Origin of the sequence: Sphingomonas sp. J315, from assembly GCF_024666595.1 — a bacterium.
Lineage (GTDB): Bacteria > Pseudomonadota > Alphaproteobacteria > Sphingomonadales > Sphingomonadaceae > Sphingomonas.
The window spans coordinates 2,907,429-3,810,454 of the sequence record NZ_CP088296.1 but is presented as its reverse complement, the minus strand read 5'-3'; the positions used below and the strand labels follow the sequence as shown (position 1 = coordinate 3,810,454).

Here is a 903,026-nt window from a genome sequence, read left to right as displayed (position 1 = left end):
ATTTTCGCGAAAAGCTGCTTGCCTGGAAGGATGCGATCCACCGCGAGGCGGCGGGGACGCTCAACCAGCTTCAGATCGATTCGCTGCGCGAGGCCGATCTGACCGACCGCGCATCGAGCGAGACCGACTGGTCGATCGAACTGCGCACCCGCGACCGCCAGCGCAAGCTGATCTCAAAGATCGACGCCGCGCTGCGCCGGATCGAAGAGGGCGAATATGGCTATTGCGAGGTGAGCGGCGAGCCGATCAGCCTCGCGCGGCTCGAAGCGCGCCCGATCGCGACGATGACCGTTGAGGCGCAGGAGCGCCACGAGCGCAACGAAAAAGTCTCCCGCGAGGAGTGATGACGGTAATTTCGATGCCGGTTAACGGTTTCGATAGCCATTGTCGGACTATACTCCGCGCGTAACGAGTTAGGCACGAGCGGCAGATGGACCAGTTTTCTTCCGACCCATTCAGCGGACGCTTCAGCGACGATCCGGCGAGTCAGCGCAATCAGGTGCGTGACAGCCTGTTCCTTGCGGCAACGCTGCGACTCGACAAGATCGAGGTGCAGGTGCGCGTGCGGAACCTGTCGGCCGGCGGTTTGATGGCCGAATATGCCGATCACGTCGATTCGGGGACGCCGGTGGAAATCAATGTTCGCGGCGTTGGCTGGACCCGTGGCCGGATCGCGTGGAGCGCGGAGGGCAGGATCGGCATTGCCTTTGACCGGCCGATCGATCCCATGCTGGCGCGCAAGCCGGTCGGACACGGGCCGGGCACGCCCCATTTCGCGAAACCGCAACTTTACCGGGGTTGAATTCGATCAACGCGCGGGGCGTTGTCCGCGTGGATGGTTTTCGGGAAATCAATGCGCCAGATCACTGGCGCGGATGGGCCGCCCCGCCGCAGCGGGGCAACCCGGTGAACCGCGTCAACTGAGCGCGATTTCTTCCTTTACCTTGAGCTTGCGACGCTTCAGGTCGGCGATGATCATCTGATCGGGCGCGGGCCTTTGCAACTCGGCGACGATCTTGCGATCGAGAGTCGCGTGCTTGGCCTCGAGTGCCGAGAGATGCGCGTTCTGCATGGAAGCAATCCTCCTGCTCTAGTTGGGGGATTGACGAGTAAATCACGATTCGCGGCACTTGTCGCCCCTTGCGAATCGCCCCATCGACAGGGCAACGCCGATCTGCGACGGGTCGAGTCCTGGGGGTGCCGCAGCGAATGGACGAAAGCGAGATTTTACGGCGGCTTGAGCTGCTTCGCGTCGAACATCGCGACCTCGATGTTGCGATCGAAGCCTTGCGCTCGACGCCGATGCCCGACCAGCTTCAGGTCGCGCGACTCAAGAAGCGCAAATTGCTCCTGCGGGACGAGATCGCAATGCTGGAGGATCAGCTGATCCCCGATATCATCGCCTGAGCTGTTTGTCGGTTTGGCGGCACCGACCACTCCCTCACCCGGCCAACCATAGGATGCTGGCGCTGGGACGGGCCAGCACCGCCTCAGCGAGCGCTCCCCCGCGTCGTTTTGGAACAGGGCGGGGGCGTAAAATGGTATTTCGTTAATGAAATCTTTCTGTCAGCGTTCGGATCATGACCGGGGAAGTGGAAACCATGCGCGTTCAACGCGCCCTGATCGACTCGCTCTACACCGAGTCGATGTTGCTGGCTGATGAGGCGCGCGCCTATTTCGACGAGGTCGGGCGCGAGCAACGCGACCTTCTGGGTGCGATGGACCGGGTGGTGTTCTCCTGCGAATCGCTCAAGGTCACGACGCGGCTGATGCACAGCATTGCCTGGCTGTTGACCCAGCGCGCGGTTGCGGCAGGGGAGATCGCCCCGGTCGAGGCGCGGCATCCCTCGCGGCGGCTCGGCGAAGCGCCCGTCACCGACTCCGCCGCGTTCGACGCGATGCCGGTCTCCGCACAGCATCTGATCGCGGCCAGCGTCGACCTGCACCGTCGGATTGCCCGCCTCGACGCGGCGCAGGACGAGGTAGCAACCATCCCGGTCAGCCCCGCGCGGACGATGCTGGACCGGCTGGCCCACGCCTTCTGAGCTCAGCTTCAGATTAGTTCTGTAACCCGGCGCACGTTCGAGCTATGTTCCGTTCCGTTGCCGACGGAAGGGAATAGGCGTGTCGATCGAAGTCATGGTGGGATTGGTTGTCGCGCTGGTGGCAGGGGCGCTGCTCGGCTGGCTGTTGGGGGGGCGTGCCGCTGCCGCTCTGCGTGCCGAGCGGGACCAGCGTGAGGCGGATTTCAAGGCCGCGATCACCGATCTTGCCGCCGCCGAGGAACGCGCGCGCGAAATCCCGGAGCTGCGCGAGCAGCTCGACACGATCCGCGACCAGCGCGATGCAGCGCGGATCGAACTGGCCGAACTGCGGGTCAAGGCTGAGGGGCTTGAGGAGCGGCTGACCGGCCAGTTTCGCGAAGTGGCCGGGACGATGCTCGCCGAAACCCAGGCAGCCTTCCTCAAACGCGCCGAGGATCGTTTCAGGGAGTCCGAGAGCGCAGCTGGCCAGAATCTCAAGGCACTGCTCCAGCCGGTGACCGAACGGCTCCAGCGCTACGAAGAGGGCGTCGCCAAGGTGGAGGCGGAGCGCCGCGATGCGTTCGGGGAGCTGAAGGGCCAGATCGAGCAGATGCGGATCGGGCAGGAGCGGGTCAGCACCGAGGCGGCGAAGCTGGTCAACTCGCTGCGCAACGCGCCGAAGTCGCGCGGTCGCTGGGGCGAGCAACAACTGCGCAACGTGCTCGAAACCTGCGGCCTGTCCGAACATACTGATTTCATGACCGAGGTCAGCGTCGCGCAGGAAGAGGGGGGCGGCTGCGCCCCTGACGCTATCGTCCGCGTACCGGGCGGCAAGGCGCTGGTGATCGACGCCAAGGTGTCGCTCAACGCCTATCAGGACGCATTCGGCGCGGTCGATGAGGATGAGCGGCAGGCAGGGCTGACCGCGCACGCCATCTCGATGAAGACCCACGTCAATGCGCTGGGCAACAAGGCGTACTGGACCCAGTTCGACGAGGCCCCCGATTATGTCATCATGTTCGTTCCGGGCGAGCATTTCCTGTCGGCCGCGCTGGAGCATGACCCGACGCTGTGGGACTTCGCATTCGAGAAGCGCGTGCTGCTGGCGACGCCGACCAACCTGATCGCAATCGCGCGCACGGTTGCTGCAGTCTGGCGGCAGGAGATGCTGGCCAAGGAAGCACGGCAGATCGGCGCGCTGGGCAAGGAGCTTTATGACCGCCTCGCCAAGGCACTGGGCGACTTGCGCACGGTGGGTAGCGGGCTCAACACGGCGGTCAAGAATTTCAACGCTTTTGCCAGCTCGCTGGAAAGCCGCGCGCTCGTTTCGGCGCGCAAGCTCAAGGATCTGAACATCGAGACTGGCGCGCGCGAGATCGAGAGCGTGCCTCCCGTGGACCTGCTAGCCAGTCACGCAACGGGGATGGAACCGGACAATGAGGACGCGCTCAAGGCCGCCGAATAGCCCGCGGGTGCGGCGCACGTCGTACTACGTATCACTCCCGATAGTGACCCATCGATCCGACGCATAGCCTCGCTCCGATGAGTTTCGGGAGACGGGCAATGAAAAATGTTGCCGTATTGATCCATGCCGACGCCGGCCAGGAGTCGCGGCTTCAGGCCGCGCTCGACCTCGTCCGTGGGCTGCACGGGCATCTGATCGCTATCGACGTCACCGCGCTGTCGCCGATTGTCGAGGATCCGATCATCGGCCCCGGATTGCTCGCGACACAGATCGCCGAGGAACTGGCGGTTCAGGAGGAGAATAGCGCCCGGATCAAGGCGCGGCTGCTGATCGAGGACGTGCCCTGGACGCGGGCCGAGTGCATGGGAGATGTCGCCTCCTGCCTGGCCTCCCATACCGCGCTCACCGACCTGGTCGTTATCAATACGGTGTTCGACGGCTTTCCGGGCGGCGAGATGGACGCAGTGGTTGCCGCGATGCTGCGGCTCAACCGGCCGGTTGTCGCGGTGCCGCGCGCGGCACGGGGGATCGCGCTACAGGGCATTGCGCTGGTCGCATGGGACGGATCTGACGAGGCCGACGCGGCGCTGCGCGCCGCGGTCCCGATCCTGGGCCTGGCGCGCGAGGTTCGCCTGCTCAGCATTGCCAGCGGAGATATCCGGCATCCCCCGGAACTGGCAGCAAGCTATCTGTCGCGTCACGGCATACGACCGGAGATTATGAACATCCCAGACGCGCCGGGCCGGATCGGGCAGCAGATCGTGGCTCAGGCGCTGCGCATCGAGCCATCGATCATCGTCATGGGCGGATTCGGGCATGCGCGGCTGATCGAAACGCTGTTCGGCGGCGTTACCAACGACTTGCTGCGCAACAGCCCCTATCCCGTCTTCCTCGCTCAGTGAACTGACGATTGCACCTGTCCCGATCCGCAATGGCGCGATCCGAACTTGCACGCGTCCACGATATGGGTAGGCTCACCAAGTGCCTGGGGTGCCAATCCAAGGCGATTGGCAGGGGATCGGGATGGGCGGCGACACGGTCGAAAAGCTTTCCGCTCGGTTCATCGCCAGCGATCTCGAGCGCGCGCAATTCCTGATCGACCCTGAAGGAATGATCTGCAGCTGGAACCCGGGCGCGCAGATCCTGCTTGGTTATGCAACGGAAATGGCGGTCGGTCAGCCCGTCGCGATGCTCTATTCACAGGGCGACGCTGCGGCCGGAAAGCCGCATGACGATCTGGCGCGGGCGGCGACCTATGGCCGCTATTCCGAGGAAGGATGGCGGCGGCGGCAGGATGCGACCGAGTTCGCGGCGGATGCGCGGCTGACCGCGCTGCGCGACGAGGGCGGGACACTGCTCGGCTTTGGTGGAACGATCGAGGATATCACCGATCGCAAGGCCGCCGAGGCGGCGGTGGCGCGCAGCGAACTGCACCTGCGATCGATCCTTGCCACCGTCCCCGACGCGATGATCGTAATCGACGAGCGCGGGCAGATGCTCTCGTTCAGCGCCGCAGCGGAACGGCTCTTCGGCTATAGCGAGGCGGAGGTCGTCGGGAAGAATGTCGCAATGATGATGCCCGACGGCGATCGTTTGAGACATGACGATTATGTCGATCATTATTGCCGCACGGGTGAGCGGCGGATCATCGGAATCGGTCGCATTGTCGTGGGAAAACGGCGCGACGGCAGCGAGTTTCCGATGGAGCTTGCCGTTGGGGAAGCACGGAGCGCCGGGCACCGCATCTTCACCGGCTTCATTCGCGACCTGTCAGAACGCCAGCGTGCCGAACTGCAAATGAAGGAACTGCAGTCCGAACTGATCCACGTCTCGCGTGTCTCGGCGATGGGGACGATGGCATCGACACTGGCGCATGAGCTGAACCAGCCGCTGACCGCGATCGCCAACTACATGGAGGCGGCACGCGACTTGATCGCACGCGGCACGCTGGACCCCGACCTGCTCGGCGAAGCGGTGTCCGAATCGGCGACCGAGGCACTGCGGGCCGGCTCCATCGTCCGGCGTCTGCGCGAGTTCGTCGCGCGCGGAGAGGTGGAGAAGCGGGTCGAGCCATTGCCACAGATGGTCGAGGAGGCGACTCGTCTGGCGATGACCGGTGCGCGCGAGCGAGGGGTGCGCGCTCTCAAGGACCTCGATCCCGATGCGCGGCTGGCGCTGGTCGATCGCGTCCAGATTCAGCAGGTGCTGGTCAACCTCATCCGCAACGCCGTCGAAGCGCTGGGGGATATGCCCGTCCGCGATGTCACCATCGCGACTCGCCTTCAGGCTGATGGCATGATCCGCGTCGAGGTCAGCGATACGGGGCCCGGTATCGATCCGGCGATTCGCCCGCGACTCTTCGACGCATTCAACACCAACAAACCCGATGGGCTGGGCCTTGGCCTGTCGATCTGCCGCACGATCGTTGAGGCGCATGGCGGGCGGATCGATGCCAACCCGCGTTCGGGCGGCGGGACGGTCCTGTGGTTCACCATTCCGAGCGCGGAGACCCATGAATGAGCGAGCAGCGGCTAGTCCACCTGATCGATGACGAGGATGCGGTGCGCCGCTCGGCCAGCTTCCTGCTCAAGACGTCGGGCTATGAGGTCCACGCCTATGCATCGGGGGGTCGCGTTTCTGAAAGAGGCACGACATCCCGATCCGGGCTGCATCCTGCTCGACATTCGAATGCCCGAGATGGACGGGCTGGAAGTGCAGCGCGAACTCAACGCGCGCGGCGTCGCGCTGCCGGTGATCGTGCTGACCGGGCATGGGGATGTCGCGACTGCGGTGACGGCAATGAAGCAAGGCGCGCTCGATTTCCTCGAAAAGCCGTTCGAAAAGACGCTGTTGCTGGCCGCGCTCGACCGCGGGTTCGAACGACTCGGGCGCGCGGGCGATGCGGAGATAGCGGGGCAGGAGGCCAGGGTACGCATCGCCGCGCTCACGCCGCGCGAACGCGACGTGCTGCGCGGGCTGGTCGCGGGCAACCCGAACAAGACGATCGCCTATGATCTGGGCATATCGCCCCGCACCGTGGAGGTGCACCGTGCCAACCTGATGACCAAGCTGGACGTCGGCAGCCTGTCCGAAGCCCTGCGCATCGCCTTTGCCGCTGGACTTCACGCGCGCGAGTAAGGACTTTTCCGGACAGCGCGCACGCCGCCGACGCGCCATGCTGACGGTCAATGGACCAACCCGCCTCATCCTCGGCACCTGCGGACAAGGCCGCCGGCGCGCTCGACATTGTGCTCGTCGACCCCGACGATGCGGCGCGGCGCGACTTGCACCTGCTGCTGTCGGGACAGCGACATCGAGTCCGTGCCTATGACAGCCCGGTTGCGTTGGTAGCGGACCCGGAGGCGGTTGCGGCACACTGGCTGATCGTATCGGTGCGGGGAGGGGCGGAGAGCCTGGCGGCCGTCGGTCGCCTGCGTTTCCGGGGCTGGACCGGGCGGCTTGCGGTCATTGTCGAAGCGGGCGCGATGCCCGAGCGCGACGGCGTCATGATCGCGCCGCGCGACCTGATCCTGACGCACCCGGTCGCGCCGCATGCCTGGCTGCTCGGCCTTTCGACGCCCGGATAGAGGGCGCCGAACGGGCGGTCTCGGTGATTCTTCGTCATATACGGCATCGCCCTTGCCCCCGGCACCCGCATTGCTATAGACGCGCCCGACTTGCGGTGTCCCAGAATGCGGGCGTGGCGGAATTGGTAGACGCGCTGGTTTTAGGTACCAGTATCGAAAGATGTGGGGGTTCGAGTCCCTTCGCCCGCACCAATCCCGCCCGGCGTGATCGCGATGCCGCTAAATCGATTCCACTTCCAGAGCAGGAAGCCCGAGAGAAATGCAGACCGTCGAGACGTTGAACGAAGGCCTCAAGCGCGCCTACACCCTGAAGATCACCGCCAAGGACATCGACAGCCGCGTCGATGCCGAGGTGAAGCGCGTGGCCCCGCAGATCCGCATGCCCGGCTTCCGCCCCGGCAAGGTGCCGACCAACCTGGTCCGCAAGATGCATGGCGAGGCGCTGACCCAGGACGCGCTCAACTCGACCATCCAGGAAGGCGTGCAGAAGCTGATCGCCGATCACAAGCTGCGTCCCGCGATGCAGCCGTCGGTCAGCCTTGAGGGCGAGTTCAAGGCCGGTGACGGTGCCGAGGTAAAGGTTGAGCTGGAAGTCCTGCCCGACGTTCCGACTCCCTCGATCGAGGGGCTGAAGCTCGAACGTCTGATCGTTCCGGTCAGCGACGAGGCGGTCGACGCGCAGATCATGCAGATCGCCGGCCAGCAGAAGGCGTGGGAAGACGCCAAGGCCAGCTACAAGGCGAAGCAGGGCGACCAGGTCACGATGGACTTCGTGGGCAAGGTTGACGGCGTCGCGTTTGAAGGCGGCACCGGCGAGGGCATGGCAATCGAAATCGGTTCGGGCCGCCTGATCCCGGGCTTCGAAGACCAGATCGTCGGCGTGAAGGCTGGCGACGAAAAGCAGATCGAGGTGACCTTCCCCGAGGATTATGGCGTCGACACGCTGGCCGGCAAGCCCGCGACGTTTGACCTCAAGATCACCGCGGTGAAGACCGCCGGCGAAGTGAAGGTCGATGAAGATCTGGCCAAGAATCTCGGCCTTGAGAGCCTTGATCAGCTGCGCGGTATCCTGCGCGGCCAGATGGAGAACGAGACCGGCGGACTGACGCGCACCTATATGAAGCGCAAGCTGCTCGACCAACTCGCTGCGGGGCACGACTTCCCGGTCCCGCCGTCGATGGTCGAGGCCGAGTTCCAGCAGATTTGGGCGCAGCTCCTTCAGGAAGCGAGCCACGAGGAAGATCCCGAGGCGGCCAAGGCCGATCTCGAGAAGGAAAAGGACGATTACCGCGCGATTGCCGAACGTCGCGTCCGTCTCGGTCTGCTCCTCTCCGAAATCGGACAGGCGAACGGCGTCGAGGTGACTCAGGCGGAAATGAACCGCCTGATCGCCCAGGCCGCGCAGCAGTACCGCCCGGAAGACCAGCAGCGCTTCTTCCAGTATATTCAGCAGGAGCCGATGGCGGCCGCCCAGCTGCGCGCGCCGCTCTATGAGGACAAGGTCGTCGACTTCCTGTTCGAGAAGGCGGAGATCAGCGAACGCGACGTGACCCGCGAAGAGCTGGAAGCCGCGATCGAGAGCGAGGAAGGCGCGGTGCCGCACGTCCATGGGCCCGACTGCAACCACGACCACGACCACGATCACAAGCCCGCCAAGAAGGCCAAGGCGAAGAAGTCTGACGAGCCCGCCGCTGCCGAGGACGTAAAGCCGGCGAAGAAGGGCAAGGCCAAGGCGGAAGAGGCTCCGGCCGAGGAAGCTGCTCCGGCCAAGAAGGCACCGGCCAAGAAGGCCGCCAAGGCGGATGACGCCGAGGCCGAAGCGCCGAAGAAGAAGGCTCCCGCGAAGAAGAAGGCGGACTGAGGCCTGTAGCATCGTCACCCCGGCCCATTCCGCAAGGGTTGTGCCGGGGTCCACGGTGCCGCACACTGAGTGCTTGAGGCTCTTGCGATGCGCTCAGCCTCCCGGTGGACCCCGGAACAAGTCCGGGGTGACGTAGTGGGGAATGGCGTGACCGAACCGCGCATCGCAGTGATCCTGCCCTGCTATAACGAGGAAGCCGCGATCGCGCAGACGGTCGCGGGCTTCCGCGCGGCGCTTCCGACCGCCGCCATCTATGTCTTCGATAACAACAGCGCCGACCGCACCGTCGCCATCGCCCGCGAAGCCGGCGCGATCGTTCGGACCGAGCGGATGCAGGGCAAGGGCAATGTCGTCCGCCGCATGTTCGCCGATGTCGATGCCGACATCTATGTGATGGCCGATGGCGATGCGACCTATGACGCCGCCGCCGCGCCCGCGATGATCGCCAAGATGCGCGACGAGGGGCTCGACATGGTCGTCGGCACCCGCGTGCACGAAGCCGCCGACGCCTATCGCCGTGGGCATGTGCTTGGCAATCGCGCGATGACCGGCCTGCTCGCGCGCCTGTTCGGGCGCAGTTTTACCGACATTTTCTCGGGCTATCGCGTTTTTTCGCGGCGCTTCGTGAAAAGCTTCCCGGTGCTGTCGGCGGGGTTCGAGATCGAGACCGAGATCAGCGTCCACGCGCTCGAACTCAAGATGCCGGTGGGGGAGGTGGAAACCCGCTATCTCGCCCGTCCCGAGGGCTCGGCGTCTAAATTGTCCACCTATCGCGACGGGTTTCGCATCGCCCGGACCATCCTGACGCTCTACCGCATCGAAAAGCCGATGCTGTTCTTTGGCTGGATCGCACTGGCGCTTGCGGCGCTGGCGGTGGGTCTCGCAGCGCCGCTGGTGATGACCTATCTCCACACCGGGCTGGTGCCGCGCTTCCCGACCGCAATTCTCGTCACTGGGCTGGTGATCCTGGCCGCGCTCAGCAGCTTTGCCGGGCTGATCCTGGACACGGTGGTGCGGGGCAGGCGTGAGGTGCGGCGGCTCGCCTATCTTGCGCAGCCCGCTCCCGCCAATCTTTAAGCGGCGAGCTTTTCCAGCCTTATTCCAAGCTCTTCGATCAGGAACTCCTCGACCGCCGCCTCGATCATCGCGCGTGTCTCGCGGGTCGGTGCCTCGACCCAACCGGCGATGCGCAGCGCGCCAACGACCGGGGCGACCTTCCAGCGTACGTCGCCGTCGGCAACGCTGATCTCCCCATCGTCGAACCGGTGGGCGATTTCGAGCGCGTGGAGGCGGCGGGACAGGCGCGCTACCGCTTCTGCGGATTCGATCCCGTTCCAAGCGGCAAAGGCAAAGTCGAAATGGTCGCGTTCCGGCGCGGGGTCGACGGCGCGGCGTGCCGCCTCGGGCAGGGGCGCGCCGCTTCCCGGAGCACGCAGCAGGATATGGGCGAACATCGTCAGGACGATTGCGGTAACCGGAATCAGCGCAATGGCGATCACCATCCCGATGCCGAAGGTCGCGTCGTTGAACCCGCCCGCCGCAAATAGCGGCCCCAGGCCCACAGCAACAAAGGCCGCGTAGAGCAGGGCAAAGACGATGATGGTTCGCATATTCTGGCGCATCGGCGCCCCTTTCGACTCCCGGTTCGGATCGACCCTGGCAGACAAGGGTTCAGAAATGGTTGCCGCGCGACGACGCACCGCCGTTCACCCTCTTCCCCCCTTGCGCCGCGCCGCGCGAGCGCCGATGTAGTCGCCTGGGCAAAAACAGATTTGACGAGAACATCCCACATGCATCCTCTTGCCGGTAACATGACTCCTGACGGTTTTACGCGCGATCCCGTCACCAACGCGCTGGTTCCGATCGTCATCGAACAGTCGAGCCGCGGCGAGCGCAGCTTCGATATCTACTCGCGCCTGTTGCGCGAGCGGATCGTGTTCATCACCGGCGGTGTCGAGGATCACATGGCCTCGCTGATTACCGCCCAGCTGCTCTTCCTCGAGTCCGAGAACCCGAAGAAGGACATCTGGATGTACATCAACTCCCCGGGTGGCGTGGTGACCGCCGGCATGGCGATCCACGACACGATGCAGTATATCCGTCCGCGCGTCGGCACGGTGTGCATCGGCCAGGCCGCGTCGATGGGCAGCTTCCTGCTCGCCGCAGGTGAACCGGGGCTGCGCGTCGCGCTGACCAACGCACGCATCATGATCCACCAGCCCTCGGGCGGGGCGCAGGGCATGGCGTCGGACATCCAGATCCAGGCCAAGGAAATCCAGCGCATCAAGGATCGGATGAACGCGCTGTACGTCAAGTACACCGGCCAGCCGCTTGAACGGATCGAATCGGCAATGGATCGCGACACCTTCCTTGAAGCCGATGAGGCCAAGGCGTTCGGTTTGGTCGACGAAGTGTATGAAAAGCGCCCGCAGCCGACTGACACCGACGGCGCGGCGTCTTAATCTGACGCTCACCCTTGCCGGTTTATAGGGCGAATTTGATTTGCCGGGCGTTTTCCCGGCTGTAGGATGCCGGGCTGCGTAATCGGTCCGGCACGCAAAGGAAGACTGAATGACGAAGCTAAGCGGCGGCGATTCCAAAAGCACGCTTTACTGCTCGTTCTGCGGCAAGTCGCAGCATGAGGTGCGCAAGCTGATCGCCGGACCGACCGTGTTCATCTGCGACGAATGCGTCGAACTGTGCAACGACATCATTCGCGAAGAAACCAAGTCGGCGCTGGTCAGCAAGAAGGACGGTGGCGTCCCGACGCCGCAGGAAATCTGCGACGTGCTGGACGATTATGTCATCGGTCAGAAGCAGGCGAAGCGCGTCCTGTCGGTCGCTGTGCACAACCATTACAAGCGGCTCAACCACGGTGCCAAGGGCGCCGATGTCGAGCTCGCCAAGTCGAACATCCTGCTCGTTGGTCCCACCGGCTGCGGCAAGACGCTGCTCGCGCAGACGCTGGCGCGCATTCTCGACGTGCCGTTCACGATGGCCGATGCGACCACGCTGACCGAAGCCGGTTATGTGGGCGAGGATGTCGAGAACATCATCCTCAAGCTGCTCCAGGCGTCGGACTACAATGTCGAGCGGGCGCAGCGCGGCATCGTGTACATCGACGAGATCGACAAGATCAGCCGCAAGGCCGAGAACCCGTCGATCACGCGCGACGTGTCGGGCGAGGGCGTGCAGCAGGCGCTGCTCAAACTGATGGAAGGCACCACCGCGAGCGTTCCGCCGCAGGGCGGGCGCAAGCACCCGCAGCAGGAGTTCCTGCAGGTCGACACGACCAACATCCTGTTCATTTGCGGCGGCGCGTTCAGCGGCCTCGAAAAGATCATCGGCGATCGCCTTCAGGGCAAGTCGATCGGCTTCGGCGCCTATGTCGCCGCGCCGGAAGAACGCCGCACCGGTGAGACGCTGCGCCAGACCGAGCCGGAGGATCTGCTCAAATTTGGCCTGATCCCCGAATTCGTCGGCCGCTTGCCCGTCGTCGCGACGCTTGAGGATCTCGACGTCGATGCGTTGATCAAGATCCTGACCGAGCCCAAGAACGCTCTGGTGAAACAGTATCAGAAGCTGTTTGAGATGGAGAACAGGAAGCTGTCCTTCACTGACGATGCGCTGGTCTCGATTTCCAAGAAGGCGATCGAACGCAAGACCGGCGCGCGCGGTCTGCGCTCGATCCTGGAGGGCATCTTGCTCGACACCATGTTCGACCTGCCCGGCATGGACGGGGTGGACGAGGTAATGATCGACAAGGACGTGGTCGCCGGATCGAAGGATCCGATCCGCGTCTATGCCACCGAGAAGAAAAAGGCCGGCGACGCCGCCTGACCGCGGGACGGCCAGATAATCGGACGGGCGTCGGGCAACCGGCGCCCGTTTCGCTTTGCGGGACACGCCCCATCGCCCGCCCGCAACCGTCCACAGGTTTAACCATGGTCGTTTTCCGCTGCTTAACCCGTCCTAACGATTTCTTCCGCGCGATATCGGGAATCTACGGGAGGCTTATTTGCGGTTCTATCAGGCGACGCGCTTCCTGTTCCCTTCCAGCTTGCGGCTGCGCATGTTCGCCATCTGCTTCATCGGTACGCACATCCCGCTGCTGAGCTTTGCCGGGTGGCAGTTCGTGAGGGACAAGACCGACTGGTCGGATCTCGGCATCGTGCTCGGCGCGACGTTGATCGGCACTGTGTTCACCCTGCTCGGCATCGACGCGCTGCTCGCTCCGGTGCGCGCGGCGACGCGGGCGGTCCAATCGCTCGAACGCGAACAGGCTGAGGCGCTGGAGTCGGTCAAGGACGGCGACATGCTGGCCGAATTGTTGATCGGCGTGACCCGCGCGAGCGAGGCGACCAAGGTCCGCATCGCGGCGCTCGACATGGCGGCGCATCGCGATCCCCTGACCGGACTGCTCAACCGTCGCGGGTTCCTTGTCCGTGCCGAGGCGGCGGGCGACGGGTCGATCGCGTTGCTCGACCTCGACCGGTTCAAGTCGATCAATGACCAGTTCGGGCACGACGCGGGCGACGAGATTCTCCAGGACTTCGCCGCATTCTTGGCGCGCGGCGTGCGCCGCACCGACTGCGTCGGGCGCTGGGGCGGCGAGGAATTTGCGGTCCTGTTCCCCGATACGGATGAAGGCGAGGCCGCAGCGGTGCTCCGCCGCCTGGCGCGCAGGCTGGCCAACGGACTGATCGAACGCCCGGATGGCATACCCGTCACCTGCTCGGGCGGTGTGGTCGCCATCGAGGGAGAACCGATGCCGCTTGCCATGGCCCGCGCCGACGCGGCGCTCTACGCAGCAAAGCGATCGGGCCGCAACCAGCTCCGTGTCGGCGACGCGCATGCGTTGGTGGAATAGCGCCTAGGGCCGCGCCTGCATTGCCTCGATCGCGGGACTGCGGCGCAGGATGCGCGCCATCGGATCGACTACGACATGTGCGCCTGCAAGGACCGTAAGCGTCGCGCGTCCTTCATCCATCGCGACCTTTCGTACGACGCCATCGACCTGAACATCGACGGGAAGAGGGAACGGGACTCCCCGGGGCGTTTTCCATTCGAGCGTCAGCCGGTCGCCCTCGCGGGTTTCGACGAGATGAGGCAGCGCGGCCGAGCGTAGATAGACCGCGTAGAACCACTCCAGATCCTGCCCGGCCGCCGCGCTCATCACCGCCTCAAACTCGCCAGTTGTCGTAAAGCGCGGCTTGAAATTACCCGGTTTCGGGTCCGGGCGGCCATAGACCAGCCGGGTCGTCGCATCGAAAAACGCCTTGTCCCCGATCAGATAGCGCAGCGTGTGGAGCACCCACGCGCCCTTATAATAGATATCCTGCCCCGGCCCGCCCTTTTCGAGCTGGTAGACCTCGTCCGAGGTGCGCGAGCGTCCGGACACCAAAGGCTGGCGGTTGATGATGTTCTTGCGCTGCTCCGCCATCATCGCGGCATAGCGCGCTTCACCCTCGCGCCACTGACCGTAGAGCGGCTGCATATATTGGCCATAGCCCTCATGCAGCCAGAAATCGTCCCAGTCGGCGGCGGTCATCTGGTTGCCGAACCATTCATGCGCCAGCTCGTGGTGGAACAGCCAGTCGAACCCGGTCTCGTCCTTCTTATAGTTATTGCCGTACGCGTTGACCGTCTGATGCTCCATGCCGAGATGCGGCGTCTCGACTACCCCCAGCTTCTCGTGCGCGAAGGGGAAGGGGCCAATCATGGTCTCGAAGAAGTCGAGCGTGGGGGCAAACTCCGCGAACAGGCCGGCTGCCTGCTTGTCCTTGCCCGCCAGGTGCCAGAAATGCAGCGGCACCTTGTTCCCGAACCTGCTGGCATAGCTGCCCTTGATCTCGCGATACGGGCCGATGTTGATCGCGACGAGATAGGGATTGATGTTCTTCGCGACCCACCGCCATTCCGAATAGCCGTGGAGCGCAGGCGTCGCGGTCTCGAGCTTGCCGTTGGCGATCGCCGCCAGTCCACTCCTCACGCCGATCGAGATGCGGATTTCCGGAATCTCGCCTGCCGGGAAATCGAGACACGGCCAGAACAGGTCGCAGCCATAGCCCTGTGCCGTCGTGGCGACCCATGGCTTGCCCTGCCAGCTCGACCAGACGAATCCGTCATCCCACGGCGCATTCACCGCTTCGTGGGGGCGACCCGCATATTCGATCTTGGCTGTGACCCTGCCACCGGCTGCCACGGGCCTCGGAAGGTCGATGATCAGCCGCCCCTCCGGATTGCGCCAGCTATCAGGGCGGAGCTTCAAACCATCGATCTGGATCTCGGAAACGTGAAAATTCTTGTCGAGGTCGATCAGAAGACGCGTCTGGCGCGCGCTGGTGGTTAACCGCAGCGTGGCCGTGCCTGACAGATATTTTCGCTCAGGCGAGATGCGCAACTGAAGATCGACATGCTCCAGCCGCAACGCCGCCCGCTCGGGCTCGATCTCCCCGCCCGATCGCTCGGTCAGCGCGGTGATCGGCGGCTCGCCCTTTTGCGCCAGCGCGGGGGCGGGAAAGGCGCTGAGCGCGAGCGCGGCAAACACTGCATTGATGCGATGCCCACGATCCCCATATAGTTGGACGAATCCGCCCCGTGATGGCGGCACCGGAGTATCCATGAAGTCTTCCTATCCAGTCCTGCCGCTGCGCGACATCGTCGTGTTCCCGCACATGATCGTGCCGCTGTTCGTCGGTCGCGACAAGTCGGTCGCCGCGCTTGAGGCCGCGATGGCGGACGACAAGGAAATTTTCCTCGTCGCCCAGCTTGATCCCGCCAATGACGATCCCGGTCGCGACGACCTGTACGATATCGGCGTGTCGGCCGAGGTGATGCAGCTGCTCAAGCTGCCCGACGGCACCGTGCGCGTGCTGGTCGCGGGGAAGGAGCGCGGTCGACTGGAGACGATGGCCGAGAAGGACGGTTACCTGACCGCGACCGTTTCGCCGGTCGAAGACAAGCCGGCAGCGGGAACCGAGACCCAGGCGCTGATGCGGTCGGTGGTCGAGCAGTTCGAGAATTATGCCAAGCTCAACCGCAAGCTGCCCGCCGAGACGGCAGTCCAGCTGGGCGAGATCGACGAAGCCTCGCGCCTCGCCGACGCGGTCGCGGGCAATATCGCGGTCAAGGTCGCCGACAAGCAGAGCCTGCTGGTCGAGGACGATCCCCAGAAGCGCCTCGAAATGGTGTTCGCCTTCATGGAGGGTGAGCTGGGCGTGCTGCAGGTCGAGAAGAAGATCCGCTCGCGCGTGAAGCGCCAGATGGAGAAGACCCAGCGCGAATATTACCTCAACGAGCAGCTGAAGGCGATCCAGCGCGAGTTGGGCAATGAGGGCGAGGAGGGCGAGGGCGACGAGATCGCCGAGCTGACCCAGAAAATCGCGACGCTCAAGCTCAGCAAGGAAGCGCGCGCGAAGGCGCAGGGCGAGCTCAAGAAGCTCAAGACCATGGCCCCGATGAGCGCCGAGGCGACCGTCGTGCGCAACTATCTCGATGTGCTGCTCGGCCTGCCCTGGGGCAAGAAGTCCAAGCTGAAGAAGGATCTGGTCGAGGCCGAAGCGGTGCTCGACGCGGACCATTACGGGCTGGAGAAGGTCAAGGACCGCATCGTCGAATATCTCGCGGTGCAGGCGCGCACCAACAAGCTCAAGGGGCCGATCCTGTGCCTCGTCGGTCCTCCCGGCGTCGGCAAGACCAGCCTTGGGAAGTCGATAGCAAAGGCGACCGGGCGTGAATTCATCCGTCAGTCGCTGGGTGGCGTGCGCGACGAGGCCGAGATTCGCGGCCACCGCCGCACCTATATCGGCTCGCTGCCGGGCAAGATCGTCACCAACCTGAAAAAGGCGGGCACCAGCAATCCGCTGTTCCTGCTCGACGAGATCGACAAGCTGGGCCAGGATTTCCGCGGCGATCCGGCCTCGGCTCTGCTCGAGGTGCTCGACCCTGAACAGAACAGCAAGTTCAACGACCATTATCTGGAGATCGACGTCGATCTTTCGGACATCATGTTCGTGACCACCGCCAACTCGTTGAATTTGCCCCAGCCGCTGCTCGACCGCATGGAGATCATCCGGCTCGAAGGCTATACCGAGGACGAGAAGGTCGAGATCGCCAAGGGCCATCTGCTGGCGAAGCAGATCGAGGCGCACGGGCTGAAGGATGACGAGTTCGAACTGACCGAGGACGGGCTGCGCGATCTGATCCGTTATTATACCCGCGAGGCGGGTGTCCGCACGCTGGAGCGTGAGATTGCCAAGCTCGCGCGCAAGGCGCTGCGCCGCATTCTCGAGGGCAAGGTCGAGCGGGTCCGCGTAACCCCCGAAAATCTTCACGAGTTCGCCGGCGTGCGGAAGTTCCGCTTCGGCATCGGCGAGGAAGAACATCAGATCGGCGCAGTCACCGGGCTTGCCTGGACCGAGGTTGGTGGTGAGCTGCTGACGATCGAGAGCGTCACCGTGCCCGGCAAGGGCGCGATCAAGACGACCGGCAAGATTGGCGACGTGATGAAGGAAAGCGTCGAGGCGGCGTTCAGCTTCATTCGTGCGCGCAGCCCCAGCTATGGGATCAAGCCGAGCATCTTTGCGCGCAAGGACATCCATGTCCATCTGCCCGAAGGGGCGGTGCCCAAGGACGGGCCATCGGCCGGCATCGGTCTGGTCACCTCGATCGTGTCGACCCTGACAGGGGTGCCCGTGCGCAAGGATGTCGCGATGACCGGCGAAGTGACGCTGCGCGGCCGCGTGCTGCCGATCGGCGGCCTGAAGGAAAAGCTGCTCGCCGCGCTTCGCGGTGGCATCGAAACGGTGCTAATCCCGCAGGAGAATGAAAAGGATCTGGCGGAGATTCCGGCGAATATCCGCGAAGGGCTCAAGATCATTCCCGTCGCTCATGTCGAGGAGGTGCTGAAGCTCGCGTTGACCGAGCCTTTGGCGGCGATCGAATGGAGCGAGGCGGACGAACTGGCGGTTCAGCCGCCCGCTGCGACCCCCGACGCGCTCCGCCATTGATGGTTGAGCGCTGGTAAAGCTACTTTTTCCTGCGCTTTCCCGTTCATTGCGCCGCTTTCCGCTTTACAGCGGGGCACGGACACGTTTTGCTGTTCCACCGGCGTCTCGACGCCGAACGCATTCTGGTACACGCCTATCAAGAAAAGCAGGGGTTCAAAGGGCATGAACAAACAGGAACTGATCGCCACGGTTGCCGACACCGCGGGTCTCAGCAAGGGGGGATTCCAGCAAGGCGGTTGAGGCCGTGTTCGACGCGGTCACCGCGGCGCTCAAGAAGGGCGACGAAGTCCGCCTCGTCGGGTTCGGAACCTTCTCGGTTTCGAAGCGCAAGGCATCGACCGGTCGCAACCCGCGCACCGGCGAACCGATGACGATCAAGGCGTCGTCGCAGCCCAAGTTCAAGGCCGGAAAGGGCCTCAAGGACGCGGTCAACTAAAAGGGGGTACGGGGCTGGACAAGCTGGCTCCGTCACCTTAGAGGCTCCGCTCCCCGGACCAGTTCGGGGAGTTCCGATCCGTCGGAGCCGCTGGCGAGACCCTAAACGGGGCAATCCGGCATCGGGCGCGTAGCTCAGTGGTAGAGCACTGTGTTCACACCGCAGGGGTCGCTGGTTCAATCCCAGCCGCGCCCACCATAACCAAAGGCCCGTCGGCACTGCCGGCGGGCCTTTTGCTTTGGGCGCTTCCTACGCTGTTGCGTAGCAGCAACATTCGGAATGCCATCGCACTCCTGTCTGGCCCCGACGTCACGGCAATGCTTCCGGCACGATGTTACGACCGTCGGAACTATCGTTATTTATCATATGCCTAGATTGCATCGCCCGGCGCGTCCGTCACACGTCTGTAACGCGATTCACAAAAGCGTCATCGCACCGTCACCGAAGTTTCTCCCGAATCCCATCCCACCGTCACGGACGCCGCCTAGCGCGACACTCGTGATCGGCAGGGGGACTGTTCCGAGTCGATCCAGGGCGCTCGCCCACATCCTGCAAACCGGGATCGACCGGAACGGAGAATTTCATGGCCGACTTCAAGCGTATCAGCCTCATCCTGATGACCAGCGTTGCGGGCGCCACGCTCGCCGCTTGCGACGGTGCATCCAGCGTTGCCTCGCCCGGCGAAGGCGTGATCGTCGTCCCGGCACCGGCTCCTGCGCCCGCCCCGTCGCCGACCCCGTCGCCAACCCCGACCCCCGGAACCCCGGCGGCCAGCTGCCCCACCGGCACCACCGATGCCGGCATCGTCGGCAGCTTCCGTGGATGCCGCATCCCGTCGCTCATCACCACCGCCGTGACGCTCCAGAAGCTTCCGGGCGTGGCCTATGAAATGAACGGCCGCGTCGATGTTGGCGTCGACCGTGGCGGCGCGGGCACCGGCGGCACCGCCGCCAGCCTGACGATCCAGCCGGGCGTGATCGTCTATGCCAACACGACAAATGCGGACAACGACTTCCTGGTCGTCAATCGCGGCTCGACGATCAACGCCGAAGGCACCGCGAGCCAGCCGATCATCTTCACCGCGCAGCAGAATTTGACCGGCGGCGTCACCGACGAATCGCAGGGCCTGTGGGGCGGCATCATCCTCGCCGGTCGCGCGCCGATCTCGAACTGCAACCTCGCCGGCGTGACCGGCGGTGCAGTGAACTGCGAGAACGTTGTCGAGGGCACCGGCAATGCGCTGTATGGCGGCGCGACCGCAGGCGACAATTCTGGCGTGCTCCGCTACGTTCAGGTGCGCTACTCGGGGACGGTTATCAGCCCGAACAACGAGCTGCAGGGCATCACCACCGGCGGCGTCGGCAGCGGCACCCGCATCGAATATGTCCAGATCCACAACAGCTCGGACGACGGCATCGAAATTTTTGGCGGCACGCACAACGCACGTTACCTCGTGGTGACCGGTGCCGATGATGACAGCATCGACACGGATGTGGGCTGGAAGGGATTCATCCAGTTCGCGATCGCGATCCAGAAGCCCAGCAACACCCAGTCCGACAATTATGTGATGGAGATCGACTCCAACAACAACGAAGACGCGCTGCCGCGCCAGAATGGCCGCATCGCGAACTTCACCTTTGTGCACACCAGCACCGGCACGAACGCCGGCCTGCGTCTGCGCGGCGGTGCCGACTTCACCTTCGTCAACGGCATCTTCGTATCGGGTCGCCCCTGCCTCAACGTGGTGGCCGGGACCACCGACAATGGCGGCAAGTCGACGATCCGCGCGGCCAATGCGGCGCTCGACGAGGCCGGTCCCCCCCGTGTTCCGTTCCAACTACTTCGCCTGCACCGGCGGGCTCTCCACCGAAACCGCGCAGAATAGCGTCACGGTGACGAACGCGGAGCAGGAAGCGCTGGTCGACGCGGGCACCAATAATGTGAAGGCAGGTACTGCCGCCAACGCGCTGACCTCGGGCTATCTGCCCGGCACCGGCGCTGCCGGCGTCACCGCCTACAACGCCGCGCTGCTCAACCCGGCGGGCACGTCCTTCCTGGTCACCACCAGCTATATCGGCGCGATCAGCGGGCCGAGCGACACCTGGTACCAGGGTTGGACCTGCAACTCGAACCGCGCGAATTTCGGCGCGGCGGGCAGCGCCTGCACCACCGTCCCGGTCACCTGACCCCCGCGTGACCGATCACCGGAACCGGCGGAAAAGGGGCCGCCGGTTCCGGCTTTCCTTGGCGGGATCTCTGCGAACGCCAGCCTCAGAAAACGGACGTCCACAGATGAAAAAGAGCACCGCATTCGGAAGTCTGCTGCTTCTGACCTCGCAACTCGTCGCGCCGCACGCGCTGGCTCAGGCGGCACAGGATGCGACCGCAGAGGCCTCTTCGCAGGAGGCCGAGGCTCCGCAGGCGACCGAGGAAGAGGTCGAGATCTCTGCCCCCGGTGCCGGCGACACCAGTGATGAGATCGTGGTGATCGGGCGCAACATCCCCAATGTCATCAGGGCGACCCCGCAGGTCGTGTCCGTGCTGTCGAGTGCGGATATCGCACGATCGGGTGAGGGCGACATTGCCGGCGCGCTAACCCGCGTGACGGGCCTCAGCGTCGTCGGTAATGGCTTCGTGTTTGTGCGTGGCCTGGGCGATCGCTACTCCTCCTCGCTGCTCAACGGCCTGCCTTTGCCCAGCCCTGAGCCGCTGCGCCGCGTCGTGCCGCTCGACCTGTTCCCGACCAATATCGTGGGGTCGGCGCTGGTCCAGAAAAGCTACTCGGCGAATTATCCGGGCGAATTCGGTGGCGGTGCGATCAACATCACCACCCGCGCCGCGCCGCGCGACGGATTCTTCGAGATCGAGGGGTCGATCGGGTTCGACACCGCAACCACCAGCGAGCTTGGCTATACCTATGACGGTGGCAGCCATGACGTCTTCGGCTATGACGATGGCGAGCGCAGCGTCCCGGCCTTTATCCGTGCGGCAGGCGAAAACGGCACGTCGGTCACCGACGCCGCCCAGTTGATGCAATTGTCGAACGCGCCGACGACGGTGGTGTTCGAGAACAACCACATCCCGGCCAACTGGTCGGTCGGCACCAGCTTTGCCAAGACGTTCGACACCGGCAATTTCCGCATTGGACTGATCGGGTCGGCTGGTCTGTCGAACAGCTGGCAGACCCGCGCGCAGAAGCAGCAGGTCGCGATCGGTGCCGACGGCGGCCTTGCCAGCGACTATAATCAGGTGACCACCGACAATCGCATCATCGCCAACGGCCTGTTGGGCATTGGTGTCGAGAGCGGCGAGCATCTGCTCCGCTTCACGAATGTCTATATCCATGACACGCTGAAACAGGCGATCATCGGCCTGGGCGATGAAGAGAATTTCGGAATCCCCGGTCAGTTCGGCGTGCCGTCCTTCGCGACCCAGAACACCAACTGGTTTGAGCGCCAGCTGTTCACCAGCCAGGTCGTCGCCGAGCTGGATTTCGGCGCCGTCGATCTCGACCTGCGCGGCGCCTATGCCAATACCAAGCGCAAGGCTCCATATGAGCGCGCCTTCCGCTATGTGTGGGATCCGGTTGTCGCCGACTATACCAACGCGCTCAGCGCGCCCAGCTCGGCGACGATCGCGTTCAGCGACCTGAACGAGGATCTGTGGACCGGTGCGGCGGATATTGCCTATGAGTTCGATGCCGCGCGGCCGATCACGCTTTCGGCGGGCTATGCCTATTCGGACACCACTCGCCAGTCCTATCGCTATTTCTTCCGCTTCGTCGGTCCGAACAACGGCCCGGTGAACCAGACGGTGGCACAGCAGCGGCCCGACTATCTGCTCTCGGACTATAATCTCCAGACCTATGGCATCACGCTGCGCAACGAGTCCACGGGCACCGGCGCGGCGGCCTATGATGCGTCGCTCGAAGTCCATGCCGGCTATGTACAGGGCGAGGCGGAGCTGCTCGACGGGCTGCGCGCATCGGTAGGTGTCCGGTACGAGACTGCGAAGCAGCGCGTGCTTTCAACCGGGGCAGTGGCCGGGACCAGCCTCGACAATGACTATTGGCTCCCTGCAGCTACGGTCACCTGGAATTTCGCCCCGGACATGCAGCTGCGCGTCCACGGCTCGAAGACGATCGCCCGCCCGCAGTTTCGCGAGCTCGCGCCGCAGCTCTATCAGGATTTCGAAAGCAGCCGCCAGTTCCTGGGCAACCCGCTGCTGATCGACTCGCAGCTCTACAATGCCGAGGCACGCTACGAGTGGTTCTTCGCGCGTGACCAGCGGATCACGCTGGCCGGCTTCTTCAAAAAGATCGACAACCCGATCGAGGCGGTTGCATTTGTCGCGGGCGGGTCGACCTCGCTCCAGACCGGCTTCTCGAACGCACCCAGCGCCAAGCTGTGGGGTGGAGAGATCGAGGCGCAGAAGCATATCGCGCTCGACACGCTCGGCGGCGACTTCTTCGCGACGAAGCGGCTCGTGCTGATCGGCAACTATACATACACCAAGTCGCAGATCGAATCGGGCAACCAGCTGGTGCCCAGCCCGATCCTCGGTGCCCCGGCGGTCCAGTCATCATTGTTGTTCGATGACGGCGCGCCGCTGGTCGGTCAGTCGGACCATCTGGTCAATTTTCAGATCGGGTTCGAGGACACCGCTTCGCTGTCGCAGCTGACGGTCCTGTTCAACTATGCCAGCGAGCGCGTCACCAACCGCGGTCCGGTGGTCGAGGGTGTGCGCCTGCCCGACATTGTCGAAAAGCCGGGCCTGACCATCGACCTGGTCGCGCGTCAGGGCTTTGAGCTTGCGGGCGCGGAGTTCGAACTGAAGTTCGAGGGCCGCAATCTGACCAAGACGCGCTATCAGGAATATCAGACCTTCCCGGATGATGTCCGCGTCGACACCAACACCTATGACGTCGGCCGGAAATTCTCGCTGAGCCTCAGCGCGAAGTTCTGATCGCGCCTTCCAAGCCCCTCCCCTTCAGGGGAGGGGTTGGGGGTGGGGCGGTGAAATCTCATCGAGACCGACCGCCCAGAGGATAGGCCCCACCCCCAACCCCTCTCCTAAAGGGGAGGGGCTTGGAATAGCCTCACCCCCAGGGCCGCTCGCGAAACCATTTGGTGATGACGTATTTTGTCCCCGCGCGCACCTTCATCGCGTGGTGAAGCGTCGAGGGATTTGGCGTACCATCGGACCGCAAGTTGCTCCACGCGAGCAGCTTGCCCGGCTCCGGCTGGACCAGCTTGTCGATCGCCTTGAACCGCGTCGCGCCGCCCGCATCGACAGCATTCAGGTAGATCATCACCGTCCAGGTCCGCTGCCCCGATACCGCGCAGAATTTCTCGAAGTCGACGCCGGTCGGCTCGAAATAGTCGGTATGCGCCTTGAACTCCTGCCCGACGGCGTAGCGCTGTCCCTGCAGCGGCTCGCCATGCGCGGGATCGAGGCCGATAAAGTTGCAGATCAACGCGTCGAGCCGCTGCGCCGCAACGCTGTCCGCCGGCAGGTCGCACGTCTCGCTGGTCCGGAAGACGTCGTCGCCATTATAGTCGGAGACGAGTGAAGGCCGCCGGTCGCGATCGATCATCTCCATCAACTCGGTACAGAAATCGCGATCGATAAACTCCTTGCGAATGAACAAGGTAAGCTTGGGTGTCGGTACCCTTTGCACGCCCGGGCGCGCGGTCAGGCGGTCGATCACGGGCTCGATCGGAAACCCGGCGGCGGAAGAGACGGCGATCATGCGGCGCTTCTGCCAGAAGAAAAACACCGCATCCATAGTGCGTGGGTGACTTAAAATCGTCACCGAAACGCAGGCATAATGTCACAGACAAGCCATAGCGCGGCAACATGCGCGCCGCCGACACGCTCGATCAACTCGTCCACGCCGCGATCGATGCCGGAATCCCGGCGATCCATCTGATCCGCGAAGGCGACGGCGTCCGCATCCTCGTCCGCACGGTGTCCGGGCTCGCCCCTGTCCACAGTCTGGTCGCGAGCCCGGACTGGCTCGATTCCGCTCAGGCGCTTCCGCACGCAACGCGGCGCGGTGACCGGGTGGTGATCGATCTTGCCAGGCACGGATCGGGCGGGGGCGGCTTCGCCCAGCTCGGCATGCCCGGATCGATGCGCGCCGCGTTCGAGCGTGAAACAGCAGCTCCGGGCGGGGTGATCCTGATCGCGGCAGAGGATACCTCCGCGATGGCCGCGAGCATGGCCGCCTCCGTTCATGCTCCGGGCGAGCGGCATATTGTCGAGATCAGCGGGGACCGCGCCGATCTGGATGCCGCCGCACACATGGACTGCGACGCGATCCTGATCCGCGCGGGGGACGATCGCACGCTGCTCTCCGCCGCCTTTGACCATGCCCAGCGCGGCGTGCGTATCGTCCTCGGCATCGATGCTCCCAACGTCATGGCGGCCATCGCACATCTGCGCGCAGCGCGGATGGAGCGGCATCTGCTTGCCTTTGCCCTGCGTGTCGCGATCGCGGTGCGGACGGAGCCGGGGCTGTGCGCAACCTGTCGTCATCCGGCTCAGGCTGCGGGTTCCGAATCGGCCTTGCTCGGCGTCGACCCGGGCACGGTGATCTACCGCGCCGCCGGGTGCGGTGCGTGCGACGGCACGGGCTTTTCCGGTCCGGTGACGCTGTTCGAGACCGTTGCGGTCGATCCGGGTCTGCGTCGTCTCCTCGCCGAGGGCGGCGATATAGCGATCCTGGCGCGCCATGCATTCATGCGCTCTGCGACACTGGCCGGATCGGCGCGCGCACTGGCGCGAGAGGGAAAGATCACCGCCGATGCAGCTATTCGCGTCGCACGCGCGGCGGGGGCTGCACCATCCATCGCGTCCGCGCATCCGCACCTGCTGATGGCGTGACCACGGGCGCTTGACGCTGATCGGGCGCGCGGGTAAGCGCGCCACTTCGCGGCGATCGTGGCGCAATTGGTTAGCGCACCGGCTTGTGATGCCGGGGGTTGCGGGTTCAAGTCCCGTCGGTCGCCCCATTTTCCCCTGGCTGACATTTTGGGCTGGCGCTCTGCCATGCGGAAGAATATTACGCGCGCTCGAAATATTCTTAGCCGACTGGAAGCGCCATGACTGCCGTGTGGGATCTGCCCGATTTCGACGCCCATGAGGGCGTTCACCTGATCACCGACCCGGCCAGCGGCCTGCGCGCGGTGATCGCGGTCCACTCGACCAATCTGGGCCCGGCGGCGGGCGGCGTGCGCTTCTGGCACTATGCCGATGGCAGTGCCGCGATCACCGATGCGCTCCGCCTGTCGCGGGGCATGAGCTTCAAGAATGCCATGGCCAGCTTGCCCTTGGGTGGCGGGAAGGGCGTCGTGCTTGCCCCCGAACCCGGTGCGACGATCAGCGAGGCGCAGCTCATCGCCTTTGGTGAAGCGGTCGAGTCGCTCGGCGGTCGCTACGTCACGGCCGAGGATGTCGGCATGTCCGAGGAGCGGATGAAGGTCATCGCGACCCGCACCCGCCATGTCTCCGGTCTGCCTGTTGCGGGCGGGGATGCGGGCGGCGATCCCGGCCCGTTCACCGCGCTCGGCATCTATCTCGGCGTCAAGGCGGCGGCGAAGCGCGCGCTGAGTGCCGAATCGATGGTCGGCGTGCATGTCGCGGTGCAGGGCGTGGGCAGCGTCGGCGGCGGCCTCGCCCGCCGTCTCGCCGCCGATGGCGCCAAGCTGACGCTGGCCGATGTCAACACCGACAAGGCACGGGCGCTCGCCGCCGAACTGGGGGCGGACGTCGTCGCGGCGGACGCGATCGCTACGGTCGAGGCAGAGGTGTTCAGCCCCAATGCCCTCGGCGCGATCCTGACCGAGGACAGCATCGCCGCACTCCAGTGCAAGGTCGTCGCGGGCGGCGCAAACAACCAGTTGGCAAAGCAAGGCGACGGCGCACGCATCCACGCCCGCGGCATCCTCTACGCGCCCGATTACGTCATCAACGCGGGTGGCATCATCAATGTCGGCCTCGAATATCTCGGCCATGGCGACCGCGCCGAAGTGGAAGCGCGCATCGCGAAAATCCCCGATCGCCTCAACGAAGTGTGGGACGAAAGCGCCCGCACCGGCGACCCGGCGAGCGAGGTCGCCGACCGTATCGCGATGCGGCTGATCGGGCGGGGCTAGGGTCCAGCATGCGCACCGTCTTCGGCGATGCCAGTGTGCGTCTCTATTACCTGAGTGAGCAGGATGCCGCAGCTGAGACGCTGTTCTATGGCCCGCTCAGCGAGGCACTCGCAATTGCGAGCCAGCAATCGGAGGACGTCCAGGCCGGCTTGTGGCTTGCGACCGAGAACGACGTCGTTCCCTATCTCGATATAAGCGACGACTAGACTGGCGGAAAAAATGGCGGAGAGAGTGGGATTCGAACCCACGGTAGGCTTGCACCTACGGCGGTTTTCAAGACCGCTGCCTTAAACCACTCGGCCATCTCTCCGCGCGGCTTGCGCCTTAGGCTGTTCGGCGCGTTTTCCGCAAGAGGCCACAAATTCCCGCGCCAAGGGGGTTCATGCCCGCCGCGCCCTGTGGCAGAGAATGTCCATGCGGGATTTCACAGGCCATGTACGGCGCTTCATCTTGGTCGGAACGGCAGTCTTGGCGCTCGGCGTCGGCGGCGCGCCTGCGGTGGCTCAGGACGAGGCGGGGTTTCAGGCCTATATCAATGGCCCGCTGCGCGAACAGGCGCTGCGCGAAGGGGTGAGTGCGCGGACGCTCGACGCGGTGCTGCCGTCGCTCACCTATAATCCGCGCGTGGTCGAGCTCGATCGCGACCAGCCGGGTGGCACCTCGACCGGACCGATCCCCAATTTCGCGCCGTACAAGGCGCGCCATGTCGATGCCGCGCGGATCAATCGCGGTCGCGAGACCTATCGTCGCCTCCGTGCGAAGCTGGAACGGGTCGAGCGTGAGACCGGGGTGCCAGAATCGATCATGGTCGCGATCTTCGGGCATGAGACCAATTATGGCAGCTACACCGGCAATTTCGATCTGCCGCGCAGCCTCGCGACTCTCGCCTATGAAGGCCGCCGACGCACGCTGTTCGCGGGCGAGTTCATCGCGACGATGAAGATGGTCGACCGTGGCGTCCCGCGTGAGCAGCTCAAGGGCAGCTGGGCGGGGGCATTCGGCTATCCGCAATTCCTCCCCTCGGTCTATCTGCGTCTGGCGCGCGATGGCGATGGCGATGGCGTCGCGAACATCTGGTCGAACGAGGCGGATACGCTGGCGTCGATCGCCAACTACTTCGTTGCATCAGGCTGGCGTCCTGGTCAGCCCTGGGGCGTCGCGGTCAATGTGCCGTCGGGCCTCAACCGCGCGGCACTTGTCAACCGCACGGTCCCGACGCGCTGCACGCGCGTGTTCGAGCGGCATTCGCAATGGCGGACAATGGCCGAATGGCGCGCGCTGGGCGTGGTTCCTCAATCGGGGCGCTGGCCCGCCGATCATGTTCAGGCGACGCTGCTCGAGCCGGACGGGCCGGGCAAGACCGCCTATCTGCTCACCGGCAATTACCGCGTGATCCTCGATTACAACTGCTCGAATTTCTATGCGCTTTCGGTGGGGCTGCTGGCCGATGAAGTCGAACATTAGTGTCGTCGCCGCCTGCGCCCTGCTTGGTGCGTGCGGCTTCGGCGGGGGCGACGATCTGGAGGAGCTGCCGCCGGCACCCGCCGCGCCGCAGGTCGAGGCTCCGGCTGCGCCCGGTGCGGGCTATGCCGCCCCGGAGGGCAGCCCCGACACCGGTCAAGGCCCTCAGGGCAGCTCGCGCCTGCGCCCCGGCGAGGAACGCTATGACCGCGTCGGCTATGCTGGTTATGCCGGCGCAGGGGAGGGGGTGTTCGCGCTCAGTTCGGTCCTGCCGCAGGGCAGCCACGCCGAAGTGACCGCGCTCGACAGCGGCAAGACGATCCTGATCCTGATCCGTGGGCAGGGCAGCGGGCTGATCGACCTGTCGGCCGGTGCCGCGCGCCAGCTGGGCGTCACCGGCAACCCGCCGGTCCGCGTTCGCCGCGTCAGCGTGACCGGACAGGATGCGACACTGCTCGCTGCGGGACAGGCCGCGCCGATGCGCGCCGATGCGCCGCAAGCCCTGCTCGCCGGTCTGCGCCGCCGCTTGGGCGACACGCCGCGCGAGCCGGTGGCGACGCCCACCGAGCGTCCGACCCGTCCCGCAACCCGCCCGACGCCGCGCCCCACGCAAGCCGCCACCCGCGGCCTGTTCGTGCAGGTCGCCGCTCTCTCCAGCGCGGCCCGCGCCCGCGCGCTCGCCGATGAGCTGGGCGGCATCGTCCGCCCCGGCGGTGGCGTGTATCGCGTTCAGCTCGGTCCCTATCCCAACAGCAGCGCCGCCGAACGCGCGCGTGCGGATGTCGCGCGGCGCGGCTATGGCGATGCGCGCATCATCTCGATTCCCTGACCCTCAAGCCCTGGACCGTGCATCACCCATGAAGAAGTTCCTCCTCGCCGCCACCGCCGTCTCGCTCGCCTTCGCGCCCGCCACCGCGCAGACGCCGCCGTTCGAGACCGCCGCGCCGGTCGCCTATCTTGAGGATCTGTCGTCGGGCGCGGTGCTCTATTCCAAGGACGCCGACCGCCCGATGCCTCCTGCGTCGATGGCGAAGATGATGACCGCCTATGTCGCGTTCGACCTGATCAAGCAGGGCAAGCTGAAGCTGAGCGATATGGCCGATGTCCGCCCGGAAACGTGGCGGAAATGGCACGGTCCTTCAGCGGGTTCGACCATGTTCCTGTCACCGGGTCAGAAGGTCAGCGTCGAAAATCTGCTCAACGGCATCATCGTCGTGTCCGGCAATGATGCGTGCGTCGTGCTGGCAGAACATATCGCGGGGACCGAGGAAGCGTTCGTCAACCTGATGAACCAGAAGGCCAAGGAAATCGGCCTCACCGCCAGCCGCTTCGGCACCTCGATGGGCTGGCCCGATCAGGGGCGGACGGTGGTCACCGCACGCGATCTGGCCAAGCTCGCCAAGGCGACGATCAGCAACCATCCCGATCTCTACAAGCGCTTTTACCCCAAGCCGAGCTTCACCTTCGGTACCACCATGGGCGGCGCGCCGATCACTCAGGCGAACCGCGATCCGCTGCTCGGCCGGGTTCAGGGTGCCGATGGCCTGAAGACCGGCCATACCGAAGAGGCCGGCTATGGCTTCACCGGGTCCGCGGAACAGAATGGCCGCCGTCTGGTGATGGTCGTCGCGGGTCTCACCAGCTTCAACCAGCGCGCCGACGAATCGGTCAAGTTCATGGACTGGGGCTTCCGCGCCTGGTCGTCGCGCAAGCTGGTGACGAAGGGGCGCACGGTCGAGCAAGCACAGGTCCAGCTCGGCGACTCCTCGACCGTCGGCCTGGTCGCCCCGCGCGATCTTGCCATCGCGATCCCCTCGGGTGCCAACCCCGACCTGCGCGCCACCGTCGTCTATCAGGGTCCGATCAAGGCACCGATCAAGGCGGGGCAGCATATCGCCGACCTGGTCGTCACTTCGCCCGGCCTGCCCGAACAGCGCCTGCCACTGGTCGCCGCCGCCGATGTCGGTGAAGCCGGCTTCTTCGGTCGCATCTGGGCGGGCCTCATGTCGCTGTTCGGCGCGTGAGGGGCCGCTTCCTCAGCCTCGAAGGCGGGGAGGGCGCGGGCAAGTCGACCCAGGCGAAGCGGCTCGCCGCCGCGCTGGAGGCGCGCGGGGTGCATGTCGTGCTCACCCGCGAACCCGGCGGGACCGAGGGGGCGGAGGCGATCCGTGGCCTGTTGATGCAGGGTGCGGTCACCCGCTGGAGCGCGCATACCGAAACGCTGCTGTTCGCCGCCGCGCGCGCGGATCATGTCGAAAAGCTGATCCGCCCGGCGGTGGAGGCGGGCAGCTGGGTGGTGTGCGACCGCTATGTCGATTCGACCCGCGCCTATCAGGGCGCGCAGGATATCGACGACTCCGCGATCCTGGCGCTGCACGGCTTCGGGTCGAAGGGGCTGTTGCCCGACCGCACGCTCGTGCTCGACCTGCCCGATGGGGCGGGCCATGCCCGGTCGCTGGAGCGCGACGGAGGGGCGGCCGACCGCTTTGGCGCGCGCGGGCCGGACTTTCACATGGCGGTCGCCGCGCAGTTCCGCCGTATCGCCGCCGCCGAGCCGGATCGCGTGCGGCTGGTCGATGCCTCGGGCAGCATGGATGACGTCACGACGTCACTGATGGACGCGCTGTCCGACCTGCTGCCATGACGTCACCCGGCCCCAATGCCGCGGCAAAGGCCGCGTTTCGCGCCGCGATGTCGAGCGGGCAGTTGCATCATGCCTGGCTGATCGCGGGCGCCGAAGGGCTGGGCAAGGCCAGCTTCGCCCGCGCCGCCGCCGCGCGGCTGCTGGCCGAAGGGGCGGGACAGGTCCCGCCATCGGAGGACTTCGATCTCCCTGAGGATAACCCCACCCGCAAGCTGATCGAGTCGGGCGCGCACCCCGATTATCGCGCGCTGGTGCGCCTGCCCAAGGACGCCGACAAGCCGGGCGAGAATATCGCGCGGTCGATCACCATCGCCCAGGTCCGCGCGCTCAACCCGATGTTCGCGACCAAACCGAGCATGTCGAGCCGCCGCGTTATCGTGATCGACGCGATCGACGATGTCGAACGCCCGGGCGCTGCCAACGCACTGCTCAAGAATCTGGAGGAGCCCCCCGGCGGGGACGATCTTCCTGCTGGTCAGTCACTCGCCGGGGCGCCTGCTCCCGACGATCCGCTCGCGCTGCCGCGTGCTGCGCTTCGACCCGCTGCCCGATAGCGATGTCGCGGCGGCCGTGCGCGCGGCGATGCCCGAGGCAAGCGCGGCCGAGGTCGATGCGCTAGTCCGCGCGGGGCAGGGCTCGCCCGGTCGGGCGCTCAGCTTCGCCGGGCTCGACCTTGCCTCGATCGACAGCGAAATGGCCGCGATTGCAGCGCGCGGCGACCCGGACAACGCCATCCGCGCGCGCCTCGCCCGCACGTTGGGTGCCAAAGCCGCGCAGCCACGCTACGAAGCATTCCTCGCCCGCGTACCCGCCTTCGCCCTCGCCGAAGCACGCGGGCGACAGGGTGCCGCGCTGGCCGAGGCGATTGCGGTCTATGAAGCCGCGTCACAACTCGGCCCCGTCGCGCTCGCCCAGTCGCTCGATGCCCAGGCGACGGTGTTCGAAATGGGCGGCATCCTCGCGCGATTGGCGAAGCGCTAGTCACCCTCACCCTTCCGGCGCTTCGCGCCTCCCTCCCTCTCCCATTGGGAGAGGGAATGATCGGGTGGACAGCGCCCCGCGCTGTCCAGGCCATGCGGGGCATGGCCGACCCGATCATCCCGCGAGCGCAGCGAGTGGGAAGGGTGAGGGTGATACTTCTCTAGCCGCCCGCATTGTTCTAGAGCGCCCCCATGTCCGAACCCTATTACATCACCACCGCGATCCATTACCCCAACGGCAAGCCGCATATCGGCCACGCCTATGAGATGATCGCCGCCGACGCGATCGCGCGGTTCCAGCGTCAGGCGGGGCGCGACGTGCGCTTCCAGACCGGCACCGACGAACATGGCCTGAAGATCGCCCAGACCGCGCGTGCCCGCGACCTCACCCCGCGCCAACTTGCCGACGAAATGTCAGCATATTTCAGCGATATGGCGAACGATCTGAACATTTCATATGATCGTTTCATCCGCACGGTGGACCCCGATCACTATGCTGCCAGCCAGGCGATCTGGGCCGCGATGGAGGCCAAGGACGACCTGTATCTCGACCGCTACGAGGGCTGGTATTCGGTCCGCGACGAAGCCTTTTACGAGGAAAAGGAACTGACCGAGGGGGAGGGCGGCGTCAAGCTGTCGCCGCAGGGTACCCCGGTCGAGTGGACCGCCGAGGAAACCTGGTTCTTCCGCCTGTCGAAGTATCAGCAGCCCTTACTCGACCTCTATGCGTCGCAGCCCGACTTCATCCGACCGGAACGCTCGCGCAACGAGGTGATGAAGTTCGTCGAGGGCGGTCTGGTCGACCTGTCGGTTTCGCGCACCAGCTTCGACTGGGGCGTGCCGGTGCCGGGATCGCCGGGACATGTAATGTATGTCTGGGTCGATGCACTGACCAACTACCTCACCGGCACCGGGTATCCCGATGCGAAGAGTGATCTGGCGCATTACTGGCCCGCCAATCTGCACCTGATCGGCAAGGACATTACCCGCTTCCACGCGGTCTACTGGCCCGCCTTCCTGATGTCGGCCGACATCCCGCTTCCGAAACAGGTCTTCGCCCACGGCTTCATCCTCAACCGCGGCGAGAAGATGTCGAAGTCCACGGGCAATGTCGCCGATCCGATGGAGCTGACGCGGCTCTATGGCGTCGATGCGCTGCGCTATTTCCTGCTGCGCGAAGTCGCGTTCGGCAATGACGGCAGCTTCAGCGACGAGGCGATCGTGACCCGCGCCAACGCCGATCTGGCGAACAGCTTCGGCAATCTCGCGCAGCGGACGCTCTCGTTCATCGCCAAGAACCTCGAAGGCGCGCTCCCCGAAGCCGGTCGTAGCGACCCCGCCGATGCCGAACTGCTCGCGACGATCGACGAGGCGGGCCGCGAATTCCGCGCCGCGTTCGACAGCCTCGCGCTCAATCAGGGGCTCGAGGCGTGGATGCGCGCCGTCTTCGCGTGCAACCAGTATATCGACGTGCAGGCCCCCTGGGCGCTGCGCAAGACCGATCCGGAGCGGATGCATGCAGTGCTCGGCACGCTGGTGCGCGCGATCCGCGATCTCGCGATCCTCGTCGTGCCGGTGATCCCCGAATCGGCGGGCAAGATCCTCGATCAGCTGGGTCAGGATGCGCGCGACCATGCGGCGCTGGACGACAAGGGCTGGTACGATGCCGCCGTGGCGTCAGGCTTCCGCCTCGACCCGCCGACCGGCGTGTTCCCGCGTCTCGTGCTGGCAGAGGAAGCTGCGGAATGAAGCTCGCCGACAGCCATTGCCATCTCAACTACAAGGGCCTTGGCGAACAGCAGCCCGAAGTGCTGGCGCGCGCCCGCGAGAGCGGTGTGGTCGCAATGCTCAACATTGCGACCCGCGAGCGCGAATGGGATGAGGTGCTCGCCACTGCCGAGCGCGAGGCCGATGTCTGGGCCACGGTCGGCATCCACCCGCACGAGGCGGACGAGCATCCGCATATCGACACCGCCAAACTGGTCGCCCGTGCCGCGCACCCGCGCGTCGTCGGCATCGGGGAGACCGGGCTCGACTATTATTACGACCATAGCGACCGCGCACAGCAGCAGAAGAGCTTCCGTTCGCACATCGTAGCGAGCCGCGAGACTGGCCTGCCGTTGATCGTCCACACCCGCGACGCGGAAGAGGACACGGCGAACATCCTCGCCGAGGAAATGGGGAAGGGGGGCCTATCCGGGCGTGATCCACTGCTTCACAGCCAGTGGAGATTTCGCCGACAAGGCACTGGAATTGGGCTTTTATATCTCCATATCCGGGATCGTGACGTTCAAGAACGCCCGCGATCTTCAGGCAACTGCCGCGCGGCTCCCGCTCGACCGGCTGCTGATCGAGACTGACGCCCCGTTCCTCGCCCCCGTCCCGCATCGCGGCAAGACCGGCGAGCCGGCCTTCGTCGCCGACACCTGCCGCTTCCTGGCGCAGCTGCGCGGCATGGATGCGGAGGAACTGGCCGAGACGACCCGCGCCAACTTCCATCGCCTGTTCGCAAAGACGCTGGCCGCCGCGTGAAGGTCCGCATCCTCGGATCGGGGACATCCTCCGGCGTTCCGCGCATCGGCAACGACTGGGGCAGCTGTGACCCCACCGACCCGCGCAACCGCCGCACCCGCGCCTCGATCCTGATCGAGGCGGGAGCGACTCGTATTCTTGTCGATACCAGCCCCGACCTGCGCGAGCAGCTGATTGCCGCAAATGTCGCGGATATCGACGCGGTGATCTGGACGCACGACCATGCCGATCACTGCCACGGCATCGACGATTTGCGCCAGTTGATGCATTTGCGCGGCGCTCCGGTGCGCGGGCTGGCCGACTGGAAGACGCTCGACCGGCTCAGCGACCGTTTCCGCTATGTGTTCGAAGGGGGAGGGCCCTATCGCCCCACCGCAACCATCGAACCGCTTCGGGACGGCATGATGATCGGCGACATCACCGTTCGCACCGTGGACCAGCCGCATGGCGGCATCACCTCGGCTGGTTTGCGCTTCGAACATGATGGCAAAATAATTGGATATGCCACTGATTTCAATATATTTACTGACGAAATGGCCACGCTCTACAGCGACCTGGACCTGTGGGTTGCCGATGCGCTGCGCCGCGAACCGCACCCGACGCACCCACATCTCTCGCAAACACTCGCCTGGGCGCGCCAATGTCGCGTACGGCACACGGTCCTTGTGCATATGGACCAGACGATGGACTATATGACTCTGAAGGCCGATCTGCCCGCCGGGGTGGAGCCGGGCCATGACGGCATGGAGTTGTTCGTTTGACCGAGTCCCAGATCATTCAGCTGGTCGCGCTGGTCGGATTCCTGGCGCTGGTGCTGGGCTCGCTCAGCATCCGCAACATGCAGTTCGGTTTCATCGTCAAGACGGTGATCGGTTGGGCAGCGATCGCGGGCGTCATCACGCTTGTCGTGATCAACAAGGACCGCATCCTCGATCAACTCCAGGCGATCGGTGCGAGCAGCGGCCTGACCGACCCTGCGCCGGTCACCGGCACCGGCTCGGTCCGCATCCGCCTGTCACCGGACGGACATTTCTGGGCACGTGCGACGATCAACGGAGTCGAACGCCGCATGCTGATCGACAGCGGGGCGACCGTCAGCGCGATCAGCGAAAGCACCGCTCAGGCCGCGGGCATCGACTATGCGCGCGGGACGCCGGTGCAGGTCTCGACCGCGAACGGGGTGGTCGATGCCCGCCGCGCCCGCGCGGAGCGCGTTGATGTGGGTGCGCTCAGCACCGAAGACCTCACGGTATTCGTCGCGCCCAGCTTCGGCGATCTTGACGTGTTGGGGATGAACTTCCTCTCGCGTCTCAAATCCTGGAGGGTGGAAGGGAACGTCCTGATCCTCGAACCCAACGCGACTTGAATTTAACATAATGTATATTATCGGACTTATGTCATGAGCGAGCAGGCGGTCTCCCCCGCGCCGGATCACCGTGAAATCACGCCACCCGGCATCGAGCGGCTGATGGCGATCATGGCGCGCCTGCGCGATCCGGTCACCGGCTGCGAATGGGACACGGTCCAGACCTTCGCCACCATCGCGCCGTACACGATCGAGGAAGCTTATGAGGTCGCCGACGCCATCGCCCGCAACGACCTGACCGAACTCAAGGACGAACTGGGCGACCTGCTGCTCCAGGTCATCTTTCACAGCCGCATCGCGCAGGAAGCTGGGGCGTTCGACCTGTCCGATGTCATCGCGGGCATCTGCGACAAGATGGAGCGTCGCCACCCGCACATTTTCCGCGGTGCGGAAAGCGGTGGCCATCACCTCTGGGAACAAATCAAGGCCGAAGAGCGGGGGAGCAAGGGGACGCGCGGTACGCTCGACGGAGTCGCGATCGGCCTCCCCGCCCTCACCCGCGCCGAAAAGCTGCAGAAGCGCGCCGCGCGGACCGGTTTCGACTGGACCGACCCGGCCGATGCCCGCGCCAAGATCGACGAGGAACTGGCCGAGGTTGAAACCGCGACGAGCGACGATCACCGCGCAGAGGAGATCGGCGACCTGCTATTCGCCATGGTCAACTGGTCGCGCAAGCTGGGCATCGATCCCGAAGCCGCCCTGCGCGCCGCCAACGCCAAGTTCGAACGCCGCTTCCGCGCGATGGAGGCAAAGGCGGGCGACGCGTTCGCCGGCCTGTCGCTGGATGAACAGGAAGACCTCTGGGTCGCGGTCAAATCCGCCGAGTGAACGGCCCGAATGTCCGGTTGCGCTGAGCGTACCCCCCTTCGACAAGCTCAGGTCCAACGGGTGTCGGTCAGATCGCCGAAGCGGCCTGCGGCTCCACCACCATCAACGTGGTGCCGGCATATTTCTCGGATTCGGGCAGGAATAACCGGCTGATTGCGAAATCGCGCTCGGTCAGCGCCAGGTTCCTGAGTCCGTCCACCTTGAACGTTCCGAATTTCTCTTCGCGCGGGATCACGAAATCGCGCGAAATCACCTGTGCGTCCACGTAAAGCAATCCGCCGCGTGTATAGAGAATGTGCGGCGCGAGCACCATGCGCGTGCGATTGTAGATCGCGTTCATGCATTTCTGCCTGACGATCCCCTCCAGCACGATGGGCGTTGGGTTGGGCGGCGACTCCGCCCCCTTCTCGGTTTCCATTGCGACAATATGGCAACGATGCTGCATCGCAGCAAGTCGCCGCACGATCTTTAGGTGAAATTACGGACGGTTCGTCCCGGACTCTAATCCTTGCGCCAGGGCAGCTGAATCAGCCACGGCTTGGGGCGTCCGGTCGGCTTGGCCTTTCCGTCCAACCGCTCGGCGCGCTGGATACGCACCCGCTCCACGATCATCTGCCCCCGCATCTCCTCTCGCCCGCCCCCGGTCGGCATCGCCAGCATCTTGCGAACCACATCCATTCCGCCGATCACCCGCCCGAACGCGGCATAGCCGAGCTTGCCCGGCCGCGCGTCGAGCGTCGGATTGTCGCCCACCATGATCGAAAAATTGCCGTGCGCCGAATTGGGATCCACCGATCGCGCCATGGAAATCGTGCCGCTCAGATGCTTGATGCCGGTCCTGCTGGTCGGCTCCAGCGGCACAGATGGCAGGATGCGCCGCGCGTCGGTGCCGATCCCGCCCTGGACGAAGCCCTGCTTCGGGTCGCCCTTGCGCCGCGCCGCGCGATAGAAATGCGTGCCTTCCAGCCGCCCGTCATCGACGTAGCGCAGGAAGTTGGCGACCGTCAGCGGCGCGCGCTTCGCATCGAGCGCCACGACGATGCTGCCCGCACTGGTCACCAGCCGCACCCGCACGATCGGCGGCTCGTTCGCCGCCGGCCCGGCAGAGACGAGCAGCATGGCCGCGAAACCCAGCAACACCCCACGCCGTAAACTCATCCGTTGCGGACCTCGAACCGTTCATGGTCCTTGGGTGCCATGCGGACTTCGTAGATCGCGGTTTCGCCGTCGATCCAGTGATCGACTACCTCGCCATGCTGGTGCAGCCACGCCGCGCCTGCCCCATCTCCGGCAGCCAGCGTCACGCGATAGCGGCGATGCCCCAGCGTCAGCCGCGCGGCGACGCGGTCAATCAGCGAATCGACCCCTTCCTCGCTCAGCGCCGACACCGCCAGCACATCGTCGCGCTTGGCCGCCTCTGCCAGCACCTCCGCGCGCCGCTCCTCGTCGAGCAGGTCGAGCTTGTTCCACGCCTCGAACCGCGGCGTCTCCGGCGCGACGCCGATATCCTTGAGCACCGATTCGACATCGTCGCGCTGCGCCTCGCTGTCGGGATGCGCGATGTCGCGGACATGGATCAGCAGGTCCGCCGACACCACTTCCTCCAGCGTCGCTTTGAACGCCGCGACCAGCTGGGTCGGCAGTTCGGAGACGAATCCGACCGTGTCCGACAGGATGGCCTTGTCGATGCCTGGCAGCGAGATCTGCCGCAACGTCGGATCGAGCGTCGCGAACAGCAGATTTTCCGCCATGACGTCAGCGCCGGTCAAGCGATTGAACAGCGTGGATTTTCCGGCATTGGTATAGCCGACCAGCGCGATCACCGGCCATGGCGCACGCTGCCGCCGCTCGCGATGCAGCCCGCGCGTGCGGCTCACCGAATCGAGCTCGCGCTTCAACCGCGCCATGCGGTCGCGGATCAGGCGGCGGTCAGCCTCGATCTGGGTTTCGCCGGGACCACCAAGGAAGCCGAAGCCGCCGCGCTGGCGCTCAAGATGGGTCCAGCTGCGCACCAGTCGCCCCGCCTGATAGTCCAGATGCGCGAGCTCGACCTGCAACCGCCCCTCGGCGGTGCGCGCACGCTCGCCAAAGATCTCGAGGATCAGGCCGGTGCGGTCGATGACCTTGCAGCCAAGCGCGGTCTCCAGATTGCGCTGCTGCACAGGAGTCAGCGCCGCGTCGAACACCGCCAGGGTGAGTTCGCGATCGCGCACCGTCGCGGCCAGCGCGTCGACCTGCCCCGATCCGATCAGCGTGCCCGGCTTGGCCGCGCGGATGCGCAGCGCGACGCGCTCGACCACCTCGACGCCGATCGCGAGCGCAAGGCCAGCGGTCTCCTCCAGACGCGCGTCGGCATCGCGGCTCGATCCGCCAAGGTCAGGATAGACGACGATCGCCCGCGCGCCCCGTGCGAATTCATCGGGGTCGCGGTCAAATCCGGTACTCATCGCTCAGCTTTCAAAAGGCTCAGGCGTCCTCGCCATGATCCGTCAAATCCAGCGGATGTGCCGGCTGAATCGTCGACACCGCGTGCTTGTAGACAAGCTGATACACTCCATCGCGATGCAACAGCATGCAGAACAGGTCGAACGCCGCGATCCCGCCCTGCAGCATCACGCCATTGACCAGGAACATGGTGACATTCTCCTGCTGGCGCTTGACCGCACCGAGGAAAATTTCCTGCAAAACCGGGTTTTTGGACTGGCTGTCCGGAATGGCGTCCACGATCGACGCGACGTCCACCGCACCCGACGGCATGATGGTCGAGATCGCGTGCTTGTAGATCAGCTGCGACTGGCCGTCGCGGCGGAGCAGCACTGAAAAATTGTCGAACCAGGTGACGATGCCTTGCAGCTTCACGCCCTTGACCAGAAACATGGTCACCGGGGTCTTGGACTTGCGAAGCGCGTTGAGGAACAGGTCCTGAAGAGATGTCTGCTTGTCGGCCATGATCAGCTCGCTGTTCTTGGCGGGATTTTCCCGCAATCGCGCCGTTTCCCGGCGTCGGATGCGCGCCACCCAGCGGCGCGGTTGACGGCAATGTAGGGACTGGCCTGGCCAAGGTCCAGAGGTGCCCCTTGCCTCCCCTCTGCGCCCGTCCCATATCGCCCCCAAGCGAGGCCACGTCCTCCCCCGCGCACGCTGCGGGCCTCAAGCCCGGGACGGCCCGGCTCTCTTGCAAAGGAGGGCCAGATGGCCTGGATTGCGTTGCTCGCCGCCGGATTGCTCGAAATCGTCTGGGCGAGCGCCATGAAGCTGTCGGACGGCTTCACCCGCCCCTTCCCCGCCGCGATCACGATCGTCGCGATGATCGCCAGCTTCGCGCTGCTCGCAACGGCAATGCGTCAGCTTCCGCTCGGCACCGCCTATACGATCTGGACCGGCATCGGCGCAGTCGGCGCGTTCGTCGTCGGCATCGCGTTCCTGGGTGAGGCGATCACCCCCGCCCGCCTGCTCGCCGCCGGGCTGATCGTCGGCGGAATCGTGCTGATGAAGCTGACGTCGTAGCGCCCCGCCCCTTCCTCCCATGAGCACGCTCAGCAGAGGAATCGGTGCCTACTCCTCGCGCTCCTCATGGATGCCGAGCAGCTTCAGCTTCCGGTGAAGCGCCGACCGCTCCATCCCGATGAAATGCGCGGTGCGGGAAATATTGCCCGAAAACCGCTTGATCTGGATTCGCAGATATTCGCGCTCGAAACTCTCGCGCGCTTCCTTCAGCGGGGCACCCATGATCGTTGCGGCCCCCATCCCGCCATCCTCGCGGCGGCCGAGAATTTCGGTCGGCAGCATGTCGATGTCGATCCGCCCGATCCGGTCGCCCGGAGCTAGAATTACGGTCGCCTCGACCACGTTACGCAGCTGGCGAACGTTGCCGGGCCATTCATAGCTTTGCAGCGCGACCAGTGCCTCGCCCGAGATTTCCGGCGTCGGCACGCGCCGCTCAGTCGCATAATGCGCCACGAAATGCTCGACCAGCGCGGGAATATCCTCACGCCGTTCGGTCAGTGGCGGAATCTGCACCGGCACGACGTTGAGGCGGTAGAACAGGTCCTCACGGAACCGGCCCTCGGCGATTTCGGTCGTCAGATCGCGGCCCGTCGCGGAGACGACGCGGACATCGACCTTCACCTGACGTTGGCCGCCGACGCGGTTGAACTTCTGTTCGGTCAGCACGCGCAGGATGCGGCCCTGCGTCGCGATCGGCATGTCCGCGATCTCGTCCAGGAACAGCGTGCCTCCATGCGCCTGCTCCAGCAATCCGGGATGGACCAGATTGCCGTCCTCGACGCCAAACAATTCCTCCTCGACTCGCTCGGGGGTCATCCGCGCCGCGCTGACGATCACGAACGGTCCGTCGGCGCGGTTGCTCCATTCGTGCAACAGGCGAGCTGCAACTTCCTTGCCCGTCCCCGGCCCGCCGGTGATCATCACCCGGCTACCCGTCGCTGCCACCCGCTTCAGTGTCGCGCGCACCGTGTTGATCGCTCCCGACGTGCCATGCAGGTCGGTGCCGCGCCCCACCGATGCGCGCAGCGACGCCACCTCGCGTCGCAATTGCTCGGTCTCGGTCGCGCGCTCGACCAGCAGCATCAGCCGCTCGGCCTCGAACGGCTTTTCGATAAAGTCCGATGCGCCGCGCCGGATCGCGGCGACCGCAGTGTCGAGATTCCCATGGCCGGAGAATACCAGCACCGGGATCGACCGATCGCGCTTCTTGATCTCGTCGAGCAGGTCCAGCCCGTCGAGCCGCGACCCCTGAAGCCATACATCCAGCAGTACCAGGCTCGGCCGTCGTTCGGCAATCGCCTCAAGCGCCGCGTCACTGTCGGCGGCGCTCCGGGTTTCGTACCCCTCGTCCTCCAGCACGCCCGCGACCAGTTCGCGGATGTCGGCTTCGTCGTCGACGACCAGGATATCGAGTTTCATCAGTTGGTTCCGTCCTTGGTCCGGGTCAGCGCGGCCATACCCGCTACCCCCGGCTCATTCTCTTCCGGCCCCCCCGTGCCCGCCAGCCGCTCCAGCGTCTTGGTGTCGAAGCACAATGTCACCACCGTCCCGCCGCCGGGCCGGTCGGCGAACGCCATCGTGCCGAAATGCTCCTCGACGATCTTCTTGACGATCGCGAGGCCGAGACCCGTGCCGCGTGCGCGCGTCGTCATATAGGGCTCGACGATCCGCTCGCGCTCGGCGGGCAGACCGATGCCATTGTCGCTGATCTCGACCAGCAATTGCGCGTCGGCGGCGCTGCGGATCGTCATCTCGATCTCGCCCTGCTCCCCCTCCTCGCGCGTTTCCACTGCCTCCACCGCCTCGACCGCGTTCTTGACCAGATTGGTCAGCGCCTGCCCCAGCTGGCGGCGGTCGCAGACTAGCGGCGGCAGCATCGCCGGCGCTTCCAGCTTGAAGCGGATCTCGGGCTTGGCGACCTCGTGCAGGAACAATGTCTGGCGCGCGATGTCGATCACCGATTCCTCGCGGAAGATCGGCTTGGGCATCCGCGCGAAGGACGAGAATTCGTCTACCATCCGGCGCAGGTCGCCGACCTGCCGCACGATCGTGTCGGTCAGCTTGGCAAAGGTGCCGTCATCGCTCTCGATCTTCTTGCCATAGCGGCGCTGGAGCCGTTCCGCGGCGAGCTGGATCGGAGTGAGCGGGTTCTTGATCTCGTGCGCAATGCGCCGCGCGACGTCGGACCAGGCGGCGCGGCGCTGGTCGAGCAGTTGCTGGGTGATGTCGTCGAACGTCAGAACTTGCCCCGCCTCGTCGCGGGTGATCTTCACCGCCAGCGTCCGCGCCTCGCCGCCGCTGGTCAGCTGCACGATATCCTCGCGCGTCTCCCCGCCCAGCACCGCGTCCAGCTCGGGCGCCACCTCGGAGAGCAGCTTGCCCACCGGTGCGTCACCGGGGCGCAGCAACGCCATGGCGGAACTGTTGATCAGCCGGATGCGGCGCTCGTCGTCGATCGACAGCACCCCCGCCGTCACCCCCGACATCACCGCCTCGATCAGCGCGCGGCGGCTTTCGGATTCGGCATTGGCGTCGACCAGCGCATTGGTCTGTTCCTGCAACCTGTCGGTCATCCGGTTGAACGCGGTGGCCAGCGTGCCGATCTCGTCATCCGCCTTGGGCGTTGGCACCCGCGTCGCCAGATCGCCCGCAGCGACATCGCGTGCTGCCTTCACCAGATCTCCCACAGGGCGGACGAGACGGTCGGCAATCTGAAGCGCTACCCATACCGCCACGCTGACGATGAGCAACGAGAGCAGCAACAATGCGACGTTGAACTGAAGCTGGAGCGCGCGTGATCGCTCGGTCAGCGTCTTGTAATCGGCAACGACCGATTCAGCCCGTGTTCTACGTTCCAGCAGGGCCGGGTCCACGACGCGCGCGGCATAAAGATAGGTGTCGCTCGCATTTGCGAAGCGGGTCAGCGCACGGATGCGGCCGCCTGCGTCCTCCACCACGACTGGCCGCTCGCCACGGTTCAGTTGCTTGATCGCTGCCGGGTTGATCTGCTCTTCGAGCAACCGCTCATAGGGATTGAGGATCGCCAGCACGATAATCTCGCCGGTTTGAGTCTGCCGAACGATCGCCGCCTCGGAAAGCTCGCGCTGGGTAGTCTGGACCAGGAAATAGTTGAAGAAGGTCCGGCTATCGATCGGAACGCCTTCCGCAAGTGCGCCTGCGAGATCGATCGCCATTGCCTCTGTATTGGCACCCACGCGCTGCTGGAGGTCGCTGAACCCGCCCACTGCAACTGCCGATGCATTTTCCAGCATCGAGCGCGCCCGGTCGGAAAACCAGAACTCGACATTATACTGGAACAACAGCGACGCGACGATCGAAACGAAGATCGTCGGCACACTCGCCAGGATCGAAAAAATCGCCACCAGCCGCACGTGCAGCCGCGCCCGCCCGCCCAATGGCGACCGCGCCGCGCGCCGCATCGCCACGCGCCGCCCGACCAGCACGATCAGCGCCACCAGCGGAATGAGGTTGCCGACCAGCAGCAGCGCCACGAGCGGCGGGGTCAGCAACCGCTGCGTCCCGCTATTCCCGCTCACCACGAAATAGCTGGTCACGAGCACCGCAAGCGCGATGCCCAGCACCAGCAGCTCGACAAAGGGGGTAATGCTCAGCCGCCAGCGGCGCAGATCGGCGTCAATCTGTGGCTTGGCGGCAACATCCATCGTGACATGGCTACAACAACATTGTTGCCATGAAAACACACTTGTCGCTCGACTTGTCGCTAATCGGGCCAAATCCGCCGCTAGGCGGGATCGTCGATCCGCCCGCCGACATCGATCCCCAGCGTATCCAGCCGCTTGCGCAGCGTATTCCGGTTGATCCCCAGCGCCCGCGCCGCGCGCAGCTGGTTATGCCCGTGACGCGCCAGCATTGCCTCGATCAGCGGGCGTTCGACCTCGCCGATGATACGGTCGTACAGCGTGCCGTCCTCCAGCACCGCCGGCTCCTCCGCCGCCAGCCGGGTCAGCCGCGCGATCACCGCCGCCTCGATCCCCGCATCGCGCGTCGGCGCGGCGAAGCCACTCCCCTCGCCCAGCATCGCCCGCACCGCATCGCCATCGATCCACTCGTCGCGGTGCAGCGCGGCCATGCGCCGCATCAAATTCTCCAGCTCGCGGACATTGCCCGGCCAGTCATGCGCCTCGAGCACCGCGATCGCATCGTCGCCGACATGCTTGCGCGGCAACCCGTCCTCGACCGCACGATCCAGGAAATGCCTCGCCAGCAGCCGCACATCCTGCCGCCGCTCGCGCAACGCCGGCAGCGCGATCGGGACGACGTTGAGGCGGTAGAACAGATCCTCGCGGAACTGCCCGGTCACCACCTGGCCCATCAGATCCTTGTTGGTTGCCGCGACGATGCGCACGTCCGCCCGGATCGCCCGCGCCCCGCCGACCGTGGTGAACTCGCCCGACTGCAGCACGCGCAACAGCCGCGTCTGCGCCTCCATTGGCATGTCGCCGATCTCGTCGAGGAACAGCGTCCCCCCGCTCGCCTGCTCGAACTTCCCCGCCACCCGCGCCGCAGCGCCGGTGAACGCGCCCTTTTCATGCCCGAACAACTCGGCCTCGATCAGCTCGCGCGGGATCGCCGCCATGTTGATCGCGACGAACGGCGCGCGCCGCCGTGGCCCGAGGTCATGGATCGCCTGCGCCACCAGCTCCTTGCCGGTTCCGCTCTCGCCGGTGATCAGTACGGTCAGCTCGTTCGACACCACCCGTGCGATCACGCGATACACATCCTGCATCGCCGGCGACCGCCCGATCAGCGCGACCGCCTGCTCTTCCGACGCAGGCAGGTCGTCTACCAGCCGCCGCCCCCGCGCCAGCGCGCTCGCCACCGTCGCGGTCAGCGCATCCAGGTCGAACGGCTTGGGCAGATAGTCGAACGCCCCCGCCTCGGTCGCGCGCACTGCGGTCGACAGGGTATTCTGCGCCGACAGCACGATCACCGGCACGTCGGGCGTCTCCCCGGTAAAGGTCGCGACGAAATCCAGCCCATTGCCATCGGGCAGCACCACGTCGGTCACCAGCACATCGGGCCGTGCCGCCGCTAGCTCGCGCCGCAGCTCGCCCAGCGATCCCGCCGCCGTCACGCGATGCCCGGCGCGGCGCAGCGCCTGAGTCACCACGGTGCGGATCGCGGCGTCGTCGTCACAGATCAGGATCGATGCCGACACGCTCATGCACTCCGCCCCCGATATTTCGCCAATACGTAAAGGCCGATGCCCATCCAGATCAGGTTGAGCGCCGCCGACGGCAGTGCCCCGCGCACATAGCCGTTGATCAGCATCCCCACCGCGCCGAACACGTTCATCAGCTGATAGGGCACTCCCCGCGCCGCAAGCTTGCCCGCAGACAATAGGCCATAGGCGACCAGCACCAGCCCCGCGCCCGCCCAGCCGACGACATCGACCCAGTCGAGGGTCATGCGACCAGCCCGCAGAGGAAGCGCGCATCAAATAATCCTCCCCCGCCAGGGGAGGTGGCGCGCAGCGCGACGGAGGGGGTGGAAGCACGACGGCAAGAGGCGATAGCGCGAAGCTGTCCTCCCCCTCCGTCAGCCCGCGGCTGCCACCTCCCCTGGCGGGGGAGGATAAGTGATGCACCCCCATCAACCGTCCGCCCGCGGCAAGTTGACCCGAAACACCGTCATTTCCGGATCGCCGGCGCGGGCATATTCGACCACCCCGCCCATATCGCGCACCAGCTTTTCCACTAGGGGCAGACCCAGCCCCTTGCCCTCCGGCTTGCCCGACACGAACGGCTCGAACAAATGGCTCGCGATATCCGCCGGCGCACCCGGGCCATTGTCGGTGACGGAAAATTCGATCGGCAACCAGCGGCGCGGCTGATCCGGCCCCGGCCGCATCGCGACGCCATGACGGTATTGGGTGGACAGCACGATCTTCGGATCGGGCGTATCGCGCAGCGCTTCGGCAGCATTCTTCAGCAAATTCATCGCGATCTGAAGGAACGCGTCCTTGTCCATCATCACCGGGGGCAGCGACGGATCGAACCGCTCCTCGATCACCATCCCGCGCGCAAACCCGGCCAGCGCCACGCGGCGGGCATGGTCGAGCAACGGATAGATATTGTGCGGCGCCAGCTTGGGCGGCCGCGTATCGGTGAAATCCTGCATCCGGTCGATCAGCGCGGCGATGCGATCGACTTCGGTCGTAATCAGCTGGGTCAGCTCGGCGCGGGTCTCGGGATCGTCGTCCCCCGCCATCAGCTGTGCCGCGCCGCGAATCCCCGACAGCGGGTTCTTGATTTCATGCGCCAGCATCGCCGCCGCGCCCACCGCCGCGCGCGCGCCCGCGCTGCGATCCGCCCCCACCGACAGCCGGCGCGATGTCGGTGCCTGATGCAACGTCACGATTCGCCAGCCGGGATGCTCGGCAATCGGCTGTTCGACGAAGTCGACGCGGGTGCGTGGCGACCGGGTCGGCTCGATCTCGACATCGAACGCGGCAAAGCCATGCCCGTCGCGCCGCCCGCCATACCCCTCGGGCAGTGCGAAGATGCGATCGAGGCGCTGCCCCAGCATCGCCTTCTCGCTGTGATTGAGCAGATGCTCGCACGCCATATTGGCGCGCACCACGCGGTCCTGCGGGTCGAGCACCAGGGCGGCGACGGGCAACCCGCCGAAAATTTCGGCCAGGTCGGGCTCGCCCGGCTGCGGTGGCGGCCTCAGGCCGCTTCGCGTGACGGCCATGATCCCAGCGCAGGCATGCCGCGGAACGGCGCGTAGAAGTCGTCGAGCATGCCCAGCACCGTCGCCGCCTTGGGTTCCTGGTTCACCTTGTTGCGGAACTCGGCCGAACCGGGCAGCCCCTTGGTGTACCACCCGATATGCTTGCGCATCAGATTGACGCCGGTCATCTCACCATAATGATCCAGCATCATCGCGTAATGCTCTGCAATCAGGGCATATTGTTCGTCGATATCCGGGTCCGGCCGATCGCCCGCGCCGGACAGCGCGTCCATCACCTGCCGCAGCACCCACGGCTTGCCATAGGCCCCGCGCCCGATCATCACGCCGTCCGCGCCCGATTGCGCCAGCGCGGTGCGCGCATCCTCGATCGTGCAGATGTCGCCATTGACGATCACCGGGATCGACACCGCGTCCTTGACCTTGCGCACGAACGCCCAGTCGGCGCTGCCCTTGTACATCTGGTTGCGGGTGCGGCCGTGGACCGTTACCATCTTCGCGCCCAGTTCTTGGGCAACGCGCGCCAGTTCGGGCGCATTCAGGCTATCATGGCACCAGCCCATGCGCATCTTCACCGTCACCGGCACGCTGACGGCCTTGACACACGCCTCGATCAGCTTGGCGGCAAGATCCGGCACCCGCATCAGCGCCGATCCGGCATCGCCATTGGTCACCTTGCGCACCGGACAGCCCATATTGATGTCGATGATCGCCGCCCCGCGATCCTCGTTCAGCTTCGCCGCCTCGCCCATCTCATAGGGGGTACAGCCGACCAGCTGCATCGACACCGGCTCCTCGATCGGATCCCACGCCGCCTTCTGCACCGATTGCCGCGTCTCGCGGATCGCCGCCTGGCTCGCGATCATCTCGGTGACGTTCAGCCCCGACCCATAGCGCCGCACCAGTCGTCGGAACGGCAGATCGGTGACGCCCGTCATCGGCGCCAGAATCACCGGCGTCTCGACCGTCACCGGCCCGACCTGGATGGGTTTGAGCATTGTCATCTGTGCCTGAAATTTAGGCACGGGCCGATACAGGGGCAAGGGCGGGGATGCAAGCGGGACCGCATGAGCCCCTCTCTTTAAGCCCTCCCACTTACGGGGGGCGGAGGTCTTTGTCTGACCGAAGCGCACCTGCTCAGCGAACCCGATCAGCCTTCCCGAAATCGCTATCCAGTCGCATCACCAGTTTCTTCAACGCGCCATTGATCGCCGCCTCCGGCTTGGCACCGCGGTCGGTCACCGCAACCGGCTGACCTCCCGCCGGCCGCGCCTCGATCGCCGCCTCGACACCCTCGGCACCATTGGTCGTCCCGTCGATATCCCGAACATGCACCTCGACGCGTGTCAGCCGCCCCTCAAACCGCGCCAGCCGCTCGCGCACTCGCGCTTCGCTCTGTTCAGCCATGGCGTCGGTGCCGTCGATCCGGTTGTCGCTGTTGAACTGGAAATCCATGCATACCTCTCTGGTTGGTGGGTTGCATGAAGGACGCCTCAGTGCAGGAGATCGTTCCCGGCCAAGCCGTCGCTGCCCCGCTTTCCTACAAGCGCCCCAATCGCTAGGCAGGCCGAATGCAGACCGCACGATCCACCCAGCAAATCGGCACAGCAGGCGCGTTTCCGTCACGCGGCGGTCGCGCCGCCGTCGCTTCGTGGCGCAACGCGGTTGCGCACCTGTCGCGCCAATGTCGGACAAGCGTCGCCGACCCGTCCAAACCCGTCGCGTCTGTGACGCGCAGCAGTCGCGCGACCGTCGCATCATGACCACCGCAGTCATCATCGTCGCCGCCGGAAAAGGTATCCGCGCGGGCGGAACTGTTCCCAAACAGTTCGCGATTCTCTGCGGAAAACCCATGCTTGAACATAGTGTTACCGCACTATCCTGCCACCCGATGATAACCCAAGCCATCATCGTCTTCGGCGAAGGACAGCACGACCACGTCCGCGATATATCGCTCGAAAACGTCAGCTTCGTCGAAGGCGGGGCCGAGCGCCGCGACTCGGTCCGCGCCGGGCTGGAGGCACTCGACGGCCAGGGCGTCACCCGCGTCCTGATCCACGACGCCGCCCGCCCCTTCATCCCGACCGCAGTGATCGACGCCCTGCTCGCGGCGCTCGATCAAGACCCGGGCGCCGTCCCCGTCCTCCCCGTCGCCGACACACTCGCAAGGGGCACCGAAATCCTCGGCGACAATGTCCCCCGCGCCGGACTCAACCGCATCCAGACGCCGCAAGCCTTCCACTTCGACGCCATCCTCGCCGCCCACCGCGCCTGGCCAACGGACGAAGAAGCCACCGACGACGCCCAGATGCTCCGCCGCGCGGGCCATGACGTCGCTCTCGTTCCCGGAGACGCAATGCTCGAAAAGATCACCCACCCCGCGGATTTCGCCGCGGCTGAGGCGCGCCATGCCGCCGGCCTGATCTCCCGGTCGGCGATGGGGTACGACGTCCACCGGCTCCAGGCGGGCGAGGAACTGTGGCTCGGTGGCATGCTGATCCCGCATGACAAGGGGCTGGCGGGGCACAGCGACGCCGATGTCGCGCTCCACGCGATCACCGACGCCTTGCTCGGCACGATCGGCGCAGGGGATATCGGGATGCACTTCCCCCCAGCGACCCGCAGTGGCGCGGCGCGGCGTCCGACCGCTTCCTCGACCACGCTGCAACCCTCGTCCGGGCACAGGGGGGCATCATCGACTTCATCGACCTGACGCTGATCTGTGAAGCCCCCAAGATCGGCCCCCCATCGTGACACGATCCGCGCCCGCATCGCCCAAATCCTGAACCTGCCCGTCGCCAAGGTCAGCCTCAAGGCCACCACCACGGAACGCCTCGGCTTTACCGGTCGCGGCGAGGGGATCGCGGCACAGGCTATCGCAACGATCCGTATCCCCGATCGGATCGAATAAAGTGCCCCGGTTCAGGCTCAGCTACGGTCCGCGTATCTACAACACCCTGATGATGCCGCCGCGTCGCGGCCGCTGACGGAGTAAGTTCATGCGTATCCGCCGCCTTGCCGCCACCACCCTGCTCTGGACCGGCCTCGCCGCGTCCAGCGTTCAGGCCCAGCCGCGCCCCTGCCTCACCGATGGCGAGGCGGAGGCGCTGTTTCAGGTGCTGTTGCCCGACATGGTGGCGGAAATGGGCCGCGTCTGCACCGCCCTCCCCGCCTCCGCTTTCCTCCGCCGCCCCAACCCCGCCTTCGCCGCCCGCCTTCAGTCGGGCGTCGCCCCCGCCCTGCCCGCCGCGCGCGGCGGCATCGCCAAGCTGCTCGGTCCGGACATGCAGGCGATCGCCGGGTCGATGTTCGTCCTCCCCGCGATCAAGGTGATCATGGTGCCGCTCGCCGGACAGATGATCGAACCGGCTGATTGCCCGAAGCTCGACAAGATCGTCGCCAATCTCGCACCCCTGCCCCCGAAGAATCTGGCGGGCGTGTTCGTTGGCATGGCACAGCTCGACGCCGACCGTCGAAAAAACGGGCCAAAGCTGCCGCTTTGCCCTATGGCCCGGCCCAAATGATGGACACGATTCTTCCCGCTGATCTTGTCGCTGCCGCACGCCGCGTCGTCGACACCAACCGCGCTGCCGGCCGCACCGTCGCGGTCGCGGAAAGCTGCACCGGCGGCCTGGTCAGCGCGGCGATCACCGAAATTCCCGGCTCGTCCGAAGTGCTCGTCGCCGGTTTCGTCACCTATTCCAACGAAGCCAAGGTCAAGGAACTGAAGGTCAGCGGTGACGTCCTTGAAACCTTCGGTGCCGTGTCGATCGCCACCGCCTGGAGCATGGCCCAGGGCGCTCTGGAGGAAAGCGGGGCGGATGTTGCAGTCGCGATCACCGGTATCGCCGGTCCCGGCGGCGGGAGCGAAAAGAAGCCCGTAGGCCATGTCGTCTTTGCCCGGGCCGAGAAGGATGCCGATCCTGACGTGGTTGTCGCCGACACTCGCGAATTCGGCGATATCGGCCGCGGCGGCGTGCGTCTTCAGGCCGCGTTGTGCGCGCTCGAACTGCTGCTGCCGGGAGAGCCCGCTGCGCCCGAAGTCGAATCGCCATAAAGCGCGGCGGCGCGCGTCTCGAAGGCGCCGATCATCATCCTCAGCGCACGATCGAATACCTGCCCCGCCAGCATCTCGAACACCCGGTTCTTGAACGCAAAATCCACCTCGAAGTCGACCAGCACCCCGCCTTCGCCATCCGGCCGGAATTTCCAGTCGTTATGCAGATGCTTCAGCGGACCTTCGAGATAATCGACCCGGATATGTCCCGGGCGCTGCTTCTCGACCCGGCTGGTAAAGGTTTCCCGCAGGCTCTTGAACCCGACCATCAGATCCGCCACCATCTCGGTCTCGCTGTCCGACCGGACCCGCACCGCGCTGACCCATGGCAGGAACTCGCCATAGCGCCCGACATCGGCAACCAGGTCGAACATCTGCTCCGGCGTATAGGGCAGGCGCCGGGTCTCGGCATGGCGCGGCATCAGGCGGTCACCACCGCCTTCGCCAGCTTGGCATCGCGCGCCGCTTTCATTTTCGCGAAATCGTCGCCAGCATGATAGCTCGACCGCGTCAGCGGCGAGGATGCGACCAGCAGGAACCCCTTGGCCCGCGCGATCGCCGCATAGGCGTCGAACGCCGCGGGGGTGATGAAATCCTGCACCTTGGCGTGGCGCGGGGTCGGCTGGAGATACTGTCCCATCGTCAGGAAATCGATGTCCGCGCTGCGCATGTCGTCCATCACCTGATGGACCTCCAGCCGCTCTTCGCCCAGCCCCAGCATGATGCCCGACTTGGTGAAGATCGACGGATCGAGCTTCTTGACCTGCTCCAGCAGCCGGATCGACGCGTAGTAACGCGCGCCCGGGCGGATCGTCGGATAAAGCCGCGGAACGGTCTCGAGATTGTGGTTATAGACGTCCGGCCGCGCCGCGACGATCATCTCGACCGCTGCCTCATGCTTGTTGCGAAAGTCCGGCGTCAGGATTTCGATCGTCGTGGTCGGCGACGCCTTGCGGATCGCCTCGATCACCTTGACGAACTGCTTCGCCCCGCCATCGGGCAGGTCGTCGCGGTCGACCGAGGTGATGACGATATGCTCCAGCCCCATCTGCACCGCCGCATCGGCGACGTTGTTCGGCTCCATCGGATCGACCGCACGCGGCATGCCGGTCTTGACGTTGCAGAAGGCACAGGCGCGGGTGCAGGTGTCACCCAGAATCATCACCGTCGCGTGCTTCTTGCTCCAGCACTCGCCGATATTCGGGCACGCCGCCTCTTCGCAGACCGTGGTCAGGCTTTTCGAGCGCATCAGCGCACGGGTCGCGGCAAAGCCGGCGGAGGTCGGTGCCTTGACGCGGATCCAGTCAGGCTTGCGCTGGCGCTCCGGGCGCGCGACGGGAGTCGGATCGTTCATGCGGCGCAGATAGCGATCCAGCGCCCCGCTTGCCAGCCCTTACGGCCTGCGCCAATGGAGGCCCAAATTGGGAGGCCGCATGACTCACTTCACCGATCTCGTCGATGGCTATCATCGCTTCCGTTCCGCCGACTATCGCCGACAGCGCGAGCGTTGGGCGCAGCTGGCCGAAGGGCAGAGCCCAAAGGTGATGGTGATCGCCTGTTCCGACAGCCGCGTAGAACCCGCCCAGATTTTCGACTCGCTGCCAGGCGAAATCTTCGTCGTACGCAACGTTGCCAACCTCGTCCCCCCGTTCGAGAATGACGGCGGCCGCCACGGCGTTTCTGCCGCGCTGGAGTTTGCGGTGACTAAGCTGGAGGTCGAGGAGATCGTGGTAATGGGTCACGGCATGTGCGGCGGCGCGCATGCTGCACTGACCGAGATGTTCCAGGACAGTCCCCCGGGTGACGGCGGCTTCGTCCACGCATGGGTCAGCCTGCTCGATGAAGCGCGTGAGCGGGTGAAGGCAAAATATGGCAGCGGCCCGGAAGCTTCGCGCGAAATGGAGCTGGAAACGGTCCGCACCTCGATCGCGAATCTGCGCACCTTCCCCTTCATCCCCACCCGCGAGGCGGCGGGCAAGCTGACGATCCACGGCGCTTATTTCGCGATCAGCGACGGGGTGCTGCACCTGATGGACGAGGACGGCGAGTTCCAGGCCGCGTGAGGTTCGCGCCAGCTACAGGTCAATAAGGAAATCCCCTTAGAACCTAATACTTAGTCGACGAAATAAAACGACCATTCGTGTTGGAAAAGGGCGCCGCCGCGCCCGCCGCTCGTCCGCTTCTTCTACCATGTTCAGGCATGAGAGAAGGTGGACGGGGTTGAACGAGATGACGATTACAAAGCTGGTCAAGCGCGGCGCAGCGGGCTTGCTTGTGCTGCTGTTCGTAGGTGGTGCCATAATCGGATGGCAGATCAACGCTGTTCGCATGGGCGGCGCAATGCATCTGGAATCGCGTCAGATGTCGGATTTGATCGCCGATATCCTCCCGCCCCCCGAATATATCATCGAGCCCTATCTTGAGGCGTCGCTGATCGTGATCGACCCAACCAGTGTCGCTGCGGCCAGCGCGCGACTGCAAAAGCTTCGCACCGTGTACGAGCAACGGCGCGCCTATTGGCAATCGTCGACACTGCCCGACCGGATCAAGGCCGACATTCTCGAAAAGTCGGATCCACCGGCACAGCAATTCTGGACCATTCTCGAAACGCGCTTCCTGCCCGCAGCGCGCTCAGGCAATCGTCCTGCGATGGAGGTGGCTTATCGCGACCTTCGGGGTGTCTATGCCCAGCATCGCGCGGCGATCGATGCCCTGGTCGTCGATGCGACCGACCATCAGGCCAAGGTTGAGTCCAGCGCGGCGACGATGGAAGTGACGATGGTCGTCATGCTATCGCTTCTGGCGCTCACTCTGCTGGGTGCCGTCGCCGGATCAATCTGGTTCCTGATCCGCCGCATCATCACGCCCATGGCTGAATTGTCCACAACCACCTCTGAAATGGCCGAAGGGGCAACTGTTACCATCCCGCATACCGACCGGAGCGATGAACTGGGCGACATCGCCCACGCACTGGAGCGCTTCGCCTCCGCCGCGCAGGAGCGGCGGGCCGAGGATGCCGGTCGGCTGCGTGAGCAGCAGATCGTCAATCGGCATCTGGGCGAGCGGTTGGAGGCCCTGCGGAGCGGCGACCTGACCCAGACGATTGATGCCGATTTCCCCGCTGCCTATGCTGGGCTGCGCGACAATTTCAACGCCGCCATTTGTGCACTGCGCGGCATGGTCCATGCGGTCCACGCCAGTGCGGACTCGATCGGAAACGGTGCGACCGAAATTGCCAGGGCGACCGAGGATCTCGCGCGCCGCACGGAGGCGAGCGCCGCCAATCTGGAACAGACCAACGCCGCACTCCAGCAGGTCAGCGCTCGGCTGCAAGTAGCAAGAGATTCTACCAGCCAGACGCGCGCGCGCTGACGATGCGACCCGCGCGGTCTGCGAAGGGCGCGCGACCGGCGAACATGCGGCTGCGACGATGGATTGGGTGTCGCAGCGTGCCGAAGACATCGGATCGGTAATCGAAGGGCTCGACAAGATCGCGTTCCAGACCCGCGTTCTTGCGATGAACGCCGCTGTCGAGGCGGGTAATGCTGGCGAAGCCGGCCGTGGCTTTGCGGTCGTCGCCGACCTGGTTTCGGCGCTGGCAGTGCGCGCCGAGGAAGAGGCGAAGCGCGTGCGCGAGCTTATCACCGAAACGCGGAGCGAAGTGCAGGTTGCTGCCGAAGCGGTTCAGCGCATGGACGCGTCGCTGATCGCCATCGCCAGTGATGTTGATGCAGTTCACAGCCTGCTCGTCCACCTGCACGAGGACAGCGAACAGCAATCCCGCGCCGTGAGCGAGATCGCGTCCGCGATGGTGACGCTCGACGGTGCGACGCAACAGAATGCGGCGATGGTCGAGCAGGCCTCTGCCGCAGCCGACACGCTTTCCGATGAAGTCCTGACGCTGAATCGACATGCGCGCGCGTTCGAGTTTGAACGCCGTAAGCGCGATTTGCCCGTTGCGCTTGATCGCCGCGCGCGGGGGCGTCAGGCAGGGCACACGAACCCACCGCGGATATCGGCGGCCTGAGAAGGGCATTCCGCGCCGAACCGCCCTGCGATTGCGCCGGGGAGGACTGTCTGCGACTGCCTTGTCCGGACTATGACTTCATCGTGCGCAGCGGAGGCGCATGTGTAAGCGGGGATTACCAGGAATGACGGCACAGCGTTTGCTGATCGAGGGACGCGTCCAGCGCGTCGGCTATCGCGACTGGGCGGTGCGCACCGCCCGCCAATTGGGGGTAACAGGATGGGTCCGTAACCTTCAGGACGGTCGAGTGGAGATTCTGGCGGATGGCGAGGATGTCGCGCTCGACACGTTCGTCGACCGCTGCCGCGAAGGACCGAACATGGCCGCAGTCGAGCGCGTCGATGCGCACCCGGCAGAACTGGGCAATGTGAAAGGATTCACCAAGCGGTTTACCGCCTGAAGGCGCAGCCTCAGTCCTCGACCAGCTTCATGAGCCGGCGTTCGACTGGGGCCAGCACCGGGCCAAGCTCATGCCCGCGCTTGAGCACCGCGCCGGCCTCATTCACCAATGCCCACATGCCTTGCCGGTTGCGCAACGCGGGGCGCTTCTCGACGCGAAATTCGGGGCGCTCGGCGGTGCGGCGAAAGGCGGCGAACACCGCTGCCTCACGGCCCAGGTCGATCGCATAGTCCTTCCAGTGTCCAGCCGCGACCATGCGACCATAAAGGTCAAGGATGCGTGCCAGCTCCGCGCGATCGAACCCGACTTGGGTCGGCGTGCCGCGCGACGGAAATGGGGTGACGTTCGCGCTCACGCCCGGTCGCGCTGCTCCGGCTTGCCCTCGGTGGCGCGCTCGGCCAGCAGGTCGTCGAGCCGTTTGCGCAGCGTCTCCAGCTCGCAACGCATGATCTCCAGCTTCTGGGTCGACGGATCGTACAGCTCGCTGCACGGTGTGCCGTAAGGAACGAAGTCCTTCTTCCACGCCTCCGCCTCGACCAATGTCGGCTTGGCGGGGATGCCGACCATTACCGCGCCCTCCGGCACATCCTTCGTCACCACAGCGTTCGCGCCGACGCGCGCGCGCGCGCCGACGGTGATCGGTCCCAGCACCTGCGCGCCCGATCCGATGATGACCCCGTCCGACAATGTCGGGTGGCGCTTGCCCGCGACGCCATTGTCCGGACTGGTCCCGCCCAGCGTAACACATTGGTAGATGGTTACATCGTCGCCGATTTCCGCCGTCTCGCCGATCACGACGAAGCCGTGGTCGATGAAGAAGTTGCGTCCGATCGTCGCGCCGGGATGAATGTCGATCGCGGTCATCCAGCGCGACAGATGATTCACCACCCGCGCCAGGAAGAACAGCCGGCCGCGGAACAGGCGATGCGCAACACGATGCCAGAATACCGCCCAGACGCCCGGGTAAAGCAGTATTTCGGCACGGCTACGCGGCGCGGGGTCGCGTGCTCGAATCGAATCCAGATAGGCTGTCAGACCGCCGAACATCGCTACGCCCCTTTATCTTCGGACAGATATTTAGGCGGTCGCGGCTCCCATTTCCAGCGCGCGACGTTTATGGCTTGAGGCGTCTAAACACTATGTATCTTGTGGGAATTGGCCCGCATGGCCAAACCGGGCGACCAGATGGACTGCGAGAGGTGCGTGAATGTTTGAAGGGATCGACTTCCAGGCCCTGCTCCCGTTCATCGCCGTCGGCTTCGCCGCGCAGATCGTCGATGGCGCGCTGGGTATGGCATTCGGGGTGATCTCGAGCACCCTGCTGGTCAGCGTTCTCGGCGTCCCGCCGGCGACCGCATCCGCCGGTGTCCACCTTGCCGAATGCTTCACGACCGGCGTGTCGGGCATCAGCCATGCGATCCACAAGAATGTGAACTGGAAGCTGTTCTTCCGTTTGTTGATCCCCGGTGTGATCGGTGGAGTGACGGGCGCTTACCTGCTCAGCACGCTCGATGCATCTGTGACGAGGCCCTATGTGATGGCCTACCTCGCGCTGATCGGCGTGTATCTGCTGTGGCGCGGCATCAGCTTTCCCACACGCCATCATCGCGAACCGAAGATCGTTGAGCCATTGGGACTTGCCGGGGGCTTTCTTGACGCGGCGGGCGGCGGCGGCTGGGGGCCCGTAGTGACCAGCAACTTGCTGATCCAGGGGACGCAGCCGCGCTACACGATCGGCACGGTCAACAGCGTCGAGTTCTTCCTTACCCTGTCCGTCTCGATCACCTTCATCTTCCATCTCGGCTTTTCCGCCTTCACCGAAGCGGTTATCGGCCTGCTGATTGGCGGCGTGATCGCGGCGCCCTTCGGCGCGATCCTGGCCAAGCGCGTGCCGACCAAGACGCTGCTGATTCTGGTCGGCGTCGTTCTGACCGTGACGAGCAGCTATAGCGTCTATCGCGCGCTCACTTGAGCTTCGATCAATTCCGCTCGATTGAGTGATTTGTTCGATCACGGACAGCGACACTTCCAATTTGGAAGTGCTGCGGCGCACCCTATATGCCGCATCGCACAAGCTGCACTGCACAATCCACAGGAGAACAGAAACATGGCGCTCATCGGTAGCGAGCTGAAGCCGTTCACGGCAACCGCGTTCAAGCAAGGCAAGTTCGTCGAGGTCACCGACGCCGACGTGCGCGGCAAGTGGGCGGTGTTCTTCTTCTACCCGGCCGACTTCACCTTTGTCTGCCCGACCGAGCTGGAGGATCTCGCTGACATCTACCCGACCCTGCAGAAGATGGGCGTCGAGGTCTATTCGGTGTCGACCGACACGCATTTCAGCCACAAGGCGTGGCACGACACCTCGCCCGCGATCGGCAAGATCAACTATTACATGCTGGGCGACCAGAACCACAATCTGTCGAAGAACTTCGACGTTCTGCGTGAGGGCCAGGGTCTGGCGGACCGCGGCACCTTCGTGATCGACCCGGAAGGCGTGATCCAGCTGGTCGAGATCACCAGCGAAGGCGTCGGCCGTAACGCGGCCGAGCTGCTCCGCAAGATCAAGGCGGCTCAGTATATCGCGGCGCATCCGGGCGAAGTCTGCCCGGCCAAGTGGGAAGAAGGCGAAACCACCCTCGCCCCGTCGCTCGATCTGGTCGGCAAGATCTGACGCAACCTGGGGCACCCACCTCCCCCCTCGTCGGGTGCCCTATGCGACCCGGGGTGAGCCTCCCCTCACCCCGGGCCGTTTCGTTTTCAGATACAGGAGTTTCACCATGCTCGACGCGCACCTCAAGCAGCAGCTGGAAGCCTATCTCGTCCATATCCGCGAATCGGTGGAACTGGTTGCGAGCCTTGGCGACGATGCCAAGTCGCGCGAGCTGGAGACCCTGCTCGCCGAAATTGCCGACCTCTCCGGCAAGATCACGCTGGTCCGCACGAACGACGACAAGCGCACGCCCAGCTTCATGATCCGCCGCGCGGGTACCGATATCGGCGTGCGCTTCGCCGGCATCCCGATGGGGCATGAATTCACCAGCCTGGTGCTGGCCCTGCTTCAGGTCGGCGGCCACCCGTCCAAGGCGGCGCAGGACGTGATCGAAACGGTCAAGGGCCTCGACGGCGACCTCCACTTCGAAACCTATTTCTCGCTCAGCTGCCAGAACTGCCCCGACGTGGTGCAGGCGCTCAACCTGATGGCGGTGCTCAACCCACGGATCAGCCACGTCGCGATCGACGGCGCGCTGTTCAAGGAAGAGGTCGATGCACGCCAGGTGCTCGCCGTCCCCACCGTCTATCTGAACGGCGAATTGTTCGGATCGGGCCGGATGGAGCTGGAGCAGATCGTCGCGAAGCTCGACAGCGGCGCGGAGGCCAAGGCGGCCGAGAAGCTCGCAGCCAAGGAGCCGTTCGACGTCCTGATCGTCGGCGGCGGCCCTGCCGGTGCGGCGTCGGCGATCTACACCGCGCGCAAGGGGCTGCGCGTCGGAATCGCCGCCGAACGCTTCGGCGGGCAGGTGCTCGACACGATGGGCATCGAGAATTTCATCTCCGTCCCCCTACACCGAAGGCCCCAAGCTCGCCGCCCAGCTCGAAGGTCACGTCAAGGAAAATGGCGTCGACATCATGAACCTGCAGCGCGCCGAGAAGCTGATTCCGGCGGCGCGTGAAGGCGGCTCGCATGAGGTGGTGCTGGCCAATGGCGCGAGCCTGAAGGCCAAGACGATCATCCTGTCGACCGGCGCCCGCTGGCGCCAGATGGGCGTCCCCGGCGAGGACGAATATCGCAACAAGGGCGTGGCCTATTGCCCGCACTGCGACGGCCCGCTGTTCAAGGGCAAGCGGGTCGCGGTGATCGGCGGCGGCAATTCTGGTGTCGAGGCAGCGATCGACCTCGCCGGCATCGTCGGCCACGTCACGCTGATCGAATATGACGACCAGCTGCGCGCCGACGCCGTGCTTCAGCGCAAGCTCGCCAGCCTGTCCAATGTTCAGGTGATTACTTCGGCGCTCACAACCCGTGTCAACGGCGCGGAGAAGGTCACGGGCCTGACCTATCAGGACCGCACCACGGGCGCGGAACATGAAATCGCGCTGGAGGGCATTTTCGTCCAGATCGGCCTCGTCCCCAACACCGAATGGCTCAAGGGCACGCTCGCTCTGTCGCAGCGCGGCGAAATTGAGGTTGACGCAAACGGCAAGACGAGCCTACCGGGCGTCTTCGCTGCGGGCGACGTGACGACCGTCCCCTACAAGCAAATTGTGATCGCGATGGGTGCAGGCGCAACCGCCGGCCTCTCGGCTTTCGATTATCTCATCCGGCTCCCCGCCGAAGAGATCGAGACCGCGGCCGCCGCCTGACCCGGCAGAGCGCCACCCCCGTAGAATGCAGGGGTGGCGTTATCGCGTTGCTTACGCCGCCACGCCGCGCGCGAACCGCCCCGGCGGCTGACCAACATGTCGGCTGAACGCAGTGCTAAAGGTGCTGGCCGAGCCATAGCCGACGCGCTCCGCGACCTCGGCCAACGCAAGTTGCCCGGCGCGCAACAGGTCCTTCGCGAGTGCCATTCGCCAGCCGAGTAGATATTCCATCGGCGGCACCCCGACCGCTCGGCTGAAATGATTGAAAAAGGCGGAGCGCGACATTCCGGCACTGCGCCCCAACTCGCCCATCGTCCACGCCCGGGCCGGGTCGGCATGCATCGCGCGCATCGCCGCCGCTAGCCGTCGGTCACCCAGGCCGCGCAACAGCCCCGGCGGGGCCTCCTCCTGCGTCGCCCGCAGCGCTTCGACCAGCAGGATCTCGACGAGGCGTTCGAGCACCAGATCACGCCCGGGCCGCGCATCGTGCGTTTCTTCCCCCACCAGTGCCACCAGCGCCGACAGCCGATTCACACCACGCACATGGATCAACTGGGGCAGGAGCGACACCAGCAGCCCCGTATCGGGCGACGCGAAACTGAAATAGCCGCCGAGCAATCGCACATCGGGCATGGCGTCGGAATCGCCGTGGCGCAATTCGCCGACCGGCAACGGTGCCGCATGCGGATCGATGAAGTTCGGGACTACCGGCTCGAACCCGGACAGCACAAAACCCGGCGTCGCGGGCATCAGCACGAAATCGCCCGCCTCAATCGTCAACGGATCCTGTCCGTCAACCGCCAGACGGCAGCGCCCGTCGATCACGGTGCAAAAGCTGGGCGCGCCATAGTCGCCATAGCGCACGCCCCATCGCCCCGCACCGCTGATGAGCTTGGAAAACACCGCCCGAGGCTTGAGAAGGGCGATAATCTCACTGAGTGGGTCGGCCATTTTTGGACCATCGCAAACTAAATCTGGATTTTCAATCGTAGATCGTCCGCCCTCGTCCGGGGCATCACCTCCGTGCAGAACAACGCATGGAGCCCCCCAATGAAGACTATTCTGATAACCGGCAGTTCCTCGGGCTATGGCCTCGAAACCGCCCGCCACTTCCACGCCCGGGGCTGGCGCGTCATTGCGACGATGCGCACGCCGCGGCTCGACATCCTGCCCCGTTGCGAGCGCATTCGCGTGATCGGACTCGACGTCACACGGCCGGAGAGCATCTCCGCCGCGATCGAAGCTGCCGGGCCGATCGACGCGCTAGTCAACAATGCCGGCATCGGCGCGATCGGCGTGGCTGAAGCGATGGCGATGCACAAGGTGCGCGAAATCTTCGAAACCAACACCTTTGGCGTGATGGCAATGACCCAGGCAGTCATCCCCGGTTTCCGCGCGCAGCGATCGGGCGTGGTCGTCAATGTCACGTCGAGCGCAGTGCTGGGCCCGATGCCCCTGGTGTCGGTCTATACGGCCAGCAAGACCGCGATCGAGGGGTTCACCGGTGCGCTCGCGCACGAACTCGCCGCTTTCGGCATCCGCGCCAAGCTGGTCCAACCCGGCTATGGTCCGACCACGCGCTTCATCCAAAATTCGGGCACGCGGATCGAGGATGCGATACCTGCGGCTTACATGCCCTTCGCCGAGCCGGTGCTAACCGCCTTCGCCACCCCGGCGCAGTTCACGACCGAAGCGGATGTGGCTGACGGCGTGTGGCGCGCGGTCCATGACGAAACCGGGCAACTCAGCTTTCCCGCAGGTCCGGACGCGGTAGCGCTGGCTGGCGCGCGCTGAGGTCAACGGCGGCGGTGCCAATCGCGCGGAGCGCCGCCGCCATACCTTGGTAATATCGCGCTTCCCACTTATATCGTCGCCATCAATCGATTGGATCGATCAATGGCGCAGACCTACCTCCCCACGCTCAAGCAGCTGCAATATCTGGTTGCGCTCAAGGACCATGGCCATTTCGGGCGCGCGGCGGAGGCGTGTTTCGTCACGCAATCGACCCTGTCCGCCGGCCTGCGCGAGCTGGAGACGCTGATCGGCGTCGTGCTGGTCGAGCGCACGCGCCGCGTCGTCCGCTTCACGCCGCTGGGTGAGCGGATCGTCGACAAGGCGCGGCGCGTGCTGCGCGAAGCCGACGAACTCGCCGATCTCGCCCGCGCCGCCGGGCGCCCGCTGTCGGGCGAGATGCGGATGAGCGTCATCCCGACGATTGCACCATTTCTGCTCCCCCGCATCCTCCCCAGGCTGCGACGCGACTATCCCGACCTCAAGCTGTTCCTGCGCGAGGAGCCGAGCGGCGCGGCGTGCGAGAGCCTGCACACGGGGCGTACCGACTGCGTGCTCCTCGCCCTGCCCTATGCCTGCGGCGACGTCGAAACCGCGCCGCTGTTCGACGACCCGCTGTTCGTCGCCTTTCCCGAGGGCGAGTATGAGCCCGACCACGCCAGCGTCACCGCGAGCGAGATCGACGAGACACGGCTGCTGCTGCTCGAGGATGGCCACTGCCTCAAGGATCATGCTCTCGCCGCGTGCAACCGCCCCGAATTGCGCGCCGAGGCGACGATGCTCGGCACCTCGCTGCACACGATGGTCCAGATGGTCGACAACGGCTTGGGGGTGACGATGCTGCCCGAGATGGCGATCGCTGCCGGCATCCTCGACCACACCCATATCACCGCCCGCCCGCTTCAGGCGGACAATCCGTCACGCCGCATCGCACTGGTGTGGCGTAGGGCGAGCCCGCGGGAGCGCGATTTCAGGTTGCTGGCGGACGTATTGGCCCAGGCTGGAACCGACGCCGACTAGTCGAGCCAGCGAGCCGCCGTCTCCGCATCACTGACTCGTGCATCAACCCATGCGCTATGCTCCCCGCGGCGCTCCCGCTTCCAGAACGGCGCCTCGGTCTTGAGTCGGTCGATCAGGAACGCACACGCCTCCAGCGCCGCACCGCGATGTGCCGCTGCGGTCGCGACCAGCACGATCCGCTCGCCCGGCTCCATCGACCCGACGCGGTGGACGATCACTGCCGACACCAGCCTCCAGCGCGCCATCGCCTGTTCGGCGAGGTCGCACAGCACGGCTTCGGTCATGCCGGGATAATGTTCCAGCTCCAGGCAAGTGACGCCATCCTCGCCGCGCACCACGCCGATGAAGCTGGCAATCCCTCCAGCCCCGCACTCTTCAATTCCGGCAAGTTCGACGCCGACGTCGATCGGCGCGAGATCGACCGAGATGCGGATCATCCGCCAGTCACCGGAGGGAAGATCGCAACTTCACGCGGCGATCCCAGCAGGGCGTCGAGCGCCACGAACTTCTGATCTACTGCAGCGCGCAGCCGTGCCGGGTCGGCGAACGCCTGCGCGTGCCTGTCGCTGCGTCCGCCCAGCCAGTCGATCAGATCGGCGACGGTTCGCACCGCTTCGGGCGGGTGCACGTCCTCCTCGCCCACCCCGATCGTCTCGCGGACCCAGGCGAAATAGAGCAGCCGCATCAACTATCCATATGCTTGAGGCCGACGCGCAGATAGTCCCAGCCGGTGATCAGCGTCAGCGCCGCCGCTGCCCAAAGCATCGTGAGGCTGGTATCATGCACCCACGCCCATCCTGGCAGCGCGCCCGCAAGAATCAGCCCGCCCAGCGACGTCAGCTGCAATGCTGTCTTCCACTTCGCGAGCGCCGACACCGGCACCGATACCTGGATGCCGCCCAGAAACTCGCGCAGCCCCGACACCGCGATCTCGCGCAGCAGGATGATCAGCGCGGCGATCATGTGGATGCCGGGGATCAGTTCCTTGGCGCAGAGAATCAGGATCACCGCGGCGACCATAATCTTGTCGGCGATCGGATCGAGGAACACGCCCAGCTTCGACACCGTCCCCCGCGACCGCGCGAGATAGCCGTCGAAATAATCGGTGAATCCCATCAGGCAGTAGGTGGCGAATCCAAGCGCATATCCGGCCTGCCATTCCGGCCACCACAGGAAGAACACCAGCAGCGGTACGGTGACGATTCGCGACAGCGTCAGGACGTTTGGCAGCGTCAGCATAGCTCCTGCCCTAGCACTGTGCGCCGCCGCGATCATCCCCCGATCGTCACGCGATATCCGGTTGCCGCGCCCCGCACGCCCCGGCTATGTCAGCGCCAGTTTTGACGGACGAAGGCCCGCCACGCATATGAACAACGCGCTCGGACTGCTCAAGGAGCGCCGGTTTCTCCCCCTGTTCGTCACGCAGTTCCTGGGGGCCTTCAACGACAATCTGTTCAAGACTGCGATGGTGTTGTTCGCCACCTATCAGGTGCTGAACGACCCGGAGACGGAGTTCGTGTTCAACGCGCTCGCCACCGGCGTAGCGCTGCTCCCCTTCGTCCTGCTTTCCGCGCTATCGGGCCAGCTCGCGGATACCTATGACAAGGCGCAGATCATCCGCATCGTAAAAACGGCGGAGATCGGCATCATGATCTTCGGCGGGTGCGGCATCATCGTCGCCAAGCTCGGCTATCCGATGGTCGGGGTCGGCATGATGCTGGGCGCGGTGTTGATGCTCGGTACGCACTCCACCTTTTTCGGTCCGATCAAATACGCGATTCTGCCCCAGCATCTGAAGGAGGACGAGGTGCTTGGCGGCACGGGTATGGTCGAGGCCGCGACCTATCTGTCGATCCTGCTCGGCACCGTCATCGCCGGCTGGGTGTCGATCGAGACTGCGGGCTGGCTGACGCTGATCGTCGCATTCATCGGCTGGTTCACCGGCCGCATGGTCCCCGCTGCCCCGCGCCAGGGGGCGAAGCTCAAGCTCAATTTCAACCCGTTCACCGCGTCGTGGCGGCTGATCTCAAACACGATGCACATCCCCCGCCTGTTCTGGGCGATCTGTGCGATCAGCTTCTTCTGGACGATGGGATCGGTACTGATCGTCATCTTCACCCCGCTGGCGAAGAATGTGCTGACCTCCGACGAGCGCGTGGCGAGCCTGATGATCGCGACCTTCTCGGTCGGCGTGGCGATCGGGTCGGTGATCATCAACGCGATGCTGAAGGGGGAGATTTCGGCGAAATACTCGCCGATCTCGGTCATTGCGATGGCGGGGTTCGTCGTCGCCTTCTCGTTCGAATCGAAATTCTGGATCCCTGCCGCGCCCGGCCAGCTCTACGACATGCTCGGTTTCATCGCGATGCCTCAGGCATGGCTGGTGCTGGCAACGCTGATGGCAATCGCCATCGCTGGCGGCATGTTCGTGGTGCCGCTCTACGCATTCCTCACCACGACTGTGACGAAGGATCAGACCGCGCGCACCGTGGCGGCGAACAATATCGTCAACGCGTTCGGGATGGTGCTGGGTGCGCTTATGGTGATCGGCATCACCGCGCTGGGCGTCGGCCCGTCGAATCAGCTGTTGTTCGTGGCGGGCATGGCCATTGTCTCGGCCTGGATCGCCCAGAAGCTGCACCGCGCCTGCGATTGAGCGCGGGCCCGGCCTTCAGAAAATGAACGTGTAGATGCACACGAAGAACGCGGTGAAGCTCAGCGCAAAGAGCTTGAGATCGCCCTCGTCCTCCCGGCGGCGAATTTCGGCCCGCACCTGTGGAAGATTGGCCCGGAACGGGTGGCTGCGGCTGGCGCCGGTCAGGATAAGTTCGCGTCGCATGGCCGGAGGTTAACGCGCCGTTTACACTTTCGGCCATCCCTAAAGGATCGTTAACGGCTGTTCCGATGCGGGACGGCGAGCGCATGCATCCTTTTGCGACAGGCAAAGAAACGGCCGGATGCGCAACGCGCTCCGGCCTCATTCTTCGAAGGGATGGTGGAGCCGAGGGCCATCTAACATCTGTCCACGCTGGTTCGACGCTGAGCACGACTCGCTAGATTTTCCTTAGTTTTCCGCGCCACATTGTTCGACACTGTTCATTGCTGTTCAGGCAAAGCCACGCTATCGTGTGGGAACCAGTGAGGGATCGAAACGTGGGCAAGCTATCTGCATTGCGGGTGAAATCGGCAAAGCCTGGCCGTCATGCGGATGGCGATGGCCTGTATCTGCTGGTTAAGGAGAGCGGCTCGCGATCGTGGATGCTGCGCGTGCAGGTCGACGGCAAGCGGCGTGACATAGGGCTCGGATCAGCCAGTGTTCTGGGTCTCGCGGATGCGCGGGACAAGGCTGCAGAGATGCGCAAGCTGGCTAAATCCGGCGTAGACCCTGTCGCCGAGCGGAAGAAGAAGCCTGTCGCGATCCCGACCTTCGAGCAGGCGACGCGAGATTGTCATGCGGAGCTGAAGAAGGGTTGGAAGAACCAGAAGCACATCGACTCCTGGCTTGCGAGCATGATCAATCACATCGTTCCAGCGATTGGGGACAAACCTGTCGACGCCGTCACGAGCATCATGGTTCGCGACGCGATTGCGCCGATCTGGATGGAGATGCCCGAGACAGCGCAGCGCATTTTACAGCGGATTGGCGTGGTGCTGGACTTTGCCCATATCAAGGGCTGGCGACCGGATGAGACGTCGCTTCGTTCAGTCCGCAAGGGACTGCCGCGGCAACCGAATGTCGAGAACCATTTCGAAGCGATGCCCTACGCCGATGTGCCCGACTATATGGCGAAGCTCGCTGGCGCGGTTGAGACGGTGGGGCGTGATGCCCTGCGCTTCACAATCCTAACCGCCGTCCGGTCGAACGAAACGCGCTTTGCGAACTGGGCTGAGATCGACCGCGAGAAAGCCACTTGGAGCATCCCGGCTAGCCGAATGAAGATGAAGCAGCCGCACGTGGTGCCGCTTTCGACTGACGCGATGGCGATCATCAACCGCCGTTGGGAAGCGAGGACCCACGACGCCGGCCTGATTTTCCCTTCGACCCTGAAGAAGCCCGGGGGCGAGGAGCGCCCCATCAGTGACATGACGATGACCAAGGTGCTGCGCGAGGATAAGGTCGTTGGCTTCACCGTGCATGGGTTCCGCAGTTCTTTCACGGACTGGGCGGCCGAAGAAACCAACTTCCGGAAGGAGATCGTCGACAAGGCGCTGGCGCACAAGCTGCCCGATCGCGTCGAAGCCGCGTATCGTCGCACTGACTTCTTCGAAAAGCGGAAAAAGCTGATGGATGCGTGGGCTCGCTATGTCACCGGTCATCAGGCGGTGACGAAATTGGCGGCTGTTGCGTGAAACTCGCGATTGCAGACATTGGGCCTCAGATGCCCGCCGAATGGTTCAAGGATTCGATCGAAGAGGCGTGTCGCGAGTACCCTTTCGACGTGATCGAACCTATTCTGTCGCCATACGCCACCAGCCAACAGGCCGCGGAGCAGCATTGGCCCTGGGTGGCGTTCGCGCTGCAAAGTTATCGCAAGCAGCATGAACGAGGCAAGGATACGCGCGACATCACCCCGGCGCGTGCGATGGCGCTGCTTGGCGAGATCGCGCGGCATGCTGACGGATTAGACGCGGCGTTGAGGGAGCTCGGCGGCGCAGCGGGTGGAGCGCTCGCGAACGGCAATCGGCCTAAGTTCCTCGCTTTTGCCAAGGCGCACCGAGCAATCGTCAGCGTGTTCGATGACGCAAGTTATCGCGCGAGTGGCGATCTCGATCCGGACGGACATGCGAATTTTAGAGCTTGGACTATTCCGCTGTGGGAGATTGCTCGGACATCGGAAGATCAGGCGCGCATGCTGGGCCACGACGACTCAGCCAGCTCCGGCACAGGGCAACGCTTGCCGGGCCTTGGGCAATTCATCTCGCTGTGCGCGCCAGTGTGGACCGGGGCAACAGGCCGCAAGGCAACGGCCGAGCGGGTGGTTCGGAAGGACGATGACGGGGACGGCGCACCCGACTTTATCATCTTCCTCCGCTCCCTTTGTGCCCTAGCCGCCCTTCCCTCCCCGTCGCTTTCAATGGTGAAGACTGCGCTCTCGCCGCCCCCCCTTCCCAACCGATATGAGCGGCTGAAGAGGCGACTTAGCAAGGCACGGTCCCACTAATAGGCAGTCAGAAAGTCGCACTTCCAATGTGGTGTGCCGCCGCTCCTCGAATTGCCGAGAACAACCTCGAACACGGTCGAACAGGTCGCCGTGTCGGAGGTGAAAATGGAACCAGTCACGTGCAGCGTGAACGATGCGGCGAGGGCCATCGGCCTCAGCAGGGGCACGCTTTACAAGCTGATGGGCCAAGGCAAGGTCGACAGCATCCGCGTCGGCGGCCGCAGGCTCATCAAGGTCGCTAGCGTTCGCAAGCTCGTCGAAGCGGCGTGAGCGACAATGGCAACGGCAAGGGCAGCGTCGCCCCTAGAGACGCGAAAGGGCCGGACCGCCACAGTCCGACCCTCTGCAATCCTTTACAACGGCGACGTCGGAGATAGCGGCAGCGGACGACCCGCGCAATATCTCGAACTAGTCCCTCGCATAATTGCGACCCACTGGCTGCGGCCTGAGCTGGGAGAGATCGCATGAGTGCTGATATTGTCCCGATCCGCAGCAAGTCACGCCAGCCAGCGGTCGCCGCACCGAAGGCGCGCGTGTCGCTGGTCAACCTCGTCGAGCGCGACCCCGTCGAGTTCGTCGTGGGCATCGAATACGAGACGGGCGAATATGTCCTCGCGGGTGTCTATCACGACTATGCGCACGCACTGGACGTGGCCCGCTGGCGCGCAGCGGCACTTGGCATTCAGGCCGTCGATTTCACTGACGCCGGCGCAGAAGCCGAAGGCGGTGCCGCATGACTGCCACCATCATCCCGTTCGAGCGGCCGAAAGTCGCCGGCGCTTCGCCATACGAGATTGTCGAAATCACCCCCGGGATCATGCCACCTGTGCAATACCTGGTCGCCCTGGCCGGACCCCGAGCAAGTCGAGAAGCGGGTCGGCTGCCGTGGGACAGTCTTGGCTGGTTCGATGCGGCTGAGGCGGTCGATGTCGCGCTGTCTGCGTCTCACCGCCATGGTGCCATTCCGATCTGGGACGGCGCCGGGATCCTCGCTCCTGAGTTCGGGACCGGCTTCTTCACCGTCACGCCCGAGCCCACCGAACCGGGAGATGCGGCATGACAACTCACCCGATTGCTGATCATCGCTCGATCGCGATGAACCTGCTCACGAGCGGTGCGCCGCTGCGACCCAAGGAGGGGCAGTTTCTCGGCGGCATCGCGTTCGACGCCAACGCCCTGACTGAGAAGCAGGCGAACTGGCTGTCCATCTTGCTCGAGCGCTACGGCATGAACGATGCCGCGAAGGGCGGTGTCGCATGAGCATGATCCAGGCGACCTATCCCGATCGCCCGGGACACCGCGGGATCGACACATCGGTCTTCGCTGCTGAAGCGATCGCGCCTGATCTCGGCCGACTGCAACGCACCGTCCTCCATGCCGTTCGTGCGGCAGGCAGGAGCGGCGCTACGACCGAAGAGCTGGCGGCGATCCTCGATATTGATCGGGGGTCGGTGCAACCACGCACATCGGAACTCAGGTCGAAACGTCTGATCGCCGACAGCGGGCTGCGCCGTCGCAATTCGAACGGCAAGCGCGCCATCGTCTGGACGCTGCCCGAGCATGCGCTGCCAGCGGCGCAGGGGGATGCGCGATGATGGCGCGCGGGGCAGAACGACTCGAAATGGATGAGCTTTCGCGGATCTGCGCCGACCTTCGCTCGCGATTTCCCGTCTCCGGGGTCGCAAGCCAAGCTGGCGTCAAGCTGATCCGGGCTGGGCGTGAACTAAAGGGCTGTTGCCCCTTTCATCCTGACCGCACCCCCAGCTTCACGATCTATGCCGACGACCGCAGGTTCCAGTGCTTCGGCTGCGGTGCCGAGGGTGATGTGCTGGACTTCGTGCAGCGGGCATATGGCGTGAAGTTGAAAGGCGCCATCGACATGCTGGATGGCGGTGCATTGCGCGAACTCGAACAGCAGCGGGTGGTCGCTACGCCGAAAGCCGACTGGTCGAAAGCGGCGCGGCAGATTTGGGGCGAGGCAGCAGCAATCGAAGGGACGGTGGCGGAGGCATATCTGCGCCGGCGCGGGATCACGATGCCGTTGCCGCACACGCTGCGGTTCGCACGGCTTCGGTATCCGCAGGAACAGGGTAGACGACCCGCCCTGGTCGCCGCCGTCTGCTCGCCCGATGGCGATCTAACCGGCATCCAGCGCACATTCCTGACCAACGATGGGCGTAAGGCCGACGTGCCCGAGGTGAAGCTGTCGCTGGGCCGCGTCGCAGGCGGTGCGATCCAGATTGGCCCGCCAGCCGCCAGCCTCGTCGTTACCGAAGGGCTCGAGGATGGGTTGACGCTGGCCCAAGCCCTAGGCCGTTCCGTCTGGGTATCCGCCGGGACTGCGATGCTGCCCCGGATGGAATTGGCGGACGTCACCCGTGCGGTCGTGATTGGCGCTGATGGCGACGCGCCTGGCGAGACCGCGGCGAATAAGGCAGCTCATGCCTTTGCCGCTGCCGGACGGAAGGTGCGGATCATGCGGCCCGCAGCCGGCTACAAGGACTTCAACGCCGAGCTGCTGGGAACGGGACAATGACGGCCCCGTCGCTACAGGCGCGGTTCGAAACCGCCGAACCGTTCGCGGCCTCTCCGTCTGCGGAACCGGTGAAGATCACCGCGTCCCCTTTCCGCTGGCCTGATCATCGCACCTTACCGCGGCGGCCTTGGGTCTGGGGACGATGGTTACTCCGCAGCACAGTGTCGGCAATTGTCGCGCCGGGGGGTGTCGGCAAGTCGTCGTTCGTGGCGTCGATGCTGCTGTCGTTGGCGAGCGGGCGGCAAGAGATGCTCGGCAAGACCGTATGGGATGGGCCGAAGCGGGTCTGGTATTGGAACCTGGAAGACAGCCTCGACGAACTGGAAATGCAGCTGGTCGCGGCGTCGATGTTCCACCGTGTCGGGCAGGACGCATGCGGTGACCGCATCTTTCTCGACAGCGGGCCGGAGGGTTCGGAGCTGCGGATCGCGATCGAGGACCGGGATGGCTTTCAGATCGCCGTGCCCGTGGTGGAAGCGCTGGTTGCCGAGCTGATCGAGCGCAAGATTGATGTGCTGGTGGTCGATCCATTCGTGTCGTCACATGGTGTCAGTGAAAACGATAACGGTGCAATCGACGCGGTGGTGAAGACATGGACTAGCGTCGCCAAGCGCGCGAACTGTTCCATTGTGCTCGTCCATCATACGAAGAAGCTGGGTGGCGAGAAGGTGACCGCTGAGGCTTCCCGCGGTGCGGTGGCGCTCATCGCTGCCGCCCGCGTTACCCTCGTGCTCAACCGGATGGACAAAGAAGAGGCGCAGAAGTTCGGCATTTCCGAGGATCGTGAGCGCCGCCGGCTCTTCACGGTGCAGGACGATAAGGCCAATCGGGCGCCAGCCGAGGACGCGCAATGGTTTCGGTTGGCTTCGCAGGATGTCGAGAACTCGACCGGCCCCGAAGACCCTTTCGGTCAGGAAGGCGACAGCGTTGGTGTGGTGACCCGTTGGTGTCCGCCGGACGCGTTCGAGGGCATCACCGTTGATCACCTGCGTCGGGTGCAGGCGGCAGTTTCAGCCGGCGAGTTCAAGGCCCACCACAGCGCGTCTGACTGGGTCGGCAACGCCGTCGCGGACGCGCTCGGACTAGACGTGAAGAACGATCGCGGCAGGATCCTGAAGCTGCTCGGCACATGGGAAGCGAACGACGCCTTGCGGGTCGAAGAACGACGCGATCAGAACCGCCAGATGAAGAAGTTCATGGTGGTCGGAAAGCCGGCAGATCAGGTGTCTGCTACACCTGCAATAGGTGTAGCGTCGCACACCGTCGCGGTGTCGCAAGAAAGTGCTACGCTACACCCCGCCCCCTTTAGGGGTGCGGGTGTAGCAGGAGCTGCTCGGGATGCTGGGCAGGTTTCGCACTTCACTGCCGGCAACCCTGCGTTGGGGCCGCTAGACCGAACGCCGCGCGACTCCAACCAATGGGAACCGAAGGCGAATGGCATGATCCTCGCGCCAGGCGAAACCGGCGAAGACGTAATTCCAGGATGGGACAACTGATGACGAAGCCACGCAAACCCCGCGCCGGCAGCGGCGGGAAGGCTGTCGCTACCCGGCCGCCGTCCCGGGAAGCCAATTGCCTGGAGAAGGCTGGGATCGACCGCGCCAAGAAGTTCGTCGCGTCGGCGCGCGGGCGGTATCAAGTGCGCTATAACCCCGAGCAGGCGCAGATCCAGCCGCCGCATGATGACGACGGCTATTACCTGGCCCAAGCCGCCGCGTTCGGCACCACGTCGACTGATTTTATCGCGAGTTCGATCAGCGACCTGGCCAGTGTCTTGCGCGGACAGGGCAGAGCGCCATCGGAACAGGCGATCAACGCCGCCTTGGCTTTCGTCGACGGCGGTGAGCCCCAGAATGAAATCGAAGCGTCTCTTCTCGTGCAGATGGCGAGCACGCACGCAGCGGCCATGCAATGCATGCGCACCGCGGCGGGAGATCTGCGATTGGCCACAGAAGGCGGCGTCGGCAACTTAGCAGTGAAGCTCCTGCGCACCTACACGGCCCAGATCGAGGCGCTGACGAAGCTGCGGCGCGGTGGCGAACAGGTCGTGAGGCACATTCACGTCGACAACCGCGGCGGGCAAGCAATCATCGCAGAAACCGTCAACACCGGGGGTGCCGGACATGGAAAAGTCGCCGAACAATCCGAAACAACGATCGCAGACGCTGCTTTCGGCCCCCAGATGTTTAGCCAAGACCCGGCGGGGAACGGCGTGCCAATCCCCTGCCGTGAAGGGCCGGCGCCGCTGCAGAATGCACGGCGGGACGAATCCCGGCGCACCGCGCGGCAACCAGAACGCGTTGAAGCACGGCATGAAGACGGCGCGGGCGATCGAGGAACGTCGTCAGCTTCGGCAACTTCTGCGTGAACGTCGCGATTTTCTCGGGGCTATCGACTGGTAGCGCGATCCACCTCGTGCCCGCCAGCCCTGCCCACTTCGGGCGCATTGCCACGAGGATGCGCGCAGCTGATCGTCTCGAATGCGAGGCGTTCGGCATGAGTCCGAAGGAAGCGCTGCGTTCGTCGTGGCGGCGCTCGATCTATGCCGTCACGGCCAAGCTGGACGGGCGCCCTGAAGCGATGTTCGGGTTGTCTGCCATCAGCATGATCGAGGGGCGCGGCAGCCCCTGGTTCCTCGGGACTGACGTTGTTACCCGCTGCGGCCGTGCTCTAGTTGAACTGGGGCCCGGCATTCTGGCCCGGATGCATGCGACCTGTTCGACGCTTGAAAACCGAGTGGCATGCGAAAACAGGGCGGCCATCAGATTGCTCCGCCATTGGGGCTTTCATATCGGCGAAAACATCACCATCATCGGCGGCGTCCACTTTCGCCCATTTAGCCGGACCGCATAGAGTCGGCGGGCATACAGCAGGCCGAGCTACTCAGCGCGCCCGCTTTTCCATTTCTCCAGATGCGTGCGCAGCACCTCGACGGCGTGAGCACGATCAGGCGCGAGGGTGGTGGCATCAATCTCACCTAGCCTGCGCTCGACGACATCAACGCCGATTAGTCGGTCGATGCTCTCTTTGTCGAAGGTTTCATATCGAGCGGCGACCCGATCGCCCCATCCCTGCGATGTCCCGACCGTCATAAACGCGGCAGCTATGCCGCCGAAGCCAGCGTCGGTCTCGATCACTTCGGCCAACCACCCGCCTGGTGCGTCCATGCCGCCGCTATAGTCGCGCCAGCGATAGATGAGCGAGGCGATGTCAGGGTGCGCCAACATCTCGTCGGGCGATCGTGCGAGTTGCTCAATCTGCACGAGCCATTCCCGCTTAAGCGCGTCGAGGGTCGCTTGGTCCAGATCGGGCTCGAAGGTGTCGCGCTCATCCTCCTTGCGGTCGTTGGGATCGTTGAGGTGGATAAGTATCGCAGCGACTGACAGTGCGCCGGTTGCGCGCAAAGCCTCCAACACGAGCGGACCGCGCTTCTCCTGAGCCAGCCGGCGGATGAACCAGCTAATCGCCCTCCATGCCGACACCCAAGGCGAACTGAACGGCTCGCCTGACCGGCGGGATCCAACCAGCCCTTGGCCAAGCCGGAACATGGCCGGCAGCAGCACGTCAGCAGTGTCGACCGGCAAACGCTCAACGGACTCGTCAAGCCGCGCCGCGAGCGAGTGGGTCAACCCCCTCCCCTCTATCCTAGCAATGACCTCAGCAAGCCGTGACGCATTGCCGCTTGCCGCCATGAAGTCCACGAACTCGCTCTCCGAGATCTCGGCTTCGGGTGTCTGAAGTTCGAAATAGCGGGGGAAGAACCTTGAGGTGCACACCCGCTTCTCTGCGATCCATCTGACGTGCCAGCTGTCTCCATAATGCGAACCCCCCAGCGCCCACTCGACCGTCGGGAAAAGTTGCTTCACTGCTTCTTCCGCTGTTTCGCGGCGCGCCACAGGCACGATCGAAAGCAGGCTTTCCACGCGTGATCGGTGCTCGGCATCGCGTCCATCTCGACCGAACCGAGAAGTTTGGAGCAGCAACTCGCGATTGTGGAACAGCGCATCATGCAGATCCGGCTCGAAAACGCGCAGCGCCTCAAGCGCCAAGAAGTCGATGATGTTCACCTCGGATGTCGTGCCGCTGGTGTGAAGCGGCAGGTGGATCGCCACAGACGACAGGTAGCGCCGGCCTTCCCGAAGGTTCCGAACATACGGCTGTATACAGCCGATTAGCACATTGCCCCACCTGACCTGCTCGAAGCCATTCGCTTCCGTCGCGTGCTCCCCGGCTAACAGCGACAGCTCCTGGGTCACGGCTGCGTGGACAGTCGCGGTTGGAACAGCTGGCAGGTCGAAATTGGCCTGAACGATCTTGGCCAAGAAGTCCCTCCCCTGCCCGTTCGCGACGGGATCGAGCGCTGCCTCGACAATGTCGGGCTGGAACAGGAGCACGAAGATGATGTTGGGCAGGTTCGCGTTGACCTTGATCTGCCGGAAGAGCAGTCGGATCTGATCTGGCTCGAGCCGATCAATATCATCCACGAAGACGACGAGTGGTTTGTTCAGCGAGCGCAAGCTGTCCTCAAGCGACCGCCTGATCTGATCGAGTGGCTCGGACCAGCGGTCGCGACCCAGGGCTGTCAAACCCTTGCCAAGCAAGGGAACGACAATTGCAGCCCCGGCCAGCGCCGCGGCGACGAAAGCAACGGTCGGCAGCGTCAGGCCGATCGCGGCTGCCAGCGTGACGATCGAGGCATTCGCAAGAAGCGATGAGATGGTGGCGCTGCCGCCGCTGGCCTTCTTCAGCGGTTCACCGCTACCGGTGAGGATCGAACCATATCGCCTGAGCGCGGCCCCTCTCGCTGCGGACTTCGAAGAGTAGCCGCCACCTAGTTTATCAGCGACCTGCCGGAACAATGCGCGCGCGATCGCGTCGGCATCGCCCCATTGCCAAGGGTTGAATTCCAGCCAGTCGGCCCCGTCGTTCCGAGCCCGTAGCTTTTCAATGACGAGGTTCTTCAGCGAGGATTTCCCGTGTCCCCAGGGGCCACGAATTGCGAACACCCGCCCCTCATCGAGACTCAGTTCAGATAGAACGTTGGCGATCCGGCCCGCGAAATCGGCCCGGCGCAGCCGATCCTCGTTCGCGGTGCGAATCGGCACGTCGGCCCCGATGCCGTCGTCACGGCCAGGTGCCCTCCGGGCTTCACCGTCCTGACCAAACAAGCCTTTCAGCCACGCCGGCATCTTCACGCCTCAATCTCCCATGCCAGCTGCCCGGACTCACCACGTGCGCGTGGAAACTGCCCGCCGGCGCCCAGCGCGACAAGCGGATTGCCGAGCCGAAGCCCTGCCCGCCTTCGCGCTGTGGGAAGGATTGAGGGAGCAATCGATGTAGCAGCGCCATTATGGTGCAGAGTTATGCGGAGCATCGCTCCACCCACCATCCGCTCGGCGCTTTTACGCGCGCCTATTGTGGGGTGCGGCTGTCTCTTCCGCGACCGATAACATGCTCGGTTCAGGCCTGCTGAACACCACGCGAGTTATTTGCGAATGTGCCTTCCTGCCGCAGCCGTTGGTCCATTGATGCTTGCGTCCACGGCAGTTTCTGCGATCGGCACGGGCGTGGCCGCCATGCAGGGCGCGGCCTATTCCAGGTATCAATCCCAGATCGCCGAGCGCAACGACGCCCTTGAGCAAGAGGCGGCACAGGACGCGCTCAAACGGGGAGAGATCGAGGCGCAACGCCAGTATCGCAAGATCGGTCAGGTTCAGGGTGCGCAGCGCGCGGCGATGGCTGCCAACAACATCGATCCCGATTTCGGTAGTGCCGCGCGCCTTCAGGAAGACACGGCTGCCTTGGGGCGCGAGGACGTCGAAACGATATACGAGAACAGCTATCGTGAAGCGCGCGGCTTCTCGGTGTCGGGGGCGAACTTCAGGGCGCAGGCGGCCGGTTACCGGCAGCAAGCCATGGGGCAGCAAGTCGCTGGCGCGTTCGGGGGTTGGAACCACCCTCTTGGGTGGCGCGACGCAATACGCGCAATTCCGGGCACGACCCCGGTAATGGCGCGCGTTCCGACTTATCAGGGCGGTGGGGTTGCCCTCCAGCCGCTGCCAAGCCAGCGCTACCGTGCTGCCGATAACGGTGGCGGTGTCGCGGGTGCCATAGCGCAAGGACTGCAAGAACTCGGCAAAGGCATCGGTGATGTCGCCAAGGCGACCCAGCTCGTTGCTGTTGACCGTGCCGAGGACGAAGCGAAGAAAGCCGAGTCTACCCTTGCGCTGGATTTGAGTGAAGGGCTCGACAATCCCGAATCGGGGTTGCGCGTTCGCCGTGGCCAAGCTGCGGCTGACGCGTTCGAACCCACCATGAGCGCGATGGAGAAGCGACGGAAGGAGATCGCGTCTGGTCTCAGCCCGATGGCCCAGAAGATGTTCGGACAGGCGGCAGACGAGCGTATGCTGGCTTTTCGCAGCCTTGCGTCACGCCACATCGCCGTCGAATCCGAGAAGGCCCGAGACGAAACGTCGACAGATCGGCTGACGATCCAGAGCGATGGGGCCATCAACAATGCCGACGATCCCGACGTCCAGCATGCCTTCATCGCGACCGGCCTGACCGAACTGAGCGAGGTTGCCAAGCGGAAGGGCTGGTCGGCCGAAAACTATACTGCAGCGCGCACCCGCTATCTGACCGGGATCCACACCGGTGTAGTCGACGGATACATCGATCGTGGCCAGCTCGATAAGGCGATCGGCTATCTGGACACGCACAAGGACGAGATCGGGTGGAAAGAAGAAAACGCCCTTCGAAACCGAATGCGTGCGCCGCTGGAAGCTCGCGAGACCGCGACTGATGTGGCCGGCATCTGGGGCAGCGCCGCACCGGGATCGCGGGCGATCGCCAACTACAGCGATCCGCTACGCGGTGTAGGCCGCTCACCGGTCGCGGGCGGAAAATATGGGGCGAGCCGAGATTACGGTAGCCACCACGGTGTCGACATCCCGGCCCCCAAAGGCACGTCGATCTATTCGACGGCCCCAGGCACAGCGAAAGTGAGCCGCAGTCCCAAGGGCGGGAACATCGTGACCGTCGATCATCATGACGGAACGGTGTCGCGCTACATGCACCTGGGCGATGTGAATGTTCGAGATGGCGCGCAGGTCGGGCCCGACACGATCATTGGCACTGTCGGCATGACCGGGCGGTCGACCGGTCCTCATCTGCATTGGGAAGTGCTGAAGAACGGAAAGCCTGTGGATCCAGACACGATCCTGGGCACGGGTCAGCAGGGGCAAGGCCCACAGCGCCGCGACCTCAATGGTCTGCTTGCGGCCACTCGCGCCCGAGCCAAGGCGGAAGGCTGGTCGTTCGAACGCACTGAGCGAGCAGAGGATAAGCTGCGGCAGATGGTCCGGGAAGAGGATGATCTGGTCCATCGCGGCGAGGAGCAGGCCAAGCGAGAGGCGCTCGACATCATCGATCGACTGCCGGACAATCGGCTCACCTCGATCGAGCAGATTCCTTCGAAATTGAGGGCCCGGCTCTCGACCGACGATCGGATGAGCCTCGAAGATATGGCTCGCAGAAATAGCCAGCCCGAGCCGGTCAGGGCCGATGGCGACACGGCGCTTACGCTGAACCTCATGGCCATCAACGAGCCCGAGCGCTTTCAGGGCACGGACCTGCGCATGTATCGCGGGAGGATGACGCCGGGCGAGTTCGCGTCGCTTGCAACACTGCAGGCCAAGGCCCGCGCCAACCCCAACTCGCCGGAAGCATTGGACCACAGCCGAGTGTGGGGCGTCATCAACCGGCACGCGCCAGACTTGAACCTGGACCTCGGCACCACCGGTGGGAAAGCCCGCACCCCCAAGGACCGCGAAACGTCGATGCGCATCTTCAGCATGATGCAGCGTGATCTAATGGCGGTGACGGGCGGCAAGCGCCAGCCAACCGACGACGAAATCAAGCGCGCCTTCGACAGCGCCACCCTATCGGTCACCACCTACCGACCTGGCTGGCTATATGGCGAAACGCCAGTCCAGACGCGCCGATACGACGTGGCACCGGGCCAGCGAATGGGTTTGGCGATGCCGAATGGCGTGCGCGAGCGGATCATCGCATCGGTCCGACGCACGCAGCGCGGGCGAACGCCTAGCGATGACGAAATCGGTCAGATTTACCTCAACCACCGCGGTCAGCCGGGGTTCTGGCAATGACCGACCGTCGCGACCTCCTCGACCAGTATCTTGCGCCCCGGACGAGCACGCCCCCAAGCGGTGACCCGCTGGATGGCGCGCTCGAGACCGACTCACGTAACCGCGCGGCGCGCGTCTACTTCGCCGTTCGGCAGGCTGACGCCGACAAGGCAGCACGTGCGAACCGACTCGCGCGAGAGACCGGGCTGCCGAGCGATGTCGTTGAACGAAACCTCGGCACTGTCGAGGCCGACGCCTTCGGACGGCGGGGCGCGGCGACCATCATCGGCAATTCTCGCCTGTCTGAGTGGTTCGGTGAACCGCGTCGAGCTGCCGCATCGAAGGATGACCTTGAGGCGCTTGGCACCCTTTCGACGCTGATCGGGCCGAATAGCGTTGGCGACGCCGCGCTCAATCTAAAGCCCCGCTATGTGGCCCCGGTCGAGCTCAGGCGCCCGGCTGATGTGCCGATAGCGGAAAGGGTTCAGCGCATCCGCGCCCGCGAGTTCGGCCGCCGCGAAACCGTCGAGCAGGCCCGCCCCGAGACGACCGGACGAACCTGGTGGCGGGGCATCGGTATCGCAACGATTGGTGGCTTCCAGCAGGCGCGGATCGGCGCCAAGCTGTATCTGTCCGACATGCTCGGGCTTGAGAACCTGGTTCCGAAATTTCAGGCGGAATACGAGGAAGTCCAGGATGTCATTCGCGGGACGACGCCGCGCGACCTCACCTCGTTCGGACAATCAGTTTACGGTGGCCTCGTCTCTACCGGCCAGGCCATCCCTGCCCTAGCGGCCACACTGGCGACTCTTCCCGCAGGCGGCTGGGGCGGCCTCGCTGTTGCAGGTGGGCAGTCCGGCCTGGGTGCATACGGCAAGTATCGGACGCGGGGCGGCACCTCGGACGAAGCGTTGCTCGGTGGTGTGCTTGAAGGCGGCATCGAAGCCGTGACCGAGAAAATCCCGCTCGGCACTCTCGTCGGCGGCTTCGGCAAGAAGGGACTTGGCCGCTTTATCGGCGAGTTCACCTTGAAAGAGATGGGCGGCGAGCAGCTTGCGACGCTGGGGCAAGATGCCGTCGACACGGCTATCGCCAATCCCAAGGCGACCTGGAGCCAATATCTCGCCGACAGGCCGCAGGCGGCGATCGACACTGCTGTTGCGGTGATCATCCAGACCGGTGCCATCGGCGGCGGTAGCGCCGTCGTCAGGGCCCTGCGCCCGGTGGAACGCGACATCGAACAGGCCACCGATGGAATCGCCGGCGCGAACATCATGGATGCCGCGGTCGCTCAGGCCGAGGCTTCCAAGCTGCGCGATCGCGACCCCGATGCATTCCGTCAGTTCGTCGAGCAGCATACCGAAGGCGGGCCGATCGAGCATGTCTACCTGCCTGCGGAGAAGCTGCGCGAGCTCATGCAGTCAGACGGGTATGAGCCTGCCGACTGGACCTGGGCTCCTGATCTTTCCGAGCAGCTGGCGCAGGCTGGCGCGGCCGGAGGGGACGTGGTGCTGCCACTCGCGGGCGTCGCCGCCCATCTTGCAGGCACCGAGACGTGGCAGGCCATAAAGGCTGATGTTCGGCTGACGCCAGGGGGCATGTCGGAGCGGGAAGCGAACGACTTTGCCGAGGCGTATGCCGCGATCATGGAGCAGCAGGGTCGCGTCGCGGCCGGTCAGATCGAAGCCGAGCGCGCCGCAGCTGCGCCCGAGCGGCGAGTCTATGATGAGGTTCTCAGCCAGGCGCGAACTGCCGGCTTCAACCTGCGGGCATCACAAGCCTATGCTGAACTTTGGGCGCAGCGTTATGCGACGCGCGCCGCTCGCCTCGGTATCGATGCATGGGATGCGTTTCGCCGTTCGAACGTCACCATCCGGCAGGAGCTGCCCGAAACTCTGGCCGCTTACCGGAAAGCGGACAACCTCGACCTCGTCATCAACGCCATGCGTCGGGGCGCGCGCCCGTCGAAGCCGAGCGGCCCCTCTCTTCTGGAATGGATCGCCTCGCAGGGCGGCCTCAGCGATCGGGGCGGCGATGTCACTTCCATGGGCGGCGACAAGTGGCATCGCGGGCGTCCTGGTCGGCGCAAGTTGGTGCGGCGAGATGATGCTGCGGCCGGCTCGCTGGAGAGACTTGCACCGCTCGCGCGTGAGGCGGGCTTCCTCGCTGCGTCGGCGGACGTGGTAGATGCGGCACAGCTGTTGGACGCGATCAGTCGCGAACTTCGAGGCACGCCAGTCTATGCTGACGCGTCCGGCTCAGCTGCCAGTGAAACGCAGGATGCAACCGCTCGCGCAGCCGACGAACTTCGTGCGCTGCTGGATACATCGGGCGTGGATCCAGACGCCGCCACTCGCGAGGAAATCGACGCCGTGGTGGGTGCGGCACAGGAAACCGCCACGCGCGCGCTCGACCAAGGTGAGGCTCGGGGTCGCCTAGAGCTATATGCGGACGGGCAGAGGATCATCCGGCTATTCGAGGGCCGTGACCTGTCGACGCTGCTGCATGAGACCGGCCACCTGTGGGTCGAGGAACTGAAGGAGGATGCTGAACGCGCTGACGCACCCGACGACCTGAAGGCCCAGTGGCAGGCAGTTCGCGAGTGGTTTGCTGTCAACGGGTATGAAATGGAACTGGGCGGGCCTATCCCGACCGAGGCGCACGAACTCTGGGCGCGCGGCATGGAGCGCTACTTCATGGAGGGGAAGTCTCCCTCCTCCGCGCTGGCGAGCGCGTTCCAGTCCTTCCGCGCCTGGTTGTTGCGGATCTATCAGGTCGTCCAGCGCCTGAACGCCCCCCTGACGGATGATGTCCGCGATGTCATGGCTCGCATGCTCGTGACCGACGAGGCAATCGCCGCAGCGGCAGAGGATGCGGAGGCGAAGGCCCTGTTCACCACTGCCGATGAAGCCGGGATGACCGACGCGGAGTTCGAGGCATACTCGCGAACGGCTGCCCAGACGCGCACGGATGCATTCGATGCCCTGCTCTACCGCACGATGGAAACCGTGCGTCGCTCGCGGACCAAGGAATGGAAAGAGCAGCGCGCCAACGTCCGCGCCGATGTCGCGACCCGCATATCGCAGCGACCCGAGTTCCGCGCGCTTGCCTTCCTTCGAGCCCGCGACGACACCCGCGTTGCCCTCGACCGCACAGCGCTGGTCGAAGAGTTCGGCGAAGACGCGCTGGCGATGATCCCCAAGGGCGTGCCCCCGACGGTCGCGACGACCGGTGGCGTCCATCCCGACATACTCGCCGAGCAGGTCGGGTTCGCTTCAGGCCGCGAGTTGGTCACCACGTTGATCGGCCTTCAGCAGCGCGAGAACGAGCTGCGCGCCGTTGGCGACAAGCGGTCGGCCTTCAACGAGGCGGTCGATGCTGAAGCAGACAGCATTATGCGCGAGCGCCATGGGGATGCGCTGACCGATGGATCGATTGAGGAAGAGGCTCTCGCCGCGATCCACAATGACACCCGGGCAACCGTCATCGCATCCGAACTCGGCGCGTTGGGCCGCAAGGTCGGACAAGCACCGACGCCGTGGAAGTTAGCTCGAGAATGGGCGGAGCGAACCGTTCGCGAAGGGATGATCGGCGAGCAGGCGACCGGCGCTGCCATCGCCCGCCACCAGCGCGCCGAAGCGAAAGCCGGGCGTGAGGCCGAGAAGGCGATCCTTGCCGGCGATGCCGAGGCGGCGTTTCGCGCCAAGCAGCAGCAGATGCTTAGCAATGCGCTGTTCCGCGCCGCGAAGGACGCGAAGGACAGTGTCGACCGCATCGTGAAGCGTCTCGGCCGGTTGGCCAGCGCCAAGTCGCAGCCATCGATGGATCAGGAATATCTGGACCACATTCACGATCTGCTCGAAGCCTATGACATGCGACCTCGCACGGCACGTGAGCTTGCCGAGCGCGAGTCGTTCAGCGCTTGGGTGGCGGCCAAAGAAGCTGCTGGCGAGGAAGTCCACGTCCCTGCCCGCTTGCGCGATGCCAACACCGTCAACTTCACCAAGCTGACCGTCGATGACCTGATGGCGCTTGACGACACAATCGCGTCGATCGCGCACCTGGGCCGGGTGAAGAAGAAGCTGATCCTTGCGCAGGAAGAGCGTGACTTCGACGAGACGGTCGAGGACTTCTTGGCGACAGCTGAAGCCCTGCCCGAGCGCCAGTTCACCGCCCACCGCAATGAGCGCCGCACGAAGTTGGGACGTGCCAAGGCGTTCGCACGCGATTTCGGTGCGATGATGGTCAAGATGGAGTTCCTGGCCGACGATCTCGACAACGGTGACCCCAATGGCGTGATGAACCGCCTGTTGGTGCAGGGCTCGACCGAAGCCGCCAACCACCAGGCGCAGCTAAGCGAGGACGTGCTCGCCCCCCCTCGCCCGCCTTTACAACGATATGCCACCCGAGCAGCAGCGCCGCATGGCGGAGCGCGTGACGGTGCCCGAATTCGTGGAGATCAACCCGGAGACCATGGAGATTTTGCCTGGCATCTATTCCCGGTCGGACCTGCTCGCCGTAGCCCTGAATACGGGGACGGACTCCAACTTCGATAAGATGGTGCGGGGTGAAAGCCTCGCCTTCAGGCAGATGCCGGACCTGCAATGGAGCCGCGAGAAGGTTGAGGCTGTGCTGGCCCGCGAGCTCAACGCCGAAGATTGGCAGTTCGTGCAGGCTGTCTGGCGCCAGATCGGCTCGCTCTGGCCAGAGATCGAGCGGGCAGAGCGCGCTATCACCGGGGTCGTGCCCGAGCGGGTCGAGCCGCGCCGCGTCCAGACGCCGTTCGGCGAGATCGAGGGTGCCTATTACCCCATCGTCTACGACCCCGCTCGCTCCAGCCGGGCTGCCGACAACTACCAAGACGATGCCGCCAAGTTGCTCGGGCAGATGGGCCGGGCGGTTTCCACGCCAAAGGGGCACACGATCGAGCGGACTGAATATGCGGCCCCGCTCATGCTCGCCCTTGAGCCGGTGCTGTTCAATCACGTCAGGCGAGTGACGACCCGCATCGCATACGGTGCCTGGATCCGCGACGTCCTCAAGTTCACGGACGATCGCCGCGTCCGAGCCATGATCGATCGCAAGCTCGGCCCGGAATACCACGCCCAGATTAAGCACTGGCTGCGGGGTCAGGTGAACGAGGCAGCCATGGACACATCGTCGATCCGTGCCCTCGATCAGGTTCTGCGGAAGTTTCGCGTCAATGCCACGCTGGTGGGCCTGGGATTCCGCATGACAACGATGGTGGCGCAGGTCGGCGGATTGCCGAACTCGGCTAATCAGGTCGGAGCGAAGTGGCTCGCCCGCGGCATGGGGGAAGCGGCCTCCGGTGGCGGCGCTGCGCGAGATTTCGTATTCGCCCGCTCGCCGGAATTGGCTCGCCGCGCTCACGACTTCGATCGCGACATCGCCGCCGCTTTCCGTGACATGGAGGGATCTTCCTCGCCGCTCGACCGAGTGCGTGCTTGGGCGTTCTGGGGCATCGGCATGATCGACGTGTATCTGGTCGCCATGCCGACATGGCTCGGCGGTTATCGGCGGGCGATCGAAGAAGGCATGACGGAAGCCGACGCTGCTGCCTTCGCCGATAAGGCCGTGCGGAAGTCGCAGGGTTCGGGGCGGCCCAAGGACTTGGCGGCGATCCAGAACGCCAGCGAAGGCTATCGCGTCCTCACCATGTTCTACAGCTTCTTCAGCGTGCTCTACAATCAGCAGCGCGAGATGATCCGGGACGCCCAGAAGGGCAACTATCAGAAGGCTGCCATGACCGCATGGTGGGTGATGATTGCCGGCCCCCTCCTGTCGTCGCTACTTGTAGGCGACTGGCCCCAAGATGAAGAAAGCTGGGCCGCCTGGGCGATCAGGAAGGTGTTCTTCGGGATGTGGGCTGGCATTCCCGGCGTTCGTGACGTCGCCAGCGTCACCGAGCGGAAGGTGTCGGGTCAGTTCAGCGAATTCGGCACGGCGCCGATCTACCGGTCGTTCGAGGGATTGATGCGGATCGGCGAGGACGCTGTCCGCAAGGCTGAGGGCAAGGAACCGTCGGAGCGTTGGATCCGCTCGGCAGTCGAAACCCCCGGCTATTTCCTTGGTCTGCCGACAGGTCAGGCAGCCGCCACCGCTGATTACCTCTACGCCGTCGCGAATGACGAGCAGCAGCCCGAGAACGCCCAGGATGTTGTCGCGGGGATCGCCAAAGGGCGGCGCGACGACCAGCGCTGACTAATCACCGCTCGCTCGCCTTCGGTTCCCTCGTCAGCGCCCAGCCAGCGAGACCCAGGATGGCAGCGGCGATCACGTTGAGGATGGCCCAGGTTTCCCGCTCGAAATGCACGGGCACCACGGGGTTGAACAGCAGCGCAACGATGCCGATCGCGATGGCCCAGCCGATTCGATCAGCCTGCCATGCGCTGTAGGCGATCCACGCGCCGGCTACCGCTGTGACGAGTCGAAGCAGCTGATAATAGCCGTATGGCATCTCCAGCAGGGCGACCAGCATCATGACCGCAGGAACCGCAAATACGGCGGCGTGGGGTGCGCTGGCTTGGTGCTATTCATCATCGCCCTCGATGCAGGCTTGGCGGTCATCGGCAGTAATGCAAGACGTTTCCCTCAGCGCGTCGTGCGGCCGTGCTAACAGCAATATCAGCAGGGCGAACACCATTAGGCCAGCCATGACGCCCATCACGCGTGAATTTTGGCGTTCGGCTACCCAATGCCCGCTCACGTAAACAGCGCCGAACAATCCGATACCGAGCACGGTCAGCAGAATGCTGGCCCCAAGGGCTCCCATGAAGTCGAATATCGAAGTTACCATCGGCGCGCTCCCCCTGCCCGTTCTCGCGGCGAGATCAGCTGAATATCGGCCGGAGGATCAGCCAATAGATCGGCCAGATCTCCGACAGGAATAGGTTGATCGGGATCGCCCATATCCAGTTCACCCACGTGTAGACGTAGCCGTCGAGGAAGGTGAGCTTGACCATTGTTGCCAATGCGCCAAGCTGCCAGACGCATCCAAGCAGTTCCTTCATTCCGATGTCCCCCCGGCTGGCTACCGTCTACCTAGATCCGGGGGCTGGCAAGGCCGAAATCACTACCCGATTCCAGTAATGATCACATGCAACGTGGGAAGAATTGAGGGATCACGGCACCGGATCATGTGCCAGATCAAGTTAGATCAACGACCTGGGCCGCAGGGTTATATGGATGATGGAGCCACCGGCTTCGGGACCTTCCGCGTCCGGGGGGCCCCATGTAGAAGCGCACGATGCTCGCATATTTCGATTCCGATCAGCATACCATTGCCGCAGACATGGGGCGCATGCATCCCTGGACTGAGACAGTTCACACGCCTGAGGGTCGCTATGTCGACTTCAAGAGCAGGCCAGACGCGATCCGCGCCACCCTTGAAGACCTGAAACATGCGGGAACAGCGGAGATTGAAAGCGCCATTGTGGAGTTCCTGCGCTGGGCCAACTCCTCTGAGGCGCAGTTCGAGACGAATGACTTCGGCCTCCGCCCGTTGAAGGCAAATGAATCAGGGGTCTCGCCTAAGCCGCTCGAGCAGATGTTACGGCTCACGATCTTCTTTCGTGATCTCGTGCAGAACACGTCGGTGCCGAACATCGGTTCTTTTGGCCAGGAACTCGAAGTTGAGTTGAAAGCGATCGACCCGACCTTCCGCGATGCATGTTGGGGTTGGTGCCTATGGCCTCACTTCTTCCTCGATCTCGAACACCTCGGCGAGGAGCAGGCCGAGGGCGCAGTTATTCAGCTCAACCTGTGGGGTTGGGGCGCCGACGCAGACGAGGTAAGCGTCAATCTATGCCGCGCGTTGAGTAACCTGAAGCTCGCCCTTCAAACTGTCTATGCGCGCCGCTGGCCCAGCTGAAACGGCCCGTCTTGTCGCAGGCTTAGCGGTGTTCTAACCATGTTCCATGGGACATGGACGCCGCTTGACGGACGCAGAGCTGGCCTCAGCGGTTCTCGACATTGAGGATCCAATGGCAGTGGAAAGGCTGTCGCGCTCGCGCCCGGATGCTAATTTGCAGCCATCGATCGTTGGGGAGTATCACCGTCCCGTAAGCGAAGATGCGCTGTGGTGCTGTCATTGCCAAGGCCACCGACATTGGAACGGCTTCGTCGTCGAGAACGAAACCGGCAATCGCTACATGATCGGCAGCCATTGTGGCCCCAAACATTATGAACTGAGTTTCGCTGCGGCGCGTCGCCAGCACAATGAACTGAAGCAGCGTCAGGGGCTGTTCCTGCGGCTTGCTGCCATATTGGCGGCCGAGGACGAACTGTTGAAGCGTATCACGTCAGTCCTCCAGTCGGATGGGTTGCGCCGGCTCGACATCACGCGCAGCCAGATGAAGAAGTCAGCGGGGGACATTTTCTTCCGCCTGCAACCTATCGCGCTTGGCGGGGCCGTGCTGACAGAGTCCGTTCGCGTCCGTGATTACGCGGCGGAAGCGCTTCGTCCAGCCAATGGAAAGAACGAAGCGCCGATCTACACCTTCGAAAATCAGCGGATAGGACCGTTGCTGGGTGCCAGCGTCCTCATCGAACACGGCGACTGCCGGGATCACCTGATCGCGTTGCGCCAAGCCGTCGGAGAGGCGCGAAAGCTACACACGAGTGGCACCGACTCGATCAGCACCTCCCAACTTCAGAAGACCGTGCAGCGATGTGAGGAACAGCTCCAGCAGGCGCAGCAGGCGATCGCCATGGCGCGCCGCGCGCCAGGCTTCTTCTCCGACGAAAACGTGACGCGGCTTGAACGATGGTCCGGTCAGTTCGATGGGTTCAAACTCCGGCGGACCGAAGGCGGGATTGAAGTCATTACCGGCGAGGGGGCGACGGTGTTCATAGCAGCACTTGCTGATGTGGTGCTGCTCGACCTGCCGGCACTTGGCGGGGTCGGGTCCCCGCCCCCCGGCCGGCCACCGCAAGGCGATGGACATTGGGGGCGATGCCTACGATGCGGATGGGGCGGTTGCCTTGGGCGGCGAGGTGACACCCTCGTGAACTGAAGCTGCCGCATTTTCGTGGTGAGAGTCGGCACAGCAGGCGCAAGACCGCGCTTTCGGGCGCCTGTCACGTGCGGCGGCTGCCCGACGCTCGTGACGGTTCACTGATAGCCGCCCTCTTCCTCGCGCTTCTCCGCGGCATCTTCCTCCGCCTCGACGAGCTCGGTGTCTTTCTGATCGCCGCGCTCGGTCTCTTCAGGATTGGTGATCATGATTGGTCTCCTTGCCGGATGAACGTCTGGGTCCGGCGATAGATGCGGCCCGTCGTTGACCCCGATTGGCGCGTCGCTAGGACGAAAGGGTGATGATCTCGATCTTGAGCGCCGTTCTGTTAGCGGCGGCCGGCCAAGTGCCCATCGGTCCCTGTCGGGTCGTGGATGGCGATACCCTGCGTTGCGGTGGAGAACGGGTGCGACTGCTTGGCATCGACGCGCCTGAGAAAGGCCGCTGTCAGCCTGGCCGGCGTTGCGCGCGAGGCGATCCGCACGCCAGCGAGGCGAGTCTGGCGCGCGCGGCGCAAGGTCCGCTGACGATCAGGCGGGTTTCTCAGGATCGATACGGTCGAACAATCGGGCTGGTGGCGGGAAGGGCCGGCGACCTGTCGTGCCATCAACTTCGATCGCGACAGGCGATCTACCGCGCTGACTGGGACAATGGCGGGCGGTTGGCTGCATTTTGCAGGGCTGCGCGTTGAACACCGAGGCTGAGCGCCAGACCTTCACAGCAGCGCTATGGGCGAAGCACGGCGATGATCTGCCACGCTATATAGCGACCCGGGTGGGCGAGCAGGTGACAGCCGGCGACCTTGGTGGCGTTGGTTTCTGGCGGGACATTGCCGCGCGAGCGGAAGCCATGATGCGGTCGCCGCTGCAGTAAACGTCGGCACTTTCCTACAGCATCCCCGCCATGCCATGCCTTGAGCATGGACGAGGACTCGCGATTGAAGCGGATCGGGGAAGCGCTCGAATATTGGGTTCTAACCGCCCTCTTGGCTGGCTCGTTCATTGCCGGCGGATGGGCTGGGATCCGCTCTCTGCTGTCTTAGTGTATATCGGCTGCTCTGCCGTTGCTACCGCCGAATGCGGAAGCGGAACATTCCGTCTTATCCAATAGTAATCTTGGGCACCCAGCGCCTTCATCATCAGTCCGCCTATTTCATTCACCTGATCAAGGGTGAATTTCGGGTCGCGCGGCCAAGTCATTTCAGCCGCTTGGGCAGGCATGATCCGCGCAGTGTCGTAGAGCGTCGGGACCAGAGCTATGTCCTCGATGGCGAACCCGTCCACGCGGGTCGAGGTAATGTGCACAAAAACGTGACCTAGGAAGAAGGTGATCGTCTGGATATTGTTCGGAACGTCGCCAAGTGGAGGCGATGGTTGTGGCGGGCCATTGCGTAGCGCACGCCTGATCCTTTCGAGCTTTTTAATCGTCGAGTGTTCATCTTCACTCCTGCGCGCAATCGCCTGACTGTTGCGCAAGAAGCCTGCGGACTTCTCGAACGGCACGGTGTGGGAACCAACGTAGATACGCATATAAGGGGGGATGGCCCGAGTCTGCCTGAAGGCTATGCGGTCAGCGCGAGGCGTGACCGCGCTGTCAGGGTCGTTGTGCTCTGCGACCATCGTCTTCAGCGTGACCCATTGCGCGACCGTGTCGAGGGCTGCTCTATCGAGCGTTGTTTCCTCCCCCCTTATTAACGCCGTCAGGGCGGGCCTAGCCTCCTCCTCCAGCTGGCTCATCCAGCCGTTGTTACATGATGCGCAAACAACGCGCAGCTTGATGGTGTGAATCGCGCCTTGGGTATCCCTCCGCCCTTTCTCCGAATGTCCATCGAAGGGCGAGTATTTGAACACCAACCTATTATGCCGGTTCTCTGGTGGCGGGGGTGGTAATATCTCATGCATCCACTCTGACCAGAAATGCTCTTTGCTGCCCTTCGGCCTAGGGCAGAAGATGCAAGGCTTGGGCAGCGGTGGACGAGATTTCTTCTTCATACCCATGACATTCTCTGGATGCTTACGACATCTTGCCATTGCGCTTCGAGGAGCGCGGAGATTAGCATTGAGGGATGTGCAACCTCTATACCGTGCGCAAGTCTGCCGCTGAAGTCGCCGCGCACTTCGGCGTCGCTAACCCGGTTCAGTCCAACGCCGGCGAGGAAGTTTATCCCGGCACACCGGGCATGGTGGTGCGCGAGGCTGACGGCAAGCGCGTCATGCAGTCGATGACGTGGGGCTTTCCCCTCCGCCTGAAGACGATGAGCCCGACCGCGAAGCCGAAGCCGGTGAATAACATCGCGGACCTGCGGAAGGGCATGTGGATCGGCCTTGCTCGCAAGCCGGAGTGGCGTTGCTTGATCCCGGTGACTGGGTTCGCGGAAGCGGAAGGCGCGAAGGGATCGAAGACCCGCACATGGTTCAGCGTAAAGGACGCGCCGATCTTCGCCTGGGCCGGACTGTGGCGTGACAGCGCCGAGTGGGGGGCGGTGTATTCAGGTGTGATGACCGACTGCAACGAGGCGATCCGTCCCGTTCATGATCGCATGCCCGTATTGCTGCACGCGGACGAATACGACCATTGGCTGCACGGCAGCTTCGACGACATCATTGGCTTTCAGGAGCGATGCTTCCCGGATCACCTGATCGAAATGGAGCGCACCAGCGAGCCATGGGTGAAGCGAAAGCCAGCACCCGACCCGGCGACGTTGTTCTGAAAGGGAAATTAGAGATGCCGATCAAAGGATTGGATCAGGCGATCCGGAAGATGAAGGAATTGGAGCGGGCGGTGGCGGCGCTCGACGGGGACATCACGAGTGTCAGCTTCGACCCGAATGACCCGCAGAGCATCGAGTTGGCAATCCAGCAGATGGAGACTGCGATCGACGAGCGAGTTGGAAGTTACTCGAAGAACGACATGGTCGAGGGCGTCGTGGTCGAGTTGAAGGAGCGCTATCGCCAAGCGATCCTTGATCGGGCCGCAGCTGGGCGGGCCGCTGAGGAGAGCGGCTCGTGACCATCAAGACCGCGCTGCGCGAGGTAAACAATGCTGTGCTGGATCTGCAGACAGCGGACTATAACACTTTCGAGCGCCCCCTTGAGCGCATGGCGAAGGCGCTGAATGCCGACGAGTTGAAGCCAATAATCGAAGATCTGAAGTCCAAAGCAGACTTCGATCAATTTCTTGACAACGCGAGCGACGGGGGCGGCATGATGGGCAGCGCGCGCCTCAACTGGCCGACTGCGCGTGAGGAAGAACTTGGAATAGCAATTCACTTGATCGAGCGTGCAGCCCAAAGCCCGAATTGGTTCCTTAGCTTGGCACATCGCTATTACTATAGCGGGCGGAAGATAGTGGGAGACATCAGGAAGATCACTGCTTCTGTGATCGTGCCGTTCAATCGAGACCTGGCATCCTATGTCGAGGACCTTAAGCCCGTGCAGACGGGACACGCGTCGGCCTCCTCCGTAACCTACAACATCGGCTCCATGCACAATTCACCTCTGCAACACATCGCAGCCGGGGGCATAGGCATTCAGACTTCGAATTATTCGGCAAACGATCTGCAAGCGATTGTCGAGCTTTATAAGCGACACGTTGGCGATCTTGACCTCGATCCCACTCAACGTCGTAAAGCCGACGCGCAGGTAGCCACGATAGAGGCGCAGCTCCTCGACGAGCCGGATCCTTCAATCGTTGCGGCCGCTGGCAAGTCCCTGAAGACCATCATTGAGGGCGCGATCGGCGGGTCGCTGGGCACCGCGATAGCGTCGGCTCCAGTTTGGGCCCCAGTGCTGGCAATGTTTTAGCGGTTGCTCAGGCGCGAAACCGGCTGACTGCCCGCTTCCATTCCCGCTCGTCCGGCCAAGGCAGCGACACCGTGGCCTTTGCCTCGCCTCTCAGCAAGCTCATTGTTCCGCCCGCCTTGCACGCGCTGCACCGTAGCTTCCGGTTCACCTCGCCCAACCGCATGTCCCAATGCTTGCGCTCGAACAGCCACCATAGCTGGTGAGGATCGAACACGGCGACGCGGCGGCATTGAGGGCGGCGGCAGATCACCTGTATAGCGATATGCCACGCGGCGCACTCGAACAGGTTGGTCGGCTGTCGCGTCCCGTCCGAATTGAAGCGCGCCACGTCAGTCGAGCAGCGCCGGCGGATCCGGCATGGTTGAGATGACGACCTCGACGTCCACATTCCACACGGCAGCGAAGGCAATCAGCTCATCTCGGGTGGGAGCCGCGCCCGCGCAGATGTCGTGCACCCGCTCCCAATCGACCTTGCTGGCGCGGGCCAGCCGATCGAGCGGTGTGCATGCTTGCATGATCCACGCCTGGAGCCAGTCGGTCCCGGTGGCAATCATATGCCGGATCGCCTCGACCGCGTAAGGGGGCCAGGTCTTCTGCAGCTTCCGCTCGCCCTTGCGCCTCATGCCGCCTCGCCGAACAGTTCGAGCTGGCCGGCACTGGCGAATACCGATCGAGACTGCATCGCCCCGTCCACCGCTTGGCGATAGTGGATCGTCCCCAGCCGCTCGGCCTCGTCGAAACCAACTGGCGCCCACTCGTCGCAGGGATAGCAGGCGTCGTATATCGCGCGCGCAGCCGCGCGCAGCTGCAGATCGTGCTGCATGCTGATGCTCCATCGATGTCCGAATCACCGCCGCAGCGGCTTATCCGCTGGGTAGAACGATTCGGGAACATCCGGCAAGATGCCGACTTGCGTCGTTGCGCCGCCAAGGTGCGCAATTGCGCAGGGTAGACGCGCAATTGCGCAGCTCAACCGCGCCTATGGGCAGCGCAGAGGACAGTTAACCATGGCGGATGAGAGATTGATGATCCGAGTATGTTGATGCGGGAAATCAGTCGCGGCGGCCGGTAGCGATCACATCGGCATGTAGCGCCGCCAGAGCGAACCTGGCCGCCTTCACCGCTAAAATCGGATGGTCGAGTCCCTGCGGTTGCAGCCGGACGACCAGCGAACCCCGCCATCTACCCCGCCCCGCCAACTGCGGCATGGCGCTTCTATCTTCGAGGAAGCGGTGAATGTGATCCGACGTCGCGCCGCGACCGCGACCACTGGTCAGCAACAACCGCACCTCACCGACATCTAAGCCCATCACACCGAGCAGCCGCACGAACGCCTCGGCATCGCGCAGACGCCGAAGCCGAATATCAGAGCGGCCGGCGCGGAACCGTTCGACGACCAACGCGAGTGCTTCCCGCTCCGCACGGACGGGGCGTCGGGAAAGGTGCAATAGCCGATCGACGAAGCGCGCATACTCTATCCCAGGTGGCAGCGCGGGCAATGTCCCCTGCCCAGCCATGTCCAGCCGCCGCCACGGCACCCGATACCCGTCTGCCCCTTTCCGCCGCTTGACCGCTTCATGGGTAGTGCCGCGGCTGCCAGATCCTCGCGTTGCCACCCGTCTGGACGGGGCTTCGATCTCCAGCATGTGCGCAGCCAGCTTGCGCGACAGGTCGCGTGTCAGCCGCTTCACCCCAGCCCCGAGCAGCTGGCTGTCAGCGATCATTGAACCGGCGTCTGGCGTGCCGCCCAGCATGGCTGTTGGGCAAGGCCGGACGGCGATCGGCCGCACACCAGCCGATGTCGATCTGGTGGGCACTGCCGCGCGGGAGTTCGCCTTGCGGGCCGCGTCGGGTCCGACGTCGAGCAAGTGATGGAGCCAGCCCCTGTCGGCCATGCCCATCGCTGAAGGCCGAGAGCAGTGCAGGGCCAAGCTCAGATCGAGCAAATGACAATAGTGACGCAGGGTCGTGCGCGGTCCGGTATGCCCCATCAATTGGCTGACCGCGTGCAATGCCCCTGCCCCCAGCCGCTGATCGCCCAGCAGCCTGTCGGCAACGCGCTGAAAGCGTTCTGGGGACACCACGGGGCCAAGCCGATCCGGCACCGCCGGCCGGGCGACATCCTGCGGCAACAGAAGTGTGGCAAGAAGGAACGATGCGAAGCTGTGCCGCAGGTGATTGTGGCCGACCCGCCCGCTACCAGCCGCCACAGCGATCACCCGGTCCAGTTGCCGCGCGATCGGATGCCGGTCTGGCGGCGAGATGGCCAGGTCGTGGCCGAATAGCCATGCTTCGCCATCAACGAAGCTGGCAGCTTGTCGAGCCGAAGCGCGGTCCCGCAGGCTTTCTAGCTCGAATGGCTCCAGCAGCACGTCGAGGGGCAAGATGCGGCGGCTGGTCTTGGTCTTCAGGGCGCGCTCGTCGTTCGCCTCGACGATCAGTTCGACGCGATCACCGTGGATGCAGACATCGCCCGCGCGCAGCGCGACCGCTTCGTCTAGCCGGAGCCCGGCACGAAACATCAGCGTCAGCAAGTCCGCCGCGTCGGCATCGCCCATCCGTATTAGCGCCGCCCTCGCCCGGTCGTAAGCGTCGGGCAGAACTAGATCGGCGTGAAAAACCTGATCGATGCCGATTTCGTCCAGCCCGACTTCTACCGGATCGCTCCGGTGGATGTTCGCGAAGCTCAGGAAGGATCGCATCGCCTTCACTGCCTCGACCTGAGGGCGGCCCTCCCTTGCCAATAGCGCCGCAAGAACATGGTCCGCGACCAGCCGCGCGTCAGTCGTCAGCGGGCAATCGTCCCAGCCGTCGAACACCTCGGCGAGGGTGCGCAGATAGCCCGCGGCGGTCGAGGGCGAATAGCCTTTTGACGCGCGACCGCTCTCATGTCGCAGCGCGGATGCCACCCACTGCCGCAGGGCTGTCCGGATGGGGCTCGGCGAAGCGCCCAGCGCCTCGACTTGGCCAGCCGCCATTGCCTTTCGATAGACCGCAGCGCGCCGCCCCCGCAGATATGTGGGCGCACGAGCAGCCTTGCGCAGCAAGGTAAGCTCGTCGCGAATCCAAGCCGCAGCCGGGGCTCGCTCGACTTCCGCTACCGCGCTGGCCATCGGCTCGTCGGGCGTCGAGGGGCCATAGACGACCCGCTCCCACGTTGAACGACGCACCGACGTCGCCGGGACATCGCCGCTGGCATAGGCCAGCAGCAGGCCGGGCAGTCTGAATTCCCATGCCCTGCGGCTGGTCAATGCCACCTGTTCTATTCGCTCGCCGCGCGTCGCCAGGAACAGCGCAAGGCAGCTTTCCGCATCCGCCGCCTCGGGCAACAACAGCCCCTCGCGATGCCACCGAGCTATCAGCACCGCAGTAATCGGGTCCGCGAACCATCGCCCTGCCCCGCGGTTGCCCGCGTGTGTCAATTCCACCGAAATGAGGGGGCCAACGACCGCAATGTCCCGCTGCACGCCAACTGCCCAAGACGGCCAGTCCCGCTGATCCAGCAGACCCCCGAAACGGATAGCTGACCAGATCATCTCGCCCATGCGCCAATCGCAGGACGTGCCGGCATCGACTTCGATCGCGGCCATCATGTTCATCGTCGGCACTCCGCCCACGGGCTTCGGACGGTCCAGCCTATCGTCGAGAGCGCCGGGTCGATCACCTGGGCCAGATCAGCACGATAAGCAGCCGGGTCCAGGGCGCTGTGGGCGTCCCAGGGGCCGTCACCGCTCGGGCCATGACCGAACAGGGCGTGGAGGGATTCGGTGCTGCACCGTCCCACTAGCCGCGCGCGCAGCCAGTGCCGTCCGGCATTTTTAGGCAATCCCTGACCGCTAAAAGCGCGTCGGAAGGCTTGCGCGACGGTGAGCGACACGACGCGGCCGGACATCATGCTGAACAGCGGCAGCCCCGATCGCTCGCGCAGTGCCGTAATCGCCTGCGCGGCGATGGGCGACACTCGACCGTGGAGTTGATCCAGATGTTCATCGTATCGGCGAAGCTGGGTCATCGCAGTGTCGCACACCCACACCAGCCGACGAGTCGGCGCGCCGGATACTGCCTTGTCGTGGATCCAGACCAGCCGTGTGCCCGCGTCGACATCACGGGCGCTGGGGACGGTGCCGCTGTTGCCACGGTGAGCCAGCGCGAAGCCGAGCAGCGCCACCGTATAGGCGAGCATAGCCTCGTGACTTTCGGCCGCGTCCAGCGCCGGATCCCCTAAACCGCTGGCCAAGCGAGCAATGAGGGATCGGACTGTCTCGTCGGAAGGCGTGAGACGATCCCCCAGGTGCGCGCCAACCAACTGCGCCGGCACCTCGCGATGCGACAGCTGATCGATGGGTGCAATCGCAGCGCGGTATCTGTCGACGAGATGTTCGTGGCGGACGGCGCCATAGAAGATCGCGGTTTGACCTTGACCAAGCACGCGACCGCCCGCGATCGAAGCGGTCACCACGTCACCGCCAGCCGCCCCCAACATTTCCGCTGGGAGCCACCGCGCGAGAGCTTCAGGTGTGGTGGTGGCGCGTCGTGCTCGCTGTGCGCTCAACGGGTGACGCGCGGCCAGTATGGCCGTGACGTTGGCTAGCAGGGCATCTCCGAATGTGAACAGCGGAATTGGCGCCCCCGACACGTTCACGCGACCGGCCGATTGCCTCCTCCGCATCGCCACGCAGCGCCCAGCTAATTCGGCGATTGCCTTGGTGGCGGGCAGATACAGCCCCGGCGACGTTGGGCACATCAGGTCGCTCGCATTGCGCTGACCGGGCGGCGCTGCGGCCAGCAGCCACCATCCCCACCGGCCATCGATCGACACCAGTCCTGGCACGCCAGCCGCTAACCGCTCGCTCTTGCGCGCCATCCGCATAGACAGCGCCAGCAAGTGGGCCGGGTGTCGGCCCGTCGCCAGGGTCGCCCAGGCCAGCAGGCATCCTTCCAAGGTTCGCAGATCGGCATCTGGCGCGGCGGCCTTCGCCAACGCTTCCTTCAGCAATGCGACGTCCACGGCGGTCAGATGGCGCCAGCCGAGGGGCAGCGATTGAGCGTCACGCACGCGGGCGTTTCTGAAGCCTGACGTGATCCGCCGGCCTTCTGTGACTCTACGCTGTGCCTCCGTCCCGGCCATGAGCCACTGCTACCGCGCCATGCTTGCCGGACAGTTTACGACGATGGTCGCACTCCAGGCCTATCGACAAGGCCATTCAGAAGAACGCGCCCTACGGGCGCTAGTGATCTGGGCAGTGGTGGTTGGATCAACCACTGAGAGGAAAAATGACATGAGCAACACCCTTGCATGGCGTGCGAAGCAGCGGACCGCTTGGCCGAACTCGCGCCAGAAGCGTAACGGCCTGTTTCTCGACGCTCACCCGATCTGCCAAGGCTGCGGCATCCGACCATCGAAAGAAGCTCACCACGACCTGCCGCACGGGCATCCTGATCGCACCAAGTGGCGATACATGCGGGCGCTCTGCATCCCCTGCCACAGCGCGATCCACTTCCCTGCAGCACGCTATATCAAGACGAAGCTGCCGGGCAGTAACCGCTAGGACCGAAGGCGCACTCCGACACCGCCGGCTTCTACCGGCGTGTCGGCAGCCAAGAATTCGACGCCGGCTCGCTCGAGCGCTGATTGGATAGCAACGAGATTATTCCCGATCGGGACAGACCGACCTGCCTCGAAATTGCGCACGGTCGATTGTCCCACACCGGCGGCGTCAGCAAGCTCTTGTTGGCTCATTTCGACCAGTGCGCGAGCGGCGCGACAGACGGGCGCAGTGATCATTGGAAAGTCATGCCACGCCAACGGTTTTGGTGCAACCTAACGATAAGCGTTGACTCAACGGAAATCGTCACTCATAACGCTTTTCGTTATCCTAATGAGATAACGGCCCGACGAGGTGGTGGAACACCGCGTCGAGCCTGATCGCAACCCTTGGACTAGAAGGGACACGACTATGAAACCTACTACCCGACGCGCCGCGTTCGGCGCAATCGGCAGCATTGCGGCTGCCGGACTTATCGCTGCCCATGCAGCGCAAGCAACGGCCAGCCCCCAGATCGAGCGGCTATGGTCTGCTACCAAGGCCGAGCTGCTGAAGATCGAAGCCCTCGACATTGACGATGAGGCCGCTTCTATCCGGCATTGGAACGCTGTGAGCGCTCTGGAACAGGCGGTCGCCGACCATGCCGACAAGAGCATCCGCGCATCGGAAATCAAGCTGTGGATCGCCCTCAACCATTCGAGCGGCTGGGGCCACTGTCAGACTCGCGCAACCGAGTTCATGATCGCGCGCGAGGACGCCAGCGTCCTGCGCAGCATCCTGCCTGACCTCGACTTCGACGCGAAGTGCATCGCCTATGCGATACTCGCGCTGCGCGGGGAGGGCTGAGCGATGGCCAAGATCATCAATCGCATCGCGTGGACTTCGCCGCACCTGACCGGCTGGCGGCTGACCATCGAGGCCGCGTCCATCAAGGAAGCGGAAACCGAGGCCGCAACCATCGGCACGGTGGCGGACATCATGGCGGTCGGGACCGAGTTCCTCGCCCTTGTGGTCAACGAACCTGTTTCGCCCCTCATGGCGCTGCACCAGCGGTGGGAGCAGACCCAGGCCGAATATAGCGCCATCGAAGATGCCGAGCGTGCTTTGCCGAAAGGCGATACCGAGCGCTTCGCGCTTGAGCGAGCTATGAAGGCCAGTTGTCGAGAGGCAAATGCCGTCGCCAACGCCACCCTCTTTCAAGTGCCGATGACTTGGGCCGAGGCGATGGTCCTACAGTATCATGCGCTCAACGCGTATGACCTGCTCTCATCCAACGAGGGCGGCAAGGAACTGGAATGGGATACGGTTGAGACGGCGCTAGAAGCTGTGTTCGACTTCATGGCGTGTGAGCTACCCGACGACCACGGGACGATCGGCACGGCCTTCCAGGAAGGCGCAAACCGCGTCTTTCAGCGTCGCCGCTTGCGCACTGGCGTGGTGGAGGACTGAGCAATGCAGACCACCACGAACGACGGGGTGGCTTCAGCCGTCCTCACCTTCGACCCCGCTCAATGGCTGTCGGATTTCGCAACGCTTGGGGGTGGCTATGTCCATACCGGCGAGCGCATCGCCTTCCTGACCGCCGGCGTGTTCGCCCAGGACCTGACCTTCATGATGGCGCAATTGGTCGGACGGCCCGAGCGCATGAATGCCGTGAAGGCTGAGATCGCGGCGCGAGCCGGGGAGGTGTTCGCATGACGATCACCAGCACGATGCCCGCGCATCAGATCGCCAGCGTCCTGGCTCGCTATTGCAATGATCACGACATCCCGCTCAGCCGCTTCGGTCGGCAAGCGGTCGGCGATCCCCGGCTGATCCACGACGTGCAGGGCGGGCGTACACTTCGGCCAGCAACAGTCGCCCGCATCAACCGGGCGCTAGCGCGGGAGGGCAGGGCATGAACGCGTCCCTGCATATCCGCTACGGCAAGCCGGAAGCGCTGCCCATCGACATGCTGCTATCCGCCATCCCGAGCCTGCCCCGCGTGGCGCTCGATCGACTGGTGGAACGCGCGATCGAGCAGATGGACGAGCAGGACGGCGACCCTGACTTCGAACCCGATGGTGACGAGCTGGATACCGGCAACGCAGAGGACGAGCATTGGACCGGCAGGCCTCGGGGCATGGGCGGGCCGGGCTGTCCGATCAGCGACCCGGGGGAGGACGAACACGACAAGGAGGACGACCGTCTCAGTTAACTCAGGACATTGGGAGCCGACACCCCCTCGGCTTCTGACCTCGCAACCCGTCGCTCACCAACCCCGAGCGACGGGTTATCAGCGTGTCCACCGCTTCAAGGATAGCCTGGCGCTGTCCCAGCGGTTCGGGGACGAATGGTGGCTGCCAATATATCGGCGGGCATTTCCCACGCTGGTCAGTGCGGTGGCCGTAGATCAGGATGGTTGGGCGCAGCGCGGCGGTATCGACCGACTGCTGACCCTGGCCTGCGGTCGCACCTTCACTGTGGACGAGAAGATCCGCACCGAAGATTGGCCCGACGTGCTGCTAGAGCGCTGGTCCGACGAAACCCGCAAACTGCCCGGCTGGGTGCAGAAGCCCTTGGCTGCCGACTTCATCGCCTATGCTCATGCGCCGGCCGCGACATGCGTCCTGCTACCGGTGCCGGCACTTCAGCGGGCTTGGCGTCAGCATGGCCGTCAATGGGCAGGGCTTTACGGTCAGCGGCGGGCGAACAACAGCGGCTATACCACTGTCAACGTGCCGGTGCCGCGCGGGGTGTTGATGCAAGCCATCGTCGAAGCGATGTTCGTGTCATGACCGACTTCTCACCGATGACGCTGGCGCAGGGCCGGGAGCATGTAAGATTCGCCAACAGCTACAACCGCCTCGGCATGGTGATCGAGATTGCGTGGCGGATGGAGGATGGCGACTGGATGACGCTGCTGGGCGAAGAGTGGACAACCTGCGATAACATCGGCCTGTTGAGCGATGATCTGCTAGACACGCCATTCGGAGATACGCGGGACGAGCCAGGGTTATGGCGCAACGAGATGATGACCGCAGAGGAACGGGCTGCCTTCGAAGCTCTGCCGGATCAGCTCACCGTCTATCGCGGCTGCTATCGGAACAACAAGTGGGGCCTCAGCTGGAGCTTGGAGCGTGACCAAGCTGAACGCTTCCCCTTCCTCCACCGCTACCAGCAGGATGATCAGGCGCTGCTGGTCCGAGCGACCATCGCAAAGTCTGACATGGTGGCGCTGAAGGGTGATCGCAGGGAAGCCGAGGTTATCTGCTGGCGCCCTAAACACATCAGCACGTCGAAGCTGCGGCGATGACGCAACCAGTGGGAGACGGGCATGGTCGATAACACGGTCACCCAGCAGCAGTTCGCTGAAATGAAGAAGCGATTCAGCGGCAAGATGGAACCTGACGAGGCGATGCAGGTGCTTCGCGCGGCTGCCGACGACAAGGAGCTGCCGCCGATCGTTCGCCTGCACCTAGCGTCGGCCATGCTTGACCTGCGCGGTGGGCGTTCGGTGCAAAGCACGATGGCGCGGTTCAGGCGTGCCGTAGGTCTCGATCCGGAGAAGAAGCTGGCAGGCAGCTGAACCCGGCTGCGGCTCTGATGCTTTAAGGGTAGGTCGTTCGCCTTCTATCCACGCTCGAACACCATCACGCCCTCACGCCGGACAGCTGGCCATACTCGCTGGTCCTCGAGCGACATTGGGTTCAAGTCGATGTTCAGCGGCGTGATGCCGCGTAGCTGATGACGCCAGTCGTCGGCATTGAAGATCCAGTCGGCCAGCGCTTCGCCCTGCTTGTCTGGATCGTCGCTGTCCCAGCCCACAAGCTCGACGGCCAGGTCGATGTCGCTGTCGATTCTGTGCGTGCCTCGCGCCCGCGAGCCGAAGAGCCACATCCGCTCGACCTGCGGCGTGTTTGCCGCCCAACGCACCAAGCAGTCCGCGACGATTGTGGGGACACCCCTGATCATGCGCCTATCATCATGACGAGGCTGCCTTGAAGCAAGCGCTGCCCCCCGCGAGGTGGCGAAACCAGCTGCTGAGCTCCCACCCTGCGGGTGGTCGCTTCAGCAGAATGATGAGAGTCGCCCCAATCTGGTCGCACTCGCTCTTCCTATCCTGTCGAAAGTTTGCAGGATGTAGCAGGGTGATTCGAGGGGGCAGTGTCGGGCGTGCGCGCACCGGACCTATCAGAGACAACTTGGCTGGGCGCGACCCTGGCGGTGGGCGGGTTCATCTTCGGCGTGGTGGGTGTCGTCGCCTTGCTGTGGACAGAGCCGTTGATACTCGCCGGCGTTGCGATCGGCACCTCAACGACCATCAGCGTCGTCCTTGGCGCGATCATTGGTTCGCAGCGAAAGAACCTAGCGGCTCAACGGACCCGAATCGTCGAGCTCGAAACCGAGCTGAAGGACACGCGCGGGCAGGCCGCTGAGTGGAGTGCGACGTCCAATAACATCTCTCTTGCCGTCCGATCGGTGCTCGATCTGATGGGAACCGCCCCGACCACAGCGCCCCCGCGAGTTCCGCGGCGCAAAGACGAACCTGAGGAGCCGGCTGGTGACGCCTGAAAATCTGGACGCGATCAAGTATCTTCCGGCCATCCGGTCCCGGCAAGCGGAGCTGAAGGGGTTTCGTCAGCTTCGCACGGATACCAAGTCGGCGCTCATCCCGCTCGTCTCGTTGGGCAAGTTGGGCAGGATCGACCAGCCCGACCGAGTGTTGGCGACAATCGCCGAAACCGTGGGCGGTCCGTTCTTCCTCGATCTAAATAGTTTCCCGGGGCAATCATGTGCGGGCTTTGAGGGTCTGTGCAATCCGGACGATGCCTATGCGACTTGGCGCGGGCTTGCATCGCAATCCCCCCAAGCGGTGCCTGTCGCTCTCTTGCGCGATGGCACGCCTGAACGACCCTTCATCCAGCAGGTTCGGAAGCTCGAGCGGGACTATGGTGTCGTGGTTGTCCGATCTCGACACCCGGCCCAGGACTTGCCGTCATTGCAGGCAGCCATGAGCGCCGTTGACGACGTGAACAACATGCTGGTGGTGCTGGACTTCGGTTATGTGCGGGGATCGCTTGAGCCTCGCGAGAACGAATGCCTCAGGGTTATCACAGCTTTGCGCACGATCGATGCCGCCGCACGCATCGCCATAATGTCGTCCAGCTATCCAAAGGCGGTGTCCGCTTACGGTGATACTCGGGGCAGCCTCGAGATCATCGAACGCGACTTCCATTGGCATATCGGCGGCAACAACGTCGCCATTTATGGAGACCACGGCTCAATCTACCCCGTGCCCTTCGAGCCGATGATCAGTCGGTTCGTTCCCCGCATCGATTACTGCTTAGATCTTCGCTGGCACTACGAGCGTCGGCGTGATGACGACGGGGGATACGTCGCGTGCGCAAAAGCAATTGTGGCCTTGCCCGATTGGGACATTCCCTTTGCCAGCCAATCTTGGGGCGCCAAGATGATCCGCGATACGGCATCTACCGGCGAGGTGCCTCCCGGCTTTGGATCACCCGCGAACTGGATTGCTGCGCGCGTGAATATGCATTTAGAGCGTCAGCACACCTTGTCCCTCCGCGACCCTGATCTTGACGAGGAAGATGGGGATGGAGACGACTTCTAGCGCTTGATGCGCCGAAGAACCGGACCGGCTGGAGCGATGACGATCGCGGGATGATGGAGCGGCACCGCAACTGGCGGTAGTGGCATGCATATGCTGGGCTGTTCCAAGGCAACGCCGGGCAAGCGGCTATCACGCCGACGGAGGCTTGTCAGCGCCGACAGGGTGCCTGTAGTTGAACGAGCGTCGCAGAAGCTGGCGTGTCGGGCGCGGTGCCGACGCTTAATCGCGTCTCGCGCCGCATTCGCCAGATCCGATGCTGGCAGATAAGAAGCGAGCCGTTCAAGTTCGCTGCGTGGAAACGCCGCGATGCCAGCAGAGCCGTTGCAGGCGAGCAGCCGGCGTAATTCGCTCGCCGTCATCATCCGGATTGCTGCCGACTTCGAGAGAGTATTGATCTTCGGTCGCGCTCTCTCGCGCAACGAACCATCCGCCATCTCGACCCACAGGCCGACACCTTCCGGGATCAAGTTACGGGCAGCGTCCTCGAACTTCGCAGCCACGACGACCACAAATTTTTCGAAGCTGCGCGAGAACACCTCGATCTGGCCAGGCAAGCGCGCAAGGCTGTCTAGTTCGGACTTGATCTCGAAAGCCCATAGCTTGCCATTCGCCAACACCACGTCGGCTCGGCGCGCCCAGTTCTCCACGACCATTTCGCTAACGAGCACTGAGTCCTGATCGACATGCGCACTGGAAAACAGGCGGTCGATGACCGCTGCTTTCAAGCGAGCTTCTGGCCGTGCCTCCGTTTGCATCCTGCCGCGCCCTATCGCATCCCACTGTAACGATCGAGTGGCCGATACATTCTAAACTCACCAACTCAAGAGGCAACAGTAAGGCAGGGACATCGCCAGCATCGATGCTCGCCGCGCGTTCATCGATACGTCACAGCCTGTTCCAGCTTAGTTCACGCTGTTTGAGCGCCACGCCAGCACGCTCCCGCCGTCGCTCGGTGCGCGACCTCTGACCCGCTAGGATTGCGTCAGCAGCGCGCGAACGCTCGCGGCTGAAACCAGTCGGCGGCCGCCAACCTTCTTGGACTCCAGCGTGCCTGTGTCCATCAGCTTATAGACCGTGCCCCTGCTGATACCGAGAGCCGCTGACGCCTCATCGACCGACATAGCGACGGCGTCGTCAGGCAATATGCGCCGGGGTCGTTCCTCGACCGCGACAGCCTGCACCACCTCCGCAACGGGCTCGGCGGGATGGACTTGGACTACCGGCTTCGCCGTTCGCTCAGCTGGCAAAGATGCTGGTTTCGAACGGCCATGCTCGACCGCCGCCGCTTTGACCGATTTCTCGTCGAACCGAATGCCCAGCACGCTGATCGCGCCGGACGGATCAGTATCGCCGCCCAAGCGGACTGAGCCCGTCGAATAGATGCTGGCGACCTTGTCTTCGGCGACAATGCGCTTCCAGACGGCACGATCGATCCGCCCGTCGCGCACCTCGCTCGTCGGGCGCCCGACGCCACTAACCTCGACTAGGCGCGCATAGCCCTTCACCCGCCCGGCTTCCGCCAGGTCGGCTAGCAGCTGCGCACAATCAAGGCCGGTGTCGGCGTCCTCTAGCAGCTGCACAGCAGCGCGAGGTGAGATGGGTTGGAAGGCGCTCACGTGATCTCCGGACATTGTGCCGGGTCACGATTGGCGCGGATCGGTGAATATTCGGCTACCGGCGTCGGCAGTGGATTTGCCCAAGAATGTTCACTGGCGTCCAACACGAACGAAGGAGCGACGTGGGAACTTCTGTGGGATCGCTCCCGACCCCTCGCCATTTAGTCGAGTAAACTCAAGACTTTGGCGAGGGGGATTGGTGGAGCCGAGGGGGATCGAACCCCTGACCTCTGCAATGCCATTGCAGCGCTCTCCCAGCTGAGCTACGGCCCCATCCGTTCCGGGAAGGCGATGCCCTTTAGCAGCCATCGCGCGGTGTGCAACCGCTTTTTCTCAGGTTTCTTCGTCGCTGTCGCCGGTATCGACGCCCAGGTCGTCGTCGCCACCCAGATCGACGTCATCGTCGGGCGAACCCTCGGCGTCCTCGTCGATGTCCAGATCCTCGTCACCAAGGTCTGTATCGTCCTTCTTCACCTTTTCGATGTCGGCCTTGGCCGCCTCAAACGGCAGCGGCTGCTTCGACTTCAGAATCGGCTCCGGTTCCCACGCATAGCCGCAGCTGATGCAGGTGACCGGCTCATCCTTGGTCAGATCGTAGAAGCGCGTCGCGCATTTCGGGCAGCTCCGCTTCGTGCCCCATTCCGGCTTCACCATGTGGCGTTCCATGCCTTTTCGTTCGAATTTACAGGGATGACGGGAAACTTGTCCCCGTGAAGTGGCGCGCGCCTTGCCATAGCGCAAGCCCCCTGTCAAAGCCGCCGCCGATGAGTGCGCATTCTATCCTCCCCCTCGCCATTTCCGCTCGCGGCCCGCTGCGCGGTAGCGTCACCGTTCCGGGCGACAAATCGATCAGCCACCGGTCGCTGATGTTCGCGGGGCTGGCGGTCGGCGAGAGTCGGATCACAGGGCTGCTGGAGGGCGAAGACGTCCTTGCCACCGCTGCGGCAATGCGGGCAATGGGGGCGCAGATCGAGCGCGATGCGGACGGCATCTGGCACGTCGCCGGCGTCGGCGTGGGCGGGCTGCTCCAGCCGCAGACCGCGCTGGAGATGGGCAATTCGGGCACGTCTACCCGGCTCCTCATGGGCCTGGTCGCCAGCCATCCGATCACCGCGACCTTCACCGGCGACGCATCGCTGTCGCAGCGCCCGATGGGCCGCGTGATCGATCCGCTCTCGGCGATGGGCGCGGAGTTCACGTCGAGCCCCGGCGGTCGCCTGCCGCTCACCATGCGCGGCCTCTGCCCCGCGGTGCCCATCGACTATTCGCTCCCTGTCGCCTCGGCCCAGGTCAAGTCAGCAGTGCTCCTCGCAGGCCTCAATACGCCGGGCGTCACGCGCGTGATCGAACCCGTGCCGACCCGCGACCATAGCGAGCGGATGCTGCGCGGCTTCGGTGCCGAGCTGACGGTCGAGGAAACGCCTCAGGGCCGCATCATTGCGATTCGCGGTGAGGCGGAGCTGAAGCCGCAGCAGATCACCGTCCCCGGCGACCCTTCGTCCGCCGCATTCTGGATGGTCGCCGCGTCGATCGTCCCAGGCTCCGATATCGTCATCGCCAATGTGGGGCTGAACCCGACTCGCACGGGCATCATCACCGCGCTCAAAATGATGGGCGCCGACATCACCGAGCTGAACGCGCGCAACGTGGGCGGCGAGCCGGTCGCCGATCTTCGGGTCCGCCACGCCCCGCTCACCGCAATCGAGGTGCCGCCCGACCTCGCCCCCAGCATGATCGACGAATACCCGGTGCTGTTCGTCGCCGCGGCGTTCGCCAGCGGGCGCACCGTCGCGCGTGGGGCGGAGGAGTTGCGCGTCAAGGAATCGGATCGAATCGCGGCGATGGTTGCCGCGCTCGAACCCAATGGGGTCCAGCTTGAGGAGTATGAGGACGGCCTCGCCATCCACGGCAATGGCGGCGAGCTGCTGCCCGGCGGCGCACAGATCGCCTCAAAACTGGATCATCGTATCGCGATGAGCATGGCGGTGGCTGGACTCGGCGCGCGCGATGCGGTGACGATCGACGATGCCAGCCCGGTCGCGACCAGCTATCCGGGCTTTTTCCCCACTCTCGACCGACTGACCGACCACCAGCCATGATCATCGCCGTCGACGGACCCGCAGCTTCCGGCAAAGGCACCATCGCCCGCGCGCTGGCGCGCCATTTCGCCCTGCCTTATCTCGATACCGGCCTGCTCTACCGCGCGGTTGCCGCCACGGTACTGCGCGATGAACAGGACCCAACACAGGAGGCCGACGCGGTCGCGGCGACCAGTTTCGACGACCTGCTGCTCGCCGATGAATGGCTGCGCACCGATGAGGTCGGCAAGGCCGCCTCGATCGTTTCGGCGCACCCTTTGGTTCGCGCCGCCTTGCTTCAGCGGCAAAAACGATTCGCAGTGCAACCCGCCGGGGCGATCCTGGACGGGCGCGATATCGGCACGGTCATCGCCCCCGACGCCGACGCCAAGCTGTTCGTCAAGGCGACCCCGATGATCCGCGCACGCCGCCGCCATGCCGAACTGCGCAAGAGCGGATCAGGGGTTAGCCTCGACCGGGTCCTCGCCGATATCCGCGCCCGCGACGAACGCGACAGCAAGCGCACCGAAGCGCCGCTGATCGCCGCACCCGATGCTGCCGTGCTGGACACCAGCTTTCTGTCGATCGAGGCGGCGGTGCAAAAGGCGATCCAGCTGGTCGAGGCGCAACTGGCGCAAAAGGCAGCAGCGCGCTGACCTTATTGTGCGGGGGCCTGAGCTGCCCGCGCACGGATCGCCGCGAGCATCTGGATCTGGATCAGTGCGCGGGCGATGTCCGCACGATACTCCGCACGCTCAGGCGCGAACTGATAGGCACGCTGCAATAGCGGTACCGCCGCCTCCGGCTGCCCTGCTCGAGCCTGCGCCATGCCATAGAAGAAGAACGGCCCGGGATGCCCGGGGGCCAGCGTCGTCGCACGCCGAAATGCGAGCCCCGCAGCGGGCGACATCGTCCCCTGATCCGCTTCGACCAGCGTCATGCCAAGCCATGTCCACAGCGCCGCATTTTGCGGCTCCTGTCGCACCGCGCCCAGCATCATCCGCGCCGCGCTATCGGGATTTCCGGTGCGGATCAGCGCGTCGGCGGGGAAGAATGCGGTATCGAGCGAGGTGAAGCGCCCAAACATCGCTCCGCGCAGTTCGCGCATCCGCGCTACGCCCTCGTCATCGACCGCAGCCTTCTTGCTCGCCGCTGGTGCCCCCGCGAGCCCAGGTTTCGCCTGAAGCGCATAACCGGTCGCGCCGAGCATCAGTGCCGCCGCACCAAAGCTCCACAGGGCGCGCGGCGCGCCGAACAGTCCGAGCAGTCCGAACGCGGTCGCCCCAACCAGCGCGAGCATCACCCATCCCATCAGCCGCGCCTCCTGCGGAAACTGCCGCGCGCGATCCAGAGGCCCAGCGCGAGCAACAGCAACGGTGTGAACCACAAAGGCGCTGTGGCCCAGCTCAATGGCGGGTCATAGGTCACATAGCTGCCATAACGTTCGATCAGCCACGCGCGGACATCGTCGGGCTTCTCTCCCGCTGCGATCTTCTGGCGCACAACGCGGCGCATGTCGGCGGCCATCGACACGTCGCTGTCCGCAATCGACTGGCCTTGGCACACCAGGCAGCGCAGCTCGAACATCAGGTCCGCCGCAGCTTGCTCCTGCCGCGCATCGGGCAGCTGTGTGTAGCCGAGATCGGCGGGTGCCCCTGCGGCCAGGGCAATGGCGAGGATCAGGCTCATCGCGCGGCCTCCAACGCCGCGAGCAGCTTCGGCACGTCATCCTCGCGGATATCGCCGATATGCTGCATCGCGATCCGCCCCTGCCCGTCGATCACGAAGGTCTCCGGAACGCCCGACGAGCCGAGTCCGATCTGTACCGCGCGCTGCCGGTCGTCGCCGACCCGCGCATAGGGGTCGCCATGTCGCGACAGGAATGTCGCCACCGCCTCAGGCGTGTCGGCGATCGCGACCGCGTCGATCTGCACCCCGGCGGCCTTGAGCTTCATGAGCTGCGGTGCCTCGGCAATGCACGGTACGCACCAGCTGGCAAAGACGTTGAGCAGACGCGGCTTGCCGGTGGCAAGGTCGGCGCGGGTCAGGCCCGACTTGCCCTGCACCATCGCGGGCAGGGCGAACTCGGGCAGCGGCTTGCCGACCAAAGCCGACTTGACCACCGCCTCACCAGGTCCGCGCAGGCCGAAGATCGCGACGCTAATCAGCGCGGCAAAACCGATCAGCGGCAGCCACAGCTTCCAGCGGCTCATTCCGCCTCCTCCCGCCGCCGCGCATTGCGCCGCTCGCGGAACAGCCGCCCGAACAGCGACAACGCGCCGCCGAGCGCAATCAGCCCGCCGCCGAACCAGATCAAGGTCACGAACGGCTTCCACCACAGCCGCAGCTGCCAGCGCCCCTGCGCATCCTGCTCCCCCAGCACGGCATAAAGCTGCCCGTCCCAGCGGGTCCGGATCGCCGCCTCGGCGGTGTCGGTGGGGGGCGATGCGTAGAAGCGGCGTTGCGGCCGCAGCAGGATCGCCGGGCCGTCATCGCGGCGGGCAGTCACCCGCCCCTCGATCGCCGACCAATTGTCGCCGATCGCCGGGCCCACCCCATCAAGCACCACGCGCCACGGCCCGACCTGATAGGGCTGGCCATAGGTTGCCGCGACCAACCGCTCCTTGGTGAAGGCACTGTCCATCGCCATCCCGGCGAGACTGACTGCGACACCGAAATGCGCGATCACCATGCCCCAGGTGAAAAGCGGCGTACGCAGCAGGTTACGCTTCCACAGCGGCGCGAAGCTCGCGATCGTCAGACCGGCGGCAAGCCCCAGCGCAACGATCTCCATCCACCCGGTGCCGGGTGCCAATACGAAGGTTGCCGCCATCGCCAGCATAGCCGCAGCGACCGGCACGGTCAGCTTGCCCAGCACCGCATTGGCATTGTCGCGCCGCCATTTGAGCAGCGGCCCCACGGCCATCGCCGCGACCAGCAGCAATGCGATCGGCCCGGCAGTCTTGTTGAAGAAGGGCGGCCCGACCGAGAGTTGCTCGCCCATCGCCTGCGCAACGATCGGATACAGGGTACCGATCAGCACAATGCCGAGAATGACGGTCAGCAACAGGTTGTTGAGCACCAGTCCGCCCTCGCGGCTCAGCGGATCGAACCCCTGCCCGGCCCGGATCGTACCTGCCCGCAACGCGAACAGCAGCAGCGCTCCACCGATGTAGAGTGCGAGCAGCACCAGAATGAACGACCCGCGCGTCGGATCGACCGCAAAGGCATGGACGCTCGTCAGAATACCCGAGCGGACCAGAAAGGTGCCGAGCATCGACATCGAAAAGGCGACCACCGCAAGCATCAGCGTCCAGGCGCGCAGCCCGTCGCGCGCCGCCAGGACATTGACCGAATGAAGCAGCGCCGTCGCGGCAAGCCACGGCATCAGCGACGCATTCTCGACCGGATCCCAGAACCACCAGCCGCCCCAGCCCAGCTCATAATAGGCCCAATAGCTGCCTGCCGTGATGCCGATCGTCAGGAACACCCAGGCCGCAAGCACCCAGGGCCGCATCGCGCGCGCGAACGCCGGGCCGACCACCCCCGTCAGCATCGCGCCCACCGCGAAGGAAAAGGCCACCGACAGGCCGACATAGCCGAAATACAGCGTCGGCGGGTGGAAGGCGAGACCGGGATCCTGCAACAGCGGGTTGAGACCCAGCCCGTCCAGCGCCGGCGGATCGAGCCGGGTGAACGGGTTCGAAGCGATAAGCAGGAAAGCATAGAAGCCCAATGCAATCGCCGCCTGCGCGCCCAAAGTCGCGGTCAGCGTCGCGCGATCAAGCTGCCGCTCCAGCAACGCAATCGCTCCGCCCGACAGCGCCAGCACGGTGACCCAGAGCAGCATCGAGCCTTCATGGTTCCCCCATGCGCCCGCCACCTTGTAGAGCATCGGCTTGGCCGAATGGCTGTTCTGCGCAACCAGCAATACCGACATGTCTGACTGGACGAACAGAGTGATGAGCAGCGCAAAGGACAGTGCGGCAAGCAGCCCCTGAACGATTGCCACCGGACGGACCGCCGCGATCAGGTCATTCCCCGACGCGCTCGAATGCAGCCGCAACCCCAGCGCCGCCGCGACCAGTTGGAGCAGCGCCAATGCCGCTGCGAACCACAATGCCGCCAGCCCAGCTTCGGCGATCATCGCCCCATGTTCCCGGGCGCGGGCATCTTGTCGGCGATCTCGGGCGGCATGTAGCGTTCGTCATGCTTGGCGAGCAGATTGTCGGCGGTAAAGCTGCCGTCCGCCTCGAACTTGCCTTCGGCCACGACGCCGGAATTTTCCTTGAACAGGTCCGGGGCGACGCCGGTGAAGCGCACCGGCACTGTCCCGCCATTGTCCGCGACGATGAAGGAAATGGTGATCCCGTCGGCCAGCTTCTTGATACTGCCCGCCTGCACCATGCCGCCGAGTCGTACCGCCTTGCCTGGCTGGGGTGCTTTCGTGGCGAGGTCGCTGGGGGTGTAGAAAAACGCAGCCTGATCGCGCAGCGCCGACAGCGCCAACCCGCTCGCCCCGCCGATCGCGGCCAGTGCGAGCAGCCCGAGGATCAATCGCTGGTGCTTCGCCTTCATCGCCGGTCCCTCAATGCTTCAGAAGCGGCTTCGGCGCGGCGCATCCCAACCCAGCTTGCCAGCGACAGACCACCAATGCCCAGCGTCACAACCGCATAGGCGGCAATAATAAACGGCCAGTGGTTCATGCCGTCATCCGCCGCATCCGCGCCTCGACGCGCTGCTCCGCCAGGATTGCACGCATCCGCATCAGGACGATGCCGCCGAACAGTAGAGAGAAACCGGGGAGCGTCAGCAGCAGCGGCCACAGCATCGAATCATGGATCGTCGATTTGGTCAGCGTCAGGCTCTGCCCCTGATGCAACGTGTTCCACCACACTACCGAATAGCGAATCACCGGCAGCAGTACCGTTCCTGCGATCCCGAACAGCGCCGGAATGCGCCCGTCCCCGCCCCGCTCGCGGTCGGCACGTTCAAGCGCAATCCACGCGATATAGATGAAGAACAGCAACAGCATCGACGTCAGCCGCCCGTCCCATTGCCACCACGTACCCCAGGTAGGCCGCCCCCAGATCGCCCCGGTAATCAGGCATAGCGCGGCAAACATCGCCCCGACGGGCGCCGTCGCACGCGCCGCAACCATCGCCAACGGATGCCGCCACACCAGATAGGCAAAGCACGCAATTGCCAGCGCGCTCCACCCCCCCATCCCCAGCCACGCGCTCGGCACATGGATGTAGAGGATGCGGACGCTTTCCTTTTGCAGATAGTCGGGCGGCGTCTGCGTCAAGCCGCCCCAGGCACCGACAAGCGTCAGCAGCAACCCGCTCCAGAACAGGATGGGCGTCAGCGGGCGCGCGATCTTGAGGAAGCGCGTGGGGTTGGCGAGTGCATGGATCACGGCGTTTGGCCGCTCTTAAGCGGAAACGCCGACGAGTCCAAACAGGATGTGCGGGTTTGCGCGCCTCTTCAGGAAACCAGCAGTTCGAACTCGTCCTCGCTGAGCGGGATCTGGAACTCCAGCCCGGCTTCGAAGTCGTTCGACCACACCACGCGCGCCGCCCAGTGGCCGACATGCGGCAGCGTCAGCCAGATCATCGAATCGCGGCGCACGGCCGAGTAGGTCTCGATCTTGGCACCGTGGGTCGACAGGTCGACCACCTTGCACAGTGCGCGGTCGAGACCACCGCGGCCGACCTTGGCGTCGAGCGACACCGGCGCACGCGGCGCGCGGCGGCGGCCGAGCACTGCCGGTTCGAATTCTGCGGTGATGCTGCGTTTGCCCGTCGAAACCATGCGCCAAACCTAGGCGACGATGGCTAATGCCGCGTTAACGGCTTTCCAGCGCAAACGGCCCGCCCCGGGGTCCGGGACGGGCCGCTCTATCGGGTTCGACCGGGCGCAGCGCCCGTAACGCTCACTTCTTGGAGAGCGAGAGTCCGCCGAAACGCTTGTTGAAGCGCGCGACCTGGCCGCCGCTATCGAGCAGGTGGCCGCGGCCGCCGGTCCAGGCCGGGTGCGCCAACGGATCGATTTCCAGCTGCATCACATCGCCTTCCTTGCCCCAGGTCGAGCGAGTCTCGTACACGGTACCGTCGGTCATCTGGACCTTGATCATGTGATAATCGGGGTGCGTATCGGCCTTCACGGAAAATTCCTTCTGGATTAGCCACCGGTTTCCGACCGGCAGCGGACGCGGCGCGTTACACGGCACCGCGTCAGAATGCAATATGGTGGGCAGCGCGGTTTAGGCCGAGGGTGGATCGGCGATCATCGCGGTAAATTCGCACTCGGTGGCCAGGTCGTCGCCCAGATACGCCTTGCCGGAGAACTTGCAGATGCGCGAACGCTTCTGGACGAACTCAACCTCAAGCCGGAGCAGCACGCCCGGCTCGACCGGCTTGCGGAACTTCACGCCGTCGATCGACATGAAATAGACCAGCTTGCCGGTACCCGCGAGGCCGAGGCTCTCAACCGCGAGCACACCCGCCGCCTGCGCCAGCGCCTCCACCTGGAGGACGCCGGGCATGATCGGCCTTCCGGGGAAATGCCCCTGGAAGAACTCCTCGTTGATCGACACCGCCTTGATCGCGACGATGCGCTCGTCGGGGATCAGCTGTTCGACCCGATCGACAAGCAACATCGGATAGCGGTGCGGAAGAGCCGCCATCACCCGTGTCACGTCGAGCGGGCCGATCGCGGCCTTTCCTTCGGCGGCGTCGCTCACCGGCCGGTGGGTGCCGGCTGGGTCGGCTGTGCCGGTTGCTGCTGCGGCGGCGGAGCGACGGTCTGAACGCTCGGCAGCTGCTGGTTCAGCGCGGCGAGGACCGCATCGGTGATGTCGATGTTGGTCGCCGCATACAGCACCGAATCCTTCGCCATCGCGATATGCGCGCCGCGCTGCTGCGAAATCTGCTCGATAACCGGCACCATCCGCTGTGCAACCTGCTGGTTCACATACTGGACGTTGCGCTGGAACGTCTGCTGACGCTCGCTGAACTGCTGCTGCGCGGTCTGCTGGCGCTGCTGGAACGCCTGGATACGTGCGGTAAGCGCTGCATCGGGCTTGCCATTTGCTGCCTTGAGCGCGGCCTGAAGCGCGGTTTCCTCAGTCTGGAGCGGCGTGCCCTGCTGCTGCGCATATTGCTGCAACTGGGTGCGCTGCGCCTGGAGCTGAGTCGCTGCGGCGGTACAGGCGGTGCAGCTGCTCATGATGCGTTCGACATCGACGATCGCGACCTTGGTGTCGACGAGCGCCTGCGCGGCGGCGGCGCCAGCGCCGAACGTCGCGCCCGCAGCGGCGATCACCGCGAGAATGGTCTTGGTATTACGCATTAGAATGCAGTCCCTACGTTGAAGGTGAAGAGTTTCGTATCGTCGCCTTCCTGAGTCAGGAAAGCGTGTGCCAGATCGAGCCGCAGCGGGCCGAACGGCGAGTTCCAGTTGACGCCGACGCCGACCGACAGGCGGGGCTTGGGCGAGTTGCCGAGGAATCGTTCGAGGAACGGATCGGTCTGGAGGTTGTACCGGGTGTTGATCGAGGTCCCAGAACACGCCCCGCCCAACGTCGCAGCGAAACCGACACTACAGGTCGTAAGCTGCCCCGGCGCGACGCTGTCGGTGATCGGAACCGCAAAGAGGGGGTTTCCGTTCCCGTCGAACTGCGGCGTCTCGATCGGCAAGAGCGAGGGCGATCCGTCGGCGTTGAACAACGGGTTGCCCGCGCCGTCCGTCGCCTGTGCGAAGTTCGCCGTCTTGTTCGGCGCGCGAACTCCCCAATTGGCACCCGCCATGAGGAAGATCGACGGGCGAATCCCCATCTCGCGCGCGCCTGCACCCAGCGGGATTTCCAGCTCAAGCTTGCCGAGATAGTAAGCGCGACCGCCGATCGCGTCGTCGAAGATCTGGTCTTCGTCGACGATCAGCGTCTGATTGCCACTCGCCACGGTTCCGGTGAACCCGATGCGCTGAATACGCGGGCCGACGCCGCGAATATCGAACCCGCGGAACTGCGGCTCACCCAGGAAGAAGCGGTCGGTGATCCGGACCGGATCGACGCCGGGTGCGCCATCCTCGAGGCTGTGGATATAGCCGCCCTCAAGCCCCGCCGAGAAGATGAAGCCGCTGCCGATGTTCCAGTATTTGTCGGCATCGAAACGACCGCGCAGATACTTCACGTCGCCGCCAAGACCCGCGAAATCGGTGCCCAGCACCAGCCGCTGACCGCGGGTCGGACGCAGACGGCTGTTGAGGCTGTCGTAAATCAGCGACAACCCGACCGCAGACGTCCAGCGATTGCCCAGCGCTTCGCAGAGATAGCGACCGGCCTTGAGCGGATCGCACGCACCGTTGGTGAAGAAGGTGTTCTCGTCCAGCGACACCGCGTCATGGGTGAGCGAATAGCGGCCCGACAGCGTCCAGAATTCGGTCAGCGGCACGCCGAGCACCACCTGGCCGCCGGTCGAAACCTGCTCGTAAGTGGTGCGGCGATCGGTGCCCAGATAGTTGAACGAATTATAGTCGCGGCGGAACAGCGTGCCGCCCAGCGCAACATTCTGGTCGAACAGATACGGTTCGGTGAAGCCCAGCTCGACCGACTTCGAGTAGCTCGAATAGTCGGCCGACAGGCGCAGGTCCTGCCCCTTGCCGCGGAAGTTGCGCTGGCGCACCGAGCCCTGGAAGATGAACCGCTCGAGGCTCGAGAAGCCCGCCGACAGCGTCAGCTCGCCGGTTGACTTCTCCTCGACATTGGCAGTCAGGATCACGCGGTCGGGTGCCGACCCTTCCTTCTGCTCGATCTCGAACTTCTCGTTGAAATAGCCGAGCGAGTTGATGCGGTCCTGCGAACGCTTGACCAGGAAGGTGTTGAAGGCGTCGCCCTCGGCCAGGCGCATTTCGCGGCGGATCACCTTGTCCTGCGTCTGGGTATTGCCGGTGATGTCGATCCGCTCGACATAGGTGCGGCGCGCCTCGGCGATGTTGAAGTTGATCGTCATCGTCAACTTTTCGCGATCGCGATTGAAGTCCGGATTGACATTCGCAAAGGCGTAGCCGAACGCGCCCGCCGTCTCCGACAGCTGGTCGATTGTGTCCTCGACCAGCTTGGCGTTGTACCAATCGCCCTCCTTCATCGCCAGGCCCTTGGCCAGCGCGGTGTCGTCGAAGTCGCGGATGTTGCTGTCGACCGTGACCGGCCCGAACTTGTAGCGTGGCCCTTCCTCGATCACATAGGTGATGATGAAGTCGCGCTTGTCCGGGGGTCAGCTCCGCGACCGCCGAAACGACGCGGAAATCGGCATAACCCTGGGTCAGGTAGAATTGACGCAGCTTCTGCTGGTCATAGGCCAGTCGGTCCTGGTCGTAGCTCGTGTTGGAGCTTAAAATGCTGGTCAAACGCGACTGTTTGGTCGCCATTTCACCGCGCAATTTGCCGTCCGAAAACTGCTCGTTGCCGATGATGTTGATCTGGCGGACGCGCGATTTGGGGCCTTCGCGCACCTCGAACACCACGTCGACGCGGTTCTGGTCGAGACTGACCATCTTTGGTTCGACGCTCGCGGCGAAACGGCCCTGGCGGCGATACAGCTCGATGATCCGGGCGACGTCCGCCCGCACTGCGGTGCGGGTGAACATCTGGCGCGGAGCGAGCTTGATTTCCTTGACGATCTTGTCGTCCTTCAGGCGCTTGTTGCCCTCAAGGATGACGCGGTTGATCACCGGATTTTCGCGCACGCGCAGTACGATGTCGCCCGACTCAACGCCCTCGATCGTCACGTCGGCAAGCAATTCGCTTGCCAGCACGTCACGGATCGCCTGGTCGAGGCTTTCGGTGGTGTAGGTCTGGCCGACACGCAGGCGCGTGTAGGACAGCACCGTCTCCGGCTCGAGCCGCTGGGTGCCGTCGACCCGCAATGTGCGAATGGTCCGCGTCTCAAGCGCCTCGGGGGCCGGGGCGGGCTGTTGCGCGGCCGGAGCGGAGGCTGGCGCCTGCTGGGCCTGCGCGGCTGTGGCGAGCGCGAACAACGTCGTGCCGGCCATCAGGACCGCGGAGGCGCGCGCGCCGAATTTCGTAACCTTGAGTGCCGTCACCATCCCACCCCAGTCGGATTTAAGAGATTTTGGTCGGAAGCATGCGTCCGTATGCACGCCCTGCCCCAACCGGTTCAGCCGATCAACCCGGCCAGGCTTCTCCACACGCCAAATGCGCCCAGATCGTTGAATGTAACCAGCAGCATCAACGCCAGTATCGCAATCATCCCGCCGCGAAATGCCCATTCCATCACCTCAGGCTCGACGGGTTTCCGGCGCAGCGCTTCGACCGCATAGAACAGAAGATGGCCGCCATCCAGCACCGGGACTGGCAGCAGGTTAATGAACCCCAGATTTATCGAGATGAGCGCGGCCATGATGACGAACTGCTCAAACCCGAGCGAGAGCATCTCGCCGGAATATTTGGCGATTCGCAACGGCCCGCCCAGCTCGCTTACCGGAACGCGACCCAAGATAAGCTGACCCAGACCGTCGATCATCGTCCCGACCAGAGACACGGTGCGGTTGAATCCGACCACCGGTGCCTGCCACCAGGCGACAGGCGTACGGATCACCTCGCCACTCGGCGCGATGCCCAGGATTCCTCGGCTTGTCTCGTTCCCGAACCGGTCCTTCTCGACCCGGCGGCCGATCACTGCCTCGGTGCTCGCAGGCTGGCCGTCGCGCACATAGTCGATCCGCACCTTCAATCCCGCACGCAGCGAGGTGAAGTGCATCAGGTCCTCGAATGTTTCGACCTGCCGCCCGCCGATCGCAACGAATCGATCGCCGGGCCTTAGTCCTGCGTTCGCTGCGGGCGTGTTCGGCTGGATCGCCCCCGCCACGGCTGGCATTTTCGCCTCGCCATAGACGCCCGCAAACGCACCGAGAATCGCGATCGCGACGACAAAATTGGTGATCGGCCCCGCCGCGACGACAATCGCGCGCTGCCACAGCGGCTTGGCCTGAAAGGTTTGGGCACGCTCCGCCGCAGGCAGCGCGAGCCACTCTGGACTGGGCTGTCCCGCCGGGTTCATGTCGCCCGCAAACTTGACGTAACCGCCCAGCGGCAGCCACCCGAACTTCCACCGTGTCCCGCGCTTGTCGGTGAACCCGGCCACTTCGCGCCCGAAACCGACCGAAAATGCTTCTGCCTTGATCCCGAACCAGCGACCGGCAGCGTAATGACCCAGCTCATGCACGAACACGAGCGGCCCGATGATCAGGATGAAGGCGATCAGGTAGAGAAAGAAACCGGGGTTTTCGGTCAAACTACGCAGTCCTTCACACGCTCGCCCGCCAAAATCCGCGCCTCCGCGTCGATCGCCAGCACCTGATCGAGCGTTTCCGGCGCGGCCGGGTCATAGCGATCAAGGGTATCCGCGACGATTGCGGCAATTTCAAGAAATCCGATCCGTCGCGACAGGAACGCCGCAACCGCGACTTCGTTCGCCGCGTTCAAGATCGCTGGACGCGCCCCGCCCGCCGCCAGCGCCTCGCGCGCCAGCCTGAGGCATGGGAAGCGCTCATAGTCCGGCGCTTCGAAATCCAGTCGCCCGATGGTGGCAAGATCAAGGCGCTGGCACGGCGTTTCCATCCGTCGTGGCCAGGCGAGCGCGTGCGCGATCGGCACGCGCATATCGGGCGAGCCCAACTGCGCCAGCACCGATCCGTCGACATATTCGACCATCGAATGAATCACCGACTGGCGATGGACAATCACGTCGAGCTGCTCGGGCGTCACCGGGAACAGGTGGTACGCCTCGATCAACTCCAGCCCCTTGTTCATCATCGTCGCCGAATCGACGCTGATCTTCGCGCCCATCGACCAGTTGGGGTGCGCCACCGCCTGTTCGGGCGTGATCCCCTGCATCTCGGCAAGAGACCGTTCGCGGAATGGCCCGCCGCTCGCGGTCAGGATGATGCGTGAGACGCGATCCGCATTCTGCGTCTCAAGGCACTGAAATACTGCGTTATGCTCGGAATCAACCGGAAGCAGTGTCGCGCCGGTGGCCGCAGCGGCCTGCATTACGACTTCGCCAGCCGAAACCAACGACTCCTTGTTCGCCAGCGCGACCGCCTTGCCGCCCTCCAGCGCTGCCAATACCGGCTTCAGCCCGGCGGTCCCGACGATCGCCGCCATCGTCCAGTCCGCTTCCATCCGCGCGGCATCGCACACCGCGTCGGGACCGGAAGCAACGGCAATCCCGGTCCCGGCGAGTGCATCGCTCAACGCCTGGTGGCAGCTTGCGTCGGCTACCACTGCGGTTCGCGCGTGTACGCGCTTTGCCGCCGCGGCCAGCCGCTCGACGTCGCAATTGGCGGTGAGGGCGACGACTTCGAATGCCAGCGGCTCTCGCTCGATCAGGTCGAGCGTCGAAGTGCCCACTGACCCGGTCGCGCCCAAAATGGTAACGGTCTTCATCAAAGTCCCTGGATCAACACGAGCAGGGCGGCGATCGGTGCGACCGGGACCAGCCCGTCCAGCCGGTCGAGCACGCCGCCATGTCCCGGCAGGACAGTCCCCGAATCCTTGACCCCCCGCCCGACGCTTGAGATGGCTTTCGTACAAGTCGCCCGCCTGTGCGACCACCGCAAGCAGGGGCGTCGCGAGCGCAAGCGCCATCGGCAGTTCCCAGAGCGTCAGCAGCAACCCGAACCCCGTGGCGGCGGTGACGCCCCCGGCAAGTCCGGCCCAGGTCTTGTTGGGGCTGACCGCCGGCATCAGCTTCGGCCCGCCAATTGCGCGTCCGGCGAAATATGCGCCGATATCGCATGCCCAAACCAGCGCCATCGCCCAGAATGCCAGCATGAGCCCGTTGGACTGCTCGCGCAGAAAGATCAGCGCCAGCACCGGCACGCCGACATAAATCGCGCCTGCCCCCTGCGCTCCGCTGCGCGTCACGCTGGCAAGGAAGAAGGCCGCACCCAATGTCAGCCCCAGCGCGAGAAAGCCGGGCCCTGCGGCGAGCGGCGAAAGGATTGCGAGGGGGACCATCAACGCATATTGCGCGAGTCGCTTCTGTTCTGCGCTCGCACCGTGCAGCCCACCCCATTCATGGATCATCACGAGCGCGCCCAGCGTTACCAGCAGCCAGAAGGCGAATCCGCCGAACCACAACGCCGCAGCGGCGATGACGATCAACGCGATCCCAACTACCGCACGGGTGCCAAGATCAGCGTTCTTCCGGGGCGGAACGTCGATCACAGCCCTCCGAACCGGCGCTGACGCCGCCCGAATTGCGCGATCGCATCGGCCAGCGCGTCGCCGTCGAAATCGGGCCACAAGGTCTCGACGAACAGCAATTCGGCATAGGCCGCCTGCCACAGCAGGAAGTTGGACAGCCGTTGCTCGCCCGACGTGCGGATCAACAGGTCGAGCGGGGGAGGTCATGGGTGGTCAGCGCATCGCTGAACATCGCCTCATCGATTGCTTCCGGGGCGACTTCACCTGCCTTGGCCGACGCCGCCAGCCGCCGCGCCGCTGCGACGATCTCCGCCTGCGCGCCATAGTTGAGCGCGATAACCAGGGTCGCGCCGCTATTGACCGACGTGCGCGCGATCGCCTCGTCGATCATCGCGACGAGATCACCCGACAAGGCATGGTAATCGCCGATCACGCGCAGCCGCACATTCTCCGCGACCAGATCCTTGAGTTCGTTCTTCAGGAAATGGCGCAGCAACCCCATCAGGTCGCGCACTTCCTCTTCGGGCCGCCGCCAATTCTCCGACGAGAACGCATAGAGCGTGAGCACCTCGACCCCCTGCTCGCGCGCCGCCTTGGACACGCGACGCACCGCCTCCACGCCCTGCTTGTGCCCGGCGATGCGCGGCAGCCGCCGGGCCTTCGCCCAGCGACCATTGCCGTCCATGATGATGGCGACGTGGCGGGGAACGGCCCCGCCTTCCGGGCCAGCCGGAAGAGGCGCGGAGGCCGCAGTCACTTGCCGAGGATTTCCTTTTCCTTCGCCGCCGCAGCAGCGTCGATCTCCGCAATCGTGGCGTCGGTCAGCTTCTGGACCTCGCCCTCGTGGCGCTTGCGGTCATCCTCACCGAACTCGCCCTTCTTCTCGTCGGTCTTCAGGCTGTCCATCCCATCGCGGCGCACGTTGCGCACCGCGATGCGGGCGTTCTCCGCATATTTGCTGGCCAGCTTGGCAAGTTCCTTGCGGCGCTCCTCGGTCAGGTCCGGGATCGGCAAGCGCAGATTCTGCCCGTCGACGATCGGGTTGAGACCAAGCCCGGCGGACCGGATCGCCTTGTCGACCGGGCCGACATTCGACTTGTCCCACACCTGCACCGACAGCATGCGCGGCTCGGGCGCCGACACCGTCGCGACCTGATTGAGCGGCATATGCGATCCATAGACCTCGACCGTCACAGGCTCGAGCAGCGTGGTACTCGCGCGACCGGTCCGCAGTCCGCCCAGATCATGCTTGAGCGATTCGACGGCGCCGTTCATCCGGCGCTCCAGATCGGCCTTGTCATATGCGGCCATAGGTCAGATTCCTCTTATTCTGTCTTAACTTAAGCGGATACGGGCTGGTTGCGGACGATGGTCGAGGTGCCCTCGCCACGCAAGACCGCTTCCAACGTGCCTTCGTCGCGAATGTTGAACACGACAATCGGGATATCGTTGTCGCGGCACAGGGCCACCGCCGTCGCGTCCATGACCTTCAAATTGTCGACCAACACGCGATCGAACGTCAGTTCCTCATAGCGGGTCGCATCGGCGACCTTCTTGGGATCGGCATTGTACACGCCATCGACGCTGGTGCCCTTGAACAGCGCGTCGCAATTCATCTCGGCGGCGCGCAGCGCGGCGGTGGTGTCGGTAGTGAAGAACGGTAGGCCAGTGCCCGCGGCAAAGATGACCACGCGACCCTTCTCCATATGCCGCATCGCCTTGCGCCGGATATAGGGTTCGCTGACCGACGCCATCGGGATCGCCGACTGGACGCGGGTATCGACGCCCAGCCGCTCGAGCGTGTTCTGCATCGCCAGCGCGTTCATCACGGTGGCGAGCATGCCCATATAATCGGCGCTCGCCCGCTCGAACCCCCTGCGCCGCGCCAGCCAGCCCGCGAAAGATATTGCCGCCGCCAACGACCATGCAGATCTCATACCCCGCCTCGGTCGCCGCCTTCACCTCACGCGCGACGCGCTCGCAGGTGGCGGGATCGATGCCGAACTGCCCCTGCCCCATCAGCACTTCGCCGGAGAGTTTGAGGAGGATGCGTTTGAAGCGTGGCGCGGTCATCTGGCCCTAATGTCTGTCGGGGGTTGGGAGCGGCGCGGACCTTAGGCGCGGGCGCGGGGGAAGCCAAGCGGGGAAACCGCCACCGATGCGACGCGAACGACCAGTCAGCGCTTCGGGACGATCACCAGCTTGTACGGGATGTAGAGCAGCACATCGGACGGCCCCGCCCGTGTCCACAGGACCGGCATATTCAGCCCCTCGATCGTCACCGCATATCCCGCGCCCATCCGCTCCGACAAACTGCGGGCGTCGGCCATCACGCTTTCGGCAATCTGAAGCCGGTACTGGTCCGGCCCGACGATCGACAGCGACGAATCGCCGCTGATGTCCATCTGTGCGCGGCCGACCTCGGGAACGGCATCGACATAGGCTTCGATCCGCTTTTCCGCGCTCGCTCCGCTCTCCTTGCCGCCGAGCGGTGCCTTGACCAGAAATTCGACCTTCTGGCTGTCAGGGCGATTGTCGTTGGACAGCGTGACCTCGTCGAGATTGGCAACGGTCAGCGGCGTCAAGATATAGTCGCCGAACGCCAGCTGGACGCCATGCTTTCCCGCCATCTCGACCGCGCGGGCCAGCATCTGGCGGATTTCGGTCCCGCGCAGCTTGGGATCGCGCGTGTCACCGCGAATTGCGACTTCCTGAACCAGAAAGTCGGCGGTCCGGCGCAGGCCTACCGCGGGCATGTCGCGCTCATAGCTATCCTGCTCGACCCGGCTGCCAGTGACCACGACCTCTTGCGACGCAAGGTCCTGCGCCACCACGGGAAGCGCCACGCCCAGCGCAGCAATCGCCAGAACTGCCTTGATCATCGCCCCCTCCCCGATCCGTGTTGTTTAAGAGCTTCTGCGCCGAACTTCCCGGAGTCAATCACGTGAGATTGGGCGGCGCGGCCCCAGCAAAAAGGGCGCGGCCAGCGATGGCCGCGCCCTCCTTTTTCCCTCAGGGTCGTGCGATCAGCCAGCCGCAGCCGCCGTCGCCGCGACTTCCGCCGCGAAGTCGCTCTCTTCCTTCTCGATTCCTTCGCCGAGCTGGAAGCGGACGTAGTCGACCAACTTGATCGACGCGCCGGCGTCCTTGCCCGCCTGGGCGATCACGTCGCCGACCGGGGTCTTGCCGTCCATGACGAACGCCTGGGTGAGCAGCGCGTTCTCCTTCTTGAACTTCTCGACCGGGCCGTTGAGGATCTTGGCAGCGACCTCTTCGGACTTGCCGACGATCTTGTCGGCGTTCTTCTCGCGCAGGATCGCGGCTTCACGCTCGACGACCTCCGGGTCGAGGTCTTCGATCGACAGCGCCAGCGGGAAGGCAGCGGCGATGTGCATCGCGATCTGCTTGCCCAGCGGCTCCAGAACGTCGACGCCCGCGTCCGATTCGAGCGCGACGAGCACGCCGATCTTGCCCAGACCCGGGGCGGCAGCGTTGTGGACGTACGGGATCACCGCGCCGTTGGTCACTTCGACCTTCTTCGCGCGACGCAGCACCTGATTCTCGCCGATCGTCGCGATGTTGGCGACCAGCACTTCGTCGATGGTGCCGCCGGTGATCGCCTGAGCCTTCAGCGCCTCGAAGTCATCGATGCCCTGCTCCAGCGCAACGCCGGTCACTTCGCGGACAAAGCCCTGGAAGATTTCGTTCTTCGCGACGAAGTCGGTCTGCGAGTTGACCTCGACGGCCACGCCCTTGGTGCCCGCGACGGCGACGCCGACCAGACCCTCGGCCGCAGTGCGGCTGGACTTCTTGGCAGCGGCGGCCAGGCCCTTCGAACGCAGCCAGTCGGTGGCCGCTTCGATGTCGCCGTTATTCTCGGTCAGCGCCTTCTTGCAGTCCATCATGCCGGCGCCGCTCTTCTCGCGCAGTTCCTTGACGGCTGCTGCAGTGATCTCGGCCATGTCTAATTCCTCGTGTCTAAGCGGTTTGCTTCAAATATGGTGCGGGCGGGACAAAGCTTAAACGCCCTGCCCCGCCCCCATTACGGTTCGATGACCACAGCGCTTACGCGTCGATCTGGCGCTCGCCCTCGGCTGCGGTTTCCGGGTCGGTCGATGCGGCCGGAGCTTCCGGCTCGGCTTCGACGGCCGGGGCCGGCTCGACGATGGCGGCTTCGACCGGCGGAACTTCGGCCGCGCCGAAATCGCCGCTGCTCATCTGCGCCTGGTTGTTGCCGCGGGTCGCCGCGATGGCGACGGCTTCGCAGTACAGGCGGATCGCGCGGCTGGCGTCGTCATTCGCCGGAACCGGGAATGCGATGCCGTCGGGCGAGACGTTCGAATCGAGGATCGCGACGACCGGGATGCCGAGCGTATTGGCTTCCTTGATCGCCAGCTCTTCCTTGTTCGCGTCGATCACGAACATGATGTCGGGAACGCCGCCCATGTCGCGGATGCCGCCGAGCGACAGCTCGAGCTTGTCCTTCTCGCGCGTCAGGTTCAGCACTTCCTTTTTGGTCAGGCCGTGCGTGTCACCCGACAGCTGCTCTTCGAGCGTCTTGAGGCGCTTGATCGAGTTGCTGATGGTCTTCCAGTTGGTGAGCATGCCGCCCAGCCAGCGATGGTTGACGAAATGCTGGTTCGACTTGCGCGCTGCTTCGGCAATCGCGTCCTGCGCCTGGCGCTTGGTGCCGACGAACAGCACCTTGCCGCCCGAAGCGACGGTCGAGCTGATGAAGTCCAGCGCGCGCGCGAACAGCGGGACGGTCTGCGACAGGTCGATGATGTGCACGCCGTTGCGGTCGCCGAAGATATACGGCTTCATCTTCGGGTTCCAGCGATGCGTCTGGTGACCGAAGTGTGCGCCCGATTCGAGCAACTGCTGCATGGAGACGACTGGAGCCGCCATAGGGATAAGTCCTTCCGGTTGAGCCTCTGGGAAGCGAGTGACCGTGAGCCAAAAGGCCCGCAGCACCGGGTTATGTTGCTTCCCATGCGGGGGTGAGGCGGCGCGCTTAGTCGAGATTGCGGCGGAGCGCAAGAGAACAAAAATGGATCGCGTCGCTTGACATGCGGAACGTTAACGGAACATAAAGGGTTCAACAGGCGGACAAGGAACCTTTGCCCGTCGCCAGGCGTCGAGAATCATAACGATTCCAGTCGCTTATCAGGATTCGGGAGGCCGATATGGTTGCTGTTCTTGCCGCGCTGCTGTTCACCACCGCGTTTGCCGTGTCGATCTGGGCGATGTTCGTCACGATTGCGCCTCGCCTCGATTACATGCGCGCACTGATGCTGGGTAAGACGGTGCCCGCCCCCGCCCCGGTTAATGCCGCGCGTGTTCGCGTTATGCCGCGGGCGGCACCGCGCCGGGTGCCGACACCGCTGCGAGCGGCTGCATAGTCCGGCGATAGGCGCGAATGCTGAAGGGCAACGTCGCGAGATAGGCGATGCACACCAGTGTCAGCGTCTGCCAGGGCACCGTGACCAGCGCGGCGAGCAGGATTGCAACCATCACCAGCGCCTCGAACCGGACGTTCCGGCGCAGGCGCAGCGATTTCCACGAGTAGGTGGCCAGGCTCGACACCATCAGCAATCCGACAAATGCGACCCAGGGGGTGACGATCCAGGGCGAACGCGCCAGCTCCTCGCCGCTCCACAGCCAGATATAGAGTGGAAGCATGGCGAGCCCGGCACCCGCCGGTGCCGGTATGCCGGTAAAGAAGCCGGCCAGCTTGCGCGGCTGGGCATCGCTGTCGATCTGCGCATTGAACCGGGCAAGCCGCAATGCGCAGAATACGGCATAGAGCAATGCGACGATCCAGCCGACCTTGGGCGCGTACATCAACGCCCAAAGATACAGGATCAACGCCGGCGCGACGCCAAACGAGATCGCATCGGACAGGCTGTCCAGTTCTGCCCCGAACCTGCTCTCGCCGCGCACCATGCGCGCCACCTGTCCATCGATCCCGTCAAGCAATGCGGCGATCAGGATCATCAGGACCGCCCGTTCCCAATTCTCGCTGATCGCGTAGCGAACCCCGGTCAGCCCGGAGCAAAGCGCCAGCGCGGTAATGGCGTTGGGCGCGATCGCGCGAAGCGGGATGCCACGCCGCAGAGGTCGGGGACGAAGGCTCATCGAGGACGCCTCACTGGGCGACGCCCTCTGCCGCGCGTCCGCCCTTGAGCCCGACGAGCGTCTCGCCGGCAAGGCAACGCTGGCCAAGCGCGACCTGGGGCGCATAATCGTCGGGCAGGAACACGTCGACCCGGCTGCCAAAGCGGATCAGGCCGAAACGTTGCCCCGACGCGACGATGTCGCCTGGCTTGACGAAAGTCACGATGCGGCGCGCGACGAGGCCCGCGATCTGCGTAAATCCGACACGGGTTCCGTCATGCGTCTCCATCACGAAATGCTGGCGCTCATTTTCCTCGCTTGCCTTGTCAAGATCGGCGTTGAGGAACTTGCCCGCGATATAGACGACCTGGCGGATCGTCCCGGCCATCGGGGTGCGGTTGATATGGACGTCGAATACGGACATGAAGATCGAAACGCGCACACGGGTCGTTTCGTTCAACCCTTCCGGCCCGGCGATTTCCCGCGGCACCGGCACCCGCTCGATCATCGTCACCAAACCATCGGCGGGCGAGATGATCATCCCCTCCCCCTGCGGGGTCACGCGGATTGGGTCGCGGAAGAAGGCGGCAACCCAGATAGTCAGGCCAATCAGCGCAAATCCAAGCTCGTCCCAGATCGCGAAGAGGAACAGCGTGGTGATCGCCGCAGAGATCAGCACATATTTGCGACCCTCCGGATGGACCGAGGGGAAGCGCCACTTGACGGTGTTGGTGACGGCGGGCGGGGTTTCGAGTGAGGACATGGGCGGGGTCTAGCTGTGTCATCCGCGCAACACAATCCTGTGTGGCGGCGTGGCGATACCGTTATCCGCCAATGCTTGATCGCACGCGCGCTTGCTCCTAGACGCACCGCCAAACCCCTTCCTCCCAGATGAACAGGAAAGCGAGCATGGCGAAGATCAAGGTGAAGAACCCAGTCGTCGAGATCGACGGCGACGAAATGACCCGGATTATCTGGGAATGGATCCGTGAACGCCTGATCAAGCCGTACCTCGACATCGACCTGAAATATTACGATCTCGGCGTCGAGAAGCGCGACGAGACCAACGACCAGATCACGATCGACGCCGCTAACGCGATCAAGCAATACGGCGTCGGTGTGAAGTGCGCGACGATCACCCCCGACGAGCAGCGCGTCGAGGAATTCAACCTCAAGGAAATGTGGAAGTCGCCCAACGGCACGATCCGCAACATCCTGGGCGGCGTGGTTTTCCGCGAGCCGATCGTGATCAGCAACGTGCCGCGCCTGATCCCCGGCTGGACCAAGCCGATCGTCGTCGGTCGTCACGCATTCGGCGACCAGTATCGCGCGACCGACTTCAAGGTCCCCGGCGCCGGAAAGCTGCGCCTCGTCTTCGAGGGTGCCGACGGCCAGGTCATCGACCGGGAGGTGTTCAATTTCCCCGGTTCGGGTGTCGCGATGGCGATGTACAATCTCGACGATTCGATCCGCGATTTCGCGCGCGCATCGTTCAACTACGGCCTCAACCTCGGGTGGCCGGTCTATCTGTCGACGAAGAACACCATCCTCAAGGCCTATGACGGGCGCTTCAAGGACCTGTTCCAGGAAGTGTTCGAGACCGAAGGCTTTGCCGAGAAGTTCAAGGACGCCGGCATCGTCTATGAGCATCGCCTGATCGACGACATGGTCGCGTCGGCGCTCAAGTGGAGCGGCGAGTTCGTGTGGGCGTGCAAGAATTACGACGGCGACGTCCAGTCGGATCAGGTCGCACAGGGCTTCGGCTCGCTCGGCCTGATGACCTCGGTCCTGCTCTCGCCCGACGGCAAGACGGTCGAGGCGGAAGCGGCGCACGGCACCGTCACCCGCCACTATCGCCAGCATCAGCAGGGCAAGGCGACCTCGACAAACCCGATCGCGTCGATCTTCGCATGGACCGGCGGCCTCAAGTTCCGCGGCAAGTTCGACGACACGCCCGAAGTGACCAAGTTCGCCGAAACGCTGGAGCGCGTCTGCATCCAGACCGTCGAGAGCGGCAAGATGACCAAGGACCTCGCGCTGCTGATCGGCCCGGACCAGCCGTGGATGACCACCGAGCAGTTCTTCGAGGCGATCCGCCAGAACCTCGAAACCGAGATGGCGACCTGGGCGTAAGCCTTACTGCCGTCGGCAAGGAAATGGGCCGCGTTCCTCCAGGGACGCGGCCCTTTCATTGTGCTCAGTTCGAGCGCGGCGACCGGATATGCTCGCGCCGCAGGCCCAACCCGATAACCCGCGCTGGAATGCGCTGCAGCAGCGACACACGGTCAAGCAGGCGCAGCGCGGCGGGTGGTCGCAGCGTTCCGCGCAGCGCCGCGCCGATCACGCGCTCATGCGCCAGTCGCTGCATCGCCTGAATCACCCGGACCGGGAACATCCGCCGCTGCCGGACCTGCGGCAGCAGCGGATCGGGGTCCGCTGCACGCACCATCGGCGCGGCGAGAATATTGGCGGCGGCAACCGCGTCCTGAATGGCGAGGTTGATCCCGACGCCCGCCACCGGTGACATTGCATGCGCAGCGTCACCGATTGCGAGAAGACCGGGGCGCGACCAGCGCTCAAGCCGGTCCAGCGACACGCTGAGCAGCTTGATGTCGTCCCATCCGGCTAACGCATCGATCCCCTCTGCCATCACCGGCGCCGTCGCGGCGACGTCAGCACGGAAGTCGGCGATCCCGCGCGCCCGCACGGCTTCCGCGCCACCCTTGGCGATCGCCCGCGCGCCCTGAAAATAGTCGCCACGATCGATCGCGACGATCATCTCGCCCCGGTCGATATAGCCTTGGGTCCGGTTGTCGGGGGTCCGCGCCTTCGGCACGCGGAACCAGAAAACGTCGATCGGCGCCCCCAGATCGCGTAGCGGCAGCCCCGCCGCAGCGCGCAGCACTGATCCGCGCCCGTCCGCCGCGATCACCAGCCGCGCCTCGACCGTCTCGCCACCCGCCAGCCGCACGCCTTCGACCCGGTCATCGCGCTCGACCAGCCCATCGACCCGCGCGTTCATCCGCAGTTCGAACGTCGGAAAGCTGCGCGCCGCATCGGCGACAAAGTCCAGAAACTCCCATTGCGGCATCATCGCGATGAACCGGCCACGACCCGGCAAATGGCGGAAATCGGCGATGCGATACTCTTGCCCACCGACCACCGCGCCGATCCGCTCGACCCGGTCATGCGGTCGCGCCAGCATCGCGTCGAGCAGCCCCAGTTCATCGAACAGGTTCAGCGTTGACGGGTGAACCGTATCCCCGCGAAAATCGCGCAGGAAGTCGCCATGCTTTTCCAGCACGACCGTCTTCAATCCGGCGCGCGCGAACAATAGCCCAGCCATCATCCCCGCCGGGCCGCCGCCCGCCACACATATATCGTACCGCATTGCACAAGCCCGGTGACAAAGCGTTTCGCCGCCCGCTAGGGTAGGTCATGGCCCTAGACCTGTCCAACAGCGGTTTCAGCGACGCGCTCGTCATCCTCGGCGCCGCGGGGATCGTCATCCCGGCCTTCACCCGTTTCCGGATCAGCCCGGTGATCGGCTTCATCCTGGTCGGCGCCTTGGTCGGGCCGGCGGGACTGGGACAGTTGGTCAGCCAGTTTCCCTGGCTCTTCTATTTCACCATCACCGACCCGCATTCGATCGAGCCCTTCGCGGAGTTCGGCATCATCCTGCTGCTGTTCTCGATCGGGCTGGAGCTGTCGTTCAAGCGATTGTGGACGTTGCGCGGGCTGGTGTTCGGCGTGGGCGTGGCGGAGTTGCTCGGTGCGGCATTGCTGATCGGCGTCGGGCTGTATGCGATGGGTCAGGCGTGGTCCGGCGCGCTGGGTCTTGGCCTTGCGCTCGCTTTGTCCTCGACCGCGCTGGTCTTGCCGATTGCGGGGACCACCAGTCCGGTGGGCAAATCCGCCTTCGCGATGCTGTTGTTCGAGGATCTGGCGCTGGTCCCCATCGTCTTTCTGCTCGGCGCGCTGGCTCCGGCGGCGGGCGACGCGGCGTTCGGCGACTTCATGATGACCCTGTTGCGTGGCGGGATCGTGGTCGCGGTGCTGTTCATCGGCGGCCGCTTTTTCTTGCCCCGTCTGTTCGCTCAGGCCGCACGGACCAAGTCGCCCGAATTGTTCCTTGCGGCCAGTCTGCTGGTCGTGATCGCCGCCAGCCTCGCCACGACCGTGGTCGGCCTGTCGCCGATCGTCGGGGCGCTGCTCGCGGGCGTGCTGATCGCCGAAACCGACTATCACAGCGAGGTTGAGGTGATCACCGCGCCGTTCAAGGGGCTGGCGCTCGGCGTGTTCCTGATCACCGTCGGCATGCGGCTCGACCTGCGCATGATCATGCAGGACTGGGCACTGCTGCTCGCCGCGATCATCGGCGTGATGGCGATCAAGGTTGGCGTCACCATTGCACTGCTCAAACTGTCGGGCGCGCGCACCGGGACCGCAGCCGAAGCGGGCGTGCTGATGGCGAGCCCGTCAGAAACCACGCTGATCGTGCTCGGCGTTGCCGCAGCGGCGGGATTGATCCAGCCCTCGACCGCCGCCTTCTGGACCACCGTCACCGCGATCGGCCTGACGATCACGCCGCTGCTCGCTACCGCGGGCCGCTATGCCGCGCGCAAGATCGAGGAGCGCGATCCGACGCTGGACGAGGCGTCGAACCCCGACATTGTTCCGGGCGGCACGGTGGTGATCGGCTTTGGCCGCGTCGGGCGCACCGTCGCCGACATGCTGCGCGCGCATGACAAACCCTATGTCGCGGTCGACGCCGATATCGATGGCGTCGCGGCGGCCCGGCGTGAGGGCTATTCGGTGATGTTCGGCGACGTATCCCGCAGCGAGCTGGTGGATCGGCTGAGCCTCGGCCATGCCAAGGCGCTGATCCTGACCATGGACGACCCCGTGCTGACGGTGCGCCTCACCCGCCGTGTGCGCAGTTGGGTCCCCGACATCCCGATCATCGCCCGCGCGCGCGACGCGGCCCACGCCGCCGAGCTCTACAAGGCCGGCGCAACCGACGCAGTGCCGGAAACGCTCGAAAGCTCGCTGCAATTGGCGGAGGCGGCACTCGTCGACCTAGGCGTCGCAGTCGGCCCGGTGATCGCGTCGATCCACGAAAAGCGCGACGAGATGCGCAAGTCGATCAAGGAAGCCGCAGGACTGGAACGCGAACCGCGCATCCGGCGCGTGCGACAGAAGGAGGCGGAGGCCTAGCCCCCCTACCCCATCCGGCTCCGCACCACGCGCTTCAGCACATCAAGCGGCATCGCGCCCTTGCGCAGCACGTCGTGGAAGTGGCGCGGGTCCCATTTGTCCCCGGCCTTCGCCTTGGCCTCATCGCGCAGCTCGACCCACACGGTGTGGCCGATCTTGTAGCTGCACGCTTGCCCCGGCCAGACGGTGTAGCGATCGATCTCGCCCTGGCTGCGGCCGCGCGCGATGCCGGTGGTCGCGATGAAATAGTCGGTCGCTTTCTCGCGGCTCCAGCGCTTGGCATGCATGCCGCTGTCGACCACCAGCCGCGTCGCGCGGAACAGCAGCGACTGGAGATAGCCGACCTGCCCCAGCGGATCGCCTTCATACATCCCCATCTCGTCCGCCAGCTGCTCGGTGTAGAGCGCCCAGCCCTCGCTATAGCCGCTGAACCCGCCACGACGGCGGATCAGCGGAATATCCTGCGATTCGAGCGACAGCATCACCTGAAGATGATGTCCCGGCACCGCTTCGTGATAGCTCAGCGTCGCCAGCCCGAATTTGGGCCGGTCGAACGTGTCGCGCAGGTTGATGTAATAGATGCCGGGGCGCGAGCCATCGAGCGTCGCGGCCTGATAATAGCCGCCCGGTGCCCCCGCCTGGATCGCCGGCGGCACGCGGCGCACCTCGACCGGGGCCTTGGGCAGGGTCGCGAACTGTTCGGGAAGGCGCTTCTCCATCGCCTTCACCTGCGCGCGGAGCGCCTCAAGCAGCGCCTCGCGGCCCGGATCGGTGTTGGGGAACAGCTGATCAGGCCGCTCGTTGAGCGCGACCAGCCGCGCGCCTACGGCGCCATTCGTGATGCCCTGCGCCTTCAGGATCGTGTCGATCCGCGCGCTGATCTCCGCAACCTGCTCCAGCCCGATGCGGTGGATCTCGTCGCCCGTAAGCCGCGTGGTCGTCGCCGCCTCTGCCGCTGCGGTGTAATAGGCCGCGCCATCGGGCAGCCGCCACACGCCCGCGTCGTGCGTGGCCTTGCCGCGCAGTTCGGTGATCAATGCACGCTGGCGATCGAGCGCGGGGAAAACCTTTTCTACGACGACCTTCTCGGCCTGCGCCACCCGCTCGGGCGGAAGCTTGGCGGTCTCCAGCTTCGCCTTGAATCCGGTGACCATCCCGGTCTCGCTCGCCGCCTTGTCGCGCAGCGATGCGAACTGCTTGAGCGTCGTGTCGAGCACATAGTCGGGCGCGAACACCCCACGCGCGGCGTCGGCTCGCTGCCGCTCACTTTCCTGATCGAGTACCGTCGCAAACGCCTCCAGCCGCGCGAGATAGGCGTCGGCGTCGACCGCATCCTTCACCCGGTGCTGGTTGTCGAGGAAATCGGGGACATCCTGGTACGCACCGGTCAGCTGGCTCAGCCGATAGGGCGCATATCGCCCGCCCGCCGATCCATAGGTGAACTTCTCCCGCCCCGCGACGCTGCGCTCAAGCTGGTAGGTGACCACGTCATAGTCCAGCCGCGCATTCTCACCCAACGTCGCCGGATCGATCGCCTTGATCGCCGCCAGCTCGCGCTTCGCCCGCGCCAGATCGCGCGCCTCATCGGCCGCACTCCGCCCGGACAGCTGCGACTTGAGCGCGGCATTCTTTCCGGTATCCAGCCCCAGCGCGGTCGCCCCCTCGGGGCTCTCGGTCAGCCGGTCGTTGAAGATCCGGTCGAGCAGCGTGCGCAGCGCCGCATCTCCTGCCCCCGCCTTGGCCTCACCCGCCGCGCGCGCAGTGGCCGGAATGCTGGTGGCCAGCGCTGCCGCGCCGATGGACTGGACGAACGAACGGCGGCGCAGGGTCATGGAGTCTCCGGATTACTTGTCGAGAGGTGGGACACGCGCAACGCACGCGGCCAGCGCCGATGCGGTCGCACCATCCTGCGCGCGCAGCTTCGGCTCCAGCTGAGCCGACTGTGCGGCCACTTCGGCGTCGACCACCTTGCCGGACTTGCCCGCAGCGCGACCGGCATCGGCGGTGGCCATGCCCCAATAGATCAGGTGATCGAACAGCACCGATTCCTGCGGCGTGCCCTTGCCGATCTTGGCGGCGGCATGGGTCAGCGCGGCGCAGTTCAGCGCCTCGGGATAGGGTGGCAATTTACCCTGCGCCGTGGCGGCGGGGGCGATGATGAGGGCCGCTGCGATTGCGGCGGCCTTCAGGACATGATCACGCAGCTTCTTTCTCCTCGGCAAGCGCCGTCTTGACTGCATCGATCGCGGCTTGGGCGTTGCCGCCCTCGGGTCCGCCACCCTGCGCCATGTCCGGTCGCCCACCGCCGCCCTGCCCTCCCAGCGCGGCAACACCACGCTTGACCAGCTCGACGGCACTGAAGGTGCCGGTCAGGTCGTCGGTGACACCCACCGCGATCGCTGCACGCCCTTCATTTACCGCGACAAAAGCTACCACAGCTGAACCGATCCGCCCCTTGGCCTCGTCCACGGCACCGCGCAGCGCCTTGGGATCGAGCCCGTCGAGGATCTGGCCGACGAAGTTCACGCCGCCGATCTGCTCCGGCCCGGCCGGAGCAGCAGCCCCGCCGCCGCCCAGCGCCAGTGCCTTCTTGGCTTCGGCCAGCTCGCGCTCCAGCTTGCGGCGTTCCTCGACCAAAGCGGCAACGCGCGCGCTCACCTCGTCGGGTGAGGTCTTGAGCGTCGCCGCCACCTCACGCAATTTGGCATCGCGATCGTTCAGCCAAGAGCGCGCCGCTTCGCCGGTCAGCGCCTCGATCCGGCGCACGCCGCCCGCGACCGCGCTTTCGCTGACGATCTTGAACACGCCGATGTCGCCGGTCGCGCGGACATGGGTGCCGCCGCACAGCTCGACCGAATAATGTTTATCGGTCAGCCGTCCCATCGACAGCACGCGAACCTCATCGCCGTACTTTTCCCCAAACAACGCCAACGCGCCCGCCGCGACTGCGTCGTCGGGGGTCATCAGCCGCGTACCCACCGTCTCATTGGCGCGGATTTCGGCGTTCACCTCGGCCTCGACATCCGCGATCTCTTGAGCGCTGAGCGCAGTCGGGTGAGAGAAGTCGAAGCGGAAGCGGTCGGGCGCGACCAACGACCCCTTCTGCGTCACATGCCCGCCCAGCCGGTTGCGCAGCGCCGCATGGACCAGGTGCGTCGCCGAATGGTTAGCGCGGATCGCATCGCGGCGCGACACGTCGATCGCCAGCTTCACCGTGTCGCCGACCTTGATCTCGCCGCGCGCCAACGTCGCCTGATGCGCGTGCAGCCGGCCAAGCGGCTTCGACGTATCGCTGACGATCGCCTCGGCATTGTCGTTGCCGATCGTGCCGGCGTCGCCCATCTGGCCGCCGCTCTCGCCATAGAAAGGCGTCTGGTTGGTCAGGATCGTGACTTCATCGCCGGCACCGGCGCGGTCGACGCGCACGCCGTCCTTGACCAGCGCCACGACCTGCCCCTCGCCCTCGGTCGCCGAATAGCCGGTGAATTCGGTGCTCCCCAGCTCCTCGGCGATGTCGAACCACACATCGTCGCTGGCCTTGGCGCCCGAGCCCTTCCACGCGGCGCGCGCGGCATCCTTCTGCCGCTTCATCGCCGTGTCGAACCCGTCGCGGTCGACCTTCATCCCCTGCGGACGCAGCGCGTCCTCGGTCAGGTCATAGGGGAAGCCATAGGTGTCGTAGAGCTTGAACGCGGTCTCGCCGGGCAGCGTATCGCCCTCGCCCATCGATCCCGTCGCTTCGTCGAGCAGCTTGAGCCCGTTCGCCAGCGTCTGGCGGAACCGGGTTTCCTCCTGCAACAACGTCGCCTCGATCAGCGGCTGGGCGCGAACCAGTTCGGGATAGGCACCGCCCATCTCCGCCACCAGGCTCGGCACCATCCGGTGCATCAACGGCTCCTTCGCGCCCAGGATATGCGCATGACGCATCGCGCGGCGCATGATCCGGCGCAGCACATAGCCGCGCCCCTCATTGGCCGGCAGCACACCGTCGGCGACCAGGAAGCCAGAGGTACGGATATGGTCGGCGATCACGCGATGGCTCGCCTGATTGTCGCCGGTCGTCGCCGAATGCGTCAGCGCCCCGCTCTCTGCGATGAGCGCCTTGAACGTGTCGGTGTCGTAATTGTCATGCACGCCCTGCAGCACCGCTGCGACGCGTTCCAGCCCCATGCCGGTGTCGATGCTCGGCTTGGGCAGTTCGCCGATGATCGTGTCGGCTTCCTGCACATATTGCATGAAGACGAGGTTCCAGATCTCGACGAAACGGTCGCCATCTTCCTCCGGACTGCCCGGAGGGCCGCCCCAGATATGGTCGCCATGGTCGTAGAAGATTTCCGAACACGGTCCGCACGGCCCGTCCGAGCCCATCGCCCAGAAATTGTCCTTGGTCGCAATCCGGATAATGCGCTCTTCGGGCAGGCCCGCGATCTTCTTCCACAGATCGAACGCCTGATCGTCGGTGTGATAGACGGTCGCGGTCAGCTTGTGCGCGGGCAGCCCCCATTCCTTGGTCAGCAGCGTCCACGCATGGGTGATCGCCTGCTCCTTGAAATAGTCGCCGAACGAGAAATTCCCGAGCATTTCAAAGAAGGTATGGTGCCGCGCGGTGTACCCGACATTGTCGAGGTCGTTGTGCTTGCCACCCGCGCGGACGCACTTCTGGCTCGACGCCGCGGTGGTGTAGGGCCGCGTCTCCAGGCCGGTGAACACATTCTTGAACGGCACCATCCCCGCATTGACGAACATCAGCGTCGGATCGTTGTGCGGCACCAGCGGCGCGGACGGGACACGGGCATGGCCATGGCCCTCGAAATAGTCGAGGAAGCTGCGGCGAATATCGTTGGTCGAGGTCATTTGCGCGACTTAAGCGCGCCGAGGCGTTCGCTCAAGCGAAACGGTTCGATCAGGGTGATTGGAAGTTATCCAGCACTCCACGCAGTTCGGCGCACGACACCGCACCTAGGTCATCGGCCAATGTCTGGACGCGCCGCCGAAACCACGTCCGGGACTCGCAGACCAATTGTCCACGGTCATTTATCAGCGTGTGTTTCCAGCCTCTTCGCCGAAAGGCGATCCCGAAATTGCCAAAGTGGCGATCGTCAAAGCGGCGTTCTGCGACCCGCAGACCCCGGCCTTCGAGATCAGATAGGAGGCACTTGTAGGCTTCCTCATAAGTCACCCGATCGGGTCCTCGATCGACCCCGGCGGCACACTGAACCATTTCGGCCCCGCCGCGGTCATATGGAAGCAATCCTCCAGCCGCACGCCGAACTTGCCCGGCAGATACAGCCCCGGCTCGTTCGAAAAGCACATGCCCGGAGCCAGCTTCGTCATCTCGCCACGCACCAGATTGATCGGCTCATGCCCGTCCATGCCGATGCCATGGCCGGTACGGTGCGACAGGCCGGGGAGCTTGTAGTCTGGACCATAGCCCAAGGCCGCATACCATCCACGCACCGCATCATCGACGCGGCCCGCCGGAACGCCGAGCTGCGCGGCGGCGAAGGCGCGTTGTTGCCCGGCGCGGACATGTTCCCACACCTTGCGCTGCTCCGCACTCGCCGCGCCATGGACGAAGGTGCGGCTGATATCGCTTTCATAGCCATGAACCCGCGCGCCGCAGTCCATCAGTACGACTTCGCCCTTCACCACCCGCTGCGGCTTGCCGGTGCCGTGCGGATAGGCCGATGCCTCGCCCAGCAGGATCAGGTTGAACGCCACCTGCCCGCCCAGCTTCACCGTCGCCGCGGTCATCAGCGCGGCGATGTCGGCCGGGGTCATCCCCGCCTCGATCCGGGGGTAGGTCCAGCGATAGGCGGCCAGCGTCACGTCCGCCGCCTTCTGCATCAGCGCGATCTCGGCCGGCGTCTTGAACATCCGGCACCCGCGCACGACCGGGTTGGCCGACACGATCTTCACGCCCGCGAGCGCGCGCCACATGCCGTCGACCGCAAAGAAGCGCGCCGTTTCCTCGATCCCCAGCGGGCGACCGAGCAGCTTCTTCTCGCGCAGGAAGCCGGCGACCACCGCGAACGGATCCTCATGCTCCTGCCACACCCGGATTTCCGCAGGAATGCCGAGCGACTCGCGGACCGATGGCTCTTCGAAAAACGGCGTGACGATGATCGGATCGCCCTCGACCGGGATCACCGCCGCCGTGAGCCGCTCGCTCCGCCCCCAGCGCACCCCGGTGAAATAGAGCAGGCTCGCCCCCGGCTCGATCAGCACCGCGCCGATGCCGTTCGCCTTCATCAGCGCCTGCGCGCGACCAAGCCGGGCGGCGCGCTCTTCGCGGCCGATCGGCACCGCATCGCCGGTGATCGGCTGAAGCGCCGACAGGTCGGGCTGCGCTGCCCGCGCCACGGCGGAAAACCCGATCGGCGCCAGCGCCCCAGCTGCGATCAACCCGCGCCGGGTCAACCTCATGCCACAGGCTCCGGCGTCTCCTTCTCACCCGCCGACACGATCGTCGCGAGCACCAGGTCGCCGATCACGTTGAGCACGGTGCGGCACATATCGAGAAACCGGTCGACGCCCAGCACCAGTCCGATCCCCGCCGGTGGCACGCCAACCATGCCAAGGATAAGCGCAATCACCGGCAAGGATCCCGCCGGGACCCCGGCCGTGCCGATGCCGCCAAGGATGCACACCAGCATCACCGTGATCTGCTGCCCCAATGTCAGGTCGACGCCAAAGAACTGCGCGAGGAAGATCACCGTCACCCCCTCGAACATTGCCGTGCCGTTCTGGTTGGCCGTCGCGCCGATCGTCAGCACGAAGCGTGAGATCTTGGGCGGGAGCTTGAGCTTGGTCTCGGCCACGCGCAGTGCCGTGGGCAGCGTCGCGTTGGACGACGCGGTGGAGAAGGCCATCACGCTGGCCTCCTGCGTTTCGCGGAAGAAGGCGATTGGGCTCTTGCGCGCGAGCAGCAGCAGCAGGATCGGGAAGATCACGAACATCTGTGTACCAAGCGCCGCCAGCACTACGCCGACAAAGGCGAGCAACCGCACCAGCAATTCCCAGCCGAACAGCGCGGCCAGGTTGAACAAGAAACAGAACACGGCGATCGGCGCGAGCCGGATGACGAGACCGATCAGGCGCATCGACACCTCGAAAATCCCCTCGATGCCGCGCTTGAGCGTCTGCACCTGCGGCCGGTCGGCGGTGAGGAGGATGCCGATGCCGAAGAACAGGGCGAAGAACATGATGGCGAGGATGTCGTTCGCATTCATTGCCGCGACGACATTGATCGGAACGATGTTCAGGATCGCATCGACCCCGGTCGGGGTGCTGGCGGTGCGATCGAGGATCGCGCCGGCGCTGTCGCCCGATGCGGCGAGCAATGCTTGAGCCTCGACCCGGTCCACCCCGGCGCCGGGCTGGAGCAGATTTACCAGTAACAGGCTGACGATCACCGCGATGGTCGAAACGCAGACGGTGAGGACCAGCGTGCGCAGACCGACGCGCTTGAGCGCCGCGATCTCGCCCATCTCGGCTATGCCGACGACAAGCGCGGAGAACAGCAGCGGAATCACCAGCATGAACAACAGACGCAAAAAGACCTGGCCGATCGGGCCGGTGACATACGTCGTCACGGTTTTGACCCACGCCGCATCGGTCGCCGCAAAATGGACGAACAGGCCGAGTGTCAGCCCGAGCACGAAGCCGCCCAGCATCTGCCATTGCAGCGTCGATTCGCGCCGCACCTCCGTAATCGCCTCTGCGCCCGACATGCTTACCCCTTATTTTGTTGCGCGCTCAGGCATAGGCATAGGGACCGCCTTTGGCGAGCGCCGTCTGATAGGCGGGGCGTGCATGGATCTTGTCGATCCACGCGATCGTCGCCGGGCGAGTGGCATCGAGCCCCCCTCGCGCCCGCGCTGCTTCGAGCGGGAAGCTCATCATCACATCCGCCGCGGACATCGCATCGCCCGCGAACCAGGGACGGCTCGCCAGTTCGGATTCGACGAAGTCGAGATGGACGTCGATCATCGGCTGGATACGCTTTTGCGCCGCCTTGCCGAAAATTGGCACGCGCATCAGCACCAGCTTGACCAGCAGCGGCGGCATCAGCGAACCCTCGGCATAATGCATGAAGTGCCGGTAACGAAGCGCCGAGTCGCGATGCGCAGGCGGGCCGAGCTGACCGTCGGCCTTCTCGACCAGATACTCGATGATCGCGCCGGTCTCCGCCACGATGCGCGGGGCGTCGTCGGGATCACCGTCGACAATTACCGGCGACTTGCCCAGTGGATGCACCGCACGAAGCTCCGGCGGGGCCAGCATGGTCTTCGGGTTCCGCCGGTAGCGGCGGATTTCATAGGGAAGTCCAAGCTCCTCAAGCAGCCAGAGCACCCGCTGCGAGCGCGAATTTTCGAGATGGTGGACGGTAATCATCGACGGGTGCCCCCTTGGTTTACGCGAATCTGTCTCGGCTGAGACAGAATGACCAGCGGCAATCGGGCCTGCGGCCGACCGTCAGCCGAGCGGCTTGCCGAACACGACGAGCTGCTCGACCTCGGCAAAACCCGCAGCCTTGTGCCATGCCCGGCTGGCATCATTGTCCGGAGAGGTATCCGATCCCAGCCAGTCAGCCCCTTGCTCCCGCGCCCAGTCCTCGACCGCCGCGAGCAGCGCGCTCGCGACCCCGCGTCCTCGCGCATCCGGGCTGACCCAGAGATCCTCGACATAGGCCGCATGGAATCGCGGTGCACCTTCGGCATAATTGCGCAAACGTGCATCGATCATTCCCAACGCCTGACCCGCATCGTCGAACGCGAGGAACGCGACATAAGGCTCGGGTAACGCGAGCAGTTCGCCGATCTCGGCGAGAAAAGCCTCGGGCGATTGCCCCGGATGCAGCGCTGCAAGCATCTCCGCCCAGACCGGGTAATCACGTTCGACCGCGCGACGCACCTGTACCTGAAAGCTGAGCTCGGCCATGCGGCCAGTGTGCCACGCACATCAGCACGCCTGCAACCGCAAGGTGAGAATGCGCGGCTTTGCGAACGCAGCCGGCCGAACGAGCCAAGCCACATGTGGCGCGACTGCGGCACGAGCTGGAGCACGCGGCGCATAATCCGGGATGAAGCACTGGGCCCGACACAGGAAAGGCCCGGCGCACGCCACGCCGGGCCTTCCAATGGGAGACTGGTCCCTTGACCGCCACCGACCTGTCGATCCGGTACGGCCCGCAACAGGCATTGCTGCCCGAAACTGGTTAACGACTGTTTAGCCGCGCTTACTGTGGAATCAGAGGTCGTCCTCGGCATCCGGGCCGGCCATCATCTCTTCGGCTACCTGCTCGGTACGGGTCCGGATCGCCCGCTCGAGCCTGTCGCAAACGTCCGGATTTTCCTTGAGGAAGGTCTTGGCATTCTCACGCCCCTGGCCGATCCGGATGCTGTCATAGCTGAACCACGCGCCGGCCTTTTCGACCAGCCCCGCCTTGACGCCGAGGTCGAGAATCTCGCCGATCTTCGAAATCCCCTCGCCATACATGATGTCGAACTCGACCTGCTTGAACGGCGGGGCGACCTTGTTCTTCACCACCTTCACCCGGGTGGAGTTGCCGATCACATCGTCGCGATCCTTGATCGCGCCGGTGCGACGGATGTCGAGGCGAACCGAAGCGTAGAATTTGAGCGCATTGCCGCCGGTCGTGGTCTCCGGATTGCCGTACATCACGCCGATCTTCATCCGCAGCTGGTTGATGAAAATTACCATGCAGCGCGAGCGACTGATCGAACCGGTCAGCTTGCGCAGCGACTGCGACATCAGGCGCGCCTGAAGGCCGACGTGGCTGTCGCCCATTTCGCCTTCGATTTCCGCACGGGGAACAAGCGCCGCAACCGAATCGACCACGAGTACGTCGATCGCGTTCGAACGCACCAGGGTGTCGACGATCTCGAGCGCCTGCTCGCCGGTGTCGGGCTGCGATACGATCAGTTCGTCGATATTGACACCCAGCTTCTTGGCATAGACCGGGTCGAGCGCGTGCTCCGCGTCGACGAACGCGGCGACGCCGCCATTCTTCTGCGCCTCGGCGATCACATGCAGGGCAAGCGTCGTCTTGCCGGAGCTTTCCGGACCATAGACCTCGATCACGCGACCACGCGGCAGGCCGCCGACGCCCAAAGCGATGTCGAGCCCGAGCGAGCCGGTCGAAATCGCTTCGACCTGCATCGTCTCCTTGGAGCCGAGCCGCATCGCGCTGCCCTTGCCGAACGCGCGGTCGATCTGTGCCAGCGCCGCGTCGAGCGCCTTCTGCTTGTCGGGAGAAATGCCCATCTTTCCGTCGATCACCTTGAGGGAAGCTGCCATGAGAAGTCTCCGTCGCTAAAGGCTTTGCGGCCTGCGTTCAACCATTGCCTGAAGCGCGTCGTACAACATATGTTCCGATGGAACAAGTGCGGAACGATCTTTTTTTGTTCTCATTTTCGTCGCAGCATCCAAACACCTTGCCCTACCCTTCCAATCGCGCGATCCTCCACCGATGATCGCTCCTGACTTCATCGCCGGCCTGCCCAAGGCCGAACTGCATCTGCATATCGAGGGAAGCCTTGAACCCGAGCTGATGTTCGCGCTGGCGAAGCGCAATCGCGTCGCCATCCCGTTCGACAGTGTGGAGGCGGTGCGTGCCGCGTACAGCTTTTCCAACCTCCAGGACTTCCTCGACATCTATTATGCCGGCGCGGACGTGCTGCGTGTCGAGCAGGATTTCTACGACCTCGCGGACGCCTATTTCGGACGCGCGGCGGCGGATGGCGTGGTCCATGCCGAAATTTTCTTCGATCCCCAGACACATACCGATCGCGGCATTCCGTTTCAGGTGGTCGCCGACGGGCTACTGAGCGCCATGCGCGATGCTGAGGGACGGCACGGCCTCACCTCAAAGCTGATCCTCTGCTTCCTGCGCCATCTCGACGAGGAGGCGGCAGTCGCGACACTCAGGACAGCCGAGCCGTGGCTCGACCGGATTGAGGGGGTCGGGCTCGATTCGTCCGAACTCGGCCACCCGCCCGAAAAATTCGCGCGCGTATTCGCGGCGGCAGGTGCCATGGGGCTGAAGCGGGTCGCACATGCCGGGGAGGAAGGACCGCCCGACTATGTCTGGCAGGCGCTCGACCTGCTCAACGTCGACCGGCTCGACCATGGCAATCGCAGCCTGGAGGACCCGGCGCTGGTGCGCCGCCTTGCCGACACAGGGATGACACTCACTGTCTGCCCGCTGTCAAACCTCAAGCTTTGCGTGGTCGACGATATGACGAACCACCCGCTCGACCGGATGCTGGAGGAAGGGCTGCGCGCGACGGTCAATTCGGACGATCCGGCCTATTTCGGGGGCTATGTCGCCGACAATTACCGCGCGGTCGCCGCCGCACGCGGGCTGAAGCGCGACCAGATCGTCCAGCTGGCACGCAACAGCTTCACCGGATCGTTCCTCGACGAGGCGGAGAAGGCGGCGCACGTCGCCCGGCTCGACGCCTATGTGGCGGCGAACTGATGCCAGTCTTCACCCCGATCCCGCATGAACAGTTTGTCGCCGATGTGCTGGCACTGGCCGATGCGGTACGCGCCGATCCGGACTGGCAGCCCGATTATCTGATCGGCATTGGGCGCGGCGGGCTGATTCCGGCGGTCTATCTCAGCCACGCGATCATCGGCCCGATGCTGTCGGTCGATTACAGCGCGCGAAACGAGGATCTCGCCGCCCCCGCCCTTGCCCGGCTCGCGGAACGGACGCGCGACGGCGCCCGGCTGTTGTTCATCGACGACATCAACGACAGCGGTGCGACGATCGGGCGGCTGCGCGAAGGGCTGGCAACGGCGGGGGCGAATGCGACGAACGTGCGTTTCGCGACACTGCTCGACAATGTCACGTCTCATCAGCGCGTTGAATACGCGGCGCGGACCATCGACAGGTCGGTGACGAAGGACTGGTTCATCTTCCCCTGGGAAGCCGTCGCCCCGGACTCCGCAATCGAAGCCGACGCCGCCGAACTACCCGACCGCATCGCCTGAAGGATCAGAGCGCGGCGAGCGCCTGTTCGACCGCGTCCATGGTGAACGGCTTGGCGAGTACCGGACGGTCGCGATATGCCTCGGCCACCATGTCGCCGCTGCCGCCGGTGGCGAGGATGAAGGGCACGCCCTGCGCTGCGAGCGCATCGGCGATCGGCCAGCTCTGCTCACCCCCCGCCAGATTGACGTCGAGGATCGCGGCATCGACGCCGCCTGCCGCGACGATCTCCAGCGCAGCCGCCACGCTCTCCGCAGTGCCGGCATGTTCCTTGCCCAGCATGTCGAGGAAATCCTCGATCATCATGGCGATCAGGGGTTCGTCCTCGACGATCAGGATGCGTTGCGGTGCGCTCATTTCGCCAGCATGTGCCGCACTATCGCTCGCCGGTCGAGTGCTATTTTGCGGTCATTACCGAACGTGCCAGTTCCGCAAGTTGCTGGACTGAAAAGGGTTTTGGCAGAAATGCGACCTTGTCGATGTCGATCGACTTGCGCAACTGCTCCTCGGCATAGCCCGACATGAAGATGATCTTGAGGTCGGGGTATTTCTTGCGCGCGTGACGGACCATCGTCGGTCCATCCATCGTCGGCATCACCACGTCGCTGATGAGAAGGTCGGGCTTGCCGCTCTTTTCGAGCAGTTCCAGCGCCGCTTCGCCATTCTCGGCGGTCAGCACGGTATAGCCCTGCCGCGCCAGCGCGCGCTCTGCGACCGCGCGCACCATTGCCTCGTCCTCGACCAGCAGGATCGTGCCGCTCCCCCACAAGTCGCCCTGCACCGGCTTGGGCGCATTGAGCTGCGCGGCCGGTTCGGGCGCGTTGTGGACGGGCAGGTAGATGGTGAAGACCGCCCCCTTGTCCGGCGCGCTCTCCGCGAAGATGAACCCGCCCGACTGCTTGATGATGCCATAGACGGTCGACAGGCCCAGGCCAGTCCCCTTCCCCACTTCCTTGGTGGTGAAGAACGGCTCCCAGATATGCGCGAGCACATCGGCCGGGATGCCCGATCCGGTGTCGGAAATGCGCAGCGCGGTATAGTCGCCCACGGGCAGGACGTCGTCGTCCATCGCCCGCACCTCACGCGCCGCGACGCTCAGCGTCTCGATCGTCAGCGTGCCGCCGCCATTGGGATTTTTGGCCAGCATCGCGTCGCGCGCATTGACGGCGAGGTTGACGACAACCTGCTCCAGCTGCCCCGGATCGGCGCGCACCGGGCCCAGGTTTCGCCCGTGATTGACCACCAGCTCGACCGTCTCACCCAGCAGCCGCTTGAGCAGGTTCGACACTTCGGAGATGATGTCGGGCAGCTGCAGCACCTGTGGCCGGAGCGTTTGTTGCCGCGAAAAGGCGAGCAGCTGGCGGGTCAGCGCCGCCGCGCGATTGGAATTGAGCAGGATCTGCTGGATATCGTCATAATCGCTGTCGCCCGGCGCATGGCGCATCAGCATTAGGTCGCAATGACCGATGATCGCGGTCAGAATGTTGTTGAAGTCGTGCGCAACGCCGCCGGCGAGCTGGCCGACCGCCTGCATCTTGGTCGCCTGTGCCACCTGCCGCTTGAGCTGCCCCTCCTCGCCCGCATCGCGCAGGCTGAGCAGCACCGCCGCATCGCCCAGCCCGCGGGCCGACGCGATCGACAGCGACACCGCCTCCTCAGCCGCCGGGGCGAAACGGACGGTCAGATCCATCGAATGCGCCGCGCCCGCGGCAAAGCGCCGCACGGCATCGGCCAGAATGCTCTTGTCCTCGCGCACCACCAGATCGCCGGGATAGAGCGGCGGTGCGTCGGTGTTCACATGCGCCGCCCGCACGAACGCATCGTTCATATAGGCAAAGCGACCGTCCGCGCCGACCAGCGCAATTCCCGTCGGCAGCAGCGCGATCAGCGACCGGACATGCGCGGTCGATTCCTCGCCCATTTCCTGCGCCGGGGCATATTCCTCGTCGAGCAGCGCGACCAGCATCGGCGTCGCATCACCATCGAGGAAGGGAATTTCCAAGACCCGGATCGGCGTCCCTGACAGCCCCTCGCGCTCGAACCGCACCGTGCCGCGATTGTCGGTGATCAGGAACCGGGTGATGTCCCGTCCCTCGATCATCGCCATCTCGTCGCCCGCCGCGCGGAGGCGGAGGACACGGTTCGCTGCGCGCACGCGGCCATCGGCGCCGATCAACGCCATCATGATCCCGGCTTGACCCAGCCGGTCGCCCGATTTTCCCGCAACCAGCGCCTGCGCCTGCTTGGTCAGATCGACCGCATCGGCGCCCGCGAAGCGCCAGATCAGCATCGAATCACCTACGCGGGTGACATGCGCGGTCAGCTTCGTCCCTGCTGCGTCGAACGATCCACTCGACGCCTCGCCGTCGCGCCATGCCGCACGGCCCGCACTGCCCAGTTGCGATGCGGCCCAGTCACCTATCACCACCGCCGGAGGGGCGGGATAGCCGGGAAACAGCGTCCCGAATCGTTCATTCGCGCAAACCAGCCGCCCGGCGCGATCGGTCACCGCAATCGCATCGCTGCAGATCGACGCGAGCATATTGGCGAGCGACCAGTCGACTGCTGCGCTCTCAACCGCGTCATCGGCGGCGGTCGCAGGGCGACGCAGCAGCGTGACAGCCAGCGCGATCAGCACGGCGGCGGCGAAGAAGCCTGCCGCCACCGGAAGCGAGTCGATCGCCCACAGCACCACGCCACCCGCCACCGCTCCGGCCGCAATCGCGGTGATCAACGGGCCGGTCAGTCCGGGGGAGTCGTCAGTCGGGGCGGAAGTGGCGGCCATGGCCCCCTTTCCCGCCCCACTGGCACAGCGTCAAGCGCTCACCAGACGCGGACGCGCTTTGCCGGGTCCAGATACAGCTTCTCACCCGGCTTTGCGCCAAAGGCGCCGTACCAGGGGTCGAGGTTGCGGACGACCCAGGCGCGCTGGATCGACGGGCTGTGCGGGTCGGTCAGCAACCGCTGACGCAAATTCGCCTCGCGATAATTGCGCCGCCACACCTGCGCCCAGCCGAGGTAGAAGCGCTGGTCGCCGGTGAAGCCGTCGATCACCGGCGCGTCCTTGCCGCCGAGCGAATGCTTGTAAGCATCATAGGCGATGGTGAGGCCGGCGAGATCGCCGATATTCTCGCCCAGGGTGAACTCACCCTTCACATGCTCGCCCGGCAACGGCTCATAGGCGTCATATTGCGCGATCAGCGCCTTGCCGGCCGCCTCGAATGCCTTGACGTCCTGCGGCGTCCACCAGTCGGACAATTCGCCCTTCTCGTTATACTTCGCGCCCTGATCGTCGAAATGGTGGCTGATCTCGTGACCGATGACGGCACCGATACCGCCATAGTTGATCGCCGGATCCGCCTTGGGATCGAAGAAGGGAGGCTGCAGTATCGCGGCGGGGAAGACGACTTCCATCATGCCGAAATTGGCATAGGCGTTCACTGTCTGGGGAAGCATTCCCCATTCCCATTTGCGCACCGGCCCGCCCAATTTGTCGAGCATGTACGCATAGTCGAAGCGGTTGGAGCGCACGGCGTTGCCGAACAAATCGTCCGACTTGACCTCCAGCCCCGCATAGCTGCGCCACTTGTCGGGATAGCCGACCTTGACGGTGAAATTCTTGAGCTTCGCCTTGGCGCGCAGCTTGGTTTGCGGCTGCATCCAGTCGAGCGAGTCTATGCGGCGCCCCATCGCGTCGAGGACATTGGCGACGAGCTTGTTCATCTCCGCCTTGTATTCGGCGGGGAAGTAGCGTGCGGCATATTCCTTGCCCAGCTCCTCGCCCAGCGCGCCTTCGGCAAAGCTCACGCCGCGCTTCCAGCGCTCCTCGCGCTGCGGCGTGCCCTGCAACGTCGTCCCGTAGAACGCGAACTGCGTGTTCGACACCGCATCGGGCAGATAGTCGGACAGCGATCCCAGGCTGCGCACCAGCATCTGGTCCTTCACCACCGCCAGCGGCGCGTCATTGAGGATGCCCGAAATGCTCTTGAACGCGCTCGGCTGAGCAATCAGGACTTCGGTGATCTTGGGGCTTAGCCCGCGCAAGATCGCGGGCAGGTCGACCATCTCCGAACTGAACTGTGCGGTCTCCGCCAGCGTGTACTTGTTATAGGTCTTGGCGGCGTCGCCCGATTCCTCGCGAGTCCACTGCGCCTTGGCGATCTTCGTTTCCATCTCAAGGATCGCCTTGGCGCGCGCCTCGGCATCGCCCTCACCCGCCAGCGTCAGCATCTTGGCGAGATAGCCGAGATAGGCGGTACGGTTCGCCACCATCTTCGGGGTGTCGAGCAGATACATGTCGCGATCGGGCAGGCCGGTGCCGCCCTGATACATGCTGAAGATATACTGGGTCGGGATCTTGTCGTCCTGCCCGACATAGCCGCCGAACGGCCCTGGCACGCCCATCTTCGCGCCCTCGACCACCAGCGCGGCATAGCCCGCCTTGCTGTCGAGCGCCTTGATCTTGCCCAGCCACGGCTGGATCGGCGCAAGACCCCGCGCCTCGACGGTCGCGGTGTCGAGATAGCTCGAATAGGCACGACCGACCATGCTGGCGGGATCGTCCTTCACCTCGTCGAGGATACCGCGCACCCGCTGCTTCGACAGGTCGTCGAGCGCGGTGAACATGCCATAGTTGGACTTGTCGGCGGGGATCGGCGTGTTCTTTGCCCAAACACCGTTCGAGAAGGCGTAGAAGTCTTCGCCCGGTGCAACGCTGCGATCCATCCCGGCCACGTCGAACCCGAAGCTCCCGAGTTGCGGCTTGGCCGCCGGTGCTGCCGTAGGCGCGTCAGCGCTGGTGGACGGGCTGCAGCCGCTCGCCAGCGCGGTTCCGGCAAGCAGGACGGGGATCAGGAGGAGACGCATCGGCTACCCTTCGGACATTGGAAAACGCCCGTGTCTTACGCCGATGATACGCCCGATCAAGTCTCCGACGAAACTTTATTACGGAGGGCCACACGCTTGCGCCACTTGCGGGCAACCCAGGCGCGCCAGGCGAAGATCGACAGGCCATAGCCTGCGGCTGCAGACGCGACCGAAATCACCAATAGGCCGATCACCAACGCCGGTGCTGCCTGCGAGAACAGCCAGTTCAGCCATTCGCCGACCCCGGCATGATGCTCGATCAGCGCCATGAAGCCCGACACGTCGGCGCTCCGCCCCAGCATCGCATTGCCGGTATAGACCGATCCGTAGAGAATGAACGGCGTCGTCGCGGGATTGCTGAGGAAGGTCATCGCCGCAGCAATCGGCACGTTGGCACGGAACGGCAGCGCAAGCATCGCCGCGCCCGCGATCTGCAGGCCCGGGATCAACAGGAAGATACCGACCAGCAATCCCAGCGCCACGCCACGCGGCACCGACCGGCGGGTGAACCGCCACAACTCAGGGGCGAGGACGCGGTGCGCCACCGGACGCAGCCAGCGGATCTGCTCGATCGACTCGCGGGTTGGCATGTTGCGGTGCCACCATGCGCTGAGGCGATTCGGTTTCATGTCACCCGCGATCGCGGAGGATCCGCCCCTGTTCACGCTTCCAGTCCCGTTCCTTGATCGACTCGCGCTTGTCGTGAGTCTTCTTGCCCTTCGCCAGCGCCAGCTCGACCTTCGCCCGGCCGCGACCGTTGAAGTAGATCGACATCGGGATCAGCGTCATGCCCTCCCGCGCGACCGCGCCATGCAGCTTTTCTACCTGCCGTTGATGAAGGAGCAATTTACGGGGACGCTTGGGCTCGTGATTGAAGCGATTTCCGTGCGAAAATTCGGGGATATTTGCGTTAACCAGCCACGCCTGACCGTCGCGCACCTCGGCATAGCTCTCCGCGATCGACCCCTCGCCGAATCGCAGCGACTTCACCTCGGTCCCCTGCAGCGCGATGCCCGCCTCGAAAAATTCCTCGAGGAAATATTCGTAGCGCGCCTTGCGGTTCTCCGCGACGACCTTTTTCTTGTCGAATTCTAGGGGACGAGGGCGTGCCATGGGACGCGCGATGTAGGGGTGCTGAAGGAGAAAGGGAAGCGATGGCTTCAGTTTCTGTCAGTGCTCCTGCGAACGCCGGAGCCTAGAGTTACTAAGGACGACCCCGGCGACGCCTGGGCTTCTGCTTTCGCAGCAGGACAATCGCGTCAGATCAACCCCGCCGCCGCCATCGCCGCATCGACCGCCGCCTTGCTCGCATCGCTCGGTGCGACCATCGGCAGGCGCAGTTCGGCGGAAATCTCGGGCTTCAGCTTGTTGACGGCGTACTTCACCGGCCCTGGCGAGGCATCGGTGAACAGCGCGAGGTGCAGCGCGAACAGCCGGTCGTGCAGCGCCAGCGCGATGGCGGTGTTCCCCTCGGCCCACGCCGCCTGGAACTGCGCGCACAGCTTCGGCGCGACATTGGCGGCGACCGAGATGCACCCCACCCCGCCCATCGCGTTGAACGCCAGCGCGGTCTCGTCATTGCCCGACAGCTGGGCAAGCCCATTGCGCAGCGCGGCACGGTGCTTCGACACGCGGGCAAGGTCGCCGGTCGCGTCCTTGATCGCGACGAACTTGTCCGGGAACGCCTGAACGATCCGGATCACCGTTTCGGGCTGGATATCCGTCACGGTGCGCCCGGGGACATTGTAGAGGATGATCGGCAGGTCGCATTCGGCGGCGACCGCCGCGAAATGCTGGAAGATGCCTTCCTGGCTCGGGCGGTTGTAATAGGGCGGGACCATCAGCACCGCGTCGGCGCCGGCTTCCTTCGCCGCCTGGACGTTGCCAATCGCCACGCGGGTGTCGTTCGACCCTGCCCCCGCGATTACGGGGACGCGCCCGCGCACCTGATCCGCGCACACGCGCACGACCTCGAAATGCTCGTCCTTCGACAAGGTGGCTGCCTCGCCAGTGGTGCCGACGGGGACCAGAGCCGACGATCCTTCGGCGATCTGCCACTCGACGAAATCCCGGAATACAGCCTCGTCGAAGCTGCCGTTACGGAATGGCGTGATGAGTGCGGGGATCGAGCCGGAGAACATATGCGTCAAAATGCCCCAATCGTCGGAAATTCGGGGTGGCCAATAGGGGGCGATTGCGTATCATGTCCAGCATGCTTGCTTCTGTATTCAAGAGCGGGCTCTTGCTCGCCGGCGTATCGGGTGTCGCGGTCTCGTCCCAGGTCGTGCAGGACGGAGCCGAATGGTATAGAGCGCAGTTCGCTGCGGTCGCGGCGCAGGTCTTGCCTGCCGCCCCGCCTCCTTCTGCGTCCAGCATTCAATATACGATCGACCAGTGGAAGCGGCTGCAACAGTCGGATCGCTGGCCGTTCAGCGACTATGCCAATTTCATGCTCGCGCACCCCGGCTGGCCCGGCGAGACCAGCCGCCGCGCGGCTGCCGAGGCTTCGCTGGGCGCGGGTACCGACGCGCCCTCGCTCGCGGTACGCTTCTTCGAGCGCTTCCCCCCGGTAACCGCGGCAGGGCGCATCCGCTTTGCCGAAGCGTTGGCAATCTCGGGCCGCCGGGCCGAAGCGGTCGAGCAGGCGCGCCGCGCCTGGCGCAGCGGCGTACTCCGCCCGACCGACGAGACCGCAGTCCTTGGCGCATTTGCATCTGCCCTGTCCCCGGACGATCATGATGCGCGGATGGACGCGCTATTGTGGCAGGACGCCCGCACGGCCGCCGCCCGCCATATCGGTTATACCTCTCCGCAACGCCGCGCGCTGTTTGAGGCGCGGCTGGCGCTCAAATCCAGCTCCCCCGACGCACAGTCGCGCGCTGCTGCAGTCGAGGCGCCGGGTGCGCGCGATCCCGGCTTCATCGCCGACCGTGCGAGCTGGTATCGCAACAATGGCGCGAGCGGCTCGGCCCGCTCGCTGCTCGCTCGACCCCGCAGCCTCGACAGCCGCCCCGGCAATGTCGAGAAATGGTATGAGGTGCTGCTGACCAACGCGCGCGCGGCGGAATCCGACCGTCAATTTGCGCTGGCCTATGCCATTGCGAGCCAGGTGGATGATGCCTTCGCGCCGGGCACCGACGTGTCGGACATGGGTCTGGGCATCCGCGACGATTACACCAGCCTCGTCTGGCTGGCCGGCACGGTCGCAATGCACAAGCTGGGCAGGCCGGCAGAGGCGGTCGGCATGTTCGACCGCTATTCGCGCGGATCGCGCACGCCCACCACCCAGTCCAAGGGCATTTACTGGGCCGGTCGCGCCGCCGAAGCCGCCGGGCAGGCTGCAGTAGCGCGCGCCTATTACGAACGCGCCGCCGCCTTTTCGGACCTGTTCTACGGCCAGCTCGCCGCCGAACGGATCGGTCGCGAGTTGAAGGCACCCCCGCCGGTCGATTTCCGCCAGGTCAGCCCCGCCGCGCGCACAGCCTTCTACAATCGCGAAGTGGTCCGCGCCGCGCAGATGCTCGGAACATTGGGCCGCGCAGAGGATCAGGGCTATTTCCTGCGCCAGATCGCCGCAGATGCGACCAGCGCGGAGGATCATGTCCTCGCCACCGAGCTGTCGCGCACCATCGGTCGCCCCGATCTGGGTGTCATGGTTGGACGCAGTGCACTGCTCAACGGCCTGACCGACTATACCGTCGCCGGTTACCCCTCTGTTCCGGTCCCGCCGGGTCAGGAGGCCAATTTCACGATCATCCACGCCATCGCGCGGCAGGAAAGCCAGTTCGACAAGGCGGCGGTCAGCCATGCCGGCGCGCGCGGGATCATGCAGTTGATGCCCGGCACCGCGCGCGAGGTCGCCGGACAACTCGGTCTCAGCTACGACCGCGCTGCTCTGACGGTCGATACCGATTACAATATCCGGCTCGGCTCCAGCTATATCCAGCGGATGCTCAATTATTATGGCGGCAGCTACCCGCTCGCCGTCGCGGCGTACAACGCCGGGCCAGGCAATGTGAACAAGTGGATCCGCGCCAATGGCGATCCACGCCTGCCCGGCGTCGATATGCTGGTGTGGGTCGAGAATATTCCGATCTTCGAGACCAAGAATTACGTGCACCGCGTGCTCGAAAACGCCGTGGTGTACGATATGCTGCACCCCCAGCGCTCCCGCTCGCGCGGGCCGCACCGGATCAGCTGGTATCTGGGCAAGAACCGCCCGGGGTGATCGCGATCCACCCTTATGAGGAGGCGCAGTTCACGGATGTGGACGCGCTGTGGCGCACCGTCTTTCCCGACGATCCGCCGCACAGCCACGCCCCCGTCGCGATCCCGCAAAAGCTGGCAATTCAGCCCGACCTGCTGCTCGTCGCGCAGGAGGACGGGCATGTCCTCGGCACGATCCTGGCGGGCTATGACGGACATCGCGGCTGGCTCTACAAGCTCGCGGTGCATCCCCGCGCGCGCGGCTGCGGCATCGCGCGCGCGCTGATCCGCGCCGCCGAAACCGCGCTGGCCGATCTAGGCTGCACCAAGGTGAATCTGCAGGTGCGCGACACCAACCACGACGCCGCCGCCTTCTGGGCGCATATGGGCTATGCGGTCGAGCCACGAATCAGCATGGGCCGCCAGCTTTGAACGACCGTCCGAACTACATCACCCCGGCGGGCTATTCCGCGCTCAAGGCCGAATATGACATGCTGTTCGGCACCGAACGTCCGGCATTGGTCGAGACGATTGCCTGGGCTGCGGGCAATGGCGACCGGTCCGAGAATGGCGACTATATCTATGGCCGCAAGCGGCTGCGCGAGATCGACCGGCGGCTCGGCTGGCTGGCGAAGCGGATGAAGGCGGCCAAGGTCGTCGATCCGGCGCGGCAGGAAGATCAATCGAAAGTCTGGTTCGGCGCGACCGTCACCATTGCGGACGAGGACGACAACCACCGCACCCTGACCCTGACCGGCGACGACGAGGCGGACGCGGGCAAAGGTCGCATCGGCTGGAACTCCCCCCTCGCCCGCGCACTACGCGGCGCTGCCGTGGGCGACCTGCGCCGCGTCATGCTCCCGGCGGGGGAAAAGGAATATGAGGTCGTAGAAATCGACTACCCGACCTCGGCCTAGAGCCTGGCTTTGGTCAGTCGTTCGACGGGCACCGACTGAAGCACCCGCCACCGTGCCTCGACCAGACTGAAGACGGCAAATCCGAACAGGCCGAGCGCGACAATCATATCGACCGGGCTGTCAATCCATGCGAGCGCTGCATCCATGCCGCCGACCTCGCTGGACGAGGCATCAAATCCGGCCGCCACCAGAAAATAGCCGACAATGAGGAACACCACACCCCGCGCCGCATAACCCGCGCGTCCGCTCCATGCCACCCATGTCCGCTTCGCCATCTCGGGCTCAAGGTGACGCAGGAACGAACCCTTCGCAGCTCTGACCAGTTGAACGATGCCGACCAGTAATACGACCGCTCCGACCAGCAGGATCGCGATGCCGCCCCCGGGAAAGGTCAGCGCGGTGCGCGCACTCTCCTGCACGCCATTGCCGCCGGAAGACACGCCCTGCATCAATTGGACCGCCTGCCAGGTCAGGAACAGATGCACGAGACCGCTGAGCCCTGCACCCACGCGCTCCACCACGCCCTTTTTGTCTGCATCGTGATCTTCAATATTGAGTGCGGCATCGGCAAGTCGCCAGATGCCGTAGGCCAGCAATCCTGCGGCCATCACGCCGAGGAGAAATTTCCCCGAGCCGTCGCTCAGATACTCAAGCGCCCCGCCTGGGTCCTCGGCACGGCCGGTGCGGATTACCAGATACGCGATAACGGCGTACAACACGCCGCGCGTCGCAAATCCGATCCGCGTCAGTGTTGTCAGGCGTGCGCTGGCAGTCATCGAACCTCTCCCGATCGCGTGCAAACGGACCGGGTGGGCTGGCGTTCCTAGCCGAACGCGATTGTTTGAAATTGGGCGATCAGGCGCCGGTGCTCAACACGCCACCACGTTCACGGCCAGCCCGCCCTGCGCGGTCTCCTTGTACTTCGACCGCATATCCTCCCCCCGTCTGGCGCATCGTCTCGATCACCGCGTCGAGGCTTACGATGTGGCTGCCATCGCCGTGCATCGCCAGATAGGCGGCGTTGATCGCCTTGATCGCACCCATCGTGTTGCGCTCGATGCACGGGATCTGGACCAGCCCCCCGATCGGGTCGCAGGTCAGGCCCAGATTGTGCTCCATCCCGATCTCGGCGGCATTCTCGATCTGCGCATTGGTTGCGCCTAGTGCCGCCGCCAGCCCAGCGGCCGCCATCGAGCACGCCACCCCGACCTCGCCCTGACACCCCATCTCGGCGGCAGAGATCGACGCCCGCTTCTTGTACAGGAACCCGATCGCTGCCGCCGTCAGCAGGAAGGTCCGCGATCCCGCCGGGGTCGGGCTGGCGCAGAAGGTTTCGTAGTAACGCAGCACCGCCGGGATCACCCCCGCCGCGCCGTTGGTCGGTGCCGTGACGACGCGACCACCCGCCGCATTCTCCTCGTTCACGGCCAGCGCCCACAGACTGACCCAGTCGAACACCAGCGACGGATCGGAGCGAGGCCCGCGCGCGATCAGCCGCTGGTGCAAGTCGCGCGCGCGCCGCTTGACCTTCAGACCGCCGGGAAGCTCCCCCTCGCCGCGCATCCCGCGCTCGATACATGCCGACATCGCCGCGCGCAGCGAGGTCGACGAACGCATCGGTCTCGGCATCGTCGCGCCACGCGGATTCATTGGCCCGGACGATATCGGCGATGCTCTTGCCCTCCGCGTCGCCAACCGCGAGCAGTTCCGCGCCGGACGAAAAGGCAAAGGGCAGCCGCACATTGCTCTGCGGCAGCTCACAGCCGCCCTCGACCACCGCGCCGCCGCCGATCGAGTACCAGAAGGTCTCATAGGGTTCGCCCTGCGCATAGTGCGCGACGAAGCGCATTCCGTTCGGATGCGCAGGCAGAAACCGGTCGCCACGAAAGACAAGGTGCGTCCCCTCGACAAACGGTACCGGAACATGCCCGGCCAGTTTCAACTGTGCCTCGACACGGATTGTCTCGACGATGGTCGGCACGGCATCGGGATCGACGCTTTCGGGCAGAAACCCGGCCAGCCCCAGCATCACCGCCACATCGGTCGCATGGCCCTTGCCGGTCAGCGCCAGCGACCCGAACAGCTCGCACGACACCGATACCGGCGTCCCGCGATCCAGCGCTGCCTCGGCAAAGGCGAACCCCGCGCGCATCGGTCCCACGGTGTGCGAGCTCGACGGCCCGATGCCGATGGTGAACAGGTCGGCGATGCCGATCGTCGCCTGCGCACGGTCAAGCGTGGGCGCGCTATTGGGGTCCAGCATCACTCTCTCGATCATATCGTATCGTTTACGGCGACCTACGCCCGAACCGCCTTTCCGTCCACCGCTTCAGTCGATCACCCCTGCCTCGCGCGCCGCCGTCTCCACTGCGGGGTCAAGCGCGGGCGGCTCCATCGGCACGCACGCTTCCAGCGCGTCGGCAATCGCGGTCAGCGCTGCGATCCGCCCCGCCTTTTTGTCGTTCCCGTCGACCACGATCCACGGCGCCTGCTTCGTGTTGGTCCGCGCGAACATGTCGTGCATCGCATCGAGATAGTCGGCCCGCCGCGCGCGGTTCCGATAATCGTCGAGCCCGGTCTTCCACCGCTTCCACGGGCTCTCGATCCGCTCCCGCAGGCGCTTGTCCTGCGTCTTCTGGGTCACGTGGATGAAGATCTTGATCAGCGTCGCGCCGGTCTCGGCCTGCTGCGCCTCGAAATCATTGATCTCGTCATAGCCGCGCGTCCATTCGGCCTTGCTCGCATAGCCTTCGACCCGCTCGACGAGCACGCGACCGTACCAGCTGCGGTCGAACACGGCGATATTGTGCTGCGCCGGCAGCCGCCGCCAGAAGCGCCACAGGAAATGGTGCGCCAGTTCCTCGGGCGTCGGCGCGGATATCGGCCAAACCTCGAAATAACGCGGGTCCCATTCGGCGGTCAGCCGCTTGATGATCCCGCCCTTCCCCGCCGCGTCCCACCCTTCGAAGACGATGATCGCACGGCGCTTGTGGATGATATGCGCGGTCTGGATGTGGCTGAGGCGCTCCTGGAGAGCCTTCAGGCGGTCATGATAGTCATCGACCTCGTCGCCCTCCTCGAAATCCGAGAGGTCAATCTTCAATTTCCCCTCCCGCTTGCGGGAGGGGTCAGGGGAGGGCCTGTGCGTTGAGGGCTGGGCATGTCCTCGAACATGCCCTCCCCCAGCCCCTCCCGCAAGCGGGAGGGGAGCTTGGCGGGGATTTAGCTCAGCCCTTATTGTCCAGCGCCTGCGGAGCCAGCCGGATATGCAGTTCCTTGAGCTGCTTCTCGCTGACCGGCGACGGGGCCTGCATCATCAGATCCTCCGCCTTCTGGTTCATCGGGAAGACGATGACCTCACGGATGTTCGGCTGATCCGCCAACAGCATCACGATGCGGTCGACGCCCGGAGCCGATCCACCATGCGGCGGTGCGCCATACTTGAACGCATTGATCATGCCTGCAAAATTGCTGTCCACGTCCTGCTGGCTGTACCCGGCGATCTCGAACGCCTTGTACATGATCTCCGGGCGATGGTTCCGGATCGCGCCCGACGACAGTTCGATGCCGTTGCACACGATGTCATACTGCCACGCGAGAATGTCGAGCGGGTCCCTGGTCTCCAGCGCCTCCAGTTCGCCCTGCGGCATGCTGAAGGGGTTGTGGCTGAAGTCGATCTTCTTCGCGTCCTCGTCATATTCGAACATCGGAAAGTCGACGATCCAACAGAATTCGAACCGGCTCTTGTCGATCAGCTCGAGGCTCTCGCCAACGCGGGTGCGCGCGAGGCCCGCCAGCTTGGCGGCCTGAGCCTCCTTGCCCGCGGCGAAGAAGATGCCATCATTCGGGCCGAGGCCAAGTGCGTCGGCAATCGCCTTCATGCCCTCCTGCCCGTGGTTGTTGGCGATCGGGCCGCCGAACACGCCATCCTTCTGCGTCGCATAGCCCAGGCCCGGGAAGCCCTCGGCCTGCGCCCATGCGTTCATGTCGTCGAAGAATTTGCGGCTCTTCTCTGCCGTGTTTGGCGCGGGGATCGCGCGGACCACGTCGCCCGCCGCGACCATCGACGCAAAGCGCCCGAAACCAGAGCCTTCAAAGTGGCTGCTGACATCGGAAATGAGGATCGGGTTGCGCAGATCGGGCTTGTCGTTGCCATATTTCAGCATCGATTCGCGGTACGGGATGCGCTTGAACGGCAGCGGGCTGACGGTGCGCCCCTTGCCCTGCCAGTTCGCGAATTCCTCGAACACGCCGTGCAGCACCGGCTCGATCGCCGCGAACACATCGTCCTGCGTGACATAGCTCATCTCGAAATCGAGCTGATAGAATTCACCCGGGCTGCGGTCGGCGCGCGCATCCTCGTCGCGGAAGCACGGCGCGATCTGGAAATAGCGGTCGAAACCCGCGACCATCAGCAGCTGCTTGAACATCTGCGGTGCCTGCGGGAGCGCATAGAATTTGCCCGGATGCACGCGGCTCGGCACCAGATAGTCGCGCGCGCCCTCCGGCGACGACGCGGTCAGGATCGGCGTCTGGAACTCGGTAAAGCCCTGCTCGATCATCCGGCGGCGCAGGCTCGCGATCACATGGCTGCGCAGCATGATGTTGGCGTGCAGCCCCTCGCGACGCAGGTCGAGGAAACGGTTCCGCAGGCGGATTTCCTCGGGATAGTCGCTGTCGCCGAACACCGGCATCGGCAGCTCCTGCGCCGACGACTGGACGGTCACGCCCTTGGCGAACACTTCGATCGCGCCGGTGGCGAGGTTGGCGTTCACCGTCGCCTCGCTGCGCGCCTTCACCACGCCATCGATCGTCACGACCGATTCGACGCGCAGCCCCTCCAGCACCGGCAGCGCCGGCGAGTCGCTGTCGCACACGATCTGCGTCACGCCATAATGGTCGCGCAGATCGACGAACAACACGCCGCCATGGTCGCGCTTGCGATGGATCCAGCCCGACAGGCGGACGTTTTCGCCGACCTGATCGGCGGTCAGCTGGCCGCAAGTGTGGGTGCGATAGGCGTGCATGAGCGGTTTCCAACGGTTTCTGGTGAAAATAACAGGCCGCGCGCATCCTTCTCACACGCCCCTTTGTCAACCCGCGCGGGCTTGGCTATGGGCCTGCGATGCATATTCACGGCCTGATTCAAGACTCGGCGACGCTCGCCAACCTCTGCACCCGCCTCGCGCAGCAGCCGTTCATCACGGTGGATACCGAGTTCATGCGGGAAAACACCTTCTACCCCGAGCTGTGCCTGATTCAGATCGCCGACACCAATGAGGCTGCGGCGATCGACCCGATGGCGCCGGGACTCGACCTCACCCCCTGCTCGACCTGCTCGTCAACAATGAGGATGTGCTCAAGGTCTTCCACGCCGGCGGCCAGGATCTCGAGATCGTCTACAACCTCACTGGCAAGACCCCGCACCCGCTGTTCGACACCCAGATCGCGGCGATGGCATTGGGTCAGGGCGAGCAGATCGGCTATTCCAACCTCGTCGAAACCTATCTCGGCATCACCGTCGACAAGGGCGCGCGCTTCACCGACTGGTCGCGCCGCCCGCTCGACAAGCGCCAGATCGATTACGCGATTTGCGACGTCACCTATCTCTCCGAAATCTTCCCCAAGATGCTCGCGAAGCTCAAGAAAACCGGTCGCGGCGATTGGCTGGACGAGGAGATGGAGCGGATCGGCGATCCCGAAAACTATCGCAGCGACCCCGACAAGGCGTGGCAGCGCATCCGCATCTCCAGCCGCAAACCCGAAGTGCTCGGTCGCCTCAAGGCGCTGGCGGCATGGCGCGAGCGCGAGGCGCAGGGCAAGGACCTGCCACGCGGCCGCATCGTCAAGGACGAGACGATCGCCGACCTCGCCGGCAATCCGCCGCGCAAGCAGAGCGACCTGACCAAGGTGCGCGGCCTGTCCGCCACTTGGGGCGGCAACGATATCGGCGGTCGCCTGATGGCCGCGCTCGAAAATGCCGAGCCGATGCCCGCCAACGAAATGCCCGCGCGTGACGACCGCAAGCTTCCGCTGGGCAAGGAAGGCGCTTTGGTCGCCGACCTGCTCAAGCTGCTGCTCAAGATCCGCGCACGCGACATCAATGTCGCCGCCCGCCTGCTCGCCCGCTCCGACGATCTCGAGGCGCTCGCGGCCGGCCAGCGCGAAGGGCTGTCGATCCTGAATGGCTGGCGCTTCGAACAATTCGGCCGCGACGCGCTCGCGCTCGTCGAGGGTCAGCTTGGGTTCACCGTGCGTAACGGAAAGCTCAAGATGACGCGTACCGAGGAGCCGAATCCATGAAAGCTGCTGCCCTGATCGCCCTGTCGCTGAGCCTCGCCGCGTGCAGCTACGAGCGCCCGGCACCCGGTACCGGTATCCGCGAATGCAATGCCGACCGCGTCCAGCCCTTGGTTGGTCGCGAAGCCAAGCCGCAGGTGATCGAGCGCGCCAAGCAACGCTCGGGCGCGGGCATCGTCCGCGTGATCAAGCCGGGCATGGCGGTGACGATGGACTATCGCTCCGACCGGCTGAACGTCGAGTTGGACGATGTGAACACGATCAAGGCGCTGCGCTGCGGGTAGCACATGCGCTCCTGCGAAGGCAGGAGCCCAGAGTAGCTGAGCGATTCCCGTGCGGCTCTAGGCTCCTGCCTCCGCAGGAGCACAGGACCTATCCCAACGCCACACTCGCCGTCAGCCCCAGCGCCCCGGCGAGCGCGCGGTGACGCTTCTCGACCGCCTCGCCATACAGCGCCGCATCATCCTCACCCAAATGAAGCTGCAGCAGTTCGCCATCGACCGCGACCCGCGACCTCCGCAGCGGCCCGGCGACACCGCCCGACAGCCGCTGACCCAGCCGCATCGCCAGCCCCCACAGTCGCGCGCGTTCCAGCGCGTCGGGCGCGGCAAGTTGTCCCACCGGTGCAGGTGACTCCAGACCACCTCCCAGCGAGGTAAACAACGCCTGCGCGAGCAAGGCCCGCCCCCGCGCGTCGATCCCGACCCAATTGCCGTGCAGCGCGATCTCGGTCCCGCGCTCCGCCCGGAACTCCGGGTTCGCGCGCCAGCCCACGTCCGCCAGCAGGCACGCGGCATGGCGCAGCCGCACCAGCGACTCGTCATCGTCACCGAACAACGGCGCGATCCACGCATCGAGCAGGTCACCATGCTCGGGAAACCGCCCCGATCGCCGCGCCTCGTCGCGCGTAGCGACGATCAGCGGATCGGCCTGGCGCTCCGCGATCGACAACTCGCCATACAGCAGCCCCTCGCGCAGCCCGAACGCGGACGCCACCGTCTCACTGCTGCCGAGATGCTTCATCAGCGATCCCAGCAACGCGGCGGCATGTTCCAGCGTCGCGACGCGCCCCGACGACAGGTTCGGCACCGATCGGATGCGGCTTTTGCCCATTTGCTGGATCGTTCGCTGCAACCGGGTCACCGTCGCGGCGGGCATCGCATATTCGTGGATCACCGGCAGCGGATAGCCGGTCAGATGCATGTCCAGCCGCGCCAGCGCGCGCCACGACCCGCCGACGAGGTAAAAGGGCAATCCCTCCCCGCGCTTGCTCCACCCCGCCTCGTCGAGCAGCTTGGCGACGGTCTTGTCGAGCGTCCCCTTGCCCTGCGACCGGATTGCCTCCAGCCGCAACACGCCGAGCGGGAAAGACACGCGATCGGTCACTGTCCCCGCGACGACCCGAACCAGCTCCAGCGATCCACCGCCCAGATCGCCGACGATCCCGTCCGCCTCCGGAATCCCGGAAAGCACGCCATAGCCCGCCGCCAGCGCCTCGGCCTCGCCCGACAGCAACTCGACCTTCAGGCCCAATGCCCTGGCAATCTCCAGCAACCGCTCGCCATTGCTCGCATCGCGCACCGCCGCCGTCGCCACGGTACGCAGCAAATCCACCTCCATCTCGCGCGCCAGGCTTGAGAAGCGCGCCAGCGCTGTCGTCGCCAGTACCAAGGCATCGTCGTCGATCGCCCCGGTCTGTGCCAGCGAGCGACCCAGTCCTGCCATCACCTTCTCGTTGAACAGGGTCGCGGGCAGTCGCGCCGACCCATCATAGACGACCAGGCGGATCGAGTTCGACCCGATGTCGATGATCGCGGTGCGCTGGGCCTCTGCTACGGTCACGGCGCGCGGCTTGCGCTGCAAGAGCGACGTGACGCTCACCCGCCACGCTCCGCCCGCCAGCGACGCAGCGACAGCTTGGGCACCGCCCCGCCGCTCGCCTCCAGCGCTGCACCGCGACCCGACAGCGACGGGTTCGTCATAAAGTAGCGATGCAGGTTGAACGGCTTGGCGCCGGGATCGTCGCGGACATAGCGGCCATCGGGCTGCAACTCCCAACTTTGTTCGGTGTCGATCAGGTTCGCCACCATTACCTGGTCCAGCACCTGATCGTGCACCGTCGGATTGATGATCGGCAACATGAACTCCACCCGCCGGTCGAAGTTGCGCGGCATCCAGTCGGCCGAGGAGATATAGACCAAGGCCCCGTCATTGGGCAGCGGCTTGCCATTACCGAACGCCCAAATCCGGCTGTGCTCCAGGAAGCGCCCGACCACCGACTTGACCCGGATATGCTCCGACATGCCAGCAATGCCGGGGCGAAGGCAGCAGATGCCACGGATCACCAGGTCGATTTCGACCCCGGCATTGCTCGCCTCGTACAGTTTCTCGATCATCACCGGATCGACCAGGCTGTTCATCTTCGCCCAGATCGCCGCCGGCTTGCCCGCCAGCGCGTTGGCAATCTCCCGATCGGTCAGTTCGATCAGCTTTTCGCGCAGATGGCGCGGCGAGACGGACAGCAGCTCCAGCCCCTGCGGCTCGACATAGCCGGTGACGTAGTTGAAGATCTTCGCCGCATCGCGCCCGACCCGGGGATCGGCGGTGAAAAAGCTCAAATCGGTGTAAATGCGCGCGGTGATCGGGTGGTAATTGCCGGTCCCGAAATGGCAATAGGTGCGGAAACCGTCGCCCTCGCGCCGCACCACCATCGACACCTTGGCGTGGGTCTTCCAGTTGGTGAAGCCATAGATGACCTGAACGCCCGCGCGTTCGAGTGCGCTCGCCCAAAGCAGATTCTGTTCCTCGTCGAACCGCGCCTTGATCTCGACTACTGCGGTGACCGACTTGCCCGCCTCGGCTGCGGCGATCAGCGCCTGGATCACCGCCGATTGCTTGCCCGCGCGGTACAGAGTCTGCTTGATCGCCACCACATCCGGGTCGCTCGCCGCCTGGCGCAGAAACGCCAGCACCACGTCGAACGATTCATAGGGGTGGTGGATCACGATGTCCTTGGCCCGGATCGCCGCGAAGCAATCGCCGTCATACTCGCGGATTCGTTCGGGGAAGCGCGCGACGAAGGGCGGAAATTTAAGGTCGGGGCGATCCTCTTCGACGATCAGCGCCAAATCGCCATTGCCCAGAAACCCGCCGGTCTCGGTCAGCAACGCCTCGCTGCCGCTCAGCTCATCCTTCAACACCGCCTCGAGACCAGAATCGATCCCTTCCTCCATCTCGAGCCGGATCACACGCCCGCGCCGTCGCCGCTTGATCGCGGTGCGGAAGTAGAGGACCAGATCCTCGGCTTCTTCCTCCAGCTCGATGTCGCTGTCGCGCAGCACCCGGAACGTCGCCGATTTGCGAATCTCGAAGCCCGGAAACAGCACCGGCGCGAACCGCTTCACCAGCGTTTCTACCGCGATGTAGCGCGCCGTGTCCCCCGGCACGCGCACGAAGCGCGGCGTCGCGGCGGGCAGCAGCACCAGCTCGCGCACCGCCTCGCCATCGCTGGTGCGGACGAGGTCGAAGATCACGCTCAGCCCCTTGTTGGGGATGAACGGGAACGGGTGAGAGGGATCAAGTGCCTGCGGGGTCAGAATCGGGAAGATTTGAAGGCGGAAATGCTCCTCCAGCCAAGCTGCGGTCTCGCCGGTCAGCCCCTCGCCGTCGAGCACCTCGATCCCGCGCTCGGCCAGTTCGCCACGTATATCCTGCCACACCGCCTGTTGGCTATCGACCAGATCCGCCGCATCGGAAACGATCGCCGCCAGCTGCTGCGCCGGGGTCAGGCCGTCGGTGGAATGCGCCTCGACCTCCTGCATCTGCTGGCCCTTGAGCCCCGCGACACGGACCATGAAAAACTCGTCGAGGTTGGAGCCGGAGATCGACAGGAAGCGCAGCCGTTCGAGCAGCGGATGGGCCGGGTTCCGCGCCTCCTCCATCACCCGGCGGTTGAACGCCAGCCAGGACAGCTCGCGGTTGAAATAGCGCGCATCGGCAAATGCCGCCGCAGATGGAACCTCGCCACCCTCGGCACGGGTCGAGTCGGCTTTGGCATGCGCGCGGGTCATCGGGCCTCGTTTCAGGGTTGGGCGTCAGGCTCGCGAAGCAGCCCCGCCGCGGTCAATGTGGCGCGCGCCGTCGGAATCGACAAGCGCCGGTTGCTGCGGCGACTCGCATCTTCCTCCAGCGCTTCGGCGGTGCGCAGAATCGCAAGGTGCGTCCGCTCGATCCGCCGCAGGATCCACGCCACTACATCAGGCGGCGCGACAAGTTCGTGACGGTCGATCAATTGCGCCAACAGGTCATGCCCAAGCGCATCGTCGGGCGGGCCGATCTGCGCGATCACGCTCGCTCCCAATCGCGACCGTAGATCCGGGAGCCGCACCGTCCAGCCCGGCGGCGCGCGCTCGGCGACCAGGAACAGCGGCTTGTGTTCGGCCTGCGCCGTGTTCCAGGCATGGAACAGCGCCACTTCGTCCGCGCGATCGGCGTCGTCGATCATCATCCCGCCGCTGCGCTTCACCATCGTGCGCGCCAGCAGGCTGCGTCCCGATTTGCGCGGACCGGTGATAATTCCGGTCATGACCGGCCAAGTTGCCCAGCGCTCCAGCATCTGCACCGCCCGGGCGTTCGATTCGCCGATCAGGAACCTGTCTTCGCGTGCGCCGGCCGGCCGGGCGAGCGGCAGGGAGAGCTGACTCATTCGCTGATACTGTTCCCCGCTTCGGCAATCGGCACCGAAGGTTGAGCGGGCGTGGGCGATCCGCCGCCGCGACGGATGCGCAGCACCCCTGCCCCCTCCTGAACCTGCCACCCGCGCGCCTCCAGCGCCGCGCGCAGCGATGCCTGGCTGCCGTCATAGGTCACACGCATCAGCGACACTCCGCCCAGCGCGGTGCTGGTGGTGATCGCGGAACTGACCCCGGGCACGCCGCGCAACGCGGCCTCGCCCCCGGTCAGCGCGCCGACCGTCGGCGTGTCGAACTGGATGGTAAAGCTCGCCCCGGTCGCGACCGCAGGGCTCTCGCCGGTGTCGATCAGCTCTTCCTCGCCGGTCTCCTCGACCGGTACCTCGGGGCGCGGCGGTTCGGTGACGAGCAGTCGATCGGGCTTCAGTATCCCGGCGCGCAGCGCGTCCTGATACGCCTTGTCGATCCGCGCGATGCCCGCGTCGATCAGTGCAGGGATCGCGTTGCCGTCATTCACCCGCAGCACGAATTGCGCCAGCTGGACATTGTCCGGCCCATGCCCGGCGGTGAAGATACCGGTGACCGGTCCTCCAGGATAGCTCCGCCGCAGCTCGACCGTCGGTACAAGGATATCCGTCGCGCCATATTGGTCCAGGATCGCGCGCCACCAGCCACGCCCTCGCCGCGCCACCTGTCCCGCATTCATCAGCAGCCGGTCGGGGCCGGTCCCATTGGGACGAACATAGTCGATCGAGCTGTTCCCCGTGCGAAACCGCGCCCAGCCCTCGGCAAAGGCGCTGGTCCCCTCGAACACGCGATGCGCGCCGCCCGACACCTGCACTGGCACCAGCAGCATCGGGGGCGAGCGCATCAACGTGCCGCCGACGCCCAGGATCGACGCGGCGCGATTGCGGTCGAACAGCACGCCCAACCGCGCGACATAGCGGTTCGGACCGATCTGCTCATTTTCGACGACGATACCCGTCACCAGTCCGTCGAGCGCCGAATCGGACAGGGTCGAAGGCGAACCAGTCAGTTGCTTCGCCAGCATCGACCAGCCGCGCCGCTGTGCCAGTCGCCACCCGCCGAGCCGCGCCGCCTCCGCGCTCTTGCCCCGCACATCGACGTCGACGCCGCTGACCTCGAAACTGCCCGAACTGCTACCAGCCTCCTGCCCCGCATCGGCCTTGGCCGCTCCCTTTCCGGACTGTGCCACGGCGAATCCGGCCGATGCGAGCAGGGCTGCGATGCCGATCGCGGCGATGGCGGGGGAAGGACGAAGTGACATTCCGCGCCCTTTTGGCGAAGAGGACGTGGAAATCCAAGCGCGATGTGGCTACGCGCCTCCCATGACCGACCCCGAGTCCTATACCTACGCCCAGGCGGGCGTCTCGATCGACGCCGGCAATGCGCTGGTCCGTGCCATCGCCCCGCTCGCCCGTTCCACCCGTCGCCCAGGTGCCGACGCCGATCTCGGCGGGTTCGGCGGCCTGTTCGACCTCAAGGCGGCCGGCTTTACCGATCCGCTGCTGGTCGCGGCGAATGACGGGGTCGGCACCAAGCTCAAGCTCGCGATCGACCACGACTCGCACGATGGCGTCGGCATCGACCTCGTCGCGATGTGCGCCAACGACCTTGTAGTGCAGGGCGCCGAACCGCTCTTCTTCCTCGACTATTTCGCGACGGGAAAGCTGGTCAACGGCGTCGCCGAGCGCGTCATCGCGGGGATCGCCGAGGGGTGCAAACAGGCCGGCTGCGCGCTGATCGGCGGCGAGACCGCCGAAATGCCGGGCATGTACGCCGATGGCGACTATGACCTTGCCGGCTTCTGCGTCGGCGCGGTCGAGCGCGACCAGCTGCTCGACGGCAAGAAGATCGCACCGGGCAACGTGATCCTCGGCCTTGCCTCCAACGGCGTGCACTCCAACGGCTATTCGCTCGTCCGCCGCCTCGCTGCGGACAAGGGCTGGAAGCTCGACCGCCCCGCACTGTTCGATCAGGAGGTGATCCTGCTCGACGCGCTGATGGCCCCGACCCGCATCTATGTGCGGAGTCTGCTTCCGCAACTTCGCAAGGGCACGATCCACGGCCTCGCGCACATCACCGGCGGCGGCTTGCTCGAGAATATCCCGCGCGTCCTGCCCGAGGGCTGCCACGCCCGGGTCGATGCCGATAGCTGGGCCCAACCGCGCCTGATGGCGTTCCTGCAAGCGCAGGGGAATATCGAGCCACAGGAAATGGCGCGCACCTTCAACTGCGGCATCGGCATGATCGCGGTGGTCGCAGCGGATCAGGCCGACGCCGTCGCGGCGGAACTCGAAGCGGCGGGCGAGACCGTCCACCGCATCGGCACCATCGTCGAAGGCCAGCGCGGCTGCACCGTTTCGGGCAGCGCCGAAACCTGGAGCGCCCGTGCGGACTGGGAAGCGACGCACAATGCATGATCTCCCCTCCCGCAAGCGGGAGAGGCATGGGTGAAACGCAAGCTCGGCATCCTGATCTCTGGTCGCGGATCGAACATGCAGGCGCTGGCCGAAGCCGCCCGACTGCCCGACGCGCCCTACATCGTCGCACTGGTCGCGTCCGACAAGCCCGACGCCGCCGGTCTGGCATGGGCAGCCGAACAGGGCATCGCGACCTTCGCCCAATCCCCCAAGGGCATTGCCAAGGCGGACTATGAGAGCGCGATCGACTCCGCGCTGCGCAGCGCTGGCGTCGAAGCCATCGCCCTTGCCGGATACATGCGCCTCCTCTCCGACGATTTCGTCGCGCGCTGGCGCGGGCGGATCGTCAACATCCACCCTTCCTTGCTCCCCCTCTACAAGGGCCTCGACACCCATCAGCGCGCCGTCGACGCGGGCGACAGCCATGGCGGTTGCTCGGTCCACCTCGTCACGGAGGAACTCGACGGCGGCGAGGTGCTAGGCCAGTCCAAAGTCCCGATCCGCCCCGGTGACACCGCCGAAACACTCGCCGAACGGGTATTGGCGGAGGAACACAAGCTCTATCCCCGCATTGTCGCGGAATGGCTCAGCAGATGACCCCTCAGGCGAGCGCCGCGCTGGATAAGCTTCGCGCCATCGCGCTCGCCCTTCCCGAAGCCGATGAGAAGCTGTCCCACGGCATGCCAGCGTTTTTCATCACCAAAGGCAAGATGTTCGCCTATTTCTGGCACGCCCATCATGGCGACAATGTCACCGCGGCGATCGTCAAGACCAGCGGGACCGAGGAACAGGCGATGCTGATCGAGATGGAGCCGGGCCTCTATTACCGCCCGCCCTATTTCGGCCCATCGGGCTGGATCGGCATCCATCTCGACCGTCCGGACACCGACTGGGACCGCGTCGGCGACCGGGTCGCGATCAGCTGGGAATTGATCGCCCCGCGCCGCCTGCTCGAAGCAGGCGGGCGGTGACCCGAAACGCTACAAAAACCCCTGAAAATTCCGGGATATTTTGCGGAAACCACGCGTTCTGCGCGATTAGCGCGAATAATTGGGAAAGTCGGGGCGATGCACGGGCATGGACGCGAACCACATCGAAAATCGGGCGTTGCCAGCGCCGAAGCGGGCCTCGTCCTCCTCGACGGCCCGGACGGAGTCGCCATTGCGATGACTCCGGATGCGGCAGAGGCCACCGCGCGCAGCCTTCAGGAAGCCGCCGCCGAGGCACGCACCCAGCCGCCAATGGCGATGCCGCCGCTCACCCGCTGATCGCGCGCTTGCCTCTGATCGTTACGCGTCCCAAACAGGACCGATGCTGAAGGTTGCCAGCTACAATATGCGCAAGGCGATCGGCACCGATCGTCGCCGCCGGCCCGAGCGCACGCTTGAAGTGCTGCGCGAGATCGATGCCGACGTCGTCGCGCTGCAGGAATGCGATCGTCGATTTGGCCAGCGGCAGGGGGTCATCACCCCCCACATGCTCGATGAGCACAGCCCCTGGAAGGCGGTATCGTTCGGGGTCCGCTCGGGATCAATGGGCTGGCACGGCAATGCGATCCTGGTGCGCAAGGACGCGCAGATCCTCGATTGTGAGATCATTCACCTGCCCGCACTGGAGCCGCGCGGCGCAGTGATGGCGGACTTGCGGATCCGGGGCGAAGTGCTGCGAATCGTCGGAATGCACCTCGACCTGTCGGGACTGTGGCGGCGGCGGCAGGCGCACGCAATCCTCACCCATCTCTCGTCGAGCGAACGGGCGATGCCGACGGTGATGATGGGCGACCTCAATGACTGGAGCGCGCAATCCGGCTGCCTGCGCGATTTCGGTAAGGATTTCGCTTTCGCGCCAACCGGCCGGTCCTTCCACGCGCGCCGGCCGATCGCCCGGCTCGACCGGATCATGGTGTCGCGCGACCTCCGCATCGCCGATTGTGGCGTCAACGACAGCGCCGCCGCGCGCACCGCATCGGATCACCTGCCCGTATGGGCCGAAGTGCGGAGCGGTAGGGTCTAGTGCAGGACAAGGAACTCCGCCTCGCGCTGGTCTGCTACGGCGGGATCAGCCTTGCCATCTACATGCACGGCATCACCAAGGAAATCTGGCACCTTGCCCGCGCCAGCCGCGCGCATCGCGATTTTGAACCCGCAAGCGGGGCCAGCGAAAAGGTCTATCATGCGCTACTTGAATCGATAGCCGACGACACCGCGACCAATTTGCGGGTGATGGTCGATATCGTGGCCGGGGCCAGCGCAGGGGGGATTAACGGCGTGTTCCTGGCGCAGGCGGTGACCAGCGGCCAATCGCTCGACCCGCTGACCGACCTGTGGCTCGAAATCGCGGATGTTGAGGCACTGCTCAATCCCGACCACGGCCCGTCGCACCGTTTTGCAAAAATCTGGGCGATGCCGATCGCCTGGATGCTCGCCGGGCGCGATTCGGCGGTCGACAGCACGGTGGAGCCAGCCGCGCGGGCAGAGGTGCGCAGCAAGCTTGAGCGTTTCGTGCGCTCGCGCTGGTTTGAGCCGCCCTTCGGGGGCAAGCAGTTGATGAACATGCTGCTCGACGCGCTGGAGACCATGCGCGACTCGCCGGCCGGTCAACGCCTTCTGCCAGAGGGACAGCCCCTAGACCTGTTCGTCACCGTTACCGATTTTCGCGGCCATCCCGAGCGGCTTCGCCTCAATTCCCCGCCCGAAGTGGTCGAAACCGAGCACCGCCTAGTCTTCTCGTTCAGCGACCATGGCCATGACGGCGGTACGTTGGGGCACCATGCGGAACTGGCCTTTGCGGCGCGCGCCACGTCCAGCTTTCCCGGTGCATTTCCGCCCGCGACAGTCGCAGAGGTCGATGCCGTGCTCGCGGAACGCGGCACCCAATGGCCGGGACGCAGTTCCTTTCTCGAACACGCTCTGCCCCGCCAGTTCGCCGCGGGTGTGGCGGATACCGCCCCACTGATCGACGGGTCGGTGCTCGCCAACGCCCCGTTCCGCCCCGCAATAGACGCACTGCGCGAACGGCCCGCCCGCCGCCAGATCGACCGGCGCTTCGTGTTCATCGACCCGACGCCCGGGCTCAGCATCGGTATGTCGCGAGAGACGACGCAGGAAAGCCCCGGCTTTTTCCGAACGATCATCGGGGCGTTGTCCGAATTGCCGCGCCAGCAGCCGATCCGCGACAATCTCGAATCGCTCAGCCAGCGCTCGGCACAGATCGAGCGGATGCTGACCATCATCGAACGCATCCGCGCGGAGGTCGAGGCTCAGGTCGGATCGCTGTTCGGCTACACCTTGTTTCTCGACTATCCGACGCCCAAGCGCCTCGCCGGCTGGCGCAAGCGCGCACAACAGGCGGCGGCATCGCGTGCCGGTTACGGGCACGCCGCCTACGGGTTGCTCAAGGTCGAGGGTGTCGCAGACCGGATCGCCACGCATCTCAACCAGATCGCCGACCTGCACGGTTCGGATCGCTGGCACCGAATGCGGACCGCGATCGGCGCGGAAATCGACCGGCGCGGCGCGGACGATTTCGGGGTCGAGTATCCCGCCTCCGCCAGCCCTGCGACGCTCGACCTGCTCCGCGCCCACGATCTCGGCTTTCGCATCCGTCGCCTGCGCCTGCTGGCCCGTCGCGCCACTGAGCTGGACCAGGACAACAGCCGCGCCGAACTGATGCCGATCCGCACCGCGATCTACGAATCGCTGGCCGGCTATCTCGAATGTCAGCGCGCCGACCCGTTCCTCGGTATGCGCGGATCGATCCGCGCGACCGACTGCAACGCTGGCGCGCTGATGGACGAACTCGCCGCACGAATGGACCTGCGCACGCTCGACGACGATACCGATGCGCGGTTGTCCGAAGGACTCAGCCAATTACCGCGTGACCTGCGCCGCCCGATGCTGCTCGCCTATCTTGGCTTCCCCTTCTTCGACATCGCCACTCTCCCGCTGCTGCGCGGCGAGGGACTTAACGAATTCGACCCGGTCCGCGTCGACCGCATCTCGCCCGACGACGCCACAGCGATCCGCAGCGGCGGCGCGCAAGCGACGCTCAAGGGCATCCAGTTCAACAATTTCGGTGCCTTTTTCAGCCGGGCCTATCGTGAGAATGACTATCTCTGGGGCCGCCTCCACGGAGCCGACCGGTTGGTGGATATTATCCTCTCCACCCTGTCCCCCGGTGCGCGCCTCGCACCCGGCCGCGTGACCACGATCAAGCGCGAACTGTTCCACGCGATCCTCGACGAGGAGGAGCCGCGGCTCAAGGCCGTGCCCGGCCTGTTCGCCCAGCTGCGCGCCGAAATCGGCTGAGTCTGGCCAAGCGCTCCCCCCGCGTCCTAAGACGGGGGTCCAAGGTAACAGGGTGATCGCGGCGGATGCAGTTTCTGAAGGCTTTGTTCTGGTTCCTGCTTCTCGGTCTCGCGGCCGCGTTCGCAGTCACCAACTGGCATCCGGTCGAGATTCACCTGTGGAGCGGCCTGATCGCTGACGTAAATCTGCCGTTCCTGCTGTTCGTCGTCTATCTCGGCGGGCTGCTGCCCATGCTGGCGATCTACCACACCGTCCGCTGGCGGATGCGCAGCCGGATCGCGATGCTGGAGCGCACCGTCGACGATCTCCGCCCGGCTCCCGCCGTGCCGCCCGCGCCCGTCGTGGCGGGCGATCCCGGGGACCTCGAAGCAGCCGCTGAAACGCCTTCCGCTCCGCCTTTGGTCATGCCATGAGCCCGATCTACGTCGCCCTCGACACCCCCGACATCGCCCGCGCAAAGGCGATCGCCACCCGCGTCCGCCACCATGTCGGCGGGATCAAGCTCGGCCTCGAATTCTTCATGGCGAATGGCCGCCACGGCGTGCACGAAATGGCGGACATCGGCCTGCCGATCTTCCTCGACCTCAAATTCCACGACATCCCCAATACCGTGGGCAAGGCGGTTCAGGCGCTCCGCCCGCTCGAACCCGCGATCATCACGGTCCACGCAGCGGGTGGCCGCGCCATGCTGGAGGATGCGAAGGCCGCGGCACCGACGGGGACCAAGGTCGTCGCGGTGACGATGCTCACCAGCCTCGACGCCAATGACCTCACCTCGATCGGCCTGTCGCCCGACCCGCACGAACAGGTCGTTCGCCTCGCCGAACTCGCCAAGTCGGCCGGCGTCGACGGTATCGTCTGCTCGGGCGAAGAAGTGAAGGCCGCGCATGCCGCCTGGAAGGACGGCTTTTTCGTCGTCCCCGGCGTCCGCCCGTCGAACGGCCAGATCGGCGACCAGAAGCGCGTGGTCACACCACGCGCCGCGCTCGACGCCGGCGCCTCGATCCTCGTCATCGGGCGCCCGATTACGCAAGCCGAAGACCCTGACCTCGCCGCACGCGAGATCGAGGCGACGCTCTGACCGCATTCGTCGCCCCGGGCTCGACCCGGGGCCCAGCTTCTTCTCCCTCGTCGCGAGGACAACGGGACCGCAGATCGAGCCCGGAGTGATGGAGTAGAAATGACCATCATCCGCCCCGCCACCGCCGCCGACCTCCCCCGCCTCCACCCCGTGGTCGAGCGCGCCTATCGCGGCGATTCCGCGCGCCAGGGCTGGACGCATGAGGCGGACATGCTCAGCGACGCGCGTACCGATCTCGACACGCTCGCGACGCTGATCGAAGGCAACAGCCGGTTGCTGATCGCGCTCGACGGCGACACCATCCTCGGCTGCGTCAACGTCGCCAGCCGGGGCAACGGCCTCGCCTATCTCGGCCTGCTCTGCGTCGACCCCGAAATCCAGGCACGCGGGATCGGCAAGCAGCTGATCGCAGCCGCCGAAGCCACTGCCCGCGACAGCTTCGCCGCCGACCGGATCGAGATGACGGTGATCGACCGTCGCGTCGAACTGATCGCCTGGTACGAACGCCACGGCTACACCCGCTCGGGCGAGACCCGCCCCTTCCCGGTCCTGGTCGATCCCCCGCTGACTATGACCGTGCTGGTCAAACCGTTGTTCGACCAACGACAATTGCCCTGATCGCCCTAGCCGGTTAACCATGTGACCATATTACACCGACCAGGGAGTTGTTGCCGATGCGTGTCCTGTTGCTTGCCGCCACGATTCTAGCCACCACCCCCGCGCTCGCCCAGTCGGAGCGCGCCGCGATCGGCACCGGGGTCAGCGCCAGCGACCGGCAGAACAGCGCCGAACGGCCGATCCGCTTCGCCGCCACCGCCCCCGCCGACGGGGTCCTCGTCATCCCGATGGCGGGACCGGGCGACCTCAGCCACGTCCCCACCGCGCTCCGCGCTGCCGTCACCAGCGCGGTCGATACTGCCGCGTTCAAGGCTGCCGCCGACAAGACGCTCTCGCTCTACGGCGTCGGCGGCTACCACCGTATCGTCCTGATCGGCGTACCCGCTGGCCAGCTCGATGCCGCCGCGCTCGCCGATTTCGGGGGTCGTGCCGCGCAGGAGACCCGCGACAATCGCCAGCCAGTCGCAATCCTCGCCGGCACCCTGTCGAGCGCCGCCACCGACCCTGCTGCGCATGTCGCGCTCGGAGCCAGCCTTGGTCAGTATCGCTTCGACAAGCTCAAGAGCAGCGTCGATGCCCCCGCCGTTCAGCCGCTGACCATCGTGGCGACGAGCGGAGAGGCGACATATGCGCGCGAGCTCGCCGGTGTCGCCGATGGTGCGCGTATGGCCCGCGACCTCATCACCCTCCCCTCCAACGCCAAGACGCCCGACAGCTTCGTCGCCGCCGTTCGTGCGCAATTCGCCGGTGTGCCCAATGTGCGCATCACCGTCCTAGACGAAGCCGAGATGCGCCGCCGCAACATGGGATCGATCCTCTCGGTCTCCGCCGGATCGCGCCATCCAGCACGGATGCTGATCGTCGAATATACTGGCGCCGGTAATGCCGCTCCGCTCGCGCTGGTGGGCAAGGGCATCACCTTCGACACTGGCGGGATCAGCCTCAAGCCCGGCTCGGGCATGGGGGCGATGAAGGGCGACATGGCCGGCGCCGCCGCCGTCATGGGCAGTGTCCTGGCAGCGGCCAAGCGCAGCGCGAAGGCGAACGTAGTCGGCATCGCTGCGCTGGCCGAAAACATGCCCGGCGGCAACGCCTCGCGCCCCGGCGACGTGGTGCGCACGATGAACGGCCAGACGATTGAGATCATCAGCACCGACGCCGAGGGCCGCATGGTCCTCGTCGACGCCAACCAATACGCAATCGAACGGTTCAAGCCCGCTGCCCTGGTCAATCTCGCCACGCTGACCGGCGCAGTCAGCACCGCGCTGGGCGACGATTATGCCGGCCTGTTCGCCCGCGACGAAGCGCTGGCCGCCCGTGTCCAGACTACCGCGACCGCATCGGGCGAGGCGGTCTGGCGGCTTCCGCTCCACCCCAGCTACGCGAAGGACATGGAGTCACAGGTCGCCGACATCGCCAACGGCACTACGAAGTCCGGCCCCGGCGCGGGGCGCGGCGCGCATTTCATCGGCTTCCTCACGCCCCAGCCGACGCCTTGGGCGCATATCGACATGGCCGGGGTCGATGGCGCCGAGGAATCACTCCCAACGATACCCAAGGGCGCGCGCGGCTATGGCGTCCGCCTGTTCGACGCACTGGTCCGAGAATTCGAGCGGTAGACCGGCAAGCGGCTTAACGATCCTCCCCCGCGCGGGGGAGGATTGCGGACAGCTCAGGGCATCACGCCCCAACTTCCGCTTGCCAAAGCGCCCCGCGCAGCCGATTGCCAGCCGCGATGCCCGTCTCAGCCAAGATTTGCGGCCTGTCCACCGCCGCGACGCTCGACGCCGCAGTCGCGGGCGGGGCAAGCCATATCGGCTTCGTCTTCTTCCCCCCTCCCCACGCCACGTCACCTTCGACCAGTCCGCCGCGCTCGCCGCACGCGTGCCCGATGGCGCCGGCCGGGTCGGGGTATTCGTCGATCCCGAGGACGCATTGCTCGATCAGGCGATTCGCGCCGCCCGGCTCGACGCGATCCAGCTCCACCGTGCCAGCCCCGAGCGTGCCGCCGCGATCGGCGCGCGCACCCGCCTGCCCGTCTGGGCCGCCGTCGCGGTCAAGACCCGCGCCGATCTCGACGCCGCGCACAGCTTTCGCGGCGCGGCCCAGCGCATCCTCTACGACGCCAAGGTGCCCGAGGACGCAAAGCTCCCCGGGGGCATGGGTCTCCGCTTCGACTGGACCTTGCTTCAGGGCTTCGACCACCCGCTGCCCTGGGCATTGTCCGGCGGCCTCGACGCCGCCAACGTCGCCGAAGCCGTTACGATCAGCGGCGCACGGCTGGTCGACGTCTCCTCCGGCATCGAAAGCGCGCCGGGAGTGAAGGACGCGGCCAGGATCGCCGCCTTCCTGAAGACCGTCGCATCGCTCTAGGCCGTCCGCCGCGCTTGCGACCCGGGCCGGGGTTCGGCATGTCCGATTCAGCCCCATGAGTCTGACCCCCGCCTTTCTCGACGAGCTGCGCGCCCGCACCACCCTGTCCGCCCTGATCGGGCGCAGCGTGAAGATCACGCGCGCGGGACGCGAGTACAAGGCGTGCTGCCCCTTTCATAACGAGAAGACCCCGTCGTTCACGATCAACGACGAAAAGGGCTTCTACCACTGCTTCGGCTGCGGCGCGCATGGCGATGCGATCCGCTGGATGACCGAGCATGACGGCCTGCCCTTCATCGATGCGGTCAAGGAGCTGGCGCAGGCCGCCGGCCTCGACATGCCGGAGGCGGACCCGCGCGCGGCGCAGCGGGCGGAGCGCGCCAAGGGGCTGCACGAGGTTATGGCCGACGCCTCCAAATTCTACACCGAACAGCTCCACGGCATCGCCGGGGCGGAGGCGCGCGCGCTACTCGAGCGCCGCCGCGTCACCGCCGAGACCGCGCGGACGTTCGGCATGGGCTATGCGCCGGATTCGCGCACGAAGCTGCGCGAGGCGCTCAAATCCTATGGCGACGCCATGCTGGTCGAAGCCGGGCTGCTGATCCAGGTCGAAGGCAAGGAGCCCTATGACCGCTTCCGCGGCCGTCTCATGATCCCGATCAAGGATGCGCGCGGTCGCGTCATCGGCTTTGGCGGGCGGATCATCGGCGAGGGCGAGCCCAAATATCTCAACTCCCCCGAAACCCCGCTCTTCGACAAGGGCCGCTCGCTCTACAATCTCGACCGCGCCTCCGCCGCCTCGCGCAAGGCCAACCGGGTGATCGCAGTCGAAGGCTATATGGACGTGATCGCGCTGGCCCAAGCCGGGTTCGGCGAGGCGGTCGCCCCGCTCGGCACCGCGATGACCGAGCATCAGCTCGAACGGCTGTGGCGGATGGCCGACATCCCCTATCTCTCCTTCGACGGGGACAATGCTGGGCAAAAGGCGGCGATCCGCGCCGCGCATCGCGCCCTCCCCCTGCTCCAACCGGGCCGCAGCCTCGCCTTCGTCACCCTGCCCCCGGGTCAGGACCCCGACGATCTCGTCCGCGCATCGGGACCCCAGGCGTTCGAGGCGCTGCTCGCCTCGGCCCAGCCGCTGGCCGATCGCCTCTGGCAACACGAACTCGCCGCCGAGCCGGTCGATACGCCCGAAGCCCGCGCCGGGCTCAAGCGTCGCCTGTCCGATCTCGCCGCCACGATTCAGGACGGCAATGTCCGCCACGAATATATCAACGAGTTCCGCCGCCGCGTCGACGAGCACTTCGCCCCGGCCCCACGCGCCTTCACGCCGCGAACCCAAAGCCGCGGCCCGTTCAAGCCCGGTCAGCGCTGGCAACCACCCGAACCGCCCCCCGGCCCCGCGCTTCAGGCGGTCGGCGCAGGCGGGATCGACCGGGTACTGGCAAAAGCCGTGCTCGCGGGGCTGATCCGCCACCCGGCGGAGATTGCCCGCCATGTCGAAACGCTGACCAGCCTCGCCCATGCCGACGGCGCCCTTGGCCGACTGTTCGAGGCGGTGGTCGATGTCGCGCTGGAGGACCGGGCGCTTGATACCGCACGCCTTCGTACCATATTGGCGGCGTCCGGTTTCGATTCACAGGCAGCGGAGTTGCTGCGCGCCGACCAGCTTCCCTTCACCTTCACCCAGAAGGAATGGGACGCGGGACGGGCCGCGCTCGACCTCGGCGAAGCGATTGCGGTACTGGCGGCACGGCCTCAGGTCGAGGCGGCGCTGGCGGAGGCAACTGCGGCGGTTCAGGCGCGTTTCAGCGACGAGGCTTTCGAGCGTCAGGTGGCCCTGGTTCGACGCAAGGCAGAGCTGGAAATGCGGCTCGCCAATCTGATGCTTGCGGACGAGACGTAATTAGGTGATTAGGGCGGCGTATAATTGCCGCCATATGATTTCAAAGGCAGTCGATGGCTAAGGCAAATATGGCAGACGGTGCGGAACCCACGGAATCTGGTGACGCCCCGCTGATCGATCTCAACGAAGGCTCGATCAAGAAGCTGGTCGCCCGCGCGAAAAAGCGCGGTTACATCACCGTGGACCAGCTCAACGAGATGCTGCCCCAGGACCAGTTCACCTCCGAACAGATTGAAGACGTCATGTCCGCGCTCAGCGACATGGGCGTCAACGTCGTCGAAAATGAGGATGTCGGCGAGGACGACCAGCCCGAGGACGACACGCCCGACGAGGTCGATGCCGAGGGCAAGGACGACGAACCCGCCTTTGAAATGGCGAAGAAGAAGGAGGTCGTCGATCGCACCGATGACCCCGTCCGCATGTATCTTCGCGAGATGGGCGCGGTCGAGCTGCTCAGCCGCGAGGGCGAGATCGCGATCGCCAAGCGGATCGAGGCCGGTCGCGACACGATGATCCTCGGCCTGTGCGAATCGCCGATCACCTTCAACGCAATCATCGGCTGGTCCGACGCGCTCAACGAAGGCACGATGCAGCTGCGCGAGATCCTCGATCTCGACGCGATGCTGTCCAAGGGTCCGTCGGCCGAGCAGGTCGAGGGCGCCGAGGACGACGATTCGGGCGAGATCAGTGAAAAGACCGCCGGCGCCAGCTTCAAGGAAGAGGAAGAGCCCGAAGAGGCCCCCGCCGACGAGGATGACGAACTGACCGAGCGGCGCGCACCGCGCATCTCGGATGAGGAAGAAGAGGACAACACCCTCAGCCTCGCCCAGATGGAAGAGACGCTGAAGCCGCAGGCGCTTGAGCGCTTTGCCAACATCACTGCGATCTACAAGAAGTTCAGCAAGATCCAGCAGAACCGGCTCGACGCGATGGCGGCGGGCGGCGAGCTTTCGTCGGGCGACGAGAAGAAATACCACAAGCTGCGCGAGGAACTGACCGCCGAGGTAGAGAGCGTCCAGTTCCACAACGCCAAGATCGAATATCTGGTCGATCAGCTCTACAGCTACAACCGGCGCCTGACCGCGCTGGGCGGCCAGATGCTGCGCCTCGCCGAGCGGCACAAGGTCAGCCGCAAGGACTTTCTCGATCGTTATGTCGATCATGAGATGGACGAAAATTGGCTGGAATCGGTCGCCGGCCTCGACAAGAAGTGGAAGGCGTTCGTCGAGAACGAAGCCGCCGCCGTCGATCGCATCCGGGTCGAAGTGTCGGAGATCAGCCAGCAGACCGGCATGGCGCTCGGCGAATTCCGCCGTATCGTCAACATGGTGCAAAAGGGCGAGCGCGAGGCGCGTATCGCCAAGAAGGAGATGGTCGAGGCCAATCTCCGCCTCGTGATCTCGATCGCCAAGAAATACACCAATCGCGGCCTGCAGTTCCTGGACCTCATTCAGGAGGGCAATATCGGCCTGATGAAGGCGGTCGATAAGTTCGAGTATCGCCGCGGCTACAAGTTCTCGACCTATGCGACCTGGTGGATTCGTCAGGCGATCACCCGTTCGATCGCCGATCAGGCGCGCACGATCCGCATCCCGGTCCACATGATCGAAACGATCAACAAGCTCGTCCGCACCAGCCGCCAGTTCCTGCACGAACAGGGCCGCGAACCGACCCCGGAAGAGATGGCCGAACGCCTCTCCATGCCGCTGGAGAAGGTGCGCAAGGTGATGAAGATCGCCAAGGAGCCGATCTCCCTCGAAACGCCGATCGGCGACGAGGAAGACAGCCACCTCGGCGACTTCATCGAGGACAAGAACGCGATCATCCCTGTGGACGCCGCGATCCAGGCAAACCTCAAGGAAACGGTCACCCGCGTGCTCGCCAGCCTGACCCCGCGTGAGGAGCGCGTGCTGCGCATGCGTTTCGGCATCGGCATGAACACCGATCACACGCTCGAAGAGGTCGGCCAGCAGTTCAGCGTGACCCGCGAGCGCATCCGCCAGATCGAGGCCAAGGCGCTGCGCAAGCTCAAGCATCCGAGCCGCAGCCGCAAGATGCGCTCGTTCCTCGACCAGTAAGGGGTACAAGCCGGATTATCGAAAGGGCCGCCCGAAAGAGCGGCCCCTTTTTTTGGTCAGCTCGCCGGGCGCACCTCAATGCCGAACAGAGCAGCCTGACCCGTGAAGTTGAGGTCGAGCACGCCATCGCGCAGATCGACGTCGAACGCGCGCTTTGTAAGGCCGGCCGGCAATTCGCTCACGTCGCGAAGCACCGCCCTTCCCTCCACATCGACGCCATAGCGCCGCGATGCCTTGTCGTCGGGATTGCCCAGCAGCAGCGTCACGCGCCACCGACCGTTTGGAACGGGGATGGAATAGCGGAATGCGCCGTCACGATATCCGTCGAGCGACGGTGTATCGACCCGCGCGGCAAGCGTCTTGCGCAGCGCATTGCCGGGGCGCTTCGCCGCGCCGCCGATGAACCAATTGTCCGATCCCACCCGCTGCCCAGTCACGTCGACATAGCCCGTCAGACTTCCGACGTTCATCGCCAGGCCCGCCGCGGCATCAGGCGCGCGCCATTCGACGCTGTCGCGTAGGGCACCCGCGCGCGCTTCGATCCGGTTCGCCCCCGCATCCAGCGTCACTGCGGCGAAGACACAGATGCCACCCTTGCATGGCCGTTCGCCCAGATCGCGGCCATTCACGATCAGCCGCGCTGTGGCCGCATTGCTGTACAGCCGCACATCGGTGACCGGATAGGCCCGCTCCACATAGCGCCGCTGCGCTATGTGCAGCACCGGCACGTCGGACCAGTTCGCCTTGTAATAGAAGAACGCATCCTTGCGGATTGCGCGGTCGAACGTCACCAGCCCCTTGTCGTTGATGTCGCTCGCGTCCCCCTCCTGCCGGATCGGCGACGAGAAATCGAACATGTTCCAGATCCAGTTCGCCCAGACATAGCGGCGCGCCCTCAATTGCGGCCAGCTCTGCTCGTGAAACCAGGCCTGATAGTCCTCGGGATGCGGCCGTCCGCCCGAACTGATCGGGCCGCCTTCCGGATTGTCGCTATGCTGGCTGGTCGCCCCGCCCGCGCCATATTCGCTGACCGAGATCGGAACCTTGGGGTGTCGCTTGTGCATCGCGTCGAGGTGCGGCCCCAGATCGGCGGGCTTGCCATAGTACCAACCGAAGTACCGATTATAACCGACCAGATCGGCGTGACCGGTCGAAATCGGCAGGTACGGTGCCTTGTCCCCCGGCGTCGCTTCACAGCAATCGGCGAGCACGGTAGGGCGATCGGGGTCCTCCGCCTTGCTCAGTGCATGCAGTTCGTCGAGCAGCGGGCGCGGATCGGCCTTTGGCCCCAGCCGATTGAAGGCCAGGTCGATGTCCATCTCGTTGCCGATGCCCCAGGTGACCACCGCCGGACTGTTGTAATGCTGGCGGATCATCTCGATCAGCTGCTGGCGCGCGTTGGCGGTGAACTCCGGACTTGCCGGCATGTCGCCGAACGACACCTTGTTGACGAACGGGATCTCCGCCCACACGATCATCCCGCTTTCGTCCGAAAGACCGAACCATTCCTGCGCATGCTGATAATGGGCGAAGCGGACGGTGTTCGCGCCCAGCTCCTCGATCAGCTGCATGTCGCGTTCGTGATCGGCACGGCTGAGCGCCCAGCCCTGATCGAGCATGTCCTGATGCCGCGACACGCCCTGCAACGGCATGTGGCGGCCGTTGAGGAAGAAACCCTGCGCCGGATCGACGCGGAAACTGCGCACGCCAAACCGCTGGTCCACACGGTCCACCACCTGGCCGCCGCGCAGCAGTTCGACCCGCGCGGTATAAAGGTGCGGATCGCGCCGGCCGTCCCATAGCCGCGGTTGCGCGATGGCGAGCGACTGGCGATGAGTATTGCGTCCCTCGATCACCTTCTCGATCGGGCTTGCCGTCACCATGCGCCCGTCCCGGTCGGTCACGGTGGTGCGGATATCGGTGCCGCGCGGTACGTCGGTCTTGATCCTCAACTCAAGCTCGGCACGCTCGGCACTGACCGACGCCGTCCGAACGAACACGCCCGAGCTGCCATGATCCATCAGGTCGATATGCGCCGCGTCAACGCTGACCAGCGATACCGGCCGGTACAGTCCCCCATGAATGAAGAAATCCCCCAGCAGCGGCGCGACATGTTCGGTGACGCTGCCCGGCGCCGGCTTGCTGTTGTCGGCGCGCACCGCGATCACATTGATGCCGTCGCGCTTCAGATGATCGGTGATGTCGAACCGAAAGCGCGAGAATGCGCCGGCATGCCGCCCCACATGCACACCATTGACCCACACATCGACGACGTTGCCCGCCCCCTCGAACGCCAGCACGTGCCGGTCGCGTCGCGGAAGCCGCACACCATCGATCTTGAGACGATACCACCCCTCGCCCTGCCGATCGTCGGCAGGTCGACTGCGCGTCGTGCGATATTCGCCCAGCCGGTTCCAGCTATGCGGCAACGAGACGGGCTTCCACGCGCTGTCGTCGAACTCCGGGCTGCTCGCCTGCGCAACCGACGCCGGGCCATCGAGGAACCGCCATTCTTCAGTCAACGCTGTCACCACGCGCACCCGCTCCCCTGGCCTGGCGGTCGGTGCACAGGCGGAAAGCAGGATCGCAATCAGGGCGAAGCAGGCGGAGAGGATGCGCATCGCACGAAGCTAAACCGGTTACATTCCCGAAACCAGCCCTGCTGCGCGCCATCGAACGCGGCCCGCTTGCGCTTCCGCAATTCGCCGCTAGCCTCCCACCCACAACAGAATAAGGACCGGGCATGCGGCATATCGCGGTGATCGGATCGGGGCCGGCGGGCTATTACACCGCAGAGGCATGCCAGAAGCAGTTCGGGGAGGATGTCCGGGTCGACATCATCGACCGGCTGCCCGTCCCCTTCGGCCTCATCCGCAGCGGCGTCGCGCCGGACCATCAGTCGATCAAGGGCGTCTCGCGCCGCTATGAAGCAGTCGCGCTCACCGACAATGTCCGCTTCGTCGGCAATGTCACGGTCGGGAAGGACGTCACCATCCCCGAGATGATGGGCCTGTACGACGCCGTGGTCCTCGCGACCGGCGCGCCGTTCGACCGCCCGCTCGAAATCCCCGGCGCGGACCTGCCCGGCGTGACCGGATCGGCGGCGTTCGTCGGCTGGTATAACGGCCATCCCGACTTCGCTGAACTCAACCCGCCGCTGGGTGGCCCCGGTGCGGTGGTGATCGGCAACGGTAACGTCGCACTCGACGTCGCGCGCCTGCTCGCCAAGACGCGCGCGGAGTTTGCGGGATCGGACATCGTTTCTCCTGCGCTCGACGCGCTGACCAGTTCGGGGATCGAGACGATCACCCTGCTCGGTCGGCGCGGCCCGCACCAGATCGCGATGACGCCCAAGGAACTGGGTGAACTGGCCGAGCTGGCGCGCGCCGCGCCCGTGGTCGATGCCGCCGACTTTCCGCCGCTTCTCGACGACGCAATGCTCGAACCCGGCCACCGCAAGTCAGTGACGCATTTGCGCAACTTCGCCGCCGCCAGCGTCGACAAGCCGGTGCACATCATCTTCGACTTCTTCGCGCAGCCCATCCGAATCGAGGGCGATGGCCGCGCCGAGCGGGTGATCGTCGAGCGCACCCGCCTCGACGAACGTGGCGCGGCGGTCGGAACCGGCGAAACCTATGCGGTACCTGCCAGTCTCGTCGTCTCGTGTATCGGATACCGCACCCCCAAGATCGAAGGCGTGCCCTATGACGATCGCGCCGGTCGATTTGCCAATGACGAGGGGCGCATCCTGCCCGGCCTATACGCGGTCGGCTGGGCGCGGCGCGGGCCGACCGGCACGATCGGCACCAACCGCCCCGACGGCTTCGCGATCGCCGAGAAGATCGCCGAAGACGCGCCCGGCGGCAGTGGCAAGGCGGGGCGCCCTGGCCTCGACGCGCTGCTTGCATCGCGCAACGTCGATGTCGTCACCTTCCGCGACTGGCAAAAGATCGACGCTGCCGAGATCGCCGCGGCGCGCACCGATTCCCCGCGTGAGAAGTTCACCAGCGTCGCCGGGATGCTCGAGGCGCGCGGCGGGTAAAAAAGCGCGCAGGGGCGCTTGCAAGGCCAGATGGCGCCGGTTATAGGCGCGCCTCCAAGCGACGCGGTCTGCCCACCCGGGGCCTTTGACAAGGACTTCGCCGCTCAGTCGGGGAATAGCTCAGCCTGGTAGAGCACTGCCTTCGGGAGGCAGGGGCCGGAGGTTCGAATCCTCTTTCCCCGACCATTTCACCTATCGCAGCAGTAGGAATAGTTTCCTGGCGGAAAGAACCGCTATCGCGATCTCGTGCGCGCACCATGCAACATTGCCGCGCGCCAGAGCGTTTTGCGTTCGAATGGGAGACCTTCCGCAGATGACCGCGCTGACCCTAGCTGCCCCCACATCGCGATTTTCGGTGCTCACCATCGCCGACCGCCATGCCGGGGCACCCGTGTGGAGCGACCGGCTGGGCTGGCCGCTCCATGGGGACAACCACGTAGCGCTCGACGCGCGCGATGCGTCGCGCCGCAATGTCTGGGCCAGCCGCATCGACGATGCCGTACTGCACGCTGACCGCGCGGTGCTGATGGTTGCCGAAGGGGTCGGATGTGCGGCCGCCGCGTGGTGGGCGCGCCTCTCGCCGCGCCACTATGCCGATCGGGTAGCGGGGGCGCTGCTGTTCGATCCGGTCGCACCGACCGGGGAAACCGGCGCACTGTTCGCCTCTCCCGGCGTCGTGCTTCCCTTCCCTTCGATGGTGGTCACCGCGCGGAACCGTGTCGCCGCGCCCGGGGATATGCAGGATCTGATCGACGGCTGGGGCAGCCGCCTGATGATCGCCGACCGCCACCGTGCGCCAGGCGCTTGGCAGGCAGCACAACGGCTTTTGTCGCGCATGACCGCCGCCGTCGTCGCGCGCGATATCGACCGCGGTATGGCACTGCGCGGGGAGTAGTTAGAGCCCCTCGCCGCCCACCCAGTGCGCGTTGGACAGCCGCCGCGCGACATCCCAGGTCTGGCGGCGAATGTCCGGTACAGCGACGATCTCCCAGAACGCTCCGCGCGTCATCGGGCCGAGCGCGAAGATGCGGCGATTGGCGCATCCGTCCGCGCCGATCACCTCGCCAGCACCGTTGACGTCGATGCCAAGATGCGCGGCGTCCGGGCGGATCGCTCCGCACTCCCGCAGTGCGACGAGCAGGGGATCGATAGTACGCCCCAGATCGCCGAGCGGCCCGGTGCAATTGACTACGCGACGGACCTGCATCACCTCTGCATTCCCTTGACCGCGCGGTCGCCAGTTCACCGTCACCCCACCATCGACCGGGTCAAAGCCTAACGTCTTCCCGGCCACCACCCGCAGTTGCCCACGTGCCTCCATCGCTACTAGCCGGTCGGCAACCTGCGGCGCGAGCCTGTGGCGATGCACGTCCCACCACGGCCGCAGATGCCGCAGGAATCGCCCGCGCTCTGCTGCGCTGGCATTGGCCCACATCGGCTGAGTGAACGGGCGCAGTTCGTCCACCGCATTGCGCCATCCGATCTCCGCAGCCCGCGCCCGCACACGACGCACCAACGCCGAGGCGACCGTCGCGGGCCGCTCGTCGATCTTGTCCCATGCCGCGCCGCTCTCATGCCGCCGGGGCAGCAGGCCGCGCCGCGACAGCGCGACGATTCTGCCCGCCAAAGCCGCGGGCCTCCAGCATCAGCGCGACATCTACCATCGTCAGCCCGGTACCAATCACCAGCACCGTGTCGGAATCGCTCAGCCCGTCGGCGATATCTCCCGCCCAGGGATCGCCCTTGTAGAGATCTTCCGGCAACGCCGCGGGGTCGAGCCCTGGCGGGTCGTGTGGCGGCAGATTGCCAACCGCCAGCACCGCCGCGTCCGCCGCGATCACGCTTCCGTCCGCCATCGCCAGCGCAACGCCATCAGCCGGCTGATCCAAGGCAGTCACCTCGCCCCGCACAACGCTCAGCCTGTCCCCGCTGGTGGCAACCGCCGCGTCGAGCAGCTCGCGCAGGTATTCTCCATAGGTCACCCGCGCCGCAAACGCATTGCCCGCATCCGTAACCCCGCGCGCCGCCAGCCAGTCGGCAAAATGCCCCGGCTGGTCAGGAAACGCGCTCATATTCCCCGCGCGCACGTTGAGCACATGGCTGGGATGCGCCGCGCCATAGGCCAGCCCCAGCCCCGGCGTCGCCGCCCGCTCGATCAGCGTCGCGCGCGGCCCCTTGTGCCGCAACAGGTTGATCGCCTGCAGCGTCCCCGAAAAGCCTGCGCCGACGATCGCGACATGCTCGATCCGCACGCCGCTAGATCTCGTAATCCAGTTGCCATTCGGGCGCTTCGAACGCCGGTCGTTCCTTGGCGAAAGCCGGTTGCCGCGCCTTCATCGTCGCATAGAGCGACTTCACCGTGTCGCTCGCGGTGCGCACGAACAGCGCCGGGATCAGCGCGTGGATGATGCACGCGACGCCACCCACGACCATCCGCACGCCAAACCCCGCTGCGGTCGCGAAATGCTCGCCATAGCTTTCGCCGACGTCGCGTGGGTGGCTCAGGAACAGGCGGTTGAACATCTTCGTCTCCGTGCATGCCGCTACCCGCGCGGCGTGAAATCCTCGACCAGCTGATAATGCTCGCCCGGAAAGATCTGGCGCGCAAATGTGACAGGTGCCTTGCCGCGCCACGTCCAGCGCTCGACCTGAAGGCAGGGTGCGCCTTCCTTGAGCTTGAGCCGCCCTGCCGCCTCGGCACTCGCCCCGACCGCCGCGATCCGGTGCCGCGCATCGGTCCACGGGATGTTGGCGAGCAACCAACTGCCCGGCGCGGTCGCCGAAAAATCCGCCTCGGCCGCCCCCGGCGCGGCGGCAAGGTCCAGCCAGCGCTCCTCCCACCCGAACGGCGCGCGGCCCGCATGATGCACCCCGGTCAGCACGAGCCAGCCGCTGCCCGACCCGCGTACCGGGAAGCCCGCCGGCGCGCGGCGGTGCAAATTCACCGTCAGCAGCTCCCAGCGATACGCCTCACCCCGATCGGCGATCAGCGCGGCGATGTCGGGCACGCCTACCACCGGCGTGCGGATCGCGGGCGGCGCGACAAAGCTTCCCGCGCGCCGCTTGCGCTCGATCAGCCCCTCGCGCGCGAGGCGGCTCAGCGCCTTGTTTGCGGTGGCGCGGGCGCAGCGATACGCCTCCATCAGCTCATATTCGGTCGGCACCCGCGTTCCGGGAGTCCATTCGCCCGATCGGATGCGTGCCTCGATCTCGCTGCGGATGCGCGCCTCGACGCTCATGCGAGCAATTCCCGGAGCGCCACGCGGTAACGCGCCTCGATCGCATCGCGATGCCGGTGCCGTCCACCCTCGACCTGCTTGACGCCCCCGCGCCACACGCTGTCGATCGGGCGGCGACTGGCGAAGATCCAGCTGTCGATCAGCGCGTCGCCGCTGCGCCCTTCGAACGCCGGGTCATTGCGATCGAGCGATACGATGTCGGCCGGGCGTCCTGCGGCAAGGCCCGTCTCGACACCCAGCGACTGCCCACCCCCCGCCACGGCGACGTCGAACAACCGCGCCCCGGTCGATGGCTGCACATCGCTCGCCAGCTGATTGCGTCCGCGCAGGGTCAGCCGCTGGCCATATTCGAGCAACCGCAACTCCTCCGCCGCATCGATCCGGACGTTGGAATCACTCCCCACGCCGATCACCCCGCCGCTATCGAGAAATGCGCCCGCAGGAAACAGCCCGTCGCCCAGATTGGCCTCGGTAATCGGACACAGCCCCGCCACCGCCCGGCGCGCCGCGAGCTCGGCGACCTCGCCCGGATCGACATGCGTGGCATGCACCAGCGTCCAGCGCGCATCGACCGGTGCCGCGTCGAGCAACCAGCGTACCGGCCGCCGCCCGCTCCACGCAATGCAGTCGTCCACTTCCTTCACCTGCTCGGCGATATGGATATGCACCGGCCCGCCATCGGCAATCGGCAGCAGCGCACCCAGCTCGTCGGGCGTCACCGCGCGCAGGCTGTGCGGCGCGATTCCGATCACCCCGTCATGCGACAGCTTCGCTCCAGCGCGGTCGACCAGATCGGCAAAGCCGTCGACATCATTGATAAACCGCGCCTGCGCCGCGCCCGGTGGCTGTCCGCCAAACCCGCCATGCGCATAGAACACCGGTAGCAGAGTCAGGCCGATCCCGGCGATCTCCGCCGCCGCCGCGATCCGCCCGCTCATCTCGGCGACATCGGCATAGCGGGACCCATCCGGGGCGTGATGCAGGTAATGGAACTCGCCGACCCGGGTGAAGCCGCTCTCCAGCATCTCGGCATAGGCCAGCGCCGCAATCGCCTCGCACTGCTCCGGCCCGATCCGCGCCACGAAGCGGTACATCAACTCCCGCCACGACCAGAAGTCGTCGTTCGACGCCCCGCGGACCTCGGCCAGCCCCGCCATCGCGCGCTGGAATGCGTGGCTGTGCAGGTTCGGCAGCCCCGGCAACGCCGCGAAGTGCCGCTCGTCACCGCGCTCAGGATCGACCCCGACCTCAACCCGCTCAATCCGCCCGCCCGCCAGCGTCAACCGGACCCGATCGGTCCAGCCATGATCCAGCAACGCAGTTTCGAACCAAAGCGCCATGCGAATATGTCTAGACATAATGACCGCACTGTCCAACACTAAACGCATGGCGACTCCCGCAGACAAACTCTGGCGCAACGCCCGTCTCGCGACGATGACCGGCGGCGGGCTGGGCGTTGTCGAGCATGGTGCGGTCGCAGCAACCGGCGATACGATCAGCTATGTCGGCCCCGGTGCCGAAGCTCCCGACGCCGCCGAGATCATCGACTGCGACGGCCGCTGGATCACCCCCGGACTGATCGATTGCCACACCCATCTCGTCCATGCCGGCAACCGCGCCAAGGAGTTCGAGGCACGGCTGGAGGGCGCGACCTATGAAGAGATCGCCCGCGCCGGCGGCGGCATCCTCTCCACCGTCACCGCGACCCGCGCGGCGAGCGAGGACGAACTGATCGCCACCGCCCTACCCCGGCTAGACCAGCTGATCGCAGAGGGCGTCACCACGGTCGAGATCAAGTCCGGCTACGGCCTGACCCTGAACGACGAACTCAAAATGCTCCGCGCCGCCCGCCGCCTCGGTGACGTGCGCAACATCCGCGTCCGCACAACCCTGCTCGCCGCCCACGCCGTGCCGCCCGAATATCGCGGCGACGCCGATGGCTATGTCGATCTGGTGTGCCGCGAGATCATCCCCGCCACCGTCGGCCTTGCCGACGCGGTCGACGCCTTTTGCGAGGGCATCGGCTTCACCCCGGAACAGACCGGTCGCGTCTTCGCCGCCGCCGTGGTCCATGGCCTCCCGGTAAAGCTCCACGCCGAACAACTCTCCAACCTGAACGGCGCTGCGCTCGCCGCCCGCCATGGCGCGCTGTCGGCCGACCATCTCGAGCATCTCGACAACGCCGGTATCGCCGCGATGAAGCGTTCAGGGACCATCGCCACCTTGCTCCCCGGAGCCTTCTACTTCACCCGCGAGGAACGCCGCCCGCCGGTTCAGACACTTCGCGACGCCGGCGTGCCGATCGCTCTAGCCACCGACTGCAACCCCGGCACCTCCCCGATGGCGTCGATCCTGCTGGCTATGAACATGGGCGCGACCCTTTTCCGCCTCACGGTCGAGGAATGCCTGCGCGGCGTCACGATCAACGCGGCCCATGCGCTTGGACTGGAGCTTGGCGTCCTCGAGCCCGGCAGCCCGTGCGATCTCGCCATCTGGAACATCTCCGACCCCGCCGAGCTGGTCTATCGCATCGGCGCGAACCCCCTCCATTCCCGAGTATTTGCAGGCCAATGATTACGCCCGGCAACACCCCGCTCAGCACCTGGAACGCCATCTATCGCGGCGAACCCGCCCCGCTCGACCCGTCCTGCCACCCTAAGGTTGCGGCCAGCGCCGATGCGGTACAGGCCATCCTCGCCCGCCACGAGCCCGTCTATGGCATCAACACCGGCTTCGGTAAGCTCGCCAGCGTCCGCATCGGCGACGAAGACCTCGAAACGCTCCAGCGCAACATCGTGCTCAGCCACGCGGCGGGCGTCGGCGACCCCATGCCAGCGCCCGTCGTGCGCCTGATGATCGCGCTCAAGCTCGCCAGCCTCGCCCAGGGGCAAAGCGGCGTGAAGCCCGAGACGATCGCGATGCTTCAGGACATGCTCGACCGCGGCATCACCCCCATCATCCCCTCACAGGGATCGGTCGGCGCGAGCGGCGACCTCGCCCCGCTCGCCCATCTCGCCGCCGCGATGATCGGCGTGGGGGAGGTCGAGATGGGCCCGCGTCGCATCCCCGCCCGCACCATGCTCGGCGGCCTCACCCTCGGGCCGAAGGAAGGGCTGGCCCTGCTCAACGGCACGCAATTCAGCACCGCCTACGCCCTCGCCGCGCTGTTCGAGACCGAAAAGCTGTTCCGCGCCGCGCTCGTCACCGGCGCGCTATCGACCGAGGCGGCCAAGGGCTCCGACACCCCGTTCGATCCCCGCATCCATCAGGTGCGCGGCCATCGCGGCCAGATCGAGGTCGCACAGGCGCTCGCCGGGCTGATGGAAGGTTCCGCGATCCGCGCCTCACACCGCGAGGGCGATGAGCGCGTGCAGGACCCCTATTGCCTGCGATGTCAGCCCCAGGTGATGGGCGCATGTCTCGACCTGATCCGTCAGGCTGCCGCAACACTGGCGATCGAGGCGAATGGCGTTACTGACAACCCCCTTATCTTTTCCGACACCGGAGAAGCACTGTCGGGCGGCAATTTCCACGCCGAACCGGTCGCCTTCGCCGCCGACATGCTCGCTTTGGCGATCTGCGAGATCGGCAGCCTCGCCGAACGCCGCATCGCGATGCTGGTCGATCCGGCGCTGTCGGGCCTCCCCGCCTTCCTGACCCCCCGCCCCGGGCTCAATTCGGGCTTCATGATCCCGCAGGTCACCGCCGCCGCTTTGGTCAGCGAGAACAAGCAGCGCGCTCACCCGGCCAGCGTCGATTCGATCCCGACCAGCGCCAATCAGGAGGATCATGTCTCGATGGCCGGGCACGGTGCCCGCCGCCTGCTCGACATGACCGCCAACCTTTCGCACATCCTCGGAATCGAGTATCTTGCTGCGGCCCAAGGCTGCGACTTCCATTCGCCGCTCACCTCCAGCGAACCGCTCGAAGCCGCCCGCGCGCTGCTCCGCGATCAGGTGCCGCATCTGGAGGACGACCGCCACTTCGCCCCCGACATGGCGCTGGCGACGGCGCTGGTCACCAGCGGCGCGCTGGGCGCGGATCTGCCGGGAGTTACGGGATGATCGTCACCGTCCGGGGCGAAGGCCCGCTGATCGTCAGCATCCCGCATGCGGGCCTCGAAATCCCCGCCGACATCGCCCCGTCGCTCGTCTCGCTCAACCGCGCGCGCTACGACGCCGATCTGTATGTCGACCAGCTCTACGCCTTTGCGTTCAAGCTCGGCGCGACGATCGTGCGCACCACCACCTCGCGCACCGTGATCGACGTCAACCGCGATCCCAGCGGCGCGACACTCTATCCGGGCCAGTTCACCACCGGCCTCTGCCCGGTCGAGACGTTCGACGGTGACCCGCTCTACCACCCGGGCAAGGAACCCGACGACGCCGAAATCGCGCGCCGCCGCAGCGCCTATTTCGACCCCTATCACGCTTTACTGCGCGCCGAGATCGACCGCCTCCGCGCGCTTCACCCAACCATCGTTCTCTACGAAGCGCATTCGATCCGCAGCGTGGTGCCCAAACTGTTCGACGGACGCCTGCCCGAATTCAACATCGGCACCAACAGCGGCGCGGCCTGCGCCCCCGAACTCGCCGCCGCCATCGCCGCGATCTGTACCGATCAGCAACGCAGCCATGTCGTCGACGGCCGCTTCAAGGGCGGCTGGACCACCCGCCATTACGGCGAACCCGACAAGGGCGTCCACGCCATCCAGATGGAGTTGGCGATGCGCACCTATGTCGAGGAAGTGCCCGCCGCCAACTGGCCGCCACGCTGGGATGGCATCCACGCCGCGCAGGCACACGCCACGCTTCGCCCGATCCTCACCGCCGCCATCGACTTCGCGAAAGCCCAAGCATGACCACCCGCACCGACAATAGCCGCCGCATCAAGGCACCCACCGGCACCGATCGCACCGCAAAAAGCTGGCTCACCGAAGCCGCGCTGCGCATGTTGATGAACAATCTCGACCCGGATGTTGCCGAAGCGCCCGAGAGCCTCGTCGTCTATGGCGGGATCGGCCGGGCGGCGCGCAACTGGGAAGCCTATGACAAGATCGTCGAGACGCTCCGCCGCCTCGACGCCGATCAGACCCTGCTCGTCCAGTCGGGCAAGCCGGTTGGCGTGTTCCGCACGCATCCCGATGCCCCGCGCGTGCTGATCGCCAATTCCAACCTCGTGCCGCATTGGGCAACCTGGGAGCATTTCCACGAACTCGACCGCAAGGGGCTGGCGATGTACGGCCAGATGACTGCGGGGTCGTGGATCTATATCGGCACCCAGGGCATCGTTCAGGGCACCTACGAAACCTTCGTCGAGGCCGGGCGTCAGCATTATGGCGGCGATCTGTCGGGCCGCTGGATCCTCACCGCCGGCCTCGGCGGCATGGGCGGCGCACAGCCGCTCGCGGCGACGATGGCGGGCGCGTCATGCCTCGCGATCGAATGCCAGCCGAGCCGCATCGAGATGCGCCTGCGCACCCGCTACCTCGATCGCTCTGCAAACAGCATCGACGAAGCGCTTGAAATCATTCACACATCGGACACACCCATCTCGGTCGGCCTGCTCGGCAACGCCGCCGAAGTGCTCCCCGAACTGGTCAAGCGCGGGATTCGCCCCGACATGGTCACCGACCAGACCAGCGCACATGATCCGATCAACGGCTACCTTCCCGCCGGCTGGACGCTCGACCAGTGGTTTGCCAAGCGCGAAACCGCCCCGCACGAGGTCGAAGCCGCCGCCCGCGCCTCGATGGCCACCCATGTCCGCGCAATGCTCGCGTTCGAGGAAATGGGCGTGCCCACCTTCGACTATGGCAACAATATCCGTCAGGTCGCGAAGGACGCGGGCGTCGCCGACGCCTTCGCCTTCCCCGGCTTCGTCCCCGCCTATATCCGCCCGCTGTTCTGCCGCGGTATCGGCCCGTTCCGCTGGGCGGCGCTGTCCGGCAACCCGGAGGATATCTGGAAGACCGATCAGAAGGTGAAGGAACTACTCCCCGGCAACCACCACCTCCACAACTGGCTCGACATGGCGCGCGAGCGCATCGCGTTCCAGGGGCTGCCCGCGCGCATCTGCTGGGTGGGCTTAGGCGACCGCCATCGCCTTGCACTGGCATTCAACGAGATGGTCGCGAGCGGCGAACTCGAAGCCCCCATCGTCATCGGTCGCGACCATCTCGACAGCGGATCGGTCGCCAGCCCCAATCGCGAGACCGAAGCGATGATGGACGGGAGCGATGCGGTATCCGACTGGCCCCTGCTCAACGCCCTGCTCAACACCGCCAGCGGCGCAACCTGGGTCTCCCTCCACCATGGCGGCGGCGTCGGCATGGGCTATTCGCAGCATAGCGGCATGGTCATCGTCGCCGACGGCACCCCTGAAGCGGCGAAACGGCTCGAGCGCGTGCTATGGAACGACCCGGCAACCGGCGTGATGCGCCACGCCGACGCGGGCTATGAAATCGCCAAGACCTGCGCCGGGGAGATGGGACTAGACCTGCCGGGGATCCTATAAGCCCCTCCCCTTCAGGGGAGGGGTTGGGGTGGGGCCGCGAAGTCTCACCGAGACCGAGGTGCCGAGGGGGCGACCAAACCCCGCCCCCCGCCAGTTCGCCACATGCGCCCCGGCCAGCAACAAACTCCCCGCCACCGTCACACCCGTTTCGACCGCAACCCACTCCTCGAACGCCAGCCCCGCCGCCAACAGCGCCAGACCGGCGGCCCCGACGAACAACGGCGTCAGCCCGCGATGCCGCCGCCATCCGTCGACCAGCGCGACCGCGCTGACCGGCAATGCAAACGCCAGCACGCCAAGGTGAAACCCCTCGCCCAGATCGAGCCGCCCCGCCAGCGCGGGCAAGGCGGCGATCAGCAACGGCAGCCCCAGGCAATGGATCAGGCACAGCGCCGAAGCGCCAACCGCCAGTCCGTCAAACCATTTCGCCACCATTGCCCGCATCGCAAACTCCTTCGCTCGCGGGCAAATGATACTTTATCACATAAATTTCAACCGCCCGCGAGCGCTGGAGCCTCGGGCGGCACCGCCGCGTTGCGCCAGCGTGCCACCGGCACAGTCTCAACCTTGCCCTCAGGCGTCCGCCGCCGCTGGATCAGCGTTGCCCCCTGCTGAGTCGTATCGCCAATCTTCGCGCGCACCCGCGTCCAATAGGTGTTGGAGCTGAACGCCGTCCCCGGCGGCTGGCTGACCTTGAGATCGGACAGGTCGCGCAACGTGATCTGCCCGTTGCGCTTGCGGATCGCGACGATCCGCTCGGCCGCGACCGGATCGCCGATCAGGAACGCCAGCAGCTCCTGATCCGCGGCATTCAGGTTGATCGTGGTCTTGCCGGGCAGCGCCGTCACCATCCGCTCCAGCCGCGCAATCGCCGCCGGGTCCGCGCCGGGGATCAGCCGGATCGGCCGCACATCGCTGACCGGCCCTTGCGTTCGGATATAGGCGATCGCCTCAACCGTATGCTGCTCGTCCAGCCCGGCGATCCGCGCGAGCTTCTGGAACAGGATCACCGGGACCGCGTCACCGCTGCGCAGCATGTTGACGTTGAACCGCCCCTCGGCATCGCTGACCGCCAAATCGAACGTGCCCCCGTCGATCGTCGCGCCATTGGCCCCGATCGACGCCCACTCCTCGCCCGCATGGTCCACTTGCGGCGCGGCCAGCGCATCGCGCTGGAGCGCGGCAAGCGCCGACAGCTCGCCCCCGCGCACGATCGCCGCCGCCCGCGCCGCCTCGCGACTGCGCAGCGCCCGGTCGAGCGCCAGCTCCTCGCGTCCGATCATCAGCAGCACCAGCCCGCTGGCGATAGCGACGAACATCAGCACATTGACCAGGATCATGCCCTGCTCGTCGTCGCGCCGGGTCATTGCGGTTCATCCTGCGGCCGGACCGGCAGCGCCACCACGCGACGCAGCGTCCCCTGCGGCCCGCGCTCACCCGCCAGCTGCATCTCGACCTGCACCGCGCGCGGCCACTCGTCCTTGCGCTCCGCATTCGGCGGCCAGCGATCGACCCAGCGTTGTCCGTCGAGAAAGCGCCAGCGCACGCCGCTCACCCCCGTCAGCAACAGCTGCGGCTGCGGCGCGGCACGGACCAAGGCGCCCCCGGTCGCGGCATAGCGCAGCGGCACCGGCGGCCCGCCCATTCCCGCAGCGACACGCGTAAAGGCGACATTGCTCCCCCCACCGCTCACCGCGCCGCGCGTAATCTGATCGAGGTCGCTCTGCAGCACGAACATCGTCCGCTGGATCGCCGCCGTCCGGTCGAGCCGCCCTTCGGTCCGCTCCTGCGTCGTCATCACGCTGTTGAGCAACGTCAGCCCCGCCACCGCGATCAGCGCGAACAACCCCAGCGAGATGATGAGTTCGAGCAACGTAAACCCATCGTCGCCCCGGCGCAGGCCGGGGCCGCCCGATGGGTCGTCCTGCGATGCCTCTAGCGGCCCCGGCCTCCGCCGGGGCGACGGCATAGGCGCGTTCACGCCCCCAGGCTCACCGCCACCGGTGCATAGCCCTGTGCCCCGGCGACCAGGATCGCCAGCTCGCGCGCCACGCTGCCATCACTCCGGAACCGCGCATTGCCAGTCACGCAGGTGTAGTTCGTCTCCGCCAGCAGCGCCGCCTCGTCCAGCGACCCCTTGTCGCGTAACGTCTTGACCACCCCGCCCGCGTCAAAGGCGAGCGCCGCCAGCGCCCCCGGCGTATCGCCATGACGCGATCGGTATTCGCCCGCAAAGCGTCCGAACGCCGCCGGATCGGGGCTGGCGATCCACGCACCGTCCAGTGCCTCGAGCGCAGAAGGCCGGTGGTCGAGCGCCTGCACCGTGCCGAGCAGCTGCACGCCGGTCCCTTTCAGGTTGCGCGCCGCCGCCAGCACCGCTTCGCCGCTCCCCGGCAGCAACACCGCATCGGGCGCATCGCCTGCGGCCGGCAAAGGCTGTCCCTCGACCACAGTCAGCGACCGCACGTCCAGCCCGACCTCGCTCTGCATCTTCCCCGCCGCCAGCGCCGCCGCAACGCTCCACGGCGATCCGTCATCGACCACCACGACACTGCGCACCCCGCGCGATCGGGCATAGCGCAGCACCGCGCTGGTCACCTGGGCCGGGGTGATCCCGAACACGAAACTGCCTGGCCCGCGCGCGACCGCGTTATTGGTAAAGGCGATCACCGGCACCCGCCGCGCCACCTCCGTCGTCACCGCGTTGAGCTCCTCGGCAGTCACCGGCCCCAGGATCATTGCAGCCTTGGCTTTGAGCGCATTGCGCGCCGCCAGCGCCGCACCCTCGGGCGTCCCGCCGGTATCATAAGCGGTGATTTCCGGCCCAGAATCAGCGAGCAACACTGCCTGACGCATGCTATGGCCCAGCGCGGCACGCGGCCCCGACAGGGGCAGCAGCAACGCCACCGGCCGCTTGTCACGCTTGACCTTGTCGGCCGCGAAGACAGAGGGACCAGCGACCAATGCCGACGGCACTATCAGCCCCGATCCCAGAGCGGTCAGTAGCGCACGGCGTCGAATCGGCGGCATTGTCACGGGCATCCTGGTCGGCTCGGCGGCGTCTTACCGTCTTCGTGGTGCTGGGCATAGCGGCTTATGCCCTCGCCATGGTCGCGACCATGCCCGCCAGCGTGTTCGTCAAGAACCGCCCGTGGCGCACCGGCGTCGCCGGAACGGTGTGGAATGGCGAGGTCGGCGTTTCGGGCGGCAGCAAGTTCGAGTGGCACTGGGCGCCGCTGCGCTCGCTCACCAGCCTCGGGTTCGCGGCGGACTGGACCGCGACCGGCCCCGATACCGACATGGGCGGTCGCGCGCTGGCGGGCTTCTCCAGCACCGTGCTCGACAAGGTCAGCGGCAGCAGCCACGCCGCGCTGCTTCAGGCGCTTCAGCCCAATCTCCCCTTCACCTGCGACATGGTCATGCAGCTCGAGTTCGACCGGATCGCGGTCGGCGGCTCCAGCCAGGGCATCGACGGCCGCCTCACCACCGACGCCGGCACCTGCACGCCCAAGGGCGGTGGCGCAGCAGTTCCCGTCCCCCCGCTACTGCTGACTTCCGAAAAGATCGGCACCACCACCCAGATCCGCCTCACCCCCCGCACCCAGCGTCGCCAGATCCTGATGACCGCGACGCTCAGCGAGGACGGCCAGCTCACGATCCGCATGACGCCCGAAGGCGCGCGCATCCTGCCCTTCGCCGGGCTACCCGCCGGGGCGAGCATCGCCGGGGAGCTTTAAGCGCTCCCCCTCCCCAATCCGTCATGCTGAACTCGTTTCAGCATCCACCGTGCCACTAGCGACGGGTCACCCCGGAAGCGGTGAACCCTGAAACAAGTTCAGGGTGACGAGCACTGGGCGGGCAAGTCCGCCTTACAACGTCACCAGATCGTTCAGATTGATGATCGGCAGCAGGATCGCCAGCACCATCATCAGCACGATGCCGCCCATCAGCAGCAGCACCATCGGCTCGACCAGCGCCACCAGCGCGGTCGTCACCGCGTCGAGCTCGCGGTCGAGTTCATCCGCGGCACGCGACAGCGCAGGGCCGAGCTTGCCCGATGCCTCACCCGAGGCGACGATCGCGGTCAGCATCAGCGGGAACACCCCGGCTTCGGCCATCGCCGCGCGCAGGCTTATGCCTTCGCGCACCCGTGCCGCGACATGGAGTGCGCGATCGCGCACCCACAGGTTCGGCGTCACCGCTGCAGCGGCGTGCAGCGCCTCGACCAGCGGCACCGCGCTTTCGACCAGGGTCGCGAGGCTCCCGGCGAAGCGCGCGGCGTTATGCTGGCGGGAGAAGCGCCTGAACGGCCAGCGCTCGGTAAAGCCGCGATGCACCCTCAACTTGTTCGCCGGGATTGCCGCCCAGCGGTTGAACAGGACAATCCCGATCAATCCCGCGATCAGGATATACAGCCCCCAATCCTGCAAAAAGCCCGACACCGCGATCAGCACGCGGGTCAGCAGCGGCAGATCGGTCCCGCGCGACACGAACACATTGACGATATCCGGGATGACATAGACCAGCAGCAGCACGATCACGCCCAGCGACACCGTCGCCAGCAGTCCGGGATAGAGCAGTGCCAGCTGCAGTTTCTGCGCATTTGCCTGACGGTTCTCGACGAAATGCGCGAGGTGGCCGAGCACGTCAGTCAGTTTCCCCGACGCCTCCCCCGCCGCGACCGATGCGCGGTAGAATTCGGGAAAGGTCTTGGGATGCGTCGACAGCGCGCTCGCAAAGCTGCGCCCGTCGAGGATCGCGCCGCGCACCTCCATCAGGATTGCCGACACGCGCTGCGTTTCCGACTGGCTCGCCGCGAGCCGCAGCGCTTCCTCGACCGGAATGTCCGATCCGACCAGGGTGGCAATCTGCCGCGTTGCCGTCGCCAACTCGCGCGCATTCATGCCGGAGCGGCCGAGCCGGGGCAGCTGGATGCTCCCGACCGACCGCCGTTCGCCCGCCGCCTCGACCGCCAGCGGCAACAGCCCCTGATCGCGCAGCATCGCGCGCGCCGCAGCGGGGCTCGAGGCCTCGACGACACCCTTTTTCTGCGCGCCGGTCCGGTCGGCGGCGCGATAGGCGAAGGCGGCCACTAGCCCTCGTCCCTCACCACCCGCGCGACTTCCTCGACCGTCGTCACCCCGGACCTCACCTTGTCCACGCCATCGTCGAGCAGCGACGGGTTCTCGCGCCGCGCATGCGCCTCAATCTCCGCTTCCGACGCGCCGTCATGGATCATCGCCTGAAACACGTCGTCCACCGCGACCACCTCGTACAGGCCAGCGCGCCCGCGATAGCCGTCGCCATGGCATGCCTCGCACCCGACCGCACGCCACACCGGGTCGCCCGCCTTCAGCGCGCCGCCGAGCAGCGCCGCATCGGCATCGCTCGCGATATCCTGTGTCCGGCAAGTGGGGCACAGCCGCCGCACCAGCCGCTGCGCCGCCACACCGACCAGCATCGGTGCGAGCAGGTAGCGCTCGACCCCCATGTCGATCAGCCGCGTGACCGATCCGACCGCGCTGTTGGTGTGCAGCGTCGACAGCACGAAATGCCCGGTCATCGCCGATCGCACCGCAACCTCGGCGGTCTCCTGATCGCGGATTTCGCCGACCATGATAACGTCCGGGTCCTGCCGCAGGATCGCGCGTAGTCCCCGCGCGAACGTCATGCCCGTCCGCGCATTCACCTGAGTCTGCGCCACCCCGGCAAGTTCATACTCGATGGGATCTTCCACCGTCATGATGTTGCGTTTGCGGTCATTGAGCCGCTGGAGCGCGGCATAGAGGCTGGTCGTCTTGCCCGACCCGGTGGGACCGGTGACCAGCAGCATCCCGTGCGGCCGTTCGAGCAACCGCGCGAACACCGCCCGGTCGCGCGCGCTCATCCCCAGCGCCTCCATGTCGAGCTTGAGCGAGCCCTTCTCCAGCAAGCGCATCACCACCCGCTCGCCATGCTGGGTCGGAATGGTCGATACACGGGCGTCAACGTCATGCCCGCCGATGCGCAGCGTCACGCGCCCGTCCTGCGGCACGCGCTTCTCGGCAATGTCGAGCTTCGCCATCACCTTGATCCGGCTGACCAGCAGCGGTGCGAGCTCGCGGCGCGGCTCGAGCTTGTCGCGCAACACGCCGTCGATGCGAAAGCGCACGACGACACGCTTTTCCTGCGTCTCGACATGCACGTCCGAAGCCCCTTCCTTCACTGCCTCCAGCAACAGCGCGTTGATCAGGCGGATCACCGGTGAATCGTCGCGCGAGTCGAGCAGATCGTCGACCGCCGCCGCACTGTCGGCGAGCGCGGCAAGGTCCATGCCGCCAAGGTCCAGTTCTGCCGCAGCCCCGGCGCTGCCCGAATAGCTGGCGGCGAGCGCCTGGTCGAACTCGGCGTCGGCGACCGCGACGAAATGGATGCCGGGCGCGATCCGCTGTACCTCGAGCAATGCATCCAGCCCCGCATCGCTGCGGTGGAGGCATTCCAAGCCGCCCGTTCCCACGCGCAGCACCACGCCATGGTTGCGCGCATAGCTATAGGGAAGCGTCGGCACGCCCATCGTCACGGCGTTCACTGGCCGAACTCCACGCTCGCGACGACCCGGCCGGGCGCGCCACCCTTGGTCATCTCGACCCGCCGCGCGCGCAATATCGTGGTGCGCTCGACCGTCGCGATCCAGCCGACCACGGCTTCATAGCTGGCCTCGGCCACCTGCCCGGTCGCGCCCGCGCCGCCGGGGGTAAGCGTCACGGTAAGGCCCGCTGCGCTCGCTGCCACCTGTGCTGCCTCGATCGGCGGGCCGTCGCTGAGCCTGGGCTGGGTGCCCGGCGCAACCAACGTCCCCGCGGCACGCACCCGCGCCGCCAGCGTTTCATGGCTGCGGATATCGGCGATCGCCTCCGCCCGTGCCGCCTGCAGTGGCTGGACAATGCCGAAGACGAGGATCGCCGCCGCTAGGATCGCACCCAGCGTGCCGACCAGCACGCGTTCGCGCGGGCTAAGGCCACTCCACCACAGCTGGAGCCTCACCAGCGCCGCGTCGATGGTCGGCGAACGTTCGATCCTCATGCCGTCACCGTCACGCGAATTGCACCATCGGCCCCTGCCGAAATTTGCGCCGGAACCGACGCCGCGCGGAATGCCGCGCGGATGCGATCGGGCAGATCAGGCGCGCCGGGCTCGAGATCGAGCACCAGCGTGCCCCCCTCGAACCGCATCGCCCGCGCGGTCACCGCACTCGACAGCGGCGCGAGCGCCCGCGCGGCGGCAGTGACAAGCGGGATGAGACGACCCGGCGGTGGCCCCGATACCGGCAGCATTCCGACGACGCTCGCCTCAAGATCGCCCGACAGATTGGCCCCCGGCGCAGCCTGCGCAACCGCGGTGCGCACATCGTCGGCCCGCCGCTCCGCGATCACCCGCAGCATCACCACATCCGCCGCCGCGATCACGACATGCGCCGCAATCCCCGCCGCCGCGATCCACGCGAGGCGCTTTCTCCAGCTGCTCCCTGCCGTCGCGCGGCGCGCATAAGGACCTTGCCGCAAATCGATCGCGGGACTCGCCAGCCGCTCGGCCAGCCCCCCGCCGCCACCCGTCCAAGGACTCTGCGGCAGCTCGCCGACCGGAACCGGGCCGGTGGTCCAGATGCGCGGACGCCCCGCCCGCTCCCACGCCGAACCGATCAGCGCGCTCGGCATCGCGAATCCCGTGCCATCACCGCTGCGCACCAGTACGCGGCCATCGGTCGCCTCGGCGGACCATTCGCCCGGCTCCGGCAATGGCAAAGCCAATGCATCCGGTACCATCGCGGCATGCCCCAGTCCGCCCAGCTCGGCCGCCTCGACCCAGCTCGCCATCTGCGCATGGCGGACCACGGCGACCAGATAGGTTCGCGGTGCCACCTCGGCGCCCAGCGCGATATGGACCGATGCGATCGGGTCGGCGATGCGATCCTCGATGGCGAAGGGCAGCGCCTCGAGTCGCCTCGCCCGACTCGCCAGCGGCAGCCTCGACGCGCAGCAGCAGGACCGATTCTGCTCGGGACGAGGATGGTTGCAGGGCCTTCAGGCTCGGCTATGATCGCCCGACCGCCCGCCAGCGTCCACACGCCGGTGGCGCGGGATTCCGTGGCGCTCGAAATGGCTTGGCCGGTCATGCTGTGGGGTGCTCCGGCTGTAACATGGCTTTCACGATGGGAACGCATGGGGCCGCGATGCGCATAGTTTTGAAACAGTTCGATGACACCGTGGCAGTCGACGCCGCGAAGAGCAAGCGTCCGGCGGTGTCGCACGGCGAAGCGGGCCTTACCCTATTGGAGATGATCGTCGTCCTCGTCATCATCGCGATCGTCGCGGGGCTGGTGACGATGAATGTCGTCGGCCGACCCGATCAGGCGCGGGTGACGACGACCAAGACCAACCTCGTCACGCTTTCGAGCGCCCTGACCACCTATCGCCTCGACAATGGCCAATATCCGACGACCGAGCAGGGGCTGAAGGCACTGGTCGAAAAGCCCACCACCCCGCCGCTGCCGACAGCATGGCCCGATGGCGGCTATGTGAAGACCGATCCGGTCGACGCTTGGGGCAATCCCTACAGCTACAGCTCGACCGGCAGCAGCTTCGAGCTAAAGTCCCTCGGTCGCGACGGCAAGCCCGGCGGGACCGATCTCGACGCCGATCTGGATTCGCGCGACGCGGCGACGACGCCTGCCAAGGGCGGATAAAAACCATGCGGGGGAGCAGCATCGGAAACGGTGAGCGCGGCATGACGCTCATCGAAATGCTGATCGTGCTCGTCATCATCGGCGTTGCGGCGGGCGGAGTCGCGCTCGGCGTCGGTGCCGCGACCCGCGCGCCCTCGGTCGAGACGGAAGCCCGCCGCCTCGCCTTGCGTCTCCAGGCCGCCGCCGACGACGCCATGATCGGCGACCGCATCATCGCCTTCACCGTCGAAAAGGATGGATACGGGTTCGCCGCAGTCGGCCGAGACGGGTCGATGGCCCCCCTCTCCGATGGCCTGGCCTTTCATCGTCTGCCCGGCGGGATCGCGGTCGAACTCGACGTGCCCCCCGGTGATGATGGGCGTCGACGGCGCGGGCAAACCGCTCAACGCAACGATCAGCAATGGCGAGCAGATCTGGGTCGTGCACTATGACGGCATGACAGCCACTGCCAGCCGGAGCGAAGCTTCGTGAAGAACGAACAGGGCTTCTCGCTGATCGAGGCGCTGGTCGCGCTCGCGGTGCTCGCCATCGCCACCGTCGGCCTTGTCCGCGCGGTCGAGAGCCATGTCGACTCCACGCGCGGCCTCGAACGCCGCGCCGCCGCGATGTGGGTCGCGGAAAACCGCCTCGCCGAACTCCAGCTCTCCGACCCCGCCGCCGCGCAGGGCGAAGTCGAGCTGCTCGGCCAGCAATGGCAGGTCGATGTCGCCCGCACCCGCACCGAAGACCCCGCGATCGACAAGGTCCGCATTCGGGTCACGCCGCAGGGCGAACGCTCCCCGCTTGCATCGCTCGACGGCTTCGTCGAGGGCAGACGCGCATGATCCGATTCCCCGATCTTTCCCCGCGTCAGGCGCGCACCACGCTCGACATCGTGACGACGGGGGTAATCGTCTCGGTCGCGATCGCCCTCGCCGGGCTCACCTGGCGTATCGCGGGCCATGCCAGCACCGGCGCGGTCACTGTTCCGTCGGGCGCGCGCCCGGTCGCGGTGGTCACCGATGTCACCCCCGCCCTCGCCTTTGCCCCGTTCGGCAAGGGGTCGCTGACCGACGCGGGTCAGGCGACCGCGTTGCCGCTCAAGCTCAAGGGCGTGTTCGCAGCGGTCCCCGCCACCCTGTCGGTCGCCTATATCGAGGTCGGCGGTGAGGCCGCGAAGCCGTTCCGCATCGGCGAAGCCCCCGGCGGCGGCACGATCGAGGGGATCCTGCGCGACCGCGTGATCCTGCGCGTCGCGGGTCGGATCGAGTATCTCGCCTTCCCCGATCCGTCGCTGACCGCCGACCAGCAACAAGCTGCTGCCGCGCCTCCCCCGCAGCCCGCGTCGGCGCCCCAGGCAACGCCGCCCGAGAGCGCCGCGGCAGCGGCACTTGCCGCAATGAGCCCAGCGCCCGGTGGTGGAATGCAGGTCGGCGCCAACGCCCCGCCCGGCCTTCAGACCGGCGACGTCATCACCTCGATCGGCGGAACCCCGCTGACCAGCCCGGCCAGCGCAGCTTCCGCCTTCGCTGCGGCGCAAGCGCGCGGCTCCGTCCAAGTCCAGATCACCCGCGATGGAAAGCCCGTGACGCTGACCATCCCGACCCGCTAGGTAACCCACCGTGCCGCACATGATCCGCAAGACCGCACTCGCCCTCGCGCTCGCCGCCATGACCGCCCAGCCGGTTGTTGCCGCACAGGCCGACAGCGCCGACATCGTCGTCAACATGCGCGGGGTCGAGATCGCGGACGTCGCCGACCAGATTTCGCGCCTCACCGGTCGCACGCTGATCCTCGACCCGGCGGTCAAGGGCAGCGTCACGGTCACCTCCGCCACCCCGCTGACCTCGGCTGGCGTGTGGGAACTGTTCCTCTCCGTCCTGCGCGCCAATGGCTTCGCGGCGGTCCGCTCGGGCCGCGCGTGGCGCATCGTCCCCGCAGGCAACGCCGTCCGTGACGGCGGCGTCTCCTCGCGCTCCGCATCGGGGCAGGAACTGGTGACGCGGATGATCCGCCTGTCCAACGTGCCCAGCGCCGAGGCCGCCCGCGTCGTCCGCCCGCTGGTCGCCAGCTTCGGCAGCGTCGAACCGCTCGCCCAGCCCAACGCCGTGGTCGTCACGGACTATGCCGACAATGTCCGCCGCGTGGAGGCGATCCTGCGTTCGCTCGACGGCAATGGCAGCGGAATGAGCTTCGCCACCATTACGCTTCGCAACGGCAGCGCGCCCGAAGTGGCCCAGGCGCTCCAGACCGTGCTCGGCGACGCCGCATCGGGCGGCGCGCGGGTCGCGGCGGACGCCCGCAGCAACACGATCATCGTGCGCGGTTCGCCCGCCGCCGTCGCGGATGCGCGCCGCATGGCCGCTTCGCTCGACGCTCCGGGCGGCGCGACGCCGATGACCCGCGTGTTTCGCCTGAACTACGCCGACGCCGAGTCGGTGACCGAGGTACTGCGTGGCATCCTCGGCCAGGAATCGGGCACCACCAACCCCGTCGCCCGCAGCCTGTCGGGATCGCGCAGCAATCCGCGCAGCCCGACCGGCGTGCTCGGCGGCCTGATTGCCTCGGGCGGGACCAGCACGGCCGAAACCGCAGCCGCTGCTGCCACCGCCGCAACCGCGCAATCCGCACAGCTCGGCCAGCAGCAGGACGCGACGCCTCAGGGCTTCTCGACTCCCGAGATCACCGTACAGCCCTCCCCCGACATCAATGCCGTCGTCGTGCGCGGCACCCCCAGTGCAGTCGCAGCGATCGAAGCGTTGATCGACGATCTCGACGTCCGCCGCCCTCAGGTGCTGATCGAAGCGGCCATCGCCGAGATCACCGGCGAGGAGGCGGAGGCGCTCGCCGTCCAGCTCGGTACCAGCGGCGCGGTGCTCAGCCAGGTCGAAGGTGCGGGCACGTCGTTCGGGACCGCCGGCCCGTCGCTCGGCGCGATCCTCACCGCGTTGGGCGTTCCTGCCGGGTCGATCCTGGGCCAGGGGCTGACCGGCAACGTCGCGATCGGCAATGATTTCTCGATCCTGGTCCAGGCGCTCGGCACGTCGTCCAAGTCGAACCTGCTCTCGACGCCCCAGATCACCACGCTCGACAACAAGGTCGGCGAGTTCGTGGTGGCACAGGAAGTACCGTTCATCACCGGGTCGATCCTGACCGATTCCAGCAACGTGCGCCCCTATACCTCGGTCGAGCGCAAGGATGTCGGCATCACGCTCAAGGTGCTGCCGCGCATCAACGCCGGCGACACGATCCGGCTGGAAGTCGTACAGGAGGCATCGTCGATCGCCGCGACCCAGCTCAGCCAGGCGACCGACCTCATCACCAATCGCCGCGCGATCAACACCACCGTCCTCGCCGACAATGGCCAGACGATCGTGCTCGGCGGCCTGACCTCGGACGATTACGGCCAGATCAAGAGCCAGGTCCCGATCCTCGGCGACATCCCGATCCTGGGGGAATTGTTCAAGGGCCGCCGCGAGAGCCGCCAGAAGCGCACCCTGTTCATCTTCCTCAAGCCTACGATCCTGCGCAATGGCGAGGATGCGGCGGCGATAGCCAAGGCCAAATATGCGCGGCTGCGCGCCGATGAACTCGACCTCGACAAGCCCAGCAACCTGCTGCTCAAGCCGCTTGCACCACGCCTGACGCTGGAGATAGACGGGATCTACTGACCGCGTAGCTTCAAGGTGCAACTGTCAGATTTCGTTTGAAGAAATGCGCGCGTCAAATAGAGTGAAGCTTCCGGGCAATAGTCTACGTCTGCCGTGGGGAACTTCATATGCGTATCTTGGTTTCCGGTTTGATCGCGTCACTGCTTCCCGCAATGGTGTCGGCGCAGAATAACCAGACCAGCGCGCAGGGTGAAATCAAGGCTTTGCTGGAGCGCGTCCGAGCACCGATGTATGCCGCATCTGGCGCGACGGTTCCGGGGAAGACGGCAACCTATTCGATCTCGGGAGCAGGGTGCAGCACGCGGCTTGAGGTGAGCTACCCCTCTCACCAGATTGGCACCACATCGCATCCGGCGCGGGCCGATACGACGAACTTCTCGTGGGGGCAGGTCCGATCGACCCGGCTCTCCAATGGCGATCAATATGTCGTGGTGGTGGGGCCGGGCCTGCCTGAGCGCGGCCGGTTTCTCTACGCCGGCACGGCCGCGGCAGCGTTGAAGGCCGCCATCGACCGTCTGGTCCGCGCATGCGGCGGAACGACCAGCACGCCGGTCGTGGCACCGCCCGCGCCCCCGTCGCAGCCCGCAATCAAAATCGAGACAGTGCCCGGCAAGGGCTATGCCGCAGTCGTCGACACCTTCCCGGTGAGCCAGCTCACGTCGGTCGGCGACCGCATCAGCGCGCTCGCCAAACAGCGCTGCGGCCGCCTGTCGGCACGCATGGGCCGCTACAAATACTTCACCAGCACCGATGCGCAGGGCCGGGCAGCGCTGACCCAGTATCGCGCGAGCTTCACCTGCTACGACCCGGCGACCGATCCCTATGAGCGCGCGCCCGCCGACTGGAAGCCGAGCGCACAGGATCAGGCCGACCTGACCGCCTTCGCCGAACGCTATATGGGCTTGCTCGACCGCGCCGATTACGTTGCGGGCATGCCGATGATGGAGCCGATGCTGGAGATCGAAAAGGACGAATGGCTGAGCGTCCCGAACATGCTCAAGCAATATGCGGGCGGGAAAGGTCGCTGGACGCTCCAGACGCTCGGCTGGGTCAACAATCCGGAGGGTGCGTCACACCCGGGCCGCTATGCCTTCGTGAAGGTGACCGGAACCTACCCCAAGATCGCGACCTATTGCGGCACGCTGGTCATTTATCGCCAGCGTCCGGGATCCTATCTCATCACCCAGCAGAATTTGGGCGTGATTCCGGAAAGCTGGATCACCAGCGGACGCACGACGCGGGCTGAAGCGCTGAAGACCTGCGACCATTAGTCAGCCTGCGGGCGGCGTTTCCTCCGGGATCTCCACCCGAATCCGCTCGCGTCCGCGGGTGAAGAACGCCGCATCGATTGCCAGGCTCTCCAGCCGCCAGCCATCGACGCTCTCCCCCACCTTCAAGGTCCGCGCGCTGCCATCGGCAATCCGTACCAGCGCGACCGCATCGCGGTTCAGCCGCCCGGCAATGCCCGTCAGAACGGGCGCATCTGGAGGACCGGCCTCGACTTCGGCCGTGGCGAACAAGGGCCGCGCGAAGACCCGCACCGGTGTCGGCAAGGGCGGCGGCACGATCGGCGCGATCGCCGGCCGATCGGCCGATCGTGGGGTCGAGGCATAGGGATAGAGCGCGACGCAGGGTACCGCCACCGCGACCAGCGCCAGGGCGCCCAACAACATCTTCTCGTGGCGGCTCATTCCCATGCTGCCGCCATTTCCCCTTCGACGCGCACTCCACCGTCGGCAAGCGCGGTCGCCCGCCACCAGCGAAGTCGGATAAGCGGCGTCCCGCGCTCGACCCCATCGATCATCGCGATCACCGCCTTCTCCGGTCCCGACAGCCTTATCCCCAGCGTCACGATGCCGGGTTGCGGCGCGGTGGGTGTCAGCGTCTCCACCAGCACGCCGGCTGACGCCGCGCGCCCCCGGACATGCGTGGCAAGGGCACGCCCGGCGGCCGCCCGGTCCTGCGCCCGGATGGCGAGACCCGGCGCGACGATCGGGCGCAGCGGTTCCGGCGGAGCCGTGATCTGCGCGGCAAGATCGCTGCGCATCGCGCGCGCGGACCATAGCTCGCTCAACGCCTCCAGCCCCGGCAGCATCAATGCTGCACCGGCCAGCACCCCGCCGACCAGGCCAGCCACGATACCACCCCGCCTCACCCGCGCGCCCGTAGAGTCACGACGACCCGCGCATCCTGAGTCCGGCGCTGCCCGGTCTCGCGCATCGCCGCGAGCGCCGCGTCGCGGCGCAGCGCATCGCGCAACTGATCGGGATCGCTTGCCGAAACCTCGACCTGCAACAGTCCATCCGCTCCCCGCGCGGCCGAGACCAGCCGGGCGTCGTCCGGCATCGCCCGCGCGAGCCGTTCGAGCGTCGCGGTCAAGGTGGGCGAACGAACGGCGTCGCGCAGCGCGCGAGCAGCACCGTCCCGCGCCGCTTCCGGCGCGGAGCGCACGCGCAACTGCGCCTCCAGCGCGCGATTCTCGGCTTCGACACCCGCACGTAGCAAGGTCGCACCCATAATCGTCAGCAATGGACCCAGCGCCAACATCCCGACCAGCGCCGCAGCCAAACGCAGATCCACAGCCGTCCAGGGGGAACGGACCCATGCGGCATGCAACGCGTTCCGGGCGAGCCGGTCGGTCAGGCTGTCGCGCGGCTCGGTCATGCCTCGGCGTCTAGCGAAGCCGCTCGCGCCTGCCCAGCCTCGATCACGCCGCCACTCGGATCACCACGCGCCGCTCAAACGGTCTCAACGGCGACTGCGGATCCGCGCGGTGCCGTCCGGCGTGATTTCGACTACATAAGGTTCGGTATTGTCGCACACCACGCGCCAGCGCAGCTTGCCGCCGCGATCCTCGACCCGCGTCAGCTCGGTAACAGTCTGACAGGTCAGCTTCGCGTCACGGATCGCCCGAAGCATGACCCCATCCTGCAGCCGCTTGGGCAGCGCGATTACCTCGGCCTGATAGTTGGTCAGATCAGCTGCCAGATTGGGCTGCACCACGTTCGTTTCGCTATCGGCCTCGGGTGCGCCGCCGCATCCCGCCAACGCCGCCGCACCTGCCACAACCGCCATCAAGATTCGCATGGCCAGCACCTCCGTTCTCGTACAACGCCGATCGTCACGGCTTCGATCCGATCATCTTGAGAAACAATCGCGTGGCGCGTTCGACCCGTGCGCGGATCGCCTCGGGCGACGGGAGCGGCTCAAGTCCCAGCTTCATTCCCAAGTCCGCCGCGCCCTTCCATAGCCCGCACAAATCCTGTGCAGCCAGACTGGGATCATCCACCTCGACCTCGCCGCGCGCTGCCGCTTCGGCCAGAACCTCAGCCAGACGTCCGAAGCACACCCCCCGGCCCCGCCTCGTAAAAACGGCGCGCAAGGCTCGGGATCTGCGAAATCTCGTTGAGCAGCACCCGGTCGATCGCGACATGATCCTCGCTGAACATGAAGCTGAGCAAGGCGACGCCATAGGCGTTGAGCTGATCCTCCAGTGTCCGCTGGTCGGCAACCTGCGCGTCGAATACCTCGGCCATCCGCGCGCTTTCCACGCGAATCACCTCCTCGAACAGTGTCTCCTTGTCGCCAAAGCGGCTATAGACCGTGACCTTCGACACACCCGCCGCCTGGGCGATCTCCTCAATCGTCGCGGCGTGGAATCCACGCGTGAAGAACGCCTGACGTGCCGCCTCGATGATCGCCGCATATTTTGCGGGATCGCGCGGACGGCCTGCGCGGCGTGGTTCCTCACCCGCGCAAGCCGTGTGAAAGGGGGTGCTCAGCGCTGGTACGCCTTGGGCAAGGCGCCTTCCTTCGGATCGAAATAGCGTTTGCGCAGTTGATCCTGACGCGTCTCGATCGGCTGTTCGACGCCGTCGATGAACACCCGCACTGCGGCCGTCCCGATTTCCAGCGGGTCGCCGTCCCACACCACCACATCGCCACGCCGCCCGGGGCGCAGCGAGCCATATTCGCCGCCCACCCCCATCGCCTCTGCGGGCTTCGAGCTGATCGTCGCGAACGCCTGACCCCAGTCGAGCCCAGACGCGCCCGGAACCTTGGTCAGCGCGACCAGATTGCCCGCATATTGCTTGACCAGCCGCGCCTGCCGCGCCTCGTCGTCGTTGATCATGCCGATGCCCACCATGACGCCCGCAGCCTGCATCCGCCCGATATTCGACTGCGTCGCCGCCAACTGCTCGAAGGATGCGGGCAGATCGGCCAATGCCGATGCCAGCACCGGCACCTTCGCCGCCGCGATCTGGCGCGCCACCGTCCAGCCTTCATTCGCGCCGACCAGTACCAGCTTGAGCGCCGGCACTTCTCGCTTCAGGTCGAGCATCACCAGGATGTCGGACGCACGCTCGACATGCACCAGCAGCGGCACCTGTCCGTTCACCACCGGCACCAGCGCCTGCGCATCGGCGCGGGTCAGCAGCGCGTCCTTGCCGCGATCGGTAAAGCTGGCGGGCGCACGGGCATAGTCACGCACCTCGAACAGGATATTCCTGAGCATCGCTATCGCGGCGGGGCGGCTGCCCCCGGCGCGGCGAGCGCCTTCTTCGCCATAGACCATGAACTGAAACGCGCGCGGCTTGCTCACCGCATCCATGTCGGCACCCAGGTCGATGATCGCGCCCTGCCCGGCAAACACCGAACCGCGCGCCTCGGGTGCGACCACGGCGCGGGTAATGCCCTCGGCGCGGTTGACCGTGATCGCGCTCGTCTTCGGGTTCACCGCAGGCGATACATCGATCGCGGCGTTGAACGGCGAACCGCTCGCGGCGCTGTCATCCGTCTCGCTGACCCCATCGACCTCGACGATGCCCATGCGGGTGAACCCTGCGAACAGCCCTGGCGTGACATAGCGTCCACCGGCGTCCACCACCGGAACGCCGGCTGGAACGGCGACCCCTGCCCCGGCGGCAACCACACGCCCGTCACGCACGACGACCGTCCCGCCCTCGACCGGAGCGGAACCGTCGCCGATGACGAGGCGCGCGTTGGTGACCGCGACCGTCTGAGCGGCGGCGGGGAACGCGGCACCCATCGCCGCAGCGGCTAGCAACAGCGCCTTCATTTCACGTCTCCCGATCCGGGCTGGCCGAGCTCGAAGTCGGATACCGGCCGCAATTTGGGGTTGTGCATGTCGAACAGCAATGCGCCGTCGACCCACACCTTCTCGGGACGGGTGTAGACGCTGAACGGATTGCCGTTCCACAGGACGACATCAGCCATCTTGCCCGCCTTCAGGCTACCGGTGACATTGTCGACACCCAGCGCCCTGGCCGGCGTGATCGCCGCCCATTTCCACGCAATCTCCTCGGGGATCACGAAACCGGCGCGCTTGGCGGCGGCGCGGACCTTGGCGATTTCCTGATTGAGCCGCTGGATACCGTTGGCGTCGTCCGAATGGATCATCCCGCACGCGCCCTCGCGCTCGAGGATGGCGAGGTTCTCCGAAACGGCGTCATAGGATTCCATCTTGAACCCCCACCAGTCGGCCCACACCGCCGCACAGGTGCCGTTGGCCTTGAGCAGGTCGGCGATCTTGTACGCCTCGACCGCATGGTGGAACGTTCCGACCTTGTAGCCGAACTCCTTGGCCATATCGAGGACGATGGCCATTTCGTCGGCGCGGTAGCAATGGTTGTGGACGATGATCTCGCCCGCCAGCACGCCGCGCAGCGTGTCCATCGCCATGTCGCGCGATGGCGCTTCGCCGCCATTTTCCTCGTACCGGTCCCAGCGCTTCTTGTAATCCTGCGCGCGCGTCCAGGTCTGGCGATCGACCGCGATATTGCCCATGCGGGTCGACGGCATCCGGCCCTTGCCGCCATAGACGCGCTTGGGGTTCTCGCCGCACGCCATCTTGAGGCCATAGGGCGCGCCGGGGAATTTCATTCCCTGCATCGTGCGCGCATAGACATTCTTCAGCGTCACGCTGCGCCCACCGAACAGGTTCGCCGAGCCCGGCAGGATCTGCAGCGTGGTCACACCACCATTGGCGAGCGCGCGGCTGAACCCGGGGTCCTGTGGCCACACGCTATGTTCGGCCCACACTTCGGCGGTGACCGGCCCGGTCGCCTCGTTGCCGTCCGAATGCGCCTGAACGCCGGGGGTGGGATAGTTGCCGAGATGGCTGTGCACGTCGATCACGCCCGGCGTGACGTACTTGCCGGCGCCATCGATCACCACCGCGCCCTCGGGCGCCGCGATGCTCTGCGCGACCTCGACGATCTTGCCGTCGCGGAACAACACCGCGCCGCGCTCGATCTTGCCGCCCTCACCGTCGAGGATGGTGACGTTCGTCAACAGCGTCGGGACGCCGGGATAGGGCTTGTAGGTCGAGGGATAGGGATTGTGGTCATATCCCTTGTTCTTGCCCGGCCCCTTGCGCGGGGCCTCCGACGACGCGCTCTGGGCCTTGCCCCCCGCACTCGCGCTACAGGCTGCCAGCGTCGCCGCTGCGGCCGTGCCGATAATGATCCGGATCAACGCGAAAATCTCCCTGCCCGATGATGATGCACGGTCGTCCGCCGCGCCATGCCCGCGACGTTAGGGATGAAAATCGTTGCGCGCAATTTGCCGATTTGCTCCAAGGGTATGAACAGCTTCCGGGGGGATTCACGGCAATGACGGCACAGGGCGCAAGCGCCACCGCGCGCGATGGCGCGGTCGCCGGCAATGCCCCGCAGCCGTTCGGCGATCCCGCCACAGCGGATGCCGCGCACAAGTCGTTGAAGGCCGACCCGACCATCCAGTTCGATTTCCCCTGGTTCGTCCCCGAGCAGCGCGAGATGCCGCAATGGCTCAGGGATCTGTTCGGTGCGCTCGGCAATTTCATCGAATGGGTCGGCGGCGGGTGGACGGTGCTGATGTGGATCGCGATCGCACTGGTCGTGATCGCGCTCGCCTTCGCGATCTTCCCGCCGCTGCGCGGCTGGCTATTCGACCGGTTCGGGTCGCGCGGCGGGGTCGAGGCGGCACCGGGCTGGATTCCCGAAGCATCGGTCGCGCGTGCGCTGCTGGTAGAGGCCGACCAGCTTGCCGCCGCAGGGCGCTACGACGAAGCCGTCCGCCTGCTGCTCCATCGCAGCGTCGAGGATATCGAACGGTGGCGTGGCGACCGGCTGCGTCCGTCCTGGACCAGCCGTGACATCGCCCGGATCGACGCGCTGCCCGAAACGGCACGCGCGCTGTTCGGACGCATCGTCGCCGATGTCGAACGCAGCCTGTTCGCCGGCCAGCCGCTGGGCGAGGCCGACTGGACCCGCGCGCGCGCCGACTATTCCGGATTCGCGCTCGGCCGATGACCCCGAGCAGCGCCAACCCATTCCGCACCCGCACGGTACTCTTGCTCATTGGGGCGGGGTTCATCCTCGCGCTCGGCTTCCTGCTGGTCAGCGCCTATGGCGACCGCTTCGACCGCCAGCGCGGCAATGTCCCAAGCCCGGCCTCGCGTTTCGCCACCGGCTTCCACGGCCTCGCCCGGCTGGTCGAGCTTGCCGGCGGCACGGTCACGCTCAACGGTTCGCCAGACGAGCGACCGGGCGATGGACTGCTGATCCTGACCCCCAATATCGGTACCAAGTCCGATGAGATTCAGCGCGCGATAGGGGCGCATGATGGCCCGATTCTGGTGATCCTCCCCAAATGGGTGGCCGCCCCGATCAAGGACCGTCGCAACCGCGAGCAGCGGGTCACGACCGTCATGCCGCAACCCCTGATTTCGATGCTCGAGCAGACCGTCGATATTGCGCCGCATTCGGAAAAGGGCGGAACCCTGCTGCGCTATGCCTCCGGGCTGGAGCTACCGCCGTTTCGCCTCCAAGGGGAGATTCAGGCGGTAGAAAGCGACAAGCTGGTGCCGCTGATTGTCGCGCCGGACGGCGCGTCGGTTCTTTCGCAGGTCGGGGATACCGGGACCTACATCCTCGCCGATCCCGATCTGCTCAATAATCAGGGTCTGTCGTACCGGGAGAATGCCCGCGCCGCGCTCGCCCTGCTTGCCGCGCTCGATCCCGATACGCCTGGCACGGTCATCTTCGACACGATGCTTCCTTATGGCAGCGGCGGGCGCAATCTGCTTCAGCTCGCTTTCGAACCGCCATTCGCCGGGGTAAGCATCGCGCTGCTGATCGCTGCCCTGCTCGCCGGGATCGCCACCCTCGCGCGGTTCGGCCCGGTCCGCCGCGAACAGCTCGCGGTCCCGTTCGGCAAAGCGGCGCTGATCGACAATATCGTCAGCCTCGCCCGCCGCGCCCGCCGCACGCGCGAGGGCGGCAGCGCCTATGCCGACGCGATCCGCGACTGGGCCGCGCGCCGCCTCGCCCTGCCCCGCACGCTACAGGGCGATGCGCTCGACGCACAACTCGACGCAATCCCGACCACGACCTCCTATACCGCGACGGCCCAACGGGTCCGCGACGCAAAGACCGAAACCGAACTGCTCCACGCCGCACAGGCGCTCGATGATTGGCGAAAGGAAGTGAAGGCATGACACTCGACGACGTCCGCAACCTCGGTGCGGCGATCGACGGCCAGGTGGCCAAGGCGGTGGTGGGACAGGGTCGCGCGACGCGGCTGCTGACCATCGCCCTGCTCTCGGGCGGCCATGTCCTGCTCGAAGGCGCACCGGGCACTGCCAAAACGCTGTTGGCGCAAAGCTTCGCGCGCACGCTCGGCCTCGATTTCGGCCGCATCCAGTTCACCCCCGACCTGATGCCTGGCGATATCGTCGGGGCTAGCCTGTTCAACTTCCAGAGCTCGTCCTTCGAGCTGCGGCGCGGTCCGGTGTTCACCGAATTGCTGCTCGCCGACGAAATCAACCGCACCCCGCCCAAGACCCAGGCCGCCTTGCTCGAAGCGATGCAGGAACGCGCAGTGACGATCGACGGCACGACCGAACAGCTGTCGGACCGCTTCACCGTGGTCGCGACCCAGAACCCGATCGAACAACAGGGCGTCTATCCGCTGCCCGAGGCTCAGCTCGACCGCTTCCTGTTCAAGCTCGCGATCGACTATCCCGATGCAGAGGCCGAGCGCGCGATCGTCGCGCAGTACGGCACCCGCACCGGATCGCAGCGCCCGGAGGATAGCGGCGTCGAACAGGTCGCCACTCCTGACGCGCTCAAGGCCGCGAGCGACACGGTGCTGACCGTGCGGCTGGCGGATGAGATCATCGCCTATGTCGTAGACCTGATCCGCGCGACCCGCGACCATGCCGACCTGTCGCATGGCGCATCGCCCCGCGCCGCCTCCGCGCTCGCCGCCGCGTCGCGCGCTGCTGCTGCGCTGGACGGGCGCGATTATGTCATCCCCGACGATGTGAAGCTGCTCGCCCAGCCTTTGCTGCGCCACCGCGTGGTCCTGTCGCCCGCCGCCGAGATCGACGGCCGCAGCGCCGACGACATCGTCGCCCAGCTGATCGACCGGGTCGAGGCACCGCGTTGATCGTTCCCAGCCAGCGTGCGGTCGCGCTCGCGCTGGTGGCCGCGCCAATGGCGCTGCTGCTCGGCGTGTGGCGTCCGGATGGCTGGCTGCTCGGCGTCGCCTGGGCGCTGGGCATCGCGCTGCTGGTACTGCTCGACGGCCTGCTCGCGCCGCGCATCCGCAAGGACGATCTGCGACTGGAGGGGCCGGGTTCGACCGAGGTCGGTGCGACGGTCGCGCTCGCGGGGAGCAACCCAGCGTTGCGCTACGCCGCCGACTTCAGCGCCCCGCTCGATCCTGCTCCGGCGCCACTCGCCTACACCGCCGCCCGGCGCGGCACCGCGCGCCTCTCCCGCATCTGGGCGCGCGCATCCGGGCCGCTCGGACTCGCCTATCGCCAGCGCAGCAAGGCAACTGAAGATAGCATGCGCGTCCTCCCCGACCTGCGCCCGGTCCGCGAACAGGGGATGCGGCAATTCCTGCGCAGCCGCCAGTTCGGCACGCGCATCCGCCCCGAAAGCGGCGACGGCACCGAATTTCAGGCGCTGACCGATTTCCAGCCCGGCATGGAACGCCGCGCGATCGACTGGAAGGCGACCGCGCGTCATTTGTCGCTGCTCGCCCGCGAATATCGCACCGAACGCGACAACAGCGTCGTCTTCGCGGTCGATTGCGGGCGGACGATGAGCGAGCCGGTCGCCGGGGTGCCGCGCATCGATCGCGCCGTTTCCGCTGCGTTGCTCGCCGCCTTCGTCGCGCTCAAATCGGGCGATACCGTGCGCCTGTTCGGATTCGCCGGGCGTCCCACGGCGGATTCGGGCAGCATGACCGGTGCGCGCAGCTTCGCGTCGCTACACCGCACCGCCGCCGAGCTGGACTATGCCGCGCAGGAGAGCAATTTCACATTGTCGCTCGTCACGCTCGACCAAAGGCTCCAGCGCCGCAGCCTGATCATCCTGTTCAGCGAGTTCACCGATCCGACCAGCGCCGAACTGATGCTCAGCGCCGCCGCGCGGATGCTCAAACGCCACCGCGTGCTGTTCGTTCTGTTCCGCGACGTCGAGCTTGAGGCGTTTCTGGAGGCGCGCCCCGAAAGCGCCGACGACGTCATCCGCGCCAATGTCGCCCATGCACTGCTGCGCGAACGGCGGATCGTCATCGAACGGTTGAAGCGGCTGGGCATCGAAGTGCTCGAAGCCGGCCCCGACGACCTCGCCCTTGCGCTCGCCGAGCGCTATGTCCGGGACCGCGAACGCCCATGACCAGCACCGTATTCGGCGTCAGCCAGTTCCGCGCCGAGCGCGAGGCCGATTGGAAGCGGCTCGAAGCCCTGCTGGACCTCGTCGAGAAAAAGTCTCCGCGACGGCTGACCAGCGACGATCTGTTCGAGCTGCCCCGCCTCTACCGCTCGACGCTGTCGGCGTTGTCGATCGCGCGCGAAACCTCGCTCGACGGGTCGATGATCGCCTATCTGGAGAGCCTGTCCAACCGCGCCTATTTTATTCTCTACGGCTGTCGCGACTCGCTGTGGCGACAGCTGGGTGGCTATTTCACCCATGGCTGGCCCGCTGCGGTACGGGGGCTTGTCCCCGAAATCCTGATCATCGCCGCGTTGTTCATGGGCAGCGGGCTGGCAGGATATTTCCTGGTGATGGCGGACCCCGCATGGTTCGGCGCGATCGTGCCCAGCGAGTTCGCCGCCGGTCGCAACATGCAGGCGAGCGTCGAAACCCTGCGCGAGTCGATCTACGGTGTCCCCAAAGCAGGGGGGCTGGAGGTCTTCGCTACCGAGCTGTTCACGCACAACAGTCGAGTCTCGATCATGGCCTTCGCGCTCGGCTTCGCCTTCGGCATCCCCACCCTGCTGCTGATCGCGAGCAACGGCGTGCTGCTCGGGGCCTTTTACGCCGTGTTTGTCTCCAAGGGTCTGGGGGTCGGGTTTACCGGATGGCTGATGATCCACGGGTCCACCGAGCTGAGCGCGATCATCCTTGCCGGCGCTGCCGGATTGCATATCGGGCGCGCGGTCGCATTTCCCGGGGTGCGCAGCCGCCTCGCGGCCGCTGGCGAAGCTGGACGGCGCGGCGCGCTGGTGATGATCGGCGTGGTCATCATGCTGCTCGCCGCAGGGTTGCTGGAGGGATTTGCGCGCCAGTTGATCACCGTCGATGCCGCGCGTTTCGCGATCGCGGCGGGGATGTTCGCGCTGTGGGTCGTCTATTTCGCGCTCGGCGGACGCCGCCGCCATGGCTGATCGCAAGGATCGGCTGGTACGCGAACTGGTGACGCCGGAGGGGGCCGTGCTGCACCTCCGTCTGGCCAGCGCGGGTGCGCGCGCCGGTGCATTCACCATCGACGCGGGGATCATGCTGGGCACGCTGATCGCGCTGACAATCGCGGCGGTGGGACTGCTCAGCGAACGCGGATCGGGCAATGTGGCGGCGATCCTGTGGCTGCTCGGCTTCTTCCTGCTGCGCAATTTCTATTTCACCTTGTTCGAAAGCGGCGCGCGCGCGGCGACAATTGGCAAGCGTGCGCTCAATATCCGGGTGGTGGCGCGCGACGGGGGTCGGCTGACCGGCGGCGCGATTCTCGCGCGCAACCTGACGCGCGAGATTGAGGTGTTCATGCCGTTGCTGTTCCTGCTTACGGCGCAGGCGGAGGGGTTCAGCAGTCGCTGGATGACGCTCTTTGGCCTTGGCTGGACCGCGATCTTCATGCTCTTCCCGCTGTTCAACCGCGACCGGCTGCGCGCGGGCGACCTGATCGCGGGAACCTGGGTGGTCGAGAATGAGCGCCCGAAAATCGCCCCCGATCTCCTCGCGGAGACGCAAACCGAGCATGTCGAGCGCTATGCCTTCACCCCCGAAGAGCTCGAAACCTATGGCCAGATGGAGGTCCAGCGACTCGCCGAGGTCCTCCATCGCGACGATGCCGACACGATCGTCACCGTCGCCGGCGTGATCCGGCGCAAGATCGGCCGTCCCGATCATGGCAGCCATGTCGGCGAGGACCGCGCCTTTCTCGACGCCTATTACGCCGCCGCGCGCCGCCATCTCGAACGCCGCCTGTTGTTCGGCAAGCGAAAGCGCGACAAGTTCGATTCGGAAGGTTAGGAACGGCCCATGACCGACACCAAGTCCGACATTCCCGGCGTGATCGCGCCGCCGCCGCTGATCTTTCTCGGCTATCTGATCGCGGGAATCGCGCTCGAGTATCTGGTAGTGAGGACGCAGGGGCTCGATATGCCCGATTCACTTCGCTGGACCGTCGTCGCGCTGTTTCTCCTGTCCGGTCTCGGACTGATCGCCGCCGCGCTCGTGCGGTTCAAGGCGGCGGGCACCCCCGCCCCGCCCTGGCAGCCGACCACCGCCTTTGTCGTGCAGGGCGTCTATCGCTGGACGCGCAACCCGATGTATCTCGGCATGACACTGATCTATCTCGGTCTTGCTGTCGCCGCCAACGCACCTGTCGTGCTGTGGCTGTTCATCCCGCTGATCCTCACGATCCACTACGGCGTGATCGCCCGCGAGGAACGCTACATGGCGGACAAGTTCGGCGTATCCTATATCAACTACGCGCACCGCGTTCCGCGCTGGCTCTAACCCTCGCGCTTGCCGAAGAAATGCTCGACGATATGCTCCGCGATCCGCGCCGGGCGCAGCGTCGTCGCGTCGACACAGCACCAGCGTGACTTGACCTCGGCCAGCACATCGTCGCCGCGGCGGATGATCGTCTCGTAAAAAGCGCTGACGCCCTGCACCTTTTCAAGCAGAACCGTCGCGACAACTTCATCGTTGAGGAAAGCGGGCTTGCGATAGGTGATCTCGTGCTTGAGCGCGACCCACAGATGCTTCGCGACCTCTTCGGCGGGGGCCAGCTTCTGCCAGTGCGTCAACACCGCTTCCTGCACCCATTTGAGGTAGCTGGCGTTGTTGACATGCCCCATGAAATCGATGTCGGCGGGATCGACCGGGATCGGGACTTCGAACGGAATGGCTGCGCGCGTCATAGCTTCACCTTAACGTAAACTGGAACGGGATGCGAGGGGCAATGCCCCTGCCGCGCAAATCCACGCCACCCCATTGATCCCTGTTTCGAATTCACGGTATGCCGCATGCAACGACATAAGGAGGATGCCATGACCCACCCGATCCCCGCACAGGCGAAGCAGTTGTTTTCGACCGTCACCGACGATGGTGGCCTCGAACTCGCGCTCCGCGACATGCCGGTCCCGCAGCCGAGTGGCGACGAAGTGCTGATCCGGGTCGAGGCAACGCCGATCAACCCCTCGGACCTCGCGGTCATGCTCAGCGTCGCCGACTCCAATGCCTTCGCCCCGCTGGGCTATGGCGCGCGCGCGGAAATCCCCGAAGCGCTGCGCCGCCATGTCGCGCCGCGCCTCGGAAAGCCGCTGCCGATCGGGAATGAGGGCGCGGGCACAGTCGTCGCGGCGGGCGATGACCCCGCGGCCCAGGCGCTGGTCGGCAAGACCGTCGCGGCGGCGGGCGGCGGCTTCTACACCCAATATCGCCTGCTGCGCGCCCGCGACTGCCTGGTGCTCCCCGATGGCGTGACCGCGGAGGAAGCCGCCTCGTCCTTCGTCAATCCGATGACCGCGCTGGGCATGGTCGGCACGATGCGGCGCGAGGGCTATACCGGCCTCGTCCACACCGCCGCCGCCTCGAATCTTGGGCAGATGCTGGTCAAGCTGACCCTGTCCGAAGGCGTGCCGCTGGTGAACATCGTGCGCAGCCAGACCCAGGCGCTGCTGCTCCGCGATCTCGGCGCGACGCATGTGATCGACAGCAGCGCGCCCGACTTCATGGCCCAGCTCACCGACGCCATCGCCGAAACCCAGGCGTTCCTCGCCTTTGACGCCATCGGCGGCGGCAAACTCGCCGGCCAGATCCTCACGGCGATGGAGGCTGCAGCAGTCCGCACCAACCCGGCGAATGGCCCCTATGGCTCGTCGACGATGAAGCAGGTCTATATCTATGGCGGGCTCAGCATGGCCCCGACCGAGATCACCCGCGGCTTTGGCATGAAATGGGGCATCGGCGGCTGGCTGCTCACCCCGTACCTGATGGAAGCCGGCATGGAGGAAGTGATGCGGATGCGCGCCAAGGTCGCCGCCGAAATCCGCACCACCTTCGCCAGCAGCTACAGCAACCGGATCAGTCTTGAGGACGCGGTCCAGCCCGCGACCATCGCCGCCTATAATCGCCGCGCCACGGGGGAGAAATATCTGATCCTCCCGCAGCTTTGATCGCAGTTCGGGAAACCTTGCGTTCGCACATCGCCATTTGAACATCTTGAGGGCGTCGCGCATTGTCGCGACGCCTTCCCGCTATCCGGAGACCGACCCATGCGCCTCGTGATCGCCAGCCTGATCGCCGCCACCGCCATCGCCACCCCGATCGTCGCGCAGCAAATGCCCGGATCGAAGGACAAGGCCGCAATCACCGGCGGCAGCTACACCGTCGATGCCAGCCACACGCTGGTGAAGTGGGAGGTCAACCATTTCGGCTTCTCGCCCCTCTGGGGCCTGTTCGGTCAGGTGACCGGTACACTGGAGCTCGATCCCAAGAACCCCGGCGCGTCGAAGGTAGACGTGACGATCCCGGTGTCGAAGATGGTCACCGGCGTCCCCGGCTTCACCGCGCATCTGCTGCGTGACGGCAAGGACGGCGGCAAGCCCGATTTCTTCGGCTCCGCCCCCGCTGACGCCAAGTTCGTCTCGCACCATGTCGTCGTCGATTCCGACGGCGACGAGGCGAAGGTGCACGGCAATCTGACCCTCAACGGCATCACCAAGCCGGTGACGCTCGACGTCGACTTCTACGGCGCGGGCAAGGCGCCCGAGCGGATGGGCGGCAAGGAGAATGTCGGGTTCGAGGCCGAGGCGACGATCAAGCGCAGCGACTTTGGCCTGGGCTATGCCGTCCCGCTGGTCAGCGACGAGGTCAAGCTGGAAATCGCCGCCGCCTTCCAGAAGTAGGCGTCACGCCGCGCGCCGGATCTTCGCAAAGCCCTCAAACGTGGCGCGGACATTCGGCGAAGCGGTGCTCAGCCGGTCGGCAATCTGCGCCATCAGCGCATCGCTTTCCGCTCCGGGGACGCGATGCGCCATGGCCCAGTCGCCAAATTCGCGCATCTCGATCGCCCGGCGTGACAGGATGACGATCGCACAATGGCGCGGATCCGCCGCGATCCGGGCAAAGGTCTGCTCGACCGCGTCCTGTGGCCCCTCCAGCACCTGCAGAAACCGGCGCCCGTCGGCGTAGAGAAAGCCGGTAATCCCGTGGCGATCGTTGTTGCGGCGCGAGGCGAGCAGGATCGGCGCCACCTCGACCTGGGTGCCGGCACGGACGCTGCTGATATACATAAGCTGATACATGATTGTCCCTTCGCCCCCGCCCGGGACTATCGTTACACCTCAAAGGTTTAGAGAATGATAGCGCGCACCTCCGGTCGCACCATTACGCCCTAGCGTCGCAGGCTCAGCGCCAGCGCGATCCATGCAATGACCAGCTCGATCATCAGCTTGCTGCTTTGCGTGACGAGCAGGTTGAGCGAGAAATCGGTCGCCTCATCCGGGCGCAACATCCGCCCGGCACTGCCGAGCCCGCACACCTCCCACGTCGCCAAAGCGAAGAACGACATCGCGAACAGGAAGGCGAGCCGCCCCCGATCCGCGCGCTCGGGTGCACGCCCCTGCGCGAGCGTCCAGCCAATCGCGACGAGGAGCACCGCGCCGAACCCGGCATAGAACCAGCCGCCCGGCGCAGGCAGGCTGGGGATCGACCACAGGCCGATCCAAACGACCATCGCACCCGCAAACCACCCGGCCCGCAACCCCGCGCGCAAGGCATGCGCGGTACCGAGACACAGAACCGCCAGCTGGACCGACAGCATCCAGCTGATTGTCTTCACCGCACCGATCACGAACGCCGCGGTCGAGGGCGCGTCGCCGCTCCCCTCCCGCGCGAGGAAGCGAAGATAGCCCGGCAAAACCAGATAATTGCCAAGCAGCGCGTAGAGCAGCAGCAGCGCGCCGATGATCGTCAGCACGCGCGCCAAGGTTGGTCGGGTCATGCGCATCCTCTCGCTCCGCCCGTCCGTTGCGGGGTCGGAACGAGCTTACAATCGCCGTTTCTAAGTATCACCACAAGGGGGACTGGACTTTTGTTGCGCCTTCGGGCTAAGCGGCTCGCATAATGTTGCCGTATCGCAGCCTTCTTCTGCTTCGACTTACCCGCCCTTAGGGCGTGGATTCTGCGTGGCCATGCGCCGCGCACACGGCCTAAGGGCAGAGCAATCCCCCTCCCCGACCGCCCGATACCCGAAGCGAGAAGTCCGATGTTGCGCGACCCCAGCGTCAAATACCGCCCTTTCCCCCAGGTCGATCTGCCCGATCGCCAATGGCCAAGCCGCACGATCACCAAGGCGCCGCGCTGGCTTTCGACCGACCTGCGCGACGGCAATCAGGCGCTGATCGACCCGATGGATGCGGAGAAGAAGACGCGCTTCTTCGACCTGATCTGTCGCGTCGGGATCAAGGAGGTCGAGGTCGGCTTCCCCAGCGCCGGCGCGACCGAGTTCGACTTCATCTCCGGCCTTGTCCGCGACGGACGCATTCCCGAAGACATCACCATTCAGGTGCTCACCCAGGCGCGCCGCGACCTGATCGAAACCAGTTTCGAGAGCCTGCGCGGCGCGAAACAGGCGATCGTCCATGTCTACAACGCGGTCAGCCCGGCCTGGCGGCGCATCGTGTTCGGCATGGAGCGCCACGAGGTCAAGACGATCGCCACCGACGCCGCACGCATGTTGCGCGACGGTGCTGCGGCACAGCCCGACACCGACTGGCAGTTCGAATATTCGCCTGAGACCTTCTCGACCGCCGAACTCGATTTCTCGATCGAGGTCTGCGCCGCGGTGATGGACGTGCTCCAGCCCACGCCCGAGCGTCCGTTGATCCTCAACCTGCCCGCGACGGTCGAGGCGGCGACACCCAACATCTATGCCGACCAGATCGAATATTTCTGCCGCCACATCCCCAATCGCGACAGCGTCGTCATCTCGCTGCACACCCATAATGACCGCGGCACCGGCGTAGCAGCGGCGGAGCTGGGGATGATGGCGGGTGCCGACAGGGTCGAGGGCTGCCTGCTCGGCAATGGCGAGCGCACCGGCAATTGTGACCTCGTGACCGTGGCGATGAACATGTACACGCAGGGCATCGACCCCGGCCTGACCTTCAACGACATCGACGAAGTCGTGAAGACGGTCGAATATTGCACCAACATCCCCGTCCACCCGCGCACGCCCTATGCCGGCGACCTCGTCTTCACCGCCTTTTCGGGCAGCCATCAGGACGCGATCAAGAAGGGCTTCGCCGCGCAGGAAGCGCGCAACGACGATCTGTGGGAGGTGCCCTATCTCCCGATCGATCCCGCCGATCTCGGCCGCAGCTACGAGGCGGTGATCCGCGTCAATTCGCAGTCGGGCAAGGGCGGCGTCGCCTGGGTGCTGGAACAGGACAAGGGGCTGAAGCTGCCGAAGCGCCTCCAGGCCGATTTCAGCCGCCACGTCCAGCGCATGGCCGACGAAACCAGCCGCGAGCTGAATGCGCAGGATATCTGGGCGACCTTCCAGTCCGCCTACCGCCTGATGCAGCCACAGCGCTTCACGCTCGGCGCCTATGACGAGACCCGCGCCACCAATGGCGAACGCATCTTCGCAGGCGCGATCGAGGTCGATGGTGTCGCGCGCTCGGTCAGCGGCCGCGGCAACGGCCTGATCTCCAGCGTCGTCGCGGCGATCCGCGAAGGCTTCGGCGTCGATCTCGACATCGCCGACTATGCCGAACACGCGATCGGCCATGGCTCGACCGCGCAGGCCGCCGCCTATGTCGAATGCCGCACTCCCGACGGCCGCACCGTCTGGGGCGTCGGCATCGACGAGGACGTCGCCACCGCCAGCGTCCGCGCGGTGCTGAGCGCGGCGGGGGCGCTGGGGTGATAAATCGATCTCCCCCCCGCCAGAGGGAGGTGGCGCCGAAGGCGACGGAGGGGAGGACGGCTGAGCCTTCCCGGCTCAATCCGATACCCTGCATCCCCCTCTGTCAGCTGCGCTTACACTTCCCTTGCCGGAGGGGATTAGGAAGCTACTCCATCGCCGCGCCGCGCAGCTTGCGGCAATTGCTGCCCGCACACCCCGGCACGCTCTTGTAATCGTTCATGTCGAACCACAGCACCATCGGCTTGCCCTGCTGCTTGGCGGCGATGGCAAGCGCGATCAGGCTCTGCACCTTGGCCGGCCCTTCGGTCAGGTTGAGCGCGAAATAGTAAATCGCGTGGGTATGACCGATGCCGGGGATGGGCGCACATTTGATGTGCATCCGCGCGTCGATCACCGCGACACTGTCCACCGCGCAATTGCGCTGTGTATTCGCTTGTACCTCAGGCACCGCGACGAACGCCGCGCCCGCGACCACCAGTCCGCCGATCCAGTTCAACTTGCTCATGTCCCGTCTCCCAATCGCTCCCTGTCGAGGGCCAGCGAAGCGCTTCGTTTCGCCTACGTCAAGAAGAAATGGATTATTGCTCTAGATCAATGCTCTACAAATCGGATCAGGGTGTGCAGGCAATGCGAATCGCTTTGATCCGCGCCGCGGGGGAAGCTAGGTCGCCTCCATGACCCGCTCCCCCCTCGCCCCCCGCCGCCTTCCCCGCCCTGCCCGCCATCCCGGGAGTCACGCTCCGCGTCGCCCGCGCGCGCTACAAGCAATGGGACCGCTGCGACCTGACCTTCGTCACGCTGGACGAGGGTACGGCGGTCGCGGGCGTCACGACGACCAGCAAATGCCCGTCGCCCGAAGTCGAATGGTGCCGCGAAGCGCTCCCGCTGGGCAAGGCCCGCGCGCTGGTGGTCAATGCCGGCAACAGCAACGCCTTCACCGGCAATCGCGGTCGCGCCGCCGTGGAAGCCATCGCCGCGCGCGTGGCCGGGCACCTGAACTGCCAGCCGTCGGACGTATTCGTCTCCTCGACCGGCGTGATCGGCGTCCCGCTCCCGATCGACAAGGCCGAAGCCGGGCTCGAAGCAGCCTTCGCCGCAGAACCCTGCACCTGGGAGGATGCCGCAATCACTATCGGCACCACCGACACCTTTGCCAAGGGCGCGATGACCTCAGCCGTCGTGGACGGCAAGACGGTCAACCTCGTCGGCATCATCAAGGGCAGCGGAATGATCGCGCCCGACATGGCGACGATGCTCGGCTATGTCTTCACCGACGCCGCCGTCGATCCCGCCTTCCTCCAGCACGCCCTGTCCGACGCCAACCGCACCAGCTTCTCGTGCATTACCGTGGACAGCGACACATCGACCAGCGACACCGTCCTCGCCTTCGCCACCGGCGCGGCGGGCAATGCGCCGCTGACCAACGACGACAGCGACGGCGCCGACGCCTTCCGCGCCGCGCTCGCCGATCTCTGCCTCCAGCTCGCCCACCTCGTCGTCCGCGACGGCGAGGGCGCGTCGAAATTCATCCGCATCGATGTCGAGGGCGCGGAAAGCGACGCCAGCGCGCACCGCATCGCGCTCAGCATCGCCAACTCGCCGCTGGTGAAGACGGCCATCGCGGGCGAGGATGCCAATTGGGGCCGCATCGTGATGGCGGTGGGCAAGGCCGGCGAACCCGCCGACCGCGACAAGCTCGCGATCACCTTCGGCGGGGTCCAGGTCGCGTCAGGCGGTCTCGCGGTCGAAGGCTATGACGAAACCCCCGTCGCCGCGCATCTGAAGGGCCAGGACATCGAAATCGGCGTCGACCTCGGCCTCGGCGAAGGCCGCGCCACGGTGTGGACCTGCGACCTGACGCACGGCTACATCTCGATCAACGCGGACTATCGCAGCTGAGGTCAGCCTGCTATCGGCCCTCCCGCGCGGCTCATCGCGCGTCAGCGACAGGAGGCCATTATGGCACGCATCGACACCTTCGCCGACCTCCCCTGCTTTCGAGCGTAGCTCAAAGCGGCGGCGGGGTTATCCCTCCGAAACGCATGTGAAGCGCGGCCTGCGCTTCGTCCATGGCGACGTCGAGCTGATCGAAAAACTCGGTCGAAACGACCCTTGCCCGTGCGGTTCGGGGAAGAGATTTCAAGCGCTGCTGCATGCATTCGGGCCGGTTTCGACGGCGCGGAACGGCATGATTATTGGCGCGAATAGTTAGGAAGCGGGGGCCGAATCCCGGCCCCCGCGATCTTGTCAGACGACGCTCTCGATCCACGCCTTCAGCTTGGACTTGGTGTTGATCTCGGCAATCCCCACCTGCTGCGCGACCTTCTGCCCGTCCTTGTAGACGAACAGGGTCGGGATGCCGCGAATGCCGAGCTGGCCCGGCGTGTCCGGATTTTCCTCGATGTTGAGCTTGGTGATCGTCACCTTGTCGGCCAGCTCCTCGGCCAGCTCTTCCAGGCTCGGGCCGATGATCTTGCACGGGCCGCACCATTCCGCCCAGAAGTCCACGATCACGGGCTTGTCGGACTGCAGCACGTCGGTTGCAAAGCTCTCGTCGGTAACGGCCTTCGCCATGTCTCAAATCTCCTGTCTGTTGCTGCTTAACTAGGGTCGGCAGCCGCGCGGTCTCAAGCATCGAGTGCCAAGCTTTGCTCCCCGGTCGCGAAGCCCGGCTTGTGCGCAGCGACCACATCGCCCGGCAGTTCGAACAGCACCGGCCCCGCGGTGTAGAGCAGCCCCGAAACCACCTCCCGCGCCGGAAAGATCACCTCCAGCGCCGCGACATAGGCCGCCATCTGCTTGACGTGATAGGGCGGCACATCGCCGAGCGAACCCGGCGCGCGCCGCCCGGTCTTGAAATCCACCACCAGCACGCGGCTGTCGGTCACCAGCAGCCGGTCGGCAGTGCCCGACACGACATGCCCGCCCCCGACCACTGCTGCGACCGGAGCCTCGGCCAGCGCCTCCGACCCGAACAAATCGGCAAAGCGCGGCTCGGCCAGCACCCCCAGCGCCGCGCGCGCCAGCTCCGCACGTTCGCCCGCATCATCAACGCCGCCCGCACCCGCCAGCCAGCGCTCCGCCACCTCTTCACGCCGCTCAGCAGCAACGACCGGCAGCCGCTCCAGCAACGCATGGATCAACCGCCCCCGCTCCGCCGCCGCCCGCAGCGCCGCAGCGGGAGGCGGATCGGCCACCAGATCCTCACCCAGCGAAGACGGTGCCAGCGGTCGCGGCGGCCGCGCCTCAACCGGCGCCGCACGCCGCGCCCAATCCGGCACTGCGCCCGCCGCCTCACCTGCATCGGCAACAACCGCCTTGCGCGGCACCGCTCGCGTGGGTGCCAGCCCGGTAAAGCTCCGCTCGCCTTCACTCTCCGGCACGCCCAGCGCATCCAGCCCGGCAGCAGCCGCCGTGTACCAGCTCAACTCCGGCGGCTCACCCTTCGCCTTCGGCCCCAGCGCTCCAGCAATCACTAACCGCTCCTCCGCACGTGTCGCCGCGACATAAAACAGCCGCCAATGCTCCTCCAGCTCGCGCGCCTCCGCCGCACTCACCGCCGCATCGACCGGCCCGCCCCGCTCGGTCTTGCCGGGGCGGAAAACCGGAAGCTTGAATGCCTCACCGTCCGGCTGCCACTCGACAAAATCGCCGCGATTGCCCGCCACCGGATCGGCGGTCGCATCGGCCAGGATCACCAGCGGCGCCTGCAGCCCCTTCGCTCCATGCGCCGTCATCACCCGCACCGCCGCCTGCGGTTGCGCCGCGTCGCGCACGATCTCGACATCGCCGCGATCGAACCAGTCGAGGAAGCGTTGCAGCGTCGGCGTCGCCACCCCCTCGAACCCCAAGGCCGCCGTCAGCAACTCCTCGATCGGGTCGAGCGCCTCCGCCCCCAGCCGGTGCAGCAGCTTGCGCCGCCCGTCCATCGGCCCGGTCAGGATCGCCTCCAGAAACCGGTGCGGCGTCATGACATCCGCCCGCGCCAACAGCCCGAACAGCGGCTCCAGCCGCTCCGGCGTCTGCGTCGCGCGCAGATGCCGCCACAGGCTCCCGCGCTCGCGCATCGCCGCGACCATCAGCTCGTCCTGCGTCCACCCGATCAGCGGCGACACGAGCAGCGCCGCGAGCGACAGATCATCGTCCGGCTGCAACGCAAACCGCACCGCCGCGAGCAAATCCTGCACCGCCAGCGGCGCATTCAGCCGCAGCCGGTCGACCCCCGCGACCGGCACCTCCTCGGCATACAGCCGCGCGACGATCAGCCCCGCCAGCTCGCCGCGCCGCCGCACCAGGATCATCACATCCTCGGGCCGCAGCGTCCGCCCCTTGCTCTCCAGCTCCAGCGTACCGATCCACTCCCGGATCTGCCGCGCAATCCGGTTGGCCAGTTCGCGGGTCGCATCGTCGATCCAGCCTTCCTCATCCTCCGGGTCGCCGCCCGTCACCACCGGCGGCCACAAGGTCACCGTGCCCGGCCCCTCGACCCGGCTGGCATGCGGCTCAGGCTCGGCAAATTCGCCCATCCCCGGCGGCGGCAGCGCGCCGATCGCCGCATCGACAAATTCCAGCACCGGCGCGGTCGAGCGGAAGCTGTGCACCAGCGACAGCGTATCCAGCGCCCCCCGCCGCACGCGTGTCGAAATGCTGCTGCGCCGCGCGGAAATTGACCGGGTCGGTGCCCTGAAAGCCAAAGATCGCCTGCTTGTAATCCCCGACCGCAAAGATCGTGCGCACCTCCTCGCCATGCGCGCCCTCGCCGGCAAAGAACTCGTCGGCCAACGCGCGGACGATCCGCCATTGCGCGACATTGGTGTCCTGCGCCTCGTCGATCAGCACATGGCTGGTCGCCTGATCCAGCTTGTAGCGGATCCAGTCGCCCATCCCCGGCTGTTCGAGCAGCGCAACCGCCTTGCCAATCAGATCGTCGAAATCGACCGCCCCCCGCGCGCCGCTTCGCCGCCGCATAGGTCGCTGCATATTCGCGCCCTGCCGCCAGCCCTTGCGCCAGGCAATCGACATAGCCCGCCCGCGCGACCATCCCCTGCACCGCAACGCACGCCTCACCCAGCGCGACCGCCAGTTCTGCGTAATCCGGTTCGAGTGTGAGCAGTTTGCCCTTGAATACCCGGAAATCGCCGTCCTTCTTCAGGGCGATAAGGCTGAGGTCACGCAGCTGCTCAAATCGCCCGGCGGGATCAGCCGCGAGCCAGCGCTCGGCTATCGCAGCATCCTTGTCTCCGGTCGCCGTTTTCCAAGCGTGGTTGGCATCCGCGAGACGGCGCACCGCGTCTGTGTCGAAATGTTCGTCATCGCACCAGCGCTGTGCTTCGGCCGCGACATCCCCCGAAGGCAGCCCAAACGCCCGCCGCAACCATGGCTGGATCCCGCTCGGCAGCGCCGCCATCGCCTCGGGCGCGCGCGCACAGGCACTCAGAAACGCCTCCGCCTTGCCCTCGCCCAGCCGCAGGCTCAGCGCCCCGACCGCGTCGATCACCCAGCCGCGCCCCTCGCGCTCGGCCGTCACCAGCATTTCCGCCAGCGCCTCGCGCGCCAGCGCCGCTTCCTCGCGCGCCTCCAGCGGCCGGAACCCCGGCGTCAGCCCCGCCTCGACCGGAAATGCCGACAGCAATGTCTGGCAGAAACTATGGATCGTCTGGATGCGAAGGCCGCCTCCCGGCGCATCCAGCACCTTGGCGAACAATGTCCGCGCCAGCGCAATCTGCGCATCATCGGCGGGTTCGCCGAGCGCCTCCAGATCAGCGAACAGCTCGGTCCGCTTCGCCCGCACCCAATAGGCCAGCCGCCCGCTGACCCGCGCCGCCATCTCCGCCGCGCCCGCCTTGGTGAAGGTCAGGCACAGGATCGCCCCCGGATCGACCCCGCGCAGCAACAGGCGAAACACCCGCGCCGCCAGCACCTGCGTCTTCCCCGTCCCCGCGCTGGCCGACAGCCACACGCTCGCCTCGGGCTGCGACGCCGCGCCCTGGCTCCCGGCGAGCGGGGGAGAGCGGAGATATTAACGCCGCTCACGGTCGTCACTCAAGCTGGTCACCCTCACCCTCCCCACCGCCTGCGGCGGCGGGCCCCTTCCCTCTCCCATTGGGAGAGGGAGGGAGGCGCGAAGCGCCGGAAGGGTGAGGGTGATAGCGGACAGGCTCACGACCGCCGCTCCCGCCCATACCATTCGTCCCGGCGCATCAACTGATCATAATCCGAATAGGGCGCATATTCGGGGTGCAGCTTCGCGGTAAACGCCTCGCCCCCGGTCAGATAGCGCCCCGCCGTATCGGCAAAATTCTCCGCGGCGGTCGGCACGAATTCCTCGGGCTTCATCCGCCCATATTTCTCCGCCGGATCGACCGGCGTCGCAACATAGCCGAACTCGCCATTCTTCCGCGCCAGCGACCAATATTCGAAACAGCTCGCGCGCCCGGAAATCCCCGCAAACCCGCCCCGCTCGGCGATCAGGCCCAACAGCCCCAGCTGCAAGCTATAGCCCGCCCGCACCGCTCGCGTGCTCGGCGGCTGGCCAGTCTTGTAATCGACAATCCCGATCGTCCCGTCACCCATCGCGTCGATCCGGTCGAACTTGCCGGTCAGCCGCACGCCGGCAATGTCGATTCCGCCCTCCTGCTCCACTGCCAGGATGCGCCGCGCCGGATGCGCCGCCGTCTCGCGCACGATCCAGCGCACCGCCTCGATCAACCTCGGCTGCCACAGCGCGCGCATCATCGGGTGCGCCGCGCGCAGCATCTCCAGCACGCGCGGCTCCAGCGCGTCGGGGTCACAGCCATCATGCCGCGCCCATTGCTCCAGCGCGTCATGCACCGCCGTCCCGCGCCACGCCGCGCTCGGATCGGCATCGACCGGATCGAGCGGACGCAGCCGCAGCATCCGCTTGGCGTAGAAGGCATAGGGGTCGGCCTTCAGGCGATCGACATCGGTCACCGGAATCGATCGCGGCCGGATCGCCACCGGCGGGCATGGCTCGGGCCGCGTGACCGGCTTGTGCTCACGGGGCACATCGATCGCACGCGCCCAGGCTTCCAGCTCGGTCGCCCGCTCCAACCCGCCCGACAGCGCCTCCAGCCGCAGCCAGAAGCGCGACGCAATCGTCGGCGCCCCCGCATCGCGCTTCGCCCGCGTCAGCAGCACCTCGCGCGCACCCAGCCCCTGCGCCAGGTCATGCGCCGCCAACCCGATCCGCCGCTCCAGCCCGGGCAACCCCAGCTCGCTGCGGATACGCGGTGCCAGCCACGGGTCGGGCGCGGGCAGCCCCGGCCACACCCCTTCATTGAGCCCGCCCAGCACCAGCAGGTCGGCGGCATGCAGCCGCGCCTCGATCACGCCAAGAATGGCCAGACGCGGATGCCCGCCCTGCGGCGGCCGCACCGCCACCTCGTCCATCAATGTCCGCAGCAATGAGGGCAGGCTCGCCGGGGCGATCAGCGCGGGGCCATGTACCGCCTCACGCTCCAGATCGTCGAGCAACGCCGCCGCCGCGCGACCATCGACGCCCGCCCACAGCCGCTCGCCGCACAACCGCTCCGCTCCTTCACGCAACTGCGCCAACAGCATCGCGGGCGGCACCAACTCCGCCGCAAACGCCGCCTCGATCGGCTCCAGCAGCGCCGCGATCTCCGCCCAGGGCTCGATCGCCCGCGCCCGCGTCCGCGCGTCATACCCCTCGGGGTCGGCCAGATGCGCCGTCACTCCGGCCAGCCCGGCAGGCGGTCGCGGCCCGCGCACCGCCAGATCGAGGCTGCGCACCTGTTCCAGCCAGCCGATCCGCGCCTCGCCCGCGCGCACCAGCGGATGTTTGAGCAGCGCCAGCAACGCCATCGGCGCAAAATTCTGCGCCGCCGCCTCGGCCAGCGCCAGCAGCAGCGTCCCCGGCGGAAGGATCGCCAGCGGCGACCCGGCGGAATCGTCGATTGCAATGCCCCAGCGCGCGCAATGCGCCGCCACCCGCTTGGCCAGCGCGCGATCCGGCGTCACCAGCGCCGCCGTCCGCCCCGGCTCCTCCAGCGCCTGCCGCAGTGCCAGCGCAATCCCCTGCGCCTCCTCCGCCGGGGTCGCGACTTCCAGCGCGCGCACCCCCGCCAATCGCCGCTCGCCCGCGGGCAGGTCGCTCCACAACGTCGTGCGCTCGGCCGGCATCATCGCGCTCGCAATCGCCTTGCTGCGCGCGGGCGGCGCATCCAGCTCGGTCGCGACCCGCCAATTCTCGAACTCCCCGCGCTGCACCCCCATCCGGTCGATCAGCAGCTTCAGATGGAATTGCGGATGCGTCTCCAGGCTGCGCCGCCGTCGTCCGCTCGCGGGATCGGCGGGAAACGGCCCCAGCATCGCCCATTCCTCATCCGCCATCGCCAGATCGACGCCCGGCAGCACGACCTGCCCCTGCGGCAGTCCCGCGACGACACGCAGCAGCCGCGCGGATCGCGGGCGCGCTCGTCGTAATCCCCGCGGCGCAGACGAAGCGCCCGGGCGGCTCCGCCCGCCACCGCCCCGCCACCCGGTCGAGCAACCGGTTGCGCCGCTCGGCCAGATCGATCCGGCCCAGCTTCTCAAGCTCTTGCGGCCACTTCTCCAGAACGATTTCGAACAGGTCGAGCGCGCGCTGCCAATGCACGGTCAAATGATCGAGCAGCACCACGTCGCGCAGCGCAATCGGCGCGATTTCCTCGACCAGCATCTGGTCGAGCGTCCGCCCCAGATCGCCCGCCAGCCGCACCGCCTCCGCCGCATCGACGCTGCGGTCATGCGCCTCGATCAACCGCGCCAGGATCATCCGCCGCTGCAACGGATCGACCGCGGGCGGGATCGGCGCGTCATCGTCGGCGGGATCGAGAAACGGCCCCGCCGCCTCGTCCAGCTCGGGATCGCCGATCGCCACCATGCGCGGCAACAACAACCCGCCCCCGCTCGCCCGCACGAACGCATCGGTGATCGTCCGCTTGGCGCGATTGGTCGGCACCAGCACCACGCCCCGCGCCAGCCGCAGGGGATCGCCCCCATGCCGCCGGATTAACCCCTGCGCGAGCGCATCGGCAAAGGCGCGATGCGGCGGGACGGTGTAGAGGTTGAGGCGGGTGGTCATCGGTCCGCCGACCGTAGCGCGCGACGAAAGAGAGGCAAGCAAGGACAACGCGTTGCGCCGCTTCTTCTTAGCCCTCTCCCGCTTGCGGGAGAGGGTTGGGTGAGGGTCTTCTTCTTGTTCTGGTCAACGTCGATCCCCCCGAAGCCGCCCGAAAAGACATGCTCGCCTTTTCCCGCACAGACCGACACGACCACTTTGGCACCGATGGCGCGTTCTTCGGCGACATGTTCGCATCGCCTCATGCGACCGCCCCGCCCCATCTCGTGCGATCACGCCACCTTCGGAATCTTGCAGACGCCAAAAACCGCCAGAAATCTGCGCCTTTCAGCCCCCAGCTTTCCTACAAGAACCTATTTGGTTATATTGCACAGAACAGCCGCCACCCGGAAACCCGAATGTACACACTCACCCGTCCGCCAGCACCGCCTCGGTCGCCGCAATCGCCGGCGGACTGCCGACATCGAACCACAGCCCTTGGTGCACCACGCCGAACGCCCGTCCGGCCTCCATTGCACGCTGCCAGAACAGGTTCGTGGAGAATGGTCCTTCCGGCCAGTCACGGATCACGCGCGGCGACAGGATCTGCACCCCGGTGTAAACGAACGGTGCCAGCCGCCCCGGCTTGCGCCGTCCCACAATCTTGCCGAATGGATCGAGGTGGAAGTCCCCCTGCCCGCCATGGCAATGCGCACGCGCCAGCGGTACGAGCAGCAGCAGCGCATCCATCCGCTCATCGTCCCACGCCGCCGCCAGCTGGCGGATCGCGTCGATCGGACCATCGACCCACAGATTGTCGCTGTTGACGCAGACAAACGGCTCATCGCCCAGCATGTCACGCGCCTGCACCAGCCCGCCGCCGGTCTCCATCAGCTGCTTGCGCTCGTCGGAGACCAGCACCTCGATATCCTTCACCCGGTGCGTGACATGCGCCTCGAGCGCATCGGCGAGGTAATGGACATTGACCACCGCGCGCGCGACGCCCGCGCTGCGCAGCCGGTCGAACACATGGTCGATTAGCGGCTTGCCCGCGACCTCGATCAGCGGCTTGGGCCGTGTCGCGGTCAGCGGGCGCATGCGCTTGCCCAGCCCCGCCGCCATCACCATCGCGGTGCGCGGCACGGCACCGGCCGGAACGGGCCGGATCGCCAGCGTCTTTTTCGTGCTCACGCCTGCACCACCACCATCGGATCACCGCGCAGCTGCGCCGGAATGTTCGCGTCGAACCACGCCTTCACCGGAGCCAGTGCGGGATGCTGAAGGTCGCGCTCCAGATAGCCCCATACGCGCGGGCACAGCCCGGGGTAACGCGGCTTGCCGTCGCGCTGCCACAGCCGAGTGAAGATGCCGATGATCTTCGCATTCCGCTGCGCGCCGAGCACATGATAGGCGTCGACAAACGCCTGATCTGCCCCGGTAATCCGGCGATAGCGGTCGAGCATCGCCGCCTCCAGATCGGGGTGCACATCGCGTCGCGCATCCTGCAGCAACGAGACGAGGTCATAGGCCGGATGCCCTGCCAGCGCGTCCTGGAAATCGAGCAGGCCCAGCGTCTCGCTCCCCTCGATCAGCATCAGATTCTCCGCATGATAGTCGCGCAGCACGGTCACCCGCTGCCCCTCCAGCGCCGGGGCAAGCACCGCGTCCCACGCCGCGCGATACCCCTCCACATCAGCATCCACGCCAATCGCCGGGCAATACCATTCGGTGAGCAGCGCCGCCTCGCGCTGGCAGGTATCGGCATCATAGGGATCGATGTCCGCCGCTTCATGCCCGCGCAGCCGGATCAGCACGTCGATCGCCGCCTCGTACAGGCGAAGCTCGCTCTCGGGCGCGGCGTCGGCGGTCTCCCCGTAGCCGCGCGTCGCCGAAATCCTCGATCAGGACGAGCCCGACATCGAGGTCCTCGCCATAGATCGTTGGCGCCGCGAAACCGCGATCGGTCAGCCAGCGCGCGATCGAAATGAACGGGCGCGGGTCCTCATGCGGCGGGGGCGCGTCCATCAGGATCGCGCTGCGCCCCGGTGCCTGCACCCGGAAATAGCGACGGAACGACGCATCCCCAGCGAGCGGCAGGATCTCTCCATCGCCCCACCCGATCTCGGCCAGGAAATGCGGTGCCCGTTCGGGCGGGTTCATGTCGGGGGGCGAAATCACGCCGTCGCTTACAGGGGCCATCGGTCCTTCCATGCCGCCGGCACCCGCGCTGTCAAGCCGCGCGAACCGTCGGTTTCGATCGTCAGTGTCAGCCACAAGGCGTCCGCCCAAGTGCCTTCGGGCAATCGCTCCGGCCATTCGACCAGCAGCAGTGAATCGCCGCGGGCATCGTCGAGACCGAGCTCGTCGGCCTCATCGGGATATTCGATCCGGTACAGATCGACATGCAGCACGGGAATCGCGGTTTCGGGCGGTTCATAGGGTTGGACGATCGCAAAGCTCGGCGACGGCGCCTCGCCCTCCAGCCCCAAAGCCGCGAGCAGCCCGCGCGCAATGCTGGTCTTCCCCGCGCCCAGCTGCCCCGACAGCGCCACGACATCGCCCGGTCGCACCCGTGCGGCAAGCGCGCGCCCAAACGCCTCGGTCGCCGCCGCATCCGCCAGCGCGATCATGCGCGGGGCAGCTCCACGACCACCATCGTCCCCTGCCCCGGCTCCGACACCAGTTCGATCGTCCCGCGATGCGCCTCGACGAACTGCTTGGCGAGCGGCAGACCCAGCTGCAGCGCGCGTTCGCCATTGCGGCTGATCCCCGCCTGCGCAAACCGGTCGAACGCCTTGGCCGCGACCTCCGGTGCCAGCCCCGCGCCGTCGTCCGACACGACGATCCGCGCCCTGGCATCCGACCCGTCGATATGCAGCAGCACCCGGCCACCCTCACCCGTTCCGCTCACCGCATGGCGCAGCAGGTTTTCGACGATCTGGCGGATACGGCGCGGGTCGCCCTGAACGCTGCCCGCGCTGCCCTGAATCTCCACCGCCAGCTCGATCTTCTTGGTCTTGATCGACGGCTGGACATTCTCCACCGCCGCGCCCGCGACCAGTTCCAGATCAACCGCCTCGCGCGCCAGCACACCGCCGTCGCGGGTCAGGTCGAGCACATCGTCGACCAGATCGCCGAGCCGCCCGACCGACTCCAGGATCGCCCCCGAATAATCGACCGCCGTCTCGGGCAAGACCCCCGCATAGCCGTTGTAGAGCATCTCGGCGAAGCCCTTGATCGAGGTCAGCGGGGTGCGCAGCTCGTAACTCATGCTCGCGACGAACGCGGTCTTGATCCGGTCGGCCGCTTCCAGCGCGTCGTTGCGTTCGCGCAGCGCATTCTCGATCCGCCGACGGTCGGAAATGTCGAGCATCGTGAACAGCGCGTTGCCATCTGGCAGCGGCACCGCCGCCACCTCGAAATGCCGCCCATCGGCGAACTCGATCGATCCGCCCCGCTGCTGCCGCTCGACCGTCGCGGCACGCACCAGATCACCGATCAGTGACGCGCGACCCGGCTTGGCAAGCTTGTTCGCGACTTCCTTTGCCAGTGCATCGACACGCGGATGGCTGGTGACGAACGTCTCTTCAAAGCCCCAGGCGGTCTTGAACCGGTTGTTCCAAAGCTGAAGGCGTCCGTCGGCGGCAAACACGCCGAGCCCCTCGAATAGATTGTCGAACGTCGCCGTCCGCACCCGCAGCAGCGTATCGCGCGCGCTCGCCAGCTGAACCTGCTCGGTCAGGTCCTCGAAGATCGTCAGCAGCCCGCCTTCGGGCAGCGGCTGGGCAACGACGCGCAGATGCGTGCCGCCGGGCAGCGTCCAATTCTCCTCATGCGCCGCCTCCGCCGCGACGAACCACTCGCGCCGCTCATTTTTCCACCCCGGAAAATCGCGCACCACCGGCAGCCGGTTCGCCTCGCGCATCCGCTCCAGAATGCGGTCGAACTCGGGACGATCAGCGAGCCATTCGTTCTTCATCTCAAAGATGCGCCGGAACGGCTGGTTGCAAAAAGACCAGCGCGCGATCCGGCCCGAACTGCGCGACTCCGGCGGACAGCCGGTCGAACATCGACCGCTGCGCCTCGCTCGCGCGCTTGATCCCGCTGCGCGCCTGTTCCAGTTCCTCGACATCGACGGCAAAGCCCGCGACCCCGCCGGTCGGCAGCGGCACGTCATGGATGTGCAGCGTGCGACGCTTGCCCCCGATTGTCGCGGGCAGCTTGACCATCTGCGGCGCGCCGACCTCGCGCGCATGCGCCGCGCTCGCCAGCGGACCGCCCGGCGCGGAAGCATCGACCAGTTCGACGCCGGACGCGACGACCTGCTCGGCATCCTTGCCCTCGACCGCCTCGACATAGGCGTTGTTGACCATCGCGATGCGCAGCTCGGGATCGCGATACCACATCGGCATCGGCGCGGACTGGATCAGGCCGGTCAGCGCGTCGAACGCGATGCGGTAACGGTCCGCCTCTGCGGCGAAGCGCGCCACCTCTTCGCTCGACTCGGTCGCATCAAGGAACCACAGCACCGCCCCGCCCGGTGCGCGGACCGCGTCAGGCGCACGGATTCCGGTGGCGAGCAGGGTCCGGCTCGCCCCGCGCACCGGCAGGATCATCCGGAACGGCTTGCCCGCCCGCTGCGTCGCGCTCACCTCGATCTCCAGCACCCGCGCATCTTCCGGCGCAAGCACCGCGTCATTGTCGATCAGGTCGGAAAATTGCGTCGGCACGGCATCGAACCCGAACAAATTGGCAAGCGCGATGGGCAATTCGATCCGCCCGTCGGCGCGCACGATCATTGCCAGCGCGGGGGATCCCGCAGCCAGGGCCAGCAGCCGGGCATTTGCATCGATCAACTGCGCCGCACGCGCGCGGGCGCGAAGTCCGGCGAACAGCATCGCGGCCCCGCCCGCCAGCGTTACGGCGATCGCCGCGCCGGCCAGTGTCGCTGCCGTTTCAGTGATTTCGATCAACGCGCGGAATCCCTCATTATCGTCGCTCTTACGAAGTCGCGCCGCGCCCGGCAACGCCCGCGCGCCGACGATCGCCTGTGGCCCTGCGGCAACACCTGCCTCCAGCCTCGCCCCATATCGGTGGTCACGCCCGAAACCGGGTTGTCATCTTCCTGCAATGCAGCAACAATCCAGCGATTATTGTGTAACAGGGGACACAAGTCATGGCGAAATCCAGCTTTTTGAGCGCGACCGCGCTCCGCTCCATCGCGATATTCGGTCTTGTAATCACCGGATCCGCTCCCGCGTTCGGGCAGGAAGCGCCAACCGAGGAACCGGAGGCACCGACCACCGCTCAGGCCTCGTCGGAGGCCGAAGTCGTCGTGACCGGTTCGCGCATTCGCGGCATTACGCCGTTCAACAGCCCGGATCCGATCAGCCAGATCGACCCCGAGCTGGTCGCGAAGGAAGGCAAGACCGACCTGGCCTCGATGCTCCAGAGCAGCCCGATCGCAGCAGGTTCGACCCAGATCACGTCGGCACTTTCGTCGAACTTCGTGACCAATGGCGGGCCGGGCGCGCAGACGATCGACCTTCGCGGTCTCGGCGCGAACCGCACGCTGGTCCTGCTCAATGGCCGTCGCGCCGGCCCGGCCGGTACGCGCGGCGGCGTCTCGTCCTTCGACCTCAACGTGCTGCCCTCGTCGCTCGCGCAGCGCATCGACATCCTCAAGACCGGTGCCTCGTCGGTCTATGGGTCGGACGCAGTCGCGGGCGTGGTCAACATTACGACCAAGACCGATATCGAAGGTCTGCAACTGTCGGGGAACGTGTCCACCCCGTTCGACGGCGGCGGCGAAACCTACCGCATCAACGCGATCTTCGGCAAGAAGTGGGACACGGGCCACTTCCTGATCGGTGCCGACTATTGGCATCAGAACGAACTGACCCGCGGCGACCGCGACTATCTCGCCTGCCCTGAAGCCTACACCTTCCGTCAGGACGGGACGCGCGCAGATCTGGTCGATCCGCGCACCGGCAGCTTCGCGTGCGAAGATCTGCGCTGGGGTCACATCTGGACCTACAACCTGATCGACAACCTGCAGCTCGACGGGCCGGGCGGCCCGAACACCGGGCGCAACACGTCGTTCAACCGCTCGACTGTGCTGCTTCAGTACCAGTATCCCGGTGAAACGCTGGGCATTCCTGCCTATGGCGCCCCCGCATATCCCGGCGACTTCAGCGCCCCTGCGGGCTGGTTCCCGACCGGATACGACACCGCATCGCTTGCGGTGCAGAACGCCTATCACCCGTTCGTCGAGCAGTCGACCATCGTCCCCAAGACCGACCTCTACACCGTGTTCGCGGAAGGGTCGCAAGAGATCACCGACTCGATCGAGCTGTTCGGTGAATTCCTGTTCAACCGTCGTGAAACCTACCAGAATGGCTGGCGCCAGTTCTGGAGCTTTGGCTACACGGGCGACCTCTACGGCTACAATCCGGGCGGCAACCTCTACAATTACTGGGGTGGCGGCTTCGGCGGTGTGAACCTGATCAGCCCGACCGCGATCACCGATCAGAGCGATACCAGCCAGAAGGTGGATTACTATCGCGGCGTCGCCGGTCTGCGCGGCTCGTTCGGCGCGACCGACAACTGGAAGTGGGAAGTTTACGGCCAGTACAGCCGCAGCATCGGCCGCTACCGCACCCAGCAGATCCTGCAGGACGCCTACGACATCAGCACCCAGCAGGGCTTTGGATCAATTGGTTCGTGCGTCGGCATGGTAACCCCGGTTTCGGGTCGCCAGTGTGTCGATATTCCCTGGACCAACCCCTACTTCCTGCGCGGCGAGATCACCGATGCGCAAAAGGCTTATCTGTTCGATTGGGAGGAGGGCCGCACGCTCTACACCCAGTGGACCGGTGAAGCCGCGCTCACGGGCGAGTTGTTCAAGCTGCCGGGTGGTATGCTCGGCGTCGCGATCGGCGCAGCCTTCCGTCGGGACGAGATCAACGATACGCCCGGCGAGATCACCCGTGCGGGCAACGCATGGGGTGCCTCGACCTCGGGCATCACTGCCGGCTCCAGCAAGACCTGGGAAGCGTTCGGCGAAATCAACGTGCCCCTGCTCAAGGATCTGCCGTTCGTCCACGAACTGTCCCTCTCGGCTGCCGGTCGCGTCACCAACGTGACGTCGACGCGCACGTCGGACGGTTTCTCGGACAGCGACAACGGCAACTGGACCTACAAGCTCGGCGGCAACTGGGCTCCGACCGAGTGGTTCCGCGTCCGCGGCAGCTATGGCACGTCGTTCCGCTCGCCTGCTCTGTTCGAACAGTTCCTGGCGAACGAGACGAGCTTCCAGTTCTCGCGCAATATCGACCCGTGCGCCGGCTACACCAATGGCTTCCTCACCGGTCGGATCAACCAGCGTCAGCGCGACAACTGCATCGCACAGGGTATTCCGGCTACCTATAACGGGTCGGGTGTCTCGGCGACGGTCTCCTCGCAGGGCGGCATCGGCCAGCTGGAAGCGGAAACCTCGAAGGCGTTCGTGATCGGCGGCGTCCTGACTCCGCGACTGGGCTTCCTGGGCAGCCGCACGCGCATCAACATCGCGGTCGACTATTTCGACATCAAGGTGTCGGGCCAGGTCGCTCAGCTCGGCGCGGCAAGCATCATCTTCGGCTGCTATGACTCGGCCAGTTTCCCGACCGATCCGCTCTGCTCGCTCTTCACGCGCGGCCAGACCGGCGCACCGTTCAACATCAACACGGTGTCGGATCAGTACATCAACATTGCCAGTCAGCAGAACAGCGGTGTCGACCTCACCGCGAATGTGCGCAGCGACCTGGGTGCATGGGGCAATATCAGCTTCACCGCCGACATGACCTGGCAGACCCGCGACACCTTCCAGCTGCTCCCGACGTCGCCGATTCAGACCGACAATGGGGAAGCCGGATCGCCGCGCTGGGTCGGCGACTTCCGCCTGACCTGGAACCTGCCGAGCAGCGGGACCACGCTGTTCTACGGCATGAACGTGATCGGCGCGACGTCGAACGTGGATGAGTTCCTCGCCGACAATAACGGCAATCCGTGCATCAACGGCGACCGTGGAGACGGCGTTGCGATCCGCGGCATTTATTGCCCGGTGCTGACCACCAACGCGACCTTCTACCACAATGCGTCGATCACCCAGGAAGTCGCGGACAAGTTCGAGATCACGCTGGGTGTCAGCAACCTGTTCAACACCCGCCCGCCGCGCGTGTCGGTGCTGAACGGCGGTCAGATCAGCATGCTCGGCCCGGTCGTCGCCGCGTCGCAGTACAGCTTTGTCGGCCGACGCGCGTTCATCAACGTCTCGGCAAAATTCTGATCCAGGAAGATCAATGATTGGGAACGGGCGTCATGGTAACATGTCGCCCGTTTTCATTTTGTCGAACGAAAGGAGTCGGGCCGCGCAATGCCGCAAGTCCTCGTAACCCCCGACAATCTGGATGATGCGAACCGTCAGTTCACCCAGGCACCGCTGACCCATCCGGTGTTTCTCAACAGCCTGCCCAAAAGCGGCAGCCATCTGTTGCGCAACATCCTGCGAATGTTCGTTCCCGTAGATCAGCAATATCAGGCCGACTTCATCCAGTGGCCGACGCTCCAGCGCCACCGCGTCGCGTTCGATCCGGCACATCCCAGGCTGAGCTGGGGCCATCTGTTTTTCGCCGATGCGTCAGTCATCGAGACCGCATCGGCGCGGCGCATCCTTCTCTATCGCGACCCGTATGACTGGGTGATCGCACAGGCGCGCTTTTTCCTGTCCGAACAGTTCAGCGGCAATGTCGAATTTCTGAAATCGGGAGCGCTCGGCATCGATGAACTGCTGACGATGATGATCTTCGGCATCCCGGGAAAACAGCCTTCGCTGCACGGCATGTATGAATTGAACGTCGCCGCCTGGCTCGGCTCCAGCGTCTATCCGATCAGGTTCGAGGATCTGGTCGCGCATGCGCGGCAACCCGAGACCGACGCGGCGGCTGCCTATTTCGCCGCATTGCTTGAAGCATGCGGCATCGCGGTGCCGACGGACTGGCAGGCGCGCGTCCGTATCGGTGCCGACCCTGCGCAGAGCGGAACCGCGCGGGACAACCTCACTGGCGTTGCCAAGCAATTGCCCGATCGGTTGGGGGATCGCCATCGCGCGCTCGTCGATTTCCATGCGCCTGGCCTTCGCGCCCTGCTCGGATATCGCTAGGCTGACCGGATGAACCAGACCGATCCGCTGATCTCGTCCCGCCCCGCGCTCGCACGTGCGCGCAACCTGCTCTCGGCGGAAAAGCCGGAGGCTGCGGCGCGGGAAGTGATGAACCATCTCCGCCGGCACCCCGGCGACCCGGAGGGGTTGACGATGCTGGGGTCGATCGCGAACCGCCTCGGCGCGCTCGAACAGGCGCAACAATTCCTGCGCCAGGCGATCGCAGCCGGCGCGCGCGGCCCTGACGCGCGACGCGAACTTGCTGCGGTCTACAATCAGCAGCAACGCCCGGTTGAGGCGCTGGCATTGATGGAGGAGCTGGAACGAGAGGTTTCCGACCTCGCAATTCCATCCGCACGAAGCGCATTGCTCGACAAGCTCGGCCGGCACGATGAGGCGCTGGAACTGCAACAACAACTGGTCGAGCAGGCCGGCGACACGCATCCGAATCTGTTGATTCCGCTCGGCCACATCCTGCGCGCGATGGGCCGGGTCGATGAGGCAGTCGCCGCCTACCGCCGCGCCGCCGGGGCCGATTTCGAGTTCGGCGAGGCGTGGTGGGGCCTGGCCAGCATCAAGCGCAAAGTCCTTACCGATCAGGATCTCGAAATGATCGCACGCGGGATCGAAGTCGCGATCGATCCCCGGAACAGTGCGCCGTTACATTTCGCAATGGCAAAGGCGCTGCACGATCGGGAGCGCCATGCGGAGGCATTCGCCCATTATGCAAAGGGCAACGCCCAACGTGCCGAGAGCCTCAAATATGACCCGGCCGAACTGACCGCGGAGATCACCGAGATTGAGCGCACGATTGACGCCGATTTCATCGCCCGGCTCCCGCAAGAACCCGTCGGGGACGGGGCAATTCCGATCTTCATCGTCAGCCTGCCGCGCTCCGGTTCGACCCTGCTGGAACAGATGCTGGGAAGCCATCCCGCGCTTGAGCCGGTGGGCGAGCTTCCCTACGGACCCGCCATCCTGCGTTCCGCGATCGAGCTCGCAACCCGCCGCGGCTCCATGACCGTGCCGCAGCTGACCCGGACCCTTACCGACGATCAGGCACGGGTGCTGGGCGAAGATTATCTGCGCCGCGCGGCCGAGCACCGCCGCAGCGATTCTCCCTTCTTTATCGACAAGCTGCCCCATAATTGGAGCAACCTCCTGTTCCTGAAGCGAATCCTGCCACAGGCGCGCTTCCTCGACATCCGGCGCAACGCGATGGACTGCTGTTTTTCAAACTACACCCAGCTGTTTTCCAGCGCGCACGCCTCGTCGTTCGACCTGACCCATATCGGACGGAGCTATGTCGACTATGTGCGGCTGATGGCGCATCTCGACGGCGTCGCGCCCGGTCTGGTCCACCATATCGACTATGCCGCGATGGTCGATGATCCCGAACCGCAGCTGCGCCCTGCCCTCGCCTATCTCGGCCTGCACTGGGATCCGGCAATCCTGCAATTCCACAAGCTCGACCGCGTGGTCCGCACGCCCAGCAGTGAGCAGGTTCGCCGCCCGCTCAACCGCGACGGCGTCGATATCTGGAAACCCTATGCGCAGTGGCTCGATCCGCTGCGTGATGTGCTCGGCCCGCTCGCCGACGCCTGAACGAAAAAGGGGGCGCTTCCGATCCCGGAAGCGCCCCCTTTCTGTTTCGGCTCTACCGTTTAGTAGCGATAGTGGTCCGGCTTGAACGGGCCTTCGACCGGCACGCCGATATAATCGGCCTGACGCTGGGTCAGCTTGGACAGCTTGACGCCCAGCTTGTCGAGGTGAAGCGCCGCAACCTTCTCGTCGAGGTGCTTGGGCAGGACGTACACGTCGTTGCCGTACTTGTCCGCACCGGTCCACAGCTCGATCTGCGCCAGAACCTGGTTGGTGAAGCTTGACGACATCACGAACGAAGGGTGACCGGTCGCGTTGCCCAGGTTGACCAGGCGGCCCTTCGACAGGACGATGATCTTCTTGCCATCGGGGAACTCGACCTCGTCGACCTGCGGCTTGATCTCGGTCCACTTGAAGTTGGCGAGGCCGGCGATCTCGATCTCGCTGTCGAAGTGACCGATGTTCGACACGATCGCCATGTTCTTCATCGCGCGCATGTGATCGACGGTCAGCACGCCTTCGTTGCCGGTCGCGGTGACGAAGATGTCGGCGCGGGTCGCGGCCTCTTCCATCGTCACGACTTCATAGCCCTCCATCGCCGCCTGCAGCGCGCAGATTGGATCGATTTCGGTGACCAGAACGCGCGCGCCGCCGTTGCGCAGCGACGCCGCCGAACCCTTGCCGACGTCGCCGAAACCGGCGACGCAGGCGACCTTGCCGGCCAGCATGACGTCGGTGGCGCGACGGATCGCGTCGACCAGCGATTCCTTGCAGCCATAGAGGTTGTCGAACTTCGACTTGGTCACGCTGTCGTTGACGTTGATCGCCGGGAAAGGAAGCTTACCCTTCTTCGACAGCTCGTACAGGCGATGCACGCCGGTGGTGGTCTCCTCCGACACGCCCTTGATGTTCTGGACGGTCTTGGTGAGGTAACCGGGACGCTCGGCCAGGAAGCGCTTCAGCGTCGCGACGAAGATTTCCTCTTCCTCGTTAGACGGGGTGAACAGCTCCTCACCGGCCTCTACGCGCGCGCCCCACAGCGCGAACATGGTGGCGTCGCCGCCATCGTCGAGGATCATGTTGCAGGTCTGGTCCTGACCCCAGTCGAAGATGCGGATGACGTAATCCCAATATTCCTCCAGCGTCTCGCCCTTGACGGCGAAGACGGGGATGCCGGCGGCGGCGATCGCAGCGGCGGCATGGTCCTGGGTCGAATAGATGTTGCAGGTCGCCCAGCGCAGTTCGGCGCCCAGTTCCTTCAGCGTCTCGATCAGCACCGCAGTCTGGATCGTCATATGCAGCGAACCGGTGATGCGCGCGCCGGCGAGCGGCTTGCTCGCGCCGAACTCTTCGCGCAGCGCCATCAGGCCCGGCATCTCAGTCTCGGCGATCTCGATTTCCTTGCGGCCGAACGCGGCGAGGCTGAGGTCCTTGATGACGTAATCGGTCTTGTCGAGCACGGTGGCCACGATCGTTCTCCGGATAGTGAAATGATTCGCCGCGGCATGCCCGCGACTGTGCACGCGCCCCTAGCCGATCGGCGCGCGATGCGCAAATGAAACATAAAGATATCTTTATATGATACGCGGCACCCTGCACTAAATGGCCGTGTTGACAGCGAAATATCCCGCTGTGACGACTGAGCGCGAAGGGGTTTGGGGGATCTCCGATGAAGATTTGGTCGAACACCGGCACTGCCGCGCTGGCGCTTCTGATGGCGAGCGCGGGATATGTCCCCGCACTGGCGCAAGCGGCGGTTCGGCAGCGTGGTCGAAGTGACCAAATGGCTGCGCACCGGGGTGAGCCCGGATGAGATGATCGGTGGGCTGTCGCGCGATCCCCAAGCGCGGCAGAAGCGAAGGCCCGGAAATAGGCGTTCAGACCGTCGGCATTCGCGCAAGGATCAATGCGCGGATGTCTGTGCGGATGCGGAACCCCATTCTTTCGTACAGCGCGATGGTGGCGCGATTGCTGGCATAGCAGTGCAGAAAGGGGGTCTCCCCGCGCGCCAGGATCACGTTGGCGACATGACGGGTAAGGTGCCCCGCCAGCCCGCGGCCGCGCCAGTCAGGATGGGTGCACACGGCGCTGATCTCGGCATAGCCCGGCAATCGCATCCGTTCGCCCGCCATCGCGATAAGCTGTCCATCGACCTTGACCCCCACAAAACCGCCCAGCCGGTTGCTGTGGCGGACATAGGGGCCGGGCTCGGTGAGCGTGGCCAGCGCGAACATCTCGGCACCATCGGCATCGTCGAGCGGGACGATGTCCGGCACCGCGCGATCGTCGGGAACGAGCGCGTCGAGCACCATCTGCACCGCCAGCCCCTCCTTCGCCAGGCGGATGCCGTCGGGTACCTTCCACGGCTGGCGCTCCACGAGCCATAGCTCGCCATCCTCGGGCACCAGCGCATCCAGCGCGGCCAGGCTCTCCGGCGACTCGTCCGCGGTCGCACCGAACAGCCCGATATTGCGGTCGACCCGCAACGCCGCAGGCGTTCCCTCGGCGATAGCTGCCCAGCCGGTGGCGAGTGAGGACCAGATCGGACGGTCGAGTGGATGGCTCATGCGCCGCTCCTGCACTGCCGCGCGCCGTCTGTCAGCCCGGCATTTGTGCGCACGCAGTCAGGCGGTGCCCGCGTCGTTCGCCAGCAGGCGCGGGTCGATCCCGGCACGCGCAAAACTACGCTCCCATCGACGCTCCGCCGCCACGTCATAGAGCAAAGCCGCGTCGCCCGGCACATTGAACCAGCCATGCCGCGTCAACTCCGCATCGAGTTGCCCTTCGGCCCAGCCGGCATAGCCCAGCGCGACGATCCAGCGCGACGGCCCCGTGCCATCCGCGATCGCGCGCAGTACGTCGATTGTCCCTGACAATGCCCAGCGGCCCGCCACGTCAATGGTGTCCTGCCCGCCCCAATCGGTCGAATGCAGCACGAACCCACGCTGCGGCTCGACCGGTCCGCCGAAATGGACCGGCGCATCGGGCGCGACGCCCGGATCGATTTCGAACTGGCCGAGCAAGTCGTGCAGGCTCAGCCCGTCGAGCTCGCGACCGATACCGACGCCCAGCGCCCCTTCCGCGTCATGCGCGCAGATTGCGATTACCGCCCGCTCGAACCTGGGGTCGCCGATTCCCGGGAGTGCGAGCAGGATTTGCCCGGTCAGAAAGCTGGTCTCTTCCATGTCTGCTTCAACATAGTCCCGTGCGATCGGCTCCGCCACGCTTGAAAATCGCCGCGATCATGCCACTTGGACGCCAACCCGCAGTTCCGCGGAGCGAGAGGAGACCCAGATGACGATCAAGATCGGCGATCGCGTACCCAGCACCAATTTCGTCAAGGCGACCGAGAATGGACCCGAGCAGGTCAGCTCGGACGAATATTTCGCGGGCCGCAAGGTTGCGCTCTTCTCGGTTCCCGGTGCCTTCACCCCGACCTGCTCGGCGCGCCACCTGCCCGGCTATGTCGAGAAGGCAGATGATCTCAAGGCCAAGGGCGTGAACGAGATCGCATGCACTGCGGTCAACGATCCCTTCGTCATGGGTGCGTGGGCAAAGAGCGCCGACGCGGGCGACGTCACGATGCTGTCGGACGGCAACGGCGCGTTCGCCAAGGCAGTCGGCCTCGAGTTCGACGGCAGCAAATTCGGCATGGGTATGCGCGGCCAGCGTTATTCGATGCTGATCAACGACGGCATCGTCGAGCAGCTGCACGTCGAAGCACCCGGCGAGTTCAAGGTCAGCTCGGCCGAACATCTGCTCGAAAACCTCTAACGGTTTCGGTCGCGCGCCGGTTCGCCGTTGACGGGGGAACCGGCGTGCGGCGAAGCTGTTGTCACTGTGGAAGGGAGACCCCGAAATGACCACCGAGACCAAGCCCGCCGCCACCCCGGCGACCACCGAAACCACCACCGAAGCCGCAGCCGACGAGTCGCTGTTCAGCCAGGCAAAAGAAGCCCTGACCGACGCGGGCGAAGCGATCAGCGGCGCGTTCGACGATGTCGTCGACGCAGCGAAGAAGAACCCCGTCGCGGCTGCGGCGATCGCCGCAGGCGCGGCTGCCGCAGTTGCAGGTGCCGCGTTCGGCGTCAGCAAGCTGCTGGACAAGGACGACGAAACCAAGTGAGGCGCTGGGGCACGCCGGTCCTGTCGGATCTGCGTGCCCCATCATGTCTTGTCCCCATCCTGTCTTGCCAACGTCATCGCGGCAAATTAGCCGTTGAAGATGACACAAGCAGAACAAATCGTCGCCGAACTGGATCGGCTGCACACCGCCTCCGTCACCCGCCTGCGTGAGGCCCTTGATCTCTATCTGACCCAGGGGATCGCCCCGGATCCGGAGCGCCGCACCGACGGCAGCTTCGCCTATCCCGAAATCCGCGTCCGCTATCGCAACGAAGTGGACCGCCCGACCCCGGCGCGCAGCTTCGGCCGACTGGTCGAACCCGGCGACTATGCAATCAGCGTCACCCGCCCCGCGATGTTCGCCGACTATCTGGTCGAACAGCTGACCCTGTTGATCGAGGATTATGACGTCGAGGTCAGTGCGACCACCGGGCGGCAGGAAATCCCCCTTCCCCTATGTCATCGACCCCAGCCATGTGCTGAAGATGGATCAGGTGTCGGTGCTCGAACTCGCGCGGCATTTCCCGGCGACCGAGCTGGCGCATATCGGCGACGAGATCGCCGATGGCAGCTGGATCAGCCAGGACGGCACCCGTCCGCTCGCACTGTTCGATGCTCTGCGCACTGATTTCAGCCTCGCGCGGCTGCGCCACTATACCGGCACCCCGACCGAGCATGTGCAGCAGTATATCCTGTTCACCAACTATCACCGCTATGTCGACGAATTCGTCCGCTGGGCGTCGGAGCAGGTTGGCGAAGGCAGCCGCTTTACCGGCGTGTCCGGGCCGGGCGGCATGATTTTCAAGGCCGGCGACGATCCCGAGATGCTGCTGACCGACAGCGCCTGGCGGCGCCACCAGATGCCCGCCTGGCACCTGATGGCGGAGGACGGCAGCGGGATCACGCTGGTCAATATCGGCGTCGGCCCGTCGAACGCGAAGACGATCACCGACCACCTCGCCGTGCTCCGCCCAGAAGCATGGCTGATGATCGGCCATTGCGGCGGCTTGCGCCCGAGCCAGCGGATCGGCGACTACGTTCTCGCGCACGCCTACCTGCGCGACGACCATGTGCTCGACGACGTCCTGCCCCCCCGAAATCCCGATCCCCGCGATTGCGGAAGTGCAACAGGCGCTCGCCCGCGCGGCGGAGACGGTGTCGGGCCAGTCGGGCGACGAGCTCAAGCGCCGGTTGCGCACCGGCACGATCGTCACCACCGACGACCGCAACTGGGAATTGCGCTTCTCGCGCTCTGCGCTGCGCTTCTCCTTGAGCCGCGCGGTCGGCGTCGACATGGAGAGCGCGACGCTGGCGGCTCAGGGCTATCGCTTCCGCGTTCCTTACGGCACCCTGCTCTGCGTGTCGGACAAGCCGCTCCACGGCGAACTCAAGCTCCCCGGCCAGGCAAATCGCTTCTACGAGCGCGCAATCGCCGAGCATCTCAAGATCGGGATCGAGACGTGCGAGGAGCTGCGCCGCGAAGGGGCGAAGCTGCACAGCCGGAAATTGCGCGCGTTCAACGAGCCGCCGTTCCGTTAGGTTTTCCGCTCGCGCGGGCCAGTGCTGCAACGTTCCAGTGGAACTGGAACCGGAAAAGATTGACGCGGGAAACCGAATTGCCTCAGGTTGGTTACAGACACGAAACCACTGGAGTTGCGTGATGGCGAAAGCCCCGACCACATCGAACGAAGACGGCACCCCAACCAAGGCCAAGGCTCCGGCCAGGCCGCGCAAGGCCGCCGCCAAGCCCGCCGCCGCCAAGGCGACTGAAGCCAAGGAAGCCGCTCCAGCCAAGGCAAAGGCGCCCACCAAAGCCAAGGCTCCGGCCAAGCCGAAGGCCGCGCCGAAGCCTGTGGCCGAAAAGGCTGTTGCGGAGAAGCCCGCCACGCCGGCCAAGAAGACCACCGCGCCCAAGCCGGCCGCCAAGGCTCCTGCCGTCGCCGACAAGGCCCCGCCACCGCGCCGCACCGCCGCCGCGCGCAAGCCTGCCGCGACGGCAAAGCCGCGCGCCTCGACTCGCAATAGCGCCGCCAGCCGGCCCCGTGCCGCCGTCGAGGCCGCTGCCGCCAAGGTCTCGTCGGCCGCGCAGACTGCCGCGCAGACCGTTACCGAATCAACGCCCGTACAGTTTGTGTCGGAAACGCGCGAGAAGATGGGCGACCGCAATTTCTTCGCGACCGTGATCGGCGGCGTCGCCGCGATCGGTGCGGCGGTCGCGGGTATCTTTTATGCGGTGCAAAAGGGTCAGGGCGGGCCGGAAGATGCCGCCGCGCCCAAGCCCAAGGACAAGGCGGGCAAGTAGCCGCGCTCACCCGTCAAAAGGAAAGGGCCGCCGCGAGCATCTCGGGGCGGCCCTTTCTGTTACCAGCCCGTCGGCTTGCCCTTGTTCTGCTCGTCGAGCCATCCCTTGAGCGGCGCGAAATATTCGACCATCGCCGCGCCCGACATCTCGCGGCTGCCGGTGAACGCCTCGAGCGCGTCGGGCCAGGGCTTGGACGATCCCATCTCCAGCATCGCGTTCAATTTCGCACCGACCTCCTTGTTCCCATAGAAGGAACAGCGGTGAAGCGGCCCTTGCCACCCGGCCTGATCGCACGCCGCCTTGTAGAACTGGAACTGCAGCAGCCGCGCGAGGAAGTAGCGGGTATAGGGCACATTCGCCGGGATATGATATTTCGCGGCGGGATCGAACTTCGTCTCGTCGCGCTTCACCGGCGGGACGATGCCCTGATATTGCAGCCGCAGCGCGTCCCATGCGCCCTGATAGCCGCCCGCCGGAATGCCGCCCGAAAACACGCCCCAGCGCCATTTGTCGATCAGCAGTCCGAACGGCAGGAACGCGACCTTGTCCATCGCCTGACGCAGCAGCAACCCGGTATCCTTGTCCGCGCTCGGCACCTTGCTCTCGTCGAGTAGGCCGACCTGAACCAGATAGTCCGGCGTGATCGACAGCGCCGCAAAGTCGCCGATCGCCTCGTGGAAGCCGTCATTGGCCCCGTCGCGATACAGGATCGGCAGCTTGTTATAGGCGCGCTGATAATAGTTATGCCCCAGCTCATGCTGGATCGTGATGAAGTCGTCAGAATTGACCTTGATGCACATCTTGATGCGCAGATCGTCGACATCGTCGAGGTTCCACGCCGACGCATGGCACTGCACTTCACGGTCGGCGGGCTTCAAGAACTGCGACCGCTTCCAGAACGTCTCCGGCATCGGATCGAGCCCGAGCGAGGAGTAGAACGCCTCGCCGGTCTTCACCATCTTGATTGCGTCATAATCCTTCGCGACCAGCAGCTCGCCAATATCGTAGCCGACATCGCCCGATCCCGGCGGCGCGACCACGTCATAGATATTGCCCCATTCCTGCGCCCACATGTTGCCGAGCAGGTCGGCGCGGATCGGGCCGGTCTTCGACTGAACCGCGTCGCCATATTTCTCGTTGAGCTTCCACCGGACATAGGTGTGCAGCGACTCGTACAGCGGCTTAACTTCGTTCCACAATTTGTCGGTGAGCTTGGCGAACTCCTCCGGCGGCATGTCGTAATTCGACCGCCACATCGACCCGACATCCTTGTAGCCCAGCTCGCGCGCACCCTCGTTCAGCAGCCCGACCGCGCGCTGATAGTCCTGACGCTGCGGCGCACCGACATTGTCGTGCCAGCTGGTCCACATCTCCTTCAGTTCGTCGGGATTGCGATTGGTGCCCATCGCCGCTTCGATGTCGCTGCCGCTGATCGGCTGGCCCTTCAGCGTCCCCTTGCCCGTACCATAGACGGTCTGCATGTCGGTCTGCAGCTGCGAGAGTGCCGACGCTGCGCCCTCGCGCGTCGGCGCGGGCGAGGTGATGCGCGAGCGCAGGATGTTCAGCTGACGCCGCGTGTCGGGCGACAGGCCCTGAACCTTGTCATACTTCGCCGCCTCCAGCGCGAAGCGGACCGCCATCTCGGTCCCCTTCGCTCCGCTCTTCGCGACCAGCGCGGAGGTGTCGTCGTTGATGTAGGTGGCGTACAGCCATGCGATCCGCGCGGCATCGAGCGAGTATTCCTTATACTCGGCCTCGGCGCGCTTCAGGAACGCATCGGCTCCGGCCGGGGTCGCCGCCCCCGCGCTCGGTGCAGCGGCCTTCTGGCTCTGTGCAGCCCCCGGCCCGGCCAGCAACAGGGCGAGCGCGATCGTCGAAATTCCGGTGCGGATCATCAATCCCTCGATTGTCTAGTTTGGATGGCGCGCAACCTGCGCCCGGCCCCCGACCGGGTCAAGCGGTCAGAAATGTTACGATCGCATCGCCCAGTTCGGGCCGCGTCACCGCGCTCATGTGGTTGCCCGGAATCTCGACGAAGCGCGCGTCGGGCAGCATCGCGGCTAGGCCGGTGAACGACCCCACCTCGTCATCCTCCGCCCCCGCGACCACCAGCACCGGCACGTCGAGCATGGCCACCGCTTCGGGCGGCGTATCGACGAACGTATCGAGGATACCGAGCAGTGCCACCGGGTCGCCGCCGGTGGTCTTGAGGAATGCCTGCGACATGAATTCCTTGTCGCCGCGCACGAAGCTGCCGAAGCCGGTCAGCACGCGGCGGAAGAATCCCGCGCGGCGGCCGGTATCGGTCACCCCCTCGTCGCCCAGCCCCGACAGGATCACCCGCCGCGGCGTCGGCGCAATGCCGCGCGCCAACACCCGCATTGTGGTGCGCGCACCGAGCGAATAGCCGCCCAGATCATAATCGGTCAGCCTCAGATGCGCGATCAGCGCCTCCGCATCCTGCGCCAGCGCGTCGGGCGGATAGGCGGCGGGATCATGCGGTCGCGCGCTGTCTCCATGCGCACGCAGGTCCGGCATGATAACCCGGAACCCCGCATCCACCAGCTTCGCGGCGGTGCCATATTTGATCCAGTTGGTCTGCGCGTCGGAGAAATAGCCGTGGATCAGCACCACCGGCCGCCCCTGCCCCATCTCGCGCCAGGCCAGGGTCTGGCCGTCGAAGCTCTCGAAAGTCTCGGTCATCGCAGTTCTCTGCACCGGATTGGCCCCGCGCGAAAGCGTCGGCGGTTGCGTTGAACGCAATCGAATCAGTCGCAATTCGCAACTTATATCACTAGCATTTTATAAGCAGGCTTATTATGTCGCCGCTTATGACCGACTCACTTGGGTTCTTGATCAGCGACGTCTCCCGCCTGCTCCGCAAGCGCTTCGACGAACGCGCGCGTCTCATCGGCGTCACCCGCCAGCAATGGCGAACGCTCAGCGTGCTCAAGCGGCATGAAGGCAGCAACCAGGGCATGCTCGCCGAACTACTGGAGGTCGAACCGATCACCCTAGGCCGCATGATCGACCGGCTGGAGGAAGCCGGCTGGGTCGAACGCCGCCGCGATCCGGGCGACCGCCGCGTTTGGCGCATCCACCTGACCGACGCCGCCCAGCCGATCCTGCTCCAGCTCAAGTCTATTGCCGACGCGCTGTTTATCGACGCCGCCGAGGGCATCGCTCCCGACGATCAGGCAAAGCTTCACGCGCTGCTCGAACAGCTGCGCGACAATCTCTCGACCGGCCAGTCCAACGAGGCCGCCAATGGCTGAAGCCGACCCCCGCATCGAAACCACGACCGCATCCGAAGCGCCGCCAGCAAAGCCTACGCGTAGTCTGCTCCGCCCCATCCTGATGTTCGGCGTGCCGCTAGTGGTCATCTCCGCCATCGCTTTGTGGTGGTCGCTGTCTGGCGGCACCGTCTCGACCGACAATGCCTATGTCCAGCAGGACAAGGTGTCGGTGGCGAGCGATGTCGCGGGCCGCATCGTCGAGGTCGCGGTGAAGGAAAATCAGAGCGTCAAGGCCGGTGACATCCTCTTCCGCATCGACCCCGAACCCTATCGCATCGCGCTGGCACAGGCCGACGCCGCCATCGCCAATGCGCAGGTTCAGGTGACGACGATGCAGGCCAGCTATGTCGGCACCGGCGCGGACATTCAGGCCGCGCAGGACCGGATCGCGTCGGCGCAGGAGGATTATGCGCGGCAAAAGGCGTTGATGGATCGCGGCTTCACCACCCGCGCACGCTTCGAACAAGCGCAGCACTCGGTCGAACAGGCCCGCGCCAGCTATCAGAGCGCGCTCGCGGATGCACAGGAGGCCCGCGCCAAGCTTTCGAGCGGCAGCGCGGTACCAGGGATCAATCCCGCCATTGCCGCCGCCCGCGCCCAACGTGCCAAGGCGCTGCTCGATCTCGAACGCACCGCACGCCGTGCCCCGGTCGATGGCGTGGTCAGCCAGGCCGACCGGCTTCAGGTCGGCCAGATGATGATGTCGGGCCTGCCCGCCGTCACGTTGGTCCGCTCCGGCGGGTCGTGGATCGAGGCGAATTTCAAGGAAACCGACCTCGCCGACATGCGCGTCGGCCAACCCGCCGAAGTGCGCTTCGACGCCTATCCCGGCCTGAAGCTCAAGGGCCATGTCGCGTCGATCGGATCGCAGACCGGTTCCGAAACCTCGGTCCTTCCGGCGCAGAACGCCAATGGCAATTGGGTCAAGGTGACCCAGCGCGTGCCCGTCCGCATCGCCATCGACGAGAAAAGTCCGCGCCAGCTGATCGCCGGCCTCTCCGCCGAAGTCACCGTCGATACGCGCAAGTAATCCTGATGCGTCTCCCAACCCGTCACCCCCGCGAAAGCGGGGGCCCATCTCCCGGACTGTCGATCCGCCGCACCGGCGCGGTTCGCGGCGCGCTTGGGAGATGGGCCCCCGCTTTCGCGGGGGTGACGATGGGAGCAGTTTGATGGCGACTGCCCCGACTCCTGCCACCGAAGCCGCCCTCCCCGTGCGCAACAAGGGCCTACTGACCTTCGGAGTGATGCTGGCGACGATCATCCAGATCCTCGACACCACCATCGCCAACGTCGCGCTGCCGCATATGCAGACCTCGCTCGGCGCGACGGCCGATACGATCACCTGGGTGCTGACCAGCTATATCGTCGCGTCGGCGATCGCGATCCCGATCACCGGCTGGGTGTCCGACCGGATCGGGTCACGCAACCTGTTTCTGATCTCGATCATCGGCTTCACCGCGGCCTCTGCCCTGTGCGGCGCGGCGCAGAGCCTGGAGCAGATGGTGTTCTTCCGCATCCTTCAGGGGGTTGCGGCGGCATTCATGAACCCGCTCAGCCAGACCGTGATGCTCGACATCAACCGCCCACAGGACCAGCAAAAGGCGATGGCGGTGTGGGGCATGGGCATCATGATCGGCCCGATCCTCGGCCCCGTGCTGGGCGGCTGGCTGACCGAGAACTTCAACTGGCGCTGGGTGTTTTACGTCAACCTGCCCTTGGGCGTGATCTGCCTCGCGATCCTGTGGTGGCTGCTGCCCAGCCGCCCGGTGCGCAAGCGGACGTTCGACATATTCGGCTTCTCCTTGCTCGCGATCGGCATCGGCGCGCTCCAGCTGATGCTCGACCGGGGCCAGCATGCCGACTGGTTCTCCTCGACCGAAATCTGGATCGAGACGCTGATCGCCGGCACCGCGATCTGGATGTTCGTCGTGCATATGGCGATGGGCAAGAACCCGATGTTCGAGCGCAGCCTGTGGAAAAACCGCAACCTCGTCACCGCGCTCGCCTTCATGCAGGTGGTGGGCGTGGTGATGATGGCGACGATGGCGCTGCTCCCGCCGATGCTCCAGACGCTCTACGGATATCCCGTGATCGACACCGGGCTGTTGCTGATGCCGCGCGGCGTCGGCGTGCTGATCACGATGGGGCTGTCGGCGCGGCTGGTCGCGCGGGGAGTCGATCCGCGGCTGCTGGTCGGCACCGGCTTCGCGCTCGCCGCCTGGTCGCTGTGGGACATGACCACCTGGACGCTCCAGATGGGATCGACCCCGTTCATCATCTCGGGACTTGTGCAGGGATTGGGGATGGGCATGATCTTCATGCCGCTCAACGGCATGGCCTTCGCCACCCTCCCCGCGCATCAGCGGACCGAGGCGGCGAGCCTCACCAACCTGTCGCGCAATATTGGCGCGTCGATCGGCATCTCGCTGGTCACAACCATCCTCGCGCGCAGCACGCAAATCAGCCATGCCGACCTTGCCCCGAACATCACGGCGGAACGGCTGCAAACGCTCGACCCGAGTCTGCTCACCAATCTCGGCGGACAGGCAGACACGCTGCTGGCCATGGCGAATGCAGAGGTGACGCGACAGGCGGCGATGATCGCCTATCTCAACGATTTCCACGCGATGATGATCGTCACCGCCGCATCAATCCCGCTGGTGCTCTTCCTCAAGCGTCCAAAGGCCCGGATTGCGAACGATCCGGCTGCGGCGGGGCATTAAGCCAAGGCAGCGGGATCAAACACCCCAGCAGCGCCAGCGCCATATCCTTGGGCGCGTCGAACATGTCGCCCTGCTGGCCGTTATACTGGTCCGCCGCCTCCGGGCTGAGGCCCAGCGTCAGTGTCCATTCGAAAATCTCGTAGAGCGCGCCCAGCGCCAGCACGGCGAGCACCATGAACAGCACCGCCATCCGCCGCGTCAGCCCAGCATGGCGCGTGCCGATCTCGACCAGCGGCGCGGCGAAGCACAGGCCGAAGGCGAAATGGACCAGCCGGTCAAACATGTTGCGGTGGAATCCAAACGTTGCGTCGATACTGACCCCGGTCAGCGCCACGCTCCATGCGTCATAGGGCACGCTGCTGTACGTCCAGCGCGCCGCGAACAAATGGAGGAGAACGAAGGCGCAGCCACAGGCCACGCTGGCATTGTTTAGCGGCCAGCGCCTCAGCGCCCACCAGGCCAGCGGCACGCCAGCCACCACCGGCCCCATCTGCAACCAGGTATTCGGCGGATAGGCCGCCCCCACCGCGCTCAACGGCACGCCCGCAAGGCACGCGAGCAGCCACCAAATTTGCGCGGCGGGGAGACCTGTCAGCAGCCGTCAGCCCTTCTTCAGATGCCGGCGGCCCAACAACTCCGCGATCTGCACTGCGTTCAGCGCCGCGCCCTTGCGCAGATTGTCGCTGACGCACCAGAAGGCGAGGCCATTCTCGACGGTCGAATCCTCACGCACGCGGCTGACAAACGTCGCATAGTCGCCGACGCATTCGACCGGGGTGACGTACCCGCCATCCTCGCGCTTGTCGACCAACATGATGCCCGGCGCCTCGCGCAGGATATTCTGCGCATCCTCCGCCGACAGCTCATTCTCCAGCTCGACATGCACCGCCTCGCTATGCCCCACGAACACCGGCACGCGGACGCAGGTGGCGATCACCTTGACCTTGGGGTCGAGTATCTTCTTGGTCTCGACCACCATCTTCCACTCTTCCTTGGTCGACCCGTCGTCCAGGAAGCTGTCGATGTGCGGGATCACGTTGAACGCGATCTGCTTGGTGAACTTCTTCGCCTCCGCGCTGTCGCCGACAAAGATGTTGCGCGACTGCTCGAACAGCTCGTCCATGCCTTCCTTGCCCGCGCCCGACACCGACTGATAGGTCGCGACGACGACGCGCTTCACCTTGGCGGCATCGTGCAGCGGCTTCAGCGCCACCACCATCTGGGCGGTCGAGCAGTTCGGGTTGGCGATGATGTTCTTGGCCTTGTAGCCGTCGATCGCCTCCGGGTTCACTTCCGGCACGATCAACGGCACATCGGGGTCCATGCGATAGAGCGACGAATTGTCGATCACCGTGCAGCCGGCAGCGGCAAAGCGCGGGGCGTGAACCTTGGTCGCCTCGCTCCCGATCGCGAACAGCGCCATGTCCCATCCGGTCGGATCGAAATGGTCGATATTCTGGATCTTGTACTGTTTCCCGGTCTCGCCGAAATCGACCATGTCGCCGGTCGAGCGCGAGGACGCGAGCACGGCCAGCTCATCGATCGGAAATTCGCGCTCCGCCAGAATGGCGAGCATTTCGCGCCCGACATTGCCGGTGGCGCCTGCGACTACGACACGGTAACCCATCAATAGACCCTTTCATGCGGTCGAGCCGCCCGGAGTACGGGCAGCCACATAGTCATTCTTCGGTGGGAAGTCAGCGCCCGGTTCGGCGCGCTGAGAGAAATGTTTCGCGGCGGATGCCCGGACCCGCGCGACCGGCCTCTAGCGGCGCGTCACGGTCCGGGTGGTGATAATGGCCCGTTTTCGAAACATGGCCGCGCCTCTAGCAGCATGATTGCGCGGAGAACAGCGAAATTCTTCTTTCCTTACGGCAAAGCGCGGGTTGGTCGGTGGACGCGGCGATGCTCCCTCGCCTATGAACCCGGTCGCACGACAGGAGACCTTCCTTGGCCGACCATTTCGTCCGTCCCGACACCCGCGCTTTTCTCGACATGCTGGCCGCGATGCCGGAAATGCCTTGGCCGCCCCACCCCGCCGCCTATCGCGCGCAATATCTGGCGATGAAGGATATGGTCGATCTGCCGCTAGGTGAGCTCGCGACGGTCAAGGACCTCACCATCCCTGGGCCCGCCGGAGATATACCCGCCCGCCTGTTCGATGTGCGCGAGAAGCGCGAACCCGGCCCGGTCGTGGTCTTCTTCCACGGCGGCGGCTTCGTCATCGGCAATATCGACAGCCATGCGAGCTTCACCGCCGAGATGAGCCGCCTGCTCGACCTTCCCGTCGTCTCGGTCGACTATCGCCTCGCTCCCGAAAATCCCTGGCCCGCAGCGTCCGACGATTGCGAGGCAGCGGCGCGCTGGGTCGCCTCCAACCCCGCCGAACTCGGCCGCGCGGTGACCAGCATCGCGCTCGCGGGCGACAGCGCGGGCGGACAGATCGCCGCGGTCGCCGCGAGCGACCTGCGCGACGCACCCGCCGCCGTGCCGGTGATCGGCCAGTTGCTGATCTATCCCGCCGCGGATTTCGGGGGCAGCTACCCCTCCGCCGATCACTTCGCGGAGGGCTATCTGCTCACCGCCAAGGGCATGGCGTGGTTTAACGAATGCTATGCCGCCGATGTCGCGCACCCGCGCGCCTCGCCGATGCGCCATGCAACGCTGGAGGGGTTGCCCCCGGCACTGGTCATCACCGCCAGCCTCGATCCAATCCGGGATCAGGGCCGCGCCTATGCCGGAGCGCTGGCGGCGGCAGGCGTGCCGGTCGTGTTCCGCGAGGCGGTAGGCAATATCCACGGCTTCATCACCTTGCGCCGCGCCATTCCTTCAGCGCAAGGCGACGTCGCCGGGATGCTCGTCGCCTTCCGCGCATTGCTGACCGAGGCCGAGGCGAACCGCGTGATGATCCAGGCGGCGGCATGATCGACCGCGACGCGCTTCCCTATCGCCCCTGCGCCGGGGTCATCCTGCTCAACAGGCAAGGTCAGGTGTTCGTCGGCCAGCGTCTCGATTCGACGCTGGAGGCATGGCAAATGCCGCAGGGCGGGATCGATCCGGGCGAAGACCCGCTCGATGCCGCCTATCGCGAGCTATGGGAGGAAACCGGCGTCGCCCGCAACCATGTCGAACTGCTCGCCGCGCCCGAGATCGAACTGGAGTACGATCTGCCCGACGACCTGCTGGGCAAGGTGTGGAAGGGCAAATGGCGCGGCCAGCGCCAGCGCTGGTTCCTGTTCCGCCTGACCGCAGGGGACGAGGCGATCGACATCGCCACCGCCGAGCCGGAATTCCGTGCCTGGCGCTGGCTTGAGCCGCGCGAGCTGCCCGATGTGATCGTCCCGTTCAAACGCGACCTGTATGTCCGTCTGCTCCACATTTTCGCCCAACCTCTTGGGCTAGAGGTCGATTGATGCAGTGCAGCACTCGATTCCTTAACCAAGAAAGGGTAGTAACCGGTTACATGCGCCGCCTCCTCCCCCTTTTGCTCGCTCCGCTGCTACTTGCCAACGCAGACGTAACCGCATCCGCGCCGCAGGAGGCTCCCCCGCCGCCGCCAAACCAATCGGTCGAACGCTCGTCGGAGGTGAAGGCGATGCTCGACGCCGCGATGAAGGCGGGCGACGAGGGCGCGGTCAATGCGATCGTCAAATATGCCAAGGCCGCCGACAAGGAGCGCGCCGCGCAATTCGAGAAGGCAGCCGCGACCTGGAAGCGCGAACGACGCGAGGCTGCCGAACGCCGCATCCGCGAGGCCAAGTTCCTCGACCTGATCAAGGGGCGCGCCGAACTGGGCGGCTACTTCACCACTGGCAACACAGAAACGCTGGGCCTCACCGGCATTGTCGACTTGAAGCGCGAAGCGCTCCGCTGGCGCCACAAGCTGCGGATCCAGGCCGATTATCAGGAGACGTTCGGGCGAACGGTGCGCGAACGCTATCTCGCTGCCTATGAACCCAACTGGAAGATCGACGACCGCGCCTATGTCTATGGCGCGGCGCAGTTCGAGAGCGATCGGTTCCTGGGATTTGACGAACGCTATTCGGTGTCGGCAGGGGCAGGCTACTCGGCGGTCAAATCTCCGGCGCTGACTCTGGATCTCGAAATCGGCCCGGCGTTTCGCTATACCGATTTCATCACCGCTGCGACTGAACGCCAGATCGCAGCGCGCGGCAAGATCGACCTCGACTGGAAGTTGAGCAAGGGCGTCACCTTCAGTCAGGATGCGTCGGCGTTCGTCGAGCAGCAGAACAGCACGATCACGGGCAAGTCGGCATTGCGCGTGAAGCTGTTCGGCCCCTTCTCGACCCAGATGTCCTATGCGGTGAACTATGAAAGCGCGCCGCCGAACGGGCGCAAGTCGACGGATACTACGACACGCGCGTCACTGCTGGTGGACTTCTAGGTCGCTTTCGGCACCGACCGCTTCCCCACCCGGTCACCCAGCGCCAGCATCCTATAGGTGGCCGGGCGGGGGAGCCGGCCGCTGACGTTTCAGCGAAGCTGAACACAGCAAATGACTGTCACAGTAACTTCACAAGATTGTAACATTCGGCGAAATCGGGCATCGGGCCGCAACCCGGAGCCATCGCCATTCGCCAGATCGCCGCCCTGCCCTATCGTACCGAAGGGACCGCCATTGATGCCCCCGTTCGCGTGATGCTCGTCACGTCGCGCGGCACCGGTCGCTGGGTGATCCCCAAGGGCAATGTCGCGAACGGCACACCGCCACACCTCGCCGCCGCCGAAGAGGCCAAGGAAGAGGCAGGAGTCGTCGGCGCAGCCTGCCCCACGCCGATCGGCGCCTATCGCTATCGCAAGCGGCGCGGCAATGGCGCGCACCTGATGGCCGATGTCGAGGTATTCCCGCTCGCCGTCACCGAAGAACTCGCCCGCTGGAAGGAACAGGACCAGCGCGAACGCCGCTGGTTCACGCTGGAGGAGGCGGCCGACGCGGTCGACGAACCCGATCTCAGCGACCTGATCCGCAGCTTCGGCCCAACCGAATTCAATGCCGCCGCGCGGCGGACGAGCATGCTCGCCGTCGTCGCGCAAAGATCGAAAGCAAGTCAAATGTTTGCGTGGTTTCAGCGCCTTCTTCCCAAGACCGGAAATTTCTTCGATCTGTTCGAGGCGCATGCGGTAACGATCACCGCCGCCGCTGACGCGCTATCGCGCTTGTTCCAGGGCGCAGGCCCGACGCAGGACCATATCCGTGAGATCATGGAGCGTGAGCATGATGCGGACGGCATCATCCGTGAGGTGCTGCAGACGGTCCGCAAGACTTTCCTGACCCCGTTCGACCGCAGCGCGATCACCAGCCTGATCGGTGCGATGGACGACGCGATCGACGAAATGCAGGCCGCCGCCGCTGCGGTCGACCTGTATGAGGTCGATGCGTTCGAGCCCGAAATGCGTGACATCGTCGCCATCATTGTCGATGCCGCGCGGCTGACTGCCGAAGCGATGCCGCTGCTGCGGGATGTCGCGAAGAACGGCGTGCGCCTGCACGAGTTGACCGAGCGCCTGGTGCGGATGGAGGGCCATGCCGACGACATCCACGACGCCGGCGTCCGCCGCGCATTCAAGACCTATGGCGACGATCCGATGAAATTCTTCATCGCGCGCGAGATCTACAAGCATCTCGAGCGGATTACCGACGCGCTCGAGGATGTCGCGAACGAGATCGACGGCATCGTCATCGACCACGCCTGATCGCATCCCATGCACGAACTCGCTTTCCCGCTGCTCGTCGGCCTGATCATCCTCGCGCTGGCGTTTGACTTCTTGAACGGCCTCCACGACGCCGCCAATTCGATCGCTACGGTCGTCGCCACGCGGCTGCTCGGCCCGGTACAGGCCGTCGGATTCGCCGCCTTCTTCAACTTCGCCGCCTATTTCCTCACCCTCGCCTGGCCCGAGTTGCACAAGGTGGCGGAGACGATCGGCAAGGGGCTGATCGACAAGGATCTGGTCACCCCCGCCGTCGTGTTCGGCGCGCTGGTCGGCGCGATGTTCTGGAACGTCGTCACCTGGTGGAAGGGCATTCCCTCCTCGTCTAGCCACGCGCTCGTCGGCGGCATCGTCGGCGCGGGCGTCGCGCATGCCGGCTTCACCGGCATCCAGTGGAGCGGCCTCAACAAGACGCTGATCGCTATCGTGCTGTCGCCGCTGCTCGGCATGCTGCTGGCGATGCTGGTGATGCTGATGTCGAGCTGGGCGCTCCACCGCGTCGGCAACCGCAACGCAGAGAAGAGCTTCCGCTGGCTCCATCTCGTCTCCTCCGCTGCCTATTCGACCGCGCACGGCCTCAACGACGCGCAAAAGACGATGGGGATCATCACCGTGCTGCTCTATTCGACCGGCTATCTCTCGGGCGAATTCCATGTGCCGCACTGGGTCGCCATCGCCTGCTACATCGCAATCGCGTTGGGGACGTTATCCGGCGGGTGGAAGATCATCGAAACGATGGGAACGCGGATCACAAAATTGTCGCAGCATCAGGGGTTCAGCGCGTCGACCGGCGGGTCGATCATGGTGTTCACCGCCTCGCTGCTCGGCATTCCGGTTTCGACCACCCACACCATCACCGGCAGCATCATCGGCGCAGGAACCGCTCGGCGTGCCAGTGCCGTGCGCTGGGGCGTCGCGCAGAATGTGATCGCGGCATGGGTCATCACCATCCCCGCCTCGGCTGCAGTCGGCGCGCTGTTCTACATGCTCACGCGATTGTTCTAACTCGTAACTATTGTTACTTTTCCGGCCACAAGGGGTTCACCCGACGCGCGGGAGCCGATACACCCCCTGCATGGGGCTGACCGCAATCGAAGCCGCCGCCGTCGAGGCGGCCCGCGCCGCGCCGATGCTGGCGCAGGTCGAACGCTGGGTCGCGGTCAACAGCGGCACGCGCAACCTGACCGGCTTGGCGACGATGGCGGATTTGCTCGCCGATGCGTTCGCCGCCTTGCCCGGCGAGCTGGCGCTGGTCGAGCCCGCCCCGGTCGAGATGGTCGACACCAGCGGCACGGCCCAGTCACTGTCCGATGGCCGCCACCTCCACCTGCGCGTGCGTCCCGATGCACCGGTGCAGATGCTGTTCACTGGCCACATGGACACGGTGTTCCCCGCCGATCACCCCTTCCAGACCGCGACCTGGCTGCCCGATGGCAGCCTGAATGCCCCCGGCGCCGCAGACATGAAGGGCGGGCTGTCGCTTATGCTCGCCGCCCTGCGCGCGGTCGAGGCCACCCCCGCCTCAGCACGCTTCGGCTATGAAGTCGTCATCAACTCCGACGAGGAAACCGGATCCTTCGCCTCCGCTGCGCTGATCGCTCAGGCCGCGAAGAACAAGGTTGCCGCGCTCACCTACGAACCCGCGCTCCCCGATGGCACGCTGGCGGGCGCGCGTGGTGGGACCGGCAATTTCTCGATCGTCGTGCGCGGACGCAGCGCCCATGCCGGCCGCAACCCACGCGACGGACGCAACGCACTTGTCGCTGCGGCCGATCTCGCGCTGCGCCTGTCCCAGTTGATGACCGATGACTTGTCGGTCAACCCGGCGCGGATCGAGGGGGGCGGACCGAACAATGTCGTCCCCGATCTCGCCATCCTGCGCGTCAATTTCCGCCCCGCCTCGCCCGACGCCATCCAGCGCGCCGGAGCAGCGGTCCATGCCCTCGCTGAGAGCATCGCCACCGCGCACGACGTCGCGGTCCATGTCCATGGCGGCTTCAACCGCCCGCCCAAGCCGCTCGACCCCGGCGCCGAGCGGCTGTTCGGTCTGGTCAAGCAGGCCGGTGCCGATCTCGACATCCCCGTCGCCTGGAAGGCCACCGGCGGGGTGTGCGACGGCAACAACATCGCCGCGTGCGGCGTCCCCGTCGTCGATACGATGGGCGCACGTGGTGGCGCCATTCATTCGCAGGAGGAATTTCTGATCCCCGACAGCCTGCCCGAACGCGCGGCATTGTCCGCGCTGACCATCCTGCGCATCATCGAAAAGGGTGGCGTATGACCTTCATCATCCGCCCCGCCCGCGCCGACGACCTCCAGCATCTCTATGAGATGGCGAAGCTCACCGGCGGCGGCTTCACCAATCTCCCGCCTGAGAAACCGGCGCTGAAGGCCAAGCTCGAACGCAGCGCCGAAGCCTTTGCGCGTACCGACGATGCCAAGAAGGACGAACTGTTCGTCCTCGTGCTCGAAAACACCGACACGCAGGAGGTGCGCGGCACCTGCCAGATATTCACCCAGGTCGGCCAGCGCTGGCCCTTCTATTCCTACCGCATCGGTACGGTGACCAAGCATAGCGAGGCGCTCAATCGCACCTTTCGCGCCGAAATCCTCAACCTGGTCAACGACCTCGAAGGATCGAGCGAGGTCGGCGGGCTGTTCCTCCACCCCGGCGAACGCGCCGGGGGCCTCGGTATGTTGCTCGCGCGCAGCCGCTATCTGTTCATCGCGATGCACCGTGCGCGCTTCGCCGACCGCATCCTTGCCGAACTGCGCGGCGTGATCGACGAGGCGGGCGGATCGCCCTTCTGGGACGGGGTCGCGGGCCGCTTCTTCGGGATGAATTTCCAGCAGGCGGACGAGTTCAACGCGATCCACGGCAACCAGTTCATCGCCGACCTGATGCCGCGCCACCCGGTCTATACCGCGATGCTGACCGACCATGCGCGCAGTGTGATCGGCGTCCCCCACCCCTCGGGCCGCGCGGCAATGCGGATGCTGGAGCATGAAGGCTTCGCGTTCGAGAATTACATCGACATTTTCGACGGCGGCCCGACCATGACCGCGCGCACCGACAATGTGATGACGATCCGCGACTGCCGCGCCGAAGCGGTTGCCGCGCTGGCTCCGGGGGGCGACGCAAGCATCATCGCGCGCGGCCAGCTCGCCGACTTCCGCGCGTGCCACGGCCGGATCGGCCGGTCCGACACGGGCGCAACGCTCGATCCCGCCGCCGCTGCCTTGCTCAACGTCCAACCCGGCCAGCAGGTCCACCATGCCCCGCGTTGAGATCAATTTCGACGGAATCATCGGCCCCAGCCACAACTACGCGGGCCTGAGCCACGGCAACCTAGCCGCCACCCGCAATCAGGGCGCGGTGTCGCAACCTCGCGCCGCCGCGCTGCAGGGCATCGCCAAGATGCGCGCCAACCTCGCGCTCGGGCTGACCCAGGGCATATTACTGCCCCACGCCCGCCCCGATCATCGCTGGCTGGACAGTCTCGCCACCCGCTACGCCGACGCCGCGGCGCATCTTCAGGCGCAGGCGCTGTCCGCCTCCGCGATGTGGGCCGCCAACGCCGCCACCGTCTCCCCCGCGCCAGACACGGCGGACGGACGCTGCCACCTCAGCGTCGCCAACCTCGTGACGATGCCGCATCGCAGCCATGAATGGCCCGAAACCCTCGCCCAACTGGACCTCGCATTTGCGCATGACGCCTTCCGCGTGCACGGCCCAGTCCCCGCCCCGTTCGGCGACGAAGGTGCTGCCAACCATATGCGCCTCGCCCCGGAGCATGATGCACCCGGCGTCGAAATCTTCGTCTATGGCGTCAGCGGTGGCCCCTTCCCCGCGCGCCAGCATCGCGAGGCCAGCGCGGCGGTCGCGCGCCGCCACGGTCTCGACCCCGCCCGCACCTTGTTCGTCGAGCAATCGGAAGAAGCCATCGCCGCTGGTGCCTTCCACAACGACGTCGTCGCGGTCGCGAACGCCAATGTCCTGTTCGCGCACGAACTGGCCTTTGCGGACAAGAATGCGTTCTACGCTGATCTGCGCAAGCTGCTGCCGCGCGTCGAGATCGTCGAAGTACCCGCAGCTGAAGTCAGCCTGGCCGATGCGATCAGCTCCTATCTGTTCAACGCCCAGCTGGTGACGCTGCCCGGCGGCGAGACCGGCCTCATCCTGCCGACCGAGGCGCGCGACACGCCCAGCGTGTGGACCTGGCTCCAGCGCCATGTCGCCGGCAATGGCCCGATCCGCCATCTGGAGGTGGTCGATGTCCGCCAGTCGATGGCCAATGGCGGCGGCCCCGCCTGCCTGCGCCTGCGCGTCGTCGCCGATCCCGCGACGGTCGATCCCCGCTTTCTCGTCGATGCCACCAAGCTCGACCGGATTGCCGCAGTGATCGAGGCGCACTGGCCCGAACGGATCGCTCAGGACGAGATTGGCGATCCCACGCTCATCGCACGCGTCGAAGCGGCCCGAACAGCTTTACTCGGAGCCCTTGCGATCGCGCCTTCGGAGCTGTCGGGTTAATTGACAGGTAACCATAAGCCTTAACCCGAACCCCGCCAATTCCGCACTTGGCCCGGCTCTTGCGTTAAGGCTAGCATGTTCGCGCGCATCAAACGCCTGTTCACGATCAAGACCCGATTCGAGGCGTTCCTCGTCATCTATGGTCTCGGGCTGGGGGCGGTCGACCGCGGGACGCATTATCTGGAGCAATATCCGGGCTGGGGCGGATGGGTGCTTTTCGCGCTCTGCCCCATCGCGGTGTTCATGGCCGGCGGACGAATCCTCGATTCTGCTCGATGCCGGGATCGAATAGAGTTTGAACGGCCGTGGGGGCGGCCGGAATGGGGAGACAAAGGTGCGGTTGTTTCGGGGCATGTTCACGGCGCTGGCGGCGCAGGCATTGCTGATCGTGGCCGTGGCGGGCGGGGGCCTGCTGTGGAACGTCCATACCAGCAGCGAACGGTTGCTGCGCAATCGCGACGCCGAGCATCTCGAGACATTTGCCGCGCTCGCTGGTGAAGCGGCGGCGGCGGGCAAGCCATTCGACCGGATCATCGCCGACCTCGACCGCCGCGACCCCCTGATCCTCGGTAATCGCGTTGCATTTGTCGGCGATGGCGATCGCCTTCTCGCCGGCCCCGCCGCCGGCCCCGCGCTGGTCGAGCGTCCTGTGGTGGTCGATGGCCGCACCGTTGCGCGCGCGCGCGTCGTTCGCCCGCCGCTGTTGACCGACCGCGACCGCACGCTGATGCGCGACCATTATATCGGCATTGGCGCGATCTTGGCAGGCGTCCTCGCCCTGTTGCTTGGCGCGGCCTATTGGCTCGCCGGGCGCTGGGCGAAGCCGCAGCGTGAGCTGCTGCGCCTCAGTCATGAGGTCGCCGACGGCGATGGCGACATCTATTTCGATGAGCACGGCCCGCGTGAGATCGTCGGCACGATGCGCAATCTGCGCCGCATCGCCAACCGCTTCGAGCGGATCGAGACCGCGCGCCGCACCTGGCTGGTGATGATCGCCGAGGAGCTGCGCGAGCCGATCGCCTCGCTCGGCGGCCATCTCGCGGAACTGCAGGAGGCGCTCACCGCCGAACCCGAGTTCAAGGCGGCGATCGAATCCGACCAGAACCGCCTCGCCCGCATGGCCGAGGACCTCCACGCGGTCGCGCTCGCCGATCTCGGCCGCCTGCCGCTACGCTTCGCCGATGTCGATCCGCGCGCGCTGATCCACAACACGATTTGGAGCCACGGCAAGCGCGCCGAGGCGGCGGGCGTGCGGCTCGAAACGAGCAACCTGCCGCCCTACACCATCCTGGTGAAGTGGGACGCCGAGCGGATCGAGCAGTTGTTCGGGGCGCTGATCGAAAATTCGATGCGCTATGTCCCGCGTGGCGGACGGATCGTCCTCGGCCTCGAAAGCCAGAAGGATGCGTGGCGACTGATCGTCGACGACAACGCCCCGGGCATCGACGTCGACCTCGCCCAACAGTTGTTCGAGCCCTTTTACCGTGCCAATGCAAAGGACACGCCGGGCGGCTCTGGCCGCAGCCTCGCCACCGCGCGCGCCATCGTCGAGGGGCATCACGGCCGGATCGAGGCGAGCAACTCCCCGATCGGCGGCCTGCGCATCACCGTAGTGCTGCCCGCAAGCCCGCCAATGGCCTGATGCATCTTCTCAGCCCCTCCCGCTTGCGGGAGGGTGGGGAGGGTCTTCTTCTGTTTCTTCGTAGAGAGCGCGTCTCCGCGCCTTACTCGAATTCCAGGATCGCCGCATCCACCGCCAGGCTGTCGCCAGCGGCAAAGTTGATCGCCTTGACCACGCCCGATTTCTCGGCGCGCAGGATATTCTCCATCTTCATCGCCTCGACCACCGCCAGCGGCTGTCCGGCCTCCACCTTCTCGCCTTCGCCCACCTCGATCCGGGTCAGCAGCCCCGGCATCGGCGCGAGCAGGAAGCGGCTCATGTCGGGCGGGATCTTCTCGATCATGTGCCGCGCCAGTTGGGCGACGCGCGGGGAATGGACGGTCACCTTGTGCGTCGCCCCGCGCGTGGCCAGCGTCCAGCCCGCCCGCGTCCGTGCAACCCGCACCGCTAACGAAGCATCGCCCGATCGCGCCACTGCCAGCCGATCGCCTGGCGACCATTCGATATCGCCCGCAACCAGCACGTCATCGACCACCGCGCCATCGCCCAGTGTCACCGCATGGTCGATCCCACCGATCCGCACCACCCAGTCGCATGAAGTCGCCGGATTCGCGCCCAACTGCCCCGAAATCTGCGCCGCGCGCTCCGCCTGACGCCAGTGTACCGCTGCTGCCACCGCCGCGAGCTGTCGCGTCAGTCCCGCGTCGGCAGGAGCGCCTTCGAACCCGTCGGGATATTCCTCGGCGATGAACCCGGTGGTCAGCGCGCCAGACCGGAAGCGCGGATGCTGCATCAGCGCGGAGAGGAAATCGACACTATGGCCAAGCCCGTCGATCTCGAACGCATCGAGCGCAGCCACCTGCAGATCCGCCGCCGCGTCGCGCGTCGGACCCCAGGTGATCAGCTTGGCGATCATCGGGTCATAGAACATGCTGACCTCGCCCCCCTCGACGACGCCATCGTCGACCCGGACGTACCCCTCACCGCCCACATCGCCATAGGGCGTCTCCTGCGCCTCAGGCGGCGCATAGCGCACCAACCGCCCGGTGCTCGGCAGGAACCCGCGATACGGATCCTCGGCATAGACGCGGTTCTCGATCGCCCAGCCGGTCAGCGTGACCTCATCCTGCGTGAACGCCAGCTTCTCCCCCCGCCGCCACGCGGATCATCTGCTCGACCAGATCGAGCCCCGTGATCGCCTCGGTTACCGGATGCTCGACCTGAAGCCGGGTATTCATCTCAAGGAAGTAGAAGCCCTCCCCGGTCTTGTCGGCACCGGAAACGATCAGCTCGACGGTGCCCGCGCTGTAATATCCAACCGCCCGCGCCAGCGCGACCGCCTGCTCGCCCATCTTGCGGCGCATCTCGGGCGTGACGAAGGGCGAGGGCGCTTCCTCGACCACCTTCTGGTGCCGCCGCTGGATCGAACATTCGCGCTCGCCCAGATAGACGATGTTGCCATGCTGATCGCCGATCAGCTGGATCTCGATATGGCGCGGCTGTTCGATGAACTTCTCGATGAACACGCGATCATCGCCGAACGACGCCAGCCCCTCGCGCTTGGTCGCCTCAAAGCCCTCGCGAACGTCCTGCTCGCTCCACGCCAGCCGCATCCCCTTGCCGCCGCCGCCGGCCGAGGCCTTCATCATCACCGGATAGCCGATATCGGTAGCGATCCGCACCGCCTCGTCGGTATCGGCGATCTCGCCCAGATAGCCGGGGACGACATTGACCCCCGCCGCCTTGGCGAGCTTCTTGGACTCGATCTTGTCCCCCATCGCCGCGATCGCATTCGCCGGCGGCCCGACAAAGGCGATCCCCGCCTCCGCACACGCCTTGGCAAAGCTCTCGCGCTCCGACAGGAATCCGTAACCCGGATGGATCCCGTCCGCGCCCGTCGCCTTGGCCGCGGCAAGGATCAGCTCCGCCTTGAGATAGCTCTCCGCCGCCGGCGCCGGCCCCAGCCGCACCGCCTCATCCGCCATCAACACATGCGGCGCACGCGCATCGGCATCGGAATAGACCGCGACCGTCGCAATCCCCATCCGCTTGGCGGTGCGGAACACGCGGCACGCAATCTCGCCGCGATTGGCGACCAGGATTTTCTTGAACATCAGAACTTACTTTCCGGATTTGCCACCTGATGAGGAACAAGCGCCCAGCGCCACAACAACGACAGCGGTAGAAGCCAGACCACGAGTGCGAGGATCGAAACCCAACCGTAGCCTGGGGTGAATAGGGCCCCGCTCACGACCAGAACGAAGTAGGCCATCGCCCCGATACCAAGCCACAAAACGCTACCAATGATGCCCAGCACCACCCTGCCCCATACGGGGACAGCCTGAGAAACTGCATCTAACTCAGAAGCACGTCGATCGACATTGGCGTTCGCAGAGGCGTCATGGCGGTAGATCACTCCGCCGCCTCCAGCTCCGCCTTCATCTCAGCCTGCATCGCCCGCATCCCCAGCCGCGCGAACAGTGCCGCGTCCTTGTCGTCCCCGGCATTGCCGGTGGTCAGCAGCTTGTCGCCGGTGAAGATCGAATTCGCCCCGGCCATGAAGCACAAAGCCTGCGTCTCATCGCTCATGCTCTCGCGCCCGGCGGACAGCCGCACCATCGATTCCGGCATCGTGATCCGCGCCACCGCGACCGTGCGCACGAACTCGATCTGGTCGATCTTCGCCAGCGGCGTGTCATGGAGCATGTCACCCAGCACCGTGCCCTTGACCGGCACCAGCGCGTTCACCGGCACGCTCTCGGGATGCTTGGGCAGCGTCGCCAGCGCATGGATAAAGCCGACGCGATCCGCCCGCGTCTCGCCCATCCCGACGATCCCGCCGCAGCACACGTTGATCCCCGCCTCGCGCACATGGTCCAGCGTTTCCAGCCGGTCCTCGAACGTCCGCGTGGTAATCACCTCGCCATAACGCTCGGGCGAGGTGTCGATATTGTGGTTGTAATAATCCAGCCCCGCATCGGCGAGCTGCGCCGCCTGCCCCTCGGTCAGCATGCCCAGAGTCATGCAGGTTTCCATGCCCATCTGGCGCACGCCCTTCACCATCTCGACGATGGCGGGCATGTCGCGGTCCTTGGGGTTGCGCCACGCCGCACCCATGCAAAAGCGCGACGAGCCATTGTCCTTGGCCTGCGCCGCCGCCTGCAGCACCGCGCGGACATCCATCAGCTTGGTCGCCTTCAGGCCCGTCTCGGCATGGGTGGACTGGTTGCAGTAGCCGCAATCCTCCGGGCACCCCCGGTCTTGATGCTCAGCAGCGTCGACAGCTGCACCTCGTTGGCCGCGAAGTGTGCGCGGTGCACGGTCGCGGCCTGATAGACCAGCTCCATGAACGGCAGGTCGAACAGCGCGGCGATCTCTTCGCGGGTCCAGTCGGTACGGGCAGTCATTCTGCGGCATCCTCTTCGGGCGGCATATTGTGGCCGAGCAGCGTAAGCACTTCTTCAGCGGCGTTCACAAGGTTCGTTCCGGGGCCAAAGATCGCCTGAACCCCCGCGTCGCGCAGCACCTGATAATCCTGCGCCGGGATCACTCCGCCCGCGATCACCTTGATATCAGGCCGCCCCGCGTCGCGCAGATGCCCGATCAGCTGGGGGATCAGCGTCTTGTGCCCCGCGGCAAGGCTCGACGCGCCGACAACGTCGACATCCTCCGCCACCGCCAGCTCGGCGGCCTCCTGCGGCGTCTGGAACAGCGGGCCGGGCACGACCTTGAACCCAAGGTCGCCGAACGCCGAGGAGACGAGGTTCGCCCCGCGATCATGTCCGTCTTGCCCCATCTTCGCGACCAGCATGCGCGGCTTGCGCCCCAGCCTCCGCTCGGTCGCGGCGACGCCGTCCTTCAGCCGCTCCCAGCGCGCGTCCGCATCATAGGCGCCGCCATAGACGCCCTTGACCGGCGTCGGCACCGTGCCGTGTCGGCCGAACACATCCTCCATCGCCAGGCTGATCTCGCCCAGCGTCGCGCGATGCCGCGCCGCCGCGACCGCCAGCTCGAGCAGGTTGGCATCGCCCCGCGCGCCCTCACGCAGCGCATCGAGCGCCGCGCGACACGCGGCATCATCGCGCGATGCTTTGACCCGCGCGATCCGCGCCACCTGCGCCTCGCGCACGGCATGGTTGTCGACGTCGAGGATGTCGATCGGGTCTTCCTCGGCCTTGCGGTATTTGTTGACCCCGACGATCACCTGCTCGCCGCGGTCGATCCGCGCGGCGGTGGCGGCGCTTGCTTCCTCGATCATCGCCTTGGGCCAGCCGGCGGCAACCGCCTTGGCCATCCCGCCCTCGGCCTCGACCCGCTCGATAATCACCCACGCCTTGTCGACCAGCTCGTTGGTCAGCGCCTCGACATAGTAGCTTCCGCCCAGCGGATCGACGACATTGGTCATGCCCGTCTCTTCCTGGATCACCAGCTGGGTATTGCGGGCGATGCGCGCGGAGAAATCGGTCGGCAGCGCGATCGCCTCGTCCAGCGCATTGGTGTGCAGGCTCTGCGTCCCGCCCAGCATCGCCGCCATCGCCTCGATCGTGGTGCGGATGACGTTGTTGTACGGGTCCTGCTCGGTCAGCGACACGCCACTGGTCTGGCAGTGGGTGCGCAGCATCTTGCTGCGCTCGTCCTTCGCGCCCAGCTGCGTCATCACGCGATGCCACAACACCCGCGCCGCCCGCAATTTAGCGACTTCCATGAAGAAGTTCATACCGATTGCGAAGAAGAAGCTGAGCCGCCCGGCGAACTTGTCGATGTCGAGGCCTGACGCGACGCCGTATTTCACATATTCCATGCCGTCGGCGATGGTGAAGGCCAGCTCCTGCACCTGCGTCGCCCCGGCCTCCTGCATATGATAGCCGGAGATCGAAATGCTGTTGAATTTCGGCATTTTAGCCGACGTATATGCAAAAATGTCCGAAATGATCCGCATCGACGGCTCGGGCGGGTAGATATAGGTATTGCGGACCATGAACTCCTTCAGAATGTCGTTCTGAATGGTCCCGTCGAGCAGGCTCTTGTCGACCCCCTGCTCCTCCCCCGCAACGATGAAGAAAGCGAGGATCGGGATCACCGCGCCGTTCATCGTCATGGAAACCGACATCTGGTCGAGCGGGATGCCGTCGAACAGGATCTTCATATCCTCGACGCTGTCGATCGCCACGCCCGCCTTGCCGACGTCACCCGTCACGCGCGGGTGGTCGCTGTCATATCCGCGATGCGTCGCCAGATCGAACGCGACCGACAGCCCCTTTTGCCCCGCCGCCAGGTTGCGCCGGTAGAAGGCGTTGGATTCCTCGGCGGTCGAAAAGCCCGCATATTGCCGGATCGTCCAGGGCCGCCCGGCATACATCGACGCCCGCACCCCGCGCGTGAACGGCGCAAATCCGGGCAGCCCCGGATCGGCGGTCACGTCCTCGGCCGTATACAGCGGCTTGACGTCAATCCCCTCCGGCGTGCGCCACGTCAGGTCGCGGCCCTTCACTTCCTTGTCGGCCAGCGCCTTCCAGTCGGCGGGGGTGGGCTTGTCGGTCAAATTCCCTCTCCCTTTGGGAGAGGGAAGGAGCCGCGCAGCGGCGGAAGGGTGAGGGTGACGATCGCGAGGTCACCCTCACCCTTCCCACCCGGCTGCGCCGGGCGGGCCCCTTCCCTCTCCCAAGCGGAGAGGGAGGCTTGGCACATCGTCAGCGTCATCATCACTTACCCTTGAACTCCGGCGCGCGCTTGCCGAGGAACGCCATCACGCCTTCGCGGAAATCCTCGGTCTTGCCCGCGATGCGCTGATGCGCCGCCTCGACGCTCAGCGTCTCCGACAGCGTGTTGTTGAGCGCCGCCTTCACCTGCGCCCGGATCAGGCCCAGCGCGACAGTCGGCTTGGCGGCAAGCGTCGCGGCGAGCTTCCCCGCCTCCGCCATCAGCGCATCGTCCGCGACCACGCGCGCGACCAGCCCCGCATCCTTGGCGTCATCGGCGAACATCTTCTCGCCCAGCAGCGCCATCTCCAGCGCCTTGGCCCGCCCCGCCGACTTGGCGACCAGCCAGGTCGCGCCGCAATCGGGCACCAGCCCGATATTGCTGAATGCCAGCAGCAGATAGGCGCTCTTCGCCATCACCACGATATCGCCGCCCAGCGCGATTCCGACGCCCGCCCCCGCCGCCGGCCCGTTGATCGCGGTCACGATCGGGATCGGCAGCTTCGACAACGTCTCGGCGAGCGGGTTGTAGTGGAACTCCAGGCTCTCCGCCGGGTCGACCGGCCCCTGATCCATCCGCCCGGCCAGGTCCGCGCCCGAACAGAATGCCCGCCCCTCCCCGGTCAGCAGCACCGCCCGCGCGCCCTCATTCACCGCGCGCAGCAGCGACGCGCGGATCAGGTCGAGCATGTCGAACGTCACCGCGTTCAGCCGGTCGGGCCGGTTGAGCCGGATCGTCGCGACGCCACTGTCGAGGCTGTAAAGGACGGTCTCGTCGGTCAATGCGCCTCTCCCTTCGGCGTTTCCATGATCTCGGTCAGCACCCCGCCCATGTCGCGCGGGTGGACGAAGAAGATCGGCGTCCCATGCGCCCCGATCCGCGGCTCACCCAGCACCCGCGCGCCCCTAGCCTCGAACCACGATTTGGCTTCGTGGATGTCAGGCACCTCGTAACAGACATGATGCTGCCCGCCCGCCGGGTTCTTTGCCAGAAACCCGTGGATCGGCGAGTCCGCGCCCAGCGGCTCGATCAGCTCGATCTGCGTATTCGGCGTATCGACGAAGCACACCTTCACCCCCTGCGCGGGCAGGTCGAAGGGTTCGTGGATCGTCCCCGCGCCCATCACGTCGCGATAGAAAGCGATGCTGTCCGCAATCGAAGGCGTCGCAACGCCGATATGGTTGAGGCGGCCGAGTTTCATGGCATCATTCCCGGGTTCAGCACGACAGCCGCGACTCCTTCTGAAGCGGGACGAACTTGCCATCGCGATATTCATAGCGTTCGACGAACTTCGCCGTCCCGCTCGCCTGCACCGCGAACGACTTGCCCTTCACGATATCGACGATCTCGCCCTCCAGCTTGCTCAGCGGTTCGCCGCCAAAGGTCTTGCCGGTCGCCTCATCGACCGCGCCCTCGTTTGACGCCGACAGCCAGATGCGCTCCGACTGGACCGGCCCGTCGGGCTTCAATTCGGTGATCGACGCGCCACCGCACGAATAGCCCTGCGCGGTGTCGCCGCTTTCGACATAGATGGCGGGATTGTCGGTGAACTCATTCGTCACCCGCCATTCCGGCTCCGCACCCCAGCCCGAGCCACGCACCAGCGTCGGCCACTTCCCGGTCACCGCGAAGCCGTCGCCCTGAGGCTTGAGATAGGCAATCGCCAGCGCCCCCGAACAGGCATGACAGTCGGACTCATTCGCCCCGGGGCTCAGCAGCACCGCAATGTCGCCGATCCACAGCAACTGACCCGGCGTCACGTTGATGACCCCGGCATCGTCCTCCTGCACCTGCGCCGCACCATCCTTGCCATAGGTCGTGCGGAAGGCGAGCTTGAGCTGTTCCGCCTCAGGCAAGGCGCGCACACCGGTTGCACTCGGGGTCGCAGACGGCGTCGCCGCGGTCGCGTTGCCGCTATCGGGTTCCTGCTGGCAGCCCGCCAGCAGCGCTACCGCGCCCGCTAGAGTGAAAAGGACATAGGTGAGCCGACGGGGAGTCATCAGACCTTCTCCGCAACAAGCAGCATGCCGAATGCCGCAAAAACGAGAAAACCAGCGGTTCCGCCAACCACTCCAGCCCACCAAAGCCAAGGGTAGGACTCCTCGCCTTCTCCAATACCAAGGCGCACCGTCCGCTCGTTTGTACGAAGCAATTTGAACGCCAGAAAACCGCTACCGAGGGCCAAATAGAATGGTGCAAAGAGTTCCATCACCACACCCTAAAGCGGAATATTGTCATGCTTCTTCCACGGATTTTCGAGGCTCTTGTTCCTCAGCTTCCGTAGCCCCAGCGCGATCCGCCGCCGGGTCGAATGCGGCATGATCACCTCGTCGACAAACCCCTTGCTCGCCGCGACGAACGGGTTGGCGAAGCGCGCCTCATATTCCGCCGTCTTCTCGGCGATCTCTTCCGGCGTGCGCCCGCGAAAGATGATCTCGACCGCGCCCTTGGCGCCCATCACCGCGATCTCCGCCGTCGGCCAGGCATAGTTCAGATCGCCGCGCAGATGCTTCGACGCCATCACATCATACGCGCCGCCATAGGCCTTGCGCGTGATCACCGTGATCTTGGACACGGTCGCCTCGGCATAGGCGAACAGCAGTTTCGCGCCATGCTTGATGATGCCGCTATGCTCCTGCCCGACGCCCGGCAGGAAGCCCGGCACGTCGACAAAGGTCACGATCGGAATCTCGAACGCATCGCAGAAGCGCACGAACCGCGCCGCCTTCTTGCTCGAATTGATGTCGAGCACCCCGGCCAGCACCATTGGCTGGTTCGCGACGATACCGACGGTCCGCCCCTCGATCCGCCCAAAGCCGATGATGATGTTGCCGGCATGCGCCGGCTGCACTTCGAAGAAGTCGCCCTCGTCCACCGTTTTGCGGATCAACTCATGCATGTCATAGGGCTGGTTGGCGCTCGGCGGGATCAGCGTGTCGAGGCTGTCCTCGATACGATCCCACGGGTCGGTGCACGGCCGCTCGGGCACGCTCTCGCGATTGCTCGCGGGAAGGAAGTCCACGAAGTCGCGCGCCGCCAGCAGCGCCTCGATGTCATTCTCGAACGCCACATCGGCAACGCCCGACTTCGTGGTATGCGTCACAGCTCCGCCCAGTTCCTCCTGCGTGACGATCTCGTTGGTAACGGTCTTCACTACATCCGGGCCGGTGACGAACATGTACGATGAATCCTTCACCATGAAGATGAAGTCGGTCATCGCGGGAGAATAAACGGCCCCGCCTGCGCAAGGACCCATGATCAGCGAAATCTGCGGCACCACGCCAGACGCCAGCACATTGCGCTGGAACACCTCGGCATAGCCGGCGAGCGACGCGACGCCCTCCTGAATGCGCGCGCCGCCGCTGTCGTTCAGGCCGATCACCGGCGCGCCGACCTTCATCGCCATGTCCATGATCTTGCAGATCTTCTGCGCGTGCCGTTCGGAAAGCGACCCGCCGAACACGGTGAAGTCCTGGCTGAACACGAAGACGAGGCGGCCGTTGATCGTGCCGCTGCCAGTGACCACGCCGTCACCCGGCACAACCTGATCGGGCATCCCGAAATCGACGCAATTATGCTCGACATACATGTCCAGCTCTTCGAACGATCCCTCGTCGAGCAGCACTTCCAGCCGCTCGCGCGCGGTCAGCTTGCCCTTGGCATGCTGCGCGTCGATCCGCTTCTGCCCGCCGCCCAGCCGGGCCGCGGCGCGGCGGCGTTCGAGTTCCTCGATCGTCGAAGACATTGCCTTGCTCCCTGGGCTCTACCCCCTGCCCCGCGTCCCTGCACAGGACACCCGCGCACATGCAAATGCAATGTTGCGAAGTTGCATCTTACAACTCCGCATATATGGTGAAGTCATGGAGCAACGCCGCCGCCTCTTCGCCGGAACGCGGGTCCGCGACCTGCGCAAGCGCCTGTCCCTGCCCCAGGCGGCGCTCGCCGCGCGGCTCGGCGTCTCGGTCAGTTACCTCTCGCAGATCGAGAATGAGGAACGCCCGCTCACCCCGCCGGTGCTGGTCGCGCTCAGCCGCGAGTTTCCCGATCTATGGGGCGAAGTCGGCAGCGACGACGGAACCGCCGAACTGATCCGCGCGATCGAGGCAGCGACCGACACCAGCATCGCAGCAGGGACGCTCGACGAAGCCGCAGTGCAGCGTGGGGTCGAGAAACACCCCGGCCTCACCCGCCGCATGGTCGCGCTGCACGATGCGTGGCGGCGCGCCCAGGCGCAGCTGCGCGTGCTCGACGACAAGGTCGAGAGCGGTGCCGGGCGCGGGGGCGCGCTGCCATGGGAGGCGGTGCGCGACTGGTATCAGGCCGAAGGAAACTACATCGATCCGCTCGACCGCGCGGCGGAGACGCTGGCAGACAGCTTCGACCATCCCCGCGCGATCGAGGATCGGCTGCGCACCTGGCACGGCATCGCGATCGATGAGGCACGTGACGACGATACGCGCCTGTCGCACTTCGATCCCGATGCGCGACGGCTGGTGATCAGCGGGGTCGTGACGCCCGAAAGCCGCGCATTCCTGCTGGCCCAGAGGCTCGCACGCCTCGAATTTTCCAACGAAATGCGCGCGGTCGCCGACGCAAGCGGGCTTGCCACACCCGCTGCACGCGAACTGCTCGCGCTCGGCCTCGCCAACTATGCCGCCGGCGCGCTGCTGATGCCCTACACCCGCTTCCGTGAGGCGGCACGTGCGCTGCGCCACGATATCGACCGGCTGCGTCAGCGCTTCGGCACCAGCTTCGAACAGGCATGCCATCGCCTTTCGACGCTCCAGCGGCCGGGCGCGCTGGGCACCCCCTTCTTCTTCTGCCGTGTCGATATGGCGGGGAACATCACCAAGCGGCACTCGGCGACGCGGCTGGAATTCGCCCGTTTCGGCGGCGCGTGCCCGCTCTGGGTGGTGCATGAGGCGGTTGCGATTCCCGACCGAATCCTGACTCAGCTGGCGGAGACGCCCGATGGCGCGCGCTACGTCATCATGGCCAAGGGGCTGGTGAAGCCTTCGGCCAGCTACGACCGCCCCCCGCGCCGCTATGCCGTGGCGCTGGGATGCGAGGAGGCGCATGCGGGCGAGTTCGTCTATGCCGATGGCCTGCGCCCGGGCGGACTCGCGACACCGATCGGGACCAGCTGCCGCATCTGCCCGCGCGCGGAGTGCGACCAGCGCGCCTTCCCCCGGCGGCAAGCGAGATTCGGATCGACCCGGATGTCCGCGCGCCAGTGCCCTATATCTTCTAGGCCCGGCTATTCGGTTCGCTCGGTCGGCGGGGTATAGCCGGGGTCCGGCTCGCGACGCTTGCACCGCCGACAGGTTCGATACCCCTCGCGTGCGCGGCTGCGATTCCAGCTATGCCCACGAATCAGACAGGCAAAGCTATGAAAAATGGCCATGGAGATGCTTAACACGATCTCCACGAAGCCAATTCATGTATTTGTCGATTTGGGTAACAAGCAACAAAGCCCCGCCAACCCATTGGGATGGCGGGGCTTTGAATGGCGCACCCGGAACGATTCGAACGTCCGACCCTCAGATTCGTAGTCTGATGCTCTATCCAGCTGAGCTACGGGTGCGCAGTGGAGGGGCGCTGATAGAAGCGGTTTTCGCGAAACGCAAGCCCGTTGCGCAGAGTTTCTTCGCGGCATACACCCGCCGCGATGCGACACCTGGTCTTCCTTGCGCTCCCCCTCGCGCTGTGCGCCTGCAGCACCGTCAGCGATGGCTATCCCTCGCTCCTGCCTCGCCCGATCGAATCGCGGGACGCGGGTGAGGTGGTGCGCCCCGACCCGGTCGTGACGCCCGACGCAGCGCTGGAGTCCCGGATCACGGAACAGGTCGCTGCAGCCGATAGGATCGCAACGCGCTTCCGCTCGCTCGCGATGGAAACCGAATCGCGGGTCGCGATTGCGCGCGGGGTCGCGCCGGGTGGCGAAAGCTGGGTCGCAGCTCAGGTGGCACTGGCCGACCTCAATGGCGTGCGCGGTGAGACCGTGGCGATCGTCACGAGCCTTGAAGCGACGGCCGCCGAACGGCTGAGCGCCGGCACGCCCCCCTATCCCGCGCTCGACGCGGCAATCGCCAAACTTTCCAGCATCGCCGCCGAACAGACTGAAAAGGTTCAGGCGCTCGAGGATGCCCTGGCCGAGTAACTCTCAGGGCAGATCCTTGTTCAGGCTGCGCAACACCGGCAGAATCGTCGCATAATCGTCGGTCCAGGGGGTAAAGTCAGCCCGACCCTCCAGGCGTCGCCAGCCTTCCCCGCGTGCGGTCAGCTGCGCCAGCTTCTCGGGCGAGCGCGACAGTGCGATCCAGTCCGACGTAGCCGCCTCGTTCAGCTCCTCGATCAGCGCCGGGTGATAGGTCAGCTGCGCTGCCGACCATCCGCCCAGCTTCGCCGCGCGCTCGACCACCGGCTCCAGCGACAGGAACCGGTTCGAGATATGGACGAGCAACAGCCCGTCCTTGGCCAGCACGCGATCATAGGTCGCGAACGCCTCCAGCGTCATCAGATGCATCGGCACCGCGTCGGAGGAAAAGGCGTCCAGCACGAGCAGATCGAGACTGTGTGCCGGCTCTTCCACCAGCCGCAACCGCGCATCGCCCAATATGATCTTCGCGTCGGGCAGGCATTGCTCAAGGAATCGGAACGGCCCGCGCGCCAGATCGACCACCGCCGGATCGATCTCGTAGAAGCGCCACGACTGGCCCGGCTTGGCATAACAGGCGAGCGTCCCGGTCCCCAGCCCGACCACGCCGACCCGCGCGTTGGGGCCATAAAGCGGCGGCAACGCCTGCATCGCCTGCCCCACCCCCGATCCGGGGACATAATAGGTAGTCGGCAGCTTCAGCCGCTCGGGATTCCCCTCCAGCTGGACGCCGTGCAGCGTCGTGCCGTGCGCCAGCCGCTTCTGATCGGCGAGGTCGGTGATCGTATAGACGCCGAAGTATGACCGCGTCCGCAGATCGCCCTGCCAGCTCATCGCGATCGAGCGGAACCCGCCGAACAGGAACAGCGCGCCGGCCAGCACGATCATGAACGGTACCCGCATGCCCACGGTGAACAGCCCGATCACCGCCAGCGTCAGATACAGGATCCCGGCCTGCCTCTCGCCAAGAAGGTCCGACCCCTTCGAGACGCCGAACCAGACGATCAGCGCGACGATCAGCGCAATGGCAAGGATACGGACCCGCCGCCCCTGCCCCGGTTCACCCCAGAGCCGCTGAAAGAACGGCAACAGCCATTCCTGCGGCACCAGCAACCCGGCGGCGAGGATCAGGATCGGATATTCATAGGTCCAGTCGAACACCAAGGGCGCGACCAAAGCCGCGAACACCCCGCCCAACGCCCCGCCCACCGACATCGCGAGGTAGAATCCGGTCAGCCGATCCGGCTCGGGCCGTAGATCGTACATATGCGTGTGCAGCGCGACCGCGACCATGAACAGCAGCGCCAGCGCCATCAGCGCATTCAGCTCGGGATTGGCGTTGTGCCCGGCGATCATCAGCCCGCCGAACAACAGGATCGTGATCGGCGCGAACCGGGTCAGCACCACCGCCACCGCGCGCCGCGTCGCGAACGCAATCGTAAAGCTCAGCAGATACAGGCCCAGCGGCAGCACCCACAGCATCGGCACCGCAACGATATCGGTCGTCAGAAAGCTCGACGTCGCCAGCATCAGCCCAGAGGGGACAAAGGCCAGCGCGATCCAGTGCGCCACGCGCCGCTTCGACGGCGGCGCACTGGTCGCATGGACATGCGGCTCGTCCGCCACCTTGCGCGGCAACAGCAGCGCGCACGCCGCGACCGCGACGAACACCAGCGCATAGCCACCGGTCCACAGCCAGCTTTGCGCATGCAGCGCCATCCCCGGCTCGACCAGCAGCGGATAGGCGATCAACCCGCCGAAACTCCCGACATTCGACGCGGCATAGAGCGCGTAGGGATCGCGCCCGCCCGAAGCTGCGGCGAACCAGCGCTGCAGCAACGGCGCCTGCGCCGAGATCGCGAAAAACAATGGCCCAATCGACGCGGCAAGCAACCACGGCACCCACACCGCCGGCTCGGCATCCGCCGGCATCTGCATCGCCATCAGCCCGATCGGCAGCCAAAGCGCCGCAACCGCAAGCACCGCCAGATGGATCATCGCCTGCCGCCGCACCGGCACCCGGCCCAGCCAGTGCGCATATGCATAGCCACCCAGCAGCAGCGCCTGATAGATCAGCATCGCGCTGTTCCAAACAGCGGGCGCGCCGCCGAGCCGCGGCAGCGCCATCCGCGCGATCATCGGCTGGACCAGGAACAGCAGGAAGCTGCCGAGCAGGATCGTGACGACGAACAGCGGGCCGCCTACGCCCTTCAGCCATCCGGGCGCGCCCGGCTGTGGTTCGGCGACTGCTTCGGCGCTCATCGCCTCCCCTTCTCTCACGCTATACTGACGGGGCGATTGATGCGGTAGGTGACGATGTGGCGCAAGGGGTCATCCGCCGCAAAGGCGTGATGCTCGAAATCGCCCCCCCGCGACATAGGTCATGCCGAGCCGCTCCATCATCGCCCGGCTGGCGGCATTGCGCTGCGAGGTGATCGCCACGATGTGCGCGACATCAAGATTGACCCAGCCCCAGTCGAGCACCGCGACCATCGCCTCCAGCGCATAGCCCTGACGCCAGTAGCTTCGCGCGAGCATCCACCCCGCCTCGACCTGCCCCGCGATCGGGTTGGGTGGATCGCCGCGCTTGAGCCCGCAAAAGCCCATTACCGCATTATCCTCCTTGCGGATGACGCTCAGGAACCCCAGCCCCTCGTGCCGATACCCCGCATGCCGCGCCAGCGCCGCCGCGCTCGCCGCATCGTCCTTGACCGCCCCCAGATCGGCCATCACCGCCGGATCGGCCCACATCGCGTAGAGCGCCGGGTGGTCGGCCTCCACCGGCGGGCGCAGCAATAACCGCTCGGTCTCGATCATCCGCCCATCAGCCGCGCCGCATGAAGCGCGTGGTAGGACAGCACCCCGCTGCACCCGGCGCGCTTGAACGCCATCAGAGTTTCGAGCACCAGCGCGTCGCGGTCGCCCGCGCCCACCGCAGCTGCCGCCTCGATCATCGCGTACTCGCCGCTCACCTGGTACGCGAACACCGGCACTTCGAACCGCTCCTTCACGCGGCGGACGATATCTAGATATAGCAACCCCGGCTTCACCATCACGCTGTCCGCGCCTTCGTCGAGGTCGAGCGCGACCTCGCGCAGCGCCTCTTCGGCATTGGCGGGGTCCATCTGATAGGTCTTCTTGTCGCCCTTGAGCAGCCCGCGCGATCCCACCGCATCGCGGAACGGGCCGTAGAAGGCCGAGGCATATTTGGCGGCATAGGCCATGATCTGGACGTTGACGAAGCCCTCATCCTCCAGCGCCTCGCGGATCAGCCCGACCCGCCCGTCCATCATGTCGCTCGGCGCGATCACGTCCGCCCCGGCGCGCGCCTGGTTAAGCGCCTGCCCGACCAGCACCTCCGCCGTCTCGTCATTCAGAACATAGCCCGCCGCATCGACCAGCCCGTCATGGCCATGCGCAGTATAGGGGTCGAGCGCGACATCGGTCAGCACGCCGATATCCGGCACCGCATCCTTGATCGCCCGGATCGCGCGGCACATCAGATTGTCGGGATTGAGCGCCTCGCCGCCATCCTCGGTGCGCAGCTCGGGCGGCGTGTTGGGAAACAGCGCCAGGCAGGGGATCCCCGCCGCCGCCGCGCCTTTCGCCTGCGCGACGATCGCGTCGACGGACCAGCGCGACACGCCGGGCAGGCTGGCGATCGGCTCCTCGACGGCGTTGCCTTCCGTCACGAACAGCGGCCAGATCAGGTCCGCGGGGGTGAGCACCGTCTCGGCATGAAGCCGCCGGCTCCAGGCCGAACTGCGAGTGCGACGAAGGCGAAGCGCGGGATAGTGGGACATGCCCGACCTGATGCCTCCCGGCGTTGAGAGAGGCAAGCACACAATCCTCCCCCGCCAGGGGAGGTGGCGCCGAAGGCGACGGAGGGGGAGGACGGCGACGATCTCTCGAGCGTCGTGCTTCCTCCCCTCCGTCAGCTGTGCTGACACCTCCCCCTGGCGGGGGAGGATTAATGGTTACCCCAGTCGCCCCAGCGCTGCGCCCAACCGCGCCGCTTCGGCCGACTTCTCGGCATGGTCCGCCCGCGCCTTCTCCACCGCCTCGGGCTTGGCCTTTTCGGCAAAAGCAGGGTTGGACAGCCGCGCGTTGAGGCTATCCCGCTCCTTCTCCGCCGCCGCGATCGCCTTGGTCAGGCGCGCGCGTTCGGCGTCGAGATCGATCACGCCTTCGAGCGGGAGGACATAGGTCGCCTCGTCCACCACGATCTGCAATGCGCCGCCCGCCGGCGCCGCGCCCTCGGCGCGGTCGACGCGGGCCAGACGGCTCAGCGCCGCATTCTGGCGCGCAAGCCGCTCCAGCGTGTCGGCATGCGCATCGCGCACGTGCAGCGCCAGCCGTGCGCCCGGCGGTACGTTCAGCTCGGTCCGCGCCGCGCGCAGCTCGCTCACCAGCCGGATCAGCCAGTCGATCTCCTGCGCCGCCTCGGGATCGAGCGCGCGCGCATCCGCCATCGGCCATTTGGCGGCGATGATCGGGTAATCCGGGCGTTCGCCCATCTTCGACCACAGCTCTTCGGTGATGAAGGGCATGAACGGGTGGAGCATGACGAGGATCTGGTCGAGCACCCAGCCCGCGACCTGCCGCGTCTCCTCGGCTCCCTCGGCGCCTTCGGTCTGGAGCACCGGCTTGATCAACTCCAGATACCAGTCGCAGAAGCGGCTCCAGGTGAACTGGTAGATGGTGTTGGCCGCGCCGTCGAACCGATGGTCGGCAAAGGCGATGTCCATCGCCTGCACCGTGGACACCGTCTCCGCGATAATCCACTTGTTCACCGCGAGCGTGGCGCGAGGAGCCTCGACATGTTCGCTTGCGCGAATCCCGTTCGACTGCGCGAACCGCGCCGCATTCCACAGCTTGGTCGCGAAGTTGCGATACCCCTCGACGCGCTTTTCATCCATCTTCACGTCGCGGCCCTGGCTCTCCATCGCCGCCATGAAGAAGCGCAGCGCGTCCGCGCCATATTGGTCGATCAGACCCAGCGGATCGACGACATTGCCCTTGGACTTGGACATCTTCGCGCCATCAGCGGCGCGGACAAGCCCGTGCAGATACAAGGTCTTGAACGGCACTTCTTTCATGAAGTGCAAACCCTGCATCATCATCCGCGCATCCCAGAAGAACAGGATGTCGAAGCCGGAAATCAGCACATCATTGGGATAACGCCCGCCGAGCGTCGGGTCGTCATTCTCGGGCCAGCCCAACGTCGCGAACGGCCACAGCGCGGAGGAAAACCAGGTATCGAGAACATCCTCGTCCTGCGTCAGGGCAACGCCCTCACCCGCCTGCGCCTGAGCTTCGGCTTCGTTTTCAGCGACATAGACGCTGCCGTCCTCGGCGAACCACGCCGGAATCCGATGCCCCCACCACAGCTGGCGGCTGACGCACCACGGCTGGATGTTCTCCATCCAGTTGAAATAGGTCTTTTCCCAGCTCTTCGGCACGACCTTGGTCGCGCCCGACCGCACCGCCTCGATCGCGGGTTTCGCCAGCGTCGCCGCGTCGACATACCATTGGTCGGTCAGCCACGGTTCGATCACCACGCCCGAGCGGTCGCCGAACGGCGTCTGGATCTTGCGCGGCTCTGCGTCGTGTTCGTTGCCGTCCTTGTCGGTCCAGGGAACGAGGAAACCCTCGTCCTTCAGCCGTGCCACGACCTTCTCACGCGCGTCGAAGCGGTCGAGGCCGATCAGCTCGGCCGGGATCAACCCGTCCGAAGTCTGGCAAAGCATCGCCTTGGCATCGAGCATATTGAGCATGTCGCGCGCCTCGATTCCGGCGCGGCGGCCGACTTCGAAGTCATTGAAGTCATGGCCCGGCGTGATCTTGACCGCGCCCGACCCCAGTTCGGGATCGGCATGTTCGTCGGCGACGATCGGGATCAGGCGGCCGGTGATCGGTAGCTTGACCTGCTTGCCGACCAATGCGGCATAGCGCTCATCGGTCGGGTGCACCGCTACCGCCATATCGGCCAGCATCGTTTCCGGCCGCGTCGTCGCGACAAGGATAAAGCCGCTGCCATCGGCGAGCGGATAACGCAGGTGCCAGAACTTGCCGGCAACCTCGCGCGTCTCGACCTCAAGGTCGCTGATCGCGGTTCCGAGGCCCGGGTCCCAGTTCACCAGCCTTTTGTCGCGGTAGATCAGGCCCTGCTTGTGGAGGTCGACAAAGACCTTGAGCACGGCCTTCGAAAAGCCCTCGTCCATCGTGAAGCGCTCGTCGGACCAGTCCATCGAACAGCCGAGGCGCCGCAGCTGACCGGTGATCGCCCCGCCGCTCTCGGCCTTCCACTCCCACACCTTTGCGACGAACTCCTCGCGGGTGAAGTTGGTGCGCTTCTGCTGGCGTTCGTTGAGCTGGCGCTCGACCACCATCTGCGTCGCGATGCCGGCATGGTCCATGCCGACCACCCAGCGCGCGTCCATGCCCTTCAGCCGCGCATGACGGACGAGAATGTCCTGCAGCGTATTGTCGAGCGCATGGCCGATATGCAGCGAGCCGGTGACGTTCGGCGGCGGGTTGACGATCGTCCAGGGCTGCGCGCCCGGACGTTCCGGCCGGAACAGCCCGTTGCTTTCCCAATAGGCGTACCAGCGCTGCTCGATATCGGCGGGGTCGAAGGTCTTTGGAAGTTCGCTCATGCCCCGCCCTCTAACGGGCGGGACGGCTTAGGCAAGACTCAGTCCCGCCCCGCCGCAATCCGCGAAATCTCGCGCTGGACCATTTCCTCGACCATGCGCGGCAGATTGGCGTCGAGCCAGTCGCGCAGCATGGGGCGGATCATCTCGCGCACCATGGCCTCCAGCGAAGTTTCGCCAGCGGGCAGCGCGGGGGCCGGCGCAGCCTCGGGCTTCACCACCATGCGCGACAGCGCCTCGAGCGGGCCACGCGTGGCTTCGGCGGTCGTCTGCGAGAGGATCGGTTCGGCGCGCGCGGCCGGCTGAGGCTCGGGTTCCACGTCGCGCAGATCGACGCGCGGCGTCTCGCGCTGCACGGGTTGGGGTGCACGGCGCGGCTCGGGCTGCAGCGGCTCGCTAGGCGCGGGCTCGTTCAGCTCCAGGATCTCGTCTTCGTCATCGGCAGGCGCGGGAGCAGGCGCCGCCGCACGCGCCGGACGACGCGGACGGCTAGCGGTCGCGGCATCGCCCTCTTCGGCGATGATGCGTTTGATAGAGGAAAGGATATCCTCCATCGACGGTTCGTTGCTCACGTCCCCCATAATCGTTCCTTAACCAGGAATCGCAACCGCCGCCACCTGTGAGAAATACAGGGGTGCTGTCAACCGATTAGCGCGGGCTGGGATCGATCGGACCGGAAACATTCGGGTTCTGCGCGGGGGTGTCGACGGTGCGCGTCGCCTCCGCCTCGGGGGTGGGGTTGTCGCGCCAGTCGGACAGGCTGCCACGCACGCGATCATAGTTGGCGACCGGGTCGTAGAGCGGACCACCGTCGAGCCCCAGATCCTCGGCCTCGGCCTTGCCCATCGCCGCCAGCACCGCAAAGCCCGCGACATAGGCGTCGCGCTCGGCGGTCACCAGCTGAACCTGGCTGTTGAGCAACTCCTGCTCGGCGTTCAGGATATCGAGGATGGTGCGCGTCCCGACGCTGTTCTCGGCGCGGACGCCTTCAAGGCTCAGCTGGTTGGCCTGGACCGCAACCCGGCTGCTCTCGATCACTCGCAGCGCGGACTGATAGACGGCGTAGGCCGAACGTGCCTGCGCGATCACGGCGCGCTCGGTCGCAGTGACCTGTTCGATCGAGGCCGATTCGCGCGCCTGCGCCTGACGCACCTGCGCCGCCGGGCGACCGCCCTGGAACAGAGGCAGGCTGACGCTGACCCCAGCCGAGGTCGCGAAACCGTCATTTTTGAGGCCGTTGTTCACGCCCAATGCGGGCACCGATCCGAAGCGGTTATAATAGTCGCCGCCCACACCGACACTGACCGTCGGCAGGCGGCCAGCACGCGCGACGCGCACGTCGTATGTGCTCGCTTCACGCGCCTTGCGTGCGCCTTCCAGTGCGGGATTGTCGGTCAGCGCGACCTGTACGGCCTGATCCGGGCTGGCGGGCAGGCCCGGCAGCGCGGGCGGCTGCGCGAGGACGCCCGGCGCGGTGCCGACGATACGGATGTAATTCTCACGGCTGGAGATCAGCCGGGCCTCCGCGCCGCGCAACTGGCTCTGCGCCAGCGCGAGCCGCGCTTCGGACTGGGCGACGTCGGTGCGGGTCAGGTCGCCGACTTCGAACCGGTCGCGCGTCGCCTGGAGGTTGACGTCGAGCGCGCGGACATTCTGCTGGTTGAGCCGCACCGTCGCCTCGTCGCGGATCACGTCCATGTACACCGCGACGACATCGGTGAAGAGCGCCGATTCGACGCTGCGCAGACCCGCGCGGCCCGCTTCGACGCGAGTTTCGGCCGCGCGAACCGAATTGCGTACTGCGCCACCCGAAAACACGGGAACGCTGAGGTCAAGCCCGACCGATCCGGTGCGCGGCGATGCCAGCCCGCTCGAATCGGTATCGTACAGATTCTCGTTATAGCCTGCGTTCGAGCTTACGCCCGGAAGCCCGCGCGAGCGGGCGATCGGCACATTCTCGTCCGTCGCGCGCAGGTTGGCGCGCTCCGCAGTCAGATCGGGGTTGGTACGATACGCCTTGACCATCGCCTCGCGCAGCGTCTCGTTCGGCTGCGGCGCGGGCGCCTGCGCCGCAGGCGGCGTGGTCTGCGCCAGCGCGGGAAGCGTCAGGCCGGCAACGCTTACACCGGCAAGGATCAGGCTCAATCGCATCAGGTTCGCTTTCCTCAGAACTGGAAGCCGCGCGGCTTTTCAAAGCCGGGCAAGGGGGCAATTTCACTGTCGACGATGCTGGCTAGGCCGACGCCGCCGCCGGTACGCACGCCCGACGCGATTCGGGTAACGCCGCGATCGGACAGGCCGGTGACGACCCGCCCGCCCTCGCGCAGTTGCGCAGCAAGTGCCTCGGGAATCTCTTCGACTGCGCCGTCGATGAGCAGCAGGTCATAGGGTGCACCGGCCGGCGCACCGGCGGCGAGCGAACCTTCCACCAGCGTGACGCCATTGCCCAGCGCGGCCCGCGCCAGCGCCACCAGATTCACATCTTCCTCGACCAGCGTCACGACCGCACCAAGTTCCGCAGCGATCGCGGCGGCATAGCCCCCCGCTGCGCCGACGATCAGCGCCTTCTCCCCCGCCACGATCCGCGCTTCGGTGAGCAACAAGCCCGTGGCCAGCGGCGGATTCTGCGCCCGGCCGTTGCCGAGCGGGAGCGAACGGTCGCGATAGGCGAAGGCACGCTGCGATTCGGGCAGATAATCCTCACGCGCGACCTGCGCCATCGCGGCGACCACGCGCGCGTCGTTGACGCCGCTGGTGCGCAGCTGGCTCGCTACCATCGCGGCGCGGGCGGCCTCCTGGCCCTGGGGTTCAATGGTCGCGGTCATCATCACTCCAGCCCTGTTCGCATAACTGTTATAGTCATGCAATACACTTGTTTGCTCGCGCGCTTGTATCGCGTGCCGCCGCCTTCGCCAAGCAAGCTACGCCGCAAAATTCGCAACAGCGGTTGACAGTTGCGCGTGCGCCGCGCAGAGCGCGCCCTCGCTGTCGAGGCCCGATGGCGGAGTGGTTACGCAGAGGACTGCAAATCCTTGCACGCCGGTTCGATTCCGGCTCGGGCCTCCAACGCCTTACCCGACCAGTTCCTTCAGCGGTACGCTTGCGTCGGCAAGCGCCACCGGGTCCGGTGACAGCCGTTCGATCACCAGCTTGCGCCCCTGGACATAGTCCTTGGTCGCGTTGACGCAGTCGAGCGCGATCACGCGGCCCTCTTTCAGATAGAGCACAGAAAAGCTGCGGCTCGCCGGATCGCCGCGCAGGATCGCCGCGTCATGGCCGGTCGACAGGCCGACGGTCTGCAGCTTCAGATCATACTGGTTCGACCAGAACCACGGCACCGCGTCATAGGCCAGGTCCTGCCCCATGATAATCTTGGCCACCAACGTCGCCTGATCGTTCGCATTCTGCACCGATTCGAGTCGGATCGGCATGTCGTCGGCGAAGCGGTTGGCGTGAAGCGCACAGTCGCCGATGGCATAGACATCGGGCAGCGAGGTGCGGCACTGGTGATCGACCGCAACGCCATTGCCGCCCTGTGCGCCGGCCGCAATCAGCGGTTCGACGGCGGGTATGATGCCGATGCCGACGATCACCATTTGCGCGGGGATCACCTCACCGTCCTGCATCCGCACGCCGCTCACCCGGCCCTCCCCCTCGATACAGTCGACCGCCGCGCCCAGCCGCACATCGACGCCATGCGCGCGATGCTCGCCCTCGAAGAAGCGCGACAGCGGTTCGCCTGCAACGCGCGCCAGCACCCGGTCGAGCGCTTCGAGCAGCACGACCTTCTTGCCCAGCTTGGCAAGCACCGCCGCCGCCTCCAGTCCGATATAGCCGCCGCCGATCACTACTGCCTGCTCGACGCCGTCCAGCTCCGCCAACATCCGGTCGGCATCGGCGCGGATGCGGACCGTATGGACGCCGGTCAGGTCGTTGCCGGCACATCCGATCCGGCGCGGGCTGCCCCCGGTCGCCCAGATCAACTGGCCATAGCCGATTGTCGCACCATCCGCAGTGGTCAGGCTGTGCGCCGCGGGATCGACCGACACGACGCGGCGGTTCAGCAGCATCTCGACATTGCGCTCGACCCAGAAGGCGGCCGGGCGGATCAGGATACGGTCAAAGCTCTTCTCGCCCTGGAAATAGTCCTTCGACAGCGGCGGGCGCTCGTAGGGCAATTCCGGCTCGTCGCCGATCACCGCGATCGTTCCCTCGAACTTGGCCTGACGCAGCGCGATCGCCGCCTGTGCCCCGCCGTGCCCCGCGCCCACGATCACGATATCGAAGTGCATCTTCCGCTCCCGTATTTTCCGGTGCGGCTAGCAGCGGCTACGTCGATGGCCAACACAAAGCGGCTCGGGTGGCCCAAAGCCGCGCTTTTGCCCGGTCGCCTCAGGCCATTGCCATCAGACTCGCATTGCCGCCCGCCGCGGTGGTGTTGATCGAGGTCGAGACCTCCTCGACCAGCCAGTCGAGCCGTGACGTTCCTGCCTGCGCCAGCACGATCGGGCCTGAAAGCGCGGCGATGTCGGCCAGCGCGGCCAAACGGATGGCGTCGTCGCCCTCGATCAGCGCACCGCCATACGGCCCTGCACTGCCCCAATCGGCGACCCAGTCAATCCGCTGCGCCACACGATCGGGAAGCCCCGCGAGCGAGACGCGCAGGGCCATGTTCCCGATCACCGCGCGGTTGCCCGTCGCCAGCACCGCGCACAGCTGTTCGATCAGCCCCGCGCGCGTCTGCGGCAACAGCAACACCCGCCCGCGCGGATGGATGGAGTACAGGTTCGCCTCGCCCACCGGGCCCGGCAGCTCGACCTGAGCACCCAGCAGCGACGCCTCGCCCGCTTCGCGCGCGCACTCGCCCGCATCGCCGAGCCAAAGCGCGAAATCGCGCAGCGCCGGATCGGACGCTGCGGATGCAAGGTCGGCGGGGACCGTCGGCGCCTTCACCAGCCGCCCCAGATAGAGTGGCCCGCCCGCCTTCGGCCCGGTCCCCGACAAGCCGCGCCCGCCAAATGGCTGCACGCCCACCACCGCGCCGATGATGTTGCGGTTGATGTACAGGTTACCCGCCTCGACCCGCTGGGTGACATGCTCGACCGTCTCGTCGAGCCGCGTGTGGAGGCCGAACGTCAGGCCATAACCTGTAGCGTTGATCGCATCGATCACCCGGTCCAGGTCGCGGCGCTTGTAACGCATCACGTGCAGCACCGGGCCGAACACCTCGCGCTCCAGGTCGCTCAGCGCGTCGATCTCGATGATCGTCGGCGGCACGAACGTCCCCTGCCCGGTCTCTCCCGCCAGTTCGATCTGTTCGACGCGGCGGCCCCTGGCGCGCATCTTCTCGATATGCGCGAGGATATTGCCCTGCGCCTCGGCGGTGATCACCGGGCCGATATCGGTCGACAGGCTGTCGGTGCGCCCGATCGACAATTCGTGCAGCGCGCCGCGCAGCATCGTCAGGATCCGGTCGGCGACATCATTCTGCAGGCACAACACACGCAGCGCGGAGCAACGCTGGCCCGCACTGTCGAACGCCGATGCGATGACGTCCGCCACAACCTGCTCCGCGAGCGCGGAGCTATCGACGATCATCGCATTCTGCCCGCCGGTTTCGGCAATGAACGGGATCGGCGTGCCGTCGCTGGCCAGCCGCGTGGCAAGCTGCTTCTGGATGATTCGTGCGACCTCGGTCGATCCGGTGAACATCACCCCCTGGGTCCCCGCAGCACCGACCAGCGCCGCGCCGATCTTGCCGTCGCCGGGGATCAGCTGAACCACGTCCGCCGGAACCCCCGCCGCGTGGAGGATCGCGATGCCCTGCGCGGCGATCAGCGGAGTTTCTTCTGCGGGTTTGGCCAGCACGGGGTTGCCGGTGACCAAGGCGGCGGCGACCTGGCCGATAAAGATCGCCAGCGGGAAGTTCCACGGGCTGATGCAGGTCACCGGACCTAACGGGGCATGGGCAACGCCCAGCGTCGCGCGTGCCTGCTGCGCATAATAGCGCAGGAAATCGACCGCCTCCCGTACCTCGGCAATCGCGTTGGGGGCGGACTTGCCCGCCTCGCGCATGATGAGCCCCATCAGCAGCTGCATCCGCGATTCCATGATGTCCGCGGCGCGGTCGAGGACAGGCGGCGCGCTCGGCGACCGGCACAGCGGCCCAATCGGCAGCGACGGTCTGCGCGCTCTTCACCGCGTCCGCAGCGGCCTTTGCGCTCGTCTCGACCACCGTCCCAACAATATCGAGCGCGTCAGCCGGGTTAGCGACCGGACGCGACTTGCCCAAACCACTCGCAGGCTGAGCCAGCCAACCGATGTCCGCGCTCTCCCGCAACGCATCGCCTAGTGCAGCCAGCGCGGTCTCATCGGACAGGTCGATCCCCGACGAATTGGTCCGAGCACCATAAAGGTCGCGGGGCAGCGCGATGATCGGGTGCTTGCTTCCGGGCGCGTCCATCGCGGTCACCACCTCGACCGGGTCGGTGACCAGCTCGGCAATCGATACTTCAGGATTGGCGATGCGGTTGACGAAGCTGGAATTCGCCCCGTTCTCCAGCAGCCTGCGCACGAGATAGGCGAGCAAAGTCTCATGCGTCCCCACCGGCGCATATATGCGGCACGGACGGTTCAGCTTCGACGAACCGACCACCTCGTCATAGAGCGGCTCGCCCATGCCGTGCAGGCACTGGAACTCATAGTCGCCGATCGTAAAGTCCGGCCCGGCAAGGTGATAGATCGTCGCCAGCGACTGCGCGTTGTGCGTCGCGAATTGCGGGAACACATGGGCTTTGGCCGCGAGCAGCTTCTTCGCGCAGGCGATATACGCGACGTCCGTATGCACCTTTCGGGTATAGACCGGGAAATCGGGCAGCCCGTCGACCTGCGCCCGCTTGATCTCCGCGTCCCAGTACGCGCCCTTGACCAGCCGCACCATGATCCGCCGCCCGGCACGCTGGGCGAGGTCGATGATCCAGTCGATCACGAACGGACAGCGCTTGCCATAAGCCTGCACCACGAACCCCAGCCCGTCCCAGCCCGACAGATCGGGATCCAGCGCCAAACTTTCGAGCAGGTCGAGCGACAGTTCGAGCCGGTCGGCCTCCTCCGCATCGATGTTGAAGCCGATGTCGTAGGACTTCGCCAGCACCGCCAGCGCCTTCACCCGCGGCAGCAACTCCGCCATCACGCGCCCGGCCTGTGCGCGGGCATAGCGCGGGTGCAACGCCGACAGCTTGATCGAAATCCCCGGCCCGCCGACCACGCCGCGCCCCGGCGACGCCGTGCCGATCGCGTTCACCGCATTCTCGTAATCGCGATAATAGCGGTCGGCGTCCGCCATCGTCGTCGCCGCTTCGCCCAGCATGTCATAGCTATACTGGAATCCGCGCGCCTCCAGCGGGCGGGCGCGCTTCAGCGCCTCGGCGATCGTCTCGCCGGTCACGAACTGCTCGCCCATCATCCGCATTGCCATGTCGACGCCGCGCCGGATCACCGGCTCGCCCGCACGCGCGATCAGCCGCGTCAGCGCCGCCGCCAGCCCGGCATCGTTGACGCTACCGGTCAGCTTGCCCGTGACCACCAGCCCCCAGGTCGCGGCGTTGACGAACAGCGACCGCCCGTCGCCGACATGGCTCTTCCAGTCGCCATCCGAAATCTTGTCGCGGATCAGCGCGTCGCGCGTCGCCGCGTCGGGAATGCGCAGCAGCGCTTCGGCCAGGCACATCAGCGCGACGCCCTCCTGGCTCGACAGTGCATATTCCTGCACCAGCCCCTCGACCCCGGTGCCCTTGTGCTTCGCGCGCAGCGCCGTGATCAGCCCAGTCGCGGTCGCCCGGGCCGCCTCGCGGGTGCCCGTAGGCAGCGTCGCTGCCTCGATCAGCGGGGCGAGGCATTCGGGCTCTGGGCGGCGATAGGCGGCGGTGATCGCGGCGCGCAGCGGCGTGGCGGGGCGAATGGGCGGAGCGAAATCGGCGAAGGGCTGGGTCATCCGCGCATCCTATCAAAAAGTGTCGCGGCAGATGGACTTTTGAAACGCGCCATGCTTGGCATTTCGCCTTCATTTTGGCGATCTGGCAGGCGAAATGCGCGCTCACATCCTCGATCACAGCGATCTTGACCTGTTCGACCGCAAGATCGTCGAGATTTTGCGGGTCGATGGCCGCATCTCGATCACCGATCTCGCCGCCCGTGTCGGCCTGTCAAAAACGCCGTGCCAGGTGCGCGTAAAGCGGCTGATCGCCAGCGGTGTGATCCGCGGCTTCCGCGCAATCGTCGACCCCGCGCGCCTCGGCCTCGACCACGTCGCCTTCGCCGAGGTCAAGCTGTCCGACACGCGCGAGGATGCGCTGGAGGCGTTCCGCGCGGCGGTGCTGCGGATCCCCGAGGTCGAGGAATGCCACATGATCGCCAGCAGCTTCGACTATCTGCTCAAGGTCCGCACGGCGGATATCCGTCGCTATCGCGAAGTGCTGGGCGAACGCATCTCCAGCCTGCCGCATGTCGCGAGCACATCGACCTTCGTCGCGATGGAGACAATCCGCGATGCGGGGGGATAATGGCATGGTAGCGGAGGAGGGACTTGAACCCCCGACCCCAGGATTATGATTCCCGTGCTCTAACCAACTGAGCTACTCCGCCATGCCAGGCGGCCCCTTCGGGCGAGAGCGGCGCACATAGGCAGGGTTTTCGGGCCGGTCAAGCGAACATGTGGCGGGAAATCGGCTCCCATGGCCCGCCGCGATAATAGTATGCGCCAAGGCCAGCGATCTCGACCTCGCGCGGCTGGAAATCCTTGCTGAGCGCGCCAAGCCGCAGCTTTGCCATCGACGGCGCCACCTTGTTCTGGATCGTGACATGCGGGCGCCACCCGCCCGCGTCCTGTGGGGTCAGCAACCCCGCGAATGCCGCGCACAGATCGCGCCGGATTTCGATCAGGCCGGGCGACTCGATCCTGATCGCCACGCCCCGCCCCAGCGACATCAGCCCCGCCGCCCGCGCCGCCGGCGCACGCACGCCGCGCGTCGCCGCGTTGAGCCGGTGCTTGAGCTCGTCCAGCGCCGATGGCGGCAGGTGATGGAACAGCGTCAGATGCGCCGCGAGGACGTTGCGCTACGGCGGAAAATGCTCCCGCCGCAGCGCGTCGAACGCGGCCTGATCCTGCCGCCCGAACAGCGCCGACACGATGACAGGTGCCGAAGTCATGATGTGCTCCGGCACCAGCCCGCTCCCCCACCCGGCCACCCAGCGGTAGCATGATATGGGTGGCGGGGTGGGGGAGCGGGCTGGTGCCGCCGCGGCATTGCCGCGTAAACAAACGCCCTCAAATCTCCACCTGGCTCCCCAGCTCGACCACGCGATTGGTGGGCAGACGGAAGAATTCCATCGCGCTTTCGGCGTTGCGCAGCATCCACGCGAACAGCTTCTCGCGCCACAGCTTCATCCCCGGATTGTCCGACGCCAGCAACGTCTGGCGCGACAGGAAGAAGCTGGTGTCCATCATGTTGAACGCCCCGCCGCACGCGCTGCACGCGGCCAGCGCCGCCGGAACGTCGGCCTCCTGCATAAACCCGTACAGGATCTTCATCCGGTGGAACCCCTGCCCGAGATCGTCGAGATGTACGCGATCGGCTTCGTCGACATAGGGCTGGTCGGCGATCTTGACGGTCAGCAGGATCACCCGCTCGTGCAACACCTTGTTGTGCTTCAAATTATGGAGCAGCGCGTGCGGCACGCCTTCCGGCGTCGAGGTCATGAATACCGCCGTCCCCTTCACCCGCGTCGCCGAGCTGGCGGCGGACTGGATGAACACCTTGATCGGCATCGCCGCCTCACGCATCCGCTCGACCATCAGGCGGCGGCCCTTCGCCCAGGTGGTGAGCAGGGTGAAGATCACCACACCCGCCAGCAGCGGGAACCAGCCACCATCGGGCACCTTGGTCAGGTTTGCGCTGAAATAGGCGAGGTCGACGACGAAGAAGAGCGCGAGCAGCGGCACCGCATAGCGCTTCTTCCACTTCCACAACCCGAACAGCACGACCGCGATCAGGAAATTGTCGATCAGCATCGCGCCCGTCACCGCGATGCCATAGGCGGCGGTCAGGTTGGACGAGGTCTGGAAGGTCAGCACAAGCAGGATGATCGCGATCATCAACGCCCAGTTGATCAGCGGGATGTAGATCTGGCCTGCGGTATCCGCGCTGGTATGGCTGATCCGCAGGCGCGGAATAAAGCCGAGCTGGATACCCTGCTGAGTCACCGAAAAGGCACCGGTGATCACCGCCTGCGACGCGATGATCGCGGCCATCGTCGCGATGCCGACCAGCGGCAGCCGCAGATACTCCGGCGCGAGCATATAGAACGGACTCTGCAGCGCGCTGGCGTCGCGCATCAGCAGCGCCCCCTGCCCCATATAGTTGAGCATCAGCGCGGGCAGCACGAACCACAGCCACGACACGCGGATCGGCTTGCGCCCGAAATGTCCCATATCGGCGTAGAGCGCCTCGGCGCCCGTCACGGCCAGCACGACCGACCCGAGCGCAAGGAAAGCTGCAAAGCCGTCAATCACGAAGAAATGGACTGCATAGCTCGGCAGCAGCGCCCAGAGGACTTCGGGTGTCTTGATCACGCTGAGCGTGCCGAGCGTCGCGATCGTGGCAAAATAGCCAAGCATGATCGGCCCGAACATCGCGCCAACCCGCGCGGTCCCGGTGCGCTGAATCGAAAAAGAGCGCGACCAGGATCGCCACCGCAATTGGCAGGATCCAGTTCGAGAAGGTCGGCGCGGCAACCGCGATCCCCTCAACCGCCGACAGGACCGAAACTGCGGGCGTAATCATCGAATCGCCATAGAAGAGCGCGGTGGCGAACACGCCGAGGATCACGATCCCTGCGGTCCAGCGCTTCTGCCCGCTCGACCGATTGATCAGCGCAAGCAGCGCGAGGCTCCCGCCCTCGCCCTTGTTGTCGGCGCGCATGATGATGCTGACATATTTCAGCGTCACCACCGCCATCATCGACCAGAACATCAGGCTGATGACGCCCATGATATGTTCCTGGTCCAGCGCGAGGGGATGGTGCCCCGCGAAGGTTTCCTTGAACGCATAGAGCGGACTGGTGCCGATATCGCCGAACACGATCCCGATCGCGCCGACCGCGAGCTTCCACAGCGCAGCCTCGCGGCCATGCGTGTGATGCTGGTCGGTGGGGGTCGAGTCGGCCGCCGGCTCGGGGCTACCGTTGGGCTCGCTCACGGGAGGAACTTGCGTGCCGTGGCGAGATAGCGAGGGGTCATGCGACCAATGCCTGTCCGTTGAAACAGCGCGGGCGGTTAGCACGTGCAGCATGGGGTAGCAACTGCACGCCCCGCAACCGCCTAGTCCGCCCCTACGAACAGCGCATCCGCCTCACTCCGCGTCGGGACCGATCGCAGGACGAAGCTGGAGCTGATCTTCACCACCCCGGGCAGACGTCCCATTTTTTCGCGGTGGAGTCGCTCATAGTCGTCGAGATCACGGCACAGTATCTTGAGCCGATAGTCATAGCCGCCCGACACCAGCGCGCATTCGACGATCCCGTCGATCTGGCCAACCGCAGCCTCGAACCGGGCGAGGTCCTCGTCGACTTCGGTCCCCAGCGTAATGTCGACAAAGGCTGTCACACTATAGCCCAGCCGCCGCAACCCGAGCCGTGCTGCATAGCCCTGAATATGCCCCGATGCTTCCAGCGCCTGAATGCGGCGGGTGCAGGCCGAGGGGGACAGGCCGACCTCGCCCGCGATCTGATTCACCGGCGCGCGGGCGTTTTGTGCGAGCAGTTTCAGGATTGCTCCGTCGATTCGATCCATCTTGCACAAAATTCCCGCTGAAGATCTTCCCACGTCATAAACGTGCATGAAGCCGTTGAACAGCGCATGAGTTTGCAGGGATTTGCGGTGGCAACCTGCGCTACGATCACCCCGAAACAAAATCATTCGGAGAGTGTCCATGCGCGTCGGTGTCCCCAAGGAAATCAAGAATCACGAATATCGCGTGGGCCTGACCCCGCCGCTCGTCGCCGAACTCAGCGCCGCCGGGCATGAGGTGATCGTCCAGAGCAACGCCGGCATGGGCATCGACTTCAGCGACGCCGATTACATGGCGGCGGGCGCGCGGATCGTCGGCACTCCGGCCGAAGTGTTCGCGCAGAGCGACATGATCGTGAAGGTCAAGGAGCCGCAGCCGAGCGAGATCGCATTGCTCGAACCGCGCCACACGCTGTTCACCTATCTCCACCTCGCCGCGGACAAGCCGCAGGCCGAAGGGCTGATGAAGTCCGGCGCGACCTGCATCGCCTATGAAACCGTGACCGCCAACGACCGCAGCCTGCCGCTGCTCAAGCCGATGAGCGAGGTTGCGGGCCGCATGTCCGTTCAGGTCGGCGCGCATTACCTTGAGAAGGAACAGGGTGGACGCGGTGTGCTGCTGGGCGGCGTTCCCGGCGTCGCTCCTGCGCGCGTCGCGATCCTTGGCGGCGGCGTGTCGGGCATCAATGCGGCGCAGATGGCGACCGGCCTGCGCGCCGACGTCACCATCTATGACATCAACAACACCCGCCTCGCCGAACTCGACATGCATTTCGGCAGCCAGATCAAGACCGCCTATGCCAGCAAGGCGGCGATCGCGGCGGCGGTGGCCAACGCACATCTGGTGATCGGCGCGGTGCTGGTTCCCGGCGCAGCGGCACCGAAGCTGGTGACGCGCGAGATGCTCAAGACGATGAAGCGCGGCAGCGTTCTCGTCGACATCGCGATCGATCAGGGCGGATGCTTCGAGACCAGCCATGCGACGACGCATGAAGACCCGGTCTATGAAGTCGATGGCGTGATCCATTATTGCGTCGCCAACATGCCCGGCGCGGTGGCGCGCACCAGCACCTTCGCGCTCAACAACGCGACGCTGCCGTTCGTGATGAAGCTCGCCAATTTGGGGGCGGAAAAGGCAATGGCCGCAGATCCGCATCTCGCGAACGGCCTCAACGTCTATCAGGGCAAGATCGCGTTCAAGGCGGTTGCCGACGATCTCGACCTGCCCTTCCAGGCGTGGAGCGCATAAGCGCCTGATCATTTTGCTCGCCGTCCCCGATCCCCCTCTTTCAGGGGACGGCGGGCATCCGGTCAGACGTCAGCCGTAACCCAGGTCTCGGCCGCATTCGGCGACACGAAGATGTTCTGATACTCGACCAAAGTCCGCCGCAGCTGCATCTTGAGCAGGCTGGACTCGACGATCAAGGCGATGCGGTCGCCGGCGCGATAGAGCCGCAGATTGCCCGCGCGCATCCGGTCTGCCGCCTCCTGCGTCCGGACCGGCGCGTTGCGCAGGTCGGCAAGGACGCGCACGCGGCCATGGCAGGCGCGCACGTCGTTGACGATCGGCCCAAGCACGGCGAGGTAACGATCGACCTCTTCGCCAAGGCGCAGGCCGGTGCAGCTGATCCGGATCAGGCCCAGACGATCGTCGCGGACGATTTCATATTGCCCCGGAATGGATGCCACGACACGCCCCTGCACGTCTGCGGCCGGTACTGTTACCGTTACCATACGCCCTCTCCCCCACAGGTTGTATTGGGTCCGCACCATGACGACGCGTGGTAAACAAACGGTAAGCGGGGTGCGGGGCGCAATTGCCAGATTTCCTTGCCTTTCGGGCAATCGCCGTCTATGGCGCGCCCGTTCTGCGAGCGGTGCTTGTGGAGGGAAGCGCGGGGCGTTGACGCCTACGCGCCGTTTTCGCTTTTTCGGAAAGAGCGGTTTCCTCCCTCCCCTTGGCTGTTTGCGGAATGCCGCGACCGGCATTCGGCCGCCGCGGCATTTCGGCCTAAAAGACCGCTGGATCCAACCAGCCGGCCGGAAAAACGATAGTTAGGACTGAACCCTTTATGGCCTCTACGGCAAACCCCACGCGCGACGATTTCGCCGCGCTTCTCGACCAGACGCTCGGCGGCGCAGAAAGCTTTGAAGGCCGCGTTGTCATCGGCACCGTCACCGGCATCGAAAACGATCTCGCCGTCATCGACGTGGGCCTCAAGAGCGAAGGCCGCGTGCCGCTGCGCGAATTCGCAGCGCCGGGCCAGAAGGCCGACCTGAAGGTCGGCGACGAAGTCCAGGTCTATGTCGACCGCGTCGAGAATGCGAACGGCGAAGCGATGCTCAGCCGCGACCGCGCCCGCCGCGAAGCCGCATGGGACACGCTGGAGCTCGAATTCAGCCAGGGCAACCGCGTCGAGGGCGTGATCTTCGGCCGCGTCAAGGGCGGCTTCACTGTCGACCTGTCGGGCGCCGTGGCGTTCCTGCCGGGTTCGCAGGTCGATATCCGTCCGGTCCGCGACGTTCAGCCGCTGATGGACCTGCCGCAGCCCTTCCAGATCCTGAAGATGGACCGCAAGCGCGGCAACATCGTCGTGTCGCGTCGCGCCGTCCTCGAAGAGAACCGCGCCGAGCAGCGTTCGGGCCTGATCCTGAGCCTCGCCGAGGGTCAGGTGATCGACGGCGTCGTCAAGAACATCACCGATTACGGTGCGTTCGTCGACCTGGGCGGCATCGACGGCCTGCTGCACGTCACCGACCTCAGCTACAAGCGCGTCAACCACCCGTCGGAAGTCCTGAACATCGGCGACACCGTCAAGGTTCAGATCATCCGCATCAACCGCGACACCCAGCGTATCTCGCTCGGCATGAAGCAGCTTGAGAGCGATCCTTGGGATGGTGCCGGTTCGAAGTATCCGGTCGGCGCGAAGCTGACCGGTCGCGTGACCAACATCACCGAATATGGCGCCTTCGTCGAGCTGGAAGCCGGTATCGAGGGTCTTGTCCACGTGTCGGAGATGAGCTGGACCAAGAAGAACGTCCATCCGGGCAAGATCGTGTCGACCAGCCAGGAAGTCGATGTGATGGTGCTCGAGGTCGATCAGGACAAGCGCCGCATCAGCCTTGGCCTCAAGCAGGCCCAGCAGAATCCGTGGGAAGCCTTTGCGGCTGCGCACCCGGTCGGCACCGAAGTCGAGGGCGAAGTCAAGAACGCCACCGAATTCGGCCTGTTCATCGGCCTGGACAACGACGTCGACGGCATGGTGCACATGTCGGACATCGCGTGGGGCATTTCGGGCGAGGACGCGCTGGCGCTGCATCGCAAGGGCGAGATGGTCAAGGCCGTCGTCCTGGCGGTCGAGCCGGACAAGGAACGCATCAGCCTCGGCATGAAGCAGCTTGAGCGCGGTGGCGTGCCGACCCCGGCAGCAGGCGGCGCAGGTTCGCGCGTCAACAAGAACGAGGTGGTCACCGTGACCGTGCTCGAAGTCCGCGACGCGGGTCTCGAAGTCCAGGTGGGCGACGATGGCGTGACCGGCTTCATCAAGCGCACCGACCTTGGCCGCGACCGCGACGAGCAGCGTCCGGAGCGCTTCCAGGTCGGCCAGAAGTTCGACGCGATGGTCACCGGCCTCGACCGTTCGAAGAAGCCGACCTTCTCGGTCAAGGCGATGCAGATCGCCGAAGAGAAGCAGGCGGTGGCGCAGTATGGCTCGTCCGATTCGGGCGCGTCGCTGGGCGACATTCTCGGCGAAGCGCTCAAGGCGCGCGAAGAGAAGAAGTGATCGGGCAGCGGGCGGGCGTTTCGACGCCCGCCCGTTTCCTGTCTTTTCAACGGCTTCAGACGATTGTTTCAAAATTCCGTCGCGGCAAGCAATATTCCGTTGCCGCGATGCTCAAACCCCGCGTAAACCCATGTTAACATCGCCAGGTCGGCACCATGCCGCGGCGGAAACTGGGGACGCACATGATTCGGTCGGAACTCGTTCACATGCTCGGCGCGGACAATCCCGACCTGTCGGCGCGGGAGATCGAGCGGATCGTCGATATCTTCTTCGAAGAAATCACCACACGTCTGGTTGAGGACGGTCGAGTCGAGTTGCGCGGCTTCGGCGCCTTCTCCACCCGCGCCCGTGATGCCCGCACCGGTCGCAACCCGCGCACCGGCGAAGCGGTCAATGTGGATGCGAAGCGCGTCCCCTATTTCAAGCCCGGCAAGGAAATGCGCGTCCGTCTCAACGTCTGAGCGCTGTGCCCGGCCTAAGTGCTTGGCACATCAACCTGAGACGGATAGAGCCAGCTCATCCTGCGGGCGTGGCGGAATGGTAGACGCACCGGACTTAAAATCCGTTGGGCCGCAAGGCCCGTGGGGGTTCAAGTCCCCCCGCCCGTACCAGCCTCAACGTCCCTTCCGAAAGTCGGCCGCCGCCAGGCCAGCGCGAGCCATCTTGTCATAAAAGGTCTTGCGCGGAATGCCGAGCAGTTCGATCGCGCGGACGACATTGCCGCGCGTCGCCTGCAACGCTTCGCGCAGCAGCATCGCCTCATAGGCCGCCACGCGATCGGGCAGGCTCTGGCTCGCCGCGACGGGGCCGGTGCCGTCGACCAGGTCAAGCACCGCACTGAACGCGAAATTGCGCAGCTCGCGCACATTGCCCGGCCAGTCATGGTCGAGCAAATGGCGGCGGATCGCGTCGGTCATGCGGAATCCCGTCTGCCCGGTCTGCGCCACCGCCTCGGCGACGAAGGCGGCAAACAGCTGGCCGATATCAGACCGGCGTTCGCGCAAGGGCGGGATCGACAGCCGCACGACGTTGAGCCGGAAATAAAGGTCGCTGCGAAACGCCCCTTCCCGCGATAGCGCCATCAAATCGCGCTTCGCCGACGCGATGACGCGCAAGTCGAGCGGGATCGGACGCTCGGCACCGACCGGCAATACCTCGCGCTCTTCCAGCACGCGCAGGAGGCGCGGCTGGACGTCGAGCGGCATGCCGTCGATATCGTCGAGGAACAACGTGCCCCGGCTCGACGCCTCGATCCGGCCGCTACGTTCGAACCGGCCATGCGGTACGGCGTCGGCGGCGTGGCCGAACAGCTCGATCTCGGCATGCGCCTCGGGCAGCGCTGCGCAGTTGACCGCGACAAAGGTGCGCGCGGCGCGGGGGGAGGCGCGGTGAAGCATTGCCGCGACGAGTTCCTTGCCGGTTCCGGTCTCTCCCTCGATCAGCACGTCGACCTCGGCGCGGGCGACTTGCGCGACGCTTTCGCGCAACCGCACGATTGCCGGGCTGTCACCGATCAATGGGCTGTCCGGCGGGCTGGCGGCAGCGGCGCGAAGTGCACGGTTGTCGAGGATCAGCCGGCGATGCGCGAGCGCGCGGCGGACGGCGGCGACGAGGTGATCTGCCGCGAACGGCTTGGACAGGAAATCGAACGCGCCGTCACGCAGTGCACCGACCGCCATCGGCACATCGGCATGGCCGGTGATGAGGATGACCGGCAGTTCGACATCCAGAGCGCGCAGGCGGGCGAAGAGCTGCAGCCCGTCCATCCCGGGCATCCGGATGTCGCTGACGACTACGCCGGCAAAGTCTGGACCGATCGTGGCGAGCAGCGAGGCTGCATCGGCAAAGGCCCGCACCGGCAGCCCCGCCAGTTCGAGCGTCTGGACATTCGCCTCGCGCAGCTGGGCGTCGTCATCGACGAAAAAGACGGTCTGATCGGCTTCGGCAATCATGCGCGCAACAGCGTCAGCTCGAACCGCGCGCCCTCCGTCGTCTCAGCCAAGGTCAGTTCACCCCCGAAATCGCGGGCAATATCGCGCGAGATGGCGAGGCCGAGGCCGAGCCCCTCCTCACGCCCGGTGACGAAGGGGGTAAAAAGCTGGTCGCGCAAGTCTGCGAGCACGCCAGGTCCGTTGTCGGTCACGACGATACGCGCGCGGTCCTCCTGCCCCTCCACCGCGATCGAGATGCGCGGGTCGGATTGCCCGGCGAGCACATCGAGCGCGTTCTGGACAAGGTTGATCAGAATTTGTTCCAGCCGCACGCGGTCCGCGATGACGCGGATCGCAGGGTCCCCGGTTCGATCCAGCGCAACGCCGACGGCGCGGACGCGGTCGCCGATCAACAGCATGGCCGAGTCGATCGCCGATCCGATCTCGACCGCGCCGACTTCGGGCGTCCGCTTGCGCGCAAAGCTGCGCAGCTCGCCGGTGATCGCGCCGATCCGCTCGGTCAATGCGCTGATCCGGCCGAGATTGTCGGTCGCCCGAGCCGCATCGCCCCGGTTGAGCAGCTGGCGCGCATTATCGGCAAAGGTACGGATCGCCGCGACCGGCTGGTTGATCTCATGCGCGACGCCAGCGGTGATCTGGCCAAGCGAGCCGAGGCGGCTGGCCTGCGCCAACTCCTCCCGCGCGGCGCGGTAGCGCTGGTCCGCGCGCGCGCGTTCGGCGCTTTCGGCCTCAAGCTGACGGTTGGTGTCGCGCAGTTCGGCGGTACGCTCGGCAACCTGGGTTTCAAGCGCCGCACGGGCGGCGTCCTGGAGCAGTTGCCGTTCACGTGCGCGCCACAACAGCAACAGCGCTCCGACGATCAATACGAAGGCAGCGAGTGTGACGAGCCGGGCATTGGCGTTGGCACTGACGAGCGCGGGGCGGAGCGGCATCAGGACATGGAGCCGCGCACCGGACAGGGGAGCGGCGACCGACGCAACGCGACGATCCCCTGCCGCGTCGCCTTCGCCCACATCCGCGCCATCGATGGTCAACGGCAGCGGGTCGAGCGGAAGGCTGCCATATTGGCGGGTGGTGCGGATCGCCTGACGACTGGCGGAGGAGAGCGGCGCGAGGGTGCGGAAACGCCAGTCGGGGCGACCGGTGACGATCACTACTCCGTGCCGGTCGGTGACGATTGTCGCCCCCTGCTGCCCCGCCCAGGCGGACTGGACGCGCTCGAACTCGATCTTGACCACGACGACGCCCAACGGGCGCGCCGCGCTACCGATCCGCTGGGCAAGATACAGGCCCGGCACCCCGCTGACGGTTCCGAGCGCGAAGAGCTCGGCGCTGCCGTCGCGCATGGCGTCACGGAAATAGGGACGAAATCCGTAGTTCTGGCCGACAAAGCTGGTCGGCAGGCGATGGTTGCTCGCCGCGACGGTCTTGCCCTGTGCATCGATGACATAGATCGCCGCCGCGTCGGTTCGCTCGGCGAGCAGCTCAAGCCGCGCATTGACCCGCCCGGCGACCGCCGCCGTCGGCGCTTCGAGCAGTGCGGGTACATCGGGATATTCGGTGAGCACGAGCGGAAGCAACCGGAACTTTTGCAGCTCGCTGGTCAACAGCCCGGCGTTGGCGCGCGCCAGCTCCGCCGCCGCCGCATCGGTCGTCGCGACCGCCTGCCCCCGTGCCCAGCGCGACGCGCCGAACCCGACCAGCGCGACCAGCGCCAATCCAATTGCCGCGACGAGCGCCAGGCGGCGCGGAAGGCGAGTCGTCCCTATCTCCATGCGGGCGAGATATCACACAATGATAGAAATCAATGCGCGGAAATTCGCACATTTTTTCAGGCAGGAGACCCTCTCAATTGCCATAACTATCTGTTTTAGCGCGATATCATGCCACGCTTCACCATCCCCCCTGTCCCCACCATACTCGCAGCAACTATAGCCAGACGGGCCAATCAAGGCACGCATGAGGGGATGGTTGATGGCGGTTGCACTCGATTACGCGGCGGAACCCGCAAAGCCCGGGCGCTGGTACACCCAGCTCTATGTCCAGGTGCTGATCGCGATCGCGGCAGGCGTCGCAATCGGCTTCTTCTGGCCGGGCGTTGGCGAAGCGCTCAAGCCGCTGGGCGATGCCTTCATCAAGCTGGTCAAGATGATCATCGCGCCGGTGATCTTTCTTACGCTGGTCACGGGCATCGCCGGGATGACCGAGTTGCGTTCGGTCGGTCGGGTCGCGGGCAAGGCGTTCGCCTATTTCCTGTTCTTCTCGACGCTGGCGCTGGTCGTTGGGCTCGTCGTCGCCAACACGGTCCAGCCTGGCGCTGGCATGAATGTCGATCCGGCCACACTGAATACCGGGGCGGTCGAAGGCTATGTCGCCAAAGCGCATGAAAGCGGCATCATCGAATTTCTGATGGCGATCATCCCGACGACCCTGGTGTCGGCGCTGACCGGTGATCAGCTGCTCCCGGTGCTGCTCGTCGCAATCCTGTTCGGAATTTCGCTGTCGATGGTCGGCGAACCTGCAGCACCAGTGCGTGACATGCTCGAGCGGATCGGGCTGGTGGTATTCAAGCTGGTCGGGATCCTGATGCGGGCGGCACCGATCGGCGCATTCGGCGCGATGGCCTTTACGATCGGCAAATACGGCATCGAATCGCTTGCCAATCTCGCCGGTCTGGTCGCGACCTTCTACCTCACTTCGCTGATCTTCGTGGTCGTCGTGCTGGGCATCGTCGCGAGGCTCGCCGGATTCTCGATCTTCAAGCTGATTCGCTATCTCAAGGCCGAGCTGTTGCTGGTGCTCGGTACCTCATCGTCCGAAAGCGCGCTGCCGAGCCTCATGGACAAGATGGAGCGCGCCGGTTGCGAAAAGTCCGTCGTCGGGCTGGTCGTACCGACCGGCTATTCGTTCAACCTCGACGGCACTAACATCTACATGACGCTGGCGGCGTTGTTCATCGCGCAGGCATGCAATGTCGATCTGACGCTGGGCGATCAGATCGCGCTGCTGCTGATCGCGATGATCTCGTCCAAGGGCGCGGCTGGTGTGACCGGTGCGGGGTTCATCACGCTCGCCGCGACGCTGTCGATCGTGCCGTCGGTTCCGGTCGCTGGCATGGCACTGATCCTGGGCATCGATCGCTTCATGAGCGAGTGCCGCAGCCTCACCAATTTCATCGGCAACTCGGTCGCGACGGTCGTCGTCGCGCGCTGGGACAATGCCCTGGACAAGGATGCGCTCGACCGCGCGCTGTCGGGCCATGCTCCCTCGGGACCGGCATGGCCGGCCGCTGAAACCGATCCGGACTGATCGAAGACAAGGGGAATGGCGGACGTCGAAGCCGCCTTCTCAGGACAGGGAGAGAAGACAATGACCGACCGCAACAGGCTCCGCATGCTGGCTACCGGCTCCGCACTTGCCGCGCTGGCGATCGCACTGCCCGCACACGCACAGGACGCACTCCCCGCCGATCCGGCAAGCGAGGAAGCCGCGCCCGCGCAGGAGGTTGTCGTCGTCGGCTCCCAGATCAAGGGCAAGGACATCACCACCGCCCTCCCCGTCTCCGTTATCGACCGCGCGCAGATCGACGCGACCGGCGCGCTGTCGGGCGACGACCTGATCCGGTCGATCCCCCAGGCGGGCGACGTGACCTTCAACGAAGCCAACAACCCGCAGACCAGCAACGCCGCGCGCGGCGACGTCAATTCGATCAACCTGCGCAATCTCGGCGTGGGCAACACGCTGGTTCTGCTCAACGGCCGCCGCATGGTCAGCCACCCGACCAGCCAGGCCGGTGACGGCAACGTGCCCGTGCTCGGCTACAACTCGAACGCGCTCCCCGTCGCGGGGATCGAACGGCTTGAGATTTTGCGCGACGGTGCGGCGGCGATTTATGGCGCGGACGCGGTCGCGGGCGTGGTCAACACCGTGACGCGGGGTGACTATGACGGCGGCGAGTTGAACCTGCGCTATGGCTATGCCGAGGGGACGCACCGAAAGGAGTTCGAGGGCACCGGCCTGATCGGCAAGACGTTCGACGAAGGGCGCGGGAATTTCTCGCTTTTCGTCAACTATGTCCGCCGCACCGCGCAGCTGGCCGAGGACCAGCCTTATACCGCAACCGACAATCTCCTGTCCTTCTTCGCCAACGATCCCGCCTATGCCGGCAACCTCGCCGCAGACGGACGCGCCACGCAGAGCCCGTGGGCGAACCTGGCGGTGGTCGGCGGCCCCGGCACGATCCGGCGCAGCCCGGGCAACCAGGCGCTGACCTCCTCGGCGGGCGCGTTCCACACCCAGTCGTCGCTCAACCCCGGTTGCGCGGTCACGGTCAACACCGATGTCTGCTTCGGCACCGGCACCCGCGCGACTGCAACGACGCTGCGCAACGAGCGGTTCGACACCCGCCCCGGCACCACCGTCACCCCGTCATTCAACCGCTACAACGCCTTCTTCACCGGGCGGTACGAGGTGAGCGATGCAGTCGAGCTCTATACCGAACTCGGCTATTACCTCGCCGACACGCAGCGCATTCAGCCGCCGACGATCAACCTCAACGCGATCGTGATTCCGGCAAGCAATTACTGGAACCCGTTCGGCCCGGTGACCTTCGCCAATGGACAGGCCAACCCGAACCGCATTCCCGGCCTGACCAACGTGCCCGCCGCGGGCCTGCCCGTGCGCCTCACAACCTATCGTTTCGTCGATGCGGGCAATCAGCTGGTCGAGGTCGAGAATTGGCAGTCGCGCTTCCTGTTGGGAGCGCGCGGCAAGATCGGGACGTTCGATTACGACACCGGCATCCTCTATTCGGAGGCGCAGGCGCGCGACAGTTCGAACGCGATCGACATGACCGCGCTTCAGCGCAACCTCGCGCTGTCGACCCCGGATGCCTACAACCCGTTCAGCGGCGGCTGCTCGGCCACGCCCTCGCTCGGCGACTGTTCGCCCGCCAGCGCGGCGACGATCGACGCGATCAGCTTCAACCTCGTCCGAAAGTCCAAGACGACCCTGCTGCTCGGCGATTTCAAGCTGTCAAACTCCAGCCTGTTCGACCTGCCCGGCGGCGGCGTCGGCATCGCGTTCGGCGTCGAAGGGCGGCGCGAGACGCAGCGGGATATTCGCGATCCGAATCTCAACGGCCAGATCACCTTCACCGACATGGTGACCGGCGAAACCAACCTGTCCAACGTCGCCGCGGTCAGCCCGACCCCTTCGGTGTTCGGCAGCCGGACCGTGCTGTCCGCCTATGCCGAACTCGCCGTGCCGCTGGTATCGCCGGAGATGGACGTACCGCTGGTCCACCGTCTCGACCTGCAGATCGCAGGACGGGCCGAGGAATATTCGGACTTTGGATCGGTGGCAAAGCCCAAGGTCGCGGCCGCGTGGGATATCGTCGACGGACTCCGGCTGCGCGGTTCGTGGTCGCAGGGCTTCCGCGCACCGAACCTGGAGCAGACCAAGACCGTCGCCTACTCGCGGCTCAACTCGAACACCGATTATTATCGCTGCGAAGCCGATCTGCGCGCCGGACGGATCGCCACCTATTCGGCGTGCAGCCGGGGGATCAGCTATGCGATCTTCATCAGCGGCAACCCGGATCTGAAGCCGGAGGAGAGCACCAACTGGACGGTCGGCACAGTCATCGAGCCCAAGTTCATCCCCAGCCATCTCGGCCGCCTGACGCTGACCGCGGATTTCTGGTCGATCCAGCAGACCGGGATCGTCGGCCAGTTCGGCGCACAGAACGCGCTGGTGCTCGACTATTTGCTGCGGCTGCAGGGGTCGAGCAACCCGAACGTGATCCGCGCCGCACCCACCGCCGATGACACACCGGTGTTCGCGGGCACCAATCTGCCCGCCGCAGGTGCGGTCACGCGGATCAATGACCAGTTCGTCAATTTGCTGCCCCAGACGGTGCAGGGCGTCGATCTCGCCGTACTCTACAATGTCCGCACCGATATCGGGCGGTTCGATGTGGCGTTCAACGCGGCGCGCCTGACGAAGTTCTCGCGTGAGACGCCGCCGGCGGTGCAGGCGCTGTTCGACGCGCGCGCGGCGGGACAGATCAACGCCGCCACTCCGCTGACCGACGCCAGCGACCTGATCGAGCAGCGCGGGCGCCCGAAGTGGCGCGTCACCGGATCGCTCACCTGGAGCCACCAGGGGTTCCAGATCGGCGCGTTCGGCAATTATATCGGCACGGTGTACGATACCAACTTCCTCGACACCAACGGCAACCCGTACAAGGTCGAGGGCAAGGCGTTCTTCAATCTCTACGCCCAGTATCGCATCCGCAAGGGACCGTTGGAGGACACCCGGTTCCGCATCGGCGCACGTAACGTGTTCGACACCGATCCGCCGATCGTCGCTGATGGCTATCTGGGATCGCTCTACGTTCCCTATGGCCGCTATCTCTACGCATCGATCGGCAAGCGGTTCTGATGCGCTGGATCGTCGCGCTTGCCCTGCTCTGCGTCGCGGTTCCGGCTGCGGCGCAGAGTGAGGTCATCACGCTGTGGCCGGGCGCGATGCCGGGCGGTGGGACCGCTGCGGGGCCGGAAAAGACCGGCAATGAGGGCGCTGCGACCGGCGCGGTCTCCAATGTCACCGTCCCGCGCATGGTGGTGGTGCGGCCGAAAAAGCCCAACGGGGCGGCGGTGCTGGTGATCGGCGGCGGCGGCTATTTCCGCATCCAGATCGGCAGTGCGGCAATGCCGACGGCCGAGTGGCTGGCGAAGCGCGGGGTGACCGCCTTCGTGCTCTATTACCGCCTCCCGGGTGACGGGTGGGCCTCCGAGGTGCCTTTCCAGGACGGGCAGCGCGCCATGCGACTGCTGCGCGGCAACTGGAAAACGCTGGGAATCGACCCCAAGCGGATCGGCGTCATCGGCTTCTCGGCGGGCGGGCATCTCGCGGGGACGCTGGCGACGCGCGGGGCGCATGATTTCTACCCCGCGATCGACGCGGTGGACACTGTCAGCGCCGTGCCGGACTTTGCCGGGCTGATCTATCCGGTGATCTCGATGCGCGCGCCGATCGATACGACGCGGACCGCGCGCTATGTCAGCAAGCTGCCCGATTGGCGCAATGCCTTCTCGGTCGAGGCGCAGGTGACTGGCACGACCCCGCCGATCTTCCTCGCCCATGCCTATGACGACCCAACCGCCGATGTCGCGCACAGCCTGAGGCTCGCGGCGGCGATGCATGCGGCAAAGCGCCCGGTCGAGATGCATTTGTTCCAGCGCGGCGGGCATAGCTGGGGGCTGGGCAAGCCCGGCGAGCCGGTCGCAGCATGGCCCCGCTTGTTCGCCAGCTGGGCGCGGTCGAACGGGTGGCTGGTGAGCGCGGCTGCTGACCAATAGCTCCCCTCCCTGAAAGGGAGGGGCCGGGGGTGGGTGCGCGCGTCTGCGCGCTCCAAAGACTCGTCGCCTGAAACAGAAGCGGCGGACAAGGCATCGAGCCTCGTCCGCCGCTAAACCCCCCTAGCCCCTCCCTTTCAGGGAGGGGAAGTCGGCATACACCCTAATCGTCGATATTCTTTCGGAACGTTTCGGGCAGGAACAGCAGACCGACCACCAGCGTCAGCCCGGCGACCACGATCGGATACCACAAGCCGTAATAGATATCCCCGGTCGCCGCGACCATCGCGAACGCCGTGGTCGGCAGGAACCCGCCGAACCAGCCATTGCCGATATGATATGGCAGCGACATCGACGTGTAGCGGATATTGGTCGGGAACAGTTCGACCAGCATCGCCGCGATCGGGCCATAGACCATCGTCACCAGCAGCACGAGCCAGGTGAGGATCGCCACGACCAACGGCTTGTTGATTGCCGCAGGATCGGCCTTGGACGGATAGCCGGCAGCGGTCAGAGCAGCCTTCAGCTCGCCCTGAAACGTGCTGATCGCAGCCTTGCGGTCGGCTCCGGTCACCTGCGCCGGATCGGGTGCGGTGAATGTCGCATCGCCGATCTTGACCTGCGCGATCGTCCCCGCCGCCGCCTCGACCGTGCTGTAGCTGATCGCATTCTTGGCAAGGAATGCCTTGGCGATGTCACAGCTCTTGCTGTCGAACTTGTTGCCGCCGACCGGATCGAACTGGAGCGAGCAATCGGCGTCGTTCGTCACCACCGTGACCGGCGCGGCGGCGGCGGCACGGGCGAGTGCTGGATTGGCTGCCGAAGACAGCGCCTGGAACGCCGGGAAATAGGTCAGCACTGCCAGCGCGCAGCCTGCCATGATGATCGGTTTGCGCCCCACCTTGTCCGAGAGCCAGCCGAAGAAGATGAAGAACGGCGTGCCGATGGCGAGTGCGATGGCGATCAGGATATTGGTGGTCGCACCATCGACCATCAGCATCTTTTCAAGGAAGAACATCGCGTAGAACTGGCCGGTGTACCAGACCACCGCCTGCCCCGCGACCGCGCCGAGCAACGCGATCAGCACCCATTTGAGGTTGCCCCATTTGCCGAACGCCTCGGTCAGCGGTGCCTTTGACGTCTTGCCCTCGGCCTTCATCTTCGCGAACACCGGGCTCTCTTCGAGTTGAAGGCGAATCCACAGCGACACGCCGAGCAGCAGAATCGAGATCAGAAACGGCACGCGCCAGCCCCAGTCCCTGAACGCCTCTTCACCCACCAAGGTGCGCGTGCCGATCACGACAAGCAGCGCCGCGAACAGCCCAAGCGTCGCGGTCGTCTGGATGAAGCTGGTATAGAGCCCGCGTTTGTTGTTCGGCGCATGCTCGGCGACATAGGTCGCCGCCCCGCCATATTCGCCGCCGAGCGCAAGTCCCTGGATCAACCGCATCAGGATCAGCAGCACCGGGGCAGCGACGCCGATCGTGGCGTAGGACGGCAACAGGCCGACGACGAAGGTCGCAAAGCCCATCAAGCCCATGGTGACGAGAAATGTGTTCTTGCGCCCCACCAGATCGCCGATCCGCCCGAACACCAGCGCGCCGAACGGCCGCACCGCGAACCCCGCCGCGAATGCCGCGAGCGCGAAGATGAAACCGGTCGTCTCGTTTACGCCCGAAAAAAACTGCGCCGAGATGATCGTGGCGAGCAGGCCGTACAGGTAGAAATCATACCATTCGAACACGGTACCGAGGGAGGAGGCGGTGATGACCAGCTTTTCGCTCTGGGTCGCCTTGTGATGCTTGGGCAATTCGTCCGCTTCCGTGGCCATCGGCCCTTCTCCCCTATATTCCTTCCGCGCACGGTGCCGCGGACGGGGAAGCATGCCGCAGACCGTGTCGCGCTGCTATCCCGACAAAGGTCGCAGTTCTACGACGAGAGTCGGACTGACCTGCGCCCCGTGATGCGCTAACGCGGAGCCAAGCGCCCGGCGCGAACAGGAGAGTGAGATGGCCCAGACGATCTTCCCGGTACCCGAGCAATGGGCGGCGAATGCACTGGTCGACGCGGACGGCTATGACGCCATGTATCGGCGCTCGGTCCAGGATCCCGAGGGCTTCTGGCGTGAGGCGGCACAGCGGATTGACTGGATCACGCCGTTCACGCGGGTGAAGGACACCAGCTTCGACGAGGCCGATTTCGGCATCGCCTGGTTCAGCGACGGCACGCTCAACATCAGCGCCAATGCGCTCGACCGGCACCTGGCCGAGCGCGGCGACGCAACCGCGATCCTGTGGGAGGCGGATAGCCCCGACGAGCCCCACCGTGTCATCACCTATCGCGAACTGCACGTCGATGTCTGCCGCTTCGCCAATCTGCTGAAAGCGCAGGGCGTGAGGCGCGGCGAGCGCGTCACCCTCTACCTCCCCATGGTGCCGGAGGCTGCGGTGGCGATGCTCGCCTGCGCGCGCATCGGCGCGATCCATTCAATCGTGTTCGCCGGCTTCTCCCCCGACGCGCTCGCCGGGCGAATCCAGGATTGCGACAGCCGCATCGTGCTGACCGCCGATGAAGGACTGCGCGGCGGCAAGCGCATTCCGCTCAAGGCCAATGTCGATGCGGCCCTCGCCCGCTGTCCGGGGGTCGAGCGGGTCATCATGCTCCGCCGCACCGGTGCCGACGTGCCGATGATATCGGGCCGTGATATCGACTGGGCGGAAGCATCCAGCCAGAGCGCCGACTGCGCGCCCGAGGCGATGGGCGCGGAGGACCCGCTGTTCATCCTCTACACCTCAGGATCGACCGGCAAGCCCAAGGGCGTGCTGCACACCACCGGCGGCTATGCCGTGTGGACGTCGATGACGCACGAATATGTCTTCGATTATCGTCCCGGCCAGATCTACTGGTGCGCCGCCGATGTCGGATGGGTCACCGGCCACTCTTATGTCGTGTACGGCCCGCTGATGAATGGCGCGACGAGTGTGATGTTCGAGGGGGTGCCCAACTTCCCCGATCACAGTCGCTTCTGGCAGGTGGTCGACAAGTTCGGGGTCGAGATCTTCTACGCCGCCCCCACTGCGTTGCGCGCGCTGATGCGCGAGGGCGACGACTGGGTGACGCGCACCAGTCGCAGCAGCCTGCGCCTGCTCGGCAGCGTCGGCGAGCCAATCAATCCCGAGGCATGGGAATGGTATCACCGCGTCGTCGGCGAGGGCCGCTGCCCGATCGTCGACACCTGGTGGCAGACCGAAACCGGCGGCGCGATGATCACCCCCCTGCCCGGCGCGACCGCGCTCAAGCCGGGGTCGGCGAGCAAGCCGTTCTTCGGCGTCCAGCCCGCATTGCTCGACAATGACGGCAACGAGATCACCGGCGCGGGCGACGGCTGCCTCGTCATCACCGACAGCTGGCCCGGCCAGATGCGCACCGTGTGGGGCGACCACGACCGCTTCTTCCAGACCTATTTCAGCACGTTCAAGGGCCGCTATTTCACCGGCGACGGCTGCCGCCGCGACGCGGATGGCTATTACTGGATCACCGGCCGCATCGACGACGTGATCAACGTGTCAGGCCACCGCATGGGCACCGCCGAGATCGAAAGCGCACTCGTCGCCCACCACAAAGTCGCCGAAGCCGCGGTGGTCGGCATGTCGCACGACATCAAGGGCCAGGGCATCTACGCCTTCGTCACCACCAATGCCGAAGTCGAGCCCGACGCCGCGCTGCGCGCCGAGCTGATCAAATGGGTGCGCCAGGAAATCGGGCCGATCGCCACCCCCGACGTGATCCAGTTCGCCCCCGCTCTGCCCAAGACCCGCTCGGGCAAGATCATGCGCCGCATCCTGCGCAAGATCGGCGAGAATGACGTCAGCAACCTCGGCGACACCTCGACCCTCGCCGATCCGTCGGTCGTCGATCACCTGCTCGCCAACCGACCGCAGCTAACAAGGGCCTAAAGCGGCAGCCCGACGTAATTCTCCGCAATCGCGGTCTGCATCGCGGTCGAGCTGGCGAGATAGTCCAGTTCGGCCGCCTGCATCCGGTGTTCGAACGCGCCATCCTCGGGGAAGCGGTGCATCAGCTTGGTCAGCGACCAGCTGAACCGCTCCGCCTTCCAGATGCGCGCCAGCGCCTTCGCCTGATAGCCATCCAGCCCTGCGTCGTCCCCCTGCTTCAGCGCACCGACCAGCGCATCGCTCAGATAGGCGACATCAGAAGCGGCAAGATTCAGCCCCTTCGCGCCCGTAGGCGGCACGATATGCGCGCTGTCCCCAGCGAGAAACAGCCGACCATGCCGCATCGTTTCGAAGACATAGGAGCGCAGCGGCGCGATCGACATCTCCAGCGCCCGACCGCGCGTCACGCCATGTTCGCTGATCGGGTCGAACCGTGCCGCGAGTTCGTCCCACAAAAGATCTTCGCTCCAGTCCTCCACGCGATCGGTCAGCGGGACCTGGATATAATAGCGGCTGCGCGTCTTCGAGCGCATCGAGGCGAGCGCGAAGCCGGCATCGGTATTAGCGTAGATCAGCTCATCATGGCACGGCGGCACGTCTGCCAGGATGCCGAGCCAGCCAAACGGGTAGACCCGCTCGAACTCACGCACCGCATGCGCCGGGATCGCCTTGCGCGACGGCCCATGGAACCCGTCGCACCCCGCAATATACGCGCAGTCGAGCCGCTGCGTCGCGCCATCCTTCACATAGGTGACGAACGGCGAATCGCCCTCGATCTCATGCAGCGCCACGTCGCCCGCCTCATACACAATCTCCAGCCCGCGCCCAGGCGCCGCGTCCATCAGGTCACGGGTCAGCTCGGTCTGGCCATAGACAGTGACATGTTTTCCGGTCAGCGCGGTGATGTCGATGCGGATCAGCCGGTCGTTGGTGGCGAGGTTGAACCCTGCCTCGACCAGCCCCTCCGCCTTCATCCGCGCATCGATGCCCAGCCGCGTCATCAGGTCGGTGGTGACCGTCTCCAGCACCCCCGCCCGAATGCGGCCGAGCACATAATCGGGCGCCGCGCGCTCGACGACGACGCAATCCACCCCCGCCTGACACAACAGATGGCCGAGCAACAGGCCCGACGGCCCTGCCCCGATGATCGCAACCTGGGTCTTCATGTCATTCCCCCAAGGCCGCCCGTACGCGGCCGATTGACGTTCAGCGCGCCGCGTTCAGCTGCTGCTCCAGCTGGTGCAGCACGCGGTAGCAGGGCAGCACCTGCGCAACGCTGGCATTGGGTTCGCGGCCCTCGCGGATCGCGGCGACGAATTCGCGGTCCTGCAGCTCGATCCCGTTGGTCGAAACCGTCACGCCGGTCAGGTCGACCGGCTCTTCGCGCCCGGTCACCAGATCGTCATAGCGCGCGATCCAGGTGCCGTTGTCGCAGATATAGCGGAAGAAGGTACCGAGCGGCCCGTCATTGTTGAACGACAGGCTGAGCGTACAGATCGCCCCGCTTTCCGCCTTGAGCTGGATCGACATGTCCATCGCGATGCCGAGTTCCGGGTGGTGCGGGCCTTCGATCGCGTTGGCCGCCACGATCGGTCCGGCCTGATAGGCGAACAGGTCCACCGTATGCGCGGCATGATGCCACAGCAGATGGTCGGTCCAGCTGCGCGCCTCGCCCTTCGCGTTCATGTTCTGGCGGCGGAAGAAATAGGTCTGCACATCCATCTGCTGGACGTTCAGTTCGCCCGCCGCGATCTTGCGATGGAGATACTGGTGGCTCGGGTTGAAGCGGCGGGTATGCCCGACCATCGCGGTCAGGCCGGTCTCCTGCGCCTTGGCCAGCACCGCCTCGCCATCGGCCAGGCTGTCGCACAGCGGGATTTCGACCTGCACATGCTTGCCCGCGTCCATGCACTGGATCGCCTGCGCCGCATGCATCTGGGTCGGGGTGCACAGGATCACCGCGTCGAGCCCCGGCTGCTCCAGCGCCTCGGCGAGCTCGGTGGTCGCGTGCGGAATGCCGTATTTATCGGCCACCGCCTGCGTCGGTTCGAGCCGGCGCCCGACGACCGAGATCACCTCGACCCCGTCGATGTTCTTGAGCCCGTCGAGATGCTTTTCGCCGAATGCCCCGGCGCCTGCGAGTGCGATTTTCATGTTTCGCTCCAGTCTAATTCGTCACCCCAGCGAACGCTGGGGTCTCATGAGGTTTGCCCTTGCCGCCCGAGACCCCAGCGTTCGCTGGGGTGACGGATCAGGCCGCGACCCCGCTCCCCGTCATATCCAGCCCCTCGCCATTGTCGGGGCGCAACACGAGATGCCCGATCGCGGTATTGGAACAGGGCACGTGGTAATGCCGGTGCAGCGCGGCGGTGCGCTTGCCCAGCGCGCCGCGCATGATCAACCACATCACCATCTCGATCCCCTCGGACCCGGTCTCGCGCAGATATTCGATGTGCGGGATGCGGCGCAGGTGATCGCTCTCGCCGATCAGCCCGTCGAGGAACATATTGTCCCATTCGCGATTGATCAGGCCCGCGCGCGGCCCCTGCAACTGGTGGCTCATGCCCCCGGTGCCCCACACCTGCACGTTCAGATCCTCGGGGAAGCTCGCCACCGCGCGCGCGATTGCCTCGCCCAGCGCCCAGCAGCGATTGCCCGATGGCGGTGGATAGGTGACGACATTGACCGCCAGCGGAATGACCTTGCACGGCCACACGTCGGGCGTCCCGAACATCATCGACAGCGGGACGGTCAGTCCGTGATCGACCTCCATCTCATTGATGATCGTCATGTCGAATTCGTCGAGGACCAGGCTCTGCGCGATGTGCCAGGCCAGGTCGGGATGGCCCTCCACGTCCGGCACCTTGCGCGGGCCCCAGCCCTCGTCGGCGGGCTTGTAGCGCTCGCCGCAACCGATCGCGAAGGTCGGGATGATCTTCATGTCAAACGCCGACGCGTGGTCGTTATAGACCAGGATGACGACGTCGGGCTTTTCGGCCTTCTCCCATTCGCGGGTCCAGTCATAGCCGGCGAAGATCGGGCCGAAATAATCGTCGCGATCCTTGGCCTGATCGACGGCTACGCCCAGCAGCGGGACATGGCTCGACGCGACGCCTGCGGTGATGCGGGCCATGGTTATTTACCTTCCTTGATCGATCGGACGCCTTGGGGCGAACGCCCGCCGCGCATCATCATCTCGCGATATTCGGGGAAGCTCATGTCGGTCATCGTGCTGACCGCCTCGGCAAAGGCGATGCCGTCGGTCGAGAAGAGCTTCGAGAGGAAATAGACGTTGCCGCCTAGGTCCAGGCACTTGTTGTAATCGCGGGCGAGCAGCGCCTGCTTGGCTTCCTCGCTCAGCGGCCATTCGTCGAGATAGGCGCGCTCGTCCGCCTTGAACCGCTCGCGGTTCTCCGCCTTCATCAGGCTCATCGCGAACTGGTTCATGTGGTACCCGGCACGCGCGCGCTTGGCAGTGAACACGCGGGTGCCGGGAATATCCTCGAACTCGGCAAGATAGGCGTGGATGTCGCTATGGTCACTCACAGGCCGCGCTCCTTCAGCTTGGCATCGAGACGGGGGAAGACGCGGCGGGCGTTGCCGGAAAAGATCGCCGCGCGCTCGGCATCGCTGATGTCCAGCGCGTCGACATAGCGCTTGGTGTCGTCGAAATAATGCCCGGTGGTGGGATCGATCCCGCGCACCGCGCCGACCATCTCCGACCCGAACAGGATGTTCTTGTTCTCGATCACGTCCGCCAGCAGGTCGACGCCCGGCTGGTGATAGACACAGGTGTCAAAGAAGATGTTGTTCATCAGATGCGTGTCCAGTGACGGCTTCTTCAGCATGTCGGCAAGGCCACGATAGCGCCCCCAATGGTACGGTACTGCGCCGCCGCCATGCGGAATGATGAAGCGCAACGTCGGGAAATCGGCGAACAGATCGCCCTCCAGCAACTGCATGAAGGCGACCGTGTCGGCCGCGATGTAATAGCCGCCGGTCGCATGCATCGCCGGGTTGCAGCTGCCCGAGACATGGATCATCGCCGGGACGTCCAGCTCGACCATCTTCTCGTAGAAGGGGTACCAATAGCGGTCGGTCAGCGGCGGATGGGTGAAATGCCCGCCGCCCGGATCGGGGTTGAGGTTGCACCCGATAAAGCCGAGTTCGGTCACGCAACGCTCCAGCTCGGCGATGCTGGCGGTCATGTCGGCCTTGGGCGATTGCGGCAGCATGCACACGCCGACAAACGTCTCGGGGAACAGCCCGACGACGCGCGCGATCAGGTCGTTGCAGCGCCGCGCCCATTCGATCGCGACACCCTCGTCCCCGACATGCGGCGCCATCGCCGATGCGCGGGGGAAAAGATCGTCAGGTCCGCACCGCGCTCCTTGATCAGGCGCAGCTGGTTCGCCTCGATCGTCTCGCGGATCTCGTCGTCGCTGATCTCGGGATAGGGCGGACACGGCGTCCCCGCCTTGAACGCCGCCTTCTGCTCCTCGCGCCAGGCATCGTGCGCCTTGGGCAGGACGGTGTAATGGCCGTGGCAGTCGATGATCACGCGGCACTCTCCCCAGATTCACTTATCGTCACCCCGGCCTTGAGCCGGGGCCCAGCTTCCTCTTCAACGCCAGCAAGCACTGCCAGCTTCGCCGTCAGCCCCTCCGGCGGCGTTATGCCCAACGCCCCTAGCTCCCGCTGACGCTGGATCGTGTCCCGCGTCATCGCCGGATCGACGCCCAGATCGCTCAGCGTTTTCGCAACCTCTTCCATCTCCGCCGCGCGACGAGTGCCGTGCGCCAGCATGCGGTCGAGATTATAATCGGCCCGCTCCGCCCAGCCCTGTTCCTTCCAGCTCGCGTCGAGCGAGGCGAGCACCGCATCGCGCACCCCTGCCCGCTCCGCGGCCAGCACGCATTCGGCGGTCAGCGCCTCCAGCCCCTTGACCATCACCGACCGGATCATCTTGATCGCCGACGCATCGCCGACCTTCGGGCCTGCGACCGACACGTTGGTAAACCCGTAGCTGCGCAGCGCCTCGCTCGCTTCCAGTGCATGCGGTCCGGCGACCAACAGCGGCACCGCGAGCCGGGCGGGCAGCACCGGCGCCATCACCGCGACATCGACATACCGTCCGCCCGCCGCTTCGATCGCCGCCGCCGCATCGCGCTTGGTCCCCGGCGCGACACTGTTCATGTCGAACCACAAGGCTCTCGCGCGGAGCAAGGGCGCGCATCGCTGCGCCGCGACCAGCGCCTGATCGGCCGTCACCAGGCTGAGCACCGCATCGGCCTGTGCCAGCGCCCCCGCCGGAGTCGCCGACCAGCGCACTTCAGCCCGTTCGAACTCGGCGATCTTGATGAGGCGGGTTTCCGGAGCTTCGGACTTGATGTCGAATGCGGCAATATCGGGACGTGCGAACGCCTGTCCCGCTTCGCCAAAACCGATCAAGGCGACCGCTTCGTGCATCACGCGCCACTCGCGTGTCGCGCGTTGCAAAGCGCCTCAGCAACCGCAACGGCGGCGCGAGGCGCATCACAAGAACAATGTTGTTCGCGTTGCAGTGGCATGATTTCGGGGCTTAGTCGTGCTTGCCCCGACAGGGCTAATCCAATTGGATTTGCGCCTATCGATTTTCCTGACTTCTCGTCTCGATTGTCGCGCGGTGGAGCAGGTCGATGAAGCGTGCCTGGCTGGCGGTGGGGCGCCAGCCTGCGCGGGTGCTGATGCCGATGGTGCGGACCGCGCCGGGGAGTTGCGGGCCGACGCGCTCGAGCATCCCCGCGCCCACCTCCAGCGCGACCTGATCGGGGGAGAGCAGGGTCAGCAGATCGCTCTGTACCAGCAGGCCGCGGATCACCATCACCGAGCCGCATTCGATCGGGACCGGGGGCAGGTCGCGTCCGGCGAACAACGCCTCCCAGTGCGCGCGCAGCGGGTGCCGACCGGGCCGACGACCCAGGATTGCGCGGCGAGCGTGTCGAGGTCGACTGCGCCGTGCGCCAGCGGATGCCCGCGCCGCCCGAAAATGGCGAGGCGGTCGGTGAACAGCGGCACCTGCTCCACCCCCGGCGGGCAGTCGTCGCGCAACGCGCCGACCATGATGTCGATGATGCCGTCGAGCAGCGGATCGACCAGCTCACGCCACGACCCCTCGACCACATCGACCACGGTGCGCGGCTCCTCGCGGAGGAATTGCGCAAGGCTGTGCGGGAGCAGCAGCGCGCGGCTGAGCGGCATCGCGCCGATCGCGATGCGCCCGCCCTCCCCTTCGTCGCCGCGCGCTTCGGCAATCCCGGCGGAGATCTCTCTCGCAGCAAGCCGCACGCCGCGCGCCAATGTCCGCCCCGCCGGGGTGAGCGCCATGCCACGCCCGCGCCGCTCGGCCAGCGGGGTCGCGCAGACCTGTTCCAGCTCCCGCACCGAGCGGTGCACCGCCGGTTGCGACATGCCGCTCGCCGCCGCCGCGCCGGCAAAGCCCTGTGCGTCGGCGAAGTGGAGGAAGGCATCGAGCTGGGTCGCGGTCATCAGCAGCTCGGGGCGGGCAAAACCGCGCGTCCCGCCGCGCGCCGACCGCCGCGTCGCCGCGGCGAGCTGGTCGAATGCGCGCTCCACCCGCTCGGCCAGCGCTGTGCCTGCCGGGCTGGGCGTGACCCCGTCCGAATGCCGGTCGAACAGGGTGACGCCAAGCTGTTTCTCCAGCTTGGCGAGCCCCTGCGTCAACGCCGGCTGCGACAACCCCGCCGCCTCTGCCGCGCGGTTGAGGCTGCCCTGCGCAATCACCTGACCAAGGGCACGCAGATGGCGGAGATTGAGGTCGAACGGGCGAATCATTCCGCAGACATATCAGAAAATCTTATCGCGGCTCGGAATTTCAGATAGAGAACATGTCGCCGATAAACGCTACATCCGCCCCCTACTTCCATTCGCTTTTTCCCTCGGGAGATGTCCAATGTCGGCACGCGTTGTGCAGAATATCCAGCGCACTCCATTGGACATCGTGGAGGGGCTTGGCCACGCTGGCGTCGCGACGGTGCATGAGGCGCAGGGGCGGATCGGGCTGCTCGCGCATTATATGCGCCCGATCTATTCCGGAGCGCGGATTGCGGGGAACGCCGTCACCATCTCGTCGCCGCCGGGCGACAACTGGATGGTGCATGTCGCGATCGAACAGCTGAAGGAGGGCGACATCCTCGTCCTCGCTCCCACTTCCCCATGCGTCGACGGCTATTTTGGCGATTTGCTGGCGACCAGCGCGATGGCGCGGGGGTGCCGGGGGCTGGTGATCGACGCCGGGGTGCGCGACGTGCGCGACCTGACGCAGATGGGCTTTCCAGTATGGTCGAAGGCGGTGTTCGCGCAGGGGACGGTCAAGAACACGCTGGGGTCGGTCAATGTGCCGATCGTGTGCGCGGGCGCCGCGATCGAGCCGGGCGACGTGATCGTCGCCGATGACGACGGGGTGTGCGTGGTCAAGCGTGCGGATGCCGCCACCGTGCTGGAGGCGGCGCGCAAGCGCGAGGCAGCCGAAGAGGCCAAGCGCGTGCGGCTGGCAGCGGGTGAGCTGGGACTCGACATCTACGACATGCGGCCGCGGCTGGCAGAGATGGGCTTGAAATATGAGTGAGGGCGTCCGCTGCATGTGGATGCGGGGCGGGACGTCCAAGGGCGGCTATTTCCTCGCTGACGACCTGCCCGCCGACACCGCCGCGCGCGATGCCTTCCTCCTGCGGGTGATGGGATCGCCCGATCCGCGCCAGATCGATGGCATGGGCGGCGCCGATCCGCTGACGAGCAAGGTCGCGGTGGTGCGCAAGTCCGCGCGCGACGGGGTCGATGTCGATTACCTGTTCCTGCAGGTGTTCGTCGATCAGGCGATCGTGACGGACGCGCAGAATTGCGGGAATATCCTCGCGGGCATCGGCCCGTTCGCGATCGAGCGCGGGCTGGTAGCGGCGCAGGACGGCGAGACGCGGGTCGCGATCTTCATGGAAAATACCGGACAGGTCGCGGTGGCGACGGTCCAGACGCCAGGCGGCGTGGTCCGTTACGACGGCGATGCGAGCATCAGCGGCGTGCCGGGGACCGCCGCGCCCATTCCGCTTGCCTTTCGCGATACTGCCGGGTCGAGCTGCGGCGCACTGTTGCCTACCGGCAATGGCGTGGACGAGATCGATGGCGTCAAGGTGACGCTGATCGACAATGGCATGCCGTGCGTGGTGATCACCGCCAGCGATATGGGAATCACCGGGTACGAGGACCGCGACACGCTCGACGCCGATGAGGCGATGAAGGCGAAGGTCGAGGCGATAAGGCTGAAGGCCGGGCCGCTGATGAACCTGGGCGATGTGGCCGCGAAATCGGTGCCGAAGATGATGCTGGTCGCGGCGCCCCGCGACGGCGGCGCGATTGCCGTGCGATCGCTGATTCCGCACCGCGTTCATGCCTCGATCGGGGTGCTGGGCGCGGTCAGCGTGGCGACGGCGTGCCTGATCGAGGGGTCACCTGCGGCGGCGCTCGCGGTGGTGCCGGAGGGGCGGACGCTGACCCTGGGCGTCGAGCATCCGACCGGGGTCACCGAGTGCGTGGTGACACTGGATGAAGATGGGACGCCGGTCGAGGCGGGGATGCTGCGCACTGCGCGCAAGCTGATGGATGGAGAGATTTTCGCATGAGCCGCAGCAAGACTTGGGTCGATACGCCGTCAAAGCCGAGCTGGACGCCACCGCCCGGCGCGATCGATGCGCATGTCCATGTGTTCGGACCGGAGGCGGAATTCCCGTTCAGCCCGAAAGCGAAATATCATCCCGAGGACGCGACGCCGGAAATGCTGTTCGCGCTGCGCGACCATCTGGGCCTCAGCCGCAACATCATCGTGCAGGCGAGCTGCCACGGCACCGACAACGCAGCGACGCTGGCGGGAATCGCCAAGTCCGGCGGCCTCGCGCGCGGGGTGGCCGTGGTCGACCCCGATATCGGGGTCGAGGAGCTGAAGGCGCTGCACGAGGGCGGCATTCGTGGCGTGCGCTTCAACTTCCTGAAGCGGCTGGTCGACAATGCGCCCAAGGACAAGTTTCTGGAGATCGCGCGCAAGATCGCGCCGCTCGGCTGGCACGTCATCGTCTATTTCGAGGCGGATATTCTCGAGGAGCTGGTCCCGTTCCTCGAGGCGATCCCGACCACCATCGTCGTCGATCATCTAGGTCGTCCCGATATCGCGCAGGGCCCCGATGGCGCGGATATCACCGCGTTCAAGCAGCTACTCGACACCCATCCTAACATCTGGACCAAGGTGTCGGGGGCGGAGCGCCTGTCGATCCAAGGGCCGCCGTTCGACGATTTCGTCGAGGTGATCCGCCCGGTGGTGGAGCGCTATCCCGATCGCGTACTGTGGGGCACCGACTGGCCGCACCCGAATATGGAACACCGCATCCCCGATGACGGGCAGCTGGTCGATGTGCTGCCGCGCATCGCGCCGACCGCCGAACTCCAACGCAAATTGCTGATCGACAATCCGATGCGGCTTTACTGGCCCGAAGAGATTTGAGCGCCGCGACGGGTCGCCTGATCCTGCTCGGCGCGATCACCGCGCTGGGATCGCTGGCGATCCAGATCATCGTTCCCGCCCTCCCCCTGCTGGCAGCGGGCATCGGCGCAAATGCAGCCGGCGGGCAGCTGGTCATATCGGTCTATCTGGTCGGGCTGGCGCTCGGTCAGCTGGTGTGGGCGCCGGTGGCGGATCATCACGGGCGGCGTCCGGTGCTGCTCGGCGGGATCGTAGTATTTCTGGTCGGCACGCTGGTCTGCGCAGGGGCGGGCGATCTTGCCACGATGCTGTTCGGCCGCGCAATCCAGTCGGTCGGGGCGTCATCGTCATTGGTCACCGGGCGCGCGATGGCGACCGACACCGCGCCCGTGGGCAAGGCCGCCGCGCCGCTCGCGATCCTGACCAGCGTAACCTTGATCTCACCTGCGCTTGCCCCTGCGGTGGGCGGTGTGGTGACCGGGATCGGCGGGTGGCGGGCATTGTTCTGGATCTTGGCAGGGCTGACCCTGATCGGCGGCATGCTGGCATTGCGCATGCTGCCCGAGACGCGGCCTGGCGACCGCGCGCCGCTGCATCCGCACCGCCTGATCGGCAATTACTGGCGGGTGGCGCGGGAGAGCGGGTATCTGCCGCTAGCGACGGCGAATGCGTTGATCAGCGGGGGGGTTCTACACCTTCCTTGCCGCCTCCCCCTTCGTGCTCGACGCGGCGGGGGCGACGCCGGCGCAGGCGGGGCTGTTCTATTCGGGCGTCGCGTGCGCGATCATCGGCGGGACGCTGAGCGTGCCGATGATCCTGAAGCGCTGGCCGACGCGGTTGAAGGCGGGCGGGACGCTCGTGCTGGGTAGCGGCGCGGTCGCCGTGCTGATCGTCGCGGCGAGCGGCGCACCGCTGGCGGGGCTGTTCGTCGCGATGGCGCTGATCGCGTTCGGCGCGGGGCTGACTGGCCCTGCCCTGCTCGCCGAAGCGATCGAGCGGCAACGCGAGCGGGCGAGCGCGGCGACCAGCCTGTTCGGGACGATGCAGATGGGCGGCGCGGCGCTGATCTCGACGCTGGCGGTGCGGATCGCGCCGGATCCGGCGGTCGAGCTGGCGCTGATCGGGGTGCTGGTGCTGTTGGCGCTGGGGTTAAGGGCGTGGGGTGGGCGAGAAGCGCGCTAATCCTCCCCCGCCAGGGGGAGGTGGCAGCGCGGAGCGCTGACGGAGGGGGCGGAAGGGTTGCTGCATGAAGGGAGAGGACGCAGCCGTCCTCCCCCTCCGTCGCCTGCGGCGCCACCTCCCCCTTGCGGGGGAGGATTGTTTGTCGTCAGCCCCACACGTCCTTTGCCACATCGATCACCAGGCGCATCTTTGCCGCCTGCTGTTCGACCTCGATGTCGTTGCCGTGGACGGTCGAGGAGAAGCCGCATTGCGGCGACAGGGCCAGCTGGTCGAGCGGGGCGAACTGCGCGGCTTCGTCGATGCGGCGCTTCACGTCGTCCTTCGATTCCAGTTCGCCGAGCTTGGTGGTGACGAGGCCGAGCACGACCGTCTTGCCCTTCGGCACATGGCGCAGCGGGGCGAAATCGCCCGAGCGCGGATCGTCATACTCGAGGAAGTAACCGTCGATATTCAGTTCGTTGAACAGAACCTCTGCGACCGGCTCGTAGCCGCCCTCGGCCGCCCAGCTCGAGCGGAAATTGCCGCGGCATAGGTGGACGCAGACGATCATGTCCTCGGGCTTGTCGCGGATCGATTCGTTGATGATCTGCGCATAGAGGCGCGGCAGTTCATCGGGGTCCATGCCGCGCTTGCGGGCATTTTCGCGCTGCGTTTCGTCGCACAGATAGGCAAGGTTGGTGTCGTCGAGCTGGAGGTAGCGGCAGCCGGCATCGGCGAGGCTCGCAATCTCAGCGCGATAGGCGGCGGCGAGGTCGGCGTAGAAGTCCTCGAGGTCGGGATATGCTGCAGCGTCGATCGCGTCGCGGCCGCCGCGGAAGTGCAGCATGGTCGGCGACGGGATCGTCACCTTGGGCGTCCGGCTGGTGCAACTGGCGAGGAACTCATAGTCGGCGCGCTGAATGTCCCTGGCATGGCCGATCTTGCCCGTGATCTTCATCACCGGCGGGGCATATTCCAGCTCCTTGCCGCCATGCTGGTGAAACTTCACCTGGGTGAAGCCGGCGGTCTCGACACCGTCGAGTTGAAGCAGGAAATCGGTGTGGAAGAAGGTGCGACGGAATTCGCCGTCGGTGATCCCTTCCAGCCCCAGATCCTCCTGGAACTTCACCACGCCGCGAATCGCCTCATCCTCGACCGCGCGCAAGGCGGCGGCATCGATGCTGCCCTCCTTGAACGCGGCGCGGGCGTCGATCAGCGCCTTGGGGCGCAGGAAGCTGCCGACATGGTCGGCGCGAAACGGGGGGTGGGCATCCTCAAATCTCCTTGCATTATTTGTAAGTGTTACATACGAAATGCTGCATAGACCGATAGGACAGAGAGAGGAGCGAGGCAATGACCTGGATCGTCAATCGCTGGTACGTCGCCGCATGGGATTCCGAGGTAGACAGTAGCCCGATCGCCCGCACCATCTGTGGCGAGCCGGTGATGCTCTACCGCAAGCTCGACCGCAGCGTCGTCGCGATGCGCGACGCCTGTCCGCACCGGCTGCTGCCGCTGTCGATGGGGTTCAAGGAGGGCGATTCGATCCGCTGTCGCTATCACGGCCTGCTGCTCGGTCCCGATGGCTGCGCGACCGAAATGCCGATCAAGTCCGAGACCGTGCCCAAGGCGGTCTGCGCCACATTGTATCCCGTGGTCGAGAAGCATCGCTTCATCTGGGTGTGGATCGGCGATGCGGCCAAGGCCGACCCGGCGACCGTGCCCGATTTCTGGCCGTGCAGCGCGCCGGGATGGACGTTCGACGGCGGATACGACCATATCAAGAGCGATTACCGGCTGGTGATCGACAATCTGCTCGACCTCAGCCACGAGACCTGGGTCCATCAGGGGTCGATCGGCCAGCATGAGATTACCGAAGCGCCGATCGAGACGGTGGTGAAGGGCGAGGAAGTGTTCGTCCGCCGCTGGATGCCGGGGATCGAGCCGCCGCCCTTCTGGCGCGATGCGCTGCGATCGACGGGCTTGGTCAATCGCTGGCAGATCTGCCACTTCCTTCCCCCCTCGTCAGTCCTGATCGATGTCGGCGTGTCGCCGGTCGAGGCGGGCGATACGATCGAGAGCCACGATTCGGGGGTGCGCGGCGTGGTCGTCGATGCCATGACACCGGAGACCGAAACAACGACTCACTATTTCTGGGGCATGGCGCGCAATTTCGACATCGACGATGCCGGCTTTACCGCGCGGCTGAAGGGGCAGCAGGGCCAGGTGTTCGACGAGGATGTCGAGGTGCTGGAGGCCCAGCAGCGCAGTATCCTGGCCAATCCCGACATGAAGCTGCGCGGCTATTCGATGGATCAGGGCAGCGTTCGCGCGCGCGCGATCATTCGCAAGCTGATGGAAGCGGAGACCGCGTGACGATCGGGCGAGGTGAACTCGACAATATTCTGGGCCTCAGGCTGCGGCGCGCGCATGGCGCGGTGCAGCGGCACTTCGTCGAGCATTTCGCCGATCTGGGGCTGACACAGAAGCAGGTGTCGGTGCTGTGGCTGACCGGGGATCACCCCGATCTGGCACAGGCCGATCTGGCACAGGCGCTCGACATGGATCGCGCGACGACGATGGCGCTGGTCCATGGTCTCGAAAAGCGCGGACTGGTATCGCGTAGCCCGTCGCGGACCGATGGCCGACGGATCGCGTTCCGCCTGACCGCCGACGGCACGGCATTGCTTGCGAGGGCCAAAGCGGCGATTCTGGAGCATGAGACGTGGGTGAAGGCGCGGTTCAGCGCGGCCGAACTCGGAATGCTTGAGGAATTGCTCGCACGCATCTATCGCTGACTTGTTTGCCGATATAACAATGGCCGAACACCGGCCGATGGAGGGGAAATGGCTACCGATCCGCGTGCAGTGATCGACCGCGCACCGATGTCCCGGTTCCAGTGGGGCGTGGTCGCGACGATGGTCGGGTTGAACGCGCTCGACGGCTTCGACGTGCTGTCGATCAGCTTCGCCTCCCCCGGCATCGCCAAGGATTGGGGCATCGACCGCGCGCAGCTCGGCATCGTGCTGTCGATGGAGCTGGTCGGCATGGCGATCGGTTCGCTGTTCCTAGGCGGCATTGCCGATCGTATCGGTCGGCGTGCGACGATCCTTTCGTGCCTCGCGATCATGACCGTGGGCATGCTCGGTGCAGCAACGGCGGACGGCGTCTATTCGCTGATGCTCTGGCGCGTGCTGACGGGCCTTGGCATCGGCGGCATGCTCGCGGCGACCAACGCGGCGGTGGCGGAAGCAGCGAACGCCAAGCACCGCTCGCTCGCGGTGGTGCTGATGGCGGCGGGCTATCCGGTGGGCACGATCATCGGCGGCTCGATCTCCGCAGTGCTGTTGTCGATGTATGACTGGCGCGCGGTGTTCGTATTCGGCGCAGTCTGTTCGATCCTGTTCGTGCCTCTGGTACTGTGGCGCGCGCCGGAGTCGGTCGCGTTTCTGATGCACAAGCGACCGCCCAACGCGCTGGAGCGGATCAACGCCAACCTGGCGCGGATGGGGCACCCACCGATCGACGCCCTGCCCGATCCTGACGTGGTGACGACGCGCAAGGCGCCGCTGGTCAACCTGTTCTCGCCTGCGCTGATGCGTCCGATGATCCTGCTGACGCTCGCCTATCTCGCCCACATCATGACCTTCTACTTCATCCTGAAATGGATCCCGAAGATCGTCGTCGACATGGGCTTCCCGCCGCCCGAGGCCGCCGGCGTGCTGGTCTGGGCGAGCATCGGCGGTGCGACCGGATCGCTGATCCTGGGGCTGCTGACCGGCAAGATCCGGCTGCTCGCGCTGACCATTGTCGCGATGCTGCTGTCGACGGGCCTCGTCATCCTGTTCGGCCAGGGGCAGAGCGACCTGGCCGGGCTGTCGATGGTCGCAGCGGCAGCGGGCTTCGCCACGAATGCCGGTGTCGTCGGCCTGTACGCGCTGATCGCCCAGTCCTTCCCGACCGGGGTCCGTGCGACCGCCACCGGCTTCGTCATCGGCGTCGGGCGCGGCGGATCGGCGCTGGCCCCTGCCCTTGCCGGTTTCCTGTTCGCAGCCGGTTATGGCCTGCCGACGGTGGCGATCCTGATGGGCCTTGGCTCGATCGTTGCAGCGGGCGCGCTGCTCGCGATGCGCGGGTGGAAGGCACCGGTCGAGGGCGCGGCCGGTTGACAGGCGCCCCGCGCCCCGGCGAGGGTCGCGGCATGGCCGACGAACCCGACCGCATCCTTTCCGCCGCCGAGGTCGCCGCCTGGCTGCGCGAACGCATCCGTACCGGGCGCGCGGTGCAGGGCCAGCGGCTGGTGGAAGCGGACATCATTCGCGAAACCGGCGCGACGCGCAGCCGCGTGCGCGAGGCGCTGCAACGGCTGGAAAGCGAAGGGCTGATCGTCATCGAGGAGTTCCGCGGCGCATCGGTTCGCCGTTTCGGCCGCGATGAAATCCGCCAGATCTATCGCGCGCGCATGGTGCTGGAAGGGCTGGCGGCGCACGACTTCGCGCTGGCCGACGATCCCGAACGCAAGGCGCAGCTGGTGGGGTTGCAGGAGCAGCTCAACGCGGTCGAGAATACCGGCGACCACCCGGCATTCGTGCGCGCGAACGATGCGTGGCATGCACTGATCCTCGACGGTGCGGATAACGACTATGTCCGGGGCTTTGTCGAGCGGCTGCGGCTGCCGCTCTACCGCCTGCTCTTCTCCGCCTTCTTCAAGCCGCACCGCATCGACGATGCGAACAGCGACCACCGCCAGATCACCGACGCGATCGTGCGCGGCGACGCGCCGGAGGCCGAGCGACTGATGCGGAAACATGTCGAGGATGCGCTCGCGGCCGTGATCGAGATGGAGGATGTGCTCCCGCATTGAGCGGACGTAGGCGGAGTTCTCTCCCCTGCTCCTGACGTCACTCCGGCCCTGTGCCGGGGTCTCCTCGGGCTCACGCGCATCACGAGCCTCCATGTTCACGCTCACCTCAAGGTGGACCCCGGCACGGGAGCCGGGGTGACGATGGAGGATGGCGGGGGACGGGAGCAGCACGAAGGAGAGGATGAGGACGAAGACCCTCCACAACCCTCCCGCAAGCGGGAGAGGCTTGAGCGCGGAGAGGCTTGGGCACCCCTCAACAGTTTGCTGACGAGATTGTTGACAATATTTGTATTGTTCCATAACCATCGCATCACAAGGGGGCAACGACCCCCGACATTTGCCTTGGGGAGGATCCTAAATGCGCTTTCGTCCGACCGTCGCGCTTGCCACCACAGCGTCGATCGCCGCCCTGCTGACCGCATCGCCTGCCCTGTCGCAGGACGCCCCTGCCGCGCAGGAGGATGAGGTCGGGGTCGGCGAGATCGTCATCACCGCGCAGCGTCGCGAGGAGCGGTTGCAGGACGCGCCGCTGTCGGTCACCGCCTTGAGCGCGGAGTCGCTGGTCGAGCGCGGAATCGACAATCTGGGCGATGTTTCCAACTTCGCGCCCAATCTCGAGCTGCATCCGACCAACCGTCCGGCGGGCGGCGGTTCGGCGTTCGCGGGCTATATCCGCGGCGTCGGCACCGGCGATTTCCAGTTCCCGACCGATCCCGGCATCGGCCTGTATGTCGACGACGTCTATATCGCGCGGTCGATGGGCGGCCTGTTGAGCCTGGAAGATATCGAGCGGGTCGAGGTGCTGAAGGGGCCGCAGGGCACGCTGTATGGCCGTAACACGATCGGCGGCGCGATCAACGTCATCACCACCGAGCCGCGTCTGTCGGGCGAGGCGAGCGGCGTGGTCAAGGCGCGCGCCGGCAGCTACAAGCGTGCCGACGTCTCGGCGCTGATCAACACACCGCTGGTTCAGGACGTGCTGGGCCTCAAGCTGTCCGCCTCCTATCTGACCAGCGAAGGCTATGGCACGCGCATACTCGACGGGCTGCATTATGCCGGCGAGAACCGTTTCATCATTCGCGGCGCGATCAAGGCGCAGCTGGGCGATGCAGTGACGCTGAAGGTCGCCGGCGACTATACGCGGCAGCGGCAGAACCCGCCCTCGGGCTATCTGATCGATTTTGTGCCCGCAGGACCGACCGTCGCCAAGATCGCGCGGTTCAACCAGTTCGCCGCGCCCTATTGGAACCCGCGCCTGGGCCTGCCCACCGGATCAATCTATGACGCGCGCTGGGAAGCGCCCGACCCCTACAATGTCTATTCGCTCCAGCCGCAGCAGGACGACGCCGATATCGGCGGACTGTCGGCGGTGCTGAACATCGACCTGAGCGACACGGTGTACCTCAAATCCGTGAGCGCGTGGCGGACGATCGACGCGCTGATCGAGGTGGACGGGGACCAGACCCCCTACCCCCTCCAGCAATCGCGCACGACGATGAACCAGGACCAGCTGAGCCAGGAGCTGCAGCTGGGCGGCACCGCAATGGACGGCAAGCTCAACTTCCTCATCGGTGCCTATGCGTTCCGCGAGGAAGGCGATTCCACCGTCTTCACCCGCTCGTTCGAGGGTATCTATGAAGCGCTGATCGCCGCAAACCAGCCGACCACGGCGGCAGATGTCGGCAACACCTTCACCACCTTCTACATGAAGGCGACGAGCTATGCGCTCTTCACCCAGGAGACGCTGAAGCTGACCGACCAGTTCGGCGTGACGGTCGGCGCGCGGTACAACAAGGACCGCAAGGAATATGCGACATCGGTGATGCGGCCGCAGAACAACAGCGTCGTCGTGCCGCTGTCGAGCGCGGTGGCGGAGTGGGAAAGCTTCACCCCGCGCGTCGCGCTGGAGTATAAGCCGAACACCGACATGCTGCTCTATGCCAGCTGGTCCAAGGGGTTCAAATCGGGCGGTTTCGGCGCGTCCACGGTCGCTTCGACCCCGACGCCGCGCTACGACCCGGAAAAGCTCACCAGCTATGAACTGGGCGCGAAAACGAGCTGGTTCAACAATCGGCTGACGTTCAACGTCGCGGGCTTCTATTCCGAATATCGCGACATTCAGCTGACGGTGCAGTCGACCGACCCGATCACCAACGCCAATATCCGGACGACACGCAACGCGGGCGGTTCGGACATCAAGGGGTTCGAGCTGGAGATTGCGGCGCGGCCGACTCGCGGGCTCGATCTCAATCTGGGCGTCGGCTATGTCGATGCACGGTTCGACACGCTGGCGGCATCGGCGATTTCGAGCGGGTTCAGGCTGGGCGATCGCGTGCCGCAGATCCCCGACTGGTCGATCAACGCCGGTATCTCATACGGCTTCGAGACCGGTGCGGGCGAGCTGACGCTGCGCGGCGATCTGAGCCACAAGGGGTCGCAGTTCCTGACCCCCGCCGATGCGACGTCCTTCCAGGATGCATACACGCTGCTGGGCGCGCGGATCGGGTTCAAGCCGAGCTTCCTGCCCGGTATCGAGCTGTCGGTCGAGGGCACCAACCTGACCGAGACCGATCACGCCTATTACAAGGGCACGCTGCCGCCGACCGGCGAATATGTGGCGATCCCGGCGGCGCCGCGTGAAATCTACGCGACGGTGCGGTTCAGTTTTTGATCTTGGACGGCCTCTCCAGGTGGGGAGGCCAACCTTGCGGGACTCCCCGAACCTTTTGCCCCTCCCCCGAAAGGCGGAGGGGTTTTCTTTGCGCTAGGCCACCTTGAGCGGGACATAGACCGGGCCGACTTCGGGCATTCCGCTCATCCGCACCTCGCCAGCCAGTTCTATGCGACGCGTGCGGGCGAGGAGTTCGCGCAGCGCGATGCGAAACTCCATCCGCGCCATCGCCATGCCGGCGCAACGATGCGGGCCGCGTCCGAAGGCGAGATGGTCGCGCACATTGGCGCGGTCGAGGCGGAATTCATCCGGAGCATCGAACACCGCTTCGTCACGATTGGCGGAGGCATAGGCGAGCGCGATCGGCTCACCGGGCTCGATCCGGCGACCGCCCAGCTGGATGCCGTTGCGAGTCGTGCGCGCGAAGCCGCGATAGGGGGTGTAGAGGCGCAGGAACTCCTCGACCGCGGCGTCGATCATGTCTGGCGCGGCGCGGAGCTGGTCGGCGAGCGCCGGATGGCGCGCGAGATGGACCGCGACGCTGCCGAGGAACACCGGCGGCGCGACCAGGCCGACGACGAGGATCTGGCGGACGCAGCCGACCAGCATTTCGTGCGGGAGCGGATTTCCGTCGGCGTCGGTCGCGGCGAGCAGGCTGCTGACCGGGTCGAACTCCGGGTCGAGCGGCGCGGCGCGGCGGGTGGCGATGAGGTCGCGGGCGAGGTCGTAGAGCGTCTCGCTGGTCCGCGACACGGTTTCGATATCGAACGCCTCCCACGCCTTTACGAAATCCTTGGCTGTGCGCCACAGCAGATCGGTCTGGTCCTCGCTGAGCTGGAACCAGTCTGCGAACAGCAACGCCGGGAGCGGGCTGCCGAAGCCTTCCACGAAATCGCCGCCGCCGGCCGCAATATAGGCGTCGAGCAGCATTGCGACATGGCGTTCGATCACCGGCTCGATCGCAGCGAGCCGCGAGGCGCCCAGCGCGCGGTCGATCGCGCGGCGATAGGGCGTGTGCTCGGGCGGGTCGAGATGCAGCGGCGGACGGCGACCAGTGGCGGACGCGCCGGGGACGACGTTGCGGACCGTCGTCGTGAACTCGGCGGGATCATCGAGGATCGCCTTGATATCGGCGTGCCGCGTCGCGATCCAGAAGCCGCCGAACGCGTCGCTGTGCGCGACCGGGCATTTGGCGCGCAGTTCGGCGAACACGCGGTGCGGCGTGTCGAAATCCTCATGCGCGTGCGGGTCATATTCCTGGCCGTTCCAGCGCGGCGTCATCATCCTCGTCCTCAACGATTGTCGACAATCTCGTTGACACAAAAATGCTTTATCGCATAGCGTTTTCCGCAAAGGAGAGAGGCTTGGAACCGACCACCTATCGCAAGGTGATGGCGCGCGTCGTCGCGCCGCTGACCTTTCTCATCATATTGAGTTCGCTCGACCGTGTGAACGTCAGTTTCGCCGCGATCGAGATGAATCCCGACCTCGGGCTTGATCCCAAGGCCTATGGCTTTGGCGTCGGCATCTTTTTCGTCGGATATCTGTTGTTCCAGCTGCCGAGTGCGGCGGTGCTGCGGCGGATCGGGCCGCGCTGGTGGATCGCGGGAAGCGTGATCGGCTGGGGCACCGTCGCGACCGCGATGGCGGCAATCCAGACGCCGATGCACTTCTATGTGCTGCGCTTCCTGCTTGGGCTGTTCGAGAGCGGGTTTGCGCCGGGCGTAGTGTGGTATGTCAGCCAGTGGCTGCCGCAGCAATATCGCGCGCGGGCGATTGCCGGCACGATGCTGGCGATCCCGATTTCGGTGATCTTCGGCGGTCCGCTGTGCGGCGCGCTGATGGCGATGGATACCGGCAGCATCGCGTCCTGGCGGGTGATGTTCTTCATCGAGGGGCTGGCGACGGTGATCGCCGGGATTGTCGCCATCTTCTGGTTCGTGGATCGCCCGGCGCAGGCGCGCTGGCTATCGGACGGGGAGCGGGAGCAGATCGAAGCGACGATCGCAGCCGAGGTTGCGGACGCGCGGGCACCGAGTGCGAAGCTGAGCGATGCGCTGAAGGACCCGATCCTGTGGGTGTCCGCCGGAGTGTGGTTCGTGCTGATCACCGGCGCCAATGCGATCATCTTCTGGCTGCCGATTGCGATCAAGACGCTGGGGCGGAGCGATCCGCTGGAGGTGGGGGTGCTTGCCGCCCTCCCCTGGGTCGCGATCGGGGCCGGGATGGTGTGGAATGCGCGGCATTCGGACCGGAGTGGCGAACGCTACCGGCACCTCGCCTGGCCGATGCTGGGCGCGGCGGCGGCATTCGGGGTCGCGGCGCTGTTCACGCATAACGGGCCGCTGGCGCTCGCGGCACTGGTGATCGGCGGGTTCGGGCTTGGCGGGGCCCAGTCGGTGTTCTGGACGATCCCGACCAAATTCGTCGGCGCGCGCAATCCGGGTGCCATCGCGACGATCAACCTGTGCGGAAATGCCAGCAGCACGGTGATGCCGGTGGTGATCGGCTGGATCGTCGCGACCACGGGCCAGATCACGGTGCCGGTGTTCGTCCTGTCAGGGCTGATGCTGCTCGGCGCGTTGCTTATCCTGCCGCTGAGCCGCTTGGGCAATGCGCGTGAGGGCAAGGCGTGATCCGCGCACTCGCCCTGGGTGCAGCTACCGCCGCCTTCGCCGCGGCGGTCGCATTTGCGCAGGGGGGCGAGAGGGATCCGTGGTGGGATCCGAATGAGGGGCGCGTATTCCCGGCGCAGCTCGATTATCGCAACGCCCATGGCACGCTCCGGCTCTTGCTCGACAATGGGCCGATGGAGACGAAGGACCACCCGTTCTTCACCGCGATCGGGCCGAACGGGCGGGCGTGCGTCACCTGTCACCAACCTGCCGACGCGATGAGCCTGTCGGCGGCGTCGGCGGCGCGGCAATGGGGGCGGCATGGCGCGAAGGACCCGCTGTTCGCCGCTTCCGACGGGTCCAACTGCCCCAGCCTGCCTCAGGGCGAGCGCGCGTCGCATTCGTTGCTGATCGACCATGGCCTGATCCGCATCGCCCGCCCCTGGCCGCCGAAGGATGTGAAGCCGGACTTCACGATCGAGGTGGTGCGCGATCCGTCGACCTGCAATCTCGACCCGAAATACGGGCTCAAGGGTGCGGGGATGGTATCAGTGTTCCGCCGTCCGCGCCCGGTGGCGAACTTCAAATATATCGAGGCGATGGGTTTCGCCTATGATCCCAAGGCCGGGATGCCGCTGCCGGTCGATCCGGAGACAGGCAAGCCGGTCAGCGGCAACCTGATGGCCGATGGGCGCGTGCCGACGCTGGAGGCACAGATGCGCGACGCGGCGGGGGCGCATCTCGGCTTCCTGAAGAATCTCGACAAGGGCGACATCGCCCGCATCCTCGATTTCGAGCGGCGGATCTATGCTGCGCAGCAAATCGACGTGAGGGGCGGACCGCTGGACGGCGACGGGTCGATGGGCGGGACGAAGACGTTGCAGATATCGGCGGCCGGGCGGCTGGGCAGCGACGGCGGCATTCCCGTATGGAGCGAGTTCGAGGCGTGGGAGAAAATGTCCGCCGCGGAGAAGGCCAAGCTGTCACCCGAAGTGCGCGAATTTCGTGAGTCCGTCGCGAGGGGCGCGCGGGTGTTTCGCGACAAGACGTTCCTCATCACCGACACTGCGGGCATCAACTCGCCGATCGGGTTCGGCAATCCGGTACGGAACAGCTGCGTCTTCTGTCACAACATGTCGTATATGGGCATGGACGTTGCGCCGGGTCAGGTCGATCTCGGGACGACCAACGCGCCGTTCGCCGACCCCGCCCCGCACCTTCCGCTGTTCCGCATTACCTGCACCGGCAAGCCGCATCCGCATTATGGGCGAACGATCCTGACCAGCGATCCGGGCTTTGCGCTGACCACGGGCAAATGCGCGGATGTCGGGCGGATCACGCTGCAAACGATGCGCGGGCTGTCGGCGCGCGCGCCCTATTTCTCCAACGGCAGCGCGAAGGATCTGCGAGGAGTGATCGACTATTACGAGCGGCGCTACAATATCGGGTACACCGAGCAGGAGAAGCGCGATCTCGAAAACCTGATGCGCGCGCTGTGAGGGCGGTGTTGCTGTTGGGCGCGGTCTTGCTGACCGGCGCGCAGGATGCGCACCAGACGGTACGCTTCATCGCCTGCCCGGTTTATCGCGACACCGACAATGGGCGGAAGTCGGGATGCTGGCTGGCGAGCGATCCGGCGACCGGCATCCGATATGACGTCACCGCCGCGCCGACCAAACCCGACTGGAACCATGCGATCCTGGTCGAAGGGTTCGTCGCGACGAATGGCGGCGATCCGTGCGGGGGTACGGTGATCGAGCCAGCGACAGTATCGGTGCTGGAGGAGCCCTGCACCCGCCACCTGATCCGCGCGGAGGGCTATCAGGGGCGGCGCTTCGCCCTGCCCGCGCGTAACGTCCGGCCGCTCTATGAGGCGCGCAACAAGCCCTCCCAGCCGTTCGCCGAGGGACGGTTCACGATTCCGTTCGGCTATCGCAGCAGCTTCATCACCTATCAGCTGAGCGACTATTATCTCGACGCGACGATCAACTATGCGCTGGATGTGCAGCCGGCGCGGATCGAGATTGCCGGGGTCGCACAGACGGTTCCGGATATGGTGTCGGGGCGCGAGATCGTGGAGGACAAGGCACTGGCGCGGACCCGCGCGGAAGTGGTGCGGCGCGCGCTGATCCTGCGTGGAATTGCGCCGGAGCGGATTCGGATCGTCAAGGCGTTGTCGGGGCCGTTCGTCACGGAGGCGTTTGATGGGCTGAGCTGGCCGCAGGCGCGGCGGGTGGATGTGCGGATCGTGCCGGAATAGCCGTTCAATCCCTCTCCCCTTGGGAGAGGGAGGGAGCCGCCAACGGCGGCGGAAGGGTGAGGGCGACAGTTCTCCAGGTCATCCCGCTCACCCTCACCCCGCGCCGCTGCGGCTTGCCCCTCTCCCAAAGGGAGAGGGGTTTAGGTCAGGACCCCACCAGCGTTTTTCGACCCATATATTTGACCAGCGCCGGATCGACCACGCAGCGGTAAGAGGAGGCCGCCTCAACCGGCCCCTTCCCGTCCCAGCGTGCCGCCTGGGGATAGGGGCAGAGCGTCCGCGTGAACGCCTCCTTCCCCTCCACCAGCTTGGTCGCCGTCAGACGCTCCGGTGCCTGCCCCTTTTCGACCCAGTGGATCAGCGACCACAGCACGTCGCGTGACGGATCGCCGGGCCAACTTGAATGCCCCGACGCGCCGAGCTGGTCGGCGCCGGGGCCGCGCGCGCAGTGGTACATGCCGGGGGCCATGAACAGGCGGACGCTGTCATCGAGCCTCTCCAGCCCGCCATTGGCGCGGGCGAGTGCCGCATAATAGTCGATCGTCGGGCCGGCATTGGTCGATGGGTCGGCCCAGCCCTGATAGAGGATCGCCTTGCCCCCCGTCTTGATGAAGGGCGCAATCGCGACCTTGTCGGCGCGCAGTTCGGGCATCTTGCGGTTGGCGGCGAGCAGGTCGCGGCTGCGCTGGAAGCTGTCCTCGTTCCAGTTGGCGTCGTCATAGACGCCGTCCGCCCACATCGCGCGCAGCAGCGGCGAGGGCGGGCCGGGGCGCGTGCGGACGCCCGCGAACAGGCCGCCATCCATCGCCCTGCCCGCCTCGTCGCGCATCGGTGCGCGGATCAGGTCGAGCATCTTGAGCTTGGGCGCGGTCAGGCAGCCTTCGGTCTGTCCGGGCTTGCACAGTAATGTTGCGGTCTTGAACTTGCAGGCGAGCGGGTTGCTGATCACCCCGTCCTTGACGCCGTCCTGGCTGTCGCACGCGGCGGTCGCCTTGCTCTCATACAACGCCCAATCGGTATCGCTGAGCGCGCCAGCGGGGGTCCATTTCTGCTGCAGCGCGAACCACAGCATCCGCACCGATTGCAGCGGCATATAGGGTCCGGGCGCGCCGGCGATCACGCCGTCATAATCGCCGGGATAATTCTGCATCTGCTTGAGCGCCTGACGCCCGCCGCCCGAGCAGCCAGTGAAATAGCTCTTGTCCACGGGGCGGCCATAGAGATCTGGCGGCGAGCGCCTTGGCGGCGAGCGCGGTGAGATGAACCGCGCGATGTTCGTAGTCGACCCGCGCCTTGGGATCGGCCATCCAGCGCGCCTGGGTTACCTTGTGCCCGCTGTCGGTGGTGACCGTGGCGAAGCCTTCGCCGATGCGGCGGCTCATGTCGGTATAGTTGTAGACCCCGGCATCGCCGCCGACGCCAGCGCCGAGCAGCCGCCCGTTCCATGTCGCCGGAAGCCAGAGTTCGAAGCCGATATTACCCTCGATCACGCCCTCGACCCGGCACAAGGGCACGCTGACCGGGCCGCCGCGATAGAAGCTGGTCGTCTGCGGCGTCCAGCTCGGCGCGGGAGTGATCGCTGTCGCCGCCGTGACGGTGACCCCGCCCGGATGCGCGCCCGTGAGGGACGCGCACCCGGCAAGGGCTGCGGCGAGCAGTGCCGGCATCAGAACTTCACGTTCGCCGTGATCGCGAACATGCGCGGGATCGGGTTCGACGCCTGCGGGTCGAAGCCGTTGGTGGTGTCGACGAAGGGCGGATCCTCGTCGAACAGGTTGCGCACGTCGAGCGACAGGTTGATGCGGTCGGTGAAGTCATAGCCGATCAGCAGGTCGAACGTGTCGTAATTGCTCACCTTTCGCACCACGGTCGACGTGGTGTTGGTGTAGCCGTTGAGGTGGTTCCAGGTCAGCCGCGACTTGAACCCGCCGACCTTGGCACCGATGTCGGCTTGCGTGCGGAACCGCTGGGTGAAGCCGATCGTGTCGAGCACATCGACCAGCCCCGCGCCCGGCACCGCTTCGAACAGATAGTCGAGGACATAGGTGCCCTGGATACCGGCATCGAGATCGACCCCGCCCCAGTTCCAGCGATAGGCGGCGGTGAAATCGAGCCCGCGGAACAGCGAGGTGCCCAGGTTCTGGCGACGGCCATCGGCGATGAAGGTCACCAGCGACTGGTTGATCGCCTGATTGATCGGCAAGCCCGAGTTCACCAGCGCGCTGATCTGCGCCGGGGTCGGGTTGAACTGCACGAACTGGCTGTAGATCGGGTTGGTGAGCAGGCCGGGCGTACCGCGCAGCGCCTGGATCTGGTCGGTATAGTCGATCCGGAAATAGTTGACCGAGGCGGTGAAGCCGGGAAGCGCGACCGGCGCGACATCGACGCCGAACGACCAGGTCGTCGCCTGTTCCGGCTGCAACCCCGGATTGCCGCCGGCGATGCCGATACCGATCTGGTTCCCGCTGGGGCCGGGCAGCGTGTCGAAATAGAGGCCCGCGCCGCCGCCGATCGTAGAGACCTCGGTAAAGGTCGGCGCACGGAACGAGGTGCCATAGGTACCCTTGAGCACCAGCCCCTGCCACGGCGAATAGGTCACACCGATCTTGGGATTGGTGGTGCTGCCGAAATCGCTGTAATTTTCGTGCCGCAGCGCGAGGCTGAGGTTGAGGCGCTCCAGCCCCGGGGCGGCGTTGTCGGCACCGACGATCGGCACGAACAGCTCGGCAAAGACGGCGTCGACATTGCGGGTGCCGGAGTCAGCGGTACGGACCTGGGTCGCCGCCTGGCCGGTGAGCAGCGAGGTATAGGTATATTCGACGCGATGCTCCGCGCCCATCGCGATGCGGACATTGCCGCCGGGAATCGCGAACAGCGACCCGTCGAGCTGGGCGTTGATGACTTCGAGCCGCGTGCGGCCCTCGATCACGAAGTAATTGTCGGTGATCCGCGCCAGCGTCGCGGGGTTGTTCGGTCCGCCGAACACGTTGAGTGCGGTCGCCGGGTTGGTATCGGCCAGCGCGGCATTGAGCGCGCCGGCATTGATGCCCGAGCGACGGCGATCTGCGACCTCCTCCGACCGGCCCTGCGCGTAATAGATGGTGCCCTGGAAATCGCCGAACAGGTCGGCCTCAAGTCCGCCCGACACGTTCCAGGTGCTCGCCCAATAGGGGTTGGGAAGCGGGCCGGTGGCGGCGAGGAAGTTGGTCTGCACCGTCACCGACGTCGCGCCCGGGACCGGGGAGACGAAGAAGGGATTGGTGCTGGGGACGTTGGCGTTGGCGGTCGGATTGAACAGCAACGTGCCGCTGCGCCGCGAGTAGAAGCCGTCGGCAAAGATGCGGACGCCGTCGGTGATATCCTGGCTCAGTGCCGCAACGCCGCTCCAGCGCTCCTGATCCGGGATGACCTGCGCGATATCGCGGAATTCGCAGAGGTTGCGGGTACCCGCGACCAGGCTGCCGACATTCGCGGTGGTAACGCCGCCAGCGGGGATCGCATAGTTGACGCCGCCCGCGACGATCGTGCCCGGCGCGCAGTTGGTGCCGCGCAGGTCGCGGCCACCACGACTGCGATTGTCGGAGGTGTAGAAGTCGAGTTCGGACCCGAACAGATTGTTGTTCTTGGCATATTCGCCGGCTGCCATGATCCAGCCGGTGTCCCATTTATGTCCGACGAGCAGCGCGGCCTGTGCCTCGTAATAATCCGCTTCGGTAATGCCGTAGCGCCCGCGCACCTCGATCCCCGAGAAGTCCTTCCGCAGGATCAGGTTGACCACGCCCGCGACCGCGTCCGAGCCATAGACGGCGGACGTGCCGTCGGCGACGACCTCGATCCGGCCGAGCGCGATCGAGGGGATGGCGGACGGGTCGGTGAACTGGCCCTGCGTCCCCTGCGGCGGAAGGCGCTTGCCGTCATAGAGCAGCAAGGTCGCGTTGGTCGACAGGCCGCGCAGGTTGATGCCCGCGCCACGCGTCGCGTTCGCCGCGCCATTCTGCGCCGTGCCACCTGCACGGTTCGCGCCGAGCGAGACGACCTGCGGCACGCGGCGCAGGATGTCGTTGGTCGAGGTGACCGGCTCTTCCATGATCTGGTCGGCGTCGATCGCGATCACCGCCGACCCGACCGGATCGATGCCGCGGATGCGGCTGCCGGTGACGACGATGTCCTGCTCGGCAGCCTGGGTCTCGGCCGCCGGAGCCTCGTCCTGCGCGAGCGCCGGGGTGGCGATGGCGAGCGCGAGTACGCCCAGCGCGCTGCGGCCCAACAGGGTCGACGGGCGACAAATGGTCTTGGTCATGTTCAGTCCCCTCCTCAAGATCAGCCCGCCTGTTTCTGCGGGTCGAATGAAAGCGTATGTCAGGTGGTCTCCGCACGCGCCGCCCGGGCAGGCCGGTCGGCGTAGCGCGGAGCAAGCGAAAGCAACACGATGGCGGCGATCAGGATTCCGGCGCCGATCAGTTCGGCGGGGCGCGGATGCGGCAGGCCCCAGACCCAGGCGAGGATCAGCGCGCCCCCGACGCCCGCGACCAGGCTCGCGGCGCGCTCGAGCGGGACGCAATAGGCGTTCTCGCGCGGGTCGAGCAGGATGATGATCGCGAAGACCGAGACGATGGTGAGCGTGAAGCCGATGCCGAACAGCGGCAAGATCACCGGATCGGTCCACACCGAGATGAAGCCCCAGCCGAGCGCGCCCGACTGGCTGCCGATGCCCGATGCGGAAATCGCCGCGAGGATCGCGACCGACAGCGGGAGCGCGAAGACCTTTTCCTCGACGAAATACTGGCGGACGCTGGCGGGGTCGCCGCTCTTCGACACCTTGGTCATCACGATCAGGCGGACGAAGTAACCGACGGTGTAGAGCACCACGGTCAGGATCGCGAGCGGGGGCAGATACAGCCCGCCGCGGTCCTTGAGCGTGATGATCATCGCGACCAGCACCATCACCAGCGCGGTCCAGCTCCACCAGCGCACGCGGCGGCCGAACAACAGATCCACGATCGGCGCGATCAAGAGGATGTCGCCGCGCATCAGCAGCTGAATGAACGGTATGCTGACCCCTTCGAAGGTGAAGGACAACGGCACGGTGAACAGCACCAACGCGGTGCCGAGGCCGGAATACATGGTGTATTTGGTCGGCACCGGGATACGACGGCCAAGGATCATCACGCCATGCGCGTCCTTGTGCCAGCCCGACCACCAGATGAAGATATAGGTGAGCACCAGACTGATGATCAGCGATGCGGGCAGCGTTTCGAGGCCGGTCAGCGGGCGACCGAGGCCCGGATGCACGGTGCTCGTCACCAATTTGGTAATGATGACGTTGGGCAGATAGGCGAGCAGATAGAGGAGGACATAGCCCTCCAGCGGAAAGCCCGATGCAGTTGCGGGTTTTCCGTCGCTCATGCGGCGGCTTCCAGGACGACCATTTCACTCTCCACACGATAGCGGGCGTTGAGCCCTGCTTCGGCGGTCACGGCCGCCATGTAATCGACGATTTCGGCATGGCGCTCGCTACCCGGATCGACGAAGCGCGGCACCGCGTCGCGGTCGATGTAGAGCGGAAGAAAGCCCGAGCGGACGATGCGCCCGTTCGCGATCTCGAACCGTGCGACCATCGACAGGCGCGACGCCTTGGGGAAATTGTAGAGGCTGTCGAAATCCGGCTCCCACTCCTCGGCGAGGACCCGGATTTCGTTGAAGCTCTTCGACGCGGCGTGGACCGGGTCCATGCGCAAATCGGTCGCGAAGTTGCACAGCGAATAGAAGACCGGCGCGCCGTCGATGACCTCGCACCCCTTCAGGATATGCGGATGGCCGCCGAGGATCGCGTCGGCACCCGCCGCGACCGCCGCGCGTGCGACGTCGCGCTGATAGTCGGCGATGCTCGCGCGCACGAAATGGATGCCCCAGTGGAGCGAGACGAAGACGAGATCGGCGTCCGCCTTGGCCGCGCGGATATCCGCCTCAAGCGCTGCGAGATCCTCGCGATGCGGATAAGTGTGGATGCGCGCCGGAGTCCCCGGCTGATCATGCTCGATCTGTTCGTATAGCGTGTGCGCGCGCATCGGGGCGCAGCCGGGGCGGCGTTCCTCCGCCCAATAGCTGTGCGGCAGAATCGTGCAGTAAGCGAGGATCGCAACGCGCGTGCCGTCGCCGAGCGTGATCTTCACCGGCCGCCGCGCCTCGGCGATGTTGGCCCCTGCCCCGACGACCTTGAGGCCGACGCGTTCGAGATTGGCCTTCGTCTCGAAGAACGCGTCATTGCCCCAGTCGAGGACATGGTTGCCCGCCATCGAGATGACGTCGAACCCGGCGCGGGCGAGCGCATCGGCACCGTCGGGCCGGGCGAGCACGGCGTGGCGCGCCTGGGGCAGCCGGACGCCCTTTTCGGCGAAACTGGTTTCGAGCTGGGCAAAGGCGATGTCGGCGGCGTGCAGCACGTCACGCGTCGCGACATAGCTTTCGTCGTAACTGTCGCGATCGGGGGCGAGATCGCCCGCAGCGAGGAAGATGTGGGTCATGCCGCGCCCTCGAACGCCACCGGCACGCTGAGCGCGCCGATTTCGGGGAAGCGGGTCGGCTTGGGCTCTCCGGTCAGCGTGAAGCCCGGCGCGGCGGCGAGCAGTTCCTCGACCGCGACGTTGAGTTCCAGCGTCGCCAGCGCCGCACCCACACACGAATGCGTGCCGCGCCCGAAGGCCAGCGGATCCTTCATGTTGGGGCGGTCGATGCGGAATTCATGCGGGCATTCGAACACATCCTCGTCGCGGTTGGCCGAGGCATAGACGAGCGCGATTGGCTCGCCCGCCGGGATGGTACGCCCGCGGATCGTGACGTCGCGGACCGCCGTGCGGGCGAAGCCGCGATAAGGGGTGTAGAGGCGCAGAAATTCCTCGACCGCCGCCGGGACCAGCGCCGGATTGGCGCGCAGATGCGCCTGCAGCGCCTGATCCCGGCCGAGATGCACCGCGATCGACCCGATCATCACGCTGGGTGCGATGATGCCGACCACCAGCACCTGACGGATCGTGCCGACAATCATTTCCTCGGGCAGCGGCGCGCCATCGACGCGGGTGGCGAGCAGCGCGCTCGTCACATCCTCGTCCACCGGCATCGGGTTCGCCTTGCGGTCAGCGACGATGGCGCGGGCCATGTCATAGAGCAGCAGGCTCGATTCGCTTGGTTGAATCGATGTCGTTCGACTGAACCGCGATATTGTAGCGCTGACCCACCCGGGTGAGTTCGTCGACCGCATCGGGCGTCAGGTTCATCCAGTTGGCGAACACCGCGATCGGCATATGCGCGGAATAGTCGGCGACGACATCGCCCCCGCCCTTCGCGACCATCTCTGCCAGCAGATCCCGACAAATCCGCCGCACGACCGGCTCCAGCTTCGCGACCTTGCGCTCGGTCAGCAGGGGCGCGATCGCGCGGCGATAGGGGGTGTGCTCGGGTGGATCGAGGTGCAGCGGCGGGCGGCGGCCGGTAAAGGCGACTTTCGGCACGACATTCTGTTGCGAGGTGATGAAGGTCTGCCAGTCGGTCGCGGCCGCCGACACGTCATCATGTTTCATCAAGGCCCAGAAGCCGCCCCATGCGTCGCTATGCGCAACGGGGCACCGGGCGCGAAGCTCGGCATACTCTCCGTTAGCGCTGTCGAACGTCTCCGGCTGAAGCGGATCGAAGTCATGCGTCATAACAATACAGTTATTCCACAGTGCAAGCGCTTGCAACAGTTTTTGCATATTTTCCGCGCCCCGGTGTAGGAATGCGACATGGCAGGACGAAACCCACGCTTGGACGATGTGGCGGCGATGGCGGGCGTGTCGGCCGCAACGGTCTCACGCTACCTCAACAGCCCCGAAGTGGTGGCAGCGGCGACCGGCGCGCGCATCCGCGAGGCGATTGAAAAAGACCGGATATGTCCAGAACCTCGCCGCCACGGCGCTGGCGGGAAGCCGCAGCCGGATGATCGCGGCCCTGGTCCCCGACATTGCCCAGTCGATCTTCAACGACACGGTCGAGGCGATGATCGACGAGCTGGCCAGCGACGGGAACAGCGTCATGCTGGCGCTGACCGGCGCGGACAATCGGCGCCTGACGCGCGAGATCAACATGGCGCTGGGTCGGCGCGTCGATGCGATCATCCTGACCGGGATCGTATCCGATGCGGAGATGCGCGAACGGCTGCGCTCGGCGGGGATCACGGTGATCGAAACCTGGGGCCTGCCCGACGATCCGATCGACGTCGCGGTCGGGTTCTCCCACCGCGCAGCGGGCGAGGAGATGGCAAGGTTCCTGCGCCAGCGCGGGTACAAGCGGCCGCATCTGGTGGTCCCCCGATCGACGCGGTCGGAGCGGCGCGCGGACGGGTTCACGACGCGCTGGATGCACGATGGCGGCGACGAACCGACCCGGCTGGAAGTCAATGTTCCCAGCCACTTCGGGCAAGGCCGCCTCGCCTATCGCGGCCTCGCCGATCTGCCCGAACAGCCCGATGTGGTGGTGTGCGGATCTGACTGGATCGCACAGGGCCTGATCGTCGAGGCGCAGGCGGCGGGGATCCGCGTGCCGGACCAGCTGGCCGTCACCGGCTTCGGCAATCTCCGCCTGGCCGGCGACATGCGACCGACGATCACGTCGATGGATATCGACGGCGCGCGGATCGCGCGCGAGGTGATGCGCGTGCTGCGCGCGCGAGCTGCGGCGCACGAGATCGAGCGGCGGATCGATGTCGGCTTTCGGGTGATCGCGCGCGAGAGCGCATGAAAGGGCTTGCATCAGCGCATTCCGGGGTTAGCTTTATCACATAACAACCTTGGGAGAGCATGATGCGGATCGGACTATTCGCGCTTGGACTGGCGCTGATCGGCGGCACCGCGCTGGCGCAAACGGCTCCGCAGCCCGATCCGGAAGCGGCGCGCCGCATGGCCGAGATGCGCGCCGCCGACGTCAAGCGCCCCGATTCGGTCGGCACCGGCCCCTATGCCGCGATCAAGGAGGCCGATCCCGCTCTGCCCGACCACACCGTCTATCGCCCCGCCGACCTGTCCAAGCTCGGCGGCAAGAAGCTGGGCGTGGTGGTGTGGGGCAATGGCGGATGCGCCGCCGATGGGGCGAGCGCGCGGCATCACCTCGCGCAGATTGCCTCCTACGGCTATCTCGTGATCGCGCCGGGCAAGATCTACAGCGGCCCCGGCGCCCTGCCCCGCCCCGCTACGGCGGCACGCGGTCCCGATCCGGCTACCGGCCAATTGCCCCCGCCCGCGACGAGCGCGCAGGATGTGCTCAAGGGGCTCGACTGGGCGCTCGCCGAAAATGGCCGCGACGGCAGCCGCTACAAGGGGCTGATCGACCCGGCGCAGGTCGCGGTCGCCGGGCATAGCTGTGGCGGGTTGCAGGCGATTCAGGCCGGCGCGGACAAGCGGATCAAGACCGTGCTGGTCCATAACAGCGGGGTGTTCAATGACGGCAAGCAATCGATCAGCGGCATGACGGTGGAGAAGTCCCTGCTCAAATCGCTGCACACCCCGACGCTCTATGTGCTGGGCGGTAAGGGCGACGTCGCGTGGCCCAACGGCACCGACGATTATGCCCGGATCGACCATATCCCGGTCGCGCTGCTCGACGCCGATGTCGGGCATGGCGGCACGTTCCGCGAGGACAATGGCGGCGATGTCGGGCGCTTCTCGGTCGCGTGGCTGAACTGGCAGCTGCGCGGCGATGCCGAGGCGGGGAAACTGTTCAAGGGGGCCGACTGCGGGCTGTGCAAGGACCCGAAGTGGAAGATCGAGCGCAAGGGGATCTGACCGGGTGACCCGCCGCGCGCTGGTGGTTGGCGGGTCCGGCCCGACCGGACCGCTGGTCGTCAACGGCCTGATCGAACGTGGCTTTGCCGTGTCGGTGCTGAGCACCGGGCGGCACCCGGTGAAGTTCGCGGGATCGGTAGAGCGGATCACCGCGGATCCGCATTTCTCCGAGTCGCTGGAGGCGGCGCTGGCGGGGCGGCGGTTCGACGTGGCGGTGGCGAATTATGGCCGGTTGCGGCTGGTCGCGGCGGCGCTGGCCGGGCGCACGGACCAGCTCATCGCGATCAGCACGCGCGCCTATCCCGGCTGGCTCGATTCGGCGAGCATGTTCCGGCCGGAGGACGCGCCCGCCGACGCTTCCGCGCTCGCCCCGCGCACTTATGACGGCGCGAGGCCGGTGTCCGAGGATACGCCGCTCGAACCGCTCGGCAAGTTCGGCCAGCGCATCGTCGAAGCCGACCGGGCGGTGCGCGAGCATGGCGCGCGGGGCGATTTTGCCGCGACGATCCTGCGCTATCCGCGCCTCTATGGCCCGCGTCAGGATGGCGCGACCGAATGGAGCATAATCCGGCGACTGCGCGACGGGCGACGGCGGATCATCGCGCCGGAGGGCGGGTTCCTGGTCCGCAGCGCGCTGTACAACGCCAATGCCGCGCGGATCGTGCTGGCGGCGGTGGACCGGCCCGAGGTGGCGGCGGGCGAGACGTTCAACTGCGCCGACGCGGAGGTGCTGACGCTGCGGCGCTGGATTTCGGTGATCGCCGAGGAAATGGGAAGCCCGGTCGAGCTGGTGTCGGTGCCGATGGAGCTGGCGGCGCCCGCCTGGCCCTATGCGCGCTATCCGCTGGCGACCGGGCATCAGATCCTCGACACGACCAAGCTGGCGCGTCTTGGGGTGGCGCTGATCCCGGCGGAAGAGGCGCTGCGCGAAACGGTGCGCTGGTATCTGGACGATCCCGCACGGGGCGAGGCAGTCGAGCCGTTGCTGCGCGATGCGTTCGACTATGGGCTGGAGGATCGGATTATCGCCGAGATGGCGCGCAGCCGAGTGGCGATCGCGGCGGTGACGGGGGACGTTCTCGCCTATTCCCATGCGCACGCACATCCGCGCGCGCCGGGCGAAACCTAGCTACATTTGCCGCCGCGCCAGCATGGGCGCAGCATTGGGGCGGGCTTGTGCGGCACGAAGGCGGCGGGGGTTTGCGGCCATTTACCGGTCGTGATCCGCGTATCGAGATAACGGATCGTCGCCAGCACGGTTGCGGTGTCGAAGGTGCAGTGGCCCGCGGCGTTGACGTACAGGCTCTTCACGTCGCCGCGCGCCGCCTCGGCATAGCCACGCTGGAGGGCGGGCGCGGTGAGGCCGTCACCGATCGTCTGCACCGCGACCAGCGGCACCAGCGGGCGGGCATTGGGGGTGTAATTGGCGCGCATATAGGCGACTGCCTTGGGGTCGGCGGCGATGCGCTTGCCGGCGTTGAGGGTGGCGAGGTCGGCATCGAGCTTGAGCCCGGCGTCGCGGTACAGCGCCTCGACCATCGCGCGGCGGCCCGACCTGGCGAGCTGGGCGCGATAGTCGATGCCGGTGTTCCAGCTGAAGGTGCCGCCCGCGCGCGCCTCCTGATCGGTGCGCGGGAGATAGACTCCCATGACGAAGGACTTTGCGATCTCCGCGCCTTGTGCGGCGTAATCGGTGGCGGCAGGCTGGGGCTTGTCGCGGCTGGTCCAGCCGGGGATGCCCGCCAGCACACCGGCCAGCGCGATGCGCGCGCGGCCCTGCGGGGTCTTGGCCGCCTCAGCCAGCGCATCGGCGACACGCTTGCCGTTGACGCGGTCGTCGTCGATGCCGGTGACGCGGATGCCGGCATCGGGAGCGATCAGCGTGCGGAAGGCATAGGCGCCGTCGAGCGCCATGTTCATCATGCCGAGCGAACCGCCGATCGACGCGCACATCGGCGCGGCACCGTCGATGCCGCTGCCCTTCGCCTCGGCCAGCGCGGTGCTGACCAAGCCGCCCATCGAGCTGCCCCAGGCGATGACTCGCTTTGGCTTGCCGTGCTTCGCGGCGAAGGCGGCAATGGTGGCGCGCTGGGCCGGGACCGCCTGTTCGAGCGCCCAGCCGCCGCTGCCATAATCCGATCCGGCGATGGCATAGCCGGCGTCGAGCAATGCCTGACGATGCTGTTTGGGCGCGGGGTCGGGGTTGCCGACATTGGGGGAATAGCCGCGGCTGTAGAGCAGCAGCGTGCCGTTCCAGTTGGCGGGAACCTCCGCCGACCAGCGCGCGCCGCCGGGCAGGATTTGCGCTGCCGGCTCCTGTCGCGCGGTCCCCGGCAGCGTCATCGCCAGCATCGTCACCGCCGCAATCGCGCCTGTCCGCATCGCTCTCTCCCGTTTTTTGCTTGCGTTTCCGATAAAGCCGATGAAAGCGTTTGCATAGAATGTTTTGTGATAAAGCTATTTCGGCGACCATCGCGGCGCATTTTGCGGGACTGCCGCATGACGTGCTGCCGGAGGCGACCCGGCACGCGACGCGGCGCGCGCTGCTCGATGCGGTGGGGGTAACGCTGGGCGCGACCGGACTCGGCGAGGATGCTGCACCCTATCGCCGCCACGCCGAGACGACTCCCGGGCCGTCGCGGCTGATCGGCTTTGGCGGGTCGAGCACGCCCGCGCTGGCGGCGCTGGCCAATGGCGCGCTGGCGCATCAGCTGGATTTCGGGGACACGTTCGACGCAGGGCCGGCGCATCCCAATGCGGCGCTGGTCCCTGCCCTGCTCGCGCTCGCCGATGCGCGGCCCGCGCTGGCGTTCGGGGAGTTTCTGGCCGCGATGGCGGCAGGAAGCGACCTTGCCTGTCGCCTGTCGATCGCGGCGCCGCGACCCTATGAGGAAGGCGGCTGGTATCCGCCGCCTTTGGTCAATCTGATCGCCACGGCGGCGGCGTGCGCGCGGTTCATCGGGCTGGACGCGGATGGCATCCGGCATGCGATGGGACTGGCGCTGTTGCAGGGCAGCTTTCCGAGCGAGATCAAATATGATGCGACCTCGCCGATCCGGGGCGTGCGCGAGGGGCTGGTGGCGCGGGCGGCGGTCGAGGCGGCGTTGCTGGCCGAGGCTGGCGCGACGGCGTTCGCCGAGCCGCTGGAGGGGCGTGCGGGGTTCTTCGCCGTCTATGGCGGGGGTGCGCCGCGCGACGCGCTGCTCGACGGGCTGGGCGAAGCTTTTCTGGGCGATCAGGTTAGCTTCAAGCCCTGGCCCGCGTGCCGGGGGACGCATCCCTATATCGAGGCGGCGCTGGTGCTGCGCGACCGGATCGATCCGGCGCGGGTGGTGCGGATCGAGGCGGAGACCGGGCCGATCCAGGAAATGCTGATCCGCCCGCAGCCGGTAAAGGCCGAACCGGGCCGCGCGATCGATGCGAAATTTTCGATCCCCTACACCGTTGCGGCAGCGCTGATCGACGGGGCCGTAACGCTCGACAGCTTCGCGGCGGAGCGCATCGCTGATCCGGCGACACGGGCACTGGCGCACAAGGTGGTCGAGCGGCGCAATCCCGACTGGGGCCGGGGCCAAGCGGCGAGCGGATCGCTGGCGGTCACGCTCGACGATGGCTGTGTCCTGATCCATCGCGTGATGCAGGCCGCCGGGCACCCCGACCGACCGATGGATAATGAGTCGCTGATCGCCAAATTCGTCGATTGCGCCGCCCATGCCGCGCAGCCGATCGACGCGCGCCGCGCGCAGACCATGGCGTTGAACATCCTCGATTTTTCACCAGATCGTCCGGCGTGCAGCCTGATCGATCAACCGGCTTGCGCGCCTGAAACTTAGGTTATATAGCATAACAATATAAAGGAGAGGTTCATGGCTACGATCGCACCGCCGGCTCCCGGCGTCACCTTTACCCGTCTGAACCCGGTCACCGGCGCCGTGGCGACCGAGGCGAAAGCGTTCAGCGTCGCCGACGCGGATGAAGCCGTCGAAGCCGCCGCCGCCGCCTTCCCGGCCTGGTCGGCGCTCGGCCCGAATGCCCGCCGCGCCGCGCTTACGAAGGCCGCCGACGCGCTTGCCGCCAAGGCTGACCAGTTCGTCGATGCGATGATGGGCGAGATCGGCGCGACCGAAGGCTGGGCGCGCTTCAACCTGATGCTCGCGGTCGGCATGGTGCGCGAAGCCGCTGCGCTGACGACGCAGATCGGCGGCGAAGTGATCCCGTCCGACAAGCCCGGTTGCATCGCGATGGCGCTGCGAGAGCCGGTCGGCGTGATGCTGGGCATCGCACCGTGGAACGCACCGATCATCCTGGGCGTGCGCGCGGTCGCCGTGCCGCTGGCGTGCGGCAACACTGTGGTGCTCAAGGCGAGCGAGCAGTGCCCGCGCACCCACAGCCTGATCGCCGAAGCTTTCGACGAAGCGCTGCCCAAGGGCGCCGTGACCATCGTGACCAACGCGCCGCAGGACGCGGGCGAGATCGTCGGGGCGCTGATCGACAATCCGCATGTCCGCCGGATCAACTTCACCGGGTCTACCGCAGTCGGCCGGATCATCGCCAAGCGCGCGGCGGAGCATCTGAAGCCCGTGCTGCTCGAACTGGGCGGCAAGGCGCCGCTGATCGTGCTCGAAGACGCGGACCTCGACGAGGCGGTCAAGGCCGCTGCGTTCGGCGCGTTCATGAACCAGGGCCAGATCTGCATGTCGACCGAGCGGATCATCGTCGTCGACAGCGTCGCGGACGCGTTCGTGAGCAAGTTCGCTGCGAAGGTCGGGACGATGGCGGTCGGCGATCCGCGCGAGGGCAAGACCCCGCTGGGCGCGGTCGTCGATCAGAAGACCGTGGATCACTGCACGTCGCTGATCGCCGACGCGGTTTCGCACGGCGCGGTGCAGGTCAATGGCGGCGACGCCAACGGTGTACTGATGCCCGCGCATGTCATCGACAAGGTGACGCCGGAGATGAAGCTGTTCCGCGACGAGAGCTTTGGCCCCGTCGTGGGCGTGATCCGCGCGCGCGACGAGGCGCATGCAATCGAACTGGCCAACGACACCGAATATGGCCTGTCGGCATCGGTGTTCACCCGCGACACCGCGCGCGGCCTGAAGGTCGCGAAGCAGATCAAGTCGGGCATCTGCCACGTGAACGGCCCGACCGTGCATGACGAGGCGCAGATGCCGTTCGGCGGGGTCAAGGCATCGGGTTACGGCAAGTTCGGCGGGCGCGCGGGCATCGACAGCTTTACCGAGTTGCGCTGGATCACGATCGAGACCGAACCGGGCCATTACCCGATCTGATCCGATGGGCGCGCTCTCCCCTTCCCTTGCTCTGGCCGCAGTGGCGGGCATCGGGCTGGCTGTCGGCCAGTCCGCCTCCGCCCCGACTTTGACCTACGCCTTTTCGGCGCGGGTCGAGGTGACGGCTCCGGTCGAGCAGGGGTGAGATCGACGGCGCGCGCAAGCGCTTCATCCCGATCACCGGCGGCACGATCACCGGCCCGCGCCTGACCGGCACGGTCCTGCCGGGCGGCGGCGACTGGCAGGCGATCCATGCCGGCGGTGTGACCAGTGTCGAGGCGCGCTACTTCCTCAAGGCGGCCGATGGCGCGGTGATCGGCATCCACAATGTCGGCGTCCGCGTCGCCAGCCCCGAGGTGACCGACAGGATCGCGCGCGGCGAGAAGGTCGATCCCGGCAGCTATTATTTCCGCTCCGCCGCGAGCTTCGATCCCCCACCCGGCGCGCATCAGTGGCTGCGCAGCAAGGTGCTGGTCGGGCGCGGCATCCGAATGCCCGATCACGTCGTGATCGATTTCTACATCGTCGAATAGGCGCATGCAGCGCCCAACAGGGACATGAGTATGACCGAACTGAGCACCAACGGCGTCGTCGCCTACAGCGTCGAAAACGGTATCGCCTGGGTCAAGTATAACCGCCCGGACAAGCGCAACGCGCAGAGCCCGACGCTGAACCGCGACATGATGGAAGTGCTCGACAAGCTCGAATATCGCGACGATGTCGGCGTGCTGGTGCTGACCGGCGAGGGCGAGGCGTTCTGCGCCGGCATGGACCTCAAGGAATATTTCCGCGAGACCGAGGCGCAGGGCCTGGGCGCGAGCCGTCAGGCGCAGCGTGAGGCCTATGGCTGGTGGCGCCGCCTGCGCTGGTACCAGAAGCCGACGATCGCGATGGTCAATGGCTGGTGCTTCGGCGGCGCATATGGCCCATTGTTCGCGTGCGACCTCGCCTTTGCCGCCGACGAGGCGCAGTTCGGCCTGTCCGAGATCAACTGGGGGATCCTGCCCGGCGGCGGCGCGACCAAGGTGGCGACCGAGCTGCTCCCGTTCCGCAAGGCGATGTACCATGCGATGATGGGCGAGAATATCGACGGCAAGACCGCCGCCGATTGGGGGCTGGTCAATGAATCGATGCCGCTCTCGCAGCTCAAGGAGCGCGTGACCGAGGTGGCCAACGTGCTGCTCAAGAAGAACCCGGTGGCATTGAAGGCAACCAAGGACGCGGTACGTCGCGTTGGCCTGATGAGCTATGACGATGCCGAGGATTATCTGATCCGCGCGCAGGAAGCCGCCAACAGCTACGACAATGACGGCCGCAAGGAAGGCATCCGCCAGTTCATCGACGAGAAGAGCTACAAACCGGGCCTGGGCGCGTATGACAAGGACCGCGTGAAGGCGTGAGCCGACGACACTGACGTCACCCTCACCCTTCCCACTCGCTGCGCTCGCGGGCCCCTTCCCTCTCCCAATGGGAGAGGGAGGGAGGCGCGCAGCGCCGGAAGGGTGAGGGTGGCCACAGATTCCAGCATCGAGGACATGATGCCCGACCTTTCCCGTCTCCTGACCCCCCGCTCGGTCGTGATCGTGGGCGCGTCCCCCCACGCCCGGTGCGCTGGGCAATTCGGTACTGCGCAACCTCGAGCGGCACGGCTATGCCGGGGACATCCACCTGATCAATCCGAAGCGCGACGCGATCGACGGGCGGCCGTGCCTGAAGTCGATCGACGAATTGCCGCACGGCGTGGATGCGGCGGTGCTGGCGATCCCGGGACCGGCAGTGCTGGGCGCGGTGCAGGCGCTGGCGGCGCGGGGAGTCGGCGCGGCGATCATCTTTTCGGCAGGCTTTGCCGAGGGCGGCGAGGAAGGGCTGGCCGCACAGGCCGAGGTCGCGCGGATCGCCCACGAACACGGGATGGTGGTCGAAGGACCGAATTGCCTTGGCATGGTCAACTATGCCGCGGGCGTCCCGCTGACCTTCGTCGAGACGCCGGTGCTGGACCTCACCGGCAAGCCGACGATCGGCATCGTCAGCCAGTCGGGCGCGATGGCGGTCGTGCTGGGCGCGACGCTGATGAGCAAGGGGCTGGGCATCACCGTGTCCGTCTCCACCGGGAACGAGGCGGCGTCCGGCGTCGAGGATTATGTCGAATATCTGATCGACGATCCCGAAACGCCTGCGATCGCGATGATCGTCGAGCAGTTCCGCAAGCCCGCGCGTTTCCTCGCGTTCGCCGAGAAGGCACGCGCGGCGGGCAAGCATATCGTGCTGCTTCACCCCGGCACGTCTAGCGCCGCGCGCGAAAGCGCCGCGACGCATACCGGCGCGATGGCGGGCGACTGGCAGCTGATGAAGGCCAAGGTCGAGCGCGCCGGCGTCGTGCTGGTCGACAGCCTCGAAGCGCTGGGCGATGTCGTCGAGCTGGCGGTGCGCGCCAAGCCGGTGCGGCGCGGCGGCACCGCGGTGCTGACCGAGAGCGGCGCATTCAAGGCGCTGACGCTGGACCTGGCAGAGAATATCGGCCTCGACCTTCCCGCGATGGACGGCGCGACTGCGGAGGAAATGCGGGCCGCGATTCCCGACTTCATTCCGGTGTCCAACCCGATGGACCTGACCGCGCAGGCGCTGGTCGACCCCGATCTGTATCGCCGCACGCTGATCCCGTTGCTGGCGGACGACAATTTCGCGGCACTGGTGTTCGGAATCATCCAGACCGACCCGGCGACCTGCGCCCGCAAATTCCCCGCGATCATCGACGCGGTGACGGCGCTGAGCCCGCACAAGCCGGTGATCTTTGCCGGGATCGACGACGGGGCGGAGGTTCCTGCAGAGTATATCGCCGGGCTGCGTGCGATCGGCGTGCCCTATTTCCCCTCGCCCGACCGCGCCTTCCGCGCGCTAAGGCATCTGGGCAAGCTGGCCGAACGCGATTTTGCGACGGCGGATGCGGCGACGATTGCGCTCGATCTGCCATCGGGGGTGATCCCCGAATATCGCGCCAAGCAGCTGCTCGCGCCGGTCGGCATCCCCTTCCCCGCCGGTGGCTTTGCGGCCGATCTGGGCGAAGCGAAGGCAATTGCCGCGAAGGTCGGCTATCCGGTCGCGATCAAGGCGCAGTCGGCGGACTTGAGCCACAAGAGCGACGCGGGCGGTGTGATCCTCAACATTGCCGACGATGCCGCGCTGGATGCGGCATGGGAACGGCTGTTCGCCAATGTCGCCGCCTATGATTCAGCAATCGCGCTCGACGGCGCGCAGGTCGAGGCGATGGGCAAGCGCGGGGTCGAGCTGATTATCGGCGCGCGCAACGATCCCGAATGGGGGCCGGTGATTTTGGCGGGCTTTGGCGGGGTGACCGCCGAATTGCTCCACGACGTCCGGCTGTTGCCGCACGATCTGACCCATGACGCGATCGTCGCGGAACTGCGCGCGCTCAAACAGGGTGCGTTGCTCGACGGATATCGCGGATCACCCGCGCTGGATGTCGATGCGGTGGCGACGCTGATCGCGGGGCTGGGTCGCGTGCTGGCGGGGACGCCGTCGATCCGCGAAATCGACCTCAATCCGGTGGTGGTCTATCCCGAGGGTGAGGGCGTGGTCGCGCTGGATGCGCTGATCCTGGCCGATTAGTCCCCTCCTCCTTGCGGGAGGGGAGGCGCGCCGTCACCCCGCGGCCGGATCGCGGCGTTCGATGCGGCCGAGCAGTTCGAGCAGCATCGCCCGCTCCGCATCGCTGAAGCCGGCAAGCATTGCGCGTTCATGCGCCTCGATCTTCGCCATGCAATCGGCCAGCATCTTTCGCCCCGCATCGGTGACGGTCAGCGAAAAGGCGCGGCGGTCGGACGGATCCACCACCCGCTCGATCAGCTTGAGGTCGACCAGTTCGTTGATCAGCGACACCATATTGGCGCGCTTGATCCCGAGCACGCGGCCGACCGCGCCCTGATTGATCCCCGGGCTGCCCGACACGACCGCCAGAATGCCGACCAGCACCTGGCGCATCCCGGTCCCCTCGACCGCATTCGCGAAATCTGCGGCAAACGCACCAAAAGCGCGCCGCAGATGATAGCCGACCAGCGGACCGAGCGCGCCGACCTGTTCCTGTTCCCCAGACATGCCCAAAGCGTGAGCACGATTTCAGTCACTTCGTCAATGCGGGTATCACTCCGACCGGATAACGTTGACGTTACGGATTGTTTATGGTCATATCTATTTATCGAGGTCGCGAAACAGCGGCCGACATGGAGAGGGAGAGCGTGATGAGGGCTTCGCAGCTACTCGCCGGTGCAGCATTGGCCGCACTGATGACCGCCAGCCAGGCGATGGCACAGACCGACACGTCGCCGACCGCGACCGAACAGGAACAGGCCGAAGACGAAGTCGTCGTTACGGGGACGAGCATCCGCGGCGTCGCGGCCCCCGCCTCGCCCACCGTCCAGCTCGGTCGCGAAGAGATTATCAGCAGCGGTGCGGCGACCTCGAGCGACATCGCCCGCACCCTGCCCCAGGTCGTCAACCTCGGGTCGGACGAAAGCCGCCGTGGCGGCGCGCAGGATGCGGCCGCAAACCGCACGCGCACGTCGAGCATCAACCTGCGCGGCCTGTCCGACGAGGCGACCTTGCTGCTGCTCAACGGCCGCCGCCTTGCCCCCCAACGGCACGATCCGCGCGCTGGCCGATCCCAGCATGATCCCGGCGATCGCCATCGAGCGCCTCGAAATCGTGCCCGACGGCGCATCGGCCATTTACGGCGCAGACGCGGTCGCGGGCGTGGTCAACATGATCACCCGTCGCCCGTTCGACGGCGCGGAAGTGCAGCTGCGCTATGGCGGCGCGGACGGTATGGACCAGATGCAGGGATCGGCGCTGTTCAGCCGCAAATGGAATGGCGGCGGGTTCGTCGCTGCCTATGAATATTATTACCGCAGCAACCTGGCGGCAAGTGACCGGGACTTCACAACGTCAGACCTGCGTTCGATCGGTGGAACCGACCAGCGCTCGACCTTCGCCGCGCCGGGCAACATCATCGTCAGCGGGGTGCGCTATCCGCTGCCCAATGGCAATGGCCGCGGGCTGACCTCGGCCAGCCTGACCGCCGGGTCGCCAAACCTGTTCGACGCGGGCCGCTGGGGCGACATCCTGCCCGAACAGGAGCGGCATTCGATCTTCGTCAGCGCCTATCAGGACCTGACCGACCGGCTGACGCTGACCTATGAAGGCTTTTACAGCGACCGCACCTTCTCGGAGCGCGTCCAGCCGCCGACGGCGACGCTGACGGTACCGCGTGCCAACCCGTTCTTCGTCCACCCGACCAACCCGCTCGCGGCATCGGTGCAGGTCGAATATCGCTTCATGGACGCGGCCTATAATGCCAACTGGTCGGGCTTTGACGTGGGCTGGCAGAACTCGCTGGGGCTGCGCTACGACCTCGACGGTGGGTGGCAGGTCAATGCGACCGCGTCGATCAGCAAGAATCGCGGCAATGCGCGCACCGCCGACGTCATCAACCTCCAGTTCATTCCGCTGACGCTCGCCAACACCAATCCGGCAACCGCGTTCAATCCGTTCGGCAATGGCGCGCTGGCGAACAACAATCCGGCGACGCTGGCGGATATCTGGGGCGTGCGCGACAGCTTCACGACCAACAAGAGCCGTGACTTCACCCTGAAGCTCGATGGCCCGCTGTTCGCGATCGGCGGCGGCGATGTCCGCGCGGCCGTCGGCGCGGAATATCATGAGAATGATCTGCGCTACATCATCTACTCGTCGATCAAGAACGCGGCGAACGACCTGTTGCTCGACCGCGACCGCGGCAAGTCGCGCAACAGCAAGGCGGTGTTCGCAGAGCTGAACGTGCCGATCTTTGGCCCCGAAAATGCGACCGGAGGCTTTCAGGAGCTGACGGTCCAGCTGGCTGGACGCTACGAGGAATATTCGGACTTTGGCGACACCTTCAATCCCAAGATCGGCGTCACCTGGACCCCGTTCGAGGGTTTGAGGATGCGCGGCAGCTGGGGCACGTCGTTCCGTGCGCCGTCGCTGATCGACTCGTCCGACGCGATCTTCAACATCTTCATCCAGAACCTCGTCGATGGCGGCGTGACCAAGCGCGGCATCTTCATGAATGGCGGCAACAACAGCCTCGCTCCCGAAGAAGCGACGACCTGGTCATTGGGTGCGGATTTCAAGCCCGAATTCATCCCCGGGTTCAGCGCGTCGGCGACCTACTACAACATCAAGTACAGCAATGTGATCAGCGTGCTGAGCGCCGCGACGATCCTCAGCAACAACACACTCTATGGCGATTACGTCATCCGCAACCCGACCATCGCCCAGGTCGATGCACTGATGAACCATCCCAATCTGGAAAGCGTGCGCGAGCCGTCGGCGAACATCCTGCTGATCGTCGACGGACGCCGCGACAATCTGGGCGAGCTGCACCAGGACGGCATCGACATTCAGCTCAACCAGCGGATCGACACCGGGGTGGGCGCGTTCACCGCCGGGCTGGCGCTGACCCAGATCCTCAATTCGACACGCTCCTCGGCTCCGGGCGTGCCGTTCCAGAATGCGCTCAACATCATCAACTTCCCGGTCGATACCCGCATGCGGGGCAATCTCGGCTGGTCCAACGGGAAGCTGTCGACCAACATCTACTGGAACCATGTCGGTGACTATCTCAACAACTCGATCACGCCGAACCAGACGGTCAAGGCGTGGAACACATTCGACGCCTCGATCAGCTACAAATTCCCGGACGAAGGGACGCTGAGCGGTCTGCGGCTGACGCTGTCGGCACAGAATGTGTTTGATCGCGATCCGCCGGACGTGATCAACGGCACCTCGGCGTGGGACAGCCAGAATGCGTCGCCTATCGGTCGCTTCATCGCGTTCGATATCCGCAAGTCGTTCTGATCGGCGCGCGATGATCCGGACGCTCGCCGCCCTGATCATCGCCGCGTCGGCACCGGGCGTCGCCATCCTCCTCCCCGGAGCGGCGGCGCCCGTTTTGTCTGGCGTGGCGGAGCTGTGCGGCGTGCCCGTCGCGCTGCCCGCCGATGTCCGTGTGACCCGCGCCTCGCAGGTCGCGGCGGGGGCGAGCGTCGCCGAAGCGCGGGGCTACCGCCCCACCCGCCCCTTTTGCCGGGTCGAGGGGGTGATCGAAGCCGAGATCGGATTCGAACTGTGGCTGCCGGAGCGTGCCGACTGGAACCGCCGTTTCCTGGGTGCGGGAGTCGGCGGACAGGCGGGGAGCTTTGCCTATCCCGACCTCGCGCGCGGGGTCGAGCGTGGCTATGCCGCCGCCTCGACCGACACCGGGCACAAGGCGTCGGACGAGACCTGGCTGCTGAACCGTCCCGACCGAGCGGTGAATTATGCCGAGCGGGCCAACCATCTGCTCGCGGTCAAGGGCAAGGCGATTGCCGCCGCCTATCTGGGCGCAGCGCCGCGCAAGGCGATCTTTGTCGGTTGTTCGGGCGGCGGGCGTCAGGCGCTGACCCAGATGCAGCGCTTCCCCGGCGATTATGACGGCATCCTCGCCGGTGCGCCGGGGGTGAATACCCCCGCGATGAGCGCACGGCGCCTGTGGGAGATGATCCAGCACGACCGGCATCGCGGGGTGCTGGATGCGGCGGGCTGGAAGCGGATTGCCGATGCCGCCGTGGCGCAATGCGATCCGCAGGATGGCCTGAAGGACGGGTTGATCGAAGACCCGCGTGCGTGCCGTTTCACCCCCGCCGATGTGCCGGGCCTGACGCCTGCGCAGGTCGAGCTGGCCAGCCGCATCTACGCCCCGCTGCATGACGAGAATGGCAAGAGGATCGACAGCGGTATCCTGCCCGGCGTGCCGATCTCGCCGGTCGCCGCGCCCGAGCCGTTCACCCCCGGCCCCAAATATCTCGCCACGGTGTTGTTCGGTCAGGGCATTTACGGCGACGCCAACTGGGACGTGCGCAAGTTCAGCATCGCGCGAGACCTGCCCGCGATCGACAAGGTAATGAACCTCCACGCCGACAACCCGCGCGTCGACCCGTTCGTGAAGCGCGGCGGCAAGCTGATCCTCTATCATGGCTGGGCCGATGCGCTGGTCGCGGCACAGCCGACGATCGATTACTATGGAGCGCTGGAGAAGCGGTTCGGGACAGCGAAGGCGCGCAGCTTTGCCCGGCTGTTCCTGATGCCGGGCATGGACCATTGCCGGGGCGGCGATGTTCCCGACCGTTTCGGCGGCGCGGGCGGCCTGTCGACCGAGGGCGTATCGCGCGCCGCCGGCGACGATCTGCTCACCGCGCTGGAGCAATGGCTCGACGGCGGCCCCGCCCCGGCAATGGTCCGCACCGCGCAGTTCGCCGACGGCAAGCCGGTGCGCACCCGCCCCGCCTGCGCCTTTCCCGCACGGGTGCGCTACAAGGGCGGACCGATCGAGCGCGCCGAATCCTATTCCTGCGAAGCCGGAGCGAAGAAATGATCCTGCGCCTGTTGTTTCCCCTGCCCGCGCTGCTGCTCGCATCTGCAGCGCCTGCGCCCCAGGCGGCGAACGCCTGTGTGGAAGTCGCATCGCTCAACGTCCCCGACGTCGCCATCACCGCCGCGACCCCGACCGAGGCCGGTGCAGCCTGGGCCAAGGACATGCCCCCGGGGCGCGGCCAGCCCGCCAGCGTCGCGCGCCCGTTCTGCCGGGTGCAGGGGACAATCGAAAAGACCATCGCGTTCGAACTATGGCTGCCCGCCAAGGCCGAGTGGAATGGCAAATTTCTGGGCGCCGGGGTCGGCGGCGCAGCGGGGACGTTCAACTTTCAGGACCTGCCGCGCGGGGTGAGCCGGGGTTATGCCGCCGCGACAACCGATACCGGGCACAAGATCAGCGATCCGGCGTGGATGCTCGATGCACGGGCGCGCGAGAATTACACGCATCGCGCCAACCATCTGCTCGCGGTGAAGAGCAAGGCGATCCTCGCCGCGCATTACGGCACTGGCCCCCGCTACAGCTATTTCATCGGCTGTTCGGGCGGCGGGCGACAGGGGTTGAAGGAGCTTCAGCTCTACCCGTCCGACTATGACGGCATCCTCACCGGCGCGAACGGACCGAAGACGCCCGAGATGACCGTGCGGCGCATGTGGGAGATCCTGCAGCGCGACGCCAACCCGAAGCTGATGTCCCCCGCCGACTGGAAGCTGATCGCCGACAGGGGGGACCGAGGCGTGCGACGCGGCAGACGGGGTCACGGACGGGCTGGTCGAAGACCCCCGCGCCTGCACCTTCAGGATCGCATCGCTCACCTGCAAACCCGGCCAGACCGAAGCCTGCCTGTCGGCGCAGCAGGTCGCCTTCGCCGAGCGCTTCTACGCCCCGCTGCGTGATGCGTCGGGCAAGGCGATCGACGGCGGGCTGCTCCCCGGCGTGCTGGTCGACAGCGGGCGATCGCAGCTCGCGATCGGCACCTTTGGCCAAGCGATCCGGGGCCTGCGCGAATGGGACGGCAAGGATTTCGACGCAGCCAAGGATCTGGCTGCGATCGACCGGGTGATGCCGCAGCTGCGCGCCGACAATCCGGACATCTCCGCCTTCAGGAAGCGCGGGGGCAAGGTCATCCAGTACACCGGCTGGCTCGACGGCGCGGTCGCGGCGCGGATGGTGATCGACTATCACGAAGCTATGACGAAGCGGATGGGCGGACCGGCCAAGGCCGCATCGTTCAGCCGACTCTACATGCTGCCCGGCGTGCATCATTGCGCAGGCGGCCCCGGCCCCGACCAGATCGGCGGTTCGGGCCGCGACGCGCCGGTGGTCGATGCGCAGCACGACCTGCTCACTGCGCTCGAGCATTGGGTGGAGAAGGGTCAGGCGCCGGGCGCCATGATCGCGTCGAAGGTCGAGGGTGGCGCGGTCACGCGAACGCGGCTCATCTGTCCCTATCCGCAGCAGGCGAAGTACAATGGAGGCGATCCGAACAAGGCCAGTTCCTTCGCCTGCACCGGAAAGGCGCGCCGCACATGATCCGGCATCTGCTTGCGCTGTCGCTGATCGCTACGCCCGCGATGGCAGATTCGGTCAGGCGCGCGCCCGAACCGACCGCGACGTCGCAGATCTGGCTCGACCCCGGCCTGCCCGGCACGCCCGAGGCGGCGGCGCTGGCGAAGGCGGGTTACATTCGGGAAGAGTGGTTCCAGACCGGCACCGCCAACGTCTATTCCTATGACGCCGCCGGCAGGGTCGTGGTCGAGCGCGCCGACGTCCCTTACACCACCCGCGTCATCGTGATCCGCCCCCGCGATCCGAAACGGTTCAGCGGCACCGTCCAGCTCAACCCCTTCCACCCGGTGATGGGCAACAGCAGCTGGGGGACGATCGCCGACTATGCGATGGAGCGCGGCGACGCGTTTGTCGGCGTGATGATCGGTGCCGACGACAATACCCGCCGCGCGCCGCCAGGACCGGTGCCGATGATGGCGACGAAGGTACTGGGCTGGTTCAACCCGCACCGCTATGCCGCGATCGACTGGCCGGCGGACGAGGATGGCATCCGCTGGGACGTGTTCGCCGACACCGCGCGGCTGATCCGCGCCGCCGACGGCCCGCTCAAGGGGCTGAAGGTCACGCGCACGTATGCCGCGGGCTGGTCGTTCACCGGCAGCTTCCTGCGCACCTTCATCAATAGCGGTTTTCATGACGCGGCGCGGATGCCGAACGGCAGGCCGCTGATCGACGGCTATCTTATGGGGATTTCCTCGTTCAGCTTCCGCTCGGGCTATGTCCCGATCAACTCGCGCAGCACGATCCCGCCGGAGACCGACCCGCGCCGCCCCAATGTGCCGATCGACGTGCCGGTGATCGAGTTGCAGAGCGAGAATGAGGCGATCACCAACCGCGAGCCGCAATCGCCCGACCGCGACACCGCGCCGGGCGCGCATCGGCTGTACGAGGTGCCGGGCCTGACGCACGGATCGAGCCGCCGTCGCGGTACGGTGTCCGAACGCCAGATCGCCGCGCGCACCGGTCAGTCACAGCCCGCGCGGGCGGACAGCTGTCCGTTCGCGCAGACCGATATCGACATGGCGGCGATCGCGTCCGCCGCACATGAAAATCTCGATCGCTGGTCGCGCAAGGGCGTGGCGCCACCGCGCGCGCAGCGGCTGGCGCATGACGCGGGCGTCCAGCGGCGCGATGCCGACGGCAACACGCTGGGCGGTGTGCGACCGGCACAGATCACCGTCCCCCCTTGCCCGCTATGGCGCGGCGCCGGAGGGCAGCGGATGCGATCCCGTCCGCCCCGGTCTCGGCAGCCCCTCGATCCCGATGCGCCGGGTGCCGCTGGCCCGTGCGCGGCTCGACCAGCTCTATCCGGGCGGCAAGGCCGAGTATCTCCGCCGCTTCGATGCCGCGATCGACGCGCTTGTGGCGCAGCGCTGGCTGCGCGCACCCGACGCTGCCGCGCAGAAAGCCGAAGCCAGAACCTTCGCCGAGGAAGCCTTCAAATGATCCGCACCGCGACCACCATCCTGCTGCTCACCGCCGCCCCCGCCGCACTGGCGCAACCGGAGTCGAGCTTCGGCCGCTACGCCCCTGCGCTCCAGTATAGGGACGCGATCGTTACCTCCGAATATGTGACGATGCGCGATGGCGTGCGGATCGCGGTCAGCGTCACCCGCCCCGCAATCGACGGCAAGCCCGCGCCGGGCAAGTTCCCGGTGGTGTGGACCGGATCGCTCGACATCCGCAGCCCGTACAAGACCGGGCCGATCGTGGCGGAAGACGGTACGTTCAGCGCGTTCCGCAACGCCTATGGCATCGGCAGCATCGTCGGCCATGGCTATGTGCTGGTCACCGCCGCGCGGCGCGGATCGGGCGCATCGTTCGGCAAGCGCCGCGGCTATCAGGACCGCAACGAGGCGCACGACGCATACGAGATCAACGAATGGGCCGCGCGCCAGAGCTGGTCGTCGGGCAAGACCGCCATCTATGGCTGTTCGAACACCGGCGAGGCAGTGCTGCACGCGATGACCGTGCTGCCGCCCAGCCTGAAGGCCGTGTTCGCCGGCTGCTTCAACTGGGACAAGTTCGACGGCTTCACCCGGGGCGGCATGATCGCCAATTGGGGTACCGGCCCTACCCGCACGCTGGAGGAGGACATGAAGTCCACCCCGGTCGATGGCGACGAGAACCGCGTGTTGCTGCGCCAGGCGGCCGAGGAGCATCAGGGGGCGAGCAACCTGTTCGACCTGATGGTGTCGATGCCCTATCGCGACAGCTTCTCCCCGCTGACCTTCAGCCGCTTCTGGGGCGAGGGTAGCGTCAGCAGCTATCGCGCCCAGCTAGCGACATCCTGGGTCGCGACGTACATCATGGGTGGCTGGTACGACGACTTCCGGGGCCAGGGGCTGATCGCGCAGGCGAACCTGCCCAACCGGCCCAAGGTGATTATCGGTCCGTGGACGCATTGCGCGACCACCGGCTACGAGGAATTGGTCGGCAATGAGGTGCTGCGCTTCTTCGACCAGCATCTGAAGGGCATCGACACCGGCACGACGCGCGACGCGCCGGTGCACTATTTCACGATCAACGCGCCCGAAGGGACCGGCTGGCGCGCTGCGGACCGCTTCCCGCTGGCGGGCACGCGGATGCAGACCCTCCACCTCGGCGGCGGCGGGTTGCTGGCTGCGAAGCCAGCGCGCGATGCGGCGACGGCGTTCACCGTGAAGCGCGAGGGGAAGTGCCCCGGCAATGGCGGCGCGGCGGCTCAACCCTGCCACATCCCCGGCCTTGGCGCGTCATGGAGCACCCCCGTGACCGCCGATACCGAGATCACCGGGCATCCGATCGCCGACCTGTGGATCACCTCCGACGCGCCCGACGAGCATGTCTTCGCCTATCTTGAGGACGTCGCACCCGACGGCAAGGTGACGGTGGTGACCGAGGGACGGTTGAAGGCGAGCATCCGCAAGACCAGCACGCCGCCCTGGGACAATATCGGCATCCCCTGGCACCGTGGCTATGCCGAGGACGCCCAGCCGCTCAAGGCCGGCGAACCCGCACGACTGCAGTTCTCGATGCTCCCGGCGTCCTATGTCTTCCGTAAGGGCCACAAGCTGCAGGTCACCGTCACCGGATGGGACTGGCGCGAGCGGCAGGCACCAAAGACCGTATCGACGATCCGTATCCTCAATGACGCCAAGCACCGCTCGACCGTCACCCTGCCCTATGCTCCGGCGACCTACACCGTCGCCTATGCTCAGCGATGAAAGACCGCGTACATCCGGTCGAGCGCGGCGTCGAAGATCGGGCGTTCCTCGGGGCTGAGCTGTGCCAATACCTCGGCCTCGACGCCCTTCATGATGTTGAACAGGTCGTCGAGCGTCTTCTTCCCCTCAGGCTGGATCGTCAGCGCGTGGCGGCGGCGGTCGACGGTCGATCGCTCGCGCTTCGCCCAGCCGCGCTTTTCCAGTTCGTCGACGATCTGGACGGTGATCGACTTGTCGAGGCCGACGGTGCTCGACAATTGCTGTTGCGACAGCCCCGGATTCGCCTCGATCAGCGCGAGCGAGGAAAACAGGCCGGCGCGGATGCCGTAATGGGCAGTCGCCGCCGCGAAATCGGCCGACAGCTGATTCTGGACGCGGCGCATGCGAAAGCCGACATAGTCGCCCAGCCGACCGAGCTTCAGCCCGCCCTCCAGCACCTCGTCCGGCGTTTTCGACCGCAACTGCGTCACATGCGTCCCCTTGTCGTCATCCGTAAATCGTGCCATTGACGGATGGTTGAAATTATCTACGGTTTTGATCCTACCAATCAGTTAGACCGCCCCAGTGAGAGGCTGTCAATCAGGAGAGGCAGAGCGTGTCCGACCCGGTGACCGATAGCGCAGCGCCGCTACATGATGAAGAGCCACCGCCCGCCCCGATCACGGGCATCGCGGGCAAGACCGCATTCTATATCGGGTCGGCGGGCCTGCTGCTCGCGACCGCCGCGGATTCGATCGCGGTGCTCGGTCGTCACACTGGATTTGCGCTGATCGGATCGATCGAGATCGTACAGGCGGCGATCGTGTTCATCGCCGCATCGTCGATGGTCGCGGTGACGCTGTCGCGCGGTCATGCCGCGGTCCACATCCTGACCGACCGGCTGTCGCCGTCGCGGCGCGCGACGCTGGCGCGGATCGCCAATCTGCTCGGCGCGCTGGCGGTGCTGCTGCTCGCCGCCGGATCGGTGATCCTGCTTGGCGATCTGTGGAACGGGCATGAGCGGTCGGAATTGCTGCACATTCCGCTGCGCTGGTTCCGGCTGCTGATGATCGCGGCGTTGGTGTTCGTGGCGATCCTGTTCGTCCGTCACGCCTTCACCCGCGAGACGCCGGAGGCCGGTCATGGCGCCTGAGGTCATTGGCCTGATCGGCATCCTCGCCCTGCTCGGGCTGCTGACGCTCGGCGTGCCGATTGGCGTCAGCCTTGCGCTGACCGGCGTGGTCGGGCTGATGGTAATGCTCTCGCCCGAAGCCGCACTGGTCAAGGCGGGCGTGGTGGTGTTCGAGGTCGCGAACAAATACGAGCTCGGCGTCCTCCCGCTGTTCCTGTTGATGGCGCATCTGTGCTTCGCCGCCGGGGCGAGCCGCGACTTTTTCGACGTTGCCGCGCGCTTCGTCGGGCATCGTCGCGGGGGCCTCGGCCTCGCCTCGATCGCGGGGTGCGCGGGCTTCGGGTCGATCAGCGGATCGAGCCTCGCCACCGTCGCCACCGTCGGATCGGCCGCGTTGCCCGAGATGCGGCGTGCCGGATATAATCCTGGTTTCGCCGCCGGTGCGCTCGCTGCTGGCGGCACGCTCGGTGCGCTGATCCCGCCATCGGGCGCGCTGATCGTGTTCGGCATCATCGCCGAAGTGTCGATCGGGCGGCTGTTCACTGCGGCGATCATTCCGGGGTTCAGCCAGGCGCTGTTCTACATGATCGCCATCGCGATCCTGTGCTGGTTCAAGCCCGAGCTGGGGCCGCGTTCGGTGCGGGTCGGCTGGGGCGACCGGATGCGCGGGCTGCTCGGGATCATCGACATCATCATCCTGGTCGTGTTCGTGATCGGCGGGTTGATGATCGGGTGGTTCACCCCGACCGAAGCCGCGTCGGTCGGCGTCATCGTCGCCTTCATCCTGATGGGCATTCGCGGGGCGTTCAACCGGGAGGCGATCGCGGACAGCTTTGCCAAGACGCTGTCGACCACGGGCATGATCTACCTGATCATCTTCGGCGCGATCCTGTTCGCGACGTTCATCAGCGTGACCGGCATCGCCGACCTGATGTCGAACACGGTGCGCGACATGGACGCAAGCCCGATCGTTGTGGTCATCGTCATCGCGCTGATGCTGCTGGTGCTGGGATCGTTCCTCGACGGCCTCGCGCTGATGCTGCTGACCACGCCGATCTTCCTGCCGATCGTGCTGGAGCTGGGCTACAGCCCGATCTGGTTCGGCATCTTCCTCGTCCGCACGATGGAGATCGGGTTCGTCCACCCGCCGCTCGGCCTCAACGTCTATGTCATTCAGGCGATCGGCAAGGACATTCCGCTGGGGCAGATCTTCCGCGGGATCGTGCCGTTCCTGATCGCCGATTTCTTCCACCTTGCCATGATCATCGCCTTCCCGGTGGTGACGCTGTGGCTGCCCAGCGTGATGGGGGCCTGACCGATGCGTTTGTTACCGATCCTCGCCGCGCTCGCGCTCGCCGGGTGCAACGTCGCGCCCGCGCCGACGGCGCAGCATGTGCTGACCTATGCCAGCCCCTATACCCCCACCCACCCGTTCGGGCTGGCCGATCAGGAATGGATGAAGTGGGTCGAGGCCAAGAGCGGCGGACGCATCGCGTTCAAGCCCTATTGGTCCGGCGCGCTGATCTCGTCCGACATGAGCATGGAGGAGGTGCGTCACGGCGTCGCCGACATCGGCCTGATTACGCCCATCTATGCCAAGGGCGGCGCGCACCTGCTCCGCGGACAGGCGGCCTATTATGGCGGGGTGCGAACGATCACCGATCAGGTTGCGATCTATGATTGCCTCGCCAAGCGCTTCCCCACCTTCGAGAACGAGTTGCACGGGCTGCATGTACTCGCGGTGCAGGGCGGCAATTTCCCGGGCGTCCTGACCAAGGATCGCCCGATCCGCAGCCTCGCCGACTTTCGCGGTCTGCGCCTGCGCGCGCAGAGCGACGCGGTCGACATCCTCAAGCAACTCGGCGCGGACCCGGTCAACATGCCGATGGGCGAGGTCTATTCGGCACTCGCCAAGGGCGTGATCGACGGCGTCGTCGCCCCCGCCGACACGATCCGCAGCCTGCACTTCGCGGAAGTCGCGAAACATTTCACCACGATCCGCTTCAGTCGCGGCGCCTATCCCGCGCGCGCGATGTCGGACAAGACCTGGCGACAGCTGCCCCCCGACCTTCAGGCGGTCCTGATCGAGGGGCGCAAGGTGTGGGAAGCGGCGCTCAACCGCCAATTGCTCAAGGCCGAGCAGGCGGGGATCGATTATGGGAAAAAGGAAGGGATCACCTTCTCCACCATCCCCGCGCAGGAACAGCAAGCATTCGATGCGCTCTACAACAAGGATGCACGCATTCAGGCCGAGCGGCTAGGCAAGATCGGGATCGACGCAGTGCCGATCTATGAGGAAGCACAGCGGCTGATCGCGAGCGGCGATATCCGGTGCGATGCGAAGGTGGCAGCGCGATGAGCAAGCTCCCCTTGAAGGCGTCAAGGTCGCCGATTTCTCCTGGGTCGGCGCGGGGCCACGCGCGACCAAGGATCTGGCGGACTTGGGCGCGACGGTCATCAAGATCGAATCGCGCAAGCGGCTCGACCTGGGTCGTCTCTCGCCCCCCGTTCGCCGGTGGCGGACGCGATCCCGACGCCTCGACCTTCTTCGCGATCACCAACACCAGCAAGCTGGGGGTGACGATCAATCTCAACGACCCGAAGGGGATCGAGGTCGCGAAGAAGCTGGTCGCCTGGGCCGATATCGTGGTCGAGAATTTCAGCCATGGCTATATGGACCGGATTGGCCTGAGCTTCGATACGCTCCAGTCGATCAAGCCCGACATCATCCAGATCAGCGTCAGCGTGGCGGGGCGCAAGGGACCGCTCGGCACGATGCGCGGATACGGCAATTCGGCGGGCGCATTGTCGGGCATGGCGGCGCTGTCCGGCTGGCCCGATCGCGATCCGCACATGGCACCGTTCGCCTATGGCGATGTCGTCGCGCCGATGTTCGCGACCGTCGCGACGCTCGCCGCGCTCGAACATCGCCGCCAGACCGGCGAGGGCCAGCTGATCGATATCAGCCAGACCGAACCATTGATCCACGTCATGGCCGACCGGTTTCTGGCCGAGCAGACCGGCGCGGGCGGCAAGCCCGGCAATCGCTCGCCCCACCGCGCACCACAGGGTGCCTATCCCGCGCGCGGGGTGGATCAATGGATCGCGATTGCGGTGCGCGATGATGGCGAATGGGCGGCCCTGGCACAGGTCGCAGGGATCGCCGATGCGCGCTTCGACACGCTGGCCGGGCGCAAGGCACATGAGGACGAACTCGACGCGGCGCTTTCGGCGTGGACGCGCGGGCAGGACAAGCGCGTTCTGGCCGACCGGCTCGCCGCGCTCGGCATCCCAGCCGAGCCGGTCAACGACGGCCGCGACGTGTTCACCGATCCGGAACTGATCGAGCGCGGCCATTACCGCCCGGTCACGCACAGCAAGCTGGGCTGCACCGAACTGCCCGCCCCGCCGTTGCGCTTCTCCGACAGCGACATCCGCGTCGACGCGCCGCCCAATCTGGGCGAGCACAACCATGAAATTTTCGTCGGTCTGCTCGGTATGAGCGAAGCCGAAGTCCGCGAACTTACCGAAGCGGGAGCGCTCGCATGATGCTCGCGCATCTCACCATCGTCGATCTGACCGAAGGTCTGGGCGAACTCGCAGGCCGGATGCTCGCCGAACTGGGTGCGCAGGTCGTGCGCGCCGAACCCGGCGACGCGGCGTGGAACCCCGGCAAGCAGACCGGCGATACCGAAGCGCTGCTCGCCACCGCCGATATCCTGTTCCGTAATCCCGGCCGCGACCACGATGCGCTAGCCGCCGCCAACCCGAAGCTGATCGACGTAGTCGTCGCGCCGTTCCTGCCCGGCGGGCCCAATGACGGGCGGCCCGAAACCGATCTGACGCTCATGGCGCGCTCCGGCCTCATGACGATCATCGGCGATCCCGACCGCGCGCCGCTGACGCTGCCCGGCGAACAGGCCTATGCGCTCGCCGGCATTCAGGCGGTGATCGGCGCGCTCACCGCGCTCCATGCCCGTGCTACGACCGGCAAAGGTCAGCTGGTCGAGGTCTCCGCCTATCAGTCCGCCGTGCTCGCCAATTATCGCGAGCCGCTGACCTGGCAATGGACCGGGCGGGTCGGCAACCGCACCGGCAATCTGCTGATCCGCGGCAAGTCCGGCGTGCGGCAGGTCTGGCCGTGCGCCGATGGCTTTGTCACCTGGGCGCTGGTCGACAACCAGCCGATGATGCGCGGCATGGTCAAGGCGATGGGCGACGCCGCCGGGCCACTCGCCGAAGTCGATTGGGACGCGATCCTCGTCGCCGATGTCCCGCGCGAAACGCTGATCGAGTGGGAGGCGGTGGTCGAAGCCTCCTTCCTGCGCCACACCCGCGCCGAGCTTGGCGCAATGTCGCAGGCGAACGGGCTTGGCCTGTCGTGGATCGACACGCCCGCCGATGCGCTCGCCAGCGACCATCTCGCCGCGCGGGGGCTGTGGCGCGATGTCGATGGCGTGAAGCTGCCCGGCAAGCTGTGGGTGTCGTCGCTGGAGGACGGGCAATGACCGCGTTGCAGGGCCTCAAGGTCGTCGATTTCTCTAAATTCCTCCCCGGCCCCTATTGCACCTGGCTGCTCGCGGACCTCGGCGCGGAGGTGATCCGCGTCGAGAATCCGCGCGAGCTGGCCAAGCAGCGCAAGGTGTTTGGCTGGGACAAGCTGTCCGACGCGGAAAATGCCCGGCTCCGCGCCCACGACATCCTCGCACGCGGCAAAAAGAGCGTACTGATCGACCCCGGCAGCGACGACGGGCGCGAAGCGATCCTCAAGCTGATCGATCAGGCCGACATATTGGTCGAGGATTACCGCCCCGGCGTGATGGCCAGCATGGGTTATGGCTGGCCCGAGATGGCGGCGCGTAACCCCCGCCTCATCTATTGCTCCGTCACCTTGTGCGGCCAGACCGGACCCTATGCGCGCAAGCCCGGCCATGATCCGGTCGCGCTGGCGATTGCGGGCGCTTTGTCGCGGATGGGCGAAGATCCGGACCGCCCCGCCTTCCCCGGTGTTCCGGTCGCCGACCTGCTGAGCGGATCGAATGCCGTGATCGGCATCCTCGCCGCCGTCATCGCGCGCGCGACGACGGGCCGGGGGCAGCAGGTGGACATCGCCATGTCCGACGCCTCGCTCGCGTTGATCGCCAACATCCTGTCGCGCAACCCGGACCTCGCCAAGGCACCGCCCAAGGGGATGCACCGCGCCGACAGCGGAATCTGGCGCTGCGCCGATGGCGAATGGCTGGTCACCACCGACATGGAGCCGCGTTACTGGCGGATCTTCGTCGAGACGATCGGCCTGCCCGACCTCGCCGACAAGCAGATGGACCGTCCCAACTGGCCCGCGATGAAGGACCGCATCGCGCAGGTGATGGCGACCAGGCCGCGCGATGAATGGCTCGCCATCCTCGACGCGGCGGGCACCCAGTTCGCCCCGATCCTGACCGTCGCGGAGGCGATGGAGAATGAGCACAATCACGCGCGCGGCATGATCTTCGATCTGCCCGCGCCCGGCGGCGGCACGGTGCGCCACACCGGCTGCCCGATCCGGCTTTCCGATACCCCCGCCACGCCCGCCGCCGTTGCCCGCCCTGCGGGTGCCGATACGGCGGAGGTGCTGGCGACCCTAGGCTACACCGCGGCGCAGGCCGCTGCACTTGAAGGACGACTCCCGTGACCGAAGCCACCCGCGAACGCCCGCTTGAAGGGCTGCGCGTCATCGACCTGACCCGCGCGCTTGCCGGACCCTATGCGACATTGCTGCTCGCCGGGCTGGGGGCGGAGGTGATCAAGGTCGAGGACCCCAAGGGTGGCGATCTGGCGCGCGAGAACAGCCCCTATGTCGGCCGCGACGGCATCACCGTCGAGCGCAAGCATGACGACGATGTCTCGATCAGCCACCTGACCCGCGCGCGCGGCAAGCTCGGCGTGTCATTGAACCTCAAGTCGCCCGAGGCGAAAGAGGTGTTCCTCGACCTCGTCCGCACCGCCGATATCGTGGTCGAGAATTTCACCGCCGGCACCGCCGACCGGCTCGGCGTCGGCTATGAAGCGGCAAAGGCCGCGAACCCGCGCATCATCTATTGCTCGCTCTCCGGCTTCGGCGCGACTGCGCCCGAAGGCGGCAAGGCGATGGACATCATCATCCAGGCATTGTCGGGCGCGATGTATGCCAGCGGTGGGCCGGGCGAACCGCCAGTGCGCATCGGCATCCCGATCGCCGACATGCTCGCCCCGGTCTTTTCGGTGATCGGCATCCTCTCGGCGCTGGAGCAGCGCCACCGCACCGGTGTCGGCCAGCATATCGATGTGTCTATGCTCGGCGCGCTGACCAGCTTTGTCGCAATCGAGAACTGGTCGGCGATGGCGGCGGCGGGGATGCAGGCGCGCACCGGCCTGACCGTGCAGCGCCTCTCGCCGTTCGGCGTCTTCGAATGCGCCGACGGCTATGTTGCGGTGGTGGCGGTGCATGAGAAGCTGGCGCAGGGCCTGTTCCGCGCGATGGGGCAGCCCGAGCTGTCGGACGATCCACGCTTCGCCAATCGCGACAGCCGTGTCGCCAATGCGGTGGTGCTGGAGGAGACGATCAATGGCTGGTCGCGCGAGCTTGCGGTCGATGCCGTGGTCGCCGCGCTGGAGGCGCAGGGGGTCCCCGTCGCGCCCGTCCGCCATCCCGAGGACGCGCTGATCGACCCCCGCGTCGTCTCCCGCCACGAAGCTGTGCCGGTCGCGCATCCGAGCTATGGGTCGCAGGTCGATCTGCGCACCGCCGGCATCCCGATCGTCTTTTCGGGTGCCGACACCGGGTTCGACGATGTCACCCCGATCCAGGTCGGCGAACATAACGACCGCGTGCTGGCGGCGACTCTGGGCTATGACGCCGAGCGGATCGCGCAACTGCGCGACCGGGGCGTGATCTGATGAGCGATGCAGCGGCGCTGCTGATCGCGGCGTGCGACGATCCGGGTGCGGTGGCGGCGCGGCTGGTGGGCGAAGGACAGCCAGTGATCCGCGTGCTCGGGCAGGATGCGCCCTATGCGCTGCTGCGCGCCGCCGGACGCGCGCCAGTGCGCCTCGTCCCGCGCCCCGGCCCGACGCCCGATGCCGATGAACTGGCAGGCGACGGCACGCTGTCGCAGCGCGGCCGGTCGCTGCTGCAACAGATTGTAGCCGACACCAGCGGCACGCCCCTGCTGTTCACCCATGCCGATACCGAGCTGCCGCAACTGTTCGCGACGGTCCGCGACCTGATCCATGAGGGCGATATCCCGGCGCGTCCGATCCATATGCTCGACCTTGGCCATCAGCCGCGCGAGTCCAGCCGGGCGTACAACGCCGCGCGGATCGCGCAATTGGTCGCTTGGCTGGGCGGGGTGGAGGTTGACCGACTTGCCGCATGCGCCAGCGAAGAGCGCGCGCGTCCCGCCGCGATGGCGCACCTGGCCGGCGTACTGCGCATCGCAGCGATCGGCGCAGCGCATGCATTGCCCCCGACAGAATGGCTGGGGCTGGTTCGCCAGACCGCAGCCGACCCCGCCGGAGAACCGGTGTTCGTCCTCGGCTCCCCGCAGTTCTCGACCGCACGTGCCCGCGATCTCGCAGCGCGCGGGCTCGATGCGCGCGCCAACGATCAGGACTGGGGCGACCCGCTGGTCGCCGCGTGGGCCGACAGCCCCGCGACGCTCGACGCGCTCGCCGATCCGGGCCGGCTGACGCCACGCAAGCTGATCCCCGCCGCAGACCGCGCCGCCGCGGTCATCGCGCGGATGACCGCACTCGGCATCGCGCGCGCGGTGTTCGTCGAGTCCGTCGGCGACGAGGCGGCGGCATGGGACGCGGGCTATTTCGTGCGCACTCTCGACGCCGCCGGCTTCGCGGTCGAGCGGATCGGCGCGCCACCGCTCCCGGCACCGGCATCCGACACACCCCGTCCCACCCCGCGCGCGCAGGACGGTCGCCGCAGCCGCAAGTCGCTGGCCTCGATCGCCAGCTTCGGCGTCTATCAGCGCGACTGGTTCAAGTCCGTGCGCGCCGAAGTCGCGGCGGGTGCGCCGCTGGCGCTGGTCAACGCCAATTCGCCACAGGAAATCCTGCGCGCGATGGGCGTCCCCTTCGTCGTCAACCAATGGTGGGCGTCGATCGCCGCCGCCAAACAGCAATCGCCGCGCTACTTCCAGCTGCTGCGCGACCATGGCTATCCCAGCGACGCCGAGGCATATAGCGCGCAGGGCATCGCCGCGATGTTCGACACCGATGCCGAGCAGGCACCCTGGGGCGGCCTCCCCCGCCCGGCCTTCGTTCAGGCCCCGATCGGCACCGACGCCACGCCGCGCATCTTCGATCACTGGGCACGCGAAACCGGCGCGGACCCGTTCCTGTTCGAACGCAGCATCGAAAGCCGCATCGATTTTCCGATCGACTGGTGGGACCGGCTGCACGACGATTGGGACAGCGCGATCGAGCCCGAACGACTCGACCTGATGACCGCCGAACTCCACGCCGTAATCGCGCGGATCGAGGCCGTGACCGACCGCCGCTTCGACCCCGACCGCTTCGCGCACATCATGGATCTGGTGAACGAGCAGGAGGATTGTTACCGCCGCACCCGCGACCTGATTGCGGGCGCACACCCCGCCCCGGTATCGATCAGCGACACCATGCCCGCGACGATGGTCCCGCAATGGCATCGCGGGACCGAATGGGCACGCGACGCGGCGCGGGACTTCTATCACGAGGTCAAGGCACGCCACGATGCGGGCGAGGCGGCCTGCCCGAACGAGAAGCTCCGCCTGATGTGGGTCGGGCGCGGCATGTGGAGCGACATGGGCTTCACCCAGCGCTGGGAGGAGAGCCATGCCGCGGTGTTCGTCTGGTCGATGTACCTATCACTCGCCGCCGACGGTTACATCCGCCGCACCGCCCCCGGGCAGGATCCGATGCGTGCGCTCGCCGCGCGATTTGTAACGATGGGCGACGAGCTGCGCATGCCGACCTGGGCGGGCGCCTGGCACGTCCGCGAGGCGAAGAGCCATGCGGTGGACGGCGCGGTAGCGCTCAGCGACGCGGACCCGTTCGTACTGCGGGCACTGCGCCGTGCCGGAGTGCCGGTGCTGAGCCTCGACCTCGACAATTACAACCGCGAGGCGAGCGACGGCGACGCGGTCGATCGCCAGATCGCCGCATTTCTGGAGGGACCGGTCACCGCCTACGCCGCACGGCGCGACTGAGGCTTGCCAGCGGGCAGCGGGCGGGTCAGTGAGCGGCGGCAGTCAGTATCGGAGTGTCCCATGAAGCGCCGCCTTGCATCCTCCACCGTCAACCCGGTCGGCCTCGGCTGCATGTCGCTCAGCCATGCCTATGGCACCCCGCCCGCGCGGGAGGATGCGATCCGGCTGCTCAATCAGGCGCTCGACCTTGGCTACGACCATCTCGACACCGCCGCGCTCTACGGCTTTGGCGCGAACGAGACGCTGATCGGCGAAGCTATCGCGCACCGCCGCGACGAATATTTCCTCGCCTCGAAATGCGGGATGACCGGCGTGGACGGGAAGCGGGTGATCGACGGCCGGCCCGAGACGCTTCGCGCCACCATCGACCAGTCGCTGACCCGGCTGCGCACCGACCGGGTCGACCTCTATTATCTCCACCGCTGGGACAAATCGGTGCCGATCGAGGAGTCGGTCGGCGAACTCGCGCGGCTGGTCGAAGCGGGCAAGATCGGCGCGATCGGCCTCAGCGAAGTGTCCGCCGCGACCCTGCGCCGCGCGCATGCGATTCATCCGATCGCGGCGGTGCAGAACGAATATTCGCTCTGGTCGCGCAACGTCGAACTCGGCGTGCTGGAGGCGTGCGCGGAACTGGGCACCACCTTGGTCGCCTTCTCCCCGGTCGCGCGCGGCTTCCTCGCCGGCGCGCTCACCTCGCCCGATGCGCTGGAAGAACGTGACATCCGGCGCATGATGCCGCGCTTCAGCCCTGAGAATTTCGCGCGCAACCTGGCCCTGCTCGCGGCGTTGCGCGGCATTGCCGAGCAGCGTGGCGTGACCCCCGCCCAGCTCTGCCTGCAATGGGTGTTCGCGCAGGGCGCGCATGTCGCCGCCATTCCCGGTACCACCTCGCCCGACCACCTCGTCGAAAACGCCGCAACGCCGGTCGTGCCGCTGCCTGCCGATGTGCTGGCCGAACTCGACCGCATCTTCGCGCCCGACGCGATTGCGGGTCCGCGCTATCCGGCGGCGACCCAGGCGGAGATCGACACCGAGGAATTTTGACCCAGCCCGGCCAGCGATCTTTCCTTCCTTATTTTGTAGGACTAATAACCGGCGAAATTGGGGAGGATATTCGATGTTCACGCTGCTCCAGCACCGCGCGTCTGACGGCACCCGGCGGGTGATTGCGTCGCAGGACGGCGCAGCGCGGTTCGTGCGGGGTTACGCGGATACGCGCGGCCTTGCGGAGGCGGCGATCGCGCGCGGCATCGGTCTGGCGGCCCTCGTCGAGCAAGCGGGCTATGACGGGGAGATCGACATTGCCCAAGCGGCTGCGGCGGGCGAACTGCTCGCGCCGATCGACCATGCCGATCCCGCACATGTCGTCGTGACCGGCACCGGCCTCACCCATCTCGGCTCGGCCGAGGGGCGCGACAAGATGCACCGCGCCGCCGCTGCGGGTGAGCAGCTGACCGATTCCATGCGCATGTTCCTTGAGGGGCTGGAGGGCGGCAAGCCCGCCCCGGGCGCGGTCGGGCAACAGCCGGAATGGTTCTACAAGGGCGATGGCGCGCATCTGGTCGGCACCGGCGCGCCGCTGGCCATGCCTGCCTTCGCGCAGGATGGCGGCGAGGAGCCGGAGCTGGCCGGCATCTACCTGATCGGCCCCGATGGGACGCCGCACCGCATCGGTTTCTGCCTCGCCAATGAATTCAGTGACCATGTGACCGAGCGGCACAATTATCTGTGGCTCGCCCATTCGAAGCTGCGCCCGGCGGCGCTCGGCCCCGAACTGCTGGTCGGCGACCTGCCCGCCGATGTGCGCGGGGCAAGCCGGATCGTGCGCGATGGCGCGGTGCTGTGGGAAAAGCCGTTCCTGTCGGGCGAGGCCAATATGTCGCACAGCATCGACAATCTGGAGCATCACCACTTCAAATATGCCGCGTTCCGGCGTCCCGGCGATGTCCATGTCCATTTCTTCGGCACCGCGACCTTGTCGTTCAGCGATGGCGTGCAGACGCAGCCGGGCGACGTGTTCGAGATCGAGGCTGCACCGTTCACCCTCCCGCTGCGCAACCCGCTGGTCCGCGCCGAGCCTGAGGCAGTGACGGTGCAGGCGCTGTGACGATCCGCATCGCGCTGATCGGGCTGGGCAAGATCGCGCATGACCAGCATTTGCCCGCCATCGCTGCTGATCCGAACTTCACGCTGGTTGCGACCGCCAGCGCGGATGGCGCGGTGCTGGGCGGTGTCCCCGGCTTCGACAGCCTCGAGGCATTGCTGGCGAGCGGGATCGCGGTGGATGCGGTCGCGGTGTGCACTCCGCCGCAAGTGCGCCACCGCGTCGCCGCCACGGCATTGCGCCACGGGCTGCATGTCCTGCTCGAAAAGCCCCCCGCCGCCAGCCTGACCGAAGCCGCGGCGCTCGCGGCGCTGGCGGACGACGCCAAGGTCACGGTGTTCGCCACCTGGCACTCGCGCTGCGCCGCCGGGGTGGCGGAGGCGCGCGCATGGCTGGCGGAGCGCAAAATCACGCGCGGCACGATCACCTGGCGTGAGGATGTGCGCGTGTGGCACCCCGGCCAGCAATGGATCTGGCAGCCCGGCGGGCTCGGCGTGTTCGATCCGGGGATCAACGCACTGTCGATCGTGACGGAGATCTTGCCCGGCACGCTGCTGCTGCGCGACGCCGAGCTGGAGGTGCCGAGCAACCGCCACGCCCCCATCGCCGCGCGGCTGACGCTGGAAACCGGCTGCGGTGCGCCGATCGCGGCGGATTTCGACTTCCGCCAGACCGGGCCGCAAAGCTGGGACATCGAGATCGAGACCGACGCCGGCACCCTGCGGCTGGCACGCGGCGGGGCCGAGCTGACCCTGCCCGACGGCACCCGCCCCGGCGAGGATCGCGAATATCCCGCGCTCTACGCGCAGTTCGCGCGGCTGATCGCGACGGGCGCGAGCGACCTCGACACTGCGCCCTTCCGCCTTGTCGCCGACGCGTTTTTGCGCGGGCGGCACCTGCCGACCGATCCGTTCGAGGAGTGAGGCGCGCAAATCCTCCCCCGCCAGGGGGAGGATCAGGTCCCGCTCCCTCAAGATCGCCAGCATCGTGGCACCCGCGGATCAGCTGGTGCTAGCGAGGAGAGCGGCCTTTCGGCGAACGAACCCCTTGCGGACATTTAGAGGGCAATGCACGTTCGCCGAAAGTTGGCGAAGGAACACGTAGGGTATGCTTGCGAAGGACGATGACGAGCATCCCGTGCCGCCCGAGTTGCATGCCACATTTCACAAAATCGCCGATGCCTTCGCGGCCGGAGATTACCTCCTGCGTAGTCACGCCATTGGTGGCGTGAGCGCAGTCGCTCCTTCAACGGCAGAGTCGATTGCCACTAGCATCTCGGCGTATGGCGACTGCTTGGCACCCTTGAACCCGTCTACATGGGATCACGCACTTTATCGCTGGATGGGCGACTATTGCCAGGTGTTGATCGACCTGACGACGCAGAGCGAGGAAGTGAGCGACCTGACGCTTCATGCCAAGCTCTACGACGCAGAACCACCGACACTAGGGTCGGGACTCATAACCACCATGTGACGGCTGCGGCGAGGTAGATGGCGCTGAGGAAGTTGGTGGCGAGCTTGTCGTAGCGGGTGGCGATGCGGCGATAATCCTTGAGGCGGCAGAACATGCGCTCGACGGCGTTGCGGCCCTTGTAGAGCGTCTTGGAGAAGCAGCTTTTCCAGCGGCGGTTCGTCTTGGAGGGGATGTTCGGAACGGCACCCTGCCGCTCGATCAGGTCGCGGATCGCATTGCTGTCGTAAGCCTTGTCCGCGAGCACGATGGTGCGCGGCGCGAGATCATCGAGCAACACATCGGCTGCGCGGCAGTCGGCGACCTGGCCACCGGTCAGCAGGAAGCGGAGCGGCCGACCTTCGCCGTCGGTGAGCGCGTGGAGCTTGCTGTTGCGGCCGCCCCGGCTGATCCCGATCGCCTGGACGAGCGCCCCCCTTTTCCACCGCCCGCGGAGCGGTGCGCCTTCATATGCGTGCTGTCGATCAGGACCTCGGCGGGCGGCCCGCCTGCTGCCGCGAGCGTGACGAACAGCTCCTGCCACACACCCTTTGCCGCCCAGCGCACGAACCGGTTGTAGAGCGTCTTCCTCGGCCCGTAGCAGGCCGGCGCGTCGACCCAGCGCCCGCCCGACTTCACCACATGAATGATGCCGCTGATCACCCGCCGATCATCGACCCGCGCCACACCGCGCACCTTGTCCGGCAGCAGCGGACGCAGCCGCTCGAACTGGGCTTCACTCAACCAAAACTCGCTCAAATCCACGCTCCTGCTGGCGCAGCGCATGAATCACATCCCAGCCGCCAAGGGAATCCCGTTTATGGGTCCCGACCCTAGAAATCGAGTCTGTTCATGTGCCCTGACAAACTATCGCACCCGAAAGGCGCCGGTCAGCAATCCACCCAATACCCGCCGTTCGATCTCACACGGGTGAAGTGAATAATTGCCCTTTCCTACAAACCCCGATCCGGCATATCTCAACTGTCCGATGCCGAACCCGGACGCCCTCCTCTACCTTCAACCCGCAACACGCATCCCGCCCAAAGCTGACAGAATCGCGCGCGTTGCCCGTAACTTCGTCAGTTTCAACCGCACCCGCCCCTCCCCTTCGGGAGCGACGGACGCCGCCCTACTCCACGATCTCCAGCATCGTCACCGACTTGGCCGGCAGGCGCACGCTCACCGCGCCGCCCGCGACCCGGCCGGCAATCGGCTGGGGCTTCACCGCTTCGGGGGCGTCGAAGCTGTTGATGCTGTTGACCTTCGCCGCCGTCAGCACGGTGCCTGCGGCGGACTTCGCCTTCACGCCGGGGATCGCCAGTCGCATCTCGGCGGACTTGGCCGGATCGAGATTGACCAGCGACAGCCACAATTTCCCGTCGCTCGCGCGCACCGCGACCGCGTCGACGCGCGGGAGCGTCACTGCGCCCTCCCGATACTCGCCCGCATCGAACGTCACCGGCACCAGCGTTGCGTCCTGGAACGGGCGGTACATCTTGTGGATGTGATAGGTCGGGGTCAGCACCATCTTTGGCCCATCGGTCAGGATCAACGCCTGAAGCACGTTGACCATCTGCGCGATGTTGGCGCCCTGCACGCGATCGGCATGGCGCGCGAAGATGTTGAAGTTGAGCGCGGCGATGATGCCGTCGCGCAGCGAGTTCTGCTGCTGCAGGAAGCCCTCGGGCGATCCGGGCAGCTTGGCCAGCCACACGCCCCATTCGTCGACGATCAGCGGCACCTTCTTGTCGGGATCGTACTTGTCCATGATCGCCGAATGGGTGCGCAGCCGCTTGTCCATCAGCAGCGTGGACTGGATCAGCTCGGCATATTCCTTTTCGGCGAAATTGACCGAGTCATAGGCGGGCGGCCACTTCACCACGGTGTAGCTGTGCAGCGACAGCCCCTCCATGCTCCAGCTCCAGTCGCGACCCTTCCACGCCTTCATCACCCCTTCGGTATAGCTGGTGTCGTCGTCGCTCGGCCCCACCGCGACGCGCAGCATCTGGTCCGGGTTCGGCAGCGGAGCCGACGGGTTGGCCGGGTTCGGAAAGGCCTGTTGCGCCGGGTTGTAGTTGCGCGTGAAGCGCGCGTAGCGCTTCAGCTCATCGGTATAATATTCGGGCCGCATATTGCCGCCACAGCCCCAGTTTTCGTTGCCGATGCCGAGGAACCGGATCTTCCACGGCTCAGTTCGCCCGTTGGCGGCGCGCTCCTGCCCCGCCGTGTTGCGCGTGTCGGCGGTGATGTAGGCGACCCAGTCGGCGGCCTCCTTGTAGCTGCCCGATCCGACATTGATCGACACGAACGCCTCGGCCCCAATCTGTTCGATGAAGTCGAAAAATTCGTGCGTGCCGAATGCATTGTTCTCGATCGCTCCGCCCCAGTTGGAGTTGACGGTGACGCGCCGCTTGGCCGGATCGCCGATCCCGTCGCGCCAGTGATATTCGTCGGCGAAGCACCCGCCCGGCCAGCGCACATTGGGCACGCTGATCTGCTTCAGCGCCGCCACCACGTCGCTGCGAATGCCGCGGACATTGGGGATTTTGGAGTCCGGCCCGACCCACACACCTCCATAGATGCCGGTGCCGAGATGCTCGGCGAACTGGCCGAAGATGTGGCGGTTGATCTTTGGCCCCGGCTTGTCCGTCTGAACGGTGACCGTCACCGGAGCCTCCTGCGCCAGCGCGGGCAGCGCGAACGTCGCGCTGGCGAGGAGCGATCCTGCCAGGATAAAGTGCTTCATCATCCTCTCCATCCGGTTCGTTCGGTCAGTGATTGTCGCGCGGCAGGCCGCGGGTCTGGGCGATTTTCTGGTAGCGTTCGCTGCCCTCCAGGATCGCCCCGCCCTCCATCTGGCCGACCAGTGCGCGCTGGATTTCCTGCCAAGGGGTTTGCGACGGCGGATAGGGATAGCCCCCGGCCGCCTCGAGCGCGTGGCGGCGTTCGGCCAGCTCTGCATCGGGGACGAGCATGTTGGCGGTCCCCACCTTGAGGTCGATGCGCACCCGGTCGCCATCGCGCAGCAGGGCAAGCCCGCCCATTGCCGCTGCCTCGGGCGAGGCATTGAGGATCGACGGGCTGCCGCTCGTCCCCGACTGTCGCCCGTCGCCCAGGCACGGCAGGCTGCGCACGCCATTGGTGATGAGGTAATCGGGCGGCCGCATGTTCACGACCTCTGCCGCGCCGGGATAGCCGATCGGCCCCGCCCCGCGCATGATCAGCAGCGTTTCTGCGGTGATGCCAAGGGCAGGATCGTCGATGCGGTGGTGATAATCCTCCGGCCCGTCGAACACGACCACCGGCCCCTCGAACGCATCGGGATCGTCGGGGTTGGACAAATAGCGGGCGCGGAACTCGTCGGAGATCACGCTGGTCTTCATGATCGCCGAATCGAACAAGTTTCCGCGCAGCACCAGGAAGCCGGCGGCGGTCAGGATCGGGTCCTCGAACGGGCGGATCACCCGCTCATCCTCGATCGTCGCTGCGCCGCAATTCTCGCCGATGGTGCGGCCATTGGCGGTCAGTGCGTCTTCATGGATCAGCCCGTGCCGCATCAGCTGAGCGACCACCGCCGGGACGCCGCCGGCGCGGTAATAGTCTTCGCCGAGATACTCGCCGGCGGGCTGGAGGTTGACCAGCAGCGGCACGTCGCGGCCGACACTCTGCCAATCGTCGATGGGAAGATCGACCCCGATATGGCGCGCAATCGCGGCAAGGTGGATCGGCGCATTTGTCGACCCGCCGATCGCGCTGTTGACCCGGATCGCATTGTGGAACGCCTCCCGCGTCAGCAGCTGGGACGGCTTCAAATCCTCCTCCACCATCTCGACGATGCGCAGGCCGGTGCGATAGGCGACCTCCTGCCGGTCGCGATACGGCGCGGGGATCGCCGCCGATCCGGGCAGCGACATGCCGAGCGCCTCGGCAAGGCTGTTCATCGTCGTCGCCGTTCCCATCGTGTTGCAATAGCCGGTCGAGGGTGCGGAGGAGGCGACGAGGCGGATGAACTCGTCCGCGTCGATCTCCCCCGCAGCCATCATCTCGCGCGCCTTCCACACGATCGTCCCCGATCCGGTGCGCTCGCCCTTGTGCCAGCCATTGAGCATCGGCCCGACCGACAGCGCGATGGCCGGGATGTTCACCGTCGCCGCCGCCATCAGGCACGCCGGCGTCGTCTTGTCGCAGCCGATCGTCAGCACCACGCCGTCGAGCGGATAGCCATAGAGCAGCTCGACCAGCGCCAGATAGGCGAGGTTGCGGTCGAGCCCTGCAGTGGGCCGTTTTCCCGTCTCCTGGATTGGATGGACCGGAAACTCGATCGCGATCCCGCCCGCCTCGCGGATCCCTTCCCGCACCCGTTCTGCCAGCACCAGATGGTGGCGGTTGCACGGGCTGAGGTCCGACCCGGTCTGCGCGATCCCGATGATCGGCTTGCCCGATCGCAGCTCGTCCAGGCTGAGGCCGAAGTTCAGGTAGCGCTCGAGATAGAGCGCGGTCATGTCGATATTGTCGGGGTTATCGAACCAGGCGCGCGAGCGCAGGGACTTGTCGGTGGTCATCGAAACTGCTCAGCGGGTCGAGAGGCGGTAGATCATGACGTGGCGATACGGCTTGCCCGGATCGACCCGCGCCGAGGCGAAGTTCGGTTTGTTCGGCGCATCGGGGAATTTCTGCGGCTCGAGCGCGATGCCATCGCCCATGCGGTAGATGCGCCCGCTGCGCCCCGCGACCGTGCCGTCGAGGAAATTGCCGCTGTAGAACTGGATCCCCGGCTCTGTGGTCAGCACTTCGAGCACCCGGCCCGACACCGGGTCCTCCAGCCGCGCGGCGAACTGCGGGGTCGCGGTCTGGCCCTTGTCCAGCGCCCAGTTATGGTCATAGCCGCGCCCGGCGACGATCTGCGGATCGCGCCCGTCGCGCAGCCCCAATGCGATCAGCCGGGGCTTGCGGAAATCAAACACCCCGCCCGCGACCGCCTTGCGCTCACCGGTCGGAATCAGCGCCGCGTCAACCGGCGTGTAGGTGCGCGCCGGGATGGTCAGCAACTGGCGCGAGGTCCCTTCCGGCGCGCCGTCGCCAGCCATGTTGAACAGCGCGTGGTTGGTCATGTTGACGATGGTCGGCTTGTCGGTTGCGGCGTCGAACTCGATCGTCAGGTCGCCCTTGTCGTCGAGCGCATAGGTGACCTTGACCTCCAGCGTGCCAGGATAGCCCTGGTCACCGTCGGGGCTGGTCAGCGCCATCACGACGCGCGCGGTCGGCCCGCTCGCCACCGACACGATGCGCCAGTTGCGCTTGTCGAAGCCCTGCGTGCCACCGTGCAGCGAATTGGCCTTGTCGTTCTGCGTCAGTTGATAGGCGCGACCGTCGAGCGTGAAACGTCCGCCCGCGATGCGGTTGGCGTATCGGCCGACCGTGACGCCGAAATAATTGGGCTTCTTTTCGTAATCGGCGGCATCGTCGAAGCCGAGCGTGATCTCCGCCTTCTTGCCCGCGCGGTCCGGGGCGACGAGCGATTGCAGGGTCGCGCCATAGGTGATGATCCGCGCCGACACGCCACGCGCGTTCTTCAGCGTCACCGCCTCGACCACCGTTCCGTCCGCCAGCTTGCCCGCCGTGCTGCGCACCGCATCCGCCGCCATTGCGGGGACCGTCCAGGCGCACAGCACCGCCCCGAAGATCATCGCCCTCATCATCCGCTCCCTGTTCCCGCGTTACCCGGATTGACCGTCGCCGCGCTTGCTTATACTCCGACAAAAAAACGGGCAAGCAATTTGCCGGGCAGGGAGAGAATGATGGCGCTGTCACCAGTCGACGGAGCGGTTCTTCAGGGTGAGACGGGTGGCGCGCGCAGCTACCGCCCGGCGCTCACCCTGCTCGCCAGCCTGTTTTTCATGTGGGGGTTCATCACCGTCATCAACGGCACGCTGCTGCCGCATCTGCGCAGCGTGTTCGACCTCAACTACACCGAAACGACGCTGATCGAGAGCGTGTGGTTTATTGCCTATTTCGTCGCGTCGATCCCATCGGCGATGCTGATCGAGCGGATCGGGTATCAGAAGGCGCTGGTCACCGGACTGCTGATCATGGCCGCCGGATCGCTCGGCATGATGCTGGCGGCGAGCATCCCATCCTACGGCGTCACGCTGACCATGTTGTTCGTCATCGCCAGCGGGATCACGTTGCTGCAGGTCGCGGCGAACCCCTATGTCGCCGTCATCGGTCCGCCGGAAACCTCCTCGTCGCGGCTAAACCTGGTGCAGGCGTTCAACTCGCTCGGCACCGTACTCGCGCCGCTGTTCGGGGCCTATCTGATTCTCGGTCGGTCGGTCGGCGGCACTGCGGAGCACGGCCGCGTCCTGACCCAGGCGGAGCGGCTGGCGGACGCACAGTCGGTGATCCTGCCCTACGGCCTCGTCGCGCTGGTGCTGGTGGTCCTGGCGGTGATTATCGGGCGGTTCCCGCTTCCAGCGATGGGCAAGGCGACGGCGCGAATCAATGACGGCATGGCCAGGACCGGGTCGGCCTGGACGCGCTTCGTGCGGCATCCAATGTGGCGCCATCGCAATCTTGTCTGGGGCGTACCGGCGATCTTCATCTACCTGATCGCGGAGATCGGCGTCGCCAACCTGTTCGTGAACTTCGTCGCACAGCCCGATATCGCCAATCTGACCACCGAGCAGGCGGGTCGCTACCTCACGCTGATGTGGCTCGGGATGATGGTCGGACGGTTCGCGGGCGCGATCGCGATGCGCTGGATCAAGGCTGAGACGCTGCTGGCGGCGTTCAGCGTCGGCGCGTTCATCGTCATGCTGGTCACCGTATTCGTCGACGGACCGGTAGCGATGTGGTCGCTGATCCTGGTCGGCCTGTTCCATTCGATCATGTTCCCGACGATCTTCACGCTGGGGATCAAGGGGTTGGGCCGCTACACCGAGGAAGCCTCGGGGCTGCTGATCATGGCGATCGCCGGCGGCGCGCTGGTCGCGGTGCAGGGCTGGCTGGCCGACGGTTTCGGGCTGCAGATGTCGTTCCTGCTGACCGCCGCGTGTGAGCTCTACGTGCTCTGGTACGCGCTGTGGGGATCCAAGCCTGTTGCCGAGGGAGACGCTGAATGATCCGCGCCGCAGTCATCGCCGCCGCGCTGGCACTGACCCAGACGACGCCGGTACCGGGGTCCAACCCGATCATCCGCGACAAGTTCACGGCCGACCCTGCGCCGCTGGTCGTCGGCGACCGATTGTACCTCTATGTCGGTCATGACGAGGCCAAGCGCGACGAGATGTTCAACATGCGCGAATGGCTGGTTTATTCGACCACCGACATGCGCACCTGGACCGATCACGGCCCGATCATGAACGTCGCCGATTTCAAATGGGCCAAGAAGGACGCCTGGGCGTCGCAGGCGATCGAGAAGAACGGGAAGTTCTGGTTCTATACAGCAGTCGAGCATGACGACACCCATCCGGGCAAGGCGATCGGCGTCGCTGTGTCGGACAAGCCGACCGGTCCGTTCGTCGATGCCAAGGGCAGCGCGCTCGTCACCAACCAGATGACGCCCAAGGGTACGCACAGCTGGGAGGATATCGACCCGACCGTCTTCACTGACGATGATGGCACGACGTGGATCGCCTGGGGCAATCGCCAGGCGTACATCGCCAAGCTCAAGCCCAACATGATCGAGATCGACGGCGAGATCACCGAGATCACGCCGCCACATTTCGAGGAAGGGCCATGGCTGCACAAGCGCGGCAAGCTCTATTACCTCACTTACGCCTCGCTCGACCGCAAGACGCACACCGACGAGCGGGTGTCCTACTCCACCGCGCCGTCGATCACGGGACCGTGGACCTATCGTGGCGAGCTGACCGGGTCGGGCAAGTACAGCTTCACCATCCACCCCGGCATCGCGCAGTTCAAGGGCAACTGGTACCTCTTCCTGCACAACGCCACGCTGGTGATCGGCGATCAGGCGGGAGCGATCGGCCGCCGCGCGGTGACGGTCGAGCATCTGCGCTATGATTCGGACGGCCTCATGCTGCCCGTCGTCCAGACCGATGCGGGCGTGACCGCACCGCCACCCACCCGCTGATCCCACTCTCCAGGAGGATTGCCATGCTGCTCCGCACGACCACCCTAGCTGCCCTGTTCTGCATCGCCGCGCCCGCCGCGCAGGCGCAGAACGACCGCATGACCCCGATCGCCATTCCGGCACAGCCGAGTGCGATCCCGCTCGGCACCGGCCCACTGCCCGGCGGCACCAACCCGGAGAGCTGGCACAGCCAATATGGCAGCGTGTTCGCGCGCAATGTGACCGAAGCGACGCTGACCCCCCTTCCTGCCCGATCCCGCCAAGGCAACCGGCACTGCCGTGATCGTGGCGCCGGGCGGCGGCTTCCGCACGCTGTCGATGGAGAATGAGGGCTGGGCCGTGGCCCGCGCGCTCGCCGATCGCGGGGTCGCCGCCTTCGTCCTCAAATACCGCCTCAACCAGACCCCGGCGGACATGGCCGGGTTCGAGGCATCGATGCGCCAGATGTTCTCCGGCGCCGCCCGCCCCGCACGCCCCTCCCCTGACGCGATGCTCGCTGGCCTCGCGCCGCAGATCACCGACGCCCGCGCCGCCTTCGCCCTGGTGCGCAAGCGCGCGGCGGAGTGGAAGGTCGATCCCGCCCGTGTCGGCATGGTCGGTTTCTCCGCCGGTGCGATGCTGACGATGGCGACCACGGTGGCGGGGGTCGATGCCAAGCCCGCCTTTATCGGCAATGTCTATGGCCCGCTCTCGGCGATGACGATCCCCGCCGATGCGCCGCCGCTATTCGTCGCGCTGGCGGCGGACGATCCGCTGTTCGGCAATATCGACTATGGCCTGATCAACGCCTGGCGCACCGCCAAGCGCCCCGTCGAGTTCCACCTCTACGAACAGGGCGGACATGGTTTCGGCATGTATCCCAAGGAGACGACCAGCACCGGCTGGTTCAACGCCTTTGTCAGCTGGATCACGATGCACGGCTATCTCAAGCGGGGTTGAGCGGGCACCGCCCGCTCAGAGCCTCCGCAATGCCTGAGCGGGACGCACCGACAGCACCGGCAGCGATCCGAGCAACCCGATCCCGAGCGTGAGCAACGCGCCCAGCCCCAGCGTCGCGCCGACGATGGTCCAGTCGGGTGCCCAGCCAAACTCGAACACCCCGGTAATGACATACCACGCCGCCAGCCCGCCCAGCCCCAGCGCCAGCGCCGCGAGGGTCAGCGCGAGCAGCGCATATTCGAGCGCCTGCGCCGCGAGAATCTGGCGCCGCGTCGCGCCCAAGGTCTTGAGGATGACGCTGTCATAGCTGCGCGCCTGTCGCGACGCGGCGATGGCGCCGACCAGCACGGCGATGCCGGCGAGGATCGTGACCGATGCCGAGAGCAGGATCGCCGTCGCCATCTGGTCAAGGATCGTACGCACCTGTCCCACCACCTCGCTCACCGCGATGATCGAAGCCGACGGGAATGCGCCGAGCAATGCGCGCGACACCTTGCCTTCATTGGCGCGATCCATGTCGATTGTCGCGGTCAGGCTGTGCGGCGCGGCGGCGAGCGTGTTGGGCGAGAAGACGAGGATATAGTTGAACCCCATCGTGTCCCAGTTGACCTGACGCAGCGACGCGATCCGCGCCGCGATCTCGCGACCGAGGATGCTGACCGTCATCGTATCGCCGACCCCGACATTGAGCAGCGTCGCCGCCTCACGGTCGAGCGACACCAAAGGCGGGCCAGCATAGTCCTTGTGCCACCATTGCCCGGCGACCAGCTCGCTGCCCTGTGGCAGCACGTCGGAATAGGTGACGCCGCGCTCACCGCGCAGGAACCACGCGCCCTCGGGCAGGGTCTCTAGATCGGCGACGCGCGTCTTGCCAAAGGCGGTGATCGTGCCGCGGAGAGCGGGGACGATGTTGAGCTGCGCCTCCGGGGCTTCGCGCTTGACCAATGCCGTGAACTCGCCACGCGCTTCGGACGGGATGTCGAGCACGAACTGGCTCGGCGCGCGTTGCGGCACGGCACGCTCGATCTCGGCATCCAGGCTGGTCTGGATCGCGGCCAGCGTGACAAACAGGGTAAGCGCAAGGCCCAGCGCGATCACCAGCGCGACGGTCTGTGCGCCGGGCCGGTGGAGGTTCGCGACGGCCAGCCGCAGCAGCGGGCGGCGCGGGCGTGGCAGCTTCGCAGAGACCCGCCGGATCAACGCGCCGATGCCGAGCAGGACAAGCAACACCAGCGCCACCGCGCCGAGCACCGCCCCGGCAAAGATCGGCTCGCGCGCAGTGACCAGCGCCAGCGTCACCACCAGAGCGCCTGCCAGCGCGACCATCAGCGTGCTGCGCCGGTCGATCCGGCGCGACTCCTCGACCCCGCTGCGCAGCTGCGCGGCGGCGGGATGGGTACGCGCGCGGGCGAGCGGCGGCATCGCGAAGGCAAAGGCGATCAGCAGGCCATAGGCTGCGCTGGTCAGCAGCGGGATCGGATAGACCGCAAAGCCCGGTGCGACCGGAAGCAGATCGCCCGCCAGCATGACGAACCCGATCGGCAGCAGCGCGCCGACGATCAGCCCCGCCGCCACCGCCAGCGCCGAAGCCGCCGCGATCTGAAGCAGATAGATGCGGCTGATATCCGCCGATGTCGCGCCGAGGATCTTGAACGTCGCGATCCCGCCGCGCTTCTGCCCCAGGTATGAGGCGACGCCGTTGCTCACCCCGATGCCAGCGATCACCAAAGCGGCGAGGCCGATCAGCGACAGGAACTGTCCCATCCGCTCGAAAAAGCGCACCGCGCCGGGCGCCGCGCGGTCGCGGGTCTTGTATTCGAAGCCCGCAGTCGGGAACCGATCCTTGAGCCCGTCCACCGCCTCATCCGGGGTCACGCCGGGGTTCAGACGCACGCGATATTTGGTCTCGTACAACGCGCCCGGTTGAAGCAATCCGGTGCGCTTCAGCCCGTCGAGCGAGACGATCGCGACCGGGCCGAGCGTGAACCCCTCCCCCACCCGGTCGGGTTCGTCGGCGATCATGCCGACAATGCGGAATGTCGCATCGCCATAGCGGATCTGGTCGCCGGTCTTGAGCAGCAGCCGTTCGGATAACGCCCGTCCGATCAGAATCGCGTCGGGTACGAGCTGGGCGTAGCGGCCCTGCGTCAGCGTCAGGCTGCCATAGAGCGGATAGCGGACGTCCACACCCTTGAGCTCGGTCAGCACCGCATCGGGCGCTCCGGCAATTGGAGTCGCGCGCCGCGCCATCGCGCGGGTGCGGATCGTGTCGCTAACGGTGCCGAGCTGCGTCAGCGCCGCCCGTTCCTGTGCCGATGCTTGGCGCTGGGTCATCCCAACCTCGACATCGCCGCCGAGCAGCACCTGTCCCCGTGCCGAAATCTCACCGGTGATCGACGCGGTCAGGCTGCCGATCGTCGCGAGCGTCGCCACGCCGAGGAACAGGCAGACGAGCAACAGCCGCAGCCCGCGAAAGCCCGAATGCAGGTCGCGCCGCGCGATGCTCCACGCCGCGCGCCAGCCCAGCGCGCTCACGCGGCGCTGTCCGCGACGATCAGCCCGTCGCGCATCGTCAGCACGCGGTCGCACCGGCTGGCGAGCGCGGGGTCGTGGGTAATGATGAGCAGCGTGGCCCCCGCTGCGCGCTGGCGCTCGAACAACAGGTCGATGATCACCCCACTAGTCGCGCCGTCGAGATTGCCGGTCGGCTCATCGGCAAAGATGATTTCGGGCCGCCCCGCCACCGCGCGGGCAATGGCGACGCGCTGCTGCTCGCCGCCCGACAGCTGCACCGGATAATGGGTCAGTCGATGGCCGAGGCCGACCGCCTCCAGCTCCGCCCCGGCGCGCGCAAAGGCGTCCTCCGACCCCGCCAGCTCCAGCGGCACCGCGACATTCTCCAGCGCGGTCATCGTCGGCAGCAGGTGAAACGCCTGCAACACGATCCCGACCCTTCCCCGCCGCGCGCGCGCCAGCCCATCCTCGTCCAGCGTGTCGTATGCGATGCCCGCGACGCTCACGCTCCCGCCACTCGCCTGTTCGAGGCCCGACAGGATCGCCATCAGCGACGACTTGCCCGACCCCGACGGGCCGAGGATCGCGACGCTGCTGCCGCGCGCGATATCGACATCGATTCCCTTCAAAATTTCGGTCGGCGCTTCGCGCGTTCCAAGCGTCAGGGTGACATTACGCGCGCGGATTGCGATATCCGCCACCGGTTCGATCGACATAGGTGGAGATGACGTCCTTGATCAGAAAGCTTGCCCCATATGCGGGCGCGATGCTGCTCCTCCAAGGGCTGAGCGCATGTTCGGGCGAAAATGATGCCGCGAACCAGTCGCTAGCGACTCCGCCAACCCCCTCGGCGGTCGCCAGCGGGGGTGCGCAGAAGGCCGATGCGCGGTTGGTCGTCGCGTTCGGCGACAGCCTCTATGCCGGCTATGGCGTCCTGCCGCAGGAGAGTTTCCCGGCACAGCTGGAAAAGGCGCTGGCCGCGCGCGGGATCGCGGCGAGCGTGCGCAATGCTGGGGTTTCCGGCGACACCAGCTCGGCGGGGCTGCGGCGGCTGGGCTTCACGCTCGACGGACTGGATCGCAAACCCGACCTCGTCATGGTCAACCTTGGCGGCAACGATATGCTGCGCGGGATCGACCCCGCCGAGACCCGCGCGAACCTGACCGCGATCTGCGAGGAACTGAAAAAGCGCGGCATCCCGATCATGCTGACCGGCATGGTCGCCGCGCCGAACATGGGCCGCGACTATGCCGACGCCTTCAACGCGATCTATGGCGATCTGGCGAAGCGCTACGACGCGGTGCTGTATCCATTCTTCCTGGATCAGGTGGTGACCGACCCGGCGCTGATGCTGCCCGATCGCATCCATCCCAACCGCCAGGGGCTTGAGAGGATCGTGGAGCGGGTGACACCGCTGGTGGCGGAGGCGCTGAAGCCAGGCGAAGCGGGTTAGGCCGCCGCCTTTTGGGTTGCCATTCGTCCAGCCCATGCCTAACACGGTTAGCAATCGATTGCATAAGGCGATCGTCGGGCGGAGAGGATAATGCAGAAAGCGCGTCTGCCTGTCGTTCCGCCGCCATCTGCCCTCGGCTCCAACGGGATGTCCTGCCATGAAGATTGAGCTTCGCGCGGCCTGTGCCGCCACCCTGTTCTGCGTCGCCCTGCCCGCCTCCGCCCAGGCGCTGAAAGTGGGCGCGGCGAAAGTCGACATCACCCCCCAAGGCTGCGGAATTGCCGAAGAACATGCTCGGCGTGCTCGACCCGCTGAACGTCCGCGCAATCGTGGTGGATGACGGCAAGACGCGGGCGGCGATGGTGACGGTCGACGCCGGGGCGATCATGACCGAGACCTGGGCCAATGTCGCGGCGCGGGTCGAGCGCGAACTCAAGATCCCGACCAGCCAGCTGCTGCTGACGGCCAGCCACACCCATAGCGCACCATGGATGCGGGGCCCGGCCTATGAGGCGCAGATCTTCGACGCGATCCGCAAGGCCGCGGCGGCGACCAGGCCTGCACGCATGGCCTATGGCACCGGCGTTTCCTACATCAACGTCAACCGCAACATCATCGACCCCAAGACCCGTCGCTGGTGGGAGGGGCCGAATTACGAGGGCGTGTCGGACAAGACTGTCGCGGTGGTGCGGTTCGAGACGCTGGAGGGCGCGCCGATCGCGGTCTATTTCAACTATGGCGTCCACGCCGTGCTGACCGGCAATCTCGATCTGGTGAGCGCCGACCTGCCCGGTGCCGCCTCCAACTATATCGAACAATCGCTGGGCGGTGACGCGGTCGCGGTCTATTCGAACGGTGCGGCGGGGGACCAGAACCCGATCTATTTCAACCAGACCTATGACCTGCGCGCGATCCGCACCGCCGACTATGCCGCGCGGGGTGAAGATATCAGCAACGCGATGCCGCCAGGCGGCACCGGCATGAACCGCAGCAATCCGCGCGTGGCGATGCTGATGGAACAGCAGAAGCAGATGGTGAAGTCGATGGGCCAGATGCTGGGCGAGGAAGTGCTGCACGTCAGCCGCGCCAGCCTGGAGCGTCCAGTCGCCGAAGCAACCATTCAGGGCGCGCAGACCAGCGTCACCTGCCCCGGCCGCAAGCGATTGGACAAGGGCCGTGCGGGCTATCCCGGCACCTATGAGGACGCAGACCCCGTCAGCATCCGCCTCAGCCTGCTCAAGATCGGCGACACGGTAATCGGCGGGGTCGATGCCGAGGTGTTCACGACCATCGCCCAGCGCTTCAAGCGCGAATCGCCGTTCAAGCACAGCATGATGACGACGATCACCAACGGCATGGCGCAGTCGGGCTATATCCCGAACGACGCGGCGTTCGCGTACAATACGTTCGAGGTCGTTTCGTCGCGGCTGAAGCCCGGCTGCGCCGAGAGCGCGATCGTCAATGGGCTGCTCAACCTGATCGACAAGGTCGACGCGAAGTGATCGGCTGGGCCGCGTCGCTCAGCGCGACGCGGCCTGCGCCAATGCGATCGCGCCGAGTGGGCCGGCGTCGGTGCCGAGACCCGCTGGCTGGATGATTTCGCCCACTGCCTCCGTGGTGACGAAGGGCAGATAGCTCTCGAGTTGGGCCACGACGATCTCCCGCACCCAGGGCAGAATGAAGGCACGTGACAAGGCGACGCTGCCGCCAAACAATATGCGGCGGGCCGACGTTGTCAGCAGGATCGCACAGCAGAGCTCGGCGATATCGGCGGCGACGTGACGCCAGATCGGGTCGCCATCGGACGCCGTGGCCGGGTCCATGCCGAAGCGCGCGGCGAGTGCCGGTCCCGACACCAGTCCCTCTACACAATCGCCGTGAAAGTCGCAGGCACCCGGGAAAAGATCGCCGGCGACACGCCGCAATCGGATGTGCCCGATCTCAGGGTGCATCGCGCCGTGAACGGGCTTGCCGCCGATCAGCAGCCCACCGCCCAATCCGGTCCCGATGGTGAGATAGCAGAGGCTGTCGCACCCCACCGCCGCGCCCCAGCGATACTCGGCCAGCGCAGCTCCGTTGACGTCGGTGTCGATCACCATCGGACACGCCAGTCCTTCGCTCAGCAGCGCCGCGACTGGCGCGCCGGTCCAGCCGGGCTTGGGCGTAGCGAGGATCTGCCCCAACCTCGGATCGCGCGGATCGAGCTGGATCGGGCCGAAACTGGCGATGCCGAGGCCCGCGAGCGGCGCGGCTGCCGCCCAGCCATCGAGGATTGCGCGCAATGCGCCGAGCGTGGCTATCGGCTCGCCTGTGGCGACGCTGTGCCGCTCGACGATCGCATCGCCCTGTGTCAGCACGGCAATCGCCTTGGTCCCGCCCAGCTCGATCCCCGCATAGCGTGGCGCGTCACTCATCCATCCGCCTCCAGCCCAGCCCTATCGCCCTGCAACCGCAAGCGCAGCATCGGCGCGAAGGTCGCGCCAAAGCGCCGGGCGCTCGCGTCGCTGCCATCGCTCCCCCAGGCGTCGATGAAACTGGTCACCTGAAGATCGGGCAATACCAGCCAGCTATAGGCCTGTTTGGGCGCAGCGTCAGGGTTTGCGAAGACCAGCCCCGTGCCGTTGAGCGGACGCCAGCCGCCGTCGATCCGGTCGCTCACCATGCCGTACAGCCCGGTGGGGCCGGTCGGGCCATCGGGGTTGAACACGTGCCGCTGGGTCGACCAGAAGAGGTAGTAGAGCCCCTGATGGAAGATCGCGTGCGGCCGCTCCAGCTCGTTGTTGAGCGTGTCGGCGCTGACCAGTGGCGATTGGATGTCCCATTCCGCCAGCGAGCTATCGCGCGCGCTCGCCCATCCGATCGCCCCGTTGAAGGCGGAGATTGAGCCCGCCAACGAAGCGGCGAAGAATACGTGGTGCCGCCCGTCGCGGGGGTCACGGAAATAGGCGGGGTCACGAAACGCCTTGATCGTGCCGACCGCACCGCTCCCGGCATCGCTCGCCATATAATGAGCAGAATCGCGGATCACGAACTCGCTCAGGTCGCGCCAATCGGTGAGGCGATAGCCGCCCTCCTGCGTCAACGTCGCATCCGCCCGGAACAGGCGTTGCTCGAACGTCGTCACCGCCTCGCCGCGCCGCCCGGTGGCGGTGAAGAACAGCGTCAGGGTGCGGCGATCCGGGGCAAGCAGCGCGGAGCCGGACCACTCGCGGCTTCCCGGCGCGAACTTGTCCGGCATTGCCGGGCCCAGCGAACGCCAGCCCATTGCGTCACGCAGGATCAGGTGGATCCGGGCATGGCCGTGCCGCGCGTCGGGATCGGGAAAACGCGGCGCGCCGAGCGCCATCCATAGCGTCTGTCCACCGGGCAGCGCGGAGGGCGTCCCATCGGCGTCCTGCACCGGCCAGGCATCCCAGATGTCTAGATCGGGCGCGATTCGCACCACATCCGCGTCGCCGATCAGCGGCGCGCTCTCGTGGCGACGTCCAGCGAGTACGCGGATATGGTCGGGGCTCCAAAGCGCCGCTCCGACCGGCTTGGCCGTCAACTCGACCGGGGTGGTATCGGCCGTGCTCAACGGACGGCCCGCCCACGGCACGCGGGGCGAATGGCGGCGTCTCCGGCACGCCCGGTCGGGCAATCCACATCAGCTTGCCGGATCAATTCCACTCTCCCTGTCTCTTGCCCACGCAACTTCCTTGACGTGTTCGGATGTGTTTCGCAATCGATTGTGAATACAGCTTGCAACCCCCGGCTCGAAGCGCTTCTATCGCGCGACCGGAGAAGCAAATACGTTGCCCGGATCGGGAGGATGCAAGCAGGTGAAGATCGGACCCATCGGACGACGCGGATTCATCGCCGGAGCCACCAGCCTCGCGGCGCTGGGTGCCAAAGCAAACGGCGCGGCGGCGGCGCAATTCCCCCAAGCTCCCACCGATGCCCCGCGCCTGGATCGATGCCGAACAGATTCCGCTCTGGCCGAACGGCGCTCCCGGCGGCGGCTACACCGCCCGCGCGGTCCCCACCGATTGGCCCGACATCATGGTCCGCAACATCGAAACCCCGATGCTGCGCGTGTTCCGCCCGGAAAAGTCGAATGGCCGCGCATTGCTGTCGATCCCCGGCGGGGCCTACACGTTCGTGTCGATCCTCAACGAAGGCGTCGATGTCGCGCGCGCGATGAGCGCGCGTGGCTATACGGTGTTCGTGCTCACCTATCGCCTGCCCGACGAAGGCTGGGCGAAGCGCGAAGACGTTCCGTTGCAGGATGCACAGCGCGCGATCCGCGTGATCCGCGCCAACGCCGCGCGCTATGGCTATGACCCGGCCAAGGTCGCCGCAGTCGGATTTTCGGCCGGCGGGCATCTCGGCGCGACGCTGGCCACAGGCTTTGCAGAACAGGTCTATGCGCCGCGCGACGCGACCGATGCGCTCGACGCCCGACCCGCGGCAATGGCACTGATCTATCCCGTTATCAGCGTCACCGCGCCCGAAACGCATGGCGAGTCCGCGATGCGGCTGCTTGGAACGACGCCCTCCGCCGAGCTGATTTTCAAACGCTCGCCCGCCCAACATGTCACCGTGCAGACGCCGCCGGTGTTCCTCGTCCACGCGCTGGACGACAAGGCGGTTCCGGCCGAGAACAGCATGATCATGCTGCGCGCGCTGCAGGCGGCGAACCGCCCGGTCGAGCTGCATCTGTTCGAAGCGGGCAATCACGGCTTCGGCGTTGGGCGTCCCGACACGCCCGTCAGCCACTGGCCCGCGCTGTTCGCCGTCTGGCTCGACCGCCATATGGCCTAGGCGCGATAATCGTCGGCGTCGCGCTGCGCGAGCAGCGCGTCGAACGGCGCGCGCGACCTGTTCCAGCCGCACAGCAACGCCAGCAGCGTCGCGAACACACCACCCAGCAGGATCGCATAGCTGCTGTCCGCCAACCACTCGCCAAGCGCGCCCATCGCGAGCGGCGCGAGCACTGCGCTGACACAGGTGAAGAACAGCAGCAGCCCGGCGATCGACCCATGCCGCCCCTTGTCGTAGCAGCTGATCCCGGTCGAATTGATCGTCGGATACAGCACCGACATGAACAGCCCGGTCGCGGGCAGGGCAAAGATGGCCACTTCCCGCCCGCCAATCACCGCGATCCAGAACAGCGCCGCCATCGCCGAGCTGCACACCAGGATCACGCTTGCCCAGTCATAGCGCGCGAGCAGCCATACGCCGAGGAACCGCCCTGCCGCGCGCAACACGAAGAAGATCGACACGACATAGGCCGCCAGCCACAGCCACGACCCCGAATAATCGGCGAGATAGGTCGGCGCCCAGACATAGATCGCCGCCTCCGCCCCGACATAGAGCATCAGCGCAGTGCCAAAGAAGCGCGCGGGCGGATCGCCGGCCATGCGGATCGCCTCGCTGGCGCGGACCGGCTCGGTACGGGTGATGATCGGTCTTGGAAAACGCGCAACCGCCGATCCCAGCACCAGCAGCGCGCACAGCATCGCCGCGATGATGTACACCCATTTCCAGCTCGCGCCGTTGAGCAGCATATAGGCGACGATGCCCGGCCCGATAATTGCGCCGACGCCGAAAAACCCCTCGATCAAATTCATCGTCCGCGCATGTTCGCCGGTCGAGCGCGACAGGTCGCCGATCAGCGCCAGCGCGCCGGACTTGAAAATGCCGATGCCGATGCCGGACATGAACAACAGGCTGGTGAAGAACAGGAAGCTGTGTCCCGCGGCGAACAGCGCCGAGCTGACCCCGAACAGGACCAGGCCAATCAGGATCGTCGCCTTGCGCCCGATCCGGTCGGCCAGGAAACCGAGCGCGATCGCGGAGATGCCGATCCCGGCCATGGTCGCGTACTGGAACGATCCGCCGGCGGTCAGACCCAGCTGAAACTCGCGGATCACCTCGGGGATGACGGTGCCGACCGAGTCGGTGGTCATCGCAAACATCGCGAACATCAGGAAGACCAGCGCCTTGAGCAATGTCGCCGCGCCGTCGCGTCCCGCCCGATCGTTCATCCCGCTCTCCGATCCATCATGTTATGCGACAGGTAGTACGACGGAAAGAGCGGGAGGCGCAGTGCCTCCCGCCCATCCCGCAAATCCGCTTCCGGTCAGGGCGTGACCCGGAAACGAAGGCCGATGGTACGCGGGGTCGGCCCCGACCCCGACAACGGGCCGTTGGTGCCGACAAAGGTCGGCCCACGCTCGTCGGTCAGGTTGTTGCCGATCAGCGCCAGCTCATACGGGCCGTGCCGCACGCCCAGCGTCAGGGCCATCACGTTGTAGGACGGCGCGGTGATCCCATTGCCCTGCAACCGGTCGCCGCTGTGGCTCAAGGAGAGGTTGCCGAACAGGTTCACATTGTTGGCAATGTCGCCGTTGTAGCCCAGGTCGACACGGAAGTTGTTCGACAGCGTGTTGGTCAGCCGTGCGCCGGGCCGCAACAGTGGCTGGGCCGCCGCGACGATCGGGTTCACGCGGGTATATTTGCTGTCGTTGAAGTTGCCGACAAAGCCCAGATTGAAGCCCTTGAGCGGCGTGTTCCAGCGCAGCTCCAGATCGACGCCCTTGGTCTTCGCATCACCGAAATTGGCAAAGCCGTCGACGTTGGCGATCGACCCGGTGACCGACGTCTGCAGGTTGGTATATTCGAGCTGATACAGGTTCAGGCCGATATTCAGCGACCGGTCGGCGCTGCGCCATTTCACGCCGAACTCATAGTTGGTCGACGATTCCGGCTCCAGCGTCACGCCCGTCGGCACGCCCGCGCCGGTGACCGACTGGACCTGCACGCGCGACTGGACGATGCCGGGACGGAAGCCGGTCGCCGCCGAGATGAACATCGTCAGATCGTCGCTCGGCAGATAGGATAGATTGACCCGCCAGGTGGTCACGTCCTTCGTCGTCGGCAGCGTCTCGGTCGCGTCGGCGAACGCGCGGTCGTCATGGTACTGCCGCAGCCCGACCAGCGGGACCAGCTTGCCGTCGAACAACTCATAGCTGACCTCGCCGAAGAATGCGTAATTCTCGGTCAGCGTGTCGTTATCGGCGTTGATGACCAGGCCCGGAAGGGTCAGCGTATTTTCCTGCGGCCCCGACCCGTTCTGGTAGGACGCGCCGAGCAGCCATTTGAACGGCCCGCTGCCGTTGGAGTTCACCCGCAATTCCTGCGCGAACATGCTCGGCAGGAACTGGCTCGAGAATGAGCCGGAGGGCGAGAGCGGGATGTTGATCCCGAACACGCCGTCGAGCTGGCTGGTCGCGCTGGTGATCGAGAAGGCGTCGAAATCGACCGTCGCGGTCAGGCTGTACAGCGTGAAATCGCCATTCGAAAAGCCGTCCTGCCCCGCAGTGTTCTGGAAATAGGGCGGGCTGACCGACGCGGTGAATCCGGTGAAGCCCTGGCGCGGGCGGAATTTCCAGTACTGCGCGCGGATGTTCACGTTGTCCGCCGGGCGGAACAGCGCGACGACGCGGATATCGTCATTCTTGGCGACATTGACCCCCGTCTCGTCGGGCGTGCCGTCGAAGGCGCCATAATAGGCGTCGGCCCAGCCGGCATCGCGCGAGAAACCGCCGCTGACGCGCACCGCGAGCATGTCCTTGACGATCGGCACCGAGATCGCGCCGGCCACGCCATAGTTGAGGCCATCGGCACCGCGTGTCTGCGATGCCTCCGCCTCGAACGCGTAATCGAATTCCTTGAGGTTCGGGTCGCGCGTGCGGAAGATGAACACGCCGCCCGACGAGCCCTGGCCATAGAGCGTGCCCTGCGGCCCGCGCAGCACTTCGACGCGATCGATGTCGAGGAAGCGCACGGGCGGGGCGATGCCGAAATTGGTGACGATGAACGGCGCGTCGTCGAGATAATAGCCGATCGGCGAGTCGCCATTCTGCGTGACGCTGCCGCGCAGATTGTAGAAGCGCGATCCGTTGGACTGACGGAACCCCTCGAACGCGCCCGGCACGCTCGACACCAGGTCACCGATGGTGCTGATGTTGCGCTCCTTCAGCTCCTCGCCATCGAACGCCTGGATCGCGAGGGGGACTTCCTGAAGCGCCTGCGCGCCGCCCTTTTGCGCGGTGACGACCACTTCGTCCGAGCTGGCGTCGGCGGGTGCCCGGGCCTCCTGACCTGTGTCGCTCTGCGCAAAGGCAGGCACTGATCCCAAGACGCTTGCGACCGCAATGGCCGCGACTGACGTGCAGAAACGCTTCATTATCCTCTCCCCCGGTTATTTTTTCAATCGATTGCATAAATAGGCCGGAGGACGTCGTCAAGGAGCGGCCCGACCCGTGCGTTCCTCCAGCTATTCAATCAACAGGCGACTAATGCAATCGTTTGCCACTCAAACGGTTGCCAAGCCTTTGCGGTCGTTCCTATTTGGCGGGGCGCGCAAAGGCGCGACGCAGCGCCTCGATCTTCGCGCGGTTGAACTGCCTCGCTTGCGGCGAGTCAGCCGACAGCTGGTCGAAGCCGTGATAGGCCCCCGGAATAACCTGCAATTCGGTCGGCACCCCGGCCTCGTTCAGCCGCCGGGCATAGTCGATATCCTCGCTGACGAAGAGATCGACCCCGCCGACCTGGATGAAGGCGGGCGGCAGTCCCGCAAGGTTTTGCGTGCGCGCTGGAACGGCGCGCGCCGGCACCTTGTCGGTTCCGGGTTCCTGGCCCAGGAACGCCTTCCAGCCATATTGGTTTTCCAACCCGCTCCACCCCACGGTGGCGATATGGCCAGGCAGCTTCACCGCCCCGCCGGTGCGGTCGTCCAGCATGGGATAGACCAATGCCTGAAACGCGATGGGGATTTCTCCGCGGTCGCGCGCGGTAATGGCCAACAGAGCCGCATGCCCCCCGCCCGCGCTCTCGCCGGTCACCGCAATGCGGCTGCGGTCCAGACCCAGTTCGGCGGCATTGCGATACATCCAGCTGAGGCCCGCATAATTGTCCTCGATCGACCCCTGATAGGTCGTTTCCGGTGCAAGGCGATATTCGACGCTGACGATCACCGCATCGAGCTCGCGCGCCATGTCCTGAAGACGGCGGACATCGGTCGCGGCGGTGCCGAGGATGTAGCCGCCGCCATGGGTATGGACGATACCGGGACGGCTGGTCCCCGGCTTGGCGTTGATGACGAACAACTTCACCTGCGGCGCACCGACCGGGCCGGGAATCATCTTCTCGACCACGGGAATATCGGCGTGACGCGGGGGGATCGGGGGACCACCGCCGCGCTTTCGCGACGCCAGCACCATCGCCTCGTCAATCGTGCCCATCATCTTGGAGAATCCCAGCGCCAGCCGCGCGCCCGCGCGCAGCTCCGGCGCGATCGGCGCGAGCTTCGCTTCATCCTCGGCAGTGAGCGGAGGTGGCGTCGGGGCTTGCTGCGCGGATGCAGCGGGCGGCGCCATCGCGAGCAAAGCCGCGCCGCAAAATGCCGAGATCCTTGCCCGCATCACACTCTCCCACACGTTTTCCGGTCGCTTCGGACTCGGGTCCACTATGTCGACACCCTATTAGCAATCGATTGCAAGTCAACTCGACCAAAGTCGTAGGGCGCCCGGCCTGGCAACAATCAGCTGGACTCGCGGACGATGAGTTCGGGATTGAGGATCGTCGATCCGGTCGCATCGCCGGCGATGCGCTTCATCAGGCTGTCGACCAGATGCGCCGCACCTGCGGCAAGGTTCTGGCGCACGGTGGACAGTGGCGGTGCGCTCGTGCGGGCGAGGTAGAGATCGTCATAACCGACCACCTTCACATCCCCCGGCACCGAAAGGCCGCGTGTCGCCAGCACCTGAATCGCGGTCAGCGCGATCAGATCGGACGCGGCGAAAATGCCGTCGGGCAGGATAGCTGACTGGTCGAGAAACGTGTCGATGTCCGACCCGCTGACTTCCGAAGCAAAATGGGTCGGGGCATCGACCAGCACGATGTCGTTGTGCGCTCCGATCGCGGCCTTTGCGCCTTGGAGCCGCAGCGACGGTTCGATCGCCTGGGTATTGCCCAAGAACGCGATCTTGCGGCATCCGCGGTCGATCAGATGCTGGGTCGCCAGCCGTCCGCCCAGGAAATTGTCGGTGCCCACCGAACAATGGATCTGCCCCTGGACAAATCCGCCCCATGCGACCAGCGGCAGATAGTCGGCGGCGATCCGGTCGAGCACCTGCGACTGATCCGACTGGCCGACGATGATGAAGCCGTCGACGCGGTCGGCATCGATCAGCCGGGACAGCCAATTGTCCTGGTTGGGAATGACACGCGACAGCATCAGGTCGAACCCGCGCTCGCTCAACTCGTCGGCGAGATAGCCGATCAGCGTCATGAAGAACGGATCGGACAGATGCTGTCCGCGATCATGGCCCAGCGGCACGACAACGCCGATCGCGCCGCGCTGCTTGGTCCGCAAATTGCGGGCGAGCGCGCTGGGACGGAAATCGTGCTTTTCCGCGAGCTTGCGAATGCGTTCCGACGTCTTTGAATTGACCATCGTCTTGCCGGCCAGCGCGCGCGACACGGTCGCGGCCGACACCCCGGCAAGTTCGGCGAGGTCGTAGATGGTCTTGATCTTGCGCGTCAAATTCCGCCTCCCCCGCACGCCAAGGGGATAGGGTTGCCGTGCCCCCCTTTGCAACAAGCGCATGTCCGGTTGCAAACTAAGGCTTCAGGAACCGCGCGACGTCCACTGCCGCCGCCATCGCGGCATTGCCGGCGTCGTTCGGATGGACATGATCGCCGGGGTCATAGGCCGGGTTCAGCCGCGTCGGACGCGCGGGGTCGCGCAGCGTGGCGTCGAAATCGACCACCGCGTCGAACCTTCCGCTGGTGCGGATCCAGCTGTTGACCGCCTCGCGCAGCGCCTCGGTCTTCTCGCTGTACAGCCACAGCCCCTCGGTCGGCGCGATCGTCGCGCCCATCACCTTGATACCGTGCAGATGCGCCCGATCGATGAACTGCGCATAGGCGGCGATCAGTTCTTCCGCCGTGACCGCCTCACTCGACGGCATGCCCGGTATCGCCGCGAAGTTGATGTCGTTGATCCCTTCCAGCAGGATCACCCATCGCACCCCTGGCCGCGCCAGCACGTCGCGGTCAAAGCGCGCCAGTGCCGACAGGCCAGCGCCGTCGCGCCGCACGCGATTGCCGGAAATGCCCATATTGACGACCGAGAGATGCCGGGTTCGCGCATCTTTTTGCAGCCGATCGGCAAGCAGGTCGGGCCAGGCGCGGCCCGTGTCCGGGGTCGTTCCATAGCCATCGGTGATCGAATCCCCGAACGCGACGATCGTCCCCGCCTCGGGGGCTGCCTCCACCACGACGCCGGTTAGCCAGAGATAGGATCGGTTGGTATCGGATCCGCTCAGCGCCGTGTCGCCGGTTCGGTCACCCTTGACGATGTAGGTGGTACGCAGTCCCAGCGGATGAAGCGTGTTGACGGCGGTATCCGCAGGCAGATGGATCGAAACCGCGAGCTGCTCGAACGCCGCCAGGTCGATGCTGACGGGATCACTGGTCGCAACCGCGCCGGGCTGGATCGTCACATCCGCTTGCCCCGCAAAGCTGAGCGCCCGCGACGTGCCGGCAACGATCGCAGAGGCGCCGGCACTCTTGGCGATCGCGGCCCGTCCGATCCTGACTGGCTCGCCCCCGGATGCGTTGGAGAACTGGACGCGCAAGACGCTGCCGCCGATCGTGGGGCGCACGATCATCCGCACGGTCTGGTCGTGCAGCCGTTGGGGCGTAGGAAGGACCGGCGACGGTGCCGATGGCGGGGGCGCGGGACGCGTCTCGCCTTCGGGTCGCGGGGGGCATCCGGGGCGGCGGCATGGGTGCGAGCTGCTGCGCAGTTCCCCAGGCGCTGATCCAGCGATCCCCGGCCTGCGCGGTCGATGCGAACATCAGCGACAATGCACCCAGTAGCAGCGCGGTACCGCCTCCGTTCAACCCGAATCTCATCGCGCCCCTCCCGAAAAACGTTCCCGTCACAGGGCCGCGAGCGAAGTGACTTGCGACCTGCAATCGATTGCCATGAATGGATCGGCTATCATCGCCAACAATGGATCGCAAGTGGTCGGGGCGTTCCTTGAAATCCGGGAGGTCGCGAAGCGGTCCCCGGCATATCCGCTGACGGCTGAACCGCTTCTCACCGCCGCCCAGCTCATGTAGGCGAAGCCATGCGCCCGACCTCATCGCGCCTGTTCCTGCCCGCCGCGCTGATGCTGGCCGCAACCCCGGCAGCCGCGCAGACCGCCCAGACGCGCGACGACGCGCTGGCGCAGGACGGTGCCGAATATGCCCGCGCCTATGGCGTTACGCAGCCCGAAGCGGTGCGGCGGCTCGCGGCGCAGCAGGACAGCGTTCCCGTCATCGACGCGATCGCCGACCGCTACCGCGACCGTCTCGCCGGAATCTCGGTCCAGCATCGTCCCGACTACCGCTTCATCGTCTATCTGACGGGCGACCAGCCGGTCCCCACGCGCTGGATCACGGCGGGGACGACGCGGGTTCAGGTTCAGTTTCGCACCGGAGCAAAGGTTAGCCGCGACCGCGTGGTTTGGGCGCTGTCCCATCACCAGGCCGCGATCCGCGCGGCGCTGGGCAGCTATCCCGCCATGGGCATCGACCCGCGTACCGGTGAGCTGGTGGTGATCGCGGGCAATGCCGCAGTCGAGAAGGCAGGGGGAGCCGCGATGCTCGACGCACGGCTGACACAATTGACCGGCGTCCCGGTCCGGGTCCGCGCGCTCGATCATGTGGACCGCAACCTCGGCCCACAGGGCGGCGGGCGGCTCGACGGGACCGATCCGGTCAGCGGCAAGCGCTATCGCTGCACCAGCGGCTTTCTGGTCGGCGACGGCACGCGCACCGGCATCACCACCGCCGCCCACTGCCTCGACGACCTCAGCTATATCGATCCGCAGCGCCAGGCGACCCCGCTCGCCTTTGTCGGGCAATGGGGCTGGGGCTATCACGACGTTCAGATCCATGCCGGCCCCGCCCCCGCCCGCCCGCTGTTCTTCGCCGACACCGCACGGACGGTGGCGCGCCCGGTCGAGGTGCAGCGGACCAAGCCGAGCACCCGCGCGGGCGACTTTGTCTGCCATCGCGGCGAGAGCACGGGGTACAGCTGCGCCGAAGTGACCCTGCTCGATTTCGCCCCATCGGGCGAGCTGTGCGGCGGGTTCTGCCTTCCCACCTGGGTCGCTGTGGCGGGGCCGACGTGCAAACAGGGCGACAGCGGCGGTCCGGTGTTCAGCGGAACGGCCGCGTTCGGAATCGTCAAGGGCGCAACGTTCCGCCGCGACGGTTCCTGCGCCTTCTATTTCTATATGTCGCTCGATTACCTGCCGACGCCCTGGACGCTGCTGATCGAGACACCGACCGTCATCACGGGCCGCCCCTAGATCGATCGGGTGGGAATGGCTGGGGCGGCTGGATTCGAACCAGCGCATGGCGGTACCAAAAACCGCTGCCTTACCGCTTGGCTACGCCCCAACATGTCGCGGAAGCGACGCCCTTAGAGCGCCGCGCCGCCGCTGAAAAGAGGATTTAACCGAACCGATGCACCCAGCCATGCGGGTCGGGCGCTTCGCCGCGCTGGATCGCGGTCAGGCGTGCCTTGAGCGCTTCGGTCACCTGTCCCGGGCCGCCGCTGCCGATGGTGAAGCCGCCGTCGCGGCTCTTCACCTGGCCGACCGGGGTGACCACCGCCGCGGTGCCGCAGGCAAAGGTTTCGACCAGCCGACCGCTGTTCGCATCCGCCTCCCACTGGTCGATCGCATAGGGCTCCTCACGCACCGTGATCCCCTGCTCCCGCGCCAGCGCGATGATCGACTCGCGCGTGATTCCGGGCAGGATCGTGCCGGTCAGCGGCGGGGTGACGATGCTGCCATCGTCGAACACGAAGAACAGGTTCATGCCGCCCAGTTCCTCCACCCAGCGGCGCTCAGCCGCGTCGAGGAACACGACCTGGTCGCAGCCCTGCTTGATCGCCTCGGCCTGCGCGACCAGGCTGGCGGCATAGTTGCCACCACACTTGGCCGCCCCCGTACCGCCCGGCGCGGCGCGGGTGTAATGGTCGGAGACCCAGATCGTCACCGCCTTCGCCCCGCTCTTGAAATAGGCACCGGCGGGCGATGCGATGACGAGGTAGAGATATTCGCTCGCGGGCTTCACCCCCCAGGAACACCTCGCTCGCGAACATGAACGGGCGCAGATAGAGCGACCCGCCCTCAAGCGTCGGAATCCAGTCGCGGTCGGCGGCGACCAGCGCCTCGAGCGAGCCGATGAACAGCTCGTCGGGCAGTTCGGGCATCGCCATGCGCCGCGCCGATTCGCGGAAGCGGCGGGCATTCTCCTCGGGGCGGAACAGCGCGGTCCCGCCATCGCCGAGGCGATAGGCCTTGAGCCCCTCGAAAATCTCCTGCGCATAGTGCAGCACGGCGGTTGCGGGATCGAGCGTCAGGGGTGCGCGCGCGGTGATTTTCGCGTCGTGCCAACCCTTTGCGTCCGACCAGCGGATCATCGCCATATGATCGGTGAACAGCTTTCCGAAGCCCGGATCGGCAAGGAGGCGCGTCCGCTCGTTCGCATCGACCGGAGCCGGATTGGCTTCAACGTGGAACAGGCTGCTCACATCACTCTCCCGAATTGACCCGGAATCTACCGTTGCGCACGCCTAAGGCCGATGGCAAAACAGGTCAACATGGCTGTCCCAACTGCGTCCCCGCTATTCCTGCGCGAAGCCGAGATCCGGCGCGGCGTCGAAATGCTCTATTTCGGCTACAGCCACCTCACCCGCTCGATCGACGAGGGGCTGGCGGCGCAGGGGCTGGGCCGCGCGCATCACCGGTCGCTCTACTTCGTCGCGCGCCAGCCCGACATCACGGTGGGCGAGCTGATCTCGCTGCTCGCAATCACCAAGCAGTCGCTTGGGCGCGTGCTGACCGACCTGACCGAACGCGGCCTGATCGAGACGCGGCCGGGGCGCGAAGATCGCCGCCAACGCCTGCTGCGGCTGACGCCCGAGGGCACGAAATTGGAAGCGGAACTGTTCGACGCACTCCGCGAAAAGATGACCGCCGCCTATTCCTCGGCGGGACAGGCGGCGGTCGGGGGGTTCTGGGCAGTGCTTGAGGGGCTGATCCCCGCCGACGAGCGCAAGCGGGTATCGGACCTGGGGCGCTAGGCCACCTTGAACCCCTCGCGGTTCATCGCCTTGGTGAGCGCGGCGTTCTTTTCTTCCGACAGGCTGGCGCGCAGCTGCGGGAACAGCCGCTCCTCCTCATCCTGCATATGCTCCTCCAGTTCGCTGCGCAGCTTGCGGATCGTCGCGAGGAATTGCGGGCTCGCGGCGGGCATATTGTCCAGCTCGTACAAATGCTGCTTCACATAGCCATGCTCGTTGTTGAGCTCGTCCGCCGCCTCGACCTTCCCGGCCTCACGCAGCGCGGGATAGATCACATTTTCTTCCTCGATCGCATGCTTGGCCAGCGCGTGCTTGAGCTGGGTCAGCATCATCGTGCGCCGCGCGGTTGCGCTATCGTCGGTCGCCTCGATCGCGTCGAGCAGTTTGAGCACCGCCTGATGCTCGGCGATCAGCCCGTCCATCCAGTCGCCCGCCAGCAGGGTCGGCGATTGCACCGCCGCCTTGCGGCCCAGCATCGCCAGCACACCCAGCGCCGCGCCCGCCGCAGTCGCGCCAGCGATCTTGCCGAAGCTGCCGCCCCAGCCGCCTTCTTCCTTGAACCGGCCCTGGCTGTCCCGGGCCTGATTGTCTGCCTGCTTCGCTCTGCTCTGCGCCTTGGTCGCCATCATCGCCTCCATGACTTGGAATGTGGCGCGACAACGTTTTCAGCGGGTTGGACGTTCCGTTCAGCCGTGCGCGGCGGCGGCCATTTCGGCGTTGCGCCGCTCGGACGCTTCGAGCGTGGCGGTCAACAGCTTCACCAGCGCGGAATCGGTATCGAGTACATCCAGTCCCTTGCGGGTCGATCCACCGGGGCTCGCGACCTTGTCGGCGAGCGTCGCAGGCGTCTCGGAGGATCGGGCGGCCAGCAACGCCCCGCCCTCGACCGTCGCCAGCGCAAGCCGCAGCGCCTGATCTGCGGGAATGCCGACCGCCGCGCCAGCCGCCGCCAACGCGTCGACGAAGCGATAGACGAACGCAGGGCCGCTGCCCGCGAGCGCGGTCACCGCGTCGAACCGCGCGGCATCGACCCATTCGACGAGGCCGAGCGGGGCCATCAGCACCTCGGCCCCGGCCCGCGCTTCGGCATCCGCACTGTCGCTATGCAGCGCGACCACACCCTTGCCGATCTCGACCGGCAGGTTGGGCATCGCACGCACGATCGCCCCGGCATCGAACCGCGCCGCCAGCGCCGCCTCCTCGACCCCGGCAAGGATCGACACCAGCATCGGCACGCCCGCGATCCGGGCCGCAATCTGATCCGCAATTCCGTCCAGCTGCTGCGGCTTGACCCCCAGCATGACTGCGTCGGGCAGCGCGCCCTCGGGCAGCACCCGCCCCTGCCGCACGCCTTGGGGCAGGTCGCAGTCGCCGCGATTGAGGACAAACACATCCTCCCCGCGCACGGTCCCCGCCGCGATCCAGCGCCGCAACATCGCCCCGGCCATATTGCCGCAACCGATCAGCCACAGGGTCTTGGGGGTCGTCATTGCCACAGCTCCATTGCCTTTACCGCCCGTCGAAGAAGCGCGGCGTCGGGTCAAGCCCCCAGAAAACACGCCGCGCGCGGTTGACCCCGCTTCGCCCGCCAGTACGTTCCGCGTCCGCAACTTTCGGGGACTAAAATGGCGTATTGGCAGGGTTTGGTGACGGGTGCAGCGGTGACCATCGCGGCGGTGACATTGGTGGCAGCGACGAAGCCGCAGAAATTCGGGACGATCGATGTCGAGCGGATCAATGTCCGCGAGCCGGACGGCACGCTGCGGCTGGTGATCGCCAGCAAGGGCCGCTTCCCCGGTGCCTTCTACAAGGGTGACGAGATCGCGCGCCCCGACCGCGCCTTTGCCGCCGGTATGCTGATGCTCAACGACGAAGGCACCGAAAGCGGTGGCCTGATCTGGGCCGGCAAGAAGGATGGCGACAATCTCAATGCCGGGGCCAGCCTGACCTTCGACCGGTTCGAGAATGACCAGACGCTGCAATTGCTCCAGACCGACAGCGGCAACCGCGACAGCGCCGCGCTGATCATCTCCGATCGCCCGGCGGGCAGTATGTTCGCCAAGGTCGATGGCAAGGCGGTGATGCGCACCGATGGCGAGCCCGGCGCCGCGCGCCTGTTCGTCGGCAAGTCGCGCGACAAGGCATCGGTGGTGATGCTTCAGGACGCCACCGGCAAGCCCCGCCTGATGCTCAAGGTCGCCCCCGACGGCGGCGCAGCGATCGACTTCCTCGACGACAAGGGCAAGGTGGTGAAGACGATCGGGCCGGCAAGTTGATGGGGCAAGGGCGCGCCCACAACGGCGCGCCTCGCGTCACCCAATAGGCCGTAGTCTCATAAAGCGGACGGGCTGCTAACGACCCCATAGCGGGCCTTCGCTATCTGTTTTCCGCTTCCTGATTGCGGTCGTCGGCGCCTTTGCTAACGTCGTAGAATGCGACCGCTTCTAACCTCCGGCTTGGTCATTTTTGCGCTGGCTGGATGCAAACATGCTGAGTGGGAGCGAACCAGCGAAGCAATGTCTCCCGATCACCAGTATGTTGCTGTGGCTGAATATAAGGGCGCACCAGCTTCCAATAGCGATCATCGCCGCATCGTCTTGATCCAACGGAGCGCGGGATCGCCTTCGGCCGGGCAGGTGGTAGTATCTGCGGCTAATTCTAATCGTGTGGGCCTACACTGGGAAAGTGACGATCAGCTGATTGTAGAGGTCTGTGGTGCTACTTCTTACGAGGTGCAGGCGCGCCATTTCCGCGACCCTCCATTGAAGGAAGATGGCGAAGAAAACGCGATCCGGGTCGAGGCAGTTTCAGTCAAAAGTGACCGAAACGGACGTCAGCTATGCGCGGACTTGCCCGCAAAGTAGGCTGGCAGCTTCCCACCCAATTTCAGCCGTCCAGCCATCTCGCTGAAAGCGGTCGTTTGTGGGTTCACGGCCTCCAGGACTATGGCTGCTGAGGCGCAGGCTTGACGGTGCGGGGCTGCCCAGGCCGGTCAAAGAAGCCCGGCCCCGCGTCGAGCACGGGGCGACGGGACTATTGCTTGCGCTTACGCCTCGCCCTGCGTCTCGATCAGCGCGGCGGCGATCGCTTCCTTCGGCGACTTGCCGCCCCACAGGACGAACTGGAACACCGGGTAGAAGCGCTCGCATTCGTCGATCGCGCTTTCGACCAGCAATTCGGTGTGCTGCAGCGTAATCGATCCGCCGTCCTCGCCAGGGATCATCGCGGCGTTGCGGTAGAGCAGGATCCCGCTCGACGACCAAAGTTCGAAATGGCCGACCCAGAGCTGTTCGTTGACCAGCCCGATCGTCTCATAGATCGCCGCGCGGCGCTCGTCCGGGATGCGCACATCCGGGAACGCCAGAAACTGGAGCACGCCATCGTCCTCGCGCCAGATGGCGCGCAGCTCGTACTCGGTCCAGCTGCCCTTTACCTTGGCAACGACCTCATCCTCTTCGCGCGTATGGCTCCAGCCATGCGCCGCGAAATAGCTTTCCAGCATGTCGATCGGCGCGGCGTCATCGTCGCGCTCATATTCGCTCTCATCGAGCATTCCGGTCGTCCTCCGCCCGGCCCTTGCCTGGCGCAGTTGGTGCCAATCCTCGCCGCGCCGCACAAGCAGCATAGCGTAAACGCGGCGGAAATAGATGTGGAAAAACGGGTTTTAGAGGCCCGCGCCCGGCTTTCTGGGCTTGCTGGGCTTCGCAGCTGCGGCAGTTCCGGCCAGCTTCGCCTCCAGCGCCTCGATCCGCGCACGCAGCGCATCATTCTCGTCGCGTGCCGCAGCGGCCATCGCCTTCACCGCCTCGAACTCGTCGCGCGCGACGAAATCCATGCCCCCGACAAAGCTCTTGAACCGCTCACGCGCTGCGCTCTCGCCCTCACGCGCCATGCCGGCCATCGTGCCGGCCGCGCCGTTCACGAACTTCACGAAATCGTCGAAAATGCGGTTGTCGCTCTGCATTGTTTATCTCCTGGGCGGCACCGGCCCGCTCCCCCACGGGGTCCCCGCAAAGTAATACTTTGCGGGGCTACCGCACCCGGCCACCCAACTTTAGTAGCCTATGGGTGGCCGGGTGGGGGAGCGGGCCGGTGCCGCACGTTCAGCCCAGCTGAACCAAACTCAAATAGCCATTTGGGGCGCGGACTGCGCCGGGACAAGGGTTTCGGCGTTGGGATTGAGCTGGTCGATCTGGAAGCACAGCCATCCCGCGAAGCACAGCCAGCCCAGATAGGGGATCATCAGGATCGCCGCACCGGTGCGGATCCGCCCGAACAGGATCGTCGTGGCGAGTGCCAGCACCAGGATCACCCCGATCAGCACGAACGCCCAGAACACCTGATGCATGCCAAAGAACAAGGGCGACCAGGCGAGGTTCGCGCCCATCTGCACCGCGAACAGCACCAGCGCCGGGCCGCGCAGCTTCGACCCGCGCGCATTGATGATCATCGCCAGCGCCAGGCCCATCAGGACATAGATGACCGTCCACGCGACCGGAAACGCCCAGTCGGGCGGGGTCTGCGGCGGCTTTTCCAGCATCTGGTACCACAGGTTTTCAGCGCCGGTCGGAGCGATGCGGGCCGAGGTAAAGCCGAGCAACAGGATGAACGGGACGGTGACCACCGCCCAGCGCAGAAACGCAAGCCGCAACTGTCCCTTGGACGCAATCTCCATTACCGCTCCCCAGTCCTTTTGACCCGGCTTATTCGGCCGGTTGCGGCTGTGCCATCGCCGCATCAAGCTCCCGGCTCACGGCTTGGGGCGAACCGGTCCACTTGGCAAGCCTGCTATACAGGATCGGGATGAGGAACAAGGTGATGAGCGTCGCGAGCAGCACGCCGAACACGATCACCACGCCGATCGCCGATCGCGCGCCCGCGCCCGCGCCGCTCGCCAGCATCAGCGGCACCGCGCCCGCCGCGGTCGCAATCGACGTCATCAGGATCGCGCGCAGACGCCGTGCCGAAGCCATGCGGATCGCGTCGGCGATGCTCTTGCCCTCGTCGCGCAGCTGGTTGGCGAATTCGACGATCAGGATGCCGTTCTTCGCCGCCAATCCGACGAGCATGACGATGCCGATCTGACTGTAGAGATTGAGTGTCTTGCCGAAGAAGAATAGCCCGAGCATCCCGCCTGCGACGGCGAGCGGTACGGTCATGATGATCACGCCGGGATGCACGAAGCTCTCGAACTGCGCGGCGAGCAGCAGATAGACGACGAGGATGGTGAGGCCGAACACCAGCAGGATCGACCCGCCGGTCTCGACGAACGCCTGGCTTTCGCCGCGATAGCCGACCGCCAGCACTTCGGGCGATTCCGCTGCCTGTTCCTGAAGGAAGGTCAGCGCCTGCCCCAGCGAATAGCCTGGCGCGACGCCGCCAGACAGGGTGATCGCGCGCAGCTTGTTGTAGCGGCCAAGATCGCGCGGCCCCGACATTTCGCGCGTGGTGACGAGGTTGGACAACGGCACCAGCGACCCGTCACGCGCGCGGACATGGATCTGGGCGAGGTTGGCAAGCGTCGAGCGGTTTTCGGCATCCGCCTGAACAATCACCCGATACTCCTCGCCCCGGTCGAGATAGGTCGAAACGCGGCGCGACCCGAGCAATGTCTGCAGCGCCTGGCTGACCGCATTGACCGACACGCCCAGATCGCCGGCGCGGGTCGTGTCGACCTCGATCCGCATCTGCGGCTTGGTTTCCTTGTAGTCGGAATCGAGGTTTACGATCCCCGGGTTCTGCGCCGCCGCCGCAACGATGCGGTTGCGGGCAGCGACCAGCCCCTCATAGGTGTTGCCCGCCAGAACGAAGTTGATCGGCTGCCCGCGCCCGCGCCCCAGAGCCGACCGCACCTGCGCGTTGCCGCGCACCGCCGGTTCGTTGGCGAGGATACGGTTGATCTGCTGCGCGACCGCCTGCGTCGACGTGTCGCGCTCTTCCCAGGTCTTCAGAAAGACGATGAATGTGCCGCTGTTGAAATCGTCGCCCGCACCAAATCCGCCCGGCGTGCGGGTGATGATCGTCCGCACCGCACCCTGATCGAGCAGCGGGAGCAACTTCTCCTGCGTGCCCAGCATATACCGGTCCATCTGGTCGAAGCTCGTGCCCTCGGGCGCGCTGATCTGCACCTGCGCGACACCCTGATCCTCGGCCGGGACCAGCTCGGACTGAAGCGTCACGAACGCGCCGCCCGCAGCGAACAGAAAGGCGAGTACGCCGATCAGCGGGATCACGGGCTTGTCGATCGCGCGCGAAAGCTGGCGGCTGTAAAATCCCTCGAGCCGCTGGAACTTGTCGTCGACCCAGCCGGTGAAGCGACCGCGCTTTTCCTTGCGCAGCATCTTGGAACACAGCATCGGCGTCAGGCTGAGCGCAAGGAAGCCGGAAAAGGCGATCGCGCCGATCATTGCGACGGCCAGCTCGCGGAACAACAACCCGGTCTGCCCGGCGAGGAAACAGATCGGCACGAACACGGCGCACACCACCAGCGTCGTCGACACCACCGCGAAACCGACCTGCCGCGTCCCCTTGAACGCGGCGACAAGCGGTGGCTCGCCCTCCTCGATCCGGTGATAGACATTCTCGAGCACGACGATCGCGTCATCGACGACCAGACCGATTGCGAGCACGAGCGCGAGAAGGGTCAGCAGGTTGATCGAGAATCCCGCCAGCCATAGCACCGCGAATGCGCCAAGCAGGCAGATCGGCACTGTCACTGCCGGGATCAGCGTCGCCCGCCACGATCCCAGGAACAGGAAGATGACGAGGACGACCAGCACAGCCGCTTCGGCCAGCGTCTGCCACACCTTTTCGATCGCGCGACCGATGAACAGCGAATCGTCGGATCCGACCGTGATCGTCATTCCCTCGGGCAGGTCAGCCTTGACCGCTTCCGCCGTCGCCTTGGCCGTTTCCGCGACCTCCAGCGTGTTGGCACCCGATTGACGGACGATGCCCAGGCCCACCGCCGACTGGCCATTCATGCGAAAGGCGTTGTACGGATTCTCCGCCGACTGCTCGACCCGCGCGACATCGCCCAGCCGGACCAGATATCCGTCCGCGCCGCGACCCACGACCAGGTTCGAGAAATCGCCAGCCGTCGCGAACGGGCGATCGACGCGCAGCGTGCGGTTCTGCTGCTGCGATTCGAGGCGGCCGGCGGGCAGTTCGACATTCTGGCTGCGCAGTGCGGTCTCGACATCTGCCGGGGTCAGCGAATAGGCGGCCAGGCGCGTCGCATCCAGCCATACGCGCATCGACGGCCGCGCATCGCCCGCGACAAACACCCGCGCGACGCCGTCGATCGTGCTGAACCGATCGACCAACGTGCGATCGACATAATCCGACAGTTCCAGCCGCGACCAGCCCGGGCGCGAGATGACGAGGAACAGGATCGGCGAGCTGTCGGCATCCACCTTTCGCACTTCCGGCGCGATCACTTCTTCCGGCAGGTCTTCGACAACGCTGCCGATCCGATCGCGCACGTCGTTGGCTGCGGAATCGATGTCGCGACCGGGGCGGAACTCGATCGAAACATCCGACACGCCGTCACGCGAGCGGGATGTGATCGTCTGGATCCCCTCAATCCCCGACAGCGCCTCTTCGATCGGCTGGGTGATCCGCGCTTCGATCACGCTCGCAGCGGCACCGGTATAGGATGTTTCGACCGACACCACCGGCGGGTCGGTGTCGGGATATTCACGCACCGACAGGCTCAAGAATCCGACGACCCCGATAATCGTCAGCAGGATCGCCATCACCGCCGCAAAAACCGGCCTGCGAACCGAGAGGTCGGAAATCTGCATCAGTTACCCTTGGCCTGGCCGATACCCTTGGGCGCGGCATTGCCGGGGCCGCCAGTGCGGACCTGCTGCCCCTCGGCAATCTTGACCACGCCCTCGGTCACGACACGCTGGCCGGGCTTCAGACCCTGCGTCACCTCGACCAGCCCGTTCTGACGCAGCCCGGTGCGGATCGGCACCCGCTTCGCTTTCCCGTTCTCGATCGTGAAGACAAAGCTCTGGTCGCCCTCGCCTACCACCGCGAGTTCCGGCACCGCTACGCTGGTGCGCGCCTGCGCCTCGATCGTCACCGTCAACAGCATGCCGGGTTTGAGCTTGCGGTCGCCATTGGCGAGCACCGCACGCACGGTGGCGGCGCGGGTCTGGGGGTTCAGCACCGGGTCGATCGTTGCGATCGTGCCGCGAAATGGCTGATCGGGATAGGCAGCGGCGGTGGCGACAATCGCCTGGCCCGGCTGAATCTGCGCCAGCAGCGTTTCGGGCACGGCGAAATCGAGCTTGATCCGGCTGATGTCGCTCACCGTCGCGATTTCGGTCCCCGCGCCTACCACCGCACCGGCGGAAATGTTGCGCAGCGATACCCAGCCGCCGAACGGCGCACGCACCACACGGTCGCCGATCGATGCGCGCGCTTCGGCAGCCTGCCCCGATGCCTGGCTCGCCAGCGCCTGTTGCGCGTCCACCGCGCTGCGCGTCGCGAAGCCACGGTTTCTCAACTCTTCGAGCCGGGCGAGTTGCTGCTGCGCCTCACGCGCCCGCGCATTGGCCTGGGCAAGCTGCGCATTTTCCTGGCCCTGTGCCAGCACCGCGATCACCTGACCCCGCCCGACATAGGCCCCGTCCTCGAAGTTGAGGCGCAGAATTCGTTCGGTAACCGGGGCAGTGAGCGTCACCTGTTCGTTCGCGCGCGCGGTGCCGACCGCGTCAATTCGCTCGACAAAACGCGCGGACTGAACCGCGGCAAGCGTCACCAGGGGCGCCTCGCGCCCCTTTTTCTGCGCGGCATCGCCCCCGCCGCACGAGGCAAGGATTGCAGCCGAAGCAGCCAGAACAAGAATCATTCGCATGGAGAGCGCGCTACACCAACCGGGGGGAACATCAACTATTCCAACCAATTTGTCGCAAAAGTGTGTCAGGCATTATCGCGCCATTGAAGAAACGCTGCGTTTCCAATCGCAACTCGCTGGTCAGTCTGCAGCGAACCCGAACGGAGACACCCCTGCCTCGCGTTCGCTGACCAGCATCGCACGACCCGCAGGGGCAGCGCTGCGCTGGGGGCATTCGCGCGTGCAGGCGCGACAGCCGAGTCCGACTGGAGCCGCCTCTCCGCCGAAATCCAGTCCTCGCGCCGCCGCCAGTCCCGTCGCCGCCTCCGCCGCAAGCCCCAGCGTGACCACGAACCGCGCGCGCACTGCTCCCGCCCAGCCGCCCGGCGGGGCGACGCAGCGTGAGCTGGTAAACCAGCGCGATCTGTCCTCCAGCTCGACCAGCTGGACGATCCGCTCATCGGGACGCGCAAAGGCGGCATAGGCATCGAGCAACGGGCATGGCACCGCCGATTCCACCAGCGGCGACGCGCTGGCCCCGGCGAACCGTTTCGACACCTGCCCCGCCCGGTCGATGCGCAGCATGAAGAAGGGGAGCCCGCGTGCGCCGACACGCTGCAGCGTGGTCAGCCGATGCGCTACCTGTTCCGCGCTCGCCCCAAAGCGGCGGCGGAGCAGTTCGAGGTCATATCCAGTCGCCTCGCACGCGCGCAGAAAGCGGGCGTAGGGCATCATCACTGCCGCCGCGAAGTAACCGGCGAGATGACGGCGATAAAGCCGCTCGGCAACGCGGTCGGGAAAGCCAGCGCCGCGCACCAGAGCCTCGATCTCGGTCCGCGCCTCGCTCGCCAGCTGGCGGGCGAGCGCGAACACCCGGCTCGGCGGATCGAGCGCCTCGGACAGTTGCAGCTGGCGCGCGTGCAGGTCGAGCCGCACGCGCAGCCCCGACAAGACCTCGATCGGCAGCACCCGGATCGCCAGCTGGTGCTTGACCCGCAACCGCTCGGCCATTGCGCCGAACGGATCGCTCGACGCGATGCGCAGCTCGTCGGCCAGCGTTTCGGCGGCGGCGTCGAGATCGGCGAAATGGTTGCGCCAGCGCTCGACCTCCCGCCGCACCGCAGCGCCAGGATCCTCGATCTCGCCGCTGGCCACCGTGCCGCCGGCGCCGATCCGGTCATAGGCGCGCGCGAACGCCTCTGCCCCGCCCGGTGCACCGGCCAGCCATTCGGTCAGCTCGGTCCGATCGACCTCGATATCGGCGAACAACGGGTCGGCAAGGCGGCGACGCATCGCCTCTTCGCCCCCGCCCGGCTCGCCCGCTGCCAGCGTGCGCGGATCGAAGTCGAACACCTGCGCCAGGCTCAGCATCAGCGTCGCCGACAGCGGCCGCTGGTTACGCTCGACCAGGTTGAGATAGCTGGCCGAAACGCCGAGCATCTCGGCCATCGCCGCCTGCGTCAGGCCCTGCCCCCGCCGCAACCGCCGCACGGCGTGTCCCGCGAACAATTTCCGCTCCGCCATGTCCTACAGCCTCCGTTCCTGGTATGTTCTCAGGAAATCACCGATGTCAATTATTTACATAACATCCACCAGCTTGTCATGCGCGAACTACACCATGACCGCGCTGACACCCTATCGGAATTGTCAGCATCGCCATTCGAGAGTCATACAGGATGCACGACTATTTACAGGAGCAAGCCCATGAAGACCCCCCGAACCCGCGACTGCCCGTCCGGTCTTCTCGACCGCCGACTTCGCCCTGCTCAAGGAAGCGGTCGCCGACTACACCCGCAAGATCGCCGACGACCCGCGCTCGGTCCAGTTTGCCAACCTCTATCACCGCCTCGGCCGCCTCGGCTGACATATCCCCCGGGTGATGGAGCGATGCCCGCCGGCTCGACCGGCGGGCATTTGCGTCCGCGATTTCGCGCTGCTAATCCCTCGATTCGAAAACAGGGTATGGAGCAGGATCGCCGGATATGAGCTTGGACGCCGAGACGTTCGACGCATTGATCGACATGGTACGCCGCTTCGTCGCCGAACGCCTCCGCCCGCTGGAGGCGGAGGTCGAAGAGGCCGACGCGATCCCGCAGCACATCGTCGATGAGATGAAGGCGATGGGCCTGTTCGGCCTGTCGATCGCCGAGGAATATGGCGGGCTGGGCCTGACCATGGTCGAGGAATGCCGCGTCGCGCTCGAACTCGGGCGCACCACCCCCGCCTTCCGCTCGACCTTCGGCACCAATGTCGGGATCGGCTCACAGGGTCTCGTCATGGCCGGCACCCCCGAGCAGAAGGCCGAATGGCTGCCCAGGATCGCGACCGGAGAGATCGTCACCAGCTTTGCCCTCACCGAACCCGATGTCGGCAGCGACAGCGGCGCGGTAAAGGCCCGCGCCGTCCGCTACGGCGACGTCTATCGCCTCTCCGGCACCAAACGCTACATCACCAATGCCGACAAGGCATCGCTGTTCACCGTGATGGCGCGCACAGGCGACGAACCCGGTGCGCGCGGCGTCTCCGCCTTTCTCGTCCCCCGCGACTTGCCCGGCGTGAGCATCGGCGAGCCTGAGAAGAAAATGGGGCAAAAGGGCGCAAAGGTCGCCGACGTGATCTTCGACGATGTCCCCGTCCCCGCCGCCAATCGCCTCGGCGAAGAGGGCGAGGGCTTCAAGATCGCGATGCGCGTGCTCGACCGCGGCCGCCTCCATATCAGCGCAGTCAGCGTCGGCGTGGCCGAACGGCTGATCGCCGACTGCGTCGCCTACGCCACCGAACGCAAGCAGTTCGGCAAGCCAATCGCAGAGCATCAGCTGATCCAGGCGATGATCGCCGACAGCAAGACTGAAGCGCTGGCCGCCCGCGCCCTCGTCCTCGAAACCGCTGCGGCCAAGGACGCCGGCAAGGACGTGGTGATGGAATCCGCCGCGGCAAAGCTGTTCGCGACCGAAATGGTCGGCCGCGTCGCGGACCGCGCGGTGCAGATCTTCGGCGGCGCGGGCTATATCGCCGATTACGGGATCGAGCGACTCTACCGCGACGTCCGCCTGTTCCGCATCTACGAAGGCACCAGCCAAATCCAGCAGCTGATCATCGCGCGCGAGACGATCAAACGGGGTGGGTAACACTTCTCCCCTCCCGCTTGCGGGAGGGGAACAGTTTTGGGAGAGGCAAATGGATACCAGCAAATTCTTCGACCTGACCGGCAAGGTCGCGCTCGTCACCGGCGGCAGCCGCGGCATCGGCAAGATGATCGCCGAGGGCTTTATCGCGCAGGGGGCGAAGGTCTATATCTCCTCGCGAAAAGCCCCGGCGTGCGAGGAGACCGCCGCCGAACTCGGCCCGAACTGTATCCCGATCCCGATGGACGTCTCGACGGTCGATGGGTGCAAGGCGCTCGCCGCCGCACTGGCGGAGCGCGAGCCGCATCTGGACATCCTCGTCAACAATGCAGGCGCGGCATGGGGCGTCGAGTTCGCGGACTTCCCCGAGAGCGGCTGGGACAAGGTGATGGACCTCAACGTTAAATCGCCCTTCTTCCTGACGCAGGCGCTGCACGGCCTGCTCAAGGCGCGCGCGAGCCATGACGCACCATCGAAGGTGATCAACATCACCTCGATCGACGGGCTGCGGCTCAATCCATGGGAGACGTACAGCTATCACGCGTCGAAGGCGGCGCTGATCTACCTCACCAAGCGCATGGCCGCGCGGCTGATCCGCGACGGTATCATCGTCACAAGCCTCGCGCCCGGCGCCTTCGCCAGCGAAATGAACCGCGCCGCCCGCGACCATGGTGACGAAGTCGCCAAACGCATCCCGATGCGCCGCATTGGCACGCCCGAGGACATGGCGGGCGCCGCGATCTTCCTTGCCAGCCGCGCGTCGGACTATGTCGTCGGCGACACGCTGGTGGTCGATGGCGGACTGGTCAACGCCTCGCTGGGTGTGAGCATCGACGCCTAATCGGCGTCCTCGGTCTGACCGGCGATCTTGATGTCCTTGCCCAGCAAAGTGCGGACATAGATGCGCTGGACCAGCACATAGACAACGACGGTCAGCGGGGCGGCGAGCAGGACGCCAAGGAAGCCGAACAACAGCCCCGCCGCGACCACGGCAAAGAGCAGGATCGCCGGCGGCACGTCGACCGCCTGCTTCTGGATCATCGGCTGGAGGAAATTGCCCTGAATCTGCTGGATGACCAGGAAGAGCACCACCGTCCACAGCGCAGTCATCGGCGACACGGTGAAAGCGAGCAAGACTGCGGGAACTCCCGCAATGATCGGGCCGATCATCGGGATGACGTCGAGCAGCCCGGCGATCAGGCCCAATCCGCCCGCAGCCGGCACCCCCAACAGCTCAAGGCCGGCCCAGGTGAAGGCAGCGACAACCAACGACGACACGGCCTGCCCGACCATCCATCCCCGCAACCCGCGCGATGCATCGTCGAGCGCCGCCGCGACCGTCGGTTCAGCCTTGTGCGGCATCAACAGCAGCAAGCCGCGCCGATACACCGCCGGATCGCTGGCCAGAAAGATCGCTGCAACAAAAACGAGAACGAAATTGGCGATCCCGTTGGTTGCAGTGAGGACATATCCTCCCGCCCTGCTGGCAAGGCGCGACACGTCGCTGCTGCCCTGTTCGACCATGTTGCGCACCGACTCGCTCAACCCTGCACGCTCAAGGAACGCGCGGACCTGGTCGATCGCGGGCGGGATGCTGTTACGGATCGTCTCGAACTCGCCGGCAAGCTGCGACCCGAACAGCGTGAAGGCACCGCCGAATATGGCGAGGATCAGCACGACCGAGACCCCCAGCGCCGGCCCGCGTCCGATGCGGGCAAAGCGGCTGACCGACCGGGTGATCGCATCGAAAATCGCGGCAAGCACCAGCGCCGCGAAAATCAGCATGAGGAAGCCCGACAGCTCGAGCAGCATCCATGCAAAGCCGACAATCGCCAGGATCGTGACGGTGATCGTCGCGACCCGGCCAATCGTCGGCAAGTCGCTGGCGGTCGAATCCGATGGGGTCGTCATGCGGTGATAGGCTCCAGACAGTGCGTGGGACGTAGTGGTGGATTGATGCCCGCCCCCGACCCTATCGCGCAACGCACTGCACCGCCAGCGGGTCCCCGCCATGCGCCTTATGCATCGCGCAAGCGTGCCATCGGTTGACGCGGCGGGCACGGACGGGTTTCAAGTGGCAATGACATCGTCTCCGTTCGCGCCATCGCGCCGCGCCTTCGTCGCCGGCAGCCTCGTCCTCGCCAGCAGCCCGGCTGCTGCCGTGAGCCGGAAGCCGGATCGCCTGATCGCCGGCACCTATGCCAGCCGCAAGGGGCCTGGGCTGGTGCCGATGATCGCGACGCCGGAAGGCTGGACGGCACAGGCTCCACTGGACGCGATCCGTAATGCGTCGTTCGGCGTTCGCGCGCCTAATGGGGTACGCTATCTGCTCGAGGAGCAGACCGAGGGGAAGCTCGGCATTTACGGCGCGGCCATGCAGTTGCTGGGCAGCGTCTCCACGCTCGGCGCAGACCCGTGCCACGCCGCGCTCAGCCCCGATGGACGCACCCTCGCGATCGCCAATTATTCCAGCGGCAGCGTCACGCTGTGGCGGCTCGACGGCAAGACCGGCCTCCCGGTCGGCGAAGCGCAGAAGATCGCCCATCAGGGCAGCGGGCCGAACCAGCGACGACAGACCGAACCGCATGCGCATTGGGTCGGCTTCGCTCAGGGCGGGCGCGTACTGCACGCGGTCGATCTTGGCGCGGATGCGGTGTTCGCGCATCGGGTGAATCTCGCGACCGGACGTGTGACAGAAAGCACGACCGCCTATCGCGCCGCGCCCGGATCGGGGCCACGTCATCTCGCCTGGCACCCACGACTGCCGATCGCCTATCTGTTCGCCGAGCTGGCAAACACTGTCACCCTTCTGCGCGCGGACCGCGACGGCAGCTTTACCGGTGGTGAGACGCTAGCGACCCTGCCAGCCGGGTTCGACGGCCCTTCATCCGGCGCGCATATCGCGGTCAACCGCGCGGGGACGCGGCTGTATCTGTCCAATCGCGGCCACGACAGCATCGCAGTATTCGCCATCGCGCGCGACGGCGGGCCGAGCCTGTTGCAGCATGTCAGCTGCGGCGGGCATTGGCCACGGCTGTTCCTGCTACGCGAGGATCGTGGGGAGCTGCTCGTTGCCAATGAGCGATCAGGCAATGTCGCTGTTCTGCGCGTGCAGCAAAACGGCAAGCTCGGCAAGCCGATACGCGGGGTAGAAATACCGGGCGTGGCCTTCCTGTCCGAGTGACGGCGTGGGCGATGTAGGCCCGACGCTATCGCGCGCATATTATCGCCCAGCAGACAGCTCCCACGCCACGCGAATTATGCCGGTGAAGACCGGTCGGTACTTGCGGATTTCGTGCTGCGCCGCCCGGTCAAAGGCGGCAAATGACCGTACTCGCGCGAGCGCCCCACGCTCCGCCTCACGATAGAAGAACCATGTCGCTGAAGATTCAGGATAACGCTGCTGAATAAACACTGCCATTCCCCAAGATGCGTCAATCCGACGCGGGTCTTCAATATTTAGGGTGGATCGCATCGCCAAAACCCTACGGTAGAGCGGCTCGGCTTCCTCATATTGACTCTGCGCGTTGAGGTTGAATGCTAGTGAGTGGAGGACCAGCGCGATGGACTGATGCCCCGCCGGTAGCACTGCCTCTTGAAGTGCCAATGCCCGACGGAGCAACGGCTCCGCTTCCGCATAGCGTCGTTGGTCGTTCAGATTGAATGCGAGGTTGTGCAGACTCATCGCAATGTACGGGTGTCCTACGGGCAGCTCAGCCTCATGGAGTAACAATGCGTGACGGAGTAGTGGCTCCGCTTCGCCAAAACGGCGCTGCGCGTTCAAGTTAAGCGCAAGGCTGTCATAGGCTTGCGCAACCCCCAGATGCTCCACCGGATGCGCCGCTTTCCTCAGCAACAATATCTTGCGGTACAGGATCTCAGCTTCCGCATGACGTTCCTGTGCCGTCAGATTGCGCCCAAGGTTGTGATAACTCTGAATGATGGAGGGATGCCCCACTGGCAAAGCGGCCTCGCGCAGTGCCAACGCTTTGCGGTGTAGTGCTTCTGCTTCCGCAAGCTGCATCTGGGCGCTCCGATGCATGGCAATGTGGGCGATGCTCGTCGCGATATCCGGATGTCCATCGGGGAGAGTATGCTCAGCTAATTTCAGCGCTCGGCGTGCATAGGCTTCCGCCGCCTCCGCATCGCCGTTCGAAGCTGCCACGTTCGACAAGGCGAGCAGCAGGCCGACGCATTCGTCCGCACGCGGCTTAGCCTTTTCGCACTGTTCGAGTTCATTCCGCAATGCGGCCAGCGCCGCACCATAGTCGCCGCTCTGGAATGCCTCGGTCGCCGCACTCCCAACCTGCCACCGATCACGGGCCAGCGCCGGCTGAGCGATCAGCAGGAAGGGGGGCACAGGCGACCAGAAATCGACTCATCTCCATCCGTTGATGCTATTACCCAAGCGTTCACGCGACACGTACGTTTCCTGTCGGCTCGCGACCGACGACCTAGCGCGCAATCCCCCCCGCCGCCAGCACCGCCAGCGTCACCAGATCGCCCGCGCTGCTGGTCATCGGTGCGACCTGGACGGGCTTTTCCATGCCGACCAGCACCGGGCCGATCATGCTGTCGCCACCCAGCTCGCGCAGCAACTTGGCGGAGATGTGCGCCGATTGCAGGCCGGGCATGATCAGGATGTTGGCGGGGCCAGACAGGCGCGCGAAGGGATAATTGGCGAGCTGACGCGGGTTGAGCGCCACGTCGGGGGCCATTTCGCCTTCATATTCGAAGCCGACCCCGCGCCCGTCGAGCACCTTCACCGCGTCGCGGATATTCTCGAGGAACGCGCCCTTCGGATTGCCGAAGTTGGAGTAGCTGAGGAACGCGACGCGCGGCTCATGCCCCATGCGGCGGGCGAGATGCGCGGTCTGCTCGGCGATGTCGGCGAGTTCCTCCGCGCTGGGCCGTTCATTGACCGTGGTGTCGGCGATGAACACGGTATGCGACTGGCCGACCATGATGTGCATGCCGAACGCGGTGCGGCCTTCGGTGACGTCGATCACGCGCCGGACTTCGCGCAGCGTCTGTGAGTAGGTGCGCGTGACGCCGGTGATCATCGCATCGCCCTCGCCCAACTGGAGCAGCAGCGAGCCGAAGATGTTGCGGTCCTGATTGACCATCCGCTCGCAATCGCGGCGCAGATATCCCCGGCGCTGGAGGCGCTTGTACAGGAAGTCGACCATCGCCGGGACCAGCGGCGAGTTGCGGCTGTTGTGCAGCTCGAAACTGTCCGGATCGCTGACGCCGAGCGCGCGGAGTCGTTCGGGAACGTCGTCGCGACCGACCAGCACCGGCGTGCCGTAACCGCCGTCGCGGAATGCGATGGCGGCGCGCAGCACCACTTCCTCTTCCGCTTCGGCAAAGATCACCCGCTTGGGATGCGCGCGCGCGCCCTCATAGGCCAAAGTCAGCACCGAGGTCGTCGGGTTGAGACGACCGCGCAGCGTGTGGCGATAGGCGGCCATGTCGAGGATCGGCTTGGTCGCGACGCCCGAATCCATTGCCGCCTTGGCGACCGCCATCGACACGACTTCCATCAGGCGTGGGTCGAACGGCGCAGGAATGATATATTCGGGCCCGAAGCTGTGCGCCTTGCCATAGGCCAGCGCCACTTCCTCAGGCACCTGCTCGCGCGCGAGTTCAGCGATGGCGCGGGCAGCGGCGATCTTCATTTCCTCGTTCACCGCCGTCGCGCGCACGTCGAGCGCGCCGCGGAAGATGAACGGGAAGCCGAGGACGTTGTTGACCTGGTTGGGATAGTCAGAGCGGCCAGTCGCGACGATCGCGTCGGGACGCGCCTCCTTGGCCAGCTCGGGCCGAATTTCGGGTTCGGGATTGGCCATGGCGAAGATGATCGGCGCGGGGGCCATGTCCTTGACCATTTCGGGCTTCAGCGCGCCTGCGGCCGACAGGCCCAGGAACACGTCCGCTCCGACCAGTGCCTCCGTCAGCGTGGTGCGGTCCGTCGCGACGGCGTGCGCCGACTGCCACTGATTTACACCCTCACGATCCTTGGTGATAACGCCCTTGCGGTCGCACATCAGGACATTGTCCTGCCGGACGCCCATCGCCTTGATCAACTCGGTACACGCGATTGCCGCGGCCCCTGCCCCGTTTACGACGACCCGGATGTCGCCAAGGCTGCGGCCGGTGAGCAGGCAGGCGTTGATGAGACCTGCGGCGGTGATGATCGCGGTGCCGTGCTGGTCGTCATGGAAGACCGGAATGTTCATCCGTTCGCGCAGCGTCTGTTCGATGATGAAGCATTCGGGTGCCTTGATGTCCTCAAGGTTGATCCCGCCAAAGCTCGGCTCCATCAGCTCGACCGCGTCGATGAAGCGGTCGACATCCTCGGTCTTCAACTCGATATCGATCGAATCGACATCGGCGAACCGCTTGAACAGCACCGCCTTGCCTTCCATCACGGGTTTGGAAGCAAGCGCACCCAAATTGCCCATGCCGAGAATAGCAGTTCCGTTGGAGATGACCGCGACGAGGTTGCCCTTGGCGGTATAGTCATAGGCGGTAGCGGGATCGTCGGCGATTGCCTGGACCGGAACCGCCACGCCGGGCGAGTAAGCGAGCGCCAGGTCGCGCTGAGTCGTCAGCGGCTTGGACGCGACGATCTCGATCTTGCCGGGTCGGCCTTCCGAGTGGAACAGCAGCGCCTCGCGCTCGGAAAACTGGACATTGGCTTCTTCGGACATTTCGCTCTCCCGGTCGGCTTCCCTTTAGGGGCGAGCGGGCGCGGATTGCAACGCGCGTTGACGCTGGGGAATGCTGTCATTGCACGTGGATTGGCCTGCTTGATCACGGACAACGTGCGTATTTCCACACAATCGCGCGATCCACACGAATCGGGAATTCGGCGTTTGCGGATTGTTGCTGCGTCGCGAGAGGTCGGCTACCCGGTCGCGATGACCGCGGCCCCCACCCCGATGATGGCGCAATATCTGGCGCTGAAGGCGGAGGCGCAGGACTGTCTGCTCTTCTACCGCATGGGCGATTTCTTCGAGCTGTTCTTCGACGATGCGAAGGTCGCGAGCAATGTGCTGGACATCGCGCTGACTGCGCGGGGCGAACATGACGGCGACAAGATTCCGATGTGCGGCGTGCCCGCGCATTCGGCGGAAGGCTATCTGGCACGGCTGATCAAGGCCGGGCATCGCGTCGCCATCGCGGACCAGATCGAGACGCCCGAGGAGGCGAAGAAACGCGGCGGGTCAAAGGCGCTGGTCGCGCGCGCGATCATCCGCGTCGTCACGGCCGGCACGCTGACCGAGGAAGCGTTGCTCGACAGCCGCAGCGCCAATTGGTGCGCCGCAGTCGGCGAAGCGGGCGGTGAGGTGGCGATTGCAGCCGCCGACATTTCCACCGGTCGGTTCGAACTGCTCGAATGCAGCGCGGACGCAGTAGGCGCAGTGCTCGCCCAGCTCAACCCGGCCGAGATCGTAGTCGCAGAGGGCAGCACTGCGGAACTGCTCGCGACCACCACCCGCCCGCGCGGAGAGTTCGACAGCAGTCGGGGCGAGGCGCGGATCAAGGCGCTGTTCGACGTGGCGACGCTCGACGGCTTCGGCCAGTTCAGTCGCGCCGCGCTGGCGGCGGCGGGCGGTCTGGTCGCCTATCTCGATCATACCGCCAAGGGTTCACTGCCGTTCCTGCGCCCGCCACGCATCACCCGATCCGATGCCTGCATGGCGGTCGACGCGGCGACGCGCGAGAGCCTGGAGCTGACCCAAAGCCAGTCCGGGACGCGCAAGGGTAGCCTGCTCGACGCAGTCGACCGGACGGTGACCGGCGCGGGGGCACGGCTGCTGGCGCAGGACCTTGCCGCGCCGCTGATGGATATGGGCGCCATCGAAGCGCGGCTCGACCTGGTGCAGCGCTTTCATGACGAACCCGGACTGCGCGACGAGGTTCGCGCGACGCTGCGCAGCCTCCCCGATATCGGGCGCGCGCTGGGCCGCATTGCCGCCGGGCGCGGGTCGCCGCGCGATCTGGGTCAGCTACGCGATGGCCTCGATGGCGCATGGCGGTTGGGGGAAAAGCTGGGCAAGCTGCCCGATCTGCCCGCGATGCTTGCCGATCTCGCGCCGCAGCTTCGCGGGCATGGCGCGCTGATCGGCCTGTTCCAGCGCGCGCTCGTCCCCGCCCCGCCGATCGACGCGGCGCATGGCGGCTATATCGCCGAGGGATATGACGCCGCGCTCGATGATCTGCGCGATGCGGGGGCGGGCGGTCGACGCGCCATCGCCGCGCTGGAGGCGCAGTATCGCGACCGCACCGGCATCGCAGCGCTCAAGATCAAGCATAATGGCGTGGTCGGCTATCATATCGAGGTGGCTGCGAAGCATGCCGACGCGCTGATGGTGGCGGAAAGCGGCTTCACCCATCGCCAGACGCTGGCGGGCGTGGTGCGATTCAATGCGCCCGAACTGCACGAGATCGCGCTCAAGGTGACGCAGGCCGGCGCGCATGCGCTGGCGGCGGAGGCGGCGCATCTCGAGGACCTGACCGCCGCCGCGCTGGCAACGCGCGAAGCCATCGCAGCAACCTCAGATGCGCTCGCCCGGCTCGACGTCGCGGCGGGCTTGGCCGAACGCGCGGCAGAGGGCGGATGGACCCGCCCCGCTTTGGTCGATCACGCCTGCTTCGAGGTCGAGGGCGGGCGGCATCCGGTGGTCGAGGCCGCGCTGGCAAAGAGCGGAGAACGCTTCGTTGCCAATGATTGCGTGCTGTCGGAATCGAGCCGGCTGTGGCTGGTCACCGGGCCGAACATGGGCGGCAAGTCGACGTTTCTGCGCCAGAATGCGCTGATCGCGGTGCTGGCGCAGGCGGGGGCCTATGTCCCGGCGGCGCGCGCGAAGCTGGGCCTCGTCGACCGGTTGTTCAGCCGCGTCGGCGCGGCCGACAATCTCGCGCGCGGTCGCTCCACCTTCATGGTCGAGATGGTCGAGACCGCCGCGATCCTGGCACAGGCAACCCCGCGCAGCTTTGTCATCCTCGACGAGGTCGGGCGCGGTACATCGACCTATGACGGCCTCGCCATCGCCTGGGCCGTGGTCGAGGCGATCCATGAGGATAATCGTTGCCGCTGCCTGTTCGCGACGCATTATCATGAACTGACCCGGCTGGCCGAGCGGTGCGAGGCGCTATCCCTGCACCATGTGCGCGCGCGCGAATGGAAGGGCGATCTGGTGCTGCTGCACGAAGTGGCGGAGGGACCGGCGGACCGCAGCTATGGCCTCGCCGTCGCGCGGCTCGCGGGTCTGCCGCCAGTCACGATCAGCCGCGCCAAGGCGGTGCTGGCAAAGCTGGAGGCCGGGCGCGAGAAGACCGGCGGGATCGCCGCGGGGCTGGACGACCTGCCGCTGTTCGCCGCGATGGTGGCCGAGGAGGAAGCGCCGGTGGATGCGTTGCGCGCGGAACTGGCGGCGCTCGACGTGGATGCGCTCAGCCCGCGCGAAGCACTGGACGCGCTCTACCGGCTCAAGGCATTGGGTGACGCATGATGCGCAACAACGGGTTCTGGGGTCTGATGCAGGTCATCCATGCCAGCGCGCGCGAGGGTTTCGGATCGCGTCGCGCGGCCGAAGTCATGCTGGTCATCGGACTGATCCTCGCTACCCCGCTGCTGCTGGTCGCGCTGCTGATCTGGTGGCTGATCTGAACCCTCAATAGGGCGGATCGCGCCGCGCCCGCTGTCCCTTCGCGGCCTCGATCCACCACTGGAAATCATCGGCAAAACGCGGGAACGCCCGGGCGAGCGACGCCCCGCCCTCCCCCTGTGGCCGGTCGTCGGCGTCAATCGCCTGGCCGATCTGCCCGACCGTCAACGTCGAGGATATGACCACCATCCCCATCTCGCTCAATGTCGGGTGCCACAACGAATTGCTCCGCGCCCCGGCCAGACGCCCCGCTGAATAGCTGGCAATCGCTGCGGGCCGCCAGAACCATTCCTCAAGGAAATGATCGGTCAGGTTCTTGAGGCCCGGCTGCATCCCCCAATTATATTCGCCGGTGACGAACAGGAAACCGTCAGCTGCCTTGATCTTCTCCGCCAGCGTTTCCATCGCCTCGGGCGCCTCACCCTTGGGATATTCCTTGTACATCCGGTCAAGCATCGGGAGACCGACCGTCATCGCATCGATCAGCTCAGCATCGCACCCGCGCGCGGCGAGCTGTGCGGTCAGCCAGCGGGCGAGGCGGATACCCACGCGGTCGCGGCGATAGGAACCGTAGAGGACAAGGATGCGGTCGGACATGATTGGTTGGCCTTTCGCTCGACAGGTCGGCAATGCCATGGATAGTGGGCGGCGGGGGAAAATCCATGAGCGCGTTCGAATTCATCTTCGCCCTGTTTGGGCTGCTGCTCGGCCTGTCGATCGTCGAAGTGCTGGGCGGCCTCGCCCGCGCAATCGAGGCACGGTTGCGACCGGGCGCGACGGTGCGGATCGGGTGGCTCACGCCGTTGCTCGGCGTGTTCGTATTGCTTGACCTGCTCTCCTTCTGGCAGGCGGCGTGGGTCAGCCGCGATGTCGTAAGTGTATCCGGCAACTCGCTGATGGCGGTTACGCTCTTCGCCAGCGCCTATTATCTTGCCGCGCATCTAGTCTTTCCGCGAGATCCGACGGAGCATGAAGAGCTCGACAGCCATTTCTTTCGCGTGCGGCGGATTGTCCTGGGGGTGATGCTGGCGCTGCTGCTCTGCCAGCTCGGCTATTATCTGTCGGTACCTGAACTCGCCCCGGCGCTGCGCAATCCGCTGGCGATCGTCCTGACGATCGTGCTGGCGGCGCTGATGATCGCGGCGATGCTGGTGCGGGGCAAGCGGCTGAGCATCGCGGTGATGGGAGCGCTCGTTGCGCGCTACCTGGTGATCTACCTGCTCTGAAATGAAAGAGGCCACCGGGGCCATCCCTGGCACCCGGTGACCTCCGACATGGTCAGCGGCCGGAGAGCTCCAGCCCGGGGAGACCATGCGGACCACTTTCGCATCTGCGGCGTCGTTGATTGGAGGAGAATACCTCCCGATCGCCATGTCGGATGGAGGGCTTCCATCCGCTGCAGAAGCTTAGCGCCGCGTCTCCCGAACGAACTGAACCGACCTCACTGCTGAACCATGAGACATCGGATCACCTCCTTTCGCTTGTTGAAACGTCGTACCGCAGCCCGGGTACGAGGACGAATGTGAATCAAGTCGGCGAACAGAACAAGACTTGTAATGATCTTCGATTTGCGCGACCTTCGTCTTTCTGGCGCATGAAACCCGGCAGGGTCAGCGTCGACAATCCTCAACCACACGCTGCACTTCCGCCCAGGTCGGGACGACCAGTGGCGCGAGCGGCGGCATCTCCACCACGAAGCGGCCCCGGCTGTACCCCATGGCGTCCAAGATCGGATCGGTCGCGGCCAGCGTCACCGCCATATAGGGCTGCAATCCCGGGGTCGGGCGCGCGGTGAATGCGCGAGCGGTGGTCGACGTGCGAATCGTCACAGCCCCGGCTGTCTCGCCACGGCGTACGATCTGAACCTGGCGCGTTGCCCGGTCGCAGCGCAGCGAGAGTTCGGGCTGATCAGCGCGTAGTCCGAACAAAGCAATCGTCCCCTGCCCCTCCTGCCGATAGGTCCAATTGCCCGCCGATGCCGCCCAGTCGCGCCAGTCGCTGCTCGCCGGAGGGGGCGGGGCGGGAGCTGGAGCCGGTGGAGGCGGCGACGCGGGAACCGGAACTGGCGGTGCGGGGGTCGGCGCGGGCGGGATGACCGGGGCGCAGGCAGCAAGGCCGGCAAGCGCGGCGAGGACAGGGATAAAACGCATGACCGACCTTATGGGGGAACGTCGCGCGGGGCTCAACCGGCTCACCGCTTCCCCCCGCCCCATTTGCGCTGCACCTTGCCGTAGCGGGTCTTGCGCGTCCCCGGCTTGCCCTCGTTGCTGCGGCCCATCACCGGGGCCTTGCGGTCGCCGGTGGGAAGGCCCAGTTCCTCGGCTTCGAGCGCGCGGATTTCGTCGCGGAGGCGGCCGGCATCCTCGAACTCGAGGTTCGCGGCGGCATTGCGCATCTTCTTTTCGAGTTCCTCGATATAGGCGCGCAGGTTGTGGCCGACCATGTGCGCCGGGCCGTCCTCGATCTCGACGGTCACCTGATCCTTCGATGCGACATGCGCGATGATGTCGCCGATGTTGCGCTTGATCGTGGTCGGGGTGATGCCGTGTTCGCGGTTATACGCCTCCTGCTTCTCACGGCGGCGGGCGGTTTCGTTGAGCGCGCGCTCCATGCTGCCGGTGATGCGGTCGGCATAGAGGATCACGCGGCCATCGACGTTGCGCGCGGCGCGACCGATCGTCTGGATCAACGAGGTTTCCGAACGCAGGAACCCTTCCTTGTCGGCGTCGAGGATCGCGACCAGCCCGCACTCAGGAATATCAAGGCCTTCGCGCAGCAGGTTGATACCGATCAGAACATCGTACACGCCCATGCGCAGGTCGCGGATCAGCTCGATACGCTCCAGCGTCTCGACATCGCTGTGCATGTAGCGGACCTTGATCCCCGCCTCATGCATATATTCGGTCAGGTCTTCCGCCATCCGCTTGGTGAGGGTCGTCACCAGCGTGCGGTAGCCCATCTCGGCGGTCTTGCGACACTCGACGATCAGATCCTGGACCTGTTCCTCGACCGGCTTGATCTCGACCGGCGGATCGATCAATCCGGTAGGACGGATCACCTGCTCGCTGAACACGCCACCGGTCTGTTCCATCTCCCAGCCGCCCGGCGTCGCCGAGACGCTGACGGTCTGCGGGCGCATCGCGTCCCATTCGTTGAAGCGCAAAGGGCGGTTGTCGATGCAGCTCGGCAGGCGGAAGCCATATTCGGCGAGCGTGATCTTGCGACGATGATCGCCGCGCGCCATCGCGCCGATCTGCGGCACGGTCTGGTGGCTTTCGTCGACGAACAGTAATGCGTTTTCGGGGATATATTCGAACAGCGTCGGCGGCGGTTCGCCGGGCAGGCGACCGGTGAGGAAGCGGCTGTAATTCTCGATCCCCGCGCAGCTGCCGGTCGCGGCGATCATCTCGAGGTCGAAATTGGTGCGCTGTTCCAGCCGCTGGGCTTCGAGCAGCTTGCCCTCGATATGCAGCTCCTTGAGCCGCTCGGCGAGCTCATGCTTGATCGCCTCCATCGCCTGTTTGAGCGTCGGGCCGGGGGTAACGTGGTGCGAATTGGCGTAGACGCGGATGTAATCGAGCGACGCCACTTTCGAGCCCGTAAGGGGATCGAATTCGGTAATCTCCTCGATATCGTCGCCGAAGAAGCTGATCCGCCAGGCGGTGTCCTCATAGTGCGACGGGAAGATCTCCAGGCTGTCGCCGCGGACCCGGAAATTGCCGCGCGCGAAGGCGGCGTCGTTGCGCTTGTACTGGAGCGCGACGAGTTTGCGGATGATCTCACGCTGGTCGGCGACCTGCCCTTTCTTGAGGTCGAAGATCATCGCCGAATAGGTTTCGACCGAGCCGATACCGTAGAGGCAGGACACCGAGGCGACGATGATGACGTCGTCGCGTTCGAGCAGCGAGCGGGTGGCCGAGTGGCGCATCCGGTCGATCGCCTCGTTCACCGAGCTTTCCTTCTCGATGTACGTGTCGCTGCGCGGCACGTACGCCTCGGGCTGGTAATAGTCGTAATAGCTGACGAAATACTCGACCGCATTCTCGGGGAAGAAGCTTTTGAACTCGCCATAGAGCTGCGCGGCGAGGATCTTGTTGGGGGCAAGGATCAGCGCGGGGCGCTGGAGGTTGTTGATGACGCTCGCCATCGTGAAGGTCTTGCCCGAGCCGGTGACGCCGAGCAGCACCTGATCACGCTCCCCCGCCAATGCCGCTTCGGTCAGTTCCTTGATCGCGGTCGGCTGGTCTCCGGCGGGCTGATAATCGCTGACGAGCTTGAACGGCCGCCCGCCCTCGCTCTTTTCGGGGCGTTGCGGCCGGTGGGGGACGAAACCGGGTCCGGTTTCGGGCTCGGCAAGGCTGGTACGGATCTGGATCGCCATGGTGGGGAATATGGTGCCTTCGGACGGGGGTGCAAATGGATCGTCGCTCTCCGCTGTTCCGACGAACCTGACAAAAATCAGGTTGTCGGCGACGGCTTCCACTCGGTCATGCCCTCAATCGGCGGATAGACAACCTTCCGATTGCCGAAATGGGCGCGCAACGCAGCCTCGCGCCGCTCGATATCAGGTTTGGTTACGTCGACCTCATCGGGGTACTTGTACTCGGCGCGAAACTTACCGTCCTCGACGACATATTCCATCGCTGACCAGCGCTTGGCTTCATCCGGCTCCGCATGCCAGATGTCGAACAGGATGTCGGACAGGACAGGATCGTCGGGCGGATAGAAGCGCACAATATCGCCTTCCAATCGAAAGAGGCTCGGACTCAGCCACCCCTCGCCTATCTCTACGTAAAAAAAAATTCCGTCTGGTTCCCCTCCGACGATGGCGGCGAGTTCCTGCCCCAATTCGCTCAAAAGCGGTCCGACCGTTTGATAGCTATCTGCCTCCATGTCGCTTACCTTTCGGCTCATTGTCGAACTGCTCAATTTGAACGGGGCCACCATTAACGGACCAAGATACGACGATCCGATAGGGTCGCCTTGACGTGCCTCTGTAATGCGGTTGGATCCGGGCAAACACCGATCGACCCGCGCGTTGATGAGCCACCCATGCGTCTTCCATAACTCGATACGCCCCGCGGTTGAAATTGGCGTCCTGGGCAAAGTGGTTGATGCCAGCGCGGGGACCGTCAAAGCGAGCAGCCCAGAAATGCCCACCGTCGTCAGTGGGACGACGATCAGTGCCGCCCGCTTCCGACTGATGACGCCGGGAACGCCTTGGTCTGTCCGTAGATGACACCTGTCCATAAGTGATCCGGGTTCGCCCGATAACGTCGATCTGGAAGTCATAGCCATTCAGCGTCCCCCTTCGCCAATTGCTGTCGAGGATCTGGCTTTCCAGAGAAGGTGGGTTCGCCGGATTCGGTGGCAACCGCCCTCCGTGCGTGTCCTGGTAATAGGCGAGCGCCAGAAACTTGTTCCGCGCATCACGCCTGGCATCGAGGAACTGCTGGTGCGGCAGCATGATCCGCTGCCCGATCTGAAGCGGCTTCTTCGGGTCGAGACCGTTAAGCCAGACGAGATCCGAAACCCGCAAACCCTTTCTGCGCCGTGCAATCGACGTGAGGGACTCCCCGCTTTGCACATGATGGACCGAGTAGTTGCGCGGATTACGCGGATCATCCTCGCGAGAACTCCGCTCCGCATCAGTTTCAGTAGCCCAAGGCCCGCGCCCATATACGCCCCGCGCCCGAAACGGATCCTGGATCGATCCACGACGCGGGAAGTAGTTTCCCTGACCGATAAAGGTGAACCGCCCGTCCTCGGGATCGTGCCAAGGGTTGAACTTGACTTCCAAAGGCCGCCGCCCCGTTCGCATCCATATGCTGAATGCAGAAACCGCCAACACTCCACTTCGCTGCGCCGTCATGCACGTCTCCCCAGCCAATACATAGGACATTGGCGGAACATATCAAGAACATATTTCCAATTGCCTTCCACGTAGAATTGGTCGACGCCTTTCACAGAGACCATCAGGAGACCCGCCATGCGCTGTCCCGTTTCGCTTCTCACCCCCATCGCTGCCCTTGCTCTCACCGCCTGCGGCGGGTCGGACGTAGCCGTCACCAACGCCTCCCCCGAGGAGGTCGCCGCCAAGGTCGATGCGGCAGGTGGCGCGCGGTTCAATCCGGGGGAGTGGGAGACGACGGTTGAGACGGTGTCGATCGACATCCCGGGCCTTGCGGGACCAATGAAGGACGAGATGACGAAGATGATGCTGCAAAAGCAGCAGGTGACCAAGAATTGCGTGACTCCGGAACAGGCCAAGTCGCCTCCTGCCGAGGTACTGGCGCAGAGCAAGGGCCGCTGCACCTACGAGAAATTCACCATGGCGGGTGGCAAGATCGACGGGACGATGGTGTGCGACGCCGATGGCGGGAAGATGACGATGAAGATCAGCGGGACGTTCAGCGATACGGCGTTCGCGATCGACAATGACATGGAAACGACCATGCCTGGCGGCGCCCAGACGATGAAGATCAAGGCGAAGACCAGCGGCAAGCGCGTGGGCGAGTGTCCGGGGACGAAGGCTTAGGGGCAGTTTTCTATCTATCCTCCCCCGCCAGGGGGAGGTGGCACGCGCAGCGTGACGGAGGGGGAGGCACGTCGGCGGAGATATGGGGCGAGAGGCTAGAGGACACAGCCGTCCTCCCCCTCCGTCGCCTTCTGCGCCACCTCCCCCTGGCGGGGGAGGATTACAGGGCTCACATCACGCGGCGATACGCCACGCGCCACATCGCCAGCGCGATGCCGGCGGCGACGATCGCGAGCAGCGCGCTGGTGCCGAGCGCGCTGATCCAGCGGAACAATGCGGTACGCATGTCGCTCGCCGGGGCGGCGAGGAAACCGAAACCATAGGTTTGCGCGCCGACGAACAGCACCAGCGAGATGAGCGCGCCGAGCGCGGCGGCGTGCCAGGCGCGGCGATAGCCGGCGAGGTGGAGCATCAGCCAGAGGGGCCCGCCGACCCCGGCGATACCGAGCGCGGTGAAGACGGTGCCAAGAAGCCACGACGCGACCAGCGGCATCGCCTCTCGCTGGCCCGCAGCAATGACGAGCAGCAGGACGACAAGCCCGCCCAACGCGCCGCCCAGCGCGAGCGCAAAACCCGCACGGTCGAGTGTCGTGTCGTAATGCGGCGCGGATGCGCGCATCGCATGATCATTCACCGAAAACCCCTCCCCGGTGCGGAAGCCATAACATTGCGCGGCAGCGCGGCTCAAGCGGTCACATTGCGGAAACTACCTAAAGTGGGACAGGTTGATGCCGGACAGGCTTTGCCGCAGGGTCCGGGCAACGATTTCAAGGGGATTCGCATGCATCTTCCGCTCCGCCGCGCTGTCATGGTCGGCCTGATCATCGCTGCCACGCCGATTGCCGCGCAGGACGCGCCCAAGCCGCCGGTCGCGGTGAAAAAGCCGCATCAGGTCAAGGCTCCGTTCGGCGCGGTGCGCGAGGACGAATATTACTGGCTGCGCGACGACACACGGAAGAATCCGGAGATGCTCGCCTATCTCAACGCTGAAAACGCTTATGCCGATGCGGTGCTGGCGCCGACCAAACCGATGCAGGAGGCGTTGTTCAAGGAGATCACCGGGCGGATCAAGCAGGACGACAGCACCGTCCCCTATCTCGACAACGGATATTGGTATTACACCCGCTTCGAGACCGGCGGCGACTATCCGATCGTCGCGCGGCGCAAGGGCAGCATGGATGCGCCCGAGGAGATCATCCTCAACCAGCCCGAAATGGCGAAGGGCGCGAATTTCTTTCAGATCGGGTCGCGGCAGGTCAGCCCCGACAACCGCCTGCTCGCCTATGCCGAGGACAAGGTCGGACGGCGGCAGTTCGTGCTGAAGGTCAAGGACCTGACCACCGGCAAGACGTTCGAGGATGCGATCCCCAACGTGCAGGCGGGGTTTGCCTGGGCGGGCGATAACAAGACCATCTTCTATATCGAGAAGGATCCGGTCACGCTGCTCGGCAAGCGGGTCAAGGCGCATGTGCTGGGCGCGCCCGCCAGCGCGGACCGACTGGTCTATGAGGAGCAGGACGACACCTATTCGCTCGGCCTCGGCACGACGAGTTCGGAGAAGTTCATCTGTATCTATTCGGGCAAGACGGTGAGCGACGAGCAGCGCTGCGCACCGGTTGCCAATCCGACCAATTTCACCGTGATCGCGCCGCGCGAGCGCGACTTCCTCTATGGCGCGGACCATGTCGGCAATCGCTGGGTGATCCGCACCAACTGGAACGCGCCCAATTATCGGCTGATGACTGTCGCCGACAGTGCGACCGGCGCGGGCAAGGCTGGGTGGAAGGATCTGGTGCCGCACAGCGCGGACGTGTTCATCGAGGGGGTGCAGCCGTTCGACAAATATCTGGCGATCGAGGAGCGGTCGGGCGGGAACAAGCGGCTCCGCCTGCTCGGCAATGACGGCAAATCGAGCTTTGTGGCGGCGGACGAGCCCGCCTATGCGATGGGGCTGAGCACCAATGCCGAGACCGCGACCGACTGGGTCCGGTACACTTACAACTCTCTGACCACGCCCTCGACGGTGATCGAGGCGAATATGAAGACCGGCGAGCGCAAGACGCTGAAGGTCACCCCGGTGCCGGGATACGACGCGAGCAAGTACGTCACCGAGCGGGTGTGGGCGACCGCACGTGACGGGACGAAGGTTCCGGTGAGCCTGGTCTATGCCAAGGGGTTCAAGAAGGACGGCACCGCGCCGCTCTTTCAATATGCCTATGGCAGCTATGGCTATTCGACCGATCCGGGCTTCTCGCCGATGCTGCCCAGTCTGCTCGACCGCGGCATGGTCTATGCCATCGCGCATATCCGTGGCGGGCAGGAAATGGGCCGCGCCTGGTATGATCAGGGGCGGATGTTCAACAAGAAGAACAGCTTCACCGACTTCATCGACGTGACCCGGTTCCTCGTCGATCAGGGCTACGCGAAGAAAGGCCGCGTCGCGGCGATGGGTGGCAGCGCAGGCGGGCTATTGATGGGCGCGATCAGCAACATGGCGCCGCAGGATTATGGCGCGATCGTCAATCTGGTGCCGTTCGTCGATGTCGTGACGACGATGCTCGATCCCACCATCCCGCTGACCACCGGTGAATATGACGAATGGGGGAACCCCGAGGGCAAGGCGAGCTATGACTATATGCTCAGCTACTCGCCCTATGACCAGATCGAGGCCAAGGCATACCCGCCGATCTTCGTCGGCACCGGCCTGTGGGACAGCCAGGTGCAATATTATGAGCCGGCCAAGTACGTCGCCCGGCTGCGCGCGAAGAAGACCGACGCCAACCCGCTGCTGTTCCGCACCAACATGTCGGCCGGGCATGGCGGCAAGTCGGGGCGGTTCGAGCGGTTCAAGGAACAGGCCGAATATCTGGCGTTTGCGCTGGACCAGTTGAAGGTCAAGTGATCGGGCGGTAGCGGGGAGCCATGGACAAGCTCCCCGCCACCGAGATCGAAGCCGCCGCCGAACTGGAGGCGCTCGCCGCCGAGATTGCGCGGCACAATGCGCTGTATCACACCGAGGATTCGCCGGAGATCAGCGACGCGGCCTATGACGCGCTGGTGCGGCGCAATGCCGCGATCGAGGCGGCGTTTCCGCATCTGGTGCGCGCGGATTCGCCATCGAAGTCGGTCGGCGCAGCACCGGCCGGGCATCTCGCCAAGGTGCGGCATGCGCAGGCGATGATGAGCCTGGACAATGCGTTCAGCGACGATGAGGTGATCGAGTTCGTCGTGCGCGTGCGGCGGTTCCTCAAGCTGGGCGAGGGCGACAGGGTCGCGCTGACCGCGGAGCCGAAGATCGACGGTCTGTCCTGTTCGCTGCGCTATGAGAACCGCAGGCTGGTGCTCGCCGCGACGCGCGGCGATGGGCAGATGGGCGAGAACGTCACCGCCAATGCATTGACGATCGACGACATTCCGACAGAGTTGCCGGAAGGCGCGCCCGATGTGTTCGAGGTGCGCGGCGAGGTTTACATGGCGAAGGACGATTTCCTTGCGCTCAACGCCCGCCTCGCGGCAGAGGCCGAGGAGAGTGGTAAGGAGGCGCGCCAGTTCGCCAATCCGCGCAACGCCGCCGCCGGATCGCTGCGGCAAAAGGATGCGGTGGTGACCGCTGCGCGGCCGTTGCGCTTTCTGGCGCATGGCTGGGGCGAGACCAGCGCGCTGCCGGGTGAAACCCAGTTTGCTGTGATAAAGGCGATCGAAGGCTGGGGCTTTCCGGTCCACCCGCTCTTCGTCGAATGCGTGCAGGTCGAGCCGGCGCTGGCGCAATATCGCAAGATCGAGAAACTGCGCGCCGACCTGCCGTTCGACATCGACGGGGTGGTGTACAAGGTCGACCGGATCGACTGGCAGGAGCGACTGGGCAGCGTCGGGCGTGCGCCGCGCTGGGCGATTGCGCACAAATTCCCCGCCGAGCGCGCCGAGACCACGCTCAATGCGATCGACATCCAGGTCGGGCGGACGGGCAAACTGACCCCGGTCGCGCGGCTGGAGCCGGTGACCGTGGGTGGCGTGGTCGTCACCAACGCGACGCTGCACAACGCCGACGAGATCGCTCGGCTGGGCGTGCGTCCGGGCGACCGCGTCGTGCTTCAGCGGGCGGGCGACGTTATCCCGCAGATCGTCGAAAATCTGACGCGCGAGGTCGAGCGCCCGGCGTTTCTGTTCCCGACCCATTGTCCGATCTGCCAGTCCGAGGCGACGCGCGAGGAGGGCGAGGTCGATGTCCGCTGCACCGGCGGGCTGATCTGTCCGGCCCAGCGACTGGAACGGCTCAAGCATTTCGTCAGCCGCGGCGCGCTTGATATCGAGGGGCTGGGCGAGAAGACGATTTTCGAGTTTCTGGAACTCGGCTGGATCACCGAGCCCGCCGATATCTTCCGCCTCAGCCAGCACCGCGACGCGCTGCTCGGGCGCGAGGGGTGGAAGGAGAGATCGGTCGACAATTTGCTCGCCGCGATCGAGGCGAAGCGGGCGCCGGATGCCGCGCGGCTGCTGTTCGGGCTGGGCATCCGTCACATCGGCAGCATCACCGCGCGAGACCTGATGAAGCGGCTGACCACCCTCCCTGCCCTCGCCGCGCTCGCCGACGAGATCATCGCGCTGCGGGCGTCGTTCACGCCGGCGCTGGGCGAGCAGGAAACGAAGTTCCACGCACGCCGGGACAAGGCGATTGCCGAGCATATCGGGATCGAGAATGTCGGCGCCGCCGTCGGCCATGCGCTCGCCGACTTCTTCCACGAGCCGCACAACCGCGCGGTGTGGGACGATCTGCTCGCCGAGGTCGCCCCGCCCCCCTTCGTCGTCGAGGCGCGCGAATCGGAAGTGTCGGGCAAGACGATCGTGTTCACCGGATCGCTCGAGACGCTGAGTCGCGACGAGGCAAAGGCGCAGGCCGAGTCGTTGGGCGCACGGGTTTCCGGATCGGTGTCGTCGAAAACCGACCTGATCGTGGCCGGTCCAGGGGCCGGATCGAAGCTGAAAAAGGCCGCAGAACTGGGGATTTCGGTGATCGACGAAGCAGCCTGGAATGCGATTTTTGCTGCGGCGAGGTGATGCTTTTTGCAACGCACAATTCACTTGATACGATTGTAACAATACCGCAAAGAACGGTCCCCATGGGGCATCGCAAGACGGTGAACGACACCGCTCGCGCAGGCTTTGAACAGCCCATCCTAAGGGGACCAAAATGCGAAACCATCTGCTGATCGGCGCGGCTGTTGCTGCGCTTTCCTTCCCGGCTACGGCGTTCGCGCAGTCGACCGGTTCGGTCGATTTCGAAGAACAGGAAATCGTCATCACCGGCTCGAGCGTCTCGTCGGGCGTCGCCGGTATCATCGTTCCCGACACGTCCAAGGCGAAGGCCGAGCTGAGCGCCGAAGCGATTCAGCAGTCGGTTCCGGGCCAGTCGATCAACGAAGTGATCAACCGCCTGCCGGGCGTCAGCTTCCAGAACAATGACGCCTTCGGTTCGGCCGGCGGCACGATGACCATCCGCGGCTTCGATTCGACCCGCATCAGCCAGACCGTCGATGGTATTCCGCTGAACGATTCGGGCAACTATGCGCTCTATTTCAGCCAGCAGATGGATATCGAGCTGATCGAGCGAGTCAGCGTCAACCTCGGCACCACCGACGTCGACTCGCCGACTGCGGCGGCAACCGGTTCGACCGTCAACTACCGCACGCGCGTCCCGGGCGAAGAGTTCGGTGCCAAGCTGGTCGGTTCGGTCGGCGAATATGGCTTCTTCCGCGTGTTCGGGATGGTCGATTCGGGCAATTTGACCTCGTCGGGTCTGCGCGCGTTCATCTCTGCCAGCAACCTGACCAGCACGACGACCTTCTACCGCGAAGGCAAGATCGACCGTCAGCAGTATAACGCGCGTCTGTATCAGCCGCTCGGCGACAATGGCGACTTCATCTCGATCGCCGGCACCTATGACGTGAACCGCAAGAATTTCTTCGGCTCGGTCGCGCTGCGCAACGATCTCGCCACGCCGACCCCGGCGCGGTTCCCGCAGTCGAAGGCCGAGCGTTTCTACTCGATCGCACCCTGCCTCATCGCAGTCGGTCGCCCCGGGATCGCCGACACGGCGAATAGCTGCGGTTCGGAATTCGATCGCCGCATCAACCCGTCGAACACCGGCAACATTCGCGGCGCATCGCGCTTCACTCTGGCTGACAATCTGGTGCTGAGCATCGATCCGTCGTTCCAGGTGGTGAAGGCGAATGGCGGCGGCACTGCGACCGCGCGTGAAGGCACGTTCAATGCCGGCGGCACCCAGATCGTCGGCTATATCGGCGGTTCGCCCTATTATGGTCGCGACCTCAACGGTGACGGCGACCTGCTCGATCAGGTCCGCGTCCTCGCGCCCAGCCAGACCCAGACCCAGCGTATTGGCGTGATCAGCTCGCTGCGTTGGGAGATGGACGACAGCAACATCTTCCGCCTCGCCTATTCGTATGACCGTGCGCGTCACCGTCAGACGGGCGAGACCAACATGCTGCAGGCCAATGGTGCCACCGCCGATCCGTTCCCGATCAACGACCCTCTGCTCGACCGCAACGATCGCGTTCTGCAGAAGCGCGACCGCCTGTCGTTCGCGATCCTGCACCAGATCGCGGGTGAGTATCGCGGCGAGTTCGGTGACCTGACCGTCAATGTCGGCCTGCGCCTGCCGTTCATGCGCCGCAACCTGACCAACTATTGCGCCACGTCGTCGGCGTCGGGTTTTGTCGAGTGCTTTACCGGCGACACGGCAGCCCAGACCGCGTGGCTCGCGTTCCGCCCGACCCAGACGGTTCCGGGCGTGGGCACGTTCCCGACCCAAGGTCCGCAGCAGCGCATCTTCAACTACAAGAAGGTGCTGCCCAACATCGGTCTCGTCTATGACCTGACGTCGAACATCTCGGCGTTCGGCAATTTCTCGCAGGGTCTGCAGGCGCCGGGTACGGACAATCTGTACAACAGCTTCTACTTCCCGACGACGGCCGACCAGGCGCAACCGCGTCCGGAAAAGACCGACAATTTCGACCTCGGCATGCGCTATCGCTCGTCGAAGGTCCACGCCCAGGTCGTCGGCTGGTACACCAACTACACCGATCGTCTGGCTTCGGCCTACGACCCCGAGCTGGACCGTACCGTCTATCGCAACCTTGGCACTGTGAAGAAGTACGGCATCGACGCCAACATCAGCTGGCAGCCGATTTCCGCACTGAGCGTCTATGCCTTTGGTTCGCTGCTCGAATCGGAGATCAAGGACAATGTCCTGCTCGCGACCCGCACCAACGGGACGCAGGTCTTTGCTCCGACCGCCGGCAAGCGTGAAGCGGGTGCCCCGACCTACACCTTCGGTGCCGGCTTCAATGCCGATGCCGGTCCGGTGGCGTTCGGCGCGAACGTGAAGCGCACTGGTTCGCGTTACGTGTTCGACGACAATACGGCGATCACGACGGGCCAGATCACGTCGGCCGGTGTTGACAGCCGCGTCCAGATCTATCCGGCAAAGACCCCGGCCTACACGCTGGTCGACCTGCATGCGCGGGTGAAGATGGACTGGGCCGGTCTCGGTGAGAAGACCTACTTCCAGTTCAACGTCATGAACCTGTTTGACGAACTCTATGTCGGTGGCTTCTCCGGCAACCTGTCGAGCATCGGGTTCAACGCAACGACCCAGGCGATCACCTCGTCGAGCGCTCCGTTCGTTCAGATCGGTTATCCGCGGACGGTCATGGGCTCGCTGGTCGTCGGCTTCTGATCGACGCCCACAGCTGACTGGAAACACCGCCGTCCCGGGCAACCGGGGCGGCGGTTTTCTTTTGGGTTGAGCGGGTTAAGCTGGTCCCGACAATTAGGAGAGCGCAGCGATGACACCGTTCGAGCTGGTATTCGCGGTCTATGGATTGTTGCTGGGGCTCGCCATTGCCGAGGTTCTGGGCGGATTTGCCCGGGTGCTGAAGCTCAAGCGCGGCGGGAAGGCGGTGCGGGTCGGGTGGCTGACGCCGTTGCTGGGCATCGTCGTCATCCTGGACCTCACCTCATTCTGGCTGCTGGCCTGGGAGGCGCAGCCGCAGATCGGGGCGAATTACCTGACTTTGGTCAGCGTGCTGGCGATCGTCGGGATCTATTATCTCGCGGCGTCGCTGATCTTTCCGGATGAGCCGGCCGACTGGCCCGATTTCGACCTGTGGTACGACCGGCAGAACCGGATGGTGATCGGCGGGTTGCTGGCGGCGAATGTCGGCAGCTGGATCGGGTCGATCGGGCTGGAATTCGTCGTGGCGTCGCCGGAGGAGACATTCTCCGGGACCGGGGACGCGGTGGAGGTGCTGGCCTCGCTCGGCGTGCTGATCCTGCTGCTGGTGCTGCTGCGGGTCAACGGACGGCGGACCAATGCGGTGTTGCTGGCGGCGGTCAGCCTGTTGCTGCTAACCGCGGGGATTGCCGAGCTGTTCTAGCCGATCACTTCGAGGACGGCGGCGCGGGCCACTGCGGCGGCGCGGAGGTCGTCGGCGGTGCGCCGGGCGAGGAAGGTGAGCGGCGGACGCGCCGACCGCTGATGATGGGTAAGAGTCTGGTACTTAGCGAAAAAAATCGACTTCACTGGGTATCCTGTCTGGGTGTTACATTCGCCTCGCGCACGGCGCGGGCAGTGTCGGTGCGTTCCTGGCGATCGGCCATGGCGAGCCATGCAGCCTCGGCGCGCAAATTGCGCTCACGGACATTGTCGAGCGTCGCGGAATCGGCATCGGCGCGGCATTTCGCCGCATTGTCACGATAGGTCAGCGTCTGGGCAGCCATCCGGCACCTCCTTTTTGCTGGTAGTTTCGGGCGGCGCACGCTCGGCGCGCGCCGCCCGGCACGAATTAGTCGACAGCCTGGAGGTTCACCGCAGCCATCTTGCCGCGCTTGTCCTGCTCCAGCTCGTAGCTGACGCGCTGATCCTGGTTCAGCGTCGCCATGCCGGCGCGCTCAACCGCGGAGATGTGCACGAAAGCGTCGCCGCCGCCGTTGTCGGGGGCGATGAAGCCATAGCCCTTGTCCGCATTGAAGAATTTGACGGTGCCGTTGATGCTCATTGGATACTTCCTTCTGCTATCGGCGCGCCCCGTGTGGGCGGACCTCGCGCTGCGGAGGCAGGGAAAGAAGGAAGAAGGGGCCGCAAAGCACCGAAGACCGTCGATTTGCGACTGTAGCAGCCCCCCATATGCGCCCAATGCCCGGAATTTACAAGGGCAGGCCGCGGAATGGCAGGCGGCGGCACCCCCTGCCTCCCCCGGATTGCCGGTTTCGCGGGGTGACAGGCTTCCGACCAAGCTGACGAACATGGGGGTGTTTCGGGGCGAAACGACCGGAATGCGACCGCGACGGGACGGGTTTGCGCCAGCGTCGCGACACCTGCGCGACGCAGGGGCGACACAGGGCCGACAAGGGCGCGACTGGCGCGCGATCGCGACGCGACTGGCTGACACAAGCGACGCGACACCTGTGCGACACTCGAACGACGGGCACGCGACCGGCGGGTCGGGCGCAGCGATGCGGCTGGATCATGGGCGGTCCCTTCGATGACGAGAGGACCATCCAGATATGTCGGAACGGGGGCTGTAGGAAAGCCCCCTCCCCCGCCGTTTCAGCGCATCTCGATCTTAGAGAAGTTGAGGCTGATCTGTTCGGCGCCGCAATCGGTGACCGTGGCGTCGAGGATCGCGCCGGTACGACCGGTCTTGTCGTTGCGGATCGGCAGGCGGGGGAGCCGCTGGCCGACCTTGCACCCGCGCCAGGCGGGAACGGCGGCGGTCAGCACTCGCGCCTTCTGAACGGCGGGAAGCAGCAGGCCGGCGGGGACGGGGTCGCTGCCGCTGGCGATGCGGCGGTCGCCAGCAGCACCCCTGGCGGTCGCGAGGCTGACCGAGGCGATCTCGATCCACTCCTTGTGCTCACCGCCGGCGGCGCTGCCATCGACGCCGTCGAACTTGATGTACCAGGCGGCGGCGGCGGGGACTGCGGTGGCGAGCAGGACCGCGAGGGTGGCGGCAATGCTGGACTTGCGGGAACGGATATGGGGCATGGGGGCGACTCCAGATCGTGATGATTGGAGTGATAGTCTAGATTGATACTCTAGTAAAGCGTGGCGTGGCGAGCAGCCCCTATTCGTTGTTGAGCGGCCAGCGGCTGTGGCGGGCGCGGTCGCCGAGGTCGATCAGCGCTTCGTTGGGATCGTGGCGGCGCGTGGTGGAAAGGCCGTCGGCGCGCGGCGCGCTTTCCTCCCACGCGGTGTGGGGGCGCTCCTTTGCCCTTGCCTCACGATAGCTGGCGTCGCGCACGCGCTTCATGCGGCGCCACAGCAGGGGCATGGCGATGAACGGGAAGGCGATGCCGCCGAGGATGATCAGCAGTGCGAGCAGGTCGGTCATCAGGGTCCCCCTTCCCTCCTTGTGCGGCGATGAGAGCGTAGCGCGGCGTGCGGCGCAAGGGCGCGGATCAGCGCGGGCGGTGGTCGGTGCCGGCGCCGGGGGTGATGAAGATCGCGGTGGCGGTGGTGCCGGGGGGCACGTCCGCCGTGTGCCACACGCCGGGCGGGTTGATCGCATAGTCGCCGGGGGTGAGGGTTTCGCGGGTGGTGGTGCCATCGGGCAGTTCCTGCACCAGCGTCATTTCCCCTGCGGTGCAGATGACCAGCTCCGCACCGTGCGGGTGGACTTCCCAGGAGGTCCAGCTTTCGGTGAAGCTGTATTGCGAGACGAGGCGGCCCTCGATCCCGTCGGCGGCGTGGCGTTGTTCGTAGCCGGCGTACCAGGCCATGCCGTCGAAGGGGGGTTCGACGGTGGCGGTGGCGTTTAGGCCGAGATGGGCGAATTGGGTTTCGAGGTGGGGCATGGGGAAAGGTTAGCTTGGCGAGGTATGGGATGCCAGAGCGGCAGAACTTGCGATTTTCGCATATTCGGCACATCTTGATGTGATGACGCTCGCAGGCTTCTCGCGCATCTCGGTGGACCCGCTGGTCTGTGGCGGGCGTCCGGTGGTAACCGGAACGCGCGTTCGGGTGAAGGACGTGTTGGAGATGCTGGCGGGCGGCGCGACCCCGGCGGAGATCGCTGCCGACTTCCCCTATCTGAGCGAGGATGATGTGCGCGCTGTGCTGGCCTATGCGGCGGCGCAGGCGGACCATCCGGTAGTGCTCGCCGCCGAATGAAGTTCCTGATCGATGCGCAATTGCCGCCCGCCTTGGGCGGGTGGCTGCGCGCTCGTGGGCATGAAGCGGTTCATGTGGCCGAGATCGGCATGATCGCGGCGAGCGATGTTGAGATCGCGGCGCGGGCGGAAGCGGACGGTGCCGTGCTGGTCAGCAAAGACGAAGACTTCGTGACGCTGCGGCTGCCGGATCGGTTCGCGTTTCTATGGCTGAGGTGTGGGAATGCGAGCAATCGGGCACTGGTGGCTTGGCTGGAGCCGCGGTGGAGCCAGATCCAGACGCTACTCAGTAACCGCGAACGCTTTATCGAAGCTCGATAAGCTATGAAACGGTATGTCAGGCTACACCCGTCGGCGCATTACGCCCCCTGCCTCTGGCGGCACCGTAGCGCGACGCATGTACCCCATACCCGAGCCATTGCTGTAACCGAAAGCTGGTGTCTTGAAGGGGAGCAATTTCGGCCAACGCAACGGACGGGGATGCTGCTGCGATGTCCAGATGACGGACGCTCCGTCAGGTAAAAGTTCATCCGACTCTCGGAATATCCGACCATGCTCATTCTCGTCTACCTGCACTAGGGTCGGGACTCATAACCACCATGTGACGGCTGCGGCGAGGTAGATGGCGCTGAGGAAGTTGGTGGCGAGCTTGTCGTAGCGGGTGGCGATGCGGCGATAATCCTTGAGGCGGCAGAACATGCGCTCGACGGCGTTGCGGCCCTTGTAGAGCGTCTTGGAGAAGCAGCTTTTCCAGCGGCGGTTCGTCTTGGAGGGGATGTTCGGAACGGCACCCTGCCGCTCGATCAGGTCGCGGATCGCATTGCTGTCGTAAGCCTTGTCCGCGAGCACGATGGTGCGCGGCGCGAGATCATCGAGCAACACATCGGCTGCGCGGCAGTCGGCGACCTGGCCACCGGTCAGCAGGAAGCGGAGCGGCCGACCTTCGCCGTCGGTGAGCGCGTGGAGCTTGCTGTTGCGGCCGCCCCGGCTGATCCCGATCGCCTGGACGAGCGCCCCCCCTTTTCCACCGCCCGCGGAGCGGTGCGCCTTCATATGCGTGCTGTCGATCAGGACCTCGGCGGGCGGCCCGCCTGCTGCCGCGAGCGTGACGAACAGCTCCTGCCACACACCCTTTGCCGCCCAGCGCACGAACCGGTTGTAGAGCGTCTTCCTCGGCCCGTAGCAGGCCGGCGCGTCGACCCAGCGCCCGCCCGACTTCACCACATGAATGATGCCGCTGATCACCCGCCGATCATCGACCCGCGCCACACCGCGCACCTTGTCCGGCAGCAGCGGACGAAGCCGCTCGAACTGGGCTTCACTCAACCAAAACTCGCTCAAATCCACGCTCCTGCTGGCGCAGCGCATGAATCACATCCCAGCCGCCAAGGGAATCCCGTTTATGGGTCCCGACCCTAGGACTTTACCTCGTTCCCAGTGGGCTATCCGCGCGCTTTCGACTTGCTGAAAATGATCGTGCGAGAAATCATCTGGCGAGCAGAAGTAAACGTTTTCTCGGGCTTTCAGAAAGATCAAATCGTTGAAGGCTCTAACATCAGATACTTGGCTGCATGTGACCCACTGTGGACTGCGTTTACGCGGAGCATAAACGTCGCCGTCATAAAGCAGCATCGCGACTTTGGGTGACAACGGGAGAGAGAAGATCGTCCCTGCGCTGCCTAACCCGAAGTTGCTATCGCCAACGCGCAGAAAATATAGGCGATTGGTCATCACCACTGGATCGTCACAGGTCAAAAAATTCTCAGACGATCTGTTATCGAGCAAGACGAATTTCAGATCATCAAGGTGCGGTCTAAGTTGAAGCGCAAAATTGATGCCATCGCGTGCCAAGGCCGTATCCGACATATCCATGCCAGCCAGAAACTCACTGTCGATAGGAATATCCGCGAGAGCGGTCGTTAGTGAGAAGTGAGCCCGCATGCGCGCCGCATGAGCTTCGGTTCGCATGTATTGGATGATCGCGAAAAACCTACAAAATACGTCGATGCCTTCGATAAGTCGGGGAGGGCAAGCGAGTATGCCACGGGTAATCCACTCAGCGTATCGCCCTTCAATTTCACTCAAATGAAACTCGAGTTCATCACGGCCATAGAGGAAATCTCGAGCGCATTGGCTTTTGATCGGAGCGCCCTTTATCACCTTTCGCTGCCTGATATTGAAGAGACTGATCGTCTTCTGCCCAGCGCTCTCAGCGAAGTTGCGTAGATAGCACTTAGGAACATAGTGGTGTGAGCGGTTCGCACCCATACCTCTCTACTCCGCCGCCACCTCAGCCCGCTCCTTCACCCCACCCCGCTCCAGCAACGGCGCAAGATACTTCCCCGTATAGCTGCGCGGCTCCTTCGCCACTGCCTCCGGCGTGCCCTCGGCGACGATCTCGCCGCCCTTGACGCCGCCTTCGGGGCCGAGGTCGAGGATCCAGTCGGCGGTCTTGATGACATCGAGGTTATGTTCGATCACCACCACGGTGTTGCCCTGTTCGACCAGCGCGTGGAGCACCTCCAGCAGCTTGCGGACGTCCTCGAAATGCAGACCCGTGGTGGGTTCGTCGAGGATGTAGAGCGTCTGGCCGGTGGCGCGGCGGCTGAGTTCCTTGGCGAGTTTGACGCGCTGGGCTTCGCCGCCGGACAGGGTCGTGGCCTGTTGGCCGACCTTGATATAGCCGAGGCCGACTTCGGCCAGCATCGCCATCTTGTCGCGGATCGGGGGGACGGCCTTGAAGAACTCCACCGCATCCTCGACCGTCATGTCGAGCACGTCGGCGATGCTGCGCCCCTTGAACTTCACCTCCAGCGTTTCGCGGTTGTAGCGCTGGCCGTGGCATACGTCGCAGGTGACGTAGACGTCGGGCAGGAAGTGCATTTCGATCTTGAGCAGGCCGTCGCCGGTGCAGGCCTCGCACCGCCCGCCCTTGACGTTGAAGCTGAACCGGCCGGGCTTGTAGCCGCGCACCTGAGCCTCGGGCAGCCCGGCGAACCAGTCGCGGATGTTGGTGAAGGCGCCGGTATAGGTCGCGGGGTTGGAGCGCGGGGTGCGGCCGATCGGCGACTGATCGATGTCGATCACCTTGTCGAGATGATCGAGGCCGGTGATCCGGTCATGCTTGCCCGCGAGCATGCGCGCGCCGTTGAGGTGACGCGCGGCGGCGGCGTAGAGCGTGTCGATGGTGAAGCTCGACTTGCCCGAGCCGGACACGCCGGTGATGCAGGTGAAGGTGCCGAGCGGGATCGACGCGGTGACGCCGGTGAGGTTGTTGGCGGTGGCGTTGTGGACGGTCAGCTTCTTGCCATTGCCCTTGCGGCGCTTGGCGGGGAGCGGGACTTCGCGGCGGCCGGCGAGATAGTCGGCGGTGATGGAGTCGGTGCAGGCGAGCACCTGTTCGAACGTCCCCTGTGCGACGACCTCGCCGCCATGGACGCCCGCGCCCGGCCCCATGTCGATGACGTAATCGGCGCTGCGGATCGCGTCCTCGTCATGTTCGACCACCAGCACGGTGTTGCCGAGATCGCGGAGCCGCCGGAGGGTGACGAGCAGCATGTCGTTGTCGCGCTGATGCAGGCCGATGCTGGGTTCGTCGAGGACGTAGAGGACGCCGGACAGGCCGCTGCCGATCTGTGACGCGAGGCGGATGCGCTGGCTCTCCCCGCCCGACAGCGTGCCGCTGGTGCGATCGAGGTTGAGGTAATCGAGGCCGACATTGTTGAGGAAGCCGAGGCGTTCGTCGATTTCCTTGAGGATCGCGCGGGCGATCTCCTGCTGCTGGCCGGTGAGCGCGGCGGGAAGCGTCTGGAAGAACGGGACCGCGTCGGCGACCGACAGGCGGGTGACGCTGGAGATGTCGCGGCCCGCGATCTTGACCGCCAGCGCCTCCGGCTTGAGGCGCGCGCCGTGGCAGGTCTCGCACGGGTGCGCGGCCTGGTATTTGGACAGTTCCTCGCGCATCCAGGCGCTTTCGGTCTGGAGCATGCGGCGGTTGAGGTTGCCGATGACGCCCTCGAACGGCTTCTTCACGTCGTAGCTCTTGCGGCCGTCGATGAAGGTGAGCGTGACCGGACGCCCGCCGGTGCCGTGGAGGATGATCAGCTGGACCTCGCCGGGCAGGTCCTTCCACGGGGTGTCGAGGGAGAAGCCGAATTCGCGGGCGAGGCTGCCGAGCACCTGCATGTAATAGGGGCTGGGCGGATTGGACTTGGCCCAGGGGACGACCGCACCCTTCTTGATGCTCAGCTCATGGTTGGGGACGACGAGGTCTTCGTCGAACACCAGCTTTTCGCCGAGGCCGTCGCACGCCGGGCACGCGCCCTGCGGGGCGTTGAAGGAGAACAGGCGCGGTTCGATCTCGGCGATGGTGAAGCCGCTGACAGGACAGGCGAAGCGTTCGGAGAAGACGATGCGGTTGGGCGGCAGACCGGTGCCCTTCATCTTGCCATCCGTCACCCCGGCGAAAGCCGGGGTCTCTGACGGCAGCGCGCCTTCGCTGGAGGCCCCAGCTTTCGCTGGGGCGACGTCGTGGGTGAAGCTCTGCGGCGCTTCGTTTACGCGGTTGTTGGCGAGCGCGTCGACCGTGGTGTCCACCAGATCGACGAAGGCCAGCCCGTCCGCCAGCTTCAGCGCCGTCTCGAAGCTCTCCGCGAGGCGCGTGGCGATGTCGTCGCGGACCACCAGGCGGTCCACGACCACCTCGATGTCATGCTTGTACTTCTTGTCGAGCGCGGGGGCTTCCTCGATCAGATAGGTTTCGCCGTCGATGCGGACGCGCTGGAAACCGGCCTTTTGCCACTCGGCGAGTTCCTTGCGATACTCGCCCTTGCGGCCGCGCACGACGGGGGCGAGGAGCAGCAGGCGGGTGCCTTCGGGGAGCGCGAGGACGCGGTCGACCATCTGGCTGACAGTCTGCGCCGCGATGGGCAGACCGGTGGCGGGGCTGTAGGGGATGCCGACGCGCGCCCACAGCAGGCGCATATAATCGTAGATCTCGGTCACCGTCGCGACGGTCGAGCGCGGGTTGCGGCTGGTCGTCTTCTGCTCGATGCTGATCGCGGGGCTGAGGCCATCGATATGCTCGACATCGGGCTTCTGCATCATCTCGAGGAACTGGCGCGCATAGGCGCTCAGGCTCTCGACATAGCGCCGCTGCCCCTCGGCATAGATGGTATCGAAGGCGAGGCTGGATTTGCCGCTGCCCGACAGGCCGGTGATGACCGTCAGCGTGTCGCGCGGAATGTCGATGTCCACGCCCTTGAGGTTATGCTCGCGCGCGCCGCGGACGGAAATGTGAGTCAGTGCCATGCCGGGAGTTCTAGCTTTGTTCTTGAGGGGAAGCTAGGGGGGAGATAGGGGCGCGGGCGGCGGGTTGCGAGGGGGGGGGGCACCAGCAAAGCTGGTTGATGTGCGTTCGGGGTTCATTGGCCTGGTGACGCGCAAGCCGGGGTGAGAGCGCGGGTGCAACGGGCCTACGGTTCCGGCTTCACAGACTGGGTCAGGGCGGTCTTCTTACATTTTCAGTTGGCGTCCATCCCCCCAATTCCATCCACCCGCCGTTCATACCGACTCGCCGACTATCGCGGCATGGACTTTGGGAGCGGAACGATGCGGCGTGTGCGTGGAGTGAGCCTGGCGGCGATGGCGCTGGTGCTGGCGGGTGGGGGGTGTCGGTTCGGCTTCGACGGCGGGTGCGCCTGCTCCCGCCGCCAATGCCCCTTCCCCCGCCGCGCAGGCCGGATGGCGGGCGGATGCTGGCGATTATTACTGGATCGACGCCGCCGATGGCTTGCTGGAGGCGATCGGCGATGCGCCGCCGGACTTCACCTTTGGCTTCGGGCGCGGGGATGCGTGGGGCTGGGAGTTGCAGACCGGGCATCTGGTGCTGGCTGAGACCGACGAGGATGGCGCGATGCGCTATTATTATTTCGAGCCGGATGCGGATGCACCGTTCCTGGTGCAGGAGGCGCGGCGCTCATTCGCCTATCAGGGGCAGCGGCTGGCGCTGGTCTATGACAGCGGCGGTGCGGCCTTGTCCCCGCGCGAGAGCGACATGTGGGACGATCGGGCCGCCGAATTGTATGAGCGCGGCATCGATCTGCGCGAGGCTGCGGACGGCGAGGAGCAATGGGACGCGGTCGACGCCGGATGGTGGGCGGGCCAGATCGCGACGGTGATCGAATGGCGGCTGCGCTGGGAAACCGGGCGGATGCGGCATCCGGGCTGGCAGCGCTGGCGCAGCGGGGCGGACGGCGTGCGCTGGCGCTTGCGGCTGGAGCGCGAGCGCGAGCGGCGGCGGCTGGACGGCGATCGCTTTCGCCGCTGGCAGCGCGACGATTTTCGTGGGGCCCCGCCGCGCTTTGACGGACCGGGTCGACCGGGTCGTCCCGGGCTGGGCGTGCGTCCGCCATGGCGCGACCGCGATGGCCGACCGGGAGCCGGTCGACCCGGCGGCGGGCGGCCGGAGAGTGGACGGCCCGGAGTTGGACGCCCGGGCGGGCGGCCGGAGGGCGGCCAGAGTGGCGCGGGACGTCCCGGCGGTGGTCGGCCCGAGGCTGGTCGGCCCGGTGCCGGACGTCCGGGTGGTGGACGGCCCGAGGGTGGCCAGACTGGCGCGGGACGTCCCGGCGGACAGCGGCCGGACGGAGGGCGGCCGGGCATGACCCCATCGCCGGCGCCGACTCCCGCGCCGGTGCCGCCGGTCGCGGTGCAACCTGCCCCAACCCCTGCCCCGCCACCCGTTGCGACACCGCGTCCGCCCCGCCCCGGTGCCGGGCGACCCGAAGGCGATCGCCCCGGCCAGTGGCGTCGCCGGATGCCCGAGGGTGCGGTGCCGCGGGAAAGTGGCCCGCAGGGTCCGGTCCGCATCACGCCGCAGCCCGGCACGGTGCCGCAAACTTCGCCCCAGCCGCGCCCGCAATGGCGACCGCAGCCGCAGCCTCAGGCCCAGCCCCAGCCGCGCCCGCAATGGCGACCGCAGCCGCAGCCTCAGGCCCAGCCCCAGCCGCGCCCGCAATGGCGACCGCAACCGCAACCGCAGCCTCAATCCCAGCCTCAGGCTCAACCCCAGCCGCGCCCGCAATATACCCCGCCACAGCGCCCGCAGGCCGCGCCGCCCCCGGTTCGGGTCGCACCTCCACCGCCACCGCCGCCGCCGCCGCCGGCACCGACGCGGCCGACCGAGCCGGTACGCCTGCCCAGCGACAATGCGGCCGAACGACCGCAATAATTCGGCTCAGTCCGGCGTGAAGGGCAGGATACCGCGATAGTGCGCGGCGGGCGGCGCGCCGGGGATGGTCGCGCCGCGACCGAGCAGGAAGACGTGGCGGACGATCTCTGCCTGCTGCTCGATCCCGTAGCGGTCGAGCGTCCAGCCGGGCTTGAGCGCGTAATCGTAGCGGCAGAACGGGTGGCGGCGCAGGGGCAGGAAGATGCCCTGCTGATGCTGCCAGACATGGGTCATCTCATGGATGAAATGGCCCTGGAGCGAGAGGGGGCGCTCGCGAAATCGTCGCGGTAATTGCCGCCCCTGGGATGGAAATGGATGCAACCGCGCGGGGCCATGGTGACGCCGCGCGGCTGAAAGAAGATCCATTTGCGATTGGCGATGGCGGCGGCGGCATAGTCGATCGCATCGCCGAAGATGCTGCGCGCCAAGGCGATCTCTCCGGGGGGTGAGCGGGCGGCGATGGGTCATCGCGGCTGAGGTGGAACGTGGGGACGGTTATGTCTAGACCCTCCCCATGCTGATCCTGTTCAACAAGCCCTGGGGCGTGCTCTCGCAATTCACCGACGAGGGGAGCGGGCATCCGACGCTGGCGGACTATATCGACGTGCCGGGGGTATATCCCGCCGGGCGGCTGGATCGCGACAGCGAAGGGTTGTTGCTGCTGACCGATGACGGGCGGTTGCAGGCGCGGATCGCCGACCCGAAGCACAAGGTGGCCAAAACCTATTGGGCGCAGGTCGAGGGCGAGCCGGATGACGCCGCGCTGGCGGCGCTGCGCAGCGGAGTGCGATTGAAGGACGGGATGACCCGCCCGGCGCTGGCCGAGCGGATCGACCCGCCCGCGATCTGGCCGCGCGACCCGCCGGTGCGGTTCCGCAAGAGCGTCCCCGATTGCTGGATCGCGCTGACCATCGCCGAAGGGCGTAACCGGCAGGTGCGGCGCATGACCGCAGCGGTCGGCCATCCGACGTTGCGGCTGGTGCGCTGGCGCGTGGGCGACTGGACGCTGGATGACGTCGCGCCGGGGACATGGCGAAGCGCGTAAGCGGATTGCAATTGCGAATGCCTCGCATTGACGTGCAGCGTGGCGCGGGTTAGGCGCTTGCTTCCTCCACGCCCTCCCAGGATCGCCGCTCTCCGTGACCCGCTCGACGATCAAGACCTGGTTCCTGATCCACAAGTGGAGCAGCATCGTGTCGACGGCGTTCCTGCTGATGCTGTGCGTCACCGGACTGCCGCTGATCTTTCACGACGAGATCGAGGCGCTGACTGAACGCGATGCGGCCACGGCGATGCAGGGCATGCCGTCGGCGCAGGGCGGCGTGCCGCTCGACAGCCTGATCGCCAAGGCGGTGGCGCAGGGCGGTGGGGGTGCCGTTGTTCATCGGGTTCAGCCAGGACAATCCGATCATCACCGTGACCGTCGGACCGACGCCCGATGCGCCGGGATCGGCGATGCGGCTATTCTCGTACGACCGCACCACCGGTGCGAGCGCGGGGGAGATCAAGGAAGAGGGCGTGATGCACTTCCTGCTGCAGCTACATACCGATATGTTCCTGGGGCTGCCGGGGATGTTGTTTCTGGGCGTGATGGGCGGACTGTTCATCCTCGCGATCGCGTCGGGTGTGGTCCTCTACGTCCCGTTCATGCGGCGGTTGCCGTTCGGAACGCTGCGCAAGTCGCGGAGCGCGCGGGTGCGGCGGCTCGACACGCATAACCTGCTCGGCGTGGTGACGCTGGGTTGGGCGCTGGTGGTCGGACTGACCGGGGTGATCAATGCCTTTGCCGACCCGCTGACCGACAGCTGGCGCGAGGGCGAGCTGAAGGCGATGGTCGCCGCGCGCGGTGCGGACCAGCCGCTCACCCCCGCTGACTACGGATCGGTCGACAAGGCGATGACGGCCGCCAAGGCGGCTTTGCCCGGCGTGTCGCCGCAGTTTATCGGCTTTCCCGGCGGCGCATGGAGCAGCGGGCGGCATTATGCGATCTTCTTTCAGGGCGATACGCCGCTGACCAGCCATGTGCTGACCCCCGCGCTGGTCGATGCCGAAACCGGCACGCTGACCGACACCGCGGCAATGCCTGCGCTCAACCAGGCGCTGATGCTGTCCAAGCCGCTGCATTTCGGCGACTATGGCGGGATCGCGCTCAAGATGCTGTGGGCGATCCTGACGCTGGCGACGATCTGGGTGCTGTGGACCGGGCTGCAATTGTGGTTGGGCAAGGGCGCGCGGAACACCGAGCGGGCGGTGGACGAAATCGTTCATGCCGGATCGGCGCTGTGAGCGCGTCGCGCCGCATCGGACCGCGTGGAGCGGGCAGCGTGCTGGCAGCCCCGGTGTTTCTGCTCGTCACGAGCCTGGCTGGCCTCGTCCTGGGCCTTACCGGCGACGGATGGCGCGACATCGCCGCGTCGCTCCTGCTCGCCCTCCCCGTGCTGACCTTTCTGCGCGGCTGGCTGCGCCGCTCCTGACCCTGGACAATTAGATAGACAATTAAGGCACCCGCCGCCCGATTACTTCTCCTGCCCGGGCGCGCGCAGTTCGGCTTCGACCTCGACCGTCTTGCCATTGGCGAAAGCGAGGCGCAGCGGGATCTTGCCGCCGGCGCGGATTTCGGGCGAGAGGTCGTAGAGCATGACATGCTTGCCGCCCGGTTCGAACTTGACCGTGCCGCCGGCGGGGATGGCAACGTCCTTGATCGGGGCCATCGTCATCATGCCGCCCTCATGCTTCATTTCGTGCAGCTCGGTCCGCACCGCCGCAGGGGAAGAAACGCCGAGCAGGCTGGTCGCCTCATTCCCGCCCTTGACCGTGAAATAGGCCGCGCCCGGACGGCTCGACACCGCGGGCAGGCGGACCCAGGCGTCCTCGACGCCAAGTTGTGCCTGCTCACATCCCGCCAGCGCCACCGCCGCCGCCATGACCGTCACCAAAGACCGCATCGTCGAAACTCCTTCTCCCGATTCTGGGAACATCCGTGAAATTCCTAGGTGCGCCACGCTCTTGCGGCAAGGCGCGGCACTCCTATATCCCGCCTAGCGAAGGCCGCGTTGCCGCTTCAGGGGCGCGGTAACGCACTGGTTTAACATGATTTAGCATACGGGGGCCTTAGAGGACTCATGGGTAAGGTTATCGGAATCGATCTCGGCACGACCAACAGCTGCGTGGCAGTGATGGAGGGCGGCAAGCCCAAGGTGATCGAGAATGCGGAAGGCGCACGCACCACGCCGTCCATCGTCGCATTCGCCAAGGATGGCGAGCGACTGATCGGCCAGCCGGCCAAGCGCCAGGCGGTCACGAACCCCGACAACACCGTCTTTGCGGTCAAGCGCCTGATCGGCCGCCGCTTTGACGATCCCATTACCAAGAAGGACACCGAGCTGGTCCCCTACACGATCGTGAAGGGTGCGAACGGCGACGCATGGGTCAAGGCGGGCGGCGAGGATTATTCGCCCAGCCAGATCAGCGCCTTCATCCTGCAGAAGATGAAGGAAACCGCCGAATCCTACCTCGGCGAGACCGTGACGCAGGCCGTCATCACCGTCCCGGCTTACTTCAACGACGCCCAGCGTCAGGCGACCAAGGACGCGGGCAAGATCGCGGGCCTGGAAGTGCTGCGCATCATCAACGAGCCGACCGCGGCGGCGCTCGCCTATGGCCTCGAGAAGGACAACAACAAGACCATCGCGGTCTATGACCTTGGCGGCGGCACGTTCGACATCTCGATTCTCGAGATCGGCGACGGCGTGTTCGAGGTGAAGGCGACCAATGGCGACACCTTCCTGGGCGGCGAGGATTTCGATTCCAAGCTGGTCCAGTATTTCGCCGACGAGTTCAAGAAGGCCGAAGGCATCGACCTGACCAAGGACAAGCTGGCGCTCCAGCGTCTGAAGGAAGCGGCCGAGAAGGCGAAGATCGAGCTGTCGTCGGCGCAGACGACCGAGGTCAACCTGCCCTTCATCACCGCCGATCAGAATGGCCCCAAGCACCTCGTCAAGACGCTGTCGCGCGCGGAGCTGGAGCGGCTGGTCGACGAGCTGATCACCCGCACGCTCGACCCGTGCCGCAAGGCGATGTCGGACGCGGGCGTGAAGGCTGCGCAGATCGACGAAGTGGTGCTGGTCGGCGGCATGACCCGCATGCCCAAGGTGCGCCAGGTCGTGAAGGAATTCTTCGGCAAGGAGCCGCATACCGGCGTCAACCCCGATGAGGTGGTGGCGATCGGCGCGGCGATCCAGGCCGGCGTGCTGCAGGGCGACGTCAAGGACGTGCTGCTGCTCGACGTGACCCCGCTGTCGCTGGGCATCGAGACGCTGGGTGGCGTGTTCACCCGCATGATCGACCGCAACACGACGATCCCGACCAAGAAGAGCCAGGTCTATTCGACTGCCGATGACAATCAGCAGGCGGTGACGATCCGCGTCTTCCAGGGCGAGCGCGAAATGGCGGCGGACAACAAGCTGCTGGGTCAGTTCGACCTGGTCGGCATCCCCCCCGCCCCGCGCGGCGTGCCGCAGATCGAGGTGATTTTCGATATCGACGCCAACGGCCTGGTCAACGTGTCGGCCAAGGACAAGGGCACCGGCAAGGAGCAGCAGATCCGCATCCAGGCCAGCGGTGGCCTGTCGGACAGCGACATCGACCAGATGGTGCGCGACGCCGAGAAGTTCGCCGAGGAGGACAAGGCGCGTCGCGCCGCCGCCGAGGCGAAGAACAATGCCGAATCGCTGATCCACACCACCGAACGCCAGCTCGCCGAAAATGGCGACAAGGTCGACGACGCTCTGAAGGGCGAAATCCAGTCGGCGATCGACGCGGCCAAGGCGGCAGTCGAGAGCGGCGACGCGGACGCGATGAACGAGAAGAGCCAGGCCCTCGCGCAGGTCGCGATGAAGCTGGGTCAGGCGATCTACGAGAAGCAGCAGCAGTCGGAGGCTTCGCCTGCGGCCGATGCTGGTGCGGCGAATGCGGCGGACGGCGAAGAAGTCGTCGACGCCGAATTCTCCGAGGTGGACGACAACAAGGCGTAATTTGTGCTCGCCCCCGCCCCTTTCACTCCCAAGGAAAGGCGGCGGGGGAACGGGCGGGGGCCGCGTGAATGACCACCCAGATTGACTATTACGAACTGCTCGGCGTTTCGCGCGATGCAGACGATGCGACGATCAAATCGGCGTTTCGCAAGCTGGCGATCCAGTGCCACCCCGACAAGCATGGCGGGTGCAAGGATCAGGAAGCCAAGTTCAAGGCGATCAACGAAGCCTATGACTGCCTGAAGGACCCGCAGAAGCGCGCGGCCTATGACCGGTTCGGCCATGCCGGGCCGGGCGGCATGGGCGGCGGTGGCGGACAGGGCTTCGACGCCTTTTCCGATATCTTCAGATCCATGTTCGGCGAGTTCATGGGCGGGCGCGGCGGTGGCGGTGGCCAGCGCCAGGCGCGCGGCGCCGACCTGCGCTACGACATGGAAATCAGCCTGGAAGACGCCTTCCACGGCAAGGCGACCGACATCACCATTGACGTGTCTGGCCCGTGCGAGCCATGCGGCGGCACCGGCGCGTCGCCGGGGACGATGGCCAAGCGCTGCACCACCTGTGCCGGACACGGCAAGGTGCGCGCGCAGCAGGGCTTTTTCGTGGTCGAGCGGACCTGTCCGTCGTGCCACGGCGCGGGACAGACGATCGCCGATCCGTGCCGCAACTGCCGCGGCGAGGGTCGCGTCGACAAGACGGTGACGCTGAACGTCAACATCCCGCCGGGCGTCGACGAAGGCACCCGCATCCGCATGGCAGGTCAGGGCGAGGCGGGCGCGCGCGGTGCGCCTCCGGGCGACCTCTACATCTTCCTGCACGTCAAGCCGCATGCGATCTTCGAACGTGAGGGCACGACCCTGTTCGCGCGCGCGCCGATCAGCTTCACCACGGCGGCGCTGGGCGGCGAGATCGAGATTCCGGGGCCGGACGGCGAGCTGCACAAGGTCCACCTCCACCCCGGCACGCAGAGCGGGCGCGAGGTGCGCCAGCGCGGCGCAGGCATGCCCGTGCTACAGGGACGCGGTCGCGGCGACCTGGTGGTGCGGATCGAGGTCGAGATCCCGACCAAGCTGTCGGGCGAACAACGCGCACTGCTCGAACAGTTCCGCGCGCTGGAGACGGGCGAGGAATGCCCGATCTCGACCGGGTTCTTCGACAAGCTGAAGAAGGCAGTGGGGGGCTGAACGCCCGATCGCACGGGAGGCTGTAGCAATGCGGACGACGATCGCGACACTGCTGATCGTGGCAGGAACCGCGACCGCCGTCGCAAGCCAATCCAGCGCCTCATCAGGCAAGTCCGTGGCGCTCAAGCCGGTCGAGAAGGGATCAAAGACGCTCGTTCAGACCTGCCCGGTCGTGCGCGGCGCGGACCGGCAAACGCCGCGCGTTCGCAAATGCCGTAGCCCGCGCGAGCTCGCGGCATGCAAGGCGAGCAATCCCACGCCGAAAATCGCCTGCACCCTGCGAAAGCGTTGAGCCGACGCTCCCGTGCTCAATACACCCCGAACAGCTTCGCGCTGGCGACCAGCAGGACGACGCCCAAGGCGCGCAGGATCCACTTTTGCGGTAGCTTGATGCCGAGCGTGGTGCCGATCAGGCCGCCCGCGAGGACCGCGACGCCGTAGAGCGGGAGTTCGGGGGGCAGGCTGCCGACCGACGCGAAATTGCCGGCAAGTCCTGCGGCGGAATTGGCCAGGATGAATATCGCGACCACGCCCGACGCCGGCTTGGGTGCGGACCAGGCGCAGAACAGCAGCAGCGGCGAGAGGAAGATGCCGCCGCCGGTGCCGGTCAACCCCGCGAGCAGACCGAGACCAACGCCGGCGAGGATCGCGAGCCAGATCGGCGGATCATGCCATTCGCGCTCGGCCTTCATGTCGCCCGGCCACAGCATCCGTGCTGCGGCAAAGAGCAGGATCACGCCGATCGAAGGCTGGTAGAGTTCGGGGGCGATCTCGATCATCCCGCCGACGAATGCCGCAGGTAACGCACCGACAAGGAAAGGCCAGAGCGTGCGCCAACGGAACAGCCCGGCGCGAGTGTAGCGGATCGATCCGAGGCTCGCGACGATCAGGTTGAGGACCAGCGCGGTGGGCCGCATCGTCGCGACCGGTACGCTGAACAGCGCCATCAGCGCGATGTACGATGACGCCCCGCCATGGCCGACGGTGGAATAGAGCAACGCGCCGAAGAACATCGCGGCGGCAAGGGCGACGTGGAGGGTGTCGAAGGCCATCGGAATAGAGGCGTAACGACCACGTTGGCGCAGTCCAGCCCCCTTTCTTCGTCACCCCGGACTTGTTCCGGGGTCCACCGGGAAGCAGGAGGCGATAGCGTCGGAAGTGCGGCGGCGTGGACGCCGACACGAGGGCCGGAGTGACGGGGCGTTGCGGGAGGGTATTGCTCTCTCTTCGCTTGCGGAAGTTGGGAGAGGAGCCTGTCGCCTCGGGCGCGTCGCCAATGGGCGAATCCCCCTCTCCCCGCAAGCGGAGAGAGGGAGCGGAACGCAACCGCACTGTGCGCACTCCGCACCCCAAAACCAAAAGGGGGCCGGCGTTTCCGCCAGCCCCCCGGTGTCGCCATCCGCTCGCTGCCCATCCGGGAGACGGGTGCGCCGCAGCGGCGGCAAGCATGGTTCCACTACCGGCAAGGGACGTGGAGCCGTGCGTCCCAACGTCCGCCAGGCGTCCGTTGGCCGGTCACCGGGACGGGGGCGGCTCCGAAGAGCTGCGTTCCCGCCTCGATGTCCTTGCGATCCCATCCTGCCTTGCGGCGCTCCGGCATCGCGATCCGGTCATCAAGACAATAGGATCCCGAAGGGTCGTTTCGCTCGATGGCCTCGCGTCGGTCCTGTTGCCCGAAGGCTTCGTTTCCGTCGCGGCTTTGGCTGCATCTTCCCGACCTTGCCCGAAGGCACTGTCGCTCCGCTGCAACCCGCTCCACCCGGTCCGAAGACGGGCTTTGCGTCCGGGCTTCCGGTCTGTTCCCGCCGCCCGAGGGCATTGGTCCCGTCCCTTCCGCCTGTCATCCCCGGCACGAGGCCGAAGGATGCCATCGGACGCCTGTCCGTTTCGTTCCCGCAAAGCCGATGCGAACATCGCCTTCACGGTTTCCCGGGGTGGCGTCCCCGTCCCGATCTTCGTGGTTTCCCGAAGGCACCTGCGACAATCGAGCCGTGACAAGCAGTTGATTCTGCCTTGGTTTCCCGCCGCGTCCTCATCTGCCCGCCCAGTGATGCTGTCACGATTTGCGAGTCGGACGAAGCGCAGATCGACCGTTACCACCTGTGGATAACGTGGATCGCGGGAATGGTTAGCGGCTGGAGGGCGACCACCGGGGCGGGGCAAGCTCGAATCCCGCAAATTCGAAGCCGGGGACAACGACGCAGCTGACCAGCGCCCAGCCGCGATGCGCGTCGGCCGCCTGCCAGCGATTCATCGGCACCCGCGCCTGGGGCTGGTAGCCAGCGACCACATCGCCGCCAAGCAGGATGGTCTCCGGATTGGCATCGCGCTCGTGTGCAATCATCAGGTCGAGCGGCGATCCGGCGTGCCACAGCCACAGTTCGTCGGCATCGACCCGGTGCCAGTGTGACCGCTGACCCTGTTCCAGCAGGAACAGGATTGCCGTGCCGGGTGAGCGACCGCCATCCACAAGTGATTGAGAACGCCAAGTTTCCCGATACCAAGCGCCCTCCGGATGGGGTGCGAGATCGAGGCGTTCGATGAGGTTGCGGGCTTCCTGCATGCCAGATGAACTGCCCGAAATGTTGCGTTCATGAAACCCTGTCCGAAACCCCGGCGTTCTTGGCGGACAGAGTTCAGGTAGAGATGGAGAAATATGATGCGTAATCTGATGCTGGCGCTGGGCGCCGCTTCGCTGGCCGTCCCGGCCACTTCGATGCTGCCGGTGACGTCGAGCGACGCGCAGGCGCAGAGCAGCAAGAAGCGCTACAGCTATCGCGAGTGGAAGGGCCGTGACGGCCGCCGCTATTGCCGCAAGCCCGATGGCACGACCGGTCTGGTCATCGGTGGCGTCGCCGGTGCACTGGTGGGCCGTTCGATCGACACCCGCGGCGACCGCACGGTCGGTACGCTGCTCGGTGCAGCCGCCGGCGCAGTGGCGGGTCGCGAGATCGAACGCAGCGGCAGCCGCAAGCGCTGTCGCTAACCTCGCAACATCGCGAACAAATGATCGGGGCGCGGGATATTTCCGCGCCCCGTTTCGTTGGCAGGACATCGCGGGGGGCATCAACGACAGGGAGATGCCCGATGACTAGTTCACTTCGCACCGGCATGATCGCACTGAGCGCAGCGGCGATGGGTCTGACCGGTGCCTGCACGCAATATGGCTATGACCGGCCCGGCTATGCGAGCGGCGGCGAATGGGATGCCGCACGCTATTACCGCAGCGGCGACCGTTATCAGGAACGGCGCCTGAGCCGTGGCGACAATGTCTATGTCGGGCGCGACGGGCGATATTACTGCCGCCGCGAGGACGGCACGGCGGGCCTGATCGTCGGCGGGATCGCGGGCGGCGTGCTGGGCAACATTATTGCTCCGGGCGGATCCAAGACGCTGGGTACGATCATCGGCGCGGCCGGTGGCGCGGCAATCGGCGCCTCGGTCGACAAGGGCGAGGTCCGTTGCCGTTGACGCCGGTGGCGCAAATTTAACCCGAAACGTGTAGTGCGCGTGGCTGATGCTGCGCGTGCTCACCCTTTCATCCTTGTTTCCCGATGCGACACGCCCGAATTTCGGCGTGTTCGTCGAGCGGCAAACATTGGGACTGGTCGCGCATCACGATGTCGAGCTGAAGCTGATCGCGCCGTTGGGACTTCCGCCCTGGCCGCTGTCGCGGCTCGGGCGCTATGCGGGGCTCTCCGCCCTGCCCCGCCATGAACATTGGAAGGGCGTCGAGACCTGGCGACCACGTTTCGTCAATCTGCCGGGGACCGGCGGACGTTTTCATGCCGCGACGCTGGTGGCGCGGCTCAAGCCGATGTTGCGCGCGATCCGGCGCGACTTCGCATTCGACGTGATCGACGCGAGCTTCTTTTTCCCGACGGCGTCGCGGCGGTCGAACTGGGCCGGTCGTTTGGCATCCCGGTGTCGATCAAGGCGCGGGGGGCGGACATCCACCATTGGGGGCGCGCCCCAGCCACCGCCGCACAGGTGCTCAACGCAGGGCGGAACGCCGACGGGCTGCTCGCGGTCGCGGGCTCGATGCGCGACGACATGGCCGCGCTGGGGATGGATGCGGACAAGATCCGCGTTCATCGCACCGGAGTCGACCTCGACCGCTTTGCCCCGCGCGACCGGATGGCAGCCAAGGCCGCGCTGGGCGTCGCCGGGCCGCTGGTCGCCAGCGTCGGTGCGCTGATCCCGCGCAAGGGGCATGAAATCGTCATCGACGCGGTCGCGGCGCTGCCCGGCGTGCGGCTGATGATCGCAGGCGAAGGGCCGGAGCGACCGAAGCTGGCGGGACAGATTGCCCGGCTGGGGCTGGGTGACCGGGTAACGCTGATGGGCAGCATCGCGCATGGCGAACTGCCCGGATTGCTCGCGGCGGCGGACGTGATGGCGCTGGCGTCCTCGTCCGAAGGGCTCGCGAATGCATGGGTCGAGGCGCTGGCGAGCGGGACGCCCGTCGTGATCCCCGATGCCGGCGGCGCGCGTGAGCTGGTGACGGCACCCGAGCATGGGCGGATCGTTGCGCGGAACGCAGCGGCGTTTGCCGAGGCGATCGGGGCGATTTTGGCGGCCCCTCCCCCACCCGACGCAGTGCGTGCGGGCGCGGCCGGGTTCACCTGGGAGGCGAACCGCGACGCGCTGTACGCGCATCTGGCGGGGCTAGTGCGCCGCTAACTTCCTGCGCCCCTGCGAAGGCGGGAGCGCAAAGCAGCTAGTTCACTTCTTCTTCGCCCAAGCCTCAGCCTGACTCTCCGCCAGCTTCACCAGATCGCCCAGCGCCAAATTCATGTCGATCAGGTGCAGCCCCCAATCGTCGAGCCGCTGGGGGCCGACCATCACGTCGCCGGGAATGTCGTCGGTGCGCGCGTCGCTCGGGTCGGGCTTCAGTGTCACCTCAAAGTAGCTCGCGCCATCATTCACCACGCACGCGCCGGAGAGCATGCCGGGGAGCTTGACGAAGTTGGTGGTGACTGGAGCTCCGCCCTTGCTCCATGCGAAGGCCGGTGACGAGCCGATCAGCGATCCGGTGGGGAGATAGGCGTCGAGCGACGCGCTTCCACCGCCGAGCGCCGCCGGGTTGGTGCACGCGACCTGCATCCCCGCCGTGCTCGAACGGGCGAAACGCGATTTGGCGGGCGGCGGGACGGTCGCGCGGAAGCTCACATAGGTGACGACGCAGCCGGTGTCGCTCGCGCTGGCGCAGGTCGGGATCGTCTTGAGCGTGCCGGTGCGCTGGCCGGCCGCCACGTCGAGGTTGAAGCCGATCGGCATCGCGGAGATGATCGGCTTCATCTTGTCCGGCTTGCCGTCGAACTCGCGTTCGAGCAGCTGCGAGAGCATCCGCGCGCCCTGACTATGGCCGATCAGCACGACACCGCGACCCTGATTGTCGTGCTTCATATAGTCGTCGAACGCGGCCTTGACGTCGGCATAGCCCAGCGCGGGATCGGCGCCCGAAGGCTGGCCGGTCATCACTGCACGCAATGCCTTGAGCGTCACCTGGCGGTACATCGGCGCAAAGACGCGGCACACGCTGCGAAAGCGCGCCGCCTGAATCATCGCGACGCGGCGTTCGGCCTGGTCGATGCTGAGGTCGCTGTTCGGCGTCTCGTCGGTCGAGACGGTGGGATAGACATAGAAGCAATCGAATTTCGGGTTTGCCGCAGGAGTGAATTTCTCGACGGTGCGCGAGCCGTCGGGCGCGACAACGGTCGCGTCAAGATTGACGGTGCAGCTATCCTCCCGACCCGGGCGGCACAGCCAGTTCGCTGTATCGCGATAGTCGGCGGGCACGGGCGCAGCAGCTTGAGCGGCAGCATAGGCGATGGCGGCGGTCAGCATGGTTCTCTCCCCTGTTATTGGGGAAACATGCCGCAGTTGGGATCAAATTGGAAGATCGGGTATGGAGCCTTAGTCGAGCGGATAGAGCGCCGCACCGATCCAGCGCAGCTCGGCGCGCAGCACGCCCCAGGCGCGCGCGGCGGCGCGGCTGTCCATGACGTCGATGCCGAACGGCAACGCCGCCTCCAGCGCGGGCGACGGGCGGCGCAGCGTGCTGCCCGTGCCGAGCAGGACGAATTCGGGAAGTCGGTCCATCGCCAGAAAGGGCGCGAAATCGTCCACCGTCAGCGCGTCGATCGGCGGCGGGTTCCAGCCGTCTGCGCGACTAGGCGTGAGGATCAGCCCCTCATACACGCCGTCATCGACGCGAAAGCCGCGGCCGCTGAACCCCGAGACGACCGGCCCCTCGATGCGGGTCCGGTCGACCCGCATCAGGGCATGTCCTTGAAATCGACCCGCTCGGCACCTTCCGCGCCCTTCGGCCCGGTCGCTTCCTTGGGAAGGAAGCTGTCGGGCTTGAGGCGCAGCCACAACAGGATCGCGGCGGAGACATAGACCGACGAGAAGGTACCGATCACGATGCCGAGGAGCATCGCGGCGGTGAAGCCGAAGATGACATCCGGACCCAGGACCAGCAGCGTGGTGAGTACGATGCCGATCGACAGCGAGGTCACCACGGTGCGCGACAGCGTTTCGTTGATCGACAGGTCGAGCAGCTCGCCCATCTCCATCTTGCGGTATTTGCGCATGTTCTCACGAATACGGTCATAGACGACGATGGTGTCGTTCAACGAGTAGCCGATGATCGTGAGGATCGCCGCGACGATGTTGAGGTCGAACTCAAGCTGAGTCAGCGCGAAGAAGCCCAATGTCAGCGCCACGTCGTGGAACAGCGCGAACAACGCGCCGACGCCGAACTGCCATTCGAAGCGGAACCAGACATAGAGCGCGATGGCGATCATCGCGAGCGTCAAGCTGATCGCCCCGTTGCGGAACAGCTCTTCGGACACCTTGCCCGACACGCTCTGCGCGCCTTCGACCTGGGCGCCGGGATAGCCCTGCTGGATCGTGGCGCGGATTGCCGACGCCGCCTTGTTCGCCGCTTCCTCACCCCCCTCGGGCAGCGGGGTGCGGACCGAATATTCGTTCGTCGAGCCGCTGCGCTGGATCGTCGCCTCGCCATAGCCGAGCCTTTCGACCCGCTGGCGCAACGTTTCGATATCGACCGGCTGGCTGAAGGTCACCCGGGTCTGCTGGCCACCGACGAAGTCGATGCCGAGGTTGAAGCCCTTGACGACGCACAGCACGATCGAGCCGATGATGAGCAGCATCGACAGCGCCATTGCCACGTTCCGCCATTTCAGGAACGGAATGTTGGTGTTGTCGGGGACGAGTTTGAGCGGACGCATTTCCGGCGGCCCTTAAATATTGATCGTCTTCGGCCGGTTCCGCTTCAACCAGTCCGCGACGAGCAGACGGGTGAAGGTGACGCCGGTGAAGACCGAGGTGATGATGCCGATGGCGAGCACGACCGCGAAGCCGCGGATCGGGCCGGATCCGAACATGAACATGATCGCCGCCGAGATGACATTGGTGATGTTCGCGTCGAAAATCGCGCGGCTTGCTTCCTTGTAGCCGAACTCGACCGAAGCGACCGCGGCGCGACCGCGGATGCGCTGTTCCTCACGGATGCGTTCGTTGATCAGCACGTTGGCGTCGACTGCGGCACCGATCGTCAACACAAAGCCGGCAATGCCGGGCAACGTCAGCGTCGCTCCGAAGAACGCCATCACACCGAGCACCATGACCGCGTTCACCAGCAGCGCAGCGGCTGTATAGATACCGAAGCGCAGATAGGTGAACAGCATGAAGCCGATCAACGCGATCGTACCGACAATCCCGGCAAGGATGCCCTTCTCGATCGATTCCTGACCCAGTTCCGCGGAAACAGTCCGCTCCTCGACCACCTTGAGCGCGACGGGGAGCTTGCCCGAGCGCAGGGCGATGGCGAGTTCGTTGGCGCTTTCGACCGTAAAGCCGCCCGAAATCTGGCCCCGACCGCCAAGGATCGGTTCGTTGATGTTCGGCGCGGAGATGACTTGGCCGTCGACGATGATCGCGAACGGCTTGCCGGTATTGGCCTGTGTCGCCTGCGCAAAGCGGCGACCGCCCTGGGTATCGAAGGTGAAGCCGACCACGACGCGCTGGTCCTGGTCGTATTCCTGCTTGGCGTCTATCAGCTGGTCGCCGCTGACGATGATCTGGCGCTTGAGCGCGATCTTGGCGACCTCGCCCTCCTTTGTCGGATAGGCGACATAGGGCATTCCCCCCGGCGCGTCCGGATAAGGAGCCACCTCACTGCCGATCGGCGGGCGACCTGCAGCAATCTCGGCCGGATTTGCGGTCGTATCGACCAGCTTGAACTCAAGCCGCGCGGTCGTACCGATGGTGCGCTTCAGCGCCTCGGGATCCTTGATCCCCGGCACCTCGACCAGGATGCGGTTGCGCCCTTCAAGAATGATCGTCGGTTCGAGCGTGCCGAGCGCATTGATGCGACGGTCGACGACCTCGCGCGCGTCGGACATAGCCTGAGTCACCGCCTGGTCGAGCCCGGCGCTGGTCTGGCTGACGATAAAGCGGGTGCTGTCGCGCACCTCGATCGTCCACTCGCGCTGGCCCGACATGCCGACGCCGCTGCCGGTCAGCTGGAGTAGCCGTTCGCGCGCGGCATCGACCTGCGCCACGTCGCGCACCATGAAGGTGATGCGATTGTCGCGGGTCGAAATGTCACCGATCTCGATCCGCGGGTCCTGACGACGGAACTCGGTCTCGATCTCGTCGCGCTTGGCGGCGAGTCGCGTGCGGGCGAGTTCGTTGACGTCCGCCTCAAGCAGGATCGAACTGCCGCCGGCGAGGTCGAGGCCGAGGTTGATCGACGGCTGGGGAATCCAGGACGGCCAGCGTTCGCGCGCGCTTTCCGGCACGAAGCTTGGGATCGCCAGCAAGACGCAGACGGCGATGCTGAGCCAGACCGCCCAGACCTTCCACTTGGGAAAATCGAGCATGGCGTCAGTCGTTCGCGGGCTTGCCGCCGAGCGGCTGGACCTCGACGATGGTCGCCTTGACCACCTTGACCTTCACGCCGGTCGCGATCTCGACATTGGCATAGACGTCGTCGACCGACACCACCTTGCCCACCAGACCGCCCGCGGTGACGACGGTGTCGTTCTTCTTCATTGACCCGATCGACGCCTGGAGCGTCTTCATCCGCTTTTGCTGTGGGCGAATCATCAGGAAGTAGAAGGCGACGAAGATCAGGACGAGCGGCGCGATCGAGAGGAACGAGGCGGCGGCGCCGCCCTGGCCTGCCGCGCTGCCTGCGGCCTGTGCGAATGCTGGGGTGATGATCATGAGGTTCCCGGGGCCAGAAGGTTGGGCCTGAATGGTGGGGAGCCAAGCCCCCCGGTTCAAGCGGCGCGGGCTACCACTTGTGTTGCGCAGGTGCAACTGCGGCTGTTTTGCATGCGCCTCCGACCCGCTTCCCCAATGCCACTTGCATCCCCCGCCGCACCCGCCTAGAGGGGCCGCCTTCGGTCGGGGCGTAGCGCAGCCTGGTAGCGCATCACACTGGGGGTGTGGGGGTCGCAGGTTCGAATCCTGTCGCCCCGACCAATTTATTTCCGGACAGGGGATGCAGGCCGCAGGCCCGACCTTCCGCCTTCGCAACTCCATCATAGGTCTCCCCTGAACCCCGCGATGCGCGATGGGCAATGCAAGGGATGCAAGCGGCGCGCGGCTTGCTATAGATCGCCGTGTGGAGCCCGCGACCGACGCCCCTGCCCCGGAAAGAGCCGTTACCGGTGCACATGCGCCCGGCGAAACCCACCTATCCGTTCAGACACGGTTGCGGCTTGGGCTGATCCTGATCCTCTTGTTCATCGCGAGCGGATGGGTGGCCAAGCAACTTGCCGTACCGCCCGCCAACGTGACGATGTTGTGGCTGCCCTCGGGCGTCGCGGTTGGCGCAGTTCTGCTTTACGGGCGCTGGTTGCTGCCTGCGGTGTTCATCGGCTCGATTTCGTTGAACCTGATCCTGGGCGTGTCGATGGGATCGACGGTGCTGCGTGCCGGCGAGCTGGCGGTGTGGACAGCGACGGGTGCGATGCTGCAGGCGCTGATCGCGGATACCCTTTTGCGCCGCCGGTTTGGCGATCATGTCGAATTGACGCGCGCACGCGACGTCGCTGCAGCAATTGCCCTGGCGGTCGTGATTCCGGCGCTGGTTTCTGCCTCGATCGGACACCTTGCGCTGATGGCGTTGCGCGACTTTCCAGTGGAGGGGGTGCCTGGAAGCATGGCGACCTGGGCGCTGGGCGATATCCTGGGGATCCTGTCGGTCGCGCCGTTTGCGATGATCGGGGAGCGGCGCCGGTTCCGGGCCGAGTGGCGTGGTGCGCCGATCCGCGGGCTGTTCGGCTATATCGCGCTGGGCTGTGGCCTTGGACTGGCGCTGACGATGTTCGCGTGGATCAACGCGAGGGCCAGGGTGCATGACAGCAGCCAGGCGAGCTTCACCGTGCTGGCGACCGAGAGCGAGCAGGCGTTGCGCGCACGCCTCAACCGCACCGCACAGAGCCTCGACGCGGCCTCGGCACTATTCACGGCGGGCGAGCGCGTCACCTGGGCCGAATGGGTTGCCTATTCCAGGGTCATCGATATCGAAAACAGCTATCCGGGTGTCCGGGATATCGGCTTTATCCGGCGGGTCCGGCGCGCCGATGTTGCCGCGTTCCTGTCGGAAACCCGACGCAACGGTCTGCCCATCGAGCGCATAACCCGCGCGCCACCCACGGGCGACCATTATGTGGTGACCTATATCCACCCCCTGGAAAAAAACCGGGGTGTGCTGGGGATGGATATCACGTTCGACCCGAAGCGCCGCAATGCCGCAGATCAGGCACGGGATAGTGGCGCTGCGGTCGCCACCCGACCGCTTGACTTCGTCCAGTATCGCGGCCCCGGCTACGGATTCACGATCATGCGTCCAGTCTATGCGACGCAGATTCCGCCGCGCGATGTCGCTGAGCGCAGGCGCACGCTTTTCGGCTGGGTGTATCACCCCTTCTCCGCCCAGCGATTCTTCAAGGGTCTAACCCAGGGACAAGGGCATGACTTCGAGCTTCGTATCCAGGCGCAGGACGAGGCCAATCGCTGGACGACCGTGTTCGACACCCTGTCCGGCCAGACCAAGGCGGCGCATGACCCTGAACATGTGATATCCCGTCAGTTCGACGTGGCCGGTCGCGTCTGGTTGCTGGAATGGCGCAGCACGGCTGCGTTCGAGGCGCGAATGGGTAGCGTCGAGCCGCTACTGGTCCTGCTCACCGGGCTTACCATCAACCTGGCCCTTGCCGCAGTGCTGGCGGTGGTGGCGCGGCGTGAGGCAGTGGTGACCCGCGAGGTGGAACGCGCGACCAGCGAACTGTCCGAGGCCAATCGCCTGTTGCTGATGACCGAGGCAACCACCCATGTCGGCCACTGGCGCTACGACATCGCCGAAGGAACGCTGTTCTGGTCGGAAGAAGTCTATCGCATCCACGGGCGCGACCGGGACCGGCCGATCACCCGCGACGAAGGGCTCGACTATCTGCACCCTGAAGACAAGGGCCGGACCTGGGAAGCGTTGCTGCATTCGGTTCGCGACCAGGCCCCCTTTGCCCTCAAAGTGCGGATCCGGCGCGGCGACGATGGCGAGCTTCGGCACCTGTCCTATGTCGGGCGTGCCGAGCCGGGACCGGACGGCAAGCCCGGCGCCCTGTTCGGCGTGATTCAGGATGTCACCAACGAGACGCGGGTGCGTGCACAGTTGCTGAAGGCACGCGATGCGGCACAGCGCGAGGCCCAGATTCGCGGATCGTTCCTCGCCAATCTGAGTCACGAGATCCGAACGCCGATGAACGGCGTGATCGGATCCGCCGAATTGCTGCTCGAATCCAGGCTGGCCGCCGAACAGCGCAACTATGCCCAGATCATCGTCGAATCGGGCACGAATATGATGTCGTTGCTCAACGACGTGCTCGACCTGTCAAAGATCGAGGCGGGGCATATGGACCTGGCCGACGAGCCGGTCGCGCTCGAGGAACTGGCCAATTCGGCGATCCGCATGCTGATGCCCAGCGTCCGCCGCCGCCAGGTATGGCTGGAGGTGCAGATCGACCCGGCGTTGCCGCCAATCGTTCGCGGCGACAAGCTGCGGCTACGCCAGGTACTGCTCAATTTGCTCGGCAATGCGGTCAAGTTCACGCAGCAGGGCTTCGTGCGGCTGGAAGTCAGCCGGATCGGCGACCTGATGCGCTTCGCCGTGGTCGATTCCGGACCGGGCATCCCGCCCGACCGGCTGTCGGATATCTTCAAGTCCTTCGTACAGCTCGATCCGGTCGGGCGCACCGGCGGCACCGGGCTCGGCCTCACCATTTCCAGTTCGCTGGTGCGACTGATGGGCGGTGCGCTGAAGGTCAACAGCCGGGTGGGCGAAGGCAGCAGCTTTCATTTCACCCTGCCATGCATCCCGGCATCGCTCGAGGACGACGAGCCGAAGGCCGCCGCCGACGACGCCGCACCCGTGCGCAAAATACCGGACGTCGCGGCGACCCGTGTCCTGCTGGCCGAGGACAATGAGATCAACCAGGCGCTGATCCGCGCGACCGCGGCGCGGCTGGGACTGGATCTCGATGTCGCCAGCAATGGATCCGACGCAGTGGTTCGGGCCGAGGCTGCAGCACAGGCAGGGGCACCCTATGACCTCATCCTGATGGACATCCAGATGCCGGTGCTGGACGGCATCGGCGCGACCCAGCGGCTGCGCAGCATGGGGTTCAGCGCACAGACTCTGCCGATCGTCGCACTGTCGGCCAATGTCTATCAGAATGACATCGACGCCTGTTTCGCGGCGGGAATGCAGGCGCATTTGGCCAAGCCGGTGCGGCGCGAAGCACTGGAACAGGCGATCGCGACTTGGGCGCGGCAACGACCGGGCAACGGGTTGCGTCCCGCCCTGCCGACGACGCCTCCCCCGCCGAACCGCTGCCCCCTGCGCTGGTCAAACGCTATGTCGAGCGGCGGACGGCGCTGGCCGAGGCGTTGCGCGCGTTTGACCTGCCGGCCGCAGACGACGCGCGGTCGATCGCCGCGCTGCTCTCGGATATCCACAAGCTGGCCGGGACCGCCGGGCATTTCGGCGACACCGCAACTGGAGACATGGCGCGCGAGACCGAGCGCGCAATGATCGACGCCCGTCCCGAACAGCGCATCGCTCTCGCACGCGCGCTGCTCGAGAGGATCGAATCGAGTTCACAGAAAGATGCGGTTTGAGTAGTTACAATCCGAACCGGATGGACTTGTGGAGCAGAGCGTTTATCAGGCGCGTTCCGCTCCGGGGTAGCGAATGAAGATGCCAAGAACCGTTCATGTCGTTGACGACGATGATCTTGCCCGCGATGTAATCTCCAGCCTTGTGGCGACCTTGCCCGGGGTGAGCGTCAACGCTTGGGAATCTGCGGAAGCATTTCTGACCGCAGCGCAGGACGGTGCCGCACCGGGGGTCGTGCTGCTTGACCTCAACATGCCCGGCCTGTCGGGGAACGAAGCGCTGCGCGCGCTCGACCATAGTCGTTTTCCGGCGATCATCGTGTCGGGACAGGGGCAGATCACCTCGGCAGTCGAATCGCTCAAGCGTGGCGCGATCGATTTCATCGAAAAACCGTTTACGCTCGAAAAACTGCTCGGACCGCTCAAGGTCGCGTTCGAACTCCTCGACCGAAATCTGGCCGAAGGGAGCCGTTCCGACCGCGACCGCGAGCGGCTGGCAACGTTGAGCGAGCGCGAGGTGGAGATCCTGGCGTTGCTGGTCGATGGACTGACCAACCGCGAAGTTGCCGAGAAGCTCGGGCTGAGCGTCCGGACCGTCGAATCGCATCGGGCGCGGATCATGCTCAAGCTCGATGTGTCGAGCTTTGCCGAGGCGATCAGGCTGGCGGTGCTCGCGGGGATCGAGACGCCGGGCTGAGCCGGCTTTGGCCGCAGATCATCATTTCACCCGATTCGCCGCGATCGATTGGTCGGGGGCAAAGGGCGCGCGCCATCCCGGAATCGCGGTCGCATTGTGCGAGGCGGGGGACGCCGCGCCGGAGTTGATTCCCCCACCCGGCCGTGCATGGGCGCGCGGCGAGGTGCTGGATTGGGTAATGGCGCTTGCCGACGAGCCGATCCTGATCGGGTTCGACTTCAGCTTTTCCGCGCCGTTCGTCGCGCGCGGCGCGCATTTGCCGGGCGAGACCGAAGGCGACGACGCCCGCGCGCTGTGGGCGCATGTCGAGGCCGCGAGCGACGATCCGGATCTGGGCGCGGCCGGGTTCATCGACGCTCGGCGGGGCACGCATTTCTACCTGGGTGCCGCGGACGGGGCCAAGGCAGACTTCCTCCACTGGCGCGCGTGCGAAATCGCGCATGACGGCAGCACCAAGCCCTCCACCGTGTTCGACGCAATCGGCGCGGCGCAGGTATCCAAGGCGAGTTTCGCGGGAATGCGGCTGCTCCACCGGTTGAACGGACGTGTACCGCTATGGCCCTTCGACCCCATGCCCAAACGCGGCGCGTGCGTGGTCGAGATCTACACCGCGATCGCGGCGCGCGCGGCGGGTGCGCGCAAGGGACGATCGAAAATTCGCGATGCGCGCGCGCTCGACAAGGCGCTGGCCGCGCTGGGAACTCAGCCGCACGCGCCGCTCACCGTTTACAACGACGATGCGACCGATGCGCTGCTGACCGCCGCATGGCTGCGGCGCGCGGCTCACGACCCCGCGCTGTGGCAGCCGAGAGCGATGACGCCTGCAATTGCGCGCGCAGAGGGCTGGACGTTCGGCATCGCTTGACGCAAAGGGGCAGCATCCAGATGCGGGCCACGGCCCGCCGCGCCGGTTTAGCTCAGCTGGTAGAGCAGCGGTTTTGTAAACCGAAGGTCGCGGGTTCGATTCCTGCAACCGGCACCACCTTTTTCGGCGGTTTCCCGCTCTTGCGCCGCAATGTCTGACCCGCCTCTTCCGAGCGCGCCGGTGACGGGTCTCTCCCGGTCACATCAACGCGCTTTCTAGCGATGCACGCCGAAAATATCCGCCGGCAATCGCAAGGCCGCGACAATGGCGAGGAGGAGGAGCGCGACGAACATCGCGCCCGCCATCGGCAGACCGGCGAGATGCCCGGTGCCATTCCCCGCAGCTGCGAAATAGGCCGAACCGATCACCGCGATCCCGATCGCGCCACCCAATTGCTGTGCAGTGCGCAGCGTAGCGCTGGCGGTACCCGCGAAGACGCGGTCGACATCGGCGACCACCACTGGGGGCAGCGGCCCGGCAAGCATCCCCATGCCCGTCCCCGCCAGCGCAAGCAGCGCGATCAGTCCTGGACCAGCACCGATCCCGTTTCCGATCAGCACCAGCGCCCCGCTCGCCCCAACGATCATCACCAGCGCGCCGCCGATCAGCAGCCAGCGACCAAAGCGGGGGAGATATTTCTTCCCGATCAGGCTGATCCCCGCCATCACGCCAAGGCCAAAGGGGACATGCGCCAGCGCGGTATCGAGCGGCGACTTGCCCAGCCCCTGTTGCAGCGCGACCGCGAGCACCAGCAGGAACCCGGTCGCTCCGGCGGAAAAGGCAAGCACCGCGACCAGACCCCAGCGGAACGTTGTCAGGCGGAACAGCGCGGGCTCGATGATCGCCGCCAGCCCGCTGCGCCGCCGCGCCACCGCACGTGCCCAGCCTGCACCGATCGCCCCGACCCCGGCGAGCGCGCAGGGAATGGCCCAGACCGGCCAGCCCCGTTCCGACCCGTCGATCAGCGCGAACAGCAACGCCGCGAAGCCGATGGCGAACAGCGCCGCGCCGAGCAGGTCGATCCGCAGCTGGTGTCCCGCATCGCGACGGGGGATCGTCCGCGCGCCCATCCACAGCGCGACCAGCCCGATCGGCAGGTTGATCAGGAAGATCAGCCGCCAGCCCAGGCCGAACCAGTTCCATTCGATCAGCAACCCGCCAAGGATCGGCCCGAGGATCGCGGCGAGGCCGCCGATCACCCCGAACCAGGCGAGCCGCGCGACCCGCTCCAGCGGCGAGAACAGGGTTTGGACGATCGCCATCACCTGTGGCCCCATCACCGCGCCCGCTGCCCCCTGAAGCAGGCGCCCCACCACCAATTGCTCGGGCGTCTGCGCCAATCCGCATAGCGCCGATGTTGCGATGAACGCCGCGACGCCGATCAGGAACATCCGCCGATATCCGAACGCATCGCCCAGCCGCCCTCCGAGCAGCAGCAGCGCGCCGAGCACCAGCAGATAGCCCGCGACGATCCACTGCATCGCGGCCGACGAGGCATCCAGCATGCGCCGAATCTCGGGCAGCGCGGTGTTGACGATCGTCGTGTCGGCGACCTCAAGCACGAAGGCAATCAGGACCGTCACGAACGCCAGCATGCGCTGGCGGTCGGTCAACTGCTCCGCCGCGCCGCCGCCCTGCGGCACGCTTGCCCCTCGCTCCATTCGCCTATCGTCCCGAAAACTCCGGGCGGCGCACTTGCTGCCCAGCCCTAATTAAAATGATGCTTCTATTATGATCCGCTTTCGCGTAGCGTCAAGCCGAAGCGGCGATCGACGACCGCTATTGTGAGGCGGTCGCCGGTGGTGTGCGGCTGCGCGGAGGGGAGTAAAGGCGTTGCAGGATTCAGGCTCGACGCGGGTGCCAGGCCCGGCTCAGGGGTTCACCGTCATCATCGCGGGGTTCCTGCCGATCATGGCGATCGTATCGATGTTCCCGGCGGTGCCGGCGATGATCGCGCATTTCGGGGCCGATCCGAACGCCAGCTGGAAGGTGCCGGCGATGGTCTCCGCCCCCGGTCTGACCATTGCGATCACCGCGCTGTTCGTCGGTCTGATGGTCGATCGCTTCGGGCGCCGACGCCTGCTGCTCGGATCGACCTTGCTCTACGGCGTGTTCGGCTCCGCGCCGTTCCTGCTCGAATCGCTCGACGCCATCTATGCCTCGCGGCTGTTGCTGGGCGTTAGCGAAGCGGCGATCCTGACCACGCTCAACACGTTGATCGCCGACTATTGGAACGATCGGAGCCGCCGCAACTGGCTGACGATGCAGGGGTTGGTCGGTCCCGCGCTGTCGTCGGTGATGATCTTCTTTGCCGGGGCGCTCACCGCCTGGCGCTGGAACGGCATCTTCCTGCTCTACCTGCTCGCCTTCCCGATATTCCTCGCGATGCTGCGCTACATGTACGAGCCGCAGCGTGAGGTCGCACCCGCGCGGGTCGAGGGCGAGACCACCGATGGCGGGATTCCGTGGGGCGTGTTCGCGACAATCGGCGGCGTGACCCTGTTCGTGTCGGTCCTCTATTATGTCTTCATCATCAATGGCGGGCTGGTCTGGCAGGAACTGGGGGTCAAGGATCCGGGCAAGATCGGGCGGATCACCGCATTGCCCAGCCTGTTCATCCTGGTCGGCGCGGGCGTGTTCTGGCTGCTCGGGCGCTGGCAGGTCAGCTCGCGCGGCCAGCTCTTCGCGCTGCTCGTCACGCTCGGCACCGGTCTCGCGATCATCGGCCTCGCCAGCGACTGGCGGATGATGATCCTCGGCATGATGGTGCAGCAGACCGGCGCGGGAATGGGCGTGGTCACGCTGATCGCCTGGGCGCAGCGCAAGCTGCCCTATGCCCATCGCGGGCGCGGTATGGGGGTGTGGACCGCCTGCTTCTTCTTCGGTCAGTTCGTTTCGCCGCTGCTGGTCAGCGTGGTGCGCGCGCAGGTCGGAACGATGCAGGGCGCGTTCCTGATTGCCGGCATTGTCGGCATCGTCGGCGGAATCGTCACCTGGCTGGTGATCGACCGTCGCCCGGCGCTTCAACCCGCAGCTGCATGAGGCATCCCATGATCCGACCTTTGCTGAGCGCCATCGCGGCACTCCTCGCCATTTCGTCTGCAGCCGCTCAGGGGCCACCGCGTTTTCGGTATGAGGTGATCGAGGCACCGCTCCAGCCGGGCGCGGTGCCGCTGCCGACCGCCTCCAAGGGCGCGCCGGATCGCGAACAATGGATGACGCAGAACGGGTCGATCGGGGTGCGCAATGTGTCGCACGCGACCTTGACCCCGGTGCTCCCCGCCGGTCCATCGACCGGCGCAGCGGTGATCGTCGCACCGGGCGGCGGATTCCTGGGCCTGTCAATGGATGCCGAGGGGTGGCAGGTCGCGCGCTGGCTCGCCAACCACGGCATCGCCGCCTTCGTCCTCAAATATCGCGTGCTGCCGACGCCGCGCGACAATGCGGAGTGGGAGGACAAGTTCAATCGGATGATCGCGGGGCAGACGGTCGGCTTCGCACCGCCCAAGGACACGCCGCCCGAAGCGCTGGCCGACGGCCTCGCCGCGCTGGCGCATGTCCGCGACAATGCTGCGCGCTATGGCGTGGACCCGAAGCGAATCGGCTTCATGGGCTTTTCGGCTGGTGGCTTCCTGACCCGGTCGGTAGTCGAGAATAGCGGCGCGGCGATGCCCGCCTTTGTCGCGCCGATCTATCCCAACATGTCGGCGATGACCGTGCCGGCGAACGCGCCACCGATGTTCGTGCTGATCGCGGCGGACGATTTCCTGCTCACCCGAGAGACCGGCCTGCCCCTGCTCGACAGCTATCGCGCGGCGGGCAAGCCGATCGAATTCCACCTGCTCGCCAATGGTGGCCACGGCTTCGGGCTGGGTCGCGAGGGCACCGCATCGGCGGGGTGGATCGCGACGTTCCACCGCTGGCTGGGCGCGATCGGGATGCTGCGCGCGGCCGAGAAGTGAACCGCCGCGACCTTCTGACCGTCGGCGCGGGCGCGGCGCTGCTGTCGCCGGGGATTGCGGTCGCGCTCGCCAATGCACGCGATGCGGCATGGCGACCGCTGTTCGATGGCCGGACGCTTAATGGCTGGCGCTTTCACCAGCAGGGCGCGGGTGACACGGATCGTGACGGCGCAGTCGCGATCGAGCGCGGGATGCTCCGCTTTCTCGGCCCGCGCTATCGTGGCGACGGGACCGCGCCGGGGCATATCTCGACGCTGGCGGAACATGGCGACTATCATCTGCGGCTGCGTTTTCGCTGGGGAAGCGCGCGGTTCGTCCCGCGCAAGCTGCAGCGGCGCAACAGCGGCATCCTCTATCATATGGGTCCGGCGACCGACCGGCTCTTCCCGCCCGGGGTCGAGTTTCAGGTCGAGGAAGGCGATGTCGGCGACGCGATCATGATCGATACGCGCGCGCTGCACGGCCCGCTGCTGGGCGGTACGCCGCTCTGGCCCAACTACTTCCCGTCCATGCCGCAAGAGTATGTTGAGCCGGTGCGCGCCGGCGGGATCGCGCGGCAATGGTTCCGCCATTCGGGCGCATTCGCCAATCTCGACGGATGGAACACGCTCGACCTCATCGCATTCGGCGATCAGGCCGCGCATCTGGTCAACGGACGCATCGTCAACACGCTGTTCAAGATGATCGGCCCAGGCGCGCAGGGTGCGTCCACGCCGCTGACGCGGGGCCGGATCGCGCTCGAATTCGAGCATGCCGAGATCTGGTTCAGCGACATCGCGATCCGCCCACTCTCGGCGAGCGACATCGCCGCGATCCGCAAGCACGGCTCTTACTAGAGCGCGCCCTCCTTCAAAAGCTCGACGGCATGCACCGCCGCGCGTGCGGTGAGCGCCATATAGGTGAGCGAGGGGTTCTGGCAGGCGGATGAGCTCATCTGCGCGCCATCGGTGACGAACAGGTTCGCGACGTCATGCGCCTGGCTCCATTTGTTGAGCACCGACGTCGCCGGGTCCGCGCCCATCCGCGCGCCGCCCATTTCGTGGATCGCGCTGCCGCCCGGATTGGGTCGGTCGAAGCCCATGATGACCTTGCCGCCGGCATGGGTCAGCATGTCGGCCGCATCGGCCTTGGCCTGCGCCAGCGCGGCATGTTCCTCCGCGCCGAACGCGAATTCGACCTTCAGGATCGGCAAGCTATTGGCATCGGTGCGCTTCGCGTCGAGCGTGATGCGGTTCGACGCACGCGGCACGCAATCGGCAAAGCCGACCAGCACCATCCGCCACATGCCGGGCGGCTGCAGCGCATCCTTGTACGCAGCACCAATCCCCGCCTCGCGCTTGCCGCGCGTCCAGCCCGATTGCAGCGCGCCGCCCTGGAACGAGAAGCCCCGACTGTGCCCCGCGCCGTCGATCGCATCGAGATTGCGGAAGCGCGGAATGACGATACCGGTCGGGCGATTGCCGAAGGTCGTCCATTGCTCGAATCCCGGAAACAGCGCGATCGCCGACAGGGTGCTGGCATGGTCCATGATGTGCGTGCCGAGTACGCCGCTGGAATTGCCGAGGCCGTTCGGCATCGCGTCGATCGCCGAATTTAGCAGCAGATGGACCGAGTTGAACGCCCCGGCATTGAGGAACACCATCCGCGCGGTCGCCTGCCCACGCGCCTTGGTCTTGCCGTCGATCCAGCGCACGCCGGTCACGCGCCGCGTCGCCGCGTCATAGTCGATCTTCTCGACGACCGCATCGGTGACCAGGGTCAGGTTGCCGGTCTTTTGCGCAGCGGGCAGCGTGGACGACTGGGTCGAGAAATAGGCGCCATAGGAACAGCCGCGTGCGCAGATCGATCGGCGCTGGCATTCGCCGCGCCCGTCCTTCGCCTGAGTCAGATTGGCGGTGCGCCCGATCGTCAGCCGCCGGTCGGGCCAGCGCGCAGAGATTCTCTCGCGCACCGCCTGTTCGACCACGTTGAGCGCCATCGGCGGCTGAAAGCGCCCGTCGGGCAGCTGGGCCAGCCCCTCCGCCGCGCCGGAGACGCCGATGAACTCCTCGACCTTGTCGTACCAGGGGGCAATGTCCGCATAACGGATCGGCCAGTCGGTGCCGTTGCCATCGCGCCGGTTGGCGTCGAAATCATAGTCCGACCAGCGATAGGACTGCCGCCCCCAGGTCAGCGAGCGTCCGCCCAGATTATAGCTGCGATACCAGTTGAACGCGGTGCCGTCCTCGGTCGCATAGGGGTTGTCGGCGTCGTTGACGAAATGCGGCTCGGTGAACTCGGTGAAATGGCGATTGCCGCGCTGGACCGGATAGTCGCGGGCATATTTCTCGGCGTCGCCGATCCCGCGAAACGGCATGTCCCATGGCGCCTTGGTCTCGTTCACATATCCGGTCTGGTGCGCGATCATCGGCCCGCGCTCGAGCATCAGAACCTTCAGCCCCGCCTCGGTCAGTTCCTTGGCCGCCCAGCCGCCGGTGATGCCGGAGCCGACCACGATCGCGTCGAAATGCATATTGTCCGCCATCAGCCGAAATCCACCGCGGTCCAGTCACTGGAGAAGGCACGCTCGCCCGGCTTGACCGCGACCGCGGGGTCGAACCGCCCGGGGGTCAACTCGTAGCGCAGTTCCTGCGCGCCGCCGGTTTGCGAGGTATAATAGCCGGTCAGGATCAATCCCTTCACCGTCTTCCAGGGATGGTCCTTCGCGGCATAGGCATCGGCGTCCAGTCGCGTAAGGATTGCAGCGCGGCGCGCCACGGGCTTGCCCATCCAGTCGCCATTGGCGGCGCGGTCGAGTTCGGCCTCCAGCCAGTCGAGATGGCGCAGACTGCCGTCGCTGCGACGATAGGCGTGGAGGCTGGCTGGCAGGGCGTCCGCCGCGACCGGAGCGCGGCTCTTGTCGAGGCCGTGCGCGAGCGCGAGGATCACGAAGTCCCCCACTCCCACTTCCCCCGCGCCCGGGGTGCCGGTGCGCGGAATGACCAGCTGGCTGATGTCGCGGATCATCGCGCGCTGGCGGTCGCTCGGCGCGTCGCCTTCATCCTGCTTCGACAGCGTCGCGACGACTGCGGGCATCCCCACCACCGCCGCGAGCAACGCCACGCCCCCGCCGAATTCACGCCGTGTCCAGCCCGCCTGACCCATAAAACGCCCTCTCCTCGCCGGTCCTTGCCGACGCTGACTCAGGCTGATATCAGAATGTATATTCTATTTCTAGCGGAGAGGTGTCGGATGCTCAGACTATCGCGCATGATGGAGATTGGCACCCCGGCGCCAGCCTTCGCGCTCCCCGATACCCAGGGGCGGACGGTGCGTCTGGAGGATGTCGCCGGACCGAACGGGCTGGTCGTCGCCTTCATCTGCAACCATTGCCCGTTCGTGCTCCACCTGATCGACGATTTCGTCGCATTCGCCCGGGAATATCAGGCGAAGGGCATCGGCGTAGTCGCAATCTCGTCCAACGACATCGTCGAATTTCCCGAGGATGATTACGACCATATGAAGGTCTTCGCGGCCGAGCGCGGCTTCCCCTTCCCCTATCTCTACGATGCCGACCAGCAGGTCGCGATCGCCTATGAGGCGATCTGCACGCCGGACTTCTTCATGTTCGATTCCGATCTGCGGTTGTTCTACGCGGGCCAGTTCGATGCCAGCCGCCCGAAGATCAACCGCCCGCCGGTGCCGGGCCTTCCGCCGTTGCGCACCGACCTGCCGGTGACCGGCGAGGATATGCGCCGCGCCGCCGCAGCGCTGCTTGGGGGCGAGGCACCGCCGCAGCCGCAACGGCCCAGCGCGGGGTGTTCGATCAAGTGGCTTGAGGGGAACTCGCCCACATGGGCGTGATCACCGATCGCATCTGGCTCCCGTCCGCTGCGGTGGTGCCGCAGGAGCGCGGCCCGGAATTCTTCGCGCCGGTCGACGGTGCGGACTGGTCGGAGGGGTTCGGCTGGCACCGCGGCTTCTTCTCCAGCTTCCGCCTACGTGCCGGGCGGGACGCTTGGTTCCACTTCCCCCTCCCCCACCCCGGTGCTGCGCGACGGGCGGGCGCAAGCGCTCGCCGAGGTCTCGCTGATGTGGGAAGTCGCCGACGGCGCGCGAATCCATTGGCTGGTGCTGCAGCATGGCGGGATGGACCGCATTCCGCTGACCGAGCGGGAGACCGTGCCGGACAGCGAGGCGGTGCCGTTCGATCCACCCGAACAATGGCGTCAATTCTACCCCGCATCGGCGCGGCGACTGACGACGATCCCGTTCGATCCGCTGCTGCGGCTGCGCTTCGGGGTCCAGCTCTGCGTTGGGGTGAGCGCTCCCGACAACGACGGGACGATCCGTTTCTATGGCGCCGGTGCAGGATTTGCCGACGCCGACTAGCTCCCCCCTGCCCGCGTCTGCGCCAGCTGGGCGCGGATGCGGGCCTGTTTTTCCGCCGACACGTCGAACCGCCCGACCAACCAGGCCATCGCCGCGCCCGCGATCACGATCAGCGCGGTGACGAACCAGGCGAGCGCGCGCACCTTGTCCTGCGGCATCTGGTCGACCGGCAGCCCGACGGGGAAATCGATGATGCCGAGGAATGACCCGGCGAACAGCGCGACCAGCCCGCTGCCGACCTGAAGCCCGATGAACATGAAGCTGGCGACCAGCCCCTGTTGCGGCTTGCCGGTATTCGCCTCATGCTCGTCGCCAATGTCATAGGTGACGGTGTTGAACGGCACCACATAAAGGCCATAGGCGACGCCGCCGAGCACGCGGAACGCGAACACGAACGCCCCGATCGCAGCGCTTGCGGGCAGCGGCGACAGGCCGAGCAGCGGCAGCAGCACCGCCCCCGCCTGCAGTATGAAGAATACTGCGAGTCCCGAGATCATCGCCGTGCGCGTGCCCACCAGCTTCATCCAGGCGGGCGCAAGGAACATGGCGACGAGCGACCCGATCACCCCGGCGATCAGCAGGCGCGGCGTCCAGCTGCCGTCGAGCTGCCAGAAATAGGTGGCGAGGTGCAATGTCAGCTGGTTCACCACCGAGTTCGTGAACAGCACCAGCAAGGCGACGAGCAGCAACAGCCCGACATTGGGGGTCGTGCGGATCGCCGCGACCAGCCGCCGGAACAGCTGCGGCAGCGTTTCGGGCGCTTCGCTCGCCACGCTCCGGTCGAGCTGCTCCACCGCCCGCATCCGTGCGCGCGTGCCGAGCAGGCCGATCACCATCAGCACCGCGCCGCATAGGGCAATGAACAGACCGAAATCGGGATAGGGTGCCGGGTTGAGCTGCGGCTTGCTGAACCCGCCGCCGCGTACGAAGAACCAGGCAAAGGCGGCGTAGGGCACGGTCAGGATCGCGAGCTGATTGCCCATGTTGCGCATCACCGCGACGATGTTGCGCTCCCCGCTCTCGCGCGTCAGCTCCCCGCCCATCGCATAGGCCGGCACGGTCCAGAACGAGATGCCGACCCGCGCGAGCAGCCCGAAGCCGAGCAGCCAGGCGAAGATCTGCCATTGCTCCATTCCGGCGGGCACGCGGAACACCATCGCGATCCCGACCGCGAACGGCACCACGGCGGCGGCCATCAGCGTATGACGACGCCCGAGCGGAGCGCGGTCCATCCGGTCGGACAACGCGCCGATATAGGGATCGGCCACCGCATCGAAGACGAGGATAATCGCCAGCGCGGCACCCAGCAACATGCCGTCGAGCCCGACCACCTGTGCGTAGAAGAACAGGACGAAGGCGTCCCATGCAAAGCTCTTGATCAGCTCCGGCATGGCGCACGCCATGAAGGCGAACCGGGTCGGCCAGCCGAGCGGCGGCAAGGTTCCCGCGCGCTCGGCCACCGCCATCAGCTGATCCCCATGATGCGCTTGTTCAGGTCGCGATCCGCCCCGCCCGCGGCGAAATCGTCGAACGCGTGTTCAGTGACGCGGATGATGTGGCGGTCGATGAACGGCGCCCCTTCGGCCGCGCCCTGTTCGGGATGCTTGAGCGCGCATTCCCATTCGAGCACCGCCCAGCCGGCAAAGTCATACGCCGCCATCTTGGAGAAGATGCCGCCGAAATCGACCTGCCCGTCGCCGAGCGAACGGAACCGGCCCGGACGATCGACCCAGCTTTGGTAGCCGCCATAGACCCCTGCCCGCCCGGTCGGCCGGAACTCGGCATCCTTGACGTGGAAGCATTTGATGCGCTCGTGATAGATGTCGATGAACGCCAGATAGTCGAGCTGCTGCAGCACGAAGTGGCTGGGGTCGTAGAGGATGTTGGCGCGCGGATGGTTGCCGACGCGCTCGAGGAACATCTCGAACGTCACGCCATCGTGCAGGTCTTCGCCCGGATGGATCTCGTAGCCGATATCGACGCCCTCATTGTCGAAATGGTCGAGGATCGGGCGCCAGCGGCGCGCCAGTTCGTCGAACGCATCCTCGACCAGTCCAGCGGGACGCTGCGGCCAGGGATAGACATAGGGCCAGGCGAGCGCGCCGGAGAAGCTGGCATGCGCGCTGAGGCCGAGGCGGCGGCTCGCGGTTGCAGCCTTCTTGACCTGATCGACGGCCCATTCCTGCCGCGCCGCCGGGTTGCCGCGCACATGCTCGGCCGCAAAGCCGTCGAACTGCGCGTCATAGGCCGGATGGACCGCGACCAGCTGGCCCTGAAGATGCGTCGACAGCTCGGTGATGGCGAGGCCGTGCGACGCGGCGATGCCCGCCACTTCGTCGCAATAATCCTGGCTTTCCGCCGCACGGTCGAGGTCGAACAGGCGATTGTCCCAGCTCGGAATCTGGATGCCCTTGTAGCCAAGCGAGGCGACCCACGCCGCGATGCTGTCGAGCGAGTTGTACGGCGCAGCGTCGCCCGCGAATTGGGCGAGGAAGATGCCCGGTCCCTTGATGGTTTTCACTTCCGCTCTCCTCAAATCACCAGATCGACCCAGCCAGCCTCGTCGCGGCTGGCGGTCACTGCGGTCTCGATGAATGCCATGCCGCGCAGCCCCTCGGCGACATCGGGCAGCAACGGTGCGGCCTCGCCGCGCAGTTGCGCCGCGAAGTCGCGGTAGAGGTTGGCGAAGGCCTCAAGATACCCCTCGGGATGCCCTCCGGGAGTGCGCGTGCGGGCCTGCGCATCCACCCCCAACAGCGGCGTCCCCGCGCGGACGATCTCGGTGCGCCCGTCGAGGTGGTGCAGCGTCAGGTCGTTGGGCGTTTCCTGCCGCCACACCAGCCCGCCCCGGTCGCCATAGACGCGGATGCGCAGTCCGTTGAGCTCGCCCACCTCGATCTGCGAGGCGAGCAGCACCCCACGCGCGCCATTGTCGAAGCGCAGCAGGATCGAGCAATCGTCATCGAGCGCGCGGCCCGGCACGACCGCCGCCAGATCGGCAAGCAGCCGCGTGACGCGCAGCCCGGTGACGAACTCGGCGAGCTGAAAGGCGTGGACGCCGATATCGCCGATGCATCCGCCCGCGCCCGACCGCGCCGGATCGACGCGCCATTCGGCCTGCTTGCCCTCGGCGGGACCGGCGAGCCAGCCCTGCGGATATTCGACCACGACCTTGCGCACCGTGCCGATCGCCCCCGCCGCGACCCGCGCCCGCGCCTCGCGCACCAGCGGATAGCCCGAATAGGTATAGGTCAGGCCATAGGGCCGCCCTGCCCGTGCGACGAGATCGGCCAGCTCACGCGCCTCGGCGAGCGATGCGGTCATCGGCTTGTCGCTCATCACCGCCACTCCGGCGGCAAGCGCGGCGCGCGCTGCGGGCAGATGGTGATGGTTAGGACTGACGATCGACACGAAGTCGATCCCGTCGTCACGCGCCGCTTCGCCTGCGAACATCGTGGCGAGGTCGGGATAGGCGCGCTCGGGGTCGATGCGGTAGTCGGTCGCAGCGGCGCGCGAGCGACCGGCATCGCTGCTGAACACGCCCGCAACCAGCTCGATCTCGCGATCCAGCTCCGCCGCGATGCGGTGGATCGGACCGATAAACGCCCCCCGGCCCGCCGCCGATCATCCCCATCCGCAGTCGCATTCCGCCTCCCCCGTTACAGGCCGGTCTGCGGCAGCTCCGCGACCTTCACCGTTAGCGCTACCCCCGAATCCTCGGCATCGCGCGCCACGCGAAGCTGCACTTGGGGAGCGATGTCCGTCCAGCCCGAATCCGACCAGCGCATGAAGCGGCGACGGGTCAGCGGGATGCGTACGCGCTTTGCCTCACCCGGCTTCAGCGCGACCTTGGCAAAGCCGACCAGCGCCACTTCCGGCGTGTCGCGATAGAGCTGGACCACGTCGCTCCCCGCTCGATTGGCGGTGTTGCGCACGGTCACGGCGATCGTGTCGCCCTCGACTGCAGCATCGCTCCACGCGAATGTCGCATAGCCCATGCCCGCACCCAGCGTATGCCGCGCGCGCAGGCCAGCGGCGATGATCCCGCGATGGCCGAAACGCACGCCGTCTCGATAGGGCAGTTGCCCATCGGCGTCGGGCTTCAGCGCATAGCCCGGATAATCCCCCCTCATCGCGCGCGATCACCACCGGCATCCGCCCGCCCGGCTCGCGGTCGCCCGCCAGCACCTGAGCAATCGCTTCGGCAAAGCCCTCGCCCGGATACCAGGCACTGATCAACGCAGCGGCGCGGTCTTCCCACGCCGTGTCGAAGGCATGACCGACATTGGCGACGATGACAGTGCGAGGATTGGCTGCGGTTACCCGTTCGATCAGCTCGATCTGGTCGGCTGCGAGCTTCGTGTCGGGGCGGTCCTTGCTCTCCACGCTGGAATCGGAGGTTTCGCCGACCATCAGCACCACCGCATCGGCGCGACGCGCGGCGGCCTCGGCGGCGGCGAGCAATTCCTCGCGGCTGCCCGGTGCGCGGATGCCGTACCACAGGCCGTGGACGCGCGCAGGGTCGAAGCTGAATTCGACCACGACTTCGACCGGCTTGCCAGCGGTCAGCGCGAGTTCGGCAATCGCCGAATCCCCCGCCTTGAGCACGCCCATCACGTCACCTGGCGGACATTCGGTCGTCGCGACGATCTGCTTGCCATCAACCTGCATCCGCGACACGCCGGTCGCGCCGAGATGAAAGCGGTGGACGCCGTCGCGCCCCGGCGTGAACACGCCGCTCGCGCGGATCGATCCGCCCGCCGCGAAGCGCGCCTGTTCATGCACGCCGACGAACCACACCAACGAGTTGGTATCGCGCGTCTCGCTCGACAGCGGCGTGCCGCTGCAATCGCGGCTTTCGAAATACTCCACCGTCATGCCGCGTTTTGCGCCATCGCCCAGGTCGCGCGCCGGGCTTACCGGCATGCCGGGCAAGCGCGGCGCGGGATCGACGCCCGGCTCGAACAGGATCTCGCGCGCGCCGCCAAAGCGCTTTCGGATGGCGTCGACCGGTGAAGCGAGGTCGGGCGAGACCGAAATCTTGGCGAAGGTGCCGCCCTGGAAACAGGGGGCGGCGGCGTTGGGGCCGATCACCGCCAGCGTCCCGATCTTCGCTGAATCCAGCGGCAACAGCCCGTCCTGATTGCGCAGCAGGACGAAGCCCGCCGCCGCCGCCTCGACCAGCAGCGCGTCGATATCGGCATCGCTCAGCGGCGAATGTTTCTTGCCGGTCGCACGGCGCGCGAGACCGGCGACCCGCGTCGCGGCATCGTCGATCCGCGCGCGTGTGACCTTCCCCGCAGCCACTGCGACAACGGACTTTGCTCCAAGAAAGCGCGCGGGGCCCGGCATTTCGAGGTCGAGACCGGCATTAAGCGTCGGCTCGGTCGAATGCGTCCCGAACCAGTCGCTCATGATCGCGCCGCGATAGCCCCACTCGCCCTTCACGACGGTCGTCAGCACATGATGCTGCTCGGCGCAGTGCAGCCCGTTCACGCGGTTATAGGCGGCGAGCATGCCAGCGCACCCGGCCTCCGCCGCGAACTCGAACGGCAGCAGATAGACTTCGCGCAACGTCCGCTCATCGACGCGGACATCGACGGTATCGCGGTCGGTCTCGCTGTCGTTGCAGACAAGGTGCTTGGCGACCGATGCGGTGCCGGTGGATTGCAGCCCGGCGATCCAACTCGCGCCTAGGATGCCGGCGAGCAGCGGGTCTTCCGAGAAATACTCGAAGGCGCGCCCGGCGAGCGGGCTACGCGCGAGGTTGATGTTTGGAGCGAGTACGGCGTCGACGCCGCGCCCGACCGCTTCCTGTCCCACCAAAGTCCCGATGCGGCGCGCAAGATCGACGTCCCAGCTCGCCCCCAGCGCGGTGGCACAGGGCGAGAGGCGCGCGATATCGCGCTCGTCCACCTTGCCGCTGGCGATGCCCATAGGCCCGTCGCTCATGGCGAAGCTCGGGATCCCGGCTTGCGGGATCGCCACCGACGACCACATGGCGGCGCCCGCAGTCAACGAAGCGGCCTGATCGAGAGTCAGATCTGTCATGGATGCAATCCGTTGCGCCGTGCGCGGACGCACGGCAGGCGGGCGGCGGGGCAATTACCCGGCGCCGCCCGCATGGGGTCAGGCGGCGAGCGCCAGTTCCTTGCTGTCCTTCGTCGTCGGGACGAAAGGCAGATAGGATACCCGCATCCGTACCCCGAACTCGATCCGGTGGTTGCCCGGCGCGAGACCACCCGGCTTCAGCGCGATGATCCGCGCCTTTTCACCGAAATTCCAGCGGTCGTCATAGACGGTTTCCATCTCGTCCAGCGTGTAGGTCTTGCCGCGCACCGAAAAGCGCACGTCCTCGCGCGCGATCTTCTCGCCATCGACGCTGACCTGGATATCCTCGATCATCGACAGGCCAAGCCCGCGATAATAAGGCAGCCGCCCGAGAAAGGCGAAGCCCACCGCCGCGCCATCTTCGATCACATTCTCGAAGACGTCGGTGCAGATCATCTTGTTGTCCATCATGGTGCCGGTCCTCCCTTATGCGACGGCCAGAGCGGCCGGAGCCGGCTCGCCGATCAGTTGCGCAAGCATCACCTGCTGGCGGCGGACCTGCTCCACGCTGTCGGGCTCTTCGGCGTCCTCGATCCAGCGATTTCCTTCATATTCCGAACAGATATAGCCGTCGTAGCCGCCCTGCTTCAGCACCGCGACGATCTTGTCATAGGGGATCGACGGTTCGACATAGTCGGCGTCCATCTGATAGAATTTGCCGTGGATGTTGTGGATGCGCGGCATGTAGTCGAGCATCCGCTTCGGCTCGAACGCCGAATTGTGGCGCGTCACTTCGGCCATCGCGATCGCCGGACCGACACCGCCCATCTGCTGGACGTTCAGGATGATATACTCGCTGAGCATCCGGTCTTCATATGCCTTGACGATATAGTCGGCGATGGGGGCGGGGACGCCCAGCCGCTTGAACTTCTCGACCATCACCGGCGGATAGGCGTGCAGGAACATGCCCATGTCGGGCAGGAAGCCCAATGCGTCGGAGCCGCTCTTCTCGAAAGCTTCGGCGTGGCGGATGATCCACGGATGGTCGAAGTGCAGCGGAGCGTGCACCTCGATCAGGATCTTGATCCCCTTTTCCTCGGCATAGGGCGCGGCGGCGACCAGCACTTCTGGGGTGATCGACACGAGCGCGCGGATGTACTTCATCCCCAGGCGCGCACCGAAATCGATGTCCTTGCGCACGCTCGCGACCTGCTCGTCGAACGGCATCTCGCGGCCCTTGTAGCGCTTGTAGTCGAGCATGAAGTCGTGGCTGACGGGGACGCAGTCATATTTGGCGATCAACTGGTGCCAGTTCTCAATCGCGGCGTCCTCGACGCCGACCTCGGGCCAGCCCCAGAAGCTCTGCTCGCCGATGACCTCGATGCCGTTGGCACCCATTTCGGCGCTGGTCCGGATACAATCCTCCAGGGTCATTTTGCCCTGAAACGTCTCGTTCTGATAGCTGTAGAGGCTCACGCCCCGCTTGATCGTACCCATAGACCCTCTCGCTTTTCTCGAGTGCGGCATCGCCCACTTTTATATCCGGCGCGGTGCTTGCGTCCACCGCGTATCCGAATTAGAACCTTCATTCTATAAAGAGTCGGACGGGTCAAGTCCGAATTTGAATGAGGGGATCGATCCGCATGGCGTTCGGGCTTCGGATATTGGCACGCCTCGCCGCGCTGCTGCTCGCTGCGGCATTCAGTTTTTTCGGATATTTCAAGAGCTTCGCGCCGCGCGCAGTGCTTGAGCAGCATCATGCCTGGACCACCGCCCTGCCCGATATCCTCGGCCGCGCGATCGGCCTCAGTGAACTGCTCGCCGCCGCATTGCTCCTGATCTTCGGCGTGTTCCGGCCCGAGCGGCGGCGCATCGTCGCCGGAGTCGCGCTCTACGCAATCGCCAATCAGGCGGGCGCCGCGCTGGTCCACATCCTGCGCGGCGAAATCGCGGCATTGCCGCAGAATGCCGTGCTTACCGGTCTCGCCGTGCTGATCATCGCCGCGGCGCGCAGCAATCAAGTTCAACCAGAGGAGAATATGGGATGAGGGTATTGAAGCAGCATCTGATGCTGGCCGTGGCGAGTGCCGCGATGCTGGGCACCACACCGGCGCTGGCGCAGGCACAGCAGCCGAGCATCGCCGAACTCACCGCCAAGCTGGAAAAGCTCGAACGCGCGACGACCGCATCGCGCGACCGCGCGGCGGTGGAGAATCTCTTCTCGCGCTACATGTACCTCCACAACGCATTCCAGGATGAGAAAATCATCCCGCTCTGGGCGAAGAAGGGCACGCCCGGGATCAGCGCGCAATATTCGAATGTCGGCAAATATACGACCTGGGACAGCATCATGGTCTATCACCGTGGCCGCCCGTCGCCGATCGGGAAGCTGGTGATGCACTATGTCACGACCCCGGTGATCGAGGTGGCCGAAGACGGCCAGACCGCCAAGGGCCTGTGGATCGTCAACGGCCTCGAATCCGGCCTTACCAAGCCCGAGCATGCCAAGAACATGCCGGCATGGATGTTCGAGCCGAATGTCGAGGTCGATGGCAAGAAGGTGTGGATGCACAATGTGTATCTCAAATACGGCATCGACTTCATCAAGCAGGACGGCGAGTGGAAGATCTGGCACTTCCACTGCTTCGAAACCGCCCGCGCGCCCTATTCGATGGGCTGGATCCCCTTTGCCGCAGCGGCGCAGGACGATGCGTTCAACGTCGACCTGATGTATGTCGGCGATGACGGGAAACCGGTGTTCATGCCCAAGCCCGACGAGCCCGTGACGGTGCGCAACAACACCTATCGCACCGACACCGCCCAGTCGCTGGAGGCGCGGCCGCCCGAGCCGTACCGGACCTTCTCGGAGACCTTCTCCTACTGACAAAAAAGGGGGGCGGACCGTTGTCCGCCCCCTCCCCCTCCTCTCGCGCGGATGCCGCGCGAAAGCCTATTTGGCGACCGCGAAGCCGGCTGCCTTGTCGTACGGCTTGATCGTCACCTTGCCCGTCGCCGCCCATTCGGTGCCGCGCGCGAACAGCGTCTTGAAGCCATCATACTGGATCGTGTCCGGCCCGTGGCCCAGCGTGATCGAGAAGACGCGGCCCTTGCCATAGTCCTGCACCCATATTTGCGGGTTGGGCTTGCCCATGCCGTCCATTTTCTTGAGCTGTTCCGGCGCATAGGCCTTCGGGTCGTATTTGGGTCCGGCGCGCTCGGGATCGTAATCCGCCGGATCGTCGATCGCCGTCGCCAGTACGCGCACCGTGGCGGCGGGATCGAACACCATGTTGGTGTATTTGTCCTCCATGAAGTTCCAATGATAGCGGCGCAGCCCCTCGGTGATCGGATGCTCGCGATCGACGATCTCGATGCTGAACGCGTCGGGGGGCGAGCGGCGGCTGACGCCCGGCACCATCACCGCGCCGATCAGCCGGCGATATTCGGGAATGTCGCGGCCCCAGGTGAAGGAGGAGTGATAGGCGACCAGCCCCCCACCCTCGGCGACATAGGTGTAGAGCGCCTTGAACGCTCCCTCGGACCAGATGTGCTGATCCTTGTCGCCATAGTTCCAGCGGCTGGAATAGTTGAGGACGACGACGTCGTACTTCTTGAGCATCGCCAGCGTGCCGTCGTCGAAATCCTCGGTCACGCGGACATCGAAGCGACCGGTGTCCTTGAGCTGGGTGCGCAGACGGTTGTTTACCCCGGTCCAGTCATGCTCGTAACTGTTCTGGCCGCTGATGATCAGCACCTTGAGCCGCGCGTCCTTCGGATTGGCGGGCGTCGCGACCCGCTGCACCGTCTCGGGCGGGGCATAGGGGGACATTGTCCACCGTCACCGGGATATCCGCGACCGGAACGGTCTGTGCGGACGCCGCCACGGCGATAAGGGCGGTGCAGAGCAAGGCTGGCGTGACGCGCATGGATGAACTCTCCGGAAAAGGTCAGGCGGTGGCGGGCTGGCGCGTACGCTCCATCGGCCAGGCGAGCACGACCAGCGCCTGCAGCGCGAGCAGGACGACCGGCCAGCCATAATAGGACCAGCGGATCGTCTCCCGCGCGGTGTCGCTCACCGCGGTCGGCACATAGCCCGCCGCGCCGAGCGAATAGGCGATCGCCGCCGATCCGACCGCCATACCGACCTTGGTCGCCAGGCTGATCCCGGCGGACAACAGCCCTTCATTGCGCGTGCCGAACCGCGCCTCGTGATAATCGACCGTCTCCGCCGCCATGGTGAAGATGCCGGTGATGGTGACCGAGGTCACGACCGACGCGGTGATGTAGAGCGCCAGGAACGCCGGTGGGCTCGCCTCGGTCAGCGGCAGCAGCAGGAACAGTGCGACCGCGATCAGGCAGGCGGCGAAACACCCCTTGCGGATGCCGGTACGCGCCAGGATCGGCGGCGCGATGAACGCGGCGATCAGCAAGGTGCCCGAAATGGCGGGCAGCAGGATGGAGATCATCCAGGGATGGCCCAGCACCTCGATCGCGAAGAATGCGGTGAGCGAGATCATCGTCCCGAACCGCACGAAATAGAGCAGGGTGAATCCGAAGCAGACCAGCCAGGCGCGGTTGCGCACCATCTCGCCGATCGCGGGCAGGACGGCGAAGCGCGGCGAGGCATTGTCCTCGTACCGCTCCTTGCAGTTGCGGAACAGCAGGAACAGCGCGATCAGCGACAGGCCCGCAAACAGGATCGCGGTGGCCAGAAAGCCGCGCTGCATGTCACCGCCGCCGAACAGGCCGACCAGCGGCATCGTCGCGGCGGTGCCGAGGATCACGGAAATCGATGTGCCAATCGACCGCATCCCGCCGAGCTTGAGCCGCTCGCGGGTATCGGTCGTCATCATCGGCATCAACGCGGTATAAGGGATGGACCCCAAGGACATCAGGATGCCGAGCGCCTTGAAGGTCAGGAAGGCGTAGATCAGCTTCGCATTCTGCGACCAGTCGGGCACCGTGAAGACGAGGATGAACACCAGCGCATAGGGAATGGCGGTGAACAGGAAATAGGGACGCGTGCGCCCCCAGCGTGTCCGCGTCTTGTCGACCGCGATACCGACGAAGATGTCGATGACCGCGTCGAGCAGCCGCGCGGCGAGGAAGATCGTCCCCACCGCCGCTGCGGGCAGCATCGCCACATTGGTATAGTAGAAGAGCAGGAACGCGCCCGCCATGTTATAGGCGAGGCTGTACCCGAAATCGCCCGCGCCATAGCTCAGCCGCTCGGTGAGCGACAGGCGCGCGGCGCCCGCCTTTTCCTCAGACGCCAAGGGACACCGCCTTCAGTTCAGTTGCGTCAGCGAAGATCCATTCGCTACAGGTGAAAAGCGTCACGGCAGCTCCCCGGTACAAGAAAAAGGGGCGGCCTGACGGACCGCCCCCGATCATCGCCTCAGAAGTCGAACCCGACCCGGACACCATAGGTGCGCGGGCGCGAGAAGCCCGCGTTGAGCACGCGGTCCGGCCCCGCCGCAACGAAGGCACCGAACACCATCGGCCGCTCATTCTCGATATTCTGGACGAACGCGGCGACCGAGAATTTCCGGTCTTCCGGACGATAGGTCAGCGAGAAGTCGGTCTGGGTGAACGCCTTCTGCGCCAGGTCCCGCTCGTTGAAGATCGTCAGGAAATACTTGCTCTTGAACCGCGAGAAAGCGGTCGCGGTCAGCGTACCGGCCTCGCCCAGGTCGAAGATGTGGTCGTAACCGACCGTGATCACGACTTCGGGCGACATCGGCGGCGTGTTGCCCGACAGGTTCGGCTGCTGGATGCCGGGCGTGACCGGATCGATATCGCCAACACTGGTTGCCGTGCAGCCGACGCAGACCACGGCATAGGCGGCGAGCAGGTCGTCGAACTTGGCGTTCAGATAGTTGAAGCTGCCATAGAAGCGGTTGAACTTGTTGAGTTCGATGTCCCACTCCGCCTCGACGCCCCAGATCGTCGCCTTACCTGCGTTGAAGATCTGGCTGCCCACCGCATTGTCGAGCAACACCGCGTTCTGCAGACCGGTATAGTCGTAATAGAAGGCCGACAGGTTGAAGCGATGCTGGCTGCTCGGGCCGAAGTCGAGCTTCATGCCGGCCTCATAGGCGGTGTTGGTCTCGGGACCGTAATCGCCGACCGCGTCGAAGCCACCGCCCTTGAAGCCGGTGCTGACCTTTGCATAGAGCAGCATGTCGGAAGTGGGCTTGTAGTTCAGCCCGATCAGCCAGCTGACATTGTCTTCCGACTGGGCGAGGTTGAGGACCGTCGGTGCCGGGGTGGTGGTCAACTGCACCGGGCCGACGTTGGCGGTGAACGGATAGTTGATGAACACGGCCTCGCGGTCACCCTTGGTGTAGCGGATGCCACCCTGGACGGTCAGCTGATCGGTGATCGGCACATCGACCTGGCCGAACACCGACCAGCTCTTGCTGAGCACCGGCGCGCGGCGGAAGAAGTTGATATAGCCGCCGAGCGGACCGATCAGCGGGCTGTGCAGGCCGCGCGTCGTGTTCAACTCTTCCTGATAATAGAAGCCGCCGACCTGATAGAGGATCTTGCCCGCTTCGCCGTTCAGGCGCAGCTCGTGGCTGTGCGTTTCGACGTTCGTCCCGAAATCGAGGAACACATAGCTCGGCGGGAGCGTGGGCTGGTCGATCGTGTCGGTGGAGCGATAGCCGCCGATATAGGTCAGCGTCGCCGGGCCCATGTCATATGCGATGCGGCCACGCAGCGCGAGCGACTCCATCGACTGAAAACCGACGCCGGAGTTCGGCGCGTTGTAGTTGTGGCGATCGACATTGGCGAGGAAGTTGGTGTTCTGCGGGAAGCACTGCGATCCCGCGATCAGCGGCGCAATATCGACGAACCCGTTCAGTGCGCACCCCGCGCCAGGCGCGTTGGCCGCGGCCAGCAGGTTCACCGAGACATAGTTTTCGAGCAGCGCGTAGGAGTCGACATATTCGACCGCCGCATCGACCGTCAGATTGTTGGTCGGCTCCAGCCGCAGTGAAAGACGCCCGGCCTTCATGTCCTGCGCGCCGCTGCGGTCGAGATAATTAGGCACGAACGGCTTGCCCGCCAGCGGGTTGGTGGTGCGCAGCGTGGCGGCGTTGGGGTGGAAGGTATAGCCCTTGCCACGGTTGGAATAGATACCCGACGCGCGGATCGCGATCCCATCCGAAATCGGCAGGTCGACGCCGGCATTCAGGATGACCTGATCGTAATTGCCATAGCTGGCCGAGCCATTGGCGCCGAACACATTGCCCGGCTTGCGGGTGATGAAGTTCACGGCGCCGGCGGTAGCATTGCGGCCATAGAGCGTGCCCTGCGGCCCGCGCAGCACCTCGACCCGCTCAAGGTCGAAGATCGCGGCGTTCAGCACCGTGGTGCGGTTGATGTACTCGCCGTCGATGTTGATCGTGACCGAAGTGTCCTGGGTCTCGTTATTGCTGGCGGTGCCGATGCCGCGCACCGCGACATAGGTGTTCTGCTGATCCTGCGTGATCTGGATGCCCGCAGCGACGCGATCGAGCTCGCGCAGGTCGGTAACACCGGCTTCGGCCAGCGCCTCCCCCGACACGACGTTGATCGCGATCGGAACGTCCTGAACGCTTTCGCTGCGGTTCTGCGCGGTAACGACGATTTCGTCTTCGGCGGTCTGTACGACCTGGGCCGCAGCGGGCGCGACGGCCATCATCGCGGTTCCAGCAAACAGGCACGACTTGAACATGAGCTTACGCATCATTCCCCTCCCTCACTCTGCGCGGGTGATCCCGCATCTGAAGTAAATAGAACTGGTATTCTAATTCATTTAAAAACGAAGTCAAGCGGCCGTGGTGACACCGACCGGGGCGACCAACTGGCCCGCAAGCATGTCGATCTGAGCGGCGATGGCGGCGTCGACGAGCGCGCCGTCAGCATCGAACGGACGCTGCTCGACAGAGTTCACCGCGATGCCGAGCGGGGTCGGCCAGCCGCGCATCGCATGCACCACGCCGCGCAACGCCGACAGCGTCACTCCGGTCGCCTGCCACCCCGCTGCCGACACGATCAACCCGACCGGACGTCCGTCGAAATAAGGGCGGTCGTCGCGCGCCAGTTCCTCCAGCAGATCGATGGCATTCTTGACCAGTCCGGAAATGCCGCCGTGATAGCCGGGCGACGCGATCACGAGCGCGTCCGCCGTGCGGACACCATCGACCAGCGCGCGCTCGGCCTGGTTGCGGATCGGCGCGCCCGGATCATAATGCGGCAGCTGTGCCAGGAACGGGCCGTCGAACATCTGCACCTGCGCCCCGCGCGCGGCGCAACGATCGAGCGTCGCGCGCACCAGCCGCTCGCTCGACGAGCCCTCACGCAGCGTCCCGCCAATGCCGACGACCCGGGTCATGCCTTTCGGCCTCCGCCGAATGCCGGCATCACCTTGCGCGACAACAGGTCGAGCGTCTGGTTGCCCAGCCGCAGTCGCTCATCGGTCAGCGGGCCAGTCAATGTCCCGCAGAGGATGTTGCCGATACCGAGCTGCTCATAGGGCTTCAAATGCTCGATCACCGTTTCGGGCGATCCATAGAGGCACCAGGTGCCGATCCAGTCGTCGGTCAGCGCGTTGGGGGTGCGATCAGTCTTGCGGTTGGCGTCGTCGGATTCGGCGCGTGCGTTGAACTCGGCCTCGCGCTCGATCGCGTCCTGATAGTGGCGCAGGATCACCATCAACTCGTCGCGCGCCTGCTCGTCGGTCTCGGCGACATGCACCGCCTGATAGGTATGCGTCGTCCAGTCGAGCGCCGACGCGATCGTCGCGGCATCGTGCCCGGCTGCGTCGAGCATCCCGCGATAGACGTCGAAATATTTCTTCACATGGGTGAACGGCTCGGTTCCGCCGATATTTGGCGGGGTGAAGGCCGGGATGAAGGCCGGCCAGCCATGCGTCGCCGCACGCCGTGCGCTCGATTCCTTCATCGCCACCGGCATCAGCCGAGCATGACCCGGCGTGTAGGATGCCGGCGCGATCCGCTGGAGCACCTTGCCCTGGTGCGGCCCATTGTCGATCACGACCGCCGGATCCTCCATCCGTTTCGCCCAGAGCTCCTCAGCGAGCGCAAGATTGCGTTCCGAAATCGCGCCGGCATCCTTGTAGTTGACGCCGAAGCCGATCATCTCCTCGGGCGTCGTTCCGCTGCCGACACCGACGAGCAGCTTTCCGTCGGTCAACTGGTCGAGCAAATTGATCCGCTCCACGAACCGCACCGGGTGGTGCAGCGGCACCGACACCACCGAAAAGCCGTAATGCAGCTCGGGCAGCTTCGCGGCCAGATAGGCGGCGAAGATGAAGCTGTCGCTCGCCAGCGGCATATACCCGTTGAAATGATGGTCGGGCATGAACACCGCGTCGAAGCCCAGATCACGCGCCAGCGTCGCGTGCCGCTCCAGGTCGTGCATCAGCTTCCGGTCGTCTTCCGGGCGCATCGACCGAGCATTGAGAAACACCGAGAACCGCATGACCTCTCCCCCGCGAATCAGAATCTTCGCTGTTGTCTAAATTAGAATTGACGTTCCTATTTTGATATCCCTTATGCCCGGCATGTCAAGTCCCACCCCGTCGCTCACCGAAACGCTCGCCGCGAGCGCGCTCAGCCGCCAGCCTCGTCAGGGGCGCAGCCTTGCTTCGTTCCGGCGAATGCTCGATGCCACCAAGGCGCTGATGCTGGAGCGGGGGAGCGAGGACTTCACCTTGCAGGACGTCAGCGATCGTGGCGCGGTGTCGATCGGTTCGATCTATCTGCGCTTCGAGAGCAAGGACCGGCTGCTCCATGCGGTGATCGCAGAGGAACTACAGGCCATCGTCGAGAAGGAACGTGAGCTGATCGAAGGGATTCTTGCCCAGTCGAGCTCACTGTCCGAATTCATGCCACGCTATGTCGACGGATATAGCGACTTTCTGTCGGACCACGCGCAGTTGCTGCGAACAATCATGCAACGCGCATCAATCGACCCGGCAGTGTCCGAGCCAGGCAAGGAAACCGCACAGCGATCGGCCGACTTGTCGGCAGGGGCGATCCTGACCTTTCGCGACGAGATCCGGTCGAAGGACCCCGAGCGCCGTGCTCATTCGGTCTTCCGCATCGTCTTCGCCACCGCCGCACGCCAGTTCGGCCTCGGCTCCACGGCGGAATCGGCGGACGACGCGATCTGGAACACCTTGAAGTCGGAGCTGTCGACAATGGCGTTGGCATATCTCCAGTACGAAGACTGATCGGACGATTCCGAGGGCCCAGCTGACCGGCACCGACACATCCTAGTACTGAACGCCGAGCAATTGCTGGAGATCGAGACCGGTGCGATCCTTGACGGCCTTTGAAACCGGATAGGTCGTATAATCGATCTCCATCGCGAGGAACGGTGCCATCGTCTCGTGATAATGGCGCACGTTGCGTGCGAAGATCCGCATCATGTAGTCGGCTGCCCCGGACACGGCGTCGCAGGAGACGATGTTCGGGGTGGCGGCAAGAATCGCTTCAAACTGCGCGGTCTTTTCCGGCGTGGAGTCCCGGACGCTGGCCATGACGATGAACTGGCTGAGATTGCCGAGTCGTTCGATGTCGAGATCGGCATGATAGCCGCGAATATGTCCTGCAGCTTCAAGCTTCTCGATCCGGACCGCACAGGGGGTCGGCGAGAGGCCGATGTCCGCTGCGAGGTCGACCTTGCTGATCCGGCCATCACGCGCAAGCGTCGCGAGAATCCGAACGTCGATCGAGTCGAGCGGCTCGGATCTCATGTCCCGCACCGGTGACGCAGCACCATCCCCGCCCGTGCGCCGGTATGCCGCCCCTGATCCAGCGTCAGGACACCGTTGACGATGACGTCAGCGATGCCGGTGGCGGGTCGCATCGGCGCGGTCCAGCTCGCATGATCCTCGACCGCATCGGCATCGAACACGATCACATCGGCGCGCAGCCCTTCGCGCAACAGCCCACGGTCGGACAGGCCCATGCGCAGCGCGGGCCAGGAGGTCATTTTGCGCACCGCATCCTCCAGCGACAGCACGCCCCGCTTCCGGACATAATCGGCGAGCACTCGGGCGAAGGTGCCATAGGAGCGCGGATGCGGCAGGCCCATCCCGTCAAGCTCGCCCAGCACTGCGGCTGCCGCGCCGTCGCTGCCGATGCTGATCCAGGGCTGACGGATCGCGGCGTCGATGTCGGTTTCATCCATCACGAAGTAGAGGGCGAACGCGCGTTCGGGCAGCGCGGCGAGCATGATGTCCCATGCCGCGTCCGCAGGATCCTTGTTCAGCGCCGCGCCGATCTCGACGAAGTTCTTGCCGTGAAAGCGAGCGGTCTGCGGCTGATGCGAATTGGCAAGGACGATGTTCTGCCACCCGCCCGCCGCCTCGACCAGGCTCGACCAGCTGGGGATCGATCCGGCAGCGGCATCGCGCTTCAACCCGGCGCGCAGCGAGGGGTCGCGCAGTTTCGCGAGGCCCGCCTCGAACCCTCCAGCAAAGACATGGCCCGGCACGGTCCCCTCAAGCCCGGTGCCGGCGGCGGTGTAGGGGTAGAGGTCGGCCGCGACATCCACCCCCCGATCGCGCGCTGCGGCGATGCGAGCGATGGCTTGGGGCATCAGCGTACCCCAGCCGGGAGCATAGGCGGCCTTCAGATGGAAAATTTCGACCTTGGCCCCGCTGTCCTCTCCGATCCGGATCGCCTCGTCGACGCTGTCCAGCAGACGCGCGCTCTCGTCGCGCACGTGGGTCGCGTAAAAGCCGCCGCAGCGCGCCGCGACCTTGGCGAGCGCGACCAAATCCTCGGTCGCGTGGAAACGGTCGGGCGGGTACATCAGCGCAGTGCTGATTCCGAACGCCCCGGCCCGCATCGCACGATCGACCAGCGCACGCATCGCGTCGAGCTGGGCCGGGGTCGGGGTGCCTGCGCCATCGCCCATCACGGCGACCCGCGCCTGTGTCGCGCTGTAATAGGTGCCGAAATTGACCGCGATGCCGCGCGTCGCGAGGTCGTCGAAATAGCGCGGGATCGCGTCCGCCGGGACCGGTGTGCCCCCTTCCCCGCCGATCAGCGTGGTCACCCCCATGCGCAGCTTGTTCTCCGCCGCGCCGTGGATGAGCAGCACGCTGCCCGACTGGTCCATCATGTCGATAAAGCCGGGGGCAACATAGCGACCGGTGGCATCGATCTCCTTTGCGCCCCGCGCGGCGATATGACCGATCCGGGCGATCCTGCCGTCCTTGATGCCGATATCGGCGCGGACCCAGGGATTCCCCGCCCCGTCGAGTACGCGCCCGCCCCGGATGACGATGTCATAGGCCGGGACCGGTGCCGCGCCGAGCAGCAGCATCGCCGCGCCACCCCATGCGAACCGCGACCATTTCATGCTGGCCAGCCCCATAGTTCGGGTGGGCACGACGCCTGACCGCCGACATAGCTCACCGACGGTTCGCGATCACGCTCCAGAAAGATCGGGCCGTCGAGATCGACGATGTCGCAGCGCTGCCCGAGGATGAAGGCCGGGGCCATTGCAAGGCTCGATCCGACCATGTTGCCGACCATCACGTCGAGGCCATGCAGCCGGGCGGCATCAGCCATCGCCAACGCCTCGGTCAGGCCGCCGCACTTGTCGAGCTTGATATTGACGACGCTAAACCGCCCGACGAGGCGCGGGATGTCCCCGGCCGTCAGCACGCTTTCGTCCGCCGCGACCGGAATCGCGCATTTGATGCCGTCGAGATCGGCCTCGCGCCCGCGCCGCACCGGCTGTTCCAGGAGCGCGACCCGCTCTTTTGCCAACATGCGGATCAGCGGCACCAGATCCTTCCGCACAAACCCCTGGTTGCCATCGACCCCCAGCCACGCATCGGGCCGCGCCGCGCGGATCGCGCGCACCCGGGCGCTATCGAGCGGCAGGTCGCCGGTCAGCTTGATCTTGATATGCGGGACATCGGCATAGGACGCGGCTCGGCCCGCCATTGCGTCGGGGTCGTCCGCGCTGAGCGTGAAGGTGGTGGCGAGGGGCCGGGGTGCGGCACGGCCGGCAAGCTGCCACACCGGCTGGCCGCTGCGCTTCGCCTCCAGATCCCACAGCGCCGCATCGACCGCGTTGCGCGCGCCGCCCGGCGACATCGCCGCGCGCAGCCCCTCGCGGCTGACCCCCGTTCGATCAGGTCGCGCTGCGCGTTGATCTGCGCGATCATCCGGTCGGGGGTTTCGTCGAGATAATAGACGCCCGACGCCTCGCCGCGTCCGACATGTTCGCCATCGGTCAGCGTGACCACGACGACGTCCTGCCCGTCGAACTCATAGCCCGCGATGCGGAACGGCGCGATGAAGGGGAAATGCTCGATTGCGATATGCAGTGCGCAGCGCCGATTAGTCATAGGGCCGCCCCAGGATCGACGCGACCGCGCGATCCATCGATGTGCGTATCGGATCGAAGGCAGGCACGCCCATCTCGTCGCTGGCGCGCGCCAGTGCGTCGGCGCAGGCGGCATCGTCGAGCTTCGCCGTGTTCAGGCTGACCGCGCCCAGCCGCGCCTCCGGATTGGTCACCCGCGCGGCGGCGAGGCAGGTTTCGGCGACCTCGGTCAGCGAACGCACCGGGAAGTCGGTCATCGAATGGAAATGCGTGCGGCCCGGCTCATGGCACAGCACCAGCACGTCGGGCTGCGACCCGTGAATGATGCCCAACGTCACCCCGGCAAAGGCGGGGTGATGGATCGCCCCTGCCCCTCGATCACGTCCCAATGATCGTCGGCGGCGTCGGGCGACAGAGCTTCGGCGGCACCCGCGATGAAGTCGGAAACCACCGCGTCCATCGGAATGCCCGCGCCCGCAATGATGATCCCGGTCTGGCCGGTCGCACGGAAATCAACATCCGCACCGGCGTCGCGCAACGCCCGGGTCAGCGCGAGCGCGGTGTATTTCTTGCCGAGCGCGCAATCGGTTCCGACAGTGAGGATGCGCTTGCCGGTGCGCTTGCGGCCGGTGGCGGTCTTGATATCGGCCGGCGGCACGCGAACGTCGATCAGCCGCGCGCCCGCTGCCTGCGCCGCATTGGGGAGACCGGGAACTTCGGCAAGCCGGGTGTGCATTCCGCTCACGATGTCGAGCCCGCCGCGCGCCGCGGCCACCAGCGCCGCGTGCCACGCCGCCGGGATCTGTCCGCCGACCGGCGCGACCGCGACGACCAGCGACCCCGCACCCTTCCGGACGGCAGTCGCGACATCGAGGTCTGGCAGGCCCAGGTCGGCGGCCTGATCGCTCAACCGATACTGGCCGAGACAAGCGTCGCGCGCCCAGTCGCGGATACCGAAACCGGTCTTGGCGTGCAGCGGTTTGACGACATCGCCGACGAACAGGACATAGGGTTTGCGCAGCTCGATCATTTCATTCCTCGATTTCGACTATGGGTCGCGCCACCTCAGCTAGCGGAAAGCGCCCCGGAATTGCGTCTGAATTAGCCCGCCGAAACAGCAGCTTCGCCTGTCGGTCGGGGTCGTCATTCCAGCAGCGTCGTCAGCGACACGTCGTGCGGCGCACGCACCGCGCGCGATACCGGCAACAACGTGCAATCGAGCCCGATCGCATCGAGTGGCGCGAGCAGCGCGCGGCAATCGCTCTCGTCTGCGGCATAGGCGGTCATCACGAAATCGACTGCCCCGAACACCGCATCGCACTCGGCAATCTGCGGGATGGCCGCGACCAGTTCCTCGAACCGCCGGGCAGCGTCGGGTGTCCATTCCCGGATACTGACGATCACGGTGAAGCGCGTGAGTCCCGTGACCCGCTCGACCGCGACGTCGGCGTGATAGCCCCGAATATGCCCCGCCGTTTCGAGCTTCGCGACCCGCGCACCGCATGGTGTGGGTGACAGACCCACCACCTCCGACAGCTGCGCTTTGGTCATCCGCCCGTCGCGTTCCAGCGCGGCCATGATCCTGATGTCCAGCCGGTCGAGCGGGCGCGCCATCAGCGGAGGTCAGGCACCGATGGTCGCCGCATAGACGCGCATCCAGTTCTCGCCCATCACCTTGTCGATCTCTTCCTTGCGCCAGCCGCGCGCGACCATCTCGGCGCGCACGGCGGGGAGTTTCGAGATATCCTCGAACCCCTGCGCATACTGGATCGGGTCCTGGACATAGGTCATTTCGGGCGGGAAGGCGAAGGACTCGTCGGGGACAATTTTCGAGGTCGAGCCGACGGTGAAGTCACCGCCGATGCCGATATGGTCGACGCCCACCAGCTTCTTCAGATAGTCCAGCTCGTCGACATAACGCTTCACATTGGCGCGGACCCTGGGCTGGGTGCGCTTGCCCGCGTCCGTGCTGCTCCAGCTCATGAACGGGTCAATCGCGCTGACCCCGAACAAGCCGCCGGTCTTCGCGATCCCCTCGATCACGCGATTCGACGTGTTGCGCGGATTGGGGTTGAGCGCGGCGAGGTTGGAATGGGTGGCGACGACCGGGCGCTCAGCCATCGCGATTACGTCGAGGCTCGACTGTTCGCCCATATGCCCGCCGACATCGACGAGGATGCCGAGCTTCTGCATCTCCGCGACCATCACCCGACCCGCCTTGGTCAGGCCGATATGCGGGTCGAGACAGCCCCCGGCGAACTGGTTGGTGAGGTTGTAGATCAGCCCGACGACGCGCAGCCCGGCTTCGTAGAACAGCCGCATCGTCGTCTTGGGGGGTTTCGACCACCAATCGCTCTCGCCCTTCATCGCGAACAGATCGGCTTCCTGCCACCCGATGGTGAGCGAGATCTTACCCTCCGCCTTCAACCGCCGGATGTCGCCTGCGGTCTTTGCGATCCCAACCTCCTTGGAATGCTTGTCGACGAATTCGTGCAGCGCCGACATCTGAAGCAAGGTCGGGAGCATCGAGACGCTCCAGCTGTCCACGCCGCCCTTGCGCAACAGCGACAGATAATGGGCGGTCGGTGCCGATGGGCTGCACCCGTCCACGACGATCGGGGTGGTGGAGGGAGCCGCGGCGGGCTGCGTCGCCGATCCGGAGGTCGGGGCTCCCGTCGCCGCAACGAACAACCCGCCGCCTGCGAGTTTCATCATGCCGCGGCGGTTTAGGTCAATCGTCACGGGTCAATCTCCATCGGCCAGATCTATTTCGACGGTTGCGCGAACGGCACCGGTTCCTGCCCCTTGAGATGGCGCAGAAAATATCCCGCGAGCCGCCGCGCTACATAGGGTTGATAGCCGACATCGTGCGCGGCATTGGGCATCAGCACCAGATCATAGTCCTTACCCGCCTTGTTCAGTGCATCCGCCAGCGCGACGGTCTGGTTGAACGGCACATTCTGATCGATATCGCCTGTGACCAGCATTAGCTTGCCCTTAAGCCGGTCGGCGAGGTGTAGATTGTCGACCCGTGTGTAGCTGTCGCCCGGCTCCCCCGGGACGCCGAAGAATCGCTCGAGCGAAATCGACGAAATCATCGTGCGGTAATCATGCGGCCCGGCGATGGACACCGCCGCCTTGTAGAAATCAGGGAACAGGAACATCGCCCGTGCCGAGGCATAGCCGCCGAACGAGATGCCGGTGATCCCGACGCGGTCGAGGTCCAGATAGGGCCGGGTGCGCGCCGCAGCGCGGATGCCCGCGACATGATCGGACAGCGCGATCAGAATCCTCGTCCGCCATCGGCGACATATGGAAATCGCGCGACCGCCGGGGCGTGCCGCGCCCGTCCTGGACGATGATGACGAAGCCGAGTTCGGCGAGCGCCTGCATATAGGCGGCGCGACCTGCGAGCGCGTCGGTGAACCCCTGTGGCGCGAACGATACTTGTGGCCCGGCATAGATCTGCTCGATCACCGGATAGCGCTTCGTTGGATCGAAATTGGTCGGCTTGAGCAGCACGCCGTAAATGTCGTGCTTGCCGTCGGTGCTCTTCGCGACCAGCCGCTCGGGCGGCGTCCAGCCGGTCGCCAGCAGCGCGCTGGCGTCCGCCTCGACCAGCTTCGCGACCAGCCGGCCATTCGCTGCGCGGATCACCGTCGCCGGGGGTGCGGCGATCGTCGAATGCGTATCGACGATGTAGCGCCCGCTCGGCGACATCCGCGCGGCGGGCGTATCCCAGTGGCCGTTGAGGCCGCGCGCGGGATAGTTGGTGAAGCTGTGATCGGCGTCCTCGGGCGTCAGCAGCTCCGGCGTGCCGCCATCGAGCCCGACGCGGTAGAGGTGGCGGTAATAGGGATTGCGCCCCGCTTCGCGCCCGCCCGCTGTGAAATAGACCAGCCCCGCCGCCTCATCGACATGGACGATATCGAACACCGACCAGTCGCCGGTGGTCACTGCATTCTTCAGCGCGCCGGTCTTTGCGTCATAGCGATAGAGATGCCCCCCACCCGCTGCGCTGTGACCACCACAGGATTTCATCGCGCTGCGCCAGCAGGCGGACATTGGGGACGTGATAGTCGAACGGGTTGAGGTTGAGGAACTGCGCGTCACGCTCTTCCACCACGGTCCGGCTCTTGCCGCTATCGAGATCGACCGCGACCAGCCCGAGTGCGCGGGAATCGCGCGTCGATGTGGCGAGGTAGAGCGTGTTATCGCTGATATCCCAGCCCGGCTCGCCGACCAGCGCCCAATAGGGGGCATAGTCGTTGAACCCCAATGCCCCGCCATCGACCGGCACGGTGCCACCGTCCTTGAGGTCGATCAGCACGAGGTGATAGCGCTTCTCCGGCGCGTCTGCCGGGGTCGGCATCGGCATCTGGTGCGCGATCGGGCGCGGCGCGTCCGGGGGAAGAAATTCGGTGACATAGGGTGCGGTCTTCACCCCGCGATCGTCGGTGCGGATGGCGAGGATATAACGCCCGTCGGGCGACCAGGTCGCACCGGGATAGACCGGCTGCGCCTGCCCGCGCCGTTCCTCGACAAAGGTCGTCTTGTAGGCGGTGTAGCGATAGGGAAAGTCGGTGCTTCCATCGCTTGTCAGTGCCCGTTCCGCGCCGGTCGTGACGTCGCGCAGCCAGAGATTATGGTCGCGCTCGAACAATGCCCGACGCCCGTCCGGCGACGCTACGGTCGCGGGGTCTGTGGCAGCGGCGGACGTGTCGCTGCATCGGGTCGCCGCGCGGTTGCACGCGAAGGTCCGCTTGTCGGCGGTGAAGGTAACGGTCTTGAGGTCAGCGGAGTAGCTGATCGCGCCGAACGGCAGCTGGATCGGTGCGACCGCGCGGCCCAGTTCGCGCGACAGCATCGCGGCCACGCTCGCGTGATCGAACGACGGCTCGGCCTTTCCGGTCGCGGCGTTGACGGTGACGAAGCGGACGCCGCCCTCAACCTCATGCCGGTACCAGAAATGGTCGCTTTGGCCGATCCAGTTGGGCATCGGCGCGGCGTTGCGCACCAGCTTGCGGACATTGGCGGGGTAGAATTGCGACGCGCGCTCGATATCGGCTGCGGTTACGGGAGCGTCGGTCTGCGCTGCCGCTGGGAGCGTAAGGGCAAGGCCGACTGCGATCACTGCGACCACAACACTACGCCCGACATCGAACAGCATCGATACAATCCTCGGCCTGTCAGAAGGAACGGCGACCCGCGCAAGCACGGGCCGCCGCCAGTAGGAGCATCCCTAGTAGCGCACGGTGAAGGTTAGGCCAGCCGTGCGTGGTCGGTTGATGAAGGCGGAGGAGAGCGGACCGTCGAGCACTCCGTTGACCAGTCGCGCCGAGCTGGTCGGGATGGTCGTCGCCTGCAGCTCCAGATCGTTGAGCACATTGGTGACATAGGCGGTCAACGACCACCATTTCCGCTCCAGCCCGACGCGCAGGTTCAGCATTTCCATGCTCCCCAGCTTGCCGGTCGCGAAATTCTGCGGGAAGGTTTCGCGCTCGCCGATGTATTGGAACGCGACCTGACCGGTCAGCGCCAGATCGTCGCCGTCCAGCGGCGTGTTGAAGTCCGCGCCGGTCGAGAAGGACACCTTTGGCACGTTGGGCGGACGATTGCCCTTGGCGAGATCCTGATAGTCGGCAGGCGCGCCGGCGACGGCGAACACCGACATTCCCTCGCTATAGCCGGCCTCGGTCAGGTTGCCGCTGAAGAACAGCGACAGGTTGCGGCTGGCCTTGTAGCTGCTCTCGACCTCGATCCCGTAGATCCGCAGCTGCGGCCCGTTGGCGGTCAGCGCGCCGGGGTTGCTGATCCCGATCTGCGGATTGTCGAAGTCGGAATAGAAGGCCGCGACGTTGAGCGTCAGGGCACCGTTCATCAGGCGTGACTTCACGCCGATTTCCCCCGTCACCACATCGTCCTGGTCATAGGTCAGCGCGTCGTTGAACGCCGGAGACCCCACCGGGCCAAAGCCGAGTGCAGAGAATGGACTGTTGAGCCCGCCATTGCGCACGCCGCGGGCCAGCGTGCCATAGATCATGACGTCATCGTTGACGTCATATTCGACCGCAACGCGCGGCAGAAAGGTGTTGAGCTTGAAATCGAAGCTGGTGCCCGGGCCGCCCGGCGCGTTCAGTGCGTCGACATCATTGGGCACCGGGAAATAGACCGGCGCAAAGATGTCACCGGGGTTGGTGAAGATCGGCGAGAAAATGCCGATGACGAAGGACTCGACCAGGGTCGCAGTTACCTTCTCATTGACGTAGCGCGCACCCGCAAACAGCCGCAGACGATCCGAAGCGGCATAACTCAGCTCGACAAAGCCCGAGAACTGACGGGTGTCGGTCTGGGTCGTGCTGCGCTCGATCTCGGTCGATCCGGTGTCGGTGATGTTGGCGTAGCCGTCACCCGAAACCAGCGCGGTCGCGGTCGACCTGGTGTCCTGGAAATACGCGCCCGCAACAATATTCAGCGGCGAGTCGAAATCCGTGACGAAGCGGAACTCCTGCGAGACGGCGCGCTCCCTGCTCCGCGTCTGGGCGATCGCCGTCAGGTCTGACGACAACAGGTTGCTCGCCGTGTTGAACGGCGGGAAGGCGTTGAAGAACCCCTGAAACCCATAGGTGTAAGCCGAGCTGAACGTCTCGGCCTGACGGCGGCGATGGTAGAGACCGGTGATGGATTCAAGCGTGATCGGGCCGGAATTGTAGGTGATCTTGCCGCTATACAGCTCGAAATCGTCCTGGTTCAGCCCGTCGATCAGGCTGAGTGACGGCGCGATCAGGTCTTCACTTCCGACACTGTCGCCGATCGTCGACGGATTGATGAAGTTCAACTCGCCGATATCGTCGCGACCGAAATGCGCGGCGAGGCGGATGGTGAGTTCGTCGGTCGGCTTGGCCAGAATGATCGCGCGGCCGCCATAGGACTCGAAATCGTTCATGTCCTTCTGGTTGAGCCCCAGATTGTCGATATAACCGTCATCCTTGCGGTAGAAGCCGATCGCGCGGATCCCCAGCTTGCCTGGGACGAGGATCAAGCTCGACGCATTTTCGACGCGATAGTTGAAACCGCCATGATCGGTGACGCTCGCGCCGCCGCTCCACGTTCCGGAGAAGGTCTTGCCGTCGAGATCGGGGTCGGCAGCGAAATAGCGGATCACGCCGCCCATTGCGCCTTCGCCGAAATAGGTCGGCTGTGGCCCGCGCAGAATTTCGACGCGATCGAAGTCGAAGAAGTTGAAGTCGCGCTGCGACGCGGAGGAGGATGCGACCGAAACATCATCGACCATGATCGAAACCAGCGGCTGCAGCGCGTTGCCGGAGACCTGGGTGCTGTTGGTCACGCCGCGGATGTTGATTTCGTTGGTATTCGGGCCGCGATCGAGCATCTCGACGCCCGCGACCCGGCCAGCCAGATCCTCGAAATCGACGATGCCGGACTTTTGCAGATCGTCGCCGCCCAGCGCCGTGACGCTGCCGCCGATATCCTGAACCGATTCCTGCCGAAAGCGGGCCGTGACGACGACTTCCTCGACCTCGCTCGCCGCGACCGGAGCATCCTGTGCGGCAGCTGCCGAACCGAAGCCAAGCGTCGAAACGCCTGCGACCAAGGTCGCAATAACCCCCCTTAGTGCCACACAAACCTCCTCTTGTTGAGCCGATACAAGCCGTTGCGACGCAACGGTAATCATGACGTCCGGGCGAGATCGTCCGGTCCGCGCGAACGGTGTCCGCGCAGTTGCAGTGCCTGTAGCCTGACGATCCCCGCCGCCTTTGGAGTCCTCTCAAACCCCCGTGTGAGTCGTTCTACAATACATCAATGTATTGTCAATAAACCGTCATCGAAATTTCACCGATTCCCTGCGGAAATCCTGGCAGTCAGCAGCCGCGAAATCGGTCGGGCGACGAGCAGCATGACAACGCACGCCCCGCCCGCAAACGCCGCGTTCAGCGCGAAGAACTGCGCATGCGGCATCCTTTCCCACAAGGTCGCGACATGGCCGACGAGCAGATTTCCGAGGAACACCGACAGGAACACCGTGCCCATCATCGTCGAATTGATCTGGCTAGGCGCGGCGCGCGAGAACAGCGCGAGCAGGGGTCGGCCAGTAGAAGGTGAAGCCAACCGCGTTTAGCCCGTAGAGCAGCACCGGCCAGATTGCCCCGACACTCTCGCCCCGATCAGCCCAGCCGGCGGGCACCATCATCATCAGGTTCGCGCCCGCGATGATGCAATAGCCGATGGCGAGCTTCGCCATCTCGCCCGCCTCACCACCGCGCCGCGCCTGCCAGCGCCACAGCGCAATCAGCACCGGCACGGCCAGGATACAGAACAGTCCGTCGAGCGCATTGAACGACGCCGTCGGCACGGCCCAGCCAAACAAGGTCCGATTCACCGATGCGTCGATGAACAACAGGCCCGCATTCATCTCCTGAAAATAGGCGGCGCAGGCCGGGATGCTGATCGCGCCCAGGAACAGCAACGCAGCGACGCGTCGCCAATCGTCGCCGCTGAGCGGGGCATGCGCCGACACATCCCGCTGCCGCCTGCGATCGGCGGGAAGATGCTGCCAGCCGCCGAGATAGGTCGCCAGCGCGATCAGCATCAGCACACCCGCCGCGCCGAACCCGACATGCCAGCCATAGAGCTGTGCCAGCACGCCACACAGCAACGGGCCGAGCAATGCGCCGACATTGATCGCCGCCGAGAAGATCGCAAAGGCGCGCGTCCGCTGTGCGCCTTGATCGGCGCCGTAGAGGAAGCCGACCTGGACCGAGATATTGCCCTTGAGGCACCCGGTCCCCGCGATCAGAAACACGATGGCGAACAGGAAGCTGCCTTCGAACGCCATCAGGAAATGACCGATTGCCATCAGCACCGCGCCGAGCAGCACCGTGCGCCGCTGACCCAGCCAGCGATCCGCCAGCAATCCGCCGAAGATCGGGGTGAAATAGACCAGCCCGGTATAGAGGCTGAACATCTGGCTGGCGAACGCCTGATTGGACAGCGGGCCGGTCAGCCCCTCAATCCCCGCGCGCAACCCGGAGAAGCCGAGCACGCTCTCCGCAACTCCCGGCGTCAGAATATGCTGGAGCATGTAGAGCAGCAGCAGAGCGGACATGCCGTAGAAGGAAAACCGCTCCCACGCCTCGGCGAAGGCCAGATAGGCGAGTCCCTTGGGATGACCCCACAGGGTATCGCGCGGGCGAACGGGCGATGTCACGACCATCGCGTCAGATATCCGTCCAGTCGGCTGCGTCGGCATCGGCGAAGCGGTCGGTCGCGCGGATCAACTGGTCGAGAATCCCCGGCTCGGAATAGGCATGGCCGGCACCGTCGATCAGGTGAAACTCCGCCTCCGGCCACACGCTATGCAGCGCATAGGCATAGGTCGCTGGGCATGGCAGGTCGTAGCGACCGTGCACGATGACGCCGGGGATGTCGCGTATCCGATGCGCCTCGCGCAGCAACTGCCCCTCCTCCAGCCAGGCGCCATGGGTGAAATAGTGGTTCTCGATCCGGGCGAACGCGAGTGCATAGGCCTCATCGCGCCACAGCGCGTCCATCGCCGCACTGGGGAGCAGGGTCGATGTCTCGCACTCCCAGCGCGTCCACGCCTGCGCTGCCGCGACCTGCGCGGCCGCGTCGTCGCCGGTCAGGCGGCGGCGATAGGCGGCGACCAGATCGCCGCGCTCCGCCTCCGGGATCGGTGCCTGAAGCCGCGCGAATTGCTCGGGAAACACCTCCGACACGCCGAAGCGGTAGAACCAGTCGATCTCGGCCCGCGACACGGTGAAGATCCCACGCAGCACCAGTTCGCTGACGCAATCCGGATGGGTCTGCGCATAGGCCAGCCCCAGCGTCGATCCCCATGATCCGCCGAACACCAGCCACTTCTTCACTCCGGCCAGCTCGCGCAGGCGCTCGATATCCGCAACCAGATGCCAGGTCGTATTGGCGTCGATGCCGGCATGCGGCGCGGATTGTCCGCACCCGCGTTGATCGAACAGCAGGACATCGTAGCGGCTGGGGTCAAACAGACGGCGGTGCGAAGGCGAAAAGCCGCCGCCCGGTCCGCCATGCAGGAACACCGCCGGCTTGCCGCCAGGCGTACCGACGCGCTCATAATAGAGCTGATGCCCGTCACCTACGTCGAGCATCCCGCTCGCATAGGGTTCGATCTCCGGATACAGGCCGCGCAGTTCGGATCCGAGCATCTTACCACCCAAAGACAAACAATACAGATGTGTATTGTTTCAGCGGTTCGGTGGTCGGAGTCAAGTCGGATGCGAAACAGAAATCCGGGACGGGGCGTTGGGTCTAGTTCAGTCTGCGCCCGTGAAAACCCTTACGTAGCGACGAATGAGATCCTGCCGCTGCTCGAGCGATTCCTTGAGCCCCGTCGCATAATATCCGACCTGGTGGAAATAGACGATGCGCGCGCGGATCATCGCATCGTCCTCGTCATACCCGCCCTCGGCGAATACGGCCTGGATCGCGTCGATGCGGATCGCGTCGACCTCCTGCACGACCTCCTCGACCTCTGCGGACAAATTGGCCCAGGCACGCACCGCCCGGTCATAGGCCGGGCTAAATCCCTGCTCGGAGATGTACAGATGCGCCAACCGCGACAAGCGCTCTGCGACCGTTCCCGGCGCGGCAAGAACGTCTAGCATGGGTTGTGTATTACTCGCCCGCCAATCCTTGAGCAGCGCGCCCAGCAATTCGGTGTGATCCTTGAACCGCCAGTAAAACCCGCCACGGGTCACACCAACCGTCTTGGCGAGCCGGTCGATCTTCACGCTTACGATTCCGTCCTCAATCAAGGTGCGCCGTGCGATATCGATCCATTCCTGAGTTGAGGGCGTATGTTCGGGCGGCGGAGTACGACGCCATGTTCGCCCCGTCTTTCCAGCACCCGCCCCTGTCTTGGTCGCCGTCGATTTCTTCTCAGCCATAGTGCCTCATTGCCGGATAACTACGCGCACGGTCAATCGCCGCCTCCGGTTCGCGCTGCCCGCTGTGCGGAGAGGCTGGACATGTCAATACATAGATGTATTTCTTGTTCGAAATTCGCGTGGCTGGCCTGCCGAACTGCGCGATCGGGGAGAACAGGGTGGCACGCAAGACCGACAGCCTCGCATTGATCGCCGCCGTCGTGATCGGCAACGGCATCGCGCATATCGGCACCTCGACCATGCCGCTTCAGGTCGGCGCGCTGATGGATCTGGGTCTGAACGGGCGCGAGGCAGGGTTGTTCGGATTCTTTCAGATCGGCGCACTGGCGCTGTCGATGATCGCGCTGGCCCCCCTTCATCCATCGCGCGCGATCGGTGACCGTCGCAATGGTCGGCGCGACGTTGGCGCTCGGCGCGCACGTGGCGATGTACTTCATGCCCGGCTCCTTCCCGTTGTTGCTGTTCTTCGCTGCGCTGGCGGGGACAGGATATGGGCTCGTCTTCGCCGCGACGATCACCGGCGGCTCGACTGCGGCTAACCCCGACCGGGTCTATGCGATCGGCAATGGCGGCGCGGTCGCCTATGTCGTCGCGCTGATGTTCGTGATGCCAATGGCGAGCATCTATCTGGGCCGGATGGGTGCCTTCCTCGCTGTCGCGCTCGCAATCCTCGTCACCATGCCGATGATGCTGGCATTCCGTGCGCGTGCAGAACTGCCCGCGATCGACGCCGCTGGCCTGCTCCGCCAGCCGGCGGTCCTCGCGCTGATGCTGATGTGGGCGGGCTATTCGCTCGGAACCGGGGCGCTGTGGAGCTTTGCCGAGCGGATCGCCAAGGGTTTGGAGATCGCGCCCACTACCACCGCCACGATCCTGTCGTTGAGCGCGCTTTGCGGCATCGCGGGAACGGTCGTTGCCGCATGGCTGGGCGGACGCGCGCCGCGCATCGCGTCGATGATGGTCGGACTGATCGGCACCGGCATTTCGTGCCTGCTGATGGGATTCGCGACCGGGGCGGTCACGTTCGCGATCGGGGTGCTGACCTACTGGATCTTCTACATGTACCAATATTCGGTCTTTCTGGGCGTCGCCGCAGCGATCGATCCGTCGGGCCGCGCCGGGACGATGGGTGGCGGCTGGGAGCGCTTCGCCTTTGCCATCGGCGCGCCGATCGGCGGGCTGGTCGCCGATTTCGGCTCCTATTCGACGTTGGGGATTCTCGGCTTTCTGTGCTGCATCCTGACTATCCCGCTGTGCATGCCGCTGGTCGCGCGGCGGCTCGCCAATCCGCAGGTCGCCCCCGCCTGACAGCAAAAATCGGCAATCGCCCCGACGCATAAATACACTTGTGTATTTATGCGTCGGCTTCGCGGAAAACAGGGGGAGCAGCGCAAGTGACACGATATTCGGCGTGGTCACTCCTGCGCGCGGGCTTCACAGGGCAACGCAACTGGACGCCCGCATGGCGCGACGCAGAGCCGCGCAAACGCTACCAGGCGGTGATCATCGGCGGCGGCGGGCATGGGCTGGCGACTGCTTACTATCTCGCGGCCCATCACGGCATTCGCGATGTCGCGGTGATCGAGCGCGGATGGATCGGCGGCGGCAACACCGGGCGCAACACCACGGTGATCCGCTCGAACTATTTCTTCCCCGGAAGCGCGCGCTTCTACGATTTCTCACTGAGCCTGTACGAAGGACTGTCGCGCACGCTCAACTACAACATCATGTTCTCGCAACGCGGCATGTGGAGCTTTGCCCATGACCGGCATGGGGTCGAGATGCTGCGCCGGTCGGTCAACGCGATGCGGCTCAACGGCGTCGATGCCGAGCTTCATTCCAGCGACGCGGTCCAGGGGCGCGTTCCCGGCCTGAACCCCTCCCCCGCTTTCCGATCGTCGCCGGGCTGTTCCAGCCGCGTGGCGGCACCGCCCGCCACGATGCCGTCGCGTGGGGCTATGCCCGCGCCGCCGACGCGCTTGGCGTGGACATCATCCAGAATTGCGAAGTGACCGGGTTCGATCTGCGCGAAGGCCGGATCGTCGGCCTGCGCACCAGCCGAGGCGACATCGCCACCGATTGCGTCGGCATGGCGGTGGCGGGGCACAGCAGCGTGCTGGCGAAACGCGCCGGGTTTCGGCTGCCGATCGTGTCGTACGCGCTACAGGCGTTTGTGTCGGAACCGCTGAAGCCCGTGCTCGACACGGTGGTCCTCGCGCCGTCGACCGGGACCTATCTCAGCCAGTCTGACAAGGGCGAGTTGGTGATCGGCAGCGCGCTCGACCTGTTCCCCTCCTATGCCCAGCGCGGCAGTCTGCCGGTGCTGGAGCATACAGCGGCGGGGCTGATCGACCTGTTCCCGCACTTCTCGCGCGTCCGATTGCTGCGGCAATGGGCGGGTATCGTCGATGTGACGCCAGATTCGACTCCGATCCTGGGCGAAAGCCCAATCAAGGGTCTGTACCTCAACTGTGGCTGGGGGACCGGCGGGTTCAAGGCGATCCCCGGCGGCGGATATTGCCTCGCCCACCACATGGCGACCGGCGCGGCGCATCCGCTGGCCGCCCCCTTTTCGCTCGATCGCTTCCGCACGGGCGCGCTGATCGATGAATCCGCCGCATCCGGCATCGCGCATTGAGGGTCCCATGCTGCTGATCGACTGTCCCTGGTGCGGCCCGCGCGCGGAGCATGAATTTCGCTGCGGTGGCGAAAGCCCGATCGTGCGCCCGCAAGATCCGCAGGCGACCGACGACGCGGACTGGGCCGACTATCTGTTCCACCGCGACAATGCGCAGGGGGCGAGCTTCGAGCGCTGGCACCACCGCTTTGGCTGCGGCCTGTGGTTCAACGTCGCGCGCGACACGGTGACGCATCGCATCACCGCCGTGTACGGCATCACCGATCCCCGCCCAGTGCCGGAGGGGCAGCGATGAGCGGCTATCGCCTCGCGCAGGGCGGTGCGATCGACCGCAGCCGTCCGCTAAACTTCCGGTGGGAAGGGCGGAGCTATAGCGGCTATGCCGGCGACACGCTTGCGTCGGCATTGCTGGCATCGGGCGTCCGGATGGTGGGGCGCAGCTTCAAATATCACCGTCCCCGCGGACTGATCGCCGCCGGGCTCGACGAACCCAACTTCATCGTCCAGTTGGAACAGGGCGCACAGGCCAGCCCGAACCTCAAGGCACCCTATGTGGAGCTGTATGCCGGACTGGAAGCCGCACCTGTCAACGCCTGGCCCAGTCTGCACTTGGACCTGATGGCGGTGAACGGCGCGTTCAAGCGCTTCATTCCGGCGGCCTTCTATTACAAGACCTTCATCTGGCCGAGCTGGCGGCTGTTCGAGCCGCTGATCCGCAAAGCTGCGGGCCTTGGCGCGTCGCCGCAAACCCCCGACCCCGACCGCTATGCGCAGGCCGCGGCGCATACCGACGTGCTGATCGTCGGCGGGGGCGTTGCCGGGCTTGCCGCCGCGCAACATGCCGCAGCATCGGGCCGGTCTGTGATGCTCGTAACCGGCGGCGCGCATTGGGGCGGGCGGCTGGCGGGCACGCGCGAGAGCGTCGAGGGTCGACCCGCGCAAGAGTGGATCGCGGAGACGCTGCGCACGCTCGCCGCGCTGCCCAACGTCACGCTGATGAACCGCACGCTGGCGACCGGCCATTATGATCACGGGCTCGTCGCGCTGTGCGAGCGGCTGACCGATCACTTGCCCATCGCCGAACGTACCGGCCCGCGCCAGCGGCTGTGGCGGGTCCGCGCGGACCGGTTGATTCTGGCCACGGGCGCGATCGAGCGGCCCCTGGTGTTCCGGGGGAATGACCGCCCCGGCGTCATGCTGGCAGGTGCCGCCCGCGCCTATCTCCATCGCTACGCCGTGGTGGCGGGGCGCGAGATCGTCGTGGCGACAACCAACGACAGCGCGTGGCACGCTGCGTTCGATCTGGCCGGGGCGGGTGCGACGGTCACAGCCATTCTCGATTCACGCCCCTCCCCTCCCCAGCCGCTGATCGCGCGCGCCGAGGCGCTGGGCATCGCCATCCACCTGCGCACTGCCCCGGCGGAAGCGATCGGGCGAAACGCCGTCCGCGCGGTGCGGCTCGGGCGAGTCTTTCCCGGCGGGCGGATCGTCGGCGAGACGGTGACGCTATCGTGCGACCTGTTGCTGATGTCGGGCGGATGGAGCCCGGCGGTGCATCTGCATTCGCAGGGCGGCGGGCGGCTCAAGCTCGATCCCGGCCTCCACAGCTTCGTTCCCGAACGCTCCAGCGCACAGCTCAGCATCGGTGGCGCGGCGGGCGAGCTCCAGACCGACGCAACTGTTGCCACCGCGCGCAATACGAAGGCGGAGCGCACCCTGGAGTCCCGCCATCCGCCCCTGTGGTCGATCTCCGAACACGACACTCCCGACGACGCTTCATGGGTCGATTTCCAGAACGACGTGACCGCAGCCGATATCGCACTCGCCGCGCGCGAGAATTTCCGGTCGGTCGAGCATCTCAAACGCTACACCACGCTCGGGATGGCATCCGATCAGGGCAAGACGTCCAACGTCAACGGCATCGGCATTTTGAGCGATTTGCTGGGCAAGCCGATCGAGGCGATCGGCACCACCAAATTCCGCCCGCCCTATGACCCGATCCCGTTCGGCGTCCTTGCCGGCCACCGCATCGGAGACGGCCTGCGTCCCCGCCGCCATCTGGCGATGCGAGACTGGCACGCGGCGCAGGGCGCGGCGTTCGAGGAATATGGCGGCTGGATGCGCCCCGCCGCCTATCTGCGCCCCGGCGAGACCGAGGCCGATGCCGTCCACCGCGAGGTGGTGCATGTGCGGAGCGGAGTCGGGCTGTTCGAAGCCTCGCCGCTGGGCAAGATCGAGGTCAAAGGCCCCGACGCCGCCGAATTTCTCGACCGTATGTATGTCAACCGCATCGGCACGCTGAAGCCCGGACGCTGCCGCTATGCGATCCTGCTGACCGAGAATGGGGTGGTGTTCGACGATGGCGTGGTGACGCGGATCGCCGAGGATCATTTCCTGGTCGGCACCACCAGCGGCCACGCCGCCGCCGTCACCGAATTGTTCCGCGAATGGCTGCAGTGCGAATGGACGCATCTGCGCGTGCTGGTCGAGAATGTCACCACCTGCTGGGCGGTCGCCAACATCGTCGGCCCCCGGTCGCGCGCCGTGCTGGAGCGGCTGGGGGGCGGCATGGATGTGTCGCGCGAGGGATTCCCCACATGACCGCAAAGCAGGGTGTTGTTGGGGGCATTGCGGCCCGCATCGCGCGGGTCAGCTTCACAGGAGAACTGTCATTCGAGCTTGCGGTCCCGTGGCGCAAGGCAGCAGTGCTGTGGGACGCACTGGAGACCGCTGGCGCCCCCGAGGGGATCACTCCGTTCGGGGTCGAGGCGCTGATGACCATGCGGATCGAGAAAGGCTATCTCCATATCGGGGCGGACACCGACGGCACGACGCTGCCGCAGGATATCGGCTTTGGCGAGATCATGCGGAACAAGCCGACGGACTTTGTCGGCCGCCGCTCTGCAAACCGCCCGGACGGGCTGCGCGACGATCGCCGCGTCTTCGTCGGCCTCACCGTGAGCGACGACAACCCCGCACCTCTTCCCATCGGCGCGCATGTGCTGCCCGCGGGAGCGACGCGGTTACAGCCCGGTGACGGCTGGGTGACATCGAGCATCCGGTCGCCGACGCTCGGCAAGCCGCTGGCCTTGGCAATGATAGTGCGGGGACAGGCGCGAATGGGCGAAAGCGTCCGCATTTGGGATCTCGACAATTGGCGCGAGGCCCGCATCGCGCCGGTCTGCAGCTACGACCCCGAAGGAGCGCGGCTCGATGTCTGATCCCATCCTGCCCGCATGGTGTCGGATCGACCGCGCGCTGACACTGGTCAAGATTCAGATTCGCGACGCGCCTGACGCAGAGGCTCGGCTTGCCGCACTGTTTGGCGTGCCCGCTCCAGCCAGGAATTGCTTCAGCGCAAGGGACAGTGTCGCTCTTGCGTCCATCGCACCCGGCGAATGGCTGCTGACCGACAGCAGCGGCGAGGCCGGACCGCACCTCAGCCGAATTCAAGCGACAATGTGCGACCAGACCGCGCTGTGTCTCGACCTGACCCATGGGGTGATCGCATTCCGCCTGAACGGACCCGCGGCGACCGCCTGCCTGGCTGCCTATACCGCGCTCGATCTGCGCGATGCGGCCATGACGACGGGCTCCGCACTTCGCACCCGCTTCGGCGATATCGGCATATTCCTCGTCCGCACCGATGACTCGCCCACCTATCTGCTGATCGCCGACCAGAGCTATGCGCCCTATCTGCTCGAACTGATCGCGCGTAGCGACTGGAAGGCGCAATGACCCTTGCACACTGTACACGCTGCGTGCTCCGCTTCCGCTGTCCCGACCAGCCGGGCATCCTTGCCGGCGTCTCGTCGCTGCTGGCGGCCAATGGCTGGGACATTCGCGAAGCGGCGATCTATGGCGATCCTGACAGCGGCATCTTCTTCGTCCGGACCGAACTGGCGAGTGACCGGGCGGTGATTGCCGACCTGTCCCTCCACCTCGCCCCGGTAATCGCGACGCTGGCGCTGGACTGGGAAGTCCATGACATCGCCGAACCGATGCCGGTGCTGATCGCGGTGTCGAAGTTCAACCATTGCCTGATCGACCTGATTCACAAGGTCGAGATCGGCGCGCTGCCCATCCGCATCGTCGGGGTCGTGTCCAACCACGATCAGGAGCGCGACTATGTCGAATGGCACGGAATCCCCTATCATCACTTGCCCGTCGACCGCGCCGACAAGGCGGCGCAGGAGCGGCGATTCCTCGATATCATCGGTGACAGCGGGGCCGAACTGACCGTGCTTGCCCGCTACATGCAGATTCTGTCGGACGATTTTGCGGCGCGCATCGACGGACGGTGCATCAACATCCACCACAGCTTTCTGCCCAGCTTCAAGGGCGCGAAGCCCTATCACCAGGCCAAGGCGCGTGGGGTCAAGCTGATCGGTGCGACCGCGCATTACGTGACCGCAGACCTCGACGAGGGCCCGATCATCGAGCAGGACGTGCGCCGCGTCAGCCACGCGACAACCGCCGACGAGATGGTCGCGATCGGCCGCGAGGTGGAGGCATCGGTGCTCTCCCGCGCCGTCCGCTGGCACGCCGAGCACCGCGTGATCGGCAACGGGAGCCAGACGGTCGTGCTCACCTGAAGACGCATTCGACTGTTGCGCAGAGCAGTTTCCCCTCGCCTTTCGCGCTTGCCGCGTTAAACATCTCGGCCAGCTGACAACGTTATCAGGAGAGGGCCATTGGCCGCACCCATCATGGATATTAGCTCGACCGACCCGCAACCGGGCGATGCGAGCACACAGGGGGTCAATGCCCCGGACCTTCAGGTCTTCGTCTTCGCGCTGTTCTTCATCTTCGGCGGCATCACATCGCTCAACGACGTGATCATTCCCAAGCTGAAAGAGCTGTTCACGCTCAACTACACCCAGGCGATGCTGATCCAGTTCTGCTTCTTCACCGCCTATCTGGTGATCGGCATTCCGGGCGCCAAGCTGGTCAAGAAGCTGGGCTATATGCGCGGCGCAGTGGCGGGGCTGGTCATCATGATGGTCGGCTGCCTGCTGTTCATTCCCGCGTCGCAGACCGCGACCTATGGCCTGTTCCTCGGCGCGCTGTTCGTGCTGGCGAGCGGGGTGGTGATCGTTCAGGTCGTCGCAAATCCGCTGATCTCGCTGTTGGGCAAGCCGGAAACGGCGCATAGCCGTCTGACCTTCGCTCAGGCGTTCAACTCACTGGGCACCACGATTTTTCCGATCGTCGGGTCGATCCTGATCCTGGGCAGCCTTGCCACGGTTACCGCCGATCAACTGTCGGGCTCCGATCTGGAGGCTTATCGCGTCGCTGAAAGCAAGGCGATCATGCACGGATATCTCGGCATCGCCGCCGCGCTCGCGGTGGTCGCGGGCGCAGTCTGGCTGTTCCGAAATCGCCTGAAGGGCGAGCGGCACGAGGCCAGCGCGGGCCTTGCGGGATTGGACCTGCTAGGTCGCCCGCGCTTCGGCTTCGGCGCACTCTGCATCTTCCTGTATGTCGGTGCCGAGGTGTCGATCGGATCGCTGATCGTCAACTATCTGATGCAGCCGGGCGTGATGGCGTTGCCAGAGCAAGCCGCCGGAAAGCTGATCGGCTTTTACTGGGGCGGCGCGATGGTCGGGCGGTTCATCGGATCGGGCCTGATGCGCGTGATCAGCCCGGGCAAGCTGCTGGCATTCTGTGCGATCGGCGCGGTCGCACTGATTTTGATCTCGACCAATACAGACGGCAACGTCTCGGGCTACAGCCTACTCGCAGTCGGCCTTATGAACTCGATCATGTTCCCGACAATCTTCGCGCTGGCGTCGGAACGGCTGGGCAGCCGTGCGGCGGACGGGTCGGGGATCATCAATATCGCGATCTTTGGCGGTGCGGTGATCCCGCTCGCCACGGGCGCGATCGCCGATATGACCGGAAGCCTGGCCATCGCCTTTGCGCTTCCGGCGTTGTGCTACGCGGTCATCGCGGGCTTCGGCTACTATGCCCGTCGCCCCTATGACGGGCCGGTGGCTGGATAAGGGTCGAGGTTGCAGCAGCTCCCTGCTCCGGCCGCCGTGCCGAGAAAGGGAGCTGTCTGGCACCACAGCTGATCCAAAACGATCGAAGGGGCCGGCGGAGGGATCGCACCGGCCCCTTCTTCGGGGGATATCGCGGGGGGTGTGCAATGTGCACGCCCCCAATTTCATGTCAGGCCGCGATCGCGTCCTGGCCGGGCAGACCCGGCATCGCGTCGACCCAGTAATCGTCGACCGAACATCCCGGCACCAACGAGGGCGCACAAAGCAGCGCGACGCAATCGGCGAGCTGCGGCGCTTCGACCGGACCGATCGTCTCCTCGACCATCGCCTCGCAGCCGCCCGGTGCAGCGAGCAGACGCTCACGCGCGGCGTGCCACAGGCGATCGGCGTCGGACAGCGTCAGCGTAACAGACACACGAAACTCGGGCTGCGGACCCATCCCCCCACGCGCGGCGGTCAGGATCATTCTTCAGCTTGTGCGTTTCACGCGGATCCATCCAGCTCGTTCCCTGTCCTCGAGCGCTAGTATCTCGCTAACCAAATGCCGGTTTCGTTGCCGGAGCGAAATACTGCGCGATTACCTATCGTAGTAATACGGGGTGGGTTCCGGTCGCGCGGGCGCGTCTTTTCTGCCCCCGGTCAGGCAGCGGCGCTGGTCGCAGACAGGCAACCGAGCGCGCGGGCATGCGCACCGACGATGCACAGTTCGGCATAAAGCCGGTCCCACATCGTCGCGGGGATGGTCAGCAACGCATCGTCGAGCAGATGGCGGCGCACCTCGATCCGGACCACCGGGTCGTGCGTCAGGCTGAAGATCGCGGGCAGCGGACCAAACGAACTTTCGTCGGGAAGCTGCTGGCGTCCCGCAAGACGCGCGGCGACCAGATAGCCGCAGAGCAGGTCCGCGCCATGCACGTCGAGCCGGACTTCGGCGTCGAGGTCGGGGCGGCCGAGACGGATCGACGGGCCGCGTGCCCCGGTTTCGATCGTCACACGAAGGCGAATGCCGGTGGCGTCGATAATCTCACGAATGCGGGGGGCGCTGGTTACCATGCGAATGTTATAGAAAGGTCATCACTGACACGGGTGTAGATACGGAGAATTTCGTCGCAAAAATCAAAGGCACGAATCGGTCACCGCCGGTGGGCATGTGGGGGCAAGACCAAAAAAACGGGCCGGAATGCTTGCGCATCCCGACCCGCCTTTGTCAGGGCAGATGATATTAACGGAACAGCGACGTGATCGTCTGCGGCGCCTGGTTGGCAATCGACAGAGCCTGAACGCCCAGCTGCTGCTTGACCTGCAGCGCCTGGAGCCGTGCCGATTCCTTCGCCAGATCGGCGTCGACGAGGTTGCCGATGCCGCTCTCGATAACGTCCGACAGCTTGCCGACGAACGTCTGCTGGCCCTCGATCTTACGCGAGGCAGCGCCCAGAGTGCTCATCTTGGTGTTGATGGCAGCAGCCTGGGTCTCGAGCGTGCCGACCATCGTCTCCGCCGTTGCGGCGTCGGTGAAGGTGGCGCCGATCGCGGTCACGACCGCAGTCATGTCCTGGTTCGCAACGTCGAGCGTCGCAGCGGCCATATCGGTCGACTGCAGCGCGGCGACGGTGCCGCCAGCCGCCTTGAGCAGATTGGTTCCGTTGAACTCGCTGGAATCGATCACAGTGTTGATCTGATCCTTGAGGCCATTGAAATCATTCGCCAGTGCGGTGCGGCTGTTTGCATCCAGACCCGCATCCGACGCCTCGATAGCCTTCGACTTCATCTGGTTGACGAGGTCGGAGATCTGCTCGGCGCCGGCCACCGCGACGTCAACAGTGCTCTTCGCACGGTTGAGCGACGAACCAACCGCCTTCAGGCCGCCCATGTCGCCGCGAAGCGTCTGAGCGATTGCGAAGGTGGCCGAGTCGTCCTTGGTCGACGCGACGTTCATGCCGGTGTTGATGCGGCTCTGGGTGGTAGCCAGGGACTTGTTGGTCGAATTCAGGCTCTGGAGAGCCGCCATTGCGCCAACGTTGGTGTTAACGGAAAAGCCCATGATCATATTCCTTCTGGAAAGAGTGGCCGCTTCTGCAGCCAGGTCCTAGACGCAGGCCCAGCGACGGCCCGCACAGCGCGGTCCGCCCTTGCATTTTGGGAGGTCGGACACCGATCCGGTCGCGAGCAGGCAAAATTGATGGTTAGCAGGGTGTTAAGCCGCCGCAGCGGGAATCCCCGCGCCCCCCTAAGCACGTGATTCCGGGGCACATGCCGACCGAAAGGGCCGGGCCGGGTCTATATTGGGTGGACACGGGACCGCTTCGACGATCCCCCCCCGCGACACCATCAAAGGCACGAAATCCGATGCAGAACTGGCCGATCTGGCGCAAACTCGCCGCTTCCTTCCTCGTCCTCCTCCTCACCTTTGGCGGCGTCAGCGCGCTGATCGTCAACGCTATCGGTGGACTCGAGACGGCGCAGACCGAAAAAGCGAATGCCCATACCGGCGCCCGCGCCAGCCAGACCCTGCTCTATCTGACGCTGGAACAGATGAACGCCGTGCGCGGCTTCACTATCCTGGGCCAGCCGGCGTTTTACGAGACCTATGTCGAAAATCGCGACAAGGTGAATGTGGCAGTGGACGAAATCCGCACCGTGTCGCAGGGTCATGATTTCAACGGCTTGATCGACGAATATGCCGCCGCGACCGCCGAGTGGCAGAAGGACAAGCTGGAGCCGACAATTGCGCTGGCCCGCAACCCGGCGACCCGCGTGGAGGCGCAGGAACTGGCAGGCAAGAAGCAGCTCACCCGCATCCGCGATGCGATCAAGGCACTCGATGCCGCGCAGAAGGCGCGCGTCGAAGCCGCCGATGCGCAAGAGGCGAGCCTGCGGGCCGGGGTCCGCTGGACCTTGGGCCTGGGCATCGCGATCATGCTGGCGCTGTCGGGCGGGCTCGCCTTTCTGCTCAACCGGTCGATTGCGAAGCCGGTGGCCGACATGGTCGGCAAGATGGGCCGCCTCGCCGCCGGCGATCATGCGGTCGAAGCCGAGACCGGCGACCGCCGCGACGAGATCGGCGACATGGGCCGCGCGCTTCACGTCTTCCGCGACGCGGCCATCGCCAAGGAAGCCGCCGACGTTGCCAAGCGCGCCAACGATGCTGCGCAGAAGCAGATCGTGGACCTGCTGAGCGGCGCGCTCAAGCGGCTGTCGGCGGGTGACGTATCGCACAGCATCGACGCCGATGTCGCTCCGGCCTATCGCGGCCTGCGCGACGACTATAACAGCGCGATCGCGGGTCTGCGCAACCTGGTCCATGCGGTCAGCCAGAGTGTCGAGGCGATCCGCACCGGAACCAGTGAAATCGCCAGCGCCACCAACGACCTTGCCCGCCGCACCGAGAGCAACGCTGCGTCGATCGAGGAAACCGCTGCAGCCGTCACCCAGATCGACGGCAGCGTCCGCGCCGCTTCGGTCGCAGCCGGCGACACCGTCACCCGCGCAGATCGCGCGCATGGCGCGGTCGTCTCGGGCCGTTCGGTCGCCGAGGAAGCGATGCAGGCAATGACCCGCGTCTCCGACAGCGCCAAGGGCATCGACGACGTCATCGAGGGCCTCGACAAGATCGCCTTCCAGACCCGCGTCCTCGCGATGAACGCCGCCGTCGAGGCGGGTCGCGCGGGCGAGGCAGGCCGTGGCTTCGCGGTCGTCGCCGATCTCGTCTCCGCGCTCGCGATGCGCGCCGAGGAGGAATCGAAGCAAGCCCGCGAACAGCTGACCGCAACCCAGGTCGATATCGAAGGTGCGGTCGAGGCGGTGCGCCGCGTCGACTCCGCTCTGGTCGGCATCGCCACCGATGTGGAGGAGGTCAACAGCCTGCTCGGCACGATGGCCGAGGGCAGCCGGTCGCAGGCGACGGCGGTCAGCGAAGTATCGGGCGCAATCCAGTCGCTCGACAGCGCGACGCAGCAGAATGCTGCGATGGTCGAGGAAACCTCTGCCGCCGCCCGCACGTTGAGCGCCGAGGCCGACCGCCTTGCCGAGCATGCGAGCGCGTTCCAACCGGTGTCGGGTGCAAGCCACGTGGCAGCCCCGCTGAACCTGGCCGCATAGCCGCCTACCCCTTTCGCGCTTCCATCCCAGAGCGCGAATGGCCCGCCCTTCGTCGCGCGACCCTCTCCCTCGAGGTCGCGCGGCGGATGGGCGGGCCGAATGGTTTTGGCGTAACTAGCTCACCGCCCGCCAGAAGCGTCGCTGCCCGCGCGCCGATAGACCTGCTCGCCGCCAACCCATGTTTCGATCACGACGGCCTTGCGCAGCTCGGACGGCGAAGCCAACAGCGGATCGCGATCAATGACGATGAAGTCCGCACGCATGCCGGGCGCGAGATGCCCGAACTTCGTTTCCGCGAAACCGGCATAGGCCGCGTCGAGCGTGAAGGCGCGCCAGCTGCGTTCGCGGGTCAACGCTTCCTCCGGTCGCCAGCCGCCGAACGGCTGGCCCTGTGCGTCTTGGCGGGTGAAGCCGGTCGCCCAACCCTCGAACGGATTCGGGCTTTCGACCGGATAGTCGGAGCCAAACGCGATCCGCGTGCCGTTGGTCAGCATCGACTTCCACGCATAGGCCCCGGCCAGTCGCGCCAGGCCGACCCGCGCCTCGGCCATCGTGCGGTCGCTGCTCTGGTGGACCGGCTGCATCGACGCGATCACGCCCAGCCTGGCGAAGCGGGCGAGGTCGGCAGGATCGACCACCTGGGCATGCTCGATCCGCCAGCGGCGGTCGCCCTTATAGGTGTCGCTGACCTCGGCAATCGCGTCGAGCACCTGCTGGTTCGCACGGTCGCCGATCGCGTGGATCGCGAACTGGAACCCGTCCATCGCGCCGCGCACGATCAGGTTCGACAGTTGCGCATCGGTGAGGAACGGCAGCCCGCTATTGCCCGGTGCATCGGAATACGGCGCCTTGAGCCACGCCCCGCGCGAGCCGAGCGCACCGTCGGTGTAGAGCTTGATCCCGCCCATCCGCAGCTTGTCGTCATACAGCCACGGCGTCGGGCCGCTGCCGCCGACGCGCAGCGCGGTTTCGACCCCGTCCGAATAGGACATGATCCGCATCCGCAGCAGCCCGCGATCGCCCATCCGGCGATAGGTCAGCCAATCGTCGATGCTGGTGCCCATGTCCGCGCTGGCCGTGACGCCCATCGACAACAGGATCTCCTGCGCCTTGACGAAGGCGGCGTTGCGGTCGCGCGGCGTCGGCTGGGGCAGCGCCTTTTCAATCAGCTCCATCGCCGCATCGACGAACACGCCGCCGGGCTTGCCCGCGACCAGCTCGATCCGGCCACCTGCGGGCGATTTGGTCGCGGCGGTAATCCCGGCCGCCTTCATCGCGGCGCTATTGGCCCAGCCGGCATGACCGTCGGCGCGGACCAGCCAGGTCGGGACTTCGCCGGTCGCGGCGTCCAGCTCGGCTGCAGTCGGGAAACGGCCCAGGCCCCACACTTCCTGATTCCACCCGCCCCCGGTGATCCAGCGGCGGGTCGTATTCTCGGCAGCATAGCGGCGGATCGCGTCCTGTGCCTCCGCCAGCGACTTGGTCGCCGACAAGTCGAGTGCGAGCGCACGGAAGCCGAGGCTCATGACATGGCCATGCGCGTCGACCATGCCCGGGATGACCACGCGCCCCTTCAGGTCGGCGCGCCAGTCGGGACGTTCGGGCCGCTTCTCGCCGCGCTTGAGCAGCTTCACGACCTTGCCATCCGGCGACATGACGATGCCGGTGAAGCGCACCACCTCCCCCTCCTCATTCAGCGTCATGCCATCGACATTGTCGACCAGCGCGTCGGCGAGTGCGGGGGGATGGCAGGAGCAGCGCGGCGATCAGGGCGAGCGAAACGGGAAGGCGCACATGGGTCTCCGATGCGGGGCCGAGGTGAAGCTGGCCTTCGCGGGACTTTCGAATAGGCGGTGTTCCCCCGTCGCGCCAGATGGTCTAGGGCCGCGCCACCGGCCCGGCGGCGTTTCCGGGATTGCGAAAGTTTCACAATGGCAACTCAGGCTGCGTCCGACCCCACTCCCCTTCCCCTCGCTCTGGCCGATGTGCAGATGGCGGCGGAGCGGATTGGCGGGTCGATCGTGCGCACGCCGACGCTGCACAGCAAGACGCTGTCGGACCTGACCGGCGCTACGGTCTATTTAAAGTTCGAGAACCTTCAGTTCACTGCGGCGTACAAGGAGCGCGGCGCGCTCAACACGCTGTTGCAGTTGGACGATGCGGCGCGCGCAAAGGGCGTGATCGCGGCGTCGGCGGGCAACCACGCGCAGGGGCTGGCTTATCACGGCAACCGCCTGGGCATCCCGGTCACGATCGTGATGCCCAAGCCGACCCCGACGGTGAAGGTCACCCAGACCGAGGGGCATGGCGCGAGCGTGATCCTGGAGGGCGAGACGTTCGACGAGGCCTATGCCCATGCGCGCCAGCTGGAGGCGAAGAACGGCTATACCTTCGTCCATCCGTTCGACGATCCGCGGATCATGGCTGGTCAGGGCACGGTGGCGTTGGAGATGCTGGCCGACGCGCCCGCCATCGACACGCTGATCGTGCCGATCGGCGGCGGCGGGCTGATCTCCGGCATGGCGACCGTCGCCAAGGCAGCGGATCGCGCGATCGAGGTGGTCGGGGTCGAAGCCGAGCTGTTCCCGCCCGCGTACAACCGGATCAAGGGCACCGACCTTCCGATCGGTGGCGATACGCTGGCCGAGGGGATCGCGGTGCGCGAACCGGGCGGCCTGACCATGAAAGTGGTCGAGGCCCTGGTCGACGACATCGTGCTGGTCAGCGAGCGCAAGCTGGAGGAATCGGTCAGCCTGTTGCTCCAGATCGAAAAGACCGTGGTCGAGGGCGCAGGCGCGGCGGGACTTGCTGCGTTGCTGTCGAACCCGGAGCGGTTCGCGGGCAAGACCATCGGCGTCGTGCTGTGCGGCGGCAATATCGACACGCGTTTACTGGCGAACGTGCTCCTGCGCGATCTCGCGCGCTCGGGTCGCCTGGCGCGGCTGCGCATCCGGTTGCAGGATCGCCCCGGCGCGCTGTTCCATGTCAGCCGCATTTTCCACGAACAGGGCGTCAACATCATCGAGGTGTACCACCAGCGCGTATTCACCTCGCTTCCCGCCAAGGGGCTGATCACCGATATCGAGTGCGAGACCCGCGACGGCGCGCATCTCGACCGGCTGATGGCGGCGCTGCGGGCGGCTGGCTATGCGGTCAGCATGGTCGAACTCGACTGACATTTATCCACGACAAAGGGACGAATTGAATCGCACGTGCGGCGAAGCGAGTCGGCGCGCCCTTTCCCGCCGAGTCGCGGCTGGCCTATAACGGAGCGGTGGCACGTCCTGCGGCCGCGCAACCCATTAAGATCACTTGCGCGGCGTTAACCCATTTTCATGGTAAATCCGCTTTTCAGGACGAATCGACCGCTTCATAATGGCCCCCGTTCCAGTTGGAACATCGGCGAAGAAGGGGCTGAAATTCGTGACCGCACTGACCCGGTTCCCACGGTTTTTCGTGACCAGCCCCTCGACCTGCCCGTACCTTCCCGGTCGGCAGGAGCGGAAAATCTTCACCGAGCTCAATGGCCCGCATGCCGGCGAACTGAACGACGCGCTGGGCCGGATCGGGTTTCGCCGCAGCCAGTCGGTCGCCTATCGGCCGAGTTGCGTCGGGTGCAACGCCTGCCTCTCGGTCCGCGTCGTCACCGATCAATTCCGCCCCAACGCGACCCAGCGCAAGCTGATCCGCCGTCATTCGGACCTGTCGGTCACCGCCTGCCGCCCCTGGGCGACCGAGGAGCAATATGCGCTGCTGCGCCGCTACCTCAGCGCGCGCCATCCCGGCGGCGGCATGACGATGATGGATGAGACCGACTATGCCGACATGGTCGAGCAGTCGCCGGTCAGCACCTATGTCATCGAGTATCGCGAGCCCGAGGAGCTGGGCGGCGCATTGGTCGGCGCGTGCATCACCGACCAGCAGGCCGACGGCCTGTCGATGATCTACAGCTTCTTTGCCGCCGACCATCCCGAGCGCCAGGGTCTGGGCAATCTCATCATCATGGACCACATCGTCCGCGCGCGCAGCGCCGGGCTGCCCTATGTCTATCTCGGCTATTGGGTGAAGGGCAGCGAGCGGATGGCGTACAAGACGCGCTATCGTCCGATGGAGGTGCTCGGCCCGAACGGCTGGTCGCCGATGCCCGAAGATGCCTCCGCGACGGTGCCCGAGGCTCCCGCCGCGCCCCAGTCGCTCAAGCTGCGCGCCTTCGCCTGACCTGACTCGTCGCTTGCGCTGACCAACCCACTGCTTCACGCTGCGCAGTGAGGGGGACGGGTGATGGCGTCGTCTTTCGTCATTCTGGCTGCGATGGCCGGACTTGCTCCGGGTCAGGTGGATGCGTCCCCGCAACCCCAGGTGGTGAGCGAGGCAGATGCCATCGCGGCGGTGCTCGCGACCTTTCCCGAGGAGGTGCAGCGCGCGATCCGGTTACAGGACCCGCGCGAAATGACGCGCACGGCCCGCCCCTATATCGAACGTTGCGTCCCCGGCGGCGACGATCCGCTGCGTTGTCTGGGGCTGCTCGGCATGTTGTCGATGACCCTGGTCGCGGTCCGCGATTACGATGCCGCGCGCGACATGGCGCGGCGGGCGCTGGTTCTGGCACAGGCGGCGCAGGACCCGGTCGAGACCGCCGGCGTGCGCTGGGTTGCCGCCAAGGTGGAATATGGCGCGGGCAATTTCGAGGAAGCCGAACGCGGGTTTCGCGAGGCGCTCGACATGTATGCGGCGCTTGGCCCGGAAACCCTGCCAGTCAGACTGCGGGTCGAGGTTGAGCGGGTGCAGCTACTGCTGACCCTTCAGCGTACCGCCGAAGCCGAGGCGGCGGCCAAGGCGGTGATCGCGGCGGCGGCCGAACCCGCACTCATCGAATTGCGGGTGATGGGACAAATTCAGCTCGCGCTCACGTGGGTGGTGGCCCGGCGCTATGCCGAGGCGACTGCGGGCTATCGCGAGGTCATCGCCGTCATTGAAGCGGTAGGCGGCGCCGATCACCCCGCGATCGTCGGTGTTCTGAGCGATCTCGCGATGGTCTACACACTCGAGAAGCGCAATGCCGAGGCGGTTGGGACGGTCGAACGCGCCGACCGGATTGCCCGGGCGCATTTCACCGAGACCAACCAGATCCGCCAGATGATCGCGGTCAATCGCGGCGCGCTGCTCGCCCGGCTGGGGCGATGCGGCGAGGCGGAGCCGGTGTTGCGGCCGGCCTATGCCGCCTTGCTCGACCGGCGCAGCTGGATTGGCGCGGTCGCCAGCCTTGGCCTTGCCCGCTGCCTCAGCCAGATGCCGGGCAAGGAGGGCGAGGCGATCGCCCATATCACGGCCAGCATTGCCTTCCCGCTCGACCGGCTGGCACGGAGCACCGGCTTCACCCCCGGAGCGGCGCGGGAATTCGCCAACTACACCGAGATCTTTCGCGAGAAGGTGGCGGTGAATTGGCGGATATCGAAGCGTTAGGCGTCGCCGTTCATCGCTTCGACCTGCAGCTCGACGGACAAATCCTCGATCCCCGCGCCCTGTCGGATGCCCGCCACAGGCGCAGCGCCGTTGAAGTCGAGGGCGGTGGCCATGCGGACATAATTGGCGTCAGGGCTGATGCCCGCCGAGGGGTCGAAGCCGACCCAGCCCAGCCCCTCGACCCAGGCTTCCGCCCAGCCATGCGCGGGGCAGGTCCCCTCGCCGCACTGGCGATAGCCCGAGACATAGCGCGCCGGGAGGCCGAGGGAGACCGCGCCGGCGATGAAGATATGCGCAAGGTCGCGGGCATTGGGTTCGGCCAGCAGAGCCTCCGCGGCGCTCGCCCCGGTGTCGGGCAGATCCTTGGCCTCTGGAAAGCGCTCGGCGAGCGCGAGGTTCCAGCGATGAAGCTGGTCGAGCGCCGCGCCGCCGGCCGCTGCATCGCGCGCCAGTGCGGCAAGCTCCGCATTTGGGGTCGTGCGCTGCGTGGTCCGTTGAAACAATTGCGGCGGCAGCGGCTCGTTGCTTCCGCGCACCACCCCCTCCGCCTCGACGGTCAGCACCTGTCCGGCCACGTTGATCGCAATCTCCGCGATCGGCCCCTCGGCATAGAGCATGGTGACATGATTGCCGAACCCGTCGATCGCGTCGCGCAGCCGGACATCGCAATCGACGTCGATGCGCCAGTCCACCACGGTCTGGTCGTGGGTGTCGCCCGGCGTCAGGCGTAGTGTCTGGACCAGCCGCTGCTGCGGCGTGCTGAAGCGGTAGCGGGTGTGGTGGTCGATCGCGAGCCGCATCAGATGAACCTGAACTGCCGCGCAATGGCGGCGTCGAGCAACGCATTCTCACGGATGAATGCCTGAAGATATTCGTGCAGGCCGCTGACGATCACTTCGTGCGCGCGGGTCTTCTGCATCCGGGCAATGCGCGCGCGGGCCATGCGGTCGGCCTCACCCTGAAGGCCGGTGCGCTTGGCGAGCGCGTTGAGCTGCTCGACCACTTCCTCGACGCATCCGGCGAGGCTGCGGGGCAGTTCGGCGCGAGTGATCAACAGGTCGATGACGTTCGAGGGCCGGAGGCCGTCGCTGTAGAGCCAGCGATAGGCGGTGACTGCCGACACGGTCTGGAGGATCGTCGTCCACTGATCGCGGTCGACGACGCCGCCGACCGCCTCGCCCTCGGGCAACAGCAAGTGGTACTTCACGTCGAGCAGCCGCGCGGTGTTGTCGGCGCGCTCGATCGCGGCGCCGAGCTGGATCAGCATCGTAGCTTCATTGCCCATCATCCGGTGGATCGCGCCTTCGAACCCGCGCGCTTCGGCCATCACCCCCTCGACCAGCGCCAGCGTGGTCGCGGTGCCGCCCGGGCTGACGCGCTTGGCGAACAGCAGCCACAGGCGGTTGATCGCGGTCCATGCCTCGCGGGTCAGTGCGGTACGGACAGCGCGGGCATTGTTGCGCGCCTGTTCGAGGCAGCGGACGATCGACCCCGAATGGCTCATGTCGAGGGTCAGGAAATGCGCCACCGGCTGCTGGCTGACCGAATGATGCGCCACGGCGAACGCCTCTTCGGTGTACGTCACGCGCAGTGCACTCGCCCAGGCGGCCTCCCCCGCCGGGCGGGCGGACAGGGCGTCGAGGCGCACGGTTGCCTCGACCAGCCGGGCGATGAAGTCCGCGCGCTCGACATAACGGCCGAGCCAGTAGAGCGACGCTGCGGTGCGGGAGAGCATGCGCATCAGCCGACCACCTGCGTCTGTTCCTGTCCCTGCACCGGCCCGTCGGGCATCAGCACGAAACTGTCCTTGGTCCCGCCGCCCTGGCTGGAATTAACGACCAGCGACCCCTCTTTCAGCGCGACGCGGGTCAGGCCGCCGGGAACGACGCGGACGCCGTCGGAGCCGGTGAGGACGAAGGGGCGGAAATCGACGTGACGCGGCGCAAGGCCGGTCTCAGTCACCGTCGGCACGGTCGACAGCGCGAGGGTCGGCTGGGCGATATAGCGGTGCGGTTCGGCGACCAGCGCGGCGCGGAACGCCTCGATCTCCTTCTTCGATGCGGTCGGGCCGACGAGCATGCCGTATCCGCCGGAACCGTCGACCAGCTTGACCACGAGTTCGTGAAGATGGTCGAGCGTGTATTTGAGCGCATCGGGCTCGCGGCAGCGCCAGGTTTCGACATTGGGCAGCTTCGCTTCGCCGCCCGAGTAGAATTTCACGATCTCCGGCATGTAGCTGTAGATCGCCTTGTCATCCGCGATGCCGTTGCCCGGGGCGTTGACCAGCGCGACATTTCCGGCGCGATAGGCGGACATGATGCCGGGGACGCCGAGCATCGAATCCGGCCGGAACACCAGCGGGTCGAGGAAATCGTCGTCGATGCGGCGATAGATGACATCGACGCGGACCCGCCCGGCGATGGTTTGCATATAGACGACATCGTCATCGACCAGCAGGTCGGCGGCCTCGACCAGTTCGACACCCATCGTGTCGGCGAGGAAGCTGTGTTCGTAATAGGCCGAGTTGAAATGGCCGGGGGTCAGGACGACCGCGACCGGCTCTCCCCCGCGCCGCCGTTCGGGGGCGACCGAGACCAGGGTTTCGCGCAGCATGTCGCTGTAGCTGTCGACCGCCGCGACGCGGAAATCGCGGAACAGTTCGGGGCAGAGGCGGATCATCGCTTCACGGTTTTCGAGCATGTAGGACACGCCCGACGGGGTGCGGGCATTATCCTCCAGCACGAAGAATTCGTCCGGACCGGTGCGGACCAGATCGATGCCGCAAATATGCGCCCACACGTCGTGCGGCGGGCGGATGCCGGCGACCTCGGGGCGGAATTGCGGGTTGGTCAGCACCAGCTCGGGGGCAGCACGCCCTCTTTCAGGATGCGGCGCTCGCCATAAATGTCCTGGAGGAAGGCGTTGATCGCCTCGACCCGCTGGATCAGCCCTTCGGATAGCCGCGCCCATTCGTCGTGCATGAAGATGCGCGGCACGATGTCGAAGGGGATGATCCGTTCACTGGCATCGGTGTCGCCATAGACGGCGAAGGTGATGCCGAGCTGGCGAAAAGTCGCTTCGGCCGATTGCTGGCGGCGGTGGAGTTCGGCATGCGGGGTGTCGGCCATCCAGCGGGCAAGTTCGGCGAATTCGGGTCGCGGCTTTGCCGGACCTCCCTGCCCCCAGATTTCGTCGAACGCGCGGCCTTTCCCCATCAAGCCTCCATAGTGCCCAGGTGTCGGACAAGTTCCATGCTGCAATGCTTTGCTGCGATGCACAAGGGGGTCAGGTGCGGGGTGTTCCGACGAAGCTGACGATAAGGGGGGGTGTTTTGGGGTGAGGCGACTGGGAGGCGACGGGTTTGGAGCGGGGAGGCGACTGCGGGGCGACATTGGCGCGACGGGGCCGCGACCGGGCGGAGACAGTGGCACGACGGACTGACAACAGCCACGCGACAGGTACGCGACGCGGGGACGACGCCCGCGCGTCTCCCTGACGAGAATATCGAATAGTGAGGGAGCACGCGTCAGATTCACGATCGGAACAGATCATGAAAATTCCAACTTGTATCCAACAAAGTGCAGGGCCAACGGCTCTCCGATGGATGGCAGCAAACGACCCCATTACCGTCGGAGCAAACGCTGGCATTTGCAGACGTGCTTGGTAGGCTGTGTCTATGGAACACGTGTATCTTCTGCACCACATTCGCGAAGACGATGAATATGGAGATGATGCGAAGCTCATTGGCGTTTACCGAAGCGAAGCCAGTGCGAAGCTCGCGATTGATCGGCTCTCGTCCCAACCCGGGTTTCGAGATTATCCAGCCGGCTTTGAGATCGGAAAATACGCTTTGGACCATGACCATTGGGAAGAGGGTTTCGTCGACTTGCCCGCCATTCTGATACCAATGCAGAAAGCGGGAGCGGACATATGGTCCCCTGTTAGTTCTGTATTACTTGCAGATGGCCGGTTCGAAGTTGTCGGGCCAGTGTCTGATGATGAAATCTGGCGCTATCCACCCGGAACGATTGTGCACTGTGAAGTTCAGCATCGTGAAGATGGCGATGTACTCGTTGCTATTGCTCCCGCTTAATTTGGTACGACCGCTTTCCACCCACTTCCTGACATCCACACCCACCGCAACTCGCGAAAGCGAGCAATCGGTTTGTGGGAGCTGCGGTCAAGCCCTGAATGTCCGATCTTGGCGCGCATTACTGACTCATACGGCAGTCTGCCGACGTCGCGACTGATCACGTGAACTATGTGCGTCATTTCTGAGTTGAGCTTCGATGCCTGCACTCGCCAGCCCTGAGCCCTACATCATCGGGCTGACGCTTACAGGGGTGTTGATCGCACTGGTCGCCTGGCTGCCACTGGCGCTCAAGCGGCTACCGCTCTCGCTGCCTATCCTTTGCATCGCCATCGGTGTCGCAATCTTCCTGCTTCCGTCCGTCTCGCTGCGGCCTTTGCCTCTTAGCTACCCGGAAATTACCGAGCGCTTTGCCGAGTTCGTGGTGATCATCGCGTTGATGGGGGCAGGCCTCAAACTCGATCGGCTGTTCAGCTGGCGACGATGGAGCGTGACGTGGCGGCTCCTCGCCATCACCATGCCACTGTCCATCGCCGCGATCACGGCGATCGGCGGCTGGTTTCTCGGGTTGAGCTGGATCGCGGCGCTGCTGCTCGGCGCCTGCCTTGCACCGACCGATCCCGTGCTGGCGGCAGATGTGCAGGTTGGTCCACCCAAGACCGGCGAAGAGGACGAGGTGCGTTTTGGTCTGACCTCGGAAGCAGGTCTCAATGACGGCCTAGCCTTTCCGTTCGTCAATCTGGCGATTGCGCTGGCCATCTCGGCAAGCACGGGGGAGGCATGGTTTCAGGATTGGCTCACTCATAGCGTGCTATGGGAGATCGGCATCGGTATCGCGGGCGGCTGGGCGATCGGCTGGATTTTCGGTTGGCTCACCTTCAAGGTCCCATCCGAAACCAAGCTGGCAAAGACCGGCGACGGACTCATCGCGATTGCGGCAACCTTTGTCTCCTACGGTCTAACCGAAATGCTGGATTGCTACGGCTTCCTTGCGGTGTTCGTCACCGCGCTGACCCTGCGCCGGTCGCATCATCACCACGACTTTCATCATGATATGCACGACATTACTGAACAGGTGGAGCGCTTGGCGATGATGGTGCTGCTGATCCTGTTCGGGGGGGCGCTGGTGAGCGGCATGCTGCGCACCTTGCAATGGCAGGATGCTGTGGCCGCAGTGGCGATCATCCTGGTCGTTCGTCCCGTCGCAGGACTGATCGGCCTCACCCGCTTCCCGGCTGACCGTTCAGAGAAGCTCACCCTTGCCTTCTTCGGAATCCGCGGCGTCGGATCGTTCTACTATCTGGCCTACGCCCTGAACCATGCCCCCTTTGCCGAAGCCGAACGGCTGTGGGCGATCATCGGTCTAGTTGCGTTGCTCTCAATCCTGCTGCACGGCCTGACCGTGACACCGATCATGCGGATGCTGGACCGTCAACAGGGCCGCGATCCGGACGGAGACGATGCGCCGCCTCCACCGGGATTGAAGGGGCCGGCTGTTGAATCAAGCTAGCACGCGGACTCTGGAGTAAGCTGCCTGACTGCTAACGACCCCGTTGCGGACGTTACGAGCCTTACGGGTTTGCCGGTGCTTGCATCTGCGCCGTCGCCATTTGATCGTCGATGATGCCGACAATTTGAGATATTGGGATGGTGAAAACGCCGCCCTGTGCCTTACGCCATTCCTCGATACCCTCGTCCAAGGCGGAAGTAGGGAATTCGCGCTTTTCGGCTGATAGCTTCGTAACACTAGCGTCGAGCGTCTCCTCGGAAACGGGAATGTGCGGCAAAATGCCCGCGATACCCGGCGTTGCGAAGTGAACGCCGACGACGCTGATGTGATAGACCTTCTCGGCACCCATCATCTCGACGCGCTGCACCTTGAGTAACGACCCAGCATCCTGCGGTCGCGTGCGGTATTCCCACACATGCCCCTCTACATACTTGGGAGACGAAGCCTGACCGGACAGCCCCGTGGCAGCGAGTAGAGCGGCTGCAACAGATAAAAGCTTCATAGGTCCCCCGAGCGAACGAGGTGCCACGATACTCTCCTCTCGCCCCTTCTCAATGTCCGATTTCCACCCAATTCCAGCCCGTCCCGTCACCCCGGCCTTGTGCCGGGGTCCACCGGGAGGCTGGCGTGGGAGTTGATGCTTGGTCGCTGCGCGTGGGGTGGGGTGGACCCCGGCCCGGGGGCCGGGGTGACGATTTGGTTTGTCGGCGGTCGCCTTCTATCCCTCTCCCACTTGCGGGAGAGGGGTGGGCGAGGGTCTTTTTCTTGCCTTCGGGCGGCTGAGGCGGCCGCAGAAGAAAAGAAAAAGAAGAAGAAGAAGACCCTCCCCAACCCCTCCCGCAAGCGGGAGGGGCTAAGTGAAGTGCAGGTGGGGCCTTACTTTAAATCCTCCCCGGGAGGGGAGGAACAAAAAAGGCCGGGGTTTCCCCCGGCCTTCTCTCCTTCCCTGCCCCCTATCACAGGGAAGGAAAGCCCATCACTCGGCGTATTTGACCGAGCAGCCATAGGGCGTGGTCTGGGCGACCGAGACGGGCTTGCCCGCCTTCAACTCACCCAGCGCCGCGAGGACGTGGTTGCGGGCCGCGCCCATTTCCTCGACCCGCGCAGCGGGCTTGTCGTCGATGCCGCCCTGGAAGCGGAGCACGCCCGCGCCGTCGATGATGTACATGTGCGGGGTGGTCTTGGCGGCATAGCCCTTGCCGACGATCCCCTTGGGGTCGAGCAGGTAATGGGCGGGAGCGGCCTTCTTCTCACCGACCCATTTCTTGGCGCCGGCACCGTCCATATGGCCCTGCTTGCCCGGCGCGCTCGAGTTGATCGTCAGCCACACCACGCCGCCAGCCTTCGCCGCGGCCTGGGTCTTTGCATATTGCCTTCGTAATGGCGTTGCACGAACGGGCAGCCGGGGTTGTTCCACTCCAGCACCACGGTCTTGCCCTTGAAGTCGCTGAGCTGGACGGTCTTGCCGCTGGCGTCGGTCAGTTTGAAATCGGTCGCCTTTTGCCCCGTCGTCTGTTCGGCGGCGGCCGGAATGGCGAGCGCCGCGAGGGCAGCGGCAGCGAATGGGATCAGTCGGTTCATCGGCTCATCTCCTTGATCTGCGGTTTCATTTGCCCCCCGTCAGTCCGGTCAACATGCCTTGAGTCAGCAATTGGGGCAAGACCTGTGGCTCGGTCGCGCCAGCGGGGTACCAGAGGTAGAGCGGCACGCCGGCGCGGTTGTGGCGTTCGATGAAGCGACCTAGCGCGGGGTCGCCATCGGTCCAGTCGCCGACAAGGACGGTCACGCCGCCCTTGGCGAAGGCATCGCGGACAGCGTCGGTCTCGATCGCGGCCTTTTCATTGACCTTGCAGGTGACGCACCAGTCGGCGGTGAAATAGGCGAAGACGGGTTTGCCCTGCCCGCGCAGATCGGCGAGCTTGGCTTCGCTGAACGGTTGTGCGCCCGACGCGGCGACTGCGGCGGCGGCGGGCTTTTCGATGCGACCGACCAGCCACATGCCGCCGATCAGGATCGCGAGGCTCATCGCCCAGGCGATGCCGTTCCCGGCCCCGCGCGCCTGTCGCCGCCCGAGCGCCCACAGCACCACGCCGAGCGCGAGCGCGACGATCAGGCCAGTGGCCATGCCGTTTACCCCGGTCAGCCCGCCGAGCACCCAGGCGAGCGCGATCGCGGTGAGGAACATCGGGACCGACAGGATCTTGCGGAAGGTATCCATCCACGCGCCGGGCCTGGGCAGCATCCGGCGCAATGCGGGGACGAAGCCGAGCAGCAGAAATGGCAGCGCGAGGCCGAGGCCGAGGCCGAGGAAGATGATGAGCGCGATATACCAGGGCAGGACGAGCGCCGCGCCGAGCGCTGCGCCCATGAACGGGCCGGTGCAGGGGGTGGCGATGAATGCAGCGAGCGCGCCGGTCATGAATGCGCCGCCACTGCCTCCGCTGGCGAGGCGACCGGCGAACTTCGGGGTCATCAGCTCGAACAGACCGGCCAGGTTGAGCGCGATGCCGAGGACGAGGAGCAGGAGCAGCAGAATGACACGCGGGTCGGTGAGCTGGAACGCCCAGCCGACGCTCGCCCCCGCCGCGCGCAGGCCGAGCATGAGCCCGCCGAGCGCGAGGACGACGAGGACGACGCCAGCGGTGTAGGCGAGCCCCTCGGCACGGGCATGCGCTTCGCTGGTCCCGCTCTTGGCGAGGCTCAGCGCCTTGAGACTGAGGATCGGGAAGACGCAGGGCATGATGTTGAGGATCAGCCCGCCGAGCAATGCGCCGCCCAGCGCGAACAGGGCTGCGGACCAGTCGATCGCGGTTTGCGGTGCAGCTTCGGCGGCGACGGTGCCGGGGACGGCGACGAGTTCGAAGCCGTCGCGCTCGCCGGTGGCGAGGATGCCGTCGAGGCGTGTGGGCACCTTCGACCCGGCCTTGACCGTGACGATCACCGTGTCGCCGTCGCGGGTGACCGTCTGCGGCGCGGAATAGGTCACTGCATCGGGGGTCTGGGCGAAGAAATAGGCGTCCTTCCACAGATCGACCGGTGCCGGGAACGGGATCGCGATGCGGAGCGTGCCATCGGTCACCTGAAACTTTGCCTCACTGCCCAATGGCTTTGGCAGCAGGCGGCGCCACTCGTCGAACTGCGCGCGGCGGTCGGGGGTGATGGTGCCGTCGCCGACGGTGAGGTTGAGGGTCAGGTTTTCGGTTTCAGGGACGCAGATTTCGTCGGTGCAGATCAGGTAATCGGCGCGAACCGCGATCGGGAGCTTCGTGCCGGGGGTCAGGCCCGCGGGGATCTTCAGCGTCGCGAACTGGGTGTAATTGCCCTTGTAGATATAGTTCATGATCCCGGCGATCATCAGCCGCGTCGGCACGGGATAGCGCAGCTCACCGGCCGTCACCCCCTGGGGCAGCGTCCAGTCGAGCCGCGTGTCGAGGCCCGCATCGCCCGGGTTCTTCCAATATCCGTGCCAGCCAGGATTGGGCTTGACGACGAAGGCGATCGTGACCTCGCTCCCCGGCGCGGGGGCGTCGCTCTCCGCAATCAGGTCGACCTTGAGGTTATCCTGTCCGGCGGGCTGGGCGGCGACAGGAACCGCGATCAACGCCAACAACAATGTCACCAAAGCGAAACCGAATCTGCGCATTGCGAGCCCTTGCCGTGCCGAAGTCTTGCGAACATAGCGGGCGCGGCCTGATTTGCCATGCCGGAGGGACCATGCTCGCTCGATTGCTCGCCACTGCCATGCTCGTCGCCGTTCCGGTGGCGGCGCAGGAAGCCGCCCCTGCCCCGGCACCCACCGCGCCGCCGCCCAAGTTGATCGTCACCATTTCCGTGGACCAGTTCTCGGCGGATCTGTTCGCGGGCTATCGGCCCTATTTCACCGGCGGGCTGGCGCGGCTGGCGCGGGGCGTGGTGTTTTCGGGCTATCAGAGCCATGCGGCGACCGAGACCTGCCCGGGCCATTCGACGATCCTGACCGGAGCGCGGCCCGCGCGAAACGGGATCGTCGCGAATGACTGGGTGGACCTGAAGACCGCGCGCGAGGACAAGACGATCTATTGCGCCGAGGACGAGAGTGTCCCGGGCAGCACGTCGGACAAATACACGGTGTCCCCGGTGCATCTGCTGGTGCCGACATTGGGCGATCGGCTGAAGGCAGTCGCCCCCGGCACCCGCGTGGTGTCGGTCGCCGGCAAGGATCGCGCGGCGGTGATGATGGGCGGCAGGACCGCCGATCACACCTACTGGTGGGGTGGCAAGGGCTTCGTCAGCTACACCGGCACTGCCGAAGCACCGGTGGTGGCGCGGGCGAACGCCGCGATCACCGCCCAGATCGCCAAGGCACAGCCCGCGCTGGAGCTGCCCGAATACTGCAAGCCGCGCGATGTTGCGGTGACGGCGGGCAGCCGGACGGTGGGCACCGGGCGCTTCGCGCGCGAGGCGGGCGACAGCCGCGCCTTTCGCGCTTCCCCGGAGATGGACGGCGCGACGCTGGCGCTGGCCGCCGCGTTTTTCGAGGACATGCAACTGGGGCGCGGCGCGACGACCGACGTGCTGATCGTCGGGGCGTCGGCGACCGACTATGTCGGCCATGGCTATGGCACCGAGGGCACCGAGATGTGCCTGCAACTCACCAGCCTCGACCGCGATCTCGGCGCCTTCTTTGACGTGCTCGACAAGAGCGGGGTCGATTATCAGGTGGTGCTGACCGCCGATCATGGCGGGCATGACCTGCCCGAGCGCAACGTGCTGCACGGCATCACCGACGCCGCGCGCGCGCAGAGCGGGCTGTCGTCCAAGCCGATGAGCGACAAGGTCGCGGCGAAGCTGAAGCTGGGCGATCGGCGCGTACTATGGGGCGGCAATTTCGGCGACATCTATGTCGACCCGAAGCTCGCACCCAAGCTGCGCGCGAAGGTGCTGGCGGAGGCAGTGGCGCAGTATCGCGCGCACCCGCAGGTGGCGGCGGTGTTCACCGGCGACGAGATCATGGCGACCCCCAGCCCGAACGGGCCGCCGGAAAGCTGGACGCTGATCCAGCGCGTGCGTGCATCCTTTTATCCCGGTCGCTCGGGCGACCTCTACGTCGCGCTCAAGCCGCGGATTACGCCGATCCCGGTACCGGGCGGATCGGTCGCGACGCATGGCAGCATCTGGGACTATGACCGCCGCGTGCCGATCCTGTTCTGGCGCAAGGGCGTGACGCCATTCGACCAGCCCAACGGTGTGGAGACGGTGGACATTCTCCCGACGCTGGCGAGCGTGATCGGGCTGAAGATCGATCCCAAGGAGATCGACGGGCGGTGCCTGGATCTCGAGGCGGGCGCGCCGAACAGCTGTCGCTGATCTGAGCGCCTGGTGTCCCGGAGAGGATTCTGAACCTCCGACCTGCGGTTTAGGAAACCGTTGCTCTATCCTGCTGAGCTACCGGGACGCCGTGCGGCTGGTTAGAAGCACGGGGCGGCGGGGTCAATTGCGCTGGTCGGGCGGGATCACCGGGAGCGGGAGCGGGGCGACGGGGACGCCGTCGTCGATCAGCGCCTTCGCCTCGGAAAGGCTGGCCTGGCCGTGGATCGGGGCGACGGTTTCCTCGCCGGCGTGCATCGCGCGCGCCTTGTCGGCGAAGGACATGCCGACCCATTGCGAGCCCTCCAGCATCGTCGCCTGGACCTGGGCGAGCGCAGCCATCAGCGCCTTGGGGTCGGGCGACGCGGCAGGGGCAGCGGCGGCACGGTTGCCCTTGGCGGCGACATTGGGGGCCATCACCGCCTTGGCGATGTGCGCGTCGCCGCAGATCGGGCACGACAGCAGGCCGCGGGTGCGCTGGTCCTCATAATCGGCGCTCGACCCGAACCATGCCTCGAACACATGGGTCCGGGCGCATTTCAGGTCGAAGACGATCATGCGCGGGTCACCGGCGGGGTGGCGCGGCGATGGTCGATCGCGGGGACGCGGCTGCGCACGTCGGTGACGCGCGCAGGGTCGATTTCCGCGAAGCCGAGGCCCGCCGGTTCGCCCATGTCGAGCAGCACTTCGCCCCAGGGATCGATCGCGAGGCTGTGACCAAAAGTGGTGCGGCCGTCCTCATGCGTGCCGGTCTGGGCTGCGGCGATGACATGCACCCCCGCTTCGATCGCGCGGGCGCGGAGCAATGTATGCCAGTGCGCGGCGCCGGTCGGGCGGGTGAAGGCGGCAGGTACGGCGAGCAGGGTCGCCCCGGCATCGGTGAGCGCGCGGTAGAGGTCGGGGAAACGGATATCGTAGCAGATCGACAGGCCAAGCGGGCCGAGCGGCGTGTCCACCACGACCGCGCGGTCGCCCCGCACATAGGCGTCGGATTCGCGCCAGCGCTCGCCGGTTGGGAGGTCGACATCGAACAGATGCAGCTTGTCGTAGGAGGCGCGGATCGTCCCGCTGGCGTCGATCGCGAATCCGCGATTGACGAAGCGGCCATCCTCGCCGCGCAGGGCGAGCGAACCGAGATGAACCCAGATGCCGTGTCGCGCCGCGGCGTCGCGGACGGCGGCGAGGACGGGGTCGTCCGTCTCCGCCATGATCGAGGCCGCGCCGCGCTTGCGATCCCGGTCGAGCAGGCCCGACATTTCGGGGGGTGAACAACATCGCCGCGCCCTCCCCCGCCGCCGCTGCGACCGCGTCGGTCAGCGTGCGCGCATTGGCGAGCGGGTCGATCCCGCTGGTCATTTGAAGGATCGCGGCGCGCATCAATCAGGTGCCGAGCAGCGCGTCCAGCCTGCCCTCTCGCTCCAGCGCCATCAGATCGTCCGAGCCGCCGATATGCACGTCGTCGATGAAAATCTGGGGCACGGTGGTGCCGCCATTGGCGCGCTGGATCATCTCGGCGCGCTTCGGCCCGCCCATTGTGAGGTCGAGCTCCTCATAGTCCGCGCCCTTGCTGTCGAGCAGCGCCTTGGCGCGGTGGCAGTAACCGCAAAATGCCTTGGTATAGATTTCGATCTTGGCCATGATGATTCCGAGTTGTGGTTCGCGACCCCGCTTGTCAATCCGCGTCCGCGTCGTCGACCACCCGCGCCCAGCACAGGATCGTCACGCTGTGCGCGCCGGCGCGCTTGAGGATGCGCGCGCAGGCAGTGGTCGTGGCTCCGCTGGTGTGGACGTCGTCAACCAGGATGACCGCCTTGCCGCGGATCGCGTCCTTTGCTTCCGGGGCGAGCGCGAAGGCACCCGCAACCGCCTTGGCGCGTCCGCGCGGGCCGAGACCGCGCAGGAGGGGAGTGGACTTGACGCGGCGAAGCAGGTCGGGGGCAACCGGGACGTTCGCGTCCTTCCCCAGCGCGCGCGCGATCAGCAGCGCCTGATTGAACCTACGTCCCCAGATGCGCCAGCGGTGAAGCGGTACCGGCACCAGCAGTTCGGCATCCTCGGGCATCAGCCGTGTCATCGCGCGCGCGGCGGTGACCGCGAAGCCTGTCCGCCCGCCATATTTGAGCCGCAGCGCGAGATGCCGCGCCGCCGGACCATAGGCGACCGCCGCGCGCACCCCGTCATGCACCGGCGGGTCGGACAGGCATGCGCCGCATTGCGCCGCCGCGCCACGGTCATGCTCGAACGGCAGGTTGCAGGTCGCACACCAGGGCGGTGCGATCAGCCGCATGCCGCCCCAGCAGATTGCACAGAAGCGATGATCGGCATCGACCACATCGCCGCAGCCCGGGCAGCGCGGGGGCAGCGCCAGGCCGATCAGGTCGAGCAACGGTTCGCGCAGCCCCATGCGCCACTTGTCGCGCGGCGCGGGACGCGGCACAAGCCGCGCCGTGTCCCCTGCCCCGACCCCGCCCGAGATTTTCGACCGCAACCGCCGCCGCCTGCGCCGCGACCGCGCCGCTCCCGGTTTTGCCGGGTTCGACTTCATCCGCGCATGGATGCTCGACGGGATCGCCGAGCGGCTGGACGCGGTGCGGCGCGAGTTTCGCGACGTGCTCGACCTTGGCAGCTTCGACGGCGCATTCGTGCCGCCACCCGGAGCTGTGGTCACCCGCATCGATGCGGGTGCACGCTTTGCCGCACTGTCCGGCGGCGTACAGGCCGATGAGGATCGACCGCATTCGCCCGAGGGTGCCTATGACCTGGTCGTATCGGCAGGGGTGCTCGACAGCGTCAACGATCTCCCCGGGGCGCTGGCGCTGATCCGCCGCTCGCTGCGCCCGGACGGGCTGTTCATGGGCGCGTTCCTGGGCGGATCGACGCTGTCGACGCTACGCAGCGTGATGCTGGAGGCCGAGGGGGACCGACCCGCAGCGCGGGTGCATCCGCAGGTCGATGTGCGCGCGGCGGGCGATTTGCTCGTGCGCGCGGGCTTTGCGCTGCCGGTGGCCGACGTCGAGACGCTGGAGGTGCGCTACGCCAGCCTGTTCGATCTGGTCCGCGATCTGCGCGGCATGGGGGCGGCCAGCCTGCTGCGCGATCCCGCGCCGCTGACCCGCGCGACTGTCGCTCGGGCGGCCGAGGCATTTGCCGCGCGCGCCGATGGTGAGGGGCGAACCAGCGAGCGGTTTGATGCAATTTTCGTCACAGGCTGGGCACCCGACCCCAGCCAGCCCAAGCCCGCGCGGCGCGGGTCCGCCAGCGCCTCGCTCGCCGACGCATTGCGCCCGAAACCCTGATCTCTTGACGCGACGCCCGGTCGATCCAATACTGAGGGTGCGGACCGGGCCCCTCTGGCGATCGAGCAGATCGCGATGTCGGACCGCATCGGATGATCCGATGCAGGCTGGGCTTATTACGACCGCTTCCACCCGCTGACGGCCATCCGATCGATTGCAGATCGACAGGAGGCATTATGATGAGTGGCATGTTGTACCGTTTGAGCGTTGTTCACCGGAAGCTGGACGAGGAAATCCGGCGCGAGGCGCGGCGGCGCAATCCGGACGGGTTCCGCCTGCTGCGGCTCAAGAAGCTGAAGCTCGCAGTCAAGGACCGGCTGGCCGGCCACTGGAAGCGCACGCTCGCGACCGACACCTGATTCACCCATCGCCGCACGATGGGGAAAGCGGCGACGACGTCCGGCTAGAGGATCGCCGCGAGCAGGTCGATCAGCGGCTTGTCCGCAGGCGGCATGTCGAGGCTGTGCAGATCGAGCGGGGCAACCCAGCGCAGCGCAGTGGCGTGATGCGCTGCAGGAACCCCGCTCCAGTCGCGCAGCGTGTAGAGAAGGAGGAGCAGGTGCCGCTCGCCGAGCGACTCGCTGGCGAAAGTCGCGGGTGCCAGCTGCGCTGGATCGACGCAGATACCGAGTTCCTCTTGCAGTTCGCGGCACAGGGCGGATTCGGGCAGCTCGCCCGGCTCCACCTTGCCGCCGGGAAACTCCCATAGTCCCGCCATCGACGTGCCCGGTGGACGCTGCTGCACCAGCACGCGGCTGTCGCTATCCAGCATAGCTGCAGCCACGACGGTCAAAATGGGCTTTCCCGATGCTCCAGCGTCCGATTTCAGCATTTCGTTAATCTTGTTTCCGTAGATTCCGTTACGTCCACAGGGGAAGGTCGCACGATGCGTCCAGTGAATTCATTGCTGACCCGGCTATCGCGCTGCACTCGCGGCGCGACGGCGGTCGAATATGGATTCATTCTCGCCCTGATCGTCCTCGTCATGATCGCCGCACTGAGCGAGCTGGCCAGCGGTACCACCGGCATGTGGAACAATGTCAGCAACAAGGTCCAGAACCCCGGCTGATCTTTTCGGCGTCCACGCCGTGCGGCCTAAGGCCTTTGTTAACTTCCGTCACTTAATTTCGAGGTCGCTGAAACCGGGCTCTCCGGGGGCAGCCGGGAAAACTGAAGCTTCGAACAGGATGGAGACCGGTATGAACACGATCCGCAAGATTTTCGGCAACAAGAAGGGCGCGACCGCCATTGAGTACGGCCTGATCGCCGCTCTGATCGCCGTCGCCGCGATTGCCGCGATGCAGGGCCTGGGCAACCAGCTCAAGACGACCTTCACCAACGTTTCGTCGAACATGAAGGCGTCGTAAGACCCTTCGTCTCGAAACGACTGAACAGGGGGCGGCGGACCAACAGGTCCGCCGCCCTTTGTTTGTAGGCTGGCTGCGCCAGCGCGGCACCGGCCCGCTCCCCCGCCCGGCCACCCAAAATAACTGTCGGCGGGAGGCCGGGTGGTGGAGCGGGCCGGTGCCGCAAGCCGAAGGTTACGCCCGGCCCATCGCCAGGAACTTGGCGCGACGACCCTGACGCAGCGCGGTGGCGCTCTGGCCCGACAACTCCTCGAGCGCCGACTCGATTGCGTCGCCCAGCGAGTCGATCGCTGCTGCGTGATCGCGGTGCGCGCCGCCCAGCGGCTCGGTCACGATCGTGTCGATCACGCCCAGTTCCTTGAGGTGCTGTGCGGTGACCTTCATCGCCTCGGCTGCGTCGGCGGCCTTGTCGGCGGTGCGCCACAGGATCGACGCGCAGCCCTCGGGCGAGATCACCGAATAGACGGCGTGTTCCATCATCAGCACGCGGTTGCCCGCTGCGAGCGCGACTGCGCCGCCCGAACCGCCCTCACCCAGGATCGAGGCGACCATCGGCACGCCGAGATTTAGGCATGCCTCGGTGGAACGGGCGATCGCCTCGGCCTGCCCGCGTTCTTCCGCCTCCATTCCGGGGAATGCGCCGGACGTATCGACCAGCGTTACTACGGGGATGCCGAACTTGTCGGCAAGCTCGACCAGCCGGATCGCCTTGCGATAGCCCTCGGGCTTGCCCATTCCGAAATTGTGGCGCAGGCGGCTGGTGGTGTCGTCGCCCTTTTCATGGCCGATCACCATCACGCGCTGGCCACGGAACCGGCCCAGCCCGCCCTGAATCGCCTGATCGTCGGCGAAGGCGCGGTCCCCGCCCAGCGGCATGAAGTCGGTGATCAGCCGCGCGACATAGTGCTTGAAGTGCGGGCGCTCCGGGTGGCGCGCGACGAGCGTCTTCTGCCACGGGGTCAGCTTGGCATAGGCGTCCTTGAGGAAGCGGTCGGATTTGGTCTGGAGCTTGGCGACCTCGGCCTCGATATCCACCTCGCCGCCCGCCGCCGCGTCGCGCAATTCGTCGATCCGGGCCTGAAGCTCCGCGATCGGCTTTTCGAATTCAAGAAAACTAGCCATCGACGCGGCACTATTCCCGGTCGCGCTTCGCGTCAACGCGGCGGGCATCGGCAAGCGGGTGGCGTTCGTTGACCAAGCTCACCAGCCGGGCGCTGTCGACATGGGTGTAGATTTCGGTGGTCGCGATATCGGCATGGCCCAGCATCGCCTGCAGCGCGCGCAGATCGGCCCCGCCCTCCAGCAGATGCGTGGCAAAGGCGTGGCGCAGGACGTGGGGGCTGATCCGGTCGGGCGGGATGCCCGCCATGCCCGCGATCTCCCGCACCATCTGGTAGAGGCGGATTCGGCTCAAATGCCCCTTGCCTGAAGGGAACAGCCAGGGCCGCGCCGGATCGACATGGTCGCGCCACGCCGCCACTGCCGCGCGGGCGCGATCCGAGAGCGCGGACCAGCCGCTCCTTCCCGCCCTTGCCGCGCAAGATCAGATAGGGCTTGTCGGGCTGAACCGCGCCGCGCGGAAGCGACACCAGCTCGCTCGCACGCAGTCCCGATCCGTAGAGAAGCTCGATCAGCGCGAGCATACGCAGGTCGCGGGGATCGGGCGGCACGCGATCGATCCGCGCCTGAATCGCCGCGAAGATCGCTTCGACATCGGCGCTGGACAGGGTTTTCGGGAGACCGCGCCCGGTTCCGGGCCGGGGCAGCGCGCTGCCCGGATCGTCGGCGCGCAGCTTTTCGTCGAGCAGGAAGCCGTAGAAGCGGCGCAGCGCGGCGGATTTGCGCGCCACCGTGGCGCGGGCAAGGTCGCGCCACTCTTCCGCCAGCCGCTCGATCGCCGCGCGATCCGCCGACGCCAGCCCACCGTCGAGCGCCTCCGACGCCAACCGCAAATCGGTGCCATAGGCCGCAATGGTGTTGGCCGAGGCCCCGGCTTCGGCCGCCAGCATCTCCAGAAAGCGCTCGATCAGCGCCGGGTCGTCCCCGGGGCGGATCGCGTTCAAAGCCGGATGATCGCCTCGACGGCGATCATCCGCGCATAGCCGTCGAGCCCGACCTGGGTCAGCGCGCGGGTGATGTGGTACAACGCCTCGGGCGAGACCCCTTCCCACACGCGGCTCTGCATCCCCACCGCGGCGAGCAGCACCACCGTGCCTGGCTGGTTCGCATCCGCTGCCTGCGCAATGGCCCGGGTCCATGCGTTTGCGGCACCGAACTCGACGCCCGATGCACGCATCAGCCGCTCGCCGTCTCCCGTCGGGATGCGGCCCATGCCAGCCATCGCGGCGATCAGCATCGCGCCATTGGTGGAGTCGACCCTGTTGCGATACGCCTCGACATCGTCGACCGCGACCGCGCGCCCCGGCTCCGCGAGCAGCAGCATGCCCCAGCCATCGCTGCCGCGCGGAGCGATTTCCTTCCAGCGCAATGCGGCACGGTCGAGTCCCGCGCTTAGCATGGATGCGATCAGGCGATCGGCGTCGGCGCTATGCTCGGCGGACGGGGTCAGGCGCGCGGCGGCGCGGGCGGTGAGGATCAACCGGCTATAAGTGGCGCGCGGCCCCTGTGCCTCGTCCCAAAGCTGCCGCATCCGCTCGACGCGGTCGGCGGCAGTGGCGGCGGTGAAGGCGGCGCGCAGGTCGCGCGCGACCGCGACCTCGGCGATCGACGCATCTTCCTGCGCCTCGATCTCCCCATAGAGGTCGGTCAACGCCTGGCTCGAGAACACGCCCTGGCTCGCCGCCGCTTCGGCCGCAGCGGCACGGTCGCGCAGACCGAGCATCGGCGCGGTCGCGCGCCAGTAACGCAGCTGCGGCCCGGCGGTGCCATAGAGCCGTTCGGGAACATCGGTGTCCGACGCGACCGCGAGGCCCCAGCGCCACGCACTGATCCGGTCGACCGCATCCCACTCGATCGTCACCGCGCGGCGGCCGGACACGCCCATGCCGACGAGTTTCTCGGCGAGCAGCACATCGACCGAGGTACCCATGCGGCGGCGGCTCGCGTCGATCAGCGGGCCCGCCTTGCTGGGATCGCCGTCGAGACCAGCGCAAATTGCCTCGACCAGCCGCCAGTTGCGGTCGGGCGCGGAGTCCAGCGCGGGTCTGACCATCGGGCACATGCCGCCCGGATCGGCGGTGGCGAGCATCGCCTGCATCGCCACCTGGAACATCTTGGGCGTATAGTTGGCGACATCGACCGACTGGACCAGCGCACGGGCGGCATCCGCCTCCCCCATGCGGATCAGCAGCCAGGCACGCTCGGCCGCGAAATCTGCCCCGTTGAGGCCGCGTGGCGTATTCACGCGCGACAGCAGTGCGCGGCGCAGCGCAATCGACAGCCAGCGCGACGCGACCGGCGCATCGGTGCGGCGCATCAGTGTCTGGAGGAAGCCGCCATCGGCAGTGCCGAATGCGGTGACGGACAGTCCATCACTCGCGGGCGAAGACGGCCCGACCTGTGCCAGCGAGCGCTTGGCGAAATCGGGAAGCTCGTAACGCGCGATCGTTGCGTAATCGATCTCACCGGTCGCCTCAGGCGCGACCCCGCCGGCGGCAGCCGTACCGTTGCCGGCCTCACCCGCAGGCGCAGCGACCGCATCCGTGCGTGGCGCGGTCGTCGGCCCGGTGGCGGGTGCCGGGGCCGGTGCGGGGGGCGGGCGCAGGCGCAGGCGCGGGTGCCGGAACCGGATCGTCGAAGCCGGGGGGTAGCAGCGATTCGGGTCGATCCTGCCCCAGCGCGGGAATTCCGACGCCGGCAGCGACCACCAGAACCGCGGCGAGCGCGGTCTTAGTTCGAGAGATTGTCAAGCGGGACGACCTTCTCGACGCGCACCGGCTGTTTCTCCGTATCGCGCCCGGCGAGGAAAAACAGTCCTCCGATCAACAGGATAGCGACAATGATGACAATGATGAGCGAACGGGACATCGACCCCCTCAAAGCGGTTCTATATGCAGGCGACGGGCCTTTTGCCCGAGCGCGATGCTCGCTGTATAGCCCCCGCGACCATGCTGCAAACCCGTCCGTCGCCCACCGAGCCGCTGACCCGCCCGATCGTGCTGATCGGACTGATGGGCGTGGGCAAGACCACGGTGGGCCGCCGCCTCGCCCAACGGCTCAAACTCCCCTTTGTCGACGCCGATGCAGAGATCGAGACAGCGGCGGGAATGACCGTCGCGGAAATCTTCGAGCGATTCGGCGAACCGCACTTCCGCGACGGCGAGCGGCGCGTGATCGCGCGGCTGATCGATGGCGAACCCAAGGTTATCGCGACCGGCGGCGGCGCGTTCCTCAATGACGAAACCCGCGCGCTGATCCTTGACCAGGCAACCGCGATCTGGCTGGACGCCGCCCCCAAGGTCTTGGCGGAGCGGGTCGCCAAGCGCGACCATCGCCCGCTGCTGCGCGGAAAGGATCCGTTACAGGTGCTCACCGAACTCGCCGCCATCCGCAACCCGATCTATGCGCTCGCCCCGATCCATGTGGTGAGCAAGGCGGCGCCGCATGAGGCAACCGTGTCCGCAATTCTGGCGGAACTGGGCCGATGAAGATCGTTCCGGTCGCGCTGGGTGCGCGCAGCTATGAGGTTCGGATCGCCAGCGGGCTGCTGACGCAGGCCGCCGAACAGCTCGCTCTGCTGTCACGGGGTCGCCCGTTCGTCATCGTGACCGACGCCAATGTCGCGCCGCACGCCGCGCGCCTTTCGGCGTTGCTGCACAATGGCGGTCTGACGAGTGACATCATCGTCCTGCCCGCCGGCGAGGCGACCAAGAGCTGGGCGCAGCTCGAAGCGCTGACCGACGGACTGCTGGAGCGCGGGATCGAGCGGGGCGATCATGTCGTCGCGTTCGGTGGCGGGGTGATCGGCGACCTGGTCGGTTTCGCTACATCGATCCTGAAGCGCGGCTGCAAGTTCGTGCAGATCCCGACGACCTTGCTGGCGCAGGTCGACAGCTCGGTCGGCGGCAAGACCGCGATCAACAGCCGTGCAGGCAAGAATCTGATCGGCGCGTTCCACCAACCGTCGCTGGTACTGATCGACCCCGATCTGCTCGACACGCTGCCGTTACGCGACCTGCGCGCGGGCTATGCCGAGGTCGTGAAATACGGGCTGATCGACGATTTCGCGTTCTTCGAATGGTGCGAGGCCAATGGCGCGACCTTGCTGTCCGGCGATCCGGCGGCGCGCGAATATGCCATAGCGCATTCGGTGGCCGCCAAGGCGCGGATCGTGGCGGCGGACGAGCGCGAGACGTCGGGCGTGCGCGCGTTGCTCAACCTCGGCCATACGTTCGGCCATGCGCTGGAGGCCGAGACCGGCTTTTCGGACGCGCTGCTGCATGGCGAGGGTGTCGCGGCAGGCATGGCGCTGGCCTTTGCCTATTCGGCGCGGCGCGGCCTGTGTCCGGGGCAGGACGCCGAACGGGTCGCTGCGCATCTGCGGGAAATGAACATGCCGCACGATCTGGCCAGTGCCGGGATCACCGCATCGGGCGAGACGTTGGTCGGCCATATGCTGCACGACAAGAAGATGGACGCCGGCACCCTGCCCTTCCTGCTCGCGCGCGGGATCGGGCAGACCTATCTCGACAAGCAGGTCGATCTGGCGGACGTCGCGGCGTTTCTGGATGAATTGCCGCGCTAGAATCGTCAGCATACGGCACCCACGCTCCCGCCTCGCCATCGGCGACAAAGCTTGGGGTGGAGGGTAGATGTTCCGGGGGGGATTACCCCCCACCCCGGCGTCCCCAGGACGGGGACGCTGAGCTTCAAGCCTCTAGCTGCCGCATCAGGCTGCGTACTGCGCCGTCGATTTCGCTGTCGGTGCCGCGCAGTTCCTCGATGCGGCGGACGGCGTGGATGACGGTCGAATGGTCGCGGTTGCCGAACTTGCGGCCGATTTCGGGAAGCGAGCGTGTGGTCAGGCGCTTGGCCAGATACATGGCGATCTGGCGCGGGCGCGCGATCGCCACCGCGCGGCGCTGTGACACCAGGTCGAGCTGCTTGACGTCGAAATGGGACGACACTGCCTTCTGGATCTCGTCGATCGTGACGCGGCGCTGGCTGCCGCGCAGCGCTTCGCCCAGCACGCTCTCGGCGAACGCGATCGTCACGACCTCGCTGTTGAGCTGCGCATAGGCGACGAGGCGGTTGAGCGCACCTTCCAGCTCACGCACCGACGAGCTGATCCGCGCTGCGAGCAGGTCAAGCACCTCGGACGGCACCGTTGCGCCCGCCATGTCTTCCAGCTTGCGGTCGAGGATCGTGCGGCGCAGGCCCAGCTCGGCGGGCTTGATATCGGCGGCGAGGCCCGACCCGAGGCGCGAGGCAAGACGGGTTTCGATCCCCTCGAGCGCCAGCGGGCTGCGGTCGGCGGCGATCACCAGCCTTTTGCCCTCACGCATGAATTCGTCGACTGTGTGGAAGAATTCCTCCTGGGTCGATTCCTTGCCCGCGATGAACTGTAGATCGTCGATCATCAGCAGATCGACGCCGCGCAGTCGCGCCTTGAAGGCATAGGTGTCGCGCTCACGTACCGCACGGACGAATTCGAACATGAAGCGCTCGGCGGGCATGTAGATCGCGGACGCATCGGGGCAGGCGTCGAGAAACGCATGGCCGATCGCATGCATCAGGTGCGTCTTGCCCTGGCCGGTGTTACTGTGAAGGTAGAGCGGGCTGAAGCGCGGCTTGCCCGGCTCGGCCAGCGCCTTGGCGGCGTTGAACGCGACGCGGTTGGTCGTGTCGACGACGAACCGATCGAAGGTGAAGCGCGAATCGAGATTGGGACGCCCGATCGCTTGACCGCCCGCTCCGGCCTGGGCCGAGGGCGTGGCGGGCACCGCCGCTTCAGCCACCGGGGCCGCTGCGGCGAGTTCGCGATTCGAACGCGCATCGACCGTCTCGATCGAAACCGTGCGCACGCCCGGAAGCTGCGCGCGGAATTCCATCATCAGACGGTCGGCGTAGTGATTCTTGACCCAGTTGGTCATGAACGCGGACGGAAGGCCGAGCCGGACCGTCTCTGCGTCGTCGCCGGGAATCAGGACGATCGGCTTCAGCCACTGGTCGAACAATCGTTGGCCTGCGGAAAGCCGCAGATTGCCGCGCACGCGTGTCCAGGCCTTGGCTTGATCCATAGTTCGTCGCTGCCCCTCAATTGCCAACACCTGCAGGTGCGCGCCGCGCACATGCCATCCCCCCGCGCGCGCAAGGTTCACCCCGCACGCATCTCGCTCAGGCAACAGCCTCCCGCAGCCGGAATCACATCCGCACTTGGTTGGCGCCTAAGCTGATTCCACCGACGTGAACGCCGCGGTGGAAGTCCGTTTTAGGGACGCATTTCTGAGTCGATCAAGAGGGGGGCATGTAAAGAATCTGAAATAAGTAGGGTTGACTCACTGTCAGCCCCGGAAATGCGTTATTTCAGTTTTAACATGCTGTTTTACTGCGGTTTTTTTGAATCGTTACATCGCCGTGACACCGCGACTCGTTGCAATTCCGCGATTCTGCGTGCGGTGCGTATGAAATTGGTCTGGTGACAAAAGAAAAACCCCGCCGGCACGGGGCCGGCAGGGCGATCACTTCATGCTGCCCGAGGGCTCAGCCGAGTGCGGCGAGACGCTTGGTCAGGCGCGAGAACTTCCGCGAAGCGGTGTTCTTGTGAACCACGCCCTTGGCCACGCCACGTGCCAGCTCCGGCTGCATCGCCTTGAGCGCGGTTTCCGCCGCGGCCTTGTCGCCGCTGGTCAGCGCGCTTTCGACCTTCTTGATGAAGGTGCGGATGCGGCCGACGCGGGCACCGTTTACTTCGGCGCGGTTGGCGTTGCGGCGGATGCGCTTCTTGGCTTGCGGCGTGTTCGCCATGAATCTTCGTTCCTGTTTTCAATGCGAAAAGAGGCGCGGATTTCCGTCCCACGCCTCGGGAAAGCGCGCCCCTTAGCGGCGGTGGACGATTCGGTCAACCGGTAACGGGCTGGAACGCCCCGCGACCTCCTCCTATTTCTGGCATTTCGGACACCAGAAGGTCGAACGTCCGCCCTCGGCATACCGCGCGACGGTGCCGCCGCACGCGCATGGCTCGCCCTCACGGCCATACACGTTGAACTGCTTCGAGAAATAGCCAAGCTCGCCGTCCGGCTGGGCATAATCGCGCAGGGTCGATCCACCCGCCGCGATCGCCGATCTGAGTACCGCGTGAACCGCACCGACCAGCCGCTGAAGCTGAGGCCGGGTCAGCGATCCGCCGCTGCGCCTGGGCGAGATGCGCGAATCGTGCAGCGCCTCGCACACATAGATATTGCCCAGCCCGGCGACGATGCGCTGGTCGAGGAGCAGCAGCTTGATCGACGCGGTGCGCCCTGCAAGCGCCTGAAGCAGATGATCGGCGGTGAAGTGCGGCCCGAGCGGCTCCGGCCCCAGTGCGGCAAAGGGCGGCCACGCGCCGACATCTGCCGTCTCGACCAGATCGACTGACCCGAATCGCCGCGCGTCGTTGAGCGCCAGCCGACGTCCCGCCTCTGTCTCGATCAGCAAATGGTCGTGGGTCAGCAACTCCGCGGGATCGATTCGCCAGCGCCCGGACATGCCGAGGTGGAAGATCATCGTGTCGCCGCGATCGGTGTCGATCAGGCCGTATTTGGCACGCCGCCCGAGTGCCGTGACGGTCGCGCCGGTCAGCCGCTGGCCCAGATCGACCGGCATCGGACGGCGCAGATCGGGGCGTCGCAGTTGGACGCGCGCAATCCGCTGCCCCTGCAATGCGGGAGTCAGGCCGCGAACGGTGGTTTCGACTTCGGGAAGCTCGGGCATTTTGTCCAGCTAAGCGGGCTTTGCCGCGCCCACAAGGGCGGCTAAGGGCTTGGCCATGACCGACACCGTCTCCTTTGGCTATGAAGAGGTTGCGCCCGACGAGAAGACCCGCCGCGTCGGCGGCGTGTTCTCCAGCGTGGCGTCGCGCTACGACATCATGAACGACGCGATGTCGGGCGGGCTGCACCGCATCTGGAAGGACGTATTCGTCCGCCGCGTAAAGCCGCGCGAGGGCGAGGCGATCCTCGACATGGCCGGCGGCACCGGCGACATCGCGTTCCGCATGGCCGAACATGGCGCGGCGGTGACCGTCGCCGACATCAACCCGGACATGCTGGCGGTCGGCATCGACCGCGCGGCCAAGCGCGGCATCGACGGACTGGTGTGGAGCGAGGCGAATGCCGAGACACTGCAATGGCCCGACCGCTTCTTCGACGCCTACACGATCGCGTTCGGGATTCGGAACGTGACCGACATCCCCGCCGCGCTGCGCGAGGCGCGTCGCGTGCTGCGCCGGGGCGGGCGGTTCTTCGTGCTCGAATTCTCGACCACGCTGTGGCCCGGGTTTGCGGACGTGTACAACGCCTATTCGCACCATCTGGTGCCGAAGCTCGGCGAGTTGCTCGCGGGCGATGCCGACAGCTATCGCTACCTGGTCGAATCGATCCGGCGATTCCCCGACATGCCGACGTTCGAGCAGATGATCAAAGACGCCGGCTTCGTGCAGACGCGGGTCGAACCGATGCTGGGCGGGCTGGTCGCCATTCATAGCGGCTGGAAGATTTGACCGCTCCCGTCGTTCATCTGTGGCGCCTCCTCAAGTGGGGCCGCACGCTGGCGCGTCACGGCGCGCTGCGCGGGATCGAGCGCGACCGCAATACGCCACGCCCGGTGCGCCGCATGGCGCGCATCGCCCGGTTCGGCGCGCGCGTTCCCGAAGTGCCGCGCTATGCCGATGCACTGCAGGCGATCGGCCCGGCGGCGATCAAGCTCGGCCAGACGCTCGCCACCCGGCCCGATCTAATCGGCGAGGCGGCGGCGCATGACCTGCTGCGCCTGCAGGACGCCCTGCCCCCCGTCCCCTTTGCGGTCATCCGCGCGGCGATGGAGGCGAGCTTTGGTCGCCCGATCACCGACCTGTTCGCGTCCATCGAGGAAGTGCCGATCGGCGCCGCGTCGATCGCGCAGGTCCATCGCGCGATCACCACCGACGGCCACCAGGTCGCGGTGAAGGTGCTGCGGCCGGGCATCGAAGGCGAGTTCGCACGCGCAATCGAGACCTATGAATGGGCCGCAGCTCAGGTCGAGGGCATGGGCGGTGAAGCCGCGCGGCTGCGCCCGCGTCTCGTCATCGAAACCTTCAAGCGCTGGACGGCGCGCGAGTTGGACCTGCGGCGCGAGGCGGCGTCAGCGTCGGAACTGTCCGAATCGATGGAGGCGGAGCCCGACTTCACCGTTCCCGCGATCGACTGGCAGCGCACCACCGGGCGGGTGATGACGCTGGAGTGGATCGACGGCATCAAGCTGTCCGACCGCGACGCGCTGATCGCGGCGGGACACGATACCGAGCGGCTGGCGAACACATTGGTCCGCGCATTCCTGCGCCAGGCGATTTCGGAGGGGTTCTTCCACGCCGACATGCATCAGGGCAATCTGTTCGCCCTGCCCGGCGACCGGATCGCGGCGATCGATTTCGGCATCATGGGGCGGATCGACCGGCGCGCGCGGGTGTGGCTGGCGGAGATCCTCTACGGCCTGATCACCGGCAATTACCGCCGGGTCGCGGAGATTCATTTCGAGGCGGGCTATGTCCCCGCGCACCACAATGTCGCCGAGTTCGCGACCGCGCTGCGCGCGGTGGGCGAGCCGATGCGCGGGCTGCCGGTCAAGGACATGAGCGTCGGCATGATGCTCGACAGCCTGTTCAACATCACCCGCGATTTCGACATGCAGACCCAGCCGCATTTGCTGTTGCTGCAAAAGACGATGGTGATGGTCGAGGGCGTCGCAACCCGCATCCACCCCGACATCAATCTATGGGACAGCGCCGCACCGTTCGTGCGCGAATGGATCCGCACCGAATTGGGGCCGGAAGCATTCCTTGCCGACCGGATTTCGGAGGATTTGAAGACGCTCGCGCGGCTGCCCAAGCTGATCCGCAATATCGAACGCCACTTCCCCGACCCGGGCGGCGCGCCCCCTGCCCCACCGCTGCGCGAGATCGAGGTGGTGCGGGTCGGCGGCGGCTGGCGGTACGGCGTGGTCGCGCTGCTCGCGGCGGGGGCAGGCGTCGCGGCGACATTGCTGTTTGCCTGACAAAAGTCACCCGGCCCGCTAGGGAGACCGCATGACCCGCGCCCCGCTCTGGCTCTCCACCCCCAGCCGCTTCGCCGCTTTGCCGGTAGCGCGGGCGCGGCTGGTTGCGGCGGGCGTCGCGTTGCTGATCCTTGGCGCGCTCACCGTGCTGTTCGTGCCGGTACCCGCCCCCGGCGCGACCGGGGCGGGAGCCGACCGGCAGGGCGATGTCGCGCTGTATGAATCGATCGTCGCGGCGGTGGCGCATGGCGAGGATTATTACCGCTCCGCCGCCGATGCGTTGCGCGCGGGCAGCTATCCGCTGCGGCCGTTCCTGACCTTTCGCATGCCGGGACTGGCGGTGGTGCAGGGCGCATTGCCCGCGCTCGCGATCATCGCTTTGCTCTATGCGCTCGCCGCCGCGACCGCGTGGAGCTGGTATCGCCGCATCGCCGAAGCCCTGCCGCGCTGGCCCGCGCGCGCGGTGGCTTTGGGGCTGCTTGCCGCGGGGATGTTGGCCTTTGTCCAGTCCGCACTGGTCGCGTTTCACGAGATTTGGGCGGGGCTTCTCGTCGCGCTCAGCCTCGCGCTGCGCCGCCCCGGCCGCTGGGTCGAGGCGGCGGCGATCGGCGCGCTGGCGATGCTGATCCGCGAGACGGCGGCGCTTTATGTTGTGGTGATGGCCGCGCTCGCCTTTGCCGAGGGACACAAGCGCGAGGCAGCGGGGTGGGCCGCAGCGCTCGGGTTGTTCACGGTGGCATTGATCGCGCATGCGGTGGCGGTCCACGGCGTCACCGGGCCGCTCGATGCTGCCTCGCCGGGCTGGGCAGGGCTCAACGGCTTTGGCCTGTTCGTTCGGGCGATGACGTTGGCGACGGGGGTGCAACTGCTCCCCCCCCGCGCTCGCCGCGATCCTCGTCGCACTGGCATTGGTCGGCTGGGCGAGCTGGCGCGATCCGCTGGCGTTGCGCGCGCTCGCCACCTTTAGCGCCTATGCGCTGGTCATCAGCCTGTTCGCGCGGCTCGACACCTTCTACTGGGGGCTGATCATCGCTCCCGCTTTCCTGATCGGCCTGGCATTCGCCCCCGACGGGCTGCGCGACCTGTGGGTCCGTGCCCTCGACAGGCGGCGGGTCATCGTGACAAAGGTTTCGTGATGAAGCGCATTCTCCTCATCGTCGGCGGCGGCATTGCGGCGTACAAGGCGTGCGAGCTGGTCCGGCTGATCCGTAAGGCGGGACATTCGGTTACCTGCGTCGTCACTGCGGGTGGTCAGCATTTCGTGACGCCGATGACGCTCGCCGCCCTGTCCGAGAACCAGGTCTATACCACGCTGTGGGACCTCAAGGACGAGGCGGAGATGGGGCATATCCAGCTCAGCCGCGCCGCCGATCTCGTGGTGGTGGCCCCTGCCACCGCCGACCTGATGGCGAAGATGGCGGCGGGCATCGCCGACGATCTCGCCACCACTTTGCTGCTCGCCACCGACAAGCCGGTGCTCGCCGCGCCCGCGATGAATGTGCGGATGTGGCAGCACGCCGCGACCCGCCGCAATGTCGCGACATTGCGGGACGACGGCGTGACCGTGCTGGGGCCCGATGAGGGCCCGATGGCGTGTGGCGAGTTCGGCCCCGGCCGCCTGCCCGAGCCCGAAGCGATACTGCGCGCGATCGAGAACGCGCTCGCACCGTCCTCCGGGCGTCTCAAGGGCAAGCATATCTTGGTCACCGCAGGGCCGACGCATGAGCCGATCGATCCGGTTCGCTACATCGCCAACCGGTCGTCGGGGAAACAGGGCTTCGCGATTGCCGGAGCGCTCGCGGCGCTGGGCGCTCGGGTGACCTTGGTGTCCGGCCCGGTGATGCTCCCCACCCCGGCGGACGTGGACCGCGTCGATGTCGAGACCGCACAGCAAATGGCGGCGGCAGTCGACGCTGTGCTGCCCGTTGATGCCGCAGTGATGGTCGCCGCCGTGGCCGACTGGCGCGCGGGCGATGCGGCCGAGCAGAAGATCAAGAAGGGCGAAGCCGCCCCGGCGCTGGCGCTGGTCGAGAACCCCGACATTCTTGCAGGGCTGGCCAAGAGCGACCGCCGCCCGAGCCTGCTGATCGGTTTCGCCGCCGAAACCGAACGGGTGGTCGAACATGCGGTCGCTAAACGCGCGCGGAAGGGCGCAGACTGGATTGTCGCCAATGATGTTTCGGGCGATGTGATGGGGGGCGATGCCAATCTTGTACATCTTGTCACGGCGTCGGGCGTCGAAAGCTGGGAACGACTTGCAAAGGCCGATGTGGCGCGACGGCTGGCGGAGCGGATCGCCGATGCGCTTTAACCTGTCGCTTGCCCTGCTGCCGCTGCTGATCGCGGGCTGCGCCGCTGACCGCGCGAGCACGCCCGCTGCGCCGAAGCTGTTCACTCAAGGCTATGGCGCGAAGCCGGGCATGGCACCGACGCTGTATGTCGTTGTCCATGGCGATGGCGTGCGAACGGCGATCAACACCGACGGCTTTGCCCGGACGCTGGCGGCGACCGAGCCGGGCAGCGCTGTCGTCCGGCTCCTGCGCCCCGGCTATTCCGACGGCGCAGGCGGCCAGTCACCCGGCACGCGCGGCGCGAGCAGCACCGACGACTATAGTGCGGAGCGGATCGCCGCTGTCGGCGACACGATCGCCGCACTGCGCAACCGCTATCGCCGTGCGCGTGTGGTCGCGATCGGCGAAGCAGGCGGTGCGATCGTGGTCGCGAACCTTGCGGGACTGCGGCCAGGGCTGGTCGACGGAATCGTCCTGGTCTCCTGCCCCTGCGCCTTGCCCGAGTGGCGAAAATACCGCGCGGGGCTTGAGCCGAGCGAAGCGCGCTGGAAGGAAAAGTTGGTCAGCCTTGACCCGTTGCAGACCGCGGGCGGAATCCAGCCGGGACTGCGCGCCGCAATCCTGATCGGTGGTGCCGACACGCGCGTCCCAGCGCGCTTCTCGCGCAGCTATGCCGAGGCGCTGAGCCTGCGCGGCATCGCCACCGATTTCCGCATCATTCCGGACCGCACCGCCCCGGTGCTTGACGACCCGCAGGTGATCGAGGCTGCCCGCCGCCTCGCCGCCGCATTGCCGAGGCGCAACTGATGTCCGCACCGATCACGATTCGCCTGATGCGCCTGACCCATGGCGAGGGTCTGCCCCTGCCCGCTTATGCCACCACCGGTGCCGCAGGTATGGACGTCGTCGCGGCGGAGGATCTGGTCCTCGCCCCAGGTGCGCGCCACGCGGTCGCCACCGGGTTCGCCATCGCGATCCCGCCGGGGTTCGAGGTGCAGGTTCGTCCGCGCTCCGGCCTCGCGCTCAAGCACGGCATCACCTGCCTCAACACGCCCGGCACGATCGACGAGGATTATCGCGGCGAGGTGAAGGTGATCCTCGCCAATCTCGGCGATCAGCCCTTTGCCGTGGTGCGCGGCGAGCGCATCGCACAGCTTGTCCCCGCCCCGGTCCAGCGCGCGACGTTCGATGAGGTCGCGAGCCTCGACGAGACCGCACGGGGCGGCGGCGGATTTGGATCGACGGGTCGGTGATCCTCCCCGCACTTCTCGCGCTCGCCGGCGCGCAGGGCGATCCCACGGCGACGCAGGCCGCACCCGCGCCGGCGACGATCGACTGGGAGAGCCTGCCGGCCGTGCCCTATCGCGAACCGCCAAACATGACCCCGGCGATGCATGACTGGGCGCGCGGACAGGTGCGCGCACGCAAATGTCGCGCGCGCCGACTGGTCGATGGCCGCCCTGCGGTACGGGTCGAGGTAGCGGTACTGGTCGATGAGGAAGGCGTGCGCACCACCGTGCCGCGCGCGATCGGCTGTCCGACGATCGAGCAATATGCCGCGGGACTGGTCGCGGGCTTCTCCCGCAACAACCTGACCCAGCGCACCGCCGCGCCCGGCACCGCATGGTACCGCGCGACGGTGACCTTCGCCTGGCGGCAATGAGTTTTTCCGACGCCGAACTCGAACGCTATGCCCGCCATATCGTGCTGCCCGAAATCGGCGGCGCGGGCCAAGCGGAGCTGAAGGCGGCGCGGGTGCTGGTAGTGGGGGCCGGCGGGATCGGATCGCCGGCGATCCAGTATCTGGCGGCAGCGGGGATCGGGCAGATTGCAGTGATCGATGACGATCGCGTGGACCTGTCCAACCTGCAGCGACAGACGATTTTTGGGACGGAAGATGCTGGCCAACCCAAGGCGGTCGCGGCGGTGGCACGTGCCAAGGCGATCAACCCGCATGTCGAGATACGTGCCTGGCAACTCCGCCTCGAAGGCGGGAATGTCGACAAGCATATCTTTGGCAGCGACGTTGTCCTCGACGGCACCGACAATTTCGAGACGCGCCTGCTCGTCACCGACGCGGCGCTCCGCCACCGCGTGCCGCTGGTCAGCGCCGCCGTCGGGCGGTTCGAGGGACAACTCGGCGTGTTCCGCGGCTGGGAGGCGGACAAGCCCTGCTATCGCTGCTTCGTCGGCGCCGATCCGGAAACGGCAGGGATCAACTGCGCCGAACAGGGCGTGCTCGGCGCGCTGACCGGGATCATGGGCAGCCTCGCGGCACTGGAGGTGATCCGCGCGATCCATCCGTTTGGGGAGGACAGCGCGGGCAAGCTTCTGCTCGCCGACACGCTGGCACTCCGCTTCCGTACGCTGACCTTGCCCAAGGACCCCGGCTGCCCCGCCTGTTCGGGCTGAGCCTTACTCTCCCGGGAACGCCGTCCGCTTCCCGTTTGCCTTGAACACCACGCCGCGCCGCATCACGAACTGGACCTTTTCCATCTGGCGCAGATCGGCGACAGGGTCGCTGGCGACCGCGATGATGTCAGCGTCCATGCCCGGGGCGAGCGCACCGATGCGGTTGCTCTGCCCCAACGCCGCAGCGGCATCGACAGTCGCCGCGCGGATCGCCGCGACCGGGGCCAGCCCGACCTGGTTCATGTACGTGAATTCGAGAGCGTTGGTGCCGTGCGGGCCGACGCCGGAATCGGTGCCGAACGCGATCTTGACCCCGCCCGCGATCGCTCGTCGGTGGCTCTGCTTGACCACCTTCGACACTTCCTCCGCCTTCGCCGCGCTGGCCGGAGGGCGTTCGCCCGCGCGCGCCTGACGGATCACGCTTTCAAAGGCGTGGATGGTGGGCACCAGATAGACGCCCTTGTCCTTGAACAGCTTCACCGTCTCATCGTCGATGAAGCTGCCATGCTCGATCGGATCGACGCCCGCGCGGATCGCCATGTCGATCCCCGACTTGCCGTGCGCGTGGGCAGTGACCTTGCGGCCGAATGCGTGCGCGGTGTCGACGATCGCCTTCATCTCGTCGAAGGTCATCTGCGCCTCCAGCCCGCCCGCGATGTTCGATCCGACCCCGCCCGAGGCGGCGAACTTGATCACCTCCGCCCCGGTGAAGATCTGGTCGCGGGTCGCGCGGCGGCAATCGTCGGCGCCGTTGCACAGATGGTTCGCTTCCTCGCGCTCGAGATGCGCAACTTCGCGATTCAGGCCATTGGCGTCACCATGCCCGGCATGGACCGAGATCATCCGCCCGGCATTGATGATCGTCGGCCCGGCCAGCTCACCGCGGTTGATCGCGTCGCGCAGCGCACGCACCCCGCGCGCCTCGCCGCCCAGGTCCCGGACGGTGGTAAACCCGGCCTCCAGCGTTGCGCGCGCACGCCCAGCCGCACCGACGAACTGGTCCTCCAGATCCTTGGTATTGCCCTCCATCCGCGACTGGAGCGGATAGCCCGAGGAATAGAAATGGACATGCATGTCGATCAGACCGGGCAGGACATAGCGGTCCTTGAGGTCGATAAGCTCGGCCCCGCCCTCCGGCGCGACGAAGCCGTCGCGGATCTCGACCACCTTGCCGTCGCGCACCACGATCGTGCTCGCCCCGCGCGGGGCTTCGCCGGGTTTGGCGAGCAGTGTGCCGGCGTGGATATACTGGACCTTCGCTGGAGCTGCGGTCTGGGCTGCAAGCGGCGTGGCGACGAGCAGCGCAAGCGTGGCGGCGGCGATTCGGTGCATCAGTCTCTCCCTGTTTACCGCAGCCTAGGCGGTAACATGGGATACTGACTAGCCTCCGCGCATCGTGATCGAGGGCGGATCGCTGGCCGGGAAGCTGTCGTTGAGTTCCGCGTCCAGTTCGGCTTCCTGCTTGTTGCGCGCGACGCTCGCCTCCATCCGGGCGATCTGCTCAGGGGTTGCCTCGCTCTGATGCTGCGCTTTCCACGTCGCATAGGGCATGCCGTACACCGCCTCACGCGCAGCTTCGCGGTCGAGCTCGCCGCCGCTCGCCTCGCTCACCCAGTCGGCAAGGCAGTTGCGGCAAAAGCCCGCAAGGCCCATCAGTTCGATATTCTCGGCGTCGGTGCGGTGGCGCAGATGGCGGACCAGCTTGCGAAAGGCCTGTGCGGCAATGCGGTCGTCGATATTGTCTAACGTTGTCACGATTGCGCCTCCGCAGTTGAATAGTGCGCATTTGGCGTTAGGGACCGGCACAGACAAGGGATGGAGAATTCGGCGATGACGAAGGCAATGGCACCGCGGTCACGCAAGGTGCGCGTCCTGGCGACGCTCGGCCCCGCCAGCAACACGCCGGAAATGATCGCCGCGCTTCACGCCGCCGGTGCCGATGCCTTTCGCATCAACATGAGCCATGGTGATCAGGAATCGAAGGTGCCGGTAATCCAGGCGATCCGCGCGCTGGAAAAATCAACCGGCCGCCCGACCACGATCCTCGCCGATCTTCAGGGGCCGAAGCTGCGCGTCGGCAAGTTCGCCGAAGGCAAGGTGATGCTGGAGACGGGTGCAACCTTCCGCCTCGACCGTGACAAGACACCGGGTGACGCAACCCGCGTGGAACTGCCTCATCGCGAGATTTTCGAGGCGGTGACCGAAGGTGCGCGCCTGCTGCTCGACGACGGGAAAATGGTGCTGCGCGTGATCGGCTATGGCGACGGCTGGATCGACACGCGGGTCGAAGTTGGCGGCACGCTGTCGAACTCAAAAGGGCTGAACGTCCCCGACATGGTCCTGCCGCTCGCCGCCCTCACCGAAAAGGACCGCAGCGACCTTGCCTTTGCGGTCGAGCAGAAGGTTGACTGGATCGCGCTGTCATTCGTCCAGCGGCCCGAGGATCTGGCCGAGGCGCGCCGCCTGATCGGGCGCGACGGCCCTGCCCTGCTCGCCAAGATCGAGAAACCGAGCGCGGTCGCGCGGCTCGACGAAATCGTCGAGGCGTGCGACGGCGTGATGGTCGCGCGCGGCGACCTGGGCGTCGAACTGCCGCCGCAGAACCTGCCGCCGATGCAGAAGCGGATCGTCGAAACCTCGCGCCGCATGGGCCGCCCGGTGATCGTGGCGACGCAGATGCTCGAATCGATGATCACCTCGCCATCCCCCACGCGCGCAGAGGTCTCGGACGTTGCGACCGCAGTCTATGACGGCGCCGATGCGATCATGCTGTCGGCGGAGAGCGCGGCCGGTCAGTGGCCGATCGAGTCGGTCACGATGATGGACGCCATCGCCGATTCGGTGGAGCGTGACCCGGCGCATGGCGACCGCGTCCACTTCACCGTGATGAAGCCCGATCCCACCACCGCCGACGCGCTGGCGGAGGCCGCCAAGTCGATCGCGGCGAACGTGTCGGCCAGCGCGATCATCTGCTTCACCATGTCAGGATCCACCGCCCGCCGCATCGCCCGCGAGCGCCCGTCGGTGCCGATCCTGGTGCTGACGCCGAAGGCCGAGACTGCACGCCGCATGGGCCTCCTGTGGGGTACCCACGCAGTCCACACCCGCGATGTCGATTCGTTCGAGGACATGGTCGCCAAGGCGAAGCGCATGGCGATGCGCCACGGTATCGCCAAGGGGGGCGACCGCGTCGTGGTGTGCGCCGGCGTCCCGTTCGGCACGCCGGGTTCGACCAACGTGCTGCACGTGGTGACTTTGGTCGGGGACGAGCTTAAGGGGCGGAGCTAAGCGCTCAGCAGCCCGGCGCCGATCAGTTCGCGCCGGGCGTCCGTCACGTCGGTGAACAACACCGACCGGATTCCGAGCGCCTCTGCCCCCGCCACATTGGCGGCATTGTCGTCGATGAACACAGCCTCGCCCGGCTCGAGCCCGAAGCGGGCGAGCGCGAGGTGGTAGATTGCGGGATCGGGCTTTACCAGCTTCTCTTCGCCCGAGACAACCACATCGCGGAAGCGATCGAACAGCTGCGGCCATTCCGCACGGAAGGGCGGCCAGAATTCGTGGCTGAAATTGGTGATCGCGAACAGCGGCACGCCCGCCACGTCAAGCTCTGCAGCCAGTTCGTGCATTCCCGGTACCGGCCCGCCGACGCTTTCGTTGAAGCGCGGGCCCCAGGCGGCGATCAGTTCGGCGTGCTGCGGAAACAGCGCGGTCAGTTCGGCCGCGGTGTCTGCGAAATTGCGCCCCGCATCATGCTGGAAATGCCAGTCGAGCGTGACGACGTCGCGCACAAACGCTTCGAGCGCCCGATCGTCTCCGATCAGGCGCTCGTAAAGATAGCGCGGATGCCAGGTGAAGAGGACGTTGCCGATATCGAAGATAACGGCGCGCATGGCCCTCTTGCCTGCGCCGGGATCAGCCCTGGCGGGCCTTGAAGCGACGCTGCGTCTTGTTGATGACGTACACGCGGCCACGACGACGGATCACGCGGTTGTCGCGATGACGATCCTTGAGCGACTTCAGGCTGTTCACGATCTTCATGACCGATTCTCTACTATCTCGAATTATGGCGGGTGCCGGAAAAGAGGCGCTCGCCTAGTCGGGACGGGCCGTCAAGTCAAGGAAAGCTTGGCAACGGAACCGACATCCCCGTAACGATGTTGAACCGTAGAGCCGTGGCGCGTGCACGGCAGGAGGATGTGTCCGATGAACACCCGTGCTGTGCTTGCCCTCGCCCTTTCCGCCGCCACTCTGGCCGGGTGCTCCACCAGGATGGGCGGCTCCGCACCGGTCGATGTAACCCGATACCATCTTTCCCAACCGATTCCGGCAGGCACCGTGTCGGTGCAGCCGGTGAGCGGCAACGCGACGGGGCCGGAGGCACAGCTGTATCTCGACGCGGTCGCCGCGACGATGGGCAGTATGGGGTTCGCGGCGGCCCCCGATTCGGCGAAATCGGATTATCTCGCCACGGTCGATTTCCGCCGCACCGATCGCGGGCAGGTGCGCACCCGTCCGCCGGTGACGATCGGCATCGGCGGGGGCAGCTATGGCGGCAACGTTGGCGTCGGCGCAGGCGGCAGCGTCGGAATCGGCAGCAAGACCAGGACGGTCTATGCCTCCGAGCTCTCGGTCCAGCTGCGTCGCCGCGGCGACAACACCGTGATCTGGGAGGGCAAGGCGATGACCGAGACGCTCGGCGCCGCCGACGGCACCCAGCCGACCGACACCGCGACCAAGCTGTCCAATGCGCTGTTCAAGGGCTTTCCGGGGCAGTCGGGTATCACTATCACGGTGAAATGAGCATCCAACTGAACGCCGCGTTCGACAGCGGCAACATCCGACTGATCGACATCGATGGAGACACCGTCGATGTCGAGATCGTCGCCGACCACAAGTCCGACTTCTTCCAGTGGTTCCACTTCCGCGTCGCGGGCGCGAAGGGGCGGACGCTGACGTTCCGCATCACCAATGCGGGCAAGGCCGCCTATGCGTTCGGCTGGCCCGGCTACCGCGCTCGCGTCAGCACGGACCGCACAACCTGGCGCCTGACCGATGGCAGCTATGCCGATGGCGTGTTCAGTTTCACCCACAGCTTCGACAGCGATGTCGCGTGGTTCGCCTATTTCGCGCCGTACAGCATGGAGCGCCACGCCGACCTGATCGCGCGGATGGCGGCCAAGCCCGGCGTGACACATCGCGAGCTGGGGCAGACGCTCGACGGGCGGGCGATGGACCTGCTGACGCTCGGCACGGGACCGAAACAGGTGTGGCTCTATGCCCGCCAGCACCCCGGCGAATCGATGGCGGAATGGTGGGCCGAGGGGGCGCTGGAGAAGCTGACCGACCCGGACGATGCGATCGCGCAGGCATTGCGGGCCAAGGCGACGTTCCACATCGTCCCCAACATGAACCCGGACGGAAGCTTCCGCGGCCATCTGCGCACCAATGCGGCGGGGGTGAACCTCAATCGCGAATGGCATTCCCCGACGATGGCGCAGAGCCCCGAGGTCTTCCTCGTGCGTGGGGCGATGGACGAAACGGGCGTCGATTTCGCCATGGACGTGCATGGCGACGAGGCGATCCCGGCGAACTTCCTGGCGGGGTTTGAGGGAATTCCGTCGTGGACCGACAACCTCGGTGAGAAATTCTACGAGTTCGGCCGCCGCCTCGCCGCCGCGACGCCGCTGTTCCAGCTCGAACAAGGCTATGACAAGTCTGCCCCGGGTCAGGCGAACCTGTCGATGTCGACCAACCAGCTCGCCGAGCGGTTCGGCGCGGTGTCGATGACGCTGGAAATGCCGTTCAAGGACCATGACCCCAGCCCCGACGCCGAGTTCGGCTGGTCGCCAGAGCGATGCAAGGCGCTGGCGCATGCATGCCTCGACACGCTCGCGGGCATGATCGACGAGATCTAGGGCGATGATCATCCACGAGGGCGACCTTGACGATCGGCAGGTAATCGCCCTGCTCGACCTGCATGCGCGCGAGATGTCGGATCATTCGCCGCCGGGGACCTGTCATTTCCTCGACCTGTCCGGGCTCAAGACCCCGGACATCACCTTCCTGAGCGCATGGGATGGCGACATGCTGCTCGGTGTGGGCGCGCTCAAGCAGATCGATACGACCACCGGTGAGGTCAAATCGATGCGGGCGAGCGAAGCAGCGCGCGGGCGCGGCGTGGGGTTTGCGCTGCTCGACCATATCGTCGGTCTCGCTCGTGATCGGGGCTATACCGCGCTGAAGCTGGAAACCGGTACCGGTCCTTTGTTCGACGCGGCACATGCGCTGTATCGCCGCTATGGCTTTACCCCCTGCCCGCCCTTTGCCGACTATGTCGAAACCGACTTCAACCGCTTCTACGCACTCGACCTAACCACCGCTTGATCGTACCCGGCAGCCTGCCCTATTGCAGCGCACCATGAGCACCGAATTCCCCTCGCCCAGCGACGTTCCTGTCCGCCTCAAGCCGCTGCCGCTGCTGATCTTCAGCTCGCGCTGGCTCCAGCTGCCGCTCTATGTCGGGCTGATCGTCGCGCAGTGCGTCTATGTGTTCCTGTTCATCAAGGAACTGATCCACCTCGTCCAGCACGCATGGGAGTTCAGCGAGCAGCAGATCATGCTGGTCGTGCTTGGCCTGATCGACGTGGTGATGATCTCCAACCTGCTCGTGATGGTGATCGTCGGCGGCTATGAAACCTTCGTGTCGCGTCTCGGCCTGAAGGGGCATCCCGACCAGCCCGAATGGCTGAGCCACGTCAATGCTGGCGTGCTGAAGGTCAAGCTGGCGATGGCGATCATCGGCATCTCGTCGATCCATCTGCTGCGCACCTTCATCGAGGCGGGGGCGCTGGGTCAGCCGAACGGGCGGATCACCGAGCAGGCGGTTATCTGGCAGACGGTGATCCACATGGCCTTCATTGCATCGGCGATCGGCATCGCCTGGGTCGACCGGATGACGCAGACGAAGAACTGAGTTTTTCGCTCAGTTCCAGTAATCGAGCATGTCGGCCGTGATCCAGCCGTTGACATAATTGAGGTAAAAGGCGGCGAAGAGCGCGGTACCGACGATCGTCGTCCATTTGGCGATTGCCCCCGCCTGAAAGCGCTGGGGCGCGCTTTCCGCCTGGCCCTTGACCAGCGGCTCGCCCGCCTCGACCCCGGTGCGCGCGAAGAACGGCAGCACCAGGAAAAGCGCCAGAAACCAGAACAGGAAATAGATAGCGAGCGCGCTGAACCAGTTCATTGCATCACACCTCGATCAGCATCACGTCCATCACCGGTTTCTTGCCGGTGTAGCGCACTGCGACCCGCCGGGCCGCCAGCCGGATCGCCTCGCGCAATTTCTCACGGTCGCCGCCGCGCGCTTCGGTGACGGCCTTGGCCGCAGCGTCGCTGGCATCGGCGATCAGCGCGTCGCGATCCTCTTCCGCGGGAACGCCCTGGATGCGGACCTCGGGCCGGCCGGCGAGCTTGCCATTAGCCTTGATCGCGACCGCGACGGACATCTGGCCGTAAAGACCCAGCTTGCGCCGTTCGTTGATGGTGGTGCCGTCGGCGGGCAGGATGACGTCGCCATCGAGGACGAGCCGGCCCGCAATCGCATTGCCGACCTTTTGGGCTTGCCGGGCGCCAGGCGAACGATCTCGCCATTATTCTGCACGACCGCATGGGGGATTCCATGCGCGCGCCCGAACCGCGCCTGTTCGGCGATATGGCGCATCTCGCCATGGACGGGCACGAGGATTTCGGGGCGGATCCAGTCATACATCGCCGCCAGCTCGGGGCGACCGGGGTGGCCGGAAACGTGCACGAACGCCTGACGGTCGGTGATCATCTCGACCCCCTTGCCCGCCAGCACGTTCATGATCCGCCCGATCGCCATTTCATTGCCGGGGATCTGCTTGGACGAGAAGACGACGGTATCGCCGGATTCGAGCTTCAGCTGATGTGTCTCGTCGGCGATGCGCGCCAGGGCGGCGCGCGGTTCGCCCTGTCCGCCGGTGGCGATGATCATCACCTTGTCGCGCGGCAGCTTCATCGCCGTCTCGAAATCGACCGTCTCGGGGAAATCGCGGAGATAGCCGGTCGCCTTGGCGACGCGCAGGATGCGGTCGAGCGACCGCCCCGCGACGCACATCGCGCGACCGGTGTCCTTGGCGACCTCGCCCAGCGTCTGAAGCCGCGCGGCGTTGGAGGCGAAGGTGGTGACGAGCACCCGACCCTTGATGCCCGCGATGACTTCGTCGAGCCCCTCCCGAACCGCGGACTCGGAGCCTGATGCTTCCGGGTTGAAGACGTTGGTCGAATCGCAGACCAGCGCCAGCACGCCCTCGTCGCCGACTGCGGTCAGTTCCTCGGCGGTCGAGGGGGAACCCATCACCGGGGTCTCGTCGATCTTCCAGTCACCCGTGTGGAACACGCGGCCATAGGGCGTATCGATCAGCACCGCATTCCCCTCGGGGATCGAATGCGCCAGCGGGACATAGCGGATGCCGAACGGGCCGATCTGGAACGGCTCTTCCTCGCGCACCACGTTCAGCTCGACGCGGTCGGCGATCCCCTCTTCGTCCAACTTGCCGTGGATCAGGCCCGCGGTGAACGGTGTCGCATAGAGCGGCACGTCCAGCTCGCCCGCAAGGTACGGCAGCGCACCGATATGATCCTCATGCCCATGGGTCAGCACGATGCCGAGCAGATCGTCCAGCCGCTCCTCGATAAACTGCAGGTCGGGCAGGATCAGGTCGATGCCGGGATAGTCCGGCGTGCCAAAGATCACGCCGCAATCGACCATGATCCATTTGCCGTGGCAGCCATAGAGATTGACGTTCATGCCGATCTCGCCCGAGCCACCGAGCGCGAGGAAGAGGAGTTCTTTACCGGGGGTCATCTGATCTTTCGTTATCCACTACCGTCGTCACCCCGGCCTTGTGCCGGGGTCCACGACGGGGAGGCAAGCGCGAAGCTAGAGGCTCAAGGGCCGGGCGTAGGGACAAGTGGACCCCGGCACAAGCATGTCCTGAGCGTCTGCCTTGCAGGTAGTCGAAGGGGCCGGGCCGAGCGACTTCGTGGCTAGGTGCCTTTCCGCTCCCACAGCATCGCCAAGCCCTGAATCGTCAGGTCGGGTTCGATCACGTCGAACACATCGGTCTGCTTCTCGAAAAGCACCGCAAGCCCGCCGGTGGCGATCACCTTCACCGGGCGGCCGATTTCGGCCTTCATCCGCGCGACCAGCCCCTCGATCATCGCGATATAGCCCCAATAGATGCCGATATGCATCTGATCGACCGTGTTGCGGCCGATGACGCTTGTGTTTGCGGGGGCCTCGATCGCGATGCGGGGCAGCTTGGCGGCGGCGGTAACCAGTGCGTCGAGCGACAGGTTGATGCCCGGCGCGATGATTCCGCCCTTGTACGCCCCGGTATAGTCGGCGACGTCGAAGGTTGCGGCGGTACCGAAGTCGACGACGATCAGGTCCCCGGGGTGATTTTCATGCGCGGCAATGATGTTGAGCGCGCGGTCCGCACCGACGCTCTGCGGCTCCTCGACATCCAGCGCGATCGGCCACCCGTCGCGGCCCGCCACCAGTGGCGTGCAGCCGAAATATTTCTGCGCCAGCACCTCCAGATTGTGGAGGGCGCGCGGGACCACCGTGCCGATGATGACGCCGCTGACGACGCCGCGCTCATAGTCCTCCAGCGCAAGCAACTGGCTCAGCCACACGGCATATTCGTCGGCCGTGCGACGCGGATCGGTGGCGATGCGCCAGCGCGCTTTGACCTCCCGTCCCTCGACCAGGGCGAAGACGACATTGGTGTTGCCGGCGTCGATCGCGAGCAGCATGGATTTGTCCTTCAGATCAGGAAGACGTCACCGGCATGAATGACATGCCGCGACCCATCGGCCAAGCGCAGGATCAGAGCGCCATCGGTTGTGAGACCGTCGAACAGGCCGTCATGGCTGGTGCCATCAGGGAGCCGCGCGGTGAGTGCTGTCCCTTTGCGATGCGCGCGGTCGAGCCAGCGTTGGCGAACCGGCTCCAGCCCCTCGCCGCGCCACCGCGACAGCCAGCGGGCGAAGCTGTCGGCGAGCATATCGGCAAAGCTCGCGGCGTCGACCGCCACACCCTGCGCGGCGAGGCTGGTGGCAGGGCGATCGGATAGTTCAGGGTAATGCGCCAGGTTGACGCCGATGCCGACGACTACGGCGTCACTCGCGCGCTCCAACAGCACGCCCGACAACTTTGCGCCGTCGATCAGCAGGTCGTTGGGCCATTTGATCGTCGCGCCGGTGGGCAGGAAGACGCGCACTGCTTCTTCGAGTGCAACGACCGTGACCAGCGCGAGCGCCGACGCCGGCGGGTCGGTCAGACGCACGCGCACGAGGGTGCTGCCGTAGAAATTGCCGACCGGCGATTCCCAAGCCCGGCCCTGACGCCCCTTGCCCGCAGTCTGGCGTTCGGCGCGCAACCACGATCCCTCGCTCGCGCCCGCCGCAGCGAGCGCCAGCATGTCGGCGTTGGTCGAACCGGTTTCGGCTACGACGCGGATCAGAAGAGCGTCCGCGCCGCCGCAATCGACCATGCGCCGAGCACCGGGATCAGCAGATAACCGAGCGGCGAGACGAAGATCGCCGCAGCGGCGATCAGCCCGCCTTCGAGCGCACTGTCACCCTTGGCATAGGCCGGGGCAGGCTCGTCGAAGTACATCGTCTTGACGATCTTGAGGTAATAGAAGGCGCCGATCACCGACGCAGCGATACCGATCGCCGCAAGCCAGAACAGGTCGGCGCGCACCGCCGCCTCGAACACTGCGAACTTCGCCCAGAAGCCGAACAGCGGCGGGATGCCCGCCAGGCTGAACATGAAGATCGCGAGCGCCGCCGCCAATGCCGGGCGCGTGCGCGACAGGCCCGACAGGCTGGCAATCGTCTCGACCGGCTGGCCATCCGCGTCGCGCATCTGGAGCACGACGAGGAAGCTGCCCAGCGTCATCACCACATAGATGGTGAGATAGGTCAGCACGCCCGCCACGCCCTCGGCAGTACCGGCGGCCAGACCGATCAGCGCGAAGCCGACATTGTTGATCGAGGAGTAGGCAAGCAAGCGCTTGATATTCTGCTGGCCGATCGCCGCGACCGCGCCGAGCACGATCGAGGCAAGCGCCGCAAAGATCACAATCTGGCGCCAGTCGCTGGTGACCGGACCCATCGCTTCGATCGCGACGCGGACCGACAGCGCCATGGCCGCAACCTTGGGCGCGCTGGCGAAGAAGGTGGTCACCGGCGTCGGTGCACCCTCATACACGTCCGGCGTCCACATGTGGAACGGTACCGCCGACATCTTGAACGCTAGGCCAGCGAAGACGAACACCAGGCCGAACAGCAGCCCCATACTCTCACCCGCAGCGTAAGCCGACGCGATGTCGCCGAACACCGTGGTCCCGCTGAACCCGTACACCAGGCTGATTCCGTAGAGCAGGATGCCCGACGCGAGCGAACCGAGGATGAAATATTTCAGGCCAGCTTCGGCCGAACGCTCGTCGCGGCGCATGAAGCTGGCGAGCACGTAGGAGGCAAGGCTGTTGAGCTCGAGCCCGATATACAGCGTCAGCAGGTCGTTCGCCGACACCATCATGCCCATGCCCGCGGTCGCGAACAGGATCAGGATCGGATATTCGGGGCGCAGATCCTCGCCACTGGTGCGCGCGAAAAAGCGCGGGGCAATGACGATCGAGACCGCCGCAGCGAAGAAGATCAGCGCCTTGGCATAGGCGGAGAACAGGTCGGCGCGGTACAGGCCATCAAACGCGGTGCCGCCCGACGACGCGGGGCCGGTCAGCGCGATGCCCGCACCGATCAGCACGGCGACGGACACCCAGCTCACCGCGCGCGTCACCGCCTGACCGCCCCATGCGGCGACCATCAGCAGCGCGAGCGCCCCGACCGACAGGACGATCTCGGGCAGGACCATCGAAACTTGTGCGGCGTAGTCCATCAGTGTGCCGCTCCGTGCTCGGCCGATTTATGGTCTTCGGCATGCGCGGCCCTGGCCGCTGCGGGATTGCCGGGGGTCGGAAGGCTGTCACCCGCCGGACGTGCGCGCTCGATCCGGGCAAGCAGCGTCGCGACATCGGCGCGCATCGGCGCGAGGAAGCTTTCCGGGTACACGCCCATCCACAGCACCGCCGCCGCGATCGGGGCGAGCAGCGCCATCTCGCGCTTGTTGAGGTCCGGCATTGCCTTGACGTCGTCCTTGGTGAGGTCACCGAACACGACGCGGCGATAGACGTACAGCATGTACGCAGCACCGAGGATAATGCCGGTCGTCGCGATCAGCGTCGCGAGCGTCGACACCTGGTAGGTACCCATCAGCGCCAGCAGTTCGCCGACGAAGTTGCTCGTGCCCGGCAGGCCGACCGACGCCATCGTGAACAGCATGAACAGGATCGCATATTTCGGCATGTTGATCGCAAGGCCGCCATACCGGTCGATCTCGCGCGTATGCAGGCGGTCGTAGATCACGCCGACGCACAGGAACAGGGCGCCCGATACCAGGCCGTGGCCCAGCATGACCATCATCGCGCCCTCGATCCCCTGACGGTTGAAGGTGAACAGGCCCAAGGTCACGATCGCCATGTGCGCGACCGACGAATAGGCGATCAGCTTCTTCATGTCGTTCTGCACCAGAGCGATCAGCGAGGTCACGACGACCGCGATGCACGACAGGCCGAACACCAGCCAGATCAGCTGCGCCGAAGCCTCCGGGAACATCGGCAGGCTGAACCGCAGGAAGCCGTATCCGCCAAGCTTCAGCAGCACGCCCGCCAGGATCACCGAACCGGCGGTCGGCGCCTGCACGTGCGCGTCGGGAAGCCAGGTATGGACCGGCCACATCGGCATCTTCACCGCGAACGACGCGAAGAAGGCCAGCCACAGCCAGGTCTGGACATCGACCGGGAAGTCATACGCCATCAGTTCGGGGATCGACGTCGTGTCCGCGGTGATGCTCATGTACATCATCGCGATCAGCATCAGCAGCGAGCCGAGCAGCGTGTAGAGGAAAAACTTGTACGACGCGTAGATGCGGTTCGCGCCGCCCCAGATGCCGATGATCAGGAACATCGGGATCAGGCCGGCTTCGAAGAACATGTAGAACAGGAAAATGTCCTGCGCCGCGAAGGTACCGATCATCAGCACTTCGGTGATCAGGAAAGCCGCCATATATTCCGGCACGCGCTTTTCGATCGCGGTCCAGCTGGCGCCGATGCAGATCGGCATCAGGAACACGCTGAGCATGATCAGCAGCAGCGCGAAGCCGTCGATGCCCAGCGCCCAGGCGAAGCGCCCGAAGATCGGCGTATATTCGACGAACTGCCACTGCGGCCCGCCAATCTCGAAATTCGCCCACAGCACGCCGCCGAGCACCAGGTCGATCAGCGTCGCAGTCAGCGCGATCCAGCGCGCATTGTTCGCGGTGGTGAACAGGCATGCGACCGCCGCAACCAGCGGCACGATCAGCATGATGGAGAGAATGCCGCTCATCGCGTGATCACCCAGGTAACGGCTGCGGTCAGGCCGATCAGCATGACGAACGCATAGCTATAGACATATCCGGACTGGAGGCGGCCGCTCCACACACCCGCGAACCTGACCGCCGCAGCGGAGCCGTTGGGGCCGAACCGGTCGATCAGCCCCTCGTCGCCCCGCTTCCAGAACAGGCGACCGAACCAGAAGGCGGGCTTCACGAACAGCACATTGTACAGCTCGTCGAAATACCACTTGTTCAGCAGGAACTTGTAGAGGAGCGAGAAGGTCGCGGTGAAGCGCGCCGGGATGGTCGGCGACTTGATGTACGCGACCCATGCCCCGAACAGGCCGAGCAGCATGACGATGCTGGCCGACAGCTTCACCCACAACGGCACTTCGTGCATCGCGTTCGCCAGATGCTCGTCGAACGCGACCGCGCCCTTCCAGAAGATCTCGCCAGCCTCGGGCTGGATGAAGAACTTGTTGAACGCGAAGCCCGCGAACACCGCGCCGAGGCTGAGCACCAGCAGCGGGATCATCATCGGCAGCGGGCTTTCGTGCGGATGATAGCCGCCGGTCCCGTCCGCCGTCTCATGTGCGCCATGCGCATGGGCATGCGGCTCGTGACCCGCATCTTCCTGCGCCGGCGGGTTCTCCGCATGCGCGACCGCGTGGCCATGCGCCTCGTCATGCGCGTGGTCATGGCCGTGCGAGTCATGCAGCGCGTGCTGGATATGCTCCGACTGGGTCCAGCGCGGCTTGCCGAAGAAGGTGAGGAACATCAGGCGCCACGAGTAGAAACTCGTCAGCAGTGCGGCGAACACGCCGACCCAGAACGCGCCCTGGCCCCAGCCCGATGCGTATGCCGCCTCGAGGATCGCGTCCTTGGAGTGGAAGCCCGCGAACCCGGCATGGAGCCAGTAGATGCCGACGCCGGTGATCGCGAGCGTGCCCGCCATCATCGTCCAGAAGGTGACCGGGATGTGCTTCCGCAGGCCGCCATAGTAACGCATGTCCTGCTCATGGTGCATCGCGTGGATCACCGAGCCGGCACCCAGGAACAGCAGCGCCTTGAAGAAGGCGTGGGTGAACAGGTGGAACATCGCCGCGCCATACATGCCGACGCCCGCAGCGAAGAACATGTATCCGAGCTGCGAACAGGTCGAATAGGCGATGACGCGCTTGATGTCGGTCTGCGTCGTGCCGACCGTCGCGGCGAACAGGCAGGTCGCCGCACCGATAAAGGTGACGAAGCCGAGTGCGATCGGCGCCTGTTCGAACAGCGGCGACAGGCGGCAGACCATGAACACGCCCGCGGTGACCATCGTCGCCGCGTGGATCAGCGCCGAAACCGGGGTCGGGCCTTCCATCGCGTCGGGCAACCAAGTGTGCAGGCCAAGCTGCGCCGACTTGCCCATCGCGCCGACGAACAGCAGCAGGCAGAGCACGGTCAGCGTGTCGACGCGATAGCCCAGGAAGCCGATCGTGCTGCCCGCCATGCCGGGCGCAGCTTCGAGGATTTCGGGGATCGAGATGGTGCCGAACACCAGGAACACGCCAAAGATGCCGAGCATGAAGCCGAGATCGCCGACACGGTTGACCACGAACGCCTTGATCGCGGCGGCGTTGGCCGACGGCTTCTTGAACCAGAAGCCGATCAGCAGATAGCTGGCGAGACCGACGCCTTCCCAGCCGAAGAACATCTGCAGCAGGTTATCGGCGGTCACCAGCATCAGCATGGCGAAGGTGAACAGCGAGAGATACGCGAAGAAGCGCGGCTGATCCGGGTCCTCTTCCATATAGCCCCAGCTATACAGGTGGACGAGCGCCGAGACGCTGGTGACCACGACCAGCATGACGGCGGTCAAGCTGTCGACGCGGAGTGCCCAACTGACGTCGAGATCGCCAGAGCGCATCCAGGTCAGCACCTGAACCACCTGCGGCTCGTTCGCGCCGGTCATGAACCCGATGAACACGGGCCAGCTCAGCCCCGCCGCGATCAGCAGCGCGCCGGTGGTGACGATCTTCGGGAACACTGTCCCGAACGCGCGATTGCTGAACCCCGCGACGATCGCTGCCAGCAGCGGCAGGAAAACGATGAAATGGATCGAAGACATCAAAACAACCCCGTCACCCCAGCGAAAGCTGGGGTCTCGTGCCACGAGGGCGCACGCTGGAGGAGGGAGATGCCAGCTTTCGCTGGCATGACGAGCTTCTTCACGCGCATCAGCCCTTCATCCGATTGACGTCGTCGACCGAGATCGTGCCGCGGCCGCGGAAATAGATGACGAGGATGGCGAGACCGATCGCGGCCTCACCCGCCGCAACGGTCAGCACGAACATGGCGAACACCTGACCCACCATGTCGCCAAGGTACGACGAGAAGGCGACGAGGTTGAGGTTCACGCTGAGCAGGATCAGCTCGATCGCCATCAGGATGACGATGAGGTTCTTGCGGTTCATGAAGATGCCCAGCACGCCCATGGTGAACAGGATCGCGCTGACGACGAGATAATGGGTGATTCCGATCACAGCTCCACCCCCTGCCCGACGGGCTGGTTGACGTTGCGGGTCGCGTCCTTCTGACGCCGGTTGATCTGGCGCCAGACATTCTGCTTCATCACCCCGCCGCGCTGGCGGTGGGTCAGCACGATCGCGCCGACCATGGCGACGAGCAGGATGAAGCCGGCAGCCTCGAACAGATACAGATAGCGGGTGTAGAGCAGCATGCCGACCGCTTCGATATTCGACACCTGGCCGAGTGCAGTGTCGGGGTCGATCGGGGCGACGCGCTTGGCCAGATCGATCTTGCCCGCGCTCCACGCAAAGGTGCCGATGACGATCTCCGCCGCCAGCGCAACCGCGATGGCGAGGCCGAACATGGCGTAGCGCACGAACCCGGCGCGCAGCTCGGCAAAGTCGATGTCGAGCATCATCACGACGAACAGGAACAGCACCGCGACCGCGCCGACATAGACGATGACCAGCAGCATCGCGATAAACTCGGCGCCTGCGAGTACCATCAGCCCGGCGGCGTTGAAGAACGCCAGGATCAGCCACAGCACCGAATGAACGGGATTGCGGGCGGTAATCGTCATCGCGGCGGAGAGGATTACCACCCCGGCGAAGAGATAGAAGGCGATTGCTTGAATCACGGAATCATGTGCCCCTTTGGTGCCGCGCGCTTAACGATAGGGTGCATCGGCGGCAAGGTTCGCGGCGATTGCGCGTTCCCAGCGGTCGCCGTTCGCGAGCAGCTTTTCCTTGTGATAGATCAACTCCTCGCGCGTTTCGGTCGCGAATTCGAAATTGGGGCCCTCGACGATCGCATCGACCGGGCATGCCTCGGCGCACAGCCCGCAATAGATGCACTTGGTCATGTCGATGTCGTAGCGCGTGGTGCGGCGGCTGCCGTCCTCGCGCGGCTCGGCCTCGATCGTGATCGCCAGCGCAGGGCAGATCGCCTCGCACAGCTTGCACGCGATGCAGCGCTCTTCGCCGTTCGGATAACGGCGCAGCGCATGCTCGCCGCGAAAGCGGGGCGAGAGCGGGTTCTTCTCATACGGGTAGTTGATCGTCGCCTTGGGCTTGAAGAGATACCTCAGCGTGAGGGCATGCGCCTTCACGAACTCCCACAGGGTGAACGAACGGACGAGTTGGGCGACGCTCATGCGGGAACTCCAACGCGGTCCAGCATCAGATAGCCGGAAACCAGGAATACGAAGAACAGCGACAGCGGGAGGAAGATTTTCCAGCCCAGGCGCATCAGTTGGTCATAGCGGTAGCGCGGAACGGTCGCCTTGATCCACGAGAAGACGAAGAAGAAGAACAGGATCTTGGCGAACAGCCAGATGATGCCCGGCACCGCATAGAGCGGCGCCCAGTCGATCGGCGGCAAATAGCCACCCCAGAACAGCACCGCGTTGAGCGTGCACATCAGGATGACGTTGGCATATTCGCCCAGCCAGAACAGCGCGAAGCTCATCGACGAATATTCGGTCTGGTAGCCGGCGACCAGCTCCGCCTCCGCCTCGGTCAGGTCGAACGGCGCGCGCGCAGTTTCGGCGAGGGCGGAGATCAGGAACACCACCGCCATCGGGAACAGCAGCGGGTTGAAGCCATAGCCGTTGAACAGGCCAAGGACATGGCCGCGCTGCCCCTCGACAATCCCGGTCAGGTTGAACGTCCCCGCCCACAGCACCACCGCGATCAGCACGAAACCGATCGAGACTTCATAGCTGACCATCTGCGCCGCGGCGCGCACCGCGGAATAGAAGGGATATTTCGAGTTGGACGACCAGCCCGCCAGGATCACGCCGTACACGCCGAGCGACGACGCCGCGAGGATGTAGAGCAGGCCGACATTGATGTTCGACAGCACCACGCCCGCCTGGAACGGGATCACCGCCCACACGATCAGCGCGACGGTGAAGGTGATGATCGGCGCGAGCAGGAACAGCCCCTTGTTCGCGCTCGACGGGATGATGGTTTCCTGAAGAAAGACCTTGAGCCCGTCCGCGAACGACTGGAGCAGGCCGAGCGGGCCGACGACGTTCGGACCGCGCCGCAGCGCGATCGCCGCCCAGATCTTGCGATCGGCATAGATGATCATCGCCACCGCCAGCATCAGCGGCAGCGCGATCAGCAGGATGCCCGCGATCGTCGCGACGAACCACGCCCATTCGAAGGACATGCCGAGGGTGTTCTGGAAAAAGTCGGTCATGCGAACATACCCGTCACCCCAGCGAAAGCTGGGGTCTCAAGAGAATAGAGCGCGCGCTTGCGGCACAAGACCCCAGCTTTCGCTGGGGTGACGAATGAGGAGCGCATCACTCCGCCGCCTCCGCGAAATCCTCGCCGTGGATCAGTTCGGCCGAGCAGCGCTGCATCGTCGGCGATGCGCGGCAGATGGCATTGGTCAGGTAGAAGTCGGCGATCGGGTAAGCGATTTCCTCTTCTCCCTTGGCCCATTCCCCCTTCGCATCCAGCGCGGGCGGGTTCCAGCCAAAGCTGGCGAGCCCTTCGCTGCCCAGCGCCGGCACTTCGGCGGCCATTGCCGCGCGCAGTTCGCCAAAGCTGTCGAACGGCAGCGTCTTGCCCATCACTTCGGACAGGGCGCGCAGGATCGTCCAATCCTCACGCGCGTCGCCGGGGGCCGAAACCGCCTTCTCGCTGCGCTGGACCCGGCCTTCCAGGTTGACATAGGTGCCATGCTTCTCGGCATAGCTCGCGCCCGGCAGGATCACGTCCGCCGCATGTGCACCCTTGTCGCCATGATGGCCGATATAGACGTTGAAGCTGTTGGCGAAGTTGGAGAAATCCACTTCGTCCGCGCCGAGGAAGAAGGTCAGCTTGGGGCTTGCCGCGACGATGTCGGCAATGCCGCCCTTCGACGCGAAACCGAGCATCAAGCCGCCCATGCGGCTCGCCGCCATGTGCAGCACGTTGAAGCCGTTCCAGCCTTCGCGCACAAGGTTCAGCTTCTTCGCCAGCGCCAATGCCGCGCCATGCCCGTTCTTGAGCGCCGCGCCGCCGACGATCACCATCGGGCGTGCCGCATCCTTGAACGCATCCGCCGCCGCCTTGGGCAGCTTGCCGAGCAGGCCGAGATCGTTGCCGAGCCACGTCGTTTTGTAGGTCAGGTCGGTTTCCGGCCCGATTGCGAAGACCTTGGCGCCGCGCTTGATCGCCTTGCGCACGCGGGTGTTCACCAGCGGCGCTTCCCAGCGCAGGTTCGTTCCGACCAGCAGGATCACGTCCGCCGTTTCGACACCCGCGATCGTGGTGTTGAAATTTACCGCCGACAACGACGACGTGTCATACGCCATGCCGGTCTGACGCCCTTCGAGCAGGGTCGAGCCGAACGACTGGACCAGCTTCTTGGCGGCGAAGATCGTCTCGCAATCGAGCAGGTCGCCATGGATCGCGGCAACCTTGTCGCCCGCACCCTTGGCCGCGACGGCGATCGCCGCGAACGCCTCGTCCCATGTCGCTTCGACCAGTCTGCCGTCCTTGCGGACATAGGGCTTGTCGAGCCGGCGGAAGCTGAGGCCGTCGACATGGTGGCGCGTCTTGTCGTGCGCCCATTCCTCGTTCACGTCTTCGTTGATGCGCGGGAGGACGCGCAGCACGCCGCGACCGCGGCTGTCGATGCGGATATTGGTGCCGACCGCGTCCATCACGTCGATCGCCAGCGTCTTCTTCAGCTCCCACGGCCGCGCTTCGAACGCATAGGGCTTCGACGTCAGCGCGCCGACCGGGCACAGGTCGACGACATTGCCCGACAGTTCGGACGTGACCGCCTTCTCCAGATACGACGTGATCTGCATATTCTCGCCGCGATAGATCGCGCCGATCTCCTCCACGCCCGCGACCTCTTCGGCAAAGCGGACGCAGCGGGTGCACTGGATGCAGCGGGTCATCACCGTCTTGACGATGGGGCCCATGTACTTCTCGGTCACCGCGCGCTTGTTCTCGGTGTAGCGGCTGTGCCCGCGCCCGTACGCGATCGACTGGTCCTGCAGATCGCACTCGCCGCCCTGATCGCAGATCGGGCAATCGAGCGGGTGGTTGATCAGCAGGAACTCCATCACGCCTTCGCGCGCGGCCTTCACCATCGCGCTGTCGGTGCGGACGTCCTGATTGTCGGCGGCGGGCAGCGCGCACGACGCCTGCGGCTTGGGCGGCCCGGGCTTCACCTCGACCAGGCACATGCGGCAATTGCCCGCGATGCTGAGGCGCTCGTGATAGCAGAAACGCGGGATTTCCTTGCCCGCAGCCTCGCACGCCTGGAGCACGGTGGCACCTGCGGGGACTTCGACTTCGATCCCGTCTACGGTCAGCTTGGGCATTATTCCGCTGCCTCTTGCATTGGCGAAAGTCCCCCGCCCTGCTTTTCGATGATCCGGCGCTCCATTTCGGGCCGGAAATGCTTGATCAGCCCCTGGATCGGCCATGCCGCCGCGTCGCCGAGCGCGCAGATGGTGTGGCCTTCGACCTGCTTGGTGACGTTGAACAGCGTGTCGATCTCGCTGATGTCGGCGTCGCCGGTGCGCATCCGCTCCATCACGCGCCACATCCAGCCGGTGCCCTCACGGCACGGGGTGCACTGGCCGCAGCTCTCATGCTTGTAGAAATAGCTGATGCGGCTGATCGCGGCGACGATGTCGGTGGACTTGTCCATCACGATCACGGCGGCGGTGCCCAGGCCCGATCCGAGCGAGCGCAGGCCGTCGAAATCCATCGGCGCGTCCATGATCTCCGCCGCCGGAACCAGCGGCACCGACGATCCGCCAGGGATCACGGCGAGCAGGTTGTCCCAGCCGCCACGAATGCCGCCGCAATGCTTTTCGATCAGCTCGCGGAACGGGATCGACATGCTTTCCTCGACCACGCACGGCTTTTCGACGTGCCCGCTGATCTGGAACAGCTTGGTGCCCTTGTTGTTCTCACGGCCAAAGCTCGCGAACCATTCGGGGCTGCGGCGCAGGATCGTGGGCGCAACCGCGATCGATTCCACATTGTTGACCGTGGTCGGGCAGCCATAAAGGCCCGCGCCCGCCGGGAAGGGCGGCTTGAGGCGCGGCTGGCCCTTCTTGCCCTCCAGGCTCTCGATCATCGCGGTCTCTTCGCCGCAGATATAGGCGCCCGCGCCGCGATGGCAGAAGACGTCGAAATCATAGCCCGAACCGCAGGCATTCTTGCCCAGCAGGCCCTTGGCGTAGGCTTCCTCGATCGCCTTGAACAGCGTCTCGGCCTCGCGGATATATTCGCCGCGAATATAGATATAGGCCGCACGCGCGCGCATCGCGAAGCCCGCGACCAGCGCGCCTTCGAGCAGCAAATGCGGGTCGTGGCGGATGATCTCGCGGTCCTTGCACGAACCCGGTTCGGATTCGTCGGCATTGATGACCAGGAAGCTCGGCCGCTCGGGCGTCGGGTTCTTGGGCATGAAGCTCCACTTCATGCCGGTCGGGAACCCCGCCCCGCCGCGCCCGCGCAGGCCCGACGCCTTGATCTTCTCGATGATCGTGTCGGGGCCGAGTTCGAGCAGCTTCTTGGTATTGTCCCACGCGCCGCGTTTGATCGCAGCGTCCAGGGTCCACGGCTGATAGCCGTAGAGGTTGGTGAAAATCCGGTCCTTGTCCGCGAGCATCTTAGCGCGGCCCCCCGATACGCTTGTTGTCCTTGACCGCGAGATAGATCGCGACGCCCGCGCCGATGACGAGCAGCGGCACGAACAGCTTCGCGGCGAGCTTCAGCGCCCAGATTGCGACGACGATGCCACCGATGATGGCGAGGATCGTGAAGATCGTGTTCTTGCTCACCATTCGCTCCTGTAATCGTGGTTTTCGGACACCATTGCGGTCAGCGTGGTCGGGCCGCCAAGCGGCTCGACGGTGTGGCGGCCGGGCTCCTGCGTGCCCGCCTTGGGGCTCTTGCCCTGCGCCAGCGCGTCGAGGATCGCGACGGTGCGGTCGTAGTTCAGATCCTCGAAATTATCGTCGTTGATCTGGACCATCGGCGCGGAGGCGCAATTGCCCATGCACTCGACCTCGGTCAGCGTGAACAAGCCGTCGGGCGTGGTCTTGCCCTTGGCCATGCCGCGGTTCTTGCACGCGGCGAACACCTCGTCCGATCCGCGCAGCCAGCACGGCGTCGTGCCGCACACCTGCACATGATATTTGCCGACCGGTTGCAGATTGAACATGGTGTAGAAAGTCGCGACCTCGAGCACGCGGATCACCGCCATGTCGAGCTCACGCGCGACGAATTCGATCACCGGGATCGGCAGCCAGCCCTGCGTATCCGTCTCCGCCCCGACCTGACGCTGGGCGAGGTCGAGATAGGGGATGGTGCAGCTCATCTGCCGCCCCTCGGGATAGCGCGCGCGGATGGTCGCCGCCTTTTTGGCGTTCTCCGCCGTCCAGGCGAACCCGCCCCAGCGTGCGCGGAGTTCCGGCGTGTCTTCGATTGCGTTTGCGTCAGCCATACCAGTTCAACCTATGCCCGGCCGCGAGGAGGCAGGGAAAATCTCGATCGAGACAACTTTTGACCCGTCGAACAGAAGTTCGGTCACCCACATCACCTCCTTGCGATCCTCCCGACACCTCCAAAGGATTGACGAGAGGTTCGGTGCGCGGGGCTGAGACAGCACAGCAGGCTTGCACGACTTGAACGCCTTCAACTGTGCCGCCTGCTCGGCCGTCAGCGCCTGGACCACGCCGGTGGCGACCGGATCGCGATCTTTCGCTACGGCAGCGATAAACTGATGGCTGATACGGATCCGCACCGATTCAGATGGGCCATTCGCCGCCATAGCAAAAAGAATTGCGAGAACGCTCACCGGATGAACTCCACGCGGCTCACCTTGTCGCCGCTGAAGGTGTAGATGGACATGACCTCGAACTGCTCGCCATCGGGCGCGCGCGAGACCGTTTCGTGGAGCAGCACCGTCTCGCCCAGCTCATAGCTGGCGAGGATGTCGGCGCGGTTGTGCGGGAACTGGGCGAACATCGCCTTCAGCCCCGCGCGGACGCCTTCCTTGCCTTCACGCAGCACCGCACCGCGATAGCCCGCTTCACAGGCATCGTCGGTCATCAGCGCGACATAGGCGTCGGCATCCTGCGCGTTGTAATGCGCGATCATTTCGTGCGCGGTCGCGATGCGGGTGCTCACGGCCGCGTCGTGGAGGGTGAGGGTGTCAGCCATTTTTGTATTCCGAAGAAAGACTTTCCCGCACGTCCTTCTGATACCGACGCTCGCCTTGGCGAGCGACAGCGCGCATCAACGCGGCATAGTATCCTGCGCCAACAACCAACCCGGTCACAAGTACGGACCAAAACGCGGCGCCCTGAGAGACTTCGCGCCAAATCACCACAGCAAAGAGCGCAACCGCCGCTGCAGGTCCGATCAGAAAAATGAGATTGGCGGCGCTCAGGAGGTCCCCCCGCTCATCCAACCACTCTGCTAGCCGCGCAATCACCGGTCACACTCCCCGAACACGATATCCATCGCGCCCAGAATCGCGGTGATGTCCGCCAACATGTGCCCGCGCGACATGAAGTCCATTGCCTGCAAGTGGCTGAATGCGGTCGGGCGGATTTTGCAGCGATAGGGTTTGTTCGACCCGTCGCTGACCATGTAGATGCCGAACTCGCCCTTGGGGCTTTCGGTCGCGACGTACACTTCGCCTGCGGGGACGTGGAAACCCTCGGTATAGAGTTTGAAGTGATGGATCAGCGCTTCCATCGACTGCTTCATCTCGGCGCGCTTGGGCGGCACCACCTTGCGGTCGAGCGATGCGATCGGGCCCGACGGCATATCGTTCAGGCACTGCTTCATGATGCGCGCGGACTGGTACACTTCCTCGACGCGGACCATGAAGCGGTCATAGCAATCGCCGCGCGTGCCGACCGGGATTTCGAAATCCATGCGGTCATACACGTCATAGGGCTGCGACTTGCGCAGATCCCACGGAATACCGGCGGCGCGGATCATCGGGCCGGAAAAGCCCCATTTGACCGCGTCGTCGCGATTGACGATCGCGATGTCGACATTGCGCTGCTTGAAGATGCGGTTCTCCGCCACCAGGCTGATCGCGTCGCCGAACAGCTGCGGCAGGCGCGTGTCGAGCCAGTCGCCGATATCGGTCAGCAGCTTGAGCGGCACGTCCTGATGCACGCCGCCGGGACGCAGGTAATTATGGTGCATGCGCGCGCCGGACATGCGCTCGAAGAAATTGAGGCAGTCCTCGCGCAGCTCGAACATCCACAGGTTCGGCGTCATCGCGCCGACGTCCATCACGTGCGCGCCGAGGTTGAGCATGTGGTTGCAGATGCGGGTCAGCTCGGCAAAGAACACGCGCAGATATTGCGCACGCACCGGTACTTCCAGGTCGAGCAGCTTTTCGACCGCGAGCACGAAGCTGTGCTCCATCGCCAGCGGCGAGCAATAGTCGAGGCGATCCATGTACGGGAGCGCCTGGGTATAGGTCTTGTACTCGATCAGCTTTTCGGTGCCGCGATGGAGCAGGCCGACATGCGGATCGATCCGCTCGATAATCTCGCCATCCAGTTCGGTGACGAGGCGCAACACGCCGTGCGCCGCCGGGTGCTGCGGCCCGAAGTTGATCGTGTAGTTGGCGATCGCCGTGTCGCCCGTGCTGGGATCGCCCGCATCGGTGCGACCCGCGATTTCGTCGAGATATTCGGCCATTATGCCTCATCCCCCTTCTTCGCGCGCGGCTTGGCGGGCTTGCGGGGCTTCTTCACAACATCGGGATTTGCGGGCGCCGGGCCGGCACCGGGCGACGCCTTGCCGATGCCGGTGTCCTGCGGACCGTCGCTGGTCTTGGGCTTGCGCACGCGCGCCTTGACCGGCTTGTCGGCAGCATCCGACTTGGCGACCGCATCGGCGGTTGCAGGAGTCGGCGCACCCTTGGCTGCGGGCGCGGCGGCAGGCTTTTCCTCGACCTTGACGGCGGGCGGCGGCGCGGGGGGAGCGGGCGGCGGTGGCGGCGCGACGTACTTCTCGTCGCCGGGCAGGATATATTCCGCCCCTTCCCACGGACTCATGAAGTCGAAATTGCGGAAGTCCTGCGCCAGCTGAACCGGCTCATAGACCACGCGCTTGTCGGCTTCGGAGTAACGCAGCTCGACAAACCCGGAGAGCGGGAAGTCCTTGCGCTGCGGATGGCCGCGGAACCCGTAATCGGTAAGGATGCGGCGCAGGTCCGAATTCCCTTCGAACAGCACGCCGTACATGTCGTACACTTCGCGCTCGAGCCAGCCGGCGACCGGCCAGATCGAGGTGACCGACGGCACCGGCTGAACCTCGTCCGTCGTCACGCGGACGCGGATGCGGTGGTTGCGGGTGTAGCTGAGCAGCATGTAGCAGACGTCGAACCGCTCGGCGCGCTCGGGATAATCGACCCCGGCAACCTCCATCAGCGCCTGATAGTGCAGCCCCGCGCCGTCGCGCAGCGCGATCATCGCCTCCGGCAACCGCGCGCGATCGACGGTCAGATTGACCTCACCGACCAGATCGGTCGCCTCGACCAGCATGTCGCCCAGCGCCGCCTGCGCAGCCGCGATCACGCCGTCATTGGCGGCGTATTTCGGAGCCGGGGCCTTCACCGCGTCACCGTGCCGATGCGGCGGATCTTCCGCTGAAGCTGCATCACGCCGTACAGCAGAGCCTCGGCAGTCGGCGGGCAACCGGGGACATAGATGTCGACCGGCACGATCCGGTCACACCCGCGCACGACGCTGTAGCTATAATGATAATAGCCGCCGCCATTGGCGCAGCTGCCCATCGAGATAACGTATTTCGGCTCCGACATCTGGTCGTAGACGCGGCGCAGCGCCGGGGCCATCTTGTTGCACAACGTACCCGCGACGATCATCACGTCCGACTGGCGCGGGGATGCGCGCGGGGCGGCGCCGAACCGCTCCATGTCATAGCGCGGCATATTGACATGGATCATCTCGACCGCGCAGCAGGCAAGGCCGAAGGTCATCCACCACAGGCTGCCGGTGCGCGCCCACTGGAACAGATCTTCGGTCGAGGTGACGAGGAAGCCCTTGTCGTTGAGCTCGCCATTCAGGTCGTTGAAGAACGACTGATCGGGTTGAACGATCGCGCCGCCCGCCATCGGCTGCCCCTGCGCGTTCAGGATCGGAGAAGTCTGGTTCACGTTACTCATTCCCAATCCAGCGCCCCGACCTTCCACGCATAAGCGAGGCCCAGGCCGAGTTCGGCGATGAAGATCATCATGGAAATCCACGCAGCCCACCCAAGATCGAACACCGTCACCGCCCAGGGGAACAGGAACGCCGCTTCAAGATCGAAGATGATGAACAGGATCGCGACGAGGTAAAAGCGCACGTCGAACTGGCTGCGCGGATCCTCGAACGCGGGGAAGCCGCATTCATATTCGGTGAGCTTTTCGGGCGTCGGCTGATGCGCGCCGGTGAAGCGGGCCGCGATCATGGGCAGAAAGACGAAGGCGCTCGACAGCACCAGCGCCACACCCAGGAACAGCAGGATCGGCAGATATTCGGACAGGTCGACCAAGACGGCCCTCGCGGTTGCGGAATCTTGGGGTCGCTTTAGGCCGATGACTGGGGGGCATCAAGGGCGGAAACCCTTGAGAATCATTCGCAACTAACCGACTAGCGGAGGGAAAATGCGACCAATGTGTCCGACCCGCGCGGCGGCTGGTCCGGTTTGCTCGCACCCGGCCACCCGGCATCAGCGACGATGAGCAATCGGTTGCCGTCGCGGGCGAGCTGAGTCGGGTCGACAAGCGGCGCGCCGCGATGCGCGACGGTCACCTCGATCTGCGCCCCGTTGATCCGAAAGCGGATCAGCGAACCGGGAGTGCTGCCATTATGGATCGCGTAATAATCCTCGCCGACGCGGACCAGACCGTCGAGCCCGCGCAGTGGCTTGTCCCCCGCCATCGGAAGCAAGGTCCGCGCTTTGGTGCTGAGGTCGACGGTGGCAATGCCCCGGCCATAGTCGGCGATTACCAGCTGCGTGCCATCGGCGGTGAGCGCGGTTCCCTGGGCCGAACGGGCCACGCCGGGGGCGATCAGCGGGTCGAGCTCGCCGCCGCGCAGCCGATAGACCGCGCCGTTCAGGCCGTCCGACACGAACACCTCGCCATTCGCGGCCGAGACGTCGCCGGGATGGAAGCCCGGTCCGCGCGAGACTTTCGCCTTGAGCCGTCCCTTGCGATCCACCGCGACCAGAGCGCCGGACTCGCATTTCGCGACATCGGGAAGATCGGGGCAGTCGGTCGCGATCCACAGCCATTTGCGGCGCGCATCCCAGGCCAGCCCCATCGGGTGCAGCGTGCCCGCAGGCATCGCCATCCTGGCATCGGCACCCGCGCGGCGGATCAGGATTTTGCGATCCAGTACGCTCGACAGCCAGATGGTCTCGCCATCGGTCGCAACCCCCTCGACCAACCGGTGCTGGGGTGGTGCGGAATAGACCGTCATGGGGGCATCCGCCGCAGCGCCCAGCGCCAGCAGCCACGCCCCCGCGCGGATCACCGCAGCGATCCGGCGAGCAGCTTGTGCAGCTTCGAATGGATCGCGTCGGTCGCGGCGAGAATCTCGCCCTTCGCATGGGCATTGTCGGTGCCACGGAAATCGGTGACGAAGCCGCCAGCCTCCTTGACCAGCAGGATGCCCGCTGCGGTATCCCAGGGCTTGAGGCCGCTTTCCCAGAAGCCGTCATAGCGACCGGCGGCAACCCAGGCGAGGTCGAGCGCGGCCGAGCCGAAGCGGCGGATGCCGGCGACTTCGGGGGCGACCGCGCCAAAGATGCGGCTCCACTCCGCGAAATTGCCATGGCCCAGGAACGGGATTCCGGTGGCGATCAGCGCATCGGCGAGGTCGCGGCGTGACGAAACGCGCAGCCGCTGGCCCTGCAACCACGCGCCTCGGCCCTTTTCGGCCCAGAAGCTTTCATCGGTGATCGGCTGATAGACATAGCCATGCGTGATTTCGGGCTTGCCCTGCGGCCCATGCGGATCCTCGACCGCGATCGACATGCAGAAATGGGGGATGCCGTGCAGGAAGTTGGTGGTGCCGTCGAGCGGATCGATGATCCAGCGCGGCTTGTCCGGATCGCCAGCAATCACGCCGCGCTCCTCGACCAGGAACCCCCAGTCGGGCCGCGCCTTGCGCAGTTCCTCGATCAGCGAGTCCTCGGCGCGCTTGTCGGCCATCGACACGAAGTCCGCCGGCCCCTTGCGGCTGACCTGCAGCTGCTGGACTTCGTTGAAGTCACGCCGCAGCCGCGGCCCCGCCTTGCGCGCGGCACGCTCGATGACGGTGATGAGGCCGGAATGGGAAACCATAAACGCTCCAATACCCCTCTCCCTTTGGGAGAGGGAGGGGCCCATCGCGTCAGCGATGGGAGGGTGAGGGTGAGGTTGGTCTCAAGCCACCCTCACCCAACCCTCTCCCAAAGGGAGAGGGCCTTTAGTCCGCCCGGCGGACGTAGGTCTGCTCGTACACATCGACGACGATGCGCGTGCCGCTCGCGATGTGCGGCGGGACCATGATGCGCACGCCATTGTCGAGGATCGCGGGCTTGTAGGACGACGATGCCGTCTGCCCCTTCACCACCGCGTCGGCCTCGACGATCGTCGCTTCGATGGTGTCGGGCAGCTGGACGCTGATCGCTTCCTCGTCATACAGCTCCATGACGACGTCCATTCCGTCCTGCAGAAACGCCGCAGCGTCGCCGAGCAGGTCGCGGGGCAGCGTCACCTGATCATAGGTTTCCTTGTCCATGAAGACGAGGCCGTCGCCCTCGGGGTAGAGGAACTGGAAATCCTTGGTGTCGAGGCGCACGCGCTCGACCGTCTCGGCGGAGCGGAAGCGGACGTTGTTCTTGCGCCCGTCGCGCAGGTTCTTGAGCTCGACCTGCATATAGGCGCCGCCCTTGCCCGGCTGGGTGTGCTGGATTTTCACCGCGCGCCAGATGCCGTTTTCATATTCGATGATGTTGCCGGGACGGATGTCCACGCCGCTGATCTTCATGGGGATCGCCTACAGTGCTGAGAAAGAACAGGCGCGGCCCTTAGCGATCTACGCGCGATCCGGCAAGCAGCGGATACGGGTCCACCGGCGTCCCCTGATGCCAGCGCTCGCCCGGTGCCATGCGCGCGATGCCGAAATGTAGGTGGTAATTGCCCGCCCCGGCATTGCCGGTGTCGCCGACATAGCCCAACGTCTCGCCCGCGCGCAGCACCCGCCCCTCGGCGATTCCCTCCGCATAGCCGGCAAGGTGGGCATAATAATACATCCACCCGCCATCGGTTGAGCGCTGGTAGAGGGTGATGCCCCCGCCGCCGTTCGAGTAGAACAGCTTCTCCACCCGCCCGTCGGCCGCAGCGATCACCGGGGTGTTCGCCGATGCCATGATGTCGATCCCCTGGTGCGCCCGCGTCCCCCCGCCGCGCGCCTCACCCCAATTGCCGCGCAACGCGCTGCGCGGGACGCCATAGACAGGAACGATCAGACCGGGGCCGTGAGCGACGACCGGGGCGGGGGCTGGTGTCGGCTTCGCAATCTGCGATGGGCGGGCGTCGGCGGCACTCGGCTCGACCACCCGGATCGTCGCGGCGAGGAAAGCGATCAGGGCGACCGCGCAACCTCCCAGCAGCCACAAAACGATCCGCAGCCGGCTCATTCCTGAAACACCACCGGCGTCCCCGGTGTCACCATCAGCGCCAGCCGCGCCGCGTCCCAATTGGTCAGGCGGATGCAGCCATGGCTCTCGCTCCGCCCGATCAGATGCGGTTCGGGCGTGCCATGGATGCCGTAATGCGGCTTGCTGAGGTCGATCCATACCACGCCCACCGGGCTGTTGGGGCCGGGCGGGAGCAAGGCGTCGGGCTTCTTGTCGCTAACGTCCCAGAACAGCTTGGGATTGTAGTGGAACTCCGGATTGGTCGCGACGCCGTTGATCTTCCAGCTGCCGATCGGCAACGGGTCGCGCTTGCTCCCGACCGTGACGTTGAATTGCGCCGCGAGCATCCCCTTGGCATCGAATACACGCAGCACCTTGTCGGACTTGTCGACCACGACGCGGTTCGCCCTGGGCTGGACCGCGTTAACATTGAGGTCGGTCAGCGTCTTGCGCCATTCGGGCTTGAGGTCGGCGGGATAGTCGCGCGATTGCGGAATCGCGTTCGGCACCTCGACCGGCACCCCGACGGCGAGCCTGGTGTCCGCGCTGTTCAGTTCGATCAGCACCTGCGGCGTGGTGTGGAACATCTCGGCCAGCTTTTCCAGCGCCGAGCGATAGCCCATCGTCTTGAGCTTCGCCTGCGCCTGCGGGTCGCGCGGCCAGGGGCGGACGAACGGACCCGCAAGCATGTCGGCGGTGAGCCGGACGATCCGGGTCGGCCGGATCGCGCGGTGCGCGTGCAGCGCCTGCAAGGTGCGCGCATCGGTCTTGCCGGTGACCGGGATCTGGCGCGTGATCTGGAACGCCTTGAGCGCCGCAGTCAGCCCCTGTCCCTCACGCCCGTCGAGCGGGCCGGGTGGAAAGCCGAGATGGTCGAGGATCACCTGGACATGGAGGATATCGCGGCTCAGCCCAGGCATTGCGGGTGCAGCTTTCTCCGCGGGACTGTTCTGCGCATGCACCGCCACCGCACCGCCAATCGCGAGGGCGACTGCTCCGACCAATCCTGCAACACCCTTGCCCACGCAAATTCTCCTACCGGTTCGGGGGTAGAACGGCGCAACGGCGCAGCGGTTTCCGCGCCTGCCGGTCAGCCGCCAAGAAGCGGAGCGAAGTCCCGCACCGCCGCAGCCTCGTCCCCCGCCCACACCGCGCTCGACACCGCAATGAAGTCCGCGCCTGCGCTTATCAAGGGCAGGGCATTGGCGGGGGTGATTCCGCCGATCGCCACGCACGGGATTTCGAACACCGTCGTCCACCACGACAGGATCGCCGGGTCAGGGCGGTGCGTCGTCGGCTTGGTCGTGGTGGGATAGAAGGCACCGAAGGCGACATAGTCGGCCCCGGCCTCCCCGGCCTCCATCGCCAGATGGCGGCTGTCGTGACAGGTGACGCCGATCTGCGCGGCCGGACCGAGCACGGCGCGGGCTTCGCGGGGATCGCCATCGCCCTGGCCCAGATGCACGCCATCGGCGCCAAGGCGCTTGGCCAGGCTGATGCTGTCGTTGACGATGAACGCGACCTCACGGTCTGCGCAGATCCGCAGCAAAGGATCCGCGAGGCGCGCCGCTTCGTGCTGATCGACGTCCTTGACGCGGAACTGGAAGGCCGCGACCGGCCCGGCGTCGAGTGCCCGCGCCAGCCTGTCGGGGAAGGTACCGCCGACGTCGAGAGGAGAAATCAGATAGAGCTGGCAGGGCGGCCGTTTGTCGTCGCGCTTGAACTGGGCGGCGAATTCGGGGCCGAGCGGGGGCAGGTCGTCATCGTCGATCATCATGCCGCCGCTGATAGGGCGCGAAACGGGCGACGGGAAGCGTCCGTTTCACGCCCCCTGCGCTCAGGCGGCGACCGCCTTGCTGGTCGAGGCGCGGTGGATATCGAAAATCGCGCGGGCGAGCGACGCATCGAACTGGGTGTCGTTCATGCCATGGCGCAGATCCTCGAGCAGCGCGCGGCTGAAGCTGGCGATCATGCCCCGGTTCTTGGCAAGCTCGGCACAGGCTTCGGGGCGCTTGTAGCCACCGGACAAGGCGACGACGCGCAGCACCTTGGGATGGTCGACCAGCGGGTCGAACAGGCCGGGGGTCGCGGGGATCGACAGCTTGAGCATCACCTGCTGCCCCTCGGGGAGTGCGTCGAGCGCCTTGAGGATTTCGTCGCGGAGGATTGCGTCGGCTTCAGCGCGCTCGGGCGACTTGATGTTCACTTCTGGCTCGATGATCGGCATCATGCCGTGTCCGAGCACCTGTGCGCCGATCTCGAACTGCTGCTTCACCACCGCAGCGATCCCCTCGCGGTTGGCGAGGTTGACCACCGAGCGCTCCTTGGTGCCGAACACGCCGAGCCCCTTGGCCTTGGTCAGCAGCGCGTCGAGATCGGGCATCGGCTTCATCAGCTGAACGCCGTTCGCCTCGCCCTCCAGCCCCTTGTCGATCTTGATGAACGGGACAACGCCGCGCTCGATCAACGCTGCCGGGGTCGGCTTGCCATCAACCTGGCCGTCCATCGTGCGTTCGAACAGGATCGCGCCGATCACCTTGTCACCCGAAAAGGCGGGCGAGGTGATGATGCGGCTGCGCATCGCGTGGATCAGGCCGAACATCTCCTCTTCGGTCGACCAGGCGTCGTCCGAAACGCCGTAACCGGCCAGCGCCTTGGGCGTCGAACCGCCCGACTGATCGAGCGCGGCGATGAAGCCACTACCTTCGGCGATCTTGGCGGTCATTTCGGCGGTGTTCATCGCTGGCATCCCTGTTCCGACACTTTGTTGCGCGGCCTATTGCAGCGCGACAAGCGGCTGAAAAGCCTGACAACGATAGCCAAGCGACCGAAAAAATGCCGTCAGCGCGTCAGCGCCGCGACCCCGGGCAGTTCCTTGCCCTCCATCCACTCGAGGAACGCGCCGCCGGCGGTGGAGACGAAGCTCATGTCGCCCGCGACGCCGGCCTGGTTGAGCGCGGCGACGGTGTCCCCGCCCCCGGCGACCGAGACCAAGGACCCTTCCTTGGTCAGCGCGGCGACGGTGTGGGCGAGCGCCATGGTGGCGGTGTCGAACGGCTTGGTCTCGAACGCGCCGAGCGGGCCGTTCCAGACCAGCGTGCGGCAATTCTTGAGCACGTCCGCCAGCGCCTCGCTCGCCGCCGGGCCGATGTCCAGGATCATCTCGTCGGCGGCGACTTCATGGACGTTGCAGGTGCGCAGCGACGGCGGGTTGGCGGCGAATTCCTTCGACACCATCACGTCATAGGGCAGATGGATCGTGCAATTGGCCTTGTCGGCGGCGTCGAAGATCTCATCCGCAGTGCCGGCCAGCTCATGCTCGCACAGCGACTTGCCGACATCGACGCCGCGCGCGGCGAGGAAGGTGTTGGCCATGCCGCCGCCGATGATGAGGTGATCGACCTTCCCCACCATGGCCTTGAGCACGTCGAGCTTGGTCGAGACCTTGGCCCCGCCGACCACTGCCGCGACGGGGTGGTCGGGGTTGCCGAGCGCCTTGTCGAGTGCGTCGAGTTCGGCCTCCATCTGGCGGCCGGCGAATGCGGGCAGGCGGTGCGCCAGCCCCTCGGTCGAGGCATGGGCGCGGTGCGCGGCGGAGAAGGCGTCGTTGACGTAGAGATCGCCGAGCGCGGCGAAGCGGTCGACCGTCGCCGGGTCGTTCTTCTCCTCGCCGCCGAAGAAGCGGGTGTTTTCGAGCAGGCCGATATCGCCGGGCTGAAGCGTGGCGACCGACTCGGCGTCGCCCTCCCAGTCGATGTACCGCACCGGGCGACCCAGCACCTGGCTGAACGGACGGGCAAGCTGAGCCGTCGAGAGTTCGGGGCTCGGCACCTTGGGGCGGCCGAAATGGGCGAGAATCAGCACGATTGCGCCGCGATCGGCGAGTTCGGCGACGGTCTGGACAGCCGCGCGGAAGCGGTTGTCGTCGGTGACCGCACCATCGGCCATCGGGACGTTCAGGTCTTCGCGCACCAGCACACGCTTGCCGGTAACGTCGCCCATATCGTCGAGGGTCTTGAAGGCTCGGGTCATTCTTCGATCCTGATGCTGTCGCCGACGGCAATGCTGCCGGGCGTGATGACTTTGGTGAGCGCGCCGCCGCGCCAATCGGGGGTGAGCGCGGCACGCAGCCCATCGGCCAGCGCCTCCATCCGCTCACAGGGTTCGGTCTCGCAGGTGATTTCGAGGACGACGTCCGCGCCGATGCGGATGCGGGTACCGGGGGTCTGGGGCAGGTCGAAATTCTCGACCAGCAGGTTGGCGCGACGCTGTTCCCACGGGATCGAGTGGCCGACCTGAGCCATCGCGGCGTCCCAGTCGTTCGCCTCGATCAGGCTGACCTGGCGCTTGTAGGGCTGGCCCTTCATCGCGCCGCGAAAATCGCCGCCGATACCGCCTTCGAGCGTGACGGTGGCGTGGTCGATGGTCTCCATCGGCCCCTTTGGGATGGCGTGGCGGGCAATGCCTGCAATCCGGCCGGTCATGCGATCGCTCCGGTTGAGCGGGTAATTTCATACCCGTTCCTGACAAGTCTGACGTTTTTCGCCATGTGTATGCGCGTGTCAGGCTGACACGTGGCGCTGCCGGTCGGGGTCGGGAGGGAGTGACTGTGCGTCATGGTTCGACCCTAACCGAAAGGGGCGGCTGTAGGAAAGCGGCCGCCTGCCAATCCGATGGTTCAGCGGGGTGACAGGCCCTCCCCCAGCCCCTCCCGCAAGCGGGAGGGGAGCATGTTGCGCCCTACCGCTTGCGGCAGTGTGGTTGTCGGGTTCAGCCCAGCTTCGCCATGGTGCTGGCGGTATCGACCATGCGGTTCGAGAAGCCCCATTCATTGTCGTACCAACTGACCACGCGGACCAGCTTGCCGTCGATGACTGCGGTTTCGAGGCTGTCGATGGTCGACGATGCCGGGTTGTGGACGATGTCGATCGACACCAGCGGCTCGTCGCTGAATGCGAGCACGCCGACCAGCGGGCCGCTTTCCGACGCGGCCTTGAGGATCGCGTTGACCTCTTCCTTGGTCGTGTCGCGCTTCGGCGTGAAGGTCAGGTCGATCAGCGAGCCGTCCGGCACGGGGACGCGCACCGACGAGCCGTCGAGCTTGCCCTTCAGCTCCGGAAGCACCTCACCCACGGCGCGCGCGGCGCCGGTGGTGGTCGGAATCATGCTCATCGCCGCAGCGCGGGCGCGGCGCATGTCGTCATGGATCTGGTCGAGGATCTTCTGATCGTTGGTGTAGGCGTGGATCGTGGTCATCAGGCCACGTTCGATGCCGATGCTGTCGTTCAGCACCTTGGCCACCGGCGCGAGGCAGTTGGTGGTGCACGATGCGTTCGACACGATCGTGTGGCCGGCCTCGAGCTTGTCGTGGTTGACGCCATAGACGACGGTCAGGTCGACATTCTTGCCCGGGGCCGAGATCAGCACCTTCTTCGCGCCGGCATCGATATGCTTCTGGGCCGACGCGCGGTCGGTGAAGAAGCCGGTGCATTCGAGGACGAGGTCGACGCCATTGGCGGCGTGCGGCAGGTTCGCGGGATCGCGCTCCTTGGTCACCTTCACGCGCTTGCCGTCGATGATCAGGTCATCGCCGTCCGCGCTCACGGTGCCGGGATATTTGCCGTGCACGCTATCACGGCTGAACAGCCAGGCGTTCGACTTGGCGTCCGCCAGGTCGTTGATCGTCACCAGTTCCAGACCGCTGTCGGGGCGCTCCAGAATGGCGCGCGCCACCAGACGGCCAATGCGTCCGAATCCGTTGATCGCAACCTTCGTCATTCGTCTCTCCTTAGACGGCAAGTTAGACGGCAAGCCGTTCGATAATCTGGGGCACGATCGCGTCGGCGGTCAGCCCGAAATGGCGGTAAAGATCCTCGGCCGGACCCGACGCGCCAAAGCCGTCGATGCCGAAATTGAGACCGTGGATGCCGGTGTAACGCTGCCAGCCAAAAGTGCTGCCCGCCTCGATCGAGACGCGGAGCACGTTGCGGGGCAGGATGTCGTCGCGATAGGCGGCGGGCATCGCGTCAAACGCCTCGGTGCAGGGCATCGAGACGACATCGGCACCGATCCCCTGCGCTTCAAGCGCGGCGCGGATATCGACCGCAATCTCGACTTCCGAACCGGTGGCGAGCAGGATGACCTTGCGCTCGGCCTGCGCTGCCTCGAGGCGATAGGCACCGTTGGCGATCTGGGCGACCTGCCCCTCAGCGACAAGCGGACGGAGATTCTGGCGAGTGAGGACCAGCATCGACGGGCCATCGGTGGTGCGCAGCGACAGGTGCCAGGCGGCGGCAGTTTCGACCGCGTCGCACGGACGCCAGACGTTGAGATTGGGCATCGCGCGCAGGCTCTGCAGATGCTCGATCGGCTGGTGCGTCGGGCCGTCTTCGCCGAGGCCGATGCTGTCATGCGTCATGACATAGACGACGCGCGCGCGCTGGAGTGCCGACAGGCGGATCGCGCCGCGCGCATAGTCGGAGAAGACGAGGAAGGTGCCGCCATAGGGGATGATACCGCCATGCAGCGCCATGCCGTTCATCGCGGCGGCCATGCCGAATTCGCGGATGCCGTAATAGACATAGCGGCCAGCATAGTTTTCGGCGGTGAGCGGGCCGGTCGCCTTGGTCTTGGTGTTGTTGGAGCCGGTGAGGTCGGCCGAGCCCCCGATCAGTTCGGGCAGGTTTTCGGTCAGCGGTTCGAGCGCCATTTCGCTCGACTTGCGCGTCGCGACCTTGGGCGGGTTGGCGAGCAGATCGGCAATGTAGCTGTCTAGGTTGAAGGCCGGGAGGTCGCCCGCCATGCGGCGCTCGAACTCGGCGCGGTCGGCATGGGCGGCGAGGCGTGCGGTCCACTCGGCCTTGGGCGCAGCGGCGCGCTTGCCCGCGTCGAGCCACGCGGCTGCAATGTCGGCGGGAATTTCAAACGGAGCGTGGTTCCAGCCGAGCGCTTCGCGGGCGGCGGCAACTTCCTCGGCACCCAGCGGCGAGCCGTGAACCTTGCTGGTCCCGCCCTTGTTCGGGGCGCCCTTGCCGATCACCGTCTTGCAGCGGACCAGCGAGGGGCGCGGGTCGGCGAGCGCGGCGTCGAACGCCGCAGCGATGCTGGCCGGATCGTGCCCGTCGCAGGCGACGACATGCCAGCCGGTCGCTTCGTAGCGGGCGGGGATATTCTCGCTCGACGACAGCGACACCTTGCCGTCGATGGTGATGTCGTTGTCGTCCCACAGCACGATCAGGCGACCGAGCTTGAGATGCCCGGCAAGGCCGATCGCCTCGTGGTTGATGCCCTCCATCAGGCAGCCGTCACCCGCGATCACCCAGGTGCGGTGATCAACGATCGAGTCATCGAATACGGCGTTGAGGTGACGCTCGGCGAGCGCCATGCCGACCGCCATGGCGAGGCCCTGACCGAGCGGGCCGGTGGTGCATTCGATCCCGGGCAGCTCGAAATTCTCGGGGTGCCCGGCGCAGGGCGACCCGACCTTGCGGAAGTTGCGGATGTCGTCGAGCGTCGGACGGGCATAGCCGGTCAGGTGCAGCAGCGAATAGATCAGCATCGAGCCGTGGCCTGCCGACAGCACGAAGCGGTCGCGGTCGGCCCATTTGGGGTCGGTCGGGTCGTACTTCAGATAGTCGCTGAACAGCACGGTCGCGACATCGGCCATGCCCATCGGCATGCCGGGATGGCCCGAATTGGCGGCCTCCACCGCGTCCATCGACAAGGCGCGGATGGCGTTGGCGCGGTCGGCGAATGAAATGGTCACGGCATATCCCCTTTCGGGCCTGCGCGCGTCGCGTTGAGTCTCGCCACGGCCCGGCGAATCGAAGTTGGCGTGCCAATGGGGCGCGCGGGCGCAGTCGTCAACCGCGCGGGGTTGCGGCGCGGGTAAAGCCCCCTATCCACCCCCGCATGGCGGATGCGGCACCTTCCGCGCTCGACCGGATCGAGCGCGCCCTTGCGCGGATCGAGGCTGCGGCGGCGCGCCGTGCCTTCGACGCCGAACGGCTGGAACAACGCCACGCGGCGCTGCGCGGGCGGGTCGAGGAGGCGATCGCGGCGCTCGATGCGGTGATCGCGCAGGAGGGCGAGGACTGATGGGTCAGGTGACGCTGACCATCGCAGGGCGCAACCATGTCATTGCCTGCCGCGATGGCGAGGAACTGCATCTCGAACGGCTCGGTGCGCTGCTCGAGCGGCATACCGACACCGCAATACGCGCATCGGGCGGGATGAGCAGCGAGCGGACCCTGCTGTTCCTGGCGCTGATCCTGGCCGATCAGGTCGATGAGGCAGAGCGCAACCCGCCGGGGGCGTGTCGCCGGTGCTGCTCGACAATCTGGCGGACCGGCTGGAAGCGGTCGCAACCGCTCTTGAGGATTCGGTCGCGAAGCCCTAAATTGACGGTGGCGGGTACTGCCCGGTGCGAGCTTTAGCGATTATCCCTGAGGCGATTCATCATCCATGGGGGCTGTCCCTGCTCAGGTCCTGGCCTGTGGCACATGGTCCCCACCTGACGTAAACGGCGTCAGAGGATATTCAAGCACACGGCCCATGGTGGTCCCGCCAACTGTTGATTTGGCAGCGAAGCTGCGCGGTTCCAGCTCGGAATGCGGGCTGGCACCGCCGCCTCGCCGGAGGCGAGACGCAGAAGGATGGCTGACGATAAACGGACCCTGCGCGCCCGGATGCGCGCGCTGCGCGACGAGTTTGCGATGACGATCGGGGGCGTGATCGAGCCGCCGCCCGCTTTGCTCGCACGGTTCGCGCCGGGGGTCGTCGTTTCCTCCTATGTCCCGGTCGGCAGCGAGGCCGATCCGACCGCGATCGCATGGGCGGCGCGCGAGGCGGGGTGCACCATCGTGCTGCCGCATGTCACAAGCCGCGAATCGCCGGTGCGCTTCTTTGCGTGGGAACCGGAGCATGTGCTGATCGACGGGCCGCTTGGCCTCCGCCAGCCGGACGACAACGGGCCGGAATGCGATCCCGATATCGTGCTGGCTCCCTTGCTGGCGTTCGATGCGGCGATGAACCGGCTGGGTCAGGGCGCGGGCCATTATGACCGGGTATTCGAGCGGCTGCCCGATGCGTGGCGAATCGGCATCGCCTGGTCGGTCCAGCAGGTCGAGGCCTTGGCGATCGATGTCTGGGACATGCCGCTGCATGGCGTCGTCACCGAAGCCGCCGCGCATGGCGAGGCGGCGGAATGACCCCGTCTTGGCGCAAGCCTGTCGGCGCGTTCGCAATCGTCGTGCTGATCATCATCTGGTGCGTCGCGGTGGCGAGCCTGTCGCGGATCGTCGGCCAGTGGCCGGTCCTCATCCAGCTGGTCTTCTACGTCTTTACCGGGATCGTGTGGATCCTGCCGCTCAAACCACTGCTGCGCTGGATGGAAACCGGCCGCTGGGGGCTGCCCAAACCCTAGAGGTACGGCACGCCGTAATAGGCGTACACTTCCTGCCCATAGGCGCGGTCGTAGCTCGGTTCGTCGCCTTCGCGGTCATAATAGGGCGCGTTTTCCAGCTTTTCCTTGCTGAGCGACACGACATAGCCGTCCTTGTCGGTATCGTAGGTCAGCGCCTGCCACGGCACCGGATAATGGCGGTGGCCGATGCCGAACAGGCCACCAAACGCCATCACGGCATATTCGGCCTTGCCCGACACCTTGTCGACCATGAAGCGTTCGACATGGCCGAGCTTTTCGCCGGAGGTGTCATAGACGGTCGTGCCTTCGACGCGGTCAGAGGCGATCAGGGGATTTGGGCTGTCGACGGTGGGATTCATCGCATCTCTCCTCGATTTTAGGGACTGGACGATCAACGCATGAGCGGCGCGCTTGTGCCGAGCGACCCGGGATCGTAGCAGATGCGACCATGCGTATCCTGACCCTCGCAGCCTTGCTGCTCGCCTCCACTGCCCCCGCCCTCGCCCAGACCGCCAAGGTCGCGCCGGTCCTGACCACGCCCGAGGCGAAGGATGTGTGGACCTATGCCCGTCCCGCCGAAGCGCGGGTGACTCATGTCGATCTCGACCTGCACCTTGATTTCGCGGCGAAGACGATCAGCGGGGTCGCGGTGCTGGATATCGAGGTGGCGAAGGGTGCGAAGGAGATCGTGCTCGACACGCTCGACCTCAATATCGCGGCGGTGACCAACGAGAATCACGTCAAGCTGTCGCACAAGGTCGGCCCGAAAGACCCGCAGCTCGGCAGCCCGCTGACCGTCCAGCTCGACGGGGCGAAGAAGATCCGCATCGCCTATGTCGCCAGCCCCGGTGCCCGCGCGCTGCAATGGCTCACCCCCGAGCAGACTCAGAGCAAGACCCTGCCCTTCCTGTTCAGCCAGGGGCAGTCGATCAACAATCGCAGCTGGATTCCAACGCAGGACAGTCCGGGTATCCGCCAGACCTGGTCGGCGACAATTACCGTTCCCGACGGCTTTGTTCCAGTCATGAGTGGCCAGATGCTGGATGGCGACAAGGGCGAGCTGGTCCCGCACTATCGCCGCAAGTTCCGCTTCCGGATGGACAATCCGGTCCCGCCCTATCTGATCGCGATCGCGGTGGGCGACCTCAAGTTCAAGGAAGTCGGACCGCGCACCGGGGTTTGGGCCGAGGCGGGGATGATCGACGCCGCCGTCTCCGAATTCGCCGATATCGAGAAGATGATCGATGCGGCCCAGGCGCTGTACGGCCCCTATCGCTGGGGCCGCTACGACATGCTCGTGCTGCCGCCGTCCTTCCCCTATGGCGGGATGGAGAACCCCAATCTCACCTTCTTTACCCCGACGATCATTACGGGCGACAAGTCGAACACCGACGTCCTCGCGCATGAGCTTGCGCATAGCTGGTCGGGGAACCTCGTCACCAACGCGACCTGGGCGGACGGGTGGCTGAACGAGGGCTTCACCACCTATTTCGAGAACCGGATCATGGAGGCGCTGTACGGCAAGGAGCGTGCGGCGATCTATTCCGACCTGGATTATGCGGGGATGCTGCGCGACGTGAAGAATGCAGGCGGCGAGGCGGCACCGTCGACGCGGCTGCGTGGCGAGCCGGGGGGCGATGCGGGGCAGCTCGCGTATCTGAAGGGCAGCATCTTCCTGCGCACGATCGAGGTCGCGGTGGGACGGACCCGCTGGGACGCCTATCTGCGCGGTTATTTCGACCGGTACGCCTTCCAGCCGCAGACCAGCGCGGGGTTCCTCGCCGATATCCGCACGCATCTGATCAAGGGCGACAAGGCGCTGGAGGCCAGGCTGCAGCTCGACCGCTGGGTCTATCAGCCGGGCGTGCCGTCGAACGCGGTACAGGTGAAATCGGCGACCTTGGCCAAGGTCGATGCGCAGCTCGCCGCGTTCAACGCGGGCGGACCGGCGTCGGCGATCGACGCCAAAGGATGGCAGACGCAGCAATGGCAGCGGCTGCTCGGCAACCTCCCCCGCCAGCAGAGCGCGGCGCGGCTGGCCGAGCTGGACGCGGCGCTGGGGCTGACGCGGTCGCAGAACGCCTATGTCCAGTCGGCATGGTTCGATCTGGCGATCGCCAACCGCTACGAACCCGTCGTGCCGGCGCTGGAGGAGTATCTGACCCGCGTCGGCCGCAATTTGCTGGTGACGCCGCTCTATCGCGGGCTGAAGGCACAGGGCGAATGGGGCGAACCGATCGCGCGGCAGATCTTTGCGAAGGCGAAGCCGGGCTACCATCCGGTGACGGTGGGGGGCGGTGACGCGAATCCTCGACCCGAAGTGACCTGACGCACGGCGTGACGAAATCTTCACGCATCTGGGGCAGCTTGCACCGGAAGGATCCATTATGGATGAGATCCCAAGCGGGGCACGCGCGATGTCGGAGAGTGAACAAGCCGTCCAGTCATCGGCGTTGCGCGAGATCATCGCGCACGCCAGCGACCGTTCGAGTCCCGACGCGGTCATCAGCCGCGCGTTACAGGCGGTACGCGCGCATCTCGGCCTGCAGGTCGCCTATGTCTCCGAATTCGTCGGCAATGATTCGGTGTTCCGCGTCGTCGATGCGCCGGGGCTGGAGCACCTCGCCAAGGCCGGCGACGTCCATTCGCTCGACGATGTCTATTGTCGGCATATCCTGGAGGGGCGGCTACCCGAACTGATCCCCGACACCGCCGCCGAACCGATCGCGGCAGCGATGCCGATTACCGGCGCGGTGCCGATCGGCGCGCATGTCAGCGTGCCGATCCGGCTGTCGGACGGGCGCACCTATGGCATGTTCTGCTGCCTCGGACCCTTCGCCAATCCATCCCTGAACCCGCGCGATCTGGGCATGATGCGCGCCTTTGCCGATCTGGCTGCGTTCGAGATCGAGCGTGACCTGGGCAATCGCGAAGAAACCGCCGCGTCGCGCGCGGCGATCGAACAGATCATTGCCGGTGAGTTGATGGAGATCCACTATCAGCCGATCTTCAGCCTCTCACAGGGACGGCCTGCCGGTTACGAGGCACTCGCGCGGATCAGCGTCGAACCCTATCGCTCGCCCGACAAATGGTTCGATCAGGCCAGTCGCATTGGCATGGGCGTGGCGTTCGAGCTGTTCGCGATCGACCGTGCGTTGCGCGGCCTGTCGCAGCTTCCCGACCATAGCTATCTGTCGGTCAACGCCAGCCCGGCCACGGCTATGTCGCCCGATCTGACCGATATCCTGCGCCGCGCGCCGCTCAACCGCGTCGTGCTGGAAGTCACCGAGCATGACCGGGTTTCGGACATCTGCACGCTGCTGGAGCGTCTCGCACCGCTGCGCGCCGAGGGGCTGAAGATCGCGGTGGACGATGCCGGATCGGGCTATAGCGGGCTGCAGCAGATCATCCAGATGCGCCCAGATCTGGTGAAGCTCGACCGGTTCCTGATCGAGGACATCCAGCATGATCCGGGCCGCCGCGCACTCGCCGCCGGACTGATGATGTTTGCGCGCGATACGGGCAGCCGGTTGATTGCCGAGGGTGTCGAACGCGAGGACGAACTGGCGGTGCTGCGCGCGCTCGGCATCGATCTGATCCAGGGCTATTTGCTGGGACGGCCGCAGCCGCTGGCGGCGATCGTTGCGGAAAATGCGGTCGGGCTGCGCGCGGCGAGCTGATCGCTACAGGCTACGCTTCCCCTTGGTCTGGCTGGTCAAATGGAAGCCGAAGCAGCGGTCGCAGCGATAGGGACGCAGGGGGATGTCGGCGGCAAGCGCGGCCTCCAGCGCCGCGTCGCCGTCCGCGAAGCGCCGCTTGCGGTAGCAGACGCTCAGCCTTGTCGTGCGTGCCACGCCAGCCACAGCCAGGCAGCGATCAGCGCGGCACCGCCGATCGGGGTGATTGCGCCGAGCCAGCGCGGTGCGCCGAGCGCCATGGCGTAGAGCGTCCCGGCAAAGAGCGCGCCGCCCGCGACGAACAGCCAGCCCGGTCCCTTCGCGCCCATCTGCACCGCGACCAGCGCCGCGACCGCGTGGATCAGCTGATAGGTGCCACCGGTGCGCAGCCATTCGGCGGCCTTGCCCTCCGCCCCATGCGCCCCGAACGCGCCTGCGCCGACGGCGATAGCGCCCGAGAGGGCGGCCAATGCGACGAGCCAGTTCATTGCAGCCACTCGATCCAGCTGTCCGATTGAGCGATCAACAGCGCCGCGCCTACCGCGACCGCCGCGACGCTGATCATCAGCACAGCTCCGGCCAGCATGTCCTTTGCAGCCTTGATCTCGGGATGGATGCCGGGGTGCAACGGGTCGATGACCGCCTCCAGCGCCGAGTTGATCAGCTCCAGCGCAAGCACCAGCGCAACCGTAACCGCGACAATGGCCCACCAGATTGGTGCCGGCCGCAGAACGATGAGGCCGATGAGCGCTGCTATGGCGACGGCTGCCTGGGTACGAAAGCTTGCCTCGCGTAGCCAGGCGGCGTGCCATCCTGCCAGAGCAAAGCCGACACGCTCACGAAGCTTGGGGTTCTTCACAGGCGATCGTCGTCCTCGACCGTGTCGGACGGCAGCGGATCGGGCGCGTCGCGACGGCCGGGGCGCCAGTCGAGGTCGGGATCGCCCATGATCGCTTCCCGCGCGGCGAGCAGGCTGCCCGCTTCATGCTGGATGCGCAGCCGTTCGCGGTCGCGACGGCGGTAGAGATCTTCGGTGCGGTCGATCTGTTCGAGGTCGATATCGACCGCCTCCATCGCCTTGCGCGCCATCAGGATCGCCGATTCCATCACTTCGCGCACTACGCCCTTGACCGGCGTACCCTTCAGCTTGAGCAGCGCGCGCCGATCGAAGGTGCGCACGAAGATCGATGCGTTGGGGAAGGATTCGTGCACCGCCTCGACCAGTTCCGGGCCGATCTTGTCGCCGTCGATGCAGAACAGGATCAGCTGCGCATCCGCCGCGCCCGCCTGTCGCAGCATGTCGATGCGGGTGCCGTCGCCATAATAGACCTTGGCCCCGAACTGGCCGGCGATGTCGATCATCTCGATATCGGTGTCGATCAGCGTGACCCCGATGCCCTGGGCATTGAGCATCTGACCCACCGTCTGGCCGAAGCGGCCATAGCCGACGATCAGCGCGTTCGACCCGTCGGACACCGGGCCTTCGCGCTCGCCGGTCGCTTCGCTCTCCTCGACGCGGAAGCGGGCGGTGAACATCATCAGGAACGGCGTGGTCGCCATCGACAGGGTGACGACCGCACTGAACACGCTGACCGCTTCGGGCGCGATCAGCAGCGCGTTCTGCGCCTGGGCGAACAGGACGAAGCCGAATTCGCCGCCCTGGCTGAGCAACAGGCCCAATGCGAGCGCCTGACGCCACGGCATGCGGAATGCCATGGCGAGGCCGGTGATAACCACTGTCTTGGTCGCAATCAGCGCGGCGGCCATGCCGAGCACGAACACCGGGCGCTCGGCGATGGCCGACAGGTCGAGCATCATGCCGACCGAAAGGAAGAACAGGCCGAGCAGAATCGAGCGGAACGGCTCGATGTCCGCCTCCAGCTCGTGCCGGTAGGGACTGTCGGCGAGCATCACGCCCGCGATGAATGCGCCGAGCGCCGTCGAGAGGCCGATCGACTGCATCAGCGCGGCGCTGCCGACGACGGTGAACAGGCCGGCAAATACGAACAATTCGCGCTCGCCCCAATTACCGATCAGCTTGAACAACGGGCGCAGCAGGTAGCGGCCCGCGAGTACCAGTCCGGTGATTGCGGCGACGGTGTAGATGGCGAGCAGCCAGCCGGAAGGGCCCTGCGCATCCGCCGGATTGCGGCTGAGGATCGCGATGATCGTGATCAGCGGGACGATCGAGATGTCCTGAAAGAGCAAGGTCGAGAAGGCGCGTTCGCCGAACGGGGTGCGCAGTCTCCCGGCGCTTTGCAGCATCGGCAGGACCTGTGCGGTCGAGGACAGAGCGAGCGGCAGGCCGAGCGCGAGCGCGGCGGGGAGCGAGAAATTCGCGCCGAATCCGATCACCACGCTGAGCGCCAGTCCGCACAGCACGACCTGCAGCAGGCCGAAGCCGAAAATGTCGCGCTTCATGCGCCACAGCCGCGACGGGCTGAGTTCGAGGCCGACGAGAAACAGCAGCAGGGCGATGCCGAATTCGGCGATGCCCATCTTGGTCTCCGCCTCACCCACCAGGTTGAGCAGTTGCGGCCCGACCAGAGCACCGGCGACGAGGTAGCCGAGCGTCGCGCCCAGCCCCATGCGGCGGAAGATCAGGACGAAGAGCAGCGCGAAGCCGAGCAGCGGCGCGCCCTCTGCGACGAAGCTGTGTGCGGCGCTGTGGTCCATCAGGCGGCCTTTTCGCGGAGGGCGAGTGCTGCAGCCTCGGCCACCGCTTCGAAGGCGAGGCGGATCGAGGGGTGGCGCGCGCTGTGCGGGAGTGCGGGGGTGAAGAGATCGAGACCGGGCCAATCGGGCGGCGTGTCGCACTCCCCGGCCAGCCAGTTTGTCAGCGCCGCGCGGGTCATATCGAGTTCTGCCGCCGTGCGACCGATGGCGTGCGCGCCCATCAGCGACGCCGATGCCTGACCGAGCGCGCAGGCGCGGACCTGCATGCCGAGCGCAACGACGCGGCCCTCGGCGTCGAGATCAACATCGACGGCCACCCGGCTGCCGCAGACCGGGGAGCGTTTCTCGATGCTCGCCATCGGACTGGCGAGGCGCTGGTGATGGGGGATGCTGGCAGCGAGCCGCAAAATCTGTGTATTGTAGAGCGGCTGGGTCATCGCTCCGATGTAACCACGTCCGACCCGTTCGCAAGCGCGTCGTCGTCGGCGTCGGTGTCGTTGCCGAATACCGGTTCGCCGCGGCGGCGGCGGTCGACGAATTCGGCGATGCTGGCGCTGGTAGCGTTGAGCAACGGATAGGTCCGTGCCTGGGTCATCCATTCGGGGCGCTGCGCCGGGCCGCCGCTGACCGTGTCGACGACCAGCGCGACGAGCAGGAAGGCGAGGCTGGCGAGGATCAGCCCCTTGATCGCACCGAACGCCACGCCGAGCGCGCGGTCGACCGGCCCGAGGAACCCGGAGCGGGTACGCGACCCGATCGAATTGGCAACCACGCGCCCACCGAAATAGGCGATGCCGCCGAGCAGCGCGAAGGCGAGCACCGCCGCCCCCTGCACCGTCCCGACCGGTTCGGCCAGCGCTGCGGCGACGGGGGTGTGGAGAAATCGAATCGCGGCGACGACGAGCAGCCACGCCATCAGCGACAGCACTTCGGTGACGAAGCCGCGCATGAACCCGGTGATCGCTGCGGCCCCGACGCCCAGCAGCACCAAGATGTCGATCGCCGTCAGTCCCATTGCCAAGCCCTTCCCGCAGCAGCCCGCTCAATAGCCCCGCCGCGTCGCCGGGCGAAGCGGGAAATCGCACTTTTGTCCCGCATCGGAAACCATATTGTTTTTCGATAAATTTTGTTGACAGGCATGGCCGACAAGATTATCGAATATCAATATCTCTCATATTGGAGATCGATACATGGCAACGTTAAAATCGGGCGACCCACTGCTGGGATTCACATTGCTCCTCCTTCGTCTGCTGATGGTCATCATGGGCATGCTGATCATCGCGGGGATCGTCGCGGTGGCTGCGCTGCTCGCCTTTCCCGACCAGCAATTCGCACCGCAGCTGACCGATGCGACGCGCGGAACGGTCTGGTGGGTGACCGCGGGGGCGGCGATGCTGGTCCTCATCCTTGGGCTCGGCATTGCGTTCATTCGCACGCTGATCCGGATCATCGACACGGTCGGCGACGGCGATCCGTTCGTTCCCGAAAACGCCGAACGGCTGGGCCGCATGGGGTGGATCGCATTGGCTCTGCAGGGGGCAATCTCGTCCTGGTGCCGCTGGTCGGGGTAATCGCCGAGCATCTCGGCACCCACAGCGGGGTCGATATGTCCTTTGACTCGCTGGTGCTGGCGCTGGTTCTGTTCATCCTCGCCCGGGTGTTCCGCCACGGCACGGCGCTGCGCGACGACCTGGAAGGGACGGTCTGATGGCGATCATCGTGACGCTCGACGAACTGCTGCATGCACGGCGAATGACGCTGACCGAACTGGCCGAGCGGATCGACCTGACGCTCGCCAACGCATCCATCCTCAAGACCGGCAAAGCCAAGGCGATCCGCTTCTCGACGCTGGAGGCGATCTGCCGTGAACTGGACTGCCAGCCGGGTGAACTGTTGCGCTATGACACGGAATGATCCGGCATCGCGGTTGGATCGCGCGGGATACTCGCCTATCTGACCGCGATGCCATTGCTTCGCCGCCTGTTTGTCCTCGCCTTCTGGGCGGCCCTGATCTTAGCCTTTGTGATGGCGGTGCTGCCTGAGCCACCCGTTTTGCCGGGCGAACCGGGGGACAAGGTCCAGCATATCCTCGCGTTCGTGACGCTGACGGGACTGGCGCGCCTGGCCTATCCGCGACTGCGCCCGGTAACGCTGCTGCTTGCCTTTGCCGCCTTTGGCGCACTGACCGAGTTCGCGCAGATGTACCCCGCACTGGGCCGGACCGCGTCGCTCGACGACTGGATCGCCGATGTCGCGGCGACCGCCGTGATGCTGGCGATACTCGACCCGGCACGGCACATTCTGGCGCGTCGGCGGAGCCGCTCAGCGACCGAGCATGTAATCGACGAACCCCGCGAGATTGCGGAATCCGCTTAACGTCACGCCGCCCTCCTTCGCCTGCGCCGCAGGAGCGATCGCGCGGGTGAAGCCAAGCTTGCCCGCTTCCTTCAGGCGCAGCGCGCCATGTGCGACCGGGCGCACCTCCCCCGACAGCGCAATCTCGCCGAACGCGACCATGTCCGTCGCGACAGGGCGTTCGGACAAAGCGGAGAGCAGCGCGGCGGCGACGGCGAGGTCGGCGGCGGGGTCCTGCACGCGATAGCCGCCGGCGATGTTGAGATAGACTTCGCTGGTCGCGAAGCTGAGGCCGCAGCGCGCCTCCAGCACCGCGAGGATCATCGCCAGCCGCCCGCTGTCCCAGCCCACGACCGCGCGGCGGGGGGTAGCGCCCGAGGCAAGGCGGACGACGAGCGCCTGGATCTCCACCAGCACCGGGCGGGTGCCCTCAAGCGCGGGGAACACCACGGTGCCGCTGACGCTCTCGTCGCGGCTGGTAAGGAACAGCGAGGACGGGTTGCCGACTTCGGTCAGCCCCTCGGTCTGCATCGCGAACACGCCGATCTCGTCGGTGCCGCCGAAGCGGTTCTTGACCGCGCGCAGGATGCGATACTGGTGGCTGCGCTCACCCTCGAACGCCAATACGGTGTCGACCATATGTTCGAGCACGCGCGGCCCGGCGAGGCTGCCGTCCTTGGTGACATGGCCGACCAGCACCAGCGCGGTGCCGCGCTCCTTGGCGAAGCGGATCAGCTCCTGCGACGATGCGCGGACCTGGCTGACCGTGCCGGGCGCGCCTTCAATCAGGTCGCTGTGCATCGTCTGGATCGAATCGATCACCAGCAGATCGGGCGGGGTCGCGCCGCCGAGTGTGGTCAATATGTCGCGCACGCTGGTTGCCGAGGCGAGCTGGACCGGGGCGTTGCCGAGACCGAGGCGGCGCGCGCGCAGCCGCACCTGGTCCGCCGCCTCCTCGCCCGAGACATAGGCGACGCTCTTCCCCGCCAGCGCCATCTTGGCCGCCGCCTGAAGTAGCAGCGTCGACTTGCCGATGCCGGGATCGCCACCGATCAGGGTCGCCGACGCCTCGACAAAGCCGCCGCCCAGCGCGCGGTCGAGCTCGGCGATGCCGGTGCTCATCCGCGCGGGCAGCGGGACATCGGCATCGAGCCCCGACATCAGGATCATCCGCCCGCCGCCCTGGAGGTTATGCTTGGCCTGAAACGGCGTGACGACGCCGCCGACATCCTCGACCAGCGTGTTCCATTCTCCGCAATCGGCGCATTGTCCCGCCCATTGCGCGGACACCGATCCGCATGCCTGACAGACGTAACGTTTCTTCGGTTTGGCCATGAGCTTTGCTTAGCAGCGACGGAACGAATTAGGAACGATAATTTGCTTAGAGCGTCTTGCGCCAGCGCGATTGCAACGCGGCAGGGCGGTACGGATAGCGTTCCTCGCGAAACGTCGCGTCCGCGATCCGGTCGATCCGGAAGCTGCGGAAGTCCTGTCGCAGCTCGCACCAGGCGAACACCATGCGCAGCGCATCGCGATAGCCGATCAGGAAGGGCCAGATCGTGCGCCGCGTCCGCCGCCCTTCGGCATCGCCATAATCGAGGTCTAGCTTGAACCCCTTTCGGCACCACAGGCGCAGCTGGGTCATGTCGACCGGCTCGGGTGCCTCGTCCCAGCGTGGCGGGGTTGCCACCACCGGCTCCAGCACCAGGTCACGCATCCCCTCCGGCACGGTCGCGGCGAGCTTGGCGATCAGATCGTCGGCCGCACGCGCCAACACCCGGTCGCCCTGCGCCTTGACCCATTGCGCGCCGAGCACCGCCGCCTCGACTTCATCGGTGGTCAGCATCAGCGGCGGGAGGTCGAAGCCGCTGTCGAGGACATAGCCGATCCCGGCCTCACCCCGGATCGGCACGCGCTGGGCCATCAGCGTGGCGATATCGCGATAGATTGTGCGTTTCGACGTCTCGAGTTCGTCGGCGATCGCGTCGGCGGTCACGGGCTTACGCTGCTGGCGGCGCAACAGCTGGATGATCTGAAAGAGGCGGTCGGCGCGGCGCATGGCGGTTCCTGTGCGATTGGATAATCCGGAGTAGCGCGATGCTGCTGACAGCATGTTGGCAGCAGGGTGGCAGTAACACGGGTTCGACGCCGGCGACAGTGCCGCGCCGAACAGGAAAGGACCTGCCATGCTGACCTTCTACCATTCACCGCAGACCCGATCGGGCCGCACCATGTGGCTGCTCGAGGAGAGCGGGCTGCCGTTCGAAACGCGTTATGTGACGATCGCGCAGATGGATGGCAGCGGCGCGATCGATCCCGCCAATCCGCATCCCGATGGCCGCGTGCCTGCGATCGTGCATGATCGCGTGCTGATCAGCGAAAGCTACGCCATCGCGATCTATATCTGCGATCTCGCCGCGAAAGCCGGGCTGGGCGCGCCGGAAGGTTCGGCCGAGCGGGGCCCGTTCCTCGCCTGGCTGATGTGGCTGGCGACCGAGATGGAACCGGTGATCTTCGCGCGGCTCTATGGCGGTGGCGGCGATCTGCGCGCCGAGCGCAACTATGATCAGGTAATCCGCCGGATCGAAAACGCGCTGGCCAAGGGGCCGTATCTGATGGGCGAGCGCTTCACCGCGGTCGATGTGATGGCTGGCGCAACGATTGGCTGGGCACGCCACGCCTTTCCCGAAAGCGCGGCGATCGACGCCTGGCTCGCCCGGATCGGCGAGCGGCCGGCCAACCAGCGCGCCTGCGCCAACGACGCCGAGCTTGTGCCCGCCTGATTTCGCCGGATGTCCTCCCCCGTCGCTGCGGGGGAGGATTGCCTGCCTCAACCCTTCGCCGTCACCATCAGCCCGCGCTGCACCGCCGGGCGGGCAAGGCCGCGGTCGAGCCATGCCGACACGTTCCCGAAATCGTCGAAACCGACAAGATCGCGTGCGCCGTAAAAGCCGATCAGGTTGCGGACCCAGCCGAGCGAGGCGATGTCGGCGATCGAATAATCGCCCATGATCCAGTCGCGGCCCTGAAGCTGCGCATCGAGCACGCCGAGCAATCGCTTCGACTCCGCGACATAGCGGTCGAGCGGGCGCTTGTCCTCGATCTCGCGGCCCGCGAATTTATGGAAATAGCCGAGCTGGCCAAACATCGGGCCGAGTCCGCCCATCTGCCACATCACCCATCCGATCGTTTCGTAGCGCTGGTCGGGGTCCAGGAACTGACCGGTCTTTTCGGCGAGGTAGAGCAGGATCGCGCCGCTTTCGAACAGAGCGAGCGGGTGGCCGTTGGGGCCGTTGGGGTCGAGGATCGCGGGGATCTTGCCGTTCGGGTTGAGGCTGAGGAATTCCGGCGTCTTCTGGTCGTCCGCGCCGATGTCGATCAAATGCGCCTCATAGGGCAGCCCGGTTTCCTCGAGCATGATTCCGGCCTTCACGCCATTAGGGGTGTTGAGCGAATAGAGCTGGATACGGTCGGGGTGCTGCGCGGGCCAGCGGGTGGTGATGGGGAAGCCGGACAGATCGGACATGCGGAAATCTCCTTTGCGGCGACATAGTAACGCCGTAATCGGATCGCTATGGGCGCGCCGATGACTCCGACCGATCTTCGCGTGGCGCTGTTCAGCGGCAATTATAATTATGTACGCGACGGCGCGAACCAGGCGCTGAACAAGCTGGTGCGCCATTTGCTGGATGCTGGCGTGACGGTGCGCGTCTATTCCCCGACCGTAGCGAAGCCGGCCTTTGCGCCGGAGGGCGATCTGGTCAGCGTCCCGGCCTTTGCCATGCCCGGCGGACGCGGCGAGTATAAGGTCGCGCTGGGCCTGCCGCATGCGCCGCGTGCGGATCTGGAGGCGTTCGCGCCGAGCCTCGTCCATGTCTCGGCGCCCGAATTTCTGGGCCATGCTGCGGTTGCCTGGGCGCGCAAGCAGGGGCTTCCGGCGGTGGCATCGCTCCATACGCGGTTCGAGACTTATCCGCGCTATTATGGGCTGGGCTTTATCGAGCCATGGCTGATCCGGCGGCTGACGCGGTTTTACAACAAGTTCGACCGTGTGATGGTGCCGGGCAATTCGATCGCGCAGCTGATCCAGAGCTGGGGTGTCACGACGCCGGTCAGCATATGGTCGCGGGGCGTGGATCATGCGCGGTTCAACCCGGCGCGTCGCGATCTGGAGTGGCGGCGGAGCCTGGGCATCGCCGACGACGTTCCGGCGATCGGGTTCCTGGGGCGGCTGGTGCTCGAAAAGGGGCTGGATATCTTTGCCGAGGTGGCGCGCGAGCTGACCCGGCGCGGGGTTCCGCACAAGATACTGGTGGTCGGCGAAGGTCCGGCGCGCGACTGGTTCGCGGGGCAGGTGCCCGAAGCGATCTTCACCGGCTTCCAGTCGGGCGATGCGCTGGGCCGCGCGGTCGCGTCGATGGACGTGTTCTTCAACCCCTCCGTCACCGAGACGTTCGGAAACGTGACGTCGGAGGCGATGGCGTGTGGCGTGCCGGTGGTCGCGGCGCGCGCGACCGGCGCGATGGATCTTGTGGTCGAGAATGAGACCGGCTTCCTGGTCCCGCCCCGCGACGTCACCGCCTATGCCGACGCGATCGAGCGGCTGGCGCGCGACGCGGAGATGCGCGCGCGGTTCGGGGCACTGGGGCATCAGCGGATGCAGGCGCAGGTCTGGCCGCAGGTGAACCAGGCGGTGCTGGATGCGTATCTTGAGGTGATGGGGGGACGGTAACTCCCCTCCCGCTTGCGATTGCGGGGTCGGCCATGCCCCCGGCATGGCCTGAACAGCGCGGGGCGCTGTTCACCCGGCAATGGGTCGGGGGCCTCCACCGGCCTGGCGACGTGTTGACAGGCCCTCCCTAGCCCCTCCCGCAAGCGGGAGGGGGACTTAGGACCAATCGTATTTCAGCCCTTCCTCGCGAAACGCGAAGCGGTCGATATGGCGTTCGATCGCGCCCTTCAGCCCCTCGACCTGCTCGGGTGCGCTGGCGTCGATGCAGATCGCGATGCCGTCGGGTTTGGCATCGAGCGTAACCAGCCCATCGCCGGGCCAGTTCGCGCCGCGCGCGTCCTTCGGGAAGACGATCGTGCCGTGGTCGGCGGTATAATCGACCTTGAGGTTGTGCTCCCAATGCTTGCAAAGCTGCTGGAGGTAACGCGACGCCTTGTCGGTCGCGGCGAAGCCGGTTGCGGTCGCAGTCATCAGAGGCGCTCCACCTTGCGCGCCGCGGCGTCGATGATGTCGATCACTGCGTCGACCGTTGCCTGATCCGCTTCGCCGTCGTTCAGCCGCTGCATTACCGCCATTTTGAGATTGCCCATCGCGCGCCGCACCGGGCTGCGCCCGCTCTGTTCGCGCTGCGTGCCGAGTTCGGCGAGGCGGCCCATCAGCAGGGTCACCTGTTCGGCGCTTTCCTCAAGATGCGCCTGCCCCGCCGGGGTGATCGCATAGAGCTTCTTGGCGCCCTCCGCCGCCTGTTCGGCGATATGGTCCATGTCGGCGAGCAGCGTCAGCGTCGGATAGACCACGCCCGGGCTGGGCGCATAGGCGCCGCCGGTCCGCTCCTCGATCTCGCGGATCAGGTCGTATCCGTGGCGCGGCTGATCGGCGATCAGCGCGAGCAGGACGAGGCGAAGCTCGTCGCCGCTGAACATGCGACGACGCCCGCCGCCGCGACCGCGCCCGCCCATCGCCTCTGCGTTGATATCCCATTCGACCGTGAACGGGCCCCATTGGCGGCGTCCGCGGCTGGCATGCATCCCGTGCGGCCCGAAGCCGCGATGATGTCTTCCAAACATTCTTGATCCTTCATATCCGAGTCGTGATGCGTCTAAGATATATCTTGAATGCATTTTGACAAGCCCCTTCGCGACTCCGGCCGAAGTTCCTATATCGTTCCGCATGACCGATCTGTTCGGCGGGACCGAACCCGCCGCCTCCCCATCCGAAATTTCCGCGTCCGCGCCGCTGGCCGACCGACTGCGCCCGGCGCGGCTGGAGGAGGTGGTGGGCCAGGAGCATCTGACCGGGGCAGAGGGCGCGATCGGGCGGATGGTGGCGGCGGGGAAGCTGTCGTCGATCATCCTGTGGGGACCGCCGGGGACGGGCAAGACGACGACCGCGCGGCTGCTCGCCGATGCGGTGGGATTGCGCTTCGTCGCGATCAGCGCGGTGTTTTCGGGCGTCGCGGACCTCAAAAAGGTGTTTGCCGAAGCGAAGGAATTCGCCCGTATCGGCCAGCGCACCTTGTTGTTCGTGGACGAGATCCACCGCTTCAACCGCGCGCAGCAGGACGGGTTTCTGCCGTTCGTCGAGGACGGGACGGTGACGCTGGTCGGCGCGACGACCGAAAATCCGTCGTTCGAACTGAATGCGGCTTTGCTCAGCCGGGCGCAGGTGCTGATCCTGCGACGGCTCGACCATCAAGCGCTGAGCCAGTTGCTCGACCGCGCCGAGGCGATCGAGGGCCGCCCCCTCCCCCTCACCCCCGAGGCGCGCGACGCGCTGGTGGCGAGTGCGGATGGCGACGGGCGCTTCCTGCTCAATCAGGCGGAGACGCTCTACTCGGTCAGCTTCGACGCGCCGCTCGACCCTGCGGGGCTGTCGGCGTTCCTCCAGCGCCGGGTCGCGGTGTACGACAAGGATCGCGAGGGGCATTACAACCTCATCTCCGCGCTGCACAAATCGCTGCGCGGGAGCGATCCGCAGGCGGCGCTCTATTATCTCGCACGGATGCTGGTAGCGGGTGAGGAGCCGCTCTACGTGCTGCGCCGGCTGGTGCGGTTCGCGAGCGAGGATATCGGCCTCGCCGACCCGCAGGCTTTGGTCCAGTGCCTCGCCGCCAAGGACAGCTACGAGTTTCTCGGCTCACCTGAGGGCGAGTTGGCGATCGTGCAGGCTTGCCTCTATTGCGCGACCGCGCCCAAATCGAACGCGGCTTATATGGCGATGAAGTCGGCGTGGCGCTCGGCCAAGGAGACCGGGTCGCTGATGCCGCCGCAGAACATCCTCAATGCGCCGACCAGGCTGATGAAGGAGATCGGCTATGGCAAGGACTATGCCTATGACCATGATGCCGAAGGCGGGTTCAGTGGCGCCAACTACTGGCCCGAGGAGATGACGCCGCAGACCTTCTATACGCCGACCGATCGCGGGCTGGAGAGGCGCATCGCCGAGCGGCTGGCGTGGTGGGACGAGCGGCGGGGGCGGTAGCCCTACCTCCCCTCCCTGAAAGGGAGGGGTAACAAATGGGGTCAGCGCACCCGATAGCGCAGCACGACATCGCCTTCACTGCGGCGTTCCCACACGCTCGGCCAGGCAACATCTGCGCGAACCAGTAGCGCGTCGAGCTCCTCCGCCGGCCACTTCATCTCCTTGTACGGCCACGCCTCGGCACGCCCACGATAGGCGGCGATGAAGTCGGTGGCGGCGCGGAGCGAGCGGCCCTTGCCGTCGGCCCAGCTGTAGAGATCGACACCGAGGCACGCGGCGGTGTCGGCGACGTGGTACGCGGGCTCGATCGCGTAGATCGAATAATGCGCGCTGCGGGTGCGGGCGAGTTCGTCGGGCAGCGCGCCGCCCGGCTGCATCTGCTTCTCGATGCGCCTTTTCGGGAAGTCGGCGACGATCTTGCGCGCGAGATCGGGGCGGCGCGCGAACAGCGCGAAACGGCTGACCTGGGCGTCGTACCAGATGCCGTGATTGTTGTTCTTCGCGCCCTCGCCCTTCCCGTTCGCGCTGGACAGCATCCAGTCGAGATAGCGGGAGAACCAGCCCTCCAGCGCCCTGACCTCATCCGGCGACAGCGCGCCCGAGGGACCGGCCAGCCCGACCGCGTCGATCACCCCGATGAACGTACTGGTGTCGAGCACGCCTTCGGGACGTCCGTTCGAGCGGCCGGGGACCATCTGGGCATAGTTCATGTTCGGGTTCATCGCCGTCGCGGGGTCGAGGAACCAGGCGCGGACGATCGCCGCCAGCTTGTCGGCATAGCGGCGGTCGCCGGTGTAATAATAGGCAAGGCCGAGCAGATCGGCGTCACTGCCCATGCGGCCGAGCGCGGTGCGGTCGAAGCGGTTGGTGTTGCGTTCCGGGTTCACCTCGCCGTCACGGCGGACATAGGGGCCGGTCGGGTTGGCGGGATCGGGCCACCAATAGGGGGCGAGGCTGATATAATCCTTGCGGTCGTTGGACGGCGGGATAGTGCGCTTGTCGAGCACGCTGCCGGGCTTGCGCGCGACCGCGGCGTCGGCGCGCTTCACCAGCGCGGCGAGTTCCCCCTTCGCTTTCGCGTCGCTCGGCAGTGCCGCCTTGATCGCGGTCAGTTCGGACGGGCGCAGCGTGAAGGTGCGGCGCCCTTCGAACGCAGCGGCATAGCCGTCGACGCCCGCGCACTGTTGCGTGGATGAAAAGGCCGCCGCCGGGGGTGGAGACCCCGCGGCGGCGACGGTGGCAAGGACCGAGAGAGGGATGGCCCAGCCGAGGTTGCGTGCGCTCACAGGCGGACCCGGAAGCCGAAGAAATATTGCGTGCCGCTGTTCGAGACCTCGGCGATATTGTCGTACGTACCCTTGTACATGATGTCCGGTTCACCGGTGACGTTGAGCGCCTGCAGCTTGATCTGGACGTTCTTGGTCAGGTTATATTGGGCCGACAGATTGAGATAGGTACCGGGCCGGATGTAGCGGTTGGTGCCGCCATTGGGCTTGTAATAGTCAGAGCGGTGGCGGACGTTCGCGCGCAGCGACATCCCCCATTTCTCGAACCACACCGATCCGCTGGCGGTCCACTTGGACAGGCCGATCAGGTTCGCGTCGTCGACATAGGCCGCGATCGGCGAGGTATCGGGATATTCGAAATTGGCGAAGGCGCGGTTGACCGATCCCTGAATTCCGAAGCCGTCGAGCGGGTCGGGCAGCCAGGTCAGGACATGGCTGAACGTCGCCTCCACGCCATAAAGGTGGCGCGTTTCCAGATCGTTGGCCGGGCCGACCGGCTCGATTTCGAACGTCTCGGTCGTCGGCGCACCGCCGTCTCGGATGGTGGTGACGGTGATGTCGGTCGGCACCGGCTCCGACCGCCCGATGACCGTGCCCTTGGCCCATTTGTAATAGCCCGCGACCGACAGCAACGTGTCCTTCGACGCATAGAGTTCGACGCTGGCATCTAGATTCCAGGCGCGCAGCGGCTTGAGGTTTGGGTTCCCGGTCGTCGCGTTGAAGATGATGTTGTCGAGACCGGTGCCCGCCGAGGGGTTCAAGTTGATCCCCGCGCCGAAGCTCTCGATCCCCGATCGCGCAATGGCGCGATAGGCGGCGAGGCGCAGCTTCAGCTGGTCGCTGAGGTCGAACGCGATGTTCGCGCTGGGCAGCAGATATTCGTATTTGCCCTTGAGCGTGTTGGTCTGGAGCTGCCCCGCCGGATCGACGCTGACGGCGTAGCTGTCGCCCGGCGTGTCGATCACGATGCGATAGGCCTGGCGATAGCCGATCGAGGTGATGTCGGTGCGCACATAGCGCAGGCCGACATTGCCGCTGAACGGCAACGCGCCCTCATCCTGGCGGAAATTGGCCATGGCATAGGCCGACCAGATCCGCTCCCGCACATCGATGTCGCTCGGATCGCGGCCATCGGCGGGGATCGGAAGCGCGTCGTCGCTGCCGGTGAAGGTGCGGAACAGGCAGTCATTGTCGAACGTCGCCCAGCGCGTGACGTTGCCGCCCATGCCCGACATGTAGCTGCTGGTCGTGAACGGCACGCGGCATTGCTGGTTGGCCAGCGTGATGCGCGCCGCCACCTCTGCAGTGGTGCCGGGGATCGTGTTCAGATCGTTGTTGCGCGCATTGTCGTTGGTGCGGTGGTGGTCGGAGAAGCGACCGCCGATTTTCACCGAGGTGATGAACCCGTCCAGCTCACGCTCGACGTCGAAGCGCGCGGCCCAGATTTCGTCCTGCCGGTCGGTGACGAAGCGGTTGCGCGCATACACGGCGGTGTTGCCGGTCGCGAGGAAATTGGCGTGGTTGGTGATGTCGAACGTGCCGAAATCGACGGTCGGCACGACATTGTCGCCGTCATAGGTCAGCGTGTACGGCACGCGCGTTGTCGAGCGCATGCGCGTCTGCTTCTGCGTTTCGGTGCGGTGGCTGCGCGAATATGAGCCGTCGAGCGCGATGTTCCAGCGGTCGGGCGACCAGATCAGGTTGAGGCCGCCGCCCAGATACTCCTCATTCCCGCTGGCGCGTTTCGAGCTGGTTTTCGAGGTTGGAGTTGCCGCGATAGCTGAGCAGCGCGCCGGGGCGGTCGCCATTGGCGCCATCGCTGATCACGAGCGGCTGGACGCCGCGAAGGCCCTCGGTGATGCCCAGAACGTTACGGTCCTCAAGGCTGGCGCGGTTCGAATACTGGCCGTCGATCGCCACCTCGAAATCGCTGTGCGGCCGCCATTGCAGCGCGCCGATGATGCCGTCGCGGATTTCCGACGTCTGCTGGGTGCGGAAGCTGCGCGAGCTGTTGGCGAAATAGGCGTCGCCGCGTGTTTCGCCGATCACCGTGCCGCTAACGGTACGCGGGCCGGTGGCGTTGGTGCAGTTCTGCCCAGCCCCTGCCGCGTTCAGGGCGGCGGCGTTGCCGGTCAGAAGCCACGGATTGTTTGCCGAGGTATTGCACAGCTGGAAGGTCGAGTTCGCGTTGTAATAATCTTCCGGCGCAGTCGTATCCTGGCGCTGATAGCCGATCGAGATGCCGATATCGCCCAGCCCGGTCGAGAACTGGTCGGTGTAGGAGAAATTGGCGCGATAGCCGAGGCCGTCATGCTGATAGACGTCATCGTCCTTGGGCTGGAAATCGCCGCGGATCTCGAACTGGATGCGCCGTTTCCCGTAATCGAGCGGCTTCATCGACCGCAGCTCGATCACCCCGCCGACGCCGCCTTCGAGGAAATCGGCGCGCTGCGATTTATAGACCAGCACGCCGTTGACCAGCTCCGACGGGAATTGCTGGAAGGCAACCGAGCGGTCGGGGCCGGCGGTCGACACCTCGCGCCCGTTGAAGGTCGAAAAGCTGAGTGTGGGGCCAAGGCCGCGCACCGACAGTTCGTTCGCGTTGCCCTTGAACCGGTCGGCCGAGACGCCGACGATCCGCTCCAGCGTGTCGCCGACGCTGTTGTCCGGCGTCGCGCCGATCTCGTCGCTGACCAGTCCGTCAACGACGACGTCGGCGTTGCGCTTGAACTCGATCGATGTGCGCTGAGTCGCGCGAGAGCCGGTGACGAGGATTTCATCTTCGTCGGACTGAGCGGCAGTCGCAGGCGCATCTTCCTGCGCCACAGCCGGCGCGCATACCGCCAGAGCCGCCGATGCCAGCAGCGACCCGCGGATCGCGATGGCCGAAATCTTCCTCATCCCAACTCTCCCCGATTGCGGGATATCGGATCCCGGCCCGGCTGATACCGGTGTCAACGATGTGTATGACAACTAGCCCAATGCGCGTCAACTCCCCTTTCGGACTAGTTGTATGACAAAGACCAAACCGTCGCTATGGCGCGCGAGTCTATTTCAGCTGCGAAACGGCTGCATTTGACGACGGTAGAGAAGGGTCCGGTCGGCGACCGATACACCGGGTCCGACGCCGGTTGGGCATCGCAATCGCCATAGCCGGAGGCGACGAAGCGCTGCACCGCGCCGCGCGCGAACCGCACCCCGCCCGGCTGCTTTGCCGGATCGCCGGAGAAGGTCGCAAACTCCATGTCGATGCGGCCGATTTTCACGCCCTCCGCCGGGACGATGCGGTCGCGCCGCTCGATCTTGCCGGGCGAAAAGCGATAGTGCGTTTCGATGGACACCCGCGTGTCGAGTTGCGCATCATTGCCCCCCATCCGGTCGAGCGCAGTCTGGTGCCAGCGGACCTCGGTCACCGCGCCACGCCGCGTCACCCGCACATCCTTGAAGAAGGCGAGCGGCATCAGCACGGTGCCGTCGCCCAGGGTGACGCGCGGCAGCAGCTGCGGGAAGGCCGCGTCCGCCGACCCGGCGAGCATGCCGGGCGAGAAGGGGATCGGGAAATAGGGGTTGTTCATATGCTGCCCCTCTGCCCCGTTGATGATCGGCAACGAGATCATCCGATTGCCGTCGCGGATCGTCACCAGCCCGCGATCGTGCAGCCCGCGCGCGAACCAGGTCGTGGTCGAGCGCGGCAGCGTGCCCAACCAGCGCCCGAATCCCGGATCGGGCGCCTGACCGCGATAGCCGAGCCGGTTCCAGATCGCGTTGGTGTAGATATGCTGGCGCGCGAGGCTGAAATTCTCCCCCAGGATGCGCGCTTCGCCGCGATAGACATCGGTGCGCCGCCCCTGCCCCCCACGCCGTGCGACCCCACATGTCGACCGATCCGCTGACGGGGTCGATCCAGAAATCCATGTAGCGCGCCGTCACCCGGCTGGAGAAGGCATAGGCCATGCGCTCTTCCACCGGGGTCATCACCTTGAGCAAGGCGGCGGCGGTCAGCACCTCCAGGAACGCGGTGTCGCCATAAGTGCCGATGCTGCGGCCATATTCGAACCCCTCGCCATGCAGGTTGAAGCGCAGGAGCAGCAGGTCGACCGACTTGCGCAGCCACGCCTTGACCTCGTCGCTCGGCGTCATCCCGGTTTCGAGCAGGCGGTGCGCGATCTCGCCGATCAGCAGCACCGAATAACGGTCGAACCGCCCCTTCCCTTCGGTCTCGTCGGCAAAGCCATACTCGCCCGAATATTTCCGATAATGGTCGATCATCCGCGCGAGCAGCTGGTCGCCCGCGCTGGCATCCTCCCAGCCAAGCAAATGGCGAAAACGCGCGATCGAGAAGGCAACGCCGTAATAATTGTTGGGCAGGTTGATCAGGCTGAGATCGGGCCGCACGAAGCGGCGCCAGTCGAGCCGTTGGCGCAGCGTCGCGAGGGTCGCCGGGCGAACGGCGCGCTCGAGCAGGCCGCGCGCGTGCAGGTCGTGTAGGGCGTTGATATAGTAATAGAGGCCCCAGCTCTCATTGTCGTTGGCGAGCGTCAGCTCGGCCATGTCGGCGAACTCGCGCAGACGCTGGTCGAGCCGGGGGTCGTTGGCGTCGAGCGCGACGATGCGGTGCGCCATGGTCGCGGCGATCTTGCCGGGGAGGAACTTGTCCCCGCCCCCCGAACACCGCGACGCCGTCGATCTTCGTCGCCTTGCCGTCGCGCAGCAGCTGTTCGACCAGCGCCTCGACCTGCGGCATCAGGCGGGTGGTGACGGTCGCGTCCATCGGCGCAACGCTGTCGGTATAGATCGGCCCGGCGGGAGCCTCGGCTCGGCGATCGGCGGCCTGAGCCGAAAGCGGCGCGGCGAGCGCGAGCAGCAACAACGCCCGCATCAGTGCGCCTCCTTTCGCGCGAGATCCGCCATCGCGGTACCGGCGAGGATGAACGCGCCCGATCCGTAGAATTGCGTTTCCTTCGCCGACACGCTGTCGGGCCGGTCGCCGACCTGCTGGACCCAGCCGAGCATCCCGTCGGGCTGTACCGCACGGACGATCGCATTCCAGCCGCGCACCGCGGCGGCCTGATAGGTCGCACGGTCGAGCAGGCCCGCGTCGATCCCCCAGGCGAAGGCATAGGTGTAGAAGGCAGTCCCGCTGGTCTCGGTCGGGGTCGACGGATCGGTGTCGAGCAGAGACGGCGACCAATAGCCGTCCGCTTTTTGCAGCGTCAGCAACTTCGCCGCCATGTCGCGGAACAGCCCTTCATAGTAAGCGCGCTTGGGGTCCTTGCGCGGCATCGCGTCGAGCATGCGGACCATGCCGCCCATCACCCAGCCATTGCCCCGGCTCCAGAATTGCTTGCGCCCCTTCGCATCGCGCGTGTCGAAGAAACGGCTGTCGCGGAAATAGAGCTTCTCGACCGGGTCGTAGAGATAGTCGGTTGTCGCCTTGAACTCTTCATGCGCGAAGTCGGCATAGCGCTGGTCGCCGGTCTGGCGGGCGAGCTGGAGCAAAGTCGGCGGCGCCATGAAGATCGCGTCGCACCAGCACCAGCGATCGGTGCATTTCGACCAGCCCGCGCCGGGCGCGCCGGGGATGAACTCCAGGCTGCCGGTCGGGCGGTTGGCGAGTACGTTATCGAAATAGGCGATGGTCGGGGCGAGTGCCTCCCTGCCCGCGCCGTTACGTGCCGCCCAGATCCATGCCTGACCGATCAGCTGGTCGTCGGCGTGAAAGGGGTTGTCGCCCAGTTTCCACGCCATCTCACGGCCCAGCTCCATCAGCGGCGGGGCGTAGCGCGCATCGCGCTTGGCAAGTTCGGTCAGTGCGATCCAGAAGGTCGCCTGCTGCCAGTCGCGCGGGTTCTGCACGCTTTTGCGCGCGAGCGGCATCGTCGCCCAATTGGTCTTGTTCGCCAGCTGCCAGTCAGCGACACGACGCACCTGCGCCAGGATCGCGTCGGGCTTGGGCAGTTGCGCGCGCGTCTCGGCCGCCGGGACGGTCGCAATCGGGGCGGACGCAGCGGGAAGCGCTCCGGCAAGGGCAAGCAGAATCAACGACATCTCATTTCCTTCCGGGCATGGCGCGAGCCGTGACGGTCGCAGCCCCTCTCCTGACGGTCCGGCGCATCATGGTTGTTGACACCGGTGCCATAATCTTTCCAATTGACGAATGGCTGTCAATAAGGTTGTCACACAACTAAGCCGCGAAGTCGAGAGGATGGGATGCCGAAACCGCGAATGGCCCGAATGCCGCTCTATGCCGCGATGATCACGGCGCTTGTCGCGGGCGCGGCCTGGGCGCAGCAGCACAAACCGCTGCGCACCGCGACTGCCGAGGAACAGAAGGCGCGCGCTGCGGTGTCGATTGCCGACTATCGATTCGGCGACCTGTTGTTCGAGAACGACCGCATTGCCTTCCGCATCTACGGTCGTCCGCTCGAAGCCGCCGAGCCCCCCTCCTCCTCCGGCATCGACGCCTGGGGCAAGCGGGTGCGATGGCCGTTCATGGACCGCCAGCTGCGCACCGGCGACCAGCATCAGGACCAGGGCGAGGGCGTCGATTTCTACAATGTCGGTACCGGACGCGGGGTCGGCGGCCTGGGCATCTGGCACGACAACAAGCTGTGGACGTCGCGCAACTATGTGAACCCGCGGATCGCTGTGGCGGGGCCGGAGCGTGCGGCGTTCAGCGTCGACTATCCCGCCTGGCCGGTCGATACCGCGCGCACCGTCGCCGAGACACGGCAGTTCGCACTGGCACCGGGTAGCAACTTTATCCGCATGACATCGACCATCGCGTCGAGCAGCAGCCAACCGCTGACTGTCGCGATCGGCATTTCGAAGCGCCCGACCGGCACCGCGCTGGGCAGCATCCTCAAGGATGCGGACAAGGCGCGGCTGGTGTGGTGGGGGCCGGACACGCCCGACAAGGGCGCAATGGCGGCGGCGGTGATGGTCGATCCTGCGGCGTTTGCCGGATTTGCCGAGGATGCCGACAATTACCTGATCCTCGTCCGGGTCACGCCGGGCAAGCCTTTCGTCTATCATGCCGGCGCAGCGTGGAGCGGCGGTCCCGATTTCAAGCGCGAACCCGATTGGCAAGCCTATGTCCAGCAGCAGCAGCCCGATTTCAATCCCTAGTCATATGGCCACGGGCAATGCTATCCGTCCCGTGATGACGGTGACCAAGGCGGCATCGCTGGCCGACGATCTCGTCCAGCGGTTCGAGGAACAGATCGAACGCGGGGAGATGCCCCCGGGGTCGCGCTTTCCGACCGAAAAGGCGATTACCGAGAGCTTTGGCGTCAGTCGCACCGTCGTGCGGGAAGCCTATTCGCGCCTCGCCGCGCGCGGGCTGCTGGTGTCGCGGCGCGGATCGGGTGCCTATGTCGCGGAGGGGGCGCAATATCGTGCGTTTCAGGTGACCCCGGACGAGGTCAGCGCGATCGACGACGTGCTGCGCCTGCTCGAAATGCGCATGGGGTTCGAGGCGGAGATGGCCGATCTTGCCGCGCAACGCCGCACCGACGCCGATCTGAAGGACATCCGCGCCGCGCTCGCGGCGATGGATGCGAGCACCGAGGCGGAGGGATCGGTCGCCGCCGACGCGGCCTTCCACGCCGCGATCGCGCGCGCGACCGGCAACGCCTATTTCGTACGCTTTACACAGTTTCTCGGCGTGCGGCTGGTGCCATCGCGCAAGCTGTATCTGCAGGGCAACGACCCGAAAAAGCACCAGCGCTACGCCCGCATGATCAACCGCGACCATGAGGCGATCTACGCGGCGATCGCGGCGGGCGACCCGGCGGCGGCGCGGCGCGCGGCGCGGCGGCATATCCAGAAGTCGATCGACCGGCATGAAGCGCTGAAGGCGGGACGGAGTGCTGGCGAAGACTAGAGCTGACGCCTATCCGCAACCGCCTGAACTAACACGGGTTTCATCCGTTACGGCTGTCCAACTCAGGACGACCGGCATGTTCACGCAACTCAATCCCCCTATCCCGCTCAACGTGCTCGGCAAGGGTGAAGGCTATGCGATCGGCATGATCGATTATGGCCAGGAACATAATCTGATCTGGGTCACGGCGATCAATGAGACGGGGGAGATTTGGTGCGCCCCAAATCCATCCGTTCGACTGACCAAGAACTGGACGATGGGGCGGCCTTCACCGAAGCTGCCAAGCGCGTCGGGCGAGCGCGCTTTCGCCTGACGCAGGATTTCGAACAACAAAAAGGGGGGAGGGTTTCTCCCTCCCCCTCTTTGGAATGGCGGCGCTTCTGCGCCTCCCTTCCCTTTCCACGGCCCCCCGGCTGGGAAGGGGCTGCCCGTCCACGGCCCCCCGGCTGGGACGGGCAATCCTGTTGACTGCCCGCTTAGAACGGGAACAGCGCGTCGTAGATCTGTTGGCCCCAGCGTGCCTGCTGCGCGTCGGACAGCTGGCCGCGGCCGCCATAGCTGATCCGCGCTTCGGCGATCTGGCTGTGGCGCACCGAATTGTCGCGGCCGATATCCTGCGGGCGGACCACGCCGCTCACCACCAGTTCGCGCAATTCGTTGTTCACGCGCACTTCCTGACGGCCGCGGATGCCCAGATTGCCGTTGGGGAAAACGTTGGTGACGATCGCCGACATGGTCATGTTGATCGTTTCGGAACGGCTGATATTGCCACCGCCGCCCGACTGCGACTTGCTGTCGGTGCTGGCGAGGTTCGCCGGATTGAGCGCCTTGGGCAGCAGCTTTTCAAGGCCGAGCAGCGAGGCGATGCTGGCGCTTTCCGAACCGGTGCGGACGCGCGAGGTGTTGTTGCCCACCTCCGCCTTGTCGGCGATGTTGATCTTGATCGTCAGAATGTCGCCCATCCGGGCCGCGCGCTGATCGCTGAAGAACGCGCCCGCACCGGCGCGAAACAGCGACGCCGAGGCTGCGGGCGCCTGAACCGGAACGACTCCGGGTGCTGCCGGGGTGCCCGCGACGGCAGCGACCTGCGCCCCGCTGCGCAGGCCAGGGGTGCCAAGCGAGCGTTCGCCGCCGGGCATCGCCATCTCTTCAGGCGCGGTCATCTTGGGTGCCTTGCCGATGCGGCCAAGGCGTTCGACGCTGCCGCAGCCGGAAAGCAGGGACGCGGTGGTGATGGCGAGAACGATCTTCTTCATGGGTTTCTACTCCCTCAGTAAGCGATTCGGACCAGCCCGTTGCCGGCGACGAAACCGTCGAGCGTGCGCTGGGTGGCGGTGGCGACGACGCGGACCGGTTCTCCCGCCCCCGCGCTGGCCAGGGCGCGGCCCTGGGTGGTGATGGTGAGTGCGCCGGTCTTGTAGGCGATCAGCACCGGCTCGCCGCGACGGACCAGTCGCGGGGCGATGACGTCGCTGACCCGGACGATCGATCCGGGCGAGAGCGGGCGCACCGCTTCCAAGCCCTTGGCAGCCTCCGCCTCGATCGCGCCGCGGCCCATGTTGGGTGAGCGCTTCTCATAGACGAAGTCGTCGGCGGACAGGATCTCGCCACGCTGCACGGCGCGCGCAAGCACGGCGACCTCGACCTGAGCGGGTGCGACGCGCACCGGAGCGGGCGTCGGCGCAGCCGTCTGGGCGGGGGCCGGAACCGGCACCAGCGCCAGTGCCACAAAAGCGATGCGGTAAACCATCAGCGCAGCTGGCTGGTCGTGGCCAGCATCTCGTCCGCGGTCTTCACGACGCGGCTGTTCATTTCATAGGCGCGTTGCGCGGTGATCAGCGCGGTGATTTCGGCCACCGGATTGACGTTCGACGCTTCGACAAAGCCCTGCTGGAGTACGCCGAAGCCCGGCTCGCCCGGATTGGCGATGGTCGGCTGGCCCGATGCTGCGGTTTCGAGGAAGAGGTTGCCGCCCTGTGCCTCAAGCCCGGCCTCGTTGATGAAGGTCGCGAGCTGGAGCTGGCCGACATTCTGCGGCTCGGGCTGGCCGGCGAGGATCACCTGGACCTCGCCCGTCTTCGAGATGGTGACGTCGATCGCCTCGGCGGGAATCGTGATCCCGGGCTGAACCGGGAAGCCGTCGGCGTTGACCAGTTCACCCTGGTCGGACAGCTGGAACGATCCATCGCGGGTATAGGCGGTCTCACCCGACGGCAGGGTAATCGCGAAATAGCCACGGCCCTGGATTGCCGTGTCGTAGCGATTGTCGGTCTGGGTCATCGCGCCCTGGGTCGCGATGCGATAGACGCCGCCGGTCTTGACGCCTGCGCCGATCTGGATGCCGGTCGGCACGCGGCTGTCGGGACCGGACGAACCACCGGGACGGGTCACCTGCTGATAGAGCAGGTCCTGAAACTCGGCACGCTGGCGCTTGTACGCCGTCGTGTTCATGTTCGCGATATTGTTCGAGATGACATCGACATTGGTCTGCTGCGCGAGCATGCCCGTGCCGGCGATGGAGAGGGTACGCATGGATCAGTCTCCGTGGAAATGGGGTCAGCCGAAGCGGCCAAGCTTGTCGATCGCGGTCTTGCGCATGTCGCCCAGCGCCTCCGACATCTTCATGCTCGTCTGATAGGCGCGCAGGATCTCGACCATGTTGGTGGTCTCGACGATTGCCTGGACGTTCGATCCTTCGACGCCGCCGGATTTGAGTTTGGTCTGCTCCGCGCCGAGCTCGCGCCCGCCGGTGCCGGCAAAGGTGCCGTCGCCGCGCGGGTCGACCATGCGCTCGTCGTCGAACACCGTTACCGCGACGCGCCCGACCTGCGCGTCGCCCGCGCTGACGGTGCCGTCCTTGCCGATGCTGACCTGCCCCGCCTGTTCAGGGGGAATGGCGATCGGGCGACCGCCCTCGCCGAGCAGGGTCAGCCCGCCCGCAGTCTGCAGCGTGCCGTCCTCGCCGACCTTCAGATATCCGGCGCGCGTGTAGGCGATGCCGCCCTCGGGCGTTTCCACGGCCAGATAGCCGGGCCCGTCGATCATCACGTCGAGCGAGTTGCCGGTGACGGTGAACGCGCCCGCGCTCTGGTCATGCACCGCGCCATAGTCGAGCACCATCGACGTCGTCTTGACGGGCGCGTCCGCGCCGCCCCCGGCCTGCTCCACATACTCGCGGAACACCGGTGCCTCGCGCTTGAACCCGGCCGTCGAGATATTGGCCATATTATTCGCGCTCACGTCGAGACGACGCCTTAGCGCCTGCTCGTGACTCAGCAGCACATAGGATGAGATATCCATCGCCACCGCCCCTTCAAAAAATTCGTCCAATTTTTTGCGGCTAGGCAAATGTTGCCGACCCGCCCCTCTATAATAGGAACATTCCGCCGGTCCGGTCGCGGATGGGCAAAGAGATTGGGGCACAGACAATGAGCGACGAAATCATCGTCGAGGCCACGGACGGAACGGCTCCCGCCAAGGGGAAGATGGGCAAGAAGAAGCTGCTCATCATCGCTGGCGCAGCCCTGCTCGTGCTGGGCGGCGGCGGCGGCGGAGCGGCCTGGTTCCTGCTCGGGTCCGACGACGCGGCGGCAAAAACTGCCGGGGGCGAAGAGGCCGAGACGGACGAAGGCGCCAAGGAAGAGGGCAAGGGCGGCGAGAAGAAGGACGGCAAGTCCGGCAACTACCTCGACGTCCCCCCGCTGGTCGTGAACCTGCGCAGCGCGGACGGTGCCGCGCGGTTCCTCAAGATCCATTTCGTGCTGGTTCCCGGTCCCGCCGGTTCGGTCGACAAGCTGCAGGAAAAGCTCCCGCTCGTCATCGACGCCTATCAGCCCTTCCTGCGCGAGCTGCGCCCCGAAGACCTCAACGGGTCGGGCGCGGTCTATCGCGTGAAAGAAGAGCTGCTGATCCGCGCCACCCAGATCCTGGGGCACGATCAGGTGAAGGACGTCCTCATCCAGGACTTGGTTCAGCAATGAGCGACGATTTCGAAGATTTCGATCTGCCCGAGCCGCCGCGGCTCGATCCGGGCGCGGACGCACTGCTTGACCAGGCGGGGATCGACGCGCTGTTCGGCCAGGTGGGCGGGTTCAGCCAGCCCAAGGAGGGGCTGCGCGCGGTCATCGAATCCAACGTCATCAGCCGCGAGCGGCTGCCGATGCTGGAGGTGGTGTTCGACCGCATGGTCCGGATCTTCGCGACGTCGATGCGCAACCTCACCTCAGACGCGATCGACGTCAGCCTTGAGGAAGTGACCTCGATCCGCTTCGGCGACTATCTCAACCACATCATGCTCCCCGCGATGATCGGCGTGTTCCGCGTCGAAGAGTGGGAAAATTACGGCCTGGTCTCGGTCGACTCGAGCCTGATCTATGCCGTGGTCGACGCGCTGCTCGGCGGGCGTCGCGGCGGGGGCGATCAGGTGATGATCGACGGGCGTGGCTTTACCACGATCGAGACCGACCTTGTCTCGCGCATGCTGGGCCATGTGCTCAACGACCTGTCGATCTCGATGGCGCCGATCACCCCGACCACGATCGAGCTGGAGCGTGTCGAGAGCAGCCCGCGCTTCGTCGCGATCGCCGGCACCACCAACGTCTGCGCCGTCGCGACCTTCCGCGTCAGCATGGACGAGCGCGGCGGATGTTTCAGCATCCTGCTGCCCTATGCGACGATCGAGCCCGTTCGCCACCTGCTCAACCAGCGGTTCATGGGCGAAAAGCTGGGCCGTGACACGATCTGGGAAGTCCATATGGCGTCGGAGGTCCGCAAGGTCGACGTGACGCTCGACGTGGTACTGGGCGAGCGCGACATGCCGCTGGGCGCGGTGCGCGACTTCAAGGTCGGGCAGACGATCCCGCTGTTCGCCGACCCCGACCAGCCGCTCGACATGCAATGCAGCGGCGTGACCATCGGTCGCGCCCAGATCGGCCAGCGGTCGAACAAGATCGCGGTGCGGCTGGTGTCCGACATCGCCAAGGAGAAGCGCGCATGACCTATTCGCTGATCGCGAACGTGCTGACGATGCTGTTCTGCACGGTGACCATCATCCAGAGCATTCGCATGATGCGCGCGCTCAACGCGCTCAAGAAGAACGATCTGGGACAGGTCGTCTCGACGCTGGACCAGGCGACGGTGCAGGCGCGGCTGGTGCTGTCCGAACTGAAGGGCACGCTTACGCAATATGCTCGCGGCACGCATGACGCGGCGCGCGCCAAGGCGGTGGCGGACGAGCTGAAAATGATGATCGAGATCGCGGACTCGACCGCCGAACGGCTGGTCGATGTCGCCGCCGCCGCGCGGCGAGCCGAGCTGGTGGATCGTTACTGATGCGCGTCCCCTTCCTGCTTCTCACCGCCGCCGCCGCCACGCTTGGCGCGGTGGCAAACGGCGTTGATGCAGCGGTCACGGTCGGTGAGTCCGCCGTCCCCAAGACCCGGCTGGGCAGCCAGATCGAAGGCGAACTGAACGACGCCCAGCGCAAGGAGGCAGAACGCCGCCGCGCGCTGGACCTGCGCGAACAGGCGCTGAAGGCGGCGCGGCTGCGGCTGAAGCGCCAGCAGGCAGAGGCGGAAGCCAAGGCTGCAGCGGAAGGCAAACCGGCAGCGGGCGCGCCCGCCCCGGGTGCGCCAGCTGGCCAGCCACCCGCCGAGGAAAAGCGCTACAGCGACCTCGCCCGCATCTTCCAGTCGATGAAGCCGGCCAAGGCCGCGCCGGTGTTCGAGAAGCTGAGCCCCGACGTCCAGTTCCAGGTGGCGCAGCGGATGCGCGACCGCAACGCCGCGCTGATGATGCAGGCGATGTCGCCCGAAGCCGCCGCCGCGCTGGGAATGGCGCTGGCCAGAGGCGGATCGCAACAGGCAAAAGGTGCCGCAGCGGCCCCGGCCCGGGGCACGCGACCCGCCGCAAGATGATATCGGGACAGCCTACTGTAGTTCTACAATACTGACAGACCCGCTCCGCGAAGACCAATCTGCAACAAGCGGGGTTCTTGAGCGGAGAATGCAGTGACGGTCCCCGACGCGGACGACGTCCCCTTGTCGAGCGAAGATGCGCTGCGCCGCGCTGCGCTGTTCGCATCGGGATTGCTCGCGCTGCGGGAATCACCGCAATTTGCGGAACTGCTGGAAGAACTGACCGAAGCGCTGGACGCGCCGATTGGTGGCGTCAGCCTGATCGACCGTGGCTATTGCTGGCTTCCGGTTCTTCGCGGCATCGAACTCGACGCCGTCCCGCTTGCGGACTCGCTATGTGTCGAGGTGGTCGAAACGCTGGTCCCGATGGCCGAGCCCGACCTGCCCGCCAATCCACAATTCGCGCACAATCGCTTCGTTGCCGGACCGCTCGCGCTTCGTGCTTATGCCGCCGTTCCCCTCTGTGGGGTGCAGGGCGCGAAGCTCGGCACATTGTTCGTCGCGGATCGCCGCGTGCGACGTGACTTTGCCGATCATGCGATCCCGCGCCTTGAGCGCACGGCGTTGCGGATCCTGGATGAGGCGGCTGCACCGCACCATATGCGCCGCGTCGGTCGCACGACCGTCGAAGGACTGGAGGCGCTGATCCGACGCGCTACCCGGGACGGCGACGACGGGCTGGTTACCGCGATCGACCGATTGATGCGCGATATATTGCCGCTGACCGGTGTCCGGGAGAGTTAGGGAGCGCTTGGGGCCGTACTGGTCCGTACTTCCAGGATAAGGACGTTTCCGGCATGGGGGTCGGCGGCGTGAGCAGCTGTGTTCAATGCCTGGGCCAGCGCCTCGGCGTCGACTGCGACACGGGGTGACGCGCGCAGCTGCGCAAAATCCAGCAATGCCGACAACATCGCCGCGCGTAGTGCCGGTTGGGCGCTGCCGAGTTGGGCCGGATCGGCGCCCTCGGCTGGCGTGATCGCGAGGTCGAGTTCGAGATTCCCGTCCAGGCGTCCGGCGTCGATGATCGGCACCCGGAACTTGCCCAGTGGAACCACCGAGGAATCACCACTGCCCCCGCCAGCGGCCCCTGCAGGCGCAGCCACGGCCAGCAGGGCGGCGGCGGCGGTGAGTCGGGCAGCGGATCGGCGCATGGGATCTCCGTCAAAGGCAGGTGGCGCGGACCGCACATGGCCTCGCCCTCCTATAATAGAGGCAAAACCCCGTGTTGGGACTTGCCCCCGTTGGGAATTGAATGAGCTACGATCAAAAACCAGCGCGGGTGCGCGTCGTCGCCGGTAACCCAGCGGATCGCGGCCGCAGTCCGGCGGGAGGACCGCTCAACGGCGGCTTTGCCGCTGGTCCCGCGCCGCGTCGCCCTGGTCGCGCGCGCACGGCAGGGGCGAACCAAGGGATCGGGCGGACAATGATCGCCATCCTCTTTCTTTCCGCCGCGCTGATCGGCGGCGCGGTGCAGGCATGGCTGCTGCTGCGCCCATGACCCGTTCCGCGCGTCTGCTCGCCACGCTTCTGCTCGCCGGAACCGCCAGTGCCGCGGTGGCGGCCGGCGATGGCCGGACAAGCGCACCCGCCGCGCCGACCGGCGCGGTCGCCAAACCGCCACCCTTCGCCGCACAGCTCGCCGAGATGCCGCGTGCTGCGCCGGGCGCACATCCCGCAGTCGATGTCCCGCTCGCCTGGTCGATCATCGCGCGCAGCACGGCCAAGACGCGGCAGGCCGCGCGCTGGAAACTGGCCACGGCACTGCTTTCGGAGCGGCGCGGCGCGGAAGCGCTCGGCGTCCTGGAAACGATGCAGCGCGACGATAATGCGCTCGACATGGTCCCTGCCTGGCGTCTCGCGATCGGCAAGGCGAACGTCATGGCCGCGCGCGGCAACGCTGCGCTGACCTGGTTCAACGCGCCCGAACTGATGGCCGATCCTGAAGCCTGTGCCTGGCGAATCCGCGCCGGTGCGGCGATCGACGGTGCGGCGGGCAGCGCACTGCTGAAATGTGCGGTGCCGGGTATTCTGGCGCATCGCGGGGCGGAGCGCGCAGCGTTCCTGCTCGACACAGCGACCGGCCTGAACCGGGCGGGGCACCATGGCCGCGCGTTGAAATTTCTGGCTGCGCTTCCCGACCAGCATTCCGCCGCCAACTTGCAGCGCGGGATCGCGTTGATCGCGACTGGGCAGCAGGATGCGGGCAAGCTGCGGCTTGAACGGGTGATGTTGTCGGGAACCGCCGCCGAGCGGGCCGCCGCCGAACTGACGCTGATCCGCGACGGGTTTGAGCGCGGAGCTCTGAAGCCCGCTGCGGCAGCCAAGCGGCTGGACACGCTTACCTTTCGCTGGCGCGGTGGCGAGGTCGAGCGCACGGCGCTTGAGCTGAAATGGCAGATTGCCGAGCGCGCGCATGACCCGGTGATGGCGCTGGTCGCATCGGCCACCTTGTTCCGTCATTTCGACCTCGGCGCACAGACCGGTCCGACGCTGACGCGGATTCAGGCCGGACTGCTGGCGCTGGTCAACGACGCCAAGCGCCCGATCGCGCAATCGGCCGGGCTGTTCTGGGAGTATCGCGACCTGTCACCGACGGGAGCGCCGGGCGACCTGCTGGTCAGCAACCTTGCCGACCGGCTGTCCGCCGCCGGGCTCCACGTCCGAGCCGCCGAATTGCTGCAGCACCAGATGCAGAACCGCGCGATCGACATCGCCAAGGGGCCGCTGTCGGTGCGCATCGCCCGACTGCTGCTGCTTGCCGACAAGCCCGATCAGGTGCTGGCAATCCTGCGCCGCAGCGACGGGCCGGATTATCCCGCACCGATCGCACAGGATCGGCGGCGCATGCAGGTCATCGCGACCTGGCGCATGGGCCGACGCGAAGATGCGCTGGCGATGCTCGACCATGTCGACGGAGCTGCGGACCTTCGCGCCGAAATGCTGTGGCAGGCGCGCGACTGGAAGCGGTTCGTCGAGGCCAATCGCGATGTCATTGCCCCGGCACGAAAGGGCGCGGTGCTGCGTCAGGCGGTTGCGCTGGTGATGCTGGGCGACGAGCCGGGCCTCGCCGCGTTGCGCCAGCGATACCTCCCCGCGTTGAAGGGGACAAAGGCCGGCGAGGCGCTGGGGGCGCTTGCCTCGCCGAACGGCGCGGCCAACCCCGCCGCACTTGATGCAGCGATGGCCGGCGTGTCCGAGACCACCGCCGACGGCGACCTGCTGCTGCTCGCGCGCGGGTAAGCTTCCTGTAATTCCGCCCTGCCCCACAGGGAGGTATCAGCCTAGCTGAGGGTAAGGGCGGCCGCGGCAAGCGGCGGAATTTTAGCGAGGTCGCTCACGGCCGTCTGCGCGGCCGCCCCTCCACCACTCGCTGCGCGAGCGGTCCCCCTCCCCTGCTGCGCAGGGGAGGAATTCCATCACCACACAAAGAAAAGCGGCGGCGCCCACAGGGCACCGCCGCGAGGTCAAACCGTCCGGGAGGAAGCGACCGGTCGGCTCGGGGATCAGCGTTCGCGGATCAGAATTCATCCCAGTCGTCGTTGCGGCGCACCAGCGACGCGACCGCAGCGGCCGGGAGTGGCTTGATCGGCGACTGATAGACGCGCTCGCTGGGCTGGGGCACAGCCTTGACCTCGATCTTCGGTGCGGGCGCGGCGGCCTTTACCGGGGCCTTGGAGACCGGCTTTGCGACGCGGACCGGCGCGGCTGGCGCAGCACCGCCGACGGTGCGGAAGCTGTCGGCACGTTCGCCGAGCACGCGGACTTCGGAGTTCAGGCTGCGCGCGGCGGCCGAGGTCTGTTCGACCATCGCCGCGTTCTGCTGCGTCGATTCATCCATGGTGCCGATTGCCGACGCGATCTGCTGGACCGCCGCGGCCTGGGCCTGGTTGTCCTGCGCCATCGCGCTCAGGAGCTCATGCACCGCCGACACGTCGGACGAGATGCCGACAAGCGCGCCATCGACGCGCTCGACCGCACCGACCGCGAGTTCGACATCGTTCTGGGTGGTGGTCAGCTGTTCGCGGGCGCGCTTGGCCTCTTCTTCCGAGCGCATCGCGAGCTGACCGACCAAGTCGGCGACGACCGCAAAGCCACGGCCCGCCTCACCGGCGCGGCCGGCCTCGACCGCCGCGTTCATCGCCAGGACGCGGGTCTGGAAGGCAATCTTGTCGAGCCCTTCGATCACGCTGTCGATGCCCTTGGCGCTGTCGGCGACGCGGCCCATCGCGGCAACCGCTTCCTCGGCGGTGCCACGACCGGTGCCGACGGTGACCATCGCCTGATCGGCGCGACCCACGGTCTGGGTCGCGGATTCGGCACCATTGCGCAGACGATCGTTGATCTGGGCGACAGCGGCCGAGGTTTCCTCGAGCGAAGCGGCAGCGCTTTCGGTGCGGCGCGCCAGGTCTTCTGAAGCCGCCTCGATCTCGCCCGAACCGGCACCGATCGAACGGACGCTTTCCTTGACCGACTGGATCAGCGTGCTGAGCGAGGACAGCGCGCCATTAAAATTGTCCTTGAGCGCGACATAGGCACCGCTGAACTGCGCGTCGATCGGACGGGTCAAGTCGCCCTGCGCCAGCGATTCAAGATGCGAGGAGACGGTATCGATCACCATCTTCTGCTCTGCATCTGCGGCGGCCTTCGCGGCGGTCAGGCGCTCCTGCTCCTGCGCGGCGTCGCGGAAGACGAGCACGGCCTTGGCCATGCCGCCCACTTCGTCGATGCGATCGGTGCCGGCAACATCGACCTTATTGTTGCCGCCCGCGAGGGCGCGCATCGTGCCTTCAAGGCCGAGCAGCGGCGCGATGATCGTCTTGCGCGCGACCAAGATGCCGATGCCGACAGCGAACACCACGCCGAGCACGCCGATCACCAGCATGGTGGTGATGGTGGTGGCGGTGGTCGCGGAGAGATTCTCGGTCTCGGCAGTCGCAGCTTCGGCGCGAGCGATCGTCACTTTGCGCAGTTCAGCGCGGACCTCGTTCGCCTTGGCATCAGCGGGCACCATCGCCGCGCGCGCCTCGTCATTGCGGTTGGCCAGGCCGAACTTGAACGACTCACCGACAAGGGCGTGGAGCTCATCCAGCTTCTGAATCGCCGGCTCGATCGCCCCCTTGGTGTCGGGCTCTGCCTTGACGATATCCTCAAGGCGCTTGCGCGCCGTCACGTGCGCCTCTTTCTCGCGCTCCACCGCCGCGCGTGCCTCAGCACTATGCGCCGGGTAGGCGGTCAGCTGATAACCCGAATAGACCATATCGATCACGCCCTGGTTGGTGCGCGCGAGTTCGGTGTTGTTGGGCAGCACGGTACCGGCGAGGTGCGAATAGTCCTTGTCGACCTTGCTCAGCGAAACGGTGCCGTTGATGGCAATCGCGAGCGTCACGGCGCCGAGCATCAGCATCAGCGCGGCGATCTTGTAGGCGATCTTGAGGTTGGTGAAGGCGTTCATGCGAGTAGCACTTTCTATTTTTTCTGAGTGCGGGTCAGTGAAAGGCGAAGGGGCGCGCATGCGCCGCCTCACCGCAGATAGTTGAGCAGGCTGAGCTCATTGAGCTGGGTGAAGACCGAGTAGCTGGCCTCCAACGTCGTCTTATGCATCGCCAGGTCCATCGCGACCTGGGCGAGATCGGCGTCTTCGTTACGGCTGATGATATCCTTAAGCACCAGCGCGCGCTCGTTGGAGCGATCCACCAGCGTCTCCGCCTGGGCGAGGCGGCGGCCATTCTCCGCATTCACGGTACGGATACCGGTGACGGCGTCGTCAAGCTGGTCCTTGATACTCGTCAGCGCGGTCTTCTGCGCGTCGGTCAAGCGGTCGCCATATGGACCGGCCTCAACCAGCTGGCGGTAGATGTCGGTCATTGCGAGCCCGATCTCGCTCGCGGTGATCCCGTAATTGAGGTCGAGCCCGTCGCCAACACGCGCACGCGCAATCGCGTCGCCATCGTCGAAATGGTCCGCCGCAGCGGTCCCGGAGAGTTGGTCGATCGTCGTCGCGGTCACCGGCGAGGTGGCGATCCCGCCGCCAAAGAGTGGCAGCCCCCCTCGGTCGTGTTGAGCATCGCGCGAAACTGGTCGAACGCTGCCGAAATTGCCTCGCCCAGACCTGCGGATTCGCCGGTGCCTACCGCAGTGGCGAGCCGCGTGCCGAGGTCCATCGATCCGTTCTCGATCGCGGTGATCGAGGTTTCGTACAGCGTCAGCGTGGTGCCGAGCCGGGTCGCGGTTTCGGCATGCGCCTCCTGCTTGGCGAGCAAGGTATGCGCAGAAAGGGTGCGAACGGCCTCGCTGCCCAGGGCGGCGAGGTCGGGTGCCTTCTTGCCAGTCGACAGCTGCGCCTGGGTGACCGCGAGCTTTTGCTGCGCGCGCTGAATCGAGATCGCAGTGGTCTGCTGCAGGGGAATAGTGGCGACGCGCATCTATACGATCCTCATCTCACGGTCCCGAGCAGGGCCTGGTACATTTCGTCCGCGACGCGCACGACGCGCGCGGCGGCGGAATAGCTGTTCTGCAGGACGATCATCAGCGAGAGTTCCTCGTCGATGTTGACGCCCGAATAGGAGTCGCGACGATTGATCGCGTCCTGGCTGCGCGCCGAAGCGTCCTCGTACCGCGTCTGCGCATTGGCCGCGTTGGTGCCCGTCTCGCCCAAGATCAGCGAAGCGTAGCGCTCCAGCGAGACATTTCCCTCCTTGCCGAGGTCGTTCACCTTGCCGAAGCTGTCGACATAGAATTGCGCGGCGCGTGTATCGGTCGGTAGCAGTCCCCGCTCGCCCACGACCGCGCTAGTGTCGAAGAGAGCGAGGGGAAGGCGCCCAGGGCTGTTGCGCAGCTCTGGCTTGATCTCACCATGCGCCAGCCCGTTCGCGCCACCCGTCAGACCCGACAGCGCAGTAAAGGTGATGCCGGTGCCGTGGCGGCTGGTGGAATCGGCGGGGATCGAGATCGTCGTTCCACTGACCCCAGCCGCCTGGTCGAAGCGGAAGCGGCCTGCGGAATCAATCGAGAAGGTGCCGAAGCTGCCGATCTCGCTGGCGTTGAGCTGGGTGACGAGGTCGCCCATCGTTCCGCCAGCCGCCGCAGTCATCGTGGTCCGCGCGATCACTCGACCCGATGAATCGCGCAACATGATGTCGGAGGTGCTGCCGGCGTCGAAGCCGTGCTGATCGCCGCTTGAAAATCCGGCGGGACTGAGCAGCGCCCCCTCGGTCTGGACGATGTCATTGAGACCGAAATACTGACTGAAGCCAACGCCGCCGCGGTTGCTGGGCGCAGCCGGATCGTCTGCGACCACAACGCCGCGTCCGGTGGCACCCGCAGTGATTGTCATGCGACCGTCGGCGAAGCTCGCCGTGCCTGTCCCTCCAAGCCCCGCATTGATCGCCGCAAGCGCATCATCAACAGTAGCCCCCGGCCCCATCGCATCAAAGTCGATGCGCGTGCGCGCGAGGATCGTACCACTTGAGTCGGTAATGGCGAAAATCGTGGCGCCGGTGAAACCGAGCCGGTCGGTGGTCGCAAGCGCGGTTGTCGACCCGTCCAGTCGCGACGGCGCGGGAACCGCACTCGCCGCGTTCGATGCGCCGTTGAGCGCGCGGGCGAGGCCGCCGAACAAGGTTCCAAGCTGGTCGCGAAAGCCCGGCAGCGCGCGGTCGCGCAGGTCGAGCAGGCCGCCAAGCTTTGCGCCCACCGCCGAGGATTCGATGCGGTCACCGGTCGCTGCACCCGGCTCGCCCGCGTCGGTCGCAAAGCGGATGTCGATGCCGGGATATTCAGCAAGCGCAGCACCCGACCCGGATTTGGAGGTCGGATAGGACAGCAACCGCATCCGCGTGTCGAGCAACGGCGCACCGCCCGCGGTCTCGATCATCAACCGGCCATTGGGCTGTTCGCGCACGGTGATCGCGATCAGGCTGCTGAGTTCCTGCACCGCGTTGTTGCGCTGATCGGCGGTGCCCGCCGCGCTGCGGCCGAGGCCGTCAAGCCGCGAGACCGCGTCATTGAGCGAATGGACCTGCTTGAGCAGCGCATTGATCCGCTCGACGGTCAGACCGATCTCGGCATCGGCATCGGCGGCAAGCGTCGCGATATCGGTGTCGAGCCGCTGGATTGTGCCGATCGCGTCGGTCGCGCGGGCGACGAAGTCCGATGCATTCTGCTCGACCCCCAGCGCGCCCGACATCGCGATCGCCGCGCTGGTGATCGCGTCGAGCCGGGTGGGCAGCGACGATTCACCACTTGGCGAACCGAGCAGCGCCTGCATCCGATCGAGATAATTGGCCTGGACTTCGGACATGCCAAGGTCTTGCGCGCGGCGGTAGACTGCAGCTTCCAGGAACTTGTCGGCGATGCGGGTCGGTTCGCCGACCAGCACGCCGCTGACTCCGCCATTGTGAACGGCGGCGGACTGGTTCGCGCGTTCCCGAGCATAACCGGGGGTGCCGACGTTCGCGATGTTCGTCGACACGGTCTTGAGCCCGGCCTGCGCCGCGCTCATGCCCGATACGGCAGCCCCCAGAATCTCGGTAATCGACACGTCAGTCCCCCCGCCCGGTCAGTTATCAGCGCTTGAGGTTGCTGACTTCCGCCAGCATGTCGTCCACCGTGGTGATGATCTTCGACGCGGCGCTGTAGGCGCGCTGGAAGCGGATCATGTTACTGAACTCCTGCGCCAGATCGACGGTGGAGGCTTCCAGCGTGCTCGACCGGATCGTGCCTGCGCCAAGCGCGCCCGCAACGTCGATCGATGCGTTGCCCGACTTGTCCGACAGCAGATAGGCGTTGCCCGAAATGCGCGTCAGGCCATCCGGGTTGGGGAAGGTCGCAACCGGAAGCTGGAACACCGGGCGCGTCACGCCATTGTCGAACACAGCGCTGAGCAGTCCCGCCTCCGACACCTGGATTGACGCGATGTTGCCTAACACGCCGCCGTCGGTGGTAGCGGCGATCATCGCCGATTCCGACCCGAACTGGCTGAGACCGCTGATCGTGCCATTCTCGCCCAGACCCAGACGGATCGGCACCGAACCGGCCGCGTTGCTCCAGGTCACGTCGACCGGATCAAACAAGTCCGAAGTATAAACCGCGTCGTCGCGGATCAGGCTGCCGTCAGGGTTGAAGCGCAGTTCGCCGCTGGCCAGCACGCCGTTCGGGGTGGTGACGTCGGTGGCCGGCTCGGCATACAGCTCGCCCTGCCAGGTGTTCGGGCCGGTGCGGACATAGGCCATTGTCACGCGGTGCGACGTGCCCTGCGCATCGAAAATATCGAACGAGCGGCTGAAGCTCGGGGTGACGACGCCGGTCGCCATGTCGCCCGAGTTGTAGACGCCGGTGAACGCAGTCGCGGTCGACTGAAGATTGGCGCGGACGTCGATCTTGGTCGTCGGCGCGGCCGCACCGGTCAGATCGCTGACGCGGACCGGTGTCAGCGCCTGGACGTTGCCGGTGTTGGTGAACTCGCCGAAGCTGTCGAGACGCCAGCCCTGAAGATACATCCCCGACGCATTGCGCAGAAAGCCAAATTCGTCGGGTCGGAAGGAGCCCGCACGGGTGAAGGCGACGTCGTCCCCGTCCAGCGATTGGCGCACTACGAAAAAGCCGCCGCCCTCGATGCCGAGGTCGGTGGTGTTGCTCGAGGCCTGAAGCAGGCCCTGCTTCGAGATCAGCGCCTGAGGCGCGGCCATCACACCGCCTGCGGTATAGGTCGACTTGGCGCGACCGTCGCTGACCAGGGTGCGGAACTGGATGTCGTTCCCCTTGTAGCCAATGGTGTTGATGTTACTGATGTTGTCGGCGACGACGGCCATAGCAGTCGCTTCGGCGCCGAGACCTGCAACACCGGCATAAAGTGCGGAATAAAGGCTCAAGGACTGTCTCCGGTTCGCGCCCAATGGGGCAATTCATGGCCATCATAGGAGAGCGCCCGACCCGCCGGTCTGCACGGCTGCGCAAAATTTGCTGGGCGGCAATTTTTTCCGGGTGCGGGACCGCGCACGTCGCCGCCTTCCTATGAAAGCAGCAACGCACAATACGAGGACGTGACGATGCTGCGAATTTCCCTGCGCGATGGAGAGGCTCTGGTGGTCAATGGCGCCATGTTGCGCGCCAAGGGTCGCACCGAGCTGGTGATCGAGAACAAGGTCGCGCTGCTGCGCGGTCGCGAGATCATGTCGGCCGAGGAAGCCACCACCACCGCACGCCGCCTCTATCACGCGACGATGATGGCATATCTGGGCGACGAGCCTGAGGCGCACAAGAACCAGGTGATCGACGAGCTGACGCTGCTGATTCCCGCGATGGCGACCGACGAAGGCCGCGCGGCGTGCGTGCGCTTTGCCCGACAGGTCGCCGAGGGCAGCTATTATCGCGGGCTCGGCACATGCCGCACGCTGATCGAACTTGAGGATGCGGCCGCCGCTCCGGCAGACGAAGCCGCCTGAGACCTCGGGCAATGCACAGCCTGTCCTCCGCCGCCCGCACGATCGCCGCACTGCCGCTGGAAAAGCGGCACGGGCGCGTGACCGCCGTGCGTGGCGCGCTGATCGAGGTCGAGGGCCTTGCGGGTGCCGCGCAGATCGGCGCGCGGATCGATATCGAGACGCCGGAGGGGATGATCCCTTCGGAAGTGACCGGAATCGAGGCCGGCCTTGCCCAGTGCATGCCGTTCCGCGAGCCACAGGGATTGCGGTCTGGCACCATAGCCTGGCTCCACCCCGGCGCGCTGTCGCTCCGTCCGTGCGACGCCTGGCTCGGCCGGATGGTCGATGGGCTGGGCCGCCCGGTCGATGGCAAGGGCGAGTTGCCACTGGGCGCGACGCGCCAGCCGATCAAGGCCCCCCCGCCCCCCGCCGCATCGCGCGCCCGCGTTGGCGACCGGATCGAGACCGGGGTACGTGCGCTGGACCTGTTCGTACCGCTTTGCACTGGCCAGCGGCTGGGTCTTTTCGCAGGCTCGGGTGTCGGAAAGTCGGTGCTGCTCTCGATGCTCGCCCGCTGGACGGAATGCGATGTCGCGATCATCGGCCTGATCGGCGAGCGTGGCCGCGAAGTGCAGGAATTCGTCGAGGACGATCTGGGGCCGGAAGGACTTGCCCGCAGCATTGTCGTCGTCGCGACGTCGGACGAACCCGCGCTGATGCGCCGTCAGGCCGCCTGGACCACCCTCGCGCTTGCCGAACATTTCCGCGACCGGGGCTTGCGCGTGCTGTGCCTGATGGACTCGGTCACGCGCTTTGCGATGGCACAGCGCGAGATCGGTCTGGCCAATGGTGAGCCGCCCGCGACGCGCGGCTATACCCCCACCGTCTTTGCCGAGCTGCCCCGGCTGCTCGAACGCGCCGGTCCCGGCCTGCCCGGACAAGGGTCGATCACCGGGCTGTTCACCGTGCTGGTCGATGGCGACGATCATAACGAGCCGGTCGCCGATGCGGTGCGCGGCATCCTTGACGGTCACGTCGTCATCACCCGGCGCATTGCCGAGCGCGGACGCTATCCCGCGATCGACCTGCTCAAGTCAGTGTCGCGGACCCTGCCCCGCTGTTTGAACGAGGATCAGAACTCGACCCGGCTCGCCGCGCGGCGCGTGCTCGGCACCTATGCCGATATGGAAGAGATCGTGCGGCTCGGCGCGTACAAGGCCGGGTCGAACCCCGAGGTCGACCGCGCCGTCGCGATCGCGCCGCAGATTGAGGCACTGCTGACCCAAAGCAAGGGCGATCGCGGCCACGCCGATCAGGCCTTTGCCGATCTGAACGCACTGGTGGAGGAAGCGCATGCGCACGCCCTATGACGCCGCGCTTCGCGCGCTCGACCGCGACATGGATGCCCTCAAGGGGCTGATCGCCGACGCGACGATCCGGCTCGACGAGATGCAGTCGCTGCACGAGGCGCTGAGTGCCAAGATCGTGCGCGAACGCCAGCTGAGCGCAATCGACTGGCAACTTTATGCCGACGCCTATCTCGAACGCGCCCGCGCCGAGCGCCGTCGGCTGGAGCAATTGCGCCACGATGCCGAAGTCGAGCTTGCCATGCTGCGCCGTCAGGCCGCGCAGCAATATGCGTCGATGAAAGCGATCGGCAATGCCGCCGACCAGTACAAGGCCGAGGCCGAGCGCGTCGCTCAGACCGCCGAGCAGACGATGCTCGACGATCTGACCGCCGCCCGCTTTGTCCGGCGCGCGCGCGAAATGCGCAGGAGCATCCGTCGATGATGACGATCCACACCCGTCCGCTCGGCTCGCCCGACACCGCCGCGACCGCCGCCGCAATCCACCGCAACGCGCTGGGATCGGCCCAGAAGCGGCTGTGGCAGGCGGCGATGGGCACGGTGATGCCCGACGCCGAGGCGAAGGTGCCGCAGAACCCCGACATGGAGAAGCTCGACCTCGACGCTCTGCTCGAACTGGCGGGCCGTGCGACCCAGCCACGTCCGATGGCGGCGGTGCTGCACAGCCCCGACTACCGCTCCCAAATCCGCGACCCCGACTTGCGATCGGTCGAGGCGAGCACGCCCGTCATGGGCGAAATCGCGCTCGATCCCGCACGGCTCGGTGCCAATGCCCGGCACGCACCCGCGCTCGAGCGCGCGGCGGACCGCACCGGCATTCCGGCCACTGCGCTCGCTGCGATCGTCAATGCCGAAGCGGCGAAGGACAGTGCGGGTCAGTGGAATATCTATTCGCGCAACAGCCGCTCGTCAGCGGCTGGCCTTGGCCAGTTCCTCAGCCGCACCTGGGAAGGGATGGCCGAGACGCGCGGCACCTGGCTCAACCAGACGGCGCAGGCAAAGGGCTGGCTCGACCGGTCCGGCCAGGTTCGCCCCGCCGCGCGCGCCGAGTTGCTTCAGCTGCGCTACAATGCGACGGCGTCGATCGAGACGACCGCCGACTATGCGCGGGCAAATCTGAAGACGCTCGAGCGGTCGGGGGTCGCCACCGGCGAGGATGCCTCCGCTGTCGCTCGCACCGCGTATCTCGCCCATCATCTGGGCCCTGGCGACGCGATCAAATACCTCAAGACCGGATTGACCGACGAACGCGCAGGGCTGTTGCTACGCGCCCAGATCGGCGGCGGGCGCGCCAGCCAAGCGATCGCGCGCACCGGCGACGCCAGCGCGGCGCACCGCGCCTGGCTGGACAATTATGTCGGCAGCCGGGTGCGGCCGGAGCGCTTTGCTTAACAGCTAAGTAAGAACGCGGATGCCGACCGGGCGACCGGGGATTCTCCTATATGGGTAGGAACTCCGTCGGGATGAAAGGGTCCTGAAATGTCCGTCAGCGCCGAACTTGTCGAACGTCTAGCCTTTGCCGGTTTCACCGATTCGCAGCGCGCCGCGCTGACCAAGTTCATGCCGACGCTGGAGCGCGAGCTTCCGGGCATCCTCGACAAATTCTACGCAAACCTGCGCGGCTGGCCCCAGCTCGCGGCGATGTTCAAGGGCGCCGAGGCCATGCCGCGCGCCGCGAACGCCCAGGCGGCACACTGGAAGATGCTGTTCAGCGGCCGGTTCGACGACGCCTATGTTGTGTCGGTCAAGAAGATAGGCCTGATGCACAGCAAGATCGGGCTCGACCCGCGCTGGTATATCGGCGGCTACACCTTCATCCTGCGCCATCTGTTCGACCTCGCCGCACGCAGCACCTGTCGCTCGCTGAGCGGCGCCGGAGCGGCGCGTACGGCGGACCTGTGCACCGCGATCAACATGGCGGTGATGATCGACATGGATCTCGCCATCTCCTGCTATATCGCCGAGAACAAGGTCGCCTATGACCAGAAGCTCGCCGCGCTCGCGGAGGACTTCCAGGCACAGGTCGCAGGACTTGTCGACCAGTTGAGCGTCGCGTCGAACGAGCTGGAAGCCAGCGCCCAGTCGATGACCGCCAATACCGGCGAGGCAAACAACCGTGCGCTTGCCGTCGCGGCCGCCGCCGAACAGGCCAGCGCCGGGGTGCAGACCGTCGCATCGGCCGCCGAGCAGTTGTCGGCATCGATCCAGATGATCGCGGCGCAGGTTACCGAATCGACCCACACCACGCAGCGGGCCGTGACCGACGCCGAGCAGACCGACCAGGTCGTGCGCGCGCTCGACGAAGCTGCGGAGCGCATCGGCACCGTGGTCGGTCTGATCGGGCAAATTGCCGGCAAGACCAACATGCTGGCGCTCAACGCCTCGATCGAGGCGGCGCGTGCGGGTGAGGCCGGCAAGGCGTTCGAGGTCGTGGCAGCCGAAGTGAAGGCGCTGGCAAGCCAGACCGAACGGATGACGGAGGATGTCGAGGGCCAGGTCCGCGAGATCCAGGACGCGACTCGGCGCGCGGTTGCGGGACTTGGAAATATTACCGCGACCATCGGTCAGGTCGCCGAAATCAGCACCAGTATCGCAAGCGCGGTTAACCAGCAGAATAGCGCCACCGCCGATATCAGCCGCAACATCCAGCAAACCGCCCAGGCGGCGCATGAGGTGTCCGCCAACATCGTCGGGGTCAGCCAGGCGTCGGAAGCCACTGGAACCGCGGCAAATCAGGTCTTCTCCTCCGCGAGCTCGCTGTCGGGCCAGGCCAGCACCCTCTCCGCCCAGGTTCACCGTTTCGTCAGCCAGGTGCGCGCCGCCTGAACGAATATGGTTACCGTATTTCTACTTATTGTGGAATTACGTATAGGAGTGGTTTACTCCTATTTACCGCAATCGGCGATCATTCCCCTGTAGCCGGAGCAAGCACTGCACTGGCGAAGACGATCGAGGGGACGATCATGTCGAACACCACTGCCGCGCTCGAAGTTGCTGTTGCCGCTGTCATCGAGAACATGGCCAAGGACGGCCAGACGCAGACCAACCGCCAGCGCGTCTATGGCGAGCGGGCCTTTGCCCAGGTGCTCAAGCTGCTCGCCCCGCGCATCCGCCACTTCATCCGCCAGTATGGCCTTGCCGGCCACTGGGACGATGCCGAGCAGTGCTGCGCGATCGGTGTTCACCGTGCGATCCAGGCCTATGACTCCGAGCGCGCCCAGTTCACGACCTTCGTCAACTGGCAGCTGCGCGGCGAGCTGCAGAGCCTCCGCTTCCGCGTCATGACCGACCAGCGCCCCTCGGCGAAGAAGGTCGAAGCCACCACCGTCTCGCTGCATGCGATGAGCCTGGGTGCCGAGGGCGAGGCCAATACGCTGGAGAGCATGGTCGAGGACGAATACGCCCTTGAGCGCACCGAGGCCGCAGCCGGCGAGCACCTCGCGATCAAGACCCGTGAAGCGCTGCTCGACGCCTATGTCGATCATCTGCGCGGCGTCGCGATGGAGCAGCTCAGGCGCCGCGCCCGCAATACCCGGTCGGTGCAGGTTCAGGATCCGCGCCTTCCCCGTTATCGCGCCGGTGCCGCGATCATCGATCCGGCTGAAATCGCCGAGCTCGAGGAGAAGCTGGAAGCGCAGCGCCGCACCGTCGCGCGCCGCCTGTCCGACGATGCCGCCGATATCGAGGTGGAGGCCGATCCGCAGGAGCGTGAGCGTCAGCGTCAGGTCGCCAAGCGCGCCGCCAAGACGATCGCAGACATCGCCGCCAACGATCCGCGCTTCGGCGGCATGTTCGAACGCCCCGCCGCGACGCCGCGCCGCCGCGCGAGCGACAAGGTCGAGACGCCCGCCGTCAGCGTCCTTCCCGATCACAATGCGCCGCACAACCGGCTCAGCCGCGTGATCGCGGTCACCCCGACACCTCAGGAGGCCCCAGCCGTCGAGCTGGACGAGCGCGAAATCGCGCTGGTCCCCGGCAGCACCCGTTCGCGCTGAGTCGAAATCCGTGATCCGCGAGAGCACTATGACCGCTCAGGGCAGCGCCGACGGCCTCATGCCGTTCATCGATCCGGGCCTGGACGACCTGTCCCGGGAATTTTGTCACAACGCCCGCTACTGGCTTGACCATTCGGGGCACCTGATTGCGATCTGGGGCATTGGCACCAACGGCAATTTCGGCGCGAGCTGGGATCGCTGGCTGAAGCGTCACGACATCGCCGCCCAACGCAATGCGCGGTCGTGCGAACGGCTCGCCCGGCAATTGCTGGAACGTGTCCGCCAACGCTGGCCAGTTGGAATGGCTCCCAACAGCATCGGCCTGATCACCGACGGCACCGGCGTCGCGGTAGCACCGGAAGATCCCTGGCCGCTCGCGCCGGGCTGGCTCGACCGTCGTATCGCCCGCCCGGGGAGCCTCGTCGCGCTGCGTCGCTTTGACCCCTCCGGCAATTGGGCACTGATCTCGCACCCGCCTCGCTCGACCGCGCGTCAGGCCGGATAGTTCTTTCAATTCAATATGCTTGGAAGCGTCTGGGATGCCTGCTATCCTATATCCATCGGGATATAGGAGACCGAGATATGGACGCGCCCGTCAAGCTTTTGGCTGCGACCGGTCCGGCCAATGTGCCGGTCGACCCCTATCGTGGCTTCGTCTTTCCCAACCATATCCGCGACTATCGCCGCCGTGCAGGCCACCAGAAGCTGATCGGCCTGTCCCACCGGCTGCCCGGTATCACCTATATCCGCCTGTCCAAGATCGAGCGCGGCGAGGTGACGGCGCGGGCGCATGAGCTGGTCGAAATCGCCAACGTCCTCGGCGTCGCGCCCGACGCACTGCTGGTCGACGTCGACGCCGACGGGTTCTCGATCGAAAGTTGGGCGACCCCGTTCGTCAACATGCCGATGCTGGATCTGGAGCGCGAACGCTTCGCGGTCCTGCTCGCCGCTGCGGTTCGGCACTTGCGCTCAACCGATCGTGGGCTGACGATCCAGATGATCGCCGAGCGGTACGAGATCGCGCCGGTGAACCTGTCGCGCATCGAGAACGCTCAGCGCAGCTTCGAGGAATGGAACGCGCCCACGCGCCAGGCAATCGCCGCCCTGTTCGACACCGCGAACGAAACGGCGCTGCGGGCGCGGATCGATCAGTTGCACCGTGCCGGCGATCTCGACCCCTGGATGTCCTCGGTCAGCGACCCAGCGGAGCGCATGCGCCGCACGCGCGAGCGGATCGCAGCTTTGCGCGCCGAACTTCGCGGCGAGGCCGTCACCCCGGAGGCCTCTGCCCCGCCTCATCCGGGGGCCATGCCCGACAGCATGGCGACAATCCCGGTGCGTGGCCTTGCCGGCGCGGACGGGCTGATCCTCGATCAGGAGACTGGCGAGCGGGTTCAGGTACCGCCAGGGTGTGGCGCGCACGTCATCGCGTTGCGGCTATGCCGCGCAACATTGGGCGCGGGGCTGCCCGGTCAGGCGATTCTCTTCATCGACCCTGATCGCTATCCGATCGCCGGCGGCCTGGCCGCAGTGCGCGAGCCCGGCGGCTTTCGTATCCTGGCGGTTGCGACCGGAATGGATGGCACCTTGACGGGACACAGCCTGTTTCCACAAAAATCCCTTCATATCAGTGAGTTAAATCAAGACACAGCCCATGCTGTCGTCGCCGCACGCTTTGTGTAAGCGGTTGTAACCTCATCCATTATGGGTAAGACTGTAGGCCTGAACCGCGTTGAGGCTGTAATGGGGGAAGCGTGACGCCAAACGGTCTCTGGTTCCCAAGGGGGTCGTTGCGCGGCCGCGTGGCTGCGGGCTGTTTCGTCGCGGCGGGCTTGATCTGCATCATCGGCATATTGGGGTGGGCACTGGACGTACCGGTGATGCGCTCGCCCCTGCCCGGCTTCGCTGCAGCCTGGCCTCCTGCGCTGGCCACCAATCTATTGCTTGCCGCCACGTTGCTTGCGCTCAGCGTGCGCAATCGCGACTGGGTGCCGCCGACGCGCGCCGGAGCGGTGGGCATCGCGGTGACGCTGCTCGCGCTGCAACTGCTCGCGCTGTCCCTGTTTACGGACATCGGCGGCAGCCCGGTGTCCTGCATGCTGATCCTTCTGCTCGGCGTGGCGACGATCATCCTGTTCCGCAATGATCGCGAAGGCGCGCCGATCGCCGCCCTTGTCGCGGCGCTGGTCATCAGCTTTGCATTGCTGTTGCTGGCCGGACAGATCCTGGCGACCGAAGTCCGCGGCGGTCTGGTCCAGCCCTGGCATATTCCGATCCTGACCAATGTCGCCGAACTGCTGCTGGGTGTCGGGCTGCTGCTCACCGCCACCGATCGGGCGCTGTCCGGCTATCAGGCGGGGAGCGACGAGGAGTGGCCGATGCCGCTGCGCGCGGTCCCGGCGCTGATGGTTGCGCCCGCACTTGTGCTTGCCGTGGACCTGGTCTTTTTCGGCGACCGCGACTTCCCCGAAAGTGCCGAAATCTGGGGAATGCTCGCCAATACGCTGATCGTCGGATCCGTGCTGCTATGGGCAATCGCGCGGCTGACCCGCCAACGATCGACGCTGCGCATCTATGCCCAGACGCTGGATGCCCAGCCGATCGCGATGCTCGACGCCGACGGTCGCATCATCCATTGGTCGAAGGGGTGCGAGGCGCTGTACGGGTTCACCGAAGACGAAGCGATCGGCCGGATCAAGACGGACCTGCTCCACAGCCGCGCGGCGGAAGGTGCCGATGCCGGCGCGACACCTGACCCCGGCGCAGGCGCGTGGCCCCAACGTCGTCTGGTCCAGATCACCCGGGACGGGCGCGAGCTTCAGGTTCTGGAACATGAGCAGCAGGTCGAGGACCGCCTGCGCGGCAGCGTCACCGTCCTGTCGGCTACCGACCTGAGCCCATTGTTGCGTGCGGAGAGTGCAACGGCAGAGAGCGACGTGCGGCTGCTGCTCGCGGCCGAGGCGCACAAGATCGGTATCTTCGAATGGGAGGTCGCAACCGGCAAGCTGAACTGGTTCGCCGATACCGAGCCGCTTCTGGGCCTGCCTTCCGGGACACTCGGCGATTATGACAGCTGGCAGCAGGCGATCCTGCCCGAGGACCGCGACCTGTTCGCCAAGCGCCTCGACGCGGCGGTATGGGCGAAGGCGGACCAGATCAGTTTCTTCTATCGCCTGCGCCTGCCGGACGGACTGGTGCGCGCGATCGAGGGGTCGGCGCGCTGCTTCTATGACGACGACGGTCACCTTGCCCGCATCGTCGGCGTCAATATCGACGTCACCGATCGCGTGCAGCAGACGACGCAACTCGCCGCGCGTGAGGCGCAAATGCGATCGATCCTGGAAACCGTTCCCAGCGCAATGCTGGTGATCGACATTCATGGACGGATACTGAGCTTCAGCCCGGCCGCGGAACGGCTGTTCGGCCATGCCGCGAACGATGTGATCGGCTCTAACGTGTCGATCCTGATGAACGACGATTTCGGCCTTCGGCACAACTCGTTCCTCGAACGCTATCTGTGCACGGGCGAGCGTCGGATCATCGGGCGGCCGCGCATCCTGACCGCCTTGCACGCCGATGGCAGCGAGTTCCCGATCGAGCTGCATGTCGGAGAAGCGGTGTATGAGGACAATCGCGTCTTCACCGGATTCATCACCGACCTGTCCGAACGGTTGCGCGGCGAGGAGCGGCTGGAGCAACTGGCGAACGAACTGACGCAGATCGGGCGGATCAACGCGATGGGCGAGCTTGCCGCCGCGCTTGCGCACGAAATCAACCAGCCGCTCGCCGCCATCGCCAACCATATCGCAACCGCCGAAGTCATCCTGGAAAGCGATGAGGTTCCCGACCCGATCTATGAACGCCTCCTCGCCCAGCTCTGCACGACGCGCGAGCAGACGTTGCGCGCGGGCGAGATCATTCGGCGGCTGCGCGATTTCGTATCGCGCCGCGATGTCGACCTGCGCGTAGAAGCGGTCGAAACTGCAATTCGCGAGGCCAGCGCTTTGGTACTTGTGGGAACGCAGCGATTGGACGTATCGGTAGCCTATGATCTTGCACCAGAGGCGCCGTACATGTTCGCCGACAAGATCCAGATCCAACAGGTTCTGGTCAATCTGATGCGCAACGCGCTGGAGGCGTTACGCGCAACCGCGGCAGACCAGCGCAGCATTCGCGTCGCGACCCGTAAGCTGGACGGCGACCGTATCGAGTTTTCGGTGTCCGACAATGGACCAGGTCTGGCGAAACCGATTCTCGAACAGATGTTTCTTCCGTTCAATTCCACCAAGGGTGAGGGCAGTATGGGTATTGGCCTGCTGATCTGTCGCAGGATCGTGGAAGCGCACGGGGGAACGATGTCGGCGCAGAATAACGACCAGGGCGGCGCCACATTCCGCTTTACAGTCCCGGGTATCGAGCGGAGTTTGGGGGAGGAGTGATGCAGAGCGTATATATCGTCGACGACGACCAGGCCGTCCGTCAATCGCTGCACGGATTGCTGTCCGAACGCCCCAATCTGGTGATCCGCGTTTTCGCATCGGGCGATGCGTTTCTCGACAATATCGAACCGAGCGACGGCGGCGTGCTGCTGCTCGACTTCCAGATGCCGGGACGCAACGGGATTGAGGTCATGCGCGAGCTGCAGGACCGCACCGCCAAGTTCCTCACGATCATGTTGACCGGCCAGGGTGACATTTCGCTCGCGGTCCAGGCAATGAAGGCGGGCGCGACCGACTTTCTCGAAAAGCCCTATGACCCCCATCATCTCCTCAATCTGCTGGATGAGGCGTTCGCGCGGTTCAGCGAGACCAGTGGCATCGCCGAGCGGCGCGAACAGGCGCGCGAGCGGATCGCCCGTTTGTCACCGCGCGAGCATGAAGTGCTGATGGGCCTGATCGAAGGGCGACCGAACAAGGTGATCGCACATCAGCTCGACCTGTCACCGCGCACGGTGGAAATCTATCGCGCCAACATGATGGAAAAGCTGGACGTCAGCAGCCTGTCCGAAGCGCTGCGCCTCGCTTATGCTGCGGAGGTTGCTGCACCGGTGTAGCGTTCGATCAACTCAGCCGCTTCGACACCGGCCCGCTAAAGGCGGATCACGCCGCCATCCGGCCTTCGCCGAGTCCTTCGAGCAGCGAGCGGTTGACCTCGATCAAAGGCTCGATCGACTCGCGACCCTTCATCACTTCGCTCGCATGGCGATTGACCCACAGAGCGATCGAAATGATCGACGCCCGCAGCGCATCGGGAAGTCCGTTGCCGGGCGCGCCACAGGCGCTGGCGAACGTGTCCCACATCTCGCGGTTCCAGTGCAGCACGTCCATCAGCTTGCCACCGGCATAGCCCAGGTCGCGCGCCTCCATCAGCGCCGCGGTAACGTCACGGATCAATCTTTGTTCGGTGGCGCGGGGAGTTTCGACGAGCGTGCGGGCACGTTGATAGGCGCTAAGCGACATGCAGATTCCTCGTTCGCGTTTGCCTCTATCTAGAAGCTTTGCTGCCGCTTCGGTCGCGCTCGAGACATTGCGTGTGGTAAATACGTAAAAGATCACAGCTGCGTCCGCCGCCCCTGCCCCCGGCCTATAATCCACGGGAACATCGAACACGGCAGGGGACCGCCAACGTCATGATTAACGGCGTCGGATTCATCATCATCATGATCTGCGTCTTCGGCAGCTACATCATGGCTGGCGGCAAGATGGAGGTTATCCTCCACGCGCTGCCCCACGAGATGATGGCGATCGGGGGCGCTTCGATCGGTGCATTTCTGGTGGCCAACCAGATGTCCGTGGTCAAGGCCGCGGGCAAGGGCATCGGCAAGGCGTTCAAGGGCAGTCGCTGGAAGGACAGCGACTATCGCGACCTGCTGACGCTGATGTTCGGCTTGCTGTCGGCGTTCAAGAAGGGCGGCGCGACCGCGATCGAGCCGCATCTGGATTCGCCTAAGGACAGCCCGATCTTCAGCCGGTTCCCGCGCCTGATCGCCGACCATCACCTGACCGAGTTCATCTGCGACTATCTGCGCATGATGACGGTGAATTTCGAGGATCCGCACCAGATCGCCGAGGCGATGGAAAACGATATCGAGGCGCACCACCATCACGAGATGCACCCGCAGCATGCGCTGCAGCAGATGGCCGACGGCCTGCCCGCGATCGGCATCGTCGCCGCAGTGCTGGGCGTCATCAAGACGATGGGGTCGATCGACCAGCCGGTCGAGATCCTGGGTGCGATGATCGGCGGTGCGCTGGTCGGCACTTTCCTCGGCGTGCTGCTGTCCTACTGCTTCGTTGGCCCGCTGGCCTCCAAGCTGGGTCAGGTGATCGAGGCCGACTGCAAACCCTTCACCATCGCCAAGACCGCCATCGTCGCGCACGCCCAGGGCATGCCGACCCAGGTGGCGATCGAAATCGCCCGTCGCGCGACGCCTTCGGACAAGGCGCCGAGCTTCCAGCAACTTGAAACCGCGCTTGAGGAGGCAAAGAGTGACTTCGCAGCCCAACCAGCTTGAACTCGCCCCGTCGCCGGGCGGGGTCGTCGAACTGCCCGTACATGGCGTCACCGTCACCGCCGAGGAGCTGAGGGTCCGCCTCGTGCTCGCCGCCGATTTCGGCGACGGCGTCATCGTCGACGCGAGCGCCGTGGAAAGCGTCGGCCAGGCCGTGCTGCAGCTGTTGCTGGCCGCGCGTGCCGAGGCCGAAGCGGACGGGAACCGCTTCCACATCCTGAACCCCAGCCCCGCTTTCCTGGCCCGGATCGAGGCGCTTGGTCTGAGCGACCGATTGGGCCTGAGCAAGACAGAGGAAATGCAATCGTGAGCAAGCTGATTCTTACCGTCGACGATTCCGCCAGCATGCGCATGCTGCTCAAGGCATCGCTCAGCGCACAGGGGTTCAAGATCGAGGCCGCCAACGATGGTCGCCACGGTCTGGAGCGGATGCAGGAGGTCAAGCCCGACCTGCTCATCACCGACATCAACATGCCCGAAATGGACGGCTTCGAGCTGATCGAAGCGGTGCGTGGCCTGCCCGAATTCCGTGGCACGCCGATCCTGGTCCTCTCGACCGAATTCTCGGACGAGAAGAAGGCACGCGCCCGCTCAGCCGGAGCCACCGGCTGGATCACCAAGCCGTTCGAGGCCGAAAAGCTGGGAGCGGCGATCCGCCGCGTCTGCCCATGAGCGACGATATGGACGATATCCAGGCGATCTTCTTTGAAGAATGCGCCGAGGGGCTGGCTGCCGCCGAACAGGGGCTGTCGGCGATGCAGGCGGGCGACGTGTCGCCCGGCACGATCGCGGCGGTGTTCCGCGCGGTCCACTCGATCAAGGGTGGCGCGGGTGCATTCGGCCATGTCGCGCTGACCGCCTTTGCGCACAAATTCGAAAACCTGCTCGACGAAGTGCGCGCGGGCCGGATCGACCCGACCCCGGGAACCGTCGGCGTGATGCTGTCGGCGCTCGATGTCCTGTCCGACCATGTCGGTGCGTCGCAGGGCACGGTGCCGCTGCCCGATGACGCTGCGTCGCTGGATGCGATCCAGGCGATCCTCGATGGTGAGGCCGCGCCCGCCGCGACCGCGCCCGCGCCGGTCGAAGTTGCGCCCGTCGTCGAGGCCGCGCCGATGGATGTCGATCCGTTCGGCTTCGAGCCCGTCGCGGTTGCGCTCGACTTCGACTTCGATGCTGCCGAGGAAGCCCCGGCCACGCCGGAAGCCGCCGCGGCCGAAGCCGTTTGGCGCGTCGAATTCGGCCCGTCGCGCGACGCGATGGCCGCTGGTGCCGAGCCGATCCTGGTCATCCGCGAACTCGAGGACAATGGCGGCCGCGTCGTCGGCGTGGACAGCAGCGCGCTGCCCAGCCTGCGCGACCTCGACCCCGAAATGGCCTATCTGCGCTGGACGATCGAGCTGCCCGGCTGGACCGAGGAAGCCCGTATCAACGATGCGTTCGACTTTGTCGCACCGGATTCGCACATCGCGATCTCGCGGGTCGAGCCGCCCATGGTCGAGGCTGCTCCGCAGGTCGAAGCCCGCACCGAGCGACTGGACGATGCGCGCGCGCTGATCGAGCAGGTCGCTGCCGCCACCGCCGCTGCGCCGACGCTGGCCGTCGTGCCCGCCGCGCCCCCCGCCCGCCGGGGACTCGGGCTCGCAGACGATCCGCGTCGACCTGGTCAAGCTCGACATGCTGCTCAACCTGGTCGGTGAGCTGGTCATCCGCAACTCGATCCTGTCCGATCGCTTGAGCGCGAAGGATCAGGAGCGGGTCGAACTGCCCGAACTCGCCCGTCTGACGCGCGAGATTCAGGACAATGTGATGAGCCTGCGCGCGCAGCCGATCAAACAGGCGTTCAGCCGCGTGCCGCGGATGCTGCGCGACCTGATGGCCGAGACCGGCAAGCAGGTGAATTTGCAGACGTTCGGCGAGATGACCGAAGTCGACAAGGGCGTGATCGAGAAGATCGGCGACCCGTTGACGCACCTCATCCGCAACGCGGTCGATCACGGGCTGGAAAGCACGGAGGAGCGTCTGCGCGCCGGCAAGTCGGCCCAGGGTACGATCGTCCTGTCCGCCGAACAGAAGGGTGCTCGGATCATCGTCACCGTGTCAGACGACGGCAAGGGCATCGATCGCGCCCGGGTCCGCGCCAAGGCAATCGAAAAGGGTATTGTCCCCCCCGATGCGGTACTGACCGACGAGGAAATCGATCAGCTGATCTGCGCCCCCGGTTTCTCCACCGCGGCGACGATCTCGAACATTTCGGGTCGCGGCGTGGGCATGGACGTTGTCCGCTCGAACGTCGAGGCGCTGGGTGGCCGGGTCGAGATCGCTTCGGTTCCGGGCAAGGGAACCAGCTTTACGCTGGTCCTCCCGCTGACCCTCGCAATCCTCGACGGCATGGTCGTTCGCCTTGCCGGACAGCGCTTCGTGCTCCCGCTCGCCACCGTGATCGAGGCAATCCGCCCCGAGCCGGGCCAGGTCAGCGCGACCACGCCGGGCAGCGAAGTGATCGAGATCCGTGGCGACTATCTCCCGGTGCGCCGCCTGACCCAGGTGTTCGGGCTGCACGCCAACGAAGATCGACCGGTGCACGAAAGCCTGGTCATCATCGTCGAGAGCGAGAGCGCCGGCCGCGTCGGCCTGCTCGTCGACACGATCGACGACCGCCGCGAGGTGGTGATCAAGAGCCTCGAACAGAATCTCCACCCGATCCGCGGTCTGGGCGGCGCCACCATCCTGGGTGACGGTTCGATCGCACTCATCCTCGACGTCGAGGCGCTCGTCGCCCCGGCCGGCCAGACCCGCAACCTCCTGAGAGGACTCGCAGCATGAACGACCAAGAAACCCCTGCCGACGAGATCAAGATCGTCACCTTCACCCTGGGCAACCGCGCGTTCGGCATCGACATGCGCTCGCTGATCGAAATCCGCGAATGGGCCGAGCCGACGCCGCTGCCCGGCGTTCCCGGCTACATCCTGGGCGTCACCAACCTGCGCGGCACCGTGGTGCCGGTGGTCGGTCTTGCCGAGCGCCTCGGCTGGACCCCGAGCGAGATCCACGCGCGTTCGTGCGTGCTGGTCGTCAACATCGCGGGCAAGCAGGCCGGATTCCTGGTGGACGAGGTCGATGACATCGTCGCGATCCAGGAAAGCGCGATTCAGGCGGCACCCGATGTCGAACTGCAGGAATCGAACGTGATCTCGGGCCTGGTCCAGATCACCGCCCGCGCCCGCGATGGAAGCGAGCCGAGCGCCCAGATGGTGCTGCTGCTCGATCTCGACGCGCTGTCGATCACCCGTCACCTGGACCTGGCTGCCTGATATGAGCACGTCGCTGGCGCCTGCGCCCATGAACCCGCTGCTGTCCGACGGTGCTCCGCCGCTGGGCGACAGCGAGTTCGCGGCAATCGCGCGGATCATGATGACCGAGGCACGCATCAGCCTGCCATCGACGAAGAAGGTGCTGGTGCACTCGCGCCTGTCGCGCCGCCTTCGCGAACGCGGACTGGCGTCGTTCAAGGACTATATCGCCTTTGCCGAGAAGGATGCGGAGGAACTGCGGCTGCTGGTGACGGCGCTGACGACGAACCACACGCATTTCTTCCGTGAGAGCCATCACTTCGACCATCTGCGCGATGTGCTGGTGCCGAAGCTGAAGAGCGATCCGAGCCGCGCGCCCGTGCGGATCTGGTCGGCCGGCTGCTCGAGCGGCGAGGAAGTCTATACGCTGGCCATGACGCTGATGGGCACCGACCGTGCCCAGGCGGAATGGATGCGCAACCGCGACATCCGTCTGCTGGCGACGGATATCTCGGAGCCGGTAGTCAACGCCTGTGCCGAAGGCTTCTATGCCGCGCAGGGCGTGGACGGCGTACCCGAAGCCTATCGCAAGGCGTGGATGGTGCCCGAAGGCAGCGGCTATCGCATGGCAGAGGCGGCGCGTGCGCTGGTGACGGCGCGGGTGCTCAACCTGTTCGGCGAATGGCCGATGCGGCAGCGCTACGATGCTATTTTTTGCCGCAACGTGATGATCTATTTCGACGATACTGCGAAGGCGGAGCTTGAGGCGCGCCTGGTCGAGCTGCTCAAGCCCGGCGGCTATTTGTACATCGGTCACAGCGAGCGGCTGATCGGCCCGGCGGTGGCGCGGATGAAAAGCTGTGGCAACACGATCTATCAGCGCACGGACGGTGCCGCATGAACCGGGTCCGTGCACTGATCGTCGACGACAGCGCGTCGATGCGGGCGGCATTGACGCGCATCCTGTCCGGTGACCCCGAGATCGAGGTGATCGGGGCGGCCCCCGAGCCGCACACGGCGCGTGAGATGATCAAGGAGCTCAACCCCGACGTGCTGACACTGGACGTCGAAATGCCGGGGATGGACGGACTGTCGTTCCTTGAGCGGATCATGCGGCTGCGCCCGATGCCGGTTGTCATGTGCTCGTCCCTGACGGCGGCGGGTGCCGAGGTCACGATCGAGGCACTGCGCCTCGGCGCGGTCGACTGCATCGCCAAGCCAGCGGGCGGCCCGGTCGAGTTGGCGCTGGGCGCGGAGCAACTGCGCGCGACGGTGAAGGGTGCCGCACGCTCGCAAGCGCGCCGCGGCCAGCCCGCGCCCGCCGCGACGCGCCAGCCCCCTGCCCCGGCCCCGGGCCAGCCGCCGTTCCGCGATGTCGTGATTGCGATCGGCGCTTCGACCGGGGGCGTAGAAGCGCTGTTCCACGTTCTGGGCGAACTGCCGCAGGACTGCCCGCCGGTGCTCGTCGTCCAGCATATGCCGGCTGCATTCACCGCCAGCTTCGCCGCCCGGCTTGACCGCGGCTGCGCGGTGCGGGTGGTCGAGGCTACCGACGGTGCGCAGCTCCAGCGCGGCACGGTTTATATCGCGCCGGGCGGGTCGCATCACATGGTGCTCGACGGCGGCACACGCGGCCGCATCAAGCTGGTCGCAGCCGATCCGGTCAACGGCCACCGCCCGTCGGTGGACATGCTGTTCGATTCGGTTGCCAAGCTGGGCAGGTCGGCGGTCGCCGCGATCCTGACCGGCATGGGCAGCGATGGCGCGAACGGCATGCTGGCGATGCGCCAGGCCGGTGCGCGCACCTTTGGCCAGTCCCGAGACGATTGCGTCGTGTGGGGAATGCCGCGTGCGGCGCTCCTGACCGGCGCAGTCGAAACCGAAACCAGCCTGTCCTCTATGGCAGGTGCCATCCTCGCCGCTTCGCGCGGCAAGCATCAGGAGCGTTAAATGCCCGCCGCGTCAGCTATCCGAGTCATGGTCGTTGACGACCAGACGAGTATGCGCGCGATGATTCGTCGCGCCCTTCAGGATTTTGGGTTCAAGGACATCCGCGACAAGGGGACCGCGCCCGAAGCGCTGTCCGCGATGCGCGCCGATCGCGTTCACCTCATCATCTCGGACTATAACATGCCCGAGATGGACGGCCTCGAATTCCTCGAGACCGTCCGCAACGACGCGGTCCTCGCCAAGACCGTGTTCATCATGCTCACCGGATCGTCCGACCGTGAGGTCGTGGCGAAGGCGGCGGCATTGGGGGTCAACAATTATCTCGTGAAGCCCTTTGCGCCGGCAGCGCTGAAGGAAAAGATCGAGCGCGTGTTCGGCGATCTGACATGACCGTCGCGACCGCCAGCAAGATCACGATCATTCAGGGCGAGTTTGCGGTCATCTCCAAACCGGAGACCGTGATCTCGACCCTGTTGGGATCGTGCATCGCCGTATGCCTGCACGACGCCCGTGCACGCATCGGCGGGATGAATCATTTCCTGCTGGGGGAGCCGAGTCCGGATCACAAGGTCAGCCAGTCCGAGCTGCAACGCTATGGCGTGCATGCGATGGAACTGCTCATCAACGGGATGATGAAGGCCGGGTCGGAACGGTCGCAGTTGCGCGCGCACCTCTATGGCGGCGCAAACATCATCGCCGGCCTGGGCGGGATCGGGACGGCCAACGCCGCCTTCGCGCTGCGCTTTCTGCAGACCGAAGGGATCGCCATCGGCCTCAATGACACTGGCGGCACACAGCCGCGCAAGGTGGAGTTCCGGCCCTATGACGGGAAGATCCGGTGCACCTATGTCGCCGAGCCGCCGCCCGTCACCCTGCCGCCCAAAATGCCCGCTCATGGCGGCGAAATCGACCTCTTCTGAAGGGTTTAGCAATGCACGACCAGAGCAAGATCCCCGGCACCGGCCAAGACCGGCTGATCAGCGCGCTGCACGGCGCGGTGGCCGGCGAGCTGCGCCATGTGCGGGTGCTGATCGAGGAACTTGCCGAGGCGCTGGTTTCCGACGAGCATTTCGTCGACCGCTACCTCGACAAGCTCCAGGCGTTCGACCTGCTGGTCCAGTGTACCGAGGAAAGCGCTGCGGTGCTCGACCGGCTGGCTGCGGGCGCCTGTACCCAGAGCGCGATCGCACCCGTTCGGCTCGGCCAGATCCATGAACGGCTCCAGGCCGCTCTGCACGCGGCGCACTGATCATGGCGAGCTACGCCCCCAATACCCGACCGATCGTCATCCGAAAGGTCAAGAAGGTGGTCGGCGGCCATCATGGTGGCGCGTGGAAAGTTGCCTATGCCGATTTCGTGACCGCGATGATGGCGTTCTTCATGCTGTTGTGGCTGATCAGCACCCCCGAAAAGGAAAAGCTGAAGGGGCTGGCCGAGTATTTCTCGCCCGGTCCGCCGATGGTGGGCAGCGCAGGCAGCGCTGCAGGCGGCGCGCAGTCGGGATCGGGCGGGCATGGCCGCGCCAGGAACGCCGACCAGGCCAAGGCGGCCGGCGTCCCGGCGATGGAGGCCCAGAGCATCGGCACCGCGCGCGGCGGCACCGCGACGATCCCCGACGCGACGATGCGCGTGCTTGCGCAGGAACTGCGCATCTCGCTCGACGCCATCGCAAGCGATGAAAGCGCCCAGCAAAAGATCGAGTCGGACGAGGACGGGTTGCGCATCACGCTGATGGACAGCGTGCGCCAGCCGATGTTTCGCCCGGGCACCGCCCAGCTCAACGATTTTGCCCGCCGTCAGCTCGGCGCGGTCGCCGACAAGCTGGTCAAGTCCGGCGCTCGGCTGACGATCGAGGGGCATACCGACGGCGCAGGCGGCGACAATGAGGCCAATTGGCGGCTGTCGGGCGAGCGTGCGCTGGCGGCGCGCACGGTGCTGCTCGGCGGCGGGATCACCGCAGACCGCATCGCGGGCGTGATGGCGCGCGGCGCAAGCCAGCCCATCTATCCGGGGGAGCCAGGTCGCGCCGAAAACCGCCGCATCACGATCATCGTCAAGGGCGAGTCCCCCGCCACCCCTGCCGATTCAAGTTTCAAGCTGTGAGCCGAGGACAATGAAGAAGATCCTGTTCCCCCTCGTCCTGTTGATCACGGGCGGCGCGATCGGCGCCGGAAGCGGCTATGCCACCAACTTTCTTCTCGGCACCCCGGCCGGGGCGACCACGGCCAAGCCGGAGCCGGTAGTGGAAGAGCCGGGCACGTTCGTCGCGCTGCCGCCGATGACCGCACCGCTCGTTCTGAAGGACGGCAAGCTGTCGGGCTATGCGACGTTCGAGGTCCAGCTCGAAGTCGGCGAGGGCGAGGCCGAGGCGGTAACCGCACGCCTCCCCTTCCTGCAGCATGCGATCAACCTGCGCACCTTCAAGGTTCCCCTGGCTGCGGGCGCCGACGGCATGCTGCCCGATCTGGACAATTTCCGGCGCGTCGTCATCGAAGCCGCGCGCGAAGCAGTCGGCCCGGGCAAGATCCGCAAGGTCGCGATCACCAAGGCGGAGCCGGCATGATGTACAGCGACAGTCCGCAATCCTGGGAAGCCGATTCCGCCGCGGTCAATGACCGCCGCAGCGGCGGCGATACACGCCTCGTCACCACGCTGCTCGTCGGGCGGCTGGTAACCCCGCGCGGTGACGTGGTGTGCCGCGTCCGCAACATCTCCGAAAATGGCGCGCGCGTCGAATGCGCGTTGCCGCTGTCGCGTGACGACAAGGTGCAACTGGAGCTGCGCGGGGCCGAACTGCTTGAGGCCGAAGTCGCCTGGGCACAGGGCGGTGCTTGCGGGCTGCGGTTTCTGTCACCGGTTCCGGCGGAGCTGATCCTGAAGCCGTCGCCACAGGAAAAGGGCTGGCACAACCGCTTGCCGCGGCTGGAGACCGAATGCGCGGTGCTGGTGACATGCGACGGGCGTCGCCTGTCCGCGACGCTGCGCGACATCAATCAGCTCGGGATGCGGGTCGAGGGACTCAACCGTCCGCTGACCCAGGGGACGCTGTCGGTCCACATCCCGGAGCTGGGGACGGTCAACGCCGCGATCCGCTGGCAGCGCGAGGACGCCGCAGGGTTGCAGTTCCTGACCCCGCTGCGGTTCGAGACGCTGTCGGCCTGGCTGATCAATCCCGCGAGCCGGTTCGGGCGGCGGGACTAGCTCTATCCCCCTCCCTGCGTGCTGGGAGGGGTCGGGGTGGCTGCGCGCGCCTGCGCGCCGAACAGACTTGGTGCCTTGACGGCAAAGCGGCGGACGAGGCATCGAGCTTCGTCCGCCGCAAACCCACCCCTAGCCGCTCCCTTCCAGGGAGAGGAACTCTACCCCGACCCGAAACTTCGGATCAGGCTGCCCGCGACCAGTGCCCAGCCATCGACCAGCACGAAGAAGATGATCTTGCACGGCAAGGCAATCGTCGTTGGTGGCAGCATCATCATGCCCATCGCCATCAGGACCGCCGCAACGGCAAGGTCGATGACGAGGAAGGGCAACAGTAGAAGGAAGCCAATTTCGAACGCGCGCCGCAGTTCGGAGATCATGAAGGCGGGGATCAGCGTACCGAGCGGCACCTCCGCGCGGGTTTTGGCGGGTTCGGCGGCAAGACCGTTGAACAACGCGATATCGTCGTCGCGAACCTGACTCAGCATGAACTTGCGGAACGGCGCGGCGGTCTTTTCGAACGCCACGTCCTCGCTGATCTTGCCTTCGGTATAAGGCTTGATCCCCGCTGTCCATGCCGACTCCAGAGTTGGCGTCATCACGAACATCGACAGGAACAGCGCTAGGCTGATGATCACCGGGTTCGGCGGCACGCCCTGTGCGCCAAGGCCCGTACGCAGCAGCGACAGCGCGACGACGATGCGGGTGAACGAGGTCACCGTCATCAGGATGCCGGGCGCGAGGCTGAGCACGGTGAGCAGCGCGACCATGCCGATCGCCTTACCGCTCATCGACCCGCCCGCCAGATCCAGAGGCGAGCCGCCGGCCCCCGCGCCCGCTGCAGCGGCGGCAGTGGCAGGGGCGAGCAGCAGGACCGCCGCGATGCCGTAGCGCAGCAGCTTAGGCATGTCCGGCGATCCGAGCGTTCGCGAAGCTCTGGAAGCGTTCGAGGTTGCTGAGGAACGCGGTCGATCCGGCATCGTCACCGCCGTCGCGGGCTGCGTCGAACATCGGGGTCATCGCCACCGGCGCGGCCTCGACCGACGCGGCAATGACAGGCTGGGGTGCCGGCGCGTCGAGCAGGCGCAGCGCGGGCGCGTCGGTGCGCGCCTCATGCAGCACGACGTTGCCCTCAGGTGCCATCAGTACGAGATGCTCGACATTGTCGCGGCGCACGAGCAGCAGCGAGCGCTTTGGATCGACGGTCAGCCGCTCCACCACTTCGAGGCGCTTGTCCGGCGTGCCGCCCGTTCCGAGCCGTCCGGGCAGGCGGATGTCGAAGCGACGCACCGCCCACAGCGCACCACCAAGCAGGCCGAGCACCATGGCGAGCGCACCGAACATGCGCAGCAGGGCGAGCGCGGTCATGCGACTGCACTCGCGGGGAGGACTTCGGAAATCTCGATCGACATGTGCTCGCCGCTCACGATCACCCGCCCCCGCGCGACCAGCGTGTCGTTGACGTAGATCAGCGTCGGATCGGCGTCGGTGCTGTCGAGCGCAACGATCGCGCCGCGGCTCATCTTGAGCACCTCGCGGATCGGCAGCCGGGTGGACCCCAGCACGATCGACAGTTCGACCATGATATCGTTGAGCACGGCATTCCCCTGCGTGTTCGTCATGCGATGTTTATAGGCGGCAGAAATTGCCCCCGGTCCGACCGACCCGGAAAAACTTGCCTATAAGGAAAGCGTCGGGGGCAATTCCTGCCCGCCGCGCCGGATTTGGGAACATGGACCTCAAAAGTGCCGTCTCGGTCTCCGCCTCGGGCCTGCGTGCCCAGTCGCTGCGGATGCGCGTGATCGCCGAGAACCTCGCCAACCAGAGCTCGGTGTCGCAGACCCCGGGCGGCGACCCCTATCGCCGTCGCGTGGCAACTTTTGCCGCCGAGGTGGATCGCGCGACCGGCGCGACCAAGGTATCGGTCAAGGGGGTCGCGACCGACAAGTCCGCGTTCCAGCGCGTCTATCAGCCGGGCAACCCCGCTGCCGACGCCAAGGGCTATGTGAACATGCCCAACGTCAACGGGCTCGTCGAGACCGCCGACCTCAAGGCCGCACAACGCTCTTACGAAGCCAATCTCAGCGCCATCGAAGCCGCCAAGGGCATGACGATGCGCACCATCGACCTGCTGAAATAAGGATCGCAGCCATGTCCATCGGAGCACTCGACGCCGCCAGCGCCTATGGCCGTGCCGCCGGCATCTCGCCGCTCTCGCGCGGCCCCGGCATCGGCGGTCCCGGCGCGGCCGACGCCCCCGTCGCGGGTGGCTTTGGCCAACTCGTTCAGGGCATGGTCGGCGATGCGACATCGAGCCTCAAGGCCGCCGAGACCGCATCGGCGCGCCAGATCGCAGGCAAGGGCGACCTGATCGACGTGGTGACCGCGATGGGCGCCGCCGAAGTCGCGCTCGACACCGTGGTCGCGGTGCGCGACCGTGTCGTGAACGCCTATTCCGAAATCATGCGGATGCAGATCTAGTGGACGCGAACGCCGCCATCGAGATCGGGCGCGCCGCGCTGATCCTGACGCTGACCGTCGCCGGGCCGTTGCTGTTCGCCGCGCTGTTCACCGGCGTCGCGATCGGCTTGCTCCAGGCGCTGACCCAGATCCAGGAACAGACGCTGACCTTCGTGCCCAAGATTATCATCATGGGGATCACCCTGCTGCTCAGCTTTCCGATGATCGGCTCCGCGCTCGGCGACTTCATGCACGTGCTGGGCGACAAGATCGTCCAGGGCGGCTGACGCGCCGATGATCGAAGACCTGCCGCTGCACGCCACCGCCTTCCTCATCCTGTTCGCGCGGGTCGGGTCGGTACTGATGCTGCTGCCGGTCTTTTCCGAAGACGCCGTCCCCGCGCAGATCCGCCTGTTCGCGGGAATGGGCATGACGCTGGGCCTGTGGGGTTTTCTGTCGGCCAAGGTCATCCCGATGGCGGCGGTCACCGATCTTCAGCTTGCCGCGATCCTTGTCGCCGAGTTGCTGGTCGGCATTGGCCTCGGCCTTATCATGCGGATGATGTACCAGGCGATCTCGATCGCCGGGTCGCTGATCAGCCTTCAGATCGGACTGACCTCAGCGATAGTGTTCGACCCCGGCCAGTCGGGGCAGGCACCGTTGCTGTCGCGGTTCGTGGGTGTCGCCGCAGCGGTCGTCTGCTTCGCGATGGCGGTCCACCATTTGTGGATCGGTGCGCTGATCAAGTCATACGGCCTGTTCCCGATCGGGGCCATTCCCAACAGCCAGGATTTCGCTGACCTTGCGGTGCGCGTCGCGGGCAATTCGCTCGCGCTCGGCGTCTCGCTCGCCGCGCCGCTGCTGGTCTATGGCATCGTGTTCAACACCGTTCTCGGCCTCGTCGCGCGCGTCGCGCCGGCGTTGCAGGTCTTCTTCATCGCGCAGCCGCTCAACCTGCTGCTCGGCATCACCATTACCGCCGCGACCTTGGGGGCGACGCTCGTCACCTTCGCGAACAGCATCGCGGCGTGGATGAACATGGGCTGGAGCTGACGCGATGGCCGGTGGATCGGAGTCGGAAGACAAGGACTCGAAAACATTCGCCCCCAGTCAGAAGCGCATCGACGATGCGCGGAAAAGGGCGATGTGCCGATGGCACCGGAGATGCGCCAGGCCGCGATGTTCGCCGGGCTGGTCGTCGTCACCGGAGGACTCGGCGCGCACGCGATCTCCAACCTCGCCGGATCGCTCGCGCGCATCTGGGGCCGCGCCGACAGCTTTCTGTTCGAGCCCCAGGGAGCGCAGGCGTTCGGCGGCTTCATTCTCGGCGAGGTCGCCATGGGCATCCTTCCGCTGCTCGGGGCCCTGTTCGGCTTCGCGCTGCTGGGAGGTCTGATGTCCGGGCGCCCGATGATCAGCTTCAGCCGGATTGCGCCCAAATGGTCGAAGATCAATCCGATCTCCGGTTTCGGGCGCATGTTCGGGATGAAGGGGCTGGTCGAGTTCGCCAAGACGCTCGCCAAGCTGATCGCTGTCGCCGGGATCGGCGGGCTGATCCTCTGGCCCTTTCTACCCGGTTTCGAAAAGATGGTCGGGATCGGCCCCGGCACGATCATCGACCTGGCGCAGACCATGGTGTGGAATGTTCTCGTCATCGTCGTCGTGCTGGTCGCAGCGATCGCCGGATCCGACTTTATCTACCAGCGGCACAACTGGACCAAGCAGAAGATGATGTCCCTCAAGGACATGAAGGACGAGCACAAGGAACAGGAGGGCGATCCCAAGGTCAAGGGCAGGATGCGCCAGATCGGGATGAAGCGGTCGCGCCAGCGGATGATGCAGGCGGTCCCTACCGCCACTGTCGTCATCACCAACCCGACCCATTATGCGGTCGCGCTGCGTTACGATCACGGCGCGATGAACGCGCCGATCGTGGTGGCCAAGGGCACCGACGCCATCGCGCTCAAGATCCGCGAGATCGCCACCGCCAACGGGGTTCCGCTGGTCGAAAACCGCCCGCTTGCCCGCGCGCTGCACGCCAGCGCCGAGATCGACCACCCGATCCCGCTGGAGCATTATCAGGCGGTGGCCGAGGTCATCAGCTATGTGATGAAGCTGGCACGGGGTGGAGCGTAGCTTTGTACGACATTCAATGTCCCCTCCGTTGGAGGGAGGTGAGCCAGCAGATCACCCGTTAACCATCTCTCTTGAGATTCGGGGTCAGACCGTGCGGTCGTGCTTCGCCAGCTCGACGCGGACGCGCAGCTCGATTTCGCGGGCGATGTCGGCGAGCGCTGGGTCTTCGGGCATCTCGAACGCGGCCGCCCATTGAGCGAGCGCATCGAGTGCTTTTTCCTCGGGCACGCCCTTCACCCCCGCAGCATGAAGCTGGTCGAGAATCTCGAGCCCGCGTGCGGCCGGGCGCGCCTCGCGGCGGCGCTTTTCCTGCGGGGTTTCCAATGCGGTGGCTGCGGCGAGCAGGACATGGACCGTGGTCGATGCCTGCAAGGTCGGGGCGGCCTGCTGCCCCTGCTGGGGCGCTTCGGGCATCTCCATTTTCGGGAGCGTCAGGCGCAGGGCGGCGTCGGACTTCGACAGTGCATTGAGCACCATCTGGACCGGCATCGGGACACCCTCGATACGCACTGCTTCTGTTCTCCGCGAAGACCGGAAGGGCCTTTCCCTTTCTATAAGAAGATTAACGCGGTTCCGGAGACGATGGACAGGTTTATGCGCATTTTGACACTCCTGATGCTGGCCCTCGCGCTCGCGGTGCCCGGCACTGCCGCTGCGAACAGCACGCACCGGATCAAGGACATCGTCGATATCGAGAATGTCCGCCCCAACCAGCTGGTCGGATATGGCCTCGTCGTCGGCCTCGCCGGCACTGGCGACCGCACGCGAAACACCCCCTTCACCGAGGAATCGATGCAGGCGATGCTGGAGCGGATGGGTGTCAATGTGCGCGGATCGCAGCTCAAGACGATGAACGTCGCGGCGGTATCGATCACCGCGACCATGCCGCCCTTCGCGCGCGCTGGATCGCGGATCGACGTCACCGTATCCGCAATCGGCGATTCCACCAGTCTTCAGGGCGGGACGCTGATCGCCTCGTCGCTCCGTGCACTCGACGGCGAAATCTACGCGGTCGCGCAGGGCCAGGTCTCGGTCTCCGGCTTCAAGGCACAGGGCGCGGCGGCGAGCATCAGCCGTGGCGTCTCCACCTCTGCCCGAATCGCGGATGGCGCGATCATCGAGCGCGAAGTACCCTTTGCGCTGCGCAGCTCGACCAGCCTCAAGCTGGCGCTCAAGAATCCCGATTTCACCACCGCGAACATGATTGCGGGCACGATCAACGGGGCCTTTGCGGGGACCGCCGAGGTGCTCGACCCCGCGACGGTCGAAATCAAGCCCGGCCCCGGCTTTCCCGGATCGGTGGTCGACCTGGTCGCGCGGATCGAAAACCTGCCGGTCCGTGTCGATCAGCCGGCGAAGGTGATTGTCAACGAAGCCTCGGGCACGGTGGTGATGGGCGCCAATGTCCGCGTCAGCCCGGTCGCGATCGCGCAGGGCGGCTTGACCATCAGCGTCGCGGAATCGCCGCAAGTGTCGCAGCCCGCGCCGCTGTCACAGGGCCAGACCCAGGTCGTGCCGCGCACCCAGGTCACGGTCGATGACGGCACCGGTCGTTCGCTCGGAACGCTGGGCGGCGAAACCTCTCTCGCCGCGCTGGTTGCGGGCCTCAACGCGCTCGGCGTCAGCCCCCGCGACCTGATTACCATCCTTCAGGCTATCAAGAGCGCCGGCGCGCTCCAGGCCGACATCGAGGTGCAATGATGAGCCCCCTTTCCACACCCGCCGCCGCGACCACCGGCACCGCGCCCAGCGTCCCCAAACCCAAGAGCAAGGAGACCGCGCAGGCGTTCGAAGCGGTGTTCATCGGCCAGATGACCCAGTTGATGCTCGAAAGCGTCGAGGAGGGCGAGTTTTCCGGCGGGCATGGCGAACAGATGTTCCGCGGCGTGCTCGCCGAGAACCTGGGGACCGCGATCGCCGCCAAGGGCGGCATCGGCCTCGCGCCCGCAGTCATGGACCAGATCATCAAGCTCCAGGGGGCAATCCGGATGGAAACTGAACTCCTCGACCTGTTCCGCTCACTGGCGTCGATCAGCGCGGAGGAAACATTGCTGCTTCAGCATGGCCGTCGCGGCGAAATCGCCGAGCTGGTCCAGGCCAAGTCCCGCCTGGTCGGCGCGGTCGACACAGAAGTCGCACGGCTCGACCGGACCAACCCCGCCTGGCGCGAGGCGCTGGACGCTGACACCCGCGCCGAGCTGGCAACGCTCGCCGGGCAGCTGCGCGATATTTGCGCCACCAACGGCGCGACGCTCAAGCGCCAGATCGACCTGTCGAACGAAATGATGGGGGAAATCGCCGCCGACGCCCGCCGCCGCCACGGTAGCGGCAGCGCCGCCTATGGCGCGTCGGGCGCGATGACGGGAACCGGGGTGGCGGTGCCGATCTCGGTCAACGCCAGCTTTTGAAGCCCGGTCTGATCGCCGCGCTGGCGGTGCCGCTCGCAGTTCCGTTGATCGCCACGGCCGCTCCCCCGCGCACGGGTGCGATGCTGATCGTGCCGGTCATGCCTGCGCGTCAGGCCGAGATGATCGACTGGATTGCTCGCGCCGATGCGGATCTGCTCGGCACGGGACCGGTGCGCGGATCGCTGATCGTCACCGGAAACAGGGATGCAATCATGCGGGAGACGTGGAGCCACGGCGCCATCGTACTCGCCGCGCGGCCTGTGGGCTGCACCGGAAGGAACGGATGGAATGACTGAGCTGACGCTAGATGCAATCCGCAAGGCGGGTTTGACGCTGGTGATGGCGGTTGCCGCCGCCCTGTCGGTCGCGCTGCTCGCAGGGATGCTGGTGACCGGTGCCGACAGCTTTGTGACCGTCGCAATCGCGCTGGTCGCACTGCTCGCCTACCCCACCTGGCTCTGGAGAAAGGGTGCGACCGACAGCACCGCGCGCATCGCCGTCAGCATGGCGGTCGTCGCGATCCCCGCGCTGATGCTGTTCGCGTTTCGCGGCATGGCGTGGCAGGTCGACCTGCACATGGCGTTCTTTGCCGCACTCGCGATCACCGCAGTGCTGTGCGACTGGCGAGCGATCATCGGCGCCACGCTGGTCGTCGCGGTACATCACCTGATCCTTGGCATGGCGGTGCCCGACTGGGTGTTCCTTGGCGGCACATCGATCGTGCGCATCCTGATGCACGCCGCGATTCTGCTGGCCGAAGCCGGAGCGCTGGTCTTCATCTCCGCGCGCGTCGTCGCCCTGCTCGACGCGGTCGCGCAGAAGGATGCGGCGCAGCGTGCAACCGAAGCCGCAATCACCGCCGAGCGCGAATTGCGCATGTCCGAACTCGAAAGCGCCACCGCCGCGCTGGCACGCGGGCTGGAGGGGCTGAGCCGGGGCGAACTCTATCATCGCATCGCGGGCACGATGCCGGTGAGCTATGCGGCAATTCAAGCGCACTTCAACCAGGCGATCGAGGTCGCTGCGCATGCTGGTTCAAGCGGTGTCGAGCGGAGCATCACAGCTCGACGGCAATTCGACACAGATCGCGCACGCCGCCGGTGATCTCGCCGCGCGCAGCGAACGCACCAGCGCGCGGATCGAGGAGGCTTCAGCCGCCATCGTCCAGATCGACACGCGGCTGAGCAACGGCAACGCCACCGTGCGTGAGACTGTGGAACGCGCCGACGAGGCGATCGACAGCGTACGGCTAGGCCGCAGCGTCACTGACGGCGCAGTGCAACAGATGGAGCAGGTTGCGGTGAGCGCCAGGGGTATCGACGGTGTCATCGAAGGGCTCGACAAGATCGCGTTCCAGACCCGCGTCCTTGCGATGAACGCTGCCGTCGAGGCGGGACGCGCGGGCGAGGCCGGGCGCGGATTTGCGGTGGTCGCCGACCTTGTCGGCCAGCTCGCGATGCGCTCGGAGGAAGAGGCCAAACGCGCGCGCGAACAGCTCACCTCTACCCAGGATCAGGTGGCGAATGCGGTCACCGCGATCGGCCAGGTCGATGGTGCACTCAACGGCATCGAACAGGTGGTCGAGGGCGTCCACCGGCTGCTGACCGGCATGGCCGAGGATTACGGATCGCACGCCAGCGCGCTGAGTGAGGTCAGTTCGGCGTTCACCACGCTCAACGAGCTCACCCAGCAGAATGCGGCGATGGTCGAGGAAAGCAATGCAGCCGCACGTGCCCTGTCCGACGAGGCACGCGCGCTGGCACGGCTGACCGAGCGGTTCGCGCTCGAGGACGATGCGGCACCCGGACTGCGCCACGCGGCCTGAACCTCGGGACCGGCAAACAAAAAGGGGCCGCCCCAGCCGGGACGGCCCCCTTTTGTGTGTTCGGAAACGGTGTCAGCCGCCGCCCTTGCGGCCAAGCGCCGACTGCATCAGTCCCTGGCTCTTGCGGTAGAGGCTGGTCATCGCGGCGAAGTCGGCCTGGATCTGGCCCATCTTGAGCAACTGATCTTCCAGCGTCACATTGTTGCCGTCGGGCTTGGTCTCGCTGGTGTTCGCATCGAGCATCATGCTCCCCGCCGAAATCGGCGCGCGCGCGCCGAGTGCGGCCATGCTGCCGGTGATCTGAACCCGCGGTCGCGCGATCCCGGCGCTGCTGGCACCGGCATTGACCAGGTCGCTAAAGTCAGGCGTGCGCACGTCACGCGCCTTGAAACCCGGCGTTTCGCTGTTCGCGATATTCTCGGAAATCACCCGCTGGCGTTCCGAGAGGTGCTTCATGTTGCGGGCGATCCCGCCGATCAGGTCGGTCATGGTTTCAGAACCCTATGGAAGTCGAGGGACCGGAGCCGAGCCGACTCAGCGCCGCCTGGTAGTTGGCGAGCTGCGCCTGTTCGCGCGCGGTGCTTCCGCCCTTTCGGGCGCCCTCGACCATCGCGAGCTTGGTATCATCCCAATATAGCGAGCGATAACCCGTCTGGGACATGGACAGCGCGGATTTGAGCTTGGCGAGCGTCTCTTTCGCGGACTTGGTGTCGGCGATCGACAGCGACGGATTGAGGCCAAGGCCAAAGCTGCCGCCCGGGCGCACCCGCGGCCCCTTGGGGTCGAGCGGTTCCATGCCCGATACGCGTGCGGCGGGAAGGCCGAGCTTTTCGAGCGCGTCGCGGCCCGCCGGACCGGCGATAAACTCGATATCGACCCCCGCCTTGGGCGAAACGCGCAGCATCGCGCCATCGTCCTTTCTGGGCGTGGTCACCAGCGCCTTGGCCCCGGTGATCTTGCGCACCTTGTCGGCCAGCGTGGTCAGCGTTTCGTCCTTGCCGATCGTGATCGTGCGCAGGACGCCACCGGCGACGCGCATCTGGAAGCTGTCACCCGCGCGCAGGCTGGTCCCGGTAGTGAGCTTGAGCGACCCGTCGGGGGTGGCCACACCGCGCCCGAAGCCGAGGGCATCGACTTTGCTCGTCCCGCCCTGTGAGGCGGCGAGGCGGACCGGTTCGGTGCGCAAGGTCGGCTGGCCGAACTGGGTGATCTTCTCGATTCCGCCCGTCGCCGGATCGATCCGCGCGACGAAGCCATCAGTCGGACCGCTGCGCGTCCCGCCGAGATCGCCGGTGGTACGACCGCCCACATAAAGCTTGCCATTGGAAAAGGCGACGCTGTCGACCTGTTCGTTGCCCGCAGTGCCGAGATAGGTCACCGCCATGCCCGATCCGTCTGCGGCGAGACGCGCGACAAAACCGTCGCGGCCACCGCTGGTGCCGTTGACCTGCGCTCCGGGCAGCGCCGAAAGCGTCGTCCCGCCGATCGCGATCGATCCGTCGGGCGCAATCGCGATGGCACGCGCGTCGGCGGTACCCAGATCCACCGTACCCAGGACGGTCGCGGGATTTGCGGGGTCGAGGAAATGCAGCTTCGAAGTCGCGCCTTCCTTGGTGAGGGCAGCGAGGCGGCCATCGGCGGTCATCGCCATTGCCGTGATGCTCTCGTCCCCGGCGCCGGGGAGCTTGACCCGCGCGCTCACCGCGCCGGTGCCGCTGAGCCGGGCGACAAAGGCGTCGCCCCCGCCCTGCCCCGCGCGCCCGCCGACCAGGATCGCGCCGTCGTCGGCGATCGCGATGCTGGTCGCGCGATCCTCACCAACCGATCGGATGCGGCTGGCGAACATCTCGTCGCCATTGCTGCCATAGCGCGCAACGAGCATATCCGCGTCGGCGCTGGTCCCGTCGAAATTGCCTGACACAGTGCCGGCGACGACCACATCGCCATTTTCCGCCACCGTGACTGCCGCGCCCGAGGCGCTGTCGGCGGCACCCAAAGCGCGTTGCCAGACAACATTGCCGAGGCTGTCCATCTTGGTGAGGTACAGATCCTGCGTCCCGGCGGCCCGCAGTTCGTCGAGATCGCCCGACGCGGTGCCGACGACATAGGCAAAGCCATCGGCATCGGTCGCAATGGCGTCGGTGGTGGTCGCCACCGCCTTGGTCGTCAGGCGATCCTTCGCCTCGATCGTTGCCAGCGTCTTGTTGGTCATCGCCGCTTCGGGATCGTCGATGCGCAACACGCGCGCGGCGGTCGGTGTTTCGAGTCCCGTGCGGCCGGTGGCAACGATCAGCGAGGTCTGGGGCGTCGACCTGATCGATCGACACCGTCTCCAGCCCCTGACGGTTGATGCTCATCGCCCAGCCGTCTTCGGTCTTCTTCGGCTCGAAACTGACCTTCCATTTGGGGGTCGGGTCGCCATTGGTGTCGAGCACGACATCGCCATTGGCATCGCGCATCGGAATGTTGGCGATCGCCTGGTTGACGAGATTGGCGATGCTGTCGAGCGTCGGCGGCTCGGGCAACGTACCCAGGTCGATCACCACCGTGTCGATCGAGCTGCCGCGCTCCAGCGTCACCCGGAACCGCTCGGTCCCCGACATTTGCGACAGCACCTCATCGCGTTTCGCGACGACGCCCTTGCCGGTGACGCTGACGCTCAGCCGATCGGTACCCGGCACCACGGCCGCGCTGTCGGCACGCCGCACCGGCTGGCCGAACGACAGCTCCAACTTATCGGATGGCGCCGTGCCCATATAGGTCTGGAGATCGGCCAGCCCCTTGGCGAAGGTCGTGGCGAGTTGCGTTCGCTCCTTCGCGCTCAACCCCGGCTTGGCAGCTGTCTCGGCGAGAAGGTTGAGCCGGTCGAGCGCCTTCCAGGTCGTAAACGCGGTCTGGACATCGGTGGGCAGCGCGCGGTGGCCGGTCAGCGGCTTGTCGATGATCGTGGCAAGACGGCGGATTTCGGCGACCTGGGTCGAAATCGAGCCCGAGGGGCCGGCCTGACGCCAGGGCGGCGTCGTTTCGGGCAAGGTGAACTGGGCCTTGGCCTCACGTACGGCCTTGCTCTCGATCGTCAGGCCCCCCGACGCCGAAAACCAGCTCGTATCGGCACCCAGCAGGGTCAACCCTGCCAATCCCGAATTGATGTTCATCTTGCTGTCCTCACGCGACCGGGAACCCCCTTTCGAGTCCATAATAGAGGGGTCGTGCGCGATCCCGACGGGTTAACCACGAATAAATGCAGGGGACTATAACGATGATGATGACTCCGGTCGTGGAACCGCCAGAATTTAAGCGGTTGAACATGCGCGAGCGTGCCGCCGCGCTGATGCTGGCGCTCGGCCAGGAACACGGCGCCCCGATCTGGGAACAGCTGTCGATCGACGAGGTTAAGGAGCTGTCGCAGAGCATGTCGCAGCTCGGCCGGATCCCGTCGAACCTGGTCGAACACCTGCTCAACCAGTTCCAGGCCGAAATGTCGTCGATGACCTCGTGCCACGGCTCCTACGAGACGACCGAACGGCTGCTCAACAGCGTGCTCGATTCCGACCGGGTCAAGGAGATCATGGAGGATATCCGTGGTCCGTCGGGCCGGACGATGTGGGACAAGCTGTCCAACGTCAACGAAGGCGTGCTGGCTGGATATCTGCGCAACGAATATCCCCAGACCATCGCCGTCATCCTGTCCAAGCTGAAGTCCGACCATGCAGCGCGCGTGCTCGGCGCGCTGCCGCGCGACATCGCGGTCGACGTGGTGCAACGAATGCTGCGCATGGAAACGGTGCAGAAGGAAGTTCTGGCGCAGGTCGAGGCGACGCTGAAGACCGAATTCATGGCCAACTTCGCCCGCGCCCAGCGCCGCGACCCGCATGAAGCGATGGCCGAGATCTTCAATGCGATGGATCGCTCAACCGAGGAAAGCATGCTCTCCGCGCTCGACGGTCGCTCACCCGATTCCGCGGACCGTATCCGATCGCTGATGTTCACCTTCGAGGATCTGGGCGGCCTGTTGCCCGCGTCGATCGCGGTCATCGTCCGCCAGGCCGACAAGCGTCAGATGGCGCTGGCGCTGAAGGGCGCGCCGGAGAATATCCGCTCGCTGTTCTTCTCCACGATGACTGAACGCTCGGCAAAGCTGCTGCGCGAGGACATGTCCTCGATGGGACCGGTGCGCGCGCGCGATTGCGAAGAGGCACAGACTGCCTTGGTCCGCCTTGCCAAGAACCTCGCCGATATGGGGGAGATCGTGCTGGTCGATCCCAAGAGCGACGACACGATGATCATCTGAGGTGCGCCCCATGGATATGTCTTTCAGCACCCGGCCCTTCGGCTTCGACCGCGTGTTCACCGCGCGCGAGGTCAACCGCACCGTCGAACATGACGACACGATCTCGCTGGTCATCAAGATCGAGTCGCTTGAGGACGAGCTGGCGCATTTGCGCAAGATGCAGAATGAAGAGTTGGCGCGGGCGCGCGCCGACGCCTTTCAGGCGGGAATGGACGCCGCCCGGTCGGATCGCGAGACCGCGCTGCTCGCTGCGATGGACGCGCTCCATTCAGAAGTGGAGGGCATGGTCGAGGAGCGCGCCGGTTTCCGAGCGGACACCGCGCGCGAGGCCGCCGAACTGGTGCTGACGGTGGCACAACATCTTGCCGGTCATCCGTTGCTCGCCTCTCCCGCCCAGGCAATCGACGACGCGATTGGCCGCGCGCTGGCGCAGGTCGCACGCGGAACCGAATTGATCGTGCGCGTTCACCCCGACATGGCCGTGCAGATCGAGGAGCGGATCGCGGACCGCCAGGCCAATGACCGCCGCCGCCTCAACCTGCACGTCACCCATGACGCGACCCTGGCGCCTGGTGACGCGCGGATCGAATGGGACGAGGGCGGGATGGTGCTCGACCGGGGAATGCGCGAAGCCGCAGTGCTGCACGAACTCAACAATCTTTTTCCCGTCGACGACAGGAAGGCGGCCTGATCCTCTATACTTAATGTGTCGGACGGCTCGGCTCCCCTGCCCGGCCCCCTCCGCATTCGAACGCCCCCGGACTCCCCCGTCCGGGGGCGTTTTTGCTTCGAGACAACTCCGCTGGATGAGGTGCGGCACCGGTCCGAAACCCACTCGGCAATTTTTTCCCACCGGCAAAACCTGCCGCCCGCGACGCATCTATAATTGATCCGAGGGACATGCCGTCCCGGGTCGCTGATAGGGTGCCGCTTGGAGCAGGTTAAAGGGCTGATCGCGCAATTGGGGGCCAAGCGGCTCATCATCATGGGCGGCGTCGCGGCATTGATCATGGCGGCGCTGGCGATGGTCGCGCTGCGTGGCGAGAACACCACCATGGGGTTCCTCTACACCGATCTTGATCCCTCGGCCGCAGCTGCGATCACCGAAAAGCTCAAGTCGCAGAACGTCCCCTTCGAACTGTCCGCCGACGGCACCGCCGTGATGGCACCGGTCGACAAGCTCGCCGAGCTGCGCATGGCGATGGCCGGCGAGAAGCTGGGCGGCAAGATCGGCTATGAAGTGCTCGACCAGGAACAGCCGTTCGGCGTTTCGGCGAGCCGCGCCAAGATGAACGAAACCCGCGCAATCGAGGGCGAGCTTGTCCGCTCGATCCAGAGCCTCGATGCGGTGTCGGGCGCGCGCGTCCATATCGTCATGCCCGAGCGCGCAATGTTCGCCGCCGAGGCACGCGCGGCGACCGCATCGGTCACGGTCAAGACCAAGGGCCGCCTGCCCGCCGAAACGATTCAGGCGATCCGCTACCTTGTTTCCTCCGCCGTTCCCGAATTGTCGCCCGAATCGGTGTCAATCGTCGACCAGTCGGGTGCGTTGCTTGCTCGCGCGGGCGAACAGGGCGCGGCAGGCGGCGGCAGCGTCGACGAGCGCCAGGCACAGATCGAGGCGAAGATGCGCGAGGAAATCATCGCGCTGCTCGAGCCCGTCGTCGGCCAGGGCAAGGTCCGCGCCGAAGTCGCCGCACAGATTGATCGCGACGCGACCCGCGAGGAATCCAACGTCTATGATCCCGACAAGCAGGTGATCGCACGCCAGGTGACGGTCGAGAGCGACGATCAGAGCCGCGAGAACAACGAAGAACAGGCCGTCACCGTCGGCAACCAGTTGCCCGAGGCGCAGCAGCAGCCGGTCGGCGCGGCGGGTGGCCAGACCAGCCAGCAGGCGCGCAAGGAAAACTCCGAAGACACGACCTATGCCAACAGCTCGACCCGCAGCATCGTCACGCGCGAACCGGGCAAGCTGACCCGCCTGTCGGTCGCGGTCACCATCGACGGCGGTGCGGCCGGCCTGCCCGAAGCGCGCAAGGCGCAGCTGACCCGGCTGGTCGAGAATGCCGTGGGCATCGACACCGAGCGCGGCGACAGCGTCGTGGTCGAAAGCCTGGCCTTTGCCGCCCCTGCGGAACCGGCCGATGCGCAGTCCAGCTGGTACTCTTACTTCACGTCGGACCAGGTGGTTGGACTGCTCAAGATCCTGCTGGTCGGCGCGATCGGCCTGATCGTGCTGCGCATGCTCCGCTCGCGTGCCAACAAGGAGGCGGCGGGCGATCCCGCCGCACCGCCGATGCTGCCGAGCGACAAGAATGCCGAGATGCTGGCCATCGCGCAGCAGGCCGCCGATGGCGACCCCGAGGCACTCAAGCAGCTGGAGGCGATGCAGGGCACAAAGCCCGACGTCCCGCTGCTCGACCACGATGTCCAGCTCAACAATGTCGATGGCCAGATCAAGGCGTCGCATCTGCGCAAGGTGGGCGACATGGTCGCCGGCAACGCGCCTGAAGCGACCGCAGTGATCCGCCAGTGGATGAACGCATGATGGAGACCCCGATGTCCGAAACCGGCGACCCGTTCAGCAGCCCCGAGCCCGGTGCGATGATCGAAACCGACACGCCGCCATCGTTCGAGGAATTCGATCTCGACGGCCCTTCCGCCGAACTCGGCAACGGCACCTCGCTGTCCGCCGTCAACGAAGTCCCGGTGCGCGTTCAGGCGGTGCTCGGTCGCGCCCGCGTGCCGGTCGGCGAGCTGATCCGGATGAAGTCTGGCATGGTGCTCGAACTCGACCGCCGCGTCGGCGAGCCGGTCGACGTCTATGTCAACAACCGGCTGGTAGCGCGCGGCGAAGTGATGCTGGTCGACCACGCACTCGGCGTGACGCTCACCGAAATCGTGCGCCAGGACGGCTGATCATGCAGCTTCGCCTGATGATCGTCGGTGCCAGCAGCGGTCCGTTCGGCGAGGCCGCGCGCATGGCGCAAAGCCTAGGTGCCGAGGTGATGATCGCCGAGACGGCGACCGAAGCGCTTGTGCACCTGCGCGAGACCGGCGCGGGGCTGGTGATGATCGACGTCGACAGCGACGTGCCGAGTTTCATGCGCGCGCTGATCGTCGAGCGGTTCGCGGTGCCCGTCCTCGCCTGTGGCATCGACGCCCCGGCCGAGCGCGCGGTCGCCGCGATCCGCGCCGGCGCGCGCGACTACATTCCCCTGCCCCCCGACCGCGAGCTGATCGCCGCTGCCATCGCGCAGATGGCACAGGCCGATTTCGCGCCGATGGTGGGCGAAGATCCTAGCTGGCTGCGCGCGCTGGAGTTCGCCCGCGCAATGGCACCGGCGCACGCCCCGATCCTGATCAGCGGCGAGCGCGGCACGGGTAAGGAGCGCGTCGCGCACGCCACCCACGCCGCGTCGGGCCGCAGCGGGTTCATCACCGTCGAATGCAACGGCGTCGCCGCCGACGTTCTTGAATCCGAACTGTTCGGACATGCAGCGGGAGCGTTCGAAGGCGCGCTGGCTGGTCGTCGTGGCGCCTTTTCGACCGCGACCGGCGGCACGCTGTTCATCCGCGACATCGACCGCCTTCCCGCCCCGCTTCAGCTGCGCGTGCTGAAGACAATGACCGCGCCGGGTGCGCCCAACGTCATCGCCAGCACGCGTCGCGACCTGGCCGCTCTTGTCGATGCGGGACAGTTTCGCAGCGACCTGCTCGCCCGCTTCGCGCTTGCCACCGTCGCGCTGCCGCCGCTGCGCGCGCGCGGCGGCGACATCCGCCTGCTCGCAGCGACCTTCGCAGCGCGCTTCGCGGCGATGCAGTGCCTGCCCTCGCCGCTGATCGACCCGGCGACCGAAACGCTGCTGACCAGCTATGAATGGCCGGGCAATGTCGCCGAACTGCAGGATGCGATGCACCGCGCGGTGTTGCTCTCGCCCGACGGCTATATCGGGCCGGAGGCGATCGTGCTCGCCGACGGGTCGCGGCTCGCGCCGCCCGCTTCGGCGGCGGGCAAGCCGCTGATCGCGTCGTTCGTCGGCCAGACGGTCGAGGAAGTCGAACGCCAGCTGATCCTCGAAACGCTGGAGCGGTGCCAGGGCAACCGCACTTCGGCCTCGCAGATCCTGGGCATTTCGGTGCGCACGATGCGCAACAAGCTCAAAGCCTTTGTCGAGGCCGGCATCGCCGTCGTCCCGGCAACCTGACGAAAGCTGAATCATGGACTCGATCTCTGCTTTCCTGACCCGTATCGGCGCAACGCGCGACATCGCGCTGGCGGTCGGCGTCATCTCGATTATCGGCATGCTGATCCTGCCAATGCCGGGCTGGCTACTCGACCTTGGGCTTGCGCTCTCGATCACGCTGTCGGCGATGATCCTGATGACCGCGCTGTTCATCGAAAAGCCGCTCCAGCTGTCGTCCTTCCCGACAATCCTGCTGATTGCGACGATGCTGCGCCTCGGTCTCAACCTGGCCTCGACCCGCCTGATCCTGTCGCACGGGCATGAAGGGCCGCATGCGGCGGGCGGCGTGATCGCGGCGTTCGGCGACTTTCTGATCGGCGGGCAGATGGTGATCGGCCTCACCATCTTCGCGATTCTGGTGGTCATCAACTTTGTCGTGATCACCAAGGGTGCAGGACGCATCGCCGAAGTGGCCGCGCGCTTCAGCCTCGACGCGATGCCCGGCAAGCAGATGGCAATCGACGCCGACCTGTCAGCCGGCATGATCACCGAGGAACAGGCGCGCGCGCGCCGAAGCGAAGTTGAGGCCGAGAGCGGCTTCTTCGGTTCGATGGACGGTGCATCGAAATTCGTGAAGGGCGATGCGATCGCCGGCCTGCTGATCACCGCGATCAATGTGATCGTCGGCCTGATCATCGGCGTCGCAATCCATGGCGTCGATTTCGGCACCGCCTTCCAGAGCTACACGCTCCTGACCGTCGGCGATGGCCTGGTTAGCCAGATCCCCGCGCTGATCGTCTCGACAGCAGCCGGCCTGCTGGTGTCGAAGGGTAGCCAGGCGGGCAAGACTGGCGCGGCGCTGGGCGAGCAGCTCGGTCGCTACCCGCAGGCATTCGGCATGGTCGCGGTGCTGATGGGCCTGCTTGCGCTGATGCCGGGCCTGCCGTTCATCCCATTCTTCGCCTTTGCGGCAGCATCGGGCTATGCCGCGTGGTATCTATCGAAGAAGGCCAAGGAGCGCGCCCGCGTTGCCGAGCGAATGGCGCAGGTCGAGGAAGCCGAAGCCGCTGCGGTCGTGGAGGAGCCTATCTCGCGCACGCTCGCGATCGACGCGGTGCGGATCGAGATCGGCTATGGCCTGCTCCCGATCATCAATGACGCAGCGCGCGAACCGCGCCTCGACGATCAGGTCCGCGCGCTGCGCCGCCAGATGGCGACCGAATATGGCTTCGTCCTCCCCTCGGTCCGCATCATCGACAATATGGGGCTGCAGGCGAACCAGTACATCATCTACATCAAGGAGACCGAGGCGGCGCGCGGCGAGATCCGGCTCGATCGTCTGCTGGTGATCAACCCCGGCGAAGGCCCGGCGGGCATTCCAGGCGAGCCGACGCGCGAGCCGGTGTTCAACCTGCCTGCGCTCTGGATCGACCGCGAGCTGCGCGAGGAAGCGGGATTCCGAGGCCTCACCGTCGTCGATGCGGGCACGATCATCACCACGCACCTGACCGAACTGGTCAAGGACAATATCGCCGATATGCTGAGCTACACCGAGGTGCAGAAGCTGCTCAACGAGGTCCATACCGACTCGGCCAAGCTGGTCGCAGAGATCATCCCGGCGCGCATCTCGATCTCGGGCGTGCAGCGTATCCTGCAGAATCTTCTCGGCGAAGGCGTGTCGATCCGCGATGTGCCGACGATCCTTGAGGGTATCGCTGAAGCCGCGCCGATCACCCAGAATCTGACGCAGATCACCGAACATGTCCGCGCACGGCTCGCCCGCCAGATCTCGGCGCATCAGGCGCGCGATGGTTCGATCCCGATTCTGACCCTGTCGCCCGAATGGGATGCCGCATTCGCGGAGAACATCCTGGGCATGGGCGACGAGCGCCACCTCGCGATGCCGCCGTCGATGCTTCAGGGCTTCATCGTTGCGGTCCGCGACACCTATGACCGGATGGCGAACAGCGGGGAAATTCCCTGCCTCCTCACCAATCCCACGATCCGACCGTTCGTTCGCAGCGTGATCGAGCGTGTCCGCCCTGCGACCGTCGTCCTGTCGCAGAACGAGATCCATGCCCGCGCCCGGGTGCGCGCGCTCGGCACGATTGGCTAAGCCGTGCGACCGGAAACCGTCCCACACTTCTATGATCCGTCTATGGTGCCGAACCTTCTGCCCTTTTCCGCGTCCGTCACGACGGGTGCTGGATCGCCCCCGAGCTTGACCGCGATGCCGCAGGCCGATCCCGGATTCGCGGCAATGCTGGGGCTGGGCACGACACCGGTGACGCAAGCGGCCACGGGGAACCCGGTGACGGTTTCGGTGGTGCCCCAGGGCACGACGCCCTATCTGGGCCTCGCCGATGGTGCGGTGGCACAGCCGGTCGAGACCGCGCTGCCCGAATTGCAAAGTATTGCCGATCAGGTAGCAGCGCCAATCGTGCTGGAAGCCGCAGCCGTCGCCCCTGTCGCAACGCCGGTTTCCGAGACGCCCGCAATGCCGATGGCAGCGCCGCTTCCCGATACATCCGCGCTGCCGACGGCGACGCTTCCCGAAGCACACGTCCCGATGGCCCGGCCCGCGCCCTCGCCCGCAGATGAGAGCATGACTGCGCGCGACGCGCCACGCACGATGCCAGAACCCGTGCCTGGACCTGTTCTCGAGACAGTAGCGGCGGTCGACCACCCAGATCAGGGCGCAAAGGCGACCCAGACTGAGGCTGTCCCGATGCCTGTCCCCGTCCCTGCACCTGTCCCTGTGCTGGTCACTGGGCCTGTGCCTGTGCCTGCGCCTGCTAAGAATGGCGATGGCAACGGCGACACCGCGACGACGATGGGCCGTCCCGACACCTCGGTCGACGTAGCGCCCGTAGCCCGATCGAGGCCGGTCGACGCGCTCACGGCCCGGCCCCTCCGGACAGCGCCTGTCGTTCCTTCGCCCGGCGAGTCGGTGACAATCATCCAACCGGTGCACGAGATCAGTGAGCCGAAGGCTGCTCCGGTCGTGAACGACGGTAGCGTGCCGGTCGCCGACAGTCCCCGCCACTTGGCCGCACCGGTGCCGGAAGTACCGATCGTTCCCGTCGCGACCGGCCCCATGGCTGCACCGGTTGAAGCAGCGCCGGTGTTGACCGAAACCGCTGTCGATCCGCTCGCCGTTGCAACCAGCGACGACGCATCTGCAACGCCAGCCCAGCCGTTCGCGCTCGCTGCGGCCAGCCTGGCGGTGCCGACGGTCGAAACCAATCCCGCGCCGCTGCAGCCGCAAGCTGAGGCCGCCGCCGCGCCCGCCCCGGTCGCTCCCCGCGCAACCGAACCCGCACGCACGACCGAACCTGCCGCGTCGGACATCGTGGTCGACATGCCTGTCGATGACGACGCATTCGAGGGCGTGGTGGCTGACGAGCCGATATCCGACGCCGATGCCGATGGCACGCGGGCCAGCGGCAATGGGTCGAGCGACACGATGAACCGGGATGGCAGCCGCCAGTCCGCGCCGCAGCAATCGGCACCAACGCCGCCGCCAATCTCCGCCGGGCCAATCCCTGCCTTCGACCCGCTGGCCGCCCCCCGGTGCCTGACGCCGCACACGCCACCAGCGACGCCGCCGCCGCAGAGCCGCGCGCGCGGGCGAGCGCGATCGGTGAGGATGTCGGCCTGGCGATCGTTCGCCATGCCGATACCGGATCTGGCGAGGTGCTGGTGATCCGGCTCGATCCTGGCGAGTTGGGCAAGATCGAGGTCCGGTTACGGATGGACGAGGCGCGCCAGTTGACCGCCGAGGTGACCGCCGACCAGCCTGCGACGCTCGATCTGTTGCGCCGCGATTCGGACAGCCTGACCCGCGCGCTCAACGATGCCGGCTTCCGCGCCGACGACCAGAGCCTGCGCTTCGACCAACGCGGCTTTGGCCAGAACGACCAGCAGTCCCAGCAGGGCCGCCGCGTCGCAAGCCGCGCCTATCTCTCCGAAGACGATGCAGCAGCATCGTCAATCCCATCCCCCGTCCAGGTCCGCAGCTCGGGCCGGGTCGATCTCGTCGCCTGAAGGAGCCGATCATGGCCGTCGACGCCGCCACCGCAGCCAATGCAGCGACCAGCACCAATGCTGGCAACGCCCTGTCCAAACTCGCCGCAGATTCGACGATGTTTCTGAAGCTGCTCACCACCCAGATGCAGAATCAGGATCCGATGGATCCGATGGATACGTCGGAATATACCGCGCAGCTGGTCCAGTTCTCCCAGATCGAGCAGTCGATCCAGCAGAACGCATCGCTGAAGTCGATCCTGACCGCGCTCACCTCAGACAATCTCGTCGGCGCGGCGTCAGTGGTCGGCAAGGTCGCGAGCTTCGGTAGCGACCAGGCGGGCCTGACCGCCGACAGCCCGGCGCAATGGACCTATGCCACCACCCGCCCCGCAGACTCGGTCGTCGCGACGATCAAGAACGCATCGGGCGCAACCGTCCACACGATCAACCTGACCGGATCGGAAGGCGAACTGGTCTGGGACGGCACGCTCCCCAATGGAACCCGCGCGCGCGACGGCGAGTATAAGCTGGAGATCGCCGCCAAGGACACGACCGGATCGAGCGTGCCGGTGTCGATCTCCGCCCGCGGCCTCGTCAAGGAAGTGGCGCAGGACGCATCGGGCATGACGTTCCAGGTCAACGGCGTATTCTATAACGCTGCGACGCTGGTCCGCCTGACGCAGTAATCGGCGCAGACAGGACCGGGCGCGATGCCGAACCTCTATAGTGCACCCGGAGCGTGGACGCCGATCGCCTTCTCCCCTGCTGGCGATCGGTGCCACGCTCCGACCTTCGAGCTTTGAGGGTTCGTTAAGATGGGACTGGCAATCGGAGAGGCGCAAACCGCGCCGATGCACCGACCACCCCTTCCTCCCGCCGCGTCCAACGCACAGTCGCTGCCGCTAGCGCAGTATGAGCAGCTGCGCCGTCAGATTCCCTGGCTCTACCTCCTCCTCTTCGCCAATGCCGGTACGCTGGCGATCAGCCATGGCGATACTGCAAGCCGCTGGATCGCCCAAGGCATCCCATTGATCCTGGTCGGGATCGCGGTGCTGCGGATGATCCACTGGCTGCGCGCGCCGACACCTGCCGAACTGAGCGAAGCGGAAGCGGCGCGACGCAACCGCCGTACCCAGATCGTCGCACTCGCGATTGGCGGCGGGTTCACCATCTGGGTGATCGCGCTCGACTGGTTCTCGGCCGGGGCGATGCGCGGCCATGTCGCGGTCGCGCTGGCGGTAACCCTGCTCAGCTGCATGCTCTGCCTGATGCATGTGCCGCGCGCTGCAGCAATGCTCGCGGCGGCGGTCGTCACCCCCTATGCGCTCTATTGCCTGAGCACTGGCAGCCTTCCCGCGATCTTCACCGCGCTCAACATTGCGCTGGTCACCGCCGTGATGTCCAAAATCCTGATCGGGTCGAACCGGATGTTCGTCGACCTAGTCCAATCGCAACAGGCATTGCGTGACGAGCGGTCGCAGGCGAGCCGGTTGAGTGACGAGAACCAGCTGCTGGCGCAGACGGATTCGTTGACCGGCCTCCCCAATCGTCGCCATTTCTTCGCCCGGCTCGATGCCTGTCTGACCGAGCGTGAGGCGAATGGACGCGCACCCTTTTGTGTCGGTGTCCTCGACCTCGACCGATTCAAGCCGATCAATGACACATTCGGCCACGCCACCGGCGACCGACTGCTCAGCGAGCTGGGCCGTCGGCTGTCGGGATTCTGTGGCGAGGAACTGATGATCGCCCGGCTGGGCGGCGACGAGTTCGGTATCCTGATCGACGGCGACGCATCGACTGCCCGCGCACGGCTGGCGGGTCTTCGCGAGACGATCTGTGCGCCGATGATGATCCACGACGCGTCGTTGCGCGTTGGATGTTCGATCGGGCTGGCGGTCTACCCCGATGCCGGGCGCAACGCCCATGCGCTGTTCGACCGGTCCGACTATGCGCTGTACCACGCCAAGTCGCACGAGCGCGGCGAGTGCGTGATCTTTTCCGCCGAGCATGAGGCGATGATCCGCGATGAGCTACAACTGGAGGCTGCATTCCGCGCCGCCGACCTGAGTGCGGAGTTGTCGCTGCTGTTCCAGCCGATCTACGAAACGCGCAGCATGACGCTGGCGAGCGTCGAGGCCCTGGCGCGCTGGCATTCGCCACAATTGGGGCTGGTGATGCCCGACCGGCTGATCGCGATGGCCGAGCGGCTGGGGCTGATCAATCAGGTGACGCTAATCCTGTTCGCCAAGCTCCTCGCGAAGGCCGAACGCCTGCCAACAGGGGTCGGCGTATCGTTCAACCTGTCGGTGCACGACATCGCATCGCCAGAGACGATCCGCGAGCTGACCCGGATGATCGTCGCGAGCGGGATCGAGCCGGCACGACTCACTTTCGAGATTACCGAGACCACGTTGATGTCGGACATCGACGGGGCACGGACAGTGCTGGAGCAGCTGCGCGCATTGGGGGTGCGCGTCGCACTGGACGATTTCGGCACCGGCTATTCGAGCCTGGGCATCTTGCACCAGATTCCGCTCGACATCCTCAAGGTAGACCGCAGCTTCGCCGCAGGGATGACCACCCAATCGGGTCGCGCGATGATTGCGGCGATCCGCGGACTGGCCCATTCGCTGAGCCTCGACTGCGTGATCGAGGGGATCGAGACCGAGGCACAGCTGATGGAGGCGAGCTTGCTCGGCTGCCGCTATGCGCAGGGCTATCTGCTCGGTCGCCCCGCACCGATGGGCAGCGTGCTGCGCGGCGAGCGCGAGACTGCGCCTGTCGCGATGCCCGCAGCGGAACGGCCACGGCTGTTGCCTGCCGCGACCCACCTGCACTAACGCTCAATCCCCACACCGTTTGCGCTGAGCGCGCCGAAGCGCCATCCCTGGTGTCGGGTCAATGGAAGATGCTGCTTTCTCAGCGCGAACTGCTCCAGGATTCAGCCCTCGCCGCGCGCCTCCAGCATCCGGATGATGCCCGAAAAATCCATCCCGGCATGGCCCGCATCGGCGAACTTCGCATAGAGCTCCGCAGCACGCGCCCCCATCGGCGTGTCGGCGTGGACCGTTTCGGCCGCCTCCATCGCCAGCTTCAGATCCTTGAGCATCAGCCCGACCGCGAAGCCGCCTTGATAATCGTTGTCGGCGGGCGATTTGGGGCCGACTCCGGGCAGTGGCGCGTAGCTGGTCATCGACCAGCTCTGCCCCGATGAGACCGAGCTGATGTCGTAGAAGGTCTGCGGGTCGAGCCCGAGCTTGCGCGCGAGCAGGAACGCCTCGCAGGTCGCGACCATCGTCGCGCCGAGCAGCATGTTGTTGCAGATCTTCGCCGCCTGTCCCGCGCCGTTACCACCGGCATGGATCACCGCCTTGCCCATGTCCGACAGGAACAGCTCCGCGCGTTCGAACGCCGCATCGCTGCCGCCGACCATGAAGGTAAGCGTGCCGCCAGCCGCCGCCGCGATCCCGCCGGAGACGGGCGCGTCGACCGCCATCAGCCCCTTGGCCGCCGCCGCATCGGCGACGCGGCGCGCGGTATCGACGTCGATGGTCGAACAATCGATCAGGATCGCCCCGGTATCCGCCGCGCCGAACACGCTGTCGGCATAGACCTGTTCGACATGCTTGCCGGCGGGCAGCATGGTGATGACCGCCTCCGCGCCCTGCGCCGCCTCGGCCGCGCTCGCCACGGGCAGGCATCCGGCAGCCTTGGCGCGGGCGAGCGCCTCTTCGCTGAGGTCATAGGCGCGCACGTCATGCCCCGCCTTCGCCAGGTTCGCGGCCATCCCGCCGCCCATATTGCCGAGACCGATAAATCCTACGCGGGCCATTGCGGCGCTCCTCTCATCTTTCGTCACCCCAGCGGAAGCTGGGGTCTTCTGCCGCACGAAACCCCAGCTTCCGCTGCGGTGACGGCAAGGCTATTTCCCCGTCCAGTTCCCCGGACGTTTCTCGACGAATGCCGCCATGCCTTCCTTCTGGTCGGCGCTGCCGAACAGGCCGTGGAACAGGCGGCGTTCGAACTGGACGCCCTGCGCCAGGCCCGTCTCGAACGCTGCGTTGACCATTTCCTTGTTCGCCAGCACCGCGAGCGGGGCCATCGAGGCGATCGTCGCGGCGGACTTGAGCGCTTCGTCAAGCAGTTCGGCGGCGGGAATGACGCGGCTGACGAGGCCGGCGCGCTCCGACTCTTCCGCGCCCATCATGCGGCCGGTGAGGCACATTTCCATCGCCTTGGCCTTGCCCACCGCGCGGGTCAGGCGCTGCGACCCGCCCATGCCGGGGGCGACGGCGAGCTTGATCTCCGGCTGACCGAACTTGGCGGTATCGGCGGCGAGGATGAAGTCGCACATCATCGCCAGCTCGCATCCGCCGCCCAGCGCGAAGCCGGAGACGGCGGCGATGATCGGCTTGCGCGTGCGGGTAAACTGGTCCCAGCCGGCGAAGAAATTGTGGCCGTACATGTCGGCAAAGCCCTGCGCCTGCATCTCCTTGATATCCGCGCCCGCCGCGAACGCCTTTTCGCTGCCGGTGAGGACGGCGCAGCCCTGTGACGGGTCGGCGTCGAACGCGGCGAAGGCGTCGAGCAATTCGGACAGGACTTCGCTGTTGAGCGCGTTGAGTGCCTGCGGTCGGTTGAGCGTCACCAACGTGACGGCGCCGCGCTGTTCGACGAGGATTGTGTTGTAGGTCATTTCGTTTCCTTCTGCTCCCCTCCCGCTTGCGGGAGGGGTCGGGGGAGGGCCTGTAACTCAAACGACGTCCGGGAGGACAGGCCCTCCCCAAGCCCCTCCCCCAAGCGGCAGGGGAGTTAAGCTGGACTCCACGCCTCATCCTCGGGCAGCGGCGCGAAGATCTGGTCGATCAGATGGTCGCTGACCCCCTCCGGCGTGGCGGGGTCCCAGCGCGGGTGATTGTCCTTGTCGATGATGAGCGCGCGCACGCCCTCGATGAAGTCATGGCGCTGCACGACGCGCGTGGCGACCGCATATTCCTGCCGCATCTCATCCTCGAAGGTTTGCATGGACGCGCCGTCGAGCAGAAGCTTGAGGCTGACCTTCATCGACTGCGGCGATTTGCCGGCGATGGTGGCGCGTTGCTGCATCGCCCATTCGCCCGGATCGGCTTCGAGCGCGGCGATGATGTCTTCGAGATGATCGCGCGCGAACAGCCGGTCGATATCCTCTCGGTGGGCGAGGATGCGGGCGTCAGGGACAGGCGTGGCCAAGTCGGCCAGCACCGCTTCGATCGTCTGCGGGTCGGCCAGAATGCGCCCCTTGGCATCGTACAGTCGGTCCGACGGGAGATAATGTGTGGCGAGGCCCAGCGCGACGCACTCCGCGCCGTCGATCCGATGGCCGGTGACCGCGAGATACTGGCCGACGCGACCCGGCAGACGCGACAGATACCATCCGCCGCCGACATCGGGGAACAGGCCGATACCGGTCTCCGGCATCGCGAACTTCGTGTTCTCCGTCGCAACCCGGAACCGCGCGGGCTGGCTCAGGCCGACGCCGCCGCCCATCGTGATCCCGTCCATGAACGCGACGATCGGCTTCACGAAGGTGAACAGCGCGTGGTTCATCTGATATTCGACGCGGAAGAAGTCCCGCGCCGCTGCGCCATCGTCCGCACCGCTGGTGGCCAGCATGCGGATGTCGCCGCCCGCGCAGAAGCCGCGACCCTCGGCATGATCGATCATTACCGCCTCGACCGCCGTGTCGCTGCGCCATGCGGTCAGCGCGTCGAGGATCGCGGCGCACACGCCGGTGTTGAGCGCATGGATGGCCTTGGGCCGGTTGAGCCGGATGCGGCCGACCTTGCCCTCGACCGAAATCAGGACGTCTTCGCTCATTGCCGCGTCAGCTCCCGCCCGACGATCATCCGCATCACCTGATTGGTCCCCTCAAGGATCGAATGGACGCGCAGGTCGCGCCAGAAGCGTTCGATCGGGTAGTCCATCAGATAGCCATAGCCGCCATGCAGCTGCAGCGCGCGGTCGACCACGGCCGATCCGGTGTCGGTCGCGAAACGCTTGGCCATCGCGGCGAACTTGGTCTTGTCGGGGGCGTTGGCGGTGACCTTGGCGGCGGCGAGGTATAGCAAAGCGCGGGCTGCCTCCAGCTCGGTCGCCATGTCGGCAAGGGTGAACTGGGTGTTCTGGAACTCGGCCACGGCGGTGCCGAACTGCTTGCGATCTTTTGTATAGACAATTGCCTCGTCGAGGCAGCGCTGCGCCCCGCCGAGCGAGCAGGCGCCGATGTTGAGGCGACCGCCGTCGAGGCCCATCATCGCGATGCGGAACCCCTCGCCCTCGCCGCCGATCAGATTTTCGGCGGGGACGCGGACATTGTCGAACATCACCTGTCGCGTCGGCTGGGCATGCCAGCCGAGCTTGCGCTCGTTCGCGCCGAAGCTGACGCCGGGCATGTCCTTTTCGATGGCGAGGCAGGAAATACCCTTGGGTCCATCGACGCCGGTGCGGACCATCGTCACGTACAGCTCATTCTCGCCCGCGCCAGAGATAAACTGCTTCGACCCGTTGACGATGAAGTGGTCGCCGTCGCGCTTCGCCGTGGTCTTGAGCGCAGCAGCGTCGGAGCCCGAGGACGGCTCGGTCAGGCAGTAGCTCGCCAGCCAGTCGGCGGTGACGAGGCGGGGCAGATACTTGTCCTTCACCCCCTGCGACCCAAAGCGGTCGATCATCCATGCGGCCATATTGTGGATCGAGATGAACGCGCTGGTCGCGGGACAGCCATAGGCCATCGCCTCCATGATCAGCGCTGACTCGAGCCGGCCAAGGCCGATCCCGCCGCTTTCCTCGCTGACGTAGATTGCGCCAAAGCCGAGCTCTGCGGCAGCCTTCACCGTGTCGCGCGGGAAGATGTGCTTCTCGTCCCACTCCGCCGCATGCGGGGTGATCGCGTCGGCGGTGAAGCGCTGCGCCATCTCCTGAATCGCGCGCTGGTCGTCGGTGAGGTCGAATTGCTGGTCGGTCATATCGGTCCGTTTCTCAAACAAATTCAGGGCGCGGGGGTTTCGCCGAGCACCCGCCGCGCAAACAGCGGATTGGCGATGCGCAGGTCGTTGCGCTCGTACCAACGCGGCGCGGGGAGGCCCTTTTCCCAGGCCAGTGCCTCGATCAACGTGCCCTGAGCGTGCGGGGTGTCGGGCGCGGCGTCGCGGAGCGGGTCGGCATAGGCTTCGTCGGCGGAGATGATGGTCCAGCCCTTTGCCTTCAGCCCCCGGACCAGATCGCCGATGAACAGGGCGGCGATGTCGGTTTCGTGGAGCAGCATGACATGCGCGGGGGAGCGGCCGAGCGTCCTGACCGCGAGCGCGTCATAGAACTCCGCCGCCTCGACATGGCTTTCGACATAGAGGTCGCGCAGCGCCTTCATGTCGATCGTCTTGCCCGCCTGTCTCGCGGCGATGGTCAGGCTTTCGATGTTCCAGTCCGACGATTCCGCGGTGACGTATCCGTTAATGAGGCCGCGCGCCTTCAGTCCCGCACGGATCGCGTCGCGCTTCACCTTGTCCTTGCCGCCCTCGTCGAGGAACGGGAAGCGGAACCAAGGGCGGTAACCGGGACGCGCTTTCAGCCAAGCTTCGGCGCGGTCGAGATCGGCGAGATAGGCGTCGGCGTCAGTACTGCCGAGCCTGGGATGCGACCAGCTGTGATTGGCAAGGACATGGCCCGCTTTCACATAGCGGTCGAGATTGGCCGCGCCGTCGCCATGACCGGGCTTGCCGATATTGCCGGGGTTCACGAAGAACACCGCCTGTTTGAGGCCGGCCCGCTTCAACGCGGCGGTCAGCTTCTTTGCCCGCGCATCGGGATCGAGGAACGCTCCCGCCCCGCGCGGCGCGTCGTCGAAGCTCAATGCGATCCGCTTCTGCGCAGCAGCGGGAAGCGCGAGCAGCAGGCAGGCGAGCAGGGCTGCGACGATCCTCACTGGACGGCCGCGCCCTGCATCACCTGCGCCTCGAAAAGCCGGTCGGCGGTGGGGCCGTCGGTGCGGTCGTACCAGCGCGTGCCTTCGATCCCCTTTTCCCACGCCAGCATCTGGATGCGGGTGCCGTTGGCGAAATCGACCTGTGGCGTGCGGCGCGCGATCGGGTCGTCGAACGCCTCGTCGGCGGTGACGATGGTCCAGCCCGCCTTGCGCAGCCCGGCGACCATGTCGGCCAGAAACAATGCGGCAAGGTCGGTTTCGTGGAGCAGCAGCACCTGTGCCGGATGCCGCCCGGTGGCACGCACGGCCAGTTGGTCGGCGAACTCTGCCGCACCCACGTGAGTCTCGACATACAGATCGCGCAGCCGCGCCATGTCGATCACCCGCCCCGCACGCTTCGCCTCTATCGTCAGCCGCTCCATGTTCCAGTCATAGCCATCGGCGGTGACATAGCCGTTGATCAGTCCCCGCGCGGTCAGCCCGTCGCGCACTGCCTGTGCCTTCACCCGATTGCTCCCGCCCTCGTCGAGGAAGGGGAAGCGGAACCACGGACGATAGGTCGGGCGGGTGCGCAACCAGTCCTGCGAAGCGTCGATATCGGCAAGATAGCGTTCGGCACTGACCCGCGACAGGCCGGGATGGCTGCATGTGTGGTCGGCGATCACATGACCGGCGGTTTCATACGCGCGGACCAGCGCACCGTCGCGGTCGCTCTGCAGCCGGCACGGGTTGATAAAAAACGCCGCCTGCCGCACCCCCGCGGCCTGAAGCGCCGCGATCAGCTTCGGGCCGCGCTCCTCCAGCGTCAGGAACGCGCCCGCCCCGCGCGGCGTGTCGTCAAAGGTGATGGCGATGCGCTTGTCCACGCGCTCAGGCTCGCTCGCCGATAGCGCAAGCGGGGCCGCCCACGCGATGAAGGTGAGCGCCGCGACCGCCACGATAATCCGAAACAGCCAAACCAAGCCGCATCCCCCGCAGACACGGGGAGATGGTTAGCACGGCTGTAACCGATTCTCGAACCCGGCGGCGCATCCGCCTCATCCCATCGTGGGAATGACGAAGGCGTTGGCGGCGTCGCCCACCCCGCCGTCCGGCCAGCGCTGGGTGATCGTCTTCACCTTGGTGAAGAACTTGACCCCCTCCATGCCGTGCTGGTTGGTGTCGCCGAACGCGCTGCGCTTCCACCCGCCGAAGGTGTGGTAGGCGACCGGTACGGGGATCGGCACGTTGATGCCGACCATGCCGACATTGACCCGCGCCGCGAACTCGCGCGCGGCGTGACCGTTGCGGGTGAAGATCGCGACGCCATTGCCGTACTGATGGTCGCTCGGGAGGCGCAGTGCCTCCTCGAAGCTGTCGGCGCGGACCATCTGGAGCACCGGACCGAAAATCTCTTCCTGATAGGAGCGCATCTGCGGCGTCACGCGGTCGAACAGGGTCGGGCCGACGAAGAAGCCATCCTCATGCCCCTGCAGCGTGAAGCCGCGTCCGTCGACGACCAGTTCGGCGCCCTCGTCGACGCCCATCTGGATATAGCTTTCGATCTTCGCCTTGTGCGCGGCCGTGACCACCGGGCCGTAATGCGCCTCGGCATCGGTCGACACGCCGACGCGCAGCCCCTGAATCGCGGGCAGCAGCTTCTCGCGCAGTGCGATCGCGGTCTTCTCGCCCACCGGCACCACGACCGGCAGCGCCATGCACCGCTCGCCCGCCGAACCGAATGCGGCACCGGCAAGGTCGTTGACGACCTGATCGAGGTCGGCGTCAGGCATCACAATGCCGTGATTCTTCGCGCCGCCCATCGCCTGGACGCGCTTCCCCGCCTCGACCCCACGGCGATAGACATAATGCGCGATGTCGGACGAACCGACGAAGCTGACCGCCTTGATCTCGGGATGATCGAGGATCGCGTCGACCATCTCCTTGTCGCCCTGTACCACCTGAAGCACGCCGTCGGGCAGCCCGGCTTCCTGCATCAGTTCGGCGAGGCGCACCGGCACGCTGGGGTCGCGCTCGCTGGGCTTGAGGATGAAGGCGTTGCCGCACGCGATGGCGACGCCGAACATCCACATCGGAATCATCGCCGGGAAGTTGAACGGGGTGATGCCCGCGACAACGCCGAGCGGCTGACGCATCGAATAGACGTCGATGCCGGGGCCGGCGCCCTGGGTGTATTCGCCCTTCAGCACATGCGGGATGCCGCAGGCGAATTCGATCACTTCCAGCCCGCGCTGAATATCGCCCTTCGAATCCGCGATCACCTTGCCGTGCTCGGACGACAGCAGGTGGGCCAGTTCGTCCATATGCTTCTCGACCAGCGCCTTAAACGCGAACATCACGCGCGCGCGGCGTTGCGGGTTGGTCGCAGCCCATGCCGGCTGAGCGGCCAGCGCCTTCGCCATCGCAGCGTCGAGGTCGGCGGGGCTGCCCAGCGTCACCTGTGCCTGCACCGCGCCGCTATTGGGATCGAACACGTCCGAGCGGCGCGTGCCGGTGCCCGCACTGGCGCTGCCGCCGATGAAGTGGATGATCTCGCGCATTTGGACCTCTCCTATTTGGGCAGCGTGATGCACCTGCGCGCGGCGTGGCGGCAACCCATCGACATGCAGGGCATAGCTGCATATTTGCAGGTCATGGACTGGAGCGACCTGCCGATCTTCCTCGCGATTGCGCGCACGGGTCAGTTGGCCAAGGCCGCGCAGAGTCTGCAAATCGACGCGACCACGGCAGGGCGACGCCTCCGCCGCCTCGAACAGGCGGTCGGTGAGCGGCTGTTCGAACAGGGGCCGGACGGCCAGACGCTGACCCCGGCGGGCGAGCGGCTGCTGACCCATGCCCGCGCGATGGAGCGTGCCGCCGCCGCGATCGGTGAGCGGGAGGCGGGCGGGCCGGTGCGCGGCACGGTGCGGGTCAGCGTGTCGGAGGGGTTCGGCAGCTGGTTCGTCGGGCGGCATCTCGGCAGCCTGGCCGATGCGCATCCGGACCTATCGGTCGATCTGGTGGCGAGCAGTGGCTTCCTCAATCCGACACGGCGCGAGACCGATGTCGCGGTGCTGCTGGCGCGGCCACGGAGAGGTCCGCTGCTGACCCGCAAGCTCGCCGACTATGGACTGCGCCTCTATGCGTCGCACGACTATCTTGCAGTGCACGGCATGCCGACCGCTGCCGAGCAGCTGCGCGAGCATCGGCTGATCGGTTATGTCCCGGACATCCTTTACGCGCCCGAGTTGCGCTATCTCGACGAGATTCCTGGCGCACCTGCACCGCAACTGCGCTCGTCGAGCATCAATGCGCAGCACCGCATGACTGCGGCAGGAGCGGGGATCGCGGTGCTGCCCTGCTTCATCGGGGATGGCGATCCGGAACTGGAGCGCGTGCTGCCCGAACTCGCCATCCGGCGCAGCTTCTGGCTGGTGACGCATGAGGAGACGCGCCACTTCGCGCCGGTCGCGGCGTTCACCGACTGGCTCGGCGCTTTGGTCGCGCAGCATCGCGGCGAACTGACTGGATAGGCGAAAAGGCGCAGAAAACCGCCATTTGTCACGGAAGTGTCACGCCCGGCTAACACCGCATTTACCGTCCGCTCCCTATCAACAGCGTCATGTTTGCGCTTGCTGACCCCATCCCCGCCCCTTCCCCGACGACGACGCGGGACTGGCTGTCCACGGTCGAGCGCAATCCACCGTTCCTGCGCGAACACGACACGCTGTTCACCGCGACCGAAATGTTCCAGACCAATATGGAGCTGCGGCTGCTGCCCGTGGTCGATGCGAGCCACCGCGCGATCGGGGCGCTGTTCGAAAAGGATGTCCGCCGGCTGCTGCTCAACCCGTTCGGCCATGCGCTGATGCGCAACCCGGCCTATGGCAGCGCGATCGCGGCGCATATCCGCCCCTGTCCCGAGGCAGAGGTGGATCAGGATATCGGCGCGGTGCTTGACGCCTATCGCGCCGCCAGCGGGCAGGAAGGGATGATCCTGACGCATCGCGGACGGCTGTTCGCGGTGGTCGCCAATCGGCGCATCGTCAGCCTGGCGGTCGAACGCGAGCTGATTCATGCGCGCGGCCAGCTCCAGCGCTCGGCGCGGATCGAGGCGGCATCGGCGCGGTTCGAACGCCAGGCCGGGTCGCTCGCGACCACGCTGGCGGGCCTGTCGCAGCGGATCGGCAGCAACGCCAGCGCAACCGCGTCGCGCGCCGCCGATACCGGTGATCGCGCGGCGGCGGTCGCTTCGGCGGCGGCGCAGACCAGCATGAGCATGACCGGGATCGCCGATCGCGGGCGGCTGCTGGCGGACGCCTTTGCCGCGATCAACGACGACACCGCGCGGGCCAAGGCGGCGGCGGAGAATGCGGTGGGCCTGGTCGGCGAAGGCGGCGCGCGGATGCGCCAGCTGATCAAGTCCGCCGAATCGATCGACGCGGTCATCGCGCTGATCGGCGAAATCGCCGGGCAGGTGAATTTGCTCGCGCTCAACGCAACGATCGAGGCGGCACGCGCGGGCGAGGCGGGGCGCGGCTTCACCGTCGTGGCGAACGAGGTCAAGGCGCTGGCGACCCAGGCGGGCCATGCTGCGGGCCGCATCACCGCGCATGTCGCGGAATTGTGCAGCGGCATCGCGCAGGTCGCCGATGGCCATGGCGAGGTCGAACGCGCGATCGCGGCGATGGCGCGGCTGTGCGACACGGTCGAGGAAGCGGTCGCCACTCAGCGCGACACGACCCGCCTGATCGCGATGACGGTTGAGGAAACGGTCAGCGCCGGAGCAATGATCGCCGACGATGTCGATGCGATCGGGGGGACGGCCGGGTCGGCGACGCACAGCGCGCGCGAAATGGGTGGGCTGGCCGAACGGCTTCAGGCCGAGGCGGGGGCGCTGGATGCGGCGGTGCAGGGGTTTCTGACGGATTTGCGGGCGGCGTGAGTCCTTCACCCCGTTTGTGCCGAGCTTGTCGAAGCACCGTTCCTGCACGCGCTGATGTCGAGCTACGGCCCTTCGACAAGCTCAGGGCAAACGGCTGTTGGGACGCCCCCGCTAGCGTGCCGAAAAATGCTCTACTGCTTCTCCGATCACCTCGTAAACCCGCTCCAGATCGTCGTCCGAAACGCAATAGGGCGGCATGACGTAGACCGTGTTCCCAAGCGGCCGAAGCAGCACGTCGCGTTCGCGGAAAAACGCGGCGAGTTGCGGGCCGAGCGTGGACATATAGCTGCCCTCGGCCTGCTCGAACTCCATCGCGATAATCGTGCCGATCTGCCTGAGATTCGAGACTTTGCCGTGCAACGGCGCGCTGAGGTCGGTCTGCCGCAGTACCAGCCGTTCGATCCGCTCCAGCACCGGCTCGTCGCGCCAGATGGCGAGATTGGCGATCGCGGCGGCGCAGGCGATCGGGTTCGCCGTATAGCTCGACGAGTGGAAGAACATCCGTGACCGATCCTCGCTCAGATGCGAGGCGAAAATCTCCTCGGTCGCCAGTGTCACCGCGAGCGGGAGCGATCCGCCGGTCAGCCCCTTGGACAGGCACAGCAGGTCAGGCACGATCTGCGCCCATTCGCACGCGAGCAGCGCGCCAGTGCGGCCCCAGCCGGTCATCACCTCGTCTGCGATGAACAGCACGCCATGCGCCGCGCAGATCTCGCGCATCGCGCGCAGCACGCCGAGCAAATAGATGCGCATCCCCCCGGCGCCCAGGATCATTGGCTCGACGATCAGCGCGGCGGGCGGCGGCGATTGCGCGCAATACTCTTCCAGCGCCGCCATCGTCAGCGCCTCTTTGCCGCGCTCCGGAAAGGGAATGACGTCGACATCGAACAGCAGCGGCGCATAGCTCTTGTTGAACACCCCGCGCGCGCCGACCGACATGCCGCCGACCGTGTCGCCGTGATAGCTGCCCTCCATCACGATGATCCGCGACCGATCCTCGCCGCGATTGGCGAAATGGCCGAGCGCCATCTTGAGCGCGACCTCGACGCTGGTCGATCCGCTGTCGGAGAAGAACACTTTGGTCAGCGCGGGCGGCATCATCGCCACCAGATCGCGCGCCAGCGTCTCGGCGGGCTCGTGCGTCCAGCCGGCGAAGATCAACTGGTCGAGCTTCTCGCTCTGCGCGCGGATCGCCGCCATGATGCGCGGATGGCAATGGCCGTGCGTCGTCACCCACCAGGACGAGATCGCGTCGATCACGCGGCGGCCATCGGCGGTATGTAGGATCGCGCCCTCGGCATGGGTGACCAGCGGCGCCGGCTCATTGAGGCCGTGCTGGGTGAAGGGGTGCCAGACGGGGGAGGTCATGCGATTGCTCCCAGGTCGAGGGTCGCGGCGGCGGCGCGCAGGGTATCGGGGGTCAGCGAGTCGAGCCGTGGCAGCCGCCCGAGCGACGCCACGCCGCCGATGGCGCAGATCGTCGCCTGACTGTCGGCCACCTCGTCGCCGGAGAAGAGAATGCCCGCGATCGGCACATCGCGCGCGCGCAGTACCTCGATCGTCATCAGGCTGTGGCTGATCGTGCCGAGCGCGGTCCGCGCGACGATCACCACCGGCAGTCCCCAGTGCGCAAACAGGTCTGCATAGAGCAGGTCACGGGTCACCGGGACCAGCGCGCCCCCGCCCCTTCGATCACCACCCGCCCCGGCGGCGGGGTGAGGTGCGCGGGATCGATGGTGACGCCGTCGATCTCGGCGGCACGGTGCGGGGAACAGGGCGTTTCGAGGAAATAGGCTTCGGGGACCGTCTCCACGCCCGCAAGCCGCGCCACGGCCTCACGGTCGCTTTCCTCCTCCCGCCCCGCCTGGATCGGCTTCCAATAGGATGCGCCCAGCCGCAGCGCGAGCGCAGCGGACGCGACGGTCTTGCCAACGCCGGTATCGGTGCCGGTGACGACGATCATGCCAGCGCCACCGCCAGCGCGTCGACATCGTCAGGCGTTACGTTGAGCGTCACCGCGATGCGCAATCGCGCGGTGCCGGGCGCGACGGTCGGCGGACGGATGCCGCGAACGTCGAATCCCTTTGCCTGTAGGGCGGCGGCGCGGGCCATCGTCCGTGCGTCCTCGCCGATAATCAGCGGCATGACCTGCGTCCCCGTCGCGGTGACGCCATGCGGGGCGAGCGTGGCTTCGGCGTGCGCGATGAGCGCGTGGAGCCGGGTACGGCGTTCCGGCTCTTCCGCAACGATGCGCAGCGCGGCGCGGACGGCGCTGGCCAGCAGCGGCGAAGGCGCGGTCGAGAAGATGAAGGGCCGCGCGCGGTTGATAAGGAAATCGATCAGCACCTGCGAGCCGGTAACCAGCGCGCCTTGGCAGCCCAAAGCCTTGCCACAGGTGTGGAGTGCGATGACATTGTCCGCACCCTCCAGCTCTTCGGCGAGACCGCGCCCATTCGCACCCCAAACACCGGTCGCATGCGCCTCATCGACCAGCAACATGGCGTCATGCCGCGCCGCCACCTCGGCCAGTTCAACCACGGGCGCGCAATCGCCATCCATCGAATAGAGCGTTTCGAATGCGATCCACGGCGTCCCCGTCCCGCCCCCAGCGCGCCAGGCGCGGATCGCGTCGTCCACCGCCAGCGCATCATTATGCCCCGCCGCGACCGACGGCGCGCGCGCGAGGCGCAGGCCGTCATGCATGCTTGCGTGGATCATGGCGTCATGGACGATCAGGTCGCCCAGCTGGGGCAACGTCGACAGCAATGCGACATTGGCGGCAAAGCCATTGGCGAAATAGAGGCACGCCTCAGCGCCGAACAGCGCGGCGGCCTCCACCTCCAGCGCTGCGATCTCGGGGTCGTTGCCGCGTAAGAGGCGCGACCCGCCCGACCCGACCGCGACGCCGCGATCAAGTGCTTCGCTGACCGAAGCGCGGAGGCGCGGATCGCTCGCGAGCCCCAGATAGTCGTTCGACGCGAAATCGATTCCCGCGCGCGGCGTCAGCGACCGCAACCGCCCCGCCGCATCCAGCCGGTCGAGGTCGTCGCGATGGAAGGTCGTACTCATGCCTCTCCCGCGCGGGCGAGCAGCGCCTGTGCCTGCTTCAAATGCGGCGCATCGATCATCTTGCCGTCGAGCTGGAGCGCCCCTGCACCGGGATTGGCGGCGAAGGCCGCGACCACCGCCTTGGCATGCGCAATGGCGGCTTCGGACGGGGTGAAGGCGGCGTTGATCACCGGCACCTGCGCCGGGTGGATCGCCATCATGCCGGTAAAGCCGTCACGCATCGCCCGCGCGCAATAGGCCTCCAGCCCCTCAAGGTCGCGGAAATCGGGATAGACGGTCTCGATCGGCGCGACCCCGGCGGCGTGCGCGCCGAACAGCGTCAGGCCACGGATCATCTCATAGGGCGGGGTGTAGCGCCCGTCCGCCTCGCGCGAGGATTGCGCGCCGATCGCCGCGGGCAGGTCCTCTGCGCCCCAGGTGATCCCGGCGAGGCGCGGTGAGCAGCCGGCATAGCTGCCCAGGCCAAAGATCGCGGCGGGCGTTTCGGTCGCGATCGGCAGGATGCGCGCGGCCACGCCAGCGAGCATCGCATCGAGCGCCGCCACATCTTGCCCGCTCGCCGATTTGGGCAGCACGATGCCATCCGCCCCGCGCGCGGCGGCCAGATCATCCTGCGTCATCCCGCTGTCGAGCGGGTTGATGCGGACCCAGAGCGCCGGGCCGCTGTGCTGTTTAGCAAGGAACGCCGCCACCGCCGCGCGCGCGTCGCCCTTGCGCTCCGGCGTCACCGAATCCTCAAGGTCCAGGATCAGCGCATCGGCACCGCTGGCCAGCGCCTTTTCCATCCGGTCGGGCCGGTCACCGGGGACGAACAACAGCGAACGCAGGCGCATCGGATTTCCTCTCTCTTGCCCCGCGCCATGCCTTTGCTGCGCGCCAACGGCAAGGGTGGCCTCAATCCTCCCCCGGCGGGGGAGGATGATTAGGCCTCGGACGCATGAAGCGGACTGGCTGCAATCGACCCGGTTGCGGATGTTGGCGTTCAAGCCCCAAAATTGGCTGCGTCGAAACGCTTCTCGACCTTACCATGCTTGTCCGGTCGGTATTCGTATCGATCCACCGAGTAGTCTCGCACTTTCTTACTCCGGTCGGCACGTAGTGAGGAAAAAAGTCGATCCGATTGGGACTCTGAAATATCTAGGTAGAGACAGCATGCAACCTTCCACCTAACTCGCCAGCTTTCATGCTCCGCAAGTTCATCCCAAAGCACCTGGGCTGCCGGGTGTTCCTGTATCACCTTGCGCATCCAGTTTGCTGTATTCTGCCAAACGCCGGACCCACCCTCGATCATCGCAACCCGCGCGGTTACTATAAAATCCTGGATGCCCCCGCTTCCCTCCTTTATATCATGGACGGCGTCGATTACGGGGAAGAGGAGCCGTTGCTGAGTTTCCTCGCGGACAAACTTGGCAGCATGCGATTTCTCTCGCTCGCGACCGATAGTCCACATGCTCTCACTCGCCTAAATTGAGCAATGATGATATACGTCAATCGACCGCTTTCCACCCAATTCACGTCGGGTAGTCACCGTTCTGAAAGCGGTCGTCTGTAGTCTCCCCCTACCGCACCGGCCGTTTCTCCAGCTTTCGCGCCAGCGTCCGTCGGTGCATCCCCAGCCGCCGTGCGGCTTCGGAGATGTTGAAGTCGGTCTCGACCAACGTCTGGTGGATATGCTCCCACTCCACCGTCTTGATCGATGAGGTGCGGCCATCGACCGGGGCGTCGACATCGCCGTCGACGCGCGCGAACGCGGCCTCGATATCGTCGGTGTTCGACGGCTTGGCGAGATAGTGGTTCGCGCCCAGCTTGATCGCCTCTACTGCGGTCGCGATGCTGGCGAAGCCGGTGAGGACGACGATCTTCATCTCCGCATCGCTCGCCCGCAGCGTCTGCACGCACGCCAGCCCCGACGCGCCGCCGAGCTTCAGGTCGACCACCGCGAAATCCGGCGCGTGGTCGGCCAGCAACGCTGCCAGCTCGTCATGGTTCGCCGCCCACAGCACGGTGTAGTCGCGCCGCTCGAACGAGCGTTTGAGCGTCCGGGCAAACGCCTCGTCATCCTCGACGATGATCAGCAGCCGCGCGCTCATCGCGGTGCCGCCATCGCCAGCGCTGCGAGCGGCAGGACGATCCGCACCCGCGCGCCGCCGTCGAGCCGGTTCTCCGCGCTCGCCTCCCCGCCCAGCTTGCGCAGGACGTTGACCAGCAGGAAGAGGCCGAGCCCGCCGCCAGGCTTGCCCTTCGTCGAGCGATAGGGTTGGCCGAAGGTCTCGAGGATCTCCGGCACAAAGCCCGGCCCACGATCGGCGATGTCGAGCACCAGCGCCTCGCCCTCGCGCGATACGGTGAGGGCGACCCGGCCCGGTGACACCTCGATCGCATTGTCGATGACGTTGCCGACCACCTGACGCAGCGCAGGATCGGAGACGATGGTCACGTCCGCGCCGAAATGGTCGTGGAAATCGAGCGTGCCGGGCAGCAGGCTGGCGCGATAGTCGGCGACAATCTCGGTCAGGAAGCGGCGCACGCTGGTCACTTCGGGGGCGACGCCGCGCGCCTCGCCCGCCGACATCAGGATGCCGCTGACGATCGCCTTGCAGCGCTGGACCGCGCCGTCCATCTCGGCCAGCTCCTCCTGCAACTCCGCATCGCCCTTCAGGCGCGGCATCGTCCGCCAGTCGCCGATCGCGACCGACAGCAGCGACAGCGGCGTCCCCAGCTCATGCGCCGCGCCCGACGCGAGCAGGCCCATGCGGACGATATGATCCTCCTCCGCCGCGCGCTGGCGGACGGCGGCGAGCGCGGCGTCGTGGCTGCGCAAATTGCGGCTGATCTGGCCGATAAAGACCACCAGCAGCACGGCGATCAGCACGAAGCAGACGAACCCGCCGAACAGGTAGAGGTTGACCGGATCGACCGGCAGATTGGCCGGTAGCACCAGAGGCGTCGGATCGAGCGACAGGATGCCGAGCGCGATCAGCGTCGCGGCGACGATCGTCCAAGGGTAATGCGGCCGCAACAGCACCGCGCCGAGCACGATGTGCAGCAGGAACAAAGCCGCGAACGGATTGGTGATCCCGCCCGACAGGCTGAGCTGCACGGTCAGCGCCCCCACATCGAACAGCAGGGCCGCAGCGAGCGCGCCGTCGCTGAACCGCGCCCCGCTGGCGATCAGCACATGGCTGGCGATGTTGAGCGCGGCGAGCGTCGCGGTAGACATGAGCAGCTGCGTCATCGGCAGGTCGATGCCGAGCGCGACCTGCACCACCGCGACCGTCACCAGCTGTCCGCCCACCGCCAACCAGCGCAATTGCGTGAGCAGCAGCATGTTGCGCCGCCCCGCATCCGCCGGCTGAAAGGCGGGCTCAAGGATCTGCCGGTTCACGCGCCCTTGTTGGGCGCTACCGCCGCGTTGCGCAACACCAGCCAGATGGCGCCCAGCGACAGCAATGCCAGCGCGAACCACGTCAGCGCATAACCCAGATGATTGTCTGAAAAGCGCAGCACGGTCAGCCCGCCGCGCGGCCACCCGCCCGGATTGGGCGCGGCGTCGGCGTCGATGAAATAGGGCGCGGGGTTGTTCAGCCCGCGCGCGGCGGCGATCGCGGCGACATCGCGCGAATACCAATTGTCCGCTGCGGGATCGTTGCTGCGCAGGAAGCCGCCGCCCGGTTCGGTCACGCGCAGCAGGCCGGTGACGGTGACCTGCCCTGCCGCATTTCCCGCCGCGCGGCTGGCGGCGTCGCGCCGGTCGGGGGGCACGAAGCCGCGATTGACCAGCACGGTGAAGCGCCCGGTATCGAGCGGGGTGACGACCCAGTATCCGCTGCCCAGATCGCTGACCGCGCGCACCAACGTCTCGCGGTCGTGCAGGAACCGGCCCGTCACCCGGACGCGGCGATAGGCGTCCGCTTCGGCGCTGACCGCAACACCCGGAGCCGGGGCAGCGACCGGCGCGGCGGTGCTGCGCGTTGCGACCGCGTCGATCAGCGCGTGCTTCCACGCCCGCCGCTCGACCTGCCAGATGCCGAGCGCCACGAACCCGGCGGCGAGCATCAGCAGCAGCGCCGCAGGAACGGCGCGGCGGAGCTTCACGGGACCTGCTGCTCCATATGCTGGGGCATCATGTTGCTGTTGAGGTGGTGCATGACCCACAGCGACCCGGCGAGCATGATGAAGATTACGATAATCGTGAAGACGAGCGAGGTCAGCGACCAGCCGCCCTCTGCCTTGGGCGTCATGTGCAGGAAGAAAATCATGTGGACGATGATCTGCGCCACCGCAAAGCCCATGATCACCGCAGCCGTCACCCCGGCGCTGAGCGGCATCGTCATCACCAGCCAGAACGGGATCGCGGTCAGGATCACCGACAGGACGAAACCGATCACATAATCGCGCAGCGTCGCGTGCGGCAGCTCGGCCACGGCGTGGTGCTCGTCATGGTGCGCGCTCATCGCAACATCCCCATCAGATAGACAAAGGTGAAGACGCCGATCCAGATGACGTCGAGGAAGTGCCAGAACATGCCGAGGCACGCGACCCGGCGCTGATTGGCGGGGATCAGCCCCTTGCGCCCCAGCTGGACCATCAGCGTCACCAGCCAGATCAGGCCGAAGGTGACGTGCAGGCCGTGGGTGCCGACCAGGGTGAAGAAGGCCGAGAGAAACGCGCTGCGCTGCGGCGTCGCGCCGAGTTCGATCAGGTGGTGGAACTCATAGAGTTCGATGCCCAGGAACGCCGCGCCGAACAGGCCGGTGACGGCCAGCCAGCCCTGCGTCGCGCGGACCTTGCCCAGCTGCATCGACAGCATCGCAAAGCCATAGGTGATCGACGAGAACAGCAGCATCGCGGTGTTGAGCGCGATCAGCTTCAGGTCGAACAGATCCTTCGGCCCCGGCCCCGCCGCGTAATTGCCGCCCAGCACCGCGTAGCAGGCGAACAGGATCGCGAAGATGAGACAGTCGCTCATCAGATAGATCCAGAAGCCCAGCATCGTGCTGTGCCCCTCGGGATGGGGATGCTCGTCCAGCTCGTAGAAGACGGGCGGTTCGTCGGTGGCGGTCACGGCGGTCATGCGGCGGCTCCGGCGGCCAGCTGGCGGGTGCGTGCGTCCTCAACCTCGGTGACGGTCGCCGCCGGGATATGGAAGTCGCGGTCATAGTTGAAGGTGTGGATGATCGCGGCCGCGAGCAACGCGACGAACATCGCGATGACCAGCCACCAGATATGCCACACCAGCGCAAAGCCCATCACCAGGCTGATCCCCGACAGGATCACCCCCGCTCCGGTCGGGCGCGGCATATGGATGTCGCGATAGCCATCGACCGGGCGGCCGGCATTGCGCTTCTTCATGTCGTACCAGGCGTCGAGGTCGTGGATGCGCGGGGTGAAGGCGAAATTATACTCTGGCGGGGGCGAGCTGGTCGCCCATTCGAGCGTGCGACCGTTCCACGGGTCGCCATCGACCTTCAGCTCCTCGCGCTTCCAGATGCTGACCGCGAACTGGACGAGCATCGCGAAGATGCCGACCGCAATTACCGCTGCGCCGATGCCGGCGATGACGAACCAGATCTGGTAGGACGGGTCGTCGAACACCCGCATCCGCCGCGTCACGCCCATCAGGCCGAGGATGTAGAGCGGCGCAAAGGCAAGCCAGAACCCCACGACCCAGCACCAGAAGGACACGAGGCCCCACTTCTTGTCGAGCTTGAACCCGAACGCCTTGGGCCACCAGTAATTGATCGCCGCGAACAGGCCGAACAGCACGCCGCCGATGATCACGTTGTGGAAATGCGCGATCAGGAACAGCGAATTATGCAGCACGAAGTCCGCAGGCGGCACCGCGAGCAGCACCCCGGTCATGCCGCCGATGACGAAGGTCAGCATGAAGGCGATGGTCCACATCATCGGCAGTTCGAAGCGGATGCGCCCGCGATACATGGTGAACAGCCAGTTGAAGAGCTTCGCTCCCGTCGGGATCGAGATCACCATGGTCGTGATGCCGAAGAAGCTGTTGACGCTCGCTCCCGACCCCATGGTGAAGAAGTGGTGGAGCCACACGACGTAGGACAGGATGGTGATGACCACCGTGGCATAGACCATCGAGGTATAGCCGAAGAGCCGCTTGCCCGAGAAGGTCGAGGTCACTTCGCTGAACACGCCGAACAGCGGGAGGATCAGGATGTACACCTCAGGGTGGCCCCAGATCCAGATCAGGTTCACGTACATCATCGACGATCCGCCGAAGTCGTTCGTGAAGAAGTTGGTGCCCGCGTAACGATCGAGCCCGAGCAGCGCGAGCACTGCGGTCAGCACCGGGAAGCTGGCGACGATCAGGATGTTCGCGCACAGCGACGTCCAGGTGAACACCGGCATCTTCATCAGCCCCATGCCCGGTGCGCGCAGCTTGAGGATGGTGACGATCAAGTTGATGCCGGACAGAGTCGTCCCGACCCCGGCTATCTGGAGCGACCATATGTAATAATCGACCCCGACATTGGGGCTGTAGGCGATCCCCGACAATGGCGGATAGGCGAGCCAGCCGGTCTGGGCATATTCGCCGACGAACAGCGACACCATGGTCAGCGCCGCGCCCGCCGCGGTCATCCAGAAGCTGAAATTGTTGAGGAACGGGAAGCTGACGTCGCGCGCGCCGATCTGCAGCGGGACGATATAGTTCATCAGGCCGGTGATGAACGGCATCGCCACGAAGAAGATCATGATCACGCCATGCGCGGTGAAGATCTGGTCGTAATGATGGGCGTTGAGATAGCCTTCGGACCCGCCGAACGCCATTGCCTGTTGCAACCGCATCATGATCGCATCGGCAAAGCCGCGCAGGAACATGATGAGGCCCAGGATCATGTACATGATCCCGATCTTCTTGTGATCCACACTGGTGAACCACTCTTTCCACAAATAACCCCATAGGCGATATTTGGTGAGCAGCGCCAGGACCGCGACGCCGCCGATCGCGACCACGGCGAAGGTGACGATCAGGATCGGTTCGTGCAGCGGGATCGAGTCGAGCGACAGGCGACCGAAGATCGGATCGACCGACGGGGCGGGATGCGCGGTGGGGTCGGACACGTTGGATCAGCTTTCGGGAAGGACGGGAATGGCGGACATCGCGGTGCGCGCTGGCGGCGTCGACTGGCGCACGCGCGAAAGGCCGGCACCGGTCAGCGGGGCGCTGTCCACCGGCTTGGGATCGGGGCCGGTCATCGGCACCATCGGCGTCGTGCAGACGGCGGCGACATAACGGGTATTGAGCGTCGGCAAGGTGCCGCGCGCGGCGAACTTGTCATAGGCAAGGTCGCGGACATTGTACGTACCCGCCAGCCCCAGCCCGCCCTTGGCGTCGATCGCCATCATGTCGTGCATGCACATCTTGCCCGGCTCGACGCACAGATTGACGACGCGGTCGAACAGGTTCGGCTCGACCTGCGCAAAGCGGCGCACCGGCTCCTTTTCGCTCGGCTTTTCGAGCTTGAGATAGGTCGCACTGTCGAGTGGCGTCGCCGTGCCTTTCACCTGCGCAACCCATGTGTCGAACGCGCCGCGTTCCAGGCTCTTGGCGGCAAAGCGCATGTTGGAGAAGCCCGCGCCCGAATAATTGGCGGAGAAGCCGATGAAATTGCCGGTCTGGTTGAAAATGCCGTGCAGCTTGGTCTCCATCCCCGGCATCGCATAAATCTGGCCGGCCAAAGCGGGGATGTAGAAGCTGTTCATCACCGAGGATGAGGCGATGCGGAAGCGGATCGGGCGATCCACCGGCGCGGCGAACTCGTTGACCGTCGCGATCCCCTGCTCGGGGTAGATGAACAGCCATTTCCAGTCGAGCGCGACGACCTGCACCTCCAGCGGCTTCTCGCGATCGGTGTCAGGTGCGCCCGGCGCCTTCGCCTCAGGCGCAGCGAGCGGGCGATAGGGGTCCAGCAGATGCGTGCCGACCCAGGTCAGCGCGCCGAGGCAGATGATGATCAGCAGCGGCGCGGCCCAGATCACCAGCTCCAGCTGGGTCGAATGGTCCCAGTCGGGGTCATAGGCCGCATCCGTGTTCGCCGCGCGGTACTTGAACGCAAAGAACACCGTCAGCGCCATCACCGGCACGATGATCAGCAGCATCAGCGCGGTCGAGATCATCACGAGATTGCCCTGCTGCCGCGCGACCTCCCCGGCAGGATCGAGCACGACCAGGCCGCAGCCGGAGAGAAGCGGCAACAGCGACAGCGCGATCAGGGGGTTGGAGGCGGACTCGGGACAGGTTCTGGGCCATGATCCGCCGCCTAGGCCCACCTGCCGGACCCGCCCATTGGACATTTTGTCCAATCCCCGCGCGCCCGATTATGGCGCAGGGCGTTGACGCTGCCGATAGTCCGACGACTGCGTGCACCGCTATGCAGGAAGACCGAATGACCGCCGAGACCGTGCCCACCACCGAAGCCGAACGCGACGCGCGGGCGGTCAACAGCGACGGCCCGCGCGACGGTCACAAGATCGCACCCGGCGAGATCGCGATCGGCGTGGTGATCGGGCGCACGTCCGAATTTTTCGACTTCTTCGTCTATGCCATCGCGTCGGTACTGGTGTTCCCGGCGCTCGTCTTTCCGTATCTCGACCCGTTGCAGGGCACGCTCTGGTCGTTCGCGATCTTCGCGCTGGCATTCGCCGCGCGGCCGGTCGGCACGCTGATCTTCACCGCAATCGACCGCGCCTATGGCCGTGGTGCCAAGCTCACCATCGCCTTGTTCCTGCTCGGCGGGTCGACTGCGGCAATCGCCTTCCTCCCCGGGTACGAAGCGATCGGCGTGGGATCGGCGCTGCTGCTCGCCTTGTTCCGCATGGGTCAGGGCGTCGCGCTCGGCGGATCGTGGGACGGGCTTGCCTCTTTGCTCGCGCTCAACGCGCCTGAGGGCAAGCGCGGCTGGTACGCAATGATCCCGCAGCTCGGCGCGCCGCTCGGCCTGATCGTTGCCAGCCTGCTGTTCATGTTCCTGATCGCGACCCTGCCCGCACAGGATTTCCTGTCCTGGGGCTGGCGCTACCCCTTCTTCGTCGCCTTCGCGATCAACGTGGTGGCCCTGTTCGCGCGTCTGCGCATCGTGGTGACACCCGAATATGCGACGCTGTTCGAGCGACGCGAGCTGCAGCCTGCGCCGATGACCGAGACGATCCGGTCGGAATGGCGCACGATCATCCTCGGCGCCTTCGCCCCGCTGGCGAGCTTTGCCATGTTCCACATGGTCACCGTGTTCCCGCTGTCCTGGGTGTTCCTCTACACCGAGGAATCGCCGGTGCGATTCCTCGCGATCGAGGCGGTCGCGGCGGCGCTGGGGGTCGGCGCGATCATCGCGTCGGGCTATCTTGCCGACCGGGTGGGCCGCCGCACCGTGCTCGCCGCAACTGCCGCCGCAATCGCCGCGTTCAGCGGCTTCGCACCGCAATTGCTCGAGATGGGCGAAGTCGGCGAGGCCGTGTTCATGCTGCTCGGATTCGTGCTGCTCGGCATCTCGTTCGGCCAGTCATCGGGCGCGCTTTCGGCGAGCTTTCAACAGCGCCACCGCTATACCGGGTCCGCGCTGACTTCCGACCTTGCCTGGCTGTTCGGTGCGGGCTTCGCGCCGCTCGCCGCGCTATGGTTGTCGGCAGAGTTCGGTCTGCTCGCGGCGGGCGCGTACCTGCTGTCGGGCGCGGTCGGTACGCTGGTCGCTCTCTGGCTCAACCGTGAGCTTGGACGAACGATCGACTGAGCGATTTCAGGCGGCGCGCACGGATCCCGGCGCGTCCCCATGCGTCGCGATCCACTGTGCGACGAGCGCCAGCCGCAACGGACAGGTGAACACCAGCCCGACCCTTTCGCCGCGCACCCAGCGGACATGCGCGCCGAGCACGCCGATCCCTTCGATATCGATCTCCACTCCCTGCCCCAGTTCGACGGGCAGGTCGGTCTCCACCTTCGCCCCGCCCTGCGACAGGTCGATCAGTGGAACGAGGTGCCACACCGCGCCGATCCGCAGCCGCGCGCGCATCGCGGTCGTCACCCGCGGACAGCGCGGCAACTGATCGGGCAGCAGCACATTGTGGCTGTGCAGATAGGTGTGAACGTCGATCGGATCGTTGAACGCGATTCCCGCCTGGCGCGCCTCTGCCCAGCGCACCACGCCGGTAATCGGATCGCACACCTTGGGCTCGACCCGCACGCGCAGGCCCGGTTCGATCGGCGCGTAGATTTCGAGCATCATCCCGCCCGGTCCGATATTGCGGATCAGGCAAAGATGTTGCGCGCCATCGCCGGTCAGCAGGCGCGCGACCTGAAACAAGGTGGTGATCCGCGCATCGGAGCGGCGATCGGCGCCGGTCGACAGCATCGTGTCAGATTGGTCATCAGCATCCACGGGCATTGCTCCCGCGAGCAGCCGTTTGCCGAAAGATAGAGTGCTCGCAGCTCCAGCTCCGGTCTCTCCGCCCCGACCGCTGGCTTACTCACAACGTTGCTAGCAAAGCGTCACCCGATCTGGATAACGCGGGATTAGGCGAAGTTGTGAGAGGCGCCGGTGCGCCGCACCCACGCGATCCGGCTTGACAACGCCGCGCAAACCTTCGATTTCGGCGCGCCTCGCGGGTGTAGCTCAATGGTAGAGCAGGAGCTTCCCAAGCATTCTGCACAGCTGCGCAAGCTTTCTCATAACGTCTCAAAATGCAAGTAAGTCAAAAACTTACGTGCATTTCGCCTTCTCATCTGGCACATTCTTTCTCGCTCCTACGCCTCACATTGCGGAGACAAATCGGAGACAGAACGTGCCAAATCTTCATCTGACGGACTTGTCGGTAAAAGCGCTCAAAGGGACGGATACAAACACTACCTTTTGGGACACGACGACGCCTGGTTTCGGCGTCCGGGTGGGCAAGCGATCAAAGACATGGACCGTGATGCGCGGGCGCACCCGCGAGCGCATCTCGATCGGCAAGTATGGCGACATGTCGCTCGCGGACGCACGGGCGGAAGCGAAGCGGCTTCTTGCAGCCCCCACGAGCGATCCCAAGCCAGTAAGCAAAAGCGTTAAGGACGCGCGCGACGAGTTCCTCACCGACCACTACGACCCCGCCTCAACGAGTAGCTGGGCGCACAAGGTCGAACTCATCCTCAAGAAGCACTTGAGGGGCATCGAACACAAGCAGGTCGCGGACGTTTCGGACGGCGACATCCGGCGCGTGCTCGACAAACTCGCATCGACGCCGAGCATGCAGCTTCACGTCTATCGGGTGGCGCGGACCTTCTTCACGTGGTGCACCCGCTCCCCGCACCGCTACATTCAACGCTCGCCGATGGAGGGGTACGCCCCGCCCGGCAAGGATCGCAAAGGTACGCGCGTCCTGACCGAAGACGAGCTGAGGTCCGTCTGGAACGCCGCAGGAACCGGCTCACGCCTCGTCATCCGCCTCATGATCCTCTGGGGGACGCGCAACGAGGAAACGTGCGTGCTGCGCCGTGATTGGGCGTCAGACGACGTACTCACCATCCCCGGCGCGCACACCAAGAACGGGCGCGATCACGGCATTCCGCTCTTGCCGCTTGCGCGATCCGTTCTCGCCGAACGTCCAAATGATGGCGATTTCTATTTCCCCGGTCGCCACACGAACAAGAAGGCCCTCAACCCGTCGAGCCTCAACCGCATGCTGGAGGAGATACAGGATGAGACGCAATCCAGTGGCTGGACGCTACGCGACATCCGCCGCACCTTCCGCTCGAACATGGCCCGCCTGCGCGTTCCGCGCGACGTTTGCGAAGTGCTCATCAACCACGCGCCGCCCGTCCTGGACGAGATATACGATCGGTATGACCGCCTGGACGAGAAGCGGGACGCGCTGGCGCGATACGAGAAGTTCATTGCTCGGCTCGTGTCTGCGTAGCTGGGTCGGAGGCTCGGAGCCGCTCGGGTTTTCCACAGGCGCGCGGCCTGCCTTCAGGGTACGCTGTGCGCAAGAACGCGGTCAGCGTCGGCTCCACACAACTCGCTCCCGTGACGTGGGGAGCGCCTGGACTGGCCGGGCGCTCCCGAATGTCACGGGAGACAATCATGGACGAGAAAGCAAAAAGCGAGACGATCAGACAGCTGAATGATCGGTTTCGCATGAGCGGTCCCAAAGCCGGGTATTGGCTGATTTCGGTGGGCGTCCAAAGTCTCGGAGAGGCGGCGGTCGTGCTGGCGATCCAACGGACTGCGCAGTTTGACGCCTTCACACCCAACAACGATCCTCATGGCGAACACGACTTTGGTTCGTTCACACTGGCCGGACACAAGCTCTACTGGAAAATCGACTATTAGGGTCGGGACCCATAAACGGGATTCCCTTGGCGGCTGGGATGTGATTCATGCGCTGCGCCAGCAGGAGCGTGGATTTGAGCGAGTTTTGGTTGAGTGAAGCCCAGTTCGAGCGGCTGCGTCCGCTGCTGCCGGACAAGGTGCGCGGTGTGGCGCGGGTCGATGATCGGCGGGTGATCAGCGGCATCATTCATGTGGTGAAGTCGGGCGGGCGCTGGGTCGACGCGCCGGCCTGCTACGGGCCGAGGAAGACGCTCTACAACCGGTTCGTGCGCTGGGCGGCAAAGGGTGTGTGGCAGGAGCTGTTCGTCACGCTCGCGGCAGCAGGCGGGCCGCCCGCCGAGGTCCTGATCGACAGCACGCATATGAAGGCGCACCGCTCCGCGGGCGGTGGAAAAGGGGGGCGCTCGTCCAGGCGATCGGGATCAGCCGGGGCGGCCGCAACAGCAAGCTCCACGCGCTCACCGACGGCGAAGGTCGGCCGCTCCGCTTCCTGCTGACCGGTGGCCAGGTCGCCGACTGCCGCGCAGCCGATGTGTTGCTCGATGATCTCGCGCCGCGCACCATCGTGCTCGCGGACAAGGCTTACGACAGCAATGCGATCCGCGACCTGATCGAGCGGCAGGGTGCCGTTCCGAACATCCCCTCCAAGACGAACCGCCGCTGGAAAAGCTGCTTCTCCAAGACGCTCTACAAGGGCCGCAACGCCGTCGAGCGCATGTTCTGCCGCCTCAAGGATTATCGCCGCATCGCCACCCGCTACGACAAGCTCGCCACCAACTTCCTCAGCGCCATCTACCTCGCCGCAGCCGTCACATGGTGGTTATGAGTCCCGACCCTACGACCTTCGTTTGAAGTTCGGTTCCCCCGATCCTGCGAACGAACAGATCACCCGCCGGGTGATGACAATCTTACTGGCCTCAGAATACTGAGGCCAGCTTTTCTATCGGCAACTGCCACTCGCCCGTTCGTGGAACTTCGTGATACGTTCTGCCCGCTTAGGCGCAAACCTGAGCGTCGCGACGCTCCCACACGGGAGTTAGCGACAATGAGACTGCTATCGAAGAAGGACGTTCGCGATCGGGTTCTCTACAGTCCCGCTCATATCGCTCGCCTCGAAGCCGCCGGACAATTCCCCAAGCGGGTGCGTATTGGTGTCGGACGGGTCGGGTGGGTTGAAACGGAAATAGAGGACTGGCTTCGCGCGCGCATCGCCCGACGCGAGGCATCCGGCTCCTGACGGAGCTACTAAGGGTCGGCGGTGCTCCGCCGACCCATTTTAATGCGACCCGTAGACACAAAACTCTAAAGATCGATCGCCAGAAAATGTGGCCATTCATTATTCGGACAAACGCCCGAAGAGCAGTTACGGACTGAATATTGTTCGCAGCCCTTAGAGCCTTTCTACGAAACGATTGGACTTGTTATCATAGCAGAACGCTGGGTCAGGATCATGAGTTATTAAATCTCTTTCAATTGAGAATATGACGATGCAGGATTTTTCAACTCCTCGAAATAAAAACCCTCGAATATTATCAGGATCATTGCCGTGCAATCGCTTGTGTTCTTCCGGAGATAGACGCGAAATTGCATCATCGAAAAACGGATTACCCTTCCTCTCATAGTCAGGCCCATCCGAACTCGAGCACCCAGATGTCAAAAAAATCATTCCAATCGAAAAGTAAGGAGCAATTTTTTGCAGGCGCAAGATGTTTATAAATTTGGAATTGCGCAAAACATTTCTCCGCTTTTGTTGACTGCAACGACAGTCCATCCATTTCTGGACAAGGAAAGATCTGATCCACGTCCGTAGCTCAACCCTCGACTTGATGTTGGGTGGGTATGAAACTGAATTTCGCGATAGTATATCCCACTCATTAGTGACGAAAAATGGCTCTGCACTTTCGTCTGATCGCTCCCTCCTTCATAGACGGATGTCACGCCGCGGCCTCCGAGAATTGACCGACCGTACTCAAATGCGTGCTCATTACCCGTTGAGACTGTTCGACTTTGGGCATCGCGTAACGCTGATTGAACTGAGGGATTCTGAAGAGCAGCTTGAATAGCTGGATGGGAACAGGCGTCAGACTGACGGTCGGCAAATTCATCCGGTGTCGGGAGCCGAATTTGCGGCCCAGGCGCAGCGCCTCCTCCCCCGCCCCCGCCCCTGCCACCGCTTGACGCGTATCCAGCGCTGCCACTGCCATCTTCGATACGGCATACAGTGACCAACTGCTCCGTAACGAAAAGAGTGCCTGCATCTTCAGGCCCTGTCCCCGGAATCCAACCAGACCGTGCTTCGGTCGTATCGAAGCAGACACGAGCAAGACCATTCGGATCAACAAAATTAACCGGGTCCGCGCCAACATAGGCATAGAGGTTCATCCCATCGCCATAGCCGATGGGATCGGTCTGCATGAACCGGCCAAGCGTGGGCGAGTACATGCGAGCCTTATAATAGGCGATGCCCAGTTCGGGTAGCCAAGCCTGGCCGGTATAGCCGAACCGCCCCACGTCGCTGCCCGATGGGATGCCATATTCGTCATAGGCCCGGATCGCGGTGGCTGCCCCGCTGGCGTCGGTGCGGGCGATGATGCTGCCGCGTTCGTCGGCGATCAGCCAGTTGCGATTGCCCGCGCCGTCATAGGACACCAGCGCCTCGTCGGTGCCGGGACCAAACACATGGCGGGCTTGCAGGACGTTGCTGGTGTTGTACTCGGCGACGATATTCCCGCCGTCATAGGCGAACCGGCGACCGGCGCTGCTTTCATAAAGCCGCAACATCGGATCGTAAGTCAGCGTCACGCTACCGGGACCGGTCAGCAACAGATTCTCGCTGCTGTAGGTGTAGCTGTCGCTGCCCGAACTGGTCAGGTTACCCTTGGAGTCATAGCCGAACGACGTGCCGCCCGCGCTGGTGTACTGATTGAGGCCGTTTACCGCATAATTGCGGTCCACATTGGCGGCACCCGTCCAGCCATAGGCGTCGTTGTTCCGCACGAACCCTGCAATCTGGCTGGCAGGATTGTGGCTGAACGTGGTCGTCACGTCATTGCCGCTGCTCGCCAGATCATGCGCCAGTGAGTTCATCCGCGATACGGCGTCATAGCCATAGCTGGTGACCACGCCGTTGCCCCGCGTCAGGGTCGTGCGACGGCCCAGATCGTCATAGGCATAGGTCGCCAGCACACCCGCGCCGGAGCTTGCGCCATTCTCGCGGATATGCGTGACCTCACCCGTCACCAGACGGTCGTAATCAACATAGAAGCTGTCGGGCCATGTCGTGCGCGTGCGGTTGCCCGCAAGGTCATACTGATAGGCTACCGTCCCTTGCGGTCCCGCCTGACTGATGTTGCGCCCCAACGCATCATAGCCGAACGTCAGCGCGTTGCCGGTCTGGCTCGCTCCGGTCAGGTGGCCGACCAGATCATAGCTGTAGGTCACATCCGGCTCGCTCGACGGCAAATCCTTCGCTGTCACCCGGCTCAGATCGTCATAGCTGTAGCCGATGCTGTTGCCGTCTCGCAGCCGTCGGCTGGTGACGTTCGACCCGGCATCATAGGTCAGTTCCTCATAGTCGGTCGTGGAACTGGTTCCCGCGCTCGACGGGTCGGGATAGCGGGTCTTCTTGAGGCGATCGTGACCGTCATATTCATAGGTCGTCTTGTTACCTTCGCCATCGATGGCCGTGAACGTCTGACCATTGTCGGTATAGGCGACGGTCACCTCGTCCGCTTCCGCGCCCGTGCCATAGCCGGTCTGCACCTTGCTGACCCGACCCGCCGCGTCATAGCTCGTCTTCGCGATCCGGTCGGGACCGTGCGAACCGGTCGTGCCGAGCGTACACGTCCCCGGCAACGACCCCCAGGTCGCGCTGTTCATCCGCTGCGTCGTGCATTCCAGACGGCCCACCGCGTCATAGCCATATTGCGTGACCGCATAATCGGTGCTCGACGCCGACAGCACATCCTTCGTCTTGCGACCACCATCCCAACTGGTCGTCAGCTTCTCCGCCGTGCTGAATGCGGCCCATGCCGTATCATCCGTCCCCGTCACGGTGCCGCGTGCGGTTTCGGTGACGCGGCCTGCAATATCGCGCACGAGCTTCAACGCCCGGCGCTTGAGCGAACCGCCGCCATCGGGGTCTGCCGAAATCGAACCGACCGCCCGTCGCGCCGCATCATAGCGGAAGGTGGTTGTGTCCGCCGTCCCCGACAACGGACCATCGACGGTCAGCACGTCGCCCAGCGGACTATAGGTCGCCGCCGTCACCGCCGTCAGCGAGTTGTCACCCGCGCCGCGCGTCACGCTGGTGACGTTGCGATTAGCATTATAGGCGATCGTAGTCTTGCTCTCGTCGGGGGTGCCTACGCATCCCGGTGCGGTGTTGGTGCGGCAGGTCGAGACCTCTGTCAGCAGATATTCGCCATTGGTCAGAGAATAGGTATAGCGCGTCTGCGGGCGCGTACCGGACCCGCCCGGTGCAGGGCCGGTAACAGTCAACACGCCGCCATGCGTCGAATCATAGGTGTAATCGGTCACCTTGCCGCGTGCGTCGGTCGTACTGGTCGGCAGGTTGCAGGTCACGGGGTTGCTGCATGTCGAAGCATAGCTTGCCGACGTGACGATATCCGACAGGCCCGAACCCGGCTTCGCTTTCTGGGTCACCGTGGTCGCATTGCCTCGACCGTCCAGTGTGTACTCGACATAATCGCCTTCCGGGTTGGTAACGCGGGTCAGGCGACCATTGCCATCATAGGTGTAGCTGGTCGTCTTGCTCGCGCCGTTCGTGACGGATGTCGGTCGCATCTTCGTCAGATCGGACACCACCGTCGTGGTCTGGCTAGGGTCGGGACCCATAAACGGGATTCCCTTGGCGGCTGGGATGTGATTCATGCGCTGCGCCAGCAGGAGCGTGGATTTGAGCGAGTTTTGGTTGAGTGAAGCCCAGTTCGAGCGGCTGCGTCCGCTGCTGCCGGACAAGGTGCGCGGTGTGGCGCGGGTCGATGATCGGCGGGTGATCAGCGGCATCATTCATGTGGTGAAGTCGGGCGGGCGCTGGGTCGACGCGCCGGCCTGCTACGGGCCGAGGAAGACGCTCTACAACCGGTTCGTGCGCTGGGCGGCAAAGGGTGTGTGGCAGGAGCTGTTCGTCACGCTCGCGGCAGCAGGCGGGCCGCCCGCCGAGGTCCTGATCGACAGCACGCATATGAAGGCGCACCGCTCCGCGGGCGGTGGAAAAGGGGGGCGCTCGTCCAGGCGATCGGGATCAGCCGGGGCGGCCGCAACAGCAAGCTCCACGCGCTCACCGACGGCGAAGGTCGGCCGCTCCGCTTCCTGCTGACCGGTGGCCAGGTCGCCGACTGCCGCGCAGCCGATGTGTTGCTCGATGATCTCGCGCCGCGCACCATCGTGCTCGCGGACAAGGCTTACGACAGCAATGCGATCCGCGACCTGATCGAGCGGCAGGGTGCCGTTCCGAACATCCCCTCCAAGACGAACCGCCGCTGGAAAAGCTGCTTCTCCAAGACGCTCTACAAGGGCCGCAACGCCGTCGAGCGCATGTTCTGCCGCCTCAAGGATTATCGCCGCATCGCCACCCGCTACGACAAGCTCGCCACCAACTTCCTCAGCGCCATCTACCTCGCCGCAGCCGTCACATGGTGGTTATGAGTCCCGACCCTAGAATCTCGTAGTTAATCTTTATCTTTTCTAGGTTGAACATATTGCGACCGTGGCAAGCCCTATCGGTGGATACCTGGCTGGTATAATCGTATCGAGATTACCATATGCTGTCGTTTTTTGCGAGTCTAGCTCTGCTCGGGGGTGGCATTCGCGCCTGCGAGCCTCAAGACCGCAGCTTGATGTTTGCAAGCGATGGGGCAGCTTCCGCTTCATCATACGCCCCTCGTAGATGAGGTCAGGAATGCTCTGCTAAAGCGCTCCACCCGAAGGGGTTGATCGACAAGCCTCGTTAGGCGAAGCGCCGCAGCCAGCAACCGAGGGCTCCGCCCTCGGTCCTCCACATTCGTTCCGGCCCTGCGGGTGCAAGCTGCCGCGCCCCGCCTTTCCAGTCGCTCTTGCCGCCCACCCCTTCCGGGTCGGTGCGCATCTAGGAGTGACTGCAATGGAACTGACCCATCTCAATCTCGACCAGTTGTCAGTGTCGAAGCTCAACATGCGATATGGCGCGAAGGCACCCGATGTCTCCGACCTCCTGCCCTTGGTGCGAGCGAGGGGCATCCTAGTCCCGCTTCTGGTACGCCCCAATGGCAGCGAGAAGACGTTCGAGATCGTCGCCGGTCGCCGTCGCTTTTTCGCGGCACGGGCACTCGCTGCCGAGGGCTTACCCCTCGGAGCCCTGCCGTGCGCGATCCTTGACGAGGGCGATGATGCCGACGCGCTTGAGGCATCCCTCATTGAAAACGTCGCCCGGCAGGACGCGGACGAAGTGAGCCAATGGATGAGCTTCGTCCGGCTCGTGAAAGCCGGGAGAAGCGTCGAGGACATCGCGCTCACCTTCGGCATCACCGGGCAGCAGGTGAAGCGGGTTCTGGCGCTCGGGAACCTTCTGCCCGCCATCCGCTCCCTTTATCGCAAGGGAGAGATCGACCCTGCAACCGTGCGTCACCTCACCCTCGCCTCCCGCGCTCGCCAGCAAGAATGGCTCTCCCTCTGGCGTGACCCGGATGGCCGCGCCCCTATCGGAAGCAACCTTAGGCACTGGCTATGCGGCGGGCAGTCGATCCCGACCAAGTCGGCGATCTTCCCGCTCGACACCTATCCCGGCGATATCATCTCCGACCTGTTCGGCGACGACCGCTACTTCGCCGATAGCGAACTGTTCTGGGAGCATCAGACGCGCGCAGTCGATGCGCTGGCAGCCGCATACCGCGAGCAGGGCTGGGAGAGCGTGCATGTCCTGCCCGAAACGTCATATTTCGAGCGGTGGGAATATGTGCGCGCGGACCAGAGCGAGGGCGGCGGCGTGTACATCATGGTCTCGCGTTCGGGTGAGGTCGAGACGCACGAAGGCTGGAAGCCCCGCAAGGCAGAGCGCGCCGACCGAGAAAAGGGAAGTCCAGCGGAGCGCCCCGAACTCTCCGCCCCGCTGCGCAACTATGTCGATCTCCACCGTCACGCCGTGATTAGGGCCGAGTTGGTCAAACGGCCCGACCTCACCCTCCGGCTCATCGTCGCGCACATGGTGTGCGGGTCGGGCCTGTGGAAGGTCGAGGCCGATCCGCTCCAGACCCGCAAGGCGGAGATCGCACAGAGCGTGGCGGAGGCTCCCGCTTCAGAGCAGGTTCGCCGTGCGCTCAGCGACGCGTGTTCGCTGTTGGGGGAGGACGATGGCGAAAGCGTGATCGGATGCGGCCGATACGGGGAACTGGCCGCGACATTCTCCGCGCTCACGGTGCTGACCGACGATGCCGTACTTCAGCTCGCGACCGCGGCGATGGCCGAGAGCCTGGAGGCTGGACATGAACTGATCGACGTTCTCGGCGCACATATTGCAATCGACCTTTCGGGAGACTGGCAGCCGGACGGTGCCTTCTTCGACCTGTTGCGCAATCGCGCTGTGGTCGAGGCGATGGTCGAGGAAGTGGCAGGCGGGGAAGCCCGCCGCGCGAATGCAGGCACCACGCTCAAACTCCAGAAGGCCATCATCCGCGACTGCCTCGAAGGCCGAAACGGACGGCAGAAGGTCGAAGGCTGGGTTCCGCGATGGCTCAAGTTCCCGCAAGGGAGCTACACCCCACCCGCATCGGCAGAGTGACTATCGAAGGGAGCGGCCACCCCGCTCCCTTCACATCCCCCAAGTCCCTCAACTCCCCAACGTCCGGCAATGCCAACGCGTTAATCAAAGTGCCGCCGTGTGCGGCGCGTCTGTCTCCGCGATACTAGACCTTCGGCTCCCGCGCTCCGGGGAGCGCCGCACCACGGTGGTGGGGCGCTCCCGGAAGAACGGGAGACACATACATGGCACGCACTTCACGAACGCCTTCGGCGTATGAAACCATCACGGCGCGGATCATCGAGGCGATCGAGCAAGGCGCAGGCCCCTTCGTCATGCCTTGGCATGGCGACGGCAGCAGCCGCCCGGTGAACGCGGTCAGTGGCAAGCCCTACTCTGGTGGGAATGTCGTCGGCCTCTGGGCCGAGCAGATGCTCCGGGGATATGGTTCGCCGCACTGGGCAACATACCGTCAGTGGGCAACGCGCGGCGCGCAGGTCCGCAAGGGGCAGCGCGGCGCACCCATCATCTTCTACAAGCCGAACGAACGGACAGAGGATGACGAGCGCCGTTCTGGCTTCGTCATGCGCTCCTCGATCGTGTTCAACCTGGAGCAGGTCGAGGGCGGGTATCCAGACGTTACAACCGTTCCGGCAGCCGAGACGCTCGACGAGGTCGACCTGTTCATCCGGCTGACCAACGCGCGGATCGAGCATGGCGGCACACGCGCCTATTTCGATCCGGGCAGCGACTATATCGCGATCCCGGACAAAGGGCGGTTCGTCGGCACGCCGACCTCTAGTCCCACCGAATGCTACTATTCGACCCTACTCCACGAGCTGGTCCACTGGACCGGTGCGGAGCATCGGCTTAATCGAACATTCGGCGAGCGGTTCGGCGACGCGGCATACGCAGCCGAGGAGCTGGTCGCGGAGATTGGGGCGGCGTTTCTGTGCGCAGATCTGGGCGTAACCAACGATCCGCGCCCGGATCATGCCGCATATGTCGCGTCGTGGCTAAAAATCCTGCGGAGCGACTCCCGCGCGATTTTCACCGCCGCGAGCCTCTCGACTGCCGCCGTGACCTACCTGCACGAGAAGCAGCTACCATTCTGATCTTTCGCAGCCGGCACATGCCGGCTGCTTTTCTATTCCGCTCGGAGGAAGCAGACCACGCGCGGCTCGAACACATTTCCCAGAATGAGCAGGGCTCGTTCGACCCGTGGTCTTCGCAGTCGCAGATTACGTTCGTCAGCGGGAGTGCCAATTATCCGTCGATATCAGCGAGCACATCGCCGGGTTCAACCTTTAGCAACCGACACAGGCGCACAAATTCCCATACGTCGATCCGGCGCTGCCGCCGCTCCACGCGACTAATGAAACTCTGATCCTCGCCATATGCCTGCGCTAGGTCCACCTGCGACATTGCCAGTTCCTTGCGCCGGGCAATCAGCCGATCGATGATCACGATATACGGCGGATCGAATGCGGATTTGCGAGGGCGCGGCATAGCCTACGCCGAGTGGCAGGGAGTTTTACGATAGTGCAAAACTCCCTATGGTATTTCTCCCTATTTTTAGGTAGGTGCTCCCTGGGTGAGGTTTGGGGAGAGCTCAAATGGTTCAATTCACATCGCTGGTTCGTAGTGCGACATCGGCGGCGCTTTCTTTGGCGTTGGCCGCATGCGTTGGCATCGGTGGGCTTTCGCCGCCCAAGTCGTACGCAACGAACACTACCTTCCAGCTTCCTCGCCGCGCTCCCGACTTCATCCCTGCTGCGAGCGAAGTGGGGAAATCACTCGGATATCGCGTGTCGGGCACGGACAGTGAGCGCAACGCAGTCACGCTCACCGACAGCGTGGACGGCATGGGTGCCGCCCTCACCGGGCGCCATGTGCAGCGAACAGTCGTCGTGGCGCTCCGGCCTGACGGGCGCACAGTAGCAATCAATCTCGCGCTGAACGGAAACCTGGGCACCGCCTCGCAGAAAAGCGCGGAGCAGCGACTCGAGGCCCTCAAGACCGCGCTGACAGCGCGGTTCCGCTAAATCAATCAGCTCGCGTGGAGGGGGCAATGAAGCGCAGATTGACGGTTAAATGCATGGTGGTCGCTGGACTGGCATTATCAGGCTGCAAGCCCGCGCCCGACACGGCACTTACATCAAATGACTCTGGCGCAGCCATTTCGCGACCGGAGCCGGAAACAGCTCCGCGCCCTGCGGGGCTCACAGAAAACGAGCGGCTTCAGATACAGCAAGCGATTCTGGGTCGGTTCATGAGTGCGCGGTACAAGTCGGGACTAGGCACACTGTCCCCGAATACCGATTGTGCGAACGTGTTCAGCGTGGCCGATCCGACCATCGTGGACGCTATGCTCGGCGACGGCATGGGCAAGATTCGAGTCGTCGCGTCGTTTACGCTTCACACTATTCCGCCCAAGCGGCACCGCGTTCCCACCGACGAATGCTACAGCTTCGTGGTGGCCCAGATGAATGTCGGACAGCCAATTCGCATCCCGTTCGAGTTCAGGGTCGAGAAGTGGCAGACCGGCTGGCGGCTCGCACAGGCGCAACCGGGTGAGCCATTTCAACTAGCTCCGCGCTGAACGGCATGCTCGGCACCCCGTCTATCATGAGCCGGGTGTAGAAGCGGCGATTGGGTAGGTTGATGATATCTAGCGGGTCGAAGGCAGGTGCCAGTTCCTTGGCGAACAACGCCGCGTCCTCAATGCCGGTGCGGAAGCAGATCAAAGAGCCAGCATTGCCGAGAACAGCGTGCCGGATTTCGGGCTCCAATTGGTGTAGGTGCTGGTGTGCGAGCACGAGGCCGAAGCAGAATTTCCTCATCTCGGCCATCATCGACGCAAAAGCGAGCGTCGTGAAATTCTGGAATTCATCGACGTACATGAAGTACGGTTGTCGTCGTTCGGCAGGGAGGTCAGCACGCGACATCGCGGCCAGCCCGAGGGTGGCAACCAAGAGGCTACCAAGTGTGTCCGCGCTATCCGAGCCGATCCGTCCCTTCGCGAGATTGACAAGAAGGATTTGACCGCGGTCCATTATGCTGCGGAACCGCAGGTCAATCTCCGGCTCAACCAGTACGCGGTACAACATTGGATCGGATAGCAGCGCGCCGAGCTTGTTCTGGATTGGGGCCAGAGCTTCGGCTGCGAAGCGGGGCTGATAATGGGCGAACTCTGATTTCCAGAATGCCCGCACGACCGGGTTGGAGACGTTGGACGCGGCCTTCTGCCGGAAGACCTTGTCGGTATAAAGCTTGAGGATATCGGGGAGCGTCGCGTCGGGCCATTCGAGTAGGGTGAACAGGCTGTTGCGCAGGATGTGCTCCATGCGCACGCCCCATGCGTCTGGCCACAGTTTCTTGAATGTCTCAAGGAGACCCGATGCCGCCAGTGGGACCTTGTCGGCACGAACCATTCGCAGCGGATTGTATCCGTACGGCTGCTTTGGGTTCGCCGCGTCGAGATAGATGAAGTCGATGCCGCGCTGCCGCAATCTTGCGGCGAGCGCATCGGCAAGATCGCCATGCGGATCGATAAGCGCAAAGCCCCGGCGTGCGCCTCCGTCTTGCTCTGCAAGCTGCCCCAGTAGTGCCGATTTGCCGACCCCTGTTTGGCCTATGACGTACAGATGCGCGAGACGATCAGCCTGGCGGATGCCGAACCGAAGGTTCTGGCGGCGGTGGTTGGTGACACCGAGATGGGTGACAGACATACGAACATGCTCGCACGCGGGACGCAGAACTTACAGGCACCACCTTGCCATGCAGACGCGACAGATCAGTCTAACGGAGCGAAGCGGTACTAACTGCTCGGGCGGACGAGGTCATTCTCGGTATAAATAATGCCTCAGTTGCGGAAAGCCCGAGACCTGCCCCTCGTCAATCCACGGCCAGGCAGCACCGGCGCAACAGGCTGCTTTGCGCCCTAATCTCGGTCATTCGACCAGCAGACCAGAGAACCCTAAAGCGGTCATTGGTTCAACCGAGGCGAAGCAGAAGATGCCGGGTGGCAAGTATTCGAGGAACGGCTAGCAAGCTATCCGTGCCGCCATTAAGGGGTACCCGCTCTACCCAGATCCGATGGTCTGCAGCCCTTGCAGCGTTTGCTCGATCGAACGAAACCCGCCACCCCTGATCGTGCCCTACCCGACTGGCTGGCGACTAGTCGTCGGAGCCCATAGGTGCACCCCAGTCGGTTCGCGCGGCTTTTTCATGCCATTCATCGACAAAGGTGCGCGCGGCCCAATCATCCCACGCCGCGATCATCGCCTTCAACCGCGCGGGTTCGTGTTTGGCGAGATCGCGCAGTTCGGTGCGGTCGGCGGCCATGTCGTACAGCTCCCAGGGGCCAGCGAGCCGCTGGACCGCCTTCCATTGGCCGTCGCGGACCGCCTTGTTGCCCTCATGCTCCCAAAACAGCGGCTGGCGGCGCTCGATTTGGCCGCCGGTAAAGGCCGGGACCAGGCTGGCCCCCTCCATCGGCAGGATCGCATGGCCGCCGAAGCGCGCCGGATAGCGGGCACCAGCGAGCTGCACCAGGCTGGGCATCACGTCTATGACATGACCCGGCGTGCGCTCGAAGCTGCCCCGCAGCTTTGCCGCAATGCCACGTGGCCAGTGCGCGATCAGCGGGGTGGCGATGCCCCCTCCGCTGTGAAATGCTTGAACGAGCGAAAGGGCGTATTCTGGAGCATCGCCCAATTCATCCCGACGAACACATTGCTCTGCGGCCCGCCCCACGGCGCCGGGCCGGTACGGCCACGCGGTCCCGATTCGGCGTTGCCCCCATTGTCGGACATGATCAGGATCAGCGTGTTGTCGAGCATCTTGCGTTCGCGCAGATGCGCTACGAGGTCGCCGACCGACTTGTCCACGCGCGCGACGGCAGCGGCATAAACCGCCATCATCGCGTCGAACCGCTCGCGCTGGGCGGGGGCCAGACTGTCCCATTCGGTCGCGCTTTGCGGGCGCGGGGTGAGCCCCTTGTGCGGGCCGATCAGCCCCATCTGCTGCTGGCGGGCATGGCGCTCCCGGCGCAGCTGGTCCCACCCGGCCATATATTTGCCCCGGAAACGGGCGATATCCGCCTCCGGCGCCATCAGCGGAAAATGCGGCGCGACATGGGCGAGGTATAGAAAGAAGGGCTTCTTCTTCGCCTGCGCCTCATCGGCAAACTTCATCCCCCATTGGGTCCAAAGGTCGGTGCCGTACCAATCCTTGCCAAGCATCGGATCGTCGGTGCGGATCGGGCGGCCATCAACCAGCAGCGTGCGCGTACCCGCGTCGGAGCGTGCCGCCTGTTTCGGATAGTAGATGCCGCCCGCGATCGCGCTCAGCGAGCGATCGAAGCCACGCGCGACCGGGGTGGTCCCTGGCGTGTTGCCGAGGTGCCATTTGCCCGCCATCGCCGTGAAATAGCCCGCCTCCCGCAACACTTGCGGAATGGTCACCGCGCGCGGGTGCAACTGGCCATGCGTCCCCCGCGACTGTGGCAAGCGTAGGCCGCTGAGGTAGCCCATTCCCGCCTGATGCGGATTGAGTCCGGTAAGCAACGCGGCGCGGGTCGGGCTGCATCGGGCGTTGTTGTAGAATTGGGTGAAGCGCAGCCCGTCTTTCGCCAGCGCGTCGATATTGGGCGTCGGGATTTCGCCGCCATAACTGCCGAAGTCGGAGAAACCCATGTCGTCAACGAGGATGACGATGATGTTGGGACGCGGCGGTGCCTCGGCTGGCGGGGTCGGCTTGGCCGGAGTGCGTGCCAACAGCGGGGTGGCAGCGGTGGTTGCCGCCAGCGCGGCGAGCAGGAGTGTTCTACGCAACATAGGAATGCTCTCCGATAGCGGCGACAAAGGTAGCGGCGCGATCGCCGACTTCGGCGGCGGACAGGCCCGGCCTGTACAGTGCCGAACCGAGACCGAAGCCCGCAGCTCCGGCGTCGAGCCAAGGCTTCATATTGCCCGGCTCGATCCCGCCGACCGGCAGCACCCGCGCGCTTTTGGGCAGTACCGCACGCATCGCCCTGAGCACTGTCGGCGACGCCGCTTCGGCCGGAAACAGCTTGAGCGCGGTCGCGCCCGCGTCGAGCGCGGCGAACGCTTCGGTCGGGGTAGCGATGCCGGGCAGCGAGACCAACCCGCGCGCGGCGGTCGCGGCGATCACTAGCGGATTGGCGTTGGGCGAGATGACCAGCGTACCCCCCGCCCCCGCCACAGCGGCGACATCAGCCTCGCGCAGCACTGTTCCTGCGCCGACCATCGCGCGGTCGCCCGCCTCAGCGGCGAGCCGCGCGATGCTCTCGATCGGGTCGGGCGAATTGAGCGGCACCTCAATCAGGGCGAAACCCGCACCGATCAGCGCCTCGCCGATCGGAACAACTTCGTCGGGGGTCACGCCGCGCAGGATTGCGATCAACGGACAGGCGGCAAAGGCGGCATCGAACTGGGCGAGGTGGCTCATGCTATGGCGGCTCCGACGTCGAGGATGCCGGCGACGAACGCGGCGTGGCTGTCGATCAATGCGGCGCTGCGGCCGTTGGCGGCGATCGCGGCGGTGTAGAGATTGCCCAGCTCGGGACCGGACAGGATGAAGATCGGCGCGTCAGGTGCCGCGGCGAGCCGCGCGGCGACATCGCTGCCGATCAGCAGCCCGCTGGCATAGGCGGCGGCATCGGCATCATCGCGCGTGCCGAGCATCTTTGCCGCGCGAATGCCAAACAGAGATGCGGCAAGGTCGCGACGCTTGCCGTCGACAACGCCCTCGAAAAAGGCTGGACTGGTGGTGACCTCACCGTGAAGCTGCGCGGCGAGCAGGCCATGGGCGCCCAGCAATGCGAACAGCTCACCGGTCATTGCGGTGGTAAAGTCGGCGATGCGCCCCTCCACCATCACCGCCCATTTGCAATGCGTCCCCGGCTGAACGAGCAGCGCGTCGCCGGGGACCAGCCCCGCCGTGACCGCGCCGAGCAATTGCACTTCCTCGCCGCGCATCACGTCCGTCGATGTCGAAACACCAGGGACGATCATCGTACGGTCGTCAATCCGCAACAGAGTGGCAGCCAGGTCCGATACCCCGGCGGGTGCCGGGACATAGGGTGCGACCCGCCAGCCGATGTTCGACCCGACCATCCCCGCCAGCAGCATCGGCAGGTCGCCGAACCGCGCGCGGATCGCCGCCGCCTCCCCCGCGAAATCTGTGACGGCCGTGACACCGCGTTCGTCGCGTTCGGTGCGCACGACCGCTCCGTTCTCGATCAGGTAAATCCGGCGGTTGGTGGTTCCCCAGTCAACCGCCAGAAAAGCGTCGTCCATCCTCACCACCATGCGGTGTAAAGCGCGATCAGGATCACGACGACAATCGCGCCCGCAATGTTGAACCCGGCGGTGGTGCCGAACGACACGCCCTGCATGGAGATGCGATTGCTGTCCTCACGCGCCGGACGGGCCAGCGAGACGACCACGGCGAGCGCGAGGCTGATAAAGAACACGATCATCATGCGGTTCATGAACGGCACCGCGTTGAGCGCGGCGATCCCGCCCCAGTCGGCGGGGAACCAGAACAGGAAGCTGAGCAGCACCGATGCGACCGCGCCGACCAGAGCGCCGGCCTCCGTCGCCCCCTTCCAGAACAGGCCGAGCAGGAAGATGACGGTGATGCCCGGCGTGACGAAGCCCGAGAATTCCTGGATATACTGGAACGCTTGGTCGAGGCTGCCGAGCAATGGGCGCGCGGTGACGATCGCCAGCAACGTGGCGACCACCGCAGTGATGCGACCGACCAGCACCAGCTGCTTTTCATGCGCGGTGGTCAGATCGGCATTGCCGCTGGCGTCTTGCGCGCGGTTCTGCACGCCCTTTGCCTTGGCATAGAGATCGAGCGTGAAGATCGTCGCGACCGAATTGATCTTCGACGCGGTGGAAGCGATAATCGCCGCGACCAGCGCCGCAAAGACCAGGCCGAGCAGGCCGACCGGCAGCAGGCCCATCATCGTCGGATAGGCCTGATCCGGCTTGGCCAGGTCGGGCGCGAGCAGCACGGCGGCGATGCCCGGCAGCACGATGATCACCGGCATCAGCAGCTTGAGGAAGGCGGCGAACACCACGCCCTTCTGCGCTTCGCCCAGGCTCTTCGCGGCCAGTGCGCGCTGGATAATATATTGGTTGAACCCCCAATAGCTGAGGTTCGCGATCCACATGCCGCCGATCAGTACGGAGAGGCCCGGCAGGTCCTTGTAGAAGGGGTTGTCCTCCGACAGGATCATGTCGAACTTCTCGGGCAGTTCGGTGGTCAGGCGGTTGAACCCGCCGAGCACGCCCGCGTCGCCGCCGATCTGGCTGAGCGTCAGATAGGAGATGACGAGGCCGCCGAACACCAGCAGCGTGACCTGAACGATATCGGTCAGCGCCACCGCCTTGAGGCCGCCGCGCAACTGATAGACCAATGCGAACACGCCAAGGCCGAACAGCGCGACGTCCTGATTGATCCCGGCGACCTGGGTCACCGCGATCGAGCCGAGCCACAGGATCGAGGTCAGGTTGACGAAGACGTAGAGCGCCAGCCAGAAGATCGCCATGACGGTGCGGATCGTCGGCCCGAACCGCTGTTCCAGGAACTGCGGCATCGTATAGATTTCGTTCTTCAGGAAGATCGGCAGGAACCATTTGCCGACGATCAGCAGGGTCAGTGCCGCCATCCATTCATAGGATGCGATGGCAAGGCCGATCGCATAACCCGATCCCGACATGCCGACGATCTGCTCGGCCGAGATGTTCGCCGCGATCAGCGACGCGCCGATCGCCCACCAGGGAAGCGATTTGGATGCGAGAAAATAGTCGGACGTGTCCTTGGTGTGACCCGCCTTTTCGCGGCTGACCCATTGGGCGAGGCCGAAAATGCCGATCGCATATGCGATCACGACGATCAAATCGATTTGCGACAGGCTTGTCACCCCGTATCCCCTCCAGCTACGCACAAGATGCGTCTGGCGCGTACATTTATCTGATTAATTAGTCTTGTCTAGCGACGCGATCGGCATAATGTGGTCGCCGGCCGAGCGATCAGCAGGGGAAGGTGGAAATCTTGGCGAGCGAACTGACGCTGGACGGGGCGGGACGGCCCGAGCTGGGCCGCAACCTGACCTATGGCCTGCTCGACAATCTGGGCCGCGCGATCGTCACCGGGCGATTCGAACGCGAGCCGTTTCCGACCGAGGCGGAGCTTGCCAAGCAGCATAATGTGAGCCGATCGGTGACGCGCGAGGCGGTCAAGATGCTGACCGCCAAGGGCCTGCTGAGCGCCCGCCCGCGCCAGGGGACGGTCGTCCAGCCGACAACGTCGTGGAACCTGTTCGACACCGATGTGCTGCGCTGGCTGCTCGAACGGCAATTTTCGGTCGACCTGCTCAAGCAGTTCAACCAGCTGCGCGTCGCGATCGAGCCGGAGGCGGCGGCGCTGGCCGCGCGCTTTGGCGACGATGCGGAGCTTCAGCGGATTACCGACGGGCTCGAACGGATGAAGGCTGCGGAGAAAGGGCTGGACGAACCGCTCGACGCGGACATCGCCTTCCACGTCGCGATCCTGCGCGCGTCAAGCAACCCATTTTACGTCCAGTTCCGCGACGTGGTGACCACCGCGCTGCGTACCTCGATCCGCTTCACGAACCGGATCAAGGGCCGCACCGCGAGCGTGGCCGACCATGCCGCGGTGCGCGACGCGATCCTCGCGCGCAATCCGGACGCGGCACGCACCGCGATGCGCAACCTGATCGGCGACGTTCTCGAACTGATCGACGAGGCGGAGGGGGCGAAGGAATAGTGCCCTGTCCTCCCCCTCGCGGGGGAGGATGTGGGACGGCCTACCGCTTCTTCTTCGCGACCTGGCCGGTGGTCAGGCGATAGGTCATGACGTTGCGATAGGTCTGGCCCGGGTCGAGCCGGGCGCTCGGGAAGCCCTTCTGGTTCGGCGCGTCCGGGAAGTTCTGGGGCTCCATCACGATCGCGTCGCCCATGCGGTAGATTTTCCCGCTCTTGCCGTGGCTGGTCGCGTCGAAGAAATTGCCCGAATAGAATTGCAGCCCCGGCTGGTTCGACCACAGCTCGAACCCGCGGCCCGACGCCGGATCCTGCACCCGCGCCATCAGCTGCTGGCCGGCGATCACCTGGCGGCCGATCACCCAGTTATGGTCGTAGCCACGGCCCCAGACGATCTGCTGGTCCGATGCGTCGCGCACCCGATCGCCCACCGCGCGCGGCTTGCGGAAGTCGAACACCGTGCCCGTGACCGACTTGAACTCGCCGGTGGGAATCGCGCCGTCGTCGGTGGGCAGATAGGTGTCCGCCGGGATCGTCACGACATGGCCCATCGCACCGTTCGACGACCCCTCGCCCGACAGGTTCCAGTAATTGTGGTTGGTCAGATTGATCACCGTCGCCTTGTCGGTGGTCGCGCGATACTCGATCGTCAGATGGTTCTTCTCGTCGAGCGAATGGATCGCGTCGACGGTCAGCGTGCCGGGATAGCCCATCTCGCCGTCGCGGCTGACATAGCGGAACGTCACCGACGCGGTCGGCCCGCTCTTCACCGACACCACGTCCCACAGCACCTTGTCGGATCCCCGCGTCCCGCCGTGCAGAGCGTTCTTTCCGTTGTTGACCGGGGTCTGGTAGGTCCTGCCGTCGAGCTTGAACCTGCCCTCCGCCAGCCGGTTGCCGAAGCGGCCGACGATCCCGCCGAAATATTGCGGCTTGGTCTCGTAAAGGCCGATATTGTCGTATCCGAGGGCGACATCGGCCTTGCGGCCATTGCGGTCGGGCATCACCAGCGACTGGATCGTCGCGCCATAGGCGATCATCGTCACCGATACGCCGCGGCTGTTTGCGAGCGTCACCGACGCCACTTCGCGCCCGTCCGCGAGCTTGCCGAAGCTGCCGCGCTTGGCGGTCGCCGCCTCCGCCGTGCCGCCCAGGGCACAGGCCGCCGCAGCGGCCATCAGCAATGCGCTTTTCGTTGCCATGATGAGTCTCTCTCTCCTGCTCTATCCGCGATACATATTGGGTAACCGGCCGCGACAGCCGGGATCGACTTCGAACAATGCGCCGCCATGTTCCTCGACCACGCCATCGGCGGCGGAGGTAACGAACATCCGGTCGAGCTGCGGGCCGGCAAAGGCGCAACTCGTGATCTGGCTCGCGGGCAGCGCGATCGAGCGCTCGCGGGTGCCCGCCATGTCAGAATCGGGTGACGCATGACGCGCCCCAGCACGCCACCCACAGCCCGCCTGTCGCGTCGAAGGTCATGCCGTCGGGATTGCCCCATCCGGGCTCGAACACGATGAACGGCGTGCGCGGGCCGAGGCTGCCGTCGTCATGAATGTCGAAGCGGAAGACCGTTCCCAGCGCGGTGTCGGTGTGAAGCAGAAAGCGTCCGTCGGGGTCGATCGCGGGGCCGTTGGCGATGGTATAGGGGCTGTCGGCATGGACGATCAGCCCGTCGGGATCGATCCGGTAGAATGCGCCGCTTGGCCGGTCGCAACTGGCAGGAATCGTCCCCGCCCAGATACGGCCGAGATGATCCGCCTTGGCATCGTTGAGGCGATTGCCGGTGACGCCGCGATCGACGCTGCCAAGCGGAACCTGCCGGTTTGCCGGTAGATCGAGCAGCACGATGTCGCGCCCGATCCCGGCGACGAAGCCGCCGCGCTCCCGCTCGATGACCCAGGCGGCATAGTCGGGCTGCGCGAAGCTGGTGACGCTGCGGTCGGCCAGCGACATGCGGTTGATGCGGTGATCGAGGATATCGACCCAATAGAGCGCGTCGTCGCGCGCGGACCATAACGGGCCTTCGCCCAGCCGGTCGGCGCGGTCGCGGTCGATGATCGCGACGTCAGCCATCAGTGGCTGTCGCGCGGCAATCCGCGAGTCTGCGCGATGCGCTGATACTTCACTGCCAGCTCGATCACCGCCCCGCCCTCGAACTGACCGGTGACGTTGCGGTGAATCTCCTGCCAGGGCGTCTGCGATTGCGGGACATAGCCGAGCTCGGCGGCGAGCGCCGCGCGCCGCGCCTCCAGCTCTTCGGGCGTTACCAGCATGTTCGCAGTGCGCTTGCCAAGGTCGATCCGTACCCGGTCGCCGCTGCGGATCAATGCGAGCCCGCCGCCGACCGCGGCCTCGGGTGCGGCATTGAGGATCGACGGGCTGCCGCTCGTCCCCGACTGACGCCCGTCACCCAGGCACGGCAGCGCATGGACCCCGGCCTGGATCAGCGCGGCGGGCGGGCGCATGTTCACGACCTCCGCGCCGCCGGGATAGCCGATCGGTCCCGCGCCGCGCATGATCAGGATCGAGCGGTCGTCCGCGCCCAGCGCCGGATCGTCGATGCGCGCATGATAATCCTCCGGCCCGTCAAACACGATCGCCGTCCCCTCGAACGCTTCGGGGTCGTCCGGGTCGGACAGGTAACGCGCCCGAAACTCGGGCGAGATCACGCTCAATTTCATCACCGCGCTGTCGAACAAATTGCCCGACAGCACGGTCAGGCCGGCGGCGGGCTTGAGCGGGTTGTCCAGCGGCCGGATGACATCCGCGTCGCTGGCCAGCGCATCGCCGACATTGTCCGCGACCGACCTGCCGTTCGCGCCGACGACATTTCCGTCGATCAATCCGGCACGCAGCAATTGCCCCATGACCGCAGGCACGCCGCCCGCGCGGTAGAAGTCTTCGCCGAGATAGGTGCCTGCGGGCTGGAGATTCACGAGCAGCGGCACTTCGGCCCCATGCGCTTCCCAGTCGTCCAGGCTCAGTTCGACCCCGACATGGCGCGCGATGGCGTTCAGATGGATCGGGGCGTTGGTCGAACCGCCGATCGCGCTGTTGACGCGGATCGCGTTGAGAAAGGCTTCGCGCGTCAGGATATCGCTCGGCTTGCGGTCGGCCTCGACCATCTCGACGATCTGGAGGCCGGTGAGATACGCATTTTCCTGACGGTCGCGATAGGGCGCCGGAATCGCGGCCGATCCGGGCAACGACATGCCGAGCGCCTCGCACAGCGAGTTCATCGTCGTCGCCGTGCCCATCGTGTTGCACCAGCCGGTCGACGGGGCGGACGAAGCGACCAGTTCGATGAACCCCTTGTAATCGATCTCGCCCGCGGCGAGCATCTCGCGCGCCTTCCACACGATCGTCCCCGATCCGGTGCGCTCGCCCTTGAACCAGCCATTGAGCATCGGCCCGACCGACAGCGCGATCGCCGGGATGTTCACCGTCGCCGCGGCCATCAGGCAGGCAGGCGTGGTCTTGTCGCAGCCGATGGTCAGGACGACGCCGTCCATCGGATAGCCATAGATCGATTCGACGAGGCTCAAATAGGCAAGGTTGCGGTCGAGCCCGGCGGTGGGGCGCTTCCCGGTTTCCTGGATCGGATGCGCAGGAAATTCGATCGCGATCCCGCCCGCATCGCGAATCCCCTCACGCACGCGCTTTGCCAGCTCGATATGGTGACGGTTGCACGGGACCAGGTCGCTGCCGGTCTGGGCAATGCCGATGATCGGACGCCCCGACTGAAGCTCCGCCAGGCTGATCCCGTAATTGAGGTACCGCTCGACATAGAGCGCGGTCATGTCCGGATTTTCCGGATTGTCGAACCATGCGCGCGATCGCAATTTCCGCGCGTCGTTCTTCCCTTGCCCCACTCGAAACCCTCTCCGGTCCTGAGGGATCGCGCCCGTAATGTCGCGATACCCGTCTTCACATCCGCTTGATATCGCCGTTCGCGGCGGATAGGAAGCATATATATCGTATAAAAGAGCGGAGAGCATGCAGAGGATCAGCATCGGCCTTGTCGGCATCGGGAAAATCGCCCGCGACCAGCACCTTCCCGCATTGAGCCAGTGCCCGGACTTCGACCTTGCAGCCACCGCCAGCCGCCACGGCCGGGTCGATGGCGTTGAAGGTCATGGATCGGTGGAGGCGTTGATCGCCGCGCGGTCGGACATTGCCGCCATCTCGCTCTGCACACCCCCCGCCGGACGTTTCGAACAGGCAATGGCGGCAATTGCCGCAGGCCGCCACGTCATGCTGGAAAAGCCGCCCGCCGCCACCGTGTCCGAAGCCGAAGCGCTGGTCGATGCGGCCCGGGCCAAGGGGGTGACGCTGTTCGCCACCTGGCATTCACGCGAGGCAGCGGAGGTCGATGCGGCGCGTGACTGGCTGGCGGACAAGGTGATCGCCGCAGTGCGAATCGCGTGGCGCGAGGATATCCGCCAGTGGCACCCGGGACAGGAATGGATCCTTGCCCCAGGCGGGTTCGGCGTGTTCGATCCGGGCATCAACGCGCTGTCGATCGCGACCCGCATCCTGCCCGACCCGCTGGTAGTGCTGAGCGCCGAGCTGGCAATCCCCGAGAACCGCGCCTGTCCGATCGCCGCGACCATCGCGATGCGCAGCGGCAAAGCGCCGGTCGATGTCGATTTCGACTTTCTTCAGACCGGCGACCAGACCTGGGATATCGCGGTCGATACCGATGCCGGCACGCTCCGGCTGCGCGAGGGGGCAGCCGCCTGGAACTGCCCGGCCAGGCGCCGATGCAGGGGCCGAATGCCGAATATTCGCGGCTCTATGCGCGGTTCGCCAACCTGATCCGGCGCGGCGAGAGCGATATCGACCTGCGCCCCTTGCGGCTTGTCGCCGACGCATTCCTCACCGGGCAGCCGACCCCTGCCCCCCGCATTCGAGTTCTGAGCCATGACGCGTCTCACCCGCCGTATCGCACTCGCCATTGGTGTCGCGCTGATCGTCACGCCACCCGCGCTGGCCCGAGAACCTGCCGAGCGGCGCGCGCCCGCGACGAAACCGCAGCCGAACATCGTCGTCTTCCTCGCCGACGATCTGGGCTATCTCGACACGACGCCCGGCGGCGACCGCGACGCGCGCACCCCCAACCTTGCGAAGCTTGCAGCGGACGGGCTGAGTTTCGATCAGGCGTTCGTCGCTTCCCCCGCCTGTGCGCCCAGCCGTGCGGCGATGCTCACCGGCCTGATGCCCGCGCGCAACGGCGCCGAAGCGAACCACGGCAAGGCGCGCGACGAACTGAAGAAGCTGCCGGCATACCTCCAGGCGCAAGGCTATCAGGTCGTCGCATTCGGCAAGGTGGCGCATTACCAGCATACCAAGGATTATGGCTTCGACCATTTCGCGCACGATACCTTCCATGACCATGACGGCGTTCCGGCCGCGATCAGCTGGCTGAAGACGCGTACGGACAAGCGGCCATTGGCGATCTTTGTCGGCAGCAACTGGCCGCACGTTCCCTGGCCCAAAACCAGCGAGGGCTTCGATCCCGCGGCGATCACGCTCCCGCCCAAATCGATCGACACGCCGCAGACGCGCGAAGCGCGCGCCCGCTATCACGCGGCCATCGCGCGGATGGACAAGGAACTGGGCGCGACGCTGGCGGCGGTGGATGCGACGCTGGGCAAGGACAGTCTCGTCCTTTTCTCTTCCGATCACGGCGCGCAATGGCCGTTCGGCAAGTGGAACCTCTACGATACCGGCACGCGCACGCCGCTTATCGTGCGCTGGCCGGGCCGGGTGAAGCCGGGCAGCCGCACGCAGGCGATGGTCAGCTGGGTCGATATCCTGCCGACCCTGGTCGAGGTTGCAGGCGGCAAGCAGCCAGCTGAGCTGGACGGACGCTCCTTCGCCGCGGCGCTGCGCCCGGGTGGGCGGTTCAAGGGGCGGCCCGAAATCTTCACCACCCACAATAACGACGTCAACATCAACGTCTTTCCAATGCGCAGCGTGCGTACGGCGCGCTGGAAATATATCGTCAATCTGCGTCCCGACACATTGTTCACCACCCATATCGACCAATGGGCCGCGCGGCTGGGTTCGGGTGCCTATTTCCCGTCATGGCGGCGCGCGGCGGAAAGCGATGCCAAGGCAAAGGCGATCGTCGATGCCTATTACACCCGCCCGGCGGAGGAACTGTACGACCTGACCGCAGACCCGGACGAAACCCGTAACCTTGCCGCCGATCCGAGAAACCGGGCGGTGATGGTCAAGCTGCGCGCGAAGCTGGCCGAGTGGCGCCGCGACCAGGGCGACGACCGCCCGGTAAAGGTCAAGCCGCATCTGGAGCGCGGACCGATCGACGGGAGGCCGGAGGATTAGGGTCCCGAACCCTAATCCCGGATGATGCAGCGAAAGCCGATATGGCTGGTGGGGCTGTCGATCGCCTGCGGATGGCGCGCGGCGGGGCGATAGCGCTGGCAGTAATTGGGCGCGCAGAGATGCGATCCGCCCTTCATCACCTTGCGTCCCGTCCGCATCGGATCACCCGGCTCGAAGCTCTCGCGCAATTGCGCCCCGCGCGGATTGTCGATCGCGCAACATGCCTTGCCCGGATTGCCGCCCGGCGCTCCATACCAGTCGCGGGTCCATTCCCAGACATTGCCGATCATATCGTACAGGCCATAGCCATTGGGCGGAAAGCTGCCGACCGGCGTGGTGCGGAACTGGCCGTCGGGCCGGGTCGTCGCGAACGGGAACTGTCCCTGCCAGAAATTGGCGAGCACCGCGCCGTTCGGCGTCAACGCGTCGCCCCAGGCATATTCCGCGCCGTCGAGGCCGCCGCGCGCGGCGAACTCCCATTCGGCCTCGGTCGGCAGCGCCTTGCCCGCCCATCGGGCATAGGCTTCGGCGTCCTTGTACGCGATCTGGACGACCGGATGATCGGGCAGCGCATCGCTGTCGGGCCCGGCCGGATGCCGCCAGTCGGCTCCGGGGACGAAGTCCCACCATTGGCTGTAATCGTCGAGTGGCACGGGCACGGACGTGCGTTGAAATACCGCCGACCCCGCAACCGCGAGCGACGGATCCAATCCGGGATACAGCTTCGGATCGGGAGGAATTTCGGCAAGGGTGCGATGCCCCGTCGCCTCCACGAACGCCGCGAACTGGGCATTGGTCACCGGGGTCACGTCGATCCGAAACCCGCCGACCCGCACCAGTCGGTGCGGCGCTTCCTCCGGATAGAAAGCCTCCGAGCCCATTCGGAAGGTGCCACCGGCGATATCGACCATGTCGCGATGGAAGTCGGGCGACCGGGATGGGAAAGCGGGCACGAACAGACGACTCCGGAAACCGTGGGACGTTCAGCAGATATCGCCCATCAACTCGCGCGCGCAAATCGCTTCGAACCGCCGCTGTTCACGTGCCTCGGTCGCAGCGACGCGCAACCGCGCCTGTGCCGGAGCACAGGCGCGCGTGACGCCCGGCTCCGGCATGCGACGGTCAGCGACGCGGGCCATTCGCCTCAGTCGTCAGTCGCTTGATCAGGTCGACCTCGGCCTGGCGATAAGGTTTCCCGTCCGAGCGCAGGACTTCGTGGAACCAGATCGTAGGCTGCTCGTAGGTGTAAGGCTTTTTCCAGCTGTCCCACGGCATCCGCGTCTGCGACTTGCCGTCGACAAAACCCCAGTTGATCATCGCAAGATTGTATTTCTTGCCCAGCGGAAGCGACCCGTCGAAGGTCGATCCATTGCCGCGCGCCATATATTCGGTGACGAGCACCGGGCGGCCATAGCTCAGCATCTGCTTCGCACGCTTCTCGAACGTCTCGGGCCAGCTGTAATCATGGAAGCTGTTGACGTCGGACTGGGTCACTTGGATCTTCTCGACCGCGTCGAGCTTGTCCATCTGATCCCAATTCTGTCCGATCCACAGTCCGCTGGTCAGCGGCTGCGATGGATTGGCGCTGCGCGCCCATTCGAACACCGGACCAAGCAGGCCGGCGACCAGCTGCTTCTTCTGGGGCGTCGGCTTGTAGGAACCGCCACCGCCGCCCTCATTGTTGGGCTCGTTCCACACGTCCCAGACGGCGATGCGCTTGTCGTTCGCGAAATGGCCGACAATGTCCTTCACATAGGCTTCGAGCTCGCCATAGCGGCTCTTGTCCGCCAGCCGCGCCGCGCCCGGCGCCTGCATCCAGCCCGAATTATGCACGCCGGGGATTGGCGGGCGTTGCGGGCCGGAGACGGGGTTGGGATCCCAGCAGCTGTCGAACAGCACGAACATGATGCGGATCTTGTGTTTGTCCGCGATCTGCAGGAACGTTTCCATGCGCTGCTTGAGACCTTTGGCGTCCTCTTCCCACAGCATGTTGTGGAGATAGACGCGCATGATGTTCATGCCCATCGCCGACGCCCAGCCCAGTTCCTCGTCGATCTCCTTCGGGTTGAAGGTCGCCGCCTGCCACATCTCGAACTGGTTGATCGCGCTGCGGTTATTGTAGTTGGCGCCGACCATCCAAGGCTGTTTGGCGTACCAAGCGTTGGCCTGTTCCTTGGTCCACATGTCGCGCGCGTCGGCGGGCAGCGCGGCGCTCATCGCGAACCCGGCGGCGGCGATCATCAGCAGGTGTTTCATCATCATATTCCCGGATTGAATGCGGTCGAAAGGATCAGAAGCGGAAGCGGACGCCGACGCGATAGACGCTTTCGAGGAAGCGGGTCTGCCAGTCATAGGATTGGCCGAGCGCGTTGAACTGTCGCGAATTGCTCACCGCCGCGCCCAGCAGGTTGGTCGCATTGAAGGTCAGGGTGATATTCTCGATCGGGCTCAGCGTCGCCGCGAAATCGAGCGTACCCCGCCCGCGTTCGATGACCGGCAGCGCCGGACCCAATACGCCGGCACCCAGCGCGGGATCGACGACCTGGCCATAGTTGACCACGAAGTCCGAGCGGTAATTGTACGACAGCCGCGTCGAGACCCAGCGGTTCTCATAGAAGCCCGACAGGTTCGCGACATGCTTGGACAGGCCCGCGATCCGCTGCTGGCCCGGAAGCGTCGCAGCCAGACCCGGCGCGAGCTCCGACGTGCCGTCGACATAGGTATAGTTCACCAGCGCGCCGAAATTGCCGAGCCAGTCGGGCAGCCAGGGCGCGCGGAAGAAGGTGCGTGCCGCGGCCTCGACGCCGTTGATGCGACCTGCACCGCCATTTTCCGGACGGTTGATCCGCAGGCGACCGAACTCCGCATCCGCGATATCGGTCGTGAAGTTGTTGACGAAACCCTGCAACTCCTTGCGGAATACGCCAACGGTAACCGATCCGCTGCGCGTGAAATAATATTCAAGCGAGGCGTCGAAATTGGTCGACTGGATCGGCTTCAGGTCGGGATTGCCGCCCGACGCAGAGCGGATGCAGTCGGGGTTGTTCGGACCGCTATCGGGCACGGTGGGATCGACGATACAGATCGGCGGCGGCGTGTTGATCGTCAGTGACGGATTGAGCTGTCCAAAGCCCGGACGCGTCCGCGTCATCGTGAAGGCAAGGCGCAACTGAAGGTTGCGATCGAGCCGGACCCGCGCGCTGACATTGGGCAGATAATCGTCATAGCGGCTGAACCGCGTGATCGGCGTGACGGTGGTAACGGCACCCGCACCGGTACCCGTGGTCGAGCGGGCAAAGCCGTTGATCGTATCCTCGGTACGCGTCGCGCGCAGGCCGATCAGGCCGTCGATCGGCACGCCGACATCGATATCGTAGCGCGCCTGGACATAGGCGGTGTACGTCTTTTCGTTGCTGACATAGTTCGGGTCGCCCAGCGGCGGACGACCGGTCGGCTGGCCCGCCGCTGTACGGAGCCAGTCCGCATTTTCCGCGACACTCTCGCGCGTCGGGACGAGGAAGGTGCGCAGCGAGTTCACATCGTCGCCGCGAAAGCCCGGATTGGCGCTTTCATAAGCCAGGGGCAGCAGCGAGAAGAGCCGCCCCGCCGGCGCGGTTCCGACACGGGTGTAGTTATAGTTGTCGGCGTTGCGATCCGCAAAGCGGATACCGGCCTGAAGGTTGGTCAACCCCCAGCGATCGAAGCGGTAGTCGAAGTCGAGGCGAGCCTGAATCGCATCGCCATGCCCACGGTTTCCGGTCTCGTTGATCTGCGTCCAGCGAAACATTGCCGGGTTGAACTGGTCATAGTTGATCAGCGTGACCGTGCCGCCGCCGACACCCTGATCGGTGTCGAAATCGAAATGGCGCACCGGCTGGGTCTGGCTGGTATAGTTGAAGACATAATTGTGATTGTTGAACGTCGAGTCGGTGTAGGCGACATCGCCGGTGATCCGCATCGGGCCGCGCTTCCAGATGAAGCCGGCGCCGCCCTGATAGGTGTCGGTCCACTGGTTGTTCGACACCTGGCCGCCGACGATCTGGCCGCCCGCTGACGCATCCATGCTGCGAATGAGGTTCGTACCGGGGAACAGCACGATATTGCTCAGAACCGCGAGATCACCCGAGTTGACCTGGAAGTTGCGGCCGCCGCCATTGGACCGATAGCCCTGATAAAGCCCGTCGAGATAGATTTCGAGGTCGGGGCTGGGTCGCCACTGGAACGCGGCGGCGGCGTTGGGCCGCCAGCGATTGGCCGTCGTATAGTCGATGTTGATGAACGAGGGGTACCGCAATGCGGTGCCGACATAGCCCGGGATATTGGAGCGGTTGAGGATCGTCTGGCTGACGTTCCGCGCCGAATCCTGGAACTTGATGTCGGCATAGGACCCCTCGACCAGGAAGCCCATGTCGCCGATGCCTGTCGACCAGCGCGTGCTGAGCAGCAGGTTCGCCTCGACGCCCGTCTTTTGCGACTGGTGCCAGTGCAGGCCGGTGACCGCTCCGACGACCCGACTTCCCTTGAAGTCGAGCGGCTTGCGCGACCGCACGTCAATCAGGCCGGCAAGACCCGGCTCGAGCAGATTGGCGCTCGCCGCCTTGTACACGTCGATCCGTGCGACCGAGTTGGACGGGAAGTCCTGCAACTGGACGTAGCGCCCTTCGGCGGTGAAAACCTCGCGTCCGTTATAGGTTGTCGACAGGTCGGGAAGGCCACGCACGCGAACCCCCTGCGCGGTGCCGCCGTTGCGCTCGACCTGCACACCGGTAATGCGCGCAAGAGATTCGGAAGCGGTCACGTCGGGCAGGCGTCCGATATCCTCGGCGACGATCGGATCCACGATCTCGTCCGCCTCCTGCTTGATCGCCTGAGCCGTTTCCAGGCTCTGGCGGATCGCCGTAACGACGACCTCGTCGGAGTTGCCCTCCGGCGCGACTGCCGTCTGGTCATCCTGCGCACGGGCGATGGCGGGCACCGCCAATGCCAGCACCGACGCAGTCCCGATCAGCATACGGAAATTGCGGTTGATCACGTAACCTCCCCCTTGAATATTCTTAATTGGCTCGAGCCCATCCTATTGCGTCTTAATTATCATATCAATAGGTGAATTGCAATTTTAGGCTAGTTCGCGGGCGCTGCGGACGGCTTGCGCAGGCGAGTTCCCGCAGCGGCGGGCGGCGCGAAAACCGGGACACCCTTGCGCCATTCGACGCGCGAGATGTGCGGCGCGCGACGTTGGGTGCAGCCCATGCCGGGTCCGGGATTGGCGTGATAGATGATCCATTGCTCGCCCCCGTCAGGCGAGCGGAAGAAGCCGTTATGCCCGGTCGCGAAGACGCCGTTGGCGCTGGTCAGCACCGGAAGCGGGTGCTTGGTCCAGCTTGCAGGCGCAAGCAAATCCGCCCCCCGCCCCGCTTCGAGCAGGCCCAGTGCATAGTCGTCGGACCAGCAGGCCCCCGCCGAGTAGGTGAGGAAAATGCGGCCGTCGGGTCCTTCCAGAAATTCCGGCCCCTCCAGAATGCGGCGCCCGCCGCGATCTTCCCAAGGCTTGTCCGGTACAGCGATCACCGCTTCCTCGCCCGCGATCGTCCAGGGATTCGCCAGTCGGGCGATCGCGATGCCACTGCCTTTTGCGAGATAGGGCGAATAGGCGAACCACAGCGTGCCGCGATGCTGGAAGACGGTGCCGTCGATCCCCGGCCGCGCAGTATTGACCCGCCCCCGGTCGGTCCATTCGCCCCGCATCGGATCGGCGGATGCGTTCTCCAGCACGAACACGCCGCGATTCCGGTCGTCCCGGGAACCCGCTGCGGTCGCGGTATAATAGATATACCATTTGCCGTTCATGCGGTGCAGCTCGGGCGCCCAAATCGAATGTGCGTTGAGGCCGGTGGCGGGCGGCGTCCAGACGGTCTTCTGCTCGGCATTTGCCAGATCGGCGATATCGCGCGTCCGCCACAACGCGATCCGCTTCCCGAGCGTGTGGGTATAATAATAGACGCCGTCATGGGAGGTCACCCAGGGATCGGGACCGGAGGAGAGGAGCGGATTGGCGAAGGTCGCGTCGGATCCATCCGCGCGCGGGGATGACCTCGCGGAATCCACGCATCCCGCCAGAGCGGCACAGGCGGCCAGCAGAATGAAGCCGCGCTTCGCCTTCGTCAGAAAAATCTGCGCCATCATGCCCTCCCGATTGCGCGCCTTTTAAGTCAGATAAATATCATATAACAAGGTGCATGATCGGATGAAGTGAGGAGAGGGCGTTGCAGGGAAGTGTCACCCGTCGCGAGTTGCTGCTCGCAGGAGCGGCGACACTCGCCGTGCCATCGGCCAGCGCGGCCCGGACCGGACGCAAGCCCAATATCATCGTCATCTATGCCGACGACCTCGGCATTGGCGACCTCAGCTGTTATGGCGCGACGCGCTTCTGCACCCCGCATCTCGACGCGCTCGCCGCGCGCGGAGTCCGCTTCGAATCGGGCTATGCCACCTCCGCCACCTGCACGCCGTCGCGCTATGCACTGCTCACCGGCGACTATCCGTGGCGGGCATCGGGAACCCAGATTCTGCCGGGCGACGCGCCCGCCATCATCCGCCCGGGCCGATTCACATTGCCCGCGATGCTGAAAAAGGCGGGCTATGCCACCGGCGTGGTCGGCAAATGGCATCTGGGCCTGGGCGACGGCAAGGTCGACTGGAATGGCGAGATCGCCCCCGGGCCGCTCGATATCGGCTTCGACTATGGCTTCTACATGCCCGCGACGCTGGACCGCGTGCCGACGGTGCTGATCGAGAACAGGCGCGTCGTCGGGCTCGACCCCGCCGATCCGATCCGCGTCGATTACAAGGCGAAGATCGGCGACGAACCCACCGGCTTCGACAGCCCCCGACTGCTGAAGTTTCGCGGCGATCCCGAACATTCGAACACGATCCACAACGGCATCGGCCGCATCGGTTACATGGCGGGCGGCAAGGCGGCGCGCTGGGTCGATGAAGAGCTGACCGACGTGCTGCTCGGCAAGGCGGTCGATTTCATCACCGCGCGCAAGGACGACCCCTTCTTCCTCTATTTCGCGATGAACGAGCCGCACGTCCCGCGCGCGCCCCACCCGCGCTTCGTCGGCAAGTCGGGCCGGGGGCCGCGTGGCGACACGATCATCCAGCTCGACTGGACGGTGGGCGAACTGGGCCGCAAGCTCGAGGCACTGGGCATCGCCGACGACACGATGATCGTCTTCAGCAGCGACAATGGTCCGATCCTGTTCGACGGCTATGAGGATCGCGCGGTGTCGCTAAACGGCGCGCACCGGATGTCGGGCCACTATCGCAGCGGCAAGTACAGCATCTTCGAAGGCGGCACGCGCGTGCCGATGATCGTGAGCTGGCCGGGCAAGGCGCGCGCCGGGCATGTGTCGCAGGCGATGGTCAGCCATGTCGACCTGATCGCGTCGATCGCCGGACTGGTCGGACAGTCGCTCCCGCGCGATCAGGCGGTGGACAGCCTAAACCTCCTCCCCGTTCTGCTCGGTCGCAGCGATCTGGGACGCGACCATGTCGTGCAGGATACCAAGCTGATGGTCACCACCGGCACCACCGTCGCGAGCAGCGGCGCGCGCATCCTCGCACTGCGCCAGGGAGAGTGGAAGTTCATCCGCGCCAGCGTCGAACCCCATGAGTTTCACGGCAACCAGATCGGCACGCTGCCGCGTCACCAGCTCTACAATCTCGCGCGCGATCCAGGCGAGCGGGAAGATCTGGCGGCGCGGGAGCCGAAGCGGGTCGCGCGGATGGCCGCGATGCTCGACCAGATCGAGAGCGCGGGTCGCAGCCGACCCTGACGAAACGGGTTGTCGCGTTGGGAGGCAATCAGGGCTTGCCTTCTTCGCCATGAATTATATGATTTATAAGAAATAGAGTGAGAGGGTTCGGAATGCGCGTGTCCGGGATTACCAGCCGTATCATCATGTTGATGGCGGCGACCGCGATCGCCGGTTGCACACAGACGACCGCTACAGGTTCCGCCGCTCAAGGCGCTACCCCCGCTCGGGCGGCGCCGACAATCGGGAAGCGTCCGAACGTTCTGCTGATCCTGGTCGACGATCTCAAGCCCAGCCTGCGGTCTTTCGGCGACACGCACGCGATCAGCCCCAATATCGACCGGCTGGCGGCGCGCGGCACACGGTTCGAGCGCGCCTATGCCAATCAGGCGGTGTGCGCGCCCAGCCGCATCAATCTGATGACCGGGCGCCGCTCGACATCGACCGGCATCTATAATTTCGGCCAGAATCTGCGCGACTATATGCCCGATGCGGTCACACTGCCCCAGGCATTCATGCGCGCCGGCTATCGTGCCGAAAGCTATGGCAAGGTGTTCCATATCGGGCATGGCACCAAGGGCGACGATGTCAGCTGGTCGGCCCCGCCGGTGAAGGACCATGTCATCGAATATGTCGATCCCGAGAATGCGGGCAAGTCGACGCGAGAGGAAGCGCTGTTCAACGAGATCACCGTTCCGGAGGACGCCGATATCTTCAAATTCGCGGCGGCGCTGTCCCGCGGTGCAGCGTGGGAAGATCCCGATGTCGCCGACGACGCCTATGCCGATGGCCGCATCGCCGCGCGCGCGTCGCAGCGGCTGGCGGAGCTGAAGACCGGCGACCAGCCCTTCTTCCTCGCGGTCGGCTTCGCCCGCCCGCACCTGCCCTTCTCGGTCCCCAAGCGCTATTGGGACATGTACGACCCGGCAAAGCTGCCCATGCCCGATTTCGAGCAGCTTCCAGAGGGGGCACCCGCCTTTGCCGGCAAGATGGGCGGCGAGATCGCCGCCTACACACCGGTCCCCGAAGGACAGGTTCCGGGCAAGCAATTCTCCGATGCGCTCAAGCGCAAGCTGATCCACGGCTATTATGCCGGGGTCAGCTATGTCGATGTGCAGATCGGCAAGGTGCTGGATGCGCTGGAGCGCGAGGGCCTGGCCGACAACACGATCGTCGTGCTGTGGGGCGATCACGGCTATCATTTGGGCGACCACGGGATCTGGACCAAGCACACCAACTACGAACAGGCGGTCCACCTGCCGATCATCTTTGCAGGCCCGGGCACCGGCAAGCCGGGCAGCGCGCCGCGCCAGCTGGCGGAAACGGTGGACATCTATCCGACCCTCGCGCGCCTGGCCGGTGTGCGCCTTGCGCCGGAGACGCAACCGATCGACGGGGCCGATCTGACCCCGGTGCTGCGCGATCCGGCAAAGCGGGTGCGGCCCTATGCCTATCATGCCTTCAACCGTCCCGGTCGGATCGGTCAGGCGATCCGCACCGACCGCTATCGCCTGATCCGCTGGACCCAGGAAGCGAGCGGACAGCGCGTCTATGAACTCTACGACATGGTGGGCGACCCGGGCGAAACGAAGAACATAGCCGATGCCCAGCCCAAGCTGCGCGCTCAGCTCGACGCGATGCTCGACGCCCAGCCCAAACCGGTGTCGGTCAACCTCAAGGCCCAGCGCGAGGCAGCGGCGCGCAACTAGAAATACGAACAGGGGAGAGAGTCATGCGACTGATATTCGCGGCCGCCGCCGCACTGATCGGCCTGTCCGGCCCGGCGCTGGCGCAGGGCGCTCTCGGCGCCAATTACAATGAGCATTATGAGGATGTCGATTATCGCGAGCTGGACCAGGCCGGCGCGAAATGGGTCCGTATCTTCCTCCCCCATGCGCCAGCTCGACGGCAAGCCGGCGATCGAACATGGCGCGGTCAGGACGATCCTCGAGGCCAAGGCCAAGGGGTACAAGACGATCCTGACCTTCAAATATCACTATAACCGCGTCCCCTTTCCCAAGGCGGGGGCGATGAATATGCGCGCCAGATCGCGCGGACCGACGCGGTGCTGCCGCTGGTGATGGGCAAGGTCGACATTCTGATGATCGGCAACGAGCCGTTTATCGAAAGCCGCAAGCAGGACTGGAACCCCAACTTCAACGCCTTTTACGAAGGGCTGGCGCAGCGCGTCATCGACTATCGCAAGCAGCATTGCGCCACCAACTGTCCGACGCGGCTCTATATGGGCGCGCTCAACCAGCTGCCCAACCCGGAATGGCGCAACGCCACGACCGAACGCTGGATGGCGTTCGTCAAGGCGACGCCGGAACTGGACGGCGTCACCATCCACCCGCACATCAACGGCATCGAAAAGTCGAAGATCTTCCTCGATTACATCCTGCCGCGCATGCGCCCGGAGCAGACATTCATCGTCACCGAATTCTCGCTGATCTGGTGGTGGCAGGAGAATATGGAAAAGCCGGTCGCCTCCGCCTTTGCCGACAAATACGGCGCCCCACGCACCGCCCAGAACTGGCAGATCGTGCAGGCGGCGCTCGAAACGCCCTTCCCCAAGGCGCAATGGGACGATTTCCTGAAGATGAGCCCGTGGTTCGAGGGGCGGAAACATTATCTGCGCAACCAGATGAAGCTGTTCCGCGACACCGGCCGCCTTGCCGTCGCGACCTATGGCTTCAAGCAGGGCAGTTCGATGAAGGCCGAATGGGGTCCGAAAAAGACTCCCTGGCTGATCAACAGCGTGTTCGCCCCCGCGACGATCCGCAAGAATGCCGATGGCACGTCCCAGCCCAACTATGCCTGGATCGATGACTTCCGGGCACTGCAGCAGAATTGAGAGCGATGAAGTACCCAGCCCTGTTCGTCGGCATCGCACTGGCCGCCCTCACCGCAGCACCCGTTTGCGCGCAGGTCCAGCCGCTCAAAAAGGCGGTTGCGGACGATATCTTCGCCGACCATCCCTCGATGGACCGCAACGCGACGGTAATGCCCGCCGCCGACGCGCAGCCAGTCGCGGCGATCTTTGCCGAGCGGCCGATCGGGGATGCGTCGATGGCGCGGCTGCCCGGCGGCGGCTGGGTGCTGACCGGCACGACGCTGCGCAACGCGCCGCGCCACGGGGTCGAGCTGTGGACATCCGCCGACGCGAAGAAATGGACTCGCGTCGGGACGGCGAAGATTTCGGGCAACGGGATCGCGACCGGCGACGTGTCGGAACGCTATCTTGCCCCGTCGGTGACGGTCGCGGGCGACGCACTCTACCTCGCTTTCTCCGACAAGACCGGCTGCGCGCGGATCGCGATCGGCAAGGCGGCGACGCCGGGTGGCGCATTTGCAGCATCGCCGTGCCTGGTCGAGGATGCGAGCGACGTGTCGCTGTTCGTCGATACCGACGGGAAGGGCTATCTGATCTGGGGCGGCGGCATGATCGCGCGGCTCGCGCCCGGTTTCCAGAAGCTTGCCGAAGCGCCGCGCTTCCTCAAGCCCGACCAGAAGCTGTTCGCCAAGCATCCGCCCGTCGGAAAGGACTGGCCGGTCCGCACCCGTGTCGGCACGCGCGGCGCGACGATGGCGCGCGACGGTGACAAATATGTCCTGGCCGCGAGCGAGACCACGGGGCGGATGCGCACTGCGACCGAGGATCTGTTCGTCGCCGAGGCGCCCACCCCCTATGGCCCGTTCACGATGCGCGCGCTCGCCGTGCCGCATGCCGGCCGCGGATCGCTGGTGCGCACCGACGACGGCAAGCTCGCGGCGGTCTATAACCCCAAGTGCGACGACAGCTTCGCCCTGTTCTGCGAACAGGTCGGCCTCGCCCCACTCGAACGTGCGCCCGACGGGCGGCTGCGTCAGGCCGCGTCGGTGATCACCGAGGACAGCGCCGTTGCGGCGCGCAAGCCGCTGGTGACGACGGAATCGATGCGCGATCCATCGGTCACGCTGGGCGGCGACGGCTATTATTATCTCGTCGGGACGCTGGACGGCTATGGCTATCACCGCCCCGAGGGTGGGGTGAAGCTGTGGCGCTCAAAGGATCTCGAGAAGTGGGACGAGGTCGGCTTCGTCTGGAAGTGGGAAGGGATGGGCTATGATTTCGGCGGGAATATCGCCGAACTCTGGGCACCCGAAATCATGTGGTCGGCGCGCGACAAAACCTATTATCTTGCTTTCTCCGTCATGGAGCGCGGGGTCGGCGGCAAGACCTGGCTCTACCGGTCGACGAGCGGCAAGGCCGATGGGCCGTATGAGAACGTTACCAAGTCTTATTTCGTGAATGGCATCGACGGATTTCCATTCGAGGATGACGACGGCCTCTATTTCCTGTGGGGCGGCGGCAGCATCGGGAAACTGAACGCGAAGCGCGACGGGTTCGATGGGCCAGTGCGAACATTGGTCGATGCCGATGGCGATCATGTCGGGTACGAAGGCAACGGGTTGATCAAGGTCAACGGCGTCTACTTTCTCACGGGTGCGGAGTGGCATGGTCCACTGCGTACTCACGGTACGTACGACATGATGTACGGCACAGCGAAGACATTGTTCGGCCCGTACAGCCAGCGCCGCATGGGCGCGCCGCATGGCGGGCACGGCACGGCGTTCAGGGACAAGGAAGGCCGCTACTGGTACACGATGTTTGGCAACGACCCGACCGCGCCGTGGCGGATGCAGTTCGGGCTGGTGCCGATCGACATCGGCGACCCCGCATCGATCGGCGTGCCGCGGATCGCGAAATGAGCTGGGGGTATCTGCGCTGGCATCGCGCGTTCGGTATCGGCGCGGCGGGGCTGATCGCCGTCACCGGTGCACCGTCGAGCGCCTTGCCCGCCCCGGTTGGAGCCGCGGCTAAGCAGGCGGCGCGCCAGCCCAACATTCTTTTCATCCTGGTCGACGACATGGGCTATGGCGACCTGTCGATCACCGGCAACCGGCTTGTAGCGACGCCTAACATCGATGCGCTTGCCCGCGACGGCATGTTGATGACGCAATTCTACGACGCCGCGCCGATCTGCTCGCCATCGCGCGCCGGGTTCCTGACCGGACAGTTTCCGGCGCAAAACCGCTTCGTCACCTTCATCGCCGACCGCAAGCGCAACCGCGAGTTCGGGCAGGCCGACTGGCTCGATCCAAAACTACCCAACCTCGCGCGGTCGCTGAAGCAGGCGGGCTATGCCACCGCGCATATCGGCAAATGGCATTTGGGCGGCGGCCGGGACGTTGGCGATGCGCCGCTGCCAACTGCCTATGGCTTCGACGAAAGCTATGTTCAGTTCGAGGGGCTGGGGCCGCGCGTCCTGCCCAGCGATATCGCGAACAATTTGGCACAGCAGAGCGCAGCGCTGGGACAGGGGCCGATCGACTGGCTACCGCGCGCGCAGACCACCGGACGTTATGTCGATCGCGTGCTCGATTTCGTAGGCCGCAAGCGGGCGGCGCCATGTCGCCCAGCTGTGGCTGGACGATGTCCACACGCCCTGGCAGCCCAATGTCGCGCAGGCCGCTGCGGTGAAGGGCAAGGGCCGCGACGCGCGGGAGGACAAGTTCCTGGCGGTGCTGGTCGCGATGGACGCCGAAATCGGACGGCTGGTCGCCGGGCTGCGCGCCGCCGGCGAGCTGGACGACACGCTGATCGTGTTCACGTCGGACAATGGTCCGACCATTGGGGCCGATACGCCCGGATCGGCGGGTCCCTATCGCGGACGCAAGGCGAGTCTGTACGAAGGCGGCATCCGTCAGCCGCTGATCGTCCGCTGGCCCGGACAGGTGCGACCGGGCAGCCGCGACATGCGCAGTGTGGTGCAGGCGGTCGACCTTTATCCGACCCTCGCCAGCATCGCCGGCGCCGCCCGTCCCGTCGGTATGGACGGGATCGACGTCAGTGCGGCGTGGCGTGGCCGGGTGCTGACCAAGCGCCCCGACCTCTACACCCATATTGCCCGCCCCGCCGCCGAACGCGCGTTCGGCCCGCATTATTCGATTCGGTCCGGGCCGTGGAAGCTGTTGATGGATGCCGATGGGTCGGCGGTCGAACTCTATGATATCGCGCGCGATCCGCAGGAGAAGCACGACCGCACGGCCACCGCGCCGCAAGTGGCCGAGCGACTGAAGACGAAACTGTCGGCGTGGATCGGTCGGCTGCCGCCCCGCCCGACTGCCGCCAACTGATCCCGGCCTCCGACACACTGTGAGAGACGCACGCGATTGCGGCTATGTTTCAGTCCGCTTTTGCGGTCTGGAGCTCCAAAGCCGCCAGTCCGCTCACGGCCCATCAGCGGCCTGTCTGCTTTCGTCACGACCAGCCCGTCGACAACGCGCCTTAATGTCGGTCGTTCGCCGGTCCGTGCGCCATAGCTCCTGGCAATCTTAGAACCCTAAAGCGGAGCGAGAGCCTCACGGATTAACCTTATCCATTCCAACATGCCTTTGCTCTTTTGCGAACCAAGCAATGCAACATGTTGAAACTTAATTTTCCTGCTTACCTTTCGGATTCGATCTAGCTGGAAATCGGGCAAGGGCGGAGGGGAGGCCTGAGCTCTCTGTCGCAACGCTACCAGCTCTTGCTCAACCGCAGTTCCGTCAAGAACTTTGCCCTCGATCTCCACGCTCAAGCCTTGGCGAACCATCAAATTGCGTAGGTCAGCCGGATCCTCACCCGCACGAGAAATTGCGCGAGGTAACTTCCTCACCAGATGACTTGCTTTGCCACTGCGCTGGATCTCGTTGCCGACTTGGTGCGCGAAGTGCGCCACCTGCTCATTCCGCGCTTCTCTCCATTCGGTACGAAATTGTTCAAGAACCGCCCGATTGTCGCTGTACCAATCGCTCATCACCCGGCGCAAATCGGGATAGATGTCCTTCAACGATGATTTCCGGAGCGGCACATAGGCTACATTGTCTGGTTCAGAGGCCGAGAGAAAGGCGATGCCCGGGAGATCCTGTAGGGGAATACCCAAGAATCGTGCCACGTCGTAGCTCTCTTTCGACATGCGTTCGACAAGCTTCTCCGTAAGAGTCGGATCCTCACTCCAGCGGAGAGAATGGAAGCGCTCAAACTCATCCTCCAACCGGCCTCCCGGGCTCTCCGGGGGCGGCATGAAGAGCACCCCGATACACAAGTTTCCGTGCAGCAGACTGTCAAGATCGTGACCGTAGTGGACAACATCATCTAGGAAGGCGCGATCATATTCGGTGCCCAGGAAGAGCATGAGGAGACGCGTTTGCCTGAACGCGCCCCGCTCCCATATTCGTTCCAGAACCACGCTACCGGGATCGTAGCATATCATCATGGCAACAACTCCGACTGCAATCTGACGGTCGATCTGTCCTCAGAGTGATAGATCGTAGATTTCACGACAAGTACTGCGAAACCGCATTGTTTTATCATGTCTCGGCGGACGCGGCTCACCGGTCTTTCTGCTTCTTCCCGCTTGCCCACTCTTTTCGCTTGCGCCCACGATCCGCCGACTGGGGAGCGCGGGTAATGTCTGATTTGGTTAGTCTGCAGCATAAGGCGGTCAGGCAACTGACGGCCCCGAAACCGTCGCCATCACGAGGTAGCTCGATTGGTATGCGCATTTGCGTAAACAGGGGTTGCGCCTCTCGACCGAGATGTGGATCCGGGCCATCCGGCATCGGAGCCAGAAATGAGCCAGATCGGAAACGAGAGGCAGCTCAGGCATTGGGATTGCGGGTATAGCACAATGGCAGTGCAGCAGCTTTCCAAGCTGTCCCGCGGAAAAGCCCCTCAAGCTCTCATGAGCTACCGCACCTTAGGTGTCCGACCATTCGCGCCGCGCCGTTCGGAATTGCTAAAGCGCTTGCCAACTGCCCGTCCGCCGTGGATAGAGATCCCTGAGGACGCGGAGCCAAAAAAGAGACAGAACCTAGACGAGACAAGGCTAAGCTACTGAAATGCGGGTGTAGCTCAATGGTAGAGCAGGAGCTTCCCAAGCTCACGACGAGGGTTCGATTCCCTTCACCCGCTCCAGGCCCGCTTCCCGATTGCGCAGTCCCTCTCCTCAACGGGTCATACAGACCCACGCGTCCGTTGCTGCCATCCGCGCAGCACCGCTATGAGGACGCCGCCATCCGATTGATATTTGGGTTTCGTTTTGGCGGCGGCGATGCGCTAGTCGGTATCGATCACTAGCGATTGAGGGGGGACATCTTGGTGCGACCGAACGTCACAATCTTTGCGCTTGCCCTCGCATGTGGCGCGTGCGCTCGCACCTCAGAACCCGTCAGCACAGCCGATGCGACCTCGCTCGACGCGGCGCGCGCGGTGAGCGCGGGTCGCCCGGCCGTGCAGACACATTTGCGGTTGGCGGACGTGCCCAAACCCACCGGCCCGGCTCGCAGCCTGTTCAATGGCCGCGACCTCGACGACTGGGACAGCTGGCTTGGCTATTCCGATCCGGCGATCACCTATCGCGACACTCCCGGCATATCGCCGATTGGCACCAGCCGCGATCGGAGCGGCGACTTCGCCGTGCGCATGATCGATGGCGCGACTGCGATCTGGATCAAGGGTGAAACCTGGGGCAGCCTGGTCCATCGCGAAGATCTGCGCGACTATCATCTGCGCCTGGAGTTCAAATGGGGAGACAAGACCTACGCACCCCGCGAAACATTGCCGCAGAATAATGGCCTGCTCTACCATACGCACGGGGAACCGGGCGAGGTGTTCGGCACATGGTCGCCCTCGATGGAGTTCGAGATCATGCGCGGATCGACCGGAATGCTGGTCACCGTCGGCAGGAATGTTCGGGGGTCGCACCACCGTCGGCCATGACGCCGGCCTGATCGCGCCGCATTTGCGTTTCCAGCTTGGCGGGCACGAGGTGGACATGATCAACGGCACCCCGACCTGGAATGTCGAAGCGGCGCGGGATGCGGAACGGCCCATCGGACAGTGGAACACACTCGACCTGTACGTGGTCGGCGACCGCGCAGTGCATGTAGTGAACGGGATTCCGGTGGCGCAGGTACGCGACATCGCCATAATTGCGCCCGACGGCTCACGCCGGCCGTTGACGCATGGCCGCATCCAGCTTCAGTCGGAAGGGGCCGAAACCTGGTTCCGCAACATCACGATCGAACCGATCGCCAGCATTCCGCGGATCGTCGCCGAGTAGCGACTTCGAAGAGCGGGAGGGCGCGCGTCGGTGCGAGCCAAATCAAGCTGACACTGAGCACCGCCAAAACCCCACCGCCTTGCGTCGAGCGCGCCATTCCTCCTACCAAATGTAATCACCTGCAGGGAGACGATGATGCGCATGATCCTGGTTGCGGCACTGCTGGCGACAACCGCTCCGGCGTTGGCGCATGGGCATCCCGATCCCGCTCCGGCGGCGCAATCCAAACCCGTTCCCAAGGAAGAATTGCTCAAACCGCCCGCCGATGCGGCCGAATATGTCGTCGTGTCCGAGGCTGGGCAGCATGGTAGCCAGTGGCGCTGGCAGTTGCCCGACGGTCGCACCGCCTATCGCTGGTCGCAGGAATTGCGCGGCTGGATCACCGAAATGGACCAGGTCACGACCTTCGCCAGGGACGGCAGCATCAGCGCGCTGACGGTGCGCGGCGTCACCATGTCCGGCGACGCGGCGGAGGAGTATCGCGTGGCGGGCGGCCGGGCGACCTGGAAGACCGCGACGGACGCAGGCGAGGCAGCGGCGGGCGGCTGGTATATCCCGGCGGGCGGGGTGGGGATCGCCTCCGCGCCGATCATCGACGCGCTCGCGGCGGCGGGCGATAAGGGCGTCGCGTTCTTGCCTGGCGGGCGTGGGCGCATGACGTTCGGCGGCACGCAGGTCATTCAGGGGCCGGGCGGACCCAAGACCGTGCAACTCGCCTTCGTGAGCGGAATCCTGCCCTCCCCCTATCCCCGTCTGGCTGGACGACCAGAAGCGCTATTTCGCCGATATCGGCTTCATCTCGGTGATCCCGAAAGGCTATGAGGGCGCGCTCAAGCAGCTGCGCGATGCGCAGGACGCTGCGACGGCACAGGTCGTCACCACGATCGCCAAGCGCTTCCTCGATCCCGCCGCCAAGGCGCCGGTGCTGTTCGACAACGTCCGGTTGTTCGACGCCGACAAGGGCGTGTTTCTGGCGGACCGTGCGGTGCTGGCGCAGGATGGCAAGATCGCGGCGATCGGCGCGGCGGGATCGCTCAAGGCGCCCGCCGGCGCGCGGACGATCGACGGACGCGGCAAGACATTGGTGCCCGGCATCTGGGACAGCCACCTCCATATCGGCGACGACTGGAGCGTGCTGTCGAACATGGCGAACGGCATCACCAGCTTTCGCAGCCCCGGCACCAATTTCGACCGCGCGGTCGAGGCGACGCGGCGGCGCGGCGAAGGCACGCTGTTGATGGGCGAACCGTTCATTTCGGTCATCATCGACAAGAAGGACCCGCTGGCGGCGCAGGGCGCGGAGGTTGTCAGCAGCGTCGAGGAGACGATCGCGACCGTCCGCCGGATCAAGCAGGCCGGGCTGTGGGGCGTCAAATTCTATACCTCGATGAACCCGGCATGGATCGCGCCCGCAGCGGCCGAGGCGCACCGGCTGGGCCTGCATGTCCACGGCCATGTCCCGGCGACGATGAAGCCGAGCGAGGCGGTCGCGGCCGGCTATGACGAACTGACCCATCTCAATTTCGTGGTGATGGAGTCGATGCCCAAGGCGGTGATCGACAAGGCCAACACCCGTCAGCGAATGGAAGGGCCTGCGCGTTACTTCAAGGACGTCGATCTCGACGCGCCGCTGATGACGGGCTTCGTCGCCGACCTAGCGCGGCGCAAGACGGTGGTCGATCCGACGATCGTGATCTTCGAAGGGATGCTGACCCAGGACGGCGGCAAGCCGCACCCGGCCTACGCCCCGTATATGGGGATCATCTCACCAGTCATCGAACGCTCGGCCTTCACCAGCGGCGGCTATCCGCTGGTCGAGGGGCTGACGCGCGACGATTACCGCAAGAGCTATGCGAAGATGGTCGAGCTGGTCGGGCGATTGCACAAGGCCGGAGTGACCGTCGTCGCGGGCACCGATGGCTGGGGCATAGAACTTGTGCGCGAGCTGGAAATCTATCAGCAGGCCGGGTTCAGCGCGGCGGAGGCGCTGCAGAGCGCGACCATCGTCCCCGCGCGCGTGGTCGGTGCCGACAAGCGGACGGGATCGATCGCGGTCGGCAAGGAGGCCGACATGGTGCTGGTCGATGGAGACCCATCGACCGAACTGGGCGCACTGCGCCGCGTCGTCACGGTGGTCAGCGACGGCTATGTCATGGACGCCGCCGAACTGCGCAAGGCGGCGGGGTATAGCGGGATGCCGAAGTAAGCGCGGCGGGGGCGGGTTGCCGCCCCCGCGCCTTCACTCCACCGTCACCGACTTGGCAAGGTTGCGGGGCTGGTCGACGTCCGTCCCCTTGGCCACCGCGACGTGGTACGCCAGCAGCTGCACCGGCACCGCGTAAACGATCGGCGCGATCAGCGGGTGGACCTTGGGCATCTCGATCGTCGCCAGGCAATTGTCGCCCGCTGCGGCGATCCCCTCGGCGTCGGAGATCAGCACCACCTTGCCACCGCGCGCCTGCACTTCCTGCATGTTGCTGACGGTCTTTTCGAACAGCGGGCCGCTCGGCGCGATGACGATCACCGGCACATTCTCGTCGATCAGCGCGATCGGGCCGTGCTTCATCTCGCCCGCGGCATAGCCTTCGGCATGAATATAGCTGATTTCCTTGAGCTTCAGCGCGCCTTCCATCGCCAGCGGATAGTCGGTGCCACGGCCGAGATACAGGACGTCGCGCGCACCGGCGACGCTGCCCGCCATCGCCTCGATCGCATCGTCACGGCTAAGCGCGTCGTTGAGCGCGGCGGGGGCTTCGGCGAGGTGGAGAACGATCGCCTTCTCCTCGGCCCGGTCCATCCGCCCTTTGGCCTTGGCGAGATTGGCGGCGAGCGCGGCGAGCACCGCGAGCTGGCAAGTGAACGCCTTGGTCGATGCAACGCCGATCTCCGGCCCCGCATGGGTGGGCAGCAGCAGGTCGGCCTCGCGCGCCATCGTGCTGGTCGGCACGTTGACGACGGCGGCAATCGTCTGCCCCTCCGCCTTGGCATGGCGCAGCGCGGCAAGCGTGTCGGCGGTCTCACCCGACTGGCTGATCACGATCATCAGCCCGCCCGGCTCCATCACTGGTGCGCGATAGCGGAACTCGCTCGCGACATCGATGTCGACCGCGACGCGCGCGAACTGCTCGAACCAGTATTTGGCGACCATGCCGGCATAAAAGCTGGTGCCGCATGCGACGATGGTGACACGACGGATGCTCGACAGGTCGAATTCGGGGATCGGGAGTGTCACTTCCTCCTCGAGCCGCTGGAGATAGCCGCGCAGCGTCTGTGCGACGACGATCGGCTGCTCGTAGATCTCCTTCGCCATGAAGTGGCGGTGATTGCCCTTGTCGATCAGCTGGCCCGACGCGCCCGAATTGACGATCGGGCGCTCGACGGCGTTGTTCTCGACGTCATAGACCTGCGCGCCTTCGCGGGTGAGGACGACCCAGTCACCTTCCTCGAGATAGGAGATGCGCTGAGTCAGCGGCGCGAGCGCGAGCGCGTCGGAGCCGAGATAGGTTTCTCCCTCGCCATAGCCCACAACCAAAGGCGACCCGAGCCGCGCGCCGATCAGCATGTCGGGGTGGCTGCGAAACAGGATGGCAAGCGCGAAGGCACCGTGGAGCCGCGGCAGCACCGCCTTGACCGCTGCGACGGGATCGAGCCCGGCCTCGACCTGTTCGCTCACCAGATGCGCGACGATTTCGGTGTCGGTCTCGCTCTCGAACACCCGGCCGCGCGCCTTCAGCTCTTCACGCAGCGGCTTGAAATTCTCGATGATGCCATTGTGGACCAGCGCGACCTCGTCGGTCGCATGCGGGTGCGCGTTGCTGGTGGTCGGGCCGCCATGCGTCGCCCAGCGGGTATGCGCGATGCCGGTCGTTCCGGGCAGCGGGTCTTCAGCCAGGACCTTGCCCAGATTGACCAGCTTGCCCGACGCACGGCGGCGCTGGATTCCCCATCGACGATGGTGGCGATGCCGGCCGAGTCATAACCGCGATATTCCAGCCGCTTCAGGCCATCGAGCAGCCGGTCAGCAACGTCTTCGCGGCCCAGAATTCCAACGATTCCACACATGGGGTCTGCTCTCGACTCTAGAGGGTATAGGGGACACGGATGCCCGGCATGTTCGCCGGGAAATCCCTGGTATTGCGGGTGACGAGGACGCGGCCGCGAATCTGGGCGGTCGCAAGAATGATGGCATCGGGCGATTTGAGGCGGGGGCGTTCGCGACGGAGCGCGGCGGCGCGATGCGAGATTTCCTCGTCGATCTCATCGAGGCCGAAGCGATCGACAAAGGTCATCACGTCGCGGACGGCGGCGTCACTGCCCTTTGACAGCACCTCGATCCACGCCATCCGGCTGATCCACATCCGCGTGCCGCTCTGCGCGATCCGGCGCAATTCATGGTGCGCGGGCTCGTGGTTCATCAGGGCATCGATGACGATATTGGCGTCGAGGCTATAGCCGCTCATGCGGTGCCCTTGTCACGTCCGGCGTCGCGCTCGGCCTCTGCCTTGCGCGTCAGTGCGAGATAGTGCGCGCGTTCCTTGTCGTCATATTCATCGAAGCATTCGGGCGATTCCGCGCGAACCTCCTCGTAATCATCGTCCCACGGGCGCGTCCATTCGGCACGCCGCTGCCGCTCATACTCAAGCGGATCGGCGGCGATGCCGTGACGCGCCCAGGCGCCGAAGCCGATGTCGAGCCAGTCCTTGGGCGCTTCCGACCGATAGGCGGCCACCGCCTCACGCAGCACTGCCGCGCGCGACTTGCCCTGCTCGGCCGCCTGAGCGTCGAGCCATTTGATGTCCTCATCGGGCAGATCGGCAAGGATGCGGGTCATTGATATACTGATATCATATCATGATATCATGTCAATGCGGGAAGTTGGTATCGACAAAGCTGCGCATGAATTCGACCGGGTCGGGCTCGTGCCCCTGCGCGGCGATGAACTTGGCGCGCCCCTTGGTCCACACCTCGTTGATCGCACCCGCCATCCCGTCGGGAAACTGCATCCGCTGCACGACGATGGCGCGCCAATCGCCGGTCGCGCCGAACATCGCGTGGAACGCCGGTTCCTGCGCCGTCAGTGCCGCGTCGCTGTCCGCATCGAGCGCGCCGATCGCGTCGAGGACATAGGCGTCGAGCAGCTTGAGGAACGGCTTGCCTTCGTAGATATCGCTCATTTCGCCGCCTTTCGTGCAGCCATCGCCGCGCGGAACCGCTTGGCCCAGCCGGCGCGCGCGGTCTGTTCGGGGCGGACCAGCGCCAGTGCGTCGGCCTCGACATCCTTGGTCACGACGCTGCCCGCGCCGACGATCGCGCCCTCGCCAATCGCCACCGGCGCGACCAGCGCGCTGTTCGATCCGATAGATGCTCCAGCCCCAATCACGGTCGGATATTTGAAGAAGCCGTCATAGTTGCAGGTGATCGTCCCCGCACCAATGTTCGCGCCCTCCCCCCACCTGCGCATCGCCCAGATAGGTGAGGTGGTTGGCCTTGGCGCCCTTGCCCAGCACGGCCTTCTTGGTCTCGACGAAGTTGCCGACCTTGCTCTTCTCGCCGAGCACCGTGCCCGGGCGCAGCCGGGCGTAGGGGCCGACTTCCGCGCCGGTCGCGATCGTCGCGCCCTCGATATGGCAGAAGGCGCGGATGGTGACGCCGTCCGCGACGGTCACGCCGGGGCCGAACACCACATTCGGCTCGACCGTCACATCGCGGCCCAACACTGTATCGTGCGCGAACCACACCGTCTCCGGCGCGATCAGCGTCGCGCCATCGGCCATAGCAGCCAGGCGGCGGGCGGCCTGCCAACGATCCTCGGCATAAGCGAGCTCGGCGCGGCTGTTGATCCCGATCACCTCATCGGCATCGGTCTCGACTACCACCGCGCGGTCGCCATCGGCCAGCGCGAGCATGACGATGTCGGGGAGGTAATATTCACCCGCCGCATTCTCGTTGCCGACGCGGTCGAGCAGCGGCCACAGGTCGGCGGCGCGGACGGCGGTGACGCCGGAATTGCACAGATCGACTGCGCGTTCCTCGGGAGTCGCGTCCTTATATTCGACCATCTTGGCGATCGCGCCATCGGCGTCGGCGATGATCCGGCCATAGGCCTTGGCATCGTCGGGCCGGAAGCCGAGCACCGCGACGCGCGGCGCATCCGCCGCATCGAGCCGCGCCGCCATCGCCTCGATGGTTTCAGCGGACAGGAAGGGCGTGTCACCGAAGGCGACGATCACGATGCCCTCGAACCCGGCCAGCGCATCGCGCGCCATCAGCGTTGCGTGGGCGGTCCCGAGCTGTTCGTCCTGATGCGCGATCCGCACGCCGAGCGGCGCGACCGCCGCCTCGACCTGTTCGCGCCGCGCGCCCACGACGACGACCTTCTCTGCCGCACCTGCCGCCGCAAAGGCGTCGGTCAGGTGCAACAGCATCGGCTTGCCCGCAATCGGGTGCAGCACCTTGTGCGTATCGGACTTCATCCGCGTCCCGCTTCCGGCGGCAAGGATGATCGCGGCGATCGGCTTGGTCATCGGTTGAAAGCTCCCCTTAGCCGCGCCCCTGCCACGATCATGTTGCAATTTCCATAGCGGCGCATGCATTTGAAGCGATGACCGATTTTCCGTTCGACATCGTCGGGTTCGATCTCGACGGCACGCTGCTCGACACCAGTGCAGACCTGCTCGCCGCGACCAACCACGCGCTGGCGCTGGTGGATCGCCCCACCCTCGCGCCCCACCGGATCAGGTCGATGATCGGCGGCGGGGCGAAGAACATGCTCAAGCAGGGGCTGCACGAATCGGGGGGCTATGACGAAGCGGTGATGGCGACGGCGTACCCGGCGCTGCTCGAATTCTACGGCGACAATCTCTCCCACGGCACGGTGCCGTTCGCGGGACTCGGCGATGCGCTGGATGAACTGGAGGCGCGCGGGGTCAGGCTCGCCATCGTCACCAACAAGTTCGAACGGTTTGCGACCCGGCTGGTGCGTGAGGTCGGCCTCGACCACCGCTTCGCCTGCGTCATCGGCGGCGACACGATGGGACGCGACAACGCCAAGCCCTCTGCGGCCCCGATCCACGAGATGATCGCACGCTGCGGCGGCGGGCGCGCGGCGTTCGTCGGCGATTCGATCTACGACATCATGGCGGCGAAAAATGCGGGCATCCCGAGCATCGCGGTCAGCTTCGGCTTCCTGATGCAGCCGGTCGCGGAGCTTGGCGCAGACGCGGTGATCGACGGCTATGACGAGCTCGTCCCGACGCTCATCCGGCTGGGCGATAGCCTTTCCGCCACTTCGTCCACAAATGCTTCGCCAGCATGAGCGGCGGCATGCGCAGCCAATGGCCGCGCAGATAGAAGCCCATCTCGGCCAGCTTGCGCGTCCGCTGCCCCCAGCCATCGCGGGCGAGCAGGCGGCGCACATAGATGCGGTCGCCCAGCGTCAGCGCCGCGCCCTCCCCGAAGAGATATTCCGACAACCGTAGCGACCGTGCGACCTCTCGGGTCAGGCCGTGCTGCGCAGCGCAAGCGGCGAGCTTCAGGTCAAAACCACTACCGTCAAATTCGTCGAGCAGGCAGCGGATGTCCCACAGGTTCCGCAGCCCACCCTGCAAATCGCCATCCGCGAACAGATGCGCGGCGGCATGGACGATCATCCCCTCGGGCGGCAGCACGGCCAGGCCATTGCCCAGCGGCTCCGCGCTGGCGATCAGCGCCCCCGCATCCGGTGTCACCCGCGCAGTCAGCGGCAGGATCGTGTGGTGGACGTCGATCATCCGATCGCGCTCGCGATGGATCAGCGGAGGCAGCTCGTGCATCCAGCGGCGGTAATAGGCGTCGTCATAGGGATCGGGCTTCACCCATTCCCATCCGGCGGACAGCAAAAGTCCTTCGGCCTCCTCGATCCGCTCGCGCGGCACGAGGATGTCGAGATCTCCGATCTGCCGCCCCTGTCCCGCCGACAGCCCGCTCGCGACGAACGCAGTGCCCTTGAGCAGCACCACCGGCATCCCGCTGGGCACAAGCGCGCGCCGCGCCATTTCCGCCTCCCACAATGCTGCCATCCGCCCCTGCTCCGCCGCCGCGCGGGCATCGGCGAGCACGCGCGCGGCGGCGTCGGGAATGGCCAGCCCCTCGACGCGATGCGCCAGGCTGCCAATCAGCGTCTCCGCCCGCGCCGCGCACAGCAATTCGGTCCAGCCCTGCGCATCAAGCGCCAGCACCGACGCCGGATCGCGCAGCGCGCGGGCGACCAGCGCGCCGCTCACGCCACTTCCCCCCATAGCCGCTCGACCAGCGTGATCGCGCCATCGGTATCGGGATAGTCGATCGCCCGCGCCGGGACGCCGCGCACAAGGGCCGTCAGCGCGTCGAACCCCGCCTCGCCCAGCGCCACATAGTTGGTTGAGGCTTGGGTGAGCCGCACGAAACACTCGCTCGGCTCGACCGCCCGCTCGGCGACCTGATGGCCGAACGCAGGAAACAGGATCAGCGCGGGCTTGGCCGACACGTCCATCGCCGCAATCGCTCGGGCATCGGGGACGAGGTGGCGGATATCGCCCTTCGGCGTCCCCTTGAGCAGCGGCCCCCAGCGCGCATCGGGCAGCATCGCCCGCATCACGCCGATCGCTTCGTTCTTGAGGCTGATCAGACGCGGAAAGCCGTGGAGCATCCCCGTCGCCGGGTCGAGCAACGCGAATTCGTCACCCATCAGCCGCCACCCGCGCGCCATCAGCAAGGCGGCGAGCGTCGATTTTCCGGCCCCGCTTTCCCCGGTCATCAGCAACGCGCGACCGCCCTTTTCGACCGCAGATGCGTGCAGCAGCAGATAGCGCCTTTGCCCCAGCGCCATCTGGAGGTTCATCGCCATCTCCGCCGCCAGCACGCCTTGCGCCAGCGGCAGCGGTGCCGCCTCCGGGATCACGAAATCCCCGCCCAGATGCACCGCCGGACGGATCCAGCGGCGCCAGAAGCGCGCGGCGAACAGGCGCACGGTGAAGTCGGGGATGCCGTCCTGCGGCTGCGGATAATCGCGGTAGAGATCGTCCAGCGCGGCGATCGGCGCGCGCCAGTCGCTGCCGATGCGAAACCCGACCCGGCCGATTCGCAGCGTGGTGGCATGGCGCATCAGGCGCGCTCCACCAGCCCGGATGCGACCAGCTCGTCGAGCCTCGCTTCGAGTGCCGCTGCATCCGGATCGATCAGGTCAAACCGCTCCGCCAGCGCCGCCAGCGCCTGTTCCAGCGTCAGCGGCTCGGCGAGCAGGTCCAGCAACTCCGGCACCGGCGAGTCGACCAGATGGGTGATTCCCGACGCCCGATGATAGATCAGCGTCAACGCATCGAGCGGTTCGATCCGCAGCGTCGCGGCAGGCGCGGCGCGATATCGAGTCACGCGGCTCTACCCGCGCGGCATCTGAAGCGATGCGAAACAGGTAAATCCGCTCGTCCCGCGCTGCAGCCGACGGATGTAGTTGGTATAGGCGCGGCTCTGGTCATAGGTCGTGCCGGGCAGGTTTGCGCCGCTCAGCGCCTGCTTCACCTCCTCGCCGCGAAACGCACGGCCCGCGGGTGGAAACGCGCCCTGCGTCCCTGCCGGAACCAGTGACCCGTCGGCGGCGATGTAGTTGCCCGCGCGCCCGGCATCAGGCACCGGGATCTCGCAATTCAGCACCGATCCGGCAGTCTGCGCGAGCGCGGGCTTGATCGATACGATCGCCGACGCACTGGCCGCACCGAGCATCAGTGCGCGCCTGCTCGGACCTTTGGGCAATCCGTCCTTGGGGGGCGTGGTGTCGGCCATGATGCGTTCATCCCTCGCATACCTGCCTTTCACAAGTGTGAATCGCGCGGCGATCGGTTAGGCTGGGCATATGCCCAGCCTGTTCCACCCCCGTACCCTGACTGCGCTTGCCGCCGTCATTGTCACCGCGATCGTCGCGTGGATCACTGCCGGGCCGGAATCAGGCGGGATCGCGCTGGTGGGCGCGACGCTGGCGGCGCTGATCGCCGCGCCCCCGCCCGAGGAATCAGCGATGGAGTCCAGCGCACCTTCCCCCACTCACGCGGTGCCCGCGGGCGTGGCCGAAGCGATCGAGGCGGTGTTCGAACCGATGCTGCTGGTCGAGGGGCAGCGCGTGACAGGTGCCAATCGTGCCGCCCGCGCGCTACTCGGCGAGCATATCCTTGGCGAGGATGTCCGCGTTGCGATCCGCCACCCCGCCGCGGCCGAGCGGCTGCTGAATCCGGTCGACGGCGCACCCGGCGGGCCGATCCACCTCGTCGGCCTCGGCACGCGCGACCAGCGCTGGGAGATGCGGGTCCGCGCGCTTCCCGGCGGTGCACGGGTGGTACATTTGAGCGACCGCACCGGCGCGCATGCGGCCGACAAGATGCGGGTCGATTTCGTCGCCAATGCCAGCCATGAGCTGCGCACCCCCTCGCCTCGATCCTCGGCTTCATCGAAACGCTGGAGGACGCCGCCGACGATCCCGAAACGCGCGCCCGCTTCCTCAAGGTGATGGATAATGAGGCGCGGCGGATGCAGCGGCTGATCGACGACCTGATTTCGCTGTCGCGGATCGAGGCGGAGAAATACCGCGCGCCCGACGACATGATCGACCTCGGCGCGCTGGTGGGACAGGTGTGGGACGAACTCGCCGCCCTGTCGCCGACGCGCGGCCCGGATATCGCGCTGAAGATCGACGCCGTGCCTGCCGTGCGCGGCGATCGGGTCCAGCTGTCTCAGCTGCTCCACAACATCATCGGCAATGCGATGAAATACGGGCGGCCAGGCACCCCCGTCACCGTCACGCTCGACGCAACCGGATCCTCGATGGTCCGGCTTACCGTGCGCGACGAGAGCGAAGGGATCGCGCCGGAGCACCTGCCCCGCCTGACCGAGCGATTCTATCGCGTCGATTCGAGTCGGAGCCGCGCCGCAGGCGGCACCGGACTCGGCCTCGCAATCGTCAAGCACATCGTCGAACGGCATCGCGGCCGGCTCGACATCGCCAGCACCGTGGGAGAGGGCACCGCGGTCACCATCCTGCTGCCCACCACGCCGATTCCGGAGCCGGTGTCATCATAACGTCACGCAATTGAAACAGAGGGCCGGTCGCGGACAGGCCCGGCCACTGTCCCGCGACTCGCAAAATGGCCGTGGGGAATCATGATGCGCAGCTTCACTCTGATCGCGCTTTCGGCGCTCACGCTTTCTGCCTGTGGCGGCGGCAGCGGCGGTAGCCAGGCGTCCCGCGACCAGATCAAGATCGTCGGTTCGTCGACGGTTTATCCCTTCACCACCATGGTCGCCGAACAGTTCGTCAACTCGGGCAGCTTCAAGGCCCCGGTAATCGAATCGACCGGCACCGGCGGCGGCATGAAGCTGTTCTGCGCGGGCGTCGGCCCGCAGCATCCCGACATGACCAACGCCTCGCGCCGCATGACCGCGTCGGAATTCGACCTGTGCCAGCGCAACGGCGTGACCGATATCCTTGAAGTCCAGGTCGGCATGGACGGCATCGCCTTTGCCGAATCGATCAACGGCCCGAAGATCAGGCTGACCCTCGCCGAGGCTTATCGCGCGCTGGCGGCAACCCCGATGGGCAAGCCCAACACCGCCAAGCTGTGGTCGGACATCAACCCGTCGCTTCCGGCCGTGCCGATCTCGATCATGGGTCCGCCCGCGACCAGCGGCACCCGCGACTCGTTGCATGAGCTGATCATGCACCCGGGCTGCGAAGAGGCCTACCCCGAGGTCAAGGAAATCGAAAAGACCGACAAGGACAAGGCCAAGGACCTGTGCACCCGCGTGCGCGAGGACGGCGTCTATGTCGACTCGGGTGAGAACGACAATCTGATCGTCCAGAAGCTGTCCGCCAACCCCAACGCCATCGGCGTGTTCGGCTATTCCTACCTTGAGGAAAACGCCTCGCGGCTAAAGGGCGTGGCGGTCAATGGCGTCGATCCGACCTATGCCGCGATCTCGTCGGGCCAGTATCCCGGCGCGCGCGCGATGTTCATCTACGTCAAGAAACAGCATCTGAAGGCGGTACCGGGGATCAACGAGTTCCTGACCCAGTACACCAGGATGTGGGATCCCGAGGGCCCGTTGACCAAGCGCGGCATGATCGCGTCGTCCGATGCCGATCGCACCAAGGCGAGCGAGGTCATCGCACAGGGCGTGACGATGAAGCGTGACGGTCTCCACTGATCCGAACCGACACCTGCACCTCTCACAGATAGGCGGTTTCGACCGGTGAACGTCTTCGCACTCCTGTTCCTCGTGCTTGGCCTCGGGCTGATCAGCTGGCTGACGGCGCGTGCGCGCGCCGCCCGCATGGCGCGCGGCGTGTCCGCGCGCCGGCTGCACAGCCTGCCCAGCCAGCATGGTTGGTATGTCGCGACCTGGGCCGTTGTCCCGGCGCTGATCTTCATCCTCGTCTGGGCGAATGTCAGCCCGGGGCTGGTCACCGAATCGGTGCTCTCCAGCCCTGCAGCTGCACAGCTTCCAGCCTTCGGCTTCGAACGCGAGACGATGCTGAACGAAGCGCGCAGCATCGCCGAAGGGCGCAGCCAGGGTGCCTTCTACCCGGTCGCCGAACAGCTCGCACCCGCCTATGCCGCTGCACTCACCCGCTATAACTGGATCGGCACCGCACTGGCGCTGATCATCGCCTTCGCGTTCGGCGCGCTCGCCTTCACCCGGGTGAAGCCCGATTTCCGTGCACGGACAAAGTTCGAGCGCGCGGTAATGATGTTGCTGCTGGTCGCGTCGCTGATTGCGATCCTGACGACGCTCGGCATCTTCCTCTCGCTGATCTTCGAGAGCATTCGCTTCTTTTCGATCGTGCCGATCACCGACTTCCTGTTCGGATTGAACTGGAGTCCCCAGGTCATTCGCGCCGACGATCCGGGCGCGAATCTGGGCGCACTGCCGTTGTTCTGGGGCACCTTCTTCATCGGTGCCGTGATCGCGATGATCATTGCGATCCCTTTCGGCCTGATGAGCGCGATTTATCTCACCCAATATGCGCCGCGCAGCGTCCGTGCATGGATGAAGCCGATCCTCGAGATCCTCGCCGGCGTTCCCACCGTCGTGTACGGCTATTTCGCCGCGCTGACCGTCGGCCCGCTGATCCGCGATTTCGCGGTGATGCTCGGCTTCCAGTTCGCCTCGGCGGAGAGCGCCCTGTCGGCGGGGCTGGTCATGGGTATCATGATCATCCCGTTCGTCTCGTCGATGGCCGACGATTCGATCGCGGCGGTCCCGACCGCGATGCGCGACGGAAGCCTGGCGATGGGTGCAACGACCAGCGAGACGATCAAGAAGGTGCTGATCCCCGCCGCCCTGCCCGGCGTAGTTGCCGGCATCCTGCTCGCGGTCAGCCGCGCGATCGGCGAGACGATGATCGTGGTGATGGCCGCATCGGGTGCCGCCAACATCACTCTCAACCCGTTCGACGGCGCGACGACGGTGACCAAGCAGATCGTCGATCTGCTGACCGGCGAGACCGCGTTCGACAGCCCCAAGACCCTCGCCGCCTTCGCGCTGGGCCTGACGCTGTTCATGATCACCTTCGTCCTCAACATCGTCGCGCTGCGCGTCGTCAAAAAGTATCGCGAAGCATATGAGTGAGAGCCTCATCCCGCAGCTGCCGACCGGCCCCGAGGAGCCCGCACGCGCGGCCCCGACCGGCTGGAAGACCGACGTGATGCAAAAGCGCATCCGCGCCCGTTATGCCAAGGAGCGTCGCTTCCGCATGTGGGGGCTTGCGGCCGTCGTCGGTTCCGCCAGCTTCCTTGCCTTCCTGCTCGTCACGATGCTGTGGCAGGGCATTGGCGGGTTCCAGCGCGCCGAGATCGCGCTGCCGATCGACTTCAAGGCAGCGGCGCTTGAAGTCACGCCAGAGCAGCTGCGGGGCAAGGGTGCAGACCTGGCGCTTGCAGGCGCGGGGCTGAACGATGTCGTCGCCGATGCGGCGGTCGCGGCGTTCGGGCCGGATGGCGCGGACTATATCTCCGACAGTGCCTGGGTCGCGGTCCGCGACGAGCTGAAGGCACGGCCCGAACTGTTGCAGGGCCGCGCGTCGATCGACGTCCCGGCATCCTCGCCGATCGCGCTTGCCGCCAAGGGGGATGGCAACGATCCCGCGGTGACCAAGGTCGCGGTGCGACTTCGCGACGAAGGCACGCTGACCCAGGGGTTCAACATCGATTTCCTGACGGGCTCGGACGCCACCGACCCGACCGGGGTCGGGATCTGGGGGGGCCCTCAAGGGGTCGTTGCTGACGATGCTGGTGACGCTGCTGATTGCGTTCCCCATCGGCGTCTTCTCGGCAATCTATCTTGAAGAATATGCGCCCCGGAACCGCTGGACGGACCTGATCGAGGTGTCGATCAACAACCTCGCTGCGGTGCCGTCGATCATCTTCGGTCTGCTCGGCCTCGCCGTGTTCCTCAACTTCCTCCATTTGCCGCGCTCGGCCCCGCTGGTCGGCGGCATGACGCTGGCGCTGATGATCATGCCGGTCATCGTCATTGCGGGACGAAACGCGATCAAGGCGGTACCCCCTTCGATCCGCGACGCCGCACTCGGCATTGGCGCGAGCCGCATCCAGGTGGTGTTCCACCATGTCCTCCCGCTCGCTTTGCCCGGCATCCTGACCGGCACGATCATCGGCATGGCCCGCGCGCTGGGTGAGACCGCGCCCTTGCTGCTGATCGGCATGCGCGCCTTCATCGTCACCCCGCCGGGCGGGGTGTTCGAACCCGCGACGGTGCTGCCGGTGCAGATTTTCCTCTGGTCCGATCAGGTCAGCCGCGGCTTTGTCGAGAAGACGAGCGCCGCGATCATCGTCCTGCTCATCTTCCTGCTCGCGATGAACGCCATCGCCATCTATCTTCGCAACCGCTTCGAGACCCGCTGGTGATGACCCAAATCGATTACGCACAAACGGCAGCCGAGAGCGCCGCGCCCGCCCAGGCCAGTACCGCGCACAAGATGTCGGCGCGCGGCGTCAACGTCTTCTACGGTGAGAAGCAGGCGATCCGCGACGTGTCGATCGATGTCGACATGGACAATGTGACAGCGTTCATCGGCCCGTCGGGCTGTGGCAAGTCGACGTTCCTGCGCACGCTCAATCGCATGAACGATACCGTCGCGAGCGCGCGCGTCGAAGGCAAGATCACGCTCGACGGCGAGGACATCTACGACAAGGCGATGGACGTGGTGCAGCTGCGCGCCCGCGTCGGCATGGTGTTCCAGAAGCCGAACCCTTTCCCCAAGTCGATCTACGAAAACGTTGCCTATGGCCCGCGCATCCACGGCCTTGCCCGGTCGCGCGGCGACATGGACGCGATCGTCGAGCGCTCGCTCAAACGCGCGGGCCTGTGGGAGGAGGTCAAGGATCGCCTCCAGGACAGCGGCACGGCCCTGTCGGGCGGTCAGCAGCAGCGGCTGTGCATCGCGCGCGCGATCGCGGTCGACCCTGAAGTGATCCTGATGGACGAGCCCTGCTCGGCGCTCGACCCGATCGCCACCGCCAAGATCGAGGAACTGATCCACGAACTGCGCGGCAAATACGCGATCGTGATCGTCACCCACAACATGCAGCAGGCCGCGCGCGTCAGCCAGCGCACCGCGTTCTTCCACCTCGGTACGCTTGTCGAATATGGCGAGACGGACCAGATCTTCACCGCGCCCCGCCAGGAGCGGACCAAGGACTACATCACCGGAAGGTACGGGTAATGGCCACGGGTCACGAGCATACGGTCAAGGCGTTCGACGAGGATATCAAGCACCTCCGCGCACTGATCTCGCAGATGGGCGGTCTCGCCGAAGAGGCGATCAGCGATGCGATGACCGCGCTGGAGCGTGGCGACGTCGCGCTCGCCAAGCAGGTGCGCGCGAAGGACAAGGCGATCGACGCGATCGAGGCGGAGGTCGAGAAGCTCGCCGTTCGGGTCATCGCACTGCGCGCGCCGATGGCGGACGATCTGCGCGATTGCGTCGCCGCGCTCAAGATCGCGGGCGTGGTCGAGCGGATCGGCGATTATGCCAAGAACATCGCCAAGCGCGTGCCGCTGATCCACACCAGCGGCAGCGACCGGATCGAGGCGATTTCGGTGATCCCGGCAATGGCGCAGCTGGCCAGCGAGATGGTGCACGAGGTGCTCGACGCCTTCTCCGCGCGTGATGCCGAAGGCGCGATCCGCGTAATCGAGCGCGACAACCGGCTCGACGATTTCTACGACAGCATCTTCCGGACGCTCGTCACATACATGGTCGAAAATCCGCGCACGGTGAGCGAAGTCGCACACCTGCTGTTCGTCGCCAAGAATATCGAACGGATCGGCGACCATGCGACCAATGTCGCGGAGATGGTCTATTTCGCCGCGACCGGGCAGTATCTGGCCGATCGCGACCCCGTCGAGGTTCCGGAGGGCTGAAATGAGCCGCGCGCGCATGTTGCTGGTCGAGGACGATGCGGCGCTTGCCGAACTCCTCACCTATCATTTCCGGCGTGAGGATTTCGAGGTCCGCCATACCCCCGATGGCGAGGAGGCGTTGCTGCTCGCCCAGGAATCGCCGCCGGACATCGTCCTGCTCGACTGGATGGTCGAAAGCCTGTCGGGGATCGAGGTCTGCCGCCGCTTGCGCCGGATGAGCGAGACCGCGAATGTGCCGATCATCATGCTCACCGCGCGCGGCGAGGAAGAGGATCGCGTCCGCGGGCTGGAAACCGGGGCCGATGATTATGTCACCAAGCCCTTCTCCCCGCGCGAGCTGGTCGCGCGCGTCGGCGCGGTGTTGCGCCGCGTGCGCCCGGCGCTGGCAGGCGAGGCGCTGACCTATTCCGACATCGAGATGGATACGGTCGGCCACAAGGTGCGGCGCGGAGGCGAGGTCGTACCCCTCGGCCCGACCGAGTTCCGGTTGCTCAAGCATTTCCTCGAGCATCCGGGTTGGGTGTTCTCGCGCGAGCGGCTGCTCGACGCGGTGTGGGGGCATGACAGCGACATCGAAAGCCGCACGGTGGACGTGCACATCCGGCGCCTGCGCAAGGCGATCAACATCGGCAATCGCCCGGACATCATCCGCACCGTACGCTCGGCCGGCTATTCGCTCGACGCGGGGCATTGATTTGCTGAGTCAGTTGCGCTGACAGGTGGCACCGGGCCGATGCCGCCTGCATCCAGCGGGTTGGAAGCACCAGGCAAACACGGAAAGATTCCACTCCTGAAACGTTGTCGCGCCGAGCAATTCGCTCCGAAGCGTAACGATGTCAGGAGAAGATTGATGAAGCTGATCGCCCTTGCGGCCGCGCTCGCCGTGGCCAGCACCGCTGCGGCGCAGGATATGGCAACGCCCGCTGCACCCGCGACGCCCGAAACCGCCACCCAGACGGTCGACGATCCGGTCGGCGGCTATCAGCCCGCCACACCGCCGATGCCGACCCCGCCCCCGCCGGGCGCGACGGTGATCTTCAAGCCCTCGGTCTCGCCGAGCGAGGCCTATCCGGCCCCCCGCGCCGCTGGCCCATTATCCGATCTGCAAAAAGGGTCAGTATGACAACTGCCGTCAGCGTGGCGGCTAACGGATCGGGCGCGGACAGATCGTCCGCGCCCCATCTGCTTTGCGGCGCTGGGTAGCGTGATCAGCCGATCACCTTCGTCAGCCCGCCGACCGCTGCGTCGAGCGACGCGGCGCTGTCGCACATCCCACCGCACGCCGCCTGACGCCGCTGCAACTTGTGCAGAACCGACCTGGCCGCATCGATATCACCGAGTTTGATCTCGGCCAGCGCAAGCCCTGTCATCGCGGCGACATCGCGGTGCCGGCTCGCCTTTGCCGCGTCGCGGAAGAAACGACGCGCCGCCTGCGCGTCTCCCATTTCGAGCCACGCCACGCCCTTCAGCAGCTGCGCGTCCCGGCTTTGCGGGTGCACGAACGGGCTGCCCAGCTCGGCCAGCGCTTCGCGATACTTCTCCTGCGCGACCAGATTGCGGGCGGTCTCCACCCGCGCTGGATTATGCCGCGCGCGCACCAGCGTTGCGGCTGGCATGAGATTCAAATTCGGCGTGTAGGAGCTGGACCCGGTCGGTTGACCGGTGGAACTCTGCGCGACGGCGGGCGAAGACAGTGCACAAGCAGCGATAGCGAACAGGACAAGACGCATGACTAACCTCCTCTTCGAACAGCCGACCGTATCGCAACTTACCCAAATCGACAAATGCGGAATCCAGCGCGACGTTCGCTCCACTTGCCAGCCGCGCGCGCGCACCGCATAGCCTGACGCAAACGTCAACTCGGAGGGGTTATGAGCATCAGTTTCGCCGGCAAGGTCGCGATCGTCACGGGCGCTGGCGGAGGGTTGGGACGAGCCTATGCGCTCGAGCTCGCCCGGCGTGGCGCGCGCGTCGTGGTCAACGACCTTGGCGGATCGCGCGACGGCAGCGGCGCGTCGGACGCGGCGCAGCAGGTGGTCGAAGCGATCGTCGCGGCGGGCGGCGAGGCGATGGCAAATGGCGGCAGCGTCACCGACTATGCCCAGATGCAGGAAATGGTGGCCCGCGCCACGGAGGCATGGGGCGGCGTCCATATCCTGATCAACAATGCCGGCGTGCTGCGCGACAAGAGCTTCGCCAACATGGAGCCGGAGGATTTCCGCTTCGTCATCGACGTCCACCTCAACGGATCGGCCAACGCGACCAAGGCGGTGTGGGCAACGATGCGTGACCAGAATTACGGCCGCATCCTGATGACCGCCTCGTCAAGTGGCCTGTACGGCAATTTCGGGCAGGCCAATTACGGTGCGGCAAAGCTCGGCCTCGCCGGTCTCACCAAGACGCTCCACCTTGAGGGCGCGAAGTATAATATCCGCGTCAACACCCTCGCTCCCACCGCAGGCACGCGGATGACGGAGGACATTTTCCCGGAGGCCGCGTTCAAGGCGTTCACGCCAGAGAGCGTCGCCCCCGCCGCCCTGTTTCTGGTGAGCGATGACGCGCCCACCAACGCGATTGTCGGCGCGGGTGCGGGGGTCTTCCAAGCCGCCTATGTCACCCTGACCCAGGGCGTCCATCTGACCGGCGACGAGATGACGCCCGAGGGGGTCGCGGCGCACTGGGCGCAGATCACCGACCGCACCGGCGAGATCGTCCCCAAATCAGGCGGCGAACAGGCGATGACGATCATGGCGAAACTACAGGGGTAAGCCGTTTTCAGTGATGCGGCACCAGCCCGCTCCCGCACCCGGCCACCCATAGACTACACTGTCGTTGGGTGGCCGGGTGCGGGTGGCCCGGCAATCGTTACTTTGCGGGGACCCGTGGGGGACTGCTGCCGGTGCAGCTGAGCTCCAAACAGTCTAGCACCGTCACGGCGTATTGCGTCGCTAACACACCTGTGGCAGTCTCTCCGATACAGGAGGGACTGCCATGTACAGCGAAGTGGATCTGAACAGCGCGGTGGAGGCCGGGGCCATAAGCCCCGAGGCGGCCGCCGCATTCCGCGATCATATCGCGGCGATGCGCTCTGCGCCGATCGCCGACGAGGAGCATTTCCGGTTGCTCACCGGGTTCAACGACATCTTCGTCTCGATCGCCGCAGCGCTGATGCTGGTTGCGGTGGCCAAGATCGGGGGCGAGATCAAACCATGGCTGGGGGGCCTTGCGGTTGCGGCGCTCGCCTGGGGCCTCGCCGAATATTTCACGCGGGTGCGCCGCATGGCGCTGCCCAGCATTCTGCTGCTGCTCGCGTTCGTCGGCGGCATTGCCGCGACGCTGGTCGGCGTGGTCGCGGACAATGTCGAGCTGCTGGAGCGCTATGTCGGCAACGGGAACGAGACGCTCCAGCGTCAGGTCGCGGCGGGGATCGCAGCGACCGTGGGTCTCGCGACCGCTGCGGCGGCGTGGCTGCACTGGCGGCGCTTCGTCGTTCCCATCACCGTCGCGGCGGGGGCAGTTGCGGTGATCGGTGTCGTCATCGCGTTGATCATGCTTGCATTCCCCGGCGCCAAGGAATGGTCGATGCCGATCGTCCTTGCTGGCGGGGTGCTGATGTTCCTGTTTGCGATGCGGTGGGACATGTCGGACCGCGAACGCAAGACCCGCCGCGCCGATGTCGCCTTCTGGCTTCATCTGGCGGCGGCACCGATGATCGCGCACCCGATCTTCCACATGCTCGGTGTGTTCGACGGGTCGGTCCAGCCGGCGATCGCGGCGGTGGTGCTGCTGCTCTATGTCGGCTTCGCGATCGTCGCCCTCGCCGTCGATCGTCGCGCACTGCTGGTCTCGAGCCTCGTTTACGTCCTCTACGCCATGTACGCGCTGCTCCAGACGGCTGGCGCGGTCGAACTGGGCGCCGCGCTGACTGCACTGGTGATCGGATCGGCGCTGCTGACCCTGTCGGCCTTCTGGCAGCCGATGCGGCGGCTGGTGGTCGGCCCGCTCGGCGGGCTTGGCGACCGGCTCCCGCCGGTGCCCGCACGCGAAGTGGCCTATGCCTGAGCCGGACCGGGGCGCGGAATTCCTGCGCCCCGGTTCAACTAGGGTCGGGACCCATAAACGGGATTCCCTTGGCGGCTGGGATGTGATTCATGCGCTGCGCCAGCAGGAGCGTGGATTTGAGCGAGTTTTGGTTGAGTGAAGCCCAGTTCGAGCGGCTGCGTCCGCTGCTGCCGGACAAGGTGCGCGGTGTGGCGCGGGTCGATGATCGGCGGGTGATCAGCGGCATCATTCATGTGGTGAAGTCGGGCGGGCGCTGGGTCGACGCGCCGGCCTGCTACGGGCCGAGGAAGACGCTCTACAACCGGTTCGTGCGCTGGGCGGCAAAGGGTGTGTGGCAGGAGCTGTTCGTCACGCTCGCGGCAGCAGGCGGGCCGCCCGCCGAGGTCCTGATCGACAGCACGCATATGAAGGCGCACCGCTCCGCGGGCGGTGGAAAAGGGGGGCGCTCGTCCAGGCGATCGGGATCAGCCGGGGCGGCCGCAACAGCAAGCTCCACGCGCTCACCGACGGCGAAGGTCGGCCGCTCCGCTTCCTGCTGACCGGTGGCCAGGTCGCCGACTGCCGCGCAGCCGATGTGTTGCTCGATGATCTCGCGCCGCGCACCATCGTGCTCGCGGACAAGGCTTACGACAGCAATGCGATCCGCGACCTGATCGAGCGGCAGGGTGCCGTTCCGAACATCCCCTCCAAGACGAACCGCCGCTGGAAAAGCTGCTTCTCCAAGACGCTCTACAAGGGCCGCAACGCCGTCGAGCGCATGTTCTGCCGCCTCAAGGATTATCGCCGCATCGCCACCCGCTACGACAAGCTCGCCACCAACTTCCTCAGCGCCATCTACCTCGCCGCAGCCGTCACATGGTGGTTATGAGTCCCGACCCTAGCGTCGCAACGACATCCAGGACGGACGCAATTGCGACTTGATCGCACAAGTAAAGCACGGGATGCTGTCAGGACAACTGACCCGGTATCGCGCGCTTCAAGGGCCGTATCGCCCATTTTTTAACGTTCACAACCTGCTTCCCGCGCAAAATGAGTAGCAGGCACGTTGCACCCGTGCTGCAGAGCGCCCTTACTTCCCTCCGTTTTGGGGGAAGTTGTGACTTTGTTGCGTCCGAATTTACCTTGTATCGAACCGGCCGCGGGCGATGCTGCCTGAATCTGCCCGTCAGCAGGGGCTCGGCCAACTCGACGGATCGCGGTTCGATCTCCACATCCTTGAGTTCACCGTGTCCGCCCTTGCGCATGCGCTGGACGCATTCGGCAATCTCAACAGCGCGATCCTGTTTGCCGCCACGGCGCGCGCCTGTGGGCCGTTCGACCAGACACCGGGTCGAAAGCGACCGGTCAGTATCAACGCGCTCGCCGCCTCGCTCGGCCGCCCCTTCGAAACGACCCGGCGACATGCCAACGCCTTGATCGACGATCAGTTGATCGCGCGCTCCCCGACCGGCTTGTCGGTGACGGTCGAGGCACTTGGGGAGCCGCGCGTCGCCCGGATGACCGACAGCGCGCACGACCTGCTGGTCCGACTCGTCGAGGATTTGAGCAATGCGGGCTTCGCCTTGCCTCACCCCGCGGCGGACATGACCTACGACGCGCGATCTGGCGTTGGCATCGCGCTCGATCTGCTGCTCGCCGCAGTCGAGAGCCATGGCGGGCGCGAGGAGAATTTTACGCGGCTCGCACTACTGCTCGCGATCGAATGGGCGCATCGCCGCTACGCCTATGCCGGGACAGACGGGGCGAGCGACCCGGTCATCCGTACCAGCACCGCCGCGCGGATCCTGGGTCTCCCCTATGCCACCACGTCACGCAATATCGATGCGCTGGTCGATCGCGGGCTGCTCGCGCGCGCCGGAGCGGGGCTTCGTCCGGTCGACGATTCCAGGGCGGTTGCGGGTCGCACCGCGCTCTCCAATCGCGCGCGGCAGTTGATTGGCCGGCTGGGCCAATGTGGCTTTCCGATGCGCCTGCCCGGAACCGCCTATATCCGACACCGGACCGCCGCGCCGGATTTGGGGTAGGGTCCACCCTAAGCTCCGGAACCGCCCTGCGCCGCCATCCGTTGCTGCTGCAACTCACCCCATAGAGGAGCAGCCCGATGTCCGACCCGCAGGAACTCGCCGACAAATTCTGGAAAGCACTCGACAGCGACCGCACCCTTTTTCTTGGACTCGACGGCGTCCGCGACGGCCACGCCCAGCCCATGACCGCACTGCGCGACGAGAATCAAGAGGGCGGCCCGATCTGGTTCTTCACCACCAAAGACAACGGACTCGTCCAGGCACTTAGCGAAAGCCATCGCGCGATGGCGCATTTCGCGTCGAAGGGACATGATCTCTGGGCAACGCTCCACGGCAATCTCGTCGCCGACAACGATCGCGACGTGATCGACCGTCTGTGGAACCCGTTCATCGCCGCCTGGTATGAAGGCGGAAAGGATGATCCCACGCTCCAGTTGCTTCGCCTCGACACGGAACACGGGCAGATCTGGCTCAACGAGAACAGCCTGTTCGCTGGCGTCAAGATGCTTCTCGGGGCCGATCCCAAGGCAGACTATCGGGACAAGGTCGCCGACGTCTCGCTCGCCTGATCGTCAAACGCGGCAACCGCTTCGCGCAACGATAACTTCATTGCGCGAAGCGTTCGCCAGCCCCTAAGGCCGGATCGACTGCGGGTCATCGGGACCGGCGGTCGGACAGGATCCCATGGCCGCGCATCCCTTTTCGATCCACAACTACCGGGCCTATTGGATCGCACGGCTCGCCTCGACACTGGCGGGGCTGTCGATGGTCGTGGTCATCGGCTGGCAGGTTTATGACATCGCCCGCGAGACGATGGGGATTCGACAGGCAGCGCTCCAACTCGGCTTTGTCGGACTCGTCCAGTTCCTGCCCCTTCTCGCGCTCACCCTCGTCACCGGCTGGGTCGCCGACCGGCTTGATCGGCGCTGGATTGTCCGCGCGTCAATCGCGCTGGAACTGGGGTGCGCCGCCGGGCTCGCCTGGCTGACCCAGACCGACACGATCACCCTGCCCGCTTTGTTCGGCATCGCCGCACTGCTCGGCGTCGCGCGCGCGTTCATCAGCCCGGCACAGCAGGCACTCGCCCCCAATCTCGTTCCCGCTGCCTCGCTCCCCACCGCGATCGCGCTGAGCGCACTGGCATGGCAAGTCGGATCGATCGGCGGCCCGGCGATGGGTGGCTACCTCTATGCGGTCGGTCCTGCAGTACCCTATTGGGTCGCGACCGGTCTGTTCGGCGTCGCGTTCTTGATGATGATGCTGGTCACACCCGTGGCGCGCAGTACGATTGCCCGTGTCGGCAATCCCCTCATGCAAATGATCGAAGGGCTGCGCTACGTCCGCCGCAATCGTCTGGTCCTCGGCGCGATCTCCCTCGACATGTTCGCCGTGCTTCTGGGCGGTGCGACGGCGATGCTCCCGATCTACGCCCGCGACGTCCTGATGATCGGCGCGGATGGGCTGGGACACTTGCGCGCGGCCCCCGCCGTCGGCGCGGTGGCTGTCGCGGTGGTGCTGTCATGGCGACCGCTGAAGACCAATGTCGGGGTCAAGATGCTATGGGCCGTGATCGGCTTCGGCGTCGCGACCACCGTGTTCGGCTGGGCCGGGCCGCTGATGACCCGCTGGTTCGGCGCGTCGATGATCGGAAACGAACTGGCACCCGCAGTGCTGGTCTCGATCGCCGCGCTGATCGCATTGGGGGGCTTCGACATGATCTCGGTCTATGTCCGCTCGTCATTGATCCAGCTGCACACGCCGGATGCAATGCGCGGGCGAGTGGGGTCGGTGTCCACGCTGTTCATCTCCAGCTCGAACGAGCTGGGTGAGGCGCGATCGGGCTTTCTCGCCTCGCTGATCGGTCCAATCGTCGCGACCGTGGGCGGCGGCATCGCTGCTATCTTGGTAACCGCGCTCTGGGCGCGTATCTTCCCCGAATTGCGGCGCGCGCGGACCTTCGATCCGCCCGCGTCGCTCGAGAATTCCCCGCCAGAGGAGATCAAGGCATGAAGGCGAACACGATCCTCGAAACGATCGGCAACACGCCGCACATCAGGGTGAGCAAGCTGTTCCCCGATGCCGAAGTGTGGATCAAGTCGGAGCGCTCCAACCCCGGCGGCTCGATCAAGGACCGCATCGCGCTGGCGATGATCGAGGCGGCGGAGGCCGATGGCAGCCTGAAGCCCGGCGGCACGATCGTCGAGCCGACCAGCGGCAATACCGGCGTCGGCCTGGCGATGGTCGCGGCGGTAAAGGGGTACAAGCTGGTCCTGGTGATGCCGGAAAGCATGAGCATCGAGCGCCGCCGCCTGATGCTGGCCTATGGCGCGAGCTTCGACCTCACCCCGCGTGAAAAGGGGATGAAGGGCGCAATCGAGCGGGCGATCGAGATCGTCGAATCGACACCGGGCGCGTGGATGCCACAGCAGTTCGAGAATTCGGCCAATATCGATGTCCACGTCCGCACCACCGCGCAGGAGATCCTCGCGGACTTCGCCGACAGCCCGCCCGATGTGATCATCACCGGAGTGGGTACCGGCGGGCACATCACCGGGGTCGCCGAGACGTTGAAGAAAAGCTGGCCCAGCCTCAAAGTATTCGCGGTCGAGCCTGAACTGTCGCCAGTCATTTCAGGGGGGCAGCCGGGTCCGCATCCGATCCAGGGTATCGGCGCGGGCTTTGTTCCGAAAAACCTCCATACTGACGCGATTGATGGTGCGATTCAGGTCGATGCCGCCGACGCCAAGGAATTCGCCCGCCGCGCGGCGCGTGAGGAAGGCATGCTCGTCGGCATCTCGTCGGGCGCGACTCTGGCGGCGATTGCGAAGAAGCTGGGCGATCTTCCGGCCGGTTCGCGCGTGCTAGGGTTCAATTATGATACAGGTGAGCGCTATTTGAGTGTTCCGGACTTCCTTCCGGAGGCCTGAAAGACTCGCATTCCGTCCCAAAACGAATAAGCTGTCCTGAGTCGGGGAACACGGATTCCGGGGGAAATCGTGCGGAATGCAATGATCTGTGTCAGCGTGATGCTGGCAATCTTTCTGGCGTGGCCGATGGTGTTCGGCAGCGACAAGACCTCTGCTGTGCGGGCTGCGGGTGCCAAGGTGGCCGCAGTTGCCGCACCGGCTGCCAGCGCACGGCTGGTCCAAACCGCGGTCAAACCCGCAGGCGCACCGCAAGCCAAGGCTCTGGAAAGCTGCTTCAAGCGCTATGAGCGCGAATATGCGCGCTGCAATGCGATCGACAGCAGCTGCCGCATGAAGGTGGCAGACCAGTGGGACCTGTGCGAGGCGACGGGCTTCTGGCCCTGAACTGAGGCGGTCTGACGTCCGGGGGGCGCGGCGCGGTTTGCCGCGCGCTTGTCTTGCGCTAAAGGACGACGGCCAGCGTTGTTGGCTTGTCGCCGCTGAAGGACCGCGCGCTCCCTGTGACCTCATCTCTCGTACCGGTAGCGACGCCGCGGCTTGCGCCGGGTCTGAGGCTCGCGCTTGCGGCGATTGCGCTCGGCGCTGTCGCGGTGCCGTTGGCTGTGGTGCAACTCGCACCTGTGCCGGACGTTCCGGTGCTGGCGGAGATCACGCGCCCCAAACGAGTCGTGCCCAAGGCCGAGCTGCCCGAGGTCGAGCCGGTGCGGCTCGCCGCGCTGTCGATGCAAGATGCGCGGACATTCAATGCGACGATCCCCTTTTCCACCGCCCCCAATCCGGCGGCGCGCCCGCTGATCCTCGACGCCGGGGCGGAGGATTTCGGGCGAGCGGTCGACTGCCTTGCTGCGGCGACCTGGTATGAGGCGGGCGACGATCCGGTCGGCCAGCGCGCGGTGGCGCAGGTGGTGCTCAACCGGATGCGGCACCCCGCTTTCCCCAAATCGGTGTGCGGCGTCGTGTTCCAGGGGCAGGAGCGTCGGACGGGGTGCCAGTTCACCTTCACCTGTGACGGCGCGATGCGGCGTATCCCCTCCCCCCGCCGCCTGGGGCCGGGCGCAGACGATCGCGCAGCAGGCGCTGACGGGGGCGGTGTTCGCCAAGGTCGGGTATTCGACGCATTACCACACCGACTGGGTGGTGCCTTACTGGAGCTCCAGCCTGGACAAGGTGGCGGAGGTGAACACGCACCTCTTCTTCCGCTGGACCGGGTGGTGGGGCACGCCGGCAGCGTTCCGGCGGGGCTATGCCGGCTCGGAGCCGGTTTTTGCCAAGATGGCCGCGCTCTCCCCTTTCCATGCTGGCGGCGAAGTCGCTTTGGCCGGGGTGGTCGACCCGGCGGCGATGCTCGATCCGGACACCATTCCGGAGTCTGCGGTGCCCAAGCCGGTGGCGGCGGGGGGCGACAGTTTCCATGTCGCGCTGGACAAGGCGATGGGGGCGGATGGCTTTGCGGCGCTGGCGATCCGGACCTGTGGCGAGCGGGCCTATTGCAAGTTTCTGGGCTGGACCGATCGGGCCAAGGTGCCGGCGGTTGGCGCGGCGCTGACCCCGGCGCAGATCGAGGCGATGTCGTTCAGCTATCTTCGCGACAAGGAACAGGGGTTCGGCAAGGCGCTGTGGAATTGCGGGGAATTCAAGCGGCCCAGCCCGATCCAATGCATGCGGCGGACGCCGGTTGCGGCGGCTGCCCCTGCCCCGGCTCCTTCGGCGACGCCGGGTGGGCCGGATGGGCTGAGCGGGGTTCGGCGGAAGAGCGATCCGGCTCCGGTCGTTCCTCCAGCCACTAACTGATCCCGGCGGCCAGGTCGCGGGCCAGGGTTGCGCCGTCTTCTGCTGTGACGTCGACCACGGCGGGCGTCGGCCCCATTCCGGCTCCGGCGGTGTCGACTTCGACCGTCACCAGCCCCAGCCAGCGCTGGATCAGGCCCTGACGGAGGGTCACGACCTGAACATTGTCGACCGGGACGATCCAGTCGCGCTGGGCCAGCACGCCTCGCATTACTTGCAGGCTGGCGCTGAGGAGGGCGTAGCGGTGGAATTTGCGTTGCAGCAGGGCGGTGAGGACCGGCGGGACGGTGAGGATCAGGCCTAGCCAGGCCAAGGGGGTCAGCAGCAGGGCGGCGGCGATGACCAGCAGGGGCAGCGGAACGGCGAGGACGAGGGCCCGAAGGATATGGGCCGGGGCTACGGGGCGGAGCGGCAATCGTTCGAAGGGGGGCAGACCGGCGCGGTCGACAATTCCGGCCACTTCGAAATCGCGGGCCAGGGGGCCATGACCTGACGGCCGCTGGGGTCGTTGCTGCCACCAAGCGTCTGGAAACTCAGGGCATTCCAGCCGAGCAGCCCCCGGAACGGTCCGCGCTGGATCAGGGCCAGCTGGATGCGGCGCATCGCCACGACCACTTCGCTGCGGGTCAGCAACCCCCTGGTGCGGCGGAACCGGCCGATCCCGGCGCGCAGCTTGAAATTCCATTCGCGCAGCACCGTCCGGGCCACCCCGGTGATCACCCCCAACAGCACTACCACACCGAACAGGCCGAAGCCGGTGGAGTAGGTCAACCGGCTGCGCACTTCGCCCTGGGCCGATTGCGCCATGTCGGCGATTTCGTCCCAGCCGAAGCCCATCGCATCGCCGATGAACTGGATCGCGGTGGCAAGGGCGGCGATCCAGACCAGCGAGAAACTGAACAATCCCAGCAGGAACACCCGCTGCGGCGACATCACAAACACTTCGGTCAGCGTGTCCTCGACCGGCAGGTCGAGGCCGGTGCTGACCCGCTTCACCGGGGCGCCGCGCAGGGCTCCGCGCAGCCGGGCGGCTTCGGACAGGGAGACGCTGTCCAAGACCGCTTCGTCCTTGTCGCCGCCGCCGGTTTCGACGCGGACTTCGGCGAGGCCGAAGATGCGGGACAGCGGGCCCTGTTCGATGCCGACGTCCTGAATGCGCTCCAAGGGGATCGAGCGGCGGGTGCGGTTGAGTAGGCCGCGTTCGACCACCAATTCGCTGTCGGTGACGGCATAGGTGAAGCGCCGCCAGTTGATCCAGGTCCACACCAGACTGGCAGCGCCGACCACTAGCGCCGCCAAAGCGATCCAGCCGAGGCCGCGGCCGGAGGTGATGCCGATGATCGCGGGCAGGCCGACGACGTTCTGGGGCGCCTTTTTGAGGAACCAGATGCCAATCGTGCCCGGATGGACGCGGCGGGGTTCGTGGTCCTCAAGCGTCTCCGGTTCGGCCACCCCCTCGCTCACCTCCGCGCTCACCACGGGTCGACCGTGAGCTGGTCGCGGATCGCGTCGCGGATCTCCTCCGCCGTCTCGCGGGTGATGCCGGGCAGCTGCACCTCGCTGTTCGCGGTCCCCGCGGTGTGGAGGACCAATGTGGCGACGCCGAACATCCGCTCGATCGGCCCCTGTGCCACGTCGATATGCTGGACGCGCGCGGCGGGGACGATGGTGTGGCGGCGGGCGAGCCATCCCGAGGCGACGTGCAGTTCCTTCCCCGTCCACGCCCAGCCCCAGCGGCTCCAGCGCTTGGGCGTGGCATAGAGCACCGACCATAGCCCGAGCGGGGCGATGACCAGCGGTGGGAGCCACAGCGGGAACCAGTCGAACGCGGTGCTGAGGCCGAAGCCCGGTCCGATCGAGACAAGCGTGGCGACGGCCCAGAAGGCCGCACCGGTGAGGCGCATCGCGTTGAGCTGGCCGCGCTCGAGCGGGTGAAGCGGCGTGTCCGGGAGTAGCATTCCTCCGTTATGGCGGGGTGGGCGAAAGGCTCAAGGGGGTGGCGCGACTATTCCTCCACGGGCGGTTTCCCTTCCTCCCCCTCCGTCGCGCTTTGCGCGCCACAGTGTCGGGTCGCCGGTGCCCCCGGCACCGGCTTGATTGCTGGGAGCAATCCATCCCGACACTCCCTGGCGGGGGAGGATTATTGGGTGCCCCCAGCCCCGCCGCCGCGCGGGTCTTAGCGAGCCAGGCTTCACGGGCGGCGTGGCCGGCGGCGATCAGTTGGGCGCGTTCGGCGGCATCGGCGGCCGTGACGGCGGCTTCCTCCTCTTCCGTCAATTCGCGTTGATAGTCGTCGACGAGGAGTTCGCCCTCCTCGTAGCCGTCGAAGCCGGGGGGTGGTGGGAAATCGGTGCGCTAGGCGCGATGCGCGTCGCTCCACCGGACCAGACCGTCATGAACATCGGAGAAGGCCAGACGATCCTGACAAGAATCGCGGGTGTCGGACGGGCTGTCAGGCGCCTCCTCCGGCGGGGCTTCGGCGGCGAGCGCGACAAGGCCGATGGCTTCGGCGCGGCGCCATTGTTCGTCGGTCCATGTCGCGCGGTCGGCGGGGTCGAGGTCGGTGGCGGGGACGGCGGCGCTGTCATCGACATGGGTGCGCAGCCAGCGATCGGCGCGGGCGAGCGTGCGGATCGGGGCGAGGTCGTCCTCACTCGCCACCCCCGCCGCCCCGAAGCGCGCGGCGAGGAACACGCCGGCGCGGCCCGGTGCCGCCGATTGTTCGACCAGATCGAGATACTGTTCGAAGTCCGCCGCGGCGAGCCGGACGGCGGCGGCGTCGGCATCGGTGCAGGCGGCGTCGGCGCGCTTGTCGAGCCGGTTCAGCATCTTCCACGCCAGCTGGTTGTCGTAGCGGTGACGCGTGGTGATGCGGCCATCGTCGCCGGTGACGGATTCGCGCACGCCGTTGAAGGCGCGGTCCATCAGTTCGTCGGCGAGGGAGTCGCGGGCGCGCAGCTGAGCCGCCTTCCACCCCAGCGCGAACGCCGCGCCGCGCGCGCTGTCGCGCAGGGCATAGGCGGTCTGGCGCGACATGCCGACGATGGCGCACGCCTTGGTCACATTATGCCCACGCGCGAGGGCGGTGAGGAAGCGCTTCTGCTTTTCGGCGGTCCAGCCGTCGTAACGCTGGGCATCGGGCACCCCGGGTTCGAGTTCGTGGAAGGCGGCGTGGTTGAAAGTCGAGACGTCGTAGGGCGCCGGTTCGGCGGGGGTGAAGGCGTTCATTTCCGCAGGTCCTTTGCTGATGTGATGCAGAGGACCGGTTAGACGCCGCGTATGGTGGCGACCTAAAGCAAGCGCAGGATCACGTAAAAGAACTATACAAGATGGCAGGTAGCAACCGAGAGATTTCCGCGTTTGCCGAAGCCGCACAGGGCCTGCTCGAATTTAGGCGCGGAAATTTTGAAAAGGGCAGCGAACACTATCTGAATTCAATCAGAATTTCGAGAGAAATGAAGCGCGCTGATTATATTGTCAATGCAGCAATATTCTGGCTAGATCAGCAAGTGCATTGTGGCCTAGTTCCACGCGACACACTTCAAGATGAGCTTAGCTACATTCAGAGGGCGATTGAAAAACTACCAGCTGGTCAAGCTAAGGATATTGGTCAGACATTTGTAGCGAGAAAGGCTTCGATGGAGAGGGCTGCGTCAAAGCTGGATGGCGTTGAACGCCATCCAGCTCATGAGCCGAATTCACATCAATTAGATGTGGGGTAATCTGATCCGGGCCGACAAAAAAGCGCTAACGCCCCTCCCCTCAAACCCCAAACGCCTCCACCGGCAGCGCCATGATCGTCTCCGCGCCGCTTTCGATCTTGCGGCGGAGTGCGCCGGCGTTGGGCATGATGCGGTCGGCGTAGAAGCGGGCGGTGACCAGCTTGGCTTCGTAGAATGCCTTGTCGTCGTCGCCTTCGGCCAGTGCCTGCACAGCCGCGTCGGCCATGCGGAGCCACATCAGGCCGATCGCGACGGTGCCCATCAGCTCCATGTAGCTGTACGCGCCGGCGCCGACCTGGTTGGGATCCTTCATGCCGTTGGCCATGAACCACATGGTCGCGGCCTGAAGCTGGCCATTGGCCTTTTCGAGCGCTTCGGCGAGGTGGGTCAGTTCGGGCCTGGCCTTGGCGGCGGCGACCTCTTCGGCGACGATGCGGAACAGGGTCTGGACCGCGCGGCCGCCATTCTGGGCGAGCTTACGGCCGACCAGGTCCATCGCCTGCACGCCGTTGGTGCCTTCATAGATCATCGCGATGCGGGCATCGCGGACATACTGCTCCATGCCCCATTCGGCGATGTAGCCATGGCCGCCATAGACTTGCTGGCTGTCCGTCGCGATGCGGTAGCCGGCGTCGGTGCCGACGCCCTTGATCACGGGGGTCAGCAGGCCGATCAGGTCGTCGGCGAGCTGACGCTCCTCCTCGCTCGCCGCCTTGTGCGCCAGGTCGACCTGGAGGCCGCCCCACAGGCACAGGGCGCGCAGCCCCTCGGTCATCGCCTTCGCCTCCATCAGCATGCGGCGGACATCGGGGTGGACGAACAGGGTGTCGGCCTTTTCCTGCGGCTCGGCGGGGCCGGTGAGCGCGCGGCCCTGACGCCGGTCGTGGGCGTATTGCACGGCGTTCTGGTACGCGACTTCGCCGATCCCGAGGCCCTGAAGGCCGACGCCGAGGCGGGCGGCGTTCATCATGATGAACATGGCGGCGAGGCCCTTCATCTCCTCGCCCACCAGCCAGCCGGTCGCGCCGTCATAGTTCATGACGCAGGTGGAGTTGGCGTGGATGCCCATCTTGTGCTCGATCGAGCCGCAGGAAACGGCGTTGCGCGCGCCCAGGCTGCCGTCGTCGTTGACCATGAATTTGGGGACGACGAACAGGCTGATGCCCTTGCTGCTCTCCGGCGCGCCTGGCGTCTTGGCGAGGACGAGGTGGATGATGTTGCTGGTGAGGTCATGCTCGCCGGAGGAGATGAAGATCTTCGTCCCCGTGATCGACCAGCTGCCGTCGGCATTGGGGGTGGCGCGGGTCTTGATGAGGCCGAGATCGGTGCCGCAATGCGGTTCGGTCAGGTTCATCGTGCCGCCCCATTCGCCGCTGACCATGCGGGGGACGTATTTCTCCTGCTGCTCCGGGCTGCCCTTGGCCAGCAGCGCCTCGATCGCGCCGTGGGTGAGGCCGGGGTACATGGCGAAGGCCATGTTGGAGCTGATCATATATTCCTGGAACGCGGTCGAGACGACGTGGGGCATGCCCTGGCCGCCAAACTGCTCGGGTGCGCTGAGCGTGCCCCAGCCGGATCCGACGAACTGCTGGTAGGCTTCCTTGAAGCCGTCGGGGGTGGTGACGCTGCCGTCGGGGTGGCGGGTGCAGCCCTGCTGGTCGCCGCTATGGTTGATCGGGAACAGGACCTCGGCGACGAACTTGCCGCCCTCTTCGAGGACCGCGCTGACCACATCGGGGGTCGCGGCGGCGAAACCGGGGAGGTTGGCGTAGCGGTCGATCTTGAGCACGCGATCGAGCACGAAACGGGTGTCGCGGACGGGGGGATTGTAGCGGGGCATCTCTCTCGGTCTCTCTTATTTGATGGGCGTGGCGCGGCCTTCGAGGACCGCGACGAAATCTTCGAGTTCGGCGATGGCGGCGTCGATATCGAGCTTTTGCCGTTCGAGCAGGTCGATGCGCGCGCGGCACTTGTCGAGCGTGACCTGATGCTGGGTGCGGCGTTCGTCGCCGACGTCGTAGAGGTCGATCATCTCGCGGATTTCGGCGAGGCTGAAGCCGACGCGCTTGCCGCGCAGGATCCAAGCGAGCCGGGCGCGGTCGCGGTGCGAATAGATGCGCTGAAGCCCGCGGCGCTCGGGGGCGATGAGGCCCTCGTCCTCGTAGAAGCGCAGCGCGCGTGCGGTGACGTCGAACTCGGCGCACAGGTCCGAGATCGAAAAGCTCTCCTTGTCCGGGCGGGCTTCGATCGGGGCGAAGCTGGCCACGGCCTTCAGTTTCGTTGCCATGCGAGTCGATTTACGCCGACCTTACGTTAACGTCAACTACCGCAGAGTCGGACACCTTCTGCGCTTCGGAGCGCTTCTGCCTCCGCCGCGGATTCGCTGAGGCGCTCCACCTCCAGCGCGGCGAAGGAGGCGCGGGGGCCGCAGAGTTTGGCACAGGCGTCGGGGACGTTGGCGGGGAAGGTGATGCGGTCGCCGTCGAACTTCGCGTCGAAGCTGCATGCCTCGCCGCCCTTGCCCTTCAATTCGATCGCGAGCGTCGAGCCGGAGCGCGCGGCGGTGCCGCGGCCGGTGCAGCTGACCTTGTCGCCATAATCGACGAACGCGCCGACGCGATAGGCGGTGCCGTCGGGCACGACGCACAGCCGGTCGGTGTCGCGGGCGTAGAGGCCGGTGACGTCGCTCGCCCTGGGATCGCGGACGATGCCGCGTTCGATCGCTGCGGATTCGAGGCTGGGGGGTGTGGGGGATGCGCCGGGCTGAGGGTCGCTGCCGGAACAGGCGGCGAGGAGGAGCGCGACGGCGAGAGCGGCCCCTCCCCTCACCCGCGCACCAGCTTGCCGTTCTCGATGCGGCGGAAGAAGCAGCCGGGCTCGCCGGTGTGACAGGCGGGGCCGGCGGGGTCGACTTTCAGCCACAGCGCGTCCTGGTCGCAGTCGATCCGCGCCTCGACCACGCGCAGGACATGGCCGCTGCTCTCGCCCTTTTTCCAGAGGCGCTGGCGGCTGCGCGACCAGAACCAGGCCTCGCCGGTTTCCAGCGTTTTCGCCAAGGCATCGGCGTTCATGTGCGCGAGCATCAGCAGCTCGCCGGTCGCGACGTGCGTGGCGACGGCGGTGATCAGGCCGTTGGCGTCGTAGTTCGGGTTCAGGTCGAGCGTGGAATCGCGGTCGTCGGACATTACGGTGCCTTTGGCTTCAGCTTGCTGTCCGGCTTCCATTGCGGGGGCGTGTCCTTGTCCGCAACCCGTTGCGTCAGCGTGTAGAAGAAGCGGTTGAAGTCGGCGGCGGCCTTCCAGTCCATCGGCTGGTTCAGGTCATCCTGCGGCTTGTGGTAGCCGGTGCGATACCATTGGCGGTAGATTGCCTCGCTCTGCGTCCCCGGACGGTAGCCGAACACGAAGTTGGTCGCGGGGATGCCGGCGCGGATGAAGTTCCAGTGATCGGTGCGCATCAGCAACCGGCGTTCGGGTTCCGGGTCGTGCTGGACCGCGATGCCCATGCCGGTTGCGACCGCGCGGGCGTCGTCGCCGAGCGTCGAATCGTCGAGCGCGTGGACGGTGAGCAGTTCGAGCGGGAAGATCGGACGGAGCTGGTCGAGATTGATGTTGCCCGCGATGCGGGCGAGCGGGAGCGTCGGATCTTCGACGAAATATCGGGAGCCTAGCAGCCCTTTTTCCTCGCCGGTGACGATCGCGAAGACGATTGGGCGACGGAACCCCTTCCCTGCGCGCCGCTCGGCCAGCCGCACGATCAGCGCGACATAGGCGGCATCGTCGAGCGTGCCGTTATACAGGCCGTCGCCGTCGACCGGCTCGCCATGGCCATAGCCGTCGAGATGCGCGGTGAGCACGATCGCCTGATCGGCGAAGGCGGGATCGGTGCCGGGGAGGATGCCGATGACATTGGAGGAACTGAGCTTGCGCTGCGTCAGGTCGAAGCTGGCGGTGAAGATGGTTTCGGGATCGAACGACGGGAGCGGTGCGCCGCTGCTGCCATCCGCGATCAGCTTTGCCGCGTCGTGGCGCGGGCCGATCAGCTTGCCGAGCGCGTCGGCGTTGAGGGTCAGGACGGGGAGCTTGACCGGGGCCACCGGCGTGCCCGCGATCCGCACGCTGCGCGCATAGGCGGAGGGCCAGCGCGGCGGCTCGACCGTGAAGCCGGGGTCGGCGATGGCGAGCATCGCGGTAGCTCCGGCGGCGGTGAGCGCCTTTTCGCGGTCGTCGGCGGAGGGCAGTCCGGCGCGGCGGGTGTTGTGGCAGATCACGATCTTGCCGCGCACATCGCCGAGCGCATCGGCCCCGCAATAGCCGCGATAGACGATCATTCCGGCGAAGGTCGGGTGGACGTTGGTCGGGCTGGCGGTGAGGTCGTGGAGGAAGCGCAGTTTCGCGCCGTCGACGCGGATGTCCGCGCTGCGGATCGCGGTCTCCTCCATCGCGATCGGCTGAAACCAGCTGCCGTTGGTGCCGAGCGGCTTGACCCCGGCCTTGGCGAGGCGGCCGGCGACGATTTTCGCGGCGCGTTCATGGCCGGGCGAACCGGTCTCGCGGCCTTCCATGTCGTCGCCCGAGAGTTCGGCGGTGATCGCCCACCAGGCTTTGGTGTCCGCGTCGGCGGTGGCGGGGGCGGACTGGGCGAGGGTCAAGGCGATGAGGGCGAGCATGGTGGGAGCTTAGGGGGGCGTGGTGGGAGTGCCAAGGTGGGTGGAGGGGTCGGAGGCAGTGCCGATAAAAATTCGTGTGCGCGGCATTAGGCACCTTTCTTCGGAACTGCCGTGTTCGTCACGCGTCGAACTCACCAGAGTGGGAGATCGACAGTGACGATTGCGATTTCGGACTCACGTCCCCAACCGCGGCGCAAGATATTTCAACTCGGGGAACTGACGGTCGGCGGTCGCACGCTGAGGGTGCACTTGCTCGACGTTTCGGAAGGTGGCGCGCGCCTGCACTGCCCGACCGAGGTGAAAGTCGGCGACCCTGTCATCCTGCGCTGGAAGGATGACCAGTGGCGCGGCATCATCATGTGGACGTCTCAGGGCAAATGCGGTGTTCGCTTCATCGCGCCGCTCACTGCTGCAGCCCTATCGGCATTGCTCGCGCCAGTGTGAGAAGGGCGCGCTCGGGATACCGCGCGCGGGATCGGTCCACACCTTAGAACCTCTCATGATCGCATGCGGCGCGGTGTTCGTTCGGGATTGCCGCCCATCACTGGCGTGCTATTCTTGGCACACAATTTCGGAGGTTCAGGCGATGAATGCGAGCGACTGCTGCGGCAAGGACTGTCCCTGCTGCGCCAAGGAAAAAGAGAAGGGCAAGTAAGCTTCAGGCCTCGGTCGTACCGGGGCCTTTTGCCGACGGTAGCATCGAGCGGCCGCTAACCTCCGGCGCTCATTCGCATGTGCGGTGGAAGGCCGACGGGCGCATCATTTGGTGCAGCGCGACGAGTGGGGCCGGCCCGAGGTGGCGACGCGCGATGCACGTCTGGGACTGACGCTGTGGCCGTCCTATGCGAGTTTCGTCGCGTGGTGGGTGGCGGAGCACCGGCGCGGCGTGGGTGACGCGTCCTACCCCCCGATCCCGACCTCCGCCGGCGGGGGTGCGTTGATATGGGTCCAGATCGCGCTGACGACGACCGAGCCTTCGCCGACGCTGCTCGCGACGCGCTTGACCGAGCCGGAGCGGACGTCGCCGACCGCGAAGATGCCGGGGCATGAGGTGGCGTAGCTCGACGATCCGCCGACCTCCCGCCCGGTGCGCACGAAGCCGTGATGGTCGAGTTCGACCAGTCCCGACAGCCATTCGGTATTGGGCGCGGCACCGATCATGATGAACAGCGCGCGGCAATCGACCGCGTGGCTGCCCGAGGGTCCGGTGAACACGACGCGTTCGAGATGGTCGTCGCCGTCGAGCCGTTCGAGCTGGCTGTGCGTGTGGATGACGATGCGCGGGTCGGCCTCCAGCCGCTCGCGGAGGTATGCGCTCATCGTGTCGGCGAGGCTGGCGCCGCGCACCACGACATGGACGCATTTGGCGACGCGCGAGAGGTACATCGCCGCCTGCCCCGCGCTGTTGCCGCCGCCGACGACCACTGCCTCGGTCTGCGCGCAGAGGCGCACCTCCATCTCGGTGGCGGCGTAGTAGACGCCCGCGCCTTCGAAGGATCCGAGGCGGTCGAGCGGCAGGCGGCGATACTGCACGCCGGTGGCGACGAGCACGGTGCGGGCGCACAATTCCTCCCCCGCCGTCGAGCGCGACGCAGAAGCCGTTTACGTGCCGGGCCATCGCCTCGACCCGGCGCGGCATGGCGAAGCAGGTGCCGAACTTCATCGCCTGAACCTGGCCCCGAAAGGTGAGGTCCGCGCCGGAAATGCCGGTGGGGAAGCCCATGTAATTTTCGATCCGCGAGCTGGTCCCGGCCTGTCCGCCGATCGCGGTATCCTCGATCACCAGTGCGCGCAGCCCTTCCGACCCGGCATAGACTGCGGCAGCGACGCCGGCGGGGCCCGCGCCGACGATCAGCAGGTCGAACAGCTCGGTCGAGCTGGCCTTGAGGTCGAGGCCGAGATGGCGGGCGACGGCGCGGGGCGTTGGATCGGGGATCGGATTGCCCGACCAGAGGACCTGGGGTTCGCCGTCCGCCTCTTCGTGAAAGGGGATGCGGTTGCGGTTGAGGAAGCTGGCGACGCGCGCGACGGCGGGGTCGCGCTCCGCACCGCGCACGACGAGGCTGCTGTCGCCGGATTCGAAGATGCGGCGGCGGCGCGCGGAGAAGACAGTGAGGATATGGTCGCCGATCTCGGGGACCGCGCTCATCAGGCGGAGCATGTCGGGGCGCGGTGCCTCAAGCGTCCGCGTGGGGGCGCAGGCGCGCATGGTGAGCGTGAGCGGGCCGCCGTTGAGGAACGACAATTCGCCCATGAACTGGCCCGGGCCGATGGTGCCTGGCGTGAGGCGCTCGCCGGTCACGGGATCGGCGACCTCGATCTCGCCCTCCTCGACCAGCACGAAGCGGTCCTGCGGTGCACCGGCTTCGAGGACGATTTCGCCGGGTTGGTAGTGACAGGTGGTCGAGATGGCGCGGATTGCGGCGAGATGCGGCTCTGCGAAGGGCCGCGGAGTCATGGTGCTGAGGTCGCCGCCGATCGTTTCCATGGAGGCGAGTGTAGGGGCAGGTGGTGGGGATGCAACTATGCGAAGGGATGTGGGGATTGGACCGCCGTCGCCCAATGCCGTCACCCCGGGCTTGACCCGGGTGACGATGTGGAGAAACGGCCGCGACGGGGGTGTCCGTCGCGGCCGTTTCGTGAGTGGACAGGCCCTCCCCCGACCCCTCCCGCAAGCGGGAGGGGGGAGGAAAAGTCGGGTGTTACCCCTTCAGGTCGAAGCGGTCGGCGTTCATCACCTTGGTCCAGGCGGCGACGAAGTCGCGCTTGAACTTTTCCTCGCCGCCATTCTCGGCATAGACTTCGGCGACGGCGCGCAGTTCGGAGTTGGAGCCGAAGATCAGGTCGGCGCGGGTTGCACGCCAGGTTTCGTGGCCGCCGGCGCGGTCGGTCGCGATATATTCCTGGTCGTCCGATCCTTCGGCGGCCTTCCAGACATTGGTCATGCCGAGCAGGTTGACGAAGAAGTCGTTGGTCAGCTGGCCCGAGCGCTTGGTGAAGTGGCCATGGCCGCGCTCACCGTGATTGGCGCCGAGGACGCGGAGGCCACCGATCAGCACGGTCATCTCCGGCACCGACAGGCCGAGCAACGATGCGCGGTCGAGCATCATTTCCTCGGTCTTCACCGCCAGCTTCTTCTTGCCGAGATAGTTGCGGAAGGCGTCGGCCTCCGGCTCGAGCCACTCGAAGCTCTCGACATCGGTCTGCTCCTGCGTTGCGTCGCCGCGGCCGCCGGTGAAGGGGACGTTGGTGGCGCCCGCCATCTCCAGACCGACCACGCCGCCGAGGACGATGGCGTCCGCGAGGCTCATCGACCCGCGCAGGCCGTTGAGCGTGTCGATCACCTTGGCCAGCATCTCCGGCTCATTGACCTCCCAGTCCTTTTGCGGGGCGAGGGCAACGCGCGCGCCGTTGGCGCCGCCGCGATGGTCGGACTTGCGATAGGTGCTGGCAGAGGCCCAGGCGGTCTTGACCAGCTGGCTGACGGTCAGGCCGCTCGCGCGGATCTTGTCCTTCACCTCGGCGACCAGCGCGTCGCTCGGCATGGTGCCGGCGGGGATCGGGTCCTGCCAGATCAGGTCCTCTTCGGGCACCTCCGGGCCGAGGTAGCGGACCTTGGGGCCCATGTCGCGATGGGTCAGCTTGAACCAGGCGCGGGCGAAGGCGTCCTTGAACGCTTCAGGGTCGGCGCGGAAGCGTTCGCTGATCGCGCGGAATTCGGGGTCGCGCTTCAGCGCCATGTCGGCGGTGGTCATCATGGTCGGGACCTTGATGTTCGGGTCCCACGCCGCCGGGGCCATGTCCTCCGGCTTCTGGTTGATCGGCTGCCACTGGTAGGCGCCCGCGGGGGACTTCACCAGTTCGTATTCATAGTCGAACAGCAGGCGGAAATAATTCTCGGTCCATTCGCGCGGGGTGTTGGTCCACGCGCCTTCGATGCCGCTGGTGACGGTATGCTCGCCGATGCCGCCGCTTTCGTGCGTGCTGACCCAGCCGAAACCCTGTGCGACGAGGTCGCCGCCCGAGGGGGCGTTGCCGAGCAGCGAGGGATCGCCATTGCCATGCGCCTTGCCGAAGGTGTGGCCGCCGGCGGTGAGCGCGACGGTTTCCTCGGGGCTCATCGCCATGCGACGGAAGGTTTCCTTCATGTCGCGGGCCATGCCTTCGTCGTCATGCGGATTGCCGCCGGGACCTTCGGGATTGACGTAGATCAGACCCATCTGGATCGCGGCGAGCGGGCCTTCGATCTCGTGCAGGCCGTGTTCGGGAGCGATACGGGTCTGAACGCCCTGGTTCACCCACTTGTCTTCGCTCCCCCAATAGATGTCGCGCTCCGGCTCGAACACGTCGGCGCGGCCGCCGCCGAAGCCGAACACGGGCCCGCCCATGCTCTCGATCGCGACGTTGCCGGTGAGGATGAACAGGTCGGCCCAGCTGATATTCTTGCCGTATTTCTGCTTGATCGGCCAAAGGAGCCGGCGCGCCTTGTCGAGGTTGCCGTTGTCGGGCCAGCTGTCGAGTGGCGCGAAACGCTGCTGGCCGCTGTTCGCGCCACCGCGACCATCGGCGGTGCGATAGGTGCCGGCGGCGTGCCAGGCCATGCGGATGAAGAACGGGCCATAGTGGCCGTAATCGGCCGGCCACCAGGGCTGGCTGTCGGTCATCAGCGCGGTCAGGTCGGCCTTCAGCGCGGCATAGTCGAGCTGCTTGAACGCCTCGGCATAGTCGAAGTCCGGCCCCATCGGATTGGACGGGCCGTTGGGATTGAGGATTTCAGTGGCCAGCATTTCGGGCCACCAATCCTTGTTGGTGCGGCCCAGCAGCGCGCGGACCCCGCCATTGTGCATCGGGCAGCCGCCGCCGTCGATCGATCCGGTTTTCGCGTCCATGTGGGAATCCCTCCGTCTGGTGTCGTTGGTGTGGCGCCGACGCTATCGGAGCCGGGTCCGTCGGGGAAACGGGATAAACCGGTCAGTGCGAGTGAGGAAATCGATCAAGTCATTCAACTGTCATCGATTGAGACGAACAGAGTGGGGATTGGGGTGAATTCGTTCCTCCCCCTCAGCTTGTCTCAGGGGAGGGGGAGGAGAATTGGTGCCCCCTCCCCCTCCCAATCCTACGCAGAAACACAATGATCCCGGATTTGATGTGACAAACAGGCGACAAAGCCGGATCGACTGCCTATATGCCCGCGGATCGACCAACGACTCCCCCGAAGGGCCGATGCTGACCACAAATCCGTTCGATGACGACAAGCTGCGCGAAGAGTGCGGCGTGTTTGGTGTTTCCGGTGCCGAGGGTGCCGCCGCGCTTGTCGCGCTGGGGCTGCATGCGTTGCAGCACCGCGGGCAGGAGGCGGCCGGCATCACCAGCTTTGACGGCGCGCATTTCCATACGCATCGCGCGATGGGCCATGTCGCGGGCAATTTCGACCGCGACGAGGTGATCCGCGCGCTGGCCGGGACTGTCGCGTGCGGCCACGTCCGCTATTCGACCACAGGCGAGACCGCGCTGCGCAACGTCCAGCCGCTCTACGCCGAGCTGGCGAGCGGCGGCTTCGCGGTGGCGCATAACGGCAATATCTCCAATGCGATGCACCTGCGCCGCGAGTTGATCCGCCGGGGTTCGATCTTCCAGTCGACGTCGGATACCGAGACGATCATCCATCTGGTCGCGACCAGCGGGTACAAGGATCTGCTCGACCGGTTCATCGATGCGCTGAAGCAGGTCGAGGGGGCATACTCGCTGATCTGCATGACGCAGGAAGGCATGATCGCGTGCCGCGACCCGCTGGGCATCCGTCCACTGGTGATGGGCCGCCTGGGCGACGCCTATATCTTTGCGTCGGAGACGGTGGCGCTCGACGTGGTCGGTGCCGCCTATGTCCGCGATGTCGAGCCGGGCGAGCTGGTGATCGTCAAGGATGGCGAGATGCGATCGATCCGCCCGTTCACCGCGATCGCGCCGCGCCCGTGCATCTTCGAATGGGTCTATTTCAGCCGGCCCGACTCCATCGCACAGGATCGCTCGGTCTATACCGTGCGCAAGGGCATCGGCGCGGAGCTGGCGATCGAATCGCCGGTCGATGCGGACCTCGTGATCCCGGTGCCGGATTCGGGCGTCCCCGCCGCGATCGGATACGCCCAGCAATCGGGCATTCCGTTCGAGCTGGGCATCATCCGATCGCACTATGTCGGCCGCACCTTCATCCAGCCGAGCGCGGAAGTGCGGCGGCTGGGCGTCAAGCTGAAGCACAATGCCAATCGCGCGCTGATCAAGGGCAAGCGGATCATCCTGATCGACGATTCGATCGTGCGCGGGACGACCAGCCTGAAGATCGTGGAGATGATGCGCGAAGCGGGCGCGGCCGAGGTGCATATGCGCATCGCCAGCCCGCCGACGACGCACAGCTGCTTTTATGGCGTCGACACGCCCGAGCGTTCCAAGCTGCTCGCCGCGCAACATGACGTGGCGGGCATGGCCAAGTTCATCAAGGCGGACAGCCTGGCGTTCGTGTCGATCGACGGGCTGTACCGCGCGCTGGGCGAGGCGGAGCGCGGCGACGTGCTGCCGCGTTACTGCGATGCGTGCTTCACCGGGCAATATCCGACGCAACTGACCGACCATGACGAGCAGGCGGTGAGCCAGCTCGCCCTTCTCGACGAGACGCATTGATCCCATGACCGAACAGGCTCTTGCAGGGCGCGTCGCGCTCGTCACCGGCGCGAGCCGGGGGATCGGCGCGGCGACCGCGATCGCGCTGGCGGCGCAGGGCGCGCATGTCGTGCTGACCGCGCGCACGGCGGGCGGGCTGGAAGAGGTCGAGGAGGCGATCTTCGCCGCCGGTGGCTCCGCGACGATCGCGCCGATGGACCTGATCGAGACGGATTCGATCCCGCGTCTTGCTCAGGCGGTGGCCGAGCGTTGGGGGAAGCTCGATATTCTCGTGCTGAATGCAGCGGCGCTGGGCACGCTGTCGGCGGTGGCGGCGTTCGACCCCAAGGAAGTGGCCAAGGTGCTGGCGCTCAACGTCAGCGCGCAGGCGGCGCTGATCGGGGCGTTCGACGGCTTGCTGCGCAAGTCGGACGGTGCGCGGGTGATCGGTGTGACGTCGAAGGTCGGACGCCAGCCGCGCGCCTATTGGGGCCTGTACGGCGCGACCAAGGCGGCGTTCGAGAATCTGCTGCTGAGCTATGCCGACGAGGTGCGCAACCTGACCAAGGTTCGGGTCGCGCTGCTCGATCCGGGCGCGACGCGGACCAAGATGCGCGCGCGCGCCTATCCGGGAGAGGCGCCCGAGAGCGTCAAGCCGCCGGAGGTCGTGGCGGAGCGGATCGTCGCGATGCTGGCCGACGATTTCGAGACGGGGGCGTTTGAGGCGTTGGGGTGATCGGGGGCGGTGAGCCGCTCCCCTATTGTTACACACGCCTACCTAACGTCACCCCGGGCTTGACCCGGGGCCCAGCTTCTTCTTCCCTACCGCGCCATGGACGACGAACGCCAAGGCGGTTGGGTTTACATCATGGCCAATCGCTATCGCGGGACGATGTATGTCGGAGTGACCGCCGACCTCGTGACGCGCGTCGATCAGCATCGCCGCGGTGAAGGGTCCGAGTTCTGCGCCCGCTATGGCCTCAATCGGCTCGTCTGGGCCGAATATGCTGAGGACATCACCGACTGCATCGCGCAGGAGAAGCGGATAAAGCGCTGGCGGCGCGAATGGAAATTCGCGCTGATCGAGCGCGACAATCCCGAGTGGCGCGACCCTTACGATCAGCTTGCCTGACGAAGGCAGCTGGGCCCCGGGTCAAGCCCGGGGTGACGAGAGGGGGGCGCTTCGCTACTCCCCCGCCCCTTCGATCCCCAGCAGCTCCACCGTAAACAGCAGCGTCGCGCCGCCCGGGATCGGGCCGCGGCCGTGGGGGCCGTAGGCGAGGTCCATCGGAATCGCGAATTCCACCTTGTCGCCCACGCCCATCAGCTGGACGCCCTCGGTCCAGCCGCGGATCACGCGGTTGAGGGGGAAGGTGGCGGGCTGGCCGCGCTTGACCGAGCTGTCGAATTCGACGCCATCGGTGAAGGTGCCGGTGTAGTGGACCGTCACGCGATCGGTCGGACCGGGGTGCTTGCCGGTGCCGTTGCCCGCGACCAGCCGCCAGCGCAGCCCGCTCGGCGTCACGTTCCAGCCGGTGCCGCTGTGGCGCTCGGCGAGCGCGCGCATCTGGTTGTTGTGCCAGGCGACGTCCTGCGAGCGGTCGGGCGCTTCGTCCTGGGCCATCGCGGGGAGCGCGACGAGCGTGGCGGCGGCGAGTGCGAAGGTGAGGATCATGCTGCGAGAAATGCCTTTACCTGAGCCTGGAAGAAGGGCGCGTTGTCCCACATGATGAAGTGGGCGGATGCGGGGACGCGGGTCAGCACCGCGCCTTTGATCGGGGCGTAGGACGCCTTGTAGAAGCCGTCCATCTGCGCGTCGGTTACGGGCGCGCCCTTCGGCGTCACGTAGAGCACCGTGGTGGGGGCGGTGATCCTGCTCAGCTCGGGCATGAGGTTGGTCATGATGAGTTCGCCATAGGCGCGGGCGGAGACGTCGCGGTCGGACTTCATCGCGTCCTCCAGTGCGCCGGCGCGCATGCTTTCGGTCGCGACCATCGAGTCGATCGTCCCCTTGAGCTGCGCGGCATAGGCTTCGGGCGCGGAGGTCTTCATCCCCGCCATGATCTGGTCGGCGATCGGCTTGAGTGTCTCAGGGGTCGCCTGCGGGCCGCCGAACATCGCACCCATGAACGGGAGCATATCGACCACCATCAGCTTGCCGACCTGATCGGGATGGCGCGCGGCGAGCATCATCGCCATCGTGCCGCCCATCGAATGGCCGATCACCGCTACCTTGCCGAGCTTGTTCTCCGCGATGTAGCGCGACAGTTCCTCGGCGACCGGGGCGGCGACATTGCCGTCGGTGTTGCCGCCCTTGTCGAGCCCGCCGAACCCGCGCACCTGAACCTTGTGGTAGCGATAGCCGGGGAGCGCGGCGGTCATTTCCGTCCAGACGCGTGGGGACGAGGACAGGCCGGGGATCAGGATGACGTCCTTCCCCTTCCCTTCCACGGTCACGGCGATGCGGTCGGAAGTGAAGCCCTTGGCGGTTGCCGTACCGGGCAGCAGCAGCGCCGCGCACAGCATCGTCAACATCGCGAACAGACCGCGGCGGTTCGTCATCTATTCCTCCCTCAAGGCAAAACGACGCTTAGCGGGGTTCCGGTGCGTCGAGTATGATGACGATGTCTTCGTCCACCGCGGCGTCTTCGTCCAGTTCCTCGGCGCGAAAAATCTCGCGGTTCATCACGAAGCTGCCGTGATAGCCGGAGAAGCGCCATTCGCCGGTGGCCTCGGTCCCGTCGTCGCTGATCCGGCCGGTATAGGCGACGCTGTGCGCGAGGGGGCCGGCGGGGTCGTATTGCTTGACGAATGACAGCGCGTCGGCGGCGCGGGTGCCGGAGACGAAGGCGCGGCGGATCTCTGACTCACCCGTGTCGTCGGGTTCGGTGATCGTGCCATCGACGGCACCGCCGACCTCCTCAAGATGCGCGATGAAGCTGTTTTCGGGGACGTCCCAGCCGGTCGCGAAATAGCGGCCATACCAGACGCCGGTGGTATCGCGCGGATCGTTCATGCGGCCTCCACCAGTGCAACCAGTTCGGGCAGGGTGAGCGGTTCGGCGCAGAGGAAACCCTGATAGAATTGGCAGCCCTCCTTGGCGAGCAGGTCGAGCTGTTCGTTGGTCTCCACCCCCTCCGCGATCACGGTGAGGCCGAGCGAGCGCGCCATGTCGATCACGCCGCGCACGACGATGCGGTCGCGCGCGCTGCCGGTGATGTCCTGGGTCAGCTTGCGGTCGACCTTGAGATAGTCGAGCGGGAGCGCCTTGAGGTACGCGAGGCTGGAATAGCCGGTGCCGAAATCGTCGATCGCGACTCGGCACCCGGCGGCGCGCAGGTCGCTGAGCAGGCGCGAGGCTTCGCCGAGGTCGTCGATCAGCCCGCCTTCGGTGATCTCCACCGTCAGGCGCGAGCGCGGAAAGCCGCTGCTGTCCACCCAGTCGAGGAACAGGTCGGCGAAACCTGAGCGCGCGACATCGGCGGCGGTGACGTTGACCGAAAGGCGCAGGTGGCGCAGCGCGGTCGGCCAGCGCGCAGCCTGAACCAGCGCGAGGCGCTGGACATGTTCGGACAAGGCAAGTTCGAGTTCGGCGCGGGCGGCGGCGGCGAACAGGGCTTCGGCCCCGACCTCGCCATGTTGGGGGTGACGCCAGCGGGCCAGCGCCTCTACCCCGACGATCGCGCCGGTGGACATCGCGACCTGGGGCTGGACGCGCAATTCGATCTCGCCCGCGTCCATTGCGCGGCGCAGATCGATGGCGAGCGCGTCGATCGGGACGGCGCGATTATCGTCATCCTCGCCCGCAAGCGCTTCACTGACGCGACGGAGCAGCGCGGCGGCATCGTCGCCAGGCCGCGAGGCAGCGGTTGCGACGCGCGCACCGACTGGGGCGATGGCGTCGCCGATGACGAAGGGGCGGGTCAGCGCTTCCTCGATCGCGGTTGCGGCAGCGGCGAGCGCGGTCGCGTCGGAATCGGTGGCGGCGATCAGGAACTCCGCTCCGCCCATCCGCGCCAGCACCGCGCGGCGACCAAGCGCGGCGCGCGCGGATTCTGGAGATACGGGTCGAGGCGGCGCGCAGCACGGCGTCGCCCGCGTCGCGGCCATAGGCAGTGTTGACCATGTCGAACCGGCCGAGCGTGACAAGGACGATACCAATCGACTGGCCATCGTTGAGCCGACGGGCAATCCAGCGGCGCATCCCGGCATCGTCGCGCACCCCGGTAAGGACGTCGCGGACGACTGCGCCGGCATCGACCTCTCCCAGCCGTTCGATCAGCGCATGGATGCGACCGGTGCGCGCGTCGCGCTGAAGATGCTCGACCACCCGGCCCGCGCCGGGCAGGTCGTGCGCGAAGGCGGTCGCCTGAATGCCGTCGCGCAGCCGCTGGAGCGCGCCGCGCATCGCCCCGCGATCGGCAGCCTCGACATGGCGCAGCACGGTACGCAGCGAAGGCGTGCCGGTCAGACCGAGCATCGAGGCGAGCGCGGGCGTGACCTGGAGCGAGCGCAGCGCGGGATCGTAGCGCCAGCCGAGCGGCTCGCCGGTCGTGCGCCTGTTGTCGGTGTCGCCGCCGACCCGCTTGGCGTGGCGCGCCGCGAAGCGTAGCGCCTGGACGAACTCGACCTCACGCATCGGGCTGGCGAGGAAATGGGTCGCCCCGGCGTCGTAGAATTCGCCGAGCCGCGCGGCGTCGCCGCGCGACACGAGCGCGAGCAGCGCGCAGCCGCTGGCCCCGGTAACCGCTGCGAGCGAGCGCACTGCGGCAAGCCCCTCATCCACCGATCCGCGCGCATCGACCACCGCGACCGTGGCACCGCTGGCAAGGAAGCGGCGGTCCGCCCTCCCCGCGCCGTGCCGCGACGACGCGCCAGCCGGCATGGGCGGCATGGGCGGCGAGCTCGTCGCGCTGGCGAAAGGACAGCAGGAACAGCGGTCGATCGCGCCCGGTCATGGGGGTGGCTGGAGCGGGCGCGGCGTCGGTCATCGCGGCCATTCCTAACGCAAGGGTTGTCCCGATGCTACGAACAGCTTAGCTCCATCGTCCATGGCGAGCGATCGGCCCCTGATGGACAAGCATGGCCGCGCGATCCGGTACCTCAGGGTATCGGTCACCGACCGGTGCGACCTGCGCTGTCGATACTGCATGGCCGAGGAAATGACATTCCTGCCGCGCACCGAATTGCTGGCGCTGGAGGAAATCGCGCTGATCGCCGAGCGTTTCGTCGCGCGCGGGGTGACCAAGATCCGCCTGACCGGAGGCGAGCCACTGGTGCGGCGCGATGCGCTGGACCTGGTCCGGCGGCTGGGGCGGAGCGTCGGCCACGGACTCGACGAGCTGACGCTGACCACCAACGGCACCCGGCTGACGACGCACGCGGCGGCGCTGGCCGATGCGGGGGTGCGGCGGATCAATGTCAGCCTCGACAGCCGCGACCCCGAGACCTTCCGCTTTGTCACCCGTCACGGCGATGTCACGCAGGTGCTGGACGGCATAGCGGCGGCGCGCGCGGCGGGGCTGAGCGTCAAGATCAACATGGTCGCGATGGCAGGACTCAACGAGGCGGAGATCTCCGACATGCTGGCATGGACCAGCGCGCAGGGCATGGATTTGACGCTGATCGAGACGATGCCGCTGGGCGCGATCGACGAGGATCGCGCGGACCGCTTCGTGCCGCTGACGCGGGTGTTCGATCATTTGTCTGCACAATTCGATCTGGTTCGCGACGATCATCGAAGCGGCGGGCCGGCGCGCTACTGGCGGGTCGGCGACAGCGGTGCGCGGCTGGGCCTGATCTCGCCGCTCACGGGCAATTTCTGCGACAGCTGCAACCGGGTGCGGCTGACCACGGAGGGCAAGCTGTTCACCTGTCTGGGCCATGACGACCAGGTCGACCTGAAGGCCGCGATCCGCAGCGGCGGACTGGCAGCGGTCGACGACGCGATCGACGCGGCGCTGGCGGCGAAGCCAGCACGGCACAGCTTCGACGTCGCACCGGGCGCAGCCCCGGCGGTGGCGCGGCATATGAGCGTGACCGGCGGATGAGCGAATTGCGCCGGGCGCTTGCCGCCTCCCCGACCACGCCCGCCGAGACCGCGGCTGCCGAACTGCTCGCCGGGCGCGACTGGGTCGAGGTCGAGGATGCCGACATGGTTGTCGCGCTGGGCGGGGACGGCTTCATGCTCCAGACGCTGCACGCGATGCTGGAGCGGCGGCGGATCGTGCCGGTGTTCGGGATGAACCTGGGCACCATCGGGTTCCTGATGAACGACTGGCGACCCGACGGACTGGAGGAGCGGCTGGCGCGTGCGCGGCCGTTCAAGGTCAGCCCGCTGGTGATGACCGCGACCACGATGGAGGGGGAGACGCACGTCATCCCCGCGATCAACGAAGTGTCGCTGCTGCGCGAGACGCGCCAGACCGCCAAGCTGGAGGTGCGGGTCAACGACCGCGTCGTGCTGCCCGAACTGGTGTGCGACGGCATTCTGGTCGCGACGCCGGCGGGGTCGACCGCCTATAATCTGTCGGCGCATGGCCCGATCCTGCCGCTCGGCTCGCGGCTGCTGGCGCTGACCCCGATCAGCCCGTTCCGCCCGCGCCGCTGGCGCGGGGCGATCCTGCCCGAAAAGACGCGGATTTCGCTGCGCGTGCTCGACCCCGGCAAGCGCCCGGTGAGCGCGGTGGCGGACCAGCGCGAGGTGCGCGACGTGGCGCAGGTCGATATCGCGATCGACCGCAATCGCGACCTGACATTGCTGTTCGATCCCGAACACGCGCTGGATGAACGGATCACGATGGAGCAGTTTATTGCGTGATTCGGTGATCCTCCCCCGCCAGGGGGAGGTGGCGCCGAAGGCGACGGAGGGGGAGGACGGCTGTGTCCTCTCAGCTTGGGCGCGCACCCTTCCTCCCCCTCCGCCACGCCATGCGTGCCACCTCCCCCTGGCGGGGGAGGATTGTTGTTGAAAATCCCCCTTTCCCCGCTTGCATTGCTCCGCACCCCTTCGTATAGGCGCGCCCTCGCTGGTGTTCCCTGATAGCTCAGCGGTAGAGCTCTCGACTGTTAATCGAGCGGCCGTTGGTTCGAATCCAACTCAGGGAGCCAGCGACATTTCCCCAGAGCGACGGCACAACACCACCCGCCCCCTTGCGCGGCGCGGGTTTCTGTCGTTTCGTTCAGCGCAGGGACATTTGGCCTGTGCTGTTCGTTACAATCGCAGCATCGGCACGATTCGCCGCAAAACGAAATGCTTAGGAGGAAGATGATGTCCACCACCCCCGCCCGCCGCTCGCGCATCGCGGCGGTGGCCCTTGCGCTTGCCAGTGCAAGCGTGCTCGCATCCTGCGCAACCCCCACGCCCTACCAGCCCGCGACCGGCAGCGGGACCTATCGCACCGGTTACTGGGACGAGCAGATCGAATCCGATCGCTTCCGCATCACCTTTGCCGGCAACAGCATGACGTCGCGCGAGACCGTCGAGCGTTACCTGCTCTATCGTGCAGCGCAGCTCACCGTAGAGCGCGGCGGCGACCATTTCGTGCTGGCCGACCGCGATACCGAGAAGAGAACCCGCACCTATGCGACCACCAGACCGTTCAGCAGCGGGCCGTGGGGCGGATGGGGTCCGTCGTGGCGCTATTATGGCCCGCGCTGGGGCTGGCGCAGCTGGAGCCCGTGGGGCGGCGATCCCTTCTGGGACCGCGACGTCGATATCCGCACCGTCGAACGCTATGAGGCCAGCGCCGAGATCGTGATCGGCAAGGGCCGCAAGCCCGACAATGTCCGCGCATTCAATGCGCGTGAGGTGCTGGAGAATCTGGGCACGTCGATCGCCCCGCCGCGCCCGCGGTAAGCCCTGTGCTTCCTGCGCAGGCAGGAGCACCGGATAGAGAAAGGGCCGCCCGATCGTGTCGGGCGGCCCTTCTTCATTTCAGCGATCGGCGAGGATCACACCACCGCGCCGTGGCATTGCTTGTACTTGCGGCCCGAGCCGCACGGGCACGGAGAGTTGCGGTTGACGCGACCTTCCCATGACGCGGGGTCGTCGCCCAGCGCCTCGCCGGTCGGGCGCGGGATCTGCATCGCGGGCAACTCGTTCGAGATCAGCCCGGCTGCGCCAGCATCCCAGTCGGCGCTGTTGTCGAGCCCGGTCAGCGGATCGATATGCGTGGTCAGGAAATCGGGCAGTTCGGGAAGCGCGGGCGGAGCCTGGAACTGGAATTCGGCCCAGGCGAGCGTGCGGGTCACATCCTCGCGGATTGCGACCAGCATCCGCTCGAACATCGCGAACGCTTCCTGCTTATATTCGTTGATCGGCGTCTTTTGCGCATAGGCGCGCAGGTGGACGACCTGACGCAGCGCGTCGAGCATCGCGAGATGCTCCTTCCAGTGATGGTCGAGATTCTGGAGCAGGATCGACTTTTCGATCGAGGTCCAGGTCTCGGGGTCGAGCTCGTCCGACTTGGCGGTGACGCGCGCGCTGGCGAGGTCGCGGATGCGGTTTTCGACGTCCTCGGGCTCGATGCCGTCCTGCGCCGCGATCCATTCCTCGATCGGTGCCTCGACGCCCAGCATCTCCTGCACGCGCGCCTTCAACCCCTCGATATCCCATTGCTCGGGATAGGTTTCGGGCGGGCACGCCGCGCCGACGAGATCGTTGACCGTCTCGGCCCGCATATCCTCCACCACGTCGCCGACGGTGTCGGCGTCCATGATGTCGGCGCGCTGTTCGTAGATCACCTTGCGCTGATCGTTCATCACGTCGTCATATTCGACGACCTGCTTGCGGATGTCGTAGTTGCGCGCCTCGACCTTCTTCTGCGCGGTCTCGATCGCCTTGGTCAGCCACTTGCTGCCGATCGCCTCGCCATCGGCGATGTTGTTGCGCATCATCTTCGCGAACAACGTGTCCGGGCCGAAGATGCGCAGCAGGTCGTCGTCGAGGCTGAGGTAGAAGCGCGACAGGCCGGGGTCGCCCTGACGGCCCGAACGGCCGCGTAGCTGGTTGTCGATGCGGCGGCTTTCATGGCGTTCCGTGCCGAGCACGAACAGGCCGCCGGCGTCGAGCACGCGCTGCTTCTCGGCCGCAATCTCGGCCTTGATCTGCTCGACAGCCGCATCGCGCTCCGGCCCTTCCGGCATGTCTGCCAGTTCGGCCTCGACGCGGAATTCAAGGTTGCCGCCGAGCTGGATGTCGGTGCCGCGGCCCGCCATGTTGGTGGCGATGGTCACCGCGCCCAGACGGCCGGCCTGCGCCACGATATGCGCTTCCTGCTCATGGAAGCGGGCGTTGAGGACCGAGTGGTCGACGCCTTCCTTGGTGAGATATTCGCTGAGCAGTTCGGACTTTTCGATCGACACGGTACCGACCAGCACCGGCTGGCCCTTTGCCGCATGTTCGCGGATGGTGCGGGCGATGGCGATGAACTTGTCCTGCATCGTCTTGTAGAACTCGTCGTCCTGATCGATGCGCTTGACCGGAACGTTGGTCGGGATCGACACGACGTTCATCTTGTAGATGTCGAAGAATTCGGGCGCTTCGGTCGCGGCGGTGCCGGTCATGCCCGACAGCTTCGGATACATGCGGAAATAATTCTGGAAGGTGATGCTGGCGAGCGTCTGGTTTTCGGGCTCGATCGTCACACCTTCCTTGGCCTCGACCGCCTGGTGCAGGCCGTCGGACCAGCGGCGACCGTCCATCATGCGGCCGGTGAACTCGTCGATGATGACGACCTTGCCGTCCTTGACGATGTAGTCGATGTCGCGCTTGTACATCGTGTTGGCGCGCAGCGCCTGGTTGAGGTGGTGGACCACCTGGGTATTCTCGAAGTCGTAAAGGTTGCTGCCCTTGAGCAGCCCGGCGGCCTCGAGCGCGCGTTCGGCAGTCTCGATCCCCTCTTCGGTCAGGACGACGCTCTTCTGCTTTTCGTCCTTCTCGTACAGCGCGGGGTCGAACTGCTTCACCACGGCGTCGACGCCGATATAGAGCTCGCTCTTGTCGTCGGTCGGGCCGGAGATGATCAGCGGGGTGCGGGCTTCGTCGATCAGCACCGAGTCGACCTCGTCGACGATCGCCATCGCGAAGGGGCGCTGGACCATCGACGCGCGGTCGTACTTCATGTTGTCGCGCAGATAGTCGAAACCGAATTCGTTGTTGGTGCCGTAGGTGATGTCGGCTGCATAGGCCTCGCGCCGCTGATGATCGGCGAGGTTGGGGACGATCACGCCGACGGTCAGGCCGAGGAAGCGGTAGATCTGCCCCATCCATTCCGCGTCGCGGCGGGCGAGATAGTCGTTGACGGTGATGACGTGGACGCCATTGCCGGGCAGCGCGTTGAGATAGGTGGCGAGCGTCGCCACCAGCGTCTTGCCCTCACCGGTCCGCATTTCGGCGATCTCGCCGCGGTGGAGGACGATGCCGCCGATCATCTGCACGTCGAAGTGACGCATGCCCAGCACGCGGACGCCGGCTTCACGCACCGTCGCGAACGCCTCGGGCAGGATCGAGTCGAGCTTTTCGCCATTGGCGAGGCGTTCGCGGAACTTGACGGTCTGCGCCGACAATTCGTCGTCGGACATCGCCTTGAGCGCGGGCTCGAAGCTCGCGATCTTGGCGAGGATGGGGTTGAGCGAACGAACATACCGGTCGTTGGACGAACCGAACAGGGACTTGGCCAAGCCGCCGAACATGATGTTTTCCAGTCGTATGAAATTGCAGGGTGTGCGCCCGCGTCGCGAGCGCTAACGATTCTGAATGCGAAATGGATGCCGGCCGCGTGCGACGCGACGGCGGACGCGGCTATTCGAGCCGGCGTTCGCTGGTCAGGCGGGCGGGCGCACCGGCCGGGGCATCATGGATCGCGAATGTCGCGGCAATCGGCGCTTCGCGGACGGCAAGAGGGCGCGTGGCGACCGCCGCCGCGACGCTCGACACCGCTTCGACAGCGGTTTCGGCGGTGCGGGAAATTTCGGTGTCGCTTCGCTGCTGGAACCCGCGCACGTCGCGATCACCGGCGATGACGCCGGTGAGGCTTGCGAGAAGCGCGGAAAGGAACAGCAGCAATTGCACGCGAAAACCCGTTAAACGGCCCCTTGTTGCCCGCCGCTGAACGGCGGACCGTGTGGACATAGGGGCTGGGCGCGGATCGTCCAAGCCCTAAAGCGTCGCGACGTCCCGGCTCCGCACTACCTCACACCCAACCCGCGCGTCCGGATACACGTCGAGTTTCGTCGAACGGACGCGGACTTCGGCGATGCGGGGATCGGCGGACAATGCGAGCGCGGCGACAGCGTCGCAAAGGGTTTCCTGCAGCTCGATATGGCCTTTCGCCGCCAGCGCGTGGATGCCGGTGCGGAGATAGTCGTAATCTACCACCGCCGCGATCTCGTCCGCTGGCGGGGCATCGTAGACGCAGCGCATCGCGACGTTGAGTTCGACGCGCTGCGGCGCGGCGCGCTCATGGTCGTGGATGCCGAGGGCGAGCTCGACCACCAGGCGATCGAGATGGATGGTGTATTCAGCCATGGGGGCGGGCTCGCCCGGTGAACATCACGTCGCCGTCGCGCTTCACGAGGCGCTGGCCGCAATCGACGAAGATATTCTGGCCGGTGATGCCGCGCGCGGTGAGCAGATACGCGACGGTGGCGGCGATCTCTTCCACCTCGACCTGACGCTGGAGGAGGTTCGCGGTGGCGACCGCGGCGAACTCCTCCGCGCTCTGGTCGAGGCTGGGCAGGGTCAGGCCGGGCGAGACGGCATTGACGCGGATGCGCGGGGCGAGCTGCATCGCGAGCAGGGTCGTCACCTCGGCCAGCGCCGCCTTGCTCAGCGTATAGGTCAGGAAATCGGGATTGGGGTTGGCGAGCTTCTGGTCGAGCAGATTGACGATCGCCCCCTCCCCCAGCCCGATCTGTGCCGCCAGCGCCGAGGCGAGCAGCAGCGGCGCGCCGAGATTGACATGCATGTGACGGTCGAGCCCGCTGTAATCGGCGAGCGGTATCGCGTCCCAGGCGAAGCGCGAGGCATTGTTGACCAGCCCCTCGACCGGCCCGCCCAGCGCCGTAGCGGCGGCGGTGATCAGGCCGCGCGTCTCGGCCGGGTCCGCAAGGTCGGCGGTCACCAGAGCGACGCCGAGTTCGGCGGCGAGCGCATCCGCCTCGTCATGCGAATCGTGATGATGCACCGCGACTGCGTGGCCATCGGCGACGAGGCGGCGGACGATCGCCGCCCCGATCCGCCGCGCGCCGCCGGTGACGAGGACACGCATCAATAGCCCATCAACTTGAGCACCTCGGTCCGGCTGCGCTCATCGTCGCGGAACACGCCCATCATCCGGCTGGTGACCATGCCGACGCCGGGGGTGCGCACCCCGCGCGCGGTCATGCAGGCGTGGCTCGCGTCGATCACCACCGCGACGCCGCGCGGCTTCAGATGCTCCCAGATGCAGTCGGCGACCTCGGCGGTCAGGCGTTCCTGCACCTGCAGGCGGCGGGCATAGGCGTGGAGGACGCGGGCGAGTTTCGAGATGCCGACGACATGGTCCTGCGGCAGATAGGCGATCGACGCCTTCCCGATGATCGGTGCCATGTGATGTTCGCAATGCGACTGGAACGGGATGTCCTTGAGCAGGACGATCTCGTCATACCCCCCGACCTCTTCGAACACCCGGCTGAGATGATAGGCAGGATCCTCGCCATAGCCCTGGCAATATTCGCGCCACGCCCGCGCGACGCGTTTGGGCGTGTCGAGCAATCCTTCGCGACTCGGGTCGTCGCCGGCCCAGCGCAGCAGCGTGCGGACCGCTTCGGCGACCTCATCGGGCACCGGAATCTTGGCGGCGGGGGCGGCGAGGTCGCCGTCAGCGGGTTCTTCGTCGTGATGGCAACTCATATCGGTCGGTGCCCTATCCTATCGCCTGACGCTACGGCAAGCGCAGCTCCTGTGTTGCCCCGACGCAACAAACGGTGTCGGAACGGGAAATAGCAAGCATTTCCGCCACTTTCCTAGCGTGATTTGACGTTGACGTAAGGATTCGAGCAACGGTAGCGTGTGTCCCAACGACAACAAGAAGACCGGTCCCCGATGGGAGGTCCGGCGCACCCAGAGAGGAGAAGCCCATGCGAACGCTCCAGCTGTTTTCCGCATCCGCCCTCGCGCTGATCGCGGCCACCCCGGCCATCGCGCAGGACGCCCCTGCCGCTGCCACGCAGGAAGAAGAGGCATCCGGCAACGAGGTCGTGATTACCGCGACCCGCCGTAACGAAACCGTGCAGGACGTGCCGATCGCGGTGACCGCAGTCCCTGCGGCGCTGCTGGAAAATGCAGGCGTCGAGGATATTCGCGGGCTCGAGCAGCTCGCGCCGTCGCTGCAAAGCTCGACCGGCCAGTCGTCGGCGACCGGCACCACCCTCTATATTCGCGGAATCACCACCGCAGGCGACAACCCGGGCTTCGAGCCGGCAGTCGGCGTGTTCATCGACGGCGTGTTCCGCGCGCGTGCCGGTGTCGCCATTTCCGAGCTGCCCGAGCTTGAGCGCGTCGAAGTGCTGCGCGGCCCGCAGGGCACGCTGTTCGGTCGCAACACCTCGGCCGGCGCGCTGTCGATCTTCACCGCCCAGCCGGCGTTCGATCTGGGCGGTTATATCACGGGCAGCTATGGCAATTACGACGCGATCGAGATCAAGGGCGCGATCACCGGCCCGGTCAGCGAACAGCTCGCGCTGCGTTTCGACGGCGGCTATCGCAAGCGCGACGGCTATATCGACGACGTCAACAGCGACCGCATGTTCAACGACGTCAACCGCTGGTACGCGCGCGGCCAGGCGCTGTACGACACCGCGTCCTTCTCGCTGCGTGTAATCGCGGACTATTACGAGACCGACGAGCAGTGCTGCGGCGCGGTCAGCGCGGTGCGCGGTCCGTTCGCGCCGCTGATCGAGGGGATTGCCGGGGCGCAGGGCCGTGACGGCCTGTACACCGGCCACCCGTCGGAGCGCCGCATGGCGGCGTCGCCCAACCGCGACTTTTCCGAAAAGGTCCGCGACTGGGGTATTTCGGCCGAAGCCAATGCCGAACTGGGCGACATCAAGCTCACCTCGATCACCGCATATCGCAACTGGCGCGCGCTGCGTAACCAGGATGTCGACTTTTCGGGCATCGACCGCGCCTATCGCGACGGCTATCGCAACGAGCTGGTCGACTTCACCCAGGAACTGCGTTTCCAGGGTTCGGCGTTCGACGGCGCGCTCGACTGGCTGGTCGGCGGCTTCTACTTGAACGAGAGCAACAAGGTCCACGACACGGTCCGCATCGGCAATGATGGCAACCGCTATGTCGACTCGATCTTCAACGCGCTGGCCGGCCCGTCCTTCGGGGGTTCGGTCCAGTTCTATGGATCGCTGGGCGCTGCTCCGACCCCGGGCGCGGTGTTCCTGAACCCGGCGGTTCCCAACGCGCTCGCCGCCTATCAGGCGGTCTATGGCGCGGCTCTGGCGCCGATCGTCGGCTGCTTCCGCACCGCCGTCGGTGCTGCGCCGTCGGGCGTCGTCCCGGTCGCGACCTGCAACGCGCTCGGCTATTCGCCGACCCCGGTCGCGGGCCTTGCCGCCCTCGCCGCCAGCCCGCTGCCCGGCGCGACCGCCGGCCAGGGAAACACCAACGACTATCGCGTCGACACCAACGCCTTCGCACTGTTCACGCACAACATCATCAACATCAGCGACCGCCTGTCGCTGACGCTGGGTGCGCGCTGGAACTATGAAAAGAAGGAGCTGAGCGCGACGATCAACAACAACACCGGCAGCTGCACCTTCTTCAACCAGGTGCGTGCGGGCAACACGGCGGCGGTTCAGTACGCCAATCTGCTGCGCCAGCTCGGCCTGTTCAACAACCTGTTCCTGCTGAGCTGCAACCCGGCGATCAACACCGAGTTCAACGGCAGCTACGCCCATGAACGGGACGAGAGCAAGATCACCGGCACCGCGAAGCTGGCGTTCAAGGTCAGCGACGACGTGCTGCTCTATGGCGGCTATGATCGCGGCTACAAGTCCGGCGGCTATAATATGGACCAGGCGACGTTCGACAGCGTGTTGCTGGGCGGCAACGGCGCACAGGGCAGCGACCTGGCGTTCGGGTCGGAATCGGTCGACGCCTATGAAATCGGCCTGAAGACCCAGTGGGGCCGCGCCTTCACCTTCAACATCGCCGCCTTCTACCAGAAGTTCAGCGACCTCCAGTCGCTCGTGTTCAGCGGCAACAACTTCGTCGTGCAGAATGTCGACAGCACGACCAGCAAGGGTGTGGAACTGGAGTCGATCATCCAGCCTGTGCGCGACTTCACCGTCCGCCTGGGTTACAGCTGGATCGACGCGAAATATGATGCCGACAACAACTTCACCGGCACGCCGCTGCAGGGTCAGGAAGGGCGTCAGCTCAACAACCAGCCCGAGCATACGGTGACGATCGCGACGACCTGGATGCCGCGCATCAGCTCGAACATCCGTGGCCTGGTCCATTTCGACATGCGCTACAACAGCGAGGTCAACATCCCGTCGAGCAACCCGAACCCGGCCACCGGTCGGACCGCGCTCTACAATCCGGGATACCCGCTGATCGGCGCGCGCGTCGGCATCCAGACCGAGGACGGCAAGAAGAGCCTGGAGTTCTTCGTCGAGAACCTGACCAACCAATATTACCACATCACCGGGTTCGCGGTGCCGGAGCAGACCGGCAACTTTGCCGCCTATCCGGGCCTGCCGCGCTTTTTTCGGCATCAAGGCGAAGGTCGGCTTCTGACCACCGCCTAGCCTGGGCCAGTTGGCCCTGTCGCGAAAATCGGGGCGCATTCGGGGAACCGGACGCGCCCCTTTTTCGTGGGTCGGCACCCCGCCCGCCCCAGCGCTATGCGGACCAATTGCCCCTCCACAGCGGTCGAGAGGCAAGTTCTCCACAAACAAACCGCGCAAACCCCCTTGGAAGAGCATCAAATACGTGCATCGTGGAGAGAACCGGATTACATCCGGCCCAGCGACAACGGTGGCGAGGCATCGCCCAAGCCGCCGGCGCTGACCAAGATCACGGTCCGGTATCGTTGCCGGCCCGCAGAGGAGAAGAATAGAATGGCCGAAAAGAAGGCATCTGGCGGCGCCCGTGGCGGCATCGCAAAGCCCGTCACTCCCTCGCCCGAGCTCGCCGCGATCGTCGGCGCCGGCCCGCTGCCGCGCAGCGAGATCGTCAGCAAGATGTGGGTCCACATCAAGGCGAACAACCTCCAGAACCCCGCCAACAAGCGCGAGATCCTGGCCGACGACAAGCTCAAGCCGATCTTTGGCGGCGACAAGGCGACGATGTTCGAGCTGAACAAGCACATCGCCAAGCACGTCAAGTAAGTTCGCCGGCCGGAGCAATCCGGACTGCGCAGCGAAAGCCTCCGAAGCCTCTGGTTTCGGAGGCTTTTTCGCGCCATGATGGCGGGCCGCATCGGCGGGCAAATGGGGAAGCGCGTGGAGGGTCGCGAGAGCCGGTTTCTGGAACGTCTTCCGCTGGCCCGCGCGCGCCGCTGGCAGGGCTATCTGGCGGCGTTGGTGCTTTCGCTGCTCGGCCTTGCAACCCGTTGGTGGCTCAGCGACGCCTTCCCTCCCGGATTCCCGTTCATCACATTCTTTCCGGCGGTGATCCTTGCCGCCTTTCTGTTCGGCCGGGGGCCGGGCATTTTTGCCGCGTTGCTCTGCGGAGCGCTCGCCTGGCAATTCCTGGTCACGCCCGGGGTGACCTTTGCGCTCGGCAGAGGGGGGCTCCTCGCGCTCGGATTCTATGCGGTGGTCGTCGCGGTCATCATCCTGGTCATCGATTCGATGCAGCGCGGGAGTGCGCGGCTGCGCCGCGAGCGCGAGCGGAGCGAGATACTGGCCCAGCGCAGCCAGTTGCTGTTCAGCGAACTCCAGCACCGGGTATCCAACAACCTGCTGATGATCGGCGCGGTGCTGTCGTTGCAGCAGCGCAGCATTGCCGATCGCGCGGCGCGACAGGCATTGGGCGATGCAGCGGCGAAGCTCCAGACGATCGGCCGCATCCAGCGTCAGCTTTACTCGCATGACGGTGACCCGCAGGCGCTCGACCGGGTTCTGCCCGATCTGATCCGGGACCTGATCTCTACGGCCGGCAAGCCGGGGATCACCATGTCCGTCGACATGCGACCGGGAATCAGGTTGCCGTCGGACGCGATCATTCCCGTGGCGCTGATTGTTGCCGAGGCGGTCTCCAACGCGATCGAACATGGCTTTGCCGACCGCGAGTCCGGCTTGATCGCGTTGCGCATGCTCGACGATGGCGCGTGGATCACGCTCACAATAGCCGACGATGGTGCAGGTCCGCCCGACGGGTTCGCGGTCGCGACCGTCACCAGCCTGGGCTTGCGGATCGCGCGCACGCTCGCCGAACAACTCGGCGGCAGTTTCGATCTGGCAGCGCGGGCAGGCGGCGGCACCGTCGCGACGCTGCGCTTTCCGCCGATGCACGACTGACATCGGAATCGGCGGTCCGAAGGCGAATCGAGGCATATCTGCGTGCGGCCTCAGCCCGCAAGACCGCACACCGAAGGAAATGGACGGGCCAATGCCCTCAGAGTTCGCGCGCCCTGCGCCACTACGGCTCCGGAAACTCGAGCCTGAACCACGCTCCTTGGTGCGACAGACACAAAGAAACCTTCCCACCATGTGCAGACATGATTTCGCGCGTGAGGTGCAGCCCTAGCCCACACCCTTCGGCGTCCTGTCTCCCACGCGAAAAGGGCTCAAACAAGCGGTCCTGCAACGCCTCCGGGACGCCGGGCCCTTCGTCCGTCACGTCGATTGTCCGATCGGCACGAACCCGCACGCATATGTGTCCTTCGCCGCCGCCATGCCTGATTGCGTTATCGATCAGATTAGTAAGCGCGCGGGATATGGCGTGCGCATTGCCGCTCGCCATCGTGGGCGCGTCCGGCGCCTCAAGCGACAGATCGTAGCCTGCCCGGATCGCGGCAGGGGCAAGGTCCGCCACAACATCTCGGGCAATGCCGACGAGATCGACAAGCGAACGCTCACGGCCGGACAGCGACAGCCTCTCGGCATCGAGCATCTGCGACACAATATGCCCGAGACGCTCGACCCCTCGCCGAAGCTCCTGCTTCGCGGTATCGTCCCCCAGTGCTTCCACGCGCAGCGCGACAACGGCGAGAGGAGTCCGCAGCTCATGCGCGGCATCCGCGATGAAGCGTTTGCGCCGTTGCAATTCAATCGCGAGCCTCTCGAGCCCAGCGTTGAAGCCGCGGACAAGGGGCAGGAGTTCGCGCGGCGCCTTCTTCTCGTCGAGCCGCTGCGTCGGCTCCTGCGGCAGAATGGATGCCGCTTGGGTAGCAAGCGGCCGCAGCGCGCGTGACAGTATCGGCAGCGCAAACAGCATCGCCACGACCGCCACAACAACCGCGCGGGCCAGGATAATTAGAATACCCTCACTCCAGCGAGCACCCAGCGTGTCCCAGGCTGAAATCGTGCTCGGGTCCACACCTCCAGCCACCAACAGAGCATCCTGGGAGCCGATCCGCCGCCGCTCGGCGAAGGCGTTTGCGAGCGGACGCTCGATGCCCGGAACATAGAAGCGGGTCGATTGGATGAGCAGCGCCTCTTGCTCGATGGCACGAACGACCGGCTCCGGCACCGGTCCAAACGAGAAGCGCCCGGCGTCGCTCTCGACGACGAGCCACATCGCCGGGTTCCGTAACGCCATCGCCGCGAAATCGCCGTCGGGCTGAATCCGGAAACCCGAATCTGTTGAAACCAGATCATTCGCGGCGTGAACGACCGCGATCCTGGGACCCGTGTGACTGGCAGGGTCGCGACCGGGATCGTCGACCAAGAGGATAATTGCCAAATAGACCGCGACGCCCACGATATAGACCGCCGTGAAGGTAAGCACGGCGCGCAGCGCGAGTGAAGGTGTGCGTCTCAACACGGCTGAAGGATGTAGCCGACGCCGCGCACGGTGCGGAGCTCCACTCCTGCTTGCTCGTCTTCGAGGCGACGGCGCAACCGCGAAACCAGCGCTTCCAGGGCATTGGCAGATACTTCCACATCGAAGCCATAGACCTCGTTCTCGAGATGCGCCCTCTGGACCACACGGCCAGCACGGCGCACGAGGAGTTCAAGCAGAGCAAGTTCCCGGCGGGGGAGCGCAACGGCCCGGCCTCTCGCACGCACCTCGCGCGTATGTGCATCATATGAGAGTTGAGCGACCTCGATCGGTTTCGGTCGATCCGCCTGAGGCAAGCGCCTGGAGGCGGCCCGGAGCCTTGCAAGCAACTCCTCCAGCGCAAACGGCTTGACCAGATAATCGTCCGCGCCGGCGTCGAGCCCTTCCACACGATCGGCAAGATCGTCGCGAGCGGTGAGAAAGATGATCGAGGGCGGCGAAAACCGCGACTTCGCCGCGGGAATGAGTCCGATCCCGTCTCCGTCCGGCAGTCGTCGGTCGAGAAGGATGACTCTATACGGCGACTGGATGACGGCTTCGAACGCATCGCCGAGCGAAGCGACGTGGTCCACCGGCCAGTGGTGACGCTCCAGTGCACGCACGATCTCGCGCGCAAGCGCGGGGTCGTCTTCCACAAGCAGGATCCGCGAACAATCGGCCATGCTCGCTCCTATGTCAGCATGCTGACGCCAACCTGACACGAAATTCCGTACGAGGGCAGCTTGTTGTCAGTTGCGCCGAATAAGGTCGGGCCATGATCCGCCCCCTGATCCTCTGCATCGCAACCATCCTGAGCGTGATTTCGTCGGCGCCAGCCGCGGCGGCTCCGAAATCGGAGCAGAAGCACATTGTGACGGAACTCATCGCCGAGACGGCTGCGCCGCCCCCCGGGGAGCACCACCGATCTCGCGATCCGGATGACACCCGAGGCGGGATGGCATGGTTACTGGAAGAATCCCGGCGATAGCGGGATGAAGCCTGTGGTCACGTGGACGATCCCGCGCGGCGTGGTCGCCAGCCCCCTCGATTATCCCGTGCCTAGCCAGCTCCTGGTCGGCGGCCTGATGAACTATGTTTACGAGGGTCCGCACGCACTCCTGTTCCAGCTTACGGTACCGGACGGTTTCGCGCCTGGGACGCCACTGCCCATCAAGGGACGGTTGGACTATCTCGTGTGCACCAAGGAGGTGTGCGTACCTGAAAGCGCCGATTTGGCGCTCGACCTGACGGTCGGCGCTCGCGGTGCCGATGTTCCCGCCCGGGCCGAATTCGATCGCTTCCGTCAAGCTCTTCCCAAGCCACTCGGCACTCCAGCGCGCTTCGAGCGCGTCGGAGACCGCATACGGCTTGCAATCCCGCTTCCGTCGACGCTGCCGCCTGGTGAGCCATATTTCTACCCTCTGACCGACGGGGTTCTGGCCTACGCAGCAAAACAAACCTTCTCGCGCGCGAATGGCGCACTGATTGTCGAAAGCGACGCGCCTTCGAATCCCGGTAAACTCGACGCCGTCGAAGGGGTTCTGAAGCTGGGAGACGGCAACGGTCTGTCGCTGAGGGCTGTGCCCGGACCGACCTCCGTTCGAACGCTGCCGACAATGACGCAAGATCAGGAAATACCAGATGCGTTCACTATTCTCCTCGCACTGGCGGGCGCGGTCCTGGGCGGGCTGTTGCTCAACATCATGCCCTGCGTTTTTCCGATTCTCAGCCTCAAAGCGATAGGGCTCGCCAAGGCGTTCGGAGATGAAAGCGCCGCGAGACGGGATGCTCTCGCCTATACTGCGGGAGCGGTGCTGATCTGTCTCGCGCTCGGGGCCGCCCTGCTCGGCCTGCGGGCGGCGGGCGTAGCTGCGGGGTGGGCTTTCCAGCTTCAGGATCCACGCGTCATTCTGGTGCTCCTCCTGCTGATCACCGCCGTCGCGCTCAATCTGGCCGGACTCTTCGAGCTGCCCGCTCTGACTGCAGGCACCCACCTGGCCGAGCGCGGCGGAATCGGCGGCTCGTTCTGGACAGGCGCGCTCGCAGCGTTCGTGGCGACGCCTTGCACCGGGCCCTTCATGGGCGCCGCTCTGGGAGCCGCGCTCGTTCTACCCACCTCGCTGGCCCTCGTCATTTTTGGCGGCCTTGGTCTTGGCTTGGCGCTGCCGTTCTTGCTGTTAGCCTACGTAGCTGCGCTCCGACGCCGGTTGCCCAGACCGGGTGCATGGATGGTGCGGTTCCGACGGGTGATGTCGGTGCCCATGTTCCTCACAGCGCTCGCGCTTGCCTGGGTTCTGGGGCGGCAGGCGGGGGTGGACGGGATGGCGCTCGGGCTGGTCGCGGCCATGGCGCTCGCGCTATCCTTATGGTGGGTCGGACAACGACAGGGGAGCCCCCCGCGCCTGGCGGCCGCTGGCGCCTGCCGCGCTTGCCGCCGTCCTGGCCTTGGCCTTCGTTCCTACCGTCGCCACTGGCCCCGCGGTCGCCGACAATCGGGGCGTGCTCAGGCCCGAGCCGTTCACCGAGGTGCGCCTTGCCAGCCTCCAGGAGGAGCGGCGTCCTGTCTTCGTATACTTCACCGCCGATTGGTGCGTGACCTGCAAGGTCAATGAGAAAGCCGCACTCGAGCGCCCGCAAGTCGCCGAGGCATTCGCCAAGAACCGTGTGGCGGTGCTGGTCGGCGACTGGACCCGCGGCGATCCCGCAATCGGACGTTTTCTCGAAAGACACGGCCGCTCAGGCGTGCCGCTCTACCTCTACTACAGGCCGGGCGAACCGGCCGAGATCCTGCCGCAGGTTCTGACCTCCTCGCGGCTTGTGTCCATGGTCAGTTGAAGTTGGAAAGGAATGTAAGAATGAAGCAGATGCTCACCGCTTTTACTGCTCTCGCCGTCATGGTCGCTCCCACCTCGGCCGCCCCGGTCATCGGTAAACCCGCACCGGACTTCAAGCTGAACGATGCCAACGGCCGCGCCGTCCAGCTCTCAGACTTCAGAGGCAAGCTAGTTGTACTGGAATGGAATAACCCCGGCTGTCCGTTTGTGAAAAAACATTATGCAAGCGGCAACATGCAAAAAACCCAGGCCTACGCGAAAGCGGCAGGGGCCGTCTGGCTCAGCATCAACTCCGGTGCCCCTGGCGAACAGGGTCCCATGAATGGCGCCGAGGCGAAAGCCTTCATGGCAAGCGCCAAGGCTCAGCCGGCGGCTTATCTGCTCGACCCCAGCGGCGTGGTGGGCAAGCGCTACGAGGCCAAAACCACCCCGCACATGTACGTCATCAACGCCAAGGGGACGCTTGTTTACGCGGGCGGCATCGATGACAAACCGACTCCTAACCCAGCCGATATCAAGGGTGCCCGCAACCACGTGCTGGAAGCGCTCTCGGAACTCAAAGCCGGCAAAGCGGTGTCCGTGGCGACAAGCAGACCGTACGGCTGCAACGTCAAATACGCCAAGGCCTGAACAGGGGAGGACCCCCTCGCCCCCCCCACCAGCAATCGATCAGACAACGGAGAGAGACCATGAAAAGGCTGTATTTCGCTGCATTTTTCGCCGCTGGCGCTGCTTTCGCACTGTCACCTGGGCATGTCAGCGCGCAAACGCCCGGGCCCGTGAACATGGGCATCCAGTTGAAGGAACATCCCGAAGGGGCCGAGGTGATGGCCGTGCTCCCCGGCGCAACGGCGGCGGCCATGGGCCTGAAGGTTGGTGACATAGTGCTTGAGCTCGGCGGCAAGCCGATCAGCCGTGAATTGGTGCAGGAGCATGCGCAGAACACAAAGGCAGGGGATACAATCACCCTCAAAGTCAAGCGAGGGAAAGAGATCCTTCAGTTGGCCGGTCCAGCTCTGCCGCCGCCGGGCTAAATTTGGAAGCAGCCCAATCGATCTGAAGAGAATGCCTGATCTCCGACTGCGCGTTTTGACCGGAAGGCTTCGGCCAGCCGAACGCGTTGCACATCCAAGATACTTCACTCGAAGTTCGCAGTACGGTCATATAACATAAGAGTATTTGCAATGAATCAAAAGCAGAAGCACCATGGATTGATTTTGGCAGTTACTATAATAGTATTAATTGCTGTTTATGGACTTGTGGGCTAGCTTCGCTCGCATCCACCTCTTGAGTGGAAGCTATCCTCAACAGGACCGCGTGAGGATGTCCGTTACACATGGCGCAGTCGGGTTGGGATCCAAGAAACCGTCGAGGCGGACTCAGCGTGCCACGTGTGCCTCTGTGAAGTCGCTCCTGGTTTCCGCAGCTACGAAAACGGACATTGCCGGAACCAATTGCTTCGCGGTCGCTGAAGGCGGTTCTAACGTCGATCCTGGCGCGACGCTCAACGACAGCTCACCCCTGCCCCCATCGCGTCGCCGTGGAGGCAAATCGTGAACGGTCCTGACGGTCCTCCGTGTTCCGCGCGCAGATCTGCGCGCGGAACATCGGACCACGCATAGCGAAGGTATCGCGGTGCAGCAGGTCCGGGAATCGTCAGTTCAATCCTGCGCCGGCCGGTAAGGCGTCCAGGGACGGCAACACACTGGTCGGTGCAGAGCTCGAAGCCGCGCACGGCCCGATGGTCCGACGCGGTCAGGCGGTCACCGATACCATAGTCCAGGATCAGGGTGCGTCCGGCCTTGGCGATGCGCGGCACCTCCGCGCCGGACTGCGTGTATCCGCGCCCATAGGCCACGGACAGCGCACGTTCCGCGGCGCGCTCCGCCACGACAGCCTTCTTCGCAGGATGCAGGTCGGTCGCACTATCCTGATCGATCTGGACCACCAGCCCGGCGGCGGGGTCGTCGGCGACGAAGCGCCGTTGCGCCTCCCGGATTTGCGCCCAATGGCCGGGCGGCGTGCGCGGCGACGGGTCGAACGGCGGGAGCTGCACGACGATCATCGGGAGCGATTGATCGAACGCCTTGCGCCAGCTCGCGGCGAGTGCGGTCAGGCGCTGCGCATAGCCTTCCGGCCGGTGCGTGTCGCTCTCCCCTGATACCAGAGGACACCTTTGAGCCCGAATGGTGCGAGGGGGAACACAACGCGCAGCGCGGCTACGACTATGGTCGCAATGGCGCCGCGACAAAGTTGTCCTACAATCCACTCCGCCATCCGTCGTCAGCGATGGGCGACGGGATTGATCGGAAGGACTCAATTTTCGCGGAGCGGCCGCGATACCATCGGACGACGTGGAACAGGCGGTGTTCGCAGGCCGTAGAACCATAAATGCGAATGACACCGGTATCAGATCGGATCATATACTTTAGGGGAGTGAAGGCATGAAGAAATTGGCTCTCGCGATCAGGCTCGCGGCGCTCGGTTCAACGGCGCTGGTACCTTCCGCCTACGCACAGCAGACCAACGTAATGCCACCAGACGAAGCGGTCGAAGAAGAGGTGGTGGTCACCGGCATTCGCGCATCGCTCGAGGATGCGCTCGACATCCGGCGCAAGGCCGACGTCATTCTCGACGGCATTTCGTCCGATGATATCGGCAGCACTCCCGATCTCAATCTGGGTGAGGCATTGCAGCGCATCCCCGGCGTCCAGATCAACCGCTCGGCCGACCGTCGCGATGCATCGATTAGCGTGCGCGGACTTCCCAGCCAGTACACCAAGACGACGGTGATGGGGCAGAGTGTCGCGACACCAACCTTCGGCACCCGCGGCAACGGGAATCCGTTCGGCATCTTCGATGCGGCGATCTTCAGCGGCGCGGACGTCATCAAGTCGTTCACAGCCGAGATCCCCGCGGGTGGCCTGGCTTCAAACGTCGACCTGCGCCTGCGTTCGGCCCTGTCGCGCAAGGAGGGCTTCGTGGCCCGCGCCGAGCTGCAATATGAGGAGACGACCGAAGACGCCAATCCCGGCTATTTCCTCTCGGCGGTTAAGCGCATTACGCCGAATTTCGGGGTCTATGCCACCGGGTCCTACGCCAAGCAGAGCTTTCGCCGCGACACGATCCGGGTGAACTCCTATACCTCGTTCACTCAAGCCCGCCTCAACCAGCTCGCAGCAAGCAATCCGGCCTTTGCGATCCCCGCGACCGACGCCAGCGGTGTGCCGAACGATGTCGTGTTCCCGTCTGAAGTGCGCCAGATTTCGCAGACCAATCAGGGCTATCGCCTGTCGGGCGGCGCGGGGATGGAGTGGGAGATTTCCGATACACTGAAGGCGCGCGTCGACGGCATCTTCACCCGCCGCGACCTGTCCGACGCCAATCTCGACCTGCTGATCGCCTTCCCGCAGGATGCCACCGGCATCGTCACGCCGCTGTCCGCCCCGGTATCGCTCGGCACGTTCGATCGCGGCTCTAACGGGTCGGTCGAGAATGTCTATGTCGTCAACAAAATCGCGGCGAGCGACTTTGCGATCCCGATCGGCAACCGCAACTTCCCGTCGATCGACCAGAGCTGGGCGATCTATCCGCAGGTCAATTTCCGCAACGACGATTGGGCGGTCGATTTCGTCGGCACTTGGTCAAAGGCGGTCGGCGACCGGCGCGAGTTCCTGTACGAACAGCGCATCCAGCCCAATACCGGCCGCGCCGATGCCAATGGCGACGGGATCGACGACGCGGGCAACGGCGCCTATGCGATCATCAACACCGGTCTTGGCAATTATAACGACTTTCTGTTCGATCTGACCGTGCCGGGCGCGCTGCTCGACGTCGGCAATGGTACCTACACAGTCAGCGCGGGCAACGCGATCCAGGCGCGCAACTCGATCCGCCCGCAGAACGTCGTATTCACCGCCAGCGGCAATGGCGTGCGCGTGAAGCGCGACATGCTTGCCGCCGACTTCAAGGTGGAGCGCTTCGTCGATTTCGGCCCGTTCACCAGCGTCAAGGTCGGCGCCTATTATCAGCGCGAGACGGCGGATCAGACCTTCCAGGAAAACGCCAATATCGGCACGCAGCTCAACAACCTGACCAACAACATCTTCAAATTGAACGACGCGGTGACCTCTGGCGGCACCTTCTTCGGCGGCGGCGCACCGGGGGCCGAGTTCGGCAATTTCTATTCGCTCAATATTCCCAATGTCGAAGCGGCGATCTACCCGGTCATCGGCACCATTCCGCCCGGCGTCAGCTTCGCACCCACCGCCGCCCAGCTGGCCGCATTCTTCCCCGAGCTGACCCCGGCGGCGCGCAGCCGGATCACCTATGCCAACATCCTAGCACTGGCGCCGCGCAACTCGCTGACCGGGTTTATCCAGCGCTTCCCGCTGAACCGCGTGGAGGGGCAGAACTTCAACTCCGAACGCGATAATCTCGAGCTGTTCGCGATGACCAAGTTCGATCTGGAGCAGTGGAAGGGGATCCCGCTACGCGGCAATATCGGTATGCGCTATGTCCGGTCGAACCTGTCGGGCGTTACCCGCGACCAGGCGCTCGAATTCTACACCGCACTCGGTTTCACCCAGGCCGATTTCCGGCCGGGTTACTTCCTCCCTCCCGAACCTGCGACGGGCAAGTACAGTGCGTGGCTGCCGTCGGCGAACCTCGTCTATGAAATCACGCCGAAACTGGTGGCGCGCGCGGCCTATTACGAAACCTTCGAAGCGTTCGATCTGGTCGAATTCAGCCCCGCCCCGACCCGCATCCTCGAGGATGTCGATCCGGAAGCGGGCGATACGGTCAGTGCGGTGCGGATCGACGTCAACCGCTTCGGCCTGCAACCGCGCAGCTCGCGCGCGTTCGATCTCGGCGTCTCATGGTACAACCGCCCCGGCAGCGTGATCGCGCTCGGCTATTTCAACAAGCGCGTGGCCAACGACATCGTTACGCTCAACAATTTCTGCCCCGCCGGACAGAGCTTCACGATCGAGGGGCAGACCTTTGGCCCGCTGTTTATCGACGGGTCGGGCCGGTGCCGGATCAATCAGGGCAACCCGATCGAGACCGCGAACCAGCGTATCACGATCAACCAGATCGTGAACAACCCCGACGCGATCACGGTCAATGGCCTTGAGTTCCAGATCCAGCAGCGCTTCGACTTCCTGCCCGGGTTCCTGCGCAACACCGGCGGCGTGTTCAACTATACCCGTGTCCGCTCGGGCGGGGCCAACGGCACCAAGCTCTACAATGTCGCCAACGACACCTATAACATCATCGGCTATTATGAGAACCGCATCGTCCAGCTGCGCATGGCGTACAACCATGCGTCGGAGATTGAGCTGGCGGGCGGATCGACCTTCACCGGCAGCGCCAGCCGCGTGCGGCCGCGCGGACAGCTCGATTTCTCGGGCGCGCTCAAGCCGGCCAAGTGGCTAGAGCTGCGGCTGGAAGTGTACAACATCACCAATTCGCGCCGCGAGGAATATGAGGGCGATCCGCGCCTCAACCGCGTCGCCGATTTCGATGGGCGAACGGGATCGCTGAGTTTGACGGTGAAGTTCTGATGGACGCCCGCTATGTCGCGTTCGCGCTCGTGCTGACGGCGACACCCGCCGTCGCTGGGCCGCTCAGCGTCGCGCCGCATCTGGCGAGCCATATGGTGCTTCAGCACGGCAAGCCCGCATCGTTTCGCGGCGGCGGGGCAAAGCCGGGGGAAGAGGTCACGGTCACTTTTGGCGGGACAATGGGGCGGGGACAGGCGAACGCAGAAGGCGAGTGGCAGGTTAGCCTTCCTCCGCTCGCGCGCGGCGAGAGCGGCGCAGTTTTGGTCCGCGCCGCGAGTGGGAGCACGCTGCAGCTGGACGATGTGGTGACCGGCGACGTCTGGCTGTGTTCGGGCCAATCGAACATGGACCTGCCCGTGTCGGGCAGCGCTAACCCGGAACGGACCGCCCGGGAGAGTGCGGGTCTGCCGATCCGTCTGCTCAAGCTGAAGCGCACCGCAAGCGCCGTCTCGGCGCGCGACATCGTTCCCGAGACCGCCTGGTCACGCGCGGCACCGGACAATCTCGGCGGCTTTTCCGCCGCCTGCTGGCATATGGCGCGGGAAACTCTCAAGCATGATCCAAAGATGCCGCTCGGCCTGATCCATGCCGCCTGGGGCGGGTCGACGATCGAAGACTGGATGTCGCCAGCGGCGCTGAGGGCGTCTGGTATCTCGACTGAGCACCTGGGATTGCTCGAGCGCTATGCCGGTGACCCGACCGCTGCACTGGCCGCAGTGGTGAATGCCACCGATGCCTGGGCCGAACGGGTCGATCCGGGATCGGCGGGAGCGGCATGGGCTGCACCCCGGTTCGATGACCGCAGCTGGGACAGTATCGTCGTGCCCGGCTATTGGGAGCGATCGGGCATCGAGGGCCTGGGCGGCTATGACGGGATCATGTGGTTCCGGACGCACATCGCACTGACCGAAGCCGAGCTTGGCGATGCAAGGGACATCACCCTCCAGCTCGGGCGGATCGACGAGCGCGACCGGGTGTGGATCAACGGCGTACCGGTCGGTGCGCAACTCGTTGCTGGCGAACTGCGCCGCTATCGCATTCCTGCTGGGCTGCTTCGCGCCGGAGGCAACAGCATCGCGGTACGGGTGATCGACGAGATGGGCGGCGGCGGCTTTGGTGGCCCGGCCAGCCAACTCGTCCTGGCGCTGCCGGGCGGCATTCGAAAGCCCTTGGCAGGCGATTGGCGCTATCGCCGCGGCACCGCCGAGCCCGACTGGCGCGAACCGCCGCCAGCTGTCCCGTGGAGCATGCCGCGCGGTCTGGCGATGGCGTGGAACGGGATGATCGCCCCGCTCGGCGGCACCGCGCTGCGCGGCATCGCCTGGTATCAGGGCGAATCGAACACGAGTCGGGCAGCGGATTATGCGCAATCACTGCGCGCATGGCGCGCGACGTGGCGCACGCATTTCGGCGATCCGTCGCTGCCCGTCGTGATCGTTCAGCTTCCCGGCTTTGGCCCGCGCAGCATTAGACCGGTCGACGCCCCCTGGGCACGACTGCGTGAGGCGCAGCGGCTGGTGGCGAACGACGATACCAATAGCGGCCTTGCGGTAACCATCGACCTTGGCATTCCGGACGATATTCATCCCGCACACAAAAATGTGGTCGGTGAGCGCATGGCTCAGGAGGCGCTGCGCGTCGCCTATCGCCGCGTGGTCCCCTCCGCCCCGCAGCCGGTCCGGGCCAACCGCACCGCCAACGGGATCGCGATCACTCTGCGCTCAGCAGAAGGGCTCGCCGTGACCGGGGCAGTCGATCCAACCGGCTTCGAACTGTGCGACGCAAGCGGCAGCTGTCGCTTCGCCCGTGCCACCGTCGATGGCGACGCGATTACAGTGCTCGACGACGGTGGGCCCGCGCATGAGGTTCGCTATGCCTGGCAGGGCAGCCCGCCTGTCAATCTCTATGCGCGGTCCGGACTGCCGCTTACGCCGTTCCGCATCGCGATCAGGGATCGTTGACCTGTCGGCTCGCGCTGCGGAGACGACTCTGTGCCGACGATCCGTTCGCGGGGGTTAGAGCTGTGGAATCTGGCCGACACCGCAGCCTTGCGGCGGCTTCAAGCCGCAGGCAAGCGGATGACCTCGACGACATGAGTTTCGAACCGGGCGGCGGCGCGTGATCCGCGACCGCCACTATCCGCGCCCTTCGGCGAAGCAGACCTCGAAAGCGGGGTCATCTCATCCGATCGGACCCGCCGGGTTCTGGTCGAACTCGAATGCCGGTTCCGGGCGGCGGCGGCCACCCTGGCTGCCAAAGGTACGGGTGATGCCGACGAACAGGATCGGGCCGACCCCGGTCTGTCGGATGCGATCGCGCAACATCGGCGTGTCGATCACGGTTTCCTGCCGCGCCGTGTCGAGGATGTTCTGGCCCGTGAAGGTCACACTCAGCTTGTCGTCGATCTTGCGGCGATAGCCGATGTTGAACATTCCGCCCATCACGCGATAGCCCTGCGCGATCAGCTGGCGGCCCGAGTAATTCCCGCTCAGCTGGACGAAATCCTTGTCGTTCGGCTGCCATGACAGGCTCGCGCGCGCCGTCGCGGTCGTGCCCGAACGTCGGCTTCCGACGCCGACCTGGCGCGGGTCGATCGCGTTCCACAGGAAGGTGCCGGACGCATTGACGCTGAGCTTCTTGGTCAGATTGGTATTTACGACCGCCTCGACCCCGACCCGATCAGACGTGGCCAGATTGGCACGCGTGTTGAGGAACACGCCGCTGCCGAGATCCTGCACGATATCGGTCACGCCGCCGCGCGATGTTCGGTAAAATCCGGTCAGCGCAGTAAAGGTCGACCCCTTGCGCCGCTGCCACGATGCTTCGAAGGAATCGGTGATCTCGGGCAACAGGTCGGGGTTGCCACGACGCAGGTTCAGCGGATCGAGGTAGATGGTGTAGGGATTATAGTCCTGGGCCGACGGTCGCTGGATGCGTCGGCTGTAGCTTGCGCGCAGTTTTTCGGCAGCGTTCAACTCATAGCCGAGATGGAGCGTCGGGTAGAGCTTGAAATAATCGCGCGCGACCCGGATGGCATCGGTGCGCTGGTCGATATCGAGCTCGACCTGTTCTGCGCGCAGTCCGACCTGCACCTCGAACTTGCCCGAATTGACCTGATACGTGCCGAAAAAGGCGTGCACATTCTGTCCGAAGCCGAACAGATTGGTCAGCGCCGGCACCGGCGTCAGCGCCTCTGCACTCGGCCCCCGCGCTCCGCGAAAGTCATTGTCGGAATCGCTGAAATTGCCCTGATAGCCGAGGTTGAGTGTGGCGTTTTCGCCGACCGGACGCTTATAGTCGATCTTGGCCTCGCGATCCGTGCGGTCCACCTCATTGCTGATCTGCTCGAACACCGTAGATGCGGCGGCATAGTCGGTGACCCCGTCAATGCGGCGACGCTGGCGCGATTGCTCGATTTCGAAATCGATGGCCAGTTCATGCCCGGCGCCGGCGAGCGTCCGACGCCAGCCGGCGCGACCGCTGAGGCTGTCCATCTTCATCGACATGTCGGCAACGCGATCGAAATCTGCAGACGCCAATTGGCTGACCGACGCATCGACCCGGTGAACATCCTGCTGACCGCCGCGATAGGCCAGTTCCGCGGTCAGCTTGTTGTTCGCATCGACGCTATAGTCGGCAGCGAGCCGTGTCGCACGCATCGACATTGTCATCTTCGACTCCGATTCCTGACGCGTCGTCACCGCCGCTCCGCTCGCGCCGATGCGCACGCGGTCCAGCTCGCCATCGGCCTCGCCGCGAAAGCGGCGATAGGCCGCATCACCGGATAGCGTCAGCTTCTTGCCCGACACCGCGCCATTCACGCTCAGACTACCGCGTCCCATCGTACCCAGATTGCCGCGCACGGTGGCAAAACGCGCATTGGGCCGAGTGCGCCGGGTCACCAGATTGATGACACCGCCCGATCCCTCAGGGCTCATCGCGGCGGAGGGATTGGTGATGACTTCGACCCGCTCGATCTGCCCGGCCGGCATCGAGTTCAATGCGTCGCCGCGAGATTCCCCGCGCAGCAATGCTGCGGGGCGCCCGTCGATCAGGATGGTCACCCCGGAATCGCCGCGCAGGCTGACCCTGCCTTCCAGATCGACCTCGACACCCGGCACCGCGCGCAGGGCGTCGGCCAGCGTGCCGCTTTGTACCTGCAGATCCTTTGAGACGTCATAGCTGGTGCGGTCGGCCTCAGTGCGCGTGGCCTCCTGCCGACCGGTGATGACGACCTCGCGGCCACGCTCGCCATCGGCTTCCCGCGCCGGCACCGGGCGCTGGGAGGGCTGAGGCGCTGGAGGCGTTGCAGTCTGAGCGGCGATCGCAAGCGATGAGGCGCAGGCGAGAAGATGCAGCGCGGCCATGTAGTTACCTTTTCTGAATGATGTAAGTTCGATGTGTCACACAGCGCGATGAGCGGCATGAGCGCCCGGTGAGCAATTGATGAAATCGCTTGCCCCGGGGCGGGCATGGCACTCCGCGTTGCGCATACTGTATTATGCGCCTTAGAACGGTGAGTCGCTGGATGTCAAGCTGCGCGACGTCTGCCCATCAACAGGAACGTGCCCAGTACTGGCAGACCGAACAGGAGCGTCGCGGCCACCCAGCATGCGGTCGGCACCGGCCGCAACCGCCGCCGCCGCGCGAGCAGTACGGTCCCGACCGCAGCGATCAGGGACAGAAATACGCTGGCCAGCCGGATGCTGCCGGGCACCGCGATCGGCTCGCTGCGCAGATATGGCGCGGCATTGCCGCCCATGCGCGTAACGGCTTCGGCAATCAGGTGTGTCGCGGGCGAGAGCCAATAGATGCGATAGCGGACAGCGTCCGAAAATTCGGGCGCGAAGCTGCGTCGCGCGACGGTCGATACCGCCCCGTCCGGCGCGACCGCGACGACATGCTGCCACGCGCGTGCCGGCCCCTCGATTGCGTTGCGGCCGAAGAAGAAGGAGATCAGCATCCGATCCGGAAGCGGCGCAAGGTCGATCCGCCGGATGTCGCCGATCGCGCCGGCTACCGGTACGCGCCGCGATTTCCCGTCGCTCTGCGCGACAAGATAGAGCGCCCGATCGCCGAGGATGGCGATGACGGTGCCGACCTGAACCGGTCGGGCAACGATCACCTCGCCAGCGGGCAGGGTGAACTGGCTGTCGATCGCACCCCGCGCCGGATCGAACCGGTAGAGCGTGCCGCCCGCGATCATCCGGTCGTCGCCGGTCGGAAGCGGTGGTGCGTCGAACGCGCGTTCGGGCTTCAGCACGCCTGCAGGTCGCCGGTCCTTGAGCCGCAGCCCGACAAACGCATTGGCGTCGTGGCTGAACGTCCATTCGACACCGCGGCGCTGATCGACAAGGCGCGCCGGCATCGCGCTGATCAGTTCGCCGCTGATCGGAAGCGAGTCGACGACATTGGGCAGCCTGATCGGCTTTGCCTTGCGCACCGCCGCGCCCAGCGCCGGCGCCTCGGGGAGCGCAGTGGCAATCAGCTCGCCGCTGTCGGCGCGCGATGTTTCGACGAGTCCGCCAGGTGTCGGCACGTTGATCAGCGGATTGCGGCCAGCAGCCACCAGCGTCATCTGATAGGCGAACGCCCCGCCGACCAGAAGCACGAAGTACAGCCCGAATGCGGTCACTGCCGCGGTGATTGCGAGCAGCGCAGGGTTCGACGGGGGATCGGTTCGTTCGGGCTTGAACGCTCCCGCCAGCGCCAGGCCGAGGATCGCGACGATCATCGCGAACAGGAGCAACGCACGCGCGCCCGCTGCATTTTCGCCCGCGATCAGGATCAACACGGTGACGATCGCAGTCCAACCATAGCGGCGCGGGGCCACGGCGACGTAGTTGCCTAGAATGAATCCGACTAGCCCGACGCATGCGCCGGCGAGCGGAAGGATCCAGTGGCGGATATCGACGACATTGCCGGGCTGGGCCGTCAACCAGGCGGTGAAGACGAGCGTGGGGATCAGGATCGCCGCAATCACGATGGTCGCGCCGGCACTGCTGATCGCCAGCATGATCCGCCAGGGTGCCAGCGGGCGGTGCAGAAGCGCGATCCAATGGTTGATCCGCGCATAGCTGGCCGCCTGATACACGCCCAGAATCGCCCCCGCCAAACCATAGACGCAGCCGACGATGATATAGATCTCGCCAAAGTTGCGGAGGCCCGGGAGGAAGCGGTCGAGCATCAGCAGGGCGAGCAGATGAAGCGCGACGACGCCCAGTCCCCAGCGCGCAAATCGCCGACATTCGGCGGTGTAGAGTTGGATCATGTCGGGTCTTTCAGCACGCCGTTCCGGCGTGATTGCGGGTCAGGAAGGCATCGACCGCGCGGTCGAGCGGCACCGGCATCGCTTCCATCGACCGGGCACCGTGCGCGCGCAGGAAATCAGCGAAGGCAGGACCCTGGTCGATCACCACATAATGGTGGATGCCGTCGATCCGACGATATTGGAGCAGACCCGGCACGGTGTCGTGCGCGGGACCGGCAAAGGGGATATCGGCTATCCATAGCGAAATCCGATCGCAAAAGGCGTCGGGCGCGGAAAAGCTCGCCACCCGACCGCGTTCGAGAATCAGCAGGCTGTCAGCCAGTCGCTCGACCTCTTCAATCTGGTGCGAGCAATAGATGATCGTGCGGTTGTCGCTGTCCATCGTCGCGATCAGCGCGTCGAGGACACGCCGACGCGCGACGACATCCAGCCCCAGGGTCGGTTCGTCGAGGATCAGCAGGTCGGGCGACTGCGCCAGTGCCAGCGCAAGATTGAACCCGGCGCGCTCGCCGCGCGACAATTGGCCGACCCGCTGGCGCCCGGTCAGGTCGAAGCTGGTGATGAGCGTGTCGAACGCGGCCTGATTCCAGCGATCGGCGTAGAGGCTGCGCTGTACGGCGACCACGCGGTCCACCCGCGCCCAGCCGGGCAACGTATGCTCCTCGTTCACGAAGCCGATACGCTTTCGATCCGCAACGCTCAGCGCGTCAGCGCGCTGGCCGAGCACGCGGCATTCGCCCGCATCGGCAGTCTGGAAGCCGAGAAGAAGGCGAAACAGGGTAGACTTTCCCGCACCATTGGCACCGATGATCGCGTGAATGCCGCCGCGCGGCAGTGCCAGATCGAGTGCATCGAGCGCACATTTGCGCCCGTGCCACCGCGTCAGCCCCCCGCGCTTCCACCGCAAGGTGCAGACTCATGCGGACTGCCGGATCGAAAGAGATCCCAGCGCATGGGTGACGCGTGTGATCGCTTCGTCGGGGCTGCAACGAATCGCCACCACATCGTTGACAAAACGCTCGACCGCGGCGTCGAGGCGTCGATCGCGCTCTTCCTCGCTCAACTGATCGCGCTGTGCCGCAACATACAGGCCGAGACCGGCCCGCGCGACAAGCCATCCCCCCGCGACCAGCTCTCCATACGCTTTGGAAACGGTGTTGGGGTTTACCGAAAGCTGCTGCGCCAGGCCGCGCACGCTGGGCAACTGCCCTCCGACCGCCAAATCTCCGGCGGAAATCTTGCGACGGATCGCGTCGACAATCTGCCCTGCGATCGATCGACTGTCGCCGGGCGAAATGGTGATGGCAAGTGGAACGACACGGGGCATTCGACTGTCCTTACTGTTCTATGTGCTATAGAACAGTTGCGTCGCCCAGTGTCAACGGTGATGCGCCTTCCGGCAATGATCCCGGCTGCCGACGGTCGGAGCATCCGTCGGCTCGGCAGTTTCATGCCGCCAATATTGGCGCAGGCGAAAAGGAGTCGTTCCGCGTGTCCGACGAGCTACGCCATTGCGATGCGGTTGCGGGATCAACACGGACAGGGTGCCAAGGCACCGTTCGATCAGGTGGAGCCGATTTTGAGATTGCCGTGGATTGAGAACGATGACCGCCTTGCGAAAGCTTTGCCAACTGGCAGCCGATACTTGAAAACCGGCGGCGCTTCATCCTCTCCCCATATCATAAAGGACACTGGCCCAGAGTGGCGGAACTTCTGGAGGACACGACAAAGCCCTTCCCTGTCGCTTCACCGTTTGCCTGCGCCGCGCATCTCGACCCTCTCCCATCAGACCGTGGCTGCATCATACGAGACGATAATGACGGACGGCCTGACTGGTGAAGAGATGCCGAGTCTCTTTCGGTACCAGAAAGTCCCGTGTTGCCCGCCACCGATGGATAAGCGAGCTGTCATCGGCCTCGGGAGACCCAAAATCGGCGTGAACCTTGGCCGCGTCGAGCTCACCAAGTTTTGCCCAGTGCATTGAATAATCGATGCGCGCTGCGCTCAGCGCCTGACGTACGGCGAGGGCTGCGTCGGCCGTCGCATTGCTCAGAGCCCTGATCGCATTGATCAGCTCGGGCGCCTCGCCCTGTTGCTGGGCAATCGCCGCCGCCCAAAGGGAGTAAAGCGGTGAGGCCCCATCGACTTCGATTACGCTATTCTCGCGAAACCGGGTGAATGCAAGCGTCCCGGCAGGCTCGCTGACAAAGCGCAGGGTGAGCAGAAACGTCGCCGGCAGGGCCTGAACCGCTTTTGCAATCGCCTCCAGGGCTTCGCCGGTACGCTCGCGCGATATCGCATATGAGGCGTTGTAGAGCGCACCGGGCTTTCCGCTGGTAATGATGCCGTCATGAAGCGATCGCCAGGTTCCGCTGGGCGTGTTCAAGTCCGCAGGGTCGAAATCGCCGATGTCGTCCTGAAAGCCGCGGTCAATCCGATACGCTTCAAATGCACTCTTGCTGCCCCGCATCATGAAGCGCAACGCCGCCTCGGTTTGCGACTTGTCGGGAGCGACAGCCGCTCCGATGGCGATTGACCGTTTTTCAGCTTCGGCGACCGTCGGACCGAGCGAATTTTTTGCGGGCGACAGAGTGCGGGCCGCAGCCCCTGCAAGAAAGTGCGCGACGCCGCCGCCCGCTCCCGTGTCGCCGAGCGCGCTCTCGCGTGCGGACACGAAATAGCACGTGTGTAACGCCGGCGACCGAAAGACTGCGTGAGGGTCGAGGGTGAGCTCGTAGAAAATCGGATCAGCGCTCACACCCATGTTCCGCGCCAATTTGTTGAAGTCGCCCGACTCGATCGATCTCATCCAGGCATCATCAATCGCCTTGGACATGCGCAGCACGGCAAATTGCTGGCTGGGCTCGAGCTCCAGCGCGAGCCCGATGAGAACGCCCATCGCTCCAAGATGGATCAACGCATCCTCGAAACGCATGTCGTCGCGGATCACGACTATCTCGGCACCCGCTTCGCTGAGGCAGATCAGGCCTTCGGTAGAGAGCAAAGGCGCGGAAGCGCGCTCGATCCAGTAATGTTTTCCCGGCGCCACCGCGAAATGCATCCCGCGTACCATGTTCTGGATCCCGCCATAGTGAAGTCGCGAGCCGTGGCTTGCCGTTCCGATACTCCCCGCAAGAGTCGAGTGCAGGAAGCTGCCGCTCGTCTTGATCGTAAGCCCCCTCGCCTCACTGAAGGCGGTAAGCTGATCCAATGTTGTACCACCGCCCGCAAAGATGATGCGACCAGCCGGAATATCCGAACCAATTACGTCCGATGGGTCAGCAATCGCAACTGAGTGCAGAGTGGAACAATCAAAAGCTCTCACCGGGTTGCCGATCAACGGCGCGAAGCTCCATGCTGCACCGAACAATCCGGCATCAACCTGCGGTCCGTCGGGTTTTTCGAGCAGATATTCAAGATGCGCAAAGAAACGCTTCGCGTCCCGGGCAAACCGACGAAGTCCATTTCCCAGATCATACCCGACGTCGAGCGAAGCCTGCTCTGCAACAAGATAATATGGCGCTCCATGGCTGTTGAGACGGTCACCGATCGTCAGGTGCAGGTTCTGCCATTCGACGTCATGCTGATATCGGATCACTGCACACTCCTGTGTTCGGCACCGATGCCGATGAGATACCATGGGCTGCGTATCGCAAGGCTCGGTTTGCAATCGCAAGCGTCGCAATAGTGTGAATTCTTCTGCCGACGACTATAGTCCGCCATGTGATTTCGTGATTGGGGCGACATTATCCATGGAATCTCGCTTTGCGCTGCGCTTGCTCGGACCGTTCGGCCTGTTTCGCCCCGATGGGTCGCGGATCGAGATCACCAGCCGCAAGTCGGTGGCAATCCTGGCGATGCTGGCGACGGCACCCAATGGACTGCGCAGCAGGAGCTGGATCCGCAGCATGCTCTGGGGGGAACGCGGCGAGAGCCAGGCGTCGGCGAGCCTGCGCAAGGAGCTGTCGAACCTCGTGACCGCACTAGAACATCAGGGAGCGGGCCATCTGCTCGAGCGTGAAATGCAACGGGTTCGCCTCCGCCTCTCCCATATCGATGTCGATATATTTGGCGATGATCTCGGACGGTCACATCCAGCGCAGGTCCCCGGCGATTTTCTTGAAGGCATCGACATTCCCGGTGCCGAAGCCTTCGACGACTGGCTGCGCGACGAACGATTGAGGATCGAGGAGATCGGTGCCGCGCTCGGCGGGCTTCATGATGCCGTTCCTCCCGCCCCCGCCCTCGCCGAGGGTGAAACCCTCGAGCGCAACTGGGACACTGGCAAGGCAACGCGCGAGCTCCCTCCCAAGCCCTCACTCGCAGTGCTCCCGTTCGACCTGATCGCGGCACATGCCGGTGACCAATGGCTTTGCGATGCCGTCGCAAGCGAACTCGCGATGCTGTTGTGTCAGTATCCGCAGATTTTTGTCATCTCGTCGGCATCAGCTCGTCGCGCGGCCGAGCGTCACGATTCTCGCGAAGCCATCGCGAGATTGCTCGGCGTGCGCTATCTGGTCGAAGGGGCGGTGACGCCGATAGAGGGCTCAGGACTGCTCGGCGTGTCGGTCGCGCTGATCGATGGCAGTACCGGGGAGCAGATCTGGGGGCGCTCCTTTCAGACCCCGCTCGATCGACTTCATTTCACCCAGGAAGAGATTGCACGTCAGATCGCGCCAATGATCTGGAGCCGGGTCGATTCCTTTGAACGCAATCGGATCCTTCGTCGAGTCGGTCCGCCGATCGATCAATATGAGCTCTATTGGAAGGCAAGCAGCCTGTTTCGCACTTGGGAGCGTGACGCGATCGCGCACGCCAATGAGCTGCTACAGACTCTCCTTGCGCGCACCGCATCCTGCCCCTGGGCCAACGCACTCGCCGCGTTTTGCTACGGCGTAACCCATTTTCTTGGCCTGGAAGAAGATACCGACACCGCGCTTCGCCGATCGATCCGCTACCGGCAGATCGCTCTGGCGAACGGCGAGGACAATGTCGAAGTACTGGGATACTGTGCCGGCTCGATTATTCTTAGCGGCGGGGACATCAATCTTGCCGACCGACTGATCAATAGGGCGCTCACGATAATGCCCTCATTCTATCCATCGCTGTTTTGGGGGGATGGGTCGATCTCTTTCGCGGCAATATCGAGCGCGCGGACGCGCGCTTCGCGCTCGCGCTGCGCCTCAACCCGGCAACCGGGGTGCAAGGCGAGACGCTGTGCGGAATGGGCTATTGCGCGATCTTTCGCGGCGATGCCACGGCCGCGCTGGCTCACTTCAATCAGGCGGTGATCGACGCGCCCAATTTTCCGGCAATTCGGGCCGGACTCGTACTTGCACGCGCCCTCGCCGCGGCTGGTGGCGCTCACGTCGATCTCGATCGGTCAGGTCACATCGAGCCTTCCGACCTGCGAATCCTGAACCTGGTCCGCGCGCCCGAATTGCGCGCTGATCTGCAACGGCTGATAGAACCACTGCGTGCTGGCGACCGCGGTTCGACGCAAGCGTAACGATTTCACGCTTTCGCGACGCCGACTTCCCCATTCATCGACGCTGCCTTGGTCTTTGACGACATCGAGATCGCAGGGGAGTTGAAACGATGCGCAAGTCTGACACTCATCGATCCAGTGGGCTGGATCAGCTGCGCAGACGGTCCGGTCTGTGGCTGCAGATCGGTGCTCTGGCACTGACGGCAACGCCTGCGCTAGCGGCAAAGCCGCGCAAACCGGGCGACGGATCCGTCAATTCGATTTCCTATTTTCTCCCAAAGGTCGAACTCGAGCTTGTCGGCGAGTTCCGCGTCAAGCGCTGCGCGCCCGATGTCGAGGTGACGCCGACATACACGCTGGTGCAGTCCTATCTGCCGGATACCGGGGCATTGGTCGACCTCGACACCTCGGTCGGCTTCCTCGCCAAACGCTCGGTCAAGATCGAGCTCTATCCCGATGGCACGCTCAAGAGCTTCAATGGATCATGGGAGGGCCAGGGCAGCAAGCTCATAACTGCGGTCGCCAAGCTCGCTCTTGCGGTAGTAACCGGGCCATTCAAGCCGATGGAACAGCGAACCGCGCAGTGCAATGCCTCCACAGTCAAGACTCTCGATGACCTGGCGAAGAAGCAGGCGCAGATCGTCGCCGTCGAAGCGCGACTTGCAAAGGGGCAGAGCCAGAGCTCAGATCTCGCGACGCGGGATTTTCTGCTTCAGCAAAAGGCGCAGCTCATCAGGGCACTGACGATTACCAAGCGATGGGCGATCGAGGTCGACGCAAAGGCGTCTGAGCCGCAGGCTTTGTCGGCAGCGAATGGCAATCCGACCGTCGCAACGGAGCCGCAATCAATCTCGCGAACTCTCGAGAAGGTCGACTACAGCGCACTTCTGATCGCCGATACCGGACTGCCCGGACGCAACGGGACTCAGGTTACACTCGCTGCGTCGCCGGGTTTCAAGATCGCTGACCTGGCAAGCCGACAGCTTTCCTCGCCGATGACCGTGAGCGCGGATTTGCTCTATCGCCGCCCGGTGCCTGGAACCCTCTCGATCGACCCGCTCGTTCCCGGCGGCAAGGCGCCCACCGACACCTTCGCGATCCTGGTTCCGCAATGGTCGGCGATCCACAAGCTGCGCCTTGGCAAGGGGGGCATGTTCGGGTCGCGCAGCGCGACCGCCAAGTTCGAAGCCAACGGCATGCCGAGCGAGCTCTCCTATGGGAGCACCGGAGCGAGCGAAGGTATCGCGGGCCTGATCGATACTGCGCGCGAAGGCTATGGCAGCTTGCGCGATGCCGAGCTCGGCCAGCTCAAGCGGGAAATCGAACTCGCCAAGGCGCGCAAGGAACTTGAGGACCTGCGCGCGGCAAGCGATGAGTAGGAGATCGAAATGCATTATGAATATCGCGTCGGAGAAGAGACCGTCCGCCTCGAAGTCGACCCCTCGGTGGTTGCCGTCCGGTTCGATCAGACAAGCAGAAGCAACATCGACAAGGCGATAAAGTCGGCAGACGTTGGAACCCCCAATGCGGGCTTCGACATGGTCGGGGATCAATTCGTTCTTTTGCCCGCACTCGGCACGCAGACCTTTGCTGCGACCCGGGTCGAGGACATGGTGGCGGCCAAGCTGGAAAGCCTGCGTGCGCAGGATGTGGTGATCGATGCCCGCCCTGTGTTCAAGCTCGCCGAGGCGCGGGCGATTGCGACCGATCAGCTGATTATTGGGGTCGAGCCGGGCGAGGATGTGCGGGAACTGCTCGAACGTCAGTCGCTTGTCGAGGTGAGCCGGGAGGAAGAGCGGCTGGTTGCACGTCTGCCCGAGGGCGCCGACCCGTTCGCATTTCTCGAGCGTGTCGAGGCAGAAGATCAGGTGCTCTATGTCGAACCAAAATTTCTGCTGATCGGCGAGGCTCGTCCAAGCCGCGCAGTCGATTCGCTCGAAGTGAACGCAGCAACCTCGGCCAACCGATACGCGATGGAAATCACTCGCGCGCGTGCGGCCTGGGCGATTCAGGCCGGCAACCCGGCGATTCGGATCGCGATCCTCGATGAAGGTGTCGACAGCGCGCATCCTGACCTAGCTCCGGCCGTCGTCGGAACCTTCGATGCCACCGACGGCAATGCCTATCAGGAACCCAACGTCTGGGACGGTCACGGGACGGCGTGTGCCGGTCTGGCGGTCGCCAGTCCGTCAGCAGCGAGCGGCGATGCAGGTATGAGTGGAAGCGGTCGCGGGTGCAGCCTGCTTGCCGTTAGAATTGCCTTCTCCAGGCGAAAGGGCGCGCCATGGGAGACATCACAGGATATCATCGCAACGGCGATCGACTGGTCCTGGCGAAACGGCGCGTCGGTGATCAGCAACAGTTGGGGCCAGGGGCTCCCCTCGAATGCGGTCATTCATGCCGTCGAGCGCGCGCGCGTCCAGGGGCGCGGCGGGCGTGGTGCCGTCTTCGTCGCCGCTGCAGGAAACAATGAAGGGGCGGTCAGCTTTCCCGCCAACGGCCAGCATGTTCTCACTGTCGCCGCGAGCAACCAGTTCGACCAGTGCAAGACCCGTGGCAGCGCCGACGGCGAGACCTACTGGGGATCCTGCTTTGGTCCCCAGGTCGACATTGCCGCGCCTGGCGTACTGAACTACACGACCGATAATCGCGGCGCGGGAGGCTATTCGCCATCCGACTATGCGCCAGCCTTCAATGGAACCTCTGCCGCGACCCCGATTGTCGCCGGTGCCTGCGGCCTGCTCCTGTCGAAACGGCCCGAACTGACCGAGGCACAGGTGCGGGAGGCGATCTGCAGGAGCGCGACAAAGGTCGGGCAATTTCCCTACCATAATGGCCGCAACGACCGGATGGGATTCGGGCGACTGGATGTCGTCGCGGCGCTCGCGCTGGTCTGAGAAAACGAAAGGGGTTGCGATGCGCATTTTTCGTCATTTTCTGCTTGCGGCAGCGACCTTGTCACTGCCCGCATGCGCAACGCGCGGGGTCGTCAACATCTCCTGCGAGCCGTTCAAGGCAAACCAGGCCGCTGCGCTCAGCGAGCTCGACATGGGACGGCTTGTCCGCGAGATCCAGCAGGAAGCGGCCCCCCCGTCGCCGGCAGCTCAAGAGGACGATCCACTCGTCAAACGCATTGAGGGCGCGATCCTCCAGGCGCTGGCCGCTGAGCGGCTCGACAGCTTCGGGACGAAGCGATTGGAACCCGCCAATGCCCTGCTGCTTTCTGGCGGTGGCCAATGGGGGTCCTTTGGCGCTGGCTTCTTGCACGAGCTCAGCATTCGTCCCGACGCCCGCCTCCCCGATTTCGGCATCATTACAGGTGTGAGCACCGGCGGCCTCCAGTCCCTTTTTGTCGCGCTTGCCGACGTTAAGGTGTCGTCTGAGCAGGCGAAACGCTTCAAAGCCTTTCTCGCTTTGCCAGAAAACGCGCATATTCGGCGGCCGGTCGGGGATCCGACCTATATCGACCTTCTCCAGATGAACTACAGCCCTCTGGACGAGCGCGAAATCGTTTCACGCAATGCCAAATGGCAAGCGCTCTACAAGGGCTCCTTTGCCGGCCTGAAACCGCTGCGCGCACGGATCGAACGCGCGCTGTGCACCGATGGCGATCCGGCCAAGGGGTGCCCGATGATCGAGCATCTCGCCACGTCCGGCAAGCTGGTGTTGATCGGGTTCATCCGCGTCAATGACGGTCGCTTTGTCTATGCCGACGCGGTCAAACTCGCGAAGCTCGTCGACGACCCGGCGCTCGATCCCGACCGCACGAAGCGGCTTGCGACGATCCAGCAATGCCTGACCGGCGCCGCGCTCGCATCTGCGGCCATGCCCGTGACGTTTCAACAAGTTCAGATCAACACGAAAACCTATCTCGACGGCGGCGTGCGGCGATCGGTGTTCGACGCCAGGGTCGTCGACGCACTCGAACGTGCGGCGAAGTCGGCAAGCGCACAGATCGCCGCAAAACCCGATCCAGACACGCTCACCGGTCTGTATGTCATCCGCAACGGACCGACCTCGCTCAAGGCACTCGACCCCAAAGAGGGCAGCGCCGAGTCCGGCAAGCCCCGATACAAGGTCGATGATGTGATGATTGTCACCGATGTTATCGAACGGGCGCAGGCGATCGTCGTCAACGAGCTCGAAGTGGGTTCGATTGCCGGGCTGCGTCTCGAGCGACCCTATGCAGATATCTGGCTCGCCACTGCGGACGGGTATGACCGCGCATTCCCCTCCCCGATCGGCGGCGCTGAGGAAATCTGCCGAAAGGAAGATCCAAAGGCCATGTTCGAGCCGGGCTTCATGCGATGTCTCCAACGCTTCGGACGCTATAAGGGCGGCCGCAATTTCGAGACGGACCCCAATGCGCCGAAGAATCCCTGGCTGAAGCTCAGTCCGATCGCGTCGCCGTTCAAGGGCACTGCGGGAGGAACCAAATGACCCCTCATCCATCGATTGATCGCCGCTCGCTGCTGGTCGGCGCAACCGCGATGCTGGGAGGCTGCGTCACGTGCAGGATCCCGCGTGCCGACGCGGCGGCGGCAACGGTCGGCGACGCCCATGCGCATTTCTTCAACCTGTCCGACCTTCCGGTACATGGCTTCATGCGACATGTGCTCGCCCCGACCTATGCCCCCAATGCACCGGAGATCATCCTCGCGCTGGCCGACCTTGCCGCCTGGGTCGCAAAGACGCTCACAGTGTCGGCCCGAGCGGAGATCCGCCGGCTTGGTCGAAGCGTGCGTCTTGGTGAAGCAAAGGTCGAGGCGGATGCATTTGCGCGCGCCGTCGCCGATCGACAGATGGCAGTCATCAACGCGGCAGCCCCCGGGGCGCTGGCCGCAGCTGATCCGCGTGTCGACCTCGCCGCCAGCTATCTTGCGCTTTCGCGAATGGTCGGAGCAAACGGCCCTGCTCCCGAGCCGAACGGAGGCAAGCCCGGTTCCGGTCAGCGCGCGACGATCGACTCATCGGTTTACCGCCAGATCGCCGAACAGGCTGACTCAGGCCGTGGTGCCGCCAGCGCTGACCCTGGCAACGCAGGAGCACGGGATGCCCGGGCAATCATCGGCTGGATCTATCTCATGTGCCAGCCGCGCTGCCTGCACGTGATTCGATATCGCGACACGATCAAGGCGTCGAACGCGAGGGTCGATCATGCGATCAATCTTCTGGTCGACTTCGACCGGTGGCTTGGCGACCGCCCCGACCAAGCGTCGAAGCAATCAGATCAGGTTGCGTTCTGGACGCGATATGCCAGCATCGCAAAGCGGGAAGGCAGTCCCATTACGCTGCACACCTTTGCCGGCTACGACCCGCTGCGCCACGCCGGCGAACGCCTGTCGGGAACCAGACCGTACTTGGAGACGATGCTGGACTGGATCCGGGCCGAGCAGGCAGCCAATCAGGCCGCCTCGCATCGCATCCGGGGCTTCAAACTCTATCCACCCATGGGCTTTCGTGCGTCATCGAATGGCGACCTTGATGTCTCGCACGGCGAACGCGGCGCGCGCGAGGTTCGCACCTGGTGGACCAAGCAAGGCTGGGATATCGCGCGTGTCGGTCGCGAGGTCGACATTTCGCTGGACCAGTTCTTCAGGGCAAGCGCGGAGCTCGATGTCCCGCTCCTGGCGCATGCGGCAAACAGCATGGCATCGATGGAAGGTGCCGGCGTCAGGGCCAGCCCAAGATTTTGGATCGAACGCGCGAAACAGGTTCAAGGCTGGGGCGGCAACCCCTTGCGCGTTTGCCTTGGTCACTTCCGACGGTCAGTCGAAAACAGGGCGCTTCTTGTCGAGATCCTGCGACTGAACAAGCCAGCTTCAGATGGCCGACCTGGTGCACAGATCTATGTCGACATGAGTTACGACGACGACATCCTTTCAGGCAGCGCGAACGACGTACTCGATTTCTTCGCGTCCGCCTGCCGCGAGGCGAACAGCCAAGGGGAATACGTCCTTTTCGGATCTGACTGGATCATGGTGGGCCAGGATGCACGGGCACACGCCTATCTCAGCAACCTGCGTGACGCGGTAGCCAATCACTGCTTCTGGGGGTCAAAGAGCGCGCTGCTTTTTCGGGAGAACATGCTGAAGTTCCTGAAGTTGAGCTGATCTCGAGCAAAATCGCACTCGTCCGAGGTCGACAACGCCCCGAAGCGCTCAATCCCCGCGGCAATCTCGACGAGGTCCCCTTCCGAAATGACTTCGCTCGACGAATGGCGCGCCTCGACATAACCGCGCTTGACCGGTTCAAATCGGCGCCTGTCGCCCTGTCGGGTCGGCAGGGAGCACTATGCTGGCTGCCCAATTGGCATCGCAGCACCCGCCAAGGTCTACTGAGATTTACTTCGGTACCCCGCCAGACCATTCTGCGCGCGGGGGATGAAGATGACCATGGACAGGCGCCCGTTCGGCATGTGGACAGCGACCGCGATGGTGGTCGGCGGGATGATAGGTGCCGGCATCTTCCAGTTGCCCGCGTACATCGCACCCTATGGTTGGATCGCGGTGATCGCATGGATCATCAGCATCGCCGGCGTAATGGCGATCGGCTATGTGATGGCCATGCTCAGTCGGCAGACGCCCGAGCAGACGAGCGCGGTTGCCGTCACCGGCGCGGTGCTGGGGCCGACCACGGGCGCGCTGGTCGGATGGAGCTACTGGATTTCCAACTGGACGGCGGTAGCGGCGATCGCCGGGTCGGCAGTCGGCTATCTCGGCGCGCTGGAGCCCTGGTTCGTGGCGAGTCCCGTCAACAGCGCAATCGCGACGGCGGGGCTGATCTGGCTGTTCACCCTGACCAACATGGCCGGTGCGCGGCTGGCGGGGCAGATTCAGGTGGCGACGACCGTGCTGAAGCTTCTGCCGCTGATCTTCGTGATCGGCATCGTCCTGTGGCTCGCCGGATCGGAGCGAGCGAGCGCACCGGTCTGGCCGGGCACCGGGCCGGGCTATGGTGGGCTGACGGCTGCGGTCACGCTGACATTATTTCCGTTGGTCGGCTTCGAAGCGGCGGGGCTGGTCGCCGAACGCGTGCGCGATCCCGGTCGCAACATCCTGCGCGCGACGATGATCGGCACAGCGCTGGTCGGTCTGCTCTATGTCGTGGTGGGCACGGGCATCGCTTTCAACCTGCCCGCAGACAAGGTCGCCGGGTCGACCGCGCCGTTCACGCTGTTCGTCGAAACTTACCTGGGGAGCGGCGCGGGCAAGTTCGTCGCGGTCTTCGCCGCGATTTCTGCGATAGGCGCGCTCAATTGCTGGGTGCTGGTGCAGGGTGAGCTGCCGCTCGGCATGACGCGCGCGGGGCTGCTGCCCGCATGGTTCGGCCGGGTGAACGCAAAGGATGCGCCGGTGGTCGGGTTGCTGTTGGCCAGCATCCTCGCCACCCTGCTCGTCGCGTCCACTGCCGACCGGAGCCTCAGCAAGGCGATGGAGTTCGCGATCCTGCTGACAACGTCCTCGGCGCTGTGGTTCTATCTCGCAATCTGCGTCGCCGGGCTAGTGCGCCGCGTCGCCCTCATCCCGGCCGCGCTCGCCCTGCCCTTCTGCCTGTGGGCACTATGGGGCGCAGGGACCGAGGCTAGCGCGTGGAGCCTTGCGTTAATGCTGACGGCGTTGCCGCTATACCGGTGGGCGCGGCGGGAGACTTGACGCTGAGATGGCACGGTGGCTTTGGCCACCCCGCAATCCACATCGTCCGCGCCACCAGCCGTCAATATTACCACGTCATCTAATGTGGCGATCTTCCCCGCCCGCCGATGATGAGTGCGTCGTATTTCTGCGTCATGCTTCCCCGCGCCTCCAATCATTCGATGTTGGGTGGCCGCCGCGACCATCCCGGTGCCGGCGCGCGATGCAGCCTGGCCTCCGGGATCAGCCCGCGAATCTTCCGCGCGAAACTGCGCAGACAAACTTCGCTGTCGCCGATCGGCCCGACCGTGTAGCTGCGTGACGCCATTCCGCGCTGCACATTGGTGATCAGCCACGTATCCTCGGCATTCACCACACGGTTGATCCGCCAGTTGGCGTAGCGAACCAGCTTCATCGTGCGATCCGCACCCGGCAGTGCGAACGCCATTTCGCGCAGCACGCAACTGGTCGGTCCGGTCGGCAGCCACTGCATGAAGTCGATCTGGTCGGGATAAACGTCGAACGCCTGGTTTGGCCATAACTTGTAGTAAAGCCACAACCGCTGATGGGTGTCGGGCAGATGGTCCACGCGCGGCAGGTGCTTCTGGTACATCGCCTCCCAAAAATTCGACCGCGGGCTGTCGGCCAGATAGCCGGACATCTTGTCGACCCAAGGCTGCGCCTCGATCGCGTAGCTCTTGCCGAACAGGCGGGTGAGGCCAACATGCGCGACCGGAATGTGCAGCCCGTCGGAATAATTGTCGCCGACATTCTTCCAGTTCACGTCACGGTCCCGCAGTCGCTCCGGACTGATCGTCCGCATATCCTCGAACCGGTAGGGCGCGATTTCGGTGTCATAGGGCGACATCATTTCAGCAACTGAAGGCCCACCGCGATCCGTGAGTCGAACGAACACAAACCCCTGCCAGATCTCAACCTCGACGGGGGCCAGACCATTGTCTTCGAGGACCAGCGTCGAATAATCCCCCCGCATCGGCACGCCTGTCAGTCGCCCGTCAACCTCATAGGACCATGCGTGATAGGGGCAGACCAGCTTCTTCGTGCAGCCGCTCGGTCCGTCGACCAGCCGCATCGCGCGGTGGCGACAGACATTGGCAAAGGCACGCACGACCCCATCCTGGCCACGGATCGCGATCACGCTCTCGCCGAGATAGTCGAGCGTGTGGTAATCGCCGGCATTCGCGATGTCGCTTACATGGCAGACGATCTGCCATGACGGGCGAAGAACACGATCGACCTCGACCTCGAAATATTCGGGGTCGGTGTAAAGCCAGCCGGGCAGGCTCAGATTATCGTCAGGGTCAGCGCCGGAAACGTCTGCAAAGCGATGCGCCATCATCGGATCCCCACTTGTTATACGATCGTGTAACGGCAGCGCGTGCGATACAGGATCGTTCTCACTTAGCCCTCCTCCGCATTCGTGGGAAAGGATCGGGCGAGAGCCTTCCGACTGCGAAGGCAGCCCCGCAGTCTTGACCGCCACCTGATCGGCTTTCGACAGGGACTCTGACGGCCACTCCAACCCCGGGGGCACTCGCCAGGCGCAGGTCACACCCGCCTGTTAGATTTCTGCGGTTTTTAGACTTTACAGGATGTCGTGAAATGAAGCTCTGGTGCCCCTGGCCGTTACCGAAGAATGCTATCAAGTATCTGATTATAAACGGAAATGTTTAGCAATAATATTTCAATGGCCCCAGACATGCCCGTGGCAAAAATGTCACTCCAAAAAGACACAATGTGAGTTCTTGGCCCGGACTCACATCCGGGGCCACCGAAACTATGCTGCTCCGCTCCAGCGCGCACCGCTGATTCGCGATTGATTGTGCGCCACCCAGTTACCCGCGTACGGGGTGCCGCCCCCGGGATCAGGTCGCTCATCGCAATGCTGCGTGAGCGATCCGATCGCAAATATAGGTCATACTGCGGCCCGCATCTTCACGAGGGCTGGGCCCACTTCTGCCTCCACTTTGCTCAGCAAGGCACGCGCGGAAGCTATATCTGGCAGTTGAAATCGAATCTGGCAGGATTGGAACGGCGCGTTAACTATGCGCGATCATGTCCAGCGGCTCGTCACCTTCGCCCGGCAAGAAACCCCTCCTGTCTTCCAAGCAGGTTGCGACCCTGCGTCTCGTCCAATGTAATCTCAGCTCGAAAGAGATCGCGCGCCTGCAGGGCGTGACCAGCTACGCGATCGATGCGCAGATCGAGCGGGCGATGCAGCGCTTGGACCTCCCTAGCCGCAACGAGGCGGCACGCTGGGTGATGAGCCACGTGCCGGGCCCATACGAACGGTTCGTATATGAAGCGCAGCCGCTTGCAGCCCTCAGCTATCTGCCAGCAGACATCGGGCCACCGGATCGCCAGGATCACATGATCGAGGACGGCGTCGCGGAGGCTCAGGCTTCCTATGTCGCACCATTCGAGTTGCTGTCCGATCCGCTTCGCCCTTCGGCAATGGAGACCAGACATGCGCTGAAGCCCGCCACGATGCTCTGGCTGATCCCGGTCATCGCATTTGTCACGCTGTGCGTCCTCGTGACGTTGCTGGTGGTCGGAGAACGCGCCAGCGCCTGGGCCGACAAGCACCTGCCTTCCTACCGATCGACCAACCCCTAGCCGCAGCGCTCTTCCGCGTTGCGGAGGAGATGCTGCATGTCCGAACAGATTCACGATGTAGCCGCAGAACTCTCGCCGATGATCCTCGCGGCCGAAGAGGCGATCGAGGACGCAACCGCTGCAGTCGCCACATTGATTGCCGGGACGGTGGCCAAGCGCCGCGCCATCGGGATGTTGCCTGCTGAAGCACAGCCGACCGTGCTGATACTCCAGCAGGCGCTTTCGCATACGATCCGCTCGGGCAGCATGGTGCTGCGCGCGCATGGCCGGTTCGAGGAGCAGTATCGCACCCTCGCAAATGGCGACACCCACCCCCTCACCCGCGAGAATGTCCAGAACCGCGCGGCGACCATTGCGGATGCGGATCGACCGCAGCTCAGCGTCGTCAACGGTTGACGGCAAGCCCCCAAACAGGTTCTTCGATCATGCATGCGCTTCGCCCTTCTCATCGCCGCCGTGACGACGATTGCAGCCGCGATCTATTATTCGGTGACGCTGAGCTGGGCGTTCGCAAGCTACGGCCCGCTCGAGGTCTGGGCAGGGATCGCGCGCAGCGCCTTCTATCTGGGTCTCGCGGCCTTCGCCTGCAGCTTTGCTGTTCGCTGCGGCGACACGCCCGAGTGCCAGATCGGGGTGATCATCCTTCTGGGACTCCTGATCGATCCGCTGCTCCACCTGCTTTTCGAGCATCGGGTGGCGCAGGTCGACCCGACCCACTTCATCGTCGACGGCGCGACGTTCGTTGCCTTCGTCATTGTCACGCTTCGCGCGGCTAGGGTCTGGACGGCATGTCTCTCGGCTTTCCAGCTGCTCTCGCTCGGCGCACATGCCGCCAAGGCGCTGAATGTGGGGATCCACCCGGTAGTCTATGTCGCGATGGCAGTGATGTGGTCATATGGCATGCTGATTCTGCTGATTATCGCCACACGCCGGCATCGCCTGCCGCACGCGCGGAACGTGATACCCGCCTCCTGGAGAAGCTCCTTGCGCCGCTAGGCGGAACCGCGGGTCCCTATGCCGCTCGCCTCGTCGCGCGCTTCGCGTCCTTGGGCGGCGTCATGTGCGCATCGTCGAGCAGGATCGCGCGTGAGACCTGCGAGGAGGTCGTCTCTCTCCTCGATGCGCATCGTGCGCTGCTCGCGCACAGCCTGCGCGATCGCATTATCGATGCGCCTGTTTGCGCCAGCGGCGACTCGCTCCGCCAATATCTGGTCGCAACGCTTGGGGACTGCACCACAGAACATCTTCGGATTCTCTTGCTCGACAGCGGCAACCGGCTGATCGCCGATGAGCCGATCACCCATGGCGAGGCCAACGGCATCTCAGTGCGGCCGCGTGCGGTGCTGAACCGCGCGCTCGAACTGGACGCGGTTGCGATCATCCTTGTGCACAACCATCCCGGCGGGAACGCCATCCCCAGCGAGCGGGACATCCAGTTCACCCGCCGCGTCGCCGAAGCGGCGCGCCATCTCGACATCACGCTCCACGACCATCTCATCATTGCAGGGGCGCATTGCATCAGCCTGCGTGCCCGGGGGGATTTCACATGAACATGCAGCTCACCCGAAGCCCCGAAGCGCGTAAACGCGATGCCGAGGCCGCCGACCGGCTGGAGGAGCTGGTCAGCACGCTTCGGCGTGCTGCTCGCACGGGGTCGTCAAAGCCGATGACCCGTGATGACGAGGTTACCCACGCGGCCAAGCAACTCTATTGGCGTCGTCGGCAGCGCGGTCGCTATTTCGAAGGCATTGAGAGCATGTTCGGCGAGGCAGGCTGGGACATACTGCTCGACCTGTTCATCGCCTGGAACGAGCAGCTCAACGTCTCGATTTCGAGCGCGTGCATTGCGGCCGATGTGCCGCCAACGACCGCGCTCCGCTGGGTATCCGTCCTCGAGGCCCGTGAGCTCATCTACCGCGAACGCGACCCCGGTGATCGGCGGCGCACCTATCTGCGCCTCGCTCCGGAAGCGCATCAGGCAATCCATTGCTATATCAGCGAGGTGCTGCTTGGACGCGTCGGCTATCCGTCGATCGATGTCGCCGACGCGAGCGTCGGCGAATGACGCGGGGTATAACAAGCCAGGACAGCGCCCCACCTTACACGCAGAGTTCCAGCACCGCCGCCAGATTGGCGCCCCACCGCCTCAATTGTCTAGACAATTTCCATGCATAAGGCTGAAGCCGCTCGCCTGCATGAGTTTCTGCTGCAGGAGGCGTACTGCGCAGCGCGAAACGCCACATCGCACATCCGCGCTGCAGGCAGCGGCTCGATGCAGGACGAGTTTATCCGCAGCTTCGCAACCATTGGCGGACTCATGAAGCTCGTCGCGGACATCATGGCGGACGAGATCGTTCAGGCGCCGGCCGCCGAGGACGCTATTCTTGACGATGTGCTGGCGGTCCTCGGAATGTTTCTCGCCGAAGCAAAGCATGCACGGATCGCGCCCGTTACAGCCGGCCGCCATTGACCCGTAGTCCGCGCCTGCGGCGCAGCTAGTCCAGCCACTCGGGTGCCGTCCAGTTCGCCCGTCTCGCTCGGGCAACCCGGGTCAGCCGCTGGACGCGAAGCCGATATGCATCGCTGTCGCGCCGCCAGTCGATTGCATGCTCCGCGCCAAACAGCGCTTCGCCAATCATGCGATGCGTGGCGCCCTGATCGAGCGCGTCGGCGGTACGCAGCTCGCTGATCCAGCGCTCGGTACGCACGTGCGGCACGTCTGGCGGGGCACGCATCCGCTCCGCGACCAGGTGGGCGAGCGTCTGCAGCGGATCGATCTGCGGATTGAGGCGCGCCAGGCCATCGATCCTGAAGCTCAGATCGGCCGGGCCACCCAGCAACGTCCCGTCGACGATATCGAGCCTCAGCAGCCAGCGACCGTCGCTGAAGCTCCAATGTTCGTCTCCGTCCTGATCGACGGTCACGCTGGCACAGTTTGAGAGTTTGGAGATATCGAACAGATCATCGTCCCGCTGGGGAGAGCGGGCGGCCGCGTTCAGACATCTGGTGTCCTGTCCGGTCATCCAGACCGGGCGCGCGTCGCGCGCATCGAATCGGGGGTCAACAAGCGCAACAAGCGCAAAATTCCGCGCGGCGTGAATTGCCGGGCGATCGCTCGGGCGGCGATGGTGCCGCCGCCAGCTTTCGCGATAGGGGCGACTGCGGCGCAGCCACTCCCATCCGAACATCCTGCGATCGGCACCATCGAGATAGGCATAGGCTGTGCGATCGCGCCAATCGATGTCGATGCAGGATTCGGTCGGGTCGACCTGCTCCTCACAACCGGTGCGCCCCGAGCAAGCCGGGTCGATCCGGGCCCCATTCCTATCTTGATCGTCGCTTGCTTTCGTCACGGCCGCAACCCTCGCATCGGCACCGTCCGGCGCGCGGGGAGCAGCGCTCATCGCGCGAGGGTCGAGAATAGGCAGAATATATTTTCAAAATATCAATCACTTTGGGTAGGCTGCCCCTTGTGCACGATGGCTCCCCGCCCTTGTGCATGCGGTCCAGTGTCGTCCGACCCGGTATTGGGAGCCATGGGAAGGGTGACTTGAGGGGCGGCGGCAGACGCTGGCTTGAGTCCATCGGCTGGTCGCGGGCCGTCAGGGCATGCCGTCGTTTCACGCCGCGCAGGATATTCTGCATTCGCTTCAGTCGGTCGACAGTCTTTCCTCGCTCTCCGATGCGCTGGTCGAGACAACCGAACGGCTTGGCTTTCACTATTTCGCGCTCACCCATCATGTCGATTTTCCGAGCGCCGACCGACAGGCCGTACGCCTGCATAACTACCCGCGGGACTGGGAGACCTGGTTCAACTCCAATGGGCTGGGTCCGACCGACCCGATCCACCGGGCCAGTCATGCGACTGCCTTCGGCTTTCGCTGGTCGAGGATCGAGGAGCTGATCCACCTTTCCAAACGCGACCATCATGTCCTCGCGCACGCTGTGCAACATGGCATCGGCGAAGGTTTCACGGTTCCGGGCAATGTCCCCGGAGAGGTGTTGGGCTCCTGCTCCTTTGCATGCCGCGCCGGTGACCGTCTTGCAGAGGAGCGTATCGCGCTCGCGCAGATTGCCGGACAATGGCTGTTCGAAACCGGACGCCGGCTCGCCGTCAAGCGGACGATCCTGTCGCCACCGACGCTGACCGACCGTCAGATCGAGTGCATCCTGTGGGTCGGGCGCGGCAAGACCGATTGGGAGATCGCGCAAATCCTCGGTGTCAGCCAGGCGACGGTGATCGAGCATCTGCGCAATGCGCGTGCGCGCTATGACGCGCCGACCCGCTCGATGCTGACCGTCCGGGCTCTCTATGACGGCGCGCTGAGCTTCACAGATCTGGTGCGCTGACAACCCTCATTTCTTGGAATGGGCCGCTCCGGCCTCACCTGCTTTTGGGCTTGCTCCCTTCACCCAAGGAGCCTGTCCCATGATGCTCATCATCACCAATCAGAACCGGATGCAGGAGCGCGTCGTGCTGCGCGCCATGTTCGAGGCGCGCAAGCAGGTGTTCATCGACCTGCTCGGCTGGGACCTGCCGGCGCTCGCCGGCCGCTTCGAGGTCGATCAGTTCGACAATGCCCGCGCCACCTATCTCATCCTCACCGATGCGCGTCGGCGCCACCTCGCCTCGGCGCGGCTGTTGCCCACCGAACATCCCGGCATCCTGACCACGCTGTTCCCGCAGCTTTGCGATACCCCGCCCCCGTCAGGCAGCGACGTGTTCGAGATTACCCGCTTCTGCCTGTCACGCGACCTTCGCGCGCCGGCCCGGCGTGCCGCACGCGACACGCTCGTCCGGGAGATCGCCCGCTATGCGCTCGGCACCGGTATCACGACCTATACCGGGGTCGCCGAACTGCCCTGGCTGCGCCAGATCCTGGGCTTTGGCTGGCGGGCGTCGATGCTCGGTGATCCCAAAATCTGTGGGCGTCAGCAGCTCGGCGCACTTCGGATCGATATCGACGCCGATACGCTCGCGCTGCTCGCGCGAAACGGCATCCATGGCGATGCCGATGCTGCCCTCCAGTCCAGCGCGGCATGAGGGGGCAGCTATGGCAACGCATCCCACGCACGATGTGCACAATAGCGGCGACTGCGCCGCACAGCGGCTGCACCATCAGGGCTTCGCCCTGCTGCGCAATGCGGTCCCCGCGGCGCTGATCGATGCGGTCGGCACGGATCTCTCCGACGATTTCGAGGCCACCCCCTTCTGCGCGGGTGGATTCTATGGCGAGCGCACCAAGCGGTTCGGGCGATTGCTGGCCCGCTCTCCCTCAATACAGAAACTGGTGCTCAGTCCCGAGATCGTCGGACTGGCCGAAGCAGCTCTGCTGCCCTGGTGCGATAACCTCCAGCTCAACCTCACCCAGGCCATCGAAATCCACCCCGGTGCCCTCCCCCCAGTTCCCGCATCGCGATCAGGACATGTGGCGCGGGCCGGTCGGCGCGATCGAATATCTGGTCAACGTCATCTGGCCCCTCACCCCCTTTCGGCAGGAGAATGGCGCGACGCTGATATGGCCCGGGTCGCACGGTGCCGCCGCAATCGAAGCGTGCGCGCCGGGCATGCCGATTGTCGCCGAATGCGATCCGGGCGACGCGATCGTGTTTCTTGGCTCCACGTTGCACGGCGCCGGTGGCAATGTGAGTGCGCTGCCGCGGCGCGCGCTGATCATCAGCTACTGCCTTGGCTGGCTCAAACCCTATGAAAACCAGTGGCTCGCCTACCCGCCTCCAGTCGCGCGCGGCTTTGCGCCCGAGCTCGCCGGATTGGTCGGCTATCGCCAGCATCGCCCCAATCTCGGCAATTTCGAGGGTCAATGCCCCTCGATCCTGCTGCGCGACAGCGTCCCCGACCGGATTGGTGCGATCGATGCGCTGCGCCCCGACCAGGCGGCGCTGCTCGATGCGCATGTTGCAGGGCAAATGCGCTACCGGGCGGCGGGTGGCGCCTCGCGATGAGCCCGGGCGAAACGATGCGGCGGGTCTATACCGCGCTCAAGGCGCGGATCCTTGCCGGCGACTTCGCGCCGGGTGAGCGGCTCGATCCCGCCCGGCTCGCGAGCGAGCATGTCGCAAGCGTCACGCCGGTGCGCGACGCGCTCCACCAGCTGACCGGAGAGCGGCTGATCGAGAGCTGGCAGCATGAGGGATTCCGCCAGCCCCTCGTCAGCGAAGCCGGGCTGCGCGATCTCTATGGCTGGAGCAGCGAGGTCGTCGGCCTCGCGCTGCGGGCCGCCGGCCAGCGGCACACTGGCCCGCGCCCGCCACCTGCCCCGACTCTCGATACAGGCGGCGGCTATGCCGGGCAGGTTGCGCAGCTGTTCAACTGGATCGCCCTGCACTCCGCCAACCGCGAGCATCTCGCCGCGATCGATGCGATCAATGCACGGTTTCACCGCGTGCGACTGATCGAAATGGGCCTGCTCAGCGATCCGCGCGGCGAGCTCGAAGCGTTGCACCGCGCGGTCGCCCAGGCCGAATTCTCGTCTGCGCGTCGCCTCAGCGACGCGTTTCATCGCAACCGGCTCCGCCTCGTCCCGGCGATCGCCGAGCAGCTGCGTCCACGCGAGGGCGATTGAACCCGCCCAGCCAAACAATCGTCGAATTGTGCCCGTATAAAGTAGGTATAGTCGGCCACCGCGCTCAGCCTTCACGATGCTGCCCCTCCTGGCAGCAAGCAAGGAGACTGATGATGGAACGCATCGAACACGCACCGATCGTCGATCTCGGCGCCGCCAGCGTCGAGACCAAGGGTCCCGTCGGCCCGTTCAAGGACGAGCAGGCGGGCATTCTCGAGCCCGGTCTCAGCAACGACTGATCGAGCGGACGCGCGGCGGCATTGCCGCGCGTCCATCGGATCTTCGTTATGCTGCGCAAGGGCCTCAGCTTCTGCATCACCTCGGGCGAGCCGGTGTTCCTCGACACCCTTGCCGACCGCTATTTCTGCCTTGCAGCCGGTGAGCAGGCCGCATTTCTCGCATTGCTTCGCGACCCGGCTGACCCGGTCGCGCGCCACGCAATCGCTACCGTCGGTCTGCTCGAGCCCGATATTGGGCCGGACGCGGTCGCGCTGACGCCAGCCCAAAGTGTCGGGATCACCGCCAGCCTGCTCGACGCGCCCGGGAGCCGCACCGACGTCGTGACGTTCGCCCATGCCGGTATCCGCCGCGCCCGAACCGCAGTCGCGCTACGCCGGTCAGGACTTGGCGCGGTGCTCAGCGATTTTGCAGGCCGCAAGCGAAGGATGCGCCAATCTGCTCGACGCGATGACGAAATCGCCGCGATGGCGCAGGGCCATGAGAGGCTCGCGCTGATCACCGCGTCGCTCGATCAGTGCCTGCCGCGCTCGCTGGCACTCGCCCATCATCTGGTTGACCGCGGGCACAGCGCGGACCTTGTCCTCGCGGTCCATCTGCGCCCGTTCAAGGCACATTGCTGGGTCCAGGTCGGCGAGCTGCTGGTCAATGACCGGAGCGACACGGTTGCGCCCTTTACGCCGATCCTCGTGCTGTGAGCGCGCCGCGCTATCTGCTGCTCGCGGGTCCATCCGACCTGCTCGACGCGCTGTTGCCGCATGCGCGCGCGATTGCGCAGGATGCTCAGCTGAGTCCGGTGTTCGATCACCCCGAAGCCCGGATGTTCTGCCCCATCGACGCGGTGATCCGGCACGACCCACACGGGATCGTGATCGGTTCGGTATTCGCGCGCGACGCGCGCGCCCTTTCAGATACATCTCACGCAACCCTCCTCACCCATCACTGGGGCAATTATCTCGCGCTCGAGATGGGGCGCAGGCGGGCCGCGCTGCTGCGCGCGCCCTTTGGCGAGCTCGGCTGCTATCACTGGAGCGATGGTCGGCTGATCGTCGCGGCTTCCGACATGCCGCTCCTGTCGCGATGGGCCGGACAGCCCCCGGCGGTCGACTGGCAGGGGGTCGCGCGCCATTTGCTGTGGAGCGAATTGCGCACCGGTGCGACCTGCCTGTCGGGGATCAGCGAGCTCCAGGGCGGAGAGCGACTGACTTTCGGGCCTGGGCCTTTACGCGTCGAGACCTGCTGGTCGCCCTGGGATCACGCCGTGGCGTGCGCGCCGCCTGATTTCGAGCACGCCGCAGACCAGCTGCGGCGGATCGCAATCGACTGTGTCGGGCGCCTGGGATCGGAGCTCGCCCCGATCCTCGTCCAGCTCTCGGGAGGGCTCGATTCCTCGATCGTTGCCGCCGCGCTGGCGCGCGCCGGGGTCCGGTTCGACTGCGTGACCTTCGTCACCGAGGACCCCACCGGGGACGAGCGGATCCATGCCCGCGCGGTCGCCGCGCATCTCGGGGTGCAGCTGCGCGAAGTCTATCGCGAGGTCACAGGCGTCGATCTCACCCGGTCCAATGCGGCGCATCTGCCACGCCCGACCGGCCGCTCCTTCGCGCAGGAATCCGAACGCATCGCGCTCGAGGCTGCAGGCTTGAGCGGCGCAAGCGCGATCTTTCGCGGTGGCGGCGGAGACAATGTCTTCTGCTTCCTGCAGTCAGTGCGGCCGCTGGTCGACCAGGTGCGCGCCGGGGGCATTGGGTCCGGATTGCTCGGCGCGGCGCGCGACCTGTGCCAGTTGACCGGTGCCGGGCTCGGCGAGGTCACATGGCGCACATTGCGGCAGCTGCGTCGGCCGCTTCGCTACCCCTTGCCCGCCGACGCCCGGCTGCTCGCACCCGACCTGCGCACGATCGGGGGCGAGCAGGCCGGGCATCACTGGCTCGATCCGCCTGATGACATGCCGCCGGGCAAGGTCGCGCATGTCGCGCTGCTGCTTGCCATGGCCAATCATCGCGAGCCGCTGGCACCGGCGATTGCTCTGCCGCTCCTGTCGCCATTGATGGCGCAGCCGCTGGTCGAGCATTGTCTGCGCATTCCCAGTTGGTGGTGGTTTCGTGGCGGCAACAACCGCGCGGTGGCACGGCACGCCTTTGCGCGGGACCTGCCCGCTGAGACGATCGCGCGACGGAGCAAGGGGACGCCCGATTCATTTGCGATGCGCCTGTTCGAGGCGAACCGCTCGCTGCTGCGCACCATGCTGCTCGACGGCCTGCTCGCCCGCGAGGGGCTGATCGATCGCGAGGCGGTCGAACTTGCGCTGGCCGAGTCCGGCCCGATCAGGGGCCATGGCTATGCGCGCCTGCTCCAGCTTGCCGATGTCGAGGCCTGGGCGCGCAGCTGGCAGGTGTAGCGTCCGGGTCGGTGATCATGGCTTCGCGCGCGCCTTGCGCAGCGTGTCCCAGCGTCGGAGCTCGGCGGCGCGGGCTGGATCTTCCGACCTGATGCCGCGCAGCCAATAGTCGAACCAGTCGATCGCACGCAGATAGACCGCGCGGCGGTGTTCGGGCTGCCATTTGTAATGATATTCGTTGGGGAACACATAGAGCTCGACCGGCTGTTTGTGCTCGCGCAGCGCGGTGAAGGTCTCAAGCGCAAGCAGTGCCTCGCTGTCAGCGACCTGCATCAGCAGCGGTGTGTCGAGGCGCGCGGCATTGACCGCGCTCGAAAATGGCTTCCAGAACTCAGCCCGGTCCTCGGTCGCGCCGGGATAGCCCTCGGAGCGCAGATTGTCCGCCCACGCAATCCCGCCATAGGTCATGACGCTATTGGGATCCATGCAACAGGTACTGATCGCAGCTGCTGCGAACAGGTCGGTGTTGATCAGCGCGAACCTTGTGGTGGTCGCACCGTCGCTGAGCCCAGTAATGCCGATCCGCCTGGGGTCGGCGACCCCGCGCTCGATCGCCATCTTCACGCCGATCTCGAGCGCGGACAGGACATTGCGGCGGTCGGCCCAGTTGCGGGCATTGGCGGCATTGGCCTCGTCATAGCTGCGGATCGAGGGATCGAGCGACGCGACATAGGTCGGGCGCTCGAAGCTCAGCACCGCATAGCCGCGCGCGGCAAACAGATGGACCGGATAATCGTCCCCGGTCCCGCCCCGCAGAAACCCGTCGCTATGATACTGGACGACGACCATCGGGAGGCGCGTGCCCGGCCTGTGGCCGGGCGGCAGGACCAGATCGCCCCACGCCTCGAGCCCGAGGCTGTTCTTCCATTTGATCCTTGTGACCTTGCCGAGCCGGATCTTGTTGAACTGCGGGTTGGGGTCGAAGACGAGGCGCGAGCGCCCGCTCGCCATGTCGATCGCCACCAGCTTGCGCGGGCTGGTGGCATGTTCGCGCAGACACAGCAGCTCCTGACCGGTCGGCGTGCAACCCTGCAGCACATCGCTGGTGACGAGCGTGCGGGTCACCTCATGCGTTTCGGGATCGAGCCGGTAGAGGCCCATCTCGCCTTTGGCCCAGCTCTCGCGACGCAGGAACCAGAGCGTGGCGCCGTCGCCCGACCACCAGCTGCCGGTGATCGAGCCGCGGCATGCCGGGGCAGCGCAGGCCCTGGGCACGCCGCCGGGCGGCGCGGTCCACAGTTCGAGCGGGCTGATCGGCGAGGTGCCGGTCAGCCGCGTCCCCGCCCGCCAGCCAGCAGCAGAGGCCGTCCCGGTTGCGCGATCACTGTAGCGGCTCTCGGTGGTGCGCACGCGCGCGCGCTCGTCACCGCTCGCCGCAACGATATGTCCAGAGACAAGCGTGATGGCGTCGATCTCGACGGGCACGGGCCCGGTTTCCTGGGGATACATCCCCCAATTGGGGACGAAGCGCCGGTCATAGATCCAGCCCGATCTGCCCTCCTGCGCGATCGCCTCGCGCTGCGCGGCATAGCCGGGGCGCGTTGCATAGAGGATGCGCTGACCATCGGCCGACCAGGCAAAGGCCTCGGCGTCATGGTCGGCGGGCGAGACCGGCATCGCCCGCCCACCGTCGCGATGCGCCCGCCACACCCGGGTCACGCCCTTGTCGCGCCGCAGATAGGCGACCCATTGCCCGTCGGGCGACCAGATCGGCACGATCAGCTCGGGGAAACCGCCGCGCTCGACCAGCCCGCGGCGCACCCCGGTCGCGGTGATCAGTTCGCCGCCCCGATCGACCAGCCGCGGCGCACCGCCGGCGACGGGCATGACGACCAGACCCCGGCAATAGCCATTACCGGTAATGTCGGCACGGTTGATCGCGAAGGCAATCTCTCTGCCGTCGGGCGAGACTGCGAGCGGGCTTTCGGGGAGCATGATCGCAGCATCGGGCTGACCGATATCGCGCAGTTCGATCAGATCCTGCGCAGTGACGTTGCGCATCTTTCCTGCCGCCGCCTCCGGCGACGGCAGGAGATCGGTGCAGGCGGCATGCGCGCTCGTGGTCGCGAGCAGGCCCGCGACCAGCAGTGCCGCACGCTGCGTGCTTCGCGGGAAACGCATCACCATTTCCTGGCGATCCCGATGCTGAGGTGACGCCCGAGCGGCGAATAGTTGGTCGAATCGTACGGCGCATCATAAGGGAGCGTCGTCGCGATCGGCGCGGGCTTGGCGTTGAACAGGTTCGCCGCCGACAGCGTGAGGTCGATGCCCCCAAGCAGGCCCGAACCCTCCGGGGTCCGGTAGCGCGCGGTGAGGTCGAAGCTGGTCATCGACCCGACGATCCGGGTCGGCGTGCGGCGTCGGTCCTCGACCTCGCCGACATGGTCGAGCGCGGCTTCGAGGTTCAGATCGCCCCTGGTCCAGCCCAAGGTCGCGCGTGCGCGCCAGTGGGGCGGATTGAAGATCAGGCCCGCGAGCGGCAGCACCGGCTGGTTAGCGCTCAGTTGCTGGTCACTCTCGATATAGCTGGTGTTGAGGATGAAGCGCAGCGCCTGGTCGGGGCCGAGTTCGGTCCGATAGCTGGCGAGCAGATCGACCCCGCGCACGGTCTGGCGCGCCGCGTTGAAATTGGCATTGTCGACGATCGCGATGACCCGGCTGGGATCATAGGGCGTGGCGGTCAGGTTCAGAAACTCGCCTGCACCCGCAATCAGCCCCGCCTGGGTCGCCGCCGACGGGGTGAGCGTGATCCGGTCGCGATAGATCGGGTTGGACAGCGCCTGTGAGAGAAAAGTGATCGGCGCGACAATCCGGTCGCGATAGCGGACGTTGAAATAGTAAGCCTCGACCCGCAGCCCCGGTACTGCGCGCGGCTTGACGACGAGGGTGGCGCTGAGGCTGGTCGCGCGCTCGGGGCGCAGCGCATCATTGCCGCCGGCCGCATAGAGCACGGTCGATCCAGCCGGCGCGCCGCTCCCGCCGAAGATCGAGGGCGGCGCGAGATAGACGGTCTGGAGCTGATAGCGCTGGAAGAAGGTCGGCGCGCGGAACGAACGCCCCCAGCTCGCCTTGAGCTCGAGATCGGGAATCGGCGCGTAGACCAGCCCGAGCCGCGGGGTCGCAACGCTGTCGAGGCCGGGATAGCGCTCGTAGCGCAGCGCCGCGGTGAGGTGCAGCCGGTCGACCAGCGGCACGCCGCTCGCCGGGCCGATCAGCGGCAGGCTCAGTTCGCCATAGGCGAACACGCTGTCCTGGCTGCGCGCGATGTTCGACAGGCTGCCGACGCCCCGGTAATTCTCGAAGCGATTGTCGCGATATCCCGCACCGATCGCGAGTTTCGCGTCACCGCCGGGGAGCGCGAACAAGGCACCATCGGCGTTGAGTTCGACCGAAGACGAACGATTGCGATAGATGTTGGTGCTCGATGTCGTCGGAACGCCGGCCAGCGTGAAGCTGTCGGTCACATAGGTGACATGGTCCTCGCCATAGCTTGCAATCAGCTTGGACTGCCAGTCGCCGAGCGCGAGCCGCAGGCTCGGTGCCAGCGCAAAGCCCTCCGAGGTCGCCGGGTTTTCCGAACGCGACGTCGCGCTGGCAAGGAAGCGCGAGCGGCTCCAGCGCCAGTTGTAGAAGCCGTCGAACGCCAGTTCGAGATCGGGACCGATCGCCTGGTGCCCGCTCACGACCAGGCTGTGCCGCTCCATCTCGGGCAGATAGGTCAGCTCGGGATCGCTACCGCTTGCGTAGTCGCGCTGGCGTGCGAGCAGCGGTTCGTCGTGGCCATATTCATAGGCGATAAGCAGTCCGCCCCCGCCCCATCGGCTGCCACCGGTGAGGCCGTAGAGCTGGCGGAACGCGCCGCCATCGGTCGAGGCTCCGAGCCGCGCCCGCGTCTCGATCCCGGAAGTGTCGCGCTTGAGGATGATGTTGGCGACCCCGGCGACCGCGTCCGAGCCGTAGAGCGCCGAGGCCCCGTCGGCGACAATCTCGACCCGATCGATCGCGCCGAGCGGGATCCCCGAAATATCGATGCTCTGGCGCGAGGCGCTGTAGGGCAGCCGATGCCCGTTGAGCAGGGTCAGCGTGGCGTCGCTGCCCAGCCCGCGCAGGTTGATCGACGATCCTCCGCCGACATTGACCCCACTCGCTGCGGGGACGTTGAACCCGACCCCCGGATTCTGGCCACCCCCGAAATTCTGGGGGATGGCGCGCAGCGCGTCGGCGAGCGTCGCCTGCCCTGCATTGCGCATCGTCTCTGCGTCGAGCGCGATCACCGGCGCGGCGACCGGCGCGCCGCGGATCCGCGAACCGGTGATGACGACGTCCTCGCCGACAGGTGCAGCTTCGGTCTGAGCGTGACGCAGGATGAAGGCGCCATCGACCAGTTGGGCATGCAGACCGGTACCGGCGAGCAACCGCGCCAGCGCGTCGGTGGCGTCCAACCGACCGGTGACCGCTCCGCTGCGTTTGCCCGCGACCAGCTCGGCCGAAGCGATGACCTCGCGCCCGGAGATGGTCGAGAATGCGCGCAGCGCCGCAGCCAGATCCTGCGTGGGAAGCGCATAGTCGCGCGCGGACTCGGCCTGCTGCGCCAACACCGGTTGCGCCATCAGGATCGCCGCAAGCGCCGTTCCGGTTCGATATGTTGCCATCGCCATCATCGTGTCTCCCCTCGCAGACCCGTTGATCCGGGTTCCTTGCGACGGGGCTTGACGGCGGGGCGGCCTAATCCCCCCTTTTTATTTTTGCGGGCGGTGCGGACCGAGGACCAGCCGGTCGCCGCGCCGCTCAAGCGAAAGGTCGAGCGCGGCGGCGAGCTTGCGTGCGAGCGAATCGAGATCGTCGAGCGCAAAGCTCCCGGTGACGGTGCGGGTGCCGAGTGCGGGGTCGGCAAGATCGATCTTGCGGGACTGGCTACGATTGGCGAGTGCAATCACCTCGCGCAGCGGCATGCCCTCGACCGTGATGCGTGCGGGGACCCAGCGCTCGGGAATTTGCGCCTGTGCCCGGGCTCCCTCGGCGTCGATGGCTTCGCCCTTGGCCAAGGTTACCGGCGCGGCGGTGCCGCGTCGCACTTCGATCCGTCCGTCGATCAGCGCGACGATCGGCGCCGTGCCGCCGGTGCGAACATCGAACACCGTCCCGAGTGCGCGGACCTTGGTGCCGTCCGCCTCGACGACGAACGGGCGCGCGGGATCATGCGCGACGATGAACCGCGCCCCGCCCTGGACCAGCCTGAGGGTACGCGTCGCAGCGGTGAAGGCTGGGTCGATGATCGCGCCGGGGGCGAGCAGCACGGTGCTGCCATCGGCAAGCTGCTGTGCGCGCGCCTCGCTCGCCTCGAACGCGATCAGTTGGGTCGGGGCTTGTCGCGCTGGCTGCCACAGAAGGAGCCCGACCGCGAACACGATGGCGAGCGAGGCGGCGGCAAGCGCCGGCCATCCCCAGCCGGTCGGCTGGCGTGGCGCAGGTGCGCGGCGGCGCAGTCCGGCTGCAGCGGTCCAGAGTTTTTCGGTCTGGTCATAGGCCTCGGCATGGCGTGGGTCGGCGGCGCGCCACGCCTCGAACGCCGCGCGCTCGCGGTCACGGGTCCCGGCGTCGCGCTCCGCGCGCAGCCGCGCGAACCAGTCGGCCGCTTCTCTATCGATTCGGTCCTGGCTCAAAGCGGTCCGACCCGGCGACGCAGCACGACCAGCGCCTTGGCAATCTGCTTTTCGACGCCCTTCACGCTCATATCCATCGCGTCCGCAATCTGCGCATAGCTCAGCCCTTCGAGTCGGTGCATCAGGAAGATGTCCCGCGTCTTGGGTTTAAGCGTCGCGAGCGCCGCTTCCAACCGCGCGACCGCGTCTCGCGCCTCGAGCTGACGATGCGGGTCGGGACCGGCGACAGCGTCATCGTCGAAGGGGAGTTGCGCAGCCTCATGGTGCCGCGCGCTGGTGGCGGCACGGTCGCGCACGAGGTTGGACGCGATCCGGCTCAAATAGGATTGCGGGTGATCGACATTGCTCGTGACCCCGAGCAGCCGCCTGAAGCTCTCCTGGACGAGGTCCGCGACCTCGTCGAGCGGCGAGCGCCGTCTGAAATAGCGCGCAAGCCGGGGTGCCTCACTGCGATAGAGCGTATCGCCATCGGGGGGATCGGTGCACAGCGTGAAGCTGGTGCCAGCGCGGTCCTCGGGCGGGAGTGGGTCGTCCGCACGCAGGCGGGCGTCGCTGGCAGGCTCGAAGGTCATGGCGCGCCGCGCCTGCCGGGCCGGTTGGGGCCCTTTTCCTGCCTGTTAATTGCCATGCCCAACTCCCGCGCCAGAGGTCGGCGCGGAAAGCCGGGTGTTGAGAACGTGCTTGAGTCACGCGCCGACGTCTTTGGCCCCGAAGGACTTGGACATGCACGTCGGCCACCCGGCAAATAGCCAGGGCAGGTGCTGCTTCACAAGCGGGGTTCTCACGCCCCGGCACCGCGGCCAAACCGGATGCAACGCAAGTCTTAGCAAGGGATTGCGCTGGTTCAAGCATAGCCGGGATTGTGATCGGGCCGGGCGGGCATTGATCCATTTTGGATATAATTCACGCCAATCCGGCCACTTCGCGCGTGCGTTGCGTGCCGATGAGGGGCGTGACTGATGAACAGGTCGGCGAGATGCCTGGCCGACCATGTGCGGGGGTAATGGCTAAAATTCAACGCTTACCCCGCAAATTCTCAGACTTGACGATCTGCAGGGTAAATCGAGCTGGTGCCTTTGAGTTATCGCGTCTTCTGGATCGCATTCCCAGCCCATCGCGCGCGCTGCGTGAAGTCTCCGTTTTCACAATCAATCTGATCGGGGTCGGGCGCCTTGCCCGGGCTGCGGCTTGATGGAACGCGGGGAGCGGAGCGCACACTGAGGGACATGGACGGGCCATGCCCTCAGGGTTCGCACGTCCTTGATCTGCCCGCGTGGCACACTTGGCTCGCCTGGCGGGGGCGCGGCGGCGGCTGGCCCCCTTGGTCCCGCGCGCACGCCGCCGCGCCATGCCGCTCGCAAGAGTGCGTCTTTTGTTGCGCCGCTTTTCGCCGTTCGGGCGACCGCGCTCTACGCCGCCGGGCATTGCCCGGCTCTGCCGAGCCCGCAAGCGGTCTCGGCCTGTCGGTGACGATCGCATGGCGCTGGGGAGCCGGCTGATGCCGTCTCCCCGTATCGACGCCGCTTGCGCGGCGGCGTTGCTGGTGACCGCTCCCGGGCAAGCGCGGGTGATCGGCGCTTCCTTCTGGACCCGTCGCGGGCGGCGGCAACCCCTGCGCTGACGCTGCGGGGTGCTCCGCTGCGCTGCGCCCTGATGCCCACCCCGTCGCGCGTGCCGCGCGCCGGGGGGCCCGGGCGGTGCCGCCGCCCGCTTGAGCCGGGTCCCTTCGTCGCATCTCGCCGCCCACCCCCGCTTGCCGGGGAGGGTCATGGGTTTTGGGCGGGTGAGGAGAATGGTCATGGGAAAGAGCCGCAATCGTTCCGACAAACCGGGTCCACGCGGCGCGGGCTGCGCCGCGCGCGGGCGTGGCACGCAGAGGCGCACGGATGGCGCACGCGCGGGCCGCGCCGATCTCTATGAGGAGGTCACCCGGCGGATCATCGGCGAACTCGAGGCCGGGCGGGTGCCATGGGTGCAGCCATGGGGCAAGGTCGGCGCGCCCGAGGCAGGGTTGCCGTGCAATGCCGTGACCCGCCGCCCCTATAGCGGGATCAATATACTGATCCTGTGGAGCGCGGTAATCGCGGGGAACTGGTCCTCGCAGCGCTGGCTGACCTTTGCACAGGCACAGGCCGCAGGTGGAAGCGTGCGCAAAGGCGAGCGCGGAACCACCGTGGTGTTTGCCGGGCGCTTCACGCCGGGCGATGACAGGAGCGGCAGCGCGGAAAGCGAAGGCCGCGCGCGCGGCGAGGACGCCAGCGACCGGCAGCGCGATTCTGCCGAGGGGGGTGCGCAGGACGGGGCGCAACGCGCCATTCCGTTCCTGCGCCGCTACACCCTGTTCAACGTCGCCCAGTGCGACGGGCTTGAGGGGTTGCCGCGCGATCCCCACCCCCTCCCGGCGCATGAACTGGTGCCACAGGCACGGGCGCTGATCGCGGCGAGCGGGGTCGCGGTGCGGATCGGCGGCAACGCCGCCTATTACGCCCCGGCGCTCGACCATGTGCAGCTGCCGCCGCCCGGCGCGTTCTTCGAGCCGCTCGATTTTTACCGGACCTGCCTTCACGAACTGACCCACGCCACCGGCCACCCCGCACGGCTCGACCGCGACCAGAGCGGGGCGTTCGGCAGCAAGCCCTATGCGCGCGAGGAACTGGTCGCCGAAATGGGGTCGGCGTTTCTGTGCGCCGCGCTCGGCATCGCGCCGACCGTGCGCCATGCCGATTATCTCGCCCACTGGCTCGACGTGTTGCGCGACGATCTGAGCGACGATCCCGCCATGCGCGGCCCCGGCGCGCAGCGCGGGCGCGCAATCTTCAAGGCGGCAAGCGCGGCGAGCAAGGCCGCCGACTGGCTGCTCGCCCGCCACGCCGACGCGCAGGGCAAGCAATGCGGGGTGGCGGCATGAGCGTCCCCGGCCCCGCCTCTGCCCCGGCCCCGCGCCCCGACTTTGAGAGCGAGGCGACGCCGATCGGCGAACAGAGCCTCGTCCCCGGGGTCGCGCCGATCCGCATGTTCGACCGGCTGGCGTGGCGCGCGGCGCAGCCGCTCGGCCCCACCCGTCCGCAACGCGCGTGCGACTTCGGCCTGTTCGACCTCGCCGCGCGCGATCAGCTCGACCTGTTCGCGCCCGCGCCACCGCGCGCGGCAGCGCCCTCCTCCTCCACTCCCGACAAGGAACCCGGCCAATGACCCTGCTCACCCCTGCGCTTCGCGAAGCGCTCGCCCGCAATGCCGCGCGCGCCGACGCGCCCGGCCATGACCCCGCCCCGCTGGTCAAATTTTTCAACCCGCTCGGCCCCGCGACTTGGCTCGCCACCGAACTCGGAGCGGATGGCGACACGCTGTTCGGGCTGGCCGATCTTGGCTTTGGCTGCCCCGAGCTTGGCAGTTTCAGCCTCGGCGAGATCGAGCGGCTGCGGCTGCCCTTCGGGCTGTCGATCGAACGCGACATCGCGTTCGACACCGCGATCCCGCTCTCGCTCTGGGCCGAGACCGCGCGGATCGCAGGGTCGATCCTGCTCGCGGAGCGCGTGCTTGCGACCCGCGCCGCCGAGCATCTTCACGGGCTTCCGTCCCCCAAGGGGGGACGGCTGAGGGGCCCATCAAACTACTGTTTTGATGGGTTCCCGACGCGCGGCGCGTTCCGCCGCATCCGAGCCGGTCCCGCCGCACCTTCCACAGCATGACGGAACCGACACACCAACGGAGTGACCAACATGAAACTCGACTTTATCCCGCTCGGCAAGCTGTGCGTCAGCAAGGCCAATATGCGCCATGGCCGCAAGGCCCCCGATGTCGGCGATATCCTGCCGACGATCCGCGCGCGCGGCGTGCTTCAGCCGCTGATCGTGCGCGCCGGGGAAGAGCCCGGCATGTTCGAGATCGTCGGCGGCGCGCGGCGCTTCCATGCCGCAAGCCTTGTCGCGCGCGAGCGCGCCGAGGCGTGCCCCGCCGATCCGCCCGATCCCGATCCCCTGCCCTGCGCCATCCTCGAAGGCGGCGACGCGGCGGATGCGGTCGAGGCCTCGCTGATCGAGAATATCGCGCGGCTCGACCCCGACGAGGTGACGCGCTGGGAGACGTTCACCCGGCTGATCCGTGCGGGGCGCAGCCCCGCTGACATCGCCGCGACCTTCGGGCTTCCCGACCTGATGGTCGCGCGGATACTCGCGCTGGGCAATCTGCTCCCGCGCATCCGCGATCTCTATCGCCGCGAGCAGATCGACGCGGCGACGGTGCGCCATCTGACCCTTGCGACCAAGCGCCAGCAGCGCGACTGGCTGGCGCTGCGCGACGATCCCAAAAGCTGGTGCCCGACCGGCCACCAGCTCAAATCGTGGCTGTTCGGGGGCGGCGCGGTCGCGGTCGAACATGCGCTGTTCGACGTCGCGGCGAGCGGGCTGGCGGTGGTCGCCGACCTGTTCGGCGAGGAGCGCTATTTCGCCGACAATGCCGGGTTCTGGACCGCACAGAATGCGGCGGTCGAAGCACGCCGCGCCGCCTATCTCGAGGAGGGGTGGAGCGATGCCGTGGTGATCGGCCCAGACAGCCATTTCCAGAGTTGGGAGTATGAGAAAGCGCCCAAGCGCAAGGGCGGGCGCGTCTATATCGATGTGTCGTCGCGCGGCGAGGTGCGCTTCCATGAAGGCTATCTGACCCGCAGGGAAGCCGAGCGGCTGCGGCGCGGCGAAGCGGGCGGCAGCGATGCACCCGCCAAGCTGCAGCGCCCCGAACTCACCGCGACGCTGCAGCGCTATGTCAATCTGCATCGCCATGCGGCGGTGCGTGCAGCGTTGCTCGACCATCACGGCATCGCATTGCGGTTGATGGTCGCGCATCTGGTCGTTGGTTCGCCGCTCTGGACGGTGCGGCCCGAGCCGCAGACCGCGCCCAACGCGGCGGTCGCGGAGAGTGTCGCAGCCTGCCGGGGCGAGCAGGTGTTCGATGCCGAACGCCGCGCGGTGCTGGCGCTGCTCGGGTTCGATGCCGAACAGCCTAGCCTGATCGGCGGCAATGGCGATCCCTATAGGCTGGTCAGCCTGTTCCTCGCGCTGTGCGACCTTGACGATGCGCAGGTCGGGCGGGTGATCGCGGTCGCGATGGGCGAGTGCCTTGCTTCGGGCAGCGCGGCGGTCGCGGCAGCGGGAGCCGCCATCGGCATCGACATGGCCGACTGGTGGGAGGCCGACGCCGCGCTGTTCGAGCCGCTGCGCGACCGCCAGCTGCTCGGCGCGGTCTTCGAAGACGTCGCAGGCGAGATCATCGCAAACGCCAATGCCAAGGAGAAGGGCGCGGTAATCAAGGGGATCATCGCCGACTGCCTCTCGGGCAGCAACGGACGGTCGCGGGTCGCGCGCTGGGTGCCGCGCTGGATGGCGTTCCCGCCCGCTGCCTATACCGCGCGCGGCGGGGTCGGCAGCGTCGCGGCGCATGCGTTGGTCGAAGCCGCCCGCGCAGACCGCGCGGCGAGCGACGCGGTCGCGCCCGCCGGGGCTGCGATCGGCTCGGAAGCGGACAACGGACGCGCGGGCGACGCGGCAGAGTGCCCGGCGGCCGGGCACGACGCGGCGTCGGACGATGATGCGCCGTGCGCGTCCGCATCTGTCGATCCCGCACCCGCTACTGCCGATCCCGACGATGCCGAGGCCGATGGCAACGCGCCCGATAGCGAAGACGACGCGCCGCCGCTCGCGGCGTGATCGATGGGCGGGCGGCGCGCTGCGCCGCCCGTTTTCGAGGATGGGAATAGCCCCAAAAAATCGGCCGCGCGCCGCCGCCGTTCCGGCTGCGGCGCGCGGCATTTTTTGTAAGAAGGCGAGCGCCTTGCGCGCGCGTTCGGTCGAGCAAAGCGCCGATTGAGGCGGATAAGTCGCGCGCGACTTGGCCTATTGTGCACGCGGCAATGCGACAATTTACCGCGCAGATCGCGCGCCATCCGGGCGCGATTTCTCGCAGGACGCGACCCCGACACGGAGATGCGTAAGCAGGCCCACTCCCCGCTCTTGCGCGGGCCTTTCGCTTGTGCGCCGAGGGCGGTTTTGCGCCTGCCGATAGCCCGCGCACTGGACCCGCGCCGCATCCGGCACAGCCGGGGGCGATCGCTGTGCGGGATCGCAATGGTCGCGAGTCCAGGCTCCCGAGCGCCAAAATTCGATTGCCGATTGCCGATTGCCGATTGGCGTACGGCCCGACTGCGCAATCAACGCAAGCCAGGGCGGCGTGTCGGACCCCGAGCTCTGGCTGGTTGCCGAGGCCGATCGCGACCACCCAGAGCGAGTTGCGGATCGGCTGCGCACATACTGAACCGTATTGGCATGCGCTGCGCGGCGGGATCAGGATGATGGATGGCCCATGCCGTGTCCGGTGTCGGGGCGGTTCCAGTGATGCGCACGGTCATGGTGTGTCTGCATGCGGGAAGGCCACCTGCGTTCGTGCTCGACCTGGCACGGCCGCCCCCGCGCGAAACCATCGCGGACAAACGCATTTCCCCGCCGCATCCTGCGGCTCCTCGCGGGCGCTGCGCGCTTCAAATGCGCCCGCCGCTCCGGTCCTCCGCTATCGCTTCGGCCTTCGGTTCGCGCAGGGGCTGGACGCCGTGCCGACCGGTCGCGCGTCGCAAGCGGACCTCCCCGCACGCGCAACACAAGGAGACCTCAAATGCCTTCGATCGGAACCGTGACCCGCACCGCCCATGGCGGCTTCAAGGGCCAGCTCAAGACCCTTTCGATCCGCGCCGAGATCGAAATCACCCCCAATCGCGGCAAGTCGAGCGACGCGCAGCCAGATTATCGCGTCGCCGCCGGCGGCGTCGAGATCGGCGCGGGCTGGGTTCGCCAGGGCGAGGCCTCGGGACGCGATTATGTGTCGCTGAGCCTCGCCGCGCCCGAATTCGGACCGCGCCGCATCTATGCCAATCTCGGCCGCGCGGCGGGCCAGGACGACGACGATGTCTTCGCCCTGATCTGGAACCCCGCGGACTGAGACCCGCCCCGCCCCGCGCCGCATGCGGCGCGGGGCCATTGGCGTGCTTGGACCCGGCAAAGGGGGATCGAAAACAGGCGGACACGATTTCGATCCTGCCGCGCACAGGCGCGAGAGGGCATCGCTCGGGGCACCGGGCGGCATCTGCGCCGCCTGTCATCGGGAGCCGGTGCGATGCGCGACGAGGACGATATTATCGAGCGGGCGGCGCGTGCAAGGCGTGGCACGCCCTTCCTCACCACCGAGCAGGCCGCCGCCTATCTTGCGCTCTCGCCGCGCCTGCTCAAGACGCTGCGCAGCCGTGGCGAGGGGCCGGTGTTCCGCCGCCACAGCCGCTCCGTCCAATATCATATCGACGATCTCGACAGCTGGTCGCGCGCGCAATCACGCCAAGGGGTGCGCGATGCGCAAGGCTGACCCCGGCCGGCCGAATGGCCCGCTCTTCGCCTGGGGCGATGCGCTCCGCGCGACGCGCGCGCTTCGCCGCCGCCACGCGCGGATCGCCGGGCTCGCGCTGGTTGCGGCCCTGCCCTGCATCGCGACACTGGTCGTCGCCCCGCCCCCGCTGCTGGTCTGGAATGCGAGTTCAAGCATGCCGATCGGGCTCTATCGCGTCGCGCCAGGACGGGCCGCCGAGCTCGGTGAACTGATGATCGCCTGGCCGCCCGAACATGCGCGCGCACTTGCCGCTCGGCGGCATTATCTCCCCGCCAATGTCCCGCTGGTGAAGCGCGTCGCAGCGATGCCGGGCGACGACGTCTGTGCGCTCGGGCGGCGGCTGTTCGTCAATGGCATCTTGCGTGCGACCCGGCTTGTGGTCGACCGCGCCGGGCGCTCATTGCCGCGCTGGCAGGCCTGTGTCCGACTGCGCGACGGGCAGCGTCTGTTGCTCGCCGACGCTCCGGACTCGTTCGACGGGCGCTATTTCGGGGTGAGCGCACCGGGCGACATCATCGGCAGGGCGACCCCGCTCTGGACGCGCAGCGAAGCACGCGAACCATGAGCCGCGCGGGCGCGAAGCGCACGCCCATTGCGGGCGGAATCGCGCTGATGTGGGGCGTCTGCGCTGCCACGAGCGCTGCGCAGACTGCACCGGGAGTTCAGCAGGACGCGCCATCGGCAGCAGTCATGGACGACCCGCCGCGATCGCCGCCTGCGCCGATCGATCGCGCCGATCCGGTCGCGCGCTGGCAGGCGCATATCGATGAAGCAGCGCAACGCTTCGGCATTCCCGCGAGCTGGATCGTCCCCGTCATGCGCGCCGAAAGCGGTGGGCGCACCATGCTCCACGGTCGCCCGATCCGCTCGAACAAAGGCGCGATCGGCCTGATGCAGCTGATGCCGGGCACCTGGGCAGAGCTGCGCGTTCAGCTCGGACTGGGCACCGATCCCGACGACCCGCGCGACAATATCCTTGCCGGAGCTGCCTATCTGCGCGCGATGTACGACCGGTTCGGCTATCCGGGACTGTTCGCCGCCTACAACGCTGGGCCAGCGCGCTACGCCGCCCATTTGCGCGGCAAGGCTTCGCTCCCGGCCGAGACCCGCGCCTATCTTGCGCAAGTCGCAGGAGCGTCGGCGGTCGCGCCAACGTCGCGCGATGGTCCGCGCACCAGCGCTTCGGAAGCTCGCCCCGAGCCACTGTTCGCGGTGCATCGCGCTGCGCAGGACCAGGTCAGTAGCCTCAGAGATGGCGTGGGGGCAGACCCAAGTCCCGACGGCCTGTTTGCGATCCGCCGCGATGACCAATGAGCCTCACAGGATAGGAGGGGGACGTCTCGATAATCCAAGCATGGCGGCGGACGGAGCGGCTTTCAAGGCCTGCGGGTACCCCCCGATTTACTGCGTAAATCGGCTCCCCCACGTCCGCTTCGCGGCGCCTGCGCTGACGCTCCGGCGGCCCTGACAGCCGCCCCGCCCACCGCCCCGACAGGGGCGTTCCCGATCCCGGGGACGCATCACTGGAGGATCGTTATGACCAGCATTCAGTCCAGCGCGCGTGGCGCACATCTTGTACAGGCAGCTCTGGCCTCGGGGCTCGCGCTCGAATTTGGCGGCGTGGTTGCAGATGCATTGGCCGCGCGGTTTCTCGATGCCGAGGAGACCGATTTCCATTGGGACGCGCGCGTGTCCGAACGCTGGCTCGGCTGCTGGGAGTGCGACGCGGACAGCGGCGAGGTCGAGCTCGACCGGGTCGCGATCCTCGGCAAGCTCGATGGCCGCTGGTTTACTGCGCAGTGCATCGTCGATGGCGAGGGAGCGCCGCACGGACTGCTCGCATGTCGGCGGTTCCCACGGGCGCGAGACGCACGGCGCGCTTATGCCGATGCGCGCTGAACACAGCATTCATCGCCGGGTCGCGACGTCCATCGGGCATCGCGGTCCGGCCTTTCTTGTGAGCCGTCCGGAGCTTTGGCGGCGGGAGGATCTGGCTGGCGGTTGGGTGCGGGAGGGGGTGAGGAGATGTTTGCAAGATAAAGGCAGTGCCTCGCTACCCTCGCCAACTGATTGTCTGCACATCCTTTTTTCGCGAGACACTGGGCAAGGCCGGGGAGACAGCGGCGGTCTGAACCACGGAAATCTGCGGGTTTTCGAGCCGATCTGCGAGACTTGTTCAACGCGCCGGTGGCGGCCATGAGCGAGGACGACCTCGAGCCCCGGCTTGGCCGGATCGGCAACAAGCCACGGCGCGGCAGCCAGCGTTATCTAGGCAAAGTGACCGCAGCTGCCGCGCGCGCGGGCGGCCTTAAGCCCGGGCGCCGGCGCTTCGATGGCAGCCGCATCGGACGCGGCTCGGCGATCGGTCGGCTGCTGTCGCAACGCGCCTCCAACACACGGTTCGCCGGCCGCCGCGCGGTCGTCAAAACGCGCCTCGTCCGGCTTGGCGGAAAAGGGGTGACGGGAGCACGCACCCATTTGCGCTATCTCCAGCGCGACAGCGTCACCCGTGAAGGCGGTCCGGGCACGCTTTATGGCCCCACGGAAGACAAGGCCGATGGGCGCGCCTTCCTCGATCGCAGCAGCGACGACCGGCACCAGTTTCGCTTCATTGTCTCGGCCGAAGATGGCGATCAGCTCGAAGCCCTGCGCCCGCTCACCCGTCGGCTGATGGCGCAGATGGAAATCGACCTCGGGACCCGGCTTGACTGGGTCGCGGTTGATCACTTCGACACCGGCCATCCGCATACCCATATCTTGCTGCGCGGAGTCGATGACACCGGCGCCAATCTGGTGATCGCGCGCGACTATATCGCGCATGGCGTACGCGCCCGCGCCGCCGAGCTGATGACGCTCGACCTGGGACCGCGCACCACCCACGAAATCGAAGCCCAGCTGCGCCACGAGATGACCGCTGAACGGTTCACCGGCATCGACCGTAAATTGCTGCGCGCGATGGACGATGCGCGGGTCGTCGGCGCCGCCTCGCGCAGCCCCTTCGAGCAGGCGCTGCGCGCCGGTCGATTGAAGACGCTCGGGCGCATGGGGCTGGCCGACGCGCTGGGTGCCGGGCGCTGGCGACTGGCGGATGAGCTTGAGCCGGTTCTGCGCGCGATGGGCGAGCGCGGCGACATCATCCGCACGATGCAGCGCGAGATGACCGCGCAGCGCCTCGGTCGAGTGCCCGAGACCGGAGTGATCTTCGGCAGCGACCAAAGCCAGGCCACGATCACCGGCCGCGTCGTCGTCCGCGGGCTCTCGGATGAATTGCGCGACCGCCATTATCTGCTGGTCGATGGCGTCGATGGACGGACCCATTATGTCGATATCGGCAGGGCTGACGCCACCGAGCCGCTGCCAGTTGGCGGGATCGTTGAGGTCAATGCACGCAGCGCAGACCCGAGGCAGGTCGATCGCACGGTCGCGGAGATCGCAGCGGCCAATGAGGGACGCTATTCCGCCGAGCTCCACCTTACGCACGACCCAAAGGCCAGCACTGAATATGTGCAGAGCCATGTCCGCCGCCTCGAGGCGATGCGGCGCGCGGGCTCCGGCGTCGAGCGCGAGGGCGATGGCAGCTGGCGCATTGCCGCCGACCATCTCGATCGCGCGCAGGCTTTTGCGCGAACGCAGCGGCGTGAGCGACCGGTCGAAATCAAGCTCCTTTCGGCACTCCCGCTCGAACAACTGCCGCAGGCCGATGGCGCGACCTGGCTCGATCGCGAACTGGTGGGCGGTGATCCTGTTGCAGCGCGCGACGCTGGGTTCGGCCGCGAGGTCCGCGCGGCGCTGACGGCGCGGCGGCAATGGCTGCTCGATCAGGGGCTCGCCCAGGTTGAAAATGGCCAGCTGCGCGCGCGTGCGGACCTGCTGGCTGCGCTCGAACGCGGCGAGTTGCGGCGTGTTGCCGGGACGCTCGGGCACGAGCGTGCCCTGCCCTATGCTAAACCGGTCCCGGGCGAGCGGATCGAGGGACGGCTGATACGCCGTGTCGACCTTGCAAGCGGCCGGTTCGCACTGGTCGAGAACAGCCGCGAATTCACCCTGGTCCCATGGCGCCCGACGCTCGAGAAGCAGATCGGCAATCAGGTCAGCGGGATCATGCGCGGAGATGGGATCAGCTGGCGGTTCGGGCGTGGACGCGGCGGCCCTGAGATCGGCTGATCTCTGGCAAGGTTCGGAGGTCAGACGCCCGCTTCGATCCGCAGGAGTTCGAGCCGTTCGCGGCATACCGTCTCAACAATATCCCGAAGGCGCTGCACCGCGACCGCGATCGCATCGAGATCTTCACTCGAGATCGCGTAGCTCGAGGAATAGCGCGCCTCGACATAGGCGCGCTTGAGGAGTTCGAACCGGCGTCGATCGGCCCGATTGGCGCGCGGCCAGGCCTCGATCAGACGGTGTTCCTTGTCCTCCGCCAGCGAGCGCAGGAATTTGATGTTGTGCGAGCGGGGGAAGTATAGCGTCTGGACGAGGAGGAAACAGGCATAGGCCGTTTCTGTCGCTTGATGAAAATTGAAGGCGGCATGCTTCAGATACACGCTCTCTTGGTCCGCACGTTCAAGCTGGGAACTCGCCGTTTCCATCCAGACTTCAAGATCTGCGAACCTAACCGAGAAGTAAGAGGCCGCGAGTTCGTATGCGTCACGAGGCGAGAGCGCTTTTGGTGAAGCTAGCGCGTGGTTGGGCAATTCATAGAGGGCAACCCCATCGCGAGCGATATCCACCCAAAAATACTCGCCGCGCTCAAGCGCCTTGTTCACCTCATCGAGCGTATGCACGATGAGATTTACGGGACGGTCGATCGCCTCGTCTCGAAGGATCTTGTCCTCAGCCACATACCAATAGTCTGCGACGTCGGTGAGATCAGCGTGACTGACCACAATCAGCAGATCATAGTCGGACTGGTACCCGTTCTCCGGTTCATCGACCCAATCGTCGCGCGCATAGCTTCCAAAGAGGATGATCTTGAGGATCTTGCCGTTACGTTTCCATGGCTGGGTAGCGCCGGCGATCGCCGTCTCGAATTCAGCCATCAGCGTCCGCTGGACGCGTTGCAGCTCCGTCCTCTGTACAAGAGGCAGGTGGTCGAGATCGCTACGCATCGCTGCGGCCTGCGGTGACGCCGGACAACATCCTGAAATCCTAGCCTGCCGAGGACTCCGCAACAACCTTGATGGTGGCCAGTTTCAACCTCCCCATCATGCGATCCTCCCTGCTCCAGCGTTCCCGCTCCCGGTCAATTGCGACCGCGGAGAGAGACAATGGGACACGCACAATATGATCCGATGATGCTGACAAGGCCGGCTTGGAACGCGGGAAAGGTCGTTGGCACCAAACGACCGCTCACACAGAAGCAAATATGGGCCATTCGCTTCTTTCTGGATCGTGAGGGCCGACTGCGTGACAGGGCCTTGTTCGACCTCGCGATCGACAGCAAGCTGCGAGGATGCGATCTGGTCTCAATCACGATTGGCGACGTAGTCTACGGTTCAGCGATCAGATCGCGTGCGATTGTCACGCAACACAAGACCGGCAAGCCAGTCCAGTTCGAAATCACCGCAGACGTACGAGCGAGCCTGCTTGCCTGGCTTGATCGGCGTGGAGGATCGACGGACGATTTTGTGTTTCCAAGCCGTGTCGATCGTTCCGGTCATCTAAGCACGCGCCAGTATGCAAGACTGGTCGACGAGTGGGTTGTCGCAATCGGCCTGCGTAGCGAGGCCTACGGCACCCATTCGTTGCGACGGACCAAGGCAGCAATGATCTATAAGGCGACGGGCAATCTGCGGGCCATCCAAACCCTATTAGGACATACGAAGATCGAAAACACGGTCAGGTACTTGGGCGTCGATATCGAAGACGCGCTGGTTCTTGCCGAGCGGACTGAAATCTGAAAATTTGGGCGGCTCACTCAGAGGGCTTGAGCCGCCCATCCCCGACCGCTTTGCGCCCTAGTTCCGGTCGTTCGCCATGCCCCTCGCTGATCCCGAAAGCGGTCGTTCACCCAAGCGGTGATGGATCGGCTGCCTTTGGGCGGGAAACGGTCCGGCGACTTGGAAGCAACAATCAGCAAAAAGCGGGCAACAGGCCGCGCTTCCCGATCAGCTGCCTTTGTCGCAGGCGCTGGTGGCGGCGCGCGTCACCCGCTAACTACGGTTGCACCTCAAACGACACTTTGAAACAGGTGCCACCGTCGGGTCGGTGACCGCTCGTCAACACTCCGCCGAGTTGTCTGGCAAGCGACACGACAACTCGCATGCCCAAGCTTTGGCTGGTAGCTGTCGGGTCGAAGTCTTTCGGAAGATCGCGACCGTCGTCCGAGACGATCAAGGCATGCTGATTGGCCTCGATCTCATAGCGTACCTGGATCAGCCCCCGCCCGTGCTTGGCCGCGTTCGTCACCAGTTCGTTGACGAGCAGTCCGATGGGTTGGATGATCGTGGTTGGGATAACGCCTTCATCACCGCTTACGTCAATTTCTCGATCGAGAATCGACGCGAGCTCGGCGCATAACCGCCTGAGGAACGTGATGCAGGATGTCTGATCGGTCGCCTCGACGTAAAAATGCCGGTGCACCTGCGCGACTGCAGCAACGCGGTTGGCGGCAAGCTGGAGATGACCGACTGTATCCGGGTCAGTGAGCGCTCGGCTTTGCATTGAAAGCAAGCTCGATACGAATTGCAGGCTGTTCATCACCCGATGGTCGATCTCCTTGGCCATCAACTCAGCCTGGGAGACCGCGCGTCGCGCCGAAAGCTGCATTTCGATCTGGTCCATCACAATCGCTGCAAGGTCTTTCAGGTCGTCGATCTGCGACTGGTCGATAGGCCTTGCCTCCTTGTCGATGATACACAGCGTCCCAAGATTATGGCCGTCGTCCGTGGTCAGGGGCACGCCAGCATAAAAGCGAAGCCCGAAGTCGCCCGCTACCAACGGGTTGGCGAGCGAGCGGGGATCGATGCTTGCATCGGTGAGGATGTGCGGATCGTCAGAAAGAATGGCCGAGGCGCAAAGGCCGGGATCGCGTCCGATCTGCTTAACCGGTACCCCATGGTGCGATTTGAACCAGATTCGGTCCTCATCGACGATGCTGATGATTGAGATCGGCACCCGGAAACGCCGCGCCGCCAACGCGGTGATTCGATCGAACGCACCATCAGGTGGCGTATCGAGTATGTCGTAACGCCGAACGGCCGCGAGGCGTAAGGGCTCATCTGCTGGAATAATTGATGCGCTGGCCATTAGAACTCGCTTTTGCCTCGGCTGGAATTGTTCCGAGGTGGCCCCGCAAGTACCATGAACATTGCCGCATGTGAACGTCTACGGATCAATAAGGTACTGACTGCGTTAACAAAATTCGCGAGGAGTTTATCGCATGTACCATGTTTTGATCATCGAGGATGAACCACTGGTCGCAATGGCCATCCAGGATATTCTGGAGTCACAGGGTGCGACGTCGTTTGAAATAGCTGATACGCAAGAGGCGGCTGTCTCCGCAGCAACAGCTCACCAGCCCGACATGATCACTTCCGATGTGAAGCTGCTGGAGGGTACGGGGCCGCACGCAGTGGCTGAGATCCACAGGAGGTTGGGGCCAGTTCCAGTGATCTTCATCAGTGGAACACCTGAAGAGTGCATACCATGCAACCCGCCCGGTTCAATCGTGCTCAAGCCCTTTACGGCGCAGGCCCTGATCTCCGCGTTTCGCGAAGTCGGCATCGCGGCTATATAGCCAAACAAAGCCTCCTGATTGGCCGCATTTCCCCATTGAGAATGGCAACTTGCGGGATCAGGCAGCCACTCGATCCCGCTGCTGGCCAACGGCAGCTTTCACCGCGCCTCGGCCAAAAGCTGTCATCCCGCTACCGGCCCATTTTCGGCCATTGCCCGGCAGGGGTGACGCACGGCGGGATGTGGGCCGTAAGCGGTCTGGCGGCTTTTGGCAGGACGAACCACGAAAGCAGCCATCGCGTGACTTGCGCGGACAGTGGGTAGATCCCCGCCAAGAGGCTAGTGGATTTCTGCGTTTCAATCCGCTCAACTGCTAGAGGTTATCTCCGACCATCGGTCGCTAGAGGTCAGGTGGATTCGGGGTGGCGACCAAGGCTTATGCGCTTGCTCAATATACATTGCCTCGAACCGGTAAGCTGGATTCGCTAATCTGGCATCGCGAGGTCATGAAGTAGCCGCCTTAAAGCCGGACCCCGAATCGTCCCAGCACAACCGTCATCCCCGCATAGAGCAGCACCGTCAGCACGCATCCGGCTGCGAGCGACGGCAAGAAACCGACGCCACGCTTGAGTAACAGTGGGATCACCAAGAACATCGGCAGGCTGGGAAGCACATACCAGAAGGTCGCGAGTGCGTGATCGGCCATCAGCGTTATGTCGGGTTTGTCGCGCCAGAGCCAGATCATGCCGAGGACAGAGACCAGCGGCAGCGACGCGACCAGCGCGCCGAAGCCGGGGGAGCGGCGGGCGATCTCCGAGACGAGCGCGATGAGCACGCCGGAAATCGCCGCCTTGATTGCTAGGTAGAGCATCAGACCTCCTGAACCGCGCTATGCGCATGCGCCACCATCTTCAGCCCTGCACCTATAACCTTCAGAACCAGGCACGGACCCCCAGGACGAGACTGGTCGCATGCGTATCCTCGCCGGACGCACGCGCGAAGGATGCGGTTCGTCCAAACTTTCGCTCATGCACGATGCCTACATAGGGCGCGAACTCGCGCGCGATCTCGTAGCGCAGACGGAGCCCCGCCTCGGCGCTCGAGAACCCGCCCCCGATGCCGAGCGCCGGGATGTCCTGTGCCGATAGCTCGAACTCGATCTTCGGCTGAAGGATCAGGCGCTGGGTCAGACGCTGGTCATATTCCGCCGACGCACTGGCGCGCAGTTCCCCCTGTGTCGAGAGCGACAGATAGGCATCGACCTCAAACCAATAGGGCGCGAGCCCTTCGATGCCGATCACGGCATGGGTCCGGTCGGGACCATGACCAATCTCCTGTCTCAGACCGCCCTGAAGATTGAAATAGGGGCCGATCGCGCGTGAGTAGAGCGCCTTGAAATCAACGCCTTCGATCGCCTCGCCAAAGGTGCCTTCGCCTTCAGCCTTCAACGCGAGGCGGTTGATGTCACCGCCGAACCATGCGTCGGTCTCGAAACGATATCCTTCATGTCCCTTGGCGATGGTCAGCTCGGCCAGATCGATCGTCACCTTGCTGAACGTGCCGCCACCGTGATGGCGGCGCAGGTCGTCGCGGGTCGGCTGCATCGCCTCGCGGCCCCAGACGCGGTCGGCATAGTTCGCCGCGACGGGGGCGGGTGCCGGGCCAGTGCCCGGCGCCAGGTCGGTGCCGACCGCATCCTCTGCCGGTGCCGCGTCCTTGGGTGTGCAGTGCCCCATTTTTGCGTGTTCGGGGGGACAATCCGGGTCGTTCGTGGGGGGGCTCGCCGGCGCCTTGGTATCAGGCATCTGGCAATGCCCCATCGCCGCATGCTCTGGCGTGCAGGCTGACGCGGCCTGAGCCTCAGCCTTGGGAGCCGCCATCGGCGGCATCGTCTGTCCGGCGGGCGCAAGACCCATGGCAGAAACAAAGCCGGTCCCGGCGAGAAGTAGGCTGCCGATCATGCCGCGTCCTCCTGCGGGCGCACGGTCACGACCTGCATCATCCCGGCATGCATGTGATAGAGCATGTGGCAGTGGAACGCCCAGTCGCCCACTGCGTCGGCGGTGAAGTCGAAGGCAGCGGTGCCGCCAGGCTGAACGTTGACGGTGTGCTTGCGCGGCGAATGGTCGCCATGCCCCGTCACCAGCTCGAAGAAATGTCCGTGCAGATGGATCGGGTGGGTCATCATCGTGTCGTTGACCAGGGTGACCCGGACGCGTTCGCCTTCGGTGAACGGGATCGGGGCGCCAACCTCGGACAGCTTCTCGCCATCGAATGCCCACATATAGCGTTCCATATTGCCGGTCAGGTGGATGCGCACTTCGCGCTCAGGGCCGCGAATGTCGGGGTTTCGATCGAGCGCGACCAGATCACGATAATTGAGAACGCGATGGCCGACATCGTCCAGCCCCTGTCCAGGTTCGCCCATCCGATCGACTGGCATCGGCGAGATCGACTGGACCGTCGGCGTCTTGGCAACGTCAGGCGCGACCGAGAAATCGCGCATCGAATGCTTCATCGCGGTGCCAGCGCTGTGTTCCGCGCCGTCGCCGCTTGGCATCGTGCAATGGCCCATGGCCGCATGCTCAGGCGTGCAGGCGGCAGCGCCATGACCGCCCATGCCACCCATTCCCATATCCTTCATCGTCGCCAGCGGTCGCTTGCGCAGCGGTGGCACCGGTGCGCGCATGCCGGGCCGAGGTGCCAGCGTCGCGACCCCCATTCCCGAGCGATCAACCGTCTCGGCGACGAAGGTGTAGGCGCGGTCCTCGCTCGGCTCGACGATCACGTCATAGGTTTCTGCGACCGCGATCTGGAACTCGTCGACCGCAACGGGGCGCACATTCATTCCGTCCGCCTGCACGATGCTGAGCTTCAGCCCCGGAATGCGCAGGTTGAATGTCGTCATCGCCGACGCATTGACGATGCGCAGCCGCACCCGCTCGCCCGGTCGAAACAGGCCGGTCCAGTTCTCTTTCGGGCCATGGCCGTTGACGAGGTAAGTGTATGTCGCGCCGGTGACGTCAGAAATATCGGTCGGGTCCATCCGCATCTTGCCCCAGGCCATCCGCTCGGCGGCCGACATCGCTTCGCCGTCGGTCGCGGTCAGCTTCTGGTGGTTGAAGTAACCGCCCATCTGCTTGAGCTTCTGGAAGATCCGGTGCGGATGCATGAAGCTGTAGTCGGACAGCACGATCACATGCTCGCGATCGGACTGGATCGGATCATCGCCTTCGGGATCGATCACGATCGGGCCGTAATGGCCCATCTGCTCCTGCAACCCCGAATGGCTGTGATACCAGTAGGTGCCTGCCTGAACGATCGGGAACTCGTAGGTAAAGGTGGTGCGTGGCTTGATCCCAGGAAAGCTGACCCCCGGCACCCCGTCCATGTGAAAGGGGAGGATCAGGCCGTGCCAATGAATCGAGCTGTCTTCGTCCAGAGCGTTTTCGACATGAAGCCGGACATTCTGCCCCTCGCGCAACCGGATCAGCGGCCCCGGCACGGTGCCGTTGATCCCGATCGCATGGCCGTGGCGGCCGTCGAGATGGATCATCTGGTGCGCAATGCGCAGCCGGATGTCTTCGCCGGACACCGTCTTGAGGTCAGCAACCAGACCGGGAGAATTGCTGCGCGCCCATGCCGGCATCCATTGCGAAAGCGCAAGGGCAGCGCCCCCCATCCCGACGCCGCCGAGCAGCTGTCGTCGATCCATTGTTCGAACCATGGCTTGTTAAAGCTCCGTTGAATTGCACCTGACTACGCGCCGATGCGGGTCATCCCTCACGGCGATGCATGCTGTGGGCTCAGTGCGTGGCAAGCAGCGATGGTTTTGCCACCATCCACACCGCCATCGCGACCATCATCACATTCTCGGTCAGCGAGACGAAACCCAGCGGAACCTTGCTGTCGCCGCCGACGCAGGCGCATTTGAGCTCCCGCCGCTCGATATAGACGGCATAGAACACGGATACCGCGCCGATCGTGCCGATGAACAATGCGATGGGCACCGAAAGCCACATCATCGTCCCGGTGACCATCAAAATGCCGGCGGCAAGCTCAGCAAAGGGATAGATGCGGCCATAGGGCACCCACCGCTTGGCCAGCAGGTCGTAGTTGAGGAACATCGTCGCGAAACTCTCGACATCCTTGAGCTTCTGAAGGGCGAGCAGACACATGGCAAAAGCGATGAACCACTCGGCCGCGCGAACCGTAAACAGGCTCTGTTCGATTGCCCAGCTGGCCGAAAGCGCCATCGCGGCGGCGACGCCGAACAGCGCGATGACCGGGACATAGGTCACCGCGTCCTTGTCGCGGACGCGCTTGCCCAGATAGCGGCGCAGATCGTCATAGCCGCCAATGCGCCGTCCATCGATGAAGACCTGCGGCGTGGTCGCCACCCCATGCTCTACCTTGAACGCATCGGTTTCGGATCGCGTCGTCAGGTGATGGTCATCGACCGAAAAGCCTTCGCGCCGGAGCAGATCGAGTGCCTTCAGGCCGTAGGGACAGGTGTGCTTGGGCATCACCATACGAAACAATTCTGCGGTCTTTACGGTGCGTGCCACGTCGAACTCCTTGAATTTGCGGAGTCAGGGTCGCTTCCAACCCCAACGTGATGGGCCAATAATCCTTCCAACCATTGGAAGGTCAAGCCGGTGCCGCTATATTTTTTGCGTCGGTATCAGCGGGCGGACAGACATGAATATAGGCACGGCGGCGCGGTTAACGGGAATCTCGGCAAAGATGATCCGCTATTATGAAGAGATCGGGCTCATCCCGCCCGCGGATCGCCGCGATTCTGGCTATCGCGACTATTCGGATGCCAATGTCCACGAGCTACGGTTCATCGGGCGCGCGCGCGACCTGGGATTCTCGGTCGCGGAGATTTCCGAACTGTTGGGCCTGTGGCGCGATCGCGAACGCAAGAGCGCCGATGTGAAGGCAATGGCGGCGGGCCACATCGGCAAGCTTCAGGCCAAGATTAACTCTTTGCAGGCTATGGCCGACACGCTGAGGGATCTTGCGTCGCATTGCGCGGGGGACGATCGGCCGGAATGCCCGATCATCGCGAAGCTGAACGATCCGTCGGATCACCCTGCATCGAGCAGATAGCGGCGCGCGCGGTATAACCGCGTCTCGACCGCTTTCTCGCTGATTCCGAGCAGTTCGGCGACCTGCGCCTGGGTCAGTTCGTCGATCGTCCGCAGCAGCAGCACTTCTCGCAAGCGCGCGGGCATTCCCGCTATCCTCCGTTCGATGCTGGTCAGTTCGCTGCGGTCGGCCAGTTGGCGATCGGGCAAGGCAGCGTCATCGGCGACATTCTGACCCTCGCCGATCGGCAGCAGTGCCCGAAGCGCCGCGCGCACGCGCTCCTTGCGCCGCCAGTCCCGCGCCTTGTTGAGCGCGATCCGCGCGAGCCAACCCCGCAGCGGGCGATCGGGATCATAACGCCGAAGCGCGGCATGCGCCGACACGAACGCCTCCTGAACCAGGTCGAGCGCTTCGTCGGGATCGCCAACCAGCCGGACGATGATGGCGTAGAGATAGCGTTTGTAGCGCCCGACCAGAATGGCGAACGCGCGCTGGTCCCCTGCCAGCGTTCGCGACACCAAAGCGGCATCGCTGCCATCGTCGCCGACGCTCACTTGGGCGCTTCGACAAGCGCCTTGGTCACAGCCTCATCGAACACCCCGACCTGGTCGTCCCGCAGCAACGCGCGCATAGCGAAGACATGCGCGACGGTCGCTTTTTGAAGCTCGCCCATCGTCATGTGTGTGGCGTCGATCGCCGCCTCGACCGCAGGGCCGTTGCGGTGCTCCGCCTGGATTGCGGCGGCGAGCCGACGATTGTCTGCGCGCATCCGCGCCTCGAGCGACCGTCGCTGCTCCGCGAAATCGCGCTCCAGAACCTCCAGCTTTTTCGCCTGCTCGGCGTCAAGGTTCAGCCGTTCGTGGAGCACGGCGTGAATATCGACCGAGGGTTTGACGGGGTCAGGGATCAGAAAATGCGCGACCAGCGCGCCGCACAGCGCAGCAACAAACGCAATCAACGCGAGTCCGGCGCGACGGCGGATCATTCGGCCGCGCTGCCCAGCAACAGCGTGGACGGCGCCAGCGGCCCCGGCTCAACCAATCCATGCGGCGTTGCGGCCACCGCGCGCTGGCCGGGCACGCCTCCAAAGACTGCGCCGATCAACAACGCGCCCGTCGCAAGCATTACGGTCATGCGCGGCCCCACCGCGTCGGAACTGCGCGCATCGATGCCTGCGATGATACGTTCCTCGATGCCGTCGAGGCCGGGATGCTCGGACCAGCGCGTCTGCGCCATGTGGGCGGTATAGTCGATTTCGGTTGCCATCTTTTTCGTCTCCGCCCCTCACTACGTGCGTATGGGCGTGTGCCCTCGAAATTTCGAGGGGTGCGATGTGCCTGCACGTATCATGCATCGAACCAACTGGAGTAGTTCATGCGCTTCCTTTCGAAATCCATGTTCGCAGCAGCGATCTTCTCGCTGCTCGCGGTGCCGGGCATCGCGCTGGCCCATCCCAAGCTGCTGTCCGCGAGCCCGGCGGCGAATGCGACGGTCAAGACCGCCGCGCGCATCGTCCTGAAGTTCAGCGAGCGGCTGACGCCGAAGCTGTCGGGAGCGACGCTGACCATGACCGGCATGCCGGGAATGGCCGACCACCCCGACATGAAGATGACGGGCGTCAACTCGGCCGTCGGCAGCGATGGCAGCTCGATCGTGCTGACCTCGGCCAAGCCGCTCCCGGCTGGCACCTATCGGGTCGATTGGCACGTCGTCGGCGGCGACACGCATCGGATCACCGGCACGCACAGCTTCACCATCGGCTGACATGATCGGGGTAATAGCGGGGGAAGGCGTGGCAGTCGCGCTGCGCTTTCTCCTCTACCTCGATCTGATGGCAATCGCCGGGTTGCTCCTGTGCGCGCAGCGAACCGCGCCGACCGCGGTGTCGCCGCGTTTGATCGCCTTGCTCGCTGCCATTGGCGTGGTGGTCACTGCCGCGCATTTCGCGGCAAGCGCCGCAGCCATGGTCGGCGGTGATGAAGCCCTTCTCGATACCGAAATGCTGCGCTTCATCGCGCTCGAAACGAGCCACGGAAAAGGGGCGGTGGTCCGACTTCTGGCCTTGGGCGCGCTGCTTGTGCTTACCGTGCTAGCGCGATCCGAACGTTCCCCCCCTGCTGCCAACAATGCTGGGCGTAGTTGCGCTCGCGAGCCTCGCCTGGTCTGGCCATGCGGGGGCTGGCGAGGGTGCGACGGGCGTCCTGCATAAGGCGTCCGACATCTTCCACCTGATCGCGGCCGCCATCTGGATCGGCACGCTGGTCCTTCTGCTCGTTGCAATCGGGCGGCGCGAGCCCGCGATCGACGAGATCGTCCCGGCATTGCGCCACTTCGCGAACACAGGCACGGCAGTCGTCGGTGTGCTGATTGTGACCGGCGTGATCAACCTCGCCTTGATCGCCGATCTCGCCCGTCCCGTGCAGTTGATCGCGAGCGACTATGGCCAGACGCTGGCGGTCAAGATCGCCCTGTTCCTGGCGATGCTCGCATTCGCGGCGGCAAATCGCTGGCGCTTCACCCCGCAACTCGAACATGCCGCCGGTCGCGACATGCGCGCGATCCGCATCAGCCTGTTGCTCGAATTAGCGCTCGGCATCACTGCGGTGCTGGTGGTTGCGCTCCTTGGAACGCTATCACCCGACTAGCGCTTGGTCGCCGATGACCAGTGAATATGGACGATCTTCCACACGCCAGCCGTTCGACGCAGGATCATCGTCTCCGTGCCGGTAAGGGCAAGCGTTTTCCCCTTCAAAGTGCCGGTCGTCTCGGTTTCGCTGGTGACCCAGGCGGACTCGGCTCCGATCCAGAACGTACGCTTCACCAGCTTGCGTTGGGTCGCGCCCGCGAACTCGGCGTCCGCTTTAAGATGATGGTTCGCATATTCCGCCTTGCTGCGCTCTGCCCGACCGGACTCGTAGATCAGCACATCGTCGCTCAGCAGCCTGAGCGCGGCTTCGACTCTCCCCTCAGCCAACGCTAAGTGAAACCTGTCCACCGTCGCGATTGGTGGTTGGACGGCGGCGATGTCCTCAGCGGTTGTGGCGATTGCGAGTGGTGTCTTGCTCAAGCCGACAAGCGCCAGCGTCATTGCGATCAACAGTCCTGTATTCATCATTTTCCCCCTCCACCGGCCATATAAATACGCGAACTGCCAATGTGTCCCTCATCGGGCGTGGCCACACGTTAGGGTCGGGACCCATAAACGGGATTCCCTTGGCGGCTGGGATGTGATTCATGCGCTGCGCCAGCAGGAGCGTGGATTTGAGCGAGTTTTGGTTGAGTGAAGCCCAGTTCGAGCGGCTGCGTCCGCTGCTGCCGGACAAGGTGCGCGGTGTGGCGCGGGTCGATGATCGGCGGGTGATCAGCGGCATCATTCATGTGGTGAAGTCGGGCGGGCGCTGGGTCGACGCGCCGGCCTGCTACGGGCCGAGGAAGACGCTCTACAACCGGTTCGTGCGCTGGGCGGCAAAGGGTGTGTGGCAGGAGCTGTTCGTCACGCTCGCGGCAGCAGGCGGGCCGCCCGCCGAGGTCCTGATCGACAGCACGCATATGAAGGCGCACCGCTCCGCGGGCGGTGGAAAAGGGGGGGCGCTCGTCCAGGCGATCGGGATCAGCCGGGGCGGCCGCAACAGCAAGCTCCACGCGCTCACCGACGGCGAAGGTCGGCCGCTCCGCTTCCTGCTGACCGGTGGCCAGGTCGCCGACTGCCGCGCAGCCGATGTGTTGCTCGATGATCTCGCGCCGCGCACCATCGTGCTCGCGGACAAGGCTTACGACAGCAATGCGATCCGCGACCTGATCGAGCGGCAGGGTGCCGTTCCGAACATCCCCTCCAAGACGAACCGCCGCTGGAAAAGCTGCTTCTCCAAGACGCTCTACAAGGGCCGCAACGCCGTCGAGCGCATGTTCTGCCGCCTCAAGGATTATCGCCGCATCGCCACCCGCTACGACAAGCTCGCCACCAACTTCCTCAGCGCCATCTACCTCGCCGCAGCCGTCACATGGTGGTTATGAGTCCCGACCCTAGTCGAAAATTCGCGAGAGCTGACATTAGTCGTTGTTGCTTTCCCCGTGGCGCCGCTCCGGCATCCGGCGGGAACTGTGAGCTGAAGCGATGGTTCACCTAGCCAGTACAAACAAAACTGGGGATCGAAGCCGTGTCGCACGAGCAGGACGAGACCGCATTGCGGGCGCTTGCCGATGCCCTTGCGGATGCCGGAAGGATCCATCGATCCGCTGCGGGGACAGCCGACGATCCCGGGTTGACCCGGATCATGAACGATCGCGCGGATCGTCTGGAGGCACTCGCCAGCAAGGTGTCGACAGGGATCAAGGGGAAGCCCGGCTCGATGCTGCAATTCCTTGATCGGCTGAAACTGGGGATCGATCAATGGTTCGGCGACGACGACGATGCTGCGGTCGTCGCGAGCCGCGAAGCGAAAGACCGGCTGCGCATCCTGATCGACGATTATGCGGAAGACTCGGAAATCGACCCCGACGTCCGCGCCGCGTTTCTGGACATCCGCGACAGGATCGGAACTGGCGCGCCGGCACCGACCGACACTGGGCTGACCAGCCTGCCGAACTAGCGCAGCATCTCGTCCGTGCGGTCGAGTTCGCCGTCCAGCGGGTCGCTTCCGATCCCCTCCAGCCTGCTCCCGGACACATAGCTGGCACGCGCAAGCACCTGCGCGACGAGCGGCAGGGTGATGAGCAGAAAGATCAGGGTGAGAAGGCCGGTGCCGGTTCGATCGATCGTGCCGGTCAGCAATGCGCCCAGGATCAGCAGGGCCGTGCCCAGCGTGCCCGCCTTGGTGGCGCTGTGCATGCGCTGCAACGGGTCGCGCAGGCGAATGACACCGATCGCCGCCGCGAGAACAAACGCGGTGCCAAGCGTCATCAGCACCATCGCCACGACGATCATGGTTCCCTCCGCTTCCGTTCGAGAAATGCCGCGAACGCCAATGTCGCGACGAAGTTGATCAGTGCAATACCGAGCGCGATGTCGAGAAACGCACCGCGCCCGGTCGTCACGGCGGTCAGTGCGGCAAAGCCGACCGCGATCGCCGTCAGCATATCGAGCGCGATCACGCGATCGGCAAAGCCCGGCCCACGCACCATCCGCCATCCGGCCAGCACCAGTGCGATGGCGAGCACCAGGCCGAGTACGGCGGACAGGATCGTCAGCGTCATGCCTCCAGCTCCAGGATCCAGCGTTCGTAGAGTTGCTTGAACCGCGCGACCGACGCCTCGGCATCTTGGGTATCGAGGATGTGAAGATAGAGGCGCGTGCGGTCGTCCGACACGTGCAGACAGGTCGACCCCGGTGTGAGCGAGGTGAAATAGGCGAACAGCGCCACGGCCCAGGGCCGTCTCACCGACACGGGCACGGCGATGATCGCCGGATGCGTGCGGATCGTCGGCGCCAGCACGATACGTGCGACCGAGACGGATGCGACGACCAGGTCCCACAGAAAGATCGCGGTCAGGACGCATATCGCCCGGAGACGGCGGAGTTGCTTCATCCCTGTCCCTCCAGCAACCGCGCCGACAGCTGCGCGATCGACCACAGCCATTGCGGCATCAGCCCGATCACCACGGTGGCGGCGGAGAGCAGTGCCATCGCCACCAGTCCGCTCTTCGGCACCGCGCGCATCGATGTGCGCCGCGCATCCTTCCAGCAGGCATCGGACCAGAAGGTCGACATGGAAACGATCGTCAGCAGGCCCGCCAGCAAGGCGACACCGCCCAGCCAGGCCATGTCGGCGTCGAGGCTCTCGCGGATCACGAACAGCTTCGCCCAGAAACCTGAAAAGGGCGGGATGCCCGACAGTGACAATACCGGAACCGCGAACAGCAAGGCGAACAGGGGCTCGCGCCGCACGATGCCACCCGCGCGGGTCAGATCCCAGCTGGCCGAGGCACGGCGGATCAGCCCGGCCCCGAAAAACAGGTTCGCCTGCACGATCATCGAATGCACCATGTAGAAGATCGCTGCGGTCACCCCGTCGCGCGTCCCCAGCGCGAGCGCCGCCATCATATACCCGACCTGCGCGACGACATGATATGCGAGGATGCGCCGCATATCGGTTTGTCCCAGCGCGCCAGCGACGCACAGCAGCATCGTCAGCGCGGCGATGCCACCGAGCAGAGGTGTCAATTGGGCGCCCCCCGGCGCACCTCGCCCCACCCCGAAGATCACCACCATCACCAGCAGGAGCGCATAGAAACCCATCTTGGTCAGCAGCCCCGCGAACACCGCCGCTACCGTGGTCGGTGCCGTGTGATAGGAGGCCGGAAGCCACAGGTGGAACGGCGCCAGCCCCGACTTCAGCATCAGCCCGCCGAGCAGCAGCGCCGCGGCAACTGCCGATGCGACGCTTGCCGGGCTGTCCGCCAGCACCGCCCCCCGCCGTCCGGATATCGAGCGTACCGGTCATGCCATAGATCATGCCGACGCCGATCAGGATGAAGGTCGCGGCCAGCATCGCGAACGCGGCATAACGGATCGCGCCGTCGATCTGCGCCGGGCGGCGGTCGATCGTCAGCAGTCCCAAGGCGGCGAGCAAGGCGAGTTCGAACCAGACGTAAAGGTTGAACAGATCGTTGGTGAGGCAGGCACCGTTCATCGCCCCGGCCATCGCCAGCATCAACGCATCATACCCTCCGCGCCGGCGGCGCGGGCCGATATCACCGATGGCATAGATCGCCGCGGCGAACAGGATCAGCGCGGTCACCACGACCAGCGCGGAACCTGGAAGTGCCGCCGAGAAACCGATGCCGAACCCCTGTGGCCAGCCGCCGAACACCGTCAGGGGGACGCGCGGATCGACCATCACGCGAGTGAGCAGGGCGACCGAGGCCAGCAGGACAAGCCCGCTCGCCGCCAGCCCTGTCATCAGCGCCGCCGCAGGATGCTTGCGCAGCAGCAGCGCCAGCGCCGCGCCCAGAAATGGCACCAGCACGGGCAGCGTGAGCAGAAGCGCGTCACCCATGCAGGTCATCCCGTTCCTGAGCCGGGCCGACCATCTCCGCGGCATCCACCTCGCGCGCATCGACCGTACCGCCCGAACGCCATGCGCGCAGCACCAGCACGCCCAGCATCACCGTCAGCGCGAACCCGATGACGATCGCGGTGAGGATCAGTGCTTGTGCAACCGGATCCGCGGACACGCCCAGCGCCTTGGCACCATCGCGGATGATCGGGGGCTGTTCGCTGCCAATCCGCCCGGCAAGAAACAGCAGCAGGTTGGTGCCGGTCGCGAGCAGGGACAGACCGAGCAGCATCCGGACGAGATTGCGCGACAGGATCATGAAGATCGCGCAGCCGATGATGCCCGCCCCGGTGAGCGCGTAAAGGATCGTCACTTCGTCGCCTCCCGCTGAAGGCCGAACAGGAAGGCCAGGACCGCGCCGAGTACGACCAGATAGACGCCGAGGTCGAAGATCATCGTCGTGCCCAGCTTGGGAAACCAGACAGGCTCCCACCACAAATGGGTGAGATAGGGACGTCCGGCGATCAGGCCCGGCAGCCCGCTGGCCAGGGTACAGGCCATGCCGATGCCCACCAATGTCAGCGGTCCGGCGCGCAATGTCCGCTCCGCGCGCTCGACCCCATAGGCCAGCGACAGCAGGGCGAAGGACAGCGCCGCGACGAGCCCGCCGACGAAGCCGCCACCCGGCTGGTCATGCCCGCGCCACAGGATCACCAGCGACGCCGCGAGCAGGGTCCAGCTGAGGACACGCCCAAAGGCCTGAAATGAGAAATGCACCGACGGCTGCGCCGCTTCCTGCGCCGCGCGGCCGCGACGCATCAGCAGCGAGCGGGCCAGCACCGCCGCCATCGCGATCACCATCGTCTCGCCCAGCGTATCGAAGGCGCGGAAGTCGACCAGGATCACGTTGACGACATTATGACCCTTGCCACCGAGATAGCTCATCTCGCTATAAAAGGCGCTGGCCGCCGAGCCTTGCGGACCAGCCGCCATATCGACGATGCCCGCCACCAGCATCAGCGCCATCACCCCCGCGACGACCGCGTCACTGCGCCGCATCGCCGTCGTGCGGGTGGCTGGGCTGGCCAAAGGGACCGCCATCAGCAAGGCGGTCAGCAATACGACCAGCAAGGCCTCGACCGCGAACTGGGTGAGTGCGAGATCGGGCGCACCGTTCATCATGAAGGTAAGGGCGATCGAAAAGCCGGTAAGGCCGGTCGCGATCATGGCGGTGAACAGGGATTGCGCACGCGTCGCCGCGACCGCGCCGCCGAGCCCGACCAGCGCCACCAATGCGGGGGCAAGGCGCCATGTGCCGGCGTCGGGCAATCGTGGCACGGCGCCCGCCGCGATCACGGACCAGGCGATCAGCCCCGCCATCCCGCCCACGACCACCAGCAGATAGCGGCGTAGATCGCCATGCTGGACCCATCCGGTCAGCGCGCGCGAACCGTGCATCAACCCGCGCAGGCTACGCTCCCACAGCTTCTCGAGGGCAAGCCGATCGAACCGCTCGGCGCCGCGCAGCCGGATGTGGATCTGTCTCCAGTACCGCACGATCAGCGCGCCGATGCCGATCACCACAGCGCTGAGCATCAGCATCGGCGTTAGGCCGTGCCAGACCGCGATATCGACATCGACCGCACGTCCATAGACCGCCGCCACCGCCGGACGTAGCGCGACGCGCGTGATCCAGTCGGGGTCGAGGCTGATGAGCAGGCCTGCCACCGCCAGGAGCAAGGGTGGCGCGACCAGTGACAGGCTCTCGCCATTGCGAAGCTCGCGATGCTTGGCGCCGCCGAGGAAGAAGGGACGCAGCGTCACCACGCCTGCAACGCCGACCATCGCGGCATTGACGATGACCGCGATTGCCAGTGGGGCGGTCTCCCAGCTGCTTTCGATTTGCGCCTCGAACAGGAATTCCTTCGAGATGAAGCCGATAAAGGGCGGAATGCCGGCCATCGACAGGCTGGCACCGACACAGGCGAGCGCGGTGAACGGCAGCACCCGCGCCAGGCCGCCAAGCGCGCGCAGATTCTGCTGACCCGTAGCGTGCAGGACGACACCCGCGCAGAAGAACAGCGCCGCCTTGTACAAGGCATGGGCGAGCAAGAACCCGACCATCGCCACCGTCGCTGCGGGGCCGTCCAGCCCGACCAGCAGGGTAAGGATGCCCAGCGATGCGATCGTCGAATAGGCCAGCGCGGACTTGAAGTTCTCGGCCCGCAACGCCTGCAGCGCAGCGACCAGCATGGTAAGGCATGCCACCGTCACCACCACGCCCCGTCCCCAGCCTGTCGCGGCGAAGACCGGCTCGAACCGCGCGAGCAGATAAATGCCCAATTTCACCATCGTCGCCGAATGAAGATAGGCTGACGCCGGGGTCGGCGCCTGCATCGCATTGGGCAACCAAAAATGGAACGGGAACTGCGCCGATTTGGTGAAGGCCGCGATCAGGATGCAGGCGACGATGGGCGTGCCCAAGGGGCTCGCCGCGATGGTTTCGGCCTGCCGCACCGCCTCGGCCATCGAATAGCTGCCCAGCACATGGCCGATCATCAGCACTGCGGCGAGCAGCATCAGCCCGCCGAATGCGGTCACTTGAAGCGCCATCAGCGCCGCGCGCCGCGCGCGCGCGCTGCGGCTGTCGAACCCGACCAGCAGAAAGGACAATATGCTGGTCGCTTCCCAGAACAGCAGCATCACCAGCAGGCTTTCGGCCAGCACCGTGCCCAGCATCGCCGTCTGGAACAGCAGGATCAGGGTAAAGAAGCGCGTACGCTCCTGACGCGGCTTCCCGGTCAGATAGCCGCCGGCATAGACCACGACCAACGCGCAGATGCCGGTGACAAGCAGGCAGAACAGGAAAGAGAAGCCATCGAGCCGCAAGGTCAGATCGAGCCCGATCCGTGGCGCCCAATTCCTCCCCTCGCCCAACACCCAGCCGCGCTCGACCACCGGTGCCATGGAGACGAAGGCGGCGAGCAAGCCGATCGGAAGCAGTGCGATCACCAATCCCGCACCGCGCCCGATCACGCGTGCGGCGAGCGGCATCACACATGCCCCGATCAGGGAAATCAGCAGGATAACGAACATCTCCGGACCCAATGCCCCAGTTCGCGATCGGATGCATGCTTATTGGAAATGGAGGGCGAGTGGGGATCGGCGCGATGTCGATCCCCGAGCCGCCCCCGGAGGCAGGGTCGCCTGTCGTCCGGTCACCGTCCCAATCGCATGTCGCCGCGCAGTTGGTTTCTAGGTAACAGTTGTCATGCCTTTAGGCCGGGGGAGGCGGGGGGCGACGAACGGCAACTCGCTGGTTGCGCGCCGGTCTCGGTGCATGGCTGAGATTAGGGCGCATCCCGTCTATTGGCTTAGGTAGAGACCAGCCCTTCCGCTTCTGGGCCGGATGCTGCCTAGCAGCCTTTGTCGGTGAGAACGGCAAAGCTGCCGCGTCGCAAACGACGCTTCGGCACAGCGCTCATGGCTTTGTTTCTGAGCAATGTGCTTCAATAGGCCGGACTCGAGGACAAAGCCGAATATTTTGGCCCACCCATGCAAGTCGAGTAATCCGTGACGCCCCAAATGATTGATGCCCCTCCCCGGCGCGAACAGGTCTTGAAAGCTCACAGGCAAAGCCTCATTACAGTTTGATGATCATTGTTGATCCTTCAAATGCCATGAGCCCTGGGGGCAGCGGCACGGCGCGACTGCGCCCCTAGGCACGTTCGCCTAGGCAAAGTCGGCGTCCTCGCGCCGCACAAACATACAACCAGAATAATTTCTCGAATGGCGCGGGTACTTCGTGCCTGGAGGCACTTTTGTTTTTCACCCGCTTCACGGCTCTCGGCGTCTGCCTTGTGAGCGCCGTTGTCTCATGTCTGTATCTCCCGGATGCTTGGGCCGTGCCCTTGTTCGCAGTAACAGCAGTGTTATCAGCAATCGGTCTCTACGATCTTGCGCAGCCGCTGCACTCGGTCCGCCGCAATTACCCGATCATCGGCCGGCTGCGCTGGTTCTTCGAGGAAATCAGGCCTGAGATTCGGCAGTATCTGATCGAAGGCGACAACGACAAGGCTCCTTTCTCAAGAGCCCAGCGCTCGCTTGTTTACGCACGTGCGAAAAATGAAAGCAGCGACCGCGCATTCGGCACGCTCGTGGATGTCTATCAGAATGGCTACGAGTTCATAGCGCACTCGACGCGCCCAGCGCGTGTCGCCGACCCGGCAACCTTCAGGATCCCGATCGGCGGACATGATGGCGCTCCACCTTACATTGCGTCGATCTTCAATATCTCGGCGATGAGTTTTGGCTCGCTCAGCGCTAACGCAATTCGTGCGTTGAACAAGGGCGCTCGTCTAGGCGGCTTTGCACATGATACCGGGGAAGGGAGCATCAGTCCCTACCATCGGGAACATGGCGGCGACCTTATCTGGGAAATCGGCAGTGGCTATTTCGGTTGCCGGACTGCGGACGGACGCTTCGACCCGGTCCGTTTTGTCGAACAGGCCGCTGATCCGCAGATCAAGATGATCGAACTCAAGCTCAGCCAAGGGGCCAAGCCCGGTCATGGCGGCATCCTCCCGGGCGAGAAGGTGACACCCGAGATTGCAGCCACGCGCGGCGTGCCGGTAGGAGAGGACTGTATCTCGCCGGCTCGCCATCGCGAGTTTTCGACGCCGCTGGAACTGGTCAAGTTCCTGGGACAGCTTCGTCGGCTCGCAAGGGGTAAGCCCGTCGGGATGAAGCTGTGCGTCGGTCAGCCTTGGGAATTCATGGGCATGGTCAAGGCGATGCGCGAGACCGGGATCATGCCGGACTATATCGTGGTCGATGGCTCCGAAGGCGGAACAGGCGCCGCGCCAGTCGAATTCGCCGACAACCTCGGCATGCCGATGCGCGAGAGCTTGCTGTTCGTCCACAACACGCTGGTCGGCGCAGGGCTTCGCAAGCGCATCAGGATCGGTGCGGCCGGCAAGATCGTCAGCGCGTTCGATATCGCATCGGTGCTTGCATTGGGGGCTGACTGGACCAATGCGGGCCGCGGCTTCATGTTCGCGCTTGGCTGTATTCAGTCGCTCTCCTGTCATACGAACCGCTGCCCCGTGGGCGTCGCCACACAGGATCCGATGCGTCAGCGTGCGCTCGTCGTGCCGGACAAGGCCGAGCGCGTCTTCAACTTTCACCGCAACACCATGAAGGCTCTAGCGGAGATGCTCGCTGCGGCAGGCCTGGACCATCCTTCACAGCTTGGTCCTCATCACCTTGTCCGTCGCGTCTCATTGACCGAGATTCGGCTTTTTTCTCAACTGCACATCTTTCTCGAAGATGGCGAGTTGCTGACTGGTTCGCACGACCGCGACTTCTACAGCGCGGCATGGCGGCTCGCGCGCTCCGACAGTTTCGAGCTGGCGCAATGACGCAGCGACACACTGCCGCATGGCCAGTCGAGCCCGCGGCGCCTGCCGGGACTGGAGCGACGCGTGCTCCGGCCGGGGCCGTCGTGCACGCCGATGACAGAAGACTGTAGGAGCGCCGCACGGGCGTTTTCCTCCTGGCGACGCTTTGCTGTTTGCTGTGGGGCAGCGCATATCCCGCGATCAAGGGCGGCTATGCGATGCTCGGCATCGGCAAAGCTGACATTGCGAGCCAGGTGCTCTTCGCGGGCTGGCGTTTTACTCTCGCCGGCGCCGGATTGCTGATTTTCGCCGCTGCGGTGCGTCGCCCAGTGGTCGCCCAAGGCGTTCGCTATGTCGGGCAGCTGACGCTGCTCGGTCTGACACAGACGGCGGTTCAATACGTGTTCTTCTATATCGGCCTGGCGCACACAACCGGCGTAAAGTCTTCGATCATGAACGCCACGGGCGTGTTTTTCAGCGTCGCGCTGGCGCACTTCATTTACGTCGATGACCGGATGAGCAGCCGTAAAACTCTCGGTTGCCTCATCGGCTTTCTCGGCGTGATCGTCGTCAACGTCGGCGGAAGCAACGAGCTTAGGCCGGATCTCACCCTCTTGGGCGAAGGCTTTGTTGTGATCGCTGCCCTCGTGCTGGCGGCGGCCTCCATTTATGGCAAGCGGCTGTCGCAATCGCTCGATCCGATGGTCATGACCGGTTGGCAGCTGCTGATCGGTGGCGTTCTGCTTACCGTTGCCGGGACAGCATTCGGTGGGCACATCGACCATCTGGACTTCAAATCCGGCGCGCTGCTCATTTATCTGGTCGTGCTATCGTCCGTCGCGTTTGCGATCTGGAGCTTGTTGCTCAAGCATAACCCGGTCGGCCTCATCGCCGCGTTCAACTTCCTGGTGCCCGTATCTGGCGTAGGACTTTCAGCGGCATTCCTGGGCGAGTCGATCTGGCATTGGAAGAACTTGGCGGCTTTGGTGCTCGTATCCGCCGGCATATGGCTCGTTACGCGTACACCGAAGTCGGGCTGAGTGCCTGAACCCTCGCTATCAGCCGAGTCGCGCGGTCGTCACCATCCGCACCAGATCGGACAGGGTCTTCGCCTGCATCTTGAGCATCACGTTTGCGCGATAGACCTCGACCGTGCGCGCGCTGATGCCGAGGTCGAAGGCGATCGCCTTGTTTGCGTCGCCGCGCGCCAGGCCATCCATCACCTCGCGCTCGCGGCCACTCAGCGACGCAATGCGGTCGAGCACCGCTTGTCGTTCGGCGTGTGAAGCCTCGGTATCAGCTTGCCGGGCAAGCGCCTTGCGGATGGAGGCCAGCATGACCTGGTCGTCAAACGGCTTTTCGATGAAATCTGCGACCCCGGCATGCATCGCCTGGATCGCCAGCGGCACATCGGCATGACCGGTGATGACGATCACCGGCACGCTGGCGCCGCGCCGCGTCATCTCTTCGACCAGTTCTATCCCGCTGCGCCCCGGCATGCGCACATCGGTGACAATACACGCCCCCGCCAATGGCGGCGACGCGGCGAGGAAGGCATCGGCGGAGGGGAATGTGCGGACGCGGATTTCCGCGCAATCGAGCAGGAACTCGAGCGAATGCCGGGCCGCCTCGTCGTCGTCGATTACATAGACCATGGGGTCAGTCGCCATCATACAGCTCCTCTTGCCCGACGCGCCGCAGCGTCAATCCAAACACTGCCCCGCCGCCCTCACGCGCCGCCGCCCAGATGTGGCCGCCATGCGCCTCAACGATGGTGCGCGAGATCGACAGGCCGACACCCATACCGGTCCGCTTGGTCGTGACGAACGGCTGGAACAAACGTTCGGCGATTTCCGGATCAATTCCGGGTCCTGTGTCAGCCACCGTCACCTCCGCCATATCGTCCTCTGCCGCCGAAATGGTGATGGTCAGCTCGCGCACGGCGCCGTCCCCCGCAGTCATCGCATCGACCCCGTTACGCACGAGATTGAGCAGCACCTGCTGGATTTGCACCTTGTCTGCCAGCACGAGATCGACGTCCGGGCTGAAAGAATAGCGCACGCGGATATCGTGCTCCTTCACCCCGATCAACGCCAGCGCGCTTGCCTCCTCAACCAGCTTTGGCAGGCTTTCGACTGACCGCTCGGTCTCGCCGCGCGCGACGAATTCGCGCAGCCGGCGGATGATATCGCCCGCGCGCAACGCCTGTTCGCTGGCGCGCTCGACGGCGTCGCCCACCCGCTCGACCGGCACTTCGTCCCGCGCCAATAACATGCGGCTGCCCTTGAGGTAATTGGCGATAGCCGATAACGGCTGATTGAGCTCGTGCGCCAGCGCCGAGGCCATTTCCCCCAGCGCGGTCAGCCGCGAGACATGCACCAGCTCGGCCTGCAACTCTTGGAGACGCGTCTCGGCCTGCTGCCGTTCGGTCAGGTCGCGAATGAAGCCGGTGAAGTGGCGCTGGCCACTGACCCGCATCTCCCCCACCGCAAGCTCGAGCGGAAAGGTCGAGCCGTCCTTCCGGACGCCGACCACGACGCGACCCTTGCCGATGATGCGCTTCTCGCCCGTCTCATAGTAGCGAGCGAGATAGCCGTCGTGCGCGCCGCGATACGGATCGGGCATCAGCAGGCTGACGTTGCGGCCGTGCACCTCGTCGGCCTCCCAGCCGAACATGCGCGTCGCCGCCGGACTGAAGTCGCGGATCAGTCCCGCTTCGTCGATCACCACGATTGCGTCGGGTACAGTGTCGAGCAGCGAGCGCAGATGCGCTTCGCGCCGTGCCAGTCCCTCAGTCACGCGCTCGGCTTCGGCCCGCGCGCGCTGAAACCACTCGCCCCCCAGCGCAATGGCGGCGCCGATCACGACGAATGCGCCCGAGGCGATCCAGTTGCCCGCCCCGACCGGTCCGATCATGCGGTCGCACCATAGGCCGACGGCCGCACCCGCGACGCTCGCCGCGAAGCCCGCTCGCAGACCACTGAGCGCGCTCGCCAGTACCACGGCAGGCACGAAGAAGATGTAGGTCGCGCGCTGCCCGAGCTCTGCGGCGAAGGCGACCCGCACCCCCCGCCCCCAAGGCGACGGCGATCGCCGCCAACGCCAACGTCACCAGCAGCGGCGGCGTGGGGATGATGGTGTGGCGCAGGGAAAGGCGCTTTTCGGTCACAACGCCTTTCATGCCGCGTGGTCGTGCCGAACGCCACCTCCGTCAACCTACGTAGGGACATGATCTGAATTTCGGCGCGTCCGTCATGGGCTTAGTTCGGCGTCACACAAACGCAGATTGAACCGGAGACCGACCATGACCCCGCCCTATATCGACCTCGGCGTCCATCATCAGCCCAAGGGTCTGTCCGACCGCATCGCCTATGGCTTCACCAAGCTGCTGCGCTGGACCGCCGACACATTCTTTGCGGAGCGCTATGGCCACCGCGCCGTGGTTCTGGAAACGGTCGCCGCGGTTCCCGGCATGGTCGGCGCCACCATCACGCATTTGTCCTGTCTGCGCCGCATCTGCGACGACAAGGGCTGGATCCGCACCTTGATGGACGAAGCCGAAAATGAGCGTATGCATTTGATGACGTTCATCGAAATCTCCAAGCCCACCTTGTTCGAGCGTGCGGTGATCATCGGCGTGCAGTGGGTGTTCTATCTGTTCTTTTTCGGTCTCTACCTCATGAGCTCGAAGACCGCGCATCGTGTCGTCGGGTATTTCGAAGAAGAAGCGGTCATCAGCTATACCCACTACCTGGCCGAGATAGACGAGGGCCGCAGCGCGAACGTCCCCGCTCCGCAGATCGCCAAGGACTATTGGAACCTGCCCGATGACGCGACGCTGCGCGATGTGGTGCTGGTGGTCCGCGCCGATGAGGCGCACCACCGCGACGTCAATCACGGTTTCGCCAACGAGCTTGCCGGTCTGCCAAGCGGCCCCGTCGCCGACTGCCCGCCGCACGTCGCACTCGAGCCGATTTGGAAGAAGGCGGCCTGAACCTATCGGGGCGCGGCCATCCGCGCCCCGTTTCCCTGTCGTTGGAGTATCTTGATGCGCACTGTCTCGACCGAAACCATGACGATCGTCAAAGCCACCGCGCCAGCACTGGAAAAGCATGGTCTCGCAATCACTACGGCAATGTATCGGCGCCTGTTCAAAAATCCCGAGATCGAAGCAATGTTCGATCAGGCCGCGCAAATCAGTGGGGAGCAGCCGCGACGTCTGGCCGGCGCGATCCTGGCCTACGCCAAGAACATCGACAAGCTGAACAATCTCGGCAGCGCGGTGGAGCGCATGGTACTTCGGCATGTGCAAACCGGAGTCAAACCCGAACACTATCCGCACGTCGCCGCAGCGCTGCTTCCGGCCATCCGCGAAGTGCTTGGCGAGTCGATCGCGACCGACACCGTGCTGGCCGCCTGGGGCGAAGCCTACTGGATGCTTGCCGACATCCTCATCGCAGCTGAGGTGCAAGCGTACGAACGCGCGCAGGCCGCGTGAGTCCCGCGCAGCGATACGCCGATGTGGAAAAACGCGGCCTGATCTGCGGGACGTGTTCCCCCGCCACGCCATTCGTGATTTGGAGCATAGCATAGCGGTACAGTCGGCAACGTCACCGGAGAGTAATTATGATTACGGAAGAGGACATAGAGCGGCTGGTGCCTACCTTCTACGAAAAGGTGCGGGCTGACCCGGTCCTGGGGCCGATCTTCGATGGCGCAGTCGCTGACTGGCCCCACCACCTCGATCGGCTCAAGGCGTTCTGGTCGTCGGTGATGCTGACGAGCGGCCGCTACAAAGGGCACCCGATGGCTGTACATTTGCGTCACGCGGACGCGATGACGCACGCCAACTTCGCGCACTGGCTGGCGCTGTGGAAGACCACGACGAACGACCTCCTCGATCCCGAGACGGCCGCAAAATTCCAGTCGAAGGCTGAGACGATCGCCGAGAGCCTGCAACTCGGCGTGCACTATGCGCGCGATCGGAGTGTCAAATGAGGATTGGCCCACCGCCCGACGCTGTCCCATACAAGCGCACGCCGTCCTTCACCGAGGAGAACGTGCCGGCAGGCCTCCTGGCAGATCACGATACTAAGGAAGGAACGTGGGGCCTGATCGTCGTCGAGAAAGGGCAGCTCCGCTATATTGTGGACGACCCGAGGAGACCGCGATCCGAGCGCATCCTCACGCCCGACACAGATCCCGGCGTGGTCGAACCTACCGTTCGGCACCGGGTGGCACCTTTAGGTGTCGTGCGATTCCACGTCGAGTTCCTCCGAATACCGACACCCTGACCGCTCCAGACCCAGCGCAGACAACCCGCATTTACCGTCGTTGACCAAGTCGCCTGCCACAGACATTTGATGGATCGGTAAGACAGCGCTCACGGCGTTAGTGGGACGGTGCAACCGAGATTCTCCGTTGCCATGCGTTGCGACCAGGATTTACGATTCCCTGCCGATGTTTCGTTGCCTTCGCATGGTGGCCAGCATGTCCTATCTACCTCCAGTAACTGCTGTGCTGATGCTGCTGGGCGGTCATCCAAACCGCGCGGAAGAGGTAGACATGCAATGGCCTGTCCCTGCTGAGGCATCCGCCGCGTATGACCTTGGTGACAAAGCCACCTCGCATGTCATCGTCGAGCAAACCATTGCCCGATGTCGCATTGAGGCGACCCGGCCCGCGTTGTGCATCGAACTGATGCTGATCTCATCGACGATTGGATCTGATCGGAAGACCAATGAGGCGCGCTCTAGGGAAGCACTAATGCTGGCGCGTGGCGATCCACCGCAATCACCCGCCCTGATTGCGATCGCCGAAGCACAGCTTGCCAGTATCCTCGATCGTGAAGGTGCCAGCGAAGAGGCGGCCGCGCTATGGCGGAGCGCCTATAATTTCAACAGGACCGACCCGGCCAAGAAGTTTGAGGCATGGGCGGCAGCGTCAATGGCTGCGGCGCATCTGACGGGCCTCGGCCGACCGGCGGAAGCCGAGCCGCTTCTTCGTGAGGCGCTCCCCCTGAGCATTGCCGCTACCGGACCACAGTCCGAAAGCACGATCACGGCATTGATGCAGCTTGCGGGCAATCTTGAAAACGCACAACCGCGCGAAGCCGAGGCGCTGTATCGCAAAGCGCTGACGGCCAGTCTGGCACTCTATGGTAAGGAACATGCCAAAACGGCTGACGCCTGTAATTCACTCGCCGTCATTCTGTATCGCGTCGCGGAATACCGGGAAGCCGAGGAACTGGCCCTTCAAGCGTTGGCACTTCGAGAAAAGCTGTTTGGCCTCTCCAGCACGGAAGTGGCCGTAACCGTCGGCAATCTGGGCGCGATCTTGGCGGGGGCGGGGCGTTACGCCGATGCCGACGGCCCGCTACGAAGAGCGCTTGCCATTCGTGAGGAGCAGCGCGCGGGTGTCGCGCTGGAATCAGCGTTGATTCACGCCGGGGACAACCTTGTAAACCTTGGCAACTACCGCGATGCCGAGCCATTGCTTCGCAGGGCTTTGGAGCTTCGAATTGCGCGTGCAGGTCCGTCCGATCCGGACACTGCGACCGCGCAGGAAGCGCTGGCCATCGCGCTCCGCAACTTGCGCCGATATGACGAGGCCATTGCGTTGCTTCGCGCTGCAGTCGATGTCAAAACGCAAAGGTTGGGGGCCGATCACAGCGATGTTGGCTATGCGCTCAACAATATTGCGGTGACGCTGGATGCCCTGGGTCGGTTCGGCGAGGCTGAAGCGGCCTATCGACGCGCGGTTGAGATCGGTCGAAAGGGCTTTGGCGCGGATAGCTCCATAACTGCGTTATGGCTCCAGAATCTCGCGACCAATCTCGACGAGCAGCGCCGGTTCCCGGAAGCGGAACCCTATTATCGCGAAGCGCTTGATATTCAGAAGCGTTTGTTCCGCGCAGACACATCGATGTTGCGCAGACATACAACAACCTGGCCACGAATCTGCAATCGCAGGGGCGGCTGGCCGAGGCAATCGATGCTGCGCGTTCCGCAGCCCGGATGACGGCGGCAGTCGCCGGACCGGCCCATCCGCGCCGTATCCTGTACGAACTCAATCTTGGCGCGATGCTGACCTATCAGGGTCGAGACCTTGTACGAGCCCGTGCATATCTGCGATCGGCGCAGCTTGGTATCGGACAGCGGATTGCGTTGACGCGCGAGTTTGACGAGACGGCACGGCGCGACCTTGCCTATTATCGGCCTGCCTACACCAATGAAGTGCGCGCGGCTTGGTACCTAACTGAGGTGGTCCAAGAAAATTCGACAGGTCGCTAAGCTAAACCCGACGGAAGGATGGACGGCAACAAAAAGGAAAAGGGAGCGCTCTGGCGCGGATTCCAATGCGAAAGTGACGCAGGATGCTATCCGGGACGATCTGAAACTGGCGAAACTCGCTGCGAAGCACGGCGTGCATCACAGGATGATCGCGGCGTGGAAGCGGCAGACGATCGAAGGGATGTCAGCGATGTTCTCGGGCGCGGGTGATACGACCAGGACGGCGAGCGACGCGGAAGTGGACAAGCTGCCCATCGAGATCGAGCAGTTGCTGGTGGACCGAATTTTCAGCGAAGGCCTCTGGTCGGTGGGCGTGGCGCAGAAGCAGGCGTGGGTCGGTTATACTCACCATGACCGGCTGGCGGGTATCTAGATTTCAGCGAAAGGGCAGTCCCATGAGCACGGGCGCGCAGCTTACCGTCGCGCAGCGGCACGGAAGCATAAGATGCGTGCGACGATCACTTGGATGTGACGGCGGGGTAGCGGATCCGGTTATCCGACGCGAACGCGCCTTGAGTCATCGTCGCCGGCGTGACGGTGTTATGCCCCATGAGATGGAGCACGGTGCGCCCCTCGAACAGCAGATAGTCCGCCACGATGCGGCGATGGCATCGCCACCATACAGCCTCCGCGCACATGATCGCTGTCGGACGCTGAGCTGCGTCGTTAAGAAGGGTCGCTAATCCGTCTCGGAATGAAGGGGTAAGAGCGTAATCAGCGTAGTTGTGGAAACTTTGATTCCGCCACAAACCGTTGATCTCCGGCTCGACCTCGGACTTCTTGCGAAGCCCGCCCAGCTCCGCGATCCGCTTGTGTCCGATCTGATAGGGTTCAAGTTCTGCCCCAAGCACGTCGAGATTGTATTTCGGATTGGTGCGTGAGCGTGGCACCGTGCGAATGTCCACGACGAGCTGAACGCCCCCGGCTCGCAGCAGGGTTACGAACTCAGGGATCGTCCTCGTCGAATGCCCGATCGTATAGATGGGAAGCGCTTCAGACATCGGACCTTCCTAACGCAATCGGTTCCGGACGCCGATCGCCAGCGTCTAATCCCTCTATCAGCGCCTCAAGCATGGGCCGCAGACGCTTGAGCTCCTCACGATGCGAATGCGCCAGCGATGCGATGATCCTTGATCCCATCCGCGATATCGAGACGTC

The 903,026-nt window shown here is 65.6% G+C and carries 852 protein-coding genes, 16 tRNA genes and 57 pseudogenes (2 of these 925 cut by a window edge); 468 read left to right on the top strand and 457 right to left on the bottom strand.

All coding sequences use genetic code 11. From position 1 onward, the window contains the following. Both dksA and LRS08_RS19315 read left to right on the top strand, forming a co-directional pair. Positions 1 to 344, top strand: the 3' portion of a protein-coding gene (gene dksA, locus LRS08_RS19320) for an RNA polymerase-binding protein DksA (protein WP_257845661.1). The gene continues 118 nt to the left of window position 1, outside the view; the window shows 344 of its 462 coding nt (coding positions 119-462); its start codon lies beyond the left edge, outside the window; its stop codon occupies positions 342 to 344. A gap of 86 nt (positions 345 to 430) precedes the next feature. Continuing rightward, a complete protein-coding gene (locus LRS08_RS19315) occupies positions 431 to 802 on the top strand; it encodes a PilZ domain-containing protein (protein WP_257845662.1) in 372 nt (123 codons plus the stop codon). 114 nt (positions 803 to 916) lie between these two features. Here the strand turns inward: LRS08_RS19315 and LRS08_RS19310 are convergent, their stop codons facing one another. Continuing rightward, positions 917 to 1,072 (bottom strand): YdcH family protein, encoded by a 156-nt coding sequence (locus tag LRS08_RS19310; protein WP_257845663.1) that lies wholly within the window; start codon positions 1,070 to 1,072, stop codon positions 917 to 919. Positions 1,073 to 1,209: 137 nt separating this feature from the next. Here LRS08_RS19310 and LRS08_RS19305 point away from each other — a divergent pair, with 137 nt between their 5' ends. The 10 genes and pseudogenes from LRS08_RS19305 (at position 1,210) to LRS08_RS19260 (ending at position 10,014) form a co-directional block, all read left to right on the top strand. Then, positions 1,210 to 1,407, top strand: a complete 198-nt coding sequence (locus LRS08_RS19305) for a YdcH family protein (protein WP_257845664.1) — start codon at positions 1,210 to 1,212, stop codon at positions 1,405 to 1,407. Positions 1,408 to 1,580: 173 nt separating this feature from the next. After that, positions 1,581 to 2,045: a DUF1465 family protein gene (locus LRS08_RS19300; RefSeq protein WP_257845665.1), complete on the top strand. Its 465-nt coding sequence runs from the start codon at positions 1,581 to 1,583 to the stop codon at positions 2,043 to 2,045. 94 nt (positions 2,046 to 2,139) lie between these two features. Further along, positions 2,140 to 3,489: a DNA recombination protein RmuC gene (locus tag LRS08_RS19295; protein WP_260481704.1), complete on the top strand. Its 1,350-nt coding sequence runs from the start codon at positions 2,140 to 2,142 to the stop codon at positions 3,487 to 3,489. Positions 3,490 to 3,587: 98 nt separating this feature from the next. Then, entirely contained in the window at positions 3,588 to 4,391 is an 804-nt protein-coding gene (locus LRS08_RS19290) for a universal stress protein (RefSeq protein ID WP_257845666.1), read from the top strand. A 121-nt stretch (positions 4,392 to 4,512) separates the two neighbouring features. Continuing rightward, complete coding sequence (locus LRS08_RS19285) at positions 4,513 to 6,009, top strand: PAS domain S-box protein (RefSeq protein WP_257845667.1); 1,497 nt, start codon at positions 4,513 to 4,515, stop codon at positions 6,007 to 6,009. Further along, a pseudogene (locus tag LRS08_RS19280) lies at positions 6,006 to 6,627 on the top strand (response regulator transcription factor). The gene LRS08_RS19285 and the pseudogene LRS08_RS19280 overlap by 4 nt, the downstream one beginning before the upstream one ends. 50 nt (positions 6,628 to 6,677) lie before the next feature. Beyond that, complete coding sequence (locus LRS08_RS19275) at positions 6,678 to 7,076, top strand: hypothetical protein (protein WP_257845669.1); 399 nt, start codon at positions 6,678 to 6,680, stop codon at positions 7,074 to 7,076. A 107-nt stretch (positions 7,077 to 7,183) separates the two neighbouring features. Beyond that, a tRNA-Leu gene (locus tag LRS08_RS19270) sits at positions 7,184 to 7,268 on the top strand. A 67-nt stretch (positions 7,269 to 7,335) separates the two neighbouring features. After that, complete coding sequence (tig, locus tag LRS08_RS19265) at positions 7,336 to 8,937, top strand: trigger factor (RefSeq protein WP_257845670.1); 1,602 nt, start codon at positions 7,336 to 7,338, stop codon at positions 8,935 to 8,937. Positions 8,938 to 9,024: 87 nt separating this feature from the next. Beyond that, the gene (locus LRS08_RS19260; protein ID WP_260481133.1) at positions 9,025 to 10,014 is read left to right on the top strand and encodes a glycosyltransferase family 2 protein; all 990 of its coding nucleotides are present in this window, start codon (positions 9,025 to 9,027) and stop codon (positions 10,012 to 10,014) included. Here the strand turns inward: LRS08_RS19260 and LRS08_RS19255 are convergent. After that, positions 10,011 to 10,559: a hypothetical protein gene (locus tag LRS08_RS19255; protein WP_260481132.1), complete on the bottom strand. Its 549-nt coding sequence runs from the start codon at positions 10,557 to 10,559 to the stop codon at positions 10,011 to 10,013. The two genes, LRS08_RS19260 and LRS08_RS19255, sit on opposite strands and share 4 nt — an antisense overlap. A 189-nt stretch (positions 10,560 to 10,748) precedes the next feature. On the opposite strand from LRS08_RS19255, the gene LRS08_RS19250 reads away from it, so the two are divergent. The 3 genes from LRS08_RS19250 (at position 10,749) to LRS08_RS19240 (ending at position 13,807) form a co-directional block, all read left to right on the top strand. Continuing rightward, positions 10,749 to 11,399 carry an ATP-dependent Clp protease proteolytic subunit gene (locus tag LRS08_RS19250; protein WP_257845672.1) on the top strand — a complete coding sequence of 217 codons (651 nt, stop codon included), beginning with the start codon at positions 10,749 to 10,751 and terminating at the stop codon, positions 11,397 to 11,399. 109 nt (positions 11,400 to 11,508) lie between these two features. Further along, entirely contained in the window at positions 11,509 to 12,777 is a 1,269-nt protein-coding gene (gene clpX / locus LRS08_RS19245) for an ATP-dependent Clp protease ATP-binding subunit ClpX (protein ID WP_260481131.1), read from the top strand. A gap of 178 nt (positions 12,778 to 12,955) precedes the next feature. Further along, the gene (locus LRS08_RS19240; protein ID WP_257845673.1) at positions 12,956 to 13,807 is read left to right on the top strand and encodes a diguanylate cyclase; all 852 of its coding nucleotides are present in this window, start codon (positions 12,956 to 12,958) and stop codon (positions 13,805 to 13,807) included. A gap of 3 nt (positions 13,808 to 13,810) precedes the next feature. Here LRS08_RS19240 and LRS08_RS19235 read toward each other — a convergent pair whose 3' ends face one another. Further along, on the bottom strand, positions 13,811 to 15,562 hold the full coding sequence (locus tag LRS08_RS19235) for a M1 family metallopeptidase (RefSeq protein WP_260481130.1): 1,752 nt from the start codon (positions 15,560 to 15,562) through the stop codon (positions 13,811 to 13,813). On the opposite strand from LRS08_RS19235, the gene lon reads away from it, so the two are divergent. From lon to LRS08_RS19210, 6 genes and pseudogenes are all read left to right on the top strand, one after another. Further along, positions 15,561 to 17,948 carry an endopeptidase La gene (gene lon / locus LRS08_RS19230; RefSeq protein ID WP_260481129.1) on the top strand — a complete coding sequence of 796 codons (2,388 nt, stop codon included), beginning with the start codon at positions 15,561 to 15,563 and terminating at the stop codon, positions 17,946 to 17,948. The two genes, LRS08_RS19235 and lon, sit on opposite strands and share 2 nt — an antisense overlap. 162 nt (positions 17,949 to 18,110) lie before the next feature. Beyond that, positions 18,111 to 18,384: pseudogene (locus LRS08_RS19225) on the top strand (HU family DNA-binding protein). Positions 18,385 to 18,507: 123 nt separating this feature from the next. After that, positions 18,508 to 18,582, top strand: a tRNA-Val gene (locus LRS08_RS19220). Between the two features lie 385 nt (positions 18,583 to 18,967). Further along, a complete protein-coding gene (locus LRS08_RS19215) occupies positions 18,968 to 20,269 on the top strand; it encodes a hypothetical protein (RefSeq protein ID WP_312026634.1) in 1,302 nt (433 codons plus the stop codon). Next, positions 20,208 to 20,570: a hypothetical protein gene (locus LRS08_RS20160; RefSeq protein ID WP_312026633.1), complete on the top strand. Its 363-nt coding sequence runs from the start codon at positions 20,208 to 20,210 to the stop codon at positions 20,568 to 20,570. The genes LRS08_RS19215 and LRS08_RS20160 overlap by 62 nt, the downstream gene beginning before the upstream one ends. Positions 20,571 to 20,676: 106 nt before the next feature. Next, positions 20,677 to 23,349, top strand: coding sequence for a TonB-dependent receptor domain-containing protein (locus tag LRS08_RS19210; RefSeq protein WP_260481128.1), 2,673 nt, complete (start codon positions 20,677 to 20,679; stop codon positions 23,347 to 23,349). A gap of 133 nt (positions 23,350 to 23,482) precedes the next feature. On the opposite strand, the gene LRS08_RS19205 is transcribed toward LRS08_RS19210, so the two are convergent. After that, entirely contained in the window at positions 23,483 to 24,172 is a 690-nt protein-coding gene (locus LRS08_RS19205; RefSeq protein WP_374581426.1) for a prolyl hydroxylase family protein, read from the bottom strand. A gap of 71 nt (positions 24,173 to 24,243) precedes the next feature. Here LRS08_RS19205 and LRS08_RS19200 point away from each other — a divergent pair, with 71 nt between their 5' ends. The 4 genes from LRS08_RS19200 to LRS08_RS19185 all read left to right on the top strand — a co-directional run bounded on the left by LRS08_RS19200 (position 24,244) and on the right by LRS08_RS19185 (position 26,749). Beyond that, positions 24,244 to 25,272, top strand: coding sequence for a hypothetical protein (locus LRS08_RS19200; RefSeq protein WP_260481127.1), 1,029 nt, complete (start codon positions 24,244 to 24,246; stop codon positions 25,270 to 25,272). 51 nt (positions 25,273 to 25,323) lie between these two features. Next, a tRNA-His gene (locus tag LRS08_RS19195) sits at positions 25,324 to 25,400 on the top strand. A 90-nt stretch (positions 25,401 to 25,490) separates the two neighbouring features. Further along, entirely contained in the window at positions 25,491 to 26,543 is a 1,053-nt protein-coding gene (locus LRS08_RS19190; RefSeq protein ID WP_257845679.1) for a Leu/Phe/Val dehydrogenase, read from the top strand. A gap of 8 nt (positions 26,544 to 26,551) precedes the next feature. Beyond that, positions 26,552 to 26,749 carry a hypothetical protein gene (locus tag LRS08_RS19185; protein WP_257845680.1) on the top strand — a complete coding sequence of 66 codons (198 nt, stop codon included), beginning with the start codon at positions 26,552 to 26,554 and terminating at the stop codon, positions 26,747 to 26,749. A 14-nt stretch (positions 26,750 to 26,763) separates the two neighbouring features. Here LRS08_RS19185 and LRS08_RS19180 read toward each other — a convergent pair. Further along, a tRNA-Ser gene (locus LRS08_RS19180) sits at positions 26,764 to 26,853 on the bottom strand. Between the two features lie 104 nt (positions 26,854 to 26,957). Here LRS08_RS19180 and LRS08_RS19175 point away from each other — a divergent pair. From LRS08_RS19175 to mazG, 10 genes and pseudogenes are all read left to right on the top strand, one after another. Then, positions 26,958 to 28,007 (top strand): lytic transglycosylase domain-containing protein, encoded by a 1,050-nt coding sequence (locus tag LRS08_RS19175; RefSeq protein WP_257845681.1) that lies wholly within the window; start codon positions 26,958 to 26,960, stop codon positions 28,005 to 28,007. Next, positions 27,991 to 28,833, top strand: coding sequence for an SPOR domain-containing protein (locus tag LRS08_RS19170; RefSeq protein ID WP_260481126.1), 843 nt, complete (start codon positions 27,991 to 27,993; stop codon positions 28,831 to 28,833). Before LRS08_RS19175 ends, LRS08_RS19170 begins: the two co-directional genes overlap by 17 nt. Before the next feature lie 28 nt (positions 28,834 to 28,861). Continuing rightward, positions 28,862 to 30,028 carry a D-alanyl-D-alanine carboxypeptidase family protein gene (locus LRS08_RS19165; RefSeq protein ID WP_257845683.1) on the top strand — a complete coding sequence of 389 codons (1,167 nt, stop codon included), beginning with the start codon at positions 28,862 to 28,864 and terminating at the stop codon, positions 30,026 to 30,028. Further along, on the top strand, positions 30,025 to 30,648 hold the full coding sequence (gene tmk, locus LRS08_RS19160; protein WP_257845684.1) for a dTMP kinase: 624 nt from the start codon (positions 30,025 to 30,027) through the stop codon (positions 30,646 to 30,648). The genes LRS08_RS19165 and tmk overlap by 4 nt, the downstream gene beginning before the upstream one ends. Next, positions 30,645 to 31,629, top strand: a pseudogene (locus LRS08_RS20425) (AAA family ATPase). The gene tmk and the pseudogene LRS08_RS20425 overlap by 4 nt, the downstream one beginning before the upstream one ends. Positions 31,630 to 31,820: 191 nt before the next feature. Further along, positions 31,821 to 33,377 carry a methionine--tRNA ligase gene (metG, locus tag LRS08_RS19145; protein WP_260481123.1) on the top strand — a complete coding sequence of 519 codons (1,557 nt, stop codon included), beginning with the start codon at positions 31,821 to 31,823 and terminating at the stop codon, positions 33,375 to 33,377. Next, a pseudogene (locus LRS08_RS19140) lies at positions 33,374 to 34,160 on the top strand (TatD family hydrolase). Before metG ends, LRS08_RS19140 begins: the two are co-directional and overlap by 4 nt. Then, a complete protein-coding gene (locus LRS08_RS19135; protein WP_257845688.1) occupies positions 34,157 to 34,921 on the top strand; it encodes an MBL fold metallo-hydrolase in 765 nt (254 codons plus the stop codon). Before LRS08_RS19140 ends, LRS08_RS19135 begins: the two are co-directional and overlap by 4 nt. Continuing rightward, positions 34,918 to 35,526, top strand: a complete 609-nt coding sequence (locus LRS08_RS19130) for a TIGR02281 family clan AA aspartic protease (protein WP_257845689.1) — start codon at positions 34,918 to 34,920, stop codon at positions 35,524 to 35,526. The genes LRS08_RS19135 and LRS08_RS19130 overlap by 4 nt, the downstream gene beginning before the upstream one ends. Before the next feature lie 33 nt (positions 35,527 to 35,559). Continuing rightward, positions 35,560 to 36,354: a nucleoside triphosphate pyrophosphohydrolase gene (gene mazG / locus LRS08_RS19125; protein WP_260481122.1), complete on the top strand. Its 795-nt coding sequence runs from the start codon at positions 35,560 to 35,562 to the stop codon at positions 36,352 to 36,354. 67 nt (positions 36,355 to 36,421) lie between these two features. Here mazG and LRS08_RS19120 read toward each other — a convergent pair whose 3' ends face one another. From LRS08_RS19120 to hfq, 4 genes are all read right to left on the bottom strand, one after another. Then, positions 36,422 to 36,772, bottom strand: a complete 351-nt coding sequence (locus LRS08_RS19120) for a hypothetical protein (protein WP_257845690.1) — start codon at positions 36,770 to 36,772, stop codon at positions 36,422 to 36,424. A gap of 83 nt (positions 36,773 to 36,855) precedes the next feature. Next, complete coding sequence (locus tag LRS08_RS19115) at positions 36,856 to 37,512, bottom strand: peptidylprolyl isomerase (RefSeq protein WP_374581434.1); 657 nt, start codon at positions 37,510 to 37,512, stop codon at positions 36,856 to 36,858. Next, a complete protein-coding gene (hflX, locus tag LRS08_RS19110) occupies positions 37,509 to 38,801 on the bottom strand; it encodes a GTPase HflX (protein ID WP_257845691.1) in 1,293 nt (430 codons plus the stop codon). Before hflX ends, LRS08_RS19115 begins: the two co-directional genes overlap by 4 nt. Before the next feature lie 19 nt (positions 38,802 to 38,820). Next, complete coding sequence (gene hfq / locus LRS08_RS19105; protein ID WP_257846170.1) at positions 38,821 to 39,339, bottom strand: RNA chaperone Hfq; 519 nt, start codon at positions 39,337 to 39,339, stop codon at positions 38,821 to 38,823. 207 nt (positions 39,340 to 39,546) lie between these two features. Between hfq and LRS08_RS19100 the strand changes: the two genes are divergently transcribed. Further along, on the top strand, positions 39,547 to 39,861 hold the full coding sequence (locus LRS08_RS19100) for a multidrug efflux SMR transporter (RefSeq protein WP_257845692.1): 315 nt from the start codon (positions 39,547 to 39,549) through the stop codon (positions 39,859 to 39,861). Positions 39,862 to 39,909: 48 nt separating this feature from the next. Here the strand turns inward: LRS08_RS19100 and LRS08_RS19095 are convergent, their stop codons facing one another. The 7 genes from LRS08_RS19095 to LRS08_RS19065 form a co-directional block, all read right to left on the bottom strand. Then, on the bottom strand, positions 39,910 to 41,280 hold the full coding sequence (locus LRS08_RS19095) for a sigma-54 dependent transcriptional regulator (RefSeq protein ID WP_257845693.1): 1,371 nt from the start codon (positions 41,278 to 41,280) through the stop codon (positions 39,910 to 39,912). After that, positions 41,280 to 43,544, bottom strand: a complete 2,265-nt coding sequence (locus LRS08_RS19090; protein ID WP_260481121.1) for an ATP-binding protein — start codon at positions 43,542 to 43,544, stop codon at positions 41,280 to 41,282. The genes LRS08_RS19095 and LRS08_RS19090 overlap by 1 nt, the downstream gene beginning before the upstream one ends. Before the next feature lie 80 nt (positions 43,545 to 43,624). After that, positions 43,625 to 45,067, bottom strand: coding sequence for a nitrogen regulation protein NR(I) (gene ntrC, locus LRS08_RS19085; RefSeq protein WP_257845696.1), 1,443 nt, complete (start codon positions 45,065 to 45,067; stop codon positions 43,625 to 43,627). Beyond that, positions 45,064 to 45,312: a CBU_0592 family membrane protein gene (locus LRS08_RS19080; protein WP_257845697.1), complete on the bottom strand. Its 249-nt coding sequence runs from the start codon at positions 45,310 to 45,312 to the stop codon at positions 45,064 to 45,066. The genes ntrC and LRS08_RS19080 overlap by 4 nt, the downstream gene beginning before the upstream one ends. A gap of 183 nt (positions 45,313 to 45,495) precedes the next feature. Then, on the bottom strand, positions 45,496 to 46,599 hold the full coding sequence (locus LRS08_RS19075; RefSeq protein WP_257845698.1) for a nitrogen regulation protein NR(II): 1,104 nt from the start codon (positions 46,597 to 46,599) through the stop codon (positions 45,496 to 45,498). Then, entirely contained in the window at positions 46,575 to 47,600 is a 1,026-nt protein-coding gene (dusB, locus tag LRS08_RS19070; RefSeq protein WP_257846171.1) for a tRNA dihydrouridine synthase DusB, read from the bottom strand. Before dusB ends, LRS08_RS19075 begins: the two co-directional genes overlap by 25 nt. A 133-nt stretch (positions 47,601 to 47,733) precedes the next feature. Continuing rightward, positions 47,734 to 48,051, bottom strand: coding sequence for an HPF/RaiA family ribosome-associated protein (locus LRS08_RS19065; RefSeq protein WP_257845699.1), 318 nt, complete (start codon positions 48,049 to 48,051; stop codon positions 47,734 to 47,736). 304 nt (positions 48,052 to 48,355) lie between these two features. Here LRS08_RS19065 and LRS08_RS19060 point away from each other — a divergent pair. The 3 genes and pseudogenes from LRS08_RS19060 (at position 48,356) to LRS08_RS19050 (ending at position 50,653) form a co-directional block, all read left to right on the top strand. Continuing rightward, positions 48,356 to 49,507, top strand: a pseudogene (locus LRS08_RS19060) (bifunctional 2-C-methyl-D-erythritol 4-phosphate cytidylyltransferase/2-C-methyl-D-erythritol 2,4-cyclodiphosphate synthase). Between the two features lie 88 nt (positions 49,508 to 49,595). Further along, a complete protein-coding gene (locus LRS08_RS19055; protein WP_257845700.1) occupies positions 49,596 to 50,120 on the top strand; it encodes a hypothetical protein in 525 nt (174 codons plus the stop codon). After that, the gene (locus tag LRS08_RS19050; protein WP_260481120.1) at positions 50,117 to 50,653 is read left to right on the top strand and encodes a CinA family protein; all 537 of its coding nucleotides are present in this window, start codon (positions 50,117 to 50,119) and stop codon (positions 50,651 to 50,653) included. Before LRS08_RS19055 ends, LRS08_RS19050 begins: the two co-directional genes overlap by 4 nt. Here the strand turns inward: LRS08_RS19050 and LRS08_RS19045 are convergent. Both LRS08_RS19045 and lipA read right to left on the bottom strand, forming a co-directional pair. Further along, entirely contained in the window at positions 50,581 to 51,075 is a 495-nt protein-coding gene (locus tag LRS08_RS19045; RefSeq protein WP_257845701.1) for a type II toxin-antitoxin system RatA family toxin, read from the bottom strand. The two genes, LRS08_RS19050 and LRS08_RS19045, sit on opposite strands and share 73 nt — an antisense overlap. Beyond that, on the bottom strand, positions 51,075 to 52,007 hold the full coding sequence (lipA, locus tag LRS08_RS19040) for a lipoyl synthase (RefSeq protein ID WP_257845702.1): 933 nt from the start codon (positions 52,005 to 52,007) through the stop codon (positions 51,075 to 51,077). Before lipA ends, LRS08_RS19045 begins: the two co-directional genes overlap by 1 nt. A 79-nt stretch (positions 52,008 to 52,086) precedes the next feature. Here lipA and LRS08_RS19035 point away from each other — a divergent pair, with 79 nt between their 5' ends. From LRS08_RS19035 to LRS08_RS19020, 4 genes are all read left to right on the top strand, one after another. After that, on the top strand, positions 52,087 to 52,716 hold the full coding sequence (locus tag LRS08_RS19035; protein ID WP_257845703.1) for a carbonic anhydrase: 630 nt from the start codon (positions 52,087 to 52,089) through the stop codon (positions 52,714 to 52,716). Positions 52,717 to 52,882: 166 nt separating this feature from the next. Further along, positions 52,883 to 54,025, top strand: a complete 1,143-nt coding sequence (locus tag LRS08_RS19030) for a HAMP domain-containing protein (protein ID WP_257846172.1) — start codon at positions 52,883 to 52,885, stop codon at positions 54,023 to 54,025. Further along, the gene (locus tag LRS08_RS19025; protein ID WP_260481703.1) at positions 53,997 to 54,680 is read left to right on the top strand and encodes a methyl-accepting chemotaxis protein; all 684 of its coding nucleotides are present in this window, start codon (positions 53,997 to 53,999) and stop codon (positions 54,678 to 54,680) included. The genes LRS08_RS19030 and LRS08_RS19025 overlap by 29 nt, the downstream gene beginning before the upstream one ends. A gap of 124 nt (positions 54,681 to 54,804) precedes the next feature. Then, entirely contained in the window at positions 54,805 to 55,080 is a 276-nt protein-coding gene (locus LRS08_RS19020; RefSeq protein ID WP_257845705.1) for an acylphosphatase, read from the top strand. Between the two features lie 10 nt (positions 55,081 to 55,090). Here LRS08_RS19020 and LRS08_RS19015 read toward each other — a convergent pair whose 3' ends face one another. Then, entirely contained in the window at positions 55,091 to 55,435 is a 345-nt protein-coding gene (locus LRS08_RS19015; protein ID WP_257845706.1) for a DUF2794 domain-containing protein, read from the bottom strand. Beyond that, entirely contained in the window at positions 55,432 to 56,127 is a 696-nt protein-coding gene (gene epsC / locus LRS08_RS19010; protein WP_257845707.1) for a serine O-acetyltransferase EpsC, read from the bottom strand. Before epsC ends, LRS08_RS19015 begins: the two co-directional genes overlap by 4 nt. A 160-nt stretch (positions 56,128 to 56,287) precedes the next feature. Between epsC and LRS08_RS19005 the strand changes: the two genes are divergently transcribed. From LRS08_RS19005 to ahpF, 3 genes and pseudogenes are all read left to right on the top strand, one after another. Then, positions 56,288 to 57,052 carry a sulfite exporter TauE/SafE family protein gene (locus LRS08_RS19005; protein WP_257845708.1) on the top strand — a complete coding sequence of 255 codons (765 nt, stop codon included), beginning with the start codon at positions 56,288 to 56,290 and terminating at the stop codon, positions 57,050 to 57,052. Between the two features lie 135 nt (positions 57,053 to 57,187). Then, entirely contained in the window at positions 57,188 to 57,751 is a 564-nt protein-coding gene (ahpC, locus tag LRS08_RS19000) for an alkyl hydroperoxide reductase subunit C (protein ID WP_257845709.1), read from the top strand. Positions 57,752 to 57,857: 106 nt separating this feature from the next. Next, a pseudogene (gene ahpF, locus LRS08_RS18995) lies at positions 57,858 to 59,442 on the top strand (alkyl hydroperoxide reductase subunit F). 51 nt (positions 59,443 to 59,493) lie between these two features. Here ahpF and LRS08_RS18990 read toward each other — a convergent pair. After that, positions 59,494 to 60,393 carry an AraC family transcriptional regulator gene (locus tag LRS08_RS18990; RefSeq protein ID WP_257845711.1) on the bottom strand — a complete coding sequence of 300 codons (900 nt, stop codon included), beginning with the start codon at positions 60,391 to 60,393 and terminating at the stop codon, positions 59,494 to 59,496. Between the two features lie 99 nt (positions 60,394 to 60,492). Between LRS08_RS18990 and LRS08_RS18985 the strand changes: the two genes are divergently transcribed. Both LRS08_RS18985 and LRS08_RS18980 read left to right on the top strand, forming a co-directional pair. Beyond that, positions 60,493 to 61,236, top strand: a complete 744-nt coding sequence (locus LRS08_RS18985) for an SDR family oxidoreductase (protein ID WP_257845712.1) — start codon at positions 60,493 to 60,495, stop codon at positions 61,234 to 61,236. A gap of 102 nt (positions 61,237 to 61,338) precedes the next feature. Beyond that, a complete protein-coding gene (locus tag LRS08_RS18980; RefSeq protein ID WP_257845713.1) occupies positions 61,339 to 62,253 on the top strand; it encodes a hydrogen peroxide-inducible genes activator in 915 nt (304 codons plus the stop codon). Here the strand turns inward: LRS08_RS18980 and LRS08_RS18975 are convergent. Genes LRS08_RS18975 through pgsA form a run of 3 tightly spaced genes read right to left on the bottom strand, consistent with a single transcriptional unit; the run spans position 62,250 to position 63,492 of the window. Continuing rightward, positions 62,250 to 62,690 carry a molybdenum cofactor biosynthesis protein MoaE gene (locus tag LRS08_RS18975; protein WP_257845714.1) on the bottom strand — a complete coding sequence of 147 codons (441 nt, stop codon included), beginning with the start codon at positions 62,688 to 62,690 and terminating at the stop codon, positions 62,250 to 62,252. The genes LRS08_RS18980 and LRS08_RS18975 overlap by 4 nt on opposite strands. Continuing rightward, a complete protein-coding gene (moaD, locus tag LRS08_RS18970; protein ID WP_257845715.1) occupies positions 62,687 to 62,938 on the bottom strand; it encodes a molybdopterin converting factor subunit 1 in 252 nt (83 codons plus the stop codon). Before moaD ends, LRS08_RS18975 begins: the two co-directional genes overlap by 4 nt. After that, positions 62,938 to 63,492: a CDP-diacylglycerol--glycerol-3-phosphate 3-phosphatidyltransferase gene (gene pgsA, locus LRS08_RS18965; RefSeq protein ID WP_257845716.1), complete on the bottom strand. Its 555-nt coding sequence runs from the start codon at positions 63,490 to 63,492 to the stop codon at positions 62,938 to 62,940. The genes moaD and pgsA overlap by 1 nt, the downstream gene beginning before the upstream one ends. Before the next feature lie 127 nt (positions 63,493 to 63,619). On the opposite strand from pgsA, the gene LRS08_RS18960 reads away from it, so the two are divergent. Further along, the gene (locus LRS08_RS18960; protein ID WP_257845717.1) at positions 63,620 to 64,909 is read left to right on the top strand and encodes an MFS transporter; all 1,290 of its coding nucleotides are present in this window, start codon (positions 63,620 to 63,622) and stop codon (positions 64,907 to 64,909) included. Positions 64,910 to 64,924: 15 nt separating this feature from the next. On the opposite strand, the gene LRS08_RS18955 is transcribed toward LRS08_RS18960, so the two are convergent. Next, positions 64,925 to 65,092 (bottom strand): hypothetical protein, encoded by a 168-nt coding sequence (locus tag LRS08_RS18955; RefSeq protein ID WP_257845718.1) that lies wholly within the window; start codon positions 65,090 to 65,092, stop codon positions 64,925 to 64,927. A 314-nt stretch (positions 65,093 to 65,406) separates the two neighbouring features. On the opposite strand from LRS08_RS18955, the gene LRS08_RS18950 reads away from it, so the two are divergent. From LRS08_RS18950 to LRS08_RS18900, 11 genes are all read left to right on the top strand, one after another. Then, the gene (locus LRS08_RS18950; RefSeq protein ID WP_257845719.1) at positions 65,407 to 66,603 is read left to right on the top strand and encodes a tyrosine-type recombinase/integrase; all 1,197 of its coding nucleotides are present in this window, start codon (positions 65,407 to 65,409) and stop codon (positions 66,601 to 66,603) included. Positions 66,604 to 66,632: 29 nt separating this feature from the next. After that, positions 66,633 to 67,415 (top strand): hypothetical protein, encoded by a 783-nt coding sequence (locus tag LRS08_RS18945; protein ID WP_260481119.1) that lies wholly within the window; start codon positions 66,633 to 66,635, stop codon positions 67,413 to 67,415. A gap of 33 nt (positions 67,416 to 67,448) precedes the next feature. Then, the gene (locus tag LRS08_RS18940) at positions 67,449 to 67,685 is read left to right on the top strand and encodes a helix-turn-helix domain-containing protein (protein WP_257845721.1); all 237 of its coding nucleotides are present in this window, start codon (positions 67,449 to 67,451) and stop codon (positions 67,683 to 67,685) included. A gap of 194 nt (positions 67,686 to 67,879) precedes the next feature. Next, positions 67,880 to 68,152, top strand: a complete 273-nt coding sequence (locus tag LRS08_RS18935; protein ID WP_257845722.1) for a hypothetical protein — start codon at positions 67,880 to 67,882, stop codon at positions 68,150 to 68,152. Next, positions 68,149 to 68,475 carry a hypothetical protein gene (locus tag LRS08_RS18930; RefSeq protein WP_257845723.1) on the top strand — a complete coding sequence of 109 codons (327 nt, stop codon included), beginning with the start codon at positions 68,149 to 68,151 and terminating at the stop codon, positions 68,473 to 68,475. Before LRS08_RS18935 ends, LRS08_RS18930 begins: the two co-directional genes overlap by 4 nt. A 35-nt stretch (positions 68,476 to 68,510) precedes the next feature. Then, entirely contained in the window at positions 68,511 to 68,675 is a 165-nt protein-coding gene (locus LRS08_RS18925) for a hypothetical protein (RefSeq protein WP_257845724.1), read from the top strand. Further along, positions 68,672 to 69,010: a hypothetical protein gene (locus tag LRS08_RS18920; protein ID WP_257845725.1), complete on the top strand. Its 339-nt coding sequence runs from the start codon at positions 68,672 to 68,674 to the stop codon at positions 69,008 to 69,010. Before LRS08_RS18925 ends, LRS08_RS18920 begins: the two co-directional genes overlap by 4 nt. Before the next feature lie 26 nt (positions 69,011 to 69,036). Continuing rightward, complete coding sequence (locus LRS08_RS18915; RefSeq protein ID WP_260481118.1) at positions 69,037 to 69,951, top strand: CHC2 zinc finger domain-containing protein; 915 nt, start codon at positions 69,037 to 69,039, stop codon at positions 69,949 to 69,951. Then, positions 69,948 to 71,447 carry an AAA family ATPase gene (locus LRS08_RS18910; RefSeq protein WP_260481117.1) on the top strand — a complete coding sequence of 500 codons (1,500 nt, stop codon included), beginning with the start codon at positions 69,948 to 69,950 and terminating at the stop codon, positions 71,445 to 71,447. Before LRS08_RS18915 ends, LRS08_RS18910 begins: the two co-directional genes overlap by 4 nt. Positions 71,448 to 72,074: 627 nt before the next feature. Further along, positions 72,075 to 72,353 carry an HGGxSTG domain-containing protein gene (locus LRS08_RS20420; protein ID WP_409456265.1) on the top strand — a complete coding sequence of 93 codons (279 nt, stop codon included), beginning with the start codon at positions 72,075 to 72,077 and terminating at the stop codon, positions 72,351 to 72,353. A 55-nt stretch (positions 72,354 to 72,408) separates the two neighbouring features. Beyond that, positions 72,409 to 72,804, top strand: coding sequence for a hypothetical protein (locus LRS08_RS18900; RefSeq protein ID WP_257845729.1), 396 nt, complete (start codon positions 72,409 to 72,411; stop codon positions 72,802 to 72,804). 26 nt (positions 72,805 to 72,830) lie between these two features. Here the strand turns inward: LRS08_RS18900 and LRS08_RS18895 are convergent, their stop codons facing one another. Continuing rightward, positions 72,831 to 75,140 (bottom strand): KAP family NTPase, encoded by a 2,310-nt coding sequence (locus tag LRS08_RS18895; protein WP_257846173.1) that lies wholly within the window; start codon positions 75,138 to 75,140, stop codon positions 72,831 to 72,833. 387 nt (positions 75,141 to 75,527) lie between these two features. Here LRS08_RS18895 and LRS08_RS18890 point away from each other — a divergent pair, with 387 nt between their 5' ends. Continuing rightward, positions 75,528 to 78,119, top strand: a complete 2,592-nt coding sequence (locus tag LRS08_RS18890; RefSeq protein WP_260481702.1) for a peptidoglycan DD-metalloendopeptidase family protein — start codon at positions 75,528 to 75,530, stop codon at positions 78,117 to 78,119. After that, the gene (locus LRS08_RS18885; RefSeq protein ID WP_260481115.1) at positions 78,116 to 82,654 is read left to right on the top strand and encodes a hypothetical protein; all 4,539 of its coding nucleotides are present in this window, start codon (positions 78,116 to 78,118) and stop codon (positions 82,652 to 82,654) included. Before LRS08_RS18890 ends, LRS08_RS18885 begins: the two co-directional genes overlap by 4 nt. Positions 82,655 to 84,324: 1,670 nt before the next feature. Here LRS08_RS18885 and LRS08_RS18880 read toward each other — a convergent pair. From LRS08_RS18880 to LRS08_RS18870, 3 genes and pseudogenes are all read right to left on the bottom strand, one after another. Beyond that, positions 84,325 to 84,609 (bottom strand): annotated as a pseudogene (locus tag LRS08_RS18880) (DUF6804 family protein); the annotation flags it as partial. Between the two features lie 39 nt (positions 84,610 to 84,648). Further along, a complete protein-coding gene (locus LRS08_RS18875; protein WP_257845736.1) occupies positions 84,649 to 84,915 on the bottom strand; it encodes a hypothetical protein in 267 nt (88 codons plus the stop codon). A 34-nt stretch (positions 84,916 to 84,949) separates the two neighbouring features. Further along, the gene (locus LRS08_RS18870) at positions 84,950 to 85,129 is read right to left on the bottom strand and encodes a hypothetical protein (protein WP_257845737.1); all 180 of its coding nucleotides are present in this window, start codon (positions 85,127 to 85,129) and stop codon (positions 84,950 to 84,952) included. Between the two features lie 236 nt (positions 85,130 to 85,365). On the opposite strand from LRS08_RS18870, the gene LRS08_RS18865 reads away from it, so the two are divergent. The 4 genes from LRS08_RS18865 to LRS08_RS18850 all read left to right on the top strand — a co-directional run bounded on the left by LRS08_RS18865 (position 85,366) and on the right by LRS08_RS18850 (position 88,006). Next, positions 85,366 to 85,989 carry a hypothetical protein gene (locus LRS08_RS18865; RefSeq protein ID WP_260481114.1) on the top strand — a complete coding sequence of 208 codons (624 nt, stop codon included), beginning with the start codon at positions 85,366 to 85,368 and terminating at the stop codon, positions 85,987 to 85,989. Between the two features lie 64 nt (positions 85,990 to 86,053). Beyond that, the gene (locus LRS08_RS18860; protein ID WP_260481113.1) at positions 86,054 to 87,133 is read left to right on the top strand and encodes a hypothetical protein; all 1,080 of its coding nucleotides are present in this window, start codon (positions 86,054 to 86,056) and stop codon (positions 87,131 to 87,133) included. A gap of 301 nt (positions 87,134 to 87,434) precedes the next feature. Then, positions 87,435 to 87,824 carry a thermonuclease family protein gene (locus tag LRS08_RS18855; protein WP_257845741.1) on the top strand — a complete coding sequence of 130 codons (390 nt, stop codon included), beginning with the start codon at positions 87,435 to 87,437 and terminating at the stop codon, positions 87,822 to 87,824. Next, complete coding sequence (locus LRS08_RS18850; protein WP_257845742.1) at positions 87,821 to 88,006, top strand: DUF6961 family protein; 186 nt, start codon at positions 87,821 to 87,823, stop codon at positions 88,004 to 88,006. The genes LRS08_RS18855 and LRS08_RS18850 overlap by 4 nt, the downstream gene beginning before the upstream one ends. Positions 88,007 to 88,131: 125 nt before the next feature. Here the strand turns inward: LRS08_RS18850 and LRS08_RS18845 are convergent, their stop codons facing one another. Further along, positions 88,132 to 89,130, bottom strand: coding sequence for a hypothetical protein (locus LRS08_RS18845; protein WP_260481112.1), 999 nt, complete (start codon positions 89,128 to 89,130; stop codon positions 88,132 to 88,134). 68 nt (positions 89,131 to 89,198) lie between these two features. Here LRS08_RS18845 and LRS08_RS18840 point away from each other — a divergent pair, with 68 nt between their 5' ends. Genes LRS08_RS18840 through LRS08_RS18830 form a run of 3 tightly spaced genes read left to right on the top strand, consistent with a single transcriptional unit; the run spans position 89,199 to position 90,936 of the window. Then, on the top strand, positions 89,199 to 89,843 hold the full coding sequence (locus LRS08_RS18840; protein ID WP_257845744.1) for an SOS response-associated peptidase: 645 nt from the start codon (positions 89,199 to 89,201) through the stop codon (positions 89,841 to 89,843). After that, positions 89,798 to 90,142, top strand: a complete 345-nt coding sequence (locus LRS08_RS18835) for a hypothetical protein (protein WP_260481709.1) — start codon at positions 89,798 to 89,800, stop codon at positions 90,140 to 90,142. The genes LRS08_RS18840 and LRS08_RS18835 overlap by 46 nt, the downstream gene beginning before the upstream one ends. Further along, entirely contained in the window at positions 90,139 to 90,936 is a 798-nt protein-coding gene (locus LRS08_RS18830; protein ID WP_257845746.1) for a hypothetical protein, read from the top strand. The genes LRS08_RS18835 and LRS08_RS18830 overlap by 4 nt, the downstream gene beginning before the upstream one ends. Before the next feature lie 7 nt (positions 90,937 to 90,943). Here LRS08_RS18830 and LRS08_RS18825 read toward each other — a convergent pair whose 3' ends face one another. From LRS08_RS18825 to LRS08_RS18805, 5 genes are all read right to left on the bottom strand, one after another. Further along, entirely contained in the window at positions 90,944 to 91,264 is a 321-nt protein-coding gene (locus tag LRS08_RS18825) for a hypothetical protein (protein WP_257845747.1), read from the bottom strand. A 1-nt stretch (position 91,265) separates the two neighbouring features. After that, positions 91,266 to 91,559: a hypothetical protein gene (locus LRS08_RS18820; protein WP_257845748.1), complete on the bottom strand. Its 294-nt coding sequence runs from the start codon at positions 91,557 to 91,559 to the stop codon at positions 91,266 to 91,268. After that, positions 91,556 to 91,759, bottom strand: a complete 204-nt coding sequence (locus tag LRS08_RS18815; RefSeq protein WP_260481111.1) for a hypothetical protein — start codon at positions 91,757 to 91,759, stop codon at positions 91,556 to 91,558. The genes LRS08_RS18820 and LRS08_RS18815 overlap by 4 nt, the downstream gene beginning before the upstream one ends. A gap of 229 nt (positions 91,760 to 91,988) precedes the next feature. After that, positions 91,989 to 94,535: a hypothetical protein gene (locus LRS08_RS18810; protein ID WP_257845749.1), complete on the bottom strand. Its 2,547-nt coding sequence runs from the start codon at positions 94,533 to 94,535 to the stop codon at positions 91,989 to 91,991. Then, the gene (locus tag LRS08_RS18805; protein WP_257845750.1) at positions 94,532 to 95,992 is read right to left on the bottom strand and encodes a hypothetical protein; all 1,461 of its coding nucleotides are present in this window, start codon (positions 95,990 to 95,992) and stop codon (positions 94,532 to 94,534) included. Before LRS08_RS18805 ends, LRS08_RS18810 begins: the two co-directional genes overlap by 4 nt. A 223-nt stretch (positions 95,993 to 96,215) precedes the next feature. Between LRS08_RS18805 and LRS08_RS18800 the strand changes: the two genes are divergently transcribed. Then, positions 96,216 to 96,485, top strand: a complete 270-nt coding sequence (locus LRS08_RS18800) for a hypothetical protein (protein ID WP_257845751.1) — start codon at positions 96,216 to 96,218, stop codon at positions 96,483 to 96,485. Here LRS08_RS18800 and LRS08_RS20415 read toward each other — a convergent pair. Next, positions 96,482 to 96,721 (bottom strand): multiprotein-bridging factor 1 family protein, encoded by a 240-nt coding sequence (locus LRS08_RS20415; protein WP_374581469.1) that lies wholly within the window; start codon positions 96,719 to 96,721, stop codon positions 96,482 to 96,484. The two genes, LRS08_RS18800 and LRS08_RS20415, sit on opposite strands and share 4 nt — an antisense overlap. Before the next feature lie 172 nt (positions 96,722 to 96,893). Here LRS08_RS20415 and LRS08_RS18795 point away from each other — a divergent pair, with 172 nt between their 5' ends. From LRS08_RS18795 to LRS08_RS18760, 8 genes are all read left to right on the top strand, one after another. Beyond that, complete coding sequence (locus tag LRS08_RS18795) at positions 96,894 to 97,328, top strand: hypothetical protein (protein ID WP_260481110.1); 435 nt, start codon at positions 96,894 to 96,896, stop codon at positions 97,326 to 97,328. Positions 97,329 to 97,331: 3 nt separating this feature from the next. Further along, a complete protein-coding gene (locus LRS08_RS18790) occupies positions 97,332 to 97,931 on the top strand; it encodes a hypothetical protein (RefSeq protein ID WP_257845753.1) in 600 nt (199 codons plus the stop codon). Between the two features lie 3 nt (positions 97,932 to 97,934). Next, positions 97,935 to 98,180, top strand: a complete 246-nt coding sequence (locus LRS08_RS18785; protein ID WP_257845754.1) for a hypothetical protein — start codon at positions 97,935 to 97,937, stop codon at positions 98,178 to 98,180. Continuing rightward, complete coding sequence (locus LRS08_RS18780; protein ID WP_257845755.1) at positions 98,177 to 98,383, top strand: hypothetical protein; 207 nt, start codon at positions 98,177 to 98,179, stop codon at positions 98,381 to 98,383. The genes LRS08_RS18785 and LRS08_RS18780 overlap by 4 nt, the downstream gene beginning before the upstream one ends. Continuing rightward, a complete protein-coding gene (locus tag LRS08_RS18775) occupies positions 98,380 to 98,679 on the top strand; it encodes a hypothetical protein (protein WP_257845756.1) in 300 nt (99 codons plus the stop codon). Before LRS08_RS18780 ends, LRS08_RS18775 begins: the two co-directional genes overlap by 4 nt. Before the next feature lie 184 nt (positions 98,680 to 98,863). After that, the gene (locus tag LRS08_RS18770; protein WP_257845757.1) at positions 98,864 to 99,259 is read left to right on the top strand and encodes a hypothetical protein; all 396 of its coding nucleotides are present in this window, start codon (positions 98,864 to 98,866) and stop codon (positions 99,257 to 99,259) included. Beyond that, complete coding sequence (locus LRS08_RS18765; protein WP_257845758.1) at positions 99,256 to 99,777, top strand: hypothetical protein; 522 nt, start codon at positions 99,256 to 99,258, stop codon at positions 99,775 to 99,777. Before LRS08_RS18770 ends, LRS08_RS18765 begins: the two co-directional genes overlap by 4 nt. A gap of 21 nt (positions 99,778 to 99,798) precedes the next feature. Further along, positions 99,799 to 100,050 carry a hypothetical protein gene (locus LRS08_RS18760; protein WP_257845759.1) on the top strand — a complete coding sequence of 84 codons (252 nt, stop codon included), beginning with the start codon at positions 99,799 to 99,801 and terminating at the stop codon, positions 100,048 to 100,050. Between the two features lie 44 nt (positions 100,051 to 100,094). On the opposite strand, the gene LRS08_RS18755 is transcribed toward LRS08_RS18760, so the two are convergent. After that, positions 100,095 to 100,436 (bottom strand): nucleotidyltransferase family protein, encoded by a 342-nt coding sequence (locus tag LRS08_RS18755; RefSeq protein ID WP_257845760.1) that lies wholly within the window; start codon positions 100,434 to 100,436, stop codon positions 100,095 to 100,097. A 201-nt stretch (positions 100,437 to 100,637) separates the two neighbouring features. Here LRS08_RS18755 and LRS08_RS18750 point away from each other — a divergent pair, with 201 nt between their 5' ends. Both LRS08_RS18750 and LRS08_RS18745 read left to right on the top strand, forming a co-directional pair. Continuing rightward, positions 100,638 to 101,036: a hypothetical protein gene (locus tag LRS08_RS18750; RefSeq protein ID WP_257845761.1), complete on the top strand. Its 399-nt coding sequence runs from the start codon at positions 100,638 to 100,640 to the stop codon at positions 101,034 to 101,036. Next, positions 101,026 to 102,096 (top strand): beta family protein, encoded by a 1,071-nt coding sequence (locus LRS08_RS18745; protein WP_257845762.1) that lies wholly within the window; start codon positions 101,026 to 101,028, stop codon positions 102,094 to 102,096. The genes LRS08_RS18750 and LRS08_RS18745 overlap by 11 nt, the downstream gene beginning before the upstream one ends. Here the strand turns inward: LRS08_RS18745 and LRS08_RS18740 are convergent. The 4 genes from LRS08_RS18740 to LRS08_RS18725 all read right to left on the bottom strand — a co-directional run bounded on the left by LRS08_RS18740 (position 102,093) and on the right by LRS08_RS18725 (position 104,366). After that, a complete protein-coding gene (locus LRS08_RS18740; protein WP_257845763.1) occupies positions 102,093 to 102,851 on the bottom strand; it encodes a sce7726 family protein in 759 nt (252 codons plus the stop codon). The genes LRS08_RS18745 and LRS08_RS18740 overlap by 4 nt on opposite strands. A 216-nt stretch (positions 102,852 to 103,067) precedes the next feature. Further along, the gene (locus tag LRS08_RS18735; protein WP_257845764.1) at positions 103,068 to 103,676 is read right to left on the bottom strand and encodes a helix-turn-helix domain-containing protein; all 609 of its coding nucleotides are present in this window, start codon (positions 103,674 to 103,676) and stop codon (positions 103,068 to 103,070) included. Positions 103,677 to 103,909: 233 nt separating this feature from the next. Beyond that, a tRNA-Ala gene (locus tag LRS08_RS18730) sits at positions 103,910 to 103,985 on the bottom strand. Between the two features lie 60 nt (positions 103,986 to 104,045). Next, complete coding sequence (locus tag LRS08_RS18725; protein WP_257846174.1) at positions 104,046 to 104,366, bottom strand: TIGR02300 family protein; 321 nt, start codon at positions 104,364 to 104,366, stop codon at positions 104,046 to 104,048. Positions 104,367 to 104,476: 110 nt separating this feature from the next. On the opposite strand from LRS08_RS18725, the gene aroA reads away from it, so the two are divergent. Both aroA and cmk read left to right on the top strand, forming a co-directional pair. After that, positions 104,477 to 105,811, top strand: a complete 1,335-nt coding sequence (gene aroA / locus LRS08_RS18720; protein ID WP_257845765.1) for a 3-phosphoshikimate 1-carboxyvinyltransferase — start codon at positions 104,477 to 104,479, stop codon at positions 105,809 to 105,811. Continuing rightward, on the top strand, positions 105,808 to 106,446 hold the full coding sequence (gene cmk, locus LRS08_RS18715; RefSeq protein ID WP_257845766.1) for a (d)CMP kinase: 639 nt from the start codon (positions 105,808 to 105,810) through the stop codon (positions 106,444 to 106,446). The genes aroA and cmk overlap by 4 nt, the downstream gene beginning before the upstream one ends. A 2-nt stretch (positions 106,447 to 106,448) precedes the next feature. Here cmk and LRS08_RS18710 read toward each other — a convergent pair whose 3' ends face one another. The 24 genes and pseudogenes from LRS08_RS18710 to LRS08_RS18600 all read right to left on the bottom strand — a co-directional run bounded on the left by LRS08_RS18710 (position 106,449) and on the right by LRS08_RS18600 (position 125,904). After that, positions 106,449 to 107,102 (bottom strand): tetratricopeptide repeat protein, encoded by a 654-nt coding sequence (locus LRS08_RS18710; protein WP_257845767.1) that lies wholly within the window; start codon positions 107,100 to 107,102, stop codon positions 106,449 to 106,451. Continuing rightward, the gene (locus LRS08_RS18705; protein WP_257845768.1) at positions 107,102 to 107,479 is read right to left on the bottom strand and encodes a cytochrome c-type biogenesis protein; all 378 of its coding nucleotides are present in this window, start codon (positions 107,477 to 107,479) and stop codon (positions 107,102 to 107,104) included. Before LRS08_RS18705 ends, LRS08_RS18710 begins: the two co-directional genes overlap by 1 nt. Next, entirely contained in the window at positions 107,476 to 108,003 is a 528-nt protein-coding gene (locus LRS08_RS18700; protein WP_257845769.1) for a DsbE family thiol:disulfide interchange protein, read from the bottom strand. Before LRS08_RS18700 ends, LRS08_RS18705 begins: the two co-directional genes overlap by 4 nt. Next, positions 108,000 to 109,937: a heme lyase CcmF/NrfE family subunit gene (locus tag LRS08_RS18695; protein ID WP_257845770.1), complete on the bottom strand. Its 1,938-nt coding sequence runs from the start codon at positions 109,935 to 109,937 to the stop codon at positions 108,000 to 108,002. Before LRS08_RS18695 ends, LRS08_RS18700 begins: the two co-directional genes overlap by 4 nt. Next, positions 109,934 to 110,368: a cytochrome c maturation protein CcmE gene (gene ccmE, locus LRS08_RS18690; protein WP_257845771.1), complete on the bottom strand. Its 435-nt coding sequence runs from the start codon at positions 110,366 to 110,368 to the stop codon at positions 109,934 to 109,936. The genes LRS08_RS18695 and ccmE overlap by 4 nt, the downstream gene beginning before the upstream one ends. After that, entirely contained in the window at positions 110,365 to 110,496 is a 132-nt protein-coding gene (ccmD, locus tag LRS08_RS18685; RefSeq protein ID WP_257845772.1) for a heme exporter protein CcmD, read from the bottom strand. The genes ccmE and ccmD overlap by 4 nt, the downstream gene beginning before the upstream one ends. Then, positions 110,493 to 111,209 (bottom strand): heme ABC transporter permease CcmC, encoded by a 717-nt coding sequence (gene ccmC, locus LRS08_RS18680; RefSeq protein ID WP_257845773.1) that lies wholly within the window; start codon positions 111,207 to 111,209, stop codon positions 110,493 to 110,495. The genes ccmD and ccmC overlap by 4 nt, the downstream gene beginning before the upstream one ends. Positions 111,210 to 111,277: 68 nt before the next feature. Then, the gene (locus LRS08_RS18675) at positions 111,278 to 111,604 is read right to left on the bottom strand and encodes a PilZ domain-containing protein (protein WP_257845774.1); all 327 of its coding nucleotides are present in this window, start codon (positions 111,602 to 111,604) and stop codon (positions 111,278 to 111,280) included. 121 nt (positions 111,605 to 111,725) lie between these two features. Next, positions 111,726 to 111,956 carry a 50S ribosomal protein L31 gene (gene rpmE, locus LRS08_RS18670; protein WP_257845775.1) on the bottom strand — a complete coding sequence of 77 codons (231 nt, stop codon included), beginning with the start codon at positions 111,954 to 111,956 and terminating at the stop codon, positions 111,726 to 111,728. 99 nt (positions 111,957 to 112,055) lie between these two features. Beyond that, complete coding sequence (gene fabZ / locus LRS08_RS18665; RefSeq protein WP_257845776.1) at positions 112,056 to 112,535, bottom strand: 3-hydroxyacyl-ACP dehydratase FabZ; 480 nt, start codon at positions 112,533 to 112,535, stop codon at positions 112,056 to 112,058. Beyond that, complete coding sequence (locus LRS08_RS18660) at positions 112,532 to 113,143, bottom strand: OmpH family outer membrane protein (RefSeq protein ID WP_257845777.1); 612 nt, start codon at positions 113,141 to 113,143, stop codon at positions 112,532 to 112,534. The genes fabZ and LRS08_RS18660 overlap by 4 nt, the downstream gene beginning before the upstream one ends. Next, positions 113,143 to 115,900, bottom strand: a pseudogene (gene bamA / locus LRS08_RS18655) (outer membrane protein assembly factor BamA). Before bamA ends, LRS08_RS18660 begins: the two are co-directional and overlap by 1 nt. A gap of 71 nt (positions 115,901 to 115,971) precedes the next feature. Continuing rightward, positions 115,972 to 117,108, bottom strand: coding sequence for a M50 family metallopeptidase (locus LRS08_RS18650; protein WP_257845779.1), 1,137 nt, complete (start codon positions 117,106 to 117,108; stop codon positions 115,972 to 115,974). Further along, positions 117,105 to 118,262: a 1-deoxy-D-xylulose-5-phosphate reductoisomerase gene (locus LRS08_RS18645; RefSeq protein WP_257845780.1), complete on the bottom strand. Its 1,158-nt coding sequence runs from the start codon at positions 118,260 to 118,262 to the stop codon at positions 117,105 to 117,107. The genes LRS08_RS18650 and LRS08_RS18645 overlap by 4 nt, the downstream gene beginning before the upstream one ends. Beyond that, on the bottom strand, positions 118,262 to 118,336 hold the full coding sequence (locus LRS08_RS20155; RefSeq protein WP_312026693.1) for a hypothetical protein: 75 nt from the start codon (positions 118,334 to 118,336) through the stop codon (positions 118,262 to 118,264). The genes LRS08_RS18645 and LRS08_RS20155 overlap by 1 nt, the downstream gene beginning before the upstream one ends. 103 nt (positions 118,337 to 118,439) lie before the next feature. Beyond that, positions 118,440 to 119,045: pseudogene (locus LRS08_RS18640) on the bottom strand (phosphatidate cytidylyltransferase); the annotation flags it as partial. Then, positions 119,042 to 119,709, bottom strand: a pseudogene (uppS, locus tag LRS08_RS18635) (polyprenyl diphosphate synthase). The pseudogenes LRS08_RS18640 and uppS, both read right to left, overlap by 4 nt. A 68-nt stretch (positions 119,710 to 119,777) precedes the next feature. Next, on the bottom strand, positions 119,778 to 120,335 hold the full coding sequence (gene frr, locus LRS08_RS18630) for a ribosome recycling factor (RefSeq protein ID WP_257845782.1): 558 nt from the start codon (positions 120,333 to 120,335) through the stop codon (positions 119,778 to 119,780). A 29-nt stretch (positions 120,336 to 120,364) separates the two neighbouring features. Continuing rightward, a pseudogene (gene pyrH / locus LRS08_RS18625) lies at positions 120,365 to 121,097 on the bottom strand (UMP kinase). A gap of 104 nt (positions 121,098 to 121,201) precedes the next feature. Then, complete coding sequence (locus LRS08_RS18620; protein ID WP_257845784.1) at positions 121,202 to 121,906, bottom strand: TonB-dependent receptor; 705 nt, start codon at positions 121,904 to 121,906, stop codon at positions 121,202 to 121,204. Between the two features lie 144 nt (positions 121,907 to 122,050). After that, positions 122,051 to 122,986 carry a translation elongation factor Ts gene (gene tsf, locus LRS08_RS18615; protein ID WP_260481109.1) on the bottom strand — a complete coding sequence of 312 codons (936 nt, stop codon included), beginning with the start codon at positions 122,984 to 122,986 and terminating at the stop codon, positions 122,051 to 122,053. 103 nt (positions 122,987 to 123,089) lie between these two features. Beyond that, complete coding sequence (rpsB, locus tag LRS08_RS18610) at positions 123,090 to 123,932, bottom strand: 30S ribosomal protein S2 (protein ID WP_257845786.1); 843 nt, start codon at positions 123,930 to 123,932, stop codon at positions 123,090 to 123,092. 438 nt (positions 123,933 to 124,370) lie between these two features. Then, complete coding sequence (gene pssA, locus LRS08_RS18605) at positions 124,371 to 125,162, bottom strand: CDP-diacylglycerol--serine O-phosphatidyltransferase (RefSeq protein ID WP_257845788.1); 792 nt, start codon at positions 125,160 to 125,162, stop codon at positions 124,371 to 124,373. Positions 125,163 to 125,172: 10 nt separating this feature from the next. Continuing rightward, entirely contained in the window at positions 125,173 to 125,904 is a 732-nt protein-coding gene (locus LRS08_RS18600; RefSeq protein WP_260481108.1) for a phosphatidylserine decarboxylase, read from the bottom strand. Between the two features lie 146 nt (positions 125,905 to 126,050). Here LRS08_RS18600 and LRS08_RS18595 point away from each other — a divergent pair, with 146 nt between their 5' ends. Continuing rightward, positions 126,051 to 127,274 (top strand): NADP-dependent isocitrate dehydrogenase, encoded by a 1,224-nt coding sequence (locus LRS08_RS18595; protein WP_257845789.1) that lies wholly within the window; start codon positions 126,051 to 126,053, stop codon positions 127,272 to 127,274. Positions 127,275 to 127,338: 64 nt separating this feature from the next. Here the strand turns inward: LRS08_RS18595 and LRS08_RS18590 are convergent, their stop codons facing one another. Next, positions 127,339 to 128,532, bottom strand: coding sequence for an FAD-dependent oxidoreductase (locus tag LRS08_RS18590; protein ID WP_257845790.1), 1,194 nt, complete (start codon positions 128,530 to 128,532; stop codon positions 127,339 to 127,341). A gap of 47 nt (positions 128,533 to 128,579) precedes the next feature. Between LRS08_RS18590 and LRS08_RS18585 the strand changes: the two genes are divergently transcribed. Beyond that, the gene (locus LRS08_RS18585; RefSeq protein ID WP_257845791.1) at positions 128,580 to 130,358 is read left to right on the top strand and encodes a cation:proton antiporter; all 1,779 of its coding nucleotides are present in this window, start codon (positions 128,580 to 128,582) and stop codon (positions 130,356 to 130,358) included. A gap of 5 nt (positions 130,359 to 130,363) precedes the next feature. On the opposite strand, the gene LRS08_RS18580 is transcribed toward LRS08_RS18585, so the two are convergent. From LRS08_RS18580 to recA, 8 genes are all read right to left on the bottom strand, one after another. Beyond that, on the bottom strand, positions 130,364 to 132,184 hold the full coding sequence (locus LRS08_RS18580; protein ID WP_257846175.1) for a DUF885 family protein: 1,821 nt from the start codon (positions 132,182 to 132,184) through the stop codon (positions 130,364 to 130,366). 18 nt (positions 132,185 to 132,202) lie between these two features. Next, a complete protein-coding gene (locus LRS08_RS18575; protein WP_257845792.1) occupies positions 132,203 to 132,580 on the bottom strand; it encodes a hypothetical protein in 378 nt (125 codons plus the stop codon). Beyond that, on the bottom strand, positions 132,555 to 135,212 hold the full coding sequence (alaS, locus tag LRS08_RS18570; protein ID WP_257845793.1) for an alanine--tRNA ligase: 2,658 nt from the start codon (positions 135,210 to 135,212) through the stop codon (positions 132,555 to 132,557). The genes LRS08_RS18575 and alaS overlap by 26 nt, the downstream gene beginning before the upstream one ends. A gap of 321 nt (positions 135,213 to 135,533) precedes the next feature. Continuing rightward, positions 135,534 to 136,784 carry a Xaa-Pro peptidase family protein gene (locus tag LRS08_RS18565; RefSeq protein WP_257845795.1) on the bottom strand — a complete coding sequence of 417 codons (1,251 nt, stop codon included), beginning with the start codon at positions 136,782 to 136,784 and terminating at the stop codon, positions 135,534 to 135,536. Further along, positions 136,781 to 138,091 (bottom strand): dicarboxylate/amino acid:cation symporter, encoded by a 1,311-nt coding sequence (locus tag LRS08_RS18560; RefSeq protein ID WP_257845796.1) that lies wholly within the window; start codon positions 138,089 to 138,091, stop codon positions 136,781 to 136,783. Before LRS08_RS18560 ends, LRS08_RS18565 begins: the two co-directional genes overlap by 4 nt. 25 nt (positions 138,092 to 138,116) lie before the next feature. Then, positions 138,117 to 138,755, bottom strand: a complete 639-nt coding sequence (locus tag LRS08_RS18555; RefSeq protein ID WP_257845797.1) for a glutathione S-transferase family protein — start codon at positions 138,753 to 138,755, stop codon at positions 138,117 to 138,119. A gap of 81 nt (positions 138,756 to 138,836) precedes the next feature. Then, positions 138,837 to 139,301: a GNAT family N-acetyltransferase gene (locus LRS08_RS18550; protein ID WP_257845798.1), complete on the bottom strand. Its 465-nt coding sequence runs from the start codon at positions 139,299 to 139,301 to the stop codon at positions 138,837 to 138,839. A 309-nt stretch (positions 139,302 to 139,610) separates the two neighbouring features. Continuing rightward, a complete protein-coding gene (recA, locus tag LRS08_RS18545; RefSeq protein WP_308223052.1) occupies positions 139,611 to 140,681 on the bottom strand; it encodes a recombinase RecA in 1,071 nt (356 codons plus the stop codon). Positions 140,682 to 140,853: 172 nt separating this feature from the next. On the opposite strand from recA, the gene LRS08_RS18540 reads away from it, so the two are divergent. Both LRS08_RS18540 and LRS08_RS18535 read left to right on the top strand, forming a co-directional pair. Next, positions 140,854 to 141,864 carry an adenosine deaminase gene (locus LRS08_RS18540; RefSeq protein WP_260481107.1) on the top strand — a complete coding sequence of 337 codons (1,011 nt, stop codon included), beginning with the start codon at positions 140,854 to 140,856 and terminating at the stop codon, positions 141,862 to 141,864. Then, positions 141,864 to 142,382, top strand: a complete 519-nt coding sequence (locus tag LRS08_RS18535; RefSeq protein ID WP_257845800.1) for a phosphoribosyltransferase — start codon at positions 141,864 to 141,866, stop codon at positions 142,380 to 142,382. Before LRS08_RS18540 ends, LRS08_RS18535 begins: the two co-directional genes overlap by 1 nt. A 4-nt stretch (positions 142,383 to 142,386) precedes the next feature. Here the strand turns inward: LRS08_RS18535 and LRS08_RS18530 are convergent, their stop codons facing one another. The 6 genes from LRS08_RS18530 to dapA all read right to left on the bottom strand — a co-directional run bounded on the left by LRS08_RS18530 (position 142,387) and on the right by dapA (position 149,387). Beyond that, on the bottom strand, positions 142,387 to 142,737 hold the full coding sequence (locus LRS08_RS18530) for a response regulator (protein ID WP_257845801.1): 351 nt from the start codon (positions 142,735 to 142,737) through the stop codon (positions 142,387 to 142,389). Positions 142,738 to 142,777: 40 nt separating this feature from the next. After that, complete coding sequence (locus LRS08_RS18525) at positions 142,778 to 145,165, bottom strand: response regulator (protein WP_257845802.1); 2,388 nt, start codon at positions 145,163 to 145,165, stop codon at positions 142,778 to 142,780. Between the two features lie 38 nt (positions 145,166 to 145,203). Further along, complete coding sequence (locus LRS08_RS18520) at positions 145,204 to 147,246, bottom strand: M13 family metallopeptidase (protein WP_257845803.1); 2,043 nt, start codon at positions 147,244 to 147,246, stop codon at positions 145,204 to 145,206. A 56-nt stretch (positions 147,247 to 147,302) separates the two neighbouring features. Beyond that, positions 147,303 to 147,875 (bottom strand): DUF2062 domain-containing protein, encoded by a 573-nt coding sequence (locus LRS08_RS18515; RefSeq protein WP_257845804.1) that lies wholly within the window; start codon positions 147,873 to 147,875, stop codon positions 147,303 to 147,305. Position 147,876: 1 nt separating this feature from the next. Next, positions 147,877 to 148,359: an SsrA-binding protein SmpB gene (smpB, locus tag LRS08_RS18510; protein WP_257845805.1), complete on the bottom strand. Its 483-nt coding sequence runs from the start codon at positions 148,357 to 148,359 to the stop codon at positions 147,877 to 147,879. Positions 148,360 to 148,505: 146 nt separating this feature from the next. Then, positions 148,506 to 149,387, bottom strand: coding sequence for a 4-hydroxy-tetrahydrodipicolinate synthase (dapA, locus tag LRS08_RS18505; RefSeq protein ID WP_257846177.1), 882 nt, complete (start codon positions 149,385 to 149,387; stop codon positions 148,506 to 148,508). Positions 149,388 to 149,458: 71 nt separating this feature from the next. Between dapA and LRS08_RS18500 the strand changes: the two genes are divergently transcribed. Genes LRS08_RS18500 through greB form a run of 3 tightly spaced genes read left to right on the top strand, consistent with a single transcriptional unit; the run spans position 149,459 to position 152,369 of the window. Continuing rightward, on the top strand, positions 149,459 to 151,474 hold the full coding sequence (locus LRS08_RS18500; protein ID WP_260481106.1) for a lytic transglycosylase domain-containing protein: 2,016 nt from the start codon (positions 149,459 to 149,461) through the stop codon (positions 151,472 to 151,474). Further along, a complete protein-coding gene (locus LRS08_RS18495; RefSeq protein WP_257845806.1) occupies positions 151,471 to 151,884 on the top strand; it encodes a GNAT family acetyltransferase in 414 nt (137 codons plus the stop codon). Before LRS08_RS18500 ends, LRS08_RS18495 begins: the two co-directional genes overlap by 4 nt. Continuing rightward, on the top strand, positions 151,881 to 152,369 hold the full coding sequence (gene greB, locus LRS08_RS18490; RefSeq protein ID WP_257845807.1) for a transcription elongation factor GreB: 489 nt from the start codon (positions 151,881 to 151,883) through the stop codon (positions 152,367 to 152,369). Before LRS08_RS18495 ends, greB begins: the two co-directional genes overlap by 4 nt. Here greB and LRS08_RS18485 read toward each other — a convergent pair. The 4 genes and pseudogenes from LRS08_RS18485 to aspS all read right to left on the bottom strand — a co-directional run bounded on the left by LRS08_RS18485 (position 152,366) and on the right by aspS (position 157,396). Then, positions 152,366 to 153,169, bottom strand: coding sequence for a DUF1206 domain-containing protein (locus LRS08_RS18485; protein ID WP_260481105.1), 804 nt, complete (start codon positions 153,167 to 153,169; stop codon positions 152,366 to 152,368). The two genes, greB and LRS08_RS18485, sit on opposite strands and share 4 nt — an antisense overlap. Positions 153,170 to 153,238: 69 nt before the next feature. Then, positions 153,239 to 154,632: pseudogene (locus LRS08_RS18480) on the bottom strand (L-serine ammonia-lyase). A 66-nt stretch (positions 154,633 to 154,698) separates the two neighbouring features. Then, positions 154,699 to 155,472, bottom strand: coding sequence for a polyphosphate kinase 2 family protein (locus LRS08_RS18475; protein WP_257845809.1), 774 nt, complete (start codon positions 155,470 to 155,472; stop codon positions 154,699 to 154,701). 124 nt (positions 155,473 to 155,596) lie between these two features. Next, positions 155,597 to 157,396: an aspartate--tRNA ligase gene (gene aspS / locus LRS08_RS18470; protein ID WP_257845810.1), complete on the bottom strand. Its 1,800-nt coding sequence runs from the start codon at positions 157,394 to 157,396 to the stop codon at positions 155,597 to 155,599. Positions 157,397 to 157,494: 98 nt separating this feature from the next. Here aspS and rnd point away from each other — a divergent pair. Together rnd and LRS08_RS18460 are read left to right on the top strand one after the other, a co-directional pair. Continuing rightward, a pseudogene (gene rnd / locus LRS08_RS18465) lies at positions 157,495 to 158,672 on the top strand (ribonuclease D). Continuing rightward, a complete protein-coding gene (locus tag LRS08_RS18460) occupies positions 158,669 to 158,953 on the top strand; it encodes an I78 family peptidase inhibitor (protein WP_257845812.1) in 285 nt (94 codons plus the stop codon). Before rnd ends, LRS08_RS18460 begins: the two are co-directional and overlap by 4 nt. Positions 158,954 to 159,041: 88 nt before the next feature. Here LRS08_RS18460 and LRS08_RS18455 read toward each other — a convergent pair whose 3' ends face one another. The 4 genes from LRS08_RS18455 to LRS08_RS18440 are packed head-to-tail and all read right to left on the bottom strand — an operon-like array spanning position 159,042 to position 164,648. Beyond that, positions 159,042 to 160,511: a Ppx/GppA family phosphatase gene (locus LRS08_RS18455; RefSeq protein ID WP_260481104.1), complete on the bottom strand. Its 1,470-nt coding sequence runs from the start codon at positions 160,509 to 160,511 to the stop codon at positions 159,042 to 159,044. A 35-nt stretch (positions 160,512 to 160,546) separates the two neighbouring features. Continuing rightward, on the bottom strand, positions 160,547 to 162,739 hold the full coding sequence (locus LRS08_RS18450) for an RNA degradosome polyphosphate kinase (RefSeq protein WP_257845814.1): 2,193 nt from the start codon (positions 162,737 to 162,739) through the stop codon (positions 160,547 to 160,549). Between the two features lie 11 nt (positions 162,740 to 162,750). Continuing rightward, positions 162,751 to 163,374 (bottom strand): DnaA ATPase domain-containing protein, encoded by a 624-nt coding sequence (locus LRS08_RS18445; protein WP_260481103.1) that lies wholly within the window; start codon positions 163,372 to 163,374, stop codon positions 162,751 to 162,753. After that, positions 163,371 to 164,648, bottom strand: coding sequence for a heavy-metal-associated domain-containing protein (locus tag LRS08_RS18440; protein ID WP_260481102.1), 1,278 nt, complete (start codon positions 164,646 to 164,648; stop codon positions 163,371 to 163,373). The genes LRS08_RS18445 and LRS08_RS18440 overlap by 4 nt, the downstream gene beginning before the upstream one ends. 61 nt (positions 164,649 to 164,709) lie before the next feature. Between LRS08_RS18440 and purM the strand changes: the two genes are divergently transcribed. From purM to rpoD, 13 genes and pseudogenes are all read left to right on the top strand, one after another. Continuing rightward, positions 164,710 to 165,804 (top strand): phosphoribosylformylglycinamidine cyclo-ligase, encoded by a 1,095-nt coding sequence (gene purM, locus LRS08_RS18435; protein WP_257845815.1) that lies wholly within the window; start codon positions 164,710 to 164,712, stop codon positions 165,802 to 165,804. A gap of 75 nt (positions 165,805 to 165,879) precedes the next feature. Beyond that, positions 165,880 to 166,401 (top strand): phosphoribosylglycinamide formyltransferase, encoded by a 522-nt coding sequence (gene purN / locus LRS08_RS18430; RefSeq protein WP_257846179.1) that lies wholly within the window; start codon positions 165,880 to 165,882, stop codon positions 166,399 to 166,401. After that, entirely contained in the window at positions 166,398 to 166,775 is a 378-nt protein-coding gene (locus LRS08_RS18425; protein ID WP_257845816.1) for an MmcQ/YjbR family DNA-binding protein, read from the top strand. The genes purN and LRS08_RS18425 overlap by 4 nt, the downstream gene beginning before the upstream one ends. Positions 166,776 to 166,871: 96 nt before the next feature. Then, positions 166,872 to 167,072: a hypothetical protein gene (locus LRS08_RS18420; protein ID WP_257845817.1), complete on the top strand. Its 201-nt coding sequence runs from the start codon at positions 166,872 to 166,874 to the stop codon at positions 167,070 to 167,072. Between the two features lie 43 nt (positions 167,073 to 167,115). After that, positions 167,116 to 167,817 carry an endonuclease/exonuclease/phosphatase family protein gene (locus LRS08_RS18415; protein WP_257845818.1) on the top strand — a complete coding sequence of 234 codons (702 nt, stop codon included), beginning with the start codon at positions 167,116 to 167,118 and terminating at the stop codon, positions 167,815 to 167,817. Continuing rightward, a complete protein-coding gene (locus tag LRS08_RS18410; protein WP_260481101.1) occupies positions 167,817 to 170,111 on the top strand; it encodes a patatin-like protein in 2,295 nt (764 codons plus the stop codon). The genes LRS08_RS18415 and LRS08_RS18410 overlap by 1 nt, the downstream gene beginning before the upstream one ends. A gap of 65 nt (positions 170,112 to 170,176) precedes the next feature. Further along, positions 170,177 to 170,524, top strand: coding sequence for a hypothetical protein (locus LRS08_RS18405; protein WP_257845819.1), 348 nt, complete (start codon positions 170,177 to 170,179; stop codon positions 170,522 to 170,524). Continuing rightward, positions 170,521 to 171,192: an orotidine-5'-phosphate decarboxylase gene (pyrF, locus tag LRS08_RS18400; RefSeq protein WP_257845820.1), complete on the top strand. Its 672-nt coding sequence runs from the start codon at positions 170,521 to 170,523 to the stop codon at positions 171,190 to 171,192. Before LRS08_RS18405 ends, pyrF begins: the two co-directional genes overlap by 4 nt. Positions 171,193 to 171,291: 99 nt before the next feature. Further along, on the top strand, positions 171,292 to 171,810 hold the full coding sequence (locus tag LRS08_RS18395) for a GNAT family N-acetyltransferase (protein ID WP_257845821.1): 519 nt from the start codon (positions 171,292 to 171,294) through the stop codon (positions 171,808 to 171,810). Positions 171,811 to 171,866: 56 nt separating this feature from the next. Next, positions 171,867 to 173,429, top strand: a complete 1,563-nt coding sequence (locus LRS08_RS18390; RefSeq protein ID WP_257845822.1) for a M17 family metallopeptidase — start codon at positions 171,867 to 171,869, stop codon at positions 173,427 to 173,429. Positions 173,430 to 173,545: 116 nt separating this feature from the next. Continuing rightward, positions 173,546 to 174,183: pseudogene (locus tag LRS08_RS18385) on the top strand (phosphoribosylanthranilate isomerase). Positions 174,184 to 174,238: 55 nt separating this feature from the next. After that, positions 174,239 to 176,089: a DNA primase gene (dnaG, locus tag LRS08_RS18380; protein WP_260481100.1), complete on the top strand. Its 1,851-nt coding sequence runs from the start codon at positions 174,239 to 174,241 to the stop codon at positions 176,087 to 176,089. 53 nt (positions 176,090 to 176,142) lie between these two features. Next, a complete protein-coding gene (gene rpoD, locus LRS08_RS18375) occupies positions 176,143 to 178,167 on the top strand; it encodes an RNA polymerase sigma factor RpoD (RefSeq protein WP_257845823.1) in 2,025 nt (674 codons plus the stop codon). 56 nt (positions 178,168 to 178,223) lie between these two features. Here rpoD and LRS08_RS18370 read toward each other — a convergent pair whose 3' ends face one another. Further along, positions 178,224 to 180,788 (bottom strand): glycoside hydrolase family 2 protein, encoded by a 2,565-nt coding sequence (locus LRS08_RS18370; protein WP_257845824.1) that lies wholly within the window; start codon positions 180,786 to 180,788, stop codon positions 178,224 to 178,226. A gap of 122 nt (positions 180,789 to 180,910) precedes the next feature. On the opposite strand from LRS08_RS18370, the gene LRS08_RS18365 reads away from it, so the two are divergent. The 3 genes from LRS08_RS18365 (at position 180,911) to LRS08_RS18355 (ending at position 183,104) form a co-directional block, all read left to right on the top strand. Continuing rightward, positions 180,911 to 182,209, top strand: a complete 1,299-nt coding sequence (locus LRS08_RS18365) for an FAD-dependent oxidoreductase (RefSeq protein ID WP_257845825.1) — start codon at positions 180,911 to 180,913, stop codon at positions 182,207 to 182,209. A 109-nt stretch (positions 182,210 to 182,318) separates the two neighbouring features. Continuing rightward, positions 182,319 to 182,395: transfer RNA gene (locus LRS08_RS18360), tRNA-Pro, on the top strand. A 127-nt stretch (positions 182,396 to 182,522) separates the two neighbouring features. Continuing rightward, entirely contained in the window at positions 182,523 to 183,104 is a 582-nt protein-coding gene (locus tag LRS08_RS18355; protein WP_260481099.1) for an alpha/beta hydrolase, read from the top strand. Here LRS08_RS18355 and LRS08_RS18350 read toward each other — a convergent pair. The 4 genes and pseudogenes from LRS08_RS18350 to LRS08_RS18335 form a co-directional block, all read right to left on the bottom strand. Further along, positions 183,105 to 184,455: pseudogene (locus LRS08_RS18350) on the bottom strand (FAD/NAD(P)-binding protein). Positions 184,456 to 184,465: 10 nt separating this feature from the next. Next, positions 184,466 to 184,732: a DUF6356 family protein gene (locus LRS08_RS18345; RefSeq protein WP_257845828.1), complete on the bottom strand. Its 267-nt coding sequence runs from the start codon at positions 184,730 to 184,732 to the stop codon at positions 184,466 to 184,468. Positions 184,733 to 184,752: 20 nt separating this feature from the next. Beyond that, positions 184,753 to 185,448 carry a UTRA domain-containing protein gene (locus tag LRS08_RS18340; RefSeq protein WP_257845829.1) on the bottom strand — a complete coding sequence of 232 codons (696 nt, stop codon included), beginning with the start codon at positions 185,446 to 185,448 and terminating at the stop codon, positions 184,753 to 184,755. Then, a complete protein-coding gene (locus tag LRS08_RS18335; protein ID WP_260481098.1) occupies positions 185,445 to 186,806 on the bottom strand; it encodes a formimidoylglutamate deiminase in 1,362 nt (453 codons plus the stop codon). Before LRS08_RS18335 ends, LRS08_RS18340 begins: the two co-directional genes overlap by 4 nt. 28 nt (positions 186,807 to 186,834) lie before the next feature. Here LRS08_RS18335 and hutI point away from each other — a divergent pair, with 28 nt between their 5' ends. Genes hutI through hutU form a run of 4 tightly spaced genes read left to right on the top strand, consistent with a single transcriptional unit; the run spans position 186,835 to position 191,964 of the window. Further along, entirely contained in the window at positions 186,835 to 188,022 is a 1,188-nt protein-coding gene (gene hutI / locus LRS08_RS18330) for an imidazolonepropionase (RefSeq protein WP_260481701.1), read from the top strand. Then, entirely contained in the window at positions 188,019 to 189,512 is a 1,494-nt protein-coding gene (gene hutH, locus LRS08_RS18325) for a histidine ammonia-lyase (RefSeq protein WP_409456264.1), read from the top strand. Before hutI ends, hutH begins: the two co-directional genes overlap by 4 nt. Continuing rightward, a complete protein-coding gene (hutG, locus tag LRS08_RS18320; RefSeq protein ID WP_257845831.1) occupies positions 189,509 to 190,309 on the top strand; it encodes an N-formylglutamate deformylase in 801 nt (266 codons plus the stop codon). The genes hutH and hutG overlap by 4 nt, the downstream gene beginning before the upstream one ends. Beyond that, entirely contained in the window at positions 190,306 to 191,964 is a 1,659-nt protein-coding gene (hutU, locus tag LRS08_RS18315; RefSeq protein ID WP_260481097.1) for a urocanate hydratase, read from the top strand. Before hutG ends, hutU begins: the two co-directional genes overlap by 4 nt. Here the strand turns inward: hutU and LRS08_RS18310 are convergent. From LRS08_RS18310 to LRS08_RS18295, 4 genes are read right to left on the bottom strand one after another with little or no spacing between them, the layout of a single operon-like run. Further along, positions 191,959 to 192,408 (bottom strand): MerC domain-containing protein, encoded by a 450-nt coding sequence (locus LRS08_RS18310; protein WP_260481096.1) that lies wholly within the window; start codon positions 192,406 to 192,408, stop codon positions 191,959 to 191,961. The two genes, hutU and LRS08_RS18310, sit on opposite strands and share 6 nt — an antisense overlap. Before the next feature lie 47 nt (positions 192,409 to 192,455). Beyond that, positions 192,456 to 193,331, bottom strand: coding sequence for a general secretion pathway protein GspK (locus tag LRS08_RS18305; protein WP_257845833.1), 876 nt, complete (start codon positions 193,329 to 193,331; stop codon positions 192,456 to 192,458). Continuing rightward, the gene (locus LRS08_RS18300) at positions 193,328 to 193,945 is read right to left on the bottom strand and encodes a type II secretion system protein GspJ (protein WP_260481095.1); all 618 of its coding nucleotides are present in this window, start codon (positions 193,943 to 193,945) and stop codon (positions 193,328 to 193,330) included. Before LRS08_RS18300 ends, LRS08_RS18305 begins: the two co-directional genes overlap by 4 nt. Continuing rightward, the gene (locus LRS08_RS18295) at positions 193,942 to 194,994 is read right to left on the bottom strand and encodes a penicillin-binding protein activator (protein WP_257845836.1); all 1,053 of its coding nucleotides are present in this window, start codon (positions 194,992 to 194,994) and stop codon (positions 193,942 to 193,944) included. The genes LRS08_RS18300 and LRS08_RS18295 overlap by 4 nt, the downstream gene beginning before the upstream one ends. A gap of 77 nt (positions 194,995 to 195,071) precedes the next feature. Between LRS08_RS18295 and gspN the strand changes: the two genes are divergently transcribed. Continuing rightward, positions 195,072 to 195,701, top strand: coding sequence for a type II secretion system protein N (gene gspN / locus LRS08_RS18290; protein ID WP_260481094.1), 630 nt, complete (start codon positions 195,072 to 195,074; stop codon positions 195,699 to 195,701). Between the two features lie 132 nt (positions 195,702 to 195,833). On the opposite strand, the gene LRS08_RS18285 is transcribed toward gspN, so the two are convergent. From LRS08_RS18285 to gspL, 4 genes are read right to left on the bottom strand one after another with little or no spacing between them, the layout of a single operon-like run. After that, the gene (locus tag LRS08_RS18285; RefSeq protein ID WP_260481093.1) at positions 195,834 to 197,057 is read right to left on the bottom strand and encodes a type II secretion system F family protein; all 1,224 of its coding nucleotides are present in this window, start codon (positions 197,055 to 197,057) and stop codon (positions 195,834 to 195,836) included. Then, complete coding sequence (gspE, locus tag LRS08_RS18280) at positions 197,057 to 198,517, bottom strand: type II secretion system ATPase GspE (protein ID WP_257846182.1); 1,461 nt, start codon at positions 198,515 to 198,517, stop codon at positions 197,057 to 197,059. Before gspE ends, LRS08_RS18285 begins: the two co-directional genes overlap by 1 nt. 11 nt (positions 198,518 to 198,528) lie before the next feature. After that, positions 198,529 to 199,026: a type II secretion system protein M gene (locus tag LRS08_RS18275; RefSeq protein WP_257845839.1), complete on the bottom strand. Its 498-nt coding sequence runs from the start codon at positions 199,024 to 199,026 to the stop codon at positions 198,529 to 198,531. After that, positions 199,023 to 199,919 (bottom strand): type II secretion system protein GspL, encoded by an 897-nt coding sequence (gspL, locus tag LRS08_RS18270; RefSeq protein ID WP_260481699.1) that lies wholly within the window; start codon positions 199,917 to 199,919, stop codon positions 199,023 to 199,025. The genes LRS08_RS18275 and gspL overlap by 4 nt, the downstream gene beginning before the upstream one ends. 254 nt (positions 199,920 to 200,173) lie before the next feature. Between gspL and gspG the strand changes: the two genes are divergently transcribed. From gspG to LRS08_RS18240, 6 genes are all read left to right on the top strand, one after another. After that, positions 200,174 to 200,686, top strand: a complete 513-nt coding sequence (gspG, locus tag LRS08_RS18265) for a type II secretion system major pseudopilin GspG (protein WP_257845841.1) — start codon at positions 200,174 to 200,176, stop codon at positions 200,684 to 200,686. A gap of 41 nt (positions 200,687 to 200,727) precedes the next feature. Next, the gene (locus LRS08_RS18260) at positions 200,728 to 201,117 is read left to right on the top strand and encodes a prepilin-type N-terminal cleavage/methylation domain-containing protein (protein WP_260481092.1); all 390 of its coding nucleotides are present in this window, start codon (positions 200,728 to 200,730) and stop codon (positions 201,115 to 201,117) included. A 36-nt stretch (positions 201,118 to 201,153) separates the two neighbouring features. Continuing rightward, a complete protein-coding gene (gspI, locus tag LRS08_RS18255; RefSeq protein WP_257845843.1) occupies positions 201,154 to 201,510 on the top strand; it encodes a type II secretion system minor pseudopilin GspI in 357 nt (118 codons plus the stop codon). Then, a complete protein-coding gene (locus LRS08_RS18250) occupies positions 201,507 to 202,277 on the top strand; it encodes a type II secretion system protein N (protein WP_257845844.1) in 771 nt (256 codons plus the stop codon). The genes gspI and LRS08_RS18250 overlap by 4 nt, the downstream gene beginning before the upstream one ends. Before the next feature lie 19 nt (positions 202,278 to 202,296). Next, positions 202,297 to 204,336 (top strand): type II secretion system secretin GspD, encoded by a 2,040-nt coding sequence (gene gspD / locus LRS08_RS18245; RefSeq protein WP_260481091.1) that lies wholly within the window; start codon positions 202,297 to 202,299, stop codon positions 204,334 to 204,336. A 107-nt stretch (positions 204,337 to 204,443) separates the two neighbouring features. Next, positions 204,444 to 205,607, top strand: coding sequence for a hypothetical protein (locus LRS08_RS18240; protein WP_257845845.1), 1,164 nt, complete (start codon positions 204,444 to 204,446; stop codon positions 205,605 to 205,607). On the opposite strand, the gene LRS08_RS18235 is transcribed toward LRS08_RS18240, so the two are convergent. From LRS08_RS18235 to LRS08_RS18200, 8 genes are all read right to left on the bottom strand, one after another. Beyond that, positions 205,608 to 206,009, bottom strand: coding sequence for a hypothetical protein (locus LRS08_RS18235; RefSeq protein WP_257845846.1), 402 nt, complete (start codon positions 206,007 to 206,009; stop codon positions 205,608 to 205,610). A 14-nt stretch (positions 206,010 to 206,023) separates the two neighbouring features. Continuing rightward, the gene (locus tag LRS08_RS18230; RefSeq protein ID WP_257845847.1) at positions 206,024 to 206,473 is read right to left on the bottom strand and encodes a hypothetical protein; all 450 of its coding nucleotides are present in this window, start codon (positions 206,471 to 206,473) and stop codon (positions 206,024 to 206,026) included. A gap of 14 nt (positions 206,474 to 206,487) precedes the next feature. Next, positions 206,488 to 207,000 (bottom strand): hypothetical protein, encoded by a 513-nt coding sequence (locus tag LRS08_RS18225; RefSeq protein WP_257845848.1) that lies wholly within the window; start codon positions 206,998 to 207,000, stop codon positions 206,488 to 206,490. Between the two features lie 84 nt (positions 207,001 to 207,084). After that, positions 207,085 to 207,411: a hypothetical protein gene (locus LRS08_RS18220; protein ID WP_257845849.1), complete on the bottom strand. Its 327-nt coding sequence runs from the start codon at positions 207,409 to 207,411 to the stop codon at positions 207,085 to 207,087. Between the two features lie 46 nt (positions 207,412 to 207,457). Beyond that, a complete protein-coding gene (locus tag LRS08_RS18215; RefSeq protein WP_260481090.1) occupies positions 207,458 to 207,685 on the bottom strand; it encodes a TetR/AcrR family transcriptional regulator C-terminal domain-containing protein in 228 nt (75 codons plus the stop codon). After that, positions 207,663 to 208,031 carry a TetR/AcrR family transcriptional regulator gene (locus LRS08_RS18210; RefSeq protein ID WP_260481698.1) on the bottom strand — a complete coding sequence of 123 codons (369 nt, stop codon included), beginning with the start codon at positions 208,029 to 208,031 and terminating at the stop codon, positions 207,663 to 207,665. Before LRS08_RS18210 ends, LRS08_RS18215 begins: the two co-directional genes overlap by 23 nt. Before the next feature lie 83 nt (positions 208,032 to 208,114). After that, entirely contained in the window at positions 208,115 to 209,416 is a 1,302-nt protein-coding gene (locus LRS08_RS18205; RefSeq protein ID WP_257845850.1) for an amidohydrolase family protein, read from the bottom strand. Continuing rightward, positions 209,413 to 210,834 (bottom strand): amidohydrolase, encoded by a 1,422-nt coding sequence (locus LRS08_RS18200; protein ID WP_260481089.1) that lies wholly within the window; start codon positions 210,832 to 210,834, stop codon positions 209,413 to 209,415. Before LRS08_RS18200 ends, LRS08_RS18205 begins: the two co-directional genes overlap by 4 nt. 137 nt (positions 210,835 to 210,971) lie before the next feature. Here LRS08_RS18200 and LRS08_RS18195 point away from each other — a divergent pair, with 137 nt between their 5' ends. From LRS08_RS18195 to LRS08_RS18165, 7 genes are read left to right on the top strand one after another with little or no spacing between them, the layout of a single operon-like run. After that, positions 210,972 to 211,652 carry a hypothetical protein gene (locus LRS08_RS18195; RefSeq protein ID WP_257845851.1) on the top strand — a complete coding sequence of 227 codons (681 nt, stop codon included), beginning with the start codon at positions 210,972 to 210,974 and terminating at the stop codon, positions 211,650 to 211,652. Next, positions 211,649 to 212,839: a DUF4350 domain-containing protein gene (locus tag LRS08_RS18190; RefSeq protein WP_257845852.1), complete on the top strand. Its 1,191-nt coding sequence runs from the start codon at positions 211,649 to 211,651 to the stop codon at positions 212,837 to 212,839. The genes LRS08_RS18195 and LRS08_RS18190 overlap by 4 nt, the downstream gene beginning before the upstream one ends. Further along, the gene (locus LRS08_RS18185; RefSeq protein ID WP_257845853.1) at positions 212,836 to 213,792 is read left to right on the top strand and encodes an AAA family ATPase; all 957 of its coding nucleotides are present in this window, start codon (positions 212,836 to 212,838) and stop codon (positions 213,790 to 213,792) included. The genes LRS08_RS18190 and LRS08_RS18185 overlap by 4 nt, the downstream gene beginning before the upstream one ends. Continuing rightward, positions 213,789 to 215,033 (top strand): DUF58 domain-containing protein, encoded by a 1,245-nt coding sequence (locus tag LRS08_RS18180; RefSeq protein ID WP_260481088.1) that lies wholly within the window; start codon positions 213,789 to 213,791, stop codon positions 215,031 to 215,033. Before LRS08_RS18185 ends, LRS08_RS18180 begins: the two co-directional genes overlap by 4 nt. Beyond that, positions 215,030 to 216,025 (top strand): stage II sporulation protein M, encoded by a 996-nt coding sequence (locus LRS08_RS18175; RefSeq protein ID WP_257845856.1) that lies wholly within the window; start codon positions 215,030 to 215,032, stop codon positions 216,023 to 216,025. Before LRS08_RS18180 ends, LRS08_RS18175 begins: the two co-directional genes overlap by 4 nt. After that, complete coding sequence (locus tag LRS08_RS18170) at positions 216,018 to 216,887, top strand: RDD family protein (protein ID WP_260481087.1); 870 nt, start codon at positions 216,018 to 216,020, stop codon at positions 216,885 to 216,887. Before LRS08_RS18175 ends, LRS08_RS18170 begins: the two co-directional genes overlap by 8 nt. A 9-nt stretch (positions 216,888 to 216,896) precedes the next feature. Next, positions 216,897 to 217,376, top strand: coding sequence for a methyltransferase family protein (locus tag LRS08_RS18165; protein ID WP_257845858.1), 480 nt, complete (start codon positions 216,897 to 216,899; stop codon positions 217,374 to 217,376). Here LRS08_RS18165 and LRS08_RS18160 read toward each other — a convergent pair. Further along, positions 217,373 to 217,783, bottom strand: coding sequence for an acyl-CoA thioesterase (locus LRS08_RS18160; RefSeq protein ID WP_260481086.1), 411 nt, complete (start codon positions 217,781 to 217,783; stop codon positions 217,373 to 217,375). The genes LRS08_RS18165 and LRS08_RS18160 overlap by 4 nt on opposite strands. 129 nt (positions 217,784 to 217,912) lie before the next feature. On the opposite strand from LRS08_RS18160, the gene LRS08_RS18155 reads away from it, so the two are divergent. Both LRS08_RS18155 and LRS08_RS18150 read left to right on the top strand, forming a co-directional pair. Then, positions 217,913 to 219,040 carry a zinc-binding dehydrogenase gene (locus LRS08_RS18155; protein WP_257845859.1) on the top strand — a complete coding sequence of 376 codons (1,128 nt, stop codon included), beginning with the start codon at positions 217,913 to 217,915 and terminating at the stop codon, positions 219,038 to 219,040. A gap of 99 nt (positions 219,041 to 219,139) precedes the next feature. Next, positions 219,140 to 219,772 (top strand): YceI family protein, encoded by a 633-nt coding sequence (locus tag LRS08_RS18150; protein WP_260481085.1) that lies wholly within the window; start codon positions 219,140 to 219,142, stop codon positions 219,770 to 219,772. Positions 219,773 to 219,775: 3 nt separating this feature from the next. Here LRS08_RS18150 and LRS08_RS18145 read toward each other — a convergent pair whose 3' ends face one another. Continuing rightward, positions 219,776 to 220,171 (bottom strand): BLUF domain-containing protein, encoded by a 396-nt coding sequence (locus LRS08_RS18145; protein WP_257845861.1) that lies wholly within the window; start codon positions 220,169 to 220,171, stop codon positions 219,776 to 219,778. Between the two features lie 89 nt (positions 220,172 to 220,260). Continuing rightward, the gene (locus tag LRS08_RS18140) at positions 220,261 to 220,869 is read right to left on the bottom strand and encodes a hypothetical protein (RefSeq protein WP_257845862.1); all 609 of its coding nucleotides are present in this window, start codon (positions 220,867 to 220,869) and stop codon (positions 220,261 to 220,263) included. 264 nt (positions 220,870 to 221,133) lie between these two features. Here LRS08_RS18140 and leuA point away from each other — a divergent pair, with 264 nt between their 5' ends. Further along, positions 221,134 to 222,798: a 2-isopropylmalate synthase gene (gene leuA, locus LRS08_RS18135; protein ID WP_257845863.1), complete on the top strand. Its 1,665-nt coding sequence runs from the start codon at positions 221,134 to 221,136 to the stop codon at positions 222,796 to 222,798. A gap of 145 nt (positions 222,799 to 222,943) precedes the next feature. Here leuA and LRS08_RS18130 read toward each other — a convergent pair whose 3' ends face one another. Continuing rightward, a complete protein-coding gene (locus LRS08_RS18130) occupies positions 222,944 to 223,303 on the bottom strand; it encodes a hypothetical protein (protein WP_257845864.1) in 360 nt (119 codons plus the stop codon). A 209-nt stretch (positions 223,304 to 223,512) separates the two neighbouring features. Here LRS08_RS18130 and argJ point away from each other — a divergent pair, with 209 nt between their 5' ends. Together argJ and LRS08_RS20410 are read left to right on the top strand one after the other, a co-directional pair. After that, entirely contained in the window at positions 223,513 to 224,697 is a 1,185-nt protein-coding gene (gene argJ / locus LRS08_RS18125) for a bifunctional glutamate N-acetyltransferase/amino-acid acetyltransferase ArgJ (protein WP_257846185.1), read from the top strand. Between the two features lie 145 nt (positions 224,698 to 224,842). Further along, positions 224,843 to 225,010 carry an SEC-C metal-binding domain-containing protein gene (locus LRS08_RS20410; RefSeq protein WP_374581532.1) on the top strand — a complete coding sequence of 56 codons (168 nt, stop codon included), beginning with the start codon at positions 224,843 to 224,845 and terminating at the stop codon, positions 225,008 to 225,010. A 35-nt stretch (positions 225,011 to 225,045) separates the two neighbouring features. Here LRS08_RS20410 and trxA read toward each other — a convergent pair whose 3' ends face one another. From trxA to LRS08_RS18090, 7 genes and pseudogenes are all read right to left on the bottom strand, one after another. Further along, positions 225,046 to 225,372: a thioredoxin gene (gene trxA / locus LRS08_RS18120; RefSeq protein WP_066664623.1), complete on the bottom strand. Its 327-nt coding sequence runs from the start codon at positions 225,370 to 225,372 to the stop codon at positions 225,046 to 225,048. Between the two features lie 53 nt (positions 225,373 to 225,425). Next, positions 225,426 to 228,757, bottom strand: a pseudogene (gene addA, locus LRS08_RS18115) (double-strand break repair helicase AddA). A gap of 200 nt (positions 228,758 to 228,957) precedes the next feature. After that, a pseudogene (gene addB, locus LRS08_RS18110) lies at positions 228,958 to 231,904 on the bottom strand (double-strand break repair protein AddB). A gap of 405 nt (positions 231,905 to 232,309) precedes the next feature. Next, positions 232,310 to 233,008 carry a nucleotidyltransferase family protein gene (locus LRS08_RS18105; RefSeq protein WP_257846186.1) on the bottom strand — a complete coding sequence of 233 codons (699 nt, stop codon included), beginning with the start codon at positions 233,006 to 233,008 and terminating at the stop codon, positions 232,310 to 232,312. Between the two features lie 59 nt (positions 233,009 to 233,067). After that, positions 233,068 to 234,040: pseudogene (locus LRS08_RS18100) on the bottom strand (aminoglycoside phosphotransferase family protein). 26 nt (positions 234,041 to 234,066) lie between these two features. Next, entirely contained in the window at positions 234,067 to 234,510 is a 444-nt protein-coding gene (tsaE, locus tag LRS08_RS18095) for a tRNA (adenosine(37)-N6)-threonylcarbamoyltransferase complex ATPase subunit type 1 TsaE (protein WP_257845866.1), read from the bottom strand. After that, a pseudogene (locus LRS08_RS18090) lies at positions 234,507 to 236,853 on the bottom strand (PAS-domain containing protein). The gene tsaE and the pseudogene LRS08_RS18090 overlap by 4 nt, the downstream one beginning before the upstream one ends. 203 nt (positions 236,854 to 237,056) lie before the next feature. On the opposite strand from LRS08_RS18090, the gene LRS08_RS18085 reads away from it, so the two are divergent. The 3 genes from LRS08_RS18085 (at position 237,057) to LRS08_RS18075 (ending at position 242,687) form a co-directional block, all read left to right on the top strand. After that, entirely contained in the window at positions 237,057 to 240,209 is a 3,153-nt protein-coding gene (locus tag LRS08_RS18085) for a TonB-dependent receptor domain-containing protein (RefSeq protein ID WP_260481084.1), read from the top strand. Between the two features lie 87 nt (positions 240,210 to 240,296). After that, positions 240,297 to 241,082, top strand: coding sequence for a hypothetical protein (locus LRS08_RS18080; protein WP_257845868.1), 786 nt, complete (start codon positions 240,297 to 240,299; stop codon positions 241,080 to 241,082). 9 nt (positions 241,083 to 241,091) lie between these two features. Next, on the top strand, positions 241,092 to 242,687 hold the full coding sequence (locus LRS08_RS18075) for a tetratricopeptide repeat-containing sulfotransferase family protein (protein ID WP_260481083.1): 1,596 nt from the start codon (positions 241,092 to 241,094) through the stop codon (positions 242,685 to 242,687). A gap of 59 nt (positions 242,688 to 242,746) precedes the next feature. Here LRS08_RS18075 and ahcY read toward each other — a convergent pair whose 3' ends face one another. From ahcY to LRS08_RS18060, 3 genes are all read right to left on the bottom strand, one after another. Then, positions 242,747 to 244,153 carry an adenosylhomocysteinase gene (gene ahcY, locus LRS08_RS18070; protein WP_257845870.1) on the bottom strand — a complete coding sequence of 469 codons (1,407 nt, stop codon included), beginning with the start codon at positions 244,151 to 244,153 and terminating at the stop codon, positions 242,747 to 242,749. 408 nt (positions 244,154 to 244,561) lie between these two features. Next, positions 244,562 to 245,251 (bottom strand): GNAT family N-acetyltransferase, encoded by a 690-nt coding sequence (locus tag LRS08_RS18065; protein ID WP_257845871.1) that lies wholly within the window; start codon positions 245,249 to 245,251, stop codon positions 244,562 to 244,564. 57 nt (positions 245,252 to 245,308) lie between these two features. Beyond that, a complete protein-coding gene (locus tag LRS08_RS18060; protein WP_257846188.1) occupies positions 245,309 to 245,869 on the bottom strand; it encodes a YqgE/AlgH family protein in 561 nt (186 codons plus the stop codon). A 109-nt stretch (positions 245,870 to 245,978) separates the two neighbouring features. Between LRS08_RS18060 and LRS08_RS18055 the strand changes: the two genes are divergently transcribed. The 4 genes and pseudogenes from LRS08_RS18055 to LRS08_RS18040 all read left to right on the top strand — a co-directional run bounded on the left by LRS08_RS18055 (position 245,979) and on the right by LRS08_RS18040 (position 249,111). Next, a complete protein-coding gene (locus LRS08_RS18055) occupies positions 245,979 to 246,458 on the top strand; it encodes a peroxiredoxin (protein WP_257845872.1) in 480 nt (159 codons plus the stop codon). Positions 246,459 to 246,543: 85 nt separating this feature from the next. Then, positions 246,544 to 246,810 carry a hypothetical protein gene (locus LRS08_RS18050; RefSeq protein WP_260481082.1) on the top strand — a complete coding sequence of 89 codons (267 nt, stop codon included), beginning with the start codon at positions 246,544 to 246,546 and terminating at the stop codon, positions 246,808 to 246,810. A gap of 99 nt (positions 246,811 to 246,909) precedes the next feature. After that, a pseudogene (locus tag LRS08_RS18045) lies at positions 246,910 to 248,348 on the top strand (AMP nucleosidase). A gap of 121 nt (positions 248,349 to 248,469) precedes the next feature. Beyond that, positions 248,470 to 249,111 (top strand): hypothetical protein, encoded by a 642-nt coding sequence (locus LRS08_RS18040; protein WP_257845875.1) that lies wholly within the window; start codon positions 248,470 to 248,472, stop codon positions 249,109 to 249,111. A gap of 59 nt (positions 249,112 to 249,170) precedes the next feature. On the opposite strand, the gene LRS08_RS18035 is transcribed toward LRS08_RS18040, so the two are convergent. Continuing rightward, positions 249,171 to 251,006 carry a M2 family metallopeptidase gene (locus LRS08_RS18035; RefSeq protein WP_257845876.1) on the bottom strand — a complete coding sequence of 612 codons (1,836 nt, stop codon included), beginning with the start codon at positions 251,004 to 251,006 and terminating at the stop codon, positions 249,171 to 249,173. A gap of 58 nt (positions 251,007 to 251,064) precedes the next feature. Next, positions 251,065 to 251,814: an alpha/beta fold hydrolase gene (locus LRS08_RS18030; protein ID WP_260481081.1), complete on the bottom strand. Its 750-nt coding sequence runs from the start codon at positions 251,812 to 251,814 to the stop codon at positions 251,065 to 251,067. A gap of 128 nt (positions 251,815 to 251,942) precedes the next feature. On the opposite strand from LRS08_RS18030, the gene LRS08_RS18025 reads away from it, so the two are divergent. The 3 genes from LRS08_RS18025 to LRS08_RS18015 all read left to right on the top strand — a co-directional run bounded on the left by LRS08_RS18025 (position 251,943) and on the right by LRS08_RS18015 (position 255,133). Further along, positions 251,943 to 252,386, top strand: a complete 444-nt coding sequence (locus LRS08_RS18025; protein WP_257845879.1) for a MarR family winged helix-turn-helix transcriptional regulator — start codon at positions 251,943 to 251,945, stop codon at positions 252,384 to 252,386. Beyond that, the gene (locus LRS08_RS18020) at positions 252,379 to 253,437 is read left to right on the top strand and encodes an HlyD family secretion protein (protein WP_257845880.1); all 1,059 of its coding nucleotides are present in this window, start codon (positions 252,379 to 252,381) and stop codon (positions 253,435 to 253,437) included. Before LRS08_RS18025 ends, LRS08_RS18020 begins: the two co-directional genes overlap by 8 nt. A 142-nt stretch (positions 253,438 to 253,579) precedes the next feature. Further along, on the top strand, positions 253,580 to 255,133 hold the full coding sequence (locus tag LRS08_RS18015) for a DHA2 family efflux MFS transporter permease subunit (RefSeq protein ID WP_257845881.1): 1,554 nt from the start codon (positions 253,580 to 253,582) through the stop codon (positions 255,131 to 255,133). Here LRS08_RS18015 and LRS08_RS18010 read toward each other — a convergent pair. After that, positions 255,081 to 255,674, bottom strand: a complete 594-nt coding sequence (locus tag LRS08_RS18010) for a DUF2238 domain-containing protein (protein ID WP_260481080.1) — start codon at positions 255,672 to 255,674, stop codon at positions 255,081 to 255,083. The two genes, LRS08_RS18015 and LRS08_RS18010, sit on opposite strands and share 53 nt — an antisense overlap. A gap of 60 nt (positions 255,675 to 255,734) precedes the next feature. Beyond that, positions 255,735 to 256,760, bottom strand: a complete 1,026-nt coding sequence (locus LRS08_RS18005; RefSeq protein ID WP_257845882.1) for an aspartate-semialdehyde dehydrogenase — start codon at positions 256,758 to 256,760, stop codon at positions 255,735 to 255,737. Positions 256,761 to 257,083: 323 nt separating this feature from the next. Here LRS08_RS18005 and LRS08_RS18000 point away from each other — a divergent pair, with 323 nt between their 5' ends. The 10 genes and pseudogenes from LRS08_RS18000 (at position 257,084) to LRS08_RS17955 (ending at position 267,042) form a co-directional block, all read left to right on the top strand. Further along, positions 257,084 to 258,058, top strand: a complete 975-nt coding sequence (locus LRS08_RS18000) for an alpha/beta hydrolase (RefSeq protein WP_374581542.1) — start codon at positions 257,084 to 257,086, stop codon at positions 258,056 to 258,058. Next, a complete protein-coding gene (locus LRS08_RS17995; protein WP_257845883.1) occupies positions 258,055 to 258,546 on the top strand; it encodes an RNA pyrophosphohydrolase in 492 nt (163 codons plus the stop codon). Before LRS08_RS18000 ends, LRS08_RS17995 begins: the two co-directional genes overlap by 4 nt. A gap of 50 nt (positions 258,547 to 258,596) precedes the next feature. After that, positions 258,597 to 259,538 carry a YdiY family protein gene (locus LRS08_RS17990; RefSeq protein ID WP_257845884.1) on the top strand — a complete coding sequence of 314 codons (942 nt, stop codon included), beginning with the start codon at positions 258,597 to 258,599 and terminating at the stop codon, positions 259,536 to 259,538. A gap of 251 nt (positions 259,539 to 259,789) precedes the next feature. Continuing rightward, positions 259,790 to 260,848 carry a DUF47 family protein gene (locus tag LRS08_RS17985; protein WP_257845885.1) on the top strand — a complete coding sequence of 353 codons (1,059 nt, stop codon included), beginning with the start codon at positions 259,790 to 259,792 and terminating at the stop codon, positions 260,846 to 260,848. A 9-nt stretch (positions 260,849 to 260,857) separates the two neighbouring features. Continuing rightward, positions 260,858 to 261,871 carry an inorganic phosphate transporter gene (locus LRS08_RS17980; RefSeq protein WP_257845886.1) on the top strand — a complete coding sequence of 338 codons (1,014 nt, stop codon included), beginning with the start codon at positions 260,858 to 260,860 and terminating at the stop codon, positions 261,869 to 261,871. Between the two features lie 70 nt (positions 261,872 to 261,941). Then, positions 261,942 to 263,147 (top strand): hydrolase, encoded by a 1,206-nt coding sequence (locus tag LRS08_RS17975; RefSeq protein ID WP_257845887.1) that lies wholly within the window; start codon positions 261,942 to 261,944, stop codon positions 263,145 to 263,147. After that, a complete protein-coding gene (locus tag LRS08_RS17970) occupies positions 263,144 to 264,154 on the top strand; it encodes an arginine N-succinyltransferase (protein ID WP_260481079.1) in 1,011 nt (336 codons plus the stop codon). Before LRS08_RS17975 ends, LRS08_RS17970 begins: the two co-directional genes overlap by 4 nt. Further along, positions 264,141 to 265,400, top strand: coding sequence for an N-succinylarginine dihydrolase (locus LRS08_RS17965; RefSeq protein ID WP_257845888.1), 1,260 nt, complete (start codon positions 264,141 to 264,143; stop codon positions 265,398 to 265,400). Before LRS08_RS17970 ends, LRS08_RS17965 begins: the two co-directional genes overlap by 14 nt. Before the next feature lie 75 nt (positions 265,401 to 265,475). Beyond that, a pseudogene (locus tag LRS08_RS17960) lies at positions 265,476 to 265,670 on the top strand (hypothetical protein); the annotation flags it as partial. Positions 265,671 to 265,734: 64 nt separating this feature from the next. Beyond that, a complete protein-coding gene (locus LRS08_RS17955) occupies positions 265,735 to 267,042 on the top strand; it encodes a sensor histidine kinase KdpD (protein WP_260481078.1) in 1,308 nt (435 codons plus the stop codon). An 82-nt stretch (positions 267,043 to 267,124) separates the two neighbouring features. Here the strand turns inward: LRS08_RS17955 and LRS08_RS17950 are convergent. From LRS08_RS17950 to LRS08_RS17910, 9 genes and pseudogenes are all read right to left on the bottom strand, one after another. Continuing rightward, positions 267,125 to 269,135, bottom strand: a pseudogene (locus tag LRS08_RS17950) (biotin carboxylase N-terminal domain-containing protein). Next, positions 269,135 to 269,437: a hypothetical protein gene (locus LRS08_RS17945; protein WP_257845890.1), complete on the bottom strand. Its 303-nt coding sequence runs from the start codon at positions 269,435 to 269,437 to the stop codon at positions 269,135 to 269,137. The pseudogene LRS08_RS17950 and the gene LRS08_RS17945 overlap by 1 nt, the downstream one beginning before the upstream one ends. After that, positions 269,434 to 270,428, bottom strand: a pseudogene (bioB, locus tag LRS08_RS17940) (biotin synthase BioB). The gene LRS08_RS17945 and the pseudogene bioB overlap by 4 nt, the downstream one beginning before the upstream one ends. Continuing rightward, a complete protein-coding gene (gene scpA / locus LRS08_RS17935; protein ID WP_257845892.1) occupies positions 270,425 to 272,563 on the bottom strand; it encodes a methylmalonyl-CoA mutase in 2,139 nt (712 codons plus the stop codon). The pseudogene bioB and the gene scpA overlap by 4 nt, the downstream one beginning before the upstream one ends. Positions 272,564 to 272,723: 160 nt before the next feature. Beyond that, positions 272,724 to 273,503: an enoyl-CoA hydratase-related protein gene (locus LRS08_RS17930; RefSeq protein WP_257845893.1), complete on the bottom strand. Its 780-nt coding sequence runs from the start codon at positions 273,501 to 273,503 to the stop codon at positions 272,724 to 272,726. Beyond that, the gene (gene mce / locus LRS08_RS17925) at positions 273,500 to 273,922 is read right to left on the bottom strand and encodes a methylmalonyl-CoA epimerase (protein ID WP_257845894.1); all 423 of its coding nucleotides are present in this window, start codon (positions 273,920 to 273,922) and stop codon (positions 273,500 to 273,502) included. Before mce ends, LRS08_RS17930 begins: the two co-directional genes overlap by 4 nt. 16 nt (positions 273,923 to 273,938) lie before the next feature. After that, the gene (locus LRS08_RS17920; RefSeq protein ID WP_257845895.1) at positions 273,939 to 274,721 is read right to left on the bottom strand and encodes a hypothetical protein; all 783 of its coding nucleotides are present in this window, start codon (positions 274,719 to 274,721) and stop codon (positions 273,939 to 273,941) included. Further along, positions 274,721 to 274,930, bottom strand: a complete 210-nt coding sequence (locus tag LRS08_RS17915; protein ID WP_257845896.1) for a hypothetical protein — start codon at positions 274,928 to 274,930, stop codon at positions 274,721 to 274,723. The genes LRS08_RS17920 and LRS08_RS17915 overlap by 1 nt, the downstream gene beginning before the upstream one ends. 9 nt (positions 274,931 to 274,939) lie before the next feature. Continuing rightward, positions 274,940 to 276,466: an acyl-CoA carboxylase subunit beta gene (locus LRS08_RS17910; RefSeq protein ID WP_260481077.1), complete on the bottom strand. Its 1,527-nt coding sequence runs from the start codon at positions 276,464 to 276,466 to the stop codon at positions 274,940 to 274,942. 115 nt (positions 276,467 to 276,581) lie between these two features. On the opposite strand from LRS08_RS17910, the gene LRS08_RS17905 reads away from it, so the two are divergent. Next, a complete protein-coding gene (locus LRS08_RS17905) occupies positions 276,582 to 278,009 on the top strand; it encodes a short-chain fatty acyl-CoA regulator family protein (RefSeq protein ID WP_312026632.1) in 1,428 nt (475 codons plus the stop codon). A gap of 219 nt (positions 278,010 to 278,228) precedes the next feature. On the opposite strand, the gene LRS08_RS17900 is transcribed toward LRS08_RS17905, so the two are convergent. Next, positions 278,229 to 278,305 (bottom strand) — tRNA-Arg (locus LRS08_RS17900). 84 nt (positions 278,306 to 278,389) lie between these two features. Here LRS08_RS17900 and LRS08_RS17895 point away from each other — a divergent pair. Further along, entirely contained in the window at positions 278,390 to 278,881 is a 492-nt protein-coding gene (locus LRS08_RS17895) for a hypothetical protein (protein ID WP_260481076.1), read from the top strand. Between the two features lie 3 nt (positions 278,882 to 278,884). Here LRS08_RS17895 and LRS08_RS17890 read toward each other — a convergent pair whose 3' ends face one another. The 7 genes from LRS08_RS17890 to LRS08_RS17860 form a co-directional block, all read right to left on the bottom strand. Continuing rightward, the gene (locus LRS08_RS17890; RefSeq protein WP_257845898.1) at positions 278,885 to 281,140 is read right to left on the bottom strand and encodes a fused MFS/spermidine synthase; all 2,256 of its coding nucleotides are present in this window, start codon (positions 281,138 to 281,140) and stop codon (positions 278,885 to 278,887) included. Between the two features lie 69 nt (positions 281,141 to 281,209). Beyond that, the gene (locus LRS08_RS17885; RefSeq protein WP_260481075.1) at positions 281,210 to 281,695 is read right to left on the bottom strand and encodes a GNAT family N-acetyltransferase; all 486 of its coding nucleotides are present in this window, start codon (positions 281,693 to 281,695) and stop codon (positions 281,210 to 281,212) included. After that, the gene (gene hemB / locus LRS08_RS17880; RefSeq protein ID WP_257845900.1) at positions 281,692 to 282,681 is read right to left on the bottom strand and encodes a porphobilinogen synthase; all 990 of its coding nucleotides are present in this window, start codon (positions 282,679 to 282,681) and stop codon (positions 281,692 to 281,694) included. The genes LRS08_RS17885 and hemB overlap by 4 nt, the downstream gene beginning before the upstream one ends. A gap of 174 nt (positions 282,682 to 282,855) precedes the next feature. Then, the gene (locus LRS08_RS17875; protein WP_257845901.1) at positions 282,856 to 285,537 is read right to left on the bottom strand and encodes a valine--tRNA ligase; all 2,682 of its coding nucleotides are present in this window, start codon (positions 285,535 to 285,537) and stop codon (positions 282,856 to 282,858) included. A gap of 38 nt (positions 285,538 to 285,575) precedes the next feature. Then, a complete protein-coding gene (locus tag LRS08_RS17870) occupies positions 285,576 to 286,115 on the bottom strand; it encodes a DUF2497 domain-containing protein (protein WP_260481074.1) in 540 nt (179 codons plus the stop codon). 67 nt (positions 286,116 to 286,182) lie between these two features. Further along, positions 286,183 to 287,685 (bottom strand): TolC family outer membrane protein, encoded by a 1,503-nt coding sequence (locus tag LRS08_RS17865; RefSeq protein ID WP_257845902.1) that lies wholly within the window; start codon positions 287,683 to 287,685, stop codon positions 286,183 to 286,185. A 14-nt stretch (positions 287,686 to 287,699) separates the two neighbouring features. After that, positions 287,700 to 288,362 carry a protein-L-isoaspartate O-methyltransferase gene (locus LRS08_RS17860; RefSeq protein WP_257845903.1) on the bottom strand — a complete coding sequence of 221 codons (663 nt, stop codon included), beginning with the start codon at positions 288,360 to 288,362 and terminating at the stop codon, positions 287,700 to 287,702. Positions 288,363 to 288,526: 164 nt separating this feature from the next. On the opposite strand from LRS08_RS17860, the gene LRS08_RS17855 reads away from it, so the two are divergent. Continuing rightward, positions 288,527 to 288,600 (top strand) — tRNA-Cys (locus tag LRS08_RS17855). Between the two features lie 5 nt (positions 288,601 to 288,605). Here the strand turns inward: LRS08_RS17855 and LRS08_RS17850 are convergent. Together LRS08_RS17850 and putA are read right to left on the bottom strand one after the other, a co-directional pair. Continuing rightward, positions 288,606 to 289,826 (bottom strand): NAD(P)/FAD-dependent oxidoreductase, encoded by a 1,221-nt coding sequence (locus LRS08_RS17850; protein WP_257845904.1) that lies wholly within the window; start codon positions 289,824 to 289,826, stop codon positions 288,606 to 288,608. 100 nt (positions 289,827 to 289,926) lie between these two features. Continuing rightward, positions 289,927 to 293,527, bottom strand: a pseudogene (gene putA, locus LRS08_RS17845) (trifunctional transcriptional regulator/proline dehydrogenase/L-glutamate gamma-semialdehyde dehydrogenase). 94 nt (positions 293,528 to 293,621) lie between these two features. Between putA and LRS08_RS17840 the strand changes: the two are divergent. Further along, positions 293,622 to 294,095 carry an Lrp/AsnC family transcriptional regulator gene (locus LRS08_RS17840; protein WP_257845905.1) on the top strand — a complete coding sequence of 158 codons (474 nt, stop codon included), beginning with the start codon at positions 293,622 to 293,624 and terminating at the stop codon, positions 294,093 to 294,095. Between the two features lie 5 nt (positions 294,096 to 294,100). On the opposite strand, the gene LRS08_RS17835 is transcribed toward LRS08_RS17840, so the two are convergent. The 4 genes and pseudogenes from LRS08_RS17835 to LRS08_RS17820 form a co-directional block, all read right to left on the bottom strand. Then, a tRNA-Met gene (locus tag LRS08_RS17835) sits at positions 294,101 to 294,177 on the bottom strand. 57 nt (positions 294,178 to 294,234) lie between these two features. Continuing rightward, positions 294,235 to 294,741: pseudogene (locus LRS08_RS17830) on the bottom strand (2'-5' RNA ligase family protein). A 118-nt stretch (positions 294,742 to 294,859) separates the two neighbouring features. Next, positions 294,860 to 296,789 (bottom strand): annotated as a pseudogene (locus LRS08_RS17825) (potassium transporter Kup). Positions 296,790 to 296,911: 122 nt separating this feature from the next. Next, positions 296,912 to 297,382, bottom strand: coding sequence for an Lrp/AsnC family transcriptional regulator (locus LRS08_RS17820; protein WP_260481073.1), 471 nt, complete (start codon positions 297,380 to 297,382; stop codon positions 296,912 to 296,914). A 139-nt stretch (positions 297,383 to 297,521) separates the two neighbouring features. Here LRS08_RS17820 and ald point away from each other — a divergent pair, with 139 nt between their 5' ends. Beyond that, positions 297,522 to 298,628 carry an alanine dehydrogenase gene (gene ald / locus LRS08_RS17815; protein WP_257845906.1) on the top strand — a complete coding sequence of 369 codons (1,107 nt, stop codon included), beginning with the start codon at positions 297,522 to 297,524 and terminating at the stop codon, positions 298,626 to 298,628. 62 nt (positions 298,629 to 298,690) lie between these two features. Here the strand turns inward: ald and LRS08_RS17810 are convergent, their stop codons facing one another. After that, on the bottom strand, positions 298,691 to 299,068 hold the full coding sequence (locus LRS08_RS17810; RefSeq protein WP_257845907.1) for an STAS/SEC14 domain-containing protein: 378 nt from the start codon (positions 299,066 to 299,068) through the stop codon (positions 298,691 to 298,693). 383 nt (positions 299,069 to 299,451) lie between these two features. Here LRS08_RS17810 and rpsA point away from each other — a divergent pair, with 383 nt between their 5' ends. The 3 genes from rpsA (at position 299,452) to LRS08_RS17795 (ending at position 301,775) form a co-directional block, all read left to right on the top strand. Then, positions 299,452 to 301,164, top strand: a complete 1,713-nt coding sequence (gene rpsA / locus LRS08_RS17805) for a 30S ribosomal protein S1 (RefSeq protein ID WP_257845908.1) — start codon at positions 299,452 to 299,454, stop codon at positions 301,162 to 301,164. 182 nt (positions 301,165 to 301,346) lie between these two features. Continuing rightward, positions 301,347 to 301,625, top strand: coding sequence for an integration host factor subunit beta (locus LRS08_RS17800; protein ID WP_257845909.1), 279 nt, complete (start codon positions 301,347 to 301,349; stop codon positions 301,623 to 301,625). 62 nt (positions 301,626 to 301,687) lie between these two features. After that, positions 301,688 to 301,775: transfer RNA gene (locus LRS08_RS17795), tRNA-Leu, on the top strand. A gap of 3 nt (positions 301,776 to 301,778) precedes the next feature. Here the strand turns inward: LRS08_RS17795 and LRS08_RS17790 are convergent. Both LRS08_RS17790 and LRS08_RS17785 read right to left on the bottom strand, forming a co-directional pair. After that, complete coding sequence (locus LRS08_RS17790) at positions 301,779 to 303,116, bottom strand: sigma-54 dependent transcriptional regulator (RefSeq protein ID WP_260481072.1); 1,338 nt, start codon at positions 303,114 to 303,116, stop codon at positions 301,779 to 301,781. Further along, the gene (locus LRS08_RS17785) at positions 303,113 to 304,891 is read right to left on the bottom strand and encodes an ATP-binding protein (RefSeq protein ID WP_257845910.1); all 1,779 of its coding nucleotides are present in this window, start codon (positions 304,889 to 304,891) and stop codon (positions 303,113 to 303,115) included. Before LRS08_RS17785 ends, LRS08_RS17790 begins: the two co-directional genes overlap by 4 nt. A 199-nt stretch (positions 304,892 to 305,090) precedes the next feature. Between LRS08_RS17785 and LRS08_RS17780 the strand changes: the two genes are divergently transcribed. The 3 genes from LRS08_RS17780 to LRS08_RS17770 are packed head-to-tail and all read left to right on the top strand — an operon-like array spanning position 305,091 to position 310,480. Next, positions 305,091 to 306,425 carry a dicarboxylate/amino acid:cation symporter gene (locus LRS08_RS17780; RefSeq protein ID WP_257845911.1) on the top strand — a complete coding sequence of 445 codons (1,335 nt, stop codon included), beginning with the start codon at positions 305,091 to 305,093 and terminating at the stop codon, positions 306,423 to 306,425. A 60-nt stretch (positions 306,426 to 306,485) separates the two neighbouring features. Beyond that, positions 306,486 to 309,560, top strand: a complete 3,075-nt coding sequence (locus LRS08_RS17775) for a TonB-dependent receptor domain-containing protein (protein WP_257845912.1) — start codon at positions 306,486 to 306,488, stop codon at positions 309,558 to 309,560. Continuing rightward, a complete protein-coding gene (locus LRS08_RS17770) occupies positions 309,560 to 310,480 on the top strand; it encodes an alpha/beta hydrolase (protein WP_260481071.1) in 921 nt (306 codons plus the stop codon). Before LRS08_RS17775 ends, LRS08_RS17770 begins: the two co-directional genes overlap by 1 nt. A 160-nt stretch (positions 310,481 to 310,640) precedes the next feature. On the opposite strand, the gene LRS08_RS17765 is transcribed toward LRS08_RS17770, so the two are convergent. Further along, entirely contained in the window at positions 310,641 to 312,308 is a 1,668-nt protein-coding gene (locus tag LRS08_RS17765; RefSeq protein WP_257845915.1) for an MFS transporter, read from the bottom strand. A 178-nt stretch (positions 312,309 to 312,486) separates the two neighbouring features. Here LRS08_RS17765 and acs point away from each other — a divergent pair, with 178 nt between their 5' ends. Further along, the gene (gene acs, locus LRS08_RS17760) at positions 312,487 to 314,433 is read left to right on the top strand and encodes an acetate--CoA ligase (protein ID WP_260481070.1); all 1,947 of its coding nucleotides are present in this window, start codon (positions 312,487 to 312,489) and stop codon (positions 314,431 to 314,433) included. On the opposite strand, the gene pobA is transcribed toward acs, so the two are convergent. From pobA to LRS08_RS17720, 8 genes are all read right to left on the bottom strand, one after another. Continuing rightward, positions 314,430 to 315,599, bottom strand: coding sequence for a 4-hydroxybenzoate 3-monooxygenase (gene pobA, locus LRS08_RS17755; protein WP_260481069.1), 1,170 nt, complete (start codon positions 315,597 to 315,599; stop codon positions 314,430 to 314,432). The two genes, acs and pobA, sit on opposite strands and share 4 nt — an antisense overlap. A 40-nt stretch (positions 315,600 to 315,639) precedes the next feature. Beyond that, positions 315,640 to 316,587 carry a Gfo/Idh/MocA family oxidoreductase gene (locus LRS08_RS17750; protein ID WP_257845916.1) on the bottom strand — a complete coding sequence of 316 codons (948 nt, stop codon included), beginning with the start codon at positions 316,585 to 316,587 and terminating at the stop codon, positions 315,640 to 315,642. A 97-nt stretch (positions 316,588 to 316,684) separates the two neighbouring features. Further along, positions 316,685 to 317,566 carry a class III extradiol dioxygenase subunit beta gene (locus tag LRS08_RS17745; protein ID WP_257845917.1) on the bottom strand — a complete coding sequence of 294 codons (882 nt, stop codon included), beginning with the start codon at positions 317,564 to 317,566 and terminating at the stop codon, positions 316,685 to 316,687. A gap of 2 nt (positions 317,567 to 317,568) precedes the next feature. After that, positions 317,569 to 317,979 carry a protocatechuate 4,5-dioxygenase subunit alpha gene (gene ligA, locus LRS08_RS17740; protein ID WP_257845918.1) on the bottom strand — a complete coding sequence of 137 codons (411 nt, stop codon included), beginning with the start codon at positions 317,977 to 317,979 and terminating at the stop codon, positions 317,569 to 317,571. Continuing rightward, positions 317,976 to 318,899 (bottom strand): amidohydrolase family protein, encoded by a 924-nt coding sequence (locus LRS08_RS17735; RefSeq protein WP_260481068.1) that lies wholly within the window; start codon positions 318,897 to 318,899, stop codon positions 317,976 to 317,978. Before LRS08_RS17735 ends, ligA (LRS08_RS17740) begins: the two co-directional genes overlap by 4 nt. Positions 318,900 to 318,990: 91 nt before the next feature. After that, on the bottom strand, positions 318,991 to 319,902 hold the full coding sequence (locus LRS08_RS17730; RefSeq protein WP_257845920.1) for an NAD(P)-dependent oxidoreductase: 912 nt from the start codon (positions 319,900 to 319,902) through the stop codon (positions 318,991 to 318,993). 157 nt (positions 319,903 to 320,059) lie between these two features. After that, positions 320,060 to 320,299 (bottom strand): hypothetical protein, encoded by a 240-nt coding sequence (locus LRS08_RS17725; protein ID WP_260481067.1) that lies wholly within the window; start codon positions 320,297 to 320,299, stop codon positions 320,060 to 320,062. Then, the gene (locus LRS08_RS17720; protein WP_260481066.1) at positions 320,296 to 321,267 is read right to left on the bottom strand and encodes a LysR family transcriptional regulator; all 972 of its coding nucleotides are present in this window, start codon (positions 321,265 to 321,267) and stop codon (positions 320,296 to 320,298) included. Before LRS08_RS17720 ends, LRS08_RS17725 begins: the two co-directional genes overlap by 4 nt. Positions 321,268 to 321,385: 118 nt before the next feature. On the opposite strand from LRS08_RS17720, the gene ligK reads away from it, so the two are divergent. Genes ligK through LRS08_RS17695 form a run of 5 tightly spaced genes read left to right on the top strand, consistent with a single transcriptional unit; the run spans position 321,386 to position 325,141 of the window. Continuing rightward, a complete protein-coding gene (gene ligK, locus LRS08_RS17715; RefSeq protein WP_257845922.1) occupies positions 321,386 to 322,060 on the top strand; it encodes a 4-carboxy-4-hydroxy-2-oxoadipate aldolase/oxaloacetate decarboxylase in 675 nt (224 codons plus the stop codon). Then, positions 322,053 to 323,108 (top strand): 4-oxalomesaconate tautomerase, encoded by a 1,056-nt coding sequence (locus tag LRS08_RS17710; protein WP_257845923.1) that lies wholly within the window; start codon positions 322,053 to 322,055, stop codon positions 323,106 to 323,108. The genes ligK and LRS08_RS17710 overlap by 8 nt, the downstream gene beginning before the upstream one ends. After that, positions 323,105 to 323,980 (top strand): amidohydrolase, encoded by an 876-nt coding sequence (locus tag LRS08_RS17705; RefSeq protein ID WP_257845924.1) that lies wholly within the window; start codon positions 323,105 to 323,107, stop codon positions 323,978 to 323,980. Before LRS08_RS17710 ends, LRS08_RS17705 begins: the two co-directional genes overlap by 4 nt. Further along, on the top strand, positions 323,977 to 324,828 hold the full coding sequence (locus LRS08_RS17700; RefSeq protein WP_260481065.1) for an MFS transporter: 852 nt from the start codon (positions 323,977 to 323,979) through the stop codon (positions 324,826 to 324,828). Before LRS08_RS17705 ends, LRS08_RS17700 begins: the two co-directional genes overlap by 4 nt. Next, positions 324,770 to 325,141 (top strand): hypothetical protein, encoded by a 372-nt coding sequence (locus LRS08_RS17695; RefSeq protein WP_260481064.1) that lies wholly within the window; start codon positions 324,770 to 324,772, stop codon positions 325,139 to 325,141. The genes LRS08_RS17700 and LRS08_RS17695 overlap by 59 nt, the downstream gene beginning before the upstream one ends. A 145-nt stretch (positions 325,142 to 325,286) precedes the next feature. Here the strand turns inward: LRS08_RS17695 and LRS08_RS17690 are convergent, their stop codons facing one another. After that, entirely contained in the window at positions 325,287 to 326,474 is a 1,188-nt protein-coding gene (locus LRS08_RS17690; protein ID WP_260481063.1) for a 5-methyltetrahydropteroyltriglutamate--homocysteine S-methyltransferase, read from the bottom strand. Here LRS08_RS17690 and LRS08_RS17685 point away from each other — a divergent pair. The 5 genes from LRS08_RS17685 (at position 326,474) to LRS08_RS17665 (ending at position 332,655) form a co-directional block, all read left to right on the top strand. Next, positions 326,474 to 327,496: an aromatic ring-hydroxylating dioxygenase subunit alpha gene (locus LRS08_RS17685; RefSeq protein WP_260481062.1), complete on the top strand. Its 1,023-nt coding sequence runs from the start codon at positions 326,474 to 326,476 to the stop codon at positions 327,494 to 327,496. The genes LRS08_RS17690 and LRS08_RS17685 overlap by 1 nt on opposite strands. Next, positions 327,493 to 327,918, top strand: coding sequence for a MarR family winged helix-turn-helix transcriptional regulator (locus LRS08_RS17680; protein ID WP_257845930.1), 426 nt, complete (start codon positions 327,493 to 327,495; stop codon positions 327,916 to 327,918). The genes LRS08_RS17685 and LRS08_RS17680 overlap by 4 nt, the downstream gene beginning before the upstream one ends. Before the next feature lie 48 nt (positions 327,919 to 327,966). After that, positions 327,967 to 329,289 (top strand): MFS transporter, encoded by a 1,323-nt coding sequence (locus LRS08_RS17675; RefSeq protein WP_257845931.1) that lies wholly within the window; start codon positions 327,967 to 327,969, stop codon positions 329,287 to 329,289. Positions 329,290 to 329,321: 32 nt separating this feature from the next. Continuing rightward, positions 329,322 to 329,984 (top strand): GntR family transcriptional regulator, encoded by a 663-nt coding sequence (locus LRS08_RS17670; protein ID WP_257845932.1) that lies wholly within the window; start codon positions 329,322 to 329,324, stop codon positions 329,982 to 329,984. A 358-nt stretch (positions 329,985 to 330,342) separates the two neighbouring features. Beyond that, positions 330,343 to 332,655 (top strand): TonB-dependent receptor, encoded by a 2,313-nt coding sequence (locus tag LRS08_RS17665; protein WP_257845933.1) that lies wholly within the window; start codon positions 330,343 to 330,345, stop codon positions 332,653 to 332,655. A gap of 93 nt (positions 332,656 to 332,748) precedes the next feature. On the opposite strand, the gene LRS08_RS17660 is transcribed toward LRS08_RS17665, so the two are convergent. Beyond that, positions 332,749 to 333,939: a cytochrome P450 gene (locus LRS08_RS17660; protein WP_260481061.1), complete on the bottom strand. Its 1,191-nt coding sequence runs from the start codon at positions 333,937 to 333,939 to the stop codon at positions 332,749 to 332,751. Between the two features lie 80 nt (positions 333,940 to 334,019). Between LRS08_RS17660 and LRS08_RS17655 the strand changes: the two genes are divergently transcribed. From LRS08_RS17655 to LRS08_RS17645, 3 genes are read left to right on the top strand one after another with little or no spacing between them, the layout of a single operon-like run. Further along, positions 334,020 to 335,291 (top strand): MFS transporter, encoded by a 1,272-nt coding sequence (locus tag LRS08_RS17655; RefSeq protein ID WP_257845935.1) that lies wholly within the window; start codon positions 334,020 to 334,022, stop codon positions 335,289 to 335,291. Further along, positions 335,288 to 336,769, top strand: a complete 1,482-nt coding sequence (locus LRS08_RS17650) for a hypothetical protein (protein ID WP_257845936.1) — start codon at positions 335,288 to 335,290, stop codon at positions 336,767 to 336,769. The genes LRS08_RS17655 and LRS08_RS17650 overlap by 4 nt, the downstream gene beginning before the upstream one ends. 5 nt (positions 336,770 to 336,774) lie before the next feature. Then, the gene (locus LRS08_RS17645) at positions 336,775 to 337,530 is read left to right on the top strand and encodes a hypothetical protein (RefSeq protein ID WP_260481060.1); all 756 of its coding nucleotides are present in this window, start codon (positions 336,775 to 336,777) and stop codon (positions 337,528 to 337,530) included. Between the two features lie 145 nt (positions 337,531 to 337,675). Here the strand turns inward: LRS08_RS17645 and LRS08_RS17640 are convergent, their stop codons facing one another. Genes LRS08_RS17640 through LRS08_RS17610 form a run of 7 tightly spaced genes read right to left on the bottom strand, consistent with a single transcriptional unit; the run spans position 337,676 to position 345,107 of the window. Further along, positions 337,676 to 338,737: a tannase/feruloyl esterase family alpha/beta hydrolase gene (locus tag LRS08_RS17640; RefSeq protein ID WP_260481059.1), complete on the bottom strand. Its 1,062-nt coding sequence runs from the start codon at positions 338,735 to 338,737 to the stop codon at positions 337,676 to 337,678. Beyond that, on the bottom strand, positions 338,655 to 339,197 hold the full coding sequence (locus LRS08_RS17635) for a tannase/feruloyl esterase family alpha/beta hydrolase (protein ID WP_260481058.1): 543 nt from the start codon (positions 339,195 to 339,197) through the stop codon (positions 338,655 to 338,657). The genes LRS08_RS17640 and LRS08_RS17635 overlap by 83 nt, the downstream gene beginning before the upstream one ends. Then, positions 339,197 to 341,830 carry a TonB-dependent siderophore receptor gene (locus LRS08_RS17630; protein WP_257845940.1) on the bottom strand — a complete coding sequence of 878 codons (2,634 nt, stop codon included), beginning with the start codon at positions 341,828 to 341,830 and terminating at the stop codon, positions 339,197 to 339,199. Before LRS08_RS17630 ends, LRS08_RS17635 begins: the two co-directional genes overlap by 1 nt. A 59-nt stretch (positions 341,831 to 341,889) precedes the next feature. Next, on the bottom strand, positions 341,890 to 342,936 hold the full coding sequence (locus LRS08_RS17625) for a hypothetical protein (RefSeq protein ID WP_257845941.1): 1,047 nt from the start codon (positions 342,934 to 342,936) through the stop codon (positions 341,890 to 341,892). Next, positions 342,933 to 344,054, bottom strand: coding sequence for a CapA family protein (locus LRS08_RS17620; RefSeq protein WP_257845942.1), 1,122 nt, complete (start codon positions 344,052 to 344,054; stop codon positions 342,933 to 342,935). Before LRS08_RS17620 ends, LRS08_RS17625 begins: the two co-directional genes overlap by 4 nt. Next, entirely contained in the window at positions 344,051 to 344,686 is a 636-nt protein-coding gene (locus LRS08_RS17615) for a cytochrome P450 (protein ID WP_260481057.1), read from the bottom strand. Before LRS08_RS17615 ends, LRS08_RS17620 begins: the two co-directional genes overlap by 4 nt. Before the next feature lies 1 nt (position 344,687). After that, complete coding sequence (locus LRS08_RS17610; RefSeq protein ID WP_260481056.1) at positions 344,688 to 345,107, bottom strand: hypothetical protein; 420 nt, start codon at positions 345,105 to 345,107, stop codon at positions 344,688 to 344,690. Between the two features lie 201 nt (positions 345,108 to 345,308). Here LRS08_RS17610 and LRS08_RS20405 point away from each other — a divergent pair. The 4 genes and pseudogenes from LRS08_RS20405 to LRS08_RS17595 all read left to right on the top strand — a co-directional run. After that, positions 345,309 to 345,392: pseudogene (locus LRS08_RS20405) on the top strand (LacI family DNA-binding transcriptional regulator); the annotation flags it as partial. A gap of 46 nt (positions 345,393 to 345,438) precedes the next feature. After that, a complete protein-coding gene (locus LRS08_RS17605; protein ID WP_260481055.1) occupies positions 345,439 to 346,302 on the top strand; it encodes a LacI family DNA-binding transcriptional regulator in 864 nt (287 codons plus the stop codon). Positions 346,303 to 346,361: 59 nt separating this feature from the next. Next, positions 346,362 to 347,342 carry a hypothetical protein gene (locus tag LRS08_RS17600; protein ID WP_260481054.1) on the top strand — a complete coding sequence of 327 codons (981 nt, stop codon included), beginning with the start codon at positions 346,362 to 346,364 and terminating at the stop codon, positions 347,340 to 347,342. Between the two features lie 4 nt (positions 347,343 to 347,346). Beyond that, complete coding sequence (locus LRS08_RS17595) at positions 347,347 to 348,471, top strand: NAD(P)-dependent oxidoreductase (protein WP_260481053.1); 1,125 nt, start codon at positions 347,347 to 347,349, stop codon at positions 348,469 to 348,471. On the opposite strand, the gene LRS08_RS17590 is transcribed toward LRS08_RS17595, so the two are convergent. Beyond that, positions 348,468 to 349,724 (bottom strand): S9 family peptidase, encoded by a 1,257-nt coding sequence (locus LRS08_RS17590; protein ID WP_257845947.1) that lies wholly within the window; start codon positions 349,722 to 349,724, stop codon positions 348,468 to 348,470. The two genes, LRS08_RS17595 and LRS08_RS17590, sit on opposite strands and share 4 nt — an antisense overlap. 59 nt (positions 349,725 to 349,783) lie before the next feature. Here LRS08_RS17590 and LRS08_RS17585 point away from each other — a divergent pair, with 59 nt between their 5' ends. The 6 genes from LRS08_RS17585 to LRS08_RS17560 all read left to right on the top strand — a co-directional run bounded on the left by LRS08_RS17585 (position 349,784) and on the right by LRS08_RS17560 (position 356,260). Beyond that, complete coding sequence (locus LRS08_RS17585) at positions 349,784 to 351,175, top strand: MmgE/PrpD family protein (protein ID WP_257845948.1); 1,392 nt, start codon at positions 349,784 to 349,786, stop codon at positions 351,173 to 351,175. A gap of 33 nt (positions 351,176 to 351,208) precedes the next feature. Further along, a complete protein-coding gene (locus LRS08_RS17580; protein WP_257845949.1) occupies positions 351,209 to 352,633 on the top strand; it encodes an aldehyde dehydrogenase in 1,425 nt (474 codons plus the stop codon). 4 nt (positions 352,634 to 352,637) lie between these two features. Beyond that, positions 352,638 to 352,778 (top strand): hypothetical protein, encoded by a 141-nt coding sequence (locus LRS08_RS17575; RefSeq protein ID WP_260481052.1) that lies wholly within the window; start codon positions 352,638 to 352,640, stop codon positions 352,776 to 352,778. 1 nt (position 352,779) lies between these two features. Next, on the top strand, positions 352,780 to 353,166 hold the full coding sequence (locus LRS08_RS17570) for a DUF3237 domain-containing protein (protein WP_312026692.1): 387 nt from the start codon (positions 352,780 to 352,782) through the stop codon (positions 353,164 to 353,166). 30 nt (positions 353,167 to 353,196) lie between these two features. Beyond that, positions 353,197 to 354,033 (top strand): p-hydroxycinnamoyl CoA hydratase/lyase, encoded by an 837-nt coding sequence (locus LRS08_RS17565; RefSeq protein ID WP_260481051.1) that lies wholly within the window; start codon positions 353,197 to 353,199, stop codon positions 354,031 to 354,033. 211 nt (positions 354,034 to 354,244) lie between these two features. Continuing rightward, positions 354,245 to 356,260, top strand: coding sequence for an acetate--CoA ligase family protein (locus LRS08_RS17560; RefSeq protein ID WP_312026691.1), 2,016 nt, complete (start codon positions 354,245 to 354,247; stop codon positions 356,258 to 356,260). Positions 356,261 to 356,293: 33 nt separating this feature from the next. Here the strand turns inward: LRS08_RS17560 and LRS08_RS17555 are convergent, their stop codons facing one another. Then, positions 356,294 to 356,746 (bottom strand): MarR family winged helix-turn-helix transcriptional regulator, encoded by a 453-nt coding sequence (locus LRS08_RS17555; protein ID WP_257845951.1) that lies wholly within the window; start codon positions 356,744 to 356,746, stop codon positions 356,294 to 356,296. A gap of 83 nt (positions 356,747 to 356,829) precedes the next feature. Here LRS08_RS17555 and LRS08_RS20400 point away from each other — a divergent pair. From LRS08_RS20400 to LRS08_RS20380, 9 genes and pseudogenes are all read left to right on the top strand, one after another. Next, positions 356,830 to 357,228 (top strand): annotated as a pseudogene (locus tag LRS08_RS20400) (hypothetical protein); the annotation flags it as partial. An 88-nt stretch (positions 357,229 to 357,316) separates the two neighbouring features. Then, entirely contained in the window at positions 357,317 to 359,545 is a 2,229-nt protein-coding gene (locus LRS08_RS17545) for a TonB-dependent receptor domain-containing protein (protein WP_260481049.1), read from the top strand. Between the two features lie 10 nt (positions 359,546 to 359,555). Beyond that, entirely contained in the window at positions 359,556 to 361,100 is a 1,545-nt protein-coding gene (locus tag LRS08_RS17540) for a tannase/feruloyl esterase family alpha/beta hydrolase (RefSeq protein ID WP_257845953.1), read from the top strand. Further along, positions 361,097 to 361,801 (top strand): annotated as a pseudogene (locus LRS08_RS17535) (tannase/feruloyl esterase family alpha/beta hydrolase); the annotation flags it as partial. The gene LRS08_RS17540 and the pseudogene LRS08_RS17535, both read left to right, overlap by 4 nt. 64 nt (positions 361,802 to 361,865) lie before the next feature. Next, positions 361,866 to 361,952 (top strand): annotated as a pseudogene (locus tag LRS08_RS20395) (hypothetical protein); the annotation flags it as partial. Positions 361,953 to 362,033: 81 nt separating this feature from the next. Next, the gene (locus LRS08_RS17530; RefSeq protein WP_409456263.1) at positions 362,034 to 362,630 is read left to right on the top strand and encodes a tannase/feruloyl esterase family alpha/beta hydrolase; all 597 of its coding nucleotides are present in this window, start codon (positions 362,034 to 362,036) and stop codon (positions 362,628 to 362,630) included. After that, positions 362,627 to 363,838, top strand: a pseudogene (locus LRS08_RS20390) (alpha/beta hydrolase domain-containing protein); the annotation flags it as partial. The gene LRS08_RS17530 and the pseudogene LRS08_RS20390, both read left to right, overlap by 4 nt. Further along, positions 363,774 to 364,112, top strand: a complete 339-nt coding sequence (locus LRS08_RS20385) for an alpha/beta hydrolase domain-containing protein (protein ID WP_409456302.1) — start codon at positions 363,774 to 363,776, stop codon at positions 364,110 to 364,112. The pseudogene LRS08_RS20390 and the gene LRS08_RS20385, both read left to right, overlap by 65 nt. After that, positions 364,109 to 365,872, top strand: coding sequence for a CocE/NonD family hydrolase (locus tag LRS08_RS20380; protein ID WP_257845956.1), 1,764 nt, complete (start codon positions 364,109 to 364,111; stop codon positions 365,870 to 365,872). Before LRS08_RS20385 ends, LRS08_RS20380 begins: the two co-directional genes overlap by 4 nt. Here the strand turns inward: LRS08_RS20380 and LRS08_RS17520 are convergent. Continuing rightward, on the bottom strand, positions 365,863 to 366,378 hold the full coding sequence (locus LRS08_RS17520) for a MarR family winged helix-turn-helix transcriptional regulator (protein WP_260481047.1): 516 nt from the start codon (positions 366,376 to 366,378) through the stop codon (positions 365,863 to 365,865). The two genes, LRS08_RS20380 and LRS08_RS17520, sit on opposite strands and share 10 nt — an antisense overlap. Before the next feature lie 89 nt (positions 366,379 to 366,467). Between LRS08_RS17520 and LRS08_RS17515 the strand changes: the two genes are divergently transcribed. The 13 genes and pseudogenes from LRS08_RS17515 to LRS08_RS17460 all read left to right on the top strand — a co-directional run bounded on the left by LRS08_RS17515 (position 366,468) and on the right by LRS08_RS17460 (position 379,784). Beyond that, entirely contained in the window at positions 366,468 to 367,004 is a 537-nt protein-coding gene (locus LRS08_RS17515; RefSeq protein ID WP_260481046.1) for a TRAP transporter small permease, read from the top strand. After that, positions 366,994 to 368,298 carry a TRAP transporter large permease gene (locus LRS08_RS17510; protein ID WP_257845959.1) on the top strand — a complete coding sequence of 435 codons (1,305 nt, stop codon included), beginning with the start codon at positions 366,994 to 366,996 and terminating at the stop codon, positions 368,296 to 368,298. The genes LRS08_RS17515 and LRS08_RS17510 overlap by 11 nt, the downstream gene beginning before the upstream one ends. Positions 368,299 to 368,301: 3 nt before the next feature. Beyond that, the gene (gene dctP / locus LRS08_RS17505; RefSeq protein WP_257845960.1) at positions 368,302 to 369,342 is read left to right on the top strand and encodes a TRAP transporter substrate-binding protein DctP; all 1,041 of its coding nucleotides are present in this window, start codon (positions 368,302 to 368,304) and stop codon (positions 369,340 to 369,342) included. Then, positions 369,320 to 369,484, top strand: a pseudogene (locus LRS08_RS20375) (CoA transferase); the annotation flags it as partial. The gene dctP and the pseudogene LRS08_RS20375, both read left to right, overlap by 23 nt. Continuing rightward, positions 369,414 to 370,532 carry a CaiB/BaiF CoA transferase family protein gene (locus LRS08_RS17500; protein ID WP_409456301.1) on the top strand — a complete coding sequence of 373 codons (1,119 nt, stop codon included), beginning with the start codon at positions 369,414 to 369,416 and terminating at the stop codon, positions 370,530 to 370,532. The pseudogene LRS08_RS20375 and the gene LRS08_RS17500, both read left to right, overlap by 71 nt. Continuing rightward, the gene (locus LRS08_RS17495) at positions 370,529 to 371,491 is read left to right on the top strand and encodes a CoA transferase (RefSeq protein ID WP_257845962.1); all 963 of its coding nucleotides are present in this window, start codon (positions 370,529 to 370,531) and stop codon (positions 371,489 to 371,491) included. Before LRS08_RS17500 ends, LRS08_RS17495 begins: the two co-directional genes overlap by 4 nt. Further along, positions 371,488 to 372,657: a CaiB/BaiF CoA transferase family protein gene (locus tag LRS08_RS17490; RefSeq protein ID WP_260481044.1), complete on the top strand. Its 1,170-nt coding sequence runs from the start codon at positions 371,488 to 371,490 to the stop codon at positions 372,655 to 372,657. The genes LRS08_RS17495 and LRS08_RS17490 overlap by 4 nt, the downstream gene beginning before the upstream one ends. Further along, positions 372,654 to 373,901, top strand: a complete 1,248-nt coding sequence (locus LRS08_RS17485) for a CaiB/BaiF CoA transferase family protein (protein WP_260481043.1) — start codon at positions 372,654 to 372,656, stop codon at positions 373,899 to 373,901. The genes LRS08_RS17490 and LRS08_RS17485 overlap by 4 nt, the downstream gene beginning before the upstream one ends. Beyond that, entirely contained in the window at positions 373,901 to 376,207 is a 2,307-nt protein-coding gene (locus tag LRS08_RS17480) for a 2-hydroxyacyl-CoA dehydratase family protein (protein WP_257845964.1), read from the top strand. Before LRS08_RS17485 ends, LRS08_RS17480 begins: the two co-directional genes overlap by 1 nt. Positions 376,208 to 376,267: 60 nt before the next feature. After that, on the top strand, positions 376,268 to 377,251 hold the full coding sequence (locus LRS08_RS17475; protein WP_257845965.1) for an aldo/keto reductase: 984 nt from the start codon (positions 376,268 to 376,270) through the stop codon (positions 377,249 to 377,251). A gap of 73 nt (positions 377,252 to 377,324) precedes the next feature. Continuing rightward, the gene (gene araD1, locus LRS08_RS17470) at positions 377,325 to 378,314 is read left to right on the top strand and encodes an AraD1 family protein (protein ID WP_257845966.1); all 990 of its coding nucleotides are present in this window, start codon (positions 377,325 to 377,327) and stop codon (positions 378,312 to 378,314) included. Next, the gene (locus LRS08_RS17465) at positions 378,311 to 379,234 is read left to right on the top strand and encodes a Gfo/Idh/MocA family protein (protein ID WP_260481042.1); all 924 of its coding nucleotides are present in this window, start codon (positions 378,311 to 378,313) and stop codon (positions 379,232 to 379,234) included. Before araD1 ends, LRS08_RS17465 begins: the two co-directional genes overlap by 4 nt. Positions 379,235 to 379,418: 184 nt before the next feature. Beyond that, positions 379,419 to 379,784: a hypothetical protein gene (locus LRS08_RS17460; protein WP_257845967.1), complete on the top strand. Its 366-nt coding sequence runs from the start codon at positions 379,419 to 379,421 to the stop codon at positions 379,782 to 379,784. Here LRS08_RS17460 and LRS08_RS17455 read toward each other — a convergent pair. The 4 genes from LRS08_RS17455 to LRS08_RS17440 all read right to left on the bottom strand — a co-directional run bounded on the left by LRS08_RS17455 (position 379,768) and on the right by LRS08_RS17440 (position 385,459). Then, a protein-coding gene (locus LRS08_RS17455) for an IS5 family transposase (protein WP_374580061.1) occupies positions 379,768 to 380,546 on the bottom strand; the annotation gives its coding sequence in 2 pieces (ribosomal slippage) (positions 379,768 to 380,189 and positions 380,189 to 380,546; 780 coding nt in all). The genes LRS08_RS17460 and LRS08_RS17455 overlap by 17 nt on opposite strands. Before the next feature lie 343 nt (positions 380,547 to 380,889). After that, positions 380,890 to 382,518 (bottom strand): alpha-N-arabinofuranosidase, encoded by a 1,629-nt coding sequence (locus LRS08_RS17450; protein WP_409456262.1) that lies wholly within the window; start codon positions 382,516 to 382,518, stop codon positions 380,890 to 380,892. Between the two features lie 13 nt (positions 382,519 to 382,531). Further along, positions 382,532 to 384,322: an IlvD/Edd family dehydratase gene (locus tag LRS08_RS17445; protein ID WP_260481040.1), complete on the bottom strand. Its 1,791-nt coding sequence runs from the start codon at positions 384,320 to 384,322 to the stop codon at positions 382,532 to 382,534. 9 nt (positions 384,323 to 384,331) lie between these two features. Further along, complete coding sequence (locus LRS08_RS17440; RefSeq protein WP_260481039.1) at positions 384,332 to 385,459, bottom strand: aldose epimerase family protein; 1,128 nt, start codon at positions 385,457 to 385,459, stop codon at positions 384,332 to 384,334. A gap of 99 nt (positions 385,460 to 385,558) precedes the next feature. Here LRS08_RS17440 and LRS08_RS17435 point away from each other — a divergent pair, with 99 nt between their 5' ends. The 3 genes and pseudogenes from LRS08_RS17435 to LRS08_RS17425 all read left to right on the top strand — a co-directional run bounded on the left by LRS08_RS17435 (position 385,559) and on the right by LRS08_RS17425 (position 388,794). After that, positions 385,559 to 386,881, top strand: coding sequence for a sugar MFS transporter (locus LRS08_RS17435; protein WP_257845970.1), 1,323 nt, complete (start codon positions 385,559 to 385,561; stop codon positions 386,879 to 386,881). Next, a complete protein-coding gene (locus LRS08_RS17430) occupies positions 386,878 to 387,855 on the top strand; it encodes a glycoside hydrolase family 43 protein (protein ID WP_257845971.1) in 978 nt (325 codons plus the stop codon). The genes LRS08_RS17435 and LRS08_RS17430 overlap by 4 nt, the downstream gene beginning before the upstream one ends. 23 nt (positions 387,856 to 387,878) lie before the next feature. Beyond that, positions 387,879 to 388,794 (top strand): annotated as a pseudogene (locus tag LRS08_RS17425) (alpha/beta hydrolase). A gap of 15 nt (positions 388,795 to 388,809) precedes the next feature. On the opposite strand, the gene LRS08_RS17420 reads toward LRS08_RS17425, so the two are convergent. Beyond that, positions 388,810 to 391,329: an ABC transporter permease gene (locus tag LRS08_RS17420; RefSeq protein WP_260481037.1), complete on the bottom strand. Its 2,520-nt coding sequence runs from the start codon at positions 391,327 to 391,329 to the stop codon at positions 388,810 to 388,812. Next, on the bottom strand, positions 391,326 to 392,024 hold the full coding sequence (locus LRS08_RS17415; protein WP_257845973.1) for an ABC transporter ATP-binding protein: 699 nt from the start codon (positions 392,022 to 392,024) through the stop codon (positions 391,326 to 391,328). The genes LRS08_RS17420 and LRS08_RS17415 overlap by 4 nt, the downstream gene beginning before the upstream one ends. A gap of 50 nt (positions 392,025 to 392,074) precedes the next feature. On the opposite strand from LRS08_RS17415, the gene LRS08_RS17410 reads away from it, so the two are divergent. Continuing rightward, positions 392,075 to 392,761, top strand: coding sequence for an arylesterase (locus LRS08_RS17410; protein ID WP_257845975.1), 687 nt, complete (start codon positions 392,075 to 392,077; stop codon positions 392,759 to 392,761). Positions 392,762 to 393,039: 278 nt separating this feature from the next. Continuing rightward, positions 393,040 to 394,263: a neutral/alkaline non-lysosomal ceramidase N-terminal domain-containing protein gene (locus tag LRS08_RS17405; protein WP_260481036.1), complete on the top strand. Its 1,224-nt coding sequence runs from the start codon at positions 393,040 to 393,042 to the stop codon at positions 394,261 to 394,263. Between the two features lie 18 nt (positions 394,264 to 394,281). Here LRS08_RS17405 and LRS08_RS17400 read toward each other — a convergent pair whose 3' ends face one another. After that, positions 394,282 to 395,175 (bottom strand): ROK family protein, encoded by an 894-nt coding sequence (locus tag LRS08_RS17400; protein ID WP_257845977.1) that lies wholly within the window; start codon positions 395,173 to 395,175, stop codon positions 394,282 to 394,284. Then, positions 395,172 to 396,338, bottom strand: a complete 1,167-nt coding sequence (locus LRS08_RS17395) for a glycoside hydrolase family 68 protein (protein WP_257845978.1) — start codon at positions 396,336 to 396,338, stop codon at positions 395,172 to 395,174. The genes LRS08_RS17400 and LRS08_RS17395 overlap by 4 nt, the downstream gene beginning before the upstream one ends. Before the next feature lie 359 nt (positions 396,339 to 396,697). Here LRS08_RS17395 and LRS08_RS17390 point away from each other — a divergent pair, with 359 nt between their 5' ends. Then, complete coding sequence (locus LRS08_RS17390; RefSeq protein WP_260481035.1) at positions 396,698 to 397,564, top strand: alpha/beta hydrolase; 867 nt, start codon at positions 396,698 to 396,700, stop codon at positions 397,562 to 397,564. Here LRS08_RS17390 and LRS08_RS17385 read toward each other — a convergent pair. The 5 genes from LRS08_RS17385 to LRS08_RS17365 form a co-directional block, all read right to left on the bottom strand. Further along, the gene (locus LRS08_RS17385; protein ID WP_257845980.1) at positions 397,561 to 398,790 is read right to left on the bottom strand and encodes an MFS transporter; all 1,230 of its coding nucleotides are present in this window, start codon (positions 398,788 to 398,790) and stop codon (positions 397,561 to 397,563) included. The genes LRS08_RS17390 and LRS08_RS17385 overlap by 4 nt on opposite strands. A 95-nt stretch (positions 398,791 to 398,885) precedes the next feature. Continuing rightward, complete coding sequence (locus LRS08_RS17380) at positions 398,886 to 400,994, bottom strand: TonB-dependent receptor (RefSeq protein WP_260481034.1); 2,109 nt, start codon at positions 400,992 to 400,994, stop codon at positions 398,886 to 398,888. Between the two features lie 160 nt (positions 400,995 to 401,154). Continuing rightward, a complete protein-coding gene (locus tag LRS08_RS17375) occupies positions 401,155 to 402,231 on the bottom strand; it encodes an alpha/beta hydrolase (protein WP_257845982.1) in 1,077 nt (358 codons plus the stop codon). 119 nt (positions 402,232 to 402,350) lie between these two features. Further along, complete coding sequence (locus tag LRS08_RS17370; RefSeq protein ID WP_257845983.1) at positions 402,351 to 403,355, bottom strand: LacI family DNA-binding transcriptional regulator; 1,005 nt, start codon at positions 403,353 to 403,355, stop codon at positions 402,351 to 402,353. Between the two features lie 76 nt (positions 403,356 to 403,431). Continuing rightward, entirely contained in the window at positions 403,432 to 404,484 is a 1,053-nt protein-coding gene (locus LRS08_RS17365) for an SGNH/GDSL hydrolase family protein (RefSeq protein ID WP_260481033.1), read from the bottom strand. A 465-nt stretch (positions 404,485 to 404,949) separates the two neighbouring features. Here LRS08_RS17365 and LRS08_RS17360 point away from each other — a divergent pair, with 465 nt between their 5' ends. Continuing rightward, the gene (locus tag LRS08_RS17360; protein WP_260481032.1) at positions 404,950 to 406,179 is read left to right on the top strand and encodes a S1 family peptidase; all 1,230 of its coding nucleotides are present in this window, start codon (positions 404,950 to 404,952) and stop codon (positions 406,177 to 406,179) included. 16 nt (positions 406,180 to 406,195) lie between these two features. On the opposite strand, the gene LRS08_RS17355 is transcribed toward LRS08_RS17360, so the two are convergent. Together LRS08_RS17355 and LRS08_RS17350 are read right to left on the bottom strand one after the other, a co-directional pair. Next, positions 406,196 to 406,270 (bottom strand) — tRNA-Gln (locus LRS08_RS17355). A gap of 54 nt (positions 406,271 to 406,324) precedes the next feature. Further along, positions 406,325 to 407,402: pseudogene (locus tag LRS08_RS17350) on the bottom strand (branched-chain amino acid aminotransferase). A gap of 78 nt (positions 407,403 to 407,480) precedes the next feature. On the opposite strand from LRS08_RS17350, the gene LRS08_RS17345 reads away from it, so the two are divergent. Further along, entirely contained in the window at positions 407,481 to 407,963 is a 483-nt protein-coding gene (locus tag LRS08_RS17345; protein WP_257845986.1) for a MarR family winged helix-turn-helix transcriptional regulator, read from the top strand. Here LRS08_RS17345 and LRS08_RS17340 read toward each other — a convergent pair. Further along, a complete protein-coding gene (locus LRS08_RS17340) occupies positions 407,960 to 408,592 on the bottom strand; it encodes a hemerythrin domain-containing protein (protein ID WP_260481031.1) in 633 nt (210 codons plus the stop codon). The genes LRS08_RS17345 and LRS08_RS17340 overlap by 4 nt on opposite strands. Positions 408,593 to 408,649: 57 nt before the next feature. Next, a complete protein-coding gene (gene proC, locus LRS08_RS17335) occupies positions 408,650 to 409,453 on the bottom strand; it encodes a pyrroline-5-carboxylate reductase (RefSeq protein WP_257845989.1) in 804 nt (267 codons plus the stop codon). A 156-nt stretch (positions 409,454 to 409,609) separates the two neighbouring features. Between proC and LRS08_RS17330 the strand changes: the two genes are divergently transcribed. Continuing rightward, positions 409,610 to 410,239, top strand: a complete 630-nt coding sequence (locus LRS08_RS17330; protein ID WP_257845990.1) for a hypothetical protein — start codon at positions 409,610 to 409,612, stop codon at positions 410,237 to 410,239. 770 nt (positions 410,240 to 411,009) lie between these two features. Here the strand turns inward: LRS08_RS17330 and LRS08_RS17325 are convergent. The 6 genes from LRS08_RS17325 to LRS08_RS17300 form a co-directional block, all read right to left on the bottom strand. Continuing rightward, positions 411,010 to 411,516 (bottom strand): YbjN domain-containing protein, encoded by a 507-nt coding sequence (locus LRS08_RS17325; protein ID WP_257845991.1) that lies wholly within the window; start codon positions 411,514 to 411,516, stop codon positions 411,010 to 411,012. A gap of 111 nt (positions 411,517 to 411,627) precedes the next feature. Beyond that, positions 411,628 to 411,927, bottom strand: a complete 300-nt coding sequence (locus LRS08_RS17320; RefSeq protein ID WP_257845992.1) for an accessory factor UbiK family protein — start codon at positions 411,925 to 411,927, stop codon at positions 411,628 to 411,630. A gap of 159 nt (positions 411,928 to 412,086) precedes the next feature. Beyond that, positions 412,087 to 412,638: a TspO/MBR family protein gene (locus LRS08_RS17315; RefSeq protein ID WP_257845993.1), complete on the bottom strand. Its 552-nt coding sequence runs from the start codon at positions 412,636 to 412,638 to the stop codon at positions 412,087 to 412,089. Positions 412,639 to 412,666: 28 nt separating this feature from the next. After that, the gene (locus LRS08_RS17310; RefSeq protein WP_257845994.1) at positions 412,667 to 415,768 is read right to left on the bottom strand and encodes an efflux RND transporter permease subunit; all 3,102 of its coding nucleotides are present in this window, start codon (positions 415,766 to 415,768) and stop codon (positions 412,667 to 412,669) included. After that, positions 415,768 to 416,832, bottom strand: coding sequence for an efflux RND transporter periplasmic adaptor subunit (locus LRS08_RS17305; RefSeq protein ID WP_257845995.1), 1,065 nt, complete (start codon positions 416,830 to 416,832; stop codon positions 415,768 to 415,770). Before LRS08_RS17305 ends, LRS08_RS17310 begins: the two co-directional genes overlap by 1 nt. 120 nt (positions 416,833 to 416,952) lie before the next feature. After that, complete coding sequence (locus LRS08_RS17300) at positions 416,953 to 418,335, bottom strand: short-chain fatty acyl-CoA regulator family protein (protein WP_257845996.1); 1,383 nt, start codon at positions 418,333 to 418,335, stop codon at positions 416,953 to 416,955. 458 nt (positions 418,336 to 418,793) lie between these two features. On the opposite strand from LRS08_RS17300, the gene LRS08_RS17295 reads away from it, so the two are divergent. After that, complete coding sequence (locus LRS08_RS17295) at positions 418,794 to 419,939, top strand: acyl-CoA dehydrogenase family protein (RefSeq protein ID WP_257845997.1); 1,146 nt, start codon at positions 418,794 to 418,796, stop codon at positions 419,937 to 419,939. Positions 419,940 to 419,988: 49 nt separating this feature from the next. After that, positions 419,989 to 420,777: an SDR family oxidoreductase gene (locus LRS08_RS17290; protein WP_260481030.1), complete on the top strand. Its 789-nt coding sequence runs from the start codon at positions 419,989 to 419,991 to the stop codon at positions 420,775 to 420,777. On the opposite strand, the gene LRS08_RS17285 is transcribed toward LRS08_RS17290, so the two are convergent. Further along, the gene (locus LRS08_RS17285) at positions 420,774 to 421,847 is read right to left on the bottom strand and encodes an AI-2E family transporter (protein WP_257845998.1); all 1,074 of its coding nucleotides are present in this window, start codon (positions 421,845 to 421,847) and stop codon (positions 420,774 to 420,776) included. The genes LRS08_RS17290 and LRS08_RS17285 overlap by 4 nt on opposite strands. Positions 421,848 to 422,016: 169 nt before the next feature. Here LRS08_RS17285 and LRS08_RS17280 point away from each other — a divergent pair, with 169 nt between their 5' ends. Further along, entirely contained in the window at positions 422,017 to 423,120 is a 1,104-nt protein-coding gene (locus LRS08_RS17280) for a lactonase family protein (protein WP_257845999.1), read from the top strand. A 39-nt stretch (positions 423,121 to 423,159) separates the two neighbouring features. Here the strand turns inward: LRS08_RS17280 and LRS08_RS17275 are convergent, their stop codons facing one another. Further along, a complete protein-coding gene (locus LRS08_RS17275; protein ID WP_260481029.1) occupies positions 423,160 to 424,296 on the bottom strand; it encodes a tetratricopeptide repeat protein in 1,137 nt (378 codons plus the stop codon). Between the two features lie 94 nt (positions 424,297 to 424,390). Further along, entirely contained in the window at positions 424,391 to 426,649 is a 2,259-nt protein-coding gene (locus tag LRS08_RS17270; protein WP_260481028.1) for an NADP-dependent malic enzyme, read from the bottom strand. A gap of 231 nt (positions 426,650 to 426,880) precedes the next feature. Here LRS08_RS17270 and mutS point away from each other — a divergent pair, with 231 nt between their 5' ends. Continuing rightward, complete coding sequence (gene mutS, locus LRS08_RS17265; RefSeq protein WP_260481695.1) at positions 426,881 to 429,457, top strand: DNA mismatch repair protein MutS; 2,577 nt, start codon at positions 426,881 to 426,883, stop codon at positions 429,455 to 429,457. After that, positions 429,454 to 429,615: a hypothetical protein gene (locus LRS08_RS17260; protein ID WP_257846003.1), complete on the top strand. Its 162-nt coding sequence runs from the start codon at positions 429,454 to 429,456 to the stop codon at positions 429,613 to 429,615. Before mutS ends, LRS08_RS17260 begins: the two co-directional genes overlap by 4 nt. A gap of 4 nt (positions 429,616 to 429,619) precedes the next feature. Here the strand turns inward: LRS08_RS17260 and LRS08_RS17255 are convergent, their stop codons facing one another. Then, positions 429,620 to 430,210 carry an NADPH-dependent FMN reductase gene (locus LRS08_RS17255; protein WP_257846004.1) on the bottom strand — a complete coding sequence of 197 codons (591 nt, stop codon included), beginning with the start codon at positions 430,208 to 430,210 and terminating at the stop codon, positions 429,620 to 429,622. 65 nt (positions 430,211 to 430,275) lie between these two features. Between LRS08_RS17255 and LRS08_RS17250 the strand changes: the two genes are divergently transcribed. Then, positions 430,276 to 430,839 (top strand): hypothetical protein, encoded by a 564-nt coding sequence (locus LRS08_RS17250; RefSeq protein WP_257846005.1) that lies wholly within the window; start codon positions 430,276 to 430,278, stop codon positions 430,837 to 430,839. A gap of 384 nt (positions 430,840 to 431,223) precedes the next feature. Here LRS08_RS17250 and LRS08_RS17245 read toward each other — a convergent pair whose 3' ends face one another. The 4 genes from LRS08_RS17245 to LRS08_RS17230 all read right to left on the bottom strand — a co-directional run bounded on the left by LRS08_RS17245 (position 431,224) and on the right by LRS08_RS17230 (position 435,413). Next, positions 431,224 to 431,763: a hypothetical protein gene (locus tag LRS08_RS17245; RefSeq protein ID WP_260481027.1), complete on the bottom strand. Its 540-nt coding sequence runs from the start codon at positions 431,761 to 431,763 to the stop codon at positions 431,224 to 431,226. 41 nt (positions 431,764 to 431,804) lie between these two features. Continuing rightward, positions 431,805 to 433,994: an excinuclease ABC subunit UvrB gene (gene uvrB / locus LRS08_RS17240; protein WP_260481026.1), complete on the bottom strand. Its 2,190-nt coding sequence runs from the start codon at positions 433,992 to 433,994 to the stop codon at positions 431,805 to 431,807. A gap of 77 nt (positions 433,995 to 434,071) precedes the next feature. Next, a complete protein-coding gene (locus LRS08_RS17235; RefSeq protein ID WP_260481025.1) occupies positions 434,072 to 434,506 on the bottom strand; it encodes a hypothetical protein in 435 nt (144 codons plus the stop codon). Beyond that, positions 434,493 to 435,413: a DNA/RNA non-specific endonuclease gene (locus LRS08_RS17230; protein WP_257846007.1), complete on the bottom strand. Its 921-nt coding sequence runs from the start codon at positions 435,411 to 435,413 to the stop codon at positions 434,493 to 434,495. Before LRS08_RS17230 ends, LRS08_RS17235 begins: the two co-directional genes overlap by 14 nt. A 189-nt stretch (positions 435,414 to 435,602) precedes the next feature. Here LRS08_RS17230 and LRS08_RS17225 point away from each other — a divergent pair, with 189 nt between their 5' ends. Further along, entirely contained in the window at positions 435,603 to 436,151 is a 549-nt protein-coding gene (locus LRS08_RS17225) for a DUF3617 domain-containing protein (protein WP_257846008.1), read from the top strand. Between the two features lie 169 nt (positions 436,152 to 436,320). On the opposite strand, the gene LRS08_RS17220 is transcribed toward LRS08_RS17225, so the two are convergent. Beyond that, on the bottom strand, positions 436,321 to 436,839 hold the full coding sequence (locus LRS08_RS17220) for a hypothetical protein (RefSeq protein ID WP_257846009.1): 519 nt from the start codon (positions 436,837 to 436,839) through the stop codon (positions 436,321 to 436,323). A 93-nt stretch (positions 436,840 to 436,932) separates the two neighbouring features. Here LRS08_RS17220 and LRS08_RS17215 point away from each other — a divergent pair, with 93 nt between their 5' ends. The 4 genes from LRS08_RS17215 (at position 436,933) to LRS08_RS17200 (ending at position 444,607) form a co-directional block, all read left to right on the top strand. Continuing rightward, positions 436,933 to 439,053 (top strand): S9 family peptidase, encoded by a 2,121-nt coding sequence (locus LRS08_RS17215; RefSeq protein ID WP_257846010.1) that lies wholly within the window; start codon positions 436,933 to 436,935, stop codon positions 439,051 to 439,053. Positions 439,054 to 439,073: 20 nt separating this feature from the next. Then, complete coding sequence (gene ligA / locus LRS08_RS17210; RefSeq protein ID WP_260481024.1) at positions 439,074 to 441,206, top strand: NAD-dependent DNA ligase LigA; 2,133 nt, start codon at positions 439,074 to 439,076, stop codon at positions 441,204 to 441,206. A 133-nt stretch (positions 441,207 to 441,339) separates the two neighbouring features. Further along, positions 441,340 to 443,907: a TonB-dependent receptor gene (locus LRS08_RS17205; RefSeq protein WP_257846012.1), complete on the top strand. Its 2,568-nt coding sequence runs from the start codon at positions 441,340 to 441,342 to the stop codon at positions 443,905 to 443,907. Positions 443,908 to 444,016: 109 nt separating this feature from the next. After that, on the top strand, positions 444,017 to 444,607 hold the full coding sequence (locus LRS08_RS17200; protein ID WP_257846013.1) for a hypothetical protein: 591 nt from the start codon (positions 444,017 to 444,019) through the stop codon (positions 444,605 to 444,607). Here the strand turns inward: LRS08_RS17200 and LRS08_RS17195 are convergent. The 6 genes from LRS08_RS17195 to LRS08_RS17170 form a co-directional block, all read right to left on the bottom strand. After that, complete coding sequence (locus LRS08_RS17195; protein WP_260481023.1) at positions 444,604 to 444,753, bottom strand: hypothetical protein; 150 nt, start codon at positions 444,751 to 444,753, stop codon at positions 444,604 to 444,606. The two genes, LRS08_RS17200 and LRS08_RS17195, sit on opposite strands and share 4 nt — an antisense overlap. Further along, on the bottom strand, positions 444,750 to 444,950 hold the full coding sequence (locus LRS08_RS17190) for a hypothetical protein (protein WP_257846014.1): 201 nt from the start codon (positions 444,948 to 444,950) through the stop codon (positions 444,750 to 444,752). Before LRS08_RS17190 ends, LRS08_RS17195 begins: the two co-directional genes overlap by 4 nt. 65 nt (positions 444,951 to 445,015) lie before the next feature. After that, positions 445,016 to 445,228: a cold-shock protein gene (locus LRS08_RS17185; RefSeq protein WP_257846015.1), complete on the bottom strand. Its 213-nt coding sequence runs from the start codon at positions 445,226 to 445,228 to the stop codon at positions 445,016 to 445,018. A gap of 551 nt (positions 445,229 to 445,779) precedes the next feature. Further along, the gene (locus tag LRS08_RS17180) at positions 445,780 to 446,217 is read right to left on the bottom strand and encodes a type VI secretion system tube protein Hcp (protein ID WP_257846016.1); all 438 of its coding nucleotides are present in this window, start codon (positions 446,215 to 446,217) and stop codon (positions 445,780 to 445,782) included. A 79-nt stretch (positions 446,218 to 446,296) separates the two neighbouring features. Beyond that, positions 446,297 to 446,563 (bottom strand): hypothetical protein, encoded by a 267-nt coding sequence (locus tag LRS08_RS17175; protein WP_257846017.1) that lies wholly within the window; start codon positions 446,561 to 446,563, stop codon positions 446,297 to 446,299. A 67-nt stretch (positions 446,564 to 446,630) separates the two neighbouring features. Further along, on the bottom strand, positions 446,631 to 447,026 hold the full coding sequence (locus LRS08_RS17170) for a cupin domain-containing protein (RefSeq protein ID WP_257846018.1): 396 nt from the start codon (positions 447,024 to 447,026) through the stop codon (positions 446,631 to 446,633). 82 nt (positions 447,027 to 447,108) lie between these two features. Between LRS08_RS17170 and LRS08_RS17165 the strand changes: the two genes are divergently transcribed. Both LRS08_RS17165 and LRS08_RS17160 read left to right on the top strand, forming a co-directional pair. Further along, entirely contained in the window at positions 447,109 to 447,342 is a 234-nt protein-coding gene (locus LRS08_RS17165) for a DUF433 domain-containing protein (RefSeq protein WP_257846019.1), read from the top strand. Continuing rightward, positions 447,339 to 447,662, top strand: a complete 324-nt coding sequence (locus LRS08_RS17160) for a DUF5615 family PIN-like protein (protein ID WP_257846020.1) — start codon at positions 447,339 to 447,341, stop codon at positions 447,660 to 447,662. The genes LRS08_RS17165 and LRS08_RS17160 overlap by 4 nt, the downstream gene beginning before the upstream one ends. A gap of 267 nt (positions 447,663 to 447,929) precedes the next feature. Here the strand turns inward: LRS08_RS17160 and LRS08_RS17155 are convergent, their stop codons facing one another. Genes LRS08_RS17155 through uvrA form a run of 3 tightly spaced genes read right to left on the bottom strand, consistent with a single transcriptional unit; the run spans position 447,930 to position 452,651 of the window. Beyond that, a complete protein-coding gene (locus LRS08_RS17155) occupies positions 447,930 to 448,709 on the bottom strand; it encodes an IS5 family transposase (RefSeq protein WP_374580018.1) in 780 nt (259 codons plus the stop codon). Between the two features lie 3 nt (positions 448,710 to 448,712). Continuing rightward, entirely contained in the window at positions 448,713 to 449,609 is an 897-nt protein-coding gene (locus LRS08_RS17150) for a DUF4238 domain-containing protein (protein WP_257846021.1), read from the bottom strand. A gap of 6 nt (positions 449,610 to 449,615) precedes the next feature. Further along, positions 449,616 to 452,651 (bottom strand): excinuclease ABC subunit UvrA, encoded by a 3,036-nt coding sequence (gene uvrA, locus LRS08_RS17145; RefSeq protein ID WP_260481022.1) that lies wholly within the window; start codon positions 452,649 to 452,651, stop codon positions 449,616 to 449,618. 352 nt (positions 452,652 to 453,003) lie between these two features. Here uvrA and LRS08_RS17140 point away from each other — a divergent pair, with 352 nt between their 5' ends. Further along, positions 453,004 to 454,572 carry a hypothetical protein gene (locus LRS08_RS17140; protein WP_260481021.1) on the top strand — a complete coding sequence of 523 codons (1,569 nt, stop codon included), beginning with the start codon at positions 453,004 to 453,006 and terminating at the stop codon, positions 454,570 to 454,572. 6 nt (positions 454,573 to 454,578) lie between these two features. On the opposite strand, the pseudogene LRS08_RS17135 reads toward LRS08_RS17140, so the two are convergent. Beyond that, positions 454,579 to 455,033 (bottom strand): annotated as a pseudogene (locus LRS08_RS17135) (vgr related protein). A gap of 53 nt (positions 455,034 to 455,086) precedes the next feature. On the opposite strand from LRS08_RS17135, the gene LRS08_RS17130 reads away from it, so the two are divergent. The 4 genes and pseudogenes from LRS08_RS17130 (at position 455,087) to LRS08_RS17115 (ending at position 457,046) form a co-directional block, all read left to right on the top strand. Further along, on the top strand, positions 455,087 to 455,617 hold the full coding sequence (locus LRS08_RS17130) for an rRNA large subunit pseudouridine synthase E (RefSeq protein WP_257846024.1): 531 nt from the start codon (positions 455,087 to 455,089) through the stop codon (positions 455,615 to 455,617). 169 nt (positions 455,618 to 455,786) lie between these two features. After that, a pseudogene (locus tag LRS08_RS20370) lies at positions 455,787 to 455,942 on the top strand (PepSY domain-containing protein); the annotation flags it as partial. Between the two features lies 1 nt (position 455,943). Continuing rightward, a complete protein-coding gene (locus tag LRS08_RS17120; RefSeq protein WP_260481019.1) occupies positions 455,944 to 456,858 on the top strand; it encodes a PepSY domain-containing protein in 915 nt (304 codons plus the stop codon). Continuing rightward, entirely contained in the window at positions 456,855 to 457,046 is a 192-nt protein-coding gene (locus LRS08_RS17115) for a hypothetical protein (RefSeq protein ID WP_257846026.1), read from the top strand. The genes LRS08_RS17120 and LRS08_RS17115 overlap by 4 nt, the downstream gene beginning before the upstream one ends. 42 nt (positions 457,047 to 457,088) lie before the next feature. On the opposite strand, the gene LRS08_RS17110 is transcribed toward LRS08_RS17115, so the two are convergent. Continuing rightward, the gene (locus tag LRS08_RS17110; RefSeq protein WP_257846027.1) at positions 457,089 to 457,517 is read right to left on the bottom strand and encodes a copper chaperone PCu(A)C; all 429 of its coding nucleotides are present in this window, start codon (positions 457,515 to 457,517) and stop codon (positions 457,089 to 457,091) included. A 177-nt stretch (positions 457,518 to 457,694) separates the two neighbouring features. Here LRS08_RS17110 and dnaK point away from each other — a divergent pair, with 177 nt between their 5' ends. From dnaK to LRS08_RS17095, 3 genes are all read left to right on the top strand, one after another. Further along, positions 457,695 to 459,605 (top strand): molecular chaperone DnaK, encoded by a 1,911-nt coding sequence (gene dnaK, locus LRS08_RS17105; RefSeq protein ID WP_260481018.1) that lies wholly within the window; start codon positions 457,695 to 457,697, stop codon positions 459,603 to 459,605. Positions 459,606 to 459,673: 68 nt separating this feature from the next. After that, on the top strand, positions 459,674 to 460,789 hold the full coding sequence (gene dnaJ / locus LRS08_RS17100; protein ID WP_260481017.1) for a molecular chaperone DnaJ: 1,116 nt from the start codon (positions 459,674 to 459,676) through the stop codon (positions 460,787 to 460,789). Between the two features lie 28 nt (positions 460,790 to 460,817). Then, a complete protein-coding gene (locus LRS08_RS17095; protein ID WP_257846029.1) occupies positions 460,818 to 461,081 on the top strand; it encodes a hypothetical protein in 264 nt (87 codons plus the stop codon). Between the two features lie 16 nt (positions 461,082 to 461,097). Here LRS08_RS17095 and LRS08_RS17090 read toward each other — a convergent pair whose 3' ends face one another. Together LRS08_RS17090 and LRS08_RS17085 are read right to left on the bottom strand one after the other, a co-directional pair. Further along, entirely contained in the window at positions 461,098 to 461,841 is a 744-nt protein-coding gene (locus LRS08_RS17090; protein WP_257846030.1) for a sulfite exporter TauE/SafE family protein, read from the bottom strand. 1,076 nt (positions 461,842 to 462,917) lie between these two features. Beyond that, positions 462,918 to 463,352 (bottom strand): cupin domain-containing protein, encoded by a 435-nt coding sequence (locus LRS08_RS17085; protein WP_257846031.1) that lies wholly within the window; start codon positions 463,350 to 463,352, stop codon positions 462,918 to 462,920. A 96-nt stretch (positions 463,353 to 463,448) separates the two neighbouring features. Between LRS08_RS17085 and LRS08_RS17080 the strand changes: the two genes are divergently transcribed. The 3 genes and pseudogenes from LRS08_RS17080 to LRS08_RS17070 all read left to right on the top strand — a co-directional run bounded on the left by LRS08_RS17080 (position 463,449) and on the right by LRS08_RS17070 (position 465,472). Further along, positions 463,449 to 463,775 (top strand): glycine zipper 2TM domain-containing protein, encoded by a 327-nt coding sequence (locus LRS08_RS17080; protein WP_257846032.1) that lies wholly within the window; start codon positions 463,449 to 463,451, stop codon positions 463,773 to 463,775. Between the two features lie 101 nt (positions 463,776 to 463,876). Then, the gene (locus LRS08_RS17075) at positions 463,877 to 464,260 is read left to right on the top strand and encodes a glycine zipper 2TM domain-containing protein (RefSeq protein WP_374581620.1); all 384 of its coding nucleotides are present in this window, start codon (positions 463,877 to 463,879) and stop codon (positions 464,258 to 464,260) included. Positions 464,261 to 464,306: 46 nt separating this feature from the next. Then, a pseudogene (locus tag LRS08_RS17070) lies at positions 464,307 to 465,472 on the top strand (glycosyltransferase). 42 nt (positions 465,473 to 465,514) lie between these two features. Here the strand turns inward: LRS08_RS17070 and LRS08_RS17065 are convergent. The 5 genes from LRS08_RS17065 to yajC form a co-directional block, all read right to left on the bottom strand. Then, positions 465,515 to 466,639: a DUF3089 domain-containing protein gene (locus LRS08_RS17065; RefSeq protein WP_257846035.1), complete on the bottom strand. Its 1,125-nt coding sequence runs from the start codon at positions 466,637 to 466,639 to the stop codon at positions 465,515 to 465,517. A 69-nt stretch (positions 466,640 to 466,708) separates the two neighbouring features. Then, on the bottom strand, positions 466,709 to 467,071 hold the full coding sequence (locus tag LRS08_RS17060) for an MTH938/NDUFAF3 family protein (RefSeq protein ID WP_257846036.1): 363 nt from the start codon (positions 467,069 to 467,071) through the stop codon (positions 466,709 to 466,711). Then, positions 467,071 to 468,048, bottom strand: a complete 978-nt coding sequence (secF, locus tag LRS08_RS17055; RefSeq protein ID WP_257846037.1) for a protein translocase subunit SecF — start codon at positions 468,046 to 468,048, stop codon at positions 467,071 to 467,073. The genes LRS08_RS17060 and secF overlap by 1 nt, the downstream gene beginning before the upstream one ends. A 12-nt stretch (positions 468,049 to 468,060) precedes the next feature. Continuing rightward, the gene (gene secD / locus LRS08_RS17050) at positions 468,061 to 469,704 is read right to left on the bottom strand and encodes a protein translocase subunit SecD (protein WP_257846038.1); all 1,644 of its coding nucleotides are present in this window, start codon (positions 469,702 to 469,704) and stop codon (positions 468,061 to 468,063) included. 4 nt (positions 469,705 to 469,708) lie between these two features. Then, entirely contained in the window at positions 469,709 to 470,050 is a 342-nt protein-coding gene (yajC, locus tag LRS08_RS17045) for a preprotein translocase subunit YajC (protein ID WP_257846039.1), read from the bottom strand. A gap of 184 nt (positions 470,051 to 470,234) precedes the next feature. On the opposite strand from yajC, the gene LRS08_RS17040 reads away from it, so the two are divergent. The 5 genes from LRS08_RS17040 (at position 470,235) to LRS08_RS17020 (ending at position 475,686) form a co-directional block, all read left to right on the top strand. Then, positions 470,235 to 470,311, top strand: a tRNA-Pro gene (locus tag LRS08_RS17040). Between the two features lie 142 nt (positions 470,312 to 470,453). Beyond that, positions 470,454 to 473,924: a CHASE domain-containing protein gene (locus tag LRS08_RS17035; RefSeq protein WP_260481016.1), complete on the top strand. Its 3,471-nt coding sequence runs from the start codon at positions 470,454 to 470,456 to the stop codon at positions 473,922 to 473,924. A gap of 159 nt (positions 473,925 to 474,083) precedes the next feature. Further along, on the top strand, positions 474,084 to 474,704 hold the full coding sequence (locus tag LRS08_RS17030) for a response regulator transcription factor (RefSeq protein ID WP_257846042.1): 621 nt from the start codon (positions 474,084 to 474,086) through the stop codon (positions 474,702 to 474,704). Between the two features lie 7 nt (positions 474,705 to 474,711). Continuing rightward, positions 474,712 to 475,569: a hypothetical protein gene (locus LRS08_RS17025; RefSeq protein WP_257846043.1), complete on the top strand. Its 858-nt coding sequence runs from the start codon at positions 474,712 to 474,714 to the stop codon at positions 475,567 to 475,569. 41 nt (positions 475,570 to 475,610) lie between these two features. Next, a tRNA-Thr gene (locus LRS08_RS17020) sits at positions 475,611 to 475,686 on the top strand. Positions 475,687 to 475,784: 98 nt separating this feature from the next. Here the strand turns inward: LRS08_RS17020 and LRS08_RS17015 are convergent. Next, positions 475,785 to 477,230 carry an MFS transporter gene (locus LRS08_RS17015; RefSeq protein WP_257846044.1) on the bottom strand — a complete coding sequence of 482 codons (1,446 nt, stop codon included), beginning with the start codon at positions 477,228 to 477,230 and terminating at the stop codon, positions 475,785 to 475,787. A 172-nt stretch (positions 477,231 to 477,402) separates the two neighbouring features. On the opposite strand from LRS08_RS17015, the gene LRS08_RS17010 reads away from it, so the two are divergent. The 3 genes from LRS08_RS17010 to LRS08_RS17000 are packed head-to-tail and all read left to right on the top strand — an operon-like array spanning position 477,403 to position 480,367. Next, entirely contained in the window at positions 477,403 to 478,611 is a 1,209-nt protein-coding gene (locus LRS08_RS17010; protein ID WP_257846045.1) for an MFS transporter, read from the top strand. A gap of 8 nt (positions 478,612 to 478,619) precedes the next feature. Beyond that, on the top strand, positions 478,620 to 479,531 hold the full coding sequence (locus LRS08_RS17005; RefSeq protein ID WP_260481015.1) for an alpha/beta hydrolase: 912 nt from the start codon (positions 478,620 to 478,622) through the stop codon (positions 479,529 to 479,531). After that, positions 479,528 to 480,367: a DUF1080 domain-containing protein gene (locus LRS08_RS17000; RefSeq protein WP_257846048.1), complete on the top strand. Its 840-nt coding sequence runs from the start codon at positions 479,528 to 479,530 to the stop codon at positions 480,365 to 480,367. Before LRS08_RS17005 ends, LRS08_RS17000 begins: the two co-directional genes overlap by 4 nt. Here LRS08_RS17000 and LRS08_RS16995 read toward each other — a convergent pair. Both LRS08_RS16995 and LRS08_RS16990 read right to left on the bottom strand, forming a co-directional pair. Continuing rightward, positions 480,364 to 482,055 carry an FAD-dependent oxidoreductase gene (locus LRS08_RS16995; protein WP_257846049.1) on the bottom strand — a complete coding sequence of 564 codons (1,692 nt, stop codon included), beginning with the start codon at positions 482,053 to 482,055 and terminating at the stop codon, positions 480,364 to 480,366. The genes LRS08_RS17000 and LRS08_RS16995 overlap by 4 nt on opposite strands. Continuing rightward, positions 482,055 to 482,675 carry a gluconate 2-dehydrogenase subunit 3 family protein gene (locus tag LRS08_RS16990; RefSeq protein ID WP_257846050.1) on the bottom strand — a complete coding sequence of 207 codons (621 nt, stop codon included), beginning with the start codon at positions 482,673 to 482,675 and terminating at the stop codon, positions 482,055 to 482,057. Before LRS08_RS16990 ends, LRS08_RS16995 begins: the two co-directional genes overlap by 1 nt. Positions 482,676 to 482,762: 87 nt before the next feature. Here LRS08_RS16990 and LRS08_RS16985 point away from each other — a divergent pair, with 87 nt between their 5' ends. Beyond that, the gene (locus LRS08_RS16985) at positions 482,763 to 483,374 is read left to right on the top strand and encodes a thioredoxin family protein (RefSeq protein WP_257846051.1); all 612 of its coding nucleotides are present in this window, start codon (positions 482,763 to 482,765) and stop codon (positions 483,372 to 483,374) included. 138 nt (positions 483,375 to 483,512) lie between these two features. After that, positions 483,513 to 483,902 (top strand): hypothetical protein, encoded by a 390-nt coding sequence (locus LRS08_RS16980; RefSeq protein ID WP_260481014.1) that lies wholly within the window; start codon positions 483,513 to 483,515, stop codon positions 483,900 to 483,902. On the opposite strand, the gene LRS08_RS16975 is transcribed toward LRS08_RS16980, so the two are convergent. The 7 genes and pseudogenes from LRS08_RS16975 to LRS08_RS16945 form a co-directional block, all read right to left on the bottom strand. After that, positions 483,899 to 485,368: an MFS transporter gene (locus tag LRS08_RS16975; protein WP_260481013.1), complete on the bottom strand. Its 1,470-nt coding sequence runs from the start codon at positions 485,366 to 485,368 to the stop codon at positions 483,899 to 483,901. The two genes, LRS08_RS16980 and LRS08_RS16975, sit on opposite strands and share 4 nt — an antisense overlap. Further along, positions 485,368 to 486,423, bottom strand: a complete 1,056-nt coding sequence (locus LRS08_RS16970) for a sugar phosphate isomerase/epimerase (protein ID WP_260481012.1) — start codon at positions 486,421 to 486,423, stop codon at positions 485,368 to 485,370. Before LRS08_RS16970 ends, LRS08_RS16975 begins: the two co-directional genes overlap by 1 nt. A gap of 11 nt (positions 486,424 to 486,434) precedes the next feature. Further along, positions 486,435 to 487,536: pseudogene (locus LRS08_RS16965) on the bottom strand (Gfo/Idh/MocA family protein). Between the two features lie 25 nt (positions 487,537 to 487,561). Beyond that, entirely contained in the window at positions 487,562 to 487,804 is a 243-nt protein-coding gene (locus LRS08_RS16960) for a fibronectin type III-like domain-contianing protein (protein WP_260481011.1), read from the bottom strand. Next, the gene (locus LRS08_RS16955) at positions 487,731 to 489,953 is read right to left on the bottom strand and encodes a glycoside hydrolase family 3 C-terminal domain-containing protein (protein ID WP_260481010.1); all 2,223 of its coding nucleotides are present in this window, start codon (positions 489,951 to 489,953) and stop codon (positions 487,731 to 487,733) included. Before LRS08_RS16955 ends, LRS08_RS16960 begins: the two co-directional genes overlap by 74 nt. 78 nt (positions 489,954 to 490,031) lie before the next feature. Then, positions 490,032 to 490,424, bottom strand: a complete 393-nt coding sequence (locus LRS08_RS16950; RefSeq protein WP_257846055.1) for a DUF6379 domain-containing protein — start codon at positions 490,422 to 490,424, stop codon at positions 490,032 to 490,034. A 15-nt stretch (positions 490,425 to 490,439) separates the two neighbouring features. Then, the gene (locus LRS08_RS16945; RefSeq protein ID WP_257846056.1) at positions 490,440 to 491,450 is read right to left on the bottom strand and encodes a sugar phosphate isomerase/epimerase; all 1,011 of its coding nucleotides are present in this window, start codon (positions 491,448 to 491,450) and stop codon (positions 490,440 to 490,442) included. A gap of 146 nt (positions 491,451 to 491,596) precedes the next feature. Between LRS08_RS16945 and LRS08_RS16940 the strand changes: the two genes are divergently transcribed. Continuing rightward, entirely contained in the window at positions 491,597 to 492,001 is a 405-nt protein-coding gene (locus LRS08_RS16940) for a DoxX family protein (RefSeq protein WP_257846057.1), read from the top strand. Then, positions 491,998 to 492,837 (top strand): nuclear transport factor 2 family protein, encoded by an 840-nt coding sequence (locus LRS08_RS16935; RefSeq protein ID WP_257846058.1) that lies wholly within the window; start codon positions 491,998 to 492,000, stop codon positions 492,835 to 492,837. The genes LRS08_RS16940 and LRS08_RS16935 overlap by 4 nt, the downstream gene beginning before the upstream one ends. A gap of 66 nt (positions 492,838 to 492,903) precedes the next feature. On the opposite strand, the gene LRS08_RS16930 is transcribed toward LRS08_RS16935, so the two are convergent. The 5 genes from LRS08_RS16930 to LRS08_RS16910 form a co-directional block, all read right to left on the bottom strand. Next, on the bottom strand, positions 492,904 to 493,782 hold the full coding sequence (locus tag LRS08_RS16930; RefSeq protein ID WP_260481009.1) for a ThuA domain-containing protein: 879 nt from the start codon (positions 493,780 to 493,782) through the stop codon (positions 492,904 to 492,906). A 118-nt stretch (positions 493,783 to 493,900) separates the two neighbouring features. Then, positions 493,901 to 495,229, bottom strand: a complete 1,329-nt coding sequence (locus tag LRS08_RS16925) for an MFS transporter (protein WP_257846060.1) — start codon at positions 495,227 to 495,229, stop codon at positions 493,901 to 493,903. A 122-nt stretch (positions 495,230 to 495,351) separates the two neighbouring features. Further along, entirely contained in the window at positions 495,352 to 497,691 is a 2,340-nt protein-coding gene (locus tag LRS08_RS16920) for a TonB-dependent receptor (RefSeq protein ID WP_260481008.1), read from the bottom strand. A 78-nt stretch (positions 497,692 to 497,769) separates the two neighbouring features. Continuing rightward, a complete protein-coding gene (locus tag LRS08_RS16915; RefSeq protein WP_257846062.1) occupies positions 497,770 to 498,336 on the bottom strand; it encodes an NADPH-dependent FMN reductase in 567 nt (188 codons plus the stop codon). Continuing rightward, positions 498,333 to 499,433: an LLM class flavin-dependent oxidoreductase gene (locus LRS08_RS16910; RefSeq protein ID WP_260481007.1), complete on the bottom strand. Its 1,101-nt coding sequence runs from the start codon at positions 499,431 to 499,433 to the stop codon at positions 498,333 to 498,335. The genes LRS08_RS16915 and LRS08_RS16910 overlap by 4 nt, the downstream gene beginning before the upstream one ends. A 94-nt stretch (positions 499,434 to 499,527) precedes the next feature. Between LRS08_RS16910 and LRS08_RS16905 the strand changes: the two genes are divergently transcribed. Then, the gene (locus tag LRS08_RS16905) at positions 499,528 to 500,199 is read left to right on the top strand and encodes a TetR/AcrR family transcriptional regulator (RefSeq protein WP_257846064.1); all 672 of its coding nucleotides are present in this window, start codon (positions 499,528 to 499,530) and stop codon (positions 500,197 to 500,199) included. A gap of 42 nt (positions 500,200 to 500,241) precedes the next feature. On the opposite strand, the gene LRS08_RS16900 is transcribed toward LRS08_RS16905, so the two are convergent. From LRS08_RS16900 to LRS08_RS16830, 15 genes and pseudogenes are all read right to left on the bottom strand, one after another. After that, entirely contained in the window at positions 500,242 to 500,724 is a 483-nt protein-coding gene (locus tag LRS08_RS16900; protein ID WP_257846065.1) for an Lrp/AsnC family transcriptional regulator, read from the bottom strand. Then, positions 500,721 to 502,370 (bottom strand): N-acyl-D-amino-acid deacylase family protein, encoded by a 1,650-nt coding sequence (locus tag LRS08_RS16895; RefSeq protein WP_260481006.1) that lies wholly within the window; start codon positions 502,368 to 502,370, stop codon positions 500,721 to 500,723. The genes LRS08_RS16900 and LRS08_RS16895 overlap by 4 nt, the downstream gene beginning before the upstream one ends. Continuing rightward, positions 502,337 to 503,086 carry a dipeptide epimerase gene (locus LRS08_RS16890; protein WP_308223061.1) on the bottom strand — a complete coding sequence of 250 codons (750 nt, stop codon included), beginning with the start codon at positions 503,084 to 503,086 and terminating at the stop codon, positions 502,337 to 502,339. Before LRS08_RS16890 ends, LRS08_RS16895 begins: the two co-directional genes overlap by 34 nt. A 246-nt stretch (positions 503,087 to 503,332) precedes the next feature. Beyond that, a pseudogene (locus LRS08_RS16885) lies at positions 503,333 to 504,348 on the bottom strand (DUF1611 domain-containing protein). Positions 504,349 to 504,461: 113 nt separating this feature from the next. Further along, positions 504,462 to 504,932, bottom strand: a complete 471-nt coding sequence (locus tag LRS08_RS16880; protein WP_257846070.1) for an Lrp/AsnC family transcriptional regulator — start codon at positions 504,930 to 504,932, stop codon at positions 504,462 to 504,464. 9 nt (positions 504,933 to 504,941) lie between these two features. Beyond that, positions 504,942 to 506,033 (bottom strand): dipeptidase, encoded by a 1,092-nt coding sequence (locus LRS08_RS16875; protein ID WP_260481005.1) that lies wholly within the window; start codon positions 506,031 to 506,033, stop codon positions 504,942 to 504,944. Between the two features lie 50 nt (positions 506,034 to 506,083). Beyond that, entirely contained in the window at positions 506,084 to 506,545 is a 462-nt protein-coding gene (locus tag LRS08_RS16870; RefSeq protein ID WP_260481694.1) for a S9 family peptidase, read from the bottom strand. Next, the gene (locus tag LRS08_RS16865; RefSeq protein ID WP_260481004.1) at positions 506,466 to 507,359 is read right to left on the bottom strand and encodes a S9 family peptidase; all 894 of its coding nucleotides are present in this window, start codon (positions 507,357 to 507,359) and stop codon (positions 506,466 to 506,468) included. Before LRS08_RS16865 ends, LRS08_RS16870 begins: the two co-directional genes overlap by 80 nt. Continuing rightward, a complete protein-coding gene (locus LRS08_RS16860) occupies positions 507,304 to 508,488 on the bottom strand; it encodes a DPP IV N-terminal domain-containing protein (protein ID WP_260481003.1) in 1,185 nt (394 codons plus the stop codon). Before LRS08_RS16860 ends, LRS08_RS16865 begins: the two co-directional genes overlap by 56 nt. 72 nt (positions 508,489 to 508,560) lie before the next feature. Further along, positions 508,561 to 510,960 (bottom strand): TonB-dependent receptor, encoded by a 2,400-nt coding sequence (locus LRS08_RS16855; RefSeq protein WP_260481002.1) that lies wholly within the window; start codon positions 510,958 to 510,960, stop codon positions 508,561 to 508,563. A 212-nt stretch (positions 510,961 to 511,172) separates the two neighbouring features. Beyond that, positions 511,173 to 511,373: a hypothetical protein gene (locus LRS08_RS16850; protein ID WP_260481001.1), complete on the bottom strand. Its 201-nt coding sequence runs from the start codon at positions 511,371 to 511,373 to the stop codon at positions 511,173 to 511,175. 16 nt (positions 511,374 to 511,389) lie between these two features. Next, complete coding sequence (locus tag LRS08_RS16845; RefSeq protein WP_260481000.1) at positions 511,390 to 512,589, bottom strand: peptide MFS transporter; 1,200 nt, start codon at positions 512,587 to 512,589, stop codon at positions 511,390 to 511,392. Further along, on the bottom strand, positions 512,558 to 513,541 hold the full coding sequence (pip, locus tag LRS08_RS16840) for a prolyl aminopeptidase (RefSeq protein WP_257846075.1): 984 nt from the start codon (positions 513,539 to 513,541) through the stop codon (positions 512,558 to 512,560). Before pip ends, LRS08_RS16845 begins: the two co-directional genes overlap by 32 nt. Before the next feature lie 108 nt (positions 513,542 to 513,649). Then, on the bottom strand, positions 513,650 to 514,282 hold the full coding sequence (locus tag LRS08_RS16835; RefSeq protein ID WP_257846076.1) for a TetR/AcrR family transcriptional regulator: 633 nt from the start codon (positions 514,280 to 514,282) through the stop codon (positions 513,650 to 513,652). A 32-nt stretch (positions 514,283 to 514,314) separates the two neighbouring features. Beyond that, positions 514,315 to 514,719, bottom strand: a complete 405-nt coding sequence (locus tag LRS08_RS16830) for a hypothetical protein (protein ID WP_260480999.1) — start codon at positions 514,717 to 514,719, stop codon at positions 514,315 to 514,317. On the opposite strand from LRS08_RS16830, the gene LRS08_RS16825 reads away from it, so the two are divergent. The 8 genes and pseudogenes from LRS08_RS16825 to LRS08_RS16790 all read left to right on the top strand — a co-directional run bounded on the left by LRS08_RS16825 (position 514,709) and on the right by LRS08_RS16790 (position 522,925). Continuing rightward, complete coding sequence (locus LRS08_RS16825) at positions 514,709 to 515,590, top strand: MFS transporter (protein WP_260480998.1); 882 nt, start codon at positions 514,709 to 514,711, stop codon at positions 515,588 to 515,590. The two genes, LRS08_RS16830 and LRS08_RS16825, sit on opposite strands and share 11 nt — an antisense overlap. A gap of 86 nt (positions 515,591 to 515,676) precedes the next feature. Next, positions 515,677 to 516,920 (top strand): annotated as a pseudogene (locus LRS08_RS16820) (sarcosine oxidase subunit beta family protein). Positions 516,921 to 516,927: 7 nt separating this feature from the next. After that, positions 516,928 to 517,215 carry a sarcosine oxidase subunit delta gene (locus LRS08_RS16815; protein ID WP_257846081.1) on the top strand — a complete coding sequence of 96 codons (288 nt, stop codon included), beginning with the start codon at positions 516,928 to 516,930 and terminating at the stop codon, positions 517,213 to 517,215. Then, the gene (locus LRS08_RS16810; protein WP_257846082.1) at positions 517,212 to 519,521 is read left to right on the top strand and encodes a 2Fe-2S iron-sulfur cluster-binding protein; all 2,310 of its coding nucleotides are present in this window, start codon (positions 517,212 to 517,214) and stop codon (positions 519,519 to 519,521) included. The genes LRS08_RS16815 and LRS08_RS16810 overlap by 4 nt, the downstream gene beginning before the upstream one ends. Further along, complete coding sequence (locus tag LRS08_RS16805; RefSeq protein ID WP_257846083.1) at positions 519,518 to 520,141, top strand: glycine cleavage T C-terminal barrel domain-containing protein; 624 nt, start codon at positions 519,518 to 519,520, stop codon at positions 520,139 to 520,141. The genes LRS08_RS16810 and LRS08_RS16805 overlap by 4 nt, the downstream gene beginning before the upstream one ends. Continuing rightward, positions 520,134 to 520,658, top strand: coding sequence for a sarcosine oxidase subunit gamma (locus LRS08_RS16800; RefSeq protein WP_257846084.1), 525 nt, complete (start codon positions 520,134 to 520,136; stop codon positions 520,656 to 520,658). The genes LRS08_RS16805 and LRS08_RS16800 overlap by 8 nt, the downstream gene beginning before the upstream one ends. Next, complete coding sequence (gene purU, locus LRS08_RS16795; protein WP_257846085.1) at positions 520,655 to 521,515, top strand: formyltetrahydrofolate deformylase; 861 nt, start codon at positions 520,655 to 520,657, stop codon at positions 521,513 to 521,515. Before LRS08_RS16800 ends, purU begins: the two co-directional genes overlap by 4 nt. A gap of 114 nt (positions 521,516 to 521,629) precedes the next feature. After that, a complete protein-coding gene (locus LRS08_RS16790) occupies positions 521,630 to 522,925 on the top strand; it encodes a sugar MFS transporter (protein ID WP_257846199.1) in 1,296 nt (431 codons plus the stop codon). 169 nt (positions 522,926 to 523,094) lie between these two features. Here the strand turns inward: LRS08_RS16790 and LRS08_RS16785 are convergent, their stop codons facing one another. The 3 genes from LRS08_RS16785 to LRS08_RS16775 all read right to left on the bottom strand — a co-directional run bounded on the left by LRS08_RS16785 (position 523,095) and on the right by LRS08_RS16775 (position 524,966). Then, entirely contained in the window at positions 523,095 to 523,391 is a 297-nt protein-coding gene (locus LRS08_RS16785) for a hypothetical protein (protein ID WP_260480997.1), read from the bottom strand. A 173-nt stretch (positions 523,392 to 523,564) separates the two neighbouring features. Continuing rightward, complete coding sequence (locus tag LRS08_RS16780) at positions 523,565 to 523,978, bottom strand: hypothetical protein (protein ID WP_257846087.1); 414 nt, start codon at positions 523,976 to 523,978, stop codon at positions 523,565 to 523,567. A gap of 169 nt (positions 523,979 to 524,147) precedes the next feature. Then, the gene (locus LRS08_RS16775; RefSeq protein WP_257846200.1) at positions 524,148 to 524,966 is read right to left on the bottom strand and encodes a flagellin; all 819 of its coding nucleotides are present in this window, start codon (positions 524,964 to 524,966) and stop codon (positions 524,148 to 524,150) included. Positions 524,967 to 525,271: 305 nt separating this feature from the next. On the opposite strand from LRS08_RS16775, the gene LRS08_RS16770 reads away from it, so the two are divergent. Beyond that, entirely contained in the window at positions 525,272 to 527,023 is a 1,752-nt protein-coding gene (locus tag LRS08_RS16770) for a methyl-accepting chemotaxis protein (RefSeq protein ID WP_257846088.1), read from the top strand. A gap of 119 nt (positions 527,024 to 527,142) precedes the next feature. On the opposite strand, the pseudogene LRS08_RS16765 reads toward LRS08_RS16770, so the two are convergent. Next, positions 527,143 to 528,817 (bottom strand): annotated as a pseudogene (locus tag LRS08_RS16765) (amidohydrolase). Positions 528,818 to 528,954: 137 nt separating this feature from the next. Between LRS08_RS16765 and LRS08_RS16760 the strand changes: the two are divergent. From LRS08_RS16760 to LRS08_RS16750, 3 genes are all read left to right on the top strand, one after another. Continuing rightward, positions 528,955 to 530,199, top strand: a complete 1,245-nt coding sequence (locus LRS08_RS16760) for a threonine ammonia-lyase (protein ID WP_257846089.1) — start codon at positions 528,955 to 528,957, stop codon at positions 530,197 to 530,199. Between the two features lie 247 nt (positions 530,200 to 530,446). Beyond that, the gene (locus LRS08_RS16755) at positions 530,447 to 531,241 is read left to right on the top strand and encodes an arginyltransferase (RefSeq protein ID WP_257846090.1); all 795 of its coding nucleotides are present in this window, start codon (positions 530,447 to 530,449) and stop codon (positions 531,239 to 531,241) included. 63 nt (positions 531,242 to 531,304) lie between these two features. Further along, positions 531,305 to 532,486, top strand: a complete 1,182-nt coding sequence (locus LRS08_RS16750; protein WP_257846091.1) for a tetratricopeptide repeat protein — start codon at positions 531,305 to 531,307, stop codon at positions 532,484 to 532,486. Here LRS08_RS16750 and LRS08_RS16745 read toward each other — a convergent pair. The 3 genes and pseudogenes from LRS08_RS16745 to LRS08_RS16735 form a co-directional block, all read right to left on the bottom strand. Next, the gene (locus LRS08_RS16745; protein WP_257846092.1) at positions 532,483 to 533,286 is read right to left on the bottom strand and encodes a transglutaminase N-terminal domain-containing protein; all 804 of its coding nucleotides are present in this window, start codon (positions 533,284 to 533,286) and stop codon (positions 532,483 to 532,485) included. The two genes, LRS08_RS16750 and LRS08_RS16745, sit on opposite strands and share 4 nt — an antisense overlap. Further along, a complete protein-coding gene (locus tag LRS08_RS16740) occupies positions 533,286 to 534,221 on the bottom strand; it encodes an alpha-E domain-containing protein (RefSeq protein WP_260481693.1) in 936 nt (311 codons plus the stop codon). Before LRS08_RS16740 ends, LRS08_RS16745 begins: the two co-directional genes overlap by 1 nt. A 5-nt stretch (positions 534,222 to 534,226) precedes the next feature. Next, positions 534,227 to 535,701, bottom strand: a pseudogene (locus tag LRS08_RS16735) (circularly permuted type 2 ATP-grasp protein). Between the two features lie 461 nt (positions 535,702 to 536,162). On the opposite strand from LRS08_RS16735, the gene LRS08_RS16730 reads away from it, so the two are divergent. Both LRS08_RS16730 and LRS08_RS16725 read left to right on the top strand, forming a co-directional pair. Continuing rightward, positions 536,163 to 536,579: a hypothetical protein gene (locus LRS08_RS16730; protein ID WP_257846093.1), complete on the top strand. Its 417-nt coding sequence runs from the start codon at positions 536,163 to 536,165 to the stop codon at positions 536,577 to 536,579. A 196-nt stretch (positions 536,580 to 536,775) separates the two neighbouring features. Then, positions 536,776 to 538,086: a sodium:proton antiporter gene (locus tag LRS08_RS16725; RefSeq protein ID WP_260480996.1), complete on the top strand. Its 1,311-nt coding sequence runs from the start codon at positions 536,776 to 536,778 to the stop codon at positions 538,084 to 538,086. A gap of 61 nt (positions 538,087 to 538,147) precedes the next feature. Here the strand turns inward: LRS08_RS16725 and LRS08_RS16720 are convergent, their stop codons facing one another. The 4 genes from LRS08_RS16720 to LRS08_RS16705 all read right to left on the bottom strand — a co-directional run bounded on the left by LRS08_RS16720 (position 538,148) and on the right by LRS08_RS16705 (position 541,729). Then, the gene (locus tag LRS08_RS16720) at positions 538,148 to 538,588 is read right to left on the bottom strand and encodes a hypothetical protein (protein WP_260480995.1); all 441 of its coding nucleotides are present in this window, start codon (positions 538,586 to 538,588) and stop codon (positions 538,148 to 538,150) included. A gap of 474 nt (positions 538,589 to 539,062) precedes the next feature. Next, entirely contained in the window at positions 539,063 to 539,419 is a 357-nt protein-coding gene (locus LRS08_RS16715) for a hypothetical protein (protein WP_257846095.1), read from the bottom strand. Continuing rightward, a complete protein-coding gene (locus tag LRS08_RS16710) occupies positions 539,407 to 539,667 on the bottom strand; it encodes a redoxin domain-containing protein (protein WP_257846096.1) in 261 nt (86 codons plus the stop codon). Before LRS08_RS16710 ends, LRS08_RS16715 begins: the two co-directional genes overlap by 13 nt. 25 nt (positions 539,668 to 539,692) lie before the next feature. Beyond that, positions 539,693 to 541,729: a protein-disulfide reductase DsbD gene (locus tag LRS08_RS16705; RefSeq protein WP_260480994.1), complete on the bottom strand. Its 2,037-nt coding sequence runs from the start codon at positions 541,727 to 541,729 to the stop codon at positions 539,693 to 539,695. A gap of 71 nt (positions 541,730 to 541,800) precedes the next feature. On the opposite strand from LRS08_RS16705, the gene LRS08_RS16700 reads away from it, so the two are divergent. Then, the gene (locus tag LRS08_RS16700) at positions 541,801 to 543,432 is read left to right on the top strand and encodes an alkaline phosphatase family protein (protein ID WP_257846097.1); all 1,632 of its coding nucleotides are present in this window, start codon (positions 541,801 to 541,803) and stop codon (positions 543,430 to 543,432) included. 10 nt (positions 543,433 to 543,442) lie between these two features. Here the strand turns inward: LRS08_RS16700 and LRS08_RS16695 are convergent. The 5 genes and pseudogenes from LRS08_RS16695 to LRS08_RS16675 all read right to left on the bottom strand — a co-directional run bounded on the left by LRS08_RS16695 (position 543,443) and on the right by LRS08_RS16675 (position 545,836). Next, positions 543,443 to 543,520: transfer RNA gene (locus tag LRS08_RS16695), tRNA-Arg, on the bottom strand. Positions 543,521 to 543,555: 35 nt separating this feature from the next. After that, on the bottom strand, positions 543,556 to 543,990 hold the full coding sequence (locus tag LRS08_RS16690) for a DUF1178 family protein (protein WP_257846098.1): 435 nt from the start codon (positions 543,988 to 543,990) through the stop codon (positions 543,556 to 543,558). Continuing rightward, positions 543,987 to 544,809 (bottom strand): annotated as a pseudogene (locus tag LRS08_RS16685) (carbon-nitrogen hydrolase family protein). Before LRS08_RS16685 ends, LRS08_RS16690 begins: the two are co-directional and overlap by 4 nt. Before the next feature lie 3 nt (positions 544,810 to 544,812). Further along, positions 544,813 to 545,070 carry a glutaredoxin 3 gene (gene grxC, locus LRS08_RS16680; RefSeq protein WP_257846100.1) on the bottom strand — a complete coding sequence of 86 codons (258 nt, stop codon included), beginning with the start codon at positions 545,068 to 545,070 and terminating at the stop codon, positions 544,813 to 544,815. Positions 545,071 to 545,104: 34 nt separating this feature from the next. Beyond that, entirely contained in the window at positions 545,105 to 545,836 is a 732-nt protein-coding gene (locus LRS08_RS16675) for a ComF family protein (protein WP_260480993.1), read from the bottom strand. Positions 545,837 to 545,843: 7 nt separating this feature from the next. Between LRS08_RS16675 and LRS08_RS16670 the strand changes: the two genes are divergently transcribed. Beyond that, on the top strand, positions 545,844 to 546,728 hold the full coding sequence (locus LRS08_RS16670) for a methyltransferase domain-containing protein (protein WP_374581706.1): 885 nt from the start codon (positions 545,844 to 545,846) through the stop codon (positions 546,726 to 546,728). 188 nt (positions 546,729 to 546,916) lie between these two features. Then, on the top strand, positions 546,917 to 547,087 hold the full coding sequence (locus LRS08_RS16665; RefSeq protein ID WP_374581654.1) for a DUF465 domain-containing protein: 171 nt from the start codon (positions 546,917 to 546,919) through the stop codon (positions 547,085 to 547,087). 44 nt (positions 547,088 to 547,131) lie between these two features. Here the strand turns inward: LRS08_RS16665 and LRS08_RS16660 are convergent, their stop codons facing one another. Further along, the gene (locus tag LRS08_RS16660; RefSeq protein WP_257846103.1) at positions 547,132 to 547,560 is read right to left on the bottom strand and encodes a (deoxy)nucleoside triphosphate pyrophosphohydrolase; all 429 of its coding nucleotides are present in this window, start codon (positions 547,558 to 547,560) and stop codon (positions 547,132 to 547,134) included. 54 nt (positions 547,561 to 547,614) lie between these two features. On the opposite strand from LRS08_RS16660, the gene LRS08_RS16655 reads away from it, so the two are divergent. Further along, on the top strand, positions 547,615 to 547,797 hold the full coding sequence (locus LRS08_RS16655; RefSeq protein ID WP_257846104.1) for a Flp family type IVb pilin: 183 nt from the start codon (positions 547,615 to 547,617) through the stop codon (positions 547,795 to 547,797). Positions 547,798 to 547,927: 130 nt separating this feature from the next. Continuing rightward, complete coding sequence (locus LRS08_RS16650; protein ID WP_066665303.1) at positions 547,928 to 548,095, top strand: Flp family type IVb pilin; 168 nt, start codon at positions 547,928 to 547,930, stop codon at positions 548,093 to 548,095. Positions 548,096 to 548,269: 174 nt separating this feature from the next. On the opposite strand, the gene LRS08_RS16645 is transcribed toward LRS08_RS16650, so the two are convergent. The 4 genes and pseudogenes from LRS08_RS16645 to LRS08_RS16630 form a co-directional block, all read right to left on the bottom strand. Next, positions 548,270 to 549,217 carry an acetyl-CoA carboxylase carboxyltransferase subunit alpha gene (locus tag LRS08_RS16645; protein WP_257846105.1) on the bottom strand — a complete coding sequence of 316 codons (948 nt, stop codon included), beginning with the start codon at positions 549,215 to 549,217 and terminating at the stop codon, positions 548,270 to 548,272. Positions 549,218 to 549,227: 10 nt separating this feature from the next. Then, positions 549,228 to 550,104 (bottom strand): annotated as a pseudogene (locus LRS08_RS16640) (tyrosine-type recombinase/integrase). A gap of 50 nt (positions 550,105 to 550,154) precedes the next feature. After that, positions 550,155 to 551,531, bottom strand: coding sequence for a hypothetical protein (locus LRS08_RS16635; protein WP_260480992.1), 1,377 nt, complete (start codon positions 551,529 to 551,531; stop codon positions 550,155 to 550,157). Between the two features lie 413 nt (positions 551,532 to 551,944). Continuing rightward, a complete protein-coding gene (locus LRS08_RS16630; protein ID WP_257846108.1) occupies positions 551,945 to 552,082 on the bottom strand; it encodes a hypothetical protein in 138 nt (45 codons plus the stop codon). An 80-nt stretch (positions 552,083 to 552,162) separates the two neighbouring features. Between LRS08_RS16630 and LRS08_RS16625 the strand changes: the two genes are divergently transcribed. Continuing rightward, complete coding sequence (locus LRS08_RS16625) at positions 552,163 to 552,702, top strand: shikimate kinase (RefSeq protein WP_257846109.1); 540 nt, start codon at positions 552,163 to 552,165, stop codon at positions 552,700 to 552,702. After that, a complete protein-coding gene (aroB, locus tag LRS08_RS16620) occupies positions 552,699 to 553,799 on the top strand; it encodes a 3-dehydroquinate synthase (protein ID WP_260480991.1) in 1,101 nt (366 codons plus the stop codon). Before LRS08_RS16625 ends, aroB begins: the two co-directional genes overlap by 4 nt. Before the next feature lie 124 nt (positions 553,800 to 553,923). On the opposite strand, the gene dnaA is transcribed toward aroB, so the two are convergent. From dnaA to mutM, 3 genes are all read right to left on the bottom strand, one after another. Next, positions 553,924 to 555,294: a chromosomal replication initiator protein DnaA gene (gene dnaA, locus LRS08_RS16615; RefSeq protein WP_260480990.1), complete on the bottom strand. Its 1,371-nt coding sequence runs from the start codon at positions 555,292 to 555,294 to the stop codon at positions 553,924 to 553,926. A 463-nt stretch (positions 555,295 to 555,757) separates the two neighbouring features. Further along, positions 555,758 to 556,021, bottom strand: coding sequence for a 30S ribosomal protein S20 (gene rpsT / locus LRS08_RS16610; RefSeq protein ID WP_257846111.1), 264 nt, complete (start codon positions 556,019 to 556,021; stop codon positions 555,758 to 555,760). Between the two features lie 132 nt (positions 556,022 to 556,153). Beyond that, positions 556,154 to 556,966 carry a bifunctional DNA-formamidopyrimidine glycosylase/DNA-(apurinic or apyrimidinic site) lyase gene (gene mutM, locus LRS08_RS16605; protein ID WP_260480989.1) on the bottom strand — a complete coding sequence of 271 codons (813 nt, stop codon included), beginning with the start codon at positions 556,964 to 556,966 and terminating at the stop codon, positions 556,154 to 556,156. Between the two features lie 55 nt (positions 556,967 to 557,021). Between mutM and LRS08_RS16600 the strand changes: the two genes are divergently transcribed. Genes LRS08_RS16600 through LRS08_RS16560 form a run of 9 tightly spaced genes read left to right on the top strand, consistent with a single transcriptional unit; the run spans position 557,022 to position 563,985 of the window. Beyond that, positions 557,022 to 557,753, top strand: coding sequence for a class I SAM-dependent methyltransferase (locus LRS08_RS16600; protein WP_257846112.1), 732 nt, complete (start codon positions 557,022 to 557,024; stop codon positions 557,751 to 557,753). Beyond that, positions 557,750 to 559,282, top strand: a complete 1,533-nt coding sequence (gene ubiB / locus LRS08_RS16595) for a 2-polyprenylphenol 6-hydroxylase (RefSeq protein ID WP_257846114.1) — start codon at positions 557,750 to 557,752, stop codon at positions 559,280 to 559,282. Before LRS08_RS16600 ends, ubiB begins: the two co-directional genes overlap by 4 nt. A 31-nt stretch (positions 559,283 to 559,313) precedes the next feature. Further along, positions 559,314 to 560,249, top strand: coding sequence for a hypothetical protein (locus LRS08_RS16590; RefSeq protein ID WP_260480988.1), 936 nt, complete (start codon positions 559,314 to 559,316; stop codon positions 560,247 to 560,249). Next, positions 560,227 to 560,418, top strand: a complete 192-nt coding sequence (locus LRS08_RS16585) for a hypothetical protein (RefSeq protein WP_260480987.1) — start codon at positions 560,227 to 560,229, stop codon at positions 560,416 to 560,418. Before LRS08_RS16590 ends, LRS08_RS16585 begins: the two co-directional genes overlap by 23 nt. Beyond that, positions 560,418 to 561,593, top strand: coding sequence for a bifunctional phosphopantothenoylcysteine decarboxylase/phosphopantothenate--cysteine ligase CoaBC (gene coaBC / locus LRS08_RS16580; RefSeq protein ID WP_257846116.1), 1,176 nt, complete (start codon positions 560,418 to 560,420; stop codon positions 561,591 to 561,593). Before LRS08_RS16585 ends, coaBC begins: the two co-directional genes overlap by 1 nt. Continuing rightward, entirely contained in the window at positions 561,583 to 562,380 is a 798-nt protein-coding gene (locus LRS08_RS16575) for a S9 family peptidase (RefSeq protein ID WP_257846117.1), read from the top strand. Before coaBC ends, LRS08_RS16575 begins: the two co-directional genes overlap by 11 nt. After that, on the top strand, positions 562,380 to 562,826 hold the full coding sequence (gene dut, locus LRS08_RS16570) for a dUTP diphosphatase (RefSeq protein WP_257846118.1): 447 nt from the start codon (positions 562,380 to 562,382) through the stop codon (positions 562,824 to 562,826). Before LRS08_RS16575 ends, dut begins: the two co-directional genes overlap by 1 nt. Further along, entirely contained in the window at positions 562,823 to 563,236 is a 414-nt protein-coding gene (locus tag LRS08_RS16565; RefSeq protein ID WP_257846119.1) for a hypothetical protein, read from the top strand. The genes dut and LRS08_RS16565 overlap by 4 nt, the downstream gene beginning before the upstream one ends. Then, the gene (locus LRS08_RS16560; protein WP_257846120.1) at positions 563,233 to 563,985 is read left to right on the top strand and encodes a molybdopterin-synthase adenylyltransferase MoeB; all 753 of its coding nucleotides are present in this window, start codon (positions 563,233 to 563,235) and stop codon (positions 563,983 to 563,985) included. Before LRS08_RS16565 ends, LRS08_RS16560 begins: the two co-directional genes overlap by 4 nt. Positions 563,986 to 563,988: 3 nt before the next feature. Here the strand turns inward: LRS08_RS16560 and LRS08_RS16555 are convergent, their stop codons facing one another. Then, positions 563,989 to 565,317: a metal-dependent hydrolase family protein gene (locus LRS08_RS16555; RefSeq protein ID WP_260480986.1), complete on the bottom strand. Its 1,329-nt coding sequence runs from the start codon at positions 565,315 to 565,317 to the stop codon at positions 563,989 to 563,991. 48 nt (positions 565,318 to 565,365) lie between these two features. Further along, positions 565,366 to 565,740, bottom strand: a complete 375-nt coding sequence (locus LRS08_RS16550; protein ID WP_257846122.1) for a DUF1244 domain-containing protein — start codon at positions 565,738 to 565,740, stop codon at positions 565,366 to 565,368. A 75-nt stretch (positions 565,741 to 565,815) separates the two neighbouring features. On the opposite strand from LRS08_RS16550, the gene pyk reads away from it, so the two are divergent. Then, a complete protein-coding gene (gene pyk, locus LRS08_RS16545) occupies positions 565,816 to 567,273 on the top strand; it encodes a pyruvate kinase (protein WP_257846123.1) in 1,458 nt (485 codons plus the stop codon). Here the strand turns inward: pyk and LRS08_RS16540 are convergent. Both LRS08_RS16540 and ykgO read right to left on the bottom strand, forming a co-directional pair. Then, complete coding sequence (locus LRS08_RS16540) at positions 567,270 to 567,878, bottom strand: HAD family hydrolase (RefSeq protein WP_257846124.1); 609 nt, start codon at positions 567,876 to 567,878, stop codon at positions 567,270 to 567,272. The two genes, pyk and LRS08_RS16540, sit on opposite strands and share 4 nt — an antisense overlap. Positions 567,879 to 567,900: 22 nt before the next feature. After that, positions 567,901 to 568,026, bottom strand: a complete 126-nt coding sequence (ykgO, locus tag LRS08_RS16535; protein WP_066663252.1) for a type B 50S ribosomal protein L36 — start codon at positions 568,024 to 568,026, stop codon at positions 567,901 to 567,903. Between the two features lie 165 nt (positions 568,027 to 568,191). On the opposite strand from ykgO, the gene LRS08_RS16530 reads away from it, so the two are divergent. Genes LRS08_RS16530 through LRS08_RS16515 form a run of 4 tightly spaced genes read left to right on the top strand, consistent with a single transcriptional unit; the run spans position 568,192 to position 570,961 of the window. Next, the gene (locus tag LRS08_RS16530; protein ID WP_257846125.1) at positions 568,192 to 568,788 is read left to right on the top strand and encodes a DUF4136 domain-containing protein; all 597 of its coding nucleotides are present in this window, start codon (positions 568,192 to 568,194) and stop codon (positions 568,786 to 568,788) included. Next, positions 568,785 to 569,903, top strand: a complete 1,119-nt coding sequence (locus LRS08_RS16525) for a M14-type cytosolic carboxypeptidase (protein WP_257846126.1) — start codon at positions 568,785 to 568,787, stop codon at positions 569,901 to 569,903. The genes LRS08_RS16530 and LRS08_RS16525 overlap by 4 nt, the downstream gene beginning before the upstream one ends. A gap of 4 nt (positions 569,904 to 569,907) precedes the next feature. Next, a complete protein-coding gene (locus tag LRS08_RS16520; RefSeq protein ID WP_257846127.1) occupies positions 569,908 to 570,372 on the top strand; it encodes a GNAT family N-acetyltransferase in 465 nt (154 codons plus the stop codon). A 34-nt stretch (positions 570,373 to 570,406) separates the two neighbouring features. Then, entirely contained in the window at positions 570,407 to 570,961 is a 555-nt protein-coding gene (locus tag LRS08_RS16515; protein WP_257846128.1) for a TIGR00645 family protein, read from the top strand. Between the two features lie 9 nt (positions 570,962 to 570,970). On the opposite strand, the gene LRS08_RS16510 is transcribed toward LRS08_RS16515, so the two are convergent. The 33 genes and pseudogenes from LRS08_RS16510 to tkt all read right to left on the bottom strand — a co-directional run bounded on the left by LRS08_RS16510 (position 570,971) and on the right by tkt (position 601,492). Beyond that, on the bottom strand, positions 570,971 to 571,231 hold the full coding sequence (locus LRS08_RS16510) for a DUF1467 family protein (RefSeq protein WP_257846129.1): 261 nt from the start codon (positions 571,229 to 571,231) through the stop codon (positions 570,971 to 570,973). A 4-nt stretch (positions 571,232 to 571,235) separates the two neighbouring features. Beyond that, positions 571,236 to 572,875 (bottom strand): annotated as a pseudogene (locus tag LRS08_RS16505) (ribonuclease J). A gap of 182 nt (positions 572,876 to 573,057) precedes the next feature. Further along, positions 573,058 to 573,828 (bottom strand): type III pantothenate kinase, encoded by a 771-nt coding sequence (locus LRS08_RS16500; RefSeq protein WP_257846130.1) that lies wholly within the window; start codon positions 573,826 to 573,828, stop codon positions 573,058 to 573,060. Between the two features lie 11 nt (positions 573,829 to 573,839). After that, positions 573,840 to 574,568 (bottom strand): biotin--[acetyl-CoA-carboxylase] ligase, encoded by a 729-nt coding sequence (locus LRS08_RS16495; RefSeq protein ID WP_257846131.1) that lies wholly within the window; start codon positions 574,566 to 574,568, stop codon positions 573,840 to 573,842. Next, complete coding sequence (gene nuoN / locus LRS08_RS16490; RefSeq protein WP_257846132.1) at positions 574,535 to 575,980, bottom strand: NADH-quinone oxidoreductase subunit NuoN; 1,446 nt, start codon at positions 575,978 to 575,980, stop codon at positions 574,535 to 574,537. Before nuoN ends, LRS08_RS16495 begins: the two co-directional genes overlap by 34 nt. Continuing rightward, positions 575,980 to 577,527: an NADH-quinone oxidoreductase subunit M gene (locus LRS08_RS16485; protein WP_257846133.1), complete on the bottom strand. Its 1,548-nt coding sequence runs from the start codon at positions 577,525 to 577,527 to the stop codon at positions 575,980 to 575,982. The genes nuoN and LRS08_RS16485 overlap by 1 nt, the downstream gene beginning before the upstream one ends. Then, entirely contained in the window at positions 577,524 to 579,629 is a 2,106-nt protein-coding gene (gene nuoL, locus LRS08_RS16480) for an NADH-quinone oxidoreductase subunit L (RefSeq protein WP_257846134.1), read from the bottom strand. The genes LRS08_RS16485 and nuoL overlap by 4 nt, the downstream gene beginning before the upstream one ends. A 109-nt stretch (positions 579,630 to 579,738) precedes the next feature. Next, positions 579,739 to 580,044: an NADH-quinone oxidoreductase subunit NuoK gene (nuoK, locus tag LRS08_RS16475; RefSeq protein ID WP_257846135.1), complete on the bottom strand. Its 306-nt coding sequence runs from the start codon at positions 580,042 to 580,044 to the stop codon at positions 579,739 to 579,741. Further along, the gene (locus tag LRS08_RS16470; protein WP_257846136.1) at positions 580,041 to 580,667 is read right to left on the bottom strand and encodes an NADH-quinone oxidoreductase subunit J; all 627 of its coding nucleotides are present in this window, start codon (positions 580,665 to 580,667) and stop codon (positions 580,041 to 580,043) included. The genes nuoK and LRS08_RS16470 overlap by 4 nt, the downstream gene beginning before the upstream one ends. 30 nt (positions 580,668 to 580,697) lie before the next feature. Beyond that, the gene (nuoI, locus tag LRS08_RS16465) at positions 580,698 to 581,183 is read right to left on the bottom strand and encodes an NADH-quinone oxidoreductase subunit NuoI (RefSeq protein WP_257846137.1); all 486 of its coding nucleotides are present in this window, start codon (positions 581,181 to 581,183) and stop codon (positions 580,698 to 580,700) included. Continuing rightward, positions 581,180 to 582,235: an NADH-quinone oxidoreductase subunit NuoH gene (gene nuoH, locus LRS08_RS16460; protein ID WP_257846138.1), complete on the bottom strand. Its 1,056-nt coding sequence runs from the start codon at positions 582,233 to 582,235 to the stop codon at positions 581,180 to 581,182. The genes nuoI and nuoH overlap by 4 nt, the downstream gene beginning before the upstream one ends. Before the next feature lie 106 nt (positions 582,236 to 582,341). Beyond that, positions 582,342 to 584,363 carry an NADH-quinone oxidoreductase subunit NuoG gene (gene nuoG, locus LRS08_RS16455; protein ID WP_257846139.1) on the bottom strand — a complete coding sequence of 674 codons (2,022 nt, stop codon included), beginning with the start codon at positions 584,361 to 584,363 and terminating at the stop codon, positions 582,342 to 582,344. Next, positions 584,363 to 585,667 (bottom strand): NADH-quinone oxidoreductase subunit NuoF, encoded by a 1,305-nt coding sequence (nuoF, locus tag LRS08_RS16450; protein WP_257846140.1) that lies wholly within the window; start codon positions 585,665 to 585,667, stop codon positions 584,363 to 584,365. The genes nuoG and nuoF overlap by 1 nt, the downstream gene beginning before the upstream one ends. A 1-nt stretch (position 585,668) precedes the next feature. Next, a complete protein-coding gene (locus tag LRS08_RS16445) occupies positions 585,669 to 585,842 on the bottom strand; it encodes a hypothetical protein (RefSeq protein WP_260480985.1) in 174 nt (57 codons plus the stop codon). Then, positions 585,836 to 586,504 (bottom strand): NAD(P)H-dependent oxidoreductase subunit E, encoded by a 669-nt coding sequence (locus LRS08_RS16440; RefSeq protein WP_257846141.1) that lies wholly within the window; start codon positions 586,502 to 586,504, stop codon positions 585,836 to 585,838. Before LRS08_RS16440 ends, LRS08_RS16445 begins: the two co-directional genes overlap by 7 nt. Before the next feature lie 6 nt (positions 586,505 to 586,510). Beyond that, complete coding sequence (locus tag LRS08_RS16435) at positions 586,511 to 586,858, bottom strand: hypothetical protein (protein ID WP_260480984.1); 348 nt, start codon at positions 586,856 to 586,858, stop codon at positions 586,511 to 586,513. Beyond that, a complete protein-coding gene (locus LRS08_RS16430) occupies positions 586,855 to 587,223 on the bottom strand; it encodes a nuclear transport factor 2 family protein (RefSeq protein WP_257846143.1) in 369 nt (122 codons plus the stop codon). Before LRS08_RS16430 ends, LRS08_RS16435 begins: the two co-directional genes overlap by 4 nt. Then, positions 587,216 to 587,497 (bottom strand): hypothetical protein, encoded by a 282-nt coding sequence (locus LRS08_RS16425; protein ID WP_257846144.1) that lies wholly within the window; start codon positions 587,495 to 587,497, stop codon positions 587,216 to 587,218. The genes LRS08_RS16430 and LRS08_RS16425 overlap by 8 nt, the downstream gene beginning before the upstream one ends. Continuing rightward, positions 587,494 to 588,729 carry an NADH-quinone oxidoreductase subunit D gene (locus tag LRS08_RS16420; protein ID WP_260480983.1) on the bottom strand — a complete coding sequence of 412 codons (1,236 nt, stop codon included), beginning with the start codon at positions 588,727 to 588,729 and terminating at the stop codon, positions 587,494 to 587,496. The genes LRS08_RS16425 and LRS08_RS16420 overlap by 4 nt, the downstream gene beginning before the upstream one ends. After that, complete coding sequence (locus LRS08_RS16415; protein ID WP_257846145.1) at positions 588,729 to 589,649, bottom strand: NADH-quinone oxidoreductase subunit C; 921 nt, start codon at positions 589,647 to 589,649, stop codon at positions 588,729 to 588,731. Before LRS08_RS16415 ends, LRS08_RS16420 begins: the two co-directional genes overlap by 1 nt. Further along, positions 589,646 to 590,167, bottom strand: a complete 522-nt coding sequence (locus tag LRS08_RS16410; protein WP_257846202.1) for a NuoB/complex I 20 kDa subunit family protein — start codon at positions 590,165 to 590,167, stop codon at positions 589,646 to 589,648. Before LRS08_RS16410 ends, LRS08_RS16415 begins: the two co-directional genes overlap by 4 nt. Before the next feature lie 47 nt (positions 590,168 to 590,214). Beyond that, positions 590,215 to 590,589 carry an NADH-quinone oxidoreductase subunit A gene (ndhC, locus tag LRS08_RS16405; protein ID WP_260480982.1) on the bottom strand — a complete coding sequence of 125 codons (375 nt, stop codon included), beginning with the start codon at positions 590,587 to 590,589 and terminating at the stop codon, positions 590,215 to 590,217. 98 nt (positions 590,590 to 590,687) lie between these two features. Continuing rightward, the gene (locus LRS08_RS16400; protein WP_257846147.1) at positions 590,688 to 591,575 is read right to left on the bottom strand and encodes a hypothetical protein; all 888 of its coding nucleotides are present in this window, start codon (positions 591,573 to 591,575) and stop codon (positions 590,688 to 590,690) included. After that, complete coding sequence (locus LRS08_RS16395; RefSeq protein ID WP_257846148.1) at positions 591,572 to 592,387, bottom strand: inositol monophosphatase family protein; 816 nt, start codon at positions 592,385 to 592,387, stop codon at positions 591,572 to 591,574. The genes LRS08_RS16400 and LRS08_RS16395 overlap by 4 nt, the downstream gene beginning before the upstream one ends. Before the next feature lie 124 nt (positions 592,388 to 592,511). Continuing rightward, positions 592,512 to 593,075, bottom strand: coding sequence for an elongation factor P (gene efp, locus LRS08_RS16390; protein WP_257846149.1), 564 nt, complete (start codon positions 593,073 to 593,075; stop codon positions 592,512 to 592,514). A 40-nt stretch (positions 593,076 to 593,115) separates the two neighbouring features. Beyond that, entirely contained in the window at positions 593,116 to 593,727 is a 612-nt protein-coding gene (locus LRS08_RS16385) for a murein hydrolase activator EnvC family protein (protein WP_260480981.1), read from the bottom strand. Then, positions 593,724 to 594,647, bottom strand: a complete 924-nt coding sequence (locus LRS08_RS16380) for a L,D-transpeptidase family protein (protein WP_257846203.1) — start codon at positions 594,645 to 594,647, stop codon at positions 593,724 to 593,726. Before LRS08_RS16380 ends, LRS08_RS16385 begins: the two co-directional genes overlap by 4 nt. 170 nt (positions 594,648 to 594,817) lie before the next feature. Then, positions 594,818 to 595,504, bottom strand: coding sequence for a thiamine phosphate synthase (gene thiE, locus LRS08_RS16375; RefSeq protein ID WP_374581677.1), 687 nt, complete (start codon positions 595,502 to 595,504; stop codon positions 594,818 to 594,820). A gap of 60 nt (positions 595,505 to 595,564) precedes the next feature. Continuing rightward, positions 595,565 to 596,467 (bottom strand): fructose bisphosphate aldolase, encoded by a 903-nt coding sequence (locus tag LRS08_RS16370; protein ID WP_260480980.1) that lies wholly within the window; start codon positions 596,465 to 596,467, stop codon positions 595,565 to 595,567. 101 nt (positions 596,468 to 596,568) lie between these two features. After that, positions 596,569 to 597,759, bottom strand: a complete 1,191-nt coding sequence (locus tag LRS08_RS16365) for a phosphoglycerate kinase (RefSeq protein ID WP_257846154.1) — start codon at positions 597,757 to 597,759, stop codon at positions 596,569 to 596,571. After that, complete coding sequence (locus LRS08_RS16360; RefSeq protein WP_257846155.1) at positions 597,756 to 598,211, bottom strand: MOSC domain-containing protein; 456 nt, start codon at positions 598,209 to 598,211, stop codon at positions 597,756 to 597,758. The genes LRS08_RS16365 and LRS08_RS16360 overlap by 4 nt, the downstream gene beginning before the upstream one ends. A 286-nt stretch (positions 598,212 to 598,497) precedes the next feature. Then, entirely contained in the window at positions 598,498 to 599,505 is a 1,008-nt protein-coding gene (gene gap / locus LRS08_RS16355; protein WP_260480979.1) for a type I glyceraldehyde-3-phosphate dehydrogenase, read from the bottom strand. A gap of 22 nt (positions 599,506 to 599,527) precedes the next feature. Further along, positions 599,528 to 601,492 carry a transketolase gene (gene tkt / locus LRS08_RS16350; protein WP_260480978.1) on the bottom strand — a complete coding sequence of 655 codons (1,965 nt, stop codon included), beginning with the start codon at positions 601,490 to 601,492 and terminating at the stop codon, positions 599,528 to 599,530. A gap of 146 nt (positions 601,493 to 601,638) precedes the next feature. Between tkt and LRS08_RS16345 the strand changes: the two genes are divergently transcribed. The 4 genes from LRS08_RS16345 (at position 601,639) to LRS08_RS16330 (ending at position 603,151) form a co-directional block, all read left to right on the top strand. Next, entirely contained in the window at positions 601,639 to 601,824 is a 186-nt protein-coding gene (locus tag LRS08_RS16345; RefSeq protein WP_260480977.1) for a hypothetical protein, read from the top strand. Next, entirely contained in the window at positions 601,824 to 602,162 is a 339-nt protein-coding gene (locus LRS08_RS16340) for a cell division protein ZapA (RefSeq protein ID WP_308223064.1), read from the top strand. The genes LRS08_RS16345 and LRS08_RS16340 overlap by 1 nt, the downstream gene beginning before the upstream one ends. 219 nt (positions 602,163 to 602,381) lie before the next feature. Beyond that, positions 602,382 to 602,936 carry a 5-formyltetrahydrofolate cyclo-ligase gene (locus tag LRS08_RS16335; RefSeq protein WP_257846157.1) on the top strand — a complete coding sequence of 185 codons (555 nt, stop codon included), beginning with the start codon at positions 602,382 to 602,384 and terminating at the stop codon, positions 602,934 to 602,936. After that, positions 602,933 to 603,151: a DUF2842 domain-containing protein gene (locus LRS08_RS16330; protein WP_257846158.1), complete on the top strand. Its 219-nt coding sequence runs from the start codon at positions 602,933 to 602,935 to the stop codon at positions 603,149 to 603,151. The genes LRS08_RS16335 and LRS08_RS16330 overlap by 4 nt, the downstream gene beginning before the upstream one ends. On the opposite strand, the gene LRS08_RS16325 is transcribed toward LRS08_RS16330, so the two are convergent. Then, complete coding sequence (locus LRS08_RS16325; RefSeq protein ID WP_257846159.1) at positions 603,148 to 603,510, bottom strand: PRC-barrel domain-containing protein; 363 nt, start codon at positions 603,508 to 603,510, stop codon at positions 603,148 to 603,150. The two genes, LRS08_RS16330 and LRS08_RS16325, sit on opposite strands and share 4 nt — an antisense overlap. A gap of 89 nt (positions 603,511 to 603,599) precedes the next feature. On the opposite strand from LRS08_RS16325, the gene LRS08_RS16320 reads away from it, so the two are divergent. Then, on the top strand, positions 603,600 to 605,480 hold the full coding sequence (locus LRS08_RS16320; RefSeq protein WP_260480976.1) for a M1 family metallopeptidase: 1,881 nt from the start codon (positions 603,600 to 603,602) through the stop codon (positions 605,478 to 605,480). Positions 605,481 to 605,538: 58 nt separating this feature from the next. Beyond that, positions 605,539 to 606,831, top strand: coding sequence for an EAL domain-containing protein (locus LRS08_RS16315; protein WP_257846160.1), 1,293 nt, complete (start codon positions 605,539 to 605,541; stop codon positions 606,829 to 606,831). 3 nt (positions 606,832 to 606,834) lie between these two features. On the opposite strand, the gene LRS08_RS16310 is transcribed toward LRS08_RS16315, so the two are convergent. The 6 genes from LRS08_RS16310 to LRS08_RS16285 are packed head-to-tail and all read right to left on the bottom strand — an operon-like array spanning position 606,835 to position 610,519. After that, positions 606,835 to 607,005, bottom strand: coding sequence for a hypothetical protein (locus LRS08_RS16310; RefSeq protein ID WP_257846161.1), 171 nt, complete (start codon positions 607,003 to 607,005; stop codon positions 606,835 to 606,837). Next, positions 606,984 to 607,316 carry a DUF423 domain-containing protein gene (locus tag LRS08_RS16305; RefSeq protein WP_257846162.1) on the bottom strand — a complete coding sequence of 111 codons (333 nt, stop codon included), beginning with the start codon at positions 607,314 to 607,316 and terminating at the stop codon, positions 606,984 to 606,986. Before LRS08_RS16305 ends, LRS08_RS16310 begins: the two co-directional genes overlap by 22 nt. Continuing rightward, on the bottom strand, positions 607,313 to 607,687 hold the full coding sequence (locus tag LRS08_RS16300) for a diacylglycerol kinase (protein ID WP_257846163.1): 375 nt from the start codon (positions 607,685 to 607,687) through the stop codon (positions 607,313 to 607,315). The genes LRS08_RS16305 and LRS08_RS16300 overlap by 4 nt, the downstream gene beginning before the upstream one ends. After that, a complete protein-coding gene (locus LRS08_RS16295) occupies positions 607,684 to 609,504 on the bottom strand; it encodes a monovalent cation:proton antiporter-2 (CPA2) family protein (protein ID WP_260480975.1) in 1,821 nt (606 codons plus the stop codon). The genes LRS08_RS16300 and LRS08_RS16295 overlap by 4 nt, the downstream gene beginning before the upstream one ends. Then, the gene (locus tag LRS08_RS16290) at positions 609,504 to 609,941 is read right to left on the bottom strand and encodes an iron-sulfur cluster assembly scaffold protein (RefSeq protein ID WP_260480974.1); all 438 of its coding nucleotides are present in this window, start codon (positions 609,939 to 609,941) and stop codon (positions 609,504 to 609,506) included. The genes LRS08_RS16295 and LRS08_RS16290 overlap by 1 nt, the downstream gene beginning before the upstream one ends. Beyond that, positions 609,938 to 610,519: a CvpA family protein gene (locus LRS08_RS16285; protein WP_260480973.1), complete on the bottom strand. Its 582-nt coding sequence runs from the start codon at positions 610,517 to 610,519 to the stop codon at positions 609,938 to 609,940. The genes LRS08_RS16290 and LRS08_RS16285 overlap by 4 nt, the downstream gene beginning before the upstream one ends. Positions 610,520 to 610,694: 175 nt before the next feature. Here LRS08_RS16285 and LRS08_RS16280 point away from each other — a divergent pair, with 175 nt between their 5' ends. From LRS08_RS16280 to LRS08_RS16265, 4 genes are read left to right on the top strand one after another with little or no spacing between them, the layout of a single operon-like run. Then, complete coding sequence (locus tag LRS08_RS16280; RefSeq protein WP_260480972.1) at positions 610,695 to 611,075, top strand: hypothetical protein; 381 nt, start codon at positions 610,695 to 610,697, stop codon at positions 611,073 to 611,075. Further along, on the top strand, positions 611,057 to 611,212 hold the full coding sequence (locus tag LRS08_RS16275; RefSeq protein WP_260480971.1) for a hypothetical protein: 156 nt from the start codon (positions 611,057 to 611,059) through the stop codon (positions 611,210 to 611,212). Before LRS08_RS16280 ends, LRS08_RS16275 begins: the two co-directional genes overlap by 19 nt. Beyond that, positions 611,212 to 611,418 (top strand): helix-turn-helix transcriptional regulator, encoded by a 207-nt coding sequence (locus tag LRS08_RS16270; RefSeq protein WP_260480970.1) that lies wholly within the window; start codon positions 611,212 to 611,214, stop codon positions 611,416 to 611,418. The genes LRS08_RS16275 and LRS08_RS16270 overlap by 1 nt, the downstream gene beginning before the upstream one ends. Positions 611,419 to 611,466: 48 nt before the next feature. Further along, positions 611,467 to 611,880, top strand: a complete 414-nt coding sequence (locus tag LRS08_RS16265; protein ID WP_260480969.1) for a hypothetical protein — start codon at positions 611,467 to 611,469, stop codon at positions 611,878 to 611,880. On the opposite strand, the gene radA is transcribed toward LRS08_RS16265, so the two are convergent. Next, entirely contained in the window at positions 611,827 to 613,194 is a 1,368-nt protein-coding gene (gene radA, locus LRS08_RS16260) for a DNA repair protein RadA (RefSeq protein WP_260480968.1), read from the bottom strand. The two genes, LRS08_RS16265 and radA, sit on opposite strands and share 54 nt — an antisense overlap. A gap of 46 nt (positions 613,195 to 613,240) precedes the next feature. Beyond that, a complete protein-coding gene (locus tag LRS08_RS16255) occupies positions 613,241 to 613,918 on the bottom strand; it encodes a helix-turn-helix transcriptional regulator (protein WP_260480967.1) in 678 nt (225 codons plus the stop codon). A gap of 127 nt (positions 613,919 to 614,045) precedes the next feature. On the opposite strand from LRS08_RS16255, the gene LRS08_RS16250 reads away from it, so the two are divergent. Beyond that, positions 614,046 to 614,642 carry a glutathione S-transferase family protein gene (locus LRS08_RS16250; RefSeq protein WP_260480966.1) on the top strand — a complete coding sequence of 199 codons (597 nt, stop codon included), beginning with the start codon at positions 614,046 to 614,048 and terminating at the stop codon, positions 614,640 to 614,642. Positions 614,643 to 614,689: 47 nt separating this feature from the next. Here the strand turns inward: LRS08_RS16250 and LRS08_RS16245 are convergent, their stop codons facing one another. Continuing rightward, positions 614,690 to 615,385 (bottom strand): glutathione S-transferase N-terminal domain-containing protein, encoded by a 696-nt coding sequence (locus LRS08_RS16245; protein ID WP_260480965.1) that lies wholly within the window; start codon positions 615,383 to 615,385, stop codon positions 614,690 to 614,692. 60 nt (positions 615,386 to 615,445) lie between these two features. Between LRS08_RS16245 and LRS08_RS16240 the strand changes: the two genes are divergently transcribed. After that, the gene (locus LRS08_RS16240; RefSeq protein ID WP_260480964.1) at positions 615,446 to 616,591 is read left to right on the top strand and encodes a glycosyltransferase family 4 protein; all 1,146 of its coding nucleotides are present in this window, start codon (positions 615,446 to 615,448) and stop codon (positions 616,589 to 616,591) included. A 156-nt stretch (positions 616,592 to 616,747) separates the two neighbouring features. Here LRS08_RS16240 and LRS08_RS16235 read toward each other — a convergent pair whose 3' ends face one another. Beyond that, positions 616,748 to 617,062, bottom strand: coding sequence for a DUF2218 domain-containing protein (locus tag LRS08_RS16235; RefSeq protein ID WP_260480962.1), 315 nt, complete (start codon positions 617,060 to 617,062; stop codon positions 616,748 to 616,750). Further along, on the bottom strand, positions 617,062 to 617,619 hold the full coding sequence (locus LRS08_RS16230; protein WP_260480961.1) for a PadR family transcriptional regulator: 558 nt from the start codon (positions 617,617 to 617,619) through the stop codon (positions 617,062 to 617,064). The genes LRS08_RS16235 and LRS08_RS16230 overlap by 1 nt, the downstream gene beginning before the upstream one ends. 142 nt (positions 617,620 to 617,761) lie before the next feature. On the opposite strand from LRS08_RS16230, the gene LRS08_RS16225 reads away from it, so the two are divergent. Further along, positions 617,762 to 619,072, top strand: coding sequence for a replication-associated recombination protein A (locus LRS08_RS16225; protein WP_260480960.1), 1,311 nt, complete (start codon positions 617,762 to 617,764; stop codon positions 619,070 to 619,072). Between the two features lie 41 nt (positions 619,073 to 619,113). Here LRS08_RS16225 and LRS08_RS16220 read toward each other — a convergent pair whose 3' ends face one another. From LRS08_RS16220 to LRS08_RS16190, 7 genes are all read right to left on the bottom strand, one after another. After that, complete coding sequence (locus tag LRS08_RS16220) at positions 619,114 to 620,358, bottom strand: alginate lyase family protein (RefSeq protein ID WP_260480959.1); 1,245 nt, start codon at positions 620,356 to 620,358, stop codon at positions 619,114 to 619,116. Beyond that, the gene (locus LRS08_RS16215) at positions 620,355 to 622,166 is read right to left on the bottom strand and encodes a TonB-dependent receptor domain-containing protein (RefSeq protein ID WP_260480958.1); all 1,812 of its coding nucleotides are present in this window, start codon (positions 622,164 to 622,166) and stop codon (positions 620,355 to 620,357) included. Before LRS08_RS16215 ends, LRS08_RS16220 begins: the two co-directional genes overlap by 4 nt. After that, positions 622,084 to 623,259, bottom strand: coding sequence for a TonB-dependent receptor plug domain-containing protein (locus LRS08_RS16210; protein WP_260480957.1), 1,176 nt, complete (start codon positions 623,257 to 623,259; stop codon positions 622,084 to 622,086). The genes LRS08_RS16215 and LRS08_RS16210 overlap by 83 nt, the downstream gene beginning before the upstream one ends. Before the next feature lie 104 nt (positions 623,260 to 623,363). Continuing rightward, entirely contained in the window at positions 623,364 to 623,771 is a 408-nt protein-coding gene (locus LRS08_RS16205; protein WP_260480956.1) for a hypothetical protein, read from the bottom strand. Continuing rightward, on the bottom strand, positions 623,719 to 624,981 hold the full coding sequence (locus LRS08_RS16200; RefSeq protein ID WP_260480955.1) for a hypothetical protein: 1,263 nt from the start codon (positions 624,979 to 624,981) through the stop codon (positions 623,719 to 623,721). The genes LRS08_RS16205 and LRS08_RS16200 overlap by 53 nt, the downstream gene beginning before the upstream one ends. Further along, positions 624,878 to 625,237, bottom strand: a complete 360-nt coding sequence (locus tag LRS08_RS16195) for a hypothetical protein (RefSeq protein WP_260480954.1) — start codon at positions 625,235 to 625,237, stop codon at positions 624,878 to 624,880. The genes LRS08_RS16200 and LRS08_RS16195 overlap by 104 nt, the downstream gene beginning before the upstream one ends. Then, a complete protein-coding gene (locus LRS08_RS16190; protein WP_257842722.1) occupies positions 625,237 to 626,406 on the bottom strand; it encodes a glycoside hydrolase family 105 protein in 1,170 nt (389 codons plus the stop codon). The genes LRS08_RS16195 and LRS08_RS16190 overlap by 1 nt, the downstream gene beginning before the upstream one ends. Positions 626,407 to 626,568: 162 nt before the next feature. Between LRS08_RS16190 and LRS08_RS16185 the strand changes: the two genes are divergently transcribed. From LRS08_RS16185 to LRS08_RS16175, 3 genes are all read left to right on the top strand, one after another. Next, positions 626,569 to 627,486 carry a DUF4861 domain-containing protein gene (locus tag LRS08_RS16185; RefSeq protein WP_260480953.1) on the top strand — a complete coding sequence of 306 codons (918 nt, stop codon included), beginning with the start codon at positions 626,569 to 626,571 and terminating at the stop codon, positions 627,484 to 627,486. 4 nt (positions 627,487 to 627,490) lie between these two features. Then, positions 627,491 to 628,243 carry a FadR/GntR family transcriptional regulator gene (locus tag LRS08_RS16180; RefSeq protein ID WP_257842724.1) on the top strand — a complete coding sequence of 251 codons (753 nt, stop codon included), beginning with the start codon at positions 627,491 to 627,493 and terminating at the stop codon, positions 628,241 to 628,243. Between the two features lie 76 nt (positions 628,244 to 628,319). Beyond that, positions 628,320 to 628,556 (top strand): hypothetical protein, encoded by a 237-nt coding sequence (locus tag LRS08_RS16175; protein ID WP_260480952.1) that lies wholly within the window; start codon positions 628,320 to 628,322, stop codon positions 628,554 to 628,556. Between the two features lie 163 nt (positions 628,557 to 628,719). Here the strand turns inward: LRS08_RS16175 and flgH are convergent, their stop codons facing one another. Genes flgH through LRS08_RS16155 form a run of 4 tightly spaced genes read right to left on the bottom strand, consistent with a single transcriptional unit; the run spans position 628,720 to position 631,543 of the window. Further along, positions 628,720 to 629,499, bottom strand: coding sequence for a flagellar basal body L-ring protein FlgH (flgH, locus tag LRS08_RS16170; protein ID WP_257842725.1), 780 nt, complete (start codon positions 629,497 to 629,499; stop codon positions 628,720 to 628,722). Positions 629,500 to 629,513: 14 nt separating this feature from the next. Further along, entirely contained in the window at positions 629,514 to 629,993 is a 480-nt protein-coding gene (gene flgA, locus LRS08_RS16165; protein ID WP_257842726.1) for a flagellar basal body P-ring formation chaperone FlgA, read from the bottom strand. Continuing rightward, positions 629,993 to 630,775 (bottom strand): flagellar basal-body rod protein FlgG, encoded by a 783-nt coding sequence (gene flgG / locus LRS08_RS16160; RefSeq protein WP_257842727.1) that lies wholly within the window; start codon positions 630,773 to 630,775, stop codon positions 629,993 to 629,995. The genes flgA and flgG overlap by 1 nt, the downstream gene beginning before the upstream one ends. A gap of 24 nt (positions 630,776 to 630,799) precedes the next feature. Beyond that, positions 630,800 to 631,543 carry a flagellar hook-basal body protein gene (locus tag LRS08_RS16155; protein ID WP_257845393.1) on the bottom strand — a complete coding sequence of 248 codons (744 nt, stop codon included), beginning with the start codon at positions 631,541 to 631,543 and terminating at the stop codon, positions 630,800 to 630,802. Between the two features lie 128 nt (positions 631,544 to 631,671). Between LRS08_RS16155 and LRS08_RS16150 the strand changes: the two genes are divergently transcribed. The 5 genes from LRS08_RS16150 to LRS08_RS16130 all read left to right on the top strand — a co-directional run bounded on the left by LRS08_RS16150 (position 631,672) and on the right by LRS08_RS16130 (position 634,902). Then, a complete protein-coding gene (locus LRS08_RS16150) occupies positions 631,672 to 632,223 on the top strand; it encodes a flagellar basal body-associated FliL family protein (protein WP_260480951.1) in 552 nt (183 codons plus the stop codon). After that, positions 632,220 to 633,239, top strand: coding sequence for a flagellar motor switch protein FliM (fliM, locus tag LRS08_RS16145; protein ID WP_257842729.1), 1,020 nt, complete (start codon positions 632,220 to 632,222; stop codon positions 633,237 to 633,239). The genes LRS08_RS16150 and fliM overlap by 4 nt, the downstream gene beginning before the upstream one ends. After that, the gene (locus LRS08_RS16140; protein ID WP_257842730.1) at positions 633,236 to 633,574 is read left to right on the top strand and encodes a DUF6468 domain-containing protein; all 339 of its coding nucleotides are present in this window, start codon (positions 633,236 to 633,238) and stop codon (positions 633,572 to 633,574) included. The genes fliM and LRS08_RS16140 overlap by 4 nt, the downstream gene beginning before the upstream one ends. Next, a complete protein-coding gene (locus LRS08_RS16135) occupies positions 633,574 to 634,158 on the top strand; it encodes a MotE family protein (protein ID WP_257842732.1) in 585 nt (194 codons plus the stop codon). The genes LRS08_RS16140 and LRS08_RS16135 overlap by 1 nt, the downstream gene beginning before the upstream one ends. Positions 634,159 to 634,251: 93 nt before the next feature. Next, positions 634,252 to 634,902, top strand: a complete 651-nt coding sequence (locus LRS08_RS16130; protein WP_257842733.1) for a GAF domain-containing protein — start codon at positions 634,252 to 634,254, stop codon at positions 634,900 to 634,902. On the opposite strand, the gene LRS08_RS16125 is transcribed toward LRS08_RS16130, so the two are convergent. Further along, a complete protein-coding gene (locus tag LRS08_RS16125) occupies positions 634,899 to 635,309 on the bottom strand; it encodes a hypothetical protein (RefSeq protein WP_260480950.1) in 411 nt (136 codons plus the stop codon). The genes LRS08_RS16130 and LRS08_RS16125 overlap by 4 nt on opposite strands. Before the next feature lie 101 nt (positions 635,310 to 635,410). Between LRS08_RS16125 and LRS08_RS16120 the strand changes: the two genes are divergently transcribed. Beyond that, entirely contained in the window at positions 635,411 to 635,656 is a 246-nt protein-coding gene (locus LRS08_RS16120; RefSeq protein ID WP_257842735.1) for a hypothetical protein, read from the top strand. Beyond that, positions 635,653 to 637,398, top strand: coding sequence for an endoglucanase (locus LRS08_RS16115; RefSeq protein WP_257842736.1), 1,746 nt, complete (start codon positions 635,653 to 635,655; stop codon positions 637,396 to 637,398). Before LRS08_RS16120 ends, LRS08_RS16115 begins: the two co-directional genes overlap by 4 nt. 277 nt (positions 637,399 to 637,675) lie before the next feature. Here the strand turns inward: LRS08_RS16115 and LRS08_RS16110 are convergent, their stop codons facing one another. From LRS08_RS16110 to LRS08_RS16090, 5 genes are all read right to left on the bottom strand, one after another. Further along, a complete protein-coding gene (locus LRS08_RS16110) occupies positions 637,676 to 639,610 on the bottom strand; it encodes a methyl-accepting chemotaxis protein (RefSeq protein WP_257842737.1) in 1,935 nt (644 codons plus the stop codon). A gap of 68 nt (positions 639,611 to 639,678) precedes the next feature. Then, complete coding sequence (locus LRS08_RS16105; RefSeq protein ID WP_257842738.1) at positions 639,679 to 640,164, bottom strand: flagellin; 486 nt, start codon at positions 640,162 to 640,164, stop codon at positions 639,679 to 639,681. Then, positions 640,161 to 640,580 (bottom strand): hypothetical protein, encoded by a 420-nt coding sequence (locus LRS08_RS16100; protein WP_257842739.1) that lies wholly within the window; start codon positions 640,578 to 640,580, stop codon positions 640,161 to 640,163. The genes LRS08_RS16105 and LRS08_RS16100 overlap by 4 nt, the downstream gene beginning before the upstream one ends. Positions 640,581 to 640,591: 11 nt before the next feature. Further along, positions 640,592 to 642,697, bottom strand: a complete 2,106-nt coding sequence (locus LRS08_RS16095) for a flagellar hook-associated protein FlgK (protein WP_260480949.1) — start codon at positions 642,695 to 642,697, stop codon at positions 640,592 to 640,594. 25 nt (positions 642,698 to 642,722) lie between these two features. After that, positions 642,723 to 644,027, bottom strand: coding sequence for a flagellar hook protein FlgE (locus LRS08_RS16090; RefSeq protein WP_257842740.1), 1,305 nt, complete (start codon positions 644,025 to 644,027; stop codon positions 642,723 to 642,725). Positions 644,028 to 644,204: 177 nt separating this feature from the next. Here LRS08_RS16090 and LRS08_RS16085 point away from each other — a divergent pair, with 177 nt between their 5' ends. From LRS08_RS16085 to LRS08_RS16040, 10 genes are all read left to right on the top strand, one after another. Beyond that, positions 644,205 to 644,600, top strand: coding sequence for a flagellar biosynthesis repressor FlbT (locus LRS08_RS16085; RefSeq protein ID WP_257842741.1), 396 nt, complete (start codon positions 644,205 to 644,207; stop codon positions 644,598 to 644,600). An 11-nt stretch (positions 644,601 to 644,611) separates the two neighbouring features. Continuing rightward, positions 644,612 to 645,949, top strand: coding sequence for a flagellar protein export ATPase FliI (gene fliI, locus LRS08_RS16080; RefSeq protein WP_260480948.1), 1,338 nt, complete (start codon positions 644,612 to 644,614; stop codon positions 645,947 to 645,949). Continuing rightward, entirely contained in the window at positions 645,933 to 646,370 is a 438-nt protein-coding gene (locus tag LRS08_RS16075) for a hypothetical protein (protein WP_257842742.1), read from the top strand. The genes fliI and LRS08_RS16075 overlap by 17 nt, the downstream gene beginning before the upstream one ends. Further along, positions 646,367 to 647,338: a peptidoglycan-binding protein gene (locus LRS08_RS16070; protein ID WP_260480947.1), complete on the top strand. Its 972-nt coding sequence runs from the start codon at positions 646,367 to 646,369 to the stop codon at positions 647,336 to 647,338. The genes LRS08_RS16075 and LRS08_RS16070 overlap by 4 nt, the downstream gene beginning before the upstream one ends. An 87-nt stretch (positions 647,339 to 647,425) precedes the next feature. Then, entirely contained in the window at positions 647,426 to 648,772 is a 1,347-nt protein-coding gene (locus tag LRS08_RS16065; protein WP_260480946.1) for a globin-coupled sensor protein, read from the top strand. 137 nt (positions 648,773 to 648,909) lie between these two features. Continuing rightward, on the top strand, positions 648,910 to 649,941 hold the full coding sequence (locus LRS08_RS16060; protein ID WP_257842745.1) for a sigma-70 family RNA polymerase sigma factor: 1,032 nt from the start codon (positions 648,910 to 648,912) through the stop codon (positions 649,939 to 649,941). A 28-nt stretch (positions 649,942 to 649,969) separates the two neighbouring features. Next, positions 649,970 to 650,446 carry a hypothetical protein gene (locus LRS08_RS16055; RefSeq protein WP_257842746.1) on the top strand — a complete coding sequence of 159 codons (477 nt, stop codon included), beginning with the start codon at positions 649,970 to 649,972 and terminating at the stop codon, positions 650,444 to 650,446. Positions 650,447 to 650,523: 77 nt separating this feature from the next. After that, complete coding sequence (locus LRS08_RS16050) at positions 650,524 to 651,624, top strand: helix-turn-helix domain-containing protein (protein WP_257842747.1); 1,101 nt, start codon at positions 650,524 to 650,526, stop codon at positions 651,622 to 651,624. A 107-nt stretch (positions 651,625 to 651,731) separates the two neighbouring features. After that, complete coding sequence (locus LRS08_RS16045) at positions 651,732 to 654,380, top strand: PAS domain S-box protein (RefSeq protein ID WP_257842748.1); 2,649 nt, start codon at positions 651,732 to 651,734, stop codon at positions 654,378 to 654,380. Then, a complete protein-coding gene (locus tag LRS08_RS16040; protein WP_257842749.1) occupies positions 654,380 to 654,994 on the top strand; it encodes a response regulator transcription factor in 615 nt (204 codons plus the stop codon). The genes LRS08_RS16045 and LRS08_RS16040 overlap by 1 nt, the downstream gene beginning before the upstream one ends. A 46-nt stretch (positions 654,995 to 655,040) precedes the next feature. Here the strand turns inward: LRS08_RS16040 and flaF are convergent, their stop codons facing one another. Beyond that, positions 655,041 to 655,400, bottom strand: a complete 360-nt coding sequence (gene flaF, locus LRS08_RS16035; protein ID WP_257842750.1) for a flagellar biosynthesis regulator FlaF — start codon at positions 655,398 to 655,400, stop codon at positions 655,041 to 655,043. A 170-nt stretch (positions 655,401 to 655,570) separates the two neighbouring features. Between flaF and motA the strand changes: the two genes are divergently transcribed. The 14 genes from motA to LRS08_RS15970 are packed head-to-tail and all read left to right on the top strand — an operon-like array spanning position 655,571 to position 664,896. After that, positions 655,571 to 656,455: a flagellar motor stator protein MotA gene (gene motA, locus LRS08_RS16030; protein ID WP_257842751.1), complete on the top strand. Its 885-nt coding sequence runs from the start codon at positions 655,571 to 655,573 to the stop codon at positions 656,453 to 656,455. After that, positions 656,430 to 656,762: an STAS domain-containing protein gene (locus tag LRS08_RS16025; protein ID WP_257842752.1), complete on the top strand. Its 333-nt coding sequence runs from the start codon at positions 656,430 to 656,432 to the stop codon at positions 656,760 to 656,762. Before motA ends, LRS08_RS16025 begins: the two co-directional genes overlap by 26 nt. Then, the gene (locus tag LRS08_RS16020) at positions 656,759 to 657,124 is read left to right on the top strand and encodes a response regulator (RefSeq protein WP_257842753.1); all 366 of its coding nucleotides are present in this window, start codon (positions 656,759 to 656,761) and stop codon (positions 657,122 to 657,124) included. The genes LRS08_RS16025 and LRS08_RS16020 overlap by 4 nt, the downstream gene beginning before the upstream one ends. Further along, on the top strand, positions 657,121 to 658,152 hold the full coding sequence (locus tag LRS08_RS20365) for an Hpt domain-containing protein (RefSeq protein ID WP_409456261.1): 1,032 nt from the start codon (positions 657,121 to 657,123) through the stop codon (positions 658,150 to 658,152). The genes LRS08_RS16020 and LRS08_RS20365 overlap by 4 nt, the downstream gene beginning before the upstream one ends. After that, positions 658,130 to 659,278 carry a chemotaxis protein CheA gene (locus LRS08_RS20360; protein WP_409456260.1) on the top strand — a complete coding sequence of 383 codons (1,149 nt, stop codon included), beginning with the start codon at positions 658,130 to 658,132 and terminating at the stop codon, positions 659,276 to 659,278. Before LRS08_RS20365 ends, LRS08_RS20360 begins: the two co-directional genes overlap by 23 nt. Continuing rightward, a complete protein-coding gene (locus LRS08_RS16010; protein WP_257842755.1) occupies positions 659,275 to 659,766 on the top strand; it encodes a chemotaxis protein CheW in 492 nt (163 codons plus the stop codon). The genes LRS08_RS20360 and LRS08_RS16010 overlap by 4 nt, the downstream gene beginning before the upstream one ends. Positions 659,767 to 659,794: 28 nt before the next feature. Beyond that, a complete protein-coding gene (locus tag LRS08_RS16005; RefSeq protein ID WP_260480945.1) occupies positions 659,795 to 660,646 on the top strand; it encodes a protein-glutamate O-methyltransferase CheR in 852 nt (283 codons plus the stop codon). Beyond that, a complete protein-coding gene (locus tag LRS08_RS16000) occupies positions 660,643 to 661,695 on the top strand; it encodes a chemotaxis response regulator protein-glutamate methylesterase (protein ID WP_257842757.1) in 1,053 nt (350 codons plus the stop codon). Before LRS08_RS16005 ends, LRS08_RS16000 begins: the two co-directional genes overlap by 4 nt. Continuing rightward, positions 661,696 to 662,085, top strand: coding sequence for a response regulator (locus LRS08_RS15995; RefSeq protein WP_257842758.1), 390 nt, complete (start codon positions 661,696 to 661,698; stop codon positions 662,083 to 662,085). Then, positions 662,082 to 662,615: a chemotaxis protein CheD gene (locus LRS08_RS15990; RefSeq protein WP_257842759.1), complete on the top strand. Its 534-nt coding sequence runs from the start codon at positions 662,082 to 662,084 to the stop codon at positions 662,613 to 662,615. The genes LRS08_RS15995 and LRS08_RS15990 overlap by 4 nt, the downstream gene beginning before the upstream one ends. An 11-nt stretch (positions 662,616 to 662,626) precedes the next feature. Beyond that, positions 662,627 to 662,944, top strand: coding sequence for a hypothetical protein (locus LRS08_RS15985; protein WP_257842760.1), 318 nt, complete (start codon positions 662,627 to 662,629; stop codon positions 662,942 to 662,944). Positions 662,945 to 662,946: 2 nt separating this feature from the next. Next, positions 662,947 to 663,798 carry a flagellar motor protein MotB gene (locus LRS08_RS15980; protein ID WP_257842761.1) on the top strand — a complete coding sequence of 284 codons (852 nt, stop codon included), beginning with the start codon at positions 662,947 to 662,949 and terminating at the stop codon, positions 663,796 to 663,798. 10 nt (positions 663,799 to 663,808) lie between these two features. Beyond that, the gene (locus LRS08_RS15975) at positions 663,809 to 664,258 is read left to right on the top strand and encodes a hypothetical protein (RefSeq protein WP_257842762.1); all 450 of its coding nucleotides are present in this window, start codon (positions 663,809 to 663,811) and stop codon (positions 664,256 to 664,258) included. After that, entirely contained in the window at positions 664,255 to 664,896 is a 642-nt protein-coding gene (locus LRS08_RS15970) for a PilZ domain-containing protein (RefSeq protein ID WP_257842763.1), read from the top strand. The genes LRS08_RS15975 and LRS08_RS15970 overlap by 4 nt, the downstream gene beginning before the upstream one ends. Before the next feature lie 158 nt (positions 664,897 to 665,054). Here LRS08_RS15970 and fliP read toward each other — a convergent pair whose 3' ends face one another. Genes fliP through LRS08_RS15955 form a run of 3 tightly spaced genes read right to left on the bottom strand, consistent with a single transcriptional unit; the run spans position 665,055 to position 666,515 of the window. Next, positions 665,055 to 665,801 carry a flagellar type III secretion system pore protein FliP gene (gene fliP, locus LRS08_RS15965; RefSeq protein WP_257842764.1) on the bottom strand — a complete coding sequence of 249 codons (747 nt, stop codon included), beginning with the start codon at positions 665,799 to 665,801 and terminating at the stop codon, positions 665,055 to 665,057. Continuing rightward, on the bottom strand, positions 665,794 to 666,261 hold the full coding sequence (locus LRS08_RS15960) for a FliO/MopB family protein (RefSeq protein ID WP_257842765.1): 468 nt from the start codon (positions 666,259 to 666,261) through the stop codon (positions 665,794 to 665,796). Before LRS08_RS15960 ends, fliP begins: the two co-directional genes overlap by 8 nt. Next, the gene (locus LRS08_RS15955) at positions 666,258 to 666,515 is read right to left on the bottom strand and encodes a FliM/FliN family flagellar motor switch protein (RefSeq protein WP_257842766.1); all 258 of its coding nucleotides are present in this window, start codon (positions 666,513 to 666,515) and stop codon (positions 666,258 to 666,260) included. The genes LRS08_RS15960 and LRS08_RS15955 overlap by 4 nt, the downstream gene beginning before the upstream one ends. Positions 666,516 to 666,625: 110 nt before the next feature. On the opposite strand from LRS08_RS15955, the gene flgC reads away from it, so the two are divergent. The 5 genes from flgC to LRS08_RS15930 all read left to right on the top strand — a co-directional run bounded on the left by flgC (position 666,626) and on the right by LRS08_RS15930 (position 669,489). Next, entirely contained in the window at positions 666,626 to 667,033 is a 408-nt protein-coding gene (gene flgC, locus LRS08_RS15950; RefSeq protein WP_257842767.1) for a flagellar basal body rod protein FlgC, read from the top strand. Between the two features lie 11 nt (positions 667,034 to 667,044). Further along, on the top strand, positions 667,045 to 667,374 hold the full coding sequence (locus tag LRS08_RS15945; RefSeq protein ID WP_257842768.1) for a flagellar hook-basal body complex protein FliE: 330 nt from the start codon (positions 667,045 to 667,047) through the stop codon (positions 667,372 to 667,374). Beyond that, positions 667,374 to 667,640, top strand: coding sequence for a flagellar biosynthetic protein FliQ (locus LRS08_RS15940; RefSeq protein WP_257842769.1), 267 nt, complete (start codon positions 667,374 to 667,376; stop codon positions 667,638 to 667,640). Before LRS08_RS15945 ends, LRS08_RS15940 begins: the two co-directional genes overlap by 1 nt. A 7-nt stretch (positions 667,641 to 667,647) precedes the next feature. After that, positions 667,648 to 668,406, top strand: a complete 759-nt coding sequence (fliR, locus tag LRS08_RS15935; RefSeq protein WP_257842770.1) for a flagellar biosynthetic protein FliR — start codon at positions 667,648 to 667,650, stop codon at positions 668,404 to 668,406. Positions 668,407 to 668,505: 99 nt separating this feature from the next. Then, positions 668,506 to 669,489 carry a flagellar type III secretion system protein FlhB gene (locus tag LRS08_RS15930; protein ID WP_312026630.1) on the top strand — a complete coding sequence of 328 codons (984 nt, stop codon included), beginning with the start codon at positions 668,506 to 668,508 and terminating at the stop codon, positions 669,487 to 669,489. A gap of 84 nt (positions 669,490 to 669,573) precedes the next feature. Here LRS08_RS15930 and LRS08_RS15925 read toward each other — a convergent pair whose 3' ends face one another. After that, positions 669,574 to 669,999 carry a flagellar assembly protein FliX gene (locus tag LRS08_RS15925; RefSeq protein ID WP_257842772.1) on the bottom strand — a complete coding sequence of 142 codons (426 nt, stop codon included), beginning with the start codon at positions 669,997 to 669,999 and terminating at the stop codon, positions 669,574 to 669,576. Positions 670,000 to 670,104: 105 nt separating this feature from the next. On the opposite strand from LRS08_RS15925, the gene LRS08_RS15920 reads away from it, so the two are divergent. From LRS08_RS15920 to LRS08_RS15900, 5 genes are read left to right on the top strand one after another with little or no spacing between them, the layout of a single operon-like run. Further along, positions 670,105 to 671,190, top strand: coding sequence for a flagellar basal body P-ring protein FlgI (locus tag LRS08_RS15920; RefSeq protein ID WP_257842773.1), 1,086 nt, complete (start codon positions 670,105 to 670,107; stop codon positions 671,188 to 671,190). Beyond that, the gene (locus tag LRS08_RS20355; RefSeq protein ID WP_409456259.1) at positions 671,187 to 671,897 is read left to right on the top strand and encodes a rod-binding protein; all 711 of its coding nucleotides are present in this window, start codon (positions 671,187 to 671,189) and stop codon (positions 671,895 to 671,897) included. Before LRS08_RS15920 ends, LRS08_RS20355 begins: the two co-directional genes overlap by 4 nt. Next, positions 671,894 to 672,193 (top strand): hypothetical protein, encoded by a 300-nt coding sequence (locus LRS08_RS15910; RefSeq protein ID WP_260480943.1) that lies wholly within the window; start codon positions 671,894 to 671,896, stop codon positions 672,191 to 672,193. Before LRS08_RS20355 ends, LRS08_RS15910 begins: the two co-directional genes overlap by 4 nt. After that, positions 672,186 to 673,001 (top strand): hypothetical protein, encoded by an 816-nt coding sequence (locus LRS08_RS15905; RefSeq protein WP_260480942.1) that lies wholly within the window; start codon positions 672,186 to 672,188, stop codon positions 672,999 to 673,001. The genes LRS08_RS15910 and LRS08_RS15905 overlap by 8 nt, the downstream gene beginning before the upstream one ends. Continuing rightward, on the top strand, positions 672,925 to 673,722 hold the full coding sequence (locus tag LRS08_RS15900) for a methyl-accepting chemotaxis protein (RefSeq protein WP_260480941.1): 798 nt from the start codon (positions 672,925 to 672,927) through the stop codon (positions 673,720 to 673,722). The genes LRS08_RS15905 and LRS08_RS15900 overlap by 77 nt, the downstream gene beginning before the upstream one ends. Positions 673,723 to 673,794: 72 nt before the next feature. On the opposite strand, the gene LRS08_RS15895 is transcribed toward LRS08_RS15900, so the two are convergent. Then, complete coding sequence (locus tag LRS08_RS15895; protein ID WP_257842776.1) at positions 673,795 to 674,211, bottom strand: flagellar basal body protein; 417 nt, start codon at positions 674,209 to 674,211, stop codon at positions 673,795 to 673,797. A gap of 4 nt (positions 674,212 to 674,215) precedes the next feature. After that, a complete protein-coding gene (locus LRS08_RS15890) occupies positions 674,216 to 675,934 on the bottom strand; it encodes a hypothetical protein (RefSeq protein WP_260480940.1) in 1,719 nt (572 codons plus the stop codon). A gap of 1,047 nt (positions 675,935 to 676,981) precedes the next feature. Between LRS08_RS15890 and fliG the strand changes: the two genes are divergently transcribed. The 10 genes from fliG to LRS08_RS15840 all read left to right on the top strand — a co-directional run bounded on the left by fliG (position 676,982) and on the right by LRS08_RS15840 (position 689,072). Then, positions 676,982 to 678,013, top strand: a complete 1,032-nt coding sequence (gene fliG, locus LRS08_RS15885) for a flagellar motor switch protein FliG (protein WP_257842778.1) — start codon at positions 676,982 to 676,984, stop codon at positions 678,011 to 678,013. Positions 678,014 to 678,023: 10 nt separating this feature from the next. Next, the gene (locus tag LRS08_RS15880) at positions 678,024 to 678,704 is read left to right on the top strand and encodes a FliH/SctL family protein (protein ID WP_257842779.1); all 681 of its coding nucleotides are present in this window, start codon (positions 678,024 to 678,026) and stop codon (positions 678,702 to 678,704) included. A gap of 240 nt (positions 678,705 to 678,944) precedes the next feature. Next, complete coding sequence (gene fliF / locus LRS08_RS15875; RefSeq protein ID WP_257842780.1) at positions 678,945 to 680,564, top strand: flagellar basal-body MS-ring/collar protein FliF; 1,620 nt, start codon at positions 678,945 to 678,947, stop codon at positions 680,562 to 680,564. Beyond that, the gene (gene fliN, locus LRS08_RS15870; protein WP_260480939.1) at positions 680,561 to 680,935 is read left to right on the top strand and encodes a flagellar motor switch protein FliN; all 375 of its coding nucleotides are present in this window, start codon (positions 680,561 to 680,563) and stop codon (positions 680,933 to 680,935) included. The genes fliF and fliN overlap by 4 nt, the downstream gene beginning before the upstream one ends. Positions 680,936 to 680,937: 2 nt before the next feature. Further along, positions 680,938 to 682,224, top strand: a complete 1,287-nt coding sequence (locus tag LRS08_RS15865; protein WP_260480938.1) for a sigma-54-dependent transcriptional regulator — start codon at positions 680,938 to 680,940, stop codon at positions 682,222 to 682,224. Between the two features lie 13 nt (positions 682,225 to 682,237). Then, a complete protein-coding gene (gene flhA / locus LRS08_RS15860; RefSeq protein ID WP_257842784.1) occupies positions 682,238 to 684,319 on the top strand; it encodes a flagellar biosynthesis protein FlhA in 2,082 nt (693 codons plus the stop codon). Between the two features lie 105 nt (positions 684,320 to 684,424). After that, the gene (locus tag LRS08_RS15855) at positions 684,425 to 685,909 is read left to right on the top strand and encodes a hypothetical protein (protein ID WP_257842785.1); all 1,485 of its coding nucleotides are present in this window, start codon (positions 684,425 to 684,427) and stop codon (positions 685,907 to 685,909) included. Then, complete coding sequence (locus tag LRS08_RS15850; protein WP_257842786.1) at positions 685,906 to 686,250, top strand: flagellar hook-length control protein FliK; 345 nt, start codon at positions 685,906 to 685,908, stop codon at positions 686,248 to 686,250. Before LRS08_RS15855 ends, LRS08_RS15850 begins: the two co-directional genes overlap by 4 nt. Before the next feature lie 11 nt (positions 686,251 to 686,261). Further along, on the top strand, positions 686,262 to 686,918 hold the full coding sequence (locus LRS08_RS15845) for a flagellar hook assembly protein FlgD (protein ID WP_257842787.1): 657 nt from the start codon (positions 686,262 to 686,264) through the stop codon (positions 686,916 to 686,918). Positions 686,919 to 687,047: 129 nt separating this feature from the next. Beyond that, on the top strand, positions 687,048 to 689,072 hold the full coding sequence (locus LRS08_RS15840) for a putative bifunctional diguanylate cyclase/phosphodiesterase (protein WP_257842788.1): 2,025 nt from the start codon (positions 687,048 to 687,050) through the stop codon (positions 689,070 to 689,072). 101 nt (positions 689,073 to 689,173) lie between these two features. Here the strand turns inward: LRS08_RS15840 and mmsB are convergent, their stop codons facing one another. From mmsB to LRS08_RS15805, 7 genes are all read right to left on the bottom strand, one after another. Beyond that, complete coding sequence (gene mmsB, locus LRS08_RS15835) at positions 689,174 to 690,091, bottom strand: 3-hydroxyisobutyrate dehydrogenase (protein ID WP_257842789.1); 918 nt, start codon at positions 690,089 to 690,091, stop codon at positions 689,174 to 689,176. A gap of 63 nt (positions 690,092 to 690,154) precedes the next feature. Beyond that, on the bottom strand, positions 690,155 to 690,928 hold the full coding sequence (locus tag LRS08_RS15830) for an enoyl-CoA hydratase (RefSeq protein WP_257842790.1): 774 nt from the start codon (positions 690,926 to 690,928) through the stop codon (positions 690,155 to 690,157). 116 nt (positions 690,929 to 691,044) lie between these two features. Further along, complete coding sequence (locus LRS08_RS15825) at positions 691,045 to 692,088, bottom strand: enoyl-CoA hydratase/isomerase family protein (RefSeq protein WP_257842791.1); 1,044 nt, start codon at positions 692,086 to 692,088, stop codon at positions 691,045 to 691,047. Continuing rightward, positions 692,085 to 693,233, bottom strand: a complete 1,149-nt coding sequence (locus LRS08_RS15820; protein WP_257842792.1) for an acyl-CoA dehydrogenase family protein — start codon at positions 693,231 to 693,233, stop codon at positions 692,085 to 692,087. Before LRS08_RS15820 ends, LRS08_RS15825 begins: the two co-directional genes overlap by 4 nt. 23 nt (positions 693,234 to 693,256) lie before the next feature. Next, on the bottom strand, positions 693,257 to 694,189 hold the full coding sequence (locus LRS08_RS15815) for a polysaccharide deacetylase family protein (RefSeq protein WP_257842793.1): 933 nt from the start codon (positions 694,187 to 694,189) through the stop codon (positions 693,257 to 693,259). Further along, the gene (locus tag LRS08_RS15810) at positions 694,186 to 695,151 is read right to left on the bottom strand and encodes a polysaccharide deacetylase family protein (protein ID WP_257842794.1); all 966 of its coding nucleotides are present in this window, start codon (positions 695,149 to 695,151) and stop codon (positions 694,186 to 694,188) included. Before LRS08_RS15810 ends, LRS08_RS15815 begins: the two co-directional genes overlap by 4 nt. A gap of 75 nt (positions 695,152 to 695,226) precedes the next feature. Next, the gene (locus LRS08_RS15805) at positions 695,227 to 696,729 is read right to left on the bottom strand and encodes a CoA-acylating methylmalonate-semialdehyde dehydrogenase (RefSeq protein ID WP_257842795.1); all 1,503 of its coding nucleotides are present in this window, start codon (positions 696,727 to 696,729) and stop codon (positions 695,227 to 695,229) included. A gap of 93 nt (positions 696,730 to 696,822) precedes the next feature. Between LRS08_RS15805 and LRS08_RS15800 the strand changes: the two genes are divergently transcribed. Both LRS08_RS15800 and LRS08_RS15795 read left to right on the top strand, forming a co-directional pair. Beyond that, positions 696,823 to 697,701 (top strand): LysR family transcriptional regulator, encoded by an 879-nt coding sequence (locus LRS08_RS15800; RefSeq protein ID WP_257845394.1) that lies wholly within the window; start codon positions 696,823 to 696,825, stop codon positions 697,699 to 697,701. Positions 697,702 to 697,790: 89 nt separating this feature from the next. Beyond that, entirely contained in the window at positions 697,791 to 699,113 is a 1,323-nt protein-coding gene (locus LRS08_RS15795; protein ID WP_257842797.1) for a methyl-accepting chemotaxis protein, read from the top strand. 111 nt (positions 699,114 to 699,224) lie between these two features. On the opposite strand, the gene LRS08_RS15790 is transcribed toward LRS08_RS15795, so the two are convergent. The 4 genes and pseudogenes from LRS08_RS15790 to LRS08_RS15775 form a co-directional block, all read right to left on the bottom strand. After that, complete coding sequence (locus LRS08_RS15790; RefSeq protein ID WP_260480937.1) at positions 699,225 to 700,481, bottom strand: adenosylmethionine--8-amino-7-oxononanoate transaminase; 1,257 nt, start codon at positions 700,479 to 700,481, stop codon at positions 699,225 to 699,227. Then, positions 700,478 to 701,076: pseudogene (gene bioD / locus LRS08_RS15785) on the bottom strand (dethiobiotin synthase). Before bioD ends, LRS08_RS15790 begins: the two are co-directional and overlap by 4 nt. Continuing rightward, positions 701,073 to 702,182 (bottom strand): 8-amino-7-oxononanoate synthase, encoded by a 1,110-nt coding sequence (locus LRS08_RS15780; protein WP_257842798.1) that lies wholly within the window; start codon positions 702,180 to 702,182, stop codon positions 701,073 to 701,075. Before LRS08_RS15780 ends, bioD begins: the two are co-directional and overlap by 4 nt. Continuing rightward, the gene (locus LRS08_RS15775; RefSeq protein WP_257842799.1) at positions 702,179 to 703,015 is read right to left on the bottom strand and encodes a CoA ester lyase; all 837 of its coding nucleotides are present in this window, start codon (positions 703,013 to 703,015) and stop codon (positions 702,179 to 702,181) included. The genes LRS08_RS15780 and LRS08_RS15775 overlap by 4 nt, the downstream gene beginning before the upstream one ends. 350 nt (positions 703,016 to 703,365) lie before the next feature. Between LRS08_RS15775 and LRS08_RS15770 the strand changes: the two genes are divergently transcribed. Further along, a complete protein-coding gene (locus LRS08_RS15770) occupies positions 703,366 to 703,653 on the top strand; it encodes a hypothetical protein (protein ID WP_257842800.1) in 288 nt (95 codons plus the stop codon). 88 nt (positions 703,654 to 703,741) lie between these two features. On the opposite strand, the gene LRS08_RS15765 is transcribed toward LRS08_RS15770, so the two are convergent. The 7 genes from LRS08_RS15765 to cyoA are packed head-to-tail and all read right to left on the bottom strand — an operon-like array spanning position 703,742 to position 710,423. Continuing rightward, a complete protein-coding gene (locus LRS08_RS15765; RefSeq protein WP_257842801.1) occupies positions 703,742 to 704,272 on the bottom strand; it encodes a response regulator transcription factor in 531 nt (176 codons plus the stop codon). Next, on the bottom strand, positions 704,269 to 705,567 hold the full coding sequence (locus LRS08_RS15760; protein WP_308222946.1) for an ATP-binding protein: 1,299 nt from the start codon (positions 705,565 to 705,567) through the stop codon (positions 704,269 to 704,271). The genes LRS08_RS15765 and LRS08_RS15760 overlap by 4 nt, the downstream gene beginning before the upstream one ends. Further along, positions 705,564 to 706,238 (bottom strand): SURF1 family protein, encoded by a 675-nt coding sequence (locus tag LRS08_RS15755; protein WP_260481692.1) that lies wholly within the window; start codon positions 706,236 to 706,238, stop codon positions 705,564 to 705,566. Before LRS08_RS15755 ends, LRS08_RS15760 begins: the two co-directional genes overlap by 4 nt. 35 nt (positions 706,239 to 706,273) lie before the next feature. Then, positions 706,274 to 706,636, bottom strand: a complete 363-nt coding sequence (cyoD, locus tag LRS08_RS15750) for a cytochrome o ubiquinol oxidase subunit IV (RefSeq protein WP_257842802.1) — start codon at positions 706,634 to 706,636, stop codon at positions 706,274 to 706,276. Continuing rightward, positions 706,633 to 707,256 carry a cytochrome o ubiquinol oxidase subunit III gene (cyoC, locus tag LRS08_RS15745; protein ID WP_257842803.1) on the bottom strand — a complete coding sequence of 208 codons (624 nt, stop codon included), beginning with the start codon at positions 707,254 to 707,256 and terminating at the stop codon, positions 706,633 to 706,635. Before cyoC ends, cyoD begins: the two co-directional genes overlap by 4 nt. Beyond that, positions 707,253 to 709,271 (bottom strand): cytochrome o ubiquinol oxidase subunit I, encoded by a 2,019-nt coding sequence (cyoB, locus tag LRS08_RS15740; RefSeq protein ID WP_260480936.1) that lies wholly within the window; start codon positions 709,269 to 709,271, stop codon positions 707,253 to 707,255. Before cyoB ends, cyoC begins: the two co-directional genes overlap by 4 nt. A gap of 6 nt (positions 709,272 to 709,277) precedes the next feature. Next, positions 709,278 to 710,423 carry a ubiquinol oxidase subunit II gene (cyoA, locus tag LRS08_RS15735; RefSeq protein WP_260481691.1) on the bottom strand — a complete coding sequence of 382 codons (1,146 nt, stop codon included), beginning with the start codon at positions 710,421 to 710,423 and terminating at the stop codon, positions 709,278 to 709,280. A 173-nt stretch (positions 710,424 to 710,596) separates the two neighbouring features. On the opposite strand from cyoA, the gene LRS08_RS15730 reads away from it, so the two are divergent. Then, positions 710,597 to 711,934 (top strand): MFS transporter, encoded by a 1,338-nt coding sequence (locus LRS08_RS15730; protein WP_257842805.1) that lies wholly within the window; start codon positions 710,597 to 710,599, stop codon positions 711,932 to 711,934. A 6-nt stretch (positions 711,935 to 711,940) separates the two neighbouring features. Here the strand turns inward: LRS08_RS15730 and LRS08_RS15725 are convergent, their stop codons facing one another. Beyond that, entirely contained in the window at positions 711,941 to 712,579 is a 639-nt protein-coding gene (locus tag LRS08_RS15725) for a PilZ domain-containing protein (protein ID WP_257842806.1), read from the bottom strand. Between the two features lie 403 nt (positions 712,580 to 712,982). Here LRS08_RS15725 and LRS08_RS15720 point away from each other — a divergent pair, with 403 nt between their 5' ends. From LRS08_RS15720 to LRS08_RS15700, 5 genes are all read left to right on the top strand, one after another. Then, the gene (locus LRS08_RS15720; RefSeq protein WP_257842807.1) at positions 712,983 to 714,095 is read left to right on the top strand and encodes a site-specific integrase; all 1,113 of its coding nucleotides are present in this window, start codon (positions 712,983 to 712,985) and stop codon (positions 714,093 to 714,095) included. A 167-nt stretch (positions 714,096 to 714,262) separates the two neighbouring features. Further along, positions 714,263 to 714,511 (top strand): DUF3768 domain-containing protein, encoded by a 249-nt coding sequence (locus LRS08_RS15715; protein ID WP_257842808.1) that lies wholly within the window; start codon positions 714,263 to 714,265, stop codon positions 714,509 to 714,511. 47 nt (positions 714,512 to 714,558) lie between these two features. Beyond that, a protein-coding gene (locus LRS08_RS15710) for an IS5 family transposase (protein ID WP_374580061.1) occupies positions 714,559 to 715,337 on the top strand; the annotation gives its coding sequence in 2 pieces (ribosomal slippage) (positions 714,559 to 714,916 and positions 714,916 to 715,337; 780 coding nt in all). A 22-nt stretch (positions 715,338 to 715,359) separates the two neighbouring features. Beyond that, positions 715,360 to 715,440, top strand: a complete 81-nt coding sequence (locus tag LRS08_RS15705; protein ID WP_260481690.1) for a DUF3768 domain-containing protein — start codon at positions 715,360 to 715,362, stop codon at positions 715,438 to 715,440. 116 nt (positions 715,441 to 715,556) lie between these two features. Continuing rightward, positions 715,557 to 715,748 carry a helix-turn-helix transcriptional regulator gene (locus tag LRS08_RS15700; RefSeq protein ID WP_257842810.1) on the top strand — a complete coding sequence of 64 codons (192 nt, stop codon included), beginning with the start codon at positions 715,557 to 715,559 and terminating at the stop codon, positions 715,746 to 715,748. A gap of 473 nt (positions 715,749 to 716,221) precedes the next feature. On the opposite strand, the gene LRS08_RS15695 is transcribed toward LRS08_RS15700, so the two are convergent. After that, positions 716,222 to 719,368, bottom strand: a complete 3,147-nt coding sequence (locus tag LRS08_RS15695) for an RHS repeat-associated core domain-containing protein (RefSeq protein ID WP_257842811.1) — start codon at positions 719,366 to 719,368, stop codon at positions 716,222 to 716,224. Between the two features lie 34 nt (positions 719,369 to 719,402). Here LRS08_RS15695 and LRS08_RS15690 point away from each other — a divergent pair. The 3 genes from LRS08_RS15690 to LRS08_RS15680 all read left to right on the top strand — a co-directional run bounded on the left by LRS08_RS15690 (position 719,403) and on the right by LRS08_RS15680 (position 723,361). Beyond that, positions 719,403 to 720,181 (top strand): IS5 family transposase gene (locus LRS08_RS15690; protein ID WP_374580061.1). Its coding sequence is split into 2 segments (ribosomal slippage): positions 719,403 to 719,760 and positions 719,760 to 720,181, totalling 780 coding nucleotides; the frame shifts between segments, so codons are not numbered across the junction. A gap of 454 nt (positions 720,182 to 720,635) precedes the next feature. After that, positions 720,636 to 722,288 carry a ParB N-terminal domain-containing protein gene (locus LRS08_RS15685; protein WP_257842812.1) on the top strand — a complete coding sequence of 551 codons (1,653 nt, stop codon included), beginning with the start codon at positions 720,636 to 720,638 and terminating at the stop codon, positions 722,286 to 722,288. Between the two features lie 203 nt (positions 722,289 to 722,491). Then, positions 722,492 to 723,361, top strand: a complete 870-nt coding sequence (locus LRS08_RS15680) for an ArdC family protein (RefSeq protein ID WP_260480935.1) — start codon at positions 722,492 to 722,494, stop codon at positions 723,359 to 723,361. A 151-nt stretch (positions 723,362 to 723,512) separates the two neighbouring features. Here LRS08_RS15680 and LRS08_RS15675 read toward each other — a convergent pair whose 3' ends face one another. Beyond that, positions 723,513 to 723,713 carry a helix-turn-helix domain-containing protein gene (locus tag LRS08_RS15675; RefSeq protein WP_257842814.1) on the bottom strand — a complete coding sequence of 67 codons (201 nt, stop codon included), beginning with the start codon at positions 723,711 to 723,713 and terminating at the stop codon, positions 723,513 to 723,515. Positions 723,714 to 723,862: 149 nt separating this feature from the next. Here LRS08_RS15675 and LRS08_RS15670 point away from each other — a divergent pair, with 149 nt between their 5' ends. Both LRS08_RS15670 and LRS08_RS15665 read left to right on the top strand, forming a co-directional pair. Continuing rightward, positions 723,863 to 724,291: a hypothetical protein gene (locus LRS08_RS15670; RefSeq protein WP_257842815.1), complete on the top strand. Its 429-nt coding sequence runs from the start codon at positions 723,863 to 723,865 to the stop codon at positions 724,289 to 724,291. A 26-nt stretch (positions 724,292 to 724,317) separates the two neighbouring features. Continuing rightward, positions 724,318 to 724,848, top strand: a complete 531-nt coding sequence (locus LRS08_RS15665; RefSeq protein WP_260480934.1) for a hypothetical protein — start codon at positions 724,318 to 724,320, stop codon at positions 724,846 to 724,848. On the opposite strand, the gene LRS08_RS15660 is transcribed toward LRS08_RS15665, so the two are convergent. From LRS08_RS15660 to LRS08_RS15635, 6 genes are all read right to left on the bottom strand, one after another. Next, positions 724,769 to 725,977: a type IV secretory system conjugative DNA transfer family protein gene (locus LRS08_RS15660; RefSeq protein WP_257842816.1), complete on the bottom strand. Its 1,209-nt coding sequence runs from the start codon at positions 725,975 to 725,977 to the stop codon at positions 724,769 to 724,771. The genes LRS08_RS15665 and LRS08_RS15660 overlap by 80 nt on opposite strands. 448 nt (positions 725,978 to 726,425) lie before the next feature. Beyond that, positions 726,426 to 726,812 carry a hypothetical protein gene (locus LRS08_RS15655; RefSeq protein WP_260480933.1) on the bottom strand — a complete coding sequence of 129 codons (387 nt, stop codon included), beginning with the start codon at positions 726,810 to 726,812 and terminating at the stop codon, positions 726,426 to 726,428. 77 nt (positions 726,813 to 726,889) lie between these two features. Further along, positions 726,890 to 728,086: a sulfatase-like hydrolase/transferase gene (locus tag LRS08_RS15650; RefSeq protein ID WP_260480932.1), complete on the bottom strand. Its 1,197-nt coding sequence runs from the start codon at positions 728,084 to 728,086 to the stop codon at positions 726,890 to 726,892. After that, positions 728,076 to 728,720 (bottom strand): 2-dehydro-3-deoxy-6-phosphogalactonate aldolase, encoded by a 645-nt coding sequence (locus LRS08_RS15645; RefSeq protein WP_260480931.1) that lies wholly within the window; start codon positions 728,718 to 728,720, stop codon positions 728,076 to 728,078. The genes LRS08_RS15650 and LRS08_RS15645 overlap by 11 nt, the downstream gene beginning before the upstream one ends. Then, positions 728,717 to 729,571: a 2-dehydro-3-deoxygalactonokinase gene (locus LRS08_RS15640; RefSeq protein WP_257842818.1), complete on the bottom strand. Its 855-nt coding sequence runs from the start codon at positions 729,569 to 729,571 to the stop codon at positions 728,717 to 728,719. The genes LRS08_RS15645 and LRS08_RS15640 overlap by 4 nt, the downstream gene beginning before the upstream one ends. Positions 729,572 to 729,573: 2 nt before the next feature. Further along, the gene (locus tag LRS08_RS15635) at positions 729,574 to 731,208 is read right to left on the bottom strand and encodes a sodium/sugar symporter (protein ID WP_257842819.1); all 1,635 of its coding nucleotides are present in this window, start codon (positions 731,206 to 731,208) and stop codon (positions 729,574 to 729,576) included. A gap of 131 nt (positions 731,209 to 731,339) precedes the next feature. Here LRS08_RS15635 and LRS08_RS15630 point away from each other — a divergent pair, with 131 nt between their 5' ends. After that, positions 731,340 to 732,074: a FadR/GntR family transcriptional regulator gene (locus LRS08_RS15630; RefSeq protein WP_257842820.1), complete on the top strand. Its 735-nt coding sequence runs from the start codon at positions 731,340 to 731,342 to the stop codon at positions 732,072 to 732,074. Between the two features lie 40 nt (positions 732,075 to 732,114). Here LRS08_RS15630 and LRS08_RS15625 read toward each other — a convergent pair whose 3' ends face one another. Genes LRS08_RS15625 through LRS08_RS15610 form a run of 4 tightly spaced genes read right to left on the bottom strand, consistent with a single transcriptional unit; the run spans position 732,115 to position 735,876 of the window. Then, on the bottom strand, positions 732,115 to 733,272 hold the full coding sequence (locus tag LRS08_RS15625) for an aldose epimerase family protein (RefSeq protein WP_409456258.1): 1,158 nt from the start codon (positions 733,270 to 733,272) through the stop codon (positions 732,115 to 732,117). A 21-nt stretch (positions 733,273 to 733,293) separates the two neighbouring features. Then, a complete protein-coding gene (locus tag LRS08_RS15620; protein ID WP_260480930.1) occupies positions 733,294 to 733,485 on the bottom strand; it encodes an SMP-30/gluconolactonase/LRE family protein in 192 nt (63 codons plus the stop codon). A gap of 1 nt (position 733,486) precedes the next feature. Next, positions 733,487 to 734,149, bottom strand: a complete 663-nt coding sequence (locus LRS08_RS15615) for an SMP-30/gluconolactonase/LRE family protein (RefSeq protein WP_260480929.1) — start codon at positions 734,147 to 734,149, stop codon at positions 733,487 to 733,489. After that, on the bottom strand, positions 734,149 to 735,876 hold the full coding sequence (locus LRS08_RS15610; protein ID WP_409456257.1) for an IlvD/Edd family dehydratase: 1,728 nt from the start codon (positions 735,874 to 735,876) through the stop codon (positions 734,149 to 734,151). Before LRS08_RS15610 ends, LRS08_RS15615 begins: the two co-directional genes overlap by 1 nt. Before the next feature lie 196 nt (positions 735,877 to 736,072). Between LRS08_RS15610 and LRS08_RS15605 the strand changes: the two are divergent. Both LRS08_RS15605 and LRS08_RS15600 read left to right on the top strand, forming a co-directional pair. Further along, a pseudogene (locus tag LRS08_RS15605) lies at positions 736,073 to 736,965 on the top strand (Gfo/Idh/MocA family protein); the annotation flags it as partial. Between the two features lie 34 nt (positions 736,966 to 736,999). Next, on the top strand, positions 737,000 to 738,427 hold the full coding sequence (locus LRS08_RS15600; protein WP_257842822.1) for a sulfatase: 1,428 nt from the start codon (positions 737,000 to 737,002) through the stop codon (positions 738,425 to 738,427). A gap of 11 nt (positions 738,428 to 738,438) precedes the next feature. On the opposite strand, the gene LRS08_RS15595 is transcribed toward LRS08_RS15600, so the two are convergent. The 5 genes from LRS08_RS15595 to LRS08_RS15575 form a co-directional block, all read right to left on the bottom strand. Then, a complete protein-coding gene (locus tag LRS08_RS15595) occupies positions 738,439 to 739,338 on the bottom strand; it encodes a formylglycine-generating enzyme family protein (RefSeq protein ID WP_257842823.1) in 900 nt (299 codons plus the stop codon). 72 nt (positions 739,339 to 739,410) lie between these two features. Next, positions 739,411 to 739,566: a hypothetical protein gene (locus LRS08_RS15590; protein ID WP_257842824.1), complete on the bottom strand. Its 156-nt coding sequence runs from the start codon at positions 739,564 to 739,566 to the stop codon at positions 739,411 to 739,413. Beyond that, positions 739,550 to 740,686, bottom strand: a complete 1,137-nt coding sequence (locus tag LRS08_RS15585; protein WP_257842825.1) for an endo-1,4-beta-xylanase — start codon at positions 740,684 to 740,686, stop codon at positions 739,550 to 739,552. Before LRS08_RS15585 ends, LRS08_RS15590 begins: the two co-directional genes overlap by 17 nt. A 31-nt stretch (positions 740,687 to 740,717) precedes the next feature. Beyond that, a complete protein-coding gene (locus tag LRS08_RS15580) occupies positions 740,718 to 743,459 on the bottom strand; it encodes a TonB-dependent receptor (RefSeq protein WP_260480927.1) in 2,742 nt (913 codons plus the stop codon). Positions 743,460 to 743,548: 89 nt separating this feature from the next. Next, positions 743,549 to 744,610 carry a glycoside hydrolase family 43 protein gene (locus LRS08_RS15575; RefSeq protein WP_260480926.1) on the bottom strand — a complete coding sequence of 354 codons (1,062 nt, stop codon included), beginning with the start codon at positions 744,608 to 744,610 and terminating at the stop codon, positions 743,549 to 743,551. Positions 744,611 to 744,690: 80 nt separating this feature from the next. Here LRS08_RS15575 and LRS08_RS15570 point away from each other — a divergent pair, with 80 nt between their 5' ends. The 7 genes and pseudogenes from LRS08_RS15570 (at position 744,691) to LRS08_RS15540 (ending at position 752,424) form a co-directional block, all read left to right on the top strand. Next, entirely contained in the window at positions 744,691 to 746,265 is a 1,575-nt protein-coding gene (locus tag LRS08_RS15570) for an arylsulfatase (RefSeq protein ID WP_260480925.1), read from the top strand. 92 nt (positions 746,266 to 746,357) lie between these two features. Continuing rightward, a complete protein-coding gene (locus LRS08_RS15565) occupies positions 746,358 to 747,953 on the top strand; it encodes a sulfatase (protein ID WP_374580006.1) in 1,596 nt (531 codons plus the stop codon). A gap of 183 nt (positions 747,954 to 748,136) precedes the next feature. Further along, positions 748,137 to 748,325: a hypothetical protein gene (locus tag LRS08_RS15560; RefSeq protein WP_260480924.1), complete on the top strand. Its 189-nt coding sequence runs from the start codon at positions 748,137 to 748,139 to the stop codon at positions 748,323 to 748,325. Beyond that, entirely contained in the window at positions 748,310 to 749,098 is a 789-nt protein-coding gene (locus tag LRS08_RS15555; protein ID WP_260480923.1) for a hypothetical protein, read from the top strand. The genes LRS08_RS15560 and LRS08_RS15555 overlap by 16 nt, the downstream gene beginning before the upstream one ends. A 5-nt stretch (positions 749,099 to 749,103) precedes the next feature. Continuing rightward, complete coding sequence (locus LRS08_RS15550; RefSeq protein ID WP_260480922.1) at positions 749,104 to 750,996, top strand: family 43 glycosylhydrolase; 1,893 nt, start codon at positions 749,104 to 749,106, stop codon at positions 750,994 to 750,996. After that, positions 750,993 to 751,466: pseudogene (locus tag LRS08_RS15545) on the top strand (sulfatase); the annotation flags it as partial. The gene LRS08_RS15550 and the pseudogene LRS08_RS15545, both read left to right, overlap by 4 nt. Positions 751,467 to 751,707: 241 nt before the next feature. Next, a complete protein-coding gene (locus LRS08_RS15540; protein ID WP_312026690.1) occupies positions 751,708 to 752,424 on the top strand; it encodes a sulfatase-like hydrolase/transferase in 717 nt (238 codons plus the stop codon). A 206-nt stretch (positions 752,425 to 752,630) separates the two neighbouring features. On the opposite strand, the gene LRS08_RS15535 is transcribed toward LRS08_RS15540, so the two are convergent. Beyond that, positions 752,631 to 753,545 carry a hypothetical protein gene (locus LRS08_RS15535; protein ID WP_260480921.1) on the bottom strand — a complete coding sequence of 305 codons (915 nt, stop codon included), beginning with the start codon at positions 753,543 to 753,545 and terminating at the stop codon, positions 752,631 to 752,633. 627 nt (positions 753,546 to 754,172) lie between these two features. On the opposite strand from LRS08_RS15535, the gene LRS08_RS15530 reads away from it, so the two are divergent. The 5 genes from LRS08_RS15530 to LRS08_RS15510 all read left to right on the top strand — a co-directional run bounded on the left by LRS08_RS15530 (position 754,173) and on the right by LRS08_RS15510 (position 757,599). Then, a tRNA-Gly gene (locus LRS08_RS15530) sits at positions 754,173 to 754,246 on the top strand. 315 nt (positions 754,247 to 754,561) lie between these two features. Next, positions 754,562 to 755,050: a DUF1080 domain-containing protein gene (locus LRS08_RS15525; protein WP_260480920.1), complete on the top strand. Its 489-nt coding sequence runs from the start codon at positions 754,562 to 754,564 to the stop codon at positions 755,048 to 755,050. Beyond that, positions 755,019 to 755,393, top strand: a complete 375-nt coding sequence (locus tag LRS08_RS15520; protein ID WP_260480919.1) for a DUF1080 domain-containing protein — start codon at positions 755,019 to 755,021, stop codon at positions 755,391 to 755,393. Before LRS08_RS15525 ends, LRS08_RS15520 begins: the two co-directional genes overlap by 32 nt. Positions 755,394 to 755,525: 132 nt before the next feature. Further along, complete coding sequence (locus LRS08_RS15515; protein WP_260480918.1) at positions 755,526 to 756,215, top strand: hypothetical protein; 690 nt, start codon at positions 755,526 to 755,528, stop codon at positions 756,213 to 756,215. After that, positions 756,196 to 757,599 (top strand): amidohydrolase family protein, encoded by a 1,404-nt coding sequence (locus tag LRS08_RS15510; protein WP_260480917.1) that lies wholly within the window; start codon positions 756,196 to 756,198, stop codon positions 757,597 to 757,599. Before LRS08_RS15515 ends, LRS08_RS15510 begins: the two co-directional genes overlap by 20 nt. A gap of 33 nt (positions 757,600 to 757,632) precedes the next feature. On the opposite strand, the pseudogene glmS reads toward LRS08_RS15510, so the two are convergent. From glmS to glmU, 5 genes and pseudogenes are all read right to left on the bottom strand, one after another. Next, positions 757,633 to 759,455: pseudogene (gene glmS, locus LRS08_RS15505) on the bottom strand (glutamine--fructose-6-phosphate transaminase (isomerizing)). A 17-nt stretch (positions 759,456 to 759,472) separates the two neighbouring features. Then, positions 759,473 to 759,853, bottom strand: coding sequence for a PIN domain-containing protein (locus LRS08_RS15500; protein WP_260480916.1), 381 nt, complete (start codon positions 759,851 to 759,853; stop codon positions 759,473 to 759,475). Beyond that, a complete protein-coding gene (locus LRS08_RS15495) occupies positions 759,850 to 760,224 on the bottom strand; it encodes a ribbon-helix-helix protein, CopG family (protein WP_257842835.1) in 375 nt (124 codons plus the stop codon). Before LRS08_RS15495 ends, LRS08_RS15500 begins: the two co-directional genes overlap by 4 nt. A 31-nt stretch (positions 760,225 to 760,255) precedes the next feature. Further along, positions 760,256 to 760,567 carry a hypothetical protein gene (locus LRS08_RS15490; protein ID WP_257842836.1) on the bottom strand — a complete coding sequence of 104 codons (312 nt, stop codon included), beginning with the start codon at positions 760,565 to 760,567 and terminating at the stop codon, positions 760,256 to 760,258. Next, positions 760,564 to 761,917 (bottom strand): annotated as a pseudogene (gene glmU / locus LRS08_RS15485) (bifunctional UDP-N-acetylglucosamine diphosphorylase/glucosamine-1-phosphate N-acetyltransferase GlmU). Before glmU ends, LRS08_RS15490 begins: the two are co-directional and overlap by 4 nt. Positions 761,918 to 761,994: 77 nt before the next feature. On the opposite strand from glmU, the gene LRS08_RS15480 reads away from it, so the two are divergent. Continuing rightward, complete coding sequence (locus LRS08_RS15480) at positions 761,995 to 762,708, top strand: HAD-IA family hydrolase (RefSeq protein ID WP_257842838.1); 714 nt, start codon at positions 761,995 to 761,997, stop codon at positions 762,706 to 762,708. On the opposite strand, the gene LRS08_RS15475 is transcribed toward LRS08_RS15480, so the two are convergent. Genes LRS08_RS15475 through LRS08_RS15460 form a run of 4 tightly spaced genes read right to left on the bottom strand, consistent with a single transcriptional unit; the run spans position 762,650 to position 765,188 of the window. After that, complete coding sequence (locus LRS08_RS15475; RefSeq protein WP_260480915.1) at positions 762,650 to 763,654, bottom strand: nucleotidyltransferase family protein; 1,005 nt, start codon at positions 763,652 to 763,654, stop codon at positions 762,650 to 762,652. The two genes, LRS08_RS15480 and LRS08_RS15475, sit on opposite strands and share 59 nt — an antisense overlap. Next, positions 763,651 to 764,514 carry an HprK-related kinase A gene (locus LRS08_RS15470; RefSeq protein ID WP_257842839.1) on the bottom strand — a complete coding sequence of 288 codons (864 nt, stop codon included), beginning with the start codon at positions 764,512 to 764,514 and terminating at the stop codon, positions 763,651 to 763,653. Before LRS08_RS15470 ends, LRS08_RS15475 begins: the two co-directional genes overlap by 4 nt. Continuing rightward, entirely contained in the window at positions 764,514 to 764,780 is a 267-nt protein-coding gene (locus LRS08_RS15465) for an HPr-rel-A system PqqD family peptide chaperone (protein ID WP_257842840.1), read from the bottom strand. The genes LRS08_RS15470 and LRS08_RS15465 overlap by 1 nt, the downstream gene beginning before the upstream one ends. A 6-nt stretch (positions 764,781 to 764,786) precedes the next feature. After that, entirely contained in the window at positions 764,787 to 765,188 is a 402-nt protein-coding gene (locus LRS08_RS15460) for a hypothetical protein (protein ID WP_257842841.1), read from the bottom strand. 70 nt (positions 765,189 to 765,258) lie between these two features. Here LRS08_RS15460 and LRS08_RS15455 point away from each other — a divergent pair. The 8 genes and pseudogenes from LRS08_RS15455 (at position 765,259) to LRS08_RS15420 (ending at position 772,962) form a co-directional block, all read left to right on the top strand. Continuing rightward, positions 765,259 to 766,475: pseudogene (locus LRS08_RS15455) on the top strand (ATP-binding protein). Positions 766,476 to 766,559: 84 nt separating this feature from the next. After that, positions 766,560 to 767,600 (top strand): substrate-binding domain-containing protein, encoded by a 1,041-nt coding sequence (locus LRS08_RS15450; RefSeq protein WP_260481688.1) that lies wholly within the window; start codon positions 766,560 to 766,562, stop codon positions 767,598 to 767,600. 45 nt (positions 767,601 to 767,645) lie between these two features. Continuing rightward, positions 767,646 to 769,025, top strand: coding sequence for a phosphate ABC transporter permease subunit PstC (gene pstC, locus LRS08_RS15445; RefSeq protein WP_257842842.1), 1,380 nt, complete (start codon positions 767,646 to 767,648; stop codon positions 769,023 to 769,025). A gap of 76 nt (positions 769,026 to 769,101) precedes the next feature. Further along, positions 769,102 to 770,320: pseudogene (pstA, locus tag LRS08_RS15440) on the top strand (phosphate ABC transporter permease PstA). A gap of 71 nt (positions 770,321 to 770,391) precedes the next feature. Further along, a complete protein-coding gene (pstB, locus tag LRS08_RS15435) occupies positions 770,392 to 771,138 on the top strand; it encodes a phosphate ABC transporter ATP-binding protein PstB (RefSeq protein WP_257845399.1) in 747 nt (248 codons plus the stop codon). After that, positions 771,138 to 771,839 carry a phosphate signaling complex protein PhoU gene (gene phoU, locus LRS08_RS15430; RefSeq protein WP_257842844.1) on the top strand — a complete coding sequence of 234 codons (702 nt, stop codon included), beginning with the start codon at positions 771,138 to 771,140 and terminating at the stop codon, positions 771,837 to 771,839. Before pstB ends, phoU begins: the two co-directional genes overlap by 1 nt. A 1-nt stretch (position 771,840) precedes the next feature. After that, on the top strand, positions 771,841 to 772,533 hold the full coding sequence (gene phoB / locus LRS08_RS15425) for a phosphate regulon transcriptional regulator PhoB (RefSeq protein ID WP_257842845.1): 693 nt from the start codon (positions 771,841 to 771,843) through the stop codon (positions 772,531 to 772,533). 156 nt (positions 772,534 to 772,689) lie between these two features. Next, entirely contained in the window at positions 772,690 to 772,962 is a 273-nt protein-coding gene (locus LRS08_RS15420) for a hypothetical protein (RefSeq protein WP_260480914.1), read from the top strand. Positions 772,963 to 773,047: 85 nt separating this feature from the next. Here LRS08_RS15420 and LRS08_RS15415 read toward each other — a convergent pair whose 3' ends face one another. Next, positions 773,048 to 773,674 (bottom strand): tetratricopeptide repeat protein, encoded by a 627-nt coding sequence (locus LRS08_RS15415; RefSeq protein ID WP_257842847.1) that lies wholly within the window; start codon positions 773,672 to 773,674, stop codon positions 773,048 to 773,050. Between the two features lie 36 nt (positions 773,675 to 773,710). Here LRS08_RS15415 and LRS08_RS15410 point away from each other — a divergent pair, with 36 nt between their 5' ends. From LRS08_RS15410 to LRS08_RS15370, 10 genes and pseudogenes are all read left to right on the top strand, one after another. After that, complete coding sequence (locus tag LRS08_RS15410; protein WP_257842848.1) at positions 773,711 to 774,607, top strand: SDR family NAD(P)-dependent oxidoreductase; 897 nt, start codon at positions 773,711 to 773,713, stop codon at positions 774,605 to 774,607. Positions 774,608 to 774,830: 223 nt separating this feature from the next. Beyond that, positions 774,831 to 775,901, top strand: coding sequence for a hypothetical protein (locus tag LRS08_RS15405; RefSeq protein WP_257842849.1), 1,071 nt, complete (start codon positions 774,831 to 774,833; stop codon positions 775,899 to 775,901). An 89-nt stretch (positions 775,902 to 775,990) separates the two neighbouring features. Continuing rightward, a protein-coding gene (locus LRS08_RS15400; protein WP_374580061.1) for an IS5 family transposase occupies positions 775,991 to 776,769 on the top strand; the annotation gives its coding sequence in 2 pieces (ribosomal slippage) (positions 775,991 to 776,348 and positions 776,348 to 776,769; 780 coding nt in all). A 277-nt stretch (positions 776,770 to 777,046) separates the two neighbouring features. Beyond that, entirely contained in the window at positions 777,047 to 777,925 is an 879-nt protein-coding gene (locus LRS08_RS15395) for a hypothetical protein (RefSeq protein WP_257842851.1), read from the top strand. Between the two features lie 77 nt (positions 777,926 to 778,002). Next, entirely contained in the window at positions 778,003 to 778,494 is a 492-nt protein-coding gene (locus LRS08_RS15390; protein WP_257842852.1) for a pyridoxamine 5'-phosphate oxidase family protein, read from the top strand. A 115-nt stretch (positions 778,495 to 778,609) separates the two neighbouring features. Continuing rightward, positions 778,610 to 779,935 (top strand): MFS transporter, encoded by a 1,326-nt coding sequence (locus LRS08_RS15385; protein WP_257842854.1) that lies wholly within the window; start codon positions 778,610 to 778,612, stop codon positions 779,933 to 779,935. Continuing rightward, entirely contained in the window at positions 779,932 to 780,852 is a 921-nt protein-coding gene (gene cysK, locus LRS08_RS15380; protein WP_260480913.1) for a cysteine synthase A, read from the top strand. The genes LRS08_RS15385 and cysK overlap by 4 nt, the downstream gene beginning before the upstream one ends. Positions 780,853 to 780,951: 99 nt before the next feature. After that, a complete protein-coding gene (locus tag LRS08_RS15375; protein WP_257842855.1) occupies positions 780,952 to 781,236 on the top strand; it encodes a hypothetical protein in 285 nt (94 codons plus the stop codon). Positions 781,237 to 781,574: 338 nt separating this feature from the next. Continuing rightward, positions 781,575 to 781,820 (top strand): annotated as a pseudogene (locus tag LRS08_RS20150) (cell wall hydrolase); the annotation flags it as partial. Positions 781,821 to 781,857: 37 nt separating this feature from the next. Further along, complete coding sequence (locus tag LRS08_RS15370; RefSeq protein ID WP_260480912.1) at positions 781,858 to 782,643, top strand: cell wall hydrolase; 786 nt, start codon at positions 781,858 to 781,860, stop codon at positions 782,641 to 782,643. On the opposite strand, the gene LRS08_RS15365 is transcribed toward LRS08_RS15370, so the two are convergent. The 4 genes from LRS08_RS15365 to LRS08_RS15350 form a co-directional block, all read right to left on the bottom strand. Continuing rightward, positions 782,636 to 783,055, bottom strand: a complete 420-nt coding sequence (locus tag LRS08_RS15365; protein ID WP_260480911.1) for a PH domain-containing protein — start codon at positions 783,053 to 783,055, stop codon at positions 782,636 to 782,638. The two genes, LRS08_RS15370 and LRS08_RS15365, sit on opposite strands and share 8 nt — an antisense overlap. Then, positions 783,037 to 784,104: a PH domain-containing protein gene (locus LRS08_RS15360; RefSeq protein WP_260480910.1), complete on the bottom strand. Its 1,068-nt coding sequence runs from the start codon at positions 784,102 to 784,104 to the stop codon at positions 783,037 to 783,039. Before LRS08_RS15360 ends, LRS08_RS15365 begins: the two co-directional genes overlap by 19 nt. 8 nt (positions 784,105 to 784,112) lie before the next feature. Continuing rightward, positions 784,113 to 784,598 carry a PH domain-containing protein gene (locus tag LRS08_RS15355; protein WP_257842858.1) on the bottom strand — a complete coding sequence of 162 codons (486 nt, stop codon included), beginning with the start codon at positions 784,596 to 784,598 and terminating at the stop codon, positions 784,113 to 784,115. Between the two features lie 397 nt (positions 784,599 to 784,995). Next, positions 784,996 to 785,868, bottom strand: coding sequence for a hypothetical protein (locus LRS08_RS15350; protein ID WP_257842860.1), 873 nt, complete (start codon positions 785,866 to 785,868; stop codon positions 784,996 to 784,998). Between the two features lie 101 nt (positions 785,869 to 785,969). On the opposite strand from LRS08_RS15350, the gene LRS08_RS15345 reads away from it, so the two are divergent. Beyond that, entirely contained in the window at positions 785,970 to 786,362 is a 393-nt protein-coding gene (locus tag LRS08_RS15345; protein ID WP_257842861.1) for a hypothetical protein, read from the top strand. Between the two features lie 40 nt (positions 786,363 to 786,402). On the opposite strand, the gene LRS08_RS15340 is transcribed toward LRS08_RS15345, so the two are convergent. The 5 genes from LRS08_RS15340 to LRS08_RS15320 are packed head-to-tail and all read right to left on the bottom strand — an operon-like array spanning position 786,403 to position 791,031. Then, positions 786,403 to 788,202, bottom strand: a complete 1,800-nt coding sequence (locus LRS08_RS15340) for an acyl-CoA dehydrogenase C-terminal domain-containing protein (RefSeq protein ID WP_260480909.1) — start codon at positions 788,200 to 788,202, stop codon at positions 786,403 to 786,405. A 15-nt stretch (positions 788,203 to 788,217) separates the two neighbouring features. Next, complete coding sequence (locus tag LRS08_RS15335) at positions 788,218 to 788,649, bottom strand: MerR family DNA-binding transcriptional regulator (protein WP_257842862.1); 432 nt, start codon at positions 788,647 to 788,649, stop codon at positions 788,218 to 788,220. 32 nt (positions 788,650 to 788,681) lie between these two features. Next, entirely contained in the window at positions 788,682 to 789,191 is a 510-nt protein-coding gene (locus tag LRS08_RS15330; RefSeq protein ID WP_260480908.1) for a hypothetical protein, read from the bottom strand. Continuing rightward, positions 789,188 to 789,547 carry a phosphoribosyl-AMP cyclohydrolase gene (hisI, locus tag LRS08_RS15325; RefSeq protein WP_257842864.1) on the bottom strand — a complete coding sequence of 120 codons (360 nt, stop codon included), beginning with the start codon at positions 789,545 to 789,547 and terminating at the stop codon, positions 789,188 to 789,190. The genes LRS08_RS15330 and hisI overlap by 4 nt, the downstream gene beginning before the upstream one ends. Continuing rightward, a complete protein-coding gene (locus LRS08_RS15320; RefSeq protein ID WP_257842865.1) occupies positions 789,547 to 791,031 on the bottom strand; it encodes a M28 family metallopeptidase in 1,485 nt (494 codons plus the stop codon). Before LRS08_RS15320 ends, hisI begins: the two co-directional genes overlap by 1 nt. A 153-nt stretch (positions 791,032 to 791,184) precedes the next feature. Between LRS08_RS15320 and LRS08_RS15315 the strand changes: the two genes are divergently transcribed. After that, positions 791,185 to 791,475: a PilZ domain-containing protein gene (locus tag LRS08_RS15315; RefSeq protein ID WP_257842866.1), complete on the top strand. Its 291-nt coding sequence runs from the start codon at positions 791,185 to 791,187 to the stop codon at positions 791,473 to 791,475. Between the two features lie 456 nt (positions 791,476 to 791,931). Here LRS08_RS15315 and LRS08_RS20145 read toward each other — a convergent pair whose 3' ends face one another. From LRS08_RS20145 to katG, 3 genes and pseudogenes are all read right to left on the bottom strand, one after another. Continuing rightward, on the bottom strand, positions 791,932 to 792,597 hold the full coding sequence (locus tag LRS08_RS20145; RefSeq protein WP_312026629.1) for an NAD(P)/FAD-dependent oxidoreductase: 666 nt from the start codon (positions 792,595 to 792,597) through the stop codon (positions 791,932 to 791,934). Positions 792,598 to 792,808: 211 nt separating this feature from the next. After that, positions 792,809 to 793,489 (bottom strand): annotated as a pseudogene (locus tag LRS08_RS20350) (Crp/Fnr family transcriptional regulator); the annotation flags it as partial. Positions 793,490 to 793,733: 244 nt separating this feature from the next. After that, positions 793,734 to 795,920, bottom strand: coding sequence for a catalase/peroxidase HPI (gene katG / locus LRS08_RS15305; RefSeq protein ID WP_260480907.1), 2,187 nt, complete (start codon positions 795,918 to 795,920; stop codon positions 793,734 to 793,736). A gap of 334 nt (positions 795,921 to 796,254) precedes the next feature. Here katG and purF point away from each other — a divergent pair, with 334 nt between their 5' ends. From purF to LRS08_RS15290, 3 genes are all read left to right on the top strand, one after another. Beyond that, a complete protein-coding gene (gene purF / locus LRS08_RS15300) occupies positions 796,255 to 797,706 on the top strand; it encodes an amidophosphoribosyltransferase (RefSeq protein ID WP_260480906.1) in 1,452 nt (483 codons plus the stop codon). A gap of 4 nt (positions 797,707 to 797,710) precedes the next feature. After that, positions 797,711 to 798,421: an SDR family NAD(P)-dependent oxidoreductase gene (locus LRS08_RS15295; RefSeq protein WP_260480905.1), complete on the top strand. Its 711-nt coding sequence runs from the start codon at positions 797,711 to 797,713 to the stop codon at positions 798,419 to 798,421. A 96-nt stretch (positions 798,422 to 798,517) separates the two neighbouring features. After that, the gene (locus tag LRS08_RS15290; RefSeq protein WP_257842867.1) at positions 798,518 to 798,817 is read left to right on the top strand and encodes a GIY-YIG nuclease family protein; all 300 of its coding nucleotides are present in this window, start codon (positions 798,518 to 798,520) and stop codon (positions 798,815 to 798,817) included. 54 nt (positions 798,818 to 798,871) lie between these two features. On the opposite strand, the gene LRS08_RS15285 is transcribed toward LRS08_RS15290, so the two are convergent. From LRS08_RS15285 to LRS08_RS20125, 6 genes are all read right to left on the bottom strand, one after another. Beyond that, positions 798,872 to 799,360 carry an FKBP-type peptidyl-prolyl cis-trans isomerase gene (locus LRS08_RS15285; RefSeq protein WP_257842868.1) on the bottom strand — a complete coding sequence of 163 codons (489 nt, stop codon included), beginning with the start codon at positions 799,358 to 799,360 and terminating at the stop codon, positions 798,872 to 798,874. Continuing rightward, complete coding sequence (locus LRS08_RS15280) at positions 799,357 to 800,247, bottom strand: alpha/beta fold hydrolase (protein WP_257842869.1); 891 nt, start codon at positions 800,245 to 800,247, stop codon at positions 799,357 to 799,359. The genes LRS08_RS15285 and LRS08_RS15280 overlap by 4 nt, the downstream gene beginning before the upstream one ends. A gap of 28 nt (positions 800,248 to 800,275) precedes the next feature. Next, positions 800,276 to 800,701: a hypothetical protein gene (locus LRS08_RS15275; protein WP_257842870.1), complete on the bottom strand. Its 426-nt coding sequence runs from the start codon at positions 800,699 to 800,701 to the stop codon at positions 800,276 to 800,278. Next, a complete protein-coding gene (locus LRS08_RS20135; protein WP_312026689.1) occupies positions 800,698 to 801,381 on the bottom strand; it encodes an EAL domain-containing protein in 684 nt (227 codons plus the stop codon). The genes LRS08_RS15275 and LRS08_RS20135 overlap by 4 nt, the downstream gene beginning before the upstream one ends. 118 nt (positions 801,382 to 801,499) lie before the next feature. Then, the gene (locus tag LRS08_RS20130) at positions 801,500 to 802,492 is read right to left on the bottom strand and encodes a diguanylate cyclase domain-containing protein (protein ID WP_312026628.1); all 993 of its coding nucleotides are present in this window, start codon (positions 802,490 to 802,492) and stop codon (positions 801,500 to 801,502) included. Further along, complete coding sequence (locus tag LRS08_RS20125) at positions 802,464 to 802,676, bottom strand: hypothetical protein (protein ID WP_312026627.1); 213 nt, start codon at positions 802,674 to 802,676, stop codon at positions 802,464 to 802,466. Before LRS08_RS20125 ends, LRS08_RS20130 begins: the two co-directional genes overlap by 29 nt. A gap of 60 nt (positions 802,677 to 802,736) precedes the next feature. Here LRS08_RS20125 and moaA point away from each other — a divergent pair, with 60 nt between their 5' ends. The 4 genes from moaA (at position 802,737) to LRS08_RS15250 (ending at position 805,543) form a co-directional block, all read left to right on the top strand. Further along, positions 802,737 to 803,735, top strand: a complete 999-nt coding sequence (moaA, locus tag LRS08_RS15265) for a GTP 3',8-cyclase MoaA (protein ID WP_257842873.1) — start codon at positions 802,737 to 802,739, stop codon at positions 803,733 to 803,735. Next, positions 803,732 to 804,505: an NAD kinase gene (locus tag LRS08_RS15260; protein WP_257842874.1), complete on the top strand. Its 774-nt coding sequence runs from the start codon at positions 803,732 to 803,734 to the stop codon at positions 804,503 to 804,505. Before moaA ends, LRS08_RS15260 begins: the two co-directional genes overlap by 4 nt. Positions 804,506 to 804,720: 215 nt before the next feature. Next, positions 804,721 to 804,795 (top strand) — tRNA-Asn (locus LRS08_RS15255). 157 nt (positions 804,796 to 804,952) lie between these two features. Beyond that, on the top strand, positions 804,953 to 805,543 hold the full coding sequence (locus LRS08_RS15250; protein ID WP_257842875.1) for a CC0125/CC1285 family lipoprotein: 591 nt from the start codon (positions 804,953 to 804,955) through the stop codon (positions 805,541 to 805,543). Between the two features lie 95 nt (positions 805,544 to 805,638). Here the strand turns inward: LRS08_RS15250 and secA are convergent, their stop codons facing one another. The 5 genes from secA to folE all read right to left on the bottom strand — a co-directional run bounded on the left by secA (position 805,639) and on the right by folE (position 810,580). Beyond that, positions 805,639 to 808,380, bottom strand: coding sequence for a preprotein translocase subunit SecA (secA, locus tag LRS08_RS15245; protein WP_257842876.1), 2,742 nt, complete (start codon positions 808,378 to 808,380; stop codon positions 805,639 to 805,641). 109 nt (positions 808,381 to 808,489) lie between these two features. Beyond that, entirely contained in the window at positions 808,490 to 808,843 is a 354-nt protein-coding gene (locus LRS08_RS15240; RefSeq protein ID WP_260480904.1) for a hypothetical protein, read from the bottom strand. Between the two features lie 3 nt (positions 808,844 to 808,846). Beyond that, positions 808,847 to 809,215: a dihydroneopterin aldolase gene (locus LRS08_RS15235; RefSeq protein ID WP_257842878.1), complete on the bottom strand. Its 369-nt coding sequence runs from the start codon at positions 809,213 to 809,215 to the stop codon at positions 808,847 to 808,849. After that, positions 809,208 to 809,957, bottom strand: a complete 750-nt coding sequence (locus LRS08_RS15230; protein ID WP_260480903.1) for an SDR family oxidoreductase — start codon at positions 809,955 to 809,957, stop codon at positions 809,208 to 809,210. Before LRS08_RS15230 ends, LRS08_RS15235 begins: the two co-directional genes overlap by 8 nt. Next, on the bottom strand, positions 809,957 to 810,580 hold the full coding sequence (gene folE, locus LRS08_RS15225) for a GTP cyclohydrolase I FolE (RefSeq protein ID WP_257842880.1): 624 nt from the start codon (positions 810,578 to 810,580) through the stop codon (positions 809,957 to 809,959). The genes LRS08_RS15230 and folE overlap by 1 nt, the downstream gene beginning before the upstream one ends. 227 nt (positions 810,581 to 810,807) lie before the next feature. Here folE and LRS08_RS15220 point away from each other — a divergent pair, with 227 nt between their 5' ends. The 3 genes from LRS08_RS15220 to LRS08_RS15210 all read left to right on the top strand — a co-directional run bounded on the left by LRS08_RS15220 (position 810,808) and on the right by LRS08_RS15210 (position 815,211). Then, positions 810,808 to 813,495 carry a TonB-dependent receptor gene (locus LRS08_RS15220; RefSeq protein WP_260480902.1) on the top strand — a complete coding sequence of 896 codons (2,688 nt, stop codon included), beginning with the start codon at positions 810,808 to 810,810 and terminating at the stop codon, positions 813,493 to 813,495. A 312-nt stretch (positions 813,496 to 813,807) separates the two neighbouring features. Further along, a complete protein-coding gene (locus LRS08_RS15215; protein ID WP_257842882.1) occupies positions 813,808 to 814,077 on the top strand; it encodes an SWIB/MDM2 domain-containing protein in 270 nt (89 codons plus the stop codon). 102 nt (positions 814,078 to 814,179) lie between these two features. Next, positions 814,180 to 815,211, top strand: coding sequence for a sensor histidine kinase (locus LRS08_RS15210; RefSeq protein WP_257842883.1), 1,032 nt, complete (start codon positions 814,180 to 814,182; stop codon positions 815,209 to 815,211). Positions 815,212 to 815,332: 121 nt separating this feature from the next. On the opposite strand, the gene LRS08_RS15205 is transcribed toward LRS08_RS15210, so the two are convergent. Both LRS08_RS15205 and LRS08_RS15200 read right to left on the bottom strand, forming a co-directional pair. Further along, entirely contained in the window at positions 815,333 to 816,643 is a 1,311-nt protein-coding gene (locus tag LRS08_RS15205) for a HAMP domain-containing sensor histidine kinase (RefSeq protein WP_257842884.1), read from the bottom strand. A gap of 29 nt (positions 816,644 to 816,672) precedes the next feature. Further along, a complete protein-coding gene (locus LRS08_RS15200; RefSeq protein ID WP_257842885.1) occupies positions 816,673 to 817,359 on the bottom strand; it encodes a response regulator transcription factor in 687 nt (228 codons plus the stop codon). A gap of 255 nt (positions 817,360 to 817,614) precedes the next feature. Between LRS08_RS15200 and LRS08_RS15195 the strand changes: the two genes are divergently transcribed. From LRS08_RS15195 to LRS08_RS15185, 4 genes are read left to right on the top strand one after another with little or no spacing between them, the layout of a single operon-like run. Continuing rightward, entirely contained in the window at positions 817,615 to 819,288 is a 1,674-nt protein-coding gene (locus tag LRS08_RS15195) for a protein-disulfide reductase DsbD domain-containing protein (RefSeq protein WP_312026626.1), read from the top strand. Then, positions 819,176 to 819,511, top strand: a complete 336-nt coding sequence (locus tag LRS08_RS20120; protein WP_312026625.1) for a thioredoxin family protein — start codon at positions 819,176 to 819,178, stop codon at positions 819,509 to 819,511. Before LRS08_RS15195 ends, LRS08_RS20120 begins: the two co-directional genes overlap by 113 nt. Positions 819,512 to 819,531: 20 nt before the next feature. Continuing rightward, positions 819,532 to 820,140 (top strand): redoxin domain-containing protein, encoded by a 609-nt coding sequence (locus LRS08_RS15190; protein ID WP_257842887.1) that lies wholly within the window; start codon positions 819,532 to 819,534, stop codon positions 820,138 to 820,140. A 59-nt stretch (positions 820,141 to 820,199) separates the two neighbouring features. After that, complete coding sequence (locus LRS08_RS15185; protein ID WP_257842888.1) at positions 820,200 to 820,544, top strand: PDZ domain-containing protein; 345 nt, start codon at positions 820,200 to 820,202, stop codon at positions 820,542 to 820,544. A gap of 470 nt (positions 820,545 to 821,014) precedes the next feature. Here the strand turns inward: LRS08_RS15185 and LRS08_RS15180 are convergent, their stop codons facing one another. After that, the gene (locus tag LRS08_RS15180; RefSeq protein ID WP_260480901.1) at positions 821,015 to 821,575 is read right to left on the bottom strand and encodes a hypothetical protein; all 561 of its coding nucleotides are present in this window, start codon (positions 821,573 to 821,575) and stop codon (positions 821,015 to 821,017) included. Positions 821,576 to 821,954: 379 nt separating this feature from the next. Here LRS08_RS15180 and LRS08_RS15175 point away from each other — a divergent pair, with 379 nt between their 5' ends. Together LRS08_RS15175 and LRS08_RS15170 are read left to right on the top strand one after the other, a co-directional pair. After that, positions 821,955 to 825,077: a TonB-dependent receptor gene (locus tag LRS08_RS15175; protein WP_257842890.1), complete on the top strand. Its 3,123-nt coding sequence runs from the start codon at positions 821,955 to 821,957 to the stop codon at positions 825,075 to 825,077. Then, a complete protein-coding gene (locus LRS08_RS15170; protein WP_257842891.1) occupies positions 825,077 to 827,038 on the top strand; it encodes a sialate O-acetylesterase in 1,962 nt (653 codons plus the stop codon). The genes LRS08_RS15175 and LRS08_RS15170 overlap by 1 nt, the downstream gene beginning before the upstream one ends. Before the next feature lie 219 nt (positions 827,039 to 827,257). Here LRS08_RS15170 and LRS08_RS15165 read toward each other — a convergent pair whose 3' ends face one another. The 5 genes from LRS08_RS15165 to LRS08_RS15145 form a co-directional block, all read right to left on the bottom strand. Beyond that, the gene (locus LRS08_RS15165) at positions 827,258 to 829,444 is read right to left on the bottom strand and encodes a TonB-dependent receptor domain-containing protein (protein WP_257842892.1); all 2,187 of its coding nucleotides are present in this window, start codon (positions 829,442 to 829,444) and stop codon (positions 827,258 to 827,260) included. Between the two features lie 164 nt (positions 829,445 to 829,608). Continuing rightward, entirely contained in the window at positions 829,609 to 831,348 is a 1,740-nt protein-coding gene (locus tag LRS08_RS15160) for a hypothetical protein (protein ID WP_257842893.1), read from the bottom strand. A gap of 10 nt (positions 831,349 to 831,358) precedes the next feature. After that, positions 831,359 to 832,255, bottom strand: a complete 897-nt coding sequence (locus LRS08_RS15155) for an ABC transporter ATP-binding protein (protein WP_260480900.1) — start codon at positions 832,253 to 832,255, stop codon at positions 831,359 to 831,361. 9 nt (positions 832,256 to 832,264) lie between these two features. After that, positions 832,265 to 832,675 carry a GntR family transcriptional regulator gene (locus LRS08_RS15150; RefSeq protein ID WP_257842895.1) on the bottom strand — a complete coding sequence of 137 codons (411 nt, stop codon included), beginning with the start codon at positions 832,673 to 832,675 and terminating at the stop codon, positions 832,265 to 832,267. A 474-nt stretch (positions 832,676 to 833,149) separates the two neighbouring features. Next, on the bottom strand, positions 833,150 to 834,946 hold the full coding sequence (locus LRS08_RS15145; RefSeq protein ID WP_257842896.1) for an FAD-binding protein: 1,797 nt from the start codon (positions 834,944 to 834,946) through the stop codon (positions 833,150 to 833,152). A 40-nt stretch (positions 834,947 to 834,986) separates the two neighbouring features. Here LRS08_RS15145 and LRS08_RS15140 point away from each other — a divergent pair, with 40 nt between their 5' ends. From LRS08_RS15140 to LRS08_RS15110, 7 genes are all read left to right on the top strand, one after another. Continuing rightward, positions 834,987 to 836,639 carry a hypothetical protein gene (locus tag LRS08_RS15140; protein ID WP_260480899.1) on the top strand — a complete coding sequence of 551 codons (1,653 nt, stop codon included), beginning with the start codon at positions 834,987 to 834,989 and terminating at the stop codon, positions 836,637 to 836,639. Further along, positions 836,636 to 836,857, top strand: a complete 222-nt coding sequence (locus LRS08_RS15135) for a hypothetical protein (RefSeq protein ID WP_257842900.1) — start codon at positions 836,636 to 836,638, stop codon at positions 836,855 to 836,857. The genes LRS08_RS15140 and LRS08_RS15135 overlap by 4 nt, the downstream gene beginning before the upstream one ends. An 89-nt stretch (positions 836,858 to 836,946) precedes the next feature. Continuing rightward, positions 836,947 to 838,215: a hypothetical protein gene (locus LRS08_RS15130; RefSeq protein WP_257842901.1), complete on the top strand. Its 1,269-nt coding sequence runs from the start codon at positions 836,947 to 836,949 to the stop codon at positions 838,213 to 838,215. 9 nt (positions 838,216 to 838,224) lie between these two features. Then, positions 838,225 to 839,733: a S8 family serine peptidase gene (locus LRS08_RS15125; protein ID WP_260480898.1), complete on the top strand. Its 1,509-nt coding sequence runs from the start codon at positions 838,225 to 838,227 to the stop codon at positions 839,731 to 839,733. Continuing rightward, positions 839,669 to 841,276 carry a patatin-like phospholipase family protein gene (locus tag LRS08_RS15120; protein ID WP_260480897.1) on the top strand — a complete coding sequence of 536 codons (1,608 nt, stop codon included), beginning with the start codon at positions 839,669 to 839,671 and terminating at the stop codon, positions 841,274 to 841,276. Before LRS08_RS15125 ends, LRS08_RS15120 begins: the two co-directional genes overlap by 65 nt. Next, positions 841,273 to 842,949, top strand: coding sequence for a hypothetical protein (locus LRS08_RS15115; RefSeq protein ID WP_257842903.1), 1,677 nt, complete (start codon positions 841,273 to 841,275; stop codon positions 842,947 to 842,949). Before LRS08_RS15120 ends, LRS08_RS15115 begins: the two co-directional genes overlap by 4 nt. A gap of 270 nt (positions 842,950 to 843,219) precedes the next feature. Next, positions 843,220 to 844,491, top strand: a complete 1,272-nt coding sequence (locus LRS08_RS15110; protein WP_260480896.1) for an amino acid permease — start codon at positions 843,220 to 843,222, stop codon at positions 844,489 to 844,491. Positions 844,492 to 844,645: 154 nt separating this feature from the next. On the opposite strand, the gene LRS08_RS15105 is transcribed toward LRS08_RS15110, so the two are convergent. After that, complete coding sequence (locus LRS08_RS15105) at positions 844,646 to 845,827, bottom strand: aromatic ring-hydroxylating oxygenase subunit alpha (protein ID WP_257842905.1); 1,182 nt, start codon at positions 845,825 to 845,827, stop codon at positions 844,646 to 844,648. Positions 845,828 to 846,546: 719 nt separating this feature from the next. Between LRS08_RS15105 and LRS08_RS15100 the strand changes: the two genes are divergently transcribed. From LRS08_RS15100 to LRS08_RS15075, 6 genes are all read left to right on the top strand, one after another. Further along, a complete protein-coding gene (locus tag LRS08_RS15100) occupies positions 846,547 to 847,107 on the top strand; it encodes a LuxR C-terminal-related transcriptional regulator (protein WP_260480895.1) in 561 nt (186 codons plus the stop codon). A 36-nt stretch (positions 847,108 to 847,143) separates the two neighbouring features. Further along, positions 847,144 to 847,503, top strand: a complete 360-nt coding sequence (locus LRS08_RS15095) for a hypothetical protein (protein WP_260480894.1) — start codon at positions 847,144 to 847,146, stop codon at positions 847,501 to 847,503. A gap of 33 nt (positions 847,504 to 847,536) precedes the next feature. Then, entirely contained in the window at positions 847,537 to 848,103 is a 567-nt protein-coding gene (locus LRS08_RS15090; RefSeq protein ID WP_257842908.1) for a hypothetical protein, read from the top strand. A 62-nt stretch (positions 848,104 to 848,165) separates the two neighbouring features. Further along, positions 848,166 to 848,657, top strand: a complete 492-nt coding sequence (locus LRS08_RS15085) for a RadC family protein (protein ID WP_257842909.1) — start codon at positions 848,166 to 848,168, stop codon at positions 848,655 to 848,657. A 2-nt stretch (positions 848,658 to 848,659) separates the two neighbouring features. Next, complete coding sequence (locus tag LRS08_RS15080) at positions 848,660 to 849,172, top strand: MarR family transcriptional regulator (protein WP_257842910.1); 513 nt, start codon at positions 848,660 to 848,662, stop codon at positions 849,170 to 849,172. Between the two features lie 102 nt (positions 849,173 to 849,274). Further along, entirely contained in the window at positions 849,275 to 849,577 is a 303-nt protein-coding gene (locus LRS08_RS15075) for a hypothetical protein (RefSeq protein WP_257842911.1), read from the top strand. A 25-nt stretch (positions 849,578 to 849,602) separates the two neighbouring features. Here LRS08_RS15075 and LRS08_RS15070 read toward each other — a convergent pair whose 3' ends face one another. Further along, entirely contained in the window at positions 849,603 to 850,460 is an 858-nt protein-coding gene (locus LRS08_RS15070; protein WP_257842912.1) for a transcriptional regulator domain-containing protein, read from the bottom strand. 256 nt (positions 850,461 to 850,716) lie between these two features. Here LRS08_RS15070 and LRS08_RS15065 point away from each other — a divergent pair, with 256 nt between their 5' ends. The 7 genes and pseudogenes from LRS08_RS15065 to LRS08_RS15035 all read left to right on the top strand — a co-directional run bounded on the left by LRS08_RS15065 (position 850,717) and on the right by LRS08_RS15035 (position 856,329). Further along, positions 850,717 to 851,457: a LuxR family transcriptional regulator gene (locus tag LRS08_RS15065; protein ID WP_257842913.1), complete on the top strand. Its 741-nt coding sequence runs from the start codon at positions 850,717 to 850,719 to the stop codon at positions 851,455 to 851,457. A gap of 79 nt (positions 851,458 to 851,536) precedes the next feature. Then, positions 851,537 to 852,151: an acyl-homoserine-lactone synthase gene (locus LRS08_RS15060; RefSeq protein WP_308222950.1), complete on the top strand. Its 615-nt coding sequence runs from the start codon at positions 851,537 to 851,539 to the stop codon at positions 852,149 to 852,151. Between the two features lie 10 nt (positions 852,152 to 852,161). Next, positions 852,162 to 853,071, top strand: a pseudogene (locus LRS08_RS15055) (phytanoyl-CoA dioxygenase family protein). Continuing rightward, on the top strand, positions 853,068 to 853,691 hold the full coding sequence (locus LRS08_RS15050) for a GntR family transcriptional regulator (protein ID WP_257842914.1): 624 nt from the start codon (positions 853,068 to 853,070) through the stop codon (positions 853,689 to 853,691). Before LRS08_RS15055 ends, LRS08_RS15050 begins: the two are co-directional and overlap by 4 nt. A gap of 110 nt (positions 853,692 to 853,801) precedes the next feature. Continuing rightward, a complete protein-coding gene (locus LRS08_RS15045; protein ID WP_260480893.1) occupies positions 853,802 to 853,930 on the top strand; it encodes a benenodin family lasso peptide in 129 nt (42 codons plus the stop codon). Between the two features lie 48 nt (positions 853,931 to 853,978). Beyond that, the gene (locus LRS08_RS15040) at positions 853,979 to 854,626 is read left to right on the top strand and encodes a lasso peptide biosynthesis B2 protein (protein ID WP_257842916.1); all 648 of its coding nucleotides are present in this window, start codon (positions 853,979 to 853,981) and stop codon (positions 854,624 to 854,626) included. Beyond that, complete coding sequence (locus tag LRS08_RS15035) at positions 854,623 to 856,329, top strand: asparagine synthetase B family protein (protein WP_260480892.1); 1,707 nt, start codon at positions 854,623 to 854,625, stop codon at positions 856,327 to 856,329. Before LRS08_RS15040 ends, LRS08_RS15035 begins: the two co-directional genes overlap by 4 nt. 15 nt (positions 856,330 to 856,344) lie before the next feature. On the opposite strand, the gene LRS08_RS15030 is transcribed toward LRS08_RS15035, so the two are convergent. The 4 genes from LRS08_RS15030 to LRS08_RS15015 form a co-directional block, all read right to left on the bottom strand. Continuing rightward, entirely contained in the window at positions 856,345 to 858,450 is a 2,106-nt protein-coding gene (locus LRS08_RS15030; protein ID WP_257842919.1) for an Atxe2 family lasso peptide isopeptidase, read from the bottom strand. Then, on the bottom strand, positions 858,450 to 860,981 hold the full coding sequence (locus tag LRS08_RS15025; RefSeq protein WP_260480891.1) for a TonB-dependent receptor: 2,532 nt from the start codon (positions 860,979 to 860,981) through the stop codon (positions 858,450 to 858,452). Before LRS08_RS15025 ends, LRS08_RS15030 begins: the two co-directional genes overlap by 1 nt. An 87-nt stretch (positions 860,982 to 861,068) precedes the next feature. Then, positions 861,069 to 861,992 (bottom strand): FecR domain-containing protein, encoded by a 924-nt coding sequence (locus LRS08_RS15020; RefSeq protein WP_257842921.1) that lies wholly within the window; start codon positions 861,990 to 861,992, stop codon positions 861,069 to 861,071. After that, entirely contained in the window at positions 861,989 to 862,564 is a 576-nt protein-coding gene (locus tag LRS08_RS15015; RefSeq protein ID WP_260480890.1) for an RNA polymerase sigma factor, read from the bottom strand. Before LRS08_RS15015 ends, LRS08_RS15020 begins: the two co-directional genes overlap by 4 nt. A gap of 926 nt (positions 862,565 to 863,490) precedes the next feature. On the opposite strand from LRS08_RS15015, the gene LRS08_RS15010 reads away from it, so the two are divergent. From LRS08_RS15010 to rlxS, 11 genes and pseudogenes are all read left to right on the top strand, one after another. After that, positions 863,491 to 863,613: a hypothetical protein gene (locus LRS08_RS15010; RefSeq protein WP_257842923.1), complete on the top strand. Its 123-nt coding sequence runs from the start codon at positions 863,491 to 863,493 to the stop codon at positions 863,611 to 863,613. Between the two features lie 177 nt (positions 863,614 to 863,790). Beyond that, the gene (locus tag LRS08_RS15005) at positions 863,791 to 864,900 is read left to right on the top strand and encodes an ArdC family protein (protein WP_260480889.1); all 1,110 of its coding nucleotides are present in this window, start codon (positions 863,791 to 863,793) and stop codon (positions 864,898 to 864,900) included. After that, on the top strand, positions 864,897 to 865,184 hold the full coding sequence (locus tag LRS08_RS15000) for a hypothetical protein (protein ID WP_257842924.1): 288 nt from the start codon (positions 864,897 to 864,899) through the stop codon (positions 865,182 to 865,184). Before LRS08_RS15005 ends, LRS08_RS15000 begins: the two co-directional genes overlap by 4 nt. Beyond that, positions 865,181 to 865,543: pseudogene (locus tag LRS08_RS14995) on the top strand (DUF2958 domain-containing protein); the annotation flags it as partial. The gene LRS08_RS15000 and the pseudogene LRS08_RS14995, both read left to right, overlap by 4 nt. Before the next feature lie 168 nt (positions 865,544 to 865,711). Further along, the gene (locus LRS08_RS14990) at positions 865,712 to 867,694 is read left to right on the top strand and encodes a ParB/RepB/Spo0J family partition protein (RefSeq protein ID WP_257842926.1); all 1,983 of its coding nucleotides are present in this window, start codon (positions 865,712 to 865,714) and stop codon (positions 867,692 to 867,694) included. 958 nt (positions 867,695 to 868,652) lie between these two features. After that, positions 868,653 to 868,976 (top strand): DUF736 domain-containing protein, encoded by a 324-nt coding sequence (locus tag LRS08_RS14985; protein ID WP_257842927.1) that lies wholly within the window; start codon positions 868,653 to 868,655, stop codon positions 868,974 to 868,976. 174 nt (positions 868,977 to 869,150) lie between these two features. Beyond that, on the top strand, positions 869,151 to 869,393 hold the full coding sequence (locus tag LRS08_RS14980) for a helix-turn-helix domain-containing protein (protein ID WP_257842928.1): 243 nt from the start codon (positions 869,151 to 869,153) through the stop codon (positions 869,391 to 869,393). Further along, on the top strand, positions 869,380 to 869,979 hold the full coding sequence (locus tag LRS08_RS14975; RefSeq protein ID WP_257842929.1) for a S26 family signal peptidase: 600 nt from the start codon (positions 869,380 to 869,382) through the stop codon (positions 869,977 to 869,979). Before LRS08_RS14980 ends, LRS08_RS14975 begins: the two co-directional genes overlap by 14 nt. Positions 869,980 to 870,104: 125 nt before the next feature. Then, a complete protein-coding gene (locus LRS08_RS14970) occupies positions 870,105 to 870,728 on the top strand; it encodes a lytic transglycosylase domain-containing protein (RefSeq protein WP_260481687.1) in 624 nt (207 codons plus the stop codon). Between the two features lie 222 nt (positions 870,729 to 870,950). Further along, positions 870,951 to 871,313, top strand: coding sequence for a hypothetical protein (locus LRS08_RS14965; protein ID WP_257842930.1), 363 nt, complete (start codon positions 870,951 to 870,953; stop codon positions 871,311 to 871,313). A 297-nt stretch (positions 871,314 to 871,610) separates the two neighbouring features. Continuing rightward, entirely contained in the window at positions 871,611 to 873,578 is a 1,968-nt protein-coding gene (rlxS, locus tag LRS08_RS14960; protein WP_257842931.1) for a relaxase/mobilization nuclease RlxS, read from the top strand. A 20-nt stretch (positions 873,579 to 873,598) separates the two neighbouring features. On the opposite strand, the gene LRS08_RS14955 is transcribed toward rlxS, so the two are convergent. Beyond that, positions 873,599 to 874,519 (bottom strand): HEPN domain-containing protein, encoded by a 921-nt coding sequence (locus tag LRS08_RS14955; RefSeq protein ID WP_260480888.1) that lies wholly within the window; start codon positions 874,517 to 874,519, stop codon positions 873,599 to 873,601. Between the two features lie 159 nt (positions 874,520 to 874,678). Between LRS08_RS14955 and LRS08_RS14950 the strand changes: the two genes are divergently transcribed. After that, entirely contained in the window at positions 874,679 to 875,311 is a 633-nt protein-coding gene (locus LRS08_RS14950; RefSeq protein ID WP_257842935.1) for a tyrosine-type recombinase/integrase, read from the top strand. Positions 875,312 to 875,567: 256 nt separating this feature from the next. Here the strand turns inward: LRS08_RS14950 and LRS08_RS14945 are convergent, their stop codons facing one another. Continuing rightward, positions 875,568 to 876,659 carry a sensor histidine kinase gene (locus LRS08_RS14945; RefSeq protein ID WP_257843169.1) on the bottom strand — a complete coding sequence of 364 codons (1,092 nt, stop codon included), beginning with the start codon at positions 876,657 to 876,659 and terminating at the stop codon, positions 875,568 to 875,570. Between the two features lie 133 nt (positions 876,660 to 876,792). Here LRS08_RS14945 and LRS08_RS14940 point away from each other — a divergent pair, with 133 nt between their 5' ends. Next, positions 876,793 to 877,149 carry a response regulator gene (locus tag LRS08_RS14940; protein ID WP_257842938.1) on the top strand — a complete coding sequence of 119 codons (357 nt, stop codon included), beginning with the start codon at positions 876,793 to 876,795 and terminating at the stop codon, positions 877,147 to 877,149. A 459-nt stretch (positions 877,150 to 877,608) separates the two neighbouring features. On the opposite strand, the gene LRS08_RS14935 is transcribed toward LRS08_RS14940, so the two are convergent. From LRS08_RS14935 to LRS08_RS14920, 4 genes are all read right to left on the bottom strand, one after another. Next, positions 877,609 to 877,959, bottom strand: a complete 351-nt coding sequence (locus tag LRS08_RS14935) for a DUF3147 family protein (protein WP_257842939.1) — start codon at positions 877,957 to 877,959, stop codon at positions 877,609 to 877,611. Positions 877,960 to 878,020: 61 nt separating this feature from the next. Next, positions 878,021 to 879,049 carry a copper resistance protein B gene (locus tag LRS08_RS14930; RefSeq protein ID WP_260480887.1) on the bottom strand — a complete coding sequence of 343 codons (1,029 nt, stop codon included), beginning with the start codon at positions 879,047 to 879,049 and terminating at the stop codon, positions 878,021 to 878,023. Next, positions 879,046 to 880,815: a copper resistance system multicopper oxidase gene (locus tag LRS08_RS14925; protein WP_257842941.1), complete on the bottom strand. Its 1,770-nt coding sequence runs from the start codon at positions 880,813 to 880,815 to the stop codon at positions 879,046 to 879,048. Before LRS08_RS14925 ends, LRS08_RS14930 begins: the two co-directional genes overlap by 4 nt. Before the next feature lie 79 nt (positions 880,816 to 880,894). Then, a complete protein-coding gene (locus tag LRS08_RS14920; RefSeq protein WP_257845404.1) occupies positions 880,895 to 881,620 on the bottom strand; it encodes a glutaredoxin in 726 nt (241 codons plus the stop codon). Positions 881,621 to 881,789: 169 nt separating this feature from the next. On the opposite strand from LRS08_RS14920, the gene cueR reads away from it, so the two are divergent. Then, a complete protein-coding gene (cueR, locus tag LRS08_RS14915) occupies positions 881,790 to 882,203 on the top strand; it encodes a Cu(I)-responsive transcriptional regulator (protein ID WP_257842942.1) in 414 nt (137 codons plus the stop codon). Here cueR and LRS08_RS14910 read toward each other — a convergent pair. Genes LRS08_RS14910 through LRS08_RS14900 form a run of 3 tightly spaced genes read right to left on the bottom strand, consistent with a single transcriptional unit; the run spans position 882,182 to position 883,448 of the window. Beyond that, complete coding sequence (locus LRS08_RS14910) at positions 882,182 to 882,736, bottom strand: RNA polymerase sigma factor (protein WP_257842943.1); 555 nt, start codon at positions 882,734 to 882,736, stop codon at positions 882,182 to 882,184. The genes cueR and LRS08_RS14910 overlap by 22 nt on opposite strands. Next, the gene (locus LRS08_RS14905) at positions 882,733 to 883,167 is read right to left on the bottom strand and encodes a periplasmic heavy metal sensor (RefSeq protein ID WP_257842944.1); all 435 of its coding nucleotides are present in this window, start codon (positions 883,165 to 883,167) and stop codon (positions 882,733 to 882,735) included. The genes LRS08_RS14910 and LRS08_RS14905 overlap by 4 nt, the downstream gene beginning before the upstream one ends. After that, positions 883,164 to 883,448 carry a hypothetical protein gene (locus LRS08_RS14900; protein WP_257842945.1) on the bottom strand — a complete coding sequence of 95 codons (285 nt, stop codon included), beginning with the start codon at positions 883,446 to 883,448 and terminating at the stop codon, positions 883,164 to 883,166. The genes LRS08_RS14905 and LRS08_RS14900 overlap by 4 nt, the downstream gene beginning before the upstream one ends. Positions 883,449 to 883,556: 108 nt before the next feature. On the opposite strand from LRS08_RS14900, the gene copC reads away from it, so the two are divergent. Beyond that, a complete protein-coding gene (gene copC, locus LRS08_RS14895; protein WP_257842946.1) occupies positions 883,557 to 883,946 on the top strand; it encodes a copper homeostasis periplasmic binding protein CopC in 390 nt (129 codons plus the stop codon). Here copC and LRS08_RS14890 read toward each other — a convergent pair. After that, the gene (locus LRS08_RS14890) at positions 883,933 to 884,214 is read right to left on the bottom strand and encodes a hypothetical protein (RefSeq protein WP_260480886.1); all 282 of its coding nucleotides are present in this window, start codon (positions 884,212 to 884,214) and stop codon (positions 883,933 to 883,935) included. The genes copC and LRS08_RS14890 overlap by 14 nt on opposite strands. Positions 884,215 to 884,308: 94 nt before the next feature. Between LRS08_RS14890 and LRS08_RS14885 the strand changes: the two genes are divergently transcribed. Continuing rightward, positions 884,309 to 884,827, top strand: coding sequence for a CopD family protein (locus tag LRS08_RS14885; RefSeq protein WP_257842948.1), 519 nt, complete (start codon positions 884,309 to 884,311; stop codon positions 884,825 to 884,827). Here LRS08_RS14885 and LRS08_RS14880 read toward each other — a convergent pair. Continuing rightward, positions 884,824 to 885,270 carry a nuclear transport factor 2 family protein gene (locus tag LRS08_RS14880; RefSeq protein ID WP_257842949.1) on the bottom strand — a complete coding sequence of 149 codons (447 nt, stop codon included), beginning with the start codon at positions 885,268 to 885,270 and terminating at the stop codon, positions 884,824 to 884,826. The two genes, LRS08_RS14885 and LRS08_RS14880, sit on opposite strands and share 4 nt — an antisense overlap. Positions 885,271 to 885,416: 146 nt before the next feature. Between LRS08_RS14880 and LRS08_RS14875 the strand changes: the two genes are divergently transcribed. Both LRS08_RS14875 and LRS08_RS14870 read left to right on the top strand, forming a co-directional pair. After that, the gene (locus tag LRS08_RS14875) at positions 885,417 to 886,196 is read left to right on the top strand and encodes an IS5 family transposase (RefSeq protein ID WP_374580018.1); all 780 of its coding nucleotides are present in this window, start codon (positions 885,417 to 885,419) and stop codon (positions 886,194 to 886,196) included. A gap of 143 nt (positions 886,197 to 886,339) precedes the next feature. After that, a complete protein-coding gene (locus tag LRS08_RS14870; protein ID WP_257842950.1) occupies positions 886,340 to 886,771 on the top strand; it encodes a hypothetical protein in 432 nt (143 codons plus the stop codon). Here the strand turns inward: LRS08_RS14870 and mnhG are convergent. The 7 genes and pseudogenes from mnhG to mbhE form a co-directional block, all read right to left on the bottom strand. Further along, positions 886,768 to 887,106, bottom strand: coding sequence for a monovalent cation/H(+) antiporter subunit G (mnhG, locus tag LRS08_RS14865; protein ID WP_136943469.1), 339 nt, complete (start codon positions 887,104 to 887,106; stop codon positions 886,768 to 886,770). The two genes, LRS08_RS14870 and mnhG, sit on opposite strands and share 4 nt — an antisense overlap. Further along, complete coding sequence (locus tag LRS08_RS14860) at positions 887,103 to 887,375, bottom strand: monovalent cation/H+ antiporter complex subunit F (RefSeq protein ID WP_136943468.1); 273 nt, start codon at positions 887,373 to 887,375, stop codon at positions 887,103 to 887,105. Before LRS08_RS14860 ends, mnhG begins: the two co-directional genes overlap by 4 nt. Next, the gene (locus LRS08_RS14855) at positions 887,372 to 887,707 is read right to left on the bottom strand and encodes a Na+/H+ antiporter subunit E (protein WP_136943467.1); all 336 of its coding nucleotides are present in this window, start codon (positions 887,705 to 887,707) and stop codon (positions 887,372 to 887,374) included. The genes LRS08_RS14860 and LRS08_RS14855 overlap by 4 nt, the downstream gene beginning before the upstream one ends. Then, positions 887,704 to 888,585 (bottom strand): proton-conducting transporter membrane subunit, encoded by an 882-nt coding sequence (locus LRS08_RS14850; RefSeq protein ID WP_260480885.1) that lies wholly within the window; start codon positions 888,583 to 888,585, stop codon positions 887,704 to 887,706. Before LRS08_RS14850 ends, LRS08_RS14855 begins: the two co-directional genes overlap by 4 nt. 22 nt (positions 888,586 to 888,607) lie before the next feature. After that, positions 888,608 to 888,811 (bottom strand): annotated as a pseudogene (locus LRS08_RS20345) (proton-conducting transporter membrane subunit); the annotation flags it as partial. Positions 888,812 to 889,169: 358 nt separating this feature from the next. After that, the gene (locus LRS08_RS14845; protein ID WP_249276588.1) at positions 889,170 to 889,550 is read right to left on the bottom strand and encodes a sodium:proton antiporter; all 381 of its coding nucleotides are present in this window, start codon (positions 889,548 to 889,550) and stop codon (positions 889,170 to 889,172) included. Then, on the bottom strand, positions 889,547 to 892,231 hold the full coding sequence (gene mbhE / locus LRS08_RS14840; RefSeq protein ID WP_257842952.1) for a hydrogen gas-evolving membrane-bound hydrogenase subunit E: 2,685 nt from the start codon (positions 892,229 to 892,231) through the stop codon (positions 889,547 to 889,549). Before mbhE ends, LRS08_RS14845 begins: the two co-directional genes overlap by 4 nt. 767 nt (positions 892,232 to 892,998) lie before the next feature. On the opposite strand from mbhE, the gene LRS08_RS14835 reads away from it, so the two are divergent. Next, positions 892,999 to 894,597, top strand: coding sequence for an FMN-binding glutamate synthase family protein (locus LRS08_RS14835; protein ID WP_257842953.1), 1,599 nt, complete (start codon positions 892,999 to 893,001; stop codon positions 894,595 to 894,597). A gap of 134 nt (positions 894,598 to 894,731) precedes the next feature. Continuing rightward, the gene (locus tag LRS08_RS14830) at positions 894,732 to 895,616 is read left to right on the top strand and encodes a DMT family transporter (protein WP_257845405.1); all 885 of its coding nucleotides are present in this window, start codon (positions 894,732 to 894,734) and stop codon (positions 895,614 to 895,616) included. A gap of 18 nt (positions 895,617 to 895,634) precedes the next feature. Here LRS08_RS14830 and fixJ read toward each other — a convergent pair whose 3' ends face one another. Together fixJ and LRS08_RS14820 are read right to left on the bottom strand one after the other, a co-directional pair. Further along, positions 895,635 to 896,249, bottom strand: coding sequence for a response regulator FixJ (fixJ, locus tag LRS08_RS14825; RefSeq protein WP_260480884.1), 615 nt, complete (start codon positions 896,247 to 896,249; stop codon positions 895,635 to 895,637). After that, a complete protein-coding gene (locus LRS08_RS14820; protein ID WP_260480883.1) occupies positions 896,236 to 897,642 on the bottom strand; it encodes a sensor histidine kinase in 1,407 nt (468 codons plus the stop codon). Before LRS08_RS14820 ends, fixJ begins: the two co-directional genes overlap by 14 nt. Before the next feature lie 238 nt (positions 897,643 to 897,880). Between LRS08_RS14820 and LRS08_RS14815 the strand changes: the two genes are divergently transcribed. The 7 genes from LRS08_RS14815 (at position 897,881) to LRS08_RS14785 (ending at position 902,241) form a co-directional block, all read left to right on the top strand. Further along, positions 897,881 to 898,570 (top strand): alternative oxidase, encoded by a 690-nt coding sequence (locus LRS08_RS14815; RefSeq protein ID WP_257842956.1) that lies wholly within the window; start codon positions 897,881 to 897,883, stop codon positions 898,568 to 898,570. Positions 898,571 to 898,624: 54 nt separating this feature from the next. Further along, positions 898,625 to 899,074, top strand: a complete 450-nt coding sequence (locus tag LRS08_RS14810; protein WP_257842957.1) for a globin domain-containing protein — start codon at positions 898,625 to 898,627, stop codon at positions 899,072 to 899,074. Positions 899,075 to 899,202: 128 nt separating this feature from the next. Continuing rightward, the gene (locus LRS08_RS14805) at positions 899,203 to 899,574 is read left to right on the top strand and encodes a group III truncated hemoglobin (protein WP_257842958.1); all 372 of its coding nucleotides are present in this window, start codon (positions 899,203 to 899,205) and stop codon (positions 899,572 to 899,574) included. After that, a complete protein-coding gene (locus LRS08_RS14800; RefSeq protein WP_257842959.1) occupies positions 899,571 to 899,870 on the top strand; it encodes a DUF1971 domain-containing protein in 300 nt (99 codons plus the stop codon). The genes LRS08_RS14805 and LRS08_RS14800 overlap by 4 nt, the downstream gene beginning before the upstream one ends. A gap of 166 nt (positions 899,871 to 900,036) precedes the next feature. After that, positions 900,037 to 901,596, top strand: coding sequence for a tetratricopeptide repeat protein (locus LRS08_RS14795; protein WP_257842960.1), 1,560 nt, complete (start codon positions 900,037 to 900,039; stop codon positions 901,594 to 901,596). After that, positions 901,497 to 901,868 carry a tetratricopeptide repeat protein gene (locus tag LRS08_RS14790; RefSeq protein ID WP_312026688.1) on the top strand — a complete coding sequence of 124 codons (372 nt, stop codon included), beginning with the start codon at positions 901,497 to 901,499 and terminating at the stop codon, positions 901,866 to 901,868. Before LRS08_RS14795 ends, LRS08_RS14790 begins: the two co-directional genes overlap by 100 nt. 73 nt (positions 901,869 to 901,941) lie before the next feature. Further along, a complete protein-coding gene (locus LRS08_RS14785; RefSeq protein WP_257842961.1) occupies positions 901,942 to 902,241 on the top strand; it encodes a hypothetical protein in 300 nt (99 codons plus the stop codon). An 85-nt stretch (positions 902,242 to 902,326) separates the two neighbouring features. On the opposite strand, the gene LRS08_RS14780 is transcribed toward LRS08_RS14785, so the two are convergent. Together LRS08_RS14780 and LRS08_RS14775 are read right to left on the bottom strand one after the other, a co-directional pair. After that, positions 902,327 to 902,869: a DUF488 family protein gene (locus LRS08_RS14780; protein ID WP_257842962.1), complete on the bottom strand. Its 543-nt coding sequence runs from the start codon at positions 902,867 to 902,869 to the stop codon at positions 902,327 to 902,329. After that, a protein-coding gene (locus tag LRS08_RS14775) for a MarR family winged helix-turn-helix transcriptional regulator (RefSeq protein WP_257842963.1) crosses the window boundary here: on the bottom strand, positions 902,862 to 903,026 show its final stretch. It continues 291 nt past the right edge of the window; 165 of the gene's 456 nt are visible here — the last part of the coding sequence; its start codon lies off the right edge, out of view — the gene reads right to left on this strand; the stop codon is at positions 902,862 to 902,864. Before LRS08_RS14775 ends, LRS08_RS14780 begins: the two co-directional genes overlap by 8 nt.

Bases quoted from the DNA above. Each gene is read 5' to 3' on its own strand.
- LRS08_RS18930 (WP_257845723.1), top strand. From the start codon at position 68,149: ATGACTGCCACCATCATCCCGTTCGAGCGGCCGAAAGTCGCCGGCGCT.
- ykgO (WP_066663252.1), bottom strand. From the start codon at position 568,026: ATGAAGATCGTGAACAGCCTGAAGTCGCTCAAGGATCGTCATCGCGAC.
- purF (WP_260480906.1), top strand. From the start codon at position 796,255: ATGCTGACCACAAATCCGTTCGATGACGACAAGCTGCGCGAAGAGTGC.
- hutH (WP_409456264.1), top strand. From the start codon at position 188,019: ATGATTACGCCCGGCAACACCCCGCTCAGCACCTGGAACGCCATCTAT.
- LRS08_RS18815 (WP_260481111.1), bottom strand. From the start codon at position 91,759: ATGCAGCACGATCTGCAGCTGCGCGCGGCTGCGCGCGCGATATACGAC.
- uvrA (WP_260481022.1), bottom strand. From the start codon at position 452,651: ATGGCACTGACTCACATTTCCGTCCGCGGCGCGCGCGAGCATAACCTC.
- LRS08_RS18785 (WP_257845754.1), top strand. From the start codon at position 97,935: ATGCAGACCACCACGAACGACGGGGTGGCTTCAGCCGTCCTCACCTTC.
- purU (WP_257846085.1), top strand. From the start codon at position 520,655: ATGACCCTTGCACACTGTACACGCTGCGTGCTCCGCTTCCGCTGTCCC.
- LRS08_RS14920 (WP_257845404.1), bottom strand. From the start codon at position 881,620: ATGGTGATGCCCAAGCACACCTGTCCCTACGGCCTGAAGGCACTCGAT.
- LRS08_RS18250 (WP_257845844.1), top strand. From the start codon at position 201,507: ATGATCCGATTCCCCGATCTTTCCCCGCGTCAGGCGCGCACCACGCTC.
- LRS08_RS15490 (WP_257842836.1), bottom strand. From the start codon at position 760,567: ATGAGCGATATCTACGAAGGCAAGCCGTTCCTCAAGCTGCTCGACGCC.
- LRS08_RS17910 (WP_260481077.1), bottom strand. From the start codon at position 276,466: ATGTCTTCGACGATCGAGGAACTCGAACGCCGCCGCGCCGCGGCCCGG.
- moaA (WP_257842873.1), top strand. From the start codon at position 802,737: ATGGCGAGCGATCGGCCCCTGATGGACAAGCATGGCCGCGCGATCCGG.
- LRS08_RS16520 (WP_257846127.1), top strand. From the start codon at position 569,908: ATGATCATCCACGAGGGCGACCTTGACGATCGGCAGGTAATCGCCCTG.
- LRS08_RS18500 (WP_260481106.1), top strand. From the start codon at position 149,459: ATGCTTGCTTCTGTATTCAAGAGCGGGCTCTTGCTCGCCGGCGTATCG.
- LRS08_RS16210 (WP_260480957.1), bottom strand. From the start codon at position 623,259: ATGAGGAAGATTTCGGCCATCGCGATCCGCGGGTCGCTGCTGGCATCG.
- LRS08_RS15375 (WP_257842855.1), top strand. From the start codon at position 780,952: ATGCTGGCAATCTTTCTGGCGTGGCCGATGGTGTTCGGCAGCGACAAG.
- LRS08_RS15840 (WP_257842788.1), top strand. From the start codon at position 687,048: ATGGGACTGGCAATCGGAGAGGCGCAAACCGCGCCGATGCACCGACCA.
- LRS08_RS15065 (WP_257842913.1), top strand. From the start codon at position 850,717: ATGCCGTCGTTTCACGCCGCGCAGGATATTCTGCATTCGCTTCAGTCG.
- LRS08_RS17585 (WP_257845948.1), top strand. From the start codon at position 349,784: ATGTTTTGTGATAAAGCTATTTCGGCGACCATCGCGGCGCATTTTGCG.
- LRS08_RS16250 (WP_260480966.1), top strand. From the start codon at position 614,046: ATGCTGACCTTCTACCATTCACCGCAGACCCGATCGGGCCGCACCATG.
- LRS08_RS18035 (WP_257845876.1), bottom strand. From the start codon at position 251,006: ATGATCCGCACCGGAATTTCGACGATCGCGCTCGCCCTGTTGCTGGCC.
- LRS08_RS16810 (WP_257846082.1), top strand. From the start codon at position 517,212: ATGAGCGGCTATCGCCTCGCGCAGGGCGGTGCGATCGACCGCAGCCGT.
- LRS08_RS16845 (WP_260481000.1), bottom strand. From the start codon at position 512,589: ATGCCGACGCAGCCGACTGGACGGATATCTGACGCGATGGTCGTGACA.
- LRS08_RS18460 (WP_257845812.1), top strand. From the start codon at position 158,669: ATGAAAGCTGCTGCCCTGATCGCCCTGTCGCTGAGCCTCGCCGCGTGC.
- LRS08_RS14800 (WP_257842959.1), top strand. From the start codon at position 899,571: ATGAGGATTGGCCCACCGCCCGACGCTGTCCCATACAAGCGCACGCCG.
- LRS08_RS16560 (WP_257846120.1), top strand. From the start codon at position 563,233: ATGAGTTTTTCCGACGCCGAACTCGAACGCTATGCCCGCCATATCGTG.
- nuoN (WP_257846132.1), bottom strand. From the start codon at position 575,980: ATGGACTACGCCGCACAAGTTTCGATGGTCCTGCCCGAGATCGTCCTG.
- pgsA (WP_257845716.1), bottom strand. From the start codon at position 63,492: ATGCTGACGCTGCCAAACGTCCTGACGCTGTCGCGAATCGTCACCGTA.
- ccmE (WP_257845771.1), bottom strand. From the start codon at position 110,368: ATGAAGGCGAAGCACCAGCGATTGATCCTCGGGCTGCTCGCACTGGCC.
- LRS08_RS19210 (WP_260481128.1), top strand. From the start codon at position 20,677: ATGAAAAAGAGCACCGCATTCGGAAGTCTGCTGCTTCTGACCTCGCAA.
- LRS08_RS18795 (WP_260481110.1), top strand. From the start codon at position 96,894: ATGAAACCTACTACCCGACGCGCCGCGTTCGGCGCAATCGGCAGCATT.
- LRS08_RS17160 (WP_257846020.1), top strand. From the start codon at position 447,339: ATGAAGTTCCTGATCGATGCGCAATTGCCGCCCGCCTTGGGCGGGTGG.
- LRS08_RS16325 (WP_257846159.1), bottom strand. From the start codon at position 603,510: ATGAATCCCACCGTCGACAGCCCAAATCCCCTGATCGCCTCTGACCGC.
- LRS08_RS16180 (WP_257842724.1), top strand. From the start codon at position 627,491: ATGGCCACGGGCAATGCTATCCGTCCCGTGATGACGGTGACCAAGGCG.
- LRS08_RS18515 (WP_257845804.1), bottom strand. From the start codon at position 147,875: ATGAAACCGAATCGCCTCAGCGCATGGTGGCACCGCAACATGCCAACC.
- pssA (WP_257845788.1), bottom strand. From the start codon at position 125,162: ATGAGCCTTCGTCCCCGACCTCTGCGGCGTGGCATCCCGCTTCGCGCG.
- leuA (WP_257845863.1), top strand. From the start codon at position 221,134: ATGTTGCGCGACCCCAGCGTCAAATACCGCCCTTTCCCCCAGGTCGAT.
- LRS08_RS16005 (WP_260480945.1), top strand. From the start codon at position 659,795: ATGAACCCGCTGCTGTCCGACGGTGCTCCGCCGCTGGGCGACAGCGAG.
- LRS08_RS16225 (WP_260480960.1), top strand. From the start codon at position 617,762: ATGACCGATCTGTTCGGCGGGACCGAACCCGCCGCCTCCCCATCCGAA.
- LRS08_RS20380 (WP_257845956.1), top strand. From the start codon at position 364,109: ATGATCCGCACCGCGACCACCATCCTGCTGCTCACCGCCGCCCCCGCC.
- grxC (WP_257846100.1), bottom strand. From the start codon at position 545,070: ATGGCCAAGATCGAAATCTATACCAAGGCATTTTGCGGTTACTGCCAC.
- LRS08_RS15045 (WP_260480893.1), top strand. From the start codon at position 853,802: ATGATGGAACGCATCGAACACGCACCGATCGTCGATCTCGGCGCCGCC.
- LRS08_RS15280 (WP_257842869.1), bottom strand. From the start codon at position 800,247: ATGACGAACCGCCGCGGTCTGTTCGCGATGTTGACGATGCTGTGCGCG.
- LRS08_RS15410 (WP_257842848.1), top strand. From the start codon at position 773,711: ATGAGCATCAGTTTCGCCGGCAAGGTCGCGATCGTCACGGGCGCTGGC.
- flgH (WP_257842725.1), bottom strand. From the start codon at position 629,499: ATGAAGAAGATCGTTCTCGCCATCACCACCGCGTCCCTGCTTTCCGGC.
- LRS08_RS14990 (WP_257842926.1), top strand. From the start codon at position 865,712: ATGAAACTCGACTTTATCCCGCTCGGCAAGCTGTGCGTCAGCAAGGCC.
- tsf (WP_260481109.1), bottom strand. From the start codon at position 122,986: ATGGCCGAGATCACTGCAGCAGCCGTCAAGGAACTGCGCGAGAAGAGC.
- LRS08_RS16645 (WP_257846105.1), bottom strand. From the start codon at position 549,217: ATGGCTAGTTTTCTTGAATTCGAAAAGCCGATCGCGGAGCTTCAGGCC.
- LRS08_RS19095 (WP_257845693.1), bottom strand. From the start codon at position 41,280: ATGAAACTCGATATCCTGGTCGTCGACGACGAAGCCGACATCCGCGAA.
- LRS08_RS15230 (WP_260480903.1), bottom strand. From the start codon at position 809,957: ATGCGTGTCCTCGTCACCGGCGGCGCGCGGCGGATCGGGGCGGCGATC.
- LRS08_RS16255 (WP_260480967.1), bottom strand. From the start codon at position 613,918: ATGCGCCGCGCCGACCGCCTCTTTCAGATCATCCAGCTGTTGCGCCGC.
- LRS08_RS18560 (WP_257845796.1), bottom strand. From the start codon at position 138,091: ATGTCGGGCGCAGAGGCGATTACGGAGGTGCGGCGCGAATCGACGCTG.
- LRS08_RS18890 (WP_260481702.1), top strand. From the start codon at position 75,528: ATGCAGGGCGCGGCCTATTCCAGGTATCAATCCCAGATCGCCGAGCGC.
- LRS08_RS17620 (WP_257845942.1), bottom strand. From the start codon at position 344,054: ATGACCCACATCTTCCTCGCTGCGGGCGATCTCGCCCCCGATCGCGAC.
- LRS08_RS17225 (WP_257846008.1), top strand. From the start codon at position 435,603: ATGCGCTGTCCCGTTTCGCTTCTCACCCCCATCGCTGCCCTTGCTCTC.
- LRS08_RS17670 (WP_257845932.1), top strand. From the start codon at position 329,322: ATGGCCGACGAACCCGACCGCATCCTTTCCGCCGCCGAGGTCGCCGCC.
- LRS08_RS15515 (WP_260480918.1), top strand. From the start codon at position 755,526: ATGATGCGCATGATCCTGGTTGCGGCACTGCTGGCGACAACCGCTCCG.
- tig (WP_257845670.1), top strand. From the start codon at position 7,336: ATGCAGACCGTCGAGACGTTGAACGAAGGCCTCAAGCGCGCCTACACC.
- LRS08_RS18775 (WP_257845756.1), top strand. From the start codon at position 98,380: ATGAACGCGTCCCTGCATATCCGCTACGGCAAGCCGGAAGCGCTGCCC.
- gspN (WP_260481094.1), top strand. From the start codon at position 195,072: ATGGTCGCGACCATGCCCGCCAGCGTGTTCGTCAAGAACCGCCCGTGG.
- LRS08_RS17005 (WP_260481015.1), top strand. From the start codon at position 478,620: ATGATCCGACCTTTGCTGAGCGCCATCGCGGCACTCCTCGCCATTTCG.
- LRS08_RS16935 (WP_257846058.1), top strand. From the start codon at position 491,998: ATGAGGGTATTGAAGCAGCATCTGATGCTGGCCGTGGCGAGTGCCGCG.
- LRS08_RS18800 (WP_257845751.1), top strand. From the start codon at position 96,216: ATGAGCAACACCCTTGCATGGCGTGCGAAGCAGCGGACCGCTTGGCCG.
- LRS08_RS17310 (WP_257845994.1), bottom strand. From the start codon at position 415,768: ATGCAGATTTCCGACCTCTCGGTTCGCAGGCCGGTTTTTGCGGCGGTG.
- LRS08_RS18140 (WP_257845862.1), bottom strand. From the start codon at position 220,869: ATGACCCGACCAACCTTGGCGCGCGTGCTGACGATCATCGGCGCGCTG.
- LRS08_RS17580 (WP_257845949.1), top strand. From the start codon at position 351,209: ATGGCTACGATCGCACCGCCGGCTCCCGGCGTCACCTTTACCCGTCTG.
- LRS08_RS14955 (WP_260480888.1), bottom strand. From the start codon at position 874,519: ATGCGTAGCGATCTCGACCACCTGCCTCTTGTACAGAGGACGGAGCTG.
- LRS08_RS14855 (WP_136943467.1), bottom strand. From the start codon at position 887,707: ATGAAGCAACTCCGCCGTCTCCGGGCGATATGCGTCCTGACCGCGATC.
- LRS08_RS17980 (WP_257845886.1), top strand. From the start codon at position 260,858: ATGCACGAACTCGCTTTCCCGCTGCTCGTCGGCCTGATCATCCTCGCG.
- fliR (WP_257842770.1), top strand. From the start codon at position 667,648: ATGATCGAAGACCTGCCGCTGCACGCCACCGCCTTCCTCATCCTGTTC.
- cmk (WP_257845766.1), top strand. From the start codon at position 105,808: ATGATCATCGCCGTCGACGGACCCGCAGCTTCCGGCAAAGGCACCATC.
- LRS08_RS18585 (WP_257845791.1), top strand. From the start codon at position 128,580: ATGGCCCTAGACCTGTCCAACAGCGGTTTCAGCGACGCGCTCGTCATC.
- LRS08_RS16000 (WP_257842757.1), top strand. From the start codon at position 660,643: ATGAACCGGGTCCGTGCACTGATCGTCGACGACAGCGCGTCGATGCGG.
- recA (WP_308223052.1), bottom strand. From the start codon at position 140,681: ATGGCAGCTTCCCTCAAGGTGATCGACGGAAAGATGGGCATTTCTCCC.
- LRS08_RS16125 (WP_260480950.1), bottom strand. From the start codon at position 635,309: ATGCGCCGATCCGCTGCCCGACTCACCGCCGCCGCCGCCCTGCTGGCC.
- LRS08_RS16880 (WP_257846070.1), bottom strand. From the start codon at position 504,932: ATGGCGCGCCCGCTCGACCGGCTGGACATCAGGATCATGGCCGCGCTG.
- LRS08_RS15565 (WP_374580006.1), top strand. From the start codon at position 746,358: ATGCGCGTGTCCGGGATTACCAGCCGTATCATCATGTTGATGGCGGCG.
- LRS08_RS16010 (WP_257842755.1), top strand. From the start codon at position 659,275: ATGAACGACCAAGAAACCCCTGCCGACGAGATCAAGATCGTCACCTTC.
- lon (WP_260481129.1), top strand. From the start codon at position 15,561: ATGAAGTCTTCCTATCCAGTCCTGCCGCTGCGCGACATCGTCGTGTTC.
- LRS08_RS18030 (WP_260481081.1), bottom strand. From the start codon at position 251,814: ATGACCGAGACTTTCGAGAGCTTCGACGGCCAGACCCTGGCCTGGCGC.
- LRS08_RS17630 (WP_257845940.1), bottom strand. From the start codon at position 341,830: ATGACCAAGACCATTTGTCGCCCGTCGACCCTGTTGGGCCGCAGCGCG.
- mutM (WP_260480989.1), bottom strand. From the start codon at position 556,966: ATGCCCGAGCTTCCCGAAGTCGAAACCACCGTTCGCGGCCTGACTCCC.
- LRS08_RS16055 (WP_257842746.1), top strand. From the start codon at position 649,970: ATGACCGCTCAGGGCAGCGCCGACGGCCTCATGCCGTTCATCGATCCG.
- mutS (WP_260481695.1), top strand. From the start codon at position 426,881: ATGATGGCGCAATATCTGGCGCTGAAGGCGGAGGCGCAGGACTGTCTG.
- LRS08_RS18835 (WP_260481709.1), top strand. From the start codon at position 89,798: ATGGGTGAAGCGAAAGCCAGCACCCGACCCGGCGACGTTGTTCTGAAA.
- LRS08_RS19165 (WP_257845683.1), top strand. From the start codon at position 28,862: ATGAAGAAGTTCCTCCTCGCCGCCACCGCCGTCTCGCTCGCCTTCGCG.
- LRS08_RS14930 (WP_260480887.1), bottom strand. From the start codon at position 879,049: ATGATCGGCAGCCTACTTCTCGCCGGGACCGGCTTTGTTTCTGCCATG.
- LRS08_RS19050 (WP_260481120.1), top strand. From the start codon at position 50,117: ATGATGGACACGATTCTTCCCGCTGATCTTGTCGCTGCCGCACGCCGC.
- LRS08_RS16625 (WP_257846109.1), top strand. From the start codon at position 552,163: ATGCTGCAAACCCGTCCGTCGCCCACCGAGCCGCTGACCCGCCCGATC.
- LRS08_RS17245 (WP_260481027.1), bottom strand. From the start codon at position 431,763: ATGCGTTTTATCCCTGTCCTCGCCGCGCTTGCCGGCCTTGCTGCCTGC.
- efp (WP_257846149.1), bottom strand. From the start codon at position 593,075: ATGAAGATCAGCGGCGTGGACATCCGTCCCGGCAACATCATCGAATAT.
- LRS08_RS18855 (WP_257845741.1), top strand. From the start codon at position 87,435: ATGATCTCGATCTTGAGCGCCGTTCTGTTAGCGGCGGCCGGCCAAGTG.
- pstB (WP_257845399.1), top strand. From the start codon at position 770,392: ATGTCGGCGCGCGGCGTCAACGTCTTCTACGGTGAGAAGCAGGCGATC.
- LRS08_RS17080 (WP_257846032.1), top strand. From the start codon at position 463,449: ATGCGTAATCTGATGCTGGCGCTGGGCGCCGCTTCGCTGGCCGTCCCG.
- LRS08_RS14860 (WP_136943468.1), bottom strand. From the start codon at position 887,375: ATGACGCTGACGATCCTGTCCGCCGTACTCGGCCTGGTGCTCGCCATC.
- LRS08_RS16665 (WP_374581654.1), top strand. From the start codon at position 546,917: ATGTTGTACCGTTTGAGCGTTGTTCACCGGAAGCTGGACGAGGAAATC.
- LRS08_RS15480 (WP_257842838.1), top strand. From the start codon at position 761,995: ATGACCGATTTTCCGTTCGACATCGTCGGGTTCGATCTCGACGGCACG.
- LRS08_RS16835 (WP_257846076.1), bottom strand. From the start codon at position 514,282: ATGGCTGAGAAGAAATCGACGGCGACCAAGACAGGGGCGGGTGCTGGA.
- LRS08_RS19090 (WP_260481121.1), bottom strand. From the start codon at position 43,544: ATGGATGTTGCCGCCAAGCCACAGATTGACGCCGATCTGCGCCGCTGG.
- LRS08_RS18395 (WP_257845821.1), top strand. From the start codon at position 171,292: ATGACCATCATCCGCCCCGCCACCGCCGCCGACCTCCCCCGCCTCCAC.
- dctP (WP_257845960.1), top strand. From the start codon at position 368,302: ATGCGTTTGTTACCGATCCTCGCCGCGCTCGCGCTCGCCGGGTGCAAC.
- yajC (WP_257846039.1), bottom strand. From the start codon at position 470,050: ATGATCATCACCCCAGCATTCGCACAGGCCGCAGGCAGCGCGGCAGGC.
- LRS08_RS14970 (WP_260481687.1), top strand. From the start codon at position 870,105: ATGGACGACCCGCCGCGATCGCCGCCTGCGCCGATCGATCGCGCCGAT.
- LRS08_RS19250 (WP_257845672.1), top strand. From the start codon at position 10,749: ATGACTCCTGACGGTTTTACGCGCGATCCCGTCACCAACGCGCTGGTT.
- LRS08_RS15000 (WP_257842924.1), top strand. From the start codon at position 864,897: ATGAGCGTCCCCGGCCCCGCCTCTGCCCCGGCCCCGCGCCCCGACTTT.
- LRS08_RS16775 (WP_257846200.1), bottom strand. From the start codon at position 524,966: ATGGGCTTTTCCGTTAACACCAACGTTGGCGCAATGGCGGCTCTCCAG.
- radA (WP_260480968.1), bottom strand. From the start codon at position 613,194: ATGGCCAAACCGAAGAAACGTTACGTCTGTCAGGCATGCGGATCGGTG.
- LRS08_RS17075 (WP_374581620.1), top strand. From the start codon at position 463,877: ATGACTAGTTCACTTCGCACCGGCATGATCGCACTGAGCGCAGCGGCG.
- cyoC (WP_257842803.1), bottom strand. From the start codon at position 707,256: ATGACCGCCGTGACCGCCACCGACGAACCGCCCGTCTTCTACGAGCTG.
- LRS08_RS16650 (WP_066665303.1), top strand. From the start codon at position 547,928: ATGAACACGATCCGCAAGATTTTCGGCAACAAGAAGGGCGCGACCGCC.
- LRS08_RS17770 (WP_260481071.1), top strand. From the start codon at position 309,560: ATGCGCTGGATCGTCGCGCTTGCCCTGCTCTGCGTCGCGGTTCCGGCT.
- lipA (WP_257845702.1), bottom strand. From the start codon at position 52,007: ATGAACGATCCGACTCCCGTCGCGCGCCCGGAGCGCCAGCGCAAGCCT.
- LRS08_RS17575 (WP_260481052.1), top strand. From the start codon at position 352,638: ATGGGCGCGCTCTCCCCTTCCCTTGCTCTGGCCGCAGTGGCGGGCATC.
- LRS08_RS19290 (WP_257845666.1), top strand. From the start codon at position 3,588: ATGAAAAATGTTGCCGTATTGATCCATGCCGACGCCGGCCAGGAGTCG.
- LRS08_RS16745 (WP_257846092.1), bottom strand. From the start codon at position 533,286: ATGCGGCTCGCGATCGACCACCACACCCGCTACCGCTTCAGCACGCCG.
- LRS08_RS17600 (WP_260481054.1), top strand. From the start codon at position 346,362: ATGATGCGGATCGGACTATTCGCGCTTGGACTGGCGCTGATCGGCGGC.
- LRS08_RS16365 (WP_257846154.1), bottom strand. From the start codon at position 597,759: ATGACCCGAGCCTTCAAGACCCTCGACGATATGGGCGACGTTACCGGC.
- LRS08_RS16200 (WP_260480955.1), bottom strand. From the start codon at position 624,981: ATGGCGCACCGCATCGTCGCGCTCGACGCCAACGACCCCCGGCTCGAC.
- LRS08_RS15670 (WP_257842815.1), top strand. From the start codon at position 723,863: ATGGTTCAATTCACATCGCTGGTTCGTAGTGCGACATCGGCGGCGCTT.
- LRS08_RS18275 (WP_257845839.1), bottom strand. From the start codon at position 199,026: ATGAGGATCGAACGTTCGCCGACCATCGACGCGGCGCTGGTGAGGCTC.
- LRS08_RS16050 (WP_257842747.1), top strand. From the start codon at position 650,524: ATGGACGCGCCCGTCAAGCTTTTGGCTGCGACCGGTCCGGCCAATGTG.
- LRS08_RS15130 (WP_257842901.1), top strand. From the start codon at position 836,947: ATGCGCAAGTCTGACACTCATCGATCCAGTGGGCTGGATCAGCTGCGC.
- LRS08_RS19170 (WP_260481126.1), top strand. From the start codon at position 27,991: ATGAAGTCGAACATTAGTGTCGTCGCCGCCTGCGCCCTGCTTGGTGCG.
- LRS08_RS18790 (WP_257845753.1), top strand. From the start codon at position 97,332: ATGGCCAAGATCATCAATCGCATCGCGTGGACTTCGCCGCACCTGACC.
- LRS08_RS14905 (WP_257842944.1), bottom strand. From the start codon at position 883,167: ATGATCCGCCGTCGCGCCGGACTCGCGTTGATTGCGTTTGTTGCTGCG.
- dut (WP_257846118.1), top strand. From the start codon at position 562,380: ATGTCCGCACCGATCACGATTCGCCTGATGCGCCTGACCCATGGCGAG.
- LRS08_RS17215 (WP_257846010.1), top strand. From the start codon at position 436,933: ATGCATCTTCCGCTCCGCCGCGCTGTCATGGTCGGCCTGATCATCGCT.
- LRS08_RS18980 (WP_257845713.1), top strand. From the start codon at position 61,339: ATGGCGCAGACCTACCTCCCCACGCTCAAGCAGCTGCAATATCTGGTT.
- LRS08_RS15975 (WP_257842762.1), top strand. From the start codon at position 663,809: ATGAAGAAGATCCTGTTCCCCCTCGTCCTGTTGATCACGGGCGGCGCG.
- LRS08_RS17090 (WP_257846030.1), bottom strand. From the start codon at position 461,841: ATGGCCTTCGACACCCTCCACGTCGCCCTTGCCGCCGCGATGTTCTTC.
- LRS08_RS16920 (WP_260481008.1), bottom strand. From the start codon at position 497,691: ATGATGCGTAAGCTCATGTTCAAGTCGTGCCTGTTTGCTGGAACCGCG.
- LRS08_RS19205 (WP_374581426.1), bottom strand. From the start codon at position 24,172: ATGGATGCGGTGTTTTTCTTCTGGCAGAAGCGCCGCATGATCGCCGTC.
- LRS08_RS20355 (WP_409456259.1), top strand. From the start codon at position 671,187: ATGATGAGCCCCCTTTCCACACCCGCCGCCGCGACCACCGGCACCGCG.
- LRS08_RS15500 (WP_260480916.1), bottom strand. From the start codon at position 759,853: ATGAGCGGCTATAGCCTCGACGCCAATATCGTCATCGATGCCCTGATG.
- LRS08_RS18540 (WP_260481107.1), top strand. From the start codon at position 140,854: ATGATCGCTCCTGACTTCATCGCCGGCCTGCCCAAGGCCGAACTGCAT.
- LRS08_RS18760 (WP_257845759.1), top strand. From the start codon at position 99,799: ATGGTCGATAACACGGTCACCCAGCAGCAGTTCGCTGAAATGAAGAAG.
- LRS08_RS15105 (WP_257842905.1), bottom strand. From the start codon at position 845,827: ATGGCGCATCGCTTTGCAGACGTTTCCGGCGCTGACCCTGACGATAAT.
- LRS08_RS19295 (WP_260481704.1), top strand. From the start codon at position 2,140: ATGGTGGGATTGGTTGTCGCGCTGGTGGCAGGGGCGCTGCTCGGCTGG.
- LRS08_RS18535 (WP_257845800.1), top strand. From the start codon at position 141,864: ATGCCAGTCTTCACCCCGATCCCGCATGAACAGTTTGTCGCCGATGTG.
- frr (WP_257845782.1), bottom strand. From the start codon at position 120,335: ATGGCCGCATATGACAAGGCCGATCTGGAGCGCCGGATGAACGGCGCC.
- LRS08_RS15645 (WP_260480931.1), bottom strand. From the start codon at position 728,720: ATGAGCCACCTCGCCCAGTTCGATGCCGCCTTTGCCGCCTGTCCGTTG.
- LRS08_RS17085 (WP_257846031.1), bottom strand. From the start codon at position 463,352: ATGCAGGAAGCCCGCAACCTCATCGAACGCCTCGATCTCGCACCCCAT.
- LRS08_RS17440 (WP_260481039.1), bottom strand. From the start codon at position 385,459: ATGATGAGGGCGATGATCTTCGGGGCGGTGCTGTGCGCCTGGACGGTC.
- LRS08_RS15615 (WP_260480929.1), bottom strand. From the start codon at position 734,149: ATGGCTGACGTCGCGATCATCGACCGCGACCGCGCCGACCGGCTGGGC.
- LRS08_RS18875 (WP_257845736.1), bottom strand. From the start codon at position 84,915: ATGGTAACTTCGATATTCGACTTCATGGGAGCCCTTGGGGCCAGCATT.
- LRS08_RS17975 (WP_257845887.1), top strand. From the start codon at position 261,942: ATGGGGCTGACCGCAATCGAAGCCGCCGCCGTCGAGGCGGCCCGCGCC.
- LRS08_RS16900 (WP_257846065.1), bottom strand. From the start codon at position 500,724: ATGAGATCCGAGCCGCTCGACTCGATCGACGTTCGGATTCTCGCGACG.
- LRS08_RS16730 (WP_257846093.1), top strand. From the start codon at position 536,163: ATGGAACACGTGTATCTTCTGCACCACATTCGCGAAGACGATGAATAT.
- LRS08_RS19055 (WP_257845700.1), top strand. From the start codon at position 49,596: ATGCGTATCCGCCGCCTTGCCGCCACCACCCTGCTCTGGACCGGCCTC.
- LRS08_RS18065 (WP_257845871.1), bottom strand. From the start codon at position 245,251: ATGAGCCATCCACTCGACCGTCCGATCTGGTCCTCACTCGCCACCGGC.
- LRS08_RS15890 (WP_260480940.1), bottom strand. From the start codon at position 675,934: ATGACCAACAAGACGCTGGCAACGATCGAGGCGAAGGATCGCCTGACG.
- LRS08_RS16335 (WP_257846157.1), top strand. From the start codon at position 602,382: ATGGCTGACGATAAACGGACCCTGCGCGCCCGGATGCGCGCGCTGCGC.
- LRS08_RS15920 (WP_257842773.1), top strand. From the start codon at position 670,105: ATGCTGGCCCTCGCGCTCGCGGTGCCCGGCACTGCCGCTGCGAACAGC.
- LRS08_RS17970 (WP_260481079.1), top strand. From the start codon at position 263,144: ATGACCTTCATCATCCGCCCCGCCCGCGCCGACGACCTCCAGCATCTC.
- LRS08_RS18025 (WP_257845879.1), top strand. From the start codon at position 251,943: ATGACCGACTCACTTGGGTTCTTGATCAGCGACGTCTCCCGCCTGCTC.
- LRS08_RS15005 (WP_260480889.1), top strand. From the start codon at position 863,791: ATGGGAAAGAGCCGCAATCGTTCCGACAAACCGGGTCCACGCGGCGCG.
- LRS08_RS18310 (WP_260481096.1), bottom strand. From the start codon at position 192,408: ATGCGGGCAATGGTGGCGAAATGGTTTGACGGACTGGCGGTTGGCGCT.
- LRS08_RS17375 (WP_257845982.1), bottom strand. From the start codon at position 402,231: ATGCGGGCAAGGATCTCGGCATTTTGCGGCGCGGCTTTGCTCGCGATG.
- LRS08_RS18525 (WP_257845802.1), bottom strand. From the start codon at position 145,165: ATGGCCGCCACTTCCGCCCCGACTGACGACTCCCCCGGACTGACCGGC.
- LRS08_RS17990 (WP_257845884.1), top strand. From the start codon at position 258,597: ATGCGCCGCCTCCTCCCCCTTTTGCTCGCTCCGCTGCTACTTGCCAAC.
- LRS08_RS18195 (WP_257845851.1), top strand. From the start codon at position 210,972: ATGACGGCACAGGGCGCAAGCGCCACCGCGCGCGATGGCGCGGTCGCC.
- LRS08_RS15585 (WP_257842825.1), bottom strand. From the start codon at position 740,686: ATGATGAAACACCTGCTGATGATCGCCGCCGCCGGGTTCGCGATGAGC.
- LRS08_RS18420 (WP_257845817.1), top strand. From the start codon at position 166,872: ATGCACGGGCATGGACGCGAACCACATCGAAAATCGGGCGTTGCCAGC.
- LRS08_RS15960 (WP_257842765.1), bottom strand. From the start codon at position 666,261: ATGACCGCGCTCGCCCTGCTGCGCATGTTCGGTGCGCTCGCCATGGTG.
- LRS08_RS17190 (WP_257846014.1), bottom strand. From the start codon at position 444,950: ATGGCTGCCCAGACGCTGACCTATCGTGACAATGCGGCGAAATGCCGC.
- LRS08_RS17260 (WP_257846003.1), top strand. From the start codon at position 429,454: ATGATGCGCAACAACGGGTTCTGGGGTCTGATGCAGGTCATCCATGCC.
- LRS08_RS16860 (WP_260481003.1), bottom strand. From the start codon at position 508,488: ATGCTGTTCGATGTCGGGCGTAGTGTTGTGGTCGCAGTGATCGCAGTC.
- cueR (WP_257842942.1), top strand. From the start codon at position 881,790: ATGAATATAGGCACGGCGGCGCGGTTAACGGGAATCTCGGCAAAGATG.
- LRS08_RS16875 (WP_260481005.1), bottom strand. From the start codon at position 506,033: ATGATGAAACTCGCAGGCGGCGGGTTGTTCGTTGCGGCGACGGGAGCC.
- ccmD (WP_257845772.1), bottom strand. From the start codon at position 110,496: ATGAACCACTGGCCGTTTATTATTGCCGCCTATGCGGTTGTGACGCTG.
- LRS08_RS16555 (WP_260480986.1), bottom strand. From the start codon at position 565,317: ATGCACCGAATCGCCGCCGCCACGCTTGCGCTGCTCGTCGCCACGCCG.
- LRS08_RS17920 (WP_257845895.1), bottom strand. From the start codon at position 274,721: ATGACTCCCCGTCGGCTCACCTATGTCCTTTTCACTCTAGCGGGCGCG.
- LRS08_RS15195 (WP_312026626.1), top strand. From the start codon at position 817,615: ATGACACCCGAGGCGGGATGGCATGGTTACTGGAAGAATCCCGGCGAT.
- LRS08_RS16240 (WP_260480964.1), top strand. From the start codon at position 615,446: ATGACTCCGACCGATCTTCGCGTGGCGCTGTTCAGCGGCAATTATAAT.
- LRS08_RS19255 (WP_260481132.1), bottom strand. From the start codon at position 10,559: ATGCGCCAGAATATGCGAACCATCATCGTCTTTGCCCTGCTCTACGCG.
- LRS08_RS15235 (WP_257842878.1), bottom strand. From the start codon at position 809,215: ATGGCTGAATACACCATCCATCTCGATCGCCTGGTGGTCGAGCTCGCC.
- LRS08_RS16690 (WP_257846098.1), bottom strand. From the start codon at position 543,990: ATGATCGTCTTCGACCTGAAATGCGCCCGGACCCATGTGTTCGAGGCA.
- LRS08_RS15350 (WP_257842860.1), bottom strand. From the start codon at position 785,868: ATGAACGCCTTCACCCCCGCCGAACCGGCGCCCTACGACGTCTCGACT.
- LRS08_RS17250 (WP_257846005.1), top strand. From the start codon at position 430,276: ATGAGCGCGTTCGAATTCATCTTCGCCCTGTTTGGGCTGCTGCTCGGC.
- LRS08_RS15665 (WP_260480934.1), top strand. From the start codon at position 724,318: ATGAAGCGCAGATTGACGGTTAAATGCATGGTGGTCGCTGGACTGGCA.
- LRS08_RS14880 (WP_257842949.1), bottom strand. From the start codon at position 885,270: ATGACGCTGGCGCTTGTCGGCTTGAGCAAGACACCACTCGCAATCGCC.
- fliI (WP_260480948.1), top strand. From the start codon at position 644,612: ATGCACAGCCTGTCCTCCGCCGCCCGCACGATCGCCGCACTGCCGCTG.
- rpoD (WP_257845823.1), top strand. From the start codon at position 176,143: ATGGCTAAGGCAAATATGGCAGACGGTGCGGAACCCACGGAATCTGGT.
- LRS08_RS19215 (WP_312026634.1), top strand. From the start codon at position 18,968: ATGGCCGACTTCAAGCGTATCAGCCTCATCCTGATGACCAGCGTTGCG.
- LRS08_RS15345 (WP_257842861.1), top strand. From the start codon at position 785,970: ATGGCAGGTAGCAACCGAGAGATTTCCGCGTTTGCCGAAGCCGCACAG.
- LRS08_RS16725 (WP_260480996.1), top strand. From the start codon at position 536,776: ATGCCTGCACTCGCCAGCCCTGAGCCCTACATCATCGGGCTGACGCTT.
- moaD (WP_257845715.1), bottom strand. From the start codon at position 62,938: ATGCGGCTGCTCTATTTCGCCTGGGTCCGCGAGACGATCGGGGTGGGC.
- LRS08_RS16700 (WP_257846097.1), top strand. From the start codon at position 541,801: ATGCTCGCTCGATTGCTCGCCACTGCCATGCTCGTCGCCGTTCCGGTG.
- LRS08_RS20360 (WP_409456260.1), top strand. From the start codon at position 658,130: ATGCTGCTCAACCTGGTCGGTGAGCTGGTCATCCGCAACTCGATCCTG.
- LRS08_RS15535 (WP_260480921.1), bottom strand. From the start codon at position 753,545: ATGATGATATGCTACGATCCCGGTAGCGTGGTTCTGGAACGAATATGG.
- LRS08_RS15985 (WP_257842760.1), top strand. From the start codon at position 662,627: ATGCACGACCAGAGCAAGATCCCCGGCACCGGCCAAGACCGGCTGATC.
- LRS08_RS15560 (WP_260480924.1), top strand. From the start codon at position 748,137: ATGCGCCAGCTCGACGGCAAGCCGGCGATCGAACATGGCGCGGTCAGG.
- LRS08_RS17345 (WP_257845986.1), top strand. From the start codon at position 407,481: ATGGCTGTCCCAACTGCGTCCCCGCTATTCCTGCGCGAAGCCGAGATC.
- LRS08_RS20135 (WP_312026689.1), bottom strand. From the start codon at position 801,381: ATGTCCACCGGCGCGATCGTCGGGGTAGAGGCGCTGGCCCGCTGGCGT.
- LRS08_RS16825 (WP_260480998.1), top strand. From the start codon at position 514,709: ATGTACTTCATGCCCGGCTCCTTCCCGTTGTTGCTGTTCTTCGCTGCG.
- LRS08_RS15355 (WP_257842858.1), bottom strand. From the start codon at position 784,598: ATGCTACTCCCGGACACGCCGCTTCACCCGCTCGAGCGCGGCCAGCTC.
- LRS08_RS19175 (WP_257845681.1), top strand. From the start codon at position 26,958: ATGCGGGATTTCACAGGCCATGTACGGCGCTTCATCTTGGTCGGAACG.
- LRS08_RS15695 (WP_257842811.1), bottom strand. From the start codon at position 719,368: ATGGGTCCCGACCCTAGCCAGACCACGACGGTGGTGTCCGATCTGACG.
- LRS08_RS15095 (WP_260480894.1), top strand. From the start codon at position 847,144: ATGTCCGAACAGATTCACGATGTAGCCGCAGAACTCTCGCCGATGATC.
- LRS08_RS15390 (WP_257842852.1), top strand. From the start codon at position 778,003: ATGTCCGACCCGCAGGAACTCGCCGACAAATTCTGGAAAGCACTCGAC.
- LRS08_RS15790 (WP_260480937.1), bottom strand. From the start codon at position 700,481: ATGACCTCCCCCGTCTGGCACCCCTTCACCCAGCACGGCCTCAATGAG.
- trxA (WP_066664623.1), bottom strand. From the start codon at position 225,372: ATGGCGAAGGCCGTTACCGACGAGAGCTTTGCAACCGACGTGCTGCAG.
- LRS08_RS15405 (WP_257842849.1), top strand. From the start codon at position 774,831: ATGTACAGCGAAGTGGATCTGAACAGCGCGGTGGAGGCCGGGGCCATA.
- LRS08_RS18150 (WP_260481085.1), top strand. From the start codon at position 219,140: ATGCGCCTCGTGATCGCCAGCCTGATCGCCGCCACCGCCATCGCCACC.
- LRS08_RS15015 (WP_260480890.1), bottom strand. From the start codon at position 862,564: ATGACCTTCGAGCCTGCCAGCGACGCCCGCCTGCGTGCGGACGACCCA.
- LRS08_RS17180 (WP_257846016.1), bottom strand. From the start codon at position 446,217: ATGCCCCATATCCGTTCCCGCAAGTCCAGCATTGCCGCCACCCTCGCG.
- LRS08_RS19045 (WP_257845701.1), bottom strand. From the start codon at position 51,075: ATGCCGCGCCATGCCGAGACCCGGCGCCTGCCCTATACGCCGGAGCAG.
- LRS08_RS14805 (WP_257842958.1), top strand. From the start codon at position 899,203: ATGATTACGGAAGAGGACATAGAGCGGCTGGTGCCTACCTTCTACGAA.
- LRS08_RS17555 (WP_257845951.1), bottom strand. From the start codon at position 356,746: ATGTCTGGGGAACAGGAACAGGTCGGCGCGCTCGGTCCGCTGGTCGGC.
- LRS08_RS18345 (WP_257845828.1), bottom strand. From the start codon at position 184,732: ATGTTCAACCGCCTGTTCCTGAGCCACCCACGCGACGTCGGCGAAAGC.
- LRS08_RS16955 (WP_260481010.1), bottom strand. From the start codon at position 489,953: ATGACAGATCTGACTCTCGATCAGGCCGCTTCGTTGACTGCGGGCGCC.
- LRS08_RS17150 (WP_257846021.1), bottom strand. From the start codon at position 449,609: ATGGGTGCGAACCGCTCACACCACTATGTTCCTAAGTGCTATCTACGC.
- LRS08_RS16175 (WP_260480952.1), top strand. From the start codon at position 628,320: ATGTTCACGCAACTCAATCCCCCTATCCCGCTCAACGTGCTCGGCAAG.
- LRS08_RS18520 (WP_257845803.1), bottom strand. From the start codon at position 147,246: ATGCGTCTCCTCCTGATCCCCGTCCTGCTTGCCGGAACCGCGCTGGCG.
- LRS08_RS15830 (WP_257842790.1), bottom strand. From the start codon at position 690,928: ATGACCTACAACACAATCCTCGTCGAACAGCGCGGCGCCGTCACGTTG.
- LRS08_RS20125 (WP_312026627.1), bottom strand. From the start codon at position 802,676: ATGACCGACGCCGCGCCCGCTCCAGCCACCCCCATGACCGGGCGCGAT.
- LRS08_RS16540 (WP_257846124.1), bottom strand. From the start codon at position 567,878: ATGCGCGCCGTTATCTTCGATATCGGCAACGTCCTCTTCACCTGGCAT.
- metG (WP_260481123.1), top strand. From the start codon at position 31,821: ATGTCCGAACCCTATTACATCACCACCGCGATCCATTACCCCAACGGC.
- clpX (WP_260481131.1), top strand. From the start codon at position 11,509: ATGACGAAGCTAAGCGGCGGCGATTCCAAAAGCACGCTTTACTGCTCG.
- LRS08_RS17475 (WP_257845965.1), top strand. From the start codon at position 376,268: ATGAAGCGCCGCCTTGCATCCTCCACCGTCAACCCGGTCGGCCTCGGC.
- LRS08_RS19100 (WP_257845692.1), top strand. From the start codon at position 39,547: ATGGCCTGGATTGCGTTGCTCGCCGCCGGATTGCTCGAAATCGTCTGG.
- purM (WP_257845815.1), top strand. From the start codon at position 164,710: ATGACCGACCCCGAGTCCTATACCTACGCCCAGGCGGGCGTCTCGATC.
- LRS08_RS17155 (WP_374580018.1), bottom strand. From the start codon at position 448,709: ATGCGCTGCGCCAGCAGGAGCGTGGATTTGAGCGAGTTTTGGTTGAGT.
- LRS08_RS16440 (WP_257846141.1), bottom strand. From the start codon at position 586,504: ATGGCTGACGCAAACGCAATCGAAGACACGCCGGAACTCCGCGCACGC.
- LRS08_RS17775 (WP_257845912.1), top strand. From the start codon at position 306,486: ATGACCGACCGCAACAGGCTCCGCATGCTGGCTACCGGCTCCGCACTT.
- LRS08_RS16280 (WP_260480972.1), top strand. From the start codon at position 610,695: ATGGCAACGTTAAAATCGGGCGACCCACTGCTGGGATTCACATTGCTC.
- rpsA (WP_257845908.1), top strand. From the start codon at position 299,452: ATGGCCTCTACGGCAAACCCCACGCGCGACGATTTCGCCGCGCTTCTC.
- LRS08_RS15160 (WP_257842893.1), bottom strand. From the start codon at position 831,348: ATGATCCAACTCTACACCGCCGAATGTCGGCGATTTGCGCGCTGGGGA.
- motA (WP_257842751.1), top strand. From the start codon at position 655,571: ATGATTAACGGCGTCGGATTCATCATCATCATGATCTGCGTCTTCGGC.
- LRS08_RS19200 (WP_260481127.1), top strand. From the start codon at position 24,244: ATGCGCGCCGCCGACACGCTCGATCAACTCGTCCACGCCGCGATCGAT.
- dnaJ (WP_260481017.1), top strand. From the start codon at position 459,674: ATGACCACCCAGATTGACTATTACGAACTGCTCGGCGTTTCGCGCGAT.
- LRS08_RS16800 (WP_257846084.1), top strand. From the start codon at position 520,134: ATGTCTGATCCCATCCTGCCCGCATGGTGTCGGATCGACCGCGCGCTG.
- LRS08_RS17300 (WP_257845996.1), bottom strand. From the start codon at position 418,335: ATGGCGGAGCGGAAATTGTTCGCGGGACACGCCGTGCGGCGGTTGCGG.
- LRS08_RS17540 (WP_257845953.1), top strand. From the start codon at position 359,556: ATGATCCGGACGCTCGCCGCCCTGATCATCGCCGCGTCGGCACCGGGC.
- LRS08_RS18975 (WP_257845714.1), bottom strand. From the start codon at position 62,690: ATGATCCGCATCTCGGTCGATCTCGCGCCGATCGACGTCGGCGTCGAA.
- LRS08_RS14945 (WP_257843169.1), bottom strand. From the start codon at position 876,659: ATGGCCAGCGCATCAATTATTCCAGCAGATGAGCCCTTACGCCTCGCG.
- LRS08_RS16290 (WP_260480974.1), bottom strand. From the start codon at position 609,941: ATGACCCAGCCGCTCTACAATACACAGATTTTGCGGCTCGCTGCCAGC.
- LRS08_RS15765 (WP_257842801.1), bottom strand. From the start codon at position 704,272: ATGAGCGCGCGGCTGCTGATCATCGTCGAGGATGACGAGGCGTTTGCC.
- LRS08_RS18820 (WP_257845748.1), bottom strand. From the start codon at position 91,559: ATGAGGCGCAAGGGCGAGCGGAAGCTGCAGAAGACCTGGCCCCCTTAC.
- LRS08_RS20415 (WP_374581469.1), bottom strand. From the start codon at position 96,721: ATGATCACTGCGCCCGTCTGTCGCGCCGCTCGCGCACTGGTCGAAATG.
- smpB (WP_257845805.1), bottom strand. From the start codon at position 148,359: ATGGCACGCCCTCGTCCCCTAGAATTCGACAAGAAAAAGGTCGTCGCG.
- LRS08_RS16070 (WP_260480947.1), top strand. From the start codon at position 646,367: ATGATGACGATCCACACCCGTCCGCTCGGCTCGCCCGACACCGCCGCG.
- LRS08_RS18740 (WP_257845763.1), bottom strand. From the start codon at position 102,851: ATGCAAACGGAGGCACGGCCAGAAGCTCGCTTGAAAGCAGCGGTCATC.
- LRS08_RS16115 (WP_257842736.1), top strand. From the start codon at position 635,653: ATGACCCGTTCCGCGCGTCTGCTCGCCACGCTTCTGCTCGCCGGAACC.
- LRS08_RS15060 (WP_308222950.1), top strand. From the start codon at position 851,537: ATGATGCTCATCATCACCAATCAGAACCGGATGCAGGAGCGCGTCGTG.
- LRS08_RS15215 (WP_257842882.1), top strand. From the start codon at position 813,808: ATGGCCGAAAAGAAGGCATCTGGCGGCGCCCGTGGCGGCATCGCAAAG.
- LRS08_RS15550 (WP_260480922.1), top strand. From the start codon at position 749,104: ATGAAGTACCCAGCCCTGTTCGTCGGCATCGCACTGGCCGCCCTCACC.
- LRS08_RS15625 (WP_409456258.1), bottom strand. From the start codon at position 733,272: ATGGCAACGAAAAGCGCATTGCTGATGGCCGCTGCGGCGGCCTGTGCC.
- LRS08_RS18945 (WP_260481119.1), top strand. From the start codon at position 66,633: ATGCCCGCCGAATGGTTCAAGGATTCGATCGAAGAGGCGTGTCGCGAG.
- dusB (WP_257846171.1), bottom strand. From the start codon at position 47,600: ATGACAATGCTCAAACCCATCCAGGTCGGGCCGGTGACGGTCGAGACG.
- LRS08_RS17865 (WP_257845902.1), bottom strand. From the start codon at position 287,685: ATGCGATTGAGCCTGATCCTTGCCGGTGTAAGCGTTGCCGGCCTGACG.
- LRS08_RS18440 (WP_260481102.1), bottom strand. From the start codon at position 164,648: ATGTCACTTCGTCCTTCCCCCGCCATCGCCGCGATCGGCATCGCAGCC.
- LRS08_RS17305 (WP_257845995.1), bottom strand. From the start codon at position 416,832: ATGCGAATGATTCTTGTTCTGGCTGCTTCGGCTGCAATCCTTGCCTCG.
- LRS08_RS15955 (WP_257842766.1), bottom strand. From the start codon at position 666,515: ATGACGAACACGCAGGGGAATGCCGTGCTCAACGATATCATGGTCGAA.
- LRS08_RS18130 (WP_257845864.1), bottom strand. From the start codon at position 223,303: ATGAGCAAGTTGAACTGGATCGGCGGACTGGTGGTCGCGGGCGCGGCG.
- LRS08_RS16660 (WP_257846103.1), bottom strand. From the start codon at position 547,560: ATGCTGAAATCGGACGCTGGAGCATCGGGAAAGCCCATTTTGACCGTC.
- LRS08_RS15800 (WP_257845394.1), top strand. From the start codon at position 696,823: ATGGACTGGAGCGACCTGCCGATCTTCCTCGCGATTGCGCGCACGGGT.
- LRS08_RS15150 (WP_257842895.1), bottom strand. From the start codon at position 832,675: ATGCCCCGTGTCGTTCCACTTGCCATCACCATTTCGCCCGGCGACAGT.
- LRS08_RS15755 (WP_260481692.1), bottom strand. From the start codon at position 706,238: ATGCTCGCCGCCGGGTTCGTGGCGCTCGGCATCTGGCAGGTCGAGCGG.
- LRS08_RS15805 (WP_257842795.1), bottom strand. From the start codon at position 696,729: ATGCGCGAGATCATCCACTTCATCGGCGGCAGCGCCAGTGCGGGCACC.
- LRS08_RS15600 (WP_257842822.1), top strand. From the start codon at position 737,000: ATGACGCGTCTCACCCGCCGTATCGCACTCGCCATTGGTGTCGCGCTG.
- LRS08_RS17460 (WP_257845967.1), top strand. From the start codon at position 379,419: ATGCTTGCGAAGGACGATGACGAGCATCCCGTGCCGCCCGAGTTGCAT.
- LRS08_RS18555 (WP_257845797.1), bottom strand. From the start codon at position 138,755: ATGATTACCGTCCACCATCTCGAAAATTCGCGCTCGCAGCGGGTGCTC.
- LRS08_RS17695 (WP_260481064.1), top strand. From the start codon at position 324,770: ATGATCCTGAAGCGCTGGCCGACGCGGTTGAAGGCGGGCGGGACGCTC.
- gspG (WP_257845841.1), top strand. From the start codon at position 200,174: ATGCGCATAGTTTTGAAACAGTTCGATGACACCGTGGCAGTCGACGCC.
- LRS08_RS17675 (WP_257845931.1), top strand. From the start codon at position 327,967: ATGGCTACCGATCCGCGTGCAGTGATCGACCGCGCACCGATGTCCCGG.
- LRS08_RS18725 (WP_257846174.1), bottom strand. From the start codon at position 104,366: ATGGTGAAGCCGGAATGGGGCACGAAGCGGAGCTGCCCGAAATGCGCG.
- LRS08_RS15900 (WP_260480941.1), top strand. From the start codon at position 672,925: ATGCTGGTTCAAGCGGTGTCGAGCGGAGCATCACAGCTCGACGGCAAT.
- nuoF (WP_257846140.1), bottom strand. From the start codon at position 585,667: ATGCTCGCGGACAAGGACCGGATTTTCACCAACCTCTACGGCTATCAG.
- ntrC (WP_257845696.1), bottom strand. From the start codon at position 45,067: ATGAGCGTGTCGGCATCGATCCTGATCTGTGACGACGACGCCGCGATC.
- LRS08_RS17820 (WP_260481073.1), bottom strand. From the start codon at position 297,382: ATGGATCGAATCGACGGAGCAATCCTGAAACTGCTCGCACAAAACGCC.
- LRS08_RS17705 (WP_257845924.1), top strand. From the start codon at position 323,105: ATGAGCCGCAGCAAGACTTGGGTCGATACGCCGTCAAAGCCGAGCTGG.
- pyk (WP_257846123.1), top strand. From the start codon at position 565,816: ATGACGAAGGCAATGGCACCGCGGTCACGCAAGGTGCGCGTCCTGGCG.
- mce (WP_257845894.1), bottom strand. From the start codon at position 273,922: ATGAAACTCGGCCGCCTCAACCATATCGGCGTTGCGACGCCTTCGATT.
- LRS08_RS15770 (WP_257842800.1), top strand. From the start codon at position 703,366: ATGCTCCGCAAGTTCATCCCAAAGCACCTGGGCTGCCGGGTGTTCCTG.
- LRS08_RS15640 (WP_257842818.1), bottom strand. From the start codon at position 729,571: ATGGACGACGCTTTTCTGGCGGTTGACTGGGGAACCACCAACCGCCGG.
- LRS08_RS16865 (WP_260481004.1), bottom strand. From the start codon at position 507,359: ATGAAATCCTGTGGTGGTCACAGCGCAGCGGGTGGGGGGCATCTCTAT.
- LRS08_RS17015 (WP_257846044.1), bottom strand. From the start codon at position 477,230: ATGGAGCGAGGGGCAAGCGTGCCGCAGGGCGGCGGCGCGGCGGAGCAG.
- LRS08_RS19020 (WP_257845705.1), top strand. From the start codon at position 54,805: ATGACGGCACAGCGTTTGCTGATCGAGGGACGCGTCCAGCGCGTCGGC.
- LRS08_RS15895 (WP_257842776.1), bottom strand. From the start codon at position 674,211: ATGACCGACCTGATCGGCGGGATCGCCCGCAACATGAAGCACCTCTCG.
- purN (WP_257846179.1), top strand. From the start codon at position 165,880: ATGCAGGCGCTGGCCGAAGCCGCCCGACTGCCCGACGCGCCCTACATC.
- LRS08_RS20385 (WP_409456302.1), top strand. From the start codon at position 363,774: ATGACGCGGGCGTCCAGCGGCGCGATGCCGACGGCAACACGCTGGGCG.
- LRS08_RS17270 (WP_260481028.1), bottom strand. From the start codon at position 426,649: ATGTCCGAAGAAGCCAATGTCCAGTTTTCCGAGCGCGAGGCGCTGCTG.
- LRS08_RS17850 (WP_257845904.1), bottom strand. From the start codon at position 289,826: ATGCACTTCGATATCGTGATCGTGGGCGCGGGGCACGGCGGGGCACAG.
- LRS08_RS18060 (WP_257846188.1), bottom strand. From the start codon at position 245,869: ATGGAAGAGACCAGCTTTCTGACCGGGCAAATCCTGCTCGCACTCCCG.
- LRS08_RS15040 (WP_257842916.1), top strand. From the start codon at position 853,979: ATGCTGCGCAAGGGCCTCAGCTTCTGCATCACCTCGGGCGAGCCGGTG.
- LRS08_RS17895 (WP_260481076.1), top strand. From the start codon at position 278,390: ATGCGACACCTGGTCTTCCTTGCGCTCCCCCTCGCGCTGTGCGCCTGC.
- LRS08_RS14925 (WP_257842941.1), bottom strand. From the start codon at position 880,815: ATGGTTCGAACAATGGATCGACGACAGCTGCTCGGCGGCGTCGGGATG.
- LRS08_RS18055 (WP_257845872.1), top strand. From the start codon at position 245,979: ATGACGATCAAGATCGGCGATCGCGTACCCAGCACCAATTTCGTCAAG.
- LRS08_RS16760 (WP_257846089.1), top strand. From the start codon at position 528,955: ATGGCAACTCAGGCTGCGTCCGACCCCACTCCCCTTCCCCTCGCTCTG.
- LRS08_RS18175 (WP_257845856.1), top strand. From the start codon at position 215,030: ATGACCAGCACCGTATTCGGCGTCAGCCAGTTCCGCGCCGAGCGCGAG.
- LRS08_RS16600 (WP_257846112.1), top strand. From the start codon at position 557,022: ATGACCGACACCGTCTCCTTTGGCTATGAAGAGGTTGCGCCCGACGAG.
- LRS08_RS18900 (WP_257845729.1), top strand. From the start codon at position 72,409: ATGCGCGCAGCTGATCGTCTCGAATGCGAGGCGTTCGGCATGAGTCCG.
- LRS08_RS19075 (WP_257845698.1), bottom strand. From the start codon at position 46,599: ATGGCCGTCACGCGAAGCGGCCTGAGGCCGCCACCGCAGCCGGGCGAG.
- LRS08_RS18335 (WP_260481098.1), bottom strand. From the start codon at position 186,806: ATGTCTAGACATATTCGCATGGCGCTTTGGTTCGAAACTGCGTTGCTG.
- LRS08_RS14935 (WP_257842939.1), bottom strand. From the start codon at position 877,959: ATGCTCTACCTAGCAATCAAGGCGGCGATTTCCGGCGTGCTCATCGCG.
- LRS08_RS16100 (WP_257842739.1), bottom strand. From the start codon at position 640,580: ATGCGCGTCGCCACTATTCCCCTGCAGCAGACCACTGCGATCTCGATT.
- fliN (WP_260480939.1), top strand. From the start codon at position 680,561: ATGATGGAGACCCCGATGTCCGAAACCGGCGACCCGTTCAGCAGCCCC.
- LRS08_RS16530 (WP_257846125.1), top strand. From the start codon at position 568,192: ATGAACACCCGTGCTGTGCTTGCCCTCGCCCTTTCCGCCGCCACTCTG.
- LRS08_RS15825 (WP_257842791.1), bottom strand. From the start codon at position 692,088: ATGAGCGAAGACGTCCTGATTTCGGTCGAGGGCAAGGTCGGCCGCATC.
- LRS08_RS16675 (WP_260480993.1), bottom strand. From the start codon at position 545,836: ATGGGGCTGCGCGAACCGTTGCTCGACCTGATCGGCCTGGCGCTGCCC.
- LRS08_RS18390 (WP_257845822.1), top strand. From the start codon at position 171,867: ATGCGTGTCCTGTTGCTTGCCGCCACGATTCTAGCCACCACCCCCGCG.
- LRS08_RS20365 (WP_409456261.1), top strand. From the start codon at position 657,121: ATGAGCGACGATATGGACGATATCCAGGCGATCTTCTTTGAAGAATGC.
- LRS08_RS17205 (WP_257846012.1), top strand. From the start codon at position 441,340: ATGCGAAACCATCTGCTGATCGGCGCGGCTGTTGCTGCGCTTTCCTTC.
- LRS08_RS18895 (WP_257846173.1), bottom strand. From the start codon at position 75,140: ATGCCGGCGTGGCTGAAAGGCTTGTTTGGTCAGGACGGTGAAGCCCGG.
- rpsB (WP_257845786.1), bottom strand. From the start codon at position 123,932: ATGGCGGCTCCAGTCGTCTCCATGCAGCAGTTGCTCGAATCGGGCGCA.
- LRS08_RS15120 (WP_260480897.1), top strand. From the start codon at position 839,669: ATGGCCGCAACGACCGGATGGGATTCGGGCGACTGGATGTCGTCGCGG.
- aroA (WP_257845765.1), top strand. From the start codon at position 104,477: ATGAGTGCGCATTCTATCCTCCCCCTCGCCATTTCCGCTCGCGGCCCG.
- LRS08_RS18920 (WP_257845725.1), top strand. From the start codon at position 68,672: ATGAGCATGATCCAGGCGACCTATCCCGATCGCCCGGGACACCGCGGG.
- LRS08_RS16320 (WP_260480976.1), top strand. From the start codon at position 603,600: ATGCGTATCCTGACCCTCGCAGCCTTGCTGCTCGCCTCCACTGCCCCC.
- ligK (WP_257845922.1), top strand. From the start codon at position 321,386: ATGTCGGCACGCGTTGTGCAGAATATCCAGCGCACTCCATTGGACATC.
- LRS08_RS15085 (WP_257842909.1), top strand. From the start codon at position 848,166: ATGTGCGCATCGTCGAGCAGGATCGCGCGTGAGACCTGCGAGGAGGTC.
- hutU (WP_260481097.1), top strand. From the start codon at position 190,306: ATGACCACCCGCACCGACAATAGCCGCCGCATCAAGGCACCCACCGGC.
- LRS08_RS15075 (WP_257842911.1), top strand. From the start codon at position 849,275: ATGCATAAGGCTGAAGCCGCTCGCCTGCATGAGTTTCTGCTGCAGGAG.
- LRS08_RS17060 (WP_257846036.1), bottom strand. From the start codon at position 467,071: ATGCGGGTCGACCGGACCCGCATCGAGGGGCCGGTCGTCTCGGGGTTC.
- LRS08_RS19190 (WP_257845679.1), top strand. From the start codon at position 25,491: ATGACTGCCGTGTGGGATCTGCCCGATTTCGACGCCCATGAGGGCGTT.
- LRS08_RS16445 (WP_260480985.1), bottom strand. From the start codon at position 585,842: ATGGTGAGCAAGAACACGATCTTCACGATCCTCGCCATCATCGGTGGC.
- LRS08_RS17965 (WP_257845888.1), top strand. From the start codon at position 264,141: ATGCCCCGCGTTGAGATCAATTTCGACGGAATCATCGGCCCCAGCCAC.
- LRS08_RS15495 (WP_257842835.1), bottom strand. From the start codon at position 760,224: ATGACCCGCATCCTTGCCGATCTGCCCGATGAGGACATCAAATGGCTC.
- LRS08_RS17665 (WP_257845933.1), top strand. From the start codon at position 330,343: ATGCGCTTTCGTCCGACCGTCGCGCTTGCCACCACAGCGTCGATCGCC.
- LRS08_RS16150 (WP_260480951.1), top strand. From the start codon at position 631,672: ATGAGCGACGAAATCATCGTCGAGGCCACGGACGGAACGGCTCCCGCC.
- LRS08_RS16075 (WP_257842742.1), top strand. From the start codon at position 645,933: ATGCGCACGCCCTATGACGCCGCGCTTCGCGCGCTCGACCGCGACATG.
- LRS08_RS15340 (WP_260480909.1), bottom strand. From the start codon at position 788,202: ATGCCCCGCTACAATCCCCCCGTCCGCGACACCCGTTTCGTGCTCGAT.
- araD1 (WP_257845966.1), top strand. From the start codon at position 377,325: ATGTTCACGCTGCTCCAGCACCGCGCGTCTGACGGCACCCGGCGGGTG.
- fliG (WP_257842778.1), top strand. From the start codon at position 676,982: ATGATGATGACTCCGGTCGTGGAACCGCCAGAATTTAAGCGGTTGAAC.
- LRS08_RS19275 (WP_257845669.1), top strand. From the start codon at position 6,678: ATGGACCAACCCGCCTCATCCTCGGCACCTGCGGACAAGGCCGCCGGC.
- LRS08_RS17875 (WP_257845901.1), bottom strand. From the start codon at position 285,537: ATGAGCGAACTTCCAAAGACCTTCGACCCCGCCGATATCGAGCAGCGC.
- LRS08_RS15820 (WP_257842792.1), bottom strand. From the start codon at position 693,233: ATGACCGACCAGCAATTCGACCTCACCGACGACCAGCGCGCGATTCAG.
- LRS08_RS17510 (WP_257845959.1), top strand. From the start codon at position 366,994: ATGGCGCCTGAGGTCATTGGCCTGATCGGCATCCTCGCCCTGCTCGGG.
- LRS08_RS18020 (WP_257845880.1), top strand. From the start codon at position 252,379: ATGGCTGAAGCCGACCCCCGCATCGAAACCACGACCGCATCCGAAGCG.
- LRS08_RS14985 (WP_257842927.1), top strand. From the start codon at position 868,653: ATGCCTTCGATCGGAACCGTGACCCGCACCGCCCATGGCGGCTTCAAG.
- LRS08_RS17785 (WP_257845910.1), bottom strand. From the start codon at position 304,891: ATGGAGATAGGGACGACTCGCCTTCCGCGCCGCCTGGCGCTCGTCGCG.
- LRS08_RS15185 (WP_257842888.1), top strand. From the start codon at position 820,200: ATGAAAAGGCTGTATTTCGCTGCATTTTTCGCCGCTGGCGCTGCTTTC.
- ald (WP_257845906.1), top strand. From the start codon at position 297,522: ATGCGCGTCGGTGTCCCCAAGGAAATCAAGAATCACGAATATCGCGTG.
- LRS08_RS17285 (WP_257845998.1), bottom strand. From the start codon at position 421,847: ATGACGACCCCATCGGATTCGACCGCCAGCGACTTGCCGACGATTGGC.
- hemB (WP_257845900.1), bottom strand. From the start codon at position 282,681: ATGTCCCACTATCCCGCGCTTCGCCTTCGTCGCACTCGCAGTTCGGCC.
- LRS08_RS16360 (WP_257846155.1), bottom strand. From the start codon at position 598,211: ATGACCGGCCGGATTGCAGGCATTGCCCGCCACGCCATCCCAAAGGGG.
- LRS08_RS16750 (WP_257846091.1), top strand. From the start codon at position 531,305: ATGGCGTCGTCTTTCGTCATTCTGGCTGCGATGGCCGGACTTGCTCCG.
- LRS08_RS19030 (WP_257846172.1), top strand. From the start codon at position 52,883: ATGACGATTACAAAGCTGGTCAAGCGCGGCGCAGCGGGCTTGCTTGTG.
- LRS08_RS15030 (WP_257842919.1), bottom strand. From the start codon at position 858,450: ATGCGTTTCCCGCGAAGCACGCAGCGTGCGGCACTGCTGGTCGCGGGC.
- LRS08_RS17290 (WP_260481030.1), top strand. From the start codon at position 419,989: ATGGATACCAGCAAATTCTTCGACCTGACCGGCAAGGTCGCGCTCGTC.
- LRS08_RS15260 (WP_257842874.1), top strand. From the start codon at position 803,732: ATGAGCGAATTGCGCCGGGCGCTTGCCGCCTCCCCGACCACGCCCGCC.
- LRS08_RS15880 (WP_257842779.1), top strand. From the start codon at position 678,024: ATGGATATGTCTTTCAGCACCCGGCCCTTCGGCTTCGACCGCGTGTTC.
- LRS08_RS18780 (WP_257845755.1), top strand. From the start codon at position 98,177: ATGACGATCACCAGCACGATGCCCGCGCATCAGATCGCCAGCGTCCTG.
- LRS08_RS16945 (WP_257846056.1), bottom strand. From the start codon at position 491,450: ATGGGTACGATCAAGCGGGGCGTGAGCCTCTACAGCTATCAGAACGAG.
- LRS08_RS18295 (WP_257845836.1), bottom strand. From the start codon at position 194,994: ATGCCGCCGATTCGACGCCGTGCGCTACTGACCGCTCTGGGATCGGGG.
- LRS08_RS16990 (WP_257846050.1), bottom strand. From the start codon at position 482,675: ATGGGTCAGGCGGGCTGGACACGGCGTGAATTCGGCGGGGGCGTGGCG.
- LRS08_RS15995 (WP_257842758.1), top strand. From the start codon at position 661,696: ATGCCCGCCGCGTCAGCTATCCGAGTCATGGTCGTTGACGACCAGACG.
- LRS08_RS19315 (WP_257845662.1), top strand. From the start codon at position 431: ATGGACCAGTTTTCTTCCGACCCATTCAGCGGACGCTTCAGCGACGAT.
- LRS08_RS15715 (WP_257842808.1), top strand. From the start codon at position 714,263: ATGGACGAGAAAGCAAAAAGCGAGACGATCAGACAGCTGAATGATCGG.
- LRS08_RS18075 (WP_260481083.1), top strand. From the start codon at position 241,092: ATGAACCAGACCGATCCGCTGATCTCGTCCCGCCCCGCGCTCGCACGT.
- LRS08_RS15575 (WP_260480926.1), bottom strand. From the start codon at position 744,610: ATGATGGCGCAGATTTTTCTGACGAAGGCGAAGCGCGGCTTCATTCTG.
- LRS08_RS16235 (WP_260480962.1), bottom strand. From the start codon at position 617,062: ATGACTGCGACCGCAACCGGCTTCGCCGCGACCGACAAGGCGTCGCGT.
- flgA (WP_257842726.1), bottom strand. From the start codon at position 629,993: ATGGTTTACCGCATCGCTTTTGTGGCACTGGCGCTGGTGCCGGTTCCG.
- hflX (WP_257845691.1), bottom strand. From the start codon at position 38,801: ATGAGTACCGGATTTGACCGCGACCCCGATGAATTCGCACGGGGCGCG.
- LRS08_RS15295 (WP_260480905.1), top strand. From the start codon at position 797,711: ATGACCGAACAGGCTCTTGCAGGGCGCGTCGCGCTCGTCACCGGCGCG.
- LRS08_RS18240 (WP_257845845.1), top strand. From the start codon at position 204,444: ATGCGTATCTTGGTTTCCGGTTTGATCGCGTCACTGCTTCCCGCAATG.
- LRS08_RS16285 (WP_260480973.1), bottom strand. From the start codon at position 610,519: ATGGGACTGACGGCGATCGACATCTTGGTGCTGCTGGGCGTCGGGGCC.
- LRS08_RS15420 (WP_260480914.1), top strand. From the start codon at position 772,690: ATGAAGCTGATCGCCCTTGCGGCCGCGCTCGCCGTGGCCAGCACCGCT.
- LRS08_RS18565 (WP_257845795.1), bottom strand. From the start codon at position 136,784: ATGAGGTTGACCCGGCGCGGGTTGATCGCAGCTGGGGCGCTGGCGCCG.
- LRS08_RS18955 (WP_257845718.1), bottom strand. From the start codon at position 65,092: ATGCGACGCGAACTTATCCTGACCGGCGCCAGCCGCAGCCACCCGTTC.
- LRS08_RS18885 (WP_260481115.1), top strand. From the start codon at position 78,116: ATGACCGACCGTCGCGACCTCCTCGACCAGTATCTTGCGCCCCGGACG.
- LRS08_RS17685 (WP_260481062.1), top strand. From the start codon at position 326,474: ATGACCTGGATCGTCAATCGCTGGTACGTCGCCGCATGGGATTCCGAG.
- LRS08_RS16915 (WP_257846062.1), bottom strand. From the start codon at position 498,336: ATGACCCGGGTCGTCGGCATTGGCGGGACGCTGCGTGAGGGCTCGTCG.
- fixJ (WP_260480884.1), bottom strand. From the start codon at position 896,249: ATGATGGCGACTGACCCCATGGTCTATGTAATCGACGACGACGAGGCG.
- rlxS (WP_257842931.1), top strand. From the start codon at position 871,611: ATGAGCGAGGACGACCTCGAGCCCCGGCTTGGCCGGATCGGCAACAAG.
- acs (WP_260481070.1), top strand. From the start codon at position 312,487: ATGGCCCAGACGATCTTCCCGGTACCCGAGCAATGGGCGGCGAATGCA.
- nuoI (WP_257846137.1), bottom strand. From the start codon at position 581,183: ATGAGCGTCGCCCAACTCGTCCGTTCGTTCACCCTGTGGGAGTTCGTG.
- LRS08_RS18925 (WP_257845724.1), top strand. From the start codon at position 68,511: ATGAACCTGCTCACGAGCGGTGCGCCGCTGCGACCCAAGGAGGGGCAG.
- LRS08_RS18405 (WP_257845819.1), top strand. From the start codon at position 170,177: ATGCAGTTTCTGAAGGCTTTGTTCTGGTTCCTGCTTCTCGGTCTCGCG.
- LRS08_RS17480 (WP_257845964.1), top strand. From the start codon at position 373,901: ATGAGCGATGCAGCGGCGCTGCTGATCGCGGCGTGCGACGATCCGGGT.
- LRS08_RS17410 (WP_257845975.1), top strand. From the start codon at position 392,075: ATGCTGCTCCTCCAAGGGCTGAGCGCATGTTCGGGCGAAAATGATGCC.
- LRS08_RS17635 (WP_260481058.1), bottom strand. From the start codon at position 339,197: ATGCCGGCACTGCTCGCCGCAGCCCTTGCCGGGTGCGCGTCCCTCACG.
- LRS08_RS14975 (WP_257842929.1), top strand. From the start codon at position 869,380: ATGCGCAAGGCTGACCCCGGCCGGCCGAATGGCCCGCTCTTCGCCTGG.
- LRS08_RS16230 (WP_260480961.1), bottom strand. From the start codon at position 617,619: ATGCATGCCAGCCGCGGACGCCGCCAATGGGGCCCGTTCACGGTCGAA.
- ligA (WP_260481024.1), top strand. From the start codon at position 439,074: ATGGACAAGCTCCCCGCCACCGAGATCGAAGCCGCCGCCGAACTGGAG.
- LRS08_RS18595 (WP_257845789.1), top strand. From the start codon at position 126,051: ATGGCGAAGATCAAGGTGAAGAACCCAGTCGTCGAGATCGACGGCGAC.
- LRS08_RS17435 (WP_257845970.1), top strand. From the start codon at position 385,559: ATGGCGCTGTCACCAGTCGACGGAGCGGTTCTTCAGGGTGAGACGGGT.
- LRS08_RS14875 (WP_374580018.1), top strand. From the start codon at position 885,417: ATGCGCTGCGCCAGCAGGAGCGTGGATTTGAGCGAGTTTTGGTTGAGT.
- LRS08_RS19080 (WP_257845697.1), bottom strand. From the start codon at position 45,312: ATGACCCTCGACTGGGTCGATGTCGTCGGCTGGGCGGGCGCGGGGCTG.
- LRS08_RS16085 (WP_257842741.1), top strand. From the start codon at position 644,205: ATGCTGCGAATTTCCCTGCGCGATGGAGAGGCTCTGGTGGTCAATGGC.
- hisI (WP_257842864.1), bottom strand. From the start codon at position 789,547: ATGTCCGACGACCGCGATTCCACGCTCGACCTGAACCCGAACTACGAC.
- LRS08_RS18810 (WP_257845749.1), bottom strand. From the start codon at position 94,535: ATGAACATGATGGCCGCGATCGAAGTCGATGCCGGCACGTCCTGCGAT.
- LRS08_RS15395 (WP_257842851.1), top strand. From the start codon at position 777,047: ATGCTGCCTGAATCTGCCCGTCAGCAGGGGCTCGGCCAACTCGACGGA.
- LRS08_RS15680 (WP_260480935.1), top strand. From the start codon at position 722,492: ATGGCACGCACTTCACGAACGCCTTCGGCGTATGAAACCATCACGGCG.
- LRS08_RS15025 (WP_260480891.1), bottom strand. From the start codon at position 860,981: ATGGCAACATATCGAACCGGAACGGCGCTTGCGGCGATCCTGATGGCG.
- LRS08_RS15385 (WP_257842854.1), top strand. From the start codon at position 778,610: ATGGCCGCGCATCCCTTTTCGATCCACAACTACCGGGCCTATTGGATC.
- LRS08_RS16770 (WP_257846088.1), top strand. From the start codon at position 525,272: ATGCAGAACTGGCCGATCTGGCGCAAACTCGCCGCTTCCTTCCTCGTC.
- LRS08_RS17110 (WP_257846027.1), bottom strand. From the start codon at position 457,517: ATGCGGTCTTTGGTGACGGTCATGGCGGCGGCGGTGGCGCTGGCGGGA.
- LRS08_RS17860 (WP_257845903.1), bottom strand. From the start codon at position 288,362: ATGATGACCGCGACCATTGAACCCCAGGGCCAGGAGGCCGCCCGCGCC.
- LRS08_RS16215 (WP_260480958.1), bottom strand. From the start codon at position 622,166: ATGGCGACCGCCCCGGCGCGCTGCTCAGCTATCGCGGCAACTCCAACC.
- LRS08_RS15730 (WP_257842805.1), top strand. From the start codon at position 710,597: ATGACCGCCGAGACCGTGCCCACCACCGAAGCCGAACGCGACGCGCGG.
- LRS08_RS15590 (WP_257842824.1), bottom strand. From the start codon at position 739,566: ATGGCCCGCGTCGCTGACCGTCGCATGCCGGAGCCGGGCGTCACGCGC.
- LRS08_RS17610 (WP_260481056.1), bottom strand. From the start codon at position 345,107: ATGAAACATGATGACGTGTCGGCGGCCGCGACCGACTGGCAGACCTTC.
- LRS08_RS14940 (WP_257842938.1), top strand. From the start codon at position 876,793: ATGTACCATGTTTTGATCATCGAGGATGAACCACTGGTCGCAATGGCC.
- LRS08_RS17660 (WP_260481061.1), bottom strand. From the start codon at position 333,939: ATGATGACGCCGCGCTGGAACGGCCAGGAATATGACCCGCACGCGCAT.
- LRS08_RS16850 (WP_260481001.1), bottom strand. From the start codon at position 511,373: ATGATGGGCACGGTGTTCCTGTCGGTGTTCCTCGGAAATCTGCTCGTC.
- LRS08_RS18040 (WP_257845875.1), top strand. From the start codon at position 248,470: ATGGCGAAAGCCCCGACCACATCGAACGAAGACGGCACCCCAACCAAG.
- flaF (WP_257842750.1), bottom strand. From the start codon at position 655,400: ATGTCGCTTAGCGCCTATCAACGTGCCCGCACGCTCGTCGAAACTCCC.
- LRS08_RS17780 (WP_257845911.1), top strand. From the start codon at position 305,091: ATGGCGGTTGCACTCGATTACGCGGCGGAACCCGCAAAGCCCGGGCGC.
- secF (WP_257846037.1), bottom strand. From the start codon at position 468,048: ATGCGTCCGCTCAAACTCGTCCCCGACAACACCAACATTCCGTTCCTG.
- pip (WP_257846075.1), bottom strand. From the start codon at position 513,541: ATGCTCGGATCCGAACTGCGCGGCCTGTATCCGGAGATCGAACCCTAT.
- LRS08_RS17710 (WP_257845923.1), top strand. From the start codon at position 322,053: ATGAGTGAGGGCGTCCGCTGCATGTGGATGCGGGGCGGGACGTCCAAG.
- LRS08_RS14795 (WP_257842960.1), top strand. From the start codon at position 900,037: ATGTTTCGTTGCCTTCGCATGGTGGCCAGCATGTCCTATCTACCTCCA.
- LRS08_RS17130 (WP_257846024.1), top strand. From the start codon at position 455,087: ATGCTGATCCTGTTCAACAAGCCCTGGGGCGTGCTCTCGCAATTCACC.
- LRS08_RS15175 (WP_257842890.1), top strand. From the start codon at position 821,955: ATGAAGAAATTGGCTCTCGCGATCAGGCTCGCGGCGCTCGGTTCAACG.
- LRS08_RS15865 (WP_260480938.1), top strand. From the start codon at position 680,938: ATGCAGCTTCGCCTGATGATCGTCGGTGCCAGCAGCGGTCCGTTCGGC.
- mbhE (WP_257842952.1), bottom strand. From the start codon at position 892,231: ATGCCGCTCGCCGCACGCGTGATCGGGCGCGGTGCGGGATTGGTGATC.
- LRS08_RS17495 (WP_257845962.1), top strand. From the start codon at position 370,529: ATGATGCTCGCGCATCTCACCATCGTCGATCTGACCGAAGGTCTGGGC.
- LRS08_RS15780 (WP_257842798.1), bottom strand. From the start codon at position 702,182: ATGAGTACGACCTTCCATCGCGACGACCTCGACCGGCTGGATGCGGCG.
- LRS08_RS16370 (WP_260480980.1), bottom strand. From the start codon at position 596,467: ATGAACACCGCCGAAATGACCGCCAAGATCGCCGAAGGTAGTGGCTTC.
- LRS08_RS15980 (WP_257842761.1), top strand. From the start codon at position 662,947: ATGGCGAGCTACGCCCCCAATACCCGACCGATCGTCATCCGAAAGGTC.
- LRS08_RS16710 (WP_257846096.1), bottom strand. From the start codon at position 539,667: ATGAACCGACTGATCCCATTCGCTGCCGCTGCCCTCGCGGCGCTCGCC.
- LRS08_RS18160 (WP_260481086.1), bottom strand. From the start codon at position 217,783: ATGACGCGCGCAGCCATTCCGTTCGAAGTCCCGATCCCGGTCGATCCC.
- LRS08_RS16655 (WP_257846104.1), top strand. From the start codon at position 547,615: ATGCGTCCAGTGAATTCATTGCTGACCCGGCTATCGCGCTGCACTCGC.
- LRS08_RS16790 (WP_257846199.1), top strand. From the start codon at position 521,630: ATGGATATTAGCTCGACCGACCCGCAACCGGGCGATGCGAGCACACAG.
- gspE (WP_257846182.1), bottom strand. From the start codon at position 198,517: ATGGGCGTGCCGACGCTTCCCTATAGCTATGCGCGCAACCATGGCGTG.
- LRS08_RS18205 (WP_257845850.1), bottom strand. From the start codon at position 209,416: ATGAAGGCGCTGTTGCTAGCCGCTGCGGCGATGGGTGCCGCGTTCCCC.
- LRS08_RS14950 (WP_257842935.1), top strand. From the start codon at position 874,679: ATGGGACACGCACAATATGATCCGATGATGCTGACAAGGCCGGCTTGG.
- LRS08_RS15700 (WP_257842810.1), top strand. From the start codon at position 715,557: ATGAGACTGCTATCGAAGAAGGACGTTCGCGATCGGGTTCTCTACAGT.
- LRS08_RS17905 (WP_312026632.1), top strand. From the start codon at position 276,582: ATGGAGCAACGCCGCCGCCTCTTCGCCGGAACGCGGGTCCGCGACCTG.
- LRS08_RS16410 (WP_257846202.1), bottom strand. From the start codon at position 590,167: ATGGCGGGCGGCGCGATCGTTCAACCCGATCAGTCGTTCTTCAACGAC.
- LRS08_RS18260 (WP_260481092.1), top strand. From the start codon at position 200,728: ATGACGCTCATCGAAATGCTGATCGTGCTCGTCATCATCGGCGTTGCG.
- LRS08_RS17765 (WP_257845915.1), bottom strand. From the start codon at position 312,308: ATGGCCACGGAAGCGGACGAATTGCCCAAGCATCACAAGGCGACCCAG.
- LRS08_RS15290 (WP_257842867.1), top strand. From the start codon at position 798,518: ATGGACGACGAACGCCAAGGCGGTTGGGTTTACATCATGGCCAATCGC.
- LRS08_RS15250 (WP_257842875.1), top strand. From the start codon at position 804,953: ATGATGTCCACCACCCCCGCCCGCCGCTCGCGCATCGCGGCGGTGGCC.
- LRS08_RS14780 (WP_257842962.1), bottom strand. From the start codon at position 902,869: ATGTCTGAAGCGCTTCCCATCTATACGATCGGGCATTCGACGAGGACG.
- LRS08_RS19065 (WP_257845699.1), bottom strand. From the start codon at position 48,051: ATGGATTTCCAGTTCAACAGCGACAACCGGATCGACGGCACCGACGCC.
- nuoL (WP_257846134.1), bottom strand. From the start codon at position 579,629: ATGTCTTCGATCCATTTCATCGTTTTCCTGCCGCTGCTGGCAGCGATC.
- LRS08_RS15090 (WP_257842908.1), top strand. From the start codon at position 847,537: ATGCGCTTCGCCCTTCTCATCGCCGCCGTGACGACGATTGCAGCCGCG.
- LRS08_RS17365 (WP_260481033.1), bottom strand. From the start codon at position 404,484: ATGATCGTGCGCCCCACGATCGGCGGCAGCGTCTTGCGCGTCCAGTTC.
- LRS08_RS19235 (WP_260481130.1), bottom strand. From the start codon at position 15,562: ATGGATACTCCGGTGCCGCCATCACGGGGCGGATTCGTCCAACTATAT.
- LRS08_RS16930 (WP_260481009.1), bottom strand. From the start codon at position 493,782: ATGTCCCCCTATGCCCCGCCCGAGACGGTGCAGCGGGTCGCGACGCCC.
- LRS08_RS19185 (WP_257845680.1), top strand. From the start codon at position 26,552: ATGCGCACCGTCTTCGGCGATGCCAGTGTGCGTCTCTATTACCTGAGT.
- LRS08_RS17170 (WP_257846018.1), bottom strand. From the start codon at position 447,026: ATGCCCCACCTCGAAACCCAATTCGCCCATCTCGGCCTAAACGCCACC.
- LRS08_RS18960 (WP_257845717.1), top strand. From the start codon at position 63,620: ATGAACAACGCGCTCGGACTGCTCAAGGAGCGCCGGTTTCTCCCCCTG.
- LRS08_RS16950 (WP_257846055.1), bottom strand. From the start codon at position 490,424: ATGATGGACAACAAGATGATCTGCACCGACGTCTTCGAGAATGTGATC.
- LRS08_RS18915 (WP_260481118.1), top strand. From the start codon at position 69,037: ATGGATGAGCTTTCGCGGATCTGCGCCGACCTTCGCTCGCGATTTCCC.
- LRS08_RS18050 (WP_260481082.1), top strand. From the start codon at position 246,544: ATGACCACCGAGACCAAGCCCGCCGCCACCCCGGCGACCACCGAAACC.
- LRS08_RS17720 (WP_260481066.1), bottom strand. From the start codon at position 321,267: ATGATTCGCCCGTTCGACCTCAATCTCCGCCATCTGCGTGCCCTTGGT.
- LRS08_RS19260 (WP_260481133.1), top strand. From the start codon at position 9,025: ATGCGCTCAGCCTCCCGGTGGACCCCGGAACAAGTCCGGGGTGACGTA.
- fliP (WP_257842764.1), bottom strand. From the start codon at position 665,801: ATGCCTAAGCTGCTGCGCTACGGCATCGCGGCGGTCCTGCTGCTCGCC.
- LRS08_RS17295 (WP_257845997.1), top strand. From the start codon at position 418,794: ATGAGCTTGGACGCCGAGACGTTCGACGCATTGATCGACATGGTACGC.
- LRS08_RS17415 (WP_257845973.1), bottom strand. From the start codon at position 392,024: ATGTCGATCGAACCGGTGGCGGATATCGCAATCCGCGCGCGTAATGTC.
- LRS08_RS16890 (WP_308223061.1), bottom strand. From the start codon at position 503,086: ATGTCGCCGGGCGGCGCGCGCAACGCGGTCGATGCGGCGCTGTGGGAT.
- LRS08_RS15165 (WP_257842892.1), bottom strand. From the start codon at position 829,444: ATGGCCGCGCTGCATCTTCTCGCCTGCGCCTCATCGCTTGCGATCGCC.
- LRS08_RS17175 (WP_257846017.1), bottom strand. From the start codon at position 446,563: ATGACCGACCTGCTCGCACTGCTGATCATCCTCGGCGGCATCGCCTTC.
- LRS08_RS18340 (WP_257845829.1), bottom strand. From the start codon at position 185,448: ATGAGCGTCGAGGCGCGCATCCGCAGCGAGATCGAGGCACGCATCCGA.
- LRS08_RS15050 (WP_257842914.1), top strand. From the start codon at position 853,068: ATGAGCCCGGGCGAAACGATGCGGCGGGTCTATACCGCGCTCAAGGCG.
- LRS08_RS16575 (WP_257846117.1), top strand. From the start codon at position 561,583: ATGCGCTTTAACCTGTCGCTTGCCCTGCTGCCGCTGCTGATCGCGGGC.
- LRS08_RS15115 (WP_257842903.1), top strand. From the start codon at position 841,273: ATGACCCCTCATCCATCGATTGATCGCCGCTCGCTGCTGGTCGGCGCA.
- phoB (WP_257842845.1), top strand. From the start codon at position 771,841: ATGAGCCGCGCGCGCATGTTGCTGGTCGAGGACGATGCGGCGCTTGCC.
- dnaK (WP_260481018.1), top strand. From the start codon at position 457,695: ATGGGTAAGGTTATCGGAATCGATCTCGGCACGACCAACAGCTGCGTG.
- LRS08_RS15200 (WP_257842885.1), bottom strand. From the start codon at position 817,359: ATGGCCGATTGTTCGCGGATCCTGCTTGTGGAAGACGACCCCGCGCTT.
- LRS08_RS16395 (WP_257846148.1), bottom strand. From the start codon at position 592,387: ATGGTTTCCCATTCCGGCCTCATCACCGTCATCGAGCGTGCCGCGCGC.
- LRS08_RS17445 (WP_260481040.1), bottom strand. From the start codon at position 384,322: ATGACCACCGACAAGTCCCTGCGCTCGCGCGCCTGGTTCGATAACCCC.
- LRS08_RS15100 (WP_260480895.1), top strand. From the start codon at position 846,547: ATGTCCAGCGGCTCGTCACCTTCGCCCGGCAAGAAACCCCTCCTGTCT.
- epsC (WP_257845707.1), bottom strand. From the start codon at position 56,127: ATGTTCGGCGGTCTGACAGCCTATCTGGATTCGATTCGAGCACGCGAC.
- LRS08_RS18105 (WP_257846186.1), bottom strand. From the start codon at position 233,008: ATGGTGATGGCGGCGGGGCTGGGCAAGCGCATGCGCCCGCTGACCGCG.
- LRS08_RS19305 (WP_257845664.1), top strand. From the start codon at position 1,210: ATGGACGAAAGCGAGATTTTACGGCGGCTTGAGCTGCTTCGCGTCGAA.
- LRS08_RS14810 (WP_257842957.1), top strand. From the start codon at position 898,625: ATGCGCACTGTCTCGACCGAAACCATGACGATCGTCAAAGCCACCGCG.
- LRS08_RS17915 (WP_257845896.1), bottom strand. From the start codon at position 274,930: ATGGAACTCTTTGCACCATTCTATTTGGCCCTCGGTAGCGGTTTTCTG.
- LRS08_RS18845 (WP_260481112.1), bottom strand. From the start codon at position 89,130: ATGGGTATGAAGAAGAAATCTCGTCCACCGCTGCCCAAGCCTTGCATC.
- flgG (WP_257842727.1), bottom strand. From the start codon at position 630,775: ATGCGTACCCTCTCCATCGCCGGCACGGGCATGCTCGCGCAGCAGACC.
- LRS08_RS17165 (WP_257846019.1), top strand. From the start codon at position 447,109: ATGACGCTCGCAGGCTTCTCGCGCATCTCGGTGGACCCGCTGGTCTGT.
- LRS08_RS17625 (WP_257845941.1), bottom strand. From the start codon at position 342,936: ATGAGCGACGGAAAACCCGCAACTGCATCGGGCTTTCCGCTGGAGGGC.
- LRS08_RS16430 (WP_257846143.1), bottom strand. From the start codon at position 587,223: ATGGCTGACACCCTCACCCTCCACGACGCGGCCGTGAGCACCCGCATC.
- LRS08_RS17280 (WP_257845999.1), top strand. From the start codon at position 422,017: ATGACATCGTCTCCGTTCGCGCCATCGCGCCGCGCCTTCGTCGCCGGC.
- LRS08_RS16140 (WP_257842730.1), top strand. From the start codon at position 633,236: ATGACCTATTCGCTGATCGCGAACGTGCTGACGATGCTGTTCTGCACG.
- aspS (WP_257845810.1), bottom strand. From the start codon at position 157,396: ATGCACGCCTATCGCACCCACACTTGCGGCCAGCTGACCGCCGATCAG.
- LRS08_RS18190 (WP_257845852.1), top strand. From the start codon at position 211,649: ATGACCCCGAGCAGCGCCAACCCATTCCGCACCCGCACGGTACTCTTG.
- dnaG (WP_260481100.1), top strand. From the start codon at position 174,239: ATGAGTCTGACCCCCGCCTTTCTCGACGAGCTGCGCGCCCGCACCACC.
- LRS08_RS16040 (WP_257842749.1), top strand. From the start codon at position 654,380: ATGCAGAGCGTATATATCGTCGACGACGACCAGGCCGTCCGTCAATCG.
- LRS08_RS18530 (WP_257845801.1), bottom strand. From the start codon at position 142,737: ATGAGCGCACCGCAACGCATCCTGATCGTCGAGGACGAACCCCTGATC.
- secA (WP_257842876.1), bottom strand. From the start codon at position 808,380: ATGTTCGGCGGCTTGGCCAAGTCCCTGTTCGGTTCGTCCAACGACCGG.
- LRS08_RS16780 (WP_257846087.1), bottom strand. From the start codon at position 523,978: ATGGTAACCAGCGCCCCCCGCATTCGTGAGATTATCGACGCCACCGGC.
- LRS08_RS15595 (WP_257842823.1), bottom strand. From the start codon at position 739,338: ATGGTCGATATCGCCGGTGGCACCTTCCGAATGGGCTCGGAGGCTTTC.
- LRS08_RS14815 (WP_257842956.1), top strand. From the start codon at position 897,881: ATGACCCCGCCCTATATCGACCTCGGCGTCCATCATCAGCCCAAGGGT.
- LRS08_RS16185 (WP_260480953.1), top strand. From the start codon at position 626,569: ATGCCGAAACCGCGAATGGCCCGAATGCCGCTCTATGCCGCGATGATC.
- nuoH (WP_257846138.1), bottom strand. From the start codon at position 582,235: ATGACCGACTTTTTCCAGAACACCCTCGGCATGTCCTTCGAATGGGCG.
- LRS08_RS18990 (WP_257845711.1), bottom strand. From the start codon at position 60,393: ATGGCCGACCCACTCAGTGAGATTATCGCCCTTCTCAAGCCTCGGGCG.
- flgC (WP_257842767.1), top strand. From the start codon at position 666,626: ATGGACCTCAAAAGTGCCGTCTCGGTCTCCGCCTCGGGCCTGCGTGCC.
- LRS08_RS18865 (WP_260481114.1), top strand. From the start codon at position 85,366: ATGCTCGCATATTTCGATTCCGATCAGCATACCATTGCCGCAGACATG.
- LRS08_RS17200 (WP_257846013.1), top strand. From the start codon at position 444,017: ATGACACCGTTCGAGCTGGTATTCGCGGTCTATGGATTGTTGCTGGGG.
- LRS08_RS16635 (WP_260480992.1), bottom strand. From the start codon at position 551,531: ATGCGCCGCACCGATGCGCCGGTCGCGTCGCGCTGGCTGTCGATTGCG.
- dnaA (WP_260480990.1), bottom strand. From the start codon at position 555,294: ATGGATCAAGCCAAGGCCTGGACACGCGTGCGCGGCAATCTGCGGCTT.
- flhA (WP_257842784.1), top strand. From the start codon at position 682,238: ATGGACTCGATCTCTGCTTTCCTGACCCGTATCGGCGCAACGCGCGAC.
- LRS08_RS18015 (WP_257845881.1), top strand. From the start codon at position 253,580: ATGGCGACTGCCCCGACTCCTGCCACCGAAGCCGCCCTCCCCGTGCGC.
- LRS08_RS16805 (WP_257846083.1), top strand. From the start codon at position 519,518: ATGACCGCAAAGCAGGGTGTTGTTGGGGGCATTGCGGCCCGCATCGCG.
- LRS08_RS18700 (WP_257845769.1), bottom strand. From the start codon at position 108,003: ATGAGCCGCTGGAAGCTGTGGCTGCCGCTGATCGGTTTTGCCGCGCTG.
- LRS08_RS18590 (WP_257845790.1), bottom strand. From the start codon at position 128,532: ATGCGGTACGATATATGTGTGGCGGGCGGCGGCCCGGCGGGGATGATG.
- LRS08_RS16295 (WP_260480975.1), bottom strand. From the start codon at position 609,504: ATGGACCACAGCGCCGCACACAGCTTCGTCGCAGAGGGCGCGCCGCTG.
- LRS08_RS16590 (WP_260480988.1), top strand. From the start codon at position 559,314: ATGACCCGCGCCCCGCTCTGGCTCTCCACCCCCAGCCGCTTCGCCGCT.
- LRS08_RS16190 (WP_257842722.1), bottom strand. From the start codon at position 626,406: ATGTCGTTGATTCTGCTTGCCCTTGCCGGAGCGCTTCCCGCTGCGTCC.
- LRS08_RS17790 (WP_260481072.1), bottom strand. From the start codon at position 303,116: ATGATTGCCGAAGCCGATCAGACCGTCTTTTTCGTCGATGACGACGCC.
- LRS08_RS16720 (WP_260480995.1), bottom strand. From the start codon at position 538,588: ATGAAGCTTTTATCTGTTGCAGCCGCTCTACTCGCTGCCACGGGGCTG.
- LRS08_RS14885 (WP_257842948.1), top strand. From the start codon at position 884,309: ATGCTGGGCGTAGTTGCGCTCGCGAGCCTCGCCTGGTCTGGCCATGCG.
- LRS08_RS14965 (WP_257842930.1), top strand. From the start codon at position 870,951: ATGACCAGCATTCAGTCCAGCGCGCGTGGCGCACATCTTGTACAGGCA.
- LRS08_RS14980 (WP_257842928.1), top strand. From the start codon at position 869,151: ATGCGCGACGAGGACGATATTATCGAGCGGGCGGCGCGTGCAAGGCGT.
- LRS08_RS17340 (WP_260481031.1), bottom strand. From the start codon at position 408,592: ATGATGGCGACCAAGGCGCAGAGCAGAGCGAAGCAGGCAGACAATCAG.
- LRS08_RS17800 (WP_257845909.1), top strand. From the start codon at position 301,347: ATGATTCGGTCGGAACTCGTTCACATGCTCGGCGCGGACAATCCCGAC.
- LRS08_RS15450 (WP_260481688.1), top strand. From the start codon at position 766,560: ATGCGCAGCTTCACTCTGATCGCGCTTTCGGCGCTCACGCTTTCTGCC.
- pyrF (WP_257845820.1), top strand. From the start codon at position 170,521: ATGAGCCCGATCTACGTCGCCCTCGACACCCCCGACATCGCCCGCGCA.
- LRS08_RS18355 (WP_260481099.1), top strand. From the start codon at position 182,523: ATGACCGCGCTGACCCTAGCTGCCCCCACATCGCGATTTTCGGTGCTC.
- cyoD (WP_257842802.1), bottom strand. From the start codon at position 706,636: ATGAGCGCGCACCATGACGAGCACCACGCCGTGGCCGAGCTGCCGCAC.
- LRS08_RS17750 (WP_257845916.1), bottom strand. From the start codon at position 316,587: ATGAAAATCGCACTCGCAGGCGCCGGGGCATTCGGCGAAAAGCATCTC.
- LRS08_RS18085 (WP_260481084.1), top strand. From the start codon at position 237,057: ATGGCGAAATCCAGCTTTTTGAGCGCGACCGCGCTCCGCTCCATCGCG.
- LRS08_RS19310 (WP_257845663.1), bottom strand. From the start codon at position 1,072: ATGCAGAACGCGCATCTCTCGGCACTCGAGGCCAAGCACGCGACTCTC.
- LRS08_RS18170 (WP_260481087.1), top strand. From the start codon at position 216,018: ATGGCTGATCGCAAGGATCGGCTGGTACGCGAACTGGTGACGCCGGAG.
- LRS08_RS16065 (WP_260480946.1), top strand. From the start codon at position 647,426: ATGTCCGTCAGCGCCGAACTTGTCGAACGTCTAGCCTTTGCCGGTTTC.
- LRS08_RS18550 (WP_257845798.1), bottom strand. From the start codon at position 139,301: ATGGCCGAGCTCAGCTTTCAGGTACAGGTGCGTCGCGCGGTCGAACGT.
- LRS08_RS18840 (WP_257845744.1), top strand. From the start codon at position 89,199: ATGTGCAACCTCTATACCGTGCGCAAGTCTGCCGCTGAAGTCGCCGCG.
- LRS08_RS18620 (WP_257845784.1), bottom strand. From the start codon at position 121,906: ATGATCAAGGCAGTTCTGGCGATTGCTGCGCTGGGCGTGGCGCTTCCC.
- LRS08_RS15775 (WP_257842799.1), bottom strand. From the start codon at position 703,015: ATGCGCCTGCGTTCGCTGTTGTTCGTCCCCGGTGACCGGCCCGACCGG.
- LRS08_RS16120 (WP_257842735.1), top strand. From the start codon at position 635,411: ATGAGCTACGATCAAAAACCAGCGCGGGTGCGCGTCGTCGCCGGTAAC.
- LRS08_RS17360 (WP_260481032.1), top strand. From the start codon at position 404,950: ATGCGCCCGACCTCATCGCGCCTGTTCCTGCCCGCCGCGCTGATGCTG.
- LRS08_RS15845 (WP_257842787.1), top strand. From the start codon at position 686,262: ATGGCCGTCGACGCCGCCACCGCAGCCAATGCAGCGACCAGCACCAAT.
- copC (WP_257842946.1), top strand. From the start codon at position 883,557: ATGCGCTTCCTTTCGAAATCCATGTTCGCAGCAGCGATCTTCTCGCTG.
- LRS08_RS16905 (WP_257846064.1), top strand. From the start codon at position 499,528: ATGTCAAGTCCCACCCCGTCGCTCACCGAAACGCTCGCCGCGAGCGCG.
- LRS08_RS18870 (WP_257845737.1), bottom strand. From the start codon at position 85,129: ATGAAGGAACTGCTTGGATGCGTCTGGCAGCTTGGCGCATTGGCAACA.
- LRS08_RS19035 (WP_257845703.1), top strand. From the start codon at position 52,087: ATGACTCACTTCACCGATCTCGTCGATGGCTATCATCGCTTCCGTTCC.
- LRS08_RS18225 (WP_257845848.1), bottom strand. From the start codon at position 207,000: ATGACCGAGCCGCGCGACAGCCTGACCGACCGGCTCGCCCGGAACGCG.
- LRS08_RS18370 (WP_257845824.1), bottom strand. From the start codon at position 180,788: ATGCGCATCCTCTCCGCCTGCTTCGCCCTGATTGCGATCCTGCTTTCC.
- LRS08_RS15285 (WP_257842868.1), bottom strand. From the start codon at position 799,360: ATGATCCTCACCTTCGCACTCGCCGCCGCCACGCTCGTCGCGCTCCCC.
- fliM (WP_257842729.1), top strand. From the start codon at position 632,220: ATGAGCGACGATTTCGAAGATTTCGATCTGCCCGAGCCGCCGCGGCTC.
- aroB (WP_260480991.1), top strand. From the start codon at position 552,699: ATGAAGATCGTTCCGGTCGCGCTGGGTGCGCGCAGCTATGAGGTTCGG.
- LRS08_RS16815 (WP_257846081.1), top strand. From the start codon at position 516,928: ATGCTGCTGATCGACTGTCCCTGGTGCGGCCCGCGCGCGGAGCATGAA.
- LRS08_RS15180 (WP_260480901.1), bottom strand. From the start codon at position 821,575: ATGATCGTCGTGCAGCTCCCGCCGTTCGACCCGTCGCCGCGCACGCCG.
- LRS08_RS16315 (WP_257846160.1), top strand. From the start codon at position 605,539: ATGGATGAGATCCCAAGCGGGGCACGCGCGATGTCGGAGAGTGAACAA.
- LRS08_RS15125 (WP_260480898.1), top strand. From the start codon at position 838,225: ATGCATTATGAATATCGCGTCGGAGAAGAGACCGTCCGCCTCGAAGTC.
- LRS08_RS17450 (WP_409456262.1), bottom strand. From the start codon at position 382,518: ATGGAGAGGATGATGAAGCACTTTATCCTGGCAGGATCGCTCCTCGCC.
- LRS08_RS19300 (WP_257845665.1), top strand. From the start codon at position 1,581: ATGACCGGGGAAGTGGAAACCATGCGCGTTCAACGCGCCCTGATCGAC.
- LRS08_RS17385 (WP_257845980.1), bottom strand. From the start codon at position 398,790: ATGAACGATCGGGCGGGACGCGACGGCGCGGCGACATTGCTCAAGGCG.
- LRS08_RS16305 (WP_257846162.1), bottom strand. From the start codon at position 607,316: ATGAACTGGCTCGTCGCATTGGCCGCCCTCTCGGGCGCTATCGCCGTC.
- LRS08_RS18305 (WP_257845833.1), bottom strand. From the start codon at position 193,331: ATGACCCGGCGCGACGACGAGCAGGGCATGATCCTGGTCAATGTGCTG.
- LRS08_RS16495 (WP_257846131.1), bottom strand. From the start codon at position 574,568: ATGGTCGATTGCGGCGGCGCGGACGCTCTTCTGATCCGCGTCGTAGCC.
- LRS08_RS16195 (WP_260480954.1), bottom strand. From the start codon at position 625,237: ATGCGGGCGTTGTTGCTGCTCGCGCTCGCCGCGCCGCTTTCGGCTCAG.
- cysK (WP_260480913.1), top strand. From the start codon at position 779,932: ATGAAGGCGAACACGATCCTCGAAACGATCGGCAACACGCCGCACATC.
- LRS08_RS16270 (WP_260480970.1), top strand. From the start codon at position 611,212: ATGGCGATCATCGTGACGCTCGACGAACTGCTGCATGCACGGCGAATG.
- LRS08_RS19005 (WP_257845708.1), top strand. From the start codon at position 56,288: ATGTTTGAAGGGATCGACTTCCAGGCCCTGCTCCCGTTCATCGCCGTC.
- LRS08_RS15275 (WP_257842870.1), bottom strand. From the start codon at position 800,701: ATGAACGATCCGCGCGATACCACCGGCGTCTGGTATGGCCGCTATTTC.
- LRS08_RS18080 (WP_257845868.1), top strand. From the start codon at position 240,297: ATGCCGCAAGTCCTCGTAACCCCCGACAATCTGGATGATGCGAACCGT.
- dapA (WP_257846177.1), bottom strand. From the start codon at position 149,387: ATGTTCTCCGGCTCGATCCCCGCACTCATCACGCCATTCCGTAACGGC.
- LRS08_RS16420 (WP_260480983.1), bottom strand. From the start codon at position 588,729: ATGGCCGAATATCTCGACGAAATCGCGGGTCGCACCGATGCGGGCGAT.
- LRS08_RS16265 (WP_260480969.1), top strand. From the start codon at position 611,467: ATGCCATTGCTTCGCCGCCTGTTTGTCCTCGCCTTCTGGGCGGCCCTG.
- LRS08_RS16060 (WP_257842745.1), top strand. From the start codon at position 648,910: ATGTCGAACACCACTGCCGCGCTCGAAGTTGCTGTTGCCGCTGTCATC.
- LRS08_RS16830 (WP_260480999.1), bottom strand. From the start codon at position 514,719: ATGAAGTACATCGCCACGTGCGCGCCGAGCGCCAACGTCGCGCCGACC.
- LRS08_RS17730 (WP_257845920.1), bottom strand. From the start codon at position 319,902: ATGCACGAAGCGGTCGCCTTGATCGGTTTTGGCGAAGCGGGACAGGCG.
- LRS08_RS17885 (WP_260481075.1), bottom strand. From the start codon at position 281,695: ATGATCGAGACCGAGCGGTTATTGCTGCGCCCGCCGGTGGAGGCCGAC.
- LRS08_RS17400 (WP_257845977.1), bottom strand. From the start codon at position 395,175: ATGAGTGACGCGCCACGCTATGCGGGGATCGAGCTGGGCGGGACCAAG.
- secD (WP_257846038.1), bottom strand. From the start codon at position 469,704: ATGCTCGATTTTCCCAAGTGGAAGGTCTGGGCGGTCTGGCTCAGCATC.
- LRS08_RS15970 (WP_257842763.1), top strand. From the start codon at position 664,255: ATGATGTACAGCGACAGTCCGCAATCCTGGGAAGCCGATTCCGCCGCG.
- folE (WP_257842880.1), bottom strand. From the start codon at position 810,580: ATGAGTTGCCATCACGACGAAGAACCCGCTGACGGCGACCTCGCCGCC.
- LRS08_RS18220 (WP_257845849.1), bottom strand. From the start codon at position 207,411: ATGGCGGTTGTGGCAGGTGCGGCGGCGTTGGCGGGATGCGGCGGCGCA.
- LRS08_RS15905 (WP_260480942.1), top strand. From the start codon at position 672,186: ATGACTGAGCTGACGCTAGATGCAATCCGCAAGGCGGGTTTGACGCTG.
- LRS08_RS18910 (WP_260481117.1), top strand. From the start codon at position 69,948: ATGACGGCCCCGTCGCTACAGGCGCGGTTCGAAACCGCCGAACCGTTC.
- pobA (WP_260481069.1), bottom strand. From the start codon at position 315,599: ATGAAGACCCAGGTTGCGATCATCGGGGCAGGGCCGTCGGGCCTGTTG.
- LRS08_RS17745 (WP_257845917.1), bottom strand. From the start codon at position 317,566: ATGGCCCGCATCACCGCAGGCGTCGCGTCGAGCCATGTCCCGCTGCTG.
- LRS08_RS18415 (WP_257845818.1), top strand. From the start codon at position 167,116: ATGCTGAAGGTTGCCAGCTACAATATGCGCAAGGCGATCGGCACCGAT.
- LRS08_RS18710 (WP_257845767.1), bottom strand. From the start codon at position 107,102: ATGGGATGGGTGATGCTCGCGCTGGTTGGGGCGACCGCGTTCGGACTG.
- LRS08_RS18695 (WP_257845770.1), bottom strand. From the start codon at position 109,937: ATGATCGCCGAAGCTGGGCTGGCGGCATTGTGGTTCGCAGCGGCATTG.
- LRS08_RS15470 (WP_257842839.1), bottom strand. From the start codon at position 764,514: ATGCGCCATGCCACCACGCTGCGAATCGGCCGGGTCGGGTTTCGCATC.
- LRS08_RS16345 (WP_260480977.1), top strand. From the start codon at position 601,639: ATGGCGGATGCGGCACCTTCCGCGCTCGACCGGATCGAGCGCGCCCTT.
- alaS (WP_257845793.1), bottom strand. From the start codon at position 135,212: ATGACCTCGACCAACGATATTCGCCGCAGCTTCCTCGACTATTTCGAG.
- gspD (WP_260481091.1), top strand. From the start codon at position 202,297: ATGATCCGCAAGACCGCACTCGCCCTCGCGCTCGCCGCCATGACCGCC.
- LRS08_RS18155 (WP_257845859.1), top strand. From the start codon at position 217,913: ATGACCCACCCGATCCCCGCACAGGCGAAGCAGTTGTTTTCGACCGTC.
- LRS08_RS17030 (WP_257846042.1), top strand. From the start codon at position 474,084: ATGAAGATGCCAAGAACCGTTCATGTCGTTGACGACGATGATCTTGCC.
- LRS08_RS17870 (WP_260481074.1), bottom strand. From the start codon at position 286,115: ATGGGGGACGTGAGCAACGAACCGTCGATGGAGGATATCCTTTCCTCT.
- LRS08_RS17430 (WP_257845971.1), top strand. From the start codon at position 386,878: ATGATCCGCGCCGCAGTCATCGCCGCCGCGCTGGCACTGACCCAGACG.
- LRS08_RS15990 (WP_257842759.1), top strand. From the start codon at position 662,082: ATGACCGTCGCGACCGCCAGCAAGATCACGATCATTCAGGGCGAGTTT.
- LRS08_RS18645 (WP_257845780.1), bottom strand. From the start codon at position 118,262: ATGAAGACCGTTACCATTTTGGGCGCGACCGGGTCAGTGGGCACTTCG.
- LRS08_RS16245 (WP_260480965.1), bottom strand. From the start codon at position 615,385: ATGTCCGATCTGTCCGGCTTCCCCATCACCACCCGCTGGCCCGCGCAG.
- LRS08_RS16155 (WP_257845393.1), bottom strand. From the start codon at position 631,543: ATGGATATCTCATCCTATGTGCTGCTGAGTCACGAGCAGGCGCTAAGG.
- LRS08_RS18600 (WP_260481108.1), bottom strand. From the start codon at position 125,904: ATGTCCTCACTCGAAACCCCGCCCGCCGTCACCAACACCGTCAAGTGG.
- mnhG (WP_136943469.1), bottom strand. From the start codon at position 887,106: ATGATCGTCGTGGCGATGGTGCTGATGACGCTTGGCACCGCGTTTGTT.
- LRS08_RS17590 (WP_257845947.1), bottom strand. From the start codon at position 349,724: ATGCGGACAGGCGCGATTGCGGCGGTGACGATGCTGGCGATGACGCTG.
- LRS08_RS17565 (WP_260481051.1), top strand. From the start codon at position 353,197: ATGACCGAACTGAGCACCAACGGCGTCGTCGCCTACAGCGTCGAAAAC.
- LRS08_RS17255 (WP_257846004.1), bottom strand. From the start codon at position 430,210: ATGTCCGACCGCATCCTTGTCCTCTACGGTTCCTATCGCCGCGACCGC.
- LRS08_RS17520 (WP_260481047.1), bottom strand. From the start codon at position 366,378: ATGGCACGATTTACGGATGACGACAAGGGGACGCATGTGACGCAGTTG.
- LRS08_RS18705 (WP_257845768.1), bottom strand. From the start codon at position 107,479: ATGAGCCTGATCCTCGCCATTGCCCTGGCCGCAGGGGCACCCGCCGAT.
- LRS08_RS16525 (WP_257846126.1), top strand. From the start codon at position 568,785: ATGAGCATCCAACTGAACGCCGCGTTCGACAGCGGCAACATCCGACTG.
- LRS08_RS17095 (WP_257846029.1), top strand. From the start codon at position 460,818: ATGCGGACGACGATCGCGACACTGCTGATCGTGGCAGGAACCGCGACC.
- katG (WP_260480907.1), bottom strand. From the start codon at position 795,920: ATGGACGCGAAAACCGGATCGATCGACGGCGGCGGCTGCCCGATGCAC.
- LRS08_RS15610 (WP_409456257.1), bottom strand. From the start codon at position 735,876: ATGACCGCGCTCTATGTCGAGCGGTACCTCAATTACGGGATCAGCCTG.
- LRS08_RS15685 (WP_257842812.1), top strand. From the start codon at position 720,636: ATGGAACTGACCCATCTCAATCTCGACCAGTTGTCAGTGTCGAAGCTC.
- LRS08_RS17315 (WP_257845993.1), bottom strand. From the start codon at position 412,638: ATGGAGATTGCGTCCAAGGGACAGTTGCGGCTTGCGTTTCTGCGCTGG.
- proC (WP_257845989.1), bottom strand. From the start codon at position 409,453: ATGACGACCCCCAAGACCCTGTGGCTGATCGGTTGCGGCAATATGGCC.
- LRS08_RS18235 (WP_257845846.1), bottom strand. From the start codon at position 206,009: ATGTTGTTGGGCGCCCTGGCGCTGGTCGCGGTGGCGGTACCCTGCGTC.
- LRS08_RS17390 (WP_260481035.1), top strand. From the start codon at position 396,698: ATGCCCCGCGCCTGGATCGATGCCGAACAGATTCCGCTCTGGCCGAAC.
- LRS08_RS16380 (WP_257846203.1), bottom strand. From the start codon at position 594,647: ATGCCTGGGCTGAGCCGCGATATCCTCCATGTCCAGGTGATCCTCGAC.
- coaBC (WP_257846116.1), top strand. From the start codon at position 560,418: ATGAAGCGCATTCTCCTCATCGTCGGCGGCGGCATTGCGGCGTACAAG.
- LRS08_RS15660 (WP_257842816.1), bottom strand. From the start codon at position 725,977: ATGTCTGTCACCCATCTCGGTGTCACCAACCACCGCCGCCAGAACCTT.
- LRS08_RS17185 (WP_257846015.1), bottom strand. From the start codon at position 445,228: ATGAGCATCAACGGCACCGTCAAATTCTTCAATGCGGACAAGGGCTAT.
- LRS08_RS15170 (WP_257842891.1), top strand. From the start codon at position 825,077: ATGGACGCCCGCTATGTCGCGTTCGCGCTCGTGCTGACGGCGACACCC.
- ahpC (WP_257845709.1), top strand. From the start codon at position 57,188: ATGGCGCTCATCGGTAGCGAGCTGAAGCCGTTCACGGCAACCGCGTTC.
- LRS08_RS18755 (WP_257845760.1), bottom strand. From the start codon at position 100,436: ATGATCAGGGGTGTCCCCACAATCGTCGCGGACTGCTTGGTGCGTTGG.
- LRS08_RS17995 (WP_257845883.1), top strand. From the start codon at position 258,055: ATGATCGACCGCGACGCGCTTCCCTATCGCCCCTGCGCCGGGGTCATC.
- LRS08_RS16110 (WP_257842737.1), bottom strand. From the start codon at position 639,610: ATGAACGCCTTCACCAACCTCAAGATCGCCTACAAGATCGCCGCGCTG.
- LRS08_RS15220 (WP_260480902.1), top strand. From the start codon at position 810,808: ATGCGAACGCTCCAGCTGTTTTCCGCATCCGCCCTCGCGCTGATCGCG.
- LRS08_RS16985 (WP_257846051.1), top strand. From the start codon at position 482,763: ATGCTCAGACTATCGCGCATGATGGAGATTGGCACCCCGGCGCCAGCC.
- LRS08_RS18660 (WP_257845777.1), bottom strand. From the start codon at position 113,143: ATGCGTAATACCAAGACCATTCTCGCGGTGATCGCCGCTGCGGGCGCG.
- LRS08_RS16705 (WP_260480994.1), bottom strand. From the start codon at position 541,729: ATGCGCAGATTCGGTTTCGCTTTGGTGACATTGTTGTTGGCGTTGATC.
- LRS08_RS16485 (WP_257846133.1), bottom strand. From the start codon at position 577,527: ATGAGCGGCATTCTCTCCATCATGCTGATCGTGCCGCTGGTTGCGGCG.
- LRS08_RS15110 (WP_260480896.1), top strand. From the start codon at position 843,220: ATGAAGATGACCATGGACAGGCGCCCGTTCGGCATGTGGACAGCGACC.
- LRS08_RS16330 (WP_257846158.1), top strand. From the start codon at position 602,933: ATGACCCCGTCTTGGCGCAAGCCTGTCGGCGCGTTCGCAATCGTCGTG.
- LRS08_RS16630 (WP_257846108.1), bottom strand. From the start codon at position 552,082: ATGTCCCGTTCGCTCATCATTGTCATCATTGTCGCTATCCTGTTGATC.
- LRS08_RS16500 (WP_257846130.1), bottom strand. From the start codon at position 573,828: ATGCTGCTCGCGATCGACGCCGGCAACACCAATGTCGTCTTCGCCCTG.
- LRS08_RS17615 (WP_260481057.1), bottom strand. From the start codon at position 344,686: ATGGCCCGCGCCATCGTCGCTGACCGCAAGGCGAACCCGATGCCGGTG.
- LRS08_RS19285 (WP_257845667.1), top strand. From the start codon at position 4,513: ATGGGCGGCGACACGGTCGAAAAGCTTTCCGCTCGGTTCATCGCCAGC.
- LRS08_RS15795 (WP_257842797.1), top strand. From the start codon at position 697,791: ATGTTTGCGCTTGCTGACCCCATCCCCGCCCCTTCCCCGACGACGACG.
- LRS08_RS15650 (WP_260480932.1), bottom strand. From the start codon at position 728,086: ATGTTGCGTAGAACACTCCTGCTCGCCGCGCTGGCGGCAACCACCGCT.
- LRS08_RS18365 (WP_257845825.1), top strand. From the start codon at position 180,911: ATGCGGCATATCGCGGTGATCGGATCGGGGCCGGCGGGCTATTACACC.
- LRS08_RS15945 (WP_257842768.1), top strand. From the start codon at position 667,045: ATGTCCATCGGAGCACTCGACGCCGCCAGCGCCTATGGCCGTGCCGCC.
- LRS08_RS14900 (WP_257842945.1), bottom strand. From the start codon at position 883,448: ATGGCAACCGAAATCGACTATACCGCCCACATGGCGCAGACGCGCTGG.
- mazG (WP_260481122.1), top strand. From the start codon at position 35,560: ATGAGCGAGCAGGCGGTCTCCCCCGCGCCGGATCACCGTGAAATCACG.
- LRS08_RS17490 (WP_260481044.1), top strand. From the start codon at position 371,488: ATGACCGCGTTGCAGGGCCTCAAGGTCGTCGATTTCTCTAAATTCCTC.
- LRS08_RS18425 (WP_257845816.1), top strand. From the start codon at position 166,398: ATGACCCCTCAGGCGAGCGCCGCGCTGGATAAGCTTCGCGCCATCGCG.
- phoU (WP_257842844.1), top strand. From the start codon at position 771,138: ATGGCCACGGGTCACGAGCATACGGTCAAGGCGTTCGACGAGGATATC.
- LRS08_RS18005 (WP_257845882.1), bottom strand. From the start codon at position 256,760: ATGGGTTACCGTGTCGTAGTCGCAGGCGCCACCGGCAATGTCGGGCGC.
- LRS08_RS15140 (WP_260480899.1), top strand. From the start codon at position 834,987: ATGGGCTGCGTATCGCAAGGCTCGGTTTGCAATCGCAAGCGTCGCAAT.
- LRS08_RS17890 (WP_257845898.1), bottom strand. From the start codon at position 281,140: ATGAGCGCCGAAGCAGTCGCCGAACCACAGCCGGGCGCGCCCGGATGG.
- nuoG (WP_257846139.1), bottom strand. From the start codon at position 584,363: ATGCCCAAGCTGACCGTAGACGGGATCGAAGTCGAAGTCCCCGCAGGT.
- LRS08_RS16940 (WP_257846057.1), top strand. From the start codon at position 491,597: ATGGCGTTCGGGCTTCGGATATTGGCACGCCTCGCCGCGCTGCTGCTC.
- LRS08_RS15320 (WP_257842865.1), bottom strand. From the start codon at position 791,031: ATGCTCGCCCTCATCGCCTTGACCCTCGCCCAGTCCGCCCCCGCCACC.
- LRS08_RS18765 (WP_257845758.1), top strand. From the start codon at position 99,256: ATGACCGACTTCTCACCGATGACGCTGGCGCAGGGCCGGGAGCATGTA.
- LRS08_RS15335 (WP_257842862.1), bottom strand. From the start codon at position 788,649: ATGGCAACGAAACTGAAGGCCGTGGCCAGCTTCGCCCCGATCGAAGCC.
- hutI (WP_260481701.1), top strand. From the start codon at position 186,835: ATGGCGACTCCCGCAGACAAACTCTGGCGCAACGCCCGTCTCGCGACG.
- LRS08_RS15010 (WP_257842923.1), top strand. From the start codon at position 863,491: ATGCCGTCTCCCCGTATCGACGCCGCTTGCGCGGCGGCGTTGCTGGTG.
- LRS08_RS18935 (WP_257845722.1), top strand. From the start codon at position 67,880: ATGAGTGCTGATATTGTCCCGATCCGCAGCAAGTCACGCCAGCCAGCG.
- LRS08_RS17065 (WP_257846035.1), bottom strand. From the start codon at position 466,639: ATGCTGACCGCCGCCATCGCCTATGCTGCCGCTCAAGCTGCTGCGCCC.
- LRS08_RS16135 (WP_257842732.1), top strand. From the start codon at position 633,574: ATGCGCGTCCCCTTCCTGCTTCTCACCGCCGCCGCCGCCACGCTTGGC.
- LRS08_RS16510 (WP_257846129.1), bottom strand. From the start codon at position 571,231: ATGAACTGGTTCAGCGCGCTCGCTATCTATTTCCTGTTCTGGTTTCTG.
- LRS08_RS17545 (WP_260481049.1), top strand. From the start codon at position 357,317: ATGATCCCGGCGATCGCCATCGAGCGCCTCGAAATCGTGCCCGACGGC.
- LRS08_RS16995 (WP_257846049.1), bottom strand. From the start codon at position 482,055: ATGGCGGACAATATGCATTTCGACGCGATCGTGGTCGGCTCCGGCATC.
- LRS08_RS15520 (WP_260480919.1), top strand. From the start codon at position 755,019: ATGTTCGGGGGTCGCACCACCGTCGGCCATGACGCCGGCCTGATCGCG.
- LRS08_RS15655 (WP_260480933.1), bottom strand. From the start codon at position 726,812: ATGCCCAGCCTGGTGCAGCTCGCTGGTGCCCGCTATCCGGCGCGCTTC.
- LRS08_RS18985 (WP_257845712.1), top strand. From the start codon at position 60,493: ATGAAGACTATTCTGATAACCGGCAGTTCCTCGGGCTATGGCCTCGAA.
- LRS08_RS18145 (WP_257845861.1), bottom strand. From the start codon at position 220,171: ATGTATCAGCTTATGTATATCAGCAGCGTCCGTGCCGGCACCCAGGTC.
- rpsT (WP_257846111.1), bottom strand. From the start codon at position 556,021: ATGGCGAACACGCCGCAAGCCAAGAAGCGCATCCGCCGCAACGCCAAC.
- uvrB (WP_260481026.1), bottom strand. From the start codon at position 433,994: ATGGCGATCCAGATCCGTACCAGCCTTGCCGAGCCCGAAACCGGACCC.
- LRS08_RS15190 (WP_257842887.1), top strand. From the start codon at position 819,532: ATGAAGCAGATGCTCACCGCTTTTACTGCTCTCGCCGTCATGGTCGCT.
- LRS08_RS15930 (WP_312026630.1), top strand. From the start codon at position 668,506: ATGGCACCGGAGATGCGCCAGGCCGCGATGTTCGCCGGGCTGGTCGTC.
- LRS08_RS17235 (WP_260481025.1), bottom strand. From the start codon at position 434,506: ATGGAGGCAGATAGCTATCAAACGGTCGGACCGCTTTTGAGCGAATTG.
- LRS08_RS15460 (WP_257842841.1), bottom strand. From the start codon at position 765,188: ATGGCCGACACCACGCCCCCCAAGGACGGATTGCCCAAAGGTCCGAGC.
- gap (WP_260480979.1), bottom strand. From the start codon at position 599,505: ATGACGAAGGTTGCGATCAACGGATTCGGACGCATTGGCCGTCTGGTG.
- LRS08_RS16515 (WP_257846128.1), top strand. From the start codon at position 570,407: ATGAGCACCGAATTCCCCTCGCCCAGCGACGTTCCTGTCCGCCTCAAG.
- LRS08_RS16785 (WP_260480997.1), bottom strand. From the start codon at position 523,391: ATGATCCTGACCGCCGCGCGTGGGGGGATGGGTCCGCAGCCCGAGTTT.
- LRS08_RS15620 (WP_260480930.1), bottom strand. From the start codon at position 733,485: ATGGCGGGCACCCGCGAGCGCTCGATCGCGCTGCCCGCGAGCCAGATC.
- LRS08_RS18450 (WP_257845814.1), bottom strand. From the start codon at position 162,739: ATGACCCGCGCGCATGCCAAAGCCGACTCGACCCGTGCCGAGGGTGGC.
- LRS08_RS20420 (WP_409456265.1), top strand. From the start codon at position 72,075: ATGGAAAAGTCGCCGAACAATCCGAAACAACGATCGCAGACGCTGCTT.
- tsaE (WP_257845866.1), bottom strand. From the start codon at position 234,510: ATGATCGCGCTGGCGGATGCGGCGGCGACCGAGGCGTTTGGGCGCGCG.
- LRS08_RS18675 (WP_257845774.1), bottom strand. From the start codon at position 111,604: ATGGTTTCGACGGGCAAACGCAGCATCACCGCAGAATTCGAACCGGCA.
- LRS08_RS17325 (WP_257845991.1), bottom strand. From the start codon at position 411,516: ATGCTCGATGAGAGCGAATATGAGCGCGACGATGACGCCGCGCCGATC.
- LRS08_RS17840 (WP_257845905.1), top strand. From the start codon at position 293,622: ATGCGCGCTCACATCCTCGATCACAGCGATCTTGACCTGTTCGACCGC.
- LRS08_RS17320 (WP_257845992.1), bottom strand. From the start codon at position 411,927: ATGCAGAGCGACAACCGCATTTTCGACGATTTCGTGAAGTTCGTGAAC.
- LRS08_RS19120 (WP_257845690.1), bottom strand. From the start codon at position 36,772: ATGGAAACCGAGAAGGGGGCGGAGTCGCCGCCCAACCCAACGCCCATC.
- LRS08_RS18445 (WP_260481103.1), bottom strand. From the start codon at position 163,374: ATGAGTCAGCTCTCCCTGCCGCTCGCCCGGCCGGCCGGCGCACGCGAA.
- LRS08_RS15080 (WP_257842910.1), top strand. From the start codon at position 848,660: ATGCAGCTCACCCGAAGCCCCGAAGCGCGTAAACGCGATGCCGAGGCC.
- LRS08_RS17380 (WP_260481034.1), bottom strand. From the start codon at position 400,994: ATGAAGCGTTTCTGCACGTCAGTCGCGGCCATTGCGGTCGCAAGCGTC.
- LRS08_RS18165 (WP_257845858.1), top strand. From the start codon at position 216,897: ATGACCGACACCAAGTCCGACATTCCCGGCGTGATCGCGCCGCCGCCG.
- LRS08_RS16340 (WP_308223064.1), top strand. From the start codon at position 601,824: ATGGGTCAGGTGACGCTGACCATCGCAGGGCGCAACCATGTCATTGCC.
- LRS08_RS15210 (WP_257842883.1), top strand. From the start codon at position 814,180: ATGGGGAAGCGCGTGGAGGGTCGCGAGAGCCGGTTTCTGGAACGTCTT.
- LRS08_RS19115 (WP_374581434.1), bottom strand. From the start codon at position 37,512: ATGAGTTTACGGCGTGGGGTGTTGCTGGGTTTCGCGGCCATGCTGCTC.
- LRS08_RS16975 (WP_260481013.1), bottom strand. From the start codon at position 485,368: ATGGCGGTGGCCGAGCGCGCGGGAACCTTGCCGCCGCTCGGCTGGCCG.
- LRS08_RS16740 (WP_260481693.1), bottom strand. From the start codon at position 534,221: ATGCTCTCCCGCACCGCAGCGTCGCTCTACTGGCTCGGCCGTTATGTC.
- LRS08_RS18185 (WP_257845853.1), top strand. From the start codon at position 212,836: ATGACACTCGACGACGTCCGCAACCTCGGTGCGGCGATCGACGGCCAG.
- hutG (WP_257845831.1), top strand. From the start codon at position 189,509: ATGATCGTCACCGTCCGGGGCGAAGGCCCGCTGATCGTCAGCATCCCG.
- thiE (WP_374581677.1), bottom strand. From the start codon at position 595,504: ATGATGATCGACGATGACGACCTGCCCCCGCTCGGCCCCGAATTCGCC.
- LRS08_RS16385 (WP_260480981.1), bottom strand. From the start codon at position 593,727: ATGAGCCGGCTGCGGATCGTTTTGTGGCTGCTGGGAGGTTGCGCGGTC.